Origin of the sequence: Alcaligenes parafaecalis (assembly GCF_026344135.1) — a bacterium.
GTDB lineage: Bacteria > Pseudomonadota > Gammaproteobacteria > Burkholderiales > Burkholderiaceae_B > Alcaligenes > Alcaligenes parafaecalis.
In genome coordinates, this window is the sequence record NZ_JAPKNA010000001.1 from 230,687 (window position 1) to 1,148,987 (window position 918,301).

The 918,301-nt window shown below is 55.2% G+C and carries 857 protein-coding genes, 9 tRNA genes, 6 pseudogenes and 7 riboswitches (2 of these 879 cut by a window edge); of the genes and pseudogenes, 424 read left to right on the top strand and 448 right to left on the bottom strand.

What is annotated here, in order from left to right:
- The 11 genes from OSH09_RS01015 to OSH09_RS01065 form a co-directional block, all read left to right on the top strand.
- A protein-coding gene (locus OSH09_RS01015; protein WP_207873886.1) for an ABC transporter substrate-binding protein crosses the window boundary here: on the top strand, positions 1-458 show its final stretch. The gene continues 724 nt to the left of window position 1, outside the view; 458 of the gene's 1,182 nt are visible here — the last part of the coding sequence; its start codon lies off the left edge, out of view; the stop codon is at positions 456-458.
- Positions 459-496: 38 nt separating this feature from the next.
- Positions 497-1,888, top strand: a complete 1,392-nt coding sequence (locus OSH09_RS01020; RefSeq protein ID WP_266119858.1) for an aromatic ring-hydroxylating dioxygenase subunit alpha — start codon at positions 497-499, stop codon at positions 1,886-1,888.
- 32 nt (positions 1,889-1,920) lie between these two features.
- Entirely contained in the window at positions 1,921-2,457 is a 537-nt protein-coding gene (locus tag OSH09_RS01025; protein ID WP_207873887.1) for an aromatic-ring-hydroxylating dioxygenase subunit beta, read from the top strand.
- Positions 2,457-3,065, top strand: coding sequence for a cysteine hydrolase family protein (locus tag OSH09_RS01030; RefSeq protein WP_266119859.1), 609 nt, complete (start codon positions 2,457-2,459; stop codon positions 3,063-3,065). Before OSH09_RS01025 ends, OSH09_RS01030 begins: the two co-directional genes overlap by 1 nt.
- A 9-nt stretch (positions 3,066-3,074) precedes the next feature.
- On the top strand, positions 3,075-3,902 hold the full coding sequence (locus tag OSH09_RS01035) for an SDR family oxidoreductase (RefSeq protein WP_266119860.1): 828 nt from the start codon (positions 3,075-3,077) through the stop codon (positions 3,900-3,902).
- Positions 3,903-4,006: 104 nt separating this feature from the next.
- A complete protein-coding gene (locus OSH09_RS01040; RefSeq protein ID WP_266119861.1) occupies positions 4,007-5,599 on the top strand; it encodes a phytoene desaturase family protein in 1,593 nt (530 codons plus the stop codon).
- Between the two features lie 319 nt (positions 5,600-5,918).
- Positions 5,919-8,360, top strand: a complete 2,442-nt coding sequence (locus tag OSH09_RS01045; protein WP_266119862.1) for a DUF3772 domain-containing protein — start codon at positions 5,919-5,921, stop codon at positions 8,358-8,360.
- Between the two features lie 43 nt (positions 8,361-8,403).
- Positions 8,404-10,800, top strand: coding sequence for a mechanosensitive ion channel domain-containing protein (locus OSH09_RS01050; protein ID WP_266119863.1), 2,397 nt, complete (start codon positions 8,404-8,406; stop codon positions 10,798-10,800).
- A gap of 98 nt (positions 10,801-10,898) precedes the next feature.
- Positions 10,899-12,197 carry an MFS transporter gene (locus OSH09_RS01055; protein WP_266119864.1) on the top strand — a complete coding sequence of 433 codons (1,299 nt, stop codon included), beginning with the start codon at positions 10,899-10,901 and terminating at the stop codon, positions 12,195-12,197.
- Between the two features lie 15 nt (positions 12,198-12,212).
- Complete coding sequence (locus OSH09_RS01060; protein WP_266119865.1) at positions 12,213-13,328, top strand: aminotransferase class V-fold PLP-dependent enzyme; 1,116 nt, start codon at positions 12,213-12,215, stop codon at positions 13,326-13,328.
- A 12-nt stretch (positions 13,329-13,340) separates the two neighbouring features.
- Positions 13,341-13,757: a hypothetical protein gene (locus OSH09_RS01065; RefSeq protein ID WP_266119866.1), complete on the top strand. Its 417-nt coding sequence runs from the start codon at positions 13,341-13,343 to the stop codon at positions 13,755-13,757.
- A gap of 13 nt (positions 13,758-13,770) precedes the next feature.
- Here the strand turns inward: OSH09_RS01065 and OSH09_RS01070 are convergent, their stop codons facing one another.
- From OSH09_RS01070 to mgtE, 4 genes are all read right to left on the bottom strand, one after another.
- Positions 13,771-14,343 carry a helix-turn-helix domain-containing protein gene (locus OSH09_RS01070; RefSeq protein ID WP_266119867.1) on the bottom strand — a complete coding sequence of 191 codons (573 nt, stop codon included), beginning with the start codon at positions 14,341-14,343 and terminating at the stop codon, positions 13,771-13,773.
- Positions 14,344-14,567: 224 nt separating this feature from the next.
- Positions 14,568-15,581, bottom strand: coding sequence for a response regulator (locus tag OSH09_RS01075; protein ID WP_222668469.1), 1,014 nt, complete (start codon positions 15,579-15,581; stop codon positions 14,568-14,570).
- Positions 15,574-18,540, bottom strand: coding sequence for an MHYT domain-containing protein (locus OSH09_RS01080; RefSeq protein WP_266119868.1), 2,967 nt, complete (start codon positions 18,538-18,540; stop codon positions 15,574-15,576). Before OSH09_RS01080 ends, OSH09_RS01075 begins: the two co-directional genes overlap by 8 nt.
- A 161-nt stretch (positions 18,541-18,701) precedes the next feature.
- Complete coding sequence (mgtE, locus tag OSH09_RS01085) at positions 18,702-20,042, bottom strand: magnesium transporter (RefSeq protein WP_266119869.1); 1,341 nt, start codon at positions 20,040-20,042, stop codon at positions 18,702-18,704.
- 153 nt (positions 20,043-20,195) lie between these two features.
- Here mgtE and OSH09_RS01090 point away from each other — a divergent pair, with 153 nt between their 5' ends.
- Positions 20,196-20,564 carry a YgiW/YdeI family stress tolerance OB fold protein gene (locus OSH09_RS01090; protein WP_266119870.1) on the top strand — a complete coding sequence of 123 codons (369 nt, stop codon included), beginning with the start codon at positions 20,196-20,198 and terminating at the stop codon, positions 20,562-20,564.
- A 151-nt stretch (positions 20,565-20,715) separates the two neighbouring features.
- Complete coding sequence (gene cnbZ / locus OSH09_RS01095; protein ID WP_207873898.1) at positions 20,716-21,477, top strand: 2-amino-5-chloromuconate deaminase CnbZ; 762 nt, start codon at positions 20,716-20,718, stop codon at positions 21,475-21,477.
- A gap of 72 nt (positions 21,478-21,549) precedes the next feature.
- Here the strand turns inward: cnbZ and nhaA are convergent, their stop codons facing one another.
- The 7 genes from nhaA to loiP form a co-directional block, all read right to left on the bottom strand.
- Positions 21,550-22,914, bottom strand: coding sequence for a Na+/H+ antiporter NhaA (gene nhaA / locus OSH09_RS01100; RefSeq protein ID WP_266119871.1), 1,365 nt, complete (start codon positions 22,912-22,914; stop codon positions 21,550-21,552).
- A 118-nt stretch (positions 22,915-23,032) separates the two neighbouring features.
- Positions 23,033-23,491 (bottom strand): D-aminoacyl-tRNA deacylase, encoded by a 459-nt coding sequence (gene dtd / locus OSH09_RS01105; protein ID WP_207873900.1) that lies wholly within the window; start codon positions 23,489-23,491, stop codon positions 23,033-23,035.
- Between the two features lie 15 nt (positions 23,492-23,506).
- Complete coding sequence (locus OSH09_RS01110; protein ID WP_266119872.1) at positions 23,507-23,851, bottom strand: SMR family transporter; 345 nt, start codon at positions 23,849-23,851, stop codon at positions 23,507-23,509.
- Between the two features lie 6 nt (positions 23,852-23,857).
- Positions 23,858-24,376 (bottom strand): DedA family protein, encoded by a 519-nt coding sequence (locus tag OSH09_RS01115; RefSeq protein ID WP_266119873.1) that lies wholly within the window; start codon positions 24,374-24,376, stop codon positions 23,858-23,860.
- 36 nt (positions 24,377-24,412) lie between these two features.
- Complete coding sequence (locus tag OSH09_RS01120) at positions 24,413-24,883, bottom strand: GNAT family N-acetyltransferase (RefSeq protein ID WP_266119874.1); 471 nt, start codon at positions 24,881-24,883, stop codon at positions 24,413-24,415.
- Positions 24,880-25,281: a YchJ family protein gene (locus OSH09_RS01125; protein ID WP_266119875.1), complete on the bottom strand. Its 402-nt coding sequence runs from the start codon at positions 25,279-25,281 to the stop codon at positions 24,880-24,882. The genes OSH09_RS01120 and OSH09_RS01125 overlap by 4 nt, the downstream gene beginning before the upstream one ends.
- A gap of 162 nt (positions 25,282-25,443) precedes the next feature.
- Complete coding sequence (gene loiP / locus OSH09_RS01130; protein ID WP_207873905.1) at positions 25,444-26,202, bottom strand: metalloprotease LoiP; 759 nt, start codon at positions 26,200-26,202, stop codon at positions 25,444-25,446.
- A 290-nt stretch (positions 26,203-26,492) separates the two neighbouring features.
- Here loiP and OSH09_RS01135 point away from each other — a divergent pair, with 290 nt between their 5' ends.
- The 3 genes from OSH09_RS01135 to OSH09_RS01145 all read left to right on the top strand — a co-directional run bounded on the left by OSH09_RS01135 (position 26,493) and on the right by OSH09_RS01145 (position 28,160).
- A complete protein-coding gene (locus OSH09_RS01135) occupies positions 26,493-26,978 on the top strand; it encodes a DUF4440 domain-containing protein (RefSeq protein WP_266119876.1) in 486 nt (161 codons plus the stop codon).
- A gap of 207 nt (positions 26,979-27,185) precedes the next feature.
- Positions 27,186-27,395, top strand: a complete 210-nt coding sequence (locus OSH09_RS01140; RefSeq protein ID WP_266119877.1) for a hypothetical protein — start codon at positions 27,186-27,188, stop codon at positions 27,393-27,395.
- A gap of 399 nt (positions 27,396-27,794) precedes the next feature.
- Positions 27,795-28,160: a hypothetical protein gene (locus tag OSH09_RS01145; RefSeq protein ID WP_266119878.1), complete on the top strand. Its 366-nt coding sequence runs from the start codon at positions 27,795-27,797 to the stop codon at positions 28,158-28,160.
- Positions 28,161-28,593: 433 nt separating this feature from the next.
- Here OSH09_RS01145 and OSH09_RS01150 read toward each other — a convergent pair.
- Positions 28,594-28,672 (bottom strand) — tRNA-Ile (locus OSH09_RS01150).
- 509 nt (positions 28,673-29,181) lie between these two features.
- Between OSH09_RS01150 and OSH09_RS01155 the strand changes: the two genes are divergently transcribed.
- Positions 29,182-29,448, top strand: a complete 267-nt coding sequence (locus OSH09_RS01155) for a hypothetical protein (protein ID WP_266119879.1) — start codon at positions 29,182-29,184, stop codon at positions 29,446-29,448.
- Positions 29,449-29,490: 42 nt separating this feature from the next.
- On the opposite strand, the gene OSH09_RS01160 is transcribed toward OSH09_RS01155, so the two are convergent.
- Positions 29,491-30,180, bottom strand: a complete 690-nt coding sequence (locus OSH09_RS01160) for a LexA family protein (RefSeq protein WP_266119880.1) — start codon at positions 30,178-30,180, stop codon at positions 29,491-29,493.
- Between the two features lie 81 nt (positions 30,181-30,261).
- Between OSH09_RS01160 and OSH09_RS01165 the strand changes: the two genes are divergently transcribed.
- The 20 genes from OSH09_RS01165 to OSH09_RS01260 all read left to right on the top strand — a co-directional run bounded on the left by OSH09_RS01165 (position 30,262) and on the right by OSH09_RS01260 (position 45,737).
- On the top strand, positions 30,262-30,453 hold the full coding sequence (locus OSH09_RS01165) for a helix-turn-helix domain-containing protein (protein ID WP_266119881.1): 192 nt from the start codon (positions 30,262-30,264) through the stop codon (positions 30,451-30,453).
- Between the two features lie 312 nt (positions 30,454-30,765).
- The gene (locus OSH09_RS01170; protein WP_266119882.1) at positions 30,766-31,545 is read left to right on the top strand and encodes a hypothetical protein; all 780 of its coding nucleotides are present in this window, start codon (positions 30,766-30,768) and stop codon (positions 31,543-31,545) included.
- Complete coding sequence (locus OSH09_RS01175) at positions 31,529-32,236, top strand: replication protein P (protein ID WP_266119883.1); 708 nt, start codon at positions 31,529-31,531, stop codon at positions 32,234-32,236. Before OSH09_RS01170 ends, OSH09_RS01175 begins: the two co-directional genes overlap by 17 nt.
- Positions 32,237-32,243: 7 nt before the next feature.
- Positions 32,244-32,564, top strand: coding sequence for a DUF1064 domain-containing protein (locus tag OSH09_RS01180; RefSeq protein ID WP_266119884.1), 321 nt, complete (start codon positions 32,244-32,246; stop codon positions 32,562-32,564).
- Positions 32,565-32,577: 13 nt separating this feature from the next.
- On the top strand, positions 32,578-32,958 hold the full coding sequence (locus OSH09_RS01185; RefSeq protein ID WP_266119885.1) for a hypothetical protein: 381 nt from the start codon (positions 32,578-32,580) through the stop codon (positions 32,956-32,958).
- Positions 32,955-33,203, top strand: coding sequence for a hypothetical protein (locus OSH09_RS01190; protein ID WP_137430852.1), 249 nt, complete (start codon positions 32,955-32,957; stop codon positions 33,201-33,203). Before OSH09_RS01185 ends, OSH09_RS01190 begins: the two co-directional genes overlap by 4 nt.
- 181 nt (positions 33,204-33,384) lie before the next feature.
- A complete protein-coding gene (locus tag OSH09_RS01195; protein ID WP_266119886.1) occupies positions 33,385-33,861 on the top strand; it encodes a phage neck terminator protein in 477 nt (158 codons plus the stop codon).
- Between the two features lie 93 nt (positions 33,862-33,954).
- On the top strand, positions 33,955-35,313 hold the full coding sequence (locus tag OSH09_RS01200; RefSeq protein WP_266119887.1) for a DUF3383 family protein: 1,359 nt from the start codon (positions 33,955-33,957) through the stop codon (positions 35,311-35,313).
- Between the two features lie 75 nt (positions 35,314-35,388).
- Positions 35,389-35,817 (top strand): phage structural protein, encoded by a 429-nt coding sequence (locus tag OSH09_RS01205; RefSeq protein ID WP_266119888.1) that lies wholly within the window; start codon positions 35,389-35,391, stop codon positions 35,815-35,817.
- On the top strand, positions 35,817-36,296 hold the full coding sequence (locus OSH09_RS01210) for a phage tail assembly chaperone (RefSeq protein WP_266119889.1): 480 nt from the start codon (positions 35,817-35,819) through the stop codon (positions 36,294-36,296). The genes OSH09_RS01205 and OSH09_RS01210 overlap by 1 nt, the downstream gene beginning before the upstream one ends.
- A gap of 142 nt (positions 36,297-36,438) precedes the next feature.
- Positions 36,439-38,337: a tape measure protein gene (locus OSH09_RS01215; protein WP_266119890.1), complete on the top strand. Its 1,899-nt coding sequence runs from the start codon at positions 36,439-36,441 to the stop codon at positions 38,335-38,337.
- A gap of 78 nt (positions 38,338-38,415) precedes the next feature.
- Complete coding sequence (locus OSH09_RS01220) at positions 38,416-38,982, top strand: phage baseplate protein (protein ID WP_266119891.1); 567 nt, start codon at positions 38,416-38,418, stop codon at positions 38,980-38,982.
- Complete coding sequence (locus tag OSH09_RS01225; protein WP_266119892.1) at positions 38,979-39,308, top strand: phage baseplate plug family protein; 330 nt, start codon at positions 38,979-38,981, stop codon at positions 39,306-39,308. Before OSH09_RS01220 ends, OSH09_RS01225 begins: the two co-directional genes overlap by 4 nt.
- Positions 39,292-40,197: a phage protein gene (locus tag OSH09_RS01230; protein ID WP_266119893.1), complete on the top strand. Its 906-nt coding sequence runs from the start codon at positions 39,292-39,294 to the stop codon at positions 40,195-40,197. Before OSH09_RS01225 ends, OSH09_RS01230 begins: the two co-directional genes overlap by 17 nt.
- Positions 40,194-40,865, top strand: coding sequence for a Gp138 family membrane-puncturing spike protein (locus OSH09_RS01235; RefSeq protein ID WP_266119894.1), 672 nt, complete (start codon positions 40,194-40,196; stop codon positions 40,863-40,865). Before OSH09_RS01230 ends, OSH09_RS01235 begins: the two co-directional genes overlap by 4 nt.
- The gene (locus OSH09_RS01240) at positions 40,865-41,227 is read left to right on the top strand and encodes a hypothetical protein (protein ID WP_266119895.1); all 363 of its coding nucleotides are present in this window, start codon (positions 40,865-40,867) and stop codon (positions 41,225-41,227) included. The genes OSH09_RS01235 and OSH09_RS01240 overlap by 1 nt, the downstream gene beginning before the upstream one ends.
- 71 nt (positions 41,228-41,298) lie before the next feature.
- On the top strand, positions 41,299-42,690 hold the full coding sequence (locus OSH09_RS01245; RefSeq protein ID WP_266119896.1) for a baseplate J/gp47 family protein: 1,392 nt from the start codon (positions 41,299-41,301) through the stop codon (positions 42,688-42,690).
- Entirely contained in the window at positions 42,690-43,346 is a 657-nt protein-coding gene (locus OSH09_RS01250; RefSeq protein WP_266119897.1) for a DUF2612 domain-containing protein, read from the top strand. Before OSH09_RS01245 ends, OSH09_RS01250 begins: the two co-directional genes overlap by 1 nt.
- A 72-nt stretch (positions 43,347-43,418) precedes the next feature.
- The gene (locus tag OSH09_RS01255; RefSeq protein ID WP_266119898.1) at positions 43,419-44,732 is read left to right on the top strand and encodes a hypothetical protein; all 1,314 of its coding nucleotides are present in this window, start codon (positions 43,419-43,421) and stop codon (positions 44,730-44,732) included.
- 309 nt (positions 44,733-45,041) lie between these two features.
- Positions 45,042-45,737, top strand: coding sequence for a hypothetical protein (locus OSH09_RS01260; protein ID WP_266119899.1), 696 nt, complete (start codon positions 45,042-45,044; stop codon positions 45,735-45,737).
- Here OSH09_RS01260 and OSH09_RS01265 read toward each other — a convergent pair.
- The gene (locus OSH09_RS01265; protein WP_266119900.1) at positions 45,720-46,706 is read right to left on the bottom strand and encodes a site-specific integrase; all 987 of its coding nucleotides are present in this window, start codon (positions 46,704-46,706) and stop codon (positions 45,720-45,722) included. The genes OSH09_RS01260 and OSH09_RS01265 overlap by 18 nt on opposite strands.
- A gap of 135 nt (positions 46,707-46,841) precedes the next feature.
- Between OSH09_RS01265 and OSH09_RS01270 the strand changes: the two genes are divergently transcribed.
- Genes OSH09_RS01270 through OSH09_RS01280 form a run of 3 tightly spaced genes read left to right on the top strand, consistent with a single transcriptional unit; the run spans position 46,842 to position 47,963 of the window.
- Entirely contained in the window at positions 46,842-47,066 is a 225-nt protein-coding gene (locus OSH09_RS01270; protein WP_266119901.1) for a hypothetical protein, read from the top strand.
- A complete protein-coding gene (locus tag OSH09_RS01275; protein ID WP_266119902.1) occupies positions 47,050-47,508 on the top strand; it encodes a lysozyme in 459 nt (152 codons plus the stop codon). Before OSH09_RS01270 ends, OSH09_RS01275 begins: the two co-directional genes overlap by 17 nt.
- Complete coding sequence (locus tag OSH09_RS01280) at positions 47,487-47,963, top strand: DUF2514 family protein (RefSeq protein ID WP_266119903.1); 477 nt, start codon at positions 47,487-47,489, stop codon at positions 47,961-47,963. Before OSH09_RS01275 ends, OSH09_RS01280 begins: the two co-directional genes overlap by 22 nt.
- A gap of 45 nt (positions 47,964-48,008) precedes the next feature.
- On the opposite strand, the gene OSH09_RS01285 is transcribed toward OSH09_RS01280, so the two are convergent.
- The gene (locus OSH09_RS01285) at positions 48,009-48,539 is read right to left on the bottom strand and encodes a P-loop NTPase family protein (RefSeq protein ID WP_266119904.1); all 531 of its coding nucleotides are present in this window, start codon (positions 48,537-48,539) and stop codon (positions 48,009-48,011) included.
- A gap of 277 nt (positions 48,540-48,816) precedes the next feature.
- Between OSH09_RS01285 and OSH09_RS01290 the strand changes: the two genes are divergently transcribed.
- Entirely contained in the window at positions 48,817-49,182 is a 366-nt protein-coding gene (locus OSH09_RS01290) for a YgiW/YdeI family stress tolerance OB fold protein (protein WP_266119905.1), read from the top strand.
- Positions 49,183-49,300: 118 nt separating this feature from the next.
- Complete coding sequence (locus OSH09_RS01295; RefSeq protein ID WP_021446759.1) at positions 49,301-49,645, top strand: DMT family protein; 345 nt, start codon at positions 49,301-49,303, stop codon at positions 49,643-49,645.
- Between the two features lie 450 nt (positions 49,646-50,095).
- Here OSH09_RS01295 and OSH09_RS01300 read toward each other — a convergent pair whose 3' ends face one another.
- Positions 50,096-50,911 carry an META and DUF4377 domain-containing protein gene (locus OSH09_RS01300; RefSeq protein WP_207873932.1) on the bottom strand — a complete coding sequence of 272 codons (816 nt, stop codon included), beginning with the start codon at positions 50,909-50,911 and terminating at the stop codon, positions 50,096-50,098.
- A gap of 108 nt (positions 50,912-51,019) precedes the next feature.
- Positions 51,020-51,727, bottom strand: a complete 708-nt coding sequence (locus OSH09_RS01305) for a tellurite resistance TerB family protein (RefSeq protein ID WP_207873933.1) — start codon at positions 51,725-51,727, stop codon at positions 51,020-51,022.
- Between the two features lie 210 nt (positions 51,728-51,937).
- Here OSH09_RS01305 and OSH09_RS01310 point away from each other — a divergent pair, with 210 nt between their 5' ends.
- Complete coding sequence (locus OSH09_RS01310) at positions 51,938-53,089, top strand: ABC transporter substrate-binding protein (RefSeq protein WP_266119906.1); 1,152 nt, start codon at positions 51,938-51,940, stop codon at positions 53,087-53,089.
- 90 nt (positions 53,090-53,179) lie between these two features.
- On the opposite strand, the gene OSH09_RS01315 is transcribed toward OSH09_RS01310, so the two are convergent.
- From OSH09_RS01315 to OSH09_RS01335, 5 genes are all read right to left on the bottom strand, one after another.
- The gene (locus tag OSH09_RS01315) at positions 53,180-53,443 is read right to left on the bottom strand and encodes a DUF3892 domain-containing protein (RefSeq protein WP_222668434.1); all 264 of its coding nucleotides are present in this window, start codon (positions 53,441-53,443) and stop codon (positions 53,180-53,182) included.
- A gap of 87 nt (positions 53,444-53,530) precedes the next feature.
- The gene (locus OSH09_RS01320; RefSeq protein WP_266119907.1) at positions 53,531-54,217 is read right to left on the bottom strand and encodes a 3'-5' exonuclease; all 687 of its coding nucleotides are present in this window, start codon (positions 54,215-54,217) and stop codon (positions 53,531-53,533) included.
- A 24-nt stretch (positions 54,218-54,241) separates the two neighbouring features.
- On the bottom strand, positions 54,242-54,466 hold the full coding sequence (locus tag OSH09_RS01325; RefSeq protein ID WP_207873936.1) for a hypothetical protein: 225 nt from the start codon (positions 54,464-54,466) through the stop codon (positions 54,242-54,244).
- Between the two features lie 64 nt (positions 54,467-54,530).
- Entirely contained in the window at positions 54,531-55,979 is a 1,449-nt protein-coding gene (locus OSH09_RS01330) for a GGDEF domain-containing protein (RefSeq protein ID WP_266119908.1), read from the bottom strand.
- 180 nt (positions 55,980-56,159) lie between these two features.
- The gene (locus tag OSH09_RS01335; RefSeq protein ID WP_009455580.1) at positions 56,160-56,426 is read right to left on the bottom strand and encodes a hypothetical protein; all 267 of its coding nucleotides are present in this window, start codon (positions 56,424-56,426) and stop codon (positions 56,160-56,162) included.
- Between the two features lie 549 nt (positions 56,427-56,975).
- Here OSH09_RS01335 and OSH09_RS01340 point away from each other — a divergent pair.
- Positions 56,976-57,845: an MOSC domain-containing protein gene (locus OSH09_RS01340; protein WP_207873939.1), complete on the top strand. Its 870-nt coding sequence runs from the start codon at positions 56,976-56,978 to the stop codon at positions 57,843-57,845.
- 41 nt (positions 57,846-57,886) lie between these two features.
- Here the strand turns inward: OSH09_RS01340 and OSH09_RS01345 are convergent, their stop codons facing one another.
- Positions 57,887-58,348, bottom strand: a complete 462-nt coding sequence (locus tag OSH09_RS01345) for an Lrp/AsnC family transcriptional regulator (RefSeq protein WP_207873940.1) — start codon at positions 58,346-58,348, stop codon at positions 57,887-57,889.
- Between the two features lie 146 nt (positions 58,349-58,494).
- Between OSH09_RS01345 and metC the strand changes: the two genes are divergently transcribed.
- Positions 58,495-59,718 (top strand): cystathionine beta-lyase, encoded by a 1,224-nt coding sequence (gene metC / locus OSH09_RS01350; protein WP_376912145.1) that lies wholly within the window; start codon positions 58,495-58,497, stop codon positions 59,716-59,718.
- Here metC and OSH09_RS01355 read toward each other — a convergent pair.
- From OSH09_RS01355 to OSH09_RS01370, 4 genes are all read right to left on the bottom strand, one after another.
- On the bottom strand, positions 59,698-60,171 hold the full coding sequence (locus OSH09_RS01355) for a hypothetical protein (RefSeq protein WP_207873941.1): 474 nt from the start codon (positions 60,169-60,171) through the stop codon (positions 59,698-59,700). The genes metC and OSH09_RS01355 overlap by 21 nt on opposite strands.
- 157 nt (positions 60,172-60,328) lie before the next feature.
- A complete protein-coding gene (locus OSH09_RS01360) occupies positions 60,329-60,742 on the bottom strand; it encodes an NUDIX hydrolase (protein ID WP_222668428.1) in 414 nt (137 codons plus the stop codon).
- Between the two features lie 47 nt (positions 60,743-60,789).
- Positions 60,790-61,179: a YbaN family protein gene (locus tag OSH09_RS01365; protein WP_207873943.1), complete on the bottom strand. Its 390-nt coding sequence runs from the start codon at positions 61,177-61,179 to the stop codon at positions 60,790-60,792.
- Positions 61,180-61,181: 2 nt separating this feature from the next.
- The gene (locus OSH09_RS01370; RefSeq protein WP_266119910.1) at positions 61,182-61,772 is read right to left on the bottom strand and encodes a peroxidase-related enzyme; all 591 of its coding nucleotides are present in this window, start codon (positions 61,770-61,772) and stop codon (positions 61,182-61,184) included.
- Between the two features lie 177 nt (positions 61,773-61,949).
- Between OSH09_RS01370 and argG the strand changes: the two genes are divergently transcribed.
- From argG to OSH09_RS01410, 8 genes are all read left to right on the top strand, one after another.
- Entirely contained in the window at positions 61,950-63,284 is a 1,335-nt protein-coding gene (gene argG / locus OSH09_RS01375) for an argininosuccinate synthase (protein ID WP_207873945.1), read from the top strand.
- Between the two features lie 249 nt (positions 63,285-63,533).
- Positions 63,534-64,286 carry a type 1 glutamine amidotransferase gene (locus tag OSH09_RS01380; RefSeq protein WP_266119911.1) on the top strand — a complete coding sequence of 251 codons (753 nt, stop codon included), beginning with the start codon at positions 63,534-63,536 and terminating at the stop codon, positions 64,284-64,286.
- A gap of 76 nt (positions 64,287-64,362) precedes the next feature.
- The gene (kdpF, locus tag OSH09_RS01385) at positions 64,363-64,458 is read left to right on the top strand and encodes a K(+)-transporting ATPase subunit F (RefSeq protein ID WP_207873947.1); all 96 of its coding nucleotides are present in this window, start codon (positions 64,363-64,365) and stop codon (positions 64,456-64,458) included.
- Between the two features lie 138 nt (positions 64,459-64,596).
- A complete protein-coding gene (gene kdpA / locus OSH09_RS01390; RefSeq protein WP_266119912.1) occupies positions 64,597-66,300 on the top strand; it encodes a potassium-transporting ATPase subunit KdpA in 1,704 nt (567 codons plus the stop codon).
- A gap of 12 nt (positions 66,301-66,312) precedes the next feature.
- Entirely contained in the window at positions 66,313-66,987 is a 675-nt protein-coding gene (gene kdpC / locus OSH09_RS01395) for a K(+)-transporting ATPase subunit C (RefSeq protein ID WP_266119913.1), read from the top strand.
- A gap of 14 nt (positions 66,988-67,001) precedes the next feature.
- Complete coding sequence (gene kdpB, locus OSH09_RS01400) at positions 67,002-69,086, top strand: potassium-transporting ATPase subunit KdpB (RefSeq protein WP_266119914.1); 2,085 nt, start codon at positions 67,002-67,004, stop codon at positions 69,084-69,086.
- Between the two features lie 45 nt (positions 69,087-69,131).
- Positions 69,132-71,792 (top strand): sensor histidine kinase, encoded by a 2,661-nt coding sequence (locus tag OSH09_RS01405; protein WP_266119915.1) that lies wholly within the window; start codon positions 69,132-69,134, stop codon positions 71,790-71,792.
- Between the two features lie 5 nt (positions 71,793-71,797).
- Positions 71,798-72,505: a response regulator gene (locus OSH09_RS01410; RefSeq protein ID WP_266119916.1), complete on the top strand. Its 708-nt coding sequence runs from the start codon at positions 71,798-71,800 to the stop codon at positions 72,503-72,505.
- 150 nt (positions 72,506-72,655) lie between these two features.
- Here the strand turns inward: OSH09_RS01410 and argF are convergent, their stop codons facing one another.
- Complete coding sequence (argF, locus tag OSH09_RS01415; RefSeq protein ID WP_266119917.1) at positions 72,656-73,597, bottom strand: ornithine carbamoyltransferase; 942 nt, start codon at positions 73,595-73,597, stop codon at positions 72,656-72,658.
- Positions 73,598-73,849: 252 nt separating this feature from the next.
- Between argF and OSH09_RS01420 the strand changes: the two genes are divergently transcribed.
- Positions 73,850-74,164, top strand: a complete 315-nt coding sequence (locus OSH09_RS01420; protein WP_207873954.1) for a DUF3579 domain-containing protein — start codon at positions 73,850-73,852, stop codon at positions 74,162-74,164.
- A 57-nt stretch (positions 74,165-74,221) separates the two neighbouring features.
- Here OSH09_RS01420 and OSH09_RS01425 read toward each other — a convergent pair whose 3' ends face one another.
- The 10 genes from OSH09_RS01425 to OSH09_RS01470 form a co-directional block, all read right to left on the bottom strand.
- Positions 74,222-75,163: a 2-hydroxyacid dehydrogenase gene (locus OSH09_RS01425; RefSeq protein ID WP_266119918.1), complete on the bottom strand. Its 942-nt coding sequence runs from the start codon at positions 75,161-75,163 to the stop codon at positions 74,222-74,224.
- A 157-nt stretch (positions 75,164-75,320) separates the two neighbouring features.
- A complete protein-coding gene (gene rpsT, locus OSH09_RS01430; protein ID WP_207873956.1) occupies positions 75,321-75,584 on the bottom strand; it encodes a 30S ribosomal protein S20 in 264 nt (87 codons plus the stop codon).
- 58 nt (positions 75,585-75,642) lie between these two features.
- Complete coding sequence (gene murJ / locus OSH09_RS01435; RefSeq protein WP_266119919.1) at positions 75,643-77,196, bottom strand: murein biosynthesis integral membrane protein MurJ; 1,554 nt, start codon at positions 77,194-77,196, stop codon at positions 75,643-75,645.
- 18 nt (positions 77,197-77,214) lie between these two features.
- Entirely contained in the window at positions 77,215-77,979 is a 765-nt protein-coding gene (locus OSH09_RS01440; RefSeq protein WP_207873958.1) for a 3-hydroxyacyl-CoA dehydrogenase, read from the bottom strand.
- A 64-nt stretch (positions 77,980-78,043) separates the two neighbouring features.
- Positions 78,044-78,700, bottom strand: coding sequence for an adenylate kinase (gene adk / locus OSH09_RS01445; protein ID WP_207873959.1), 657 nt, complete (start codon positions 78,698-78,700; stop codon positions 78,044-78,046).
- A gap of 102 nt (positions 78,701-78,802) precedes the next feature.
- On the bottom strand, positions 78,803-79,567 hold the full coding sequence (gene kdsB, locus OSH09_RS01450; protein WP_207873960.1) for a 3-deoxy-manno-octulosonate cytidylyltransferase: 765 nt from the start codon (positions 79,565-79,567) through the stop codon (positions 78,803-78,805).
- Between the two features lies 1 nt (position 79,568).
- Positions 79,569-79,754 carry a Trm112 family protein gene (locus OSH09_RS01455; RefSeq protein WP_207873961.1) on the bottom strand — a complete coding sequence of 62 codons (186 nt, stop codon included), beginning with the start codon at positions 79,752-79,754 and terminating at the stop codon, positions 79,569-79,571.
- Positions 79,754-80,833, bottom strand: a complete 1,080-nt coding sequence (gene lpxK, locus OSH09_RS01460) for a tetraacyldisaccharide 4'-kinase (RefSeq protein WP_266119920.1) — start codon at positions 80,831-80,833, stop codon at positions 79,754-79,756. The genes OSH09_RS01455 and lpxK overlap by 1 nt, the downstream gene beginning before the upstream one ends.
- Positions 80,830-81,234, bottom strand: a complete 405-nt coding sequence (locus OSH09_RS01465) for an ExbD/TolR family protein (protein WP_207873963.1) — start codon at positions 81,232-81,234, stop codon at positions 80,830-80,832. The genes lpxK and OSH09_RS01465 overlap by 4 nt, the downstream gene beginning before the upstream one ends.
- Entirely contained in the window at positions 81,234-81,839 is a 606-nt protein-coding gene (locus tag OSH09_RS01470; protein WP_266119921.1) for a MotA/TolQ/ExbB proton channel family protein, read from the bottom strand. Before OSH09_RS01470 ends, OSH09_RS01465 begins: the two co-directional genes overlap by 1 nt.
- A 425-nt stretch (positions 81,840-82,264) precedes the next feature.
- Here OSH09_RS01470 and xseA point away from each other — a divergent pair, with 425 nt between their 5' ends.
- Entirely contained in the window at positions 82,265-83,611 is a 1,347-nt protein-coding gene (gene xseA / locus OSH09_RS01475; RefSeq protein ID WP_266119922.1) for an exodeoxyribonuclease VII large subunit, read from the top strand.
- Between the two features lie 54 nt (positions 83,612-83,665).
- A complete protein-coding gene (gene sodB / locus OSH09_RS01480; protein ID WP_207873966.1) occupies positions 83,666-84,244 on the top strand; it encodes a superoxide dismutase in 579 nt (192 codons plus the stop codon).
- Positions 84,245-84,385: 141 nt separating this feature from the next.
- Here sodB and bfr read toward each other — a convergent pair whose 3' ends face one another.
- Entirely contained in the window at positions 84,386-84,850 is a 465-nt protein-coding gene (gene bfr / locus OSH09_RS01485) for a bacterioferritin (RefSeq protein WP_207873967.1), read from the bottom strand.
- 214 nt (positions 84,851-85,064) lie between these two features.
- Here bfr and OSH09_RS01490 point away from each other — a divergent pair, with 214 nt between their 5' ends.
- From OSH09_RS01490 to OSH09_RS01505, 4 genes are all read left to right on the top strand, one after another.
- Positions 85,065-86,099: a DUF1254 domain-containing protein gene (locus OSH09_RS01490; RefSeq protein ID WP_266119923.1), complete on the top strand. Its 1,035-nt coding sequence runs from the start codon at positions 85,065-85,067 to the stop codon at positions 86,097-86,099.
- Between the two features lie 14 nt (positions 86,100-86,113).
- Positions 86,114-86,941 (top strand): acid phosphatase, encoded by an 828-nt coding sequence (locus OSH09_RS01495; protein ID WP_266119924.1) that lies wholly within the window; start codon positions 86,114-86,116, stop codon positions 86,939-86,941.
- 107 nt (positions 86,942-87,048) lie between these two features.
- Positions 87,049-87,846 (top strand): hypothetical protein, encoded by a 798-nt coding sequence (locus tag OSH09_RS01500; RefSeq protein WP_266119925.1) that lies wholly within the window; start codon positions 87,049-87,051, stop codon positions 87,844-87,846.
- Between the two features lie 88 nt (positions 87,847-87,934).
- On the top strand, positions 87,935-88,699 hold the full coding sequence (locus tag OSH09_RS01505) for a transporter (protein ID WP_266119926.1): 765 nt from the start codon (positions 87,935-87,937) through the stop codon (positions 88,697-88,699).
- 52 nt (positions 88,700-88,751) lie between these two features.
- Here OSH09_RS01505 and OSH09_RS01510 read toward each other — a convergent pair whose 3' ends face one another.
- Entirely contained in the window at positions 88,752-89,741 is a 990-nt protein-coding gene (locus tag OSH09_RS01510; protein WP_266119927.1) for an AraC family transcriptional regulator, read from the bottom strand.
- Between the two features lie 469 nt (positions 89,742-90,210).
- Here OSH09_RS01510 and pcaF point away from each other — a divergent pair, with 469 nt between their 5' ends.
- Positions 90,211-91,416, top strand: a complete 1,206-nt coding sequence (pcaF, locus tag OSH09_RS01515; RefSeq protein ID WP_207873971.1) for a 3-oxoadipyl-CoA thiolase — start codon at positions 90,211-90,213, stop codon at positions 91,414-91,416.
- Here the strand turns inward: pcaF and OSH09_RS01520 are convergent, their stop codons facing one another.
- Both OSH09_RS01520 and OSH09_RS01525 read right to left on the bottom strand, forming a co-directional pair.
- Positions 91,417-91,887: a DUF192 domain-containing protein gene (locus OSH09_RS01520; protein ID WP_266119928.1), complete on the bottom strand. Its 471-nt coding sequence runs from the start codon at positions 91,885-91,887 to the stop codon at positions 91,417-91,419.
- A gap of 44 nt (positions 91,888-91,931) precedes the next feature.
- Positions 91,932-92,177 carry a cold-shock protein gene (locus OSH09_RS01525; protein WP_207873973.1) on the bottom strand — a complete coding sequence of 82 codons (246 nt, stop codon included), beginning with the start codon at positions 92,175-92,177 and terminating at the stop codon, positions 91,932-91,934.
- A gap of 165 nt (positions 92,178-92,342) precedes the next feature.
- Between OSH09_RS01525 and clpS the strand changes: the two genes are divergently transcribed.
- From clpS to OSH09_RS01580, 11 genes are all read left to right on the top strand, one after another.
- Positions 92,343-92,666 (top strand): ATP-dependent Clp protease adapter ClpS, encoded by a 324-nt coding sequence (gene clpS / locus OSH09_RS01530; protein ID WP_189393176.1) that lies wholly within the window; start codon positions 92,343-92,345, stop codon positions 92,664-92,666.
- 93 nt (positions 92,667-92,759) lie between these two features.
- A complete protein-coding gene (gene clpA, locus OSH09_RS01535) occupies positions 92,760-95,081 on the top strand; it encodes an ATP-dependent Clp protease ATP-binding subunit ClpA (protein ID WP_207873974.1) in 2,322 nt (773 codons plus the stop codon).
- Positions 95,082-95,084: 3 nt separating this feature from the next.
- On the top strand, positions 95,085-96,374 hold the full coding sequence (locus OSH09_RS01540; RefSeq protein ID WP_266119929.1) for a paraquat-inducible protein A: 1,290 nt from the start codon (positions 95,085-95,087) through the stop codon (positions 96,372-96,374).
- 10 nt (positions 96,375-96,384) lie between these two features.
- Positions 96,385-98,037 carry a PqiB family protein gene (locus OSH09_RS01545; RefSeq protein WP_266119930.1) on the top strand — a complete coding sequence of 551 codons (1,653 nt, stop codon included), beginning with the start codon at positions 96,385-96,387 and terminating at the stop codon, positions 98,035-98,037.
- Positions 98,034-98,648 (top strand): PqiC family protein, encoded by a 615-nt coding sequence (locus tag OSH09_RS01550; protein WP_266119931.1) that lies wholly within the window; start codon positions 98,034-98,036, stop codon positions 98,646-98,648. The genes OSH09_RS01545 and OSH09_RS01550 overlap by 4 nt, the downstream gene beginning before the upstream one ends.
- Before the next feature lie 111 nt (positions 98,649-98,759).
- On the top strand, positions 98,760-102,533 hold the full coding sequence (putA, locus tag OSH09_RS01555) for a trifunctional transcriptional regulator/proline dehydrogenase/L-glutamate gamma-semialdehyde dehydrogenase (protein WP_266119932.1): 3,774 nt from the start codon (positions 98,760-98,762) through the stop codon (positions 102,531-102,533).
- Between the two features lie 129 nt (positions 102,534-102,662).
- The gene (locus OSH09_RS01560; RefSeq protein WP_207873978.1) at positions 102,663-103,820 is read left to right on the top strand and encodes a branched-chain amino acid ABC transporter substrate-binding protein; all 1,158 of its coding nucleotides are present in this window, start codon (positions 102,663-102,665) and stop codon (positions 103,818-103,820) included.
- A gap of 128 nt (positions 103,821-103,948) precedes the next feature.
- Positions 103,949-104,881 (top strand): branched-chain amino acid ABC transporter permease, encoded by a 933-nt coding sequence (locus OSH09_RS01565; protein ID WP_207873979.1) that lies wholly within the window; start codon positions 103,949-103,951, stop codon positions 104,879-104,881.
- Positions 104,878-105,984 carry an ABC transporter permease subunit gene (locus OSH09_RS01570; RefSeq protein ID WP_222668406.1) on the top strand — a complete coding sequence of 369 codons (1,107 nt, stop codon included), beginning with the start codon at positions 104,878-104,880 and terminating at the stop codon, positions 105,982-105,984. The genes OSH09_RS01565 and OSH09_RS01570 overlap by 4 nt, the downstream gene beginning before the upstream one ends.
- An 8-nt stretch (positions 105,985-105,992) precedes the next feature.
- Positions 105,993-106,817, top strand: coding sequence for an ABC transporter ATP-binding protein (locus OSH09_RS01575; protein ID WP_222668405.1), 825 nt, complete (start codon positions 105,993-105,995; stop codon positions 106,815-106,817).
- On the top strand, positions 106,814-107,551 hold the full coding sequence (locus OSH09_RS01580; RefSeq protein WP_035268170.1) for an ABC transporter ATP-binding protein: 738 nt from the start codon (positions 106,814-106,816) through the stop codon (positions 107,549-107,551). Before OSH09_RS01575 ends, OSH09_RS01580 begins: the two co-directional genes overlap by 4 nt.
- Positions 107,552-107,831: 280 nt before the next feature.
- Here OSH09_RS01580 and OSH09_RS01585 read toward each other — a convergent pair whose 3' ends face one another.
- Both OSH09_RS01585 and OSH09_RS01590 read right to left on the bottom strand, forming a co-directional pair.
- Positions 107,832-108,569 carry a hypothetical protein gene (locus tag OSH09_RS01585; protein WP_266119933.1) on the bottom strand — a complete coding sequence of 246 codons (738 nt, stop codon included), beginning with the start codon at positions 108,567-108,569 and terminating at the stop codon, positions 107,832-107,834.
- A 121-nt stretch (positions 108,570-108,690) separates the two neighbouring features.
- Positions 108,691-109,803 (bottom strand): toll/interleukin-1 receptor domain-containing protein, encoded by a 1,113-nt coding sequence (locus OSH09_RS01590; protein ID WP_266119934.1) that lies wholly within the window; start codon positions 109,801-109,803, stop codon positions 108,691-108,693.
- Positions 109,804-110,338: 535 nt separating this feature from the next.
- Between OSH09_RS01590 and OSH09_RS01595 the strand changes: the two genes are divergently transcribed.
- Both OSH09_RS01595 and OSH09_RS01600 read left to right on the top strand, forming a co-directional pair.
- On the top strand, positions 110,339-111,082 hold the full coding sequence (locus tag OSH09_RS01595; RefSeq protein ID WP_266119935.1) for an SDR family oxidoreductase: 744 nt from the start codon (positions 110,339-110,341) through the stop codon (positions 111,080-111,082).
- 32 nt (positions 111,083-111,114) lie between these two features.
- Positions 111,115-111,759 (top strand): DJ-1/PfpI family protein, encoded by a 645-nt coding sequence (locus tag OSH09_RS01600; RefSeq protein ID WP_266119936.1) that lies wholly within the window; start codon positions 111,115-111,117, stop codon positions 111,757-111,759.
- Between the two features lie 119 nt (positions 111,760-111,878).
- Here the strand turns inward: OSH09_RS01600 and rlmF are convergent, their stop codons facing one another.
- From rlmF to OSH09_RS01630, 6 genes are all read right to left on the bottom strand, one after another.
- Complete coding sequence (gene rlmF / locus OSH09_RS01605; RefSeq protein WP_266119937.1) at positions 111,879-112,874, bottom strand: 23S rRNA (adenine(1618)-N(6))-methyltransferase RlmF; 996 nt, start codon at positions 112,872-112,874, stop codon at positions 111,879-111,881.
- Positions 112,875-113,010: 136 nt separating this feature from the next.
- The gene (gene dut / locus OSH09_RS01610; RefSeq protein ID WP_042487854.1) at positions 113,011-113,472 is read right to left on the bottom strand and encodes a dUTP diphosphatase; all 462 of its coding nucleotides are present in this window, start codon (positions 113,470-113,472) and stop codon (positions 113,011-113,013) included.
- Between the two features lie 73 nt (positions 113,473-113,545).
- A complete protein-coding gene (coaBC, locus tag OSH09_RS01615; RefSeq protein ID WP_266119938.1) occupies positions 113,546-114,730 on the bottom strand; it encodes a bifunctional phosphopantothenoylcysteine decarboxylase/phosphopantothenate--cysteine ligase CoaBC in 1,185 nt (394 codons plus the stop codon).
- Positions 114,731-114,750: 20 nt separating this feature from the next.
- Positions 114,751-115,287 (bottom strand): signal peptidase II, encoded by a 537-nt coding sequence (gene lspA, locus OSH09_RS01620; RefSeq protein ID WP_376912144.1) that lies wholly within the window; start codon positions 115,285-115,287, stop codon positions 114,751-114,753.
- Positions 115,280-118,120, bottom strand: coding sequence for an isoleucine--tRNA ligase (ileS, locus tag OSH09_RS01625; protein WP_266119939.1), 2,841 nt, complete (start codon positions 118,118-118,120; stop codon positions 115,280-115,282). The genes lspA and ileS overlap by 8 nt, the downstream gene beginning before the upstream one ends.
- Positions 118,110-119,075, bottom strand: coding sequence for a bifunctional riboflavin kinase/FAD synthetase (locus tag OSH09_RS01630; RefSeq protein WP_042487846.1), 966 nt, complete (start codon positions 119,073-119,075; stop codon positions 118,110-118,112). Before OSH09_RS01630 ends, ileS begins: the two co-directional genes overlap by 11 nt.
- A gap of 49 nt (positions 119,076-119,124) precedes the next feature.
- Here OSH09_RS01630 and purN point away from each other — a divergent pair, with 49 nt between their 5' ends.
- The 6 genes from purN to sorU all read left to right on the top strand — a co-directional run bounded on the left by purN (position 119,125) and on the right by sorU (position 126,880).
- Positions 119,125-119,781: a phosphoribosylglycinamide formyltransferase gene (gene purN, locus OSH09_RS01635; RefSeq protein WP_266119940.1), complete on the top strand. Its 657-nt coding sequence runs from the start codon at positions 119,125-119,127 to the stop codon at positions 119,779-119,781.
- 173 nt (positions 119,782-119,954) lie between these two features.
- Positions 119,955-121,220 carry an RsmB/NOP family class I SAM-dependent RNA methyltransferase gene (locus OSH09_RS01640; protein ID WP_243430325.1) on the top strand — a complete coding sequence of 422 codons (1,266 nt, stop codon included), beginning with the start codon at positions 119,955-119,957 and terminating at the stop codon, positions 121,218-121,220.
- A gap of 99 nt (positions 121,221-121,319) precedes the next feature.
- Entirely contained in the window at positions 121,320-122,546 is a 1,227-nt protein-coding gene (locus OSH09_RS01645) for a DesA family fatty acid desaturase (protein WP_207873990.1), read from the top strand.
- Positions 122,543-124,837 carry a UvrD-helicase domain-containing protein gene (locus OSH09_RS01650; RefSeq protein WP_266119941.1) on the top strand — a complete coding sequence of 765 codons (2,295 nt, stop codon included), beginning with the start codon at positions 122,543-122,545 and terminating at the stop codon, positions 124,835-124,837. Before OSH09_RS01645 ends, OSH09_RS01650 begins: the two co-directional genes overlap by 4 nt.
- Before the next feature lie 457 nt (positions 124,838-125,294).
- A complete protein-coding gene (gene sorT, locus OSH09_RS01655) occupies positions 125,295-126,515 on the top strand; it encodes a SorT family sulfite dehydrogenase catalytic subunit (RefSeq protein WP_266119942.1) in 1,221 nt (406 codons plus the stop codon).
- 53 nt (positions 126,516-126,568) lie between these two features.
- Complete coding sequence (sorU, locus tag OSH09_RS01660) at positions 126,569-126,880, top strand: SorU family sulfite dehydrogenase c-type cytochrome subunit (RefSeq protein WP_207873993.1); 312 nt, start codon at positions 126,569-126,571, stop codon at positions 126,878-126,880.
- 37 nt (positions 126,881-126,917) lie between these two features.
- Here sorU and OSH09_RS01665 read toward each other — a convergent pair whose 3' ends face one another.
- The 3 genes from OSH09_RS01665 to OSH09_RS01675 all read right to left on the bottom strand — a co-directional run bounded on the left by OSH09_RS01665 (position 126,918) and on the right by OSH09_RS01675 (position 130,190).
- Positions 126,918-128,810, bottom strand: coding sequence for an alkaline phosphatase D family protein (locus OSH09_RS01665; protein WP_266119943.1), 1,893 nt, complete (start codon positions 128,808-128,810; stop codon positions 126,918-126,920).
- A gap of 331 nt (positions 128,811-129,141) precedes the next feature.
- Positions 129,142-129,519, bottom strand: a complete 378-nt coding sequence (locus tag OSH09_RS01670) for a hypothetical protein (protein ID WP_222668392.1) — start codon at positions 129,517-129,519, stop codon at positions 129,142-129,144.
- Positions 129,520-129,542: 23 nt separating this feature from the next.
- Positions 129,543-130,190, bottom strand: coding sequence for a TetR/AcrR family transcriptional regulator C-terminal domain-containing protein (locus OSH09_RS01675; RefSeq protein ID WP_266119944.1), 648 nt, complete (start codon positions 130,188-130,190; stop codon positions 129,543-129,545).
- A 98-nt stretch (positions 130,191-130,288) separates the two neighbouring features.
- Between OSH09_RS01675 and OSH09_RS01680 the strand changes: the two genes are divergently transcribed.
- The 3 genes from OSH09_RS01680 to OSH09_RS01690 are packed head-to-tail and all read left to right on the top strand — an operon-like array spanning position 130,289 to position 133,385.
- Positions 130,289-131,431: an HlyD family secretion protein gene (locus tag OSH09_RS01680; protein WP_266119945.1), complete on the top strand. Its 1,143-nt coding sequence runs from the start codon at positions 130,289-130,291 to the stop codon at positions 131,429-131,431.
- Positions 131,432-131,433: 2 nt separating this feature from the next.
- Entirely contained in the window at positions 131,434-132,960 is a 1,527-nt protein-coding gene (locus OSH09_RS01685) for an MFS transporter (RefSeq protein ID WP_266119946.1), read from the top strand.
- A 41-nt stretch (positions 132,961-133,001) separates the two neighbouring features.
- A complete protein-coding gene (locus OSH09_RS01690) occupies positions 133,002-133,385 on the top strand; it encodes a DUF4148 domain-containing protein (RefSeq protein ID WP_266119947.1) in 384 nt (127 codons plus the stop codon).
- Between the two features lie 90 nt (positions 133,386-133,475).
- Here the strand turns inward: OSH09_RS01690 and OSH09_RS01695 are convergent, their stop codons facing one another.
- Positions 133,476-134,690, bottom strand: coding sequence for an arabinose transporter (locus tag OSH09_RS01695; protein WP_266119948.1), 1,215 nt, complete (start codon positions 134,688-134,690; stop codon positions 133,476-133,478).
- Positions 134,691-134,776: 86 nt separating this feature from the next.
- Here OSH09_RS01695 and OSH09_RS01700 point away from each other — a divergent pair, with 86 nt between their 5' ends.
- The gene (locus OSH09_RS01700) at positions 134,777-135,400 is read left to right on the top strand and encodes a TetR/AcrR family transcriptional regulator (protein ID WP_266119949.1); all 624 of its coding nucleotides are present in this window, start codon (positions 134,777-134,779) and stop codon (positions 135,398-135,400) included.
- A gap of 106 nt (positions 135,401-135,506) precedes the next feature.
- Here OSH09_RS01700 and OSH09_RS01705 read toward each other — a convergent pair whose 3' ends face one another.
- Genes OSH09_RS01705 through dapD form a run of 4 tightly spaced genes read right to left on the bottom strand, consistent with a single transcriptional unit; the run spans position 135,507 to position 140,303 of the window.
- The gene (locus tag OSH09_RS01705) at positions 135,507-137,432 is read right to left on the bottom strand and encodes an ABC-F family ATP-binding cassette domain-containing protein (protein ID WP_207873998.1); all 1,926 of its coding nucleotides are present in this window, start codon (positions 137,430-137,432) and stop codon (positions 135,507-135,509) included.
- Positions 137,429-138,352, bottom strand: a complete 924-nt coding sequence (gene prmB / locus OSH09_RS01710; protein WP_207873999.1) for a 50S ribosomal protein L3 N(5)-glutamine methyltransferase — start codon at positions 138,350-138,352, stop codon at positions 137,429-137,431. Before prmB ends, OSH09_RS01705 begins: the two co-directional genes overlap by 4 nt.
- Complete coding sequence (dapE, locus tag OSH09_RS01715; protein ID WP_266119950.1) at positions 138,346-139,482, bottom strand: succinyl-diaminopimelate desuccinylase; 1,137 nt, start codon at positions 139,480-139,482, stop codon at positions 138,346-138,348. Before dapE ends, prmB begins: the two co-directional genes overlap by 7 nt.
- Before the next feature lie 2 nt (positions 139,483-139,484).
- Positions 139,485-140,303 carry a 2,3,4,5-tetrahydropyridine-2,6-dicarboxylate N-succinyltransferase gene (dapD, locus tag OSH09_RS01720; protein WP_207874001.1) on the bottom strand — a complete coding sequence of 273 codons (819 nt, stop codon included), beginning with the start codon at positions 140,301-140,303 and terminating at the stop codon, positions 139,485-139,487.
- A gap of 874 nt (positions 140,304-141,177) precedes the next feature.
- On the opposite strand from dapD, the gene OSH09_RS01725 reads away from it, so the two are divergent.
- Entirely contained in the window at positions 141,178-142,083 is a 906-nt protein-coding gene (locus tag OSH09_RS01725; protein WP_207874002.1) for a hypothetical protein, read from the top strand.
- 121 nt (positions 142,084-142,204) lie between these two features.
- Here OSH09_RS01725 and OSH09_RS01730 read toward each other — a convergent pair whose 3' ends face one another.
- On the bottom strand, positions 142,205-142,972 hold the full coding sequence (locus OSH09_RS01730) for an AraC family transcriptional regulator (protein ID WP_266119951.1): 768 nt from the start codon (positions 142,970-142,972) through the stop codon (positions 142,205-142,207).
- Positions 142,973-143,078: 106 nt separating this feature from the next.
- On the opposite strand from OSH09_RS01730, the gene OSH09_RS01735 reads away from it, so the two are divergent.
- From OSH09_RS01735 to OSH09_RS01745, 3 genes are all read left to right on the top strand, one after another.
- The gene (locus OSH09_RS01735) at positions 143,079-143,885 is read left to right on the top strand and encodes a sulfite exporter TauE/SafE family protein (protein WP_266119952.1); all 807 of its coding nucleotides are present in this window, start codon (positions 143,079-143,081) and stop codon (positions 143,883-143,885) included.
- 172 nt (positions 143,886-144,057) lie between these two features.
- Entirely contained in the window at positions 144,058-145,824 is a 1,767-nt protein-coding gene (locus OSH09_RS01740) for an SLC13 family permease (RefSeq protein WP_266119953.1), read from the top strand.
- Positions 145,825-145,874: 50 nt separating this feature from the next.
- Entirely contained in the window at positions 145,875-146,342 is a 468-nt protein-coding gene (locus tag OSH09_RS01745) for a PaaI family thioesterase (RefSeq protein ID WP_243430255.1), read from the top strand.
- Here the strand turns inward: OSH09_RS01745 and OSH09_RS01750 are convergent, their stop codons facing one another.
- Positions 146,343-146,774, bottom strand: coding sequence for a DUF202 domain-containing protein (locus OSH09_RS01750; protein WP_266119954.1), 432 nt, complete (start codon positions 146,772-146,774; stop codon positions 146,343-146,345). It lies immediately after the preceding gene.
- A gap of 258 nt (positions 146,775-147,032) precedes the next feature.
- Between OSH09_RS01750 and OSH09_RS01755 the strand changes: the two genes are divergently transcribed.
- The 4 genes from OSH09_RS01755 (at position 147,033) to OSH09_RS01770 (ending at position 149,973) form a co-directional block, all read left to right on the top strand.
- Positions 147,033-147,431, top strand: a complete 399-nt coding sequence (locus tag OSH09_RS01755) for a DUF1090 domain-containing protein (protein WP_207874007.1) — start codon at positions 147,033-147,035, stop codon at positions 147,429-147,431.
- Positions 147,432-147,615: 184 nt separating this feature from the next.
- Positions 147,616-148,539, top strand: coding sequence for a DNA/RNA non-specific endonuclease (locus OSH09_RS01760; RefSeq protein ID WP_266119955.1), 924 nt, complete (start codon positions 147,616-147,618; stop codon positions 148,537-148,539).
- A gap of 182 nt (positions 148,540-148,721) precedes the next feature.
- A complete protein-coding gene (locus OSH09_RS01765) occupies positions 148,722-148,964 on the top strand; it encodes a hypothetical protein (protein WP_207874009.1) in 243 nt (80 codons plus the stop codon).
- Between the two features lie 100 nt (positions 148,965-149,064).
- Positions 149,065-149,973 carry an arsenic resistance protein gene (locus OSH09_RS01770; RefSeq protein ID WP_376912143.1) on the top strand — a complete coding sequence of 303 codons (909 nt, stop codon included), beginning with the start codon at positions 149,065-149,067 and terminating at the stop codon, positions 149,971-149,973.
- 21 nt (positions 149,974-149,994) lie between these two features.
- Here the strand turns inward: OSH09_RS01770 and OSH09_RS01775 are convergent, their stop codons facing one another.
- The gene (locus OSH09_RS01775; RefSeq protein WP_266119956.1) at positions 149,995-150,249 is read right to left on the bottom strand and encodes a hypothetical protein; all 255 of its coding nucleotides are present in this window, start codon (positions 150,247-150,249) and stop codon (positions 149,995-149,997) included.
- Between the two features lie 92 nt (positions 150,250-150,341).
- On the opposite strand from OSH09_RS01775, the gene OSH09_RS01780 reads away from it, so the two are divergent.
- Positions 150,342-150,878: an AmiS/UreI family transporter gene (locus tag OSH09_RS01780; protein ID WP_266119957.1), complete on the top strand. Its 537-nt coding sequence runs from the start codon at positions 150,342-150,344 to the stop codon at positions 150,876-150,878.
- 103 nt (positions 150,879-150,981) lie between these two features.
- Here the strand turns inward: OSH09_RS01780 and soxR are convergent, their stop codons facing one another.
- Positions 150,982-151,440 (bottom strand): redox-sensitive transcriptional activator SoxR, encoded by a 459-nt coding sequence (soxR, locus tag OSH09_RS01785; protein WP_266119958.1) that lies wholly within the window; start codon positions 151,438-151,440, stop codon positions 150,982-150,984.
- A 143-nt stretch (positions 151,441-151,583) separates the two neighbouring features.
- On the opposite strand from soxR, the gene OSH09_RS01790 reads away from it, so the two are divergent.
- Together OSH09_RS01790 and OSH09_RS01795 are read left to right on the top strand one after the other, a co-directional pair.
- Entirely contained in the window at positions 151,584-153,032 is a 1,449-nt protein-coding gene (locus OSH09_RS01790) for an MFS transporter (RefSeq protein WP_376912142.1), read from the top strand.
- Between the two features lie 1,124 nt (positions 153,033-154,156).
- Positions 154,157-154,366 carry a cold-shock protein gene (locus OSH09_RS01795; RefSeq protein WP_207874012.1) on the top strand — a complete coding sequence of 70 codons (210 nt, stop codon included), beginning with the start codon at positions 154,157-154,159 and terminating at the stop codon, positions 154,364-154,366.
- Between the two features lie 454 nt (positions 154,367-154,820).
- Here OSH09_RS01795 and OSH09_RS01800 read toward each other — a convergent pair.
- Together OSH09_RS01800 and OSH09_RS01805 are read right to left on the bottom strand one after the other, a co-directional pair.
- Positions 154,821-154,905 (bottom strand) — tRNA-Leu (locus OSH09_RS01800).
- A gap of 123 nt (positions 154,906-155,028) precedes the next feature.
- The gene (locus OSH09_RS01805; protein ID WP_266119959.1) at positions 155,029-156,240 is read right to left on the bottom strand and encodes a CaiB/BaiF CoA transferase family protein; all 1,212 of its coding nucleotides are present in this window, start codon (positions 156,238-156,240) and stop codon (positions 155,029-155,031) included.
- 173 nt (positions 156,241-156,413) lie between these two features.
- Here OSH09_RS01805 and tig point away from each other — a divergent pair, with 173 nt between their 5' ends.
- The 4 genes from tig to lon all read left to right on the top strand — a co-directional run bounded on the left by tig (position 156,414) and on the right by lon (position 162,520).
- Entirely contained in the window at positions 156,414-157,724 is a 1,311-nt protein-coding gene (tig, locus tag OSH09_RS01810) for a trigger factor (protein ID WP_207874014.1), read from the top strand.
- Positions 157,724-158,377 carry an ATP-dependent Clp endopeptidase proteolytic subunit ClpP gene (gene clpP / locus OSH09_RS01815; protein WP_279382246.1) on the top strand — a complete coding sequence of 218 codons (654 nt, stop codon included), beginning with the start codon at positions 157,724-157,726 and terminating at the stop codon, positions 158,375-158,377. The genes tig and clpP overlap by 1 nt, the downstream gene beginning before the upstream one ends.
- Before the next feature lie 100 nt (positions 158,378-158,477).
- Positions 158,478-159,779, top strand: coding sequence for an ATP-dependent Clp protease ATP-binding subunit ClpX (gene clpX, locus OSH09_RS01820; RefSeq protein ID WP_207874015.1), 1,302 nt, complete (start codon positions 158,478-158,480; stop codon positions 159,777-159,779).
- Positions 159,780-160,054: 275 nt separating this feature from the next.
- On the top strand, positions 160,055-162,520 hold the full coding sequence (lon, locus tag OSH09_RS01825) for an endopeptidase La (RefSeq protein WP_153229861.1): 2,466 nt from the start codon (positions 160,055-160,057) through the stop codon (positions 162,518-162,520).
- A gap of 467 nt (positions 162,521-162,987) precedes the next feature.
- Here the strand turns inward: lon and lexA are convergent, their stop codons facing one another.
- The 3 genes from lexA to OSH09_RS01840 form a co-directional block, all read right to left on the bottom strand.
- Positions 162,988-163,644, bottom strand: coding sequence for a transcriptional repressor LexA (gene lexA / locus OSH09_RS01830; RefSeq protein WP_266119960.1), 657 nt, complete (start codon positions 163,642-163,644; stop codon positions 162,988-162,990).
- A gap of 95 nt (positions 163,645-163,739) precedes the next feature.
- Entirely contained in the window at positions 163,740-164,312 is a 573-nt protein-coding gene (locus OSH09_RS01835) for a GNAT family N-acetyltransferase (protein WP_266119961.1), read from the bottom strand.
- Positions 164,313-164,385: 73 nt separating this feature from the next.
- Positions 164,386-165,588 carry an amino acid aminotransferase gene (locus tag OSH09_RS01840; RefSeq protein WP_207874019.1) on the bottom strand — a complete coding sequence of 401 codons (1,203 nt, stop codon included), beginning with the start codon at positions 165,586-165,588 and terminating at the stop codon, positions 164,386-164,388.
- Positions 165,589-165,672: 84 nt separating this feature from the next.
- On the opposite strand from OSH09_RS01840, the gene uvrB reads away from it, so the two are divergent.
- The 7 genes from uvrB to OSH09_RS01875 all read left to right on the top strand — a co-directional run bounded on the left by uvrB (position 165,673) and on the right by OSH09_RS01875 (position 171,986).
- Complete coding sequence (uvrB, locus tag OSH09_RS01845) at positions 165,673-167,694, top strand: excinuclease ABC subunit UvrB (protein WP_207874021.1); 2,022 nt, start codon at positions 165,673-165,675, stop codon at positions 167,692-167,694.
- A 311-nt stretch (positions 167,695-168,005) separates the two neighbouring features.
- Positions 168,006-168,497 (top strand): low molecular weight protein-tyrosine-phosphatase, encoded by a 492-nt coding sequence (locus OSH09_RS01850; RefSeq protein ID WP_162988252.1) that lies wholly within the window; start codon positions 168,006-168,008, stop codon positions 168,495-168,497.
- Between the two features lie 141 nt (positions 168,498-168,638).
- A complete protein-coding gene (gene iscR / locus OSH09_RS01855; RefSeq protein ID WP_021446710.1) occupies positions 168,639-169,115 on the top strand; it encodes a Fe-S cluster assembly transcriptional regulator IscR in 477 nt (158 codons plus the stop codon).
- A gap of 33 nt (positions 169,116-169,148) precedes the next feature.
- On the top strand, positions 169,149-170,342 hold the full coding sequence (locus OSH09_RS01860; protein WP_266119962.1) for an IscS subfamily cysteine desulfurase: 1,194 nt from the start codon (positions 169,149-169,151) through the stop codon (positions 170,340-170,342).
- Positions 170,339-170,722, top strand: a complete 384-nt coding sequence (locus tag OSH09_RS01865; protein WP_222668323.1) for an iron-sulfur cluster assembly scaffold protein — start codon at positions 170,339-170,341, stop codon at positions 170,720-170,722. Before OSH09_RS01860 ends, OSH09_RS01865 begins: the two co-directional genes overlap by 4 nt.
- 55 nt (positions 170,723-170,777) lie before the next feature.
- Positions 170,778-171,101 (top strand): HesB/IscA family protein, encoded by a 324-nt coding sequence (locus tag OSH09_RS01870; RefSeq protein ID WP_003801383.1) that lies wholly within the window; start codon positions 170,778-170,780, stop codon positions 171,099-171,101.
- Positions 171,102-171,107: 6 nt separating this feature from the next.
- Positions 171,108-171,986, top strand: coding sequence for a methylglyoxal synthase (locus OSH09_RS01875; protein ID WP_221079994.1), 879 nt, complete (start codon positions 171,108-171,110; stop codon positions 171,984-171,986).
- Between the two features lie 185 nt (positions 171,987-172,171).
- Here OSH09_RS01875 and lysS read toward each other — a convergent pair whose 3' ends face one another.
- From lysS to infA, 5 genes are all read right to left on the bottom strand, one after another.
- Positions 172,172-173,695 carry a lysine--tRNA ligase gene (gene lysS, locus OSH09_RS01880; protein WP_222668322.1) on the bottom strand — a complete coding sequence of 508 codons (1,524 nt, stop codon included), beginning with the start codon at positions 173,693-173,695 and terminating at the stop codon, positions 172,172-172,174.
- 11 nt (positions 173,696-173,706) lie between these two features.
- Positions 173,707-174,444, bottom strand: coding sequence for an SDR family NAD(P)-dependent oxidoreductase (locus tag OSH09_RS01885; RefSeq protein ID WP_207874031.1), 738 nt, complete (start codon positions 174,442-174,444; stop codon positions 173,707-173,709).
- A gap of 1 nt (position 174,445) precedes the next feature.
- Positions 174,446-175,550 (bottom strand): peptide chain release factor 2 gene (gene prfB, locus OSH09_RS01890; RefSeq protein WP_207874033.1). Its coding sequence is split into 2 segments (ribosomal slippage): positions 174,446-175,468 and positions 175,470-175,550, totalling 1,104 coding nucleotides; the frame shifts between segments, so codons are not numbered across the junction.
- A 111-nt stretch (positions 175,551-175,661) separates the two neighbouring features.
- Positions 175,662-177,371: a methyl-accepting chemotaxis protein gene (locus tag OSH09_RS01895; RefSeq protein WP_266119963.1), complete on the bottom strand. Its 1,710-nt coding sequence runs from the start codon at positions 177,369-177,371 to the stop codon at positions 175,662-175,664.
- Positions 177,372-177,482: 111 nt separating this feature from the next.
- On the bottom strand, positions 177,483-177,755 hold the full coding sequence (infA, locus tag OSH09_RS01900) for a translation initiation factor IF-1 (RefSeq protein WP_207874037.1): 273 nt from the start codon (positions 177,753-177,755) through the stop codon (positions 177,483-177,485).
- Between the two features lie 693 nt (positions 177,756-178,448).
- Between infA and OSH09_RS01905 the strand changes: the two genes are divergently transcribed.
- A complete protein-coding gene (locus tag OSH09_RS01905) occupies positions 178,449-179,360 on the top strand; it encodes a DMT family transporter (protein WP_266119964.1) in 912 nt (303 codons plus the stop codon).
- A gap of 123 nt (positions 179,361-179,483) precedes the next feature.
- On the top strand, positions 179,484-180,800 hold the full coding sequence (locus tag OSH09_RS01910; protein ID WP_266119965.1) for a methyl-accepting chemotaxis protein: 1,317 nt from the start codon (positions 179,484-179,486) through the stop codon (positions 180,798-180,800).
- 93 nt (positions 180,801-180,893) lie between these two features.
- Here OSH09_RS01910 and OSH09_RS01915 read toward each other — a convergent pair whose 3' ends face one another.
- Positions 180,894-181,829, bottom strand: coding sequence for a bile acid:sodium symporter family protein (locus OSH09_RS01915; RefSeq protein WP_266119966.1), 936 nt, complete (start codon positions 181,827-181,829; stop codon positions 180,894-180,896).
- 349 nt (positions 181,830-182,178) lie between these two features.
- Between OSH09_RS01915 and OSH09_RS01920 the strand changes: the two genes are divergently transcribed.
- Positions 182,179-183,093 carry a DMT family transporter gene (locus OSH09_RS01920; protein WP_266119967.1) on the top strand — a complete coding sequence of 305 codons (915 nt, stop codon included), beginning with the start codon at positions 182,179-182,181 and terminating at the stop codon, positions 183,091-183,093.
- Positions 183,094-183,212: 119 nt separating this feature from the next.
- On the opposite strand, the gene recJ is transcribed toward OSH09_RS01920, so the two are convergent.
- Together recJ and OSH09_RS01930 are read right to left on the bottom strand one after the other, a co-directional pair.
- On the bottom strand, positions 183,213-184,922 hold the full coding sequence (gene recJ, locus OSH09_RS01925; protein ID WP_266119968.1) for a single-stranded-DNA-specific exonuclease RecJ: 1,710 nt from the start codon (positions 184,920-184,922) through the stop codon (positions 183,213-183,215).
- Positions 184,904-185,851, bottom strand: a complete 948-nt coding sequence (locus tag OSH09_RS01930) for a hypothetical protein (protein ID WP_266119969.1) — start codon at positions 185,849-185,851, stop codon at positions 184,904-184,906. Before OSH09_RS01930 ends, recJ begins: the two co-directional genes overlap by 19 nt.
- A gap of 42 nt (positions 185,852-185,893) precedes the next feature.
- Here OSH09_RS01930 and OSH09_RS01935 point away from each other — a divergent pair, with 42 nt between their 5' ends.
- The 10 genes from OSH09_RS01935 to OSH09_RS01980 all read left to right on the top strand — a co-directional run bounded on the left by OSH09_RS01935 (position 185,894) and on the right by OSH09_RS01980 (position 200,355).
- Positions 185,894-187,168 (top strand): lipoprotein-releasing ABC transporter permease subunit, encoded by a 1,275-nt coding sequence (locus tag OSH09_RS01935; protein WP_207874052.1) that lies wholly within the window; start codon positions 185,894-185,896, stop codon positions 187,166-187,168.
- The gene (locus OSH09_RS01940; RefSeq protein ID WP_266119970.1) at positions 187,161-187,874 is read left to right on the top strand and encodes an ABC transporter ATP-binding protein; all 714 of its coding nucleotides are present in this window, start codon (positions 187,161-187,163) and stop codon (positions 187,872-187,874) included. Before OSH09_RS01935 ends, OSH09_RS01940 begins: the two co-directional genes overlap by 8 nt.
- Positions 187,875-187,952: 78 nt before the next feature.
- On the top strand, positions 187,953-188,786 hold the full coding sequence (locus OSH09_RS01945; RefSeq protein ID WP_266119971.1) for a TatD family hydrolase: 834 nt from the start codon (positions 187,953-187,955) through the stop codon (positions 188,784-188,786).
- A 181-nt stretch (positions 188,787-188,967) separates the two neighbouring features.
- Positions 188,968-191,433: a DNA internalization-related competence protein ComEC/Rec2 gene (locus tag OSH09_RS01950; RefSeq protein ID WP_266119972.1), complete on the top strand. Its 2,466-nt coding sequence runs from the start codon at positions 188,968-188,970 to the stop codon at positions 191,431-191,433.
- A gap of 121 nt (positions 191,434-191,554) precedes the next feature.
- A complete protein-coding gene (locus OSH09_RS01955) occupies positions 191,555-192,451 on the top strand; it encodes an alpha/beta fold hydrolase (RefSeq protein ID WP_266120529.1) in 897 nt (298 codons plus the stop codon).
- A 6-nt stretch (positions 192,452-192,457) separates the two neighbouring features.
- Entirely contained in the window at positions 192,458-193,306 is an 849-nt protein-coding gene (locus tag OSH09_RS01960) for a 3',5'-nucleoside bisphosphate phosphatase (RefSeq protein WP_266119973.1), read from the top strand.
- Between the two features lie 16 nt (positions 193,307-193,322).
- A complete protein-coding gene (gene greB, locus OSH09_RS01965; protein WP_207874061.1) occupies positions 193,323-193,916 on the top strand; it encodes a transcription elongation factor GreB in 594 nt (197 codons plus the stop codon).
- Positions 193,917-194,148: 232 nt separating this feature from the next.
- Positions 194,149-198,210, top strand: coding sequence for a phosphoribosylformylglycinamidine synthase (gene purL / locus OSH09_RS01970; protein WP_266119974.1), 4,062 nt, complete (start codon positions 194,149-194,151; stop codon positions 198,208-198,210).
- Positions 198,211-198,253: 43 nt separating this feature from the next.
- Positions 198,254-199,714: an IMP dehydrogenase gene (gene guaB, locus OSH09_RS01975; RefSeq protein ID WP_207874066.1), complete on the top strand. Its 1,461-nt coding sequence runs from the start codon at positions 198,254-198,256 to the stop codon at positions 199,712-199,714.
- Positions 199,715-200,067: 353 nt separating this feature from the next.
- The gene (locus OSH09_RS01980) at positions 200,068-200,355 is read left to right on the top strand and encodes a hypothetical protein (RefSeq protein WP_266119975.1); all 288 of its coding nucleotides are present in this window, start codon (positions 200,068-200,070) and stop codon (positions 200,353-200,355) included.
- A gap of 249 nt (positions 200,356-200,604) precedes the next feature.
- Here OSH09_RS01980 and OSH09_RS01985 read toward each other — a convergent pair whose 3' ends face one another.
- Entirely contained in the window at positions 200,605-201,510 is a 906-nt protein-coding gene (locus OSH09_RS01985; protein ID WP_207874067.1) for a DMT family transporter, read from the bottom strand.
- An 85-nt stretch (positions 201,511-201,595) separates the two neighbouring features.
- On the opposite strand from OSH09_RS01985, the gene OSH09_RS01990 reads away from it, so the two are divergent.
- Positions 201,596-202,402, top strand: coding sequence for an AraC family transcriptional regulator (locus OSH09_RS01990; RefSeq protein WP_266119976.1), 807 nt, complete (start codon positions 201,596-201,598; stop codon positions 202,400-202,402).
- Here the strand turns inward: OSH09_RS01990 and OSH09_RS01995 are convergent.
- Entirely contained in the window at positions 202,399-203,289 is an 891-nt protein-coding gene (locus OSH09_RS01995) for an alpha/beta fold hydrolase (RefSeq protein WP_266119977.1), read from the bottom strand. The genes OSH09_RS01990 and OSH09_RS01995 overlap by 4 nt on opposite strands.
- A gap of 161 nt (positions 203,290-203,450) precedes the next feature.
- Between OSH09_RS01995 and guaA the strand changes: the two genes are divergently transcribed.
- The 3 genes and pseudogenes from guaA to OSH09_RS02010 all read left to right on the top strand — a co-directional run bounded on the left by guaA (position 203,451) and on the right by OSH09_RS02010 (position 206,374).
- Positions 203,451-205,037 carry a glutamine-hydrolyzing GMP synthase gene (guaA, locus tag OSH09_RS02000; RefSeq protein WP_266119978.1) on the top strand — a complete coding sequence of 529 codons (1,587 nt, stop codon included), beginning with the start codon at positions 203,451-203,453 and terminating at the stop codon, positions 205,035-205,037.
- 131 nt (positions 205,038-205,168) lie between these two features.
- Positions 205,169-205,357: pseudogene (locus OSH09_RS02005) on the top strand (tyrosine-type recombinase/integrase); the annotation flags it as partial.
- 222 nt (positions 205,358-205,579) lie between these two features.
- Positions 205,580-206,374 (top strand): TenA family transcriptional regulator, encoded by a 795-nt coding sequence (locus OSH09_RS02010; protein ID WP_266119979.1) that lies wholly within the window; start codon positions 205,580-205,582, stop codon positions 206,372-206,374.
- A 304-nt stretch (positions 206,375-206,678) separates the two neighbouring features.
- Here the strand turns inward: OSH09_RS02010 and hpaI are convergent, their stop codons facing one another.
- From hpaI to OSH09_RS02030, 4 genes are read right to left on the bottom strand one after another with little or no spacing between them, the layout of a single operon-like run.
- Complete coding sequence (hpaI, locus tag OSH09_RS02015) at positions 206,679-207,443, bottom strand: 4-hydroxy-2-oxoheptanedioate aldolase (protein WP_266119980.1); 765 nt, start codon at positions 207,441-207,443, stop codon at positions 206,679-206,681.
- A 24-nt stretch (positions 207,444-207,467) separates the two neighbouring features.
- Positions 207,468-208,271 (bottom strand): 2-oxo-hept-4-ene-1,7-dioate hydratase, encoded by an 804-nt coding sequence (gene hpaH, locus OSH09_RS02020; protein WP_266119981.1) that lies wholly within the window; start codon positions 208,269-208,271, stop codon positions 207,468-207,470.
- Entirely contained in the window at positions 208,255-208,965 is a 711-nt protein-coding gene (locus OSH09_RS02025; protein ID WP_266119982.1) for a flavin reductase family protein, read from the bottom strand. The genes hpaH and OSH09_RS02025 overlap by 17 nt, the downstream gene beginning before the upstream one ends.
- 24 nt (positions 208,966-208,989) lie before the next feature.
- Positions 208,990-209,442 (bottom strand): VOC family protein, encoded by a 453-nt coding sequence (locus tag OSH09_RS02030; protein WP_266119983.1) that lies wholly within the window; start codon positions 209,440-209,442, stop codon positions 208,990-208,992.
- Between the two features lie 156 nt (positions 209,443-209,598).
- Here OSH09_RS02030 and OSH09_RS02035 point away from each other — a divergent pair, with 156 nt between their 5' ends.
- Positions 209,599-210,165 (top strand): MarR family winged helix-turn-helix transcriptional regulator, encoded by a 567-nt coding sequence (locus OSH09_RS02035; RefSeq protein WP_323178698.1) that lies wholly within the window; start codon positions 209,599-209,601, stop codon positions 210,163-210,165.
- Here OSH09_RS02035 and OSH09_RS02040 read toward each other — a convergent pair.
- Positions 210,162-211,070, bottom strand: a complete 909-nt coding sequence (locus OSH09_RS02040) for a LysR family transcriptional regulator (protein WP_222668277.1) — start codon at positions 211,068-211,070, stop codon at positions 210,162-210,164. The two genes, OSH09_RS02035 and OSH09_RS02040, sit on opposite strands and share 4 nt — an antisense overlap.
- 111 nt (positions 211,071-211,181) lie before the next feature.
- Between OSH09_RS02040 and metE (OSH09_RS02045) the strand changes: the two genes are divergently transcribed.
- The 3 genes from metE (OSH09_RS02045) to OSH09_RS02055 all read left to right on the top strand — a co-directional run bounded on the left by metE (OSH09_RS02045) (position 211,182) and on the right by OSH09_RS02055 (position 215,775).
- On the top strand, positions 211,182-213,476 hold the full coding sequence (metE, locus tag OSH09_RS02045) for a 5-methyltetrahydropteroyltriglutamate--homocysteine S-methyltransferase (protein ID WP_266119984.1): 2,295 nt from the start codon (positions 211,182-211,184) through the stop codon (positions 213,474-213,476).
- A gap of 264 nt (positions 213,477-213,740) precedes the next feature.
- Positions 213,741-214,718: a DUF1852 domain-containing protein gene (locus OSH09_RS02050; protein ID WP_222668275.1), complete on the top strand. Its 978-nt coding sequence runs from the start codon at positions 213,741-213,743 to the stop codon at positions 214,716-214,718.
- Between the two features lie 28 nt (positions 214,719-214,746).
- On the top strand, positions 214,747-215,775 hold the full coding sequence (locus OSH09_RS02055; protein WP_222668274.1) for a methionine synthase: 1,029 nt from the start codon (positions 214,747-214,749) through the stop codon (positions 215,773-215,775).
- A 95-nt stretch (positions 215,776-215,870) separates the two neighbouring features.
- Here OSH09_RS02055 and OSH09_RS02060 read toward each other — a convergent pair whose 3' ends face one another.
- The gene (locus OSH09_RS02060; RefSeq protein ID WP_207874093.1) at positions 215,871-216,473 is read right to left on the bottom strand and encodes a DJ-1/PfpI family protein; all 603 of its coding nucleotides are present in this window, start codon (positions 216,471-216,473) and stop codon (positions 215,871-215,873) included.
- A 107-nt stretch (positions 216,474-216,580) separates the two neighbouring features.
- Between OSH09_RS02060 and OSH09_RS02065 the strand changes: the two genes are divergently transcribed.
- The 3 genes from OSH09_RS02065 to OSH09_RS02075 all read left to right on the top strand — a co-directional run bounded on the left by OSH09_RS02065 (position 216,581) and on the right by OSH09_RS02075 (position 219,709).
- Positions 216,581-217,126, top strand: a complete 546-nt coding sequence (locus OSH09_RS02065; RefSeq protein WP_266119985.1) for a TetR/AcrR family transcriptional regulator — start codon at positions 216,581-216,583, stop codon at positions 217,124-217,126.
- 201 nt (positions 217,127-217,327) lie between these two features.
- Complete coding sequence (locus OSH09_RS02070; RefSeq protein ID WP_266119986.1) at positions 217,328-217,975, top strand: TetR/AcrR family transcriptional regulator; 648 nt, start codon at positions 217,328-217,330, stop codon at positions 217,973-217,975.
- Between the two features lie 21 nt (positions 217,976-217,996).
- Entirely contained in the window at positions 217,997-219,709 is a 1,713-nt protein-coding gene (locus tag OSH09_RS02075) for an acyl-CoA dehydrogenase family protein (RefSeq protein WP_266119987.1), read from the top strand.
- A 57-nt stretch (positions 219,710-219,766) separates the two neighbouring features.
- Here the strand turns inward: OSH09_RS02075 and OSH09_RS02080 are convergent, their stop codons facing one another.
- Positions 219,767-220,132, bottom strand: a complete 366-nt coding sequence (locus OSH09_RS02080; protein ID WP_266119988.1) for a VOC family protein — start codon at positions 220,130-220,132, stop codon at positions 219,767-219,769.
- Between the two features lie 70 nt (positions 220,133-220,202).
- Between OSH09_RS02080 and OSH09_RS02085 the strand changes: the two genes are divergently transcribed.
- From OSH09_RS02085 to hisI, 8 genes and pseudogenes are all read left to right on the top strand, one after another.
- The gene (locus OSH09_RS02085) at positions 220,203-220,904 is read left to right on the top strand and encodes a helix-turn-helix transcriptional regulator (RefSeq protein ID WP_266120530.1); all 702 of its coding nucleotides are present in this window, start codon (positions 220,203-220,205) and stop codon (positions 220,902-220,904) included.
- Between the two features lie 165 nt (positions 220,905-221,069).
- Positions 221,070-222,293, top strand: coding sequence for a zinc metallochaperone GTPase ZigA (gene zigA, locus OSH09_RS02090; RefSeq protein ID WP_266119989.1), 1,224 nt, complete (start codon positions 221,070-221,072; stop codon positions 222,291-222,293).
- A gap of 221 nt (positions 222,294-222,514) precedes the next feature.
- Positions 222,515-222,658: pseudogene (locus OSH09_RS18330) on the top strand (GTP cyclohydrolase FolE2); the annotation flags it as partial.
- Between the two features lie 130 nt (positions 222,659-222,788).
- A complete protein-coding gene (gene yidD, locus OSH09_RS02095; protein ID WP_266119990.1) occupies positions 222,789-223,064 on the top strand; it encodes a membrane protein insertion efficiency factor YidD in 276 nt (91 codons plus the stop codon).
- The gene (locus OSH09_RS02100) at positions 222,961-223,515 is read left to right on the top strand and encodes a SufE family protein (protein ID WP_266119991.1); all 555 of its coding nucleotides are present in this window, start codon (positions 222,961-222,963) and stop codon (positions 223,513-223,515) included. The genes yidD and OSH09_RS02100 overlap by 104 nt, the downstream gene beginning before the upstream one ends.
- Entirely contained in the window at positions 223,512-224,906 is a 1,395-nt protein-coding gene (locus OSH09_RS02105; protein ID WP_266119992.1) for a dihydroorotase, read from the top strand. Before OSH09_RS02100 ends, OSH09_RS02105 begins: the two co-directional genes overlap by 4 nt.
- A gap of 25 nt (positions 224,907-224,931) precedes the next feature.
- Positions 224,932-225,390: a ferric iron uptake transcriptional regulator gene (gene fur / locus OSH09_RS02110; RefSeq protein WP_266119993.1), complete on the top strand. Its 459-nt coding sequence runs from the start codon at positions 224,932-224,934 to the stop codon at positions 225,388-225,390.
- Positions 225,380-225,895, top strand: coding sequence for a phosphoribosyl-AMP cyclohydrolase (gene hisI / locus OSH09_RS02115; protein ID WP_266119994.1), 516 nt, complete (start codon positions 225,380-225,382; stop codon positions 225,893-225,895). The genes fur and hisI overlap by 11 nt, the downstream gene beginning before the upstream one ends.
- Positions 225,896-225,956: 61 nt before the next feature.
- Here the strand turns inward: hisI and OSH09_RS02120 are convergent, their stop codons facing one another.
- Positions 225,957-226,838, bottom strand: a complete 882-nt coding sequence (locus OSH09_RS02120; RefSeq protein WP_266119995.1) for a LysR substrate-binding domain-containing protein — start codon at positions 226,836-226,838, stop codon at positions 225,957-225,959.
- Between the two features lie 171 nt (positions 226,839-227,009).
- Here OSH09_RS02120 and OSH09_RS02125 point away from each other — a divergent pair, with 171 nt between their 5' ends.
- The 4 genes from OSH09_RS02125 (at position 227,010) to OSH09_RS02140 (ending at position 232,356) form a co-directional block, all read left to right on the top strand.
- Entirely contained in the window at positions 227,010-228,563 is a 1,554-nt protein-coding gene (locus OSH09_RS02125) for an MFS transporter (protein WP_266119996.1), read from the top strand.
- 180 nt (positions 228,564-228,743) lie between these two features.
- A complete protein-coding gene (locus tag OSH09_RS02130; RefSeq protein WP_207874111.1) occupies positions 228,744-229,724 on the top strand; it encodes a GlxA family transcriptional regulator in 981 nt (326 codons plus the stop codon).
- A gap of 116 nt (positions 229,725-229,840) precedes the next feature.
- Complete coding sequence (locus OSH09_RS02135; protein ID WP_266119997.1) at positions 229,841-231,925, top strand: amidohydrolase; 2,085 nt, start codon at positions 229,841-229,843, stop codon at positions 231,923-231,925.
- Between the two features lie 23 nt (positions 231,926-231,948).
- Positions 231,949-232,356, top strand: a complete 408-nt coding sequence (locus OSH09_RS02140; RefSeq protein ID WP_266119998.1) for a YybH family protein — start codon at positions 231,949-231,951, stop codon at positions 232,354-232,356.
- 123 nt (positions 232,357-232,479) lie between these two features.
- Here the strand turns inward: OSH09_RS02140 and OSH09_RS02145 are convergent, their stop codons facing one another.
- The 14 genes from OSH09_RS02145 to OSH09_RS02210 form a co-directional block, all read right to left on the bottom strand.
- Positions 232,480-233,718: an MFS transporter gene (locus OSH09_RS02145; protein WP_266119999.1), complete on the bottom strand. Its 1,239-nt coding sequence runs from the start codon at positions 233,716-233,718 to the stop codon at positions 232,480-232,482.
- Positions 233,719-234,023: 305 nt separating this feature from the next.
- On the bottom strand, positions 234,024-235,544 hold the full coding sequence (locus OSH09_RS02150) for a tripartite tricarboxylate transporter permease (RefSeq protein ID WP_207874119.1): 1,521 nt from the start codon (positions 235,542-235,544) through the stop codon (positions 234,024-234,026).
- 3 nt (positions 235,545-235,547) lie between these two features.
- A complete protein-coding gene (locus OSH09_RS02155) occupies positions 235,548-235,997 on the bottom strand; it encodes a tripartite tricarboxylate transporter TctB family protein (RefSeq protein ID WP_207874121.1) in 450 nt (149 codons plus the stop codon).
- Positions 235,998-236,143: 146 nt separating this feature from the next.
- Positions 236,144-237,502: a sensor histidine kinase gene (locus OSH09_RS02160; RefSeq protein ID WP_266120000.1), complete on the bottom strand. Its 1,359-nt coding sequence runs from the start codon at positions 237,500-237,502 to the stop codon at positions 236,144-236,146.
- Positions 237,495-238,214 (bottom strand): response regulator transcription factor, encoded by a 720-nt coding sequence (locus OSH09_RS02165; RefSeq protein WP_266120001.1) that lies wholly within the window; start codon positions 238,212-238,214, stop codon positions 237,495-237,497. Before OSH09_RS02165 ends, OSH09_RS02160 begins: the two co-directional genes overlap by 8 nt.
- A gap of 513 nt (positions 238,215-238,727) precedes the next feature.
- On the bottom strand, positions 238,728-239,909 hold the full coding sequence (locus OSH09_RS02170; RefSeq protein ID WP_266120002.1) for a YncE family protein: 1,182 nt from the start codon (positions 239,907-239,909) through the stop codon (positions 238,728-238,730).
- A 33-nt stretch (positions 239,910-239,942) separates the two neighbouring features.
- On the bottom strand, positions 239,943-240,251 hold the full coding sequence (locus OSH09_RS02175; protein ID WP_266120003.1) for a DUF3325 domain-containing protein: 309 nt from the start codon (positions 240,249-240,251) through the stop codon (positions 239,943-239,945).
- Complete coding sequence (locus tag OSH09_RS02180) at positions 240,248-241,918, bottom strand: PepSY-associated TM helix domain-containing protein (protein WP_266120004.1); 1,671 nt, start codon at positions 241,916-241,918, stop codon at positions 240,248-240,250. Before OSH09_RS02180 ends, OSH09_RS02175 begins: the two co-directional genes overlap by 4 nt.
- Complete coding sequence (locus OSH09_RS02185) at positions 241,915-242,232, bottom strand: DUF3649 domain-containing protein (protein ID WP_266120005.1); 318 nt, start codon at positions 242,230-242,232, stop codon at positions 241,915-241,917. Before OSH09_RS02185 ends, OSH09_RS02180 begins: the two co-directional genes overlap by 4 nt.
- A gap of 11 nt (positions 242,233-242,243) precedes the next feature.
- Positions 242,244-244,679, bottom strand: coding sequence for a TonB-dependent receptor (locus tag OSH09_RS02190; protein WP_266120006.1), 2,436 nt, complete (start codon positions 244,677-244,679; stop codon positions 242,244-242,246).
- A gap of 343 nt (positions 244,680-245,022) precedes the next feature.
- Entirely contained in the window at positions 245,023-246,036 is a 1,014-nt protein-coding gene (locus OSH09_RS02195) for a FecR family protein (protein WP_266120007.1), read from the bottom strand.
- Entirely contained in the window at positions 246,026-246,595 is a 570-nt protein-coding gene (locus OSH09_RS02200) for an RNA polymerase sigma factor (RefSeq protein WP_266120008.1), read from the bottom strand. Before OSH09_RS02200 ends, OSH09_RS02195 begins: the two co-directional genes overlap by 11 nt.
- Positions 246,596-246,825: 230 nt before the next feature.
- Positions 246,826-247,656 carry a bifunctional hydroxymethylpyrimidine kinase/phosphomethylpyrimidine kinase gene (thiD, locus tag OSH09_RS02205; protein WP_266120009.1) on the bottom strand — a complete coding sequence of 277 codons (831 nt, stop codon included), beginning with the start codon at positions 247,654-247,656 and terminating at the stop codon, positions 246,826-246,828.
- 121 nt (positions 247,657-247,777) lie between these two features.
- Positions 247,778-247,896: riboswitch (TPP riboswitch) on the bottom strand.
- A gap of 112 nt (positions 247,897-248,008) precedes the next feature.
- Positions 248,009-248,797 carry an AraC family transcriptional regulator gene (locus tag OSH09_RS02210; protein ID WP_266120010.1) on the bottom strand — a complete coding sequence of 263 codons (789 nt, stop codon included), beginning with the start codon at positions 248,795-248,797 and terminating at the stop codon, positions 248,009-248,011.
- A gap of 92 nt (positions 248,798-248,889) precedes the next feature.
- Between OSH09_RS02210 and OSH09_RS02215 the strand changes: the two genes are divergently transcribed.
- From OSH09_RS02215 to OSH09_RS02235, 5 genes are all read left to right on the top strand, one after another.
- Positions 248,890-249,144, top strand: a complete 255-nt coding sequence (locus OSH09_RS02215; RefSeq protein WP_207874146.1) for a hypothetical protein — start codon at positions 248,890-248,892, stop codon at positions 249,142-249,144.
- A complete protein-coding gene (locus OSH09_RS02220; protein WP_207874148.1) occupies positions 249,141-249,284 on the top strand; it encodes a hypothetical protein in 144 nt (47 codons plus the stop codon). Before OSH09_RS02215 ends, OSH09_RS02220 begins: the two co-directional genes overlap by 4 nt.
- A gap of 15 nt (positions 249,285-249,299) precedes the next feature.
- On the top strand, positions 249,300-249,686 hold the full coding sequence (locus OSH09_RS02225) for a hypothetical protein (RefSeq protein ID WP_207874150.1): 387 nt from the start codon (positions 249,300-249,302) through the stop codon (positions 249,684-249,686).
- Positions 249,687-249,879: 193 nt separating this feature from the next.
- Positions 249,880-250,428, top strand: a complete 549-nt coding sequence (locus tag OSH09_RS02230; protein ID WP_207874152.1) for a dihydrofolate reductase family protein — start codon at positions 249,880-249,882, stop codon at positions 250,426-250,428.
- Positions 250,425-250,967, top strand: coding sequence for a TetR/AcrR family transcriptional regulator (locus OSH09_RS02235; RefSeq protein ID WP_266120011.1), 543 nt, complete (start codon positions 250,425-250,427; stop codon positions 250,965-250,967). Before OSH09_RS02230 ends, OSH09_RS02235 begins: the two co-directional genes overlap by 4 nt.
- A 16-nt stretch (positions 250,968-250,983) precedes the next feature.
- Here the strand turns inward: OSH09_RS02235 and OSH09_RS02240 are convergent, their stop codons facing one another.
- The 9 genes from OSH09_RS02240 to OSH09_RS02280 form a co-directional block, all read right to left on the bottom strand.
- Positions 250,984-252,609 carry a copper resistance CopC/CopD family protein gene (locus OSH09_RS02240; RefSeq protein WP_266120012.1) on the bottom strand — a complete coding sequence of 542 codons (1,626 nt, stop codon included), beginning with the start codon at positions 252,607-252,609 and terminating at the stop codon, positions 250,984-250,986.
- A gap of 53 nt (positions 252,610-252,662) precedes the next feature.
- Positions 252,663-253,199, bottom strand: coding sequence for a YcnI family copper-binding membrane protein (locus OSH09_RS02245; protein WP_207874157.1), 537 nt, complete (start codon positions 253,197-253,199; stop codon positions 252,663-252,665).
- A gap of 52 nt (positions 253,200-253,251) precedes the next feature.
- Positions 253,252-253,677, bottom strand: coding sequence for a DUF2946 family protein (locus OSH09_RS02250; protein WP_323178700.1), 426 nt, complete (start codon positions 253,675-253,677; stop codon positions 253,252-253,254).
- Positions 253,678-253,881: 204 nt separating this feature from the next.
- Complete coding sequence (locus OSH09_RS02255) at positions 253,882-254,502, bottom strand: glutathione S-transferase family protein (protein WP_266120013.1); 621 nt, start codon at positions 254,500-254,502, stop codon at positions 253,882-253,884.
- 21 nt (positions 254,503-254,523) lie between these two features.
- Positions 254,524-255,126, bottom strand: a complete 603-nt coding sequence (locus OSH09_RS02260) for an ATP-dependent Clp protease proteolytic subunit (protein WP_042479978.1) — start codon at positions 255,124-255,126, stop codon at positions 254,524-254,526.
- A 345-nt stretch (positions 255,127-255,471) separates the two neighbouring features.
- Entirely contained in the window at positions 255,472-256,959 is a 1,488-nt protein-coding gene (locus OSH09_RS02265; RefSeq protein WP_266120014.1) for a surface lipoprotein assembly modifier, read from the bottom strand.
- A gap of 118 nt (positions 256,960-257,077) precedes the next feature.
- On the bottom strand, positions 257,078-257,959 hold the full coding sequence (locus tag OSH09_RS02270; protein WP_266120015.1) for a Slam-dependent surface lipoprotein: 882 nt from the start codon (positions 257,957-257,959) through the stop codon (positions 257,078-257,080).
- 64 nt (positions 257,960-258,023) lie between these two features.
- Positions 258,024-261,209, bottom strand: a complete 3,186-nt coding sequence (locus OSH09_RS02275; RefSeq protein WP_266120016.1) for a TonB-dependent receptor domain-containing protein — start codon at positions 261,207-261,209, stop codon at positions 258,024-258,026.
- A gap of 316 nt (positions 261,210-261,525) precedes the next feature.
- Positions 261,526-262,503: a helix-turn-helix domain-containing protein gene (locus OSH09_RS02280; protein ID WP_266120017.1), complete on the bottom strand. Its 978-nt coding sequence runs from the start codon at positions 262,501-262,503 to the stop codon at positions 261,526-261,528.
- 145 nt (positions 262,504-262,648) lie between these two features.
- Here OSH09_RS02280 and OSH09_RS02285 point away from each other — a divergent pair, with 145 nt between their 5' ends.
- The 11 genes from OSH09_RS02285 to OSH09_RS02335 all read left to right on the top strand — a co-directional run bounded on the left by OSH09_RS02285 (position 262,649) and on the right by OSH09_RS02335 (position 274,528).
- Positions 262,649-263,713, top strand: coding sequence for a class I SAM-dependent methyltransferase (locus tag OSH09_RS02285; RefSeq protein WP_266120018.1), 1,065 nt, complete (start codon positions 262,649-262,651; stop codon positions 263,711-263,713).
- A 5-nt stretch (positions 263,714-263,718) separates the two neighbouring features.
- Positions 263,719-264,954: an MFS transporter gene (locus OSH09_RS02290; protein ID WP_222668227.1), complete on the top strand. Its 1,236-nt coding sequence runs from the start codon at positions 263,719-263,721 to the stop codon at positions 264,952-264,954.
- Between the two features lie 160 nt (positions 264,955-265,114).
- Positions 265,115-266,287, top strand: coding sequence for a molybdopterin-synthase adenylyltransferase MoeB (gene moeB, locus OSH09_RS02295; RefSeq protein WP_266120019.1), 1,173 nt, complete (start codon positions 265,115-265,117; stop codon positions 266,285-266,287).
- A gap of 19 nt (positions 266,288-266,306) precedes the next feature.
- On the top strand, positions 266,307-266,714 hold the full coding sequence (locus OSH09_RS02300) for a M67 family metallopeptidase (protein ID WP_266120020.1): 408 nt from the start codon (positions 266,307-266,309) through the stop codon (positions 266,712-266,714).
- Between the two features lie 51 nt (positions 266,715-266,765).
- On the top strand, positions 266,766-267,038 hold the full coding sequence (locus OSH09_RS02305) for a MoaD/ThiS family protein (RefSeq protein WP_207874178.1): 273 nt from the start codon (positions 266,766-266,768) through the stop codon (positions 267,036-267,038).
- Positions 267,039-267,121: 83 nt separating this feature from the next.
- Entirely contained in the window at positions 267,122-268,939 is a 1,818-nt protein-coding gene (locus tag OSH09_RS02310) for a CoA transferase (RefSeq protein WP_266120021.1), read from the top strand.
- A complete protein-coding gene (locus OSH09_RS02315) occupies positions 268,936-270,597 on the top strand; it encodes an AMP-binding protein (protein WP_266120022.1) in 1,662 nt (553 codons plus the stop codon). The genes OSH09_RS02310 and OSH09_RS02315 overlap by 4 nt, the downstream gene beginning before the upstream one ends.
- A complete protein-coding gene (locus OSH09_RS02320) occupies positions 270,594-271,787 on the top strand; it encodes an acyl-CoA dehydrogenase family protein (RefSeq protein ID WP_207874182.1) in 1,194 nt (397 codons plus the stop codon). The genes OSH09_RS02315 and OSH09_RS02320 overlap by 4 nt, the downstream gene beginning before the upstream one ends.
- Positions 271,784-272,974 (top strand): MFS transporter, encoded by a 1,191-nt coding sequence (locus OSH09_RS02325; protein WP_266120023.1) that lies wholly within the window; start codon positions 271,784-271,786, stop codon positions 272,972-272,974. The genes OSH09_RS02320 and OSH09_RS02325 overlap by 4 nt, the downstream gene beginning before the upstream one ends.
- Before the next feature lie 4 nt (positions 272,975-272,978).
- Positions 272,979-274,025, top strand: coding sequence for a hypothetical protein (locus tag OSH09_RS02330; RefSeq protein ID WP_266120024.1), 1,047 nt, complete (start codon positions 272,979-272,981; stop codon positions 274,023-274,025).
- Between the two features lie 44 nt (positions 274,026-274,069).
- Positions 274,070-274,528, top strand: coding sequence for a GNAT family N-acetyltransferase (locus tag OSH09_RS02335; protein ID WP_266120025.1), 459 nt, complete (start codon positions 274,070-274,072; stop codon positions 274,526-274,528).
- A gap of 40 nt (positions 274,529-274,568) precedes the next feature.
- Here OSH09_RS02335 and OSH09_RS02340 read toward each other — a convergent pair whose 3' ends face one another.
- Positions 274,569-274,943 (bottom strand): DsrE family protein, encoded by a 375-nt coding sequence (locus OSH09_RS02340; protein WP_266120026.1) that lies wholly within the window; start codon positions 274,941-274,943, stop codon positions 274,569-274,571.
- Between the two features lie 145 nt (positions 274,944-275,088).
- Between OSH09_RS02340 and OSH09_RS02345 the strand changes: the two genes are divergently transcribed.
- From OSH09_RS02345 to OSH09_RS02360, 4 genes are all read left to right on the top strand, one after another.
- Positions 275,089-275,400 (top strand): ArsR/SmtB family transcription factor, encoded by a 312-nt coding sequence (locus OSH09_RS02345; protein WP_266120027.1) that lies wholly within the window; start codon positions 275,089-275,091, stop codon positions 275,398-275,400.
- 100 nt (positions 275,401-275,500) lie between these two features.
- On the top strand, positions 275,501-275,698 hold the full coding sequence (locus OSH09_RS02350; protein WP_222668219.1) for a YgaP family membrane protein: 198 nt from the start codon (positions 275,501-275,503) through the stop codon (positions 275,696-275,698).
- A 198-nt stretch (positions 275,699-275,896) separates the two neighbouring features.
- Positions 275,897-276,445 (top strand): zeta toxin family protein, encoded by a 549-nt coding sequence (locus tag OSH09_RS02355; RefSeq protein WP_266120028.1) that lies wholly within the window; start codon positions 275,897-275,899, stop codon positions 276,443-276,445.
- Positions 276,438-276,626 (top strand): hypothetical protein, encoded by a 189-nt coding sequence (locus tag OSH09_RS02360; RefSeq protein WP_207874200.1) that lies wholly within the window; start codon positions 276,438-276,440, stop codon positions 276,624-276,626. Before OSH09_RS02355 ends, OSH09_RS02360 begins: the two co-directional genes overlap by 8 nt.
- A gap of 101 nt (positions 276,627-276,727) precedes the next feature.
- Here OSH09_RS02360 and OSH09_RS02365 read toward each other — a convergent pair whose 3' ends face one another.
- On the bottom strand, positions 276,728-277,564 hold the full coding sequence (locus OSH09_RS02365) for an AraC family transcriptional regulator (protein WP_266120029.1): 837 nt from the start codon (positions 277,562-277,564) through the stop codon (positions 276,728-276,730).
- A gap of 285 nt (positions 277,565-277,849) precedes the next feature.
- Between OSH09_RS02365 and OSH09_RS02370 the strand changes: the two genes are divergently transcribed.
- Positions 277,850-279,520 carry a 2-isopropylmalate synthase gene (locus tag OSH09_RS02370; protein ID WP_266120531.1) on the top strand — a complete coding sequence of 557 codons (1,671 nt, stop codon included), beginning with the start codon at positions 277,850-277,852 and terminating at the stop codon, positions 279,518-279,520.
- Between the two features lie 77 nt (positions 279,521-279,597).
- Here OSH09_RS02370 and OSH09_RS02375 read toward each other — a convergent pair whose 3' ends face one another.
- The 3 genes from OSH09_RS02375 to OSH09_RS02385 form a co-directional block, all read right to left on the bottom strand.
- Complete coding sequence (locus OSH09_RS02375) at positions 279,598-280,068, bottom strand: MarR family winged helix-turn-helix transcriptional regulator (RefSeq protein WP_266120030.1); 471 nt, start codon at positions 280,066-280,068, stop codon at positions 279,598-279,600.
- 27 nt (positions 280,069-280,095) lie between these two features.
- On the bottom strand, positions 280,096-280,971 hold the full coding sequence (locus tag OSH09_RS02380) for an alpha/beta hydrolase family protein (RefSeq protein WP_266120031.1): 876 nt from the start codon (positions 280,969-280,971) through the stop codon (positions 280,096-280,098).
- 180 nt (positions 280,972-281,151) lie between these two features.
- Positions 281,152-282,024: a LysR family transcriptional regulator gene (locus tag OSH09_RS02385; protein ID WP_266120032.1), complete on the bottom strand. Its 873-nt coding sequence runs from the start codon at positions 282,022-282,024 to the stop codon at positions 281,152-281,154.
- Between the two features lie 143 nt (positions 282,025-282,167).
- Between OSH09_RS02385 and OSH09_RS02390 the strand changes: the two genes are divergently transcribed.
- From OSH09_RS02390 to OSH09_RS02445, 12 genes are all read left to right on the top strand, one after another.
- Positions 282,168-283,343, top strand: a complete 1,176-nt coding sequence (locus OSH09_RS02390) for a muconate/chloromuconate family cycloisomerase (protein ID WP_207875715.1) — start codon at positions 282,168-282,170, stop codon at positions 283,341-283,343.
- A gap of 66 nt (positions 283,344-283,409) precedes the next feature.
- A complete protein-coding gene (catA, locus tag OSH09_RS02395) occupies positions 283,410-284,345 on the top strand; it encodes a catechol 1,2-dioxygenase (protein ID WP_207874210.1) in 936 nt (311 codons plus the stop codon).
- 131 nt (positions 284,346-284,476) lie between these two features.
- On the top strand, positions 284,477-285,172 hold the full coding sequence (locus tag OSH09_RS02400; RefSeq protein WP_189393034.1) for a 3-oxoacid CoA-transferase subunit A: 696 nt from the start codon (positions 284,477-284,479) through the stop codon (positions 285,170-285,172).
- Positions 285,173-285,198: 26 nt separating this feature from the next.
- Positions 285,199-285,876 carry a 3-oxoacid CoA-transferase subunit B gene (locus tag OSH09_RS02405; RefSeq protein ID WP_266120033.1) on the top strand — a complete coding sequence of 226 codons (678 nt, stop codon included), beginning with the start codon at positions 285,199-285,201 and terminating at the stop codon, positions 285,874-285,876.
- Complete coding sequence (gene pcaD / locus OSH09_RS02410) at positions 285,876-286,679, top strand: 3-oxoadipate enol-lactonase (protein WP_266120034.1); 804 nt, start codon at positions 285,876-285,878, stop codon at positions 286,677-286,679. The genes OSH09_RS02405 and pcaD overlap by 1 nt, the downstream gene beginning before the upstream one ends.
- A gap of 38 nt (positions 286,680-286,717) precedes the next feature.
- Positions 286,718-286,993 (top strand): muconolactone Delta-isomerase, encoded by a 276-nt coding sequence (catC, locus tag OSH09_RS02415; RefSeq protein WP_207874218.1) that lies wholly within the window; start codon positions 286,718-286,720, stop codon positions 286,991-286,993.
- Positions 286,994-287,091: 98 nt separating this feature from the next.
- Entirely contained in the window at positions 287,092-288,255 is a 1,164-nt protein-coding gene (locus OSH09_RS02420; RefSeq protein WP_266120035.1) for a benzoate/H(+) symporter BenE family transporter, read from the top strand.
- A 15-nt stretch (positions 288,256-288,270) separates the two neighbouring features.
- Positions 288,271-289,533, top strand: a complete 1,263-nt coding sequence (locus OSH09_RS02425; RefSeq protein WP_266120036.1) for a GTPase — start codon at positions 288,271-288,273, stop codon at positions 289,531-289,533.
- Complete coding sequence (locus OSH09_RS02430; protein ID WP_266120037.1) at positions 289,533-291,074, top strand: GTPase; 1,542 nt, start codon at positions 289,533-289,535, stop codon at positions 291,072-291,074. Before OSH09_RS02425 ends, OSH09_RS02430 begins: the two co-directional genes overlap by 1 nt.
- 367 nt (positions 291,075-291,441) lie before the next feature.
- Positions 291,442-292,284 carry a ZIP family metal transporter gene (locus OSH09_RS02435; RefSeq protein WP_376912141.1) on the top strand — a complete coding sequence of 281 codons (843 nt, stop codon included), beginning with the start codon at positions 291,442-291,444 and terminating at the stop codon, positions 292,282-292,284.
- A 128-nt stretch (positions 292,285-292,412) separates the two neighbouring features.
- The gene (locus OSH09_RS02440) at positions 292,413-293,054 is read left to right on the top strand and encodes an ATP-binding cassette domain-containing protein (protein WP_207874230.1); all 642 of its coding nucleotides are present in this window, start codon (positions 292,413-292,415) and stop codon (positions 293,052-293,054) included.
- 88 nt (positions 293,055-293,142) lie between these two features.
- Positions 293,143-294,252 (top strand): class II histone deacetylase, encoded by a 1,110-nt coding sequence (locus OSH09_RS02445; protein WP_266120039.1) that lies wholly within the window; start codon positions 293,143-293,145, stop codon positions 294,250-294,252.
- A gap of 46 nt (positions 294,253-294,298) precedes the next feature.
- Here OSH09_RS02445 and OSH09_RS02450 read toward each other — a convergent pair whose 3' ends face one another.
- The 7 genes from OSH09_RS02450 to OSH09_RS02480 all read right to left on the bottom strand — a co-directional run bounded on the left by OSH09_RS02450 (position 294,299) and on the right by OSH09_RS02480 (position 302,412).
- Positions 294,299-295,234 carry a helix-turn-helix transcriptional regulator gene (locus OSH09_RS02450; protein WP_222668208.1) on the bottom strand — a complete coding sequence of 312 codons (936 nt, stop codon included), beginning with the start codon at positions 295,232-295,234 and terminating at the stop codon, positions 294,299-294,301.
- A 235-nt stretch (positions 295,235-295,469) separates the two neighbouring features.
- Positions 295,470-296,081 carry a superoxide dismutase gene (locus tag OSH09_RS02455; protein WP_207874236.1) on the bottom strand — a complete coding sequence of 204 codons (612 nt, stop codon included), beginning with the start codon at positions 296,079-296,081 and terminating at the stop codon, positions 295,470-295,472.
- Positions 296,082-296,135: 54 nt separating this feature from the next.
- Positions 296,136-296,615: a hypothetical protein gene (locus OSH09_RS02460; RefSeq protein WP_266120040.1), complete on the bottom strand. Its 480-nt coding sequence runs from the start codon at positions 296,613-296,615 to the stop codon at positions 296,136-296,138.
- A gap of 301 nt (positions 296,616-296,916) precedes the next feature.
- On the bottom strand, positions 296,917-298,350 hold the full coding sequence (locus OSH09_RS02465) for a hypothetical protein (RefSeq protein WP_266120041.1): 1,434 nt from the start codon (positions 298,348-298,350) through the stop codon (positions 296,917-296,919).
- 244 nt (positions 298,351-298,594) lie between these two features.
- Positions 298,595-300,520: a PIG-L family deacetylase gene (locus OSH09_RS02470; protein WP_266120042.1), complete on the bottom strand. Its 1,926-nt coding sequence runs from the start codon at positions 300,518-300,520 to the stop codon at positions 298,595-298,597.
- A 169-nt stretch (positions 300,521-300,689) separates the two neighbouring features.
- A complete protein-coding gene (locus tag OSH09_RS02475) occupies positions 300,690-301,853 on the bottom strand; it encodes an NnrS family protein (protein WP_207874244.1) in 1,164 nt (387 codons plus the stop codon).
- A 79-nt stretch (positions 301,854-301,932) separates the two neighbouring features.
- The gene (locus OSH09_RS02480; RefSeq protein WP_266120043.1) at positions 301,933-302,412 is read right to left on the bottom strand and encodes a MarR family winged helix-turn-helix transcriptional regulator; all 480 of its coding nucleotides are present in this window, start codon (positions 302,410-302,412) and stop codon (positions 301,933-301,935) included.
- 415 nt (positions 302,413-302,827) lie between these two features.
- Between OSH09_RS02480 and OSH09_RS02485 the strand changes: the two genes are divergently transcribed.
- The gene (locus tag OSH09_RS02485) at positions 302,828-303,967 is read left to right on the top strand and encodes an FAD-dependent monooxygenase (RefSeq protein WP_207874248.1); all 1,140 of its coding nucleotides are present in this window, start codon (positions 302,828-302,830) and stop codon (positions 303,965-303,967) included.
- A 268-nt stretch (positions 303,968-304,235) separates the two neighbouring features.
- Positions 304,236-305,552, top strand: coding sequence for an MFS transporter (locus tag OSH09_RS02490; protein WP_266120044.1), 1,317 nt, complete (start codon positions 304,236-304,238; stop codon positions 305,550-305,552).
- Positions 305,553-305,693: 141 nt separating this feature from the next.
- On the opposite strand, the gene OSH09_RS02495 is transcribed toward OSH09_RS02490, so the two are convergent.
- Complete coding sequence (locus OSH09_RS02495) at positions 305,694-305,963, bottom strand: hypothetical protein (RefSeq protein ID WP_207874252.1); 270 nt, start codon at positions 305,961-305,963, stop codon at positions 305,694-305,696.
- The gene (locus tag OSH09_RS02500) at positions 305,960-306,763 is read right to left on the bottom strand and encodes a YggS family pyridoxal phosphate-dependent enzyme (protein ID WP_153229967.1); all 804 of its coding nucleotides are present in this window, start codon (positions 306,761-306,763) and stop codon (positions 305,960-305,962) included. The genes OSH09_RS02495 and OSH09_RS02500 overlap by 4 nt, the downstream gene beginning before the upstream one ends.
- A gap of 77 nt (positions 306,764-306,840) precedes the next feature.
- On the opposite strand from OSH09_RS02500, the gene OSH09_RS02505 reads away from it, so the two are divergent.
- Positions 306,841-308,148, top strand: a complete 1,308-nt coding sequence (locus OSH09_RS02505) for an aminotransferase class I/II-fold pyridoxal phosphate-dependent enzyme (protein WP_207874254.1) — start codon at positions 306,841-306,843, stop codon at positions 308,146-308,148.
- A gap of 105 nt (positions 308,149-308,253) precedes the next feature.
- Here the strand turns inward: OSH09_RS02505 and OSH09_RS02510 are convergent, their stop codons facing one another.
- A complete protein-coding gene (locus OSH09_RS02510) occupies positions 308,254-309,123 on the bottom strand; it encodes a DMT family transporter (protein ID WP_266120045.1) in 870 nt (289 codons plus the stop codon).
- Positions 309,124-309,208: 85 nt separating this feature from the next.
- On the opposite strand from OSH09_RS02510, the gene OSH09_RS02515 reads away from it, so the two are divergent.
- The 3 genes and pseudogenes from OSH09_RS02515 to OSH09_RS02525 form a co-directional block, all read left to right on the top strand.
- On the top strand, positions 309,209-309,724 hold the full coding sequence (locus OSH09_RS02515; protein ID WP_207874258.1) for a MarR family winged helix-turn-helix transcriptional regulator: 516 nt from the start codon (positions 309,209-309,211) through the stop codon (positions 309,722-309,724).
- 39 nt (positions 309,725-309,763) lie between these two features.
- On the top strand, positions 309,764-311,431 hold the full coding sequence (locus tag OSH09_RS02520; RefSeq protein ID WP_266120046.1) for a VRR-NUC domain-containing protein: 1,668 nt from the start codon (positions 309,764-309,766) through the stop codon (positions 311,429-311,431).
- A 797-nt stretch (positions 311,432-312,228) separates the two neighbouring features.
- Positions 312,229-313,605: pseudogene (locus OSH09_RS02525) on the top strand (ATP-dependent DNA helicase); the annotation flags it as partial.
- Here OSH09_RS02525 and OSH09_RS02530 read toward each other — a convergent pair.
- From OSH09_RS02530 to OSH09_RS02580, 11 genes are all read right to left on the bottom strand, one after another.
- Complete coding sequence (locus OSH09_RS02530; RefSeq protein WP_266120047.1) at positions 313,550-314,911, bottom strand: D-amino acid dehydrogenase; 1,362 nt, start codon at positions 314,909-314,911, stop codon at positions 313,550-313,552. The pseudogene OSH09_RS02525 and the gene OSH09_RS02530 overlap by 56 nt on opposite strands.
- A 48-nt stretch (positions 314,912-314,959) precedes the next feature.
- Positions 314,960-315,040: riboswitch (glycine riboswitch) on the bottom strand.
- Between the two features lie 4 nt (positions 315,041-315,044).
- Positions 315,045-315,132, bottom strand: a riboswitch (glycine riboswitch).
- Positions 315,133-315,224: 92 nt separating this feature from the next.
- Complete coding sequence (locus OSH09_RS02535; protein ID WP_266120048.1) at positions 315,225-316,295, bottom strand: ABC transporter ATP-binding protein; 1,071 nt, start codon at positions 316,293-316,295, stop codon at positions 315,225-315,227.
- Positions 316,292-318,058: an ABC transporter permease gene (locus tag OSH09_RS02540; RefSeq protein ID WP_266120049.1), complete on the bottom strand. Its 1,767-nt coding sequence runs from the start codon at positions 318,056-318,058 to the stop codon at positions 316,292-316,294. The genes OSH09_RS02535 and OSH09_RS02540 overlap by 4 nt, the downstream gene beginning before the upstream one ends.
- A gap of 71 nt (positions 318,059-318,129) precedes the next feature.
- Complete coding sequence (locus tag OSH09_RS02545) at positions 318,130-319,215, bottom strand: ABC transporter substrate-binding protein (protein WP_376912125.1); 1,086 nt, start codon at positions 319,213-319,215, stop codon at positions 318,130-318,132.
- A 93-nt stretch (positions 319,216-319,308) separates the two neighbouring features.
- Entirely contained in the window at positions 319,309-321,846 is a 2,538-nt protein-coding gene (locus tag OSH09_RS02550) for a sensor histidine kinase (RefSeq protein ID WP_266120050.1), read from the bottom strand.
- Positions 321,846-322,520 carry a response regulator transcription factor gene (locus tag OSH09_RS02555; RefSeq protein WP_266120051.1) on the bottom strand — a complete coding sequence of 225 codons (675 nt, stop codon included), beginning with the start codon at positions 322,518-322,520 and terminating at the stop codon, positions 321,846-321,848. Before OSH09_RS02555 ends, OSH09_RS02550 begins: the two co-directional genes overlap by 1 nt.
- Positions 322,521-322,601: 81 nt before the next feature.
- Positions 322,602-324,473: an L-aspartate oxidase gene (gene nadB / locus OSH09_RS02560; RefSeq protein ID WP_266120052.1), complete on the bottom strand. Its 1,872-nt coding sequence runs from the start codon at positions 324,471-324,473 to the stop codon at positions 322,602-322,604.
- Positions 324,473-325,606, bottom strand: coding sequence for a quinolinate synthase NadA (nadA, locus tag OSH09_RS02565; RefSeq protein ID WP_266120053.1), 1,134 nt, complete (start codon positions 325,604-325,606; stop codon positions 324,473-324,475). The genes nadB and nadA overlap by 1 nt, the downstream gene beginning before the upstream one ends.
- Before the next feature lie 238 nt (positions 325,607-325,844).
- Positions 325,845-326,891: an NADP(H)-dependent aldo-keto reductase gene (locus OSH09_RS02570; RefSeq protein ID WP_266120054.1), complete on the bottom strand. Its 1,047-nt coding sequence runs from the start codon at positions 326,889-326,891 to the stop codon at positions 325,845-325,847.
- A gap of 81 nt (positions 326,892-326,972) precedes the next feature.
- Entirely contained in the window at positions 326,973-328,709 is a 1,737-nt protein-coding gene (locus OSH09_RS02575) for an amidohydrolase (RefSeq protein ID WP_266120055.1), read from the bottom strand.
- A 304-nt stretch (positions 328,710-329,013) separates the two neighbouring features.
- Positions 329,014-329,508, bottom strand: coding sequence for a YkgJ family cysteine cluster protein (locus OSH09_RS02580; protein WP_266120056.1), 495 nt, complete (start codon positions 329,506-329,508; stop codon positions 329,014-329,016).
- A 381-nt stretch (positions 329,509-329,889) separates the two neighbouring features.
- Here OSH09_RS02580 and OSH09_RS02585 point away from each other — a divergent pair.
- Positions 329,890-329,966: transfer RNA gene (locus tag OSH09_RS02585), tRNA-Val, on the top strand.
- 2,596 nt (positions 329,967-332,562) lie between these two features.
- Here OSH09_RS02585 and OSH09_RS02590 read toward each other — a convergent pair.
- Together OSH09_RS02590 and OSH09_RS02595 are read right to left on the bottom strand one after the other, a co-directional pair.
- The gene (locus OSH09_RS02590) at positions 332,563-332,715 is read right to left on the bottom strand and encodes a hypothetical protein (protein ID WP_266120057.1); all 153 of its coding nucleotides are present in this window, start codon (positions 332,713-332,715) and stop codon (positions 332,563-332,565) included.
- Between the two features lie 77 nt (positions 332,716-332,792).
- Complete coding sequence (locus OSH09_RS02595; protein ID WP_266120058.1) at positions 332,793-333,026, bottom strand: hypothetical protein; 234 nt, start codon at positions 333,024-333,026, stop codon at positions 332,793-332,795.
- A gap of 247 nt (positions 333,027-333,273) precedes the next feature.
- Here OSH09_RS02595 and OSH09_RS02600 point away from each other — a divergent pair, with 247 nt between their 5' ends.
- Positions 333,274-333,552: a hypothetical protein gene (locus OSH09_RS02600; protein ID WP_207874424.1), complete on the top strand. Its 279-nt coding sequence runs from the start codon at positions 333,274-333,276 to the stop codon at positions 333,550-333,552.
- A 520-nt stretch (positions 333,553-334,072) separates the two neighbouring features.
- On the opposite strand, the gene OSH09_RS02605 is transcribed toward OSH09_RS02600, so the two are convergent.
- Positions 334,073-334,576, bottom strand: coding sequence for a hypothetical protein (locus OSH09_RS02605; RefSeq protein WP_266120059.1), 504 nt, complete (start codon positions 334,574-334,576; stop codon positions 334,073-334,075).
- A gap of 380 nt (positions 334,577-334,956) precedes the next feature.
- On the opposite strand from OSH09_RS02605, the gene OSH09_RS02610 reads away from it, so the two are divergent.
- Positions 334,957-335,130 carry a YegP family protein gene (locus OSH09_RS02610; protein ID WP_207874429.1) on the top strand — a complete coding sequence of 58 codons (174 nt, stop codon included), beginning with the start codon at positions 334,957-334,959 and terminating at the stop codon, positions 335,128-335,130.
- A gap of 1,612 nt (positions 335,131-336,742) precedes the next feature.
- Here the strand turns inward: OSH09_RS02610 and OSH09_RS02615 are convergent.
- On the bottom strand, positions 336,743-337,147 hold the full coding sequence (locus OSH09_RS02615; protein ID WP_266120060.1) for a RidA family protein: 405 nt from the start codon (positions 337,145-337,147) through the stop codon (positions 336,743-336,745).
- A gap of 283 nt (positions 337,148-337,430) precedes the next feature.
- Between OSH09_RS02615 and OSH09_RS02620 the strand changes: the two genes are divergently transcribed.
- From OSH09_RS02620 to OSH09_RS02650, 7 genes are all read left to right on the top strand, one after another.
- Positions 337,431-337,916, top strand: a complete 486-nt coding sequence (locus OSH09_RS02620; RefSeq protein WP_207874431.1) for a hypothetical protein — start codon at positions 337,431-337,433, stop codon at positions 337,914-337,916.
- Positions 337,917-338,090: 174 nt separating this feature from the next.
- A complete protein-coding gene (locus OSH09_RS02625; protein ID WP_266120061.1) occupies positions 338,091-338,510 on the top strand; it encodes a GFA family protein in 420 nt (139 codons plus the stop codon).
- Between the two features lie 122 nt (positions 338,511-338,632).
- A complete protein-coding gene (locus tag OSH09_RS02630) occupies positions 338,633-339,172 on the top strand; it encodes a lipocalin family protein (RefSeq protein ID WP_207874437.1) in 540 nt (179 codons plus the stop codon).
- A gap of 170 nt (positions 339,173-339,342) precedes the next feature.
- A complete protein-coding gene (locus OSH09_RS02635; RefSeq protein WP_026482714.1) occupies positions 339,343-340,152 on the top strand; it encodes an ABC transporter substrate-binding protein in 810 nt (269 codons plus the stop codon).
- Between the two features lie 103 nt (positions 340,153-340,255).
- Positions 340,256-340,990 carry an amino acid ABC transporter permease gene (locus OSH09_RS02640; RefSeq protein ID WP_207874440.1) on the top strand — a complete coding sequence of 245 codons (735 nt, stop codon included), beginning with the start codon at positions 340,256-340,258 and terminating at the stop codon, positions 340,988-340,990.
- Complete coding sequence (locus OSH09_RS02645) at positions 340,990-341,688, top strand: amino acid ABC transporter permease (RefSeq protein ID WP_266120062.1); 699 nt, start codon at positions 340,990-340,992, stop codon at positions 341,686-341,688. Before OSH09_RS02640 ends, OSH09_RS02645 begins: the two co-directional genes overlap by 1 nt.
- Positions 341,685-342,419 carry an amino acid ABC transporter ATP-binding protein gene (locus tag OSH09_RS02650; RefSeq protein WP_207874446.1) on the top strand — a complete coding sequence of 245 codons (735 nt, stop codon included), beginning with the start codon at positions 341,685-341,687 and terminating at the stop codon, positions 342,417-342,419. Before OSH09_RS02645 ends, OSH09_RS02650 begins: the two co-directional genes overlap by 4 nt.
- Before the next feature lie 191 nt (positions 342,420-342,610).
- Here OSH09_RS02650 and OSH09_RS02655 read toward each other — a convergent pair whose 3' ends face one another.
- On the bottom strand, positions 342,611-342,883 hold the full coding sequence (locus OSH09_RS02655) for a hypothetical protein (RefSeq protein WP_207874449.1): 273 nt from the start codon (positions 342,881-342,883) through the stop codon (positions 342,611-342,613).
- A 392-nt stretch (positions 342,884-343,275) separates the two neighbouring features.
- On the bottom strand, positions 343,276-343,629 hold the full coding sequence (locus OSH09_RS02660; RefSeq protein ID WP_207874452.1) for a DUF6693 family protein: 354 nt from the start codon (positions 343,627-343,629) through the stop codon (positions 343,276-343,278).
- A gap of 398 nt (positions 343,630-344,027) precedes the next feature.
- Between OSH09_RS02660 and OSH09_RS02665 the strand changes: the two genes are divergently transcribed.
- A complete protein-coding gene (locus tag OSH09_RS02665; RefSeq protein ID WP_207874455.1) occupies positions 344,028-344,363 on the top strand; it encodes a hypothetical protein in 336 nt (111 codons plus the stop codon).
- A 34-nt stretch (positions 344,364-344,397) separates the two neighbouring features.
- Here OSH09_RS02665 and OSH09_RS02670 read toward each other — a convergent pair whose 3' ends face one another.
- Entirely contained in the window at positions 344,398-346,101 is a 1,704-nt protein-coding gene (locus OSH09_RS02670) for a sigma-54-dependent Fis family transcriptional regulator (RefSeq protein ID WP_207874458.1), read from the bottom strand.
- A gap of 352 nt (positions 346,102-346,453) precedes the next feature.
- Between OSH09_RS02670 and OSH09_RS02675 the strand changes: the two genes are divergently transcribed.
- The 11 genes from OSH09_RS02675 (at position 346,454) to OSH09_RS02725 (ending at position 354,958) form a co-directional block, all read left to right on the top strand.
- Complete coding sequence (locus OSH09_RS02675) at positions 346,454-346,726, top strand: phenol hydroxylase subunit (RefSeq protein WP_207874461.1); 273 nt, start codon at positions 346,454-346,456, stop codon at positions 346,724-346,726.
- A 23-nt stretch (positions 346,727-346,749) separates the two neighbouring features.
- Positions 346,750-347,757: an aromatic/alkene monooxygenase hydroxylase subunit beta gene (locus OSH09_RS02680; protein WP_266120063.1), complete on the top strand. Its 1,008-nt coding sequence runs from the start codon at positions 346,750-346,752 to the stop codon at positions 347,755-347,757.
- Positions 347,757-348,029 carry an MmoB/DmpM family protein gene (locus OSH09_RS02685; protein ID WP_153230052.1) on the top strand — a complete coding sequence of 91 codons (273 nt, stop codon included), beginning with the start codon at positions 347,757-347,759 and terminating at the stop codon, positions 348,027-348,029. Before OSH09_RS02680 ends, OSH09_RS02685 begins: the two co-directional genes overlap by 1 nt.
- A gap of 18 nt (positions 348,030-348,047) precedes the next feature.
- Entirely contained in the window at positions 348,048-349,553 is a 1,506-nt protein-coding gene (locus OSH09_RS02690; protein WP_243430262.1) for an aromatic/alkene/methane monooxygenase hydroxylase/oxygenase subunit alpha, read from the top strand.
- A 66-nt stretch (positions 349,554-349,619) separates the two neighbouring features.
- Complete coding sequence (locus OSH09_RS02695) at positions 349,620-349,982, top strand: phenol hydroxylase subunit P4 (RefSeq protein WP_266120064.1); 363 nt, start codon at positions 349,620-349,622, stop codon at positions 349,980-349,982.
- A 15-nt stretch (positions 349,983-349,997) separates the two neighbouring features.
- Positions 349,998-351,059: an NADH:ubiquinone reductase (Na(+)-transporting) subunit F gene (locus tag OSH09_RS02700; RefSeq protein WP_266120065.1), complete on the top strand. Its 1,062-nt coding sequence runs from the start codon at positions 349,998-350,000 to the stop codon at positions 351,057-351,059.
- 205 nt (positions 351,060-351,264) lie between these two features.
- Positions 351,265-351,543: a hypothetical protein gene (locus tag OSH09_RS02705; RefSeq protein WP_266120066.1), complete on the top strand. Its 279-nt coding sequence runs from the start codon at positions 351,265-351,267 to the stop codon at positions 351,541-351,543.
- Between the two features lie 196 nt (positions 351,544-351,739).
- Positions 351,740-352,360: a LysE family translocator gene (locus OSH09_RS02710; RefSeq protein ID WP_266120067.1), complete on the top strand. Its 621-nt coding sequence runs from the start codon at positions 351,740-351,742 to the stop codon at positions 352,358-352,360.
- Positions 352,361-352,961: 601 nt separating this feature from the next.
- Positions 352,962-353,420: a PEGA domain-containing protein gene (locus OSH09_RS02715; RefSeq protein ID WP_266120068.1), complete on the top strand. Its 459-nt coding sequence runs from the start codon at positions 352,962-352,964 to the stop codon at positions 353,418-353,420.
- Positions 353,421-353,522: 102 nt separating this feature from the next.
- Positions 353,523-353,831, top strand: a complete 309-nt coding sequence (locus OSH09_RS02720) for a hypothetical protein (RefSeq protein ID WP_266120069.1) — start codon at positions 353,523-353,525, stop codon at positions 353,829-353,831.
- Positions 353,832-353,920: 89 nt separating this feature from the next.
- Positions 353,921-354,958, top strand: coding sequence for a LacI family DNA-binding transcriptional regulator (locus OSH09_RS02725; RefSeq protein WP_207874495.1), 1,038 nt, complete (start codon positions 353,921-353,923; stop codon positions 354,956-354,958).
- On the opposite strand, the gene OSH09_RS02730 is transcribed toward OSH09_RS02725, so the two are convergent.
- From OSH09_RS02730 to OSH09_RS02745, 4 genes are all read right to left on the bottom strand, one after another.
- Complete coding sequence (locus OSH09_RS02730) at positions 354,955-355,659, bottom strand: sulfite exporter TauE/SafE family protein (RefSeq protein WP_266120070.1); 705 nt, start codon at positions 355,657-355,659, stop codon at positions 354,955-354,957. The genes OSH09_RS02725 and OSH09_RS02730 overlap by 4 nt on opposite strands.
- Positions 355,656-357,074, bottom strand: coding sequence for an amidohydrolase family protein (locus OSH09_RS02735; RefSeq protein WP_266120071.1), 1,419 nt, complete (start codon positions 357,072-357,074; stop codon positions 355,656-355,658). The genes OSH09_RS02730 and OSH09_RS02735 overlap by 4 nt, the downstream gene beginning before the upstream one ends.
- 11 nt (positions 357,075-357,085) lie before the next feature.
- Positions 357,086-358,423 carry a uracil-xanthine permease family protein gene (locus OSH09_RS02740; RefSeq protein WP_266120072.1) on the bottom strand — a complete coding sequence of 446 codons (1,338 nt, stop codon included), beginning with the start codon at positions 358,421-358,423 and terminating at the stop codon, positions 357,086-357,088.
- 392 nt (positions 358,424-358,815) lie between these two features.
- A complete protein-coding gene (locus OSH09_RS02745) occupies positions 358,816-359,145 on the bottom strand; it encodes a DHCW motif cupin fold protein (RefSeq protein WP_207874513.1) in 330 nt (109 codons plus the stop codon).
- A 195-nt stretch (positions 359,146-359,340) separates the two neighbouring features.
- Here OSH09_RS02745 and OSH09_RS02750 point away from each other — a divergent pair, with 195 nt between their 5' ends.
- The 7 genes from OSH09_RS02750 to OSH09_RS02780 all read left to right on the top strand — a co-directional run bounded on the left by OSH09_RS02750 (position 359,341) and on the right by OSH09_RS02780 (position 364,106).
- A complete protein-coding gene (locus tag OSH09_RS02750) occupies positions 359,341-360,135 on the top strand; it encodes a hypothetical protein (protein WP_266120073.1) in 795 nt (264 codons plus the stop codon).
- 145 nt (positions 360,136-360,280) lie between these two features.
- Positions 360,281-360,886, top strand: a complete 606-nt coding sequence (locus OSH09_RS02755; protein ID WP_266120074.1) for a hypothetical protein — start codon at positions 360,281-360,283, stop codon at positions 360,884-360,886.
- Positions 360,887-361,053: 167 nt separating this feature from the next.
- Complete coding sequence (locus OSH09_RS02760) at positions 361,054-361,980, top strand: SPFH domain-containing protein (protein ID WP_207874521.1); 927 nt, start codon at positions 361,054-361,056, stop codon at positions 361,978-361,980.
- Positions 361,981-361,994: 14 nt separating this feature from the next.
- Positions 361,995-362,447, top strand: a complete 453-nt coding sequence (locus tag OSH09_RS02765) for an NfeD family protein (RefSeq protein WP_266120075.1) — start codon at positions 361,995-361,997, stop codon at positions 362,445-362,447.
- A 23-nt stretch (positions 362,448-362,470) separates the two neighbouring features.
- Positions 362,471-363,229: a class I SAM-dependent methyltransferase gene (locus OSH09_RS02770; RefSeq protein WP_266120076.1), complete on the top strand. Its 759-nt coding sequence runs from the start codon at positions 362,471-362,473 to the stop codon at positions 363,227-363,229.
- Positions 363,171-363,821, top strand: a complete 651-nt coding sequence (locus OSH09_RS02775) for a WG repeat-containing protein (protein WP_266120077.1) — start codon at positions 363,171-363,173, stop codon at positions 363,819-363,821. The genes OSH09_RS02770 and OSH09_RS02775 overlap by 59 nt, the downstream gene beginning before the upstream one ends.
- A gap of 45 nt (positions 363,822-363,866) precedes the next feature.
- Entirely contained in the window at positions 363,867-364,106 is a 240-nt protein-coding gene (locus OSH09_RS02780) for a putative hemolysin (RefSeq protein ID WP_266120078.1), read from the top strand.
- A gap of 60 nt (positions 364,107-364,166) precedes the next feature.
- Here OSH09_RS02780 and OSH09_RS02785 read toward each other — a convergent pair whose 3' ends face one another.
- Positions 364,167-364,460 carry a hypothetical protein gene (locus tag OSH09_RS02785; RefSeq protein WP_003800394.1) on the bottom strand — a complete coding sequence of 98 codons (294 nt, stop codon included), beginning with the start codon at positions 364,458-364,460 and terminating at the stop codon, positions 364,167-364,169.
- 256 nt (positions 364,461-364,716) lie between these two features.
- Here OSH09_RS02785 and OSH09_RS02790 point away from each other — a divergent pair, with 256 nt between their 5' ends.
- From OSH09_RS02790 to OSH09_RS02855, 14 genes are all read left to right on the top strand, one after another.
- Entirely contained in the window at positions 364,717-365,655 is a 939-nt protein-coding gene (locus OSH09_RS02790; RefSeq protein ID WP_207874529.1) for a carbohydrate kinase family protein, read from the top strand.
- Positions 365,656-365,712: 57 nt separating this feature from the next.
- Entirely contained in the window at positions 365,713-365,886 is a 174-nt protein-coding gene (locus OSH09_RS02795; RefSeq protein ID WP_266120079.1) for a hypothetical protein, read from the top strand.
- A 599-nt stretch (positions 365,887-366,485) separates the two neighbouring features.
- Positions 366,486-366,728, top strand: a complete 243-nt coding sequence (locus tag OSH09_RS02800; RefSeq protein ID WP_207874533.1) for a putative hemolysin — start codon at positions 366,486-366,488, stop codon at positions 366,726-366,728.
- A 231-nt stretch (positions 366,729-366,959) separates the two neighbouring features.
- Positions 366,960-368,882 carry a threonine--tRNA ligase gene (gene thrS, locus OSH09_RS02805; protein WP_207874535.1) on the top strand — a complete coding sequence of 641 codons (1,923 nt, stop codon included), beginning with the start codon at positions 366,960-366,962 and terminating at the stop codon, positions 368,880-368,882.
- A 46-nt stretch (positions 368,883-368,928) separates the two neighbouring features.
- Positions 368,929-369,453: a translation initiation factor IF-3 gene (gene infC, locus OSH09_RS02810; RefSeq protein WP_207875722.1), complete on the top strand. Its 525-nt coding sequence runs from the start codon at positions 368,929-368,931 to the stop codon at positions 369,451-369,453.
- 128 nt (positions 369,454-369,581) lie between these two features.
- Complete coding sequence (gshB, locus tag OSH09_RS02815) at positions 369,582-370,544, top strand: glutathione synthase (protein ID WP_266120080.1); 963 nt, start codon at positions 369,582-369,584, stop codon at positions 370,542-370,544.
- A complete protein-coding gene (locus tag OSH09_RS02820; protein WP_266120081.1) occupies positions 370,541-370,948 on the top strand; it encodes a PTS sugar transporter subunit IIA in 408 nt (135 codons plus the stop codon). Before gshB ends, OSH09_RS02820 begins: the two co-directional genes overlap by 4 nt.
- Positions 370,949-370,983: 35 nt before the next feature.
- Positions 370,984-371,253, top strand: coding sequence for an HPr family phosphocarrier protein (locus OSH09_RS02825; protein ID WP_003800381.1), 270 nt, complete (start codon positions 370,984-370,986; stop codon positions 371,251-371,253).
- Between the two features lie 60 nt (positions 371,254-371,313).
- The gene (gene ptsP, locus OSH09_RS02830; RefSeq protein ID WP_207875723.1) at positions 371,314-373,026 is read left to right on the top strand and encodes a phosphoenolpyruvate--protein phosphotransferase; all 1,713 of its coding nucleotides are present in this window, start codon (positions 371,314-371,316) and stop codon (positions 373,024-373,026) included.
- A 319-nt stretch (positions 373,027-373,345) separates the two neighbouring features.
- Positions 373,346-373,831, top strand: coding sequence for a hypothetical protein (locus OSH09_RS02835; protein WP_266120082.1), 486 nt, complete (start codon positions 373,346-373,348; stop codon positions 373,829-373,831).
- 106 nt (positions 373,832-373,937) lie between these two features.
- A complete protein-coding gene (locus OSH09_RS02840; RefSeq protein WP_266120083.1) occupies positions 373,938-374,225 on the top strand; it encodes an accessory factor UbiK family protein in 288 nt (95 codons plus the stop codon).
- A gap of 87 nt (positions 374,226-374,312) precedes the next feature.
- Positions 374,313-375,467 carry an MFS transporter gene (locus OSH09_RS02845; RefSeq protein ID WP_266120533.1) on the top strand — a complete coding sequence of 385 codons (1,155 nt, stop codon included), beginning with the start codon at positions 374,313-374,315 and terminating at the stop codon, positions 375,465-375,467.
- A gap of 95 nt (positions 375,468-375,562) precedes the next feature.
- Complete coding sequence (locus tag OSH09_RS02850) at positions 375,563-376,240, top strand: pentapeptide repeat-containing protein (RefSeq protein WP_266120084.1); 678 nt, start codon at positions 375,563-375,565, stop codon at positions 376,238-376,240.
- Between the two features lie 107 nt (positions 376,241-376,347).
- Positions 376,348-377,868, top strand: a complete 1,521-nt coding sequence (locus OSH09_RS02855; RefSeq protein ID WP_266120085.1) for a YifB family Mg chelatase-like AAA ATPase — start codon at positions 376,348-376,350, stop codon at positions 377,866-377,868.
- A gap of 110 nt (positions 377,869-377,978) precedes the next feature.
- On the opposite strand, the gene OSH09_RS02860 is transcribed toward OSH09_RS02855, so the two are convergent.
- A complete protein-coding gene (locus OSH09_RS02860; protein WP_266120086.1) occupies positions 377,979-378,758 on the bottom strand; it encodes a hypothetical protein in 780 nt (259 codons plus the stop codon).
- A gap of 74 nt (positions 378,759-378,832) precedes the next feature.
- On the bottom strand, positions 378,833-379,600 hold the full coding sequence (locus OSH09_RS02865) for a hypothetical protein (protein WP_266120087.1): 768 nt from the start codon (positions 379,598-379,600) through the stop codon (positions 378,833-378,835).
- Positions 379,601-380,427: 827 nt separating this feature from the next.
- Here OSH09_RS02865 and rpmI point away from each other — a divergent pair.
- From rpmI to OSH09_RS02900, 7 genes are all read left to right on the top strand, one after another.
- Positions 380,428-380,625, top strand: a complete 198-nt coding sequence (gene rpmI, locus OSH09_RS02870; RefSeq protein WP_003800367.1) for a 50S ribosomal protein L35 — start codon at positions 380,428-380,430, stop codon at positions 380,623-380,625.
- A 15-nt stretch (positions 380,626-380,640) separates the two neighbouring features.
- The gene (rplT, locus tag OSH09_RS02875; protein ID WP_009454390.1) at positions 380,641-381,000 is read left to right on the top strand and encodes a 50S ribosomal protein L20; all 360 of its coding nucleotides are present in this window, start codon (positions 380,641-380,643) and stop codon (positions 380,998-381,000) included.
- A gap of 70 nt (positions 381,001-381,070) precedes the next feature.
- The gene (gene pheS, locus OSH09_RS02880) at positions 381,071-382,093 is read left to right on the top strand and encodes a phenylalanine--tRNA ligase subunit alpha (RefSeq protein ID WP_207874558.1); all 1,023 of its coding nucleotides are present in this window, start codon (positions 381,071-381,073) and stop codon (positions 382,091-382,093) included.
- Between the two features lie 77 nt (positions 382,094-382,170).
- Positions 382,171-384,576: a phenylalanine--tRNA ligase subunit beta gene (pheT, locus tag OSH09_RS02885; protein ID WP_207874561.1), complete on the top strand. Its 2,406-nt coding sequence runs from the start codon at positions 382,171-382,173 to the stop codon at positions 384,574-384,576.
- 9 nt (positions 384,577-384,585) lie between these two features.
- Positions 384,586-384,909 carry an integration host factor subunit alpha gene (locus OSH09_RS02890; RefSeq protein ID WP_207874564.1) on the top strand — a complete coding sequence of 108 codons (324 nt, stop codon included), beginning with the start codon at positions 384,586-384,588 and terminating at the stop codon, positions 384,907-384,909.
- Between the two features lie 77 nt (positions 384,910-384,986).
- Positions 384,987-385,391, top strand: a complete 405-nt coding sequence (locus OSH09_RS02895; protein WP_108727425.1) for a MerR family transcriptional regulator — start codon at positions 384,987-384,989, stop codon at positions 385,389-385,391.
- 67 nt (positions 385,392-385,458) lie between these two features.
- The gene (locus tag OSH09_RS02900) at positions 385,459-386,271 is read left to right on the top strand and encodes a ferritin-like domain-containing protein (protein WP_207874567.1); all 813 of its coding nucleotides are present in this window, start codon (positions 385,459-385,461) and stop codon (positions 386,269-386,271) included.
- On the opposite strand, the gene OSH09_RS02905 is transcribed toward OSH09_RS02900, so the two are convergent.
- Positions 386,246-387,943, bottom strand: coding sequence for an anti-sigma factor domain-containing protein (locus tag OSH09_RS02905; protein WP_266120088.1), 1,698 nt, complete (start codon positions 387,941-387,943; stop codon positions 386,246-386,248). The genes OSH09_RS02900 and OSH09_RS02905 overlap by 26 nt on opposite strands.
- A 518-nt stretch (positions 387,944-388,461) precedes the next feature.
- Between OSH09_RS02905 and OSH09_RS02910 the strand changes: the two genes are divergently transcribed.
- The 9 genes from OSH09_RS02910 to OSH09_RS02950 all read left to right on the top strand — a co-directional run bounded on the left by OSH09_RS02910 (position 388,462) and on the right by OSH09_RS02950 (position 397,915).
- Entirely contained in the window at positions 388,462-390,243 is a 1,782-nt protein-coding gene (locus tag OSH09_RS02910; protein ID WP_266120534.1) for an ABCB family ABC transporter ATP-binding protein/permease, read from the top strand.
- 60 nt (positions 390,244-390,303) lie between these two features.
- Positions 390,304-390,798, top strand: coding sequence for an SUF system Fe-S cluster assembly regulator (locus OSH09_RS02915; protein ID WP_207874574.1), 495 nt, complete (start codon positions 390,304-390,306; stop codon positions 390,796-390,798).
- Positions 390,795-392,243 carry a Fe-S cluster assembly protein SufB gene (sufB, locus tag OSH09_RS02920; RefSeq protein WP_003800345.1) on the top strand — a complete coding sequence of 483 codons (1,449 nt, stop codon included), beginning with the start codon at positions 390,795-390,797 and terminating at the stop codon, positions 392,241-392,243. Before OSH09_RS02915 ends, sufB begins: the two co-directional genes overlap by 4 nt.
- Before the next feature lie 13 nt (positions 392,244-392,256).
- Positions 392,257-393,036 (top strand): Fe-S cluster assembly ATPase SufC, encoded by a 780-nt coding sequence (sufC, locus tag OSH09_RS02925; RefSeq protein WP_094196592.1) that lies wholly within the window; start codon positions 392,257-392,259, stop codon positions 393,034-393,036.
- Positions 393,033-394,340, top strand: coding sequence for a Fe-S cluster assembly protein SufD (sufD, locus tag OSH09_RS02930; RefSeq protein WP_266120089.1), 1,308 nt, complete (start codon positions 393,033-393,035; stop codon positions 394,338-394,340). Before sufC ends, sufD begins: the two co-directional genes overlap by 4 nt.
- The gene (locus OSH09_RS02935; protein WP_266120090.1) at positions 394,337-395,584 is read left to right on the top strand and encodes a cysteine desulfurase; all 1,248 of its coding nucleotides are present in this window, start codon (positions 394,337-394,339) and stop codon (positions 395,582-395,584) included. The genes sufD and OSH09_RS02935 overlap by 4 nt, the downstream gene beginning before the upstream one ends.
- Positions 395,585-396,037: a Fe-S cluster assembly sulfur transfer protein SufU gene (gene sufU / locus OSH09_RS02940; protein ID WP_207874582.1), complete on the top strand. Its 453-nt coding sequence runs from the start codon at positions 395,585-395,587 to the stop codon at positions 396,035-396,037.
- A 15-nt stretch (positions 396,038-396,052) separates the two neighbouring features.
- Positions 396,053-396,613 carry a putative Fe-S cluster assembly protein SufT gene (sufT, locus tag OSH09_RS02945; protein WP_207874585.1) on the top strand — a complete coding sequence of 187 codons (561 nt, stop codon included), beginning with the start codon at positions 396,053-396,055 and terminating at the stop codon, positions 396,611-396,613.
- 546 nt (positions 396,614-397,159) lie between these two features.
- Entirely contained in the window at positions 397,160-397,915 is a 756-nt protein-coding gene (locus OSH09_RS02950; RefSeq protein WP_266120091.1) for a winged helix-turn-helix domain-containing protein, read from the top strand.
- Positions 397,916-398,023: 108 nt separating this feature from the next.
- On the opposite strand, the gene OSH09_RS02955 is transcribed toward OSH09_RS02950, so the two are convergent.
- Positions 398,024-398,455, bottom strand: a complete 432-nt coding sequence (locus OSH09_RS02955) for a helix-turn-helix domain-containing protein (RefSeq protein WP_207874591.1) — start codon at positions 398,453-398,455, stop codon at positions 398,024-398,026.
- Between the two features lie 823 nt (positions 398,456-399,278).
- On the opposite strand from OSH09_RS02955, the gene OSH09_RS02960 reads away from it, so the two are divergent.
- The 12 genes from OSH09_RS02960 to OSH09_RS03015 all read left to right on the top strand — a co-directional run bounded on the left by OSH09_RS02960 (position 399,279) and on the right by OSH09_RS03015 (position 412,703).
- Complete coding sequence (locus tag OSH09_RS02960) at positions 399,279-400,124, top strand: MurR/RpiR family transcriptional regulator (RefSeq protein ID WP_207874595.1); 846 nt, start codon at positions 399,279-399,281, stop codon at positions 400,122-400,124.
- 21 nt (positions 400,125-400,145) lie between these two features.
- Complete coding sequence (locus OSH09_RS02965; protein ID WP_266120092.1) at positions 400,146-401,393, top strand: diaminopropionate ammonia-lyase; 1,248 nt, start codon at positions 400,146-400,148, stop codon at positions 401,391-401,393.
- Entirely contained in the window at positions 401,390-402,634 is a 1,245-nt protein-coding gene (locus OSH09_RS02970) for a Zn-dependent hydrolase (protein WP_266120093.1), read from the top strand. Before OSH09_RS02965 ends, OSH09_RS02970 begins: the two co-directional genes overlap by 4 nt.
- 77 nt (positions 402,635-402,711) lie before the next feature.
- On the top strand, positions 402,712-404,310 hold the full coding sequence (locus tag OSH09_RS02975) for an ABC transporter substrate-binding protein (RefSeq protein WP_266120094.1): 1,599 nt from the start codon (positions 402,712-402,714) through the stop codon (positions 404,308-404,310).
- Entirely contained in the window at positions 404,307-405,248 is a 942-nt protein-coding gene (locus OSH09_RS02980; protein ID WP_026482654.1) for an ABC transporter permease, read from the top strand. The genes OSH09_RS02975 and OSH09_RS02980 overlap by 4 nt, the downstream gene beginning before the upstream one ends.
- A gap of 27 nt (positions 405,249-405,275) precedes the next feature.
- Positions 405,276-406,115, top strand: a complete 840-nt coding sequence (locus OSH09_RS02985) for an ABC transporter permease (protein ID WP_207874611.1) — start codon at positions 405,276-405,278, stop codon at positions 406,113-406,115.
- Positions 406,116-406,139: 24 nt separating this feature from the next.
- Positions 406,140-407,783: a dipeptide ABC transporter ATP-binding protein gene (locus tag OSH09_RS02990; RefSeq protein ID WP_266120095.1), complete on the top strand. Its 1,644-nt coding sequence runs from the start codon at positions 406,140-406,142 to the stop codon at positions 407,781-407,783.
- A gap of 119 nt (positions 407,784-407,902) precedes the next feature.
- The gene (locus OSH09_RS02995; protein ID WP_207874617.1) at positions 407,903-408,838 is read left to right on the top strand and encodes an N-carbamoyl-D-amino-acid hydrolase; all 936 of its coding nucleotides are present in this window, start codon (positions 407,903-407,905) and stop codon (positions 408,836-408,838) included.
- Positions 408,829-410,010 carry a YgeY family selenium metabolism-linked hydrolase gene (locus OSH09_RS03000; RefSeq protein WP_266120096.1) on the top strand — a complete coding sequence of 394 codons (1,182 nt, stop codon included), beginning with the start codon at positions 408,829-408,831 and terminating at the stop codon, positions 410,008-410,010. Before OSH09_RS02995 ends, OSH09_RS03000 begins: the two co-directional genes overlap by 10 nt.
- Before the next feature lie 19 nt (positions 410,011-410,029).
- Positions 410,030-411,556 carry a M81 family metallopeptidase gene (locus OSH09_RS03005; RefSeq protein WP_266120097.1) on the top strand — a complete coding sequence of 509 codons (1,527 nt, stop codon included), beginning with the start codon at positions 410,030-410,032 and terminating at the stop codon, positions 411,554-411,556.
- 219 nt (positions 411,557-411,775) lie between these two features.
- Positions 411,776-411,852 (top strand) — tRNA-Pro (locus OSH09_RS03010).
- A gap of 620 nt (positions 411,853-412,472) precedes the next feature.
- Positions 412,473-412,703 carry a transcriptional regulator gene (locus tag OSH09_RS03015; RefSeq protein ID WP_266120098.1) on the top strand — a complete coding sequence of 77 codons (231 nt, stop codon included), beginning with the start codon at positions 412,473-412,475 and terminating at the stop codon, positions 412,701-412,703.
- Between the two features lie 811 nt (positions 412,704-413,514).
- On the opposite strand, the gene OSH09_RS03020 is transcribed toward OSH09_RS03015, so the two are convergent.
- Positions 413,515-414,435, bottom strand: a complete 921-nt coding sequence (locus OSH09_RS03020; protein WP_266120099.1) for a retron St85 family RNA-directed DNA polymerase — start codon at positions 414,433-414,435, stop codon at positions 413,515-413,517.
- Entirely contained in the window at positions 414,435-415,367 is a 933-nt protein-coding gene (locus OSH09_RS03025) for a retron St85 family effector protein (RefSeq protein WP_266120100.1), read from the bottom strand. Before OSH09_RS03025 ends, OSH09_RS03020 begins: the two co-directional genes overlap by 1 nt.
- 540 nt (positions 415,368-415,907) lie before the next feature.
- Between OSH09_RS03025 and OSH09_RS03030 the strand changes: the two genes are divergently transcribed.
- Positions 415,908-416,546, top strand: coding sequence for a recombinase family protein (locus OSH09_RS03030; protein WP_266120101.1), 639 nt, complete (start codon positions 415,908-415,910; stop codon positions 416,544-416,546).
- Between the two features lie 283 nt (positions 416,547-416,829).
- On the opposite strand, the gene OSH09_RS03035 is transcribed toward OSH09_RS03030, so the two are convergent.
- Positions 416,830-419,259 (bottom strand): AAA family ATPase, encoded by a 2,430-nt coding sequence (locus OSH09_RS03035; RefSeq protein WP_266120102.1) that lies wholly within the window; start codon positions 419,257-419,259, stop codon positions 416,830-416,832.
- Positions 419,260-420,574: 1,315 nt separating this feature from the next.
- On the opposite strand from OSH09_RS03035, the gene OSH09_RS03040 reads away from it, so the two are divergent.
- The gene (locus OSH09_RS03040) at positions 420,575-422,551 is read left to right on the top strand and encodes a ParB/RepB/Spo0J family partition protein (RefSeq protein WP_266120103.1); all 1,977 of its coding nucleotides are present in this window, start codon (positions 420,575-420,577) and stop codon (positions 422,549-422,551) included.
- Between the two features lie 208 nt (positions 422,552-422,759).
- Here the strand turns inward: OSH09_RS03040 and OSH09_RS03045 are convergent, their stop codons facing one another.
- Positions 422,760-423,836 carry an RES family NAD+ phosphorylase gene (locus tag OSH09_RS03045; RefSeq protein ID WP_266120104.1) on the bottom strand — a complete coding sequence of 359 codons (1,077 nt, stop codon included), beginning with the start codon at positions 423,834-423,836 and terminating at the stop codon, positions 422,760-422,762.
- 365 nt (positions 423,837-424,201) lie between these two features.
- Here OSH09_RS03045 and OSH09_RS18360 point away from each other — a divergent pair.
- The 3 genes and pseudogenes from OSH09_RS18360 to OSH09_RS03060 all read left to right on the top strand — a co-directional run.
- Positions 424,202-424,302: pseudogene (locus tag OSH09_RS18360) on the top strand (helix-turn-helix domain-containing protein); the annotation flags it as partial.
- Between the two features lie 272 nt (positions 424,303-424,574).
- Complete coding sequence (locus OSH09_RS03055) at positions 424,575-426,062, top strand: AAA family ATPase (protein ID WP_266120105.1); 1,488 nt, start codon at positions 424,575-424,577, stop codon at positions 426,060-426,062.
- Positions 426,059-427,006 carry a hypothetical protein gene (locus OSH09_RS03060; RefSeq protein ID WP_266120106.1) on the top strand — a complete coding sequence of 316 codons (948 nt, stop codon included), beginning with the start codon at positions 426,059-426,061 and terminating at the stop codon, positions 427,004-427,006. Before OSH09_RS03055 ends, OSH09_RS03060 begins: the two co-directional genes overlap by 4 nt.
- A 201-nt stretch (positions 427,007-427,207) precedes the next feature.
- Here the strand turns inward: OSH09_RS03060 and OSH09_RS03065 are convergent, their stop codons facing one another.
- The 27 genes from OSH09_RS03065 to OSH09_RS03195 all read right to left on the bottom strand — a co-directional run bounded on the left by OSH09_RS03065 (position 427,208) and on the right by OSH09_RS03195 (position 451,681).
- Positions 427,208-427,804 carry a hypothetical protein gene (locus tag OSH09_RS03065; RefSeq protein WP_266120107.1) on the bottom strand — a complete coding sequence of 199 codons (597 nt, stop codon included), beginning with the start codon at positions 427,802-427,804 and terminating at the stop codon, positions 427,208-427,210.
- 551 nt (positions 427,805-428,355) lie between these two features.
- Positions 428,356-431,280 (bottom strand): MobF family relaxase, encoded by a 2,925-nt coding sequence (mobF, locus tag OSH09_RS03070; RefSeq protein ID WP_266120108.1) that lies wholly within the window; start codon positions 431,278-431,280, stop codon positions 428,356-428,358.
- A 62-nt stretch (positions 431,281-431,342) separates the two neighbouring features.
- Complete coding sequence (locus tag OSH09_RS03075) at positions 431,343-432,908, bottom strand: helicase HerA-like domain-containing protein (protein WP_266120109.1); 1,566 nt, start codon at positions 432,906-432,908, stop codon at positions 431,343-431,345.
- 62 nt (positions 432,909-432,970) lie between these two features.
- Positions 432,971-433,405, bottom strand: coding sequence for a hypothetical protein (locus tag OSH09_RS03080; RefSeq protein ID WP_266120110.1), 435 nt, complete (start codon positions 433,403-433,405; stop codon positions 432,971-432,973).
- Positions 433,398-434,141, bottom strand: a complete 744-nt coding sequence (gene stbB / locus OSH09_RS03085) for a StbB family protein (protein WP_266120111.1) — start codon at positions 434,139-434,141, stop codon at positions 433,398-433,400. The genes OSH09_RS03080 and stbB overlap by 8 nt, the downstream gene beginning before the upstream one ends.
- Positions 434,142-434,183: 42 nt before the next feature.
- Positions 434,184-434,648, bottom strand: coding sequence for a hypothetical protein (locus OSH09_RS03090; protein ID WP_266120112.1), 465 nt, complete (start codon positions 434,646-434,648; stop codon positions 434,184-434,186).
- A 666-nt stretch (positions 434,649-435,314) separates the two neighbouring features.
- Positions 435,315-436,244 (bottom strand): TrfA, encoded by a 930-nt coding sequence (locus OSH09_RS03095; RefSeq protein ID WP_266120113.1) that lies wholly within the window; start codon positions 436,242-436,244, stop codon positions 435,315-435,317.
- A gap of 134 nt (positions 436,245-436,378) precedes the next feature.
- Positions 436,379-436,645 carry a hypothetical protein gene (locus OSH09_RS03100; protein ID WP_266120114.1) on the bottom strand — a complete coding sequence of 89 codons (267 nt, stop codon included), beginning with the start codon at positions 436,643-436,645 and terminating at the stop codon, positions 436,379-436,381.
- Between the two features lie 15 nt (positions 436,646-436,660).
- Positions 436,661-437,683: a P-type DNA transfer ATPase VirB11 gene (gene virB11, locus OSH09_RS03105; RefSeq protein WP_266120115.1), complete on the bottom strand. Its 1,023-nt coding sequence runs from the start codon at positions 437,681-437,683 to the stop codon at positions 436,661-436,663.
- Positions 437,652-438,764 carry a type IV secretion system protein VirB10 gene (gene virB10 / locus OSH09_RS03110; RefSeq protein WP_266120116.1) on the bottom strand — a complete coding sequence of 371 codons (1,113 nt, stop codon included), beginning with the start codon at positions 438,762-438,764 and terminating at the stop codon, positions 437,652-437,654. The genes virB11 and virB10 overlap by 32 nt, the downstream gene beginning before the upstream one ends.
- Positions 438,761-439,873 (bottom strand): TrbG/VirB9 family P-type conjugative transfer protein, encoded by a 1,113-nt coding sequence (locus OSH09_RS03115; protein WP_266120117.1) that lies wholly within the window; start codon positions 439,871-439,873, stop codon positions 438,761-438,763. Before OSH09_RS03115 ends, virB10 begins: the two co-directional genes overlap by 4 nt.
- Before the next feature lie 20 nt (positions 439,874-439,893).
- Positions 439,894-440,580 carry a virB8 family protein gene (locus OSH09_RS03120; RefSeq protein WP_266120118.1) on the bottom strand — a complete coding sequence of 229 codons (687 nt, stop codon included), beginning with the start codon at positions 440,578-440,580 and terminating at the stop codon, positions 439,894-439,896.
- Complete coding sequence (locus tag OSH09_RS03125; protein ID WP_266120119.1) at positions 440,573-440,719, bottom strand: conjugal transfer protein; 147 nt, start codon at positions 440,717-440,719, stop codon at positions 440,573-440,575. Before OSH09_RS03125 ends, OSH09_RS03120 begins: the two co-directional genes overlap by 8 nt.
- Positions 440,720-440,813: 94 nt before the next feature.
- On the bottom strand, positions 440,814-441,752 hold the full coding sequence (locus OSH09_RS03130; protein WP_260466875.1) for a type IV secretion system protein: 939 nt from the start codon (positions 441,750-441,752) through the stop codon (positions 440,814-440,816).
- 12 nt (positions 441,753-441,764) lie between these two features.
- Positions 441,765-442,451, bottom strand: coding sequence for a type IV secretion system protein (locus tag OSH09_RS03135; RefSeq protein WP_266120120.1), 687 nt, complete (start codon positions 442,449-442,451; stop codon positions 441,765-441,767).
- Between the two features lie 107 nt (positions 442,452-442,558).
- Entirely contained in the window at positions 442,559-442,921 is a 363-nt protein-coding gene (locus OSH09_RS03140; protein WP_266120121.1) for a hypothetical protein, read from the bottom strand.
- A 77-nt stretch (positions 442,922-442,998) separates the two neighbouring features.
- Positions 442,999-445,452 carry a VirB4 family type IV secretion/conjugal transfer ATPase gene (locus OSH09_RS03145; RefSeq protein WP_266120122.1) on the bottom strand — a complete coding sequence of 818 codons (2,454 nt, stop codon included), beginning with the start codon at positions 445,450-445,452 and terminating at the stop codon, positions 442,999-443,001.
- Positions 445,453-445,463: 11 nt separating this feature from the next.
- Positions 445,464-445,820, bottom strand: coding sequence for a type IV secretion system protein VirB3 (locus OSH09_RS03150; protein ID WP_266120123.1), 357 nt, complete (start codon positions 445,818-445,820; stop codon positions 445,464-445,466).
- Between the two features lie 3 nt (positions 445,821-445,823).
- A complete protein-coding gene (locus tag OSH09_RS03155) occupies positions 445,824-446,147 on the bottom strand; it encodes a conjugal transfer protein (RefSeq protein WP_125303242.1) in 324 nt (107 codons plus the stop codon).
- Between the two features lie 236 nt (positions 446,148-446,383).
- Entirely contained in the window at positions 446,384-446,782 is a 399-nt protein-coding gene (locus tag OSH09_RS03160) for a hypothetical protein (protein WP_125303239.1), read from the bottom strand.
- A gap of 29 nt (positions 446,783-446,811) precedes the next feature.
- On the bottom strand, positions 446,812-447,474 hold the full coding sequence (locus OSH09_RS03165) for a lytic transglycosylase domain-containing protein (protein WP_266120124.1): 663 nt from the start codon (positions 447,472-447,474) through the stop codon (positions 446,812-446,814).
- A 9-nt stretch (positions 447,475-447,483) separates the two neighbouring features.
- On the bottom strand, positions 447,484-448,161 hold the full coding sequence (locus OSH09_RS03170; protein ID WP_266120125.1) for a TrbM/KikA/MpfK family conjugal transfer protein: 678 nt from the start codon (positions 448,159-448,161) through the stop codon (positions 447,484-447,486).
- 89 nt (positions 448,162-448,250) lie between these two features.
- Positions 448,251-448,586 carry an H-NS histone family protein gene (locus tag OSH09_RS03175; protein WP_266120126.1) on the bottom strand — a complete coding sequence of 112 codons (336 nt, stop codon included), beginning with the start codon at positions 448,584-448,586 and terminating at the stop codon, positions 448,251-448,253.
- 19 nt (positions 448,587-448,605) lie between these two features.
- Positions 448,606-448,833 carry a hypothetical protein gene (locus OSH09_RS03180; RefSeq protein WP_266120127.1) on the bottom strand — a complete coding sequence of 76 codons (228 nt, stop codon included), beginning with the start codon at positions 448,831-448,833 and terminating at the stop codon, positions 448,606-448,608.
- Positions 448,817-449,149, bottom strand: coding sequence for a plasmid mobilization protein (locus OSH09_RS03185; RefSeq protein WP_266120128.1), 333 nt, complete (start codon positions 449,147-449,149; stop codon positions 448,817-448,819). The genes OSH09_RS03180 and OSH09_RS03185 overlap by 17 nt, the downstream gene beginning before the upstream one ends.
- A 148-nt stretch (positions 449,150-449,297) precedes the next feature.
- Complete coding sequence (locus tag OSH09_RS03190) at positions 449,298-450,365, bottom strand: tyrosine-type recombinase/integrase (protein ID WP_266120129.1); 1,068 nt, start codon at positions 450,363-450,365, stop codon at positions 449,298-449,300.
- A 971-nt stretch (positions 450,366-451,336) separates the two neighbouring features.
- Complete coding sequence (locus OSH09_RS03195; protein WP_266120130.1) at positions 451,337-451,681, bottom strand: hypothetical protein; 345 nt, start codon at positions 451,679-451,681, stop codon at positions 451,337-451,339.
- 774 nt (positions 451,682-452,455) lie between these two features.
- Here OSH09_RS03195 and OSH09_RS03200 point away from each other — a divergent pair.
- Both OSH09_RS03200 and OSH09_RS03205 read left to right on the top strand, forming a co-directional pair.
- Entirely contained in the window at positions 452,456-452,626 is a 171-nt protein-coding gene (locus tag OSH09_RS03200; RefSeq protein WP_266120131.1) for a hypothetical protein, read from the top strand.
- Positions 452,627-454,109: 1,483 nt separating this feature from the next.
- Positions 454,110-454,394, top strand: a complete 285-nt coding sequence (locus OSH09_RS03205; RefSeq protein ID WP_266120132.1) for a hypothetical protein — start codon at positions 454,110-454,112, stop codon at positions 454,392-454,394.
- Positions 454,395-455,279: 885 nt separating this feature from the next.
- On the opposite strand, the gene OSH09_RS03210 is transcribed toward OSH09_RS03205, so the two are convergent.
- From OSH09_RS03210 to OSH09_RS03270, 13 genes are all read right to left on the bottom strand, one after another.
- Positions 455,280-456,161 carry an NmrA family NAD(P)-binding protein gene (locus tag OSH09_RS03210; RefSeq protein WP_266120133.1) on the bottom strand — a complete coding sequence of 294 codons (882 nt, stop codon included), beginning with the start codon at positions 456,159-456,161 and terminating at the stop codon, positions 455,280-455,282.
- Between the two features lie 1,602 nt (positions 456,162-457,763).
- Complete coding sequence (locus OSH09_RS03215; RefSeq protein WP_266120134.1) at positions 457,764-457,916, bottom strand: hypothetical protein; 153 nt, start codon at positions 457,914-457,916, stop codon at positions 457,764-457,766.
- A gap of 80 nt (positions 457,917-457,996) precedes the next feature.
- Positions 457,997-458,230 carry a hypothetical protein gene (locus OSH09_RS03220; RefSeq protein ID WP_266120135.1) on the bottom strand — a complete coding sequence of 78 codons (234 nt, stop codon included), beginning with the start codon at positions 458,228-458,230 and terminating at the stop codon, positions 457,997-457,999.
- Between the two features lie 554 nt (positions 458,231-458,784).
- Positions 458,785-459,510, bottom strand: coding sequence for a hypothetical protein (locus tag OSH09_RS03225; protein ID WP_266120136.1), 726 nt, complete (start codon positions 459,508-459,510; stop codon positions 458,785-458,787).
- A 36-nt stretch (positions 459,511-459,546) separates the two neighbouring features.
- Positions 459,547-459,876 carry a hypothetical protein gene (locus tag OSH09_RS03230; protein ID WP_266120137.1) on the bottom strand — a complete coding sequence of 110 codons (330 nt, stop codon included), beginning with the start codon at positions 459,874-459,876 and terminating at the stop codon, positions 459,547-459,549.
- Positions 459,877-460,040: 164 nt separating this feature from the next.
- Positions 460,041-460,598: a hypothetical protein gene (locus tag OSH09_RS03235; protein WP_266120138.1), complete on the bottom strand. Its 558-nt coding sequence runs from the start codon at positions 460,596-460,598 to the stop codon at positions 460,041-460,043.
- Between the two features lie 566 nt (positions 460,599-461,164).
- Positions 461,165-462,481, bottom strand: a complete 1,317-nt coding sequence (locus tag OSH09_RS03240) for a ParB/Srx family N-terminal domain-containing protein (protein WP_266120139.1) — start codon at positions 462,479-462,481, stop codon at positions 461,165-461,167.
- Between the two features lie 624 nt (positions 462,482-463,105).
- Positions 463,106-463,582 (bottom strand): copper uptake system-associated protein, encoded by a 477-nt coding sequence (locus tag OSH09_RS03245; protein WP_266120140.1) that lies wholly within the window; start codon positions 463,580-463,582, stop codon positions 463,106-463,108.
- Positions 463,583-463,755: 173 nt separating this feature from the next.
- Complete coding sequence (locus OSH09_RS03250) at positions 463,756-465,912, bottom strand: TonB-dependent receptor family protein (protein WP_266120141.1); 2,157 nt, start codon at positions 465,910-465,912, stop codon at positions 463,756-463,758.
- Between the two features lie 63 nt (positions 465,913-465,975).
- Positions 465,976-466,404 (bottom strand): DUF2946 family protein, encoded by a 429-nt coding sequence (locus OSH09_RS03255; RefSeq protein WP_323178703.1) that lies wholly within the window; start codon positions 466,402-466,404, stop codon positions 465,976-465,978.
- A gap of 261 nt (positions 466,405-466,665) precedes the next feature.
- Entirely contained in the window at positions 466,666-468,015 is a 1,350-nt protein-coding gene (locus OSH09_RS03260; RefSeq protein ID WP_266120143.1) for a D-serine ammonia-lyase, read from the bottom strand.
- A 211-nt stretch (positions 468,016-468,226) separates the two neighbouring features.
- A complete protein-coding gene (locus tag OSH09_RS03265) occupies positions 468,227-469,141 on the bottom strand; it encodes a c-type cytochrome (RefSeq protein ID WP_266120144.1) in 915 nt (304 codons plus the stop codon).
- Positions 469,134-470,498 carry a c-type cytochrome gene (locus OSH09_RS03270; RefSeq protein WP_376912123.1) on the bottom strand — a complete coding sequence of 455 codons (1,365 nt, stop codon included), beginning with the start codon at positions 470,496-470,498 and terminating at the stop codon, positions 469,134-469,136. Before OSH09_RS03270 ends, OSH09_RS03265 begins: the two co-directional genes overlap by 8 nt.
- 753 nt (positions 470,499-471,251) lie before the next feature.
- On the opposite strand from OSH09_RS03270, the gene OSH09_RS03275 reads away from it, so the two are divergent.
- From OSH09_RS03275 to OSH09_RS03295, 5 genes are all read left to right on the top strand, one after another.
- On the top strand, positions 471,252-473,330 hold the full coding sequence (locus OSH09_RS03275) for a serine hydrolase domain-containing protein (RefSeq protein ID WP_266120145.1): 2,079 nt from the start codon (positions 471,252-471,254) through the stop codon (positions 473,328-473,330).
- A gap of 384 nt (positions 473,331-473,714) precedes the next feature.
- Positions 473,715-474,845: an NAD(P)/FAD-dependent oxidoreductase gene (locus OSH09_RS03280; RefSeq protein WP_266120146.1), complete on the top strand. Its 1,131-nt coding sequence runs from the start codon at positions 473,715-473,717 to the stop codon at positions 474,843-474,845.
- 35 nt (positions 474,846-474,880) lie between these two features.
- A complete protein-coding gene (locus OSH09_RS03285) occupies positions 474,881-475,954 on the top strand; it encodes a YkvI family membrane protein (RefSeq protein ID WP_266120147.1) in 1,074 nt (357 codons plus the stop codon).
- Positions 475,944-476,558 (top strand): helix-turn-helix domain-containing protein, encoded by a 615-nt coding sequence (locus OSH09_RS03290; protein WP_207874667.1) that lies wholly within the window; start codon positions 475,944-475,946, stop codon positions 476,556-476,558. The genes OSH09_RS03285 and OSH09_RS03290 overlap by 11 nt, the downstream gene beginning before the upstream one ends.
- Before the next feature lie 70 nt (positions 476,559-476,628).
- A complete protein-coding gene (locus OSH09_RS03295) occupies positions 476,629-476,784 on the top strand; it encodes a hypothetical protein (RefSeq protein WP_207874670.1) in 156 nt (51 codons plus the stop codon).
- A 28-nt stretch (positions 476,785-476,812) separates the two neighbouring features.
- On the opposite strand, the gene OSH09_RS03300 is transcribed toward OSH09_RS03295, so the two are convergent.
- From OSH09_RS03300 to OSH09_RS03320, 5 genes are all read right to left on the bottom strand, one after another.
- A complete protein-coding gene (locus OSH09_RS03300) occupies positions 476,813-477,763 on the bottom strand; it encodes a formylglycine-generating enzyme family protein (protein ID WP_266120148.1) in 951 nt (316 codons plus the stop codon).
- 154 nt (positions 477,764-477,917) lie between these two features.
- Complete coding sequence (locus OSH09_RS03305; RefSeq protein WP_266120149.1) at positions 477,918-478,523, bottom strand: hypothetical protein; 606 nt, start codon at positions 478,521-478,523, stop codon at positions 477,918-477,920.
- A gap of 78 nt (positions 478,524-478,601) precedes the next feature.
- On the bottom strand, positions 478,602-478,802 hold the full coding sequence (locus OSH09_RS03310; RefSeq protein ID WP_222668118.1) for a hypothetical protein: 201 nt from the start codon (positions 478,800-478,802) through the stop codon (positions 478,602-478,604).
- A gap of 132 nt (positions 478,803-478,934) precedes the next feature.
- On the bottom strand, positions 478,935-480,302 hold the full coding sequence (locus OSH09_RS03315) for a TrkH family potassium uptake protein (protein WP_207874682.1): 1,368 nt from the start codon (positions 480,300-480,302) through the stop codon (positions 478,935-478,937).
- A gap of 3 nt (positions 480,303-480,305) precedes the next feature.
- Positions 480,306-480,959, bottom strand: a complete 654-nt coding sequence (locus tag OSH09_RS03320; RefSeq protein WP_207874685.1) for a potassium channel family protein — start codon at positions 480,957-480,959, stop codon at positions 480,306-480,308.
- A gap of 156 nt (positions 480,960-481,115) precedes the next feature.
- Between OSH09_RS03320 and OSH09_RS03325 the strand changes: the two genes are divergently transcribed.
- Positions 481,116-482,216 carry an alkene reductase gene (locus OSH09_RS03325; protein WP_266120150.1) on the top strand — a complete coding sequence of 367 codons (1,101 nt, stop codon included), beginning with the start codon at positions 481,116-481,118 and terminating at the stop codon, positions 482,214-482,216.
- Between the two features lie 10 nt (positions 482,217-482,226).
- On the opposite strand, the gene OSH09_RS03330 is transcribed toward OSH09_RS03325, so the two are convergent.
- The 5 genes from OSH09_RS03330 to imuA form a co-directional block, all read right to left on the bottom strand.
- Entirely contained in the window at positions 482,227-482,646 is a 420-nt protein-coding gene (locus OSH09_RS03330; RefSeq protein WP_222668115.1) for a PaaI family thioesterase, read from the bottom strand.
- Positions 482,643-483,104 carry a GatB/YqeY domain-containing protein gene (locus OSH09_RS03335; protein WP_207874694.1) on the bottom strand — a complete coding sequence of 154 codons (462 nt, stop codon included), beginning with the start codon at positions 483,102-483,104 and terminating at the stop codon, positions 482,643-482,645. The genes OSH09_RS03330 and OSH09_RS03335 overlap by 4 nt, the downstream gene beginning before the upstream one ends.
- 103 nt (positions 483,105-483,207) lie before the next feature.
- Positions 483,208-486,402: an error-prone DNA polymerase gene (locus OSH09_RS03340; protein ID WP_266120151.1), complete on the bottom strand. Its 3,195-nt coding sequence runs from the start codon at positions 486,400-486,402 to the stop codon at positions 483,208-483,210.
- Positions 486,399-487,682 carry a Y-family DNA polymerase gene (locus OSH09_RS03345; RefSeq protein WP_266120152.1) on the bottom strand — a complete coding sequence of 428 codons (1,284 nt, stop codon included), beginning with the start codon at positions 487,680-487,682 and terminating at the stop codon, positions 486,399-486,401. Before OSH09_RS03345 ends, OSH09_RS03340 begins: the two co-directional genes overlap by 4 nt.
- Complete coding sequence (gene imuA / locus OSH09_RS03350) at positions 487,639-488,373, bottom strand: translesion DNA synthesis-associated protein ImuA (protein WP_266120153.1); 735 nt, start codon at positions 488,371-488,373, stop codon at positions 487,639-487,641. Before imuA ends, OSH09_RS03345 begins: the two co-directional genes overlap by 44 nt.
- Positions 488,374-488,486: 113 nt before the next feature.
- On the opposite strand from imuA, the gene OSH09_RS03355 reads away from it, so the two are divergent.
- Positions 488,487-489,101 (top strand): tRNA-uridine aminocarboxypropyltransferase, encoded by a 615-nt coding sequence (locus OSH09_RS03355; protein ID WP_266120154.1) that lies wholly within the window; start codon positions 488,487-488,489, stop codon positions 489,099-489,101.
- On the opposite strand, the gene OSH09_RS03360 is transcribed toward OSH09_RS03355, so the two are convergent.
- From OSH09_RS03360 to pbpG, 6 genes are all read right to left on the bottom strand, one after another.
- On the bottom strand, positions 489,088-489,507 hold the full coding sequence (locus OSH09_RS03360) for a carboxypeptidase-like regulatory domain-containing protein (protein ID WP_207874709.1): 420 nt from the start codon (positions 489,505-489,507) through the stop codon (positions 489,088-489,090). The two genes, OSH09_RS03355 and OSH09_RS03360, sit on opposite strands and share 14 nt — an antisense overlap.
- Positions 489,504-490,397, bottom strand: a complete 894-nt coding sequence (locus tag OSH09_RS03365) for an NRDE family protein (RefSeq protein WP_266120155.1) — start codon at positions 490,395-490,397, stop codon at positions 489,504-489,506. The genes OSH09_RS03360 and OSH09_RS03365 overlap by 4 nt, the downstream gene beginning before the upstream one ends.
- Positions 490,398-490,586: 189 nt before the next feature.
- On the bottom strand, positions 490,587-491,534 hold the full coding sequence (locus OSH09_RS03370; protein ID WP_266120156.1) for a M14 family metallopeptidase: 948 nt from the start codon (positions 491,532-491,534) through the stop codon (positions 490,587-490,589).
- A 45-nt stretch (positions 491,535-491,579) separates the two neighbouring features.
- Positions 491,580-492,569 carry a Bug family tripartite tricarboxylate transporter substrate binding protein gene (locus OSH09_RS03375; RefSeq protein ID WP_266120157.1) on the bottom strand — a complete coding sequence of 330 codons (990 nt, stop codon included), beginning with the start codon at positions 492,567-492,569 and terminating at the stop codon, positions 491,580-491,582.
- A 157-nt stretch (positions 492,570-492,726) separates the two neighbouring features.
- Complete coding sequence (locus OSH09_RS03380) at positions 492,727-493,641, bottom strand: LysR family transcriptional regulator (RefSeq protein WP_266120158.1); 915 nt, start codon at positions 493,639-493,641, stop codon at positions 492,727-492,729.
- 146 nt (positions 493,642-493,787) lie between these two features.
- Positions 493,788-494,702, bottom strand: coding sequence for a D-alanyl-D-alanine endopeptidase (pbpG, locus tag OSH09_RS03385; RefSeq protein WP_323178704.1), 915 nt, complete (start codon positions 494,700-494,702; stop codon positions 493,788-493,790).
- A gap of 361 nt (positions 494,703-495,063) precedes the next feature.
- On the opposite strand from pbpG, the gene OSH09_RS03390 reads away from it, so the two are divergent.
- The 3 genes from OSH09_RS03390 (at position 495,064) to OSH09_RS03400 (ending at position 497,226) form a co-directional block, all read left to right on the top strand.
- A complete protein-coding gene (locus tag OSH09_RS03390; RefSeq protein ID WP_243430268.1) occupies positions 495,064-495,420 on the top strand; it encodes a flagellar protein FlhE in 357 nt (118 codons plus the stop codon).
- Between the two features lie 134 nt (positions 495,421-495,554).
- On the top strand, positions 495,555-496,370 hold the full coding sequence (locus OSH09_RS03395) for a motility protein A (RefSeq protein WP_083053549.1): 816 nt from the start codon (positions 495,555-495,557) through the stop codon (positions 496,368-496,370).
- 4 nt (positions 496,371-496,374) lie between these two features.
- Entirely contained in the window at positions 496,375-497,226 is an 852-nt protein-coding gene (locus OSH09_RS03400; protein WP_266120159.1) for an OmpA/MotB family protein, read from the top strand.
- A gap of 69 nt (positions 497,227-497,295) precedes the next feature.
- On the opposite strand, the gene OSH09_RS03405 is transcribed toward OSH09_RS03400, so the two are convergent.
- Positions 497,296-498,735 (bottom strand): sodium:solute symporter family protein, encoded by a 1,440-nt coding sequence (locus tag OSH09_RS03405; protein WP_266120160.1) that lies wholly within the window; start codon positions 498,733-498,735, stop codon positions 497,296-497,298.
- A 139-nt stretch (positions 498,736-498,874) separates the two neighbouring features.
- A riboswitch (TPP riboswitch) is annotated at positions 498,875-498,983 on the bottom strand.
- 66 nt (positions 498,984-499,049) lie between these two features.
- Positions 499,050-499,146: riboswitch (TPP riboswitch) on the top strand.
- 50 nt (positions 499,147-499,196) lie between these two features.
- On the opposite strand from OSH09_RS03405, the gene OSH09_RS03410 reads away from it, so the two are divergent.
- The 5 genes from OSH09_RS03410 to OSH09_RS03430 all read left to right on the top strand — a co-directional run bounded on the left by OSH09_RS03410 (position 499,197) and on the right by OSH09_RS03430 (position 503,158).
- Positions 499,197-499,979: a 3-oxoacyl-ACP reductase gene (locus OSH09_RS03410; protein ID WP_266120161.1), complete on the top strand. Its 783-nt coding sequence runs from the start codon at positions 499,197-499,199 to the stop codon at positions 499,977-499,979.
- A complete protein-coding gene (locus OSH09_RS03415; protein WP_266120162.1) occupies positions 499,976-501,268 on the top strand; it encodes an LLM class flavin-dependent oxidoreductase in 1,293 nt (430 codons plus the stop codon). Before OSH09_RS03410 ends, OSH09_RS03415 begins: the two co-directional genes overlap by 4 nt.
- 152 nt (positions 501,269-501,420) lie before the next feature.
- Complete coding sequence (locus tag OSH09_RS03420; protein WP_207874737.1) at positions 501,421-502,170, top strand: SDR family NAD(P)-dependent oxidoreductase; 750 nt, start codon at positions 501,421-501,423, stop codon at positions 502,168-502,170.
- A gap of 57 nt (positions 502,171-502,227) precedes the next feature.
- A riboswitch (FMN riboswitch) is annotated at positions 502,228-502,371 on the top strand.
- On the top strand, positions 502,356-502,523 hold the full coding sequence (locus OSH09_RS03425; RefSeq protein ID WP_266120163.1) for a hypothetical protein: 168 nt from the start codon (positions 502,356-502,358) through the stop codon (positions 502,521-502,523). Its footprint overlaps the riboswitch before it by 16 nt.
- Positions 502,523-503,158 carry a riboflavin synthase subunit alpha gene (locus OSH09_RS03430; RefSeq protein ID WP_266120164.1) on the top strand — a complete coding sequence of 212 codons (636 nt, stop codon included), beginning with the start codon at positions 502,523-502,525 and terminating at the stop codon, positions 503,156-503,158. Before OSH09_RS03425 ends, OSH09_RS03430 begins: the two co-directional genes overlap by 1 nt.
- A 201-nt stretch (positions 503,159-503,359) precedes the next feature.
- On the opposite strand, the gene OSH09_RS03435 is transcribed toward OSH09_RS03430, so the two are convergent.
- The 7 genes from OSH09_RS03435 to fmdA all read right to left on the bottom strand — a co-directional run bounded on the left by OSH09_RS03435 (position 503,360) and on the right by fmdA (position 513,680).
- A complete protein-coding gene (locus OSH09_RS03435) occupies positions 503,360-503,893 on the bottom strand; it encodes an AAA family ATPase (RefSeq protein WP_266120165.1) in 534 nt (177 codons plus the stop codon).
- A 590-nt stretch (positions 503,894-504,483) separates the two neighbouring features.
- Positions 504,484-507,609, bottom strand: a complete 3,126-nt coding sequence (locus tag OSH09_RS03440; protein WP_266120166.1) for a tetrathionate reductase subunit A — start codon at positions 507,607-507,609, stop codon at positions 504,484-504,486.
- Between the two features lie 37 nt (positions 507,610-507,646).
- Positions 507,647-508,678, bottom strand: a complete 1,032-nt coding sequence (gene nrfD, locus OSH09_RS03445) for an NrfD/PsrC family molybdoenzyme membrane anchor subunit (protein WP_266120167.1) — start codon at positions 508,676-508,678, stop codon at positions 507,647-507,649.
- A gap of 9 nt (positions 508,679-508,687) precedes the next feature.
- The gene (dsrO, locus tag OSH09_RS03450; RefSeq protein WP_207874749.1) at positions 508,688-509,446 is read right to left on the bottom strand and encodes a sulfate reduction electron transfer complex DsrMKJOP subunit DsrO; all 759 of its coding nucleotides are present in this window, start codon (positions 509,444-509,446) and stop codon (positions 508,688-508,690) included.
- A gap of 209 nt (positions 509,447-509,655) precedes the next feature.
- On the bottom strand, positions 509,656-511,950 hold the full coding sequence (locus tag OSH09_RS03455; RefSeq protein WP_266120168.1) for a TonB-dependent siderophore receptor: 2,295 nt from the start codon (positions 511,948-511,950) through the stop codon (positions 509,656-509,658).
- 184 nt (positions 511,951-512,134) lie between these two features.
- Complete coding sequence (locus OSH09_RS03460; RefSeq protein WP_266120169.1) at positions 512,135-512,422, bottom strand: FmdB family zinc ribbon protein; 288 nt, start codon at positions 512,420-512,422, stop codon at positions 512,135-512,137.
- A gap of 58 nt (positions 512,423-512,480) precedes the next feature.
- A complete protein-coding gene (gene fmdA, locus OSH09_RS03465) occupies positions 512,481-513,680 on the bottom strand; it encodes a formamidase (RefSeq protein WP_207874755.1) in 1,200 nt (399 codons plus the stop codon).
- Positions 513,681-514,134: 454 nt separating this feature from the next.
- Here fmdA and OSH09_RS03470 point away from each other — a divergent pair, with 454 nt between their 5' ends.
- From OSH09_RS03470 to OSH09_RS03480, 3 genes are all read left to right on the top strand, one after another.
- Positions 514,135-515,511 (top strand): 8-oxoguanine deaminase, encoded by a 1,377-nt coding sequence (locus OSH09_RS03470; RefSeq protein ID WP_266120170.1) that lies wholly within the window; start codon positions 514,135-514,137, stop codon positions 515,509-515,511.
- Positions 515,512-515,565: 54 nt separating this feature from the next.
- Positions 515,566-517,098 carry a nucleobase:cation symporter-2 family protein gene (locus OSH09_RS03475; RefSeq protein ID WP_266120171.1) on the top strand — a complete coding sequence of 511 codons (1,533 nt, stop codon included), beginning with the start codon at positions 515,566-515,568 and terminating at the stop codon, positions 517,096-517,098.
- Between the two features lie 226 nt (positions 517,099-517,324).
- Positions 517,325-517,774, top strand: coding sequence for an Hsp20/alpha crystallin family protein (locus tag OSH09_RS03480; protein ID WP_222668086.1), 450 nt, complete (start codon positions 517,325-517,327; stop codon positions 517,772-517,774).
- Positions 517,775-517,880: 106 nt separating this feature from the next.
- On the opposite strand, the gene OSH09_RS03485 is transcribed toward OSH09_RS03480, so the two are convergent.
- The 4 genes from OSH09_RS03485 to OSH09_RS03500 form a co-directional block, all read right to left on the bottom strand.
- Positions 517,881-518,921 carry a methyltransferase gene (locus tag OSH09_RS03485; protein ID WP_266120172.1) on the bottom strand — a complete coding sequence of 347 codons (1,041 nt, stop codon included), beginning with the start codon at positions 518,919-518,921 and terminating at the stop codon, positions 517,881-517,883.
- A gap of 129 nt (positions 518,922-519,050) precedes the next feature.
- Positions 519,051-520,370, bottom strand: coding sequence for a M20 metallopeptidase family protein (locus OSH09_RS03490; protein WP_266120173.1), 1,320 nt, complete (start codon positions 520,368-520,370; stop codon positions 519,051-519,053).
- Positions 520,371-520,637: 267 nt separating this feature from the next.
- Positions 520,638-521,954, bottom strand: coding sequence for a M20 metallopeptidase family protein (locus OSH09_RS03495; protein ID WP_207874767.1), 1,317 nt, complete (start codon positions 521,952-521,954; stop codon positions 520,638-520,640).
- Positions 521,955-522,271: 317 nt separating this feature from the next.
- The gene (locus tag OSH09_RS03500) at positions 522,272-523,045 is read right to left on the bottom strand and encodes an AraC family transcriptional regulator (RefSeq protein WP_207874769.1); all 774 of its coding nucleotides are present in this window, start codon (positions 523,043-523,045) and stop codon (positions 522,272-522,274) included.
- A 97-nt stretch (positions 523,046-523,142) separates the two neighbouring features.
- Here OSH09_RS03500 and OSH09_RS03505 point away from each other — a divergent pair, with 97 nt between their 5' ends.
- The 6 genes from OSH09_RS03505 to OSH09_RS03530 all read left to right on the top strand — a co-directional run bounded on the left by OSH09_RS03505 (position 523,143) and on the right by OSH09_RS03530 (position 529,228).
- The gene (locus tag OSH09_RS03505) at positions 523,143-524,267 is read left to right on the top strand and encodes an MFS transporter (RefSeq protein ID WP_266120174.1); all 1,125 of its coding nucleotides are present in this window, start codon (positions 523,143-523,145) and stop codon (positions 524,265-524,267) included.
- Between the two features lie 170 nt (positions 524,268-524,437).
- Positions 524,438-525,676, top strand: coding sequence for an MFS transporter (locus tag OSH09_RS03510; protein ID WP_266120175.1), 1,239 nt, complete (start codon positions 524,438-524,440; stop codon positions 525,674-525,676).
- A gap of 4 nt (positions 525,677-525,680) precedes the next feature.
- On the top strand, positions 525,681-526,544 hold the full coding sequence (locus OSH09_RS03515; RefSeq protein WP_266120176.1) for an alpha/beta hydrolase: 864 nt from the start codon (positions 525,681-525,683) through the stop codon (positions 526,542-526,544).
- Positions 526,541-527,533 (top strand): VOC family protein, encoded by a 993-nt coding sequence (locus tag OSH09_RS03520; protein ID WP_266120177.1) that lies wholly within the window; start codon positions 526,541-526,543, stop codon positions 527,531-527,533. The genes OSH09_RS03515 and OSH09_RS03520 overlap by 4 nt, the downstream gene beginning before the upstream one ends.
- Before the next feature lie 10 nt (positions 527,534-527,543).
- Entirely contained in the window at positions 527,544-528,686 is a 1,143-nt protein-coding gene (locus tag OSH09_RS03525) for an FAD-dependent oxidoreductase (protein ID WP_266120178.1), read from the top strand.
- 86 nt (positions 528,687-528,772) lie between these two features.
- Positions 528,773-529,228, top strand: a complete 456-nt coding sequence (locus OSH09_RS03530; protein WP_207874781.1) for a MarR family winged helix-turn-helix transcriptional regulator — start codon at positions 528,773-528,775, stop codon at positions 529,226-529,228.
- Between the two features lie 9 nt (positions 529,229-529,237).
- Here OSH09_RS03530 and nudC read toward each other — a convergent pair whose 3' ends face one another.
- Positions 529,238-529,999, bottom strand: a complete 762-nt coding sequence (gene nudC / locus OSH09_RS03535; RefSeq protein WP_207874783.1) for an NAD(+) diphosphatase — start codon at positions 529,997-529,999, stop codon at positions 529,238-529,240.
- A gap of 610 nt (positions 530,000-530,609) precedes the next feature.
- Positions 530,610-531,542, bottom strand: a complete 933-nt coding sequence (locus tag OSH09_RS03540) for a YicC/YloC family endoribonuclease (protein ID WP_222668076.1) — start codon at positions 531,540-531,542, stop codon at positions 530,610-530,612.
- 147 nt (positions 531,543-531,689) lie between these two features.
- Here OSH09_RS03540 and OSH09_RS03545 point away from each other — a divergent pair, with 147 nt between their 5' ends.
- From OSH09_RS03545 to OSH09_RS03575, 7 genes are all read left to right on the top strand, one after another.
- Positions 531,690-532,808 carry a metallophosphoesterase family protein gene (locus OSH09_RS03545; protein ID WP_266120179.1) on the top strand — a complete coding sequence of 373 codons (1,119 nt, stop codon included), beginning with the start codon at positions 531,690-531,692 and terminating at the stop codon, positions 532,806-532,808.
- Positions 532,798-535,419 carry an AAA family ATPase gene (locus OSH09_RS03550; RefSeq protein WP_266120181.1) on the top strand — a complete coding sequence of 874 codons (2,622 nt, stop codon included), beginning with the start codon at positions 532,798-532,800 and terminating at the stop codon, positions 535,417-535,419. Before OSH09_RS03545 ends, OSH09_RS03550 begins: the two co-directional genes overlap by 11 nt.
- A gap of 29 nt (positions 535,420-535,448) precedes the next feature.
- A complete protein-coding gene (gene rph / locus OSH09_RS03555; protein ID WP_266120182.1) occupies positions 535,449-536,186 on the top strand; it encodes a ribonuclease PH in 738 nt (245 codons plus the stop codon).
- A gap of 159 nt (positions 536,187-536,345) precedes the next feature.
- On the top strand, positions 536,346-536,957 hold the full coding sequence (gene rdgB, locus OSH09_RS03560) for an RdgB/HAM1 family non-canonical purine NTP pyrophosphatase (RefSeq protein ID WP_266120183.1): 612 nt from the start codon (positions 536,346-536,348) through the stop codon (positions 536,955-536,957).
- 4 nt (positions 536,958-536,961) lie between these two features.
- A complete protein-coding gene (gene hemW / locus OSH09_RS03565; RefSeq protein ID WP_266120184.1) occupies positions 536,962-538,176 on the top strand; it encodes a radical SAM family heme chaperone HemW in 1,215 nt (404 codons plus the stop codon).
- Between the two features lie 227 nt (positions 538,177-538,403).
- On the top strand, positions 538,404-539,816 hold the full coding sequence (gene glnA, locus OSH09_RS03570) for a type I glutamate--ammonia ligase (protein WP_207874793.1): 1,413 nt from the start codon (positions 538,404-538,406) through the stop codon (positions 539,814-539,816).
- 135 nt (positions 539,817-539,951) lie between these two features.
- Positions 539,952-540,410, top strand: coding sequence for a GNAT family N-acetyltransferase (locus tag OSH09_RS03575; protein ID WP_266120185.1), 459 nt, complete (start codon positions 539,952-539,954; stop codon positions 540,408-540,410).
- Between the two features lie 120 nt (positions 540,411-540,530).
- Here the strand turns inward: OSH09_RS03575 and OSH09_RS03580 are convergent, their stop codons facing one another.
- On the bottom strand, positions 540,531-541,460 hold the full coding sequence (locus tag OSH09_RS03580; protein ID WP_266120186.1) for a LysR family transcriptional regulator: 930 nt from the start codon (positions 541,458-541,460) through the stop codon (positions 540,531-540,533).
- Positions 541,461-541,562: 102 nt separating this feature from the next.
- On the opposite strand from OSH09_RS03580, the gene OSH09_RS03585 reads away from it, so the two are divergent.
- Together OSH09_RS03585 and OSH09_RS03590 are read left to right on the top strand one after the other, a co-directional pair.
- Entirely contained in the window at positions 541,563-542,717 is a 1,155-nt protein-coding gene (locus OSH09_RS03585) for an MFS transporter (protein WP_266120187.1), read from the top strand.
- Between the two features lie 229 nt (positions 542,718-542,946).
- On the top strand, positions 542,947-544,131 hold the full coding sequence (locus OSH09_RS03590) for an alpha/beta hydrolase family protein (protein WP_266120188.1): 1,185 nt from the start codon (positions 542,947-542,949) through the stop codon (positions 544,129-544,131).
- Between the two features lie 19 nt (positions 544,132-544,150).
- Here the strand turns inward: OSH09_RS03590 and OSH09_RS03595 are convergent, their stop codons facing one another.
- The 3 genes from OSH09_RS03595 to OSH09_RS03605 form a co-directional block, all read right to left on the bottom strand.
- Positions 544,151-544,939, bottom strand: a complete 789-nt coding sequence (locus OSH09_RS03595) for an ABC transporter ATP-binding protein (protein WP_266120189.1) — start codon at positions 544,937-544,939, stop codon at positions 544,151-544,153.
- On the bottom strand, positions 544,936-546,600 hold the full coding sequence (locus tag OSH09_RS03600; RefSeq protein WP_266120190.1) for an ABC transporter permease: 1,665 nt from the start codon (positions 546,598-546,600) through the stop codon (positions 544,936-544,938). The genes OSH09_RS03595 and OSH09_RS03600 overlap by 4 nt, the downstream gene beginning before the upstream one ends.
- A 96-nt stretch (positions 546,601-546,696) precedes the next feature.
- On the bottom strand, positions 546,697-547,740 hold the full coding sequence (locus tag OSH09_RS03605) for a Fe(3+) ABC transporter substrate-binding protein (protein WP_207874800.1): 1,044 nt from the start codon (positions 547,738-547,740) through the stop codon (positions 546,697-546,699).
- A 297-nt stretch (positions 547,741-548,037) separates the two neighbouring features.
- On the opposite strand from OSH09_RS03605, the gene OSH09_RS03610 reads away from it, so the two are divergent.
- From OSH09_RS03610 to OSH09_RS03635, 6 genes are all read left to right on the top strand, one after another.
- A complete protein-coding gene (locus OSH09_RS03610) occupies positions 548,038-548,814 on the top strand; it encodes a ferredoxin--NADP reductase (RefSeq protein ID WP_123049313.1) in 777 nt (258 codons plus the stop codon).
- 73 nt (positions 548,815-548,887) lie between these two features.
- Entirely contained in the window at positions 548,888-549,274 is a 387-nt protein-coding gene (locus tag OSH09_RS03615; protein WP_026482586.1) for a Rid family detoxifying hydrolase, read from the top strand.
- A gap of 12 nt (positions 549,275-549,286) precedes the next feature.
- Positions 549,287-551,368, top strand: a complete 2,082-nt coding sequence (gene recG, locus OSH09_RS03620) for an ATP-dependent DNA helicase RecG (RefSeq protein ID WP_266120191.1) — start codon at positions 549,287-549,289, stop codon at positions 551,366-551,368.
- A 37-nt stretch (positions 551,369-551,405) separates the two neighbouring features.
- Positions 551,406-552,371 (top strand): LysR substrate-binding domain-containing protein, encoded by a 966-nt coding sequence (locus tag OSH09_RS03625; RefSeq protein WP_207874803.1) that lies wholly within the window; start codon positions 551,406-551,408, stop codon positions 552,369-552,371.
- A 380-nt stretch (positions 552,372-552,751) separates the two neighbouring features.
- Entirely contained in the window at positions 552,752-553,219 is a 468-nt protein-coding gene (locus OSH09_RS03630) for a Dps family protein (RefSeq protein ID WP_266120535.1), read from the top strand.
- Positions 553,220-553,375: 156 nt separating this feature from the next.
- Positions 553,376-554,500 (top strand): branched-chain amino acid ABC transporter substrate-binding protein, encoded by a 1,125-nt coding sequence (locus OSH09_RS03635; RefSeq protein ID WP_207874804.1) that lies wholly within the window; start codon positions 553,376-553,378, stop codon positions 554,498-554,500.
- Positions 554,501-554,578: 78 nt separating this feature from the next.
- Here the strand turns inward: OSH09_RS03635 and OSH09_RS03640 are convergent, their stop codons facing one another.
- From OSH09_RS03640 to ugpB, 4 genes are all read right to left on the bottom strand, one after another.
- Positions 554,579-555,664 (bottom strand): sn-glycerol-3-phosphate import ATP-binding protein UgpC, encoded by a 1,086-nt coding sequence (locus OSH09_RS03640; RefSeq protein ID WP_207874805.1) that lies wholly within the window; start codon positions 555,662-555,664, stop codon positions 554,579-554,581.
- A 20-nt stretch (positions 555,665-555,684) separates the two neighbouring features.
- The gene (gene ugpE, locus OSH09_RS03645) at positions 555,685-556,527 is read right to left on the bottom strand and encodes a sn-glycerol-3-phosphate ABC transporter permease UgpE (RefSeq protein ID WP_207874806.1); all 843 of its coding nucleotides are present in this window, start codon (positions 556,525-556,527) and stop codon (positions 555,685-555,687) included.
- 21 nt (positions 556,528-556,548) lie between these two features.
- The gene (ugpA, locus tag OSH09_RS03650) at positions 556,549-557,433 is read right to left on the bottom strand and encodes a sn-glycerol-3-phosphate ABC transporter permease UgpA (RefSeq protein ID WP_207874807.1); all 885 of its coding nucleotides are present in this window, start codon (positions 557,431-557,433) and stop codon (positions 556,549-556,551) included.
- Positions 557,434-557,617: 184 nt separating this feature from the next.
- A complete protein-coding gene (gene ugpB, locus OSH09_RS03655) occupies positions 557,618-558,925 on the bottom strand; it encodes a sn-glycerol-3-phosphate ABC transporter substrate-binding protein UgpB (protein ID WP_207874808.1) in 1,308 nt (435 codons plus the stop codon).
- A gap of 178 nt (positions 558,926-559,103) precedes the next feature.
- Here ugpB and proC point away from each other — a divergent pair, with 178 nt between their 5' ends.
- The 6 genes from proC (at position 559,104) to OSH09_RS03685 (ending at position 565,112) form a co-directional block, all read left to right on the top strand.
- On the top strand, positions 559,104-559,943 hold the full coding sequence (gene proC / locus OSH09_RS03660; protein WP_266120192.1) for a pyrroline-5-carboxylate reductase: 840 nt from the start codon (positions 559,104-559,106) through the stop codon (positions 559,941-559,943).
- A 324-nt stretch (positions 559,944-560,267) separates the two neighbouring features.
- Positions 560,268-561,392, top strand: coding sequence for a high-affinity branched-chain amino acid ABC transporter substrate-binding protein (locus OSH09_RS03665; protein ID WP_207874810.1), 1,125 nt, complete (start codon positions 560,268-560,270; stop codon positions 561,390-561,392).
- A gap of 104 nt (positions 561,393-561,496) precedes the next feature.
- Positions 561,497-562,426: a high-affinity branched-chain amino acid ABC transporter permease LivH gene (gene livH / locus OSH09_RS03670; RefSeq protein ID WP_266120193.1), complete on the top strand. Its 930-nt coding sequence runs from the start codon at positions 561,497-561,499 to the stop codon at positions 562,424-562,426.
- A complete protein-coding gene (locus tag OSH09_RS03675) occupies positions 562,426-563,649 on the top strand; it encodes a high-affinity branched-chain amino acid ABC transporter permease LivM (protein ID WP_207874812.1) in 1,224 nt (407 codons plus the stop codon). Before livH ends, OSH09_RS03675 begins: the two co-directional genes overlap by 1 nt.
- Positions 563,646-564,410 carry a high-affinity branched-chain amino acid ABC transporter ATP-binding protein LivG gene (gene livG / locus OSH09_RS03680; protein WP_222668058.1) on the top strand — a complete coding sequence of 255 codons (765 nt, stop codon included), beginning with the start codon at positions 563,646-563,648 and terminating at the stop codon, positions 564,408-564,410. Before OSH09_RS03675 ends, livG begins: the two co-directional genes overlap by 4 nt.
- Positions 564,411-565,112 carry an ABC transporter ATP-binding protein gene (locus OSH09_RS03685; RefSeq protein ID WP_207874814.1) on the top strand — a complete coding sequence of 234 codons (702 nt, stop codon included), beginning with the start codon at positions 564,411-564,413 and terminating at the stop codon, positions 565,110-565,112.
- Positions 565,113-565,372: 260 nt separating this feature from the next.
- On the opposite strand, the gene OSH09_RS03690 is transcribed toward OSH09_RS03685, so the two are convergent.
- Positions 565,373-565,987 carry a glutathione S-transferase family protein gene (locus tag OSH09_RS03690; RefSeq protein ID WP_266120194.1) on the bottom strand — a complete coding sequence of 205 codons (615 nt, stop codon included), beginning with the start codon at positions 565,985-565,987 and terminating at the stop codon, positions 565,373-565,375.
- Between the two features lie 64 nt (positions 565,988-566,051).
- Entirely contained in the window at positions 566,052-567,959 is a 1,908-nt protein-coding gene (locus OSH09_RS03695; RefSeq protein WP_266120195.1) for an alpha/beta hydrolase family protein, read from the bottom strand.
- 154 nt (positions 567,960-568,113) lie between these two features.
- Here OSH09_RS03695 and OSH09_RS03700 point away from each other — a divergent pair, with 154 nt between their 5' ends.
- From OSH09_RS03700 to OSH09_RS03720, 5 genes are all read left to right on the top strand, one after another.
- A complete protein-coding gene (locus tag OSH09_RS03700) occupies positions 568,114-569,085 on the top strand; it encodes a D-2-hydroxyacid dehydrogenase (protein WP_266120196.1) in 972 nt (323 codons plus the stop codon).
- Positions 569,086-569,088: 3 nt separating this feature from the next.
- A complete protein-coding gene (locus OSH09_RS03705; RefSeq protein ID WP_266120197.1) occupies positions 569,089-569,877 on the top strand; it encodes an SDR family oxidoreductase in 789 nt (262 codons plus the stop codon).
- Between the two features lie 12 nt (positions 569,878-569,889).
- Positions 569,890-570,933: a type I glyceraldehyde-3-phosphate dehydrogenase gene (locus OSH09_RS03710; protein ID WP_207874821.1), complete on the top strand. Its 1,044-nt coding sequence runs from the start codon at positions 569,890-569,892 to the stop codon at positions 570,931-570,933.
- Between the two features lie 51 nt (positions 570,934-570,984).
- Complete coding sequence (fumC, locus tag OSH09_RS03715; RefSeq protein WP_207874822.1) at positions 570,985-572,382, top strand: class II fumarate hydratase; 1,398 nt, start codon at positions 570,985-570,987, stop codon at positions 572,380-572,382.
- A 129-nt stretch (positions 572,383-572,511) separates the two neighbouring features.
- On the top strand, positions 572,512-573,693 hold the full coding sequence (locus OSH09_RS03720) for a PQQ-dependent sugar dehydrogenase (protein WP_266120198.1): 1,182 nt from the start codon (positions 572,512-572,514) through the stop codon (positions 573,691-573,693).
- A gap of 3 nt (positions 573,694-573,696) precedes the next feature.
- Here the strand turns inward: OSH09_RS03720 and OSH09_RS03725 are convergent, their stop codons facing one another.
- Entirely contained in the window at positions 573,697-574,485 is a 789-nt protein-coding gene (locus OSH09_RS03725; protein ID WP_266120199.1) for a class I SAM-dependent methyltransferase, read from the bottom strand.
- A 190-nt stretch (positions 574,486-574,675) separates the two neighbouring features.
- Complete coding sequence (locus tag OSH09_RS03730; RefSeq protein ID WP_207874824.1) at positions 574,676-575,101, bottom strand: universal stress protein; 426 nt, start codon at positions 575,099-575,101, stop codon at positions 574,676-574,678.
- 252 nt (positions 575,102-575,353) lie between these two features.
- Between OSH09_RS03730 and OSH09_RS03735 the strand changes: the two genes are divergently transcribed.
- The gene (locus OSH09_RS03735) at positions 575,354-575,689 is read left to right on the top strand and encodes a c-type cytochrome (protein ID WP_207874825.1); all 336 of its coding nucleotides are present in this window, start codon (positions 575,354-575,356) and stop codon (positions 575,687-575,689) included.
- Between the two features lie 81 nt (positions 575,690-575,770).
- Here OSH09_RS03735 and OSH09_RS03740 read toward each other — a convergent pair whose 3' ends face one another.
- From OSH09_RS03740 to OSH09_RS03750, 3 genes are all read right to left on the bottom strand, one after another.
- Positions 575,771-576,988, bottom strand: coding sequence for a cyanate transporter (locus OSH09_RS03740; RefSeq protein ID WP_222668047.1), 1,218 nt, complete (start codon positions 576,986-576,988; stop codon positions 575,771-575,773).
- 65 nt (positions 576,989-577,053) lie between these two features.
- Entirely contained in the window at positions 577,054-577,728 is a 675-nt protein-coding gene (locus OSH09_RS03745) for an ankyrin repeat domain-containing protein (protein WP_207874827.1), read from the bottom strand.
- A 101-nt stretch (positions 577,729-577,829) separates the two neighbouring features.
- Complete coding sequence (locus tag OSH09_RS03750; RefSeq protein WP_207874828.1) at positions 577,830-578,783, bottom strand: LysR family transcriptional regulator; 954 nt, start codon at positions 578,781-578,783, stop codon at positions 577,830-577,832.
- A gap of 141 nt (positions 578,784-578,924) precedes the next feature.
- Between OSH09_RS03750 and OSH09_RS03755 the strand changes: the two genes are divergently transcribed.
- The 3 genes from OSH09_RS03755 (at position 578,925) to OSH09_RS03765 (ending at position 582,901) form a co-directional block, all read left to right on the top strand.
- Positions 578,925-579,242 (top strand): DUF4148 domain-containing protein, encoded by a 318-nt coding sequence (locus OSH09_RS03755; RefSeq protein WP_207874829.1) that lies wholly within the window; start codon positions 578,925-578,927, stop codon positions 579,240-579,242.
- A gap of 139 nt (positions 579,243-579,381) precedes the next feature.
- Positions 579,382-581,844: a heavy metal translocating P-type ATPase gene (locus OSH09_RS03760; RefSeq protein WP_266120200.1), complete on the top strand. Its 2,463-nt coding sequence runs from the start codon at positions 579,382-579,384 to the stop codon at positions 581,842-581,844.
- Positions 581,845-581,944: 100 nt separating this feature from the next.
- Entirely contained in the window at positions 581,945-582,901 is a 957-nt protein-coding gene (locus OSH09_RS03765; RefSeq protein WP_266120536.1) for a LysR family transcriptional regulator, read from the top strand.
- A gap of 28 nt (positions 582,902-582,929) precedes the next feature.
- On the opposite strand, the gene OSH09_RS03770 is transcribed toward OSH09_RS03765, so the two are convergent.
- From OSH09_RS03770 to OSH09_RS03805, 8 genes are all read right to left on the bottom strand, one after another.
- Entirely contained in the window at positions 582,930-584,339 is a 1,410-nt protein-coding gene (locus OSH09_RS03770) for an aspartate ammonia-lyase (protein WP_266120201.1), read from the bottom strand.
- 88 nt (positions 584,340-584,427) lie between these two features.
- A complete protein-coding gene (locus OSH09_RS03775) occupies positions 584,428-585,003 on the bottom strand; it encodes a prolyl-tRNA synthetase associated domain-containing protein (protein ID WP_266120202.1) in 576 nt (191 codons plus the stop codon).
- The gene (locus OSH09_RS03780; RefSeq protein WP_266120203.1) at positions 584,996-586,312 is read right to left on the bottom strand and encodes an MFS transporter; all 1,317 of its coding nucleotides are present in this window, start codon (positions 586,310-586,312) and stop codon (positions 584,996-584,998) included. The genes OSH09_RS03775 and OSH09_RS03780 overlap by 8 nt, the downstream gene beginning before the upstream one ends.
- Before the next feature lie 424 nt (positions 586,313-586,736).
- Positions 586,737-587,177, bottom strand: a complete 441-nt coding sequence (locus tag OSH09_RS03785) for a YtoQ family protein (RefSeq protein ID WP_266120204.1) — start codon at positions 587,175-587,177, stop codon at positions 586,737-586,739.
- A 172-nt stretch (positions 587,178-587,349) separates the two neighbouring features.
- A complete protein-coding gene (locus tag OSH09_RS03790; RefSeq protein WP_266120205.1) occupies positions 587,350-588,375 on the bottom strand; it encodes a cyclase family protein in 1,026 nt (341 codons plus the stop codon).
- A 52-nt stretch (positions 588,376-588,427) separates the two neighbouring features.
- Positions 588,428-589,144: a DsbA family oxidoreductase gene (locus OSH09_RS03795; RefSeq protein ID WP_266120206.1), complete on the bottom strand. Its 717-nt coding sequence runs from the start codon at positions 589,142-589,144 to the stop codon at positions 588,428-588,430.
- Positions 589,145-589,246: 102 nt separating this feature from the next.
- Positions 589,247-590,179, bottom strand: a complete 933-nt coding sequence (locus tag OSH09_RS03800) for a LysR family transcriptional regulator (RefSeq protein WP_266120207.1) — start codon at positions 590,177-590,179, stop codon at positions 589,247-589,249.
- A gap of 157 nt (positions 590,180-590,336) precedes the next feature.
- Positions 590,337-591,536, bottom strand: coding sequence for a tyrosine-type recombinase/integrase (locus OSH09_RS03805; RefSeq protein ID WP_266120208.1), 1,200 nt, complete (start codon positions 591,534-591,536; stop codon positions 590,337-590,339).
- A gap of 189 nt (positions 591,537-591,725) precedes the next feature.
- Here OSH09_RS03805 and OSH09_RS03810 point away from each other — a divergent pair, with 189 nt between their 5' ends.
- The 4 genes from OSH09_RS03810 (at position 591,726) to OSH09_RS03825 (ending at position 596,833) form a co-directional block, all read left to right on the top strand.
- Entirely contained in the window at positions 591,726-592,790 is a 1,065-nt protein-coding gene (locus OSH09_RS03810) for a DNA-binding protein (RefSeq protein ID WP_266120209.1), read from the top strand.
- A 609-nt stretch (positions 592,791-593,399) separates the two neighbouring features.
- On the top strand, positions 593,400-594,992 hold the full coding sequence (locus OSH09_RS03815) for a multicopper oxidase family protein (RefSeq protein ID WP_266120210.1): 1,593 nt from the start codon (positions 593,400-593,402) through the stop codon (positions 594,990-594,992).
- A gap of 161 nt (positions 594,993-595,153) precedes the next feature.
- On the top strand, positions 595,154-596,356 hold the full coding sequence (purT, locus tag OSH09_RS03820; protein WP_266120211.1) for a formate-dependent phosphoribosylglycinamide formyltransferase: 1,203 nt from the start codon (positions 595,154-595,156) through the stop codon (positions 596,354-596,356).
- An 18-nt stretch (positions 596,357-596,374) separates the two neighbouring features.
- Positions 596,375-596,833 (top strand): hypothetical protein, encoded by a 459-nt coding sequence (locus tag OSH09_RS03825; protein WP_266120212.1) that lies wholly within the window; start codon positions 596,375-596,377, stop codon positions 596,831-596,833.
- A 76-nt stretch (positions 596,834-596,909) separates the two neighbouring features.
- Here OSH09_RS03825 and OSH09_RS03830 read toward each other — a convergent pair whose 3' ends face one another.
- The 9 genes from OSH09_RS03830 to OSH09_RS03870 form a co-directional block, all read right to left on the bottom strand.
- Positions 596,910-597,593, bottom strand: a complete 684-nt coding sequence (locus tag OSH09_RS03830) for a helix-turn-helix transcriptional regulator (protein WP_266120213.1) — start codon at positions 597,591-597,593, stop codon at positions 596,910-596,912.
- A gap of 57 nt (positions 597,594-597,650) precedes the next feature.
- On the bottom strand, positions 597,651-598,823 hold the full coding sequence (locus OSH09_RS03835) for a MalY/PatB family protein (protein ID WP_266120214.1): 1,173 nt from the start codon (positions 598,821-598,823) through the stop codon (positions 597,651-597,653).
- 12 nt (positions 598,824-598,835) lie between these two features.
- Positions 598,836-600,266: a Na+/H+ antiporter NhaC gene (gene nhaC, locus OSH09_RS03840; protein WP_266120215.1), complete on the bottom strand. Its 1,431-nt coding sequence runs from the start codon at positions 600,264-600,266 to the stop codon at positions 598,836-598,838.
- Between the two features lie 84 nt (positions 600,267-600,350).
- Positions 600,351-600,734, bottom strand: coding sequence for a RidA family protein (locus OSH09_RS03845; protein ID WP_266120216.1), 384 nt, complete (start codon positions 600,732-600,734; stop codon positions 600,351-600,353).
- 480 nt (positions 600,735-601,214) lie between these two features.
- On the bottom strand, positions 601,215-602,744 hold the full coding sequence (pap, locus tag OSH09_RS03850; protein WP_266120217.1) for a polyphosphate:AMP phosphotransferase: 1,530 nt from the start codon (positions 602,742-602,744) through the stop codon (positions 601,215-601,217).
- A 226-nt stretch (positions 602,745-602,970) separates the two neighbouring features.
- Positions 602,971-603,570 (bottom strand): SDR family oxidoreductase, encoded by a 600-nt coding sequence (locus tag OSH09_RS03855; protein WP_266120218.1) that lies wholly within the window; start codon positions 603,568-603,570, stop codon positions 602,971-602,973.
- Between the two features lie 587 nt (positions 603,571-604,157).
- Entirely contained in the window at positions 604,158-604,820 is a 663-nt protein-coding gene (locus OSH09_RS03860) for a hypothetical protein (protein ID WP_266120219.1), read from the bottom strand.
- A 490-nt stretch (positions 604,821-605,310) separates the two neighbouring features.
- Positions 605,311-605,772 carry a GNAT family N-acetyltransferase gene (locus tag OSH09_RS03865; protein ID WP_266120220.1) on the bottom strand — a complete coding sequence of 154 codons (462 nt, stop codon included), beginning with the start codon at positions 605,770-605,772 and terminating at the stop codon, positions 605,311-605,313.
- Positions 605,773-605,852: 80 nt separating this feature from the next.
- The gene (locus OSH09_RS03870) at positions 605,853-606,977 is read right to left on the bottom strand and encodes a site-specific integrase (RefSeq protein ID WP_207874853.1); all 1,125 of its coding nucleotides are present in this window, start codon (positions 606,975-606,977) and stop codon (positions 605,853-605,855) included.
- 161 nt (positions 606,978-607,138) lie between these two features.
- On the opposite strand from OSH09_RS03870, the gene OSH09_RS03875 reads away from it, so the two are divergent.
- Positions 607,139-607,507 (top strand): SH3 domain-containing protein, encoded by a 369-nt coding sequence (locus tag OSH09_RS03875; protein ID WP_266120221.1) that lies wholly within the window; start codon positions 607,139-607,141, stop codon positions 607,505-607,507.
- 79 nt (positions 607,508-607,586) lie between these two features.
- Here OSH09_RS03875 and OSH09_RS03880 read toward each other — a convergent pair whose 3' ends face one another.
- Entirely contained in the window at positions 607,587-608,171 is a 585-nt protein-coding gene (locus OSH09_RS03880) for a hypothetical protein (RefSeq protein ID WP_266120222.1), read from the bottom strand.
- 218 nt (positions 608,172-608,389) lie between these two features.
- Between OSH09_RS03880 and OSH09_RS03885 the strand changes: the two genes are divergently transcribed.
- From OSH09_RS03885 to OSH09_RS03895, 3 genes are read left to right on the top strand one after another with little or no spacing between them, the layout of a single operon-like run.
- Complete coding sequence (locus OSH09_RS03885; protein ID WP_266120223.1) at positions 608,390-608,959, top strand: cytochrome b; 570 nt, start codon at positions 608,390-608,392, stop codon at positions 608,957-608,959.
- Positions 608,956-609,519, top strand: a complete 564-nt coding sequence (locus OSH09_RS03890; RefSeq protein WP_207874856.1) for a YceI family protein — start codon at positions 608,956-608,958, stop codon at positions 609,517-609,519. Before OSH09_RS03885 ends, OSH09_RS03890 begins: the two co-directional genes overlap by 4 nt.
- 56 nt (positions 609,520-609,575) lie before the next feature.
- Entirely contained in the window at positions 609,576-610,148 is a 573-nt protein-coding gene (locus tag OSH09_RS03895) for a YceI family protein (RefSeq protein WP_207874857.1), read from the top strand.
- Positions 610,149-610,179: 31 nt separating this feature from the next.
- Here the strand turns inward: OSH09_RS03895 and arsC are convergent, their stop codons facing one another.
- The gene (arsC, locus tag OSH09_RS03900) at positions 610,180-610,524 is read right to left on the bottom strand and encodes an arsenate reductase (glutaredoxin) (RefSeq protein ID WP_266120224.1); all 345 of its coding nucleotides are present in this window, start codon (positions 610,522-610,524) and stop codon (positions 610,180-610,182) included.
- Positions 610,525-610,646: 122 nt separating this feature from the next.
- On the opposite strand from arsC, the gene OSH09_RS03905 reads away from it, so the two are divergent.
- The 3 genes from OSH09_RS03905 to OSH09_RS03920 all read left to right on the top strand — a co-directional run bounded on the left by OSH09_RS03905 (position 610,647) and on the right by OSH09_RS03920 (position 613,161).
- On the top strand, positions 610,647-611,345 hold the full coding sequence (locus tag OSH09_RS03905) for a glutathione S-transferase N-terminal domain-containing protein (RefSeq protein ID WP_207874859.1): 699 nt from the start codon (positions 610,647-610,649) through the stop codon (positions 611,343-611,345).
- A gap of 12 nt (positions 611,346-611,357) precedes the next feature.
- Positions 611,358-612,152 (top strand): RsiV family protein, encoded by a 795-nt coding sequence (locus OSH09_RS03910; protein ID WP_266120225.1) that lies wholly within the window; start codon positions 611,358-611,360, stop codon positions 612,150-612,152.
- Positions 612,153-612,321: 169 nt separating this feature from the next.
- A complete protein-coding gene (locus OSH09_RS03920) occupies positions 612,322-613,161 on the top strand; it encodes a DUF2789 family protein (RefSeq protein ID WP_323178707.1) in 840 nt (279 codons plus the stop codon).
- A 42-nt stretch (positions 613,162-613,203) separates the two neighbouring features.
- Here OSH09_RS03920 and OSH09_RS03925 read toward each other — a convergent pair whose 3' ends face one another.
- From OSH09_RS03925 to holB, 4 genes are all read right to left on the bottom strand, one after another.
- Positions 613,204-614,232, bottom strand: a complete 1,029-nt coding sequence (locus OSH09_RS03925) for a Bug family tripartite tricarboxylate transporter substrate binding protein (protein WP_266120226.1) — start codon at positions 614,230-614,232, stop codon at positions 613,204-613,206.
- A 181-nt stretch (positions 614,233-614,413) separates the two neighbouring features.
- Positions 614,414-615,289 (bottom strand): ankyrin repeat domain-containing protein, encoded by an 876-nt coding sequence (locus tag OSH09_RS03930; protein WP_266120227.1) that lies wholly within the window; start codon positions 615,287-615,289, stop codon positions 614,414-614,416.
- 378 nt (positions 615,290-615,667) lie between these two features.
- Positions 615,668-616,438, bottom strand: a complete 771-nt coding sequence (locus tag OSH09_RS03935) for a TatD family hydrolase (RefSeq protein WP_266120228.1) — start codon at positions 616,436-616,438, stop codon at positions 615,668-615,670.
- 17 nt (positions 616,439-616,455) lie between these two features.
- Positions 616,456-617,505, bottom strand: a complete 1,050-nt coding sequence (gene holB / locus OSH09_RS03940; RefSeq protein WP_266120229.1) for a DNA polymerase III subunit delta' — start codon at positions 617,503-617,505, stop codon at positions 616,456-616,458.
- A 136-nt stretch (positions 617,506-617,641) separates the two neighbouring features.
- Here holB and OSH09_RS03945 point away from each other — a divergent pair, with 136 nt between their 5' ends.
- On the top strand, positions 617,642-618,451 hold the full coding sequence (locus tag OSH09_RS03945) for a deoxynucleotide monophosphate kinase family protein (protein WP_266120230.1): 810 nt from the start codon (positions 617,642-617,644) through the stop codon (positions 618,449-618,451).
- A gap of 88 nt (positions 618,452-618,539) precedes the next feature.
- On the opposite strand, the gene mltG is transcribed toward OSH09_RS03945, so the two are convergent.
- On the bottom strand, positions 618,540-619,547 hold the full coding sequence (mltG, locus tag OSH09_RS03950; protein WP_222667328.1) for an endolytic transglycosylase MltG: 1,008 nt from the start codon (positions 619,545-619,547) through the stop codon (positions 618,540-618,542).
- Positions 619,548-619,749: 202 nt separating this feature from the next.
- Between mltG and ygfZ the strand changes: the two genes are divergently transcribed.
- Positions 619,750-620,676, top strand: a complete 927-nt coding sequence (ygfZ, locus tag OSH09_RS03955; RefSeq protein WP_266120231.1) for a CAF17-like 4Fe-4S cluster assembly/insertion protein YgfZ — start codon at positions 619,750-619,752, stop codon at positions 620,674-620,676.
- On the opposite strand, the gene mmsB is transcribed toward ygfZ, so the two are convergent.
- The 5 genes from mmsB to OSH09_RS03980 form a co-directional block, all read right to left on the bottom strand.
- A complete protein-coding gene (gene mmsB / locus OSH09_RS03960; RefSeq protein ID WP_266120232.1) occupies positions 620,651-621,547 on the bottom strand; it encodes a 3-hydroxyisobutyrate dehydrogenase in 897 nt (298 codons plus the stop codon). The genes ygfZ and mmsB overlap by 26 nt on opposite strands.
- Before the next feature lie 58 nt (positions 621,548-621,605).
- Entirely contained in the window at positions 621,606-622,733 is a 1,128-nt protein-coding gene (locus OSH09_RS03965; RefSeq protein WP_266120233.1) for an enoyl-CoA hydratase/isomerase family protein, read from the bottom strand.
- The gene (locus tag OSH09_RS03970; RefSeq protein WP_207874870.1) at positions 622,730-623,878 is read right to left on the bottom strand and encodes an acyl-CoA dehydrogenase family protein; all 1,149 of its coding nucleotides are present in this window, start codon (positions 623,876-623,878) and stop codon (positions 622,730-622,732) included. The genes OSH09_RS03965 and OSH09_RS03970 overlap by 4 nt, the downstream gene beginning before the upstream one ends.
- Positions 623,879-624,027: 149 nt before the next feature.
- The gene (locus tag OSH09_RS03975) at positions 624,028-624,381 is read right to left on the bottom strand and encodes an RnfH family protein (RefSeq protein ID WP_207874871.1); all 354 of its coding nucleotides are present in this window, start codon (positions 624,379-624,381) and stop codon (positions 624,028-624,030) included.
- Positions 624,374-624,808, bottom strand: coding sequence for a type II toxin-antitoxin system RatA family toxin (locus OSH09_RS03980; protein ID WP_207874872.1), 435 nt, complete (start codon positions 624,806-624,808; stop codon positions 624,374-624,376). Before OSH09_RS03980 ends, OSH09_RS03975 begins: the two co-directional genes overlap by 8 nt.
- 59 nt (positions 624,809-624,867) lie before the next feature.
- Between OSH09_RS03980 and smpB the strand changes: the two genes are divergently transcribed.
- A complete protein-coding gene (gene smpB, locus OSH09_RS03985; RefSeq protein ID WP_042480746.1) occupies positions 624,868-625,332 on the top strand; it encodes an SsrA-binding protein SmpB in 465 nt (154 codons plus the stop codon).
- A 32-nt stretch (positions 625,333-625,364) separates the two neighbouring features.
- Here smpB and OSH09_RS03990 read toward each other — a convergent pair whose 3' ends face one another.
- Positions 625,365-626,675, bottom strand: coding sequence for an NAD(P)/FAD-dependent oxidoreductase (locus OSH09_RS03990; protein WP_266120234.1), 1,311 nt, complete (start codon positions 626,673-626,675; stop codon positions 625,365-625,367).
- Positions 626,676-627,015: 340 nt separating this feature from the next.
- On the opposite strand from OSH09_RS03990, the gene OSH09_RS03995 reads away from it, so the two are divergent.
- A complete protein-coding gene (locus tag OSH09_RS03995) occupies positions 627,016-627,657 on the top strand; it encodes a TetR/AcrR family transcriptional regulator (RefSeq protein ID WP_266120235.1) in 642 nt (213 codons plus the stop codon).
- A 168-nt stretch (positions 627,658-627,825) separates the two neighbouring features.
- Here the strand turns inward: OSH09_RS03995 and ppsA are convergent, their stop codons facing one another.
- A complete protein-coding gene (gene ppsA / locus OSH09_RS04000) occupies positions 627,826-630,192 on the bottom strand; it encodes a phosphoenolpyruvate synthase (protein ID WP_266120236.1) in 2,367 nt (788 codons plus the stop codon).
- A 170-nt stretch (positions 630,193-630,362) separates the two neighbouring features.
- Here ppsA and ppsR point away from each other — a divergent pair, with 170 nt between their 5' ends.
- Positions 630,363-631,196 carry a posphoenolpyruvate synthetase regulatory kinase/phosphorylase PpsR gene (gene ppsR / locus OSH09_RS04005; RefSeq protein WP_207874876.1) on the top strand — a complete coding sequence of 278 codons (834 nt, stop codon included), beginning with the start codon at positions 630,363-630,365 and terminating at the stop codon, positions 631,194-631,196.
- A 142-nt stretch (positions 631,197-631,338) separates the two neighbouring features.
- Here ppsR and OSH09_RS04010 read toward each other — a convergent pair whose 3' ends face one another.
- The 19 genes from OSH09_RS04010 to rpsB all read right to left on the bottom strand — a co-directional run bounded on the left by OSH09_RS04010 (position 631,339) and on the right by rpsB (position 649,681).
- A complete protein-coding gene (locus tag OSH09_RS04010) occupies positions 631,339-632,013 on the bottom strand; it encodes a class I SAM-dependent methyltransferase (RefSeq protein ID WP_266120237.1) in 675 nt (224 codons plus the stop codon).
- The gene (locus OSH09_RS04015) at positions 632,013-632,276 is read right to left on the bottom strand and encodes an Rrf2 family transcriptional regulator (protein ID WP_376912121.1); all 264 of its coding nucleotides are present in this window, start codon (positions 632,274-632,276) and stop codon (positions 632,013-632,015) included. The genes OSH09_RS04010 and OSH09_RS04015 overlap by 1 nt, the downstream gene beginning before the upstream one ends.
- A 253-nt stretch (positions 632,277-632,529) precedes the next feature.
- Positions 632,530-633,978 carry an amidase gene (locus OSH09_RS04020; protein ID WP_266120238.1) on the bottom strand — a complete coding sequence of 483 codons (1,449 nt, stop codon included), beginning with the start codon at positions 633,976-633,978 and terminating at the stop codon, positions 632,530-632,532.
- A 275-nt stretch (positions 633,979-634,253) separates the two neighbouring features.
- On the bottom strand, positions 634,254-635,036 hold the full coding sequence (locus OSH09_RS04025; RefSeq protein WP_266120239.1) for a TrmH family RNA methyltransferase: 783 nt from the start codon (positions 635,034-635,036) through the stop codon (positions 634,254-634,256).
- An 8-nt stretch (positions 635,037-635,044) separates the two neighbouring features.
- Complete coding sequence (rnhB, locus tag OSH09_RS04030; RefSeq protein ID WP_266120240.1) at positions 635,045-635,650, bottom strand: ribonuclease HII; 606 nt, start codon at positions 635,648-635,650, stop codon at positions 635,045-635,047.
- Positions 635,647-636,849, bottom strand: coding sequence for a lipid-A-disaccharide synthase (lpxB, locus tag OSH09_RS04035; RefSeq protein WP_266120538.1), 1,203 nt, complete (start codon positions 636,847-636,849; stop codon positions 635,647-635,649). The genes rnhB and lpxB overlap by 4 nt, the downstream gene beginning before the upstream one ends.
- Before the next feature lie 56 nt (positions 636,850-636,905).
- A complete protein-coding gene (lpxA, locus tag OSH09_RS04040; RefSeq protein WP_222667315.1) occupies positions 636,906-637,694 on the bottom strand; it encodes an acyl-ACP--UDP-N-acetylglucosamine O-acyltransferase in 789 nt (262 codons plus the stop codon).
- A 3-nt stretch (positions 637,695-637,697) separates the two neighbouring features.
- Positions 637,698-638,153 (bottom strand): 3-hydroxyacyl-ACP dehydratase FabZ, encoded by a 456-nt coding sequence (fabZ, locus tag OSH09_RS04045; protein WP_003799758.1) that lies wholly within the window; start codon positions 638,151-638,153, stop codon positions 637,698-637,700.
- Positions 638,154-638,165: 12 nt separating this feature from the next.
- Positions 638,166-639,299, bottom strand: coding sequence for a UDP-3-O-(3-hydroxymyristoyl)glucosamine N-acyltransferase (gene lpxD, locus OSH09_RS04050; RefSeq protein ID WP_266120241.1), 1,134 nt, complete (start codon positions 639,297-639,299; stop codon positions 638,166-638,168).
- Positions 639,300-639,305: 6 nt separating this feature from the next.
- A complete protein-coding gene (locus OSH09_RS04055; protein WP_189390600.1) occupies positions 639,306-639,860 on the bottom strand; it encodes an OmpH family outer membrane protein in 555 nt (184 codons plus the stop codon).
- A 61-nt stretch (positions 639,861-639,921) separates the two neighbouring features.
- Positions 639,922-642,264, bottom strand: coding sequence for an outer membrane protein assembly factor BamA (bamA, locus tag OSH09_RS04060; protein WP_266120242.1), 2,343 nt, complete (start codon positions 642,262-642,264; stop codon positions 639,922-639,924).
- A 52-nt stretch (positions 642,265-642,316) separates the two neighbouring features.
- A complete protein-coding gene (gene rseP / locus OSH09_RS04065) occupies positions 642,317-643,639 on the bottom strand; it encodes an RIP metalloprotease RseP (RefSeq protein ID WP_266120243.1) in 1,323 nt (440 codons plus the stop codon).
- 11 nt (positions 643,640-643,650) lie between these two features.
- On the bottom strand, positions 643,651-644,853 hold the full coding sequence (locus tag OSH09_RS04070) for a 1-deoxy-D-xylulose-5-phosphate reductoisomerase (protein ID WP_266120244.1): 1,203 nt from the start codon (positions 644,851-644,853) through the stop codon (positions 643,651-643,653).
- A gap of 40 nt (positions 644,854-644,893) precedes the next feature.
- Positions 644,894-645,748, bottom strand: coding sequence for a phosphatidate cytidylyltransferase (locus OSH09_RS04075; RefSeq protein ID WP_266120245.1), 855 nt, complete (start codon positions 645,746-645,748; stop codon positions 644,894-644,896).
- Positions 645,749-645,761: 13 nt separating this feature from the next.
- Positions 645,762-646,526 (bottom strand): polyprenyl diphosphate synthase, encoded by a 765-nt coding sequence (uppS, locus tag OSH09_RS04080; protein WP_207875733.1) that lies wholly within the window; start codon positions 646,524-646,526, stop codon positions 645,762-645,764.
- Positions 646,527-646,551: 25 nt separating this feature from the next.
- Positions 646,552-647,112 (bottom strand): ribosome recycling factor, encoded by a 561-nt coding sequence (frr, locus tag OSH09_RS04085; RefSeq protein WP_207874888.1) that lies wholly within the window; start codon positions 647,110-647,112, stop codon positions 646,552-646,554.
- Between the two features lie 19 nt (positions 647,113-647,131).
- Entirely contained in the window at positions 647,132-647,848 is a 717-nt protein-coding gene (pyrH, locus tag OSH09_RS04090) for a UMP kinase (RefSeq protein WP_207874889.1), read from the bottom strand.
- A 93-nt stretch (positions 647,849-647,941) separates the two neighbouring features.
- Positions 647,942-648,820: a translation elongation factor Ts gene (tsf, locus tag OSH09_RS04095; protein WP_266120246.1), complete on the bottom strand. Its 879-nt coding sequence runs from the start codon at positions 648,818-648,820 to the stop codon at positions 647,942-647,944.
- A gap of 111 nt (positions 648,821-648,931) precedes the next feature.
- A complete protein-coding gene (gene rpsB, locus OSH09_RS04100) occupies positions 648,932-649,681 on the bottom strand; it encodes a 30S ribosomal protein S2 (protein WP_207874891.1) in 750 nt (249 codons plus the stop codon).
- Between the two features lie 662 nt (positions 649,682-650,343).
- Between rpsB and map the strand changes: the two genes are divergently transcribed.
- The 4 genes from map to OSH09_RS04120 are packed head-to-tail and all read left to right on the top strand — an operon-like array spanning position 650,344 to position 654,945.
- Positions 650,344-651,144 (top strand): type I methionyl aminopeptidase, encoded by an 801-nt coding sequence (gene map, locus OSH09_RS04105; RefSeq protein WP_207874892.1) that lies wholly within the window; start codon positions 650,344-650,346, stop codon positions 651,142-651,144.
- Between the two features lie 3 nt (positions 651,145-651,147).
- Positions 651,148-653,727: a [protein-PII] uridylyltransferase gene (locus OSH09_RS04110; protein WP_207874893.1), complete on the top strand. Its 2,580-nt coding sequence runs from the start codon at positions 651,148-651,150 to the stop codon at positions 653,725-653,727.
- Positions 653,727-654,440: a MarC family protein gene (locus OSH09_RS04115; RefSeq protein ID WP_009457020.1), complete on the top strand. Its 714-nt coding sequence runs from the start codon at positions 653,727-653,729 to the stop codon at positions 654,438-654,440. Before OSH09_RS04110 ends, OSH09_RS04115 begins: the two co-directional genes overlap by 1 nt.
- 4 nt (positions 654,441-654,444) lie before the next feature.
- Positions 654,445-654,945, top strand: a complete 501-nt coding sequence (locus tag OSH09_RS04120; protein WP_266120247.1) for a disulfide bond formation protein B — start codon at positions 654,445-654,447, stop codon at positions 654,943-654,945.
- A 108-nt stretch (positions 654,946-655,053) separates the two neighbouring features.
- Here the strand turns inward: OSH09_RS04120 and OSH09_RS04125 are convergent, their stop codons facing one another.
- From OSH09_RS04125 to aceE, 8 genes are all read right to left on the bottom strand, one after another.
- Complete coding sequence (locus tag OSH09_RS04125; protein WP_266120248.1) at positions 655,054-656,211, bottom strand: serine hydrolase domain-containing protein; 1,158 nt, start codon at positions 656,209-656,211, stop codon at positions 655,054-655,056.
- Positions 656,212-656,546: 335 nt separating this feature from the next.
- A complete protein-coding gene (purF, locus tag OSH09_RS04130; RefSeq protein WP_207874896.1) occupies positions 656,547-658,031 on the bottom strand; it encodes an amidophosphoribosyltransferase in 1,485 nt (494 codons plus the stop codon).
- Positions 658,032-658,054: 23 nt separating this feature from the next.
- Positions 658,055-658,543: a CvpA family protein gene (locus OSH09_RS04135; RefSeq protein ID WP_094196828.1), complete on the bottom strand. Its 489-nt coding sequence runs from the start codon at positions 658,541-658,543 to the stop codon at positions 658,055-658,057.
- Positions 658,540-659,385 carry an SPOR domain-containing protein gene (locus OSH09_RS04140; RefSeq protein ID WP_266120249.1) on the bottom strand — a complete coding sequence of 282 codons (846 nt, stop codon included), beginning with the start codon at positions 659,383-659,385 and terminating at the stop codon, positions 658,540-658,542. Before OSH09_RS04140 ends, OSH09_RS04135 begins: the two co-directional genes overlap by 4 nt.
- A gap of 38 nt (positions 659,386-659,423) precedes the next feature.
- Positions 659,424-660,815 (bottom strand): bifunctional tetrahydrofolate synthase/dihydrofolate synthase, encoded by a 1,392-nt coding sequence (gene folC, locus OSH09_RS04145; protein ID WP_266120250.1) that lies wholly within the window; start codon positions 660,813-660,815, stop codon positions 659,424-659,426.
- Between the two features lie 92 nt (positions 660,816-660,907).
- Positions 660,908-662,680 carry a dihydrolipoyl dehydrogenase gene (gene lpdA, locus OSH09_RS04150; protein WP_266120251.1) on the bottom strand — a complete coding sequence of 591 codons (1,773 nt, stop codon included), beginning with the start codon at positions 662,678-662,680 and terminating at the stop codon, positions 660,908-660,910.
- Positions 662,681-662,689: 9 nt separating this feature from the next.
- Positions 662,690-664,384 carry a dihydrolipoyllysine-residue acetyltransferase gene (gene aceF, locus OSH09_RS04155; protein WP_266120252.1) on the bottom strand — a complete coding sequence of 565 codons (1,695 nt, stop codon included), beginning with the start codon at positions 664,382-664,384 and terminating at the stop codon, positions 662,690-662,692.
- An 11-nt stretch (positions 664,385-664,395) separates the two neighbouring features.
- Positions 664,396-667,104: a pyruvate dehydrogenase (acetyl-transferring), homodimeric type gene (aceE, locus tag OSH09_RS04160; RefSeq protein WP_266120253.1), complete on the bottom strand. Its 2,709-nt coding sequence runs from the start codon at positions 667,102-667,104 to the stop codon at positions 664,396-664,398.
- Between the two features lie 267 nt (positions 667,105-667,371).
- Here aceE and OSH09_RS04165 point away from each other — a divergent pair, with 267 nt between their 5' ends.
- Genes OSH09_RS04165 through OSH09_RS04185 form a run of 5 tightly spaced genes read left to right on the top strand, consistent with a single transcriptional unit; the run spans position 667,372 to position 673,331 of the window.
- The gene (locus OSH09_RS04165; protein ID WP_207874902.1) at positions 667,372-669,129 is read left to right on the top strand and encodes a PAS domain-containing sensor histidine kinase; all 1,758 of its coding nucleotides are present in this window, start codon (positions 667,372-667,374) and stop codon (positions 669,127-669,129) included.
- Positions 669,126-669,749 carry a response regulator transcription factor gene (locus OSH09_RS04170; RefSeq protein ID WP_207874903.1) on the top strand — a complete coding sequence of 208 codons (624 nt, stop codon included), beginning with the start codon at positions 669,126-669,128 and terminating at the stop codon, positions 669,747-669,749. The genes OSH09_RS04165 and OSH09_RS04170 overlap by 4 nt, the downstream gene beginning before the upstream one ends.
- Entirely contained in the window at positions 669,750-670,613 is an 864-nt protein-coding gene (folD, locus tag OSH09_RS04175; protein WP_207874904.1) for a bifunctional methylenetetrahydrofolate dehydrogenase/methenyltetrahydrofolate cyclohydrolase FolD, read from the top strand.
- Between the two features lie 15 nt (positions 670,614-670,628).
- Positions 670,629-672,701, top strand: coding sequence for a M3 family metallopeptidase (locus OSH09_RS04180; protein WP_266120254.1), 2,073 nt, complete (start codon positions 670,629-670,631; stop codon positions 672,699-672,701).
- A gap of 15 nt (positions 672,702-672,716) precedes the next feature.
- Complete coding sequence (locus OSH09_RS04185) at positions 672,717-673,331, top strand: SCO family protein (RefSeq protein WP_266120255.1); 615 nt, start codon at positions 672,717-672,719, stop codon at positions 673,329-673,331.
- Here OSH09_RS04185 and OSH09_RS04190 read toward each other — a convergent pair.
- The 3 genes from OSH09_RS04190 to OSH09_RS04200 form a co-directional block, all read right to left on the bottom strand.
- Entirely contained in the window at positions 673,328-673,789 is a 462-nt protein-coding gene (locus tag OSH09_RS04190; RefSeq protein ID WP_207874907.1) for a carboxymuconolactone decarboxylase family protein, read from the bottom strand. The two genes, OSH09_RS04185 and OSH09_RS04190, sit on opposite strands and share 4 nt — an antisense overlap.
- Before the next feature lie 73 nt (positions 673,790-673,862).
- Positions 673,863-674,498: an FMN-dependent NADH-azoreductase gene (locus OSH09_RS04195; RefSeq protein WP_266120256.1), complete on the bottom strand. Its 636-nt coding sequence runs from the start codon at positions 674,496-674,498 to the stop codon at positions 673,863-673,865.
- 5 nt (positions 674,499-674,503) lie between these two features.
- The gene (locus OSH09_RS04200; RefSeq protein WP_266120257.1) at positions 674,504-674,941 is read right to left on the bottom strand and encodes a GNAT family N-acetyltransferase; all 438 of its coding nucleotides are present in this window, start codon (positions 674,939-674,941) and stop codon (positions 674,504-674,506) included.
- 106 nt (positions 674,942-675,047) lie between these two features.
- On the opposite strand from OSH09_RS04200, the gene pdxR (OSH09_RS04205) reads away from it, so the two are divergent.
- On the top strand, positions 675,048-676,484 hold the full coding sequence (pdxR, locus tag OSH09_RS04205; RefSeq protein ID WP_266120258.1) for a MocR-like pyridoxine biosynthesis transcription factor PdxR: 1,437 nt from the start codon (positions 675,048-675,050) through the stop codon (positions 676,482-676,484).
- Between the two features lie 42 nt (positions 676,485-676,526).
- Here the strand turns inward: pdxR (OSH09_RS04205) and OSH09_RS04210 are convergent, their stop codons facing one another.
- Positions 676,527-677,912 (bottom strand): dihydrolipoyl dehydrogenase, encoded by a 1,386-nt coding sequence (locus OSH09_RS04210; protein WP_266120259.1) that lies wholly within the window; start codon positions 677,910-677,912, stop codon positions 676,527-676,529.
- A gap of 128 nt (positions 677,913-678,040) precedes the next feature.
- On the opposite strand from OSH09_RS04210, the gene OSH09_RS04215 reads away from it, so the two are divergent.
- The gene (locus OSH09_RS04215; protein ID WP_266120260.1) at positions 678,041-678,457 is read left to right on the top strand and encodes a MerR family transcriptional regulator; all 417 of its coding nucleotides are present in this window, start codon (positions 678,041-678,043) and stop codon (positions 678,455-678,457) included.
- A 138-nt stretch (positions 678,458-678,595) separates the two neighbouring features.
- On the opposite strand, the gene OSH09_RS04220 is transcribed toward OSH09_RS04215, so the two are convergent.
- The 23 genes and pseudogenes from OSH09_RS04220 to OSH09_RS04335 all read right to left on the bottom strand — a co-directional run bounded on the left by OSH09_RS04220 (position 678,596) and on the right by OSH09_RS04335 (position 703,122).
- Positions 678,596-679,882 (bottom strand): TRAP transporter large permease, encoded by a 1,287-nt coding sequence (locus tag OSH09_RS04220; protein WP_207874912.1) that lies wholly within the window; start codon positions 679,880-679,882, stop codon positions 678,596-678,598.
- Between the two features lie 18 nt (positions 679,883-679,900).
- Positions 679,901-680,431, bottom strand: a complete 531-nt coding sequence (locus OSH09_RS04225) for a TRAP transporter small permease (protein WP_207874913.1) — start codon at positions 680,429-680,431, stop codon at positions 679,901-679,903.
- Positions 680,432-680,485: 54 nt separating this feature from the next.
- On the bottom strand, positions 680,486-681,463 hold the full coding sequence (locus OSH09_RS04230) for a TRAP transporter substrate-binding protein (RefSeq protein ID WP_266120261.1): 978 nt from the start codon (positions 681,461-681,463) through the stop codon (positions 680,486-680,488).
- Between the two features lie 39 nt (positions 681,464-681,502).
- A complete protein-coding gene (locus tag OSH09_RS04235) occupies positions 681,503-682,036 on the bottom strand; it encodes a type II 3-dehydroquinate dehydratase (RefSeq protein WP_207874915.1) in 534 nt (177 codons plus the stop codon).
- A gap of 26 nt (positions 682,037-682,062) precedes the next feature.
- On the bottom strand, positions 682,063-682,818 hold the full coding sequence (locus tag OSH09_RS04240) for an SDR family NAD(P)-dependent oxidoreductase (RefSeq protein WP_266120262.1): 756 nt from the start codon (positions 682,816-682,818) through the stop codon (positions 682,063-682,065).
- A 33-nt stretch (positions 682,819-682,851) separates the two neighbouring features.
- Positions 682,852-683,598, bottom strand: coding sequence for an SDR family NAD(P)-dependent oxidoreductase (locus OSH09_RS04245; protein ID WP_266120263.1), 747 nt, complete (start codon positions 683,596-683,598; stop codon positions 682,852-682,854).
- A gap of 8 nt (positions 683,599-683,606) precedes the next feature.
- Positions 683,607-684,440, bottom strand: coding sequence for an alpha/beta fold hydrolase (locus OSH09_RS04250; RefSeq protein WP_266120264.1), 834 nt, complete (start codon positions 684,438-684,440; stop codon positions 683,607-683,609).
- A complete protein-coding gene (locus OSH09_RS04255; protein ID WP_207874918.1) occupies positions 684,437-685,663 on the bottom strand; it encodes a CaiB/BaiF CoA transferase family protein in 1,227 nt (408 codons plus the stop codon). Before OSH09_RS04255 ends, OSH09_RS04250 begins: the two co-directional genes overlap by 4 nt.
- Positions 685,660-686,466: an IclR family transcriptional regulator gene (locus OSH09_RS04260; RefSeq protein ID WP_207874919.1), complete on the bottom strand. Its 807-nt coding sequence runs from the start codon at positions 686,464-686,466 to the stop codon at positions 685,660-685,662. The genes OSH09_RS04255 and OSH09_RS04260 overlap by 4 nt, the downstream gene beginning before the upstream one ends.
- On the bottom strand, positions 686,463-687,608 hold the full coding sequence (locus OSH09_RS04265; protein WP_162090416.1) for a thiolase family protein: 1,146 nt from the start codon (positions 687,606-687,608) through the stop codon (positions 686,463-686,465). Before OSH09_RS04265 ends, OSH09_RS04260 begins: the two co-directional genes overlap by 4 nt.
- Before the next feature lies 1 nt (position 687,609).
- Entirely contained in the window at positions 687,610-688,047 is a 438-nt protein-coding gene (locus OSH09_RS04270; RefSeq protein ID WP_266120265.1) for a Zn-ribbon domain-containing OB-fold protein, read from the bottom strand.
- Positions 688,048-688,065: 18 nt separating this feature from the next.
- On the bottom strand, positions 688,066-688,893 hold the full coding sequence (locus OSH09_RS04275) for an alpha/beta fold hydrolase (RefSeq protein WP_266120266.1): 828 nt from the start codon (positions 688,891-688,893) through the stop codon (positions 688,066-688,068).
- Between the two features lie 221 nt (positions 688,894-689,114).
- A complete protein-coding gene (locus OSH09_RS04280) occupies positions 689,115-689,684 on the bottom strand; it encodes a nitroreductase family protein (protein ID WP_207874921.1) in 570 nt (189 codons plus the stop codon).
- A 51-nt stretch (positions 689,685-689,735) separates the two neighbouring features.
- The gene (pdxJ, locus tag OSH09_RS04285) at positions 689,736-690,473 is read right to left on the bottom strand and encodes a pyridoxine 5'-phosphate synthase (protein ID WP_207874922.1); all 738 of its coding nucleotides are present in this window, start codon (positions 690,471-690,473) and stop codon (positions 689,736-689,738) included.
- A gap of 55 nt (positions 690,474-690,528) precedes the next feature.
- Positions 690,529-691,992 (bottom strand): efflux transporter outer membrane subunit, encoded by a 1,464-nt coding sequence (locus OSH09_RS04290; RefSeq protein ID WP_266120267.1) that lies wholly within the window; start codon positions 691,990-691,992, stop codon positions 690,529-690,531.
- Positions 691,992-695,186 (bottom strand): efflux RND transporter permease subunit, encoded by a 3,195-nt coding sequence (locus tag OSH09_RS04295; RefSeq protein WP_266120268.1) that lies wholly within the window; start codon positions 695,184-695,186, stop codon positions 691,992-691,994. Before OSH09_RS04295 ends, OSH09_RS04290 begins: the two co-directional genes overlap by 1 nt.
- A 5-nt stretch (positions 695,187-695,191) precedes the next feature.
- The gene (locus OSH09_RS04300) at positions 695,192-696,424 is read right to left on the bottom strand and encodes an efflux RND transporter periplasmic adaptor subunit (protein WP_266120269.1); all 1,233 of its coding nucleotides are present in this window, start codon (positions 696,422-696,424) and stop codon (positions 695,192-695,194) included.
- Between the two features lie 307 nt (positions 696,425-696,731).
- Entirely contained in the window at positions 696,732-697,526 is a 795-nt protein-coding gene (locus OSH09_RS04305; protein WP_207874926.1) for an ABC transporter ATP-binding protein, read from the bottom strand.
- A complete protein-coding gene (locus OSH09_RS04310; protein WP_207874927.1) occupies positions 697,526-698,422 on the bottom strand; it encodes an ABC transporter permease in 897 nt (298 codons plus the stop codon). Before OSH09_RS04310 ends, OSH09_RS04305 begins: the two co-directional genes overlap by 1 nt.
- 79 nt (positions 698,423-698,501) lie before the next feature.
- Positions 698,502-699,470: an ABC transporter substrate-binding protein gene (locus tag OSH09_RS04315; protein WP_207874928.1), complete on the bottom strand. Its 969-nt coding sequence runs from the start codon at positions 699,468-699,470 to the stop codon at positions 698,502-698,504.
- A 96-nt stretch (positions 699,471-699,566) separates the two neighbouring features.
- Positions 699,567-700,328: a class I SAM-dependent methyltransferase gene (locus OSH09_RS04320; protein ID WP_207874929.1), complete on the bottom strand. Its 762-nt coding sequence runs from the start codon at positions 700,326-700,328 to the stop codon at positions 699,567-699,569.
- A gap of 252 nt (positions 700,329-700,580) precedes the next feature.
- Positions 700,581-701,688, bottom strand: a pseudogene (locus tag OSH09_RS18280) (acetyl-CoA C-acyltransferase); the annotation flags it as partial.
- Between the two features lie 252 nt (positions 701,689-701,940).
- The gene (locus tag OSH09_RS04335) at positions 701,941-703,122 is read right to left on the bottom strand and encodes an acetyl-CoA C-acyltransferase family protein (protein WP_222667281.1); all 1,182 of its coding nucleotides are present in this window, start codon (positions 703,120-703,122) and stop codon (positions 701,941-701,943) included.
- A 193-nt stretch (positions 703,123-703,315) separates the two neighbouring features.
- Here OSH09_RS04335 and OSH09_RS04340 point away from each other — a divergent pair, with 193 nt between their 5' ends.
- On the top strand, positions 703,316-703,777 hold the full coding sequence (locus tag OSH09_RS04340; protein ID WP_153230271.1) for a universal stress protein: 462 nt from the start codon (positions 703,316-703,318) through the stop codon (positions 703,775-703,777).
- 62 nt (positions 703,778-703,839) lie between these two features.
- Positions 703,840-704,625 (top strand): isocitrate lyase/PEP mutase family protein, encoded by a 786-nt coding sequence (locus OSH09_RS04345; protein ID WP_266120272.1) that lies wholly within the window; start codon positions 703,840-703,842, stop codon positions 704,623-704,625.
- Between the two features lie 77 nt (positions 704,626-704,702).
- On the opposite strand, the gene OSH09_RS04350 is transcribed toward OSH09_RS04345, so the two are convergent.
- Positions 704,703-704,843 carry a hypothetical protein gene (locus OSH09_RS04350; protein ID WP_207874933.1) on the bottom strand — a complete coding sequence of 47 codons (141 nt, stop codon included), beginning with the start codon at positions 704,841-704,843 and terminating at the stop codon, positions 704,703-704,705.
- A 286-nt stretch (positions 704,844-705,129) separates the two neighbouring features.
- On the opposite strand from OSH09_RS04350, the gene OSH09_RS04355 reads away from it, so the two are divergent.
- Positions 705,130-706,023: a LysR family transcriptional regulator gene (locus tag OSH09_RS04355; RefSeq protein WP_266120273.1), complete on the top strand. Its 894-nt coding sequence runs from the start codon at positions 705,130-705,132 to the stop codon at positions 706,021-706,023.
- Between the two features lie 53 nt (positions 706,024-706,076).
- On the opposite strand, the gene OSH09_RS04360 is transcribed toward OSH09_RS04355, so the two are convergent.
- The gene (locus OSH09_RS04360; RefSeq protein ID WP_207874935.1) at positions 706,077-708,344 is read right to left on the bottom strand and encodes an arginine/lysine/ornithine decarboxylase; all 2,268 of its coding nucleotides are present in this window, start codon (positions 708,342-708,344) and stop codon (positions 706,077-706,079) included.
- 164 nt (positions 708,345-708,508) lie between these two features.
- Between OSH09_RS04360 and OSH09_RS04365 the strand changes: the two genes are divergently transcribed.
- The 7 genes from OSH09_RS04365 to OSH09_RS04395 all read left to right on the top strand — a co-directional run bounded on the left by OSH09_RS04365 (position 708,509) and on the right by OSH09_RS04395 (position 714,246).
- Positions 708,509-708,582 (top strand) — tRNA-Cys (locus tag OSH09_RS04365).
- A 586-nt stretch (positions 708,583-709,168) separates the two neighbouring features.
- Positions 709,169-709,600 carry a PACE efflux transporter gene (locus tag OSH09_RS04370; protein ID WP_266120274.1) on the top strand — a complete coding sequence of 144 codons (432 nt, stop codon included), beginning with the start codon at positions 709,169-709,171 and terminating at the stop codon, positions 709,598-709,600.
- A 296-nt stretch (positions 709,601-709,896) separates the two neighbouring features.
- Entirely contained in the window at positions 709,897-710,679 is a 783-nt protein-coding gene (gene xth, locus OSH09_RS04375; protein ID WP_222667266.1) for an exodeoxyribonuclease III, read from the top strand.
- A 15-nt stretch (positions 710,680-710,694) separates the two neighbouring features.
- Positions 710,695-711,024 (top strand): DUF4442 domain-containing protein, encoded by a 330-nt coding sequence (locus tag OSH09_RS04380; RefSeq protein WP_222667265.1) that lies wholly within the window; start codon positions 710,695-710,697, stop codon positions 711,022-711,024.
- 37 nt (positions 711,025-711,061) lie between these two features.
- A complete protein-coding gene (gmk, locus tag OSH09_RS04385) occupies positions 711,062-711,706 on the top strand; it encodes a guanylate kinase (RefSeq protein WP_266120275.1) in 645 nt (214 codons plus the stop codon).
- A 35-nt stretch (positions 711,707-711,741) separates the two neighbouring features.
- The gene (rpoZ, locus tag OSH09_RS04390) at positions 711,742-711,945 is read left to right on the top strand and encodes a DNA-directed RNA polymerase subunit omega (RefSeq protein WP_003799665.1); all 204 of its coding nucleotides are present in this window, start codon (positions 711,742-711,744) and stop codon (positions 711,943-711,945) included.
- Positions 711,946-711,966: 21 nt separating this feature from the next.
- The gene (locus tag OSH09_RS04395) at positions 711,967-714,246 is read left to right on the top strand and encodes a RelA/SpoT family protein (protein WP_207874940.1); all 2,280 of its coding nucleotides are present in this window, start codon (positions 711,967-711,969) and stop codon (positions 714,244-714,246) included.
- An 87-nt stretch (positions 714,247-714,333) separates the two neighbouring features.
- Here OSH09_RS04395 and OSH09_RS04400 read toward each other — a convergent pair whose 3' ends face one another.
- Positions 714,334-715,287, bottom strand: coding sequence for a LysR substrate-binding domain-containing protein (locus tag OSH09_RS04400; RefSeq protein WP_266120276.1), 954 nt, complete (start codon positions 715,285-715,287; stop codon positions 714,334-714,336).
- Position 715,288: 1 nt separating this feature from the next.
- Entirely contained in the window at positions 715,289-716,296 is a 1,008-nt protein-coding gene (locus OSH09_RS04405; RefSeq protein WP_266120277.1) for a LysR family transcriptional regulator, read from the bottom strand.
- Between the two features lie 39 nt (positions 716,297-716,335).
- Here OSH09_RS04405 and OSH09_RS04410 point away from each other — a divergent pair, with 39 nt between their 5' ends.
- The 3 genes from OSH09_RS04410 to OSH09_RS04420 are packed head-to-tail and all read left to right on the top strand — an operon-like array spanning position 716,336 to position 718,624.
- Positions 716,336-717,232, top strand: coding sequence for a fumarylacetoacetate hydrolase family protein (locus OSH09_RS04410; RefSeq protein WP_266120278.1), 897 nt, complete (start codon positions 716,336-716,338; stop codon positions 717,230-717,232).
- Positions 717,233-717,263: 31 nt separating this feature from the next.
- Entirely contained in the window at positions 717,264-717,611 is a 348-nt protein-coding gene (locus OSH09_RS04415) for a RidA family protein (RefSeq protein WP_222667260.1), read from the top strand.
- A gap of 32 nt (positions 717,612-717,643) precedes the next feature.
- The gene (locus OSH09_RS04420) at positions 717,644-718,624 is read left to right on the top strand and encodes a tripartite tricarboxylate transporter substrate-binding protein (RefSeq protein WP_266120279.1); all 981 of its coding nucleotides are present in this window, start codon (positions 717,644-717,646) and stop codon (positions 718,622-718,624) included.
- Positions 718,625-718,774: 150 nt separating this feature from the next.
- Here OSH09_RS04420 and OSH09_RS04425 read toward each other — a convergent pair whose 3' ends face one another.
- The 4 genes from OSH09_RS04425 to OSH09_RS04440 form a co-directional block, all read right to left on the bottom strand.
- A complete protein-coding gene (locus tag OSH09_RS04425) occupies positions 718,775-719,119 on the bottom strand; it encodes an AzlD domain-containing protein (protein WP_207874946.1) in 345 nt (114 codons plus the stop codon).
- A gap of 9 nt (positions 719,120-719,128) precedes the next feature.
- Positions 719,129-719,812: an AzlC family ABC transporter permease gene (locus OSH09_RS04430; RefSeq protein ID WP_266120280.1), complete on the bottom strand. Its 684-nt coding sequence runs from the start codon at positions 719,810-719,812 to the stop codon at positions 719,129-719,131.
- Positions 719,813-719,831: 19 nt separating this feature from the next.
- Complete coding sequence (locus tag OSH09_RS04435; RefSeq protein ID WP_266120281.1) at positions 719,832-720,707, bottom strand: M23 family metallopeptidase; 876 nt, start codon at positions 720,705-720,707, stop codon at positions 719,832-719,834.
- A 71-nt stretch (positions 720,708-720,778) separates the two neighbouring features.
- Complete coding sequence (locus tag OSH09_RS04440; RefSeq protein WP_266120282.1) at positions 720,779-722,737, bottom strand: SurA N-terminal domain-containing protein; 1,959 nt, start codon at positions 722,735-722,737, stop codon at positions 720,779-720,781.
- Between the two features lie 284 nt (positions 722,738-723,021).
- On the opposite strand from OSH09_RS04440, the gene ugpQ reads away from it, so the two are divergent.
- Positions 723,022-723,768, top strand: coding sequence for a glycerophosphodiester phosphodiesterase (ugpQ, locus tag OSH09_RS04445; RefSeq protein WP_266120539.1), 747 nt, complete (start codon positions 723,022-723,024; stop codon positions 723,766-723,768).
- Between the two features lie 22 nt (positions 723,769-723,790).
- Positions 723,791-724,645: a 23S rRNA (adenine(2030)-N(6))-methyltransferase RlmJ gene (locus OSH09_RS04450; RefSeq protein ID WP_266120283.1), complete on the top strand. Its 855-nt coding sequence runs from the start codon at positions 723,791-723,793 to the stop codon at positions 724,643-724,645.
- A gap of 15 nt (positions 724,646-724,660) precedes the next feature.
- Here OSH09_RS04450 and OSH09_RS04455 read toward each other — a convergent pair whose 3' ends face one another.
- Complete coding sequence (locus tag OSH09_RS04455; RefSeq protein ID WP_207874951.1) at positions 724,661-725,395, bottom strand: pseudouridine synthase; 735 nt, start codon at positions 725,393-725,395, stop codon at positions 724,661-724,663.
- A gap of 36 nt (positions 725,396-725,431) precedes the next feature.
- On the opposite strand from OSH09_RS04455, the gene OSH09_RS04460 reads away from it, so the two are divergent.
- Positions 725,432-726,007, top strand: coding sequence for a chorismate--pyruvate lyase family protein (locus OSH09_RS04460; protein WP_266120284.1), 576 nt, complete (start codon positions 725,432-725,434; stop codon positions 726,005-726,007).
- A 50-nt stretch (positions 726,008-726,057) separates the two neighbouring features.
- On the top strand, positions 726,058-727,266 hold the full coding sequence (locus OSH09_RS04465) for an MFS transporter (protein WP_266120285.1): 1,209 nt from the start codon (positions 726,058-726,060) through the stop codon (positions 727,264-727,266).
- Positions 727,267-727,283: 17 nt separating this feature from the next.
- On the opposite strand, the gene OSH09_RS04470 is transcribed toward OSH09_RS04465, so the two are convergent.
- From OSH09_RS04470 to OSH09_RS04490, 5 genes are all read right to left on the bottom strand, one after another.
- Positions 727,284-728,165 carry a sugar phosphate isomerase/epimerase family protein gene (locus OSH09_RS04470; protein WP_266120286.1) on the bottom strand — a complete coding sequence of 294 codons (882 nt, stop codon included), beginning with the start codon at positions 728,163-728,165 and terminating at the stop codon, positions 727,284-727,286.
- The gene (locus OSH09_RS04475) at positions 728,162-729,811 is read right to left on the bottom strand and encodes a GMC family oxidoreductase (protein ID WP_266120287.1); all 1,650 of its coding nucleotides are present in this window, start codon (positions 729,809-729,811) and stop codon (positions 728,162-728,164) included. Before OSH09_RS04475 ends, OSH09_RS04470 begins: the two co-directional genes overlap by 4 nt.
- A 64-nt stretch (positions 729,812-729,875) precedes the next feature.
- On the bottom strand, positions 729,876-731,129 hold the full coding sequence (locus OSH09_RS04480; RefSeq protein ID WP_266120288.1) for an MFS transporter: 1,254 nt from the start codon (positions 731,127-731,129) through the stop codon (positions 729,876-729,878).
- Between the two features lie 712 nt (positions 731,130-731,841).
- Entirely contained in the window at positions 731,842-732,180 is a 339-nt protein-coding gene (locus OSH09_RS04485) for a P-II family nitrogen regulator (protein WP_189390672.1), read from the bottom strand.
- Between the two features lie 19 nt (positions 732,181-732,199).
- Positions 732,200-733,510, bottom strand: a complete 1,311-nt coding sequence (locus OSH09_RS04490; RefSeq protein WP_266120289.1) for a mechanosensitive ion channel family protein — start codon at positions 733,508-733,510, stop codon at positions 732,200-732,202.
- A 145-nt stretch (positions 733,511-733,655) separates the two neighbouring features.
- Between OSH09_RS04490 and argH the strand changes: the two genes are divergently transcribed.
- Positions 733,656-735,077 (top strand): argininosuccinate lyase, encoded by a 1,422-nt coding sequence (argH, locus tag OSH09_RS04495; RefSeq protein ID WP_266120290.1) that lies wholly within the window; start codon positions 733,656-733,658, stop codon positions 735,075-735,077.
- 162 nt (positions 735,078-735,239) lie between these two features.
- Here argH and OSH09_RS04500 read toward each other — a convergent pair whose 3' ends face one another.
- Positions 735,240-737,690, bottom strand: coding sequence for a penicillin G acylase (locus tag OSH09_RS04500; protein ID WP_266120291.1), 2,451 nt, complete (start codon positions 737,688-737,690; stop codon positions 735,240-735,242).
- A gap of 154 nt (positions 737,691-737,844) precedes the next feature.
- The gene (locus OSH09_RS04505; RefSeq protein ID WP_266120292.1) at positions 737,845-739,257 is read right to left on the bottom strand and encodes an NAD(P)/FAD-dependent oxidoreductase; all 1,413 of its coding nucleotides are present in this window, start codon (positions 739,255-739,257) and stop codon (positions 737,845-737,847) included.
- 228 nt (positions 739,258-739,485) lie between these two features.
- Here OSH09_RS04505 and OSH09_RS04510 point away from each other — a divergent pair, with 228 nt between their 5' ends.
- Complete coding sequence (locus OSH09_RS04510) at positions 739,486-740,154, top strand: TetR/AcrR family transcriptional regulator (RefSeq protein WP_266120293.1); 669 nt, start codon at positions 739,486-739,488, stop codon at positions 740,152-740,154.
- A 195-nt stretch (positions 740,155-740,349) separates the two neighbouring features.
- On the opposite strand, the gene rlmD is transcribed toward OSH09_RS04510, so the two are convergent.
- The 4 genes from rlmD to surE form a co-directional block, all read right to left on the bottom strand.
- Positions 740,350-741,660 (bottom strand): 23S rRNA (uracil(1939)-C(5))-methyltransferase RlmD, encoded by a 1,311-nt coding sequence (gene rlmD / locus OSH09_RS04515; RefSeq protein WP_243430277.1) that lies wholly within the window; start codon positions 741,658-741,660, stop codon positions 740,350-740,352.
- Between the two features lie 296 nt (positions 741,661-741,956).
- Positions 741,957-742,781 carry a peptidoglycan DD-metalloendopeptidase family protein gene (locus OSH09_RS04520; RefSeq protein ID WP_266120294.1) on the bottom strand — a complete coding sequence of 275 codons (825 nt, stop codon included), beginning with the start codon at positions 742,779-742,781 and terminating at the stop codon, positions 741,957-741,959.
- Between the two features lie 23 nt (positions 742,782-742,804).
- On the bottom strand, positions 742,805-743,629 hold the full coding sequence (locus OSH09_RS04525) for a protein-L-isoaspartate(D-aspartate) O-methyltransferase (RefSeq protein ID WP_207874962.1): 825 nt from the start codon (positions 743,627-743,629) through the stop codon (positions 742,805-742,807).
- Positions 743,626-744,366 carry a 5'/3'-nucleotidase SurE gene (gene surE / locus OSH09_RS04530; RefSeq protein WP_207874963.1) on the bottom strand — a complete coding sequence of 247 codons (741 nt, stop codon included), beginning with the start codon at positions 744,364-744,366 and terminating at the stop codon, positions 743,626-743,628. Before surE ends, OSH09_RS04525 begins: the two co-directional genes overlap by 4 nt.
- A gap of 115 nt (positions 744,367-744,481) precedes the next feature.
- On the opposite strand from surE, the gene plsY reads away from it, so the two are divergent.
- The gene (gene plsY / locus OSH09_RS04535) at positions 744,482-745,123 is read left to right on the top strand and encodes a glycerol-3-phosphate 1-O-acyltransferase PlsY (RefSeq protein ID WP_207874964.1); all 642 of its coding nucleotides are present in this window, start codon (positions 744,482-744,484) and stop codon (positions 745,121-745,123) included.
- A gap of 3 nt (positions 745,124-745,126) precedes the next feature.
- Here the strand turns inward: plsY and tsaD are convergent, their stop codons facing one another.
- Positions 745,127-746,185 carry a tRNA (adenosine(37)-N6)-threonylcarbamoyltransferase complex transferase subunit TsaD gene (gene tsaD / locus OSH09_RS04540; RefSeq protein ID WP_266120295.1) on the bottom strand — a complete coding sequence of 353 codons (1,059 nt, stop codon included), beginning with the start codon at positions 746,183-746,185 and terminating at the stop codon, positions 745,127-745,129.
- Between the two features lie 187 nt (positions 746,186-746,372).
- On the opposite strand from tsaD, the gene OSH09_RS04545 reads away from it, so the two are divergent.
- Positions 746,373-747,665, top strand: coding sequence for an NCS2 family permease (locus OSH09_RS04545; protein WP_207874966.1), 1,293 nt, complete (start codon positions 746,373-746,375; stop codon positions 747,663-747,665).
- Positions 747,666-747,785: 120 nt separating this feature from the next.
- Positions 747,786-748,166, top strand: a complete 381-nt coding sequence (trxA, locus tag OSH09_RS04550; RefSeq protein WP_207874967.1) for a thioredoxin — start codon at positions 747,786-747,788, stop codon at positions 748,164-748,166.
- Positions 748,167-748,230: 64 nt separating this feature from the next.
- On the opposite strand, the gene OSH09_RS04555 is transcribed toward trxA, so the two are convergent.
- The 6 genes from OSH09_RS04555 to tadA form a co-directional block, all read right to left on the bottom strand.
- Positions 748,231-748,494: a DUF2024 family protein gene (locus OSH09_RS04555; RefSeq protein WP_207874968.1), complete on the bottom strand. Its 264-nt coding sequence runs from the start codon at positions 748,492-748,494 to the stop codon at positions 748,231-748,233.
- A 24-nt stretch (positions 748,495-748,518) separates the two neighbouring features.
- The gene (locus tag OSH09_RS04560) at positions 748,519-749,061 is read right to left on the bottom strand and encodes a peroxiredoxin family protein (protein WP_266120296.1); all 543 of its coding nucleotides are present in this window, start codon (positions 749,059-749,061) and stop codon (positions 748,519-748,521) included.
- A 210-nt stretch (positions 749,062-749,271) separates the two neighbouring features.
- Positions 749,272-749,868 carry an IMPACT family protein gene (locus tag OSH09_RS04565; RefSeq protein ID WP_266120297.1) on the bottom strand — a complete coding sequence of 199 codons (597 nt, stop codon included), beginning with the start codon at positions 749,866-749,868 and terminating at the stop codon, positions 749,272-749,274.
- Between the two features lie 8 nt (positions 749,869-749,876).
- On the bottom strand, positions 749,877-751,475 hold the full coding sequence (locus OSH09_RS04570) for an ABC-F family ATPase (protein WP_266120298.1): 1,599 nt from the start codon (positions 751,473-751,475) through the stop codon (positions 749,877-749,879).
- 63 nt (positions 751,476-751,538) lie between these two features.
- The gene (locus OSH09_RS04575; protein WP_266120299.1) at positions 751,539-752,501 is read right to left on the bottom strand and encodes an LD-carboxypeptidase; all 963 of its coding nucleotides are present in this window, start codon (positions 752,499-752,501) and stop codon (positions 751,539-751,541) included.
- 39 nt (positions 752,502-752,540) lie between these two features.
- Positions 752,541-753,089 (bottom strand): tRNA adenosine(34) deaminase TadA, encoded by a 549-nt coding sequence (gene tadA / locus OSH09_RS04580; RefSeq protein ID WP_266120300.1) that lies wholly within the window; start codon positions 753,087-753,089, stop codon positions 752,541-752,543.
- 61 nt (positions 753,090-753,150) lie between these two features.
- Here tadA and OSH09_RS04585 point away from each other — a divergent pair, with 61 nt between their 5' ends.
- On the top strand, positions 753,151-754,095 hold the full coding sequence (locus OSH09_RS04585; protein WP_266120301.1) for an ABC transporter ATP-binding protein: 945 nt from the start codon (positions 753,151-753,153) through the stop codon (positions 754,093-754,095).
- On the top strand, positions 754,092-754,853 hold the full coding sequence (locus tag OSH09_RS04590) for an ABC transporter permease (RefSeq protein ID WP_222667235.1): 762 nt from the start codon (positions 754,092-754,094) through the stop codon (positions 754,851-754,853). Before OSH09_RS04585 ends, OSH09_RS04590 begins: the two co-directional genes overlap by 4 nt.
- Positions 754,854-754,940: 87 nt before the next feature.
- On the opposite strand, the gene OSH09_RS04595 is transcribed toward OSH09_RS04590, so the two are convergent.
- From OSH09_RS04595 to OSH09_RS04605, 3 genes are all read right to left on the bottom strand, one after another.
- Entirely contained in the window at positions 754,941-755,459 is a 519-nt protein-coding gene (locus OSH09_RS04595) for a GNAT family N-acetyltransferase (protein WP_376912118.1), read from the bottom strand.
- Between the two features lie 48 nt (positions 755,460-755,507).
- Positions 755,508-755,993 (bottom strand): YajQ family cyclic di-GMP-binding protein, encoded by a 486-nt coding sequence (locus OSH09_RS04600; protein ID WP_108727566.1) that lies wholly within the window; start codon positions 755,991-755,993, stop codon positions 755,508-755,510.
- A 74-nt stretch (positions 755,994-756,067) separates the two neighbouring features.
- Complete coding sequence (locus OSH09_RS04605; RefSeq protein ID WP_207874976.1) at positions 756,068-757,720, bottom strand: acyl-CoA synthetase; 1,653 nt, start codon at positions 757,718-757,720, stop codon at positions 756,068-756,070.
- Positions 757,721-757,919: 199 nt separating this feature from the next.
- On the opposite strand from OSH09_RS04605, the gene crcB reads away from it, so the two are divergent.
- Both crcB and OSH09_RS04615 read left to right on the top strand, forming a co-directional pair.
- Positions 757,920-758,306 carry a fluoride efflux transporter CrcB gene (crcB, locus tag OSH09_RS04610; RefSeq protein WP_207874977.1) on the top strand — a complete coding sequence of 129 codons (387 nt, stop codon included), beginning with the start codon at positions 757,920-757,922 and terminating at the stop codon, positions 758,304-758,306.
- Positions 758,303-759,055, top strand: coding sequence for a glutamine amidotransferase (locus OSH09_RS04615; protein ID WP_266120302.1), 753 nt, complete (start codon positions 758,303-758,305; stop codon positions 759,053-759,055). The genes crcB and OSH09_RS04615 overlap by 4 nt, the downstream gene beginning before the upstream one ends.
- On the opposite strand, the gene OSH09_RS04620 is transcribed toward OSH09_RS04615, so the two are convergent.
- Complete coding sequence (locus OSH09_RS04620; RefSeq protein ID WP_266120303.1) at positions 759,004-759,831, bottom strand: AraC family transcriptional regulator; 828 nt, start codon at positions 759,829-759,831, stop codon at positions 759,004-759,006. The genes OSH09_RS04615 and OSH09_RS04620 overlap by 52 nt on opposite strands.
- 85 nt (positions 759,832-759,916) lie before the next feature.
- Between OSH09_RS04620 and OSH09_RS04625 the strand changes: the two genes are divergently transcribed.
- On the top strand, positions 759,917-760,921 hold the full coding sequence (locus OSH09_RS04625) for a bile acid:sodium symporter family protein (protein ID WP_207875739.1): 1,005 nt from the start codon (positions 759,917-759,919) through the stop codon (positions 760,919-760,921).
- Between the two features lie 149 nt (positions 760,922-761,070).
- On the opposite strand, the gene OSH09_RS04630 is transcribed toward OSH09_RS04625, so the two are convergent.
- The 12 genes from OSH09_RS04630 to pdxR (OSH09_RS04685) form a co-directional block, all read right to left on the bottom strand.
- Positions 761,071-761,553 carry an urea amidohydrolase gene (locus tag OSH09_RS04630; protein ID WP_243430278.1) on the bottom strand — a complete coding sequence of 161 codons (483 nt, stop codon included), beginning with the start codon at positions 761,551-761,553 and terminating at the stop codon, positions 761,071-761,073.
- A 422-nt stretch (positions 761,554-761,975) separates the two neighbouring features.
- Complete coding sequence (locus OSH09_RS04635; RefSeq protein ID WP_266120304.1) at positions 761,976-762,791, bottom strand: TlpA disulfide reductase family protein; 816 nt, start codon at positions 762,789-762,791, stop codon at positions 761,976-761,978.
- A 92-nt stretch (positions 762,792-762,883) separates the two neighbouring features.
- Positions 762,884-763,552 (bottom strand): phosphoribosylanthranilate isomerase, encoded by a 669-nt coding sequence (locus OSH09_RS04640; RefSeq protein ID WP_266120305.1) that lies wholly within the window; start codon positions 763,550-763,552, stop codon positions 762,884-762,886.
- Between the two features lie 59 nt (positions 763,553-763,611).
- Positions 763,612-765,285, bottom strand: a complete 1,674-nt coding sequence (locus OSH09_RS04645) for a TRAP transporter large permease (protein ID WP_266120306.1) — start codon at positions 765,283-765,285, stop codon at positions 763,612-763,614.
- A 2-nt stretch (positions 765,286-765,287) separates the two neighbouring features.
- Complete coding sequence (locus tag OSH09_RS04650) at positions 765,288-765,905, bottom strand: TRAP transporter small permease subunit (protein ID WP_266120307.1); 618 nt, start codon at positions 765,903-765,905, stop codon at positions 765,288-765,290.
- Between the two features lie 185 nt (positions 765,906-766,090).
- Positions 766,091-766,906: a tRNA pseudouridine(38-40) synthase TruA gene (truA, locus tag OSH09_RS04655; RefSeq protein ID WP_266120308.1), complete on the bottom strand. Its 816-nt coding sequence runs from the start codon at positions 766,904-766,906 to the stop codon at positions 766,091-766,093.
- A gap of 12 nt (positions 766,907-766,918) precedes the next feature.
- On the bottom strand, positions 766,919-768,325 hold the full coding sequence (locus tag OSH09_RS04660) for a type IV pilus assembly protein FimV (protein ID WP_266120309.1): 1,407 nt from the start codon (positions 768,323-768,325) through the stop codon (positions 766,919-766,921).
- A gap of 2 nt (positions 768,326-768,327) precedes the next feature.
- A complete protein-coding gene (gene asd, locus OSH09_RS04665) occupies positions 768,328-769,452 on the bottom strand; it encodes an aspartate-semialdehyde dehydrogenase (RefSeq protein WP_207874986.1) in 1,125 nt (374 codons plus the stop codon).
- Positions 769,453-769,497: 45 nt separating this feature from the next.
- Complete coding sequence (leuB, locus tag OSH09_RS04670) at positions 769,498-770,574, bottom strand: 3-isopropylmalate dehydrogenase (RefSeq protein WP_266120310.1); 1,077 nt, start codon at positions 770,572-770,574, stop codon at positions 769,498-769,500.
- Between the two features lie 119 nt (positions 770,575-770,693).
- Positions 770,694-771,338, bottom strand: a complete 645-nt coding sequence (gene leuD, locus OSH09_RS04675; RefSeq protein WP_207874987.1) for a 3-isopropylmalate dehydratase small subunit — start codon at positions 771,336-771,338, stop codon at positions 770,694-770,696.
- Positions 771,339-771,351: 13 nt separating this feature from the next.
- Complete coding sequence (gene leuC, locus OSH09_RS04680; RefSeq protein ID WP_207874988.1) at positions 771,352-772,755, bottom strand: 3-isopropylmalate dehydratase large subunit; 1,404 nt, start codon at positions 772,753-772,755, stop codon at positions 771,352-771,354.
- A gap of 151 nt (positions 772,756-772,906) precedes the next feature.
- Positions 772,907-774,337, bottom strand: coding sequence for a MocR-like pyridoxine biosynthesis transcription factor PdxR (gene pdxR, locus OSH09_RS04685; RefSeq protein ID WP_266120311.1), 1,431 nt, complete (start codon positions 774,335-774,337; stop codon positions 772,907-772,909).
- A gap of 188 nt (positions 774,338-774,525) precedes the next feature.
- On the opposite strand from pdxR (OSH09_RS04685), the gene OSH09_RS04690 reads away from it, so the two are divergent.
- Complete coding sequence (locus OSH09_RS04690; protein WP_266120312.1) at positions 774,526-774,957, top strand: carboxymuconolactone decarboxylase family protein; 432 nt, start codon at positions 774,526-774,528, stop codon at positions 774,955-774,957.
- Between the two features lie 146 nt (positions 774,958-775,103).
- Here the strand turns inward: OSH09_RS04690 and OSH09_RS04695 are convergent, their stop codons facing one another.
- The 7 genes from OSH09_RS04695 to OSH09_RS04725 all read right to left on the bottom strand — a co-directional run bounded on the left by OSH09_RS04695 (position 775,104) and on the right by OSH09_RS04725 (position 781,958).
- Positions 775,104-775,604 (bottom strand): GlcG/HbpS family heme-binding protein, encoded by a 501-nt coding sequence (locus OSH09_RS04695; RefSeq protein ID WP_207874991.1) that lies wholly within the window; start codon positions 775,602-775,604, stop codon positions 775,104-775,106.
- A 94-nt stretch (positions 775,605-775,698) separates the two neighbouring features.
- The gene (locus OSH09_RS04700) at positions 775,699-776,337 is read right to left on the bottom strand and encodes a response regulator transcription factor (RefSeq protein ID WP_266120313.1); all 639 of its coding nucleotides are present in this window, start codon (positions 776,335-776,337) and stop codon (positions 775,699-775,701) included.
- Entirely contained in the window at positions 776,334-777,800 is a 1,467-nt protein-coding gene (locus OSH09_RS04705; protein WP_266120314.1) for a sensor histidine kinase, read from the bottom strand. Before OSH09_RS04705 ends, OSH09_RS04700 begins: the two co-directional genes overlap by 4 nt.
- A 216-nt stretch (positions 777,801-778,016) precedes the next feature.
- A complete protein-coding gene (locus OSH09_RS04710) occupies positions 778,017-778,844 on the bottom strand; it encodes a M48 family metallopeptidase (protein WP_266120315.1) in 828 nt (275 codons plus the stop codon).
- Between the two features lie 66 nt (positions 778,845-778,910).
- Positions 778,911-779,972, bottom strand: a complete 1,062-nt coding sequence (gene aroC, locus OSH09_RS04715) for a chorismate synthase (protein ID WP_207874995.1) — start codon at positions 779,970-779,972, stop codon at positions 778,911-778,913.
- 98 nt (positions 779,973-780,070) lie between these two features.
- A complete protein-coding gene (locus OSH09_RS04720; RefSeq protein ID WP_266120316.1) occupies positions 780,071-781,537 on the bottom strand; it encodes a protein adenylyltransferase SelO in 1,467 nt (488 codons plus the stop codon).
- A 10-nt stretch (positions 781,538-781,547) separates the two neighbouring features.
- On the bottom strand, positions 781,548-781,958 hold the full coding sequence (locus OSH09_RS04725; protein ID WP_035274661.1) for a DUF2069 domain-containing protein: 411 nt from the start codon (positions 781,956-781,958) through the stop codon (positions 781,548-781,550).
- 80 nt (positions 781,959-782,038) lie between these two features.
- Here OSH09_RS04725 and OSH09_RS04730 point away from each other — a divergent pair, with 80 nt between their 5' ends.
- Positions 782,039-783,400 carry a YihY family inner membrane protein gene (locus OSH09_RS04730; protein ID WP_266120317.1) on the top strand — a complete coding sequence of 454 codons (1,362 nt, stop codon included), beginning with the start codon at positions 782,039-782,041 and terminating at the stop codon, positions 783,398-783,400.
- Positions 783,384-783,845, top strand: coding sequence for a CBS domain-containing protein (locus OSH09_RS04735; RefSeq protein WP_207874998.1), 462 nt, complete (start codon positions 783,384-783,386; stop codon positions 783,843-783,845). Before OSH09_RS04730 ends, OSH09_RS04735 begins: the two co-directional genes overlap by 17 nt.
- Positions 783,846-783,865: 20 nt before the next feature.
- On the opposite strand, the gene dusA is transcribed toward OSH09_RS04735, so the two are convergent.
- A complete protein-coding gene (gene dusA / locus OSH09_RS04740; RefSeq protein WP_266120318.1) occupies positions 783,866-784,858 on the bottom strand; it encodes a tRNA dihydrouridine(20/20a) synthase DusA in 993 nt (330 codons plus the stop codon).
- A gap of 203 nt (positions 784,859-785,061) precedes the next feature.
- On the opposite strand from dusA, the gene OSH09_RS04745 reads away from it, so the two are divergent.
- Together OSH09_RS04745 and OSH09_RS04750 are read left to right on the top strand one after the other, a co-directional pair.
- Entirely contained in the window at positions 785,062-786,033 is a 972-nt protein-coding gene (locus tag OSH09_RS04745) for a homoserine kinase (RefSeq protein WP_266120319.1), read from the top strand.
- A gap of 14 nt (positions 786,034-786,047) precedes the next feature.
- A complete protein-coding gene (locus tag OSH09_RS04750; RefSeq protein WP_266120320.1) occupies positions 786,048-786,824 on the top strand; it encodes a BPSS1780 family membrane protein in 777 nt (258 codons plus the stop codon).
- A gap of 395 nt (positions 786,825-787,219) precedes the next feature.
- Here OSH09_RS04750 and OSH09_RS04755 read toward each other — a convergent pair whose 3' ends face one another.
- The 25 genes and pseudogenes from OSH09_RS04755 to metE (OSH09_RS04870) all read right to left on the bottom strand — a co-directional run bounded on the left by OSH09_RS04755 (position 787,220) and on the right by metE (OSH09_RS04870) (position 809,734).
- The gene (locus OSH09_RS04755) at positions 787,220-788,080 is read right to left on the bottom strand and encodes a type II secretion system F family protein (RefSeq protein ID WP_266120321.1); all 861 of its coding nucleotides are present in this window, start codon (positions 788,078-788,080) and stop codon (positions 787,220-787,222) included.
- Positions 788,081-788,082: 2 nt separating this feature from the next.
- Entirely contained in the window at positions 788,083-788,928 is an 846-nt protein-coding gene (locus OSH09_RS04760) for a type II secretion system F family protein (protein WP_266120322.1), read from the bottom strand.
- Positions 788,925-790,568 carry an ATPase, T2SS/T4P/T4SS family gene (locus tag OSH09_RS04765; protein ID WP_407653288.1) on the bottom strand — a complete coding sequence of 548 codons (1,644 nt, stop codon included), beginning with the start codon at positions 790,566-790,568 and terminating at the stop codon, positions 788,925-788,927. Before OSH09_RS04765 ends, OSH09_RS04760 begins: the two co-directional genes overlap by 4 nt.
- Positions 790,558-791,862 (bottom strand): type II and III secretion system protein family protein, encoded by a 1,305-nt coding sequence (locus OSH09_RS04770; RefSeq protein ID WP_207875743.1) that lies wholly within the window; start codon positions 791,860-791,862, stop codon positions 790,558-790,560. Before OSH09_RS04770 ends, OSH09_RS04765 begins: the two co-directional genes overlap by 11 nt.
- A 68-nt stretch (positions 791,863-791,930) precedes the next feature.
- Complete coding sequence (cpaB, locus tag OSH09_RS04775) at positions 791,931-792,812, bottom strand: Flp pilus assembly protein CpaB (protein ID WP_266120324.1); 882 nt, start codon at positions 792,810-792,812, stop codon at positions 791,931-791,933.
- Positions 792,809-793,429, bottom strand: a complete 621-nt coding sequence (locus tag OSH09_RS04780; protein ID WP_266120325.1) for a hypothetical protein — start codon at positions 793,427-793,429, stop codon at positions 792,809-792,811. Before OSH09_RS04780 ends, cpaB begins: the two co-directional genes overlap by 4 nt.
- Complete coding sequence (locus OSH09_RS04785) at positions 793,426-794,028, bottom strand: pilus assembly protein TadE (protein WP_266120326.1); 603 nt, start codon at positions 794,026-794,028, stop codon at positions 793,426-793,428. The genes OSH09_RS04780 and OSH09_RS04785 overlap by 4 nt, the downstream gene beginning before the upstream one ends.
- A complete protein-coding gene (locus OSH09_RS04790; RefSeq protein ID WP_266120327.1) occupies positions 794,025-795,284 on the bottom strand; it encodes a hypothetical protein in 1,260 nt (419 codons plus the stop codon). The genes OSH09_RS04785 and OSH09_RS04790 overlap by 4 nt, the downstream gene beginning before the upstream one ends.
- Positions 795,281-795,538 (bottom strand): hypothetical protein, encoded by a 258-nt coding sequence (locus OSH09_RS04795; RefSeq protein ID WP_009462197.1) that lies wholly within the window; start codon positions 795,536-795,538, stop codon positions 795,281-795,283. Before OSH09_RS04795 ends, OSH09_RS04790 begins: the two co-directional genes overlap by 4 nt.
- 133 nt (positions 795,539-795,671) lie before the next feature.
- Positions 795,672-796,214: a hypothetical protein gene (locus tag OSH09_RS04800; RefSeq protein WP_266120328.1), complete on the bottom strand. Its 543-nt coding sequence runs from the start codon at positions 796,212-796,214 to the stop codon at positions 795,672-795,674.
- A gap of 64 nt (positions 796,215-796,278) precedes the next feature.
- Positions 796,279-796,446: pseudogene (locus tag OSH09_RS18335) on the bottom strand (hypothetical protein); the annotation flags it as partial.
- The gene (locus OSH09_RS04805) at positions 796,400-796,900 is read right to left on the bottom strand and encodes a TonB-dependent receptor domain-containing protein (RefSeq protein WP_323178733.1); all 501 of its coding nucleotides are present in this window, start codon (positions 796,898-796,900) and stop codon (positions 796,400-796,402) included. The gene OSH09_RS04805 and the pseudogene OSH09_RS18335, both read right to left, overlap by 47 nt.
- The gene (locus OSH09_RS04810; protein ID WP_266120330.1) at positions 796,785-797,024 is read right to left on the bottom strand and encodes a hypothetical protein; all 240 of its coding nucleotides are present in this window, start codon (positions 797,022-797,024) and stop codon (positions 796,785-796,787) included. The genes OSH09_RS04805 and OSH09_RS04810 overlap by 116 nt, the downstream gene beginning before the upstream one ends.
- A gap of 372 nt (positions 797,025-797,396) precedes the next feature.
- Positions 797,397-798,092 carry a fumarylacetoacetate hydrolase family protein gene (locus OSH09_RS04815; RefSeq protein ID WP_266120331.1) on the bottom strand — a complete coding sequence of 232 codons (696 nt, stop codon included), beginning with the start codon at positions 798,090-798,092 and terminating at the stop codon, positions 797,397-797,399.
- Positions 798,089-798,625, bottom strand: coding sequence for an inorganic diphosphatase (ppa, locus tag OSH09_RS04820; protein ID WP_222667186.1), 537 nt, complete (start codon positions 798,623-798,625; stop codon positions 798,089-798,091). The genes OSH09_RS04815 and ppa overlap by 4 nt, the downstream gene beginning before the upstream one ends.
- A gap of 28 nt (positions 798,626-798,653) precedes the next feature.
- Positions 798,654-800,159, bottom strand: a complete 1,506-nt coding sequence (locus OSH09_RS04825; protein ID WP_266120332.1) for a heme biosynthesis HemY N-terminal domain-containing protein — start codon at positions 800,157-800,159, stop codon at positions 798,654-798,656.
- 3 nt (positions 800,160-800,162) lie between these two features.
- A complete protein-coding gene (locus OSH09_RS04830) occupies positions 800,163-801,518 on the bottom strand; it encodes a uroporphyrinogen-III C-methyltransferase (protein WP_266120333.1) in 1,356 nt (451 codons plus the stop codon).
- A 24-nt stretch (positions 801,519-801,542) separates the two neighbouring features.
- Entirely contained in the window at positions 801,543-802,343 is an 801-nt protein-coding gene (locus OSH09_RS04835; RefSeq protein ID WP_266120334.1) for a uroporphyrinogen-III synthase, read from the bottom strand.
- Between the two features lie 6 nt (positions 802,344-802,349).
- Positions 802,350-803,312 (bottom strand): hydroxymethylbilane synthase, encoded by a 963-nt coding sequence (gene hemC / locus OSH09_RS04840; RefSeq protein ID WP_266120335.1) that lies wholly within the window; start codon positions 803,310-803,312, stop codon positions 802,350-802,352.
- Positions 803,309-803,434 carry a hypothetical protein gene (locus OSH09_RS04845; RefSeq protein WP_266120336.1) on the bottom strand — a complete coding sequence of 42 codons (126 nt, stop codon included), beginning with the start codon at positions 803,432-803,434 and terminating at the stop codon, positions 803,309-803,311. The genes hemC and OSH09_RS04845 overlap by 4 nt, the downstream gene beginning before the upstream one ends.
- 4 nt (positions 803,435-803,438) lie before the next feature.
- A complete protein-coding gene (locus OSH09_RS04850) occupies positions 803,439-804,143 on the bottom strand; it encodes a TerC family protein (RefSeq protein ID WP_207875028.1) in 705 nt (234 codons plus the stop codon).
- 296 nt (positions 804,144-804,439) lie between these two features.
- The gene (gene sucD / locus OSH09_RS04855) at positions 804,440-805,321 is read right to left on the bottom strand and encodes a succinate--CoA ligase subunit alpha (RefSeq protein WP_207875029.1); all 882 of its coding nucleotides are present in this window, start codon (positions 805,319-805,321) and stop codon (positions 804,440-804,442) included.
- A 21-nt stretch (positions 805,322-805,342) separates the two neighbouring features.
- Positions 805,343-806,503: an ADP-forming succinate--CoA ligase subunit beta gene (sucC, locus tag OSH09_RS04860; RefSeq protein WP_207875030.1), complete on the bottom strand. Its 1,161-nt coding sequence runs from the start codon at positions 806,501-806,503 to the stop codon at positions 805,343-805,345.
- Positions 806,504-806,587: 84 nt separating this feature from the next.
- Positions 806,588-807,166, bottom strand: a complete 579-nt coding sequence (locus OSH09_RS04865) for a DUF2889 domain-containing protein (RefSeq protein WP_222667181.1) — start codon at positions 807,164-807,166, stop codon at positions 806,588-806,590.
- Between the two features lie 267 nt (positions 807,167-807,433).
- The gene (gene metE / locus OSH09_RS04870) at positions 807,434-809,734 is read right to left on the bottom strand and encodes a 5-methyltetrahydropteroyltriglutamate--homocysteine S-methyltransferase (protein ID WP_266120337.1); all 2,301 of its coding nucleotides are present in this window, start codon (positions 809,732-809,734) and stop codon (positions 807,434-807,436) included.
- Positions 809,735-809,852: 118 nt separating this feature from the next.
- Here metE (OSH09_RS04870) and OSH09_RS04875 point away from each other — a divergent pair, with 118 nt between their 5' ends.
- The gene (locus tag OSH09_RS04875) at positions 809,853-810,773 is read left to right on the top strand and encodes a LysR family transcriptional regulator (protein ID WP_207875033.1); all 921 of its coding nucleotides are present in this window, start codon (positions 809,853-809,855) and stop codon (positions 810,771-810,773) included.
- A 69-nt stretch (positions 810,774-810,842) separates the two neighbouring features.
- Here OSH09_RS04875 and recX read toward each other — a convergent pair whose 3' ends face one another.
- Entirely contained in the window at positions 810,843-811,388 is a 546-nt protein-coding gene (recX, locus tag OSH09_RS04880) for a recombination regulator RecX (RefSeq protein WP_323178735.1), read from the bottom strand.
- A gap of 83 nt (positions 811,389-811,471) precedes the next feature.
- Complete coding sequence (gene recA, locus OSH09_RS04885) at positions 811,472-812,560, bottom strand: recombinase RecA (protein ID WP_207875034.1); 1,089 nt, start codon at positions 812,558-812,560, stop codon at positions 811,472-811,474.
- A gap of 206 nt (positions 812,561-812,766) precedes the next feature.
- Here recA and OSH09_RS04890 point away from each other — a divergent pair, with 206 nt between their 5' ends.
- The 4 genes from OSH09_RS04890 to OSH09_RS04905 all read left to right on the top strand — a co-directional run bounded on the left by OSH09_RS04890 (position 812,767) and on the right by OSH09_RS04905 (position 817,673).
- Positions 812,767-813,456, top strand: a complete 690-nt coding sequence (locus OSH09_RS04890) for a response regulator transcription factor (RefSeq protein WP_207875035.1) — start codon at positions 812,767-812,769, stop codon at positions 813,454-813,456.
- 10 nt (positions 813,457-813,466) lie between these two features.
- The gene (locus OSH09_RS04895; RefSeq protein WP_266120338.1) at positions 813,467-814,930 is read left to right on the top strand and encodes a sensor histidine kinase; all 1,464 of its coding nucleotides are present in this window, start codon (positions 813,467-813,469) and stop codon (positions 814,928-814,930) included.
- A gap of 4 nt (positions 814,931-814,934) precedes the next feature.
- On the top strand, positions 814,935-816,608 hold the full coding sequence (locus OSH09_RS04900; RefSeq protein WP_266120339.1) for an MFS transporter: 1,674 nt from the start codon (positions 814,935-814,937) through the stop codon (positions 816,606-816,608).
- 168 nt (positions 816,609-816,776) lie between these two features.
- On the top strand, positions 816,777-817,673 hold the full coding sequence (locus OSH09_RS04905; protein WP_207875037.1) for a recombination-associated protein RdgC: 897 nt from the start codon (positions 816,777-816,779) through the stop codon (positions 817,671-817,673).
- A 42-nt stretch (positions 817,674-817,715) separates the two neighbouring features.
- Here OSH09_RS04905 and OSH09_RS04910 read toward each other — a convergent pair whose 3' ends face one another.
- A complete protein-coding gene (locus tag OSH09_RS04910) occupies positions 817,716-818,768 on the bottom strand; it encodes a helix-turn-helix domain-containing protein (RefSeq protein WP_266120340.1) in 1,053 nt (350 codons plus the stop codon).
- Between the two features lie 113 nt (positions 818,769-818,881).
- Between OSH09_RS04910 and OSH09_RS04915 the strand changes: the two genes are divergently transcribed.
- From OSH09_RS04915 to OSH09_RS04935, 5 genes are all read left to right on the top strand, one after another.
- On the top strand, positions 818,882-820,489 hold the full coding sequence (locus OSH09_RS04915) for a long-chain-fatty-acid--CoA ligase (RefSeq protein WP_266120341.1): 1,608 nt from the start codon (positions 818,882-818,884) through the stop codon (positions 820,487-820,489).
- Between the two features lie 44 nt (positions 820,490-820,533).
- Entirely contained in the window at positions 820,534-821,328 is a 795-nt protein-coding gene (locus OSH09_RS04920) for a crotonase/enoyl-CoA hydratase family protein (RefSeq protein WP_207875040.1), read from the top strand.
- Between the two features lie 51 nt (positions 821,329-821,379).
- A complete protein-coding gene (locus OSH09_RS04925) occupies positions 821,380-821,697 on the top strand; it encodes a DUF485 domain-containing protein (protein WP_207875041.1) in 318 nt (105 codons plus the stop codon).
- On the top strand, positions 821,694-823,262 hold the full coding sequence (locus OSH09_RS04930) for a sodium:solute symporter family transporter (protein WP_266120342.1): 1,569 nt from the start codon (positions 821,694-821,696) through the stop codon (positions 823,260-823,262). The genes OSH09_RS04925 and OSH09_RS04930 overlap by 4 nt, the downstream gene beginning before the upstream one ends.
- A gap of 79 nt (positions 823,263-823,341) precedes the next feature.
- Complete coding sequence (locus OSH09_RS04935; protein WP_266120343.1) at positions 823,342-824,862, top strand: CoA-acylating methylmalonate-semialdehyde dehydrogenase; 1,521 nt, start codon at positions 823,342-823,344, stop codon at positions 824,860-824,862.
- 186 nt (positions 824,863-825,048) lie between these two features.
- Here OSH09_RS04935 and OSH09_RS04940 read toward each other — a convergent pair whose 3' ends face one another.
- From OSH09_RS04940 to OSH09_RS04960, 5 genes are all read right to left on the bottom strand, one after another.
- Entirely contained in the window at positions 825,049-826,344 is a 1,296-nt protein-coding gene (locus OSH09_RS04940; protein ID WP_207875043.1) for an aspartate carbamoyltransferase, read from the bottom strand.
- A 152-nt stretch (positions 826,345-826,496) separates the two neighbouring features.
- Complete coding sequence (locus OSH09_RS04945; RefSeq protein WP_222667171.1) at positions 826,497-826,952, bottom strand: hypothetical protein; 456 nt, start codon at positions 826,950-826,952, stop codon at positions 826,497-826,499.
- Between the two features lie 112 nt (positions 826,953-827,064).
- A complete protein-coding gene (locus OSH09_RS04950; protein ID WP_266120344.1) occupies positions 827,065-827,649 on the bottom strand; it encodes a hypothetical protein in 585 nt (194 codons plus the stop codon).
- Between the two features lie 74 nt (positions 827,650-827,723).
- Complete coding sequence (pbpC, locus tag OSH09_RS04955) at positions 827,724-829,886, bottom strand: penicillin-binding protein 1C (protein WP_266120345.1); 2,163 nt, start codon at positions 829,884-829,886, stop codon at positions 827,724-827,726.
- Positions 829,870-835,779: an alpha-2-macroglobulin family protein gene (locus OSH09_RS04960; RefSeq protein ID WP_266120346.1), complete on the bottom strand. Its 5,910-nt coding sequence runs from the start codon at positions 835,777-835,779 to the stop codon at positions 829,870-829,872. Before OSH09_RS04960 ends, pbpC begins: the two co-directional genes overlap by 17 nt.
- A gap of 342 nt (positions 835,780-836,121) precedes the next feature.
- On the opposite strand from OSH09_RS04960, the gene OSH09_RS04965 reads away from it, so the two are divergent.
- Positions 836,122-836,658, top strand: a complete 537-nt coding sequence (locus OSH09_RS04965; protein WP_222667168.1) for a hypothetical protein — start codon at positions 836,122-836,124, stop codon at positions 836,656-836,658.
- A 15-nt stretch (positions 836,659-836,673) separates the two neighbouring features.
- Here OSH09_RS04965 and OSH09_RS04970 read toward each other — a convergent pair whose 3' ends face one another.
- Complete coding sequence (locus tag OSH09_RS04970) at positions 836,674-837,819, bottom strand: NAD(P)H-dependent flavin oxidoreductase (RefSeq protein ID WP_207875048.1); 1,146 nt, start codon at positions 837,817-837,819, stop codon at positions 836,674-836,676.
- A gap of 123 nt (positions 837,820-837,942) precedes the next feature.
- Entirely contained in the window at positions 837,943-839,364 is a 1,422-nt protein-coding gene (gene hemN, locus OSH09_RS04975; protein WP_266120347.1) for an oxygen-independent coproporphyrinogen III oxidase, read from the bottom strand.
- Positions 839,365-839,560: 196 nt separating this feature from the next.
- Here hemN and OSH09_RS04980 point away from each other — a divergent pair, with 196 nt between their 5' ends.
- From OSH09_RS04980 to OSH09_RS05010, 7 genes are all read left to right on the top strand, one after another.
- The gene (locus tag OSH09_RS04980) at positions 839,561-842,488 is read left to right on the top strand and encodes a monovalent cation/H+ antiporter subunit A (protein ID WP_207875050.1); all 2,928 of its coding nucleotides are present in this window, start codon (positions 839,561-839,563) and stop codon (positions 842,486-842,488) included.
- On the top strand, positions 842,488-842,829 hold the full coding sequence (locus OSH09_RS04985; protein WP_035272858.1) for a Na+/H+ antiporter subunit C: 342 nt from the start codon (positions 842,488-842,490) through the stop codon (positions 842,827-842,829). The genes OSH09_RS04980 and OSH09_RS04985 overlap by 1 nt, the downstream gene beginning before the upstream one ends.
- A 44-nt stretch (positions 842,830-842,873) precedes the next feature.
- The gene (locus tag OSH09_RS04990) at positions 842,874-844,460 is read left to right on the top strand and encodes a monovalent cation/H+ antiporter subunit D (RefSeq protein ID WP_266120541.1); all 1,587 of its coding nucleotides are present in this window, start codon (positions 842,874-842,876) and stop codon (positions 844,458-844,460) included.
- Positions 844,460-844,945, top strand: a complete 486-nt coding sequence (locus OSH09_RS04995; protein ID WP_207875052.1) for a Na+/H+ antiporter subunit E — start codon at positions 844,460-844,462, stop codon at positions 844,943-844,945. The genes OSH09_RS04990 and OSH09_RS04995 overlap by 1 nt, the downstream gene beginning before the upstream one ends.
- Positions 844,942-845,223 carry a K+/H+ antiporter subunit F gene (locus OSH09_RS05000; RefSeq protein WP_009461751.1) on the top strand — a complete coding sequence of 94 codons (282 nt, stop codon included), beginning with the start codon at positions 844,942-844,944 and terminating at the stop codon, positions 845,221-845,223. Before OSH09_RS04995 ends, OSH09_RS05000 begins: the two co-directional genes overlap by 4 nt.
- A complete protein-coding gene (gene mnhG / locus OSH09_RS05005) occupies positions 845,220-845,654 on the top strand; it encodes a monovalent cation/H(+) antiporter subunit G (protein ID WP_266120348.1) in 435 nt (144 codons plus the stop codon). Before OSH09_RS05000 ends, mnhG begins: the two co-directional genes overlap by 4 nt.
- A 193-nt stretch (positions 845,655-845,847) precedes the next feature.
- Positions 845,848-846,225, top strand: coding sequence for a hypothetical protein (locus OSH09_RS05010; RefSeq protein WP_266120349.1), 378 nt, complete (start codon positions 845,848-845,850; stop codon positions 846,223-846,225).
- Between the two features lie 93 nt (positions 846,226-846,318).
- Here OSH09_RS05010 and OSH09_RS05015 read toward each other — a convergent pair whose 3' ends face one another.
- The 14 genes from OSH09_RS05015 to OSH09_RS05080 form a co-directional block, all read right to left on the bottom strand.
- A complete protein-coding gene (locus tag OSH09_RS05015; protein ID WP_266120542.1) occupies positions 846,319-848,154 on the bottom strand; it encodes a potassium transporter Kup in 1,836 nt (611 codons plus the stop codon).
- Between the two features lie 54 nt (positions 848,155-848,208).
- On the bottom strand, positions 848,209-849,348 hold the full coding sequence (locus tag OSH09_RS05020) for a sensor histidine kinase (RefSeq protein WP_207875060.1): 1,140 nt from the start codon (positions 849,346-849,348) through the stop codon (positions 848,209-848,211).
- A gap of 39 nt (positions 849,349-849,387) precedes the next feature.
- Positions 849,388-850,068 carry a response regulator gene (locus tag OSH09_RS05025; protein WP_207875061.1) on the bottom strand — a complete coding sequence of 227 codons (681 nt, stop codon included), beginning with the start codon at positions 850,066-850,068 and terminating at the stop codon, positions 849,388-849,390.
- 87 nt (positions 850,069-850,155) lie between these two features.
- Positions 850,156-850,656, bottom strand: a complete 501-nt coding sequence (locus OSH09_RS05030) for an ExbD/TolR family protein (RefSeq protein WP_207875062.1) — start codon at positions 850,654-850,656, stop codon at positions 850,156-850,158.
- A gap of 2 nt (positions 850,657-850,658) precedes the next feature.
- A complete protein-coding gene (locus OSH09_RS05035; protein ID WP_207875063.1) occupies positions 850,659-851,516 on the bottom strand; it encodes a MotA/TolQ/ExbB proton channel family protein in 858 nt (285 codons plus the stop codon).
- A 9-nt stretch (positions 851,517-851,525) separates the two neighbouring features.
- Entirely contained in the window at positions 851,526-852,335 is an 810-nt protein-coding gene (locus tag OSH09_RS05040) for an energy transducer TonB (protein ID WP_376912116.1), read from the bottom strand.
- 214 nt (positions 852,336-852,549) lie between these two features.
- Positions 852,550-853,647 carry a sulfate/molybdate ABC transporter ATP-binding protein gene (locus OSH09_RS05045; RefSeq protein WP_266120350.1) on the bottom strand — a complete coding sequence of 366 codons (1,098 nt, stop codon included), beginning with the start codon at positions 853,645-853,647 and terminating at the stop codon, positions 852,550-852,552.
- 18 nt (positions 853,648-853,665) lie between these two features.
- A complete protein-coding gene (cysW, locus tag OSH09_RS05050; RefSeq protein ID WP_376912115.1) occupies positions 853,666-854,556 on the bottom strand; it encodes a sulfate ABC transporter permease subunit CysW in 891 nt (296 codons plus the stop codon).
- The gene (gene cysT, locus OSH09_RS05055; protein WP_266120351.1) at positions 854,553-855,467 is read right to left on the bottom strand and encodes a sulfate ABC transporter permease subunit CysT; all 915 of its coding nucleotides are present in this window, start codon (positions 855,465-855,467) and stop codon (positions 854,553-854,555) included. Before cysT ends, cysW begins: the two co-directional genes overlap by 4 nt.
- A 26-nt stretch (positions 855,468-855,493) precedes the next feature.
- The gene (locus OSH09_RS05060; protein WP_266120352.1) at positions 855,494-856,513 is read right to left on the bottom strand and encodes a sulfate ABC transporter substrate-binding protein; all 1,020 of its coding nucleotides are present in this window, start codon (positions 856,511-856,513) and stop codon (positions 855,494-855,496) included.
- Between the two features lie 148 nt (positions 856,514-856,661).
- Positions 856,662-857,237, bottom strand: a complete 576-nt coding sequence (locus OSH09_RS05065; protein ID WP_266120353.1) for a class I SAM-dependent methyltransferase — start codon at positions 857,235-857,237, stop codon at positions 856,662-856,664.
- A gap of 33 nt (positions 857,238-857,270) precedes the next feature.
- Positions 857,271-857,543, bottom strand: coding sequence for a hypothetical protein (locus OSH09_RS05070; RefSeq protein WP_266120354.1), 273 nt, complete (start codon positions 857,541-857,543; stop codon positions 857,271-857,273).
- Between the two features lie 244 nt (positions 857,544-857,787).
- Entirely contained in the window at positions 857,788-858,771 is a 984-nt protein-coding gene (locus OSH09_RS05075) for an MBL fold metallo-hydrolase (RefSeq protein WP_266120355.1), read from the bottom strand.
- Positions 858,772-858,930: 159 nt separating this feature from the next.
- On the bottom strand, positions 858,931-859,857 hold the full coding sequence (locus tag OSH09_RS05080) for a LysR family transcriptional regulator (protein WP_266120356.1): 927 nt from the start codon (positions 859,855-859,857) through the stop codon (positions 858,931-858,933).
- Between the two features lie 91 nt (positions 859,858-859,948).
- Here OSH09_RS05080 and OSH09_RS05085 point away from each other — a divergent pair, with 91 nt between their 5' ends.
- Positions 859,949-860,446 (top strand): SRPBCC domain-containing protein, encoded by a 498-nt coding sequence (locus OSH09_RS05085; RefSeq protein ID WP_266120357.1) that lies wholly within the window; start codon positions 859,949-859,951, stop codon positions 860,444-860,446.
- Between the two features lie 315 nt (positions 860,447-860,761).
- On the opposite strand, the gene OSH09_RS05090 is transcribed toward OSH09_RS05085, so the two are convergent.
- Positions 860,762-860,837, bottom strand: a tRNA-Val gene (locus OSH09_RS05090).
- 91 nt (positions 860,838-860,928) lie between these two features.
- Positions 860,929-861,201, bottom strand: a complete 273-nt coding sequence (locus OSH09_RS05095) for an HU family DNA-binding protein (RefSeq protein WP_003799450.1) — start codon at positions 861,199-861,201, stop codon at positions 860,929-860,931.
- A gap of 571 nt (positions 861,202-861,772) precedes the next feature.
- Here OSH09_RS05095 and cobA point away from each other — a divergent pair.
- The 7 genes from cobA to nirJ all read left to right on the top strand — a co-directional run bounded on the left by cobA (position 861,773) and on the right by nirJ (position 867,205).
- Positions 861,773-862,555 carry a uroporphyrinogen-III C-methyltransferase gene (gene cobA, locus OSH09_RS05100; protein WP_266120358.1) on the top strand — a complete coding sequence of 261 codons (783 nt, stop codon included), beginning with the start codon at positions 861,773-861,775 and terminating at the stop codon, positions 862,553-862,555.
- A 116-nt stretch (positions 862,556-862,671) separates the two neighbouring features.
- The gene (locus OSH09_RS05105; protein WP_266120545.1) at positions 862,672-862,953 is read left to right on the top strand and encodes a c-type cytochrome; all 282 of its coding nucleotides are present in this window, start codon (positions 862,672-862,674) and stop codon (positions 862,951-862,953) included.
- A complete protein-coding gene (locus OSH09_RS05110) occupies positions 862,950-864,110 on the top strand; it encodes a cytochrome D1 domain-containing protein (protein WP_266120359.1) in 1,161 nt (386 codons plus the stop codon). The genes OSH09_RS05105 and OSH09_RS05110 overlap by 4 nt, the downstream gene beginning before the upstream one ends.
- A complete protein-coding gene (gene ahbB / locus OSH09_RS05115; RefSeq protein ID WP_266120360.1) occupies positions 864,100-865,089 on the top strand; it encodes a siroheme decarboxylase subunit beta in 990 nt (329 codons plus the stop codon). Before OSH09_RS05110 ends, ahbB (OSH09_RS05115) begins: the two co-directional genes overlap by 11 nt.
- Positions 865,082-865,570 (top strand): Lrp/AsnC family transcriptional regulator, encoded by a 489-nt coding sequence (locus tag OSH09_RS05120; protein ID WP_266120361.1) that lies wholly within the window; start codon positions 865,082-865,084, stop codon positions 865,568-865,570. The genes ahbB (OSH09_RS05115) and OSH09_RS05120 overlap by 8 nt, the downstream gene beginning before the upstream one ends.
- A 1-nt stretch (position 865,571) precedes the next feature.
- Positions 865,572-866,069: a siroheme decarboxylase subunit beta gene (gene ahbB / locus OSH09_RS05125; protein ID WP_266120362.1), complete on the top strand. Its 498-nt coding sequence runs from the start codon at positions 865,572-865,574 to the stop codon at positions 866,067-866,069.
- Positions 866,070-866,071: 2 nt separating this feature from the next.
- Positions 866,072-867,205, top strand: coding sequence for a heme d1 biosynthesis radical SAM protein NirJ (gene nirJ, locus OSH09_RS05130; protein WP_266120363.1), 1,134 nt, complete (start codon positions 866,072-866,074; stop codon positions 867,203-867,205).
- A 207-nt stretch (positions 867,206-867,412) separates the two neighbouring features.
- Here the strand turns inward: nirJ and OSH09_RS05135 are convergent, their stop codons facing one another.
- Genes OSH09_RS05135 through OSH09_RS05145 form a run of 3 tightly spaced genes read right to left on the bottom strand, consistent with a single transcriptional unit; the run spans position 867,413 to position 870,347 of the window.
- The gene (locus OSH09_RS05135; protein WP_207875078.1) at positions 867,413-868,393 is read right to left on the bottom strand and encodes a precorrin-2 dehydrogenase/sirohydrochlorin ferrochelatase family protein; all 981 of its coding nucleotides are present in this window, start codon (positions 868,391-868,393) and stop codon (positions 867,413-867,415) included.
- Positions 868,394-868,441: 48 nt separating this feature from the next.
- Complete coding sequence (locus tag OSH09_RS05140) at positions 868,442-868,786, bottom strand: c-type cytochrome (protein WP_266120364.1); 345 nt, start codon at positions 868,784-868,786, stop codon at positions 868,442-868,444.
- 13 nt (positions 868,787-868,799) lie between these two features.
- Positions 868,800-870,347, bottom strand: a complete 1,548-nt coding sequence (locus OSH09_RS05145) for a nitrite reductase (protein ID WP_266120365.1) — start codon at positions 870,345-870,347, stop codon at positions 868,800-868,802.
- Between the two features lie 331 nt (positions 870,348-870,678).
- Here OSH09_RS05145 and pdxR (OSH09_RS05150) point away from each other — a divergent pair, with 331 nt between their 5' ends.
- Entirely contained in the window at positions 870,679-872,151 is a 1,473-nt protein-coding gene (gene pdxR / locus OSH09_RS05150) for a MocR-like pyridoxine biosynthesis transcription factor PdxR (protein WP_266120366.1), read from the top strand.
- A gap of 13 nt (positions 872,152-872,164) precedes the next feature.
- On the opposite strand, the gene OSH09_RS05155 is transcribed toward pdxR (OSH09_RS05150), so the two are convergent.
- The 3 genes from OSH09_RS05155 to rnr form a co-directional block, all read right to left on the bottom strand.
- The gene (locus OSH09_RS05155) at positions 872,165-873,400 is read right to left on the bottom strand and encodes a cystathionine gamma-synthase family protein (protein ID WP_266120546.1); all 1,236 of its coding nucleotides are present in this window, start codon (positions 873,398-873,400) and stop codon (positions 872,165-872,167) included.
- A gap of 158 nt (positions 873,401-873,558) precedes the next feature.
- The gene (gene rlmB / locus OSH09_RS05160) at positions 873,559-874,305 is read right to left on the bottom strand and encodes a 23S rRNA (guanosine(2251)-2'-O)-methyltransferase RlmB (RefSeq protein ID WP_266120367.1); all 747 of its coding nucleotides are present in this window, start codon (positions 874,303-874,305) and stop codon (positions 873,559-873,561) included.
- Positions 874,306-874,374: 69 nt separating this feature from the next.
- Positions 874,375-876,852 (bottom strand): ribonuclease R, encoded by a 2,478-nt coding sequence (gene rnr / locus OSH09_RS05165; RefSeq protein WP_207875083.1) that lies wholly within the window; start codon positions 876,850-876,852, stop codon positions 874,375-874,377.
- A 108-nt stretch (positions 876,853-876,960) separates the two neighbouring features.
- On the opposite strand from rnr, the gene OSH09_RS05170 reads away from it, so the two are divergent.
- Positions 876,961-877,045 (top strand) — tRNA-Leu (locus tag OSH09_RS05170).
- 356 nt (positions 877,046-877,401) lie between these two features.
- Here OSH09_RS05170 and OSH09_RS05175 read toward each other — a convergent pair.
- From OSH09_RS05175 to OSH09_RS05185, 3 genes are all read right to left on the bottom strand, one after another.
- Positions 877,402-877,656, bottom strand: coding sequence for a heavy-metal-associated domain-containing protein (locus OSH09_RS05175; protein ID WP_026483445.1), 255 nt, complete (start codon positions 877,654-877,656; stop codon positions 877,402-877,404).
- 132 nt (positions 877,657-877,788) lie between these two features.
- On the bottom strand, positions 877,789-879,063 hold the full coding sequence (locus OSH09_RS05180) for an MFS transporter (RefSeq protein WP_266120368.1): 1,275 nt from the start codon (positions 879,061-879,063) through the stop codon (positions 877,789-877,791).
- Between the two features lie 51 nt (positions 879,064-879,114).
- Positions 879,115-880,497, bottom strand: coding sequence for a M20 family metallopeptidase (locus tag OSH09_RS05185; RefSeq protein WP_266120369.1), 1,383 nt, complete (start codon positions 880,495-880,497; stop codon positions 879,115-879,117).
- A 153-nt stretch (positions 880,498-880,650) separates the two neighbouring features.
- Between OSH09_RS05185 and OSH09_RS05190 the strand changes: the two genes are divergently transcribed.
- A complete protein-coding gene (locus tag OSH09_RS05190) occupies positions 880,651-881,529 on the top strand; it encodes a LysR family transcriptional regulator (RefSeq protein ID WP_266120370.1) in 879 nt (292 codons plus the stop codon).
- Between the two features lie 138 nt (positions 881,530-881,667).
- Here the strand turns inward: OSH09_RS05190 and OSH09_RS05195 are convergent.
- A tRNA-Leu gene (locus tag OSH09_RS05195) sits at positions 881,668-881,752 on the bottom strand.
- A gap of 152 nt (positions 881,753-881,904) precedes the next feature.
- Positions 881,905-881,998: riboswitch (SAM-I-IV-variant riboswitch) on the top strand.
- Positions 881,999-882,115: 117 nt separating this feature from the next.
- Here OSH09_RS05195 and OSH09_RS05200 point away from each other — a divergent pair.
- Positions 882,116-882,460 (top strand): hypothetical protein, encoded by a 345-nt coding sequence (locus OSH09_RS05200; protein ID WP_266120371.1) that lies wholly within the window; start codon positions 882,116-882,118, stop codon positions 882,458-882,460.
- Here the strand turns inward: OSH09_RS05200 and OSH09_RS05205 are convergent.
- Together OSH09_RS05205 and OSH09_RS05210 are read right to left on the bottom strand one after the other, a co-directional pair.
- Complete coding sequence (locus OSH09_RS05205) at positions 882,457-883,257, bottom strand: siderophore-interacting protein (protein ID WP_266120372.1); 801 nt, start codon at positions 883,255-883,257, stop codon at positions 882,457-882,459. The genes OSH09_RS05200 and OSH09_RS05205 overlap by 4 nt on opposite strands.
- A gap of 2 nt (positions 883,258-883,259) precedes the next feature.
- Entirely contained in the window at positions 883,260-883,832 is a 573-nt protein-coding gene (locus OSH09_RS05210) for a PadR family transcriptional regulator (protein ID WP_207875089.1), read from the bottom strand.
- A 161-nt stretch (positions 883,833-883,993) separates the two neighbouring features.
- Here OSH09_RS05210 and OSH09_RS05215 point away from each other — a divergent pair.
- A tRNA-Leu gene (locus OSH09_RS05215) sits at positions 883,994-884,078 on the top strand.
- Positions 884,079-884,396: 318 nt separating this feature from the next.
- Here the strand turns inward: OSH09_RS05215 and OSH09_RS05220 are convergent.
- The 3 genes from OSH09_RS05220 to OSH09_RS05230 form a co-directional block, all read right to left on the bottom strand.
- Positions 884,397-885,470: an NAD(P)/FAD-dependent oxidoreductase gene (locus tag OSH09_RS05220; protein ID WP_266120373.1), complete on the bottom strand. Its 1,074-nt coding sequence runs from the start codon at positions 885,468-885,470 to the stop codon at positions 884,397-884,399.
- 10 nt (positions 885,471-885,480) lie between these two features.
- A complete protein-coding gene (goxA, locus tag OSH09_RS05225) occupies positions 885,481-887,460 on the bottom strand; it encodes a CTQ-dependent glycine oxidase GoxA (protein ID WP_266120374.1) in 1,980 nt (659 codons plus the stop codon).
- Between the two features lie 199 nt (positions 887,461-887,659).
- Positions 887,660-888,340: a prepilin peptidase gene (locus OSH09_RS05230; protein ID WP_323178718.1), complete on the bottom strand. Its 681-nt coding sequence runs from the start codon at positions 888,338-888,340 to the stop codon at positions 887,660-887,662.
- Positions 888,341-888,562: 222 nt separating this feature from the next.
- Between OSH09_RS05230 and OSH09_RS05235 the strand changes: the two genes are divergently transcribed.
- The gene (locus OSH09_RS05235) at positions 888,563-890,593 is read left to right on the top strand and encodes a DUF4139 domain-containing protein (RefSeq protein WP_266120375.1); all 2,031 of its coding nucleotides are present in this window, start codon (positions 888,563-888,565) and stop codon (positions 890,591-890,593) included.
- A 6-nt stretch (positions 890,594-890,599) separates the two neighbouring features.
- On the opposite strand, the gene OSH09_RS05240 is transcribed toward OSH09_RS05235, so the two are convergent.
- A complete protein-coding gene (locus OSH09_RS05240) occupies positions 890,600-891,475 on the bottom strand; it encodes a LysR substrate-binding domain-containing protein (RefSeq protein ID WP_207875093.1) in 876 nt (291 codons plus the stop codon).
- Between the two features lie 140 nt (positions 891,476-891,615).
- Between OSH09_RS05240 and OSH09_RS05245 the strand changes: the two genes are divergently transcribed.
- From OSH09_RS05245 to OSH09_RS05275, 7 genes are all read left to right on the top strand, one after another.
- On the top strand, positions 891,616-892,692 hold the full coding sequence (locus tag OSH09_RS05245) for a putative 2-aminoethylphosphonate ABC transporter ATP-binding protein (protein ID WP_266120376.1): 1,077 nt from the start codon (positions 891,616-891,618) through the stop codon (positions 892,690-892,692).
- Entirely contained in the window at positions 892,679-894,487 is a 1,809-nt protein-coding gene (locus OSH09_RS05250) for a putative 2-aminoethylphosphonate ABC transporter permease subunit (RefSeq protein ID WP_207875095.1), read from the top strand. Before OSH09_RS05245 ends, OSH09_RS05250 begins: the two co-directional genes overlap by 14 nt.
- A 34-nt stretch (positions 894,488-894,521) precedes the next feature.
- On the top strand, positions 894,522-895,364 hold the full coding sequence (gene phnX / locus OSH09_RS05255; protein ID WP_266120377.1) for a phosphonoacetaldehyde hydrolase: 843 nt from the start codon (positions 894,522-894,524) through the stop codon (positions 895,362-895,364).
- A 41-nt stretch (positions 895,365-895,405) separates the two neighbouring features.
- On the top strand, positions 895,406-896,425 hold the full coding sequence (locus OSH09_RS05260) for a putative 2-aminoethylphosphonate ABC transporter substrate-binding protein (protein WP_207875097.1): 1,020 nt from the start codon (positions 895,406-895,408) through the stop codon (positions 896,423-896,425).
- Positions 896,425-897,555, top strand: a complete 1,131-nt coding sequence (locus OSH09_RS05265; protein ID WP_266120378.1) for a TIGR03364 family FAD-dependent oxidoreductase — start codon at positions 896,425-896,427, stop codon at positions 897,553-897,555. The genes OSH09_RS05260 and OSH09_RS05265 overlap by 1 nt, the downstream gene beginning before the upstream one ends.
- Positions 897,556-897,823: 268 nt before the next feature.
- Positions 897,824-898,429 (top strand): helix-turn-helix domain-containing protein, encoded by a 606-nt coding sequence (locus tag OSH09_RS05270; protein ID WP_266120379.1) that lies wholly within the window; start codon positions 897,824-897,826, stop codon positions 898,427-898,429.
- A complete protein-coding gene (locus tag OSH09_RS05275; RefSeq protein ID WP_207875100.1) occupies positions 898,426-898,968 on the top strand; it encodes a GNAT family N-acetyltransferase in 543 nt (180 codons plus the stop codon). The genes OSH09_RS05270 and OSH09_RS05275 overlap by 4 nt, the downstream gene beginning before the upstream one ends.
- Positions 898,969-899,032: 64 nt before the next feature.
- Here OSH09_RS05275 and OSH09_RS05280 read toward each other — a convergent pair whose 3' ends face one another.
- The gene (locus OSH09_RS05280) at positions 899,033-899,275 is read right to left on the bottom strand and encodes a hypothetical protein (RefSeq protein ID WP_222667121.1); all 243 of its coding nucleotides are present in this window, start codon (positions 899,273-899,275) and stop codon (positions 899,033-899,035) included.
- Positions 899,276-899,421: 146 nt separating this feature from the next.
- Here OSH09_RS05280 and OSH09_RS05285 point away from each other — a divergent pair, with 146 nt between their 5' ends.
- The 4 genes from OSH09_RS05285 (at position 899,422) to OSH09_RS05300 (ending at position 901,929) form a co-directional block, all read left to right on the top strand.
- A complete protein-coding gene (locus OSH09_RS05285; RefSeq protein WP_266120380.1) occupies positions 899,422-900,084 on the top strand; it encodes a dienelactone hydrolase family protein in 663 nt (220 codons plus the stop codon).
- A 5-nt stretch (positions 900,085-900,089) separates the two neighbouring features.
- Positions 900,090-900,314, top strand: coding sequence for a DUF3820 family protein (locus OSH09_RS05290; RefSeq protein WP_207875103.1), 225 nt, complete (start codon positions 900,090-900,092; stop codon positions 900,312-900,314).
- A gap of 116 nt (positions 900,315-900,430) precedes the next feature.
- Positions 900,431-901,138 (top strand): glutathione binding-like protein, encoded by a 708-nt coding sequence (locus OSH09_RS05295; RefSeq protein ID WP_266120381.1) that lies wholly within the window; start codon positions 900,431-900,433, stop codon positions 901,136-901,138.
- Between the two features lie 317 nt (positions 901,139-901,455).
- Positions 901,456-901,929, top strand: a complete 474-nt coding sequence (locus tag OSH09_RS05300) for an OsmC family protein (RefSeq protein ID WP_266120382.1) — start codon at positions 901,456-901,458, stop codon at positions 901,927-901,929.
- 85 nt (positions 901,930-902,014) lie between these two features.
- Here the strand turns inward: OSH09_RS05300 and OSH09_RS05305 are convergent, their stop codons facing one another.
- Positions 902,015-902,881 (bottom strand): pirin family protein, encoded by an 867-nt coding sequence (locus OSH09_RS05305; protein WP_222667117.1) that lies wholly within the window; start codon positions 902,879-902,881, stop codon positions 902,015-902,017.
- A gap of 79 nt (positions 902,882-902,960) precedes the next feature.
- On the opposite strand from OSH09_RS05305, the gene OSH09_RS05310 reads away from it, so the two are divergent.
- Entirely contained in the window at positions 902,961-903,608 is a 648-nt protein-coding gene (locus OSH09_RS05310) for an alpha-ketoglutarate-dependent dioxygenase AlkB (RefSeq protein WP_266120383.1), read from the top strand.
- A 10-nt stretch (positions 903,609-903,618) separates the two neighbouring features.
- Here OSH09_RS05310 and OSH09_RS05315 read toward each other — a convergent pair whose 3' ends face one another.
- Positions 903,619-904,407, bottom strand: coding sequence for a deaminated glutathione amidase (locus OSH09_RS05315; protein ID WP_207875108.1), 789 nt, complete (start codon positions 904,405-904,407; stop codon positions 903,619-903,621).
- Between the two features lie 1,177 nt (positions 904,408-905,584).
- On the opposite strand from OSH09_RS05315, the gene OSH09_RS05320 reads away from it, so the two are divergent.
- Positions 905,585-906,757, top strand: coding sequence for an MFS transporter (locus tag OSH09_RS05320; protein ID WP_266120384.1), 1,173 nt, complete (start codon positions 905,585-905,587; stop codon positions 906,755-906,757).
- A gap of 229 nt (positions 906,758-906,986) precedes the next feature.
- Here the strand turns inward: OSH09_RS05320 and OSH09_RS05325 are convergent, their stop codons facing one another.
- Positions 906,987-908,183, bottom strand: a complete 1,197-nt coding sequence (locus OSH09_RS05325; RefSeq protein ID WP_207875109.1) for an MFS transporter — start codon at positions 908,181-908,183, stop codon at positions 906,987-906,989.
- Between the two features lie 96 nt (positions 908,184-908,279).
- Between OSH09_RS05325 and OSH09_RS05330 the strand changes: the two genes are divergently transcribed.
- The 3 genes from OSH09_RS05330 to OSH09_RS05340 all read left to right on the top strand — a co-directional run bounded on the left by OSH09_RS05330 (position 908,280) and on the right by OSH09_RS05340 (position 910,583).
- A complete protein-coding gene (locus tag OSH09_RS05330; RefSeq protein WP_207875110.1) occupies positions 908,280-909,044 on the top strand; it encodes an AraC family transcriptional regulator in 765 nt (254 codons plus the stop codon).
- A 28-nt stretch (positions 909,045-909,072) separates the two neighbouring features.
- Positions 909,073-910,275, top strand: coding sequence for a benzoate/H(+) symporter BenE family transporter (locus OSH09_RS05335; protein ID WP_266120385.1), 1,203 nt, complete (start codon positions 909,073-909,075; stop codon positions 910,273-910,275).
- Between the two features lie 119 nt (positions 910,276-910,394).
- Positions 910,395-910,583 carry a DUF3008 family protein gene (locus OSH09_RS05340; protein WP_207875111.1) on the top strand — a complete coding sequence of 63 codons (189 nt, stop codon included), beginning with the start codon at positions 910,395-910,397 and terminating at the stop codon, positions 910,581-910,583.
- Here OSH09_RS05340 and OSH09_RS05345 read toward each other — a convergent pair whose 3' ends face one another.
- On the bottom strand, positions 910,584-911,342 hold the full coding sequence (locus tag OSH09_RS05345) for a LamB/YcsF family protein (protein ID WP_266120386.1): 759 nt from the start codon (positions 911,340-911,342) through the stop codon (positions 910,584-910,586). It abuts the gene before it with no gap.
- Positions 911,339-912,280 (bottom strand): LysR family transcriptional regulator, encoded by a 942-nt coding sequence (locus tag OSH09_RS05350; RefSeq protein WP_042481505.1) that lies wholly within the window; start codon positions 912,278-912,280, stop codon positions 911,339-911,341. The genes OSH09_RS05345 and OSH09_RS05350 overlap by 4 nt, the downstream gene beginning before the upstream one ends.
- Positions 912,281-912,423: 143 nt before the next feature.
- Between OSH09_RS05350 and xdhA the strand changes: the two genes are divergently transcribed.
- The 4 genes in view from xdhA to guaD are tightly spaced (at most 24 nt apart) and all read left to right on the top strand, a layout consistent with a single transcriptional unit that may run on beyond the window.
- Positions 912,424-913,917, top strand: a complete 1,494-nt coding sequence (gene xdhA, locus OSH09_RS05355) for a xanthine dehydrogenase small subunit (protein ID WP_207875113.1) — start codon at positions 912,424-912,426, stop codon at positions 913,915-913,917.
- The gene (gene xdhB / locus OSH09_RS05360; RefSeq protein WP_266120387.1) at positions 913,917-916,244 is read left to right on the top strand and encodes a xanthine dehydrogenase molybdopterin binding subunit; all 2,328 of its coding nucleotides are present in this window, start codon (positions 913,917-913,919) and stop codon (positions 916,242-916,244) included. The genes xdhA and xdhB overlap by 1 nt, the downstream gene beginning before the upstream one ends.
- Positions 916,241-917,209 (top strand): xanthine dehydrogenase accessory protein XdhC, encoded by a 969-nt coding sequence (gene xdhC, locus OSH09_RS05365; RefSeq protein ID WP_266120388.1) that lies wholly within the window; start codon positions 916,241-916,243, stop codon positions 917,207-917,209. The genes xdhB and xdhC overlap by 4 nt, the downstream gene beginning before the upstream one ends.
- Positions 917,210-917,233: 24 nt before the next feature.
- On the top strand, positions 917,234-918,301 hold the 5' portion of the coding sequence (gene guaD, locus OSH09_RS05370; RefSeq protein WP_266120389.1) for a guanine deaminase. It continues 258 nt past the right edge of the window; only the first 1,068 of its 1,326 coding nucleotides appear in the window; it begins with the start codon at positions 917,234-917,236; its stop codon lies off the right edge, out of view.

The window sequence follows — 918,301 nt, forward strand, 5'->3', positions numbered from 1 at the left end:
TGGCGGTGTACACCCCCGGCTTCTCCGCTGACCAGGACACGATTGCCGCGATTGGCGAGTCCATGAAGGGTATGGCCAACGCTGCCCAGTGGTCGCCTGATCTGGATAACCCGGTCAACAAGCGCTTTGTGGCGGATTTTGAGAAAACCTACGGTCGCCTGCCTTCCATGTACGCATCCCAGGGTTATGACGTGGCCTTGTTGCTGGATGGCGCGCTGAAGGCGGACCCCAAGGCCGCTACCGACCGCGAAGCCTTGCGTAAAGCCTTGCGCAGTGCACCGTTCGAGTCCGTGCGCGGGGCCTTTGCCTTCAACAACAACCAGTACCCGGTGCAGACCTACTACATGCGCGAAGTGGCCCCGAATGACAAAGGCCAGATGAGCAACAAGATTGTGTCCACCGTATTCGAGCAATTCCAGGATCATTTTGCACCGCAGTGCAAGATGGAAAAGTCATAAAGAGGGTGCTTCAAGCATCCGGCAGCAAGGAGGTAATGATGAGCTATAGCAACGAACAACTGTCCGCATTGGTGCGGGGAGACAGCGTCCATAAATCGGTCTATACCGACCCTGAAATCTTCCGTCTGGAGATGGAACGCATTTATGGTCGTGCCTGGATCTACATCGGCCACGACAGCCAGGTGCCCAATCCGGGCGACTACCACACTACCTTGTTGGGCGGCCAGGACGTCATCATGGTGCGTGGCAGCGACAAGAAGGTGTACGTGCTCTACAACCGTTGCCCGCACAAGGGCGCGAAAGTAGTGGCTGATGGCTGTGGCAATGCAGGCAAGTTCTTCCGCTGCCCATACCACGCCTGGACGTTCAAGCTGGATGGCCAACACTTGGCCGCACCCATGAAGAACGGCCTGGAAAACACCTGCTTTGATCCCAAGCATCCGGATTTCTCCATGCGCCGTGTGGCTCGTGTTGAAAGCTACCGTGGCTTTGTGTTCGCCTGTCAAAGCGCTCACGGCCCGGACCTGAAAGAGTTTCTGGGTCCCATCATCACCTCCATCGACAACCTGTGCGATCGCTCGCCTGTGGGTGAAGTGGAAGTGGCAGGTGGCAGCTTCAAAGTCTGGCAGCCTTCCAACTGGAAGGTGTTCTACGAGAACTTGCACGACACCATGCACGCCAACGTGACACACGAGTCGTCCTACGTGGCTGCCCGTGAGCAGGCCGAAGACTACGGCTCCATGCCGCTGGAGCTACACATCATGGACGGCAACGGCGAGCCATACGGATTCTGGGAAAAGCTGGACCTGTACGCCTTTGATAACGGCCACGGCTACATGGAAGGCATTTTCAACCCCGGTGCTATCGAAACAGACCCGATCACCAAGGCCCACTACGAAACGCTGAAAGAAGCCTACGGCGAAGAAAAAGCCCTGAGTGTGCTGGGTGAAAACCGTCACAACAGCATTATTTACGGCAGCGGCTCGCCACACACCGTGTTCCAGCAATTCCGTGTGATTCGCCCTGTAGCCGTAGACCGCACCCATGTGGAAATCCAGTTGTTCCGGCTGAAAGGCGCACCGGACGATATCTACAAGCGCGGCCTGATGTACGCCAACCTGATCAACTCGCCGTCGTCCAACGTGATGCCGGACGATATCGAGGTCTATGGCCGTTGCCAGGAAGGCAACAAGACCAAGGGCGGCGAATGGATCAGCATGCACCGCTACGATGGCACCGATAGGCCTATCGAAGGCGGCATGGTGGCCACCAACGGCACCAGCGAACTGCCTATGCGCAACCAGTTCCGCGCCTGGAAGCACTTCATGACCACCAGTATTTATGACGCGCCTGCGCAGTCAGAAGAAAGTGGTAAAGCCACGGTGCGCTCGGCCTCCGGTGAGCCTATCGCCCCTGCAACACAGGCTTAAGCGGGCTGCTGTCCGAGCCAAGGAGAATTCTTATGTTGTTTGATATTGATTTTGACGTCAGCGTGGACCAGATCACGCCTGTGAACCTGAGCCTGGAGGCCATTCGCGAGGTGGAGCAGTTCATCTACCACGAGGCCCGTTTGCTGGATGAGCGCCGCTGGCAGGCATGGCTGGATCTGTGGACCGAGGAAGGCATGTACTGGATTCCGCATAGCTACGATCAGGAAAGCCCTTACGAGCACATTTCCCTGTGCTGGGAAAACAAGCTGCTGCGTGAATTGCGTATCCGCCGTCTGGAAAACCACCGCAACTGGTCCCAGCAGCCCATCACCCAGTCCTGCCGCGTGCTGGGCAATGTGATGATTGATGGCACAGATCCAGAAGGTTATCTGGTCGTGCGTTCCAGCTTCCACGCCATGGAATGGCGCGGTAAAGATCCGGTCTACCGTGTCGGCAGCCTGATTCACAAGCTGCAAGCTCAGGAAGGCGGTGGCTGGAAACTGCGCATGAAGCAGGTGAACCTGGTGGATCGTGACGCGGTTCACGGCGCTATTCAGGTGTACATCTAATGTCGGCAGCCCATCACACAGCGTTGCTGGCCCTGCATTATCAAAACGATGTCCTGCACGCCGATGGCCTGATCCGTGTGGGGGTAGAGGCCAATAGCCCCCAGCGTCAGGCCCTGATCGAGGCGGCAGGCCGTTTGCTGGCGCAGGCCCGCGCACAAGGTGTCCCTATTGTGCATGTGCGGGTGGGCTACCGGCCTGACTATGCCGATCTGCTGTGCAACGCCCCGATTCTGCACAATGTGAAACGAATCGGTGCCATGCAGACCGGCAGTTGGGGAGCCCAGTTCTTTGATGGGCTGGCTCCCTTGCCAGAAGAGTTTGAAGTCCATCACACCCGCATCAATGCGTTTTTTGGTTCGGCGCTGGAACCCGTGGTGCGCCGCCTGGGCGTAGAGCGTTTGGTGATTGCCGGTGTGGCCACCCATTCCGTGGTGGAAAGCACCGTGCGTCATGCGGTGGATATGGGCTATGAAGTGGCTGTGGTGGCCAGCGCCTGTGGCGCACCGCCTGCCACTCATGAAGCCTCCCTGGCCAGCATGGGCCTGATTGCTCATATCGACCGGGACGAAGACTGGGCGACCGTTTTTGGTGCCCCACACGCACAGTAGGAGAAGCACATGCAGCAGGACATGAAGGTGAATTTACAAGGTAAGGTCGCTATCGTGACCGGAGCCACGCAAGGGCTGGGGGCGGATATCGCCCTAGCGTTGTGTGCCGCCGGTGCGTGGGTGCTGATTGTGGGGCGTAGCCAGGAAGAAGGCCAGCGCACTGAAGCGCGTTTGCAAGCGGTGGGCAAGGCTCAGTTTCTGGCCGCCAATATTTGCGATGATGCGCAGTTGGATGCCTGTGTACAGGCGGCTCTGGCACAAACCGGGCGCATCGACATTGTGGTGAATAATGCTTGTTCCTATGGGGACGAAGGCCTGGCATCCAGCCGTGAGCTGTGGCATCAGACGCTGGATGTAAACCTGATTTCCAGCGCGATTCTGGCCCAGAAAGCCACGCCGCATATGGGGCAGGGCGGGGTCATCATCAATATGGGGAGTACCGGTGGCAAGTTTGGCGTGGCAGGACGCGCGCTGTACCCTGCTTCCAAAGCAGCCATCCTGCAGTTCACCAAGAGTCTGGCGGTGGAACTGGCTCCCTCCGGGATTCGCGTGCTGACGGTTTCGCCCGCCTGGACCTGGTCGCCTTCTGTTGAACGGATGAGTGGCGGCTCGCGCGAGCTGGCTAATCAGGTCGGTGCACAAGTCCATCCTTTGGGACGAGTTGGCTCGGGTGAAGAAGTGGCCCAGGTCGTGTTGTTTGCCGTATCGGGTGCGGCTTCCTGGATGACAGGAATTGACTTGCCTGTGGATGGTGGCTTTTCCGTCCTGGGGCCCGAACAGGGCAAGTCGCCCCGTCACTGGTTTGAACGCTGGCAGGCGCAGTCGTCTGGCTCATAAATAGAAAAGTGCGGTAAAAGATGTCCAGGGCTTGTGAACACCTGTTTCTTGTTGTGTGTTCACAAGCCCTGACCCCGTTCAGGGCAATTTAAAAAAGGTGTGGGATGACAGACTCAACAAATAAAAAATCGTATGCCGTCATTGTGGTGGGCAGTGGCATTAACTCCCTGGTATGTGCAGCCTTGCTGGCACAAAAGGGCAAGCAAGTCCTGGTGCTGGAGCGTAATGATCGTGCGGGTGGCTGCATTCGTACCGAGGAGCTATTTCCAGGCTTTACCCACGAGTTGCTGTCGTCCTGGTACCCCTTGTTTACCTCCGGTGCTGCCTATGCACGCCTGAAGGATGATCTGGCCGCACAAGGCGTCGAGTTTCTGGAAAACGGCTATACCACTGGCGTGGTGGGTAGTGATGGCAAGGGCATGGCCCTGCGCCACGATGTGGGCGATTCGATTCAACGTATCAATGGCTTGCAAGCAGGCGATGGCGATGCCTTCGGTGCCATGTGCAGTCAGTTGTTCGAGCGCGATGCAGGTCTGACCTTTGGCTTGTTGGGTACCGAGCCTTACAGCCGCGGCCTGTTGGGCCTGCTGTTCTCGCAATGGCGCAAGCGCCGTATGGACGGCATGGTGCAGTACGGTCGTGAGTCCCTAGAGTCTTTCCGTCGCTGGGCCGACCGTGAATTGAAGGATGACCGTGTACGCGGCATGATGGCCCCTTGGGTCTTGCACTCGGGCCTGGGCCCGGATGATGCTTGCTCCGCCCTGATTGGCAAGCTGACTTTTGCCGCTGTGGTGGCCGGTGGCATGCCTGTGGTGAAGGGCGGCGGCCAGAATCTGGTGCGTGCCTTGTGCGCCATTATTGAAAAGGCCGGTGGCCGTATTCAACTGAACACTGAAGTTGAAGAAATTGTGCTGGAAGGGCAAAAAGCCCGTGGTGTGCGCGCTGGTGGCCAAGTCTACGAAGCCAGCCATGTGGTGTGCAATGTCACGCCTCCGCAACTGTACGGACGCCTCTTGCCCGCTGCCCCTGAGCCTGTGCGTGAACAGGCCAATGCCTACCGCTTTGGCCGTGGCGACATGCAAATTCACCTGGCACTGGACAGCATGCCCAACTGGAGCGATCCGGAGTTGCTGAAAGTACCCTTGCTGCACCTGTCCGACAGTCTGGAAGACGTCAGCATGAGCGTGGCCCAGGCCAATAACGGTTTGATCCCTGCCAAGTTCACCGTTGCTATCGGCCAGCCATGCTCTCTGGACCCCAGCCGTGCGCCGGAAGGCAAATGGATTCTGTGGATGCAGATGCAGGATATGCCATCCAAATTGCGTGGTGATGCCGCAGGCAAGATCGATGTTCCCGCAGACGGCAAATGGACCGAAGAAGTCAGCAAGGCGGTGGCCGAGCGCATTATCGACCAACTGGAAGGCGTCATGCCCGGTTTGCGTCAACAGATCGTGGGCCAGAAAGTGCTGTCGCCCGCCGACCTGGAATCCATCAACTGCAATCTGGTGGGCGGCGACCCCTACTCAGGCATCTGCTCCCCCGATCAGTTCTTCTGGATGCGCCCCTTTGCGGCCAGTAACGGTGCTCGTTCCCATGCAACACCGTACAAGAACGTCTACCACATCGGTGCGTCTACTCACCCGGGTCCAGGCTTGGCAGGAGCGTCTGGATTTATGGTGGCGGAGCAGATTCGTTAATCGTGCTTGTCAATGAGCTTGGGGCGTGATGTTCTCAGGCTTGTAGAACCGGTAAGGAAGGGTGGTCAACACCGAACCTTGCCGGTTTTTTTATGGGCCAGACTTTTTGTTTGACTCTGGAGTGAGACGTACTAGCTTGAGGCAGTAAAGGTTCAGAAGTTGAAAAGTCATGAACTTAGAGGCGTTTATCTTTTAAAAAACAGCCTCCTCGTGAATACGTCATGCGCCAAGCAGACAATAGTTCGGTATTCTGTGCATGTTTTCTGCTGCCCAGCCGGTTTCATGCGCGGGGCTTTCTTGTTTAGCCGGAGTTTTCTTGATGCACGCTTTTCGCCGTTCGCGCCTGTGTGCCTTTCTGTCGTTCTGCTTGCTGGCGATTGTGCTGGCAGTCGCTACTGTTCCCGCTGCGGCCGAGACGGTGGCGTTGACGCCTGCACAGGCCAGTGAATCTTTGAATGAACTGCGTGACACCTTGCAAACGGTGCAGGAGCGTTTGCAGAAAAACGAGGGCTTAGGGGATTCGGATCTGGTTGCCTTGCGTAATCAGCTATTGCTGGCCCAGGAGCAGGCGCAGGAAATGAGCGTGCGTCTGGAGCCGGAGCTGCTGAGCGTGACGGCGCGTTTAAGCCAGTTGGGGGCGGCGGATGATCCGGCCGGGGAGTCCGAGGATATTGCTCGTCAGCGTGCTCAGTTGCAGCAAGCGGCGACCGAGCTGGATGGCATGATCAAGTTGGCTCGCTTGATCGGGGTGGAAACGACTCAAGGTCTGGATCAGGTTTCCAAGCAACGCCGTGTGATCTTTCAGGCGGAGCTGGGCAGACAGTCGCAGTCTGTGTTGACACCCCGTTTCTGGCGCAATGTCTCGCGTGATCTTCCTGGTGATCTGGCTCGGGTCGAACGCATGCGCAAGGATTTGGCGCAGCGTGTGCTGGATTTGCCTGCCTATGTCTTGTGGTCGACCGGGGCCTTGGCCTTGGTCTTGCTGGGGCTGTCGTTTTGGGCGGTGCGGGGGCTGGAGAGCTTTACGATCAACCACACCAAACCTTCCCGTTTGCGACGCTCTTTTTATGCAACGGCGTTGATCGTGCTCTATTGCCTGACGCCGGGGCTGTTGGCGTCCTTGGCGGCAGGGCTGTTTTACTGGAATGGCAATTTGGCGCCTGACTTGGCCAGCTTTGTGTCCAAGTCCGTCTTTGCCTTGTTTCTGGGCGGATTTGTGACCGGCATGGGCCGCGTGCTCTTGTCGGCACAACGTCCTAGCTGGCGCTTGCCTCCCATCCCCAGCAATGTCGCTTTGAAGCTGGCCTGGTTGCCGATTGCGCTGGGCATGATGGTGGCCCTGACCTGGATGTCGCAGCAATTGCTGGGTCTGATCAACGCCACGTTAAGCACCACCTTGCTGGTCAACAGCTTTAACACGCTGACCCTGAGCATCTTTATTGCCATTGCCGCCTGGAATTTAAGCCAGGGGCGCGATAAGACTCCGGTGCTTGAAAGTGGCGACGGGACGCAGAAAGCGGCGCCTGTCGAGCAGGGTGCGACGTGGCTACGCGCCATTCCCATGACTTTGGGGGTGGTGATTCTGATCGGCATGGTGGCTTTTTTATTCGGCTATATCGCTTTGAGCAGTCTGATTGTTCAAGAGATGTTGTGGCTGAGTCTGGTCATTTGCACTTGCTATGTGCTGGTGGCCCTGATTGCCGATATTGGCCAAAGCCTGCTGTTGCAGTTCAAGGAAAAACGGGCTGCCAATGTTTGGACCAGCACCCAGTTGCGCGGCAGCAGCCAGATCGTGATTGTGCTGTCCGGAGCGTTACGTTTGTGCTTGATTATTACGGCGATCACCTTGGTCTTGCTGCCTTTTGGGGAAGACCCCACGCAGTGGCTGCAACGCCGTCTGGGTTTCCTGGTCAAGGGCTTTTCTTTAGGGCAGGTTCAGTTAAAACCTAGCTCTGTCTTGTTGGCTGTGCTGATTCTGGTGCTGGGCATTTTGTTCGTCAAAGCCTTGCAGCGCTGGGTCGCCAACCAGCTTTTGCCCGCCACGCGTATCGACCCTGGTATGCGCGTGTCTACCGCCAATTTGTTCAGCTATGTGGGCTACTTCATTGTGGTGGCGACGGCGATTTCGTCTCTGGGCATCGGTCTGGAGCGCATGGCCTGGGTGATTTCGGCCTTGTCGGTGGGTATCGGTTTTGGCTTGCAAGCAGTAGTGCAGAACTTCGTATCGGGCCTGATTCTGCTGGCCGAACGTCCCATCAAAATTGGTGACTGGGTCAGCCTGAACGGGGTGGAAGGCAATGTGCGCAAGATCAATGCCCGTGCCACGGAAATCGAGATGTTTGATCGTTCGACGCTGATCGTACCGAACTCCGAATTCATCACTAAAACCGTGCGTAATGTGACCTTGAGTAATCCTTTGGGCGTGGTGAAGGTCAAGATCAATATGCCCATCGACACAGACGCTAAACGCGTGCGTTCTATCATGCTGGATGTGATGCAGAACTATAGTGATGTGCTGGCTGACCCCGCGCCGGATGTGACGCTGGATGGCTTTGATGCCAACGGCTTGCAGTTCACGGCTACCTGCTATGTCGCTTCGCCGCGTATTGGCAGCCGGGTCCGTAGCGTCCTGATGTTCGATATTCTGGACGAGTTGCGAAAAGAAGGCCTGGCGCTGCACCATACTCAAACCATGACGGTATTGCCTACCACACCGGTCGCTAGCCAGAATGAGGGCGGCAACCCCTTGCTGAATGATTGAAGCTCGATAAAAACAACAAGCAGGCCCCAGGGAGACAGAAGCTATGAAGCCGCTACGACTATGTGTGCAGGTCTTGCTCTTGTGTCTGGGCCTGATGGGGGCCTGGACGGGAGCGCAGGCACAAGCACTGTCCGAGGTAGAGCAAGAGCGTCACATGATGCGGGAGCTGCAGCAGGCTCAGGATGAAATTCGCCTGATGCAGTATCGTCTGGAAGGTAACCAGGTTGCGATACGGCGCGAGCGCAGCTACGAGCAAGAGCAAAAACTCCAGCAAACGCAGGAACTGGCGGGCCGGGTCGTGCAGTCTTTGGAGCGACGTAGCCGCTTGTTGCGTGCACGTCTGCAAGAGTTGGGTGAGGACGCGGGGGACGAGGCCGAGCAGCTCACTCTGCATAACGAGCGCATGCAACTGCGACGAGCCGATGCTGCCTTGCGGGCCGATTTGCGTGTGGCCCGTTTGGTTCAGGTGGAGGCACAGCAGACCCGCCAGCTTCTGAAGGAAGCCACCGCACGCTACGATCAAGCCAAACGCTGGCAACGGAATTCTTCTCTGGTCCTGTTGGAGAGCCTGCCCGAGTTGGGCGAGGCCTGGCCTGCAGATCGGCAAACGCTGTTGGACTTTGCTCAGCAGTGGCGTCAAACCTGGCAGAGCAGTAGCTGGCAGCAAAGCGGTGCTTCATTATGGATGGCGGCTGCGGTATTGATTGTGACGCTTGCCTTGTTTCGCGCCATGCCGGTGTGGGTCAGTCGTTATTTACCTGCCGGCCGCTTGCGTCGCTCCAGCCTGACGATTGCCAATTTCTTGCTGTGGTTTCTGCTTTGCTGGGTCTTGGCAGACCTGCTGGTCGAGTTGGTGTTTGATCGGCCCAAGCTGCAAGCCTTGCAGTTTGAACTGCTGATTCACTTCAAGGTGGCAGCTTGGGCTGCCGGCTTGGCGATAGCCTGCATTACAGGCATTGTGATGCAGCCCCGTGCGTCGTGGCGTTTGATTCCCATCTCTGACCAGACCCACAAGCGCTTGGGGTATTTTGCCTGTGCCTTCTTCTTGGTGGCGTATGCGGACGTCGCAGACAATTTTTTCAATGGCTCTATCGCTGTATCAGATGCTTTTCAGTACTTGATTGATAGCGTGAGCAGCGTGCTGTATTTGCTTGTGTATGGCTATGGCTTGTGGATTGTGCGTGATGAGCTGTTTGGCAGGACCGAGGCATCGGGGCAGGGGGCAAAAACAGGACGTAGTTGGGCGCGTCTGGCCTTTAAAGGGGCTGTCGTCATTTATGTTCTGGTGCTGGGCTTATTTATTGCGGGCTGGCAGCGTCTGTCTGATGATTTGATGTCCTACTTCATCACGATGCCCCTGGTGTTTGGCCTGATCGCTTATGTCTGTATGGTCTGGCTGCAGGATATCTCGGACTCTTTGCTGGCGTATTTGCACAATCGTAGCCGTGATCCCGAGGCCGCGCCCATTCGGGTGCAGAGCCAGTTCATTGTGGTGTTCTTTGCCATCGCCCGCATGGCGGTGCTGGGTCTGGCTATTTGGATGGTCAGCTCGGACTTGTTAAGCGAGCCCAAACAGTTGCTGGAGTCGGGGCTGGATGTATCGCGTGAAGCCTTGCGTCTGGGGGCGGTGCAGTGGCGGCTGGACCTGTGGTTGATCGCCTTGGGCGTGTTGCTGGTAGGTGCGGTGCTGATTCACTTTTTGCGTGTCTGGCTGCGTCAGCATTACATGCCCAACACCACGCTGGAACCCGGTTTGCAAAATGCGATTGTGGGCATGGTGGGCTATGTTGCCTACTTTGTGTTGCTGGTGATTTGCCTGTCCATGCTGGGTGTGCCGATTGAGTCGGTGACCTGGATTTTCACGGCTTTGACGGTAGGTTTGGGTTTTGGCTTGCGGGGCATTGTGCAGAATATCGCCTCTGGCCTGATGCTGATGGTGGAGCGTCCCGTCAAAGTGGGGGACTGGGTGGAAGTGGAGGGCAGCGAAGGCAATGTGCGCCAGATCCGCTTGCGGGCCACCTACGTGGAGCGTTTTGATCGCACCATGGTGATGGTCCCCAACTCCCAGATGATGGGGCGGCAGGTGCGCAACCTGACCTACACCCCAACGTCCCTGGGCGCGATTGAGTCCCGCTTGCTGTTCCCGCTGGATGTGGACGCGGATGCAGTCATGCAGATTTTGCGTGAAGCCGTGCTGTCCGAGCCGGAAATTCTGGACGAGCCAGCCCCTATCTTGTCTTGCGACGGAATTTTTGGGGATGGGGTGGCGTTCAGCACCCGTTGTTTCATCAACACCATGCGAGTCCAGCGCCGAGTGCGCAGCAACCTGATGCTGGAAATCTTGCGCCGTCTACGTCAGCAAGGCATTAGCCTGCATCCTGCCCAACGCTGGGTTCATGAGGCGATCGATAAGGACAGGGCTGAAGAGCCCGATCTCTAGGGATTTCCCTGTGATTGAAAGCTGAAATATTCATCCGTATAATTTGTTTAGCCACACTAAACAAAAAGGCGCGCTATGCGCATCAGGATGGATGAGACATGAGCAAGAAACAGTCCCTTCAGGGCGGGGTCCCCGTATCGCCGTGGCGTGCCGCCAGCGCTGCTGGCCTGGGCACCATGATTGAGTATTACGACTTCCAGCTATACGGCGTCTTGGCCGTTACGCTAAGCCTGTTGTTTTTCCAGACAGGCAATGAGAACGCGGCCTTGTTGTCTACGCTGGCCGTATTTGGCGGTGCTTTTCTGGCTCGGCCATTAGGCGGAATCTTCTTTGGCTGGTTCGGGGACAAGCATGGCCGTACTGCTGCCTTGATGTTCACCATCGTGGGTATCGGTGTTGCCAGCGCCTTGATGGGCATGTTGCCCACTTACGCGACCCTGGGCCTGGCTGCTCCTGCCTTATTGTTGCTGTGCCGTTTGTTGCAGGGCTTCTTTGCTGGTGGCGAAATTACCGGTGCGGCCACCTATGTGGCGGAGTGTTCGCCCCCCAACAAGCGCGGATTCTTTGGCGCCTTCAACCCGGCGGCGGCAACTTTGGGCTTGTCTTTGGCAACCGGTGTTGCCGGTTTGGTGACGACGCTGGTGGGCAAGGAAGCCATGGTGGATTGGGGTTGGCGCATTCCCTTTTTGCTCTCTATTCCTTTGATTATTCTGTGCGTCTGGGCTCGTTCGCGCATTGAGGATTCGCCGCGCTTTAAAGAAATGCTCAAGAGCCACCGCCCCGAGCATTCGCCCTTGTCCTTGATTGTGCGCGATTACCGTCGCCCTCTCTTGCAGGTGATTGCCATTGGTTTTGCCCAGAATGCGGCAGGCTATGTGGGCGTGGTCTATCTGAGCACCCATTTGATTCACACCCTGAAGTACGACGGTACAGCCGTGTTCTGGCTGATTTCCCTGGTGACCTTGTGCTCGGCCTTTGTGATGCCCTTTGCCGGTGGCCTGTCCGACCGTTTTGGCCGTAAGCCTTTGTTGACCATTGGTCTGTTGGGCTATCTGGTGCTGGTGCCGCTGACCATGTGGGTCGCCTCCTGGGGCAGTTTCCCGCTGGCAGTGATTGCCGTGGCTGTGTCGATTCTGCCCTTTATTGTGGTGCAGGCTGTGGGCTACCCCCTTTATGCCGAATTGTTCCCCACACGCGTGCGTTATAGCGGCGTGTCGCTGGGTTTTAACCTTGCCACCATTCTGGGTGGAGCCACAGCCCCCTTCGTCGCGTCCTGGTTGACGGGCCTGACCGGGTCCAGCATGGCGCCTGCTTTCTATGTGATGGCCGCCGCCTTGGTAGGGATTGTGGCCCTGAGCACGGTGCAGGAAACCTCTGGCCGTCAGTTGGCCGATTGATTTTCAAGGAAGTTAATGATGTCCGGATATTTTCTTTATCACTCCATTGGCATGTTCGAGGGCAAAGAGGCCGCGATGCGGGCCGAGCTGGATCAGTTCAGCCAAGTCTGGTCGGCACAGGATGATGGTCAATGGGGTTACGCACTAGGCCAGAAACAGGCGTTCATGGATGCCTGGGCCAGTTTGATTGGCGCTGACTCCAAAGACATTGCGCTAAGCGAAAACGTCACTGGCGGGCTGTACAGCATTCTGGGCTCCTTGCCATCGCATGTGCTGAAAGGGCGTACCTTGCTGGTGGCGGCGGATTGCTTCCCCAGCCTGCATTTTCTGCTGCAGAAGCTGGCCGTGCGCTTGGGTTTTACCTTGCGTACGGTTCCTTTGAGCGCGGGCCTGCCCTACGTGACGGACGATGATTTCATCAATGCCTGGGATGACAGCGTGGGCGTGGCCTTGGTGACCTGGGTCAGCTCGACCTCCTCGCATCGGGTTGATGTAGACCGCATGGCCCAATGTGCCCGCGAACATGGCAGCCTGATGGCGTTGGATTTGACGCAAGCCGCCGGTCTGGTGCCGTTTACTGTGCATGAAGGCGTGGCCTTTACCTTGTCGGCTTCCTTGAAGTGGGCCTGCGGGGTGTCGGGAGCCAGCTTGCTGCACGTACGCGCGGATTTGATCGAGCAGTGCGAGCCTGAGTTCCGCGGCTGGTTCAGCCAGGAAAACCCATTTAACTGGAATCTGGATCAGTTCAGCTATGCTGATGGCGCGCGCCGCTTTGATCATGGCACACCCGCTATTCTGGGCAGCATCGCCTCCTTGCCCGGCATGCGATTCGTGCTGGAAACCGGCGTGGAAAAACTGCTGGAACAAAACCGGGCCTTGACGGCCGTCTTGCTGGATCGGGCCGCCAAGGCAAACTGGCCGGTACTGACACCGCTGGCGGATAAGGAGCGCGGCGGCAGCATTATGTTGCGCGCCAGCAGTGCCCAGCGTGCCCAGGCCATCGTGGACCAGTTACGTGAGCAGGAACTGTACTGCGACCAGCGTGATGGTGTCTTGCGTCTGTCTCCTGGCAATGTGAGCAGCGAGCAAGATGTACTGCGCCTGTGTGACACCTTGCAAGCCGCCTGGTAAGGAGTAGCGAGTATGGATAGCCAAACCTGGGCCCATCAGGCCAGCCGTCGTATCGAACGACCTGCCAAGGTCGTGATGGAGTATATGGCGGACCTGGATGCCTTGGGACGCTGGTCCCTGGGCTGCTTTGATACGCAAACCGTGGAGCCCGGCCTGGTGGTGGGGACTTCTTTGTTTGATGGCGGCCAAACCCACGTCAGCGTAGAAATTCTGGCTGAGCAAGGGCTGATTCGCTATTGGGTCGGCAGTGCTACGCAGCGCACGCCGCGCATCAGTGCCATGGTGCAGCCGCTGGATCAGCATGCCTGCATCTTGATCATGCTGGCGACACGCGGTGTGGATATGGATGAAAACCGTTGGCTACGTTTGCAACGTTGCCATGAAACTGAGCTGGATTTGATTCAGGCCCAGTTGCACAGCGCGGCGTAAACAGCAGCAGTGCTTAATAGCTGGGTGGGGTGATCGCTACAATAAAGCGCACATCCTGGTCGTAAGGATTGCGATAAGCATGGGGTAGGCTGGAGTTGAAATAACAGCTATCGCCCGTGTGCAGACAGTGCTGATCATCCCCCACATCTACCAGTAGCTGGCCTTCTGTGACCAGCACGCATTCTTCGGCCGGGTGGCTCCAACGCTGCCCCACCGAACTTCCCCCCGGCGGCAAAAAGCCCGCTAGCATTTCAATACTCCCAAAGCCTGGCGAGACACGCTGATACTGCACGCCCGAGGCGGACTGGATACTCATGCGCTCGTTCTGGCGCACGACAGCTACTTGCTCCACATTGTCATCCAGCAATGAAAACAAAGGCGTATCCAGCGCACGTGCAATTTGGCGCAGGGTGTCCAGACTGGGCTGAGTCAGACCACGTTCAACCTGACTGATCAAACCCGGGGAGACTTCCGCCAGCTCGGCAAGCTTGCGCAGAGACAGTTTTTTATGAAGTCGGACTTGGCGAATACGCAAAGCGGCCATGTAGGAGCGGGGGTAAGTGGCAAAGCCAATATTGTAAGACAAGGCCGCAAGACTTAGGAACGAGGTGTTCCAGCCTGCTTTAGCCTCGTTGTGGCTTGTATGGGATTGATCTATGTTGCTGGGTTTGAAGGGCCTCAATCTTGTTGGATTGGCGGGTCCTTTCTTTTGTCTTTGTCTCTATTTTTGTAGCTGTCTCAGTCTCTGTTTTTTTTGATTGTTTCTGCTTTGCTTCTTCGCTTTTATTTTTTGCTGTGCTGTGCGTCGTTTTAAATCGTCATCAGCGTTGGGTCATCGGCCCATTTTTCTTTGATATGCAGCATCTCTGGCAAGCATTTATCCAGCAAAGCTACCAGTTGCGGATCAAAGTGCTGGCCGGACTGCTCGCGTAGATAGCTGATGCAACGCTCCACACTCCAGGCCTTTTTATAGGGCCGGTCACTGGCCAGGGCATCGAACACATCGGCAACGGCCACAATGCGGGCGGGCAGGGGAATCTCTTCGCCTTTCAAACCATAGGGGTAGCCGCTACCGTCCCACTTTTCGTGGTGATACAGCGCAATCGTGCGCGCCAGCTTCAGCAAACCATGTGAGTGCTGGCCAATAATGCGGGCCCCAATCAGGGTGTGCGTGCGCATGATCTCCCATTCCTCAGGCGTGAGCTTGCCGGGTTTTTGCAGGATGGAGTCGGGGATGCCGATCTTGCCTATATCGTGCATGGGGGCCGCGTGCAGCAGATCGTCCGCCGCTTCGCTGGAGTAGCCCAGCCAGTGGGCCAGAATGCGAGTGTAGTGGCTCATGCGGATAACGTGGCGGCCGACCTCGTTATCCTTGTATTCGGCCGCGGTGCCCAGGCAGCGGATAATTTGCAGGCGGCTGTCGCGCAGTTCCTGCATTTGCACCAGGGACAGGTGGTTGCGTATCCGGGCCTTTAGAATCGCCGGATTAAAGGGTTTGGAAATGTAGTCCACCGCCCCCATGTCCAGCCCCATCTGCTCATCGTGAGGCTGCGAGAGCGCCGTCACAAAAATAATCGGGATGTGGCGGGTCTTGGGGTCGGCCTTCAAGGCCCGACAGACTTCGTAGCCCGACATTTGCGGCATCATGATGTCCAGCAGGATCAGGTCAGGCAGATCCCGCTGTGCCAGCTCCAGTGCCTTGACGCCATCCTTGGCAAAGAGCAGCCGAAAATCCTGTTGCAGCGTATGGCGCAGAATCTGGAGATTGGCTGGCTCGTCATCGATGAGCAATAGGGTAGAGCGTGGTGACGTAAATTCATTCATGGCGTGGCGGATCCTTGGCCAAGCTGGTATTCAGGTCTTTGATCAGCTTTGACAAGATCAGGCTGGCTTGAACAAAGTCGAATACATCGATGGTTTTATTAAGATCATTCAGGGTGTCGATTTGCCCTGTGCTTTCCAGATACTGGCAGACCACCTGCAAGGCGGGCTCATCAAGCTCATTGAGCAGCACGCTGTTGTGCAGGATGTGGAGATAATTCAGGGCAACGTCGGGGGTATGCTCCACGACGTTCTGTGGGTCTGAATAGAGTGTGGGCGAGCCGTTATGGCTTAATTCGTGGGCGATGCGGTTGAACATCTCTTGCAACTGTTCAATGCGGTCGCGCATTTTGCGGGTTTGGCCGTGGCGAATTTTTTCTTCCAGTTCGCCGCTCAGCGCCGAGACTTGCGGCAAGCCCAGGTTGCCCGCTGTGCCGCGAATACCATGCAGGCTACCCAGCACAACTTCCCAGTTCGGATTGTCTTGCTTGACTTCGTCCAGCGGATAACGCGTGTGCAGGTCCGACAGGAAGCTCAAAATGGCCCGGCGCAAGCGAACTTGTGAACCCCAAAGACTCAAGCCCATATCCCAGTTGATCAGGCTGCTTTCCTGAGGGGGCACGCTCTCTTCGCCACGGTTTGTGGGGTCCAGCCCCATGACCAGCGCTATTTCCTGCAGCAGATAAGGCAGGTCCAGGGGCTTGGTGGCAAAACCATTCATTCCGGCCTCCTGGGCCGCACGGCGGTCGGACTCCATGACGCTGGCGGTCAGGGCAATCAGAGGCAGGGGCAGGCGTGCTTCGCGGCGCTCTTGTTCGCGCCAGCGCCGGGCGGTCTCCAGCCCATCCATGTCGGGCATGTGCACGTCCAGCAAGGCCACATCAAAATCTTCCGTACCGAGCAGTTCCAGTACCTTGTGACCATTGTCCACTGCTATGACGGAGTGCCCGTGCTGTTCCAGAGCCAGGGTCAGGAGCTCCTGGTTCAGGCTGACGTCATCTGCGACCAGAATCCGCAACGGGGGCAGTTGGGGCAAATGATGGTCGTCCGGGTTCAGGGTGGGCTCATTGCCGGGCTCCAGCGGGATGCGGACTTCAAAAATACTGCCGGTGCCCAAGGTACTTCGTACTTCCAGTGTGCCGCCCATCAAGTCCACCAATTGGCGGGCAATGGACACGCCCAAACCCGTTCCGCCAAAGCGGCGGCTAATGGACACATCGGCCTGGGTAAAAGGGGTAAAGACATGGCGCAATTGCTCGGGTGTCATGCCGATGCCGGTATCTGTGACGCGGATGGACACGGCATTGCGGCCGGGTTCGGGATTGACGTCCACGCGTACCGCGCCACTTTGGGTGAACTTGATGGCATTGCCGATCAGATTGTTCAGGACTTGCTGAATACGCAGCGGATCGCCCCGGTAAAAGCGATGCAGTTCAGGCGCACAGTTCAGGTGAAACTCCAGGTTTTTAGCATCTGCCGCCAGGCGCAGTGAGGCAACAACCTGCTTGCATAATTCGATCAGGGAAAAATCGACTTTTTCCAGCTCCACGGAACCACGCTCCAGCTTGGTCGTGTCCAGAATATCGTTCAGCAGGCTCAGCAAGGAGCGGGCGGATTGATTGATGATGGCCAGATGCTTGTTTTGCTGTGCATTGAGCTGATCATTCAGCATCAAGTCGCTAAAACCGATAATTGCATTCAGGGGCGTGCGGATCTCATGGCTCATATTGGCCAGGAAAGCGCTCTTGGCCTGGGCGGCCTGCTCGGCTTTCTCGGCGCTTTGACGCAGGGATTCGGTCAGGGCCATATAGCGGCTCATGTCGGTAACAAAACCGACAAACAGCGGATCGCCCGGTTGGCGGACCTTGCCGACGGCCAGGCGCATGGGCATCAGGCTGCCATCTTTGCGCAAACCCGTCACATCCCGGCCTACACCAATGATTTTGGGGTCGTTGCTGCGCAAGTAATTGGAAAGATAGCCATCGTGGCGTGAACGGTCCGGCTCGGGCATCAGCATGTTCACATTGCGGCCCAGCACTTCGCCTGCCTTCCAGCCAAACAGACGTTCGGCAGAGTGGTTGAAGTCCAGAATCGTGCCGTGGCTGTTGATGGTAATAATGCCGTCAATCGCGGTGTCCACAATGGCGCGGTTGTGCGATTCGCTTTCTTCCATCTTCAAAAAGAGCTGGCGATAGCGCAACAGGCCATTGGCGGCGGTCACCAGCACCGTCACTGTAATGGTGAAGGTGGACAGCACCATAGAGGCAAAGGTGCTGTTGAAGATGATCATGTCATCAGGCGGGGTGGTATGGCCCATGAAGCGGGCTGCGGCCATGCCGGTGTAGTGCATGCCGGAGATGGCCAGACCCAGCACAATGCCGCTGATGACCACGCGCTGCAGCAAAGTCAGACGAGTACGGTGCAGACGGAACCGGATCCACAGAGCCAAGGTGGCCAGCACAACGGCCAGCACAATCGACAAGAAGAAGGTAAAGGGTTCGTAGCGCAGCACCGGGGCCATGCGCATGGCGGCCATGCCGCTGTAGTGCATGGTGCCTATGCCCAGACCCACCAGGACACCGCCCATGATCAGGTGCGAGCGCTGGACTCGGGCTTGCGACAAAATTTGCAGTGCCACCCAGGAAGCCCCCACGCTGGGCAGGACAGACAGCATGGTAATGGCCGGGTCGTAATGGACGCTGGTACACAGATCAAAGGCCAGCATGCCAATAAAGTGCATGGTCCAGATACCACCGCCCAGCGCAATGGCACCGGTACAGATGGCAATCTGGCGATGGATGCGCAAATCAGCCATACGGGCGATATGGGCCGTATGCAGTGCCATCCCTGACGAGAATATGGCAACCAGTAGCGACAGGATGACCAGACCAGTGTTATAGCTGCCAACTAAAAAGGGAGCCATCTGGTCCGCACTGATGAAGAACTGGTCGAGTATCCGCATAGGTGCTTATGTCCGAAGCGACCCCGCAGGGCCAAGTTAGACGAAATGTGTCAGGCTCCCTCTGCTCTATAGGAGGGATGTAACGGTTAAATCCGGATAGGTTACCGAGTTTGTCTCCTACTGTGCAGGTTTTTGTATGGATTCAGTAAAAAAATTCATGGCTAAAGCAAAGTTCCTGTCAGCAACATGGCGGCAACCGAGAAATAAATGACTAAACCCAACACATCCACCAGGGTGGCAACCAGGGGAGCCGAGGCACTGGCCGGGTCAAAACCGACGCGTTGCAGGATAAAGGGCAGCATGGAGCCAATGCAGGAACCAAAGGTCACAATGCCTACCAAGGCCAGCCAGATGGTGAAGGCAATCAGCAAAGAGTGCTCGCCATAGTCGTACAGCCCCAAGTGTTGCCAGATCTCAATGCGGATAAAGCCAATCGCTCCCAGCATCGTGCCCAGCACCAAGCCCACCGGCAGTTCGCGTAAGAGGACACGCCACCAGTCGCCCACCCGGACTTCGCCCAGGGCCAGACCGCGAATCAGCAAAGAAGTAGCCTGCGAGCCGGAGTTACCGCCCGAGCTCATGATCAGCGGAATGAACATGGCCAGGACCACGGCCTTCTCCAACTGCATCTCGTAGTACTGCATGGCGCTGGCGGTGAGCATTTCACCCAGGAACAGAATCGCCAGCCAGCCACCGCGTTTGCGGATCATGGTGCTAAAGCCCGCTTGCAAATAGGGTTTGCCAATGTGTTCGGCACCCCCGAAGCGGTTCATGTCCTCGGCGGCCTCGTCCATCAAGGCGTCGATCACGTCGTCCACGGTCACAATGCCGATGATGACATTGGCCTCGTCCACCACCGGGATGGCCAGAAAGTCGTGACGGCGAATCAGTTGGGCCACTGCTTCCTTATCAGTCAGGGCCTGGACAGCAATAGGGCTGTCCCCACTCCACAATTGCGTCAGGGCCGCTTGCGGGTCGGCGCAGACCAGCTTGCGCAAGGGCACCACGAACTCCAGTTGCTGTTTGTCGTTGACCACATAAATGGCGTAGACCGTCTCGCGGGTGCTTTCTACTTCGCGGATATGTTGCAAGGTCTGAGCCACGTTCCAGCTCATGGGCACTTGCAGGAATTCGGTAGTCATGATGCCGCCAGCCGTATCGGCTGGGTAGTGCATCAGTCGCATGATGGAGGTGCGGGTAGGCTGGGACAGGCGGCCCAGGATTTGCTCCTGATCCTCGTGGTCCAGATCTTGCAGCAAGTCGGCCATGCGGTCTTCGGCCAGCGTTTCCAATACGGGCTGGCGCTCCGGGCGGGTCAACTCCAACAAGATGGCACTGGCCCAGCGCAGTTCGGGGGTTTCCAGCAAAGCTTGTAGCCGGTCGTTGTCCAGTTCCTGGGCAGCGGCCAAGGCCGGACGTCGCTCTAGCTGGTTCAAGGCCAGAACAAGGTCAGCAATAGGGGTTTGGGGGTCAAGTAAGTCAGTCGATGGGTGCTTGGACATGCAATACTCCAGTGGGCGTGCAAGTACGGGATGTTGAGCCAGGTTTTTGGGGTTACAAATGCTTGTAGAGGTCTTGTAAGGATCTGTTTGCACGGCTGATGGTGGGCCAGATTGGTGCTAGGATACCTTCAGTTCTTACCAGTGGAGCATGTTATGGATATGAAGGCCAGACTGGCAGCCCTGACAATGACGGCCCTGATGGGCGCTGCCGCAGTTCCAATGGCTCACGCTCAGTACGTGGGTCCCTCCAGCCAGAAAACGTTCACCAATGTTGAACAAGTCACCAAAAACGCCAAGGACGATGATCCAGTCAGTTTGCGCGGTAAGTTGGTGCGCAAGTTGTCCGATGAAACGTATCTGTTTGCAGACGAGACCGGCGAGATCCAGGTCGAGATTGACGACAAGATTTTCCCCAAAGAGCCGGTGGATGCTAACACGACCGTAGAGATTGTTGGCGAGATGGATAAGGCTCTGGTCGGAACCTCGGAAGTGGATGTCAAGGCGATTACGATCATTCGATAAAACCGCTGCAAGATTGTAAAAAGGCCCGCGAACTTGGTTTGCGGGCTTTGTTGTTGGGCAGTCGATGCTATAGTGCCCGCTTTCGCCCCACGTGCTGAACAGATTCTTTCTCGCCAGGGCGACTTCGTCCGCTACAAGACCAGGAACCACCATGAGCAATGCAATTAATTTTGATAAAGGCAATTACCGCTTCATTCCGACCGGCGTGAATCGCTTCTCGGGCGGGGTGGCTGCTCAGCCCGGTTACGAGATTTGCCGGGTGGTGTTTTCTGCACCGGTGCCACTGAAGGAAGGTTTTGATCTGATTCAGGCCGTGCTGGAAGCCGAGGAACGCCCTTTGACCGCCTTGTGCGCGTGCGAATTGCGCTCGCCCGAACCGGTAAGCGATAGCGACTTCAACCAGTTCAATGAGTTGTATCTGGAAACCCTGGAGGATTGGGGCCTGCTGAAAGGCAAACATAACCCCGTGGCACGCAGCAATGTCTCCCCACTGGTAGGCGCGCCTGCCGAGCCCAGCTTCTATGCCTTCAGCTACACGGTTGAAACTGATATTGAAGAAGCGACCTTCGTGATTGCGGGAAGCTGCGAAGTGCCCGAAACCCCCGGTGACTATATAGAGAGCATCGTGGCTTATCAGGACGTGTCGCCTGAAGGTCTGCTCCAGAAAGCCCAATGGGTGCTGGGTGAAATGGAGCGTCGTCTGGAAGTGCTGGGCCATGAGTGGGCCGATACCACGGCAACCCATGCCTACACGGTGCATAATCTGCATCCCTTTATGGCCAGTGAGCTGGCCAATCGTGGTGCGATTAGCCACGGTCTGGGCTGGCATCTGGCTCGCCCTCCAGTCAAGGATCTGGAGTACGAAATGGATTGCCGCCGTGTTTTGAATGAGCGCGTTCTGACGATTGATTAAGTCTTCAGTCCATAAAAAAGTCAGGCCCCAGCTAGCTGGGGCCTGTTTTTTGTCTGGCTGTTTATGCCTGGTTTATGCCTGGCTATAGGCTGCTTGGCTGGCAGACTGCTGATAACGACGACGCACCATCAGGCCCCATGCCAAGCCCAGCACCGCAGAGGCCAAAGAGCCGCACAGTACGCCCAGTTTGGCTGCATCCAGCAAAACAGGTTCTGCAAAGGCCAGGTTGGCCACAAAGATGGACATGGTAAAGCCGATACCGGCAAGCAAACCAATCAGGGTGACACCGGCCCAATCCATACCTGCAGGCAGTGTGCACAGACCCAGACGGACCGGCAACCAGGTGCCCAGCAAGACGCCAAGAGGCTTGCCCACAATCAACGCAATGGCAACGCCAAACAGGGCGCTTTGCGCACCGGCGGCATTCAGGTTTAAACCATTCAGGCTGACTCCAGCATTGGCCAGCGCAAAGACCGGCATGATGACAAAGGCAACCCAAGGATGCAGCAAGGCAGGAATACGTTGAACTGGTGGCAGGATTTCACGTTGGGCCAACTGCATCTTCTGCAGGGTATGCATGATTTCTTGAGTGTCTTGCTGGCTTTCCAGCTTGGTCGCCAATTCCAGGTTCAGGTGGCGTGCCTTGCGCGGCAAGGGCAGTGCGCGTACCGGGCTCATCATGCCCAGTACGACACCGGCCAGGGTGGGGTGGGCGCCCGTTTTCAACAGGCCGAACCACAAGATGGCCCCCGGCACGACATAGGCCCAAGCTGAGCCTATCCCCATTTTTTGCAGACCCAAAACGGCCACAATGCCCACACCGGCAATCAGAAAGGCGCTGTAATCCAGGCCGCCCGAGTAAAAGAAGGCAATGATCAGGATGGCGACCAGGTCATCAATAATGGCCAGCGCCAGCAAAAATACTCGCAAGCTAGGGGGCAGAGAGCGGCCGAGCAAAGCCAGGACCCCGACAGCAAAGGCGATATCGGTGGCGGTAGGAATAGCCCAACCCATCAGAACCTGTGGATCAGGGTTCATGGCCCCATAAATCAGGGCGGGCAGGGTGATGGCAGACAGGGCCGCACAGATGGGCAACATGGCCGAACGCCAGTCCGACAAAGCGCCATCATGGATCTCGCGGCGGATCTCCATTCCAACGACTAGAAAGAACAGGGTCATCAAAATATCGTTGACCCAAAAATGCAGATCTTGCGAGAAGCGCCAGGGGCCCAGTTCCAGGGTGACCTGGGTATGCCACAAAGCGGAATAGCTATCGGCAAAGGAGGAGTTGGCCCAGATCAGGGCCAGAGCGGCAGCCAGTAGCAAGACAACACCGCCCAGCGCTTCGATATGCAAAAGACGCTGCAATTGTGCTTGTAGCTGGCGGGTCAAAACGTGGGCGCGTGGCAAAGGCGCACCGGGGGAAGGGTGGGACATGGTCGGCAAATCTCCACAAGGCGGCCCGACCTTGCGTATGTAATTAACCTGCCTTGCTGCACAATGCCAGCAAAACACCCTGCGCAATTATAGGGACGGAGCTTCTTTAAGGCAATCGTCAGCTTGGGTCAGCATCCGGGGCAATATGCAAGGGAATCGTCACAGGGCCATCGTTGGTCAGGCTTAACTGCATATCAGCACCAAACACGCCGCATTGAGTATCAGGCAGGCGGGCGCGGGCCAGGGAAACAAGCTCATCAAACAAGGGTTGGCTGATGGCAGGGGGTGCGGCGCGGCTAAAACCCGGGCGATTGCCCTTGCGTGTGTCAGCCGCCAGGGTGAACTGGCTGACCAGTAAAAGCTGGCCGCCGGCTTGCAGCAGGTTCAGATTCATCTTGCCTTGCTCATCCGAAAAGATACGCAGGGCCAGGAGCTTATCCAGCAAACGAATGGCTTGTTCGGTGGTGTCACCGTGTTCAGCACAGACCAGTACCGCCATGCCCGCCCCGATTTTGGCGACTGTTTTGTTATCAATATCGACCTGGGCCTGGCGTACCCGTTGAATCAAGGCAATCATGTTTTTTTACTCAGACTAATGGCCAACGGCTTTGGAAAATAGATTCACAATCAGCACGCCCACCACAATAAAGGCGATGCCAATCATAGCGGCCAAATCCAGCTTTTGCTTGAAGACCACCCAGCCTATCAAGGAAATCAGCACAATACCCACGCCGCTCCAGATGGCGTAGGCAATGCCCACCGGCATGACACGCAGACTAAGCGACAGGAAATAAAATGCACCCGCATAAAACAGAATCGTGCATGCGCTAGGCATGAGCCGCGTGAATTGTTCAGAGCGCTGTAATAGGCTGGTGGCGATGATCTCGAAGATAATCGCGATAAATAAATGCAGGTAGGCGAGGCTTACAGGAGTCATTGAAAATCAGGGTTGGAAACTGAGCCATCCGGGTAGCAGTAGGACACTGGCCCACAAGGCGGCCGAGGCCCAGGAAGAAATATGAAAACTGACCGGAGACATGGCGCAGGTGCCGGCAATCAAGGGGACCGTCGAGCGCAAGGGACCCACAAAACGGCAGGCCACAATACTAAACCAGCCCCAGCGTGCAAAAAAAGCCTGTGCCTTGGCATACAGATGCAAGCGCTTGCGGGCCCACTCAAAATGGAACAGATTCCCGCCATAGCGCTGTCCCAGAAAAAAGGAAATGGCATTGCCCAGCCCGGCGCCCAGTGTGACTGACAGCCAGATAGGCAACAAGCTCATTTCACCGGCACCGACGAGCGCCCCGACCGACAAGAGAATGGCTGTGCCCGGAATGATCAGCGCCAAAAAGGGCAAGGACTCGATCATGCATAGGGCAAACACAGCCGGGGCGACCCATTGAGGATTAGCGCTAATCAGCGCCGTGGCTTGCTCTGCAAAATTGCTTAAAGTGCTTAGCATATCAATCAGAAGGAAGGGAGGGCAGCATGCCGTCCTTTAGTTCAGGGCAAGGCTCAGAATCAGGCGGTCCTTGTGCTGCAGACCGTCTTCAAACAAGGCCTCGTCGTAGTGGTGCAGAAAGTAGTCTGCTTCTACCGCCACGACCCGAAAGCCCGCGCGCTGATAGAAAAATAGCGGATAGCCGATCGTGCCGGTGGCGACATATAAGGTCTGCCCGCCTTGTTCGCGTACATAGTCAATAACGGTGGCCAACAGCGTCGCACCTAGCCCATGACCTTGGTACGGGGGCAGAACGGCGATGTTCATTAGTTCCCAGTCCTGAGCGTTTCTGGGCTGCAGAATAGCGGCTGCCACGGTTTGCTCTTGATCTGCAATGCGCCAGGCGTGAGGGGTGTTGCTATAGCGTTCAATCAGGCGGGTGCTGGGATCGGCCTCCAGGAGCAAGGCCATGGGCAGGCTAGAACCGTGTACCTGTTCTGCTTGCCCCAGTTGGTGGGGCTGACTCATGAAAAGTTCCCGTCCACATAAAACCACTGGCCCTGCTCACAGACAAACCGGCTAACTTCATGCAGACGATTCGCCCGGCCATTCAAGCGATTGCGGGCCACAAATTCCACGGTCGCTTCCGTGTCGGAAATACGTTCATGACGACGCACTTCCAGCCCCAGCCACTGCAAACCTTCAGGATTAGGCTCCAGCGAATGAGGACGGGTGGAGCTGTGCCAAGTGGCCAGCAGATAATCCAGATCGTCGCGTACAAATGCGCTGTAGCGCGAGCGCATCAAGGTAACCGCATCGGGCGCTTGCAAGTACTGCGGGCCTTGATGCCAGGGACCGCAACAAGCTTCATATTTTTTGGGATTGCCGCAAAGGCAGGAGGTTTTTGAAGAGGAAGACTTTTTCAAGAGCGTAACTGCCAAGACCAGAAGAATGGCACAAGCATACCTGAAAGCAGGAGTCGGTTTATGACGTCCCCCGCGACGAAAAGTAACGTGTCACCGCATAAAAAAACCCGCCCGCAAAACGCGGACGGGTCATGTGCATGCGTTTAGCTGCGTCGAACCGGCTTACTTGGCCGCGTCGATACGCTGTTGCATACGCTGGGCACGTTCTTTGGAGCCAGGGTGCGAGCTCATCGCGCTGCTCTCGCCACCGTCCAGGGCAGCCAGTTTCTCGAAGGCGCTAACCAGACCTTGGGTCTTGAGTTTGCGTTCGGTCAGCAGATCAAAGGAGTAATCGTCCGCATCGGACTCTTGTGATTGCGAGAACTGAGCATTCAGGAAAGCCTCGGACAGCTCGCCCAATTGGCTGGAGTTCAGTTGAGCAACCACACCGTTGCCGGTAGCGGCAGCAGCGTCACGAGCAGCGGACAAACCGTAGGCGGTTTGCATGGCTTTCTTGCTGTGGCCCAGTTCAACGTGGCCCATTTCGTGGCCGATCACGCCGCGCAACTCGTCGTCGGTCATCTTGTCCATCAGACCGGCGTAAACACGGATACAACCGTTAGCCATTGCCCAGGCGTTCACTTCCTGAGTCTGGTAAACCTTGAAGTTAGGAGTCTGGCCATTCAACTGCTTCGTCAAAGGCTTGACGATGCGTTGCAGACGCTTGTTGTACTTGCTGTTGGCGCTGGCTACTTTGTTTTCAGCGTCCATTTGCTTGCAAGACTGATCAGACAGGGCAACCACTTCCTGATCGGACAAACTGAACGCCTGGACAGCCTTGCTGCCCGCACCCACCATGCCACCCACATCCATTGTCTGGCAGCCTGCAGTCAGGCCAGCGACGGCCAGCATAGCGGCCAATGCACCCATACGAAAAGTCATGAACTTCCCCTTCTTCTTATATAAAAAAGAAGCGATTTTAATGACTAGGCGACGAAGGATTCCTATATAAAACAATCTTTAACAATTGTTGTTGATACATTTACAGATAGATAAAAAACGATCGGGCGCGGGATGGGCGGGCTTAGGCTTTTTTAGCCCCAAGATTGGATTTGTTCCTGAGGCGCTCCAGCTTTGTTGACAGGCGTAACAGTCTCGCCTGGAGTTAAACGCTAATGATTAGGCACCGATGCTACTCTCCACCTCACAAAAACGAGAGGGAGGATGGGAAAATGACCAAGAAAATCATGGTGCTATTAGGGACGCTGGCGCTGGCTGGCTGTGCGACACATGCTTCGGTGGAACGTAGCCTGGGTGCTCAAGCCTCACAAAGTTGCGCACCGATCGACGAGGCAAGCGTCGCCGCCTTGTTTGAACGTTGGAACAAGTCACTACAAACCGGCAAGCCTGAAGCGGTGGTCAAGAACTACGCAGAGCACTCGATTCTGTTGCCAACACTTTCAGGCGTGAATCGCATCACTGCGGCAGAAAAAGAAGACTACTTTGCACACTTTCTGCCAGCCCAACCGCAGGGTACGGTCACAGAAAGGCAGATCACCCTGGGCTGCAATATGGCGGTGGACTCGGGCAAATACACCTTCCATATGGGAGCAAGTGGCAAGCAAGCGGGCGCACGTTATACCTACACGTATCAATGGAATGGGCAGGACTGGCTGATTGTCAGCCATCATTCCTCGCTCTTGCCAGCGGACAAGTAGCAGCTTTCTATCGTGATTAGCTCAGGCCCGGCTTGCTGCTTTGATAAGTGGCAAGCCGGGCCTGTTGCCCGTGTACTCAGTCTATCGACACGTTTTTTATGAATGCACTCTGAACGCGCATTTCAGATCAGGTTAAGACAGTGATGCTCATGATGAAGCCAGGCTTGTACGAACAAGCCTGACTTTCCTACTACAAGGAGCTTTACCATGAAACGCTCGACATTGATTTGGACCGTACTGCTGGGCACGACGGGTGTATTGGCCGGAACAACGGTGATGGCCCAAAAACCTGCGCCCGTCTCGCATGCTGCTGTTCATCCTGCAGCGACAACGGCCCCCAAGGCAAAAGCTCCGGTCGCCCCCAAGGCAGCGGGCACTGCGATTCACGCACCTGCCAAGCAGACCAAGCGCTCTTGATGTACAAGACAAGCGACACGGTTCTAACAGGAATCGATGCCACGATTTACCAGTATCTGGGTCAGGTAAAGCCTGACCCTTTTTTTATTAGGCAGCGGCGCCAAGCAGGTACAAAAAAGCCCGCTCGAGGCGGGCTTTGTGGGGGGATTACCCAACACTCCCGCCGCCCATGACGTGGGCGGGTTTGATATCGAATTGGTTAAGGGGGTGGGAATGCTACGGCTGGAGGGTGTTGCTACGAGATGAGGTGATTCCTTGTGAGTGAGACGCGTTCTTGACCCGAATCTCAGCAGACAATTAAAATGCCGCGAAGCTCGTGTAAACGATTCTGCCTGTCACACAGCGAAGATGAGGCCCAATGGGCGTCACGTACCACAAACTCATGCGGTAATAATTAAAATGAAAAAACTAGTGCTACTTTTGACCTTGTCGTCGCTGCTCGCAGCATGTACTTCTGCCCAAATGAACATGCTTATGGGTGTACGGAAGCAAACCTATAACGATATCAATGCTGAATGGGTTGGCAGCACCGAAGAAGCACTGATTTCTAAGTGGGGGCCTCCCACAAAAAGCTACGCACTTGAGAGCGGAGCAAAAATCGTTTCTTACGAGCATATCTGGGGGCCTATCTCTTCATATAGCGTGTGCGTCGAGAAATTCATGATCGAGAAGGGGGTAGTGACTAAATGGGGCATTTCGAATTGCCCGTCAAAGGCTTCGGGTACTCTTCCGAAAGACACCCCGATTCCGCAACCCACCCTTTAAGACATACAGATTAAGGGGTCTGCGTAGGCTTCTTTTATCTGTTCCTTCGGTAGCGCATACTTCTTGTCTGCTCTTGGTTTTGTTCGTCATGCTTGCCCGGAAAGTCGCTGGGCCAGGGCATGGGTTCGGGCCTGTGCATGGGTGACTCCTGTTGCTTTGGCGATGGCCGAATGGGCTGCAATAAGTTGCAAACGAACGCTTAGCGAGTATATCTTTGAGCTGCTCGGCGCTCATGCCGGGTTTGTCTTGCCTGAGCCTAATTAATTTTGCTGTGCATAAGGACAGTGATTTAGCATTTGGTGGCCCAGTAGGAGTTTCAAATTGTGGACGCAAAAAAGCCCGCTCTATGGCGGGCGATTTGTCGGGGCGTCAAAATTTCCCCCACTGATATTTTGCGCGAGACTTCAGATTCTCTTGAAACCCGCATGTTTTTTGGTGCCCCCCCCGTGAGTCGAACACGGCACCAACGGATTATGAGTCCGCTGCTCTAACCAAGCATGAGCTAGAGGGGCAACAAGTCCGCAATTATTACATAAAGTCCGTGTTTGTGCCTAGCGAAGGGGTACGCCGAGCACGAGTTTGGGGCGTTTGGACAGCAGACAATATGTGCTCGCGATTGGTAGCACCTTGTTGTTTATCCTTGGAGCACAATGAGCGCGTCTAAAACCCCGAGAATAATGATGAAAACACTTATTTTAGCTTTGACGATGACGGCCATTCTTTCTGCCTGTGCGGTTCATACACCCAGAGGCTCGGTTATTGTGGATCCGGATGGATACGGTGGATATGGGCAGCGCCACTGTCCACCCGGTCAGGCGAAAAAGGGCAATTGCTAAGCCACCCTCCAGGGCTGTGCGCTTATTTGCGCTGATAGCGTTTGCTGCCTGTGCTTGTTTCGCAATACTGCTCGCCGCGTGGGCCGGTGCAGTAGGCTCCACTGGAGCAATCAGGCACAGGAACAACCAGTTCATTCGAGCCTTGTGGAGTTTGCTATAACAGGAATTTTATTTTGGATGATGCCATGCGAATCTTAATGCTTGTTTCCACTTTATTGCTGGCCGCTTGCCAAAACACGATACCAGCCCAGAAAGTCGGCAGTGAGGCGTGGCTGGAAATGGTAGATCGTCAGTTAGCGGTATCGGATGGGCAAGGACATGGCCCTGACTACGGCTCGCAAGAATGGTGCAATGTGGTCCATATCCGTTTGTACGGCCAAGATCCAGTACAGCCTGTCCCTTGCGATCAGGCCTGGATGGAAAAGGTCGACCAAGAGATGAAGAAGCGTTAAGTACCGACAGCGCCATACTCGGCAGACAGCCCCTCAAGCCTATCAAGAGCGCCGGTAGTACTTCCGGTGCTCCACCATCGTTCCAATAATTTCGATGGCATGCTGATCGCTGCGAATTGAAGGATAGTCCTCGTTCAGTGGCACCAGCTCAAAGACTTCCTGCCCGCCTTCATCAATGCACAACAGTCGATATTTTTTGAAGGTGGCTTCTTCTTCGCTATTTTTGGCGACCACATAGTCCCCGGGGCGGGGCGTCAGCTCGCAATCCACAATAATCCGGTCGCCTTCCTTGAAGTCCGGCAGCATGGAGTCGCCCTTGATCTGCAAGGCAAAAGAACGCTCTGATAGGCACAGGTCTGTGAGCAGATACTCCACTTCTTCAAACGTGAAGTTCTGGCCTGGATCGCGAAATACGCCGGCCTGCACATAGTTCAGCAGGGGAATACGCCGCTCGCCCATCATGGCTTCTTGCACATTGCCGTCAAAACCAGGCTTGCCACCAAAGCCATAGCCTTGCTGATCCAGGCTATGCGCGTCCAATCCCACTTCTTTTTCGATTGCTCTTGCGACTCGTTCGCCGATGCTGCGCCCACCGTTGTAGGTCGATGACAGGTACTGGGCAAGCTGGGCTCGTGTACGGCCAATAGAGCGCGCGAAGTCAGCCGCATTGCCGTGTGTGCGGTCTTCTATCAGGCGTTGCAGGTTTCTGCGGCGAATCGAGTAAATATCCATACCGCCATTAAAACAAGAAAAAACTAAACATTGGTTTAGATATTTCTTTTCTTTACGTTTAGAACTATCTATACTCAATGCATGAACGCTAAACACATCATCGAAGAAATGGGCGGACGCCGAGCCGTATTGCGTATCACTGGCTTGAGCAAAGGCCGCATCTCTCAATGGGAGAAGGCCGGTGTCATACCACGCGTGTGGCAGTTGGTCTTTCATCACATGAACCCGGTGGTGCCTGCCCCAGCACCGAAAGATAGACCCAGAAATATCTAAACCTTTGTCGCCGTTGGGCTAGTCAGATAGCGCTCGGCGGACATCTCGCGTCATGGGGTGACGCAGTTCTTGTGCCCTTGGGGCATTGCCCATTAATCGGATGCTATTGGCCTGTCCGGGCCAGGGGTCCTGCTGCGCGATCCATTTCCATAGAGAGGCACGGATCGCGCCGCATTGAAGGCAGGGTGACATGAAAAAACATAGTGAAAACACGGCGCAGGCTGTTGGCCTGTGCTCACAGACGGGGCGTCAGTCCAAGGAGTCGGAGTGGGGCTTACTGCATCAGACATTACGTAATGACGGAGCGTGCCTATGAGCAATATGCCGTGGTTTCGTGCCTACACCGAGATGGTGGATGACGAGAAGTTGCGTCTGCTGGCCTTTGAGGACAGATGGCATTACGTGGCCTTGCTGTGTCTGAAAGGCCAAGGCGTGCTCGATAGCGGGGACACGCTGATGCTGCGCAAGGTGGCCGTCAAGCTGGGTCTGGATTTACGTACCCTGGACGATGTGGTGCGTCGTTTAAGCGAAGTGGGCTTGATTGATCAGCACACCTTGCAGCCGCTGGGTTGGGACAAGCGCCAGATGAAATCCGATAGCAGTGCGGAACGGGTAGCCCGCTTCAGAGCGCGAAAAAAGCAGGAGCAAGACAGTAACGCGTCCGTAACGTTACCGAAACGGCCAGGTAACGCGCTAGATATAGAGACAGATAAAGAAGCAGAGAAAGAAACAGATACAGAGAAAACAACTGCACGTCGCAAGACGGCTGCCCTGGAGTTCTCTGCCTGGCCTGCTGAACCCAGCTCTGAAGTGATCGCGGACTATCTGCGTCATCGTCGGGAAATTAAGGCGCCACTGACCCAAACCGCCTTGAACCGCTTGGGTGCTGAAGCACATCGGGCCTTGGACATAGGCTACAGCGTCGATGACTTTCTTGCTGAGTGCATGTTGCGGGGTTGGCGGGGTGGTAAAGCCAGTTGGCTGGAAGGGCGCAGCGATTCTCGCCCTGGACCTGCGGGGGGCTTTGATCCCTTGGCTTATGTGAATCGTCATCGGCAACGAGAGGAGATCGACGATGTCATCGATATCTGATTTTTCTAATCCCTGGCTGCTGCGTCATACCAAGCTGGAAGGTATCAGCCTGATGGACCATTTGTACAACCGGCTCAACGGTATTTATCCCAACAAGTTCCGCTCCAACTTCCGTGACAAGCAAGCGATTGAAGACTGGAAACAGGCCTGGGCCGAGGCCTTTGATGAAGAGGGCGTCTCGCCTGGCGATGTGGCTCTAGGCATCAAGAACTGCCGTCGTATGTTTGACTGGCCCCCCAGCTTGCCGGAGTTTCTGCGGGCTTGCCGCCCTCAACTAGAGCCGGAAACCGCTTTCTTTCAGGCAGTGCGTGGGATGCAGGCTAGGGCGCGTGGGGAGATGGGGGAATGGTCCCACCCTGCAATCTATTACGCGGCGGTCAGTATCGGGCAGTTTGATTTGTTGAATCTGGCTTACACGCAACTGGAACAGCGCTGGCACAAAGTCCTGGGCGATCAACTGGCCAAAGGCCAATGGCCAGAGATCCCGCCGCCCCGATTAGCCCTAGCTTCGCCGCAAGACAGAGAGCAAGGACGCCGGGAAGGGCAGCAGCGCGTGCGAGATCTGGCCCTGGTGATTGCAGGCGACAACAACAAGGACCCGCGAGTCTGGGCGAACCGGATTCTGGCGCGTCCTGAGGAGCGTTCCCTGGCGGTTCTGAAGATGGCTAAAGCCGCCGTGGGCAAGGAGTGAATGAGCTATGAATCTGACAATACAGCGTCATCAAGAAGTGCCTAGGGCTATCACTGGAACACCTGCCCGCCGCTACAAAGAGCTGCTGGATTTGCAGCAGCGCGGCCAGATCAGGCAGTTGGTGCAGCAGCCATCCTGGGATCTGGCGCCACGGTTTTGCAGCCACCTGATACCTGCCAACAGGATTTGCTACATCGCGGACTTTGCCTATACGGATAACAGCAGCGGCCATCGCATTGTGGAGGGCCGCGATGCAGAAGGCCTGCTCCAAGGCATCAAGCGTGTCCTGCTGACCAGGATGCACGGCATCACCGTCCACCGGGCTTGAAGGAGGAGTACAGATGACGATCAAAACAGAAAAAAAACAGGGCTTGAGTGGCGACGATCTGCTCTGGAACTGGGCCCGTTGGTGCTGGTCCGGGCAGACCGTGGGCAATATGGAACGCTACGTTCCCTGGCAAGAAGACTTTCGACCTATCCACCAGGACCACGCCTTGGCAGTGGATGCCTTGTACCAGCGCCTGCCGCACTATCAGGCCATGGTCATCCAGGCCGAATACCCCCGCAAGAATGCCCAGTACGGCCATCTGACTGCCAGCGAACGCCAGGTCAGAGCCCGTTTGTGGATCAGGCAAATAACCGGTGCGGTGCTGAGAGACGAAGACTACCGCCGCCATTTGATGGATTTCAGAATCACAGTTGAGAAGGAGATTTTGCGGTGAAGTATGCAGCCGAAGTTATTGACCTGTTAGCGGCCTATCCGGGACGAGAGTTCCGCATGATCCAGATTGTGCGTCATGTCAGCAAAGGCATGGAGCTGTCCACCGCACAACGCAACGCCATGCGCGAAGGCGTCAAGCGCGTGCTGGCGCAACTGCAGGATTCAGGCCAGGTGGACAAGATCAAAGAGGGTGAAACCTCCGCCTTTTACGCCTGGCGTTGCAGTCTGCAACATGGTCCGCTATGAATCTGCAAGCGCAATTGCAATAATGGGCGTGCAAAGTTGCGTCCAATGCAAACGAAACAACCCCGAGCAAGAAATTGCTGCGGGGTTTTTTTATGGTCTGTACAGGGCGCAATTGGGCTTTTGGACAAGTTCACCTGATCACTGTGTTGGCCTCTGTTTCGGGGCCAGGAAAAGTACCGCCATGAGTAATGCCTTAGATGATTTTTATACGCTGATCGCCAAAGCAGCAGAACCGCATACGGTGATTCGTAGCCCGATAGACGAGGGGCAACTTCCTGCTTTGCCTTACCTCGTTTTTTCAGTGATTCAAGGCCGACCCGGGCCAAGTCATCATGGGCAAGTTGATGACACGGGTATTCGACGAGTCAGTGCTCATTACCAGGCAGTAGTGCAATTGCGGTGTTTTGCCTTGGATAGCTGGACCCTTCTGGAGCGCATCCATCTGGCTCTGGAGTCCGAGGCTTTGCAAGCCCTGAGCGAGGAGCTGAATATTTCGGTGCTTCGCGCTGTGCGTCTGGATGTGGAGCAGGACCAGGCCGAGCAGGGACGGGCACATACACGTCTGGATCTGGATGTGCTGTACACCGCCAGTATGGATGAAGAGGTGCACGTGATTGAGTTGGTGGAAGTGAAAGGGGGACCGCCCCCGCTTGAGTAACCAGGCAGGCCTGTTACGGGCCTGTTCTTTTGAACGCGTTTTTTATCGCTTTAGCCACCGATCCAGGTGGTTTTTTTCTTTTTGGAGCCACTGATGGCAAAACTATCTCGGATCGCCAACGTAGATATTGCGTTGCGTACGACCGCAATCAATGAACAATCTTTTTCCGACATGCTGATTCTGGGCAGTCACGTGCTTTCTACCGCCCGTGCCATGACCATTACCGGGGCCGATGAGTTGCTGGATCTGGGGCTGCTGGATTCGGACCCCTTGTATTGGGCTGCACGCGATGCCTTCGCGCAGATTCCTGCGGTACGCCAAGTCTTTATCGGTCGTCGCCAGGTGGATGAGGTCAAGGTCTCTGCTACTCGCGCTGTGCCAGATGCTGATTACCGCATTCAACTGCGTTGGCGTGATGAGCAAGGGCAGCAGTTGGATGCTCAGGTGTCCTACAAGGCCCTGGAGGCGGATACGCTGGCAGATATTGCCTCTGGTCTGGCGGCTGCCATTGCACAAACGGCGGCCCCAGTGACTGCCAGCGCCGCGGCAGAAGCGGTGATGTTGAAAAACAAGACGGCAGGTGCGGCGTTGGCAGTACAGCCCAAGGGTAATCTGGCGATGCAAGTGGTGCCGGGTGCCGAGACGGTGACTCAGGCTCTGTCCACAATCGCAAACAGCCCCTTTAACTGGTATGGCTTGGTTATTACCAGCCGTGCCAAAGAAGATGTGCTGTCTGCAGCCGCCTGGACGGAGTCCAACGAGAAGCTGTTTGGTACGGCATCGGCCGATGCAGGCATCATCGACTCTGACACAACGGATGATCTGGCCAGTCAGTTGAAGGCCAATCAGTATTTCCGCAGCTTTGGTGTGTACAGCGCAGCGGCGGCCACGCAATACCCCGAGGCTGCCTTGATGTCGTCCATGTTCACCTATTACCCCGGTCAGGAAACCTGGGCACTGAAAAAGCTCGCTGGCATTGCCTATGACGAGCTGACGGAAGGTCAGGCACTGGTGGCGCATGGCAAGAACTTCTCTACGTTTGAGCCTTTCCGCAATTTCGCGGTTACTCAGGGTGGATTGACGGCGGCGGGTGAGTGGATTGACGTCATTCGCTTGCGTGATTCGCTGGTTGAGCAGATCAAGGTGTCGGTCGTCTCGGCCATGATCAACGCTGATGGCAAGGTGGCCTTTACCGATGATGGTATTCAGATGATTGGCAATGCCATCCGCGCACCGCTGGACCTGAATGTACGTCGTGGCGGTATTGCCACTGAAGAGCTGGACGATAACGAGCGCATCATCCCCAGCTACACCTTGAGCCTGCCACGCAGCAGCCAGGTTCCATCCAATGACAAGGCCAATCGTGTCTTGCGTGATGTGTACTTCACGGCACGTCTGGCCGGTGCCATTCATGTGTCCGAGATCAAAGGCAGCTTGAGCTACGCCCTGTAACTCCGGGAGCGTGAGCTCTTTGTTGTATTCAATCCAGCCCGGCCCTGTGCCGGGCTTTTTCTTTGGGAGCCTGAAATGGCCTATGAATTGAAAAGCTACGATTCCAAGCAAGTCAAATGTGTTCTGGGTGCGCATACCCTCACGGGTCCAGCCGATGACACTTTCATCAGTATCGAGCCTCAGGGTGATGGTGTCAGCAGCTCGGTGGGGGTGTACGGTGATGTGGCGCGCTCGATCAGCCATGATCCGCGTCACACCATCAAGATTACGCTGCAGCAGACCAGCCGTTCCAATGACGTCTTGTCCTCCTTGTGCGATGTAGACCGCCTCTCCGGTGGTGCTGGCGCATTTCCCATCCTGATTACGGATCTGCGCGGCGGCACTCTGTTTACCGGTACCGCCTGGGTGCAGAAAAAGGCTAACGCAACCTTTGCCAAGGGCATCGGTAACCGTGAGTGGACGCTGGAAGCGGTGGGCGGCTTTACCAATGGGGGGAATGACTGATGGCACGCCCTGTGGAGGTGACGGTTAACGACACCATTTTTCTGATCACCCCTATGGATGCTTTTGAAGCACTGGAGGTTTTTGGTGATTTGCAAAAAGACCTTTTGCCTGCCGTGGGCGAACTGTTGTCCCTGGGTTTGGGTGCGCAGGCGGAGCAGGCCGAGGTGTTGATGACGGGTGCGATTGAAAAGCTGTCCGAAAAATTGAGTGGGCGTCAGCTCAAGCAGTGGACGGATCGCTTGATCAATGCCGACTCTGTCGCTGTGTCGATGAATGGTCGGGACATGCGTCTGGATGCGGCAGCGCGCGCGATGGCCTTCAAGGAGTTCACCGATATTCTGGAATTGCTTTTCCATGTTCTGAAGGTGAATTTTGCCTCCCCTTTAGGGCGTTGGCTCAGCCGTTCTGGTCTGGACCTGAGCCAACTGCCAGCCAAGCCGTTGGGAGCTATCAGCCAGAACTCGAAAGAGAGTTTTTAATCTGGCGGCCAGTCATGGCCAGCAAAGTGACCGTCGGCGAGATTCGCCGGCGGGACGTGCTTTTGCTGGATTTAATCAAACTGAACCACCTTATGGACGCTGAGGCCGCTGCGTTGGACGCAGCACGCACAGTGAATAAGTAATGACAAATGTCCGTGAAATTGTCGCAAAGATGAGCAGCCAGGTGGACCTGTCCGACTTGAAGGCCTATGCACAGTGGTATCAGCGCCTTCAAAAGGATGCAGTGGATTTTGCGAAGTTGGCAAAGCAGTCCATTGTTCAAAGTCGTGCCTTGCATGCGCTTGAGCGTGGCGCTAAAAGCACCCAGTTGGCTGTGGGTAATGTGGTGCGCGGCCTTCGTGGATCTAGGGTAGGCTCTCGCTCTTGGGATCCATCAAGGGCAGGAAAAGCCACTGCGCCAGGTGCTGGAGCAGTGGCACCCGCCGCTTGGGCTGGGGCGATCAGGCAAACAATCGTCAAGAATGTCGGTCTTGATACGGTGAAGGAGGTGCTGCTGGCAGGCAATCAGTTCAATCAAGTCCAGGCACAGTTGGCAATGAGCTCCCAGGGCGAACAAGAACACCAGTTTATTGATCAGCGTTTGACTGCTGACTCTCAGCAGGCGCGCCAGCCGTTTGCGCAGAGTGCTGATTTGTTTCTGCGTGTCCATCCGCTTATGCAAAGCCAGGGCAAAGGGGCGCACGACAGCCTGGATATGGTTGCAGCAGTGGGCTTGTCCTTGACGGCGAGCGGCTCGGACTCGCAGCAAACCAGTGCCTTTATGGCGCAGTTCATCAAAGACCTGAGCCAGGGAAAGCTGAGCGGAGAAGGCTTTCAGAACATGCTGACCAATAATCGACGCATGTTGACGTACTTGCTGGACGGCTTAAATAATACCAATCCTGCCTTGGGAGCTACTCGTCAGAATTTGTTTGACCTGGCCCAGCAAGGCCTGATTACGTCTGACATGATGGTGTCTGCTTTCGGCAATCAGTTGAACACCATGCGTGTGGATGTGGAAAAACTGCCCGCCTCCCTGGCCAGTTCGTTGACCGAGTTTTCGGACAAGTTGGCGCGGGTCAGCGGCGTGTTGCAGCAACAGACTGGTGTGATTGATCTGTTGAGTTTTGCTTTGAAAGTGCTCGGTGACCATCTTGAGCAGATTACGCACTTGTTGGGTCTGCTTGGAGCGGCACAGGGGCTGCGCAAGTTGGAAACTGCTATGGGTGCACTGCTTGGGCGTGGGCAGTCTGTGACTCAAATGCTGCGTGGCCTGGTCGGTGTGACTGGGGTACTCGCCAAAGAGCTGTGGGTAGCTGTCCGGCCCTTTTTGCGCTGGATGATTATCGTTGAGGCCATTAACCTGGTCATTCAGGATGTGATTGCCTGGTTTCAGGGAGGGGACTCGGTCCTGGGTTCGATTATTGGTCGATCTGAACAGTGGCAAGGGGAGATTGAGGCAGTTCGTGGTGCCCTGGTGTGGGTCAAGGATCTGTTGGGGGGCGGTGCCGATACCTTGGATTCCTGGATTGATAAATGGGGCGCCGTGATTACGGTAGTGACGGGTCTGGTGCTGCTGATCGGTGGTATCCCGGCCCTGATTGTCACGCTGGTGGTGTTGATCCTGAGCTATCGCGATGAGATTGTGAGCTTTGCCAAAGACTTTTGGGACACCTTTGTTCTTGCCGCTGAACAGACCTGGGTAGAGATCAAGGCTACCTTTACACGCATGTTCAATTGGTTCGAGGAACAGTTTGCCAAAGTAGGCGCCTTCTTTTCCTCCATGGTTCCTGAAATGCCGAGCTGGGCGACCTTCGATGGTGTCAAGAGTGCCTTAGGCCTTGAGGTTTCTGCCCCTGTGCCCAGTTCCACTGCAGGAGGGCAGTACACCGACAATCGCACCATGATGGTTACGGTGCAGACAAAGGACCAGGCCGAGAATATTGTCGATGCCGTAGGTCTGAAAGCTCAGGAGTATGGGTTTGGCAACTCGGCTCAGAACATGAATCTGCGTGCTCCTCATACCGAGGTTGCGCCTTAAGCCAGCTTCTTTTTTCGCCCTTGATGGGGTTAACGCAGACTTGCCGCCGCCTGGCGGCTTTTTTTATGGGTGCTCATCATGGCATTTGTAACCTTGTTGTTTGATCTGGCTGGCAAGCAAAGCATGCTGGGCAGTATTCCTTTGGATGCCTTGTTGACCGAGGAAACCGAGTTGACGGCCACAGTCAGCAAGTATCCGGTTGAAAACGGTTCGGTGATCTCGGACCACATTGCCCAGGAGCCCGAGAGCCTGAGCTTGTCGGGTGTGATTACGGCCGCCAGCATCTATACCTTTATGAGTGGCGGACGGTCCAAGTTAATCGCGGCCAAGGATGCACTGCGTCAGATTCATGAGCGACGTCAGCCTATCACCATCGTCACAGGGGCTGATGTTTATCAGAATTATGCGATGACTAAAGCCACTATTTCCCGCAAGAACGAAGGTGAAAAACTGGATGTGGCTTGTAGTTTTCAGAAGATTACTGTCGCTCAATTACGAGAGGTCGATATTCCTGAGGATGTGGTTGCGTCTTCCGTGGAGGGCAAGGCGGGTCAGACTGCTGCGGCAGGCGGGACAGTCAGTGATACGCGGTCTCAGAGTGTGCCCTCCAGCAATCTGACAGTACAGACAGGGAGGGGGACATGATTGCGATTCCCTTGGTAGACCAGAACAGCTTTGTGATTGAAGCAAGCCTGGAAGGCGCTAGCTATTTCTTGAGTTTTGACTGGAACAGTGAAGCGCGCGTCTGGGTGCTGGGTCTGCAAGATGCCCATACCAGCAGTCTGTTAAGTGGGGTGTTACTGGTTCCTAATACGCCTTTGCTGGAGCAGTTCCGGCATTTACGCCTTCCTCCCGGAGAGTTTGTAGTGGACATGCAGGACGAAAAACTGCAATTGGGGCGAGATTCTTTCTTGAGTGGTCAGGCCACTTTCTTCTACTTGAGCAGGCAGGAATATGGCGCGCTTCGATAGAGTCTACCGCTTGCTGGTGGGCCGACCTGGGCAAAAAGGTGTGGAAATCGCTCCGCCGCTACGCGTGAAGTTTGAGGTGAGCAAGGATACGGGAGAAGCCCCGAATCAGATCAGGATCAGTGTCTGGAATCTGAGCCCGCACACTCGTGAGGCTATTGTGGAACCGGACAATGTGGTTGCTCTTTACGCAGGTTACGCGCAAGAGGAGGGCGCGTTGTTACTGGCCTATGGAACGGTGGTGCACGGGGCGAGCAGTTTTCAGGGCGCGGAGATTGTGACGGAACTGGAGGTCCTGGATGGCTTCACTCAAATTCGAGACTCCGTTGTCAGCCTGGGTTGTGGAGCGGGTGCTCAGGCCCGTTTGATCATAGAGGACGTGGCCTATCAAATGGATTTGCCTTTGGTGATGGCGCAAGACATCCCGGATCGGGTCTGGCAAAACGGTTTCAGCTTTTATGGTGCTGCGCGAGTGGCCTTGCATAAGGTCGTGCAGGGAAGTGGCTTGGAGTACTCCATTCAGAATGGCGAGCTCCAAGTCATTGAGCGGTGTGGGACTACTCCTCGCAAGGGTTTTGTGCTGTCGTCAGAAAGTGGTCTTCTGGGGAATCCGGAGCGGATACGTCAGAGCGCGAAGGAGAAAGCGGTCAGCAAAGGCGGTGCACCGGCCAGATCCGAGCGTCAGCAGGCAGATGGCTGGCGTGTCACCTCTTTGCTGTTACCCAGCCTGAATCCCGGTGATCTGGTCAAGCTGGAGAGTCGTCAGGTGCAGGACTGGTTCCGGGTTGAGAGTCTGAAACATACGGGTGATTGGAACGGCTCCGGGCACTGGCAAACCACCATCGAGCTGCTTGATCGTCATGCGGCACCCAAAGAAAAGGACAGTTCATGAATCAGCTTATTACGTCTGTTTTGTCTGACATCAATATTTGTCTGCCCGGCATTGTTCAGGAATACGACGGCAAGACCGTAACGGCTAAACCCGCGCTGCCCAAACAGTTGGCCAATGGGCAGACCTTGGCTGCGCCGTTGATTGTTGCTGTACCTGTCTGTTGGCCAATTGCTGATGGTGGTCAGGCCATGATTACGGTGCCTTTGAAGCCTGGTGATCCTGTTGTTCTGCACTTTTCGCAGCGCAGTCTGGAGAACTGGTTGTCCGGGTCGGATCAGGCACCTGATGATCCACGCCAATTTGATTTGAGCGATGCCTTTGCCACGCCAGTGATGCGCCCTGGGCCAGTGGCAGATACCGAAAACCTGACGGTCCAGTATGGCCCGGGTTCCATGAAGTTGGCACCGGACGGCAGTTTGACCGTGCGTGTTCCTCGCCAGCATGTCATTGCTCAGGAAACGATTTTTGATAGCCCCGTTATCGTCAATGGATTGCTGACTTATACGGCTGGCATGGCGGGGTCGGGTGGCTCTGGCAACTCAATCAGCATTCGTGGTGGTGCCAGTTTTGATGGGGGCAAGATCATGCATAACGGCAAGAACATTGGTTCGGATCATCGCCATGGTGGTGTGCAAACAGGTGGTGGCAATACGGGAGGGCCGGTGTAATGGCATGGGATTTACAACTGAATGGTCGGCATGACCTGGCCCTTTCATCGGACCAGGATCTGGTCTTGATTACCGGTGCCGAGCGTATCCGTCAGCAAATTACCATCACGTTGCTGACTTTTCTGGGGGAGTGGTTCCTGGATCAGCGCTGGGGCGTGCCCTATCTGGAAAAAATCATGGTCAAGGCTCCGAACCGGGCCGAGATCGAGAACATTGTGCGCGCCAAAGTGCGTGCTGTACCAGGAGTGATCGCTGTGCCTATGGTGCAGATCGAGCTGAACGCTGTCGCTCGCCTGGCTCGGATCACATTGCCTGAAATTCAAACAGACGCGGGCCCGGTTACGGTCACCGTCACCCAATAGGATTCAAGAAAATGGCTGATTACGGTGTGACTCCGGAGGGGTTTGTGCGTCCGCGCCTACCTGAAATCCGGATGGAAATCATAGAGGAGCTGCGCCGAAATTTGCGCGCACGCGGTCTGCCTGATGATATGGAAACCAGGCCAGACTCGGTCACGGGGGTGTTGATCGACACGTTTGCCGAGCGTGAAACGGCGCTGTGGGAAATGGGGGAGGGGGTGTACTACGCCATGTACCCCGGGTCAGCTAGCGGGGTGTCCTTGGATCGGGCGGTGTCCTTTTCAGGTGTGAAACGTTTGAAAGCCGAGCGTAGCCGGGTCTATGTGCTTGCGTATGGTTTGCAGGGGACACAAATTCCGATGGGCGCTCAGATCCGTCATCGCAGTACGCAAACTATTTGGCGTACTACACAGGACATCACGATTGCGGCGGGCGCAGCGGCAGACGTGCGCCTTGTGCCTGTTGTCCAGTCTTCGGCAAGCTACATCGTGACGGTGGATGGGACGCCTTATACCTATATCAGCGAAGCAGGAGCCACGATTGCCTCTGTGCTGGCTGGTTTGGTTGTGGCTCTGGCCCCCAGTGGTTTGCACGTTGCCAGTGATGGCGCGACGATCCGCCTGGTGGCGGTAGCCACCTTGTCCGTCAGTATCCAGCTAAGCGGCAACTTGTCCTTTGCGGAGGTGGGTTCGCCTGTCCTGGCAGAAACCGTAGAGGCGATTGCAGAGGTCACTGAACCAGGAGATCTGGATTCGATCGTGACGTTGGTAGCCGGATGGGCTCGGGTAAGCAATTTGCAATTTGGTGCAGTGGGGCACCAACGCGAAACAGATGCCCAGTTACGTGCTCGCTATCGCTTGGGTGTATTCCGCTTTGGCGCGGCGACACTGCCCAGTATTGGGCCCAACATTTTTAATGAGGTCCCGGGTATCAGCGATATTCGGGTTTTCAATAATCAAACCGATCAAGTCGATGCTGCAGGGCGTAAACCGCACAGTGTGCATGTGATTGTGGATGGCGGTATTGATGACGATATCGCCCATGCCATTTATCGCTTCAAGAGCGGAGGCATTGATACCAACGGCGCCATTACTAAAGTGCTGGACACCCCGGAAGGTATTCAGTTGATTCAATTTGATCGGCCTGAGCCTGTGTATGTGTGGGTGCGAGCGGTGGTGACCTTGTTACCTGTTGAAGAGCAGGCATTCCCGCCAGATGGCTTTGGGCAGATTGAAAAAGCCATTCTTGCTACCGGCGAGGGGCACACCATTGGTCTGGATGTACGGCACCAGCGATTCTTTTGCCTGATTTATGGCACTAAAGGGATTGCTCAGGTGGATCTGCAGCTTGCCCATTCCACGAATCCCACGTTTGTGCCGGGGGCTGCCGACTACAAGGCCGCCAATATTGAAATTGGGGATGCCCAGAAGGCCATGTTTGATGCCAGCCGCATAAAGGTGACGTGATGAATCTGGAACAACATCATGCCGATATTGCCTGGAAGCATTTTCTGGATCAGTACGGCGGCTCCTCACGGCTGGAGTCTTTGGTACGGGCCTTGTATGTACCGCTCGAACATCATCAGCTCAAAGCGTTGCACGATGAGCGCTGGCTGGATGTAGCCGTTGGGCGGCAACTGGATGGGATTGGCCAGATTGTGGGGCAGTCTCGCGAGATTGAAAACTCGGTCTATGTGCAGTTCTTTGGCTTTGTTGCTCAGCCTGCCACCGTTGGTTTCGGCCTGGCTCGGATTCGTCGTGAGCATGAAAGCGAAACATCGGGCTCTAGCACGCTCCTGGATGCGGAGTACCGGCGAATCCTGTACTGGAAGATCGCGGTCAACAATGGACATGGGACGACACCAGAAATCGCAGCCGCGTTGAAGACCATCTTTGAGGTGTCCCAGGTTCGTATCAAAGATGTGGGCAATGCCAAGCTCAATATTTGGATCAGTGCTTTGCCCGGTCCACACAATCCCCTGATGGCTGACCCGTATCAATGGGTGCCAGCAGCGGCCGGAGTAGGAGTGCACATCCTGACCGGATCCAACGAAAAACCATTCGGCTTTACCAGCCAGAGCTTCTATGGCTTTGGCACCGGGATGCTGGCACGAATTATTTGAAAACCAATATTGCCACCACGCACGCGTGTTGGTAGCCACCGCCTTCGGACGGTCTTTTTATGAGGTGTGAAAATGGCAGTAGTGAATTTCTATTCCGGCTTTGAATACAAATGGGGTCAAACCGGCGGCATTATTGACCTGCAAGATGATCAATACAAATTAGGCTGGGCTTTCATCGGTTCGACCCCGCCATCAGTGGAGCAGTTCAACAAGCTGCAGCAGCTCAATGACGAGAAGTTTGCCTGGTTGTGGGGCCAGTTCAAGCAGGCGGCAGATGCTCGCAAGGTCACCATTGGGGGCGACGACTTGCTGGGACTGAACAAGTTGCTGACGGCTGTGACGCCGGATGCGACTACGGCCAGGAAAGGCTTGGCGGCTTTTGCCACAGATGCCGAGGCTATCGCACTGGCCAGTAAAACCAAGGCGTTGACTCCGTATGGCCTGAGCTTGAACATCACGCAAAGCAGCAATGATGTCACAAGCGGTCGTCTGTTGAAAGTAGGGGACTTTGGCATTGGCGGCGTGATGGTCACCCCGCCCAAAGGCCGAACCAACTTGAACCCAATGGGCTTGTATTACCAGGCAAGTGCAGTCCCGTTTGGCGGTGGTTCCTTCTTTGTTGAAATGCCCTATAGCAGCACGGTGGGTGGGTTTCGTCTGTCCAATGATCCGTATAAGGATCGTTATTACCTGAATAGCTGGAACAAAGACATCTCGGCGTACAGCAACGCGGTCGAGCTGTTTCATACAGGTAACTTCGACCCTGATAGCAAAGCTGACAAGGCCAGCTCGCTGCCTATCTTTGCAACCACACCCACGACGGACTCCGGGCCGGTTATCTATGTGATTGATCGCCAGCAGATTTTGCATTGGCAAACGATCGGATCCTTTAAGGGGTATGCGAGCCCTGATGTGGGGCGCTTTGTTTGGGGAACATCGATGAGCGCCCGTGCCGATGAGGTTGATGCGATCGGACAAGTAGTGGCACCGACCAATACCCGCTACAAGGCTCTGGTTGCCTGGGCGGAGGCAAACGGCCATATCGTGGCTCCGGCTGACTGGAAAAAGGGCGCATTCGTGTTTTCCAAGGTCTCGTCCAGCAGTTTCCGCCTGCCCGATTTGCGCGATCAATTCATCCGCGCAACCGGAACTGACGCTGACACTGCAAATGCAAGATTGCTAGGCAGTACACAAAATGCAGCTACCCGCATGCATCCAATACAAACCTGGATATCGACTGGTTTCGATCCAACCGGTGCAGAAATATCACTTGTAGGCGCAGATGCTGCGGGCTCTATGGGGGAACTTTCAGCCTCGATGTTTCCTAATCAAGAGATGGAAACAAGGCCTGTAAATACGGCCCTGCACCCACGTATTCAGATTTGAATGCGGGGGGGGCAATGCCATATTTTTGGGAGCGAGTTTCTGTGGATGTTCGACATACTCGGGATGCATCGAAGTCAAACCGATGCCAGTGCACTGGTGGCCCTGTCATCGCTGCATCTCTGGCTCCCGAGTTTACTAACTGATTAAAAGCACCGGTCACTGCTCCTGTAGAGGGCACGAAGTCACCCAGCCCACCGATGATATTTTGCAGCGCGTCAAGTTGGGTTGTACTTAGTGCCCTCACATTTGCAGTCCCATAGTCACTTTTTCTAATTTTTCTATGCCACAACAATGTGGCCAGGAGTTTTTATGCCTAATTTTCAAACTGATGCTCATGGCCTGCTTAATGGTCTGTCCCCTTATCAAGAAAAAGGGTTTGGTGATGTTGCTGTTGCTCCCCCCAGTACTATTCCTGCCGGTAAGGTATCGCGTTGGGTATCTCGGCTGGAGACGCTGGATCTGGAGTATGGGGAGCCGGGTACCGGGGAGTGGCAGTTGGTGGATGACAACCGCAAAGTCGTGCTTTATACCCCGAATGGCCCTTACACGCTGGGTGCTTCCTATTTTGACCAGACTTATGATGGCCTGGGTGTGTTGCCTTCCTGGTTGAGTACGGAACCTGAGCCTGAGGCGCAAGCAAGTCTGGAGTATTTGCGTGAACAACAGTTGGCGGTTGTTAATGCGGGCTTTGAACAAGCAGTGTTTGGGTTGACTGCTGCTTATCCTGCGACCGAACGTCTGACCTGGGCTGTGCAACAGGCAGAGGCACTGGCATGGTCCGATGATGCATCGGCATCCACTCCTTATCTGGATGGCATTGCGGCGGTGCGCGGTATTCCTCTGGAAGACATGCGTCAAAAAACCTTGGCGCAGGTGCGTTCGTTTCTACAAATTACCCAGCAGTTCATTGGCCTGCGCCAAGGGTTGCGTGATCAGATTGATGCTGCTGGTTCAGCCGCGGCTGTCAAAGCGATTGTCTGGCCTGTATCAGGCACCCAGGCGTAAGTGATCGGATTGGGCGCGGCCCAGTTTGCTGCGCATCTGCTTCTGGGCCAGGTCCCGCCCGCGAGGATGAAAATAGCGTTGCAGCATTCTGGTATCTCGATGCCCAGTGACTTTGGCAAGCTCATGGGCGGGAAAGACATCAGCCAAGCGAGAGGTGGCCTCATGGCGCAGATCGTGAAACCGCAGATCCAGGAAGTAGGCACGGACAGGACGCCGACTGTATTGACGGCATAAGGTTTCGTAGGCTTTCCGGGCACGTATGCGGGCACGGCCAAAGGCGCGGCTGATTGAGCCTGGCGTGACATCAAAAATGCGGCCTCGCAAGGGTTTGCCGACTAGCCATTTGCGTAGCGCGTCGCGTGCAAAAGGGGTCAAAGGTACGTAACGGGTATAGCCATTTTTGGTGTCTTGCAGGATGATAACGCCGTGCGTCAAGTCGATTTGCTCACGAGTCAAATTTACAATTTCAGAGCGGCGCATGCCTGTTTCCACAGCCAGGGCGACAACTGTGGGCAGACAACTGGAGCGGGTGTGTTTCAGGATCCATTCGACCTCGGAGCGTGGACACTCTTCGGGGCTTACGCCATACAGACGAATTTGATTGAACAGTCGACGATCTCGCGCATCGTTGACGGCGGGGCGTCGAATCAGTTGGACCGGGTTGGCCAGCCAGCTATAGCCCCAGTCTTTACGGGCGACTGTGTAGAGATGGGAAAGAAGTGCCATCCGTCGATTGACGGTCACGGGTGTGCGGGTTTGCATCCACTCATCGCGGATGCGCTGTAAATCCTGCGGTGTGATCCGGGCAATATTTCGGTTTGTCAGCAAGGTGCTGTTCCAGGCTCGGGTTAAAGAGCGCTCCTGGTAGGCCGATTTTTTCAGGGCAGACACCTCGTTCAGATATCGCTCCAAGGCCTCCGCCAATGAAGGGCAGGTTCGGGAAAGGCGGCGCTGACGGGTGGCATTCATAAGTAAATCTGTCTTGTAGGCCATAGGCTGGCCATTTCACCTGTGCTTTTTAACAGTCGTGCTCCTATGGGGCGGTATATCGGTGTCTGCTGGGGTTCCTCATTCAGTGATGACGTTTATGCAAGGGAAAAAATGATGTTTGATAACGACGCCGCTCACCTACCCATAAGCACCGGCTCGGCCCTGCTTATTTATGGCTGGACGATGCAGGATTTTGTGCTGACGCTGTGGGCGGCTTATGTGGTGATTTTGATTGTGACCAAGCTGCCCGAGTTTATTCGGGCAGCGGCCCGGATTGTGGGGGGCGTGCAGCGGGCCTGGCGCCAGCTCAAGGAGTGGAAGCATGGATCTAAAAACTAAGCTGGGCTCTGGGGTGGTCGCGGCAGCGATTGCGCTGGTGGCTGCCTGGGAAGGGCGCTCTTTGGTGGCTTATGTGGATCCGGTGGGGATTCCGACGATCTGTGAGGGCTATACGCAAGGGGTCAGGTTGGGTGATGTGGCGACCCCGGAGCGGTGTGATGCGCTGACTGAACAGGAGGTGCGCGGGGCTTTGGTGGTGGTGGATCGTTCCGTGACGTATCCCTTGCCGGATGAGGTACGGGTCGCTTTGAGCAGCTTTGTCTACAACGTGGGTGCCGGGGCTTATGCCAACTCGACCTTGTTGCGCAAGCTACGGGCTCAGGATATAGCCGGCGCATGCCGGGAGCTGGATCGTTGGGTCTATGCCGGTGGTCGCAAGCTGCGGGGGCTGGAGCGGCGGCGTCAGGCTGAGAGGCAGCTATGTCTGTCAAGTCTGCATTAGCAGGGGCTGCTGTTCTGGCAGCCCTTTTTTTATGGGGGGCGCTATATGGTCAGGAGCAGTATCGCAAGGGATATGAGCTGGCCCAGGCCGAGACCAGGGCGGCGCAGTTGCAGGCCGAGGTTCGCGCGCGCTTGATGGAGCAACGATTACAAAAGGAGGTGGAGGATGTTCGAGTCAATTATCAAGCGCAGTTGGATGTGGCGCAGCGTGCTGCTGTGGCTGCTCGCATCGATCTTGACGGCTTGCGCGGCAAGCTCGCCGCCGCCAATGATCGTGTCGCCTCTCAGGCTGCCCGAGCCGGATATGCGCTGGATGAAAACGCCCGAATTGCTGCCGAACTGCGCAACGTGGTCGGCCTGTGCGCAGAGCGATATACAGAGTTGGCAGCAGCGGCTGACGGATATCGGGGCGCTTTAGGTGGTTTGCAGGGGTATGTGCTCGAGCTTCGGAAGTAGGGCGCTGTACGTAGCGCTGCTTTACGGAGCGGGCACATTGTCTGCTTAGCGCTCCAGGCCCTCAGCTTGATAAAACTGCTGCAGTTCGCGGGGGCTGCCGAGTCTGACTTTAGGCAAGGTGCTTGCTGCGAAAATCTTCAGGTACTTCTGCCGGTTGGGTGGTGTGACGACGGTGATATGGCGGATCATTTGCCATTTCACGCTATCTTTACCGCCCTCCAGGGCTCCACGGCGATCGCGTTCAAACAGCGTGCGTCGAAAGTAGCGTAGCAGGCTGGTCGCTGTGGACACGTCCAGCAGGATAAAACCCGTAGCGCGCTCCAGGCGTGCGGGCAGGTGGCGGGTGTAGTTGCCTTCCATCACCCATTGCTCCTGCGCAATAGCCGCCTGATGCAGCGCGACAAAATCCGCTTCGGGGCGGGGAACCCAGTTGGTATGTGGTTGATGGTAGAGCTGATCCAGGTGTACGGCGGGGATGGTCAGCTTGTGTTCGATCGCGTCAGCCAGGGTGGATTTCCCGCTATTGGACGGGCCAAGAATGCAGATGCGGGGGCCTAGATTCTCAAGAACGGGCATGTTGTGGTGCTGGTGTGATGAAGGTTCAGGAGCCGCGAGGCTGTTGGGTCGTGGTGAGGTGAGTCTATCACCGCCTCACTGTTCTCAGTCAGGCTGGGATGAGCGGTGTTTAGCCGTGATAGTCGGATCTGCTCACTGTCGGCGCAGATGGCAAGCGAATCCTGCCCGCCGTGTCGCGCTTGGTAACAAGGCAAGCCCAAAACCTCTGTTCTGATAAGGACACTGATGATATCTGCTGTTATGGTTGAATTTCCAGCCATGAACAATGGGAGTCATTATGTCCAGTTACGTCAAATTGCGCTCGGCCTTGGTGCTGGCTATTTCTTCGGCTGTCTTGTCGTTTCCTGCCCATGCTCAGTACACGGGTCCTTCGGAGATCGGCCAGACGACGGTGGCGGAGATTTTGAAAAATCCTGTGGATGATCAGGACGTTCGGGTTCAAGGTCATCTGCTGCGTCAAACCGCCCATGACAAGTTTTTGTTTTCTGATGGTACCGGAGAGATCGTGGCGGAGATCAAGGCCAAGCATTTTGTGGGCCAGACCCTGGATGAGAAAAACAAGGTGGAGTTGATTGGCGAGGTTGACACCAGCTCCAAGCGACCACCCGAGATCGAGGTGGATTTCCTGAAGGTCGTGGACTGATGCGGCTTACTTGATGCTTTGTTTTTCGGCTGCCTGATTATCCCCATATCCGCTGATTGAATGTGACGCTACACTGGCCGGGTTGCGGCATGGGCCGCTTTTTATCTCTGCGTCCAGAATGGCTAAGATTCTCCCAATCCTGATGTTGGTCGTCTCCAATGTGTTCATGACCATTGCCTGGTATGGACATTTGAAGTATCCCAATAGTCCTTTGCTCAAGGTGGTGCTGATCAGTTGGGGTATCGCTTTGGTGGAGTACTGCCTGGCGGTGCCTGCCAACCGTCTTGGGCATACTGTCTACAGCGCGGCCCAGTTAAAGACCATGCAGGAAGTAATTACCTTGCTGGTGTTTGTGGTGTTCTCGGTGCTGTATCTGAAAGAGAGCTTTACGCTCAATCACCTGCTTGGCTTCACTTTGATTGGTGCAGGAGCATTTTTTATTTTTTATGGGCCGCTGAAGTAAGGGTAAATTCCGCTGCCGTCCCTTTAGCTCAGGCTCTGTGGTTTACGGCAGGAAGAACAAAGCTCGGTGTGACGCAAATGCGATCCACCGGGCTATTTTTTTGTTCTGAGAGTATGTGCAGACACAAAAGCAGGCACAAAAAAAAGCCTCGCATGTCGCAAGGCCTGAAGCCGGATAAATAGGGAGGTGAAAAATGTTATCCGGTATTTCCATACTACGGATGGGCAGGCCCGCTGACTAGGTTCAAAGCATAGCAGTGAGTAACTATTTGTGGCTCTGGGCCTGCTGTTTCTTAGCTTGCTGGGCCAATCCGAGGTGGTTTTCTAGCTGAATTTGGATAAAAAGCGGCCCTGAAAGAAACTACCCCCAAGGCCGGATGTCACTCCAGTCTTAGGGGTATTTGATCAAGCGGTCAGTGCAGATAAGGCTCCGACGGCGTTATGGTCAGGCTTACTTGCCGACCTGTTCAGACTCGACCACCATATCCAGCACGTCGGCCTTGGAAGACGCATCGGCAGGAACATTCTTCAGTTCGTAGCGGTCGATACGCAGCACGTTACGAACGCCCGGGGTGTGGGTGTAGCCTTCAATGTCGCCGTAGTAGTACATCCATTCGCCTGTGTGGGTTTTGATACCAGAATCGTTGTACTGGATCTCGCGTACTTTCAAGCACTGGTAGTTAGGCATCATGGGGTGCGAGCAGGCCTCGCGCTGAGCGGCCACTTCCAGGAAGACGCGGGTAGGCTCGCTACCATAGCGGGTCGTGGCGGTAGGCTCACCTTTCAGGCGCCATTTGCTGCCGTCTTTGAAGCTTAGGGTCAGGACAGGGGCTGGGTTGTCCGGGGCCGAGTCGGCCTTGGCCATGCTCCAGTTGCTTGCCGTAGGCAGCAGTTTGCCTACTTCTTGCTCGTTACGCATCAGCTCGGGGTCCGAGCACATCTTCATGGTGCTGACGGGCGAGGTGAAGGTTATTTTTGAACCGCTGATGGTGTAGCCACTGCCCAGGACATTACACAGATTGTCCACGGACATCATCTTGTCAGAGAAATTCAAGGTAACTTGTTCGCCACCAGCGCCAGGAATGGCCGGGGCTGGCTGGCCGTCTTTACCGGTCGTGGCAAACAAACGCCAGTGATAAGCCTGTAAAGAGGTTTCTTTGTCCATTTGGCGCTCGGAAGTAGCGGTGTTGCTGTTATTTGGAGCCGCGCAAGCGGCTAGACCCATTAAGGCCAGTGAACCAATCGTCAACTTGAGGGTGTTTTTCATGGGTGGTTTCCTTGATGAGTCGTAGGGCTGCGTCGGGGGGGGGGGCAGCCCTGGGTAAAACAAGATAATCCAGAGGGGACAATCGGGTCGATCGGCCCGGTACCGAATTTAGTTCGTCGTTAAAGCCTGAACTTGATTATCCAGACTTTTGCGCAAGGAGTCTGGCAAGGATAGTAAACGTGCCAGCTCATCCAGGTAGGCTCGTTCCATATAGCTTTGCTCATCGATGGCGATCACGCTGGTCAAATAGATCTCAGCCGCCATCTCCGGGGTTTGAGCCAATTGGGCCACGGCCTGAGGGTCGACGGGTTTGAGCAGCTCTTGAGACAACCAGTGGCGAGCCTGTTCGGGGGCCGACATTTTATTGACCTCCGCCTCGATCAATTCGCGCTCGGCATCACCGATGTGGCCGTCTGCTTTGGCGGCGGAGACCAGCGCGGCCAGAATGACCATGGCATGGGTATCGGCCTGGCTGGTGGCGGCTAAAGGAAGGGGGGCGGGGGGGACGGCTTGCACCGGCGTAGGAGCCGATTGCTGGCCCGCATTTTGTTCCTGCCAGTTTTGGTAGACCTTGATGGCCAGGGCACCCAGGGCAGCCGCTCCACCATAGGCGGCCATGGAGCCCCCCATCTTGCGGAACTTCTTGTTGCCCAGCAGGACGCCCAGAACGCCGCCTACGACGGCACCGCCGCCAAAGCCGCCAGCCTGTTCACTAATCTTTTTACCTAGGCCGGAGGAGTTCAATTGGCCCTGACCTTGTTTCAGTGCGCTTTGGCCGCTTTGCAGAATTTGTTGCAGCATTTGCTGAAGTGACATGGATTCGCTCTATCAGAGGTAAACAGTAGCTTCGTTATAAACTACTTTATTAGGCGCGCCCGCGTACAATTGTAAGCAGACCTGCCGGAGAAAATCGCCCAGCAAGGCGTGTAGGGCACGGGGAATTTGGTATCTTATGTCCAGATCAATCCATATAGGCGCGGCTGCGCTGATATCAAGGGGGGAAGGGCTTAATTAGCTCTGCATATTATGAAATTGACTCGAACTGCTTTCGCTTTGTCCATTGTTCTGGCCGCCTTGGCCACACCGGCCCAATCACAGGTGAAGATTGGCGTTATTGCCTCGGCCACCGGACCCACCGCGGTAGTGGGTTTGCCTCAGCGCAATACGGTGCCGCTTTTGCCGACCAAGGTTGGGGATTTGACGGTGGAGTACATCTCCCTGGATGACGCCAGCGATCCGAACCAGACCGTGACCTTGTTCAAGAAAATGATTTCCGAAGACAAGATCGACGCCTTGATCGGGCCTACCGGCTCGCCCAATGCAATGGGCTTGATTCAGTTTGCTGCTGACGCGGGTACGCCTGTGCTGGCCCCAGTGGGTGCGGCTTCGGTGGTTCTGCCCATGACGGAGCAAAAGAAGTGGGTCTTTAAAACCACGCAGAACGACGACATCATTGCTCAGGCGCTGGTCAAGCACATGGTGGCCAATGGGGTAAAAACCGCGGGCTTCCTGGGCTTTAATGATGCCTACGGCGAGAGCTGGTTAAGTGTGTTCAAAAACTTGGCTGACCAGAACAATATCAAGATTGTGGCCACAGAACGCTATGTGCGTTCGGACACCTCGGTAACGGGTCAAGCCTTGAAGATTTTTGCGGCTAAACCGGATGTGGTGTTGGTGGCGGGGACGGGTGCTGCGGCTGTGCTTCCCCAGGTGACTCTGGTTAAGCAAGGTTACAAAGGGCAAATTTATCAAACGCACGGTGCTGCGTTACCGGCCTTCCTGAGTCTGGGGGGCGAGCAGGTGGAAGGCACGATTCTGGCCGCCAGCCTGATGCTGGTTCTGCCGGAAATTGAAGATAGCAATCCATCCAAGCCGATTGCCCAGAACTACATTCAGCGTTACACCGAGCGTTATGGTTCGGCACCAGCAACCTTCGGCGCCAACGTGTATGACGCAGGTCTGTTGCTGGAAAAGGCGATTCCTGAAGCCGCCGCCAAGGCCAAGCCAGGCACCCCCGAGTTTCGTTCCGCCTTGCGCGATGCCTTGGAGCAGACGCGGGATCTGGTGGCGACTCAAGGGGTGTACACCATGTCGCCCGAGGACCATAGCGGCTTTGATGAGCGTGGCCGTGAGCTGATTACCGTGCGTAATGGTCAGTGGCACTTGCTCAAACCGTAAATCGGGTTGATGCAGGCATAAAAAAACGCGGCTCAGGCCGCGTTTTTCATATCCCTCTGATAGGAAGTAAAGGACAGACCATCTTGTTGGTCAGGCCTGGCTGGGTAGGCTGAGCAAAATGTGAGGCTCTTCAACTTCAAGCTCAGTTTTCAGGTACTTGGCACCAAAACGGCTGAGCGCCACGATCAACTTGGCAGGAATACCGTCCAGAAGAATGTAATAGTCTTCCTGACCTTGCTCTATGTGCTGGACCACATCGGGTTGTGAGCGCTGCCAGCCCGCGCCGCCCAAATGGGTGATTCGTTCGTAAGGGTCCCGACGCATATCTTTCGTGACGTATGCAACCTCGATCATTTGCCACCTCATGAAGTTCTTGTTGGGACCTTCATCATTGGGCATAAGACCGCTGGCAGCCATTAGGGATTTTACGAACCTTGAGGTTTAGACCTTCAAAGCCTTGATCAGATAAGGATCCAGGTCCGGTTGGCGCAGCAGCCAGTTCTTGTAATCCTGTGGCACATCCGCAATGGCCATGCCTTTGTGTTTGCCAAAATGCAAAATGGTGGGAATGCGGGCGTGCTCGGAGAGCTGCCACAGTTGCTCCCAACTGTGAATGTTCTGTGTCAGCCCCAGCAAGTGCTGCAGCAGTGACAGGCAGTTGTGCACATCAGCCAAGGCACTGTGCGCATTGCGCAGGCGCTCGCGGGCATGGGGGCGGTCAATGTGATAAATCAGGGCGGATTGGCTATAGCTGTCCAGCCCTGGCATTAGGTGACGGGCCAGCGCCAATGTGCAAATGCGTTTGATCGCCGGGTAGCCCGCTACGCCCCAGTCATAGTCCACATTGTGGCCAATGATGTATTTGGTATCAGCGGGTAGCTTGAATTCAGTGTGCGAAGGGCAGTCTTGCAGTTCTTCGTCGTAGATATGGTGAGTTGCCAAGGCACCCAAGGTATTGGGTTCGTCGGGGCGGTAGCGTTGCTCAAACTCTTCATTGATCATCAAGAAGGCAGGGTCGCTCAAACGCAGCCAAGCTGCCTCGATAATTTGAGGTTTGGCAGAGCCAGTGGTTTCAGTATCAAACAGCAGGGCAGACATACGAGAATCGCTAACAGACAAAGTCGTCATGGTAGTGCATGTGCCCCGCTTTGCCTATACAGGCTTCAGGCGGAAGCCCTCGGGGACGCCCCAGCGGTTGGTGCGCAGCAGCCAATGCGTCTCGCAGCTCAGGCAACGGTACTGGGTTTCGTGAGCTCCGTCGGGGGAGGGAGGGTGCTGACCGAGCAAACGCAAATCGGCATGCGCTTGGCTGGTACTTAATCCTTGTGGCAAGTTCAAACACGCTTGGCACAAGGGCGAGCCGTAAATTGACGCCATATTCCCGCTCCCTGATGTTTTGTTTCGTATTGAAACATCAGTATCGGTTTGCTTACGGATAGCGTCAAGTCCCCGTATGGGGCTCGGGGAAAGGGTAGGAATAACTTTGGTCACGACCAGCACGTTTTGCCTCGTACAAGGCGGTGTCGGCCTGGCGAAGCAGGGCATGCAGATCCAGGGTGGAGGGCTCCAGCGTGGCGACGCCCAGACTGGCCGTCATGGTCAGTTGCTGGTCGTTGTCCAGAGAGAAGGGAAGCAGCGCAATACTTTTACGGACGCGTTCGGCCACGGCATGGGCCTGGCTGGCACTGCAGTCTGGCAACAAGATGCCAAATTCTTCACCACCCAGCCGGCCGCATAGATCGGTATCGCGCAAGGCCAGGGAAATGCGCTGGGTGATGGCCGTCAAGGCCAAGTCACCCACATGGTGTCCGTGGGTGTCGTTAATAGGCTTGAAGTGGTCGATATCCAGAACAATCACGCTGACCGGGACTTGTTTCAGGCGGCATTGCGTCAGGATGGCCTGGCTTTGCTGATAAAACGCCTGTTTGTTCAGCAGTCCCGTCAAGGCGTCGTGGTGAGCCAGCCGCTGGAGTTTTTCAACGGCCAGGTTGCGGGCCGACATCAGGCTGGCACTGCTAATGGACGCCAGAGCAATAGAGGCAACGCCAATGCGCAAGGACAGCAGGTCCAGCGAGGTATGTAACTGACTGGGTAAAAAGTACACGGGCTGGCTCAGGGCAAAAAGAGTCCAGAGCACATAGAACAAGGTTAATAAGGTTGTGGAAAAGAGCGAGTAGCTCAGGGCGCACCACAATAAAGGCAGAACAGGAAACGCCAGGGAGCCGGGGCCGTCAATCAGCAAGCTCAACAAGCTGGTCAGCAGCAGCGACAAGGCCGGTGCCAGTTGGGCCAGACTCATTAAATGGGGTTCGTTCCAATATTCCTGAAAGCGGCGCCAGGGTCGGGCGGGGGCGGTCAGGATGACGGGCAAGATGGCGGTATAGGAAATCAGGCCAGTCAGTATCCAGGACAGGATGGCCAGGGACAAGTCCTGATCCGTGTGCAGGTACAGGGCAAGGCCCCCTAGCAGGGCGGACAGGACACAGGCCAGGCCATAGTAGGCCGCCAGGATCAACATGGCCTGAGGGCGTCGCAAGGACAGATCCAGCAAGGGGTTACGGGTGATCAGTTGGTACGCCAGGGCGATACCGCTGACGTTGGCCAGGGTCAGTAATAGCGCAATAGGCAGGGGATTCTTCGCGATCAGTTCGGCGCAGAGGTAGGCCAGAACAATAATCAGCCAATTAAGTAGCTGACTGGCCCAATCCGGGCGACGAATGAACAGACCCAGAACGACTGCTTCGGCTGGCCAAAAAATGGTTAAGGCGTCGTAATGGCGCAGCTTTGTGCCCAGCAGGGTCAGGATCAAGACCAGGCCGAACAGAAAAAAGCGGGAGAGATAGGAAGGACGCCGTGACGGGCGCAAGCAGAAAGTCTGCTTTGGTTTCATATCCGTTGCCATAGGAGCGCATGCTCGTCGTGGACGCTTTACAGCGTCGGATAAGTTTCAAGCCGCCACTATTTTAGGATGAAAGCAGGAATGTTTCTTACTAATTGTAATTATATGTTTTGAAATGAAATTAATACGGGGACTAGATTGGGTGCCCCGTATTAATTAGGGCGCAAAGCCTTAGTTCAAGGCGGGCAAAGGGTGGCGTGGTGCCACGTGGTGCACGTCTTGCAGGCGGAAGCGGAAACGCACGTTGGCGTCCTGGTTCTGGGCATCCGCGGTATAGGTGGTGCAGCCGTGTACAGGCGAGCTGAAAATCACGGTGCCCGCCATGCGAGGGCCGTTTTTAGGTTGCAAATAAACAGTGTCGCCAATGCGAATATCGGTTTTGTTCAAGGCAATATGCTCAGGGCGCGAGACCAAACCGGTTGGATAGATATTTTTCATAATTTTTTTCCTTATCGTGTGGCGTCATTACATCGTTTTTTTATTGAGATTTGATGACACCATGATGGACCGGTCTCCATACAGAGGCCAGGCCATTGCTATTTCAATGTAGAGCCGTGCTGGCGGACGCGTTATGCATCAGGCAGATGTGCTCGGTAGCAGCATGGACAGCGCCTTATTCGTTTGCCAAGCAAATGGACGGAGCGAGTCCGCTACGATGCAAAAAATAAGTCTGGATGTGGCTGTCGTCGCCGTTGTGAATGTAGACCCGCATGGTTGGGAACATGCCGACAGATCAAGAGGACCTGCTAAATAGCTACATTCAAAAAAAGGTTGATTGCACGTTCTTAATGTAATGGATATGTTGGTGCAAGCAATCAACTATTTACTCATAAGCTTTGATCTTTGTCAAGCACTAGGGCCAGAAAGTTTTGAGAGGGCGATGTTTCTGGCCCACGCCTTTTCAATATGTCGCTAAAGCCTAGGCAGGTGAATGCCCTGGCTGCTCTAGAATAAGTTTCTTGTCTTTGCCTTTTCTTGTTGCGACTCATGATTACCATTACCGGTCTGTTTACTCATCCCATCAAATCCTGTGCTGCCCAGGCTCATCCGCAGGGCGTGGAGGTCAGTGTTGCGGGCCTGGCCTATGACCGCGAGTGGGTCGTGGTGGATCAACAAGGCGTATTCATGACTCAGCGCCGCTGGCCGCGCATGGCCTTGATCCGGCCCGTGGTGCAAGACGGACAGATCACCGTGCAAGCGCCGGGTATGGAGCCCTTGTCCTGGTCTTTGGACGCTGCGGCAGGGGATAACGTGGCCGTGTCTGTGCGCATCTGGAGTGCAGATACGCTGGGGCGCGACGAGGGTGACCAGGTCGCAGCCTGGTTTAGCAATTTTTTGCAGACTCCTTGCCGGGTGCTGCGTAACCACAGTCGGGCGCGTCGTTATGTCTTGACCGAGCGGGTACGCCCTTGGGAAGAGAAATCTCAAGGTTGGCGTGAGATTGGTGATCAGCAAAGAGGTTTTGGTTTTGCCGATGCACTGCCTTTTCTCTTTACCAATGAGGCGTCCCTGGACGAGTTGAATCGTTTGGTTCAGCAGTCTGGTGAACAGGCTGTGCCTATGGACCGATTCCGTGCCAATGTCGTGTTTGAAGGTTTGCCTGCCTACGAAGAAGACTATGTTCTGGGCGTCAGCAGTGAAGGGTTGAGCTTTGCCTTTATTCGCGGGTGTACGCGCTGCCCTATGCCTAATGTGAATCAGCTAACGGCCGATGTAGGCACGCAGCCCGGCTTGGCCCTGGCGCAAAGCCGTCAATTTCCACAGGGCACCTTGTTTGGCATGCAGGCTATGCTGGTCGAATCCAAGCCCCAGATGCTCCGTGTTGGCCAGAGTCTGGATGTGGAATACAGCTTTTAAGCGTTAAGCTGTTCTTGTCAGGCGCTTGCTTGGCGTCTTGATCAGGCGTAGTCCAGGGGCAGGCGGGTCGTGAACTTGATCTGCTCCATGGCGAAGCTGGAGCTGACATCCGTCAGCTCAATTTCAGAGATCAGTTGCTGGTACACCCGATCAAAGCTTTTGATATCGGGCACGACCACGCGCAGCAAATAGTCGGTATCACCGCTCATGCGGTAGAACTCTACAATTTGCGGAATCGCCTCGACCACTGCAGAAAACTGGCTGTACCACTGCTTGTTGTGCTGATTGGTCTTGATGGCCACAAACACAGTCACCCCGACATTCAGCTTTTCTGAGCTAAGCAGAGCCACGCGCTTTTCTATATAGCCTTCTTGTTCCAGGCGTTGTATGCGTCGCCAGCAGGGTGTGCTGGACAAACCCACCCGGTCGGCAATTTCCTGGATGGCCAAGGTGGCATCGTTTTGGAGGATTTCCAGAATATGTTTGTCGAATTTATCCAGCATGGAAATAATTTCCTAATAATTTATATAATTATAGGTTTGTGTTCTATGGATTCTCGATCTTATAGGGCAAAAACGCAATAATTCACTGCGACCCCTTGCGTAGACTGTTTCCATTCATCCGTAGCGATCACGATCAGGAAAACAGCATGCAGGACTGCGACTACCAAAATACCCGTTTGACTCATTTAGGCCGCGACACCAGCGTGTCGGCTGGCTTTGTGAATGTGCCCGTTTGCCGTGGTTCGACCATTCTGGCGGACAATCTGGAGCAATGGGCGCAGCGCAAAGAACCTGACAATCCCTATGCCTCGTATGGCCGTTTCACCAATCCCACCTTGCAGACTTTGACGCAGGCCGTGGCGGATCTGGAAGGGGGGCATCAGGCCAGTTTGTTTCCTTCCGGGCTGGCGGCTTGCACCCATGCTTTATTGGGCATGCTGGAAGTGGGTGACCATTTGCTTTTGCCAGATTCGGTTTATGGGCCGGTGCGTGCCTTCGCTCAACAGGTTTTGGCCTGCCGCATGGGAATTCAGGTGCAGTTTTATGAGCCGTCCCTGGGCGAAGGGATTGCGAGTCTGCTCAAGGCCAATACCAAAGTGGTTTATGTAGAGTCCCCCGGTTCGGCTACGTTCGAGGTTCAGGATATCCCCGCCATTGCACGCTGCGTGCATGCCGTGGGGGCGTATGTGCTGATGGATAACACTTGGGCGACCCCTCTGTTTTTTCAGCCTTTTGAACATGGTGTGGATGTCTCCATCCAGGCGGCTACCAAGTATGTGACCGGCCACTCCGATGCCTTGCTGGGCATTGCCACTGCGAATGAACGAGCCTGGCTTTTATTGCGTCGTGCTGCGCATGATTTTGGTCAGACGGCGGGGCCGGATGATGCATTTCTGGCCTTGCGGGGCTTGCGTACTTTAGGTGTGCGCTTGCGCCAGCACCAGGCCAGTGCCTTGCAGATTGCGCAGTTTTTGGAGAAACACCCCCACGTGCAGCAGGTGTTGCATCCGGCTTTGGAGTCTCATCCGGGTCATGCAATCTGGAAGCGGGATTTTACAGGCTCGACTGGCTTGTTCGGAATTGTGCTGAAACCCTTGAGTCAGGAACAATTATCCCGTTTTTTCAAGGCTTTGCGCCTGTTTGGAATCGGTCTTTCCTGGGGTGGGTTCGAGAGTCTGGCTCTGCCTATCGACATGCCTCAACGTAATGGACGGGCCTTGTTTGGGAAGGGGCAGTTGTTGCGCTTGCACGTGGGGCTGGAAGAGCCCCAGCACTTGCAGCAAGATCTGGCACAGGCCTTGGAGGTGGCTTATTCGGCTCCCTCATCCTGCCAGAACAGTGGCCTGCGCTTAGTTGCCCAGCAAGCTTAACTGCTGGTTTTCCTGACGGGCGATCAGACGACGCGTTTGCTCTTCATTGATATCCAGGCTGGGATCGTCCAAAGAAGGTTGAGCGGGGCTGGAGATGCGCTCGCTAATCCGGTTCCAGCGCAAACCCAGTTTGCTGGGTTTGGCAGGGCGGCGACGGCTGCGTGGGGCCGTTTCATTCTGGTCGGGTGTGTACTGAGTCAGGTCAAACTGGCCCGTCACAATACCGACTTGCTTGAGCAGAACCATTGCCTGCAAGGGGCTTTTGAAACTACGCGGGTCTTTGCTGCGGGCTGTGACCAGCACGGCCTGGCCTGCCCGTGTCGCCACTTGTACAAAAAAATGATTGCCTTGTCCTTTGATGGACACACCCAAAATACCCCCGGCTTGCGTGGCGGCACGCAGTTGCTGCAGGGTAAAGGTGACGATTGCGCCTTGACAGGGCAAAGAGGACATAAATTAGCGCTCAATAAAGAAAGCCCGCCGTTGCGGGCTGGTCGGGCAAATAGCTGCGTCCCCAGATAGGGGACTTAAGGGCGACATTATGCCAAAAAATAGCCTGCTCGTGGCTTGGGTCGCTGAAGACTGAAGGAAGTCGCGTGTGGGCTGACTGTCAGGCAGCGGCCTGGGAGCACAGGCGCGGGAGGATGTGATCGGCCAATAAAGGGGCCAGTGTCAAGGAGCGGATTTCCTGAGGGCTGACCCAACGTGCCTCTTCCAGTTCCGCCGCCGCCTGGATATCGCGGTCTACCGTCAAGGTGAACACGTGGGCATGCACCACATGGTCGGGCTCATTGGCGGCTGGGCTTTCAAAATACGCCTCGTAGTGCGCATGGGCGGTTTCTTCCGCTCTCAGGCCCAGCTCTTCGTCCAGTTCGCGTTGCAGGGCTTGCAGGGGTGTTTCGCCTGCTTCCAGCTTGCCACCTGCCTGCATGTAATAGGCGCTGCCACGTTTGCGGACCAGGAGAATTTGGCCTTCAGAATTGGTGATGTAGGCGGCAGCCAGCAGGATGACAGGATTGGACATGGGTTTTTCAAGCTAAAAGGGGTCAAGCCAGGATCGGTTCAAGCAGGCTATTTTTGCACAGGGTCGGAAGGGGTGTCATCCAGGGTTTTGGCTCGCAGCAGATAACGGGTGGCAAAAATACCTGGAATCAGCAGGCCCAATCGATACCAGCCCAAGTGACTGGTCAGCCAGGCCGAAGCGGCCAGAGACAGCCACAACATAATAAGCGCCCGGCGTTTGGCCTGGCGGGTCAGCCCCTGGCCGTTTTCCCAGTTGCGCAAGTAAGGCCCCAGATGGCGCTGGTCCAGCAGCCATTGGTGAAAGCGGGGCGAACTACGCGAAAAACACCACGCGGCCAGCAGGACGAAGGGTGTCGTGGGAAGCAAGGGTAATAGGGCGCCAGCTACAGCCAACGCCACACAGATCCACCCGGCAAACAACAGGGCGTAACGCATCATGTTTAGCGGGGAACGCGTCCCAGCATGTAGAACTCGTCATTGCAGCGCATGGACATGAAGTTGGCCATGCGGTTGCTCAGACCAAAAAAGGCGCTGATACCAGCGATGTCCCAGGCGTCCTCGTCACTGAAACCGTGCTCGTGCAGGGCCTGGAAGTCGGCGTCTTCAATTTCCTGGGCGCTTTGCGAGACTTTCATGGCAAAGGTCAGCATGGCTTTTTGACGTGCTGGAATATCAGCCTTGCGCCAGTTCACGGCCACCTGGTCAGCCACCAGCGGGTTCTTGGCACGAATGCGCAAAATCGCACCGTGGGCAATCACGCAGTAATGACATTGGTTGGCGGCCGAGGTGGCCACCACAATCATTTCCCGGTCGGCATGGCTCAAACCACTGGGTTTTTCCATCAGCGCGTCGTGATAGGCAAAAAAAGCACGGAATTCGTCGGGACGGTGTGCCAGGGCCAGAAACACATTCGGAATAAAGCCCGATTTTTCCTGCACGGCTTCAATACGACGGCGAATATCTTCGGGCATTTCGGCCAGCGTGGGGACGGGATAGCGGCTGATAGCGGGTTGAGCATGTGTCTCGGGCATGACTTGTCTCCAGGTAAAAATGGATGTTCTAGTTCATCGGGTAATTAAATCCAGCTACGCAAGGGTGTCCAGGGTCGGTCAAGACGATATAATGACATATTGATCCTGCCACGGGCAGGGCTCTGCTAGAGGGCCTTGCGGGCGGAACCGAACTTGCACACCACTACTGACGCGATAATGACAACCATCCTTGAATCTCTTCCAGTCGGCCAGAAGGTCGGCATTGCCTTTTCCGGTGGCCTGGACACCAGCGCCGCACTTTTGTGGATGCGTAATAAAGGCGCGATCCCTTACGCTTACACCGCGAACCTGGGTCAGCCAGACGAACCCGATTACGATGCGATCCCCCGCAAGGCCAAGGAATACGGTGCCACACTGGCCCGTCTGGTGGACTGCCGTCAGCAACTGGTGGCTGAAGGGATTGCCGCTTTGCAGTGCAACGCCTTTCACATCACCACCGGTGGCGTAACGTACTTCAACACTACGCCTATTGGCCGTGCTGTCACCGGCACCATGCTGGTTGCCGCCATGAAAGAAGACGACGTCCATATCTGGGGCGACGGCAGCACCTACAAGGGCAACGACATCGAGCGTTTCTACCGCTACGGTTTGTTGACCAACCCTGAGCTGAAGATTTACAAGCCTTGGCTGGATCAGACGTTCATTGATGAGCTCGGCGGCCGTGCAGAAATGTCCGAGTACATGCAGGAAGCCGGTTTTGACTACAAAATGTCGGCCGAAAAAGCCTACTCCACCGACTCCAACATGCTGGGTGCCACGCACGAAGCCAAGGACCTGGAGTACCTGAATGCCGGTATCAATATCGTTAAACCCATCATGGGCGTTGCCTTCTGGCGTGACGACGTGGCCGTGCCTGCAGAAGAAGTGCGTGTGCGCTTTGAAGAAGGTCAGCCTGTTGCCCTGAACGGCGTGGAATTCTCCGACCCTGTAGAACTGATGCTGGAAGCCAACCGCATCGGTGGCCGTCATGGTCTGGGCATGAGCGATCAGATCGAAAACCGCATCATTGAAGCCAAGAGCCGTGGCATTTACGAAGCCCCCGGCATGGCTCTGCTGCACATCGCTTACGAGCGTCTGGTCACCGGTATCCACAACGAAGACACTATCGAACAGTACCGCATCAACGGTCTGCGTTTGGGCCGTCTGTTGTACCAGGGCCGCTGGTTCGACCCACAAGCCATCATGCTGCGTGAAACCGCCCAGCGTTGGGTGGCTCGTGCTGTAACCGGTGAAGTGACGCTGGAGCTGCGTCGCGGTAACGACTACTCCATTCTGGATACTGTCTCGCCTAACCTGACCTACAAGGCCGAGCGCCTGAGCATGGAAAAAGTGGACAGCATGTTCTCGCCACGCGACCGTATCGGTCAGTTGACCATGCGTAACCTGGACATCGTGGACACCCGCGACAAGCTGTTCACCTACACCCAGGTTGGCCTCTTGGCCCCTGCGGCTGGTTCGGCTGTTCCTCAGTTGAAAGACAGCAAGAAGTAATGTTTGTGCTGTGATCTGTGACGCCCCGATCCGGGGCGTGCAAGGGCAGATCCAAAGCAGCAGACATCAACACCCCAATGCCTGGTAGATCCGGCATTGGGGTGTTTTTTTGTGCGTCCTGTTTGTGGTATCGACAAAAATGAATGCCACTTATACGAGCCCGGTTTCAAACAGATCTTTGTCTTTATGTGACGAGTTCTACATTGAGTTTTCCTGAACAAGCGGCCTGTCCAGTCAGGCTTTTCTGTCATGAAACCAATTGCCATTTTGCAGCACGAGGCCACGCAAGGGCCGGGCGTGCTGCTGGATCATCTGCATAAAAATGCCTTTCCATATCAACTGATTGCGGCCCCTTTGGATGGAATGGTGCCGCTATCGGCGCGTGAATACAGCGGCATTGTGGTGCTGGGTAGCGACCATAGTGTCAATGAACCCTTGTCCTGGATTGTGCGCGAGCAGGTGTTCTTGCTGGATGCGATTCAGCGCCATATTCCCGTTCTGGGGCACTGTTTCGGGGCGCAGATGCTGGTCCGTGTGCTGGGTGCCCAGGTCCAACGAAACTCCTATCCCAATATAGGTTGGGGCCAGGTCTGGAGCAGCCCTCATGCCCAGCGTGTGATGGGCTTGCCCCGGCGCGCCGTGCTGTTTAACTGGCATTACGACACCTTTCAGATTCCTTCAGGCGCCAGCCGGACTTTGTACGGTCCCCATTGCTTGAACAAAGGCTTTGCGCTGGGCCCGCATTGGGCTTTTCAAGGGCACCTGGAAGTGACCGCTGAAAGCATTCGGCAATGGTGTGAGCATGGTCGCCACGAGCTGATGCAGAGGCATGGCCCGGCCGCTCAGGATGCGCAGCAAATTTTGGCTGGTCTGGATCAGCATCTGGGCACCTTGCACCTCATCGCCAAACATACCTATCAACGCTGGACCGACCAGTTGCTGGAGCGGGCCGGTCTTGCCCGTCCCCTAATCCATATGCCGTCTTTATACGCAGCTCAGTAAACACTGCTCTGAATTTATGCCGCCAATCCTAGACTTTAGATGTCTGCTGCACGTCAGCATTGCTTGGGAGTCTGGGATGAGTGCGTCCTTTTTTACGGTTCTGGCAGGAGGGGTTTCTCTGGGGCTGTTTATCTATTTGTTCTATGCCTTGCTGCGAGCCGAAAAATTCTAATTTCAGGCCAGGCAAGTGTTCATTGTTGGGAACAGGTGTGCATATGAGTGATTTTCTATTTTTAGCGGTGCTGTTCGCGTTCTTTGCGATGGCGACCGGATTCGTTTTTGGTCTTGAGAAACTGTAAGAGGGGCGGTCATGCTGGACGATCTATTGCAGTTCCTGATTATTCTGGCCGTCTCAACGGTCTTGTTAGTGGTGGTGGGCAAATGGATAGCCCATTTTTTCAGCAGCCCGAATCACAGCCTGATCGAGCGCGGCACTTATAAGCTGTTGGGGGTCAATCCCGAAGAGAAAATGTCCTGGAAGCGATATGGTCTGGCGCTCTTGTTAAGCAATGCCGCCATGTTGCTTCTGGGATATGTTCTTTTGCGTGTGCAGGGCTGGATTCCGGGAGACAGTTTGCAGCGTGCCGCGCAAACACCAGACCTGGCCTTTAATACGGCCGTGTCCTTTACGACCAATACCAATTGGCAGGCGTACTCGGGCGAGTCCAGTCTGTCAAATTTTTCCCAGATGGCAGCCATCACTTTTTTGATGATGATCAGTGCCACAACAGGTCTGGCGGCGGCAGGCGGCTTCATTCGTGGTTTGAGCCGTAAAAGCTCGGCGGATATCGGCAACTACTGGGTGGACTTCACCCGCTCCTTGTACCGCTTGCTCTTGCCTTGCAGTTTCCTGCTGGCCTTGTTGTATGTCTGGCAAGGCATGCCACAAACCCTGACGACTGATGTGCTGGTCAACACCCTGGAAGGCATCAAGCAGCACATTATTCTGGGGCCGGTGGCCAGCTTTGAAAGTATCAAGCACGTGGGAACCAACGGGGGCGGTTTCTTTGGCATGAACGCGGCTCATCCTTTTGAAAACCCCACACCGCTGACCAATACCGTACACATGCTGAGCATGCTGCTGGTGCCCTCGGCCTTGACCTATGCCTTTGGTTCCATGCTGGCTCGTCGTCGTCAGGGCTGGGCCTTTTTTGCCGCTTTTCTGGTGATGTTCATCGGTTTTCTGTCCCTGATCTACAGCGCCGAGCAAGCAGGCAATCCTTTGTTGACGCCTTTGGGGGTCGATCAGACTCAAAGCAGCACGATGGGCGGCGGCAATCTGGAAGGCAAGGAATTGCGTTTTGGTGTGGCGCAAAGCAGCTTGTTTGCCACGGTAACCACCGCGGCCACGACGGGCTCGGTCGATGCCATGCATTCCTCGCTGACCCCCTTGGGTGGCTTGGTGCCGATAGCGCAAATGATGCTGAACAACGTCTTTGGCGGGATCGGAGTGGGCTTCATCAGCCTGGTCAGCTACGCCATTCTGACAGTGTTTCTGGTGGGCATGATGATAGGGCGCAGCCCCGAGTTTCTGGGCAAGAAGATCGAGGCGCGGGAGATGAAGTACGTGATGCTGGCCATGCTGGCGCACGCCTTCAGCATTCTGGGCTTTACGGCCTTGGCCAGTGTGCTGCCGTCCACGATGGACAGTCTGTCCAATATGGGACCCCACGGCTTTAGTGAAGTCCTGTATGCCTACACCTCGGGCACCGCCAATAACGGTTCCGCCTTTGCAGGCTTTAACGCTAACACGCCGTTTTTCAATACGACGATTGGGCTGGCCATGCTGATTGGACGCTACCTGACTCTATTGCCTTTGCTGGCCCTGGCCGGGGTACTGGCGGCTAAAAAAGCCGTCCCCGCAGGCCCCGGCACCTTGTCGACGGCGACGCCCTTGTTTACCGGTTTACTGATCTTTGTGGTCCTGGTCGTTGGCGGGCTGACGTTCATGCCAGCGCTGGCATTGGGGCCGATTGTGGAGCATCTGCTGATGCTCGACGGAATTACTTTTTAAGGTGTGATTGCCATGTCTACCCATCAATTTATGGTGTCGGCACCCGCTGCACCCACGATGAAAAGCTTGTTGCGACCTGTGCTGCTGTCTGCCGTGTTTTTTATGCTTCTGACTGGTATTGCCTATCCCTTGGCGACGACCGTGATCGGAACGGCTCTGTTCCCGGAGCAGGCAAAGGGCAGCCTGATCCTGCGTGATGGCCACCTTGTGGGCTCACGCCAGATTGGTCAGTACTTTAGCCAGCCCGAGTACTTTCATGGTCGCCCGAGTGCCACGGTAGGAGCGGACCCGGCCGATCCCTCTACGAGCATTACCTTGCCGTATAACGCTGCCGCCAGTGGAGCCAGTAATCAAGGCGTATTAAGCCAGAACTTGCTGGATGCAGTGGCTGAGCGTAGCAAGGCTTATCGGCTGATGAATGGCTTGGCGGAAGATGCGCTCGTGCCGGTGGATGCCGTCACGGCCTCGGCGTCAGGTCTGGACCCTCATATCTCCGTGGCTAACGCTCGTTTGCAGGCTGCCCGTATTGCCAAGGTGCGCGGCATGTCCTTGGCCCAGGTTCAAGTCTTGATCGATCGCTTTACCAGCAACCGTCAATTGGGTTTCTTGGGCGAGCCGCGTGTACAGGTCTTGGAGCTTAATCTTGCGCTGGATATGGCTAAGGCAGTCCAGCCCGCTGTGCGTTAGGAACAGGTGTCATTATGTCTATTACTGATCTGAAAGCCCCACAAGAGGTCGAGCGCTCAACGGCGTTTCAGGCTTTGCCCTGGGGGACGGTGTGCAAGGAAGCCTTCAAGAAACTGTCGCCCCGGGTGCAGTTCAAGAACCCGGTGATGTGTGTGGTGTATCTGGGCAGCATTGTGACCAGCTTGCTGGGTGTACAGGCCTTGATGGGGCAGGGCGAGGCTCCGGCCGGGTTTATCTGGGCCATTGCCGCCTGGCTGTGGTTTACGGTCTTGTTTGCGAATGCGGCGGAGGCCGTGGCAGAAGGACGTGGCAAGGCACAGGCCGATGCCTTGCGTTCCACTCGCCAGCGAGTCATGGCCAAGGTTTTGAAAGATCCTGCCCGCGATAGTCGCTCCTGGCCCGTCCCCAGCGACGAGCTGGTGCCTGGTGCCTATGTGCTGGTCGAGGCTGGCCAGATTATTCCGGCGGATGGCGAGGTCTTGCAGGGTGCAGCCTCGGTAGATGAGTCCGCTATTACGGGTGAGTCGGCACCTGTTATCCGCGAGTCAGGCGGCGACTTTTGTTCGGTGACGGGCGGGACGCGCGTTCTGTCGGACTGGATTGTGATGCAGGTAACCGCCAAGCCGGGCGAAGCTTTTCTGGATCGCATGATTGCCATGGTGGAAGGCGCCAAGCGCGGCAAGACGCCTAATGAGATTGCCTTGAATATCCTGCTGGTCGCCCTGACGCTGATCTTCTTGCTGGTCTGCGTCACCTTGTTGCCTTTCTCCAGCTTTGCGACGACGCTGACCGGTGCCGGTTCGCCTGTCACGATTACGGCCTTGATTGCCTTGTTGGTGTGCCTGATTCCAACCACGATCGGAGCCTTGCTGTCGGCAGTGGGCGTAGCCGGTATGAGCCGCATGATGAAGGCCAATGTGCTGGCCAGCTCGGGCCGTGCGATTGAGGCGGCGGGGGACGTAGATGTCTTGCTGCTGGACAAGACCGGCACGATTACCTTGGGTAACCGGGAGGCGTCGGCATTCTTGCCTGCACCACAGGTCTCGGAACAGGCCTTGGCAGATGCCGCTCAATTGGCTTCGCTGGCGGACGAAACGCCCGAAGGGCGCTCTATTGTGGTGCTGGCCAAGCAGCTCTTCAATTTGCGGGGCCGCGAGTTGCACGGGGCGCAGACGATTGCCTTTAGTGCCCACACACGCATGAGCGGGATTGATATCGAGGGTCGCCAAATCCGTAAAGGGGCGGCGAACACGATGCGCTCGCATATTGAGTCTCAGGGCGGCGTGTTCCCTCGCGAATTGGATACCTTGGTCAATGAAGTGGCTCGACGAGGCAGTACGCCGTTGGTCGTCACGGAAGGCAATAAGGTGCTGGGCGTGGTGGAGCTCAAGGACATTGTCAAAGGCGGCATCAAGGAGCGCTTTGCCGAGCTGCGTGCCATGGGCATCAAGACTGTCATGATTACCGGGGACAACAAGCTGACGGCTGCCGCCATTGCGGCGGAAGCGGGCGTGGATGATTATCTGGCTGAAGCCACACCGGAGGACAAGCTGCAACTGATCCGACGTTATCAGGACGAAGGGCGTCTGGTCGCCATGACGGGCGACGGTACGAATGATGCTCCTGCTCTGGCGCAGGCGGATGTGGCCGTGGCCATGAACAGCGGCACGCAGGCGGCCAAAGAGGCGGGCAATATGGTGGATCTGGACAGCAATCCCACCAAGCTCTTGCGTGTGGTGGAAGTGGGCAAGCAGATGATCATGACGCGTGGCGCCCTGACCACCTTCAGTATTGCCAATGATCTGGCTAAATACTTTGCTATTATTCCGGCCGCATTTGTGGTGACTTATCCCGCTTTGGGCGCTTTGAATGTCATGCACTTGCATAGCCCGGCCTCGGCAATTTTGTCAGCGGTTATTTTTAATGCCCTGATCATTATCGCTTTGATTCCTCTGGCCTTGCGCGGTGTGAAGTATCGGGCTGAACCGGCCAGCCGTCTCTTGAAACGCAACTTGCTGATTTATGGTTTGGGTGGCCTGATCGCTCCCTTTATCGGTATTAAATTGATTGATTTGCTGCTGACGCCCTTCTTTGGATAAGAGCGTAAGATCAATAGCAATTTTCTGGATGGAGTGCACAGATTCATGTCACTTGAGGATAGGCCGGACCCTGACGAACTGTTGCAGGTCATTGGCGAGGACCCGCATCAGCCTCGCCGGGGCCAGCTCAAGATTTTCTTCGGCGCTTGCGCGGGCGTGGGGAAAACCTACGCCATGCTCAAAGAGGCGCATCAGCGTCAGTCCGAGGGTGTGTCTGTGGCCATCGGCATTGTGGAAACGCATGGCCGCCAGGAAACTCAGGCCTTGATGGACGGTTTGCCCGTGCTGGCACGCAAGGAGTATCAGCGGCAGGGGCGGGTGGTGACCGAGTTTGATCTGGATGCAGCCCTGGCCTCGGGCTACCAGTTATTGCTGGTGGACGAGCTGGCGCACTCCAATATGGAAGGCAGCCGTCATGCCAAGCGCTGGCAGGATGTAGAGGAGCTGCTGGATGCCGGTATTGATGTGTATACCGCGCTGAATGTGCAGCATCTGGATAGTCTGAATGAGGTGGTCGGTGGGATTGTTGGGGTCAGGGTTCGGGAGACCGTGCCGGACCGGATTTTTGATCGTGCGGCCGATGTCTTGCTGGTCGATTTGCCACCAGACGATTTGCTGTCTCGACTGAATGCCGGGAAGGTCTATCTGGCCGACTCGGTTGCCCATGCTCGTCAGAATTTCTTTCGCCGTGGCAATCTGATTGCGCTGCGTGAATTGGCCTTGCGCCGCGTGGCGGATCGGGTCAACGCCGATGTGCATGTGTACCGGATCTCCCATGCAATACGGACAGTCTGGCCGACCCGCGAGCTCCTGATGGTGTGCGTCAGTGCTGATAGTGCCCAGGAAGCCTTGATTCGGGAGGGCGCACGCTTGGCACAGCAACTGCAGACGCCCTGGATTGTGCTGCATGTGGATACGCCGCAGGAAAGCGGGCAGATCAAGGCACAGGAAGCGCTGGTGCGTTTGGCGGCCAGTGCCCAACATGCAGGTGCCGAGTTTGCCAATATCGCTGGCCAGGATGTCGCCCATACGATTCTGGCCTACGCCCGTCAGCGCAATGCCACCAAGCTGATTTTGGGTAATTCTGCGGCGCGATCCATTTTGCCGTGGCGTACCAGTCTGTCGGAGCGATTGGCTCGCAGCAATCCTGAAATTGGTTTGCTGTTGCTACGCATGGATACGGTTCAGCGGCCGATACGCCCTTTGGAGCTGGAGCAGCCCATGGCGCAGGGCAAGGCCTTGTCGATTGCCTCGGTCATCTGTGTGGTGACGGCGGTGCTGGCCGAGAAGCTTTTGCCCTTTTTTGATCTCTCCAACGTGATCATGTTGTTCCTGATCATCGTGGTGTTTATAGCCCTGCGTTTGGGGCGGTTGGCAGGTGTGTGGGCCTCTTTATTGTCGGTGGCCTTTTTCGACTTTTTCTTTGTCGAGCCGCGCTATTCCTTCTCGGTCACGGATACTCAATATGTCTTTACCTTCGGTGTCATGTTGGGGGTGGCGCTGATTATTGGTCAGTTAGCCGCCAAGCTGCAGGCCGAGGCCAGAGCGGCGCGTGATGGGGAACGCCGGGCGGCAGCCTTGACGCGTGTCAGTCGGGATTTAGCGGGAGCCTTGGCCCTGGAGCAAGTCTTGGCCGTCTGCCGAGATACGCTGGAGCCTTTGTTCGAGATGCAGGTGGTGCTGGTCGTGCCCGATCAACAGAATCAGTTGGTGGCGACCCGCCATACGAGCTTTGTCGAGCTGTCGGTGGCCCAGTGGGTGTTTGATCATATGGAAGCGGCGGGTAATGGCACCGAGACCTTGAGTGGGGCCAGTGCCTTGTATCTGCCTTTGAAAGGCCCCATGGCACCGCGGGGTGTCCTGGTCGTGCAGTCCGGGGGCGCCGCGTCCTTGGGGACTCCCGATGGACGGCGTTTGCTGGATGCGTGTTGCTTCACCCTGGCCCAGGCCTTGGAGCGTATTCATTACGTGGAGATTGCCCAGGATACGGTGTTGCGCATGGAGGGGGAGAAAATGCGCAATACCTTGTTGTCGGCGGTATCGCATGATCTGCGTACGCCCTTGACGGTCATCCGGGGTTTGGCTGAAACGCTGGAGCAAGCCCAAGGCTTGAGCGAAACAGAGCGTAGTGATATTGCCCGATCCATACGTATCGAGTCCGACGAATTGCGCCGCCAAGTATCCAACTTGCTGGACTTGGCGCGTATGCAAAGTGAAGGGGTCAAGCTGCATAAGGAATGGCACGCTTTGGGCGAAATCGTGGGTATTGCCGTTGGCCGTTGTGCCGCAGCCTTGCAGCCTCGAAAAGTCCTGACCGAGTTTGCGGCGGATCTGCCTTTGGTCGAAGTGGATGGTGTCTTGCTGGAGCGGGTGGTGACGAATCTGCTGGATAATGCCGCCAAATACACACCTGCAAACAGCACTATTTCCCTGCGGGGGCAGTGTTCGGGTCAGTCCATGTATCTGGTGATCAGCGATGACGGCCCAGGCTTGCCGCCCGGAGATCCCGAGCGTCTGTTTGATACCTTTACGCGGGGGCAGAAAGAGCCCTCTGTCGCGGGCGTGGGCTTGGGTCTGGGCCTATGCCGCACGATTATTGCCGCGCATGGTGGTACGATCAGCGCCAAGCCGCGTTTGCCTCATGGGGTGATCTTCGAGATCCGCCTACCCTGGAAAGCGGCTCCCCGTATGGATGGTGACGAGTGACGGACATGAATAAAGCCCAGATACTGATCGTGGAGGACGAATCCAATATTCGTCGTTTCGTGCGGATTGCCCTGGAGCAGGAAGGTATGTCCGTGATCGAGGCGAGTACGCTGGCGCAGGCACGCATGGACGCGGCAACCCGTCGCCCTGATTTGATGATTGTGGATCTGGGATTGCCTGATGGTGATGGCAAGGATTTGATTCGTGATCTGCGTAGCTGGGTCTACTCGCCTATTCTGGTCTTGTCGGCAAGGGACAGGGAGGAGGAGAAAGTGGCGGCATTGAATGCAGGGGCGGATGACTATCTGGTCAAACCCTTTGGAGTGCCGGAATTGTTGGCCAGAATTCGGGCCTTGCTGCGGCGCTCTCAATTAGTCCCTAATGTTCAGGCGGCTTCGTCTCGGGTGCGCTTTGGTCGTGTGAGTGTGGATCTGGCCTCTCATGAGGTCATGCGTGATGGGGAGGCTGTGCATCTGACGCCTATCGAGTTTCGCTTGCTGACTGCCTTGATTCGAGGTCATGGCAAGGTACTGACGCATCAACACTTGCTGCACGAAACCTGGGGGGCGGCGTATTCCGACCGACCCCATTACTTGCGGGTCTACATGATGCAGTTACGGCAAAAGCTGGAGCAGGATGCGGCGCAGCCCAAGTATTTGCTGACGGAGCTGCAGGTTGGCTATCGATTGGCGGGTTTGGAGGTCGAAGAGTAGGTGGGAAGTCTAGTCTTCCTGTATTCAGGTAGTTTTCAAGCACTTATTGGCTGACCGCTCAGAGGCTTGCCTATGCCGCTGCTGGATCAAAAAAGGGATGCCAAGCATCCCTTTTTCATTAATGGGCAGTCTGCCCCTGGGTAAAAGCGCTCAGGCTTCCAAACGACCCAGAATCAGGAATTCCATCAATGCTTTTTGTACGTGCAAGCGGTTTTCAGCTTCGTCCCAAACCACGCTTTGTGGGCCGTCAATGACTTTGCCAGTGACTTCTTCACCACGGTGAGCGGGCAGGCAGTGCATGAAGATCGCATTGGGATCAGCCACGTCCATCATTTCCTGATCGACACACCAGTCCGCAAAGGCCTTGCGGCGCTCTTCGTTTTCGTCTTCGTAACCCATGCTGGTCCACACGTCGGTGGTGACCAGGTGGGCGCCCTTGCAGGCTTCCAATGGGTCGTCGAATTCGCGCAGAATGCTGGAATCAGGGTTGCCGGTGCGGTCCGACTCCAGGTGGTAGCCGTTAGGAGCCGACACGTGCAGGGTGAAACCCAGGATTTCTGCCGCTTGCAGCCAGGTGTAGGCCATATTGTTGGCATCCCCAATCCAGGCCACGGTCTTGCCCTTGATATCGCCACGATGTTCGATAAAGGTGAAGATGTCGGCCAGAATCTGGCAGGGGTGGAATTCGTTGGTCAGGCCATTGATGACCGGCACACGCGAGTGGGAGGCAAAGCGCTCCAGACGGGTTTGCTCGAAGGTACGAATCATGACGATATCGACCATGCGCGACACCACGCGAGCGGTATCTTCAATGGGTTCGGAGCGACCCAGTTGGGAGTCGGTGGTGGTCAGGTGAATGACCGAGCCGCCCAACTGATACATGCCGGCTTCAAACGAAACCCGGGTACGCGTACTGGCTTTTTCAAAAACCATCGCCAGGGTGCGGTCGTGCAATGTGTGGTGCGGCTGATAGCGTTTGAACTTGTCTTTGATCAGGCGTGCGCGTTCCAGCACATATAAAATTTCGTCGTGAGAAAAGTCGCGAAATTGCAGAAAGTGCCGAAGCGGTCCTGCTTGCACGATGGCATCCATAAAAAAATCCTGCGGATAAAGAAAGCCATCTTAACCTGTCCGGCTATTTAGAGCAAAGCCAGCCCGTGGCACAGAAGGTAAAACCGTTTGGTTTTGGAATAAAAAGAGGGCGCAACGTAATGATCAGCAATAAATTGTCAAGCGGCTAATTTATTGAATCCCAGGCTTTGCAGGGCTGCGATCGGATACAATGCGGAGCGAGAAAGGAAAAGGTGCAGCAGACCTGAACTGCACGATTAGCGATTAATTGTTATGACAGAGCCAGTGAAGCAACTTGTAATCCATGGTGTGACCCGGCAGGATCAGCGGTTTCGTCCCAGTGACTGGGCAGAACGCTTGGCCGGAGTAATGTCCCAGTTTCGTCCGGCCGGGGCGATGGGTGGTCATCTGACCTATTCGCCCTATGTGGTGCCGCGTTTGATTGACGGCGTGCGATGTGTGGTGGTGGATGCGCGCCTGCGCGAGCTGGAACCCTTGGCCTGGAAATTCGTTTGTGGTTTTGCCGACGACAATAATCTGAAAATGAGCGGCATTGATCCAGCGAATATGGATCCGGTAGATTCCTGATCCCCAAGCGGGCATAAAGTATGTCGCCACCGAATAGACGGTAGGCGACATTATTTTTTAGACGGCAAGCGGTGTCAGCACCTTGCCGGTTTTCTGATACTGCAACACATTGTCCAGCGTCAGCGAGAGCATGGCTTCGCGCGTTTCGTGCGTGGCGCTGGCGGTGTGCGGTGCCAGTACGACTTGATTCAGATCCCGCAGCGCCTGGGGCACATTAGGTTCGTTTTCAAAGACATCCAGCCCGGCTGCGCCCAGTCGCCCTTCCTGCAGAGCAGCGATCAGTGCACGCTCGTCGACCACACTGCCACGGGCAATATTGACCAGAATCCCTTTGCGGCCCAAGGCGTTCAAGACATCGATATTGATCAGCCCGCGTGTTTCGTCGCCGCCGACGGCAGCAATCACCATAATGTCAGCCCAATCGGCCAGCTCGATCAAGGATGGCTCGTAGTGCCAGGGCACATCGTGGCGGGGGCGGCGATTGTGGTAGCGCAGTTCCATATCAAAGCCGCTGGCACGGTGGGCAATGGTCTGGCCAATGCGGCCCAGGCCCACAATACCCAGCTTTTTTCCGCTGACGCGGGTGCCTAGTCCAAAACCATTGGGGCGGTCCCATAAACCGGCACGCACATAGCGATCAGATTCGGTGACGCGGCGGGCAGCGTCCAGCATCAAGGCCCAGGCCATATCAGCCACGCAGTCGTTCAGAACATCGGGGGTTGTGCTGACTTGTATGCCGCGTTGCTTGGCGGCGTGGACGTCAATGGCGTCATGGCCTACACCGACACTGCAAATCGCTTTTAAAGCGGGCAGGCGGTCCATCAGGGCGGCGGGGGTGGCGTTGACGGCGCTGGTCAGCAGTACTTGAACGCGTGCAATCTGTTGGGCAGAGAGCTGGTTCGGATCTTGGAGGGTAATGCGCTCGAAATGACGGTCGATTTCGTCAAAAGCAGGGTGCTGGGCCAAAGATGCCAGTTGCAGCACGATGGGACGTGTCATGGGGACTCACTAATGAAAAAGCAAATCCATAACTTAGCATGATTGGCCTGCATGTCCAGGCAATGGTTTTGTGGCTAATAAAAAAGGGGTGCTAAGCACCCCCTTTCTAACTGGTTTTTAGGCCAGAGCCGATTAAACCATTAAAAATCTTCAGCAATCAGGCCAGGGCCTTGATAGCAGCAGACAGGCGGCTCTTGTGGCGGGCAGCCTTGTTCTTGTGAATGATGTTCTTGTCGGCAACGCGATCAATGATGCTGGTCGCTTTGCGGAAAACTTCGTTAGCAGCAGATTTGTCACCGGCGTCGATGGCCTGGCGAACGCGCTTGATAGCGGTACGCAGCATGGAACGGATGCTGGCGTTGTGTTTGTTGCGAGCCACTGCTTGGCGGGCGCGCTTGCGTGCTTGTGCGGTATTAGCCATGTTTTTAGTAAAGCCTAAGTTTTAAAGTTTAATCGGCAAAGACAATTATTCTAGGACACTAAGACCGCTTTGTAAAGTAAGAGGGTCGAATGCCTACGATAAACAACATGCCGAAATAGGAAATGCCGCTGGCAAGCAACACGCCGCACAGGTAAAGCACACGCAACAAAGGCGTGGCTCCCAGGCTGATCCAGTCGATATAGCGGTCAGCCAGCAAGAGGACGGCGCCCAGGGCCAGCAGAGCGGGGATGATCTTCAGAAAGAAAGGTAACCAGTCGTGATTGGGCTGGTAAATCCCGCGTTTGCGCAGCATGACCAGCAAGGTCAGGGCATTGACGGTAGCCCCCAGTCCAATCGACAAGGCCAGACCGGCATGGGCGAAGGTGGGCACCAGGACCAGATTGAAGAGCTGGGTAATGATCAGCACGGCAATGGCGATACGCACCGGGGTGCGGATGTCCTGCCGGGCGTAAAAGCCGGGGGCCAGAATCTTGATGGCCAACAGGCCAACCAGACCGACGGAATAAGCACCCACGGCCATTTTTGTCTGGGCGACGTCGGCAGCAGCAAAGGCTCCGTAGTGGAACAGGGTGGCCACCAGGCCATCCGACAGCAGGGCCATGCCTAGCGCTGCGGGCAGGCCCAGCAGCAAGACCAGTCGCAAGCCCCAGTCCAATAGGGCGCTGTAGTTCTTGTCGTCCTTGCCTGCATGGGCGGCAGACAGCTTGGGCAGCATGACGGTGCCCAGGGCTACGCCCAGCAAAGCGGTGGGGAACTCCATCAGGCGGTCAGCAAATGACAGCCAGGTCACACTGCCCGACTGTAGCCAGGTGGCGATATTGGTATTGATCAGCAGAGAAATTTGCGCGACAGAAACGCCCAGAATTGCGGGCAGCATCTGTTTCAGAATGCGCTGCACGATAGGGTCGCGGCGCGCCTCGCCCAGGCGTAATGAGAAGCGTGGCAATAGCCCCAGACGAGCCAGTGCGACCCACTGCACCAGCAATTGGGCCAATCCCCCTACCATGACGCCTACGGCCAAGGCATAAATCGGGGTTTCCATGTGTTGGGCCAGAAAAATACTGGCGCCAATCATGGACAGATTCAGCAGGATGGGGGTGAAAGCCGGAACGGCGAAACGGCTCCAGGTATTGAGTACCGCGGAGGCAAAGGCCACCAGCGACATGCAGATGATGTAGGGGAACATCAGCCGGGTCATGGTGATGGCGGCGCCAAATTCGGTTTGTCGCTCGGGGGAGGTCAGACCGCTGGCCATGGCGCTGACCACCCATGGGGCGGCCAGAATGCCAATGGCCGTGACTACCATGACGGCAAAGGTCAGCAGCAGGGCAACCCGGTCCAGCAATTGCTGGACCTTGTCTTGCTCGTGTTCCTTGCGCACTTGGCCCAGGATGGGTACAAAAGCCTGCGAAAACGCCCCTTCTGCAAACAGGCGTCGCAGCAGGTTGGGAATGCGAAAGGCAACCCAGAACGCATCAGTGAGCGGGCCCGCCCCAAAGGCGCGGGCAATCAGAATATCGCGTGCCAGTCCGGTAATGCGAGACAGCAGCGTCAGGCCACTAATCGTGGCCGCCGAGCGAAACAAACCCATTGGAGCCGATACAGAAAGTTATTTTGGTGCCATACGAATGGCGCCATCCAGGCGGATGGTTTCACCATTGAGCATTTCATTGCTGATGATGCTATGCACCAGTTGGGAGAAATCTTCGGGTCGACCCAGGCGAGACGGGAAGGGGATGCTGGCAGCCAGCGAGTCCTGAACTTCCTGTGGCATGGCAAACATCATGGGGGTGCCAAAGATGCCGGGGGCAATGGTCATGACACGGATGCCAGTTTGCGCCAGATCACGGGCCAGGGGCAAGGTCAAACCTACCACGCCTGCTTTGGAGGCACCGTAGGCCGCCTGCCCGATCTGGCCGTCGTAGGCCGCAACCGAAGCGGTATTGATCAGTACGCCACGCTCGCCCGAGGGTTCCGGGGTGTTGCTGCTCATGGCAGCGGCCGCCAGACGGCACATATTGAAGGTGCCGACCAGGTTGATCATGACGGTTTTCTGGAACAGGTCCAGGGTGTGGGGGCCATTGCGTCCCACGGTGCGCGAGGCAGGGGCCACGCCAGCACAGTTAATCAGTCCAAACAAGGGGCGGGTGCTGTCCTGGCAGGCCAGATCCACGACCGCCTGGGCATCTTGCTCAGAGGTGACATCGCAGCGCTGATAGTGTTGGCCCAATTCCTGGGCCAGAGCCTGACCGGCTTCGTCCTGAATGTCGGCGATCACCACGCGGGCACCGTTTTGTACCAGCATACGTACCGTGCCTGCGCCCAGACCCGATGCGCCGCCCGTGACAATAAATGTTTTCTTATTGATTTGCATGAGCTTGTCTCCCTTGAATAATAAACAACCGGCCCTTTTGGGGCCGGCTGAATTCTTGACTTACTTAGCTTGCCAGTGCGTCCACAATGCGCTGGCGGATCTCATCGACGCTGCCCACGCCGGAAATCTTGCGATAGGCCGGAGCTTGTGGGTCGCCGGTGGCTGACCATTGCGAGTAGTAATCGACCAGAGGGCGGGTCTGCTCGCGATAGACAGACAAGCGGTGGCGTACGGTTTCTTCGCGGTCGTCTTCGCGTTGGAGCAGGGGTTCGCCCGTGACGTCATCCACACCGGGGGTCTTGGGTGGATTGAAGGTGACGTGGTAGCTGCGACCGCTGGCAGCGTGGATACGGCGGCCGCTCATGCGTTCGATGATGCTTTCTTCGGGTACGTCGATTTCGATCACGAAGTCCAGTTTGACCTGGGCATCCTTCAAGGCGTCGGCTTGAGGAATCGTGCGAGGGAAACCGTCGAACAGGTAGCCGGGCTCACAGTCAGCCGCTTGCAGACGATCGCGAACCAGACCAATGATGAGGTCATCCGACACCAGGCCACCGGCATCCATAATCTTCTTGGCTTCTACACCCAGCGGGGTTTGGGCTTTGACAGCGGCACGCAACATATCGCCCGTGGAAATTTGTGGAATACCAAATTTCTCGGTAATGAAAGCAGCTTGAGTGCCTTTGCCGGCACCAGGGGGCCCGAGCAGTATTAGTCGCATGAATTCCTCCAGGAAATGCGTCGGTCCGATTCTCGCTTCAGTATGATGCAATGCAGCATATTTCGCGCATTTTTTATTCGGACGGAGCAGAAAAAAGATCTTTTATAACCGATTTGCGAAGTGAGCGCGTACTCTTTCCAGGTCTTGCTCGGTGTCCACCCCCGCCGCAGGAATCTCCTGAAGACGGTGAACCATAATCTGGAAGCCGTTTTCCATCGCTCGCAATTGCTCTAGAGACTCGAAGTGTTCCAGCGGCCCACGCGGTAGCTGGGCGTACTGTTGCAGGAAGCGATTCCGGTAGGCATAAAGGCCGATATGGTGCAATGCGGGAAGGTCAGCCGCCAGTACCCGTTCACCACTGGCCAGGGCGTCGCGGGCCCAGGGCATGGGGGCACGGGAGAAGTACAGGGCGCGGCCTTTCAGGTCGCACACCACCTTGACGGCATTGGGGTTGAACAGCGTTTCGGCGTTCTTGATGGGGGCGGCCAGGGTGGCGATATCGGCCTGTTCACTGCGCGCCAGCAACTCAGCGGCGGCATTAATGTGTTCGGGCTGAATCAGGGGCTCGTCCCCTTGCACATTGACCACGATTTCGTCTTCGGACAGCTCCAGCAGGCGGGCGGCCTGGGCCAGGCGATCCGTGCCAGTCGGGTGCTCGGCATCGGTCAGCAGGGCCTGAAAACCATGGGCTTGCACGGCCTCCAGCACGGCGGGCGAGTCTGTCGCCACCCAGACCTGACGCGCGCCACTGCGTGCCGCTTGCTGGGCACAGCGCACAATCATGGGTTGGCCTGCAATGTCGGCCAGCGGTTTGTTCGGCAGACGGGTGGAGCCCAGCCGCGCAGGGATGATGACGGAAAAAGTCATATCAGTTGCTGGCTTGTTCCTGGGTGTCCAGCTTGCGCGCTTCGGTCACCAGCATGGTGGGGATGCCATCCACAACGGGGAAGGCCAGTTTGTCGGCTTTGCAGACCAGTTCTTCTTGTTCGCGGTCGTGGCGCAAAGGGCCTTTGCACAAGGGGCAGACCAGCACTTCGAGTAGGCGAGTTTCCATTAGTGGACTCCGGGTAAAGAGGGGGAGGTTAAGCGCCGTTTGCGCAACAGGCTGTCCAGTTCAGTAATCCAGTCCGGGCGTGAAAACACGGGCTGGACATCCACAACCCACAGTCGTGAGTCGTTCAGGTGCTGGCATTTTACGGCGTCTTTACGAGTAATGAGTACCGGCCCGTCATGCAGGGCTTGAAAGTCTTGGGCTTGCAAGGCGGCATGGTCGGGCAGGGGAAAAGTCTGGCTCAAGCGCAGACCGCAGGCGCGCAGCATGGTGAAAAACCGGGCGGGCTGGCCTATGGCGGCCAGGGCTTGCAGATCTTGCTGGCCGTATTGCTGGTACCAATCCGACCAGTCCAGACAACGTCCAGAGGCCAGATGCTCCAGTTGATAGGGGCGCAAGCTCATCGTGACGCTGCGACCGGGTTCGGCAGGCTGGGGGGTGGAAGGGGGCGCTTGATCCGCCACAATCTGGCTGATCAGCCAATCTACCTGACGCAGGCGCTCGGGGCCTTCGCGCAAGGGGCCCGCTGGCAGCAAGTAGCCATTGCCCACACCACGGGCATCTTGCACCACCACTTCCATATCGCGCTGCAGGGCCAGATGTTGCAGGCCATCGTCAGAAATAATCAGGTCTACCGCGGGAAATTCCTTGAGCAAGGCCTGGGCGGCCAGGGCGCGGCGAGGATGGACGGCAATGGGAGCCTGGGTCTGGGCGGCAATCAGGGTGGGCTCATCCCCGAATTGTTTGGCGGCTAACTGTCCTTTGCCTACACGGGGACTAGGGCCGATGTCTACGCCATAACCTCGGCTGACGATGCCGGGCGTCCAGCCCAAGGCACGCAATTGCTCGGTCAAGGCCAGGACTACAGGGGTTTTACCTGCACCACCTACAATAATGTTTCCAACCACAATTACCGGTACGGGGCTGCGGTAGGAGATACTGGGGTCTTGCTCGTAGCGTTGCTGTTTACGCTGTACGAAGCGTGCAGCCAACGCTGAAAGAGGGCGCATCAAAAGGCTGAAGCAGCCTTTTTTTTGCCATTGGCGGTGAAGCCAGTCCGTCAGGCGCACACGCACGCTCATGGGGCTTGGGTCGCGAAATGAATGCGGTGGATACCCACCTGGCGGGCGGCTTCCATGGCTTGCACCACGGCAAAATGGGGCGCTTGAGCATCCGCCAGAATCAGCAGGCTGCTGTTTTCATCGGTTTTTTCAGTAGACAGGGCTTGGCTAAGTGGCGCTGTGCTACTGGCATCCAGCCACATGCCATTCAAGGCGTAGCGCCCGTCCTGGCTGATGGCCAAGAGCAGTTCCGCCGCCTGGGCCGCTTGGGCCTGAGCCTGAGGCAAGGACACATCCAGTTGGCGATGACGCACAAAGGTGCTGCTGGCGGCCAGGAAAATCAGCACGACCAGCAAGACATCAATCAAAGGCACCAGATTCAGTTCCAGTGTGTCTTGGTCTTGGGCTCGGCGAAAACGCATCAGGCAGCCCTCTGACCCAACAAGCGGTCCAGCGTACCCGCTTCACTTTCCAGACAATGCAGCAGATAGTCGGCACGGCTGCGGAAGTAACGGTGAAAGATCATGGCCGGAACGGCAATCAGAATCCCCAGGGCCGTGTTGTACAGGGCGACGGAAATGCCGCGGGCAATCAGGCTGGGGTCGCCACCGGCGGGATCATAAGCGGCAAAAATGTCGATCATGCCAATAACAGTACCAAACAGGCCCAGCAAAGGGGCGATCACGGCAATGGTGCCCAGTGCCGGAATGTATTTGTTCAGTTGGTAGCTGATGTCCTTGCCTTCTGCCTCGACCGCAGCCTCACGCAGTGCTGGAGTTTGATGGCGGTTTTTCAGTACGGTGGCTAATACTCGACCCAAGGGGGAGTTGTCGTACAGGCGTGGCAGGGAATCGTCCTGGATACGGTTCTGGGCCGTTAGCTCGTTGATCTGGCGCGCCAGCCCAGCCGGTAAAATTCGTTTGCTGCGCAGGGCCAGGAGGCGCTCCAGGATCAGTCCCAGAGCAAGAATAGAGCAGGCCAGCAGGAACCAGATGGGCCAGCCAGCGACATGGATCAAAGTAAGCACGGGTCGATTATCCGGTCACGAAATAAATCAGCGCTTATTGTAGAGCCCCTGTTCGGATTGCGGGAATGTTCCGGCGCGGGCGCGGTACACTTTACGGTCTTTTCCCCAAAAGCAGCGCCAAACCTATGATGTATTTGAAGTAATAGGTGTAGTGCTAAAACTATCCACAAAATCTGTGGATAATTCTGTGTATAAAACATCCCATAGTGGCTCGGGTGGTGGTTTAGAGGTTCTCTGGCTAATTTTCGACCATCTTTGTGTTTTTATAAATAGCCTTTAATTTCAATGGTTTATCTTGTTTCGATAAAGTGCTGCATCAGGTATGGAGCGGAAGCCATTGTCTTGGCGTCTATTTGACAAAAGCATGACAGTTGTGGATACGGGCCGGTGGAAAACTCCCTTGGGACGAGTCAAAAACAAAGAATATGATGCATTATCAAGAAGCTAGAGCCCCTGCGGTATGGACCGTAGCCCAATTGAACCGCCGCGTCAGTCAATTGCTGGACGAGCATATGCCAGTGGTGTGGGTGAGCGGTGAAGTGTCCAACTTTACCCAGGCTGCCTCGGGGCATTGGTATTTCTCCATCAAGGATGACAAGGCTGCTGTTCGCGCCGTAATGTTTCGTGGCCGTGCCCAGGCCGTGGGCTTTGTACCGCGTGCAGGCGAACGCTTCGAGTTTCGCTGCTCGGTGACCTTGTACGAGGCCCGTGGAGACTTCCAGGTACAGGTCGAAGGCATGCGCCGCGCCGGTCTGGGGGATTTGCATGAAGCCTTTTTGCGCCTGAAAAGCCAGCTTCAAAGTGAAGGCCTGTTCGAGCCGGAACGCAAACGTCCTATCGCCACCTTGCCGCGCAGCATAGGCATTATTACTTCCCTGGCGGCCGCTGCCTTGCGTGACGTGCTGACAGCGATGGAACGACGGGCTCCCCATGTGCGCATCATTATTTATCCTGCGCCTGTTCAGGGGGCCGAAGCCCCCCCCCGATTGCGGCAAGCCTTGGAAACCGCCATTGAGCGGGCGGAAGTCGATACCTTGTTACTGGTGCGCGGGGGCGGGAGCCTGGAAGATCTCTGGGCTTTTAATGATGAAGGTCTGGCGCGTCTGATCGCGTCCAGTCCTATCCCTATTATTAGTGGGGTTGGGCACGAGACGGATTTCACGATTGCCGATTTTGTGGCTGACCTGCGTGCGCCAACGCCGACCGCCGCGGCCGAGCTGGCCTGTCTGGGGCGGGAGCAACTGCTGGAGCAGGTATTTGCGCGCTTGAGCGCCTTGACTCATGGTGTGCAGCGGCATGTTGATCGTGCTTCCTTGCGTCTGGACAGGGCGGTGGCCAAGCTGGTGTCCCCGCATCAGCGTCTGGCTCAGCAGCAGCAAGGCCTGGATCATCTGACCCAACGGCTGGAACGTGCGGCCCGCAGTGTGCCTGATGCGGCCCGTTTGCGCCTGGCAACTGTCAAGGCGCGTTTGGAACGCAGCATTCCTCAGCTAACGTCAAGACAGCAAAATCTGAATATGCTTTTCCAGCGGCTGGAAAAAGGTCTGGATCACGCGCTGGTTTTGCGCCGTCAACGGCTGGCTGCGGCCCAGCAAACGCTGCAAGCACTGTCCCCCCGCCTTATCATCAATCGTGGATATGCCATAGTCAGGGATAGCGAGGGGAAAGTTGTAAAAAATGCGTTAGACTTAAAGATTGGTGAACGACTCGATGTCGAGTTGAGTCGCGGTCATGTGTCGGTGGATGTGGTGCGCACGCACGATCTACTCTAGGCTGCGTCGTCCTTGTTGGATACCAAACACGGTTTTTTTTTAGAAGGAATTGAAATGGCATTCACTCTTCCAGCGCTTCCCTACGACCTCAACGCTCTTGAGCCCCATATCTCCAAAGAAACCCTGGAGTTTCACTACGGCAAGCACCACCAAGCTTACGTCACCAACCTGAACAACCTGGTTGCTGGCACCGAGCTGGAAAACGCTTCCCTGGAAGATGTGGTCAAGAAATCCTCCGGTGGCGTGTTCAACAACGCTGCTCAGGTTTGGAACCACACTTTCTACTGGAACAGCCTGTCCCCTAACGGCGGCGGCGCTCCTACTGGCAAAGTGGCTGATGCCATCAACGCCAAATGGGGCAGCTTTGATGCATTCAAAGAAGCTTTCACCAAGTCTGCCGTTGGCAACTTCGGTTCGGGCTGGACCTGGCTGGTTAAAAAGGCCGACGGTTCCCTGGATATCGTCAACACCAGCAACGCTGGCACGACCCTGACTTCCGATGACGTCGCCCTGATCACCTGTGATGTGTGGGAACACGCCTACTACATCGACTACCGCAATGCCCGTCCCAAGTACCTGGAAATTTTCTGGAACCTGGTGAACTGGGACTTTGCCGCCAAGAACCTGGGTTAATCGCCTGAGTTAAGGGTAGCGCTCATTGGAGGGCTGCCCGGCAATAAAAAAACCGCCATGCAATGAATGCTGGCGGTTTTTTTGTGTTTGCAGCGCGGGAGCCTGTCCGGCTTGTGCTGCAATGTGTCTTGCCTGAAGACCTTACATTTGGGATTGCTGGTAGTTTTCCAGACCCACTTTTTCGATCAGGCCCAGTTGCTTTTCCAGCCAATAAGTGTGGTCTTCTTCCGTGTCGCGCAGTTGGGCCAAAATAATGTCGCGGGTGACAAAGTCGCTGGCGGATTCGGCCAGTTCAATGCCCTTTTGCAACGCAGCGCGAACCTCATATTCCAGCTCCAGGTCCTTGCGCAACATGCCGACCACGTCCTTGCCGGGCTCAAATGCATTGGGGCGCATATCGGGAATACCGTCGAGCATCAGGATGCGACGGATCAGGGCGTCAGCGTGCTGGGTCTCTTCTTCCATTTCGTGGTTCATGCGCTCGTAGAGCTGGGTGAAACCCAGATGTTCGTAGAAGCGGGAGTGGATGAAGTACTGGTCGCGCGCTGCAAGTTCGCCACGCAACAATTGGTTCAAATAGTCAATGACCTCTGGATTGCCTTGCATGATGAGTCGCCTGTATGAAGAAGATGTCAGCTGTAGAGTATAGGCCATCAGGACAGATTCTCTGTGGCACCAAATGGCAAGCCCGCGTGGAAACATTCTTATACAGTCTGTGTTGTGATTTCCCGGCTCCCGGTGCAACCCCTTTCCGATTGTCTTCATGATCAGGCTCGGGAGCAGGAAAAAAGAATAATTCCTCATCTGCTCAAGGGTTTTTATGTCCTATTCTTTCGCTGCTTGTGGCCTGGTCCTGGCCTTGTCGACTGTGGGTGCCGTTCAGGCTCAATCGGCTTCTGATGCTGCCGTACCGGTCAATGTCGACAACTTCATCCGTGCGGAATCTGACCTGTATATGGGAAAGATGGTGGCAGATGGAGCCTTGGGGCGCTTTGTCCACAGTCGTGAGCCGGTGTCGGTTGATGCTCAAAGCGTGATTCGCATGAATCGCGATACCTTGTATTCCTCCGCTGTGTTTGATCTGGATGCAGGCCCGGTCACGGTGACCTTGCCCGAGGCGGGCGGTCGCTATATGTCGATGCAGGTTGTCAGCGAAGACCACTTTATTCCTTCCTTTAATTACGCGGCAGGCGATTACATCCTGGACAAGGAAACTATCGGCACGCGTTATGTCTTTGTCTTGATTCGTACCTTGGCTGACCCGAACAGTCGCAAGGATCTGGATCAGGTCCATGTTTTGCAGGATGCCATCAAGGTGAAGCAGGCCAAGGTAGGCGAATTTGTAGTGCCTGAATGGGATGCAGTCAGCCAGAAAAAAATCCGTGATGCCTTGCTGGTCCTGGGTGATAGCAACCCTCATTACGAGCGAGCCTTCGGCCCCAAGGGCGACGTGGATCCTATCCAGCATTTGATCGGAACAGCTACGGGCTGGGGAGGGAATCCTGCCAAAGACGCTACCTATCTGGGTGGGGATGTACCGGTGAATGACGGCAAAACCTTCTACCGTCTGACGGTGGGTGAAGTTCCTGTCAAAGCGTTCTGGTCAGTCTCGGTCTACAACGCAGAAGGCTACTTTGAGAAAAATGCCTACGATGCCTATTCCTTGAATAGCCTGACTGCCAAGAAACAGGCGGATGGCAAGGTAGTGATTCAGTTTGGTGCGTGCGATGGCAAGGTTGCTAATTGTTTGCCCATTGTTCCAGGTTGGAATTTCACCATTCGACTGTATCAACCGGGCGAAGAGTTCCTGAGTGGTCGCTGGAGCTTCCCCAAACTTGAACCCCTGACCCCCTAAACGGAGAGCCATGCATGTTTAACGCAATGACGTGTCATCGGACTTGGTTGGGCGTAGCGGGCGGCCTGTGCTTGCTGGCCTCCGGGGCTGTGCATGCCCAGGCTCAGCCTGCGGCCAAAGTGACCGATCCCCATTTCAAGTTGGCGCCCGGTTATTTGAAACCGGCAGATCTGCCCGATAGCTTGATGCTTCTGGGCGCGCCACCGGCTAAAGACAGTGCGGCCTTTGCGCGTGACGAGGAATCGCGCCAGGCGGCCTTGGCGCTGAAAAAGTCTGCCCGCTGGGATCTCGCGCATCAGGATGCGGATTTGGTTTTTCCCCGACCCGCTCAAAACTACTCGTGTGCCTTGGGAGTTCGGATCGACGAGTCCACAACGCCTGTTATCTACCAAATGATGCAGCGCTTGCTGACGGATGCAGGTTTGTCCACTTATGGGGTGAAGAACAAGTATCAACGAGTCCGGCCTTTCGCTTTGCATCAGGAAGGCACCTGCACACCGGGGGACGAAGACTTGTTGCGCAATGACGGCTCTTACCCCTCCGGGCATACCGCGGCGGGTTGGGCCTGGGCTTTGGTGCTGGCGCAAATTAGCCCTGAACGCAGCAATGAGCTTCTGGCTCGTGGGCTGTCCTTTGGTCAAAGTCGGGTGATTTGCAACGCCCATTGGCAAAGTGATGTCGATGCAGGACGGGTCATGGGGGCGGCGACCGTTGCACGTCTTCAAAGTGATGCGGCTTTTCAGGCGGATATTCAAGCCGCTCGACAAGAGCTGGAAAAAGCGAAAGCAGCCCAAGGAAATGAGCCCCTTGATTGCGTGGCAGAGTTAGCCGCGCTGTCCTAAGGGTATCGATTCACCTCCGCTTTTGGTTATCCAGGCAGCCAAACAAGCGCTGTCTGGGTAAGCGTGCGCGCATAGCAAGTGGGGAGTGACTCACAGAGGGGGGAATAATGAGAGTTTTATATAGTCAAACGGTCTTGGCCGTCGCGCTGGGCTTGAGCTCGGGTACGGTGCTGGCGCAAACATCGGACCCTAGCACTGCAGTGCAGGTGGCGATGGCCTCACAGGCTGATGAGTCGCCCTGGCAGTTTAGTGTCAGTCCTTACTTTTGGATGGCAGGCATCCAGGGCACCTCGGGGCAGTTCAATTTGCCTCCGGCGGACATGAAGTCCGATTTCGGACAGATTTTTAATGAACTGGATTTTGCCTTTATGGGCATTGTGGAAGCCCGACGTGGGCCGTACAGCATGTTGGGTGATCTGTCCTATACCAAGACCTCATTAAAGAACGCAACACCGCAAGGGCTGCTGGCCGACAAGGTGGGCGTGACTTCCGAGGCTTTTTCAGCCTTGTTGGCGGGTGGCTACACGGTGTACCAGTCCGGACGTGACCATCTGGACGTGATCTTGGGAACGCGTGTCTGGAATGTCAAAACCACGATGCGTTTTCAAGGCGGTGCCTTGGATGGGCTAAAACGCAGCGACAGTGCCACTTGGGTCGATGCCGTGGCAGGCCTGCGTGGCAATTACTTCCTGACGGATAAGGCCTATATGTTGGCATGGGGAACCATAGGTGCCGGGCAAGCGGATCTGGACTGGGATGTGGCGGCCGGATTCGGATATGAAGTTCAGAAAAATCTGTCTTTGACTGCGGGCTATCGCATGCAAGGTGTGGATTACAGCAAGAACGGGTTTGTATTTGATGTCATCCAGAAAGGACCGATCCTTGGGCTGACGTATCGATTCTAAGGACGACCTGACAAAGAGCAGGGACGTTCTTGTAAAGCCATAACGACAACAGGGAGGTGGCATGAAATATAGACACATGGTGCTCGTAATGAGCGCACTGGGTTTGGCGGGTGTCAGTCAGGCGGAAGAGGCGGGGCTGGCCAAGCAATTGGCTAACCCGGTGGCGGCGATGATTAGCGTGCCTTTTCAATATAACTACGACTCGGGGTATGGCTCTGAAAAAGGTTATCGCTCCGTATTGAATATCCAGCCGGTTATTCCTATTTCGGTCAGCCAGGATTGGAATCTGATCTCACGAACCATTTTGCCGGTGATCGATCAGCACAATATGGTGGGTGCGTCGGGTAGCCAGTCCGGTTTAGGGGATATTACGCAAAGCTTTTTCCTGTCTCCCAAAGAGCCGGGTTCCAGCGGCTTGATCTGGGGGGCCGGGCCAGCCTTGTTGCTGCCTTCAGCCACAGACTCCATGTTGGGCGGAAAAAAATGGGGGGCAGGGCCCAGTGCCGTTCTGCTTAAACAGGAAGGGGGCTGGACCTATGGCTTGCTGACCAATCATATTTGGTCGTTTGCAGGCAATCGGGACCGCAAGGATGTCAGCTCTACCTTTGTGCAACCCTTCGTCTCCCACACGACGCCTACTGCCTGGACATTTGGTGTTGATACGGAGAGTTCCTATGACTGGAAAGACAAGGAGTGGGCGGTGCCGGTGAACTTTACCGTCTCGAAGCTGGTGAAGATCGGGGCGCAGCCTGTCAGCTTTTCATTGGGGGCACGCTATTGGGCGACCGCGCCGGATAACGGGCCTAATGGTTGGGGCGTACGGGCTGGGGTGACGTTCCTGTTCCCGAACTAGTCCAGTTTTCGGTTTGGCGCAGCGTTGGGTGTAGCGAAGTCCACCCTCACACCTAATGTCCGTGAGCTGTTTCTGACCCGAGGTAGCGGGAGGGCGTGCTTCCTGTCCAGCGCTTGAAGGCGCGGGTGAAGTGGGCCTGATCGCTATAGCCAACCATATAGGCAATCTCTGTGGCGGTGTATTGGCCGCTAGTGATCAGAAGCAGGGCCTGGTTGCGCCGGGTTTCGTCACGAAGCTCCTCAAAATCCAAACCGCAATATTTCAGCCTGCGTTGCAAGGTTCTGGCGGATAGTCCTACTGATTTTGAAATTGGCCCGAGCTTGGCGAGCTCCTGATCGGCGATATGCAGCAAGAGCTCATCGGCGGTTCGGGTGGTGGAGTGCAAGGCCTCCGTGGTTTTCCAGGCCTCGTCGCGCTTGTGGGTGAGGGGCTGCTCCATCAAGTCGCGATCAAATTCGATCATATTGTATTGAGCCCCCGTAATGATATCGGGGCCCAGGCACTCTTCCAGTGCGTCATCGCCTTTCTTTCTGTTCGCTTTGATATGGACGCGAATCGAGGAGGGGGCGCCCGCCATGAGCGGGACTTTGCGCAGCACCGTCAGGCTACCCAGAATAAACTGCTCCGGATCGGCCTCGTACTGGCCGGTGAACTGATGGATCATCTTGATGCGGCGGCCTTCTGTCACCACTTTGACTTCCCCGCCCTGGTGCAGCATAGCGGCATGGGTTGCCGCCAGGGTACAGGCCTGGGCGATATTGCCGGAGCGCATCACCATCTCCCCCCATGCCCCTAGCGAGCGAATTTCAGTCAGGTGGCCTACATAGGCGCCACTGAATGGGTCTTGGGCGATAGCAGCCATTTCATTGGCAATGCGAAAGCAGGCGGCGCGCGGGAGCCAAATATCAGGGCTTTGGAAAATATGGCTGGAAATGCCCATGCGCTGGAGAAACTCCAGCACGGATACGCCGCGCATGGCCAGATAGGGAGCCATTTGCAGCATGCTCCGCAGCTTGATGCAGGGTACGGTGGTAGTAGTCATGGGCATGCACACCTAGAGAGGGAGGTGATACGCTGAGCCGAGTTTGATGCCAGGAGCATAAGGTCTTGATATGACGTGTGCCGGATGCAGCTTATTGTTGGCGGTGTGTTCTGCAAAAGGGCGCGATGACCTGTTTATCTGCCGTAGAGTGTAGCGGAGCGTATCTAAAAGTCGCAAGCAAGTAAAAATAAGGATTGAATCCAGCACGAAAGTTCTGTTTAGTGTCTGGGTTCTCAGTCTCTGGTGCTTGATGTGCTTTGGTATTGCCAGCCTGGTTTTGGGTTGGGTGGGTGGGCGGCAGCGTGTTCTTTCCTGTCGTAAACAGAAAAGCAAATCGACCGCGTGGCGGACAGCGCTTGCTGCGGGTAAATCCCGCTCTGTACTCAAGCGCTACTATCAAATCAGTCTATTTTGAGCGTGTTTCATAGCGCTCTTGCGCGATTTTATTCAAGTTATCGGGGTGATTTTCATGAGTCAGGACGCCTTTATTTGTGACGCAATTCGTACGCCTTTCGGACGTTATGGCGGTTCGCTGTCCGCTGTGAGGGCGGATGACCTGGGTGCAGTACCTATCGCCGCGCTGATCAAGCGCAATCCGCAAGTCGATTGGTCCAAGCTGGATGACGTAATGTACGGTTGCGCCAACCAGGCCGGTGAGGACAACCGCAACGTGGCGCGTATGTCGGCGCTGCTGGCTGGTCTGCCCGTGGATGTACCCGGTGTCACCTTGAACCGTTTGTGCGGTTCGGGTCTGGACGCAATTGGTTCGGCTGCTCGTGCCATTCGTGCGGGTGACGCTTCGTTCATCCTGGCCGGTGGCGTGGAAAGCATGAGCCGCGCTCCCTTTGTAATGGGCAAGGCGGAAACCGCTTTCTCCCGCAGCGCCGGTGTGTACGACACCACGATTGGCTGGCGCTTCATCAATAAGGCGATGAAAGAGCAGTACGGTGTGGACTCCATGCCTGAAACGGCTGAAAACGTCGCTCAGCAGTTCAATGTGTCCCGTGAAGACCAGGACGTGTTTGCCTTGAACAGCCAGTTGCGTGCGGCTGCGGCTCAGGAAGCGGGCATTCTGGCGGAAGAAATTACTCCTGTGATCATTCCCCAGCGCAAGGGCGATCCCATTGTGGTGGACAAGGACGAGCATCCTCGTGCAACCACCCTGGAGTCGCTGACTCGTCTGAAGCCTGTCGTGCGTGCTGATGGCACCGTGACGGCTGGTAATGCCTCTGGTGTGAACGACGGTGCTTGCGCGCTGCTGGTCGCCAACAAGGCAACAGTGGAAGCTCAAGGGCTGACTCCACGGGCTCGTGTCGTGGCGATGGCCTTTGCCGGCGTAGAACCACGCATCATGGGGATTGGCCCGGCACCTGCCAGCCAGAAAGTCCTGGCCTTGGCCGGTCTGACTCTGGATCAAATGGATGTGATCGAGTTGAACGAAGCCTTCGCCGCGCAAGGTCTGGCGGTGACTCGCATATTGGGTCTGGCTGATAACGATCCGCGCGTGAACCCGAACGGGGGCGCGATTGCTCTGGGTCACCCATTGGGTGCCAGCGGTGCGCGTCTGGCGATTGCCGCCATTAACCAGTTACACCGTACAGGCGGACGCTACGCCCTGTGCACCATGTGTATTGGTGTCGGTCAGGGCGTCGCCTTGATTCTGGAACGCGTCTAACTAAGGTCGCGGGGAAGGCAGGCCGGTAATACGTTCACCGGCCTGTTTGCCTGCTTGCTTGAACCAGCCTTGCTCCATCTCCAAGGCGTAGCGTACAGGTCGCACCGGGCAGTGTGACTGAAGATCAAAGGGCTGCATGGCTTCAATATTGCTGATCGTACCGTCCTCGGTAAGGAAGGCAATATCCAGTGGCAAAGGTGTATTCTTCATCCAGAAGCAAGGCGTTCCGGTGTGCTCGAATACAAATAACATGCCGTGATCGGGAGCCAGGCTTTCTCGATGCATCAAGCCTTGAGCACGAGTCTCGTCGCGATCTGCCACTTCAGCCTGGATTTTTTTGGAACCCAGGGTCAGTGTCAGGGTGGGCAGAGTCTCATCCGCCTGGACTGGAGCGCTGATAAAAAGAGCCGCCAGGAGACAGGCAAAAAAAACAGGGCGCGCAGGCCCCGTAGTCGTAGTGCGATACTGCATGTGTTGCGAACCTGCTTTTGTTAGAATCGAGAGCGCAAGAGATACTAAGGCGCAGTAATATTGAGTGCCTGCTTGCCTTTGGGGCCTTGGGCGACTTCATATAGAACTTTCTGGCCTTCTTTCAAGGTCTTGAACCCGTTCATCTGGATGGATGAAAAATGAGCGAAGAGATCTTCGCCACCGTTATCGGGCGTAATGAATCCAAAGCCCTTGGCGTCATTGAACCACTTAACGGTCCCGGATAGTTTTTGATTGTCTCCAGTGCCTGCGGTGGTGGTAGTTTCCGACATGCTTGCTGCCTCTCAACTTAGTGTATGGTTGATACTTTTTTCGACCCCTCCCTGGGCCTGTGATCGCGGCACCTCACTTTTTTTTGTGAAGTTGACACGATCAGTCGGATGATGCTGAATTTTGTTCCCCCCAGTCAACCTATGGAAAGCACCTAGTTCTGTATTATGGCCATTGAGATCGATAAGCAAGGCGCCACAACGGTAGAGCGCCAATCCGCGCGGCTTGCCCCACCTCCCATGTATCAGGTCATCTTGCTGAACGATGACTACACGCCCATGGAGTTCGTGGTGAATATACTGGAGCGGGTTTTTTCCAAGACCCCCGAGCAGGCCGAACAGCTTATGCTTAAAGTACATTACGAGGGCAGGGCCGTCTGTGGGGTGTATCCCCGCGATATCGCGGCCACCAAGGTGGAAATTGTGCGACAACTGGCGCAGTCGCGACAGCACCCTTTGCAGTGTGTGATGGAGCCGGTGCCTGATGCTTGACCATTTAATGGTTTACCGGATTGTTCAGATCAGGCAAATTAGTCATAGAATAGTCCTAACCCCTAGTTTTACTCTTGCCGTGTAGGAGGAAGCATGATCTCCGAAGAACTTGAAGTCAGTCTACACATGGCCTTTGTCGAGGCTCGTGCCGCGCGCCATGAATTCATCACGGTAGAGCATCTGCTGTTGTCCCTGCTCGATAATGCCTCCACCCTGGAGGTGTTGAAAGCATGTGCTGCCGATATTGATGCACTGCGCCAGAATTTGCGTAAATTCATCAACGAAAACACGCCCACCTTCCCTGGCGAAGGCGAGGTCGATACCCAGCCCACGCTGGGTTTTCAGCGTGTTATCCAACGTGCCATCATGCACGTATCGTCCAGTAACTCCGGCAAAAATGTGGTCTCCGGAGCCAATGTTCTGGTGGCGATGTATGGGGAAAAAGACTCGCACGCTGTTTATTACTTGCAGCAACAAGGTGTCTCGCGCCTGGACGTAGTCAATTTCCTCTCGCACGGCATCACCAAAGCCAATCCCGAGCCTGCTGCGCCTGAACCTCCCAAAGCCTCGGCTGCCGCCGAAGCGGATACCCGTTCGGACGCCCAGAAATCCCCGCTGGATCTGTACGCCACAGACCTGAACACGGAAGCTAGCCTGGGTCGTATTGACCCCTTGATTGGCCGTGAGAAGGAAGTGGAGCGTGTGATTCAGGTCCTGTGCCGTCGCCGCAAGAATAATCCCTTGCTGGTGGGTGAGGCTGGCGTGGGTAAAACCGCGATTGCCGAAGGCCTGGCCCTGCGCATTCAGCGTGGTGATGTGCCGGATATCCTGAGCGAAGCCCGAGTCTACGCGCTGGATATGGGTGCCTTGCTGGCCGGTACCAAGTATCGAGGCGACTTTGAGCAACGCTTGAAAGCAGTACTCAAGCAGCTCAAGGAAACTGCACAATCAATTTTGTTTATCGACGAAATCCATACCCTGATCGGTGCCGGTTCGGCTTCGGGCGGGACCTTGGATGCGTCCAACCTGCTCAAGCCTGCGCTGTCCTCCGGTCAGCTCAAGTGCCTGGGTGCCACCACCTATTCGGAATACCGCGGAATTTTCGAGAAAGACCACGCCTTGTCGCGCCGCTTTCAGAAAATTGATGTGGCCGAGCCAACGGTGGAGCAGACCATCCAGATTCTGCGTGGCCTGAAAGCCAATTTCGAGGAGCACCACGGCGTACGTTACTCCGCTGCTGCTTTGACGGCGGCTGCCGAGCTGTCCGCACGTTACATCAACGACCGTTTCCTGCCCGATAAGGCTATCGACGTTATCGACGAGGCCGGTGCAGCGCAGCGTTTGCTGCCACGTTCCAAGCAGAAGAAGGTCATTGGCAAAACGGACATTCAGGCAACGGTATCGCGCATTGCCCGCATTCCGCCTCAGACGGTTTCCAGCGACGATCGCAATAAGCTGGCAACCCTGGCTCGCGATCTGAAATCGGTGGTGTTTGGTCAGGATGTCGCGATTGACGCCTTGGCCGCTGCCATCAAGATGGCGCGTTCCGGTCTGGGTCTGCCCGACAAGCCCATTGGTTCTTTCCTGTTCTCCGGCCCGACCGGCGTGGGTAAAACCGAAGTGGCTCGCCAACTGGCCTTTGTGTTGGGCGTAGAGCTGCTGCGTTTTGACATGTCCGAGTACATGGAGCGCCACACTGTGTCGCGCCTGATCGGTGCCCCTCCGGGCTATGTCGGTTTTGATCAGGGCGGTTTGCTGACCGAAGCCGTAACCAAACAGCCGCACTGCGTGCTGCTGCTGGACGAAATCGAGAAAGCGCACCCCGACGTCTACAACATCCTGCTGCAGGTGATGGATCACGGCACGTTGACGGATAACAACGGCCGCAAGGCAGATTTCCGCAACGTCATCCTGATCATGACCACCAATGCCGGTGCTGAGGCGTTGAACAAAACCAGCATTGGCTTTACCCAGCCTCAGCGCTCGGGTGATGAAATGCAGGATATCAAGCGTCACTTCTCGCCGGAGTTCCGCAACCGTCTGGATGCGATCATTGGCTTCAAGTCCCTGTCGCGTGACATCATCCTGCGCGTCGTCGACAAGTTCCTGATGCAACTTGAAAACCAGTTGCACGAGAAGCGCGTTGAAGTGTCCTTCTCGGATGCCTTGCGCGAGCATCTGGCGGCCAAGGGCTTTGATCCTGCCATGGGTGCCCGTCCTATGCACAGGCTTATTCAGGACACGATCCGCCGTGCCTTGGCAGACGAGCTGTTGTTTGGCCGTCTGGTCGATGGCGGTCAGGTCGAAGTGGATCTGGACGAGAACGGTGAGGTTGTACTGGAATATCCATCTTCTGGACCTGATGAGCCCGGTAGCAAAACCTCGTCGCGTCCCGAGCCGGAATTAGTCGACTAAGCCGTGAGGGCATCGCGCCCCTTAATCGTCTGTACGCACTGTGACACCGTACATGAGAGAGTCCCCGCTCAAGGAGCGGGGCTCGCTCGTTGTGCACGCTGCGATAATGAACTTTACCGTCACAGCCGCTTCTCGCCTCGCGAATGGCAAGCGCTGGTTCTGGCGGTGTTCATTCTTTTTCTGATTGCCAATCTGTTTCCCGTTGTCCATCTCAGTATGGCGGGTAAAACAGTGTCGCCCACCTTTCCCAAAGCCTTGTTGCTGATCTGGCAGCAGGGGCATTGGAGCCTGTCCGTGATGGCAGGGCTGGTGGGTTTCTGGCTGCCCCTCTTTCAATTGATTTTCCAGTTCTGGGCCTTGGGCCTGCTGGCGCGTGGACGTCCTTTGCCGGGTGATTTTGGCTTCGGCCTGCGTGTATTGGGACATCTGGGGCATTGGTCCATGACGGCTGTCCTGTTCCTGGGCCTGTTGGTTGCCATTGTGAAGTTTGCCGGGATGGGGCATTTAACAATGGCGCCGGGCATGTATGCCTTCTTTGCGCTGACCTTTCTGCTGACCGGCTTGAGCCGTATCACGGCACACCGCCTGTGGCATTGGGCAGAGGACCGTGACCTAGTTCCTGTCGCCACAAAGCAAGACCTGAAAGAAAACCCAGCCTGGACGGCCTGTTCGCACTGCGGTTTTCTGCAGTCCAGTCAAAACCAGCACTGTGATCGCTGCGGTGCTACGGTGCACAAGCGTAAACCCAATAGCCGCGCACGCGTAGCCGCTTTGGTAGCGACGGCTTGCGTCTTTTATATCCCAGCCAACGTCCTGCCAGTGATGGAGCTGCGCAGCATCGTGGGTAACAGTGCGCATACGATTTTGGGCGGGGTTATTGAACTTTGGCAGTTGGGCTCCTGGGACTTGGCTCTGATCGTTTTTATCGCCAGTATCGTCGTCCCGATTACCAAGCTTCTGGCCTTGATGGTCCTGCTTCTGGGGCGTCGTTGGCGCGGAAATGGCGTGCAGCGCCAGCGTAATCGAATTTACGATATGGTCGAGCTGATTGGACAGTGGTCTATGCTGGATGTGTTCGTCGTAGTTCTGATGGCGGCGCTGGCCAATTTCCCTGGTTTGTCACAGATTATTCCGGGTGCAGGAGCGCTGAGCTTTGGCATCGTGGTGGTCCTGACCATGTTGGCCGCGATCAGCTACGATCCGCGCCACGGCTGGGATCAGAATAACGATCAAGAAAACACAGTAGAACCGCAACATAAGCCGTCTCGGCCTGCCTCGCAGGCGACTTCCTGAAGGAAACAAGGTGCACGATTCAACCATTAATCCGCCTGATGCTCAGCCCGAGCCTGCACAGCCCAGGCTGATTCCCTCTCAGCGATCCCGTTTTTCCTGGATCTGGATCTTGCCCATTGCCGCCGCCCTGGTGGGGGCGTCCTTGGTGCTGCGTAACTGGATGTTGACCGGGCCGCGTATCACGATCAGTTTTGACTCGGCCGAGGGGCTGGCGGTGGATCAAACCAAGTTGCGCTATCGAGAAGTGGATGTGGGCACGATCTCCGACATTCAAGTCACTCCTGACCGTAAAGGTGTGTTGGTGACGGCACAGTTGGAGCGCGATGGTTCAGAGTTCATCACGCAGGAAGACACCCGATTTTGGGTTGTACGTCCGCGCCTGGGCTTGAGTGGTGTGTCTGGCCTGGGCACCTTGTTGTCCGGCGTTTATATCGGTGTGGATGCGCCGTTCGAGGTCGATAAAAAGTCCGAGCAATTGGAGTTTGTCGGTTTGGAAAGTCCGCCTGAGGTTATCAGTGGCCGTGCCGGTAAGCGTTATGTGCTGACAGCGCCCGCTTTGGGTTCTCTGGATCTGGGCTCGCCCCTGTACTACAAGGGAATTCAGGTGGGGCAGGTCAGTAGCTACGAGTTGAATGACGAAGGCGATGGCGTACGCGTGCAGGTATTTGTGGATGCCCCCAACGATAAGTTCGTGACTCAAGGGTCGCGCTTCTGGAACGTCAGCGGCGTCAATATGTCCTTGGATTCCACTGGCTTTAATGTGCGTACTCACTCTTTGGTCTCTGCCCTGGCAGGGGGCCTGGCCTTTGATCAGATGGAAGGTGAGCCTACGGAAGTGGCGGTTGCGGATGCGCAGTACGAGCTTTTCCCCACCGAGGAACGCGCGATGGCCGAGCCGGATGGCCCCGCTGTTGAGCTGCGATTCCACTTCCATCAATCGGTGCGGGGTCTGGTGCCGGGCTCCAAGGTGGAATTCCGGGGGCTTGAGCTGGGTCAGGTGTACGACGTCGATCTGGAGTTCGACTTCGAGCGCAAACGCTTCTTTGCTCTGGTCAAAGCCCGCATCTATCCGCAGCGCTTTGGTCGTTTGTACGAGCGGGTGGTACAGAGTCAGTCGGATGAAAAAGATCCTGTCATTGCCTTGTTCAAGCCTATGGTCGAACGTGGCCTGCGCGGTCAGTTGCGTCCTGCCAGCCTGATTACCGGCCAGCAATACATTGCCCTGGAGTTCTTCGACAAGGCTCCTGACGCTGACTTTGATGAAAACGCCAAACCTTTGATCGTGCCTGTGATTGCCGGTGATTTTGACCGTCTGCAAGAACAAGTCAGCGATATCGTCACCAAGATTTCTGCGATTCCGTTCGACCAGATCGGTAAGAATCTGCAAAGCGGTTTGAGCGAGCTGGGTCAGGTGCTCAAGCAACTGGACAAGACGACGGTGCCACACCTTAATGGTGCCCTGAAGTCCATGGACGCGGCAGTCCAGAAACTGGGTGCCATGCTGGATTCGGATTCTTCTTTCAACACCTCTGTGGATCAAACCTTGAGCGAGTTGAAACGCTCCCTGCGATCCTTGCGTGATTTAAGCGATACCTTGCAAAGCCAGCCCTCGGCGGTGTTGCGAGGTCGTTCCCCTGACGTGCTGCCGGAGCCTGCGCCATGATGTCCCGTTTCTTGATTCCCGTGGTACTGACCGCTGTGCTGACGGCCTGTGCTTCGACCACGCCAACGTACTACACCTTGCAAGCGTCCAGCGCAGCACCGGCGGTGGCGGCTCCGACCGCCCAAGCCTGGAAGGGCTTTCAATTGCGTCGTATGGATGTGCCTGCCCAGTTGGATCGTCGATCCTTTGTGCTGACACAGGCGGAGGGTGGGCAGGTCAAGCTGCTTAACGATAGTCAGTGGGCGTCGCCTTTGCCCGATGAGATGTCCCTGGCTTTGGTGTCAGGCTTGCAGGATCGCTTGGGTGTACCTCAACTGGCCAATGCCGCGGCCAAAACACCGCTTTGGCAAATTGATGTTCTGGTGCAGCGTTTTGAGTCCGTTTATGGTGAACGCGCCACCCTGGAACTGAGCTGGACCTTAAGCCCGGTGGGCTTTAGCGCTAAAACCCAGCAGTGCCGCTGGCTGGATTCGGAACCGGCTGCTAGTGTGCCCGAGCTGGTCCAGGCGCATCGCCAATTGCAGCAACGCTGGGCAGACGCCTTGGCCGCGCAAATGCAAGGCAGACCCGTTCCGGCAAACTTGAGCAAGGCCATGCTCTGCACGAGTTAACCTCTAAAGTTAACTTTTTCTTGTCCGGGTTAACCTGAATACAGATTTGGGTTAACCGTCAGTATTATTTCGGCTTATCGCAGTCAACAAAGCGTAACCGGGATAAGAAGCATGGCGAGCACAACCTTAGGGATTAAAGTCGATATAGAACTGCGCGAGCGTCTGCGGCGTGCGGCAGATCAGTTGCAGTGCACACCGCATTGGCTGCATAAGCAGGCCTTGCTCTCCTACATTGAAGGGATAGAGCGCGGTGTATTGCCCAGTGAATTGGCTTTGCTCAGCGGGGGCGATGCTGAGGTTCCTGAAGACGGTGTGCTGATGCCCGCCATCCCGTTTTATGGCTTTGCTCAGGACGTACAACCGCAAAGCGTGTTGCGTGCCGCGATCACCGCGGCCTACCGTCGTCCAGAAACCGACTGTTTGCCTTTGCTGCTGAGCGCAGCGCGTTCCTCGCAAAGTGCACGTGCACAGGAGTTGGCCGCTCGTCTGGTAAAAGCCCTGCGCGCCAAGCGCCGTGGCGGTGGCGTGGAAGGCCTGATTCAAGAGTTCTCTTTGTCCAGCCAGGAAGGCGTGGCCCTGATGTGTCTGGCCGAAGCCTTGTTGCGTATCCCCGACCGTGCCACACGCGATGCCCTGATCCGCGACAAAATCAGTCATGGCGACTGGCGTGCCCACATGGGCGAGTCGCCCTCGCTGTTTGTGAATGCCGCCACCTGGGGCTTGATGCTGACGGGTCGTCTGGTCAGTGTGAATAGCGAAAAGAATCTGTCCTCAGCCTTGACCCGCATGATCGGCAAGGGCGGTGAGCCTTTGATCCGCAAAGGCGTGGACGTTGCCATGCGCATGATGGGCGAGCAGTTCGTGACGGGGCAAACCATTGCTTCCGCACTGGCGAACAGTCGCAAATTTGAAGAACAGGGTTTCCGTTACTCCTACGACATGCTGGGCGAAGCGGCTACGACTGCCGAAGATGCGCAGCGTTATTACCAGTCTTATGAGCAGGCCATCCACGCGATTGGCCGTGCCAGCCAGGGACGCGGGATTTACGAAGGTCCGGGTATCTCCATCAAGCTCTCCGCGCTGCACCCACGCTATAGCCGCGCCCAGCGTGATCGCGTCATGCGTGAGCTGTTCCCACGCCTGCTGTCCTTGGCGCAATTGGCTCACCACTACGATGTGGGCCTGAATATTGATGCTGAAGAGGCCGACCGTCTGGAAGTGTCCCTGGACCTGCTGGACAAGCTGTGTTTCGACCCCTCGCTGGCAGGCTGGAACGGTATTGGTTTTGTGGTGCAGGCTTATCAAAAGCGTGCCCCTTTTGTGATCGATTACCTGATTGATCTGGCTCGTCGCAGTGGGCACCGCCTGATGCTGCGTCTGGTGAAAGGCGCGTACTGGGATTCGGAAATCAAACGTGCCCAGGTCGATGGTCTCGAAGACTATCCGGTCTACACCCGCAAAGTACATACCGATGTGTCTTACCTGGCCTGCGCCCGTAAACTCTTGCAGGCGCCCGAAGCGGTGTACCCGCAGTTTGCGACGCATAACGCACAAACCTTGGCCGCTATTTACGTGATGGCGGGTCAGAATTATTACACCGGTCAATACGAATTCCAGTGCCTGCATGGCATGGGTGAAGACTTGTACGACGAAGTTGTCGGCCCTATCAAAGATGGCAAGCTGAATCGTCCTTGCCGTATTTATGCACCTGTGGGTTCGCATGAAACCTTGCTGGCATATCTGGTGCGTCGCCTGCTGGAAAACGGTGCGAATACCTCCTTCGTGAATCAGATTGGTGATGCCGATGTGGATATGGATCAGTTGATTGCTGATCCTGTCGCTCAGGCCTTGAGTCTGCAGCCGTTGGGCCGTCCGCACGACAAGATCCCGCTGCCGCGTCAGTTGTACTGGGACGCCGAGCAACGTATGAACTCTGCCGGTCTGGATTTAAGCAACGAGCATCGCTTGGGTTCCCTGGCCGCGACCTTGATGCAAACTGCCGCCTTGCCGCGTCAGGCTCAGCCCATCCTGGGGCAGGGTAGTCCGGTCTGGGACGAGTCGCGGGCAATCATCGTGCGCAATCCGGCGAATCATCAGGATGTGGTGGGGCAGGTTATGTACGCCACCGCTCAGGATGTTGAGCAGGCTCTGGAAGCCGCGACGCATTACGCGCCGATCTGGCAAGCCACGCCAGTCGAAGAGCGCGCGGCAGCCTTGCAACAGGCCGCCCAACTGCTGGAAGACCATATGCAGGATTTGATGGGCTTGCTGGTGCGTGAAGCAGGCAAGTCCTACGCCAATGCCATTGCCGAGGTGCGCGAAGCTGTGGACTTCCTGCGTTACTACGCCGGGCAAGTTCAGCGTGATTTTGATAATGATGAATACCGTCCAGTGGGTGTGGTGCTGTGTATCAGCCCCTGGAACTTCCCGCTGGCTATTTTCCTGGGCCAAGTGTCGGCAGCCCTGGCGGCCGGTAATGTCGTCCTGGCCAAACCGGCTGAACAGACTTGCCTGATTGCTGCGGCTGCGGTGGAACTGTTGCACAAGGCCGGGATTGCCCCCGGTGCCTTGCAGCTCTTGCCCGGTGATGGTCCCTCCGTAGGGGCCCCGTTGGCTGCCAGCGAGCAGGTCAATGCCGTCATGTTTACCGGCTCTACCGCCGTGGCAATGGGATTGAACCGCCAATTGGCCACACGCTTGACCGCAGAAGGACAAGCCGTTCCCCTGATCGCTGAGACGGGGGGGCTGAATGCCATGGTGGTCGACAGCTCGGCCTTGCCCGAGCAGGTGGTGTTTGACGTGCTGAACTCGGCCTTTGACTCTGCAGGACAGCGCTGTTCGGCATTGCGTTTGCTGTGTATTCAGGAAGACGTTGCCGAGCGTGTGCTGACGATGCTCAACGGCGCCATGCAAGAGTTGAGCGTGGGCAACCCTGATCTGCTCAGTACTGACGTAGGCCCGGTGATTGATGAAGAAGCCCGTGCCGGAATTGAAGAGCACATCACGAGCATGCGCAGCGCGGGCTTCCGTGTGACGCAAAGCGAGCAAAGCCGCAGCCTGATCGGCACCTTTGTCCTACCCACGATTATCGAGATTGAACAGGTTAAAGACCTGGAACGCGAGATCTTCGGTCCTGTGCTGCATGTGATGCGCTTCAAGCGTAGCGAGCTGGATAGCCTGATCGATCAGATCAACGAGCGTGGCTATGGCCTGACCTTCGGCGTTCACACCCGTCTGGACGAAACCGTGCAGCGCGTGGTTTCCCGCATCCATGCCGGTAATGTGTACGTGAACCGCAATATGGTTGGTGCCGTTGTAGGTGTACAGCCTTTTGGTGGTGAGGGCTTGTCGGGTACTGGCCCCAAAGCGGGCGGCCCTTTGTACCTGCGCCGTCTGTTAAGCCGTTGCCCCCAGAACTTGCCACTGCAAGGCTGGCAAGAGCAGGGTGCTGTATTGCCCGGCCCAACGGGCGAGGCCAATATTTATCAGTTGCACCCACGAGGTCGCGTCCTGTGCATGCCTGTTAGTGTGCACGGTTGGCAGGCTCAGCGCGAAGCCTGCGCACGCAGTGGGAACCAGGCCATTCTGCTGGATCGTTTGGGTCTGGGTAACTGGCAAGATGCACCTGCCGAACAAATCACCATGTCCGATTTGGGTGAGGCAGATTATGATGCTGTTTTGTTTGAAGGCGACAGCGACGAACTCCGGCAAGTACTGGGTCAAGTGGCTGAACGCCGTGGCCCTATCGTTGGGGTCCAGGGGCTGTTAACGCAGGAATTGGAGGGGGGCGCGGCATACGTGGTCGAGCGTTTGCTGCGCGAAGTCTCGGTCAGTACCAATACGGCGGCAGCCGGGGGTAATGCCAGTTTGATGATGGTGGGTTGATATCAAATGGCACCCGTTTCTATGCACACGTTTGGTCGCACATTTCACCTGGAGCGGCGGCCCTGCGTTCATTCTCACGGCAAGGGCCGACTTGTAGCGCGGCTATATTAAAAAACGAAGGAGAACAATATGCAGTCCATCACGACCTTTAAATTGGCCTTGGTTTCGACAGCGGTTTTCGGTGCACTGGCGGCTAGCCCCGCCTTGGCCGCTGACAAGGTAATCAAGCTGGGCTTTTCGGCTCCCTTGACGGGCCCGCAAGCTCACTACGGTGAAGACATGCGCAATGGTCTGGTGCTGGCCCTGGAAGAGGCCAATGCCCAGAAAATTGAAATTGATGGCGCAACCGCCCGCTTTGAACTGGTGGCCAAGGATGATCAGGCTGACCCACGTACGGCGGTTCAGGTTGCTCAGCAAATTGTGGACGACGGCGTTGATGGCATTTTGGGCCACTTCAACTCGGGCACCACCATTCCTGCTTCGCGTGTGTACAACGACGCGGGTATCCCTCAGATCGCCATGGCGACCTCGCCTGAGTACACCCAGCAAGGTTACGACAACACCTTCCGCATGATGACCAGCGACACTCAGCAAGGTGCGGCTGTGGGCCAGTTCATCGTCAAGGATCTGGCGGCCAAGAAAGTGGCCCTGATCGATGACCGTACCGCATACGGCCAGGGTCTGACCGACCAGGTTGCCCGTGCGGTAGAAAAAGCAGGTGGCCAGATCGTGGCCCGTGAATACACCACGGACAAAGCCAACGACTTCACCTCCATTCTGACCAACATCAAATCCAAACAGCCTGATGCCATCTTCTTTGGTGGTCTGGATGCCCAGTCTGGCCCCATGAAGCGTCAGATGCAGACGCTGGACATCAAGGCACCGCTGGTTTCGGGTGAGATGACCCGTAGCGACACCTTCCTGCGTCTGGCCGGTGCCGCTGCTGATGGCACATACGCCTCCCTGGCTGGCGTTCCTTTGTCCACGATGGCGGCTGGCGAGAAGTTCGCCAAAGACTACCAGGCCCGCTTCAAGGCTGATCCCGGTGTCTACGCGCCTTACGCTTATGACGGTGCCTGGAACATGATCACCGCCATGAAAGAAGCCGGTTCTTCCAAAGCTGAGGACTACCTGCCCAAGCTGGCTGGTATCAAACGCAATGGCGCTACCAGCAGCAACATTGCCTACGACCAGAACGGCGACCTGAAAGAAATCGCCGTCACCATCTACGAAGTTAAAGATGGCAAATGGACGATGGTGAAAACCATGGTCAGCCAGGCGAACTAAGCGCGCTTGATCCTGCAGTTTGAGCCCTTCGGGGCTCATCTTTACCGTGGCCTGCTGCTGGCAGGCCCACGCTCCCTGTTCTATCGCCGTGCGCCAGGGCAAGGAGCAATGACCACGAGTCCCGATCTATGGAAATCCTGATACAACAACTCATAAATGGCCTGACCGTGGGCAGTGTCTACGCCTTGGTGGCGCTGGGCTACACCATGGTGTATGGAATTATTGGTCTGATTAACTTTGCGCATGGTGATGTCGTCATGGTGGGGGCCATGTTGGCAACGACCGTGGTCTTGTCGCTGGTTGGCGCAGACCCGGCTGGCTTGTCCGCCTGGTTGATGGTTGGTTTGGCCCTTTTGGCCGCTATTCCCCTGTGCATGGGCATAGGCTGGACTGCCGAGCGCTATGCGTACCGTCCTTTGCGCCGCGCACCTCGTCTGGCTGCACTGATCACCGCAATCGGTGTGTCTTTTATTGTGCAAAACCTGGCCATGATGATCTGGGGCCGCAATTACTTGAGCTTTCCCCACATTATTGAACCCGTCGTCTTCCAGTTGGGGGGCGCACGGATCAGTCTGCTGCAAATTCTGATCATTGCCGGAGCGGCCTTGATCATGTCCGGCCTGATGGTGCTGGTGCACCGCACCCGGCTGGGAACCGCCATGCGTGCCACCGCGCAGAACCGCGAAGTCGCCGGTCTGATGGGCGTGAATATCAATACCGTTATTTCGGCTGCCTTTGTGATCGGCTCGGCCCTGGCCGCCGTCGCTGGCGTCATGATCGTGACCTATTACGGCGTCGCGCAATACACCATGGGCTTCATGCTGGGCCTGAAGGCCTTTACCGCTGCAGTGCTGGGCGGGATCGGGAACCTGGGCGGTGCCATGTTGGGCGGTTTGCTGCTGGGCTTGATCGAAGCCCTGGGCGCAGGCTACATCGGTGACCTGACCAATGGGGTGTTTGGCAGTAACTATCAGGATGTGTTCTCCTTCATCGTGCTGATCTTGGTGCTGATTTTCCGTCCCTCGGGCCTGTTGGGTGAACGCGTGGGAGATCGAGCATGAGTTTGAATCAAACACTAAGTGGCGCTGGCTCCAAACAGCGTCCCGCAACCCCCGCTAAAGTCTGGGTGGGTGCGCTGCTAATTGGTGTGGTCCTGGCCATTTTGCCGTTTGTTCTGGGCATGGCTGGTCAAAGCTGGATTCGCACCCTGAACTTTGCCTTGCTGTATGTGATGTTGGCCCTGGGCCTGAACATCGTGGTGGGTTTTGCTGGTCTGCTGGATCTGGGCTATATCGCTTTCTATGCCGTAGGCGCCTATGTCTGGGCCATGCTGGCATCGCCGCATTTCGGTTTGCACTTGCCGTTCTGGATGGTGTTGCCTGCCGGTATTGCCTTGGCTGCCGTATTCGGTGTGCTGCTGGGCTTTCCGGTCCTGCGCTTACGAGGTGACTATCTGGCGATTGTGACCCTGGGCTTCGGTGAAATTATCCGCATCTTCATGAACAACCTGGATGCGCCCGTCAATATCACCAATGGCCCGCAAGGGATTAACCGGGTCGATACCTTCAAGATCGGCGATTTCATCTTCGGTAAAGCGGAAACCCTGTTTGGCATACGAATTACGGGGCCGGAGAAATACTACTACCTGCTCCTGCTGATTACGCTGCTGATCGTGTTCATTTGCGTACGCTTGCAGCATTCCCGTATTGGCCGAGCTTGGGAAGCCATTCGTGAAGACGAAATCGCTGCCAAGGCCATGGGTATCAATACCCGTAACGTCAAACTGCTGGCCTTTGCCATGGGCGCAACCTTTGGTGGCGTGGCAGGGGGCTTGTTCGCTTCCATGCAAGGTTTCGTCAGCCCAGAGAGTTTCAGCCTGACAGAATCCATCTCCGTGCTGTGTATGGTGGTGCTGGGTGGCATGGGCCATATCCCCGGTGTGATCGTGGGTGCCTTGTTGCTGTCTGTCTTCCCGGAGCTATTGCGTGCCGTGGTCGTACCCTTGCAGCAAAGCGTGTTCGGCGACGTCATCCTGGACCCGGACGGTATTCGTATGCTGCTGTTTGGCTTTGCCCTGGTGCTGGTCATGATCTATCGCCCTGAAGGCTTGTGGCCCTCGGCAGTGCGTCGTCGTGAGCGCAAAATGAAGCAGGTGCAAGCATGAGTCTTACCATGAGCAAACAAATCCCCGATGGCGAAGTCCTCTTGCAGGCAGAAAGCTTGTCCAAACGCTTTGGCGGCTTGCAGGCTTTGTCTGAAGTCAGCTTCAGTATCCGCAAAGGCGATATCTACGGCCTGATCGGCCCGAACGGTGCCGGTAAAACCACGCTGTTCAACGTGATGACAGGCTTGTACATCCCCGAGTCAGGCCGTTGCACCTTCGCAGGCCGCAACCTGACCGAGTGCAAACCGCATCAAATCGCAGAGTCCGGTTTTGCGCGTACCTTCCAGAACATCCGCCTGTTTGGCAGCCTGTCTGCTCTGGAAAACGTCATGATCGGCCGCCACGTTCGCACCCGTGCAGGCGTGCTGGGGGCGGTGCTGCGTAACCGAGCAACTCGCAAGGAAGAAGAGCAAATCGAGGCCCGAGCCTATGAGCTGCTGGATTATGTAGGCATAGCCCAGCACGCCAACGAGATTGCACGTTCCCTGTCCTACGGCGACCAACGTCGCCTGGAGATCGCCCGCGCACTGGCAACCGATCCTATGCTCTTGGCGCTGGACGAACCTGCCGCCGGTATGAACCCGTCCGAGACAGTAGTGCTGCGCCAACTGATAGAAAAAATCCGTGGTGACGGTATTACCGTCCTGCTGATCGAACACGATATGAAGCTGGTGATGGGCCTGTGTGACCGAGTCCTGGTGCTGGAATACGGCAAAGTGCTGGCCGAAGGCAAACCCGCCGAGGTCCAACACAACCCGCGCGTGATCGAAGCCTATCTGGGTGCAGGAGCAGCTAAAGAGCTGGGCATTATCGTTGAAGAGGAGCAGGCATGAGCACAGAACCGTTAATGCTGGATATTCGGGGTCTGGATGTAGCTTATGGCGGCATCCGGGCGGTACGTGGCTTGGACCTGCGGGTGGGCAAGGGCGAACTGGTTTGCCTGATTGGTGCCAACGGTGCCGGTAAAAGCACGACGCTGCGGGCAATCACAGGCCTGGTGCCTGCGGCTGCGGGACAGATCGAACACCAAGGCGAGAGCATCGTTGGCCTGCCATCGCACCAACTGGTGAGGCGCGGCGTGGTCATGGTGCCGGAAGGGCGAGGGATTTTTCCGCAACTGACAATCGAAGAAAACCTGGCCATGGGGGCGTATACCCGCAAGGACCACCACGAAGTACGCCAGGATATCGAGCGTATCTATACCTTGTTCCCGCGTTTAGCTGAGCGTAAGAAACAATCGGCAGGGACTTTGTCGGGCGGGGAACAGCAGATGGTGGCAATGGGACGGGCGATGATTTCTAGACCTTCATTGCTGTTGCTGGATGAGCCTTCTATGGGTTTGGCCCCCATCATGGTCGAACGGATTTTTGAGCTGATCCAGACGATTGCCAAGGAAGGCGTGACGATTTTGCTGATTGAGCAGAATGCGCGACTGGCTTTAGAGCTGGGGGATCGGGGGTATGTGATGGAGTCAGGGCGGATTATCCTGGAAGGCCCGGCCGCGCAGTTGCTGCATGATCCGAAGGTGAGGGCGGCGTATCTGGGGGAAGAGGATTTTGCGGTGTAAGTAGGGTTCGGATTTGGAGAAAAAGCCAATCAGCTTTAGGGTGATTGGCTTTTTGCCTCCTGGGTTAGGCCTTATAAGTAGCACAGATTAACGTATAAGTGTCTGCTTTCGACCCAAAGCAGACGCTCACCCGCTTCGCCTGAATATCTGTTTACAACCCGATGTTTTGATTCGGCTGGGCTATCTTGTTGTTTCGTTGCTAATAAACTGAGCCAGAGGTTTAGCGGATCATATAGCGCTATCGCTCATTCACATCGCAAAGCAGTTGTCAAAAATCAGGCTACGGCTGCAGATCCTCGTTTTTGAGAAGGTTCTTTGCTACAACAGCTTCATCAAAAGCTTTCACTAGATTTTTTGTGTGAGTCTTTAAATTTTCGACGAAGCTGTAGTTCAGCAAGAAATAGCCTCTTTGGATTCTTATATCTGGATACTTGTCTTTAAAGTCGCTTGGCGCCCTTCCATCAGCATGCACGAGGTAATGTCGGACTTCGAGATATGGGATCGCTGATTTAATCAGACCGTCATCAACACCAAGTGCCAATTTACTGGATATTTTTTCAAACAACTTGAGTGTGCTTTTTTCTGCTTCGAGTGCCTGGAAAACTGAATCCGTTATCAATCTAGCAATGGATTTCCAGTCGCCAGCAATTAGAATGGCCTTTGCATCAAATTTTACTGGGTGTTCGCCAATTATTCTGCCAGCGTCAAAGCCGTTGGCTGCGGATTTTTCAAGTATAGTTCTCAGGTAGTGTGTTACTTCTTCATAAAGATCCTTGATATATGAAGAATATACTGTTTGCCTGAGGTGATTAATGAGCAGCTTTCTGCTGCCATCCACATTCTTCCTTCGAATGAGATGACGGTGTTTTACTGGGTCGAGATTCTTTAGGACATGTGTTGAGTTTTTATCCGTTAATTCCCCATTGAGAATATTTGTACGGATTATATCAATCATGGTAATGTCGTCATCAAAGTAAATAATTTTTTGCTCAAATGCATGGTAGGCTTTGGTTTTCATTGTTCGATCTTAAATTAACATTATCATTTAAAGAGTCACTCCGATATTGCTTCGGCACATCTCACTTCACCCTTTGCAATAACCTAGAAAACTCGACTGCTAATTGAAGGTCGAGAAATCCTCAAGCCCGAATCCTCAGTTTTCGCAAGACTTTCTGAAGCGACTCTTCGTACTGTTCATCAGACGTAAAGTCTGCATAGAGTTTTTCTGAAAGAAAGGCAGGAATCTCACATTTTTCATAGAGAAGAGGAAGAACGACTACTCGCCCTTGTGATATCTCACGGTTGATCGCAATATTCAGTTCCTTTTTGACCCATGGTGCATTGATGGACTTAGAGGAAAGTACGACAGCGATATAGGGTGTTTGTTTTATCCCTTCGTCGATCTTAGCGATTAGGGAGTCGCCTACCTCGATTTCTGCTTCGTCAATCCAAACTTTGCTCACTCCATGTGTTTTCAGATCGTCCCGAAGTTGTCGAACAAACGGTTTGTCAGCACTGGTATGGCTCAAGAAGACACCATGGTACTTCTCATGTCTTAGGTTTTCCTTTTTCAAGGAAAGTGCATCGAGAATGAGGCGATTAGCGGACTCTTCAGAGGTTGGGGGCGTGATAAGCCATCCCTTAGCTGATGCTGCAGACACCTTCCCGCCGAGGCTATAACCTTCGGGGGTCAACGCAATTGACTCAAACCCTTTAACGTCCTCTACTGAAAGGCAAAGTGTCCATCCCGAAGTGGCAAGGATTTCAAAGTAGCGCTCAAAGGGACTTTCTTGGATGCTGGAGATACGACGACCTTTTTTAATCTGGAGATCTCCGTGCTTGACGATCGCTTTGACTTCAAGAGCTGCGTATCCTAAATATGTCTCACGGTAGCCAAAGAAATTCATACGCCTCGGCTCGGAAAGACACCAGACTACAGTCGTGCCGGCTTTGATTGCCGCATGCATCTCCTTTTCACGGTCGCTACTGTCATAGGCTGAATCGAGGTCATACTTTTCATCTTGCTTTTTCAGCTTACCAAGCTCGTTGTCATCGCCTGAAAACTCTCCTGCTGCTCCAAAGAGGAAGTGACTGTAGCTCTGAGGGTTGATGACGATTACGTCATACTCATATAGTGGGTAAGCTGACCGATCTTTATCGGACTTAACACTAATGAGCCCCAGTGTCTCAAATTCCACGCCATCGACAGGCTCTCCCGTATAGGTAAGACCGACAGTCAGAACACGTTTCATATGGCTTTCTACTCCAGCGTTTTTGGTGTTTTGTGCTTTGGCACGTTAGATTAATTCCTCGGCCAGCAATGCTTTCTATATTAAACTGTCGTCGTCAACTCGTATCTTAAAAAAACGAATGTCTGCCTCTAGCCGAAAGCAGACAGAATAGTAACTAAAAAAAAGAAATGTGTCTCTACATCGAATAAATAGAGAACTGAATTGTTAGCTGGTTTTTTATTTAAAATTCCTGCAATTGCAGAGAAATTTTAAAAGCCTTTAAAGAGAGTAATTTGATGCTTTGGTAGAATTAGATAATATTTTATTTTTTGCAGATATAGCTACTGGTTGGTAGATATATACGGTGCAAATAGCAGTTAGGGGTTTTGAGTGTACTCTGGGCGGCTGTTAGTCTATACCATAGCGACTACAGGATATAACCGGCAGGTTCCTATGTAGATAGAACTAGTCTGTGCCATCTAAAAAGACAGTGGGTCGAGACATGTATTTCTATGCGAACGACTCCGTTGTAAAGACCCACCAAGGAGAACAAAAAATGGATTTAGGAATTGCCGGACGACGTGCTTTGATCTGTGGGGCGTCGAGTGGCTTAGGCTTGGCGTGTGCTCAGGCACTAGCCGCTGAAGGCGTGCAAGTCACCCTGGTATCGCGCAACGAATACAAGCTGCAAGAAGCTGTCAAACTGATTCAAGTCTCTACCGGTGTTGCAGCTAAATGGATTGCCGCCGACCTTTCTCAGGCGGCAGGTAGACAAGCCGTAGCTGCCGCGTGCGTGGATATCGACATTCTGGTGACCAACGCGGGTGGGCCTCCGTCTATGCCTTTTGCTCAGTTGGAAACCTCTCATTGGCAAGCCGCGTTGGAGCAAAATTTCCTGGCAGCGGTGGAGTTAATTCAGGCTGTGTTGCCAGGCATGGTGAGCCGTCGCTTTGGCCGTATCGTCAATATCACCTCGGTGTCAGTCCGTTCACCTGTGACCAACTTGGAGCTGTCCACTGCCGCCCGTATGGCTTTGACTGGCTTCGTTGCCAGTGTGTCTCGCGAAGTGGCCCAGCATAACGTCGCGATCAATAACCTATTGCCCGGCACCATCATGACGGATCGCCTGCAGGAGTTGGGTCCTGTGGCTGAGAAAATGATTGCATCTGTACCCGCAGGGCGAGCTGGAACGCCGAGCGAATTTGGTGCTGCGTGTGCCTTCTTGTGCAGCGAGGCCGCAGGTTTTATCGTAGGTCAGAATTTGGCTATTGATGGTGGCTTGGTACGAGCTACGATCTGAGTTATTGAGTTTCAACCATGAAGGGGCACGCTATGAGCGGTAAGACAGCATCGGCTACATCCACCAGCACAGCAGGTAATACGATAAAAAAACACATCGGCATTGTGCTGTTTGACCAGTTTGAAACTCTCGATGTATTCGGGCCGGTGGAGATGTGGGGTGGGATGCCGGATTACGAGATGGTCATGGTGTCTCAGCAGGGTGGGTTGGTTCGTTCGTCTCAAGGGATAGAAACCCAGACTTCCTATAGTTTCGAGACGGCTTCACAATTCGACATTCTGATGGTTCCCGGCGGTATGGGAACGCGTAGCGAAATCAATAACCCTGCCATGCTGGCCTTCATTCAGAAGCAGGACAAGGCAACGCAGTGGACGGTGTCGGTGTGCACGGGGTCGGCTTTATTGGCCAAGGCGGGTGTTTTGAAGCAGCGCCGGGCTACGTCCAACAAGCTGGCGTTTGATTTTGCGGTGGCTCAGGATGGAGATGTGCTTTGGCAAAAGCAGGCTCGCTGGGTGTTTGATGGCAAGTACGTCACATCCTCGGGTGTGTCAGCGGGGACGGATATGGCCTTGGCTCTGGTCGAGAAGCTGTATAACCGTGAGCAAGCTGAAAGCATTGCGCATTGGACTGAGTATGTCTGGAACAGTGATCCGACGATTGATCCGTTTGTGCGCTAAGGCCGGTGTTTTCTGGGCGTAGTTGTTGGGCGAAAGATTTAGGAGTCGCGGGTCTTAGCGTGGGTAGCTGATTGCAGCTACTGCCATCCGCTTATTTAGTATCCCGACTTGATACGAACCTATTTCCAGCGCTCATTGCGCCAAACCTCTTGTGCCGCAGCCTCCAGAAAAGTCCAGGCTACGAAACGGCTTTGTTTTTGCCCCTGCGTCATTTCTACGGTTTTGACTTTAACCGCCTTGGCCTTTTTTAAGGCATTCAACACACCGGGGACATTTGATGCTTTGGACACCAAGGTGCTGAACCAAAACACTTGTCCGCCTACTGTCACGCTTTCTTCTATCATGCGGCGGATGAAAAGCGCCTCGCCGCCTTCGCACCATAGCTCCGTATTCTGCCCACCAAAGTTCAGCACAGGAGCATTGTGTTTGGGTGCAGCTTTGCCCAAGCCGCGCCATTTACGTTGACTGCCACTTTCTGCTTCTTCCTGCGATGAATGGAAGGGCGGGTTGCACAGCGTCAGGTCAAAGTAGTCATTGGCACCCAGCAGGCCTTTGAAAATATGTCTGGGTGATTTCTGCTGGCGTAACTTGATTGCAGCCGACAAGCCAGGATTCCCATGAATAATGCTTCGTGCAGAAGTCAGTGCATCGGCGTCTATGTCCGATCCTAGAAACTGCCACCCATATTCGGTATTACCAATCAATGGGTAGATAGCATTTGCGCCCACGCCAATATCCAGGACGCGTACTGCCTCATCACGGGGAATAGCTCCCTTATTGCTATTGGCCAGCAGATCGGCCAGATAGTGCACGTAATCTGCCCGACCCGGAATGGGAGGGCACAGGTAATTGGCAGGAATATCCCAATGCTCAATACCGTAAAACGTCTTTAACAGGGCACGATTCAGGGTTTTGACTGCCTTCGGGTCAGCGAAATTGATGCTTTGATCGCCGTATGGATTCAAGGAAACGAACGCGGCCAGTTCGGGCGTCTCTTTGATGAGAGCGTCAAAGTCGTAACGGCCCTGATGGCGGTTACGCGGGTGGAGCTGAGCCGTCGTTTTGTTTGAAGTGGGTAATTCAGAGTTGGAATTACCTGTTTTTGGAGAGGGCATTGATGTCCGAAATTGGCCTGCGTGAATCTGAATTGTGGTGCTAGTGCTTTTTAAAAGCAAAGTGTCAGGACTAAGGAAGGAGTGATGCTTGCTGTACTACGTCGTTCTGCATCGCATCCTTCCCTAGGTTTAATGCTTAGTTCTTGCCTGTGCTGCCGAACCCACCCGTACCACGCTCGGTCTCGGTAGAGAACTCGTTCACAAACTGCAGTGCCACTTGCACCACCGGTTGGAACATTAGTTGGGCGATACGCTCGCCGGGTTGGATCACGTAATCTTGATCGCTGTCGTTGGCCAGAATCACGCCGATTTCGCCGTGGTAGTCGGCATCAATAACACCAATGCCTTGTGCAACACGCACGCCGTGCTTTAGCGACAGGCCGGAGCGCGAGGCGACAATGGCCACCAGGCCCGGGTCCATCATATTGATGGCCAGGCCGGTTTTAACCAGCGTACGGCCGCCTGCGGGCAGGGTAACGGCTTCGCTCAGGCAGGCGCGCAGGTCCATAGCGGCCGAGCCGTCCGTGGCGTAGCTGGGGGCTTCAATGGTCGTGCCCAACAAGTCATTGACGATGCGGGCTTCAATACGACGGTGCATAGACGGTATCCTGAAAAAAAGAGAGGCAGCGCACCAACTTCAGCGCTGCCCATCATCATAAAAGAGAAAAGTGTTAAAGCCGTTGGGCGATGTTTTGTACCAATTGGCGGGCAGCCAGCAGCTTGTCCTGGGCAGGCCATTGCGTGTGACCTTGCTCGTCAAACAGCACCAGTTCGGTATCGTCCGCATTCATGGCGCGTTGGGCCAGATTGGCGACTAGCAGCGGCACGTTTTTACGTTGACGCTTGGCCTGGGCGTGTTCGATCAAGTTGTCTGTCTCGGCAGCAAAGCCTACGCAGTAGGGGGCGTCTTTCAGTGCGGCAACCTCGGCCAGAATGTCGGGGTTGGGGCTGAATTGCAGGTCTGGCGTGGCTTGTTCGGAGGTCTTCTTGATCTTGATGTCGCTGGCATTGCTGACGTACCAGTCGGCCACGGCGGCAACGCTGATGAAGATGTCAGCGTCGTGGACTTGTGACATGACCGTCGCGTGCATTTGACGGGCTGTTTCCACATTGATGCGGCTGACCTGATAGGGGGCATCCAGGGCAACAGGGCCGGAAACCAGCGTGACTTGCGCGCCAGCCTCTTGAGCTGCACGGGCAATGGCATAGCCCATCTTCCCGGAGGATCGGTTGCTGATGACGCGAATCGGGTCGATAGGCTCGCTAGTGGGGCCAGCAGTGATCAGGACTCGTTTACCAGCCAGCAGCTTGGGCTGGAAGAAGGCGGTCAGTTCGGCCAGCAGTTGGGCCGGTTCCAGCATGCGACCATCGCCGGTTTCACCACAAGCCTGGTCGCCGCTGCCGGGGCCCAGAATGTGTACGCCGTCGCGACGCAGTTGTTCGACATTGCGTTGGGTGGCCGGATGCAGCCACATTTCCCGATTCATGGCCGGGGCGATTAACAGGGGGCAATGGCCACGAGCAATACACAAGGTGCTGAGCAAATCGTCGGCCAGACCGTTGGCCAGTTTGGCCATGAAGTTGGTGCTGGCGGGGGCGATCAAAATGGCGTCGGCATCCCGGCTAAGCTGGATGTGGGCCATATTGTTGGGAACACGCGCATCCCACAAGTCGGTGTAGACGGTACGGCCCGACAAGGCCTGAAAGGTGACCGGGCTGATGAAACGGGTGGCCGATTCGGTCATGACCACATCAATCCGGGCACCCAGGTCCTGGCTACGACGCAAAAGCTCGGCAGTTTTATAGGCAGCGATGCCGCCGGTGATGCCAAACACCAGTTTTTTATTGCTAAGCATAGGACATGATCCTTACAGACTTAGGAGCGCTGTCGTTTCTTGTTGCGGCGCATGCGCAGGAATTCGTCCAGTATCAATAAGGCTGCCCCGCAGCTGATCGCCACGTCGGCAATATTGAAGGCCGGAAAGTAGGACTGATTCCAGTAAAACAGCAAGAAATCGACGACGTGCCCGTGCATCAGACGGTCCAGCACATTGCCCACGGCACCACCCAGAATCAGGCTGAGCGACAGGCAAAATAGGGGCTGTTTGGCTGAACGACGCAGCATGACCAGAATCATGATGGTGGCAACCAGGGCAATTGCCACGAAGAACCAGCGCTGCCAACCTTCGCCGCCCGCTAAAAAGCTGAAGGCAGCACCTGGGTTATAGAGCAGGGTGAAGTCAAAAAAGGGCAGTACGTTCCAGCGTTCTTGATAGAACAGGTTCGTGTCGAAATACTGTTTGGTCCATTGGTCCAGGCCGACGATAAACGCGGCCAGACCAATCCAGGCCCAAAACTGCCGCGTGGGCAGTTGGGCCTGGCCGGGGGAAGGGGCCATGTCCTTATCAGGCATGATGGCGCACTTCGCCTTCGCCATACAGATTGTCCTCGCAACGACCACACAGGGTGGGGTGCTCGGCGCTTTGGCCTACGTCAGGGCGGTGGTGCCAGCAGCGCTCGCACTTGGCCTGTTCGCTAGGGGTGACCTCGATACGCAAATCGCCTTCGCCAGCGTGTACATCGGCACGCGAGACGATCAGCATGAAACGCAGGTCCTGACCCAGAGACTGCAGGTATTCCAGATCTTGGCCGCTGGCGTAGACGTCAACTTCGGCAGCCAGGGACGAACCAATCGCCCCGGTGCTGCGTACGTCTTCAATACGGCGCATCACATCAGCGCGGATGGCGCGTAGACGTTGCCACTTGGTGTTCAGTGCGGTCTGTTCACCTTGTTCCGGCAGAACATGGAACAGTTCGGTGAAAATGGTGCCACTGGGCACTGAGCCACCGTTCAAATCGCGCCAGGCTTCTTCGGCCGTAAAGGACAAGATAGGAGCCATCAGCTTGAGCAGGGTTTGCGTTACGTGAAAGAGCGCAGTCTGTGCCGAGCGGCGAGGCAAGCCATCTTTAGCCGTGGTGTACAGACGATCTTTCAGGATATCCAGATAGAACGCGCCCAGGTCTTCGGAGCAGAAAGTCTGCAAGCGAGCCACGATAGGGTGGAACTCGTAGCGCTTGTAGTTTTCCAGCAATTCGGCCTGCATATCGGCGGTCATTTGCAGGGCGTAACGGTCGATCTCGGTCAACTGGTCCAGAGGAACTGCGTGTTGTGCGGGATCGAAGTCGGCCAGATTACCCAGCAGGAACTTCAAAGTGTTGCGGATACGGCGGTAGCCTTCCACCACGCGTTTCAGAATTTCGTCGGACAGGGAGAGCTCACCCGAGTAATCGGTTGAAGCTGCCCAGAGACGAATGATTTCTGCGCCCAAGGTGTCAGCAATCTTCTGCGGCAAGATGGTGTTGCCCAGCGACTTGCTCATCTTGCGGCCGTTGCCGTCAATGATAAAACCGTGTGTCAGCAAAGCTTTGTATGGAGCATGACCATACAGCATGCAGCTTGTCAGCAAGGATGAGTGGAACCAGCCGCGGTGTTGGTCCGAACCTTCCAGGTACAGGTCGGCAGGCCATTGCAGCTTTTCAGCGTGCGAGCCGTGGGTAGTGTGGTCTTTACCACCCAGCACAGTGGCGTGCGTCGTGCCCGAGTCAAACCACACGTCCAGTGTGTCACGGTTCTTCTCGTACAGATCAGCTTCGTCGCCCAAGAGGTCGCGTGGGTCCAGGTTTTGCCAGGCTTCAATACCGCTTTTCTCGATGCGCTCGGCCACTTGCTCCATCAGCTCAGGAGTACGTGGGTGCAGTTCGCCCGTTTCTTTGTGAACGAAGAAGGCCATCGGCACGCCCCATTGACGCTGACGCGACAAGGTCCAGTCGGGGCGGTTGGCGATCATGGCGTGCAGGCGGGCACGACCCCAGGAGGGGTAGAACTCAGTGTTATCAATGGCTTCCAGCGCCATTTCACGCAAGGTACGGCCGCTGCTGTTTTCCTTGTCCATACCGGCAAACCATTGGCTGGTAGCGCGGTAGATGATGGGCGTCTTGTGACGCCAGCAGTGCATGTAGCTGTGCGGGTGCTGTTCGGTTTTCAGCAAGGTGCCGGCGTTTTGCAAGGCTTCCACGATTTGCGGATTGGCCTTCCAGATCATCTGGCCGCCAAACAGGGGCAGATTCTCGGCGTAATGCCCATTGCCCATCACGGGCGTGAGCATGTCGTCGTCCTTCATGCCGTGGGATTTGCAGGAGATAAAGTCTTCAATACCGTAGGCAGGAGCCGAGTGCACCACGCCAGTACCGCTGTCCAGCGTGACGTAGTCGCCCAGGTAGACGGGGGAGCGGCGTTGGTAGCCTGCGTCCACGTGGGCCAGAGGGTGGTTGAATTCGATCAGGTTCAGGGTTTCGCCGGTCGCGGTGGCCACGACCTGGCCGCTCAGACCCCATTGCTCCAGGCAGGATTTTACCAGCTCTTCGGCCACGATCAGCATGGAGCCGGTAGCTCGTGGGCTGTCCAGCTTAACCAGGGCGTAACTGATTTCAGGGTGTACGTTCAGCGCTTGGTTGGCAGGGATGGTCCAGGGGGTGGTGGTCCAGATGACGATGGCGCCATCGTCCACGCTGTCTACGCCAAAGGCGGCAGCCAGCTTGTCTTTTTGCGCGAAGGGAAAGGCCACGTGTACGGACGGGTCGGTGCGATCCGCGTATTCGACTTCGGCTTCTGCCAGGGCGGAACCACAGTCAAAACACCAGTTCACGGGTTTCAGACCACGGAACACAAAGCCCTTTTGCATGATCTTGGACAGCACACGCAGCTCGTCGGCTTCGTTGCTGAAGTTCATGGTTAGGTAGGGGTTCTCCCAGTCGGCCAACACGCCCAGGCGCTTGAAATCCTTGCGCTGGCTGTCGATCTGTTTCAGAGCGTAGGCGCGTGCTTTGGCCTGAACTTCAGCCACAGGCAGGTTCTTGCCATATTTCTTTTCGATCTGAACTTCAATGGGCATGCCGTGGCAGTCCCAGCCGGGCACGTACTGCGCGTCAAAGCCGGCCATATTGCGGCTTTTGACGATGATGTCTTTCAGCGTTTTATTGACCGCATGCCCCATATGGATATCACCATTCGCATAGGGAGGGCCGTCGTGCAAAATAAATTTGGGACGACCGGCACTGGCTTGTCGAATTGCTGCATAGACTTTGTTTTCTTCCCACTGGCTAATCCAGCCCGGCTCACGTTTGGCGAGGTCACCACGCATGGGAAAGGGAGTGTCGGGCAAATTGAGAGAGTTTTTATAGTCCATTTGAAGCAAAGTAGTCGCGAGCGCGTTGTGCATCGTTGTCGATGGCGGCGATCATTGTGATGAGGTCCGGGAATTTTTCTTCGTCCCTGACAAATTCCAGAAATTCTATACGGGCAAGTTTACCGTAAGCATCCAGGCGTTGGTCCAGTAAATGCACCTCTAACAGCAGCCGTCCCTGGTCGATGACGGTTGGGCGTACCCCCAAGGAGGCAATGCCGGGCAGAGCCTGCCCGGTCAGTCCGTGAACTCGAACCACATACACGCCGGAACGGGCGGCACAGTGTTCGGGGACCCGCACGTTCAGGGTCGGGTAGCCAATGTCCCGGCCCAGCTTCTGGCCATGAATGACATGGCCACTAATATGAAAGGGTTTGCCCAGCAGCGCACGGGCGCGGTCCAACTGGCCAACGGCCAGGGCGGTGCGTACTTCCGAGCTGGAAATGCGACGGCCATCGGCATCGGCCACATCGTGCAGGGTCTCGACGCTGAAGCCGTGGCGCTTGCCCGCTTCGCGCAGCATTTCGATGTCGCCCGCGCGTTTATGGCCGTAGCGGAAATCTTCGCCCACCAGCAACCAGCCGGTGTTCAGACCCTGGACCAGAATTTCGTCAATAAAGGTGGCGGCGGACATATCGGCCATGGCCTGATTGAAGCGAGCCAGATAAATTTGTTCAATGCCACACTGGTGCAGGGCTTCGACCTTGTCGCGCAGGCCGCTGATCTGCGTGGGGATCAGTTCGGGCCGTTGGCCGCGCTGCGCAAAAAAGGCGCGTGGGTGTGGCGTGAAGGTCATCACACAGGAGCTAAGGTCTTGCTGGCGCGCAACTTCATTGACGCGATGCAAGATGGCCTGGTGGCCCAAATGCACCCCATCAAAATTGCCAATCGTGACAGCGCTGCGGGCCGTGCTGTTGCGCCGCGGCAGAGAGCGATAGAGTTTTAGATCAGATTTCACAAGCGAGAGTTTACAATTTTGGATTCGTTATTTCTCGGGAAACAGGATTTTGACCGATTCCACCGTACCTTGTCGCCTTGTTGTGCTTATTTCAGGCCGGGGCTCCAATCTGCAGGCCATTAGCGAACTGATCAAGACAGCGGGCTTAAATGGCCGTATCGAGGCGGCCATCTCTAACAAGGGCGATGCGCCCGGACTGGAATGGGCGCAGCAGGAAGGGCTGCCTACCGAGACAGTTTCGCATCGCGAATTTGCAACACGTGAAGCCTTTGACCAGGCTTTGGCACACGTGATCGACCGCTACCAGCCAGATTATGTTCTACTTGCGGGATTCATGCGCATCCTGAGCAGCGATTTTGTTCAGCACTATGCAGGCAAGCTCATCAATATACACCCATCCTTGCTTCCTAGCTTTCCCGGTTTGAATACCCATCAACAGGCACTTGACGCGGGCGTACAGTTTCACGGCTGTTCCGTGCACTTCGTGACCCCTGTGCTGGACGATGGCCCCATCATTGCCCAAAGCATCGTGCCTGTGTTGCACGACGATGATGCACAAACATTGGCAGGACGCGTTCTGGCAACCGAACATCATGTCTATACCGAGGCCGTACGCTGGCTGATCGAGGGACGGGTGCGTTTGCAGGCTGATGGCCGTGTCGAGGTTGCCGGACTTGCGCATCGCGGCTTTTATTTCCCCGCCTGATTGAGCGGGCTATTTGGAATTTTTGAATATTCATGTCTGATCACCAACAATCCCGCGGTCGCTCGGACCGCAAGCGCCCGTCCTCGTCTGCTCAACGTAACGAGTCCGGAGCGCGTGGTCGCCCCTATGCAGCACGCCGCGACAAGCCCTCGGGCCCACCCGAGCCGGGAGCGATGGCACAGCGCCGTCTGGAGCAGGTCTCCAGCGCCCTGGGTGAAGTTTTGCAGTGGAAGCACCCTGCCGACCTGGCGTTGACTCGCTGGGCGCGTACACGCCCCAAAATGGGCTCGCGTGACCGTGCCGAGATCCGTGAATCCGTGTTTGATGTACTGCGTCACCTGCGTCAGTACCGTAACTGGGCGGAAAGTGGCGTAGGCCCGTCCACCCGTCGTCTGGCCATTCTGGGCCTGTCTACCGCAATCGGTCAGGAATCTTTGTCTTTGGGGCTGACTGAAGAAGAGCGCCAGTGGCTGGGCCATATCCGCGCCTTGAATGTGGATGGTCTGCCTGTTGGCGTGCGCCTGAGCCTGCCCGAGTGGCTGGAAGAGCGTCTGAAAGAGATCCCCGATTCCTACAAGCTGATGGCCGCCATGAACGAGCAGGCCTTGCTGGATCTGCGCGTCAACCCCATGAAGGCCGAGCGTGATACGGTGTTGCGCCAGTTGCAAAATGGCCCTATGGCGCGTTTCAAACCGGTTGCCATGCCGTTTTCGCCTTGGGGTATTCGTATTGAAGGCCGCCCATCTGTCGCAGTATGGCCACAGTATGAAAAAGGCGAGCTGGAAATTCAGGAAGAGGGCAGCCAACTGCTGACCGCCTTGCTGGAGCCACGCCGTGGCGAGATGGTTATTGATTACTGCGCCGGTGCAGGTGGAAAAACTTTGCTGCTGGGTGCTCTGATGCGCTCTACAGGCCGTCTCTACGCCTTTGACGTGTCGGCTACCCGTTTGAGCAAGGCCAAGCCACGCTTTGCGCGTGCCGGTCTGTCCAATGTGGTGCCTGTCGTGATTCAGGGCGAGGGCGACCAGCGTGTTCGCCGCCTGCATGGCAAGGCCCAGCGTGTTCTGGTTGATGCACCTTGCAGCGGTTTGGGAACTTTACGTCGAAATCCTGATCTTAAGTGGCGTCAACACCCACAAGCCTTAGAGCAGTACACTCAGATGCAGGCCGAAATTCTTGAGCAGGCCGCAGCATGTGTCGCACCAGGCGGTCGTCTGGTTTATGCAACGTGCAGTTTCTTGCCTGAAGAAAACGAGCATCAAGTGCAGGCATTCTTGGACAAACACCCCGAGTTCCGACTGCTGGACGCCCGGGAAATCTTGAAGGACAAATGTCCGGCTCTCGCGCTAGAAGGGCCTTACCTGAATCTGCGCACAGACCGTCACCAGACCGACTGTTTTTTCGGTGCGGCACTGGAACGAATCACTGAAAGTGCTTGATTTAAAGCAAGTTCGTCCTTAAATAATGTTAATGTTAACCAGTTGGGTGGGATACACTTTTCCGGTTTCCCTTAACAAAGTTCAGGTCTAAAAGGGTCTATGCAATCGTTTCTCTCTTATCTCGCCGATGGATGGCTGCAACTGTCTTGGTGGCAGTTCGTCCTTGTCGTTTTAGCACTGACACATGTCACTATTGTGGCAGTGACCGTCTTTCTACACCGTAGTCAGGCGCACCGTGGGCTGGATCTTCATCCGGCCGTCATGCATTTTTTCCGCTTCTGGCTCTGGATGACCACCGGTATGGTCACCAAAGAGTGGGTGGCTATTCACCGTAAACACCACGCCAAGTGCGAACGTGAAGGTGATCCTCACTCTCCCGTGGTCTTTGGTCTTGGTCAGGTGTTTTTCCGTGGTGCAGAACTGTACCGTAAGGAAGCCACCAACCCTGAAACTTTGAAGCGTTTCGGTCACGGCACCCCCGATGACTGGCTTGAGCGCAACCTGTACAGCAAATACAGCATGCTGGGCATCATCATCATGCTGGGTATTGACCTGTTCCTGTTCGGCCTGTTGGGCCTGACGGTCTGGGCTATCCAGATGGCCTGGATTCCTTTCTGGGCTGCCGGTGTGGTGAACGGTTTGGGTCACGCCATTGGCTACCGTAACTTTGCCAGCCCTGATACCAGCACCAACGTGTTCCCTTGGGGGATCATCATTGGTGGTGAAGAGCTGCACAATAATCACCACGCTTACGGTACCTCGGCCAAATTCTCCAGCAAATGGTACGAATTTGACTTGGGCTGGTGCTACATCACCGTGCTGAAAGCGTTGGGTCTGGCCAAGGTCAAGAAGGTCGCTCCCAAGCTGCGTCTTGAACCCAGCGTGCCTTCCAATGCCCCTATTGATGGCATCAGCCTGGCGACGTTGCAAGGTGTGATTACCCACCGCTACGAAATCCTGGCTCGTTACGCCGACATCATCAAGACGACTGCGTCTGAAGAGATTGCCCGTCTGAAGCCACAGGTGAACAAAGACAATCCGAATTGCTCTTGGTCCCTGCTGGAAAGCTGCAACGACTGGATCGGTCGCGGCGACGATGTACTGGCACCCGAGCAGCGCGCTGAACTGGAAACTGTGGCGGCTGGCGACTCTCGCCTGTCCATCCTGGTTCGCATGCAGCGTGAACTGGCTGGTATCTGGGAAAGCTCCAGCGCTTCCAGCGAGCAGTTGCTGTCTGACCTGCGCACCTGGTGCCAGCGTGCTCAGCAAAGTGGTATTGAAAGTCTTGAGCAGTTCGCCTTGCGTCTGCGCCGCTACGCGGCATGATGGATCGCTTAAACCCGGAACAGCGAGCCGCCGTTACTCTACCCTCTGGCCATGCCCTGGTGCTGGCCGGAGCCGGTAGCGGAAAAACCAGCGTACTGACCTCCCGAATGGCCTGGTTAATCCAGACTGGGCAGGTCAGCCCTCACGGACTGGCCGCTGTTACCTTCACCAATAAAGCCGCGCGCGAAATGCTGACGCGGCTTACTTCTTTATTGCCTATCGATACCCGCGGAATGTGGGTCGGGACCTTTCACGGCCTGTGTAATCGCTTGCTGCGCATGCATTACCGGGATGCGGGCCTGGTGCAGACTTTCCAGATTCTGGACACGGCCGATCAGTTGGCTTCCATCAAGCGTTTGGTCAAGGCCAATAATATTGATGACGAGAAATTTCCTCCCAAGGAAATTCAGAAGTTCATCAATGCTTGCAAGGAAGACGGCCAGCGTCCCGGAGACCTGGAGGCGCACGACCCTCACCGCCGTCGCCTGATCGAGCTCTATCAGCTTTATCAAGAGCAATGCGAACGCGAAGGTGTGGTGGACTTTGGCGAACTGCTGCTGCGTGCCTACGAGCTGCTGTCCCGCAATGCACCGATTCGCGAGCATTATCAACGTCGCTTCAAACACATTCTGGTGGACGAGTTTCAGGACACCAACGTGCTGCAGTATCGCTGGTTGCGTCTTTTGGCGGGTGATCAGGCCAGCATGTTTGCCGTGGGCGATGACGACCAGTCCATCTATGCGTTCCGTGGTGCGAATGTGGGCAATATGGCCGACTTCGAGCGCGACTACGCCCGTGGCAATGTGATCCGTCTGGAACAGAATTACCGCTCCTGCGGCCATATTCTGGATTCGGCCAATGCACTGATCGAGAACAATAGTGGTCGTCTGGGCAAGAATCTGTGGACTGACAGTGGCGAAGGCGAACTGGTGCGCATTAGCGAGCTGGCTTCGGATGCCCTGGAAGCGCAGTGGATTGTGGATGAAGTCCGCGCCCTGATTGCTGAAGGCAAGCCTCGTCGCGAGATTGCCATTCTGTATCGCAGCAACGCCCAGTCCCGGGTGATCGAGCACAGACTGTTTTCCCAAGGCCTGCCCTACAAAGTGTATGGCGGCCACCGCTTCTTCGAGCGTCAGGAAATCAAGCACGTACTGGCTTATCTGCGTTTGATGGATAACGCGGACGACGATACGGCCTTTCTGCGCGTCGTGAACTTCCCGACACGCGGTATTGGTGCTCGTTCGGTGGAGCAGTTGGCTGATCTGGCGCGAGAACGAGGTACCAGCCTGTTACGGGCGATTCCTTACCTGCAAGGACGTGCGGCGGCCAGTTTGATGCGCTTTGCCAATCTGATTCAGGATATGGCCAGCCAGGCTCAGATTCTGTCGTTGCCGGAACTGATTGAGCATGTGGTCCACGACAGTACCTTGCTGGCCCATTACCAGGCCGACCGCGAAGGTGCCGAGCGGCTGGAAAACTTGCAGGAACTGGTTAACGCGGCCACGGTGTTTGCGGGCGAAGAAGGTTTTGCCGAATTACCTGCAGGCCGAGTACCTGAAGCCGTGGCGGGCGAGTCCGAACAGGCCATGCAGAACCCGGATCAACCGACGGCGTCTGTGTTGGCTCCCATGTCTCCTTTGGGTTCTTTCCTGACGCATGCTTCGCTGGAAGCCGGGGATAACCAGGCTCAGGCAGGGCAGGACGCCATTCAGTTGATGACGATTCACGCGGCCAAAGGGCTTGAGTTTGATGCAGTCTTCATTACGGGCTTGGAAGAGGGCTTGTTCCCGCACGAGAACAGCTTGTTCGATCCGGGCGGTATCGAGGAAGAGCGCCGTTTGATGTATGTGGCGATTACGCGGGCACGCCAGCGCTTGTACATTACCTTGGCGCAAAGCCGCATGTTGCATGGTCAGAGTCGTTACGCCATGCGCTCGCGCTTTCTGGATGAACTGCCTGAACAGCACATCAAATGGTTGTCGGCTCGTTACACCAGCGCACCCATGCAGTCAGAAGCCAGCTCGGGTGCATTTCGTCGCGGCCAAAGCTGGGAGTCCAAGGACAAAAGCTATTCGGCTCAACCGTATGGTGGCCGCAGTCACACCAGCGTGCTGGAAGTGAATGGCCAGACTTTCCGCGTGGGGCAGGGTGTGCATCACAACCGTTTCGGTGAAGGCACTATTGTTAACTTGACTGGCCAGGGTGACGATGCCCAGGCCTTGATTCAGTTCCGCGAGGTTGGAAGCAAGACCTTGGCGTTGGCAATTGCCAAGCTGGATCCTGTTAGCTAATCGCTCACTAGCCGCTGAATCAGCCCAAGATAGTTTGAAAGCCCCCGGAGATTTCCGGGGGCTTTTTTCATGGCTAAAGCAAAAGGGGGTTGAGTGTTCTCTCAACGGCGTCATCCTTCCAAACAGGGTTATTCAGCTTGGAAATCTCATGAGAAAAATTTCAAACAGACTGGGGTTTGGACAAGTCTCTCGTCCATAAAAATACACACTTATCGTCGTTAAGGCTCTTCTTCCTCCGTTGGGACAGGGAAAAAGCATGTTTTATTTCTTGTCTTGGAAAAAATGGAATATGTGCTTGAAGCCTTGTTTCATGCGGTTTTTCATCGTATGTAATCCATCTTTAAATCTCTATATAAGCGTTATATATAAGGGTTATATATTCTAGTTATAAAGCGGGTGCCCCCATAAAATCGAAGCCTAAATTAATTACAGATAACAAACACACATGGAGGCGATCATGGAACCTAGCAATCTCTCACGACGTCGTATGCTCTTGTCGACGGGCGGAGTCATGGCTCTGGCCGGTACCGCAAGCCTGACACCTTTGTCTGCCGCCCTGGCTCAGGAAAAGGCAAAAACGCAGGCTAAAGCCTTGCCTGCCTATGCATCCTGGAAACATGCCGACAGCTTGATCGTGCACAGTGCCAACACCATTGAAACCAAACGCAGTGCTTTTGGCTCCGGATTGATCACACCGCTGGATCGCTTGTTCGTACGCAATAACGTCGCTCCTCCTTCCGAGGATATCGTGGCGGATCCGGATGCCTGGACGTTGTCGATCAAGGGGGTCAAGAACCCCAAAGATATGACGGTGGCTGAGCTGAAACGCTTGGGCCTGGTAGCAGTGCCTATGGTGCTGCAGTGCTCGGGTAATGGTCGTGCCTACTTCCCTGAAAAACCCAGCGGTACCAAATGGACCGTGGGTGCAGCAGGCTGTATCGTGTTTTCGGGTGTGCCTGTCAAGGCTGTTCTGGAAGCAATGGGTGGCATGGAAGCCGGTGCCAAATACATGACGGGCACGGGTGGCGAGGCGGTTCCAGAGGGTCTGGACCCCAATACCATCATGGTGGAGCGCTCTTTGCCGCTGGAAGCCATTGATGATGCGATCCTGGCCTGGGAAATCAACGGTCAGCCGATTCCTTTGGCCCACGGTGGTCCTTTGCGTTTGATCGTTCCCGGTTACACCGGCGTGAACAACGTCAAATACATCAAGCAACTGGCTTTCACTAAAGAGCAGTCGGCTGCCAGCATTCAGCAAAACAGCTACCGCATGACGCCGATGGGCGAAAAGACCAATGTGAATCAGGAGTCGGTGTGGGAAATGCCGGTTAAGTCCTGGATCACCAGCCCGAACGGCGAACCTGGCGAGGATCTGAAAGCAGGTCGTGTGCAGATCCAGGGCCTGGCCTTTGGTGGCATGTCGGCTGCCAAAGAAGTCGAAGTGTCAGTGGACGGCGGCAAAAACTGGGTCAAGGCTAATTTTGTGGGCCCGGATCTGGGTAAATACGCCTGGCGTCAATTCGTAGTGGGTATGGATCTGAAGCCAGGCCAATACGAAATCGCCAGCCGTGCGACCAGCGAAGCGGGCACGGTTCAGCCTGAAGAGCGTGTCGCCAATAGCCACGGCTATTTGAACAATAGCTGGCGTGATCACATGTTGCCGGTCACGGTTGTTTAAGCATTGAATGCTGTAACCGCCCCACAGCGTCGGGGCGGGTTCGGAAGGAAATCATGAAGAAATACTTAGCTGTAGCTGCTGCCTGTTTGTTTGTTGTTGGGGGTCAGGCACAAGCTGATGAGCAGGGCAAAACCTTGTTTACCAGCAGTGCCAAACCGATTGCCTGTGCGGTCTGTCATACCCTGGCCGATGCCGGTTCTGCCGGTGCCATTGGCCCTGATCTGGATGAACTGCAACCGTCCAAAGAACAGATCCTGAAGGTCATGAAAGAAGGTATGGGTGCCATGCCTTCCTTTGCACAGACCTTAAGTGACGAAGAGCGTGATGCCGTCGCTACTTATGTCAGCTCTGTAGCGGGTCAGTAAGCCCCACGTTTACTGTCTTGGTCAGAGTAAAGCCGCCTTACCCATTTCCCTCCTGATCAGGAGCTGGAAATTCGGTAGGCGGCTTTTTGTTGGCGTTGTGGTGCAGGATGCGGGCAGGGCGGCCTTGCTCATCCAGCCAGATTTGCCCCAGCCCTGAACCATTCCAGACGCGTTCCCCCTGTTTGCGCTGATCGGGCAGGCGTGGGTTGATGCTCAAGTCCCGTCTTTGCGTAAACCAGTTCAAGGGCGAGCGTGGGGAGTAGAGCCAGCGGTTCAGACGATCCAGCCAATTCAACAGCCCTTCCGGAAATTCATTCTTGATACCGCTGCTGGTAACTTGCCAGATATGGGGGATATGCCCGCTATGGCGTACTTGCACATCGTAGACAAAGGAATAGTGCACATCACCGGACAGAATGACGTAGTTGCCAGGCGTACGTGAATGTCGAAAGATGTTCAGCATGGTGTTGGCAGCACCACGGTGCGCCATCCAGTTCTCTGCATCCACGGTCAGCGCAAAGCCTGCATAAGTGCAGATGCTTTGTATCACTTCGATCAGCTTGACCCCAAACATGGGGGTGGGCGACACAATGATGGCCGCACGCTCATCCAATAACTCATGCTGCAGTTCGGTCAAGGATTCCCAGTCCATCAGCCCGGAAGGGCGATTGGGCAAGCGGCGCTTGTGCCAGCGGCGTGTGCGTGTATCCAGCACGATCAGAGTAGGCTGGGTGCGCAGCACGTAGTCCCATTGGCGAAAGTCCAGCAGCTCCTTGATTAGCATGTCCTGCGCTTCATGCTCAAGACGGTGATGCTGATCTGGTTTGCCGGTCCAGGTGGTGACGGTATCCAGTACAGACTCAAAAACCTCGGGCCGGTTGCCCCAGCCCTGGCACAACATATAGGCGATCAAGGCATTGCCGACAATCTGCCGTGAGAAAGGATGGCCATAGGCAATGCTTTCCCATTTGGCGGACAGATTCCAGTCGTCGGTGATGTCGTGATCATCGAAAATCATCAGGGTCTGGACATGGGCCAGAAGGCGGGCGGCTTGGGGCAGATCCTGACGAAAGCCTGCCAGGGCACTGGCCTCGCGCAGCCAGCGTTGCTGGTGTTGGGGCTCCAGCTTGGGGGCTTCTGGCTCGGGGATAATCTGCCAGGCAATCGGCGACCAGACCAGCAGATACATGGCCAGCACTTCGGACAAGGTCACCAAGTGGTTATGGGCATTGGCCGTGGTGAAAATTGGTTTTTCCACACCACCAAAAAAGCGTTCGCGCAGGGCTTCGTTAGACTTGAAGGCGGGCAGCAGATCGGCGCGTCGGTAATAGCTGGCAGGATGGCGGTAAAGCGATTCGCTGTCCGATACCACCGCTCCTTCCAGATACTCCCCAAACAGCCCCAGGCGTTCAATCAAGGCATGAATAGCCGCTAGCATGGGACCGGCGACATCGTCGGCATAAACCTGGTCGCCGCAGAGCATGAGCAAAGCAGGCCGGGCATCGGCTTGAGTAATGTGCTCACTCAATACCGTGTCCGCCTGGGCCAGACCGTCGCGGGCCGGGTGATGAGGTTTGCGGCAAGAACCAAACATCAGATTATCGGCACGGCTGGCCAGGACCAGACTGGGCCGGGACTGACCCGTGTGCAATAAATGAGGGGCCCAATCTGCAATTCCTTGCTCGGCGCCAGAGTCTGTTCTGGTGATCAGATCGTAGTGAATGAGGGTGTCGCTGGGTAGGGCAGTGGGGAGTGACACATCAATAAGGTGGATGTGCGCGTGCGTGCCTATCGGTATGATGCGGCACTGTTCCGTATTCAGGGTGATCCGTTGGGGAGCCGCGCCTTCGGGCTCCAACAGCAGGTCCAGAGAGAGCGCCGAACTGCCGACCAGCCATAAAACCAGACGTTGGGCGTCGAGGCGACGCAAAATAGGGCCTGCTAATACAGGGGGCAAGCTGGGGGAGACGGGGGAGAGATTCAAACGGATGACAGTCAAAATCAGAAAAAATAATAGACAGCGTAGCAGGTATAAAGTTGCAGTCCTGATGCTGTAATCCTGTACTTTTGCCCTATATCTTGTCTTGTTCCTGACTCTGGGTCTACTTTTGTGCGTGTTCTTGTTCTGTATTCATGCGTCAGCACCGGGGTTTGCCACAGATATAGGGCTCCAGACTTGCTCAACAGAATCACAAAGGGCCATCTGATGAGAGATGGCCCTTCGCATTACTTGTCGCCGCCAAGAGGTGACGTCTGACGATTTAGCTGTTTTCAACTTCCGGGCTGGCTTCCAGAAAGGCAGTGACCTGCTCGTCCAGATCGTCCTCATGTACAACGCGTACTGGAAAACCAAACTTCTCGCTCAAGGGAGCGACAAAGGCATTCAGGGAAAAGGCCATCAAGGCATTGCTCACGACCACCAGGCTGGCGGCACAGGAGGTGCTCAGGCGGCTGCGATTGTCCTTGATCCACTGCGAGAACTCCTCCTTGTCCGAACCTTCCTCTGCACCGGGCAGCTCGCGGGTCAGCAAGACAAAGCGTTGACCTTGATCCAGCAAGGCTTCCAGTTCTTCTTTCCAGTTGGACGGAGAGCTGTTCGAGATCCAGATTCGGGGGAATTCTTGTGTGGCAATGTGCATGTGCAGGTCCTGAGAGTGTCTGTTTATGTTTTGTTTTGAATGCGCCGTTTTGTACCATCAATCATCAGGTTCAGGCCAGTGATAAAACGGCTCGAAAAGTCATCGGAGAAAATTGCCTCGCGAGCCTGCCAGTTGTTGGGGTATTTTTCTTGGGCTAATTCTAAAAAAGCCTGTTTGCGTAAAGACAGGTCCAATGTGCTGCCAGGTCCCAAGGCCTGTTCTTCCATGACAAAACCCAGAATGTAGTAGAGCAGGCTAAAGCTGCCGTCAACAGCAAATTGGCTGTCTGCACCTGCCTGTATGAAAGCGGACAAAAAGGCTTCGCTGGTGCGCAGCACATTGTCGGTGACCACGTAGGTACCCGCAAAGACTCGGGCTCCGTCGCGTCTTTGCAAGAGGGCCTGCCGAAACTCCAGGGCTAAGTGCCTGAGTTGATCTTCCCAGGCCTGATCGCCTGGGCAATCTCGCGCCACGTTTTCTACCAGGGCGTCGGCCATGCCATCAATCAAAGTCTGCTTGGCATTGAAATGCCAGTACAGCGATGGGGCCTGGATATTCAGGGCCTGGGCCAGTTTGCGCAGAGTCAGTCCCTCCAAGCCCTCTTGATCCAGCAAGTCCAGCGCTGTCTGGATGATGTGTTCGCGCTGAATACGGGGCGCTTTCGTTGCCATGTTTTCTCGGATATTTTCAACCTAACGATGTTAGTGTATCATTTGCCCATAGACTAACGGTGTTAGGTTTTGATTTTTGATTGGGCAGGAATACGGTAATGAGCACATCAACAACTTCGACGGAACGCAAAGCGCTGGGCTTGCGGCTCGCGCCTTGGCTGGGATGTCTGGCCATTATTGGGCTGCTGGTTTTGGCGACCACACAGTGGAACGAGTGGACCAGTAGTCGGCGGATACAGAGCACCCAAAATGCCTATGTGAAATCTGATTTTGCGGTGCTCAGTGCCAAGGTGTCGGGCTATGTGAAAGCCTTGCCCTTGGGGGACTATGAGCAAGTCCAGGCGGGGGATTTGATTGCGCAGATTGATCCGGTTGATTACGAATTGGCCGTGGCGGCAGCACAGGCTGATCAGTCCAAGGCGCAAGCTAGTCTGGAAAATCTGGAGGGTGAAATTGCACAGCAACAAGCGCGTATTAAAGAGGCGCAGGCCAAGCTGCGCTCCGTGCAGGTGCGTGTCCGGCAATATCGCAATAATCCTTCGCGTCAGGCAAAGCTGGTCAAGGAAGGTGCTTTGTCACGCCAGGGCTATGAAAATGCCCAGGCTGATTTGGACGAAGCAATCAGCCAAGGGGAAGCCGCAGCGGCGCAAGTGGAGCTGGCCAAAAACTCCTTGAAGGTGTTGCAAGGACAGCGCGCGGTACGTACTGCTGATTTGAAGTCGTCGGAAGCAGCCTTGGAGTCCGCTCGTCGCAATTTGGGCTACACGCGGATTGTGGCCCCCTTTGATGGGGTTTTGAGCAAACGTCATGTGCAGCTTGGCAGCTTGCTGAACCAGGGCACACAGATTGTCTCCATCGTTCCGTTGGAACAGGCCTATGTTGTTGCCAACTACAAGGAAACGCAGCTTGGCCGCGTGCAGCCTGGGCAGCCGGTGGAATTGTCCGTGGATGGCTTGCCTGGAGGTCATTGGCGGGGGCGTGTGGTAGAGATTGCGCCCATGAGTGGAGCCGAGTCCTCTTTATTGCCTGCCGATAATGCTTCCGGAAATTTCACCAAAGTGGTGCAGCGCATACCGGTACGTATCGAGCTTGAGCCTGGCCAGGCACAGTTGGAGCGCCTGCGTCCCGGCATGTCGGCGCAGGCCAGGATCGACACTGCGGGTTCTCCTGTTGCGGCCTATGACATGCCCGGTTTGAAACAGACTCGCCAGTTGGCTGGCGTTCGGGCTCAGGAGGGCTGATCATGCGGTTCTCCCGACTGGTGGCTAATACACAAACTGCTCGTCCTGCCTTGACCGTGATTGCGATCTTTCTGGGTGCGGTCTTGACCACCCTGCAAGGGCGGCTGTTTTCCGCTGCCTTACCCGATTTGCGTGGCCAGTTTGGACTGGATGTGCTGGAAGCTGCTTGGTTGGGAACTGCCTTGAATGCAGCGCAGTTGATCTCCATGCCGATTGCGCCGTGGCTGGCCACCGTTATCGGGCCGACCCGGGTTCTGTTGGCCCCAAGTCTGCTGTTGGGTCTGGTCGCATGGTTGATCCCTTTCTTTGCCCATCACTATCCCGTTCTGCTTGGTTTGCACGCCCTTGCCGGGCTTTGTTTGGGGATCTATCTACCTCTGACGATATCCCTGGCTTTGCGCAGCGTTCATCCTCGATTGTGGTTGGCTGTCATGGCGGCGTACAGCTTGCGTGTTTCAACTGGTATGGATGCGGGCTATGGCACATCCGGTTTTCTACTGGAGGAAGTCAGTTGGCAGTGGGTGTATTGGCCAACTGTTTTTGTGGGGCCATTGATCGCCTTGCTGGCCTGGAAGGCTATCCCGTTGACTCCGGTAGACCGGGTCCAACTGCAAAACGCTGACTGGGGTGGCATGGCCCTGTTTTGTACCGGCTTGGTACTGGCCTTTGTGGGGATAGAGTCGGCCGAACGCCTGGGCTGGAGCGATTCTGGCCTGGTTGTTTCTGCTTTGTTAGGGGGCGGGGTGCTTGTGGTGGCCGCAATAGGGCGTGGCATGCGTAGGCAGAACTCGTTTACCAGCTTGCTGGCTTTGAGCAATCGTAATATTCGTGTGTGCTTGATGATTGCCTGCCTGTTCGGCGTGTTGATGACACCGACGTCTTTGCTGATTCCCGGTTTTCTGAGTCAGATGGGGGATTTGAAACCACTGCAAGCAGGTGCCGCCACCTGGATTGCGTTTTGGGCTTACCTGGCCTCAACCCCGCTGGCGATCTATCTGGGTCGCCGCCTTGAGCCACGCCTGATGATAATTATCGGTTTAAGCATCATCGCTTTCACCGCCTGGTTGGGAACTCATATCAGCCACGATTGGCGAGTAGAGCAGTTTGTCTCGATGCTGATTTTGCAGTCTGTGGGCGAGAGCACCATGTTGATCGGCTTGATTGCTGCTTTCGTAACCAATCTGAATCCTCAATACGGGGTGGCTCTGGGTGTCTATATCCCCATCGCTCGTGTTTTTACGCCTGTCGCTGCTGCCACGTTGGTGTCTGCCTGGCTGCGCATGTCGGGCGATATCAGCCGCAGCAGCCTGAGTAGTTATCTTGTAGAGGGTGATCCTTTGGTGATGGAAAGGGCCTCCTCAGGTTTGGCCGGGTTGGCTCGCATTCTGGCTCGTGAGTCGCAGGTGGCTGCGCAGATCAGTGCCTACACCCTGGTGTTTTGGTGCAGTTTGCTGGCCTTGTGTCTGGCCGTACTTCTGCGTTCCTCACCTCCCAATCCCATCGCGCCTCCCTTTGCTCGCCCTGTTTAGGTCCAGGCTGGGAGCCGTTTTTTTAATCAAGGAGATTCATCATGAAATTAGGTTTATGGACATTGGCTTGCACGGCTTTTATTACCTCGACATCCCTTTGGGCTGCTGACGGATCTGCGCCCGTACAGGAGCAGACCTACAGCAAGAGTCGCGCCCAGGTGGTACAGGAATTGGAGCAGGCTCGGGAACAAGGGCTGATCAGCGTAGCGGCGGATGGCTATCCCAAAGTGCCACGAGGCCTTGCTAACACTCGTGCTCAGGTTGTTCAGGAGTTGCAAGAGGCCCAAGAAGCCGGTTTGCTGGATTTTGCCGACGACGAATATCCGGTCTTGCCTGTCGATGGTACTCATAAAACGCGTCAGCAAGTGGTGCAGGAGCTGGAGCAAGCCAGAAGGCAAGGTCGTCTTTTATATGTAACCCCTTAAGTCTGCCGTTTACTTCATCGTTGCAATAAACCGAGGCTGCGTAAAAGTAGCCTCGGTGTATTTCATAAAACGACTTTGGGTAGACAGGCTTCAGGCCTTGGCCATAGGACGACGCATTAAACGAAGCGCTACCAACACAGACAGGCTCACTACGACGGCACTGAGCAGATAAATCGCTTCAATCCCCCATGTTCCCGCCACGGCACCCAGCGCTGGGCCGGTGATTCCAAGAGAGATATCCAGAAAGGCAACATAGGCACCCATGGCGACACCTCGGCTCTCGGGTGGTGCGCGGCGTACAGCTTCCACACCAAAGCCAGGGAAGGCCAGAGAATAGCCCCATCCGGTCAAGGCTGCGCCCATGTAGGCGATGGCAGGGCTGTGGGCACCCCAGATCAACAACAGGCCCACTGCTTCAATCAGGACACACAACAAGGCAACGCGTGCTCCACCCAATTTGTCGGGAAGGTGACCGAAGAACATCCGGGCGGCAATGAAGGCGACCCCAAAGGCGGTGAAAGCCAGGGAGGCATTGCCCCAGTCCCGATCTGCAAACAGCAGGGCGACAAAGGCCGTCAAACTCCCAAAGCCGACACTGCACAGCAGCAGACCCATGCCAGCGCCCCAAACCAGGCTTAGCACTTTGTAGAAAGGGGTGCGACGCAAAGCGGTAGGGGCCGTGGCGCGTACTTTTAGCAGTAGGGGCAAAGACAATAAGGGCAAGAGCGTGACGGCAAGGGAAATCCCTTCAAAGCCATAGTCCTGATTGACGGTCACGCCCAAGGGGGCACCAACGGCATACGCACCATACATGGCCACGCCGACCCAGGCCATGACTTTGCCTGCGTTTTGAGGACCAACCAGACCAATGCCCCAGCTCAAGGCTCCGGTCACGATCAGGCTTTCACCGCAGCCCAGCAGAATACGACCGATAACCAGCACCCAGACGGACAGGGTGGGCGTGCTGACAAAGCTTAAAGAAGCCAGATAGGCCAAGCCGGACAGACACATGATCATCAAGCCCAGGATCATGGCGTGCTTGGAGCCTTGCGTGTCGGCCAGATTGCCCGCCCAGGCACGCGAGAGCAAAGCCGCTGCGAATTGAGCGCCAATGACCAGGCCGACGACCAGGGTGCTCATCTCCAGGACATTATGTACATGCAAAGGCAGCACGGGTAAGGGCAGACCGATGCTCAGAAAACTGATGAACACGGCCAGGGTAATAGGAAGCAGCGTTAAAAAAACATTGGCAGCAGGGGGAGACTGCGCCGTGGAGGTGGCTTGGGCCGATTGAGGTACTGACATTAAGAAACTCCAAACATGAGTAATTGCTCGATATTTAAGATAATATGAATAATTGCTCACATCGAAAACTCGCATTCGGAGTCTTTATGCCAACGCTGCCTCAAGCCAGACGTATCCCTCGTCAAAGCCGTTCCCGGGCTTTGGTGGAAGCGATTTTGGAGGCTACGGCTCGCGTTTTGTCCGAGCGTGGCTATGCAGGCACCAATACCAATGTGGTCGCGGAAGTGGCTGGGGTCAGTGTTGGCTCGGTGTATCAGTACTTTCCCAACAAGGACTCCCTGATTGCCGCTTTGCACGAGCGTCATGCCTTGCAAATGAACACGGCGATGGAAAGTAGTCTGGCCGATACGCAGTCCTTGGGTTTGCGGGGGCGTTTGAGTGATCTGGTCAAAGCCTGGTTGGCCGCGCATCGGGTGGACCCGGAATTGCATCGGGTGCTGGAAAAGGATTTTCCCTTCTTTGATGCGCCCGCCACGGAGAGTCAGGCAGATCAAAGTATTCGTGATCGTATTCGTCAGTTGCTGGAAGAGCATCGCAGTGAGGTCGCTCCGCAGGATCTGGATTTAGCCACCTGGGTGGTGATGCAAAGTCTGGAGTCCCTGATTCATGGCGCGATCATTCCACCCGGTGTGCCGTATCCACCGGAACAGGTAGAAGAGGCCATTGTGGATTTACTGTGTGGTTATTTGGGCTGTGCCAGCTCGGCTTGAGGTTTCAGACAGTCACTCCTGTGCAGTAAAAACAAAAGCGCCATCCCGATCAGGATGGCGCTTTTTTATGCTTCAGTTTGCTCGGAAACAGGATTGCGTGGTCTGTTTAGGCCTGCCGCCCAATTTCTTCCATCGCTTCCTGAATTTCCAGCCATTCTTCTTCCAGCGTTTGATGTGTCTTGGTGAGTTCACCATGCTCAGTCATCAAGGCGGGACGTTGGTCCTTGTAGCTATCCGAATAAAAGTCGGGGTCCTGCATCAGGGTATCCAGCTCCTGCAAACGCAGTTGCGCTTTCTCCATGGCCGACTCCACTTTCTTCAAGCGGCTTTCCAGCGGTTTACGTTGCAAGGCCAGGCGTTGACGTAGCTCCGCTTCCTGACGGCGTTGCGTTTTGCGGTCTGTGCCATCGCTGCCGGAATCCGCCCGTGCTTCCTGGCGAGCCTCTGAGCGTGATTGCGCACTGCGTGCCAGTAGCCAGTCGCGGTAGTCTTCCAGGTCGCCGTCAAATTCCTGAACCTGGCCATCAGCCACAATCCAGAAGGAATCAACAGTAGAGCGCAGCAAATGACGATCGTGCGACACCAGCAGTACGCTGCCGCCGTAATCGGCCAAGGCAGTGGCCAGGGCTTCACGGGTATCCACATCCAAGTGGTTGGTTGGTTCGTCCAGCAGGAGCAGGTTGGGTTTTTGCCAAACGATCAGGGACAGGGCCAGACGTGCCTTTTCACCACCGGAGAAGGGGGCGGTCAGGCTGGTGACCATATCACCGCTGAAACCGAAAGAACCCAAGTAGTTGCGCAACTCCTGTTCACGCACATCGGGAGCCAGACGCGCCAGATGTTGCAAAGGGGTGGCGTCCGGGTCAATCGAGTCCAGTTGGTGCTGGGCAAAGTAGCCAATTACCAGACCCTTGGATTCCAGGCGTTCGCCCTTGATGGGTTCCAGCTTGCCAGCCAGGGTTTTGACCAGCGTGGACTTACCCGCGCCGTTCATCCCCAAGATACCCACACGGGCACCGCCGCGCACCATCAGGCGGACTTGGCTCAAAATGGGGTTTTCCTGACCGGGGTAACCCAGATCAGCCTGATCCAATGTCAGCAAGGGATCGGGTGTGTACTCGGGCGAGGGGAGGCGAATGGAAACGCTTGAGTCGTCGCGCAAGAGCGTTACGGTCTGCATGCGGGCCAAAGCCTTGACGCGGCTTTGCGCCTGCTTGGCTTTGGTGGCCTGGGCCTTGAAGCGGTCAATAAAGCTTTGCAGACGCGCAGCTTCACGGGTTTGACGTTCGTAGGCGATCTGGCTTTGTTGTACGCGCTCGGCACGCTGCACCAGAAAGTCGTTATAGCCGCCTTTGTAGCGAACCAGCTTGCCTTGATCCACGTGCAGAATCGAACGGGCCACGGCATCCAGAAACTCGGTGTCGTGCGAAATAAGCAATACGGTGCCGGGGTAGGACGTCAGCCAGCGCTCCAGCCAGAGCATGGCGTCCAAGTCCAGGTGGTTGGTCGGTTCGTCCAGCAAGAGCAGGTCAGAAGGAGCCATCAGGGCGCGGGCCAGGGACAGGCGCATTTGCCAGCCGCCGGAGAACTCGCGCACGGGCAGCATCCACTGATCGGGACGGAAACCCAGACCGGCCAGCAATTGCTCGGCACGCGAAGGCGCGGACCAGGCATCGGCTTCAATCAGGGCATTTTCCAGTTCGGCAATGGTCTGGCCATCGCTATCGGGCGTGTTGGCGCGTTTTTCCTGCAAGGCACGCAAACGCTCGTCGCCGTCGATAACGAATTCGCGGGCAGGGCGGTTACGGTCAGGGATGGTCTGACGCACACTGGCTACTTCCCAGACCTCGGGGATGCTCAGGTCACCCCCATCCAGATCCAGTTCGCCTTGCAGCAAGGCAAACAGCGAGGATTTCCCTGCGCCGTTCTTACCCACAATCCCCAAGCGTTCGCCCGGGTTGACGATGAAATCGGTATTGTCCAGCAGGACTTTGACGCCGCGACGCAGCGTAATTCCAGTTGCGCGTATCACAGAGCCAGTTGCTCCCGGCTAAGCAAGAGAATCTGGTCTTCAGCGGTTTCGGTGCTTAGCCAGATAGGCTCCAGCTCCGGGAAGGCGGCGACGAAATTGTCGTACTCATTGCCGATTTCCAATACCAGCACACCTTCGGGTGACAGGAAGTTGGGGGCAGCTTCCAGAATGCGGCGTACCAGGTCCATGCCGTCGTCACCGCCAGCCAGAGCCAGTTGTGGCTCGTGTTTGTATTCCTGCGGCAAGCACTGCATGGACTCCTCGTTGACGTAAGGAGGGTTGCAGATAATCAGGTCGTAAGCGGTCTGTGGAAGCTGGTCCAGCAGATCGCTTTTGTACAGGCTCATGCGATCGTTCAGGTCGAACGCATCAATATTGGATTGGGCAACTTCCAGCGCCGCATCAGACAGGTCAACGGCATCAACCTGCGCTTGCGGGAAGGCCAGCGCGGTCAAAATAGCCAGGCAGCCTGAGCCGGTGCACAAATCCAGGGCATGGTAGACGGCGTCAGGGTCGGCAATCCAGGGTTGCAGTTGCTCGGCCAGCAGTTCGGCAATGGGAGAGCGCGGCACAATCGTGTCTTCCGTGACGCGGAAACGATGGCCTTGCAGCCAGGCTTCGCCAGTCAGGTAGGCGGCGGGCACGCGCTCGTTACAGCGGCGGGCGACCAGAGCCAGATAGGCAGCCCGTTCGCTTTCCAGCACGGTGGCGTCCAGATATGGGTCCAGCGTGTCCAGCGGCAGATGCAGGGTGTGCAACAGCAAATACGCGGCCTCGTCCCAGGCATTGTCGCTGCCATGGCCAAAGGCCAACTGGCAACGATTGAACTGGCTGACGGACCAGCGTAGTAAGTCGCGCACAGTGCGCAGTTCCTGCTGGGCTTCCAGCAGGGAGGAATTGTCGATGCAAGGGCTTAACAAAGCAGGGATTCCAATGTACGGCGATAAATGTTTTTAAGAGGCTCAAGATCCGCAACAGCAACGTGCTCGTTGATCTGATGGATGCTGGCATTGAGCGGGCCAAATTCGACCACTTGAGGGCAGATTTTAGCGATAAAGCGGCCGTCCGAGGTGCCGCCTGTCGTAGACAGATCGGTTTCCACGCCGGTTTCGGCTTCAATGGCCAGGCGCAGTGCCTGGCTCAAGGGGCCCGCTTCGGTCAGGAAGGGCTCGCCACCCAGGGTCCACTCCAACTGGAAGTCCACGCCGTGACGTTTCAGAATGGATTCGACTTCGGCTTGCAGACCGGCAGGCGTCTGCTCGGTGGAGAAGCGGAAATTGAAATGTACATCCAGTTGGCCAGGGATCACATTGCCCGCGCCAGTGCCCGCGTGGATGTTGGAGATCTGAAAGCTGGTGGGCGGGAAGTCGATATTGCCTGCGTCCCACATACGGTCTGTCAATTCATGCAGCGCGGGGGAAAACACGTGCAGCGGGTTGATCGCCAATTGCGGGTACGCCACGTGGCCCTGACGACCTTTCACGATCAGATGACCGGACAAGGAGCCGCGACGGCCATTTTTGATGGTGTCGCCCAATTGACGCGAGCAAGTGGGCTCGCCCACGATGCAGTAGTCCAACTGTTCGCCACGCTCTTTCAGAACGCGGCAGACATGCACGGTGCCATCGGTTGCGGGGCCTTCCTCATCCGAGGTCAGCAGCAGGGCAATCGATCCCTTATGTTCAGGATGCGCTTGGGTGAACTCTTCAACGGCATGAATAAAGGCGGCAATCGAGGCCTTCATATCCGCAGCGCCACGGCCATAAAGCTGGCCATCACGCACAGTGGGCTCAAAGGGAGGGGAGTCCCACGCGGCTTCCGGGCCAGTGGGAACGACATCCGTATGGCCTGCAAAAACAAACAAAGGCCCCTGGGTGCCACGGCGGGCCCACAGGTTGGAGACCGGGCCGCTGGGCAGATGCTCCAGGCTAAAGCCCGCGTGCTCCAGCCGTGCGCCCAGCCATTGCTGGCAATGGGCGTCCTCGGGGGTGACCGAGGGGCGGGCGATCAGGGCTTTCAGGGTGTCTAGTACAGAAAAGTCAGTGCTCATGTTCAGGCGCGAAGTAAATCATTAATACTGGTCTTGGCGCGGGTGCGAGCATCCACACGCTTGACGATGATGGCGCAGGCCAGGCTATACAGCCCATCGGCCGAAGGCAAGGAACCAGGAACCACCACCGAACCGGCAGGGACACGGCCTTGATAAATCTTGCCCGTTTCGCGCTCGTAAATTTTGGTGCTTTGCGACAGGAAAACGCCCATGGCCAGCACCGAGTTCTCTTCTACGATGACCCCTTCCACCACTTCAGAACGGGCACCGATAAAACAGTTGTCCTCAATGATAGTGGGGTTGGCCTGCAACGGCTCCAATACCCCACCAATGCCGACGCCACCCGACAGGTGTACATGTTTGCCAATCTGGGCGCAGGAGCCGACGGTGGCCCAGGTGTCCACCATGGTGCCTTCACCGACATAGGCGCCGATGTTGACGAAAGACGGCATCAGGACGACATCCGGGGCGATATAGGCCCCTTGGCGGACCACGGCACCGGGAACAGCGCGAAAGCCTGCCTGGGCAAACGCGGCCTGGTCATGCTGCTCGAACTTCAGCGGCACCTTGTCATAGAAGGGAGCGGGTTCGCTGGTCATGACGCGGTTCTCCTTGATCCTGAAGGACAGGAGAATCGCTTTTTTGACCCAGTCATTGACCTGCCACTGTCCGTCGATCTTTTCCGCCACACGCAGGGAACCGTAATCCAGCTTTTCGATCACGGTATGGATGGCCGTGCGCAGTTCAATGCTGTGTTCTTGGGGGGAGAGGGAAGCTCGTTGTTCCCACGCCGATTCGATCAGACTTTGGAGGTCGCTCATAGGCTAGGCTCTGTGAATGCAGGCCGTCATTGGCAGTATCGGGATACAGAAGGCGCATGATGCGCGGTTTACCACCGCAGCGGCCGAGCTTGAATGGAGGCAACAGGATAACCGAGTCTGCCCCTTCCATGCACGGTTTTATGGCTTTCTTTGTCGCTTTTGAGGGCAGATGCGTGTGGAATGCAGGCTGTCAGCAAGGGCAGGAGGACGGCCGTGCTGACCGGGTGAGTTCCATATGTAGACGTGACGGTTCAGGTCACGAATAGCGGTTTTGGGATTTGCATGTTTACTTTATTACTGAAGTTTTTTTTCTGTTTTCTTGTTGTTCGATAATTATTTTATTTTTGCTCTCGTTTTCCTTATCGCAGCTATTTCATTTTTTTATTGTTGCTGCTATTCAATTAAATCATTCGCGTAATCAAGTATTTCAAGATAATAAAAAATAAGCACAGATTGCCATGCAAGCCTTGTGCGAAATGCTTGGGAGAGGTCTGGCTTCGGGATGTGTGTCACCTGATGGTATAGCCTGCTTCTTTCTCGTCTGCCTCTGTAGGACTCATGGATAAAGAATTTTAACCCTTTTGTATATGGGGTTATTTCTCTGCCTGTGTTGAGGGTGATAGGACGTGCTGTCATGCACTTTTATTCGGTTGCGCTTTTTACATTTTATAAAATTTATTGATTTTTTATCTGCCTAGAATAATTACGAGGTTTTCAATTTTTGCCGTTTTTGTTCTTGTTTCTTCATTCAAACGGAGGGGTTATGAGATCGATTCTTTTATGGCTCTTGGGTGTCCCTATCCCTATCATCATTTTGCTGGCCCTGTTTTGGCACTAAGGTGCTTGCGATCACAATCTGAAATAAGGAATCATCATGGCTACAACGCAATTTGGTTCGGATGCAGGTTTGAGTACGCAGGCCGTAGCGGAGTCCTCGCATTCCGCCGTGTCTTGGGGCGCGATCATCGGGGGGGCCGTCATTGCTGCTGCGCTGACGGTGACCTTGCTGGTGGGCGGGACAGGTCTGGGCTTCATGGCGATCTCCCCCTGGAGTAATGACGGGGCCTCGGGTACGACTGTGGCTATTGGCACGATTATCTGGCTCTTTGTTACGCAGATCATCGCTTACGGTATTGCCGGTTATGTCACGGGGCGCTTGCGTACCAATTGGACTGGCGTGCATGGCGATGAAGTGCATTTCCGTGACACGGCGCATGGCTTTCTGGTCTGGGCTGTGACGGCGGTTGTCAGTGTCTTCATGTTGGGTTCAGGCGTCGCCTCGCTGGTGTCGGGTACGGCACAGGCAGGTGCCAATCTGGCGGGGGCAGGGGTTGGTGCGGCGTCGGCTGTAGTGGGTCAGGCAGGGAAGGATCAGGCTCAAGGTCCAGGCCTGGGCTACTTCACGGATACCTTGTTGCGACCAGCGGATCCTGCCAATGCACCTGCACAGGCGGGTAATCCTGAGCGTGAAGTCAGCCGAATTCTGGCTCGTAGCTTGAAGGAAGGTGAGGTGTCTCAGCAGGATCAGGATTACTTGCTGCGTTTGGTTGCCAACCGAACAGGTTTGACCCCCGAACAGGCCAAGGAGCGTTTGGATTCGGTGCAGAAGCAAGCCAAGGAAACAGCGGACAAGCTGGAGCAACAAGCACGCGAAGCGGCAGACACTGCTCGCAAGGCAGCCGCTGCGTTTGCATTGTGGGCGTTTGCATCCTTGCTGGTGGGAGCCTTTGTGGCAAGCCTGGCCGCAACCATCGGTGGACGGGCTCGTATTACGCGTTAAGCCCTATATGTGACGTCAGGCCGCTTATCAGTTGAGGCGGGCAGTGCAAGGCCCCCGGATTTCAGAGCTCCGGGGGCCTTTTTGTCTCTGCTTCAATCAGAGGGCGGCTTAGGAAAATGTGTCAGGGAGCACGAATGAAGTTGCTGGGAGCCTGTCCTAAACGGCGACGAAACATGGTGGAAAAAGCGCTGGAACTGTCATAACCCAAATCCAGTGCAATCTGCGTTACCGATTGCCCGGCAGACAGCTTGGCCAAGGCGGCCAGCAGGCAGGCTTGTTGTCGCCATTCACTAAAACTCATGCCGGTTTGTTGCCGGAACAAACGGGTGAAGGTACGCAGGCTTTTATTGAGTTGCTCGGCCCATTGCTCGGGCGTGCTTTGAATATTGGGCTGACTTAGGAAGGCTTTGCACAGCTTGGCCAGGGATGGGTCTTGAGGGATAGGAGCAAAGAGCGGCATGGTTTGCGCCAGTCCGACTTCGTGCAAGAGCAATTGTGCCAAGGCTCCGTCACGACCATCCTCATCGTACAAAGCGGGCAAGGCCAGGGACGCCAGGAGCAAATGATGCAGCAAAGGCGTAATGACCAGGACTTCACAGTGAGAGCCAGGGCGGGGGGCCGCCTGCGGCTCTATATATAAGCTGCGCGTGCTGGCGCTTTGCATGCGTACGCGATGACGTTTCCCAGCCGGAATCCAGACGCCACTATATGGCGGTATTACCCAGGCACCATCGTCGGTTTCCACCTCCATCAAGCCTGTCATGGCATAGAGCATTTGCGCCCGTCGGTGTACGTGAAAGTCCAGCAGTGTGCCTGGGGCATAGTCCGTGCCAATGGCCAGCAATGGGCGGGGGGTGGTATCCACGCTATCCAGTCGTACATTGTGCATAAAACAGTCTCTGGCCGAAATGAGAATATTGTTGACCGGTTTTAGCATGCCAGCCATATCGGGGCGACCTATTCTTAGGCTTTGCAATGTCTTTTGATTCGTGATCATGTATTTTCTATTGCTGTTTTTTGGTTTGCTTGCTGGGGTGACCACCGTGCTGTTTGGTTTCGGTGGCGGCTTTGTGGTGGTCCCTGTGCTGTATTCGGTGCTGATCGGCATGTATGGCGTGGACAGCCAGATGGGGCAGGCCGCCATGCACATCGCGGTCGCTACTTCTACCTGCGTGATGATTTTTGGTGCCGGGCTGTCCACCTGGCGACATCACAAGGCAGGAACGGTGCCTTGGGAACAAGTGCGTCCTTTGCTCTTGTTTATTGCTTTGGGGGCGATTCCCGGTGCAGCGGCCGCCATGGCCTTGAGTGGTTCATGGGTGCGTTGGGTCTTTGTGGTGTATCTGGGCCTGACGATTCTTGATGGTCTGTTTCGCTCGGGTTTTACGCAGGAATCGCGCAACGCCGTGCGTCCTTTAAGCAAGGCGGCCAGTACCGGAGCCGGTTTGCTGATTGGCGCAATTGCGGCCTTTTTGGGTGTGGGAGGCAGTGTGATTACGGTGCCCCTGATGCGCCGACGCGGTGCGAGCATGACGGCAGCGACGGCAGCGGCGAATCCCTTGTCCTTGCCGATGGCAGTCGTAGGGAGCCTGACTTATGCCATGCTGGCCTGGGATACGGACTCTTTGGGACCCTGGCATGTGGGGTATATCGATCTGCGTGCATGCCTGGTTCTGGTGGGAGGCTCCTGGCTGGGGATTCGTTTTACTTCGCGCTGGATTGGCAAAATCCCTGACAGTCTTCATGCCAAGGCTTACATCGCCTTGTTAGGTCTGGTGTTTTTGGTGATGTTGCTGGTCTAAGCCTTGTCAGACCACGCTGTCTGTTATCTGCTGCCTTTTCCTGAATGCTGACGGAGCCGGGTCTCAGGCCCTGAAACTTGTGTTTTTTTGTTTACTGCGGCCAGCCTTACGCCTTAAGAAGCCAAATTCTTCCCTATACTGGGCAGCACAGAACAAACGGGAGTAGGGCAGCATGACAGCAGAAATTGCGGTGGTCTTGGGGCTGGCTTTAATAGCGATTGTTTTGTTTGCCACTGAAAAACTCAGAATTGATGCTATCGCTTTGATGGTCTTGAGCGCTTTGGCCGTTCTGGGCCTGGTGACGCCAGAGCAGGCGGTCGGTGGCTTCAGTAACCCGGCCACGATTACGGTGGCGGCCATGTTTGTCTTGGCGGCCGGGCTGCAAAATAGCGGGGCACTGTCGGGGATTGGGGATTTGCTTGGCAAAGCCCGCTCTCCGTTTCAGTTTCTGCTGGTCCTGTTTCTGGTCCTGGCGGTGATTGCTCCCTTCGTCAATAACACGGCGGTGGTGGCGGTGTTCATTCCCCTTGTGATGGCGGCCAGTGCGCGGATAGGCATGTCTGCTTCCAAAGCGCTGATTCCCTTGTCCTACGTTTCCCAAATGGCCGGTGTCTGTACCTTGGTCGGGACCTCTACCAACCTGCTGGTCAATGCCATTGCCCGTGATCTGGGCCATCCCGGTTTCACCATGTTCGAGTTCACCTCGCTGGGGGTGATTTGCATGGTCGTCGGTTGTATTTACTTGCTGACGATAGGGCGCTGGTTGTTGCCTGATGCGCGTGGGGGTGAACTGGTCGAACAATACGATCTGGGTAAATACATTACCGAGCTGCGGGTGATGCCAGACTCCTCCCTGATCGGCCAATCGGTAGGGGATGCCAAATTAGGTGAGCAATACGGTGTTTTTGTATTGGAGCTGCTGCGTGGTGATACCAAAGTGTGGGGGCCACGCGAACAAAAGATCGAACCGGATGATGTGCTGCTGGCGCGTGGGGACTGGACCAAGCTGGATGAGTTGCGTAAAGAAGCGGGCCTGGAAGTGGATCCGCAGTTCAAGCTGGAACAACAGTCTTTTGAACAAGTCGATCAGGTCTTGACCGAGGTGATGATTGCACCGCGTTCGCGTATCAGTGGTCGTACCCTGGGTAGCCTGGGGGCGGGCTGGCACAAGAACGCTACGGTGTTGGGGATTCATCGTCGTGGTCAGGTCTTGCGCGAGCAATTGCGAGCGGTGCGTTTGCAGGTTGGCGATATCTTGTTGATGTTGACCCCGGCGGCAGAGGCGGCCGATTTGCGGGCTGACGGGAATATCATTGTGCTCTCGGAGCGCGAAGCTGAAAAAGAAATGGGCTGGCGTGCGCCCTTTGCCCTGGTCACGATGGCCCTGGTGATTGTGTTACCGGCCCTGGGCTGGGTGCCGATCAGCATCACTTCCTTGGTGGGGGCGGTGGCCATGACATTAGCAGGCTGCTTGAAGGCGGATGAGGTGTACGACGCCATTGACTGGCGCATCATCATCCTGATGGCAGGCCTGTTGCCCTTGGGCATGGCCATGAGTGAAACCGGTGCTGCCCAGTTTCTGGTGGAAAACACGGTGGGTTTGGTGAAATCGTTCGGGCCCTTGACCGTGTTGGCCGTGGTGTACCTGATGGCCTTGATGCTGACGGAGTTCATGAGCAATGCCGCCGCGGCCGTGTTGTTGACCCCGATTGGGATGTCCACCGCCAAAATGATGGATGTCGACCCCACTCCTTTTCTGATTGCTGTTACCTTTGCGGCGTCAACCAGCTTTGCCACGCCTGTGGGCTATCAGACCAACACTATGGTGTATGGTGCAGGTGGGTATCGATTTACGGATTTTCTGAAAGTAGGCCTGCCCCTGAACCTGATTTTCTGGGTCTTGGGCGTGGCGCTTATTCCCATTTTCTGGCCTTTTTAAGCTAACCCTTATTGCTTGCTGTCACCATAAAAATAAAGGAGATTGGAACGATGACGAGTCATGCCACTTCAGCCATGCCTACCCTGGACCCTCAGATTGCTCAAGCGGTGCAAGACAGTTTTGCCCGCCAGCAAGCCATGAGTCTGATTCGCGCCACTATGCCTATTGTGGACACGGGCCTGGTCGAAATTCACCTACCGCACTGGGAAGGTGTACAGCAACAGCATGGTTTTGTGCACGGTGGTGTGGTGGGGATGATTGCCGATTCGGCAGGTGGCTATGCCGCCATGAGCTGTACGCCCCTGGGGGCCAGTGTTTTGAGCGTGGAGTACAAGCTGAACTTTCTGGCACCAGCCCAGGGCCAGTCTTTAATTGCGCGTGGCTCGGTGGTGCGTCAGGGTCGTAGTCTGATTGTGACGCAGGCCGAAGTGTTTGCCGTGCAAGAGGGCAAACACACCTTATGTGCGCTGATGCAGCAAACGATTATGGTCTTGCCCCAAAGGGCAGAGCAAACCTGATTACAGACTCAGATCGCCCGAGGAGTCACGCTGTTTTTTGTGATTCTTGCAGCGGTAGCTAAGCAGCAGTACCCATAAGGTCGCCATGCACAGGCCATACAGCATGGCACCGTAGGAGACAGAAATATCGATACCGCAGACGCGTGAAAAACGGTCTGCCGTATCACAGATATTTTTAATCGCCACTACAAACAAGACCGTGTTGACGGCCATGGCCAGGCAAGCGGAAACTGCTTTTTCTGCCCAGACCAGACTGGCCACCGCCAGAATGGACAAAGGCATCAAAGAGTTGAGCACACTGGTGTGCCAGGCTGAATAAGCCTGGGAGGTATTGAGCAAACTTTCGGTGACGTGCGCAAAGGGAAAGAGCCACAGAACAAGCAAAGCAGCGCACAGGAAAAAGATCAGTTTCCTGGTGGTGATGTTGAACACGATTAAGGTAAAAGTTTGCTTTATGAGGATTTTGAGTGTAACTGAACTGTTTTATGCTTAAAGACAAGTTATGTAAATTTCTCGACACAATTTGCGATAATTTAGTTACTTGAATATGGCATAAACCGCAGAAAGTTCGAATTTAATCACGTTTTCGTGACAAATCGACCATTTTTGTTTGTAAGTGTCCGCGTGCTGCCCGCCAGAGGGCAGACTTGTATGATGGCTTTCATGATGAACAAGGCAGGAGTCAAGAAGATGAAAACTTCCGTATGGTGTTTGAGTGTCACCTTAAGCGTGTTGGCCTTGCCCGCCTGGGCGGCTAATCCGGCATGCCAATACCGGGCTGCCGAGATTCAGAACCAGATTGAATACGCCCGTCAGCATGGCAATACCCATCGAGAGCGTGGTTTGGAGCGCGCTTTGGTGAATGTGCAGATGCATTGCAAGGATGCGGATCTGCTGCGTGACAAGCAGGAAGAAATCCGCGAGCAAGAAGAGGATATTCAGGAGCGCCTTGAAGAGATCGCCGAGAAGCGTTCTGAGGGGCGGCAGGACAAAGTGCAGAAGCTGGAGAAAAAACTGGACCGTGACCGCGCCAATCTGGAGCAATTGCAGGATGAGCTTAAGGAGTTGCAGGAACTGGGGGCCCAATAAGGGGCTCCTTGATGTCCTGAACCTATTCTGCCCAGTTAGCTGTATGCGTCAAAAAAGACGGGCTTCAGAAGGAAATACGTGCTCCCTGTGGGGGCACGTCCTTTTGAAATAGAAAGGACTGCTTATAATCACAGGTGCAGCCGGCGCAATGATGTAGGCCGACCAAGCATAAAACAAGAGTGGTATGAGCAGAAAGAACACAGGTCGTAGCGTTAAAAAACCCAGTAGTAGAAAGAAGGCCGGGCAGGCAAGCCCGTCCCGATTTTTAAAGTCTGTCCTTGCCGCAGCCCTGACCAGCTTCGGGATTGCAACGGCCTGGCTTCACCCCCAAGGCCTGAACTGGCAAAGCCTTGAGCCGTTTTTGGTGTCTCTGGGTTGGCCCACGGCGATCCAGCAGAATAGTGCACCAGTACCGGCTTCGGTAGATGGCTATGTCCAAACCTCCTTTGCGCAATGTCCCCAGTTTTTTCCGGGTTCACGACCTGTGGTGCCGATGGCGTACACGCAAAGAGAGCTGTGCTTCAGCTCTTTTGCGATTTTGCATAGTGGGCAAACCAAAACCCCGGTGTTTGTCGCGCAGCGCTTGAATCGGCAACAGATTCAGTCTGCCAAAGGGTTGAAACGTACCGATCGCTTTTACGCGGAAGGCCGCTTGCCCCAGGCGGAGCGGGCCGAGTTGAATGATTATCGGGGCTCGGGTTTTTCACGCGGGCATATGGCGCCAGCCGGGGATATGGCTTCTGAGCAAAGCATGGCTCAAAGTTTTTCTCTGGCCAATATGGTGCCGCAGAACCAGATTCACAACGCCGGTCCTTGGAACAAGATCGAGGCGGATACGCGTAAATATGTCTCCCGTGCAGCGGGCAATGTGTATGTCTTCACTGGCCCTGTGTACGAGCGCAATGCGTCGACGATAGGCTCCAGTCAGGTTGCTGTTCCCAGTCATTTATTCAAGCTGGTTTACGATGCCACCACACGGCGTTCCTGGGTGCATTGGCAAGCGAATCAGGCCTCGACGCGTGTGGGGCCACCCATCAGTTACGAGGAGTTTGTACGCCGCACCGGTTTGCATTTGCTGCCCGATTCCAGCCTGAAAACCTCCGGCTAAAAATCGGGCTGCCACGTGGAGGTGCCAATCCACTTGAAGGCTGGAAGTTATAAATTGCAAATTAGGCACCCAAAGAATCGACTCGCTTCAGGGCCTCGGGGTACAGTGCGTCTAGTGTCCGCCATCTGCTTTGGTGCTGATGTGTGGTCAATGCAATAAAGATTTTTCGTGGGGAAAATAACATGATGGTTCGACGACTGTTTCAGAGTGCCGCGGTGCTGAGCTTGGCTGTTTTGATGGCGGCTTGCTCCACGACCAGACCCGGTGGCGGCCCCGTGTCAAAACTCTTTAACGAATGTACCTGGGATCGTGAGTCCTGCATGCACGAAGGCCGTTATGAACCCGGTGAAACCGAGTACGCCGAACGCGAAGCGCGGGACTTGAACCGCCAATCTGCTGCACGGTTGCGTCGCAGCGGTCTTTAAAACCTTTCACGGCAGTGCCGGACGTATGCAGTAAAGCGGGGTGCTGACCGTGATTCGTGAGCTTTTGGAACGCAGGCAAATCACCATTTATTTTGTGGCGATGTTGCTGGCCGCAGTGATGGCCAGTCTTTGGCTAATGCCACCTGGCCTGATCGACTGGATCAACCCGGCCTTGGCGTTCATGTTGTATGTCACCTTTCTGCAGGTGCCTGTCGCTCAGTTAGGCAAAGCGCTGACTCAATTGCGCTTTCTGGCCGTTTTGCTCCTGGCCAACTTTTGCCTGATCCCTCTTCTTGTCTTTGCGCTGATGCCCTTGCTGCCAGATCACACCATGCTGCGTTTGGGTGTGCTGCTGGTCTTGCTGGCTCCTTGCATTGATTACGTCGTCACTTTTGCACAGTTAGGTCGGGCTGATGCCCGTGTGCTTCTGGCGGCCACGCCGGTGTTGCTGATTGTGCAGATGCTGCTCCTGCCGGTGTTTTTGAAGCTGGCGCTGGGAGAGCAGTTTGGTGTGTATATCAAGGCGGGGCCGTTTCTGGATGCCTTTCTTTTTCTGATTCTGATTCCTTTGCTGCTAGCGGGGGCGACCCAATATCTAGCGGGTAAAAACCGTCGCTGGGCGCAGATCCAGACGGGTTTGGGATTGGCGCCCGTTCCGGCCACTGCTTTGGTGCTATTCATTGTGGTGGCTGCTGTTTTACGGCAATTGGAACCCGCGCTGGATGTCTTGTGGCGCGTGTTGCCAGTGTATGTGCTGTTCGCCTTTCTGGCTCCCATCATTGGCTGGATGCTGGCGCGGCAAGCGCGTCTGGCCGTCCCTTTGCGACGTGCCGTGGCTTTCAGCAGTGCGACTCGCAATTCTTTGGTGGTGCTGCCTTTGGCCTTGGCGATTCCGGGTGCTTTGCCTTTGCTGCCAGCCATCATTTTGACGCAGACTTTGGTAGAGCTGCTGGCGCAGTTGGTCTACGTGCGCGTGTTGGCTCGCTGGGGCCAAAACGAGCAGGTGTGAGCGGTTTCTTGAACAAGCTGTTTATGGGTTGATAGGCTTCATTTCTAGCGGTCTTGCGGCAAACTTGTTTGCCTTCTCAAGTTGTTGATTAAAAGAGATTTTGCTTGGCAGTGTATTGATTCTATTCCCACGATTGAGACGGACGATCTTGCCGCCAAATGCCCGTGCAAACCGCCTGTTTTTCAGCATGAATTTCCACTGGAAAACCGCCGCAAAATTGCGCGGTTTTTCCTTATAGAGCTTATAAAAAAAACCGCATGGCGATTTCGTAGCCAAGCTCTATGATCTGCTCCGCCTCCACGCTGAGTGCAACATCATGTTGCGGGCATGTTCTGTGTCCGCCTTCTATTCTTTAGGAAATCTTCAAAATGCTAGTTGCCGCTTTTCTGGCGTTTGCAGGCCTGTGCCTGTTCGTTAATGGTGTTCGTCTCTACTATTCTGAAGGTCATCACGCAGGCAGACTGGTGGACGCAAAAGATGCTGCGATCGTTAATCTGTTCACAGCCGTGTTGGGCTTTATCTGCATGTCCCATATTCTGAATCCGGCTAACAGCACGGTGTATTCCCCTTTGTCGGCCATTTACCTGGGCCTGTTTGCCCTGACCTATTTCTGGGTGGGCGTGAACGCCTTCACAGGCAGTGATGGCCGTGCGCTGGGCTGGTACTCCTTGGTGGTCGCCTGCATTGCCGTGCCAGCGGCCTTGACCAATCTGAGCCTTGCCGAGCGTATTTTTGATTACTGGCAGGTTGTAAGCTGGCTGTCGTGGGCGGTGTTGTGGTTCATGTTCTTCTTGTTATTGGTCCTGAATAAGCCTATTGCTCGTTTGACGGGGCTAGTCTCGGCGGTGCAAGGTGTTTTGACGGCCTTGTTGCCTGCATTGCTGTATTTCTGGGGTGTCATTTAGCACGGACTTGTGGCTTTTTCCCCCTTCCTGGGTGTGATTGGAATCAGAAACGGCTGCCAGATCTGGCAGCCGTTTTGTAATGCACACTCAAACAGCTTGGTGCTTATTTAGTGTGATAAGTATTCAACAACACTGCTCCTTCGCCTACTAAAGACAACTGATCTCCCGGATTTCTTAGCGGACAGTTCGTCATGGACAAGCACCCACAGCCAATACAGCTATCCAGCTCATCGCGTAGCTGGGTCAAGCTGTGAATCCGCTCATTTAGCATGTCACGCCAGCGGGTGGAGAGCCGCGCCCAGTCTTTGGCGTTCAACGGTTTGCCAGTGGGCAAATCGTCCAGTGCATCCTTGATGGTAGCTAGGGGAATGCCAGCGCGTTGGGCAATTTTGATCACCGAGATTTTGCGTAGTACCTCCCGGTGATATCGGCGCTGATTGCCCTCACTGCGCCATCCCTGAATCAATCCCTTGGCCTCGTAATGATGAACCGTTGCAATAGTGACTCCACTGCGACGTGCAACTTCGCCTACAGATAGTGGGATGGTAATGTCGATTTTCATCGTGTCTGAATCTCTTGACCTCATCTATGCATGAGGTTTTATAAAGGACGACTCCTGCTCATGCAAGCTCTTTGAGTGGCTGGGCTACCTTATCAAGAATGAGTCGAGATTTTATGAAGAATCAGCAAGCCCCTGTGGGCGAGATGCCCGTGGCAGACCTCCAGTTGCCTGACCATGAAGGGCAGGGCTCCCCTAGTCAGGCGGCTGCCTGGGGAGATTTACTGTCGGGTGCCAATGCCATGCGTGCCCTTGTTCTGGCAGGTGGCGTGGTTTTACATGCGGTGAATGTCTATATTGCGACCACCATTCTGCCGACGGTGGTGCAGGATATTGGTGGCCTCGATCTGTACGCCTGGAATACCACTCTTTTTGTTGTGGCCTCCATTCTGGGTTCCGCCTTGTCCCCCAAATTATTGGCGCTGACAGGTCCTAAAGGCAGCTACGGTGTGGCGGCGGTGATCTTTGCCGTGGGGGCTGTGATTTGTGCGGTGGCACCGACCATGTCTATCCTCCTGTTTGGACGTTTCGTTCAGGGCGTAGGGGGCGGTTTTCTCTTTGCCTTGGCCTACGCCATGATTCGTCTGGTGTTCGATGAACCACTCTGGCCGCGAGCGATGGCCCTGGTCTCAGGGATGTGGGGCGTCGCAACGCTGACAGGTCCAGCTATCGGTGGGATGTTTGCGCAGTGGGGAATGTGGCGTGCTGCGTTTGGGTCCGTGGCCGTGATTGCGGTTATTTTTGCAGTGTTGGCCTCGGGCGTGTTGCCCAGGCGAGAGCAGCAGGGTGGTGCTGCGGCCAAGGTATCTATCCCATTGATTCAATTGGCACTGTTGACGCTTGCTGTTCTGGCGATATCCACAGGTAGTACCTCGTCCGATGTGCTGCAAAATGTCCTGAGCCTGGGACTCGCCGGAATCCTGGGTGTGGCCTTGGTAGTGGTTGAGAAACGCTCGCCTAATAAGCTGCTGCCGTCGGGGACGTTTCAATTCCGTTCTGCGATTGCTACCTTGTACATCGTGATGTCTTTGTTGGTGCTGACAGTCACCAGCGGCGAGGTTTTTGCACCACTGTTTCTGCAAATCTTGCATCAGCAATCCCCATTGGTTGCAGGTTATTTGGCCGCCTTGATGGGGGCGGGATGGACGGTAGGGGCTGTCATCAGTTCCGGCTTAAGTGGGCAAGCCATTCAGCGTGCAATTTTGGCTGGTCCGGTTTTTGGGCTGCTGGGCATGGTGGGGCTGGCAGTCTTGGTGCCTGTCACGAGTGGGGGAATGTATTGGGATTTGGCTCCGATTTGTCTGGCATTGGCCTTGATTGGCGTGGGCGTGGGATTAGCCTGGCCGCATTTGTTAATGCGAGTCTTGAAGGCGGTTTCCCCCCAGGAGCAGGAATTGGCGGGAGCCTCGATTACAACTATTCAGCTTTTTGCGACAGCAACCGGGGCCGCTCTGGCAGGGATGATCGCAAATGCGGGTGGATTAATTGATCCCGGTGGAATAGAGGGTACGAGTCAGGCCGCCAGCTATTTATTTGGGGTGTTTGCGGTGGCGCCACTTGTCGGGATTGTGGTGGCCAGGAACTGTCGGGGATAAATTCGGTCTGATTGAGTAGGTGCTTGTTAATATCCTTTTATTTATAGCCAGTTTTTTTTTAATATTTATTGATTTGATTGGCTATCTTTGTATTTCACTAGGGTTAATACTAAAGAGCTCGTGAATTCCCGCTCATTGATATAGTATTTAGGGAAATGATCGTTAGGCTCTGCATTTTTAATTCTTTAGTGAAGGAGGTTAGGACGTGAGTGCTGTACCCAATCCCAATCCCAATCCGGCCCCCAAGCCTGGTCCGGAGCCTAAACCAATGCGTTGGCCTAGTGATTTTCCGGGTAAGCATGACAGGCAGGACTAATCATGCATTCGACTGAAAAAGCCGCTCTGATGAGAGCGGTTTTTTTGTCTGTGGATTGCCCGCGAGGAGGCGTCGTAGAGAGTGATCGGGGAACTGTTAAGTCTGCCACTAGGGCGCTGATCGCGAGTGTACTGGCCTTGGCGCCGGAGGAGGGCATAAGCTAAAAGAGCCAGAAGTCACTCGCGATTTATTGAGTAGATATTAATGGCGACACTAAAACATCCTGAGTGGATGCGGCGGTAATGGTGCTATTTGTTTTGCTAACAATATTACTAATAGTGACGCTGCTTAGTAATGAATTATGCCTTGGAATTATTAAGGGAGTGATCTTTGAGCCCTGAATTTATTTGAATTAAATATTGGTCTGTTTAATCAACGGTTTTTTTGATGATGTGAACAGAGATAAACGGCCTTTTTGTTAAAACGGTTGAGAGTCGTGCTGGGCATGTGGCTAGACAGAGCTCCAGACACTCTTGTTGTTGTTGTTGTTGTTGTTGTTGTTGTTGTTGTTGTTGTTGTTGTTTGGCTCAGCGAATGAAGCCGCTTTGTATCCTTAATCTGACCATCTATGGGCTTGGTTTCGGGTTCCACGACGCGCTGGGCAATGTGTTGTAGCTAGTGCCAGGGAGGATGTGGTTGCCGTAGTCGGGGTGGTAGAGCCTGGTCCCATTGCTCCCTGCAGGGAACTACTCCGATCAGGGTCGCGTGCCTGTTCGGCTATTTAGTTTGTAACGGTGCTATCTATATTTGCAGATAGCGACCATAGTGTCGTCAGGGACATTTTTCCCCTGAATATTTAGGACATACATTGAAAACAGAAATTGGTATTGTGAAGTGGTTCAACAACGAAAAAGGCTTCGGCTTCATCATGCCGGAGGGTGGTGGTAAAGACCTCTTCGCACACCACAGTGAAATTCAGGGTTCCGGGTTTAAATCTCTTGAAGAGAACCAACGAGTTTCCTTCGTTGCAGGCGTCGGCCAAAAAGGCCCTTGCGCTACCCAGATCCAGATTATTTGATCCCGTGCTTGCCTGACTAGGCAAGCGTCGCGTTGATCGTTCAAGGCCGGACCCTTTGAAACATTGGGTTCGGCCTTTTCGCGTCTGCTCGCCTATGGCGCCGTATAGCGATCCGCAAGATGTATGGAAGTCCCGGATCAATTCGCGCTTGAGCACAAAGCGCGTTCTCGCGTTGTACAGCCCAAGTTTGCACTTCCCGTTTGGTCGAAAATATTCGACTTTCCCGCTAAGGGGGCTGGTTTTGCTGTAGGGGGAGCTTTATCTGGGCTCGATACCCAGAGGCGTGTTTGGTGATGCTGTCATGTCCTGTTTTCGTGGGGCAATTCGTGGAGCCTTTATGGGGCTTACGATGTTGAATGCTTGAAAACAGGCTAGCAAAAGCCATTAGATAGAGAAAGCTAACCCGTTGATTTTGCTTAAAATTGATATTTTTGAATCAACGGTTTTCATGCTCTGGTGCGAACGGAGAGACTCGAACTCTCACACCTCTCGGCGCCAGAACCTAAATCTGGTGCGTCTACCAATTCCGCCACGTTCGCAGCACGAAAGAAGTAGATTCTAGCGTGGATTTCTACCCCAGGCAAGTAATCCAGATGCCTGAACAGCAAATAGATTAGGTGCCATCTGCTGCATCTTCAAGCCTGATTCTGTACCGCCTTGTTTTAACGGCGTTTTGAGCTTTTTGTGATCAAGCCGCGTGCTTGCCAGTCGGCTTGCTGTTCGGCGCTGATGCCCAGCTTATCCAGTATTTCCTGTGTATCTTGACCGAGGTGTGGGGCAGGGCGGTGAATGCCGCCGGGGGTCTTGCTTAGCTTGGGAACAATGCCGGGGACCTTGAGGGGTGTGCCGTCGGGCAGCGTGCTGTCCAGTAGCATCTCGCGGGCCTGGTAGTGAGGGTCAGCAGCAATATCAGCGATGTCGTAGACACGGCCTGCCGGAACACCAGCCTGGTCCAGAATGTCCAGTACCTTGTCCAGTTCCAGCGCACTGGCCCAGTGGCCGATAGCTGCATCAATGACACCGGCATTTTTGGCGCGACCGTCGTTGTGGGCGTAGTCGGGATTTTCTGCCATATCGGCTCGGCCAATCGCGGTCATCAATCGCTTGAAGATACTGTCGCCGTTTCCGGCGATCAGGGCATATTTGCCATCCTTGCAGACATAGGCGTTGCTGGGGGTGATGCCGGGCAAGCTGCTGCCTGCGGGTTCGCGTATGGCACCAAAAGCGGAATATTCCGGTAGCAGGCTTTCCATCATATTGAAGACGGATTCATACAAGGCCACGTCAATATATTGACCTTCGCCTTTGTTCTGTTCGCGTTGACGCAAGGCCATCATGATGCCGATTACGCCGTGCAGGGCCGCCAGAGAGTCTCCAATGGAGACACCAACGCGCACGGGCGGGCGTCCTGCTTCACCACTCAGGTGACGCAAACCGCCCATGGCTTCACCAATCACACCAAAACCGGGCTTGTCTTTGTAGGGGCCGGTTTGACCGTAGCCCGAGACGCGCAGCATGATCAGGCCAGGGTTGATGGCTTTCAGGTCTTCCCAGCCCAAACCCCATTCTTCCAGCGCGCCGGGCCGGAAGTTTTCGATCAAGATGTCACATTCTTTGACCAGCGCACGCACCACCTCCTGGCATTCGGCTTGTCGCAGATCCAGAGCGAGTGACTTTTTGTTACGTGATTGCACCTCCCACCAGACCGAGTTACCGTCATGCAACAAACGCCATTTACGCAAAGGGTCGCCGCCTTTCGGTGATTCGATCTTGATGACGTCCGCGCCAAATTCGCCCAGGATCTTGGCCGCAAAGGGCCCTGCGATCAGTTGGCCCAGCTCCAGGACCCGGATGCCGCCTAAAGGGGTGTTCATGTGCATATCAGTCTTGCGTAGGGAAGGTAAAGTAAGGGATCATAGTCCGGCACGGCTGTATTGTCTTGACAGGGAATTATGATTCAAAATACGTTTGTTTGGATTTACCGTGCCAGTTTCCGGTAAAATGCCGGATTACTCTTATCAATTACTCAATTTAATATAGGTCTTCAATGCAGCCCGAGGTTGAAATTCTGTCCGGCTTGGAGCGCCGAGTCGATGTGGTCGTTTCGGTGGCCGACGTAGAAAAACAAGTCCAGGCCCAGCTCAAGCGTGTGGCTCGTACGGCCAAGGTACAGGGCTTCCGTCCCGGTAAAGCGCCTTTGTCCGTCGTCGAACGCAGCCACGGCCCTGGAATTCGTTATGACGCCATCAACGAAGAAATCGGCAAATCCCTGGATAAAGTCATCCAGGACTCCAATTTGCGTGTAGCCGGTACCCCTAATCTGGAAGCCAAAGAAGGCGAGTCCGCTGAAGGCACCATGGCCTTTACCGCTACCTTCGAAGTCTACCCAGAAGTGGCCGTGCCTGATCTGTCCAAACTGGAAATCAAGCGTGCTACGACACCCGTTACCGACGAAGATATCCAGCGCACCGTAGACGTGCTGCGCAAGCAACGCGCCAACTACGAATCCAGCGCTGACCGTGAAGCCCAGGAAGATGACCGCATCACTCTGGACTTTGTGGGCACTATCGATGGCGTCGCTTTTGAAGGCGGTAGCGCTGAAGGCTTCCAGTACCTGCAAGGTCGTGGCCGCATGCTGCCCGAGTTCGAAACGGCCGTTGCTGGCATGAAAGCTGGCGAAACCAAAACATTCCCCCTGGAATTCCCTGCTGACTACAACGGCAAGGAAGTGGCTGGCAAGACAGCCGAATTCAAGATCACCGTGACAGACGTGGCCCAGCCCGTTCTGCCCGAAATGGATGCTGAATTCGCCAAGTCCCTGGGTCAGGCTGAAGGTGATGTAGCCGCTTTGCTGGCTGACATCCGTGCCAACATCGAGCGCGAAATCAAGGCTCGTGTGCACGCTCGCAACAAATCCGCCGTGATGGACGCTTTGCTGTCCGCCAGCGAATTTGAAGTGCCCAAGGCTTTGGTCGACAACGACGTGCAAGGTCGCATCGCTTCGGCTCGCGCTGAACTGAAAGACCGTGGCGTGCCTGATGCAGACAAGATGCCTATCCCTGCCGAAGCATTCCAGGAAGAATCCACCCGCCGCGTGCGTCTGGGTCTGCTGGTCTCCGAGCTGGTCAAGGCTGCTGAACTGCAAGCCAAGCCCGAGCAGGTTCGTGCCCGCATCGAAGAATTTGCCCAGAACTACGAACAGCCCGCCCAAGTGGTGGCCTACTACTTGTCCGATCGCCAGCGTCGCGCCGAGATTGAGGCAGTTGTACTCGAAGACAACGTTGTCGAGCACGTACTGTCCCAGGCCAAGGTGTCCGACGAGGAGGTGGCGTTCGACCAAATCATGGGAACCAACTAATGTCGTCAACCTTTGTCGACTTCTACGCCTCAATGCATGGGGGGCAATCCGTTGCCCCTACGGGTTTGGGCTACGTGCCTATCGTGATCGAGCAGTCCGGTCGTGGAGAGCGGTCTTACGACATCTACTCCCGCCTGCTGCGCGAGCGCATTATCTTTCTGGTGGGCCCGGTTCATGACAACTCGGCCAACCTGATCGTGGCCCAACTGCTGTTCCTGGAGTCGGAAAATCCTGAAAAGGATATTTCGCTCTACATCAACTCGCCCGGTGGTTCGGTCTATGCAGGCCTGGCCATCTACGACACGATGCAGTTCGTCAAGCCGGAAGTCTCGACATTGTGTACCGGCATGGCTGCCAGCATGGGTGCTTTCTTGTTGTCTTCGGGCGTCAAGGGCAAGCGCCTTGCCTTGCCTAACTCGCGCATCATGATTCATCAGCCTTCGGGCGGTGCGCGTGGACAGGCTTCCGATATCCAGATTCAGGCCAAGGAAATCCTTAGCCTGCGTGAGCGCCTGAACAAGATCCTGGCCGAAAATTGCGGCCAGTCTATCGAGCGTATCGAGCTGGATACCGAGCGTGACAACTTCATGGCAGCGGAAGATGCTGTGGCCTATGGCCTGATCGACAAGGTGATGAACACTCGTGACGAGTAATCATCTGTCCCCACAGGGATCGATCTGAAGCAGTAATATGGCTGTTCGGGGGCGGGACTTGTTCCCGTCCTTTTACCATCCTGAAGTGAAATTTAAATTTATGTCCGAAAAGAAATCGGCCGACGAGAAAGTTCTGCATTGCTCGTTTTGCAATAAAAGCCAGCATGAGGTCAAAAAACTGATCGCTGGACCTTCGTCCGTGTTTATCTGCGACGAATGTATTGATCTGTGTACCGATATCATTCGTGACGAAGCGGCGGGCGCCACTCCTGATGGTGAACGTAAAGATTTGCCCACCCCCCAGGAAATCAAAGAGTTTCTGGACGGGTATGTTATTGGCCAGGAGACGCCCAAGCGCACCTTGGCCGTAGCGGTGTACAACCACTACAAACGAATTCGTAGCGGCAAAGCAGGCCGTGACGATGTGGAACTGTCCAAAAGTAATATTTTGCTGATCGGGCCTACGGGTTCGGGCAAAACGCTGCTGGCTCAAACCTTGGCCCGCATGCTGGATGTACCTTTTGTGATGGCCGATGCCACCACCCTGACCGAAGCCGGTTATGTGGGTGAAGACGTCGAGAACATCGTTCAAAAACTGCTGCAAAACTGCGATTACGATGTGGAAAAAGCGCAGCGCGCCATTATCTACATCGACGAAATCGACAAGATTTCCCGCAAGTCCGACAACCCTTCCATCACCCGTGACGTGTCGGGCGAGGGCGTGCAACAGGCACTGCTTAAGCTGATCGAAGGTACTGTTGCCTCTGTGCCCCCACAAGGTGGCCGCAAGCATCCTAACCAGGATTTTGTGCAGGTGGATACCACCAACGTTCTGTTCATCGTGGGTGGTGCTTTTGACGGCCTGGAAAAGGTAATCCGCGACCGTACTGAAAAATCCGGTATTGGTTTTTCCGCTTCGGTTAAAGCCAAGTCCGAACGTGGTGTGGGCGAGTTGTTCGCTGAAGCTGAACCCGAGGATCTGATCAAATTTGGTCTGATCCCCGAGCTGGTCGGCCGATTGCCTGTGGTCGCCACCCTGGAAGAGCTGCGCGAAGATGCACTGGTCCGCATTTTGACCGAGCCGCGCAATGCCTTGGTCAAGCAGTTTCAGAAGCTGCTGAGCATGGAAGGCGTAGAGCTGGAAGTTCAGCCCGAAGCCCTGCGTGCCGTGGCTCAGCGCGCCATCAAGCGTCGTACTGGCGCTCGTGGTCTGCGTAGTATTGTCGAGCAAGCCTTGCTGGATACCATGTACGAGCTGCCCTCGCGCAAGGACGTCAGTAAAGTTGTGTTGACCGAGGACGCTATCGTTGGAAAGAGTAAACCCGAATTGATTTTGGGTCGCCCTTTGTCCGATAGTGAAGCCAGTGACACTGAGTCGCCCTTGAAGAACGCAGTAGCTTAGAGATATCTCCTTGTTTGTGCTCTGTCTGGCCCTGGCTGGAAGAGCGCAGGCAAGACAGGGCGACAGGCGAAGGCAAAGAGAAAGGAGTGGGTATCCATGATCACCACTAAGCATAGAAGCTTGTCTCTCTTTAACTCAGCAAAGTTCTGTTTTAATGTTCGTTCGGCCTACTTGAAATATCAAAATTCGCCACAATCTGAGCTACAACAGGTTAAACCGTGAAAGGGAAGCCCAGGCTTCCCTTTTGCGTCTAAGGACATTTATAGGAAATGACTATGTCTGCGAGCCAGATTCTTTCTACGGAACCTATTGAGCTGCCGCTGCTTCCTTTGCGCGATGTAGTGGTGTTCCCTCACATGGTGATTCCGCTTTTTGTTGGTCGGCCTCGCTCGATTAAAGCTCTTGAGTTGGCTATGGAGTCCGGCAACAACATTATGCTGGTGGCGCAAAAGTCCGCAGGCAAGGACGATCCTGCCCCTGAGGATCTCTACGAAATTGCGTGTGCGGCCAGTATTTTGCAGATGCTCAAACTGCCGGACGGCACCGTTAAAGTGCTGGTCGAAGGTTTGCAGCGTGCGCGGATTACGCAAGTTCAGGACGCCGAAACCCACTTTATGGCTTCGGTCGTTGAAGTGCCTGGCGATGCCGGTGATGCCGCTGAAACAGAAGCCCTGCGCCGTGCGGTGCTGGGTCAGTTCGAGCAGTACGTCAAACTGAATAAAAAAATCCCTCAGGAAATTCTGACTTCCCTGACCGGGATTGATGATGCTGGCCGTCTGGCCGACACCATTGCAGCCCACTTGCCCCTGAAGCTGGAGCAAAAGCAGGGCATGCTGGAAACGCCCAAGGCTCTGGAGCGTCTGGAAAGCCTGCTGTCGCAACTGGAAGGCGAAATTGACATCTTGCAGGTCGAGAAGCGCATTCGCGGCCGTGTGAAAAAGCAGATGGAAAAGAGCCAGCGCGACTACTACCTGAACGAGCAGGTCAAGGCGATTCAGAAAGAGTTGGGCGAAGGGGAAGACGGTGCGGATGTTGAAGAACTGGAAAAACGCATCGAACAGGCCCAGTTGAGCAAGGAAGCGCTCAAGAAAGCCGAGTCGGAGATGAAGAAGCTCAAGCTGATGTCGCCGATGTCAGCCGAAGCAACCGTGGTGCGCAACTACATCGAAACGCTGGTTGGCCTGCCTTGGCGCAAAAAGAGCCGTATCAATAACTCCTTGAGCAATGCCGAGGAAGTATTGGATGCGGATCACTTTGGTCTGGAAAAAGTCAAAGAGCGCATTGTGGAATACTTGGCTGTTCAGCAACGTGTCGACAAACTGAAGGCTCCAATCCTGTGCCTGGTTGGTCCTCCCGGCGTGGGTAAAACCTCGTTGGGTCAGTCCATCGCCAAGGCAACGAACCGCAAGTTCATTCGCATGGCTTTGGGTGGCGTGCGTGACGAGGCCGAGATTCGCGGTCACCGTCGTACCTACATCGGCTCCATGCCCGGCAAGGTTGTTCAGAACATGAGCAAGGTGGGTGTACGTAACCCGCTGTTCCTGCTGGACGAGATCGACAAGATGGGCGCGGATTTCCGTGGCGATCCTTCTTCGGCTCTGCTGGAGGTTCTGGACCCCGAACAAAACCACACTTTCCAGGATCACTACCTGGAAGTGGACTACGACTTGTCCGACGTGATGTTCGTGGCAACCAGTAACACCTTGAACATTCCACCGGCCCTGCTGGACCGTATGGAAGTGATTCGTCTGTCTGGCTACACCGAAGACGAGAAGGTCCGTATTGCGTTTGATTACCTCTTGCCCAAGCTGATGAAGAACAACGGCGTGCGCGACGGTGAACTGGAAGTGACGGAAGATGCCGTACGCGACATCGTGCGTTACTACACACGTGAAGCGGGTGTGCGTTCCCTGGAGCGTGAAATCAGCAAGATCTGCCGCAAGGTGGTTCGCAAGCTGCTGGTGGCCAATCCACAAGCCGGTACGCGTGCGGCTCGCAACAAGACACTGACTCAGGAAACCCTGGTCGTGAACGCTGCGAATCTGAATGATTACCTGGGCGTGCGTCGTTTCTCCTTCGGCCTGGCTGAAAAAGAGAACAAGGTTGGCCTGGTTACCGGTCTGGCCTGGACTGAGGTGGGCGGTGAACTGCTGACCATCGAAGTAGCCGACATGCCCGGTAAAGGCAATGTGCTGCGCACGGGCTCGATCGGCGACGTGATGAAAGAGTCGGTCGAGGCTGCTCGCACGGTAGTACGTTCGCGTGCTCAGAAGTGGGGCATTGCCAATAGCGTGTTTGAAAAGCGCGACCTGCACGTGCACTTTCCTGAAGGCGCTACGCCCAAGGATGGTCCATCGGCCGGTATCGCCATCACCACGGCTATAGTGTCCAGCCTGACCGGTATTCCGGTTCGTGCGGATGTGGCCATGACGGGTGAAATCACCTTGCGCGGCGAAGTTCTGCCTATCGGTGGCTTGAAAGAGAAGCTGTTGGCAGCGCAACGCGGTGGTATCAAAACGGTGATGATTCCAGAGGAAAACGTCAAAGACCTGGCCGATATTCCAGATAACGTGAAGAACACGCTGGAGATCATTCCGGTGCGTTGGATTGATCGCGTATTGGAAGTGGCTCTGCAAGACGCTGTAACGCCTTTGAGCGACGAAGAAGTAGCTCGCCTTGCCGCTGAGGCCTTGGCAGCCACTCGTGCCGCTGGTACGGGTTCTGAGTCCTTCAAGCACTAAGCATCTAGCAGTAGCAGTCAAGATGTGAAGCAGGCTACCTTGGGTTCAAGGTAGCCTGTTTGCATTTGGGGTGGACTGATAATTTGTTGGCAGGCAGTCATATCGACTGCAATGAGAGAGCCAGTTTTTTGCCGGGCTGAAGGTGCTCGTAGTGGTGGGTGGCGAGCTTAAGCCTGTTCAGCTTTTGCCATATCGGGACAGGCACGGGCCATAAACTACAACCACGCTCTAGCTGAGACCGACACCATAGACTTGGTGGCAATCATAATCATCGTGGCTGTGGCTGTGGCTGTGGCTGTGGCTGTTGTTGGTGCGATGGTGCTGCTGCCGTGAGGCAGTGTCAGTCTGTAGGGGAGCGTGTCCTTCGAGCAATAAAAAACCCCATGCACCAAACGGTATATGGGGTTTTTCTCCTATCAGGTGTACCACGCCTGTAAAACAGGCCAGGTAGTCTAGAGATGCAAGGCTTAATGCAGTGGGCTGGTACGAATCAGGCCAACTGCAATGCCTTCTAGCGACAAGGAATCCGGGTCGGTGACGACGATGGGTTCAAAGTCAGGATTCTCTGGCAAGAGGACCACTTGATTGCTGGAGCGCGACAGGCGTTTGACGGTGACATCGTCGCCAATGCGTACCACCACAATTTGGCCGTTACGAGCTTCAGTGGCTTTCTTGACGGCCAGCAGATCGCCATCAAAAATACCGGCGTCTTTCATGCTCAGGCCGCGTACGCGTAGCAAGTAGTCGGGTGTTTGGGAGAACAGGGTAGGGGCTACACCAATTTCGCGCTCGATATGCTCGGTAGCCAGAATAGGGCTACCGGCGGCGACGCGACCAATAATAGGCAACAAGAGGGCGTCAGCCAGATTAGCCAGCGCATTGCTGGGAGCCGCGCTTTCACGCGTATCTGTTCCCAGCAAGCGTATGCCACGTGAGGCACCGGCAGTCAGCTCGATAGCGCCTTTGCGGGCGAGCGCTTTCAAATGGTCTTCGGCTGCATTGGCAGATTTAAAGCCCAGTACCTGAGCAATTTCTGCTCGCGTGGGCGGAAATCCCGTCCGCTCGATCTCGGAGCGGATGATGTCCAGCACTTGTTGCTGGCGTGCAGTGAGCTTGACGGTCATAGTATTGTCTGCTGAATATATATACAGTAAAGATTGTGCGTTACAGTTTGCCTTTTGGCAAGCAGCACAGGCCGTAAAGGCTTAATTTTTGGCTATCAGGGCCTGACTTGGGCTGCGTGTGGCCAATCCTGGCGGTCTTGTGTGTACAGCACATGGGGGACCAGTTTGTGGCCCTCAGGTACACCAGGATGGTCAAAGGTGCCGGGCTGGAGTGTCATGCCCAAACGTTGCATGACAGTTTGCGAAGGCAGATTGAGCTGGGCGGTATAGGCCACAATCTGTTCCAGGCCCAAGGTCTCAAATCCAAAGTCCAGGCAGGCTCGGGCCGCTTCAGTGGCATAGCCTTTGCCCCAGTACTCGGGTAGCAGGCGCCAGAGGACTTCGACGCAGGGTTGAAAGTACAGCTCTGTGGTTGGGCGGTTCAAGCCCACCATGCCAATGAAGGCAGCGTTTTCTTTCAGCTCTACGGCCCAAGGACCCCAACCATGTTCTTCGATCAGGCTTTGGCTGCGATGAGCGATGGCGTCGCTTTGAGCCCGGTCCAGGGTGGCCGGGTAAAAGCGCAACGCTTCAGGGTCGCCATTCAAGCGGGAAAAGGGCTCCAGATCGGTGGCTTTCCAGGGGCGCAAAATCAGGCGCTCGGTGCTTAGGGAAACAGGGTGGCTCATAAGGGACTTTAAAGGGCTGGAACGACAACGCCCTTCCGAAGAAGGGCGTTAGAGGCTTGAATCAACGGTTCGTTTACTTCAAGACTTGGGCGATGGCCTTGACGACAAAGTCGATATTTTGGCTGTTCAGTGCAGCGACGCAGATGCGGCCACTGCTGACAGCGTAAATACCATGCTCTGCACGCAGGCGCTCTACTTGCTCGGCAGTCAGGCCGGAGTAGGAGAACATGCCACGCTGCTGCAGCACGAAGTCAAAGTTCTGGGCCACGCCTTGCTCTTTCAGCTTGGCAACCAGTTGGGCGCGCATTTCGCGGATGCGGTCACGCATGCTGGCCAACTCGGTAGCCCAGGTCTGGAACAGCTCGGGCGAGTTCAGGACGGTTGCCACTACCTTGCCACCGTGTGTGGGTGGGTTGGAGTAGTTGGTGCGAATGACGCGCTTGACCTGGCTCAGAACGCGCGAGGTTTCGTCTTTGCTGGATGTCACCAGGGTCAGAGCACCGACGCGCTCGCCGTACAGCGAGAAGGACTTGGAGAATGAGGAGCTGATGAACATGGACAGCCCCAGCTTGGCAAACAACCGCACCACACTGGCATCTTCTTCCAGACCGGCACCAAAGCCTTGGTAGGCGATGTCCAGGAAAGGAACCAGTTGGCGTTCTTTGATCAGTTCAGCGATCTGGGTCCATTGCTCGGTGCTGGGATCAACGCCGGTGGGGTTGTGGCAGCAAGCATGCAGAACCACGATGGACTGGGCGGGCATGGCGCGCAGCGAAGCGATCATGCCGTCAAAATTTAGGCCGTGAGTAGCGGCATCGTAGTAAGTGTAGGTGTTGACCTTGAAGCCTGCGCGCTCGAACAGGGCGCGGTGGTTTTCCCAGCTAGGGTCGCTGATGTAGACCTCGGACTGGGGCAGCAGTTGCTGCAGGAAGTCGGCACCGATTTTCAGTGCGCCAGTACCACCCAGGGATTGCACGGTCAGGGCACGGCCTTCGGCAATAATGGGGGAGTCGGCACCCAAGAGCAGGGTTTGAGCACCCAGGTTGTAGGTATTGATCCCTTCAATAGGCAGGTAGCTGCGCGCAGCCGCTTTGCCCATCATGGCTTCTTCCGCTTTTTGAACGGCCTGCAAAATCGGGATACGCCCTTGATCGTCGTAGTAAACACCGACTCCCAGATTTACTTTGCCGCTGCGTTCATCGGCATTGTATTGTTCGTTCAAACCCAAGATGGGGTCGCGTGGAGCCAGTTCGACGGTTTCGAAGAGCGATGTCATGGTGATATGGGGGCGTTAGTGCAGAAAGGTAGAAAAACGAAGCATTAATGTGATAATACGGGCTTACCCTAAAGTGTGTCTAGCATGAAATTTGAGCCTGCCTTTCAAGAATTTCCGGGGAGTTCCTTCAAACTTTTCCAACCGTATTTGCCAGCGGGCGACCAGCCAGCGGCAATTGACCAGTTGGTTGAGGGGATTGATGACGGCTTGATGTACCAAACCCTGCTGGGGGTGACGGGCTCGGGCAAGACCTACACGATGGCGAACATTATTGCTCGCACCGGGCGTCCGGCGATTGTCCTGGCGCCCAATAAAACCCTGGCGGCGCAGTTGTATGCGGAGATGCGCGAGTTCTTCCCGCGCAATGCCGTGGAGTACTTCGTTTCCTACTACGACTACTACCAGCCAGAGGCCTATGTGCCTTCGCGCGATCTGTTTATTGAAAAGGATTCCTCCATCAATGAACACATCGAGCAGATGCGTCTGTCGGCCACTAAAAGCCTGCTGGAGCGCCCGGACACCATTATTGTGGGCACCGTGTCCTGCATCTACGGTATCGGTAATCCGGGTGACTACCATGCGATGGTACTGACGCTGCGCAAGGGTGATCGTATCGCTCGGCAGGAGTTGCTGGCGCGTCTAGTGGCCATGCAGTACGAACGTAATGACCTGGATTTTCAGCGCGGGATATTCCGTGCTCGTGGTGAAGTGGTCGATATCTTCCCGGCGGAAAACGCGGAGCTGGCCTTGCGGGTCAGCCTGTTTGATGACGAGATTGAAGAGCTGGAGTTGTTCGATCCGCTGACGGGCAAGGTTGTGCAGAAGCTGAACCGCTTTACCGTGTTCCCCAGCTCGCACTATGTGACGCCACGCGAAACCGTGTTGCGGGCGATTGAAACGATCAAGCTGGAACTGCGTGAGCGCCTGGAGTTTCTGACTCGTGAAGGGCATTTGGTCGAGGCACAACGCCTGGAGCAGCGCACCCGTTTTGATCTGGAAATGCTGCAAGAGCTGGGTTTTTGCAAAGGCATTGAGAACTACTCCCGACATCTGTCTGGTGCGGCACCGGGCGATCCACCACCCACATTGATTGATTACTTGCCACGTAACTCGCTGATGTTTATTGACGAAAGCCACGTCACCATCGGGCAGTTAGGGGCCATGTATCGGGGTGACCGCTCACGAAAAGAAACCTTGGTGCAGTTTGGTTTCCGCTTGCCGTCGGCGATGGATAACCGGCCTTTGAAGCTGGAGGAGTTCGAGCGTCGTATGCCTCAAACCGTTTTCGTGTCGGCCACCCCCGCCGCATACGAACAAGAGCATGCGGACAATGTGGTCGAGCAGGTGGTGCGACCTACCGGTCTGGTTGACCCGGAAATCGAGGTTCGTCCCGCTACGACACAGGTGGACGATTTGCTGGGTGAAATCAAGCTGCGTACGGCTCAGCAAGACCGTGTGCTGGTCACCACCTTGACCAAGCGCATGTCTGAAGACCTGACGGATTATTTGTCAGAGAACGGCATTCGCGTGCGCTACCTGCACTCGGATATTGATACCGTAGAGCGAGCCGAAATTATTCGCGATCTACGCTTGGGCGTATTTGATGTGCTGGTTGGTATTAACTTGCTGCGCGAAGGGTTGGACTTGCCAGAAGTTTCACTGGTGGCGATTCTGGATGCTGATAAGGAAGGCTTTTTGCGCTCCGAGCGCAGTCTGATTCAAACCATAGGCCGGGCGGCCCGTAACCTGAACGGCAAAGCAATTCTGTATGCGGACAGGATGACGGATTCCATGCATCGCGCGATTGAGGAGACCGAGCGTCGTCGAGCCAAGCAGATGGCCTTCAACGAGGAGCATGGCATTACACCGCGTGGCGTGAACAAGGCGGTTCGTGAGTTGATTGATGGTGTTGTCGCCTCGGACCCAACTGCCAGCTTGCGCGAAGATGTGCCGGAGGAGTTGATCCGGGACGAGAAGGCGGCGGCACGCGAGATCAAGCGTCTGGAAAAAGAGATGATGGACCACGCTCGCAACCTGGAATTCGAGCAAGCCGCTGCCGCGCGCGACAAGCTGCAAAGGCTCAAGGCCAAACTGCTGATGGCTTGATGACTCTTAGTTCTTGATTGTTGCTTATATGCAACTATGTCTGGACGAAAGTATGGAAAAAACACGGTTCCGCTACCGGCTTTCATCACTCGGGTGTATTGCTTGATTTATCTCATCACGAGAATGCGGTCTATCCGCTAAGCAAAGGGTGCTGCGCCTTTGGTTTATTCCAGACTTCAAATAGCTGCGTACTGTTCTTATTTGCAGCCCCCAAACGATACGGATTTGCTGTTTTCAAGGCCGTTTTCGGGGCCTGTTTTGACCCCTGTTCTGTCTTGCCTTATTTGGGGTTTTCCCGCAGACTTTGTCGCATTATGAGTAAGGTTCTGTTTGTCTGTACAGGGAATATTTGCCGCTCCCCCAGCGCCGAAGGTGTCTTGCGCCAACTGGTCGACCAAGCCAGTTTGTCCGAGGCTATTTTGGTGGATTCAGCCGCCACACATGGCTTTCATGTGGGCGAGCATCCTGACACACGCGCACAGATAGCCGCTCGTAAACGCGGTTATGACATCTCTACCTATCAGGCCCGACAGGTCCAGCGCGAAGACTTTCGCAACTTCGACCTTATCTTGAGCATGGACTGGGAAAACCACGCTGCCTTGCAGCAAATGTGTCCTCCCATGTACCGCCACAAGCTCATGCTGCTGATGCGCTTTGCCACTGATTATGAAGCGGCTACCGTGCCCGATCCGTATTACGGTGGGCAGGATGGCTTTAACAAGGTGATGGACTATATCGAGGATGCCTGCCAGGGCGTGTTCGAGCTGGTTCGCAAGCGCGTGCCTAATTACCGCGCTGCCTGAGTGGCTAAATAACACTTCAGTATAAGTGTAAATTCACGCATTCAAGCACGGTAGTTTCCCCTGTATTTGCTATACTGGACCAAATTGGTCGGATTTGCTTTTGGCAATCCGGCCGCTTTCGCCTTTGGCAAGGAAACTATCATGCGTTTGACGACAAAAGGGCGTTTCGCCGTAACCGCGATGATCGATCTTGCGCTGCGCCAGCAAAGTGGACCGGTGACGCTCGCAGGCATCAGCCAGCGACAGGGTATCTCGCTCTCCTATCTTGAACAGTTATTTGGCAAGTTGCGTCGCCATGAACTGGTCGATAGCGTGCGTGGCCCAGGGGGGGGCTATACGCTTGCGCGTCTGGCCCGCCACATCACCGTTGCTGACATTGTGTTTGCGGTCGATGAGCCCGTTGATGCCACCCAGTGCGGTGGCAAGGGTAATTGCAAGCAGGGCACAAATGGGCAGAAGGGCGAGTGCATGACTCACGAGCTTTGGGCAACGCTTAGTCGTAAAATGGTCGATTATCTGGATTCTGTCTCCTTGCAGGACCTGGTTGACCAGCAGCGTCTGCGACAGCTCAAGTTGGCCGCTCAAGAAGCCGGTCAACCAGAAGAATGTACTTTGTAGTTGGCTCGCGCCACGACTGACCCGGAGTTTTGTATGAAGCGCGCTCAGCGTATCTATATGGATTATGCCGCCACCACGCCGGTTGACCCGCGTGTGGCCGACAGCATGATTCCCTGGTTGACGGAACGATTTGGTAATCCGGCCTCCAGCAGTCACCCCTATGGGTGGGATGCTGAAGAAGCGGTGGATCAGGCGCGTCGTCAGGTTGCCTCGCTGATTGGTGCAGAACCGCGCGAAATCGTCTGGACCTCGGGGGCAACGGAAGCTATTAATCTGGCTTTGAAAGGCGCTGCGCAGTTTTATCAGCCCAAGGGCCGCCATATTATTACCGTCCGTACGGAACACAAGGCGGTGCTGGATACCTGTCTGGCCTTGCAGGACGAAGGGTTTGAAGTCACCTTTCTGGATGTTCTGTCCAGTGGTCTGGTCGACCCCAAGGCCTTTGAGCAAGCTATTCGTCCCGACACCATCCTGGCCTCGGTCATGTTGGTCAATAACGAAATTGGCGTAGTTCAGGACGTGCAGGCCTTGGGTGCCATTTGCCGTGAGCACAAGGTGCTGTTCCATGTGGACGCTGCACAGGCGACTGGCAAGGTCGCGATCAACTTGCAGGAATGGCCGGTGGATTTGATGTCCATGTCGGCGCACAAGACGTATGGTCCCAAGGGGATCGGTGCCTTGTATATCCGTCGTAAACCGGCCGTCCGCCTGAAAGCGCAGATCCACGGTGGTGGTCACGAGCGTGGTTTTCGTTCCGGTACGCTGGCAACGCATCAGATCGTGGGCATGGGTTGTGCCTTCGAGTTGGCAGCTCAGGAAATGGACCAAGACAATCAGCGCATCACCGCGCTGCGTGATCGTCTCTGGGCGGGTTTGCAGTCCATTCCTGATCTGTTCCTGAATGGCACGCTGGATCAGCGCGTTCCTCATAACCTGAATATCAGCGTGGACCACATTGAAGGTGAAGCCTTGATGATGGCGCTGACGGATCTGGCGGTGTCCAGTGGTTCGGCCTGTACCTCGGCCAGCCTGGAGCCTTCCTATGTACTGACTGCACTGGGTCGTAGCGATCAGTTGGCTCACAGCTCCCTGCGTTTGAGTCTGGGCCGTTTCACGACGGAACAAGATATTGATGACACGGTTGCCGCCATCCGTCGTGTGGTTGAACAATTGCGGGCTATTTCTCCTTTGTGGAGCGAGTCCGCTTCGGAGCCGTTCGCGCAATGATATATAGTGACGCTGTCATGGAGCATTTCCTGCACCCGCGTCATGTGGGTGTCATGAACAGCAGTGATGCTGACGTAGGCACAGGCGAAGCCGGTAGCCATGAAACCGGTGCTTTGATTCGCATCCAGCTTAAAGTATCCGCACAAGGCCAGATTCAGGAAAGCTGTTTCAAGGCCTATGGTTGTGGCTGTACAATCGCCGCCGCCTCCTTTGCGACACAGTGGTTGCAAGATCGCAATCTGGAGCAAGCGGCCCAGTTCTCGTCTGTGGATGTGCAACAAGCGCTGGAATTGCCGCCGGTCAAAGTGCATTGTGCCTTGTTGGCCCAGGAAGCGGTCCAGGCCGCGCTTGCCTCGGCACAGAACAAAGGCGCATTTTAGTTGTCCAAACCTGAAGGCTGTGAGTCTTCTTCAGGTTTATAGAAAGGAAAGGATTATGTCTATTTCTCTTACTCAGCCCGCCGCAGAACATATCCAGCGTCATTTGAAAAAACGCGGGGGTGGTTTGGGGCTACGTTTGGGCGTACGCCTGACGGGGTGCTCGGGTCTGGCTTACAAGCTGGATTTTGTTGATGAGCCAGTGGAGGGCGATCAACTGTTTGAAGAGCACGGCGTTAAACTGTTTGTGGATCCAAAAAGCCTGCCCTTTATTGATGGCACGCGTCTGGATTATGGCCGCGATGGCCTCAATGAAGGTTTCAAGTTCATCAATCCAAACGAGAAAGCCTCCTGCGGGTGTGGCGAATCGTTTACCGTGTAGGAACTCATGTCATTACGTTTCGGTTTGGCGGCCAATCAATTGCACCATGATTCGGCAGATGCGGCTTTGTTTCAGTGGTTGCGGCGCTCGGCCAGCGGTATTCGCGAATTGGAAATTGAGCTCTATACGGTAGGTCGTACCTGTAACGCGATCGAGCGTTCCGGCCTGTTAGAAGGCTACGGTGGCTTGGTTCGCTATCCGTATGGCCGTGACGGCGGTTTGATGAAGCTGGTTGCGCGGGTTACGCAAAACCCGGACGGTACACCGCCATTTGACGGCGCTATTTACCTGATTGACCCGGTGGACCCTTCCTCCATTTTTCCTGAAGCACTGGCGCTCAAGCGTCAATGCATCACTCATGGACGTCCTTTCATTTCGACCCTGATGGGTGCGATCGAATGGATTGAGGTGGAGCGTGTCAGCCGCGGTTTGTGGCCTGACTCTAGCTGCAAACGTATTTTTGACTTCCCTAATCAAACCTTGGCCATGATTGCGCACGATGCACTCAAGGACAAGATGATTGAATTTGCCGACAAGCATTTTGACTTGTTGTCGCGTTTTGGTCAGCGCGTAGGGACGGGCACGACCAGCCGTTTGCTAAATGAGCTGGCCTGGTCCAAAGGCTGGCCTAAAGATACCCCCTGGATTCAGTCTTATCTAAGCGGTCCTTTGGGTGGTGATGCGCAAATTGCCGAGCTGGTGCTGGAAAACCGTTGTCAGCGTGTGATCTTCTTTGAGGACCCGCATGTGGCGCGTCAGCACGAGGCGGACATCCAATTGTTGGAACGTGCCGTGCGTGTGGTGGCAGACAAGGCTTCGTGCTTCTCCTCGCCTGAAGTGGCCCATAAATGGGCGCAGGCGGTGATGCGCTTGCCGGTGGATTGATTCACAGGATTGATCCAGCAGGAATACAGGCACTGGCGGGATCGAATCATGAAGACAGCGGTAGCAAGATCAAGCCAGTAGAGTCGAATCATCCGTACCGCTACTGCGAAGTGACATTGGCTCTCTGTAATGGCAATAAAAAAGGACGCTCAAGAGCGTCCTTTTTTTGTCCCTACCACGTGTGATTAGTCCTCGCGACGCAGGTGCGGGAACAGGATCACGTCACGGATAGCAGGGCTATCGGTCAGCAACATGACCAGACGGTCAATACCGATACCGCAGCCGCCTGTAGGAGGCATACCGTATTCCAGAGCACGGATGTAGTCCGCATCGTAGAACATGGCTTCTTCATCACCAGCATCCTTGGCCTGAACCTGTGCCTGGAAGCGAGCGGCCTGGTCTTCGGGGTCGTTCAACTCCGAGAAACCGTTGGCAATTTCGCGACCGGTAATGAATAGTTCAAAGCGCTCGGTAATGCCTTCTTGCGTGTCCGAAGCGCGTGCCAGAGGCGACACTTCTACGGGGTAGTCCACGATGAAGGTGGGGTGCCAGAGTTTGGATTCGGCAGTTTCTTCAAACAAGGCCAGTTGCAAGGCGCCACGGCCTGCATCACGCAATGGGGGCGAATTGACGTCTACCTTCAGGCGGGCCAGTTCGGTGCGCAGGAACTGGATATCGTCCAGTTGCTCCTGGGTGTAGGACGGGGCGTACTTCATGATGGCGCCGGTAATGGTCAGGCGATCAAAAGGCAAGCTCAGATCCAGCTCACGCTCCTGGTACTGAAGGGTAGCGGTGCCACGGGCACTGATTGCTGCTTCGCGAATCAGGTTTTCGGTGAAGTCCATCAGCCACTGGTAATCCGTGTAGGCCGCGTAGAACTCCATCATGGTGAATTCGGGGTTGTGACGAGGGCTGACGCCTTCGTTACGGAAGTTGCGGTTGATCTCGAACACGCGCTCGAAACCACCAACGACCAAGCGCTTCAGGTATAGCTCAGGCGCAATACGCAGGTACATTTCCATGTCCAGCGCATTGTGGTGAGTGACGAAGGGTTTGGCCGATGCGCCACCCGGAATCGGGTGCAGCATGGGGGTTTCCACTTCCAGGAAGTCGGCCTGGGCCATGTGCTGACGCAGGCTGCTCATGACCTTGCTGCGTGCCAGGAAAGTCTGGCGGGTGTCTTCACCCATGATCAGGTCGACATAGCGCTGGCGGTACTTCAATTCCTGGTCAGCCAGACCGTGGAACTTGTCAGGCAAGGGACGCAGGGACTTGGCCAGCAGACGCACGCTGGTGGCGTGTACGGACAGCTCGCCCTTATTGGTTTTGAAGACAGTGCCTTCCACGGCCAGGATATCGCCGATATCCCAGCCCTTGAATTCCGCATAGTTCTCTTCGCCCAGCGCGGCTTTGTCCAGGTAGATCTGGATGCGGCCCGAGGTGTCTTGCAGCGTGGCAAAACTGGCTTTGCCCATGACACGCTTGAGCATCATGCGGCCAGCCACTTTCACGACCTTGTTGGTCGCGGCCAGGGCTTCTTTGTCCTGCTCGCCGTATTGGCTGTGCAGCTCGGCGGCGTGGGCATCAGGACGGAAATCGTTAGGGTAGGCGATGCCGTTTTCGCGCAGGCGATCCAGTTTGGAACGACGCTCGGCGATCAGGCGGTTTTCGTCTACGACGGGTGCGGAAGTGTCTAGCGGTTCAGTCATTGTGTCAGTACTTATTCGTAGTGGCGGATGTCATCCAGGACGTGCTGGCCAAAAGCGGGGCTGTCGAGGTGGCGCAAAATTCGCTGGGCGGTGTCGTCCGGGCTGCTTAGCTGACCTTGCTGATGCAAGTCGATAAAGCGGTTCAGATTCGGGAACTGGTCGCGGGACTGGCTACGGATATGGCCTTGCATATCGGTATCCACCACGCCAGGGGCCAGAGAGCAAACGGCCAGCTCGGGGTTTTCCAGCTTCAGGGTTTGCGTATAGAAGTCCAGCGCTGCTTTGCTGGTGCCATACACAGACCAGCCCGAGACGGGCTTGCGGCCTGCACCTGAGGAGATATTGAGCACCTGGCGCCGGGCGTCCTGGGGGGCGCCTTGTAAAAAGGCGGCGGTCAGGCTCATGACACTGGCGACATTCAATTGCAGTGCCTGTGTAATGGCCTGGGCATCGAGCAGGTGGCTGGCCTGCCCAACGGGATCAACCGTGCCTGCATTATTAATGAGGACGTAGCGTTGAGCCTGTGTCTGGCTGATCAAGGCTTGCAGAGCCCTGGCAGCCTCTTGTGCGCCTTCCGCGCTGGCTAGATCCACTTGCAGATGATGATGAGCCCCTTGGGGCGCATCCAGTTGCAGTTCGCTGCGGGCCAGAGTGATCAACTGATGGCCAGCGGCCAGTGCCTGACGGGCCAGGGACAAGCCCAGGCCGCGCGAGGCACCGCTTAGAACAGTCAGCGTGGAAGTGTGCATATTAAATACCTTGTTTCAGGCTGGCCTGAATAAAGGGGTCCAGATCGCCATCCAGAATTTTCTGGGTATTGGAGCTTTCGTAGTTGGTACGCAAGTCCTTGATGCGGCTTTGGTCCAGCACGTAGGAACGGATCTGGTGACCCCAACCCACATCGCTCTTGGAATCTTCCAGCTTCTGCTGTTCGGCCATGCGGTTACGCATTTCCAGCTCGTACAGACGCGATTTCAGCATTTGCATGGCTTCGGCACGGTTGCGGTGCTGCGAACGGTCGTTCTGACACTGCACCACAATGCCGCTGGGTTCGTGCGTAATACGAACGGCCGAGTCGGTTTTGTTAATGTGCTGACCACCGGCACCACTGGCGCGGTAGGTGTCGATACGCAAGTCGGCCGGATTGATTTCCACTTCAAAGGAATCATCGATTTCCGGGTAGACGAACACGCTGGTGAACGAGGTGTGACGGCCGTTGGACGAGTCGAAAGGGCTTTTGCGAACCAGACGATGCACGCCGGTTTCAGTGCGCAAAAAGCCGTAGGCGTAATCGCCTTCAATCTTGATGGTGGCCGATTTGATACCGGCAACGTCGCCGTCGGACTGTTCCAGGATTTCAGCCTTGAAGCCTTTGTGTTCGGCATAGCGCACATACATGCGCAGCAGCATGGAGGCCCAGTCCTGGGCTTCGGTACCACCCGCACCAGCCTGAATATCCATAAAGCAATTCAGGGGATCTGCCGGGTTGGAGAACATGCGGCGGAATTCCAGCTCTTCGATGCGGCTGGCCATGGCGGCACAATCTTCTTCGATGGCGGCGATGGTGTCATCGTCTTCGTCCATCGCGGCAAGCTCGAACAGGTCCTGTGAATCTTTCAGGCCCGTGTGCAAGGCGTCCAGCACATGCACCACGTTTTCCAGACTTTTCTTCTCGCGACCCAGATCCTGAGCGTGCTGGGGGTTGTCCCAGACGTTAGGGTCTTCCAGCTCGGCATTGACTACGTGTAAACGATGCGCTTTGTCATCGTAGTCAAAGATACCTCCGTAAGGCATTTTCCCGCTCCGAATAATCGGCAAGGCGGGCTTCCAGTTGATTAAGTCGTTCCGATTCCATGATTCAGCGGCTTTCCTATGTTTGGGGTGCCATCTGCGTCAACCAGTAAGGCAGCGCGCGGCAAACTTCCGATTTTACCCTTATCGGAGGTCTATGGCACGCATTGGCCGCTCAGGAACCGGACATTGTGCAGGCTTGTGTGCGATAGGCGGGCGCAGAACGGTAGGCAGGCCGGTTTGAGGTGGCCGCAAGGGCGGCGACGGGTTCCTCGGAAAGATCGCTATCCAGGCTGAAATGGGCGACCACCTGAGCGAGCAGGGTGGTTTGTTCTAGCTGCTCCTGGGCGGTATGGGCGCTGTGTTCGACCAATTGACGGTTGGATTGACCTTGCTGGTCCAGTCGCGTCATGACCTGGTTCACGTATTCGATATGGCTTGCCTGGTCTTGGGAGGCCTGGGCAATGTCCGCCACAATGCCGCGCATTTCATTGACCTTGTGTTGTGTACTGGCCATGACTTGCGCCATGCTGCGGGCGGCAGCCGAGCTTTGTTCGGTTTGCTCGACCGAACTGGAAATAAGCGTGGCGATCTGGTGCAGGGCATCGGTAGAGCGCAGGGCCAGATTGCGTACCTCGGCAGCGACCACGGCAAACCCATGGCCATGCACCCCGGCGCGGGCGGCTTCCACGGCGGCATTCAGGGCCAGGATATTGGTCTGGAAGGAAATGCTGCGGATCAACTTGGTGATCTCGCTCATTTTGTGTGAGCTGTCGGCAATGGCATTGATGGTGTCCAGCAGGCTGTGCACGGCCTGATTGCCTTGGGCTACTTGGCTGGACGTGTCCTGCGCCAGATGATCAGCCGTTTGAGCCTGCTCCGCATTCTGACGCACGGTGTCGGCCAGTTGATTCATGGCCTTGACGGTCTGATTCAGTTCGGTGGACTGGTCCAGAATCTGTTCGCTCAGGTTCTGGCTGCCCAGCACAATCGCGTGGGAGCCATGCCGAATCAAGCCGGTTTGTTCCCGGATTTGATGCACCACCGTTTGCACGCCCTGGCCTATGCCGTTCAGGGCGGTTAACAAGGTGCCGAACTCGTCGTGACGGCGTACCGTCAGTTGCGCATTGAGCTTGCCTTGAGCCAGTTCCTTGGCCAGCTTGGCACCTTGGTCCAGTGGCTGCTTGATAGAGCGATACAGCAAACGCAGGGCCACGGTACTGGTCATGAAGAACAAGGCCAGGGCAGCCAGAGCCAGCCCAAAAGCACGATCGCTGCTGCGGCCAGCCTGCGCTAAAGAGCTGTCCAGACGCTGGCTGAACTGATGCTCGAACTGATCCAGGGTCGTGGAAATCTGGGTGGAGGCTTGAATGTATTGCTGGCTGAATACCAGCACTTTCGCCATCAAGGCATTGGGCAAGGCAATGCGAATAGCGCCGTTGCTATCTTCAAACTGGCCACTGGCGGTTTGAATGGCTTCGGTCTGGACCAGGCTCAGTGCCAGGGTTTGCTCGTAGGCCGAGCGCAACAAGTCCTGCTCAGCCGGTTCCAGTTCCAAATCCTTGAAGCGGTCCAGCATGGCTTGCGCAATGCCGTCTTGATCAGCCTGGGTGCCGGTGAAAACCGCCAGGAGATGGCGGAAATTATCCTGGAATTCGACTTGTTCGCTGGACACGAAGGCGATGGCCTGACGGCTGAGCAATTCGCTTATGCGCTTGAAGTCCTTGCTAAGCGCCGTGGTTTGATGGCGCTGCGCTTCCAGGTGTTTGCGTTGTTCGATGCTGCTGCTTAAGTGCTGCAAGGCAATCAGCATCAGGACTAAAAACAGGCTCAGGATCGCAAAATAGGCGATGAAGCCAGTTTTGAGCGTAAGTAGTTTTTTCAAGGCGACTCCCACAAAGTGCGGAGTGCGCCCGAGCGCTGATGGCTCTTGTCGCACCCCTGTCAGGCGCGCCTATCTTTGCATCTAATTGTGACAGGGGTGTGGCGATAGGTCTTAACGGCGCTGTGGGCTGCGACGAGGAGCAGGGTTTGGTGCGCCAACACGTTTGGGCAGGTGGCGGAAAATGATGCGGCCTTTGCTCAGATCGTAGGGCGACATTTCCAGGGTGACGCTGTCGCCAGCCAGAATGCGGATATGGTGCTTGCGCATTTTGCCGCCGGTGTAGGCGATAACGGCGTGACCGTTGTCCAGCGTGACACGAAAGCGTGAGTCAGGCAGGATTTCGGTAACGGAACCTTGCATTTCAAGCAGCTCTTCTTTGGCCATAGATCGGGACTCCTTTAAAAATAATAATTCCCGTCTGGCCCAGCAGGGCGGGACGGGGACAGGCTTGGCAACAGGGCAGATCGACAAACCGGACAAGCGGCGTCAGGAATCCAGCCTTGCATTAGGCCCATAAAAATCGAGATGAAACTGGGTCTGTCAGGCGCGGGTGCATCCAGACAGGGTCGGGTTGATCAAGTTGAAAACACGCCCGCCGTTCGTAAGGGGATCTAGCCGGGGCAGATAGGGACTGCCTACCTGAAAAACGGGCAAAAACACGAATACTTGTCGAGAACGTAGACCTGCATAACAACGCGTGGAGCAAGCCCATGCGGTTAAGAGTGCTGGTTGTGGTGCCAAGTAATGCACTTGGGGCGCTTGAGCGGGTCAAGCTTTATTCCCAAAAGTGGGGGTGTTTCAAGGTCGATTTACCCTGGATAGCTGCATCTGGTGTTGTCAAAGCCAGACGAGCGTGGATGGGATGGGCTAATAAATTCAATCAGCGCCATGACGTGACAATTGTATGATTATAAATAATATTTATGGATTGGTCAAAGATTGACCAGCCCAAGTGCTTGGAAGTGGTCTGGGAAAGCCATAGAGGGCAGGGCGTTCTTGCCTATATACTAGGCCAATCGTAACGGCGCAGTGTTGACCTGATGAAGGATCACATGCGCCGTTTCCGTTTTTTAGGACATGCTTGTGAGCACTCAGAAACTGACCCCCGGCACAACCGCTTTACTGGTGTTACCCACTATCCTGTGGGCAAGTAATGCGATTGTAGGGCGCCTGATTCATGATCAGGTTCCGCCTATTACCCTGAACTTTTTCCGTTGGCTGGTGGCCTTCACCATCTTGCTGTTTGTGGGGCGGCAGGTTCTACGGCGCGGCAGCAATCTGTGGACGCAGTGGAAGCGGTATTCGATTCTGGGTTTGCTGGGCATAGGGATCTATAACGCGCTGCAGTATCTGGCCTTGCAAAGTTCATCCCCTATTAACGTGACGCTGGTCAACGCCAGCCTGCCGTTCTGGATGCTGGTGATCGGGCGCTTGTTCTTCAAATCCACCGTTAACGGCCGTCAGTTGATAGGTGGCCTGATGTCTTTGCTGGGTGTGATTCTGGTGCTGACCCGTGCGGATTGGCACGAGCTGATCGCTTTCCGGTTTGTGGCGGGCGACGTCTATATGGTGATCGCCACTATTGCCTGGGCGGTGTATAGCTGGATGCTGAGCACGCGCCGTCACGAAGGCGCCATTGCCGAAACCTGGGCCACCGTGGTGATGGCACAGGTCTTTTTCGGCCTGATCTGGTCGGGTGCCTTTGCCGCGATGGAATGGAAATTCACCGATTGGCATATTGACTGGTCCTGGGCTTTGCTGCTGGCCATCTTGTATGTCGGTACAGGCCCGGCCCTGGTCGCCTTGCGTTGCTGGGGCGTGGCTGTCCAGCGAGTGGGCGCGGCAACAGCGGGTTTTTTTGTGAATCTGATGCCGGTATTCGCCGCCTTGATGTCTGTCTTTATTTTGGGCGATACCCCAAAACCCTATCACGCGGCCGCTTTCTTGCTGATTGTGGGCGGGATTTACGTGTCGTCGCGTAAAAGCTGAATGCCAAGAAGCTGTGGGTGTCTTGCGACACCCCGGATGCAAATTAGTCGATAGACCGCTGGGTTTGTTCAGTAGGGCGCTAAACTGCCGCTTATGGTCTGATTTGCATCTAAAAGAAACAAAATGAATTTATCCATTACGCGCTTTTTGTGGCCCCGACGTGGTCGTGGAACTGGTCGTTCGGCGGGCCCCCAGTCCGGGCCTTTTGCACAGTCCGTGTGGGGCACCATGTTAGCTGCCGAGTTCAGCGCACAAGGACAGATTCAGGCCTGCAGCCCGCTGTTAAGCCAGTTGTTGGGCAGGTCGGCGGACGAGGTAGTGGGCCAGGATTATGCCCAGGTCTTTCTGGGTGAAGAGGAATCCTCGCGTTTGTGGGGACAGTGGGCCAGTCAACAAGGCGGGAATGCGCGACTGTGCGTTCGCGCCCATGATGGTCGGGACCATTGGTTGCAAGCTACCTTTTCACCCCTGGTGAAACGTGCTGGGCAGGACCGGATTCTGATGTTGGCAACGGATGTCAGCTCTCAGGCTGCCGTGGAAAGCAAACGGGCCAGTGTATTGACGGCCATTGAGCGCTCCACGGCTGTCATCGAGTTTGATTTGAGCGGCAAAGTGTTGAATGCCAATTCGAATTTTCTGACCGTGATGGGTTATGAGTTGGACGATGTCATCGGCGAGCACCATAGCCAGTTCTGCTTCCCGGAGCAGACCCGCTCCCCGGAGTATCAGCAATTGTGGCGCACCCTGAATCTGGGGCATTTTGTGTCGGACCAGTTTCGGCGGCGTACCCGTGATGGACGTCAGGTCTGGCTGCGGGCCAGCTATAACCCCTTGTACGATGCTCAAGGCCATTTATACGGTGTGGTGAAGTTTGCTACCGATGTGACGGCGCAAGTTGAACGCAATCATGCCGAATCACGAGCTGCGCAGTTGGCGATGGATATCGCCCAGGACACCGATGCGGGGGCGCATGAGGGGGAAACCACCATGCAGCATACGGTGGGGGCGGTGCGGGGGATTGAACAGCACCTGGAGCAAGCCGGGCAGGAGATTGATGCCTTGAATGAGCAGTCTGCCAAGATTGGAGCCATGGTGCATTCAATTCAGGATATTGCGTTTCAAACCAATATTCTGGCACTGAATGCGGCGATTGAAGCGGCACGGGCGGGTTCGCAAGGTAAAGGCTTTGCTGTGGTCGCTTCCGAGGTCCGCAGTCTGGCCGGACGTACACACCAGTTCACCGTGGATATTGCCGCTCTGATGCAGCAGAACCAGGAATTGGCTCAGCGGGCGGCCACGCAAATGCAGGGTAGCCTGGGTTATGTCAGCAATAGCCTGGAGTTGAGTGAAACGGCAGGCGGTTTGATGACCCGTATCCGGGAAGATGCGCGCCGTGTGGTCAAGGCGATCAGCCAGTTTCGCGATAGTGCCTCTGCGTGAGGCCTGCTTGTATTCATAGAAAAGGGGCGCCCGGTAGAGCGCCCCTTTCTGTATTGTCAGGCTTGTGTTCAAGCCTTCAAGCGTGGCAATCGATTATTGCTTGCCACCGCCCATGCGACGGAAAATCGTCGCCACCAAAGGACCGGAAATATTGTGCCAGACGCTGAAAATAGCGCTGGGCACAGCAGCCAGAGGGGAGAAGTGCGCGCTAGCCAGCGCCACACCCAGCCCGGAGTTTTGCATGCCGACTTCAATCGCCAGGGTTTTGCGTTGGGCCAAAGGCATGCCGCTTAAGCGGGCCAGAATATAGCCCAAGGCGTAGCCCAGCGTGTTGTGGATGACGACAACGGAGAAAACCAACAAGCCGCTGGTCGCAATCTTGGCCTGATTACCGGCAACGACGGCAGCCACAATTGCCACAATCGCTACTACGGAAACCAAGGGCAGAGCGGCCACACCGGCTTTGATCTTTTCGCCCAGCAGGGACTGCACGATAATGCCCAGGGCGATAGGCAGAATTACCACCTGAACAATGGACCAGAACATGGCCGAGGCACTGACCTCCAGCCATTGACTGGCCAGAAAGTAAATCAGGGCGGGGGTGACGATGGGGGCCAGCAAGGTCGTTACCGAGGTAATGGCAACGGACAGGGCCAGGTCGCCACGGGCCAGAAAGGTCATCACATTAGAGGAAGTGCCACCGGGGCAGCAACCGACCAGAATCACGCCAATAGCCAATTCGGGAGGCAGCGAGAAGGCGTAGGTCAGGAACCAGGCCAGACCCGGCATGATGATGAATTGTCCCAGCACACCAATGGCGACACGGCCAGGGCGTACAAACACTTCAGCAAAGTCCTGGCGCGACAAAGTCAGCCCCATACCGAACATGATGATGCCCAGAAGTGGAACGATATAAGCGCCTAACCAGCGATAGTGGTCAGGGAAGTAAAAAGCCAGAACGGCAAACAGTAGAACCCAGATGGCAAAGGTATTGCCAACAAAACGGCTCAGGCGGGCGATAGCCTGCATGATGAAATATCCTTCAAGGAGCACGGCTGGCCGGTAGGCCGGCGCGGTGCGGATTAGTCTGTTACGGGGAGCAGCATGTGTCGGGCCGGTTTGTCACGGCCGTCTATCGCAGACCTGCTTAAGGGCTGGCGACACGACTTTCCGAAGGGGTGGGATAAAGCGCTGGCAACACGGGGCCGTACGGGAAGATCTGGGTAAGGTCTGGTGTACAGGCTGGGGTGAGCGAAACGGACAACAGGGCAGCGCCTGTTTTTTATCCTGGAAGGCCGAGCTCGGGCGTATTGTAGACCTTGGTCGTCGTGGTATTTTGATTAGCTGCCTTGCAAATGTGTGTATTAGGAGATCGTGGGTGAATACAGCGGGATCACGTCTGGGGGCTTATGCCTGTTTGGCCTTGTCCATGACTTTAGTAGGAAGCTATATCGCGCTGACGCGGCCCTTGGTAACGGCATTGCCGGTGTTTTTATTGGCATGGCTGCGCTTTGGTATTGGTGGGGTGGCCATGTTGCGCTGGCTGCGCAAACCCGCCAACGAGCCTGCGCTGGATCTGCGTACCCGTGGTCTGATCTTTCTGGAGTCCTTCCTGGGCAACTTCATGTTCACCCTGTGCATGGTGACGGGCATCAGCATGACCAGTGCCGTGTCAGCCGGGGTGATTCTGTCTGCCATTCCCGGCATGGTGGCCTTGTTCAGTTGGTATTTTCTGAAAGAAAGCATAGGGCCACGCACCTGGGTGTCCCTGGCACTGGGAGTGGGCGGGATTGCCTTGCTGGCTCTGGTGCAAGCCGACGATCACGGAGTGGAGCAATTGGATCCCGCCAAAATGTGGCTGGGTAATGCGCTGATTTTTTGTGCGGTCCTGTGCGAGTCTGCGTATGCAGTCATTGGCAAGCGTTTGACTGCCGTGTTGAGCCCCAAGCGCATCAGCGCGATTATCAATCTGTGCAGTCTGGCCCTGATTACGCCATTAGGTTTGTACGCGGCCTGGGATTTTGATTTCACGGCACCGGCTGGCTGGATCTGGCCTTTGCTGGTTTTTTATTCATTGGCAGCCAGTGTCTGGACGGTGTGGCTGTGGATGACCGGCGTGAGATTTGTGCCCGCCTCGCAGGCAGCCGTTTTTATGGTCTTGATGCCTTTAGGCACGGCGGCGGTGGGTGTGCTGGTATTAGGTGAAAGCTTTACCACCGTGCATGTGTATGCCTTCATCCTGGCTTTGGCAGGCTTGGTGCTGGCGACGTTGCCGACGCGGGTAAAGTCTTGAACGTCTTGCCCAAGGACACAAATGCAAGGCGGTTTGCATCAAGAATCAGTCGCGGTCGTAAAAAAACCGCTGCATAAGCAGCGGTTCCGGAGGTGGGATGCTGGGGGCGGCGATAGGGTTTAATCCTGTCCCTGCGCAAACTCAATAATGAATTGCACGCTGACGTTCCCGTTCCACTCGTTCTGATCCAGGCGGTAGGCCGCTTCGATATTTTCAGGCAGCAAGGTGTCGCGGTTGAACCAGATCGCGTCGAAGTATTCGCCGTTACGCTCCAGGCTTAATTTCAGGTGCTTGTTCTTGAGCAGTCGCTGCTGACGCACGAAGAAGTTGTCACGGAACACGGGGGCCGGGAAACCTGCTCCCCAGACCTGTTTTTGCAACAGTCCGGCCACATTGATGTTGATGTGCTCAGGCTCCAGCGACCCGTCAGTTTCGATGATGGGGTCAAAGTGATAGCGCCCCGTCAGCTCCTGAACGGCTTCTTCAAAAGCCTGTACAAAGACCTCGTAATTCTCCTCTTCGATGGTCAGGCCCGCTGCCATCGCGTGGCCACCAAATTTCAGAATCAGACCGGGATAGCGTTTGGATACCAAATCCAGCGCATCGCGCAGGTGTACATCGGGGATGGAGCGGCCCGAGCCTTTGATTTCACCTTCATCGCCTTGGGCAAATGCCAGGGTGGGGCGCCAGTATTTTTCTTTCAGGCGTGAGGCCACCAAACCGACCACGCCTTGGTGCCATTCCGGGTGATACACGCACACCGTGGCGCTGGTATCCGGTTCGGCCAGTTCGGCAGCACGCAGGGCTTCTTCGCGCATGGATTGCTCAATCGAGCGGCGATCCTGGTTCATGTCTTCCAGTTCGCGAGCCAAATTCGCGGCCTCGTCCTCGTCGTCCGTGATCAGGCAGCGTATGCCCAAAGCCATATCCGCCAGTCGACCCGCGGCGTTGATGCGTGGGCCCAAAGCAAAACCCAGATCAAAGGCACTGGCCTGACGGGGATCGCGGCCAGCAACCTGGAACAGAGCGCGCAGTCCGGCCTGCATCTGGCCTTTGCGCATGCGCTCCAGCCCTTGGGTGACGATCAGGCGATTATTGGCATCCAGGCTGACTACGTCGGCCACGGTACCCAGGGCCACCAGATCAGCCAACTCGTTCAAGCGTGGGCCTGCATTGGCTTCGTAAACACCACGTTGTCGCAGCTCGGCCCGCAAGGCCAGCATCAGGTAGAAAATAACGCCGACCCCGGCCAGGTTTTTGGAGGGGAATTCACAGCCGGGCTGGTTGGGATTCACAATGGCCAGGGCTTCAGGCAGCTCGTCGCCGGGCAAGTGGTGATCGGTCACCAGCACTTTCATGCCCGCCATATGGGCGGCTTCCACACCATCAATACTGGCAATACCGTTATCCACGGTAATCAACAGATCAGGCTTGCCGGATGGGTGCTGCTCGGCCAGTTCCACGACGGCCGGGGACAGGCCATAGCCGGTTTCAAAACGGTTCGGGACCAGAAAGTCCACCACCGCGCCCATGCTGCGCAAGGCTCGCAGACCTACGGCACAGGCGGTAGCGCCATCACAGTCGTAGTCCGCAATGATCAGCATGCGATCGCGGCGGGCAATGGCATCGGCCAGCAATACAGCCGCTTCCCGTGCCTGGGTCAAGAGATTGGGGGGGATCATATTGCGCCAGGCCGGATCGATCTGGGCAACATCAGTCACACCGCGCGAGGCCAGCAAGCGGGCCATTAAATCGTGAATTCCGGCCTGCTTCAGGGCGTGGCTGGCGGCTTCTTGTTCGGGACGGTTTTTCAGGATAGGGGTGACCACCACTGACTCCAGTTAGAGGTTTGTTTGAGCAGAGACAGGGGCCAGATACGGCGCGGAATGGGACCGACGTGAGCGTAGCGGTCCAGTCCGGTCAGTACCAAGTCTGGCATAGGCCCTGCGGCCAGGGGGGCGAGCACAGTACGATCCAGCTCGGCCAATTGTTGCAACCAAAGGCCCCAGTCTTGTCGTATCAGGCTGTCTTGCAAATCATCAATAATGCGTAGTTCGGCAGGCTCCGGGCCTAACTGATTACAGGCGGCTCCACCAAACAGCCATAAGCTGTTCACATTGGGCAGGCCAGCCTGTACACGTTCCTGGTTATCAGGCAGCGCAAAGCTCAGCATCTGAAATTCATTAATCAGACGACGCCAGGGGCGGGTTTGTACATCCTGGGTCCACCAATTATTCAAATTGCTTTGGCTGACCAGTTCTGTGGAGGCCGCTTGCACCGTAAAATCAGTCGGTGGGGTGACGCGCCACAATTCTGGGCTGACATAGTCAAACTGAAAGCCCGTGTCATCCAGATAAGGACGAATGGCGTCCAGCAAGGCCAGGCTGTAGGACTCGGACAAGGCGAGCTGCTCGGCAGGTATCAGCATGGCACCCTCACGCGAGGGGGCAATATGCACCAGCTCTGCCAGCCAGACGGCTTCGTCCGGTGTCACCGAGTGGATTTGTTTCAACTGGCGTAGCCGCAAAGGGGCCAGACCTGCGCTAAGATGCTGGGCTTGGTGCGCCGTAAAGCGATGGGCGTGCAAAAGCCAGGATTGTGCTGGCGTACACAGGTCCTCGGACGGGTCACGTACCGACAGAGTGCCTTTGCCCTGAGTCAGCAAGCTAATCAGGTTTGGGGCCGCCTGGGGCAAGTGTTTAATGAGTTCGCGCGCGATGGCCGGTTCCGGCAGCGCACCGTTGATTACGATCTGCATGACAGCGATTGTAGTGTTTTCTTTGAGGCGATAGCAGCTCGCATGGGATACGAATTTTGGATAGGGGCGCGGTATGCCGGTCTGGCCAAGGGCCGCAAACGGCGCGGGGGACGAAAAGACCGTTTCGTCTCCTTTATTGCGGGCAGCTCCATGGCGGGGATTGCCCTGGGGGTTGCCGCGCTGATTGTGGTGTTGTCCGTCATGAACGGTTTTCAGACCCAGGTGCGTGATCGCATGCTGTCGGTCTTGCCGCATATTGAGCTGATTGTGCGCAATGCAGACCATCAGCAAGTCTTGAATGAATGGAAAACGCTGGCTCAAAAAGCGCAGACCAATCCGGCGGTGGTGGGCTCGGCTCCCTATGTGGCCGGGCAGGGCATGCTGGTGCGCAGTAACCAGTTGATGGGGGTACAGGTACGCGGCATTGAGCCCGACCAGGAAACCAAAGTGTCCGAGCTGGCCCAGCAAATGGTGATGGGTCGACTGGAAAACCTGCGTCCTGGCACCTTCGGCATTGTGTTGGGTGAGCAGTTGGCAAATCAACTGCGCGTCAGCACCGGCGATACGATCATGCTGATGGCTCCGCAAGGCTCGATCTCGCCCGCAGGCTTTTCGCCGCGCATGCGCCAGTTCACGGTAACCGGCGTGTTTTCCTCTGGGTATTACGAATACGATGCCAGCCTGGCTTTTGTAAACGTGGAAGATGCCTCCAAGATTTTCCGTGACAGCGGTAATAGTGGTGTGCGTCTGCGTATCAAAGATATGCAGCAAGCTCCCTTGGTAGGCCAAGAGCTGGCGAACAAGATGCCGCGTAACGTACTGGTGTCGGACTGGACCGCCAATAACCGCACCTGGTTTGCTGCTGTGCAAACTGAAAAGCGCATGATGTTCCTGATCCTGGCGCTGATTGTGGCGGTAGCCGCGTTCAACCTGCTGTCTTCCCTGGTAATGGCCGTGAAAGACAAGCAATCGGACATTGCGATTTTGCGTACCATCGGTGCCACCCCTAGCGAGATTGCCCGTATTTTCCTGGTGCAAGGCTCTTTGATCGGCGTGGTGGGCACCTTGTTGGGCGTGGGTTTAGGCACTTTGATTGCCTACAATATCGACGTCATCGTGCCCTTTATTGAGAACCTGATGGGCCGTAAATTCCTGCCTCAGCAGATTTACTTCATCAGCGATCTGCCTTCCAACCCGCAGGTTTACGACATTGTGTTGATCGCTATCGTTTCCCTGGTGCTGTCCTTCCTGGCCACGCTGTATCCAAGCTGGCGTGCTTCCAAGCTTCAACCCGCACAGGTGCTGCGTCATGACTGATCTTATCGCTCCCACTGTGTTGCGTGCGCGCGATGTCAGCGTGCAGTACGAGGAAGGCGGCAACACCATTCAGGTGCTCTCCGGGGTGAATCTGGAAGTGTGCCGTGGCGAAATGGTGGCCATTATTGGTGCATCTGGTTCGGGTAAAAGTACCTTGCTGCATGCCTTGGGGCTGTTGGACAAACCCAATACGGGCAGCATCGAGGTCAATGGCACACAGACCGAGAGCCTTAATGAAGGCGAACGCAGTCAACTGCGCAATAAGGTTCTGGGCTTTGTGTACCAGTTTCACCATTTATTGCCTGAATTTGATGCGCTGGATAATGTGGCCATGCCCTTGATCGTGCGTCGCATGAAGCGTAACGAGGCGCGTGAACATGCCCAGCAGATTCTGGAGCAAGTGGGCTTGTCGCAGCGCGTGCATCACTATCCGGGGCAGTTGTCGGGCGGCGAGCGTCAACGTGTCGCACTGGCCCGTGCCTTGGTCACTCGGCCAGCTTGCGTGCTGGCGGATGAACCTACCGGTAACCTGGACCGTTACACAGCAGAAGGCATGTTTGAACTTCTGAGCCGGGTCAATGAAGAGTTCGGCACCGCTTTTGTGATCGTTACGCACGATCAGGCCTTGGCCGCCTTGGCGCATCGCCAATTGGTAATGGACAAGGGCTACCTGACTCAGGAAATCAAGGCGGATCGCCGGTCTTGATCGCTAGCAGGGACGTGGTCTTTCGCGCCGCGTCCCGTTCCTTGTCGGCTTGGCCTGGTTCCGGTGGAGAGTCTCGCTATGCTTATCGATACGCACTGTCATCTGGATGCTCCCGAATTTGCTCAAGACCGTGAGCACGTGATTGAGCGTGCCCGCTTGGCCGGTGTGTGCTCGATTGTGGTGCCGTCCGTGGGGGTATTCGACTTTCAGGCGGCGCGGGAGACAGCGCTGGCTGCGCCCGGCGGAGTCTATGCGCTGGGCATTCATCCTTTGTTTACCCCCAAAGCAGGTGCTGAAGACCTGAAGGCTCTGGAACAAGAAATCCAGCTACGTCTGGATGATCCACGTTTTGTCGCTGTGGGCGAGATTGGTCTGGATTATTTCGTCCCTGAACTGAAAACCGAAGAAGCCAGCCGCCATCAGGAATGGCTGTACGAGGCTCAATTGGCCTTGGCGCAGCGCTATGGCCTGCCCGTGCTTTTGCATGTGCGCCGTTCGCAAGATAGGGTGCTGAAATATTTGCGGCAGTTTCCGGGTGTGGGCGGAATCGCCCATGCTTTTAACGGTAGTGAACAGCAAGCGCAGATGTTCGTGCGCCAAGGCTGTGCGCTGGGTTTTGGTGGGGCCATGACGTTTGGCCGTGCCAAGCAGATTCGTCGTCTGGCACAGGATATGAGTCTGGCCGATATTGTGCTGGAAACCGATGCACCGGATTTGGCACCGTCCTGGCTGGTAGAGCCGGGAACACCGCTGGCCTCGGTTCGCAATGAACCGGCTGAAGTAAAAGGAATAGCAGCGAGCTTGGCGGAGTTGCGAGGGATGGAGGTGGCGCAGGTCATTGCCCAGACCGGTGCGACCGCTCGTCGGGTCTTGCCGCGTCTGGATGCGTTTCTGCTTGCTCAGGGGTCTTAGCTTCATTGTCAGGCTTTTTTGAGTCTGTTGAAGCTTGGCTCTTGTTGCCTCTACGAGTTCAGCATGCTTGCCCTTAGGTACAAGCCGAGGTGAGCAAAGCCAGCTTGGACTAGCTGCTTGAAATTGCCCGACCCCCTACGCTAGAGATTTGCGTGGAGGCTGCGATGGCAGGGCAGAGCCGATGATAGGGCGTGCATGTCTAGCCGCCTTTGTAGCTGCAGCAACATTGACCCATTTCCTGGCACCGTCTTATCTAAACCTGTCTATATGGTTTTGGCTGGGGGGCGTTTTGCTCTCCTTTCTGCTGGCGCTTCGTGTCCCTCTGAGCTATGTGCTGGTCTTTGCCTGCTTGGGGGCAAGTTATAGCGTCTGGCACATACAGGACAGGCTGAGCCAGGCGGTGCCCGCCGGTGATACCAATAAAGTCAGCCGCGTAGAGCTGGAGATTCAGTCCTTGGTGCAGATGGGTCCTGCCTACCGGCAGTTTCAGGCACGAGTCTTAAGCTCGCAGCCGCCCGGTTTGCCCGAGCAAATTCTGGTGCGCTGGAATGCCAACCAGCGCCACTCCTTGTATCGTGAGCCTGCTGTGCAACGCTTTCCGGAGCTGATGCCCGGGCAGCGTTGGCGCATGTCCTTATTAGTCCGGCCACCTCAAGGGGCCCGGAATCCCCATGGTTTTGATGCAGAGCGTCATGCCATCACACAGGGCTGGCGGGCCGTGGGGAGTGTGCGTGGTCAGCCCCAACAGTTGGATTTTGAACCGGCCCATTCCTGGGCCACCTGGACCGAGCGCCTGCGCCATTATTTGCGCAGTATCTTGATGCCTTACGTACAGGAACGGCGCTGGGGTGGGGTGATGCTGGCCCTCTCCTTGGGCGATCAAGCCAGTATCGCGGCACCGGATTGGGTTGTTTTTAATCGTAGCGGCCTGACGCATCTGGTGTCCATCAGTGGGACTCACGTGACGTTTCTGGCGGTCTTGCTGGCCGGTTTAGTGTCATGGTGCTGGCGGCGTATTCGTTGGCGACGCTGGGTCTTAGCCGAGCAGATTCCTGCCCAGATCGCCGCTACCTGGGTGGGGATTGTCGGGGCGGGCGCTTATTGCGTGATTGCCGGGTGGGGTGTTCCTGCCCAACGTACTTTTTTGATGTTGCTGGTGGTAGGGCTATGCCGCATCTGTGGTTTGCACTTGGGTGCCAGTCGGACTTTACTGATTGCAGCGCTGGTCGTGGTGTTGCATGACCCTTGGGCGGGGCTGACAACGGGTTTTTATCTGTCTTTTGCTGCCGTGTCCGTGTTGTTCGCCTTTACGCATTTGATGGGGCAGATACCGCAGGCAGGTTCCGTGTGGCAGCGCTGGGGGCGGCGGATTTGGTTTGCGACTCAGCTACAAGTGCTGATTACGCTGGCCTTGCTGCCCGCCTTGGCCCCGCTTTTCCACGAAATATCTCTGGCTTCATTGCCCGCCAATGCCTACGCCATCACCCTGATCGGCTCTGTGGTGACGCCATTAGTCCTGGTTCTGTTGATTTTGGCTGCACTCCAGGCTCCGTCAGAGTGGTGTGAACGTGTTGCCCAGTTCGCTCATGCGGTTCTGGATGCCACCATGCAGCCCACCGTCTGGCTGGCAGAGCGCAGTTTAGCCAGCGTGCCCGTGCCTGCTCAGCATTGGGCTTGGACCGTGCTGGCTTTGCTGGGCGTGCTGTTGATGCTTTTGCCCAAAGGTTTCGTGACTCGCTTAAGTGGCTTCTCACTGCTGATACCCGCACTGGCCCTGCGTCCCCCTTTGTTGCAGGAAGGGGACTGGGATTTGTATGCCCTGGATATCGGGCAGGGCAGTGCCGTGGTGTTGCGTACTCGCAGTCAGGTCTTGCTGTTTGATGTGGGTAATCGTTATGGCCCGGATTCGGATGAGGGCAAGCGCAGTATTGCTCCCTGGTTGAAAGCCAAGGGAATCGGGCATGTGGATACTTTGGTGCTGTCTCATGCCGATATGGACCATGTGGGCGGGACTCGCAGTGTCTTGCAGGCCGTCCCTGTGGGTCGCTCGTACAGCAGCTTTGATCTGGACGCGCATTTGAGCCGTGAAGAGCGTCTGTTAGGAGTCGCGTCTGGCTCCACTACGCGTCCGGATGAGGCGCTGCGTTGTGAGGAGGGGGTGAGCTGGGAGGTGGACGGCGTACGTTTTCGTTTTTGGTGGCCGCCAGCAGACGAGGCCCGATTCCAAGCCGCTTATGGCAGCGAGGAAGATAAAAACGCCATTAGCTGTGTGCTGGAGGTTCAGGGGGCGCGGCACAGCGCATTGCTTCTGGGGGATGCGGGTGTGGCGCAGGAGCAGGCCATTGTGGCCGCCGGTCTGGGGCCTGTTGATGTGGTCGTAGTGGGGCATCATGGTTCCCGCACCTCGTCCGGGGCTCATTTTGTGAAACACATTCAGGCTGGATTGGCGATTGCTCAAGTGGGTTGGTGGAACCGTTTTGGCCATCCGCATGCTGTGGTCCAGGCTCGGTGGGAGCGTGCTGGTGCTTTATTTCTACGCACAGACCAATGGGGTGCACTGACGCTTGAGTCGCGCCCCTCGGCTCTGTATTACTTTGGGGAGCGTGATCGTCATGCCCGCTATTGGCAGTCGCCAGCGCCACCCTGACAGCAGGACAGAAACGGCACAGTAAAGCCCCCCGGCTGGGCTACAATGCTCCTTTATTTGTCAAATTCTGGTCTGAGCGTTCATGACAACTGATCTTCAGGAACCGCGCCTTAATTGGGTTATGTGTGCCAGTGCTTCGGGCACGCACCGCATGGCGTACTGGGAGTGGGGCGATCCCAATAACGACCAGGTCTTGATGTGCGTGCATGGTTTGACGCGTACCGGTCGGGATTTTGATCCCTTGGCTCAGCGCCTGTCCAAACGTTACCGTGTTGTGGCCCCCGATATTGTCGGGCGCGGCCGCTCAGACTGGTTGATTGACCCTGCGGCTTACGCCATCCCCCAGTATGTTGCCGATATGCTGGGGCTGATTGCCCGCTTGAAACCTGCGCGCTTGGATTGGGTAGGAACGTCGATGGGCGGACTGATTGCTTTAGGGCTGCACGGCGCACAAGCAATGTCTGCCATGTTGCGTCCTACGCGTCCCGGCCCGGGTTTGGCCCCAGCTCCCATGCAGTTGCCTTTGGGCCGTGTCGTGCTGAACGATGTAGGTCCGGCTTTGGATATGACGGGTTTGCAGCGCATTAGCGAATACGTTGGTCAGTCCGTGCTGTTTGATACCTTCGAGCAGGCCGTAGAGTACGTGCGCTCTGTATCCGCCTCGTTTGGAGAGCACTCCGATCAAGAGTGGGCTGATATGTCCCGCCATGTGTTTGTCGAGCATGAAGGCAAATGGCGTCGTCATTACGATTTGCGCTTGTCGCAGGCTTTTGCTCAGCAGGCAGATGTAGATCTGGAGGCGGCTCAGGCTTTGCTGTGGGGAGCTTACGAAGGCTTGCCCGACAAGGTCCTGATTGTGCGCGGGCAGGAGTCTGACCTCTTGCGGGCGGATATCGTCCAGGAAATGTTGCAGCGCAATCCCAATTCGCAGTTGGTGACCATTCCTAAGGTGGGCCATGCGCCCATGCTGCGCAATGCCGAGCAAATCGACCACATCGACTATTTTCTAGCTGGATAGCCCCCTATGAGTGTTCAGGCCCGTTTGCCCGTTGATTTGCATTGCCATTCCATTTATTCAGATGGTGTGCTCAGCCCCGCGGAACTCGCCGCGCGTGCGCATGCTAACGGTGTACAACTGTGGGCCTTGACAGATCATGACGAAATTGGCGGCTTGAAACTGGCCCGAAAGCATGCCCAGGACTTGGGCATGCGGTTTGTGGACGGGGTGGAAGTCTCGGTAACCTGGGCCAATAAAACGATTCATATTGTGGGCCTGGGTGTGGACCCGGATCATGCGGCTTTGCAGCAGGCTTTGCATGATGTGCGGGCAGGTCGTGAGCAACGTGCCCGTTTGATGGGCGAGCGCCTGGCCGAGTTGGGTTTCCCGGATGCCTACGAAGGGGCCGTTCCCTTTGCTGCCAACCCTGAACTGATCAGCCGAACCCACTTTGCGCGTTTTCTGGTGCAGAAAGGGTATTGCGCGGATATGAATGAAGCCTTCCGTCGTTATCTGGCGGATGGCAAGCCTGCCGCCGTGGCTACTGTCTGGGCCAGCCTGGAAGAAGCGGTGGGCTGGATTCGGCAGGCTGGCGGTAAAGCGATCATTGCCCATCCTGGCCGTTACGAGCTGGATGACACTCGCAGCCATGCCCTCTACACCCAGTTTCTGGAATTGGGTGGTGTCGGTATCGAAGTGTTGACAGGCAGTCATTCCCCGCAGGAATACAGCGTGTATGCCCAAGTGGCGCGCAGCTATGGTTTTGAAGTGTCCTGTGGTTCGGATTTTCACGGTCCCAGCGAAGGGCGGGTTGATTTAGGCGGTTTACCCCCTTTGCCCTCGGGATTGAAACCCGTTTGGCAGGAGTGGCTCTAGCAGGAGCCTTGAAACTATGAATAAAGCCTTTGTGAAAGAGTCCGATCAGGACGATGATGACGAGCTGGAGTCCCCCGACAGCGCTTTGCCCAGCGGCACCAAGAATTACATGACGGTGCTGGGCTATCGCCGTTTGCGTGGCGAGCTTAGCCATTTAATGAACAAGGAACGGCCCGAGGTCGTACAAATCGTCTCGTGGGCCGCCTCCAATGGCGACCGCTCCGAGAATGGCGATTATCTGTACGGTAAAAAGCGCCTGCGGGAAATTGACCGTCGTATCCGTTTTCTGACCAAGCGCCTGGAAATTGCCGAAGTGGTCGACCCGGGCTTGCAGCCCAATCCCGATCAGGTCTTTTTTGGCGCAACCGTTGTCTATAGCGACAGCCAAGGCGAGGAATTCACCATCACCATCGTGGGTGTAGATGAGGCCGAGCCGTTGCAAGGCCGTATAAGCTGGATTTCCCCTGTGGCCCGAGCCCTGATCAAGGCGCGTGAAGGCGACACGGTGGTATTGCGTACGCCAGCGGGCAAGGAAGAACTGGATATTCTGGAAGTTTCTTACCCTGAGCCTGCACCCGCCCCAGATCTGGACGGAGACAGCCCGATTTGAACGCCATACCAGGTCCGTATTGGAGATTACGGGGCGCTAATCGCTCCGGCCCCTCAAGACGTCTTGCCGAACTTGCCGGTTTGAGTGCGTCTTCTGACCTGCTTGAGCTGTCTTTGTTCGAACTGAGTTTTCCCTTTTTGTGCACGCCATTTACCGATGTGACCTCTTGTGTCGCTTCCGGTTAAAATGGCGTGTTTTCTATTTCTCCCACCTTTTTTGCCCCTCCCGTATCGTGAGCCAAATCCTGTACTTCCCCGGTTCGTCCGTGCTCTCCGCATTTCGTCGTGAGCGTTTGCTAGAGCGTGTCGAGCAGCGTCAACTGCCTGTTGCCGACATTCTTGCCTTGCACGAATACTACGTCTGGACTGATGAGTCCGGCCTGGATGCCAGTGCGCGTCAGCACCTCAGCGATCTGCTGGACGATGGTCTGCCTGCGCTGGACCCTCAGCCGCCTAAAGGCGCCTTGGTTCTGCGTGTGGTGCCTCGTCTGGGTACCGTGTCCCCTTGGGCCAGTAAAGCAACTGATATCGCTCACAACTGTGGCTTGAATGCGGTCCGCCGTATCGAGCGCGGTGTGCGTTACATCATTACCCCCAAGCGTGGTCTGCTGGGTAACAAAGAGCTGGATCAGGCTCAGTTGGAGCAACTGGCTGCCTTGTTGCACGACCGCATGACAGAAACGGTAGTGGGCCTGGACTTTAATGGTCAGGACTTGTTTACGCAGTTGGACGGCAAGCCTATCCAGACCGTGGATATTCTGGGTGGTGGTGTCGCAACCTTGCAGCAGGCCAACGAAGAAATGGGTCTGGCGCTGTCCGAAGACGAAATTGAATACCTGATGGAGGCGTTCACCCGTCTGGGTCGTAACCCTCACGACGTAGAACTGATGATGTTCGCGCAAGCCAATAGCGAACATTGCCGTCACAAGATTTTTAATGCGCAGTGGGTGATCGACGGCGAAAACCAGGGCAAAACACTGTTTGGCATGATTCGTGAAACTCACGCGGCTCAGCCTGAAAACACCGTGGTGGCGTATGCGGATAACGCCGCCATCATGACGGGTGGCCCTGCCACCTTGTTCCACGCCGGTATCAACGATCAGGCTAACGAGCCTGTATATCAGCGCCACGAAGCGCTGGTTCACACCTTGATGAAAGTGGAAACCCACAATCACCCCACGGCAATTGCGCCGTTCCCCGGTGCATCTACCGGTGCTGGTGGCGAGATTCGTGACGAAGGTGCAACTGGCCGTGGCTCCAAGCCCAAAGCAGGCTTGACCGGCTTTACCGTTTCCAACCTGTGCTTCCCCGAGCAGATGGAACCTTGGGAAAAAGATTCCCACGGTATCCCCGACCGTATCGCCAGCCCGCTGGACATCATGATTGAAGGCCCGATTGGTGGTGCGGCCTTCAATAACGAATTTGGTCGTCCCAATCTGCTGGGTTACTTCCGTACCTTTGAACAAACGGCTGGCGATCAGCGCTGGGGCTACCACAAGCCCATCATGATTGCCGGTGGTCTGGGTTCGATTGATGATCGCCTGACCCATAAAGATCCGCTGCCCGTCGGCGCCTTGCTGATTCAGTTGGGTGGTCCAGGCATGCGTATTGGTATGGGCGGTGGAGCTGCTTCCAGCATGGGCGTTGGTGCCAACCGCGCTGAACTGGACTTTGACTCCGTGCAGCGTGGCAACCCGGAAATGGAACGCCGTGCCCAAGAGGTTATTGACCGTTGCTGGCAGCAGGGCGAGAACAACCCTGTTATTGCTATCCACGACGTGGGGGCGGGTGGTTTGTCCAACGCTTTCCCGGAATTGGTGAACGATGCCGAGCGTGGCGCTATTTTTGAACTGACGCGTGTTCCTCTGGAAGAGTCGGGTCTGTCGCCTGCTGAAATCTGGTCGAATGAATCCCAGGAGCGTTACGTCCTGGCTATTCTGCCCAAGGATTTGCCGCGTTTTGAGCGTATCGCTCAGCGCGAACGCTGCCCCTTTGCGGTTGTCGGAGTCGCCACTGAAGAGCGCCAATTGCGCGTGACCTTCGGTGAAGGTCTGCCAGGCGTAGATGAAGTACATATCCCCAAGAGCATCGAGGAGCGTCCTGTCGACGTTCCTATGGATGTGATTCTGGGTAAAGCCCCACGCATGGAACGTGACGTCAAGCGTTTGGAAGGCGTTGCCGAGCCACTGGATCTGACCCTTATCCCTCTGGCCGAAGCCATGTACCGGGTGCTGCGTCACCCCACTGTAGCCAATAAAACCTTCTTGATCAGCATTGGCGATCGTAGCGTGGGTGGTCTGTGCAGCCGCGATCAGATGGTTGGCCCTTGGCAAGTCCCCGTGGCCGACTGCGCGGTGACTCTGGCCGATTTTGAAGGCGTACGTGGCGAAGCCATGTCCATGGGCGAGCGTAGCCCTAGCGCCATGATCGATGCCGCCGCCTCGGGCCGTATGGCTGTGGCCGAAGCGCTGACCAACCTGGTTGCCAGCGATGTGCGCGATCTGAAAGACGTCAAACTGTCCGCCAACTGGATGGCCGCTTGCGGCGTAGACGGCCAGGACGCCGCCTTGTTCGACACCGTTCAGGCTGTTAGCCAGTGGTGCCAGAGCCTGGGTCTGTCCATTCCCGTGGGCAAGGATTCCTTGTCCATGCGTACAAGCTGGGAACAGGACGGTGAATCCCGTCAGGTGATTTCCCCCGTTTCTCTGGTTGTGACTGCTTTTGCTCAAGTGGCTGACGTACGTCGCACCTTGACTCCCCAACTGAAGACCACTCAGGGCGACACGGCCTTGGTCTTGATCGATCTGGGGCAGGGCAAACAACGCATGGGCGCTTCGGTGCTGGCTCATGCTTTCAATCAGGTCGGTCAGTCCGTTCCCGATATGCAAGATGCAGAAGCCATGCTGGCTTTTGTGAAAGTCATTCGTCAATTGGCCGACCAGGAGCTGATCCTGGCCTACCACGACCGTTCCGACGGTGGTTTGGCCGCGACTGTGGCTGAAATGGCCTTCGCCGGTCACACAGGCGTGTCTGTGAATCTGGATATGTTGACCATTGATCCGCATGCAGCGGATTGGGGAGACTTCAAGATTCGTGCCGAACAAGTGTCTGTACAACGTGACGAAATCACCTTGCGCGCCTTGTTTAACGAAGAAGCCGGTGCGGTTATTCAGGTGCCTCTGGCCAAGCGTGATCAGGTCATGCAAACCCTGCGTGAAGCAGGCCTGTCAGCTTACTCCCACGTTATTGGCAGCCTGAACAAGACCGATCAGGTCGAGTTCTACCGCGATGGTGCGTGCATCTACCAAGCTCCTCGTGTCGAACTGGCACAACAGTGGAGCGAAGTAAGTCGCCGTATCATGGAGCGCCGCGACAACCCCGCTTGCGCACAGGCAGAATTTGATCGTTGGGAAGACGTACAGGACCCTGGTATCTCCCCTCGTGTCATCTTCAATCCGCAAGAAGACATCGCTGCTCCGTTCATCGCCACTGGCAAACGCCCACGCGTCGCCATCTTGCGCGAACAGGGTTGCAACAGTCAGGTTGAAATGGCCTGGGCTTTTGATACCGCCGGTTTCGAGGCCGTGGACGTACACATGACCGACTTGCTGTCTGGCCGCGCATCGCTGGAAGGCATGCAGGGCATGGTGGCAGTGGGTGGTTTCAGCTACGGTGACGTGCTGGGCGCGGGTGAAGGTTGGGCCAAGACCATCCGTTTCAACAGCCAGTTGTCGGATCAGTTTGCAGCCTTCTTTGGTCGCAGCGACACCTTCGGTCTGGGTATTTGTAATGGTTGCCAGATGATGGCGGCCCTGGCTCCCATGATTCCCGGTGCCGAATTCTGGCCACGCTTTACCCGTAACCAGTCGGAAAAATACGAGGCTCGCTTCTCCAGCGTGGAAATCGCCGCTTCGCCATCCTTGTTCTTCAAGGGTATGGAAGGCACGCGCCTGCCAGTAGCCGTGGCTCACGGTGAAGGCTTTGCCAACTTCCAGCGTCAGGGCGATGCATCCAAGGTAGCCGCTGCGGTTCACTTTGTGGATCACCGCGGTCAGCGCACCGAGCAATACCCGCTGAACCCCAACGGCAGCCCTTACGGTTTGACTGGTGTAACCACGGCAGATGGCCGCTTCACCATCATGATGCCTCACCCGGAACGTGTGACGCGCAACGTCATGATGTCCTGGACGCCCGAGCAGTGGGGCGTGGCTGATCAGGGAGCTGATCAGATGGCAAATGGTGGATTTACTCCCTGGATGCGGATGTTTCGCAACGCTCGGGTCTGGATTGCGTAATTGCTTACGCGTATAATCGATTTTTGGACGGAGTAATAAAAGCATGCGTCTCATCAAGAAAGCACTGACCTTCGACGATGTGTTGTTGGTTCCCGCTTACTCCGAGGTTCTGCCTCGTGATACATCCTTGCTCACCCGCTTCACGCGGGACATCACCCTGAATATCCCGCTGGTTTCGGCTGCCATGGACACCGTGACCGAAGCGCGCCTGGCCATTGCCATGGCGCAGGAAGGCGGTATCGGGATCATTCACAAAAACATGACGGCGGATGCCCAGGCACGTGAAGTTGCACGTGTGAAGCGTCACGAGTTCGGTATTGTGATTGACCCAGTCACGGTTACGCCCACCATGAAGGTGCGCGATGCCATCAATCTGCAGCGTCAGCACGGTATTTCCGGCTTGCCTGTGGTTGAAGCCGGCAAACTGGTGGGTATTGTCACCAACCGCGACTTGCGCTTTGAAGACCGCCTGGATCTGCCTTTGCGTGATGTGATGACGCCTCAAGAGCGTCTGATCACCATGAATGAAGGCGCCACGCTGGACGAAGCTCAGGCTCTGATGCACCGCCACCGCCTGGAGCGTGTGCTGATCGTTAACGATCAGTTCCAGTTGCGTGGTCTGGCAACGGTGAAAGATATTGTCAAAAACACCGAGCACCCGCTGGCCAGCAAGGACAGCCAGGGTCAGTTGCGCGTCGGCGCGGCTGTGGGTGTGGGTGACGGTACTGAAGAACGTGTCGAGAAACTGGCTGCGGCTGGTGTGGACGTGGTGGTGGTGGACACTGCCCACGGTCACTCCCGTGGCGTTATCGAACGCGTTCGTTGGGTCAAGAAAAACTTCCCGCGCATTCAGGTTATCGGTGGCAATATTGCTACCGCTGATGCTGCTCGTGCTCTGGTCGAGGCCGGTGCAGATTGTGTCAAGGTCGGTATTGGCCCTGGCTCTATTTGTACGACTCGTATCGTGGCCGGTGTGGGTGTTCCTCAGATCACGGCGATTGCTGATGTTGCCAAGGCTCTTGAAGGTACTGGTGTACCTTTGATCGCTGACGGTGGTATCCGCTTCTCCGGCGACGTCTCCAAAGCCTTGGCTGCGGGTGCTTCTGCTTGCATGATGGGCGGTATGTTCGCCGGTACGGAAGAGTCTCCTGGTGAAGTTGTGCTGTTCCAAGGTCGTTCGTACAAGTCCTACCGCGGTATGGGTAGCTTGGGCGCGATGGTGGATGGTTCGGCTGACCGCTACTTCCAGGACCCTTCGAACAATGCTGACAAGCTGGTTCCTGAAGGTATCGAAGGTCGTGTGCCTTACAAGGGCAGTGTTATTGCCATTATTTACCAACTGGTGGGTGGCGTTCGTGCTTCCATGGGTTACTGCGGTTGCAAGTCTATTGAGGAATTGCACGCCAATGCAGAGTTCGTGGAAATTACGTCCGCTGGTGTACGTGAGTCTCATGTGCATGATGTGCAGATCACCAAGGAAGCGCCTAATTACCGCGCTGACTGATCTTAGCTAGTCTCTTGCATGCCAGAAACCGCCAGCCTTTGGGTTGGCGGTTTTTTTTGTGCTCTTTGTCTTTGTATTCGGGAAGGCTGTGTCTCAGAAGAGACGCCTCTTAGGGCCTGGGTTCGGGGCTCGGGGCGGACTACTTGCCGGTGCTGCGCACCGGTGCCCTGGTCGGTGTCTTGATCCGGGCGCGCTCTGAACTCACCCGGTGATTGGTCCCCCGGACCAATCACAAGCGTCGGGTTCAAACAGCAGAGCGCTTGCACCCCGGATCAAGACACCGCCTGCGGCAAGTAGTCTGACTCGCCCCGCGCCCCGAACCCAGGCCCTAAGAGGCTCATATCGAGAAGGACATGACAGTGCCCATTCCCTGTTCGACTTATGGAGGGGATGGCGTGAGAGGAGCATCAATTTCATCAAGGAAATGCTCGATGGCAATGATGGAGAAGGGGGGAGTGAAAGGAGTGGCGGGCGCGGGAGGGGTATTGTTGTTGTTGTTGTTGTTGTTGTTGTTGTTGTTGTTGTTGTTGTTGTTGTTGTTGTTGTTGTTGTTGTTGCGTGGTTATGCCTCATTGCAGGAGGGGTGGCTGTTAGCGGTAAATAGTCCGGGGAATGAGGTCGTAAGCGGTATCGAGCAATAAAAAGCGCCCTTTTTGGTAAAAGGGCGGCTTTACTTGCAGGAATGCGTGGTGCGCCTATCCTAGGATTGCAAGTCGGCAAGTCGGCAAGTCGGCAAGTCGGCAAGTCGGCAAGTCGGCAAGTCGGCAAGTCGGCAAGTCGGCCAATCAGCTAGCCATCTCGATAATTGCCTAGTTATTCAAACCGTTAGTTTGCTGCTGGTGACTTCCCAAGTAATTGACGTCTGGATGGGGAGTTAATACTCCTGATTTTTATTCTGCAACTGCAGGTTTGGTTTTGAACAACCATCGCTGTGGCGGCCATTGAGCCAGAATTACACCCGTCAGAGTCAGTAAGCCGCCGCTGACATGGTGTGCTCCCAGTGTTTCGCCCAGCAGAGGGATAGCTAGCATGGCCGTCATGAAGGGCAGGATGTTCAAAAACAGGCTGCATCGAGCAGGTCCCAGCCGTGTGATGCCTTGTATCCAGCAGTAGGGCAGCAGGACGGATGCCAGAATGCCTGCGTACAGAATTAAGGGAACAGTCTGTTCATTCAATTGGGTTTGTTCGGCGGGCAGCCAGAAAAATACAGGCAGTAAAGTGATTAATGCTCCCCAAGCCTGAAGGTAGGTCGATTGCCAGGCGGGTACGGTGATGTGCCATTTTTTCAAGAAGACGCTGTAGAAGGCGTAGCTCAAAGCAGCCGTCAGCATCAATAAATCACCCGAGCGTACGCCTTGGCTTAGCAGTTGCAGGGGATGGCCGCCGCTAATTAACCAGACGGTGCCAAATAAGGCGATCAGTGCACCGGGCAACATGCCGCGAGCCCCTGTTTCGGGTAGTAGAAGGCGAGTCGTCATCAAGGTTAGCAAGGGTGTCAGAGCCGTAATCACCGCCATGTTTGTTGCGCTGGTGCTGGCTGCCGCCCAGTAGGACAGGCATTGATAAAACGCCATGCTCAGAAATCCCAGAAAAAGCAGTTTGGGCAGTTGAGGCCGAATTGAGTGCCAGTGACGCCAGACAGGGCGGGCTGCAAACAAGCTCATGATGGCTAGTGCCAGTACGACTCGGTAAAAACTCATGGCGGGGGCGGCGATCAGGCCGTGCGCCATTTTGGAAACAATCACGTTGCCGGACCATAAAAGCATGGTCACCAGTGGATAGGCATAGTTGCGCATAGGAAGCATCCGTTCAAAAGGAAGACGTATGCTCGCTGTAGACCGCTCTGCCTGTCTTTCGCTAAACTGACTTGCTTTAGCGCAAATGGGACAGCTTGTGGTCGACCCTCTTATTCATATGCCTGTCGAGCTGGCCAAAATGCCTATTAGTGGTTTGGCGGCAGACTATCCAGATGCCCATCTTATTGAAGAGCACCAGCACGTGCGCGCTCAGTTTTTGTATGCCGTGCAAGGTGTGATGGTAATTGATGCGCAAGAAGGGCGCTGGGTGGTTCCTCCCAGCCGGGGTGTCTGGCTGCAGCCTGGGCGTTCTCATACGGTACGCATGCGCGGCCAGGTCAAAATGCGTACGATTTTTGTGGATGAGGATGCCGCTCCGGGTCTACCTACGCGTAATTGTGTACTAGATGTCAGCCCCTTGTTGCGGGAGTTGATTCTGGAAGCCAGCCGGATTCCTTTGGTGTATTCGCTGGACAGCCGCGATGGCCGTTTGATGCGTCTATTGCTGGACGAACTGCGTGAATTGCCTGTGTTGCCGTTTCATCTTCCCTGGCCAGAGGAGCCGCGTTTGCTCTTGGTATGCCGACAGTTAGAAGCCTGCCCAGATGATGATAGGGATGCGGATGCCTGGGCTAAGCAACTGGCGATGAGTGTTAAAACTTTTCATCGACTATTTCGTCGCCATACCGGCATCAGCTTCGGGCAATGGCGTCAGTTTGCGCGTTTACTGGGTTCTTTGGAGGGCTTGGCAGCGGGTGAACCTGTTGTGCAAGTCGCTCTCCAGCATGGTTATGCCAGCCAAAGCGCGTATGCCGCCGTATTCCGGCGGCATTTTGGGGTGACTCCCAGGGAGTTCTATCGCTCTAAAGACAGTGTGGCTCAAGCGGACTAGTCCGCCAGTTCCAGCAGCAATCGGGCCAGCATATCGGGGTGAGTCATCAAGGCGCCATGCCCGCTTTCCAGCTCGCGGAATTCCCAGTCTTTTTGCTGCCGTGCCCACTCACGCGACGTATCCACCCCTCTGAAGGTCGGCTGCGTGCAGGAGATATAGGAGCAGGGGCGGCCATTACCGATGACGGGGTTTTGCAGGCGCAAAGAAGAACGGTAGACGCTAAGCGGCTGGGGCGTTAAACGGTTGCCGACAAAGTGCAGGTCTTCCGTTGCATGCAAGCCCAACGCGCTAAGAGGGGGAGGGGGGACGGCTGGGATTGCACTTTTTCCGGCGGAGGCGACCATGCTATCGATTATCTTTTCAGGCAGGGTGTCAAATGTGCTGGTGCCGCTGGGCAGAATAAAGGCGTCCAGATAAATTAGTTGCCGAATGCAGCGCGGCAGTACATCGGCCACCCCGCTGATAACCAGCCCACCGAAGCTATGACCCACCAAAACCACGTTGGAAAGCTCCTCCCAACGTATCAAATTGGCGACATCATCCACAAAGGTATTCAGGGTGATGTCCGGGCTAAGCAAATGGCTGCGTTCGCCCAGGCCTGTCAGGGTGGGTGTATACACCTTATGACCTTTGGCTTGGAGTCGGGCCGCTAGCCGGGACCAGCACCAGCCACCGTGCCAGGCACCGTGAACCAGCACAAAAGTCAGGCTGTCAGATACCTCGTCGGTATCTTCCTGGCATTCATAGGAAAAACTGTGAGAGCGATCACCGGAAGGGCTGGAAGCAGGGATATAGCTGCTGCCGCCTTGCTGTTGACCGGCCTGTGCAGGTCGGGATTCATGGTGTTCATTGAGCTCGCTCTGACGAGGGGTACGACTCGAAGACATGCTGAAACTCCCAAAATGGCTGCATGTACTGTAGCTGCCTTGCCGCATGAATGCCAGTGATGCAGGACAATTTCAGCCTGGAGTATTTCAGCCACTCCCTAAGCAGCGCTACACAGCGTAAAATAGATCCTTTACCGCTTTATTATTGGCTCGATACTTTCATGCACCAGCGAATTCTGATTCTTGATTACGGCTCCCAGGTCACCCAGCTTATTGCGCGTCGCGTACGCGAAGCCGGTGCGTACTGTGAGATTCACCCCGGTGATGTTAGCGATGAATTCATCCGTTCCCAAGAAGGCCTGAAAGGGATCATTCTGTCGGGCAGCCACGCTTCGGTCTATGCTGACGACGCTTTGCAAGTTCCCGCCGCTGCTTTTGACGCAGGCGTACCCGTTCTGGGCATTTGCTACGGCATGCAAGCCATGGCCCGCCAACTGGGCGGTGTTACCGAAGGCTCCGACAAGCGCGAATTTGGCTACGCTGAAGTGCGCGCCCACGGCCACACCAAATTGCTGGAAGGCATCCAGGATTTCGCCACGGCAGAAGGCCACGGCATGCTTAAAGTCTGGATGAGCCACGGCGACAAAGTCACCGCGCTGCCTCCTGGCTTCAAGCTGATGGCGTCCACGCCAACCTGCCCCATCGCCGGTATGGCCGACGAAGAACGCCGTTTCTACGCTGTTCAGTTCCACCCTGAAGTTACGCATACCGTCCAAGGCGGTGCCTTGTTTGAACGCTTTGTGCGCGACATTTGCGGCTGCGTGGGCGACTGGAACATGCCTGACTACGTGGAAGAGGCCATTGCCAATATTCGCGAACAAGTCGGTGACGAAGAAGTCATTCTGGCTCTGTCCGGTGGTGTGGACTCTTCCGTTGCTGCCGCTCTGATCCATCAGGCCATCGGCGACAAGCTGACTTGCGTATTCGTGGACCACGGCCTGCTGCGCTTGAATGAAGCCGAGCAAGTCATGAGCACCTTCGCTGACAATATGGGCCTGAAGATCATCCATATCGACGCATCCGACCGCTTCCTGGGCAAACTGGCCGGTGTGACCGACCCAGAGGCCAAGCGCAAGATCATCGGCCGTGAGTTCGTGGAAATCTTCCAGGAAGAAGCCGCCAAACTCAGCAATGCCCGTTGGTTGGCTCAAGGCACAATCTACCCGGATGTAATCGAATCCGCCGCTGCCAAATCCGGTAAAGCCACTGGCATCAAATCCCACCACAACGTGGGCGGCCTGCCAGACACGCTGAACCTGAAGCTGCTGGAACCGCTGCGTGAACTGTTCAAAGACGAAGTGCGCAAACTGGGCGTAGCCCTGGGCCTGCCACCCGCAATGGTCTACCGCCACCCCTTCCCAGGCCCAGGCTTGGGTGTCCGTATCCTGGGTGAAATCAAGCGCGAATACGCAGACCTACTGCGCCAAGCTGATGCCATCTTTATCGAAGAACTGCGTAACACGGTCGACGAAGAAACCGGCAAGAACTGGTACGACCTGACTTCCCAGGCTTTCACCGTCTTCCTGCCTGTGAAAAGCGTAGGCGTGATGGGCGATGCTCGTACCTATGAGTACGTTGTTGCCATGCGCGCAGTGCAGACCACTGACTTCATGACGGCTGACTGGGCGGAACTGCCATACTCGCTGCTGAAACGGACTTCTGGCCGCATCATCAACGAAGTGCGCGGCATTAACCGTGTGACGTACGACGTAAGCAGCAAGCCGCCAGCAACTATTGAGTGGGAATGATCCCGCGTCCGGCATAGACCGGTAGCAAGTGGCATAAGCACCCCGAAAGCCCGCGTAATTGCGGGCTTTTTGAATTTTCGGCCTAACACTATCTGGCAAGTCTTCGCATCACCTAAGCGGAAGCCCGGTAACGGCTCGGTGAGGCAAAAAAGATGATCGCCGCTGGGAAGTCACCAGCCAAAGAGAAGGTCAAAGAAAAGGGCTGCGTCAGGGTTGCGGAGACGTTCGGGGTGTGTGCTGGAATTATGCATGCGGACTTGCGAGCGCTTACTGACAGCATCGTGGAGCGAGGTGCTCCGGAAATAGCAGTTCACTCGCGAGTTAATAGCCCCTGGTTCTGTAGTCACCTAACCGAGCAGACCTTGCTGGAGATTGAGATAGACTGCGCACAGGGCGACCTGATCGAACAACCGCAGTTGTTTACCCACGACAGCCTGTTGCGTCGACCTGTGCGGCCGCGATCTTTTTCATTTGAGGCGCCCGGTACATTCCGGTGAAACACCTTCTGGTCTGTACACAATCACATCAAAAGGAGCTAGATAGTGATCGATACATTCAGCAGAACCGGCCCGCTTATGGAAGTCACCAGTTACCCTGCCTGGACGCAGCAGCTCATTCAGGATTGTAGCGAGAGCAAGCGTCGCGTTGTAGAGCATGAGCTGTACCAGCGCATGCGCGACAATAAGCTCAGCGCGGCCACGATGCGTCATTACGTGATCGGTGGTTGGCCGGTGGTCGAGCAGTTTTCCTTGTACATGGCACAGAACCTGACCAAGACCAAGTTTGCCCGCCATCCTGGGGAGGACATGGCGCGCCGCTGGCTGATGCGCAATATTCGCGTGGAACTCAACCATGCCGATTATTGGGTGGATTGGGCCCGCGCCCACGGTGTCAGCCTGGAGGAGCTGCAGGCGCAGAATGTGCCGCCTGAGCTGCACGCGCTGAGCCACTGGTGCTGGCACACCAGTTCAGTCGATTCGCTGATCGTGGCAATTGCCGCCACTAACTACGCCATTGAAGGGGCCACGGGCGAGTGGTCTGCGGTGGTGTGTTCGACCGGCGTGTACGCTGCGGCGTTCCCGGAAGAAGAGCGCAAGCGCGCAATGAAATGGTTGAAGATGCACGCCCAATACGATGATGCACACCCGTGGGAAGCCCTGGAAATCATCTGTACGCTAGCCGGGAATAACCCGAGCAAGGCGTTGCAGGTGGAGTTGCGCCAGGCCGTGTGCAAAAGCTATGACTACATGTTCCTGTTCCTGGAGCGTTGCATGCAGTTGGAAAAAGCCTCGGCGAACTCTCGCAAGCAGCTGGAGCTGGCAGCCAGCGAGGCCTGAGCCTGTCTGGCAATGGCGGGCTCAACCTGCCATTGCCGAGCGCTTGCTTTTAAGTGTCATTCTCCACAAGCCGAAGCCGCAAGCTCAGAGTGCGGAGCTTGTCGTTTCGGCCTTGATAGCCATACCATCGCCTTTCTGGTCGCGAAAACGGCGCTGACAAAGTTTGGACAGTTTATTTTCAGTCAGAAGATCTTGCTGGGGAAAGGTCTTGTGCACCTCGCCCCGGTTCCTTGATCTGTCCAATCAACGATAGTACGATTCGCGTCGCTCACCTTCTTTGACCTAGGCGCCCGAAGGAGGATATTTACGCAACATCTCGAAACGCCTCCCGCAAAGCCCGCGCACCATTCGACAACACCCCGACATCAGACCCCACTGCGACAAATACGGCCCCCAGTTGCAAGTAAGTGCGAGCCATAGCCAAGTCACCGCTGAGAATACCCGCCGCTTTACCGGCTTTACGAATCTCGCCAATGGCTGTCGCTATAGCCTGCTGCACTTGAGGGTGTCCAGGATTGCCCAAATGACCCATCGACGCTGCCAGGTCAGCCGGGCCGATGAACACTCCATCTACGCCGCTGACCCGTGCAATCTCAGGCAGGGCTGCCAGACCCGCCATGCTTTCAACTTGCACCAGCGTACAAATCTGAGTGTCAGCATGGGCCAGGTAATCGGGTATTTGTTGCCAGCGTGAGGCTCGCGCCAAGGCTGCTCCAACCCCGCGTACCCCAACTGGTGGGTAGCGTGTTGCGGCGACGATGCGCGTGGCCTGTTCGGCGCTTTCTACCATTGGGATTAGCAGGGTCTGGGCCCCCAGATCAAGTAAGCGTTTGATCTCTACAGTGTCATCACTAGAGGCACGGACAACCGCGTGTGCCGGTGTGCCCGCTAGGGCCTGCAGTTGCGCCAGGGTTGAGGGTACGGTGTTGGGGGCATGTTCGTTGTCGATAACCAGCCAGTCGTATCCGGTACCGGCGAGTAATTCGGCGGTGTAAGCGTTGGCCAGGCCCATCCATAGGCCAATTACCGGATCGTTCTTGCCAAGCGCTTGTTTGAAGGTGTTATGCATAGCTAAATCTTGGTGAGTAAAGGATCAGACGAAGTGGCAGCCGACGCTGCCCAGTGGGCCGAAGTCAGCATGAAAGGTGTCGCCGCCGTTGGCATGCACTGGTCGAGTGAAAGAGCCTGAAAGCACGATGTGTCCCGGTTCGAGGCCACTGTCGAATGCAGCCAGGCGATGGCATAGCCATGCAACACCATTGGCAGGGTGGTTAAGGACACCCGCTGATAGGCCCGTCTCCTCGATGACGCCATTACGCATCAACAGTGCACCCACCCAACGTAAGTCCAGATCATCCACACGTATTGGACGCCCACCGAGGATCACTCCGGCATTTGCCGCATTGTCAGCAATGGTGTCGACCACTCGACGTGGTCGCTTAGTTTCACGGTCTAGCTGTTCGGAGCGTGCATCGATGATCTCCAGTGCGGGTACCACATAACGGGTGGCGTCCAGCACATCTAATAGTGTCACTTGCTCGCCCGCCAAGCGGCGGTTCAGGATGAAAGCCAGCTCCACTTCTACCCTGGGAAGGATTAGCTGCTCGCGTTTGATTTCACTGCCATCGCCCCAGAGCATGTCATCGAGCAGTACGCCGTAGTCTGGCTCATCAATCTGTGAAGCCATTTGCATCGCCCGTGAAGTCAGGCCGATTTTGTGGCCGATAATTCGCTGACCACGGGCAAGCTTCATCTGTACCCAAGCGTGCTGGATGGCATAAGCATCAGTGATGCTCATCTCGGGATGGCTCAGCGAAATCTGACGTATTTGCTCGCGAGAGCGCTCGGCCTTATCCAGGTATTCAGCGCTTTGGCGCACTTCATTTGCATTCAACATCTTGGCCTCCGGAATGTGTCGGGGCTGGGGCTTGCCAGTTCAACAACTGCTGCGCCTGTCCCTGATCCTTCAGGGCCTGCCATTGCTGGGGAGAGGGCGTGGAAAGCTGGAAATCGGCTGATACTTTGCAGTACCAGCCCGGACTATGAAGACGCCCGATCAAGGCCATTGGCAATGGGTCGATGAACATTTTGCTGACGTCGGTAACGGCCTCGTCGCATAGGTGTACGCCGACGATGTCTGCGAGTACAAAGGTGCGTATACCGTCAATATCAATCAACTGGCGGACCTTGCACTCCATCGAGCATGGACTCGATACGATTCTTGGCACGGCCACCTGCTGGCTCGGGAGCATTTCAAGTCCTGCCTCTTGGGCTTCATTCAAGCCGGCATCAAAGTCTATAGAGGTGATAGTCATGCGTCCGGCCATGTTTTCCGAGACCAGATTGACTACAAATTCGCCTCGGTCGACGATGTTGCGTGCTGTGTCTTTGGGTTCACCCGCGCGCGAACCGATGCAAAGACACAGCAACGGGGGATCCCCGGACATCACATTGAAAAACGAAAATGGTGCGACGTTGACCGCACCCGAAGTACTGCACGAACTCACCCATGCGATAGGCCGGGGAATTACCGTAGAGTGCACCAGCTTGCTACGTTGCGAGCTGCTTAACGCCTTCATATCGAAATACATGTCTCACTCCTGCTAGCTATACATTTAGCGATTGGCGCTTGGGCCAGGCTGCTGCTCATCGACTGCGACACCCGCGCTACGAGCCGTGGCCTGATGCAGCTCGATAAGGTTTCCTGCGGGATCGCGCAGGAACAACTGTTTCAGGTTGGGAGAGGCAACATTGTCGAGGGTGAAGTACTTGATACCTTGTTCCACCAGTTCTTGTTCGGCGGCAAGTATGTCCTCGACGGCAAGGGCGAAGTGATTCGAGACCGGGTCCTGATCTGGTCCTTTGGCGTACTGGGAAACGCCTTCGCAGCCAAGAATGTGCAGTTGGGTGCCATTGGGTAGGTTGAACCACGAACCGTAAATGCCGGGAATCTTCCAGCGAGACGGGTCTTGTGGCAAAGCCAGCACGTTGCGATAGAAATCAAGCATGGCATCGGCCTGCGCATGATTGACGCCGAAACCAACATGGTGCAATTCAATTACTTTCATGGTGTATAGGCTCCTTCGGGATTTTTAATTGAGGCTTGGCCTTTGATTGTTGTGAAGCAATAGGAATATAGTACGTGTATCGTATTATACGCAAGTAGTACTATTTCTTTGCGCTATGATTGCCAACCTTCCCTTTGGTATTGAGCTTGACCCATCATGCACCGGTCCAAAAAATCCGTTTCTACGCCATCTTTCACGGCTCTTAAGGCAGTACGTCCTCACTTGGAGCTGATGCGCGCTAGTGCCGCCGAAAACACCAACCCTAGCCGTGCAGGGCTAGGCTTGTTGATGCTGTGGCTGTGCGACGATATCGAGCAGTGCGCTAATAGCCGTCTCGCGCCGTTCGGCCTGTCAGAGAACAAATTTGATGTATTGATGTTTTTCAGTCTGGCAGAGCGGGGATTGGTGGAGAGCCAGGCGATCACTCCGTCCAACATCGCGGAGTATTTCGGCGTGACGCGCTCCACAGTGACATCCTTGCTGGACTGGCTGGAAAAACGCGATCTGCTGCGCCGCAAGTTAAGTACCGAGGATCGACGCAGTTTTGCCTTGGAGCTAACTGATGAAGGCCGTAAGTTGGTGGATGAAGCCCTGCCGGCGTTTTGGCAGATGTGCGAATCACTGACCAGCAGCCTTGATGAAGCGGAATGCCAAGTACTGCAAAAGATGCTCGCCAAACTCTGGGCCCAACTTAAGTCCGGCGCTAAGACGGGCCGTCGCTAGGTAAGGCTTGGTCCTGTACTCGGCCCAGACCCCCGAGCCAGATCCATAAACGCCTGCAGATAATCAATCACGGCCTCCGTCTCCCTCATCCCCAAGAAAATCTGCTTGGCGATGCCATGCTTGCCCAACCTCACCGGCACCACATCCAGCTTTTCTGCATACTCCTCCACTAACCATCGGGGTAGGGCTGCGACCCCGCGCCCGCTGGCCACCATCTGCATCATGATGTCTGTTGTCTCAATCGCCTTGTGGCGTCGGGGGGCGATGCCTGCGGGCAGCAAAAACTGGTTGTAGATATCCAGCCTGTCTATGTCGACCGGATAGGAGATCAGCACTTCCCGGTCCAGGTCCTTGGGTTTGGCATAGTCCACCTTAGCCAGTGCATGAGCTTTATTGACCACCAGCACCTGTTCATAGTCGAACACAGGCTCGAACTTCAAACCCGGTTTATAGAGCGGGTCTGGTGTCACAAGCAGATCGATTTCAAAGCCAAACAGCGCGCCGATGCCGCCAAACTGAAATTTCTGCTTCACATCCACATCCACATCCGGCCAGGCACTGAGATACGGCGAGACGATCTTCAGCAGCCACTGATAGCAGGGGTGGCATTCCATGCCGATACGCAGCGAGCCTCGCTCTCCTTGAGCAAACTGCCCCAAGCGTTCTTCAGCCAGATCCAGTTGCGGCAGGACGCGATTCGCGACGGCCAGCAGGTACTGCCCAGCCTGGGTTAGCTGCAGGCTACGGCCTTCGCGTCGCCAGATTTCGGTGCCCAGTTGCTGCTCCAGTTTCCTCATGGTGTGACTAAGGGCGGATTGGGTAACGTGCAGCACGCCTGCGGCGGCGGTCAGGGACCCTTGCTTGTCGACTTGCTGTACGACGGCCAGATGGATGCGCTCTAACATGGTTCGTGAAGGATATTCATGGATTGGTGAGATAAGACCATTTTACTTCATTGATATGGCTTCCTACAATGCAAGTCATTCTTTAATTCACTGGCCTATTGAGAGCAGCACATGACGACGATTCATAATCTTGGCTTTCCGCGCATCGGCGCCAAACGGGAACTGAAGTTCGCCTTGGAGTCTTACTGGAAGGGCGAATCTTCGCGTGACGAACTCAAGGCTCTGGGTGCTCAACTGCGCCAGCGTCATTGGGAGAACCAGGCGGGTCTGGATCTGGTGCCCGTGGGCGACTTCTCTTTTTACGATCAGGTGCTGGATGCCAGCTTCTTGCTGGGCAACTTGCCCGAGCGAGTCCAGGGTTTCCATGGCGATGAGCTGGATAACTACTTCCGCGTAGCGCGCGGTCGTTCGGCCAAGGGCTTGGAAGATCACAGCGCCTGCTGCGGTGGTGGTGTGGCTGCTGGTGAAATGACCAAGTGGTTCGACACGAACTATCACTACATCGTCCCCGAATTTACGGCTGACACCCAATTCACGCTGGACGCCTCGCGTCTGCTGGAGCAGTTGGCTGAAGCCAAGGCCCAGGGCGTGAAAGCCAAGCCTGTGATCATTGGCCCCGTGACCTATCTGGCGTTGGGCAAGGCCAAGGATGAATCCAACAAGCTGGCCTTGCTGGATCGTCTGCTGCCTGTGTATGCGCAATTGCTGGACACGCTGGCGAAGGCGGGTGTGGAGTGGGTGCAGATTGACGAGCCTATTCTGGTTACCGAGCTGGACGCCGAGTGGCAGCAAGCGTTTAAGACGGCCTATCAGCACCTGAAGTCCTCAGGCGTGAAACTGCTGGTGGCGACTTATTTTGGTGAGCTGCTGGAAAACGCCGCTTTGGCCGCCAGCCTGCCTGTGGCCGGTTTGCATGTCGATGCCATCAATGACCGTGATGGCGTGGAATCCCTGCTCAAACTGCTGGGAGAGGACAAAGTCTTGTCCTTGGGCGTGATCAATGGACGCAATATCTGGAAGACAGATTTGACTGCTGTTCTGGATTGGGTCGAGCCTATCGCGAAGCAACTGGGCGAGCGCTTGTGGATTGCACCTTCGTGCTCTTTGCTGCATGTACCGGTTGATCTGGACAGCGAACAAAAGCTGGATGCCGATGTGAAGTCCTGGTTGGCTTTTGCCTTGCAAAAGCTGGACGAATTGCGCGTGCTGGGCAAAGCCCTGCGTGAAGGTCGCGATGCTGTGAAGGCTGAGCTGGCCGAGAACCTGGCGTCCCTGACGGCTCGTCGCAACTCGCCTCGTGTGAATAATCCTGCTGTCAAAGCGGCGGTTGCCCGTATCAATGCTGAACTGGGCAAGCGCAAGAGCATTTACGCACAGCGTGCTTCCAAGCAAGCTGAATTCCTGAAACTGCCTGCATTCCCCACCACTACGATTGGTTCTTTCCCGCAGACGACTGAAATCCGTCGTGCGCGTAGTGAGTTCAAGGCTGGTCGCCTGGATGAAAGCAGCTATCAGAACGCCATGCGTGCCGAGATTGAGCGCAGTGTGCGTGAACAGGAAAAACTGGGTCTGGACGTTTTGGTGCACGGCGAAGCCGAGCGCAACGACATGGTCGAGTACTTCGGTGAGCAACTGGATGGTTACGCATTCAGCCAGTTCGGCTGGGTGCAGTCCTACGGTTCGCGCTGCGTGAAACCACCTATTCTGTTTGGTGACATCAGCCGCCCTCAGGCCATGACGGTGGAGTGGATTACCTACGCTCAGTCCCTGACCCCAAAACCCATGAAGGGCATGTTGACGGGCCCCGTCACGATTTTGAACTGGTCCTTTGTGCGTGATGACCAGCCACGCTCGGCTTCTTGCCTGCAATTGGCGCTGGCCATTCGCGAGGAAGTGCTGGATCTGGAAAAGGCCGGTGTACACGTTATTCAGATCGATGAAGCAGCCTTGCGTGAAGGCTTGCCACTGCGCAAGTCGCAATGGAAGAGCTATCTGGATTGGGCCGTGGAAAGCTTCCGCATCACCGCTAACGGCGTGGGTGACGAGACGCAGATTCATACCCACATGTGCTACTCGGAGTTCAACGACATTATTGCGTCCATCGCCGATATGGATGCCGATGTGATCACCATCGAAACCAGCCGTTCGGATATGGAATTGCTGGAAGCCTTTGAGAACTTCCAGTACCCCAATGAAATCGGCCCTGGCGTGTATGACATTCACTCGCCCAACATCCCGACCGAGCAGCACATTGTGGATTTGATGAAGAAAGCCGCCGAGCGCGTGCCAGCAGAACGTCTGTGGGTGAATCCCGACTGCGGTCTGAAAACACGCCAATGGGCAGAGGTGATTCCCGCGCTGACCAATATGGTGGCGGCAGCGAAAGCCTTGCGAGCAAGTGCCTGATCCAATCAGGAGCAGTTTTGGCGGTGAGTCCCGGCCAGCTGCCGGGACTTTTTTTGAGGGGCTGGGCGTAGTGCTTCATCACTGTGTTTCAGCTTCCCCAGAAAGTGCGGTGTGTGGGGCAGGGGTGAAACCGGCTCAGTCCTGAAACAGGCCAGGCAGCGAGCGCAGAGCAAGCATAAACAAGATGAATTTATTTTTCTAAATCAGTGATTTAGCTTGAAAGTAAATTCGAGATTGATAACAGAAATTAGGGCATACATAAAAATGAATAAAGAATTCGCGTTCAGCATCAAAAGCATCCGTTTTGATGAAAACTACCGTCCATCTGACAACACACGTATCACCACTAACTTTGCCAATCTGGCCCGTGGTGAAAGCCGCCAGGAAAACCTGCGCAATACCTTGAAGATGATTGATAACCGCTTCAATAGCCTGGCACACTGGGACAACCCGAATGGGGATCGTTACTCGGTCGAGCTGGATATTGTTTCGGTTGATATTGACGTTGAAGGCAATGGTTCTACGTTCCCTACCATTGAGATTCTGAAAACTAACATCATTGACCGTAAAGAAAACAAGCGCATTGAAGGTATTGTTGGAAACAACTTTTCTTCTTATGTGCGGGATTACGATTTCAGCGTTGTTTTGCTGGAGCACAACAAGAATAAAAACGGCTTCAGCGCGCCAGAAGGTTTTGGCGATTTGCACGGCAAGCTGTTTCAGTCTTTTGTGAACTCCACGCTGTACAAAGAGAACTTCAACAAATCTCCCGTCATCTGCCTGAGCGTGTCCAGCAGCAAGGTTTATCACCGGACTGGCAATCAGCATCCCGTATTGGGTGTTGAGTACCAGCAGAACGAGTTCTCTCCCACCGATGAATACTTCGCCAAAATGGGCTTGCAGGTTCGCTATTTCATGCCCCCAAATAGCGTTGCGCCTTTGGCCTTCTATTTCCGTGGTGATCTGCTTAGCGACTATACGAATCTGGAGTTGATCAGTACGATCAGCACGATGGAATCCTTCCAGAGAATTTACCGTCCCGAGATTTATAATGCCAACTCGGCGGCTGGAATGCGTTACCAACCCAGCCTGAAAAATGCAGATCACTCGGTCACGCAAATTGTCTATGATCGCGAAGAGCGTAGCCGACTGGCGGTTGAGCAGGGTCGGTTTACCGAAGAGAGTTTTATCAAGCCATACAAAGTTATTCTTGATCAATGGGCTGCTAGCTACGCACTTTGATTAATCAAAAACAACAAGGTTATTTATTATGAAAAAATTGCTACCCACCTCCACCGCTGGCAGTTTGCCTAAACCCTCCTGGCTTGCTGAACCCGAGAAATTGTGGTCGCCCTGGAGACTGGAAGGTGAGGACCTGGTCGAAGGCAAGAAAGACGCACTGCGTCTGTCCCTGCAAGAGCAACTGCACGCCGGTATCGACCTGATTAGCGATGGCGAGCAAACCCGCCAACACTTTGTCACCACGTTTATTGAACATCTGGACGGGGTTGATTTTGAAAAGCGTGAGACCGTTCGTATTCGTGACCGTTACGACGCCAGCGTACCAACCGTTGTGGGCGCAGTGACTCGTCCCAAGTCCGTGTTTGTGGATGATGCCAAGTTCCTGCGTCAGCAAACCACGCAGCCGATCAAATGGGCACTGCCTGGTCCCATGACCATGATCGATACGCTGTACGACAACCACTACAAGAGCCGTGAAAAACTGGCTTGGGAATTCGCCAAGATCCTGAACCAGGAAGCTAGAGAGCTGGAAGCGGCTGGCGTGGATATCATCCAGTTTGACGAGCCCGCTTTCAACGTGTTCTTTGATGAAGTGAACGACTGGGGTATCGCTACCTTGGAACGTGCCATTGAAGGCCTGAAGTGCGAAACCGCCGTGCACATTTGCTATGGCTACGGCATCAAGGCCAACACGGATTGGAAAAAAACCTTGGGTTCGGAATGGCGTCAGTACGAAGAGTCCTTCCCCAAGCTGCAGCAATCCAAGATCGATATCATCTCCTTGGAGTGCCAGAACTCCCTGGTGCCTATGGATCTGATTGAACTGATTCGTGGGAAGAAAGTGATGGTTGGCGCGATTGATGTGGCGACCAACACGGTTGAAACGGCGGACGAAGTAGCCAACACGCTGCGTAAAGCACTGAAGTTTGTGGATGCTGACAAGCTGTATCCGTCCACCAACTGCGGCATGGCGCCTTTGCCACGCGCAGTGGCACGCGGCAAGCTGCATGCTTTGAGCGCCGGTGCTGAGATTGTTCGTAAAGAACTGTTGGGCTAAGACGCCTTAGGGCATCGTTTAGTCTCGTAGCTCAAGCTGCCCCCAGCAAACAGGATTGATGGCCTTGCCATCGCTGTTGCTGGGGGCAGTTCTATTTAAATACGGGCTTCCTGGATACTCCGTTCAACGAGCTCCGCATAAATCGCTTCTTGCCCTGCTGGATACACTGGCAGCAAGGTTTCCCGCCGTTTCTGCGCATCGAAAAGTGATTCCACCAGCCAGCCCACAAGGTATAGAGAGGCCAGGCATCCGCCTGCGTTGGCAAGCTTGCCGTAACAGACCAAGGCCTGATCGACGGGTTCCAGATCCACATCCTGCAATAAAGCGCGCGCATCGGGGTGGGTGGTTGCCCTGCGTTGGGGTAGCAAGCCCAGGCGCTCCAGAAAAAACACACCTGCACAAATCGAGCCTATGAATTGACGCTCGGGGTTCAGGTGCAGATTGGGTAGAAAGTCAGGATTGCTCATGGCCGCTGGCACTCCCTTTTTACCGCTGCTGAACAAGACCGCATCGGCTTGGCTGGCTTCGGATAGAGGTCCCTGTGTCTGTATTTCCAAACCATGCGCAGATCGTAAAATAGGTGCCGCACCCAGTATCCTGACGCGCCAGTCTCGTGTGTTTCGACCTAGCAGGTCCCACATCAGAAACAGATCTATGTCCGTGAATTGGTCGAAGGCAATCAGTGCTATTTCTTTCATTACAAGCTCCATGAAAAAGCCGCAATCCCTGTTCTTGCGGCGGTCACCGTGAAGCTTCGTAGTCTATTTATTCACTAATCACCCTACACAGGCTGTATGTTCCCGTGATGCGCAAGTTGACGAGAGACGATTGGATTGAGGCAGGTTTGAAAACCCTGGATCTGGAAGGCTATATCGGCGTTTCAGGGGAGCGGGTTGCTCGCCGCTTGAATGTGACGCGCGGATCGTTCTATCACCATTTCCGCAATCGCGAGGACTTTGTGCGGGCACTGCTCTCGACCTGGGAGCATGACTACACCGCTTGCATGCTGGAGTATGCGGCGCAGGGGCAGGGGGCGGTGGAGGTTTTGAAGCGCTACATTCATATCGCTGCCGATAAGCAGCCTAATCGAGAAGTGGCCATTCGTGCATGGGCTTTGCACGATCCTTTGGTGGCGGAGTATCAGTCGCGTGTCGATGCCACGCGTCTGGCCTTTGCGATCAAGACCTCAAAAAGTGCTTTTCTACTACCCAAGCATTCAGAGATTGTGGGGGAGATGGCGCATCTGTTTTTTATAGGTGGGCAGCAATCTGGGGTGCGTCACAATGCGGCTCGCTTCGGGAGTCTGCTGGGTGGGGCTCTGGAAATGTTTCGCAAGCGCTCCAGGGTTTAGGGCGGATCAAGCGAGGAGGGCGGGGATAGGTAGAGTAAAGAAGAGCTCTCACGGTCTACACACGTCAAAAATTTGATGTTTTCAGCCTGCTAGCGATGGTAAAAGACGAGCTGCCTCAATACTTGTGATTAAAGAAATCTTGTTCACTGCAAAGAAATGAACTAGGATTCACTCATGTAATGAATCGGAGTTCACTTCTTTATGGCTTACCGTCAAACCCCCGCTGTTGAAGCCCGCCTGCAAGATAATCGCAGCCGTATCCTGGAAGCCGCTCGTGCTTTGGTAAGTGAAGGCGGTTGGCAGGAGGCGCAGGTTGCCAGTGTGGCGGCCGCTGCCGGTATCGCGACGGGAACGGTCTACCGTTACTTCCCGTCCAAGGCGGAACTGTTTGCAGAAGTCTTGTCGCTGGTGTCTCAGCGCGAGGTGGATGTGCTGACAGACATTGCCCAGGCTGATGGTTCCTCTTCCTTGCGCCTGCATGCGGCCGTCTCCACCTTCGTCAAACGCGCCATGCGCAATCCCCGCCTTGCCTATGCCTTGATTGCGGAGCCGTGTGACAAGGAGATTGACGCTGCGCGCCTGGTTTACCGCGCGGCGATCAGCCAAGTGATTCATTCCATTGTTTCCATGGGTCAGGACGCTGAAGAAATGCGTCGTGACGTGCAGCCTGATATTGCGGCCACTGTCATTGTGGGCGGCTTTATGGAAGGCCTGATTGGCCCACTTTCTCCCTTGAGCCGTCAGCAGCACGATGGCACGGACAGTTACCAGCGCCAAGTGGCGGCGCTGGCTGACCAGATTGCCCAGATGGCTTGTGCCAGCGTGGCAGTCCTTTCTGCCACGCCTTAGAAAAATAGATCGGAGACAGACATGAATCAGCCCCTTGTCAGCAGTATTTTGAATGCTCCAGCGGATCGTTACAGTACACATCAGGTTCTGAACCAGGCCTTGCCTGCCAGTGGCTTTAACGTTTTTACGGGCGATGCGGTATTGCAGGCGGCCATAGCACGGGAAGCGCCGTGGGCCGCCTCGCGTTGTCAGGCTTTGGGGGCGGTGGCCGGTGATGAAAACGTGCAGGAACTGGCTCGTTTGGCTAACCGTCATTTGCCTGAATTAAAAACGCACGACCGTTTTGGCAATCGAATTGATTGGCTGGAGTTTCACCCAAGCTGGCACGAGTTGATGAGCCTGGCCTGGCAGCATGAAGTCCCGAATCTAAGCTGGCGTACTCAAGAGAAAAACGGTCACTTTGCGCGGGCAGTGTTGTCGTATCTGTGGAATCAGGTGGAGCACGGCACAGGCTGTCCGACCGGCATGGCGTATGCGGCCTATGCAGGTTTCGAGGCCGAGCCCGCTTTGGCCGTGTGGGCGGATAAGCTCAAAGGCACTCGCTATGAATACAGCCGTCGGGAAGTGGGGGAGAAGCCCTCTGTGGTGATTGGCTATGCCATGACAGAAAAGCAGGGTGGTTCTGATTTGCGCGAGACGCAGACCACGGCGCGTTTTTCCCACAGCGCGGATTATCACGGGGCCACAGCACATTGGTATGAGCTGACCGGGCATAAATGGTTTTGCTCCGTGCCGCAGTCGGATGGCTTTTTTACGCTGGCCAAAGTCAATGGTGGCGTGACGTGTTTCTTCTTGCCGCGCACCTTGCCAGATGGCAGCTATAACCGCTTTTTCGTGCAGCGCCTGAAGGATAAGGCCGGGAATAAATCGAATGCTTCCAGCGAGGTTGAATATGCAGGGACACTGGCGATTCGGGTGGGGGAAGAAGGGCGCGGTATTCGGGAAATTCTGTCGCACTCGCATCTGACACGCTTGGATTTTGCGATTGGCTCAGCAGGCTTGATGAGGCAGGCACTGACCCTTGCCTTGCGCCACACCACATCACGCAAGGCATTTGGAACCTCCATTGCCGACCGCCCCATGATGAGCAATGTGCTGGCCGATATGGCTGTGGAAGTGGAGGCGGCGACCTTGATGGCGTTGCGGGTGGCCAAGGCAACGGATCAGATACCAAGCAGCGAGCACGAGAAATTCCTGGCCCGTGTAGCCACACCCGCCGCGAAATACTTCAATTGCTCGCGAGCGCCTTCCATTGCGAACGAGGCTTTGCAGTGCCATGGCGGGAACGGTTTCATCGAAGAAAATCCGATGGCACGTGTGTACCGCGAAGCACCCTTGAACAGTGTCTGGGAAGGGACGGCCAATATGATGTGCATGGATGTGCGCCGCGCCATGATCAAGGACTCGCGCACGGTGGAGGCGATGTTCAATGAACTCAAACCCTTGGCCGGGCAAGATCGGCGGTTTGATGCACTGGTACAGCATACCGAACGCATCGTGCATGCGGCGATCCAGGATGAGTTCCTGGCCCGTCCCATGACTGAAGCTGTCGCCCGTGTGTTGCAGGCGGCAGAGCTGATGCGATATAGCTCTCAAGAGGTTGTGGATGTATTTTTAAGTACGCGTAGTCCAGGGCAAGTAGGTGCCTGGGGGGCGCATTACGGCACCTTGGCGATGACAGTGTCGCCTGCGACAGCGCAGAAGATTGTGCTTCGGGCTAGCGTGTCGGATTGAGCCGCAATGGCTAAACAGGCCGAGGCGCTTCGTGAGGGCTTGGCCTGTTTCTGACTCTTAGCCTGCGGTACACACTCGCAGCCGATGCCCGTCCAGATCCAGTGCCACAAAGGTACGTCCGAACACAGCCGTTGCAGGCTCTTGCTCGATCTGTATGCCCGTAGCGACCCAGTCCTGATAAAGCTGATCCACGGCCGCGTCATCCTCGGCTAGAAACGCGAGTTCGGATCGATGCCCTGTCCCGGACGATACAAAGCTGGCAGCCTGGGTAGACCATAAGCCCAGCGTCAGTCCTGTGTTCAGTTCAAAAGCGACATAGGTGGGAAAAGACTCGGTGGGGGCTTTCTTGAGCAGTTTTTCATAAAAAATGCGGCTGGCTGCTGGATCTTCAACATAGAGAAGCAGCAGGTTTGGGTGTTTCATCGTCAGTCCTTTGTGTGATTGATCCGATGATTATGGGTGACCATGCTGCCAAAAAATGGCAGTATCCAGCATGGCCCGAGCAGAACGACTTCTTTCTCTTTTACAAGTACTACGCCGACACAAGCGTCCGGTCAGCGGTGCGCGGCTGGCGGAGGAGTTGGGTATCAGCATTCGTACCTTGTATCGGGATATCGCTTCTTTGCAGGCGCAGGGGGCAGATATAGAAGGCGAACCAGGGGTGGGCTATATCTTGCGTCCCAGCTTTATGTTGCCGCCTTTGATGTTTTCTCAGGCAGAGCTGGAAGCCTTGCTGCTGGGGTTTCGCTGGGTAGAAAAGTTCGCAGACGAGCCTGTCACCAAAGCTGCTGCGGATGCGATGGCCAAGATTTCGGCTGTGCTGCCTGATAGCCTGAAAGACAGCCTGGAGAGCACGGCCCTGCGGGTCGGGCCCAGATTGATTCAGGATGCAGAAGTCGTTGACCTAGGTATCGCACGTACAGCAATTCGCCTGCAACGCAAATTGCACATCAGGTATGTGGATGGGGCAGGCCAGAGCTCGGAGAGGGTAATCTGGCCCTTCGCCTTGGGCTACTTCCAACAAGTTCGGATTTTAGTAGGCTGGTGTGAGCGTAAAGAGGATTTCCGTCATTTTCAGACGGACCGGATACAGGTTTTGTTGAGCCTGGAAGAGCCATATCCCCGGCATCGAGCGGACTTGTTTGCACAGTGGCGAGCAACACAAAGCGATCTACGTGGCTTGCCTGACATCTGACGCTCAGGATTTGCTCTTCAAGTTCTATATTGTTCGTTTATTGCTTCAAGCCCTGCTGACAAGAGGGTTTTTTCTTGGTCAATTATTGTTATGTTATAACATCTCAAAATTGGCGAGAAATCCTCTGGAACGGATCGCCCACTGATGCATTAAGGACGAAGAGAAATGACGATAAGCCCCGACAACAGCACGGCTGATCACACAGCCCGAATTCCCGTAACGGTCTTGTCCGGTTTTCTGGGGGCGGGCAAGACGACTTTGCTGAATCACATCCTGAACAATCGCGAAGGCCGCCGCGTCGCCGTCATCGTGAACGATATGAGTGAGGTCAATATTGATGCCGCTCTGGTTCGCGACGGCGGCGCTGAACTATCGCGCACGGATGAAAAGCTGGTGGAAATGAGCAACGGCTGTATTTGCTGCACCTTGCGGGAGGACTTGCTGCTGGAGGTAGACCGTCTGGCCAAGGAAGGGCGGTTTGATCAGTTGGTGATTGAATCCACGGGCATTTCAGAGCCACTACCCGTAGCCGAAACCTTTACCTTTGAAGGCGAAGATGGCCGTTGCCTGGATGAAGTCGCTCGGCTGGACACCATGGTCACGGTAGTGGATGCCTTTAATTTTCTGCGTGACTACCGTTCGCAAGACAGCATTCAGTCCCGTGGAGAATCCTTGGGTGAAGAAGACGCGCGTACCGTTGTGGACTTGTTGATTGAGCAGATCGAGTTCTGTGATGTGCTGGTTCTGAACAAGATCGATTTGATCAGCGAACCAGAACGTGAGCGCCTGATGGCGATTCTGAATAGCCTGAATCCCCGCGCTCGTATTGAAACGGCCGAGTTTGGCAAGGTGCCCTTGGACCGCGTACTCAACACCGGCTTGTTCGATTTTGAAGAGGCTTCCAGAGCCCCTGGCTGGTTGCAGGAATTGCGCGGCACTCACACCCCGGAAACGGAAGAGTACAGCATAGGCAACTTTGTTTACCGCGCCCGCCGTCCGTTCCACCCGCAGCGTTTTCTGGAGTTGGTCGAAAGCGAATGGCCGGGCGTGGTGCGCTCCAAAGGCTTTTTCTGGTTGGCGAATTTCCCTACCTTGGCGGGCTCCTGGTCACAGGCTGGGGCCGTTGCCCGCTACCACGTGGCGGGTTACTGGTGGGCCTCCATGCCGCCCGAGCGTTGGCCGGAAGATCCCGAAGCGCTAGCCCTGATCAAGGAGAAATGGGATGAGCAAGTAGGGGACGCACGTCAGGAACTGGTGCTGATTGGCATGGATATGGACGAGGCTGCATTACGAGCCCGTTTCGATGCCTGCTTGTTAAGCGATGCAGAAATGGCCAGTGGTCCCAGTACCTGGACAACATGGGCGAATCCGTTTTCAGACTGGCCTTGATGGGATTGAGGTCTTGCCAAGCCCATATCGGCTTGGGTAGGGCCTTTTGATTGGATTTTCAGTATGACAGTTGTACTTCCTGACCCGGCTCTACATGACTCCACGGATGGCCTGACACCACTGTCCTGGGTAGGCATGGAGGGAATCGATATACCCATTACTGTGGTCGAATCTGGCTACAGGAGGCAATTGATTGAGCCGGTTTTTATGCAGGTTTTTGGGAAGCAGCCTTGGCCGACTATCAGAATCCCAGTATTCAGGTCCGCCATCTGGAGAGTCTGCATCCCCATGATGCCGTGGCCTTCAATGATCCTTCGTCGCAATGGAAGACTCCTTCACGACTGAACGGGGGCGTGGCGCCATGATTGTTTTAGCCCTTATTGATCCATGTCAGACACAGCCTCAACGTAAAAATTTCTTGCTGCGGGAGCCGGCGGGCACGATCACGCTCAACCTGGCTGGCCTTGTGTTTTGTTCTCTTGTCTCGGAGCTGCGATGAAAGCTTTTCTTGTCGCTTCGCTGGTCTTGCTAGTTCGCGGCTATCAACTTTTTATCAGCCCATTGCTGGGGCCACGCTGCCGCTTTTATCCGACTTGTTCGCAGTATGCGATTCAGGCTTTGCAGGTGCATGGCCCATTTAAAGGAACTTGGCTGGCTGCACGGCGCATTGTCCGTTGTCACCCGTGGCATCCGGGCGGGCACGACCCGGTTCCTGCTCTTGGTGATCGGAGCAGGCAATCGCCCAAGCAAGCAGGAGGTGACCGTGGATAAGGACTCAGCACCAGAGTCCATAGCTCAGACCCAACAATCCATTGTGGATGGTTTCCATTGCCTGGGTAACTGGATGGCGCGTTACGAATATCTGATTGATCTGGGACGCTCCTTGTCGGACTTCCCAGACAAATGGCGTACGGAGGCGAATCGTTTGCATGGCTGTCAGGCACAAGTCTGGATGGTGTCTGAATTGCGGGATCACAGGCTGTTCTTTCAGGCCCGTAGTGATTCCGCCATCGTCACCGGTTTGTTGGCTTTATTGATGAAAGTGTATTCGGGGCGTTTGCCTGAAGAAATCCTGTCCCATCCCCCCGAATTTTTACGGGTAATTGAACTGGATCAGCACTTGTCACCGAATCGCGCCAATGGCCTGTTTCACATGATGGAGCGGGTTCGTTTGGCGGCACAAGGCGCTATGGATGCAGAAGTAGCCAAGGCAAAACCATGACGCCAGAAATCCCGAAGGCCCCTATCTCCCTGACCACAGAAACGATCAAGCAGCATGATCTGCGCCATGCCGATTTGCTGCTCTGTGGCGGCACGGTAATCACACCTAACGGCGCCGAGCGTATCGACATCGCCTGTGTGCAAGGCCAGATTATGGCTCTTGGCGACTTGCGCCCCGGCTGGAGTGCAGACTGTGTGCTGGACTTGAGTGGGCTGCACGTATTGCCAGGGGTGATCGACAGCCAAGTGCATTTCCGCGAGCCGGGGCTGGAGCACAAAGAGAATCTGGAAGCGGGTACGCGGGGCGCAGTTCTGGGCGGGGTGACCGGGGTTTTCGAGATGCCCAATACTCATCCCTTGACCTTGGGAGCCGTAGATTTGCGAGCCAAGCTGGATGCCGCTCAGGGCCGTAGTTGGTGTGATCACGCCTTTTATATCGGTGGCTCAGCGTTGAATGCCGAGTCTTTGCAGGAATTGGAGCAGCTTCCAGGCTGCGCAGGTATCAAGGTCTTTATGGGCAGCTCGTTTGGAGACCTGTTGGCGGATGAGGACGAAGTCCTGCGGCGTATCTTGCGTCATGGTCGCAGACGTCTGGCGGTGCACGCGGAGGACGAGGCCAGGCTGCGTGAGCGCAAGCATATTGCTCTGGACAGCGGCGATGTGCGCCAACATCCGGTATGGCGTGATGTGAAAAGTGCCTTGAAGGCGACTCAACGTATCGTTCGCCTGGCAGCAGAGGTGAACCGCCGTTTGCATGTGCTGCATGTTTCTACAGCAGAAGAAATGCAGTTTCTGGCCGCACACAAACACCGTGTGACGGTAGAGGTGACCCCGCATCATTTAAGCCTGCAAGCTCCTGAATGTTATGAGCGTCTGGGCAGTCTGGCGCAAATGAATCCGCCGATACGAGAACAAGCTCATCAAGATGCTCTGTGGCGGGCGATTCGCTCGGGCGTGGTGGATGTCATCGGTAGCGATCACGCGCCTCATACCTTGCTGGAGAAATTCCAAGCCTATCCCGCTTCACCCAGCGGCATGACTGGCGTACAAACCTTGCTGCCCGTGATGTTGAACCATGTACGTGCAGGCCGCTTGAGCTTGCAACGATTGGTGGATTTGACGAGTGCCGGACCCGCCCGGATTTTTGGTCTGGAAGGCAAAGGGCGTATCGCAGTGGGTTTTGATGCGGACTTTAGCGTTGTGGATTTGAAGGCGCGCCGCCGCATCCGCAATGACTGGATTGCCAGCGTCAGCGGCTGGTCCCCTTACGATGGCATGTCAGTTGTGGGCTGGCCGATTCACACCATTGTTCGCGGCCATTGTGTTGTGCGTGATGAAGCCCTGGAAGGGCAAGCGCAAGGCAGGCCGCTGCGTTTTCTGGAAGTCACTTAGCCGCCAATTTTGCAAGGAGTGCGCCATGACGGATTCAAAAGAGCTTAAAGAGCGTGGCCTGAAGGCGACCACGGCTCGTATCCAGATTCTCGAGATCTTTCAGGCTCCCGGCATTCGTCATTTGACGGCGGACGATGTCTATCGCCAATTGATACGACAAGGCAGTGAGATTGGCCTGGCTACTGTCTACCGCGTGCTGACACAGTTGCAGCAGGCAGGTTTGTTAAAGCAGGTTTATTTTGAATCCGGCCGGGCGCTGTATGAGCTGGATGATGGCGAACATCATGATCACCTGATCTGCACGGACTGTGGCCGTGTGCAGGAATTTCATGATGAGGCTATCGAACAGCGACAAAAAACGATTGCTCAAGAGCGGGGCTTTCAGGTGCTTGAACATAGCCATGTGCTGTATGGGCGTTGCTTGAAACCCGATTGTGAATATCGCCCGGAATCCATGATGACAAGGAGAAAACGTGAAGACTGAAGGACAAGACACAGCCTCCGCAGAAAACACAACGGTGCACATGGGCCGCCGAATTTCGGTAGAGCAAGTGGAAGAGGGCCGCATACTGGCCCCCAAGTTTGACGAGCAGGGCCTGATTGCGTGCATCACCACAGACGCTAACAATGGCGAGGTCCTGATGCTGGGTTACATGAATCGTGAAGCACTGGAAAAGACCATCCAGACAAGCGAGGCTCACTACTGGAGCCGATCACGTCAAATGCTTTGGCATAAAGGTGCCAGCAGTGGACTGGTGCAGACGGTAGAGGAAATGCGCATTGATGACGACCAGGATGCTGTGTGGCTACGTGTGCGTGTAGCGGGTTCGGGAGCCAGTTGCCATGTGGGTTATTACTCCTGTTTCTACCGGCGGGTGCCGATGGGTGCCGAGCATCACAAGGGTCAGGAGCTGGTTTTTGTGGAGTCGGCCAAGACCTTTGATCCCAAGGAAGTGTATGGGGATTTGCCCAATCCTACTGTGCTTTAACTTTTGCTCACATAGACCGGGCTGGGTTTATGTTCTCCCCAGCCCTTTGACGTCTTGCCGCTCAGGCCTGCGTAGGCCCCGCCAGTCGCGTAGAACGATGCTCCCGATATGCCGCCGCCAATGTCCTCAAGGCTTCCCGCGACCGCTGATCCGTCAGTGTCGAATGCAGCACAATCCGGGAAGGGGGCAGGGCAGGCAGTCCCAGACGCTGGCCCACATCAATCGCATCTGGCGGTGCCAGGCGGCACGAAAATGCTGCCACCGCCAAACCCGCCGAGACTGCCGCCATCACGGCGGCATGGCCTCCACCTACAAATACTTCATTCCACTCAATCCCGGCAGTGCTTAAGGCGTATGTCGCAATATCCCGCACGCCACAGCAGGGGGCCAGGGCGGCCAGACGTAATGGCTTGCCTTCTTGCTGATGAAAGCAGGGTGCCGCAAACCAGGCAAAGTGTTCAGGCCCCAAGTCCTCTCCATCACGGCGATGATCTTCCTGGCGCACGATGACGGCATCCAGTTCGCCCTTGTCAAAATCCTCCAGCAAGCGATGCGAGCTTTCCAGGCGAACTTCAATCGTCAAGGCGGGGTCTCGCTCATTCAAACGGGACAGCAAGGTAGGAACTTCCGGCCCGGCAACGTGCTGGGCAATCCCCAAACGAAAGCGGCGGCAATCGCAAAGCAGGGCGGCTCTGGCGCGGTCGTGCGCGGCAATGAATTCACGCGCCGGATTAATGAACACCGTGCCCTGGGCAGAGAGCCGCACCAGCCTGGGAGTGCGTTCGATCAGCTTGTAGCCCAGGCGTTCTTCCAGACGTTTCAGCTTCACGCTGATAGCGCCTTGTGTGGTGCCTAAGGCTTCGGCGGCTTTGGTAAAGCTTTGGAATTCGGCAATGCTCACAAAAGCCTGTACGGACTCCACATCCAGAACGGGGCGGCTCATGATCTATCCATTTTTGTTGTTTCTGATATGCCCAATCATAGCATTGATGAATGGTTGTCCCGTCCCTACTATCTCTTCTGATTGAGTGGTGCCGGGCTGCTTGGCTTTGGCATCTGCGCCGTGGTTCGCCGGGACGGCGACGTGTATTGACGACTTTTTGGAAAGATAACGATGACTCCCTCTATCCTGTGTCAGGGCCGCTATGCCTTGGCCGCTGTGTGCTTGTCGGCCTTGATGCTGGGCCTGGAAATCTCCAGCGTGCCGCCGATTTTATCCACCATTGAACAAGTCATGGGGGCCAGCTTTCGGCAACTGCAATGGGTGATGGCCGCCTACACCATTGCCATGACGACCATTCTGATGGGCGTGGGTACCTTGGCGGATCGCTATGGCCGCAAGCGCATTTTTACGATCGGGATTGTGGCGTTCGGGATCACCTCCCTGGTATGTGGCCTGACGGAAAGTGCCGCTGTTCTGATTGGCGCTCGTTTCCTGCAAGGCTTGAGCGCCGCCATGATGCTGATCTGTCAGATTGCTATCTTGTCGAATCAGTTTCGAGACGGGCAGCAGCGTGGCAAAGCCTTTGCATGGTGGGGTGTGGTCTTTGGGGCAGGACTGGGTTTTGGTCCGATAGTGGGTGGTCTGATTCTGTCTTTGGCCAGTTGGGAATGGGTGTTTTTGATTCATGCTGTGTTGGCTATTGTGACCTTGTTGTTGGCGCGGGCCGGTGTCCAGGAATCACGTGACCCCCAGGCCAGCAGCCTGGATGTAGCGGGAATCACGACCCTGTCGCTGGCCGTATTTTGTCTGGTGCTCTTTGTGACTCAAGGCCCCGTGTTGGGTTTTGCCAGTGTGCAGGCTTTGAGCATTATTGCCCTGTCCGTTTTGAGCCTGATCGCCTTTGTTTTTGCAGAGCGCAGAAGTGCGCGCCCCATGCTGGAGTTTTCCGTATTTCGCATCCGTCGTTTTTCCGGCGCCTTGCTGGGCTCAATGGGAATGAACTTCAGCTTCTGGCCTTTTATCATCTATCTGCCTATCTACTTTCACGTGGGGCTGGGGTATGACAGCGTGCAGACCGGGCTGGCTTTGCTGGCCTATACCTTGCCGACACTGTTTGTCCCACCCTTTGCAGAACGGCTGGCGCAGCGTTGGCAAGCGGGTGGCGTCATCACGCTGGGCCTGACCTTGATCGGCCTGGGTTTTGTAGTGATGAAAATAGGCAGTGTTTCCGATCAGCCGGGCTGGCTGATTCTGCCAGGCTGCGTGCTGGCCGGGATTGGTCTGGGCATGGCCAATACGACGACCACCAATGTGATTACCGCCTCGGTGTCGGCTGAACGCGCCGGTATGGCCTCGGGGGCAGATGCCAGTGCCCGCATGATCTCCTTGGCCTTCAATATTGCGGTGATGGGCTTTGTATTGGTGCAAGGCATCATGAGTGATCTGCGTAGTCGATTCGGTCTGTCTGCCGATAGTGAGCTGCGTTATCTGGCCGAAAAAGTAGCCTCGGGCGATGTTAGCGCTGTGTCGCAAAGCAGTGTCTTGCTGGCTCAGGCCGCCGATCCTGTAGAGGCGGCCCATACTGCCCTGATTGCCGGGTTTGGCTGGGTCATGGTGTACGGCGCATTGGCCGCGTTTACCTTGGCGGCCTTGAGCTTTATGGTCTTTGGGCCTGCGAAGAAGGTCGCTCGGATGGACTGCAAGGCGAAGTGCGAAGCGGCTTAGCTCAGTGCAGGGTTGGGGCGTGTATCTGGCCAGCAAGACGCGATCTGTTCTGTCGCGGTTTACCCTTGACCAAGCCATCCATCACCTGTGCTACCATCGCCGGGCATTCTGGCTCGGGCATGGTGCCCGTCCGGGAATTTGCCTGTCCGCGTTTGCCGGACAGTGTTCATTGCATGGCTTATGAGCTCTCCTCTTTGCGTTGCAACATCGGATTCTTCGGCTTTGCGTCAGGTCGTCATCCTGGTTTTTGAAGGGGTGACCTTAACGGACGTCTCTGGCATCAGCGACGTCTTTTATATTGCCTCGACACATTTTCCAGCGGTGACCTTGCCAGGCTATCAGGTGCTTGTGGCGTCCTTGCACGGTGGGCCGGTAAGGACTTCCTGTGGGGTGGTGATTGCGACTGAGCCTATCGCCCAATGTGCAGCGCAGTGCATTGATACCTTGGTTGTTCCCGGTGGTGGGCCGCCGGAACAGCCGCCCATACCGCCGGATCTGGTGGCCTGGCTACGTCAGTATGGGCACCTGGCTCGTCGTGTTTGCGCCGTGTGCACGGGAGCGTTTTTAGTGGCTGAAGCGGGTCTGGCAGACCAACGTCGTTTGACGACGCATTGGCAGGCGGCGCAAGTGCTGGCGGCTCGTTATCCGGCGGTTCGGGTGGAGCCCGAGCCTGTGTTTGTCCGCGATGAAAGCCTATGGAGTACCGCCGGGTTCAGTGCCGGTGTGGATATGGCCTTGGCTTTGTTGGAAGAAGATCGAGGTTATGACGCCGCCATGGATCTGGCGCGTTTGTTGGTGGTGTTTTTAAAGCGCTCGTCGGCACAGTCTCAGCATTCCGATACCCTGTCCAGCCAATGTGGTGTGCTGGCCGACTTTGGGCGTTTGCATGCCTGGATGGCCGACAACCTGGGAGCAGATTTAAGCATCGAAGCTCTGGCCGAGCGTGTCACGATGAGTCCACGCACCTTTGCGCGGCGCTATGTAGAAAGCGTGGGCCGGACCCCCGCTAAAACCGTAGAACTCTTTCGGGTGCAGGCAGCGCAACGCTATCTGCAGGAAGCCCGTTTGTCCTTGAAGCAAGTGGCCGCTCTGTGTGGCTTTAGCAGTGCGCAGCATTTGCGCAGAGCCTTTGCTCGTCACGTGGGCTATACCCCCGATTAAGTGCATCAGCAGCACTCGCTAGCGCTGTTTGGCAGAATCTGACTGCTTTTTGTCCGTGATGAGGAGTGCGAGCCAAGTACAGTCCTCATCAGATAAAAAGAAATGGAGACAGTCAGATGAGTACTACGCTGAGGACACAGGGGGCAATGGCGTTTGATGTGACTGCTAGCTTGCATGGCAGGCAGGCATCGCGTGATTGTGAGCCATCCGGCTTGAGGCAGTCGCTGTGGGCGCTGGCGGATAGCAATTCAAACAGTGATGGGCGTTTGCGACCCTGGCCGCATGTCCGTTGTGCCTGTCATATGGGCGGGGCTGATTTTCTGGGCATGCTCGATGCCCATGCCAGCTTGCCGCAACGACAACAAGGCCAGCCCTGGACCCAGCCGGGCCGTTTGACCCAGCCCTTTCATTGGACCTGTGGGGCACTGTTCTGGCAGCGCCTTCTGGCTGGGCAGACTACGTTTTCCATGCAACAAGCGGCCTTGGCGGAGGCGGTACGAGCTGCCTTGTTGCAGGAGTCAGAGGCCCCAACAGGCCAGCAGTCTGTACAGGCTAGCGCTCCTGCTTCGTCCGGTGCTGAACACCGAGATCCCGTTACTGGCCAGGGCCCCAAGCAAAAGGGGCAGTCTGGTTTGGCCGATACCGTTCTGGTGCATGGACGCATTTTTACAGGTGACACCGATTTGCCGTGGTGCGAGGCGCTGGCCATCGCAGATGGCCGTGTGCTGCTGGCGGGTAGCGTGTCGCAGGTACAGCAGCGAGTCGGGCCGACTACCGAGGTGATCGACCTGCAGGGCAAGCTGGTCATTCCGGGCTTGAACGACGCACATATGCATCACACACCGGACCCAGTCGGGATTCGTTTGCCTATCGACCTGGCGGCCGATCCTTCGCTGGATGTGCTGGTTTCCTTGTTGCAGACCGCCGTGGCGCAGTCTCCGGCAGGGACATGGATTTATGCAACGCTGGGTGCGCAGTTGATTAACGAGCCCCAACTTGCCCGACTGCTCCTGGATGAATTGGCTCCCCTGCATCCGGTGCTGTTTCTGGGCATGACCAATCACACCAATGTAGTGAACAGCGCTGCCATGACTCGTCTGGGTCTGGACGATGACGCGCCAGATCCCGTGGGTGGGGTGTATGAGCGCGTGCCTGGCTCTCGTCGTTTGTCGGGCCGTATCCATGAGTACGCCTCCTGGTCCCCGCAACGCTGTTTTGCGTCCATGGCCACTGTGGAGGAGGGCGTCGCCAGTTTGCAGACCTTGGCAGAGGATTGTCTGCGCTGGGGGATCACCACGATCCAGAACATGACCTGGACTCCCCCCGAGCGCTATATCGCGATGCTGCAAGCGGCTGCCTTGCCGATTCGAGTCCGGGTGATTCGTTTTCCACCGTCCGGACATGCGGGTCGGTTAGTTAGCGATGGGCAAGGCTTGCCGCGACACCCCGGTGAGCGGATTGAATTTCATGGAAGCAAATGGATTCTGGATGGCACCCCGATTGAAGGGGGCGCGGCGGTAACGCAGGCTTATACAGGCTCGGTCGCGGCCAAGGCCACTGAGGCTTTGCATGGGGTCGAGAACTTCTCTCGCCAGGAAATTGCTCGCATGTTGCAAGAGAGTCTGCAAGCCGGGGAGCAGTTGCTCTTGCATGCGATTGGAGATCGAACGCTGGAGAGTGTCTTGTGTGTGCTGGAGGAGTTTGAGCCTCAGGTCGATTGGCGCGCACGTGCCTTGCGTATCGAACATGCAGATGGTCTGACCCCAGCGCAATTGACGCGTTTGTCGCAGACGGGGGCGATGGTGGTGCAGAACCCGACTCACTTCTGGTTCTATGCCGGTGATACAGGGTTCTCAGGTTTTAGCGGTGCGTTTCAGAGCCTGGGGCAGGCCGGAGTACCGGTAGCGATTGGGTCGGATGGGCCATTGAATCCCTTTTTGAGCTTGTTCGCGGCGGTTGACCATCCCGCTCGACCGGGCGAAGCCATGACGATGGAACAAGCCGTGCGTGCCTATACCTATGGCAGCGCGATAGCCGAGGGGCGTGGAGCGGATAAAGGCCGTTTGTTGCCCGGCTGCATCGCGGATCTGGCCGTACTGTCGCAAGACATTTTTAGCGTGTCCCCTGACACCTTGCCGCAAACCTGCAGCCTGCTGACGATGGTAGATGGGCAGACCGTCTACCGCAGCGCCGCATTCTAAATCTATTTTTCAAGGAGAAATTCATGACCGATCAAGCACAATTGCAGCGCGCCATTCAAGCGGCAGAAGATCAATTGGCCCAGGCTCTGGCCAGCCGTAATGTTGCGACCTTGCTGACCCGCTATACCGATGACATTCACCTGATGCCTCATGGCGCGCCTACCCTGGTGGGCAAGGCGGCGGTGGGAGCCTATTTTGAAGAAGTCTTTCGCCTGGGGATTTGCGGCGCGCAATTTGAGACCGTATCGGTGGAAGGAGCGGGAGATGAGGCGCGTGAGATTGGGCGCTACACCTTGTACGCTGGGCCTTCGCAAGATGAGCGAGTGGTGGCACAACAAGGTCGCTACCTGGTGATCTGGCGCAAGGTCGAAGGGGAGTGGTTGCTGCATTGGGATATGTTCAATGCGGAGCAAGTGGAAACCCAGGTTTGATGCGCAACAATCAGGCCGAAGCCGAAGCCGAAGCCGAAGCCGAAGCCGAAGCCAAGGGCAAGAACTAGAACAGTATACGAGTGGGGATGACTCCCCACTCGTATTGGGCTCAGAACGAAGCCACTATTCTGTGGCTTTGTTTTTTGTAGGGCTATTTGCCGCAAGCAAGGCAACCAGAATCAGCAGCACGCAAACCAGTACATAAGGGACACCGGGGGAAACTTCATACAGCAAGCTTCCAACTAAAGGACCCAACACAATGCCCAAGCCTTGTGCGGCCCCAATGGACCCGGCTGCGGCACCTTGCTCATGGGGTTCGACGGCATTGGCCGCCAGGGCCGAGAAGGCCGGGAATATCCAGCCCATGCCGCCTGCTGCAAAGAAGTAGCAAAGCATCAGTGTCCATTGGCTATTGACCAAAGCCACGGCACCAAAACCAGCGGCGCTGATCAGTCCTCCGACACGAATCAAGCGCTGTGGTGTCCAGGACAGTCTGCGCACAATAAGCTGCGAGGTAATCAGGCCCACACCCACCAAGGTCAAGGCGAAACCAGCGGCTTGGGCGGCGGCTTCCGGCTCCAGCCCCAGGCGGTCAATCGCAAAGAACCCGACCGCAATTTGACCGACCGCCACACTGAACATGGCGGCAAAGGCAACCAGCATGGCTTGTCGTAGTCGAGGATCACCCAAGCGCAGGTCTACCGGTTTGATATCGGTGCTGGCCTTGTTGTGGGGCAATCGTTTCCACAAGATGCCCAGCGCCAGCAAGGGCAATAAGGCAGTGAGGTACAGCGGCAGATCCAAACCGTATTGAGCCAGCATGGCCGCCATAGCGGGGCCTGCGACCAGGCCAATCCCATTGGCAGCGCCTAAGGAGGCCATGACATTGGCTCGCCGTTCGGGGGCAACGTGATCGGCTATCAGGGCTTGGCTGGTGGTGGGAATCGCTGCGAAGAATCCACCGACGGCTCCTCGGGTCAGTAATAGCCCAATAAAAACCAGCCAGGGGGAGGCTTGCCAGTGCAGGGACAAAATCAGGACGGCGCACATGGCCCAGTACGCCAGCATGAACCCGCCTACGCCGGTGAGTAAAACGGGTCGTCGTCCACGCTTGTCACTGAGTGCACCCCAGGGGCGGGACAGCAGCATCCACAAAACGCCACCGACGGTAACGACGGCCCCGGCCTGCCATGGGGGCAGATGCAGAGAGCGGGCAATGGGCCCGACCAGAGACACAAAAGCCATCATGGCCATGGTGCAGCTCATGTAGGCCAGCATCAGGGGCGTTAAAGGGAGGGGAGCAGAGGGTTCGGGCTGGGGGTGGGTATCCGCAGGGGCGGATAGGGGCTGATCCTGGGGCATGGGAGGTGTGGTGCTGCTTATGTTGAGGGCTAAAAACCGTATCAAATGATATTGAGATTCAATATCATTACCTAAGCCATGGAATTACACCAGCAGTTTATGAAAAAATTTGGGCCAGAGCGGGCACGCTGCGGGGAGCAACACTGGATATCAGTGCGTGATGAGGTCCAGGAACGAGAGGCCACAAACAAAACACCCCAAACCCGGGAGGGTTTGGGGTGAGGATCAACAAGTCCAGGTCAGCGTTCGGGATTGCAGCAGTTATGCCTAAACCCAGCAGCCTGGACTGGTAGCAGAAGCATCGATCATGCCTTCGCCAGGTCTCCCAGTTTCTTCTGACTATTAGAGCGCCAGAAGGAGTAGGTCAGCCCCAGCATCAGCAGTACGCAGGCAATGATAAAGACCATGCTGATGGGGCGTTCCAGGAAGATCATTGGATCACCACGGGACAGCAGCAGGGCACGGCGGAAGTTCTCTTCGACCATCGGCCCCAATACAAAGCCCAGTAGCAAGGGTGCCGCTTCAAAACGCAAGCGCATGAAGAAGTAACCCAGCACACCAAACAACAGCACGATGTTCACATCGAACAGGTTGTTGTTGGTGCTGTAAACGCCTACGCAGACAAAGAACAGGGCGGCAGGGTACAGGTACTTGAAGGGCACGGACAGCAGGCGGACCCACATGCCGATCAAGGGCAGGTTCAGCACCAGCAGCAGGATATTGCCTACCCAGAAGCTGGCGATCAGGCCCCAGAACATATCGGCATGCTCGACCACCATTTGCGGGCCGGGCTGGATACCGTGAATGATCAGCGCACCCAGCATCAAGGCCATGACCGGGTCGCCGGGAATGCCCAGGCTCAAGGTAGGAATGAAACTGGTTTGAGTGGATGCGCTGGTGGCGGCTTCCGGGGAAGCAATGCCTTCAATCGCACCACGCCCAAAACGCTCGGGGTTTTTAGCCACTTTCTTTTCAGTTGCGTAAGCAATGAAAGAGGCAATGGTGGGGCCGGTGCCAGGCAAGATTCCGAAGGCAGCGCCAATGGCTGTCCCGCGAACCAGAGCCCCTCTGGATTGCTTGATGTCGCCTTTTTCTGGACGCAAGGAGCGGCCTGAGACTTTACCGATGGTTTTGGTGTGGCCGCTATTGATGCGGTTAATGTTCTTCAGAAAGTCAGCAATCCCGAACAGGCCCATGGCCAGCGCCACAATCTGCAAGCCGTCCTGCAGTTCGGGGATGTTGAAGTCAAAGCGCGACACACCGCTGTTCACGTCCGTGCCCACCACGCCAAAGATCAGACCCATCACCACCATGGCGACGCCCTTGATGGCCGAACCTTTTGCCAACGTGGCACCGGCCAGCAGGCCCAGCATCATCATGGAAAAGTATTCTGCAGGGCCGAATTTGAAGGCCACATTGACCAGGACAGGCGAGAACAGAATCATGGCCAGAATGCCGATGGTGGCTCCAAAAAAGGAGGACAACATCAGCATGAACAGCGCCGATCCCGCTTTGCCATTGCGGGCCATGGGGTTGCCGTCCAGACACGCCACTGCATGCGATGCCGTGCCGGGCAGATTCAGCATGATGGAGGTAATGCCACCACCGTACTGGGAACCATAATAAATACCGGCCAGCATGATCAAGGCAGCGGTAGGCGTCATGGCGTAGGTCAGGGGCAGCAAAATCGAGATCGCGGCCAGCACACCCATGCCGGGCAACACCCCGATCAGGTTGCCCATGAAGACACCAAACACGGCCCACATCAGGTTGTCCAACTGGAAGGCAACGCTAAAGCCGTGCATCAGGTTAGATAAGATTTCCATGCCTTAACCCCAGGTGAACAGGGGGAACTGCAGCTCTAGCCCCCAAGAGAAAATAATCACACCCAGCAGCGTCACGAAGATGGACAGCAAGAAGGCGGTGATCCAGGAGTGTTCTTTGTCGCCCATGGCGGAGATGAACACCAGGGCAAGGGTGGCAGGCACCAGACCGCCGTAGCGACCCAGAATAATGAAGGCAATGATGCCGCCCACAATGGCCAGCCAGCCACGCCATTGCGGCGGGCCGTAGTCTTCTTCCTGCTCGTCGTCGTGTGCGGCGGTCTCTACAAACAAGTACAGAGCGCCCAGCACGATCATCACAATGCCCAGCAGAAACGGAAAGTAGCCCGGACCCATGCGGGCCATGCTGCCCAGAGAGTATTTCTGGCCCATCAGGACGGTGAAGACACCCACCCCCACCATGAGGCCTGCTGAATAATATTTTTGTCTGCTCATGAATCTCCTCATTCCCTTAAAGCAAGCATGATTTTTATAAAACCCAGAAAGAGCGTTTAAAAATCAGGCTAGCTTAGCGGAGGGGGCGAGGAGCTAGGGTGACAGTTTCATTACCTTTTGGTCATGTTTGAAATGAGCGGCAAGCATCAGGAAGAAAGCAAAACTGTCACCCGTAAACCGGGTCTGGCGTCAGAGAAAATCATTTCGCCACGATGCAATTCGATAATGGCAGCCACACTGGTCAATCCCAAACCAAAGCCTTCGCTTTCATGATTGAAGCGATAAAAATATTTGCCCACATTGTCATATTCGCTTTCAGGTAATCCGGGGCCATCATCTTCCACAGAAATGGCGATTTTATTATCAGCCAATTTTCTGATTTCTACGCTGGCATGGGAATGAGCATATTTCACTGCATTATCCACCAGGTTGGCTAAAGCGCTGGCCAATAAATTGCTATCACCATTAATAGTGACTTTATCGATTTTCTTTTTTTGAAGTGTGATGCCTTTTTCTTCAGCAAAAAAGCTGTACAGATCCAGGACGTCTTCTGCAATCACTTCCAGATCGCAGGCCTTGAAGTTTTGCCTTTGCACGCCTGCATTCAGCTCGGCAATCTGCAAGAGTTTGCCCAACAAAACGCTCAGATTCTCCACCTCTTCAATGGCTTCTTGCTGTGCATCCTGAACGTTTCGGGGCAGGCCGGGCAGTTTCTGTGTCTCGCGCAGCTTGCCCACGATACGGGTCAAGGGCGTGCGGATATTGTGGGCCACCGTGTCGGAGATATGCCGAGCGCCTTGCATCAGGCTCTCGATCTTGTCCAGCATACGGTTGATGTCGTGGTGGATCAGGCCAAAGACGTCCTCGCTCTCGGAGGTGATGCGCTTGGAAATATCACCGGCGCCCACTTGTTCGGTCAGCAAGCGGATGCGGCCCACGCGATATTTCAGTTCGCTGCTAAATACATAGGCTCCCAGAATCACCAGCATCAGAGCCAGAATCATGGACGTCACAATAATGCGGCTGAGCATGGCACGCAGCTCGTTCAAGGTGCCCAGCTCATGCCCGACGACCAGAGTTTCGCCACCGGACAACTTGGTAACGCGGACATTGCCCTCGGACAAGGCGTCGATATGCTTGATCTGGACCTCCACCACCTGCCGCTCGGGCAGATTGTCCAGCCCTGGAATCTCGCTGATATTGCCGACCAGTGTGTGGTTGTATTCATCCAGCAGCAGGTAAATTTCCTGGCCCGAATCAATGCGGTCGGACAGGGTCAGCTCGATCATGCGCAGGATCTCTTCGCGCCCGCCCACTTCGTAGGCAATGCTGAGCCGCTGGACGGCAACATTGATTTGCCGCAGATGCTCGTCACGCAAGGCCCCAAAGACCTGGACGTAGAAAAAACCGATTAGAAACAGCGTGGTAAAGATGGCCAGGATGCTGTAATTCAGGGTCAGCCGGAAGGAGGTGGACTCCCACAGCCGTTTTATGAAATCAATCATCGCAGCGTTTCAGTTTGAGGCCATCGATGCTTTCTTTATCACTCAACACATAGCCCCGGCCGCGTACGGTATGAATCAAGGGTGTGGCGCCTTCTTTATCCACCTTGCGCCGCAAACGGCTGACCAGCACGTCAATCACATTGGATTGGGGGTCGAAGTTATAGCCCCACACGACCTCCAGCAACATGGTGCGGGTGACAATCTTGTGGCTGTTCATCAGCAGATAGGAGAGCAGCTTGATTTCGCGCGGCTGCAGCTCCAGGACTTCCTCGCCACGGGAGATTTTCTGGTTGCGGATATTCATCACCAGATCATCAACCTGCAGGTTCTTGATTTCGGCGCTGTCGCTACTGCGACGTATCAAAGCGTGTAATCGAGCAGCCAATTCCTGGAAGGAAAAAGGTTTGATTAAATAATCATCGCCACCCGCTTTCAAACCATCGACTTTATCGTCTACGCCTGATAAGGCACTTAATACCAATACGGGAACTTTTTTGCCTAAAGATCGCAAAGTAAAAAGAATAGAAAGACCATCGACATTATTGGGTAACATGCGATCAAGAATAATCACATCCCAAACGTCTTTCATGGCATTTTCCAAACCAGAAACGCCATCGTGGCTGGTCACTACCGAATAACCAAGTTCGGATAAACCATTTACCAAATAGCGGGCATTTTCTCGGTCGTCTTCAATAAGTAAACAATTCCGCATGGGGCTTCCAGGTGAGGTATAAGCAGGCTGAGTAATCCATTAAATGAATGGATTGATAATAAATGGTGATGCGTAAAGACAAGAAAACATGACTAAACGGTAATGTTTGATGTCAGATAGCAGGAAATTATGTTCATCTGATTGGGCTTGGAAAACAAACCGGCCTGTATAGGTAATTAGTCAGCACATCATTCTAGTTAAAATTTTGGTGGTGTCGGGCTGGAAAGCTGAAATGATTGCCAGAAATGGATTGTAGGGTCTTGCAGAGTCCAGGAGGCATGGGGGGCAGTCTGGGCCTGGGGTGATGTGAGTGTGCCGTTGGAAATGGCCGGAAGGTGGAGCCTGGCTGAGGCTTGCTGTCCAGCATCAGGGGCTTTGTATGTTAGAGGTCCGGCTAGCGCCCACCTGTTTTTCCTGCCAAAAAAATACGTGCCCAGCCAAACTTGGCATGGGCACGTATTTCGATGCGAATCAATTTCTGATGTTTACCGCGATCAGGGCGGGGTTGAGGCTTTAAAAGCTCAAGCGCACCAGGCCTTCTTTTGTACCTTTAGCGGCATCCTCCCCATTTTTAATCGTGACGTAGACATCCCCGGTGCTGGGGTTCAGGGTCAGGCTATTCGGGTGGGCAGGCAATTCGATGCTGTGTAGTAGCTGGCGGGTTCTGTTGTCATAGACTTCAACCGTGCCTGCTTCTCGGGTGGTGACGTAGAGGCGTTGGCGTTGCTCATCCAGCAGCAGGTCCAGAGGGGCTTTGCCGGTGGGGATGCTGTGCTCTACCTGCCCGTTATCCGGGTTGATCACAAGCACGCGATTGCCTTCGCCGCGCACGCTGTATTCCAGCTTGCCTGCATTTTTACGCATGGTGTTGGTGCGTTCGTCCCCCACATCGGTGGCCAGCACGCGGTGGTTTTTCTGGTCGAACTCCAGGTTGATCAGTTGGTCTGCCGCGACTTCGGCCTTTTTGCTGACGGCCAGGCTGCCGGTGTCCACCGTAAAGAGCTGGCCCTGGAAGTTGGACACGTAAAGTGTGTTTTCGGCTTCATTCAACACTGCGCCACGGGCTACATAGCCAAAGCCGGGAATCTCTTTTTCGACCTTCATCGTGTCCAGGCTGATCACATACAGCACGCTGTCCTGGAACCACAAACCCGGGGCAAAGAGGCGATTGTGTTTCTTGTCCAGAACCAGCTCACGTGGGTAGTGGGTGTACAGCTCCATCTCTTTACCATTCGGGCCGATGCGTTTCACTTTTTTGGCCAACTGCACGGTGTTCAGTACAGTTTTCTTTGCGGTGTCGATAACGGTAATCGAACTGTCGACGGCATTGCCTACATACAGGCGGTCGGCAGCGTCATCCAGCGTCAGGGCGAAGGCTTTGCGCTCCAGCGGCAGATGGCCTTTTACGGCCAGGGTTTGTGGGTCCAGAAAGTAGATGGCGCTGGGGGGTGATCCTTCCTCGAAGTTGCCTGCCGAAGCGACATAAATCGTGTTGTGGCGAGCGCTGAATGCTACCTGGTATAGACCTTCAGCCAGATTGATCCGCTCTGCACGGGGAGCGGCTTGCTCTGTATGGCTGGCTGCTGCGGTATCGTTACGCGCATTGTGGGTTTGAGACGATTCAGGGGTGGCGCAGGCGACCAGGAGCACGGCGGCGCAAAAAATGGCGGTGAGTTTAAAAGGGGAATGTTTCATGGCTAACTCCTTATGAAATCTACAGTGAATAGTTCAGCGTTGGCGCTTGAGGCGATCAAACAGGACCAGGCTAATAAAGACCAAACCGGCGGCTATGCTGGTGTGGCCGCTATAGGCAACCAGTCCAAAACCCCAGCCCATGGTTTGGGCGGACACCAGCAGGGCGATGAGCAGGCATAGCCAGCCGACGCAGCGCAGAAGCACGATGCGTGGTTTGGAGAGTTCTTTGTCGAACAGATCCATCTGATGGCGGTACATGGCCAGGGCCAGGCACAGGAAGCCGAGCAGGCAGGGCAGGAAAATCAGGCTATGTGCCAGTAGGTCTATCTGGGAGGGGCTCATGGTGTTTGCTCCTGCATGTCTGCTGCTCCTGGCTGTGCAGACGGTGTCGAGGCTGCGGCTTTTTTGCTTGGAGGTGTCTTGGGGGCGGGTTTGCCTTTGGCTTTATGACGTGTGACGCGGCGTGCCATATAGGCATGCAGGGCCGCAAACACCCACAGGCTGATATCAAAGCTGGCGAATAGCCAATCTCCGGATTGCAGGCTGTTAAACAGGTGCCGATCGGTCTGAAAGAAGTTCAAGATAGGCAGGGCCACCAGCAAGGCCGTCGCCACCCACAGCAGTTCCAGCCAGGCACGTCGTGCCGGGCGCAGGCAAGACCAAAGCAGGGTGGCCGCCCAGACAATGAAAAAGCCGTGCACTTCCCATTGAGCACGTTGAGCCATGTCCAGTGGCAGCAATCGGTTCAGCCATAAAAAGCTGGTCGTGGCGACGGACAGGCCTGCAATGCTGGCAATGTTCAGGCGCTCCACCAAAGCAAAGCCAAAGTAAGGTTTGCTGGGGTCAGCCAGCTTGCTGCGCCGCTTCACCGTCCATAGCACCAGACCAGTGCCCACCATGGCGGTACCGGCCAGACTGACCAGAAAGTAAAACCAGCGTGTCGCAATGTCGGCAAATCGACCCAGATGCAAGCCATAAAGCACGCCTTGCGTCGTGGCCGCTGGCCCGGAAGATTCTTTGGCGCTGATCAGTTCGCCACTGACTCCATCAAACAAAAGATAGTGCGGGGTAATGGAAATACGCTGGGCCTGCTGACGAGCAATGGCGACACGGGCATTGCTGTCATTGGCCAGGTTCACCTGTACCGAACCCACGCTGTTCTTGCCCCAACGCGCTTCAGCCTGTTGCACCAGATCGCTGATCGGAACCAGAGTGGCAGGCGTGCCCGAAGGCTGTCCCCCAGGCAGAAAGAAGCGCATTTCACTGTTGACGGCGGCGCGGTCCTGCATATTGGGCAGTTGCTGCATGCCCCAGGGCATGTACAACAGCATCAAGGTGATCAGGCCGCTCCAGGTAATCATGAAGTGAAATGGCAGGCCAAATACCGACAAGGCATTGTGTGCATCCAGCCAGGAGCGCTGGCCTTTGCCCCAACGGAAGGTGAAGAAGTCGATAAAGATCTTCTTGTGCGTAATCACCCCGCTGACAATGGCGATCAGCATGAACATGGCAGACAAACCTGCAATCCAGCGTCCCCACAAGGGCGACATATAGTGCAGGTTGAAGTGAAAGGCGAAGAAGAAGTCCCCACCCTCGGTGTCTCGGATGCTCAGCTTTTGCCCATTGTCCGGATCAAAAATGGCACGATCAAAAGCGGGGCGATTCGCGTCCGATCCTGGTGGGGTACGCCAGAAAGCGCTGGCCAGGGGATTGCGGCTGGTAGGCAAGCTCATCAGTACCAGAGGTGTGCCCGGGTCTTGCTCAATAATCGTATCCAGCACGTTCTGCGCGACCTGCGCGGCGGGCTGTTCCGCAAGTTGGTGCAGCTCCGGGCGCATATAGGTGGAGAGCTCTTCGCGGAAGTACGACACTGTACCGGTCAGGAACATGGCGTACAGAATCCAGCCTACCAGCAGCCCCGTCCAGATATGGACGTTGGACATGATCTGGCGCACCCCTTGAGGTTTGCTGACTTTGGGGCGTTTGGCGTTTGGGGTGGTGGTCGTCATAGCGTGCCCTCCATCCCGCTTTGTGCCGCAATGGCTAGCAGGCAGAGCACACAGCCGACCAGCAGCCAGACCCAGGCTCGGGTGGCAGAACGCGCCAGAAATGCCCACAAAGCGCTAGCTGTCCAGATCAGAAAGCTGAACTGCGCACCCCACAGCACGGCCTCTGGCCGGGAAGTGGGCAGAGCCAAGGTCGCCACTGAAAACAAGGCTGACAGCACATAGCCGCCCAGGCTGGCGGCCAGAATACGCGAGAGCAGAGGCAACTGAGCCCGTACCTTGGGCAGGCTCAGTGTGTATAGAAAAAAGTCTTTCATGAAGGCCGATCTTAGAAATCGATTTGCATCGACAGGCGATAGCTACGAGGGGCACCAATAGAGGTTGATCCATTCCACACGCTGGACCAGTAACGCTTGTCGGTTGCGTTGATCACGTTGGCGCGGAAGGTGACTTTATTGCTGGCAATTTTGGTGGTGTAGCGCAGACCCAGATCCAGGCGTGTCCATCTCGGTATTTTCTGGGTGTTTTGGGTGTCTACCCATTGCGAGCCTGAATGCATGGCCGAGGCAGACAAGGTCAGATTGCGGTTCCAGACGGTGTCCCATTCCAGTCCCAGGGACGAGTTCCAGCGTGGTACGCCAATGGCTTGTTTGCCATTCAACAAACCACCATTGGTTTTGGTGGAGACGGCATCGGTATAGACCACGCCACCCAATAGACGTAGGCCTGGGCTCAGCTCGCCCGCAATCGTCCATTCAATCCCGCGGTTGCGTTGCTCGCCATCGGGCTTGTAGGTATTGGTGGCGTCATTCTTGGTCATGCTGGGCTTGGCAATTTGAAAAAGGCTCAGCGTGTTCAGGACGGTATCGTTGTCCCACTTCAAACCTACTTCGTATTGCTTGGTCTTGTAGGGCGAGAAGACTTCGCCAAAGTTGGCGGCAGAGGCATCCGTGACAGAACCCCCTTGGGACAGACCTTCGATGTAGTTCGCATACAGGGAAACGGGGGCATCCCAGGGTTTGACGACCAGGGCGATGGCCGGGGTCAAGGTGTGTTCGTCATAGCGGTCGGTTACAGCGCCACTGGCGTTAAAGCCTTTTTGCTGGACACGCTGAAAACGCATGCCAGCCGTCAGCAGCAAGCGATCATCAAAAGCGGACAAGGTGTCTGCTAGGGCCAGACTGCTCAAGGTGGTTTTGCCGGTTTTGTAGACAGCAGGTTCGTCTACATCCAAAGGTGGGGCCGGGTCATACAAATTCGAGGCCCAGGCTTTGGAGGCTGCGGCCGCACCGGATTCCTGGGTGATCATATTGGCGCTTAACACCACATGGTGGCCAATTGAGCCGGTGGAGAATTCGCCTCGTGTACCCATTTCCAGCGCATTCACATCAAAGTAGTTTTTGATATTCATGCCCAGGGCGGTGTAGTCCCCGTTTTCTTTGGCGCGTTGACCAAAGGCATTGTTCAGATAGCCTGAACCTTTTTGGCGCTTGGTGCCGCCCATGACAAAGGCGGTCCAGTTGTCCGTAATATCAAACTCGGCCGAGCCAATAATGGCTTTGCTGGCGGAGTTGCTATAGGCGTTGGGCAGGGTATTTGTTTTGGGGTTAGGCGGGGTAGGGAATTCGCCGGGTGCAAAACTGGTCAGAAAAGGGGCACCCCCGCGCTGCTTTTCATTGATGTCATACATATCCAGCGAGGCGCGCAAGCGGTCGCCCTGATAGTCCAGCGCAATAGCACCCAAGCTACGGTTTTCGCGTTGGCCGTGTACATCCAGATTGCCATCGGCCTTGACGCCGTTCACACGTATGCCGAATTGATTGTCCTCGCCAAAGCGACGCCCAAAGTCGATGTGTCCGCCCAGATTGTTGTGAGACTTCAGGGTCGTGGTGAAGCGAGTGATCGGCTCCGAGGTCGCTCGCTTAGGCACCAGGTTGACGACACCCCCGACCGAGCCGCTCAAGGACATGCCACTGAGCAGGGCGCCAGGCCCTTTCAGTACTTCGACACGTTCCAGCAGTTCGGTAGAGGTTCGGTTATGGGGCACCAGACCGAACAAACCGTTCCAGGCCAGCTCATGGCTTTGGGTCCAGAAGCCGCGCACATAGGTGTGTTCACCCAAGCCGCCTTGCGGGAACACGCTGCGTACCGACGGATCGTGGCGCAGTACTTCGGCCACCGAGGTCGCTTGCTGGTTTTCAATGTATTCAGAGGTAAAGCTGGTGGTGCTGAAGGGCGTATCCATCACGTCCTTATTGCCCAGCAAACCGACGCGGCTGCCCGAGGCGATCTGACCACCGGCATAGGCGGCGGGGGCATCGGAGCGGGAGCTAAGAACCGTAACGGCGCTTAAGGTCGTCAGATCCGCACTCGTGGTGGTGGCATCACGCAGCGTAAAAACCTTGTTACCCGAGGCCAGAATCTGGATGTTCGAGCCTGCCAGAATCTGTTCCAGTGCCGCATGGGGGGTATAGCTGCCGGATACGGTGCGGGAGGTTTTGCCTTCCACCAAGGTGTCGGAAAACAGCAGTTGGCTGCCAGACTGACGCGAAAAATGTTGCAGTGCCGCCGACAGCGATTGCGCCGGAATATTGAAGGACTGGACGGCTTCCTGAGCTCGGGCTGGGCTAGCGACCGCCAACACACTGAGGGAGGTTGCCAGCAAGGTAGTGAGCAGGCCGGGTTTCAGGGTAAAGCGGGTCTGGCTGACGGACGCAAGGCGGCAGGCGCTCAAGGCCAGACACCATTGGCGAAATGACTTCATGAAGGTCTCAACTATCAAAATCAACGATATAGCGGTCCACCGCAGGGCGGGCACGCATTCCTGTTTTGTAGAGCGCTAGTAGCGGCAGGGGAGGCACAGGCCGTCACTTCGCAAGAGGGCAATGCTCTAGCGCGTCGTACAGGATGAAAGAGTTGAGTTCAAAGCCATGGAAATCGTCAGCTCAATAGAGGATGAACAGCCCCTGACACAGGCCGCCGACGCATTGGACAGGCAGCGAGTGCAAAAGGGCTGATAGCCTGGAAAAAGCAGGCCATATCTATAAAGATGAAGCGCGGACGAAGTAGGCTACAAAAAGAGTGGTTTAGATTGTAAATATTTGTATCTACTTGGCGGAAATCCGATAGCCCTGGGCCCCCAGATTCTCTACCTGAACCGGCAGGAGTTGAGCCAAGGCATCCAGAAAGTCGGCCGGGTGCTGGGTGTTGGCAAAGCCGGAAACCGGGTAAGAGCGGATTTGTGTGCCTACCAGTTCAATAGGTTGCGTCATATAGCCTTGCAGTTCATCAATGACTTCATGCAAGGGGGTGCGCTTGAAAATCAATTGCCCGCTTTGCCAGGCGCCCGCGCGATCCGGTGTGCTGGGGCTGGGCTTTTGCAGTCCGGTGTCGGTGCTGATGCGCAAGGCATCCCCGGCTTTCAGGGTTGTGCTGTGGTTTTCTCTATCGCCCGTGCTGTTCACGCTGACCACTCCTTCACGCACGCTGACATAGACCCGCGACGGAGCCAGACGCACATTGAAGGCCGTACCAATCACGCGTACTTGCGTGTTTGCACTTTTGACCACAAAGCGGTGATCGCCTTGCGGGGCGACCTTGAAGAAAGCCTCGCCTTGCAGCAGCTCCAGACTGCGCTCATGGGGGCTGTATTCCACTTCCAGCGTGCTGTTCTGATTCAGGCTGACCACACTGCCATCGGGCAAGGTAATGTCGCGTTGTTCTGCCTGTGCCGTTTCCACATGCTGGGTGTATTGCGGGCTGTGCTGATACCAATACCAAGTGGCAATTCCCAGGGTGGCACAGAAGCTCAAGGCACCACCCACTACGGGTCGCCAATGCAGGCCCAAGCGATCACGCCACGTTGTTTTGGGACGGGGAGCGTGTACAGCGGTGGTCTTGCTAGAGGCCTTACTGACCGGAGGGGCAGGCCGCTTCACCTGATCGAACATCGTCCAGGTCTGGCTGATGGCTTCATAGGCCTGTTGATGGCGTGGGTCCTGCTGCAACCAATGCTCAAAAGCGATCTTGTCTTGCGCGGTCCAGTGCTCGCTGTCTTGCTGACGCGTCAACCAGTCCGAGGCCGCTTCGTAAAACAGGGCGACTGATGGATCATGACTCATCGTCTGTTTCCTTGGAAGAGAGCATGGACAGGGCGTGTTCGGCCGAGTAGTCCATCCGCAGACGGCAATAGGCCACGGTTCTGGAGATATATCGGCTGACCAGGGCGCGGGAAATCTTCAATTTCAGGGCAATTTGTTCGTAAGTCAGGTGGTCGAAACGGTGCAGCGAAAACGCCTCGCGTTGTAGCTCCGGCAGTTCTTGCAAGGCTTGCTCGATACGGCTCAAACATTGCAAGTGTTCGGTACGTTGTTCGGGATTGCTGGCGCTGTATTGGCTGGGGGCTTCATTGTCTTGCGTTTCATCGTCCAGCGATATCATGGCCGGGCTGCGGCTTTGCTTATTGCCCGTTTCGCGCACGATATTAATGGCAATCTGCGTCAGATACGCCTTGGTATTGTCCGGGGCCTGCGTGTTGCTGGACGCCGACCAGCGTGCAAAGGATTCCTGCGTGACATCCTCTGCATCAGCTTCATTGCCCAGCTTGCGTTTCAGGAAACGGAATAAGGGCAGGCGCAGCTTCAAATAGGCCTGCTCCAGCAGTTCATCACGTGTGCTCATGAGTGAGTCAGCACAGGTGTGTCGTCCACTGGCAAACAGACGTTTGCACAGCAGAAGACGGTCGAGAAAGACAAAGCGGCAAGAGCAAACATAAGGGGCAGACAGCGGCGCAGGACAGAGACAGGAATGAATAATAGCAATTATTCTCATTTACGACATTGCCAACTTGCTGAACCTTGACGCTGAACAGGCCCCCAGAATGGGTCTTTGTCGGTGTATCTGAACCGCCTTTATTTCACGGCCAAGCTTGCATTCTGCTCCCACAGTGCATGGAAATGATGAATGGGACCTTGGCCTAAACCGACCTGTAACTGGTCAGCCGCTGCGATGGCACCATTCAGGTATTTTTTGGCCAGACCTACCGCTTCGGGCACGTTTCTGCCCGGTAGCAGGGCGGCAATCGCAGAGGACAAGGAGCAGCCCGTGCCATGTGTATTACAAGTAGGAATGCGGGGTGTCTGAAAGACATGGCGCTGGCTCTGGCCCTGGCCCTGGAGTAAATCCACACTGTCCGGCCCATCCAGATGGCCGCCTTTGAGCAATACCCATTTGGGTCCCAGCAAGCACAGCTCGTGTAGATAGGCGTGCATGTCTGCCAAGGAAGCAGGTTCCGGTTTTTGCAGCAGATCACCTGCTTCGGGCAAGTTGGGGGTCAACACGGTACACAGGGGCAGCAGCTTGTCGCGCAGGACAGACACGGCTTGGGGGCTCAGCAATCGATCGCCACTTTTGGCGACCATCACCGGGTCCAGAACAATCGGGCAGTCCAGTCCTCGGCGTTGCAGGCGATCTGCAAGAGCTTCGGCAATGCCGACATTGGCAATCATGCCGATCTTGATGGCATCCACTCGCACATCATCAAAAACCGCGTCTAGCTGCTCGGCCACAAAGTTCGGTTCCAGCGCGACAAAACGCCGAACCCCCTGCGTGTTTTGCGCGACCACGGCGGTAATGACACTCATGCCGTAGGCACCCAAGGCATACATGGCTTTCAGATCAGCCTGAATACCGGCGCCGCTGGTGGGATCGGTGCCTGCAATACTCAAAACATTGGGAATCATGCGCGGCCTGCCTGTTCAGGGGAGGCCAGGGTGGCCGCAATAGCGTCGACAGGGAAGGGGGAGTGGTCAGACGACAAGATAGCAACTCCTAGTCAAGGATAGCCATACGGCAGCAAGCGGCGAGCAGGTCAGTACCCGTCCCTTCGCCGGCATGACCCGGATCAGGTTCAACGGGTCACTGCGGTGCAATCTGGCCAGGCAGTTTCTCAGCCTGCTCACCAGGCTCCCCTCGGATTGGAACATCGTTTCCTTAAAAACGATCTGGGCGAGTATACCTGTGTTCGGTCTACAACTCCTCCGTCAGGAATTGCGTTCGCCCAAGCCAATATCTTCCAGCACCCGTTCACCAGATTTAAAGCTGGTTGCGGTAAATGGCAGGGGTTTGCCCAAAGCTGCGGCGGAACAGGCTGATAAAGGCGCTGGGGCTGGAGTAACCCAGATCGTAGGCAATGGTGGCCACCGGAATACCGGCTGCCAGCATTTCCAGGGACCGCATCAGACGGGCGCGTTGTCGCCAGGCGGTGAAGGTAAAGCCGGTTTCTGTCACAAAGCGACGGCTCAGGGTACGCAGGCTGACAGCGGCCCAGTCCGCCCAATGTTCCATCCCCTGATTGTTGCTGGGGTCGGCAATCAGGGCACGGGCAATGCGCTGTAGCCGAGGATCTTGTGGCAGGGGCAGGCCAAATGGCTCAATCGGCAAATTGCGGATTTCATCCAGAATAACGGCGGCAATATGCGCTTGTACGTCAGGTAAAGGGGTGGCCGGGACCAAATCCCAGGAGCAGGCTCGCAAGACGGATTCGCGCAGCAGGCCTGAGGTACGCAGGGTGCAGGCTTGTTGGGGCAGGTCGGAACAGGCAGCTTCATCCACATAGACGCTCCAGCCGTGAAAGGGGCCGTGTGACTGGCCTGAGTGCAGCACATGCGGTGGCAGCCAGACCGCATGGATGGCGGGGACTACCCAGACAGCATCTTCCACGCCTACGGACAGCAGGCCACGCAGAGACCCGAACAGTTGTCCGCGTGCATGTTGATGCGGTCGGGAAGACAGCTCCGAGTCGTGATTCCCCATCACCGCAAACAGAATGGGATCCTGGGGGAAATTCAGAAAATCATGCAGACCAATCTTGCGTTCAGGCATGGCGTAATTTTGTTATTCATTGACCGACATAGTGTACAGCCGCCAAAACCTTTCTGCTTACACTGAAAGCCTTGATCCATAAGGAGCGACTGATGCAAGCACAAGACATTCTTCCCGACCATGCCAATGAAGTTCACATTGGCGGCACGACTATCCGCAAAGGAACGGTTGGCGCGTTTTTGCATAATGCCGCCGTGTTGCGCCAAGCAGAGCTTGGTGACGCACAACGTCAGCAGGCGTTGAACGATATTCTGACTGCTTTACCTGCCCTGAAAGCACTGGGCTTGTTTGATGCCTTGCAGATTCGAGATCCACAATTGCGTGATTTTGTGGAGTCCCGGCTGTGATGAAACATGAGGGCGCAACCGTCCGACCGTACTTGTTGCGCGATATTGCCTGGCTGTATGTGCCTAGCGGTTTGATGCATGCCTTTGGGGGCGCACCCCGTTCAGGCGCTCGTCGCTTTGACGTGGGCTGTCTTTATTGATCGCAAGGAGAAGTCATGCAAGTGGATGACAGCCAGTTTCCATTGGTGTTTTTAAGAGAGCACGACCAGACGCAAACGCCACAACAAACCCAGGCTCAGTTGGAGGCCTTGTTGAACCGGGGGCAGCGCTTTGTCTTGTTGACGGAACGTCTGGGTGGTGAGGATCAGGCCCAGGCAGAAAGCCATGAGGAACGCAAGCAACGGGCTTTGTTCTTCAAACAGAATAAGCAGCGTTTGAAGGACTTATGCGCTGGTATGGTTCTGATCAGCAAAGGGCGGGCGATTCCGGCAGCGGCTCGCTTGGCACAGCAAACCTTGGGGCGGGTGTTAGGGCTACGTTTTGCTTTTGTCGTGGACGAGGGCGAAGCCCGGCTTGAAGCTCAGCGATTGCTGATGCCTTGATTCAATCAGGATGGTGCAGGTCTGCGGTAGTGGCTTTGCACCCTGTATCTATCTCCCCAGGCCGCTGATGCGGCCTTTTTTACGTGTGGATGAAAGCGGACGGTTTGAGATAAAAAACCTGCCCGGTGCAGGTTTTAGTGTTCATTGACTTATTTTTCTATAAAATATACGGCGTATATATAAAGGAAAAATGATGAGCACAGTAAAGAGCACCGCACACGTTTTCATCGGCACCAGCCTGGACGGATTCATCGCCAAACCGGACGGGGATATTTCCTGGTTGCTGGAGCGCAGCGATCCTGCGGAAGACCACGGCTATATGGCTTTTATTGCGGATAAAGACGCGGTTGTGATGGGGCGTGGGACCTACGAAAAAGTCCTGACGTTTGACGCCTGGCCGTACGAGCTGCCCGTGGTGGTCATGTCCAAACAATTGGCGGACACGCCTGTTCCTGAACATTTGCAGGGCAAAGTCCGTTTCTCCCAGCAAACCCCCGAGCAAGTCATGGAACAGTTTGCGGCTGAAAAGCGGCAGCGTATTTATGTAGATGGTGGCCAAGTCATCCAGTCCTTTTTGCGTGCCGGTTTGGTGCAGGACATGATCTTGTCCACCATGCCTGTGCTGATCGGTGAAGGACGCCGACTGTTTGGTGGCGTGAAGCAAGACATGGATTGGAGCCTGGTTTCCAGCCAGAGCTTCCCCTCGGGGCTGGTGCAATCGCGCTATCAGCTCAAGTCATGAGCCGTGGACGAGGCCGTCCGGCTGGGGGAACCGGCCTGACGCTGGACCATATTCTGCAAGCGGGTCTGGAACTGCTGGACGAAGGCGGTGAGCAAGGCTTGAGCATGCGCGCCCTGGCATTCCGCCTCGGTGTGACCCCCATGAGCCTGTACAACCATGTGCCCGACCGGGCGGGTTTGCTGCGCCTGCTATCCGGTCGGGTGTATGCACAGGTTCTGGATGGGCTGGAAGAGGCCGAAACCAGCAAGGCAGAACTACGCGCCATTTTGTTGCGCTATCACCAGGCGGTTGGCCGTCATCCCCACCTGACCTTGGCTATTTTTAGCGATCAGCAGGCCTTTGCCGGGGTAACGGCCAAGATTACCCAGCGCTTGCAGACTCTCTTGGCTGACAGTGTGGGAGAGCCTGAGTTGTGGCTGGACATATTGGTAGACCATGCTCATGGCAGCGCGCTGGCTGTATCCATGACTCCTGATGAGTTGACACCACCTTTGTATGAGCAGGCCCTGGATCGCTTGTTAAGGGTGATCAAGGGCTAGTTCTGGTGCATTTCACTTATTGGGCTTGCAGATCCAGCGTGGTATCCAGGTGTATGCGTTCAAAGTCTGAAATCAGCACTTGAATGCGAATGTTCCAACTGGCCAGATGGGGCAGCTCAATCGTGGAGACCTCCCATTGATTCTGCAAAGTGGGCTGGGCAGGGAAGCTAATCGACTCCACTCCGGCTTGTGGATTGCTGAAAATTACCTCGACTTCCTGAGCCTTCAAAGGGCTGAAATCAGCTTCGTATAAAGCCACGGTCAGGCTGGCGGGGTGTTGTGCGCTGGCCGGGAGATAGATCAGGTCCGCCATCCCTGCATCGGTATGGACATGAGTAGAAATGCTGGGGGCGGCAAGCTGAGCCAGGGCGCGGGGGGGCGGGGTAAAACGCCACAAGGCAACGACAGCCAGAATCAGCACGACCAGCAAATACTCCAGGCGAATCACCCGCCGCATTGCTTGCCGTGCATGGCTATCCTGCTGCAAGACGGCTTGAGTCAAACGGTAGCGGTTATAGGCCCCCAATCCCAGCAGAAGGGCGACCAGTATCAGCTTGATTCCCAGTACCTGCCCATAGGCGCTTTCCCATAGAGATGAGAGCTGATCGAATTGCACATAGATCAGCGCAGCACCACTCAGGGTCAAGATCAGTAAAACAGCGGGAATCCAGCGGGAGAACATGGCCAGGAGCCGGGACTCTTGACCCTGCTTCAGCGTATAGGCCAAGGGCAAGAAAGAGCCTATCCAGAGCGTCACGGCCACAACGTGCAGCCAGACACTGGGCCGGGATAGCCAGGCGGGTTCTGCCGTGCTGGCATGACCACTGGCAGCCAGGGAGCCGCCCAACAGAATCAGGGCTAAAACAGCCAGCCATTTTTGCTTCTTGGGATGGGGGAGCGTCCAGGACAGGGCCGCACAGGCCAAGGCTGTCCATCCCAGCAGGACTGCCAAGCCCATCGAGGTTGAAGCGGCTGTTTTCCAGGCAGTACCGCTTAACAAGGCAGAAAGTGGCAAGTCCAAGGCATCAACACCGACCAAACCAAGGTTCAGCAGTAAGGCGATGGCACCCAAGGCCAGCATGATGGGGGAAAGGCGACCGGGTCGCACAGCGGAGTCCGTTGAAGTGCTTATCTGTGCCCGGTAGAGAGCCCACGCTATGCCGGTGAACAAACCCAGATAGCCCAAGAGACGGGACAGCCAAATCAAGCTATTTCTGACAGGGTCGTTGCCGTTGCTATCAAGTTGGTTTGCACTACTAGGCACACCGACAGAAAACGTGAGCGTCCCGCCTACGGGATGGCCGTCCGCAGAAATGACCCGCCAACTGAGTCCATAGGTGCCTTGATCTTCCAAGGGGGGTAATGCCAGCTCCAGCCCATTGTTTTGCATCCGGGGTTCTTCCAGGGATTCGGTAGAGCCGTCGGGACGAATCAGCTTCATCAATAAGGGTGAGACCGATTCATTAAAACTGAGTGAAACGGTTCTGGGGTGCTGGGACAAGATGGCGCCACTATCAGGGCTGCTGGCAACTAAAGAGGCGTGGGCATGAAGTATGGGAGCCCAGGTCAGTAAAAGCAGGACCGCAAGCAACATCGCTAGCGAGTGGTAAGCCGCTCGCCCACGCAGGATCTGCGTATGCATAGGATCTCCTTCAGGCTGATGCACAGAACTTATGCGCATCAGCCGCCGGTGTATTAGGGCTTGGGCAGCAGTTGCAGGGCAGGAGCGGGGGCGTCGGAGTGGTCGGCTGCTTCCTTGGTGCCAGGAGCTGCCTGATCAATCCAGCGTTCTACGCCTTGCTCACATTCCTGAACGACCGGGAAGTAGAGCGTGCTATTGGGCTTGAGTTCATCGGCCAGGTAGCTGATGAACACGAACTCGTCGTAGTGTTCGTCCTGCAAGGGGCCGCCAGCCCAGACGACTTCCTGAACGCCAGAGCTGACCTTGGCGCCCCAACGGGTGTAAGCCTGTTTGTAGTCACCTTTGACGGTTTCCAGTGTCCAGCCTGCTTTGGGTTGTGGTTTCACACCGACCACCCCTTCGGGAACACGGACGCGGATTTTGGTCGTGGCAGAGCCTTTGCAGCCATGCGGCACGGATAGAACAGCCTTGTAGCTGCTGCCTACTGACGCTTGCTTGGTTTGCAGGGAAACGTGAGCAACAGCGGAAGACGCGAACAGCACAGCAGCCATGCCCAGAATGGCACGGGAAGACGTAGAAGAAATCGACATGAAAAACCTCGGCTAGATAGAAAAAGAAAGACCGTCAAAGGACGGGGATATATCAAGCGAGGGATAAGGGTGGGGCGCGTGACCCTAAAGGTGGGCCTTGTGCGGGTAGCGGTGGCCGGGTTTGATTGCTTTCGACCAGTAAAACCGGTCGATACGTAATCAGGCTGATCAGAACAGGTGCATCCAGCGTTGGCAATAAAGCGGGAGAAGCCGCGATGCCAAAGGGGCAGTCCTGCTGCGTGTGATGGGTATTGGAATCCGCTTGACCATCCTGGCCGATCAGATCAATCCAGAGCGTATTGGCTGAATTGCCCGCAGTACAGAAGGTAATGGCAAAACCATTGTCTTGTGCAGAGCGGGTAGGCATATAGCCCGCCGGTACGATGGCGCGACAGACGTAGGCCAGCAGAGCCAGGCAAAATAGAAGTTGCCAAACTCGGATTTCGCGTAAAACGAAACGGGGACCCAGGGCGCGCATGCGGAAAAGTATATTACAAAACCGGTGGCTGACTGATGAGGGGCTTACCAGTTATCTGGCGCCAAACTTTAAGTGAATTTGGATTTGGATGGTTTGCCGGTGCCGTTTTTGTCAGTAGGGCGTTAAGCGTCCCAATGTTCAGTCACGCATAAAAAAAGCCGCGAACATGGCAGGCGGCTTTGGTCAGGCAAGGCAAAGCAGCGTCTAGGGAAAACCGGCGCATTGCTTTACAAAAGCAGGCCGTGAGGCCAGGCGCTGGTAGTAGTCTTCAGTCGCCTGGAGTACCGGGCGATCAAACGGCGTATTCAACCAGCGGTGGATGGACAGGCCCAGAATAATATCGGCCAGGCTGAACTCTGATCCGGCTGCATAAGCGGGGGTCTGCGCCAAGTGCTTGTCCAGAACGGACATTACCTGCGTCCAGGCTGCCAAGGAGGCCTGAACCTGTGCCGCATCCTGATGCTTGGGCGATTGACGAACCAAACTCCAAAACGCATAAGTCCAGGTCGGGTTCAGCTCGGACGCCTGCCAGTCCAGCCATTGATCCACTTTGGCTCGTTGCCAGGCATCTTGCGGATACAAGGCGGTGGGTGCTTGGCGATTAGCCAGATAACGCACAATGGTATGGGACTCCCACAGCACGCGATCCCCATCCAGCAGGACGGGGATTTTGGCGTTGGGGTTCAGCGCACGGAACTCGTCCGTGTTCACGTCCTTGAAACCCATGCCCCAATCCTGCCGCTCAAACTCCAGATTCAGCTCCGCGCAGGTCCACATGACTTTGCGCACATTGATGGAGGATTCTCTGCCAAGAATAGTCAGCATGATGGGGCTCTCCGGTGATATTTACTTGCTGGCGGGCAGCAGTTCGTCACGGCGTTCGATAATGCGCGAGATCAGGCCATATTCAATGGCTTCCTCGGCACCCATCCATTTGTCGCGCTCGATATCGTCACGCACACGCTCGATAGGCTGGCCGGTTTCACGGGCAATCACCTGGGCGATACGTTCGCGCGCTTTCATGATTTCCTGGGCTTGAATGGCCATATCGCTGGCCTGACCACCTGCGCCACCGCTGGGCTGGTGAATCAGAAAGCGGGTTTGTGGCAGGCACACGCGGCGTTCGCGGGCTGCACCCAGGAACAGGTGGGTGGCAGCACTGCCAACCCAACCGGTACCGACCATGGTGACGGGCGAGGAAATAAAACGCACCACATCATGGATGGCATCGCCCGATTCCAGGTGACCACCGGGGGAGGACACAATCATGGTGATGGGGGCGGTGGATTCGGCATCCAGCGCCAGCAGCTTGCGCACGGTTTCCGAGGCGAGCTTATCCGTGATGGTGCCAAAGACCAGCACAGTACGGGCGCGGAAGGCTTTTTCTTCCAGAAAGGCACTGTCTTGAGGGCTGGTATCAGAGCGAGTTTCTTTTTCTTGGCCAAGCATGGGGAAAGACTCCAAGGGATAAGTGTTCTGTCTGCTAAGGAAAATCGATTGCTCGACTATATCCCGGCTGATGGTCAACCGGGCTTTCACTTGGCAATTTTTGTGGTTTTTTTTGTCCGGCCTGGTGGCGAACAATAGCGTTCAGAGCAGGCCGACCAATCAACAGCAGGGTGGTTTTCCCTGCATGTTCGTCATAGTCTCATGCTTGTTCGGTGCTTGATCGGGAGAACAAGACCTTATAGTCCTGCCTCCCGGATCGGCTTCACAGGAAGGGGGCGATCCACAAGAAGTGGTTGGGCGTTGAGCCATCACACAGAACTGCGACGGTGTTATGGGAGCTCTGTCTTAAAAGCGTTTTTCCAGCTTCAGCGCGACTTCGGTTTGCTTGTATTTGAAGGCCCAGTCGATATTGCTATTGTTGAAGGTGTGCTTCACATACAGATTGGGCGTAATGCCTTGGAACGCGAAGCGTGGCATGCCCACGTTCAGGATATAAATCTGCTGTCGGTCCTTGCGCAGCCCGCCCAAGAACAAGTCTTCGGCATCGTGACGAGTCTGTCGGTACAGTGCCGTGGCGTTGATGTTGAAGCCCGCATCAAAGGCTCTGTACATTCCCAGGTTCGCCATATAACTGCGGCTTTGTGCTGTTTGTTGAGACTGAAGATTACGGGTGTAATTCAGTCCTCCGTAAACCACGGTTTTGGCGTCAATCAGATACGAGCCGTACAAGCCTATCTGGTTCTCTTTGACGCCTTCAAAGTACTGCCGTAAATCACCTTTGTAGGACAGGCTCTTGTGTTGCGCATTCACGCCCACTTGCAGCCTGTCGCTAAGATTGTGCTTCCAGTCCACGCGCCCGCCCCAGGACTGATAGCTGGTGCGACGGTTGGTGTAATTGTTCTCGAACAGGGGTGTAATCGACAGATCGTTTTTCGCGTCCTGATAGTTGTAGCCTGCATAAATAATGCTGGTGTTGTCGCTGTAATAAATATTATTGGGCTCGGCTTCCTTATGCTTGTCGTACAGGTTGCCGTAGCTCAGGCCGCGCAGCAGCAGATTGTGGTTGCTGCTTAGCTGGAAACGCCGGTTCAAGGTCAGGTCATAGACCATGGCTGTGGATTTGACCGGGTCCGGCATCTTGCGTACCGACGGAAAGCACCCAAAGAAGTAGCAGGTGAAGAAGGTGTCTTCCTGGCCGTTTTCTTTGTTGATATTGCTGTTGTAGCCCAGGCCAATCGAGGCAGAACCATGCCAGGCATTGCGGTCCTGCAAAGCACCCTGGAAGCCTTCAATTACGGGCCGCACTTCATCAGGAATACCGGCAGAGGAAATCTGGCTGAACAGCTCCTTGGCTTCGCTGGACTGATAGTCCTCGAACAGCACGCGGGCCAGTTCCAGCTTGGCGCGCATCATGTTCGGATCACTGGCTTGAGCCTGGCGCAGCTTGCTGATAGCCAGGCTGTGATTGTCCTTGCTACGAGCCACCATCCCTTGAACCATCAGCACCAAAGCAGGGTTGTGGCCGGGCAGCTCCTGATACTTTTCTACAAACTGATCCACCTTGGACCACTGCTGCAGATTGATGGCGACATAAATGGCCGGTTCCAGATCAGTCAGCGTGGCATCGACGCTATAGGTTGTGCCGTTGATGGTGATCAGGGCCGACGGGTCCACATCGGGCGGGGTTTCTTCCACTAAATGGGAGCGTTCGCGTTCGTTCAGATTGCGGTCGATTTGATTCAGAAGTCGGCGCGTATCGTCGTCGTTGGCTTGCACCGCGCTGGATGCCATGGCCAGCAGCAGGCACAAAAGGGGAAGGGCTCGCCCATGCATGAATGAAAACCTTGCAAGAAAAAGGGGAGATGGACGCAGGGTCCGGAGAGAAAGGGGATCGAGCGTGTCGATCCCCCTTTTCTTATGGCAACACTAGGGTGTTGTCAGATACCCGTTATTAGCGGGTGCCGCCGAAGGCCATGTCATTGGCACCGTTGGCTGGGTTGTAGTAAATACCTGCCAAGGCGTCAGCGGCTGCGCCGTAGAATTGGCCGCGGATTTTGGCTGCGTCTGGCAGAGAGCCGAAGTCTTTGGCAAACGTGCCGTTAGATGCAATGGTCGTACCAGTGAAGATAACACCGCCAAATGCACCTGCGAGCGTACCGCTACCACCACCATAGTTGGCGGTTAGCGTGCCGGTAGAAATGCCCGCTTGAGTTCCTGGGTTGTATTTGTTGACACCAACTACGTCGTACTTGACGTTCACCAGGTTAGGCATGGCCGTAGTTGGGTTTTCGCCGGTGTAGAACACAGTGCGGTCAGCATGGCTCAGGTTCAGATCCGTGCTGCTTGCTGGAGGTGTGCCGGCTATGCGGGGAGCCCATTCACCAAAATACACTTCCTGGCCGGAAACCTTGGCAACTACTTCGCCACCGAAGTGGGGGTAGCCCGGCAGAGGATTGTTCAGTTGGCGATAGGCGTAAATTTGAGTGCCTGTTCCTACACCGCTGGTGATGGTATGGCGCCATGTTTCAGCAATGTTTGTTCCCAAGGGCATTTGAATATATCCATTGCCATCAGCACCACCCAGCACTTGATTGGTTTGCCAAAGAGGACCGCTTTTGAAGCTCACCACACCCGATTGTTTGGTGGCGTCATATGGGTCAGTACCTGGCATGGAGATACCAGCTTCGCCTTGAGCCATCATTGTGGACTCTTTATTAGCCACTACAAATGCTTTCGAGGAACCACCAGCTACGGGGGCAGCGAAGCTGCTGGCGGAGGCCAGCAGGAAAGCCGAAACAATAGCCAGTTTTTGTACATTCAGACTTGCTTTCATTACGAACTCCATTAAGTGAAGAAAAAGGGCGTTTTTACGAAAACGACCAAAAAAACCGATTAACTTAAAAACGTGCTGTCATACCGACGCGCACCGTTCGTCCGGGGGCCGGCATAGAGGTGCGGGCCATAGGGTCCAGGTAGTACTGATTAGTTAGATTGCTGATTGCCACGTCCACATTCAGGTTTTTCTGTACCTGATAGCTGGCGTAGGCATCGAAGACCAAAATGGGGTTCCAGTAGTTCGTTCTGTTAAATGCCCAGCCAAGGCCACCAAAATGCCCTTCATCTTTGTTTTTCGCAGCGCTGTGATACACCGCACGTGCTCCGAGCAGTAGTTTCTTTTCCAGCAGGCGTGCACCGACATCCAGGTTCAGGGAGTACTGGGGTTGCAGACTGGTTCTGGCAAAGGTGCGGGGGAAGCCTCCATCAACGCAGGCAGGAATGTTGTCGCTTCCTGCGGCTCCAGGGATGGGCATAAACGTCTGGGCGTAATCGGCGTCGCAGAGCTGTTGCTTCAAGCGGTATGTGCCGCCAAAGTTCGCAAAGTATTTACCGCTATCCACGCGAGCTTGCAGTTCAATACCGGACATCTTTTTCTCATCAAACTGCACGGTATTGAAGTCCCAATCCCGGTCTATGTAGTCTTTGATCCGGTTGTTGAAGTAATTGATCTTGACGTCTGCATATTCCAGGCTTGGGAAGTAGCTGCTCAGATTGTGGACATAGCCGATTTCCCAGTTGTAGGCATGCTCAGGACGATTAGCGGCTCCGGTCGAGCGCTTGTTGCCGCCAGCCAAGGCCATGGAGGACTCGAATAGGCTTGGAAAACGTACAAATTCGTTGTAACGGGCATAGAGACGAATATCGTCTGTAATGAAGGCTGTCAGTCCAATGTGGGGAACCCATGCATGGTCTTTTTGTTTTTTGGGTTCTTCCCATTTATTGGGTATTTCGGATTCGTCTTGGTAGACAGGCGTTCGTTCGGCATTTGATGCAATATATTTATTTGCTGTACCTTTTTGACCCTGTGCATCTGTGACTTGCTCTCTCGCATCTATTTCGCCATTTGTAAAAGGGTTGTTAGCGATAAAGCCCTTATGACTGTCACCTGACGGAATAAAAATAGTCTCTTGGGTGTAGCGATATCCATTGATCTTTCCTGCTTCGAATGTATTTCCAACAAACTCTTCAAAAGACTTCATGGTTGTGTGGTCGAAATAATCCCCGATGAGTTCAGGATCCATTTCGTAAATCATTTGCCAGTCTTCCGTGTACTGCTTATAGAACGGCATGTTTAATTGAACGAAGTTGTCTTCGTAATTTGCAGTCTCTTGGTCCGTCATCAGACGCTGAACTTGATAGTTGTAGCCCTTCAGGGCAGGCTGAATAGCCCAGTTCTTATGTTGCTGACTACGCATGTCTGCCAGCTTGTCGTCGTACGACCAGTAGTCGCTATAGCGTGCACCAGCATTCACCTGAAGCCAGTCCACAGGCCGCCAGTCGAAGTTAAAACCAAAGTTCCATTGCTGGCGGGTGCCCGAACGAGGCCCCATGTGGTTTACACCCCAGGTCAATTCATTCAGGTTCTCGAGCTTCTCCGAAGCGTCATGTTGCTTGAGTTTTTCTCGTGTGAAGTCAGCCGATAAACTCAGATCCAGAGTCGGATGCAAAGTCATGGCGTTGCTAAGGTTCAGCCCGCTACGCCTATGGTCGGTAATTTGCAAAGCTCTGGGGATGATGTTGAAACGCCCATCTGTATTGGGCAGCTTTTCTGGGGCGGTGGGCGGTACCCAAGCGCACTCAGAGCCGTTTGTGCCCAGGACATGGCAATTTGTGTAGTTGTCCCAGTCGCCATCCCGTCCGTTGTTCAAGCCCTGACCTTGAATCCCATAAATGATGTCGCCATTCTGATGACGCTCACTATCGCTTTGGGTAATCCAGGCTCCTGCTTTCAAGTTGATGAAACGGTTGCCTTCGGGGTTCCAGGAGTAGTTCAGGTTCCAGGTGTCTTGTTTGACCTTGCTATACGGATTTTCGGTTTGGAGAATATTTTTTTCGCCATAGCCATCCAGGGCGTGGATGGCCCAGACCACGTTCCATGGCACGTTTTCGCCAAAGGTATGGTTGCTGCGCATGTAGCTCATATCAATGGCTTGATCATGAGGGAGGCGCAAAGTGCCTTTCAGCAGCGTGGTTTCCAGTTCGCTGGATGTGTTCAGAACTTCTTCACCAGGACGGTAGTACTTGGCGATGTAACTTACTCTGGGGAAGGAGTACGACGGGTTGTAGTCGCTATTTGCGTCCTCTCGCCAGGTGTCGTTCTCGTACTTGTCACTCCCTTTTTTACCGCTGTAATAGTTGCCGCGACTGCGGTAGCTGTAGGCGGCCAGCAGGTCAAAGTTTTCTTGTTGTGTGGCAATGGCCAGGCGATAGGAGTGGTCTTCAAAGTTGAAGTTCTTGCCGCTATTACCGACTTTCGGCATACGGTCTGCAGAAATGTACTCAGGTAGAACAACGCTGTTGAGGCCTCCTCTATCAAAGACCGCCCCCGGAATATCGCGATAGTCCTTTCCGAATACCCCAAAAGCCCGCTCATTCGGCTTGGTCGAATTCGTCGCCGTTTCCGCCTTCAGCTCAATCCCGAAGGTCTCGCCCGGTTTGACAATATCTTCAACCTGCAGCGTGCGGATCTGCACCGATCCGCCAATCCCGCTGGCTCCCGACGTTGCCGACACGCCTTTTTCCACCAGAATGCTGCTGATCATATTGGGATCAACATAGTTGCGGTTGGCCACCCCAGCCGGTCCCAGCCAGACTGATGTTGCCTGTTCCGTGCCGTCAATCGTCAGTGGAATACGGCCTTCACCCTGGATACCGCGAATGTTCGGGTCCAGCGCACCGCTATTGCGCGAGTCCCCCGCATACACACCGTTCAGGCCCTTGAACAAATCCCCCACGGAGCTGCCCTTGTACAGCTCGATCTCTTCCTTGCCGGAGTACACATTGGAGACGTCTTTCTCGAATACATCAGCTTTACCGGCCTCATCGCGGGTTTCACGCACGACGGTAATGGTGTCCAGGCGAGTGGCTCTGTCCGTGTCTTTCTGGCTCTCGTCCTGACGGGAGGAGGGTGGGGCGCTGCCCACGTTTTGGGCTTGTGTCTGCCCGGCCCAGGAGGCCAGAATCAAGGCATACACCAGCGGCTTGAGCGCGTGTTTTTTGTGTAGGGGGGAAAGGGCAGCGGACATAGAACGAACCAGGGCTCCGTGTGAAAAATAACAATCTGTCGTGGGGAAAGGCTCCCGTTTGCTGGCCAGGCTCACCCCTTGTCTCAAAAGGTAAGGACAGGCACGGGGATATTATTCCTATTAATGAGAATAGTTATCACTTAGATTGATATGCGGAACGGAGCAATTCCTATGCAGGACTAGAAATCCGCTGCGATTGCGGCAATTTGTCAAAGCAGAAGGGGAACTTTTCAGGGAGGGGGGCCGCAGGGGGCGGCCGGAAAGAAGGGTGGGCCTCTATGCGTACAGAGGCCGAAAACAGCGGAAATACAAGGGTTTAGGTACGCTTGTTGCCAAAAATGGATTTGGGTGAACGGCCAAAGTAGCGCGTAAAGGCGACGGAAAAATTATTGGGGTATTTGTAGCCTACTTGCCAGGCGGCCTGGGCCACTTGTTGGCCGGACTCCAGCAAGGTATAGGCTTTGCGCATACGTAGCTCCAGCAGCAGGCCGATAGGCGTGTTGTCGTACAGATAGCGAAAACCTTCTTTAAGTTTGTGCTCGTTAATGCCTACCGTCGTAGCCAGATACTCCACCGTGATTTGCTGGTCCAGTTGCGAGCTGAGCAAATCGCGTGCTCGCTCGACCCGTTGAATATCATCCACCGATAGCGGGGCGCTGTTGGGGGCGTCGGGCGGGGCCAGGCGGTTGAACTGCTCGGCCAGCAAGCTCAGTGCATGGATTTGCAGATTCAGCCTGTGGTGATGAATGGGCTGCTCCGGGCTGCACGGCTGCATATAGCGTGCCAGTGCCGCAGCATGGGCCATGGTGGCCTGGCTGCTGGCATGAAAGGACAGACGGTGCAGTCCCACGCAATCCATCAACTGGGTGGCGCGTTCGGGACCGACGTATTTGTTCAAGGCTGCCTCGCTGATGACCAGCCGTAATTGCGATACGGACTGGTCCTCTTGGTAGTGGCGTTCCCCACGCAGGGAACGGAACGCGGTCACCGTGGTGTGGCCCGCTTTAAATAGCAGATCTGAACTCTCCCGACCCTGATAGGCCGACTGTCCTTGCAGACCCACGGTCACCACAATGACACGGCCCGCATGGGGGCCGTTACTTTCTTCAACCAGCGTTCGGCTGGGGTGATAGTGCAAACGGCCCAATAAAAAGCCTTGTTCCAGTTCCACGCATTCGGAATAGCAGTGGCCCAGTTCCTCGGGTAATTGCAGCCGGACTCGGCCATCGCTCAAAGCGCGGCATGACCTGGGTTCATCCGTGGTTAAGCGATAGCCAAATTTGCGCGTACTCATCATTTCTCCTGCTAAAAGCGCCTCGCATATGAATTGCTCCGTTCAGCATAGATCTTAATGCAAATAATTCTCATTAAATATATATCATTTCTAGCTGTCATGGCAGAGGGAAGGGCCATTGTGGAATTGACGGAGGTAGAAAACAGTGCTGGATCGATCGCTTAGAGAGGTGGTTTTGTCAGAGCAATTGCTGGAGTCGCATGCTCTGCAAGCCTGTTGGGACGCGCAGTTGGCAGGCTTGAGTGCAGATGCCTTGAACCTGGCGTTGGAGCACGGCGTGTTTGCACATCTGGATCAGTTTATCGCTGCTGAAGAACTTGCGCATGTGCTCAAGTGGGATGCAGACAACACCAGCTACTTGCTGGAATTGCTCTGGAGCCTGGAGTTGCTGGAGTGTCAGTGGACCTGTCCGCGACGCTATCGCAGCCTGCCTAAATCGGCCCGTTATTTCAATCCCAACTCGGCGGAATATTGTGGCGATGCCTTGCTGTTTCGGCACGGCGTGCTGCGGCAGGTGGGCCTTCAGTTGGATGAGTTGGTACTCAATGGCAAGTCGCCTCCGGCAGACCCGAAACTGGTGCAGCAAGGCTGGGCGGCAGCAGCACGCGCGCAAATTGCCCAAGAGCAAAGCGCAGTAACAGCGGATGTGGCCTGTGAGATTTTTGGGGCGGTGCCAGAGTTCTGGCAGGGGCAGCGATTGCTGGATCTGGGGGGTGGCCCAGGTCTGGTCGCTATTGCCTTGGCACAGCAACAGCACGATTTACATGCTGTGGTCTTTGAGTACGAAGCGGCGGCAGCAGTGGCTCAGCAACGAATTCTGGATGCGGGCCTTGAAACACGGTTAAGCACCATGGAGGGGGATTTGCTGGTGGACGATTTCGGCTCGGGTTACGACCTGATCTGGTGCTCCTCGGTGCTGCATTTTGTGCCGGACATTCCTGCCTTGCTGGCTCGCCTGTATCGCGCCTTGCGGCCCGGTGGTGTGCTGGTGTGCTGTCACGCCGAAGTGCATACCGAGGTCAGCAAGGCCAAACGGATTTTGCATTACTACCTGCATATGCGCATGCAAGGCCGCCAGGTGCTGCCGGAAGGGCAGTTGGCTCAGTTACTGGAACAAGCTGGATTTGATGAGGTTCAGCAGTTTGATGAGGTGCGCTTTCCGGTTGCGCCCGTCACTGCATTGATTGCGCGTAAAGCGTGCAAAGGGTGATGAGAATGAAGACGTGGAAAGCGTGGGGGGCACAGTTGCTGTTTGGCTGGATGAATCTGGTGCTGGCCGTCCCCAGTATTTACCTGATGCTGGGCATGCCTTTGGTGATGCGTCAGCATGGCTGGTCCGGCACCGAGATCGGCTTGTTCCAGTTGGCGGCCTTGCCCGCCATTTTCAAATTGGTGCTGGCCATGCCGGTGCAGCGTGTCCGCCTGGGTGGCGGGCATTTTGTACATTGGTTGTGGTTGATGGCGGTGCTGTTGCTGGCTTTGTATGTGGGCATCGGTCGTGAAAACCTGATCGACCAGCGCGCCACGCTATTCGCACTAACCTTTGCGATCAGCATTGTCGCTACCTGGATGGACATTCCCCTGAATGCCTTGGCGGTTCAGTATTTGCCGCGTGAAGAGCAGTTGCGGGCAGGCAGTATTCGTTCTGCGGCCTTGTTCCTGGGGGCGATTGTGGGTGCTGGCGTGATGGTGCTGGTGCAAGCCCGATGGGGTTGGCAAGCACCGTTTGCCTTGATGGGCTTAGGCCTGGTGATAGGCTGCTTGCCTTTTGCCTTTCTGCGTTCCAAGGCCGGTTTGCAAGCGGCTGAAACGGAGCAGACACCGCCCGGCTTTGTGGCAGATTGGGTCAGCTTCTTTGGGCAGGAGGGCGCCAAGCAATGGACCAGCCTGCTGCTGACCAGCTTCCCGTTTATCGGCGCAGTCTGGTTTTACCTGAAACCCTTGATGCTGGATCAGGGCATGCCTTTGGAAGAGGTGGCCTGGACAGTAGGGATTGCCGGGGGTATTACGGGCGCGATATTCAGCCTGATTGGTGGGCGTCTGGCTTCCTTCCTGGGCGCGGCACGAGCCATTCCTATCTATCTGCTGGCGGCGCTGCTGTCCTTGATTTTGTTGATGGTGTCGGTCTGGGCAAAACTGGGGCCCGCCTGGCTTATCAGCAGTGCCATGTTGATTGCTGCCAGCATGGGGGCTGTCTCTGCCTTGTTGTTCGGCCTGACCATGTTTTTCACCCGTAGACAGCGCAATGCTTCCGACTACGGTTTGCAGTCGACCATTTTCACCTTGGCGCGCATGGCTGTCCCGATTGCAGCGGGCATTTTGCTGGATCGCTTTGGCCAGGTCGTCATGCTGGGTGTCTTGACCTTAGGCGTTCTGTTTGCCTTTGTACTGGCTTGGCGCGTGCGTCACAGCGTCGGTGCCAGCACCGAAGTTTTGTTGCGTAGCCAGTAAATCCTCTTCTGCAAACGCCATCGCATCAGGCTTGCGTTGGCGTTCATCGTTTTTGCTCCGTTTTGCATAGAAATTAGAGCTCAAAGGCCATTGTGTCATTTTCAGACATATTTGAGAATAAGTCTTGTTCGTATTTATATGTATTTAACCAGGAGTCATTATGACCTTGCCCCCTTTAGTTGAGCCCGGTGAGCCTTTAAGCCGTGAAGAGGTTAACCGTTATAGCCGTCACCTCTTGATTCCCAATGTGGGCATGGAAGGCCAGCGCCGCATCAAAAATGCCAAAGTGCTGGTTATCGGGGCAGGGGGCCTGGGCTCGCCCACCTTGCTGTATCTGGCTGCTGCCGGGGTGGGCACACTGGGCATCATCGACTTTGACCGAGTGGACGAATCCAATCTGCAGCGCCAGATCATTCACACGGTAGACAGCATTGGCGAGCTGAAAGTGGAAAGCGCCAAACGGGCAATTCACAAGCTCAACCCACACATCAAGGTAGAAACCTATACCGACCGCTTGGAACCGAACATGGCGGTGGAATTGTTCTCGCGCTATGACCTGATTCTGGATGGCACCGATAACTTCGCGACCCGTTATCTGGTCAATGATGCGTGCATGCTGGCCGACAAACCTTATGTCTGGGGTTCGATCTTCCGCTTTGAAGGCCAGGTTTCGGTGTTCTGGGAAAACGCGCCCGGTGGTGTGGGCCTGAATTACCGCGACTTGTATCCCGAACCACCTCCACCCGAGCTGGCTCCTTCTTGCGCGCAGGGCGGTGTGTTTGGTGTCTTGTGCGCCTCCATCGCCTCCATCATGTCAACCGAAGCCATCAAGCTGATTACCGGTATTGGTGATCCATTGATCGGCCGCCTGATTGCCTATGACGCGCTGGACATGCGCTACCGCGAATTGCCTATCCGTCGTCTGCCCAATCGCAAGGCGATTACTGAGCTGGGTGACTATCAAACCTTCTGCGGCCTGAATCCACCTGCTGATGCGATGGCGATCCCCGTACCGGTGATGGATGTGCTCCAGCTTAAAGAGCGGCTGGACCAGGATCAGGCTCCGATTCTGATTGACGTGCGTGACCCCAATGAATGGGAAATCGTCAACATTCCTGGTGCGATTCTGATGCCCAAATCCCCCACTGTTGCTGCCGAAATTCTGGCTGCTTTTGGTCCGAATGCGGATCTGGTTATTTCGTGCCGCTCCGGTGCTCGCTCCAAAACTGTTTGCGAAGAGCTGATCAAGTTGAACGCGGCCAAGGTACGCAATCTGGAAGGCGGCGTATTGGCCTGGGTGGAGCAGGTCGCTCCCGAATTGGCGTCTTACTAAGTTCGGGAAGGAGCACATCATGGCCTTGCAGATTCGTCGTTCTGCCCTGGAGCAAGTTCTGAATCATGCCAAGCAGGATCACCCCATCGAGGCATGCGGACTGATTGCCGCCCAGGAAGGCTCGCTGGTGGCCGAGCACGTGTTGCCCATGCAAAACCGGGCCGCTTCGGACGTGTTTTACCAGTTCGATTCACGTGAGCAGTTTCAGGTCTATCGCCGTCTGGATGAGGACGATCAGGAGTGCTGCGTGATCTATCACTCCCATACCGCCAGCCAGGCCTTTCCCAGCAAGGACGACATTGATTTTGCAGGCCATCCCGAACTGCATTACCTGATCGTGTCCACCTGGGACCAGGCCACGGTGCCGGTTCGATCCTTTCGGATTATCGACGGCGGCGTCACTGAAGAAACCATTGTCATCGTCTAGCAAGCCGCGTATCCCGGCTGCCACAAAAAATCATTTCCAAGGAGTTTAAGCATGTCCATTTCAGTCTCTATTCCGACCTTGCTGCGTCCCCTGACCAACGGCGAGAAAAAAGTACAGGCCCAAGGTGCGTCAGTGGGTGAAGTTATTGAACATCTGGAAGGTCAGTTTCCCGGCATCAAGGCACGCCTGATGAACGGCGAAGACCTGCATCGCTTCGTGAACATCTACGTGAACGAAGAAGACATCCGCTTTAGCGATGGCCTGAAAACCGCTACCCGTACGGGCGACAGCCTGACGGTACTGCCTGCTGTTGCAGGGGGCTAAGACCACGCGGTCTGGGTTTTCATGGTGCAAGTGCTGGTTTTCTGAATCAGCACTTGGCGTGCGCATCACTCTGGTTTGGAACTATGTCTGAATTACTACATGGCTGCGGATTGAGCTGGCAGATGGGGAAACAGCCCCCGTATTGGAAGGGCTTGCCTATCGCTTTGGGGCGCCAGGCCCGATTGTTGGGCCTGACCGAGCAAGGCTTGTCCGCCGCTCAGCAGGACGAGGCGGCTTTCAGCCTGCATTCGCCTGATTTTGGAACGATTAGCACGCGGCTGGAAACTGAATCGGGCGGCATGACACAAGCGGCCATCAGCGAGCTGAGCATGCAGGCTGCCAGCGGCATTTTGTCTGTACATGGACGCTCCAGCGGCCCCTCCGGCACGCTGGGTCTGGATTACTCGGCGGTGTTAAGTTCGGCCATGAGCTTGCAAGCCACATTGGCCGCTGCGTTGGGTCAGTTGCGTGGCGGGCGTTTTTCTACGGTGTCGGTCTCGCCCTTGGGCTGCGGCTTACTGAGCATTGGCCAGTATCTGGCGGGCGCGACAGTCAGCCAGGACCCGGAGCAGTTATTGGCAGGCAGTTATGACGCCGGTTTGCGGCCGCCCTTTATCTCGCAAGACGGTGTGGTCTTTGAACTGGAAACCTTGGACCCCCGACCCTGGCGTGCATTTTGGGAGGCAGTAGGGGTTCCTGCAGACTTGGCAGGTCAGGCGTGGAAAGCTTTTTTGCTGCGCTATGCCAAAGCCGTGTGTCCCATGCCCGCCGCATGTTTAAGCAGGTTGCAAGCGCTGAATTTTGCTCGCTTGCAGGAGCTGGCTTTACAGACAGGCATGGCGATTTTGCCGGTGCGCACCCCAGCCCAGCGTCAGATGGATGGTGATTACGCCGCCCTGGCTGGTTTATGGCAGCACCAGGGGCAGGCGGCTTCTGGTTCCTTGCGTGCCTTGCCCTCGAATGCGGATCTGCCCTTGCGCGGTTTGCGAGTGGTGGAGTCATGCCGCCGAATTCAGGGCCCAATTGCCGGTCACTTGCTTGCGCTCCTGGGGGCCGAGGTAATTCGTCTAGAGCCTCCGGGCGGCGATCCTTTGCGTGCCATGCCACCGTGTGTGGATGGTTGTTCTGTACGGTTTGATGCGCTGAATCAATTAAAGACCGTGCAGGAAGTGGACATCAAGTCAGCCGAAGGCAGGCAGGCTATCTACGAACTGGTGCGCGAATCGGATGTGTTTCTGCACAACTGGGCACCGGGCAAGGCGGCTGAACTGAAGCTGGATGCTCAGGATTTGCATGCCGTGCGCCCCGATCTGGTTTACGCCTATGCCGGAGGCTGGGGGCAGGAGCAGGTGGATGCCCCGGGTACGGACTTCACGGTGCAAGCCTGGTCGGGCATTGCCCACACCATCTCTCAAACCTCGGATGCGCGGGGTGGGTCCTTGTTTACGGTGCTTGATGTGCTGGGCGGGGTGATGGCCGCGCTGGGTATCAGTGCCGCCTTGCTGCGCCGGAGTCTGACCGGGTCGGGCCTGCGCGTAGACAGCTCCTTGTTGGCCACGGCCGACCATCTGGTCCAGGCCGTCTCTCCCATCAGTAAAACCGGCGTTTCTGCGGTGTTCCAGACAGGCGAGGGCTTCATCGTCATCGACTGCCAGGATCAAACGCATCTGAACGCGTTGGCCGGGTGGCTGAATGTGGCCCCCGATGCGGTCTGGACGGTCTTGCCGGATCGTCTTCTGTCCCAGTCTGCTCTAAGCCTGGAAACGCAACTGGACGTGCTGGGCATACCGGCTCGCACCGTCCATCGCAATCTGGCGCAACTGCGTGCTGATCCACGTCTGGCGTCTCATTTCCATGACAAGGGCTATTCGTCTGTTAATTCTCCCTGGAGGTTTTTATGAATCACGCTGGCATCATCGATCTGGTCCCTGCGTCATTGCGCCAACGCTGGATAGAGGACGGTACTTACCCGAACAAGCCGGTCTTTACGCTGTTCGCGGAAAAAGCCCAGGCTCATCCCGACAGGCTGGCCGTGCTCTCGCCCGAGGGTAACGTCAGCTACAGCGCCTTGATGGACGCGGCCTTGCGCCTGGCAGGCAGCTTGCGTCGTTCCGGCATTATGGCGGGCGATGTGGTGGCCTATCAGCTCAGCAATCATTGGGTGTGCTGCGCCATTGACCTGGCCGCAGCGGCCTTGGGCGCAATTGTTGCGCCATTTCCGCCCGGACGGGGCAAGCTGGATATTCAATCGCTGGTGCGTCGTTGCGATGCGCGGGCGGTGATTGTGCCGCATGAATATGCAGGCATTGATTTGTGCGAAGTCATCGAGTCCTTGCGGCCTACCTTGTTGTCCATGCGGGTATTGATTGTGCAAGGTCCATCCCGTCCCGGTTGGGTGACGCTGGATTCCTTGTTTGAGGGCGAGCCCTTGGCCTTGTCCGAGCTGCCCGAGGTGTCCCCCAATTCACCTGTGCGCTTGCTGGTGTCGTCGGGCACGGAATCCGAACCCAAGCTGGTGGCTTATTCGCACAATGCGCTGGTGGGTGGACGTGGCCGTTTCCTGCAACGTATCTCTCCCAACGATGTGGAGTTCCGGGGCATGTACTTGGTGCCGCTGGGCTCTTCGTTCGGGTCTACGGCCACGTTTGGTGTGCTGTGCTGGTTGGGTGGATCTTTGGTGGTTCTGCCTAAATTTGATGTGCCTAGCGCCATTGCTGCCATCAATGCTTTCAAGCCCAGCTTTATCCTGGGTGTGCCCACCATGTTCCAGCGTATCGCCGCAGCGCCCGAGCTGGAAAAGGCCGACAAATCCAGCTTGCGTGGTTTGATCGTGGGCGGTTCTGTCATTGACGAAGCGACGGTGCGCCGTTGCGTGGAAGCGTTTGAGTGCGGCTTTATCAGTTTGTATGGCTCGGCGGACGGAGTGAACTGCCATAACACGCTGGAGGACCCTATCGAGGTGGTCTTGAGCAGTGTCGGCACCCCCAATCCCCAGGTGTGCGAGATTCGTCTGATTGATGATGAAGGCGAAGAGGTGCCGCAGGGCGAGGTAGGCGAAATCACGGCACGCGGCCCTTTAAGCCCCATGCAATACGTGAACGCCCCGGAGCTGGATGCGCAGTATCGGGACGAGCAGGGTTGGGTGAAAACAGGGGACTTGGGCTACATCAATGCGCAAGGGCAACTGGTGCTGGCGGGCCGCAAAAAAGACATCATTATTCGCGGCGGCGCCAATATCAGCCCCGTGCAGATTGAAGGCTTGGTGATGGCGCATCCTGATGTGGTCACCGTGGCTTGCGTGCCGGTGCCGGATGCGGATTTGGGACAACGCATTTGCCTGTGCGTGACGGTACGTGAGGGGGCGACGCGTTTTTCCCTGAAAGAAATTACCGATTTCCTGCGTGAACAGGGTCTGGAAGTGAACAAACTGCCTGAGTATCTGCGCTTTTATCGCAGCCTGCCTTTGACACCGGCGGGCAAGATCGACAAGCGGGCATTGGCAGCGGATGCGCAGGCTGTCGGTTCCAGCGCCCAGGCCAAGACGGGGATCGCAGCATGAGCCACATCCCCCTTTCCAGCGCCGCCCTGGGCCGCAAGCTGCGGCAGTTTGTGGATACAGAAATTATTCCCAACGAGGCCATTTTGGCCCAAGGGGATAATCTGGCCCGCGAACTGACCTTGGATCTGACGCGTCGTGCGCAACAAGCTGGCTTGTTTGGCAGCTTTTACCCCATGCACCGGGGTGGCCGCTTGAGCAGCCTGGTCGACTATTTGCCCGTCGCCGAACAGGAAGGCCGCTCTGAATATGGCCCCGGTATTTTCGGTGCAGACGCCACGCTGGATGCGTATATGTTGAGTCAGCACGGCTCGGCCAGCGTCAAACAGCGTTTTCTGACGCCCCTGATTAAAGGCGATGCGGTATCCAGCTACGCCATGTCCGAGCCAGACAGCATCGGCTCCATTCCCGCCACCATGCAATGTCAGGCTCGCCTGAAAGAGGGGCAATGGCATATCAATGGGCGCAAGTGGTTTATCTGCCGTGCCCAGGTCGCCAGCTTTGCCACCGTCGTGGCACGCAGTTCGGACGGGCCAATTAACGAGTCCCTGTCCATGGTGATTGTGCCCACGGATGCCGTGGGCTTTAAGGTGGTACGGCCTTTGTCACTGCTGGGACGGTATCAGGGCCAGAACGAGCTGTCTTTCAATGATGTGGCTGTGCCGGAAGACTATGTGCTGGGGACGGCCGGGCAGGGCATTGCTCTGATGCAAAAGCGTCTGGCCTTGGGGCGTATCTTGCGCTCGGTGCAGTGGCTGGGGCTGGCTCAGCGCAGTTATGAGGTCATGTGCGAACGCATCCATTCCGAGCGTGGCGAGCTGGCACGTTTGGCGGACAAGCAGTTGGTTCGGGCGCGAGTCTACAAGGTGTACCGGGCAATCATGTCGGCCCGCTGCTTGCTGCGGGAAGCCGCGCTGAAGTTCGATGCCGGTTTACCCAATTCGGTGGAGGTCAATGTGGCCAAGCTGGCGGCGTCTGATGCGGTTAGCGAGGCTGCTGATTCCGCTATCCAGATCATGGGGGCGGAAGGTCTGGCGGATTGGAGCCCCTTGTCGGGCATCTACCGGGCGGCGCGTACCACACACATTCTGGATGGGGCCGACGATGCCCTGATCAGTACCGTCGGCAAGCACTTGTTGCAGGCCCAATACGCGATTCAGGAAACGGCAGACATGAACAAGGCGGTGGCATGACCGTATCCACCACGGCTTCCCGTTCGCCCTGGGTGCTGGCCAGCTTGATGACCCTGGCCATGGGCATGCCCATGATGGTGTTTTACGCCATCGGCGTCCTGGGCCCACAAATCATCCAGGACCTGGGTATCTCGCGTGAACAATTGGGCTGGCTGACGACCAGCACCTTTGGACTGGCTGCCTTGCTTTCGCCCTGGGCGGGGGCGTTGGTGCAGCGTATGGGTAATCGGCAAGGCTTGTTTTACTTGTTCTTGCTGGTGGCCTTGTCCTTTAGCCTGATCGCTGTGTTGCCCGGATTCTGGGGTGTGCTGACAGCCTTGTTGTTATGTGGGCTGGCGCAGTCCTTGGCGAATCCGGTAACCAATCAGGCGATTGCTCAACTGGTTCCGGCGCAACGCAAAGCGGGGATGGTGGGCATCAAGCAATCTGGTGTACAGGCGTCGGCCTTGTTGGCGGGTTTGGTTCTGCCTACGCTGGCTTACAAGCTGGGTTGGCGGGGGGCTTTTGTGGTGTGGGTGCCCGCCATGTTGTGCCTGTCTTATTTTGCCTTGCAGATCTTGCCGGTTCGGGCTCAAACAACTTCTGTCGCGATGGCCTGGCGTCTGCCCTGGCCCAGCAAACAGCTTTGGCTGCTGATGGCGATTCAGCTTTGCGCCGGTCTGGTCCTGTCCTCCTTCATCACCTTTTTGGGCGTCTTTGCACAGCAACTGGGTGTGTCACCGTACTGGATAGGCATGCTGGTCAGCGGCTTTGGCGTCATGGGCATTGTGTCTCGTGTATTGCTAACGCCTGTTGCCGCCCGGTTTGGGGACGAAACCCTCTTGCTGGGTATCTTGTTCGTCATCCCGATTGTGGCCTTGCTCTTGATGATGCTGGCCGCGCCTGAACGGCTCTGGCCCTTGGGGGCAGGGGTTCTGGCAATTGGGCTGACTCTGGTGGCCACCAATGCGATCGCCATGAGCATGTTGCTGCGTGATGCCCGCTTTGGTGCCCCCGCTCGCACGGCAGGTTTGCTGTCTGTCGGGTTTTTCGGTGGCTTTGCATTCGGCCCGCCTCTATTTGGGTTGCTGTTGAGATCGCCCGAAGGTTTTGCTGCCGCCTGGCCTTTCCTGATGGGTATTCTGGTGTGCGCCAGCTTGTTATGCCTGGTTCTGTACCAAGTGCGTCGTTCGACGAAAGAGGATTGATGGGATGTCTATAGAAGCATTGGGAGCAGCCAGTATTACGTCCTTGTTTAGCAATATGGACCGGGTTGCCGAGCAGTGTGGCGAGCAGTTTCCCCTGTTCCGGCAAGATAAGGCTGAGCAATGGACACTGTCACGCCGAGGTTCCTGGTTAGGTGGTTTTTGGGCGGGGCTGTGGTGGCGACGCGCCTTGATTAGCGGGGACGCCGAGCATAAAGAGCAGGCTTTGCAGTGGAGTCAGAAACTGCAAGTCTGGATGGACGAGCCCAGCATCAATCGCAGCTTTGTGTTCTGGTATGGCTCTGGTTTGGGCAGTACCTTGCATGGAGATCAGCAGGCACTGGATTCGCTGAATCAGGCGGCGCAGGCTGTACTGCAAAGCTTTGATGCTTCCAATGGTTTCTGGCCTTTGGGTTCAGGCATGGGTGGGGGTGAAGCGGGGCAACACATATTGAATGTCGATGCCCTGGCCCCCACGCTGTTGCTGCTGGATGCACAAGGTGGCCCCGTGGCGCGTCAGTTGGGGCAATGGCATGTGGATGCCTGCTTGCGTTATCTGCAAAAAAGAACCGGGGCCTGGCGCGACACCGTGTTGCTACGCGGGCAGGAAGTGCTGGCCGAGAAGGGGGCAGAAACCTGGCAAAGAGGGCAAGCCTGGGCCATGTTGGGCATGGCTACCGCCGCGCGTTTGTACGATAAGAAATCCTATGCTCAAGCGGCGTTGAAGGCTTGCCATTATTGGCATGAGCATTGGGGGAAATATGCGCAGGGCTTGTTAAAGCGAGCAGAGCCTTCGGCACCGATAGACCGATCCGCCTGGGCGATTGCCTCGCTGGCCATGCATGAGTTGTGGCGAGTGCTGCCAGACCAACAATGGCTGCAGGATCAATCACGTTTGCATCTGGATGCCTTGCTGACACCGGAGTTAAGCGAAACCGGGCGCTTTGTGGGGCACCTTTACAAGATTGCTCCGGGGCAGTCGGAGCTGGTGGAGTCGGCATGTGCCAGTTTCTTTTTATTGGAAGCCTTGCTGGCGCATGAGGTGCCTTCATAATAAGCAGATCCGGACTTGATTGCCGCTTGAAAGACCCACGACCCATGCATATCAGATTAGCTACACAGGCAGATTACGAAGGCTTGCTAGCCTTGGATAGCGTCGTCTCGCAAGAGCCTGAGCGTGCCGGGCAGATTCAGGTGTGGATTCAGCAATCTCATTGCCATGTCGTTGAGTGGGCAGGTGCATTGCTAGGCTATGGCGTTTTGAACTATCAGTTTTTCGGTCATGGCTTTGTCGAGATGTTGATGGTGGGAGAGTCTGGCCGAGGGCAGGGAGCAGGTTCGGCTTTGCTGCATTACTTCAGGCAGATTTGCCGTACAGACAAGCTGTTTTCTTCCACCAATCAATCCAACCACATCATGCAGGGTTTGTTTCTGAAGCAGGGCTTTCAGCGTAGCGGCATTATCGAAAACCTGGATGAAGGAGACCCGGAACTTGTCTATGTTTCCTTGTCCAAAGTGCGGCTGGCTAGAGAGTCTGCTTGCAGGTCAAAACCTTGAATCGATTTTGACCTGTCCCTGAGCAAGACAGCAAAACGCGTCAGGAGATCTGCAAGGATCCTGTTGCCCCCATCAGTAGATCAATGACATCTGGCGCGGTGATGATCTCAAAGCGTGGGTCCATCTGTTCGGCGCTGAGTCCGTTATGCACCATGCAAGACTTGCACACTGCCACACGTCCCCCTTGGTCCAGATATTTCTTCAAGAGCTCAGCCGCAGGCTCAAAAGGTGCGCCGATATTAATCGGGTCTGCTGCACCGGGAATGCCCAGGGCGACACCCTCGGCCATCAAGATCAGGCAGGCGCTATGTCCTTTTTGAACGGCATTGGTGGCCATGGTCAGTGCCACTGTCACCTTGTCGGGATTGCCCTGTGCATGGAAAAGCGTAGAAACAAAAGCAGCGGGTTTAGGCATACCAGTTCTCCTTGATTCATTCATGCGTCACTTCTGTCGGTTTTAACGGAAGCACGTTTTGCATTCAAATTTTTGACTGCATTAATTCAGTATATGCTAAATTAAGGTTTATCTAAATTAAGAAATAAAAATAGCTGGATAAATCATGAGCCAAAGCAAATCCGACATCGAGCTTTTGCAGGAGAGCGCTGAGCAAGCTGCAGCCTTGTTGCAGGCGGTGGGCAATCCCAAGCGCCTGGTCATTCTGTGTCTCTTGATTCAACAGGGGGAGATGAGCGTGGGGGCCTTGAACGAGATGGTGGCCTTGAGCCCCTCGGCCCTGTCACAGCATTTGGCGCGCATGCGTCAGGAGGGTTTGGTCAGCTATAGACGCGAGGCTCAAACCCTGTACTACCGCATTGAAGACCCAAATGTCGCGAAGTTGATTGGCACGCTAAAAGACATTTTCTGTCCCTAAGCCGGTGGGCTTGAGGGGGTGCAGGGCGTCTGGATGGAGCAGTCAGGCATGCCATCGCCCAAGCCGTTTTTCCCTTGCTTTTTTCTTGAAAGGAATAGCCATGAAAAGCAATGTAGGTACCTTGGATCGTATTGCTCGCATCGTTGTGGGCGTGGTGCTGATTGCCCTGGCGGCAACTCAGGTCATAGGATGGTGGGGTTGGCTGGGCGCGATTCCCCTGATCACGGGCTTGGTCGGTTTCTGCCCCTTGTATCCCATACTGGGTCTTAGTACGTGCCCCTTGAAGAAGCGTCAGTAAACCAAACGCTTTTGCTCAGGAATCGGGTGTTCTTGTCGGCGCTTTGAGTGATACCTGATTGCTCAAAGCGCCTGTTTTTATGGCTTGAAACAGTGTCTTTCGCACGGATGCTTGGCGGCCAAAACAGTGCCTGCGACTGGCCATTGCGCCAATCTATGATACAAATCTGTTCAATGTGGACATTGTTTAGGTGTATTTATGTCTGGCAACAAAGCTGAAGCGGGCAAGAGCAAAAAGATTCTGATCATTGCTGGCCCGAACGGGGCGGGCAAGACCACTTTTGCACGGTCTTTCCTCCCGGCAGAGGCAGAGGTATTACGGTTTATCAATGCGGATTTGATTGCAGCGGGCTTGTCGCCTTTTGCACCAGAAAGCGCCGCCATTAGAGCCGGTCGTTTGATGCTGGACGAGCTGAAAGAAGCGGTTCGTCTGGGCGAGAGCTTCGCGCTGGAAACGACTTTATCTGGCCAAAGCTATGTGCGTCATATCGAAAAATGGCGGGCAGCAGGCTATCGAGTCAGCCTGTATTTTTTAAGCCTGCCCGACGCGGATACCGCAATTGCGCGTGTGGCAGAGCGGGTGCGTCAAGGTGGACACAATATCCCCGAACCCGTCATTCGTCGCCGCTTTGCGGCTGGCATGAAAAACTTCCTGCATCCTTATCGGGATACCGTGGATGATTGGGTTTTGTACGATAACGCAGGCAGTGTGCCGGTTCTGTTGGAGTGGGGAGAGAGAGATGAATAAAGAAGATATTTCCAAAGCAAAAAACCCGGATCTGCGGGCTTCTCTGGCCGCACTGGAACGTGCAGCTCAGTCGGCACGTTTTGTGGCCATGCAAACCAATACCTCGGTAGTTCTGGTGGAGAACGGCAAGATGATCAAGCTCACGGCAGAGCAATTGCGGCAGGAAGTTAGCAAGAGCTAATTGGGCTTGGCTGCTATTGCAGTTTTTTAGCCCGTTAGCGACTGGGTTTTTAGATGACTTGGGCAGTAAGGGCTACTGGAAATAGGTCTGGAGTCGGTGTCTTAAGACGATTGGGGCACCATGTCCTGTTCGGGATATCGGCTCAAGGTCGCCAGGAACTCGGAAGGCGGATAGGCAAAAGTCTTTTTGAAGGCCACTGAATACGCACTCAAACTCTCATACCCGCTTTCCAGGGCTGCCTGCGTGATGGACCGACCTTGCAGCAGAAACTGGATCGAAGCCATCAGCCGCATCTGTTGCCGCCATTTCCCCAGATTCATCCCCGTACTTTTCAGAAAACGCCGATGCAAGGTTTTTGGCGTCAAGGCGTACTGCTGCGCGACCTCGTCCATTGTTCGCTGCTGGGCAGGGGAGCGCACCAGATCTTCGCAAATCCGCCTCATCAGGTCCTCGTCTGGCCAGGGCAAATGAAACGGCAGGGGGCGCAGCACGCGCAGTTCTTCGATCAATAATTGCCCGAGCAAGGTGTCCCTCAAGGGCGGGTTTGCTTGTGGAACGACCTGTACCAGTGCCGCAATCAATTCGCGTACCAATGGCGTGACATGAATGACGCAATCATGGTCCGGCAATTGTGCTGCCAGAATCTCATCAATAAATAAGCCATGTACATTCACCGCGGTCGTCGCGTTGAGCTGATGGGGTACGCCGGGCCGCAGCCATACTGCGGTGGTCGGGGGCACCAGCCATTGGCCAGTGTCGGCCTGTACCAGCAGCACTCCCTCTGTGGCATATAAAAGATGGCCACGGTGATGGCGATGGCGGGGCACTTCATGCCCGGCGGGGTAATGCTCAATGACCCCAGTCACCAATAAGGGCGAGGTATCGGAGTGAGACAAGTCCAGCGCTCGCCCACCGCGTTCAGGGGATGCGTAGCCCATGTTCAGGAATGTCCAAAAAAATAAAACAAATGACTATTTTTTGATAGAAGGTCAGGTTCATTGCAGTCTAAAGTGCTTTTATCGTCTTCATCAAGCACTTTGGGATTGAACCTGCTGTGACTCATTTGCACTTGCTATCGCTAGGCCTGCTAGCCCTGACATCCGGTCGGGGTCCGTACGCATGCGTGTGCGAATGGTCCAATCCTGGTTTCCCCAGACCCCGACTGTAGCCAGCTCCTTGGAGCAGGGAAGCCAGGTATGTCCTTCCCTAGTTTCGAGGTTTTTATGCTGGCTGATCCTTCTTACAAATACCGTCCCTTTCCTGTCGTCAATTTGCCTGATCGCCAATGGCCACAGCGCATATTGAGCAAGCCACCCGTGTGGCTGTCTACCGACTTACGTGACGGTAATCAGGCCCTGTTTGAACCCATGAACCGCGAACGCAAACTGCGTCTGTTCCAGGAGCTGGTGCGTATCGGTTTCAAAGAAATCGAGGTGGGCTTTCCTTCCGCCTCGCAAACGGATTTTGATATTGTTCGGCAACTGATCGATGAGCAGATGATTCCGAGCGATGTCACGCCCATGGTCATTACTCAACTGCGTGAAGACCTGATAGCAACCACGGTGCGCAGCGTGGCAGGGGCGCGTCGTGTGATTGTGCATTTCTACAATGCGATTGCACCTGCGTTTCGGGAGATCGTTTTTGGCATGGAGGTGCCGCAAATCATCGAGATGGTGCAGCACCATGTAGAGCTGTTCAAACGTCTGACGGCTCAGCATCCAGAAACGGAATGGGTGCTCCAGTACTCGCCCGAGACCTTCTGCATGGCGGAACTGGATGTATCGCTGGCCGTATGCAATGCAGCCATTCAGGCCTGGGATGCAGGCCCCAAGCGACCCATGATTATCAACCTGCCGACAACGGTTGAGGTGACAACGGCGAACGTCTTTGCTGATCAGATCGAATGGATGGATCGCCATCTGGATAGACGTGAACATATCGTCCTGTCGGTACACCCGCATAATGACCGAGGCACGGGTGTTGCGTGCGCCGAACAAGCCATGCTGGCGGGTGCACAGCGTGTAGAAGGCTGCCTGTTTGGCAATGGCGAGCGTAGCGGCAATCTGGATGTGGTGACCTTGGCGTTGAATCTGTATACCCAAGGCATCGCTCCGGGCCTGGATTTCTCCGACATCTCCGCCGTGGCTCGCATTGCCGAGGAGGCTACGTCCTTGCCTATCCACCCGCGTCATCCCTATGTGGGCGATCTGGTGTTCACGGCTTTCTCCGGCTCTCATCAGGATGCAATTGCCAAAGGCTTTGCGGTGCAGAAAGAGGATGCTCCGTGGCGTGTGCCTTACTTGCCGGTCGACCCCAAGGATTTGGGCCGTACTTACGACAGCATCGTGCGCGTCAACAGCCAGTCAGGCAAAGGTGGCATCGCCTTTCTGCTGCAACGGGATTACGGCATTGTGATGCCGCGTCGCATGCAGGTGGAGTTCAGCGCCATTGTTCAGCAGATTGCCGATTCCAGTGAAACGGAGTTGAACAGTCAGCAGATCTGGACACTGTTCGAGGCCACCTACCTGAAAGCCAATGAGCGCCAGGGTACAGCACGCTACCAGGTACATCGTCTGTTCGATGAGGCACAAGGACAGCAGGGCATAGAGCTGCAATGTGTGAATGCCAATGGCGAGACTGAAACCTATACCGGAACGGGTAATGGCCCGATTGCGGCGACGGTTGCGGCCTTGAACTTGTCTTTGCGTATTGATAGCTACGAGGAACGCAGTTTGGGTTCCGGGGCGGATGCTTGCGCAATGGCGATTGTGGAGGCGGTCTTGCCCGGTGTGCCGGGCTCGAAGTTTGGCGTAGGCAAACACGCCAATATCGTCACAGCCAGTGTGATGGCGGTGATGAACGCAGCGGCGCGTTTTGAGGAGGTGGAAGCGTAAGCCGTCAACGGTGTGCTGTGGTCCGCGCGACGTGATTAATTAAGCAATCAGTGCGGGCCACACTCAAGGCCAGGCGCTTACGCAGGCTGCTCATCCTTCTGAGCGATGTCTTTGTCAGTGGGATGATCCAGATTCACGACCTGGCCTAGCCAACGTGCGACCACCTTCAGTTCATCTTCAGTAAAGCCATCCGACAATTGCTGATTCAAGTCCTGCAAGGTCGACTTGGCCTTGATGCTGGCTTCTTCTCCGGCTGGGGTCAGCGTCAAACAAATCTTGCGCGTATCGATATCGTCCGTCAGACGCTGAATCAGCCCTGCGGCCTGCATGCGCTTGGACAGTCCCGTAATCGCGGCGGGAGCGACTTGCAAGGCGCTGGCGGCTTCGCCCACTGTCACGGAGCCTTTAGATCGAATCAAAAACAGCATGCCCACTTGTGCCGCGCTGATATCTGTCCATGCCGATGGTTGCTTCTGAATCCATCGTTGCAAGGCCTTATGGGCGTGATTCAACAAAAAAACAAAACGCGGCTGTGATTGCTTGCTCATGTCGGCGGCTGCTTGGCTGAGGGTGTTTTATGAATTCGATCTGGAGCTGGATTCACTTTGCGCGACCAGCCAGTCAACAACTATAGGCCAAAGTGCTTCGGCATTGCGTTTACGAAAGAAGCCCATGTGCCCAATGTGTGGCAAACCCAGCTTTTTGTGCTTCAGGTGCAGCCTTTCTATGGGGGCATTGCTCAACGGTTCCAATAGCCGGGAGATGGCCTGTGGATTAGCCCAGGGATCATCATCAAATCCCAGAACCAGCAAAGGAATATCGACTCGACTGGCGCGTTCCTTGGCGTTGAGTGGTGGGTCGTCATAAAAATAATGAGGTTTTTGCGTCCAGCGACTCCATTGCTGCATGACGCCACGCGGCAGGTTTTCACCAAAACCTAAACGGCGGCTGGGCATATAGCCACATAGGCGGCACAACACGGGAGTCAGCACCCGCATGATCAGCCCTACCTTAACGCGCTCCATGAGCGGCTGGATCAAGGCGGTAATCCCGGCATGGGAAGCAATCATCACGGCGGCATGCACAGAGCGGGTCGCCGGGGAAATCGCAATGGCATGGCCCCCCACGCTATGACCCAGTGCCAGGAGGGGCAAGCCCTGGAAACGCTCTGCGAGCCAATCCGTCACATAAACCGCATCCTCCAGCATCCAGTCGGACATGGAGACCTTGTATTGGCGTATGTCTTTTTGGCAAGAGCGCCCTATGCCCCGGTAATCGTAGGTCAAGACGACAAAGCCCAGGCTGTTCAGGTGTTCTGCAAACAGAAGGTAGAAGTCCTGTGGAACGGCAGTGGCAGGGTGGATGAGGATGACCGCTTTGGCGTTCGCGGCGGGCCACAAGGTCGCGCTGATCGGGTCTTTGCCTGCCTGCTGAATCGTCACCTGTTCCATGTTTGTCTCTGATTTTAGTTAATGTGTTAATGATATTAGAGTGACTGGAGGAGGGAGTCAATTCGGCTCAGCTAAAGTTTTTCAGTGTCGCGTTTTGGTGATGTTTAGAGTTTGGACAGCAGGGATATGTTGAGGACGTGTCGATCTGCTCTAGCGTCGGAGGAAGCCCGTTCTGTGGCTTTACATCTCCGCTACCAAGCCCTTGATCGCCTCGATATACCAGGCCTGATCATTAATCCTGTGCGTCAGAATAATCGGCGAAGTCGCCTGCGGCTCTTCTATTAATCGATAGTGCAGGTCATTACGCAGCCGGGCCGAGGTTGGGATTAAACAGAGTCCCGAATCGGCAGCCACCAGACCTAGCGCAGCCTGGAGCTCACCAGCCTCATAGACCTCCGCCGGGCGTATGCCCTGGTCGTGCAAGAGGTGCTGAATGTGGTCGGCAAAACTCGGTCTGGGTTCTTTGGGATACACAATCAGCTTTTGCCCCTGCACCTTTTTCAAGCTCACAGGCTCGTCCGAATCTGCCAAATCCGAGCTGGGCGGAAGGGCCAAAGCCAGTTGTTCTTCCCTTAAAACGGTTCTTTGCACTGACGCATCATTCAGCCGTATCCGCCCGAATCCCACATCAATACGCCCGGACTTCAAGGCTTCTAACTGCTGCATGGAGGTCAGCTCGACCGTCTGCATATCCACTTCCGGATACTGATGGCGCAGCTTGCGCATCAAGGCGGGCAGGCCACCATACAAGGTCGACGCCACAAACCCTATCGACAAGGTTTGCCGCTGGTGCAGCCCGATCTGTCGGGTTGTATGCACTAGCTGATCCACCCGGCTCAATATCTGCAAAGCCTGCTCATAAAACACGCGTCCCGCTTCGGTCAGCCTCAGGGGCCGGTTATTGCGCAGCAGCAGTGTGACGCCCAGCTCTTCTTCCAACAACTGGATCTGTCGGCTAAGCGGTGGCTGGGCCATATGCAGGCGCTCGGAGGCGCGCGTGAAGTTGCGGGTTTCGGCAACGGCCACAAAATATTTGAGCTGACGTAGATCCATAAGGGAAAACCATACCTTGGCTGAATTGATGGTGTTTAGTTTCTTGATTTTTAATATTTATATCAGAAACTATACTCTAAAGGTATAGAACTAGACCTATTTAGTCTTGGAAATAGTGGGCGTGCTTCGTGTTCAATCAAGCCATGGAACACACGCGATCTTCTCAACTATTAGCAGCTCCAGCCCTGATCGAACGGGTGGAGACTTTGCTGCTGGATCTGCCTACGATCCGTCCTCATCAATTGGCGATGACGACCATGCAAGGCCAGACTTTGATGCTGGTGCGCTTGTACTGTTCGGACGGCACGGTGGGTGTGGGCGAGGGCACGACCATTGGTGGTCTGGCTTATGGCGCCGAATCGCCCGAAGGCATGAAGCTGGCCATCGACACGTACTTCACCCCTTTGCTGCTGGGCGCTAATGCCAATGCGGTGCCTGCGATCATGGCCCGTTTGAATACGGCGATTCAGGATAACCGCTTTGCCAAGAGCGCAGTAGAAACAGCGCTGTTTGATGGCTTGGGCAAGCGTACTGGTCTGCCGGTGTCGCACTTGCTGGGTGGCCGCATGCGCGACAGCCTGCCGGTGGCCTGGACTCTGGCTTCGGGCAATACCGCCAAAGATATTGATGAAGCCGAGCGCATGCTGGCGCAGGCTCGTCACCGTATTTTCAAACTCAAGATTGGTCGTCGCCCGGTTAAGGATGATGTGGCACACGTGGCGGCCATTAAAAAAGCCCTGGGCGACCGCGCTGAAGTGCGTGTGGACGTGAACATGGCCTGGAGTCCTTTGCAGGCTCAGCATGGTTTGGCCGGTCTGGTCGATGCAGGCTGTTCCCTGGTGGAACAACCGGTAAGACGTGCCGATGCGCTGGCGGATCTGAAAGGCCGTTTCCCGATTGCCCTGATGGCCGATGAATCCCTGACTGGCCCGGCCTCCGCCTTTGCGCTGGCTCGTGACTGCGCGGCGGATGTGTTCGCCATCAAGATTGAACAGTCCGGTGGTTTGCGTGCCGGTTTGCAAGTGGCGGCAATTGCCGAAGCGGCTGGTATTGAATTGTATGGCGGCACCATGCTGGAAGGCGCAATCGGTACGATTGCCGCTGCCCATGTGTTCGCCACGGTGAATCAGTTGCAGTGGGGCACAGAACTGTTCGGGCCTTTGCTCTTGACCGAGGAAATCCTGGCAGAGCCACTGAACTACAGCAATTTTGAATTACAGATACCGCAAGGGCCCGGTTTGGGTATCGTACTGGACGAAGATCGTGTTCAGTATTTCCGCCGTGACAGGACGCAGGTCAGTGTGGGTTCGGCTGCCTAGTCAAAATAAGAGGTCGGTAGCACTGGCCTTGCTTGGAACACTTTTCAGGATATTAGGAGACACAGAATGAGCGTTAAAATTTTTGATACCCCCGATGTACAGGACTTCCTGCGTTTGGCCTCTGGCCTGGATCAGCCCGGTGGCAATCCACGCGTCAAGCAGATCATGTATCGCATTATCAGCGATCTGTTCAAGACCATTGAAGATCTGGAAATCACCAACGACGAGTACTGGGCAGCCGTGGCTTACCTGAACCGTTTGGGTACGGCCAGCGAAGCCGGTCTGGTTTCCCCCGGTCTGGGTTTTGACCGTTTCCTGGACATGCGCATGGACGCCATGGACAAGGAGCTGGGTCTGGACAACGGTACGCCACGTACCATTGAAGGTCCTTTGTACGTGTCGGGTGCTCCGGTGGCACAAGGTTTTGTTCGACTGGACGACGGTTCCGATACGGCTGGTGAAACCCTGATCATGCACGGTGTGGTGGTGGGTGCGGATGGCAAGGCGATTCCGGGTGCACAGGTTGAAGTCTGGCACGCCAATACCAAAGGTTTTTACTCGCACTTTGACCCTACGGGCGAGCAACAACCCTTCAATATGCGCCGCACCATCATTACCGATGAAAACGGTCGCTACAAGTTCCAGAGCATTGTGCCCAAGGGCTACGGCTGTCCTCCGGATGGTCCTACCCAAGGCCTGCTGAACGAGCTGGGTCGTCACGGTAACCGTCCTGCGCATATTCACTTCTTTGTGACGGCTCCTGGCCACCGCAAGCTGACCACGCAGATCAATATCGACGGTGATCCACTGGTGTACGACGACTTCGCTTACGCCACCCGTGATGGTCTGGTTCCACCACTGACCGAGCACACCGATCCTGCCCGTATCGCTGCCGAGAACCTGGATGGTCCTTTTGCAGAGATCGTGTTTGATATTTCCTTGACCCCGCTGGTGGAAGGCAAGGACAACCAGATCGTGAATCGTCCACGTCTGGCGGCTTAAGTTTTGCTTCAGTCCAGCGCCTGTGCTTGTTGTGCAAGCCGGGCACTGGACTGACTCGTTTTTGCTGTGCCTGACGTAAGGGCTGTTCAGACAGCTCATCCGTAGCGTCAGTGCTTTATACGGAGAACGGAGTGATCGATAAACAGGTAAGCAGTGTTGCACAGGCTTTGCAGGATGTGCAGGACGGCGCCACGATTCTGGTCGGTGGTTTTGGAACGGCTGGCATACCCACAGAGTTGATCGATGGGCTGATCGAGCAAGGCGCTCGTGACCTGACCATCGTGAACAACAACGCGGGTAATGGCGATGTGGGGCTGGCGGCTTTGCTCAAGACGGGCCGGGTACGCAAGATTATTTGCAGCTTCCCCCGTCAGGCTGATTCCTGGGTATTCGATGACTTGTATCGCAGCGGCAAGATCGAGCTGGAGTTGGTGCCTCAGGGCAATCTGGCCGAACGATTGCGCGCCGCCGGTGCGGGTATCGGTGGCTTTTTCTGCCCGACAGGCTATGGCACAGAACTGGCCAAGGGCAAAGAAACACGATTGATCAATGGCCGCTGGCATGTCTATGAAGAACCTATTCATGGAGATGTCGCCCTGATCAAAGCCGAGCGGGGGGACCGTTGGGGGAATTTGACCTACCGCATGGCGGCGCGCAACTTCGGACCGGTCATGGCGACCGCGGCTCGCACCACGATTGCCAGCGTGTTTGAACTGGCTGAACTGGGTCAACTGGACCCTGAAACCATTGTGACGCCGGGCATTCACGTGCGTCGCGTGGTGGTGGTGCCACGCAGTCGCACCGAAGCAGGCGGGTTCAAGGCATGAACGGACAGAGCATGAAGGGGGACAGCATGACGCTTACTTATCAGCGCCGCAGTAAAGATGAATTGGCACAACGCGTCGCGCAGGACATCCACGACGGTGCTTATGTGAATCTGGGCATTGGTATGCCTACCCTGGTAGCCAACCATTTGCCTGCGGGTGTGGAAGTGGTGCTGCATAGCGAAAACGGTATTCTGGGCATGGGCCCGGCACCGGCAGCAGGCCAGGAAGATTACGATTTGATCAATGCGGGCAAGCAGGCGGTGACGCTGCTGCCCGGTGGTGCGTTTTTCCATCATGCCGACAGCTTTGGCATGATGCGTGGCGGCCATCTGGATATTTGTGTGCTGGGCGCTTTTCAGGTGTCGGCGACAGGTGATCTGGCCAACTGGAGCACGGGTGAACCCGGCGCGATTCCGGCTGTGGGTGGCGCGATGGATTTAGCCATTGGCGCGAAACAGACCTGGGTCATGATGGATGTGTTGACCAAGCAAGGCGTCAGCAAGCTGGTTGAGCAATGCAGCTACCCCTTGACCGGACTGGCTTGCGTCAAACGTGTCTATACCGATCTGGCGACGCTGGCGTGCACGCCAGAGGGCTTGCAGTTGATTGATCTGGTGCCCGGTTTGACTCACGAAGCACTGGAAGAAATGATTGGCCTGCCCATTGCTATGCCTGTTGCAGCGGCTGCACAGGGAGAAGAGTAATGACAGTCAGCCCCAGCGCCCTGAATACCGAGCGAGGCATGTTCCGCGTCAGCGTGGAAGGTGATCCGCTGGCTCCCGCTCTGATCCTGAGCAACTCCCTGGGCACCACGCAAGAAATGTGGGACCCGCAGGTAGCAGGTTTTGCGAAGTCCTATCGTCTGATTCGCTATGACACCCGTGGTCATGGCGGCAGCCCGGTGACTCCCGGCCCCTATCGTTTCAAGGATTTGGGACGTGATGCGCTGGCGATTCTGGACGCGCTGGATATTGAACGTGCCGCTTTTTGTGGCCTGTCCATGGGCGGTCATACCGGCCTGTGGTTGGGCGTCAATGCCCCTAAGCGCTTGAATGCCCTGATCGTTTGCAATAGCGCCGCCAAGATTGGTACTGCCCAGGCTTGGCAAGAGCGGGCTGACGCTCTGCGCCAAGGTGGTGCCGCACAGATGCGTACGCTGGCTGATTCGGCTCCTTCGCGCTGGTTTGGGGAGGCGTTCATCAAGCAGTCGCCCGAGCTGGTTAAAGCGATGCAGGACAGTCTGGCCAAGCTGGACCCCCTGGGTTACGCCGCTTGCTGCGATGCCTTGGCCGATTCGGATCTGCGCGATCAGATCAAGGGTATTACCGCGCCGACCTTGTTGGTGGCAGGCGAGTGGGATCCGGTCACTACCGTTGCCGATGCCCAAGCCATGCAGGCCAGCATTCCTGGCTCGAAAGTGGCGGTGGTACCAGCGTCGCACCTGTCCAATCTGGAAGCACCCGAAGCCTTCGAGCGTGCTGTATTGAGTTTTTTAGCCCAGGCCTGAGTGCCTGAGCTTGATTGTCGTTTTTAGAAAGGAACACCATGCTTTATCTGGTTCACATGATTGTTGATATTCCTGCTTCCCTGCCTGCCGAAGAAGCGGCGCGCATCAAGGCTGAAGAAAAAGCCTACTCGCAGGACTTGCAGCGCTCGGGCAAATGGCCGCATCTGTGGCGTGTGGTGGGTCAGTACGCCAACTACAGCGTGTTCGATGTGGAAAGCAATGAAGAGCTGCACAACGTGATCAGTGCCTTGCCCTTGTTCCCGTACATGCAGATCACCGTTACACCGTTGGCCACGCATCCTTCGGCCATTTAAGTTTCACCCGCAGTAAAAAACTCAGGTTGCGGTCCCAGCGCAGCCTGAGCAACGAGTAAAGTTGAGAATTCAAAGAACAAGACTGGGGAGACAAGAAGATGGGATTGAAAAGTGGATCGGCGTCGGTCTGGGTAGCCGGATTTTTGTCGGTGTTGATTGCGTACGCCGGGCCGTTGCTGATCTTTATTCAGGCTGCACAAGTTGGACGGATTGCCGATGCGGAGCTGATCTCCTGGATCTGGGCGATCTCCATCGGTTCAGGCTTGAGCGGCTTGCTCCTTAGTGCCTATTTGAAGCTGCCCATTATTACGGCCTGGTCAGCACCGGGCACGGCTTTGTTGCTGACCTTGTTTCCCCAGATTTCCATGCCTGAAGTGGTGGGGGCGTATCTCAGCGCAGCCTTGATTATTGTCGTCATTGGTTTGACGGGCGGTTTTGAAAAGATTCTTTCCTTCATCCCCAAAGGCATTGCCGGGGGAATGATGGCCGGTATTTTGCTGCAGTTTGGTATGGCGACCTTCAAGTCCAGTACGGATATGCCTGCCATTGTGCTGGTGATGTTTGCAGTGTATTTGCTGGGCAAACGGTTTTTGCCGCGCTACGTGATTGTGTTGGTGGCGTTGTCGGGATTTGTGATGGCCATCGCCAGCGGGCAAGTCCATATGGAGGCCTTCAAGCTGGAATTGGCCAGCCCGGTGTGGGTAAGCCCGGAATTCAATATCGCCACTTTGCTTAGCCTGACCTTGCCGTTGGTCCTGGTCAGTTTGACGGGGCAGTATCTGCCGGGCATGGCGGTGTTGCAGTTGGCAGGCTATCCCACGCCATCGCGACCCGTATTGGCGGGGACCGGCCTGGCATCGATGCTGGTGGCCTGTTTTGGTGGCATCACTATTGTGCTGTCCTCCATTACGGCGGCCTTGTGTACAGGAAAAGACGCCCATCCTGATCCCGACAAACGCTATGTCGCCGGGATTGCCAATGGCGTGTTTTACCTGCTGGGCGGAACCTTTGCCGGTTCGATTGTGTATTTATTTACCGCCTTGCCCGCGTCGCTGATTGCAGCCTTGGCGGGTCTGGCCTTGATAGGGGCCATTGTGGCCAATATGCGGGTGATGGTCAGCGAAAGTGGCTATATAGAGCCATCGGTCATCACATTTTTAACGACCGCATCAGGTATGAGCTTGTTTGGACTGGGCGCCGCATTCTGGGGCGTCGTGTTTGGCCTGTTGGCCTACCGCTTGTTGGGTTCCAGACATAAGTGAAAAAAGGAAGAGACTATGAATCAGTTGGCTGAATCCCTTGACCATGTATTAGAGCCTGTCTTGGCCGTCTTGCCACAGCGCCGTTGGGATCTGGATCGTTTGCGCGTTCTCTTGCAGTTGAATGTGCCGCCAACGGTGACCGTAGTCGGTAAATACAATCACGGCAAAAGCCGCTTGTTGAACGAGCTGATGGGCAGCGATGTGTTTAACGTCGCGGATCGCCGTGAAACAGTGGCTTTGGCCGAGCATGTGCACGAAGGCGTGCGCTGGCTGGATGCCCCCGGTTTGTATGCGGACGTCGCCTTGCAAGATGATGCCCTGGCGCGTGAAGCCATGGGTTTGCAGGCAGATATTCGCTTGTTCGTGCACGCCGCCAAAGAGGGCGAACTGGATGCACTGGAAAGCAATTTGCTGCAAGAGTTGGCGGCAGATCATCAGCGCTCGCAGCGCCAGAACCTGATTGTGATCAGCCAGATCGATCAGTTGGCCGATGATGCTCAACAAGACAAAGTGCTGACAGCGATTCAGCAGCAGTGCGCCAGTGCGACTTTGCACCCTGTGTCCAGCACCCGCTATCGCCAGGGTCGTGAAGGCGCCAAGCAACGCATGCTGGAAAAAAGCGGTATTCCCGCCTTGCAGGCTTCCTTGGCAGCCGCTTTGCAGCGTGTGCCGCAAGCGCGCGAATTTGAGCGTGAAGCCTTGCTGACTGAACTGACACAAGAGCTCAATGCCTTGCAGCAAGCACAGGAACACAGCCTGAACAGTTTGCAGCAGACACAAAAGCAGCAGCGTATTGATTTTATTGAAGGCCTGAGCAAGATTCTGGAAGGGATAGAGATTGATTTGCAGCCGGTGATCAATGCTCCCGGTGTAGACCATTCCCTGGTGCCCGATACCTTTGAGTTCGGTTTCAAGATGACGGCGGGCAAGCAGGAGCGCGCTCGTTTGCAGATTGCCTATTCACGTGCGTGTATCGCCATTAACGGACACTTGGTGGAATACGGTGCCGTAGGCCTGCCTGCCGCTCAACGTACGTCGGTACGCAGCATGGATACCGTCATGATCGCGGTGATGGGCGTGTCAGTGAAGTACCGTGCCGATTTACGCCGCATCTTCTGCGAACAGGCCGGACGCGACAAGCTGGTGCAGGACTTCACGCATTATTTTGAAGTCTCGGACGGCCGCGTTGCCTTGGAAAAGCAGATTGAGCTCACCGAGAGCCAGCTTGAGCAAACACGTCAGGCTTTGGAAGGTTTGTCTACATTGGAGCATGCGTAATGTCGGTGGAACGCTCGTTTATCCAGGCCGTTGCGGCGCTGAATCCTGCCAGTCAGGATATGCAGCCCGCTATTGCCAAGATGGAGCAATGGCTGGTGGATCTGGGCCAAACGACCGTGGCCCAAGCCTTGACCAGTACTGCGCTGGTCGAGCAGGGCGCCTTGGCGCAGAGTGCCGGGCATTTGAATCAGCAATTGCAGCAGCAGCGCGAGAGTTGGGCAGATTCCTGGACTGCGCTGGCACCGGCTCAGGATCTGGCGGATCGCTTCCGGGATCGCATCATGCTGCTGGTGTTTGGCTCCTTTAACGCTGGTAAAAGTTCGTTATGCAATTTCCTGGCTGATCGGTTTCGGCGGCAAGGGCAGAGCGTGGATTTCTTCCGCTTGGCGGATGGGCAGATACAGCCTATGCCTGAAGGGTTTCAGGAAGGCGCGACGGAAACGACGGTGGCTTTGCAAGGGGTTTGCCTGGGCGAAAAACTGGTCTTGCTGGATACCCCCGGCCTGCACTCGGCCAATGCCCATAATGCTGCTTTGACGCAGCAGTTTCTGGAAAGCACCGATGCGCTTTTGTGGCTGAGCAGTTCCAGTGCGCCGGGGCAAGTTCAGGAGCTGGGCGATTTGCTGGTGGAGCTGCGTCGCAACAAGCCTTTATTGCCGGTTATCACCCGTAGCGATCGCATTGAAGAAGATGAGATCGATGACGAGATCGTTAAAGTTCTGTGCAATAAAACGGTAGAAAACCGCCAGTTGCAGGAAGAAGATGTAATGACTCGCGCTGCACAGGCCTTGAACCATTGGGGCCTTGGTAGTGATCTGCTCAAACCCGCGGTGTCCTTGTCCGTGCATATGGCGCGTAGCCAGCAGGACGACGTGCAGGGGCTGGAGCAGGCGGGTTTCGAGCGCCTGTATCTGGCAGTCCAAGATCTATTGGGACCGGCCTTGGCTTACAAGCAACGCAAACCGGCCGAATTGCAGTTGCACCATATTGAAGAGGCCATACTTGGCCCCTTGACGCAAACCCTGGAACAAGCGGCTGCCCAATTGCGTCAGCGTATTGATGAGCAAACGGCCTTGCTGCAAGGGGCCGTACAAATTCTGACAGAAAGCACCTGGCGTCGTGTTGTGCCGCAATTGCCTACGGTGCTGGAAGCCCATGCCGCCAAGCAGGATGTGGCGGCCGTGCGTGCCGAGCTTGGGCAGAGCGTAGCGCAAGAGTTGGCAGCGCAAAGCCAGGTTCTGCTGGGCAATTATCAACTGATACAGCCTGCTGCACCCACGCTGATGGTGCCTGCCCATATTGGCTATGAAGTCTTTCAGGAGCAGGAAGAAGGGCAAGCGCCCCTGATTGACTACAACCGTCTGTATATGAGCCTGAATGATGTGATTATGGACAGCGCCCAAGCCTTGGCTGAGCCGCTTGTCGAGCAGGCCGAGCACAGTCTGGAACAGCTAAAGCAAGAACTGCTGCAACTGGAAAATGCGGTGGCCGAACAGGCGCAATCCCTGGAGGCGATCAAGCATCAATTGCACACAGCTTGAAGTATCGATGTTTCGGTATTACAAGATCATGTAGAGTAGAGAAACGTAGTTTATCTAGCCGTCAAAAACCCGTGTTGATTTCGCAGATTGTGGCTTATTTGTTGAAATGCTAATGAGAATTGTTAGCATTTCGATATTTATGTTTTAAATCGAAGATGAAGTCGCTATGATGATTTGTACAGCATCCATGCCTTAGCAAAGAGCCGTTTTACGGCTCTTTGCGTCTGTACCGGGCATCCTGGGATAGCGTAATTTTCTGGGGCGCATGGCTATGAAACCGAAAACAAGCCACTATTTTTTACCCAATAAGGGAACCTCGCCTAACTGGCGCCAACATCTGCGCCTGTGGGTTGGATTAATCATCTCCATGGGGGGCGTCTGGGCCCTCTGTCATCAGTTTTGGCTTTATGCGCAAGATCACCCGGTGGTCTTGCAGGCTCTGGTCGGTGGTTCAATCGCTGCGCTGGCAACGGCACTGGGTACGGTGCCCGTGATGTTCTCCCAAACCATGTCGCAGCGCACGCAAGATACCTTGTATGGCTTTGGGGCAGGGGTGATGTTGGCGGCTTGTGCTTTCTCGCTGGTGCTGCCCGGCCTGGAAGCGGCAGAAAACCAGCAGGTATTTGGGGGCGGTGCCTGGGGTGCAGGCTCGGCGGTTGGCCTGGCTATCTTGTTAGGTGCGGCGGCTTTGATGTTGCTGGATCGTATCTTGCCTCACGAACACTTCATCAAAGGACGCGAAGGCCCCGGCAGCACCTCGTCTACCAAGCTGCGTCGCACCTGGTTGTTTGTGATCGCGATTACCTTGCACAACTTCCCTGAAGGTCTGGCTATTGGTGTGGGTTATGTCGGTAATGAAGGCGTGCGCGCCAATGCACTGGCCACCGGTATTGCCATTCAGGACGTACCCGAGGGCCTGGTTGTCGCGCTGGCTTTATTGGCCGCCGGTTATAGCCGTACTTTTTCCGTTCTCCTGGGTATGGCCAGCGGTTTGGTTGAGCCGATAGGCGCCGTGCTGGGTGCGGTTGCCGTCAGCAGCTCGCTGGTGCTGTTGCCCTTTGGTCTGGGCTTTGCCGCCGGTGCCATGCTGTTTGTGATCAGCCACGAAATCATCCCGGAATCGCACCGACAAGGACACGAAACCTTTGCGACGGGCGGTTTGATGATTGGCTTTGTACTGATGATGTTGCTGGATACCGCGTTGGGATAAGAGCTTTGTTTCGCGTAGGCTAAAATCAAGCCTTTCCTGCCGCTGGTAAAAAACCGGCGCAGGAGAGGCTTCAAACTATCTGAAGCCCCCCCGCGAATCAATCCTTCACCTTATCAATACGTTCCAGCATGCTACGCATCGACAATCTCAGTAAACACTATGGCGACTACCCCGTATTTCAGGGGCTGACTCATACTTTCCAGCCTGGATGTGTGGCGCTTTGTGAAGAAGACAGCACGGGCAAATCCACCTTGCTCAACATTATTGCGGGCCTGATCGAGCCGGATGCGGGCGAGGTTTGGATTGATGGGCATTCACTGGCGCAAGCGCCACGGCAAGCCAGGGCCCGTATGGCCTATGTTCCCGATAATTGCATGCTCTTCCCGTCACAGACTGGGCGTGGATTGCTGGAGCAAGTTGCGTCTGAAAAGAACACAAGGGTGGACGAAGCCGCGCTGGATCTGGCTGACAGGCTGGGGCTGGTGCCGCATCTGGACAAGCGCTTTGAACAGATGTCGACAGGGACGCGCCGCAAGGTTTTTCTGACGGCGGCTGCCCTGGGAAATCCGGCCGTCATCATTGCAGACGGCCCCAGCAATGGGCTGGACGCGCAGGCTCGCAGTGCTCTGGCTGAACAGTTCAATATCTGGTCTCAGGATCGCGTCGTGCTGTTTGCCAGCTACGATTTTGAACTGGTACAGGCTTGTGACGCGCAAACCATCAATGTTGCTGACCTGGGCGCCTCATCCCAGATTACCGGGCACGTCTAAGCCGCAAATTCGGCAATCCTACGGATTCTTTCACCTGTCCATCTCTCTACTATGGTTCTGCCAAGCAAACCAAAATAAAGGAGACGACATGGCAACAGGATATATTTGGAACACGCTTTACGGCTGGGTCGACACTGGGACAGGCAGTCTGGCTTCGGCCAATCTGGGGGCTCGTTTACAGCCGATTGGTCACCATCTGGCCCACCCGGACACCAAGCGCCGCTTTCACGAACTGGTCTGCGCATCCGGGCAGATTGATCACCTGACCACCATCCAGGCCAAACCTGCACGCGACAAGGATATTTTGCGTGTTCACACCGCAGAGCATTTGGCGAATATGAAACGGGTCAGCGCCTTGCCGACCGGGGGCGATACGGGTGACGGCATCACTACCATGGGCAATGGCGGTCTTGAAATTGCCATGCTGTCCGCGGGTGGTGCGATTGAGCTGGTCAAGCAAGTGGTCAGCCGGGAAGTCAGCAATGGCTATGCGCTGGTGAACCCGCCGGGCCACCACGCTCCCCGTGCCGGAGCAATGGGTTTCTGCATTTTCAACAATACGTCGGTGGCCGCCGCGTATGCGCGTGAGGAGCTGGGGCTGGACCGTGTCGCGATTGTGGATTGGGATGTGCATCACGGCAATGGCACCCAGGACATCTGGTGGAATGATCCTTCCGTATTGACGATTTCTTTGCATCAGCATCTGTGCTTTCCCGCTCAAAGTGGTTACACCAGCGAACGTGGTGAAGGCGAGGGCCTGGGCTACAACCTGAACATTCCACTGCCACCTGGCGGCGGGAATGCGGCCTACGGCTATGCCATGGAAAAAGTGGTGCTGCCTGCCTTGCGCGCTTACAAGCCGCAATTGATCATCGTGGGTTCCGGCTTTGATGCCAGCATGATGGACCCCTTGGCTCGCATGATGGTGACCGCTTCGGGCTTTCGCCAGATGGCGCGTCAGATTATCGATTGCGCCCAGGATGTGTGCGAAGGCCGCATTGCCTTTGTGCAGGAAGGGGGCTACAGCCCGCACTACCTGCCGTTTTGTGGTCAGGCCGTTATCGAGGAACTGACGGGTGTACGCAGCTTGGCGGACCCTTATGCAGAGTTTCTGGGTGGTATGGGGGGTGACACGTTGCTGGATGCCGAACGTGCTTGCGTGGACGAGGCTGCGGCTTTGCTAAGCGATTTGCGTTAATCGTTTCCTGGCGGTGTAGTTTGAGCGGTGCCTGGACTTTGCCTCATCAGTGGGAGAGTCCGGGCACGGCTGCCAGGATGGCACCATGCGCATCAGGCACATACCAATGATTAAGCGCGGCTTTGACCGCCGCCTCTGTTCGACGAGTAATCCCCAGCTTGCGATGCAAAGAGGTCACATGCGAATGCACCGTGCGTTCGCTTAGAAACAGACTGGCGGCGATCTCCCGGTCGGTATAGCCCGTCATCAGCCAGCCCAGTACCTGGATTTCCTTGGCGCTTAATGCAGCGGGCAAGGCCGTGGGCACAAGTCTGACCAGGACATCTCCCTTTGGAAAACGCTGCGCCTGCAATCGATAGCTGCGTTTTCCTTCCAGCCAGAATGCCTGCAATGTGGATGCCTCCTGTCGCATGAAGGACAGGGCTTTGGCCAGGGCGGGGCTGAAGGCTGGAGCGTGTGTTGCCATATCTTCGCGCAAGGCGAGCCCACCCGCTTGTGGCACCAGATGCAGCACGATGCCGTTGGGTGGTGCCATATTCTGCATGGCGTCTTCCAGCAATACTTTGGCGCCCAGTGCCAGTGTGCGCACATGGCGATTGAAGCGGCCGGCTTGCTGGGAAGAAAAGTGAATCATCCCCAGATAAGCATCGCCCCGCTGCAGCTCTACCGTCATCCCGTCCTGGAAACCACCGCGCAGCAGGGCATCCGTGTAAATGGCGGTGCTGCGAAAGGGGGGATTCATGGTGTCCGAGCATTCGGAGATGGACGGTGGCAGCAAATCCTGGGGGGAGGCTTGTGCCGTAAAGCCCGGCGCGTAAATCTGCGGAAAGCCGGTCCCCAAGGCCGAGGCACACTTCATGTTATAGCCCTCGCAATGCAGCTCCAGATGAGTACGGCTGTGCGGGGCGCAACCAAGAAGCTGCACCGCATCGAAGTGAAACAGCGTACGTAGGGATTGGATACGGTCGCAGAGACTCAACATGGTGGGGCCTGAGGAAGAATTTGCTAAGGGCGCTAACTACCAACATAGCGTGTGGTGCTTGAGCGCGCAATCGGGCCAAACCCAGGTCACAGGAGGAGGCCGGCTCTTTAGCCTTGGCCCCAAAAACAAGAACCCTCCGTGGCGGAGGGTTGTCTTGATCGGGTGACAGAGCAGGTGGCTTCACCGTGTTTCTTCAAATCTGGAGAACACGGACCACGGTCGCAGTCAGGCTGTCTTACTTGACTGCTTCCAGATAGCGTCTCAACACTTCAGGCCAATTAATCACATTGAAAAAGGCTGCAATGTATTCAGGCCGACGATTCTGATACTTCAGGTAGTAGGCATGTTCCCATACGTCCAGACCCAGAATCGGTGTATTGCCCTGCATCAGGGGGCTGTCCTGATTGCCGGTGCTCTCTACCACCAGCTTCTTTTCGGGGGTGACACTTAACCAGGCCCAGCCACTGCCAAATCGCGAGATAGCGGCTTTGGTAAATGCATCCTTGAAGGCTTCAAATCCACCCAGATCGCGATCAATTGCATGCGCCAGATCCTTGGGCACCGTTGTATCCGCATCAGGCGTCATGACTGTCCAGAACAGGCTGTGGTTGGCATGGCCACCGCCATTGTTGCGCACCACATTGCGCACGGACTCGGGCAGCGTATCCAGCCCGGCAACCAGCTCATCAATCGGTGGACAAGGCAAGCCAGCCGCTTCCAGCGCCGCATTCAGATTATTGATATAGGTCTGATGATGCTTGCTGTAGTGAATCTCCATGGTCTGGGTATCAATATGAGGCTCCAGAGCATGGTAGGCATAGGGTAGGGCAGGTAGGGTGTAAGACAAAACGCACTCCTCGATAAACCCCAGACAACAGCAGCCTGGGGGACAGAATGAAACTTAATGAGAAAAAGAGCGTTCCTGCGGGCTGACGGCTCCCAAGAACAGGGCCGAGCAGGTAGGGACATGATGGGGATAGCGGCGCGCGTAGCGGGCCAGCTCGGCATAAGTGCGGCGGCTGTGCTGCCAGGCGGCCATGCGCCAGTCATCCGTCAGGCGCGGATTGGCAGCAGCGCAGCATAGGGTTTCGTGTGCGGTACAAAGGTGCAGACCTTGCTCATCGCTTTGTCCCAATTGCTCGCAGGCATCGGCCAGGTTCAGGTGAGCAATCACCCAGGCGGCTATCGTGGCATCTGCACCCTCGCCAGAGCCAAAGAGCAGCGGTTTTACATAAGCGCGCGCTTGTAGATAGTGCGCGATGGCATCGGTGTAATTGTGGGATTGGAAAGCCTGGTTTCCCTGAGTGATCAAATTGCGCCAGGAGGCCAATTCGTCTCGCTGGGTCAGGGCGTGTTGCGGCTGTTGTGTGAGTGTCTGCATGCATTGCTCCTGATAAAGGTAGCGCATCAATAATGAAATTAATGATAATGATTTGCATTTATATTATCAAGGGAATCTAAAAAGCAAATCGTAAGCAGATCAAACGTGCCGGGGAAAGAGGGGGCGGGAAGTGCTGAAAGCCAGTGTTGCCGCGGCTTTGGGCTGTAAGGAAAGCGCTTTAGGTGTATACCCTGAAGTCGCCGGACTCTTGCTTCAGGTCAAGGGTTTGGAACGGGTTGGACAAGAAAAAGGCTGAAAGCCTGGAAGCTTTCAGCCTTGATCTCAAAGTGTCGGAATTGTCTTAGCGACGCTTCACCGACAGCTCGTATTCCATATCCTGGTCATAGCTGCCCAGGGACATGGCTTTGACTTCGTACTCGCCCACTTCCAACTGAACTTCCAGGCGGGCATTCAGATCGCCACCACTGTCATCATCTTCTGCCACGGTTTGGCCGTCTTTACGCAGGGTCAGGTAGGTGTCAAAGGTGGGAGAAGTCATGTCGATGACATAGCTGCCTGCCTGACGCACGTTCAGCGTGTAGCTGTCGCTGGTAATGCCTTGCAGCATCAGCGCTTGACGAGGCTCACCCACACGGATCACACCACCACCGGCGTTGGCAGGCACATCATCGCTAGAGGCTGCCAGCACAAACAGGCCAGCCTGGTTGGAGCCGGAAATCTTCACGGTGTGGTCACCTGCGGCCAGCACGCTACGTACGCGCTGTTGGCCTGCTTCGTCACCGTATTGGTTGGCGCTGTTGGAGTCCACTTCCATCGTGGCCTGGAAGCCTTGGGCGTCCATTTGCACCGTTACCAGCTTGGGTTCGGACAGGGTGAAGCTGTAGGTTTGGGTCTCGCCGGTGAACAGGCCGGTTTTACCGTCGCCATCCAGGCTCAGGGTGTCGCCGGTTTTCAGTTCGATTTCGCCGGTCATCTCTTCCGGTTTGATTTCCAGCGAGAAACCGCCCTGGAAGTTCTGTGCGCCCATTGCCGAGCTGGCTTGAACAATGTATTCACCAGCCTTCAGGTAAACCTGCAGGCGGGCATCGGTACCGCCACCGCTGTCATCATCAGAGGCCAGTTCCATACCGCGACGATCCATCAGTTTCAGATAGGCGTCCAGGCTGTTTTGCTCGGCCTTCATGGCCAGGCTGTACAAGCCATCTTTGTCGATATTCAGGCGGTAGCGCTTTTGGCCGCCCAGTGCCCAGTCATGAATAGTCTGGTCTTGGGTCAAAGGCTCGCCCGTGTAGGCTTTCAGTGTGTCTACATTGACTTGGAAAGGACCGTAGGCGCTGGTGTTGAAGCCGCTGACGACCACTTGGTACGTGTCGTTAAAGTCGGCCTTGAAGCCCAATGTGGTGGCCTGGCCTTTGGTTTCGCTGTCAGGACAATCTTCGCAACGCTGGGTACGTGTCACCAGCTCGCCATTGCGCAGCACGCTGATTTGCGGGCGCAGGGGGCCACTGACGCTGATCTTGATGATCTGGCCAGCTTCAGCCTTGACGTCAAACAAGCTGCTGCGTACGCCGTCGCTCAGGTTCAAAAAGCTCTTGCTGGTCAATTCGCCCGAGACGGATTGGCCCAAGGTCAAAGTCTGAGCGGCACCCAGTGTGCTGGGGGCGCTGACTGGGCTGCTGCCTGTTGGAGTGGGTACGTTTTTGGCGTAATAAATGGCGCCACCGGCACCGATGACAACGCCCAGCAGGGCAGCAAATAAGGTAGTTGGCTTCATGATCTCTGAAGACTCGCTAAAAGAGTAAGGCTCCGATAAGCCGGAGGCCGCTAGCGGGCGATTGTACTGGAGCTGAGAGGGCAGGCGCACACTATTGCAACAAGATACTACGACAGCGGCGTTTACTTCGGGTCCGGGGGCTGGGCTTGGATCAATAACTGGATTCGCTTATTGGCCCAGCGACGAGGCGGATGCCAGAGTGGCGCTTGTGTACTTTGTTACTTTTTAAAGCGGGGCGAGCGTCTTACGGTTGCACATAGGGTTGGGTAATGAAGGCGGGAGCCTCGCTAAAAGACTGTCCTCCTCCGGGTGGGGGCGTGGGCGTCAGGGCCACTTGTACCCATTTGCCATGACGACGTTCCAGCAAACGATACTGTTGCTGAGGTCCGATAGGACGACTGGCCAGATACAGCGTGTTGCCCAGCTTGTACAGCGCGGGTTGGGAGGCGGATTGTTTGTCGACTTCGTACACATGGCCTTTATCGACCAGCATGATGGCACCGCCCGGACTTTGCTGGACAGCCACGATGACTTGCTCCTGCTCATCCAGGCTGAGCGCGGGCACACCGACATAGCGCAAGCCCAGGTTCTGTGGCCGTGACCAGGTGCGGTCGCTGCTGTTCTGTGTCAGGCGCAGCAAGTGCTGGCTTTGGCGGTCGCGCATATACAGCTCAATACCGCCTTGTGCATTCAAGATAGAGGCCAGCCCACCGCTAATAGGCGCAGAGGGGATCGCTTGCCAGCTTTGCCATTTCAAGTCCTTTTGTTGCTGGGTCTGGAAGAGCTGGCCTTGCAGATTGCTGGCGTACACATGGGCGCGTCCTTGCTTGTCTACGCTAAGCGTGGCGGGATAAGCCGCCTGGTCCAGCAGGGGCAGCGCTTGCCACGCGCTCCAGCCGTAATCGGGCTGACGGGCCGCACTCCAATAGAAACGCCCGTCGGTTCCCATGGCAAGGGCTTGACTGGCATGGCGACTGACCATCGGAGTGTGCAAGACGCGGGGGCCGGGGACTTTTTGCCACGCCAGCCAGTCACCCTCATCAGGAGATCGGCTGACCCAGACCTGCCCGGTGGCATCGCGTGCAAAAAGGCCGGGGCTGCCATCCGGGTACTGGAAGGCGCTAAGGGCATCGGCCGTGCGTCCGCCCAAGGTCGTCCAGCGTTGTTCGCTCAAATCCCATTGGTTGATCGCGTCGTTTTGCTCGCCAGAGGCGAAGAAACTGAGCTGGCCGTTGCGATCACTGAGCAAGCTGGCGGGATAGTCGGCACGGCTGCTGTAGTAACTGCGTTGCACCCAGGCGGCAGCCGGGCCAGCCGGTTCCTGACACACCGCCGGGCCTTTGCAGGCATGCTGATCGTGCCAGGCATAGCGCCGAAAAATCTCGGTCTTGCTGTGAATTTCATTCAAGGTCAGATTACTGGCCTGTTCTTGAATGGGGTAATCCACATAACCAATCTGTGCGTAATTGCCGGGGGCGGCCAGCATGGCTTCCCGAACCAGACGGGCGCTGGCAATGTGGTCCGGGTGCCCATGGCCGGTACAGCGCCAGCATAGCTGGGTGTAAGGGACCGGGTTGGTGTCATCCAGATAACGAACGCTGGTGGGACGGTACAGCCGTATCAAGGCGGCCAGCGTTTGAACCAACTGCTCGCGGTTCAGCGTCTGTTGCGGGCTATCCAGTGTTTGTACGGTTTGGCCGGGTACGGATTCTGCGCGGCTCAAAGGAGTCAGGCTTCCCCAGCCGGGGCCCAGCCACGGGTCTTGCAGACGCAAATGGCTAAGCTGAATGCCGGGTCTGGCTCGCAAGGTAAATTGCGCTATCGAGGCACTGCCAACCATCAAGCGGGTTTGCTGCCACTCATTGACCAGCCCCGCCATATAAGCATAGGCGGCGCGCACCCCTTGCTCGCGGCTGTACATATACTCCAGCCCGCCTTTGCGTTCGCTGGCGGTCAGATACAGAACCTGCATGCAGGCACCTGCCTGAATATTGCTGGACAGGTCCGGGTTCATGAACAGCAGGTCGTCATCCATATGGCCCACAACGACCAGATCCCGGCTGCCATGGCAGGCATCGGCCGCATGGGCAGAAAGTGGCAAGAGCAAAGCACACAGTCCGCCGAGCAGAATGCGTTTCAAGGTGGTGAGGGCCAGGGAGGCAAGAGGCATGGAGGGGAGGAGAGCGCGGATAAACAAGGATCAGAACGATCCGTCCCGCGTTGCTTGCAGAGGGTGAAAGCAACGTGCCTGCTTAGTATAAGCAGGCACTGTCAGGCAGAAAATAAACATAAATGGCGCCAGGGACTTTGTATCGTAAAGTGTGGCGCCGATGCCGCGATCAGTTCATTCTGGGACGAATGAGCATGGGGGCAAACTGATGCAGGTAATTGAGCATGGCCAGAATCCAGCACAAGCCAGCCGCATGCAGCAGGGGCAGGCTCCAACTGCTGGGAATCAAGGCCAGCAAGCGCAACACACAGGCGGCAATCAGAAGGCCATAACCCAGGACAACTTTGGGCGTAGCACGCAAAGGGCGGCCCAAATGACCCAGAGCGGTGCGGGTCAGCATGCCAATAATCATGATGCTGAATCCGGCCAGACCCACTATATGCACCGGCCAGGCCGCACGCAGAATCCAGCCTGCTTCATAAGCCGCAGCGCTGAGCAAACCTATTGCCAGACCGGCATAGCCCAGATACAGAATCCATAAAAGTGGGGTGTTGCGGCTGGCCCAGGGTTGCCAGCGGCACCACTGGAAGCAAGCGATCAAACCCAAAGCGGCCAGGATAATGGCCAAGGGCAAACGCCAGGGTGTCAGCGACAGCACAATGGCGATGGCGCTCAAGCCCATTTGCCAATGGCCACTGCGGGTTTGAGCAGGCAGGCTCAAGCCAGGCAGAGCACGCATGGCAAAGAAGGGGATGATGCGGCGAGCGATCAGCAAGGTAATCAGCCCCATGGTCCAAAAGCCGCTATAGAAGTAGGGCATGGGGTCCTGGCCTTGAATCAGGCTGTACATGAACAGGGCGTGGCTTAGTCCCAGGGCCAACATGGCGACTGGAATACCGTAGTTGCGCTTGTTCCGGGCGATCAAGATGACGCGGGCCAGTTCAGCGGCAGCAATGACGAAGAACAGGGCATCCAGCAGCAGTGCCGCTATCGCCCCATTGGGAAGCAGAAAGCTGAAACGGGCCAGAATCCAGATCAGGCACAAGGCTCCTAAAGAGGGCCCGCGCAAGGTAGGCTGGCCGGTCCAGGTCGCGCTGGCCGTTAGCAAAAAGCCGACAGCAATGGTGCCAATAAAGGCCCAGAGCATTTCATGGGCATGCCAGTACAGGGAAGGGATAGCCGTATTGGCCAGCCAGCCGGGGGTATAGAGCCAGAGCGCAATGCTGGCTGCGCCCCAGAGTGTGGCTAACAGATAAAGGGGACGAAATCCCAGTTCCAGGAATGCGCGCCATTCTGGGCGGGTAGAGGCAGGGGAGGCAGTCAGAGGAGTCATGGCAGATCAGTTATAAGATGTATTTTAAATATATCTTAAAGGCCGAATAAAACATAGTCTCTTAAAACGATGCTTGGCCTTATTCTTTGTCGGATATTTCCAGCGTGCTGTCTATCATTTTGCGCAATAAATAGACGATAGCCACGCGTTCTGCGGGGTTCAGATTGCCCATGGTCAGTTCGCTGATGGTATGGGCACGAGGAATGACGCGGTCCAGCAGGTGCAAACCTTCCTGGGTCAGTTCCACAATGACTTTACGGCGGTCGTCCTTGTCCGGCGCCAGTTCAATCAGGTCGCGCGACTTCAGTCGTTGAATAATGCCCCGTATGGTGGCCTGGTCAACCGCCGTGGCTTCGACCAGCTCTGTTTGAGAGCTGGGGCCGTGGTCGCGCAAGGCGCACAGCGTCACAAATTGAATAGCGGTTAGCTGGTTGTCGCCCACGTAGTGCTGAAAGATGGCCGTGTGCCGCTGACCCGCCTTGCGCAGCAGGTGGCCGATTTGTTCGGTGACATCGTAGGACAAGGTTTGAGGAGCGGATGAGGGGGAGGTAGGCTGCATAGTCTTTCTGTCTTGTTGTGGAATGGGCAGGCCAGTTGCGTGTAACAACCGGGCAAGTATACCTGTGCAGGGAAGGAATCCAGCCTGATCCAGATCAGTTCTTTCGCATTTAAAGCATTTGGGTTCTTAGGGTGTGCACCGCAATAAATGAGTCTACACACTGTTAAATCTGAAAATCAGATAAATTTGATGTTTAGATATTCAAGGCCCGATTTTGTTTTGATTTTTATTTATATCTTATTGATATTATTTAAATAAATAGGAGTTTTTCATCATTTATAAAGGTGCTTAAATTTACTTGAGGTAGGTATAAACCCTAGCTCAATCACCTGTTTTCATGCTTAAACTTAGTGTGTACACTACTAAAAAACATGTGGTGAGCACTTTTAATGAGTGCCGTGATTTGGAGCTAACGATGGAAAAAACAGTCAAGATTGCGATTGTAGGGGCCGGTCTTGGCGGAGCCGCTGCGGCGACTCTGTTGCAGCAAGCAGGCTTTGAGGTAGAAGTATTTGAACAGGCGCCAGAATTCTCGCGTTTGGGTGCCGGTATCCACGTAGGCCCCAACGTGATGAAAATTTTCCGCCGCATGGGTCTGGAAAAAGCACTGGACGATATGGGCTCGCACCCCGACTTCTGGTTCAGTCGTGATGGTGAGACGGGCGACTACATGTCCCGTATCCCCTTGGGCGAATTTGCCAAGAAAGAATACGGCGCGTCCTACATCACCGTACACCGTGGTGATATGCATGCCTTGCAAATCGACAGCATCAAGCCTGGCACCGTGCACTTTGGCAAGCGTTTGCAAAACCTGGTGGAACGCGAAGAGGGCGTGCTGCTGGAGTTTGCTGATGGCACCAGCGTGACCGCTGACATTGTGATTGGTGCCGACGGCATCCACTCCAAGATTCGCGAAACCTTGCTGGGCGTGGAAGATCCTATTTACAGCGGCTGGGTTGCACACCGTGCCCTGATCCGTGGTGAAAATCTGGCCCGCTTTGCCGATGAGTTCGAGGACTGTGTGAAATGGTGGACAGACGACCGCCACATGATGGTGTACTACACCACGGGCAAGCGTGATGAGTACTACTTTGTGACGGGTGTGCCCCATCCGGCCTGGGATTTCCAGGGTGCTTATGTAGACAGCTCGCAAGAAGAGATGCTGGCCGCATTTGAAGGCTATCATTCCACGGTTCAGAATTTGATCAAATCGACCGAAAGCATTACCAAGTGGCCTTTGCGTAACCGTAATCCGCTGCCTTTGTGGAGCCGTGGCCGTCTGGTGATGTTGGGCGACGCATGTCACCCCATGAAGCCTCACATGGCTCAGGGTGCGTGCATGGCCATTGAAGACGCCGCCATGCTGACACGCTGCTTGCAAGAGACAGGCTTGTCGGACTTCCGTACGGCCTTTGATTTGTACGAACTCAACCGCAAAGAGCGCGCGACTCGTGTTCAGTCCGTCTCCAACGCCAATACCTTCCTGCGCACGCAAGAAGATCCGGCCTGGGTTTACGGCTACGACCTGTATGGTCAGGACTTGAAGTCCAGCTAAGCCGCGTCAGGCACAGAGCCCGGGAGCGATCCGGGATCTGTGCCGTAGCAATCTGATCGGGTCCCGGTTCTGGGCGCGGCCTCTCGCTAGAGAAGGCCCGCCTGATCGGGGGTCACCGTTGATACGTCATTCTTCATCTGTAAACGGTCTGCAACCCACTGGGGGGAATGCGGACGCGTTCAGGGCCCTGCTGTGTTCTGTCAGGCGCTGTTTTTAGGCAGTTTTCTGGTTCACCAGGCATACCAATAATTATCCGGAGATATACAAGGTGCATTCATCCATCCAAAGTCCCACGGCTGTGCCTGCAGGCCGGGACGGAAACGGAGATCTCTATAAGAAGATCGTCTGGCGTCTGATCCCATTCCTGTGCTTTTGTTATCTGGCCGCCTATCTGGACCGAATCAACGTCGGTTTCGCGAAGTTGCAGATGCTCGACCATTTGCAGTGGAGCGAGACGGCTTACGGCCTGGGTGCCGGTCTGTTTTTCCTGGGCTACATCCTGTTTGAAGTACCCAGCAACCTGATTCTGGAACGTGTGGGCGCCAAGTTGTGGATTGCCCGCATCATGATTACCTGGGGCCTGCTCTCTGGCCTGACCATGTTTGTCACCACGCCAACGCAGTTCTACATTTTGCGTTTTGTACTGGGTGCGGCAGAGGCCGGTTTCTTGCCAGGCGTGCTCTATTACCTGACCTTGTGGTTCCCGACCTACCGACGCGGCAAAATCATTGCCTTGTTCATGATTGGTTTGCCCCTGTCCAGCGTGATTGGTGGCCCCTTGTCCGGCTGGATTATTGGTCACTTTGACCATATGAATGGCTGGCGCGGTTGGCAGTGGTTGTTCCTCTTGGAAGCCATTCCTAGTGTGCTGCTCGGTATCCTGACTTTCTGGGCTTTGCCGAATAACTATCAGTCTGCGCATTGGCTTAACAACGAGCAAAAGTCCCGTTTGGCGGCGGATCTGGCTGCCGACGATGCCGAAGGCAAGGGCGTCAAACACAGCTTTAAAGATGGTTTCTTCAACTTGAAAGTGTGGATGCTGGGTGGGATCGACTTCTCCATCCTGCTGGGTACGTATTCCATCAGTTTCTGGATGCCGTCCTTTATTCGTGCGGCCGGTGTGCAAGATCCATTCCAGATTGGTTTGATGACCGCGATTCCTTCTCTGGCCGGTGTGGTGGGGATGCTGATGATTGGTGCCAGTTCGGACCGTCGTCGTGAACGTCGCTGGCACCTGATCGTGCCGCTGACTATCGGGGCGATTGCGCTGGTTGCCAGTACCTTTGTGGCCCACCATGCCTGGTTGACGGTTCTGGCCTTCACGGTGGCGTCGGCAGTCATTATGGGTGCCGTGCCTGTGTTCTTCAGCTTGCCTGCCACCTTCCTGAAAGGCACTGCTGCAGCAACCGGTTTTGCTCTGGCTTGCTCCTTGGCCAATATTGCTGGTCTGGTCAGCAACTCCCTGATTGGTTGGGTCACCGACCTGACAGGCTCGGGCAGCGCCGCTTTGTGGTTGTTTGCGGGTAGCCTGATGGTGAGCTGCTTGCTGGCTTACGCCTTGCCTGCCAAACAGGTAAACCGCTAAGTCGCTGTTTGCTCCTGTGGTCTGAAACACAAAAAACATACCCGGCTAACAGCCGGGTATGTTTTTTTATGGTTGCGGCGTCTTGGGTACGCCGCTTTGCCGAACCAGGGTGGCGGGCTTGTGGCCGATCACCGATCAGGTTCAGGCAGTAACTTTGCTGCCTTGTTGCAGCCAGGCTTGCAAATCCACGGTTTCATACAGAACTTGAGCGCTTAGAACACGCAAGCCATGTGGGCCGCTGTCTAGAATGCGGTGTTCACCTTGGGCTTGTTGCAGCTCCAGTTCGCTGTCGGGCAGCGTCATCAGATGTCGGGCCACGGCAATCAGTTGCTCGGGTGGGCAGCAGGGGCTGGATTCAAAATGGCCGACTTCTTTGCCGTTTTGGCGGAGGATCAGGCGTAATGGATTCATGATGTTGTTGCCGTATCAGAGACGGGCCAGTAAAAGTTGTTGGGCGTGGCGCGTGCACCAAAAATGGCTTGTCCAACGCGCACAATCGTGGAGCCTTCGGAGATAGCGACTTCATAGTCACCCGACATACCCATGGACAGCTCACGGATGTTTTCAGCGTGGGGAATGTCGTTGCGGAGCTGATCGCGTAAATTGCGCAGCAGGGCAAAGCAGGGGCGTACCCGTTCGGGGTCTGCGTCCATCAAGGCCAGGGTCATCAGACCTTTGACTTTCAAGGCAGAAAACTGTGGTAATTCGCGCACAAACGCGTGCACTTCTTCGGGCGGCAAACCGAATTTGCTGTCCTCGCTGGAGGTGTTTACCTGCACGAAGACGTCCAGGCTGCGGCCTTCAATTTGCAGGCGGCGATCCAGCGCTTCAGCGGTCTTGAGTTTGTCCAGCGCATGAAATTCGGATGCAAAGCGTGCAACGGACTTGGCTTTATTGCTTTGCAGGTGTCCAATAACAGCCCATTCCAAATCCGGCAGCTCTTCGCGCAGGGCCTCGTACTTGCCTTCGGCCTCTTGCACCTTGTTCTCGCCCAGCAGGCGGCAACCGGCTTGATAGGCCAGGCGGATACGGTCAATCCCGAAGGTTTTGCTGACCGTCAGCAAACGTACATCACCAGCGGCACGACCGTAACGTACGCAGGCAGCATCAATTCTTTGTTGTACCAGGGCAATGCGTTCCCGAAATGCCTCTACACTGGTGGAGGTGGGATAATGCTCGGTGTGAAGTAGATCAGGGGCGGATTCGGACATGGCGCACCAGTAAGGAAGAAAAAAAAGATAAACTCGACCCTGCGGGTCGCGCATAAACTATTATGTCATAGGTCAAAATGAATATCCAGGGAAGCAATGCGAAGGAACTTTTCGATGATATCCGACAGCAAGTGGCGCTGGGGCGTATTGCTCCGGGACAGGTCTTGCCGCCGGTACGCGAACTCGCCCAAACACTGGGATTGAACCGAAACACCGTCGCACTTGCTTATAAGCGTTTGGTGTCAGCGGGCGTGGCCGATGCGCAAGGCCGTCGTGGCACGCGTATTCGCGAAACCATTCGGGAGCTGGCGCGTGAAGGTCATGGAGCCAGCTCGGCTCTGCAGGATCTGGCCAGTGGTAATCCGGCGCTGGCGTATTTGCCCGCACCGACACAACTGACAGCAGGCGTGCGCGGCCAGACCCAGGCCTTGTACGGTGCGGACCCCTTGGTGCCTGAACTGCGTGCGGTGTGCCAGCAGGTGTTCCATAAAGACACTCCTCTGGAAACGGATTATCACGTCAGCTACGGGGCAGTCGATGCGATCGAGCGTTTGCTGCAAGCCTTTTTGCTGGCAGGCGATAAAGTCGGGATTGAAGACCCTGGCTATCTGAATAGCATCAACTCGGTGCATACGCTGGGCTACAAACCGGTAGGCATTGCGGTGGATAGCGAGGGCATTGTGCCTGCTTCCTTGGAAGAGGCCCTGGAGGATGGTTTGCGTGCGTTGATTTTGACACCGCGTGCGCATAATCCTACGGGGTGTTCCTTGAGTCGGGCGCGCGCCAAGCAGATCGAGCAAATTCTGAAGAACTATCCCGAATTGCTCTTGATGATTGATGACCATTTCTGGATGTTGGCCAGCAGCCCTTATCGCAATGTGATCCCCGCTGATCATTTGCGTTGGGCCTTGATCCGCTCGGTATCCAAAGGTTTGGGCCCGGATTTGCGCGTTGCTTTGGTAGCCTCTGATCTGCAGACCAGCGAGCGCTTGTCGCAGCGCTTGGCCTCGGGTGCGCAATGGGTCAGTCATCTACTGCAGCAAATGGTCGTGCATGGGCTGACGGATGCGGATATCAAGGCGCAGACCCGTGTGGCGCAAGCCGCTTATGTGCAAGCCCGCGCGGATTTGATGCAGGCCTTGAAAAAGCAAAGCATTCCTTTTTGGGACAGCGAAGAAGGCTTCAACTTGTGGATTCCTCTGGACCGCGAAGCCGAACCTGTATTGGCTGGTTTGGCCGCAAGGGGCTGGCTAGTAAGGTCCGGCCAAGTGTTTGGTGTCAGCAATCCCGCCCAAGGTTTGCGAGTCAGCTTTGCCAATCTGGATGCCAAAGGCGCGCAGCGCTTTGCGACGGATTTAGCCCAAGTACTGCAAGAGCGTTATTAGTCACTATCTTGCTGCTTCTGGCGAAGTAGCAAGATAGTGAACTCTATACCGTGCGCCCACCCATTCAGCTAGAAAAGGGGGCGCTATTTTTATGGGCCTTATTATTTATTTAGTAGGCCGATTACTGATCCATTGCACTGCCAGGACGCTGCCCATCACCAGAATAATGCCGACCAGACTGGAGCCCGTCATGGCCTGGCCCAGGATCAACCAGCCCAGAATAACGGCGGTCAAAGGACTGAGCAGACCCAGCGAAGACACCGCGACTGAAGGCAGTACGGCAATCCCTCGGAACCACAAAGTGTAGGCCAGCAGGGCACCGACCAGGCACAGATACAGATAACCGCCAATTTGCACCGTGCTCAAAGAGCTATCCAGCGGTGGGTCCAGCCACAAGGCGAGGGGGGCAAGCATCAGGCCACCGAGCATCAACTGCCAAGCGGTGAAAGCCAGAATCGGCATGCCACTACGCCAGCGATGCGACAAATAGGTTCCCAAGGCCATGCACAAAGCGCCCACAATTGCGGCCACCATGCCCCAGGTATCCCATTGGCTCTCTGGGGAAAGCAGCAAAATACCCATGCCGAAAATACCGATCACGCAGGCCAGCAGTGCCATCGTGACGGGACGTTTTCCTTCCAGAGCCCAGGCCAGCGCAATCACAACCAAAGGTTGAGCGGCCCCGACCACCGCCGCCAGACCACCGGGCAAGCGGTAAGCCGCCACAAACAGCAGTGCTTGAAAGGCACCAATATTCAAGGCCGCCAAAATCAGGGTCCGCCCCCAATCGCCACGCGCTGGCATACGACGACTCCAGAGCAAGAGCATCAGACCTGCGGGAAAGCAACGCAAAAACGCAGCAATGAACGGGCGGTCAGGCGGCAAAATTTCGGTAGTAACAATATAGGTTGAACCCCAGATGGCGGGGCCTAGTGCGGTCAGTGCCGTCACAATCCAAAGCGATAATCGGTTCATGGTGAAAGTATCTTGATGTCGAGATAAATGCCAGTGTAGGGATGATTTATCTTAATATCAAGATAAATATCAGAATCGAGAAATCATGAGTACGAGCGAAGAACACGACGCGGTAGACCTGATCATCAAGCAATGGCGTGAGCAGCGGCCGGATCTGCCCAATCTGGATGCCATGGCCTTGCTGGGCCGTATGACACGTTGCTTTCAACTGGTGCAAAAGCAGATGAGCGAAAATTTCAGGCGTCACGGCCTGCAATTGGGCGAATTTGATGTGCTGGCCAGCCTGCGTCGTTCCGGCCCGCCCTATACCTTGGCACCTACAGCCCTGTTTTCTACCTTGATGGTCAGCTCCGGCACCATGACGCATCGTTTGCAGGGCTTGGAAAAGCAAGGTTTGATTGAGCGCATTGCTGACCCGGAAGATGCCCGCCGCATTTTGGTGCGCCTGAGTCCGGCCGGTCTGGCCTGTGTGGACACTGTGGTCGTTGACCATTTGGCGAATGAAGAAAACTTGCTGGAAGGCCTGAATACCGAGCAACGTCAAAGCCTGGACAGCTTGCTGCGCGACTGGATGCGTGTGTTGGAGTCGCGCCAGAGTTGAAGGAATGCTAAAGTAGCTGGATATATACACAGCCTACTTATGACCCCGCCAGAGCTTCCTCCTTTTTACTACCTGCATAATTTTCATCAGGTTTTGCAGTGGGTACAGCACGCCAGTTCCGACTTGCTGGAGCCGGAACACGTCCATTGTGGTCGCCGCTTTGTAGCGGCTTCCCAATCTGCCCAAGCGCTGTTAGTCCGATTGCTGATGCGTAAAGGGCCTGTATTTCGCATCGACAAGCTGCGTTACGACGAGATTGCGGATCTGGATGCGGCAGTGCAAGAGCTCAGTGCCTGTGGCTTGATTGAGACGAATCCAGACCTCGATCTGGCAACCTTGTTTGCGGTCCATACCGTGCCGGAGCTGCGTCGCCTGTTTAGTGATCTGCCTGCGGCTGGGCGCAAGTCGGATTATCAGGCGTGGATCAGCCAAACCTATGGCGACCAGGCACGCCCCTTTCAGGAATGGTGCGCCGACGCCCGATTGCAGGCTCCCATGCTCCGTCTGTCCCCGGAGGTCATGCACTGGGCGCAGCGTTTGCAGCTTCTGTTCTTTGGCAATCATTATCAGGACTGGTCCGAGTTCGTGCTGAGTGATCTGGGCCTGTATCGCTACGAAACGGTGCTGCTGGATCAGGCCAGCCGGGCGTTCCGGCATGGGGAGGATGTACGCCTGTATGAAACCTTGTCTGAACTACGTGATACCCAGGACGAGGCGGATCCCGAGCAATGGGCGCAGCGCTTTGCGGCCGTGTTGACGATTGAAACGGATAGCGATTGGTTGCAGCGGCGCAAGGCAAAAACCCTGTTCCAACTGGGACAGCAAGCAGAGCGCCAGCATTGGTGGCCGCTAGCCGAGCAGGCCTACACCCAGACGAGCTGGCCGGGCGCACGCTACCGTCAACTGCGTGTATTGGAGCGCCAAGAGAACCATCAAGGTGCGTGGCCCCTGTTTTGTCAGGCCTGGGGACAGCCAGAGAACGAAAGTGAAACCCAGAAGTTGCTGCGTATGTTGCCGCGCATGCGTCGTAAATTGTCAGTCGACGTGCCGCCCAGTTCTCCGGCAAGTACACCGGCCAGTCGCACTCAACGTAGTGATCTGGTCCTGTTTGATGACGGTAATCGAGTTGAAGCCCAGGTCTTGGCGCATTGGGACAGTCCTTTGGCGCCTGTTTATTACGTAGAAAACGCCTTGTTTCCAGCCTTATTGGGATTGCTAAGCTGGGACGCTATTTTCGCTCCCTTGCCCGGCGCGTTTTTTCATCCCTATCAAGCCTGTCCTGCTGATTGGGGCAACCCGGATTTCGTATCGCGTCGTCAGAACCTGTTTGATCAAGCCTTAAGCGTCCTGGACAGCGCTGACTATAAAACCGTGATCTGGCAGCGCTGGCAGGAAAAACGCGGCATACAGTGCCCCTTGCTGATCTGGCCTGCCTTGGATGAAACCCTGATCGAGCAGGCTTTGCATTGCATCCCGGCGCAGCATTTGCAGTTGGTCTTCAAGCGCATTTTGCAAGACTGGCGCGACAATCGCTCCGGCTTGCCGGATTTGGTGCGTTTTACACCAGTCCAGCAAAGCTATGAATTGATTGAGGTAAAAGGGCCAGGGGACCGTCTCCAGGACAATCAACGGCGCTGGCTCAGTTATTTTGAGCAGCACGCCATTCCAGCCCGTGTTTGCTACGTCACTCGGCCTGAATTCGTATGAAAGCCTGGACCGTAGGCGTACGAGCTTTGTGCGAATTCACCGCCCGCAGCGGTGATCTGGACCTGCGCTTTACTCCTGCGGCCACTGCTCAGGAAGGCATTTTGGGTCATCAGCAGTTACGGCTGCGTCGCCCGGAGCATTACGAGGCGGAAGTTCCTCTGTCCTATGAAATGGAGGGGCTTCTGGTGCGGGGTCGGGCCGATGGTTTTGATCCTGTCAGCCACTGTCTGGAAGAGCTGAAAACCTATCGGGGGGCGTTTGATGCCATCCCCGAGCATCACCGTCGTTTGCATCAGGCCCAGGCCAAGGTCTATGCCGCCATGATTTGTCAGGAGCGGGACCTGCCGGGCGTGACGGTGAGTGTGGTGTATTACCACGTCGACAAGCATAAGGAGACCTGCGTATCCGAGTATCTGGAGCGCGCGGATTTGTGGGCCTTCTTCGAGGAACACTGTCGCGCCTATGTGGAGTGGGGGCGGCAGGAACAAAAACATCGTCTGGCGCGGGACCAGGCCTGTACCGATCTGCAATTTCCTTTTGAGCAGTTTCGCGCCGGTCAGCGTCAATTGGCGGTGGCTGCGTTTCGTGCGCAGCGTGACGCACAGTGCTTGTTGGCTCAAGCGCCGACGGGCTTAGGCAAGACACTGGCTGTCGTGTTTCCCGGCCTGAAGGCCATGCCCGAAGCGGGTTTGGACAAGCTTTTTTATCTGACGGCTAAAAATTCAGGCCGACAAATGGCTCTGGATGCCTTGAGCCGTTTGAGTCCCGAAGGCGAGGGGGCTTGGCGGGTGCTGGAAATGGTCGCCCGTGACAAGCAATGTCCGAACCCCGATAAAGCCTGTCATGGCCAGTCCTGTCCTTTGGCCGAAGGCTTTTACGACCGCCTTCCCGCCGCACGCCGACAAGCCCTGGAACAGCCCATTCTTGATCGCCAGCGCTTGCAGCACGTCGCGAATGAGCATCAAGTCTGCCCCTACTATCTGGGGCAAGAGATGTTGCGCTGGGCCGATGCCATTGTGGGTGACTACAACTACTTTTTCGATACCCATGCGGTGCTCTATAGCCAGACCCTGGCGCAACAATGGCGCAGTGCTGTGCTGGTGGATGAGGCTCATAACCTGGTCGAGCGTGCCCGCTCCATGTATTCAGCTTCCTTTTCGCAAGTGCAGATACGCATGGCCCGCAAGGCAGCTCCTTCGGCCTTGAAGCGTCATTTCGCTCCCTTGACTCGTTTGATGGAAGACCTGATTCCTGAGGAGGGGGGCGACCAATGGGGCTTGGAGAAAATCCCGCCCGATCTGCTGGAGCAGTGTGAGTATTTGGCGGCCCGTCTGGGGGCATACGTGGCTGAAACCCCCATGCCGCAAGACAGTCCCTTGCTGCAGTTTTATTTTGAGCTGCTTTATTTTGTGGATTTGGCCGGACAATTCGGCTCGCACTCTTTGTTCGATATCTTGGCGCACCGCGATGGCGTGCTATTGAACCTGCGCAATATTGTGCCTGCGCCTTTTCTGGCTGAGCGTTATGGCGATGCTCATGGTGTTGTGCTGTTCTCTGGCACGCTGAATCCTTCGCAGTTTTATCGCGACGTCCTGGGTCTGCCGCCCAGTACCACCGAACTGAATGTGGCCTCGCCGTATCGGGCCGAGCAGTTACGGGTACGCCAGTACGCGGGTCTGTCTACCCGTTATGCAGACCGAGCCCAAAGCTTGGCAGGGGTTTGCGACATTGTCGGGCAGGCCTATCAGGAGCAGCCGGGTAACTATCTCTTGTTCCTGAGCAGCTTTGATTATCTGGAGCAGGTCAGCCAAGCTTTGCAGGAACGCTGGCCGGATATGCCCCTGTGGCACCAACAACCGGGCATGAGCGATCATCAACGAACGCAGTTTCTGGATCGCTTTACGCTGGACGGGAAGGGAGTAGGTTTGGCGGTGTTGGGCGGGGCGTTTTCCGAAGGGGTGGATTTACCCGGTAAACGCTTGATCGGTGCCTTTATTGCCACCTTGGGATTGCCGCAATTCAACCCTGCCAATGAGTCGGTGAAGCAAGTCATGGCCCAGCTCTTTGGGGAGCGGCGGGCCTATGACTATACCTATCTTTATCCGGGACTACGCAAGATTACACAGGCCGCGGGTCGTGTGATTCGCGATGAGCAGGATCAGGGCTTTGTGTATCTGCTTGACGAGCGCTATGGGCAGCGGCGGGTGCAGCAGTTGTTGCCGGACTGGTGGCAAATTGAGCAGGTGCGGACTGACGCTCGTTCTGGGCAATGACTTCAGTAATGATTTGAGCGGTAGCGGCAGACAAAGTCCAACCCAGGTGACCGTGACCCGTGTTGTAGTACACGCCAGGACGACTGCCTGCTTTCACGCGTGGCAGCATGTCCGGCATCATGGGACGCAGACCGGCCCACGGCACGACGCGGTCGGTTGCGGCATCGTGGAAGTTGCGGCGTGTCCAGTTGGTCAGCGGGGCAATACGGTCGGCACGTATGTCTTTGTTGCTGCCGTTGTATTCCGCCGTACCCGCCACGCGCAGTCGTTCCTTGCCCAGGCGGCTGGTCACAATCTTGGCTTCTTCGTCCAGCAAGCTGACCCAAGGGGCGGCATGTTGGGCTTCTGGCGTATCCAGATAGACCGAGATTGAATAGCCTTTCACAGGGTAAATATTGACGTAGTCGCCCAGCATATGGGCCAGATGACGGCTGCCTACACCGGCGCAAACCACCAGGGAATCCACGGACAAGGTATGCGTGTGCGCTTCAGCGCCGTCACCCGTGCGCAACTGGATACGGTGCGGAGGGCCGCAATCAATACCCAGCACTTCCGTATCTTGCAGGAACTTCACGCCGCGCTTGGCGCACGCATCCGCTAGCCCGCGTGTGTATTTGTGAATATCGCCTGTGGCATCAGAAGGCGTGAAGAAACCGCCGTAGTAGGTGCCTTGCAAAGCAGGTTCGATCTGGTGAATTTCGTCATTGGTGACGGTGCGGCGCTCCAGACCTCCTTTGTGCAGCAGTTGGCTGACTTTCTTGCCCGACTCAAAGCCGCCTGCCGTGTGGTAGATGTGCAAGATGCCGCGTTGTTCCAGGTCGAAATCAATGTTTTCGTCCTTGGCCCATTGGTACAGATTCTCGCGGGCCGTAATAGCCAGCTTGACGGTTTCAATGGTGTTGCGCTCGTAGCCGGAGATGGCACCCATAAACTGTGCCATCCAGCTATATTTGTGCCAGCTTGGTTTAGGGTTGAACAGCAGTGGGGCGTCTTTGCGCATCATCCACTTCAAGCCCTTGAGAATAGTGCTGCGGCTGTTCCAGACCTCGGCATTGCAAGCGGAAAGCTGCCCGCCATTAGCGAAGGAGGTTTCCATCGCAGGGTAGCGCAGGCGGTCGATAACGGTGACTTGATAGCCTTTCAGGCTAAGGGCGTAGGCGGTGGTAATTCCGGAAATACCGGCGCCAATGACGGCAATATGCGACATAACAGGCTCCTGACAGGTGAATTGCCACCAAATAGTGGCAATACCCCATCTGTCCTGTGACCTGAGAGTTTATCCAACCAGTGTGTCTGGCTGGGCTCCTTCGGTGGGCGTCGTGCGCCGCTCTCCAGAGTGTCGGGCTGGTACGATCCTTTTGCCTGAGAGATTCCGGGGTGGTTGCTCCGTCGGCGCCTGACTGAACAGGTCTCTTTCATACCGCCTGTAATGACGCGACTACATTAGCTGTGCTTGCAAAACTGCGCAATCAGGGTAAACCGGGAGCCCAAGGAGCGGGCTCCCGGTTGTGGGCTGTGGATCAGGAAGGATAAATCCACAGTTTGGAGGGGGGCAATTGCAGGTGATGTATGCCACCGGGCAGGGGTTCCGGCCCAAAAGCACGCAAGGTGCCTGCAGACGGGTCAGCCATGCGGAACACGTGCTCCCACTTGTCGCCCAGGTACATGCTGGTGGACAACTGCAGTTGCAGCGTATCGGGGCCAGGCTGGGCGTTCAGGTGTACCTGTTCAACACGGATCACGGCAGTGGCTTGCTGACCGGATGTCAGGGGGGCGGCTGCATGGCCCCATAGCTCCCAGCCGGGGCCACTTAGGCGGGTTTGCTGATCGCGCTGTTCGGTGACTTTCCCTTGCAGGCGATTGTTGGAACCCATGAACTCGGCTGTATAGAGCGTCTTGGGATTGCTGTAGACCTCTTGGGGCGTGCCTTGTTGCTCGATCTCGCCCCCGTTCAGCAGCAAGATGCGATCGGAAATGGCCATGGCTTCGGCTTGATCGTGGGTCACCATCAAGGCTGACAAGCCCATCTCCACAATCAACTCGCGCAGGAACACACGGGCTTCTTCACGCAGTTTGGCATCCAGGTTGGACAGCGGCTCATCCAGCAGAATGACGGGCGGGTTGTAGACCAGCGCACGTGCAATGGCGACCCGTTGTTGCTGCCCACCCGACAACTGGCTGGGGTAGCGTTCGCCCAAACCTTTCAGGCCTAGCTGATCCAGAATGGCTTCTACCTTCTGGCGGCTCTCGGCCTTGGGGGTTTTGCGCAAGGTCAGCGGATACGCCACGTTTTCCTGTACCGTCATGTGCGGCCACAAGGCGTAGGACTGGAAGACCAGCCCCAGGTTGCGGGCCTCGGCAGGCAGATCGACACGGGCCTTGGAGTCGTACAGCACATCATTATTGATGGCGATGCGGCCTTGAGAAGGCTGCTCCAGCCCGGCCACAGCACGCAGCAAGGTCGTCTTGCCGCTGCCCGAAGCGCCCAGCAGGGAAACCACTTCGCCTTTGTTCAGGCTCATGGAGACGCCTTTCAGGACGGGATTGCGGTCGTAGGCCAGATGGATATTTTCTACAGTCAGCTCGGTCATCGTAGTTTCACTCCGAAGCGCAATGCGATGGTCAGGCCAATGACCACCAACACGATATTGATAAAGGACAGGGCAGCCACAATGTCGATGGCACCGGTGGCCCACAGGGAGACCAGCATGGAACCAATGGTTTCCGTACCGGGAGTCAGCAAGTACACACCGGTGGAGTATTCCCGCTCGAAGATCAGGAACATCAGCAACCAGGAGCCGATCAAACCAAACTTCGCCAAAGGCAGGGTGATCTGACGCGTCACCTGGCCGGGACGAGCCCCCGTGCTACGGGCAGCTTCTTCCAGCTCCGGGCCTACTTGCAGCAGGGTGGAGGAGATCAGACGCAGACCGTATGCCATCCAGACCACGCTATAGGCCAGCCACACACTGAAGATGGTGCTGCGCAAAGCACGCAGAGGGCTGACAACGACGCCTCTTAGCCATTCCGCCATAGGCAGCACGGACAGCCAGCCGTTTTCCAGGGACTGATCCAGCCACATAGGCACGAACAGGAACATCCACAGGAAGGCCAGACCCGCCAGCAGACCGGGAACCGCGCGCGGAACCAGAACGCTGTAGTCCAGAAAGCGAGTAATGCCGTCTGGCTTGCGGTGCATGGCAAGGCCGATAAAGGTGTAGCAGATCACGGCCAGCGCACCACCGAACACACCAATGGCAATCGAATTCAGAATGGCGCGCAGCAGGTTGGCTTGCCCGAAGACTTGTCTGAACGCATCCAGAGAAAGCACGTCCATCAGCGAGACGCCAATGCCCCAGTTGGACACAAACGCGCGCAGCACCACACCGACAACCGGCACGATCACGGTAAAGAACAACCATAGTGCAACCAGGGTGGCGGCAGCCCAGCGCCAGCGGCCCAGTGGCAGGGAACGAGCCTGGGAGGCTTTGCCCTTGACGGTCACAAAGCGGTTGGCGGTGCGCATCAGGCGGCGTTGCAGCATGACCAGGGGAATGGTCATGGCGATCAGAATCACGGCAACCGCGGCCATCAGGTGGTAGGACGGAATGCCCAGCTTGTTTGTCAGCTTGTACAGGTAGGTGGCCAGAACCAAGTGGCCCTCGGGGTCACCCAGCACCAGCACCAGACCAAACACTTCTAGACCCAGGAAAAACAGCAGCACGCAGGCGTACAGAATGGCCGGGCGAACCATGGGCAGGCTGACCGAGCGCATCACTTGCCAAGGGCTGGCTCCGGCGCTGCGGGCCGCTTCTTCCACGTCCGAACCCATGCTGCGCAGGGCGGAGGAAATGTACAGGTAAGCGTGTGGAACGTGCGTCAAACCGGCAATGATGACAATGCTGGTAAAGGAGTAAATGTTCCAGGGCACAAAACCGATCAGGTCCAGTGCCCAGGTGGAGAAAAACCCGACTGGCCCGGCAGCGACGATATAGCCGAAGCCCAGCACCATGGGGGATACAAAAATAGGGACCAGAATCAGCGGTTCAATCCAGGTACGACCCGGCAGATCGGTACGCACCATCAGGAAAGCAAGAATGCCACCCAAGGGAATCGAGATACCGGCCAGGCCAAAGGCCATGATGAAACCGCTACCCAGGGCTTTGTAAAAGTCCGGGTCGTCGAAAATAAAACGGAAGGCATCCAGCCCCAGAGACTTGTCAGCCGCGAAAAAAGGGGCGGATAGCAGGCTTTGGATGATGATCAGGCTAAGCGGCACATAAATGGCCAGTGCCGTTATCAGAACAACGACATGGCGCGGCCAGGCCTGCCACCGAAGGCGTAAGGCTTGCATGATAAGGATTCCAGGCGGAAAAGAGGCGGGGTGGCGGCAGGGGCCACCACCCGATTCAAAGACGAGGCGTCTTACTTATTGGCGGCAGCGCGCCATTGCTTGATGAAGTCCAGACGTTCCTTTTGTTTCAGGAAGTCCAGCAGGGACGAATCCACGGGGATGGGGGTCAGTTCCACACCGGCCAATCGCTTGGTCAGGCCGTCCACGTCGTTATCGCCTTCCACGTCAGAGCGGATCGAGGCCAGTTCGGACTTGTTGGCCAGAATGTCCTGACCGTCTTTGGACAGCATGTAGTCCAGGAAAACGCGGGCTGCATTGGGGTTTTGCGCCTTGTTGCTGATGAAGGCCACACGCGACAGGACCAGGGTGTAGTCCGAGGGGTACACAATCCCGATGGCTTTATCCTTGGCGGCGCGGGTTTCTGCATACGAACCCAGCAGGTTGTAGCCGATCAGGTTCTCGCCGGAACTGACACGCTCCATCATGGTGCCAGTGGACGATTGCAGAACCAGATTGGCCGAGCCTACGCCCTTGATGAAGTTCCAGTAGCTTTCGCCTTTCTTGCTGTCTTGAGCGGCCAGCATATAACCCACGGCGGACTTCTCGATATCGTAGGTGGTGACCTTGTTGCGGAAACGGTCCTTGTCGCTTTCCACCAGCTTGGCCAGTTCGGCGTGAGTCTTGGGCACTTCCTCAGGCTTGATCAGACGGTTGTTGTAGATGAACACCGTAGGCTCGTAGGTCGTACCAAAGGCCTTGTTTTCCCAGACGGCCCAGCCAGGCAGGGAAGGAATTTCGGGGGAAGCGTAGCTGGCGGCATAGTCGGTGGCCAGACGCATGGCCGAATCCATGGACGAGCTCCAGACCACGTCACCACTATTGCTGCCCGAAGCCTGCTCACTGATGTAGCGGTTGTACAGCTCGGTGCTGTTCATGTCGTGGTATTCGACTTTGATCTTGGGGTTTGCCGCTTCAAAGGCGGAAATCAGCGGAGCGGCTGCCTTGGTATCGGTCGTGGAGTAGACGATGACCTTGCCTTCTTTTTCGGCGGCTTGCGCCTGATCGCCTTGTGCCCAGGCCGCTTGACCGGTAAGCATGCTGGCACTGAGTGACAGGGCTAGCAGGCTCAAGCGGCTAGGGATGGTGAATGCTGACATTCGAGTCTCCTTGGTTCAGTGTCCCATCATGACGCGGGACTTTTCGGGGAACAGTGTCATTCCATTGTGTGGACTCTAGCTGTCAGCATCCTGTCACTGTTGATAGGAATGGTCTCCTGGGTTGGGAGGCGTATCGGTTACCAGACGCCGCCAGTTTTGCAGAAAGCGCTGGCGTCGGGTTGGGTCCAGTCCAACCAACAAGGAAGGATTCAAGATAAGTGGCTGAATAATCCCAATCGATTGATTTGCAACAGGTTTTGTAAACCAACTGCCTGTTTCGATGGCATTCAAATGGCCCAGGCCAGCCGGACCCGCAATGGTTTGTTGGCCTCGGGGTGAGAGCAAATAATCAATAAATGCTGCCGCCAAATCCGGCCGATGGGCCTGTTTATGAATCAATGCGCTGCGGGTAAACACCGAGACATAATCGCTGGGAACGACGATGGCAATGTCGGAACCGGCCTTTTGGCGGGCCAGCGCGTAGGAACCCAGGACGTTGTAGGCCACATCCAGGGTGCCGTTGTCCAGATCATCCAGAATGGCAGCGGTATTGGCGTATAGACGAGTGCCGACGCGGCCCAAGGCATTGGCCATCCCCCAGAAGGTGGAGGAGGTGCGCTCGTCATAAAGCGCGAACAGATAACCGACGCCACTGATCTGGATGTCATAGGTTCCGACACGGCCCATGAGTGTGCCGCTATTGCGCTCCAGCAGCCTTAGCAGCGCCTCTCGGGAGGCGGGCAGATCTGGTGGCAGGCGGGACGGTGCGTAGGCAATGACTGCGGGTTCCAGCGTGAAACCGAAGACCTCATTGCGCCAGCGTGCCCAACCGGGCATGGCATTGGTCAGGCTGGAGCTGTGGGAACGGGCATAGCCGTCGTTGGCCAGTTTGACCTGCAGATCCGAGGCCGAGCTGATGAGCAAGTCCGTATCAGGCAGGCTGCCTTGAGTGGTATGTCGATACAGGGCCGTGGAATCCATCTCGTGATAAAGAATGCGCACCTGAGGCTGGATTTGCTGGAAGTCGTGCACCAGTACTTCAAACAGCTCCGTATCGGTAGGGCCAGCGATGACGAGTAAGGGCTGATCATCCGGCTTTTGCCTGGGAGAAAGTGCCGGGTATTCATGGCTGCGTATACCCATATCGGGGCGGGCGATCTTGTCCTGCGCATGAACGGTGTCGGGGGAGGCAAGCAGGCCCGTCAATACCAGGGCGAGGACAGCCAAGGTCTGTGGCAGGGAGCTTGCAGGCTTGGGGCCTTGGATCAGCGCCGGGATTTCGATGCGGACGGTCAGCCCTTGCGGAGAGTGATCACGCAAGAGCAGGGTTCCCTGATGCGCTTGTACGACCGTGCGCACAATCGACAGGCCCAGGCCCGATCCCGGTCTGCCTTGACTGCTGGGGCCACGCTGAAAGCGCTCCAGTAAACGGGTCTTGTCCTCGTCGCTGATGCCGGGTCCCAGGTCGGAAACATCAAACACCACCAGGCCGCTGGGCCGGGTATAAACGCGTACAGAAATATGCTCGTCGCTGTAGAGCATGGCGTTGTCGATCACATTGCGCAGCATTTCCCTCAAGGAGACGTGGTCGCCCAACACTTGCGCCCGTCGGGCCGAGGGAGTGATGTGAACCTGCAGCCTATGTGCTCGGTCCGGGTCCACACGCCCTTGGATTTCCTGAATCAGCGGGGTCACGTCCAGCGGGCGCATGGTACTGCGATCCAGACGATGGCTGACCGTGGCATCCATCAGCAACTGGTTCAGCAAATGGGTGGCATGGGTGGTGTTGTTCAAAATTCGTTGAAGGCGCGGGCGTACGGTTTCGGAGCCGGGTTCGTCCATGGCAAGCTGAGTTTGCAAATGAACCGCCGCCAAAGGGGTGCGAATTTGATGGGCGGCATCGGCCACCAGGTTGTTCAAGGTCCCAACGGCAGTTTGCAGGCGCTGCATAAAGGCATTCAAGGTGTCGACGAGGCGGCGGATCTCCTTGGGAACCGGGGTGTCGATAGGCTGCAAATTGTCGTGCGAGCGTTCCCGTAGGGCGGTTTCCAATTCTGCCAAGGGAGCAAAGGCGCGCCGGATTCCCAGGCTGGTGATCATCAGGGCCAGCAGGATCAGGCCTGTTAAGGACAAGGTGCTGCGGCCCAGCAGCTCATCAGCCAGTGCTTGCCGGGTTCCCAGGGTTTCAGCCACACGTATGGTGATCCAGCCACGGCCTAGCGAATGTTCGCCTGTCAGCAAGCGCCCGATGGTGGCCACGCGTACCGGCGTGTCGTGATAGGAAATCGTGTCATAGCGCGGTTCGGAACTGGCAGCGGGGGGGAGCGTGTTGCCCAGATCCGGGTAGCCAGAAATCAGCCCACTGGTAGAACGCACACTGTAAAAAATATGCTCTTGCTCGGGCAGCATGGCCATGGCGGAGTAGGGTAGCTCCAGTGAAAGCTCGCCCTCGTCAATCTGAATGGCATTCGCAATGGTCAGCGCAGCGGCTTTCAAGAGCCGATCATAGGCAGAGTCGGCGGCGCGCTGAGCGTATTGGCGAGAGGCCAGACCGAGCGCCAGCAGAGCCGCCGCCAACAAGCAGACAGCCAGCGCCAACACGCGCTGTTGAATAGATAGAGAGCGGCGCATTAGCTGGCATCGCCCAAACTGGCCATATAGCCGGTGCCCCGCACGGTGTCGATACGGATGGCAATATCACTAAGCTTGCGTCGCAAACGGGAAACGTGCAGTTCCACCGCATTCGGGCTGGAGTCTTCATCAAAATTGAAGAGCTGCATCATCAGACGTTCTTTGGTGACTACTTGTCCGGCGCGGCTTAACAGCAGTTCCAGCAAGCAGAACTCGCGCTGGCCGAACTCCACGGTCTGATCACGGCTATTGATGCGCCGGGCTGCGATATCAATGCTGACGTGCCCCAACTGCCAGATTTCCGCTTGCGTGGTGGCGGGGCGGCGCATCAGAGCACGCAGTCGTGCTTCCAGTTCGCGCAGATCAAACGGTTTGACCAGATAGTCGTCCGCCCCCAGGTCCAGCATGGACACGCGGTCCTCGATTTCCGAACGAGCCGTCATGACCAGCACCGGCAGGCTGGGCGCTTGGCGACGCAGATGGCGCAAAATGCTGAAGCCGTCCTGATCGGGAAGCATGATGTCCAGGAGCAGAACATCCCAGTTATCCATGTCCAGATAACGCAGGGCCTGTTCGCCATTCATGACCCACTCCACGCTATGGCCGCCTGCACTGAGCCGACTGGCGATGGCTTCTCCTAAATCCTCATTGTCCTCGACCATGAGTAATCGCATATTGCCTCCATCGAATGGGCTCCTGCATGTCGAGGTGCCTCTTTATTTGGTTTTTTATTCTATCCCATGAAAACCGAGGTCTTAGTCCTGCCGGAAATGCGCGCCTAGGCTATGCGGGCGGTCCAGAGCGGCCAGCACCAGTAGCCATGCGGTGTCCAGATGAAGGCTGATGGTGTGATGGTCCACGGAATGGATGGAGTGGGGGATTATGTTGCCATTGCCATTGCCATTGCCATTGCCATTGCCATTGCTGCTGCTGCTGCGACTTGTACTCTCAGTGCCACTGTTACAAGCATTGCTACGGTCGCTGTCGTAGCTATTCGTAGAGCAGGCATCGGCGGCGCTGCAGTGATTGATTTGTTCTCGCCAGGCTTCGAGCGTGTGCAAGGCTTGCGTCAGACCCGCTCCGGTGCGCAGCAAGCCAACATGCTCTTGCATCAAACGGCGCAAGGCCGAAAGGGTGGGGCCGTTATTTACGGATGGGCTGTAGTCTTGATTGCTTTTGCCATCGATACCGCTCAGATTAGCGTTGTTGTTGTTGTTGTTGTTGTTGTTGTTGTTGTTGTTGTTGTTGTTGTTGTTGTTGTTGTTGGTGCTTATATTTATCGCTGTTGCTGCGGAAAAGGCTAGATTTGGAATCAGGCTCAAATCCAAACTTGACCTTGGGTTTGAATCTGCACTCGAGCGTGGGTATGAACCTGTACCGGTGTCTGCATTAGAAGCCTTTGCCCCAGGCACCAAAGCTGAGCGTTGGACCCTTTTGCTCGCAGCAATGGTTTCTGCTGCAGCCCGCCCCATGACGACACATTCCAGCAAGGAATTGCTGGCCAGGCGATTGGCTCCATGTAAGCCCGTGCAGGCCACTTCACCCACGGCATACAAGCCCGCAACAGTCGTACGACCCGACAAATCAGTTTGCACTCCCCCACAACTGTAGTGAGCGGCAGGCGCAACCGGTATCCAGTCCTGACGTAAATCCAATCCGCGGCGCAAGCCTTCTTCCAGCGCCTTCGGGAAATGCTGCTGCAAGGTGTCCGCGCCTAGATGACGTACATCCAGCCAGACATGATGGCTGCCTTCCTGACGCATATGTGCGGCGATGGCGCGGGACACAATGTCGCGTGGAGCCAGTTCTGCCCGAGGATCGTACTCGTGCATGAAGCGATGCCCCTGCGCATCCAAGAGATAGCCACCTTCACCGCGCAAGGCCTCTGTCAGCAGAAAAGTGGGTCCATCAGCATGCAGACAAGTCGGGTGAAACTGCACGAATTCCAGATCACGTATTGCAGCTCCAGCACGCCAGGCTAATGCAACTCCTTCCCCCAAGGCGCTGTCCGGGTTGGTGCTGTGGGCATAAAGACTGCCCAGCCCCCCGGTCGCCAGCACCACATGATCGGCCAAAATGGTTTCGTATCGCTGATTGTGTTTGTCAAAAATATCAACACCAGCCACTTCACCCCGTTCATTACGACGCAAGGCCAGTGCCTGACAATGAGGGCGTTGAAGGATATGCGGTGCCCGGTCCAGTTGAGGACTCAATGCCTGCATGATGGCGTACCCGCTGGCATCGGCCGCATGCACAATGCGACGCTGGCTGTGTCCGCCTTCGCGCGTCAGGTGTAATTGACCATCTTCCGTTCTGTCGAGCGGCACTTGCCTTTGCAATAGCCAATGCACCGCTTCTGCTGCGGCTTGCAAAATGCCACGTACCGCTTCGCTGTCCGCGTGCCGAGCACCGGCTTCCAGCGTGTCCTCAATGTGTTGCTCCAGACTGTCCTCGGCACTGAGCACGGCAGCCAATCCGCCCAGAGCCATTGGGCTGGCCCCGCAAGGAGCGGGGGCGCTGCTGAGCAAGGTCACGTTCATCGAGGAAGGCAAGGACAGGGCCAGGCTGGTGCCAGCCAGCCCTGCGCCGATGATTAACACATCTGTCTGTGTTGAGCCTGATTGCATCAAGCGGCTCCTACATGCTGGAACTGCTGGCTATGCTCGGCCAGGTCCGCACTCACACGCAGATTGCTTTGCTGTGCAGCGGCAAAATCCATCATGCGCTGCAAGGAGCGTCGTGCGCCTTCACGTAGGGCTGGGTCCACTTCAATACCGGGGCCTGGCTCATTCAGGCGCTGATGCAGGGCCTCCAGACTGTTCAAGGCCATCCATGGGCAATAGGCGCAGCTTTTGCAGGTGGCGCTTTCGCCTGCAGTGGGGGCGGCCAGAAAGGTTTTGCCCGGTGCCTGCTGGCGCATGGCGTGCAAAATCCCTTGATCGGTCGCCACGATAAAGGTGTCGGCGGGATGCTTGATCGCTGCCCGCAATAGTTGGGTCGTCGAGCCGACGACATGAGCCATGGCAACCACAGAGGCGGGCGATTCAGGGTGGACCAGAACCTGAGCATCGGGGTATTCATGAAGCAAAGCTTTCAAGCCATCCGCTTTGAATTCGTCATGAACCAGACAGGAGCCTTGCCAGAGCAGCATGTCTGCTCCAGTTTGCTGCTGGATATACGAGCCGAGATGACGGTCTGGTGCCCACAGGATTTTTTTCCCTTGAGCGTGCAGGTGACGCACGATGTCCAGGGCGATAGACGAGGTCACCACCCAGTCGGCCTGGGCTTTCACCGCCGCGCTGGTGTTGGCGTAGACCACGACTTCCCGATCAGGATGGGCGGCACAAAACTGCTTGAAGTCGTCGGGGGCGCAGCCTAGATCCAGCGAACAAGTCGCTTCGTCATGGACGGCCAACACCCGTTTTTCAGGGCTAAGAATTTTGGCTGATTCCGCCATAAAACCTACACCGGCCACCAGTACGGTGCTGGCTGCATGCTCTTGCCCAAAGCGTGCCATTTCCAGGGAATCGCCCACGCAGCCCCCTGTCTCCAGAGCCAGATCCTGAATGTCGGGGTCGGTGTAGTAGTGCGCGACCAGCACAGCATCTTGCTCAGCTAACTGCTGGGCTAAAGCACGCTTCAAAGTGGTCTTGTCCGCTTGCGTGCTGATTTTTGAAGGGACGGCGTGCCAAGTGATCTGGCGATTCAAAGTGTCTTGGACATCGGGCTGGCAGACATCAATGGGATAGTGCTGAATCATGCTTGTCCTTGATGCTCATTCTGAGCATAAATAGCTTAAAAAAATGGAAAAGATGGTTTTTTGAACAGAAGGGAGAGTGTCTTATTTATTATGCTTTTTTTGAGCATAAATAAAAAAACTGCATTCTGCAAGCACAAGCACAGTCACAAGGTCTGGGTCGGGAGGGGGGCGGGGAGCGGGGAGTAGAAAGAGGAGGCCCCGCCTGAGCGCTCAGGCTCAAAGCGGGGTGGTAAGCGGATTAAGGTGCAGGATTTGGGGAGTGATGATGAATGGCGTTGATCTTGGCGATCAACTCATCACTCAATTGAACCTCCACACTGGCAATGTTTTCGCGCAATTGTTCCAGCGTTGTCGCACCAATCAAATTGCTGCTGGTAAAGGCTTGATGATTCACCCAGGCCAGAGCCAATTGAGTCGGCGTCAAACCGTACTCGCGCGCTAGCTCGTTATATGCCAACGCCGTCTCGCGTGCGCGAGGGGCATCGTAGCGAGTGAAACGGTTGTACAGCGTCAACCGTCCTTTCTCTGGGCGAGCGCCGTGGTCATACTTGCCCGTCAATACACCCATAGCCAAAGGCGAGTAAGCCAGCAAGCCCAGTCCGTCATAGCGGCAGAACTCGGACAGGCCTTCTTCAAACACGCGGTTGAGCAGGTTGTACGGGTTCTGAATGGTGGCGATCAGGGGCAGGGAACGCGAACGGGACAACTCCAGAAAGCGCGACACACCCCAAGGCGTCTCATTGGACACGCCTACATGGCGTACCTTGCCCTGACGCACAAAGTCGTCCAGCACAGACAAGGTTTCTCCGATAGGGATAGTGTCCTCTTCCTTCCATGGATAGCTACGCTGCCCAAAAGTTACCGTGCTGCGATCTGGCCAGTGCAATTGATACAGATCCAGATAGTCAGTTTGCAGCCGACGCAGGCTGTCGTGCAGGGCCTGTTCCAGATTCTTGCGATCCAGACTGGTGCCACCATTGCGGATATGGCCAGGACGCTTGGGGTCACGTACCGGACCGGCAATTTTGCTGGCCAGAACAATGTCCTTGCGACGCCCCGTTTTAGCCAGCCAGGTGCCGATATATTGCTCGGTCAAACCTTGAGTGGCGGCCAGAGGGGGAACGGGATACATCTCGGCGGTATCCACCAAGGTCACACCCAGTTCCAGGGCAAGGTCTAGCTGAGCATGCGCATCGGCCTCGCTGTTCTGTTCCCCGTAAGTCATGGTGCCCAAACCAATCAGGCTGACATCCAGGTCTGTATTGCCCAGCTTGCGGTATTTCATTTGCTTCGACTCCGAAAACGCAGGGCCGGGCGGCCCTACAAAACGTGCATGGTAGCGTATTTAGACAGTCTTCCGGTTGGCCTATTTGCTGCTTGGGTGCACCAAACGTCCTTGGAAAATAGTCATGATCACCTTGGTGTCGCTGATTTCATTGGGCTCAATCTTGAACAGATCCCTATCCAGCACAATCAGATCGGCGGATTTGCCGATTTCTAAAGATCCTGTTTCGGTTTCACGGCCCAAGGCTTTCGCCCCATCCTTCGTAAAAATCTGTAGTGCTTCGTTCAGGTTCAAGGCTTGCTCAGCCCCTAGTTGTTCTCCTGTGCGCTGACCGAAGGGGTTCGCACGCGTAATCAAGGCCTCGATAGCAGGCCAGGGGTTATTGTTTTTTACGCCGGAGGGCCAGTCCGAACCGGCAACAATGGTGACGTTCTGATCAAGCAAAGAGCGGGCCTGGAACATGTTTTTACTGCGCTCGCCCACTACCGAGCTGATTGCGTCAATCAAGCCCGAGGGATACCAGATGTAGGGGGAGAAATCCGCGGCGACATTCAGGGCCCTGAAGCGTGGCTGATCTTGGCTGTCAACGAACTCCGAGTGGGCCAGTTCGTGCATCATGCCGGAAGCTCCATTGGCTTTCCGCGCCTTTTCAATGGCATTTAACGCTATTCGAATAGCCCGATCGCCTGCTGTGTGCAGCTTCAGACCATAACCAGCGCCGTCAAGATGAGTGACAACACGGTCCAACTCGTTTTCAGGGACAACTAAAGCGCCTAAGGCCAGCGGGTCATCATGATGGGTGTCAACATAAGGTTCCAGCATGGCGGCTGTGTGCGCTGCAGTAGGAACACCATCGGTATATATTTTGACGTAATTGGTTTTTAAGTTAGGGCGGGCATACTGCTTGCTGATGCGGTCAATTTCCGCAAAATCAAAAACATGTTTGCTTTCCTTGCCCGAAATCCGAATCGCCGTTGCTACGTGTGCATTCAAGCCGGTGTGTTTGTCCAGATTGTAGTAAGCCCGAACAACAGCTTCACTGGCATCTGCATCTTTCAAACCCGTAATACCAAATTGGTTGGATTCCTGGACGGCATACTGCGCGGCTTTTAGGTATTGCTCATCTGTCCAGTCAGGAACAAAGGATCGGATATAGCTATTGGCTTCTACCAGAACCCCGTTGGGCTCGCGGCTGCTCACTTCGTGCTTCACGGTCATGCCGCTGGGCGGCGTAAAGTTGGTATCGATTTGCAGGAGGCCCAAGGCTTTGGAGTTCACCCAAGCGTTGTGCCCCGTATCATCCGTCAACACAATGGCCTTGTCCCCAGAGACTGCATCAAGCCATTGACGAGGTGAGTCGATCTTGTGCGTTTTGAAAAAATCGCTATCCCACTGGCCCCCTTGAATCCAGAGTGTTTCACTACGCGCCACGCAGGCTTTCAAAGTGTCTGCCAGTACGTCAGGAGTCACCGTGAAGGGGAAATTGCATTGGAAAAGATGTTTCAACCCACCCCATACCGGATGGGAGTGTGCTTCATTAATGCCGGGCATGGCCATCTTGCCGCCCAGGTCTATCAGCTTGGTTTGCTCTCCTCGCCTGGCTTGCAGTTGCTCTGTGCTGCCTAAGGCTTCAATTTTGCCGTCACGTATTGCAAGAGCTTCAACCCAAGCATGAGCCGGGCTTTGCGTGTATATCCGTCCATTCACTATCAGCAGATCAGCAGCAGGTGGGGCTGCAAATGCAATGGGACTAACAGCACAGAGTCCAGCCAGACACATCAGGGGCGTCATCGCTGCACGTAGACGGGGGAAATACATATCTCTTTGCTCCAGTATTGTTATAACTATATTTGTGGCTTGCGTAGGGCTTGCTTCGCTTTATAAAGAGCTAAAGCAAGTACTACTCGATACCTCAAGACTACAGGTCTGGAGTAGGGGTTTCTATAGGTAGAAACACAATGTGGGATTCACGAATAGGTCAGTGGGTACTTAAACAGTAAGCTTTTCTCGCGTGCATCTGGAAAGCTTTATATGTCAATTTTTTCTCTGGATTTGGTCAAAAAAAAGCCCTTGCAAAGTACTTTGCAAGGGCTTTTTGGCAAAAGGATACCGTTGTAGCGTATCAAGCCGCCTCATCGTGTTCCGGTAAAGCTGGCGGGGCAGGCAGCGGACGATTGGGTAGCAGGGACAAGCCATGCTTGCTACGTAAACGCTGGCAATCCACATTGGGGCTGCCATCCAGCTCCCAGATCTGATAGTCACGACAGGGGGTAGGGCGATCAGGATAAATAGCGCAATGAATACCCGGCTGGCCCAACGTGCCGCGCAAGGCAATGCAGCGGCCTTCGCCCTGCTCTGTCCCCTTCATACAGGCACGAAGAGGACCAACCTGAGTCGTCAGCTCGACAGGTACTGTGCCGCCCGTCTCGCCACTTAACTCACCACTATAGAAAGACACCCGAAAATGAGAACAGCACACCCCGCAACTTAAACAGGGGTTCTCATCAAAAATCTCGTCATTGGGGGGCGTATAAAGGACTGCTTCCAGCGTAGTTTCCTGAACGCCAGGTAGATCAAGCAGTGGAGTCGGGGTAGGCGGGAGAGAAGAGCAAGTCATGTGCGTAGGTGTCCCGTAGCAGCCGCAGACCCGTTTCAGACGAGATCGATGATCTGCAGGCGTAAAGCAGTTATTTTATTTTTGCTCGAAGAACTTGAATAGAAAAATCGTGTGGCAGGAGGGGGCTTGATGCGGGCGGGAGACATATTGTGTGTATCTATATGTTTCTTTGGTCTGAATGGAGGGTTGTGGGTCAAATGATCTGGTTTTTCTTGTGTTTTTGATTATTCATTGTAAAACAATGGTTTGGCTTGTTTTTTTGAGGTTTTTGAGATCCTCTTCAGAATAGGTACCGAAAAAAAGATCGTTTTTTCTATAGAAAAACACAAAATAGTGTTGACAGCCCCATAGGGAAGATCTATTATTTCATTTCTTCACCGCAGGCGGTTAGCTCAGTTGGTTAGAGCGCTACGTTGACATCGTAGAGGTCGCTGGTTCGAATCCAGTACTGCCTACCAGAATACATGCACACAGCTCCAAGCTGTGCCAAGAAAAGCCCCAAAGATCAATGTTTTGGGGCTTTTTTGTTGCCTGGTTTTCCAAATCGCGCCGAGATGTTTTGGGGGCATGGTTGTAAGTGCGGCCACTTTGTCATGATCATGGTGTGCCAACGCGTGCTCAAGGCTCTCTGAGCGGAAACCGCTTTGCACAGTAGCGTTTATGAGCTCAAGTGCAATTTCTTCGTTCTTGCTGAGATGTGGGTGTGGTTGCTGTTACGAGCTGCCATCTGGCCTCTCCAAGTATTGAAACGAAGAGGATAAGCCAGCGAAATAGGGTAAACCTGTGGTCAAACGAAATGGGTTGTAAGTGCTTCTCTCTATGGGGAAGCATTTATTTGACTCGTCGATGAATTAGCCCGTTTGAGTTGATTGCGTGCCGCCTTCGAGCGGTTTTTTTTACGCCTGTTGCTTTTGCAGCATTTCACGGGAGACAACCATGCCGACCGTCTTACACAAGGGGAAGGACGTGGAACCTACAAGCGCGGGAACATCGGCGGCTGTTTAATGCCGGTCACCAGGCCGGTGCTGCTGAGCAGAAACAAACCAAAGGCAGACATAGCCGCCGTGGAGGTATCAACAGATGCCTCTGAAACGATTGAGCACCTGGACGATGGTGCTGTGCGTGATCATGCTCGTTAGCGGATGCGCGGCGAACAGGGGCGTTAGTTATTGCGCAGCCGCCCAGCGACCGTTCAAGTGGCGCTTTGATGCTGAGATTGACGTTATGCCGATCAGGGTGCTGCGCTACATGGAGACGGAGGCTGAGACGTGGAGAATTTTATGCAATGATTGAATAGCGAGTGAAGTTGCGTACACTACGCGAATACGTAGAAATTGAGATGGATTATGAGTACAAATTGTTAATTTTTGAGTATGACAAGACCTAGGTGAATGGGGCATGAACACAGTATTCAGGCTAGGTTCAGAGTCTAGGGAGCATAGTGAATGAGCTGATATATATCAGCTTAATCAGCTTCTAAAGGAGCTTTACGATGAAACGCTCGACATTAGTTTGCGCTGTAACTATGGGTGCGATTGGCTTAGTTGGCGGCGCAACCGCCATGGCACAAAACCCCGTTCCTACCCCCCATGACTCTGCTTATTCTGTCCAAAAGGCGGCATCTACTCACCTTGCCTCTGCTCGTCCCGAGACGCCACAGTCTCCAAAGCCGAAGCCAAAAACGCACTAACTAAGTAAGTTGATCTGATAAAAGGGCCAGGCTCTGCTTGGCCCCTACTTCTTCAACGGCGCGCGGCTTCTTGCGCCATTCCTTGATGGCCTTGTGTAGAAGAACGGTGATCGCAAGGTCTTCATACTTTTTGGCCTTGTGTTCGTTGCGTCATGCTGGGGTATCTTTAATCAGCACAAGGAACTCATTAGTCTCGCGCATGACCGCTTGACTGGTGTTGCAGGCCTTGGGGCGGGAGGTGGGCCGATTGGCTGAGGCTTGGAGGTGGAAAGCTTAAAAGCAAGCTGGGAGGGTTAACAAGTTTGCATACGCAAAAAAGCCCGCACTATGGCGGGCCTATTTTTTGTGTGGGGAATTTGTGGAAAATTAGCAGCAGCTAGTAGACGCTTATGAGCACTTAACTGTAGTCGGCTGTGGTCTGATTCCCTTTAAATCAATGGTTTAGTGTCCACCATGCTTGCATAGGGTGCAAGGGGGTGAAGGTTCAAACTCTTCCGTTGCGACCATATGTAAAAAGACCTACAGCATTTTTTCTTTAGGCCTTTGTTCTTTCCTAAAGGGCTCGACCCCAGTTTTTTTGGGCGCTTTTTGCGTAATGCTTACCAGATGAAGATAAACAAGTTATTTATCGGTTTATGGCCTATCCTGTACTTACGTCCTGATATTTGTTGGGGCGACCATTGACCAATGGAGGTCATAATGGACAAGAGAGGCAAACCGCCTAAGAAGCCAAGTACACGCAAGTCTGAGCTCACGCCGTCGCAAGAAGGTTGGCCAGCTCAGGCTCCTAATGCGGGGATCAAGCGCGCCAGTGCTGCTCATGATCATAAACCCACGGGAAGAGGGGCTGCACGGGGAAGATAAACCTCGAGACTTGCATTCCCATCCTATTCCGCTATAGAAAGGGCCTGCGATGATACATCATCGCAGGCCCTTTTGATTGCAACCCTACACAGGGTACTAGCGTTGAAAATCCTGCAACATGCCCGGCCATAGCTTGAACCCTAAGCAAGAGCCCCAACGGTCACGCTCATACAACCACAATGTTTTGCAGTTGGAGCATTGGTATAAAGATTTTTTAGCTTCATCAGGGCCTTGCGAGCAAGGGCCAGCAGCAGCCATAAATTCGTGCTTGAGGCTGAGCGACGAGGATAGGGGCAAAAGCAGGCACAGAGTGCACAGATTATGTGAGCTTTGGTAGGGCACCTTGTTCTCCTGAAGGGGGCTCCAAGCGTTAGCCAGAGTGGTGAAAAGTTTTTATTGTTGTTGGAGGCGTCAGGGGTAGGGCTGTTGAGGGAGACGGGTCGTCCTGGAATGTTGACGGCCGTTTTGCAGACTCGTTGGTGCGAGTCTGCAAAAGCTACTTACTTGCCTTTCGGCGGGGCCTGCGGAGACTTGTCATCTTTTTTGCCATCTTTCTTGTCGTCAGGATGCATGGCCGCTTTTCGATCAGGAGAAGGCGATGGGTTTTGGGGAGGGGCTTGGGGTTTGTTAGGTGAGCTTGTTGTTTGTGTCATGAGAGACTCCAATAGGTGAACATTGCAGCAAACCAGGCATGTTGAGTGCACTGCTTTGCGCTGTGAGGCACCGATAGTTAGTTAAAAATGGATTGATCGTTTTGCGCTGGAGGAGGGGTGCGAGGCTTCTTGTCGCCGATAGGCTCATCGTTTGCAGGTAGCGTCTGATCGTCTTCGTGGATCCGTTCAATTTCGACGGGGCGTTTGTCGCGTGGGTCTGGGATAACGGGTTCGGCGGGGTCGGTGGCCGAGAGAAGGGGGAAGCGAAGCAAGTTAACTTTTCTTCCAATGGACCGGAGATTGTGTGTCATAGGCACTCCTGCCATGACTGGCGGGATATCTCTCAGAGAGTCTGAGCAACAGCGCCAGTAGCGCCTTCAGGGTGTCAGCGAGAAGGTCTAAGTTCATACTAGGCTGATCCTGGAATTGCCCACCATGCTAATTTGTAAATCATTGTATTATAAGGAAAAGTTGAGTCTGTACGCTTTGATTTAATCCAGCCTGAAACGCTGGTGAAGATTACACTGAACCTTCATTCGACTGTCGACGGGAGGGGTTATGAGTACAGAAATATCATCGAGCGGGGGCCAATGGGACGATGATGGCGGGTCTCAATTGAAAGCCTTGGCAGTGGCACGAGCCGTGGATCAGCTAGATGACGATGATCAGTTGATACTAGGTTTTTTGGGGGCGTCGCTCTTGAGCTTATGGGATGATTTACCTGCCAGTGAGCAGCAGAGGTTGTTGAATAGTCAGGCTATTGAAAGTGCATTTGATAAAGCAGAAATCAAAACTCGAATTCAGCGGCTGGAAGAACATTTCAAGCGGTTAAAGTAGTCGCTCGCTTGGGCGGTGCCTCGGCCTTTCGGGCCTTGGCGAATGTTATGCGTGAATATAAAAAAACCGATCCATAATGGACTTTGGGTTTTCTAATAGATGAGGGCGTAAGCTGGTAGCCATTACCTTCCTGCAAAAGCATTTTCACCTATGGGTCATGGCTTTGGGGGTATGAGGCTGACCTTTGAAAGAGGAGTACTAAGCATAACAACAGCCTAGCCAAATCCCCTCATTCCAGTACGGCCTACCAGAATACATGCGCACAGCTCCAAGCTGCGCCAAGCCTCGATGAGTCGAACAAAGAATACGCCGCCAGTTGCTGGTGGCATGCCACGCTCGCCATTGCAGCCGTAGAGCGGCAGGCAGCCGACACTGTCATCTGAATGTTTGTCGAGTTGTTTGGAGGGCTTGGTGAAACCGTGGAACTCTATGCAGCAGAAACTGATCAGCGCTGAGTAGCTGGCTTGGCATGTGAGTTCGCTTAAGCAAATGGGTAGAGACGGGAGCTACTGTGATGGAGTTAAGTAGCCAAGGGAATTGGTCGTCGGGGGCGGCGCACCCCTTTGGGCAGCACTGCCTGATCGTCGCTGAACATGACGCCGTCGCCTTTTTTGTAGCGAGCGCTGGTTTCCTCTAGTTCTAAAACGACTCCTCTGTAATACCCGTTGGTTTTCTCAGGTAGTGCCGTCACCCGGATGCGCACCAGTACGCCTACTCGGGCGCACAAAAGCCGAACTTCATCCCCAATATTTATAACAATCATGCCTGGTGCTCGATGCGTATCGTTATGACCAACGACAACTTCCCAGCACGCTGGGCCGTGGCAAATAAATGCTGCCCGTACCCGCTGTTCAGCTTCGATAATCCGTGAAATTGCAGATTCCAGACTTGATGCGGATACGTGGTATTCATGCGCTGCTTCATCGACAGTCATACGATTAATCAGAACGTCTTCGGCTGCCTGGCTTGTTTGTTGCTCTATACCTAGCAGGTAGGCCACTGCTTGAAGCTGTTCAATTGTCATGGCTCAGTCTGCAATAGGTTGGAAAGTGTTCGTGGCTTGATATTTCATATTACTAATTTGCTTGGCTTGTGCTGCTAAGTCACATTGGAGCGGTTTTTATTGACAAAAAATTGGCCTTGCTTATGTAGGGCATGAGGTTTCCTCCTAGCCTATTTCGAGCTTTTATTTTTTGCCGCGAGGTTGATGGCCTTCTCTAAATCACCTCTTGAGCACTACAACTGATGCGCTTTCTTAAATTGGGCTAGGCTAGTCAGCTTGATGAGTGATCATCATGGTAACTGATCACTAATTTTCGTCACGTAAACCCCAATACCCGCCAACCATAGCCAGTCCTAGGATGAGAGCAGCGCGACGTGCGCTCTTACCAAACGAGGATCATCATGAAATTTGTGCTTTACAAGGACAAAGGTGGTGAATGGCGGTGGCGATTCAAGGCCGCGAATGGCAATATCATTTGCGTCAGCTCGGAAGGGTACTCAAGCAAGCAGAGCGCACAACACAGTATTGAGTCTGTAAAAAAGGGGATGGCCGACGCTCCAGTCGTTGAGGAGTAAGTAGATGAGGCTTTAACTGGCTCTCGTCATCACATAGGTGGGCTGGGCTTAGTTCTTGTTTGCCAGGTTCATGCAGGTTCTGCTGCCGCATGGTCAAGTGTGAAGGCAGGCCAATTGCGTGGATTTTGTGACCCTGCTTATGCTCATTCACGTCTACCTATGTGATGCATCTTCCAGCTATAAGGCGCTTATTTCATTTATATCCGCACCATATCACCATTAAAAACCGATAAAGAGGGCTTTATCTTGCTATGTGGCCTATGCTGTGGCGTTGGGCGTCGCAGGTTCGCGTAGCTCATGGTTGAAGATGAGGTGGATATGGATAAGAAAGATAAGGAACAGGGCACAGTTAATCCTGAGCCGGTAAAGCCTGCTTTGAAGCAGGTGCAGTCGCGCTGGCCCGGACAGAACGCGAATGCAGGTTTCAAGAATTCAAAATCTTTGCAAGGTCGCCGGCCGGTTGGACGAGGATCGGCCCGGGGTCGATAGCAGGGTGTAGAGCGCCAAGTCTGTTTCGAGCGTTTGATCAAGCAACAAAAAAGCCGCTTTAGCGGCTTTTTTGCAAGGAGGGCTTCAACGTATTAGAACGGAAGGCCTGGAAAACGATCTTTTAACTGCCGTATCAGATTTTGGCGGGTTTCCACTAATCGCTTGGCAAGGCCTTGCGAGCTTTCTGTGTCCGAATATTGTGATTCGACTAACGGCGATGTATGTAATGGGCTATGGCGAGCCTGATTCAGTTTTTTGTAAATAATTAAAACCTTCAGTGCTTTTTGTCATTAATCAACCTAGGGGCTAGCATGCATAAGCAGCCAAACACCCCGGATAGAAAAAATTAAAGCGTATTAAATTTATAAGTTAGCGAAATTGCTAATTTTGAGATTATGTACTCAGTAGATCAGTGTGGGATCTAAAATTGAAAAAGTACAGATCTGTATTGTAACATTTAAAACTGTCAAGTCAAAATAAAGGTATCTTGAAATTGATTTTGATAGCACGCACCAGCTTTGAAAACGACTTTCATCTATTTGTGGCTCGACCTGGGAAACGGTTCACTGCATGCCAGACAGCCAGACAGCCAGACAGCCAGACAGCCAGACAGCCAGACAGTCAGACAGGCAACTAGCTCGCGTCCTCTCGCACACAATTGAGTGCGCGCCGGAGGTCCTTGGGTTCTGGGCTCAGGCCCACTGCACGTAGATGGCGGTTACAGATGAACCAGATCTCATCTTTGTCATTGGCCAAGATAAAGAAGGCATCGGAAGTCTCTGAGGGATTGAACATCCCGAGTGCACGATAGGCTGTCTGCATATTGAAGCCGCTTTGCAGCGGGAGGGGCTTGGGCCCATCGGTCAGCTCTTGAACACGAAGATAAAGTCCCGTCTCTAATGTGATCATTTAGGCCTCACCCTTGTTGGTTTTCTTTATTCTATGGATAGGATGAAGCGAGCGCTACTCGTTGAGACGGATAAATGTAAACAAGTAATTGAAGGTTTAACCAGGCTTATTGTTAACAACAAAAAAACTCCCGATAAGGGAGCCAATAAAACTATTCAGTTGCATTGTTTATAGAGTGTGGATGCCAAGAAAATGGCCATCCACATATCCGCTATTAGTCCAGCATAGCCTCCGCTTCAATTTCAATTAACCATTCTGGTTTGGCCAGACCGCTAACAAGAATCCATGAAGATGGGGGCGGGTTGGTGGGGAAGCGTTTCAGCAAGGCGGCTGCAATATCCTCTTGTTCCTCTTGAGAGCTCGCGTCGTCCCTGATGAAAATACGCAGCATGATCACCTGATCAATGGTGCCCCCAACGTCAGCTAGAACCAGTTCGATATTGTTCAACGCCGCTTCAGTTTGCTCGCGCATTCCGCCCTGGACGGTTTGCTCTTGGGTGTCGACCCCCACTTGGCCTGACAGCATGACGCGGCGGTTGCCGGTAACGACCAGGCCTTGGCTAAAGCCGTATTGCAAGGAGTTGAATACGGTAGATGGGTTAATAGCGCTTTTTGTCATCTTGATAAATACATAAAAAGTTGAGGCGGTGCGTTCACGCGCCATCACCTTAACTTGGGGCTTTTTGATGAAAGACAAGGCTGTGTCTTTAAACCTGGTTTTCCTGGGTAGGGAGGGGCAATGAACAAGGCCTCTATATGCAGGGAGCAAGGAAAATTCGTCAATATTCGTTAAGTTTTATTTAAAGTGTCCATCATCTGGCTTTATGGGTTTTTGTTCTAAATAAGCCATTTCCCTCTGCTATACTCGCCGCTTATTTTTTCGGTAATAAAGGGAGCGGGAAATGAAGAAGATCGTATTTATAGCAGTCATGTCATTGGGCTTGGCTGGGTGTGAAACGATGAACTCCATGACTAAAGGCATTGATGATGCTTTTGCCAGTGTTAACGAAGCAATGGGTGCCGGTCCGATTGCAGATACGCCGGCACAAATTTGTTCAGAGATGCATGCTAACCATGCACGTGCTGTGAACAAATACAGTGGGAAAACCGTAGAAGTTACCGGCAAGCTGGAAGCCATGGAGCAAAACACACTGGCCGAGGCAATGAGCGGCATGAACTCGAAAGTGTGGGGCAGCGCCAAGCAGTTTGACGTTCGAGTGAGCAGCGGGCCTATCGTTTTTTCCTCCTTGATCAACCGTCGCACTGACCAATTGAATGTGTTCAATATTGGGGACACGGTGACGATCAAAGGCCGTATCAGTACGATAGGGAAAGGGAAGTCTTGCAGAATTTCCCTTGAGGAAAACATGAGCATCAAGCAGAAGTAAAGCTAGGAAGTCCGTTATGACGGACTAGATGAAAAGCCCGCTTTATAGCGGGCCATGTTGTTTCTGGGACCTGGGTTTTGTGCGGCGCTTGCTTGGGTGGGCGGCTTACATTGAGTTTCTAGCATCAGGCGATTCAGCCGTAGAATGACTCACAATCTACCTATAGAGGTGCGTATGGAAAACGACAAATCCATGATTCACGGGAAATGCCTGTGTGGTGCCGTTTCAATCAGTTTTCAGCAGGACGAGCCTTCAATCAGTGCCTGCCATTGCGGGATCTGCCGCAACTGGGCAGGAGGTCCGTTTTTGTCGCTGGAGTCTCACAAGGCGCCTGTGATCCAGGGTGAAGAGCATGTACGCTCCTATGCATCGTCCGAATGGGCAGAGCGCAGTTTTTGTGATGTGTGCGGCACGCATTTGTTTTATAGACTCAAGGCGGGCGGCTTTCATGCCATTTCTGCGGGGCTGTTCAAGGACAGCGGAAGCTGGCCGTTTGAGCTGCAAGTCTTTATTGATGACAAGCCAGATAACTACCAGTTCGCCAACAAAACACGCGAGATGACAGGTGAAGAGGTGGTTAAGCTATTTTCCTGATTCCTTGATCGGCCGGTACCGGTGGCAGAGTTAGTGTTCCATTGGCTGCGACTTGTATGGATATGGCCGTCAAAGCACGATTGCAGGCGCAAGACTGTTACCCATATTCCAGGAGAGCTCTGATGAAAAAAATCCTTTTCTTATCTTTGTCGGTACTGCTGGCCGCTTGTGCCTCTTCCCAGGCTGATCTGGCGACTCAAAAAGACGTAGACCTGAATAAGTACATGGGCACTTGGTACGAGCAGGCGCGTTTGCCCAATAGCTTTCAGCGCGAGTGTGTTGGGGATGTGCAAGCCAATTACGTGATGGAAGCGGACAAGAGCATCACCGTGACCAATCGCTGTCAGGCTGCGGATGGTGAAGTGAAAGAAGCCGTCGGGCAAGGGCGGCTATCGAGCAGTGTGGACCCTACCGATCCTGCAATACTGGAAGTGCGTTTTGCCCCGAAGTGGCTGTCCTGGTTCCCTATGGTTTGGGGGGATTACTGGATCATGAAGTTAGAAGGGGATTACCAGTACTCCCTGGTTGGGACGCCGGATCGGAAGTACCTCTGGGTTTTGTCCAGAGAAAAGCAGGCGGATTCAGCGACGGTCAATGACTTGCTGGATTACGCTGCATCCCAAGGTTTTTCGGTGCAGAAAGTGATCCCGACCAATAAGTAGAACGCAGCCGCTCATTGATAAGCACATCCCCCCCTAAACCAGAAGTTCTCCTTAGCGCTTCTAGTTATAAGCATGGGGAAATTTGATTGTTTTGAATAGATAGTGGCTGTGGTCGAATGGCACAACGGTATGTATCGGACGTGCCATTTTTTTATCGGGATGTTTTTATCATGAAGTCGTTTTTAAGCATTGCCGCAACCCTTACCCTGGCGTTGGTGGCTGGAGTGGCCCAGGCTGATCGTCTGGATGACATCAAGAAAACGGGTGTGTTGAAAGTTGCGTCTTTTGACAGTAATCCACCGTTTGGCTTTGTGGATCAGAAATCCCGACAGATCACTGGTTTGGATGTGGATTTTGCTCAGGCACTGGCGGACAAGCTGGGTGTGAAGCTGGAAGTGTTGCCGACCAATCCGGCTAACCGTGTACCTTTGCTCACTTCCAATAAAGTGGATCTGGTCCTGGCAAACTTCACCATTACAGAAGAGCGTGCCAAACAGGTCGACTTCAGCATTCCGTACTTCGCATCGGGTCAGCAGTTCCTGGCTAAAAAGGGCGTTTTGTCCTCCCCCGAGCAGTTGAACTCGCTGCGTATTGGCGTGGACAAGGGTACGGTTAACGAGATCGTGCTGCGTGAAAAGTACCCCCAGGCCAAGCTGGTCGCTTATGACGACACCCCTTTTGCTTTTACCGCTTTGCGTAATGGCAACGTGCAGGCCATCACCCAGGATGGCCCCAAGCTGATCGGTTTGCTGGCCAATGTGCCGGACAAAGAAAACTATGAAATTCCGGCTTTCAGCATTTCCGAGGATTTGATCGGCATTGGTATTCCGAAGGGCGAGACGGCCTTGAAATCCTTCGTGGATGAAACCTTGTTGGAACTGGAATCCCAGGGCAAGGCTCAAGCGATCTATGACGTTTGGTTTGGCCCTCAGTCTAAGACCCCGCTGGAGCGCTTGTACCGCATCGGTCAGCAGCAGTAAGTTGTCCCGCTGCGCGCAGGCCAGCCTTGTGTGAACAGGCTGGCCTTTTCCTGTTTGTATTGCTAACAGCGGGGTCAGCCGATCCTGCTTTTTGGTGTTTGCTATGCCGTCTTCTGATTTCTGGCTGGCACCCCACTATGTGGGTTGGTTGCTGCAAGGGTTCTGGGTCACGATCCAGCTCTCGTTCGTCGTTTCTGTGGTGGCGACCGTAGCAGGTTTTCTGGTGTGTATTGCCCGGCTGTCACCCTTTGTGTGGCTTTCCTGGCCGGTACGCGCTTATTTGAGCCTGTTTCGGAATACCCCTTTGCTGGTGCAACTGTTTTTCTGGTATTTCGGTGCCTCGGCCCTGATGCCTGCGCAGTGGGTGCAATGGTTGAACACGCAACATGTCTTGCGCTTGGTGCTGTTTGATGTGCAGTGGCCCAGCTTCGAGATGCTGGCCGCGTTTACGGGTTTAACGATCTACACCAGCGCATTCATTGCTGAAGAGTTCCGCTCTGGCGTACGGGCTGTGCGTAAAGAGCAATGGGCGGCCGCTGCTTCTTTAGGGATGCGTCCCATGCAGGTGTGGCGTTATGTGGTGATGCCGCAGGCTTTGCGCAATACCTTTCCCTCGCTGGTGGGGCAGTACATGAATGTCATCAAAAACACCTCTCTGACTATGGCGATTGGTTTGGCGGAGCTGTCCTATGCTTCACGTCAGGTGGAGACCGAGACCTTCAAAACCTTCCAGTCTTTTGGTATTGCCACCTTGTTGTATGTGTTGCTGGTGATGCTGGTTGAGGTCGGTGGGCAATGGTTGCAGCGTCATCGGCTACAGGTTCGAGGTGGCTTGTAATGAACTTCGATGTTATTCAGGATAATTTGCTGTACTTCCTTATAGGCGCCTATCCTCATGGGCCTTTGGGGGGCGCTGCATTGACACTCTTGTTAAGCGTGCTCTCGGCCAGCCTGTCGGCTATTTTGGGCCTGGTGTTTGGGGTGGCCCTGGTTCTGACGCGCGGTGTGACGCATACGGCTTTGCTGGTGTTTCTGGGCTTCTTCCGAGCTATCCCGGTCATCATGTTGATCTTCTGGGTGTATTTTTTGCTACCCATTTTGTTCAAGGTTGATGTGCCAGGGTTGTTCACCGTTGTCTGCGCCTTGTCTCTCATCGGTGGCGCCTATCTGGCGCATTCGGTGGCTGCAGGTATCGGCAGTTTGCCGGCAGGACAGTGGCAGGCGGGTAAGGCTTTGGGTTTGAAAACGGCACAGATCATGAAGGCCATCATTCTGCCGCAGGCGCTGCCCGTGATGCTGCCTTCTTTTATCAATCAGTGGGTGGCCTTGATCAAGGATACTTCGCTGGCCTATGTGATTGGTGTGGCTGAACTGTCTTTTGTTGCCACCCAGGTCAGTAACCGGGTCATGGTGCACCCCACTGAAATCTTCTTGTTTGTCGGGCTACTTTATTACGTGATTTGCGCCACGCTGGAATTGATGGCGAATCGAGTGGCTCGACGTTATGACAAACATATGCGACTGGATGGCAAATGATCCGTATCGAGAGTGTTTCCAAGTGGTATGGCACCTTTCAGGTGCTGAAGGACTGCACGGCCCAGGTAGACAAGCAGGAAGTGCTTGTGGTGTGCGGGCCTTCGGGGTCAGGTAAATCGACCTTGCTGAAAACCGTTAATGGCCTGGAGCCTTTTCAGCAGGGAACGATTTGGGTGGATGGTATTTCCGTAGGAGATCCGGCAACGAGCTTGCCGGATTTGCGCAGTCGGGTGGGGATGGTGTTTCAGAATTTCGAGCTGTTTCCGCACTTGAGTGTCCTGGCCAATTTGACCCTGGCACAGCGCAAAGTGCTGGGCCGGGATCGTGACGAGGCGGATGAGCGGGCCTTGCTGTACCTGGATCGGGTGGGTTTGAAAGCCTTGGCAGACCGTTATCCAGCGAGTTTGTCAGGTGGGCAGCAACAGCGTGTGGCGATTGCGCGGGCCTTGTGCATGGACCCGGTCTGCATGTTGTTTGATGAACCGACCTCGGCGCTGGATCCGGAAATGGTCAATGAGGTGCTGGATGTCATGGTTAGTTTGGCTGAGGAAGGCATGACCATGATGTGCGTAACCCATGAAATGGGCTTTGCCCGCAAGGTGGCAGACCGGATGATTTTTATGGATCAGGGCAGGATCTTGGAAGACGTGGCCACTGAAGTGTTTTTTGGTGATCTGGCAGGTCGACCTGAACGGGTCCAAACATTTTTGTCCAAGGAACTGCGCCTGTAATCGTCTGTACGCTTGTCGGATAGAGGGGCTTGATGAGCAGCTTGTCAGCCCGTTCATTTAGCCATGCGCAAAAAAAAGCCCGCCTGTTGAAAAATCGGCGGGCTTTTTATGGGCGACTACGCAAGGTTTGGTCAGACAGGGCAGGCAAGAGAAACAGAGGCCCGGCCTGGCGTGTGTCGCAATACTCACTCTTACTGAGTGCTCGTTTCGAACGATTGCAGCAAGGATTCTGCTGCCAGTACAGCACAGCGGGCTTGCTCGTGCTGATCATGCAGGGCCAGGTAACGTGCTTCGGCCTCATCGCCTCGTGTTACTTCCCCTTTGTATGACTGCTGGACGTAGTTCGCGTACCAAACAGACTCGGCAGCGGTCATGCCTACAAACACTTCATTGTTGTCCTGGTCTTGCGACAGGGCATGGATACCAGATAAATACGCCCGTTCACGGGGCTGAAATTCCAACATAAGACTCCTTAGATAAGCCCCCATTGTAGTTGCTGGAGGAAATCAGGCCAGAGCCGGGGTGATAGGGCAGGTCCAAAACGAGGAAAACTTGGCTAAATCGTGTGAGAAGAGGGTGCCAGAAGATGTCCAGACGGGCCATTGATAGCTTCCATGTCATTGTCTTGTTGTGAAGTTTTTTGACATGACAGGAAATGCAGCCAGTAAGACAGCCGATTATTGTGAAATAAAGAATTATTGTCTTGGTTTTTTGTTGTCGTTAATAAGGAATCTGACTAAAGGCTGAAATAAAAAATGCCTGATAAAAAATTACCAGGCATGGAAGAGATTTCCTAACTACTTGACTGAAAAAAGACTGACGCTTAGGCGACCTGTTTCTCAGGAAATAGTGTGCTTTATAGGCTATTTATCCCAACTATCTTGGTGTGGCTCATGCAGTGGGCACTGATTTTATAGGTGAAAACCAGGTAACCAATACCCAGGGTGACGATACTGATCAGTACCCACAAGAGGATATTGCCAATGATGCTAGCCAGATCAATGGTGCAAACCAGGCGGCCAACACGCTGCCCCTGCTCGTCGTAGGCGTAAGTCTTGCTGATAATAAAGCGCTGCATGTAGTAAGGGAAGACAAACAGCGCCAGACCCAGTGTGACGATGGCTAGTAAAACCCAAATAATGACGTGGCCAATAACTTCCATGAAACCAAGTTCGGACTTCAACTGATAGTTGTGAAATGTAGTGCTCATTTTTATGCTTAAGTAGAGGTGAAAAAATGCATTTTATACAAGCTTTGTTGAAATAGAAGTGGATTTATTTTTTTGGCAATTTTTATTGATTTTTGTTTTTTTGGAAAATTTCTTTTTTTTTGAGTTTTTATTGAATATTTAGCGTGAAATTTTCTGCAATGGAGCTAAATGTTTCTTGTTTTTGACAAAAATGTTCGCGCTTTTAAGGAAATAGGAACGGCTGTTTTTCAACACGCTTGGGTGTTGACCATTGACAGCTAGCCTAGGGCGAGCGAAGTCAGGGTCCCGATTTGCAGGACGTTATTCAGGAGTGCCAGGCTAAGGTTGCCAGGGGTTTGGTGCCGAGTTAATACCTTGCATTCAGGATATGATTACAAAAAAAATACCATGGAGGGAGTATGAAAACGAACTGGATGATCGCGCTGCCCACTGCGGCATTGTTGCTGTTTTCCTCGCCAGCAGTATTGGGGCAAGTTACATCGGCTCGTGAGCAGGCATTGGCTCAGTGTCAGCAGGACTATCCCTATGCGCAAGAGGTCATGCGGGTTTGGCAATTAGGCGCCTCGAAAGAGGATTTGCTTAAATGGGCAAACAATGACGAGGAGCGTGTCTTTATGGTCGAGTCTGCATTTCAGCAGCCACGGTTTACTTCCGGGCAGTATCAATTGCAGGCGATCAGCGATTTCGGTGACTGGTACCTTAGTCAATGCAAGGTGTTGGCAAACAGCAAGTAAGCCCTTGAGGGGTTTACTTGCTCGCTATTGAGTATTAAGCAGGCATCGCTACCTTCTTCAGCCTGTATGCCAAAGCAGGCCGAGTCAGTCCTAGCCTGCGTGCCGCTTCTGAAATATTCCCGTTCGTTTTCTTCAGCGTCAATTGAATGATTTGCTCTTCCAAATCATCCAGATTGAAGGGTGTCTCCAGCAAATGCTCCACGCATTGGGTCTGGTTTGCCGTAAAACAGGTTTCCTTGGCCATATAGCCCTGGGTGTTCAGGCTGCTCAGATATTGCAAAGCGCTTTTTTGCTGCGGGAACAGGTGATGGGTTTCGATCTCGTGATTGTGCTCGGTCAGGATGACACCACGTTCGATCATGTTCTCGAACTCACGGATATTGCCCGGCCAGTCGTACTGCATCAGCAATTCGCGGCTGCGGTCGCTGACGCCCATCACATGTTTTTTGTACATGCTGGAGTACTTGTTCAGGAAGTACTCGGTCAGTAGCGGAATGTCTTCCTTGCGTTCACGCAGAGGCGGGATGTGGATAGGGAACACATTCAGGCGGTAGTACAGGTCAGCACGGAAACTTCCTTTTTGTACGGCTTCGGCAAGGTCTTCGTTGGTAGCTGCTACGACTCGCACATCAATGTGACGAATGTTCTCATCACCTACGCGTTCCAGCTCCTGTTCCTGCAAGACCCGGAGCAGGGCGGCCTGGGATCGGGGCGACAGCTCCACGATTTCATCCAGAAAGATGGTGCCGCACTGGGCGCGCTCAAAGCGGCCAGGGCGGGATTTGTGTGCGCCGGTATAAGCGCCTTTTTCCACGCCAAACAGTTCTGATTCAATCAGCTCCGGGGGAATGGACGCACAGTTCACCGCAATAAAAGGGTGATCAGCCCGGTCGCTGGCGGCATGCAGGCCGCGTGCGAAGGCTTCTTTCCCTACACCGGTTTCCCCGAGCAGCAGCACCGACACTTTGCTTTGTGCGGCTTTTTCCAGCAGATGACAGGCGGCCTGGTAGGCGGCTGACTGACCAATGGAGTTGGGTAAGGTGAAGTTGGCGCTGGAGTGTTTGAACTCCTGTTCGCGCAACTTCACCAGCTCACATCGCAAGGCAAACAGTTCGTCCTGGACCGGGTCAGGCAGCATGAAACGGTCGATCTCGGGGTCATCATCCTCCCATTCCTCGGCAGGCTTGCCCACGATCTTGCAGTGGCTGTGGCCCATGGCGCCGCATTGGGTTTCTTTGTAGATGATGCTCTTGCCCATATAGAAGCTGGTGTAGCCACTGGCATACCCCAGCAAGCTCCAACAGACCGGCTCGCTGGATTGGCCATGCTCTTTCTGGTGATTGCTGACTTCATAGGAATCGAACCAGTCAAATTCACCGTAGTACTGGCCGGCATCGCGATCAAAGGTCAGGGCGGTGGGCACCACTTTGACCATCCCGCGGATCGTGTGCATTTGCGGGCCTGCCAGAAAGGTCTCTTTCAGTGACAGGTCCGGGCGCACTTTTTGCGACACCTCGGCGTCCTTCATGCCCGCATGGTAGCCAAAGCGCATCAGAAAGTATTTGGCGCGTTCGCTACCCAAAGAGGCAATCAGTTCCTTGCGTAGCTGGCCAAAGCCGCTGGCGTGCAGCAAGAGCATGCGCTGCTCGCCAAACCATATTTTTCCTTCACGCGCATCAAAGCGAATAGCGTCGATCAGATCCTGACTTAATGGCAGTGTGAGTTCAGTAGCCCCCATGGCCGTCTCCATCCTGTTGTTTTTTATTGTGGTTTTGGGTGTTTTAAAAACCAGTATGCCGCCTGTCTTTCGGGTGACTCCAGGAAAGCACAATAGTGTCCAGAGGACGGATAAAACGTTTTTTTCTAAGGCTTTACCCTAACTCAGCATTTGATGAAAACAGCGCTAAGCACTTGATCAAATGATCAATTTTCTATTCTTCTGGTTGGTCAACAGCGCATTCTGTCTACACCTTCATCCCTCTATCTCTTTAATCCTAAAGGGTTAAATCCTTCAAATCTAAAGTTGGCACGCGGTTTGCTATGAACAGGCTGTGGACACTCATGCAACAGCTTGATCAGGAGGAGAACCGATGTCAGACACGAGCTTGCCCACTTTGACAAAGTACGTACGTGTACGCAGTCCCGCCAACGCCCGTTTTGTGGAATTTGACTTTGCCATTGGCCAGCCGGATTTGTTTGTAGAGCTGGTGATGCCGCCAGCGGCCTTTGAGCACTTTTGCCTGCAAAACAATGTCCAGCTCATGAGTGATGAGCAAATGCGGATCAATGACGAGAACGAAGAGAAATGGCGTTTTGGTTATGACACTTTGGTCGGTAACAGCCGTCAGGCTGGAGCCCAATAGGCTTTATTCAGGAGAACAAGAGGATGACATTAGAAATTAAAACGGCCAGTTTGCAGCCTGTGCGGCAAACCTTCGCCAACGTGGCCCGCCGCTTTGGTGAAAAACCGGCCACGCGCTACCAGGAAGCGACGTACGACGCCCAGGCAACCGCCAACTTCCACTACCGCCCCTTGTGGATGCCGGACAAGACCCTGAACGACCCCACACATACCGCCATCCAGATGAAGGACTGGTATGTGTTCCGTGATCCCCGCCAGTTCTACTACGGCGCTTACGTGCAAAACCGCGCCCGCATGCAGGAATCGGCAGAAACCAATTACGGCTTTTTTGAAAAGCGTGAACTGGCTCAGTACCTGAGCGAGGACGTCAAAGCCAAGGTCACCCGACTGCTGCTGCCTTTGCGTCATATCGAGCAAACCGCCAACCTGAACTTCATGTCCGGCTCGGCCTACGGTTATGGCACCACCATTACCCAAGCCTGTCTCTATGCCGGGATGGACTCGCTAGGGATGGCGCAATACGTCTCCCGTATTGGTCTGCTGATTGATGGCAATAGTGCCGACTCTCTGAGCCAGGCTAAAGAAGCCTGGATGCAGGATGCGGCATGGCAAGGTCTGCGTGCCTTGTGCGAAAAAACCTTGATTCAGAAAGACTGGTTTGAGCTGCTGATGGTGCAGTCCTTGCTGATCAACACCGTGGTGCACCAAGTGGTGTATCAGGGCCTGGTGGCGGATCTGGCCAAAGCAGGCGGCCGCGATCTGGATATGTTGCTGGAGTTCATGCTGGATTGCCATAAAGACCTGTCCAACTGGAGCGATAGCGTCTTCAAGATTGCCGTTGCCGAAAGCGAGGAAAACAAGCAGCAACTGCAAACCTGGCTGGATCAGTGGATGCCCCAAGTGCAAGCCGCCTTCATGCCTTACATCCAGGCTGCCTTTGCCGACCAGGCCGGTCAGGTTTGGCAGCAAGTTCAGGACACTATTTCTAAACGCGTCACGAAAGCAGGCTTGAGCCTGGGTGGAGAAGCCTGATGACATCCAAGGTTTATATCGGTCTGCAAGATAACGACATGTCGCGCTACATCGTCGAGGCTATTGAAGAAGACAACCCGGACGCTACGGTCATTTACCAACCCGCCATGGTGCGTATCGAGTGCGCCGGTCAGTTGGTGGTCAAGCGCGAGACCGTAGAAGAAAAGTATGGGCAACAGTGGGACATGCAGGAGCTGCATCTGAATCTGATCACCTTGGGTGGCAACGTGGATGAGGATGAAGACCGCTTGTTGTTGCACTGGAACAGCTAAATCAGAAAAGGGGGCACTATGGCCACGAAAAAACTAAATATCAAAGACAAATATCGCTATCTGACTCGTGATCTGGACTGGGAATTCAGCTACCAGGATCGCAAAGAAGCCTTCCCCTACGAGGAGTTCGAGGGCATCAAGATTACCGATTGGTCCAAGTGGGAAGATCCGTTCCGTCTGACAATGGACGCGTACTGGAAATACCAGGCTGAGAAAGAAAAGAAGCTGTACGCCATTTTTGATGCCTTCGCGCAGAACAATGGCCAGATGAATATTTCTGATCCGCGTTACCTGAACGCGATCAAGGTGTTCCTGACCGCGGTGACCCCGCTGGAATACCAGGCTTACCAGGGCTACTCCCATGTGGGACGTCAATTCAGCGGCATCGGCGCACGTATTGCGTGCCAGATGCAGTCGATTGACGAGCTGCGTCACGTGCAGACGCAGGTTCACGCCATGAGCCACTACAACAAGTTTTTCAATGGCTTCCAGGACTGGAGCCATATGCACGACCGCGTCTGGTATCTGTCCGTGCCCAAGTCCTTCTTTGAAGATGCCCGTGCCGCTGGTCCCTTCGAGTTCCTGCTGGCGATCAGCTTCTCCTTCGAGTACGTGCTGACCAACTTGCTGTTCGTGCCCTTCATGTCGGGCGCGGCTTACAACGGCGACATGGCCACCGTGACCTTCGGTTTCAGCTCGCAGTCTGACGAAGCGCGCCACATGACGCTGGGTCTGGAAGTGATCAAGTTCCTGCTGGAGCAGCACGAAGACAACGTGCCTATTGTTCAGCAGTGGATCGACAAATGGTTCTGGCGCGGTACCCGCCTGCTGTCCGTGGTCGGCATGATGATGGACTACATGTTGCCCAACAAGGTCATGTCCTGGAAAGAGGCCTGGGAGGTGTATTTCGAGCAGGCCGGTGGCGCTCTGTTCAAGGACCTGGCCCGTTATGGCATTCGCATGCCCAAGTACAGCGAAGTGATCGAGAAAGAGAAAGAGCACATCTCGCACCAGGCCTGGTGGATCTTCTACAACTTCGGTCACGCTGCCGGTTTCCACACCTGGATCCCCAGCGACGAGGAACTGGATTGGCTCAGCGCCAAGTACCCCGACACCTTCGACAAGTACTACCGTCCGCGTTGGGAAATGGCCAAGAAGATGGAAGCCGAAGGCAAGCGCTTCTACTCCAGCGGTCTGCCCCAGTTGTGCCAGGTATGTCAGGTGCCCATGACCTTTACCGACATGGAAAAACCCGACGAAATTACCTACCGCCAAAGCCAGTACAAGGGCGAGCGTTACCACACTTGCTCGGACGGTTGCCGCGACATTTTCGAGCACGAGCCTGAAAAGTACATCCAGGCCTGGCTGCCGGTGAACCAGATCCTGCAAGGTGGCTGCGGTGGCCCCGATCTGGAGAAGATCCTGAGCGACTACTACCAACTGAACGTGGGTGTCGACAATATGGACTTCAAGGGCTCCGTGGACGAAGCGCGCTGGAACGAATGGAAAGGAGTGACGGCCTAGTCACACGAGAAAAAGGGCAGCGCTCCCGGTGGGCGCTGCCACTACCTATAAAAATTGGAGATCAATATGGCAGTTACTGCAATTACCCCGGACTATCAAGGCTACGCGCGCGATCAGAAGTCGCATTACGGCGAAAGCATGCTGTTGTACATCGGTTGGGATGAGCACTTGTTGTTCTGCTCGGCCAAAGCCTTTCTGGTTCAACCCGACATGACCGTCTCGCAACTGATCCAGGAACTGATGCCCGCCGGTTTTGCCCAGCACCCTGACTTTGAACAGATCGAGTGGAGCAAGGTGCAATGGAATCTGAATGGCGAGGCCGTTGAACTGAACCCGGACGCCACCTTGGGTGCCAAGGGTTTTGATCACAAATCCTTGTTGCGTTTCAAGACCCCTGGCCTGAATGGCTACAAGGGTACGGGCGTATAAGAGGCGGAGGCAGCAATGACGTATCAGGTAACCGTAGAACCCACAGGTGATGTGGTAGAGGTGGAAGACGGACAAACCTTGTTGGACGCCGCGTTGCGACAAGGGGTTTGGTTGCCTTTTGCCTGTGGACATGGCACGTGTGGCACCTGCAAGGTGCAGGTGCTTGAAGGCTATGCAGACGCAGGCGATGCGTCCAGCTTTGCCCTGATGGATTCGGAGCGGGACGAAGGCAAGCTGCTGGCTTGCTGTTGCCGCCCCGAATCCGATATGGTCATCGAGGCCGACGTGGACGTGGACCCGGATTTCCAGGGCCTGCCCGTCGAGGATTATCAGGGCAAGGTCGTCCTGATTGAAGACTTGTCGCCCACGATCAAGCACATCCGTCTGGAGCTGGATCGTCCGATGGCGTTCCAGGCCGGGCAGTACATCAACCTGCATGTGCCGTCCATTGACAGTACCCGTGCTTTCTCCATTGCGAATCCGCCGTCCATGACCGGCATTATCGATTTGCACGTACGAAAGGTAGAAGGGGGCGCAGGCACGACCTGGCTGCACGAGGAGCTGGAAGTGGGGCAGTCTCTGGATGTGTCCGGCCCTTATGGTCAGTTCTTTGTGCGCAAGTCCGACCCGCAAGGCGCAATTTTTATCGCCGGTGGTTCGGGCCTGTCCAGCCCCGAATCCATGATTATGGATTTGCTGGAGCAGGGCGATACCCGTCCTATTTATCTGTTCCAGGGCGCACGCAATAAAGCTGAGCTGTATCACGCTGATCACTTCTACCAACTGGCTGAACAGTATGACAACTTCCACTACATCCCGGCCTTGAATGCGCCTTTGCAGGATGATGCCTGGGAAGGCTTTGTAGGCTTTGTGCACGAAGCTGTGGGGCAGTTCTTTGAGCAGCGTTGTTCAGGTAATAAGGCTTACCTGTGTGGTCCACCACCCATGATCGAGGCGGCGATTTCCACCTTGATGCAAAGTCGCCTGTTTGAGCGCGATATTCACATGGAGCAGTTCCTGACAGCCGCAGATGGTGCTACCGGCAAGGTGCGCTCGGCTTTGTTCAAGCGTATCTAAGCGTTTGAGCTGATTCATCAGCGGAATTTTTTTGCTTTGAAAGGTTTCGCTGAGAGTCCGCTCCTCTCCATTTTGGATATCGCTAAAACAGTGGGGGCGGTATTTAGGTGGAAAGTGGCTAGCCGTGGTGATGCTATCTGTCTTTATGGTTGGATGCGCTGCGCGTGTTGATTACAACCGGAAGTCGATAGATTTAGCCATTGGGATGAATAAATCGGAAGTGCGAGCCGTAATGGGCGAGCCACGTCGCACAGATGTGAATGAGGAGCGGGAGCGTTGGATTTTCTGGAACCCGGCGATCATCGGCTTTACGCCCATTGATAACGAAACCCTTGCGCAAGACCGCTTGGTGGTGACTTTCGTAGAGGGCAAAGTGACTCGTTGGGGTAATCAGACCTATATGGATGATGCCGCTGAGATTAGTCGGAGGACGATGGAAAGCTCCATGACTCTGATTAAAGAGACACAAAAAACAGCGCAATAAACTGTTTGTTGGATTCTTTATAAACCCGCCTTGGCGGGTTTTTTGCTTTATGGATAGTTGTGTTTTGGGGACACCCATATAGCCGAAGAGTCAGTGCTTGTTAAAACAGTGTTTTTGTTGACAGGTATACTTGTTGGTTTCGTAAAAGTAGGGCCGACATTCTGTCGAGAAGCCCCTAGAGGTATTTAGGTTTGCCATGAGTTCTAATGTTTTCTGGTTGTTCTTGCCCGCCTGTTTTGCCCTGAATATGGCCTTCGGACCCAATAATCTGCTGTCCATGACGGTAGGGGCCAAGCAAGGGGTGTCGACTGCCCTGGTGGCGGCCATGGGGCGTCTGGTCGCTTTTGCCATCATGATTGTGGTGGCGGCCTTGGGGATGGGCACCTTGCTGATGGTCTCGGAAACGGCCTTTACCGTGGTCAAGCTTGCGGGGGCGGCGTATCTGATTTGGCTGGGCATCAAGGTGTTGCGTGCCAGTGGCAAAACATCAGCAGAGCAGACTGAGGTGAGCAAAAAAGATATCTGGGGCCTGGTGCGTCAGGAGTTCTTCGTGGCTATTGGCAATCCTAAGGCCATTCTGATCTTCACCGCCTTCTTCCCGCAGTTTGTGGATATGAATAACTATTGGGCCAGCTTCATGACACAAGGAGTGATTTTTCTGCTGCTGGAAGTGATCGCGATTGCGGCATATGCCTATGTGGGGACCAGGCTGACAGGTGTGATGCAAAATGCGCGTGGTCTGCGCTGGGTGAACCGTATCAGCGGCAGCATGATGATAGGCTTTGGTGTGATCCTGGCCATGGCGCGACGTTCCTGATGTGAAACCTGATCTGGCCGCTCAAGCCAGACAGCAAAAAGCTCTCTTTGCGAGAGCTTTTTTTATGCCTATCACAGGCCTGAGAAGGCCAAGCCTCATGTTTTTACTGGCGTTTTTAGGTTCAATACACAGAACTTGAAAAATCCCATGTGGTTGTGTGAAGCACCTGTTTTGTTTGTGTTTCTATTTGTACAGGGTAAACACTGAATATGCTGTTTAACGCTTGAAGTTTGTAATTTTTTTGTTAGGATAAAAATTCGTTCTAGGCTTTCTTGATTAAATAAACAGCAGGAGGTTTGGATATGAATGACATGCCCATGAACTGGCCCAGTGATTTTCCGAGCAAGCACGATTCAATATAAATTTCCAAGAAAGACGGAGACCATTAACCAGCTTGGCCGCCCTATGGGCGGCTTTTTCATTGGTGCCTGATTGTTCTGTTTTTTATATCGGTATGCCTTGAGGCTGAGCTGGTCGTTTATTGATAAGATTCAAATTCTGAACAGCCCAAGGATGGAAAGTTTCACAGGGCTACCTTAAATTAGGTTTTATTGCGTTTTAATGCATTGGGTGGCTCGGGAAAATACGGAGCAGAAAAAGAATGAATGGTATCAAGGTCTTGTTTGTTTTGTGTTTTCCCCTGCTTCTTGGCGCTTGCTCCAGTATTGCCGTTACTTATCATAGCGACCCCGAAGGAGCCACTGTCGTTTGCAATGGCAGTGTCTACGGCGAGACTCCGCTGACCATTAACTATAAGCTTAGGGATGTCGATAAACGCCTGGGCATTCTTTATACAGATCCTTGTTATGCGCAGTGGCTCAGTGAATACCGAGTCTCGTATACCAATCGGGTGCCTCTGCCCCCGATCCCGGTTTTCGGCTATCAAATGGCCAAACGGCCTCTGGGTGACGGCTATGCACAGGATGCAGATTACGGCTTGCGCGTGCAGACTTTGCGTCAGATGCGAGAACAGCAAGAAGAAAACCGCAGATTGATGCAAGCCCAACTCCGAGAGCAGCGTAAAACCAATTGCCTGCTGGAGGGGAAGTCAAAATGTTAGTGCCCCCTTGGGCAGGTATTAACTTGTACTATGGCGCCTGATCAAGATTGACCAAGCATCTTGGCCAAGATTTCTTATTTTTAAAGGTAGGCAGGTTCCTTAATGAGTAATTCAAAGCGGGTAGATCTGGGCGGCCTTGTAGGTGTCGCTTTTTGGATGTTGCTTCTGGGCGCTTTATTTGTAGGCTTTGTCTACCTCTTGTCCTTTCCATGGGCCTGGGTTGTGAAGGTGGCAATTGGCCTGGAAGTTGTGTTGCTGCTCATGGCTTTGATGATGGAAGTTTCCGCGAAGGACGTGGATGGAGCCGGGGGCTGGGCGACGTTCGGGTTTGTGTTGGGACATGCCTGGATATTCGCTGCCGCACTGGTTTTGCGCGGCATCGTGCTGGTGGGGCAGTGGATTTTTGGCTGATGTTGGCGGGTTCACCGCCTTGTTCCGCGTAAACAAGCCCTCAGGGCTATGCTATTTTCTTCTCTTTCCCTTTTCTGATTGATCCAGCCTTGCCACGTTCCTCTACTACCCCCTCTCGCCGTATCACCATCCGCGATGTCGCCAAGGCGGCAGGGGTGTCTTTGACGACGGTTTCACACGCTTTGAATGATAGGGGAGTCGTGGACCCCTTGACGCGGGCCAAGGTGAAGCAGATTGCTGCGGATATGGGCTATCGGCCCAATGTTCGGGCGCAGCGTTTGCGCTCTGGCTCGGCCAATAGTATTGCGCTGGTTTCTTCCATGCCTTTTGCCGTGTCGGGTGGGGTTTCGCGTCTGGGCTTCATGATGGAAGTGGCGGGGATTGCAGCAGAAGCCGCCATGCGGCGTGGTCTGGCCCTGGTCTTTGTTCCTCCTCTGGAGAATGCACAGGCCTTTCTGGAAGGCCTGGATATTGATGGAGCGATTCTGCTTGAACCCATGACGGATGACCCGAATGTGCGCTTGTTGCAAGAGCGGGGCGTGGCCCTGGTGTCGATTGGGCGTCAAGGGGGCGGTGCAGAAAGCATTCCTTTTATTGATCTGCAATCCACAGCAACGGCGCATTTGCTGTTGAACCATCTGTGGGAACAAGGGCGGCGACGTATTGCGCTGGTGCAAAGCAGCGCGGCGCGGGATTCCTATGCCAGTCACAAGAAAGCCTATGAGAACTTTGCGACGGCGCATGCCATGCCTTTGCGCTATATGCAGGTAGAGGAAAGCCTGGGAGAAGTCGGGGGCCACAAAGCATGTGCGAAGTTGCTGGCTCAGTATCCGGATACGGATGCCTTATGTGTGCCTGTGGATGCCTTTGCGGTTGGTGCTCTGGAGGCTGTACAGCAAGCCGGTTTGCGAGTTCCGCAAGATGTGATGATCGCAACCCGTTACGACGGTTTGCGTGCTCGAACTGCAGAACCCGCCTTGACTGCAGTGGATCTGCATCTGGAGCAAGTGGCTACCTTGGCGGTCGAGCTCTTGTTTGAACATTTGTCGGGCGACAAGAGCCGCATGTCGGCATTGGGCCCGAAGCCGGAGCTTCGGGCCCGCGCGTCTACCCAGTTGGATGATTAAGTCAGCATGACGGCCAGACCGGAGACGGTCGCAAAGACCAGAACTCCGATACGCAGGCGGCGTTGATCCAGCCTGTGATGAACCAGGCTACTCAAGCCCATACCAAGCAATAGTGCAGGCAGGCACAAGACGGCGTAGCTCAGGTGTGACCAGGCCAAGGCGCCTGATAAACCCAGCACGATTAGCGAGATCACTTCCCCCACCAGAAAGCACAAGGCGACTGTCGAGCGCAAGGTGGCGACGGGGGCATGCTGATACACCAGAGCCAAGGGTGGGCCGCCAATACCGGTCGCTGTTTCCGTAATTCCGGTGACCAGGCCCGTGGCAATAAAGGCTTTTTTGCCAGGCGTAAAACTGGGGGCCAGGACCGAGGCCAGTACAGCCAACAAGGTGCTGATACCCACGAATTGGTTTAACCAATAAGTGGATAGGACCAACAAAATGCCCAGCCCGGCAAAGGTGCCTGCAAAACGTCCAACGGTAATCCAGCCTGCTCCACTGCGGTCAATTGCCCCGCGTTCCCGCCAGGCGACATAGGCGTTCAAGGGCAACATCAGGAACAGGAGTGCTCCAGGAATGGCTTCGGGGTGAACCAATGCCAGGACCGGGACCACGATCAGGGCAAAACCCATGCCGCTGGCCCCTTGGATAAAGGCGCCAGCCAGGACAGCCGCGAAAGCAATTAACAAACCTGCTGTCATGCCAGGGCCTTTTCCTGCTCTGCGTGACGGGCCAGATGCTCGGTGGATGGGGCATGGAGTTTGCGAATATCCGATTGGGCGACCGCGTGGCGAGCCAGTTCACGGACTTCTTCCAGCAAGGGCAAGGGGTCCCAATCCACAGGCTGCCCTTCCCACAGACGCAGCTTGCCTTGGACGACGACGGCGCTGATCTGGTCGCGGGCGGCAATCCGTACCAGCTCCCAGGGCAGATCCCAGGAAGGCGTCATTTCAGGCACCTGCAGGTCCACCACTAGAAAGTCGGCTTGAGCACCCACACGAATCTGTCCGGTTTGAGTCCCCAGGCCAATGACATCGGCACCGCCTCGGGTGGCCATATCCAGCCAGGTCCAGCCAGCGCCGCAGGAAGAATCGCCCACCATCATGCCAAAGGCAAAGCGTTGTGCGGCCTCGCCATAATCCATCATGCGAAAGGCGTCGCTGCGTGTGCCGTCTGTTCCCATGCCCAGCCGTATCCCCTGAACTCGCATGGCTTCTGCTGGGGCAACCGCATTGCCTTTCCAGGCGCTGGCAACGGGGTTGTAGGAAACAGCAGCATTCAGGTCTGCCAGCAGACGGATCTCGCTGGGGGTTACCAAGGTGGCATGGGCCAGCAAAGAGGCTGAGCCCAGCGCCCCGATGTGAGCCAGATGCTCGATGGGACGGCGGCCGTGGGCATTCAAGGAACGCTCAACCGCGACCAGATGCTCGTTGGCATGCGTCTGGAAAACACGACCGGCTTCTTCACTCATGGCATAGACGCGATGCAACATGGCGTCACTGGCGGCCTCGGGAATGGAAATGGCCAGTGAGGGGCTGATCAAATCGTGGTGCTCCCATTGCTGTAAGTGGGCTTGGGCGCGAGCCAGAATCGGCTCGGCGTCAAATAGTACCGCGCCGTGCTTGTCGTTGCAGATCAGGCCCAATACGCAGCGTATTCCCACGTCCGTAGTGGCTTGCACAATGGCATCCAGGTCTTCCGAGGAGCGCGTACCGGCATCGCAGACAGTGGTGAAACCGCCGCGCAAGGCTTCCAGTGCCGACAGCTTGCTGGAGGCATACAGATGGCGCGCGTTCAAGGTACTTTCCAGGGGCACCCATACGCGGCGGAAAATCTCCGAGGGCTCGCCGTAAACCAGCGATTTTCCATAAGACTGGGTGACGTGGTGGTGTGCATCGATAAAGCCGGGCATCAATAAATGGCCGGGCAGGCTGAGCCGAGGCAGTTCAGGGTGACGGGTCGCGATGTCCTGAACCGTGCCAATATCACTAAAGCGACCTTCTTCAATGACGACAGCGTGTCCGCCTACAGGTCCTTGTGGCAGTAAAAGATGTTCAGGCTCCAGAATGCGGGCGTGGGCCAGGTCTTGGGATTGGAATAAAGCAGCGTGATTCATGACACAGCTCATTAAGAATGTTGAAGGGGGACGGCTTTGGCCGAGCGCTGACCCACGTGAATGAACAGGTAGTTCAGCACAGCAGCCGTCAGGGCACCCATAGCGACGCCGTTGGACAGCAGCAAACGCAGTTGGGCGGGGAGTTGGTCGTAAATGCCGGGGACAACAATGGGCAGCAAACCGATGGCCAGGGCCGTGGCGACGACGTACATGGCGGAGTGACCGCGCAGATCAACTTTGCGCAACATGTCTATGCCCATCGTGCCCACAATGGCAAAGACCACCAGGCCGGTTGCGCCAATGACGGAGGCCGGGATCACGCTAATCAGGGCGGACAGGGGCGAGAACACGCCAAAGAGAATCAGAAAGAGCCCGCCGACGGCGGTGACATAGCGCGAACGTACTTGAGTGGCGCGGATGATGCCGATGTTCTCGCCGCTGGTAATGATGAGCGAGGTCCCGAAAATGCCGCCCAGCAAAGAGGCCAGCCCATCACCGCGAATCGTGTTGGGTACTTGGGCTTGTTGCTCGGCCTCGTCTTCCTTGCCCAGGACTTCATTCAAGGCAATGGTCTGGCCGGTGGCCTCCACCATGGAAATTAAGGTGAACAGCAGCAGCGGCAAAGCAGCAATCAGATCAAAGTTGGGTGGGCCGAAAGGGAAGGGGGAGGGCAGAGCCAACAGAGGTCCGCTGCCTACGCCACTCAGACTGATAGCGCCCATCAAGGCGGCGGACAGGGCACCCACAATCAAACCCAGCAAGATGGCCAGTTGGCGGCACATTCCTTTCAGCAGACGCGCAAAGAGTACGGTGGAGGCAATGGTGATCAAGGCCAGCAGCAGATTGTCGGTATTGCCAAAATTGGCGCTACCGGGTGTACCAGCGATCAGCTTGCCGGAGATCTGTGCCAGGTTGATCGCTACCAGCAAGAGCATGATGCCAATGACCAGCGCGGGGAAGTAACGCAGAAAGCGTTTGAAGATAGGGACGATCAGAAAGTAGAGCAAGGCAGACAGAATGACGGCGCCGGAGGCCGTAGGCAGATCGGTTTGTTGCGCGATCAGAATGAACAAGATAATGGGTGCGCCGCCAGGCAACATCACAAAAGGCAGTTTTGCACCTATGCCAGCCGGGCCGAAGGATTGGATCAAGGTGCCTATGCCACAGACCAGAAAGGTGGCGCTAAGCAATTGGGTGGTCAGAGCGGCATCAAAACCCAGGGCCTTGCTCATCAAAAAAACAGCGGCGATGGGCGAGGCGGCCATGACCAGTACGTGTTGCAGCCCGAAGGCAATCATGCGCTGGGGGGAATACAGCTCATCCACTTGCGCCGTGGAGGTGTTTTTCATCAGTGTCTCCTGTGCTGCGTTGTCAGGGTCTCAAGGAGCCTGCCGCAGTCCTTTAGGTTTTTATCGAATTTATGAGTAAAACGATTTGGTTGGCAATTTTAAGTCTAACCAAATCGTTTTGGTAGTGTATTAATGCTTTTCTAAAAAGTCGATGTGGAAAACAAATAAGGATTATTGCTTTAGGCTGAAATAGCCTGTTGAAGACAGGGACAGGGACAGGGACAGGGACAGGGACAGGGACAGGGACAGGGACAGGAGCAGGAGCAGGAGCAGGAGCAGGAGCAGGAGCAGGAGCAGGAGGTAGGAGGCTGGGGGCAGGAGACAGCGTGGCCAGTTCCGCCATTCAGGCAGTCAGCCTTGACTGCCTGAAGCGCTTTTTTAAGTAACAGGCTTTAATCCACGATGTACAGCGTGGCGCCTGTTTGGGTAGAGGAACGGTGCGGCTCGGCATTATCGGCCACGTGGTAAGACTGTCCGGGCTCCAGAGTGAAGCGGCGTCCGTCTTCCAGTTCTGTGTCCAGCTTGCCTTCCAGGCACAGCAGCATATGGCCTTTTACGCACCAATGATCGGCCAGATAACCGGGGCTGTATTCCACCATGCGTACGCGGATAGGGCCAAACTGCTGGGTGCGCCACAGGGCCATGCCTGTCTCGCCTTTGTGTTCGGTGGGGGTGATGTCGGACCAGTTGACGGTGCAAAAGGGTAAGTTCTTGATATCCATGCTTGCGGCTCGTGAGAAGGGATTGTGAGCATAGTAGGCCTGTTCTCGGGTTTTGGCCTGCTGGTCTGGCTATTTTCCCTGATACAGGCAATTTCAATTTTGAGGTTTGCTGACGACTCAAAGGCCGTGGAATCAGGAATACTCGCGCTCAACAGGGGCTGGTCAGGGCACTTGTACTAATAAAAGGGGAAGCGCATGAATCTGTCTCAATCATTTTTATCGGCACGACGTCTGGGGCGGTGGAGCTTGTTAAGCGCCGCTTTAGTTCTGGCAGCATGCAGCAACGTGCCGCCGCAGTCTGCGCAGCACGCTGTCTCGGCATCGGCTGTACCCCAAGCGAAGGCGAGCTTGGGAACCCAATGGGGGGAAGGGCGCGAGTCACGGGTTTATTCTGTCCAGGCCCAGCGTGTCGAGCCGCAGCGCGATGAGCTGCAATTCAGCTATTCCGATGAGCAAAGTATTCGTCGGGCCTTGGGAAGCAATCTGGATGCACAACGCAGCATTTTGCTGGATAAAGGCAATGTAGAGCTGTCCGTACATGATGCAAGCGACAAGCCTTTGACTATCTATAGCAGCGTGGGCCAAAACAATTATCAATTGGCCGGCAAGGAGGGCGAGCGATATGTGCTGGTCTATACCAATCGCAGCGGAACGCCTTATGAAATCATTACAACCGTAGATGGCTTGGATGTATTGTCCGGCAAGCCGGGTAGTCGTCGTCATAACGGCTATATGTTGCAAGCCGGGGCTGTGCTGCGTATTGAAGGGTTTCGCAAGAGCGCAGAAGAAGTGGCGGCCTTCCGTTTCTCCAGTAAAGATAGGGCGTATGCCGCTAACAGCCTGGCGGGCGATACACGTAATATTGGCGTGATCGGTACTGTGCTTTACGAGGTACGTCCCGTGCAGCCGCGTCAACCTGCTGCTCAGACGCCTAATCCCTTTCCAGGGGATGACAGCAAGGGCCAGTACGCAGCACCGCCGCGTTACTAAGTCTTGATCGTCTTCTTCGCCAGAATCGGTAAGCGGTTCTGGCGAAGTCGAGAGTGGCGGATATCGGGATACAAACGTCCTGGCGGGAAACTACGCGCTTGGAGCCCCGGAATGTCTCTGTTAAGGTGTGCCAGGATTAGCCACTATGCAAGGACAACACGTGCCGCCAGAGTTGATCCATCCAGAGCATTTTGTCCACGTACGCATCATTATCGGTATGGTGCTGGGTATCAGCATTTCTCGTCTGATCGTGGGCGTTTCCGAGTTCATCCAACACCCCAAAGCCAAGCGTATCTATCCCATTCATCTGGGATGGGTTCTGTACTTGTTCCTGACGATTATCCATTTCTGGTGGTATGAGTTCAGCCTGGTCAAGGTACAGGTCTGGTCTTTTCAGTTGTACTTTTTCCTGATCCTGTATACCTGTGTATTTGCCATCATGGCGTCCTTGCTGTTTCCCAGCAATATGCAGGAGTATCGGGGGTTTGAGGATTATTTTCAGACCCGGCGACGTTCACTGTACGGCTTCTTCGTACTAATCCAGATCATGGATTTGATCGACACCGCCATTAAAGGCAAAGCATATTTTCTAAGCTTGGGTATAGAGTACCCCTTGCAACAGGCCATGTTTATTGGCCTGGGTTTGATTGCAATGGTGGTGTCCAGCAAACGGTATCAGGCTGCCTTGATCGTGTTGACGCTGATCTATAAAGGGCAGTGGATTTTTCGTCTGTATGACATTCTGAATTAAGGCGGCACCTCGTGCTGCATATTGCTAGTGCTCCCTTGCGGGGGTTCTGCATTACCGGCAGATAGATAAACCGACGATAGGGTGGTCAAAGATCCTCTTTAGCGGATCTGTCATCGAGCCTGGGCTAGAATCCCTTTTTCAGTTGTGTTCTTGGAGATGGTAACGACATGAGTGGCTCCTTTACTTTTGTAGTGATGGTGGCGTTTTTGGCGGTGGTCGTCGTGATGGCCGGAGTCAAAGTGGTCCCTCAGGGCCAACAATGGACAGTCGAGCGCTTTGGTCGCTACACCCGCACCCTGACGCCCGGTTTGTCTTTGCTGGTGCCTTTTATGGACCGCGTAGGCCGAAAACTCAAAATGATGGAATCCGTTCTGGATGTTCCATCGCAAAATGTCATTTCTCGCGATAACGTGGCCGTGACCGCCGACGGTGTGGTGTTCTATCGCATCGACAATGCAGCTCAAGCAGCGTACGAGATTGACCATCTGGAACTGGCTATCGTCAATCTGACCACGACCAATCTGCGTTCGGTTCTGGGTTCGATGGAACTGGACCATATGTTGTCCAACCGTGAAATGATTAACGACCGCCTTCTGGCTGCCGTAGATGCGGCCACGACCCCGTGGGGTGTGAAGGTGACGCGGGTAGAAATTCGCGATTTGAATATGGCCCCGGAATTGCAGGAAGCCATGAATCTGCAAATGACGGCTGAACGTCATCGTCGTGCGGTGGTGACCAAAGCCAGCGGCCAGAAAGAAGCGGAAGTGCTGCAAGCAGAAGGGGAAAAACAGGCGGCTGTGTTGCGTGCTGAAGGTGAAAAACAATCCGCTATTTTGCGTGCCGAAGCGCGTGAGCGTGAGGCTGAGGCCGAAGCCCGTGCCACTCGTGAAGTGTCCGAAGCGATTAAAAGCGGTGATGTTCAGGCCTTGCAATACTTCGTGGGTTTGAAATACGTGGAAGCCTTGCGCGACGTGGGTAATGGCCCCAATAGCAAACTGGTCCTGATGCCTTTGGAGGCCAGCGGTATTACTGGCGCGGTTGCGGGTGTGACTGAGCTGCTGAAGTCCACAGGCGGCAAGTTGGGACAAGGTTAAGCGGACCACGGGAGGTGCTGATCTTGGCATTCATTTTCGATTCCTTTTGGTATTGGCTGGTGGCCGGCGTGGTGCTGGTTGCCGCCGAGGTCGTTCTCTCCGGCGTTTATTTGCTGTGGCTGGGTCTGGGCGCGTTGACGGTGGGTCTGTTTACTGCAGCTTGGCCTGATGCCCCTACCTGGTTGCAGTGGCTGATTCTGGCTATTGCCATGTTGGGCTGGGTAGTGGTGGGTGTGCGTTGGCAACGACGCAGCCGGGCCAGTCAGCCCGATATCCTCAATACAGGTTTGAGTGCCTATGTGGGCGCGCGTGCCCAGGTCAGTGAACGCTTTGTGAATGGCCGTGGACGTATTCGGCTTAACGATAGTTATTACAGTGCCACAGCGGCCCAAGACCTGGAGCAGGGTGCGGCGGTGGTGATCTTGGCTGTAGAAGGCGCCGAAATGCGTGTTCAGGCTGTTGAGTAATAGACATAGAACGGTGTAGAACAATGATGAACAATCGCTACGGCAAGCTGGCTTCTTTGGTGTATCACCTGGATAAGCCCATAGGGCGATCTTTCGGGGATGTTGAGTATTACCTGGAGCGTTTGCACGGTGTAAGCGGGGCTGTTTTAGAACCTGCGGTCGGCACGGGGCGTATTTTGATCCCCTTGCTGCAAGCGGGGCTGGACGTTAGTGGGTTCGACATCTCTCAGGAGATGTTGGATTACTGCCAGCGCGAACTGGGGCTGCGCTCCTTGAAAACTCGGCTTCAGTTGGCAGGCTTTACAGACTTCGAGGCGGACCGTCCTGTAGAGGCGATTGTGGTGCCTGCCGGCTCTTTCCAACTGCTGGATTCTTTCGAGCAAGGAATGGCGGCCTTAAGCCGTTTTCACGCCAGCTTGAAAACAGGCGGACGACTGCTGCTGGATCTGGATCCGGTCGCTGCCATTGTGAATGTGCATCCTGGTATGCGAACGTGGTCAGCTCCGCCGCATGGCTTGATCACCTTGAATGCGACTGCCCTGGAAAAGGATTACTGCGCCCAAGTGACTCGTGAAATGCATCGCTACGAGTTGTGGGAGCATGGAGTCTTGCTGGAAACCCAGTTGGAGCAATTTTCTTTGCGCTGGTGGGGAGTACAGGAAATGCGTATGGCTCTGGAGCAGTTGGGCTTTGGCGAGATCGTGATATCGGGCGGCTATCGATATGGCAAGCCGCCTCAAGATACGGATGGGATTATTTCGTTTGAAGCGCGCAAGCTTTAAGACTGTTGCCTTCAAGAAAGGGCTGAGCTCAGTCTTGATGCCTGTGTTTGCACGTAGAGCGTGGCAGGTTTTTAATAAACCTGCCTCTGCCTCTGCCTCTGCCTCTGCCTCTTTTGCAGGCTCGACTTCCACCTTGGCCCTTTTCTCCCTCTTTATCCCCTTTACAGCCCCTGTTCCATCCAAGTCGAGGCTCTGGTCTTTTGGGCTCCTGGCCTTTTTGTTTGTTTTAATCAGCGTGTTCAGTCCCATCGTAGAAGGGAGCAGTCTGCAACAAGATGATCAAGGCTGGGTCTACGTGAATGATCAGGGTGAACCCATCTTGCGCCCCTTTATCTATGACAACGGCCCTGATTATTTTGAGGAAGGCCTGGCTCGTTTCGTATCCAAGGGGAAAATGGGATTTCATGACCAGGCGTTGAAAATTCAAATTCCTGCCCGCTACGATTTTGCTTTCCCTTTTGTAGATGGCTACGCCAAGGTTGGCATGAACTGCAAGTTCATCCCCGACGGCGAGCATCGTTCGGTGCTCTGCAAGCAGTGGGAGAGTATTCCCAATCCCTTGTCAGGCTCCAAAGATCGGCCCGCAAACTAGCCACTGCAAAGTACACTGCCATACAGACTTTATCCGGAGAGCACGATGAAGAAATGGGGAATCCTGGGGCTGGTGGGCGTGTTGTCTGCCTGCGCGAATCAAGCCACGACACAGCCACCGCTTGGTATTGCCAATCCTGCGTCGGCATATTGCGTGGAAAAAGGTGGGCGGCTAGATATTGTGAATGCCCCGACCGGGCAGGTCGGGATGTGCACTTTGCCTGATGGCAGTGTGATTGAGGAGTGGGAGTTGATGCGTCGCGATCATCCATCGCAACGATCTTGAGACCACATGAAAAAAGCCAGCAATATGCTGGCTTTGTTGTCTTGAGAGGGGCCTGTGCAATCAGCGCTCGATACGGACTTCAAAGTAAGCTTCAGACTCGCCCAGATCGCGAAAACCATCGCTCATGGCGCGGGTGGCGGCTGCTATCCATTTTTTGGCCAAGGCAATGTCTTCCCCGGACAATTCTGTCTCTGCCGTTTCCTCGGCCAGTTGCCAGGCCCGATACGCCTGGACCACCGCCTCGGGGCCTTGCATAACTTTTTCTAAGCTACGGCGAAAGCGCTCTTCAGCCTCGCGGCGACCGCGTTCGGTGATATCGGAAGGAGCGTCGTGCAAAGTAATGGTATAGGACATGATGCTTCTTTTGCTGTATGGATGAACAGTAATTTAGCACGACTTTTTGTCTTGGGCCAGATTTTTATGATGGTTACTACCTGAGCTATTAGCCGACGTCTTTTTAGGGTTCAGACGGCATGGAAAATAGCTCGTCGCGCTTAGCTCTGCGAACTGTTGTACCAGACCTGATTTTCCACCATAGACTATCTTGTTCAGCCCGTGGGTATACTGCTTTCAACAGATCCACGCTCTTTTTTTATGGACGAGGTGCAGGGTGCAGCTTGTAGCAATTGGCAGTATTACCGTTGATATTGTGGTCTCTGGCATGCCCGCTGAGCTAGCGCGTGGAGACAAGCAAGAGGTGGGCTCGATAGACTTGTATCCGGGCGGCGGAGCACTCAATGCGACAGCCAGTTTTATGGCGCAAGGCGAGTCCGTACGACTGTTGGGGGCCTTGGGGCAAGATGGGCTGGGCGCTCGCTTATGCTCGCATATTGAACAGTTGGGTATTGATGTCAGCAGTGTGCAGCTTTGCCCAGATCAACCGACAGGTAAAGCCATTGTTTTGGTAGAACCTTCTGGAAGTGCGTCGGTGTTGGCCCGCCGTGGTGCTAATGCGTGCTTGCGTGTGCAGGCTCAGGATCTGCAGGCGGATTTGATTTATGTGGCGCCATTGGCACTGCAACCCATGGAGAGCCTGGCTCAAGCTTTGGCTGAAAGAGCAGACCAGTCAGCCTGCCTGGTAGTTAATCCCAGCGTGGCGTGTTTGCGCCAACAAGGGCAGGGATTCAAGCAGGTCTATGCTCGGGCAGATGTGCTGGGCCTGAACGCAGTAGAGGCTCAAATGTTGGCAGGCGTTCAGGATGCTGACATTCAGTTGGAACTGTCGATTCAAGAAGCCTGCGACTTGGCGACCCGTTTGCAGCATCACCCTCAACAAGCCTTGCTGATTACCTTGGGTGTACAGGGGGCGGTTTTGGCGTTCAATGGGCAGCATTATGCCGAGCCAGCGTGCAAAGTGACTGTATGTTCAACCGTTGGAGCGGGGGACGCATTTCTGTCCAGCTTTGCTTTGGCGTGGAAACGAGGCCTGGAGCCTTCAGCAGCCTTGAAGCTGGCCAGTCAGTCAGCGGCGGCACGCTTGGGACAGTGGGCGGCTAACAACTTCCCGCCCTTGTTCGGGCAGGATGCAGATGAGGTCCTGGTTTTATAAATAGCAGCAACAAAAAGACAGCGTAAAACGCAGCAAAACATAAGAACGGGGGAAACAATGGCAGCCACCACCACCATTATTATTGTGGGTTTGTATCTGCTAGTGACGGTCTTGCTGGGTGTGACACTCTGTTATACCCGGCCCAAGAGCTGGAAGCGTGACACTGCTTTATTAATGATTACGCCCTTGGCAGTGCCCGTGGTTTATGGTTTGTTTACCTTGCTGAGTTAATCGGCTCTGTTTGAACTGATACGTTTCCAAGGCTGTTTGTTGCGTGTTATGAGCTTTTGCGGTAATTTTTGCCACAAAAGTAAGCCCATGTAGCCTGATCTTGGTCTTTGTGTCGTCTCTGTGTCGGATCTTGACAATCGTTGACTTCATGTTCTGAGGGTGGCCCGTTACCATAGTCTTAAGCTTGTTTTAGTTGGGATTTTGGGATGTACGCCATGATTAATGCCTCGAATTTGATCGATTATGTACCTATGGTATTAATGTTGGCTGGCTGCGGTATTTTGGGCTTTATTTTGCTGTCATTCTGGCTGCACCGCTCTTGATTCACGCCCAGCGGCACTGTGCTTTGCAATAAAGCACGGATATTTACGCTTGATTTCAGCCCCATCTTTTACCTGACGTGTTGCTTTTGCTGCACGCTTGTCATCACACACTTTCCGTATCAAACAAGTGTAGTAAGCTATTTCCACGATCTGTTTCGCGACCAGCGCCTTGAGCTTTGCTCCTAACGTGCGCTAACAGCAGACGCTGCCTGTACCGCCATCACATTACGTGCTGGCTCAGGCATCAGCAAACATCAGGTCAAGGAGAAGGAAATCATGTTTTTCCGCTTAGTTTCTGCCTGCGCAGGTTCTTTGATGTTGTCAGCGTGCGCCAGCTCCACACAAAGCACCAAACCTGTGGCCCAAGCCAATTTGGCTTCTAATTTCTGTCAACGTATGGGTGGGCAAACCGTTGTCCATGAAAGTGGGCAAGGGGCTTACGGAACCTGTTTGATGAAAGACGGCTCGGAGTCGGAAGAATGGGCCTTTTACCGTAGCTGGTATCCCCGGATGGACTGAATTCTTCGCCAATTGTGGTTTTTGTGGCGATACTACGCCGCGATTGCAGGTGAAGGTGATAAACTTATCCAATCAAATGTGTTATTTGGGAAGCAGAATCTTATGAACTCAACGCGAACTACCCGTCGGCAAATCTAGCCGTGGCCGCGTAGCGTTTCGTTTGCTTTCCAAGAACGTTCAATTCAAAAGCGCGGCCTTTTCAAGGCCGCGTTTTTTATTTCAGGAAGTGTTATGGTCCGAATCACACTGCCCGATGGCTCCCAGCGAGAGTTTCAGGGCCCGGTTTCCGTCAGCGAAGTGGCGAACTCGATTGGTACTGGCCTGGGCCGTGCCGCCCTGGCTGGCCGCGTCGGCACGCCAGGCACTGAGTCGCGTCTGGTGGATACCTCGTATGTGATCGACCAGGATAGCAATTTGGCCATTATCACCGCCAAAGATGCGGATGGTTTGGACCTGATCCGCCACTCGACCGCTCACTTGCTGGCTTATGCCGTGAAAAGCCTGTTTCCCGATGCTCAGGTCACGATTGGCCCGGTGATCGATAACGGCTTTTATTATGACTTCTCCTACAAGCGTGCTTTCACGCCTGAAGATCTGGAAGCCATCGAAAAGAAAATGGCTGAACTGGCCAAGAAAGACGAAATCGTGACTCGCGAAGAGTGGATGCGTGACGATGCCGTGGCCTTCTTCAAGAGCATTGGCGAGGACTACAAGGCAGAAATCATTGCCTCTATTCCGTCCAACGAGCCGATCAGCCTTTACCGTGAAGGTGACTTCATCGACTTGTGTCGTGGCCCTCACGTGCCATCCACTGGCAAGTTGAAGGTGTTCAAGCTGATGAAAGTGGCTGGTGCTTACTGGCGTGGCGATAGCAATAACGAAATGCTGCAACGCATTTACGGCACTGCCTGGGCGACCAAGGAAGATCAGCAAGCCTACCTGACCATGCTGGAAGAGGCCGAGCGTCGCGACCACCGCAAACTGGGTCGTGAACTGGATCTGTTCCACTTCCAGGAAGAAGCTCCCGGTCTGATTTTCTGGCACCCCAAAGGCTGGGTGATCTGGCAGCAGGTCGAGCAATACATTCGCCGTGTCTATCAGGACAATGGCTATCAGGAAGTGAAAGCGCCACAAATTCTGGATTTGTCGCTGTGGAAGAAAACCGGCCACTGGGATAACTACGCTGAAAACATGTTCACGACTGAGTCGGAGAACCGTGTTTACGGCTTGAAGCCCATGAACTGTCCCGGCCACGTGCAAATCTTTAATTCCGGTCTGCATTCCTACCGTGAATTGCCGATTCGTTACGGTGAGTTTGGTCAGTGCCACCGCAACGAGCCTTCGGGTGCGCTGCACGGCATGATGCGAGTGCGCGGCTTTACACAAGACGACGGCCACATTTTCTGTACCGAAGACCAGTTGCAAGACGAATGCGCTGCTTTCACTGCGCAGTTGCAAGCGGTGTATGCAGATTTCGGGTTTACCGAGATTCTGTATAAGGTTGCCACTCGTCCTGAAAAACGGATTGGTGACGACGCCGTTTGGGACAAGGCTGAACAAGCCCTGATCGAAAGCTTGCGCCGTACCGGTTGCGAGTTCGAGATCTCTGAAGGCGAGGGCGCGTTCTACGGTCCGAAGATTGAATACACGCTGAAAGACGCGATTGGCCGTCATTGGCAATGTGGCACTATTCAGGTGGACTTTTCCATGCCCGCCCGTTTGGGTGCCGAGTATGTGGATGCCCAGGATCAGCGTCGCGTGCCAGTGATGTTGCACCGTGCTATTTTGGGTTCCTTCGAGCGTTTCATTGGCATGCTGATTGAAAACCACGCCGGTGCCTTGCCCGCCTGGTTGGCTCCAGAGCATGTGGTGGTATGCTGCATTTCCGAAAGTTCGGCCGATTATGCCCAATCCGTGGCGCAAAATCTGAAGAAAATGGGATTCCGTGCCTCCTCTGATTTGCGTGGTGAAAAAATCACTCGTAAAATCCGTGAGCACAGTATGCAAAAAGTGCCCTATATTCTGGTCGTGGGTGAAAAAGAGCGTGAAAACGGCGCAGTTGCCGTGCGTGCACGTGGTGGCGTGGACTTGGGCGTCATGCCGTTAGCCGATTTTTCTGCACGATTGAAGCAAGAGATCGATAGCCGTCAGTAAAACAGGAACGCTATCGTTTTTATCGACATTTTTAGGAGTTTTCGACATCGCAACCGAGAAAAAACATCGCATCAATGGTGAAATTCGTATTCCAGAGGTGCGACTCATTGGAGTCGAGGGTGAGCAGCTAGGTATCGTCAAGGTGCCTGACGCCTTGGCAATGGCAGAACAACATGATGTGGATCTGGTGGAAATCGCCCCTGCGGCCGTGCCACCGGTGTGCCGCTTGATGGACTACGGCAAATTCCGCTATCAGGAACAGAAGCGCCAACAAGAAGCCAAGGCCAAGCAGAAAATCATTCAGATCAAGGAAGTCAAATTCCGTCCCGGTACGGACGAAGGCGACTACCAGGTCAAGCTGCGTAACGTGAAGCGTTTTATCGATGATGGTGACAAGGTCAAAGTGACTTTGCGTTTCCGTGGTCGTGAAATGGCTCACCAGGAATTGGGGATGCGTGTACTGGAACGGGTTCGCGACGAAGTCAGCGAAATCTGTCAGGTTGAAGCCATGCCCAAGCTGGAAGGCCGTCAAATGGTCATGGTCTTGGCGCCTCGCAAGAAAGCGTCCTGATACTCTTGCACGATACTGCCTGGATCCGCCCAGGAGCATTATGCGTCGCTCGATTCGCTCCCAAGTAGCGAGTCGGGCACAATCGCCTTTGCAGCCCGTCTGCAAAGGCGTTTTTCTCTAGGTGTGATATGCACGTTTTATTCATCATTGATCCCTTGCCCAGCCTGTCGGCTTACAAGGATTCCTCCGTTGCCATGATGCGTGCATTTTTGGCGCGTGGTCATCGCGTCAGCGTGACCCTGCAATCTGACTTGTACATTTCCCAAAGCCGGGTTCGTACGCGCAGTCAGGCGGTCAGTATTGCTGCTGATGCCGATTTGCGTGCGCCTTCGTGGTGGACACATCCCGAGCCTGCTGTCGAGCAGGAATTGAATGTCTTTGACGCAGTCATCATGCGCAAAGATCCGCCTTTCGATATGGAATATTCCTATTCCACGCACTTGCTCAGCTTCGCGCAGGAGCAGGGGGCTAAGGTATTCAATTCGGGTGCAGCCATTCGCAATCACCCCGAAAAACTCGCTATTACCGAATTTCCGGAATTTACGCCTCCCACCTTGGTGACGCGTGATATGGCCCGCTTGCGCGCCTTTCACCAGGAATACAAGGATGTCATCGTCAAGCCGCTGGACGGCATGGGCGGCATGGGTATTTTCCGGTTGCAAGATCCCGAGCCCAATCTGGGCGCCATCCTGGAAACGCTGACCGACAACGGCACGCAAACCATCATGGCACAGCGCTACATCCCGGAAATCGTCAAGGGTGATAAACGCATCCTGATTATTGACGGCGAGCCTGTGCCGTATGCCTTGGCCCGTATCCCCCTGGCGGGCGAGACGCGTGGCAATCTGGCCGCGGGTGGTCGTGGTGTTGCGCAACCTTTGTCTGAGCACGACTGGCACATCGCCCGTACCCTGGGCCCGGTTCTGGCCGAGCGCGGCTTGTTGCTGATCGGTCTGGATGTGATTGGTGAGTACGTCACGGAAATCAACGTGACCAGCCCTACCTGTTTCGTCGAAATTGCCGAACAGACAGGCTTTGATGTTGCGCAGCGTTTTGCCGAGGCCGTCGAAAAAGCGACGGGACGCGCGTGATTCGCCTTGCCTTGATCATGCACGAGCCCCTGGCCAGTGCGTTTGCCAGTTGTGCCGAGCACGTCCTGGGTGAAAAACCCGATCTGTTTGTCTTCGACATTCAGGCCGACGAGTGCACGGACACGGCGGTAGACCGCTTGCTGGGGCACTTGCAAACGCAAGAGCCGGACTCACCCGCCACACTGATATTGTGCGACCTGTACGGTGCCACCCCATTCAATGTGGCCCGTCGAGTTCAGCAAGCCTTGCAAGATCAAGGGCAGGGTGCGTATTTATTGACCGGCACCAATATGTGCATGGTGTTGAAAGCCTTGACCGAGCGACGTGACAACCCCGAGCAGTTTGCTCAGGATGTCATGGCAGGCGCGTTGCGTGGCATTGTCCATGCCGACTGCCATTGCTAATTTGAATTTTCACTTTCATTTTTCCAGTTGCCCTTATGCCTAGCGTATCCATCACGATCAGTAATAAATTAGGTCTTCATGCACGGGCAGCAGCCAAGCTTACCCAGTTGGCCGGCCGTTATAGCAGTGAGATTTTTATCGCGCGCGGCTCGCAGCGTGTGAATGCAAAAAGTATTATGGGTGTCATGATGCTGGCCGCCGGAATGGGGGTCACCGTGGTTGTTGACGCCCAGGGCGACGATGCCGATCAGGCCCTGAATGATATCCAGGCGTTGTTTGACGCCAAGTTTGGCGAAAACGAATAAGGAAGAAATCTGGTCATGAATAGTGCTGCAGCTCGAACTCCGGCGTCTGATTTGTCCGCGATGTTTACCGCTCAAGGTCAAGCCGTCGGGAAGGGGTATGCCATTGCCAAAGCCGTGGTGATGAGCGCAGCAGCACTGGAAGTTCCTCATTACCGGATTGCGGCGGAAGACGTGGACTCTGAAAGCCAGCGCTTGTTAAGTGCCATGGCCAGTACACGCGACGAACTTCGCGCCATGGTGGATCAGTTGCCCGTTGATGCACCGCGCGAACTCGCGCCTATTTTGACGGTGCATAGCCTGCTTCTGGACGACCCCATGTTGACGCAGCAAACCTGCGCCATTATTGCGGAACGCCATTACAACGCGGAATGGGCATTGACCTCACAAGGTCAGATGCTGGTCGAGCAGTTTTCCCAAATGGAAGACGAATACCTGCGCGAACGTGGTGCCGATGTGCGCCAGGTCATCGAGCGCGTATTGCGTGTTCTGGCAGGCAAACCCGCGTTGTTGCCCGGTTTTTCGGCTGCTCAGGAAGAGCCGCTGATTGTGGTGGCACGCGATATTTCCCCGGCAGATATGCTGCGCTTGCGCGGTGGTCATTTCGCCGGTTTTTTGACAGACCTGGGTGGGCCTACTTCCCACACGGCTATTGTGGCTCGCAGCTTGAGTGTTCCTGCCGTCGTCGGCTTGGGCAGTTTCCGCAGCCTGATCCGCGATGGCGATTATCTGATCGTTGATGGCTTCTCGGGTGCGGTTATCGTCAATCCGTCGGAACGGGTGCTGGCTGAATACAGAGAACGCCAGGAGGCCTACCGCCGCGAACGTGCCGAATTGGAAGAGCTGCTGGATGCACCTGCTGTGACTCTGGACGGCATCAATGTACGTCTGGAAGCGAATATCGAGCTTCCCGAAGAAGCCGAGCTGGCCTTGAAGGCAGGTGCTGATGGCATCGGTCTGTTCCGCAGCGAATTTCTGTTTATGGGCCGTAGTGATCTGCCTTCCGAGCAGGAGCAGTACGAAGCCTATTCTCGTGTGGTCAAGGCCATGCAAGGCAAGGTAGTCACCATCCGTACATTGGACATCGGTGCTGACAAGACGCTGGATGGGGACGCCACAGTAGCCACCAATCCCGCCTTGGGTTTGCGTGCGATTCGCTACTGTCTGGATAAGCCGGAAATGTTTGCCACACAGTTGCGCGCCTTGCTGCGTGCCAGCCAGCACGGACAAATTCGCATCCTGATTCCCATGATTTCCTCCATGAACGAGGTGCATGCCAGCCGTCAGGCGATTGAGTCCGCTGCTCGGGAGCTGGAGAAGTCTGGTACTCCGTTTGCACGGAACTACTTATTGGGCGCCATGGTGGAAGTGCCCGCCATTGCTATCGCTATTGAGCCTTTTGTGCAGGAGCTGGACTTCCTGTCCATAGGCACGAATGACTTGATTCAATATGTCCTGGCCGTAGACCGGGGCGATGCGGAAGTGGCTAGTCTGTACGACCCCATGCATCCTGCCGTGTTGCGCTTGATCGCCCATACGATCAATGCCGCCGACCGTGCAGGTAAACCCGTTGCGATCTGTGGCGAGATGGCGGGGGACGCGTCAGTGACCCGTATGCTGCTCGGATTGGGCCTGAAAGAGTTTTCCATGCATCCGCAGCAATTGCTGGATGTGAAAAAGGAAGTGCGCCTGTCGCATTCCAATGCCTTGCGCGTGAAGGTTGCCAGTGCCTTGAACCGTGCCGAGCGCATCGATCTGGCAACTTTAGCCGCCTAAGTTGTTGAAACTAGGCCAATTTAATTTGGCAAATATGTAACAAACCCCGGCTGTAGCCCTATGAGGGATTCTGTTTGTAACAGAGCCCCGAAAGCGGGCTACCCGCTAGGTGCTTGTTGTTAAAGGGTTTGTCACAAACCTTGGGCTATATCGTCAGAATAATTGAAATCAGGATTTACACTAATAGATTGGTCTGTGTGCCCAGCATCGATAGAATGGCTTCTAGGGGAGTTGTAACAGACCCAAGGCCGAGCTGGAAGTCGCACCAGGCATCGGCCCATTCTATCTAGCGACCTTGGAATAGTAGGAAGGAAATCTTATGAAACTGACTCGTGCTCATTTTGCTGTCATGGCCGCTGCTGCTTCGATGACTCTTTTGGCTGCGTGTTCCAAAGAGGACGATAAAGCCGCTACGAGCGCGCCACCTGCTCCTGTCGCTACACCACAATCGACAGCACCTGCCACTCCACCTGCACCAGAAGCTAACAAGTCCCTGGAGCAAAAAACGGAAGAACTGAAGCAGGACGCCGCTAAAGTTGCTGACGACGTCAAAAAAGAAGCAGAGGAACAGAAAGAAAACGCCAAGGAAAATACCAACACCTTGAAGGAAGATGCCAAGGCTGCTGGCGATAAAGTCGCTGAAAAAGCAGGTGAAGCGAAAGATGCAGTGGCTAACGCCGCTAGCCGTACGGGCGACGCTATTAAAGAAGGTGCTGCCAAGGCTGACAGCGCAATCCAAAACAAGCTGGGTAATGGTGTAGATTCTTCGCCTTCTTCGGTTCCTTCGGAACAAGCCAAACCTTAAGGTTTGAATAATTCGGCTGATTGTCTGGCCAGATGAAAAAAGCGGGTGCCTTTGGCACCCGCTTTTTCTATACTGCTGGTAGTGTCAATATTTTCAGGAGAGGACCATGATTAATCGTAGCGAGTGGCTGGAAGATCTGCAAAAAAACGTCTCGGAGCTGATCGCCAAAAGTCCGGCTGCCGATATTGAGCGCAATGTAAAAGCCTTTATGGGTCAGGCCTTCAATCGTATGGACCTGGTAACCCGTGAAGAGTTCGATACCTACAAGCTGATGCTGGAACGCGCACTGGCTCGTGTAGCCGCTCTGGAAACACGCCTGCAAGCCTTGGAGGGGCGTCAAACGCCAGTGCCTCAAGACAGCGATACTGCTGGCAAAGAGGGCGGCCAAGGCTGATCACATCATTTGAATACGGTCACCAGGCCTGGGGGCAAACAATCGGCCAGCCCCTTTTTCATTGCTGTTTTTCTTGTCCTGACCGGGGTGTGCGCCGCACTGCATGTGTGGAAAGTACCCCCGGCTTTGCCTTTTATGCAGCGGGAACTGGGCATGGACCTGGTGCAGTCCGGCTTTTTGCTGGCCAGCGTACAGATGGCAGGAATGCTGCTGGGGCTATGCATAGGCTTGATCTCCGAGAAAATCGGCCTGCGTCGCTGCATCCTGATCGGGCTGGGTATTTTGAGCCTGTCCTCGGTGATTGGCTCCCAGTTTGAGCACAGTAGCCTGGTCTTGTTGGGCCGGATGATAGAAGGCTGTGGCTTTCTGATGGTGGTGTTGCCTATTCCAGCCCTGATCAAGCGCATTACGGATGCGGCGCGTTTGAGCCGTGTAATGGGTTTATGGGGCTGTTATATGCCCGCTGGCGCTGTGTTGATGTTGTGGGCGGGAGCTGCCTGGCTAGCGATAGGCTCATGGCGCACCTTGTGGGTCGTGTTGGGCATACTGACGGCCATCGTCATAGTCTTGACCTTTATTTTGGTGCCGCCGGACTCTCAGACTCAAACCAAAAGCGCGGCACAGAATACCTCCTCCCATCGTTGGTCCAGCTTGCTGCGCACGACCTTGAGTTCCGGCCGGGTCTGGCTGCTGGCCCTGGCGTTTGGTGTGTATGCCGCGCAATGGGCGGCGGTCGTAGGCTTTATGCCTACTATCTACAATCAGGCGGAGATTGCGGTCGGTACAGCCGGTTTGCTGACTGCCTTGATTGCTGCAGGTAATGTGGTGGGTAATCTAGGGGCAGGGCGCTTTTTACATGCGGGTATCCCGCCACATCGCCTGCTGCAAGCGGGTTACCTGGGCATGATTGCGTGCGCAGTCGTGGCTTTTGGCCTGACACAAAGTCTGGTCGTTCAGTTTGTCGCGATCTTGCTGTTCTCGATTGTGGGCGGCTTGATCCCCGCAACCTTGTTCTTTTTGGCTGTAACGGCAGCGCCTTCACCCGAAACCACTTCAACCTCGGTGGGTTGGGTGCAGCAATGTTCTTCATTGGGCCAGTTTGTAGGCCCACCCGTTGTGGCTTCGGTAGTACATGCTTTGGGCGGATGGCAATGGGCCTGGATCGCCACCGTTAGTTTTGCCATATTGGGTTTGATTATTGCGTGGCGCCTGTCACGGCTGGGTTTACCCAACGGCCGTTAAGCATTGGTCAAAGCACTTCCAAATAGCACGACGTAGCCAATGAAAGGGCCAGCTCAATAATGCTGGCTCTATTTTCTTGAAGGAAAAGCAGCAGCATGCTTGTCAGTAATGTCTTGGTCAGTGGAGAGGAGTTGGTCGATCTTCTGGCCGCTTCCCATGAGTCTTTACGCTTTGAAAACTGTAGCTTCGACGGCGAGGATCTGTCGGGTCTGGAGTTGGAAGGCTTGCAGTTTGCAGGTTGCAGTTTTCTGGATACCCGCTTTACACGGGCACATCTGCAAGACACAGTCTGGGAGCGTTGCAAGCTGGGCCAAGCAGATTTTAGTCTGGCCGATCTCAGTTCGGCCCGTTTCAGAGTGTGTGACTTGCACTTGAGTAAGTGGGTGCGCACGCAGATTGCCTCTGTGCAGATTGAGGACTCCAAGTTAAGCGGCGCAGTTTTTAATGAAACGCGTGGTTTGGATCTGAGTTTGCGCGAATGCAAGCTGGTAGGGACGACCTTGCGCGCTATTAATTTCCGTAAGCAGAGCTTGGTGCAACTGGACTTCTCCGATGCGGATTTAGGCGGTTGTAATTTCCAGGATGCTGTCTTTGAAGGCGGCAGCTTGCGCGGTGCCAGCCTGCGAGGGGTGAACTTCAAAGGTGCGGACTTGCGTAGTGTGGAACTGGGCAGCATCACCTTGTACGACTTGAATAATTCTTTCCAAGGTGCGTGCCTGTCTGTGGAGCAGGCAGTCCAATTGGTCAGCTCTATGGGAGTGCAGGTTCAGTAAGCCCTGTGGGCCGTACAAGTACGCAGTGATGTTTTAAGGCAGGCATCTGGAGCTTCTTTTTCCTGACAGGCAGACTGAATGTTTGCCTTGGAAAGGGAGAAGGGCATATGTCCTTGGCCGTGTTGAACAGTTGTGCCTTATCGGGCCTGGATTTTATCGACGTGCGTGTCGAGGCACATGTCGCTCCGGGACTACCTGCCTTTCATATTGTTGGTTTGCCCGATGCAGGCATACGCGAAAGCCGAGAGCGTGTACGTTCAGCCTTGCAAGCTAGCGGCTTTGACTTTCCTGCAGCCCGACTGACAATCAATCTGGCTCCAGCCGATTTACCCAAAGATTCGGGGCGTTTCGATTTACCCGTGGCTTTAGCAATTTTGCTGGCCAGCGGCCAACTTAGTCGCCCGGACGACAAACAACGTGAACAAGCCATTACAGGTCTGGATCGCTATGTAATGGCTGGGGAGCTATCTTTGACAGGGGCTGTGGTTCCAGTTCAAAGTGCCTTGACGATAGCTTTGGGCATGGCGCGTCGACATCCGGATCTCTGTTTGCTTCTGCCAGCGCAGAGTGCTGAAATCGCTGCCCATGTACCGGGTGTGCAGGTACGTGGTGTAGCCAGCTTGGCTGAAGCAGCCGCTTATCTGCGTGGTGATATCGAGCTGGCGCAGGCCGTAGCCAAGCCCTGGCCCGAACAGAATGTAGAGCAACCCCTTTGTTTATCCGACGTATTGGGGCAGTCTCTGGCTTGCCGAGCCTTGGAGGTGGCCGCCGCGGGTGGCCATAGCCTTTTGTTGAATGGTTCGCCAGGTGTGGGAAAAACCATGCTGGCCCAGCGCTTGCCCGGCTTGTTGCCGGATCTGGATCGTTCTGCCCAACTGGAAGTGGCTGCTTTGTACTCTTTTGTGCAAGAGCAGGATTTTTTCAGTAGTCGGCCACCGTTTCGGGCACCCCATCACAGTGTTTCCACTCCAGCCTTGATTGGTGGTGGCAGCCGGCCCAGGCCCGGAGAAGTGTCCCTGGCTCATCACGGTGTTCTGTTTCTGGATGAGCTACCTGAATTTAGTCGGCGCTCTCTGGAGGCCTTGCGTGAGCCTTTGGAACAAGGCTGTGTACGTATTTCTCGTGCGCAGAAGCAAGCGGTCTTTCCTGCGCAATTTCAGTTTGTAGCGGCCATGAATCCGTGCCCTTGTGGGTGGGCAGCGAGTCGACATCGGGCTTGTCGTTGTTCTTTGGCTCAGCGAGAGCTTTATAGACAGCGTTTGTCAGGGCCTATGCTGGACAGAATTGACCTGCTGGTGACCATGAGCGAGTCTGATCCGGAACGTGATCAGGCTGCGCTGTCATCTAGTCAAGTGCGGGAGCGGGTACAGGAGGCCATGAATAGGCAGTCTGCTCGCCAGGCAATAAGCAATGCACATTTGTCTGTTGCCAGCTTGAGAGAGCATTGTGTCTTGTCTGAAGATGCTGTGCAGCTATTGCTTAGCGCGCGCAAACGCTGGCATTGGTCAGAGCGGGTGCAGGGCAGAGTACTGCGTGTGGCGAGAACGATTGCGGATCTGGCCGGAGTCGATCAGATTGCCAGGGCTCATATTGCGGAAGCATTGCAATTTCGGCCTGAATTGCCGTGAGTCTAGGCAGGAAAAAGGTAAATGTCAGTGGACTTGGCAGGGCCGGGTAGGCTGCGATCTGAAGGCAGACAGGCGCCATGACTTTCATGGCTAGCCTGTGTATCGCTTGCTTAGATTTTCAGGCTGCGTATGAAACTGCGCGCTTCTGCATGAGAGGGAGGGGCGGGGGTTTCGGTGTCATCGGCTACTAGCAGGATGCTGGTGTCGATGTTTTCACCCAGCTTTTCGATAACCTGCTGTCTGATCTTTGCGTAGTTGGACTCGGAGATCTGAGCCTTTAAATAATACACATTGATGTTGCCAATCAGGTCTTTGACGGTGAATTTCTGTGTGAACAGATCATTGCTAACCGCTTGACTGGTTTGGAAGAAAACATTGCACAGTGCGATTTCCGATCCGGTATGGGCAATGCTGATTTGCAAGTTGACGCTATAAGTCGCTTTTTGAGGCGGCTTTATTGCCTTGGAGGCCGCAGAGAGCTGAGCATGTGATTTCAGGTTATAGAGGATAAAGGCGGGGTCATCTTCGAGAAGTTGATTAAACAGATCGATACTTGCTGTGGCGCTATCGATTTGTTCCTGGCTTAGTTGTTTGAAGAAACTCTGCGCCAGTATTTGCGGCACGGTGATGATTGAGGTACCGGCTGAAATTTTCAGGGTACTGGTTCCTTGCTCGCTCAGGCTCCAGAACAGATTGCCTACCGTATTTTTGTAAAAACTCAGCCAGCCAGTGGGGTCAACAAAGCGGGAACCCAATTTTTTATCGGCGCCCATCTGAGCCAAAAGATTGGAATGAATAAGGTCTTCATAGCTTACCGCACTGGTGTCTGTTGCGATGGCAGAGATCAAATTGCCCGACACCACATAGGTCTGCTCAGTAGAAAAAGCCATCTTGATTCTCCTTTGTCGAATCGAGTGTCAGCAAGAGCAACGCCCGGCTTTACAGGCCGGGCCTCGTTCAGTGCTTAAATATCCAAATCCAGTACAAAGTTCACGGCGTTCTCGCCCAGCTTGTCGACGACTGCCTGACGCACCTTTGAGTAAACCGATTCATTGAGCACAATCAAGTTGGCGGCGCGGTAGAGCCAAGCGGTGGATTTGCTCCATTTCCAGAACAGGAAGCTGCCGGATTGAATGTCGGTCCGTGCATTGATGGCGGTCAGCACCATGCTGACGGTGCCGTGCTGATCCTGGCCAGCGGGCAAAATCTGGAATTTGCCGCGGTCTTCTTTGGTGCTGCTGTGGTCAAACAGCTTCATGGGTTTTTGATTGGCGGGCTTGTTCAAGGCGCCAAAGGTTTCCTGGGCAATTTTGTACAGCGGATTATTGACGTTGTTGACGACTGTCAATATCACCTCCAGTACAACCTGGTCCATGGTGACATCCGTGTTTTTGGGTTGGAAGCGCTCAAAGAAGCTGCTGCTACTCCCCCAGCCCAAGTTGGTCAGCCCATCGGAGTAAAACTTGAACCATTTTTCCCGATCATTTTCGTTGGGGTATTTTTTGTCAGCGGCCAGTTGCATCAACAAGGTGCTGTTTTGCACATCGGCGCGGGATTGTTCGGTCAATCCGCTGACAAAGCAAGGGATGCTCGCTTTGGCAACGACGGCGCCATCTTCGTCGGCATCGCTGGTGGCTCGTGCGGCTACACGGTTGCCGCCGGCAGGAGCGTCTGGAATGTCCAGGGCGTTAATCCATGCCAATACTTGTTTGTGATCAGTAATCGTGCTCATGGTAATACTCCAAAAATAAGAGTGGAAGGGTTTTTACTGCACCAAAAAGTCTTTCGTTATTTTGTTTTTTATAAAATCGATTTTTTAAAAGACTCTATCTTTCAATTCAATTTTATTTTTTTGAATTTTTATTAGTTAAGTTGATTGCAAAAATTCTGTCAAAGATGTTTACGAAATATATGAATAGACTGCAAGTTGCGCCAGTTATGAGTTGGCTTGCAGTATGTGCGCTTACTTGAATTGCTTTGCTTGCCTATGGTGTGTCGGCTATTTTTATTTTCTGCCTAATTATTTATTATTTAGTTGTTATTTTTGTTTTTTATTGTTATTTGGCGGTATTTTGTTTTTAGTTTATTAATTTTCTGTATGCTATTTATATTTAAAGTTGGCTTTTTAGGTGGGATAGATGTCGCGAAAATAGTTGTCATTCTAGTAATGCATGAAATAAGCAAGGGCATAGGCGTTGTTATGCCTGGAGTGATCCAGGGGCTGGATTCGCTAGTCGTAGGGAGGGGGTTGTGAAGTTGAGCAGAGGAAAACAGAGTCTCTCGCGAAGATCGACTGGATCGTATGTCCTGGGGCGCATTCGATAGTGGGCACCGTTTCTGGTTTTCCTTGATGGCTTGCCAACAACGCTTTATCTATAAAAAATCCCCGTGATATCTGGACAATCCTCCAAGAATCACCCTATAATCAAGAGCTTTTCCCCTGTTTGGACTTGTTCTGGCAGCGGGCAAAGAAAAAAATAAGTGCCTGTTTTGGGTCATACAAGTGTCAGCCAGCTTCCTGGGCGACCACCCGCAGACACAAATTAGTCGAGTAATTTCATGCCTAAAATGAAAACCAAAAAAAGCGCCTCCAAGCGCTTTGTGGTTCGTGGTAGCGGTTCCATCAAGCGGGGCCAAGCGTTCAAGCGTCACATTCTGACCAAGAAGACGACCAAGAACAAACGTCAGTTGCGCGGTGCCGTCGAGGTTCATAAAGCCGACGTCGCTTCCGTAAAAGCAATGATGCCTTTCGCTTAATCAGGGGAATCACACATGTCACGAGTAAAACGCGGTGTTAACGCACGCGCACGCCACAAGAAAGTAATTGCCCAGGCCAAAGGTTTTCGCGGTCGTCGCGGTAATGTATTCCGTATAGCCAAACAGGCTGTCATGAAGGCAGGTCAGTACGCCTACCGTGACCGCCGTAACAAGAAACGCGTATTCCGCTCGCTGTGGATTACCCGTATCAACGCAGCTTGCCGCGAACTGGACATGAGCTACAGCCAGTTTATCGCCGGCCTGAACAAAGCCTCCATCGCTTTGGACCGTAAGGTTCTGGCTGACTTGGCTGTTAAAGACAAAGCAGGTTTTGCTGCTGTTGTTGCACAGGCTAAGAACGCTCTGGCTGCTTAAGCGGTATCTGACTGTATAGTTCACAAACGGGGCCTTTGGGGCTCCGTTTGTTTTTGGAAAGTAACACGCCATGACTTCCTCCCACGACGATCTGATTGCCCAGGCTCGGGCCTTATTTGAGCAGTCTCAGGACGCCGCCTCGCTGGAAAACGCTAAAGCTCGATTTTTGGGCAAACAAGGTGCCATCACTGCCTTGATGAAAGGCCTTGCCCAGATGGAGCCGGAGCAGAAAAAAGCAGCAGGTGCCAGCATCAACGTGCTCAAGCGCGAAATTGAAGATTTGCTGAACGATCGTCGTGCTGCCCTGGCGGCAGAACAATTGAACCAGCGACTGGCTCAAGAACAAATTGATGTGACCTTGCCCGGCCGTGGTCGTGGTATTGGCGGTATTCACCCCGTCATCCAGACTTGGCAGCGCGTCGAGGCCATTTTCCGCTCTATCGGTTTTGAAGTGGCTGACGGCCCCGAAATCGAAAACGACTGGACCAACTTCACGGCGTTGAACAGCCCTGAAAACCATCCCGCCCGCTCCATGCACGACACGTTCTACGTGGACATGCAGGACGAGACTGGCGAACCCTATTTGCTGCGCACGCACACCAGCCCCATGCAGGTGCGTTACGCCCGCATGAATCAGGCGCCCATCAAAGTGATTGCCCCCGGCCGCACCTATCGTGTTGATAGTGATGCCACCCACTCGCCCATGTTCCACCAGGTGGAAGGGCTGTGGATTGCCGAGAACATCTCCTTTGCTGATCTTAAAGGCGTCTACACCAATTTCCTGCGTGCCTTCTTTGAAAGCGACGATCTGGTCGTACGCTTTCGACCTTCTTTCTTCCCCTTTACCGAGCCATCCGCCGAAATTGACATGATGTTCTCCTCCGGTCCCAACAAGGGCCGTTGGCTGGAAATCTCCGGTTCCGGGCAGGTTCACCCGCAAGTGGTGCGCAATTTCGGTTTGGACCCAGAGCGTTACATCGGTTTCGCCTTTGGTTCCGGACTGGAGCGCCTGACTATGTTGCGCTATGGTGTTAACGATTTGCGCCAGTTCTTTGAAGGCGATCTGCGCTTTCTGAAGCAGTTCAATCGTTGATTCCTACTTCGCGCCGCTGGGCCTCTTAGGCCCGGTCGGTTCCGGTATACGCCGTTTTACGTCTCCATCTTTGCATCATGTTATTTTCCGAATCGTGGCTGCGCCGCTTTGTGAATCCCAAACTGGGAACTGAAGAACTGGGTCATCAACTGACGATGGCTGGCCTGGAGGTTGAAGAAATTCAAGCCGCCGCGCCAGCGTTCGAGAATGTTGTCGTTGGCTTTATTGCCGAGATTGCCCCTCATCCCGACGCTGACCGCCTGCGCGTATGCCAGGTCGATGACGGCTCGGGCAAGCTGCTGCAGATTGTGTGCGGTGCGCCCAATGCGGCTCAAGGCATCAAGATCCCGGTTGCACGTGTTGGTGCAGAACTGCCCGGTGGCATGAAAATTGGCCCGGTCAAAATGCGCGGCGTGGAATCCGCCGGCATGCTGTGCTCGGGCCGTGAATTGGGCCTGTCCCAGGATCACGACGGTTTGCTGGTACTGGATGCAGATGCACCAGTGGGCCAGAGCCTGCGTGAACTGCTGGATCTGGATGACCAGATTATCGAATTGAAGTTGACGCCTAACCGTGCGGACTGCTTGTCCGTGCTGGGCGTGGCGCGTGAAGTGGCCGCCTTGACTGGCGAACCACTGACACTGCCAGACTTCACTCCTGCTCCTGTCACGATTGAAGATCGCGTTTCCGTCTCCGTGAAAGACGCTGATCTGTGCGGCCGTTTTGCCGGTCGTGTAATTCGTGGCGTCAATGCGCGTGCGAAAACTCCGGACTGGATGAAAACCCGTCTGGAACGTAGCGGTCAGCGTTCGATCTCCGCTTTGGTGGACATCTCCAATTACGTCATGCTGGAACTGGGCCGTCCTACGCACGTGTTCGATTTGCAGCACGTACAAGCCGGTCTGGAAGTGCGTTGGGCACGTAAAGGCGAGCAACTGGAGCTGCTGAGCGGTTTGAACGTCGAGCTGGATACCGATGTTGGCGTGATCGCGGTTAACGATGTACCGCAAAGCATGGCCGGTATCATGGGCGGCGAACAAAGTGCTGTCACGCTGGACACGACGGATGTGTATCTGGAGGGCGCTTTCTGGTGGCCAGAAGCCATCATGGGCCGTGCTCGTCGCTACAAGTTTTCTTCCGACGCCAGCCACCGCTTTGAGCGTGGCGTGGACTTCGACTCCATTACCCCGCATCTGGAACGCACTACAGCGCTGATCCTGGAAATCTGCGGTGGTCAGGCTGGTCCTATGGACGATCAGGTTGTTGCCTTGCCCGAGCGCAAGCCAGTGGCCATGCGTCTGGATCGCTGCCGCCGTGTTCTGGGTATTCCGCTGGATCAAAAGCAGGTTGAGAGCATTTTCACCTTGCTGGGCTTGAGCTTCTCAGTCGCTGACGGTGTCTTTACGGTCAATCCTCCCAGCTTCCGTTTCGATTTGACGATCGAAGAAGACCTGATCGAGGAAGTCGCCCGTATTTACGGTTTTGAAAATATTCCTGATCTGCCTCCGGTCGCTGCCGCGCAAATGCGTGTGCCCGTTGAGTCCTTACGTGGCCCGCACGCCTTGCGCGCTGTGCTGGCTGCCCAGGACTACCAGGAAGTGATCAACTTCTCCTTTGTGCAGGAGTCCTGGGAAAAAGACATTAACGGACAGGCTGATCCTATCCGTTTGCTGAATCCCATTGCCAGCCAATTGGCGGTGATGCGTACCAGTCTGATTCCTGGTCTGCTGGCCAATATTGAACGCAACGCCAACCGCCGTCAGTCGCGCGTACGTGTGTTCGAGTTCGGTCGCGTTTTCATGCGCGATGCTTCTCAAGAAAATGGTCCTTTGACTGTGGCCGGTATCCACCAGCCCAACCGCATTGCGGCTGCTGCCTGGGGCCCGGTCGTAACCGAGCAGTGGGGTCAGCCAGATCGTCCAGTTGACTTCTTTGACGTTAAACGTGATCTGGAAACCTTGCTAGGCCAGCGGGCTGCTCAAGTTCGTTTCGAGCCTGAAGCTCACCCCGCCTTGCACCCAGGCCGTAGCGCCAGCGTGAAGCTGGATGGTAAAACCATAGGCTGGATTGGTGAAATCCATCCCCAGTGGCTGGCCGAATTCGGCTTGAATCAAGCGCCTGTGGTCTTTGAAGTGGATGTAGATGCCATTTCGCATGACGAGGTCGTGCATGCTCAAGAAGTATCCAAGCAGCCTGTGGTGCAACGAGATCTAGCAGTTTGGCTGGATAAAGACGTATCCTATCAAGCTGTGCTCGATACCTTGAACAAGGTGCGTAGCAGCGCAGAACAGGCAGCCATCGTTAAAGACATTCAATTGTTTGACGTTTGGCGCGACAAGAACGATGCATCGGAAAAGAGTCTGGCGATTCGCTTCTGGTTGCAAGACAGCGCCACCACGCTGGACGATGAGCGTGTCGAACAATGCCTGGAGGTATTGTTGGCAGCACTGGTGTCCGCGCATGGTGCACGGGCAAGGGCATAAGGAGACACAATGAACGTAGAGCGTACTTTGACCAAGGCGGATTTGGCCGAACTCTTGTTTGAACGTGTTGGCTTGAATAAACGCGAAGCCAAAGATATTGTGGATACCTTCTTTGCGGAGATCCGCGATTCCCTGGCTGAGGGTGTCGAGGTCAAGTTGTCCGGTTTCGGGAATTTCCAGGTTCGGGATAAACCTCCGCGCCCGGGTCGTAACCCCAAAACGGGTGAAGTCATTCCTATTTCGGCTCGACGGGTTGTGACCTTTCATGCCAGTCAAAAGCTGAAAAGCGTAGTCGAAGGGGCGCCAGTGTCACCTGAGGATGAACAGGACTAAGTCCTGGTACGTTTGCGTACAGTTTTGCCTGACTGAACGTGTAAAATCACTCCTATTGTCGATGAGCATTAGTGGCCATGAGCACAAACGAAAAGACGGCGACCTTGCCTCCTATCCCAGCCAAACGTTATTTCACTATTGGTGAAGTCAGCGAGCTTTGTCTGGTCAAGCCCCATGTCCTGCGTTATTGGGAGCAGGAATTTACGCAGTTAAAGCCCGTCAAGCGACGTGGAAATCGACGTTATTACCAGCACCACGAAGTGCTGCTGATTCGTCGAATTCGCGGTTTGTTGTACGACGAAGGTTTTACCATCAGTGGTGCGCGTAACCGCTTGGGTGATGGCCCGGATATGCCTTTTGATCAGGAAGCCGCTGTGCGCCTGACCGGGCAGGAAATGCAGGCCTTGCGCACGAATCTGGGACAGATTCAGACCATGTTGGACCAGGCTTTGGCAATGACGGACCCGGGCTCTGCCCAGTAATCCTTGATTGTCCTGCGGGAATGAAGGTCGGCCTTGGAGCCGACCTTTTTTATGGAAGGGATGGGCGGTGAGTTTACGCAGTCAGGCTTTAGATGCTTTGCTGGTGCAGGAACCGGCTGCCAAGTTGGCAGCGGTTCGGGCCATTGGGCACGGTTTGCCCGTCGGGGCGGACGAACATTTGGAGGAACCGCCTGGCGTGCCTGGACGGCCCCTTGGTTTGCAGTTTGTGAACCCGCAGCATGTGCCTAAGCGTTCTGTGCGTACGATACCGGGGCGGGCTGCGCTTTTACATTCCTTGGCCCACATCGAATTTAATGCCATTAATTTGGCTTTGGATGTGTTGTGGCGCTATCCCGGTTTGCCGGATGCTTTTTATGCAGGCTGGTTGCAAGTGGCGGTTGAGGAAGCCTTGCATTTTGAGCTGCTCAACAATCATCTTCAAACCTTGGGCATCAGCTACGGCGATCTACCTGTCCACGATGGGCTCTGGGATATGGCGGAGCGTACCCGGTTTGATTTCTTGGCGCGTATGGCCCTGGTGCCTCGTACCCTGGAAGCGCGTGGTCTGGATGCTTGTCCTCTTGTGCATCGCAAGTTGTTGGAGGCCGGGGATGAGAAAGCCGCAGCCATTATTGCCATCATCTTGCGGGATGAGGTGGGCCATGTAGCTTTGGGGAATTACTGGTATCGCAAAGTGTGCCAGGAGCAGGGCTTGTCGGACTTCGATACCTATGGTGAATTGGCGCAGCGTTATCGTGCGCCGCGCTTGCGTGGGCCTTTTAATCGCAAAGCCCGCCTGGAGGCGGGCTTCACGGTAGAGGAAATTGACGAGCTGGAACGTCTGGATGCGGCGTTCAGGAACGAGTTGCGGACGCGTTAGCTTCGTTATTGGTGTTGGGCAGGGTGTCCAACTGCCCAAAGCTGACGATGCGGCCAATATACAGGACGGGGCCTTCGGGTGCGCCGCTATTGGAACCGCCTTCTGTCTCTAGCGTCATTTCAAAAATCTGCTCATCTTCCACTGTGCCAATCAAGCCAGCGGGCACGGTAATAGGGCGGTTGGGGTCAATCAGGCCCAAAGAACGAATTTGAGTTCCGCGCGGGGTGTGTGTCCACAACTGTACGGATTGGGTCGCTTTGACTTCGGTGCTGACCTTGGGCACCAGCAGTACATTGCCTTGTGGGTCAACCGTGGCAATCCAGGCGGGCGTGGAGGATTGGCCCGGTGCCTGCAAAATGGCGGCTTGACGGGGTTTCATCTCAATCACGTTGACCGGTGGCTCCGAGTTCAGATTCATGAGCAAGGCAATGACCAGGCCCAGAATAAGTACAGCGGCCAAACCACCCAGCAGCAGCGGTTTAGGAAGCGCAAAGCCACGAGACTCGCGTTCGCCGTCTACAACAGATTCAGGTTTGCGTTTCTCGGCTGCCAGGGCCTCAGGTTCGGCCTTAACCAGCTTTTTCTTGTCCGCAACTTTGGGTGCTGCGGGCGGTGCTACTTCAGGTTCCGTTGCCGTGCTTTTGTTGGCAGGGTCGGAGTCCGCACGTAACAAGGTAGGGAAGGGCGGAGTGTGCTCGTCAGCCTTGTCGTTGACGCTGGGGCTGCTGGCAGACCAACGGGGTTCGGTACGAGTGGCGGCAGCGGTGGGTGCGCTGTCTGCAGGAGCGCTGACCTTGATGCTGGGCTCTTGCCGTTCTGCTTTTGGTGCTGGGCTATGGGGGCTGGCCTTGCTGCTGACGCTGCTTTCTTTGCTGGCAGGTGCTTCGCCGCTGGCAGGACTTGTTGTGCTGCCAGCTTGGCGACGCGCTGCGGGAGGAGGCAAGCCCAGGGTGTGATGAATATGCGCCAGGCTGGTCGGGGCGGGCACAGTTGGGGTCAAGCAATCCACCAGCTCCAGCCAGGCTTGTTCCCAAGCCAGGGCCAAACGGGCGGCCTGATCATTTTGTTGCATCAAGGTATGGGCTTGGGCCAGTTCATGCTGGCTTAGGAGCCCCAGCGTGTATTCGCCAATCATGACCGCATGACGGGGATCGTTGGCATTCCCTTCATTGATCAAGGTACTAAGCTGCTGCAGGCCATGCTGAACCACCGCACGCAATTGAGCAGGCGAGCGGTTCAATTGAGGGCCTAACTGCTCATAGCTATTGCCGTGCAAATAGGCATGGATCATGGCTCGTTGGCTGGTGCCATCGAGCTTGCCCAAGGCTGGAATGAAGCGCTGTCCGCCTTGTGGCTTGATGGCGGGTAGTGCGTAGTTGTTGTCTCCACTTTGACTGCGTTGACGCAGGCGGGCCAGCAGCCTGAAACGCAGAATGCTGTAAATCCAGGCACGGCCTTCGCCTAAATCAGGGTCATAGCCGGCGGCATTCTTCCAGAGCAGGACGAAGCTGTCGCGCAATACCTCTTCGGCATCAATGCGGCGACCTAAAACGGCCTGGCCCAAAGCCAGCATTAACGGCGCTTCCTGGTCGTACAGCAAATCCAGCGCCTGGCTGTCTTGTGCGGCTAACTGATCCAGGGAAGAAGAATACGAAAAAGAAGAAGACGGCATGAATGAGTTTTGCACGGTAAAGGGAGTCAAGAAGCAGATGTCAGGTGCCAGGCGCAACGGGCAAGGTGTCTGCGCCTGTTTTAGACAAGCAGGTATTGTATGCTTTTCGCCTAAGGCTTGAAGGTAACAAAGTGCTGGATTGCCAGCATTTTCTTTGCAGTGGCAAGCCGTATATTTCCTGATTTGCAGCGCTTTTTCTGTGGTGGCCTGGATTGTCGCTCTCCGCACTGTGGTTTGTAGGCCATTAATCGGGCAAACAAACACGCAGACAGCAGGGTCTTGCCGAGGAAGCCAGACGCAAAAGGCTATACTTTCTTGTTGCTCGCGACCTGGCCTTTTCTTGTTGGCTTCTTGGTTAGCGGGCCTTATTTCTACATTCGCATCAAGGGCATAGCAGGGCCTTATCTGCTGGTGACATAGGCGGCCTGCCTATCTGCCCTTGATTTCAGCGTTGTGCTGCAACTTATTTTTTAAGCTGTCTGTGGTTCTGCGGCCTGGTGCTGTTCGACACGGACCTATTGCGCGTGCCTCCTCGTCCTGAAGTGCTTGATGGTGTCTCCGGTGGTTTGAGCACCCTGAAATCCTTATTCCCCTACGTTTGGCGATTCAAGACTCGTGTGGTCTTGGCCTTGTCCTGTTTGCTGCTGGCGAAAGTCGCAACCGTGATGATGCCGATCTACCTGAAGCAGGTCATCGATGCCTTGAGTTTGCCAGCCACAGCCTTGATGCTGCCGGTCGCCGCTTTACTGGGCTATGGCGCGGTACGTTTGGCCTCCAGCGCCTTGGGGGAAATACGGGACGCCTTGTTTGCCCGAGTCACGCAGGGTTCGGTGCGTCTGATTGCGAATAATGTTTTTCGCCACTTGCTGGATCTGTCCTTGCGCTTTCATACCGAGCGGCAAACGGGCGGCTTAAGCCGGGATATAGAGCGCGGCACCAAGGGTGTCAGCTTTTTGCTGAATTTTCTGGTCTTTAATATTCTGCCTACCTTGCTGGAAATCGCGCTGGTCTGTGGCATCTTGCTGTGGCGTTACGAGTGGGCGTTTGCAGCCGTCACCTTGGGGACGATTGCCGCCTACATTGTGTTTACCTTGTTAGTGACAGAGCGCCGCATGCGGTATCGACGTGCCATGAATGACCTGGATAGCCGGGCGAATTCTCGCGCCATTGATGCCTTGCTCAATTACGAGACGGTCAAGTACTTCGGCAACGAGGATTACGAAATTGATCGCTATGACCAGAATATGGGGCAATGGGTCCAGGCGGCTGTACGTAATCAGGTCTCGCTGAATCTGCTCAATATTGGGCAGGCCTCGATTATCAGTATCGGGGTGACGGCGCTGCTGTTCATGTCGGCGCAAGGGGTGCTGGCCGGAACCATGACAGTGGGTGACGTTGTCCTGGTCTCTGCGTTCCTGACCCAGCTTTATGCGCCGTTGAACTTTCTGGGCTTTGTGTATCGCGAAATCAAGAATTCTCTGGCTGATATGGAGCGTCTGTTCTCTTTGCTGCGCCGCAAGCAAGAGGTGACCGATTCGCCGAACGCTCAGGTCTTGTCCTGTGAGCAGGCGGGTGTGCGCTTCGAGAACGTCAGCTTTGCCTACGATAGCCGCCGCAAAGTCATTCAAAACCTGAGCTTCGAGATTCCGGCTGGTAAAACGGTGGCGGTGGTGGGTTCTTCCGGAGCTGGCAAATCGACTTTGTCGCGCCTGCTGTTTCGTTTTTACGACGTCAGCGAAGGTCGTATCCTGTTGAATGACCGCGAGCTGCGTGATTGGACACAAGAGAGCCTGCGCCGTCATATTGGTATCGTGCCGCAGGACACTGTCCTGTTTAATGACACGATTTTGCACAATATCGCTTACGGTCGCCCCGATGCCAGCAAAGAACAAATTGTGGCGGCGGCGCGTGCGGCCAGCATTCACGACTTTATCCTGAGTCTGCCGGATGGCTACGAGACGGTAGTGGGGGAGCGAGGTTTGAAGCTGTCTGGCGGTGAAAAGCAGCGCGTGGCTATTGCCCGCACACTTTTGAAGAACCCGCCTGTGTTGATTCTGGACGAGGCCACCAGTGCCTTGGACACCCGTACCGAACGCGCAATCCAGTCCGAGCTGAACGAGATCGCTCGAGACCGCACCACCTTGATCATTGCCCACCGTTTATCCACGATTACAGACGCGGATTTGATTCTGGTTCTGGAGCGTGGGCAGATTGTGGAGCAGGGCACGCATGCCGAGCTTTTGGCACGGGATGGCGCCTATGCCCGTATGTGGAATATCCAGCAAAGTCTGCAGGGATAATTTGACCATATAGTACCAAAGCGGTACTATATGGCTCTACGACCTGTTCAGAGAGAAGGAATGCTGCGAATCAGTAAAATCATTGATTACGGCACTTTGGTGCTGACACACATGGCTGGCGATCCAGACCGTGTGTTCAGTGCGTCTGACTTGGCCGCCATCCTGGGCTTGGGCCAACCAACTGTCAGCAAGGTGCTTAAACTGCTGGGCCAGCACGAGCTGGTGATCAGCAGCCGAGGCGCGCGCGGAGGGTATGTGTTGGGCCGCCCCGCCAAACAGATAAGTGTAGCGCAGATTATTGATGCACTGGAAGAGCAGCCTTTTGGCTTGACCGAGTGTGTTGCCACTCCCGGGGCCTGTTCCGTGGAGTCGGATTGCCATATACGTAGTAACTGGCAGCGAATCAACGATATTGTCCGGCGCACTTTGGAAGAAGTCAGTGTTGCAGACATGATACGCGTGCCCGTTACCGAATTTCCCCTGACACACAAGCCGGGTCCCGAATTGAAAAACAGAAACAAGGCGAGCACCTCCAACGTGGAGTTAACCGAATGAGTACCGTCAACGAACATCTGGACACCTTCCTCGATCGTGATTACGAGGCAGGCTTTGTCACCGACATCGAGTCTGAAACCATTCCGAAAGGTCTGAACGAAGACGTCATCCGTTTCCTGTCCGCGAAAAAACGCGAACCGGAGTTCATGCTGGAATGGCGCCTGGCGGCTTACCGCCAGTGGCTGACCATGAAGTATCCCAAGTGGTCGATTGTGGAATATCCACCCATCGACTTCCAGGACATCAGCTATTACTCCGCACCCAAGAGCAAGGCCGACGGCCCCAAGAGCCTGGACGAGGTAGATCCCGAATTGCTGCGCACCTACGAAAAATTGGGTGTGCCTTTGCACGAACGCGCTCGTCTGGCCGGTGTGGCCGTTGACGCCGTGTTTGACTCGGTCTCGGTTGCCACCACCTTCCGCAAAGAACTGGAAGAAGTGGGCGTGATCTTCTGTTCCTTTTCCGAAGCCGTGCGTGAATACCCGGAACTGGTCAAAAAGTACCTGGGTACGGTTGTCCCTCCTAGCGACAACTTCTACGCCGCACTGAACTCGGCCGTGTTCTCCGATGGTTCTTTTGTGTACATCCCCAAAGGCGTACGCTGCCCGATGGAGTTGTCCACCTACTTCCGTATCAATGCCCGCGACACCGGCCAGTTCGAGCGCACCTTGATCATTGCGGAAGAGGGCGCTTCGGTCAGTTACCTGGAAGGCTGTACGGCGCCGATGCGCGATGAAAACCAATTGCACGCAGCGGTCGTGGAACTGGTCGCGTTGGATGACGCCAAGATCAAGTACTCTACCGTGCAAAACTGGTATCCCGGTGATAAGGACGGCGTAGGCGGCATCTACAACTTCGTCACCAAGCGTGGCGAATGCCGTGGCGCACGTTCGCACATCTCCTGGACGCAGGTTGAAACCGGCTCGGCCATCACCTGGAAATACCCCAGCGTGGTGCTGCGCGGCGATGATTCTCAAGGCGAGTTCTACTCGGTCGCCCTGAGCAATCACCGTCAGCAAGCCGATACCGGCACCAAAATGATTCATATGGGTCGCAATACCCGCAGCACGATTATCTCCAAGGGGATTTCGGCGGGCCAAGGTATCAATACCTATCGCGGCCTGGTTCGTATTACCCCCAAGGCAGAGAACGCCCGCAATTACACCCAGTGTGATTCGCTGCTGATTGGCAAGCGCTGTGCTGCACACACCTTCCCAACCATGGAAGTGCAGAATCCCAGCGCCAGTGTGGAACACGAAGCAACGGCTTCGCGCATTGGTGAGGACCAGCTCTTTTATGCCATGCAGCGCGGCCTGACTGCCGAAGATGCCGTCTCCATGATCGTGAACGGCTTTTGTAAAGAAGTAATTAAAGAATTGCCCATGGAGTTTGCGGTCGAAGCACAGAATTTGCTCGGCGTCAGCTTGGAAGGCAGTGTAGGTTAAGGAGAATAATGAAATGCTGACGATTAAAGATTTGCGCGCTTCGGTTGAAGATAAACCTATCCTTAAAGGTCTGAATCTTCAGATCAATCCCGGCGAAGTTCACGCCATCATGGGCCCGAACGGCTCGGGCAAGAGCACCTTGTCCCAGGTGCTGGCTGGCCGTGAAGACTACACCGTTGAAGGTGGTTCGGTGGATTGGCTGGGTCAAGACCTGCTGGAAATGAAGATCGAAGACCGTGCCCGTTCCGGCCTGTTCCTGGCATTCCAGTACCCCATTGAAATTCCCGGTGTCTCCAACGCCTATTTCCTGCGTGCTTCCGTGAACGCCGTGCGCCGTCATCAGGGTTTGCCTGAGCTGGACGCCATGGACTTCCTCAAGCGCGTTAAAGAGGAAATGAAGATTGTTGGTATGCGTGAAGAGTTCTTGTATCGCTCCGTGAACGAAGGTTTCTCCGGCGGCGAAAAGAAACGCAACGAAGTTCTGCAAATGAGCTTGCTGGAACCCAAACTGGCCATTCTGGATGAAACCGACTCCGGTCTGGATATTGACGCTTTGCGCGTGGTTGCGGACGGCGTGAACCGTCTGCGTTCCCCCGAGCGTTCCTTGCTGGTGATTACGCACTACCAACGTCTGCTGGACTACATCGTGCCTGACTTCGTGCACGTGCTGGCGGGTGGTCAGATTATCCGTTCCGGTGGCCGTGAATTGGCTCTGGAACTGGAAGAACGTGGCTACGGCTGGGTGCTGGAACAAGCAGCCGCCGAACAAAAAGCCAAGGGAGCTGCGGTATGAGTCTGCCAGATTGGGTCAACAGCTTTGCCGCTCAGGCTGCACAAGCACCTGGGGCCGGTCTGCCATGGCTAAGCGCTATGCGTCAGCGCGCCCTGGATCGTTTTGCACAAGAAGGCTGGCCAACCACGCGTATTGAAGCCTGGCATCACACCTCTTTGGCTTTGCTGGAACAACAAAGCTTTGCACCTCAGAAATCGGCCTCGGCTGCCGAGACGGTGGCTGCAGTGCGTCAGGAAGAAGACGGGTATTTCCTGGTCTTTGTGGATGGGCATTACGACGCGTCCTTGTCGCATCTGCGTGAGTTGCCTGCTGGCGTGCGCTTGTCGTCGCTCAGCGCCTGTCTGGAACAAGATGCGGACTGGTTGCAACAAGCGTACGGGGATGAGTCCCGGGGGGCGTCCACCGCTGCCTTGAACCTGGCCTTGGCCCAGGACGGTGCTGCGCTGCATATCGCTGCCGGTAAACACCTGGAGCAGCCTGTTCACTTGGTGTTTGTACGCACGCAAGGGGGCAGTGCCAGCTTTACCCGTAACCTGATTTCTCTGGAATCCGGTGCCAGTGCAACCGTAGTGGAACACTATCTGGGTCAGGACGGCACCGACGCTTCCTTGAGCAGCGTGGTTACGCGCCTGAATGTGTCTCCTGATGCCAACCTGACGCACATGAAGTTGCAGCAGGAAGCTCTGCAAGACTTCCACCTGGCTGCAATCGATGTGCAGCAAGGCCGTGGCTCGGTATTCAATTCGCACTCCCTGTCCTTCGGTGCTCGTATCGCCCGTAACGATATTGCTACCGTATTCAACGGCGAACGCTGCGAAACCTTGTTCAATGGTTTGTACTTTGTAGATGGCCGCCGTCACGTAGACCACAACACCATCATTGATCATGCCCAGCCTAACTGCCAAAGCCGTGAGTTCTACCGCGGTATTCTGGCCGACACCGCTCGCGGCGTATTTAGTGGTCGTGTTCTGGTTGGCAAGGGCGCTGACGGTACAGATTCGGTGCAGCGGTCGGACAGCTTGCTCTTGTCCAAGATGGCACGAGCGGATTCCCGCCCCGAGCTGGAAATCTATGCGGACGACGTCAAGTGCGCACACGGTGCCACGGTGGGTCAACTGGATGCGGACAGCCTGTTTTATCTGCGCTCGCGCGGTATGACGATGGAAGACGCTCGCAATATGCTGATCTACGCGTTTGCGGCCCAGTCCCTGGAGCGTATTGCTTCCGAGAGTCTACGTAGCCGTGCCACAGTTGGTATCAATGCTTTGTTGCCCGGCGGTCTTGCCCTTGGAGAGCTTGCATGAATGCGCCTATGCCCGTAACTGCTGCTGGTTTGCTGAATCACCGCGAGGATTTCCCTATCCTGGCGCGCCCCATCCGGGGTCAACGCCTGTCCTATCTGGACAACGGGGCGACGACGCAAAAGCCGCGCTCGGTTATTGAAGCCGAAGCGCGTTTCTATGAGCAGTCCAATGCGAACATCCATCGCGGTGTGCATTGGCTGTCTCAGCACGCTACTGAGCTGTACGATCAGGCCAGAAGTACAGTGCGGGCATTTCTGAATGCCGCACGCGATGAAGAAATTGTCTTTACACGCGGCACAACAGAATCCATCAATCTGGTGGCCTATAGCTGGGGCATGGATAACCTGAAAGCAGGTGATGAAATCCTGCTGACAGGCCTGGAGCATCACTCCAACATCGTGCCTTGGCAGCTTGTTGCTCAACGTACCGGAGCCATCATTCGCGTGGTGCCAGTGCTGGACAACGGTGAACTGGATCAGGAAGCATTCAAGCAACTGCTGAACGAAAAAACCCGTTTGCTGGCTATTGGACACGTTTCCAACGCCCTGGGTACGATCAACCCCATTGCCGAAATGACCCGTCAGGCCCATGCAGTCGGTGCCAAGGTGCTGGTGGATGGTGCTCAATCCGTTCCCCACGGTGTGGTGGACGTTCAGGCTCTGGATGCTGACTTCTATACCTTTTCGGCGCACAAGCTGTACGGCCCGACCGGTATGGGCGCCTTGTACGTGCGCTACGAGATTCTGGACAGCATGTCGCCCTGGATGGGCGGCGGTGACATGATCACCACCGTCAGTTTCGAGCAAAGCAATTACGCGCCTGTGCCACAGCGTTTTGAAGCGGGTACGCCAAATATCGCAGGTGCCATTACCATGGCTGCCGCCATCGACTATTTGATGGCGATTGGCATGCAACGCATTGCTGATCACGAGGCCTTGCTGCTGGATTACGCGACCGAAGCCTTGCTGGCGATGCCGGGTATTCGCATCATTGGGACGGCTGCACACAAGGCGGGCATTGTGTCCTTCCTGGTGGACGGCATTCACCCGCACGATCTGGGCACCATTCTGGATATGGATGGTGTTGCTGTACGTGCCGGTCACCACTGCGCCATGCCCTTGATGACCCGCTTTGGCATTCCTGGTACTGCTCGTGCCTCTTTTGCCTTGTACAACGATTACGCTGATATTGATGCTTTGCTGGGCAGCCTGCGCAAAGCTCAAAAACTATTTGGAGTTGGCTAAATGAGCCAGGATTTCAACGGGCTGCGCGAGCTCTACCAAGAGGTTATTTTCGACCACAACCGTAGCCCGCGTAACTTTGAAGTAATAGAAAATGCCAGCCATTTTGCCAATGGCCACAATCCTCTGTGTGGGGATCAACTGGCTGTTTACGCGGTCGTCGAAGACGGCATTGTGAAGAAAGTCAGTTTTGTGGGGCATGGCTGCGCTATTTCCAAAGCTTCAGCATCTTTGATGACTGAAGCGGTGAAGGGCCTGAGTCTGGCCGAGTTTGAGTCTCTCTTTAAAGACATGCACGCCATGTTGACAGAGGCCCATCCCGATCGAGACCTGGGCAAGCTGGAAGTGTTATCAGGTGTGCGTGAATTCCCTGCAAGGGTTAAATGTGCCACCTTGGCCTGGCATACCCTGCATAACGCTATCAATCAGGCCAAAGAAACCGCGCAAACTGAATAAAGGCGCAAGCAAGCCATGAGTTACTTTGAACGACATGATGTGCTGGTCAGCCGGGATTGCCCGGCCGTCAGTATCCCTTACGGTGCGCCCGTCACGATCGAGTCGGGCTGTACGGCAACCATTACCCAGAAGCTGGGTGGCAGCTATACCGTGATGGTAGAGGGCAACCTGTACCGGATTGAAGGTGTCGATGCCGATGCGCTGGGTTTTGAGTCCCAGGATAAGCCCGAGGTGTTTGTTCCCGAGCTGCCCCTGAGCGAAAAAACCATTGAAGACGCCGCATGGATTGTGCTCTCCAGCGTGTATGACCCGGAAATTCCCGTTGATATCGTCAACCTGGGCTTGGTCTACGCCTGCCACGTCACGCAAACTGGCCCAGAGACCTTTTCCATGACCATGGAAATGACGCTGACGGCGCCTGGCTGCGGCATGGGCACCATGATTGCTGATGAGGCCCGCTACAAGCTGGAGACTATTCAGGGCGTTGAAAAGGCCGTTGTGGATCTGGTTTGGGACCCACCGTGGAGCCGGGAACGCATGAGCGAATCAGCCCGCTTGCAATTAGGGATGCTGTAAAAGAAAAAGCCTGCAGAATATGCAGGCTTTTTTTTGTCTGGAGCTTTTTCCTAGGTGCATCACGCTGGATGCAAGAGCGGCTTCTAGTGGTAGTGACAGTACGATTCGTAACGATATTAGCGTTTGAAAACACTTCTTTCTTTAGCAAATTCATGTACTTATTTTTGCTGGTTATTTAGGCAAGATATTGCTTGATGGCGACAAGTACTTGCCTTATTATTCGGATCTAAAGTAAATTGATTTAATTCGTGTTTGCGTAGCACGAAAAGTGTCAATTATTATCTTTCTTGGTGTTTTGTCAAGAATATGAGCTTTTTGCATAATTCAGTATGCGTGATTTTTAGCCGTGGTGTTCGCCAAGATCATCAGGGGTTTGTTCTTTGGCGAATACCAGGTTCCACGCGCTTTAGCGCCAGGCCTTCCCTCAGGCACCAAGGTTTCAGTCAGTAAATAACAATCCGGATATCAGTGTTATGTCGCTGCCGCTTAGTATGGTCGGCAGATTGCCTGCGTGCGGGCATATTTTTAGCAAAAGGGAGATTGCGATTGTTCAGGATTGAAAAAATCATATTGTTATTTGACGACAATGATCTAATCCAGCGGCTGGCTACTGATTTTTCTTTATGGGGAATCCCATTGCGTGTGCTTCAGGAAAGAAGTGCTGCGGAGTTATGTTTGGATTCCGCCGAGCCAGGTGAGTTAATGATGATGTGTTCGCACAAGCAAGAATTGCTGCGGGATGTCGGATGTTTGCGGGCACAGTCGCCGACTATAGGTATTGTTGTTTTGCGAGTCGATGAGATGCTTTCGTCTGTACACAGTGGGTTTTTGATGCTGGCAGGTGCTGATATCTGTTTGGATCAACGTGCCCAAAGCATGGAGGTCCTGGCCAGTATCCAAGCCTTGCGTCGACGTGAATTGGCGTTGAAGGCCAAGTATTTAGAGAGCAGGGACAAGGCTTTGCTGCCTGCTCCCGTAGAATTCAACGCGAATGATTTCCGCCTTACACACGGCCCAATCTGCGGCTGGAGCTTGTTGGAGGATGGATGGCGCTTGATGACACCCGGAAGCCATGCGGTAGCACTGACGGGGGCTGAGCGACGGGTAATGCGGGTATTGTTGGAAGTAAGTCCCGAGCCTGTAACGCGGGAAAAACTGTTTAGCGATAAAGAAGAGGGGCAACCCACGAGTCGCTATATCGATGTGGTGGTTAGTCGGTTGAAACGCAAGGTGGCCTTGCATGGTGAACGACTCCCTATTCGTTCTGTGTGGGGCGTTGGGTATGTTTTTGCGGCCGACTAGATATAGAAATGTTGCTTTCGAACGCCCGTAGATAGTCCGTCTTTAGCTATTACGCTGACTGCGTAGAGATACAGGTCTGTCAGCAAATGAAATTAGGTATCACTATCGTTATCTGAATGATGCCAATTCAATCAAGTTATTCAGACTAGTTTCATCCATCTTTTTCCCCTGACGCAAGTACATCTCATAAACCAGACGAATAATGCGTGCCTCTGCTTCTGGCCGCAGGCCTACGCTTTTTGCCTGAAATAATAACTGCGCCTTGGTGATGATTTCCTCCAGGATATCCAGTTCCAGCACTGTGGATGATGGCTCACAGGGAGTAGGGCTGCCTTCGCCTGATGCCAGCCAACTGACCGACAGATTGCTTGCCTGGGCCATTTTTACCAGGCTTGAACGAGAGGGGTCGGAGTTCCCTGAACGCCAACTTCGTAACACTGATGTGGACATTCCCATTTTATCCGCCAAGCTCTTTGCGCCACCGGCTCGCGCGATTGCCAAGTTGATCCGGTCCGGGAAATCTTTGAATTCATTGTCCATATGAGTGTTATCTAATCTGCTACGAAGTTGGGGGGAGGGCGCCTCAACTAATTTAATTGCAATTTAACGTCTCGTTCTTTGTCTCTGATCAATTCTTGTCGTTTCAGCAAGGTAACACCTTGTCGCGATAAGGTCGTGCTGCACTGCGCATGCATAGAGATATGGGAGTGCATGTTCTTGATGGGAAAGCGTTAATTTCCAGCGTTATCCTGCTCTGTTCAACAAACAATCCATTCTATCGATTAACGTTTGTTGCAGTGTGACGCTTTCTTCATGCTTGGGTGTGTTGTGCGTAGTGTCTCATCAGAGTCACTAGCGACTCTCGCGGCGCGCTTGCTATGCCGCTGGCTGCTTGAGACCTTAGCTGCGGTGATTCTACCTCTTGAATGTTCATTTGTGTTGAATGTGTGATTATCGTCTTGATATAAGCGATACAAAAAGTCATATATAGGCATTTTTTCAGTCTGAACTCTTGATGGATGAGTGCATGGTGGCAGGCGCAGCAGAAGACATCCTTGGCACTTCTACGCTTTTACTTGCTGTGGTGACATGAGTCCGCCATCCTCTTCAATATGAAATTTATATTTCATTTGTTGCGATGTGATTTCACTCGAGAGTCTCAGTTTTCAGACTATCTGGAATAAACCCTGTTTTGGAATTTAATCATTAATTAACAGTGGTTTACGTTCTTTCTTGCTACGCCAGATTCACCTTTTTGATCTAACCCAAGGGTAAATACGGAGCCAAATCATCGCAGCCATAATTGAAATTTAAATTTTATTAAGTATTATATGAAAAACAAATTTCAATTTTAGGTTGTGTCATGGTCATCAAAGATTCGATCCTGGATATTCTCGATGTCCTGCCCAGTGCGGAGCGGCGTTTGGCCGATGTGGTCTTGTCTCATATGGGGCAGTTAGCCACGTATTCCGCCCAGGAACTGGCCGAGAAGGCAGGCGTGTCAGCAGCTACCGCGGTGCGCTTTTTCCGGCGTTTGGGTTTTAACGGTTTTAACGAGTTCCGGGTCACAGCCCGCGAGCAAATGGGGGATGGTGCTCCTTTCAAGCGCCTGCACTCCATGTCCAGCAGCGGTATTCAGGCTGATATGACGCCGTTTATCAATGCAGACGTACAGAACATTTCCACCACCTTCCAGAACATCACTGAACAGCATCTGGACAACTTCACTCAAGCCGCTTTGAAAGCACGACGTATCTGGGTGTTTGGTTTCCGCAATGGCCAGATCCTGGCTTGCTATGCCCACTCCTTATTGCAGCAACTGCGCTCCGATGTGCATCTGGCGGTGGGGACGGTTGCCCATCTGACCGAGCAGTTGGCCGATGTGGAAGCAGGGGACCTGGCCTTGGTGATGGACTTTCGTCGTCGCTCGGTGCTATTGCCTTCCTTGGTGGAGCATCTGCGGGGCGAGTCGGTACAGATGGCCTTTTTGACGGATGGCCTGGAAAGTTCCTTGCTGCGTTCGCAAGACATTGCATTCACGGTGGCTACACGTGGCGAGTACTTGTTTGACTCGCATACCGGCACGCTCAGCTTGATCAATTATCTGGTCAGCCGGGTGGCCTTGCAGGCCGAGACGCAGGTGGCGCGCAAGTTGCAGAAGATTGAATCCATTCATCGCAGTTTTCAGGACTTGAAGTCCAATAATTAAACCCATAAAAGTGGAGCAGACATGAACAAACATGCCGTTCGGGAGCAAGGCGCGGTGCAACTGTATCTGAACCCTCGTTGCGTTCAGGACAGCCAGGAATACGACGCCTCCTTGCAATCGATTTTGTCGGTGGCCGCCTACGAGCAGGCTAAGGCCAGCATTGTGCAGTGGCCCGGTTATGCGCCTACCCCTTTACGTCATTTGCCCGGTCTGGCCGCGCAGATGAAGGTGGGCGGGGTGTACTACAAGGATGAGGCCGGTCGTTTTGGTTTGGGCAGCTTCAAGGCCTTGGGCGGAGCGTATGCGGTCAATCGCTTGTTGCTGCGTCAGTTGCAGGCCCATACCGGCAATGCCAGCCTGAGCTTGGATGATCTGAAAAACCCTGCCTACAAAGACTTTATTGCAGGCCTGACGGTCACGTGCGCCACTGACGGTAATCATGGTCGTTCGGTTGCCTGGGGGGCGAAGAATGCGGGTTGCCAGTGCGTGATCTATATCCATGAGCACGTCAGTTCCGGTCGTGAGCAGGCGATTGCGTTCTACGGGGCCAAGGTGGTCCGGGTGCCCGGCAATTACGATGATTCGGTCCGTCAGGCGGCTGAAGATGCCAAAGAGCATGGCTATTTTGTGGTGTCCGATACGTCTTACCCCGGCTATATGGATGTGCCCAAGGATGTGATGCAGGGCTACACCGTCATGGTGCAGGAAGCCCTGGACCAGATCGGTTCGGGCAAACCTGTTAGCCATGTCTTTATTCAAGGCGGTGTGGGTGGCTTGGCGGCAGCCGTGTGCGCTCATATGTGGGAGCGTCTGGGTGCACAGCGTCCTCGCTTGATTGTGGTTGAACCCAACAAGGCCGATTGCCTGTTCCAAAGTGCCGTGCAAGGTAAACCGGTCACCGTTACCGGTGATTTGAATACGGTGATGGCCGGTCTGGCCTGCGGCGAAATCTCTTTGCTGGCCTGGGAAATTCTGGATCCTGGCACCTATGCCTATATGACGCTGGAAGACGATGCTGCCTTGCAAACCATGCGCCGTCTGGCCCGTGCGGATAAAGGTGATGCGCCGATTGTGGCGGGTGAGTCTGCTGTGGCCGGTGTAGCCGCTTGCATGGCCGCTTGCGAGCAGCCGGATTGGCGTCAGGCCTTGGGCATTGATGAAAACAGCCAAATCCTATTTTTTGCCAGCGAAGGCGATACCGATGCGGAGCTGTATCAGCGCATTGTCGGTATGAGTGCCAAAGACGTGCTGGCTCAGGAGCCGGTATGAACAGCCCAGCCAGCACTTGTTTAGCCATTAATGGCGAACGCCTGCTGCAGCGTATTGCGCAGTTGGCGCAGATTGGTGCCATCGACGGGGGCGGCGTCTGCCGTCTGGCCTTGACGGACGAAGACAAGGCCGGTCGGGATCAGGTCGTTCACTGGATGCGCGAACTGGGCATGAGTGTGCAGATCGATCAGATCGGCAACATTATCGGGACACGCGCCGGTCGTCTGGATGTGGCGCCAGTCATGACGGGTTCGCACATTGATACGGTGCGCACTGGTGGGCGTTATGACGGCAATCTGGGTGTGCTGGCTGGTTTGGAAGTGGTGGCCAGTTTGAACGATGCTGAGGTGCAACTGGATCGTCCCTTGCAAGTGGTGGCCTTTACTAATGAAGAGGGCGCACGCTTTGCACCGGACATGATGGGCAGCCTGGTCTTTCAAGGTGGTTTGTCCTTGCAAGAGGCGCTGGACACCGTGGGCATTGATGGCAGCACCGTGCGCGAGAACCTGGAGCGTATTGGCTACGCCGGTTCCGTGCCTTGCGGCCAACCCAATGTGCATGCCTATATGGAACTGCATATTGAGCAAGGCCCGGTGCTGGAGCACGAAAGCATCGATATTGGTGCCGTGACTGGAGTGCAAGGGATTTGCTGGCTGGAATTTGAAGTGCAGGGCGTATCCAATCACGCAGGCACCACTCCCATGCATTTGCGTCATGACGCCGGTGTTGTGGCACAGCAGATCGGCAGTTTTGTGCGTCAGTTAACGGAGCGCTACGGCCCACCGCAACTGGGGACAGTAGGGCGTTGTGAGCTGTTCCCGAATCTGGTCAATGTGATCCCCAGCAAAGCCGTGTTCACCGTGGATTTGCGCAATGTGGACAAGGTCAGCCTGGACCAGGCCGAGCAGGAAGTGCTGGATTTCGCCCGGCAGGCTGCGGAGCGTGAGGGTGTGCAGATCAAGCATCGCCATTTGGCCCGCTTTGATCCTGTGCAGTTTGATGAACGCTTGATCAGCAAGGTCGAGCAACACGCCAAGGATCTGGGCTGCTCGGTCAAGCGCATGCCCAGTGGTGCCGGGCACGATGCGCAGATGCTGGCTCGTTCCTGCCCCACAGGCATGATTTTTGTACCGAGTGTGCGTGGCCTGAGCCACAACCCGGCAGAGTTTACCCACGACAAATACCTGATAGCGGGATGTTCGATTCTGCTATCGGCCTTGGTGGAGCTGGCCCGTGAATAAGCAGTAAACCCCCGATGACGGGACCGCCGCCACAAGAGCAAAGGCGGACCGCTTTTAACTACCTGGAGAGACAAAAAATGAGCAACCTGCTTAAGGACCGCTTGCGTCCTGCCAAATCGTTAGCCGCCGTCTGGGCTGCCCTTGCTATTACCGCGATTGCCCCTGTGGCCGTCAGTGCTCAAACCACGCTGACTGCCGTGATGGAAGCGCCCTTGCGCTCCCTGGATCCGGTCATTACCACCTCCTACATTGTGCGCAACTACGGCTATATGGTGTACGACACCTTGCTGGCTGAAGATGCGCAAGGCCAGGTCAAACCGCAGATGCTGGAGGGCTGGAAAGTGTCCGAGGACGGCCAGACCTACACCATGACCTTGCGTGAAAACTTGCGCTGGCATGACGGCTCGCCAGTGACGGCAGAGGATGCGGTGGAGTCCATCAAACGCTGGATTCAATTGGACAAGATGGGCCAGATCATGACGGAGTTCCTGACCAAGATGGAGGTCGTGGATGATCGCTCTTTTGTGATGCAGTTCTCTTTCCCCACGGATATTGCCTTGCGAGCGATGGGCAAGCCCAGTTCTCTGCCTTTGTTTGTGATGCCTAAAGAGGTGGCACGCACACCGGTCAGTCAGGCTATTACCTCTACCGTGGGTTCGGGGCCATTCCGTTTTGTGGACAAGGAGTATCGCCCAGGTGTGCAGGCCGTGTTCGAGAAGAACCCGGACTACGTACCTCGCAATGAACCCGCCAGTGGTTTGGCCGGTGGCAAGCAGGTCAAGGTAGACCGCGTACGTTGGGTGGCCATGCCCGATGCCATGACAGGGGTGAACGCGCTGCGCAGTGGCGAGATTGATGTCATCGACCAAGTGCAGTTGGACCTCTTGCCTCTGCTGCAAAACGAATCCGACATCGTTCTGAACGCCTCGACGGCTCGCGGTGCGCAGACCGAGATGCGTTTTAACTTCTTGCAACCGCCATTCAATAACAAACAAGTGCGTCAGGCCGCCATGATGGCCTTGAATCAGAAGCCCTTGATGCAAGCGCAAGTGGGCAACCCGGAATACTTTGAAACCTGCGGTGCGGTGTTTGGCTGCCACAGCGTGTTCCCATCACAAGCGGGCTCTGAAGCCTATTTCAAAGGTGATGCTGCCGGTGCGAAAAAGCTCCTGGAGCAGTCCGGATACAAGGGTGAGCCCGTGGTTCTGCTGCATCCCACGGACTTCCTGACCTCGCCCGTGGTGCCTGTGATTGCGCAGCAATTACGCAATGCCGGTTTCACCGTCAACGTGGAAGCCATGGACTGGCAAACCGTGCAGACACGTCGCACATCCAAGCGTCCCGTGCAAGAGGGCGGCTGGAGCATCATCACCACCTATTCGGGCCTGGTGGATGTGAGCAACCCCTTGAGCTTTATGGCGGTGGCCTCCAATGGCGACAAGGCCTGGTTCGGCTGGCCGGATGTTCCTGCCATTGAAAATACACGCATGGAATTTGCCCGCGCTAGCGGCGAGTCCGAACTGGGTCGTTTGGCGACTGATCTGCAAAAACACATCATGGATGAAGGTGTGATCGTCCCCCTGGGTGAGTTCAAGATGGTTAGCGCCATGCGCAAGAACCTGAACGGCTTTCTGCAAACCCCGGTTCCGGTCTTCTGGAATGTGGAGAAGCGATGATTGGGCTTATTTTCAAGCGCGTACTGGCCACTATCCCGGTATTGCTGATTGTGGCGCTGGTGATCTTTGTGGTCCTGCGCATGACACACGGTGATGCCGCGGTACTGGTGGCGGGGGACAACGCGACGGATGCACAGATCGCCGAAATCCGTCACCAGATGGGGCTGGACCAGCCCGTACCGGTGCAGTTCGTTCAGTGGCTGGGCAGCATGGTGCAAGGGGACTTTGGTACGTCCCTGATCTCCAGTCGCCCGGTCAAGGATCTAGTGCTGGATCGTTTGGGACCGACGGTGTCACTGACCTTGTTGACCCTGGCTTACACCCTGGCTATTTCGATTCCGCTGGGGGTGTGCTCGGCCTGGTACAGAGGCAAGTCTCTGGATCGCTTTGTGATGGCGGGGTCGGTGGCTGGCTTTTCCGTGCCGGTATTCATCGTGGCTTACTTGTTGATCCTGCTGTTCTCGCTGGAGCTGCGCTGGTTGCCGGTACAGGGCTACAAACCCTTGAGCGATGGCCTATGGGAGCACTTGCGGCATTTGATTCTGCCTGCAGTGTCCCTGGGCACGGTGTACATCGCCCTGATTACCCGCATTGTGCGCACCAGCGTGATCGATACCTTGAACGAAGACTACATCCGTACGGCCCGTGCAAAAGGTCTGAATGAGCGTCGTGTCCTGACACGTCACGCCCTGGGCAATGCAGCGGTTCCCATCCTGACGATTATCGGCATCAGCATCACCATGCTGATCGGCGGGGTGGTGGTAACGGAATCGGTCTTCAACATTCCGGGGCTGGGGCGTTTGGTGCTGGATGCGGTGCTGTCACGCGACTTTACGGTGATTCAGAGTCTGATCGTGCTGTTTTCGCTGGTGTATGTAGGGGTGAATCTGCTGATTGATATCTCCTACATGCTGGTCGATCCCCGTATCGATTATTGAGCCCTCGCTTTTTACAGGTAGAACAATATGCAAAAGCTCAACAAATTGAAGAAAGTGGTCGCCAGCAATTCGGCCCGTGCCGCCTTGCTGTTCCTGATCCTGATGGCGTTCATGGCCATTTTTGCTCCCTTTCTGGGCACACAAGATCCCACTCAGCTAGACCCCAGTGTGCGCTTGCAGCCGCCTTCTGCGCAGTTCTGGCTGGGGACGGATGCACTGGGCCGGGACTTGTATTCCCGCGTGGTGTACGGGGCGCAGGTGTCCTTTATGGTGGGGTTTGGTGTCCTGGCCATCAGTGTGTTCTTTGGGGTGATTCTGGGTTCGCTGGCGGGTTATTTCCGTCGTCTGGACGCGGTCATCATGCGGGTGATGGATGGGGTGATGGCGATTCCCGGCATTCTGCTGGCCATCGCCCTGGTGTCAGTATCCGGTGCCAGCCTGACCACGGTACTGATCGCTATCGCCATTCCTGAAATTCCTCGCATGACCCGTTTGGTGCGTGGCGTGATTCTTAGCGTCCGCTCCGAGCCTTATGTGGAAGCGGCCATGACGGTGGGGACATCGGCCTATGTGATTCTGTCGCGTCATATGTTCCCCAACACCTTTGCGCCTTTGATTGTGCAGGGCACCTATGTGTTTGCCTCGGCCGTTTTGCTGGAAGCTGTCTTGAGCTTTCTGGGGGCGGGCATCCCGCCGGAAATGGCCTCCTGGGGCAACATCATTGCCGAAGGCCGTCTGTACTTCCAGTTGATTCCCGGCATCGTGCTGTACCCCGGCATTGTGCTGTCCATCACCATTCTCAGTATCAATGTTCTGGGCGACGCCTTGCGCGATGCTCTGGACCCGAAGCTGGTCACACGGCTGTAAGTGACAAGGGCAGGAGACATGACAATGAATACCTCTAATAGCCAGGCTCAATGCGTTTTGTCGGTGAAGGACCTGTGCATTGAAACCAAAGCCGCCCAGCCGCGTCAGTTGGTGAACAAGCTCAGCTTTGATGTTTATGCAGGCGAGACGCTGTGCATTGTGGGCGAGTCCGGCTCAGGCAAATCCTTAAGCTCTTTTGCCATCATGGGCTTGCTGCCGCCCGATACCTTGCGTGTCAGCCAGGGCAGTATCGAGCTGATGGGCCAAAACTTGCTGACGATGGACAAGGAGCACTTGTTGTCCTTGCGGGCCTCGGCCATGTCCATGGTGTTTCAGGAACCCATGACAGCCTTGAACCCGGTACAACGGGTGGGCGAGCAGATTGACGAAGTCATCCGTATTCACGAGAAGAACAGCTCCAGGCAGGAGCGCCGCCAACGTGTGATCAATATGCTGGAGCGCGTGCGTTTGCCGGAGCCGGAAAAGCTCTTCATGGCCTACCCGCATGAGCTGTCAGGTGGTCAGCGCCAGCGCATCATGATTGCCATGGCCTTGATCTTGCAGCCACGTTTGTTGATCGCGGATGAACCCACCACGGCACTGGATGTGACCACGCAAAAGCAGATCCTAAGTCTGATCAAGGAACTGCAAAGCGAATGCGGTACCTCCGTGATTTTCGTGACGCATGACTTCGGTGTGGTGGCTGATATTGCCGACCGGATTCTGGTGATGAAGCGTGGTGACAGCGTAGAAATGGGCACCTGCCAGCAGATTCTGTCCAACCCCAAAGAAGCCTATACCCGCTCTCTGATTGCTTCCGTTCCCAATGTGCATCCTCCAGCAAAAGAGGAGGTGCAAAACGAGATCGTGCTCAGCGCCCGTGGTTTGGGCAAGGTTTACGGCTCGGATTGCTGGTTTTCCAAGGGCCGCAAGATGCATGCCTTAAGCGACATCAATCTGGATATACGCCGGGATGAAGTGCTGGGCGTGGTGGGGGAATCTGGCTCGGGTAAATCCACCTTGGCGCGCTGCATTATTGGCTTGGTTGAAGCCAGCTCGGGGCAAATCACTCTGAACGGCGACACTTTGCCCGCCGCTTGCAAGGACCGCAACCTGGCGCAACGGCGCAAAGTGCAGATCGTTTTTCAGGATCCGTATCGCTCGCTGAACCCCCGCGTGACGATTGGCCAGTCTTTGACAGAAGGCATGCACAACATCGGCGTTGATCCCAAAGTCGCCATCGAACGCGTGACCGAGGTCTTGTCCATCGTAGGACTGGATGCGGACGTGCTGGAACGCTACCCCCATCAATTCTCGGGCGGCCAACGGCAGCGACTTTGTCTGGCCCGCGCCATTGTGATGGAGCCGGATGTATTGATTGCAGACGAGTCCGTGTCCGCGCTGGATGTGTTGGTGCAAGAGCAGGTGCTCAAGCTGCTGCTGGATATCAAGCGCAAAACCGGCGTGGCCATCCTCTTCATTACCCATGACTTGCGTGTTGCAGCGCAGATTTCTGATCGCATTGTGGTGATGCAAAAGGGCAGGATTGTGGAGGCCGGGGAACCGGGGCGTGTCATTAGCCAGCCTAGCCAGGCTTACACCCGTGAACTGGTAGAGTCCGCACCCGGTGTGCATTGGGATTTTCAGAATTTTTGCGCTTATGCCTGATTAACACGGTTGTTGAGGCTGTGTTGATCGTGCAGGGCTAAATCCTGCTTCTGGAAAGAGGCAGGGCGTACCGAATCCCGCCTTGGGCGGATCTTAATTGTTGATGGAGTTCAAATCTCATGTCCAGGTTTGTCAATGTAGCAGCGGCTCAGTTGGGCCCTATCGCACGCAGCGAAACTAAAAAACAGGTAGTGGACCGCCTGCTGGCCCACTTGCATCAGGCCAAGAAAATGGATGTTGATGTGGTGGTGTTTCCTGAGCTGGCGCTGACCACGTTTTTTCCGCGCTGGTTTAGCGAAGATATTTCGGACTTTGATTGTTTTTATGAAACCCAGATGCCGGGTCCAGATACCCAGCCCTTGTTTGATGCCGCTGCCAAGCTGCAGATTGGTTTCTATCTGGGCTATGCCGAGCTAGTCATTGAAAACGGCGTGAAACGTCGCTTCAATGTGTCCATCCTGGTCGATAAAACCGGCACGATTGTGGGCAAGTATCGCAAAGTGCATTTGCCGGGCCACGGTCAGGATGAGCCTTGGCGTGCTTTCCAGCATCTGGAGAAATACTACTTCGAGCCGGGTCAGGAGTTTGGTGTGTGGTCGGCCTTCGGGGGCGTGATGGGTATGGCCTTGTGCAACGACCGCCGCTGGTCGGAAACCTATCGTGTCATGGGTTTGAAGGGGGTGGAAATGGTCATGCTGGGCTACAACACGCCGGTTCACAACCCGCCAGCGCCAGAGCATGATGACTTGTCCATGTTCCATAATCACCTGGTGATGCAGGCCGGGGCCTATCAGAACGGCACCTGGGTCGTAGGGGTGGCCAAAGCGGGCAGCGAGGAGGGGATCGAGATGATCGGAGGCAGTGTGATCATTGCACCGTCCGGCGAGATTGTGGCGTCTTGCTCAACCAAGGGTGACGAGTTGGCCATTGCCCGTTGCGATCTGGATTTGTGCAATTCCTACAAGAACACCACCTTCAACTTCGAGAGGCATCGTCGACCAGAAGCGTATGGTTTGATCAGCTCGCAACGTGGAGCGGTCGTGCCATGGGCGTGAACGAACATAAAGCCAGGGAACTGGCCTGGGATGCCGTCAGCCTGACACAGGCTTTTGTCCGCATCCCCAGTCTGTCCGGGCAAGAGCAAGGCATGGCGGATTTTGTGCAGCAAGTCATGCGGGAACTGGGCTTTGATCAGATCAGTGTGGACGAGAAAGGCTCGGTGCTGGGTTTACTAGGCCCGGCACAGGCACCGTTAGCCTTGCTGTTTGATGCCCACATGGATGTGGTGCCGATTGCGGGGACCTGGACGGTAGAACCTTTTGGGGCCGAGATCCGGGACGGACGCATGTATGGACGTGGTACCAGTGATATGAAGGCCGGTCTGGCCGCCGCTTTATGTGGCGCGGCAGCCGCGGCTCGTTCGGGCAAATTAAAGCAACGCATCGCCGTATCAGCCAGCGTGATGGAAGAGGTGATCGAAGGCTTTGCCTTGTCTCAGGCGCTGGAGCACTGCGAACCCGCGGCTGTCGTGATTTGTGAGCCATCGCGTTTGCGCATCATGGTGGGACAGAAAGGGCGTCAGGAGATTTTGTTGCGTCTGCAAGGTCGCCCGGCGCATGCCGCCTTGCCGCATCTGGGGGTGAATCCTATTCAGGCGGCAGCCAGGGCGATTTCCGCACTGCAAACCCTGGATTTGCCGCAGGATGCACAGGTGGGGCAGGCCCTGCTGGTGCCTACTGACATTATTTCCGATCCGCATCCGTCCATCTCCCTGATTCCTTCCTCCGTGACAGTGCGTTTTGATCGCCGCACGCTGGTGGGAGAAAGCCGCGTATCGGTGCTGCAGCAGATGGAGCAATGCTTGCAGGCGGCAGGGGTGGAGGGCTTTTCGTTGGAACTGGTAGACAGTCAGGTACAAACGTATACAGGTCAGCAGGCCAGCCCTCAGAGAGACTTGCCCGCGTGGCGTCTGGACGAGTCCGCGCCATTGGCGCAAGCCATGGTGCAAGCGGTTCAGCAAGCAGGGCGGCCGGTTGACATGGATACGTGGTGGTTCTGCACGAACGGGTCGGAGTCTGCAGGGCGACGGGGGATTCCAACCATCGGTTTAGGGCCTGGCGAGGAGGCTCAGGCGCACACCGCCGATGAGTCCGTGGCGATCGATGATGTTCTGGGGGCTAAAGACATCTACGAGCAGCTCTGCATCCAACTGGCGGGACAGGCGTAATAGCAATCGGAGACAAGTGATGCGTATTGCAGTAGCGGGTTTTCAGCACGAGACCAATACTTTTGGACCGGCCATGGCCACGATGGCGGATTTTGAGCATGGGGGCGGCTGGCCAGGGATGTGCCGGGCAGCCGCCATCGAGCCAGCCTTGCGTGGGGCCAATATTCCGGCGGCTGGCTTTATGGCGGCTGCTGCGCAGGCTGGGGTCGAGTGTGTCCCGCTACTGTGGGCCGCCGCCAGTCCTTCTGCACCAGTCGAGGCCATGACTTACGAGGCGATTGTCGCGGAGATTCTGTACCGTCTGGAGCAAGTTCTGCCCGTGGATGCGGTGTATCTGGATTTGCATGGCGCCATGGTGGCCGAGCATCGCGATGATGGTGAAGGGCATTTGCTGGTTCTGGTGCGGGAGATGGTGGGCCCCGATGTGCCTGTGGTTGCCAGCCTGGATTTGCACGCCAATGTCAGCGATACCATGCTGGCGCAGGCGGACATTCTGGTCGCTTACAAAACCTATCCGCACGTGGATATGGGCCAGACCGGAGAGCGCACATTTCAAGCCTTGATGCGATGTGTAAAAGGGGGAGAGCGCCCCAGGCTGGCCTGGCATCGACTCCCTTTCCTGATTCCAGCGATATGGCAAAGTACGGAGATGGAACCCGCTGCCAGCTTGTATCGCAGCTTGTCAGCGCTGGAAGAGATAGAGGGTGAAGGCAGCGTGTCATTTGCGATGGGTTTTCCCGCTGCTGATGTGCCGGAATGTGGTGCTGTACTTTGGGCCTATGCACAAAGCCAGGAGCAGGCCGATGCTCGTCTGGCGGAGTTTCTGGATGAAGTCTTGAGTAAGGCGGGAGGCTTTCAAGGTAAGCTCTACGAGCCGGATGAGGCAGTGCAATGGGCCCTGAATCATCCCGGTAAAGGCCCGGTCATTATTGCGGACGCCCACGATAACCCCGGCGGTGGTGCTAGCTCGGATACCTGTGGACTGCTGCGGGCCTTGTTGAAAGCCAAGGTCTCGGACGCGGCTTTGGGGCTGATCGTGGACCCGGAAAGCGCAGCGCTGGTTCATCAGGCCGGTGCGGGTAAAACAATTGAATTGTCCTTGGGCGGTAAATCCGGTGTGCCCGGTGACATGCCTTTGCATGCACGCTTCTATATCGAGTCGGTATCTGATGGGCAATTCCGCGCCACCGGCCCGTACTACGCAGGCTGTGCCATGAACCTAGGCCCCAGCGCCTGTTTGCGCATAGAGGGTGTGCGTATCGTGCTGGCGTCCTACAAGTCGCAAATGGCGGATCAAAGCATGTTCCGTTTTGTGGGGGTAGAACCGGAACAGATGAAGATACTGGTGCTGAAAAGCGCCGTGCACTTCAGGGCAGATTTTGGCAGCATCAGCAACCAAATCATTGTGGGTGCGGCGCCAGGAGGTGTTTCCATGCGCACAACGGATTTGCCGTGGCAGCGTTTGCCGGTGGAACGCCTGCTGTATCCCGGTGGTCCCAGCTTGTTGCAATGGCGGATGATGCAGTCAGAAGGGCGGGCAGGATGACAAGAGCTTTGCATTTTTAAACCAAGTAGGTATACTCCTGCCTTCACGGTTTTGATACGGATTTGCTTGGTAAGCGAGCATTGAAAATCAGACCGCCTGTTCAAGCAAGTACAGAATTTTGATTGATGCCGAGATTAACTATCGAAAATCTCGAATCGAAAGAAAATACCTAAAAAACACTTGCCAGAAAGGAAGAACAGGGTTATAGTTTAATTCTTTCGGGGCGTAGCGCAGCCTGGTAGCGCACTTGCATGGGGTGCAAGGGGTCGAAGGTTCAAATCCTTCCGTTCCGACCAAATATTTTCTAGGTAGTAGTCTGGTTCTTTAACGATTCAGTAACTGCCTTGTAAGGCAAAAAGCTGTGGTAGCGATACCATGGCTTTTTTCCGTTTCGGTCATGGAAAATACAAGGCTTTGCTTAACCTCCTTTGACGTACAGGTGGCTAAGCAAAGCCTGATGTAAAAGCATCAGGCTTTGAGATACAGCGTCCTGGTTAAGTTGCTGTATCGACCTTGGCTCAGTATGAGACCCCTTGTTCGAGCAAGAGACCTCGCATACGACTGATCAAGTTATTGCTGTTTGTCGGGAATTACCCGCCATCCCCGCGATGGTTGTCTCACGACAATGGGCGCCCTCTAGGTGTCACATAGAAATGAGACAACCCTTCGTAGGGTAGCCAGTCACACCTTCTCTTTGCGCACACTCAACGTGCCTGAAGGCTAACTGGTTTTTCATAGGTTTTACTTCTGCCCCTATGTAATCGGGCAGCCGGCCTTCACTGCACAATAATAATTCTATGCATGAGCCGGTATTCATCGACCAGGTTGTTAATGAGCATCCACTGGTAGTCAGTGGTCAATGGTATTATTAACCAAAAGATAAAAACCTGCAACTCGTACACATTAGCCACAAGAGATGAGCGATTTTCTACCTATACGACAAGCCTGTGAAATTGCTGGTAGCCTAACGGCCCTGGCTAAACACTTAGGCGTAGCCCCCCCTATAGTCCACAGATGGGCCACTGGAGCTCAAGAGGTTCCTATTATTCGATGTGTTGAAATTGAGAAAATGACTAAAGGTGTTGTTACTCGTCAAATGCTACGACCCAATGATTGGGATCAGATTTGGCCTGAACTCTCTAGTTAAAGCCTCACTGAGATAATACATTTCAAAGCCTACTCCGAGGTCAGTAGTGATATTAGTCGGGGTAGCCTTGCTTGGATTAACAGTCGTTAAAAATAGAGGCTAAACGGCCGAGGTCATTTTTTGAATAGGTGTCACATCGCCCAAAGCTATATTTAGCCGTTCGTGACTGTAAATTCATGGCGAGTGTGTGGGGAATCTGGGAATCAGAATCAGAAACTGAATCGAATAGTTGGTGTGTGAGCCGTTATAACGAACGTCTGGTGTTACTGCAAGTTATGTATTTTTTTGCGGATTGCTAGGCTGAATAAATTGCAATTTGATCTGGTGTTTCTTAGCCTAGTTTATCAGCGCCGAGCTGGCATATTTTGCGCATACAGAACGGGCAAGGGTTCATGCTGGCCGCGGGTGTCAAGTGTTTACCTTGTTGAAAGCGCAGCTATAGATAGATGCGGTATATACACTTGTGGTGTCATTCTAGATCTTTGATATTACGCAGGTGCAAATAATATAGCCGAAGCCCCAGTTTTGCGGGCATAAGTTATCAATGAAACCAATCGGCTGGTTGGTGCTGCTTAGCCTTGTCTGATATCGATAGCGCTTCTCGCTGATTGCAGAAAACGCTTATGATCTGCGCGTGGTTTTGAGGCTTAATTGTCCTATCTTAGGGTAGGCTTAATTTAAATATATTTCAAGATTAAACCATTTATGGTTTTAAAAAAATATTATTTATTACAAAATTAATTGCGATCCCGACGCTAAAGTCTCTGTTCTGTAAAAGAATTATAGAAATTTTATATATCTTTAAAAGATATTATTTCATTAATTTTTCATAAATATTTTTACCAAGCATTCTTTCAATGCTTTCCACATAGCCTGGTTCGACGGATAGTGCAAAAGCTAACCAGCCTCTTAGTCTTAGTACATCATTGGGGTCCAATTTATTTACCCCATAATTATGAGCCATAGCTCTAATCAGCCTTTTTTTATCTCTTCCCAAAGATATTTTTCCATCATTTGTTAAGATTAATCCAGTTAGCTGCCTTTGAAATTTTTTTGAAGTAAATACACTTTTTTCTTCATTTAATTCTAATCTGGGGTATTTTAATGACTGGCATAGCTCCCTAATATAATTTTGCAGTCCATCAAGAATATGTGGTTGATTTGTAGAGAAAGCTAAGTCATCAGCATATCTTGTGTATTTTATCTTTCTCTTCATGCAGTAATCTGAAACCATTTCATCAAATGGATACATGATTGTATTCGACACGGATGGAGAGCTTGGCGCCCCTATAGAAAGAGAAAACCCCCTTTTACTCTTATCATATCGAAAAAGTAATTTTAGAATCACTGATATGTCTTCTTTTTGAAGGTCAGTGTAGTTAGCCAAGTGCAGTCTTAAATCTCGGGGTTTAATTGAAGGGAAAAAATCTTTAAAATCTAATTTAAGAAGATATTTTTGTTGAGCATGAGAGCTAGCATGGTTTTTTATCCCTTTACCCAACCGATACGCCATAGCCGCATCGTGTACTGGTAGTTTGTTAATAAATTTCTGAGTTATCCATCGCTGTATAATTTTCAATTCAGCTGTCGGTTGGGCTATCACCCTCAGACCGCGGCCATTACGTTTTTCAATAAAATGAATTTTATATCTACGCGGTGCCGATCGAATAAAAAACTCAACCTCTTCTTTTGATAAAGGATAAGCTTTTTGGAGATTTTCTATAATATTCATCACGCATATTCCCCATGCACTTGGATATATGCTTTATTTCTTCTACTGTCTTTTTTTAATAGATCAGAAACAAGAATTTTAAATCTAGATCGATCAAAATTCCTTGCGCCTTCACTTGCGGTATAGTCAAGATAGAATTGCCGGTTTTCCTTAGGAGCAATCAAGTATTTTTGATTATATTGCTGGCAATCTTCTATTAATTTAAATCTTTTCAATTGACCGATAAACTTACGGAATGTTTTTCTATCAATCTCAACATTCATAAACTTCAAGATATCAATTACTTCACTCTCGGTAAGAGCACCAAATAAATCAACAACATCAGCAATTAATAATAGTTGATCACGGATTCTTGTCGATAAAAAACCTTCTTTTTTAGGGTGATCATTCACCTTTTCCTGTAATATTTCAGCTACAACTGCGGCCTCATCATAAAACTGCTCTACGGTTTTAGCGTCTATGACACAAACTGATGATGCGCCGTAGGTATCAATAAGCTTTCGTAGCGGTCCAAACACTACAAATGATTCCTGCTGATAATGTTCCCTCCTGATCACCACTTGTAATCTTTCGGATAAAACATCATCCATACAAAAAACACCTAATTCAGCTAGAGAGCCGTAGCTTTCAGAAAAAAGAAGGATTGCGCTAGACAAGGCTCCCGCATCTCGCTCAAACTCAACGAGATTCGGGTAGTTTTCAAAATGATTCCATTCATGAAAATATTCAGGTAGCTGAAAGCAATCAACAAGCGGATTGCGATTTTCATGTGTCCAATTAAGAAAGGCATTTCGAAAAGAGGAGTACCGATAATCAGCCTCAATGCCAATTGGACCACCTCCAAAAATCAGAACGATTTTTGGGCGTCTAATAATTCGCGTTTTTTCTGGCGAAATAATAATTTGAAATTTTTCTAATTCGTCAGCAAACAAGTCAATTACCTAAATTAGGCACGAAAAAGGCATAGGCCTAATCGGGACCTACTGGACACGGATTAGGCCTATGCCTTTTTCGTGCCGAAGATGTAATCCACTACAGCTCAGTCTGGCGAAACGCCCGACAATTGATAACAAAGCAACTTGTTACCGCGCGTAATTGTGCTTTGATTTTAACCATAAACTCTATTTTTTGCAAAACTTGAATATCTCCCAGGCGGCTAAAACAGCGGCACAGTTCCAGTGACGTAGCGTAGCTACTCGTGTTAAGTCAGATGTAAAGCAGAAAGAGCAGGTAATGATGTGTCAGTGAAGAACCTTATGAGTACCCTAAACAAAGACGTATAAATAGGGCAGATTAGCCTGTTCTAGTTTAAGGGCCTGGAAGGGCGCTTCTTAGCCACTTTAGGTAGTCAAAAGCAGAGTGGCTAAATAGGGTCGATCTATAGTCATATTGACCATCTTTATTTGATGGGCTAAATTGGGTATACCCAATTTATCTAAAAAATGAAACATAGATGTGGATGGCCATATAGTATGAAAGTAGCTCGTATCTACATGCGCGTCAGTACGGATGAGCAAGACCTTGAGCGGCAAGAAGGCATTATTGATTCTACGAAGGCGATGGGTTTCTATATCGCAGGTGTTTATCGAGAAAAAGCCTCTGGCGCCCGAGCTGATCGTACTGAGTTACAACGCATGATTGCTGACCTGCAATCGGGTGAAGTTGTCGTTGCTGAAAAAATTGACCGAATCAGCCGCTTACCGTTGATTGAGGCAGAACATTTGGTTGCTTCGATCCGCGGCAAAGGGGCAAAGTTGTCTATACCTGGTGTCGTCGATTTGTCTGAGTTAGCGGCGGAATCCAAAGGTGTAGCTAAGATCGTCCTAGAGTCTGTTCAAGACATGCTGTTAAAACTGGCCTTGCAGATCGCGAACGACGATTATGAGGATCGTCGTGAGCGTCAACGTCAAGGAATTGAGTTGGCCAGAGAAGCGGGTCGTTATACAGGCAGAAAAGCCGATACTCAAGTACATGACCGCATTGTCGCGTTACGCGATGCGGGTCGAAGCATTGCTGATACAGCTAGGCTAGCAGGATGCAGTACGAGCCAAGTTAAAAGAATCTGGTCATTGCACCAGAAGACGGAAATACGTAAAAATGTGGAAGCATAATCCTTGTTAACTCAGACCTGATCTGACAGACAGTGACTGATCAAGTATCAGAGCTCTCGGAGCGTCTTTTTTTGGGCCAACTGCAACCTCCGGCCGACTGCTCCCGCAGGACTACATCAGGCCGGTTGCGGTCGGTCATGACAAAAAGACCAATGATTGTTGATGCGCAGGACAGTCGTTGAACTGAGGCTAGCAGCTATCTAGAAATAGCTCACCTATTCACCGTGAAATAAACAAAGCACCCTGACGGGTGCTTTGTTTTAAAGTTGCCGCATTAAAAAGGTCAACCGACTCGCTCAGGCTCGCCAATGCTCTTCAAGAGAGAGTTGTATTGGACCTTGTCTGACGCATAGATCTTTTCCAAGACATAGTTGGCAACCTTGGCAATCTCTGGAATTTCAACAGGCTTGAAGCCTCTGTCTGGAACAGCCTCTAGGTGTGAGAACTCGTTGTTGAGGCGATTGATGAGTGCAACGGCTGTGTCTTCCTCTTCACCAAAGAATTTCTTGATTCGTTCAAAGGAGTCGTTCTTGTCGTCGTGGTATGGAAACTTGAAGAACAAGAATGCCTCCAGGAATTTGCGCAGATTGTTGCCGAAACCAAAGAATGGCTCGTGGTTTTCTGCTGCGGCAGCTTGGTCCTTGCACTTATAGATTTGGTGGAAGAGGTAGTGAAATTCGGTGATGTAGTCTTTGAGGTAAGACGGCATAAGCATGATGTTACTTGAGGCGCCGTTTCGCTCAATCATGAAGTGCTCATGATCGCTGACACTCTTTGCCTTTACCCCCTCTGCTGCTGGCAGTTTCTTCATCGGAAAGGAAAGGCGCTTGAGGTACTTCAAAAAGTCCAAATTGTGCGTGGAGATGAACAGCTGCTTGTAGCGGTATGAATTTGAGCCATCTGGCTTCTTCACTGGCTTGGTGATCAAACTTTCAATCAAACTAAACATGAAGAAGATGTGATTGCCATCCAAGCTTGAAATTGGATCGTCAATGTAAATGATTAATTCTTTGCCTTTGCTCTCTGGGGCTTCAAGCTTGGCCATGAAGTAGCAAAATGCGATGAGGCTACACTCGCCTTCGGAAAGGTTGTAAGCAGCGTTGCCATCTCGCGTGATCTCAAACTTGACGGTGGTTTTGTCTGCACCGTCACGAGCTTCTAGCTTGATGCCGTCATGGCCGAAGAAATTGTTGAGCAATTCATTGACTCGTATTGCCCCTTTTCGCTCATCCTTTTGTTTGGCCCTCAATGTCTGAACTTCAATTTCGGCTTCACGAATATTTTTTTCTGCATCGGTGAAGGTTGTGCTTGCGGTATCAGCGGTGGTCTTGAGGGTGGCGATCCTTCCTAGTTCCTTGTCATATGTTATGGCCTCAGCAAAGGCGAACACATCAGCCAGGCGAAGTGCCTCTCTGGCACTGATTTTATCTTCGTCCAACGTCGCAGTCTTGCCGTTGCTCGTGTCGATCAGAGCATTGATGTCGGCAACGTGCTTTGCGATTTCCTTGGCATCATGGGAGGGAGTCTTTAGGGGAGTGGGCTGGAACAGGTTCTTCTTCCGAGTCTCAAGCGACTTCTTCAGCGTCTCCAGATCCTTCTGGTAGACAGCCAGCGCTTGAGACAGGGCTTTGTTGCTGGCTTCAAACGCGGTGCGTTCGTCGGCGTAGAATTGCGCACTTGTGAAGGTGTTGAGTCCTGCAATCGTGCCAATCTCGTTCGTGACTGACGCGATAGCCGCATCCAAGGATGTTTCCAGGTCGCCAGATTCCTTGCTGAAATGCTCATCGAGCACCTTCCAAATGTCGTGCGGCAGATCCTGTCGGCAGAAGGCACATGTATCGCGCTTATCGCGGTGATGCCCCATACCTTGCTTGACCCAGAGTTGCAAGGCGCTGTCTTTGAGCAATTCCTCAATTGCCTTGGTTGGTGTGATTGTTTTGGACAGTAATGGTTCGGCAGTGGCCGTCAAAGACTTCAGCTTGAGGGTAACGACTAAGCTGTCAGTGATGTCAGGCAGGGCCTCTTGCTTGAGCAGACTCAGCTTGACGGCCTGCTGCTCAGTCGTGAGGGTGATAAAGCCAGCCTTCTTCGTGGATGCAATGTCGCTTTTGATATGTGCAATGTTGTAGACAGCACTGCCGTACTGACGGTTCTTCTTAATTTTGTCATTGGCATGGACACGCAGTTTTTCTTCTAGGTCTCTAGACGCAGCGGTGTGGGCAGACTTGGTGCGATCGCGCTCTTTCTTTTTGGCTTCTAGATCAAACCGAAGCCCTGCCTTGCCTTCCAGGCTGCCAAGCCTAGCTTCAATCGCAGCGATGGCGTCGTCAATTTCTTTGTTCTGCTCACCCACGATGGCAAAAGTCTTGATTATGCCACCGGCTTCTTGATTGACCAGAAAGCTGAGGTTGTCGGTGACGAAGTCGCGGTTGTAGACCCGCACGTCGTAGTTGTGGGCTAGCAAGTCAGTATGGGTGATATCACCTTTGTCACCTGTCAGGGTGAAGGCTGAGCCAACATAGTTTTGAGGGAGTTTGCGAGTCTCCAACGAACGGAAGACCCGCGAAAGGGTTGTCTTGCCAGAGTAGTTACGCCCGTAAAGAACGTTGAGGCGCTTGAAATACTGAACATTTCTGCCACTGTCTTTGACCGTTTTTCTCCAGTCTAAACCTTGGAAGCTGCCAAAGCTGGCTATGTCTATCTGATTGATCACCGACTCCGTCCCCCTATAGTGGCCCGCAGGCTGTTTGCAACAAAATGCTGCATCAGTCTACTAGACGCGGCCGCTGATGGTCTAGGGTCTATTCACGTAAATAGTTGCCAGCCGTCAAAGCTGAATCGGCCTGAGTTTTTTAGGGAGACTGCTGCTTGAATGAACTACTTTTTTATTTATGGTAAATGAGTGTTGTTTTGGAAAAAACAGTCATTTATTTTGTGAGCTCGATAGGAGGCAATCGCTGTGTAGTTGCCGTTCGCAGACGACCGCAACGGCCCGAAAGCTGTCTGCCTTGACTAGTCGTCATGGGTTGTTCCCTGTCTTACGGTTTTTGCCAGTTCAAGTCTGGATTTACACATATTAACCGACCTTGGACCGGTTTTTGTTGGCCAAAAGTTGAGGCATGTCACTGTGCGCTGAGTGTGCTTGTTTGGCGGGCCAGGCTCTATTGCGCCGCAAGCGGCCCAACTGAATGAACCCTACTAGTTTTAACCCCATAGGGTAACGATCCTTTACACCTCTGGCCCTATTGGGCCTGCGCGCTTTGCTTGCTAGGGCTGCGGTGCAGCCGAGTTGGTGTGCTGCGCACAGAAGGCGCTCGCCGCGCGGCTGTGGTGCGTCCTCTCATCACTGGGCTACCGCGATTCCGGTCTCGTCAGTCCGTCGCCCCAACAACGCCGACCGTACCACTCCAGGCCCGCACTCCAAGGGCTTTCGCGGCATAAACCACTCGCTTCGCTCCCTATTAATTCCACGGTCCCTTTCCGTTTGTCCTTGCATGGTTCGGCACGGCAAGGGCGACGAACTAACGAGACCGGCGGCACACACCGCAAGCCGAAATGTAGAACGCAACACATATCTACGAATCGGGCTCGGAATCTTCGATCCCGGTCAGCGGTAAGTCCTTGGAATTTTTAAAGGGGTGATTCATGCAAGCACAGAAAACTCGGCATAAGGGGTACATCGTAACCGTGAAGGACGATGATGAAACAACTGAAACTCACTATGTGGTCAAGCCAAATGGGGCTGTTCTTTTCAGTTCTGGCCATGACCCACTAAACCCTCGTTTTGGCCCACGAAATAGCGATGATTGGGGCCAGTCATCAACCTTGCCTGAATGCGCGGTGTTCGTTGGGTTTTTCTATATACACACCGCATAAAGAAGCCCCTGTTCGGCGGCAACCGAAACAGGGGCAGGCATCACACAACCTTGAAGGAGTTCACGTAATGCAAGTTGATCTTATCAAATTAGCCCAGGAATGGCGAGAAGCCCATGCGACCGCAACACCCTTTCGTTTACCAGCGTTGACCGTTGCCCAGTTGGGACGATTGTCCGCGCTCCTTTCCGAGTCATTGCCTGTGGTTGGCAATTCGACTGTTCATTGATTCAGAGGGAGTACGCATCATGAAACATAAGGCTATTGAACTCGACCCGCGCAAACTGGTTGTCTCGGAGCAGTACCAAGCTCGCAAGACCGCAAGTCAGACACCGCTGCCACAACTGGCTGACTCGATTGCGACTGTCGGCTTGCTTCATGCCCTGGCGGTAGTCAAAAGCAAAAAACGTGGTTTCCATGAGGTTATAGCAGGGGGACGGCGTTTGCAGGCAATCCATCATTTGTTGGAGGATGGGCGTTGGCCGGAAGGGCAGTTAGTCGCAGGCAATCTCTACGATGAAGAAGATGCCTTGCTTGTGTCGATCACTGAGAACGTGCAGCGTGAGCAGATGCACCCGGCAGACGAGTTTGAAGCATTCGCTGAGCTGATCGGACAAGGCAAAACCATTGAAGATGTGGCTGCCGCGTTTGGTGTCACCGCAACCGTTGTGCGCCGTCGCTTGCAGTTGGGGCGAGTGGCACCCGCATTGATGCAAGCATATCGTGACAATGAATTGCCACTGGATGCGCTGATGGCGTATGCAATGACGGACGATCAAGAGCGTCAAGTGCAGGTCTATTCCAATTTGAATATGTGGGACCGAAAGAGCCCTCGTGTTATTCGCGGCATGATTGAAGAAGCCATGACAGCGAATCACCGGTTGGTGCTTTTTATCGGCCTGGACGCTTATCAGGCGGCTGGCGGCGGGGTGACGCGAGATTTGTTTGCTGATGAAGATGACCTAAACGGTATCTATCTAATTGATAGAGCTTTGGTTGATCGACTGGCGCGAAGCAAGTTGCAAGAAGCTGCTGCCGATTTAACGGCGCAGGGCTGGGCTTGGGCAGAAGTCACGCTTGAGTCTGAATCAGTCAGCAGTCGCTATGGACGTGTTTATCCAGAGCCGGTTGATCTGACGCCGGAGCAGCAGGCGACGGTTGGCCAGTTGCAAATCCAAGAAAAATCGCTGATGCATGACATAGCGATTCTTGAAGACGAGGAAGAAAAGGCTGATGAAGATGAATGGCAAGCATTGAATCAGCAGCTTGACGAACTGCAAGAGCAAATCCATGCGATTGAGAACGCGTGCGAAGCCTATACCGATAGTCAGAAAAACGTAGCAGGTTGCATTGTCCGTCTGGATTACCAAGGTGTACTGGACATAGTTGAAGGCTTGATTCGCCCAGAAGATCGTGCGCAAGCTCAGGAGCAGCAACAAGACGCTGAGGGAGTAGGGCGTGTTTCCCTGCCAGCAGTGAAGACCCGACCAACGCATTCTGAACGCTTAGTTCGCCAATTGACCGCCAATAAAACGGCCATTGTGCAAGCCGCCCTGGCCAACAATCCTAATGTGGCCTTGGCTGTGCTGGTCGCTCAACTGGCGCGTCGTCATTATGGTGCTGGCTATTACAGTCACGGTGGCTTTGGATTGGGTATTTCAACCAGTTGCGAGCCCTTGGCAGCAGACGCGCCAGATTTTCCGGAAAGCCGCGCAGGCCAAGAGTTAGCACGTATCGAGCAGCATTGGGGTGATGTGATTACTCCAGGTAGCGATGGTGGCGAGTTGGCCTGGGCGCTGAGCCAAGATACCGAGACCTTGCTTGAATTATTGGCCTACTTGGTGGCGACTACTGTGCAGGGTATCCAGCACCAAGAGTCCAGCAAACCAAATGCACTTGATCAACTGGCCGGGTTGCTGAGCATCCAGATGCCTGAATGGTGGAGTGCCACAAGTGCAACCTACCTAAGCCATGTCTCGAAAGACCGATTGGTGGAAGTCGTTTCCGAAGGGGCTTCGCCCGAGCAAGCCGCACCTTTGGTACGGATGAAGAAAAAAGAGGCGATTGATGCGGCAGAACAAGCCCTTGCAGGCACTGGTTGGCTGCCATCAATTCTGGTTGTTAAGGACTGATTTCAGGAAGGGGGATTCCGCTACGGGCTAGCTCTGAAACAACAAAACTGTATATTTAATGGGGGCTATGACGACTGAATCGACCTTCGATGATTTTGGCATATTAAACGCTTGGGCCCGCTAAGCGGGCCAGGCTCTATCTCACCGTATAGGGCTCCACTACACCCTTTGAGTAATGAGTCTTCACGCTTCCAACTTTGCAGGGTCTTTAAAGGTGGATGGGACCGAAGTGCCCACGGTACTGAACTTTTGTGAGTATCAAACGATTTATACATTCAACGGTTACCAAACCGTTATCAATGGGCCATCCAAATAGAGCGAGGTTGAGAATGGTAGTTGCCTCAACATATTGTTCCTTATTGGGATGGTGATGACGAAGTGGCAATCCATAGATGGTCTCGAAAGGATGGGTGCCGGTTCGAATTAGGCTGAAAAAGGACGGATAGATAATTCCATCAAACCCAGCCTCTCTCGCAGCAAGAGCAATGTCACGGGCGATGTCATATGAGTGAGACCGGGCAAGAAACAGCATATGGATTGCCATGTCCAGACTTTCAAATGCGGTCTCTGTTTCCTCTAAAGGATGAGCGAGATCCAATAAACGTAGATTCTTCTGAGTCTTTAAGGTTGCGACATAAAGATCATCCTCCGTTGCGGCCCGGCATTCGTGGATACAAACATCAATGTCTTGTGATCCGTACATCACTGGGAAGCCAGGTGAATCCAAACGTCCTTTACCTACGAACCTTATTGGCGGACTGTCATACTCGGATGGCTCATTCGGACGTTCTGGCTTGACCCGTAAACGGTAGAATTTGCTTCCTTTGCTAAGTGTTTTTTCGCGGAATTCCCTCAAGACGCGTTCGATGGTCTGAGGTCGTGTAGCCGGATCCTGAAGCGCCTTTAATGGCTCTATATCGCCTACCATCCATAATGGTGGGCCGTAATGGAAAAAACTAATACTAGCGGCCTTTTCTACAAGTTTGATATCTTTCTCAAGCTGCGCTGACGAAGTGATGTCGCTCTGGCCGGAATAATTTTCGTTCAACTGAATCGAAGGCGCTGCACCATATTCGCATCGGACAGTGGTTCCGCTTACAAAGAATCGCCATGACAAACTGGTAATGTGGTCTCGAGTTAGTTTTCGGCCATCCGTGCTTTGGCAATTCGGACATTTATCTTGTTGTTCAAGGCCGTGCTTTTCTGCATCGAGTCGCAGCCCTTCATCTACAAAACAATTTGAGCAGAGCAAGACCTGACTGGTTGGTTCGGGTATGTCGGACATATTAGTATTTTACTTTTTTTATCGGTATCAAAGATTAAGTAAGCCAGAATATCTTAGACGAAAAGTAATTCCTTTATTAGCTTGCTAAGGCCACGCTGTGGCCTATTTAGTGTGCTAAGCACGAGAGGCGCTCGCCAGATGGCTGTGTTGCATACTCTCATCGCTGGGCCCACCGCGAATCCGCTCTCGTTAGTTCGTCACCCTTACTGTGCCGAACATACCAATCCAGGCTCGCACTTCAAGGGCTTTTGCGGCATAAACTACTTACTTCGCTCTCTACTTATCCCACGATCCCATCCCGTTTGTCCTGACATTACTCGGCACAGCAAGGGTGACGGACTAACGAGAGCGGTGGTATACACCATAAGTTTTTCGGGATCACACGACCACGAATTTCAGATTTGATGTGTGGCAAGATCAACTTGTTTGGCTCGACTCATTAGTGAATGTGGTTTCAACCACAGGTTTCCATTCAGTTTTTTATTATTTATGGCTGACTACGGTTTTTAACGGCGCATGCCTAGAACGATGCCTCTTGCTACTATTACGGTCTTTATTCGCTGACTCTAACTGACCTAATGGCCGCGTTGGGTTGAAGAGCATTTTTTTGCGTCGGACTTGCAGCCTGCGTAGTTGTTTGACGGGCTAGTCACGCCAATTACAGGCTGTCGGCTGAGCACTCGGCTCGTACAAAGGCTGGGAACTGCTCACTAGGCACAGTCCGTACCAACTGGATTGATGAAAAATATGCTGGATTATGTAGTTATTGATGGGCAGCGTGCGTCGATCGGGGAGAATGCACGCTTGTTTCCCGGGTATTTTGAGATTGACTCTATGTCACTCATGTTGGGGAAGAACGGAGCCGGCAAGACTCGGCTTCTCCAAATGTTGGCAGAGGTCCTAACAGTTGGGGCTCCGCTCGGAGATCAAGGTCATTGGCAAGTGCATGAGCGTTGCAACTTGAAAGTAGAGGGTGTATCCATCCATGGCGATACAAAGACGCCGCCGCCCGGCCTAGGCGTAGTTTACTTCACGCCATTGCCCTACCAGAGAGCGATGGCATCTCACAAAAGGTTCGTGAACGCCTCTAGACTACAGCCTAGTCAGATCAAAGGGAGCATGCTGAGGAATTTCGCGAATGTCGCGCAGTCACTCGGCGTCTCCACTGAGTTAACTGCATCTCTCTCCTATAATCCGAGCATCTTTGAACGGTTAATACTTCCCACTTTGCTCGAGGTGCCAGGACATATTCTCGACCCCGATCTTAATAAGGAGATGAAACGTTACGCAGTGGCTCGCGCGAACGGCCCGTCTTCCGAGATGGTCCAGATGGCCCAGCCTTTTGCTCTAAAACTGCGAGGGTGGATGGAGTCGGAATTGGATTATCGTCAAGGTGAGCTTTACAGAATTGCCGCATTCGCAACGCTTGAGAACTTTACAACGGAGTTGAAAGACAGGCTTCGTGCCACCACCTCCATCCTTAGCACCTTGGGGTTGGTCCGCTTCGAGGACAGCGAGCTTGAGGCTCATTTCGATCAGCATACTGCGAAGCGATTTAAGAACTCACTTTTTTCGGCCCTGTCGATTGCGTCGAATAGCGACCTCCAGCCGATCCAGCACTCAAATATTAGAGTGGGGATGCAGTTCATCGTCGACAGAGTCGAACGCCTGCAGGATGTGGAGGACAGTCGTTCTGCTTTTCAACTTTCATGGGCTAACCTCAGTTCCGGGCTGCTTTCTTTGGTCGATCAATTTGCTCGACTTGAGGTTGCTCTTGCTCGACTCTCAAAACGATCAGTAAATTCAGTCCTTGTTCTGATTGACGAGGGAGATGCGTACTTACACCTTGATTGGCAGCGGCAATACGTGGAGAAACTAGACCAATTTTTGGCCGCAGTAAAAATACGCTATGGATTCAAAGCGATCCAGGCGATTATCGCAACGCACTCTCCGATCATCTCTGGTGACTTTCCATCTCCGCTGATTCAGAGGCTTGGAGATGAGATGACTCAAGGGGTTAAAACATTCGGTAGTTCACTCGATGCCTTAGTGCTTGACACCTTTGGAACTCCGTCGATCGGCTCCAAAGCGGCTCATCAAGTTCAGCGACTTCGTAAAACTGTATTGACCAATTCGCTGACCGTTACAGACCGTATCCTCATTGACGAGATCGGCGATGAACGATTAAAGAAAGCCGTGCTTGCCAGACCGAGGGACGGTAAATGATTATCGAAATACATGACGTTTGGGTCGATGCTGCGGCGCGACATGAAGCATTTCTCCGTGACAAGGTCGCAGTTGCCTTGCAAAGCGAGCGAGACGTTATAGGCCCCGAATCACTGGTCGTAGTAGAGGTGGGTAAATTTATCGATCGAAACTTGGATGTAATTGTTGATGCCGCCACGCGTGACTTCACGGGGGTTGTTGACGACTTCACAGCGACATTCTCTGGGGATCAATCATTTTTGGACGGAGCTAAGACGAAGTTTAAGGCGATCTTCAACTACGAAGCATTCATCAGTAGGCGCAATGGCTGGGGGGCATATGCACTGTGCAGTGCAGCACGTTATAAAGTGTGCCCATACTGCCATATCAGAACAACCTCCACGGTGGCGCGCGATGAAGACCATGCTGGCTATCGCCCACAGCTTGATCATTATTACGACAAAGCGCGCTATCCGTTTCTTGCGCTGTCGCTCGGTAACTTAGTTCCGTGTTGCGGAAGATGCAATGGTCCTGGCATGAAGCACAACAAGGATTTTGTTAGCATTCCTCATCTGAATCCGCTGCGTGATGTGGGTGTGCTGACCTTTGACTTGGCTCCGAAGAATGGCAGGGAAGAGGATCCAGCATTGAAAGCGCTTCGGTTTCCAGCTGAGCATTTCGAAGTGCGCATCAATGCTCCGGCTGACAATCAAAGCGCTCAGAACTCCCTACGCACCTTCCAACTTCGGTCCCAGTATCAGGAGAAACTTCATGATGCTTACCGTGTGGCGAAGATCGGCCGTTCACCTGCTTTTGAGCGTTCCATAGAGATTGCGACGGGATTGGATGTCCATGACATGACGATTGCCGATCACTTGGGGTTCGATCCCAATGGTGACCATTATAAAGGCCTGTCTGCAGGAAAGATGCTTCGCGACGTCTATCTAGATTCTCAAAACTGGTGACCGCCAACGGCATGGTGCTTCGTGATCGTCCACCCAACGATTGCAGCCATAGATTGAGACAATGAGGAAACTTAGGCAAGCAGGCCAGCGAGAAAATCGTAACTTATACACCTGGTTCGTAATACATTTCAGTATGATTTTCTGCCTATCACAAAGGCCACCCAATGGGTGGCCTTTGTTGCTTCTAGAGCCCGACTGGACTTAGCGGTCTAGTTCTGGCCCGTCTGACTTGATCTCCAAATTTTGCTGTTTCATGTTTAATAGACGTTGCTGGTGAGTTGGCTTCCAGAGCTGTTCAGCACGTTCAATATCGGCATTTGGCACTTGAAACCCATCAATATCTCTTGCAATGTGTAGATCACTTATATGATCTTCAAGTCCTTTGACGTACCCTTCGAGTACATCGGGATCTTTCAGATCCACAGCGGTCATTTCTTGAGCATTTAAAACGGCTGCTAAGCCACGTTCATAGGCTTTAAATTCCGCTGTTTCTTCGAGATGGTTAGAAACGGAGGGCTCAAAGTCTCGCTGCTCCTCTCTTTCGTGGTCGATAGACGTGAGTCGTTCTAGTGACATACTGGCCTCAAGCATCTTGGTATTGATGTGCTCACGCTCAGCAGGTTTTCGCTGGAGTCCCAGCTTGGTCATCACGTCACGAAATAATCGGGGACCATTCAAGACACGTGTTCGCTTTTGCTGTTCAGCAGCACGTGACTTTTCAGCTTGTCCCCGCCGCTCAAAATAATCTATTGATTCGTGCTTGGTACCGTCATCCTTGTTGTTAAGTTTCTGTTCCATCGTTGTGAATCTCCTATTACGCGCAGTTTTTGAACTGCATGGTGAAGCCTTCACCAGAGTGATGAAGGCGTGACAATCTGGCCGTGCTGTCTAATAGCAGCGGCTAAATCGGAGTGGGTGGGATAGCGTGAATTTCCCCGGCGTAGCCGGGGCCCCATTAGGGTGACGCCGCCTGGTCTGGGGACCAGGCAAGAGACCAAAAGTCCCTCAATGAGCTGGCGCTCTTTGTGGCCCTTAAGGCCTCACACAGGACGCACCCCTGCCGGGGTGCTGAAAGCACGCATACATGCGGCTTTCAGAAAGTTGGTAACTTTAGGTTGCGTGGAACAAATAGAGCAACAAAATCATTTGTAAGTCAGTAAATACGTCATTTTTATGGGGTACGTATGTGGCGTTTTGTACCGTGGACATGGACTAATAACGAGCCAGTGGTCAGTTAATAGACAATTAATTGATCATTAGTGCCCAAGCGCTGGACAAACAATAGACAAGATGTAGACCGCTAATAGACAGATAACTGACGAATCTTTGACTATAAATTGCCATATACCTCAAATTTCCAGTTCGGCATGCTGTTCCTCGGGTTTGGCGTGTGCCATTTCGTACGGTTTGGCCTTGCTGTGGGTGGCTAGCAAGTCGTGAGCCAGCCCCTTGTAGGCCTTTCTATTGACCGCCTTGGGTAGCAGCGTAGCGTTATCCGTGAAGACGGTGACCTCATGTCGTTCACGCGAAATACTCACGTAATAGGTGTCCTGGGCCGTGGTCCGTGAAAAACTTTCCGCGTTGTAGAGCACGCGATCGCAGGTCAAGCCCTGGGCACTGTGGGCTGTCGTCGCGTAGGCATGATCCAGGTGCAGAGGTTGATCAGTGGACATGGTAACGGCTCGGCCATTGGCGGCAATCGTCACCGAGTCCTGCGCGATACCGAGTACTTCGTAGCGCTCCCCATTGGCCAGATCGAGCTCAGCATTGTTACGAGTAACCCGAACCATATCCCCCACGGACACTTCTGCGGTGTGCTGGTGATAGACCGATAGCGTGCTCATTGTTTTCGGGATCACTTCAATGGGTTGAGCTTCCTGGCCAGGGTCGGGGCGCAGGGGTAAAACGATCAGCCTGTCGGTGGTGCGGTTGCATTCGACCACCTCATAGAGTTGGCCACGTTTCATCCCGTTCTTGTAATCGCGCTCGGGTTGGACGATATCACCGACCGTGTAGTACTTGGCGCAGCGACGCTCAGCTCGGGTAGTGTCGTGTCGGGTGAGTAGGCGGTATTGCCGTCCTTTGCCGCTCAGACCTCGAAGCTCATGGACGCGTTGATTCAAGGTCTGACGAGAGTGGTTGGTACCAGTGACAATGAGCGTATTGGCTTGATCAGTATCGGACAGGTTGACGTACTCGTGTGCGATCGCTTCATAGCGAGGACTGCTATCTCGTATTTGGGTGCCGTCATCCCATTTTGTGATGCGATCATCAATCTGGACGACATGATCTTCCAGAACCTTGAGTGAGGCACTTGCTTTGCCGACGGCGGCCAGTTCGACTGCTTGTTTAAGCGTGTCGCTTTTCTGGCGCTGAATATCGCCCATGAGGGCAGTTTTCATACCTTGTTCTTGCAGCAGTGCAAACGCCCGACCAGCTTCGACTGCTTTGGTCTGGCCAGTGTCTCCTAGCAATACGATGCGAGCGCCGCTGGGCTGTAAGTGGTGCAGCAATTTTTGCATCTCGCGCACCGGTATGACACCTGCTTCGTCAATGACGACGACCGTTTTTTCGCCCAGCTTGTTGTCCAGGCGCTTGGTCTCGGTAGCCGTTGTCATTGAGGCCACCGTGTTCGCTTCAATGCCGTCCTGGCGCAGATTGGCAACCTGTGAACCGTAGGGGGCAAGGGCGATCATGCGATATCCTCGTGCCTCTAACAATGCTTTGGTTTCTTGTAGTGCGAATGATTTGCCCGTACCTGCCAATCCTTGTACGCCTACCACCTGGTCTTGGCCTGATAGCATCAGCTCGATGGCACTGCGCTGACCAGGTGTGAGGGTGGTGGCGGTTAACTCCGCCTGCAATTGATCACGTGCTAGCACCGGCGTAACTTTGTCGCGTCCTGCGTGCATCATGGATACGACATCACGTTCACTGCGCAATGCCGTTTGGGTCGCAAAGAGTGGTTCGGTGGGTGTCAGCCGACCTACACCAATGGCTTGATCGACTTGTTCTAGAGCTTTTTCTATCGGGATGCTTCGTAATTGGACCAACTCATGCGCCCAGGCCTGACGGGTACGTGGTTTGGTTTTGTGGTCAGAACTGCTACGGTAATGGAAGGCTCTGGCCACCAGCTCGTTTCGTGCAACCAGGCGACTTAAAGACAGTCGTAGTTGCTCGGCGCTGATGGCTCCCTCTCCATGGCGCAGTGCATGGCTGAGCAGTTCGGACTGGCTCATGACGGTTTCGCGTTCAGCTAGATGCTTGATGGCCCAGATCATGGCGGTATCAGCAATACGCTGACGTGCCTCGGGCTCAGGTGAGTGGTTTGCAAGGCTGGCCAGATCCTTGGCGCGTTCTTTGGAGGCGTGCAGATTATTTCGGAAGTTGATCCCAATCTCCTTTGACTGCGCCGTCCAGTCAGCTTGTAGCTGATCGCGGGTGAACTCCTGAGTTTTAGGCTTACGTGTAGCCAGCACAGCCATTTGGCGTTGCGCATGAGAGGCGGTGGGACCGTCCATGCCCGCATCGGCCAGACGCTGGTTCATTTGCGCACTGCGTTTACTAAAGTGTTCGATCTGGTCACGTGTGATATGCGCCAGCTCAACGTTGTTCTTTTCAAATCGCAGATCATAGCCGATGGCGGTTAACTCTTTGGCCAATTCAGCCATGTAGATAGAGTCCAGGAGTGGGCGGGACTGGACCAGTAAATCATTGTTCAGCGCTGCCCAACTGCCGTCCTGGCGCCGGGTCAGATTCATAATGACGGCATGGGTGTGAAGCTGTGGGTCCGGTGGGGAGTTATCCGTGGCTCTGGCCGTTTCATGACGGAATTTGCTGATGATCAGATTGCCGGTGTTTTCGACCTGTGATTTACCACGGATGGTTTGGCGTGATTGTGCAAAATGCTGCTCTGCGTAGGCCAATGCACGGTCAACCGCGCGGTCATGGGCGAGAATGATGCGCTCATCGCCACCGATCAAGGCTTGCAGTGAGACGCTTTTAGGTGCTGAGATCGTCAGATCCAAGCCAGAGCGGGCCTGTGAATCGTGACGGATACTGTTGCCAGCATTCACGCCATGGCCGAACTCGCCGCGCAACATGGCATGAAATCGCTGGGTATCGACCGTGCCAGATGCGCCAAGCATCTCAGCTCCCTTTCCTTGCCAAATGGCGGCCTGGCCATCACGGCTGTAGTAGTCATCGGCCTGGTCACCATAGTAGTGTGAATGCTTGGCGGCTCCAGAGCGGTGTAAAACCTCTTTAGTAATCATGTGGTATTTCCTACTGGCAAGACGAGGGCAGGCTGTCGCTAAGCTTCAGCCGTGCATTGTGTTCAGCGGGGAATGCGTTTGAGTTGGCTCGATTCAATGAACGGCTCAATCACTTGAGTAAACGGCTCAAACCGCAGCTTGAAACGTGAGATTGGATACTTACCGGCAAAGGCGACATAGCCTGTTAAATCATCGAAGGCTTGAATTTGTGCGGCGGTCACGACACGCTCGGTGACTGGCGTATTTTGATCATTGGTATTGCGATCACCGACAGAGCGAGAGACGCTGTATTTATGACGCTCTACTTCATGCTCGCCCAGGCTCTTGCTCAGATCCTCAGCGGTTTCATGGTCAGTGCGAGAGCCACCCAGCACCAGCAAGTTACGAAAACTGGCGCGAATCGTTTGAGCCTTCTTCTCACCGTAGATGTAGTCCAATTGGGACGTGCTTTGCAGGCCCGCTACGATACGTAGGCCTTTTTTACGGCCCTTGGTCAGCCCATCTTCTAGCGAGGGCAGGGCGTCCAGACTGGCCAACTCGTCGATGAACAACCACCAGCGCCGTTTTGCATCTTCGGGCAAGGACAGGACAGCCGTAATGAACACATCCGCCCAAGAGGAGACCAATGGCTTCATCGCGGTCACCATGTCTTCACGCCAGTTAATGAACAAGTTCCCACCGTTGGGATCATCAATCCAGTCACGAATCGAGAATGCGCCGGATTTCATGCTGGTGTGCTCGGACAGCTTATTCGACAGGACAAAGCGAGCACTTGAAAGCGCTTTACTGGCCTCAGATGATCCGACAAACAGCGATTCAGCCAAGGTGCCTTCCAGGTAGCTCTTGAGTTTGGCAGGGTCCTCAATCGTACATAGCCGAAACAACTCGTCGATGTGTGCCTTGTCAGGTGTGACGGTATAGAGCTTTTTGGCTGTCTCGCGCAGTAGCAAACGTCCGTAATCGTTCCACTCCTCCGCACTCTTGTCCTGGCTCATCGGCACCATTGAATGGGACAGCCGCTTCCAGTCGTACTCAGCCCGAATCTCATTGAAAAAAGCCCATCCTGGTGTACGAGCATCATATGGGTTGAGGATGAGGTCGCCCGGCTTCCAAAACTTGCTGAGCAAATCGCCGTCGGGGTCGATCACAAACATTCGGTCCCGACGTTTTTGCACGGACTTGGCCATTCTGCGAAGTACGACGGATTTACCACTGCCGGTGGCTCCTCCGATAAGGGTATGAAGGTTTTCAACTTTGACCGGCATCGGTACAGAGGCCACATCCACCTGTCGGTTTACTCGGTCCGTACATTGCGAACGTAGCTTGGCAATAGGGACGACTTTCGTGCCCCGGATATGTCGTGTGAAACGGTCACCTTCAAAACCGGCCGTGCGTTTAAACATTTTGCTCAACGCAATGACGGCAAGCAACGATAAGGCGAATCCAATGGCAGGAGGGATATAGAGGGCAGGGTACTGGGCTGTTGCCATCAGTAGATGCCAGGTGGTTCGTGTATCCCAACGATTGACTGTCACCCCGCTGGCTAGGCTCGCGGCTGTTATCCATGCCAGAAGCGGGAATGCGACAATCATCAAGACCGACAAGCGTCTTCTCGTAATCGGTGACATAAAAAATCCTTGAAAAGCTATGCCCTGGGTCAGAGCCCCGAGGCATAGGCATACAGACGTGTTTATGAAGCAAGAAAGCGCAACAAAAGTGCGGTGGCACCTGCCCCGGCACTGGCCCCAACCAGCAAGGCCAAGATGGCCATCTTGCGTGCCGAGGCATGGGCAAATCTGGCATATCGAGCGGTGTCCGCACTGATTAGCTTCAACTCAGCGCGGATGGGTGAGAGACTGCTTTGCACGTTGTGCACCACTTGATCGGTTAGATCGATACTGGCGCGATTGAGCACGGCTCCCAGGGTGTTGGCCAGATCTTCGGGCAAGCCTTGCAACTGCTTATTGGCAGCGGAAAAAGCCTCGATACCGGCTACCAGCGCAGTAGCGATTTCTCGCTGTTTGTCGTTGATGCGTTCGGTGCGCTCAATCAACCCGGCCACATCACCCAGCGTTTCCTGGAACAACAGATCCAGCTTGGTCCGCGCTGATCTTTCCTCACTCATGCGAAGCTCCGTTGGTGGCAGGCAGCACATCCCCAAATAGGGCCTGGAAAGCACGTTCAAGCTGACGATCTACAGGGCGGGCCAGTGCTTTTAACGTGTGCATGTCCGACAGGTGTGAGATGCGCTTGCGGTCTTTTGGGTCTGCTTCACGCAATTGCTGGCGGTAGTCGGCCTGATCAGCCAATATCGACGCGATGGTGATGCGTTTATCAGCCAGCAGCTCGAACACCTCATTCTCGAAAATGACGGCTTGTGGATTGGCGATAAATTCGCCCGTCTTCTTGGCGTAGGTCAGCAGTGCCAGAAACTCTTCATCCACATCACTTTCTACGCGATTGAACAGCACGCGAATACGATTGGCTGGCACACCCAGGCCGCTCAAGGCGGTAACAGTCTTGATGGTTTCCCGCTGTGCTTTGCCCGTCGGGACGACCGGCAACACGAATTGGTCAATTTCTTCATGGGACAAGTCGTAGCGCGACATATGCGCCAAAAACTCCTCGATGTTCGATGCTCCGACGTCCACGATCGCATCGTCCAGCGTGAGCAAGCCACGGAACAGTTTGCCAAACTGCATCCCGCGAAGCTGGTCCACATCCAGCCCCAGATCTTCCGCTGTTTCATTGGTCGACTCGATAGCGAAAATCTGAGCATGATTCAAGCGTGGGGCCAGCAGGTGCGATGCCACGACGGTTTTACCGACCGAGCCGGTGTAGTTCAAAACGGCGATTTTCATGGGAATTTTCCTTCAGGTTGTGATGATGAATCAAAGGCAGGGTTAAGACGATTTAGGCCCGGCACGCATAGCGCGGCCTTCTTCACGTAGAGCATCCAAGTCAATGTCCATGTCATGGATCATCCGCAGATCGGCGGGTGTTTCGATGGAACTGGGGCGACCTTGCACCGCTTCGGTGGTGAGGGCTGGGGCTTGGACCGAAGTAGTGGACGTGATAGGAGGTGCTGCCACGCTATTGGAGGGTTGGGGCAAGGTTGGAGCCTTGGTTGTGGGTGTCAGAGGTTTCTTAGGGTGACGAAGGCGCCATAAGGCTTTAGAAAAAAAGGAATGTGAAATCGTGATTCCTGCCGCGTTCAAATCATCGACGACCGCTGCATATGACGAACCTTTGGACAGCCGCTGTTCGATGATTGGCAGCAGTAAACGTACGCGTGCTGTGACCGTGGTTCGCGGGTCAGCATCGGCCAATGCTCGACGAAATTGGTCGACGAATTGGTCAACTTGCATGGGTTGAGTTCCTGGTTGTTCTGGAAAGCAAATGCCACTTTCCACGTTGCAGACATAAGCGCGGGATTGCCGCGCAGGGGGAGCCGCGCCCGGTGACGGGCGTGGGGGGCAAGGCCCACGGGGAAGGGTCGAGGCCGCAGTCCGACCTTGGGCGGACTGGACAGGGAACCCGGCAGGGGTTCCGCGGCCAAGGGGTACATTCATCCCCGCCCGTCAGGGTGGGGACCAATGTTTTTTTGGGGGTCTACCTTTCCCCCACGCGATTAGCGTGGGGGACTGACGTGATACAAACTTCGATCAAAAGAGCAACTCGTGAGATGAATGAAAATTTGCAGCATATAAATGTTTCTTGTTTGTAACTTTCGTCGGGAGCAACTATCGAGTTATTCACAGCCCTATAGGTAGAAGATAGGTAGAAAGAAGGTAGAGGTGTAACAGAGGCTCTGAAACCTGCGTGGATAAAGGCATGCAGAAATGTAACCGCGACGCTATGCCGAAAAAGCGCGATGCTATGCCGATAAAGCGCGACGCTATGCCGATGAGGCGCGATGCTATGCCGACGTTCTGTATAGGTTATCCACAGCCCCAATCGAGCTATGGAATGTTCGTCAAGCGCGATGCTATGCCGAGATAAGGCGCCTAGTTAACCGTCATTTTTCTAATGGGTTAATGTTCATCACTGATTCGATTCCAAACCGCTTGTTCAACCCCACGTCGACTTGTTTCGATACGTGGCGAGAGGATCAGACCGAGCGCTGCAAGTTCATTGATTGCTTGTTCCAGAGCCGGTTTGAAATCACGCATGCGACCCATGTACTGGGCGCGTTCTTTGAGAAGCAGCAAGCTGTAGCGCTGCTCCGTGTCCTTTGACGTTCCTATCAGCCGTTGAAGGCTTTTCGAGAGCTCGTGACGCATGCACAAACGTGTTTTCCAATCAATTAATGTGAACTCGCGGTTGCCAAAAATAGTCGCCCAACGGGGATCTACATACAGTCTGTACTCATTTAGAGCGTCGTCATAATCGAAGCCCCCCAGCATCGCCAAGACACGACTGGCAGGGTGGTGGCCAAAGCTGTATTTGAGAGTGCCGTTGCTTCGGCTAGCTTCGATGGATAGGGTAAAGCGTGCCAGGTCCTTCATTCCGCTATGAAGCCAGTCGTATTGGCTTCCACCAATTGGTCGACCAAGGGCACGCAAAAAATCAGCCCGGTTTATTACAGGTTGCTGGCCTGAAGGGCAGGTCATTTGAAGATAGATGGCGTGCATCCAGATATCGGCGTGATCCTCTCCAAGCTGTTTGCCAGAGCCTTTGATTAGTATCCGGTCGTTTTGTAGAAGTGTGGAGTCGTCGTGTAGGGTACGGTTGCCACGGGCGATGGGTGCAAAGATGCTGCTGCGTGCGATGCAGTTGGGCATGGCGCGTGTATGTTCTCCAATACCCGGTAGATACATACGTTTGAATACGGGTTTTCCTAGGAGTAGGGCTTCTTGTTCTTCCACTTCCTTCTGTGTCGCTGTTCGGTGGCTGGCGGTTTTGGCCAAACGGCTAAGTGCCTCGTTTAAGCGGTGTGTGGAGTGATGAGTGTTCGAAGACATGGCAATCCAAATAGCATGGGCACAGGGGTGCTGCAGCTTGGATATGCGTCCCTGTGCCGTTCAATAAAAAAACCGCTTCATGCACGTAGAGCGTGCGTAGCGGTTAATCGTTGCGGAGGGACTGGTACAGACGTTCAGCGATAAATCGAAAGTTCGTTGCCCAGTTTGAGACTACGACGCGGTTGAAGACCTGGCAGCCCATGTTCCTCAAAGAACTCTCGTCGGGCGCGTAGCCATTCTTTGTAGCGCCAACCGTACCGCTCATCCCACGGGTAGCTGGCATCAATGTCGGATGCGATTTGCTCCAGGTTCTTTCGTTCCGCTCGGCCGTCGTTGTAGACATCGGCCATCAAGTTGTAGGAATAGACGGCGAAGCCAATGCCTTCATAGGGTTCATTCATATCGATTTCCTCCAATCAGGTGCTCAGGTCTCGACGGCGTGGTTGATAGAAAATCTCACGTAGTTTGAAACGATCAAAAAACAGGACGATATCGACTGTATTTCGCAAGAAGGCCTGTATGGTCGCCAGATCTAGCTGGCCGCCAGTTGGTGATTGCTTGATCAATGAGGCTAGGCGGTCGTAGGTGTCCAGTGAGCTATTTGCGTGTGTTGTTGAAATAGATCCTGGGTGACCCGTATTGAGAGCAACTAAATACTCCCAGGCCTCACCGCCACGTAATTCCGCCAGAAATATCCTGTCAGGCGATAGGCGCATACATGCGGCAACACAGTCGGTCGCTGTCACACGGCCGTGGCTACCGCCATAGAGCATGTGTACCAAGTTTCTGTGGTTGGGGAGGATTAGTTCATGGACATCCTCAATCGTGATGAGGCGCTCCTCTAGTGGTACACGTTCTATCAAGGAGCGGGCAAAGGTTGTTTTCCCAGAGCCTGTCTTGCCAGCAACGATGATATTGCGGCGAGCCTGAACTGCCTCATGCAGAAAACGTGCAATCTGACCTTCGTTTTTTAGTTGAAGTAGGAGGTGATCAGTCGGTGTAAGACCGCTTTCGTCGAGTAGGTCCAGGCTGTCACAAACCTCGTTGAAAGCGCCTTCTGCTTCCAGCTCATCCAGTGTTTTGACTAGCTGGGTGTGCTTGCGGATATTGATTGCAATGGTGCTATCCAGGCAGCCAGGCGCTTGTACGATTTGTCCCCGTTCACCGTCTGGCAGTATGACCGACATGATGGGAGCTGGTGCCAAGCCGTTAAAGACAGACAGTGAGAGCGATAGACCCTCTAAGCTAGATAAGGTCAAAGGTATGCACTCGTGCTCATGCCAGGCTCCGTGCTGACGCACAAATACGGAGTAGGGGCGCACGATTGCAAGTTCTGAAATAGTGGGGTCTTTAAGATACGGTTCGAGTGGCCGTAAGGCTGCCCGAACCGCAATCCCTCGGTCCACACTATTGACGGTAATGGGTGGGTTTGAGGTCATAAACTTTACTGAAGTCCAAGTCGCGGGCGACCATGATTCCGACTCGTTCGCCCTGGTTCTTATACAAGGTGGGGGGAATATCCAGTGAGTGCTCCAAAATCTTGGCAACGACTTCTTGGCCACCCTCACGGGTGTTATCAAACCTGATATTGCCGTCTCCCTTGTTCCCTTGATTCGATGCCCAATTGCCTAAGTCGCCGAGGAGACTGAGTAAAATGGCATTGCCCAAGCGATCCCAAAAGTGGTGATCAATGGCACCGTCAACGCCCGCTTCACCCAACGGACCCGTCCCGGGCGAGCCGAGGTTAAGAATGACGCCACTGGGTGTTTCAAGGCGATGCCATGTCACAAATGCACGTGGTTGCCCCTGCTCGATACCGCCGCTTTGGTAACCAACAAATTTGGTTCCAGCGTCAATCAGGACAACCTTCCCGTTCGCACTCATGACGTTTTGGGTGGCGTTGCAGGTCAGCATCCCTGCCTGCGCTGTGACTAATCGAGTTTGCATGACGCAATCGATCATCGTGCCTTGAGTAATCAAGAAATTGCGATTCCCTAGTTGCCCCGCCACAGAGGGAGCAAGCTCTAGCGGGCGCAATTGACTCGCTAGTGGGCCGGCATCAGCCTGAGCAGTTGCCGAGGTTCCAACGTGTTGTTGTGTGTGCTGTTGCCCCTGCTCATTGCTCTGAGCGCGTAACGGACTGCGTAGCCGTCGAGCATCAACACCATTGATCAGGCTTGGAATCATGGGCAAAGTGATAGTGCCAGTTTGCTCTTTGGATGATGTGTCAATTGCAGAGGTATCTGGCTTAGATGCAGGTGTAGGGCTTGGCTGCGTCTTTAGCTCAGGTAATCGAAGCAGGTTGCTGATACCACTGGTGGTGGGATCTGCATTCTCAACAGGGGCTTCAGCACGAGTGCCTGTCATTTTCCAGATGACGATTGCAATGATGCAGATACCGATCACGAGGCAGAGCCACAGAAAGCCACGGGCACCCGGGGGCAAGGGGCGACGCGTGCTTCCGGTGTCGCTTGGCCCCCGATCATCAACATCATTTGAGTTTTTTTGGCTGATGCTCATTTCAAATACTCCTCCGTTTTGAAAATGTGAGTCAAACCACGGCTCTGTGCTTGCCAGGCATCCGCATTGCTATCGATGAGCAATATGTTCCCAGGCCGAATGGTGGTGGTTGCGGCGTATGCTTGCCCCTGTTCATTGACTGGTTGGACGATTGGCAAGCGGCTTGAGCTGAAGGTCATGAGCGTTTTGCCATCCTTTTGTTCTATGTGTTCGGGGCCCAGTTCAAAAGCCTGCGGATCGTAAACCGGTTGAGCCGGATAGGCGGTGGCGGCAGGGCCAGCAGAGGAGGGCAGGGAAAGCGGTTTAACACCATGGACGACACGCTCAACAGAGGGAGAGGCTGTTCCTGTATGTGGCTTTGTGGGTGTCTGTCTAAATGCGGCGTTATGGATTGCGACTACATTGCCTCCGAGCCGAATATGCCAACGTGCGCTAGTGCGATGTAGCACCATCGTTCTGTGATCGGCCATGTGGTAATTCGTGAGCACTTCCTGGCCATCTTCAGTGACTCGATAAATGGCGGGGATTTCGGCGGTTGGTGCAAACTGCATCCAGGTTTGATGGCCGTCATCCCAAGCGTGTATCGGGGCCAAATCAAGGTCGCCACTCTTAGAATATGCTTGCCAGTTCACTGGAAGACCTACCTGAGAAAATGCGGCTTGAACGGTTTGTTCATGCTGCTGTTGGCGTGCTTCTATCGCTTCACTGTCGGGATAGCGCATGATCAATTTATAGAGGGCCTGTTTTGTCTCCCGCTCGTTGTGGTACTCGATTCGGAAGGTATAGTTCCGCCGGTCAGTGACTACGATCAAGTTGGTATCAGCTTGATCAACCACTGGCTTGAGAAACAGATGATTGGTGTATTCGGTAAATTCATAGGCTTCACTGTCACCGAATACATGAAACAGATAGTTTTCGCCTTCTTCTAACTCAATCATTGTTCCCACACCGATCACGGAATCGAGCTGGGTGACATTGTGAGGGTCGTAGTTGGCGTAGCGTATCCGGTGGTCGGTGCCTGCTTGTTTGGGCAGATCTAGGGCGAGTGCAGGCGTAGCGACCAGGCACGCCAGCGCCACCGCAAATGCCGTTTTGGCAAATCGGTTCATGGGTACTCCTTCAAGGGGATTTAACGTGAAAGGTCTGCGGCTAAGTCGTAACGGATAACTTGAAAGCCAAGAGGGTTGCGTCGAGCAACCGATTCGCTTAAGGGCACCTGGAGGTATTCGTATGCAACGGTGGCAATCTGGTGACGCTCTTTTTCATTGCGGCCGGAGCTGACGTCCCGTTGAGCGGTACTAAATCGAACAGTAGCGGTTTGATTGGCGCCCATCGTGATCGAGTGAACTTCAACATCCAGATTCGAAAGCTGGCCAAGTCGCTCAGTAGGAGCGTTAGGACCCTCAAAGCGCTTGCCGTATTGGGCCTGTATTGGCGGTGAAGAAAGTAGAGCGCAGGTGTCAAACTGCGCTTGGATGGTGTACCAGTTATAGCCTTCGCAATTAAGGACGTAGGTATTCAGAAAATACTTGTCGATGCGTTCACCATAACTTTCAGGGGTGTCGCCCAGGCTTGTGATGTGTTCAATGGCACCGGTTGTGTCATTGACACGGATGATGTGCGGTTTTGCTGGCTCTTTCAAAGGGGTTAAGCCTGCTACGGCAACGACGCCTGCAAATGCCAAAACGCCAAGAAAAATATTGAGTCGATGAGCTCGACGACGACTCGAAATCAGTTCGGTTTTCAAATCACGTTCCAGGCCCCGGCTCTTTTCCAGTTCTTCAGCGACATCGATGGTTCGGAGCTTTTTACTCATGGCTACCTCCGCTGGACAGAGGGGCCGTGAGATTGACCGGTACTCGTGGCGAGTCGGCTGGTTGTGGTGGGGCTGGCGGCGCAAAGGCGCAACCAGCCATCACGGCGGCTAAAGCCACCGCGGCAAGTTGTATTTTCATCGGGAATGACTCCTGGCCCAGCTATGCAGACTGTTGGGCTTTATGGAAAAGTGGAGGAGGAGATGGGTGGTGCTGTAGCGCGGTTAAGGACTTATTAGCGAATCAACTTCCGAATCAAGCTACCTGCGCGCATGGCGTTCATGGCACCGCGGCCCGCACTGCCAAGGCCAAATTGGGCACCAAAGCCGCTGGACAGGCTTTGGGCAAGGCCAGGCAACATAACGATGATGACAATCGTGGCAATCCCCACGAGAAAGTACCCAGCGATCAATGAAAGAAGTGATGTGTCTCCTTCGGTCAGTAGCCGTATGAGCATGGCTATGTACGAGAGGGTTAGCTCTAGCAAAATAGACATGATCAGTGCGCCTAGTAATGCCAGGATCACAAAGTTCAGAGCCTGTGACACCCAACTGTCAAATAGCCGTTCCGTGCGCTCAAATGCTAATGCGGCTATGAAAAATGGCCCGGCTGCTACCACTAAGGCCATACCAACTTTGATGACAATCATCAGCACCGCTACAGAGGCACTAATTATCGCGGTGACTACAGTTAAGAAGCCTGCATAGATATTGACCAGGATGTTCTTGCTACTTGGATACCAGTTTGTTTCTGAGTCCTCCATGGTGGCCGCTGCTGATTCGGTCCTTGCCCGAAGGGTGTCGATACTGTCGGAGAAGGTATTGCCGCCCGCGACGATACCGGCAACATCGTCAGGCAAGGAGATCATGACATCGACAATATTGGTCTGATAGAAACCACCGGCTGTCGCGACCCCCGCAATAAGTGCCACTCGTATTGCTTTCCACATCAGCTCAATGACGGTCATGTTTCCATAGCCACGCATAATGGCCATGTTGTAGAACAAAAATTGCAGGGTTAGCCCAACGACAATGATCGGAGCCAAGGCCCGGGCCAGTTGCTCAATGGGTGTCGCTATAGCGGTATTCAAAACGACATCCACTTGCCTCATCAACCACTCGCCAATCCGGTCAATGTTGGCTGGCTCGGATATTCTGTTTGCATCAAAAGCCATAATGATCTCCAGTTATGGAGTTGCTTGTCTGTTTCTGCCGCCAAACCAGCCCCCGTAGACGACATTGCCGCGCTCCTCCAGCAGTGCCGATTCGGCAGCAAACTGTTGCTCCGCCAGTTGAATACGGGTTTGGTCTGCCTGAATGTTCGCTTGCTCAATCGCAATGCGAGCTTGCAACTCTGCGATTTCCTTCGGGTTACTTGTCTGATTGATTTGGGCCTGAAGGCCATCAATCGTCTCAAGTCGTTTAGTCATCGCGTTGTACGCCTGTTCAGACATGGCCTTTTTTGTCGCCGCAATGCGTACAGATCGTTCACGAAGCGCTTTAGAGTCCTGCTGGAAGTTCACTGGTGCATTGACGTCTTCGGATATGGCACTGACAGAGCTTGAAAGCGTCGAGTTTTGGCCATCGAGGCGATTAAGAAGCGCAGAGGCATCGCTAGGTAGTGACTCCCGCATCATTCGCCGAACATCGGCATTTTCAAGAACGTAGCCAAAGCCCGAGGAGTGGGTTAGTGCTTGAACTTGTGCTTGCGCCTGTTGGAGCTGAGCACGCGCCGTCTCCAGTTGATCCAGCAAGGCGTTGAGCTGGGGGATTGAGTTCACATCCAATGTAGGGATGCCACCGGCTGAGTGGCTGGGTGATACAAGTGAAAAGGCAAGGCAAAGCCCTGCTGCAAGCGCAGAAATGCTTTTCATAATTGCTCCGAGGGATACAGGGACGCGCCAGGACGGCGCAAAGAGATGGCCAGTAAAGACTGGCCATCAAAGGGGCGATCTGGAAGGTTGGACTACTACAACTAAGTCTAGTGACTGCTGGCCGCTTTGTATTGATCCGCTGTCACTCTTTTGAATGTGATGGTTTTATCATCGATATCACTTAATGAATCATTGTCGCCACTGTATTTGACTTGCTTTTTCTCTCCTATAGTCAAAATACCGTTTCCTTTGTATACCCCTTTTTCAATATCCCTTGAAAATCGACCGAAATTAAGTTGATTGATATTTACAAGGAAATCGCTGCCGTCAGGTTTGATATGCATGGAAACAGGGCGTTTTTCGCTGTCTTGGAGCCAGTATCCCGCGAATTTTTCTTCTTTTGTTTGGCAGCCAGTAATTAGGCTAATTGCAATTAGGCTGGAAGCAAATATTAATCTTCGTTTATTCACGCTGGACTCCGCTTAATAAATATTGGATTTAATTAACCTCGCAATAATAGCTAAGAATTAATAATTATGTGATTAAGTTAATGACTAATCAGTTCGACTGGCTCCTCACCTTTACGAGCTCGTTCGGCCCGATCAAAGTAAAGAGGCAACCATGTGGCTGGGTCATCGCCAACCTCGGCAATCACCTGTTTAGCAATCGTGGCCATGTCGGGGCTGCCGGAAAAAACCAAAAGAGCTTCAGGGCATGTAGATAGATCCAACTCGGCGACCGTGACGCTGGAACCCTGTTTGATGACGAATTGACGGCTTTTTTCTCCAAGTTGTTTCACTAGCTCAAACTCTCTAGCGCTTAGCCCAAAGTCCTTCATGTAGGTTTCGCGCTTTGCTCGTGGGTTTGGAAGGAAAATGAGCGTTCCGGCCTGTTGGATAATCGAAGGTCCGACGGGGTTTTCTGCAATGGCCTCCGGCTCCTGGGTGGAGAACGCCAGCACGCCGTTCTTTTTACGGATGGTTCTAACCGCGTCCTGCATGTCGTCCTGGTAGTGCTTGTCTTTCAAAGGATGTTGGCACTCATCGACCAAATTGATTATCCGTCGTCCGTCATGCAGAGCCTGACTGCGATGTCGTATGTACATCGTCGCTGCGCCGCGAACATGCTCGTCATCAAGGATTTCAGTAAGGTCAAAACCAAAAATGGGATTGTGTCCTTCAGGCACTTCCAGATTTAGCCTGTCCGTTGGGTTATCAAAAACCCAGCCATATTCACCGTCACGCCTCCATGGCAAGAGGCGCTTATGCAGGGTGAGCTGCTGACCTTCTTCCTGGTAATAGTCAGGCAGATATTGGAGAAGGGTATGGATACCTCGATCTTCTTTGTCAATTTCCAGGATTAGCATTTCCACTGCTTTCGCAATGTCTTTTGCTTCCTTGGTGGAGACCGTTTCACCACGAAGTCCGGCTAGGTGCGCCACCAATTGGCGCATGAAGGCCATGTTTTTGGGTGTTGGGTCCAGTTGGAAAGGCTGCCAGCCAGTTGGTAAACCCAAGCGGAGGGTGAAGTATTGCCCACGCAAGGCCAATACAAGTACATGGAGTCCTTCATCTTTGTCCAAGATAAGCGCCGTTGCACCAAACTTCTGTGCTTGAGTGAGCAATACCCCTTGCAGAACTGTTTTGCCGGTCCCGGTGTATCCAATGATTAAGGTGTTACCTGGTCGGCGTTGGCCAGTCTCGTCGACCTCTTCAAGTGATACGTGGTAATTGAAGAAGAAGGGGGCACCTACAACTGACTTAAACATCGTTACGGCAGGCCCCCACGGGTTGCCTGTCGCTTTGCCTGATAGCTGATTGTGGAAGCTGTTCAAGCAAAGCAAATTCTCGCTCGTGATGGCGACGGGACGAGTTCGCCAACTCCAATTCGCTGGTAATTGGGACCAGAAGCCAGCCTCCAGGGCTTTTTCAAGTGGCTTAACAACTAAACCGCGATCGGCGAACCTTGCTCTCATATCGGACATGGAGCGGCGCAGTGAATCAGCGTCGTCTCCCCAGATCAACATGGTTGCGTGATGATCGCCAAGCCCAAGGTCGCCAGTCTCGATCTTTTCGATCACTTTCTTCAACTGTTTGACTTGACCCGGTGCATCATCATTGGAGTCTTGAAGTAGTTTTTTGTGTTTTTTGACGAGCTTTTTGGCGGCCGAGTTGGTGAAGCTACCCCATGATTGAGTGATGACATACTCATAAGGGCTGGACAAGATAGAGTCCAAGTGGCCAGGCCGTACTTGTCCCGGCTTGCGAAACAATTCCAGCATTCCAAATTTTCGTGTCCTGGTAAGGGTTCGGATTTCACCTAGTTCGCCATAGCGCGAGAATACGGGTCGCGCAGACGGCAAGCTGTCCCACAGGTAGCCATCCGTCACTGGCACTGCATGCCATTCACCAGAGAGCAGGAATCCCAAAAATTCACCTGGCTCACTAAACGCATACCCATTTCGATCCACAATTCTCAGGACTTCAGCGTCATAGCGATGCAGCCCAGCAAGAATGGCGCGAACAGCCCCTTTCAGATCCTCAATGGATTCGGTTTGCCATGCCTTTAGACGTTCAGGAGATGCTTTTTCAAGCGATGCCATCACGCCCAGTAATTCATCTGCTACGGGATGAATAGAGACGGTCAGGTAGAGTTCGTTGATCTTCAAGGCATTTCTGTCATTGAAGGTTGCGCGATAGGAGTCATCGAACTGCCGGGCGAAGACTTGTGAGAATTGGCTGTTTGGGTATTCAGTCACGTAGCGACCGATGATATGCGTATATAAGCCCAGCTTGCCGAGTGGCAAACCACGAAGGACGTTATGCAACGCTTCAAGCCAGTCATTTTGATCTTCCAGGCTGGCGGCCATGGCGGAGCGGCCGCTGACCTTGATGACCGCCAGGTACTCATTGCCTTTGTCCGCAATAATTTCGTCAGTAACGTGGTGTGAGTACGGTACGTAATGTGATACCGGACGCTCCTTCAAAGTCAGCGCGTTCATTACTTACTCCTTTATTTGTGGCGCCAGGGGCGGCGCGCTGAGAATGAGGTTGGGGCGTAGCTGGAACCATTCCAAAAACTTTTGTGGCGGTTTTTGAATCGTGTCTTCAGCTCCAACCCCCAGATCTCGAAGGCTTTGTCATCAGATTTTGTAATCCAGGCCAGCCATGGGATCACAAAGATCAAGGTGGCCCACATGTACAGACCGATGAACATGGCCAAGATGGCGACAGAGGACAACGTGCCGAGGAAGACCATGGTGGGTACTCCCATGAATGTTGGCTTTCTACCTAAACCGTTGAACACGAGATAGTGAAATGGCTTTAGTTCAGTTTCGTCATCATCGTAGTTGTCTGGGTTGTTTGCCATGTCTTAACCTCTCCAGAGCAGCGCCACGATTTCGATAACTGAGCCTGCGCCAATAACGCCAATAGCCCAGCGTGTGGCATCTTCTTTACGCATGATCTCAGCGGAGTACAGGACCCAAATCACCAGACCAGCAATCACGCAGGCGATGGGCAAAATAATGATAAGAGCGTCACGGAGCGCTTCCAGTGTCGTTTTTGCTTTATTCAAGCCCCCAATCGCTTGGGCGTAGGCCATATTGGTGGTCAGCATTGCCAAAATGGCCGACTGGTAAACATGGCGCATGGCTCGGTTTCGCGCTAAACGGGTCAGGTATTGCTTAACAAACATGCATAGCTCCTTGGCCTGGTGTCAGAAAACACCGGGCATTTTGGTTAAGAAAAGGGATGTGTTTGCCCGAATGGGCGCTGATAAAAACTGGTGGCCGGTATTTGCGGCCGTAAGCAAAGAGGCGCTGCCTCTCTGAACTCTCCGCCCTCGCCGACGGGAACCTCGGGATCAGTGAACTACGAGACGTTGTCTCTTCGCCCCTGTCCTCGGAAATAGCGTATGTTGCTACGGTCGCGTCAAGGGGCCGTGTCCTCGCCCGATAGGCTGTGGGCCGCACCAACCCCTTGACCCGTCATCCGCTTGGCCAAACGACGTTGCCGAAGTTGCTCAAAGTACTCACGATGCTTTACTAAAAGCGAGAATAGGCCGTAGGCAAAGCCGTACAAGATCCCCAAGCTCACCCAATCCATCTGAATAAGTTGGTCTAGCAAGTAATTAATATTCACTTCAGTAAGCAAGTCGTTGATTTCATGACTTCTCCCTCGGCTTAGCATAAAACCAAGGATGGGCAAGCCCAGAAAAACGCACAGGCCGATAAGGGAGCTCCAGATCAAAGACATGACCGCAAGAAGACTGCGAGTGAAGCGGTTCTGTTTATTGACAGATAGGGGAGCCCTAAGAGGTGTCAGTTTCATAAAAATATCCTTTGGAGTTTTGGAATTGGCTAGGCTGAGGGCTGTACTAGGAACGCTGGTGTGACTTCGTTTTGTATAGGTGCTTCCAACGATTTGTTTTCTGTATTGACGAAACCATCAGTGACTCTCTTTCCGGTAAAGCCATCTGGTTTTCCCGTTTTCCTGGGCTTTTGCTGCCTAGATTCTTCCGCGACGAGTACAGCCTCATTCTTAATAGCCTTGATAGCTGGTACTTTCACTCCAGCTTGCGCTAGAACTTTGCCAACATAGCCATTGCTAAAGCCACGTTCAAAATTGCCGGTGTTATAGCAAGACAAGGCAGAACGTAGAGCCTGCTGCTCATCGGCTGACTGTCGTAAGGCTCGCCGATAACAGTCCGTCAGAACTGTTTGAGCAGCTTTCAGATTTGTACAAGGATCAAAGACCGTTTCTGTTGTCAATCCAAGCCAAGCCCAGTTACGAACATTGATCTGGCCAAGACCTGCATCAAAATCAATGCCACGGTCAATGAGATCGTTAGCAATTTGTGCCGCTTGTTCGTAGTCAGTTGGCTGTTTCTCCAGCCGTTTACCTTTATTGATACCGATCGCATACACCTGGGCCGTTGATTCATGTCGTATCAGGGCTGATAACGTTGTTTCATGAATATCGGGCGCACATATGGCGGCCAAAAGCGCGAATTCTGCTAGCACGGCTCTCTCTCAATGGTTGTTCCCAGTGCCTGCGGTGTCGTCGATATTGCGACGCGGATCTTCAAACGAGTAATGCCAATTGTTGGCCCAGCTACCAGTATGTTCAGCATTCCATTTTGATTGGGCTGATACATAGCCTCTGGCTGGAACCCAATAGCCCCCACGGTTTGGATCACCGACGTACTTAATGCTCAAGTCGTATGTCCATTCATGGTCGTTGTAGACAACGCAGTAGCTGGGCAACTTAGTTAGGGTGACTGTCTTGATAAGGGACAAGTCCCGAATGGCGGGTATGCCCAGATAATTCGAGCCCACAACTCGGTAGCGGTAGATGTCTTTCCCGTATGTCGCATTGAGATAGTCAGGATCGCATTTACCTGCTCCGCGAGAGATGGCATCCATACGTGCCGACATGCCGGGTTCAGTTGCAACTGGGCACATACCCAGGAAAAAACGTCTAGCGTCTACAGTGGCTTCCCAGTCGAGCATGCCTTTGGCGTATTTGCGAATGTCAAAGTAATGATTGAGAGAGGCGGTGCATTCGCCTGGTTGCAGGCTGCTGGATAGGCATAGGACGGCCTCGCAAGCCAATCCGGGAAGTCCAGTCAAAACTTCGGACGTTTGGGCATAAGAGGTGGACGCGCAGGCCAACGCCAGCGCACCCAATGAAATGGGGAGCTGTTTCATGATTACTCCAAATGGATAGAAGACGATGGCGCTGGGCCACAGAACGACTGGAAGGGAGAGGGCGGAAGGGGAGATGCCCTTCTTTTGTATTACTGCGGGTTGGTGGACGGGGTGGGAAGCAGGTAGAGTTCACGCGACTCACCTGCGGCTTCAGCTGCTTTCATCCAGCCTGGGGTACGGCCTCTGCCTGACCAGGTTGCACCGCTTGGGTGTTTGTATTTGACTGTGGGCGAGGCACTTGGCTTAACACCTGGATGGCGAAAGGCCTGTGCAATCTCGTCAATGGTTAGGTCGTTGTCCCGCATGGTTCGTACGATGTCAGCAAGTACATTCTGGCGGGTCTTGCGTTTGATAACTTCTGCTTTACGCTGAAGGCGGGAAATTTCTGCGTTGATTGCTGAAATGGTCTTGAGGTCATTGATCATGATGATCCTTGTTGTTGTGTTAACGAGTGAGCCATCTCCAGATTGACGAGCAAAACTTGGTGACGACGGCAATCATAAAAACCCACATGAATAAGTGTGCAAGAAAGGCGATCGCTTGCAAGATCCAACTTCCGCCAGACTCAGGGATAGAGTTCCAGGCAGAAAGAACAATAAGTGTTGCTACTACTCCGAGGATGAAGGCACGGCCACTTGATTGTTGCTTGCCTTCTTTATGTGCGGGTTCCATGTGACATCTCCGTGTGAGCTGGCATGTATCCCATGGTCAACATGCTTTTGTGCGTTTGATTGACTTGTTCGGGTTGAACCAAGACCCGTAGCAGCATCAGGGTTTCCATTTGAGTGGCTGGTGAGTGTTGGTCTAGCAGATTCTCTAGAGCATGGCGCAGTGACGCCAGCTCTGATTGCATGGATTGAGAAGTGGTCAGCAGTTGGCGAGCATATTCTGATGAAGATAATCCGGCTAAGGCCGCTGCTTCGCTTAGGTGCTGGCGTTGCGATGGCGTTATGCGTAAGCGCAACAGTTCCGACAGAGGTTCTGCCATAAAGTCTTTCCTTGGATAAAAAATGAGTTGTTGAGCGCTTGATAGACTGGGCTTAAACCCGGTAATTACCAGGGGAACGAGTTCCCCTTTTGTCCCTATGCAGGTTCAATTCCTGCTGGTTGTTGGGTAAGAGCATTAAGGAAAAAACTTAAATGTTCCATTGCAACCAATGTGGTCTATGCAATGGATGCTTGATACCGAGAAACTCATTGTGAGCTTTGGGGCTGGGCATTGATAAAATTTCCTCTATCTTTTGGCCTAATATCTGCCAAGCCTCAGCTTTTTCTTGAGCATAATCGTGGTGCATGTAGTGGCGACGAATTTTAGAGCCAGAAAGCACATGGTTCTGGCAGCGGTCAATGACCTCTAATGGTATGCCGAGCGACTGCATCATCGTTGCACCAGTCCTTCTCAAGTCATGCGGTGTCCAATCGCCACGGGAGCCATTCGCTAACACTAAAGCATTGCTGTTAGCCCGGCCTTTTAAAGAGTCCGTTCGATTTTTAAAGCGAATCTGTCTATCTGCTATTTGTTTTGTGATGCTCTTCAGGTCAACATGATTTTTATTATTTCTGGATGGAAAGCACCACTGGCTATGACCTGTAATTCTAAAAAGTTCTACAAATTTTGTATGTATAAACTCTGACATGAATATCACATGATCTTGCGTGCTGCCTTTTGTTGTCTCTCTCGGTAAGTACCAAATTCCAGATTTAAGATTGACATTCTCCCATCTGGATTGTAATAACTCACCGATTCTGCATAGAGACCCTAAGCAAAGCCATATGGCAAGTTTTGATTTTTTATCCAGTACGGTGTGACTGCTCTCCGATAGGATTTGGTGTAGTTCCCAAACTTCAGCACTTGACAGCACACGCTCTCTAGCAACTTCATAGTCCTTCGGGATGAACTGTTTGAGCGCTATTTGCGAAGCTGGGTTGGTCAGTCCTATGGCTTCGCACCATGGCTCCGTCTGCATTCCCCACTTAAATAGCTGGCGGAGATTGTGTAATGTTACAATCGACAGCCTTGTGACACCGCGTTCTCTTTGGCTGAGTAGCACTCCTAGAAGATGCTTTGAACAAATCTCATCCAATGGAAGCTGTCCGATGACCGGTAAAACATCTTTACTGAATAGTCTTTCAAGTTCGCTGTTGTTGTCAGCACGAAATACGCCGTTATTAATCCAGTCATTAAAAAAATAAGAAAATTTCATTTCTTAAACTCTCTTATTTTTATTTCAAGAGATTTTCTAATTTCGCATTTTTTAATTTCTTCTCTTTGCCTCTCTGTGATTTTAATATCATGTGGTTTCATAATGCTCGCACCAAATTTAAAATCTATATGATATGACGGGTGAGGATTTATAAATTTCCATATTTATTAGTAGGTGGTTAATAGTTTAGGTGTGAAGGCTGCGATCCCTTTCATGGGGTGCAAGGGGTCGAAGGTTCAAATCCTTCCGTTCCGACCAAATTTATCAAGGGCTTACAGCATTATTGTTGTAAGCCCTTGTTCATTGTTGTTTGGGATTCAGTTTTCACTGCTCACCCCGTCTTCTCAGTAGCGTGACCACGGGTGCCTCTTCGGTATTGCGGGCAAGCTTCTCAACTTCGGTCAACTGCTTGAATAAACCTGCGGCTGATCAATGGGTTGTGATTGAGCAATTTGTATGGCCCCACAGAACCAGCCCATCCTTCAAATGCGTTTCCGCAGCGCGTAACCTTCTCCCGAACCTGTGTTTCAGGTCATGCACTCGCACAGTGCTGAAACCGGCGTTAGCGGGGCGGTTTATATAAATTCTCCCATTTTTCTGCTGCCCGCCGCCTAGCTGCGCGCCAGCCCGTGGCATTCATGCGCGCCATCGGACCACCCTGGAATGGAAAGACCCATATGGGATCTTGTCTCTGCTAGCCCGAAACAAGGGAACGGGCGACGGTATTTAGAACTACTAGCCTGTCCTCGTTGTTCTTGACCCCTGACGTTTCAAACCGGCAGCCAAAATTCTGGATAGCCTTGAAGAAAGTGGGCAGGTCAGCTCAAACAGGCTTGGAGCAATGAATGGCGGTTCCGCCTTGTATCAATGGAAACCAGGACAATATCAGCAAGCACCACTGTACTTATAGGTTTTGAACAAACCCGCCAATCGAGAGATCGGCGGGTTTTATGTTGCAACGAAAACACTCGTTACTGTCGCGTTTTGGCGAACTCTATATCCTCAGCGGATTCTATGTGAGCCATACGAGATTCAAACTTGATAACAACCTCAGCGATAAGCTCTTCTTTTTGACTTGTTCTTTCATTTGCGTTACCTGTTGGGCCATCCTTTACCCCTTGCTCCGAACGTATGGCTAGTCGTTGGTGGCGGTAAAGGTCACGGTATTTATCACGTAGCTTGCGGCTTCGCTCAAGCATGCTTCGTAATTGTGGTTTGGTGAGCTTTTCTATTTCTGTAGGAGAGTGCGCCACATCAAATAACTCTAGCTCTGTCGAGGTGAGAAGTTTTTTTACAGCCGCTCTATTGAATGTCATCTCTAGTTCTCCGTCAGAATAGTATTGTGTTGCAGTATGAAGGAAGCTTAAGGCTCACGAACCATATTATGTTAAGAAAAAGTAGATTTTAAAAATGTAATGGATAGTGACTTAGCTATTAATCTTGGTTTAGCTACTGGCTACAGTTCTTATTACGTAATTGGTGACATAAGGACGCACAAAACACTAGACGGCTGCCAGGCCTGGGGGCGTAGGTGTTTAATATGAAATAACGTAAACTTTATTTCAGGGCGCCTGGCTTAATAAGTTTCCTTCAGGTACGCAGCTCACTTTTTCTATTGATTACGGGAATTAACGTCTCATTCTCTTTTAAGGGAAACCCCTAGTTTTGGTCTCCCCGGCCAGTTCAAGCTGGTCATTTTTTGTTTGGGAAAAGAAATTGCCGCTGACAGCAAAACAGCGTTGCTTCGTGGCTGAGTATCTCTTAGACCTTAACGCCATTCCGAATAGTGATGCGCTACGTGGAAACGGAGACCACCTGGGACCGGGAGAGCCGGAAATAGTGGCCTCGTCTGATATTTATGAGTTATTCCCTGGGAGGCTGTGACTGACCCATTCAAGCCGTTCGAGTCGGCTTAAACAATGCCTGCTATGCTAGCTCAAGTGACAGGTTATCCGTGATGATTGACCTTTCAGCAGTACTTACGCACATTAAGGCATTGCCGGGCATATCCCCAGCCTGTTTCCTGCTGCCAAGAATAAAACGAGGGAACGTAAAGCAAGAGCAAGTTTAACCAAACTGGAGAGATTTTCATGGGCAACAAAATTGTTACTGAAGCCTATCGTAAGCGTACTCCTCCTCCCGCCGCTCCCAAGGGCGTGACCTTGAGCACAAAAGGCCTGGGCCAACAAGGTGTTAGCCAGGAGCGTGGCGCGCATACCCGCAGCAAGAAAAGTCCCGGCAAGCGCGCGCATTCGAGTTAATTTCCGGAGGAGTTAGCCACCAGCGTTCTTCTGCCTGCCTAGTGATGACGCTGACCCTAGGTCTTCACGCTTGTTTGTGTGTGCGTGTGCGACATCCGATAGGGGAAGAGCCTCTACCCGCGCAGTTTAGATTACCGAGCTGACACGACGGTCGGTAGCTGCTTGGGTCGTTGTGGCGTGCTTACTTTTATACGACTTTACCTTGCGTATTGAATAGTAATTTTGAGGCACTTTAATTTTATATTGGACAAGCCTAGGCCTGAGACGCCTCAGTGCAGCGGCTCATCTTCTGTGGGCCCCTTCATGACTACACCCCACATCCTAGGAGGTAGTTGATTGTTATCGTGAGGTCGGTCGAAAATATAATCGGCCAAGCTTCCCGGCCAAAGTTTGAAGCCTATATTTGTTTGCCACTTGTCTTTTTGGTATAGCCAAAGCGTATCGCAAGCCGTGCATCGAAAGAGCATTTCATAGCCATGTCTGCCTACGTCGTCCAGTTGAGTAAGGGGCTGCAGAAGTTCGTGCGGTACGGTAGGCTGAAGAGAAACGATTAAGTTTTGACACTGGGCACAGAGAGTATTTTTATAGAGTGCTCCCATGGCTTTCTCCAATGAATGAAGTTGGAATAGCACGTATGGCACGTATGTAATTTTTAAAATATTAATACCCGCTTTGGGATGCTTCGTGCCTTAAATGAAACTCCAAAAAAAGCCCGCCTAAGCTGGGCTGATTGAGGGTTAACGAGTGATGCACTTTACTTTTACGCAGGTTTATCCTTGGCGCGATGAGACTGTTTCGCATCGTGCTCGCCTTTGCTGGTGCCTGTCGCAGATTTATCGCCCTTCGGTGAGGTAGGCTTTGATGATTGAGGATGCTGACCGGGCTTTTTTGTCGGTTGCTGCGTCTTGGTACTTCTCTGAATTTAGGAGAGTGAATGTGTTTGAGCTGTAGGTCCCTGAAAGCAAGGTCTGTTAGACGCAAACACATAGGAAGTCACTCGATCTATTTGGGGTGAGGCAGGTCACTTTTTTTCGACGACAGCGGCGTGTCTGAGGAAGATGGGCGCCTAGGGCCATCATGCTGTTTATTTTCAAATGTTGTCGCTTCATTCTGGGTAATATCTCGAGGTTTTATGTCGGGCGCCGTCCCCGCTTTGTTTCTGGAAGCGAGCCTGAGTTTCGACGGGAGTCGAAACCATTCTGCTAGCATTTCCAAGGATGAGAATTTATAGGGCATACGTCACTCCTTGCTTGACCGGCAAAGAAGTTGCTCAGGGGGCCGAGGCGCAATGCCAGTAATCACTTAGGGGCAAACCACGAAGGACTGTATTCATCCTAGTCCCGTTCAGTCGGATGCACATAAACTCATTTGTAATTCATTGTATTTTAAGGATATTTCTAGCTTATGCACTCTGAATTATTGCGTTATAGAAAGCGCAGTGGGACTATACTGAAGCCTATACAGGCTTACCTCGGAGTGTGCGATGAAGACTGAATCACCAGCAGGGCGAACACAGTGGGATGATGACGGCGGATCCCAGTTGAAGTCCTTGGCTATATCCCGCGCCGTGGATCATTTGGATGATGAAGATAGGCTGGTATTAGAGTTCTTGGGCGCGTCGCTGTTGAGTTTGTGGGATGATTTGCCAGCCAGTGAGCGACAGAAGTTGCTCAACACGCAGGCAATAAAAAACGCGTTTGACAAGGCTGAGATTAAATCGCGTATCCAGCGCTTAGAACTGCACTTGAAGGAGGGCAAATACAAATGACGGATCTAACGTTGAGCTGAAATTCTTAGCCTTCAGAAGCAGGGAAACAGGTTTTAAAAGGAGGGGCTTGAACGTGAGTCACGGGTCTACCATGATCGTATTTGGCCCTTGATGATTGCGACAGGAGCCGATTGGGACCGCGCCCGCCCTTCGCGTCTTAGCAGTGCATGTGCCAGTTGCGAGATAGGCTATCCCATTGATATTCCCTCCCCGACATAAGCACTACCCATTAGTAAGCAGCGATTATCTATAATTCTTAGAAATAAATAGGCTGCCTTAGGGCGGATGAGTTCTCGCAAGTGCTACGGATCTAGGCGAAAAAAAGCCCGCGCTATGGCGGGCCTTATTTTAGCTGTGGTGGGGGGAGACTAGCAGGAACTAGTGAGCGCTTATGAGCGCTTGGGCTGATTGCAGATATTGTTTAATTTTTTTAAATCAATAATTTGGCATCCGTTTACTTGTATAGGGTGTAACGGGGAGAAGGTTCCAATCCTTGCGTTCCGAGCAGATTTATCAAGGGCTTACAGCATGATTGTTGTAAGCCCTTGTTCGTTGTTTTCGAGGATTCGTTTTACGGTTCAGCTCGCCTTTTCAAGAGCGTGACCATTGTGCTTCTTCGGCACTGTTGGCCAGCTTCTGAACTTAGGCCAGCAGCTTGGATAACTCAGAGGATTTGTCGGACGCTTATACAATTCCCCCCATTTCTCTGTTGCCCGGCGCCTGCCTGAATATGAGGTAGCGTCAGGCGCCTTAAATCATCTGCTTGAGAATTTCTTCAAGTTTATCGATTAGGTAACAGCCTGACCTGTCCACCGATCGAGTTCAATGCAGTCGAAAGCTCAACTTTTGTGCTGCTTGTGTCAGTTTTAGCTTGAGCCTAAAACTTCATAGATTGGATTTACCGGCGTTTTTTACAGCTTTAGTAATGAACTCGGCAAGTGGTGTCTGACCGCGCACAGGCACATCGCCTGGTTCACAGAGCCCATCTACCAACTTCCTCGTCATGTTTGCAAATGATTCGGCGCTTACCTCAGAAAAACCCAATTGCAGGTATGCAGAGGTCCAGCCATCAGGTGGGATAACGGCAACTTCAACTGGAGTTTTCAGGACTTCAGCATAAGCGTTTGCAACGTCTTGAGCAGAATAGGATTGTGGTCCTTCGACATACTGTAACTTGGTGTTGTCTAGCGGTTCCATCATACGTTGTGCCGCTACTATCCCTAGGTCTCTTGGGGCGACCATTGGAATGGGTAAATCTGCTGGCAAAAAGCTTGGCAGCTTACCTGTGCGACAAACGGCCTCTATCATTCCAGCGCCAGTCCAGTTACTCATGTAGTATCCACCGCGGTTAATGACGCAGGGAATGGGTTGAGCTTTGAGGATTTGCTCGAACTCATGCAGTACGGTTAAATCGCCGCAATGCTGCCCGCTGTGCGCGCCGTAAGTCGATGTTGCTACGACTTTTTCTAAACCAGAGCCTTCTAGTGCTTGAGCAATAGCAGCAATACTAGCGCGTTCTTCGGCTTCCATATCGCCTGCTGGAGAGGCTGAAGGATTTAGTAGAAATGCACGTTTCCCAGTTTGAAATGCAGCGCGCAATGCAGCTACGTCACGAATGTCGATGGCCAGTACACTAGCACCTGCTGCCTGTAGTTGGGCTCCTTTGCTGATTTCTCGTGTGATTACGGCGACTTCTTGCCCCTGTACAAGCAGGGTCTTCGCCACAGCAGACCCTACCTGGCCAGTTCCACCAACAATGATGTGCATATATTTTCCTTGCAAATAGTCATCGGATAATAAATCTTAGGCCTTCCGTGATCAATGGAACTCCCATATCGATAGAGGTGTTTTTATTTGTTTTGTGATGCCCTGGAAGGGCTTATTCAGGGGCCACAAGCCGGGCATGACGGCCCTGAGCACATGACGCAAGCTAATGGTCGCTGTTTGGAGGTGGGTTTACACCTTGATAGCCGAATGCCAGCGCTCCTATGATTGAGTCTTCCGTCAGTGCATAGTTGGTGCGCATATGACGTTGAACGGCTGTAAGGCGGAGCGGAAGCTGACAGGAGCCGTTCTAGATGAATGCGACGTGAACAGACTGTTCAGGCTAGGTTCAGAGCCCAGTGCTCATAATGAAGACCGGCTGATATGTATCAGCCGAATCAGCCTCTAAAAGGAGCTTCACGATGAAACGCTCGACATTAGTTTGCGCTGTAACTATGGGTATGATTGGCTTATTGGGCGGCACAACCGCTATGGCACAAAAGCCAGTTCCTACCTCCCACACTTCTGCTTATTCTGCCCAAAAAGCGGCCCATACTGTCCATTCTTCTGCTCGTCCAGAGAAGCCACAAGCCCCAAAGCCAAAGCCAAAAACTCCCTAACTCAGTGAGTTGACCTGCTAAAGGGGGTGGATGTTACTTGGCCGTTTTCAGGCTACGTGGTCGGGATGAGTGCGACAAGATCTACACCTTTCGTTCCGACTGAATCTTCAAAGGCCTACAGCATTTTTGCTGTAGGCCTTTGTTCATTTCTGCAGGGCTTAAGGAGCTTGCTGCCTAGTTTTGTGGGTGCTTTTTGGGTATTGGTCGCCAGACGTAAGTAAACAAGCTATTTATTGGCTTATGACCTATTCTGTATTACTGGCCTGACATTTGTTGGGGCAGCCATTGACCAATGGAGGTCACAATGGACAAGAAAGGTAAACCGCCTAAAAAGGCAAGTACACGCAAGTCTGAGCTTGCCCCACTGCAAACAGGTTGGCCAGCTCAGGCTCCTAACGAGGGGATCAAGCGCGCCAGTGCTGCTCATGATCATAAACCCACCGGAAGAGGGGCGGCGCGGGGCAGATAAGCCCTTGAGACTCAAATGACTCTCTTTCAGCCTGTCACAGAAAGGGCCTGCAATATCATCATTGCAGGCCCTGTTGTTTGGCGTGAGCAACTATACACAGCGCGTTAGTCTTGAAAATCCTGCAACATGCCCGGCCATAGTTTGAAGCCCAGGCAAGAGCCCCATCGGTCACACTCATACAACCAAAGTGTTTTGCAGTTGGAGCATTGGTATAAAGATTTTTTTGCTTCACCTAGGCCTTTGGGTGATGGGCAAGCAACAGCCATAAAATCGTGCTTGAGGCTAAGTGACGAGGATAGGGGTAAAAGCTGGCACAGAGTACACAGACTCGGCTGGCCTTGATAGGGCATTTTTTCTCCTGAAGGGAATCGCTCCAGGCGAGGGCCAGGGGGGGGCGAAGTGTCTTTTATTGTTGTTTGCGCCGCCTGGGACGGATTTTCTTAGTAGGGCGAGCCGCTGCTTTATTGTTTGACGGTCGCATTGCAGACCCGTTGGGGCGAGTCTGCAAAAAGCTACTTATTTGCTTTTTGGTTGGTTCTGCGGTGCCTTGTTATCTTTCTGACCATCTTTCTTCTCGTCGGGATGCATGGCCGCTTTGCGATCGGGAGAGGGTGACGGGCTGTGGGGAGGAGCCTGAGGCTTGTTGGGTGAGCTTGTTGTTTGTGTCATGAGAAACTCCAATTGTGAATCAGTGCAGCAAACGAGGTGCGTTGAACGCACTACCTTATGCAGTGATGCACTGATAGTTATCAGTTAAAAATGGTTTGATCGTTTTGCGCTGGAGGAGGGGTGCGAGGTTTCTCGTCGCCCATGGACTCATCTTTTGCAGGTAGGGGTTGATCGTCTTCGCGGATCCGTTCGATTTCGGCGGGACGTTTGTCGCGTGGATCTGGGGTAATGGATTCGGCTGGGTCGGTGGCCGAGAGAAGGGGGAAGCGAAGCGAGTTAACTTTTCTTCCAATGGACCGGAGATTATGTGTCATAGGCACTCCTGCCATGACTGACGGGATGCATCTCAGGGAGTCTGAGCAACAGCGCCAGTAGCGCCTTCAAGGTGTCATCGAGAAGGTCTGAGTTCATACTAGGCTGATCCCGAAAATACCCACCATGCTAATTTGTAAATCATTGTATTTTAAGGAAAATATGAGTCTGTGCGCTTTGATTTAAACCAACTTGAAATGCTGGGGAGACCTATACTGAACGTTTATTCGACTGTCGGCCAGATGGGGGACCTATGAGTACAGAAACGTCATCAAGTGGGAGCTTATGGGATGATTTGTCCGCCAGCGAGCAGCCAAGGCTGTTGAGCAGTCAGGCTATCAAAAGTGTATTTGATAAAGCAGAAATCAGAACTTGAATTCAGCCGCTGGAAGCTCATTTCAAGCTGTTAACGTAATCACCCGTATGTCCAGGGGGGAGTCTCCCGAGCCTTGGCTGGTGTGGCGCGTGGGCGCAAAAAAGCCCGTTCTAGGACGGGCCTATTGTCAGCTGCAGGGGATTTCCGGGGCTTTACCCGCCACTGGCGAGTTAAGCCAGATCATGCTTTAAGAGGGATAACGCTCCACGAGGCGTACTGTCCAAAATTTGCCCTGCAATGTGGACAAGTCTCACTGAGCAAGGGGATGATTTGGTCGCAATTGGAGCATGTACCTTTAGGGCCAAGGTCAGTGAGCCGTTGGTGTTCCTGATGTGCCTTTTCGGCCTCCAGAATAGGGGCTGACCAGTTTGGCGGAGATGTTAGCCTCGTTTTGAAGGTTTCTGCTTCTGCGTCGGAAATAGTGCCACTGGCGAGTTGATCCTCGATCACTCTGACTCGTTCATGATGCCATTGAGTGTTTAAAAAGCGCAGTCGTACAAAGATACTACCTAAAAAGATGCGTAGGGCCGTGGGTTCCATCAGGCCGTAATGTAGATGAAGTTCCCCAAAGTTAGTAGTCAGAACAATAAATGTTTGCGTCATTTTTTTGCTGGTTAAGGCATTCAACACGCCTGCTATTGCCATCCCGGTGAGTGCTCCATCTACATCGAGTCCCCCTCCAATAAAACCTCCACCAGTGACCACTGTGCCTGGACCATTGACAGAGAGATCGGCAACTTCAATCAGAGAGAAGGGAATGGTTCTGGTAGCAGAGTTGCAGCTTACTGTGCCACCTTCAAAAACAAGATTGACACTATCACCCAGTAAAAAGGGAAATCCAGGAGCACCCAGTACGGTGCATTCATGAAGAATGGTCGGGGGGGGGGGGTGAGGACGAGTGTTCATCTGTCTGTGGCCGGTTAATTGCTTGAAAGGGTGGCCTTAAAACTGGAACTTTTGGGGAGCACCGGCTTCATTTATTTCCATCTCAATGCAACTTTCCAAAAGGGAATAACTGCCGCCGGTTGTGCGAGCAACGCGGTCACAATAAGCGCTGGTTTTGCTTGGGATAGATTCCCAAATCTTTTTCAGTTTGTTGTATGCAGTCTGCTCCATTTTGATGCATTCGTTTGTGATCATCGCCGATCCTCCTGAAACGGCGGAGACGCTTTCACAGTAGGTGTTTGGATCGTATCGTGGTAGGTCTGCTGCATGAGCGGCTGATGACATGCAAAAAGCCGCGATTCCGATCAAGGCGGTTCTCATCTTCATAATTTCTCCAATGATGATTTGCTTGTGAAGGTAAGGAGCCGAGTGGCCCCTTGTTTTACTTGCATTGTCTTTGCTATAGAAAGCTTTCCAGGGCGTATTTTATGCAGTGACTGAAGATAGCCCTGTCAGACAGGTGGTTGCGAGGCTAGGTGCCGATGTTTGGGTTATTTAGACTCTTCTATCAGAAGCGTCTTGAAATCCGCGTGGGTAACAAGTGCGCGGATTGCATCCTGAATGGCACCCAAGCCCGCCTGTGCTGTTTGATTGCATGCTGTTTCCCCATAAAAACTTGAGGTGTATTTGTGGGTGTTGCTGACGGCAATTGACTTTCCATTTGAGGAGCTAAGCTCCATGCCAACCGTCCATGTTCCGCCCATGGAGTCAAAGTCGAGGTTGGTCAGCCTGCCTGTTAGCTCAAGTGTGGATTCTTTTTCATAAATGTTCGCGATGATCAATTCGCTAATGAGCGCTTTGCGAACATAGTCGGCATAGCTTTCTCCGTCGGGTGTTTTGATGGGTCCGACTGCACGACACATGATTTCCCCTGGCTGACTGTCTTTGTTTGTCGGGCTGTCGTTACGGAAGTCTCCAACATTCGCCTTTACGTCACCTACAGCACGTAGAGCGACCACCGTATCGGTAGAGATGCTGTATCTTGGTACGGCATAAGTAGAGCAACCAGCCAATACGGCTGAAAGGGCTAAAATTGCGATTGTTTTCATGGTGCTATCTGACCTTTCTCTATCAAATTAAATTCTTGTTACTTGATTTCTAAAAAATAAGGAGCCGAATGGCTCCCTGTCTTCCCTTGCTTAATTTTTTCCACATCCGGATCTCCAGGCTTGAAGCATGTTTGCCGCCATTACTTTTTTCGTCAGATTTATATGCTCAAGATTGATGGGTTATGAAACTTCAGGATGTTTTTCTTGATTGAATTGTTGCGCATTTATCAATTTATTGATGTTGTTTCACAGAGCAGCCTGGTGTTTCCTTGCTCTGAGGCTAGTCGATCATAGCTATTTTTTTCTTAAATAGCGATGAAGGGATTTTGTTGAGTTTGATGAGTGCTTGGGTAAAGGGATTGCAGGCGGTATCAGACTTGTCGTGTCAAAGCTAAATATATTTGAAATCGGCAAAAATAACTTAGGCAATAACGTTGAAAAAGACGTTTTAAGGATAGTGCTCGCTTGTGTCGGGTGGGAGGAAGGCCAAGTTGTTGGAGTGCGTATAGTTAAATAAAAAGCCCGCATTGCGGGCTTTTTATTTAACTAGATCCTGAGTGGTTTAATTACCAACCCCAGCAAGTCCCTGCCGCAGGCTTGCCGCAGTTACGGTAGTTCACTGCAAACCAGAGTTTTCCCGCACCACGTGGGCTACCGTCGGATTTAACGTCATCGCGGGGCAGTTCTTCCAGGGTGTCGCGCGCTGTTTTAGTGACCGATTCACTAGCAGCGTCGGCTTCCAGGGCGATGCGGCCTAGCGCTGCCGCATCACGGTCCTCAAAGACCAGATCGGTATCGTTCAAGGCTGTCATTTTCAGGGCTGCATCCCGCACGGCAGCCGTGTAGCTGTCGTCTGAACCACCGGGTTTCAATGCCTTGTTCAGGGTGCTGGCGGCCAGGATTTGTGCCGGTGTGGCAGGTGGAGCCATCAGGTATTCGTCCAGCTTGGCCAATTGGCCCCCTGAAGCCTGGCGGCGTAGCCAATCGCCCCACAGAAACTCCGCGTATTCAGGCAAATTGCCATTGTTATAAGCAATGTCGCGGGTGAAGTACACCAGGGAGCGATAGCGGTCTTCCTGCATGCCTCCGGCTTCTTTTTCGCTGGCAAGGCCGACACGGGTGGGAAGTTGCTCGACAGTAATGGCTTGGTTTTGCCCGTCGCGCAGCCAGACCAGTTTCTCTTTGCTCATGCGCTCCCAAAAGGCGGACGCTTCACGAATATCACTGTAATTGGCGCTGACTTTGACCCAGACGGGGAGTTTGGGGCCGCCGTCAGAGATCTCGCGCAGGGAGGAGAAGGTATGGTGGCCATCGGTCAGGTACAGATTGCCGTCCCAGCCTACGACCACGGTTTTAAGGTTCTCTGTTTGCGAACCCAGAGGGTCTTTGCACAAGTAGGTCGTGGGTTGATCCAGGCGGGCTGCCTGTACTTCGGCAATAGTCAGAAATTTCTGTGCTCGCTCGGTGCCGCCCATGTCTTCGCAGTAGTCGTCAAACTTTTTGCCGATCGTGCGATTCAGATAGTCCAGTTGCTGCTTGGGATTGTTGGCCCATGTTGAGCGATCCAGATCACCTTGCCAGCGCCCGAGCTTGTAGTAGACCTGATCGTAGCCAATGGCCGCTTGGGTGGGGTGCAGTTCGTCGATGTGCACTTTAATCACATCGCCTGCTTTGCTGTTCAGATAGGCGGTGTTGCGGGGTGGTTCTGGTGTTGGCTCTTCGGTGACTGGGGGCGTGACGACGGGAGCTTCGGGAGAGTTGTTGCCGCCGGTGCTGGAGCCGCTGTCGCAGGCCGCCAGGGCCAGAGGGAGCAAGGCAATGCCCAGGGCGCGCAGGAGCTGCTGTCTGGCGTGAACGAGAGTGTGCAGGGAAGCGAGAGTCATGGTCCGTTGGGGGGATTTTGTTGGAAGATCCTAGATCATGAGGGATGGGTATTGCCGGAACATTGCATTCAGAAACATTCAGGGCTTGTGCTGGTTGTGATCGGATACGTGGCGGGATGTCTTTGATGCGCTGGAAATTGTGACGAGCTTGCTCAGTCCCCTCTGCGTTTGGCTGAATCCCGTAAACTATCCACGCTTAAATTAAATTGATAAATCACTTCCAGGCAGTGGGAGCTGGTTTTAAAAGGTTATTAATGTCGCTCTACAAAAAAGCCTGGCTGTTTACCTTGTTCAATGTCGTGTTGTTGGTCGCTTTGTATTTTGGGCTGCCGGTGTTGGACCGTGTGTTTGGGACTCTCGGGTTTTTGGTGTTTGGCTTCTACATTCTGGGTCAGGGGCTGGTGGCGATGACGGCTTTTAGTTGCCCACAGTGTGGCTTGTCACCGTTTATGGGCAGCCAGAGCTTGTTCACTAGTTATTCGCCATTTCCACGCAAAAAGTGTGGTCAATGTGGGCATGACCACACTCAGACTGAGTAGAGTAATGGCGATCCGGCGATCCGGCGATCCGGTGCGGGGATGCCTTACTGACTCAGTCCTTGCGCAGTGGGTTCTCTTTCGGGGCTTAGCTTGGGTGATGGTTGTGATCCACCACCATGTTCTCGCCAAAAGTAGAGAATTTAGCGGTGACCTCAGCAGGCAATTTGGCCTCTGCTTCGCTGGTGTTCTTGACCAGGCGTTCCGCCGCATCTGCATTCATCCCCGCCATGGTCAGGGTTTCCACATCGTTCAAGCCGTCGCCTCCGCACATATGCACATTCCATTCACCATGGCGATTTTTTAGCAACGCACGGCCGCCACGCGCTAATTGTGTCCATCCGGCCAAGGCGTAGTCGCCTTCGATCACGATAGGCTCTACGGAGAGGGGCGCTTCAGGGCTATCCCAAATCGCCTTCATGGCGTGTGTAATGCGATCTGCTTCTGTAGGTGCAGCGCGAGTCACGCCCGACAGGGAAGCGAACAATATGAACAGCGCCATGGCGAAGAAAAAACCATGCAGCGTCACCTTGATAGTTTGGCGAGCTTGTAAACCTGTTTTCATAAAAACTCCTTGTTTCTTAAGCTGATAAAGGACAGGGAGGGGCTTTCGCCCCGAGCAGAAGGCTCATCTGATTTCCATTCACACATGAATGGGTTCCCAGGCCTTCAACAATCAGTCGCTTCAATTGGAAAGTCATGCCGTAGCCCTTGGAGAGGTGTTGAAGAAAGGTGTGATCAGTACTGGATCTGGACGCCCGCAAAGACGGCTCGTCCAGTACCCGGCTCGAACAAGGGCGAGGAGGCCGTTGCATAGTCCGTGATGCTGGCACTGGCGATGTAGCGGCGGTCTGTCAGATTGCGGCCATCTATATAGAAAGAGTAGGGGCCGTGTTCCCAACCGGCTCGCAAGCCCAGCAACGCATAGGAGCTGGTCTTGGTCGTGTTCGCGTTATCGACGTAATAGGCCTGTGGCACCCATTCCACGTTGGGGCCAATGTGAAAGCCCGACGGGTGTTTGTAGATGATCTCTGCCCGCAGATAGTGCTTGGGTACTCCGGGCATTTGATTGCTGTTCCAGTCCTGATCATTGTCGAACTTGAAGTTGCTGTAGGTGTAGGCGCCTTTGATGTCCAGACTGTCCGTTTGCAGACCTTGTACAAACAGGCCACGGCCTGCTGTCCATTGCAGACCCAGCTCCAGGCCTTGATGTGTTGTGCGGTCTGCGTTGACCGTCTTATCGCAGATGTTCCAGGGGGCGCTGATGCATTGCAGCTCATTTTTGATGCGCGCATGGTACAGCGAGACGTCCCAGACCAGGTCTCCGCTTTCTCCTCGGGTGCCTATCTCGAAAGTGGTGGCGCGTTGTGCTTGCAGGCGATCCAGATCATTGCTGGTCGAGAAGCTCATGTCATCAAATGTTGGCGGCTCGGCGCTGCGTGAGATATTGCCGTAGATTTGCCATTGTGGGCCCGCGTCCCACAGCAGGCCCAGCTTGGGACTGAAGAAGTTGTAGCTCTTGTCCCCGGAGCGTGTGGTGGGCAGGCCACCGTTATAAAGGTCCTGACGCTTGCGTTCGGCGTGCAGGTATTGCAAGCCGGTAATCAGGGATAGATCAGGGCTAAGGCTCCAGGCGTTTTCAGCGTAGGCCGTCAGGTTGTTGGCTTTGTCTTTGCTGGCGGACAGCTTCTCCAGTCGGTTCCCGCCAGCGTTTACGGAGTTTTGTGCATCGATCTTGCCTGCCGACCAGGTCAAGCCCAGTGTGAATCGATTGTCTCTGCCTGCAAGTGGGCTGGAATTGACCAGTCTGCCGTAGGCGCCGTAGCTGGTGGTGTCTCTGTCAATAAATTGATAAATAGGATGCCGCAGCGAGCTTTGCTCAAACCAGCCACCCAGTTCATATTGGGTCTCCCCGATGACCATAACGGTACGATTGGCAATACGTCCTCCATCCAGATTGAGCTGCCAGTCGTGTTTTTTATTCTCTGTGGCGGCTTGTCGTGGCTTATTCAGCGCTTGATCGCGGCTGACCGAACCGGGAATCTCTTGATGGATTTGATAGCCACTCAGGTAGAAGCGGGTTTCTGCCTGATCTGATAGCCGCCAGCCCAAGTTTGCGCTGGCTCGCAAGGAATGGCCTGCGCTTTGTTCACGATACCCATCTTGAGTTTGCCAGGAACCAGACACCATTCCATCCAGTTTCTCGCCAGCGAAACCACTGCTGAGTTGCACGCGTCGCCAGCCAAAACTACCTGCATCCAATCGTCCTTGAAACGCATCAGCATCCCGGCCTGTAGGGGTGACGAAGTTGATGGCTCCGCCCAAGGTAGCGGCTCCGTACTGCAGGGCATTGGCACCTTTGTAGACCTCGGTATAACGGTATGCTGTTGGGTCGATACGGTGAAAATTGCTGCTGCCGTCCGGGTCATTCAGCGGGATGCCATCTTGATACAGGCTGATGCCACGAAGATGGTAATAGCGTGACAAACCTGAACCACGTATGGACAAGCGTGCATCATCTCCCCATTTGGGCTGCGCAAAGACCCCTGGCGTGTAATCCAGCATGTCTTTGACCGTGGCGGCTTTGCTATCACGCCAGGCGCTGTCAGGCACCAGGGCGACTCCTCCGGCGGTTTGTTCAAGGGTCTTTTGAGCTGTCTGCAGATCAGGAACCGTCAGACTTTTACCGCGCTCTGGCGTGACGATCACAGGTGCCAACGTCGGCGTCTGCGCGTGGGCAAGTGTTATCCAGGAACTGAAGCACATCAACGCCAGCGCGAGAACGCAGATTCGTACTTGTGAGGAGGGACCCGGGCTGTGGGTCAAACCGACAGCGGGCAGCAAAGGGGAGGCCTGCACAGCGCGGGCCTGTGCAGAAACACAAAAAATGGACATAAAAAAACCTTGTAATGATTTCGCTGACAATCGACCGCCCAGGAGGCAGTCGGCTACGAGAGATCAAACAAGGTTGGCAGGGGGAGCGCGTGACCCTAGAGGTGGCCCCAGCGCAGGCAGAGGTGGCAGGGTTTGATTGCGGTGCACCAGCAGCAAAGGCTGGTGGGCTACCGGAGCATCCAGGTTTGCCAGAGCGGTGCTGGGCAAGGCCACTTGGGACAGAACCAGGGCGTAAGGACACTTCTGGATATCCGCATGGTCATTGGATGGTGGTGGGTCGGCCTGTCCTGTCAGGCTCATCCAGACCGTGCTGGGTGTTCCACCGGGTGCACAAAGCGTGACGGAAAAGAAGCCGTCCTGCTTGCCAGAGCTGTCCGGCATGTAGCCCGCTGGAACTAGCGAACGGCACAGAAATGACAGGATTGCCAGGCAAAACAGAATTTGCCAGGCTACGCCATTCTTTGCAGGAGAGCAGTGCCGTTGGACAGACATGGCGCGATTGTATTCCAACTGATTCTCAATTGGATTTGATTTACGTAATGGTCTGACTCAGAAATTAATGATGGATCACGGTTTTGCCGAAGTGATGGCTTTGTTGCACGTAATGGCAGGCATCATGGGGGATTCATGCAGGGTTTAGGGTCATTACTCCGTGGTCTTGCTCAATGAGGCCGTCAGCTTAGTAACGGCCTGCTTGTCTTTTGTTGATGGCAGCGCATTGTGCTGTCAAGCGGCGCTTGCAGTGAGTCCTGTTTACCGCTTGCTTTGAAGGCCACGCCCTTTATCCAGATAGGCCTGAAATTCCGCCTCGGGCACCATGCTGCCCCCCGTCCCCCAAACCAGATGAGTGGCGTTTTGTAATTGAGCCTGTGTAAAGCCCATACGCCGCACATACTCGGGTGAGTTCAATACTCGCGCCATGCCCGGCACACCCGCCAGGGCGGAGGGTTCCAGCTTGACCTTGTCCTGTTCGTAGGCAATCACCATCAAGCGGTAGAGTTCTTCGTCCGTGACGGTGTAGTAGCCATCAATCAGACGCTGCATGGCTTTGCCGACAAAACCCGAAGGACGGCCCACGGCCAGGCCATCGGCAGCGGTGATGTTATCAATCCCTATATCCTGTACGCTGATTTCATCATGCAGACCGGTATACACGCCCAGGAGCATGCAGGGTGAATGGGTGGGCTCGGCAAAGAAGCAGTGCACCGCATCCCCAAAGATCAGCTTCAGGCCAAAAGCCACACCGCCGGGACCGCCGCCTACGCCGCAGGGTAGATACACAAACAAAGGGTGCTCGCTGTTGACGTGAATGTTTGCGTCCTGGAACTGTGCAGCCAGACGTTCCGCCGCGACGGCGTAGCCCAGAAACAGATCAGGCGAGTTTTCATCATCCACAAAATAGCAGCGAGGGTCGTGGGAAGCCTGTTCACGCCCTTGTTCTACGGCCACGCTGTAGTCGGATTGGTGCTCGACCACATTGACGCCGTTGGCGCGCAGCTTGTCTTTTTTCCACTGTCGGGCATCAGCAGACATATGGACGCTGACCTTGAATCCCAGCTTGGCGCTCATGATGCCAATGGAGAGTCCCAGATTGCCGGTAGAGCCGACTGCGATGGAGTATTGGCTGAAGAACTGGCGTGCCTTGTCGCTGGCCAGGGTGCTGTAGTCGTCTGTCAAACGGATCAGACCAGCCTCCAGCGCTAAGTCTTCGGCGTGTTTCAGAACCTCATGGATACCGCCACGGGCTTTGATGGAGCCGGAGATGGGCAGTTCGCTATCGGCTTTCAACCACAAAGCGCCGACGTGCTCCAAGGCGTTTTCCTGAATCAGGGTCTGGCGCAATTGAGGTAAAGGCGTGATGGGGGATTCGATAATGCCTTGGGTGGCTGCCGTGTCGGGGAACACGGTTTTCAGATAGGGGGCGAAGCGTTGCAGGCGAGCGCTGGCGGCTTGTACATCTTGGGCTGTCAGCCCGACATCCGCCAAGGCTTGGGCGGTGGGGGCGATAGCTGGATTGAACCAGGTGCTTTCTTTCAAGGCGATCAGATCGCGGATAAGAGGATGGCTGTCTTTCCAGGCGGCCAGAGTTTGTCCATGAATCATGTGTGCACCTGATGAGTGACTGGGTTTCAAGGTAAAGAGAGAAAAGATGCTACACGATTGTGCTTAATGAGAGGGGCGGCAAGGCGGTCTGATAGAAACTGCCCTCATCAAGAGGGCAGTTTCAATGTCGTTGAGAAGGTCTGTCTTCAGGCCCGAAACCTTTAGACAGGCTTTGGCAGATGAACCTTAATCAAACCAGGAATTGCAGGTGTTAATACCGGGCATCCTTGGGCTTTTTACCGTTCGGCCAATCGTTCACCTTGCCTGCGAAATCAGGTCGTGGCATATGCGTAAAGTATTCGGCAATGTCCACGGCATCCTGATCTTCCAGCACACCGCCTTGGCCCCAGGCTCCGTGCGAAGCGACGCTCATCGGCATGTTGTATTTGATGAAAACTGCCGCTTTGAAGGTACGCGCCATCCCTGCGCCAATATTGAAGGACTCATCGCCCCAGAGCGGAGGGAACACAATATTGCCGCGTTCATCTTTCAGGCCTTCGCCGCCCATGCCATGACAGGTGGCGCATTGGACGGCATAGAGCGCCTTGCCACGTTCCGGGTTGGGAATCAGTTCATGATCCAGCGGGCCATCAATGGGCACTTGTACCTTTTGACCCGGCTGCACGCCTTGAGCCAGCCATTTCATATAGGCCAGCATGCCTTGCATTTCGGGTGAATCCACAGGGACGGCCTTGCCGTTCATGGAACGCATGAAGCAGCCATTGATACGGCCTGCTAAATCCACCATCTTGCCCGAGCGAGGCATGACTTTGGGGTAGCTGACAAAGCTGTTGATGTAGTGTGCGCCACGCGGTGCCTTGCCTTGATCAATGTGGCAGCTATTGCAGTTCATGGCCGCCCCCACATTATTGGGAAGCAGGCGGCGCGTTTCGTTCAGCAGGCGTTTGCCGTACAGAATGGCCGCGGCGTCAGGTTTTTTTTCGATCAGCAGATCGGAGGGAATGGTGTACTGGCCCACGACCTCTTTGCTGTCCAAATTAATAATGGGATAGGTGGTTTGGGCAGGCACTGTCAGGGCGGGGCTGGCTGCAAAGGCATACCAGCTTGCCGCCGCCACACCGGCAATGGCCACAGCCAGAACGGACAGGGTTTTGGCTTTACTCATGGCTGGCTCCTTCGGGCAGGATATTGGGCGATTTATTGGCTACAAACTGGCGGATATGGGCAACGTCGGCCGCCTGGACGGTGGGCGCTTCGTTGGTCCAACTGGTGCGGATGTAGTTAACAAGATCGGCAATGTCCTGATCGCCCAGGTGACGGAAGGCAGGCATGGTGAAGGTCATTTTGTCGACCTTGTTTTCAGGCATGCGACCACCTTCCAAGGTGACTTGAATGACGGATTGCGGGTTGTTGGCAAAAACGGCCGAGTTGCCCGCCAGTGCCGGGAAAATGCGCGGTACGCCTTTGCCGTCGGCCCGGTGACAGGTCACACAGTGGGCGGCATACAGCCAGGCACCGGGCGAGGTGTATTCACCATCCAACTGTTTTTGTGTGGTGGTATCTGTCTGATGTGGGATCTCGGGCTTACGACCTTTAACCGGGGGCAGGGATTTCAGGTACTGCACCATGGCGGTTTGATCCTGCGGTGTCATGTACTGCGTGCTGTGCTCGACGACGTCTGTCATGGCACCAAAGGCGGCCACCTTGTCGGTACGGCCTGTGGCAAAGAAGTCCAGCAGTTCGGCTTCCGACCAGCTCGCCAAACCACGCCCTTCGCCGCGCAAGCTTTTGGCACGCCAGCCATCAATGACGGCACCGGACAGGTAGTCATCACCGTCTTTCAGGCTAAGGGCCAGCTCCTGGTATGCCAGCCCGCGCGGTGTGTGACAGGCGCCGCAGTGGCCCGGTCCTTGAACCAGATAGGCCCCGCGGTTTTTCAGATCATCCAGACCTTCATCGGCGACAAAACCTTGATCTTTAGGCGCAAACATCCACTGCCAGAAAGCGATCGTCCAGCGCATCTGGAAAAGCTTGGGCAAGGTGGGGGCGGCATTTTCCTGTTTGACGGCCGGGACACCTCGCATGAAGTAGGCATACAAGGCATCCATATCCTCGTCGCTCATGATGGCGTAGGAGGGGTAAGGCATGGCCGGGTACAAAGCGGCCCCGTCTTGACGCACACCGTGCTGAACGGCGGTCTTGAACTGGTCCAGGGTATAGCTGCCTATGCCGGTTTCTTTATCGGGTGTGATATTGGTGGAGTAGATGGCTCCCAGTGGCGTTTGCATGGCCAGGCCGCCCGCATACTTTTGACCACCGGGAACGGTATGACAGGCTACACAGTCGCCTGTCCTGGAGACGTAGGCTCCCTGTTGGATCAGGGTTTCATCATCCAGATTTAGTGTGTTTGCCGATGAGGACACGATACTGCGCTGCGACAAGATTAGCTGCGACCCGCCATAGGCGGCCCCCAGCCCCACGAGCGCAACGATCAGGGTCTTGGACAAGGCTTTCATAGACATTACCCATAATTATTAAATAAATGTGTCAAATAACTTCATGTCACACTCAGTACGCATGGTATAGACAGCCCAAAGGGCAAGAAACCCTTGTCCAGACCAAAATTGATCTAACTCAATGGTTATATACATAAGCTTATAACGAAATTGAAATTGTAAACTTAAAGTGACAGTTATATGGCGGCTGAATAGAGTGTTCAGGGCTCAAGTGGTGGAAGAGGATCAAACGAGGCTTAGTGCTTAACGTTCGCATCTACGCTGGCTTTAGGGGGGGCTCAAGCGTATTTTTTTGCTGAAGATGTATTTTGAGTGTCAAGCTGATCTGCTTTTTTGTCGCTGCTGTTTGAATCAAATGTAAGCCGGAAATGGGTAAGGCTGCGGCTATGAACGCGCATCTTGTTGAGTCTCAAGGCCTTGTTTTATTTGATTCATAGTTCAAAGGCTAGGAGAATCAAGCAAGTTTTATGCCAGTTATGGGATGTTGGCCTGGCTAGCAAGGCTGTGTGAGTTGGGGTTCTACTTTTCAGAATCAAGATCAAGAAACCGCTGATAAGTATCATTTAGATACATCAAGAATTATTTAATTAAAAATACTCCATCAAGTCATCACGATGCAGGGGCATGATTCGGGCTGTCCTATGCGCCTTTGAGTCAGTGTTTGTACTCTCAGGGCCGGTAGAGAGGGTGGCGTAGATCGTGCTAAAGCAATGTCATCGGCCCCTTCGCCCTTGTTTGCTTTATTGCTACGGAATTCCCATGCTGAAGATACGGCTGAAAAAAGTGAGCCTGGCCTTGGCCTTGGCTGCGCTTTCTGCCACCGCTATGCCTGTTATGGCTGTCACACAGCCTGCCACCACTGAATCAGTGCAAAGCAGCCGCGCGCTGGCGGAGCTAAGCCGCTATGCCCAGGAAATGGCTCGCAAAGTAGCCTTGCGCCCGAACTTTAGTAGCCTGCAATATGCCTTGATCGAGAACAACACCATTGTGTTGTCCGGCTATGCGGGCGAGAACGATACGCCCCTGGACCATGAAACGGTTTACGCCATTGGCTCTGTCAGCAAGATGTTTGGGGCAGCCAGTGTCATGAAGCTGGTGCAGGACGGCAAGCTGGATCTGGATGCGCCTATTTATCAGTACTTGTCCGACTTTCGCATGGCGGACCCACGTTATCAGCAGATTACGGCCCGGATGTTGCTGAATCACTCCGCTGGTTTGCGGGGGGATGATGTCATCAATGATTCGCTGTTCATGGGTGATAACAATACCAAGGGTTATGAGTATTTTCTGGACACCCTAGCGCTGCAAACCTTGAATGCTGATCCCGGTGCGTTTTCTGTCTACTGCAATAGCTGCTTCACTTTGGCAGAGAAGCTGGTTGAGCAGGTGAGCGGGCAAAGTTTTACGGATTACATTCAGTCCTCGTTTAACGAGCCTTTAGGCATGAGGCACACCAGCACTCCCGTACAGGGTCCGGGCGACAATTATGCGCGCTTGAAGTGGCCAGGCCGTGACGGTGGTTTGCCCTGGATTCATTACAATGTGATTGCTTCAGGTGGCGTTAATTCCACGGCTGAAGATATGGCCAGGTTTGCTCGTCTGTTCATGCAAGGCGGCCCGGATCTTTTATCCCCTCAATCGCGGCAGGCGATGCAAGCCCCGGAGTACTTGCGTGGTTTCTGGCCAGAGGACAAGGACGACAGCGGTAATTACGGTTTGGGTTGGGATAGCGTCAAGCTTTATCCCTTTAATGACCTGGGTATTCAGGCTTTGGCTAAAGGCGGAGACATCAGCGCGCATCATGCGATTCTGGTGGTCTTGCCCAAACTGAACATGGCTGCCGTCGTACTGAGCGCTGGCGGGAATAGCGGCACCAATCAGTTGATGGCGACAAGAATCCTGCTTAAGGCCCTGGAGCTGAAAGGGTTTGACTTGTCCGCTCTCAGCACAAAATCCTTCCCGGTAGAGGCGGGCGCATCAATGCCCCCACACTTGCTGAGCTATGCCGGTGTCTATGGCGATAGCGGCTCTTTGATGCAAGTTGATATCCAGGCGAATGGGGCCTTGCGTATCGAAACTGGAACGCAGGAAACGGAGCACTACCAGTACGCCGGTCAGATGGGTTTTGTGGATGCCAAACGCACTATTCGTATTGAGTTCGTGGAGGCCGCCAATGGTCATACCTATTTGTGGGATCGACGCTATGAAATGGACAAGGGCCTGGGCCAGAACGCGGAATCCGCGTACCGGGCCCAGAAACTGCCGCCCAATGTTCTGGATGAGGCTACCCAGGCGGTGTGGGCGCAACGCGATGGCTTGCGCTACTTTCCGTTGAAGTATCTCTACAACTCGGAGTACTACTTTGTGGACGGGCTGCCAGGTGTCAAGCTGGCCTTGACCAAAGAGCTGGTCGGTTATGTGGGCGCTTTGCGCATTCGTGATGCTTATACCGCAGCTAGTGAAGTGCAGATTCCGGGACAGGCGGGTCGCGAAACCCAGCATGCCAGTTTTGAGCAGCATGATGGCCAGGAGTATCTCTTGCTCAATAACGACTTGATGCTCAGTGAGCAAGCTATTCCGACCTTGTCGACTAAGACGTCTCGCGTGCAGATCGGAACCAATGGTTTTGCGCAATGGTTCTTGCTGGATGATCAAACCGCCGAGCAGACCTTGAACGTGACATTAGCGGCAAAAAGTGCTTACGCCGTTTATGACGAAGAGGGGGCGTGTGTTCATTACAGCTTGCTGGATGGAGCCGGTCCGGTGCGTTTACCCAAAAAAGGCAGCATTGTCTTTGCAGGTTCTCCCGCGGCGGCGTTTGAACTGAGCATTCCTTAAGTCTGTTTTCCCAAGAGCGTCCTGTTGAGCACGGACAGGCGCTTTTTAACCTTCTGACTCGTTTGGGTCAGAAGGTTTTTTTTATCTTTTTTTAGCGCAGTCCTGTTGCTCGGCTCCGCCGGATTTCAAAGAAATTCCATGATGTTTGAATAATTTTCTGGCTAGATCCGGCTTTTTGGACCTTGACGTGTCCATGTCTCTGTCCCCGTGTCGCGAGCTCTGAAAACCGGAGGAAAGCCGTCGTCTGGAGGCGAAAATGACTTGGAAGCGGCTTGAAATAAGGCTCCGATTTCACATGGAAGTGTCCGCCTAGTAAAAACCCTCTTGGATGTTTTTCTGGGAAAGACCTACTATTAGCCCTCAATTATCGGATATGAGAATTTTATGGTGTATGACTACGTAATTGTTGGAGCCGGGATGGCGGGCGTGTCGTTGGCCTACCGTTTGCCTGAAAGTGCCCAAGTGCTGGTTCTGGAAAGAGAGTCCCATGCTGCGTATCACTCCACGGGACGCTCGGCCGCGATGTTTGTTGAAACCTACGGGACTGAGACGATCCGAGCCTTGACGGTAGCAGGCAACGATTTTTTCAGCCATCCGCCTGCCGGGTTTACCGATCAGCCTATTTTGTTGCCACGGGGGGTGTTGTATGTGGGAACGGCCGAGCAACAGGATTTGCTCGATAGCCAGTTCAAGGATTGGCACGAGCAAGGCCTGGATGTAAGCCGTTTGACGGCCGAGCAAGCCTTGGCCATGGTGCCGTGCCTGGACCCGGCGCAATTGGCCGGTGGTTTGTATGACGCACAAGGTCAGGACATGGATGTGCATGCCTTGCATCAGGGTTTCCTGAAAGGCGCACAAGCCAAGGGCGTGGCCCTGCGTCTGGATACCGAAGTTGTGTCGGCTCAATGGGATGGCGAATGCTGGGAGGTTCAGCTCAGTTCCGAGCCGACTCCTTTGCGCACCCGCATGCTGGTCAATGCGGCCGGTGCCTGGGCGGATACCTTGGCCCAGCGTTGTGGTGTCCAGCCTTTGGGTATTCAACCCAAGCGCCGTTCTGCTTTCCTGTTCTCGCCACCAGAAGGGGTAGACCATCGTGACTGGCCTGCCGTGATTGATGTTGGCGAAGAGTTCTACTTCAAACCCGATGCAGGCATGTTGCTCGGTTCTCCTGCTAATGCAGATGATGTCGATGCGCACGATGTCGTGGCCGAGGAGCTGGATGTGGCGACCGGTATTTACCGTATCGAAGAGCGTACTCAGCTTCGTATCCGTCGCCCCAGCCATACCTGGGCCGGACTGCGCAGCTTTGCGCCCGATGGCGAACTGGTGATTGGTCAGGATGCCCAATGTTCAGGATTTTTCTGGTTGGCGGGCCAAGGGGGGTATGGCATTCAGACCGCGGCCGGAGCTTCCTTGCTGGCAGCCAGTTTGCTGCAAAACCAGGACCTGCCTGACTGCTTGATGGCCTTGGAAGTGGATCCGGCTGTGGTGTCTCCCGCTCGTTTCAGAACATAAAAACAGCAGCACTTTGATCTCCCGGAGGAGAAAGCATGTCGAATATAAAAAATATCCTGGGCATTGCGATGGCCTTTGTCGGTGTGGTGGTGGGGGCCGGCTTTGCATCAGGACAAGAGATATTGCAGTTTTTCAGCAGCTTTGGGTACTGGGGCTTGCTGGGAGGGGTGGTCAGTGGTCTGTGTTTTACGGTGCTGGGCATGGCGGTGGGGGAGCTAAGCCAGGTGTCGGTGTCGCATTCGTTTAAAGAAGGTTTGTATCTGATTTGTGGTCCACGCCTGGGCGTGGTGGTCGACATCATGATTACGTTCTTCATGTATGCCATTGCCGTAGTGATGTTTGCAGGGGGCGGCTCGCTGATGGAGCAACAGTGGGGTGTTCCGGCAGAATACGGCAGCATTGCGGTGATGTTGATTACTGTGTTGATCGTGTTCTTGCGCGTTGACCGGGTGATGGCCTTTATTGGAAGCGTCACACCCATTCTGGTTCTGATGGTGATTTTTCTGTGTATTTATAGTTGGAATACGCGGGATTTGCCCTTGCAGGAGCTGGATGTGATTGCCCATACCAAACCACAGGGGGCGGGCCATTGGTTGGTTGGCGCTTTGCTCTATGTGTCCTACAACATGGTGGTGGGTGCTCCGTTTCTGATGATTGCAGGCGCACAAGCCACATCCCGCCGCAATGCTTTGCTGGGTGGTCTGGTGGGGGGCTTGTTGCTGGGCTTTTTGATTGTGCTGATCAGCGCCGGTGTGTTTGGCCGTATTGACACCATTGGCTCGGCTGCCTTGCCCATGTTGATGTTGGCGACCGAGCAATCCAAGCTCTTGGGGACCATTATGTCAGTGGTGATTTTTGCCATGATTCTGACGACATCAGTGGGGGTTTTGTATTCCTTCTCGGCTCGTATCCTGCCGCCCAATACGCGCAAATTCAATATTGGAACGGCCATTGCCGGGGGCCTGGGATTGGTGGGAGCCAAGATCGGTTTCATCAATCTGGTCGGCACGGTATACCCGTTTTTCGGCTACCTGGGCTTCGTGTTGATGGCCTGGATTCTGATTGCCTGGTTCCGTTTGCGCCGCTTACAATCCAGGAATGCTACGTAATGAACTGCTCAGCAAGGAACAGGTAGGAACCCGCCTGCGCCAAGCCCGACATAATCAAAAACAGACTCTCAAGCAGTTGTCTGAAAAAACCGGCTTGGCGCTTTCTACTATTTCCAAAGCAGAGCTGGGGCAGGTCACCTTAAGCTATGAAAAGTTTGTGGTGCTGGCCCGCGCCTTGAATATAGAAGTGGGCTCCCTGTTCGCTGTCCCGGATGGGGAAACCGCCCAGCCTTTGCCCACTACGGAAGTGGGCATTTCCAGCCACAAATCAACCGCTACTCCAGGCTATGCCACCCGTAACTACGAGTACGGTTTGCTGTTTGGCGAGTTGAGCGGCAAGCACATGAACCCGATTCTGGCCGTGATTGACTCACGCGATGCCAGCGAGTTTGACGACTATATCCGTCATGCCGGACAAGAGTTTGTGATTGTGCTGTCCGGCTCTATCGCCATTCAATTTGAGACGGGCGAAACCCTGTTTCTGGATGCCCATGAGTCTGCGTATTTTGACAGCGGCATTGGACATATCTACCTGTCTACCAGCGTGGATGATGCCAAGGTGGTCGCTGTCTGTACCAGCGGCTTGCCGCCGGGGATTGTGTAGTCTTTATTGAATGCGGCTTGCTTAAACATCATCAGGTTGTGGATGCTTGTCGTACCGAGACACTGGAAAGATGTTTGTATCCGCTCGCAATCGTGAGCAAGGCCGCGGCACCGCCACCGACAGCAATCCAGAAACCGTTGGACGGGCCATAGACGGCGCTTGCCAGTCAATATTGCCAGTGTGTTTGGGACAGCATGGCGACAATGCCGATGGTTGTTATGGGTAATGCCAGCGCAATGGGCGAAGCAGAATGCCTAGCCTTGTGAGGTAGCACCCTGAACTTGGGGTTTGTCCACCACATCATCAAAAACCGGTGGCAGGATGGTGTTTGGCGCGGTGGGCAGTGGTGGCGTACCGTTCGATTTCAAGGGCGCAACACAACGCGCCGTAGCATTCTGGACGTAGACGGTGCCAGCAGGACGACCAAGCAGGCGGGCCAGTTCGGGCTTGGCTTCTATGCTTGCCTCGGACAAAGGGAACACAATCCCACGTGTGGGGATGGTGTTGCGTGAGGAGTTGGCCTCATCGCTGCCGCCTTTGAAAATACGGATATGGGCTGGATCGCGTGCCGGGTCGGAAATAACCCATTCATGCAGTCCGCTGGCCATATCTTGTATGCCCAAGGGGTTGGGCGGGAAGGCACCGGTATTGTTTTTGTCGGCCTCACTGCTTTGGGTGGGCAAGTTTCGGCCTGCTTGCCATTGACCGTTATCAGTGGCCCAAGGCAGAGGCTGACCACGGCTGCGTGCGGCGTATTCCCATTCAGCTTCGGTTGGCAGGCGCATATCCAGGCTGCTGTGTTCGCCCAGCCAGACGCAAAAAGCTTCGGCTTCGTCGTAAGGCATATTGGCGGGCTGTTCTCCATCCCCTTTGACGGGTTGCCAGCGGGCAGGGCGTTTGCTTTGTTTTAGAAAACGGTCATACAGCGCGTTGCTGGCTTCTTTTTTCATGATGGAAAAAGCGTTGACCTCGACCGGATAGGGGGCCAGAGCCGCCTGGTCGGGCTGCGCGACCCATTGCACCGACTGCTCGCCATCCGGGGCGCGCATGGGAACCTGAAAATTTCCGGCCATAAAGGAGCCGCCTTCTACCTGGATCAATTCGGGACCGGGGTCGGGGCTGGTAGACAGTGATCTCAAGACCAGCAAGAGCAATACGCTGGCAACGATGAGGGTCGCACTGATCCGGACAGGGGTATGACGCAATCTTGTTTCCTTGCTCCGGACTTCGGGGAAGAGGGAGCTTTATTAATAAATTTCGCTTATACGCGTCCGTATTATTTCATGCCTGCTTATAAGACGGGCTTGTCTGTGTACAGAGTTTCTTCATTTATTGGCACAGTTTGGACGCTAAATCAGTTTATTCCGTGTTTTTTGGGGACTTTTCAGGAATAAAGCGCAAAGGAATACGAATGGCTTGCCCTTCCTGAATGACAACACTCCAGCGCTCGGGATCAAACAAGGCAGGGCTGATCTCAAACACGGCGACATCTGACACGCTGACCGATGGATTGATCTTGTCCGAGCCTACCGTGTCCAGATCATGGGCGTAGCGATAATCCTGCGTGGCTCGTTGATTGGGGGCCACTTTCTGACCTGATGAGTCCGCCAGAAACAGGCGTGGTTTGTGGATTTGCGGGTTCAGCGGGCGTGTTGTCGTATTGGTATAGCGGTAGTGCAGGACGATAAACAGATTGTCCTGACGAGCCGGTGTGGCCCCCGTATCCAGTGTGGTCTGGCTATGCCATTGATCCAGGTAGGTATGCAGGCGCACGCCCTGATAGTCGGGCGTGAACAAGACGGTCCCGTAGTTCAGCACGGGAGCCGCAGGAGGAATAGGGGGAATGCTGCGAGGTGCAGCAGGTTGTTTTTGCGTGGACAGAACCCGATCGTTTTGACTGTAGGCAGAGGCAGAGCATAAGGCCAAGGCGGCGCACAGCCAAAAACGGGGCAGGGTAGCAATCATGGGTGTGAACAGAGCAGGTTCGATAAAGGTGAGCGGGGGTTAAGCTTATGCCCAAGTGGCAGGCAAAAAAGAAACGGCTCATTGGCCGTTTTTTTTAACTACTTTTTTCAGATCATCCAGCTCTTTGCGCAGGGCGACGACTTCGTCGCTGAGCAAACCAATAACAGCCATTTGACTTTGGTACATCTCTACCAGGGGGTGATAACTGATACCACGGCTGGTCAGTTCCCGACACAGCGCGCTAAGACCCGTTCCAGCGCGCTTGGTTAAGGTAGCCATCTTCCGGTGATCCATAAGCCTGCGTCCTGATCTGTAGTTGTTCGATGTTTACATCCGTTAACCATACCAAAATTCAATGACAATAGTCGGTTTTCTTAAAACTTCTTGTATATCTGTGGTTTAGCCACAGGTTTACCCGACTTGAAAGTTGCCTTCCGGGTAGCGTATGCGGCTGCGCTTGCGGGTGGCCAGGGAGTAAATCAGGGTCAGGGGGCCCAGTCGGCCTGCAAACATCAAGACCATGATCAGGATCTGGCTGGGTGTAGAGAGCTTGTGGGTAATACCGTGGCTCATACCGGTGGTGCTCAAGGCTGAGGCGGCTTCAAACAGCAGGCTGGTAATGGGCATGTCTTCAAACAAGGTCAGCAGCAAGACGCTGATGAAATACAGAGCGCCGGTAATCAGGAACAGAGCCAGGGCTTTCTGGACGGTTTCGGGGGCGACGCTGCGCTCCATCAAGACCACTTCTTCGCGTTGACGGATATAGGAACGTACCGCCGCCAGCAACACAATCAAGGTGCCGATTTTGATACCGCTGGCCGTACTGAGCGAGCCGCCGCCAATCAGCATCAGCACAATCAGGGTGAGTTGGGTACTATCGCGCAGGCTGGCAATGTCCATGGTGGTGAACCCGGCCGTGCGAGTGGCCGCATTTTGCATCCAGGCGGCCAGGGCCTGATCGCCTACGCCCAGCATGCCCAGGGTTTTCGGGTTGCTGAACTCCAGGGCCCACAGGCTGCTAAAGCCGATCAGGTTCAGAATCAGGGTGCCGATCAGAATCAGCTTGGTGTAGGGCAAAAGGGTTTGCCAGCGTTTTTTCTGACCCACATCGGCCAGGACGGTAAAGCCGATCCCACCCAGAATAATCAGGCCCGACAAGGTCATGACCGAGACAAAATCCCCGGAAATGGGGATGAGTGAGTCATGGAAGAGCGAAAAGCCTGCATTATTGAAGGCGGTCACTGCATGGAACAGGGCGCGGTAGAGCGCGGTGGTCCAGGGCAAATCAATGGTCCAGCGTAGAAACAGGATGGCGGCGGCGATCAGTTCGATCAGGGCTGCAATCTTGAAGACCTGGAACGCTGTGCTGCGGATACGCGAAACGCTGGTTTGATTAAAGGCTTCCAGCGCCAGCGCCTGTTGGCTGACGCTGATACGTTTGTGCATGGTGATGGCGGCAATGACGGCAAAGGTCACAAAGCCCATGCCGCCAATCTGCACCAGCAGTGCCAGCACAATCTGCCCAAAATGCGTCAAATCCGTGGCGGGGTCAATGACGGCCAGACCCGTCACGGTAACGGCCGAAGTCGCCATGAACAAGGCCTGGAAAATTCCCAGCCGCTGTTCAGCCGCTTGTGGCAGGCTTAGCAAAATAGCACCCAGCACAATCAGGGCCATAAAGCCCAAGGCCAGAACCAGTGGAGGGCTGGCACTTAAGGTGCGGGTATGGGGGTTGACCTCAAGACGGCGGGTCAGACTATTTGGCAGCCAATTGCGCATACATCAGACCAGTTTGGGGGCGGCAGTGCGTAGTGCTTGCAATTGTCCCAGCAGGATCAGCAAGTCTTTGGCGTGCAGGGCAAAATCCGGGTCCGGCTGTATGGTGGTTTGCCCACGACGTTTGACCAGCAAGACCTGCACATCGTCCATTTGTTCGCGCAGCACGTCTTTGATGGTCTGGCCATTCATATTGTCGCTGGCTGTCACTTCCACCACATAATCGCCATTACCCAGACTGATATAGTCGTTGACCATGGGGTAGCTCAGCATTTGCGCCACCCGTATGCCCATTTCTTCTTCAGGGTGAATAATTCGGTTCACGCCGATTTTGGCCAGAATCAAATGCTGGGTGTGGGAAATGGCTTTGGCCCAGATGGTGGGGACACCAAAACTTTTCAGGTGTACGACACAGACCAGGCAGGATTCAATATCTGCCCCAATCGCAACCAGAACTACGTCATAATTGTCCAGCCCCAGCTCTTCCAGAGCCTGGCGGTCAGTGACATCAGCAATAACGGCGCGGTTTAATTGGTCCGCATATTTGTTGACCAATTTGGGATTGGTATCCACGCCCAGCACGGAGTGGCCCATTTTCATGAGTTCCAGGGCGCAGGCCGAACCGAAGCGGCCTAATCCTATAACGGCGAACTGTGCCATGGCTTATTTGATCCGTTTGATGCTTGAAACAATTTCAAGCCAAATTAAGCGTTGATGGTATAAAGACATATCTGGTAAAAACCCTTATCGGGTATTCCCTTGGGCGCGTGTCGTTCTGGCCCTGGCGGAAACATCAATAGTGGACAGTGTAAAACAATGGTTAGTTTGTTTGATCCAATCAAACTGGGCGATATTGAGCTCATGAACCGCATCATCATGGCGCCCATGACACGCGCGCGCGCCTCGGAGGGCCGTATGCCCAATGATTTGATGCGTATGTACTATTGTCAGCGGGCCAGTGCGGGGCTGATTGTAGCCGAAGCCACCTCGGTTTCGCCGCAAGGTGTGGGCTATGCACACACGCCGGGCATTTGGAGCAGTGCGCAGGTTGATGCCTGGCGCACGATTACCGAGGCCGTACACGCCAAGGGCGGCCGTATTGTCTTGCAGTTATGGCATGTTGGGCGTGTCTCTGACCCGGAATTTCTGAATGGACAAATACCGGTAGCCCCCAGTGCGATTGCCTGTGAGGGCACGGTCAGCCATTTAAGCCCGGAGCGTGCCTTTGTGGTGCCGCGTGCCTTGCGCAGCGAAGAAATTGCCGACATCGTCGACGATTTCGCCGTTGCCGCTCAGAACGCCTTAAGTGCAGGCTTTGATGGGGTGGAGATACACGGTGCCAATGGGTATCTGATCGACCAGTTTTTGCATGATGGCTCCAACACGCGCACGGATGTGTATGGCGGCTCGATTGAAAACCGGGCGCGTTTCCTCTTGGAAATTGTGGATGCCTGTGTCGCCATTTGGGGTGCTGGTCGAGTTGGTGTGCATTTGTCCCCACGCGGTGGCTTGCATGGCATGAAGGATTCCGATCCGGCCCGTTTGTTCTCCTACGTGGCTTGTGAACTGGACCGACGCGATATCGCCTTCTTGTTCTTGCGTGAAAGCCCGGCCTCAGACAGCTTGTTGCCCATGATCAAGTGCCAGTTTGGTGGTGCGATTATTGCCAACGAACATTTTGATTTGCCCACGGCACAGACCACTTTATCCAAAGGCATGGCAGACGCCGTGTCGTTCGGTAAGGCTTTTTTGTCTAACCCGGATTTGCCCTTGCGTTTGCAGCTACGCGCCCCCTTGAATGGCTGGGATTGCGGCTCCTTCTATACCCAAGGACCTAAAGGCTATACGGACTATCCGTTCTTGAAGTCCAACCCGGAATGGGATCAGCCTGTGGGTGAGGATTTGCAGGCGCATTAAGGCCTTAAAGTTAACTGCCGCGTACAACCCGAAAGGTTGCGGCAGCTTTCACCAGCAAGCGATCTTTCTCGTCGTAGCCACCACCTTCGCAATAGGCCGTATCACCCTCCAGATACAGGCATTTGGCCTTGAACCAGACATCGCTACGCGCAGGCAATAGAAACTGCGAGTTCATGTCTATGGTGGCCATGCCCGAGCCAGGGCGTTGAGCCCGTGCGGCGGCGCTCAGGGTAAAGTCCAGAATGGCCATCAAGGTTCCCCCGTGCACATCGGCACGGGAGTTGGCATTACAGGCTTGCCAGGGCAGAAAGGTGATCACTTCCTGCTCGGTGCTGCTGACGGTTTGCAGGCCCAGGTGCTGCATCAGAGGGATATGAGTGCCGAAAAAATCCTGTTTGGGCTGCGCCAGTTCGGCCTGCAAATGCTTCATGGGTTCAGTTTTTGCTTTACTTGCGCAGAAACCATGGACATATCGGCACGGCCTGCCAGCTTGGTTTTCACCAAACCCATGACTTTACCCATCAAGGCAGGGCCTTGCGCGCCATCGGCTTGAGCCTGGGCAATGGCATCAGCAATGGCGGCATCCACTTCTGCGCTATCGGCTTGCTGAGGCAAGTACTCCTGCAGAATCTGCAATTCAGATTTTTCTTTGTCGGCGCTTTCTGTGCGGCCTGCCGATTCAAAAGCCTGAATGGATTCGCGGCGTTGTTTTACCTGCTTTTCGATGATGCTAGTTACTTCGGCATCGCCCATCTCGATACGTTCGTCCACTTCGCGTTGTTTGATCGCAGCTTGCAGAAAACGCAAGGTCTCCAGGCGTCCGCTGTCGCGAGCGCGCATCGCCGTTTTAATATCTTCAGCTAAACGGGTTTTGAGTGTTTGACTCATGGTGGTTCCTGGTTGAACGGGCAAAGCGCTAGTTTAACGCAGCGCGGGGGTCGGGAAAAATCCGAGATGAGAATTTTGTGACGGGCAGTAGAAGGGGAGCCTGCTATTGAAAATCCCGGCTGCGGGCGACCAAGTCCCCAATCAGATGATTCATCGTCACCAGACGGCGGGCAATCAGATGGCAGACGGCCCCGTCGCGTTGCCAGATGCCATACACGCCCAGCAAACGGGATTGCAGCAAGGCCTGGGATTGTTCCTGTGCCAGCTCTTCTCGCACAATGACATTCACACTGCCAGTTTCATCTTCCAAGGTCACAAAGACGGTTCCTTTAGCTGTGCCGGGGCGTTGGCGGGTGGTGACCAAGCCACAAGCCCGCGCCAGACGCCGATCAGGACAATGCTGGTTCAAGTGTTCGGCTGTTAAAAAGCGCATCGGCTCCAGTTGCGTACGTAGTAATGCCAAGGGGTGGTGGTTCAGGCTAAGTCCTACCGCCTGATAATCGCTAAGTACTTCTACGCCCAGGCTGGCACGCGCCAAGGTCGGTGTAGTGTCTGGCGTTTCAGCATGACTGAGCAAACCCGGCTGACTGGGACGTCTTGCATCCCAGACGCTCTGGCGGCGTTGGCGATAGGCGCTACGCAAGGCATGGGCTTGTGCCAATGCTTGCTGGTCGTGGGCTGACAGGGCTAGTTCCTGGCGCAAGCAGGCCAGATCCAATGTTTGCTCCGGGTGGGTTTGCCGGTAGCTAACGATGGCTTGTGCGCCATGCTCGCTTAAACCCTTGACCATATGCAGGCCCAGGCGCACCTGACGAGGGCTGCCGGGTTCTGAACACACATGGCTGTCGAACCTGCTGTATTGCACATCCACCGGCAGCACGTGTACGCCGTGACGGCGTGCATCCTGGACCAACTGACTGGGGCCGTAAAAGCCCATAGGCTGGGAGTTGAGCAGGGCAGCCAGAAAATGATCGGGATAACGTGCTTTCAGGTAGGCACTGAACCAGGCCAGTTTGGCAAAGCTGGCCGAATGACTTTCGGGGAAGCCGTATTCTCCAAAGCCGCTGATCTGATCAAACAAACGCTGGGCGAACTCCGGTGCATAGCCTTTGGCGGCCATGCCATCCAGCAGCTCTTGCTCGAAAGGCCCTAAACCACCCCGACGACGCCAGGCAGCCATGGCCCGACGCAAGGCATCGGCTTTGTCCGCCGAGAAACCGGCGGCCTCCATGGCCAATTCCATGGCTTGTTCCTGAAAGATAGGCACGCCCAAAGTACGTTCCAGCACATGACGGATTTCGGGGGCGGGGTAGTCGACTTTGCTGTGATCGCGGCGACGTTCCAGATAGGGATGCACCATGCCACCTTGAATGGGTCCGGGGCGCACAATTGCCACTTGTACGACCAAGTCATAAAAGCACTCGGGACGCAGACGCGGCAGCATGCTCATCTGGGCGCGAGACTCGATCTGGAACACGCCTATGGTGTCGGCCCGCCGTATCATCCGAAAGGTTTTAGAGCTCTGTAAGGGAATGTCCTGCAAGTGGAACGGTTCGCCCTTTTGCTGGCTGATGCTGTCCAGACAACGGCGCAAGGCACTGAGCATGCCCAAAGCCAGAATATCGACTTTCAACAGACCCAACACATCCAGATCGTCCTTGTCCCATTGCACGACACTGCGCCCGGGCATGGCGGCATGTTGAATAGGCACCAATCGGTTCAGGGGCGTTTGTGAAATCACAAAACCGCCCGGGTGTTGGGACAGGTGGCGCGGGAAGCCCATCAATTGACGAGTCAGAGATAGCCATTGATGGGCCTGCTCCGGCGGGCATTCTGGAAAGCGTGACAGGACTTCATCCTGGATATGGCTGTCTTTAAGCCAGGCCCGATCGCATTGAATCAAGGCCTCGATCAGGGCCTGAGGAATACCTAGCGCTTTACCCGTATCGCGCAAGGCACTGCGTCGCCGATAGGTGGTGATGACGGCCGTCAAGGCTGCCCGTTGACGACCATATTTGCGATAAATGTATTGGATGACTTCTTCGCGGCGCTGGTGCTCGAAGTCCACATCAATATCCGGTGGCTCGGCTCGTGCACGACTGATAAAACGGGCAAACAGCGTATGGCTGCTGGCCGGGTCGACCTCGGTAATGCCCAGGCAATAACACACCGCAGAGTTGGCTGCCGAGCCCCGGCCCTGACACAGAATTCCCTGGCTGCGTGCATAGCTGACGATATCGTGCAAGGTCAGGAAATAAGACTCATAGCCCAAATCTTCAATCAGGCTTAACTCCTCTTGTAGCCGCTTGTGCAAACTGGCGCTGACGCCTTTGGGGTAACGAACTTGCGCCCCGCGCGCGGTTTCCTGACGCAGGTAATCGATGCCACTCATCCCCGGCGGAACAATCTCGATCGGGTATTCGTATTTGATTTCACTTAAGGAAAACTGGCACAGGTTCTGAATGAGGTCGGTCGTCTCACGCAGATCGGCCGGGTATAAATTGGCTAGCTGAAAACGGCTGCGTAGATGATGCTCGGCATTGCTGGCCAGAGACCAGCCGCATTCCTGTACTGGTGTTTTTAACCGTATCGCCGCCAGCGTGTCGTGCAAAGGCTGGCGGGAGCGTATATGCATATGGACACCCCCCAAGGCCGCACAACGTAAACCACAGGCTTGCGAAGCCAGACGAACGGCACGTAAATGGTGCATGTCCTGATCGCGCCGGTGCAGGCTGACACCTAAAAACAGACGATCGGGAAATAGTTCCAACAGGCGCTGGGCCTGATGTTGAATGTGTGTGCTGCTCAAGCCATAAGCGGGTTTGTAAATGACCAGACAGTCTGGCAAAACCTGATTGAGTTCGCTTGGACTGGCCTGCTGCAAAAAAGACCAGTCAATGCAGGCCTCCTGTTTCAAATCCAGCGACTGATGCAAATGAGAGATGAATTGGCACAGATTGCCGTAGCCCTCTTTATTGCGGGGCAGTATCAGGAGTTCGTGGGCCAGTGTGTCGTCGCAGGTATCTGTATCGATGTTCTTGGTGTGTGTTGCCGTGGTTTCCCAAGTCCCCGTAAACCGAAAGCGACTGCCCACCAGAAACCGAATCTCCGGGTGCAGCTTGGCCTGGGCATAGGCGCGGACAACCCCGGCCATGGAGGCGTAATCACATAAAGCCAATGCCTTATAGCCCAGCTCTACCGCACGGCTGATCAGCTCTTCAGGGTGGGAAGCACCATTCAAAAAACTGTAGTTGGACAGGCAGTCCAGCTCGGAATACAGCAGATCGATGGGGTTCATCCAAAGACTCCGTGCAGATACCACGCGTGTTCCTGGCTTAAATCCCGATATACCCAATACAGCCGTCCTTGCGGACATTGGGCAATAAAGTAGTCCCGTTGTTGATGCCCGGAGCCACTCCACCACGCCGTCTGTACTCGTTCCGGGCCTTGCATCAAGCGCAGGCGCTGATTGTCCAGGCAAGGAGATTGATGGTCGTGTTGCAAAGGCTGAGCCGGGTCCAGCATCCAGCAGGGACGTTGCAAGGTGGGGGCAAGTGCGCAGTCAGGCGGGTCGGCTTGCAAGGCTAACCATCGGTTTGCTTGCTCGGGCAGATAGCTGGCTTGAGCGGCAGGGGTCAGAATCTGCTCGGCTCCCAGCCTGGCCTGCAAGCGTTCCAGAAGTTGCTGGTCTTGCTCTTGCCAGTGGCGGGCGTCTGGAAACAGGCTGCTGGCATGGGTTTGGCGCGGGTGCAGTTGTTGTGCTGTCAACACCAGGCTTTGCACTGCTGCCTGCAAGTGCAGTTGCTGAAATTGTTCCTGCCACACAGGTAGAAAATCCTGGCTGCGCCAGCAAGATCGAGCCATTTGTAGTTCTAACGACGTGGCGGTGGGGGAGTCTTTATATCGTTCGGTGTGCAGTACCAGTTCTAGCCGTCCGCAGGCGAGCTGGTATTGATTTAGCCAGCCCTCCAGCTTGTTCAGCATCCGGTTCACACTGCGTAATACGGCCGTTTTGTTATTGGATGGGGTATCCAGTTCAAGGCGATGTGTAAAGTGTGGAGCCGCGTGTACCCAATTCAGGGTCCAGCTTTGTGTGCCGTAGGCTTGATCCAGTTGCAATAACAGCGGGCGCAGACCGCGTTGAGACAGACCGTCACGAGGCAATTGATGCAATTGGCCCAAGGTATGACAGCCCAGATTGTCTAGCCACTGCAATTGGTCGGCAGGTGGAGCCAGCAAATGGATAGGTAAAGGATTCAGGCAGGTGTGCAAGCGCCGCCAGCAACGCCGTTGCGGACGCGTGGATAAGGCCAGCAGACAGGCGGCTCGGGCGGTGGGAGCCAGGGCCAGACGCGGCGTCAGGATAAAGGCTTGCAGATCAGCCTGGATGCTTCTGTACAGGCTGCGTACCCCCCCAAACAGCCGGATGCTGGCATTGATGTTCAATACCCATAAATCGGCTTGAATCCGTGCCAGTTGAGGGCTGTAGCGCAGTAACACCGCCTGAATCCCATCCTGCTGTTCGGAGCTACCCTCAGGCGTAAGCAGGTTCTGGGGTAGGCGCAGGCACAGGTACATGGGACGGGATAGCCGCAGGCGGCATCAAAGTGTGGTGAAGCGCCAAAGCAATGCTATCCATGCACGGCGGCCCACGCCGTTTGCGGATATGAACATCCAGCCAGGGCTGCCCTTGGCTGTCTTGTCGTGTTTGTAATTCCAGACGTAAAGAGGCCGGACTATTGGATTGGCTGTGGTTAGGGCGCAAGCAAAAAAACAGGCTGTCACTGTGACTGGCCAAAAGCTGTAATTGGCGCAAGGAAGCCAAAGGGACATGGGCAGGTAACCAGGTCAGTACGGCTGCACAGTGCCCATGACGCAAGGCCTGGGCACTGGCCCACAAGGTGTCGTTCAGGTGTTGGCTACGTATCCAAAGCAGGCGGGCGGGCGCGTTGCCTTCCTGGGATGGAGGGTGCTGGCTTGCTGGAGTACCGCGCCAAAGCTGCTGCACAGGCTGATAAGGCGGTGCCACCAGAATGCGCAAACGCTCCGCCTGCAAGGTGTTCAAGACGGGCAGCAACAAAGACAAGGCGCTGCTATTTAAGGGGGCCTGAAGCTCGATAAGACTGCCTACAGGCCACCCCCCACCGGGTAACTGGGCATCCAGCGCATCAAAGCCGCTGGGCAAGCAGGAGCCTGCGGTATGGGCATAATGTTTGCCTGTCCAAAGCGAAGGATGGAGGTCTAAAAGGGAACGAAGTGGGTTGGCCATGTGCTTGCTCCTGTTGCTGTATAAATATACAGTAAATTTGTTTGGGAGCAAACTGGGCATCTGTTTCAAAGAGGATCTTTTATATACTGTGGCCTTCTGTTTGGCGCCTCTGCATGAATTCTTCTACTCCTTCCCGCCCTGGTCGTTGCGAACAGTGTCAGCGCCCGCTAGCGCGTTGTCTGTGTCCTTTGATTCCTTCAATTGAAGCAGCTTGTCCCGTATTGATTCTGCAGCATCATTCCGAAGCCCGGCATGCGCTGAATACGGCGCGTCTGGCGTATCTGGGCTTGCAGGGAACGGAACTCTGGGTGGGGGAGTGTTTTGAGGATCTGGACGCGCGTCTGGCCCAAGCCCGTCAGCCGGTGCTCTTGTTTCCGGGGCCAGAGGCCCAGGTGGCGGGGGCGAAGCCCCAGGGAGAAAAGCCGGATTTGATTGTGGTGCCCGATGGTACCTGGCGCAAGGCTCGCCTTATTTTGCATAGCAATCCGGTCTTGCAGACTGTGCCGCGCTGGGTGCTGCCTAAAGGGGAGGCCTCGCGTTATCGGCTGCGTAAAGCACCGGACCCGCAGGCGGTGTCGACCTTGGAGGCCATTGTCCGTGTCATGCAGATCATGGAGCCAGGGCGAGATTTCAGCCCCTTGTTACGGCCTTTCGAGCATTTGATTGAAGAGCAGATCCAGGCCATGGGCCTGGATACCTATCAACGTAACTATCCTACTTCCAGGTAAAGTTCAGCTCGCGCGACTGGCCTTCGACGATAGAGGCCTGGCGCTCCTGGGTTTGGCCCTGGTAGGTGGCAAACACCTTGTAATTGCCGGGGGACAAGCGGACCAGGCAGTATGGGCCGTCGATCAGGCTGTTCAGGACGGTTTGGTCGGTGCTGCTGCGGATCACTAGCTGCACATCCGAGATATAGCCCACACGTTCGCCTTGATTGGCGGAGAAGTTCACCGATAGGGGAAAGGTGTTGCGCACCATGCGAAACAGTTGGGCTTCATCGCTGCCTATGCCGCCGCTGATGTACTCGGTCGAGCCGTAGTATTGGCTGGGTGGCAGTTCCTGGGCATGCACAATGGGGCTGCTCAATAAGGCCAGCGACATGGCAATGCCGATCAATGAAAGACGAGGACTCATGAGATTTCCTTGCTGGAGGTAGGGTGGCTAAGCGGGCCATCAATGGCCCTGTTGCTGTTATGGACGTTTTTGGGGACCGCGCAGGGATGAAAATTTGGCCAGGACACCGGCCAATCATGCTGACGGCTTACCTGGGCATCGGCATTGAAACTGCGCTCGCGCAGCAGACCTTGCCCCTGCTGATTAATCGCAATCACGGTGGTGCAGCGGGTGCCGTAATCGGGGCTGACAATAAACGGGCTGCTTAACAGGCGTTCGTGCTCCAGGCTTAAACCAGTCTTGGGCAGATCTGTATCGGGGGCGACTTCCTGATTGCGCAAACCCTGAAACAAACTTTCAAAAGCGGGTTCTGAGCCATCAAAATGCTGTGCCTGCAGGGTTTCTTTCAGGAACAGGCTTTTGGGCCAGGGTGTGTTGAGCCAGGCATTGCTCAAGACATGCACGCCCGGCTCAAGAATGTGTGGGCTGCCGTCGGGATGACGGTTGCTGTAATAGCCCAGACGCAAGGGCTGGTCGCCCGTGGGCCACTGCAGCACAAACAGATTAAAGCCTGCGTAGTCGGCCCCTTGCAGGGCTAGCTGTTCAAGATAATCTTTGGGAGAGCGCTCATCGCGCAAAAACTGCGGGATCAACTCTCCGCGAGAGCGCTGCTGACCGGTTTTGCTGCCGGGGATTTCCCGATAATTGGTGAGCAGGGCCAAACGTCCGCGGTTTTGCGTCAAGCCTAGCCAAGTTCCTCCGGCCAGCAGATCTCGACCCGCCAGAATGTCAGGCTCGTCTTGCCAGGGCTTGGCAGCCTGGCTGGGGCGAGCATGATATTCGTCGCGATTGGCGGCAATAATCAGCGGCCAATCTGCATTAACTCCGACGGCGATATAAGCGATGCACATGTGCCGATTGTAGGATGGCTATGTAGGCTTTGGTAGCCAAAGAGCCGCCAAGTTCCGTTTTTTTTCTCGCTATTGAGAATACTAATAGTGACTTGGTATAGTCGCATCACGGTGAAAGCACGCCTGATCCATGACTGTATCGAAGACCTTGAGGCCAGGATAGAACCTACCTGAATGGCGAGTAAGCGCTTAAGTGGATGAATAGTCCTGAGCCAGACGCACCACGGTGACACCAGGGCGAAGTTGACGCAGAGAGGGCATCACCAAGGTGCAGTTATCGTAGGGGGTTAGCAATGGCTGGCCATCGGCATGGCCTATTGTGCTGCCAGCTTTGGGCAAGGTCTCCAGCCCCTGCCAGCTCTCGGTGAAGCTGACCTGCATGGAGGGGGCGACCAGGGCATGGGTGACTTGCAGAATACGTTGCTGATCGGGGTCGGCCCGACGCCAGGCTGGGGGCAAGTCTGTGGCATCGACAATCTCTGAGGCCAGCAGGAAACGGGCTATCAAATCCAGGGCGATGTCGGGTGTATCGGGGTCGCCATGAAAGCCGCACTCCAGAAGCAGGGAACAAGCCTCATGGGCCTTCGGGTCCGCAAAGCGGCCGTAATCGCGCATGCGTACGCCATCTTTATGGCCGGTATCCACAATCACATGCTCGGGGGCTCCCAGAGTTCGGGCCAGTTCGATATTGCGTGGCAAAGGACCGGTCAGCAACAAGGGGGCGCTGGGTTCATGCATGGAGTGCAGGTCCAGGAGCCAGTCGGCCTGCTCCAGCCACGGCAAAATAGCCTGGGCGCGGACTTGTTCCCGTGTTTGCTGTAGGGACAGTTTCTGATCACTCCAGACACGGTTCATGTCCTCGTCCACATAGCGGCTGGCATCGTGCTGCGCAGGATCAAAACGGTCAAAAGCGTCCAGATTGCAAAAGGCCAGAATCAACTTGCCTCGACGTGGCTGTAATTGACTGGCTAGCAGGGTTTTCAAGGCCCAGGCGCCGCACAGCTCATTGCCGTGTATCAAGGCGCTGATCATGACATTGCGGCCAGGTTTGCCAGAGTCCAGACACCAAACGCCAGGAACGCCGGTATTGCCCTGACGCTCTTGGGAAATGTCAGGGAAAGAAAGGGAGAATTGCATGGTGATGACTCCATCGCCCCAGCCACAGGCCGGGGCGCATGTACTTTATTCGGCTTGCAGTTTGGCCAGTTCGACCAGACGGGCGTATTTCTCGACCTCTTTAGCCTGAAACTCCGCTGCGTTCATGCCGGGGGCGTACAGCGTTGCGCCATTGGATTGCATTTTCTCTTGCAAGGTGGGGGACTCCAGACTGCTGTCCAATGCTTGACGCAAGGTCGTGGCGACGGATTCTGGCAGCCCTTTGGGAGCATACAAACCAAACCAGACGTTGATATCGACTTTTTCAAAGCCGGGAGTGTCTGCTAGCGGTGGAATTTCCGGGGCAGCGGGGGAGGCATGGGTTTCGGTAATGCCCAAAGGCACAATCGCACCGGCTCGGGCTTGTGACAGGCCCGAGGACAGGACCAGGTAGGCGGTGTCCAACTGTCCGCTCATCAAGTCCGATACCAGTGGTGGTACACCCCGGTAGGGCACGTGCATGGCGGTAGTGCCGGTAGAGGCATTCACCATTTCACCGGCCAAGTGCAGGGTGGTGCCTACGCCGGAGGAACCAAAACTAAAGGCCTCAGGTTTGGCGGCCCGCAGTTTCTCGGCATAGTCTGCGGCGGAGCGAATACCGGATTCTTTGGAGGCTGCCAGCAGCAAGGGCTGGGAGGCAATCATGCCAATGGGTGTGAAGTCCTTTTGCCCGTCGTACCGCACGGCCTTATTGATCATGCCCGCGATGATCATCTCGTTGGTGGAACCCAGCAATAAGGTGTAGCCGTCTGCTGCCGCACGCTGTACGCGTTGGGCGCCGATGGTGCCGCCAGCACCGCCTGCATTTTCAACCACAACGCTTTGCCCTAAACGGCTGCTGAGTTGTTCAGCCAGCAGACGGGCGGTTAAATCAACGCTGCCGCCAGCGGGGTAACCCACGACCAGGGTCAGGTTGCGTGAAGGATAGGTGTCTGCATGGCTGATCGTGGCCTGCAGCAGGCTACAGGTGCCTAGAACCGCCAGAACCAGTCCGCGCTTGGGTATGGAAAAAGACATGATGTGCTCCCCGTTCGATGGATAGGTCTTCAGCAAGCGGCCAGTGCGGGCGCTTCGGACCTGTTTATCCTTAGTTATGAAAGGGTATTGTGTCTGCTGTGGTGAATCGTGATGTGCCGTTACAGCACATCTTCGTGCTGTTTGTGGTTTTGATTGTTTAGCGACTGTGCTGAGTGAAGGCCCAGACGGATTCAGCCAGATCGGAGAGCTGGGCGCGGGAGCGATACAGGCGCACCTCAAAGGCAATCTCATCGCCTTTACCGCCCAATTGCACTAACGTGCCGCGACGGCATTCATTGGCAATCATGGATAGTGGCAACCAGGCCACGCCCATCCCTTTCAGCACCGAACCCATTGCGGTATCCAGAGAATCACAGCGCACCGTACTGACCAAGGGATAAGGGAAGTGATGCAGCTTGTCGCCCAGGATGCGAGCCATGGCCAGGCCACCTGAATAAGAAATCAAGGGAACGCTGCGACCGCCATCGGCATTCAATTCATACAAGGGAGTGCCGTTCTTGCGCCGCTGACAGGTGGGCACCAGCTTGTCGGTGGCGATCGTCATATAGGTCACTTGCTCGGCCAATAATTCGATGGACAAAGCCGGGTGTTCATAGCAGCACAGAAAGTCTGTTTTACCTTGAGCCAGCAGCTTGGCCATATCAGCCATCATGCCAGTGCTGATATCGATGGGGACATGCGCAGACAAAGGTGCCTGGCTGCCTTTTTGAAGACGGCTGACCCAGTCTGTGACCAAGGTGCGAGCCAGGCTGCGGCCTGTAGCGATACGCAAAGAGCCTTGCCCGGCCTGATCCGAGGCTTGTAGTTGCCGCCGCACGCGATTCAGTTGCTCCAGCACCTGGTTTGCTGTGTTGTAGAACACCTGACCTTCCGGTGTCAGGCTGATGGGCAAGCTGCTGCGCTCCACCAATGGCGTTCCGACCCAGGCTTCCAGAGCGCGTATGCGACGTCCAAAGGCCGGGTGCGTGACATGACGCTGTTCTGCCGCCCGTACAAAGCTGCCAGCGCGTGCCAGCGTAACGAAGTCTTCAAGCAGTTTGAGCTGGGACATGGGCGGGCCTTTTTATCGTGCTGGACTCAGGATCAAGGCCAGCCAGTAATTGTTATAAGACGGCTGTAAAAACGCCCCAAAACCGGGCCAGATGACCGGGTGTTGGGGCGCTTAAGACCAGGACTGCTCAGGCGCAAGCAAAGTGCTTAGAGCATGGCCAGACCGTTGGATTTTTCAACCAGATCGCGAATACGAACGGCATCGCCAATACGCGAATAACGACCGGAGGAATTCAGCAGCACAATCGCCACTTCCCGGTCTTCGATCTTGGTCAGCATCACCAGACATTCACCGGCTTCATTGATGAAACCGGTTTTGGATACCTGAATATCCCAGTTCGCGTTCTTCACCAAACGGTTGGTGTTGTTAAAGACCAATTGGCGACCGCGCACCGGTTGTACGGAGTATTGATCGTTGGTGGTGTATTGCTGAATGCGGGCGTGTTGGCTGGTGGCTGTCAGCAGTTTGACCAGATCGCGCGGGCTGGCCACGTTATCGCTGGACAAACCGGTGGGCTCCACGAAACGGGTATTGCGCATACCCAAAGCACGCGCCTTGTCGTTCATGGCACGTACAAAAGCGGGCAGGCCACCGGGATAGTTGCGACCCAGTGCATGGGCGGCACGGTTTTCCGAGGACATCAGGGCCAGATGCATCATGTCGGCTCGGCTCAGTTTGGAGCCGACGCTAAGACGCGAGCTGGAATGTTTGACGCGGTCCACATCTTCGTCGATGATCTCCAGCACTTCGTCCATAGGCAAGCCGGACTCAGCCACGACCAGGGCCGTCATCAGCTTGGAAATAGAGGCAATGGGGCGTACGGCGTCACTGTTCTTCTGGTACAGCACGGTGGACGATTCCAGATCTTGCACAAAGGCAATTTCCGAACGTAGCGCGGCGTGCTGGATCAGGGCGTCGTGTTTCAGGGCGTTCAGGGCGCGACGGCTATCGTTCTCGCTGTAGCTGATGGGCTGCAGGTTTTTCTCGAAAACCAGATGCGGAACGTTATAGCTGATGGCGGCTGTTGCTTCGTCCAGCGTGGACGGTTCAGCTAAAGCCAAGGTTTGCGCCAGGGACGAAATCGAAAAAGGCGCTAAAAATAAAACACATAGCGCACGGTGCATGAATTTATTTGTTCTGGTCTGAGGCATTTTTCAGTTCCCGGAGGGCGAGAAACAGAAGGGCGAATAGAATTTATGCGCTTATGCTACCAGAAAAAATCCTCTTTATATTAGTATCTTACGGCTCAAAGTTAAAAAAAATTTAAGATATCTGCGCGGTATCATTAAGAAACTTATTTTTATCTGTATAAAAACACAGTTTATGTATTTATTGAAATTCCGAAATAATAAAAAACCTGTTTTTATAAACAGTTTTTTAAATTCCTTATTCATTTTTATGTCTGTGGGAAGTGTGCCTGCAATGGGACACAGTGCGTCCTTGGCATGGGATGGGGAGCAGCTTAGCGATGCCATCACCACTGGTTCTCCACGCACTCAGCAAAGCTTTATGCCACCAGAGGCGATACGGGCGCAGGCCAGCACTATTGGCAAGGTCGAAATCAGCTACGACCATAACGGGCGGGCCGTTCTGAAAAGCCGCCTTTGCTTGCAGGGTGGCTCCTGCGTAGACATGAATGGTTCAGTGCTCAGTACCCGCGCTTTTGTAGGACAGGATGCGCGTCATGGCTTTGTGCTGGAGCATGAAGTTTGGAGCTGGGCCGGGAGCACCGAGGCAGTGCGTGTGCGAGCCTCCATACGGGTGAATTACCAGCGCTAGTCGAATACGATTTTCCAATAAGCGATTTAATTTCGCTTGTCGTTGATCCACCTCAAGTTCTAGGCCTAAAGAAACCCGTCTAACTGCCGATATGTAGTCCTGATGCCCTTCGGGCCCATAACCAGGACTTGTGCATGAATCCCTCTACTCTGATCGGCATCGTAGCCAGTGTGCTGCTGTTTGCCGTGATCTTGTTTTTTACGGCAGAAAATCCTGCCTTGTTTGTGGACCTGCCCAGTCTGGCGGTGGTGCTGGTGGGCACCTTGGCGGCAACCTTTATCAGCTACCCCTTAAGCGAAGTGGTTCGTATCTTTGGCTTGATCGGTACTGTCTTGCGCAACGAGCGTCTGTACACCCAGCAGGATATGGATGAGCTGATCAACATCTCCCGACTGTGGATGATGGGCGATATCCGGGCGGTTGAAGATGCGCTGGAAAAAGTGGCTAATCCTTTTCTGAAAACTGGCGTTCAACTGGTCATTGACCGGGCTCCGCAAGAAGATATTGAAGATCTCTTGCAATGGCGTATCAGCCGCTTACGGGCCCGTGAACATGCCGAAGCTCAGCTATTTCGTTTGATGGCCAGTTTTGCACCGGCCTTTGGCATGGTCGGCACCCTGATCGGCTTGGTCAACTTGATGTTCTTGTTGGGCGATGGCGATATTACGTCTATTGGTCAACAAATGGCCCTGGCCCTGATGACGACTTTCTACGGTGTGCTGTTGTCCAATCTGGTGTTCAAGCCGGTGGCGGTCAAGCTGGAGCGTCGTACGGAACAGCGCGTGGTCTTGATGAATATGATCATGCAAGGGGTGTCCATGATGAGCCAGCGCCGAGGCCCGGCCTTGATGCGCGAGACGCTCAATTCTTTCATGGCTCAGTACCAGGACGAGATCAACGACCGGGGTGGCCGTGATGACGATGCGGACCCGGCTCCGGAACGAGGTTGATCCCATGGGCAATATGGAACAGGACCTGACCTTGGGGGAACTGGCTGATCGCCAGAAATCCCTGCAAAAGGAACTGGAGCAGGCTCGGGGCGCCAAGATCGAGCAGCAACTGGCCAGCAACCTGGGAAACCGACGCCGCAGCCGACCCTGGAATGATCCAGGCCTGGCTGTGCCAGAGGAGGAAGAGGCTTGGCTGACCACCTATCTGGACATGATGACCTTGTTGCTGGTCCTGATGATTGTGATGTTGTCCTTTGCAGGCAAGCGAGCCCAAACAGCAGCACAAGGGCAGGGACAGGGCGCGGCCGCTGTGGTGGCGCAAGCCGGTAAAGAGGGGGGCGGATTGTTGCCCGCAGGCGCGGGTTTGTTTCCGGACTCAGGCTTGGGTGAGGGCCAAGGGAAAGGCAGTCATGGTCTGGATCTGGACGGTTTGGGCGACAGCATCGATGTGGTCATGAACGATCAATCCGTGAGCTTTCGCATTAACAGCGAACTTCTGTTTACGTCTGGCGGCGCGGATCTGGGCCTGGAAGGTTTGACGGTATTGCGTCAATTGGCGGCTGTGCTGCAAAAGTCCCAACATCCGGTGGTGATTGAAGGGCATACGGACTCGGTGCCGATTCGCAGCTATCGCTATCCCTCGAACTGGGAGCTGTCAGGCGCACGAGCAGGCAGCGTGGTGCGTTATATGGAAGCCAATGGTGTAGGCAGCTCGCGGTTGAGTGCTGTAGGTTATGCCGATACCCGGCCTTTGGGAGACAATGAAACCTCGCAAGGGCGGGCAAGTAATCGACGGGTGGAGATTATTGTGCAGATCCCGCAAACACAGGCGGAACCTTCAGTAGAGACACCTTAAAAACAAAACCCCGGTTTGCGACATGCAAACCGGGGTTTTTGTTTTGGCCTTGATTCAGCGGCGTGGGGTTTAATCCAGCACGCGGGTCGAGGAGGCCAGGGTGCCCAAATCAAACTTGGGCAGATGACGGCGCAAAGGCATGATCAAAACGCTGATGATTACTGGCACAATGGCCGCCAGCAAGAACGACTCCAGCAAGTAATCCATCGGCCCATTTGGGCGAGGAAATACTGCCAGACCGGCAACCAGACCACCGATTGTGCTGATCGTGGCGGTAAAGCCATCGTAGCGGCGGCTGTATAGACCAAAGAAAACCGGGAAGGCGGCTGCCGAGCATAGCAAGTCGGCCAGCAGGAACAAGTACAGCACGCTGAAACCCTGCGCCGAGGCATAGAGTACGGGGATGGAGCAAATCCAGATCAGGGAGCGGGACAGGCTCATCATTTGGGCTGTATTGCGATGCGGCATGATGCGGCCCAGGTCCACGGCTATCAGGCTGGAGACGGCGCTGATGGCGGTGTCTGCACTGCTCATGACCAGCGACAGGCCCAGTGGAATCAGCAGCACCAGGAACCAGACGGGCACATGCGGCAAGATCACATTGAACAAGGCCACGGAGCTGTCACCGGGTGAGCCCAAACCGACAAAGGCCAGACCAAATAAACCCATCAGGAAGATGAAGGGGGCAACAAACAAGCCTCCCAGCAAAAAGCCTCGACGCATGGATTTGGTGTCTTTGGCGGCATAAATACGCTGCCAGTTGCCTTGGTGGAACAGGCCGGTCAGCAGGATGGCTACAAAGAAGGTGAGCCCAGCTTTGATACCGACGGGATCGCTCAGCTCAATCAGGCGCGGAGCTTCCAGTTTCACGCTGTCAAACAACTGTACCGGGCCACCAACGGCTTGCCAGCCAAACATCACGATCAGGAACAACATGGGCAGGATCACGAACATCTGTACCTTGTCGGTAAAGATGGAGGCCCGCAGCCCGCCGTAGGAGGTATAGATCAGGGTAGCCAACAGCACAATGCTGGCGGTGACCCAGAGAGGAATAGGGGCAATCAAGGTGATCATCTTGGACATGGCAGTGATTTCAGCCGTCATGGAGATGAACATGTAAAACAGCATGATGACCAGGGTCAGCGCATACATGGGACGGCCGTAGCGGGCGATCACAAATTCGCTCAAGCTGTGGCCGCGTGGCAGCAATTCACGCATGCGCTTGCCCAGCGGAATCATGGCCAGACGAGGCGACATGGAACCAATGGCATAGCCAATGACAGCGCTTAAACCGCCCCAGGTGGCCGCCTGGGCTGGCGAGAACAGAATCCATGCGCCCAACGAGGAAGCCAATAAAGTCAGAATGGTGGCGACGGAGCTTTGACTATTGCGGGCCACTACAAAGTCTTCAAGTGAGTTTTTATAGTGGCGGGCGTACAGCACGCCGGCCAAGGAAAAAGCGGCAGAAAAAACGATCAGCCACAGAAGGGTGGCGGTTTGGTCCAGCATGAGATCTCCCCAAAAGCCTGCTGAACAGGCACAAACCGGCCCAGTTGGCAGGGAGCCAAGACAGGGCGCAGAAAAATGGAGGGATTGAAATGGGGCTGTGAGCTTGTGAATGCGCCACACAGAGACGTGCGGGCAGGCTGCCAGGCCGCGTTTCCTTTCCCTTCGCCGGCATGATCCGGATCAGGTTCTAAGGGTTACCGCAGCAATTGCGGAGTCTCAGCCCGTTAAGGACTCCCCCAGGAACAGGCTAGAAGAGTAGGAGAGCTTCCTTCAAATGTCAATAATACGGTTTGCTGCAATTTATGCTATGGTCTGGCTGCGGCACGGGGTGTCCTTCATGCAAGGGCTGAGATAAAACCCGTCGAACCTGATCCAGCTCATACTGGCGAAGGGATGTCCGAAACCATAGCCCTGCGTCCGAACTGGGCCGACATCCTCGCCGAATTTTTGCAAGGAATGTCATGTCTGTGGAACACGTCTCGGAACTCTCCCAACAATTGGTCCTGGTCACCGGCGGCGCACGCGGCCTGGGGGCTTGCCTGGTGCGCGCCTTTGCACGTCAAGGCGCCAAAGTTGTCATCAATTACCTGAAAAGTGAAGCAGCCGCCCAGGCGCTGGCGGACGAGTTCCCGCAGCAATGTCTGGCCGTACAAGCGGATGTGACGGATGCGGCTTCGGTGCAGGCTTTGTTTGCCAAGGCCCAGACGCATTTCGGCCAGCCTGTCACCACAGTCGTCAATAACGCTTTGCCTGAATTTTCTTTCAACGGCGATGCCCGTCCCCATGCTGATACTCTGACATGGGCACAGTTGAATCAGCAGTTGGAAGGCATTGTGGGTGGCGCCTTGAACACCACGCAAGCCGCCTTGCCCGGCATGAAGCAGGCCGGTTTTGGCCGCATCATCAATATCGGCACCAATCTGTTCCAGAACCCCGTTGTGCCGTATCACGACTACACCGCGGCCAAAGCCGCCTTGTTGTCCATGACACGCACCCTGTCGCACGATCTGGGGCCAGATCAGATCACCGTGAATATGATTTCCGGCGGTTTGTTGCGCACTACTGATGCCTCCTCGGCCACACCGGAAGCGGTCTTTGATTTGATCGCCGCCAGCACACCGCTGCGTCGTGTGACCACGCCAGAAGAATTTGCGGATGCGGCTCTGTTTTTCGCAGGCCCGTGGGCACGTGCAGTGACAGGTCAGAACTTGGTAGTTGACGGTGGATTGGTGAAAAACGGATGAGGCAGTTGCACTTCAATTTGTTCATTATGGGCTGCGGGCATCACAAAGCAGCATGGCGTCATCCCGATTCGCAGGTAGAGCGTTTAGGCGATGTACGGTTTTACGAAGAACTGGCCCAGATAGCGGAACGTGGCAAGCTGGATGCCATTTTCTTTGCGGATGGCCAGGCCAGCGATAATGTTTCGGACGGCCCGCGCTGGTTTCTGGAACCCTTGACCATGATGGCCGCGCTGGCGCGAGCCACCGAGCGTATCGGCCTGATCAGCACTGTCTCCAGTACCTTCTATACCCCCTTTGTGGCAGCGCGCATGTTGTGTTCGCTGGATCATGTGTCCAAGGGACGGATGGGCTGGAATGTGGTGACCTCCATGTTTGATGCCGAGGCGCGTAATCACGGTTACGAAGCCATGCCCGATCACGCCTGGCGTTATGCGCGGGCGGAAGAGTTTGTTGATACCGCACTGCAACTGTTCGACTCCTGGAGCGATAGCGCTTTGGTGATGGACAGACAGGGCGACTACGCCAAGGTTGATCAGGTTCGCCAGATCCTGCACAAAGGTGATCACTTCCTGGTGGATGGCCCCTTGACCTTGCCGCGTTCGCCTCAAGGTCAGCCCGTGCTGTTCCAGGCTGGTGCGTCTGAACAAGGCCGGGATCTGGCCGCCCGTAAAGCCGAGGCAATTTACGCCGTGGCTTACGACTTGCCCTCTGCCCAGTCCTATTACCGCGATATCAAACGACGTGTACGTGAAACTGGCCGCGGCGTGGATGTGCCTGTGATGCCCGGTTTGGTGACCTATGTCGGCTCTACCATGGAAGAAGCACGTCGCAAACAGCGCGAGCTGGACGAGCTCTTGCCCGCCGACACGTCCTTGCGTCAACTGGGCATGTTTGTCGGTCAGGACTGCATGAACTGGGAGCTGGATGCGCCTGTGCCGCCACTGCCACCGTTGGAAAGCTTCAAAGGCCCCAAAGGACGTTACGCCACCATGCTGCGTATCGTCGAAATGGAAAAGCCGACGGTGCGTCAACTTCTGGGTCGCATTGCGGCTGGTGGTGGACATTGCACGATGGTCGGGACGCCAGAATCCATTGCCGACCAGATCGAGCAATGGTGGCGCAATGAAGGGGCGGATGGCTTTAATTTGATGCCGCCTTCCTTGCCCAACGGCATCAGTGATTTTGTCGAGCAAGTGATTCCTGTTCTACAAAAACGCGGCCTGTTCCGCCATGAGTACGAGCACGCAACCCTGCGTGGCCATCTGGGCCTGGACCGTCCTGTAGCCTGATACACAGGTGGGGGAAAAGCGAGCTTTTCTATAGACAGATTTGCCCGCTTTTTCCCTAGGGTGAAGGGACTACTAAGTTCCGGAAGTTTGCTATCCTTAATGCTTTAATTGTCGCCTGCTTAACGAGCAGCGAGCTGTATAGGGATCGCACTATGAAAACCGCTGTTGTCACCGGGGCTTCCTCAGGGTTTGGGGCTGCACTTGCCCGTAAATTGGTATCTGAAGGTCATACCGTGCTGGGTCTGGCCCGTCGTCAGGACAAGCTGGATGCATTGGCTGCAGAGCTGGGTGAACGCTTTGTACCGGTCAGCGTGGATCTGACGGATCGTGCGCGTGCCGAAGCGGTGTTGGCTGATCTGACGGCTCGTTTCCCCAATATCGATGTGCTGATCAATAACGCCGGTCTGGCTCTGGGTGTGGACAAGGCGCAAGACGCCAAGATGGATCAGTGGGACACCATGGTGGCCACTAATATCAGCGCGCTGCTGCATATTACGCATGCTTTGCTGCCTGGCATGGTCAAGCAAAACAAGGGTCACATTATCAATCTGGGTTCGACCGCAGGCGAGTATGCCTACGCAGGTGGCAATGTGTACGGCGCAACCAAGGCATTTGTGCATCAACTGGGCCTGAATCTGCGTGCCGACCTGTCGGGCACGGCAGTTCGTGTGTCTACCGTGGCTCCTGGCCTCTGTTCCGGTACGGACTTCTCTACCGTTCGTCTGGGCGATAAAGATAAAGCCGCTGCGCTTTACCAGAACGTGGATGCCCTGACTCCTGACGATATTGCCGACACCATCGCCTGGATCATGAATGCGCCTGCCCATATGAACGTCAACTACATCGAGTTGATGCCTGTGGCGCAAAGCTTTGCTGGTTTGAGCGTGCATCGCAAGGCCTAAGACCTGCGGCTGACCCGGGCCGTGCTTGATTAGAGTCGGGCTCCGGTCTTACACTGCAAACGTCTTCAGGGCGGGGTGAAATTCCCCACCGGCGGTAAAGGGAATACCCCAAGCCCGCGAGCGCTTTCCTTTAGGGAAAGGTCAGCAGATCAGGTGAGAAGCCTGGGCCGACGGTAAGAGTCCGGATGAAAGAAGATGAAGCATCGCTGCCTTGTGATCAGGGCAGCGACGTGTTTTATTGCTGCCCAGAGGACGCATTGTTTACTCAAGGATGCGTTCAAATGAAAAATCTGAAAATCTCCCCTGCATTAGCCGTTGGTCTTTTGCATGAATTCTGCGAAGGAGTGTGCTGATGTATACCGGGATTGTTAAAGCGGTTCGTCCTCTGACGGCCGTCAAGGCTGAGCTAGGCCGTACCGAATTCGAGATCGATTTCACCGACGAGCTGCTGGTAGACCTGCAATTGGGTGCCAGTGTCAGCGTTGAAGGCACATGCCTGAGCGTGACCAGTATTTCCGGTCCTAAAGTGACGTTCGATGCGATTCCCGTCACGTTAGAGCGCACGAATCTGGGTACTCTGAAAACAGGTGATCTGGTCAATATCGAGCGATCGGCCAAGTTGAATGAAGAGATTGGCGGCCACGTCATGGCTGGTCATGTCGCGACTACGGCTGAAGTGCTGGAGTTAAGCATTACTGAAGCAGGTAACCGCCTGCGTTTCCGTGTACCGGAAGATTGGGCCAAATACGTGTTCCCACGCGGTTTTCTGGGCGTTAATGGCTGCAGTTTGACGGTGGCGGATGTGGAAGAGGGCGTTGTGACCATCAACCTGATTCCGGAAACGCTGCGCCAGACGACTTTCTCCCGCTACAAGGCGGGTGATCTACTGAATATTGAAGTGGATCAGCAAACAGTTGTTCTGGTCGATGTGCTGGAGCGTACGGTGGCAGGGACTCTGTCTCGCGTGATACCCGCTTTGAAAGGCTGATTTCCGCCTGAATGAAGTGAAAAGAGCGGTCAGTTTTAAGACTGGCGGCTCTTTTTCATGGAGCTTTTGCTGTGCCTTGCTGTGTCGAATGCTTTGGTTTGCGTACAAGGCTTGGAGTGAACCGCAGCCCACAAGTGGATTATGGGCCTGTGTGAGCCCGCCCCTTTTACTGACCTGATATCTTGCATAACAAGGCTTTACTCACATTTGAGCTAGCACCTTCAAGACAAAATCAGCACGTTTCTCCACCGTTGTTTTGGGCAACAGGCTCACTTGGTAGCCCAGCAAGGGATAAATACGCTCCAGACGTTCATACTCACGTAAAGCGGCGTCCATATCGTGACGACGTTCTGGATCAGCCTCGTATATTTCAGGCCAGGGCGGCGTTAAAAACACCTGTGAGTGGTAAGGGCAGGACTTGTTGAGATCATCCAGCAGTGGCACACCCTTCAATTCCTGCAAAGCGGCTGCCGCATCAAGCAAGCCTCGATCAAAAAACACCCAGCGACCGTCTTTTGGGGCATTTAAATAGTCATCCTGCGCTGTCTTTATGGCTTCTATCAGGAAGGCTTCCATATCCAGCCAGGGAAGAGCAGAGCCACCTTTGGCCAGTTGCTCCTGAACAATACGTCGTCCAGGTTCCTGAATAACCGTATAGCCGCGCTTTTGTAGCTCGGATAATAAAGTGGATTTGCCGCCGCCAGAGCAGCCGGAGATAAGGACGAAAGGATTCATAAGCGTAAGGTCAGTAAAAGGGGAAAGACTGGTACAGACGTGCTCAAGCCCCGAAACTGAAGTCGGATGTAGGGATGTAGGGATGTAGGGATGTAGGGATGTAGGGATGTAGGGATGTAGGGATGTAGGGATGTAGGGATGTAGGGATGTAGGGATGTAGGGGCGAGCTAAGGCCGGATAGTGGGGAAATCTTGATCAGATACCCGCGAGGATTGTGCGAGTTTAACGTATTTCCGCATCGCCTATATCTATATCCCATCCCTAGCCAGTAATACACACTAATCTGAGAATAATAAAATGCAATTAACGGAAAAGAGTTTTCTTCATTAAAAAGATAGTCTCCAGCAAAGGGAGGGGCGGATCTACTTACCATTCATTTGCTTGTTGACGCAGTATCAGAAGGAAGTGCAGCGATGGAGAGCATTTCTTGCTCTCATACATTCATATCAAGACCTTTCCTCAAGACCAGACTGATACTTTGAGCAAACAGGCCTCATACACGTATAAAAAAGCTCAAAGAAAAACGCCGATTATCCAAAGGACAATCGGCGTTTTTATCTTTCAAGAAACTCTTGAAAGAGGGGGCGTTGTTAAGCCGACAACTTCTCCACCTTGGCTGGCAAGCCTTGACGCACGGCAGCGCCAGACACCCAATCAATCCAGACGTTGTCCTGGCCATTACCACGGGTCGGGTCAGCAAAGCCCAGTTCGTTCAGGTTTACACCTGCAGCCAGATCCGTCAGGTGAGGCATCGCTTCACCGTCAATCTGGTGCGAACGCGCACCCAACTCGGTATGTCCAAAACCGTGCTCGATAGCGATAGCCCCGCGCATGATACCGCCGCGCACCAAAGCCACACCTTCAACAGCACCGCCCGGTGTGCTGACGCGAATGCGGTCGCCGTTGCGAATACCCATGTTCTTCGCATCATCCAAATTCAAGGAAATCGGATTATGCGGGTGTACCTGGCGCAGACGAGACATGCCGATAGACATGGAGCTCATCAAATTGGATTTGTAGGAGCTCATCAGCAGCGGCCATTCCTGTTCAGAGAAATGTTCGCGCATTGGGCTTCCATCGGCCAGACGGGTAGGGTACCAAGTGGGGCAACCACTCAAGCGCTCGCCTGTCATGGTGTGACGCATCTTGGCCAGGTCTTCGTTCCAGACCTGCAAAGCGTTGTCGTAGCGGTTTTTAAGCTGATTTCCTTTCCAGGCGTTTTCGATTCGGTCGAATCGGCCACCACGAGTCAACAGCATCGCTACTTTACGTTGCTCTTCCGGATGCAGGCGCGATTGCAGATCCGGCAAGAGGCGATCAACGCCTGTCACACGCATATCGTCGTCGGATGCATCGCCAACCGGACGGCCTGCACCAAAAGCGATATTGGCCATGCCACGCAGATAGAAGTCCTCTGCACGCAGCAAATCGTGTGGATTCCCTGCTTTGTCTTTCAACACGCCTTTACCAAAACCTGGCAGTCCAAGACGCAAGGCCACCGCGAACAAGAAACTTTCCAGATTGATAGGCTGATCGTCAGCAGTTCGGTCTACGCGTGGCTGCATGACAGGCCAGCGTAATGTGGAGGACTTGGCAATCACGTCCGCCCACGGTGCAGAAACGCCCCAGCTTTCATAGGTCACCGTGTCGGGCACGATGTAATCGGCGTAGGCATTGGTTTCGTTGATGAACGGGTTGACCGAAATCGACAACGGTAGAACAGCCGGGTCTTTCAGCTTGTGCAGCAAGGCATTTTTGAAGCCAGCAATCGCGTAGACCGGATTGCTCATGTGGTTGATCCACACTTTGCTGGTGTAGGGGTAGCCGTTCAAGCCCGAAGCGATCATTTCACTGCTTAAGGCGCCCACGGCGGGGTACCAGGGAGCGGGAGCCGGGTATAAAGCCTCACCATTCGCCTGACGACGCTTGAATTCGCTGGATTTTTCGTAAGCGAAGCGATGGCGCGACAAGGACACGCCTTTCGCCGTCACTTTGCCGGGGAATTGGGCGAAGTTATAACGTGGGCCGGGGCCGAATGGACCAAATGGACCTGCATCCAGCACCAAACCACCTTTCAGGTTCAAGTTGCCCACCAAGGTGTTCAACATGGCGATGGCATAAGCCGTGTAAAAACCCGAGCCGTTCATGGTGCCACCGTGGGCGTCGGCAACGGCTTGGCGGCCATAGCTGGTGAATTCACGGGCCAGCTCGATCAGGGCTTCTTCGTCCATGCCGCAGCCTTTGGCGTAGTCGGCAATGGATTTTTCCTGACTGCGCTCGCGCAGCATGTGCAAAGCGGTACAGACGCGTACGTCCTTGTCTTCCAGTGCTACCGTGCGGTCGACAAACAGCGTGGCGCGATCCAGATCGGTATGGGCGCGCAGCTCGCCTTGTTCGTCCTGAACGATAAAGGGCGACTCGGCACCTTCAGCCACTTCCCAACCCAGGTCTGTGCCACGCAAATAGCGGCCAAAACCAGGATGCTTGGGATCGGCGATCAACAAATGGCTGGCGTTGGTCCAGGACGCGGTGTTTTCGTCTTGCTCTGTTGGAGCATGGGGCAAGGACAAGTGCTCTACATCAAAGCGTTCTTGTTCCAGAATCCAGCGCAACATGCCCATGACCAGAGACAGATCCGTGCCCGGCAGAACAGGTTGCCAGCGGTTGCCACTGCCCGAGGCCAGGCTGGACGAGGTAGGCAGGATCGGGGAAACAACAACGTATTTGAACGTGTTTTCAGGACGCGAGCGGGCTTCAGCCAATTCACGGCCCTGACGCTGGAACGGGTTACCGGATTGAGCTGGTGCTGCACCAATAAACAGCCCAAACCGGGCATTTTTCCAGTCAGGCTTGCCGTGTGGCATGCCTTTAATGTCGCCCATCGCCGCACCGGTACCAACACGGAAGCTTTGGCCGCAGTAAGAACCGTGATTACTGACGTTAATCGTCCCGAAAGCCTGCTCAGCAAAGCGCTTGACCAAGGGTGTACGGCCTTCGTTAGCCGCATCCGTGAACAGCAACTGGTTGGCCAGCGGACCAAACTCGGGGTTTTGCGGGTCAATCAGGGTTTCGTGATCCCAGATCGCACGCAAACCGTCGACTTGACCTTCTTTGAACAGATCGCCGCCTTCGCAAACCTCCTCAATCAATTGTTCAAAGCTGATGCGCTCCCATTGACCGGAGCCACGAGGGCCAACACGTTTCAAAGGCGAGAGAACGCGGTAAGGGCTGCTGTGCTGTTCCAGCATGGATGCACCACGGGCACAGGCGCTTGCGCGGCCTTCCAGACCGTTTTCCCCACCCAGCATGGCGTAGACCTCGCGCACAGGCTGGTCCATGGGGGCCGACTGTGTGGTGGCCAGGGGGTGGTAGGGGTTACCTGCGATACGCAGAATCTTGTTGTTCTCCGTATCGATGCGAACACGCACACCGCACTGTGTCCAGCAGCCCAGGCAACTGGAGGGGCTCACAATTTGACCGGGCTGGGTATCGAGCAGGCCCGTGATCGGATCGATACGGAATTCAGCCTGCAAGGAGTTACCACGGGTTGCGTGGGCGGTGGGAACACCGGCTGTGCCTTGACCCAGACCTTGCACCGCTTTAACCACGGTATCGCTATAGCCCGCCGCGAAGGCAGCCAGACCACCCACGGCAACGCCGCCGCGGGTCAAGACCTGTCGGCGCGACAGGTTAGGGGTTTCTTTTTTCTTGCTCATGACGATAAGTACCTGAAAGCTAGTTAATCTGCGGGGCTCAAGCCGTCAAGGAAGGACGACGAGCCGGGAACAGAGAAAGCAGGGTGGTGCTGGCGGCAAGCAAGGCAATACACAAGCCCAGCACACCCAGCATTCCCAGCAGACCATCGCTGCCTAAGGGCATGGTGTAGAGGTACAAACCAGCGCCGTATTTAGGGACACCTTGTACCGCCATGAAAATAATCCAGCGAAATACCCAGGCAGAGCCGAGCAGAAAAGCTGCGCACAACAAGCTGTAGAAATTGCCTTGCAAGGTGCTGACAGGGCGGCTGAGCATGTACAGAATCAGCAGACCAAAAGCCGAAGAACCCAGGAAGCCCAAGCGCCAGACGGGGTAAGTCTGGAACAACTCCCAAGCTGCGCCGAAGGAATGGCTATAACCCATCAGACCGGAGCCAACCCAGAAGAGGGCCACCACGATCAAGGTCGCGACTACACCTAAAGACCAGCGACGTACGTATTCCAGCGGCAAACCAGCCACACCACCGGGCAGGAAACGAGCCACCAGCAAAATAGCGCCCAGGCTAGCCAAAGCCGCTGTCAAAGCAAAGTTGATCGGCAGGAAAGCGGTATTCCACAAAGGACGCGAACGCAACACCATCACTTCAAAGCCGCTGTACACCAGAATGGACAAGGCCGACACCAGCAAGGCCAGGCTCAACCAGCGCCACAGGGCACGTTTATTCAACCACCAGGCCAAGACGTTGGCCACGGACAAGCCGACAAACAAAGGCAACAGAACAGCGCCTAGCGACATCCAGGACCAGGGGGTGAAATGGGCATAGAAATGCCAGAATCGACCGGGTTGGTGCAAGTCCGCCAACAAGGACACAGGGGCGGCAATGCTGCTGCACAGCAGCACGATCATCAGCGCGGGTTCCAGACGGCGCAAGGCACTGTCGCTGGACCAGGCACAACGCCATACCCAGACGGTGCTGGTGGCGGCCATACCGACCAGGAAAAAGTATTGAACCGCCCAAGGTAGCCAGGCAACTTCGTAGGCGGGGGTCAGAATTTCGATAATAGACATAGCGGCCCCTTAGAACTGATTGGTCAGGCGCACACTGGCCTGGCCATCCACACCATCAACGAACTCGTCCGGCAAACCGATGTAGAACACATGCGGGTTGGTATTCATGCCGGGTTTGAGTACGCGGATTTCCTCTTTGTGCTCTTTAAGCAGTTGGGAAATGGTGCTGGTTTCGTCGTTCATATCGCCAATAACGCGCGCGCCACCCACGCAGCTTTCCACACAGGCGGGCAGCAGGCCCACTTCCAGGCGGTGCTCGCAGAAGGTGCATTTATCGGCGGTTTGCGTTTCATGGTTAATGAAACGGGCGTCGTAAGGACAGGCTTGAACACAGTAGGCACAGCCGACACATCGTTCGTTGTCGACCAGCACCACACCGTCTTCGCGCTGGAAAGTCGCCTGTACCGGACAGACCGGCACACAGGGCGGGTTGTCACAGTGATTACAGAGGCGTGGCAGGCTCAGCATGGCCGCCTGCTGTTGCTCATCGAGCACCTCGTACTGCAGAACCGTGGTGCGGAACTGCCCGATAGGCGGTGCGTTTTCGATAGAGCAACTGACCGTACAGGCCTGGCAACCGATACATTTTCTTAGATCAACCACCATGCCGTAGCGGGCCCCATCTTTCCCACCGCTACGTCGTGGAGGTTGACTGTTCATGGCAGCTTGAACAGGTTGAATAGGAATAATCGTTGCACCGGCACTAAGGCCCAGCAATTCCTTAAGAAAACGTCGCTTGCCCTTTTTGGGCTCGGCGGTTGGAATCATGTGTTTTCCTTTTTATGCTTGGGTTGAACCCATTTACATTATTTGTAGTTATAAGCATATGAAGAATACAAAGGTCTAGTCTTGATGAAGGTCAAAAAGAACATTTAAAGGTTGAAATGTTGACGCTCGGCTGTATTTTTCAGGCATAAAAAAACGCCCCTCCATTTTTTGGAGGGGCGCTATATACCTGAGTTGTAGACGAGAACTGCTTAGAACGTCCCGCTCAAACCCAGGAAGAAAGTGCGACCTGGTTGGTTGAAAGTATGAGCCCCGGCACCGTAAATGTAGTTGGGTGTACCCAGGTTCACACCGATGGCATTACCACGGCGGAACAGGCGTTTGTCAAAGAGGTTATCGACACCGGCATTGATACGGAAATGCTTGTTGATCTTGTACTGCGTGCTCAGACCAAACAAGGCGTAAGGGGAGACCTTGTCGGTTGCAGAACCCGTCAAAGGCTGGCCGTAGTAGTCATACTTCGGTGGCTTTTGCTCGCCGTAGAAGGTTGCCTTGGCGCGCAGGGACCAGTCGGCATTCACATTCCAGTCCAGAGTCGTGTTGATGGTGTACTTGGGAATTGTCGACAGCGCTTCACCTGTAGTCTTGTTCTTGGACTCAATCATGTAGGTGAAGTTAGTTGACCACAGCCAGTTTTCGGCCAAAGGCAGCGTCAAGTTACCTTCCAGACCTGAGACCACGGCTTTGGGAATGTTTTCCCATTGCAGAATCAATTGCTGATTATTATTGGCCGTAAAGCTGCTGGTGGCAAAACGGCCGGCTTCCACTTTGTTGCGGTAATCGTTATGGAAGTAGGTCAGGCTGGCACCCAGGCCATTGTCACCCACGTACTCCACACCCAGCTCTTTATTGATGCTGGTTTCAGCCTTCAAGTCCGAATTACCTTGCAGGAAGCAACCTGTGCTGCTGCCCGTGGTATTGCCCCAGCAGCCGTTACCCAGGCTGTACAAGGTGTAGCCGTCATTGCTTTGATACAGGTTGGGAGCCTTGTAAGCGCGGGCAATACCGGCTTTCAGCAACCAGTTATCCGTCACGGCATGCGTCAGGTTCAGCGAAGGACTCCAGTTGCTGCCATGCTTGTCGTGATAGTCAAAACGCAGACCGGGCGTAACGGTGGTCTTGTCAGTCGCGTAGATATTGTTTTCAGCGAAAACCGAGTAAATATTCGCCCGCGACTTGGGTTTGTATTTGTTGGGGACGCCAGGGATACGGGTCGGATTACGTTGTGCCAAGTCCGAAGACTTGTCGTTCAGCTCCTGACCCACCCACTCCATACCGAAAGTGGCGTATTGCTCAACACTGCCAGTCTTGAATTGATGACTGGCCTCGGCGTGAGCCGTCATGGTCGTCAGATCTACCGTGCCGAAACCACCATCATTCACACGTGTTGGATCATTAAAGGCCCCTTCAGTACCACCTGCCAGACCCTCAAGCAGACGATAGTTGCGCGTTTTTTCGTACTGGAAGTAGGCGAGGGAATTCGTCTTGTCATTCCAGTCGCCACGATGCGTCAGCGAGTAGCTCTGGCGGTACATCTTGTTCGTCTCATCGCCCAGCTGACGTTTCACCTCGTCGTTGGTATTCGTATTCTGGGTGTCACCCGTGTAGATATTGCCTTGGCGGCTATAGGAAGCCTCCAGATCCACGGTTTGGCGGCTATCCGGACGCCAGGACAGCAAACCATTGATGTCTTTATTACGCACACCCTCACGACCGGCAGGCAGGCTGTTCGCATTGGCACCGCCACGCTCGGTCTGATGCCCTTTATTGATCTCCGGATCATCCGAATCAGTCTTGTTCAGGTTCCCGTACAAACGGAAAGACAGGGACTCGCTGACCGGGCCGCTCAAGCCAAAGCTCATGCGTCGCGTTGCACCTTCATCACTATGTTCAGGCAGGTTGCCGTACAAGGAGTAGGTGCCCTGGAAGGTGTCAGTCGTAGGTTTGGTGATGATATTGACTACACCACCCGCCGCACCGTTACCGTAACGGGCCGCTGCCGGGCCACGCAGCACTTCCACACGCTCGATCTGTTCAGCAGGCACCCAGTTGGTGTCACCACGTGAATCACGCTCGCCACGCCAGCCAAAACGCACGGCAGAGCGGGAGCTGACGGGTTTGCCGTCAATCAGAATCATGGTGTTTTCCGGGCCCATGCCACGAATATCGATCTGGCGATTATTACCGCGCTGGCCGCTGGCCGAGTTACCGGTCAGGTTCACGCCCGGCATAGTGCGCAGGACTTCAGAAATATCGTTGGCGGGAGGGGATTTCTGGATGTCTTCGGCGGTGATGATGGAGGAACCCAGAGTTTGCTTGAGTTCATCCTCGGCCTTGACCACGATGCGGTCTAACTCGTCCACTGGTTGCGCATGTGTCTGATAGGGGAAGGCCAAACATAAAGCCACTGCCAGACTGCTTAAAGGCATAAAAGATACGCCGCTAGGCACGTGGCGCTTAGCGGCGGGAGACGAGGACACCGACATAATGAACACCCAGTAGTAATGAGATTGATTCTTGATTATAAACAGGGCGAATCATGTTACAGGGCGTGAATCTCGTAAAACCAACACATTGGGCCGGACAAATTCAGCTTGGGCCACGCCACGCCAGCCATAAGGGCAGGACTGTCAGAGCTAACAGCTTGCTTATGCGGCGTACTGACGGTATTTAGGCGCAAACGCTGCAGCCGGGGCCCATACAGGTGTGAATCACGGAATTTCGGGTACTGGATCGGGTGCCTGGACCCGTCACATTATTTCCAGCCAAAGCCTGCTGTGGCGTCAAACCGCGCGTGGGGCTGTCTTTGCTGAACAGTCGTCGTGGTGCGCTTACTTGCAGCAAGAGGCTGCCTTTTTCACAGGCAGGGCAGGTTTGGGGATCATTGCGGGTGGCAATACTGCGCAGATGGCTGCTGCGTTGCAGGCAATGATTACAGAGGTAGTCGTACAAAGGCATGGCAAATCCGAGTAAAGCAAGCCCCGGCTCTGAATCCAGAACCAGGGCCAGAGACCGATCAGGTCAAGTTACAGCGAGTGCCTGGACGGCCAAAGCGGGCCGCATCATTCAGAGCACCTTTAGGCAGGATATCGGTATCAAAAATACCGGTAGGCAATGCCAGAGAAGCGGAGCTGTTAGGCAGATCCACCACGCCACCGTAACGGCCTTCAACCGGAGCCGCTGTCAGCAGCATGTAGGCCTGTGCACGCGACAGGTCTGTCGTGCGGCTGATGTAGTCGATAGCGGCCAGACAGGCCTGGCGGTACGCAACCGTGGAATCCAGGTAGTAGTTGACGCCTTCCTCGACACTGATGCCGGTGAAGTGCATCCACTGATCGTACTTGGGATCGTGACGGCCTGGAACGTAGATAGGCGCGGTCAGATTGTACTTGGCCATACCGCCTTTGATCAGATCAAAGCCGAGATGGGCCGCACCGTCCATTTCAATGGCGCCACAGAAGGAGATTTCGCCATCGCCCTGGGAGAAGTGCAAGTCACCCATGGACAGGCCCGCACCCTTCACATAGACGGGGAAGTAAATCCGCGAGCCAATGGTCAGGTTCTTGATGTCCAGGTTGCCGCCGTGCTCACGTGGAGGCACGGTACGGGCGGCTTCTGCCGCCATACGGTCGAATTCAGCGCCTTTTACGCCGCGCAAAACGGCTGTCTTGGCATCAGGTGGGTTGGCATGGCCTTTAGGCACCAACAGGGCTTCACGGCGATTCCACTCGCGCAGCAATTCGTGCGAGGGCAGGGTGCCGATCAAGCCAGGGTGCATCATGGCAGCGATACGTACGCCAGGGATGTGACGGGAAGTGGCATATACGCCGTGCAAGTCCCAGATGGCCTTGTCGGCTTCAGGGAAATGCTCAGCCAGGAAACCACCGCCATTTTCTTTGGCAAAAATGCCAGAAAAACCCACAGGGGTAATGCAGCGAATATCCAGCAGGTCCACCACCAGAATATCGCCAGGTTCGGCGCCTTCTACGTGGATAGGGCCAGTCAGTGGGTGGGCGCGGGTCAGATCAACGTCGCGCACATCATTTGCGCTATCCGTGTTTTGAATCTGGGCGTCCAGAAAGTCCATACATTCCAGAATCATCTCTTCGCCAGGTTTCACGCTGGTCAGGTCTGGAATATCCGGATGCCATCGGTTGTGACCGATCTCGGCTTGCTCGGCCAGGGGTGCGCCGGGTTTGATTTTTATATGCTGCATGTGTTCTCCGAATAATGTGTGCGAGGTCCGCACAACGGCGCTTTTAATGCGCTTGGCGACACCATTAACATGACTGAAGCAGCATGGTCAAAATGTGTGGACAGGCGGTTTTATATGCTTTTTTATGCCATTAAATAAATTCTTAAGCGGGCCAATGATTTAGGCTTTAAGCGATTAAAGGACAATACTCCGACGTTTTTGTCCAGAGGATAAATCCTGATTTTGAGCAACTTTTTTATGTCGCCGCATGCCGTAAAAAAAATAGGGCATCGATATACAGGAATCCGTATAGAAGACATATGGGTTCCTGAATGACATAGGAATAATCAAGCTTTGGAGCGGAACTGGCTCACAGGATCCTTGGGCTTCAGATAACCCTTATCACAGCAGGTATATAAGTCGGCAAGTCGAACTGACAACAATAAAAAGCAAATAAAACGCAGGAGACACACTCATGACTAGCCGTTCCCCGATCCTGTGGATTCGCAATCCACTGGCCTGTTCAGATGCGCAAGCTGCCGGTGGCGTACTGGTACAAGACAGCCGCATTATTGAAAAGGTCGCTGCCGGACAACAGCCCCACCAAGCCTACGATCAAAGCTGGGATGCATCCCGCCATGTCTTGCTGCCCGGCTTGGTCAATACCCATCATCACTTTTATCAAACCCTGACACGGGCCTATACCCCTGCGCTGAACAAGCCCTTGTTCCCCTGGCTGACCACGCTATATGACGTCTGGGCCGGTCTGGATGATGAGCAAATGCAGGTGGCCAGTGAACTGGCTATGGTGGAACTGCTGCAATCGGGCTGTACCACCGTCGCCGATCACCACTATGTGTTTTCGGGGGCCTTGCAGCATGCGATTGATTGTCAGGCAGAAACGGCTCAGCGTCTGGGTGTTCGGGCAGCCCTGACACGCGGCTCCATGAGCGTAGGCCGCGATCAAGGCGGCTTGCCCCCGCAAAACGTCGTACAAGATGAGCAAACCATTCTGGACGACAGCCTGCGCCTGATTCGCCAGTATCACCAACGTGAAGATGGGGCCATGATTACCTTGGCTTTGGCTCCGTGTTCGCCGTTTTCCGTCAGCCGCGAGCTGATGAGTGAAAGCGCCAAGCTGGCCGAGCGCGAAGATGTGCGCCTGCACACCCATTTGGCTGAAACCGACGACGAAACCGCTTACTGCGAACGCCTCTTTGGCATGCGTCCGCTGGATTACCTGGATCAGCAAGGCTGGTTAAGCAATCGCACCTGGCTGGCCCACGGCATTCACTTCAACGATGAAGAAATCCAACGTCTTGGCCGCGCCGGTACGGGCATCGCCCATTGCCCCTCGTCCAATATGGTGCTGGGCAGCGGCCTGTGCCGCACCATCGAGCTGGAAGCGGCTGGCGCACCGGTAGGCTTGGCCGTCGATGGCTCGGCCTCCAACGATCACTCCAATCTGGCTCAAGAGATGCGACAGGCACTCTTGTTGGGCCGCCTGCGCTACGAGCCGGGCCAAGTCACCCATCAAGCGGTTATCCGTTGGGCAACCCAAGGTTCGGCCCGTTGTTTGGGGCGCGAAGACATTGGTGGCTTGAATGTGGGGCAACAGGCCGACCTGGCTTTGTTCACCCTGGATGAATTGCGCTTTTCCGGCGCAGAAAACCCCCTGGCTGCCTTGCTGCTCTGCGGTGCAGATCGTGCTGACCGTGTCATGGTCGCCGGTCAGTGGCGCGTTATTGACGGCCAACCCTGCGGCATTGATTTGGAAGACTTAATGCAGCGTCATCAAGCCGCCGCCCGTCGCTTGCGCGACAAGGTACTGGATACCGCGACGACGGCTTAAGTTCAGTAGTGACAGGGCCTATAGAGCCCTGCCTATTTATTTTCGGAGACATCCATGACAACACCTACAACGGCTACGGGTGCAGCGACTGCGCAGCGCCCCGAAGACGAGAATCTGGGCCTGGGCGCCAATCTGGCCTATGGCTTTCAACACGTATTAACCATGTACGGCGGCATTATCGCCGTGCCTCTGATTATTGGCGAGGCAGCAGGTTTGCCTGCCAATGAAACCGGCTTGCTCATTACCGCCTGCCTGTTCATGGGCGGCCTGGCCACCTTGCTGCAAACTCTGGGCGTCCCATTCTTTGGCTGCCGTCTGCCTTTGGTGCAGGGCGTCTCGTTTTCCGGTGTCGCCACCATGATTGCCATTCTGGGCACGGGTGGCGGTTTGCCAGCGGTCTTTGGTGCCGTCATTGTGGCCTCAATAATAGGGCTGCTGATTACACCGATCTTTTCACGGGTCATCCGCTTTTTTCCGCCCTTGGTAACAGGCTGCGTCATCACGACGATTGGGCTGACCTTGATGCCCGTCGCGGCATTCTGGGCCATGGGCGGCAACCCCTCATCGCCTGATTTTGGCAGCGTTGGCAATATTTCCCTGGCCGCCATGACCTTGGTGATTGTGCTGCTGCTCAGCAAACTGGGCAGCGCCACCATCTCGCGCTTGTCTATCTTGCTGGCCATCATTATCGGCACGGTGATTGCAGTGGCGATGGGCCATGCCGACTTCTCCGCAGTCAGTGAAGGCGAGGTCTTTGCCTTGCCCAGCCTGTTTCACTTTGGCATGCCTACCTTCCAGACAGCCGCCATTATTTCCATGGTGATTGTGATTCTGGTCACCCTGGTCGAAACCTCGGCCGACATTCTGGCCGTGGGCGACATTATTGAAACCAAGGTGGACTCCCGCCGTCTGGGTGATGGCTTGCGTGCCGATATGCTGTCCAGCCTGGTCGCTCCAATCTTTGGCTCCTTCACACAAAGTGCATTTGCCCAGAACGTCGGCTTGGTCGCCGTCACTGGCGTGAAAAGCCGCTATGTCGTCGCGTTTGGTGGCCTGATTCTGATCGCGCTGGGCCTGTTGCCGATCATGGGTCGTTTGGTGGCGGCCGTTCCACCCGCCGTCCTGGGTGGCGCAGGCATGGTCTTGTTTGGCACCGTGGCTGCCAGCGGCATTCGTACCTTGGCCAAGGTGAACTACGAAAACAATATGAACCTGATCATCGTGGCAACGGCTATCGGTGCAGGCATGATCCCGATTGTGGCTCCCAAGTTCTACGAGCATTTCCCTGTCTGGTTTGCAACGATTTTCCATTCCGGCATCAGCTCGGCCGCCTTGGTCGCCATTGTGCTGAATCTCTTGTTCAACCACTTTACCCTGGGCAATCCCGATCAACCTTCTGTGTTTGCCGCTGGAGGAGGCCGCTATTTGCGGGTCTCGGATGTGGCCAAGCTCAATGAAGGTGACCGTGTCATCAATGGCAAGGTCATGGACAAAGACGGCAAGGAAGTCCCGGTGATTGGGGATGAGCACCCCGAGCCGGAGCAGCATGCCATCCTTCATGCCAAGCCGGGTTTAAGCAGCACTTGATTGAGACAAAGGCCCGCACCCAGACCGATATAAAGGCCATCTCGACACACAGGTAAAAAACATAAGATCGTACCTTTACCCGCCTTGTCTCTCTAGGGAGTCAGGCGGGTTTTTTTATCTAGACTCTTGAAATATCAGGCACTAACGCCATGTGTAGTGACGTAGGCGAACGAGCCCACGCCTTCCATTGCAGCAGGGCTCAGCAAAGGAAAAATGGAGATCGAGCATGGCAAATCATTTGACACGTTTTAATCCGTTTGGCGATCTGGCAGGCCTGGATACATGGCGGGATATTGAAGACATCTTCCGACGCGTCCCTGTTGTCGGCTCTTTAGCCGGTAATACACCGCCCAGCATCCGTCTGGACGTCAACGAGACCGAAGAAGCCTATCAAGTCAGTGCTGAAGTGCCTGGCATCAACAAAGAAGACGTGCATGTCAGTGTTGAAGGCAATGTCGTTTCTATTCGCGTAGAAAGTCGTCGCACTCAGGAAGAAAAAGAGGGCGATACGGTCTTGCGCAGTGAGCGCTATTACGGGGTTCAAACCCGTCGCTTTAGCCTGGCTCAGGATATTGACGAGTCCCAAGCTACAGCCAAATGCGAAAACGGTGTGCTGGAGCTGATCCTGCCCAAGAAAAAGAGTGGGGCAGGCGCCAAGAAGCTGGAAATTCGTTAAACGGCTAAATCGGCAGATCCGTTAACAGGAATGGCCCCCTAGGCCTGGACTCGTGTCCAGCTTTTGGGGGCCATTCACTTTGTTGCGGTTCTGTCGCTTGTTGCCTTTATTTATGCCCAAGTTCCAGCACAGAAGCCAGACCACCGGCATCGATACGTCGTAACAAACGAAGCCCGGCACGATCAAACATGGCTTCAAATTCGCCTAAAGTGCGCTCCCGGCTATCTTCCAGCACACACATGGTGATCAGATCCAGCAACTTGCCGCCATTAGGCTTATTGTCGGGTTCGATCACACTTTCCAGCACCAGAATCCGGCCATTTTCAGACATGGATTGTGCACAGTTACGCAAAATAGTGATGCCTTGCTCATCGCTCCAGTCGTGCAAGATCATCTGCAATAAGTACACATCACCAGCCGGGCAACTCTGAAAGAAATCCCCATCCACCAGTTTCCATCGTTCGGGCTGATTCAAGCCAGGTAATACAGAGTTGGCTAAAACCTGGGCTTGGTCAAACAAAATTCCATATGCGTCCGGGAATTTTTTCAGAATCAATAAAAGCAAACCTCCTATCCCACCACCGACATCCACCACGGTCGCATTGGCAGGAATGGAGATTTCATTAATTAAAAACACATTTGAAGCACGAGACAATCCTGAAACGCCTTGATGAAAAATATCGTGAATGTCTTTATCGTCCCAATGCTCAAAAAAAGCATGCCCAAATCTTTCTTTAAATATGGGAATGCCAGCCGCCGCTTGTGATAAATCGCCTGCGCAATGAAGAAAGGTTTGATCGGTCAACATCAAGGCTGCTTCTTTCAAACGACTGGGCGAGTCCGAGCACAGGTTCCAGCCCAATTCATCCAGTTGATACGTATTGACCGGTTGCTCTTTAAAGACTCGTTGGGCGCACAAGACGCGCAAGATGCGCTGCAAGTGGGACGCCTGAGTACGACTGGCCTGAGCCAAGGCTTCTACGGTTTTGGGGCCGTCTTTCATCAGGTCTGCCAGATCCAGTTGGGCGGCTGCCCGGACTGCTGTGGAAATGGAATACGCCATGATCAGATTAAGCAACTCTGTACCGCTATGGCGGGTAACGCCATAATCCTGCTTTAGTTGATTCACTCCATTATGCGTCTTCATGTCTACTCCCTTTTTATAAAAAAAAGCCGGTCACTGAGACAGTGAACCGGCCATTTAAAAAACGAAAGCCAATCAGTCAGAATGAGCGACTAATATGCATGGTTTTTTAATATTAATAATCAAGAAAAACTAAGGATTATTGCTTTGGATCATGTAGGTTAAAGAACTGGCCAACAAAGCACGGGTGCCAATTCGGAGTGCATCTTCATTAATGACAAACTCTGGGGAATGATTCGGCGCACCATCCTTGTCAGCATAGGGAGAGGCGAACAAACGCCAAAAAACCAAGGGGATGTTTTTGCCAAACGCACTGAAGTCTTCTGATGCCATGGATGGTTCCGTCTCATGGGCTCCAATCCCGTCCGTAGCCAACTCCAGAGCGGGGATCAGCATGGCTGTCGTTGCGGGATCACTGATAACGGCATCGTAACCACCGCGAATAACAATATTGGCCGTTACGTCATGGTTTTTAGCGATGTTTTCGGCATAGCGTCGAACCAGGTCCTGAGCAATTGCCTGGTTGTTAGGCGAGTAAGAACGTATGGTTCCTGCCAGACTGGCTGTATCGGGAAGTACATTTCCTCGAATCCCGCTTTGCAGCTTGCCCAGGGTCACGACGGTCGTGCCGTCCGTAGGATTGGTACGTTGCGCCACAATATTATTCAAGGAGAGGGCAATCTCTGCGGCAGCAAGCAAAGGCGATGTTGCCGTCCAAGGCGAAGAACCGTGGCCGCCTTCACCTTGCAGGCCTATCGTAAAACCATAACCACCGGCCGAGATGGCGCCCTGACGATAGCCAATGCCTCCAGCCGGCTGCGCCGCGCGGATATGCTGCGCCATAATGACATCCACTTTAGGGCTGTCCAGCACACCTTCAGCCATCATGGCATTCGCGCCGCTTAGCCCACCAGGAGTAGGATTCCCTTCTTCTGCCGGTTGAAACAAAAGCACAATGGTGCCCGGCAAATCGGCGCGCAGATCAGAAAAGACTTGAGCGGCACCCAAGAGCATTGCTACATGGGTGTCATGACCGCACACATGGGAAATAGGCACGTCCTGCCCTTGCCACGTTCCACGGGCAGTGGATTTGAAAGGCAAGTCATTCACCTCCTCAATAGCCAAAGCATCCATATCGGCTCGCAGCGCAACAACAGGCCCTGGCTGACCACCTGTCAATACCGCTTTAATCCCCGTTTCGGCAACGCCGGTTTGAATCACATAACCGGGCATGCTTTCCAGGGCTGCCTTGATATAAGCCGCCGTATTGTTCTCCTGATAGGAAAGCTCGGGGTTTTGATGGATATGACGTCGCCACGTAATGATTTGCGGCTCTAATAAATCCGCCTTCTGCATGGCAAGATCAATAATCGTAGGGGGTGTTTGTGCCATAACAGTACTGGCAGCCATATACGTTGCAGCGAGAAAACCAAAACAAATAGAACGCTTCATGATGCTTCTCCCTTCCGTGGTGAATGGTGGGCTGATAATAGCATCGACGCAAATAAAAAATAAAATATCAGAAAATTAAATTAATATTCTTTAAAATCAATAAGATATGTAAATTGGATTAATGAAACCAAATGGTATGAATGAATTATTGCAAAATAAAAATCCAGAAAAAAGCCAACCCATAATAATGAGTTGGCTTAGCGGAAGAACTACGGGTTTATTGAATGTTTAGAGCAAAACCCATTCAATAAGCACAGGAAAATATGATCAAGGCTTCTTGTTCTCCAGCATATACGTCAAGGAACTGGACAACAAAGCACGTGTACCAATACGCAATGCTTTCTCATCAATCATGAACTCTGGCGAATGATTCGGCGCACCCATTTTGTCGGCATAGGGAGAGGCATTGAGACGCCAAAAGACAACGGGCACATTCTTGCCAAACGCACCAAAGTCCTCCGAACCCATGCCGGGAGCGACTTCTTTGGCGCCAATCCCGTCAGTCGCCAGATCCAGGGCAGGAATTACGGTTTGCGTCGCTTTAGGGTCGCTGACCAGGACTTCATAGCCTGTGTCGATACGGACAGTGGCTTTCAAGTCGTGGTTCGCGGCAATGTTTTGCGCATAACGCTGAATCAGCTCATGCGCGGTTGCCTGGTTCTGCTTGGATAGGGAACGCACGGTGCCGCTGATATCAGCGCTTTCCGGCAATACATTGGGGCGGTTACCGCTTTGCAGCGAGCCTACCGTCACGACAGTCGTACCGTCCTGTGGATTGGTACGCTGGGCAATGATATTGTTCAAGGCCACCACCGTTTCAGCCGCAGCAACCACGGGCGAGGCAGCATTCCAAGGAGAGGACCCATGCCCGCCTTTACCTGCCAGGGAAATGGAAAACACATCGCCACTGGCCATCAGACTACCGGGGCGATAGCCAATGCTACCTGCGGGGTAGGAGGGGCCAATATGCTGGCCCATCACCACATCCACCTTGGGCTGATCCAGCACACCTTCAGCCATCATGGCGTTGGCACCGCTCAGTGGTTTGCCGGGACCTTGTTCTTCAGCAGGCTGGAACAGCAGCACGATGGTGCCGGGCAGTTCATCACGCATATCCGAGAACACTTTGGCCGCACCCAAGAGCATGGCAACGTGGGTGTCATGGCCGCAAGCGTGCGATACCGACACCTCTTTACCTTGCCAGATTCCTTTTGCCGTGGACTTGAAGGGCAGATCATTGCGTTCCTGCACGGGCAGGGCATCCATATCGGCCCGCAAGGCCACGACCGGACCCGGTTTACCGCCTTTCAGCACCGCTTTAACGCCAGTCTGGGCAATGCCGGTTTGAATCTGGTAACCCGGCATGGTTTCCAAGGCCGCTTTGATATAGGCCGCCGTGTTGTGCTCTTGATAAGACAACTCAGGATTCTGGTGAATATGACGACGCCATTCAATAACCTGCTGCTCCAGGGCATCGGCTTTGCTCATGGCTGTGTCAATCATGGGGTTGCTGGCTTGCGCCAAGGCTGTACCAGCCATCAAACATGTCACTGCCAACAGGCTCAGGCGGAATGAATGTTTCATACAGTCTCCTCTCTTTTTTAGTAGTAATAAGCGATTGATCATAGCATCGCTCTATACAGCCGACGGAGGAATTAATTGACATCTATAGCTTTGGTATGGACCTAAAGCGGCAGAAGAAAAATCACCGTAGACCATCTGCGATACACACAAAAAAACCGGCTCACCAGGAGGGTGAGCTGGTTTGATTACCCTGCATAAACCGTCAAATCAAATGATTAAAAAAACGTGCGTCAGCAAGCGCTCAATCGCCTCTAGTCAGAATCAAGGGCTGGAGTTTTCAATCATGTACATCAAGGCAGTGGCCAGCTTATCAACGCCTAATCAACATTCTGTTTCTGACGGCTGTAATGACCAGGGGTCACACCTGTCTGTTCTTTGAAAAAAGCAATAAAAGCACTGTCGCTGGCAAACCCCAAGTCCGAGGCCAATTGGGTGACACGAGCACCGGTAGAGAGCTGCTCAATAGCCTTGAGCAAGCGCCATTGTTGTCGCCACTGCTGGTAGTTCAAGCCGGTATCCCGCTTGAACAGACGGCTGATGGTTTTTTCGCTGGCCCCCAGATAGCTGGCCAGCACGTTCAGCGATGGGGGGAGGGTATCCAGATCGATATGTCTCAGTCGACTATCTTGGGGCAAGGGCAGAAAGAGAGCCTGGTCGGGAGCGTGTTGCAGCTCATCCAGCAAGACCAGCATGACATGCCGTCCCGGTGCCTGATCCCAATCCATATCCAGATCAGCTTGTGTAATCCGGTCCAGTGCGGCTGTCAGCAAGTCGTTCGCCGCCAGGAGCTGAACTTTGGCAGGGAGGTCCGGGTAGTGAACGGGGTCCAGATATACGGAGCGGTAGTCCACTTGTTCGCTCATTTGCGCTTGGTGGGGCAGAAGGGCAGGAATCCAGATCAAGCGTCCCGGTGGCAACAAACACAACTGCTGATCCAGGGTGACGGTAATGCAGCCGCTATGCGTGTACAGAATCTGCCCCCAGGGATGCTGGTGCAGGCCGGAATCATGTTGCGCCAAGCGGGCAGCAATACCCAAGACGTGGCGGCCTGTCAGATCGGGAAAAGGGTCACTTGCGTCTAGCCAGGGCATGATTGTCTGATTTCATGGATTTTTAAGCAGAATACTTGTAATGGAGAAATTCGACCAGCATTACGCTGATTCTTTTCAAATTGATATGTGAATTGGCATGACTCGTTTTCTTCTCTTGATGATCGCTTTGATCATGTTCCCGCAGGTGGTGGAGACCGCCTATAGTCCCGCTTTACCCTTGATTGCCCAAACCTACGCTGTCTCGGCCAGTGAGGCGGGGCAAACCTTGTCCGTCTACTTTATTGCTTTTGCCGTCGGTGTGCTGTTCTGGGGGTGGCTGTGCGACCGGCTAGGGCGCAGACCAGCGGTTCTGGCGGGTTTGACGGTATATGGCCTGGGCTGTCTGCTTGCCTTGTTCAGCCCGAACTTCACGGTGCTCTTGCTGGCCCGCATGATTAGCGCATTTGGTGCGGCGGTGGGCTCCATTGGCGTACAAACCATGCTGCGGGACCAGTATCAGGCCGAAGAGTTGGCCAAGATTTTCGGCACTATCGGGGCCGCTCTGGCGCTTAGTCCTTTGATGGGTTTGGCCATGGGTGTGGCCTTGTCCTCGGGTGCTCAAGTGATGCCGGTTTTTATCGGTCTGCTGGTTCTGGCCTTGGTTCTGTTGAGCGTCTGCCTATTGCAGCTCCCTGAAACCCGTCCCGTCCAACGCCAAAGCAGCAGCTTGTGGCAGGTTCTGATTCGACTGCTGAAAGATCCTGCAATCTGGCAATCAGCCTTGTTGGTGGCTCTGTTCAACACCACGATTTTTGCGTTTTATCAGTGGGCTCCCTTTTTGCTGCAAGGTTTGGGTTCGGACAACCGGCCCATGATGATTGCCGGTGTCTTGCTGGCTGCGGGCACGTTTATCGGCGCATTTTTGAACCGCCGCTGGCTGGCAGCGGGGCAGTCATCCCATAGTCTGATTTGGCGGGGAATCCTATTGTTAGCGGTATCGGCTATTGGGCTGGAGCTCGCGGGCAAACACCTGATTTTTCTACTACCTGCCATGTTGCTGGCACTGGCCTATGCGGTGGCCATTCCTAACCTTTTATCCGCCGCCTTGCAGAACTATCGTTCCGTTGCCGGAATGGCAGGTGCTGTCTTCGGTCTGATGTACAGCCTGCTACTGGGCTTGGGTTTGGCCTTGTCGGCCTGGTGGGGAAATCTGGCAGATGTCACGGTAGTTTGCGCCGTGCTAGCAGCAATCTGCCTGGCTTTACCGTTGAAAAAAGCCTAAGGACAAGCCCTGATGCTTCGTTCGTAAGGCGGCTCACCATAGGGAATATACTAATACATATGTATTGACATGCATTAAGCGGAATCACCATAATCCTTCATGTTTAAAGCAATCGAAGAGTGTGCCTCACAAACACTCAGCTTGAACATTTTTCCAAAGGAGAGGATGACATGGTGGAACAGGGGGTTATGGGCACTCCGCTCGACAAGGCCAAGCCACGCGGCGCAATTGCCTTGTTAATGTTGCTGATGGCTGTGATGGGCGAAATGTGCCTGGCAGCCGACTTTTACGGCTTTGCTGCCGTTATCAAGATTGTGTCGGCAGACCTGTCGCTAAGTCCCGCACAAGCCGGGCTGGTGCAGGGGGCTTTTGGGGTTTCGTTCGCCTTGGGCATGTTGTTCTGGGCACCACGCGGTCGCTCCATGAACTCGGCCCGTCTGTATCTGATTGGATTGGGCGGCAGCGGTTTGCTGATGCTTTTGCAAACCCAGGCACAGGATTTCACCCAGTTATTTTTGCTGCGTCTGGTCGTGGGCTTTTTTGACTCTGCGGTGTGGGTCGGGTCCATGAAAATCGTCATGCAATGGTTTGCACCACGTCGTCAGGGCCTGGTCCTGGGCATCATTCTGGCCGCGTATTCACTGGCGATTACCCTGGACTTTGCCTTGGGGCTGCCTTACGCCATGGACCATGGCTGGCGCGCTTTCTTCCTGGTGCTCGGTGGCCTGACCTTAAGTGCCTGTTTGATCACGCAATTGGTCGTCCGTCCCGGCCCTTATCAAGATCCTCACGACAAGATCAAAACCGATGCAGGTGTGTTGCGCTCCATTGCTGCACGCCCCTGGATCTGGGTTGGCATTCTGGCGATTTTTGGTGCCTTGTTCTCGGTAGCGGCAACCGCAACCTGGCTGATTCCTGCCTTGATTGATGTGCAGAAAATGGCCCCTGAACAGGCTCCCTTGTTCGGCACCATCATGGGCTTGTCCCAAGTCTTTTTCCTGATTCTGGGCGGTTACGTCAGCGATCGCTTCACCCGTGTTGGTGTGATGCGTGTGGGAATGTGGTTAACCATTCTGGCGGCTAGCGCCTGTGTTCTGGTTGCTTGGCAGGCCTTGCCCTATAGCGGCTTGCTGATTGTGGCCATTCTGTGCGGCGTAGGGGTGTTTCATGGCGGGGCCATTTTCAGCTATGTGGGTGAACGCTATGGCGTGAACCTCGGTCCTTGCGCCGCTGGCTACGCCGAGATGGGCGGTGTGTTCGCTACCTTTGTCGCGCCGTCCTTGCTGGGCCTGTTACTGAGCCTGACCGGCTCCTACGTCTGGGCCTTTGGCAGCTTCCTGGCGGTGGAAGTGCTGGTTTTCATCGGTTTCCTCATGTTGAACCGCTTGTCTTTGGCGCAGGCGGAGTAAAGCAATGAACAAACTTGTTTTCGATCCAGCCGACCTGGAGCAATACCGGCTCCAGGCCTCGGTCTCGGACTTTGATGCTGAAATGGCCACCTACAAGCATGCCAGTGAACGCGCCCGTACTGCCTTGGGCTCCTGTTTTAGCACTCATGCCTATGGCGATGATCCGACAGAAAAGCTGGACGTTTATGAAGCCAGCCAAGCCGGTGCCCCGGTTTATCTGTTCATCCACGGCGGCTACTGGCGCATGTTGTCCAAGGACGACTCGGCCATGATGGCGCAAAGCCTGCATGCCGCCGGTGCCACGGTAATTTGCCTGGACTATGGTCTGGCCCCGGAATACCGCCTGCCGCAGATTATTGAGCAATGTGAACGCGCCTTGCAGTGGGTCCACGCCAACGTCGCGCAGTTCAATGGCGATTCGCAGCGTATTCATATTAGTGGCAGCTCGGCAGGAGGCCATTTAAGCGGCATGTTGTTGGCCGCCGATGCCCAACGTGAACAGCGTCTGATTCACAGCGCCAGCATTATCAGCGGCGTGATGGATTTGCATCCGATTTTGCAAACCGCCGTCAATGGCTGGCTGCAACTGGACGAAGAACAAGCCCAACGCTACAGCCCGGCTCTGTATCCCCCCGCCGCCCGCACGCCCGTGCTGGTCGCCTGGGGTGAACTGGAACCCGCCGTCATGCAGGAACAAAGCCGCCACTACGCCCGGCAATGCGAGCGGGCGGGCTGCTACGTACACAGTCTGGCTGTGCCAAACCGTAATCATTTCAATGTCTTGATGGATCTGGAACAAAGCGACAGCGCATTGACGCTAGCCGTGTTGCAGACCATGAACCGTCATACCAAGGAGGAGAGACTATGACACAAGCAACTTCCCACTCCATCCAAACCGCGTGCTTTGAGCCCCGCCGTCTGGGCCACGTCAATCTGTGGGTTGATGAACTGCAACGCGGCGAAGATTTTTACAGCCAGGTGTGCGGCCTGAAAGTGGAGTTTACCGAGCCTGATCTGGTGGCGACTTTTCTAGGCACCGGCCACACCCCCCACGATCTGGGCATGATGGAAACCACCAAAGGCGTTAACCGCTATGGTCGCGACGGCCTGTTGCAGCTACCCGGCACGATCGGCCTGACACCCGGCTTGAATCACTTGGCCTGGGAACTGGAAAACGAGGCTGAACTGGTCGCTGGTTGGAAGCGTGCCAAAGAACAAGGCCGCGATATTGATATGACGGTGGACCACCAGGTGGCCCATAGCGTCTACATGTTTGACCCTGATGGCAATTACAACGAGTTCTACTGCGACACCATTAAAGACTGGCGCAGCGTGTTGGGCGGCCCGATGGAATTGCTGACCAGTCGCTGGGACCCGGAAGCTCAGGAACCCTTTAGCGAAGGCCGCTACGATTCCGATCCCATTCTGGAAACCGTGGCTGATGCTCCCGTACAACCACGTCGCGTTACCCATGCGGTCTTGCGTACGGCTCAACTGGATGCGATGCGTGTTTTCTACACCGAAGTCGGTGGACTGGAAATGGTCTATCAGGACGAGCAGGTGGTGTATTTGCGTGCAGGTCTGGCTAATTATGACTACAGCCTGATTCTGGTGCAGGACGAGCAGGCCTCCTTTTCTCATGGCAGTTTTGAACTGGCCAGTGTGCAGGATCTGGAGCACACTTTGGAGCGCTTGAAAAAACAGAACATCACGCCTGTGCATGATGTAAATCTGCCTTGGAAACGGTCCTTCTTTCTGCGTGACCCCGATGGCTTGCTCAGCGAGTGGTATGTGACTCTGGCTGGCGAGCGTGTGCTGGACACCAATCACTCTTTGCCTTTGTGGGCGCAAGTTTAAGGAAAGCATCATGTCCGAGAAAAAACTAAGTGCCTTGATTGCGGGTGGTGGTCTGGGTGGTTTGGCTACGGCCGCCGCTCTGGCCCAACGCGGCTGGGATGTCACCGTGCTGGAGCGCCAATCGGAATTACGCGCCAATGGCTCGGGTATTTATATCTGGGAAAACGGCCTGCGCGTCCTGAAAGCCTTGGGCGCTTACGAGCAAGCCATCGAAGGCGCTTTTTACGGTAGCCACTTTGAGCAACGCGATCTGAACAACGAAGTCATCGATTGCGGCCCCACACCGGCGAATCGTCGTCTGATTACCGTGATGCGCTCGCAACTGCTGAAGTCTCTGGAGCAAGCGGGCAAGCGCGCAGGCGTGAAAGTTCGCACAAATGTCGAAGCCATTAGTGCCAGTGCGCGTGGTGAAGTCCAGCTGGCTTCGGGAGAGCGTCTGCGGGCTGACCTGGTGGTCGGCGCTGATGGCATCTGGTCACGCATCCGTCAATCTTTGGGCCTGGAGCTGATTCACGAGCAAACGCGTGAAGGTGCCTTGCGCACCATGATAGATCGCAAGCCCGGCGACACCGCTGAGCAAGACGCCCAGAAATACATTGAGAACTGGAACGGCCTGCATCGTTTATTGATTACGCCAGTCAGCGAAACCCAGACCTATCTGGCTCTGACATGCCCGCACGATGATATACGCGCCAGCAATACACAGATCGACAAGGAATATTGGTCTGCCTTGTTCCCCCATTGGGCACATTTAATCGAACGTATTGATAGCCCCGTAAGCTGGGGTCGCTACAGCGTGACGCGTTGCAAAGCCTGGTCCAGCGGCCGCACGGCTATTTTGGGTGATGCCGCACACGCACAACCACCCAATCTGGGGCAGGGTGGGGGCATGGCCATGCAAAATGGTCTGGCTTTGGCAAGTTTCCTGGAGCAGGTGCACGACGCCCGTGACATTCCTGCGGCCCTGGAAGCGTGGGAATGTAGCGAGCGCGATATTGTGGAGCACTGCCAGAAGTGGTCCTGTCTGTACGGCGAAATCAGCGCCTTGCCCGATGCGGTACGGACCCAAGTGGTACGTTCGGCCATGGCCAACCCCTGGAGCTACGAGCAGATTTTCCGCGCTGCCAGCCACACGCCAACGGGAACCGTCTAAGCAGAGCTCTGCTAGTATACTGACGGTCCGCTTGTCGCCCTGTTTTCATAGGGCGACAAGCGCAGGACTGACTCTCCCAAGGCATTATGAGCAAAACACCCGTCTCCATCCCCGACAGCAGCGTAGAAACCAATCTGGCCTTCCAGATGGCCAACATTATCTACAAGCTGGACCAAACCCTGCGATCGACCACCCTGCGCGAGCACAATATGACCTATGTGCATTTCCGGGTCTTGCAATACCTGTGGGATAAAGACGGGCGCAGCATTGGAGAAATTGCCAAAGCGATTGTGGTGCATCAGCCGGTCTTGAGCCGGGTCATTGATCAGATGCAGGAGCGCGAATTGGTACAGCGCCGTGCGGACGAAACCGATAGCCGCTTCATGCGCGTATACCTTAGCGAAACAGGCCGCGAGCGCTATGCGCAGGTCTGGCCCGCCGCCAAGGAAATGATTGATGATGCCCTGTCCGTGCTCAACCCGAATGAGCGTGAGGACCTGGGCCGCATGCTGCGCAATGTCGCCACCCATCTGGCGACCTGAAGCCTGAATTTATTCTGCGGGGCGCCCTGGCAAATTGGCTCGTATCAAGCGCCCAGCAATGGAATCGGTATGGGGCAGATCGGGCAAGGTATCGCCAGGACCAAACCAACGGGCATCATTGATCTCGTCAGCCTGAACACGTATATCTCCACCTGCGTACTCGGCGGTATAGGCCACCATCAAAGAATGCGGAAAAGGCCAGGACTGGCTGCCGAAATACCGGATATTGTCCACACGCAGGCCCACTTCCTCCAGAACTTCGCGATGAATCGCTTCTTCCAGGTTTTCACCGGCCTCCACAAAACCAGCCAACGCGGTGTAGCGGGCCGTTGCATAGGTCGAATGGCTGGCCAGCAAGATACGATCCTTATCGCGAATCAGCACCATCATGGCGGGAGAAATCCGTGGGTAGGCTGAAAAGCCACAGGACGTGCAACGAAAGCACAGCTCATGCTTCACGCGCTCCATGGTCGAGCCACAAACGCCACAGAAGCGGTGGCTGCGCGCCCATTCCGACACCTGAAAGGCCCGATTCGCAATACTGGCCTGTTCACCCAACTGAGCCAGCACGCCACGCAAAGGGCGGAAGGTAAAGCCTTCGGGGGCCTGGGTCTGTGCCGTCACATGAGAAGCAAAATCCTGGCAATCATCCCCGGAAAAAAGCGCATGCCATTGCGATGGCGCTAAATCCAGAGCGGGTTGGGCGGGAATCAAGGCCTGCCCCTCTTGGCTGCTGACCAATATTTCATTTCCACGAAAAATGAAATTCATGTGTCTCTTGTCCTTTAATAAGCCGCCTAAGTGCAGCCCAGCGCTGGCTATTGTAAGGGAATGGCCGAGCAAAAAAAAAAGCAGAAAAACGGTGGGGCAGGGAAGCAGTACGTCAAGAGCGTACTCAGAAAAACCCGCGTTTTAAAACCAGAAATATAAATGTCAAAAAGATGACGTTTGTCATCAGTCTGCCGAGAAAAGCCCAGGACAAAACTAACAAGCCGCCTAATTAGCAGGCAAATAATCAAGTATGAATTTATTTAAACCGACAGTTTTACTCTTTGCTTTTAAGAACCGGATTAATTATTTATAAAAATCATTTTTTATTAGCTGTTTTATTTTTTTATTTAAAAAAGGCTATTTATTTTTAGATATTAAGGCAGCTTATAAAGTGTATGTATTTATTTCCCTCCCTCACTAGACCACTTTTCAAAAAAACAGGTGGCTCCTGTTCTGGCCCTATCAGAAAAAAGGCACAAAAAAACCGCCTGGCCTAGCAAGACGGTCTTCTTGAAAAACAAGGTAAAACCTGGAGGTTTTGTGCGTTTTAGCCCAGACAGGCTGACGAAAAAAAACGCACAAATAGCAAGCAATAAGGCCTTGGCCGGTTTTACTCGATGTTTTGTGTCTGTTCGCGCAACTGCTCAATACACAGTTTCAGGTCGATAGAGGCCCGCGTCATGTCCATGCTGCCTGCCTTGGAACCCAGCGTATTGGCTTCGCGGTTCATCTCTTGGAACAGGAAGTCCAGACGCTTGCCGGTACTGCCTTGGCGCGTGCTTTTCTTGTTGGGTGTGGCTTGGGTATCGCCATTCAGAATCAGCTCCAGCTCCGTCAAATGCGAGCGCAGGCGGGCGATTTCCTCAGCCACATCGATACGCAGGGAGAAGGCGGCGGCTTCCTGGGCGACGCGTGCGGACAGCTCCTCGCCTGAAATCAGGGCAAAACCGTCCGGGCTGGCTTGCAGCAAGGCATCGTGCAGACGAGTGGCGATCTTGTTCTTTTGCTCGCTCAGGATAGAGGGCAGGTGTTGCTCGACCTCATCGACGATGGCGCTCATGTCCTGGCGAATATCCAGCATGGCTTGGGCCAAGCGCTGACCTTCACGCTGACGGGTGGCCTGAAAATCCTGCAAAGCAGCCTCAAACGCCTGGCTAATCATGGGCAACCAGACTTCCGGGTCCATACCGGAATTATTGCCACTTTGATTACTCAACAAGGTGCTCAATTCCGGGGCTGGCAGGTCAGGAATAGCCACACGCGCGGCTTTCAACATCTGTGCCGTGCGCTCCACGGCCTCCATGTCCAGACTGCGCTGCTGATCCGTGCCGCTACGAGCAAAGTTGACCCGCAACTCCAGCTTGCCGCGCTGCACACCTTGAGCAGCCAGCTCACGCAAGAGATTTTCCGCGAAACGCAGTTCCTCGGGCAAACGCAGATTCAGGTCCAAAAAGCGGTTATTGACGCTGCGCATCTCGATATTGATGGAGCCTGCTTCGGACTCGGCTTTGGCGCTGCCAAACGCGGTCATGCTACGGATCATGGGTGGGTCACTTTAAGAATGGAGTAAAGCCGCCAATTGTACTCTGCTGTCCTGGTTTAGGCGGCTCCTCTAGCCCGTGCAAAGCTCTATACTTTAGGCATTCAAGGCCTATGTGGGCCGATTTTTTTTCATTGAAGGCAGGCAGTCATGCTAAGAATCTTGCATACAGCCGATTGGCAAATAGGTCGCCAGTACTCGCGTTTCGAGCTGGAGGACGCGGCCGCCTTGGCTGAGGCGCGTTTCAAGGCCATCGAGAAACTGGCCGCACTGGCCACCGAGCACCGTGCCGACCTGATTATGGTGGCAGGTGATGTGTTCGATTCGCAAACCTTGAGCGACCGTAATCTACGCCGCAGTTTCAATGCCATGGCGGGTTTTACCGGCCCCTGGCTGCTCCTGCCCGGCAACCACGACGCCGCCCTGAGTGAAAGCGTCTGGACCCGTGCCCGGCGTCTGAACTGCATTCCCGATTACGCACACGTGCTTGATACGCCGGAACTTTTCCTGCTGGATGCCTTGAAAGTAGCCATCTTGCCAGCGCCCTTGACGCAACGACAGACCTATCAAGACCTGAGCGACTGGTTCGATCAGGCTGATAGCCCCGCAGGCTATTGGCGTCTGGGCCTGGCCCATGGCAGCGTCAGCGGCGTGCTGGAGCATCTGGACAGCCATAACCTGATTGACCAAAACCGCGTACAACGCGCCCGTCTGGACTATCTGGCGCTAGGCGACTGGCACGGTACGGTCAAAATCAACGATCGCTGCTATTACAGTGGCACCCCTGAACCGGACCGTTTCCGGGACAACGATTCCGGCCAGGCTTTGCTGGTGGAAATCAGTGCACCCGGCGCGATACCTGTGGTTCAAGCCTTGCCGGTCGCGCAGCACCCTTGGCGCAGCATCCAGCATCATTTGAATGACGACACCGATCTGGACCTGCTGGAGCGCGAGCTAAGCGCCATGGCCGAGCAAAGCGTGGTCGAACTGGAACTCTCCGGGCAACTGAGCCTGAGCGGTTTTGAGCGCCTGGATAGCCTGTTGGGGCAGGCTCAGGCCCGTTGCCGCGCCTGGGATTGCCAGCGCGACGCCTTGCGTCTGGCGCCTTCAGAACAGGATCTGGATGCCTTGCAAGCCGACGGCTACTTGCAGGCCGCATTGAAACAGTTGCAGGAGCTGCGTCACGGTAGCCAGCAGCAGGCGGCAGAAGACGCCTTGTTGATTCTGGCTGGTTTGCTGCGCGATAAGGAAAGTGGTCATGCACATTAAGTCCCTGCGCGTTGAGCAGTTCAAGCGTTTCCGTCAGCCTGTAGCGCTGGACAAGCTGGATCCCGGTCTGAACATCATTAGTGCTCCCAACGAGGCCGGTAAAAGCACCCTGGCCGAAGCCTTGCGTACAGTGTTTTTTGAGCGATATGGCACAGGGACCCTGACTAAAATTCTCCCCTGGGGCGATTCCTCGGCCGCACCGGAAATCGAGCTGAATTTCAGCCTGAATGGCCAGGATATGCGCCTGAGCAAACGCTTCTTCAAACGCAAGCGCTGCGACCTGTATATCGGCAATCAGCACCTGGACAATGACGAGGCCGAGCAATACCTGGCCCAGCAGATGGGCTTTGAATACGCCGCCAAAGGCAGCAGTCAGGCCCGTAACTGGGGCGTGCCGGGCCTGTTGTGGATCGAGCAAGGGCAGGGTCAGGACCTGCGCAGCTCGGTTGAACACGCCAGCGGGACCTTGCAGCAGGCCTTGGGCAGTGAAATCGCTGATCTGACAAGTGCAGACGGCGATTATCTGATTGAACAGGCTCAGCAACAGCTAGACCAATATGTGACCCAGGCTCAAGGACAGCCGCGCGGCGTCTGGCTGGCCGCTCAAAAAGAAGCTAAAGAACTGGAAGAACAGTTGCAAAGCCAACAATCGGCTTTGCAGCAGTATCAGCAGTGGGTAGACGAACTGGCGCAAGCACGGCAGCAAATCGCCCAGGCAGAAAGCAGTCGCCCTTGGGAACAACTGCGTGAGCAGGCCAAGCAAGTGCAGATTCAACTGGCCCAAGCCCGCCAACTGCAGGAGCGCGCCAAAGAGCTGCAACAAGCCCTGACCATGCTGGAAGAGCGTGAAAAGCTCTACCAACAAGCCGGTGAGCGCGACCAGGAATGGGCCAGCCAACGTAGCCAGCGGGCGGGGCAGGTCACAAGCTTAGGCTCCAAACTGGAGCAAGAGCAGGGCATTCTAAGCAGCCTTAGCCAGCGTCTGGAACAGGCCCGCAGCCATAAGGAGGCCAGCCAACAAGAGCAGGAACGTGCTCGTGCCTGGCAACAATGGTTTCAGGAGCAAGCGGCTTTTGAAGGGACGCAGCAGCAATTGCAGCAGGTACAAGGGCAATTGGAAGAACTGAGCAAGCTGGAAGCCCAGTTGGCTCAGTGCGGCGCGGCCTTGGTCCAATTGAAAATCAGCGACGAGGCTCTGGAGCAGTTACGCCAGCAAAACCAGCTTATTCAGCGCCTGCAGCATCAGCTTGAAACCATTTCCACCGAACTGCAGATTGACCTGCAAGAAGGCGCCAGCCTGCTTCTGGACGGCGAGCCTGTTCAGGGTCAACACCGCGCCCACCTTAGCGCCAGCACTCGGATTGAATTGCCGGGCCTGGGTCAGCTACGCATTATCCCTGGTGGCCGTGATCTGGGCAAAGTGCAGCAACAACTGGCGCAAACCCAGCAGGATTACGCACAAGCACTGGCTCAGCTAGGCGGAAAAAACCTGGACGAACTGGAGCGTCGCCGCGAACAGTACCGGGAGCAAGAACAACAGGATCGCCTGCTGCGTACCTCCATGAAGGCGCTGGCTCCCCAAGGTAAAGCTCATTTACAAGGCCTGGTCCAGGCCGCCCAGCAGCGCGTGGCCCCACAGCGCCCCGGTGGAAAGGCCATTGAAGCCACGGAACTGGGCCGTATCGCGCAAACCGCCGCCTTGGCGGAACAGCAATATCGCGCGCTGGAGAGCGACTGGCATGACGCCCGCGAGACCGTCGCCCGCACTCAGGCTCGTCTGGAGCAGGCCCAGGCTGAAGCGCAAAGCCTGGAACAGCAATGGGCTGACCCGCAACGCCAGCAAGCCCAGCAAGAGCGTGAACAGCAGTGGGGCCAGCTACGTCTGCAACGCGAGCAGCGTCTGGCTGATCAGAAAGCGCTGGAAGCCGAACTGGCCGCCTTGTCCGTCTCGGTTCTGGAGCAGGATCTGCAGCGTTTTGAACGCAGCGCCCAACAGCAAGAGCAAAGCTATAACGACGCCCGTCTGGCCGCTCAACTGGTGCAGACCCGCCTGGAAACACACGGTGCCCAAGGCCTGGAAGAACAAATCGATCAGACCTCTTTGCGCTTGAATGATTGCCAGCGTCGCTGTGCAAGCTACGAGCGCCGTGTGGACGCCTTGCGCCTGCTGCTGTCCGTACTGCGCGAGCAGCGCAATACCTTGACCCAAAGGCTGCACGAGCCTCTGCAAAAGCACATCAACCACTATCTGCGCCTGCTCTTGGGCAAGGCACGGGTAGAGCTGGACGAGTATCTGGCTCCGCGCTGGCTGCAACGCGACAGCGGACAAGGGCTGGCGGACGATATCGACGGTTTGAGCTTTGGTGCGCGCGAGCAAATTGGCCTGATCGCACGCCTGGCCTATGCGGATTTATTGCAGCAGGCCGGACGTCCCACGTTGCTGATTCTGGATGACGTTCTGGTCCACAGCGACAACGAACGTCTGGGCGCCATGAAGCGCATTATTCATGACGCTGCCCAACGCCATCAAATCCTGCTTTTCACCTGTCAGGCCGATAAGTGGATGGACATGGGTGTTGCGCTCCGGCCCGTGCCGCAAGGCGTACAATAGGCGTTTTGATTTTTGTCCGGAGCCTTGCCTTGTCTGAAACCGCTACGATTGCACGCCCCTCGGGTCGATCCGCTGCACAATGCCGTCCTATCGAACTGGTGACCGGTTTTACCCGTCACGCCGAAGGCTCGGTGTTGATCCGTCTGGGTGAAACCCATGTACTGTGCAATGCCAGCGTGCTCGACAAAGTCCCTCCCTTTCTGAAAGGCAAGGAACAGGGCTGGGTCACGGCGGAGTACGGCATGCTGCCTCGCTCTACGCACACCCGCTCGGATCGCGAAGCGGCCCGTGGCAAGCAAAATGGCCGTACCCAGGAAATCCAGCGTCTGATCGGCCGCAGCCTGCGTGCTGTCTTCGATCTGAAGGCCCTGGGTGAGCGCACCATTCACATTGACTGCGACGTCCTGCAAGCCGACGGCGGCACCCGCTGCGCCAGCATCACGGGCGCCTGGGTAGCAGCCAGCCTGGCCGTGCGCAGCCTGCAAGAGCAGGGCAAGCTGCAAGCCTCGCCCATTCTGGATCAGCTAGCCGCCGTCTCGGTCGGCGTATACGAATCCAACCCCGTGCTGGATCTGGATTATCTGGAAGACTCTGCCTGCGGCGTGGACATGAATATCGTCATGACAGGCAGTGGCAATCTGGTCGAAGTGCAGGGCACCGCAGAAGGGCAAACCTTTGCCCGTCCTACCCTGAACCGCTTGCTGGATCTGGCCGAGCAGGGCATTGCCGAATTGATACAAGCTCAAAAACAAGCTTTGCAGGGCTGATTGTTATGAATTGGGTCTGTCCTGCCACCTACGCCACACGGCCAGGTAGCAGGACAGACCCGCTATTGGGACGCCGTGCCGTCCCGCGCAGCATCCACTGCCTGGCACGGCGCCTTGCCATCTTTACTGAACAGGGCGCTTTAGCGTCTGCAGCGACTTATGAACACTGAATCCAAGCGTGTGGTCCTGGCTTCCAACAATGCCGGCAAGCTCAAAGAGTTTTCGGCCATCTTGGCTCAGGCCGGTATCAGCATGGTTCCGCAAGGCCAGTTGGACATTCCCGAGGCCGAGGAACCCTTTGCCACTTTCATCGAAAACGCCTTGGCCAAAGCGCGCCACGCCAGCCAGTTAAGCGGCTTGCCCGCCCTGGCCGACGACTCCGGCCTCTGTGTACGTGCGCTCGATGAAGCACCCGGCGTCTATTCCGCCCGCTTTGCAGCGCGTGAACGGGGTGGCGAGAAGTCCGATTCAGCCAATAACGCCTTGCTGGTAGAACGCCTGCAAGGACAAAGCGACCGCCGCGCCTGTTATGTGGCCGTTCTGGTGTATGTGCGCCATGCCCAGGACCCACGGCCCATCGTGATTGAAGGCGTGTGGGAAGGGGAGATTCAGGATCAGCCCGAAGGCGATAACGGCTTTGGCTACGACCCGCATTTCTACTTGCCTGAGCTCAAACAAACCGCTGCGCAGCTCTCGCCTGAAGTGAAGAACAAGTACAGCCATCGTGCGCAAGCCATGCGAGCGATCCTGGCACGCCTGGCCGACGAGTAAAAACATGACTGTTTTCTCTCCCGAGGTACGCATCCGACCGGGTTCCGGACCTGCAACCCTATTGCCCAGCCTGCCGCCCCTTTCCGTCTACGTGCACGTGCCCTGGTGTGTGCGCAAGTGCCCGTACTGTGACTTCAACTCACACGAAGCACCGGCAGAACTGCCCGAAAACGAGTATCTGGACGCCTTGCAAGCTGATCTGGAACAGACCTTGCCGCTGGTCTGGGGCAGACAGGTTATTTCCGTCTTTATTGGCGGTGGCACCCCCAGCCTGCTGTCAGCCCAGGCCTTGGACCGCATGCTGGCCTTGCTGCGCTCCCATCTGAACTTGCTGCCCGATGCAGAAATCACCCTGGAAGCCAATCCCGGCGCCTCGGAAGCCTCGCGCTTCATGGATTTTGCACAAAGTGGCGTAAACCGGATTTCTCTGGGGATTCAAAGCTTTAATGATGAGGCCCTGAAAGCCCTGGGCCGGATTCACGACAGCCAGCAAGCGCGTCAGGCCATTGAAGCCGCCATGAAGGCTGTGGACCGCGTCAATCTGGACGTCATGTACGCCTTGCCAGGTCAGACTCCTGCGCAATCGGAGCAGGACATTTTGCAGGCCATGTCCTATGAGACCGAGCATTTGTCGCTCTACCATTTGACGCTGGAACCCAATACTGTCTTCGCGAAATACCCGCCAGCCTTGCCCGATGACGACGATAGCGCCGCCATGCAGGACCGCCTGATCGAGCTGACCGCCAGCCGTGGCTGGAACCAGTACGAGATTTCGGCCTACAGCAAGCGCGGCGGTCATAGCCGCCACAATCTGAACTACTGGGAGTTTGGCGATTATATCGGCATAGGCCCGGGCGCTCACGGCAAGCTGTCCTTTCACGACCGCATTATCCGTACCGCGACCACCCGCAGCCCGGCGCAATGGATGCAGAACGCCATCAAGCGCGATGGCAGCCATTACGCCCACAATGCCCGTGTCATAGCCAAAGACTTGCCTTTTGAGTTCATGCTGAACGTACTGCGCCTGAAAGAGGGTGTCCCGTCCCAGTACTTCCCGGAACGTACCGGCGTACCCCTGACGCAGATCCTGCCCGTCATCAAGCGCAATATCGAAAAAGGTTTGCTGGCGTCCGATCCAATCCGTATTCGGACCACGGATTTAGGCTGGCGCTTTCTAAATGATTTACAGGAAGCATTCCTTCCTGATGAAGGTTCCTGACATTTAATTGTTTATTTAAGACATTTTTTATTGTGCATCTGCACAATTGCTCTACAATTAATTTCTGGTAAGTCCTATGCCATAACGACTTTATCGATGCCGGCCTGTTTGCATCTAATTCAGCCCCGATTCTGATAAGCGCGGTTAAGACCTGCCTTAGTGGGTTACACAATGATCCGCGCCACTCCTCCCCTCTTTTTGTTAACGTCATTGACGCTGGAGTAACCATGTCCTCCCCCGAAGATGTTCTGAAGATCATCGCCGAACGCGAAATCACGTTTGTCGATTTCCGCTTTACCGATACCCTGGGCCGCGAGCACCACTTGACCACCCCTGCACACGCGGTGGACGAGGATCGCTTTGAGTCTGGTGTCGCCTTTGACGGCTCTTCCTTGCCTGGCTGGAAAGGAATTGAAGCCTCGGACATGTTGCTCATCCCGGACGCGAAAACCGCCCGTATGGACCCGTTCCGTGAAGAGCCCACCCTGATTCTGACCTGCGATGTGGTCGAGCCTTCCGATTTGAAAGGTTACGACCGCGACCCACGTTCGCTGGCCAAGCGTGCTGAAGCCTACCTGCGCTCCAGCGGTTTGGGCGATACCGCCTACTTTGGTCCCGAGCCAGAATTCTTCGTGTTCGACGGTATTACCTGGAACGACGACATGTCGGGCAGCTTCGTGAAGATTCGCTCTGACGAAGCCCCCTGGTCGCGTGGTCTGGAACTCAATGGCAATAACCTGGGTCACCGTCCTGGCATCAAAGGCGGCTACGTTCCTGTTTCGCCTACGGATTCGTTTGCAGACCTGCGCTCCGAAATGTGTTTGCTGCTGGAACAGCAGGGCGTTCCTGTTGAAATCCATCACCACGAAGTGGCGGCTCCTGGTCAATTGGAAATCGGTACTCGCTTCTCGACCCTGGTCGAACGCGCAGACTGGAACCAGATCATGAAGTACACCATCCATAACGTGGCTCACGTTTATGGCAAAACGGCAACTTTCATGCCCAAGCCTGTGGTCGGTGACAACGGTTCCGGCATGCACGTGCACCAGTCCATCTGGAAAGACGGCCAGAACTTGTTTGCCGGTAACGAATACGCCGGTCTGTCCGAGTTCGCGCTGTTCTACATTGGCGGCATCATCAAGCACGCCCGTGCCCTGAACGCCATCACCAACCCCACGACCAACTCCTACAAGCGTCTGGTTCCGCACTTTGAAGCTCCGGTCAAACTGGCGTACTCCGCCCGTAACCGCTCGGCCTCGATCCGCATTCCCTACGTCAGCAACCCCAAGGCACGTCGTGTGGAAGCCCGCTTCCCCGATCCAATGGCCAACCCATACCTGGCTTTCTCCGCCTTGATGATGGCCGGTCTGGACGGTGTGCAGAACAAGATTCACCCCGGCGATGCAGCCGACAAGAACTTGTACGATCTGCCACCCGAAGAAGATGCAAAAATCCCAACCGTTTGTGTGTCGCTGGAACAAGCTATCGAGTCGCTGGACAAAGATCGCGAATTCCTGACCCGTGGCGGTGTTTTCAGCAATGAAATGCTGGATGCCTTCATCGAGCTCAAGCAAGCTGAAATCACCCGTCTGCGTATGGTTCCGCATCCGGTTGAATTCGACATGTACTACAGCCTGTAAGATCGAAGGTGCTGGCAATTCTTGCCAGCAGGATAAAAAAAGAGCAGCCTTCGGGCTGCTCTTTTTGTCCTTGCAAGTCGTGCTGAGACGATTACCATACGCAGTCAATAAATCACTATCGTCATGGAAGTAGAGATGGATCTGGTTTTTCAATGGAAGCAGTTGGATGATCTGTCCACGCGGGAACTGTACACAATCATTCAGGCGCGTGAGGCAGTGTTTGTGGTGGAGCAGGCCTGCGCCTATCAGGAAGCTGATGGTCTGGATGTACATTCCTGGCATCTTTCCGTACTGAAGGACGGCGAACTGGCAGCGTACGCCCGTGTCGTTGAGCCAGGCCTGAAATACGAGCAGCCAGCTATAGGCAGAGTCCTGACCCTGGCAAAATTCAGAAGCCTGAAAATTGGCTACGCCCTGGTGGCAGAGGCAATTCGCTTTACGGAAGATCGCTATCCCGGTGCCGGAATACGCATTGGTGCCCAGGCACACTTGCAGAAGTTCTACGGGTCCTTAGGCTTCGAGCCGGTAGGCGATGTGTACGACGAGGACGGCATTCCTCATATTGATATGGTCAAACCCGCTGTCATTGCCTGATGTGATCACTGTATGTGAGTGACGACTGCCACTGCGCAAAATGACTTAAGTCAGACCGCAGACCAGACCACCTGCTCAAGAGTCTTTCTGAAAATCACTAGCAGGTGGCAGATATTGATCTTAGTCCGCGCTTAGTCCTGGCAAGCCATAGCTATCCCGCTGCTTCTTCAAATACTCAATCAAGGCACGCGCCGAGTTCGACAAGTGTCGTCTATGTGTATAAGCCAACACCAGGCGTAAAGGCGCGGGAGGTAAGGGCAGGGGAACCGGGATCAGCCGCCCCTGTTCAATCTCTTTTTGACAGCTTTGCCGCCCTAAAATCGCAAAACCCAATCCTTTCACCGCTCCGGCACCGGCCAATAAACCGCTATTGACCCGAAATCGGCTGGCAACACTCAAGATCTGAAACTTCCCATCCGGCAATACAAACTGCCAGGCCTGACCATCCAGCGCCGTATCCGTGCTAATGCAGGGTAGTTGCTCCAGCTCCTCCAGAGTGGCAGGCATTCCGTACTGCTCAATCAAGGAGGGCGCAGCCACAACCTGACAATCAAAGGAGCAAAGCTCCTGCACCACCAGGCTGCTATCGGCCAAAGCCCCACGACACATCAATAAAGCCAGATCAAAATCTTGCGTCAGCACTTTGGGGCCTTCCAGATTGGTCTGACAATGCAATTCCAGGTCCGGATGCTGCGCCGCAAAATCCGCCAACACCGTCGCCAATAAAACCGGGCCGACTTCCGAGGGAATACAAATCCGCAAACGCCCCGACAAACGCGTACGTTGATCCAGCAAATCCTGCTCCGCCTGCTTCAAGGCGCCCCACCAGGGCTGTACCGTGTCGAACAGACCTTGGCCCACGCTGGTCAAACGCAGTTGTCGGGAACTGCGTTCCAACAAGCGCTGACCCACTTGCCGCTCCAATTGGGCTACATAACGGCTGACGTTAGACGTAGGCAAGTCCAGCACTTGAGCGGCCGCCGTAAAACTGCCACTTTCAGCGACTTGTACAAACACCCGCAAGGCATTCAGATTTAGCTGGGAGCTCATCAGACAATCCCGATTTTGATAACTCAATATTCAAATTATAGAGACTACATATCAAAACCATGAAGAACTAGCCTAGAACCTTGTTTCTTTACGGCAATCACCATGTCTGAATCTGAAGTTTCCCATCCCAAGCAACGGGCTCGGGCCGTCTCCTTTATCCAGTTTGTGCACGCCCTGGAGTTCGTGGCGCTAACTCCGCTCTTTGTCTGGATGGCAGTCGATTTTGACGTTCCACCCGCCTATGCTGGCTATGCCGCCTCTCTCTATATGGGGGCCGCGGCCTTATCAGGTGTGCTGGCTGCGCGCTGGATGCCCAAGCTGTCCTTGAAACCCTTGCTGCTCCTGGCCCTGTGTTTTCTTGCCGTGTTGACTGCCTTGGGAGCCCTTAGCTCGCACTTTGCCTTATTTCTGGTACTGCGCCTGGGAGCAGGCTTATTAGGCGGGTTTTTAATGAGTGCGGCTATGACCTTGCTTTTGAATGGCATGAATGCCGAGCAGCGCACAGACGCCATTGCCATTGTGGTCAGCGCCTTTGCCTTGGTCAGTGTTGTCGGTATGCCCGCTACTTTGTTCATCGCCGTGAACGCTGGTTGGCGTATCGCCATGCTGGTTCTGGCCGTTCTTTGCTTGCTGGCCTGCGTATTGGCCTATTTTTATCTGCCCTCTGGCCCACACACGACAGCACAAGCAAAGCCCAATCCTTTGGGAAAAGGAGCAGGGCGCTGGCTGAGTTTGCCTGCTATTGCCCAAGCTGGTTCTCTTCTGTTGATCCCGGTGCTGATTCCAGCTCTCGCTCTACGTTACGACACCCAACTGACACAGATGCCAGTCATTTTCATTCTGGGCGGCGTTGCGGCTTTGTTCGCCTCGCGTCTATCCGCGATAGGCATCAAGAAATGGGGAGAGGCCCGGGTGGCCGATCTGGGTACGCTGATTTTGCTTATCTCGCTAATTCTGCTGGCAATAGGCTGGGGTACCGCCCATGGATTCATGATCCTGTTCATGGCTGGAACCTACATTCGTTTAGTATCCGCCAGTGCCTATAGCGCCAGCTATCCGAATCAGGCTCAACGTGGCCGTTTCATGGCATTGCAAACCACCGGTAATCACATAGGCAGTTTTATCGCTCTGGCTACTCCTTCCCTGATTCTGGGGCCTCAGGAACTAGCCTTCACTAACTTGAGTACTTTGCTAATTCTGAATGCTGCGGTAGCGATTATCCTGCCCCTCTTGATGCATATCCCCACCAAGCGGTAGCACTCCCAAGCATATGAGCACCAGCCTGCCTTACCCAAGGCCTCACAGTGTGTCCGATCCTCTCCTCGGTTTTTTGTGACCAAACGCTACGTGTTCTTGGCCCGGCCCAAAGGCTAGCGAGATTTTCGACCTAGCATGGTCATGCACGTCATACTCAAACTTTGTTGCAACTTCTCAAGCCCAAAAAAAACAAAAAAATATAGCATTCGCCAACATTTGGAGAGATGCAATGATCGGCAATATAAATAGCAATAAAAGCTTAATGAAGAAGCTCGGCCTACAAATGACTTCCCTGGTATTTTTATGTTCTTTAAGCATTGTCGCAGGCTCTTTTTACGGTTCCAAAGCGGCTGTTAGCACCGAAAATGCCCCAGGGAAGCTCATCACCATTCGTGAGAGTACACGCAATACACTCCCCGCCGCTGGCAAGAATTACTTCATTTCCTACCTTGTTCCATCCCCAAAAGGTGGAAATACAGTCGTTTATGGACAAGTCTCGCTGCCTTCATCCCCTCCGCCAAAGGGAGGCTACCCTGTCATCAGTTGGGGGGATGGAACAACGGGAAACGCACCTCAATGCGCTCCATCGATGGTATCAAACTATGCTGTTGACTATTTGAATGAATGGGTTAAACAGGGCTACGCCGTCGTTCGAACAGATTATGCAGGGTGGGGGTCCGACGGTCCGCGCCTGGAATTAAACGCTGTGAGTAATGCCGATAGCATGGCTTATATCGTGTCAGCAGCTCACCAAATAACAAATGATCTGAGCGAGAACTGGCTTGCTATTGGCCATAGCCTAGGTGGAGGTGCTGCACTTTGGACCGCGTCTCAAAACCATCAGTATCCCCTGAAAGGGGCCATCGCCCTTGCCCCCGTAGGCCCAGGCGTACTGACTCTTCTTGAAGATGTGAAAAACGGCAAGCCAATTGGGCAATTTACACAGCAGTTCCTGGCAGCGATTCTGCTTGGGGCACAAGCGACCGATACCTCCATTAATCTGGATTTATTAGTATCTGATGAAATGAAACCAGAACTTGAAGCCATGCGTAGTGTGGCCTGCCTTGGTGATCCCATGTTGATGAGCTTTCCGCACTTGCAGCCAGGGGGCTATTTAAAGTCAGGCGCAGAGTACGCAAAAGTCGCCGACTTTCTAGCAGCACAAGACCCCTCAAGCAGGAAACTAAAAGTACCTGTCATGATCGCTCAAGGCGCACAGGACGAAACATCAGTCACGCCAAAAACCACAGGAAAAATGGTAGCAAGTTTGTGTTCTGCCAAGGCTCAGGTGGATTATCAGATTTACGAACAGGCGAATCACGATGGTGTCATGTCTGCGTCGTCAGACACGGCATTTCGTTTCGCAGAGACTGTGCTCTCGGGTAAAACTCCAAAAAACTCATGCCAGGACTAATGAACAATGGGTGCTGTATTTACTGCCCGACAGGCTCACCACGCAAGAAGGCCTGAGCCCGCTGCGCCATAATGGCTTCACGACGGACAAAGTCCGCTACAAAATCATTCACAGGGCGGTGGTGCAGGCTATAGGGCGTATCCCATTGGATAATCTTGCCAGCCTGCATCACGCCGATACGGTCTGCAATGGCAAAAGCCTCGGCCTGGTTATGTGTCACCAAAATCGCAGTCATACCGGCGCTTTTCAGAATATCGCGCACTTCAAAGGCGAGACGTTCACGGGTATCCACGTCCAGATTGGAAAAGGGCTCGTCCAGCAGCAACAAAGAGGGTTTGGGCGCCAAAGCCCGTGCCAAGGCCACGCGTTGCTGCTGACCGCCGGAGAGCTCGTGCGGATAACGCTGCGCTAAACGAGCCAGATCCACCAGCTCCAGCATTTCCAGGACGCGTGCTTGCCGCTCGCCTTTATCCCACTTGCGCAGGCCAAAACCTACGTTTTTCTCTACGGTTAAATGGGGAAAGAGGGCATAGTCCTGAAACATCATGCCTACTTGGCGATGCTCAGGCGGCACTTGCTGCGATACGGCAGACAACACGCAGCCATTCAACAGAATCTGCCCTTCACGCAAAGGCTCAAAACCCGCAATCGCCCGCAAGACCGTCGTTTTGCCACAGCCCGATGCGCCCAGCAAACAACCAATTTCCCCTTGGGGCAACTGCAAGTTGAGCTGATCGACTACAGGCCGAAAACCTTCGGACGTTTCGTAGGACAGGGTAATTGCCTGCAAATCCAGAAAATTGTTCATGATGCGCGTGGGCCAGAGGCCATCAATTGAGTACGTGCCAATAAAATAACGGGAATCAAACCGGCCAGAACGATGGCCAAGGCGGCAACAGCGCCTTCCTCATACGTTCCGCGAGCGGCCTCTGCATACAACCAGGTTGCCAGCGTCTCGAAGTTCATCGGGCGCAGCAGCAAGGTAGCAGGCAGCTCCTTCATGGCATCCACAAAAATCAATAAAGCAGCCGCACCCATGGCAGGCCGCAGCAAGGGCAAGTGCACTCGCTTCAAGGTACCGGCAGGTGTTTCACCTAAAAGGCGGGACGCCTGCTCCAGCGAGGAGGGGATGCGCGCCAGACCCGCTTCGATACCGCCGATTGAAATCGCCAAAAAGCGCAGGGTATAGGCCAGCACCAAAGCCAGAGTCGAACCCATCAAGAACAGACCGGTGGAGGTAATACCGAACCAGGACAGGAACTGATTGTAGAAGGAGTCAAACATGACCAAAGGGGTGAGCAGACCAATGGCCAATACCGTACCCGGAATGGCATAGCCCAAGCTGCTGACACCGGCCAGGAAACGAGCCAAACGGGGCTTGCGTCCCGAACGCACAGCGCGTGCGGCCCAGGCCACTACCAGACCACAGGACAGGGTGGCAAGCGTTGCCAAAGCGGCGATATACAAGGTGTTCCAGGCGCTGCTCAATAATTGCGCGGACACGCCACCCGTCTGCGTTAAATGCTTGATAGTTTCATTCAACAAGTACAGCGATGGAGCCACAAAACCCACCAGAACGGGAGCGACACCCAAGGCAATGGCAATACAGGCGGCTGAGCCTTTCAATTTGGTCGGACGTATCGGTTCTGAGCGTTGATTGCTGGAATAAGACTGACGACGGCGACCATAGCGCTCAATGCTAATTAGTGCAGCCACCAGACAGAGCATGGATACCGCAATCTGCGCTGCTCCGGCCAGGTCAGATCGCGTCACCCAGGTAGTGTAAATAGACACCGTTAAGGTCTGCACACCCAAGAATTCGGAAGCGCCAATGTCGTTCAACGTTTCCAGCAAGGCCAGGCTGACGCCCACCGCAATGGCGGGGCGGGCCATAGGCAAAACAACCCGAAAAAATACGCTGCGCCCCGACTCACCCATAATGCGTGCCGCTTCAAGCAAACTGGCCGATTGCGTGGCAAACATGGCGCGTGTGCTGAGGTAAACGTAGGGATAGAGCACCGAGCCCAACAAAAAGATGGCGCCACCTAAGGAACGCAGATCAGGCAAGCGAAATTCGCGCGGGCTGTTATAGCCTAAGACATAGCGGATTGCGGATTGAATTGGGCCAATCGGATGCAGCAAATCCAGATATGCAAAGGCCACGATATACGTGGGCACGGCCAAGGGCAGGAGCAAGGCCCATTGCAAGATACGCCGACCCGGAAACTCATAGGCCGTAATCAGCCAGGCCGAACCCACCCCTAAACAACTGACCACCACACCAACGCCCAGGAGCAGCCACAAGGTATTGCTCATGGCTTGGGGCAGCACAAACTGAAACAGATGCGACCAGTGCTCGGTTGAGCCGCCTAAAGCGTGGGTCAGCAGGGTAATCACAGGCGCTGCCACCACAAGGGCAATCACAGCAGCAGCCAGGAACCAAAGGGGCAGACGGCGAAAAAAGGGCATTATGAAAGGCTAGGTATTACAGGCGCTTAAATGCGCGACGACCGCCGCTCTGATTTCTCAAAGCTGACGGTCGTAGAAAAAGAGAGTAGGGCGATTTTAGTTGTCGAAGCCAACTTTATCTACCAACTCGCTGGCTTGCTTGCGATGTTTGGCGATTTCAGTCAGTGGCAAAGGATCAATTGTCATGGGGCCGAAGCTGGCAACAACCGGATCCAGCTCAACGCCTGCGCGTACCGGGTATTCGTAATTGGCCTTGGCGTACAGGCTCTGGGCTTTCTCGGAAACCAGGTACTCCAGCAGTTTGACGGCATTGTCTTTATTAGGAGCATGCTTGGCCACAGCAGCACCGGAGATGTTCACGTGTGTGCCACCGCCTTTGGTATCGGCAAAAGTCGGGCGCACCACATTGATCGCTTCACCCCATTTGTAGGAGTCGCTACCGGGTTCGGCATTTTTCATGCGACCCACGTAGTAGGCGTTGGCGATACCGACATCACAAATGCCACCCAGAATGTCGCGGGCGACGTCACGGTCACCTCCAGCAGCCTTGCGACCCAGATTGTCTTTCACACCACGCAGCCACTGCTCGGTTGCCTCGGCACCGTTATGCGCAATCATGGCGGCGACCAGAGCCGTGTTGTAAGGGTGCTGGCCAGAGCGAATGCACACCTTGCCTTTCCATTTAGGATCGGCGAAATCTTCGTAGTGAATGCTTTTCACATCCACATCCTTGGCCACATACGCCACGCGATCACGCAGGGACAGGGAGTACCACTGTTTGTCTTCACCGCGCAGATTGGCGGGGATGGCGCTGTCCAGCTCGGCGGAATTAACCGGCTGCGTAATACCGGCTTCCACCAGATCCAGCAGATTGCCAATATCCACCGTCATCAGGATGTCGGCAGGGGACTTGTCGCCTTCGGTTTTCACACGCTCGATCAAACCGTCTTTGACAAAAACGGTATTGACCTTCACGCCCGTGTCCTTGCTGAAGGTTTCCAGCAGGGGAGTGATCAAACCGGGTTCGCGTGTGGTGTAGAGGTTGACTTCGCCTGCGGCGAAAGCGGCCATCGACATCGTGCCCATCGCGGACAGAAGCAAGGCTTGGGTCAGGGCACGGCTACGAAGAGTAAAACGCATTATCAACACTCCAAAAACGGGCAAAATAGCGAATAATCCGGAAAACGTGAATGATTATCAAACGTATGCAGAAACTAGGCAAGAGCTATTTCGGCGCCCAGCCATGCATTCATCCGAAAACAGGCCATCAACCTTGCCAGACCAGGAAAATCAAGGCTTCCAAAACTTAATGGTAAGTCCTGATTGCGATCAAATCGTATTGCTGAATGAGCATAGATTTACCTGGGGAACTCGGTACAATGGTCAAATATTTGCTTACTGATTCGGGCACTTTTGCCCCACGAGACGACAATTACCATGGCAGCTTTCAATACCGAACAAGTGCTTAGCGTCCACCACTGGAACGACACACTGTTCTCCTTTACCACCACACGCGACGCCGCCCTCCGTTTTCATAATGGGCACTTTGTAATGATCGGTCTGGAAGTCGATGGCAAGCCGCTGATGCGTGCTTACAGTATCGCCAGCGCCAACTACGAAGAGAATCTGGAATTTCTCAGCATCAAGGTGCAGGACGGTCCCTTGACCTCACGCCTGCAGCACCTGAAAGAGGGCGACACCATTCTGGTCAGCCGCAAGCCAGTGGGCACCCTGGTCATTGACGACCTGCGCGCTGGTCGCAACCTGTTCCTGTTTGGCACTGGCACCGGTCTGGCCCCTTTCATGAGCATCATCAAAGACCCCGATACCTACGAGCGCTTTGAAAAAGTGGTGCTGGTTCACGGTGTGCGTTTTGTCAGCGAGCTGGCGTACTCGGACTTCATCCAGAACGAACTGCCGCAGAACGAGTACTTTGGGGAAATCGTGCGCGAGAAGCTGCTGTATTACCCTACCGTTACCCGCGAAGAATTCCGCAACACCGGCCGCATTACGGACCTGATCGATTCGGGCAAACTCTGCGCGGATTTGGGCATTCCCCAACTGGACCCGGCTCAGGATCGCGCCATGCTGTGCGGTAGCCCCGCCATGCTGACTGATATCAGCGCCATGCTGGACAAGCGCGGTTTCGAGGTTTCCCCCGGTGTGGGCCAACCCGGTGACTACGTGATTGAACGCGCCTTCGTGGAAAAATAATCACGCCAAGATCTGTTAATTTTAGCTATAGGCGCTTAAACTCTGATAGTACAACACTCATCAGAGGTTTCTTATGACTAAGCAAGTTGTCTTCACCGATGCCGCTCCGGCTGCCGTAGGCCCATACTCTCAGGCCATCATCGCTTCGGGCGGCAAGACAGTATTTCTGTCTGGCCAAATCGGTCTGGAGCCTGCCACTGGCGAACTGGTATCTGAAAACTTTGAAGGTCAGGTACGTCAGGCATTTGCCAACCTGGAAGCTGTGGTCAAAGAAGCTGGCGCCAATCTCAGCGACATCGTCAAACTGACCTTGTTTTTGACAGATCTGTCCCGCTTTGCCAGCGCCAATGCCATCATGGCCGAACTGATTCCTCAGCCTTTCCCAGCACGCTCCACCATTGGTGTGGCCAGCTTGCCCAAAGGCGCTCAGTTCGAGGTCGAGGCCATCCTCAATTTCTAAAGACGTATAGCCATGACCGCAGGTCGGCCTGCGCCTCAGGCCAAACGGGCTGCGCCACGCAAGGCCGTCAGTCTGGATCAGAAATTTGAAAAGCTCGGTTTACGAGAGCCTGCTGATTTCGTGGTCCATCTTCCTTTGCGCTACGAGGACGAGACGCAGGTCGAGCCCATTGCCCATCTTTACCCAGGCAAGATGGCGCAAATTGAAGGCCGAATCCTTAGTACGGATGTCCAGGCTCGTCCCCGCGCGCAGCTACACGCACGTATTGCCGATGAAAGCGGCGAGCTGGCCTTGCGCTGGCTGCATTTCTACCCCAGCCAACTGAAACAACTGCAAGGCGATCTGCCCTTGCGTGTGCGGGGAGAAGTGCGCCAGGGCTTTCATGGCCTGGAAATGGTGCATCCCAAAATCACCAAAGCTGGCCAGCCTCTGGCCCGTGCGCTGACCCCGGTCTATCCCACTACCGATGGCTTGAGCCAGGTACAGCTACGCAAGGCCATTGCCGATGCGCTCAATAATGCGGATCTGCGCGACACCTTGCCTGAAGCCGTACGTACCGACTACGGCCTGATGCCGTTTTCCGAAGCCATTCGGCTGCTGCATTACCCACCACCCGAATTAAGCTACGACGACCTGTTCGAGCACGGTCATCCAGCCTGGAGCCGTATCAAGTTTGACGAGCTGCTGGCTCAGCAGCTGTCTCTGGCACAAGCGCGTGCCGCCCGTCAGGCACAACGCTCCAAGCCCATGAAAGTGGGCAATAGCGACTTGGCCAAAGCTTTGCTGGCCTCTTTGCCTTTCAAGCTGACAGCGGCTCAAAAACGCTGTGTTAAGGAAATCAGCGCGGATATGAAGCGCTCCTATCCCATGCACCGACTGTTGCAGGGTGATGTGGGTAGCGGCAAAACCATTGTGTCCGCCATTGCGGCTGTGCAAGCCATTGCCAGCGGTTTTCAGGTCGCCCTGATGGCTCCCACTGAAATTCTGGCCGAGCAGCACTATCTGAAAATGCGTGCCTGGCTGGAGCCCTTGGGCGTAGAGTTAGCCTGGTTAAGTGGCAGTCTGGGCGTGAAAGCCAAGCGCCTGGCTTACGAAGCCATCAGCTCCGGGCAGGCAAGACTGGCAATCGGCACGCAGGCCCTGATTCAGGACAATGTGCAGTTCCAGCAACTGGGGCTGGTCATTCTGGACGAGCAACATCGCTTTGGCGTGGGGCAGCGTCTGGAACTGAACCGCAAAGGCGATGCGCAAGACAAGAAAGGCCAAGCCTACTTGCCGCATCAACTCAATATGAGTGCGACGCCTATCCCTCGTACCTTGGCCATGGCTTTCTTTGCGGATCTGGATGTCTCCGCTATTGACGAACTGCCGCCGGGCCGCAGTCCCATCATTACCAAACTGGCTGCTGATAATCGCCGGGATGAAATCATGGCGCGCGTTCGAGCCGAAGTCGCTCAAGGTCGCCAGGCCTACTGGGTCTGCCCCTTGGTCGAAGAAAGCGAGGCCTTGCAATTGCAGACCGCCGTCGATACCCACGCTGCGCTGGAGCTGGCTTTGGCACCGCTACGCGTTGGGCTGATCCACGGCCGTCTGGCCTCCGCAGAAAAAGCGGAAGTCATGGAAGCGTTCCGATCCGGCAATCTGGATGTCCTGGTCGCCACGACTGTGATTGAGGTCGGCGTGGACGTCCCCAATGCCTCTCTAATGATTATTGAACATGCCGAGCGCTTTGGTCTGGCCCAGCTTCACCAGTTGCGTGGCCGGGTAGGGCGAGGACAGATTCAGTCTGTCTGTGTGCTGCTTTATCAGGCACCGCTGTCAGCCATCGCCCGGCTACGTTTGCGCGCCATGTATGAAACCACCGATGGTTTTGAAATTGCCCGCCGCGATCTGGAACAACGTGGTCCGGGTGAATTCATGGGCATGCGCCAATCCGGGCAGGCAGGTTTGCGTTTTGCCAGCCTGGAGTCCGATGAAGATCTGATCGAGCAGGCCCAGACATTGGCCAGCACCTTTCGCCGTGATTATCCAGACCACGTTCACCACCATTTACAGCGCTGGATGAAGGGCCGGGAAGAATTACTCCGTAGTTGACCCAAGGTCTTAATGCTGTTTTGCACAAGGAATTGTCATGACATTGACCGAGCTGAAGTACATCGTTGCCGTGGCACGCGAACGTCATTTTGGACGTGCCGCGGAAGCCTGCTTTGTTAGCCAACCGACACTGTCAGTGGCTATCAAGAAACTGGAAGACGAATTAGGCGTGGTCATCTTCGAGCGTGGCGGGCCCGAAGTGGCTATTACTCCGATTGGACTGCGAATTGTCACCCAGGCGCAAAAAGTGCTGGAAGAGGGTGCCAACTTGCGCGAAATCGCCCGCCAGGGTCACGATCCTTTGGCTGGACCCTTGCGCGTCGGCATTATTTACACGGTTGCACCGTACCTGCTACCCAAACTGGTTCCCAAGCAGATCGAGCTGACCCCGCAAATGCCACTTTTATTGCAAGAAAACTTTACCGTGCGCCTGCTCGAATTGCTGCGCCAAGGTGAGATTGATTGCGCCATTGTGGCCCTGCCTTTACCCGAAACTGGCCTAGTCATCCGCGAGCTTTACGACGAACCTTTTGTGGTGGCCATGCCCCATGAACATGCCTGGGCCAAGCGCAAGGAAATTGATCCTGAACAGCTCAAGGACCAGACCATGTTGCTGCTGGGAGCAGGCCATTGCTTCCGTGATCAGGTGCTGGATGTCTGCCCGGAACTGTCGCGCTTTTCGGCCTCCAGCGAAGGCATACAGCGCACCTTTGAAGGCTCTTCACTGGAAACCATCCGACATATGGTGGCGACCGGCATCGGCCTGACCGTACTGCCCGCCAGCTCGCTGACTGCCCCTGGCCAGGCCAATGATCTGCTGGCCTATGTCCCCTTCAAAAAACCCATTCCAGATCGTCGCATTGCCTTGGTCTGGCGCAAAAGTTTTCCACGTACCTCGGCCATTGATGCCTTGACTCGTGGGATCATGGAAAGTGGGTTGGCTGGGGTCAATTACTTAAAAGTCGAATACAACAGCAATTTCCCGTATCCTGAACTAGCGTAAGTCGCATACCTACTGCGTGTTATTCTGCTTCAGTACCTATTTAGCCCTCTGTTTAACAGGAGTCCACTATGGCAAAAGCCGTGAAAGCAGTGAGTAAAACCGCCAAGGTCAGCAAGGCCGAAGAAGCCCCGAACACTGATACCAAGGTCGCAGTTGCAGCCGATGTAAAGGCTGAACCAAAACCGGCAGCCGCCAAGGCCCCCGCCAAAAAAGTGACCGCTAAAAAGGCCGTTGCCAAAAAGCCTGCAACCGCAGCTAAAGCAGCCGCTAAACCCGCTGCGAAGCCTGCTGCCAAACCAGCCGCTGCCCGCAAGCCTGCCGCGACCAAGCCCGTTGCCGCTGCCAAACCCGCTGCTCCTGCCAGCGCCGCCAGCAGCGCACTGAAGATCGATATCGGTATTTCAACGGCAGACCGTGCCGCTGTGGTGAAAGAGCTGTCCAAGGTACTGGCCGACTCCTACACCGTGTACCTGATGACGCACAACTTCCACTGGAACGTCACGGGCCCCATGTTCAAGACACTGCATGAGCTGTTCATGACGCAGTACACCGAACTGTGGCAAGCCCTGGATGACATCGCCGAGCGTATCCGTGCTTTGGGTCACTACGCACCCGGCACTTACGCCGAATTCCAGAAGCTGTCGTCCATCTCGCAGCCTGCGTCCGTTCCAAACGCCACCACCATGATCGAACTGCTGGTCAAAGGCAATGAAGCCCTGGCCCGTACCGCACGCGCTGCGTTTGATCGTGCTGACTCGGCAGACGACCAGCCTACGGCTGACCTGCTGACCCAGCGTCTGGACGTGCACGAGAAAAATGCATGGATGCTGCGTAGCCTGCTGCAGTAATTCCGTTCTTATCGCCCTCAAATAGCGATAAAAAAAGGCCACCAAACGGTGGCCTTTCCTATTCCTCCTATAGAAAACCCTGAATTGGGGCGCAAGGCAGGCATAAAGCCCTGTTATCGGTGTATGCTTTCCTGCATATTCACGGAGGTGTTTTCTATGAAAATTCGTTTCACTCCTGTTGCAGCGGCCATGAGCCTGGCAACGGGTCTGCTCTTGTCCGGTGCTGCTCACGCTGACAACATCCGTATCGCACTGGCCGGTCCTTTCACAGGCTCGGTTACCCAGTACGGTGACATGGTCAAACAAGGCGTCGATACAGCAATCGAACAGATCAATGCTGCCGGTGGCGTTCTGGGCAAACAGCTCGAACTGGTCACTGTGGACGATGCCTGCGAACCCAAGCAAGGCCCCGTCGCTGCCAACCGTATCGTGAATGACAAGATTCATTATGTTGTCGGTCACGTTTGTTCGGGCGCAACCATCGCTGCCACTGATATCTACAACAACGAAGGCGTGTTGATGGTCACCCCCTCGGCAACAGCACCTGCTGTTACCGACGGCAAAGGCTACGAAATGATCCTGCGCACCATCGGTCGCGACGATCAGCAGGGCCCAGCGGCTGCCAAGTTCATTCTGGAGCAGATCAAGCCCAAGAAAGTAGCCGTGTTGCACGACAAACAATCCTACGGTCAAGGCATTGCCGCTTCGGTTCGCTCCGAACTGCAAAAAGCCGGTACCGAAGTGGCCCTGTTTGAAGGCATTAACGCAGGCGATAGCGATTACTCCGCCGTCATCACCAAGCTGAAATCCACCGGTGTGGACTTCGTATACTTTGGTGGTTACCACCCAGAAATGGGCCTGTTGCTGCGTCAAGCCGCAGAGCAGGGCGTGAAAGTCCACTTCATGGGCCCAGAAGGCGTGGGTAACCCCGACATTAACGCGATTGCTGGCAAAGCCGTTGAAGGCATGTTGCTGACCTTGCCTGCGGACTTCTCGCAAGACCCAGACAACCAGGCCATCGTCAAAGCCTTCCAGGACAAGAAGCGTGACCCAAGCGGCGCGTTCCAACTGTCTGCCTACGCCGCTACCATTGCAATTGCTGAAGGCATCAAGGGCGCTGGCGCTGATGATCCCGTTAAAGTCGCCGACTACCTGCACGCTAACAGCGTGAAAACGCCAATCGGCCAAATTAGCTGGAACAAGCAGGGCGACCTGAACGACTTCAAATTTGACGTCTTTAGCTGGCACGCTGACGGTACTAAAACCGTCTACGGCAAGTAATCTCTGATTCTTGCTCGTAAAAAAACCGACCTTCGCGGGTCGGTTTTTTATTGTGCGGCTGTTTGAGCAGCCACGGACCTAGGCGTCGATACGCAAGCCCGTATCGCGATCAAACCAATGCAAAGGATGGGGAGGCATGTAACCAATCTGAATAGCCTCACCCAATTGAATCGGGTATTGGCGTGTTTGCTCAATAGGGCAGCGCACAATAATGCGGTAATCCCCACAGCCCAAATGCAAAAGCTGCTCGGAGCCCAGAATTTCCACCATTTCCACCTGGGTTGTGACCCCGGGTACATGTAGCTGGATATGCTCGGGCCGTATGCCCAAAAACACCTTACGACCACGCACGGCAGCAGGCACCATTTCCGGGCCAAACTGCACGGGTTGACCGTTGTCCTGCATGATCTGACCTTGCTCGTCCACCTGTACTGGCAGCAGGTTCATGGGCGGTGAACCGATGAACGTGGCTACAAAGACGGAAGCAGGCTTCTCGAACACCTCGGCAGGGGTACCAATCTGTTCAGGCATGCCCTGATTCATCACAATCATGCGCTCGGCCAGGGTCATGGCTTCGATCTGATCGTGGGTTACGTACAAGCTGGTCGTCTTCAAGCGGCGATGCAGCTTTTGAATCTCCAGGCGCATCTGCACCCGTAGCTTGGCATCCAGATTGGACAAGGGTTCATCAAACAGGAACACCTTGGGCTCACGCACAATGGCACGGCCCATTGCAACCCGTTGGCGCTGCCCGCCCGATAGCTGACCAGGGCGACGTTCCAGCAAAGCGCCCAACTCCAGAATGGCTGCGGCCGCATTCACTCTCTGCTTGATCTCGTCCTTGGAGAACTTACGGATCTTCAAGCCATACGCCATATTGTCAAAGACCGACATATGGGGGTAGAGCGCATAGTTCTGGAACACCATGGCAATATCGCGCTCGGCCGGTTCCAGATCATTGACGACCTTGCCATCAATCAGCACCTGGCCTTCCGTGACGGATTCCAGGCCCGCCACCATACGCATCAAGGTGGATTTCCCGCAGCCAGACGGGCCCACAATGACCACGAACTCGCCATCGTTCACGTCCACATCAATGCCGTGAATAACGACCGTCCCATTCGGGTAGGTTTTCTTGACGCCTTCAAATCGTAAGCTAGCCATTCAATAAAGCCTGTAGAGAATTACTTTTCGGAGTCGATGAGACCTTTGACGAACCACTTTTGCATCAGCATCACCACCAGGGCAGGCGGGATCATGGCCAGCAAGGCTGTCGCCATCACCACGTTCCACTCGGTCACACTGTCGCCACCAGAGATCATGCGCCGGATACCCACCACAATCGGGTACATATCCTCTTGGGTAGTAATGATTAAAGGCCACAAATACTGATTCCAGCCGTAGATGAACTGAATCACAAACAAGGCCGCAATGCTGGTTTTGGACAAAGGCAGCAGCACATCTTTAAAAAATCGCATCGGGCCAGCGCCGTCAATACGGGCGGCCTCGATCAGCTCATCGGGCACCGTCAGAAAGAACTGACGGAACAGGAAGGTAGCGGTTGCAGAGGCGATCAAGGGCAGGATCAGGCCGCCATAGCTGTCAAGCAACTGCAGGTCCGCCACGACCTTGTACGTGGGCATAATGCGCACTTCCACCGGCAGCATCAGGGTGATGAAAATCATCCAGAAAAACAGCATGCGAAACGGGAAGCGGAAATACACCACGGCAAAGGCCGAGAGCATGGAAATAATGATCTTGCCCACCGCAATACCCAGCGCCATCACCATGCTGACCAGCAACATGCGTCCTACCGGCGGGGAGTTCGTCGCGGTGCCCTGCAAGGCAGTAATGTAGTTCTCCACCATATGCGAGCCCGGCAGTAGCGACATGGGGGCACGGGCCACCTCCGCGCTGGTTTGGGTGGAGGCCACAAAGGTGATGTACAGGGGCAGGGCAATCACGATCACACCCAGAATCAGGGTCAGATGCGTGAAAAAATCAAGAATAGGGCGTCGTTCAACCATGACTGTGTTCCTTGCTGCGCATCAGCTATACGTCACTTTGCGATCAATGTAGCGGAACTGAATCACCGTCAGTGCCACAACCACCGCCATCAGTACCACAGACTGAGCGGCTGAAGAGCCAATATCCAGGCCACGGAAACCCGTGTTGTAGACACGGTAAACCAGAATCGAGGTGGCTTCGCCGGGCCCGCCCTGACTGACCACGTCAATAATGGCGAAGGTGTCAAAGAAGGCATAAATAATGTTCACGACCAGCAGGAAGAAAGTCGTCGGGGCCAGCAAAGGAAACACAATGCCCCAGAAACGGCGCATGGGACCGGCACCATCCATGGCCGCCGCTTCAATCAGGGAGCGGGGGATGGCTTGCAGGCCTGCCAGGAAAAACAGGAAATTGTAGGAAATCTGCTTCCATACCGAAGCAATCACCACCAGCAGCATGGCGTCATTGCCATTCAAGCGCGGGTTCCACTGAATACCGTGCTCCAGCAGAAACACGGCCACAATCCCCACCGAGGGAGAAAACAGGAACAACCACAGCACCCCGGCTACCGCAGTGGCCACGGCATAAGGCCAGATCAGCAAGCTGCGATACAACAGCGCGCCTCGTATCACTCGATTTGCCATCACGGCCAGGACCAGAGCAACAACCAAGCCCAACACCGACACGGCCGCCGAAAACACCGCCGTCGTCTTGAACGAGGCCATGTATTCCGCACTACTGAATAGCTCGGCAAAATTATCCAGGCCAACAAACTGCGAAGACAGGCCAAAAGGATCTTCCAAATGAAAAGCCTGCCATAGTGCTTGTCCGGCAGGCAGAAAAAAGAAGATCAGGGTAATGGCTAGCTGCGGAGCAAGTAGCAGATAGGGCAGTGTCTTATGACGAAAGACGACACGTTTTTCCATAGGTTTGCGCGCGTTGGGAAAGGAGCGCCACCATCAGGGTGGGCAGACTTCAAGTGAAACGAAAAGCGTATGAGCGGCTTGGGCTACATGGTGACAGTTTGCTGGCTTTACGCCAAGACAGTACGCCATCATAAGCTGCGCTCATACGCTCGATTGTAAACCACCCGCCCCAGGCGGGACGGGCTTACTTCACGCTCTTTTCAAAGCGCTCCAGCAGTTCATTACCACGACTTTGCATGGCTTTCAAACCTTCTTCCGGCGTTACTTTGCCCGCAAAGATCTGTTCCATCACACCGTCTTCAATATCACGAATCTGAGGCAGGGAGCCCAGACGAATACCACGCGAGTTCTCGGTCGTGCTGGCATCCAACTGTTTCACCGCAACGTCAGCCCCGACGTTCTTGGCGTAGAAGTCCGACTCTTTGGTTTTCTCGAAGCCCGCTTTGGTTACAGGCACATAGCCGGTGTCCTGGTGCCAGGCGGCAGCTTGCTCGGGGCTGGAGATGAAGTGGAAGAACTCGGTCACGCCTTTATAGACATCATCCGATTTCTTGGCAAAGACCCACAGGGAAGCGCCACCAATAATGGAGTTCTGAGGCGCGCCTTGTACATCGCTGTAGTAGGGCAGGCTGCTGGTGCCGAATTCGAATTCACCGGTTTTGATGATGTTGGCGCGGTTACCGCTGGAACCGGTAAACATACCGCACTTGCCGCTGGTAAACAGGGCATTGGGGGTGTCACCACGACCACCGTAGGAGAAGGAGCCGTCCTTGGACATGTCAGCCAGGAAGGTCATGTGCTTCAGGAACAGGGGGTTATCCAGTTGCAGGCGGGCGCTGGGGCCGCCAAAACCGTTGTTTTCGCTGGCAAAGGGAATGTTGTGCCAGGCGGCGAAGTTCTCCAGCAGAATCCACGATGGCCAGGAAGAGGTATAGCCACACTCCTGACCGGACTCACGCAGTTTTTTGGCCGCTTCGTGCAGTTCCTGCCAGGTCTTGGGTGGTTTCTCCGCATCCAGACCGGCTTTTTTGAAAGCGTCCTTGTTGTAGTACAGCACCGGTGTGGAGCTGTTGAACGGCATGGAAATCAGCTTGCCCTCGTTGGAGGAGTAGTAGCCTGCCACTGCACCCAGGAAATCATTGGGGTTAAGCGGTTTACCGGCTTTTTCCGACATTTCCTGCACGGGCTGAATCGCGCCCTTGGCAGCCATCATGGTAGCCGTGCCAACCTCAAACACCTGCAAAATATCCGGGGCGTTACCGGCGCGGAATGCGGCCACACCCGCATTCATGGATTCACCGTAGTTGCCTTTATACGAAGCTTTAACCTGGTAGTCCGACTGAGATGCGTTAAAGTCTTTGACTAGTGCATTAACTCGCTCACCCAAGGCTCCTTCCATCGAGTGCCAGAACTGAATTTCCGTTGCTGCTTGTGCAGTGCCTATGGAAGCAATCAGACCGGCCAGAGACAGGGCAAATAGTTTTGTTCGCATCGGGGCTTTCTCCTGATAAAAGATGCCGCTAAGGTGTAGCAGGTTTTAAAACTCAAGCTTATGACTTGTTTATGACACTCTTGTGAATGTATCCAAGGCACAGTCATATAAGCAATGATTAATTACCCTCAAACGCTAACGAAACGTGTCAGAGGACAGATTTTTAATGGGAGCGATGATGAATCCACACGATACCTCTTTTAAGCTGGCGTTTATTGGCGCGGGCAATATGGCCAGTGCATTGGCCGCCGGTTTAATTGGTAAACGCTGCGGCGGTTCGGACGTTTTGGCTATTGATATCTACCCGCCCGCTCTGGAATCGTGGGCCCAGCAAGGCGTGCATACAGCTAGTGAACCCGGCCCGGCCCTGTCCAAACAGCGCATCTGGGTCTTTGCCGTCAAACCCCAGGTCATGAAAGAAACCGTCCTGGCCTGCAAACCTTACCTGCAGGAAGACACCCTGGTGATCAGCGTGGCAGCCGGTATTCCCGCTACGGCTCTGGCCGAATGGCTGGGCGAGCCCGGTAAACCCTACCAGCGCGTGATCCGCTGCATGCCCAATACCCCGGCCTTTATTGGCTGTGGCATTACCGGCCTGATGGCCCTGGAGCAAGTGGATGAAAGCGATAAAGCCATTGCGCAGCAATTGTTGAAGTCCGTGGGTGAAGTCGTGTGGGTCGAGAACGATGCCGCCATTGATGCCGTCACCGCCGTATCTGGCAGCGGTCCAGCTTACGTCTTTTTGTTCATCGAAGCCTTGATCAAAGCCGGTATCGAGCAAGGTTTGTCGCCCGAACAAGCCCGTCAGCTTTCTCTGGCCACGCTGCACGGTGCCACCCAACTGGCCACGCTTTCGCCTGAAGAGCCTTCCGTTCTGCGTGAACGTGTCACCTCCAAAGGCGGCACCACCGCGGCCGCTCTGAACACCTTTAATGAAGGTGGATTTACACCGCTGGTTCAAAAAGCGGTGAATGCGGCCAAAGTGCGGGCCGGTGAACTGGCTAAAGAGTTTTCCTGATACCCGAATGACTCCCGGTCACCTTGTCAGAATTGATCTAGCGCAATAAAGAAGCAGGGTAGAGGGGCACTCAAGTGGTGCCCCTCTTTTCTTTTACCCATCAGGCTTTTAGTATTCGGGCGGGTTTTGGAAACATGCTGTTAACAAAGCGTCATTATTTTAAAAATGAATTTCCAGGGCGCTAGGGCTTATACGAAGTGACAAGTTTTAGGCGGCTCCCCCAAAATGGGTTCCCCTGGTGCAGAAGCATGCACAGCCAGGCTCCAGAATAAGCACTTTCTAAAAAGCAATGCCGGTAGACACCGGCCTCGGGAGACAGCCGCTATGACCTTTACTCGACGCTTTACCCCCGCTCTTACCGCTTTGGCCACTGTACTGGCCATGGGCACGACTGCCTATGCGGCAGACACCATCAAAATTGGTATTCCTCAACCCATGACTGGCCCGTCCACCCAATACGGTGACCAGATTCAGGCCGGTGCCCTGACCGCAATTGACGCGATCAACGCCGCAGGGGGTGTCAAAGGCAAAAAGCTGGAAGCCGTGTTGATTGACGATGCATGCGAGCCCAAGCAGGCCGTTCCTGCTGCCAACCGCGTGGTCAACTCCGGTGCCAAGTTCGCTGTGGCTCACGCGTGCTCGGGCACAACCGTCCCCGCCGTGAACATTTACGAGCAAGAAGGCATTGTGGCGATTACTCCCGGTGCTACTTCGCCCCTGGTTACCGACACCATCAAGCCCCATTACTTTTTCCGCACCATTGGTCGTGACGACCAGCAAGGCCCCTTTGCTGCCGATTACATTGCGGACGTCCTGAAGCCCAAGACAATTGCCGTCCTGCACGACAAGCAGACATACGGCTCGGGCGTGGCCACCCAGGTACGTGATGCCCTGAAGAAAAAGGACATGAATATTGTCATGTACGAGGGCATTAACGTCGGTGACAGCGATTACTCTGCCGTCATCACCAAGCTCAAAGGCGTCAACCCCGACCTGATCTACTTTGGTGGTTACCACGCTGAGCTGGGTCTGCTGCTGCGCCAGGCGCGTGAACAAGGCATGAAAAACACCTTCATGGGTCCGGAAGGGGTCGCCAACCGGGATCTGGTCGCGATTGCCGGTCCGGCAGTGGAAGGTTTGCTGGTGACGTTGCCAACCGACTTTACCAAGATGCCAGCCAACAAAGAGGTGATGGAAAACTTCACCAAATACAAGCGCAATCCTAACGGGGCCTTCACGTTCCCTGCCTACGCAGCCGTGCAGATTATTGCCGATACGATCAACGCGGTAGGCGAAGATTCGACCAAGGGAGCCGACTACATGCACGCTAATGCGTTCAATACCGCCATTGGCAAGGTAGAATACGACGCCAAGGGTGATTTGAAGCATTTCGAATTTGCCGTTTTCAAGTGGGATAAAGAAGGTAACTTTGATCTTATTGAGAAATAAGACAGGTTTACATGCCCCCGCTCTTTACGAAGAACGGGGGCATTGCTTTTGGATGCCCACAAAGCCTCAAAACAAAACGACGGACTCAACGGAAAAAAACAAGCATGTCTGATTTACTCCCTCAGATCGTGCAGCAGCTGTTCAATGGATTATCCTTGGGCGCTATTTATGCACTGATCGCCATCGGCTACACAATGGTCTATGGCATTATCGGAATGATTAACTTTGCCCACGGCGAGATCTACATGATCGGCGCCTATGTCGGGCTGGTTACCCTGACTGCGATTGGCGTAGGCTCGGGTCTGCCCATCTGGCTGATCATTCTTATCATGTTGCTGGTTGCCATCCTGGTAACCGCCGTCTACGGCTATGCGATTGAAAAAGTCGCCTATGCGCCGCTGCGAGGCAGCCCACGGCTGGTCCCGCTGATCTCGGCCATTGGTATGTCCATTTTCTTGCAAAACTGGGTGGCCCTGGGCCAAGGTGCACGCGATATGGCCGTGCCCACGCTGCTGTCGGGTTCCTTCCAGTTCACCCTGGGTTCGGATGGTTTCACCATCACAGCGCCTTACTCACGCGTCATGATCATTGTCGTGACCGTGGCGCTGATGATCATGCTCAGCCTCTATATCAAATACTCCCGCCTGGGCCGAGCCTCGCGTGCTTGTTCACAAGACTTGCGCATGGCTAACCTGCTGGGTATCGACACCAATAAAATCATCTCCTTCACCTTTGTCATCGGCGCCATGCTGGCGGCGGTGGGTGGTGTGCTGATTGCCACCGCCATTGGCAAACTGAATCCTTTCATCGGCTTTATCGCCGGTATCAAGGCCTTTACTGCAGCGGTACTTGGCGGTATTGGCAGCATCCCCGGCGCCATGCTGGGCGGCGTGCTGCTGGGTCTGGCAGAAACCTTTGCTGCTGCCTTTATTTCGTCGCAGTACAAGGACATCGTGGCCTTTTTACTGTTGGTCTTTATCTTGCTGTTCCGCCCAACGGGCCTGCTAGGTAAACCCGAGGTGGAGAAAGTCTGATGATGAACCGCTTTAGCAATGCATTTATCGCCGCTGTCTTGGCAGGCATTATTGTGGCCCCCGTCTTTGGCCTGCAGATCGTGCGCGCCGGGATGAACACCCATCTGGAAAGCGATTGGCAAATCATTCTGATCGGTATGGCACTGGTCTTTGTGGTGCAGCTCATTCGTCCTAACGTCAATCGCACCAAGGTACGAGAAAGCCGTTGGACACTGCCTAAACTGAGCATGCAACACAAGAAGATCCTGCTGTATATCGTGATCGCTTGTGCCGTGGTCTGGCCCTTTTTCGGTGGTCGTGCCCAGGTGGACATTGCCACCCTGGTGCTGATCTACATCATGCTGGGCCTGGGGCTGAACATCGTGGTGGGCTTTGCAGGCCTGCTGGACCTAGGTTTTGTGGGCTTTTATGCCGTGGGTGCCTACACCTACGCCTTGCTCTATCACTACGCAGGTTGGGGCTTCTGGGAAGCTTTGCCGCTGGCCGGTGGTATGGCAGCCTTGTTTGGCTTCCTGCTGGGTTTCCCTGTGCTGCGCTTGCGCGGCGACTATCTGGCCATCGTCACCTTGGGTTTTGGTGAAATCATTCGCCTCTTGCTCATCAATATGTATGACCTGACTGGCGGCCCAGACGGTATTTCCGGTATCCCCAAGCCCACCGTATTCGGTTTCCCCATGGCACGCCGTGCACCAGAAGGGCAGACTACCTTCCACGATCTGATGGGCTGGACCTTCAGCAACCAGGACGTGGTGGTGTATCTGTACTTGATGGCACTGGCTTTGGCCCTGATTACCTTGCTGGTCTCTAGCCGCGTCGTACGCATGCCCATTGGCCGCGCCTGGGAAGCCCTGCGCGAGGACGAGATTGCTTGCCGTTCGCTGGGTCTGAACCCCACTTCCATCAAACTGTCCGCCTTTACCATGGGCGCCATGTTTGCCGGTTTTGGTGGCGCGTTCTTCGCCGCCCGTCAGGGTCTGGTTAACCCGGAGTCCTTCACCTTTATTGAATCCGCCTTGATCCTGGCCATCGTGGTGCTGGGTGGTATGGGTTCGCAAATCGGCGTCATTCTGGCTGCCATTGTGCTGACAGTGGTTCCTGAATTGGCCCGAGAGTTCGCGGAGTATCGGATGTTGATTTTTGGTCTGGTCATGGTGGCCATGATGGTTTGGCGTCCACAGGGCTTGCTGCCTGTGCAACGTCCTCATGTGGAGTTGCGTACATGAGCCCATTACTGCGAGTATCAGACCTGTCGATGCGTTTTGGTGGCTTGCTGGCGGTGGATTCCGTCAGCTTCGAAGTGGCTAAAGACGAGGTTTTTGCCATCATCGGCCCCAACGGCGCCGGTAAAACGACCGTATTTAACTGCGTAGGCGGCTTTTACAAGCCCACCTCCGGTTCCGTCACCCTGGAAGACCAGCCCATCCACGGCCTGTCCAGCCACAAAGTGGCTCAAAAAGGCCTGGTGCGTACCTTCCAGAACGTGCGTCTGTTCAAGAAACTGACCGTGCTGGAAAACCTGCTGGTCGCCCAGCACAGCCAGCTTAAGGCAGGCTTCCTGTCCGGTCTGCTAAACCTGTCGCGCTACAAGCAGTCCGAAAGGGAAGCCAAAGAACGCGCCGTGACGTGGCTGGACTTCATGGGTCTGACCGACCTTGCCAACCGTGAGGCGGGTAACCTGGCCTACGGCCACCAGCGCCGCCTGGAAATTGCACGTTGCATGATCACCCAGCCTCGCTTGCTGATGCTGGACGAGCCTGCAGCGGGCCTGAATCCCCAAGAGAAACGCGATCTGCAAGCCCTGATCGACCAACTGCGCCGTGAATTTGGCGTCGCCGTCTTGCTGATCGAGCACGATATGAGCCTGGTTATGGGCGTATCAGACCGGATTCTGGTGATGGAATATGGCAAACCCATCGCCACCGGCCTACCTGAAGAAGTGCGCAATGATCCGCGCGTCATCAAAGCCTATCTGGGGGAAGAATAAGTGCTGAAGCTGGACTCCGTCTCTACCCATTACGGCGCTATTCAGGCGCTCGATCAGGTCAGCGTGGACGTCAACCAGGGCGAGATCGTCACCCTGATTGGCGCGAACGGCGCTGGAAAAACCACCTTGCTCATGACCGTGTGCGGCTCGCCCCGAGCCAGTTCAGGCAGCATCAGCTTTATGGGCGAGGACATTACCAAAGCCGACACGCATCGCATCATGCGTAAAGGCATTGCCATCTCTCCCGAAGGCCGCCGCGTCTTTCCAGACCTGACCGTCTCGGAAAACCTGAAGATGGGCGGCTTCTTTCTGAACCGCAGCGAAATCGAAGAAGGGGAGGAGCACGTCTACAAACTGTTCCCTCGCCTGAAAGAACGTGCTTCGCAGCGTGCCGGAACCATGTCGGGTGGCGAGCAGCAAATGCTGGCTATTGGCCGTGCGCTGATGAGCAAGCCTTCCTTGTTGCTGCTGGACGAACCCACACTGGGCCTGGCCCCGCTGATCATCGCGCAGATTTTCGACATCATCCGCATGATTCGGGAAGAAGGCGTGACGGTGTTCCTGGTTGAACAGAACGCCAACAAGGCCCTGCAAGTCGCAGACCGTGGCTATGTGCTGGAAACCGGGAAAGTGGTGATGCAGGATACCGGGGCCAATCTGCTGGCGAATCCGGATATTCGGAAGGCGTATTTGGGGGCTTAACAAGCCAGTTCATACAGCCCCAAGCCGTCAAGACATCACTGATTTAAAGCCCAGCTTTAATTTAAATGCTTCAAAAAAAAACCTGAATTCAGCGCAAGCTGAAATTCAGGTTTTTTTATTCGGCTGTCATAAGGGCAAGAACAGCAGTACATACTAAAGCTTAAAAACCATATTCGTTTGTAATATGCTTGCCCCAGTTTTCAGTGGAACGAATCCTGGCAGTATCCTCTGAAAGCGTCTATCGCTAGCCGCGATCCCACTTAATCTTTCAACAAACCTTCACCACGCAGAGCCGCTTTCACGCCTTCGTTCTGCTCCATACGAGCAAAGAAAGCGTTCAGGTTCTTCATGCCAGACAGGTCCAGCTTCATCAGGCCAGCCCAGCGCAGCACCACGTACAGGTAAGCATCAGCCACAGACAAGGAGCCCGACAGGGTTTCTTTGCCTTCCAGGTGCTTGTCGATCACGCCCAGTTGCTTGGTCAGCAAAGCAGCGGTCTTGGCTTTGACTTCGGCTTGTGTCGCTTCCTGGTCAGCATAGCGATGCGTACCGAACACCACACCCACGTTGCGGTGGATTTCAGCATTCAGAAATGCGAGCCAGCGGCGGGCTTCAAAGCGTTGTTCGATAGTGCTGCCCAACAGATTTGCCTGGGGATTCTTCTCGTTCAGGTACTCCAGAATGGCGATGCTTTGGGTCAGAACCAGATCACCATCTACCAGAACCGGCACGGCGCCGTTGGGGTTCAGTTTCAGGAATTCTTCTTGTTGCAGCTCGTCGCGGCTGACGCGCTGGGATTCAAAAGGCTTGCCTATCCACTCCAATGCAATGCGGGTCACCAGAGGGCAAGCACCAGTCATGTAATACAGTTTCATAAGTTCTCTTTCCAAAAGTGCGATAAACAAAATGGCGCGAGTTCGTCGCGCCACTCTACAACCATTATGGGTGCAAATGTCGCGCTAAAAAGCGTTCCATACGCTCATAAAACTCGAACTTGTTCTCGTCGTTATGAAAACCGTGGCCTTCGTTGTCCTTGACCATGTATTCCACATCCACGCCACGCGCTTTCAACGCCGCGACCATTTGATCACTTTCCGCCTTGTTGACTCGTGGGTCGTGTGCGCCCTGGGCGATAAACAGAGGTGTACGGATCTTGTCGGCGTGCAGAACAGGAGAGTTAGCCTCCAGCAGTTCTTTGTCCTTTTCCGGATCACCAACCATGGCGTGCATTTTCACCAGCAAAGGTTTCCAGTACGGGGGAATGGTATTCATGAAAGTCAGCAGGTTGGACACACCCACATAATCCACGGCCGCTGCATACAAGTCCGGGGTTTTGACGATACCGGCCAAGGTGGCGTAACCACCGTAGCTGGCACCGTAAATGGCGATACGCTTGGGATCAGCAATCTTTTGATCGATCAGCCACTGGACGCCATCGGTGATGTCGTCCTGCATGCTCAGGCCCCATTGCTTGAAGCCCGCTTCCCAGAACTTGCGACCATAACCGGTGGAGCTGCGGAAGTTGATCTGCAAGACGGCGTAGCCACGGTTGGCCAGGAATTGCACCTCGGGGTTGAAGCCCCAGTAATCGCGCGCCCAAGGGCCACCGTGCGGGTTGATCACCACGGGCAGATTACGGCTGGGCACGCCCAATGGCAGGCTCAGGTAACCGTGAATTTTCATGCCATCACGCGCTGTAAATTCGATGGGATGCATGACTGCCATATCGCTTTCTGGCAGGGCGCTATTGATAACGGCCAGCTTATGCAGGCTGTTGCTGTCCACGTCGTAAAGGTAGCGTGAACCTGGATTGCGGTCGCTGTAGCTGGCCACAATCATTTTCTTTTCATCACGGGTGATGGACTGAACGCTGATCTCGTAGCCGGGCAGTTGGCGGGCGATAGCGGCGTGAATCTGCTCGCTACGCTCGTCAAAGAAATGCTGACCGGGTTTGTCGGTGTAGTAATCCACCGAAGTCAGTACCTGACGCAGGCGAGAATAACCCGCCCCCATCAGATCATGACTGGGCAATTCGTAGATTTTCTCTTCGTCGTCCGGCTTGGCGGGGTCAATCAGGACCAAGGCCAAGGTGTCACGACCACGATTGCTCAAGGCATAGAAGCGCTGGTTATCGGCGTGGAAGAAGAGGGGGCTGACTTCGGTACGGAAATCCGTTTGCAAAATACTGCGGAACGGCTCGGATTCGCTCTCACGGTAGCGCAGTTCGGAATCTACGCCAGAGATGGAAATGGCCATGCGCACTCGACCTTGATGGTCAGTGCTCCAGCCCAACACGTCACCGGGGTTTTCAGCGGCCAGTGTGCTTTCACCGGTCAGGACGTTAACCTTGTAGACATCGAACACTTCAGGGTTACGGCCATTGTGCGATACCAGGATGTGTTCCGGATCGTCCGGCAAATCATCCTGCACACCAGCTCGGACACCTTCCAGCGGCGTCAGGTCAGTTACCTTACCGCTCAGCGCGTTCACAGCCAGAACGTGATAGTTCTCGTCGCCATTCACGTCTTTAGCGTAAATAACAGTCTCATCGCCTTTCCAGAAGTACTCGGCAATATCACGTTGATGTTCAGCAGTGATGCGGCGAGCCTCACCAACGGGCTCACTGCCTTTTAACTCTTGCACAAAGATGTTCTGGCGGGCGGGTTGGCCGTCGATCTTGACGGGTTCCATGAAGCCAATCATGCGCCCCTGATCAGAGATTCGGAAACCGCTACGCTTGGGATTCTGAAAGAAATCCCGAATGTCATACAGTGGGGGAGTGGCGCTAGCGACGTTATCCGGAATCAGGGCGTGGGCACCCAAAGAGAGCAAGAGGGACAAGAGCATAAGCAATAACCTATAAAACAGGGTTATGAGAGTGAGACCTAGGACAAGCCTGTATCAATCCCATTACTATATCGGATGATGATCCCAAGCAAGGGCAAGAACCTTCTGAAAATAGGGCCAGAATGTCAGGTGGCCGCTCAGGACAAGGACAGGCATGACTTCTAAAACTCGTATCGTTTTTCTGGATAGGGAAACACTGTCAGACAGCGTCACGCTGCAACAGGTTCCCTTTGAACACGAACTTCAGGTTTACGGGCGTACCACGCCTGAACAAGTGGCTGAACGTATTGCGGATGCCGACATCGTCATCAGCAATAAAGTGGCGCTGCGACGCGAACATCTGGAGGCAGCAAGCCAGTTGAAAATGATCGCGCTGGCCGCGACCGGCAGCGACAATATTGACCTGGATGCCGCCCGTGAACGCCAGATTGTGGTCAGCAATATTCGGGACTATGCCGTCCGTAGTGTTCCCGAACACGTTTTTGCCCTGGTCTTCGCCTTACGCCGCAATATTTGCGCCTATCGCCAGTCCGTGAAAGAAGGCCGCTGGCAAGAGGCGCAGCAGTTCTGTTATTTCGACTATCCGATCCGCGATCTGGCGGGCTCCACCTTGGGGCTGATCGGTTCGGGCTCTTTGGGCCAGGCAGTCGCCACCCTGGGCCGAGCCTTGGGCATGAAAGTTATCTTCGCCCAGCGCCGTGGCCAAACGATTGTCAGCAATACGGACGATCGCTTGCCCTTTGAGCAGGTGCTGGATCAGGCCGACATTATCTCCTTGCATTGCCCCCTGACACCCGAAACTCAGAACATGCTGGGCATGCAGGAATTCGAGCGCATGGCGGCTCGCCGCCCCTTGCTGATCAATACCGCCCGTGGCGGGCTGATTGATAATCAAGCGCTGGATCATGCCCTGCGACACGGCTGGCTGGGAGGGGCGGGCATTGATGTCTGCACACCCGAACCACCACCCGCAGACCATATCCTGATGCACTTGTTAGACTTACCCAATTACATTTTGACGCCGCACATAGGCTGGGCCAGTCAGGAAGCCATGCAGGCCCTGGCAAACCAGCTCATCGAAAACATTGTGGCTTTTCACCGTGGCGAACCACGCCATACGCTGTAAATAATGACTGACTTAAGCTCCTATCAAGCCAATTTCTCCCTGGCAGGCCGCTGTGCTCTGGTTACTGGCTCGTCCGCCGGTCTGGGCCTGGAGATTGCCCGCGCCTACGCGGCTCACGATGCCCATGTTGTGCTGCATGGCCGTAACGCCAGCAAGCTCGCCAGCCTGGCGGATGAATTAAAAGCAGCCGGTGCCCAGGCCGATATCTGGGAACACGATCTGGCCGATCTGGACTCCTTGCCCGACTCTTATCAGGCCCTATGTCAGCGTGTCGGCACCCCGGATATTCTGGTGAACAATGTAGGCGTACGACTGCGCAGCAGCTTGCAGGACGCCGCCTGGGACGATATTGAGCATTTGCTGCAAGTAGACCTGCTGGCGACGCTGAAATTATCCAAATATGCCGCTCAGGCTATGCTGAAGGCCCAGACTCGACAGGGCCGGATTGTGACCCTGACCTCCATTGCTGGCCCACTAGCCCGCCCAGGCGATGCAATTTACCCCGTCGCCAAGCAGGGACTGGCCGGTATGGTGCGCGCACTGGCAGTAGAATTTGGCGGGCAGGGCATTACCAGCAACGGCATCGCCCCCGGCACGTTCGCCACGGAAAGCAATGCGGCCTTGGCCCAGGACCCGGTCAAAGGCCCGCTGGTCGTCGGTCGTAATCCCTTGGGGCGCTGGGCCAATCCGGATGAAATCCGCGCTGCTGCTGTATTTTTGGCCTCTCCGGCTGCCTCCTATGTCAATGGCCATATTGTGGTTGTAGACGGCGGATTCTCCATTACTTTCTGATTTTTATTGATCATGCCGCTACCTCGTCCCATCCGCATCGCGATCAATGGCTATGGCCGCATAGGGCGCTGCCTGCTGCGTGCCATTTACGAATCCCCACAAAGCCAGGAATTTGAGGTTGTGGTGATCAACGAGCCCGCCACGATTGCCACCATGGCCTACCTGACGCGCTTTGATTCGACCCACGGGGTATTTCCAGCTTCGGTAGAACACAATGAGCACGAGCTGATTGTGGGCGGCAAGGCCATACGGGTATTGCACGAGACAGATCCCAAAGCCATAGATTGGGCAGCGCTGGACCTGGACATGCTGATCGAATGCAGTGGTGCCTTTGGCAGCCGTGCCGAGCTACAACAGTTTCTGGAGGCCGGTTGTCCGCGCGTCCTGCTCTCCAACCCCGGCAATAGCGCACACGACGTGGATTTCACCGCCGTTCTGGGCATTAATCACGAGCAACTTCAGGGCGACGAACGGATTGTCTCCAATGCCTCTTGCACTACCAATGCCATCATCCCGGTGCTGGCCGAGCTGGATAAGACCTTTGGCATACGCCATGCCTTTTTAAGCACGCTGCACTCGGTCATGAACGATCAACCCATGATTGACGGCTATCACAGCAGCGATCTGGCCCGCACCCGTTCCGCCTTGCAATCCATGATTCCGGTCTCTACCGGACTGGCGACCGGCGTAGAGCGCCTTTTGCCGCAGCTAAAAGGCAAAGTTCAGGCCAAGTCTATCCGCGTGCCTATCTTGAACGTGTCGGCCATTGATCTGATGGTCAATCTGGAGCGCGACACCAGCCGGGACGAAATCAACCAGCTCTTCCAGCAAGCGGTACAACAATGGCCTGGTATTCTGGACTATTCCGATCAGGCTCATGCCTCGATCGACTTCAATCACAATCCACACTCTGCTGTGGTGGACGGCTCGCAAACCCGCACGAATGGGGACGGGCTGGTCAATATGCTGGTCTGGTTTGACAACGAATGGGGATTTTCCAACCGCATGCTTGATATTGCCTGTGTGTGGGCTGCGCGCTTTTTGCGCCAGCCGTGAACACCCCATTTTTCAAACCAATCCGCCATCCTCTTTCTTACAGGAGCCATGATGAGTACGACACGTATTGAACAGGATTCCATGGGAACCATTGAAGTTCCCGCCGACCACTACTGGGGCGCGCAGACACAGCGCTCGATCCAGAACTTCCCCATTGGCCGCGACCGCTTCCAGTGGGGCCGCAGCATGATCGAGTCGCTGGGCATCCTGAAAAAATCCACGGCCCTGGCTAACCAGGAACTGGGTGAATTACCCGAAGACCTGGCCCGCCTGATCGTCGAAGCGGCTGATGAAGTCATTGCAGGCAAGTGGGACACAGAGTTCCCGCTGGTGGTGTTCCAGACCGGCTCTGGCACCCAAAGCAATATGAACGTGAACGAGGTGATCTCCAACCGCGCCATTGAACTGGCCGGTGGCGAGAAAGGCAGCAAAAAGCCCGTCCACCCGAACGATCACGTAAACCGTGGCCAGTCCTCCAACGACACTTTTCCTACCGCCATGTACATCGCGGTAGGTCTGGAATGTCAGCGCCGCCTGCGTAAAGATGTGGGCCAACTGCGCGACACCCTGGCCGCCAAAGCCAAACAGTTCAACGACATTGTCAAAACTGGCCGTACCCACTTGCAAGACGCGACGCCCATCACACTGGGGCAGGAAATCGGTGCCTGGGTGGCACAGATTGATTTCGGCCTGCAAACCGTGGACAAGGCGCTGGATGGTATTTACCAATTGGCGATTGGTGGCACGGCTGTTGGTACAGGTCTGAATGCCCACCCTCAGTTTGGTGAACGCACGGCCGCCCACATCGCAAAAATCACCGGCTTGCCGTTTGAAGCAGCAGAAAACAAGTTCTTTGCACTGTCGGCTCACGACGCACTGGTGAACTTGTCCGCTTCTCTGCGTACCCTGGCGGGTGCCTTGATGAAGATGGCCAATGATGTGCGTTGGCTGGCCAGCGGCCCTCGTTGCGGGATTGGCGAACTGCAAATTCCTGAAAACGAACCGGGTTCCTCGATCATGCCCGGCAAGGTCAACCCCACCCAGTGTGAGGCGCTGACCATGGTCGCCGTGCAAGTGTACGGTAACGATGCAGCAGTCGGTTTTGCCGGTAGCCAAGGCAACTTCCAGTTGAACGTGTACAAACCGGTGATGGTGCACAACGTGCTGGAAAGCATTGCCCTGATCAGTGACGCGTGCCTGGCCTTTGACGAGCATTGCGCCCAAGGTCTGGAGCCCGTCATGGAGAAAATCCAGCACAATCTGGACCAGAACCTGATGCTGGTAACCGCCTTGAACCGCCACATCGGTTACGACAAAGCGGCCGCGATTGCGAAAACAGCCCATAAAGAAGGGCTGACCCTGCGTGAGTCCGCCCTGAAATCGGGCTACCTCACCAACGAGCAATATGATCAGTGGATTGTGCCGCTGGACATGACCCGCCCAGGCTAAACACCTGTGTAGGCTATGCTTGAATGTATTCGCCCCTTTACTGGGGCGAATACATAAACAGCGTCGTCATTTGTCCCTATGAAAGAGTAGGGGAGTGCGGTATCCCACCTATCTGTCTTTCACTGCCTTATGCGTATAAAAAAAACCTTCAGCTTGTCCTTTGCCTTGGCGGCTACCGCCTTGGGGCTAGCCACACTTGCCGCTCCCCTGAGAGCTTGGGCGCAATCTGAACCTGTTCCCGCTATCAGCGGCCCAGCCGTATCGGTCGAGACCTTGGCCAGCGGGCTGGAACACCCTTGGGCCCTGGCTTTTCTGCCCAATAATGCCGGGATTCTGATTACCGAACGCCCAGGCCGTCTACGCGTCTGGACAAAAGAAAACGGTCTGTCAGAACCGATTAGCGGTGTCCCCAAAGTACATGTCCAATCTCAAGGAGGCTTGCTGGATGTAGCCTTGGCCCCGGATTTTTTCCGTAGCCGCCGCATTTATCTGGCCTACGCCGAACGTCGCGACAAGCAGAACTCGGCCACCACAGTGGGCTACGGCGTATTGTCCTCGGACCTGAAACGCATTGACGCCTTCCGTCCGATTTTCCGCCAGGAACCCGCCTTGTCCACCGGACAGCATTATGGCGTGCGGATGGCCTTTGATACGGGTGGTCGAGACCTGTACATCGCCTTGGGCGAAAACAATCAGCCGCCCACCGCCCAGCAACTGGATCATTTGCAAGGCAAAGTGGTACGCATCCGTCCCGATGGAATGGTCCCGCGCGACAACCCATTCCGCAGCCAGCGGACCGCTCGTGCAGAGATCTGGAGCTACGGGCACCGCAACCCCCAAGGAATGGCCTGGAATCCCTGGACAAATGAGCTATGGGTTGCGGAGCATGGCCCGCAAGGCGGCGATGAACTCAACCGTATCAAGCCCGGCGCGAACTATGGCTGGCCCCTGCGTACCGAGGGCCAAGGCTACGATGGCAAACCCATCCCTGATGCCAGCTCCACCCCTCTTGAAGGACTGATTGAGCCATTCCATTACTGGTCAGTCTCACCCGCCATTAGCGGCATGGCTTTCTATAACGACGAACGTATCCCCGACTGGCAGCACAGCCTGTTTGTCGGAGCCTTGAAGGAACAAGCCTTGATTCGTCTGCAATTTGACGAAGAGGACGGCCATATCGTCGGAGAAGAGCGCCTGCTGCAGGATTTAAAGCAACGTATCCGTGATGTACGTGTCGGGCCAGATGGCTATCTCTATGTGCTGACCGACGAGAACGACGGCCAGCTATTGCGTGTCCAGCCCAAACCGTAGAGCTTAAGCGGGCTTGAGACTGCGCGTAGCAATAAAGCTAGGCAGATACTTCTCGATTTCAAAGCGTGGGGCGGGGTGCATTTCTTCGATGTAATCGACCAGATGCAAACCCGCTTCCAACTGCCCGCCAATTTGCTGTGCAAAGGAATGACCAAACATCAAGGGTTCCATTCGATCCTGCTTGGCTTGCAAGGCCTCTGCATCCAGACTGCTCAAATCCGAATAGGGCACCGTGAATTTAGGACGAATCAAACCTTGCTGTGCATAGCTGGGATCACGGTCTGCAATAAACACCGCCGGATTAAAGAAGCTGGACAGCAAATGCCCGCCCGGACGTAACACGCGAGCACACTCCTGCCAGACCAGGCTGATATTGGGTACATACTGGTTAGAGACCGGATGCAGAATCAGATCAAAACTCTCGGACGCGAAGCGCGACAAATCGCACATATCGCCTTGTTCAATCTGCAATGACAAACCATCGCGCTCAGCCACCATGCGGTCTTTGTCCAGCTGCCCGGCGGACAGATCAAACACCGTTACCTGCGCCCCAGCCGCCGCCAAAATAGGGGCTTGCTGCCCACCCGCGCTGGCCAGACACAGAATCGACTTGCCCTGCACATCCCCCAGCCAATCCGCAGGTACAGGAGAAGGCAGCAAATGCACCTGCCACTGCCCCTGACGAGCTTTTTCTACCTGTTCACTGCTGACAGGCAAAGACCAGGGGCTTTCTGTTTGCGCCTGCTTGTCCCAGGCACGGGCATTGTGATCAAGTAAGGACGTATCTGACATAGGATCTTCTTATGAAATCAAAAGCAAAATCTATTGAAACACAGACGTATCTGGCTTGGCATTAAGGCAGGATTTTTTTATCTGCGCTGTCCGAGAAAGTTCCATCACACGACTAGCACCTCCACTTCCCAGGCAGGCATCAAAAAGGCCGTCTCAAAGACGGCCTTTCCAGACGTACAGTCAGCTCCGCTTACTTGATCAAGGTAACGGGCACTTTAACCAGACTCAACACCTTGGTCGTCACCGAACCCAACACCAGACCGGGCAGGGCGCTCAGGCCACGTGTACCCATCACAATGTGGTCGACATTATTCTTTTCCACATAGTCTTTAATTGTCTGGGCAGCGTTGCCCGCAATAATGCTTTCCTTGATCTTCAGGGGCGAATCAGCCAGCACGGCACGGGCAGGCAACAAGGCGTTGCTACCTTCGTCCTGGTAGTACGCCTGAAGCACATCTTCAGAGAAGAAACGCTTGACGTTACCGGACACGATAGGGGTAGGCACCGCCAGCACATGCAAAGTGGCTTCCGGCTTGCCCTCTAGTATGTCAACTGCCGCTTGCAGAGCACGAGTGGAAGCATCAGAGCCATCAACAGGGACGAGAACATTAAGCATGAAGACCTCTTTTGTAGTGTGTGAACTGTTTAAGTATGAAGCAACAACTTTTACTAGGACATTACCGAATAAGCGCGCCGACCAACTTGATTAGCATCAAGGCCCACCGCTATTTTTCAAAGGCTGTTCTATCATAACCGTATGATCACGAAGTGAATGCCACATAGCCCCATTTATGTGCGGAAAAACAGAAGCGCAGCATTCATTCCACGCCATCTTTCCTGCGCCGGTTTTACTTAGGAGATTCCCCTCATGACCTTGAAGCAACTGCTGGTCTGTACTGCCTTGTTAAGTACCGGTTTCAGTGCGCAGGCAGCCGAACCCAGTTTTGATTCGGTCAACGATATTCTGACGAAAAACGCCTGTCTGGCCTGTCATACCGTAGACAGGAAAGTGGTGGGTCCTGCCTACAAGGATATCGCCGCCAAACGCAAAGATGATCCTGCCAACGCAGAGATCCTGGCCCAGCATGTGCGGCAAGGCAGCAAAGGCGTATACGGCCCTTTGCCCATGCCTGCCAACCCCGTTATCTCCGACGATGACATCAAGGCAGTGGTGGATTGGATTATGGCGGGTGCGCCTAAATAAGGCATTTCTGACACAAGAAAAACGGCCCGGGTCATATCCATGCCCAGGCCGTTTTTTATGTGCTGCAAGCTTGAAGAAAAATCAGGCGTCCGGATTCATCTTGCGTGCGTAATTGGCCGGTTGGAAGCTCCAGGCCATCACCGCCACAATAATTGCCAAAGCGGCATGCACCATCCAGCCTGCTTGAAAGCCACCACTGACTTCGCGCAACTGCACGCTAATCATGGGGAACAAGGCGGCAATCGGGAAACCACCGCCTTGCATCAGGGCGCTTAAGGTACCCGCACGAGCAGCATCAGGGAAATGGTCCAGAGCCACCAGCAGCAGCAAGGAGAAGCAGCCCCCCAAGCCGATACCGATAATAATCGCCCACAAGTAAGGGGCCATATCGGGTATCCAGGCAAAGGCCAGAAAACCTATACATTGGAAAGCCAGAGCCAGCCATACCCACAGGCGTCTATCCTTGTTCTTGGCCGCCAAGGTCGGCAAGCCAAAGGCCGCAATCGCCTGGGCCACCGACAAAACAGCCACCAGGCCACCGCTGGCCTCCGCAGTCCAGCCTCTATCCTGGTAAAAAGTCGCCAGCCAGGTCACCAAAGATGCATAGCCGCCGTTGATCAGACCAAAGCAGACAATCAGGGTCCAGGTGCGGGGACGGCGCAACAAGTCCAAAGAGGGAGGCGACAAGTTCGCACCCGGTTTCTCACGCGGCACAACCTTCCAGGCAATCCACAAAGCCACACTGATCGGCAAGGCCCAGAAGGCCAGCGCAATACGCCAACTATCGGTCAAGGAACTGACCCAAGGGGTCACTTGAGCGCCCAGGGCTCCACCACCCATCAAGGTTGCGGAGTACACGCCGGTGACTTGGGCAATATGTCGGGGAAATTGCTCTTTGATCAAGCCAGGCATTCCAGCCTGCAACAAGGACACGCCCAAACCACAGATCAGCGCCGTGGCAATCAGGCTGGCCCCATTGGGTACAAACCAGCGCAGCACACAGCCCAGACACAGAAGCAGCAGGGAAGTGATCAGCACATGGCGCAAGGCCATCACGCGCCGCAAGGAGGGCATACAGAAAGCCCCCAGACCCATCACCATCATGGGTAATAAAGTCAGCCAGGCCAGACTGCTCAAAGGCATGTTCAGGCCCTCGGCCACCTGTCGAGCCAATGTGCCGCTGGAGGTTAGAAAAGGGCGTAGATTCAGCCCAACCAGAATGACGAAAGCCAGCCATAAACCTGGGCTGGCCTGTGCCCCCGTCGATGTGGCGGTCGGGGCAGTCTGAAAAGAAGACATAGAATCGTTATTGTTGTGATTAGAAGAAAAACAGCGAGGAACAAGCCACAGCACTGGCGCAAGGCCTAAGGATTCGCTCCGGCTTGTTCCAGAATACGGGCCATCTCGGTCTGACTGCGCTGTTGCGCCAGGCTCAAGGGCAACACGCCCTGACGATCCGGCAAATTCACATCGGCTCCCGCCTTGATCAGCAGTCGCAACACTTCTTGATGCTCGGGGCCGCCATCGGACAGCACAATGGCTTCATGCAAAGCCGTCCAGCCCAAATAATTCACATGATTGGGGTCAACGCCCGCCTGCAACAACAGACGAACTATATCCACATACCCATGTTCAGCAGCCGGAATCAGTGCAGTGCCGCCGTAGCGGTTTACACTGCGCAAATCCGCGCCATTCTCCAGCGTCATGCGCAGGATTTCCAAGCGGCCCTGTGCACCGGCAACCAGATAAGGACTGTCGTGAATGGCATCGGCCTGATTCACATCCGCACCCGCGCGAATCAACTGCCGAGCAATATCAATATGGTTCAACCAGGTTGCGCGCAACAAGGGGCTTTGCCCTTGATCGTCGCTGACCCCCACCGTAGAGCGGGCCCGTTTTTCGGACAGGATTTCGCGCACTTTGGCACCATCCCCTTGCTCTACCGCTTCCAGCAATACTGTTTGCGACCACGCATTGCCACTGGCTAATGCCAAGCTGATGGCAAATCCTGCCAGCCAGCCCTGCCGTGTTCTTCTCATGCGCTTCCCCCATCTTGACATCGGTCCCGCAGGACCAAACGCCTATAAATAGCATAGTTAGGCCCGAACCAACACAGCCTGAGTACGATACTGCTTATTTTTTATGGGTAAGGCTGGGCCGCCGCGGCTACATCCAGCTCAGGTTGGGACATCAATCTGTCCAGTTCGCTACGCAGGTAGTTCAAGAACACACGGGTTTTTTGAGGCATCAGGCGTGATGGCAACAAAGCAAGAATAGGGAAGGGTGCGAACTCCCAGTCGGGCAAGACACGCTCCAAATGCGCACAATCCGGGTCCAGTTTACGTTCCAGCAAGGAAGAGGCGGTGATACCCAAATCATGCACAGCCAGTTTGCGCATCATGATGGCGTTATTGACGGTGATCGAACCTTCCACCATCGCGTCGTAACGCTCCTGATTCGGGCCGCGCAAGGACCAGACCCGATCCGTGCTGGCAGGCCGGGCACAAATACAGGTGTGTCCCGCCAATTCGGAAGGATGCTTGGGGCGCCCCTTGCGGTCCAGATAGTTGCGCGTGGCATACAGCCCCAGCCGAATCTGGCCCAACATCGTGGCAACGGCGCTTGAGTCAGGCTGAGCACCCACACGGATGACGCAATCGTAGTTATCGGCCTGCAAATCAATAGGCCGTATGGTCAGGTCAAACTCCAGCTCAATGTCCGGATACTGCTGATTGAACCCTCGAATAATGGCGGGCATCAGCACAATACTGAAACTGGCTGGCATGGACACCCGCAAGCGTCCTTTCGGTGTCTGAGCCACATCCAGCAATTGTTCATGAGCCAGACGGGCCTGCTCGACCACGGCCAGACAACGCTCGAAATAGACTTGCCCGGCGTCGGTCACATCCACATTGCGCGTACTGCGTTTCAGCAGGGCGACACCCACTTCTTTTTCCAGTTCACGAATGCGACGTGACACGGTAGAAACCGGCATACCCAGGGCCTGAGCGGCACGGCTGAAGTGGCGGGCGCGGGCCACTTCCACGAAGATTGCAATGTCGTTGAGCAGGGGCCCGGCGATAATGGTACTCATTTGAATTGTTCCATGAATGGAAATACGTTTGCAATATTAAGGGTTTTTACTAGGTCTGGAAAGGCTCATACTCCATCTAACGATTCGCTAAACACAAGAGCGAACCACCGAAAAACACACCGTAGATATTTGGAGTAAATAATGAAAAACATCGCACGCGCAACTATCGCCAGCCTGATTCTGGGTGCTTCTGCTTTGAGCGGTACCGCTATGGCCGCCACCAACAACGTCGCTACCGGCGAAAACCTGAACTACCCAACGGTCCAATCGAGCGACGCTCCTTTGAGCCGCCAGCAAGTGGTTCAAGAACTGGCTGCTGCTCAAGAGCAAGGCTACATTAGCACAGGCTCCATGGGCGACTACCCACGCATCGACACCCGCTCCGAGCTGAGCCGCGACCAAGTTGCTGCTCAAGCCAAAGACTGGAACAACAACAACGGTTCGTTCGTCGCTTACTAAGCTGATTGAGCCCTAGTTAGTCCTGACTTTCCCCCTTGAAACGCCTCTTCGGAGGCGTTTTTTTATATCTCGTGTTGACCTTCCCATCGGGTCAAGCCCTAAAGTGGCTTCATTGACGATCCATTGAAGGGTGATTTCGATGACAACAAGCGCTTCAAACCAAGGCTCACGCCTGACTTTAGATGTGGAAGGCATGACCTGCGCCTCCTGCGTCAGTCGGGTTGAAAAGATTATTGGCAAGGTTCCCGGGGTGCAATTGGCCCAGGTTAATCTGGCCACCAACAAGGCAACCGTGGATTTCGAGGGGGCTTCCCCCATCGAGGCCATTATGCAGGCTGTGGAAAAGGGTGGTTACAAAATCACCCAGCAAGACATTGTGCTGGATGTGCAGGACATGACTTGCGCCTCTTGCGTAGGCCGGGTTGAAAAAGCCTTGCTGAAAGTACCGGGTGTACAAAAAGCTGCGGTCAATTTGGCCACTGCCAAAGCACATGTTCAAGTGGCACAAGGTGTCAAGGTGCCCGACCTGATTCAAGCGGTGAGCAAAGCCGGGTATCCCGCCAGCCTGGCCGAAGCCGCCGTCAACAACGACCAGTTCGAGCGCGCCGAACAAACCTACGAAACCCTGCGCAAGCGTTTCTGGCTAGCCACGATTTTGGCCTTGCCCGTCTTTATTCTGGAAATGGGCGGCCATATGGTGCCTGCTTTCCATCACTGGGTTGCCAGCACCATTGGGACCCAGAACAGTTGGTTGATCCAGTTTGTCCTGACCACGCTGGTTCTGGTCTTCCCAGGTCGCGAGTTCTACACCAAAGGCATTCCCGTGCTGTTACGTGGCGGCCCGGACATGAATTCGCTGGTCGCCGTGGGCACCTTGGCGGCCTATGCCTTTTCACTGGTGGCTACCTTTGCGCCCCAATGGTTACCGGCTGAATCTGTCTATGTGTACTTTGAGGCTGCCGCCGTCATCGTGGCCTTGATTCTGCTTGGCCGTGTGATGGAAGCCCGCGCCAAGGGCCGTACCTCCGAAGCGATTCAACGCTTGCTCAGTCTGCAACCACCTACCGCTCGCGTACGTCGCGACGGCCAAGAAATGGAGCTGCCTTTAGCGGATCTGCATACCGGCGATATCGTCCTGGTTCGCCCCGGCGAGCGTATTCCGGTTGATGGTGATGTCGTTGCCGGTCAAAGCTATGTGGACGAATCCATGGTGACGGGCGAATCCATTGCTGTCTCCAAATCCCAAGGCGATAAGGTCATTGGCGGCACGGTGAACCAGAAAGGCTCGCTGGAATTTGAAGCCACTGCCGTGGGGCAGGACACCGTACTGGCCAATATTGTCTCCATGGTTGAACAGGCCCAAGGCTCCAAGCTGCCGATTCAAGCGGTGGTCGACAAAATCACCCTGTGGTTTGTGCCAGCCGTCATGACCTTGGCCGTGCTGACTGCGATTGTCTGGCTGATTTTTGGTCCATCACCCGCACTGAGCTTTTCATTGGTCAACGCTGTCGCTGTGCTGATTATTGCTTGCCCTTGCGCCATGGGTCTGGCGACCCCTACCTCCATCATGGTGGGAACCGGCCGCGCCGCTCAGGCTGGGGTGCTCTTTCGTAAAGGGGATTCCCTGCAAGCGCTGCGCGATGTGAAAGTCGTAGCCGTGGATAAAACCGGCACCTTAACCAAAGGCGCTCCCGAACTGACGGACTTTGTCATCGCTCCCGGTGAAAACCAGGATCAGGCTTTGGCCGCCATTGCCGCCCTGGAAAACTACTCCGAACATCCCATTGCCCAGGCAATTGTCAGCGCTGCCAAGGACAAGCAAATCACACTGCCCAAAGCCGAGCAGTTTGAGTCCCTGACCGGTTTAGGTGTTACCGCCCAGATTGGTGCTGACCAATGGCATGTGGGTGCAGACCGCTTGATGACACAGTTAGGCGCAGACCTGTCTGCTTTTGCAGAGCAAGCCCAGACCCTGGCACAAGAAGGCAAAACACCGATGTACGCCGCCCGCAACAAGCAGGTGATTGCCTTGCTGGCCGTGGCCGACCCCATCAAGGAAACCACCCCGCAGGCCATTGAGCAACTACACGCCCGTGGCATCAAGGTCGTCATGATTACCGGCGACAACCGCCACACGGCCAATGCCATCGCCCGTCGTCTGAACATTGATGAGGTCGTGGCAGAAGTGATGCCCGAAGGCAAAGTGCAGGCCGTCCAGGCCTTGCGTGAAACCCATCAGCATCTGGCCTACGTGGGTGACGGTATTAACGATGCACCGGCGCTGGCAGTGGCCGACGTAGGGATTGCGATTGGTACTGGTACGGACATTGCCATCGAAGCCGCGGACGTGGTCTTGATGTCGGGTGATATGCAGGGCGTGGTTACTGCCATTTCCCTGTCTCACGCCACCATGCGCAACATTCATCAAAACCTGTTTTGGGCCTTTGCGTACAACGTGGCATTGATTCCGGTGGCGGCGGGTGTGCTGTATCCCTTTAATGGCACCTTGCTCTCGCCCATGTTTGCCGCCGGGGCCATGGCCTTGTCCAGCGTCTTTGTCGTCAGTAATGCCTTGCGTTTGCGTCGTGTGAAGCTGAGCTAAAATCAGGGCCGTGCTTATTGTAAGCACGGCCCAATTTTCCCCAGTCCTCTCCTTCATGCGCCAAGCTCGCTGAACTATGCAAGAAACTCGCCCCATCGACATGCAAGCGTTGCGGATCTTTCTGACCACGGCTCAGGACTGTAATATGTCCAAAGCCGCCGAACGACTGGGTATTACCCAATCCGCCGTCTCTCAGTCCATACGCTTACTGGAGGAGAACTTTGGGACGCCCTTGCTGAACCGTTCGGCTCGGCCTTTGACCTTGACCGCCGCCGGTCTGACCTTGGTGAATAGAGGGACAACACTCTTGAACCAGGCCATGAACCTGCGCGGCTCCGTGATTGAAGCCAGCCAGGGGATCAAGCCTAATTTACGAGTCGGACTGGTGGACTCCTTTGCCGCCAGTTGCGGCACGCCCTTAGTTCAGGAGCTACTACGTGGCACCGCACAGTTGTCAGTACGCACGGGTTTGACACCCAATCTGGCCGAAGCGCTGGTACGGCGGGAACTGGATCTGGTGATCTCAACCCGCACACTGGATATAGAGGGAATAGGGAATCACTTTCTGATGTCGGAGCGATTTCTGGTCATTGCCCCCAAGGGGCTGGCTTTCCCATGTACCAGCATGGCGGACCTGATCACGCTGTCCAAGCAACTGCCATTGATCCGTTTTAACGCCCAATCTCACTTGGGTACGCAAGTCGAGCGCTCCCTGCGTCAAGCAAGTATCAGCTCGGCCCGCCGTTTGGAAGTGGAAACAGCAGACACACTGACGTCCATGGTAGCGGGGGGAATTGGCTGGGCGATCACCACACCCTTGTGTCTGCTTCAAGGTGCTCGATCCGCAGGGGCTTTGCATTTGGGATTTGTGCCCGAGCTTAATGCTGAACGTCGGCTGTATCTCCACGTCCGCACAGGCGAATATGGTCAACTGGGCAAGGACACCTTTGAGTTGGCAGCCACTGTTTTGGGGACGCATGCTCGCAACGAGCTGCAAGCCATCAATCCCATTTTGCCGCAGTTGATCCAGCTTTATCCCTGGGTAGATGCTCCCTAAGCACACTTAGGGAGCCACAAGAACATAATCAAAACACGGGTATAGAAGCCTTCTGAATTGCCTGCACAGCCTGTTCTCTAGACAGGACCCCGGACTCTTCAAGAATTTCTAGCAAGGGTCGCTGCTCTACGACCGATTGACGCGCCAGCTTGCTGACTTTGGCATAGCCCAATGTGGGTACCAAAGCCGTGGCAACTGCCATGGAGCGCAACACATGGTTTTCATTGCGAGTGCGGTCCGCGCAGATGCCAGCGACACACAGGCAATTAAAGCGCTGAATGCCTTGAGTCAACATATGGATGCTGTCAAAAATCCGCGAAGCCACGACCGGCTCGAAATGGTTGATTTCCAGCTCGCCATACTGCACCGCCTGCGCCACAGCCACATCATTACCCACGACCGCAAAGCTGAGCTGAATCATGGCCATAGGCAGAACCGGATTGACCTTGCCGGGCATGATGGATGAACCGGCCTGGGCTTCTGGTAAACGCAACTCACCCAAGCCACCTGTTGGCCCGGAAGACAGCAAAGTCAGATCTGCGGCGACCTTAGCCAAGGCCGTTGCGCAAGTACGCAACTCGGCCGAGACTCGGGAGAAGGTATCCATGTTCTGCATGGCATCAAACGAATTGTCCGGTGCCTGGTAGCGAACACCTGTCAGCTTCGCCAAGTGGGCATACACCGCTGCACGATAACCCTCAGGAGCCCCAAAGCCCGTGCCAATCGCGGTGCCGCCTAGTGGCAAAATGCATAGCTTTTCACGTACTGCTACCAGCTCCGCTTGCAAGCGTTGCGCCAGAGCGGCATAGCCTTCAAACACATGACCCAGTCGCATGGGTTGAGCGTCCTGCAAACAGGTGCGGCCCAGGTGCAGAATATCTGCAAACTCCGCAGCTTTCTGGCTGAAGGTCTGGCCCAGCTCGCCCACCGCATCAATCAAACCCGCTAGCATGTCATACGTCGCCATTTTCTGAGCAGACGGGTACGCATCATTGGTGGATTGAGAGCGATTGACGTGGTCATTCGGGTGCACCACCTCGTAAGAACCGACAGGTTTGCCCAGAATCTCCTGGGCTCGATTGGCGATCACCTCATTGAAGTTCATATTGGTGGACGTCCCACCCGAGCCTTCCATCAGATCCACAATCAGGGAATCAGCCAGTTTCCCATCCAGCAACTCCTGGCAAGCCTGCGCAATCGCATTGGCAATCTCGGGGCTGATTACACCGCAGTCCCGGTTGGCCAAGGCGGCTGCCCACTTCACCTGCGCAAAAGCCTGGATAAAAGCAGGGTAGTGGCCCACAGTTTGGGTCGAGACGGACAAATTGTCCTTACCCCGTACGCTATTGACGCCGTAATACTTGCTGCAAGGAATGGATACCTGGCCCACGTAATCATTTTCAGTACGTACTGACTCAACGTTAGAAGACACTTCCATATTTACTCCTACAATGCTGACAAGTGCTCCACCCACGACGGGCAGAGCACTCTGAACATCAATGTCCTGTTTTTTGAAAAAATCCCGGCTATGTACTGGCAGGGTGGGAGCGAGAGGGGATAGCGACCGTTTCCATCCGGTGGCCCGTCAGAACCAGGAATCGGCTGAAATCCTCTTGGCTGATAGAAACCGTGGCGGTATTGCGCAGCGGGTGAAATAGAAACTGGACTTCACCCGACAAGCTCGCATCCCACAACAAACGGACTTTCTGCGCCTGGGCATCTCCAACGAGTGCAAACGGACTCAAAGCCCCCGATGCCACCTGCAAAAGCTCGTGCATCTGTTCGGCAGGACACAGGGACAATCTGCCTGCCCCCATTAATTGCCCCAAGGCGGCCAGATCAATACTGGTCTCGGGCGCCAGCACCACCAGAAAGAAGACCCGGTTCTTCTTGTCTCGCACCAGCAAATTCTTGCAGCGGCGTCCGGACAAGGCGATGTTCAGTTCGGCGGAGTCCGCCATCGTAAACACGGCCGGGTGGTTGACCCGTTCAAACCCGATGCCTGCTTGCTCCAGATAGGCCAGCAAGGTCTCCTGCGTCCACTCTTCAAAGCCTTGAGCGCTTTGCCATTCATGGGGGACGAGAGGGTGGGTGTTAGACATCAGCCAATCTCATGCGCGATGTTTCAGGGGCCCACAAATACGAGACCAAAGCACCGAAGAGCAGGACGACGACACACGCTCCCAGAGCAATGGAAACCCCATGGTTTTGAACAATGCTGGGCAGCAGGAAGGTACTGATGGCTGCACCAAAACGGCTGGTCGCGGTAGCAAAACCCACACCCGTGCCACGCAGATGCGTCGGGAACAGCTCAGGTGGGTAAATAAATTCCAGATTAGCCGAGGCCGACAGAATCAAGGCAAACAGGGCAAACGCGATAATCACTCCCGTCGAGTCCAGCACACCGGCCGCCATCACGGACAAGACCGCGGCACCAGCAATGAACGTACCGATCAGAAAGGAGCGGCGCGCAATTCGGTCTACCACCATGGTCCCGATGACCGCACCCAGAAGCAGGAAGGCGTTATAGGTCAGACCACCGACATACTTGTCTGTCACATTGAGCGACTCAAGGATCTTGGGCAAGAAGGTGCCCAGAGCGAAGTAGGGAATCACCTGGCAAGCATAGAAGATGCCACCCACTGCCGTGTTCTTGCGCCATTTCTTGGAAAACAGCTCTTTCCATTCCCCACCTGTTTTTTGCGGTACAGGACCAGCCTCCGGCAACACGATGCCATCGCCCAGTTTTTTGCGAACAATCTCCTGCGCTTCTTGTATTCGACCCTTGCGGATCAGCCACAGCGGCGACTCCGGCACGCCCAGTCGGAATACAAAGATCAGCAAGGCCGGTACAGCACTAACCACCAACATATAACGCCACGCATCAGGCCCCAGATCACGCAGCAAAAAACCGGCTGCATAGGAGCAGGCATAGCCAGCCACCCAGGCAATCGCCATGATGCTCAACAGGCGACCTCGAAAACGCACGGGCGAGAGCTCGGTCAACAGCGCTTTACTGACCACATAATCAAAGCCCAGCACCACACCCAGAGCAAAACGCAACAAGAGCATTTGCCAGGCTTCGGTGACAAAAAACTGGGCAATCGAGAGCACGGCGGCAAACAGCATGTCCCATGCAAAAATCTTGCGTCGACCCACACGGTCCACAATCACGCCCGATACCAGGCTACCCAGGAACAGCCCCGCCAAGGCCGCCGCTCCCAACAAACCCATCCAGACGGCATTCAGGTTCAGCGGTACTGCCGCCAGGGCAATGGCCAAACCAATAATTCCCAGCTCAAAACCATCTGCAAACTGCCCTCCGCAGGCTGTCGACCCCACACGAAGGTGAAAGCGCCGAAACGGCACATTCTCAAATTGGGTAATCTGACCCGACATGGACCCACTCATATTTTGTCTCCTCTATTTGCGACTAAGCAGTAGTAGGAGCGCATTGTAGGCAGCATAAGAAGCAGAAAGAATGATGAATTGGATAGTATTAATTTATTTTATAGTTAATCCGAAGCGGCACTTATCAAGGATAGCCATAGCGATTCCAATTCTAAAAATTAGACTGTTCCGGAGCGCCTAGGTACATGTACTCGCCGCCCAACCGCAGGATCGCCACCCTACACGCCATTTAAAACCTGTCGTTTTAAAGACAGGCCTATTTATTCTTATTTCCAACTGGGGTGAAGTACGTCTGGTAAAGACCTGCAGTCACGCAGCTAAACTACAAGCGTAAAAAATGCCGTCCACCAGGGCGGCATTTTCTTTGAACAGAAAGGCCCGCATCCGCTCTGGATCAGGCCTGTCCCGTTCTGGGCCTCATCACTCAGGCTTTCAAGGTATAGCGCAGGATTTCCACGATTTGCTCGGGTGATGTCGCCCAGGCTTGTGCGCTGGCATCGACTTCCTTCAAAGGATGGATGATGTCTTCGGCATGCAAAGTCACATACGGTTTGCCCAAGGCCGCACAGAAACCGGCGTCAAAAGCGGCATTCCACTGCTTGTACTTGCCCCCGAAGCGAACCACCACCAAATCAGCTTGCTCAATCAAGGTCCGGGTACGGATAGCATTGATTTTGGAGGATTTGTGATCACGCCAGAAGCCCTCACTGGCCGGACCCAGGTGATCGCCTGCCGCATCGCTGGCATCGTGGTCGGTTACTGGGCTGGTAAAACAGATATCCAGTCCTGCTGCCTTTGCACCCTGAGCAATCTGCTCGCGCCAATCCGTGTGAATTTCGCCGGACAGATAAACGGTGTAAGTCATTACGCACTCCATAAAGAAAAAGCCGGGCGCCTTTCCAACAGGCGCCCGGCGCATTCAAACCTGGCTAACAGTAGCATATTGAGCGGTGTCTGATAGCAGCCAAACGCGATAGCCTTTATCAAAACCTGTCGCAACGCAGGCCTTTTAGCGTGCCTTTGAGTTCATTACTCTCTTAGCGAAGCGGAATGGCGACGGGGCGCAAGGGAGCGGCATCACCACCTCGGATTTTCAGCGGACCACCAATAAAGGCAAACTCGTAGACCTTGTCCTTGGACAATTCGTCCAGCGCGATCAACTCAATAATCGGGGCTCCCTGTTGGGCCAGCAGATAGGTGTGCAAAGGCACGTAGTCGTCCTGAACTTCAGACGGGAAGGTCTCAAAGCTCAAGTTGTCTGCACCTACGATCATGGCGCCGCCTTCCTCAACCAGATAACGGGCCGCATCCAGACCCATGCCGGGAGGGGCATTCATATAGGCTTTGGGGTCATTGAACAGCTTCATGCGCCCTGTGCGAATCAGCACAATATCGCCTTCTTTCAGTACCGTTTTTTGACGGGCCAGGGCATCTTTCAAATCCTGGCGGGTAATGCGGTATTGGTCGGGCAACATCTCTACGCCTTTGGCAGCCGCCACGTCGATCAGAACACCTCGGGCGATCAAGGGCGGAAATTTCTCTATGCCAGTACGGTTCCAGCCACGATCACCCAGATGCTCATCCGCCTTGAATCCGTTCCAGATTTCCCCATGAATGCCGAAGTGGTTCAGCGCATCGATATGCGTGCCGGTATGGCTATACATGGAAAAAGCCGTACCGGTATAGCTACGAACGGTGTTCATGTCTTTACCCACACCCATCGGATCATCGATCTCAGTACCGCGTGGGGTATGGGTCATCCAGAACTGATAATGCGGGTCGCCCGCATCTTGCCAGCTTGGCATGCCCAAATAATAGTCAGTGGCCAAGTCATACACTTTCGAGCCATCCAGACGAGACAGAATGGCAGCGCGAGAGGCGGGGGTAATCAGGTTGAGGCGGCCAATTTCATCGTCCGGCCCCCAGGGGCTGATACCCACTTCCTGCCCACTCAAGGACGGGGCAGCACTGGTCTGGGGAACAGAATGAGCTAAAGAGACGCTGAGGCTGCTTGCACCAACCAGCAACAAACCGAGCAGACGGTGAGAGAAACGAATAGACATGGGATGTCCTTGTAAGAGAGGGGGTATAAGAAGGAAAAGAGGGAAAAACCGTTTACAGCAGTGCTTGCAAACGGTTTTTAAGAAGATCGACAGATTGGGTCTGCAGACGCGCCAACACCTCACCCGTCTCGGGAGAGGAAACCAGCAAGGTGGGAATAGAGCGGATACCAAGCCGTGCCGCTTCGCTGCGGTCCGCCTGCACCCGTTGATGAGCCAGTTCGCTGTCCATGGCACTCAAAAAAGCAGCACCGTCAAAACCTTGCGCGACGGCAAGAGCCAGCAAGGTATCCAGATCACCAATATTGCGACTGTCTTTCAAATGGGCGCGTTGCACCGCATCGAAGTAGTCCCAATGGCCTTTATCTCCCGCCAGTAAATGGGCCGCCTGGCAGGCAAGTGCAGACAGCATGCCATTGGGGTACTCGAAGCTCTGCGCCCGCATGCCGTCGATATTGATGGACTGGGAATCATCCTGTTGAGCGCAGGCGGCCCAGTGCCCAAGGATTTCGTGTTTGGCGCGCTCCATGGAGCCAAAAGCCTGCACCATCTGCTCGCGGCTATCTTGCAGCACAAAAGTATGGTGGCGAACGTGAATCCCCAGTTCGGCAGCAACCTGGCGTAGCCGAGGGGACATGACATAACACCATCCGCAGACGGCATCATGGAAGAAATCAATAATCAGAGGGGCAACAAGAGGGGCAGGCGTGGCGGTGTCGGGGGAGGCGACGTCCGGGGAAGCGATCTTGTCATTCTGGGTTTGAAGCAGCATTGTGATGTCCTTGTAATATGGTCATCACAATAGCAATCCCAAGGGCTGGGAATAAGCACGTGGCGGTGCAAACAGTTTTTACTGTAGGTTTAGAAAGCCCGCTTAGGAGGCAGCGGACATGGCTTCAGGCAGCCGTTCCGCCAGATAATCCACAAAGGCTTTGACCTTGGGCTGCAAGTGACGATTGGTTGGATAGACGGCATAGATATGGCGGGGTTCATTGACGAAGTCGGGCAAGATACGCTGCAACTGCCCATTGACGATAGCGGGGTCCGCCAGAAAAGACGGTAAAGCGCCGATACCCAAGCCTGCAATCAGAAAATCCCGCAGCATCAGGCTGTTATTGACCTGGCTATGTTCACCTGCAAACAGCAGCGCGGTATGGCTTTGAAGAGGGCTGGGTGTGCTGTTTTCAAAATCGCTATCAAACACTATGCCTTGGGTATGGGCCAGGCTGTAGCTGATCATTTGGTGCGCGCGCAGATCCTGAAGTGTCTGTGGTTCGCCATGCTGCTTCAAATACACAGGCGCCGCACACAGCTTTTGTTCAAGCGTGGCCAAGCGGCGGGCGATCAAAGTGGAGTCGTCCAGACTGCTGCGCAAGCGCACGGACACATCAAAGCCATGCGCCACGGCATCCACGATGCGGTCTTCCATCACCAGCTCCAGCTTCAAATCCGGGTACTGGCGCAGAAAATCCGTAATAAGCGGAGAGAGAACACTAAGCGCAAAAGACAAGGGGGCATTCACGCGCAGGGTGCCTGCCACCCGCTGCGATTGCTGTTTCACCGAACGCTCCAAAGCGTCCAGCTCATCCAGTATCCGACAGCATTCTGCGTAATAACTGCGGCCTGTTTCCGTCAGGCTCATGCTGCGCGTGGTGCGCTGAATAAGCACCGTATCCAGATGGGCTTCCAGTGTCCGCAATTGCTTGCTAAGGCCTGCTGCCGATATCCCTAAATCCTCGGCCGCTTTGGCCAGCCCGCCCAATTCGACAATCCGTCGAAACGTGCGCATGACATTAAAAGTATCCATAAGGGATGTGTACTCCAAGGGTCGGCGATAGCAGGATCTTCCTGTGACTACCACGGCTGGGAACAGAAGTACCGCGCCGGGAGTCGTATCCTACCGCATTGTGGCCCGGCTCCGGCGCCTGCTTTTTTAATGAAGAGGCGGGCGTAGGGACGGCGCCTTATTGCCAACCCAGGCTATGTGACTGCTCCAGGGCTTGATGGCGTTGGTCATCATCCGCATGAAGATAGATATTGGTGGTTGCAATGGACTCGTGGCCCAGCGTGTCACGGATGATACGCAGATCCACCCCTTGATCAGCCAGGTGTGAACCGGCCGAATGGCGAAGCCAGTGTGCGGACGCCTGTTCCAGAACCCGTGCCTGAGACTCCTGATCAGGATGCAGAGCCCGTAAACGCTCAGCACTGCCCTGGAAAACCTGTTTCACCAGCACATGTGCCATTGCCCGGGTCAAATGCTTGTCCGTCGCACCGGCTGACATGAGTAAAGGGTAGGACTCCAAAGCCTGAGGTGGTCCTTTCAGGCCATGCGCTTCCCGATAACGCATCAATTCACCGTACAGCTCCTGCGTTAACGGCACCCGTCGCCATTTGTCGCCTTTGCCATGAATATGCAACCACCATTGGGCTGAAGCTCCCGCGTCTGCACGTTCCTGCACATCGGCCATACGAGCTTGCACCAGTTCCGAAATACGTAATGCACCGCCGTACAGAATAGAAAAAAGCCAGCGTACACGGGCCTTGTAGCGCAACTCGCTCTGCGTATCTTCAGCTAAAGACTGGATGTAGTCCTGCACCCAACGCCATTGCTGTCGACTCAAATACCGCTGTTGAGGGGCGGCCTTTTGCTTTTGACGACGCCCCTGATGGGACAAAGCCAAAGGATTGCCTGCCAAGTAGCCAGCTTGAACCAGCCAACTAAACAAGGAGTTCAAGATCAACAAAGCCTGATGACGGCTGCTTTCCGACAAAGGGCCCGCAAAAGGTCGCCATGCCGCATGGTGCCGGGCAGGGCGCGACCGCCCTTGCACGACCCAGCGATGTGCGGGTTGCGGGTCCGCTAAAAACAGACGATAGGCCAGGATATCTTCCAAGCTTAAGGACGAAAGATCCTTGCGACGCTCCAGCACCGCCCAGAGCAGCAGACGCTCTGCTTCCTTGCGATAGTTTGCATACGTACGCGGGCTATCTATATAGCGAGCCAACCAGGCACGCAAAGCCTCTATATCGGTTTGGGCCTCGATCTGAGCACGTCCACCTAAAGAACGATTCGCGCCTTGCCGCCCATCAAAGCGAGCCAGCAACTGAGCAATATCGTCTGATCCCAGATCGATCGGGGGTGAAGTTTTGGCTATTTCCATAGAGTCGCAAGAAAACGAGAGCGTGGGGAGAGCAGGGCAGGAGCGATGAACCTGTATGGCTGCATGTGGCCTTATCCAAGGCTGAATATTTGACATTATAGAGATAATGTCAAATTACAGAATCTGATTTGTTGATAATTTTATATATTACGTTGTATTATTAATTAAATTATCATCAGAGGTGGAAAAATGGAGCAAAACCAGCCCAATGAGGGCCAAATCCTGGCCGATGTCGCTGAATTACGTGATCGTTTCAGCCATACGCAGACTTTGTATAAAGAAGTGGCCGCACTCCTGTTTTTTCGCTATGGCGTCACACCAACGGCTAACAAGCTGTACCAACTGGTGCGCAAAGGCAGCATGAGCGCGCCCGCACAAGCACTACAGACGTTCTGGGAAGATTTGCGGGATAAAAGCCGTGTTCGGCTGGATGTAGCCGATATGCCGGAAGCGCTGCAAACCCTGACGGGAGATCTGTTGGGCCGTATCTGGCAAGAAGCCATAAGCCAATCCAAACAGCAGATGCTGCATTACCAAACGCAGGCAGACGAACGAATCGCCCAGGCATTGGCACAAACTCAGGAGGCCCGGCAGGCACTGGAAGCAGAGCAGGGCGCCTTAAAGAGTGCACAAGCCAACATAGAGCAACTGAAAGAAGAGCTGCAGATGGCTGGCCAGGAACAGGCCGCCCTGAAGCAAGACCTGCTGCACGCCAAACAACGGCAAAACGAACTTGAAACTGAAAGGCAGCTCGTTCAGCAAGAACTGCGTCGCCAAGGAGAGCAATTCACCCAAGACCTGGAACGGCTCCAAAAGGCGATTGAGCTGACTGAAGAACGCGCTCAAGCCAATGAACGCCGTGCTCTGCTGGAGATCGACAAAGAACGCTCGGTTCAAACTCGTTTGCGTCAGCAAATAGAAGAGGCCGAACAGGCAAACAAGGCCCAAAGACAAACTCACGAACAGGAGCTGAACAAGCAACAAGAACAGTTGCAGAAACTGCGCCAGGAGTTAGGGCAAGAGCAGGGCGAGCGCAGAGCTATGCAGGCCGCCTTGGACATCAGCCACAGCCTGTCCAAAGAAATGCAGGGACAATTGCAGTTGCTCCGTACTCGTAGCGCCTTGCTGGAACGAGAAAATGAGGAAGTGCGCAAGAAAGCCCAACAGCTCAAGCAAGAGCTGGAACAAGCCCAGACTCAGCAAGTTCGTCCTGTACGATTGAAGCGGCGTTTGATTAAAAACGAGCCCGAGTAGTAGGCTGCGTAGATGAGAGCGTCGCAACGCCCAGCTTAGCCTCAGGACTCCAAGCAAACTGCTACGTCACAGACTCTTATCTAGTAGAGTCTGCCCTGCGTAACGATCTGTTTTAACGCAAACGGATAGCCGTGGCCTCGTGCTAAGCTCCTATTCATGCTGTTCGCACCGCACACACCCCACAAAACATTAGGCTGGCTGCTTTTGAGCAGCCTGATTGTTTTGCTGCTCTGTTTTGGTTTGAGCAACACGGTGGCTGCCCAAACTACGCATCAGCACACTGAACGAACAAGCATCCATACGGCACATGTGTCCCCAACACAGTCTGGCCACAATGTCCCGAATCACTGCGGCACCCCGCAGAAAAGCGGCTGCTGCGCCTGTCTGGCGGTCGAAGCGCCAGAACCGAAAGCAGCCGCCTTACAGCCTGCCTTCCCTCCAGTCCCCCTGCATCAAAACTACATCTCCCGTCTGGTTGGGCCTGCCCAACCCCCTCCACGCTGGTCCTGATCATCTCGTTTTCATTGCCGCTCCCTGGCCTCTAGAAGCCAGCCCCTTATTCGTGGGCGAGGGCGGCGCACTGCTATTGATGATTTGTAGGAATACACCATGCAACGACGCGATTTTTTCAAACTGACTTTGGGTGCCAGCCTCTTGAGCAGCCTTCCTATGCGAGGCTGGGCTCAAGGCATGATGGGGCACCATGGTTCTATGTCTGGCCCCATGTCCGCCAGCAACATGACGGCAGCTCAAGGCCTGATGCCCGTAGAAAAAATGCCAGCAGGCCAGGCTCTAAAACCTTTGACTGTACTTAAAAACAGTAGTCAGAAAAAGGGTCTGTTTCAAGCCAAAATTACGGCTTCTCCCCAACAAGCGGTGCTGGCCGATGGCAAAACCACGGAGCTCTGGCTGTATAACGGTCAGGCTCCTGGCCCCTTGATCGAACTCTACGAGGGCGACCAGGTAGAAATCGAGTTTGAAAACCAGCTTGATCAAGCTACCACCATTCATTGGCATGGCCTGCCTGTGCCTTCAGATCAGGATGGCAACCCGCAAGACCCGGTTTTGCCAGGGCAAAGCCGCTACTACCGCTTTACCTTGCCCGACGCGTGTGCAGGCACCTACTGGTATCACCCGCACCCTCATGGCAAAAGTGGCGAGCAAGTCGCCCATGGTTTGGGCGGCACCATTATTGTTCGTTCCTCCGATGATCCGCTAAAGCAGTACACCGAACAGCACTGGGTCATCAGTGATATGCGTCTGGATATCAATGCTCATATCCCGGCCAACACGGGGCCAGACTGGATGGACGGCAGGGAAGGGCAGTTTGTGCTGCTGAATGGCCAACGTCAGCCACGGATACAGACCCATACTGGCGAGCGCATTCGTGTCTGGAACTCTTGCTCCGCTCGTTATTTGAATCTGCATGTGCCTGGCGCGCGTCTGGTCCAAGTGGGAACGGATGGTGGACTGCTGGAGCAGCCCCGACCTGCAGTCGATTCCATCTTGCTGGCACCGGCCGAACGGATGGAGGTCTTCATCCAGACCGATCAAGACCTGGATACCACCCTGCAAGCCTTGTACTACGACCGACAAAAAATGATGACAAAGGACAGTCGAGAGAATTTGACCTTGGCGACACTACAAATCCGTCATCAAGAAACAGAGCTTCCCCAGCAACTGCGTACCATTACGGCCATTCCTGCTGCCTCCAGCACGGCTAAAGTCGTCTTTAGCGAAGTCATGCCCCACAACATGCCCATGCAATCTGGCCATGAAAGCAGTTCCTCAGCCTCGTCCAGCATGGGTCAACACGATATGGGTGGAATGGGCGGCGGGCAGATGATGCCGGATATGGCAGCCATGCGCTCCATCTTCCGCATCAATAACAAGGTCTACGACATGGACCGGATTGACCTGCGTTGCCCGACCGGACAATGGCAATACTGGGATGTGATCAATGACTCCCATATGGATCACCCATTCCATCTGCACGGAACCCAGTTTCAGGTGATGGCGCGTCAAACAGGCATGCAGTCCGTACCCGAAGCTTTCCGTGCCTGGCGCGATACGGTCAATTTGCGCCCTAATGAAACTATCCGCCTGGCGTTTCGCCAGGAACTACCCGGACTACGCATGTTCCATTGCCACATTCTGGAGCACGAGGATCTGGGCATGATGGCGCAGTTGATGGTGGAGTAAGAAACACCCGGCCCCAAAGCCGACTAAAACCTTGAAAAGCGCCGCTCTGCTAGCCACTGTGCCAGCAGAGCGGACAAAGCCGTCCTGCTTAAAAAGAAACCGGGCACTGCCTGCATTACAATACCGCTTTTGAATTTCTTACTTTCAGCGGAGCACGCGCCATGAGCCTGTTGGGCACCCCTTTATCGTCGTCGTCGGACAAAATCATGCTCTTGGGCTCGGGAGAGCTGGGCAAAGAAGTGTTGATTGCGCTGCAACGCCTGGGGGTTGAAACCATTGCGGTGGACCGCTATGAAAACGCACCCGGCCAGCAAGTGGCCCATCACTCGCGCACCATCACCATGAGTGACGCCGAGCAGCTGCGCGCCCTGATCGAAAAAGAACAACCCACTCTTGTCGTTCCCGAAATTGAAGCCATCGCCACCGGCGTGCTGGAAGAGTTGGAAGCGCAGGGCAAAGTTCGTGTCATTCCCACAGCCCGTGCCGCTCGTCTGACGATGGACCGTGAAGGCATTCGCCGTCTGGCCGCTGAAACCTTGGGCGTACCCACCAGCCCCTACCAATTCTGCGAGTCGCTGCAAGAGCTGCAAGCCGCCATCGACGACAAGATTGGCTACCCCTGCGTCGTCAAACCCTTGATGAGCAGCTCGGGCAAAGGCCAAAGCAAAATCAGTGGCCCCGACGATGTTGCCAAAGCCTGGGACTACGCTATGGCAGGTGGCCGCGTCAGCCAATGCCGCGTGATTGTGGAAGGCTTTATTGATTTCGACTACGAAATCACCTTGCTGACGGTACGTGCCGTCGGCGCAGACGGCCAGATCGAAACCCAGTTCTGCGACCCCATCGGCCATAAACAAGTGGATGGTGACTATGTAGAAAGCTGGCAACCTCAACCCATGAGCCCCAAAGCCCTGCAAAGCGCACGCGATATCGCTCAGGCGGTCACCCAGAACCTGGGCGGCCAAGGCTTGTTTGGCGTAGAGCTGTTTGTAAAGGGCGATCAGGTCTGGTTCAGCGAAGTCAGCCCCCGTCCACACGATACCGGCATGGTGACTATGGCCACCCAATGGCAGTCTGAATTTGAATTGCATGCACGCGCCATTCTGGGCCTGCCCGTCAATACCGCCTTGCGCATGCCCGGTGCCAGCGCCGTGATTTATGGCGGTGTTGATGCCCAAGACGTGGACTTCCTGAATGTGGCGGAAGCCCTGCGCATCCCACAAACAGATATCCGTCTGTTCGGTAAGCCCGAAAGCTTTGAAAAACGCCGCATGGGTGTTGCTCTGGCGGCCGACACCGACCTGGAAACCGCGCGTGAAAACGCCCGCCGGGCCGCAGCGACCGTCAAAGTTCAAGCCCGCTAAGCGCAGGAGCCTTCCACCATGCCAGTTATCGTCGTACTGCTTTTTATCGCGATTATTGCGGCGCTTGTGTATGGTGGAATGCAGCTTTTTAGCTTGGTCAGCGCCAGCGCCGGTGTCATCGCCGCGATCTTGAGCCTTGTGATCGCAGCGGCCATTCTGCTGGCTCCGTTTATTATGTGGCGACGCCGTTATGTAGCCATTCACGGCAAAAAACAGCAGGGTCAGCGCATTCTGGAGCTGGTTTTACCTGATGGCTTGATCCGCCTGGATGCCTTGCAAAAACGTGGTCAGATTCAAACCGGGCAGGGCACCCGCACCTTTATCTTTGCGGATATAGCGGCGGTAGAACAAGAGGGCAGGGGATTGCGGCTGTCATTGCGTAACCCCGCACAAGACTGGAGCATTCAGCCTGCTCATCCGGCAGACGCCAAACGCTGGCACAAAATAATCAGTCTGGCCGCAAGGCAGGATTTATAAGGATCTCTATCAGGGGCCAAACTTCAGACCTGAAGATCGCGTCGTATCCAGGCGGTGCGACTCATCGTGCAAAACCTTATTTTTCCTGCAAGGCCCGTAAATGCAGATAGACCGTATTACGTGAAATGCCCAGAATCTGTGCCACTCGCGGCACCGATCCTTTCAGTTTGAAAATACCTTGCTCAAACAAAATCGTAATGATGCGTTTATTACGAAGTAGGGTGGTCACATCGCCTTCACGCTCGGCGCTCAGCTTGGCCGCCGCCACCGCTTCCGACACGGACTCGCCCACATTCATGGCAAAGTTTTCCTGCACGGGTGCCGAGGAGCCCGAGACGGCCTGGAACATATTCATGAACACCTGACGCAGCGGGGTGTTGAGATGAAAGTTCATGCATAACAAGCCAATAATCCGGCCTTTCTCGCCCTTGATCGCAATCGTGCTGGAATGCAAGGGTTCCCCGCGCTTGGTCTGACTGCCATAGGTAATGTGGGTAGGGCCGCTCTGTGACTCAATCTGAGCCAGCATGTTCAACGCCAGATCGGTCACCGGCGCACCCACTTCACGTCCCGTATGAAAACCATTCACTATCTTGATCACCGAGCGATCCAGATTCTCCAGACTGTGCAAGACGAACTCATAGCCATCCCCAAAATAGCTGGCAAAACCATCCAGCAAAGAAACATAGGAGTCCAGAATGGCCCGCTCTGCCGCGCTCAGCTTGATGGATTGGATAGTGGCTCTGGGTGATGTCGTCATAGGGCTCAAGCAAACGCCCCTGATAAGGGGGCGTTCGGGATTAGTAGATCCGCTACATTATGCCAGCATGGTCTGCTCGATGCGCATTACGGCTTGTTCCAATTGCACTCTGGGACAACCCAGGTTGATGCGGATATGGCGATCTCCCCCCGTACCCAACGTATGACCTGAAGTAATGGTGACCCCTAGCCGCTGCTCGATACATTGAAGCAGGGCGGTGGACGACTCCGCATAAGCACTCATATCCACCCACAAAAAGTACGTGCTTTCTGGCTGATAAACCGTTGCCTTGGGAAACAAGCGGGCCAGAGCCTGACTGGCATAGGCTACATTCCCTTCAATATACTCAACAAGCTGCTCATTCCAGTCGTCACAATCGCGCAAGGCAAACTCCGTGGCCACATGACCAAACAAGGAGCCCCCGTAATACATATTGCTGCGTTGCTGACCCTGAAAATAAGCTTGGCGCAGTTCCGGATTTTCAATAATCACCAAAGCGTGCTTCAAACCCGTGGTGTTGTAGGTTTTGCTGGCCGAGGTCAGAGTAATCGTATTGTTGGAGGCAGCCGAAGAGATGGAAGCTGCCGGCGTGAACGTGTGCTCACGGTGCACCAGACCTGCATAAATCTCATCGGTCACCATCACGATCCCGTGACGCAGACATAGCGCCTGCAAGGCTGACAGCTCTTCAAACGTCCAGACCCGCCCGGTTGGGTTATGAGGGTTACACAGCAGCATCAGTTTGCTGCGTGCAGTAATCACTTTTTCCAACCCCTCCAGATCCAGCTCGTATTTCCCATCCCGCACAATCAGGGGATTTTCTACAGGAACACGTCCCATGGCCAGAATAGATTCATTGAAGATATGGTGCGCCGGGGTTTGGAAGATAATCTCATCCCCAGGCTCCGACAGCCGCTCTACCACGGCATTCCAGGCAGCATAGACCCCGGTTGCCCCGCTAATCCACTCTTGCTGGATCTGCCATCCAAAGCGCCGTGCGCAGAAGCCAATAATGGCCTCGTAATAGCTTTGTGGTTTAAAGGGGTATCCGAAATGGCCCCGTCGAGCCGTGGCGGTCAAGGCCTCAACAATCGGTTCTGCCGAGCGAAAGTCCATATCTGCCGTACCAAAAGCCAGCAGATCAGGCCGATTCAATCGAGCAATTTCTTGCTCCCACTTGGAGGTGGAAAGCTCGGTACGGCTCAGAACCTGGTCAAAATCGTATTTCACATTTTCCCCTTATTAGTTAGTAGCAGGTGCGCGTAAGGTCAATGGACGAATGCGCTGATTGGCTCGGAAGATACCGATCCCCAGATAGCCGCACAGGACGGACAACAGAGGAGTCATCCATGCAATCAGGGTGTAAGGGGCATAGTCCAGCATGCTGACGCCCAAGACAGACGCATAGAAAAAGGCAGACACATCCCATGGAATAATCGCACCCACCATGGTGCCGCTATCTTCCATCGTGCGGGACAAGACGCTGGAATGGACATCTCTATCCTCAAACGCTTTACGGAAAGCCACGCCGGGCAAGGTCAAGGTGCAGTACTGTCCTGCACCACCAAACATCAGGGCCAGACATGCCACCGTTGTCGACAGAATCAGGCCACCCACACTACGCGCATGGCGCAGCAAACCATCCAGCAAGGTGGTGACGATTCCTTGATGATCCAAAATACCGCTGAAAATACCAGCGCATACACATAAATACACCGTAGTGGCCATGCTGACCGCGCCGCCACGAGACAGGAGCGAATCGATTGCCTCAATACCGCTTTGCAGCTTGAACCCATTCATGCCGCTATCGAGCACAGTGATCAGCTCGGCACCCTGAAACACAATCGCGCAAATCACACCCAACACGATGCCACCAATAAACACGGGGATGGCCGGTTTGCGCATGGCGCTCAACACCAGAACAAACAACGGCGGGGCCAGAAGAATTGGACTGATCGAAAAGGCACCCTGCAATCCCGCCATCAGCTCCGTGACGGTATGCAAATCATTCGAGCCTGCAACATGGACATGGCCCATATACGTAAAAAAGATCAGGCTAATAACAGCCGCGGGGATCGTGGTGTTCATCATCGACAAGATATGGTCGATGAGATTGGTATTTGTGCTGGCGGCAGTCAAAATGGTTGTCGCCGCGATAGGCGACATTTTTTCTCCAACCAAGGCCCCGGAAATAATGGCGCCAGCCGCAATAGGCAGCGGAATCCCCAGCCCACCGGCTACTCCCATCAATGCCAGACCCACTGTGCCCGCCGTTCCCCACGAGGTCCCGGTCGTCAGGCAGGTCAGAATGCAGACCAGAAAGGCCAGCGGCAAAAAATAGCCTGGATTAATGATGCTGATGCCGTAGTACAGCAAAGTCGGCACACTGCCCGCCGCAATCCAGACGGCGATCATGATGCCCACCAGAATCATCATGAACGTAGCAGGCAACACACGGCTCAAACCCGTAATGGCGGCATCCTGAATATCTCTCCAGCGATAGCCCAGATACAGGCTGAACACACTGGAAACGCACAAGGCAGCCAACAAAGCCATCACGATGGGCGCTTTGTTGATGACCAACGCAATCACGCAGCCCAAGGGCAGGAAAAAACCCAGGGCTGCCATGCCAAAGGCTGGTTTTTTGATTTTATTTTCAGAAACGGAACTCATGTCTTCTCCGGGGTCAGGAGGCACTCAATCAAGAAATGGCAAAAACCTGTTTCTTTGATCGCCGCACTCCCAAGCAAGTGAGGCCTAGCGTTGCTCAGGCAGGGCGCAAATCAGCTCGATCTCTACCAACACACCTTTAGGCAGTTGCTTGGCAGCGATGCAGGAACGGGCAGGTTTGGACGTGAAGCGCTCGGCGTACAGCTCGTTGAACACTGCAAAATCCGCCATATCAGCCAGAAAACAACTGGTCTTGATGACATGTTCAAACGAGGTACCCGCAGCACCAAGAACCGCTTCAATATTGCGCAGCACTTGCAGGGTCTGCTCCTTGATGGACAGACCAACAATCTCGCCCGTGACAGGGTCTAGCGGAATTTGCCCGGAGGTGTAGAGAATGCCTTGGTAGATCTTGGCTTGCGAATAAGGGCCGATGGCAGCAGGGGCGTCAGGCGTGTCGATAGTCAGCATTAAGAACCTTTGTGAGTAGGTCGGATCAGGAACTGAGATGTTCTGCATCCGGGATCGAGGCATAGATTATGACAGCACTAATGTTTAGTCAATGAACATTTGCTCATTTTACGAAAGCGCGTTTACTTCTGCTAGAAAGCAGGAGGGAAGGCTGGCGAAAACATTCAAACCCTCGTCCTGCAAGGGTTTACAAGCCTCTTTAACGCTGAGCGCGACGAGCCAAGCAGGCTACCCACCTCATCACTGTTATGTTTTTTATTCAGTGCCTGGCCAGTATTACAGCGGGGGGAATACAACAGATCAGCCCAGATTGTGAGCAAACCTGATAACAGGGGAAGGGAGGGGGGAGGCAAAAGGCAGAGGGCAGATTCTCAATCTGTTCCTTTCCAATAAAGCAATACATACAAAAAAACCGCCTTGAATTTGAATGGCTAGCACTCAAACTCAAGGCGGCTTACGCATCATCACAGCCTGTTCTTGTTATACCTGCTCACTGACCTGATCAGACAAGGCGGGCTCATTCAAGCTGATCATGTGCTCATCCAAAGACTCGAGCGTTTCCACTACCGTACGCAACACCTGAATCCGTGCCGCTTTTTTGTCCTTGCTGGGCACAATATGCCAAGGCGCCATGTGGGTGTCTGTCTGGGCGAACATCTCCTCTGCAGCTCGTTGATAGGCCGTCCATTTTCCCCGATTACGCCAATCGTCTTCCGTAATCTTGTAATTCTTGAAGGGCGTTTCCTCGCGGGCCTTGAAGCGTTTAAGCTGCTCGTCCTTATCAATATCCAGCCAAAATTTGATCACGGCAGTGCCGTTAGCCAGCAACTGCGCCTCAAATTCGTTGAGTTCCTCGTACGAACGATGCCAGGCGGCACGGGAAATCAATTTTTCCACTCGCTCGACCAACACACGGCCATACCAGGATCGATCAAAAATCGAGATTTCACCCAAACGCGGTAGTTTGCGCCAGAAACGCCATAGATATGGGCGCGCCAGCTCCACAGCGTTAGGGGCAGAAATAGGGTGGATATCGTAGGTGCGCACATCCAGAGCTTCGGTCAAACGACGAATCGTGCCGCCTTTACCCGCCGCATCCCGTCCTTCAAAAACCAGCACTAAAGAGTGCTTGCGGAAGGCTTTGCTGCGTACCGCGCAGGACAAGCGGCCCTGCCAATGCAAAAGCTCAGCATCGTAATCCTGCACAGGCTCTACAGGAGGAGGGGACTGAAGTGAAGCGGTCGGCACATTCAAGCGGAATGGGAAAGCATGGGGTTCTTTCACCTGACGCGGAACGATGGGCTTGTCCATCGCTTGTAAAACCACTTTTGCCAATGACACATCACGCAGGTTTTGATCAGCGCTGGGGATCACGACCCAAGGGGCGTAATTACGATGGGTGAGGTTAATGGTTTGCGTAGCGGCATTGCGCAAACGATTGAATTGCTTATGAACTTTCAGGTCAGCCTTGCTGACACGCCATGCCGTATTAGGGTCGGCCATCAAGGTGGCGCATCGATCTAGTTGAGCCTGGGCCGATAGGTGGAACCATAACTTCAGAACCTGCACACCTTGATACGCCAGTTGAGCTTCAAAACGGTTGATCAGATGGGTATACAGTGCAATCTTGGCCGGGTCGGGCTCTTTACGGCCCAACTCCTTCATTAAAGGCGCATACCAGGAACCAAACACCAAGCCCGTCTGACCACGAGCGGGCAAGCTATTCCAATAACGCCACATCAAAGGGCGCATGGCTTCTTCTTCGCTGAGCTTGCCGAATGCCAAGGTATGCACATGGCGAGGGTCCAACCACGTATTCAAGGTATTGATAGCGGAGCCTTTACCCACACCGTCCATACCGGCCACCACGATCAACAAAGTTTGATCCGCTTTATCCAGTCGCTCGTACTGTTTGGTAAGCAAGGCTTCACGCAGAACTTCAATCTGCTCCTTGGCCAGGTCATCACTCAAACTGGGATCGCGTTCGGCAAACTGTAATACATGGCCCATGGTGCATTGCTCCGGTTTACGTAGCTGCTCACTATAACCATGCAAAGGAAAACATAACTACCTTCAGAGCGAAAATAATCTGGGTAAGAGAGACTCCAGGAGGGAGGTGGACGAGAATCGATGTGAATCCTTATCCATTACTGACTTTACATAATATACATTATGCGATATTTATAATTATCCAGCCTGCATATTTCTCCCAGGTCGCTGGACTTGATCCCCATGCTTACTTGCCACCTGTTGCGTCCAGGAATGTTCCAGTAATAAAGGAAGCTTCAGCGCTGGCTAGCCATAAAATTGCACGCGCCACTTCCTCTGGCTGACCGCCACGGCCCATCGGAATGCTGTCCTTTAAACGTTCCACACGGCCCGGCTCACCGCCACTGGCGTGCATGTCCGTATAAATATGTCCAGGCCGAACACAATTGACACGAATCCCTTCTCGAGCAACCTCTTTAGCAAAGCCAATAGTGAAAGTCTCCAAGGCTCCTTTTGAAGCAGCGTAATCCACGTATTCGTTCGGACTGCCAAGCTTGGCCGCTATTGACGAGACATTAACCACGGAGCCGCCTTGCCCGCCATGGCGATAAGCCATACGTTTGGCTGCCTGTTGCGCACACAGCATGGGACCAATCGCGTTGACAGCAAAAGCTTGGCGACCTGCCACCTCTACATCAGCGGCAACAGCCACGGCATCAGATTCGCTTGTGACATAGCTAAAAACAATGTTGTAGCCCTGTCTTGCCGCCAGACGCGCTGTCGCTGCACCTATCCCACGACTCCCGCCGGTAATCAACATGATTGGATAATCTGACGCTAAGCCCATCTACTTATCTCCAGCATACAGTTTGAAGGCATCATAAGGCGAAAATCCAAGCCCTGCCCTGCTTGAGACTAAAACTGAACTCCTGCATGCTGTCGATACAAGCCCTTGCTATATATTGCCCTGTCTTTTGACCTACAGGCTACAGAGCTGAACGCCCAAGAAATCCAGCGCGTTCAAGACATTCTTGGGACCCCTGCCCTGTCTGCCATCACACCCAGGTTTGTGAACATCAGGCCCATTCAACTGCCTACCGCACAGGATGTGTTAACGCTGACACCCAAGCTGGATGAGCTGCATAGATTCAGCAAAGAGCACGGTACAGCAGGCATCGTCGTATTCGGTGCTCAAGAAAGTGGCAAGGCCTGTCTCAATGCAGCTTGTAGACGGCGTTGAAAATCAAATCTCAATAGAAAGCACGTAAAAAGCGTTTTTCCCCTCTGAGTTCGGCGTACCCGACAAACGCTACAACACCTGGTTCCACCTAAGCTCGACGCTGTCTATGCAGAACTGTTGCGTGCCGGGACGCGGATATAGGTGGCTTGCCTTCCATAACCCTTGAAGCTCAGATCAATCTCGACCTGTCTACTCTAAAGTGCCAGAGACAAAGCCGGTTTCGTCTGCATCGGTGTATCCGGGCTCGTGATTCCGAGCGCCGGGTTCAGCACGGGACTACCCACCTGCAAGTGGCCTTTGAATTTAAAGGACTGCAAGTTGGCCAAAGAGATAGCCAACTTGGCGTTGATAAAGTTGAAGGGAATGATAACTTCCAGTTCCGTCGCTGTGTGAGGACCTCTGTAGATATACCCTTGCAGCCCAAGAGTCTCAATCAGCGGCTTACTCTCGGGAATTTGAATTCCTATGTCACTTAAGGCTTTTTTGACCAGCCTGGCTTTTTCTTTCTGAGGGACACCGGGATCCGCTATTTCACTACCCGTAATATCTACAAACTGGGTTTTCTTGCCCTTGCCGTCAAAATTATTGACGGTGGATGCCTCGATGTAGATCAGGTTTATGTAGGCATCGCCGGTTCCGTTCTTTGGCAAGGAATCCGGCAAATATCCCTCTGCCGTCGTACGGTCTTCAGCCACATAGAACCCAGCCCAATCATCTTTATTCCCTTCAGGATACGACTTTATAAGCTCTCGATGGCTCTTGTCCTTGGCAGTAATGCCAGAGGACTTGTAGCCAAGAAAGACGCATGAGAGCCCTGGCTGTATGGCAACACTCGTTACTTTCGCTTTAACGGTCATCTCAATATCTCCCTATTCAGAATATTCACCACAAAGCCAATAGAACCTCGGCATTTATTTTTCTAATTTTAATTATTAATAAAGCCAAAGTAAAAAATATCACAGGCAAAGATATATTGATCAAGCAATTACCGTCAATCAATCCAGGCGACTAATTAAAACTACTTACTCCATATAATCAGCAAGTTAAGAAAACATACTTAATATATCAGTAGGCATATTAAATTAACCCGCAAGAATTTCAGAAAACCGTGAAGCCTATTTACGTATCACCCGATATGCGAGCAGACACTTTCGTTCAGATAAAAATAGAGATGGAATTAAATAAATAAAATTTTGCTGTGCTCTCCACAATAAAGCCGCAGCCAATGACCGAAACGCGGCGCCTGAACAGCATTGCACAACACTGAGCACTGCATTCAGCCTATGCGGTTTTTAGAGTTATTGTTCGCACCGCGATTGATGGCTGACTTTCCAGATGAAAATCGTCTTACAGGGTAAGTTTGAAACCCTTATGGCTAGCCGTAAAACCCAGTTGCTCGTAAAACCGATGTGCATCGGCTCGCGCCATATCCGAGGTCAACTGCACAAGTCGACATTGACGCTGACGGCATTGCTCTACCGCCCACTGGATCATCAAACGCCCCAAACCCGAACCACGAGCGGAACTGGCGATGCGCACGGACTCGATTTCCCCACGCCAGGCACCTTGGTGCGACAGGCCAGGCATATAAGTGATCTGCAAAGTTCCGACAACGGCGCCATTCAGCTCTACAACGGCCAGATACTGGTTCGGATCCGCCTCTATCGCTGCAAATGCGTCCAGATAGGACTGGGCCAAAGGCAGGCTGGTGTTTTCACGCTTCTGACCCAAAATATCGTCCGCCAACATGGCCACGATCGCTTCCAGATCTGCTGCTACAGCACGACGAAAAAAAGGTGTAGACGTCACTTCACACTCCTCATCAATGAATAGACGAAATGAGCCTGAAATTATGCCTCCTGTAGCTGACTAATCTGTGACTAGCCCCTTCATTCCGACTGCATATTCTCTGTAATTGCAGGATTGTCAGGTGTTTTCTGCACATACAGCCACGCCAACCAGGACGCTTGCAGACGCCAGGCACTGGCAGCACCTGGAGCGTAGCCCATAATTTCCTCGATTTCTGGCAGAGAAAAGCCGCGTTCGATCAAGCCTGCACCAAAGGTATTGCGCAGCCTTTGGGGTGTCATTAAAAGATCCATCTGCTTGATGCCCCATTTGCTGACGATACGGGCCAGCGTAGCGGGATTCATTTGCGCTTGGGGTCGAGCAGCGCTGATCTGACGGCTGCCGGGAAAGACACGGCTATCTTTTCCCCAGGCTGAAGCGTCTTCAGCTCCGCTAAAAATTAACCAGCTACGCAAAATGCCTTCGCACCAGACGGGCACAACAACCTCACGTTTTGCCGCGCCAGCGAGTTTGAGCAGAATAGTGCCATCACGCCAGTGGGTTGACTCTTCGTCATCTGCTTCATCTGTTTCTGTAGGTTCCGCTGTGCGTTTGGCTACGCCTATCGCAGAAGGGTGCAACTGGCCCAACTCCACCGGCCGCAAACCTGTACCCAGCATCACGGCCACAATCGTCATATCTCGATATTCGCGCCAGCGGGCAGCGATGGTCATATCACTGGCCATATCCAGGACCCGAAGTCGGGTGCGCAGGGCCTTAATTGTGGCAAGGCATTGATCTACAGATAGAAATTGGGTGGCCTGGTTGTCAGGGGCCTGGCGCCAGGTCTCCTTGAAGGGGTCATTGATGGCGGGGGCCAGTGCGGGGTTTTCCGAGCGGCCATCCTGACGGCAGAGCTCTTCGTAAGCACGGGCGATGACTTGTTGATAGCGCTCACGCTGAGGTCTGCGCACTTCATTCAGATTGGCCAGAAAGTCCCGAATATCCACGGGTTTGATCTGTGTGTACTGTTTTTTGTGATCTTGCAGCGCCTGCAAAAAACGCCGCCATAAGGTGCGATAAACCCGCTGCGTACTGGGCGCCATAGGCGGACGCTGATGCTGCAACCAGGTGTCAAACAAGGCCTCTGCCGAGATATCCGCGGCCTGTGAGCCCAAAATTGGCAGGTCAAACTGCCCTTCTTCTCTTGCAGACCGTTTTTTCATCTTGCCCTCGACTTTTCCGTTAATTGCATTTTATATATGTAATGGTGCGGCTGACAAGCTAAGCAATCACGCCGAGATGAGGAAAATAAGAGAAAAACAGAAGATCAGGAGCTGAGCGGCTGATTACAATGTCCCGGCCTTACCACCTTCACACAGACATCATGATGAATTATCTGGTCACCGCCTCACATCGCTCTGAATACCCCAACCCCTTGGTACTGCAGAACGGGGACAGGGTAACTATTGGCGAGCTTTATCAAGGTCCGGAAAACTGGGATCACTGGATTTATTGCTCTACAAACGAACATTCAGGTGGATGGGTGCCTGAACAAATTATTGAGCGTCTACCCGAAACTACTACCGGCCGTGTCATTCAGGACTACAGCGCTCTGGAAATGGATGTTGATGAAGGGGACCTCGTGCACGTGAACAGACAGCTCAATGGCTGGTGCTGGTGTGTACGCCCCAAGGATGGAGCACAAGGCTGGGTGCCTGTCAGCCACTTGTCGCCACAACCCACCAGCCCCTAGCATCCACAGCGGTATTCCTCCCCTCCTCTCTGCCAGACTTTTTATCACCTGCCTTGAGGAGAGGGTCCCGCCCCCGCGGCTATCTGTACAAATTCTGATGAACCCAGCCTTTACTGGTCAAAATCATCCTGGCCTGCCCCTCTACTTCCTGCGCCGTCAAAGCACGTAGGTCCTCGTAGCTATCCAGCACAGCGCTATCCTTGATCCAGGCTGCCGCATCAGCCAGGTGATAGACATAATTCACTTGGCTGACCGTAAAGCCACCCGCACTAGCCGGTTCTGTGAAGTAACTGATGCGATCCAGAACCAGGCGGCCCGTGCAAAATGCATCATGCTCGCCCTTGGACTGCTCGGAACTGGAACGGCGTAAATACGTATCTGCATTGGCATCCAGCTCGTAACGGGGCGCGTCTTCTTTGCCAACCTGGCGCAGCAAACCCACCTTGGCCAACGCAGCCAGACGAGCTCGATCTTCCACGATCAAAGGCGAATCATGTTCGGCCTGGTAGGGATATACACGCCCTGGCACACCCACACATAAACCGTCTCGGGTATCCAGATAGCTCTGGATGGCACTGTTGAAGTTGTCCTCATTGGCCTGTTTGGAGTCCTGGCACCCGGCCAGTAAGCCTGCCACCACCACGACCAACGCTGTTTTCCACATAGATACTTCCTTGCTTGCTGACGAGCTGAAAGACCGAGTTTAGCCCGCCCCCGCCCCGCACTAAAAGCCTTGTCACAAGCAGACAAGAAAATGCCGTGCTCGCGCAGTCAAGACGCAATACCCACCAATATTGCATTACTGCATTGCAAAATCTGCTCTTTTACGATCCTTACAAACAGGTTAAAGTTTCCTGGCTTCGTAAATGAAAGGCATTATCAATGAGCATCACCCCCGTTCCAGTCGCCCGCCAACGCTACACCGTCGTAGCGCGCACCTTGCACTGGCTAATGGCCCTAGCCCTGACCGCGTTGGTGACGGTGGGCTACACCATGAAAACCTTGCCCCTGTCTCCACTGAAACTGCAGATCTATTCCTGGCACAAGTGGGCCGGTATTTCTTTATTAGTATTAGTGATCTTGCGCCTGCTCTGGCGTTTGTTTAACCGCCCCCCTGCTCTGCCCGAAGGCATGTCGCCCCTGACCCGGGCTCTGGCCCATGGCGGCCATGCCGTCCTGTACTTCTTGATGATTGGCATCCCTTTGACAGGCTGGCTGATGAGCTCAGCCAAAGGCTTCCAGACCGTCTGGTTTGGCGTACTGCCCCTGCCTGACCTGGTCTCCAAAGATAAACCTTTGGGCGAGTTACTGGTCCAAGTCCACATCTTTTTCAATTACGCCCTGATTACCATGGTCAGCCTGCATATTCTGGCGGCCTTGAAGCATCAGTTCATAGACCGTGACGGCTTGCTACGCCGTATCACCTTTACTTTAGGCAAAGCCAAATCATGAGCAAATCTGTCTTCCTGTCCCTGCTGGTCGGCTCCCTGAGCCTGAGCGCCAGCCTGTCGGCCAATGCCAAGAACTACCAGGCCCTGGATACCCAAAATAGCGAAATCGGCTTTCAGTATTCCCAGATGGGCGTGAAGCTGGATGGCCAGTTCCGCAAATTTGAAGGCGAGCTGAACTTCGACCCTGAAGCCCTGGATCAGTCCAAGGTGGTCTTGAAAGTTGCTTTGGATAGCGTTGATACCGGCTCGGACGAAGCCGATGACGAACTGCAGGATGTGCGCTGGTTCGATATTGACGCACACCCCCAGGCCGTTTTCAGTTCCAAGAGTTTCCGTGCTGTCAGCGCCCAGCAATATGAAGTGCAAGGCACGCTGCAAATCAAAGGCCGTGAACAGCCTGTCACCGTGATGGCGACCATGGCTCCTGAAGGAGACAAGGCGACGTTTAGCGGTGCATTTGAAATCAAGCGTGGCGATTTTTCTATCGGTGAAGGCTCCTGGTCCACCTACGACATCGTGGCCAACGAGATCACCGTCAACTTCAAAATTGATGCGAAGTAAGCAGACGCATCAGCGCCCCCTCTCCTCCCTACCCGCTCAACAAGGATTACCTCCCCATGATCAAGCCAGTGATTGCCCTGTCCGCCAGCTTCTTGTTTGTGTTTGCCGCCCAGGCTGCTCCCGTCACCTATCAGGTCGAGCCTAGCCACACTTTCGTGCATTTCAGCTACAAGCACTTGGGACTAAGCACGCAAAGCCAGCGTTTTGACAAGGCACAAGGTACGGTCACCCTGGACCAGGAAGCCAAGAAAGGCAGTATCGACATGAAAGTGGATACTCGCTCGGTCAGCACCGGCTTTCCTCTGTTCAATGAACACATTCAGGGCAAGGACCACTTTGACACCGCGCAGTTCCCTGAAGCGACCTTTGTGTCCAAAGACATTCAGTTCGACGGTGACAAGCCTGTTTCGGCCAAGGGCGATCTGACCATCAAGGGCATTACCAAGCCCGTGACCATGACCATCGAGTCCTTCCTGACCATGCCCAAGCACCCCATGATGAACAAAGCAGCTTTGGGCGCTGACGGCAAGATCGAGATCAAACGCAGCGAGTTTGGCATGGCTGCCAACGTGCCTTACGTGGGTGACGAAGTCACTATCCGCATCGCACTGGAAGCCATTGCCCAGTAATAGCGAGCCACTCGCTACTCAGGAAGTCTGATTACAGGATTTCCTGAACCACTTCCAGGGGACGCGCCAGACGCGTCCCTTTTTCTGTCACCACGATGGGACGATTCAACAAAATGGGATTAGCCTCAATAGCAGCCAGCAAGTCCTCGTCGCTCAGATCGGGATTGCCCAGATTCAGCTCGCTGTAAATGGCTTCTTTGCTGCGCATGGCTTCACGTACGGTCAAACCCGTCGCCGCTATCAGCGCTTTGAGTTCGCTACGCGACAAAGGCGTTTTCAGGTACTCGATGATCTCGGGCTCCAGGCCTTTTTCCTGCATCATGGCCAGGGCATTACGCGAAGTGCTGCAGCGCGGATTATGATAGATTTTGCTCATGACAGTCTTTGACTTCCTATAAACCGTATTCAGGCGAACAATAGTAGCCCAGCGCCACTGGATACGTCATCTGGGTAGCTTGCTGCAGACCGGCCAGCGTCTTCACTTAGCCAGGAGAACACATGATCGACCTGTATTACTGGACCACTCCCAACGGACACAAAGTCACGATGTTTCTGGAGGAGTCCGGCCTGCCCTACACCCTCCACCCCATCAATATTGGCCAGGGCGATCAATTCAAACCTGAATTTCTGCGCATCGCCCCTAATAACCGTATTCCCGCCATTGTTGACCAGGCCCCGCAAGACGGCGGCGAGCCTATCTCCCTGTTCGAGTCCGGCGCTATCTTGCAGTATCTGGCGGAGAAAACCGGCCAGTTCCTGTCCTCCGACTTGCGGGTCCGTACCGAGACCTTGCAGTGGCTGTACTGGCAAATGGGGGGCTTGGGTCCGATGGCCGGTCAAAACCATCACTTCAACGTCTATGCGCCCGTCAAAATTGACTACGCCATTGACCGCTATGTACGTGAAACGGGCCGCCTTTACGGTGTGCTGAACAAGCACCTGGAACAGCGTGACTTTATCGCGGGCGACTATTCCATTGCCGATATGGCCAGCTATCCCTGGATTGTCTCCCACCAGCGCCAAAGCCAGAACCTGGACGACTTCCCGCATCTGAAACGCTGGTTTCAGCGTATTGGCGAGCGCCCGGCGACCCAGCGCGCCTATGCTCTGGTCGAGCAGATCAATCCCGGCTCCCCCGTCCATGACGAGAAAGCCCGCCAGATCCTTTTTGGCCAAGATTCCAAAACTATTCGATAGGACTATCAACCCATGACCTTGCAGCGCCCCTATCAGCTACTGCTTATTGGCCTGACCGCCATGGCTCTGTCTGCGTGTTCCAGCACGCCCAGCTCCAATATTTCCCTGATCCCCACACAAACCCAGGATCAGACGGAAAAAGACGGTGTTTTCACCCAGTCGCTGAACTACAAGCACGTCAAACCTGGCTGTACCGGTGAATGCCCACGCCTGGAAGTGAAATCCCTGATTTTCCCTGGCAATACCGAACTGACCAAGCTGGTCGACGAAAGTCTGGCCCATATGACCGTTATCTCGGAACGCCACCCCGGCTATCGAGGCCTGAAAGAGTTTGAAGACTACTACTGGGCAACCGCCAATAACCGCGACGAAGTCCATCTGGCTGCCCGTACCCGCTACCGTAACCGTGACCTGACCGTTGTAGAGCTGAGTTCCGGCATTTACATGACCGGTGCCGCTCACGGCATTACCGCCACACAATTCATCAACTGGGACAATCGCCTGAAAATCGCGTTGCCAGTGGACCGCATTATTGCCCCTGGCAAGCTCAAACCTTTCCAGGAACTGGTACGCCAGGCGCACAACAACTGGGTTTCCAGCCTGAGCGAAGCGCGTGAAGACCGCACCGGTTGGGACAGAATGTGGCCCTTCCAGCCTGCTCAGAACATTGCACTGACCGATCAGGGCCTGCTGGTCAAATACAACCCGTATGAAGTTGCCCCCTACTCGCTGGGCCAACCTGAGCTGCTGCTGCCCTACTCTCAATTGCGTGGCATCTTGCGTCCAGACTATCTGCCTGCTGACTAAATCACTGAATCACTCTGCTCAATACGCTGGCAGCCTGCTCCAGGCTGCCATTTAAGCAAGCACACCCTGTTTTGTACGCTGCCCACGGCCCGGGCAGAGCCAAACCGACAAACCCGGCCCCTAGCCTGCAGGCAGCGTTCCCCCCCTTCTTTAAAGCTCCCATACCGCCATGTCTGATAACTTGTTCCGCTTTCACGACCTGTTTGCTCAACTCGGTCTACCCAACTCCCCCGAGGCGATTGCCAGCTTTCTGGAAAAACACCGCCCCCTGTCCAATGACATCCTCCTGGCCGACGCTCCCTTCTGGGACGAATCCCAGGCCGAGTTCATCCGCGAGAAACGTCTGCAAGACTCGCCCGAATGGATTCAAGTCATTGATCAGTTAAGTGAAGCCTTGCGTCAGACCACCGGCATGGTGAACCTGTCTGGCCCTTGCCGCATTCTGGCCTTGTCTGGCAGCCTGCGCCAAACCTCCTTCAATACTGCCCTGGCCCATGCAGCTCAAGCCTTGGCTCCAAAAGGGATGGCGATTGACGTCGCAACTTTGCACGGTATCCCTCTGTATGACGGCGATATCGAAAGCAAGGACGGTATTCCAGAGGCCGTCCTGAGATTGAAAGAAAAGATCCTGAACGCCGACGCCCTGCTCTTGGTCACGCCGGAATACAACAATGGCGTGCCCGGCGTGTTTAAAAACGGGATTGACTGGCTGTCCCGTACCGACATGAAAGCCGTTTTCTCGGGCCGTATTACCGGCTTGATTGGCGCTTCCATGGGTGGGTTTGGCACTATCTCGTCCCAGGCCGCCTGGCTACCTACGCTGAAAATGCTGGGCGTGTCGCTGTATAGCGGCGGCTCCTTGCTCGTGTCTCGCGCACAGAACTCCTTTGATGCGCAAGGCAAGCTGCAAGATGAAAATATCCAGAAAATGCTGACGGCTTACCTCCAGGGCTTCCAGACCTTTGTCCATGCCTCCCATATGGCCAAGGCACAGGAAAAAGCCAACTAAAGCAAAGTAGATAAGCGTGGGGGCTGCCGCGACAGTAAAACGTCACTCAAGCGTAATACCGGCAGTCACAGCCACTTCGCGGAACACCGCGATGTCACGCGCCACGGTCTGGTCCAGTAACTCGGCCGTGCTCGGCGCGATCACAAAACCCAGTTCCTCCAAGGGTGCAGCAAACTCACGCGAGCGAAGTACAGTCGTAATGTCACGATTCAGACGCGCCACTACCTGATCCGGCGTAGCACGCGGAACGAAGATACCCTGCCAGCTTTCGATCAGGAAGTCAGGTACGCCCAGTTCCTGGAAGGTGGGTACATCTGGCAGAACCTTGGAGCGCTCCGACGAAGTAACAGCTAAAGGCACGAGCTGGCCAGTCTGGACGTTCTGAGTCGCCGACGAGATATCGATAAACACGCCATCCACATGGCCACCGAGTACGGCCAAAATAGCCGGTGCCCCGCCCGGATAGGGAATATTATTAGTCTGCGTCCCCAGACGCTGATTAAGTAACTCAACCGCAAGATGATAGATGCTGCCATAACCAATCGGCAGCGCTGCAGTCACCTCACCCGCTTGCCGCGTCAACAGCTCACGATATTCATCAAAGTGGCTAACACCCAAACCCGGACGCACCACCAGAACCTGTGAATTGACGATAGTGCGGGTCACACCACGAACATCAGTCTCACGGTAAGGGAGTTTGCGACCGAGGGCAGCATTAAGCGCAAGCTGATCACCGCTGGACAACAAAGTGTGGCCGGTGGGTGCCGCGTGGACCACCTGATTAACGCCAAGACTGGTGTGGGCACCGGGCACATTGTCCACGATTACCGTTTGCTGCCACAGTTCGGCGAGACTTTGTGCGAGCATTCGCGCGATGCGGTCAGCATTGCCGCCCGGATTGACCGGGACGACGATACGCACAGGCCCCGAAGGAAAGGTTTCGGCCTCCTGCGCGAACGCGGGAGCAGCCAAGGGAGCCGCAACAAGCGCACCACCCAGTGATGAAGCAGCTCCACCAAGCCGGGTCACAACAGCCGCGCCGGTGGCTTTCAGAATCATGCGACGATTCATACCAGGCTCCAATAACTAAGCGATAGACCGATCGGTCCGGGGATATGGCCTGTAGCTTAGTGAGCCTTCATCCTCCAATCAAGTCAAACCCATTCAGGCTTATCCAGCGGATTACCCAATGGACGTCGTGCAGAAACAGAAAAGGAGCCTTAAAGGCTCCTTTTTCTATTCTGCCTATGTCTTAAGGCTGAACAGGCTTGTCAAAACGATCCAGGTCAAAATAACGGCTGGAGCTATTGGACGATGCAGGCTTGGACGTGGAACTCTCGGCCGCTGCCTCAGGCTGAGGCTCTACGGTCACGGTTTGCACGCGATTCAAATCAGGCTGCTCCACACGCTCTGGAACTCCATAGGTTTGTACCGCCCCCCCGGAGTAGTTTCCTGCCGCAGGTACGGAAGCGGACTTGCGTGCCGCAGCCTGATCCAGAAAACTCGCCAATTGTTCATGATTGGCAGACCGGGCCCAGTCTGCCGGACTCAAGCCTTGAGCATTTTGCATCGTAGGATCGGCACCCGCTGCCAACAGGACCTCGACCACCGCACGCTTGCCTGACAAGGCCGCCATCATCAAGGGGCTGGTTCCATCCGGTGCAGGAGCATTCACAATCGCTTTTTGGGATAGCAAATAACGAACGGTTTCTTCGTGCCCTTTGGAGGCTGCATAGTGCAAAGGCGACCAACCCACTCGATTGATCTGTCCACCCCGTGCCTGCAAAACCCGCAAGCGAGCCGTTTCACCCATCAAGGCCAGATACATCATGGGGGTTTCACGGGACTCGTTCTCAATATTCACGTTGGTGCGTCGGTTCGCCAGCAAGGCGTCCACCACCTTCCAGGACTGATTACGCATCGCCAGCATCAGAGACGGATTGCCTTTGGAGTCCACCGCATTGGGATTAGCCCCCCGAATGAACTCTTGTTCGATGATGTTGGGCCGGTCGTTTTCCAGAGCCAGATACCAATTTCGGCTTTCAAACTCCGGCTCCTGAGCCAGAACGGGGGCTGACAAGAGGACAGCAAAAGGAAACACCAGGGAAAGGATAGCTTTATTTGCCATTTTTCTTTTAAAAATCATATTATTAAGTCCTTTTCATAAAGTGTTTTATTAGCTCAAGAACGCGTCACGAGGTAGCTATAAGGAGGAATTCAGGACCTGTTTGTCCAATTCAAGACTGGAAGCATTTAACTATAAACTGGTTCAATAAAATCAAATAAACCATTGATTATTAATAAAAATTAACTTTTTAACGATGATTTCAGGCTACCAAAACAGGCTGAAACCTCATCGAAAATTCTATAATTTATATTTAAAATCAGCAGCTTATTAGATTTTCTTGATAAACATAATTAACTTTAGCTTCTGATCAGACAACTTCCTGACAATCAGTGCAGGCAAGTATCGCAGCGACTAATCAGACCTCTAAACAAGATTAATTTATGCTCGTATCTTACTGAATAATTTAAAGAAATTTTCCGTACTTGCCTCTTCCACTTCCTTGACCGAAATGCCACGCAACTCTGCAATCTTCTCGGCCACATGAATCACCAGGGAAGGATTGTTCATTTTGCCGCGATAAGGCACCGGTGCCAGAAAAGGCGAGTCTGTCTCGATCAACAAGCGATCCAGCGGCACCCGCTGGGCGACCTCCTGCAACTGGGTCGCGCTCTTGAACGTCACGATACCGGAGAAGGAAATATAGAAGTTCAACTCCATCGCTGCCTGCGCGACTTCCCAGGTTTCGGTGAAGCAATGCATCACGCCCCCGGCGATCTGCGCTTGCTCTTCACGCATGATGGCAATGGTGTCCGCACTGGCCGAGCGGGTATGGATAATCAGGGGCAGGCCCGATTCGCGACTGGCCCGAATATGGGTACGGAAACGCTCACGCTGCCAATCCAGGGGTTCTTGCAAACGGTAGTAGTCCAGGCCTGTTTCACCAATGGCCACGACCTTAGGGTCTTGAGCGTGCTGCAACAGCTCCTGCACGGTAGGCTCCGTTACTTTCTCGTAATCCGGATGCACGCCAACCGAGGCAAACAAGTGCGAGTGAGGACGAACCAGGTCCATCAGACCGGGCCAATCGTCCATATCCACGCTGACCACCAGCGCACAGCCCACCTGGTTCTGGCGCATCTTGTCCAGAATATTGTCCAGATTTTCAGCAAGTTCGGGGAAATTAAGATGGCAATGCGAATCAACAAACATGATTAGACGGTACTTTTTTAAACACGACGACATGCCTGATGCAATCGATCCAGAGCATGATGAATAAACAATTTAGCATTGAGCGGGTGGTTGCCCAGCGCCTTTTGCTGAACCAGCCACTTCAAGGCTTCGGTAACAGCAGCGGTATTGGATTGAGCCGCCAGGGCATCAATACGTTTTTGCAGGGACGGATAATACCGCGCCGCTTGCGCAAAACCAGCCAACTGGATGTCGACAAACAGGCGCTGCCAGTGATCAATCCATTCCTGAGCAGGCAATTTTTCCAAGGTATCGGCCAGAGACAAATCCGCTTCACGCCCCGCTTTCAACACCCCATCCATCCAGGCACTTAACCAGTCCGGGCACGAGGCATTCATCTGCTGGCTGGCACTTAGCGCCTTTAAAGGTGCCCCGCCCCAGGCAGCCAACCAGTCCGAGGCCTGATCCACTCCTTGCTGCTCCAGCCACTGCACGGACTGCGCCACGTCAGGGGCAGGCAAAGGCAAACGGCGGCAACGGGAAACCAGCGTAGGCAACAGTCGGTCTGGTGCATCCGCAACCAGCAGGAATACGGTGCGGTCGGCGGGTTCTTCCAATACTTTCAACAACGCATTGGCTGATACCAGATTCAGAGCCTGGGCAGGATACAAAACGGCTACCCGCCACCCACCTCTATGAGTAGCGGTATTGAACCAATGTTGCAACTGGCGCAATTGCTCTACCCGTATCTCACGCGATGGATTTTTACGTGCAGCCGCATCTTTAGCCAACTCCCCTTCCTGGGTATCTGGCCCTTGCTCTTCCAGGGCGACCGCATCAGGACGCAGCAGGCGCAAATCCGGGTGATTCCCACCCCGTACCCACTGACAGGCCTGGCATTGGCCACAAGCCAGCCCTTGCACGGTTTGATCGCACAATAAACTGGCTGCTGCTGCACGGGCGAACTGCGCCTTGCCGATACCCGGCAGACCGTGGATCAGCCAGGCATGGGCAAAACGCTCCCGATTACCCAACCAGCTTTGGGCGGTCTCGATTTGCCAGGGTAGAAAAGTCAAACTATCAGACACCGTATTGCCTCAAGGTTGCACATCAAAAGGCCTGATTCGCGCAGGAAAGACAGGGTCATCGCCCCTGCTTGAACAGCTCAGCGCACATTGTAATATGAACCGGTAAAATGCCTGCTCCACTACCAAGGATGATGAAGTGAGCTTATTGATCGGGCTGGCCGCCAAAGCGCGTTCTGGCAAAGATACGGTGGCCAATTTGCTACTGGCACAAAACCCCTTACTGGCGGCCTATGCCTTGGCCGACCCCGTCAAAATGGGCTGTGAAGTGCTGTTTGGCCTAAGTCCGGCCCAGGCCTGGACGGACGATAGCCTGAAAGAAGTGCCTCTTGCCCTGTGGCAGCGCTCCCCCAGACAGTGTTTTCAGCTACTGGGAACAGACTGGATGCGCCAACGTGACCCCGACCACTGGTTGCGCCGTGCCCAGCATGTGCTGGAATTTGGGCCGGGTGTGCCCCTTGCCAAACGCATTGAGGATTACTCGGTCTGGGCGCTGGCCCTGGCCGCCATTTACGGTATGTCGCCCGAGCACCTGGATGACGAGCGGGCCGATCACATTGATACTTTTTGGGGTTTGAGCCCGCGTCAGGCTGTAGAGCACCTGCGTAGTCAGGTTCTGGCCGAGTACCCGGATTACGAGCAGCGCCGCCACACCTTGCCCCTGCTCCAGCCCAGCCACCAGCTTCCTGACATGAGTCAGGCCCGTTGTCTGCTGATTAAAGACATTCGTTACGAAAACGAAGCCAGTTTCATTCGTGAGCATGGCGGAGAGATTTGGCATATCGAACGTGCCGGGAATCCGGTTATCAGCCAACACTCTTCCGAGTGGGGTGTAGAACGCGCCCCCCAGGACTATCTGATTCGCAATGACGAGGGTCTGGAAGAACTCGCCAGCAAGGTCCATGATTTGTGGACGGGGTTCACGCAACGGCACGGCTTAAAGCTTTGACGCCTTGATGCCTGAATAGCGCCTAGCCGTACAGCACCATCAAATAGTCTCCCAAAAGCATTCAGGCCCCTAATGGGGCCTGATCGATTTATCGCTTCAGAATATATTTGGCGACTGCCCGATTATGCGCGGCCAGATTTGCCGAGAATTCGCTGGTTCCATCCCCACGCGACACAAAATAATAGAAATTATGTTTTTCGGGATGCAAGGTCGCCATCAAGGACGCTTTGCCGGGGCTGGCGATGGGAGTTGGTGGTAGCCCCGTACGGGTGTAGGTATTCCAGGGTGTGTCCGTCGTCAGATCGCGCTTGCGGATGCGGCCGTCATAGGCTGAACCCATGCCATAAATGACGGTTGGATCTGTCTGCAAAGGCATACCCACACGCAGACGGTTCATGAACACTCCGGCCACACGTGCACGGTCCTGGCTGTGCCCTGTCTCACGTTCCACGATAGAGGCCATGATCAGTGCTTCGTAGGGGCTTTTCAGGGGCAAATCGGCATCACGGTCGGCCCACAACTGCTCCAGCAACTCCTGCTGAGCCTGAAAGCCGCGACGCATAATGTCCACATCAGCCGTACCCGGTACAAATACATAGGTATCGGGATAGAACAGACCTTCGGGGTGGACAGCCTCCACACCAAAGCGCTGCAGCAAGTCCGCGTCGCTAACATCACCCAAGGTTTGTCGAACCTGGGGATTGGCCGCCAAGGTGTCGCGAATACGCTGATAGGTCCACCCCTCGGGAATGGTCAGGCGAGTTTGCAGCATATTGCCGCTGGACATACGCTCCATCACCATCCACGGAGTATCACCGCGCACCGCTTCATACGCCCCCGCCTGCAAAGACGTGTCCAGGCCGGAGAAGCGTGCCATCCAGACAAACGCATCTTCCTGAATATCGATCCCGGCCTGCTGCATGCTGCGTGCAATCGCGCGCGGGCCAGAACCTGCTGGCACCACATAGTCGATGCGTTCAGCACTCATGGTGACAGGCTGCTTTTTAGCCCAATACCAGGCGCCACCCGCTATCACAGAGGCGGCAACCACCAACAGGCCCAACAGGGCGGAGAATATCTTGACAGTTTTTTTCATGCGAGCGCTATTGTAAACAGAATGAGGCGGCTTATTCCTGAATATGTGTCACAGCTAAACACAGAAACCGGGACCCGCCAGCACTGCAGGCTCCATCTATCCAGCCCATGCCCTGATCCCAGCGGGGATATGCCCCTTGAAGCGGCCTCACACACGGTATCATTGATGTTTAAATTTATTCTTTCGCTCAGCCATGACCGGAATGTCCGCCCCCCTCTCCTTCACCTTGCCTGATTTGTGCGTCCTCCAGTTTCAGGGAGCCGATGCCGTTTCCTTTCTCCACGCCCAAGTCAGCAATGATCTGGAGCACTTGGCCGCCGATCAGGCCTGCATCGCCGCCTATTGCACCGCCAAGGGCCGCAGCCTGGCGACCATGGTGCTCTGGCGTGAGCAGGACGAAACGGTCTTTGCCCTGGTACGCCGTGATTTGAGCGAAGCCCTGATCAAGCGCCTGCGCATGTTTGTGCTGCGTAGCAAAGTAACAATCAGCCTGTCCGAGCTGCAGGTGTACGGCGTGGCGGACTCATCTCCTGCCCAAGCCGTCTGGAGCCTACGCTGCGATGGCACAGACACTTTGATTCAGGCACCGGGCGAGCTGAATGGTTCAAGCCGCTTCTGGCGGGTTTCGCCACTGCAAGACGCAGCGGCACAAGCGTCTGAAGGCCGCTGGGAAAGCGCAGATATTCTGGCAGGTTTGCCCTGGATTGGCGCCGCTACCCAGGACTTGTTTATCCCCCAGACCCTGAATCTGGATCTGATTGGCGGGATCAACTTCAAGAAAGGCTGCTATCCCGGTCAGGAAGTAGTGGCGCGCAGCCACTACCGAGGCACTATCAAGCGACGCATGATGGCGGCCCGTACCGCCGTGTTGGACACAGCCCCACAGGTACAGGAAGGTTCAGATGTGTTTTTGCGCTCGAACACAGATACAAGCGCAGAACTCGTCGCCGCCGCCCGCATTATCAACCAAACCTGGTTGGCCGAGCAGCAACGCAGCTATATCTTGATGGAAGTGGTGCTGGCAGATCTGGAACAAGGCCAGTTTCAACTGGAGCAAGGACAGGCGCTGGAACTGCAGCCCCTGCCCTATGCGCTGCCAGAGCTTAGCTCTTCTGACGGTACAAATTAAGAATGCTGGAGAAATCCAGTCCCGCATTCTGACCTTGTGCGGCGTGCAAGGCGAACAGGTTACGAGCCAGTTCGCCTAAAGGCGTCGCACTGTTCTGGCTGACAGCCGCATCGGCCGCCAAACCCAAGTCTTTCAGCATCAGGCCCGTCGCAAAACCGCCCTGATAATCACGCGAAGCCGGTACATCCGGCATTACCCCAGGCCAGGGGTTGTACAGCTCGGTTGCCCAGTTACGACCGGAACTGCGCGCCATAATGGTCGACAGCACGGCAGGGTCCAGACCGTGGGCTACACCCAAAGCCAGGGCTTCGGACGTTCCCGCCATCAAAATCCCCAAGAGCATATTGTTGCAGATCTTGGCAACCTGACCGGCTCCGGCTTTACCGGCATGGAAAATGTTCTTGCCCATGGCGTCCAGATAAGGGCGAGCCTTTTCCAGAGCCTGGTCTTCGCCCCCGACCATAAAGGTCAAGGTGCCTGCAATCGCACCGCCCGTCCCACCAGAAACAGGCGCATCCAGCATGATCAGACCCAGCGTCGCGGCTTTGGCCGCCAAATCCTGACTGGTTTGCGCATCAATCGTGCTGCAATCGACCAGTACCGTACCGGGGGCAACGGCCTGCAACAAGCCGTTTTCGCCCTCGTAGACCTGGCGCACATGGCGGCCTGCAGGCAGCATGGTAAAGACCATCTGCGCATCTTTGGCGATTTGCACCGCCGACTCCCCCACTTGCGCGCCCGCGGCCTGCAGCTCTTTCATGGCCTCCGCATTCAGGTCAAACACCTTCAGGCTATGACCGGCCTTGAGCAGATTCAGCGCCATGGGTTTGCCCATATGGCCCAGCCCTATAAATGCAATCGTGTTACTCATTTTGTCTCCTCGTAATTATGAAAACGGCGCCGTCAGGCGCCGCAGCGGTCTGCCTGGATCACAGGTCAGCCAAGGGATGAGTCGTTTCTGCAGGCCAGGCGGGAACAAAAAAGCGTTCCACCCAGCGGGCATCAGCCTGTTCCAGCGACGCCGGATTCCAGCGTGGCTGTTTGTCTTTATCAATCAGCAATGCACGTATACCTTCCTGGAAGTCGCCCTGAACACCACATTGCAGCGACACAATGTATTCCAGACGGAACACATCAGCCAAAGACAGGTGATGAACACGTTCCAGCAGCTCAAAAGACAAGCGAGCCGAACCTGGCGCACCTTTGGCAAAGGTTTGCGCGGCACGGGACAGCCAGGGGTCAGGACTGTCCTGCCACTGCTGTAGAGCTTGCGTAATGCGCTCAAATTCACGGCTGGCGCAGACATCACGCAGCATGCCGTAGTTTTGCTCCAGCGGGCCGCTATCGGGGCGAGCGCCCTCCGCCAAGCGACGCAACACCTGATGCACGCTGCTATCACACGCAGCACGCTCTGCTGGCCAGTCAGTGCCTTGCAGGGCCTGGAGCAAGGCATCGTAATGTGCTCGGGGCAGATAGGCATCAGCCAGACCCAGAAACAGGCAATCCGACGCATTGATTTGCGCACCACTCAAGGCCAGGAAATGGCCAATACCCGCAGGCAAGTGCGACAGCATCCAGGTGCCGCCCACATCGGGGAACAGGCCAATAGAGATTTCCGGCATGGCAAAACGCGTGGTGTCGGTCACAACGCGATGGCTGGCACCATTAAACAGGCCCACGCCGCCGCCCATCACAATCCCGTCGCCCCAGCACAAAATGGGTTTGGGAAAGGTGTGGATCAAGTAATCCAGGCGGTATTCCACATCAAAGAATTCACGGGCGTACTCGTTGTTCCAGGCCGAACCGCCCTGGTTCTTTTGCATGGAGGCATACAGGGAATGCAAATCGCCCCCAGCACACAACGCCTTGTCGCCCGCGCCACGCAGCACCACCAAGGCAATGCTGTCGTCCTTAGCCCATTCCTGAAACTGCTTGAACAGCAACTGGCACATTTCCAGATTCAGGCCATTGAGTGCCTGTGGGCGATTCAGTGTCGCAACCCCAATCGCCTTCCCATGTTGGCCGGGCAGGCGATCAAACAAAACAGAATCCGTCATCGAATATCAGCTCCAAGATCAATGATTTGTCGTGCAATGATGACACGCATGATCTCGTTTGTGCCTTCCAGAATCTGGTGCACCCGAGTATCGCGCACCAGTCGCTCAACAGGATAATCCTTCAGATAACCATAACCGCCAAAGAGCTGTTGGGCATCTACGCAAGCCTGAAAGCCCAGATCGGTCGCCAAACGCTTGGCCATGGCGCAGTAGGTACTGGCCTGGCTGCTGCCTGCATCCAGATGGGACGCGGCCAGGCGCACCATCTGGCGGGCAGCGACCACGCTGGTCAGGATATCGGACAATTTGAATTGCAGGGCCTGGAACTGGTCCAGATGCTTGCCGAACTGGCGGCGCTCCTGCATGTATTGACGGGCGGCATCGTAAGCGCCTTGGGCGGCTCCCACCGAACAGCAAGCAATATTGATGCGCCCGCCATCCAGGCCTTTCATGGCCAGCTTGAAGCCCTCGCCTTCTTGACCCAGCATGGCCGAGGCAGGCACACGCACACGCTCGAAAGTGATGCCACGGGTGGACTGGCTGTTCCAGCCCATTTTCAGTTCTTTACGGCCGTAGGTAATGCCTGCCGCATCAGCAGGAACAGCAAAGGCGGAAATGCCCTTGGGGCCATCGCCCCCGGTGCGCGCCATCACCACCAGCAAATCCGTATCTCCCGCACCGGAGATGAATGCCTTGCTGCCACTGATCAGGAAGTCGTCCCCATCACGCTCAGCACGGGTGCGCAGCGAAGCTGCGTCTGAACCGGCACCGGGCTCTGTCAGGCAATAGGAGCCCAGCTTCTGGCCACTGCTCAGCAATTCACCCCATTGGGATTTGACCTCATCCGAGCCCCAGGTGCCCACCATCCAGGTGACCATATTGTGGATAGTCAGAAAAGCGGTGGTCGATGGGTCTACCGCCGCCATTTCCTCGAACACAAGACTGGATTCCAGGCGTCCCAGACCCAAGCCACCAATGGATTCCGGGGCATAAAGCCCGCAAAAACCCAATTCACCCGCTTTACGGAAGGCCTCAATCGGGAAAATCTGTTCTTCGTCCCAGCGCGCCGCATGCGGTGCCAGTTCCCCTTCGGCAAACTCACGCGCCGCTTGCGCGAAGGCGTTCTGATCGTCTGTCAGTATCATGCTTGTCTCCTTGTTTTTACCCACCATAATGCGAGCCGCCCCCTTTAGTTGTCGTGCTGATGACAATCAGCCCTTTCATAGGGGGCAGAGCAAGGTAGGAGGCGACAGTCTAGCTGAAAGTGGCGGCCTGATGATCAGGCGCAGAAGAACTAGGCGCGAGCAGGTTTGCGGCGGGGTCTGGCGGCAGCGCGGGCAGCCAGCTTGTGCGCGTAACGACGACGGCGCGAATCCATAGGGTCAAACACCAGTTCGCGATAGACCTCGACCCGATCCTGGTCTTGCAAGAGCTGATCAAGCTGGCAACGCTGGCCGTAGACGCCTACGTGCAAGGCATCCAGGCCTTGCTGATCATCCAGAGGAGGCAAACCACATTCGCGCAGCCCCTCGGCTATCCCTGCTTTGAGCAAGGCGTCGCGCACACAACTGCCTGCAGGCAAACGCACAGCGGCTTTCCAGACCTGAGCCTGAGTTGCCACCAGAACGCTGACGGATAACTCAGTCACCGTAAACCTCTTGAGCGCGGCGGGTGAAGGAGTCGATAAAGCTGTTGGCAACGCGGTTGAAGATGGGACCGACCACCATTTCCAGCGCCCGGCTGGAGAACTCGTACTCCATCGTGAACACGATTTTGCAGCCGTCTTCACCCAGGGGAGTAAACTGCCAGTCTCCCGTCAAGGCCGAGAATGGCCCTTTGACCAGGCGCAATATAATACGATTGGGATAATCGTGTTCGTTACGCGTGGTGAAGGTTTGACGAATACCCGCAATGCTGATGGTAACCGAGGCTTCCATCCCCTTTTCGTCGCGCTGGTTGACGGTCGCGCCACCACACCAGGGCATGAATTCAGGGTATTTTTCCACCTCTGCGACCAGGTCAAACATCTGTTCACAGCTATAAGGAAGGAGGACGGAGCGTTTTACTGTATGCATCAGGTCTGGTTAATAGATAGAATGTTCTGATTTTACAATCTATGGTTGGCAATTAATTCATGAGTATTGTTGATAATCGCAAGGCTACCCACGAATATTTTATCGAAGAGCGCTTTGAGGCCGGTCTGGTCCTGGAGGGCTGGGAGGTCAAGGCGATCCGAGCTGGTCATGTTCAGCTCAAAGAAAGCTTTGTCATCGTACGCGAAGGCGAGCTGTTTATTATCGGGATGCACGTCAGCGCTTTGCCGACGGCCTCGACCCATATCCGGCCCGATGCTACCCGTACCCGCAAGCTGCTGCTCAAAGCCGAGGAAATCAGCAAGCTGATCGGCAAGGTTGAACAACGTGGTTACGCCCTGGTTCCCCTGAATCTCCATTACAAGAAAGGTCGTATCAAGCTGGACTTCGGTCTAGGACGCGGTAAAAAACTGCACGATAAACGTGATGTTTCCCGCGACAAAGACTGGAAGCGCGAACAAGAACGCTTGATGAAACACGACACCCGCCGCAAGACGAATGAATAAAACGGGCTAAAAAGCCCGTTTTGTTCCAAATCTCAATGTAATTTAACACGAGGGGCGGCCCGTTTGCTGAGCAAGCGGCCCAAAGCCAGGGTTGCCGTACGCGCAGCACCCAAAATGGCCATGTGGTGCATCAAATGCAGGCTCATGTACATGATGCGAGCCAGCAAGCCTTCGACAAACCAGCTTTTGCCCGACAAGACCCCCATCAGGCTCCCTACTCCGCGGCTATGGCCCACGGAGACCAGTGAGCCGTAATCCTTGTAAACGAAGGGTGACTCATCAACCGGTTTGCCCTGAATACGGGCGGCCAGGCGTTTACGCAAATAGCTGGCTTGCTGGTGCGCAACCTGGGCGCGCGCTGGCAGAAACTGGCCCTCTTTGTCCCAAGGTACTTGTGCGCAATCGCCCAGGGCCCAGATATACGGGTCTGGCGTGGCCAGACAGGCATCCAGCACCAATTGATTGATACGGTTAACAGGCAGGCCCAGTTGAGCCAAAAAGGCAGGCGCTTCAATCCCCGCGGCCCACACACACAGATCATTGGGATACTGCCCGCCGTTCACATCCTCGATATGATCAGCAGCCAAGCGGCTGACACGTACAGACGTCCGTACGGCCACGCCACGCTGCTCCAGCAGGCTTTGGGCAGTCGCAGACAGCTTGGGCGGCAAGGCGGACAGAATGCGATCTGCGCCTTCCAGGAGCGTGATACGCACCTCTCGGTCAGAACTGCTGCCGGGGATACTGTAGATACTTAGATCGGCACGGGCTTCCAGCAGCTCTGCCGCCAACTCCACCCCCGTCGCTCCGCCCCCGACAATATTGATATACAAAGGTGCACCCGGCTCACGCTGGGCACGACGGGTCACGCTGATCAGTTCATTGAGCAATTTCAAGCGGAAACGCTCGGCCTGATGGGTCGAGTCCAAGGCCAGCGCGTGTTCATGGGTGCCAGGCGTATTGAAGAAGTTGGATTTACTGCCCACAGCCATCACCAGCGTACCGTATGTCAGGCTGCGCTCCGGGAAGACCTCTTCGTGATCGGGGCCCAGGACCGGTGCCAGCGTAATTTCGCGCTGCTCACGGTTTATACCGGTCATTTCACCCTGAATAAAGGTGAAGCCGCAGTCCCGCGCCAGCATGAAGTACGACAAACCTTCACGGTGAATGTCCAAGGTGCCCGCAGCCACCTCGTGCAAAGACGGCTTCCAGATATGGTCGCTGTCTTTATCAACCAGAAAGATATGCTGACGCCCGAACTGGCGCCCTAATTTGGCAGCCAGCTCCAGGCCACCTGCCCCGCCCCCAACGATCACCACTTGATACGACTGCGTAGTAGACATCCACAACTCCTCGGGCTTTGTCTTAAGCAAAGAGAGTATCAGAACCGCCGCCTTATACTTTAAATCAAAACAGATAAGGACTATAGCGATCATCAAACGCCCCTGCACGAGCCCAGGACGTCTGCCCTGTGCTACCACCCGAATATGTGGTGATTTTGAGCCGTAACAGGCCCCAGATCAAAGACTGGAGCAAACAAATCGTTGCAGGTCCGGTGCATGGCGTAAAATCAGGGAGTCAGTCTAGCCTTCCCTTAACGATCGAAATAGAGCAGCAGCACAGCAGCCATTGATACGGTATGATGCTGACTTTGTCCTATTCACCTACTTTTTGCCTGCCATTATGCACGACGATGTTCCCCGAAAATCTCAACGCGCGACTCGAAAAGGACGCGAACGCCGCGATAAAATCCTGGAAGTGGCTTCCGAGGTTTTCCGCGAGAATGGTTTTGAGGCGACATCCATGTCCCAGATCGCTGCCTTGGCAGGCGGCTCCAAGGGCACTCTTTACAATTACTTCCCCTCCAAAGAAGACTTGCTGCTGGCCGTGCTACTGACCGGCGCCCAGGAATTTACCGAGCAGGTCCTGACCAAGCTGGACACGGAGGGCGACATACGCGAAGAACTGCAGCGTTTCTTGCTGCCCATGCTGCGCAATCTCTACTCCAAGCAAACAGCCCAGCTATTGCGTATCGTTGTTTCTGTAGGCGGCCATAGCGATATCGGCAAACGCTTTATGGAGATGCTGGATGATCAGATCTGGGACGGCGTGCAGTGTTTTTTTGCCCGCCATGTCGAGCGTGGCACTCTGCGCAAACTGGACCCGGCCTTGATGGTGGAACATTTCCGCTGCCTGAGCGAAGGCGAAATTGTCTTGCTCCTGATGGGGGCGATGGAACCCTGGAGCGAAGAACGCATTCAGAGCGAAACCGAACATATTCTGGATATGTTCCTGCACGTTTACCAAAGCGACGTAGCCAACTAAGGTTTCATCACGCTGCTACATCGCTGGCTATCAGCACCCTACCCGCAGCAACAAAAAGCAAACACCTCATATAAAAACACCCCGGCATGGAAGCTCCATGCCGGGGTGTTTTATTTTAGCTGGCTTGACCAGCGTACTGCCAAAGAAACTCTGGCAGCCGCTTAAGTCTTAGGCCTTGGCCAGACGCTGCCAGGTGTCCACAACCGTGTCCGGGTTCAGCGACAAGGAAATAATGCCTTCGTCGCTCAGCCACTTGGCCAGATCAGGGTGGTCGCTGGGGCCTTGACCACAAATACCGACGTATTTGTTTTGTGCCAGACATGCCTTGATGGCACGGCTCAGCATGAACTTCACGGCTTCGTCACGCTCGTCAAAGTCAGCAGCCAACAGTTCCATACCGGAGTCGCGATCCAGACCCAGAGTCAACTGAGTCATGTCGTTGGAGCCGATGGAGAAACCGTCAAAGTACTGCAAGAACTGATCGGCCAAAATAGCGTTGGAAGGCACTTCGCACATCATGATCAGGCGCAGGCCGTTTTCGCCGCGAGCCAGACCGTGATTAGCCAAGAGACCCACCACACGTTCTGCCTGACCCAGGGTACGCACGAATGGCACCATGATTTCGACGTTGGTCAGACCCATTTCGTCGCGTACTTTCTTCAGGGCTTCGCATTCCATCTTGAAGCATTCTGCGAAGTCTTCGGACAGGTAGCGAGCCACGCCGCGGAAGCCCAGCATTGGGTTCTCTTCCTCGGGCTCGTAGCGCGAACCACCCACCAGCTTGCGGTATTCGTTGGACTTGAAGTCCGACAAACGCACGATGACGGGCTTGGGGTAGAAGGATGCGGCCAGAGTCGCAATACCTTCAGCCAGTTTTTCTACGAAGAAAGCACGTGGGCTGGCGTAGCCACGGGCAGCCGATTCCACCGCTTTTTTCAGTTCGCTATCCACATTGGGGTAGTCCAGAACCGCTTTGGGGTGAATGGCGATATTGTTGTTGATGATGAATTCCAGACGAGCCAGACCCACACCATCGTTCGGGATTTGCGAGAAGTCGAAAGCCAGTTGTGGGTTACCCACGTTCATCATGACTTTCAGGCCAATCTCGGGCATTTGGCCCCAGCTCACTTCTTCGATCTCGGTTTCCAGCAGACCGTCGTAAATACGACCTTCGTCGCCTTCAGCACACGAAACGGTCACTTCCTGGCCTTCCTTCAGCACGTCAGTGGCGTTGTTGCAACCGACCACGGCAGGAATACCCAGTTCGCGAGCAATAATCGCGGCGTGGCAAGTACGGCCACCACGGTTGGTGACGATAGCCGAAGCCAGCTTCATGATGGGCTCCCAGTTAGGGTCCGTCATGTCGGTAACCAGCACGTCGCCGGGTTTGACCAGATCCATCTCGGAAGCATCAGCCACGATACGGACTTTGCCCGAACCGATCTTCTGGCCAATAGCACGGCCAGTCACCAGCACTTCGCCGGTGGCTTTCAGGCGGTAACGCTCTTGCACATCGTTGCTGCCTTGCTGGGACTTGACGGTCTCAGGACGGGCTTGCAGGATGTAGATCTTGCCGTCGATACCATCACGACCCCACTCAATGTCCATAGGACGCTGGTAGTGTTTTTCGATGATGGTGGCGTAGCGGGCCAGTTCGATAACTTCTTCGTCGCTCAGGGAGTAACGGTTGCGCTCGGACACGGGCACATCAACCGTGCGCACAGCGTGGTCCGTGGTACGGCCTTCGTCAAATTCCATCTTGATCAGCTTGGAGCCAATGCGGCGGCTGATGATGGGGTAGTGACCGGAAGCCAGGGTTGGCTTGTAAACGTAGAACTCGTCCGGATTGACCGAACCTTGAACCACGGTTTCGCCCAGGCCATAGGAGGAAGTCAAAAAGACCACATCCTTGAAGCCCGACTCGGTGTCCAAGGTGAACATCACGCCAGCACTGCCCTTGTCGGAGCGCACCATGCGCTGAATACCAGCGGACAGAGCCACTTCAGCGTGAGCGTAGCCCTTGTGCACGCGGTAAGAAATAGCACGGTCGTTGTACAGGGAAGCAAACACGTGGTGAATCTTGCCCAGCACTTCGTCAATACCGACGACGTTCAGGTAGGTTTCTTGCTGACCAGCAAAAGAGGCATCAGGCAAGTCTTCTGCAGTCGCGGAAGAACGCACGGCAAAGGAGCCCTTGCCATCGGCGTCCAGTTCGGCAAAGGCCTCACGTACGGCTTTCTCGAACTCGGCAGGGAAAGGAGTGTCGATGATCCACTGACGAATTTCGGCACCGGCGGCGGCCAGTTCACGCACATCGTCGGCGTCCAGCGTATCCAGACGCTGCTGAATGCGCTTGTCCAGATCGTTGTTTTTCAGGAAAACGCGGAATGCTTCGGCCGTCGTGGCAAAGCCACCCGGCACGCGCACACCAGCATCAGCCAACTGGCTAATCATTTCACCCAGCGAAGCGTTTTTACCGCCCACTGTGTCGACGTCCGTCATGCGGAGCTTGTCGAAACCAATTACGTAAGACATAAGTCACCTTGAATAGAAAAAAAAGCGTGTTTGCTTAAGGCAGTGATCCGCACAGCGCTGTCTGTGTGATCTGTCCTAAGCAAACCTGCCTTTCTCATACCCTGATCCGAGCGGTAAATGGTAATCTTGCAAATTGTACCGTTTCCCGAGCATTGTGCACGACTTATTCCATGACATCTTCTCCTATTGAGCGTACCGTCTTTGTCGTTTCTGACAGCACGGGCATTACCGCCGAAACTTTCAGCAACTCCGTCCTGTCGCAATTCGCTCAATTCGAATTTCAGGCCATCCGGATTCCCTTTATCGATACTATCGAGAAAGCCCAGTCTGTCGCTGATCGCATCAACCAATGCGCTCAAGAACAAGGCCAGCAGCCTCTGGTATTCAGCACTCTGGTTGACCCCAAGATGGCGCACATTATTGGCGCGGCCAACTGCACCTTCCTGGATCTGTTTGGTGCCTTTGTACGACACATTGAACGCGCCCTGGGAGTGAAATCCAGCCGTTCCGTGGGCCGTTCGCACTCCGGTGGCATGTCCAAGCGCTACAACAATCGCATTGAGGCCATCAACTTCAGTCTGGCGCACGACGATGGTCAGTACGTGAATGGTCTGGAACAAGCCGACGTGATTCTGGTGGGTGTGTCCCGTTGCGGAAAAACGCCTACCAGCTTGTACTTGGCGATGCAGTACGCCGTCAAGGCCGCCAACTACCCCATCATTCCCGAAGATTTCCAGCGCGGCACCCTGCCCGCCACGCTGGCTCCCTACCGGAAAAAGATTTTTGGCCTGTCCATTCATCCAGACCGCCTGTCTGAAGTGCGTAATGAGCGCCGTCCCGGGAGCAAATACGCCACCATCGAGCAATGCCGTATGGAAGTGGCTGAAGCGGAACGACTGATGCGTATGGAAGGCATTCCCTGGCTGTCTACCACCACCAAGTCCATCGAAGAAATCTCCACCAAGATTCTGGATGATGTAGGTCTGGATCGCCGCTCCTACTAAAACGTGACGCCATCCCGGATGCTGTACGGATTTCCACCTCAGGGAATTCGGACAGCATCATCAAAACCACTGCGCAAGATACTGGTTAGCAACAAAACGGGGGGCACGATCGTGCCCCCAATAGCCAAGTAGACTTCAGCTCTTACGGCTTGTAGGCGACCCAGCCCTTGAACGTGAATGCGCAATAGAAAAGTTCAATATCAATAAATCCGGCCTCACGAAGCAGGTCAACATCCTGCTGCGGTGAAAGCACGGGCAGCCGCTCCTTGATCGCCGCCATATTGCCCTCGGCCTGCTCCACAGACACGCCAGAAGCCATAGTGAATGCCGCAGTACGCGCAAGCCATTTATCTCTAGCAGGATCGTCGTCTGTGAAGCTGTGATGTGCGACGACAAGGGGCGCCCCAGGCTTGAGTCTGAGGAACATCTGTCTCAAGGTCTGCAGGCGTTCGGCTGATGGCAGAAAATGCAGCGTCAGCAGGCAAACAGCGCCATCAAACGGCCCCTCTGGGGCACTGTCGATATAGCCCTCGTGCAGACGCACACGCCCCCCGTCCTGACCGATTGTTGTGCGGGCGAGCCCAAGCATCTGAGCTGACGGATCAACACCGTCGAAAAGCCAAGTCGGCCGCATATGGGTGAAGGCCTTCAGCTCCAGTCCGCCGCCTGCACCGAGCACCAGGATACGTGCGTCAGCAGGCGCACGTTCACCCAACAGCACGCCTGCCATCCTATGCAAATCAAAAAGGCCGGGCACAATCCTGGCCGCCCGATCGGCATAGCTCGATACGGACACCGGGTCAGAGAACGGGTTCATCACACGTGACCTTTCGTGAGTGGGGCGTCATGCCGTTGGCGCAAGGCGACCGTTCCCAGGTCAATACGGATACGCCATCCCTCTAAGTAGCCTCGATCGGACTTCACAATGCCCGCTGTCCGCAGGTATCCCATGCTGCGTCGGACGACGACGGGATGAATGCCCAGACACTGAGCCAGAGATTCTGAAGTAGTGGGTCCATCCTGTTCAGCCATGCGCAAAAGCGCATGAAGGAAGGACGATAGGCGGCTATCTCTTTTCATGTAACTTATAATGTTCTCTTTGAAATGTGATGTCAAGCAGGTGTAACCCAATGGCATCATCCAGCAAATGTCATTGCTGAAATCACGGCGAAATACAAAGGGCCTGAGTCCAGTGCAATACCGAACTCAGGCCTTCCGCTATTAATTTTTAACTGTCCAACCTCTTGGGCTCAGTTCACAACACCCACTTCAGGCCGTTTATAAGAAACCATCTGTCTGGAATGCAGTCGCCCCACCCCGTGAATAGTACGTCTCAATCCAAACGGCCAACCCAGACTTGGGGATGTTGATCTGCCCAGGGCAAAGCCTGCTCCAACTGCCCTGCCAGACCAAACAACATGCACTCCTGACCATAGGCGGCGGTAAACATCATGCCAATCGGCAAAGAGGTCGCCACATCGTATCCCGCTGGTACGGACATGGATGGCGAACCACTGATATTGGCCAAAGCCGCAAAAGGCGCTTGCCGAAATACATGGGCTATCCAGCCCAGGCCGTCCACCTGATCTTGTACCTTGTTGTACTCCCCCACTTTCATGGGCAACGTGGGGACAGTGGGGGTCATCAAAACATCATATTTTTGAAAATACGCCCCCAGATTGCGTGAAACCGTATTGCGGACCGCAATCGCCCCCAAAATATCAATACCTGTGATTTTCTTGCCATAGGCATAGGCTGCCAGCGTCGCCTTTTCCAGATACTCCTCGTTAACAGGACGCCCCGTGGCCGCTGCAATACTGTCCACCCAGGCTGCCGTATTCACGTTCCAGAACTGGGCATTGGCATGCACAAACGCCTCCCAGCTCACCCCCGAGTCAAACTGCAAGGGCTCGACCTGATGTCCCAGAGACTCCAGCACTGAAGCCATATCAATGGCCTTGGCTGCAATCATCGATTGGGTTTTGTCACCGCTGGGAGGGTCCATCATCAAGCCAATGCGCAAAGGCCCTGGATGCTTTTTCACGGCTGATAGGAAACTGCGTGGCGGTGGAGCCGTGTAATACGGCTCCCCAATGCCAGGGCGGCTGATCGCATCCAGCAAGGCGGCACTGTCACGGACGCTACGGCTGACGCCCAGGTGAGCCAATAAGCCGCTCCACACTTCATCTTGCAAGGGGCCGCTGGATACCCGCCCCCGAGTCGGTTTCAAGCCGAACAAACCATTGACTGCCGCCGGAACGCGGATAGAGCCCCCTCCATCCGTCGCATGGGCAAGTGGCACCATCCCTGCCGCAACAGCGGCGGCAGACCCCCCGGTTGAACCGCCTGCATTAAAAGCGGGATTCCAAGGGTTCAGTGTGGGCCCTACGCAGCGCGCCTCGGTCGTAGTACTGATGGCAAATTCCGAGGTCGTTGTACGCCCCAAGGTCATCAGCCCTGCTTCCTTGTAATAACGCATCAGAGTGCTATCGGAATCCATCACCATATCGTGCGCCAGCTTGCTGCCCAGCTCGTAGCGCTTGCCCTTCATGGTGATGGCCAGATCCTTGATCAGAAAAGGCACTCCGTAGAGCACAGAGTCCCGATCCGCGTGGGGGTCCACCTCTGCATCCCAGCTTTCAACGACCGCATTGATTTTGGGATTAAGCTTGTCGATGGCTTTTTTGCCCACCTGACTCAACTCTTGAACACTGATTTGTTTCTTGGCGACCAGCTCGGCCAAAGCCAGGGCATCGTAAGTCGCGTATTCGCTAAGTTTCATTGTTGACCTCATCTGAAAAAACAAGGATTAAGAATCCAGCCGGATACCAACGATGGAGCGATACAAGGTGAAGAGGCAGCACGTGCAGGGCTGCAGATAGACGGGCAAACAAGACAGGCCTGCCCCGTCAGGCGCTCAATGCTAGCCTACCGACAACTAGGTGCCTTACTAGATGATTTACTTGATTTTACAAGAAGAAACAAGTGCTATATCAAGACAGAATTGTCGTGTACACGTTCATTCTGCTTAAGGCTTTGCAATGAAAGCAGCCAGGGCTAACGGCTGTGTTGACGTCGTTGCTCGTACAAGCAAAGGGCGGTGGCGATAGCCACATTCAAGGACTCGACTCCCGGAGCCTGGGGAATGAACAGGCGCTGATTCGCCTTGGTCAGCAAGGCTGGGCTGACGCCTTGCCCTTCATTGCCAAACACCCAAATCGCTTGGTCAGGCAAGCTAGCTTCATACAGGTCCTGAGTATCGGGCCCCAGAGAGGTCACTAGCACCGGCAAGGCGGCCTTTTCCAGCAGCTCCGCCCCATCCACTTGCTCGTGCACCTGAATAGAGAAATGAGCGCCCTGCGCGCTGCGCAGCACTTTTTGTGACCAGACGCTGGCACAGCCTGGCGTCAGATAAACGGCTTCCAGGCCCACTGCCACCGCAGTTCGCAATACAGTTCCCACATTACCGGGATCCTGAACCTGATCCAGCAAGATGGCGCGTTTACGGGGAGCCGTCCAGGCTTGCCCACGAGGCACGCGGACAATAAAGCCCACGCCCTGCCCCTGGCCCACCTGGGAGACAGCGTTCATCAAGGTAGCATTGAAAATGACACTGCTATGGCCGGGTAAGAAGCGCGCCAATTCCAGCAGTTCTTCCGAGTGACGATCCATCTCGAAAACAGCCAGCTCCGGCTGGCCACGGCGTTCCAGCCACATCTGACAGAGATGGATGCCTTCCAACCAAATTAGCTGATCGCCCCCGTCCAGCTCGCGCTTATCATGAGCCAGGCGCTGCACTCGTTTGAACAGTGCATTATCTTTGGATTCAATCAGCCTCATTCTTCAACTTACCTAACTAAAGATGCGCGTACCGGCGCGAAACTTCGACGATGCTCTGGACAAGGGCCATGCTGTGACAAACGCTGCAAATGCAAGGCCGTCCCATACCCCTTGTGTTGATCAAAACCGTACTCGGGATAGTCACGGTGCAGCTCCAGACAAACTGCATCCCGTGCCGTTTTAGCCAGAATGGAAGCGGCTGCAATGGCCGCATGGCTGGCGTCGCCTTTGATAATGGCCTCGGCGGGACAGCACAAATTCATTGGAATACGATTGCCATCGACCAGAGCCTGCTCTGGCTTGAGCTTCAGACCATTACAGGCTCGCTGCATGGCCAGCATGGCCGCATGCAAAATATTGATGTCATCAATTTCGGCAACGCTTGCGCTGGCAATTTCCCAGGCCAAGGCCCGTTCCTTGATCAGTACAGCCAGCGCTTCACGCCGTTTGGCCGTCAGCTTTTTGGAATCGTTCAAACCCTCAATGGGATTATCGGGATCCAGAATCACGGCAGCCGCAAAGACCGGGCCTGCCAAGGGACCACGTCCCGCTTCATCCAGCCCCGCAACCAAACCGGCCGACACATCACTGACCAATAAATCTAGCTGCTTCATCCACGTGCCATCTTCAAAATAACCTCGGCTGCCAAAGCAGGCGTGTCGCGGCGCAAGCTCAGATGCATGTCGGTAAAGACCTGCTCTATATGGGCCACATAGTCTTGATCGCTCAAGGCTTTCCAGCACGCTTGTGCCAGCTTCTGAGGCTGGGCGTCTTCTTGCAGCAACTCCGGCACCACAAAATCGCGGGCCAAGACATTGGGCAAACCGACCCAGGGCACATACGGCCTGTCCTGCCCGGACTTCCAACGTATGATGCGCTCCATCATCGGGCTAAGCACATAAGAAATAACCATGGGACGCTTGTACAGCGCCGTTTCCAGACTGGCCGTCCCACTGGCAACCAGAACCGCATCACTGGCTTCCATCACCGTCCAGGCAGGTGGACGAATTACGCCTTCCGAGTCTGGCTCACGAATCCCGGCAGTGTGGGCATCAATAATGTGTACATTGCGTACCGGATACTGTGCCAGCGCCTGTTCAAACTCCTGGCGACGCTTGGGATTGACCATAGGCACCAGAATCGTCAGATCAGGATCTTGATCCTGCAGAATTTGTACGGCCTGCAAAAAGCGGGGCGACAACATCTTGACCTCGGACGAACGACTGCCCGGCAACACACCCAAAATACGACCTGACTCCGGCAAGCCCAGACGACGTCGCGCATCGGCTTTATCGGGCTGCAAAGGAATATTGGCCGCCAACGGATGCCCCACATAGGTCACAGGAATACCTTCCTTTTCGTAGATCTCGGTCTCGAAAGGAAACAGCACCAGCATATGGGAAACCGCTTCACGGATTTTGTGGATGCGCTCATAACGCCAGGCCCAAATCGACGGGCCCACAAAATGTACCGTCGGTACGCCTGCCTGACGCAAACGATGCTCCAGGCGCAAATTGAAGTCCGGCGCATCAATGCCCACAAACACATCGGGACGTTGACGCAAATAGTGATTGCGCATGCCCAGATAAGTGGAAACCAGGCCCGGAATACGCTTGAGGGCCTCGACGTAGCCAAACACCGTCAAGGCATCCATGGGATAGTGCTGGTGAAACTGCTGGGCAGCCATCTCGGGGCCACCAATACCTTCTACCTGCACACCAGGGCTACCCTGGCGCAATCCCTGGATGATACGAGCCGCCAGCAAATCGCCGGACGGCTCGCCTGCTACCATTCCTACTCGCAGATCCCGCATGGCCCCAGTTTGCCCCGACCCGTCTGAACGTGCCGCTAATGGGCTGGAGGCGCTGCTCATGGTCGGCAAATACCCCGGCTGGAGTCATTCAGGAAGTCGACCATGACCTGCACGGCGGCACGGCAATCGGGCTGTGCTTCTTGCAAGGCCTGCATTTGCTCTACTGCCTGCTCCACTGTCAGCTTGCGACGGTACAGCAGTTTGTAGCTTTCCTTGACGGCTGAAATTGCTTCAGCCGAAAAGTTGCGACGGCCCAGACCTTCGCTATTCACACCAACCGGGCGAAAAGGATCACCCGCACCGATGACGTAAGGAGGAATGTCCTGACGCACCGAGCTGGTACCGCCAATCATGCTGTGAGCGCCGATACGACCAAACTGGTGCACGGCAGTCAAACCGCCCAGAATGGCCCAGTCGCCAATGTGCACGTGACCGCCTAACTGAACGCTATTGGCAATAATCGTGTGATTACCGATCTGGCAATCGTGAGCAATATGGGTGTAGGCCATGATCCAGTTGTCATCGCCTACACGCGTCACGCCCACATCCTGCACCGTACCGGTGTTGATGGTGACGTACTCGCGAACCATATTGCCATCGCCAATTTCCAGACGAGTGGGTTCACCAGCGTACTTCTTGTCCTGCGGCATGCCCCCGATGGAGCAGAAACGGTAGAAATGGTTGTTGCGACCAATCGTGGTCACGCCATCTATCACACAGTGAGGGCCCACTTTGGTGCCCGCGCCAATCGTGACATTGGGCCCAATGATGCTGTAAGGCCCGACCTCAACATCATCTGCAAGCTGAGCGCCCGCTTCGATGATGGCCGTTTCATGAATACGCATAAACTATTCTTCCAATTGACGGATAGCACACATAATTTTGGCTTCGGCAACCACCTGGCCATCGACCAGTGCACGGCCTGTGTACTTGCACAAAGCGCGGCTGATGCGGTCAGCCGTCACTTCCAGACGCAACTGATCGCCTGGCATCACGGGCTTGCGAAAACGCGCGCCATCCACACCAACCAGGTAGTAGGCCAGCTTGTTGTCCACTTTGGCATACGGATCCTCGGGATCGGTAAAAGAGAACAGCGCAGCAGCCTGAGCCATGGCTTCAATGATCAAAACACCTGGCATCACCGGCATATGGGGAAAGTGGCCGGTAAAAAAGGGTTCATTCATCGACACGTTTTTAATGGCGACGATGCTCTTGCCGGGCACCAGTTCCAAGACGCGATCAACCAGCAACATCGGGTAACGATGAGGGAGGCGATCCATAATTTGTCGAATGTCGAGTTCCATGTCCTGTCCTGCTTATTTTTGTTTATTGATATGTTCAGATGATTCGTTTGCCCCATCGGCCTGTTGACGCTCCAAAGAACGCAGGCGACGACGCAAACCGCTCAGTTGCCCCAATACGGCAGCATTTTTCTGCCAGTCCTGGTGTCCTGCAAAGGGATAAACCCCTGTATAACGCCCGGGCTGGCTGATATTGGATGTGACGGCGGTACCGCCGGAGACGTGCACATCATCGCCCAGGACCAAGTGTCCCGAGAGCATGGCTGCCCCCGCAATCGTACAACGCGCCCCGATCTGGGTAGAGCCGGCCACCCCCACACACGCCGCCATGGCGGTATGTTCGCCGACCTGCACGTTGTGCCCGATCATGATCTGGTTATCCAGCTTGACGCCATTGGCCAGGACGGTGTCATCCAGTGCACCACGGTCTACCGTGGTATTGGCACCGATTTCCACATCGTCACCAATGCGTACATGGCCAATCTGCGCAATCTTGGCCCAGGCCCCCTTCCCTTTCACAGGGTCCGGCGCGAAACCAAAACCGTCAGCTCCCAGCACCACGCCCGAATGCAGAATGGCGCGCGCGCCAATATGCACCTGGTGGTACAGGGTAACGCGGGCATGCAGCAAACAATCCTGCCCCAGGGTCGAGCCTGCGCCGATGACACAATGCGCGCCCAAACGAGTGCCGCGTCCAATCTTGACCCCGGCCTCGACCACACAGAATGGCCCGACCGACACGCCTTCGCCCAACTGAGCGCTGGGATCAATCACCGCACTGGTATGAATACCTGTAGGCAAATCCGCCATGCGAACCTGATCGAAGCGTTGCGCCAGCAGCGCATACATCAGATAAGGTTGCGAGCACAGCACCGGGATAAAAGACGGTGCAGCAGTCAGGCTTTCATAGACTTGCGGCGTCAGAATCACCACCGCAGCAGCAGTCTGCTCCAGCAGCTCCTGCATCTTGGGATTGGACAGAAAGCTGATTTCCTCCGGGCCCGCAGAAAGCAAAGAGCCTAGGCCCCGAATCCGGGGCATAGGCTCTGTAATGCCTTCTGGCAGCTTGCAATCCAGTCCGGTCTTGTTGATGGCGTCTATAAGTTCAGACAGCTGTACAGCCTGATCAGCGTTCAGCAATACCGGCATAGTGCATCAACCGCCCAGTGCTTTCAGGACTTCCTCGGTGATGTCCACACGTGGGCTGACGGTCACGGCGTCCTGAATGATCAGGTCGTAGCCTTGGGAGTCAGCAATACGCTTGATGGCGGCATCAGCCTGCTCAACAATGGCCGAGAACTCTTCGTTGCGGCGACGGTTGAAATCTTCCTGGAACTCGCGACGCTTGCGTTGCAGATCGGAGTCCAGATCAGCCAACTGACGCTGACGCTTCACACGGTCGGACTCGGACAGCACAGGAGCGTCCTTGTCGAACTTCTGAGCTTGCGAACGCAGGTTGTTAGCCAGGCGCTCCAGCTCTTCATCACGGCGCTTGAATTCTGCTTCGATTTTGGTCTGAGCAGCTTTGGCCGGTTTGGAATCACGCAAGATACGCTCTGTGCTAACAAAACCGATTTTGGTCTGTGCCTGAACAACAGGTGCAGCGGTCATGGCGCCGACACCCAGCGCGGCAGCCAGAACGAGCGCTTTATTGCCACGCGACAAGCTGCGGGCGATGTTTGTAAGTTTTAATGCGATGTTTGACTTCATGAAAAATCTACCTTGCTAATTAGGCTGCAGAATAGTGCAATTGTGCCACTAAACACGAACATCAGAAAGCGGTACCAATCTGGAACTGGAAGGCCTGCTTATCGTCGCCTTCCTTGGCGCGCAGGGCGCGACCGTAAGACAACTGCAGAGGACCCAGCGGCGATTCCCACGACAAGCCCAGACCGGCGGCGTACTTCCAGCCGCATGGGTCTTCCGACAGACGATCAGGTTGGCCCATAGCGCAACCACCGCTTGTGTTGTCAACCTTACCGGCATCGGCAAAGACGAACCAGCGCAAGGTACGGTCACGCGAAGCACCAGGGAATGGCAGGTACAACTGAGCGTTGGCGATCATACGGCGCGAACCACCCAGATAGTTCCCGGTCAGAGTATCGCGCGGCCCCAAGGAGGCCCCCTCGAAACCACGGACCGAACCAATACCACCCGCGTACACGTTCTTGATAACCGGGAAGGTCTTATTACCAACGCTGCGACCCCAATCGATCGCACCATTCAAGGCCAAGGTGTAAGAGCGGCCCAATGGAATGTAGTGCTGGTGGCTGGCCCGCAGCATGTAGTAGCTCAAGTCCATCGTGCCCAAATCGGCCGACAGATTCGTCAAGCTACCTTTTTTAGGTGCAATCGCGCTGTCACGGGTATCTTTAGACCAGCCCAAATTGAAAATAAACGTATTGGTACGCTCACCGTACTCTTCCACGTAATCCTGATAGGCACGTGGCGTGTACTGGGGGCTCAGGCGTGAGAGCTTGTTCTGCTCAAAGTTCACACCCATGAAAATACGATCGTACTCCGAGATAGGAACACCAAAGTTCAAGCCAGCACCGATAGCCGTATTTTGGTAATCACCCCAGCCGGCATTGGAGCGGTAAGGAGTGGTACGACGATAGTAAATCGAAGTGGTCTTGCTGATACCGTCGCCGGTCCAGAAAGGATTGGTGTGGCTGATCACTGCCGCACGGTTAATTTTACTGGTGTTGACCTGCAAGGACAGGCTGTTACCACTACCAAAAATATTGTCCTGGCTAATACCGGCCGACAACATCAGTTTGTCAGTGGAACCATAGCCAATACCCAGGTTCACCAGACCCGTGGGTTTTTCTTTTACTTCCACGTTCACGTCGACCTGGTCAGGTGAGCCGGGAACCGGTTTGGTATTCACATCCACTTCATTGAAGTAACCCAGACGGTCGACACGATCACGCGAGAATTTGATGGCGTCCGAATCGTACCAGGCTGCTTCTTGCTGGCGCATTTCACGGCGCACGACTTCGTCACGAGTACGAACGTTGCCACCGATTTCGATACGACGCACGTAAACGCGACGACCGGGGTCAACATAGAAAGTCAGATCAGCCGTGTGATTTTCACGATCCAATACCGGGTTCGGGTTGGCGTTGGCAAACGCATAGCCCAAACCGCCCAGGTACTCAGTAATCGCCTTCACGGTTGCGCTGGTTTTATCAGAAGAGAAAATCTCGCCTTCTTTTTGTTGAACCAAGGGTTGAATCTTGTCGTCCAGACCCAGCAGATCACCGGCCAATTTCACGCTGTTCAGCGTGTAGGGCTGGCCTTCGTGCACGGTCAAGGTGATGTAAATGTCTTTACGGTCGGGAGAAATAGAGACTTGTGGAGGCTCTGCCGAGTACTCCAGGAAACCACGATTCAGGTAGTAAGAGCGGATACGCTCCATATCACCTTCCAGCTTTTCACGGGAATACTTATCGGTACCGGTGTACCAAGTCATCATGCCCGAGGTTGTCAGCTCCATCTGATCCATCAAGTCGCTTTGCGAAAAGGCTTCGCTACCGACGATGCGAATTTCTTTGATCTTGGCCAGGCCACCCTCAAAGATATCGAAGCTCACACCCACACGGTTACGTGGCAAAGGCGTGATGATAGGCGTGATTTCCACACCATACTTGCCCTTGGACAAGTACTGTTGCTTCAGCTCGAATTCAGCGCGTTCCAGCATGGAACGGTCAAAAACCCGGCCTTCTCCAAAGCCGACCTGGGCCAGGGAGTTCGTAATATTCTTGGCGTCAAACTCGCGCATGCCGTTAAAGGACACGGAGGCGATGGTTGGGCGCTCTTTGACGTTGACGATCAGCACATTAGTGCCGGTGTCAATTTGCACGTCGCTGAAAAAGCCTGTGGCGTACAAACGCTGAATCGCGTCAGCCGCCTGCTCTTCCGAGAAGGACTCACCGACTTTGACCGGCAAAGACGAGAACACGGCGCCGGGATCGACCCGCTGGATGCCGTTGACTTGAATATCGCGCACGACAAACGGTGCAAATGCATTCGCCAAGGCGGGAGCAAGCAGACTTGCCACCAATACGGGCAGAACACGCAACGCAAAAGTAGGTTTCCGGCTAAACGACATCCTGGACAATCCTTGGTCGGTCAAATGGTTGGAAATTGTATGCCACCCGCTCTCAACTGAAAAGGCGGGTGATGTCATTAAAAAAAGCAATACTCATCAGTGCGGCCAATAAGGCCAGGCCCAGGCGCTGCCCGATGAGCATCATACGCTCTGAAGCGGGCTTGCCGCGCACAGCTTCGATGGCATAGTACAGTAGATGCCCCCCGTCCAGCATAGGCACGGGCAATAAATTCAGTAAACCAATGCTAATACTGATCAAGGCCAGGAAATTCAGGTAGGCAATAAAGCCGATACGCGCTGTCTGGCCCGCATAATCCGCAATAGTAACCGGCCCGCTGACATTACGTACAGAGACTTCCCCGCTAATCATGCGCCCGATCATCTTTAAAGAGAACCAGAAGGTCTGCCCAGTACGGGTAAATCCGCGTTCCACGCTCTCGACTGGGCCATAACGCACCAGCGTCATCGGCATATCCATAGCGACTTGTGCCCCAATACGCCCTTGATCACTGGCATCGCCTTGGGGAGTCACCTGCAAGCGTTGAATTTCACCTTCGCGCAGTACGTCCAGCTCCAGCGTTTTGCCTGCCGATTGTTGCACCTTTTGAACAAAGGGCGTAATACCGGGCTCGATCAAATCATCCAGCCTGAGAATGACGTCATTTTTTTGCATGCCTGCTTGCTCGGCCGCACTGTCTTTAAACACTTCCTGGACGATAGAGCGTGCCGGACGCAAAACCAGCCCGGCCTGTGCCATCAAATCCTGCCCACTTGGCAAAATCTCGCCCGCCGGTAATGTCAGGTAACGATTCTGTTCATGACCGAGCAGATCCTGCACCCCGACTTCCAGCTCGCCACCCGAAGACAAGGCGTCCATAAAGGCCCAGCGCGCCTGAAACCAGGAATCAACAGGCTTGCCATCCACGGAGGTCAAACGGTCTCCTGCCTGAAAGCCCGCCAAGGCTGCTGGCGTTTCCGCCGGAACAGGACCAATTTGCGCAACCGGTTCTTCTGTACCCAGCAAACCAACAAAAGCGTAAATCACCACCGCCAGAATCAAGTTCGCCATCGGCCCGGCCAGCACAATCGCAGCACGTTGTCGCAATGGTTTCTGATTGAAAGATTCGTCGATCTGCGACTGCGTAGCATGAGCAGGCGGATCATTTTGCATGGCGACATAGCCGCCCAAGGGCAAGGCTGAGACGGCCCACTCGGTGCCGTTCTTGTCAAAACGTCGATACAGCACCTTGCCAAAACCGATGGAAAAGCGCTCTACCCGTACACCGCAGCGGCGTGCAACCCAGTAGTGGCCCAGCTCGTGAAAAGTCACCAGCACACCCAAGGCCACCAAGAAAGCCAGAACGGTGAACAACATGTTAATTCCTGTTAAATACGCGCAGAACTACGGCAGTAATCCAGCGCGAGCGAACGTGTTTCGCTATCCAGTGCCAGGACTCCATCCAAGGCGTCCAAAGCCTGACTGGCTCGGCCATTGAGCTTGTCCAGACAGTGCTCGATCACAGCCGGGATCTGAGTATAGCCAATCTGCCGTTCCAGAAAACGGTCGACGGCGATCTCATTGGCAGCATTCAATGTGACACAAGCCGCCTGACTATCACGCAACGCGTCATAAGCCAGCTTCAAACAGGGAAACCGCAGAAAGTCGGGCTGTTCAAAATCAAGACGGCCCATAGTCGCCAGATCCAGCAAACCCACTCCGCTGTACAGGCGCTCCGGGAAGCCCAGACCATAGGCAATCGCCGTACGCATATCAGGCTGACCCAACTGCGCCAGCACCGAGCCGTCTATGTACTCAACCATGGAATGAATGACGCTTTGCGGATGCACCACTACATCAATCTGATCCACGGGTACGGAAAACAACCAGTGCGCCTCAATGACTTCCAGGCCTTTATTCAGCATGGTGGCCGAATCCACGGAGATCTTGCGGCCCATGCTCCAGTTGGGATGGGCGCAGGCTTGCTCGGGCGTCACTGCATCCAGCTCGGACAAGCTGCGCGCGCGGAAAGGACCGCCGGAAGCCGTCACCAAAAGGCGACGTAAAGCTGCAACAGGCTGACCAGGCTCGGGAGGCACCTCACCGGCCAAACATTGATAGATCGCACTGTGCTCGGAGTCGATAGGCATAAGCTGTGCCCCGCCCTCTTGCACCGCCTGCATGAAGATGCGGCCCGCCGCGACCAGCGCTTCTTTATTGGCCAGCAAAACACGCTTGCCCGCACGCGCTGCTGCCAAGGCCGAAGGCAGACCGGCAGCCCCGATAATGGCCGCCATCACCGTGGTCACTTGTGGGTCCGCTGCTGTGTCAGCCAAGGCCTGTGCACCCAAACGAATCTCGGGCAAGGTGCCACCCTGCCAGGCCGCCAGAAAACGGCTGCGGGCGGCTTCATCCGGCACCAGAACAATGCGGGCGGCACTGTCGCGAGCTTGTTGAGCCAGCAGCTCCATACGACTGTGGCCACTCAAGGCATAAACCGCCATCCGATCAGGATGGCGAGCAATCACATCCAGTGTGCTGACACCAATAGAGCCAGTGGCCCCTAACACACAAACATGCTGGAAACTCATGAGTTCTTCCTTGACGCAAACGCTTTAAACCCACGCAGGATTAAAAGAGCCACGCCCCGCTTAATAGCAAGGCTACGGGAGCGACCGGCAACAAGGCGTCGATACGGTCGTACACCCCACCATGTCCGGGCAATAATTGGCTGGAATCTTTAACAGCAGCGCGGCGCTTGAGCAGGGACTCGAACAAGTCACCCACAATGGACAAGGCTGCCAGAGCCACACCCAAGGCAGCCGTTGCCACCCATCCCCAACGCTGCACAATATCGGCCGCAAAGCTGCCGGACCAGTTGGCGCTAGCCAACATCCATATGGCAGCCGCCACCATACCACCCACCGCTCCGGCCCAGGTTTTACCAGGACTGACACGAGGAGCGAGCTTGGCTTTACCAAAGGCTCGACCGGCAAAATAAGCGGCGATATCCGCTACCCAAATCAGGACCAGCAGGGACAGTACATAAACAATGCCCTGCTCGTGCAAAAACAGATACAGACTGGCCCATGCGACCAGGGGAGCCAAGACCCCCATCACGCTTAGCAAGACGCCTTGCGCACGCTGTGTTGCCTGTCCCTGGAGAACCAGGCCAGTCGCCCCAACGATCCACAAGGCTGCCATCAGCGGCACCAGGGCGCGATAGACCAGATCAGCCGCTTGCCCTTGCGGACCCGTTTCATACCAGTACACGCTCAGCCACAGCATCAGCGCGCCATTCAGCAAGGCCAAGGGCCAGGCCCACCGCTGCTGCTCCTGAGACAGACTCAGGCGTTCCCACTCCCAGCAAGCCAGGGTACTCATCAGGACAAAAATAGCCAACAAAGGCCAGCGCACCGGGGCAAGCATGGCCGCGCCCAGGATGATCAGCATGATCACGGCGGTGATGACTCGTTGTTTCAACATAGATAAGGCTCCGTCAAGGCGCGGGGGTACCCTGCACCTGGGCACTGGTGCGCCCAAAGCGCCGCTCGCGCCCACGATACCACTCGAAGGCCTGCTCAAGCTGCGCCCGGTCAAAATCCGGCCAGTACGCGTCTGTAAAGTACAGTTCGGTGTAGGCCATCTGCCAGATCAGAAAATTGGAAATGCGGCGCTCGCCGCCCGTACGGATGAATAAATCCGGCTCAGGAGCGTACGACATCGCTAGATAGGGACTGAACATGGCCTCATCCAACTGCTCGGGATGATCAACCAAATGGGGATGGGCTGCCAGCGCCTTATGAGTCGCCTGCAAAATATCCCAACGACCGCCGTAATTGGCCGCAATCGTCAAATGCAAGGTGTCGTTATCGCGGGTTTGTTCTTCTGCATCGGCAATCAGCCCACGCAATTCTTCGCTAAAGGCAGACAGCTCGCCAATAATATGAAGTCGGACGCCGCTTTTTTTAAGCGTTGCCACTTCTTTTTGCAGCATCTTGACGAACAGTCCCATCAAGAGGGACACCTCTTCGGGAGGACGTCGCCAGTTCTCGGAGCTAAATGCAAAGAGAGTCAGATAACGCACGCCGAGCTCGCCACAGGCCTCGACAATGCGTCGCACAGTTTGCACACCACGCAAGTGCCCTGCCGTGCGTGGCAAAAGACGACGGGTTGCCCATCGTCCATTGCCGTCCATGACAATCGCCAGGTGGCCAGGAACCTGACCGTGTTCCGGAATAGTTTGGGTAGAACTGAAAGAAATCACCTAGCCACCTGTGCAAAAGCCGTTAGACCGTCATGATCTCGGCTTCTTTCAGGGCGATCAGCTTATCGACCTCAGCCACGTACTTGTCGGTCAGCTTCTGGACTTCTTCCTGGGCACGACGCTCGTCGTCCTCAGAGATTTCCTTGTCCTTGACTTGCTTTTTGAGCGTGTCATTGGCATCACGACGCAGGTTGCGAATGGCCACTTTGGCATCTTCGCCTTCACCGCGTACGACTTTAGCCAGATCGCGGCGGCGCTCTTCAGTCAGCGCGGGCATAGGCACACGAATGCTCTCGCCCATGGAGATGGGGTTCAGACCCAGCTCGTTGTCGCGAATGGCTTTTTCAATGGGGCCAGCCATATGCTTTTCCCACACCTGAACGTTCAGGGTACGAGCATCCACCACCGTGATGTTACCCACCTGGCTAACAGGCACCATGGAGCCGTAATACTCAACCTGGATGTGATCCAGCAAGCCTGCAGTAGCACGGCCAGTGCGAATTTTGGCCAGGCCTGCCTTGAGAGACTCGAGGGACTTACCCATCCGGCTGTCGGTCGATGCTTTAATCTCGGAAAGACTCATGGACTAAATTCCTATAACTTTAAACGTGAACCAGGGTGCCCTCGTCCTCACCAGAGACCGCGCGCGTCAAGGCGCCGGGCTTGTTGATGGAGAACACTTTGATAGGCAATTTCTGATCGCGACACAAGGCAAATGCCGTGGCATCCATCACTTCCAGACGACGCACGATGGCCTCGTCAAAGCTGATGCGGGCATAGCGGGTCGCGCCTGGATCTTTATTGGGATCGGCACTGTAAATGCCATCGACTTTGGTCGCTTTCAGTACGATTTCCGCCCCAATCTCGGCACCGCGCAGGGCTGCTGCCGTATCGGTGGTGAAAAACGGGTTACCCGTACCAGCCGCAAAAATAACAACTTTGTTTTCTTCCAGGTAACGCAAAGCCTTGGGTCGAATGTAAGGCTCTACCACCTGTTCAATATTCAGAGCAGATTGCACGCGGGCATCCAGGCCACGGTGCTTCAAGGCATCTTGCAAGGCCAGAGCATTCATGACGGTAGCCATCATGCCCATGTAGTCGGCCGTAGCACGATCCATGCCCTGGGCACCGGGTGCGATGCCGCGAAAGATATTGCCCCCGCCAATCACGATAGCCAACTGTACCCCCAACTGGGCAACTTGGGCGATCTCCTCCGTCATACGAATGATTGTGCTGCGATTAATACCGAACGAGTCCTCGCCCATCAGCGCTTCGCCGGAGAGCTTCAACAGAACACGTTTGTAATGAGGGGTAGTCATGGTTGGGATTCCAAGTGACGAAGACAGAAGAGAGTGTAAAGCAGCAGGGCAGGCACCGCCACTACGGTGCCTGCCCTGAAAAAACAAGCTAGATTAGGCTTGGCCGGCAGCAGCAGCTACCTCAGCGGCGAAATCTTCAACACGCTTTTCAATGCCTTCACCCACAACGTACAGGGTAAAGCCAGCGATCGATGCTTTTTTCTCGGTCAGCATTTGCTGCACGCTTTGCTTGTCGTTCTTGACGAAAGGCTGGCTCAGCAGAGTCACTTCTTTCAGGAACTTGGCAACAGCGCCATCAACCATTTTGGTGACGATATCAGCAGGCTTGCCCGATTCAGCGGCCTTCTGAGCAGCCACGGAGCGCTCGGCTTCGATTTCAGCAACGTCAACGCCCGAACCGTCCAGTGCCTTAGGACGAGTTGCAGCGATGTGCATGGCCAGATCTTTACCCACTTCTTCGTCACCACCGGCGAAGTCAACCAATACGCCGATCTTGCCACCGTGAACGTAGCTGGCCAGTTGGCCGGCTGTTTCGTAACGCTGGAAGCGACGGATCGAGATGTTTTCACCAATCTTGCCAACCAGAGCAGCACGCACGGTCTCGACATTGCTGTCGGCCAGTGGCAGTTCAGCCAAAGCGGCCAGGTCTGCTGGGTTGTTCTTGGCGACCAGTTGAGCGACGTCGTTGATAAAGCCGATGAAATCATCGTTCTTGGCAACAAAGTCGGTTTCGCAGTTAACTTCAACTACGGAGCCGGTCTTGGCGTCGTCAGCGATGTAAACAGAAACCAGGCCTTCAGCGGTAACGCGGGTAGCTGCCTTGCTAGCCTTGCTGCCCAGCTTCACGCGCAAGATTTCTTCAGCACGTGCCATATCGCCGTCGGCTTCGGTCAGTGCTTTTTTGCATTCCATCATGGGCGCGTCGGTTTTCTCGCGCAATTCTTTAACCATCGATGCGGTGATTTGAGCCACGGTTTTCTCCAATTCTGTAGAACATGCCCCGGCAAGCCGGGGCGATACGAAAGGTCACTGTAGCTGTCTGCCATGACAACTTATGGTGTCGGGCAGACAGCGGTGAACCTGTTACTCCTGGGCGTCAGCCTGAACTTCGACGAATTCTTCGTCAGCAGCGATCTCTTCAACCAGACCGTTCAGGTTCTGTTCGCGGCCAGCCAACACGGCGTCAGCCATGCCACGTGCGTACAGAGCGATAGCCTTGGCCGAGTCATCGTTACCAGGAATCACGAAATCCAGACCTTCTGGCGAGTGGTTGGTATCAACCACGGCCACAACTGGGATACCCAGTGTGCGAGCTTCAGCCACAGCAATCTTGTGGTAGCCGACGTCGATCACGAACAATGCGTCAGGCAGGTTGTTCATGTCTTTGATGCCGCCGATGGCCTTGTTCAGCTTTTCCAGTTCGCGCTCGAACATCAAGGCTTCTTTCTTGCTCATGGTTTCCAGACGGCCTTCAGCCATCTGACCTTCCATTTCTTTCAGGCGCTTGATGGAGGTCTTGACCGTTTTGAAGTTGGTCATCATGCCACCCAACCAGCGGCTGTCAACGTAAGGCATACCGCAACGCTCGGCCTCAGCAGCGACCAGTTCGCGAGCAGCACGCTTGGTGCCTACGAACAGCACGTTGCCGCCACGAGCAGCCAGTTGACGCACGAATTTGGTTGCTTCTTCGTACTGAACAACCGTTTTTTCCAGGTTGATGATGTGGATGTTGTTACGCTGACCGAAGATGAACGGAGCCATCTTGGGATTCCAGTAACGGGTTTGGTGGCCAAAGTGCACACCAGCTTCCAGCATTTCACGCATTAAAGACATAAAGTTCTCCAAGGGTTTGGTCTTGTAACTGCCCGGTATCCGGTAAGGGCCGCAGCCTGTGCTGCATTCCAGACACCCCGAGACGGACAGTCACGCGATTTACAACTTAACTACATTAAAAACGTCGCCCAACATGAGTGACGCCTGCACTACAACGGACTCGCGCCACCTGGCAGATGAAAAATCTGCCCGTCGGGCCCAAGCCTGTAACTTTTCTGGCCACCCCCTGCATACAGCGCACTGTTCGCAGGTGTATCCTAGAGGATTGGATTGGCCAGCACGTGTTGAACAGGAACCGATCCGCAGCGATGAATGTGCAAGTCAGCCTGGCTGTCTTGTCTGACCCTCTTGCTGCTGTCGTCGCTTTAGCCAAGGCTAATTACTGTTCCTGCGATCCCGCTGGCCATCATGTGTTGTGAATTTAGCGGCTTGTTGCTGCCTGTCCGCCACGTACCCTGAGATTCGTTCGCTGATGCCAGCTTGTTATACAGCTTGTTGTACATACGATCCAAGTTATTCAGATCATCTGAAAACAGGCCTGCCAAGCCAAGGAAACCCAGATACTGCGCGGCACTCAACAGACTAAAGTGGTCTGTGCGGCACTGCAAAATTCACAAAAGCCTATAATTCTACTATTTTTCAATAGACCTGTTCAAGTTGCTATGAGTATTCTCGTCACAGACCCCACTGATCTCGATAAAATGCGCGCCGCTTGCCAGACGGCAGCCTCCATCCTTGACTACCTGACTCCCTTCGTCAAAGCGGGCGTCACCACAGGCGAATTAGACCGCCTGTGCCTGGAGCGCATCAATGAATTAGGGGTCAAATCGGCCACCGTGGGTTACGCGCCCCCTGGCTATCCGCCCTTTCCAGGTTCTATTTGCACCTCCGTCAACCACGTTATCTGTCACGGCATTCCCGGCGATAAAGTGTTGAAAAATGGCGACATTCTGAATATGGACGTCACCATTATTCAGGACGGCTGGTTTGGTGATACCAGCCGCATGTACTACGTAGGTGAACCCAGCATCCTGGGCCGCCGCCTGACTGAAACCACTTACGAATGCATGTGGTTGGGTATTGACCAAGTCAAACCCGGCGCCACGCTGGGTGATGTGGGCCACGCCATTCAGCAACACGCTGAAAAACAAGGCTTTTCCGTGGTACGCGAATATTGCGGACACGGTGTGGGCCAGAAATTCCACCAGGACCCGCAAGTGCTGCACTACGGCAAGCCCGGCACTGGTGTGAAACTGGAACCCGGCATGATCTTCACCATTGAGCCCATGATCAACGCGGGCCGTCGTGAACTGCGCACCCTGGCCGACCAATGGACTGTTGTCACCCGCGACCACAGCTTGTCGGCCCAATGGGAGCACGCCGTGCTGGTGACCGATACCGGCTACGAAGTGCTGACCGTCTCGCCCGGCATGCCTGCCCCTCCGGCCATCATCAAGGCGTAAACCATGTCTTTCCTGGCCCAGCTTCGCGACAGAATTGCTTGCCGCCGGGCTCGGGCCTACGAGCGCTTCCGGCAGGACCTGCATTGTGACCGCCTGCTGAAAAGCCTGTGCCAGATTTGCGATCAAGGCCTGCGTGAGCTGCTGGATCGCTACCCTTTGCCTCGCCAGGCCAGCCTGGCGGCGCTGGGTGGCTACGGTCGTGGCGAGCTCTACCCGCACTCGGATGTAGACCTGCTGATCCTCTTGCAGCGTGAACCCAACGCGCAGGACATTGACCGCATTCAGGCCCTGGTCGCCGCACTCTGGGACATAGGCCTGGCCCCCAGCCACAATGTGGCCACGCCCGCACAGTGCCTGGAACAAGCCAACCAGGACATCACTACCGAAACCGCCTTGCTGGAAAGCCGCTGGCTAGCGGGCTCGCGCCTGTTACTGCGCCATGCACAACAGCAACTGCAAAGCCAGATGGACCCGCAGGCTTTCTTTTTGGCCAAGCAGGCCGAACAGCAACAGCGCCATGCGCACTTGCAAGACACGCCCTATTCCCTGGAGCCCAATTGCAAAGAGTCGCCCGGCGCCTTGCGGGACCTGCAAGTCCTGCTCTGGATGGCGCGAGCTGCGGGCCTGGGGCGTAGCTGGGTGGATGTTGCCCAATCTGAACTGTTGACCCAATCTGAACTGAAAGCCCTGCAACGGGTAGAAGAAGCCTTCAAGCGCCTGCGTATCGAGCTTCATCTGCTGACCGGGCGCGCCGAAGACCGGCTACTGTTTGATCTGCAACCTCGTCTGGCAGAAATCTACGGCTTTCAACCCACTGCTACCCGCCGCGCCAGCGAACTGCTGATGCAGCGTTACTACTGGGCGGCCAAAATCGTCAGTCAGTTGAATCTGATCCTGATGCGCAGCATTGAAGAGCACCTGTTTCCGCAAACCGATCAGGCGCCCCAGATTCTGGACCCTCACTTTCAGATTCATCACGGCCAACTGGAGTTGCGTCAGCCCGATGGCTTTGAGCAGGACCCTTCCTTGATATTTGTGGCGATGCTGCATTTACAGCAACAGCCTAATCTACGCGGCCTGAAGGCTGATACCTTGCGCGCCCTTTGGCATGCCCGCCGCCTGATTGACGCCAAGTTCCGGGCCGAGCCCCGCAATCGACGTTTGTTTCTGGACATTCTTCAGCAGAACAAAGGCATTGTGCACACGCTGCGCCTGATGAACCTGCTGAATCTGCTTCCCCGCTACCTGCCCGTTTTCCGGCGTGTGGTCGGCCAGATGCAACACGACCTGTTCCATGCCTACACCGTGGACGAGCACACGCTGAAAGTCATACGCAACCTGCGTCGCTTCACCATGGCCGAGCACAGCGAAGAGCTGTCCATGGCCAATCAGTTAATGAGTGGTTTTGATCGTCACTGGCTGCTGTACATCGCCGCCCTCTTTCATGACATTGCCAAAGGACGCGGCGGCAATCACTCCGAACTGGGCGCCCAGGACGCACTGGCGTTTTGCCAGGACCACGGACTGATGCCTGTCGATGCCGAACTGGTGGTCTTTCTGGTTCGCGAGCACCTGAGCATGTCGCAAGTAGCCCAAAAGCGCGACCTGAGCGACCCGCATGTCATCTTTCAGTTCCTGCAAACGGTAGGCACGGAACGCCGCCTGACGGCTTTGTACCTGCTGACTGTGGCCGACATTCGCGCCACCAGCCCAACTGTCTGGAACTCCTGGAAAGGCAAGCTGCTGGAAGACCTGTACAACCTGACACTTGCCGCACTGGGCCGCCAGGCCAAGGACGGCGTGTCTGTACTGGATCAGCGCAAGCACGACGCCGCAGGCGAAATACGCCTGGCCGGACTGCTGGACGACGCCCGCGAAGATTTCTGGCAGTGGCTGGATAAACCCTACTTTCTGCGTCACGATGCCAGCGAAATTGCCTGGCACACAATTCAGCTCTATCACCAGTCCCACAGCCTGACACCGATTGTGCGCATCCGTCCTGCCGGGCAGACCGACGCCTTGCAGGTGCTGGTCTATACCAAAGACGCTAGCGGCCTGTTTTTACGTATCTGTCGCTATTTTGACAGCCAGGCTGTCAGCATTCAGGATGCCCGCATCTACACCACCCGTCATGGCTGGGCACTGGACAGCTTTATCGTCATGCTGCCCGCTTACGATCACGCACTGCGGCGTGACCCCTTGCTGATCGAAACCGAGCTGTGTCAGGCACTGCAACAGGATGTGCTCCCTAGCGAGCACATCAACTATCACTATCGCGATATTCGTTCGCGTCGCGCCCGTGTCTTTCCTATCCAGCCCACCGTGGACTTACGCCCGGACGACAAGGGCCAGGACTGGATTTTGACGCTTAGTGCCACAGACCGACGCGGTTTGCTGTACAGTCTCGCCCAGGTATTCGAGCACCACGATGTGCGACTGCGCTCGGCCAAAGTCATGACCTTGGGCGATCGCGTGGAAGACGTGTTCATCCTCAATGGTGCCGCGCTGGAACAAAACCGGAATCAATTGCGCCTGGAGCGCGATGTACGCCTAGCCCTCTCTCAACAAGCCTCCCCGTCTTAATGGAAATCTCCTCCGTATTCGCTGATGTCAGCCGCAGCTTTCTGTTTGCTTTGGCGACCTTACTGCCCATGCTTAATCCACCTGCGGCAGCCCCCATCTTTCTGACCCTCACGGAAGGCGCCAGCGTGCCTGACCGTGCCCGCCTGGCCAAGAAAGTAGCCATCAATATTTTCATCATGCTGGCCATTGCGATGGTGGCGGGAAATATCGTGCTGAATTTCTTTGGCATCTCCCTGCCCATCATTCGTATCGGCGGGGGTCTACTTGTGATCGGCACCGCCTGGCGCCTGATCAACGCCTCGGACTTTGATGCCGCCCATGCCCAGAACATGGCCGAGTCCTATTCCTGGGAACAGATTCGCTCCAAAGCCTTCTACCCCCTGACCTTCCCCATGCTTTGTGGCCCCGGCTCCCTGTCCGCCGCGCTGACGGTAGGTGCAACTTTGCACGACAACTCGGTCACCGGCACCATGAGCAAACTGGCTGGAGCCCTGCCTGCTATTGCCGCCGCCAGTTTTATTGTGTTTCTGGCCTTACGTTTTGCATCGCAATTCCTGTACAAACTGGGTAAAAATGGCACGGCTGTCGTGATGCGCTTGTCCGCCTTCATTCTTTTGTGTTTGGGCGTGCAGATTACCTGGGCCGGTTTCCATGAACTTTTCCTGGGTTTGCTACACGAAGCCTCTACCTTTCATTCTTTGAGTTCTTCTTGATACCATGGCCGCAACACTTCGCCAGTCCGCTGCACCCTATTACCTGATCGCCCTGCTCGCCTTTTCGGGCGTAGGCATTGCCCTGCTTTCCCAGCACGTCTTCAGCATCCCGCCTTGCGCCTGGTGCGTCTTGCAACGCTTTATTTTCATCGTTCTGGGCCTGTTCAGCCTGATCGCTGGCGTACTGCGCCAACTGGGCCATCAACGCAGCTCCACCCTGGCCAGCCTGCTGGGCCTGGCGACAGCCGTGGGCGGCATTTTAGCCGCCTGGTATCAGGTCTCCGTCGCACAGCACTTGTTTAGCTGCGACCAAACCTTTGCAGATCGCTTCATCACCCAATCTGGCCTGGAAAGCGGCCTGCCTTGGCTATTCGGCATTTACGCTTCCTGCATGGATGCACGCCAGCCGCTGCTGGGGATTGAGTACGCGTACTGGAGCCTGGCTCTGTTTGTGATTCTGGGCTTGGGTATGCTGGTGACGCTGTTCAAGCATCGTAGCGCTTGAGCATTTCAGTCGCCCGCTAACAGCTCTACCTGATTGAACGACACCCCAACAAGTGGACAGCGCTTCAATTTGTTGGGGTATTTTTTATATCCAAATTCGATGAGCGCCTCACGCTGGCATCAAACCCAGATCAGTGTAGACAGCATCTCTGACTTGATCCGGGAACGCACCAAACAGGCCCTCAGGCGCGGTATTGGTCATGCTGACAATAATCACATCCTGATAGGGATCAAACATCCACTTCTGTCCGAACGCCCCGACCCATTGCAAGCTGCCTGCTGACATGGGCATGTCCTCGTCAGGCTCTTGCCGGGAAATAGCCGCGCCATAGGTATAGCCCCAGTTTCGCCACATGCATTTGGGTGAGTGCGGCACATGGTCCGTTAACAACGCCTGATAGCCGGACTTGGAAAGCAGACGGCCACCTCGCAGGGCCAGCAATATGCGCATCAGATCCGGGCCCGAGCCCAGCATGGAGGCTCCCGCATAAACCGGAGCTGAAGCCTGCGACATACTCTGCTCGTCAAACTGCAACACCCCTATACCCAGATCAAGCGCCTGGTTCACCCGAGTCAAACCCTCCACATAATTATGGTAGTGGGTCGCTATCTGAAAAGAATCGCGCACGTAGAAGGAGCAATGCTCCAAGCCCAAGGGACCAGTAATCGTCTCTTCCAGAAGCTCTGACAAGCTCTTTCCCGAGGCAAGCTGCAACGCTTGCCCCACCACATCAATCCCCAAGGAATAGCGCCAGCCTGTCCCCGGCGAAAAACGGAGCGGTACGGAGCAAATGCGGCGGAAATTCTCTTGCCAGCTCAAGTCCGGCCGACCAAGCCCATCACTAATCTGCGCCTGCGCATACAAGCTCTCTTCGCCATCAATAAAACGATAGCTAAGACCGGAGGTGTGGGTCAGCAATTGATGAATCGAAATAGGCGGACATTCAGCTCCAAAACGTGGACCAAAATGAGGTAGATAACGCGTAATTCTGTCTTTTAAAGAAATCAGCCCCTGCTCTATCAAACACAAAGCCAACCAGGAACTGACCGATTTGCTCAATGACCCTAATCGGAATACCGTATCTTCCCGCATGGGCTGAGCCTGCTCCTTATCAGCCCAGCCACCTGCAAAATTCACGAGCAATTGTCCACGATGCGCCACCAGCACTACCGCACCCATAACCTGCTGTTGGCTTAAAGCCTGTTCAAGAAAATGATACAAGACAGGAAAGTCCGTCTGGCCAGGGCTAGTAAGCTGCTTTGTCATGGCCGAGCCAGAGATAGCCAATGAAGAGCCTAAGTTATTATCGCCGCTTAAGTTTTTCATCTTTGAATCCAGATAGTATGAGCCGTGACACTCATGAGTTATCGAAAGAAACAAAGAAAAAATATAAGTTAATTTATTAAAAACACATAACAATCAGGAAGAATATATAATTATCAATAAGATACAGAAAATAGATTAATTTTATAAAGCAGGCTTATTATTAAAATATCAATAAATAGAAAAATAAATAAAATCACCAAGACCAATGAAGAAAAAAGAGCAATAAAAAACCCGCTATAAAAGCGGGTTTTTTGTCAAACCTGACCAGCAGCTTGTTAATCCGTCACATCAGGCACTTCACGGCCATCCTTGCGACCTTCTGCCAACAGATTCAGATAAGCCTCATCCACATCACCCGTCACGTATTCGCCGCTAAAGCAGGAAGACTCGAAACCGGCAAAACGTGGGTTCAGATCGCGCAAGGACTGTTCCAGATCGTGCAATTCCTGATAAACCAGGCCATCTACACCAATTTCCTTGGCAACCTGATCCACATCGCGTCCCGTGGCGATCAGCTCGGACACGGTAGGCATATCAATGCCGTACACGTTCGGGAAACGCACAGGTGGCGCTGCCGAAGCAAAGAAGACCTTGTTCGCACCAGCGGCACGAGCCATGTCCACGATCTGGCGGCTGGTCGTGCCACGTACGATGGAGTCATCCACCAGCAACACATTCTTGCCACGGAATTCCATGGGAATGGCGCTCAGCTTCTGGCGCACGGATTTCTTGCGGACTTCCTGACCCGGCATGATGAAAGTGCGACCCACATAGCGGTTCTTGATGAAGCCTTCGCGATAGTCCAGGTTCAGATGCGCAGCCAACTGCATGGCCGAAGGACGGGCCGAGTCCGGAATGGGCATAACCACATCAATATCAGCCAGACGCAGATTCTTGGCGACATTTTCAGCCAGGTAGACCCCCATCAGCAAACGGGCATCGTAGACCGACACACCGTCAACTGTAGAGTCTGGGCGAGCAAAATACACGTATTCAAAGACACAGGGGTTCAGGCGCGGGTTTTCAGCGCACTGACGGCTGGTCAAGTTGCCGTCCAGATCCACAATAATGGCCTCACCGGGCTCCACATCACGGACCAGTTCAAAACCACAACCGGTCAAGGCGACGGACTCGGACGCGACCATCCATTCTTCACCCTTGGGCGTTACATTGCGGCCCAGACACAGCGGACGAATCCCGTTCGGATCCCGGAAAGCCACCAGACCAAAGTTCGCAATTTGCGAAACCACGGCATAGGCGCCACGAGCGCGACGGTGTACGGCGGCCACGGCTTCAAACACTTCGTCCTGAGACAGCTCGGGGCCGGTGGCCGCACGCTGCAACTCGTGTGCGTACACGTTCAGCAGAACCTCGGAGTCCGAGTTGGTGTTGATGTGACGACGATCGATGGTGAACAGTTCTTCACGCAACTCGCGCCAATTGGTCAGATTGCCGTTGTGCACAAAGCTGATGCCAAAGGGGGCGTTAACGTAAAACGGCTGCGCCTCCTCCACGCTTTGGCTGGAACCCGCGGTGGGGTAACGCACGTGGCCAATTCCGCTATTGCCCGGCAAGGAGCGCATGTTGCGGGTACGGAAGACGTCCCGCACCAAGCCAAATGCCTTGTGCATGCTGAAGAACTGGTCGTGCCAGGTCGCCAGGCCCGCTGCGTCCTGCCCGCGGTGCTGCAGCAAGAGCAAACTGTCATAGATCAACTGATTTACAGGGCTGCGCGCAACAACCCCTACAACTCCACACATGATTGGTTCCCGTTAGTGTGTTCTCAATAAGGCAGCCATTCTGCCAGAGACGGCGGCAGCATGGCCTTAATCGACTGCACCGCGCGGATCGCAGGCTCGGCCAGCTTGGCCTGCTCCCACCACGGTTCTTTAGGTAAATCGGTATGCCCGGCCAGGATAACCAGTATCAACACCAGCAGCACACCCCGAGCCAGACCAAACAAGCCGCCCAAACCGTGATCGGCAGGCGTCAAACCCGTTTGCTCTATCAGACTCGCCAGCAGCATATTCAATAAGCCCACCAGTAACAAGACCATAAAAAAAACGGCTCCGTAGGCCAAAGCCGTACGTAATAAGCCGTTTTCTATCCAGACTTGTATCCAGCCTGATGTGCGTGGCCCCCACCAGATTGCGGCCATGAAAGCCAGCAAATAGGCGCTGAGCGAAAGAACTTCCTTGATCAATCCGCGTATCAGACCCAGGAGGCCTGATACGCCCACAATTCCAAGGACGATATAGTCGAAGCTGCTCACTTAGCCGAGATAAAACTGTTCTCGTAACCGAGTGAGCGCAAGCGGGCCTGAGCTGCCTGGGCCGCTTCACGAGTCGGGAATGGCCCCACTCGCAAGCGATAGGTTGGCTTGCCACCACTTTGTGCCGTCTCTACATAGGCATTGGTCACACCAGCCGATACCAATTGATCGCGACGCGACTGGGCGTCGTTCTGGTTGGAATAGGCGACAATCTGCAAAATGAAGTTGCCTTGTTGCGCAGCCGGTTTGGCGGCCACCGCAGGGGCAGGTTTGTTCGGTACACGACCTTCCAGCAAGGCCAGGGCATAGGAGCCATCGTCGGTACGATTTGCCGGTGCAGGAGGTGTCGTAGGCTTGGGCTTTTCGACAGGCTTGGGTTTTTCTACAGGCTTAGGCGTCTCTGGACGTGTGGTCACAGGCGGCGGCGCTACGGGCGTTGTCGGCGTGCTTACATGCACAGGGTCTGTTTCCAGACCGGGGTTCACCACAGCCAAACTACCGTCAGTCGCAGTAGAAGGATCGGCCACCAAAGGTTCGTCTGGCTGCTCGATCACCGGTGTTGGGGTGTTTTCCTGCACCACCAGCTCGCCAGGACGGGTTTGTACCGTACCCTGCCCCGTGGTCTGGCCTATAGGCCCCAGCGCCAGGGATTGCTCCGGCTCGGGTGGCGTTTTGTCGGCCGTCAGCATGGGGACCAGCACCACCACCGCAAGAACCAGGGCCAGCGCGCCGATCAGACGGCGTCGAGCCCGTCCACGCAGTTCCGATAGTTGGGAATCGCTGGAAGCACCCGAACGGCGACCCGACGATGAAGAAGTATCGTTACGTGAAAATAAACCCATGAGCCCCAGACCTATGAAATGAGCAGTCTTACCGATATTCAGGAAGATGAACGGACGTTTGCGGCTTCAAGAATCGGCCCTACCGTCGCAAACGAGCCAAACACGACAATTCTATCATTGTCACTGGCCTCTTTTAGTGCCGCCTCGTAAGCGAGCTGAGGACTGTTGTAACTGGATACGACCGCTGACGCTTTACTGACCGAAGCGCGTGCAACGGGGCGAACACCCGGTCGATGTGCGCTGGACTCTGCTTCCGGTGCCAGTACATCATCAGGCGCCTCGCCACTGGCCAGCACCGTGCGTACATGATGGGCCAGATCCTCGCCCGACAAGCTTCGTGGCCCTTCCAGACTGGCACACATCCAATGGTCGATACGGGTCGCCATGCGAGCAATCACGCCGTCCACATCCTTGTCCTTGTACATGCCGACCACAGCAATCGTCTTGGGGTAAGGAGGCATATTGTCCAGGTTCTGCGCCAAGGCCGCCGCTGCATGCGGATTATGTGCCACATCAAAAATGACACAAGGCAGGCCGGGCTGAATCTGAAAACGCCCTGGCATCTGCGCACGCAGCAAACCAGCGCGTACCGCTTGCGCAGGGACAGCCAAACGGGGATGCAAGGACTCTAGCGCTGCCAGTGCGGCAGACGCATTAAGCAATTGGTTTGCGCCACGCAAGGCCGGATAAGCCAGGGCTGCACGTCGCTGAGTACGGCCACCATAAGCCCACTGCTGACGATCCCCGGAGTAATTGAAATCTTTACCAAACAGCCACAACTTCGCACCGACTTGCTCGGCGTAATCCAGCATGGTCTGTGGCGGCACGGGATCAGCGCAAATGGCGGGACGGTCCGCGCGGAAAATATGAGCTTTTTCCCAGGCAACCTGCTCTCGGGTATTACCCAGGTATTCGGCGTGGTCAATATCAATGCTGGTGATGACAGAACAATCCGCATCAATAATATTGACGGCGTCCAAACGACCACCCAGGCCGACTTCCAGCACAGCGACGTCAACACGCTGCTCCTGGAACAGCAACAAGGCGGCCAGCGTGGAGAACTCAAAATAAGTCAGCGTCAGATCGCCACGCGCTTCGTTGATACGCGCAAATTGCGCCGTGATCTGCGCATCCTCGGCCATCTCGCCATTCAAGCGAATGCGCTCGTTGTAGCGCACCAGATGCGGCGAGGCATACACGCCTACCTTGTAGGCTGCTGCCAGCAAAATGGCTTCCAGCATGGCGCAGGTCGAGCCTTTACCATTGGTGCCACCCACCGTAATGACGACGGAATCCAGTTTGATGTTCAGACGTTGGGCAACCTCGCGAATCCGGCCCAGGCCCAGATCAATGGCCGAGGGATGCAAAGTTTCCAGATAGGACAGCCAGTCACTCAGCGAGGAGTCGGCTTTCAGAACAGGATTAGTCATGGACAACACCAATTACAAAATAAAAATGGCAGGCGCTGATGATAGCACCTGCCGTGGTCCAATACGCCTTAACTATCAGGCTGGTACTGGTATTACTTGCGACGTGTTGGCGGCAAATCCGTGCACGTACCTTCAGCGACGGCAGCCGCTTTGCTGACCGACTCGCACAAGGTCGGGTGCGGGTGGATGGATTTGGCCAAATCGACGGGGTCTACGCCCATCTCAATCGCCAGAACCAGCTCACCAATCAGCTCACCTGCGTTGGTGCCGACGATACCGCCACCCACGATACGGTGGGTTTCAGCATCGAACAGAACCTTGGTGAAGCCTTCATCGCGGTTGTTGGCAATCGCACGACCGGATGCAGCCCAGGGGAACACGCCCTTCTCGACCTTGATACCGTCTTTCTTGGCCTGATCTTCTGTCAGACCTACCCAGGCGATTTCCGGATCGGTGTAGGCCACCGAAGGAATCACGCGAGCGTCAAAGAAGGATTTTTCACCGGCGATGACTTCGGCTGCCACGTGCGCTTCGTGCTCGGCCTTATGTGCCAGCATGGGCTGACCCACGATGTCGCCAATCGCGTAGATGTGCGGCACGTTGGTACGCTGCTGCTTGTCCACCGGGATGAAACCACGATCGGTCACCTGCACACCGGCTTTCTCGGCACCGATCTTCTTGCCATTGGGCGAACGGCCCACGGCTTGCAGAACCAGGTCGTAGCACTGAGGCTCGGCCGGAGCGTTCTTGCCCTCAAAGGTCACCCAGATACCGTCTTCGCGGGCTTCAGCCGCCACGGTGCTGGTTTCCAGCATCATGTGGTCGAAGCGGTGCTTGTTCATCTTCTCCCACACCTTGACCACGTCGCGGTCTGCGCCCGGCATCAGGCCAGTTTGCATTTCCACCACGTCCAGGCGTGCGCCCAGAGCCGAGTACACCGTACCCATTTCCAGACCGATGATGCCGCCACCCACGATCAGCATGCGCTTGGGCACAGACTTCAATTCCAGCGCGCCAGTCGAATCCACAACACGAGGATCATTGGGCAGGAATGGCAGTTTTACCGACTGGCTACCGGCCGCAATAATGGCCGAGCCGAACTTGATCACTTTCTTGGTGCCGTCATTGGCGGTCACTTCGATGTGGTTCGGGTCCAGGAATTCGCCGTTACCGACGACAACCTGCACCTTGCGGCCTTTGGCCATACCGGCCAGACCACCAGTCAACTTGCCGATCACCTTATTCTTGTAATCACGCAGCGCATCAATATCGATTTGCGCTTCGCCGAACTTGATGCCATGCGTTGCCAGGGACTTGGCTTCCTCGTAGACCGCCACGGTGTGCAGCAAGGCCTTGGAAGGAATACAACCCACGTTCAGACACACGCCACCCAAGGTGCTGTAGCGCTCGACCAGAGCCACTTTCAGGCCCAGGTCAGCCGCACGGAAGGCCGCGTTGTAACCGCCAGGGCCAGCGCCCAGCACGACCACATCCACGGAATCATCCGAGCCGCCTTGATGGCTGGCGGCCTGCGGAGCAGGTGCCGCGGCTGGAGCAGCAGCGGCCGGAGCGGCTGCTTTAGGCGCTTCTTGTTTGGCAGGTGCCGCAGCGGGAGCCGCTTGGCCCTCCACCACTTCGATCTTGGCAATGGCCGAACCCTGGGAGACTTTGTCACCCACTTTGACCAGCAATTCCGTGATCACCCCTGCCTGAGCGGCGGGGATTTCCATGGAGGCCTTGTCGGACTCCACGGTGATCAGGCTTTGCTCGACTTCGACCGTATCGCCGACCTGCACCAGCACTTCGATGACATCGACTTCGCCGGAGTCACCGATATCCGGGACCGTCAGATCAATCAGACTCATGACAACTCCTTACAGTGCAATGCGGCGGAAGTCAGCCAGCATCGTTGCCAGGAAGGCATTGAAGCGAGCAGCCGAGGCACCGTCGATAACACGGTGGTCGTAGGACAGGGACAGAGGCAGCATCAGGCGTGGCTCGAATTCCTTGCCATTCCAGACAGGCTGCATGGAGGAACGCGACAGACCCAGAATGGCCACTTCTGGCGCATTGATAATGGGTGTGAAGTCCGTACCGCCAATACCGCCCAGCGAGGAAATGGTGAAGCAACCGCCTTGCATTTGCGCAGCGCTCAGCTTGCCATCACGGGCCGCAGCCGCCAGTTCGCCGGTTTCACGGGCGATATCCAGAATGCCTTTCTTGTCAGCATCACGGATCACTGGAACGACCAGACCGTTAGGCGTATCAGCCGCAAAACCGATGTGGTAGTACTGCTTGAGCACCAGATTGTCGCCGTCCAGCGAAGCGTTGAACTCGGGGAATTTCTTCAGGGCAGCAACCGCCGCCTTGATGACAAAAGCCAGCATGGTGACGCGAGCGCCGGACTTCTTGTATTCCTCGTTCAGCTCTTTACGCAGGGCTTCCAAAGAGGTGATGTCAGCCACATCGTTATTGGTGACATGAGGAATCATGACCCAGTTGCGATGCAGGTTGGCACCCGAAATTTTCTTGATGCGCGACAGAGCCTGAGTCTCGACCGGACCAAATTTGGTGAAGTCGACTTTAGGCCAGGCCAATACATCCAGACCGCCCACTTGAGCAGCCGTGCCCGCAGCCGTGACTGGGGCAGCGCCACCAGCAACAACCTGCTTCACAAAGCCACGCACGTCATCAGCGGTAATGCGGCCTTTGCTGCCCGTACCGTGAACCTTGGCCAGATCCACACCCAGTTCGCGAGCAAATTTGCGCACGCTAGGCGATGCATGAGGCAGATTGCGCACGGAGCCTTCCGCTTCGGCAAAGGCTGCCGTAGGCGAAACGCGCTCTGGTGCGGGTGCACCGGCGCTGACCACCACCGAGGAACTGGCGGCAGGCGCAGCAGCCGGAGCGGCGGCGGGAGCAGGAGCTGCTTCCGCTTGCTTGGCCGGCGCAGGTGCCGCAGCGGCACCTTGTACCGTCACTTCCAGAATGTCGCTGCCCTGGCTGACCTTGTCGCCAAGCTTCACTTTGATGGCCGTAACCACACCGGCGTGAGAGGACGGCACTTCCATGGAAGCCTTGTCCGATTCCACGGTGATCAGGCTTTGGTCCACTTCAATGGTGTCACCCACTTGCACCATGATTTCGATAACGTCCACATCGCGGGCGTCGCCGATATCAGGGACTTGAACCATCACTTGCTGCTCGGCACCGGCAGGAGCAGCCGCTGCGGCGGCGGGAGCCGCGGCAGGTGCCGCTTCTTCAGCCTTGGGAGCAGGAGCAGCTTCGGCCTTGGCAGGCTCAGCGGCAGGCGCGGCCTGCGCGCCTTCGGCGGCTTCCAGTTCCAGAACCAGGCTGCCTTCCTTGACCTTGTCACCCAGCTTGACCTTGATGGACTTGACCACGCCAGCGTCGGACGATGGGATTTCCATGGAGGCCTTGTCGGACTCCACCGTAATCAGGCTTTGCTCGACCTCAATGGTCTCGCCTTCCTTGACCAGGATTTCGATCACTTCGACAGCGTCGTCAGCACCGATATCCGGGATTTTGACTTGAATGATATTGCTCATGGTTCAGTCCCTTATGCGTGCTGCGGGTTGGCCTTGGAAGGATTGATGCCGTACTTGGCAATCGCTTCGGACGCTTTGCTAAATGGAATCTTGCCTTCTTCAGCCAGCGCGCGCAGAGCAGCCAACACCACAAAGTGACGATCAACCTCAAAGTGCTCACGCAGCTTGAAGCGGTAGTCGGAACGACCAAAGCCATCGGTACCCAGCACTTTCAGTGTGCGGCTCTTGGGCACGAAAGGACGAATCTGGTCACCAAAGGCCTTGATGTAGTCGGTGGAGACCACGATAGGACCGTCGGTGTTTTGCAGTTGGGTCGTCACGTACGGTACTGGCAGATCCTTGCCTTCCGGATTCAACAGCGCAGCACGCTCGCAATCCAGACCGTCACGACGCAGTTCGGTAAAGCTGGTGACGCTCCAAACGTCGGAGCCAATGCCCCAGTCTTTTTCCAGCAGATCTTGTGCAGCGATCACTTCGCGCAGGATCGTGCCCGAACCCATCAATTGAACACGCAGCTTGCTGTCTTTGGCCACGGACTTGAACTTGTACATACCACGCAGGATGCCGTCTTCGTCGCCTTCGACCAGACCGGGCTGAGCGTAGTTCTCGTTCATCAGGGTGACGTAGTAGTACACGTCTTCCTGATCCTGAACCATGCGCTTCAGACCGTGCTGCATGATGACAGCCACTTCGTGCGAGAAGGTGGGGTCGTAGGACACGCAGTTAGGAATCAGCGAGGACTGAATATGGCTGTGGCCATCTTCGTGCTGCAAACCTTCACCGTTCAGGGTGGTACGACCAGCAGTGCCGCCCAGCACGAAACCACGTGCCTTCATGTCACCCGCTGCCCAGGCCAGGTCGCCAAAGCGCTGGAAGCCGAACATGGAGTAGTAAATGAAGAACGGGATCATGATGCGGTTGCTATTGGAGTACGACGTGGCAGCCGCAATCCAGGAGCTGAATGCACCCTGTTCGTTAATACCTTCCTGCAACAACTGACCGTTGGCCGTTTCGCGGTAGTACATGACCTGGTCTTTATCGACCGGGGTGTACTTCTGGCCTTCTGGTGCGTAAATACCGATCTGACGGAACAGACCTTCCATACCAAAGGTACGGGATTCGTCAGCCAGGATAGGTACAGCACGAGGACCGACTTGCTTGTCGCGCAGCAAGGTGTTGAAGAAGCGCACAAAAGCTTGAGTCGTGGAAATTTCACGGCCTTCGGCAGTGGCTTCCAGCATGGGTTTGAACGCGTCCAGCGTGGGCACGGTCAACTGTTCGTCGGCCTTGTTGCGACGCTTGGGCAGGTAACCGCCCAGGGCTTGGCGACGGGCATGCAGGTACTGCATTTCTGGCGAGTCATCGGCAGGCTTGAAGTACGGCAGCTCTTCCAGTTTGTCGTCAGGAACCGGGATATTGAAACGGTCGCGGAATTCGCGCACGGCGTCCAGATCCAGGCTCTTTTGTTGGTGCGATGGGTTCTTGGCTTGGCCCACGTGGCCCATGCCGTAGCCCTTGATGGTCTTGGCCAGAATAACGGTAGGCTGACCTTCGTGTTTGGTTGCGGCGTCAAACGCCGCAAAGACCTTGTGCGGATCATGACCACCACGGTTCAGGCGCCAGATGTCTTCGTCGCTCATGCGGCTGACCATTTCCAGCAGCTTGGGGTGTTTGCCAAAGAAGTGTTCACGTACGTAAGCACCGTCGTTGGCCTTGTAGGCCTGGTACTCGCCGTCCACGGTTTCTTCCATGACCTTGCGCAGGATGCCTTCCTTGTCGCGAGCCAACAATGGATCCCAGTAACCGCCCCAGATCAGCTTCAGCACGTTCCAGCCAGCACCACGGAAGGTGCCTTCCAGTTCCTGGATGATCTTGCCGTTACCACGCACCGGACCGTCCAAACGCTGCAAGTTACAGTTCACGATGAAAATCAGGTTATCCAGCTTTTCACGTGCGGCCAGACCGATGGCGCCCAGGGATTCGGGTTCGTCCATCTCGCCGTCGCCCAGGAACACCCAGACTTTACGGCCGCTGGTATCAGCAATGCCACGAGCATGCAGGTACTTCAGGAAACGGGCTTGGTAGATCGCCATCAATGGGCCCAGGCCCATGGAGACGGTGGGGAACTGCCAGAATTCGGGCATCAACTTGGGATGCGGGTAGGAAGGCAAACCTTTGCCATCCACTTCCTGACGGAAGTTGTTCAACTGGTCTTCAGAAATACGGCCTTCCATGAAGGCACGGGCGTAAATACCGGGCGAGGAGTGGCCCTGGAAAAACACCATATCGCCGCCGCGATCTTCGGTCTCGGCATGCCAGAAGTGGTTTTGACCGCAGCCAATCATGGTGGCCAGCGAGGCAAACGAAGCAATGTGACCGCCCAGACCGCCGCCATCAGGAGGGGTTTCGCGGTTGGCGCGCACGACCATGGCCATGGCGTTCCAGCGAATATAGGAACGGATACGCTCTTCCAGTACCAGATTGCCGGGGTGGGCAGGTTCCAGACCGGGGGGAATCGTGTTCTCGTAAGCCGTATTGGGCGAGAACGGGATGTGAGCACCGGAACGACGGGCCAGATCGATCAGTTTTTCGATCAGATCATGTGCGCGGGCCGGGCCTTCACGGTCCACCACCGCTTCCAGGGCGTCAAGCCACTCTTTTGTTTCTAGGGCTTGGTCTTGACTGACCTGAGCCGAACTATTGTCTTGGGTTGAGGACATATAGTGTCTCCATATATGTGGTAGTAGTCCGGTCTTGCTCGACGCTGAGCCGCCCATCTAATAAGTAGTAAAGCGATCCTGACCGAAGCGGGTATTGCGGACTGTGAGCGTTCTAGGCGGGGTACGCCTGCACCAAACCATTCTAGGAAAGAACGCTCAAACGCTCAAGCAAAATTTCATTTTATGGTATGTGTTTTCATAATACGAAATATCACTAAAAAAAATAGCCCTACATTACAATCCAGCCATACTTCTTTTCTTGCTGTTATGGCCACTCATCCCAAAAAGTCTCTCATCCCTTCAACCTTCTATGATCAGGCCAAGCAGAATCGCCGCGGATTCTATTGGTTGACACCGGTTGTTGTGCTGTTTCTCTACCTCTGTGTCATGGGCGTTTTCCTGTGGCTGCAGCGCCTGCAAAACGATAGCGTCATGTTTGTGACCATCGACCAGGAAACACGCCAGCAACGCTTGATGATGGTGATTCTGGCCCTGTCCCTGGTGATTGTGGTCAGCCTGCTGGCGCTCTGGCGCTATACCCGTTTCCGTACACATGCCGAAGCGGCCCAGACCGCCGAAACCGGTTTCCGGCGTGCCATGGAAAACTCCATGTCCACGGGGATGCGCGTGTTTGACATGCAAGGCCGCATTGCCTACGTGAACCCGGCGTTTTGCAGAATGATTGGCTGGAACGAGGCCGATCTGGTCGGTCGTACCGCCCCCTTCCCTTATTGGTTACCCGGTCGTCATCAGCAGCATCAGGAAACCCTGGATCTCCTGCTGTCCGGCCGCACGCCCAGCAGCGGTCTGGAAGTGGAAGCACAGCGCCGTGATGGCTCGCGCTTTACTGCCCGTATGTATGTCTCGCCTCTGCGTGCTCCTAATGGAGAGCAGATCGGCTGGATGACCTCCATGACGGACATTACCGAACCCAAACGTATTCGCGAAGCCCTCACCGCCGCGCACGAACGCTTCATGACGGTGCTGGAAGGCCTGGACGATGCCATTTCTGTCGTGGCCGACACCTCCGACGGCCTGGAGCTGCTGTTTGCCAACCGCACCTATCGTCGCTTCTTTGGCGCCCAGTCCAATGGGCACGCGGAATTGCTGGGGGGCCGCCTGGGCCGCTTCACCGACGAAACCGTAGAGATTTATTCCGAATCCGCCGCCCGCTGGTTTGAGGTCCACCACCGCATGCTGGCCTGGACAGATGGCCGTCGTGTACGCCTGCAGGTGGCACGCGACATTACCGACCGCCGCAAACATGAAGAGGCCTCGCGGATTCAACAAGAGAAAGTGCAGTTGACCAGCCGCCTGACCACGATGGGTGAAATGGCTTCTTCCCTGGCGCACGAACTGAATCAGCCGCTGACAGCCATTAATAACTACAGCATGGGTGCAGTCGCCATGCTGAAGTCTGGCCGCTACCAGCCCGAGACCTTGCTGGCCGCGCTGGAAAAAGCGGCTCAGCAGGCCGAACGCGCAGGCAAGATCATTAGCCGCATTCGTGAGTTCGTGAAACGTAGCGAACCGCGCCGCACTCGCGTCAAGGTCATGCGTATTGTGGAAAATGCCGTCGGCTTTGCCGAAATCGACGCCCGCAAGCGCCAGATCGAGATTGAATTGAGCATTCCGGATCCCGTTCCTGACGTCATTGCCGACCCCATTCTCATAGAACAGGTATTATTGAATCTGCTCAAAAATGGGATCGAAGCCATGGAACACAGCGAGCATCATGTGCTTCAATTGGTGATTACCCAACAAGAATCGCTTTTGGAGATGGCCGTCATCGATCGCGGTCATGGCTTGAAAGACCCCGAGCGCCTCTTTGAACCGTTTTACAGTACCAAGTCCGAAGGCCTTGGGATGGGCCTGAATATCTGTCGCACAATTATTGAATCGCACCACGGCCGCCTGTGGGCAGTCGGCAATCCAGAGGGTGGAACGATTTTCCGTTTCAGTCTACCTTGTGCGGCACCCGATGTAGCGGACACCCTTGATAACAAACTGGAGATACCCGAATGACCAGCCCGCAAATGCCATGCACCATTTACGTAGTCGATGACGACGAAGCCGTACGGGACTCCTTGCGCTGGCTACTGGAAGCCAACGGCTACCGGGTCCGCTGCTTTGCATCGGGCGAAGAGTTTCTGGGCGCTTACGACCCGGCACAAGTGGCCGTCCTGATTGTGGACGTCCGTATGCCCGGCATGAGTGGTCTGGAGCTTCAGGAAGCCTTGATTGCCCGCAAATCGAATATCCCGATTGTGTTCATTACCGGCCACGGCGATGTTCCCATGGCCGTGAGCACCATGAAGAAAGGCGCCATCGACTTTCTGGAAAAGCCCTTTAACGAAGCCGATCTGCGCACCATTGTCAGCCGCATGATCGACCAGGCTACGGCTCGTGCCTCGCAAGCGCAGGCGCAAAAAGATCAACAAGAAGTCCTGGGCCGCCTGACCGCGCGTGAGCAGCAAGTGCTGGAGCGTATTGTGGCCGGCCGCCTGAACAAGCAAATTGCTGGGGACTTGAATATCAGCATTAAAACTGTCGAAGCGCATCGCGCCAATATCATGGAAAAACTGGAAGTCACTACGGTTGCCGACCTCATGAAAATCGCCCTCACCAAGTCCGAGGACGCGTAAATGAGTGCTCGCATCATTGATGGAAAAAAGCTGTCCACCGCCATCAAGGCGGAAGTTGCAGAACGCGTTGCCAAACTGAAGCAAACTCACGGCATTCAGGCCGGTTTGACCGTGGTGCTGGTCGGAGAAGATCCGGCCTCCCAGGTTTATGTACGCAACAAGGGCCTGGCATGTGAAGCCGCTGGCCTGAAGTCCGAAATCATCCGCCTGCCTGCCGACACCACGGAAACCAAGCTGCTGGCCCTGATTACTCGTTTGAATCAGGACAGCTCGGTACACGGCATTCTGGTTCAACTGCCCTTGCCCGCCCACCTGGACGAGCACAAGGTGATTGAAACCATTGCGCCGCATAAGGACGTGGACGGTTTTCACGTCAGCAATGCGGGCATGCTCATGACGGGCAAGCCGCTGTTTGCCCCCTGCACGCCCTACGGCGTCATGAAAATGCTGGAGTCCGAAAACGTGGCACTGCGTGGCGCAGAAGCCGTGGTGGTCGGTGCCAGCAATATCGTGGGTAAACCTATGGCCATGCTTTTGCTGGCTGCAGGCGCTACCGTCACCCTCTGTAATTCCAAAACGCGTGATCTGGCCGCTCAGACCCGCCGCGCCGATGTGCTGGTCGCTGCCGTAGGCCGCCCTGGCATCATTACCGGTGATATGGTCAAGCCCGGTGCCGTCGTGATCGACGTCGGTATCAACCGTGGTGCAGACGGCAAGCTGTGTGGTGACGTGGACTTTGCCAGCGCCAGCGAAGTGGCCTCGGCCATTACGCCCGTGCCCGGTGGCGTCGGCCCCATGACCATTGCCATGCTGCTGGTCAACACCTTGGAAGCGGCCGAACGTTCGGCCAATATCAGTCTTTAATTTAATCAACGGTTTATGACGACAAATCCCTTACTGGTTCCTATCGACAGCCTTATTGACTATCCCGCCATCCAGCCCGAGCACATCGAGCAGGCGGTGGACCAACTGCTGGCCTTGGCCCGCCAAGCCGTAGACACAGTCTCCAACGACGATAGCGAACCCAGTTGGGACAACATCGTCGAGCCCATCACCGACGCCACCGAAACCTTGTATCGCGCCTGGTCGGTGGCCGGTCACCTGAACTCGGTCATCAATACGCCCGAGCTGCGCACGGTCTACAACCAGTGCCTGCCGCGCATGAGCGAGTTCTCGACCTGGGTGGGCTTGAACCGTCCTTTGTTCCTGCGTTATCAGGCTCTGGCCAACAGTCCGGCCTTTGCCGCCCTGACGCCCCAGCGCCAACGTATCATTACCCTGGCCCTGCGTGATTTCCGCCTGAGCGGCGTACAACTGGAAGGTCAGGCGCGTGATGACTACGCCCGTATTTCCGAAGAATTGGCTCAGACCTCGCAGCAGTTCTCCGAGCATGTGCTCGATGCCATTGACCAGTGGCATTACCTGGTCACGGACAAGGCTGAGCTGGACGGTATCCCGGACGACGTTCTGGCTGCTGCCCAACGTGCTGCACAGGAAAACGATGAGGAAGGCTGGCGTCTGACGCTGAAAATGCCTTGCTACCTGCCTGTCATGCAATACGCTCGCAATCAAACCTTGCGTGAGCTGATGTACCGGGCCTACACCACCATTGCCTCCGAACAAGGCGATGCCCAATTCGACAACTCCCAGGCGATTGAAACCCTGCTGGACCTGCGTGCCCAGGAAGCCAGCCTGTTGGGATTTGCCAGCTACGCCCATATGCGTCTGGAAACCCGCATGGCCGACACCCCTGAGCAGGTGATGAGCTTCTTGCGCGATCTGGCCGCCAAAGCCCGTCCCTACGCCCGCCAGGATCTGGACGAACTGCAAGCCTTCGCTCAAAAAGAACTGGGCCTGGAAACCTTGCAAGCCTGGGATGTCCCTTTCAGTGCCGAGCGCTTGCGCGAACAGCGCTACGCCTACTCGGAAGACGAGGTCAAACAGTACTTCACAGAGCCCGCTGTCTTAAGCGGCCTGTTCAAAGTCATTCAGCGTTTGTTCGATGTCACGCTGCGTGCCGCCGACGTCCCCGCCTGGCATCCTGCCGTGCGTCCTTTTGAAGTGATTGCCTCGGATGGCAAGGTGCTGGGCTATCTGTACATGGACCTGCACGCCCGCCAAGGCAAGCAAGGCGGTGCCTGGGTGGATAGTGAACGCAGCCGTCGCCGTCTGGGTGAAGAGCTGTGTCTGCCTATCGCTTACCTGGTGTGCAACTTTGCCGAGCCCCAGCCCGGTCGCCCCGCCCTGCTGACGCATGACGATGTCATCACCCTGTTCCACGAATCCGGCCACGCCCTGCACACGCTGCTCTCGCGTGTAGACGATCCGGCTGCCTCGGCCTTCTCCGCCGTGGAATGGGACGCCATCGAACTGCCTTCGCAGTTCATGGAAAACTTCTGCTGGGAATGGCCCGTCGTTCAGATGCTGACCGCCCACGTGGAAACCGGCGAACATCTGCCACGCTCGCTCTACAACAAGCTGAATCTGGCTCGCAATTTCCAAAGCGGCATGCAAATGGTGCGCCAACTGGAATTTTCGCTGTTCGACATGCTGATCCATTCGCGTGACAGCGGCATGAGCATTGACGATGTGATGGACATTCTGTCCCAGGTTCGTCAGGAAGTCGCCGTCTTGTTCCCACCCGAATGGCACCGCTTCCCGCATCAGTTCTCGCACTTGTTTGCGGGTGGCTATGGTGCGGGTTACTACAGCTACAAGTGGGCAGAGGTCCTGTCGGCCGATGCCTACTCGGCCTTTGAGGAAAAAGCCTATACCCACTCGGATGGGGCGCGTGATACCCTCGACAGCAATACGGGGCATCGCTTCTGGCGCGAGATTCTGTCCGTAGGGGGCGAACGCCCGGCGGCTGACTCCTTCCGTGCTTTCCGTGGCCGCGACCCTTCCATTACCGCCCTGCTCCGTCACAGCGGCCTGACTCCAGAGCCAGCCTGAACCCAGAGGACGTCCATGACACCCAGCCGCCCCGTTCAGTCCATTCTTGTCTTGTTAAAACAATGTGGTCTGAGCCTGGCGCTGGGGCTATTCCTGCTTGGCAGTGCTGCCGCTGCCAATCTGCATCACGTACGTGGCTTCCTGCCCGACCTGCGTTTTTCCCTGCAAGCCGCTGGCCCCAAAACCGTCACCCAGGATGACTTCAAGGATAAAGTCATCATGATGTTCTTTGGCTATGCCAGTTGCCCGGATATTTGCCCCACCACCTTGGCTCAACTGGGCCTGGTCATGGAAGAACTGGGGAACGATGCCGAGCAGGTACGCATCATCTTTGTCAGCGTTGACCCCCACCGCGATACGCCCGACTCCCTGGCCCGTTATGTGGCCGCCTTTGATGGCAAGCACACGACAGGCCTGACAGGCTCTGAAAAGCAGATTGCCGATCTGGCCCGTCGTTACCGGGTAGCCTTCCAGATTGAAAAACCCGACCCCAGAGCGCCCGAGAACTACGAGGTATCGCACAGCCGGGGCGTGTACATTTTCGACCAGCAAGGTAGAGCGCGCTATCTGGCTCCGGATACCGAGTCGGTGCAGGTTCTGGCGGATGGGGTACGCAGCTTGCTGCCCTAAGCCTGCTGCTCTTTCACCGCTTGAGGCGGATTTCTGAAGCTGATTGCCAAACGGTTATAGGTATTCATCAGCCCGATAGCAATGGTGAGATCCACCAGTTCTTTCTCGCTAAATACCTCCCGTGCCGCCTGATAATCCTGATCAGGCACACCCGTGCAGGCCACATTCGTGACGCTCTCGGCCCAGGCAAGCCCGGCACGTTCACGCTCACTAAAAAGAGAACCCGCTTCGGCCCAGGCTTGCAGCAAAGCCAGCTTCTCAACTTTCACCCCATGCTTGAGAAGATCACGGGTGTGCATGTCCAGACAATAAGCACAATTATTGATCTGCGATATACGCAGAAAAATCAATTCGACAAACTGGGTATCCAAGCCACACTGCAGCACGTAGGCATAGACCGAACCCAGGCTTTTAGTCCCAGCGGGCGCAACCTGCGCATAATCAATTCGTTGGGTCATCTCTTGCTCCCTGATTAAATAAGATGGGCTATCTTGCTAACTGACCACGAGGACATGGAACAGCCCGTACGACTCAAGAAACCACTCCGTCCTTGACCGACCAGTTCATAAAATACTCAGCAATCTCGGCCTGCGCTCCCAGCCTGGCTTCCTCCACCAGCGCTTCGTCTTTGGCACTACCTTGCACCGAAAAAAAGGTGATGCATTTAAAGCCAATCGTAGCCAGCACGGCTTTCAAATAAGGCGTCAGGAAATCCGGCTGATGGGCCTGGGAGCCCGAAAACACGGCACCCGACGATACGGCTACAAAAACAGGCCGGTCCGCTAGCTTCCCGATTTTTCCTGCTGGCGTGGCACTAAAGGTATGGCGAATCCGCACAACATGATCTATCCAGGATTTCAAGCCGGATGGAACGGTGTAATTATGCATGGGCGTGGCAATGACCACATAATCCGCTTCCGACAAGCTCTGAATCAAGTCATCTGACCGCCCTAAAGAACCGCCTTCAGCGTCCTCAGGATCGCATGGTCCACCCAAGGCGCGAGCATAGGGTGCGTCCACATGCGAGAGCCGATTCGCGTCAATCTCAAGAATCTCTGTGCCAAGGGCGGCGTCGGATTTTGACAAAGCCTCCACAATGAACTGCGACAGGCGAAAGCTTTCCGAATGCACGCCATTTGGGCTACAAGCCAATCGAAGAATAGTCACGATATCTATTTACCTAACACTTTGCTAAATCCCAAGGAAGCGCTCAGCATCCCTTGCCGAAAATAAAACCGCTGTGCGAGTGCGAAATTCAGGCCGGTATCCAATACCAAGCGCGAGCAGCCTGCCTCCTGGGCCAGACTCTCCAGCCTATGCAACAGACTAGCACCATGACCAGCGCTACGCTTCTCTGTGCTCACGACCAGATCGTCCACATAAAGAAAGTGACCGAAGATCAGATTTTGCTGATAGCGATAGCCAGCCAAAGCAATAGGCTCCCCCTCCTCCCACACCGCCAGCAAGGCGTAGCGTTCTGATCGCATATCCTCCACTTGGCGAACAAACTCATCTGCATCCAGCAGATGAGGCCGTAATTGCTGCATAAGTGCGAAGCACGCTCTGAGCTCCTGAGCGGTTTCGACATGGCGCATTTCCAAAATAGCCACGAGACCCTTCTCCTCAATATCTCTGCCCAACTGGCAGTCGCTGAGGCTATTTTGCGTGAATTCATGACACAATCAAAGATCCATAAATTGGATTTTCAACTAGTCCATGTTGCCTATATTTAATGAACACCTTGCGCTCAGCAGCTCCCGTAATGAGCCCATGTACAAGCAGATTTATGAGCGTTTCCGGACCGCTATCATTCAAGGCACACTGAGTCCGGGCGACCGGATTCCCTCTGCACGCGGCTTGGCAACGGAGTTAGGAGTGGCGCGCGGCACCGTCGAGATGGCCTACTCCTTGCTGCATGCTGAAGGTTATGTGCAGCCACGGGGGCAAGCGGGCACGGTAGTCACTCCGGGATTGCAGGCCCGGCCCTCAGAAACGAGCTCGCGTCTTGCCACTACGCTGTCCACAAGGGCTCTGGATCAGGAGCAGGAGCCCATGCCGTTCCAGATGGGCTTGCCCGCCCTGGACGCTTTCCCCCGCAAGATCTGGGCGCGTCTAGGCGCCAGACACTTGCGCAGCATGCAGGCTGCGGACCTGTCCTATCCACCGCAAAATGGCTTGCCCGAACTACGTGCCACGATTGCCGCCCATTTGCAGGTAGCGCGCGGTATCCAATGCACGCCTGCACAGGTATTCATTACTTCGGGATACCGAGAGAGCTTGCATCTGTTCATCCACGCACTCTTGCAAAACCATGAACAAGTCTGGGTGGAAGACCCCTGCTATCCATTAACGCGTGAAATACTGCAGCACTCGGGTTTGAGCATGGTGGCCGTGGGCGTTGATGAGCAAGGCTTAAGAGTGTCCGAGGGCATACAAAAAGCACCGCAGGCCAGCGCAGCAATCGTGACGCCCGCCCACCAAAGCCCACTTAGCGTGACGCTGTCCCTGACCCGACGCCAAGCCTTACTGGAGTGGGCAGAGCGCAATCAACGCTGGATCGTGGAGGATGATTATGACGGAGAATATCGCTATGTCAGCCGTCCTCTGCCCGCTTTGAAAAGCCTGGATCATCATGGTCGTGTGATTTACGCAGGCACCTTCAGCAAGCTGCTGTTTCCCGGCATTCGCCTGGCCTATCTGGTGGTTCCTGAAGCGCAGATTCAGCGATTTGACGCCGTCAAACAGGTTTTGGGCAACGGTATCCCAGGACTGACGCAAGCCTTGCTCAGCTCCTTCATGGTCGAAGGGCATTTTGCACGCCACATTCAGCGCATGCGAAGGCTGTATGCAGAGCGCCGAGAGGCCACGGCAGCGGGATTATCCAAAGCGTTTGGCGCCAGCATGTCCATTGATCCGCAACCGGGTGGCATGCATCTATTGGTCAGAATGCAAGGCCATCACACTGATCGTGCACTGGCCGATCGCCTGCGCCAGAACGGTATCTATGCGCAGGCCTTATCACGTTGGACAAGTGAAGCCGCTTGCGGCTCGGGCCTCTTGTTGGGCTTTACCAATATAGAGTCGCAAGAGCGGGCCGAGCAGCTCGGCCGCCGTATCATGGACCTGAAGCAGCACCCTGACGACCAAGTCTGATCGGGTGCTTTTTGACAGGCTTTGCGGCCTGTCAGAAATCCATCAGGAAGATTTCAAAGCAGATTGAGCCTGACGCAAGGCCGTACGCAAACCTTCTTCCAGTACCGGATGGTAGAACGGCATCGCCAACATCTGATCCAGGGTCAGCCCCATCTGCAAGGACCAGGCCAACAGGTGGGCGATATGCTCGGCTTGAGGCCCGACCATCTCGGCTCCCAGGAACTTGCCCTCCTTGTCCGCATAAACATGCAGCAAACCACGGTTAACCAGCATCACGCGAGCACGGCCCTGATTGCCGAAGTTCACGCTCCCTGTCACCACGCCTTCTGGCAGTGATTTGAAGGGCGTACCAACGACAGCCACCTGCGGATCACTAAATACCACCGCCATGCGCGCACGACGCGCCATAGGCTCGTCCTGGCCATTGCTGATGGCCTGCAAAGCGGCCAGACGACCATCATCCGCTGCCTCGTGCAAGATAGGCGCACGCTGGTTCACATCACCCGCGAGATAAATGGAGGTGCCTTTCAGTTGCAGGCTGTCCATGTCAAAGACCACACGCCCTTTGCTATCCCACTGCGCTGGCGTATTTTCCAAGCCCAGATTGTCCAGTTGCGGACTGCGCCCGGCGGCACCCAACACGTAGTCGTAATCCTCGGCCAGTTCCTTGCCGTCTACCTTCAGACGTACACGTGCCTTACCATCCACGACCTCGCTACCCAGGACGGTCACATCCGCACGAATATTCAGTTCCTGACTGAAAATTGCACGCCCTGCTTCTCGTACTTCAGGATCAGACAAGCCAGCCAAACTCTGGCTGCGGTTGATAATGGAGACTTTCACCCCTACACGCGCCAGCGCCTGCCCCAGCTCCAGACCAATCACGCCCGTACCGACAACCAGCACGCTTTCCGGTAAATCCGTCCAGTCAAAAACATCCTCGTTATTGATCAGCAAGGCTCCCAGCGGCTCCAGCTCCTTGGGGCGCACGGGCGTGGAGCCTGTGGCAATAATCACGTGCTTTGCGGTGATACGAGTATGGTCATCCACCTCCAGCACATGCTCGGAGACAAAGCGGGCATGGCCACGCACTTTATCCTCGGCATCAAAGCCTTCCACATCATCCACGACAAACTGCACAAAGCGATCACGCTCACGACGCACCCGGTCCATGACCTGTTTGCCATCAATGCGAATATCGCCGTCCACATGCACACCAAAGGGAGCGGTATGACGCGCGTGATGCGCCGCATCGGCAGCCGCAATCAGCAGCTTGGAGGGCATGCAGCCAACCCGCGCGCACATCGTGCCGTAAGGGCCCGACTCGATCATCAGCGTTCTCTTGCCGGCCCGTTTGGCCGTGCGATACGCTGTCATACCCGCTGTCCCCGCTCCAATCACGGCAACATCACACTGAATTTCTTTCATAACCGCTCCTTGAATTCATACTAAGGCAATCAGGGGCCTGATGACCTACCCGAGCACCCGTTCTACAATGTGCAGAATCGACCTTTTCAATCATAACGCAGTCCCTACGTACTGCCCGAGGAAAGCCCATGCTGATTAGTGAAGCGGCCCGCATCACCGGCCTGACACCCAAGATGATCCGGCACTATGAAGATCTGGGACTGTTAAATAGTGACCGTGCCCCCAATGGTTACCGTGTCTACCAGGACCAGGACCTGGATACCCTGCACTTTATTGTGCGTGCCAAGGAGCTGGGGTTCAATCTGGCAGACATCCAGCAACTGACCAGCCTGTGGCGCGACCAGCAACGCCCCAGCAGCGAAGTCAAGCAACTGGCGCAGGCCCATATCAAAGCCTTGGAAAGCCGCGTTGCCCTCTTGCTGGACATGGCGGCCAAACTGCGGGTGCTGGCCGAACAATGTCAGGGCGACCACCAGCCCGATTGCCCCATTCTGGACGGTTTGGAAGGCGGCCATTGTTCCGGGTCGGCACAAAAAACTGCCTGAGCGCAGGCTCATCCAGACACAGGCCGCACTCGTCGGCATCCCCCCAGATCTCTTGAAGCAGAACGGCTCTAAAAAAAATGCCTCTCAAACCTTCAACAAGGCTTGAGAGGCAGCGGCACGATGCCAATCGATAGATAGCTAGGAACCAGCCACCAAGTTAGGCAGCCACACCGACACTTGTGGGAACAGGGTCAAGATGACGAGTACCAGCAAGGCCGTGAACAGGAAGGGAGCAATCCCCACCACACCACGCTCCAACGAGATACGAGCCAGCAAGGACGAAATATTCAGGCACAAACCGGCTGGCGGTGTAATCAGACCAATACACAGGTTCACGACGGCCACCACGGTAAAGTGAGTCGGATCGATCCCCAGCTTCATCGCAATGGGATAGAGCACAGGAATCAACATCACCAGGGCGGCATTGGTTTCCAGGAACATACCCACGATCAGCAACAGCACATTGACGAACAGCAGGAAAACAAGCGGGTTGCTGATGTTTTCCAAAACGAAAGCGGAAATGGCTTCGGGAATACTGACGTACGCCAGCAGCCAGCTAAAGACACGCGCTGCTGCAACGATGATCATGATCACAGCGGTGGTATGGGCTGCGCCAACCAGGCTATCTACAAAGATTTTCCAGGTGATCTGACGGTAAATCAGCGTCCCGACGACCAAGGCATAAATCACAGCCATGATGGCCGCTTCGGTAATGTTGAAAATACCGCTGCGAATGCCACCCAGAATAAAGACTGGCAGCAACAAGGCGAAGGCCGAGTTTTTAAAGGTAATCCAGATTTCCCGGCCCGAGGCTTTGCCTTGTGTTGGGAAATTATTGCGCTTGCTGATCCACCAGCTCATCACCAGCATGGACAGCATATAAAGAACGCCTGGTACCACACCAGCCAAGAACAAGGTCGTGATGGACTGGCCTGTCAGTACGGCCACCACAATAAACGGGATGGAAGGCGGAATGATGGGAGCCACCACGTTCGCGGCTGCAATGACGCCGCCTGCAAAACCGGGGGGATAGCCAGAGCGGATCATGGCGGGAATCATGATGCGGCCCAAAGCGCTGGTGTCCGCGACGGCCGAGCCGGAGATACCGGCAAACATGCCCGAGGCCAGCACACCGCTCATGGCCAGGCCACCTTTGAAACGGCCCAACAAGGCATTGGCAAAATCCAGCAAGCGGCTGGTCAGGCCACCGGAGGTCATCAGGCTACCGGCCAATACAAAGAACGGAATGGCCAGCAAGGAAAAACTGTCCAGCCCGCTGAACAATTGCTGGGGAACCGCCATCAAGCTGATATCACCCAGTGCTACCAAAGCAGCCAGAACGCCCGCCGTGATGGCAAAGCCGATCGGCATGCCAATCAGCATGAGAATGAGCGTCAGAAGGGTAATTAAGGTTACGGTGATCATAAAAAGTGTTTTCCGTACTTAGGGATGCTCGTCGGTACTGCCGGATGTCCAATCAGGCTGACTACCCAAGCGGATTAACAGCAAAATCACTACGCACAAGCCCATTCCCAGCCACAGGGACGCATAGACCCAGGACATGGGGATATCCATCGCTGCCGAGAGCTGAACCGCATTGATTTGCGCAAATTCCCAACCGTAGTATGTGATGCAGAGCAAGGTCGCCAGCATCAGCAGGTCGCGAATAATCAAGACGCGTCGTTTCAGCTTGCTTGAAATGTGATCCAGCAAAATCGTGACCGTGACATGACCACTACGGCGCAAGACAGCCGCACTGCCCAGCAAGGAAATCCACACCATCAAGAAGCGAGCGACTTCCTCACTCCAGGAGGACATATCTTTCAGGACGTAGCGAGAGAAGATCTGCCATGCAATAACCGCACACATCACAAACATCATGCTGCCGATAATCCAGTCCAGCGCCTTTTCAATAACAGACGCGCTTTTATCGGCCCAATTTTCTGTTTTGGTCGGTACGTTGTTAGTTGTCATAACTTTTACCTGTGGGGTCGGGACATGCGGGTGACACATGTCCCGATTTTTTCATTATTGAACGGCGCGGATTTTATCCAGCCAAACCTGCAGCTCGGGGAACTCTGCATCCATGGCTTTAATCTTGGTCGCAAAGGCTTCGCGATCAACGGCGTTAAATGCCATGCCTTTTCCGATCAGGAACTGCTTCATGTTTTCTTCTTCCACGATCATGCGATCCGTGGCTTCCTTCATGACACGCTCGCCCTCTTCCTGCAGAATCTGGCGTGTTTCTTCAGGGAGTTTCTTGAAGTAGGCGTCCGAGTAGATCAAGGTCATGGCACCGATGGTGTGCTGAGTTTCAGCCACGTTCTTTTGCACCTCGAACAGATTGACGTTCTTGATCACTTCCAGGGGGTTTTCCTGGCCATCAATCATGCCGTGCTGCAAGGAAGTGAACAGCTCGGCCATGCCCATAGGTACCGGGCTGGCACCCAGCGTGGTCCAGGTGCTGCGATACATGCGCAGTGGAGGGACACGCATTTTCAAACCGTGCAAATCATCCGGGTTTTGAATCACACGGTTCGATGTCAGGTAACGAGCGCCGCGGTAGGCCGCCCCCACCAGCTTGAACCCGCTTTCCTTGGCAATCTGGTCATACAGCTCCTGGCCGACTGGGCCGGTATAAACCGCACGGTAGTGATCCATATCGCGAATCAGGTAGGGGTAGGCTTCGACACCGGCCGATTTTGCGTAGCGATCCAAGGCCCCCACACTTTGCAGCACGATGTGATTAGTGCCCATGCGCAGGCCTTCAATGGACTGAGGCCAGTCACCAGTCAAACCATTGGCGTCGATATTGATCTTGATTTTCCCGCCCGAACGCTCTTCAACAGCGGCTTTAAAGCGCTCTGCTGTTTGCCCCCAATGATCCTGGACGGCATAAATATGCGCAAACTTCAGCGTAACGGGTTTGATTTCTGCCTGAGCGGCAACACTGCTGAACAAGCCAACAGCGGCAAAAACGGTAGCGAGTAGAGAAAACTTTTTCATGTCTTCCTCCGTATTAATCGTTATATGAAAAGAGGTGGACTACTGACCGGAAGGGCGACCCAGGAAGCTCTGATCATCCAGAGCCAGGGTCATGGCGGTCAAGGCAGCCAGATAGCTGTAATGGCGCATGCCCATGCAAATGCCAGTAGCGGTATGGGTGAAACTGGACTGAATGCTGCCACCACCCAAACCACGGGCAGCGCCTGCACTGGCAGCAATGTTCGAGAAGTGAACTTCCATCACGGGCAGCTCAGTGTCTTCCAGGGCATGACGCACGCCTTCCCCAATCGTGGTCAGGCCAGCGGGATTGATCAGGTAGCCATCCACCCGATGAGCGGACTCGTGGATGTATTCCAAAATATCGCCCATGTGATTGGACGAAAAATTCTCTACCTCTACACCCAACTGCTCACCAAAGTTGCGCACGCACTCCTTGAGCTCGTCCAGGGACTGGATGTTTCCATAGACTTTTTTGCTGCGCTTACCTAGGCTCGACATGTTCGGGCCATCAATCACAGCGATAAGGTGTTTGCGGTTGGAAGAACGGGTGATGGTGAAGTTATGTGCACTCATGCTTGGAAGCCTCTTGCTAAGTGGGATTAGTTAAAACGCAGACCAGCATCCACGTTCAGTGTCTGACCAGTGATGTATTTGCTTTCATCAGAAGCCAGGAACATGGTGGCGCCGATCATGTCGCTGACATCCCCTTTGCGTTTCAGGGTTTGGGCAGCGATGATGGCGTCCCATTGCTCTGGACGAATGGTGTCGCGTGGGACTTCAGTCACGATGCCGTGCGGGCTGATGGCATTGACGTTGATGCAGTACTCACCCAGCTCGGTGGCCAGGGCGCGGGTCAAGGCAACAACCGCCCCTTTGGAGGCCACGTAGTGCGCGTAATTCGCACGGCCCGTCACCACAACGCTGGAAGAAATATTGATGATCTTGCCGCTTTGCTGTTGCTTCATGAAGGGCGATACCGCCTTGATGCAGTTAAAGACACCACGGGCATTCACGCCCATCACAAAGTCCCACTCGTCTGCGTCGATTTCTTCAAATGGCTTCATTTTCAGGGTCGAGAAAACGGCCGCATTGTTAATCAGCACGTCCACCGTGCCAAAGGCTTTGACTGCCTGCGCAACCATCTCGGCCGTGCTATTGTCGTCCGACACATCAACTTTGACGGCCAGTGCCTGACCATTTTCTGCCTGAATTTCTGCGGCAACAGCCTGTGCTTTTTCGATGTTCAAATCAGCCACCACCACCGCAGCACCTGCCTTGGCAAATTCTTGCGCGTAGGCACGACCAATCCCTTGGCCTGCTCCGGTGATAATCACTGTTTTATTTTCAAATCTCACGATAGTTCCTTATTGATATGGGTATGAATGTGTTCAGGCAGGCATACGCAAGGTAGCCATACCACCATCAATATTGATGATGGTGCCGGTGTAAGACAGCGCACCCGGATGGGCGACGTGGGCAACCAGGCGAGCAACCTCTTCGGGCTGAACCATTTGCCCGGTGGGTTGGCGACGGTGAAACTCATTGCGCTTGGCCACCGGATCGCTAGTGCGATTGGCCAGCTCGGTCATGAAGGGGGTGTCTACGGTGGCGGGGGCAATGCCCACTACACGAATCTGCTCGGCAATCAAATCGGCGGACATGGCCAGCGTCATGGACTGGATCGCCCCTTTGCTGGCTGAATACAGCGCACGCTCGGGCAAGCCATTGATCGCGGTGCAGGAAGACATATTGACGATCACGGCATTTTTCGACTGACGCAAATACGGCAAACACGCACGCGTACTACGCATATAGCCCAGCACGTTGATGTTAAGAATGCGCAGCCAGTCTTCGTCACTGCCATCTTCTATCGTGCCCACAAAGCTCACACCGGCGTTGTTGACCAAGACATCAATACGACCTTGTTCCTGGGCGAACCCGGCCAGTGCCCGATTCAAGGATTCCTGATCGGTCACATCGGCAATCAAAGCCGTAGCCCCTTCCGGGATGCCCTCAGGCTGACGGTCAATACCGCCAACGATAGCGCCCAGCTCCAGCAGGTGCTGGCATACAGCCTGGCCTATGCCTGCGGCGGCACCTGTGACAACAACGATTCGGCCTGTAAAGTCTGACATAAGCGTTCCTAGCGAAAATGAGTGGTGCCGGATGCCTTGAAATGCGCCAATAGCAAGTCAATCAAGGTATCGGGCGGGGTCAGTGGCAACATGTGCCCTCCCCCATCAATAATGTGTAGCGCGGTCTGTGTCTTGCCCGCCTTGTGCAAAGCATCCAGGATGATCTGCATGGCACTGGCGGGGGTAGACAGATCCTGGCTGCCCGTCAGCAGCAAAGTGGCCGGCAAGTGCGCCGCCAGGTCGCCGTACCCGGAAAACTGGGCAAGAGTTTGCCAACTGCTCAGCAATGTCTCCACCGGAACCAGGCTGAGCTGTTGCTCTGCGTACTGCATGGCTTGGGCTAGCTCAGGGCTGGTCTCCAGCCCACCAAACCAGCGCTGCATGGTGGTCTCTACAATGGTTTGACGACTTTCATGCTGCATGGCCTGGGCACGCTCACCAAATACCGCCAAGCCCATCGGCGGGCTGGCGATAATGCTCAGGCTTTGCACCGTTTTAGTGGGACGATCAGCCAGCCTGGCCGCTGCCAGCGCTGCAATCACCCCGCCAATCGAATGTCCCAGCAAATGAACCTTGTCAAAACGGCAGGACTCCACCACCTTGACGGCATCGTCCACCAAGGTATCCAGGTCGAAATGCGATAGCGCGGCGGCCGAGCCATGACCTCGCAGGTCGTAGCTCAGACACGGGTAATCGGCAGCCAAGTAGCTGAACAGTGCGTCAAAGGAGCACGCATCGACTCCGATGGAGTGCAAGGCAATGACACACTCATCACGGCTCGCGCCCGTCTCTGCAACGAGCAAAGAGCTTGGGTAATGAAGCCTGGCCAATGGGGTCGTCATGCTTGGCTGCACGTGCTGTTCAACAACACGCCTTTACTTTGTAAAGACGACACGGCTTCAGCAGACAGGCTTAACCACTCACCCAACACGCGCGCATCATCCTCGCCCTTCTTGGGCGGGAACCGGGATGGAGCAGCATCAGCGCCCACGAATTTGATGGGGTTTCCAACCACCTCAATGCTGTGGTCTTCATTTTGAAGGGCCAGAATCATGCTGCGCTCTGAATCGCGTGCATGTGCCAATGCCTCTGGAACGGACTGGATCAGGGCAACCGGCACGCTATGCTCTTCCAATAATGGAATCCAATGCGCAGCCGCCTGGGTCGCGAAAGCGCTTTCAAGCAGCTCCCACAAGGCCTGTTTGTTTTTCAGACGGCTGGCGCCATTCTGAAAGCGCTCATCGTCAATCAGCGACTCCAGGCCCAGCACACGGCACAAGCCTTGCCACATTCTCTCGGTATTGGCCGTCACTACAAACTCGCGGCCATCCCCACCTCGGAAAGAGCGATAGGTAGGAATAGAATCATGCTTGGCCCCTTGGGGAGCAGGCGTCACGTCCGCAATCAAGGCGTAAGCACTTTGATAAGACAGCATGGCTAACTGGCAATCCAGCATCGCCACATCCACAATCCGACCCTTACCAGTACGTTCCCTGTCGGCCAGGGCGGCATTGATGGCGATAGTCGCGTACAAGCCAGCCACCGTATCACCGGCTGGAATGCCCAAACGTACGGCAGGTCTGCCCTCTTCACCCGTCAGGCTCATGACGCCTGACAAGGCTTGCACAATCATGTCGTAAGCAGGTTTGTCGCGATCCGGGCCGGTTTGTCCAAAACCACTAATGGACGCCCAGACCAGACCGGGATGCTCTTCACACAGGGCCTGCGGATCCAGGCCCAGACGGGCTGCCACGCCGGGGCGGTAGTTTTCCACAACCACATCCGCTTTCAGGATCAGTTGTCGAACCAGATCCAGCCCTTCGGCGGTTTTCAGATTTACCGCCAAACTGCTTTTATTGCGGTTGATACTCAGATAGTAAGCACTATCCTCACCCACAAAATGGGGAGGAATACTGCGACTGGAGTCACCTTCCGGTGCCTCGATCTTGACCACTTCAGCCCCCAGATCCCCCAGCACTTGCGTACAAAAGGGACCGGACAAAAAGGTAGTGAGGTCGATGACCTTATAGCCTGCCAGGGGCTGCGCGGTAGCGGTATGACTCATAATTTGGTTTTTCTATGTCGGTATCCGAACATCTCGGACAGTTTTTCGGCATGATGAATAACGGCAGCGGTAATGGCGCTCAAACCTGCACTGGGCACACGGGTGGTGGGCATGGTCAAACAAATACAGCCCACAATGCCGTGGTTATCAAAGACAGGTGCAGCAACCCCGCGTGCATCGGGCAACTTCTCGCTCATGCTGTGGGCATAACCGTTCTGGCGCACTTCGCTCAGCTCTGCCAGGAGCGACTCCAAAGCAGGCAAAGGTGCATCTTGTGCTGGAGAGGTTTCAGCCTTGGCATACACACGCTCTATCGTGTCCTGATCCAGATACGCCAAAATAGCCTTGCCAGATGCGCCCCATACCAGGGACATGGGCTTGTGCAAATCAATCTGATATTGCAGCTTGTGCTCGCCCCGTGCGATGGCGGCAAAACTCATGGCCGACTCGCTGACGGCATACGTGCCAAACAGAACGGTCTCGTTGAACTCGGAAGCAATCTCGTCCAGAGAGTTTTGTGCCAATGCAGGCTTGGATTCAGCGCTCATGACTTGCGCCGCTACTCGATAAAATTCAGGCCCAATGCTGTACAAACCACTGCCACCACTGACCACCGCAACAAAATCATCTTTGCGCAGCAGATTCAGCAAGCGGTGAGCCGTTGAAGGGGCCAGGCCCATTTGCTCGGACACTTGCTTGACGGTTACCGGGCCGTTGGACTCGGCCAAGACAGCCAATAGCTGAAGCGCGCGGCTTACGGTTCCGGTTGAACTAGTAGAGGTGGACGTGTTTTGTGTGGTCATATCTGGGCTTCAAAAATATGGATTGCACAAGCACCATGATCAAGGCCCGCAATACCGCCACCCGTGACGTGAGTCATGGCGTAGCGAGCATCAGGAACCTGACGTTCTCCGGCCTGGTGTGTCAGTTGCCAGTACATTTCCACGGCTTGGGCCACACCGCTTGCTCCCACTGGGTGACCCTTGGCCAGCAAACCGCCACTGGGGTTCACCACCACGTCACCGCCGTAGGTACTGCGGCCATCCAGCAGAAACTGAGCGGACTGCCCGACCTCACACAAACCTAGTGCTTCGTAATAAATAAGTTCGGCGATTGTAAACGCGTCATGCAGCTCAACCGCATCCAGATCCTGGGCGGTGATCCCCGCCATCTTGTAGGCGTCGCGGGCAGATTCCGCTGAAATCTCGGGACGGGTCATATCGCGAAAGCCGCTGGTCGCCTGACCGGAATGCAGCACGGACGCAGCGACACGCATGGCAGGTTTCTGCAAGCGTTTCAAGGCACGCTCGGACACCATGATCAAGGCTGCCGCGCCATCACCCGTAGGGCAACATTGCAGCAAGGTCAGCGGATCACAAATAGGACGGGATGCCAGCACCTGCTCCACCGTCAGCGGATCGCGATACTGTGCATAGGGATTATGTTTGCTGTGTGTGCGAGCCTTGATGGAGACCTGTGCCAGAACTTCTGGCCCCAGATTGCGTTCATGCAGGTAACGACGAGCACGCATGCCATATACCGCAGGCATCACCAAACCTTGCTGGACTTCGGGATCTTCCTGCACCAAAGGCAAGGTGCCTCCGCCAAACTGCGTGAGCTTGTCCACACCGATCACCAGCACGACGTCGTGTCGGCCAGCCTGGATATCTTTCCACGCCAAGTGAATGGCCGTGGCCCCACCCGAGCAGGCGTTATCGCAATTGACGACGGGCACCGTGCCAATACCGATTTCCTTGACCAGGCGCTGTCCCGTCAACATGCCGCCAAAGGCGTGGCCGCAAACAACAGCATCAATATCCTGAGCCTGTACACCAGCACTGGCCATCGCGTTCAGGATGGCAGGCAAGGCCAAACCGGTATAGCTGGATTCTTTATGACGAGCCATGGGAATCATGGCCGCGCCGACTACATACGCTTCACTCACCTTACTTCTCCGCCGACATAGGAGTTACAAACCAGTCATTGCCATCCGTGGCGGTGCTGACAGGCATATCGCAATACAAGGCACTCACGTCTTCACAACGTACGTGTGCCAAAACACGCACCCCGTTAGGAAAATCCACATATCCCAAGGTGTAAGGCGTGGGGCGCGACGCAGAAACGTAAATGGTGGAAAAACTGTAGAGCTTTCCAAACGGGCCAAAAAACATGTCCTGCATGTCACGGGCACCTGTTTCCATGCAGACTGCACGGACAGGAAAAGCCTGACTGCCGCTGGAACGGCTCTGGCTGCCACGCAATAAGACGGCGCCATCTTCAACAACAAACTGGCTCGCCTGGTCTGAGGCAATATCGCGTATCGGCTGTGCATGTGCACCGAACGCCATGGCCGTCGGCAGCTCAGTAGATTCAGTAACTGGCATGAATTAATCCTTGCAGCATTAATTAACTTGATTCCAAAAATTCTCAATTTGCAGTGCGAAGGCCTCGGGCACTTCAACCGGCGCCGTATGGCCGGACTGCTCAAATACCGTATGTGTGCTGTCTGGAAGCAAGCTGTGCATATGCTCCATATCAGCAGGCTTTTTGGCTCTGTCCAAAGCGCCGCTGATCAACAAATGAGGGGTGGTGTTGCCTGCCAAAAAAGGCTGATAGTCAGGACGGGCAAACACACCATTGACTGAGTCGGCAATACTGGGGGGCAAGTGTGCGAAGTAGTCGCGCCACTGCTCCTGCTGAGCCTGAGTGGCAAGGTCTGTGCTGGCCAGAAAGGCGTCCCCAAACATGGTTTGCATCAAGGCCGACACATAGGGCGCACCGCCATCACGACGCAGTTGCGCTTCCAGTTGATCGAAACGCTCTTTCTGCTGTTCAGCCATTGAGGTGCAGCAAGACAGGACGGCAGAACGAACCTGCTGAGGAGCACACTGCATCAGCTCCTGAGCCACATAACCTCCCATCGAGCTGCCCACTACATGCAGAGAAGAAAGCTGCAGCACCTGAGCGAGGAACGCGTAGTCCTGTGCCAACTGATGCATGGTGGCGGGTTTCTGGCCTGCGGTGCTCAAACCCTGATTACGATGATCCGGGCAAATAATGTGCCATTCGTTTTGCAGCGCCTGGATCACGGGCAGGAACATGCCGCCATTGAAAAACAGGGAGTGCAGCATGAGCACGGATGGACGAGATGCGCTGGGCTGCCCAATTTCTACGTAATGTAGTTCGGCCCCATCGGGAAGCATCAGGTGCTGTGTGCTGACTCGTTTCATCATTTTCCTGTAGATATTCCGTTAATCGGAATGTCATTCTAATGTATGGAATAATGATAAAAGCGGGGCTAGGTTCATGCCTATCAGTACAAACCCTAGGACACAAAAAAAGCCTGAATCCAGAAAGGATTCAGGCTTTTTAAAACATTCCACAGCAATCACCCTCCAGGGTGTGCCAGGTAACCAGCACTATCTCAGAGCCAGTTCATCATCAGCTTGGCTCAGGCAGCTTGCCACTCAGTCAGGAACTGTTGAGGCTCAGGGCGCTGCGCAGGGCCTAATTTATGAATCGGTGTGCCCACCGACACAAAGCCCAGAAACTGGTAATCCAGAGAATCAAAACCTAAGGCTTCAGGGACTTCTTCGCCGTAGGTACCCAGGCCGGTGCTCCAGAAAGCGCCAAAACCCAGTTGATGGGCTGCATGCAGCATATTGCTGACGGCCGCACCCGTTGCCAGAACACGTTCCAGTTCTGGAATTTTTTCTTCGCCATGATCGATGTGGCTGGCCACAGCAATCAGCATGGGCACTTTGGACAACCAGGCGCGAACGCTGGCGGCTTTCTGCTCGGTCAAAGGATTACCAGCACGTTCGTTAGCGGCAATGGCCAGCTCGCCCAATGCCTGCACGTTCTCACCGCGAATCAGGCAAAAGCGCCATGGCTGCAAACGGCCATGATCAGGAGCGCACATGGCGGCGCGCAAAATCAGATCCAGCTCTTGCTCGCTCGGGCCGGGGCCTTGCACCAGCTTGATGGAGCGACGGGACAATAAAGAATCAATGGTACTCATCGTATTTCCAGAATCGGTTAAGAGTGCCCTGCCCTGAAAGGCAGGGCTCAGTCAGGCTTGAGCAGGAGCGCCCGCTTGCACCAGCAGGGCTTTCATATCGCGCACGGCTTTTTCCCAACCGTCAAAAACGGCCTGGGCAACAATAGCGTGGCCAATATTCAGCTCTGCCAAACCCGGCAAGGCGGCAATTGCCTGTACGTTGCCGTAATGCAGGCCATGACCGGCATTCACACGCAAACCTTGCGACACACCCTGGGCGATACCCGCACGGATGCGTTCCAGTTCGCTAGCGGCTTGCTCGGGCGTTTGAGCGTCCGCATAGGTGCCGGTATGCAGTTCAATCACGGTTGCGCCAACTTGGCTGGCCGCCTGAATTTGAGCGGGGTCGGCATCAATGAAAAGCGACACACGAATGCCTGCGTCCTGCAGTTGCTGCACTGCCGCTTTGACCTGATCCAGACGACCGACCACATCCAACCCACCTTCGGTGGTCAGTTCGGCACGGTGTTCGGGAACCAGGCAGACATCGTCCGGTTTGATCCGGCAAGCGATGTTCAGCATTTCGGTGGTGATGGCGCATTCCAGATTCATCCGGGTACGCAGCACGGGGCGCATGGCCTCGACGTCGGCATCCTGAATATGACGCCGGTCTTCACGCAGATGTAAGGTGATCAGGTCCGCTCCGGCTTCTTCTGCTCGCAAAGCGGCCTGAATTGGATCAGGGTATGTGGTCAGACGCTGCTGGCGCAGCGTCGCCACATGATCGATATTGACGCCCAGTTCTAACATTCCCCAAGGACCTCCGTAGTTTCAGGGATGAATGACTAGACGTATTATCGCCTGTTTATTCCGGCGCTGTCCCGGGAGCCTGAGTCTTTGTTTCAGGCTTGACGGTTTCGGCTGTCCAGCCGCCACCCAAAGCCTTGTACAACTCGACGCGGTTCATCAGGGAAGCCAGGCCGGTCTGGATATAGGCTTGACGGGTGCTGTACAGGCTGACTTCAGCCGTTTGCACCTGCAAGAAACTGTCTATACCCACTTCGTAACGTAGCTTGGCCAAACGCAAACCTTCGCTGGCTGCCTGATCGACTTCCTGCAAAGCGTCGATCTGCTGACCATAGGTGGCTTCGCCCGCCAGAGCATCTGCCACTTCACGGAAGGCCACCTGAATGGTCTTTTCGTACTGACTGATCGCAATATCACGACGAGCCTCGGCCAGATCCAGATTGGCCCAGGTGCTGCCGGACAGCAGCGGCATGGTGATTTGCGGCTGGAACTGCCAGTAACGGTTACCCGAACTGAACAGGCCACCCAGCTCAGGGCTCATGAAGCCCAGCAAGCCAGTCAGACTCAAACGTGGGAAGAAAGCCGCCCGCGCCGAACCGATGCTGTAGTTGGAACCGCGCAAAACGTGTTCCGCAGCCAGAATGTCAGGACGACGCTCCAGCAGTTCTGCCGACAAGCCCACAGGCAAGCTAGGCATCAACTGAGCACGGGTAAAAGGCAGACCAGCGGGCAAGTCAGTCGGTATTTCACTGCCCAACAAGACCTGCAAGGCATTCAAGGCACGCTGACGATCACGCTCCACAGCCTGCATATCGGAGCGCACCGTGTTGTATTGCACCTTGGCCTGATTCAGGTCCAGCGCAGATACCGTACCGGCATCAAACGAGGACTGCACCAGACGCAGCGTCTCTTGACGGCTGCGCAAGGTATTGCTCATCAAGGCATGCAGCTCTTCAGCGCTACGTACTTTGAAATACGCTTCGGCTGTGCCCGCCACCAGGGCGATATGCGCGGTGCGCTGGGCCTGTTCAGTCGCAAAGTATTGTTCGCGAGCGGCACGGGCCAGGTCACGGACTCGACCAAAGAAGTCCAGTTCAAAGGCGGTGATACCGACACCGGCCTGGTAAGAGCGGGAGACAGGCGCCGAGCTTGGGCCACCAGGACGCAGGTCAGCCGGTGTGTGGGTGGCCTGCTGGGCCGCCTGCACACCAATGCTGGGCAACTGGTCACTGCGTGCCACACCGTACTGCGCACGAGCTTCCTCGATACGCTGGGTGGCAATACGCAAGTCACGGTTGTTTTCCAAAGCCTGCCCGATCAGGGCATGCAAGCGCGGATCGGTAAAGAATTCGCGCCAGCCCAGATCAGCTGCCTGGGCGGCATCCGCCTGGCCCTGCTGGGCCAGAGGGAATTGCGCAGGCACCGGAGCGTCGGGACGCTCGTACTTCGGTGCCAGTGAGCAAGCCGACAAGGCAAACGCCACAGCCAGCACTACAGGACTACGTAAAAACAGGCTAGACATTAGTGCTGTCCTCCTTGCGAACCGGCGGCTGGTGTACCTTGCTTGGCCAGTTCTTCCTCGTGCATTTTGGCGGCTTCGCCAAACAGACGAGGTTTGGTTTTAAAGAGCTTGAGAATCACGACAAAGAAGGTCGGCACCATCAAGACCGCCAAAGGCGTTGCGGCCAACATACCGCCCAGCACGCCCAGACCCACCGCGTTCTGGCTGGCAGCACCCGCACCAGTAGAGGTAGCCAGAGGCACCACACCCAGCACAAAGGCAAAGGAGGTCATCAAAATAGGACGGAAACGCAGACGGGCAGCTTCCAGAGTGGCGTCGATCAAGGTTGCGCCACGAGCGTAGGCATCCTTGGCAAACTCCACAATCAGAATCGCGTTCTTGGCCGACAGACCGATCACCGTCACGATACCCACCTGGAAGTACACGTCATTAGGCATACCCAGACCGGACACCAGCAAGACCGAACCCAGCATGCCCAGTGGCACGGCCAGCATCACGGACAGCGGGATAGCCCAGCTTTCGTACAAGGCAGCCAGCAACATGAACACCACCAGAATGGCCAGACCCATCAAGATACCCGACTGACCCGCAGCCTGACGTTCCTGGTAGGACAGACCTGTCCAGTCCACGCCAAAGCCGCTAGGCAATTGCTTCATCAGGTTTTCCATCTCGATCATGGCTTCACCCGAGGTGTAGCCAGGAGCCGGACCACCACTGATACGTACGGACTCGTAGCTGTTGTAACGCACGATCTGCACCGGACCTTGTTCCGTGGTCTGGGTCACAAAGGCGGACAGCGGAACCATTTTGCCATCGCTATTGCGAGCGTTCAGTTTGAGTACATCGTCGATGGTCATGCGATATGGCGCATCAGCTTGTACCCAGACACTTTGCACTCGTCCCTGGTTGGTAAATTTACCCACAAAAGACGAACCCAGAGCACCACCAATCAAGGCAGAGGCTTCGTTAAAGTTCACGCCCAGAGCAGCGGCTTTTTCACGGTCAATTTCCAGACGAATCTGTTTACCTGGTCCCAAGCCGGTAATACGCACGCTCTGTGGATCGAACACAGGGCTTGCCTTGGCCAGACCCAACAACTTGTCAGCCGCCGCCATCAACTCATCGTGACCCATACCGCCCCGGTCTTCCAGACGCATATCAATACCCGAGGAGTTACCCAGAGCAGAAATGGCCGGAGGCACAATGGCAATTACCATCGAATCAGGCAAGCCAAACAGCAGTTGACCCATGGCTTTGCCGGAAATGGCCTGAGCCGAGTTTTCCTTGCCTTTGCGCTCGTTGAAATCCTTCAAAGGCACAAACGCAATCCCCGAGTTCAAACCACTACCGTTAAAGCTAAAGCCCTGAATGGCAATGACATTTTCGACCTGAGGCTGCTCTTTAAAGTAGTCCTCGACCTTGGAGATGGTTTCAATCGTACGGTTGGCTGTCGAACCGGCAGGCAGCTCGATGTTGGCAATCACGTAGCCCTGATCTTCTTCGGGCAAGAACGCGGTTGGCATGCGCATGTACAAGAAGCCCAGCACCAGCACCATGATCAGGTAGATGAACATCATCCGGCCACCACGACGCAGCGTCTTGCCAATAAAGCTTTCGTAGCCCTTGGTCGTACGCGTGAAGACGCGGTTAAACCAGCCAAAGAAACCACGCTTGGTTTCGTGATGGCCTTTGGGAATCGGCTTGAGCAACGTCGCGCACAGTGCAGGGGTAAAGGTCAGTGCCAAAAAGCCGGAGAAGGCAATCGACACGGCCATCGCCACCGAGAACTGGCGATAAATCACGCCCACGGAACCGGCCATAAAGGCCAGTGGCAGGAACACGGCCGACAGCACCAGGGTAATACCGACAATCGCGCCACTAATCTGCGGCATGGCTTTCTTGGTGGCTTCTTTAGGTGAAATACCCTCTTCCACCATGATCCGCTCGACGTTCTCCACCACCACGATCGCGTCGTCCACCAAAATACCGATGGCCAGCACCATCGCAAACATAGTGAGCACGTTCACGGACATGCCCAGCACCTGCATCACCGCGAAAGCACCCAAAATAGCCACAGGCACAACCAGAGCGGGAATCAGGGTATAGCGCACATTCTGCAAGAACACGTACATCACGATGAACACCAGCACCATCGCTTCCAGCAAGGTGTAAACCACCTGGGTGATGGACTTGTCCACGTAGGGAGACGTGTCGTAAGGAATGTCGTAGCGGATGTTTTCCGGGAAGAACTCGGCCAACTTCTCCATTTCAGCTTTAATGGCAGCGGCAGTCTCCAGAGCATTCGCTTCAGGCAGCAAGGAAATAGCAAATGCGGCCGTTGGTTTACTGTTCAAACGGGCACCAAACTGGTAGTTGTCCGCCCCCACTTCAACACGCGCCACATCCTTGATACGCACCGTCGAACCATCTGCCTGCGAACGCAGGATGATGTTCTCAAACTCTTTAACGGTTTGCAGTTGACCATTCACCGTAATCGGCGCGGCAACACGCTGGCTATCCTGGTTAGGTGGGCCACCCAAAATACCCGCCGACACCAGCATGTTCTGCTGACGAATCGCGTTGGTCACATCCGCTGGGCTCATCTGGTAACCCACCAGCTTGGCAGGATCCAGCCAGACGCGCATGGCGCGACCCGAGGCAAACAACTGGAAGCGAGCCACACCAGGAACACGAGAAATCGTGTTCTTGATATTGCGCTCGATGTAGTCGGCCAAGGCCGTCTGGTCCAGGCTGCCGTCGGTGGACGACAAAGTCACCACTTGCAGAAAGCCAGTACTGGATTGCTCTACGTGCAGGCCCTGCTCCATCACTGCCGTCGGCAAGGACGCAGTAATGTTGCTGACCCGGTTCTGGACGTCCACCTGAGCCATATCAGGATTGGTGCCAGGACGGAAGGTGGCCGTAATTTCGGTCGAGCCGTAAGAGTCACTGACGGACTCGTAATACAGCAGGCCCTTGGCACCGTTCAACTGATCTTCGATCACACTGGCGACCGTACTGGCAACGTCTTCCGCCGTTGCACCCGGGTAAGTCGCCCGAATGGAGACCGAAGGAGGTGCCACATCGGGATACTGCGCTACCGGCATATTGGGCAAAGCCAATAAGCCAAATAGCGTGATCGCCAAGGCAACGACCCATGCAAAAATGGGTCTTTCAATAAAAAACTGAGGCATGTCGCTTACTCGCTAGACTTGGCTTCGGTTGGCTCAGCAGCGGCGGGTTCCTGTGCGGGGGCCGCAGCAGCATCAGCACCGGCTGGCTTGTTGCCCTTCCAAGGAATCGTCTGAACAGGAGCGCCGGGACGAATCTTCTGGAAGCCTTCTACAATAATCTGGTCACCGGCTTGCACGCCTTTATTGACCACATATTGACCATGGCTTTCAGGGCCCAGCACAACGGGAACGGATTGCGCTTTGTCCTCACGCACCACATACAGATTGGACGCACCGTCCGAGGTGTATTGAACGGCTTGTGCAGGCACCAGCAAGGCATCCGGGATCACCCCTTGCTCCAGACGCAGGCGAACATACATGCCGGGCAAGAGAATTTCGTCGGGGTTCGGGAACACGGCGCGCAAGGTCACTTGCGAGGTAGACGGATCCACGCTGACACCGCTAAACAGCAAGACACCATCCTGATCGTAGGTAGAACCGTCTTCCAGCACGGCGGCCGCTTTGGCCTGGCCTTCACCGGCGGAGGTCAAGCTGCCGTCGGCCATGGCACGACGCAATTGAGTCAGTTCAGCGGTAGAACGCGTCACGTCCACATAAACCCGATCCAGTTGCTGCACGGTCGCCATGTGCGTGGCATTCGTGGCCGACACCAAGGCACCTTCAGTCACCAGTGACTTGCCGATACGGCCAGCAACGGGCGAGACAATCTTGGTGTAACCCAAATCAATATTGGCACTTTCCAGAGCGGCTTGTGCAGCCGCAATCGACGCATCGGCTTGCATGGCGCGCGCTTTGGCGTTGTCATAATCCTGACGTGAAACCGCGTTTTCCTTGATCAGACGCTCGTAACGTTGAGCCAGCTGTTTAGCGCTTTGCGCATCCGCCTGGGCGTTTTTCAACTTAGCAGCGGCCTGATTGCGAACCGCACGGTAAGGAGCCGGGTCAATCGTAAACAAGAGCTGGTCCTGTTTAATTTCAGCACCCTGCTCAAAGTTGATTTCTTCCACTATCCCGGAAACACGGGCGCGGATTTGCGCATCTTTGATGGCTTCGACTCGTCCAGGCAGCTCGGAGAACAACTCGGTAGAGGTCGGTTGGACGGTAATCACACTGACCGGGACCTTCATCCCGCCGGCCGGAGCTTGAGGCTCTTTATTGCCGCAAGCGGCGAGCAGAACCAAGGAAGAGAAGGCAGCGATACGAAACGGCTGCCGACCCAGCAAGCTTTTAAATGACATGAAGAACTCCTGAGCTAAGCGTTGCATGGGAGTTTAACGCTTAAACTGACTGGATTGTATGGTTTGGACAAGCAGCAAGTATATGTCGAAAAAGCTCAAATAAAACAGCAAAATTTGCGATGAGACTCATTTCGGTCTTGCTATCATTTGGCGACTACGATTAGCCAGCTACCCCCCTGCACCTGCCCCGTCGTCTGCCTGCCTCAAAAGAACACGTATTATCATATACCTAGGGTTTTTTGAATATAAAAAAACCGCGTTTAAACCCTAGAGTTCACGCGGTTTTCCAGATCCGGAATAGTGCTTTCTAACCGAGCAACAAACTATCGTCGGCCAGCGTTTCACCCCGCACCCGCTCGAACATCTCCAGCAAATCACGTACATCCAGGCCTTGGCGCTGCTCACCACTGACGTCCAGCACCACCTTGCCCTGGTGCAGCATGACCGTACGATCACCCACATCCAGCGCCTGGCGCATGCTGTGCGTCACCATCATGGTGGTCAGGCCACCTTCACGCACAATACGGTTAGTTAGTTGCAAGACAAAGTCAGCGGTACGCGGATCCAACGCCGCCGTATGTTCGTCCAGCAGCAAAATCTTGGAAGGACGCAAGGCAGCCATCAACAAGCTGACGGCTTGACGCTGACCACCCGATAACAAACCGATACGGTCTGTCAGACGGTTTTCCAGGCCCAGACCCAAGGTTTCCAGACGCTCGGCAAATTCCGCACGCATGGAATGACGCACGGCACGGCTCAGACCCCGACGACTGCCCCGGCACGTTGCCAAAGCCATGTTCTCTTCAATAGTCAGGTCTTCACAGGTGCCGGCCATCGGGTCCTGAAACACACGGGCAACCCAATTGGCACGCTCCCACACCGGGCGACGGGTAACGTCCACATTGTCGATCATGATGTGGCCGTCATCGACGGACTGGTCACCGGAGATCGCATTCAGAAAGGTGGACTTGCCCGCGCCGTTGGAACCGATCACGGTCACGAACTGCCCTTCTGGAATCGTCAGGGACAAACCACGCAAGGCGCGGGTTTCAATAGGCGTACCTGGATTAAAAGTCAGGGACAGGTTTTTTGCTTCTAACATTACTGGGCCCCCTTCTGTTTACGAGCACGCTTTTTCTTGAGCAGAGGAATCACCAGCGCTACTGTCACCAGCAAAGCGGTTACCAGATTCAAGTCCTGAGCTTTCAGGCCGATCACATCGGCATTCAGAGCCAAGGCAATAAAGAAGCGGTACAGAATCGCACCCAGCACCACAGCCAAGGTGGCGTAGAACAGTTTGCGTGCGGGCAAAATGCTTTCACCCACAATCACAGCGGCCAGACCAATCACGATCGTACCGATACCCATAGAGATATCTGCACCACCTTGCGATTGAGCGAACAAGGCACCGGCCAAGGCGACCAGGGCATTGGAAATAGCCATACCCAGCAAGAGCATATTGCCGGTAGCCACACCTTGAGCACGCGCCATGCGTGCATTGGCGCCAGTGGCACGCATCGCCAAGCCCGTTTGGGTGCCAAAGAACCAGTCCAGCGCCAGCTTGGCGGCCAGAACCAGAGCAATCAGCAACAAGGGACGCGCAATATAGTCAGCAATGGACTCAGGCTGCAGAATCGTGAATACCGTGGGTTCCATGATCAAGGGCACATTGGGGCGACCCATAATGCGCAAGTTGATGGAATACAAGGCGATCATCATCAGGATACTGGCCAGCAGATCCATGATCTTCAGACGTACATTCAGCCAGCCCGTAATCGTGCCAGCAATCGCACCGGCAAAGGTGGCAACGACGGTAGCCAGAAAGGGATCGTTACCTTGGCTGATCAGGATGGCGGCAACGGCCCCACCCAAAGGAAAACTGCCATCGACCGTCAGGTCAGGAAATCGCAGGATGCGAAAAGAAATCAGAACACCCAGAGCAACCAGTCCGAAAATCAGACCAATCTCCAGGGCCCCCCACATTGAATAAATAGACATATTGTTGGACGTCTAGGATACAAAAGAAACAGGCGGGCAGCTTGTGGCAACCCACCTGCAAGAAGCAGTCAGATCAGGCTTATTCGACGATTTTTGTAGCGGACTTCACGAAGTCCTCGTTAAGCGAAACGCCTTGGCGCTTGGCAGCGCCCGGATTGACATACAGTTCCAGATTGCTGCTGGTCTCAGAAGCCATATCACCAGGTTTTTCACCCTTCAGAATACGGATGACCTGTTGACCGGTTTGCAGACCCAGGTTGTAGTAGTTCACACCCAAAGCAGCGATGGCACCACGGGCCACACTATCGGTGTCCGAAGCGATCAAAGGCACTTTGGCATCGTTACCGACCTTGACCAGGGATTCGTAAGCCGACACCACGTTGTTATCCGTATTGGTGTAGATCACGTCCACCTTGCCCACCAGACTACGAGCGGCAGCGCCCACGTCCACGGTACGTGGCGCAGTGGCCTCGACCAAGGTCATGCCGTGCTTGGGCAGCAATTCCTTCATTTCCTTGACGACCACGGCGGAGTTGGCCTCGCCAGGGTTGTAGACCATGCCCACGCGCTTGGCGTCAGGCACGACCTTCTTGATCAGATCCACTTGGGCTTCCAATGCCAGGGCGTCAGAAACACCGGTCACGTTGGTACCCGATGCGGCCATGCTGGGCACCAGATGCGCCACAACAGGATCGGTCACGGCCGAATACACCACGGGAATCGTCTTGGTTGCCGACACAACCGCCTGAGCAGACGGTGTGGAAATGGCCACAATCACGTCAGCCTTGTCGCCCACGAATTTGCGAGCAATCTGTGCAGCAATGGCAGGGTTGCCTTGCGCGGTCTGAAACTGCCATTTGAAGCCCGAGGCTTCGTTGTAACCGGCATCAGTCAGTGCTTTGTGTACCCCATCCTTAATGGCGTCCAAGGCCGGATGTTCCACAATCGACGATACCGATACAGATTGCGCCTGAACCGCAGCGCTCGACATCAATCCCACACACGCCAAAGCGGCCGCCACCTGATGCACCGATCTGATCAGTTTCATCCAATACTCCTTAGATGCAAAAACAATAATTTTAGGCGTTAAGTCTAACGCGAACAGCAAGACTTTGCCCCTTGAGGTAATCCCTGCCCCGACTCGCTATTGGTCCTGCATCTGCCGACGGAAAGACAGCAATTCCCGAGCCCAACGTGTCGCTGGCAAACCGTAATCGGCCTGCACCTGTTCGGCACGGTTCAGCAGCTCTCCTGCCGTCATCTCCAGCGTACTGCCCTTAAAGGCCAGCACAACCTGGTTGCCCTCATCCATCTCGGGCAACAGCAGAACCTTGCCATTGAAGGCTTCACGAATATTGTCGATATTGTGTTTGAAGCTGGGATGCGCACCAAAAAGATTGACGGTCATAATGCCCTCGTCGTCCAGAATGGCACGGCAATCCTGATAAAACTCCAGACTGTCGCGCACCGGACCTTCGGCATGAGCGTCATATAAATCCACCATCAAGGCGCGATATTGGCCGTGCTGATCGCTGTCTTGCACCCAGACCCCGGCGTCAGCCTGGTCAATCAGGGAGCGCGGGCTACGTGGCAAACGGAAAAAAGCATGGCACATTCCGATGACCGACGGGTTCCATTCCACCGTCTGAACCTGGCTGTCGGTCTGCTTCAGACAGAAGCGCAACAAGGAGCCCGCCCCCAGGCCCAGAATAGCCAGCTTGTGTTCGGGTTTGGGGTCTTCCATAAATAGCAGCCAGGCCATCATCTGTTGTGTGTAGGCCAAGACCAATTCAGCGGGCTTGCGAATACGCATGGCACCTTGAATCCACTCCGTTCCAAAATGCAGATAACGGATCCCTTCGCTTTCCGACAATGTGGGACTATCGTCCCCCTGCTCACCAGCCATGAAACTCTTCCTTGCAAATCAGTCAGGCGACCCGGCTCAAACAGGTGCCACGCGGCCCCCGACACAATCCTGCACCTGGATCTAAGCTGACGACAGAGAAAACAACGCCAGAAGGCGGCATTGCGCCACTTCCGGCGTTTTTTAGCAAGGCGCCATCATAACAGTGATCACTAGATGGGGAACGGCTCACTGACGTTCGATAATCATGGCCACTCCCTCGCTACCGCCATGACACATGGTTACCAGGGCTTACCGCCCCTGGATGCGCTGCAACTCATGCAAAGCCTTGACCACCAGTGCCGCTCCTGTCGCCCCCAAAGGGTGCCCCATACTGATACTGCCGCCATTCGGATTGACACGCTCCGGATCAAAATCCAGTTCTTTGGCAACGGCGCAAACCTGTGCCGCAAACGCCTCATTGGATTCAATCACGTCGATATCGCTGACCGTCAATCCCGCTCGCTTGAGCGCCAAGCGAGTCGCTGGCACCGGCCCCATTCCCGCAAATTGTGGATCCACGCCCGCATGCGCCCATGAGCGCAACTTGCCCATGGGCTTCAAGCCTTTACGGCGCGCCTGCCCCTCTTCCATCATCAGCACCACCGCCGCCGCATCGGCCAAGCCCAAAATATTACCGGCAGTCACCGTTCCCCCGTCGCTCTGGAAAATAGGCTTCAAGGCGGCAAGCTGCTCCAGACTGCCATCATGCCGAACATGCTCATCCTGCTTGAAGGCGATCCCGTCGTGGGTCACCATCGGGACGATCTGCTCTGTGAAGTATCCATTTTCAATGGCATGAAATGCTCTACGGTGCGACTCCAGGGCCAACTGATCCTGCTCACAACGAGACACACCATACTTTCTGGCGACATTCTCTCCCGTCACCCCCACAGGTTCCCGAGTTAAAGGGCTGATGAAAATTTCCGACAAGACATCGACCAAGGCCACATTGCCCATGCGGCTCCCCCCAGCGCTGGCTTGTCGCCATGTACGGAATTCGACTGGTGCTTTCCACACCGCCCGCCAAGGCTACCCCGGCCTCACCCAATACAATCGCTTGCGCTGCCGAAATAATGGCCTGCAAACCTGATGCACATAAACGGTTCACGCTCATGGCAACTGCCTCTTGAGCGACTCCCGCTTTCATGGAGGCTGCCCGCGGCAAATAGATATCCTGGGGCTCGGTCAGCACCACCTGCCCCATCACCACCTGTTCCACCTCCGAGGCGGATACTCCGCTTCTGCCCAACACTTCCTGCATGACCGCAGCCCCCATCTCAACGGGAGGAACACTCCGTAAGGCGCCGCCGAAATTACCGAAAGCGGTTCGACACGCCTGAACCAGGACGACTTCTTGCATACGAATCTCCTTTTATTCTGACGAGAGAAAACAAGGGCTTCATGCTCAGCCACAAAAGCCCCGCATTACTTTTAAAACAATTCGATGCAACTGGCCGAGTGCTTAGGGGCCGCTACAAAAACAAATCATCAAGTCGGCGTTTTTATAAGACTTACTTGTATATGCCGCAAAAAAAGCCGGAAAGTGGTTTGAAACCACTTTCCGGCTTGCTTGCTCTCTAAACCAGGCTTGGAGAGGGACTATCCGCAAAGCTTAGGGGCGCTCGAAAATCGCCGCAATGCCCTGCCCGCCACCAATACACATGGTGACCAGCGCGTAACGACCTTGAACGCGTTGCAGCTCGTGCAAGGCCTTCACGGTAATCGCCGCCCCGGTGGCTCCGATCGGGTGACCCAGGCTGATACCGCTACCGTTGGGATTCACACGGGCAGGATCCAGACCCAATTCACGCACTACCGCACACGCTTGAGCGGCGAAAGCTTCGTTGGACTCAATCACATCCAGATCCGACACACTCAAACCGGCACGCTCCAACGCAAAACGCGTTGCGGGCACAGGGCCAATTCCCATGATGCTGGGGTCCACACCTGCATGGCCCCAGGACACCAGCTTGGCCAAGGGTTTCAAACCACGCTGGCGAGCCTCTTCGGCACACATCAGCAGCACGGCGGCAGCACCATCATTCAGGCCAGACGCATTACCGGCAGTCACGCTGCCACCCTCGGGCAAGAACACAGGCTTGAGGCCCGTGAAGTTGTCCATGGTCGCATCCATACGGACGTGCTCATCCTGATCAAACACAATCTCGCCCTTACGGCTTTTCTGGATGATAGGAACGATCTGTTCTTTAAAGTAGCCTTGCTCGATCGCACGACGCGCACGTTGGTGCGATTCCAGTGCCAGCTCGTCCTGGTCGGCACGGGTGACGCCATACTGGCGGGCCACGTTTTCAGCCGTAATACCCATATGAACGCGATCAAACGGGTCTGTCAGTGCGCCGGTCATCATGTCCATCATGACCGAATCCCCCATGCGGGCGCCCCAGCGATGGGCGCTGGACATATACGGAGCCCGGCTCATGCTTTCTGCGCCACCGGCCAAAGCAACTTTGGCATCACCCAGCAGGATTCCCTGTGCCGCCGACACAATGGCTTGCAGACCGGAACCACACAAACGGTTGACGTTCATGGCCGGAGTGCCGTGTCCCACGCCTGCCTGTACCGAGGCCACACGCGACAAGTACATATCACGCGGTTCGGTCTGGATGACCTGCCCCATCACCACATGCTGAACGTCTGCTGCCGACACGCCACTTCTGTCCAGTACTGCGCGCAATACCGTGGCTCCCATCTCGATTGGCGACACATTCTTCAGACCACCACCAAAATCACCAATCGCGGTACGGCATGCCTGGACTACAACCACTTCTTTCATATGAATCTCCCTCAATCCCAGTGGGATATGATGACCTGCATAAAAAAGCCAAGCTGACAAAAACGTCCACTCGAATATACACGGCTGCCATGGAAAACCATAAAGCAGACACAAAGACCGTAATTCGCAGTATGGTTTGATACCTTACCCACAAGACACGTTCTTGATAACCCTTTTTATAGGATTCCCCCTCATGTACGAGCGTATCCTGGTATGCACCGACGGCTCAGAACTGTCCGCCCACGCTGTCACCCATGCCCTGAATCTGGCCAAGACCAGCGGCGCCAAATTGCTGGCCCTGCGCGTCATTCCGCGCTATCGCCAAAGCTACCTGGAGGGCGGCCCCATTATTGATCAGAAGCTCGATAGCCGTATCGAAGCCTCCTGGGTAGAGCACGCGCAATCCGAACTGGCTGCCGTCAAGCAAGCCGGGAAAGATATTGGCGTCTCGGTGAAAGGTCTGGTGGTGAAATCCGAACTGGTGGCCGATGCCATTATTTCCACCGCTGAAAAACAAAACGCCGACTTGATCGTGATGTCCTCGCACGGCCGCAAAGGCTACAAGCGCCTGCTATTGGGCAGCGAAACACAACATGTGCTGACCTATTCGGAAATTCCGGTATTGGTTATTCGCAAGAAAGCCAAGAAAAAATAAAAATATCGCCAGGCATCAAAACGCAAACTTCGGTTTGCGTTTTTCGTTCTCAGGAGCCCGCCATGAGCATTAGCACACAGGAAAAACGCCGCCGCTTTCGCGCCTTGCATGAAAGTGGCCTACTGATTTTGCCCAATCCCTGGGACATAGGCGGAGCCAAACGCCTGGAACGTCTGGGTGCACGGGCCATTGCCAGCAGCAGTGCGGCCTTTGCCTGGTCAAACGGTCTGGAAGATTTTGAAGTGGGCCGAGATGCTCTGCTCGCCCATTTGCAGGAGATAGCGGCCAGCACAGACTTGCCGCTTAATGCCGACTTTGAAAATGGTTTTGCCGATGAGCCGGATCAAGTCGCCGCGAATGTGACCCTGGCGATTCAAACCGGTATTGCCGGTTTATCCATTGAAGATCGCTACGGTGACGAGCTTTATGATCTGGACTTGTCCGTAGCCCGCCTGCAGGCAGCCAAGCAAGCCATTGACGCCAGCGGTGAGGATGTCCTGCTGATAGGACGTTGTGAAGGTCTGTTGATCGGCCTGCTGGATCTGGCTCAAACCATTACCAGATTGCAAGCCTATGCCCAGGCGGGAGCAGATGTGGTCTACGCGCCCGGTTTGCGCGAACTGGACGATATTGCCCAAGTGGTACAGGCGCTGGCCCCTACCCCGGTCAACGTGCTGCTGATTCACCCCGGGCTCAAGGTCCCCGATCTGGCCGCTATTGGCGTGCGTCGTGTCAGCACCGGTTCACAACTGGCCCTGGCGACCTGGAACCGTTTTGAACAAGCCAGTTTGCAACTTCTGGAACAAGGGCATTTACCCCCTACCCAGCCGCATCGCCGCTGGTCCTGACTCACAGACACAAAACAAGCAGGCATAAAAAAAGCGCAAGCCTCACAGCTTGCGCTTTTTAACCCTTCAGTCAGAACTTAGCTGTCCTGAGCCTGGTCGCTGGACGCGTCCACCTTGGCTTCCTGATCGGTTTCTACGGCAGCTTTCTTAGGAGCAACCCAATTCAGGGGCTCAACCTCAAAGGCTTGTTTACGACGTACTGGTTTCGATTTGCTCACGAATAACTCCTGCTCAATATCGACAGGGGGCGCTGCCCTTAGCGCCCCGATTTCTTTATTATATCAATGATTAGACCACAAATCAATTTTGCTTATGATATGAGCTCATTATGAAAGCAAATTAGGCGACGTTAGAACAAAATAAAGACAAATTGAAACAGCGTTTTCTCATAGACAATTCAGACCCAAACAAGGGCCCTGACTACGTCGCGATTCATACCGCTACAAGGCAAGCGTAAAAACTCAGTTTTCACACATTTGCGTACAACAATAAAGAGACAATGGCATGCACGATTTCCGCCCCACCGACAACCTGGATCGCTCCTTGCGCTGCTTTTTACGCATCGCTCAATTGGGCTCGGTCAGCAGAGCCGCCGATGATTTGGGACAAAGCCAATCCAGCCTGAGCAAACAATTAAGTTCGCTGGAGCAAAGCCTGGGCCAGACTCTGTTTACCCGCACTGGGCGCGGAGTCAGCCTGAATGATGCGGGTGAGCTGCTGCGCCAAGCCATCGAGCCCGCCTATAGCCGCATTGACAGTGCCATTCATGCTGTACGCCAGGATCACGGCGTCAATTCAGGCACAGTGCGGCTGGCCACCGTACATACCTTGAGCTACTACTTCATGTCCGATGTGGCTGCCGCTTTCATGAGTTCCCACCCAGGCGTGAATTTATCCTTGTTGGGACGCAGTTCGCCCGAGGTCGTGGCTTTGGTGGAAAGCGGCAAGGCCGATGTGGGTTTTGTGTACGACTCGGCGGTGGACTGTGGAGGCTTGATCTCACACACTTTGTTTGACGATCAAATGTGCCGCATCTCCGCCCGGCAGGAGCCTTTTCCCAATGCAGACTTAAGCCACCAGGCCTTGCGCCTGATCGGCTTTCCGCCCCATTACGCCCTGCGCCGCATGATTCACAGCAGCGGCCTGCATCCCGAATTTGTGGCAGAAGTTGAAACCATAGATGCCATGTTGCGGCTGGTGTCCTCAGGATTGGGAGACTGTATCTTGCCCAGCCGCATTCCCGACAGCCTGTTGCACGAGCACAATCTGCATAAATACCCCATTGAGCAGCCCATTCTGCAACGCCGCGTCGTCGCAATCTTGCGGGCAGACCGTGATCCGCAAGCCCTGACCTCCAGGCTACTGGAATGTGCTTTACGCACGGCTCAAAACCTGTAGGCTGCCCTGCTCAAGCGCCGAAGCCCTGCCCCGGCGCTTGATGGCAGCTTGCTTTACTGTGCCACGCAGTCCACGTAGTAACGCTTCTGACCGGAGGCATCCACCTCTTCCACAAAACCGTGAATATCCGTACCAAAGCCAGGACACTGGCGATGCAGTTCACGCGAGAACTTCAGGAAATCCACAATCGTCTTGTTGAAGGCTTCGCCAGGAATCAAGAGCGGAATGCCGGGTGGGTAAGGCGTGATCAAGTTGGTGGTCACACGACCTTCTAACTGATCAATCTCGACCCGTTCAGTACGGCGCTGGGCGATGCAGGCAAAAGCATCAGCCGGACGCATGACAGGCACCACATCCGACAGGTACATATCCGTCATCAAGCGAGCAATATCGTGCTTGGCGTACAACTGGTGCACGTGCTGGCACAAATCGCGCAGGCCCATTTCTTCGTAGCACGGATACTGACGCGCAAACTGTGGCAGGACACGCCAGACAGGCAGGTTACGGTCGTAATCGTCCTTGAACTGCTGCAGCGCTGTCACCAGAGAATTCCAGCGGCCTTTGGTAATGCCGATGGTGAACATGATGAAGAAGCTGTACAGGCCAATCTTCTCCACGATCACGCCACGCTGTGCCAGGAACTTGGTCACGATGGAAGCCGGAATACCGGTTTCCCCAAAGGTGCCCGTCAGATCCAGGCCAGGGGTGACAATGGTCGCCTTGATGGGGTCCAGCATATTGAAGCCATCAGCCAGCGGGCCAAAGCCGTGCCATTCGCTGTGCTCGACATCATCCGTGATGATCCAGTCCTCGGGCTGACCGACACCATCCTCTGCCAGCGTGGGTGGGCCCCAGACCTTGAACCACCAGTCGTCCTCGTCAAACTGCGACTCCACCTTACGCATGGCACGGCGGAAATCCAGCGCTTCAATAATGCTTTCTTCGACCAGCACACGGCCACCGGGAGGCTCCATCATGGCGGCCGCCACATCGCAAGACGCAATAATCGCGTACTGCGGGCTGGTGCTGGTGTGCATCAGATAGGCTTCATTGAACAGGTGACGGTCCAGGCTGCGCGTGGCCGAATCCTGAGCCAGCACGTGGCTGGCCTGGCTCAAACCGGCCAGCAGCTTGTGCGTGGATTGAGTAGAGAACACCAGCGTCTCTTGTGGACGGGGGCGGTTCTTGCCCATGGCGTGGAATTGACCATAGAAAGGATGGAACGCCGCGTGCGGAATCCAGGCTTCGTCAAAGTGCAGCACTTCCACATACCCGTCTACGGCATTCTTGATCACCTGAGTGTCGTAAATAATGCCGTCGTAGGTGGACTGAGTCAGCGTCAAGACGCGGGGTTTGACCGTGTCCGCATCCAGGTGCGAGAGCAAGGGATGCTTGCGGATTTTCTCGCGAATGGTCTCGATATCGAATTCGCTGCGTGCAATGGGGCCAATAATCCCGAAGTGGTTGCGTGTAGGACGCAGGAACACGGGGATGGCACCTGTCATCACAATGCTGTGCAGGATGGACTTGTGGCAATTGCGGTCCACCACCACCACATCGCCCGGGGCCACCGCGTGATGCCAGACAATCTTGTTGCTGGTGCTGGTGCCGTTGGTGACGAAAAAGCAGTGGTCGGCATTGAAAATACGTGCCGCATTGCGTTCACTGGCGCCAATGGCGCCGTTGTGATCCAGCAACTGGCCAAGTTCCTCGACGGCATTACACACGTCGGCGCGCAGCATGTTCTCACCAAAGAACTGGTGAAAAATCTGCCCGACCGGGCTTTTCAGAAAAGCCACGCCACCGGAATGACCAGGGCAATGCCAGGAATAAGAACCGTCCTCGGCATAATCCAGCAAGGCTTTCAGAAACGGCGGCTTGACGCCTTCCACATAGCTGCGCGCCTCACGCACGATGTGACGCGCCACAAACTCGGGCGTGTCCTCGAACATGTGAATGACGCCTTGCAGCTCGCGCAAGATATCGTTTGGCATATGACGAGCCGTTTTAGTCTCGCCATAAACATAAATGGGTACATCGGTATTGCGACGACGCACTGCCCGAATAAAGGCACGCAGATTGACTAGCGCGGGGGCGCTGTCTCCATCTTGCGTGAACTCCTCATCATCGATGGACAAAATAAACGCGCTGGCACGACTTTGCTGCTGGGCAAATTGACTCAGATCGCCATAACTGGTGGTTCCCAACACCTCGAAGCCTTCGGCCTCGATCGCATCTGCTAATACACGAATGCTCAGACCAGACGCATTTTCAGAACGAAAATCCTCATCGATGATCACAATGGGGAATTGATATTGCATGCCATGTCCTTAATACAAGGGAGTGCCGCGCAGGCGGCAAAAAAAGGAGGGACGTCAGTCGCTTTTGTGCAGCAGATCGTACCGGGTTTAACGTCCCATCATGTGACACTTGCTTTTCCCTACGTCCTTGGGCATAATTCTACATGTCCCAGGACAAAACAAAAGGCGTGGTGACAGATTGGCTATGTGACGGACTGCAAATCCGTTCAGGTTGGTTCGATTCCAGCACACGCCTCCATCTTGCTTGCATTCAAGACAGACAAAACAGGCCTTGTTTCCGGTTTTGATCACACAGAAAAAGTCGCCATTACGGCGATTTTTTTATTCCTTTTTCCTGTACAGCAAATCCTTGTACTACGCGCTGCGGCCAAGCACTTCCATCGGTTTTGGCCCACCGTTCCAACTTGGCCTGCAATTTAACACAAGCAAGCGCGTGATCTGCGCAAAAAACCCTCTTTTTAGTGCCCTAAAAACATCAATCTGTCTCCAATGGCCCTCAGGTCTTGAACCCTGACTTTGTAGCTGTTACATGCAGATGATTTGAGGGCAAATTTATTGTCTGAAAACGTCTGTTTTTCACTACGACCTAGAACAAAGCCGAACCCGGCAAGCGGCAAGACCACCCTATCCTTTTGCGACAACGTAACGCTGCTGTGGTCCCGGTAAAACACAAGCTGATCTCAAGCCCTGTTTTTATTGACAACCCGCCCCACTCAAGCAAAATATCCGGGCAGGCGGAAACCGTGGCGCTGCATAATCACTTCTGACTTCCGGGACGGGCCGGCTCTTTCACGACTAAGAGCTGCATGCTCATGGAGTTGGTAGTGTTTACATTAAGCTCGATAAAAAGACGTATCGTTTATGTGTGTACGTTTGAATTCTTCGCCATCATTTTCTCCACTCTCTTCTTGTCCATCCTGAGTGGATCGAACGCCGATGAGTCGTTCCCACTTGCGGTGATGGTGACCACCGCCGCTGTGATCTGGAACTTTCTTTACAACTGGGTCTTTGAAGCCTGGGAGAGAAAGCGCAACATGGCGTCCCGCAGTCTTTTGCTTCGCTGCGCACACGCCATCGGCTTTGAGGGTGGTCTTATCCTGACGTGCTTACCTATTTATATGTTGTGGTACAGCATCGGCCCGTGGAAGGCTTTCACCATGGCATTGGCTCTTCTGGTGTTTTTCCTTGTGTACACCTTCATCTTCACGCTGCTGTTCGACAAGGTGTTCAGACTTCCACAACATCAGGCCGCCTAAGGGCCCACACACAACAAGAAAAACAGCCCTGCTTTCGACACGTCAAAGCGGGGCTGTTTTTATCTTCAGATAGGGAAATGGAGCTGTGTGAAACGCACATCGCAGACTCATAAACCTGGCTTACGCCCAGGTATCAAGTGCTGCTAAAAAGCTGAGCGCTGATATGATAGTGGCATCCGCGCAACATGAGCAGCTCTGGCACCGCAAGGACTGAGTCAGCCCTGAACGGGCAGGCCAATAAAACAATGTCAGCAGCCCCATGCAACACCCTGAATTAAAACGAATATCTCTACACCATGAAATTAACCACCTGGAACGTCAACTCCCTGAACGTCCGTCTTCCCCAAGTCCTGGATTGGCTGGCGGCTAACCCCGTAGACGTCTTGTGTCTGCAAGAGCTGAAACTGCCCGACGAGCGTTTCCCCTTGGAGGCCTTTCAGGAAATCGGCTATCACGCCCACTGGGCAGGCCAAAAAACCTATAACGGTGTGGCTCTGATTTCCCGTGAACCCGGCACCGACGTACAGCGCAACCTGCCCAATTACGAAGACCCGCAGCAGCGCCTGCTGGCCGCCACCTACGCATCGCCAGACGGCCCGGTACGGGTGATCTGCGCCTACTGCCCCAACGGGCAATCGCTGGAAAGCGAGAAGTACACCTACAAGCTGGAATGGTTTGCCGCCTTGCACGACTGGCTGGAAAAAGAATTGCAGCAGTATCCGCGTCTGGCCATTCTGGGCGACTATAATATTGCCCCAGCCGACCAGGACGTCTACGACCCCGCCAAGTGGGTTGATGACGTTTTAGTCTCTCCACCAGAACGTGCTGCCTTCGAGCGCTTGCTGGCACTGGGCCTGCACGATGCCTACCGCTTGTTCGAGCAAAGCGGCAGCCCCTTTACCTGGTGGGACTATCGCCGTTTTGCGTTCCGTCGCGATGCGGGGCTGCGTATTGATCATGCCCTGCTGTCCGACGCCCTGAAGTCACGTTGTACGGCCTGCGATATTGATCGCGAACCACGCGCCAATGAGCAGCCTTCGGACCACGCACCGGTCACAGCCACCTTGTCTTTTAGCTGACACACTCATTTCATTATGCAAATTCAAAGCCAAATCATTGAGCAGACTGACTCGGCCTATGTGCTTGAGATCACCTTGGAAGAAGAACACAAGGTCTGGGCCTATCTGGCCATTAGCGAGCCTGATCTGGATGCCGTCGCCCAAATCGTCCCGCCCGAGCAGTTTGAAGCCGGTGGCGATGTGCATGTGATGGCCATTGCCCAAGCTGAAGATGCCCCACGGGAAGTGGAAGAGGTTCTGTTTTCCATGAATCCCAATGACACGGTCGTCTTTCTGTGTGCGGATGAAGCCAGTGTGACAGCTGTGTTGAATGAGTTCGGGCAAACCGACTCCAGCAGCAATTAATTCTTTTATAAAAATCTACTTCTAGAGTCTGCTCTCCATGTCCACGAGCTATCCTGGCACTGTTTTTATGGTTGTCGCCCCCAGTGGGGCGGGCAAATCCAGTCTGGTCAACGCCCTCCTGGCTAACGATTCCAACATCATGCTGTCCATCTCGGCCACGACACGTGCGCCCCGCCCCGGCGAAGCCGACGGCGAGCACTACTTCTTTGTGGACAAAGCGCGCTTTGAAAACATGGTCGCCGAAAACGCCATGCTGGAATGGGCTCAGGTGCATGACAACTACTACGGCACCCCTCGCGATCCCATTCAGAAGGCCCTGGGTGAAGGCCGGGATGTGTTGCTGGAAATCGACTGGCAAGGTGCCCGTCTGGCTCGCGAGCATTTCCCCGAAGCAGTGGGCATTTTCATCCTGCCGCCCTCCTTGCCCACACTGAAGGCGCGTTTGCGCAAACGCGGGCAAGACAGCGAAGAGACGATTGCCCGTCGCGTCGAGGCCGCCGAGCACGAAATCGCCCATGTTCGTGACTGTCAATATGCTATTATCAATGAGGATTTTGATACGGCATTACAGCAGCTATTGAGTATTGTGCAGGCCAGTCGTTTGCGCACTGCCACTCAGTCAGTACGGCATCGCCAACTCTTTCAACAATTAGGCGCAGATGCCCTGCTGAACCAGGGCTGATCTCCTTCTTATTTCTTTTTGATAACAGGTCTACTATGGCTCGCATCACTATCGAGGACTGCCTGGAGCAAGTCCCCAATCGCTTTAAGCTCACCTTGGCAGCCGCCTACCGTGCGCGTGAACTGGCTCAGGGCCACGAACCACGCCTGGAAAGCAAGAACAAGCCTACGGTTACTGCCTTGCGAGAAATCGCTTCGGGCGCGACCGGTCTGGAAATGCTGCGCAAAGTTCCTACCTGATAGGCACGGGCGGAGCACGGTATGGCATTTTCTGGTTTACGGGGCGCATCGTCTGGGCTGTTGGCCGTCCTTAAAAAAGGCTCACGGCTAGGTCGTCGCAAGCCTAAAGACAAGAACACCCCGGCGCTGGCACAGAATTCTCAGGAAAGTACCAGCCCTCCCATTGCCTCACTGGCTCCGCTGAACAAGATTATTTCGCAGTACCTGGACCCGAAAGATGTTGAACGGGTACGGGAAGCCTATCGTTTTTCCGATCAGGCCCACTTGGGGCAGTTTCGCGCCAGCGGCGAGCCCTATATCTCGCACCCCATTGCCGTCACGGAAATCTGTGCGGGCTGGAAGCTGGATACCGATGCCCTGATGTCGGCCCTGCTGCATGACGTGATCGAAGATCAGGACGTCACCAAGCAGGAACTGGCCGAGAAATTCGGCACCGATGTGGCCGAGATCGTGGATGGCTTGTCCAAGCTGGAACGCCTGGAATTTGCCACTAAAACACAGCAGCAGGCTGACAGCTTTCGCAAGATGCTGCTGGCCATGTCGCGCGATGTACGCGTCATCCTGATCAAGCTGGCCGACCGCTTGCACAATATGCGCACGCTGGATGCGGTCAAGCCTGAAAAACGCCGTCGGGTGGCCCAGGAAACCCTGGATATTTACGCCCCGATTGCGCATCGCCTGGGCTTGAACGCCCTGTTCCGCGAGCTGCAGGACCGCTGCTTCAAAGCCATCTATCCCAATCGCTACAAAGTCCTGCACAAGGCCTTGCTGGCTGCGCGCGGCAACCGCCGCGAAGTGCTGGGCAAGATCACGGATGCCGTCAAGATTGCCTTGCCTGCCGCCGGGATTGATGCCGAGATCTCCGGTCGCGAAAAGTCGCTCTACAGCATTTTCTGCAAGATGGTTGAGCAGAAAAAGTCCTTCTCGGACGTGCTGGATATTTACGGCTTTCGCATTATTGTGCACACCCTGCCCGAGTGCTATTTGTCGCTGGGTACGCTGCACCAGTTGTATCGCCCCGTGCCAGGCAAATTCAAGGACTACATTGCCATCCCTAAAGTGAATGGCTACCAGTCCCTGCACACAACCCTGATTGGCCCCTACGGCACCCCCGTCGAGTTCCAGTTCCGCACCCGCGAAATGGACCACGTGGCTGAAGAAGGCGTGGCCTCTCATTGGCTGTACAAAGAAGACGACGTCACCCTGAATGATCTGCAAAAGCGTACACACCGCTGGTTGCAATCCTTGCTGGATATTCAGAGCCAGACGGGTGACTCCACAGAATTCCTGGAACACGTCAAAGTTGATCTGTTCCCTGATGCAGTTTATGTTCACACGCCCAAAGGCAAGATTATTTCCTTGCCACGCGGTGCGACACCCGTGGACTTTGCCTATAGCATCCACACTGATATTGGTAACCACGCTGTGGCGTCCAAGATCAATGGTGAATTTGCGCCACTACGCACCGAACTGAAGAGCGGTGACTCGGTAGAGATCATTACCTCCCCTGCCGCCCGTCCTAGTGCCCAGTGGCTGAACTATGTTCGTTCGGGCCGCGCCCGTTCGGAAATTCGTCACTACCTGCGTACGGTCAAATACGAAGAATCGGTTGCCTTTGGTCGCCGTCTGCTGGATCAGGCCTTTGATCAGCTAGGCTTGCCGCACGCCACCGACGACGATCCAAATTGGGACAAGCTGGCCAAGGGTTCGGGCGCTGCTTCCCGCGAAGAGATTCTGGCCGATATCGGCCTGGGTAAACGTCTTGCAGCAGTTGTGGCCCGCCGCTTTGCCCCTGAAAACCCTCTGCTGGAAACCACGGCAGCGGCGTTTGACGAGATCAATGCCAACACCTCTGCACCGATTCTGATTCACGGTAATGAAGGTCAGGCAGTACAACTGGCTCCGTGCTGTGGTCCTTTGCCCGGCGACGCAATTATTGGTGGCATTCGTCTGGGTCACGGCCTGGTCGTTCACATGGCTGAATGTGCCGTGGCACAACGCGCCCAGGCCAAAGAGCCCGAGCGTTGGGTGCCTGTGATGTGGGACAGCAATACGGCCCGTCACCTGTCGACTCGTCTGGATGTCACCGCTATTAACGAGCGGGGCGTGCTGGGTCGTCTGGCCGCTGAAATTACCGATGCCGACTCCAACATCCTGCATATTTCCATGCCGGACGAATCAGCCGCTACATCGGTGCTGCACCTGACCGTTCAGGTTGATAGCCGTACTCACCTGGCCCGCGTGATCCGCTCTATTCGTCACGTACCGCAAGTCCAGAAGATTGTGCGAGTGAAGGGTTAATTCCCCGCAACAAGCACGCTCTAGCCCCTAAACAAAACGCCTGCTGCCTAGCAGGCGTTTTGTTTTCCCGGTGCCTCGCCCCAACCGCTAGGCCAAGGTCTCACGTACATGCTGCTCCAAGGCCTGGATGAATACCTCCACCGGCTCATGGGCATAATCATCCTGGGGCAGGAACAGCGAGACGGATGGCAAAGCAATCCCGTCAAAGGGCAAAGGGACAACTCGGACAACGCCCTGCTCACTAAACTGTCGGGCCGAGATCGAGCCTAATAAGACCAGCGCCTGGTTCTCGCGCAGGACGGCCAGATTGGCTAAGGTCAAAGTCGATTCCAGCAAGCAGCGCGGCTCCTGAAAACCCTGCCGAGCCAGCCAGAATGCCAAGGTACGGCGCAGGGGAGCACCCTGCGGAGGCAAAACCCATTCGTAGCTCAAGGCATCACCCCAATCCAAAGTCGGTTTGGAAAAAATGGGGTGATGCGGGTCCGCCACCATCACAATGGATTCGTTATACAAATGCAGCGTGTCGAAATCCTCCAGATCCTGGCTGTCCAACACCCGGCCCAATACACAATCCAGACGCCCATCGCGCAAGCGCTCCAAGAGGCTGGCACTACTGCCCTCCTCGATCCGCAAGACAACATCCTGACCGGCTGCACGCATGGCGGCCAGAGCTCCAGGTATCACCGCACCACAAGCAGGCGACACACCCACTCGAACCCTTCCTGTTGCACCTTGCTGGGCTACTTGCACTTCCTCACCCAAGCCATCCACCATGCCCAGGAAGCGCTGGGCTCGCAATGCCAATGCAGCACCCGCAGCAGTGGGCAGTACGCCGCGATTTGTACGTTCATACAAAGCCGCTCCCACCAAGGACTCAGCCTCCAGCAAGAGCTTGCTGGCAGCGGGCTGACTCATACCCATCATCTCGGCAGCGTGCTTCAGACTGCCATGCTCGCCCAAGGCCGCCAGCAACTCCAGATGCCGTAAACGAATACGCCGTGACAAGGGGGGAAGCTGAGAAGAAATTGTCGTCTCCGTCATATCACTGCTCTCCAAAACCAGCGTCACGATAGTCCAAAAAATAGGCAAACTGCTCCAGGGCTTGATGCAGCACAGGATCACTCTGAACGTGGTCCCCAAACAGCAAAGACGCCGGAGCATCGATACCGCCAGCATCCTGAAGACAAAGCGGTTCCACCACCCCTGCTTGCTGCAAATAATCCGCCTGCGTGGCAGGTAGCCAGGCCAAGGCATCCGATTGGGCCACCATGGTGCTCAGACCCTGTCCGGCTGGTATTTTCCAGGCCTTGATACCCACTCCTATCCCGGCTTGTACCATCCAATGTTCCAAATTTCGATGAAACGCAGGCACGGCCGTAGGTAAAACCCAATCCAGAGCCTGCAAGTCCTGGGCATTCAGCGGTCTGCCCTCCCGCAAGCAAGGATGCTGTGTTCTTAAAACGGGAACCATACGACTGTTAACGATGCGCTGCTCGGGCCATTCTGTTGCGGGCTCATCCAGCAGGACCGCATCCAGCTCCGCCTGACGCAAAAGCTGTAGCGCCAACTGAGGCTCCAGTTCAAGCAAGCGCAGCGTCAGCACCTGTGACTGCCGCCATTGAACAAAGGCCTGCCCCAAGGCCATGCCATGCAAATCCGAGACATAGCCAATGTTAAGCACCGGGCTTTCTTTAGGGTGATGCCCCGGGCCATGATCGAGCACATGCAGCAAATGCTGCACTCGTCGCAAAACCAATCGCCCCAACGCATTCGCCTCAATCCCCTGGCGGCTACGCGTAAACAAAACAGCGCCCATCTGCGCCTCGATCTCGGCCAGAGCTTTGCTCACCGCTGACTGAGTCAAGGACAGATCTCGGGCAGCGCTATGGATACTGTCATTCCGCCCCAAAGCGGCTAGAACCAGGACTTGACGCGGTTCCAGGCGCTTCATGGAGAACTGAAAACCGTCGCTAAAACACGAATACTGGTATTCATCATGGTTATAGCAATACGTGAATTTTTCATTAACTGGGAATAGATGGCCGAGCATACCATGAACTTCATGTTCAACAGCTACTCGGATTTTTCTATGTTTTCCCTTAAAACTTTGCTGATCCATCAGGCTCCCGTGGCCTGCTTGTCGGTCGAAGGAAAGGACTATTCCATTGCCGCTTTATGTCAGCGCTTGAACGCTGCCACCCTGCCCGACAGCGTGTTCGAGCTTCTGGAGCATTGGGATGACAATCTGCCCAAACTCCAGGCCCTGGCTGAACAGGCAACTGCCCAGACAGACCTGGTCCTGATCGACACCGACGCCACCCTGCCGCCCGTGCTGTACCCCGGCAAGATTCTGTGCGCTGGTGCCAATTACTACGACCACTTGCAGGAAATGAATGTCCCTGCCGAGAAAAAAGACCAGCGTCTGTTCTTCTTTTTCAAGCCCGCCCGCCAAGCCACGATCGGTGACGGCCAGCACGCAGCCATCCCAAAGAACTGTCAAAAATACGATTGGGAAATTGAGTTGGCCATGGTGATTGGCAAGAAAGCCAAAGACCTGACGCCGGAAAATGCGATGGAGCACGTGGCGGGCTACACCATCGCCATTGATCTGTCGGCCCGCGACTTCGCCCGCGCTCCCGAGCAGTTCTACAAATTTGACTGGGTCGCCGCCAAAGCCAATGACGCAAGCTGCCCCATCGGCCCGGCCCTGATCCCTGCCTGCTTTGTCAGCGATCCTCAAAACCTGGATATGAGGCTGGAGCTGAACGGCCAGATCAAACAGGACGCCAACACCTCCGGCATGATTTTTGACCTGCGCGAACAACTGGTTCGTCTGACTGAAATCATGACGCTGGAGCCCGGCGATGTTGTCCTGACTGGCACCCCTGCTGGGGTCGGCGCAGCCCGAGGTGAGTTTCTGGCCCCGGGCGACCAGTTGCGCGCCCATATCAGCGGTCTGGGCACCCTGCACACCACGATTGCCTAACACCCATTTCCTCTCTTACCAGGAGCACACCATGAGTATCGAACGCTTTCACCAGAATAAAAACATGAGCAAATACGTCATTCACGACAAAATTGTCTATATGTCGGGACAAGTTGCCATGGACCCTTCAGGCACATTTGAAGAGCAATTGCATCAGATCCTGAATCAGATTGACGAGCAATTTCAGGAAATCGGGATCGACCGCAGCCACATTCTGCGTGCCATGATCTGGATTGACGACTACAAAAAATGGCCATCGCTTAACGAGATCTGGAATGCCTGGGTCCCGGCGGATAAAAAACCAGCTCGCTCCTGCGTAGAGTCCAAGCTGGCCTTTCCACAATACCAAGTCGAAGTTGAAATAACTGCCGCTCTCTGATTTTAAAACAGAGCGCGACACCGGGAGACATCATGAAAAAAAGCAAAATAAGCTTGGGCGCAGCAATCATCGCTTCCTTTCTCAGCGTGGGATGGCTGGGCACCGCCCAGGCCGACTCTGCACAAACCGCACGCATTCTGGTTGGCTTTCCAGCCGGGGGCAATGTGGATCTGGTCGCACGGCTGATTGCCCCTGACTTGTCCAAAGCGCTGGGACGGCCTGTCATCGTGGATAACCGACCGGGAGCCTCCGGACGGCTGGCCTTGAACCTGGCCACCACCTCGGCTGCCGATGGCTCGACTTTTATTTTGACTCCTGGTGTCGCACTGAGCCTGTATCCCCACACCTTTACAGAACTGCGCTACGAGCCCTTCAAAGATCTGGCCCCCATCAGCAATGCGGTGAACTGGAACTTGGGCCTGGCCGTGCCCAGCGGCTCGGGTATCCAGAGCTTTGCGGACTATGTACAAAGCATTAAAACTGACCCGAATCAAACCTTTTTTGCCAGTTCATCCACCGGTAGCGGTCAGCATCTGGCCGGTCTATACCTGGGGCAAACTTTGGGGGTTCCACTGGAGCACGTAGGCTACAAAGGGGCGAGTGAAGCCATCGTGGCTTTAGTGGGCGCACAGGTCCCGGCCGCGGTGTTGAATATTGGCGAGCTGATTCAGCAATCCGAAGCGGGCAAAGTGAATGTGCTGGCCCTCTTTGATAGCCAACGCGACCCTTTGCTGCCAGATACGCCATCGATTGCCGAGCTGGGCTACCCCCAGTTGAAAGTAAACGGATGGCTGGCCTTCTATGCCCCAGCAGGTACCCAGCCGGAGCTTATTCAGGCGGCACAAGCCTCGATTGCGACGACGCTAAATAATGAGGCTGTCAAAGAAAAGCTACGCCTGGCGGGCATGCAAAGCGCCAGCAGCACCCCGGAAGAGCTGGATGCCAAAGGCAAGAAAGAGTTTGAGCATTGGCAGACAGTGACCAGCAGCCTGCCTAACTTCAGCAAATTTTAAGCCGGACGCGTTTCAGGCCGAATCGGCATGCAGCCAAACGGCTTGTACACCACGCAGGTTTTAACGAATTTGGGCGTCAAACCGGCAGCACATATCCTGCTGCCGGTTTGACGCCCAAATTGCAAGGTGAATGCCCGTCAAAAAGCCGACTTATACACCCACATAAGCGACACACAAACCATAAGCCAGCACTCCGGTCAGTGTCGAACCCGCAATCCCTCCCGGCCACCGGCGTCCCAACAACACACCTGCCAAACCCGCCAGCAAAGGCGGTAAATCCAGCGACATATGCTCGGGACGCAGCAAGGAAATCAAGGACACCACCAGCAAGGCCACCACCCCGGCCGGTCCAATCGCGCCAAACAAACGTGGCCAGATCGAAACACGGCTTGGGTCCGCCTTGCCTTGTCGCCCACCTAAACGTAAGGGCAGATACCGAATCAGAAAGGTGCCCAGGCCCGCCAGCACAATCATGAGTAGAAAACCCCAATCCATCTCCACTCCTTAAGCGCGGCGCAAGGCCATCAAACCACCGGCCAGCATGCCCACGATAATGGCCAGATACGAGGGCACTACCGTCATGGCCAGTACGGCCCCCAAAGCGGCCGCCACCAGCACAGGCAAGGGGGCAGAGCGGCGAATTTCCAGTAATAAGGCAAAAAACAGGGCCGGCAATACAAAGCCCAAGGTCTTTTCCAGCACGGGCGATTGCCCCAACAAATCGCTGGCAAAAAACGCCCCGATCGCCGTTCCCAGAACCCAGGACAGGTACGAACCCAGTTGCAAGCCGCAATACCAGGATTCCTGCTCGTGAGCGGGTTGACGCGCCACGCCTGCCGCGGAAGCGGCAAAGACCTCATCGGTCAGACCAGGAGCCATAAATAGGCTGGAGACGCTTCTGGGGCCAGTAAAAAACCCCATCAAGGTAGGTCCATAAAAGACATGGCGCAGGTTCATGACCAGCACAATCCCCAAGATACTGGGATAAGCCGCACCGGCCACAAACAGGCTGATCAAAATGAACTGACTGGCCCCGGCATACACAATCAGGGACACCAATACTGCCAGCCAAGGCGACAAACCGGCATGCACGGCAGCCAGACCGAAGGAAATAGCCACCGGCACATAGCCCAAGGCGATAGAGGCGCTGTCTCGCAAGCCCCGTCGATATGCCGAAGCAATCATCATAAGAACCCTAAACGCCCGCTCAGGCCTGGAAAGCGCCAATAAAAATAGCGGGATCAACCCGTGCATTATTCAAACTGACGTTCCAGTGCAAATGAGGCCCTGTCGCACGTCCTGTTGCCCCGGAGCGCGCAATCACATCGCCCTTGCGCACGCTATCGCCCACTTTCACATCAAAGGCCGACAAGTGGCAGAACATGGTGATCAGGCCCTGGCCATGGTCAACAAATACGGTTTTGCCGTTAAAAAAGTAATCCGCCACGATAGTGACAACACCGTCCGCAGGGACTTTGACGGAAGTGCCGGTTGCGGCGGCAAAATCCAGACCAGAATGCGGATTACGTTCTTCGCCATTAAAGAAACGGCGCAGGCCAAAAGGACTGGTCAGACGACCGGGCACGGGCTTTTCAAACACCACATTGCTGGGGCCTTCTGTGCGGAAGCTGGCATAAGCCTGCATCTGCTCTTCGTATTCGCGCTCAAACCGCGCTTGCTGCTGCGGGTCTGGATTCACATGGGATTTGTTCTTCAAGGTAATGCGCTGCTCGCGGTAACGCTTGCTACCCACTTGAAACGCCACACTCGACTGCCCTTGCACGGATACGCTGTGCTGACCCGGCTTTGTTTTCAAATCCAGCCCGACAATCGCTTTCCAGCGCTGATCGGCGTCCTGAATCACCAGGACACGATGCCCATTAAAGTTCACGACAGGCGCCTGGTTCCCTACTCCCAAATCCAGTACGGCTACCCCGCCCGGTACGGGTCGGTTCAAGGTACGTTCAATAAAGGTGCCCTGGGGGGCCGCCTGGGCCTGGGCCAGCCACGGTGCTGTCAGGCCCCAAACAGTTGCGGCGCCTAAAAGGCGCCGCCGTACCAGGGAAATTTCAGAATGATTCATCAGAATGCTCTTTGAAAAACACCCTGAAGCAGACATGCTCCAGGGTGATTGGTTCTGACTCACAACCCGCGTTACTCGCTATCGCCGCTGGAGGTCAATTCTTTCTCTGCTTCAGGCAGGAACTGGACTTTCTCTTCCACACGCATCGCTTGCAGAACCGCCTGGGTCTCGGTACGAGCCATGGCTTGCGTCAGTTGGGCCGTCAACATATCCAGACCGGGATTACCAGCCTTGCCGGGTTCGTGGCTCAGAATCTGTACCACGGTGTAGCCCTGTGGCTGACGGTCACCCACATAAGCAGGCAATTTGTCCACGGGATTGGCCAGAACCTTGTTCAACAAGGCTTCGTCCATCTCGGGAAATTCAGCACGGCTAACGGCAAATTGAGCCGAGAAGCTTTCAGGCTCTGCGCCTTCATTCAATTGCTTCAGGTAGTCCTCGCCCGCTTGCACGGCCATAGCGGCTGCTTTCTCGCGGCGCAGATTTTCCTGGGCGATGCTACGCACTTTATCCAGTTCTGGCACATGCGCGGCTTGCACGTCGATAACGCGCACAGCAATCAAGGTGTCAGGCGAGACTTCAATAACGCCAGCGTTTTTGCGCGAAGCCAGGGTCTCAGGGTTGAACAAGGCCTGGCGAACACGGCTGTCGTCCAGCACGGCGGCATCGGGGCTCTTGGCAGCAGCCAGATCGCCGTTGACTTGCGAAGCAGGAATCAAACCTTGACGGCTAATGCCCTCAGCCTGTTTCAAGCTCAGACCCAAGGCGTTGGCGGCCGCTTCCAGGCTATCTTCGTTGTCGTAAACCAGATTGGTCAGCTTGCTGGCCATATCGGCAAAACGCTCGGAAGCCAGTTGCTTGCGCACTTCGTCCTGCACCTTGCTACGGGCCTGCTCGAAGGACTCGCCTTGTTCAGGCTGAACTTCGTTGCTCTTGAAAATGTGGAAGCCGTTAGGGCCTTCGATCACACCGGATACATCACCTTTCTTCAAAGCGAACACAGCGCCTTCCAGCACGGAGGGCCAGGAGCCTTTGCTGATCCAGCCCAGCTCGCCGCCTTCGCGGGCGCTACCGTCGTCCTGGGAGTTGGCACGTGCCAAATCGGCGAAACCGTCTTTATTGGCCTTGGCTTTTTCAGCCAGATCACGGGCCTTGGCCTGGGCCGCTTCACGTTCGCTGTCCGATGCACCGGCAGGCAGTGTCACCAGGATATGGCTGATGTTCACGCGGCCAGCTTGTACGTAGCGGGCCTTGTTTTGTTCGTAATACTGCTTGAGCTGATCTTCGGTAGGCGTTGCCAAGTCTTTGGAGGCAGCTGCTTCGTTCAGCAGCAGATATTCCACTTTGACTTGCTGGGGCAGTTCCAGCGATTGTTTGTTGGCGTCGTACCAGGCTTGCAAGTCTGCATCGCTGATCTGAACCTTGGATTCAAAATCACGTGTCAGGAAGCTGCGAGTGCGCACACCACGTTCTTCAGTCAGGGCGATTTCCAGCTTGTTCATCACGCTGGGCAGCATGACGGTACTGGAGGCCACTGGACCGAGCACGCGTTGCAGGGCCAACTGGCCACGCTGGCTTTGCTCGAAATCACGGGTATTGATACCGGCTGAGGCCAGAACCTGGCTGTAGAGCGCAGGTGAGAAGGTACCGTTTTCCTGAAATTCCGGCATGGTGGCGATATTGTCGCGCAGGGCAATGTCGGACACATTAAAGCGGGCCGAGGTAGCCACTTCAATTTGTACACGCTGATCAACCAGGGATTCCAGCAAGGCACGACGGCTCTCCAGGCTATCCGCCTGAGCCAGATCAAAACCGGCAGGATTGTTACGCTGCATATCGTCCAACTGCATGCGGCGCGCACGATCAAATTCCTGGGATGTAATGGCGCTATCGCCAACCTTCACAATATCGCTATCGCCAGAAACATAGCTGGAGTAGCCGCTGACGCCAATCAGTACAAAAGACGGCAGAATCAGCACTAACAGGACCAACTGCATGACGCGTTGGTTCTTACGGATAATCTCGAACATTAATCATCACCTACTTTCGCTTGCAGCAGGGGCGCTGCGGGCGGCGCATCAGGCCGGAGAGCCCAGCTCGGCCTGAAAATATACCGTGTTTGGATCAAGTGTGTTTGACGTAAACTGTGGCCTCATAAAGCGAGCCCACGCCGCGCAGCAAATGGCGCCATGGGTGCTTGATTCGGCCTAGGATCGGATTGTAAATCCAAAACCGTAACCGTACAGTGTACAGCCCCGGTTAAAATAGTACATTGGCTTTTTATCACGCCTCTTGCGAGTCCGCCATGCCTTCAATGAATCATCACTGGCCCTACCCTGCTTTGATTGCCCACCGAGGGGCAGGCAAGGTAGCGCCGGAGAACACCCTGGCTGCCATTCGAGTCGGCGCCCAGAATGGTTTTCACATGATGGAGTACGACGTCAAACTGAGCCGTGACGGGGTTCCCGTGCTGCTGCATGATGACGAACTGGATCGCACCTCCAACAGCCAGGGCATCGCCTCTGCGCTGACGCTGGCAGAACTGTCAGCACTGGATTTTGGGGCCTGGCATTCTTCGGCCTACGCAGGCGAGCCCATCCCTACCTTGAGTTCGATTGCCGCCTTTACCCTGGCCAATCAGATTCACAGCAATATCGAAATCAAGCCGACCACGGGCGATGAAGCCGAGACTGGCCGCGTGGTGGCACTGGCCGCTAAGGCCCTGTGGGCGCAGGCCAGCCTGCCCCCCCTGCTGTCCTCCTTTTCCGAAGTCGCCCTGCAAGCGGCCCAGCAAGCCGTCCCCACCTTGCCCCGCGCCTTGCTCATCGAAGAGAAGGTGCCAGCCGACTGGCCCGAGCGCCTGGAGCGCCTGGGCTGCATGGGCCTGAATCTGAATGATCGTTTTGTTGACCAGGCTCTGGTCCAAGCCATCCGTCAGGCGGGCTATACCGTGGCCGTCTGGACCGTCAACGACGCCGAACGGGTGCGCGAGCTGCTGGATTGGGGATGCAACGGCATCTTCACTGATAAAGTCACCACGATTCGCCCCGACACTCTTTAAACCGCCACACCCAGGATTTCTCTTGTTCAGTTACCGTCACGCCTTTCATGCTGGCAATCACGCGGATGTGCTCAAGCACGCCACCTTGCTGCATATCTTTAATTACTACGCCCAAAAAGACAGCGCTTTCAGCATTATCGATACTCACTGCGGTGCCGGTATCTATGATCTGGAGCACGACTGGGCGCAAACCAAGGGCGAGTTCTACGACGGCCTGGACCGGGTCTTGCAGCAAGATGAGTACCCGGAACTAGTGGAACACTATATTGATGCCATTGCCGACCTGAACCCGGACGGGACCGCCCGTTACTACCCCGGTTCACCCTGGTTGGCCTTGGAGCGTTTGCGTAACCAGGACAGTTTTCACGGTTTTGAATTACACCCGTCTGAATTCGAGGTCCTGAGCGAAAACGTGGCGCAGTTGTTTCCCAAAGGCAATCGTCGGGTTCGCCTGTATCCGGAAAATGGGTTTGAACAGTTGGGACGCTTGCTACCACCCCCATCACGACGCGCTGTTGTCGTCATGGACCCCTCCTACGAGGCCAAGGCGGACTATCAGCAGGTCTTGAACAGCGTCAAAAATGCCCTCAAGCGCTTTGCTCAAGCCTGTATCGTGGTGTGGTATCCCATTGTGCAGCGGCCTGAAGTACAGGCCTTGCAACGCAAGCTGGAGCAACTGGATACGCCTTGGCTGCATGTCAGCCTGTCGGTTCGTGCTCCGGCCAAAAATGGTTTGGGTTTGCATGGCAGTGGCTTGTTCATCAGCAATCCTCCCTGGACGCTGCTCAAGGCTCTGGAACAAAGCATGCCGTGGTTAACAAAAACGCTGGCCCAGGATGACAAGGCCAGCTTTCAACTTCGTCATTCGGGGCTGTAAGCCGCCCCTTTGCCTTTAGGCCAAGCGCTCGGATTCTTTCATGTAGCGCCACTGGCCCATAGGCAGGTCGCCCAGTACCAGTTCGCCAATACGCACGCGCTTCAAACCCACGACCTTCAGGCCGACCAGCTCGCACATGCGGCGAATCTGGCGCTTTTTGCCTTCGCGCAGAATGAAACGCAGTTGGTCATCGTTCTGCCAGGACACTTGAGCAGGCAGCAAGGGCTTGCCATCCAGGCTCAAACCGAAATTGAGCAGCTCCATACCGCGTTCGCTCAATTTGCCGGTCACACGCACCAGATATTCCTTGTCGATGACCGAGTCCTCGCCAATAATCTGCCGCGCAATGCGACCATCCTGAGTCAGGATAAGCAAGCCAGTGGAGTCAATATCCAGACGACCAGCCGGTGCCAGACCGCGCAGATGCGCCGGGTCAAAGCGTGGGCCACCACGGCCACCCTTGTACTGCGTGGCAGCGCCGATCAGGGACACCGCATTGCGATAACCGGCTTCGGCCTGGCCCGACACATAGCCCACGGGCTTGTGCAGCAAGATCGTGGCACGTTGGGTCTGGCGCTGACGCGCTTGTTTTTCCAGTGTGATTTTCTGATTGGGATAGGCTTTGCTCCCCAATTCAGAGACGGTTTCACCGTCCACACGCACCCAGCCGCGCTCGATGAAAGCATCCGCCTCACGGCGTGAACACATGCCGCGCTGGGCCATTAATTTTGAGATACGTTCTTTTTCCATGAGCGCTATTTTATGGCTTTGGCGATAATACAGGACATGAAATTTCCCTCCAGCACAAAAAAACCCTGGCATGACCGGGTTCACCCCTCCGCCACACAGGCCCAAAAGTACTGGCTTCACCGTCCCGGCGCCCTGACTGCCGGTCTGCGCCGTCTGGGCCAGGTCCATCTGGAAGTCGTCAGCGAGTACGCCTGCCGCCTGAACCCGCAAGAGGCTGCTTTGATTCAAAAGCCGCCAGGCACGCTGGCCTGGATACGGGAAGTGTCCATGGCAGTAGACGGAATCCGCTGCGTTATTGCGCGCAGTTTCACGCCCCTGCCCGCCTCCCACAGTGTCTGGCAAGGCATACGGCGGCTGCGCAGTCGCCCGCTGGCGGACATGCTTTATAACGATGCCCAGATACAACGCTCGGCCTTTTTAAGCTGCCGTTTAAACCGTGGCATGAGCTTTTTCCGCACGATTGAGCGCGCCGTGACGCCCAGCGGCGAGCCTGTTCCGGATGCTCAACAGGTTTTGTCGCGTTGTTCGGTCTTTTGGCGACACGGCCAACCCTTGCTGGTCGCCGAGTCCTTTATGCCTGCCTTCTGGGCTCGCGGTGCTACACTGGTTTAGCTAAAATTCAGCATTAACTAATAAAACAAAGTTATATACCGAGACCAACCATGTCCACGCCAGTCGATTCGAGTCGCCGTAACGCCTTTATTCTTTCTGGAATGCAAGCACTGGGCGGGGCGAATCCGGCATTGGTCGTAGCTTTGAGCAGTCTGGTCGGTCAGAAAATGGCCAGCAGCACGGATCTGGCCACCTTGCCAGTGGGTATTTTCAACCTGGGCCTGGCCATCGGCATCCTGCCTGCCGCCTATCTGATGCGCAGGCTAGGACGCCAGGGCGGCTACATTATCGGTGCCTTGCTGGGCGTGGGAGCAGGCCTGCTGGCCGCTGCCGGTATTTACAGCCTGTCTTTTGCCCTGTTCTGTGTGGGCACGCTCTTGGCCGGGCTGTATGCCTCTTACGTACAAAGCTACCGTTTTGCGGCCGCCGATGATGCCAGTGATACGTTCCGGCCCAAAGCCATTTCCTGGGTCATGGCCGGGGGGCTGCTGGGAGCCATTATTGCCACCCAAACCATCATCCATACGCAGGACATATGGCCCGAACACCCCTTTGCTGCTGCCTTCCTGGCACAATCTGCCTTGGCCGCCCTGGTTTTACCCTTTGCCTTTGGCTTGCGTTTGGCGCCGGGCACGCGCAATCAGCAAGAAAAAGCACCCTATACCGGACGCCCCTTGCGTGAAATCGCCTCCAATAGCTATTTCATTGTTGCGGTAGTGGCGGGTGTGGCGTCGTATGTGCTGATGAATTTTCTGATGACAGCCTCGCCACTGGCGATGGTGATGCACGGCCATAGTCTGAAAGAATCAACCCTGGGCATTCAATGGCACATTCTGGCCATGTTTGGTCCCAGCTTCTTTACCGGCAACCTGATCAAACGCTTTGGCAAAATCCCCGTCACCTTTGCAGGCGTGTTCCTGTTGGGTCTGGCCAGTATCATCGCCTTGCTGGGCATGACGGTGCCACACTTTTGGGTCAGCCTTATTTTTCTGGGTCTGGGCTGGAATTTTGGTTTTATTGGTGCGACCAATATGGTGGTGGATTGCTACCGCCCTGAAGAACGCGGTCGTGTGCAGGCCTTGAATGATTTCATCATCTTCACCTGTGTGGCCTTGTCCTCCTTTACCTCGGGCCGCGTTCTGGCCGTGTACGGCTGGTACGGGGTCAACACCTGGACCCTGCCGATTTCTGCGGTGGTGATGCTCTCCTTGGCCTGGTTGTACTTTAAGGACAAGCGTCAAGGTCCCCTCGCTGGCTAGCGCATATACGCACGCGATCAAGCGATCAAGGTTTGCATCAGTTGTCTTAGTGAGGCCGCAATCTGATAAGAGTTTTCCTGATGCTGCTTACGGCAAAACAACTCGCAGCTCCACCACCCCTCATAGCCTGTTGCCCGGACTGCATCCGTCCATACCTGCAAGTCCAGCACCCCCTGACCGGTTGGCACGTCGCGCAACGTCTTTTCATCCGGAATACCGCCGGGAAAGTTCAGCGAATCGCACACATGCACGCCATAGATCAGATCTTTATCGAGCCTTGCGACTTGATCGGGCGTCACCCCCGAGGTGTAACAATGCCAGTAGTCGATAAGCACCTTCACATTCTCCCGTGCAGTGGCTTCAATCACTTTAAGCGCCTGATCAAGGTGACTGACCGGGGACCAGGCCAATGTTTCCAGATAAAGCAGCAAACCCTTTTCAGCCGCCATGTCCGCTAAGACACGCAAATTGCTAGCCGTCAGCGAAATTTGCTCATCTGGACTCACTCCTAGCAGCCCTATATATTTCTCGCTACGGCCTAGTGCCATCCATTCCTCTACCGCGCACACGTCCAACGGGCCTGTCAGTACCTGAACGCCCTTGGCTCCACAGGCCACCGCCAAATCGAACAACTCATGCGCGCTTTGCCATAACGGCAGCGCAAGCTCACCTTGCCGTTCCAGGTCGATCAGAAATCCAATACCTGGTGCATGGACATCCTGCATCAATGCCCCTAACTCCGCCTGCGTGTGGCCTGAGGCAAGAAAGGCCCCCACTTTATTGGCACCCAGTTCAATCCCGTCAAACCCGGTCGTGCGCATGATGTCCAAATCCAGGGCTAGATTGGAGAACGGGGTAATCGTTGTATGGAAAATAAGAGAATTCTTCATCTGGCTCATACCGTCTCTCCCGAAAGGCTGGGGAGGCTTGCCCGCAGAGCCGGACGGCCCCGAATAAGATCGGCGGCCTTCTCACCAATCATTATGCAAACCCCATTAGGATTACCGGAAATAATCATCGGCATGATAGAGGCGTCCGCAACGCGCAGCCCTTTAACACCATGGACCCGTAATTGTGGATCAACCACCGAATCAGCATCAACGCCCATCCGACAAGTTCCTACCGGATGCAAGGCGGCATGAGCTTGCTGCTGCACAAACTGGCGCAACATCGGTCTGTCCATCTTTTCCGACGAGGGGACAACACGATTAGCGATATATTGACGCATCGCGGGTTGATCCATGATCTCAATGGCCTTGACACAGCCCTGGACCAACGCATCCAGATCGTAAGGATCGCTGAAATAGTTGGGATAGACCCGAGGCGGCAGATTGGGATCTCGATCATCCAGCGTGACAAAACCGCGTGAACGTGGACGAATCTGGCCCACGTTGACAGTACACCCATTCCCTCCAGGTACCCCATCTACACCTTCTTCAATACCCGCACCAACCACCAGGAAATACTGTATATCTGGCGTCGCTTCTTCGGGCTGGCCCCACCAGAATGCTCCTCCCTCGATCAGATTGGACGCTGCTGGCCCACTCTTAAAAAGCAGATACTCCAGCCCGGCCATCGCCTTCCAACGCAACTTTTTGTACTTGTCATAGCTATACGGACCATTGAGCTGATAGACCAAAGAAATTTCAATATGATCCTGTAAATTCTGCCCAACGCCAGCCAGATCAAGTTGTACCGGAATGCCCAGGCGGCACAACTCGCTGGCGGGACCAATGCCAGACAGCATCAGCAGCTTAGGCGAGTTCAACGCACCGGCGCACAAGATGACTTCCCGCCTGGCAAACAGCGTCCCAACCCGTCCACCCTGCACATACTCCACGCCAACAGCACGTGTCCCTTCCATCAAGATCCGTGTGACTCGCCGACCGGTCAGTACCGACAAATTGCTCCGTTCCCTGGCCGGATTGATGTAGGCTACCGCCGCACTGCTGCGACGTTTATCGCGAGCGGTAATCTGATACAAACCACAACCCGCCGGATCACCCCGGTTGAAATCCTCGTTATACGGCAGCCCCGATTGCTGGCAGGCACGCAGCCATGCTTTAGTCAAGGGGTGAATGGGCGCGATGTCAGAAACTCCAAGCGGTCCGCCGACACCATGCACGTCATTACAGAACCGCTCGTTATCTTCAGATTTCATAAAGTAAGGCAGCACATCCGCATAGCTCCAACCCTCTGCTCCACTTGCTTGCCATCGCTCATAATCCTGCGGCACTCCGCGAATGTAGATCATGGCGTTAACCGAACTGCCACCACCCAACACACTGGCCTGAACCATGGTAGGCAGTTCCCGACGCGCCTGCCCATCAGTCGGCACCCATGGTATACGTTTCAACAAAGGACCTTGAGCTGTCTTGTAATAGGCGCCAGGGATGTGGATGTACGGGCTGCGATCAGACGGCCCTTCTTCCATCAACGCTACCGTCGTATCATGGTCTTCGCTCAGTCGTGCGGCAATCACGCATCCCGTGCTACCACCACCGACCACAATGTAGTCAACCGACTCTTTACCTGACTGGTTCATACTTTCATCTCTCTAGGGGTTGCGAGCAATGTCGTATTGGCTCGTTCTATCCGTATCGTTAACATCAGGAATGAATCGGCGCGACAGGCGCGAGGCGATGCTCGCACTCCTCTCGCATGATCCACGGCGCCAGCAAGACAAGCAGCCCTGTCAACGCCAAGGGAAAATAAAGTAAAGCGCCAATGCCGAACGCATTCACAACCAGCGACAAAACAGCGGGCGCAAAAAGCATGCCGCTGTAACCGACACCATTAACAATACCCAGGTTACGTCCCACATTCGCCAGGTCCCTGCGGCCTGCACTTGACAACATCAAGGGCGCAATACAGGACACCCCTAAACCGAATAGGCCAAAGCCCAGCATAGCTCTCAGGGCACTGCCACCCAACAGTACAAACAATAGTCCTGCGATCGAACATAGCCCGCTTCCCACCACCATCCGGACCGAGCCGAAACGCTCAGCAACCCGGTCTCCAACAAGACGTCCTACAAACTGCATACCCGTAAAGGTGCTGATTGCTAAACCAGCCGTGCCCGGCTCAATCAACAATTCGCGCCGTAGGTATTCCTGCCCCCAGTCGGCGACGGTGCTCTCACCGACCATGCTGCCCAATAGCAGCAAGCCAAAGCCAATCATCAACATGACAACGCGCATATCGCGCGCCTTAATCGGAGCAGCATCAGCGACGAAACCAGCCTGTCTGAGAGGCAAATCCTGCCTATCCAACATGAAACAGCGGCTGACTAGAGCCACCACCAACAGCACCGCGCTGCAACTGAGAAAGGGCACCAACACACTGTCGGTATAGACATACGCAAAGTGGCTACCGATCAGGCCAAACATGAACCCGCCCAAGGGGTAAAAAGCATGAAACGCCGCCATGATAGGTCGACCGTAGAAGCGTTCAACCTGAACACCATGTGCATTCAATGCGGTATCTGACGCGCCACGCAGCAGTCCCAGGACAATGCCAAAACTCAGCGCGAACGAAGTGTCAGATACAAAGCTCAGCGGAACGATGGACAAGGGATACAACACCAGTGATGCGCCGACCACCTGTTTTGGACCGAATTTATCAATTAGACGCCCAATGACCAGAGCACCCGCAGCGGTACCAACGCCTATTCCTGACGCAATCAGGCCAAAACTCAGATCCCCCAGACCTCCGACCAAACCCAGTTGGTAGCGAAAGGCCGTCACGCTGGTAGACCAAACATAAATCATGGCGCCGATGACAAAGAAACCAGCAAAGGTGGCCATCCTGGCATTACGTATGCGGGCCGGTATGGCAGTAGCGCTGAGTGCATGTCGAGGCATGGCGAAGGTTCCCTCTATCGGTTATTACCCCAAAATAAGTTATACGAATAACATTTAAATTTACAAAAATTGATTGATTAATAACAATTAATAATATTAAATCTAGCAAATAAGTTATTCGTATAACCTAATTATTAATAATTTTTTCTAGTGCTGTCACTTTAGGGAAAACACTAAGCAAGTGGAGTCAGGGGATCAGCGCGTTTTATCTTTTGCCTAACATCGCGAGGCAGGCGCCATGAAGACGGGAGGCCAAGGAATCTGCCCTGTGATTTCGATGAAAGCGGGATTACCAACAGCAGAAATCAGCCAACGGCACGACACGATCAAATAAATTGATCCGGACGATCCAAACGGCCCAATCACCTCAAGCCAGGGCGACTTTTTTTACTAGATTATGAGCAAATACGTCGGCTTGAGGCCACGCGAAAACTGCGCATCCAAAGCCTGAATGTGGTCGGAACTCACGATCAACTCCCCCTCTGCCGCAGTCTGCTATGCATGTGCTACCCGCGACGCCTTGGGAACAACAACGACATTCGGGTCGAGCAGCAGAAAGGCCAAGGAGACTTGGGGCGCCGTGGCCTAATACTGGGAAGCAATCTGCGCCAGCAGCTCACCAGAGGCGTGGCGCAGAACCCAAGGTTTCATATCGCATCAGTTTGCCCTGTTCTTATAACGGCCATAGCCAAGGCCCCGACGCGGGAGATACTTACAGCGCGTCGCGGCCACTTTCCGAGGTACGAATACGGATAGCCTGCTCAACAGGGGTTACAAAAATCTTGCCATCACCGATCTTGCCGGTATGGGCCGCTTTGATGATGGCTTCGATAATCGCCTCACAGCGATCAGCAGCCACCACGATATCCACACGAATCTTGGGCAGAAAGTCCACCACATATTCGGCACCGCGATACAGCTCGGTATGACCTTTTTGACGGCCAAAGCCTTTGACTTCGGTCACGGTCAAGCCGTTCACATCCAGTTCTGCCAGGGCTTCGCGAACTTCATCCAGTTTGAAGGGTTTGATGATGGCCGTAATTTGTTTCATGGTTACTCGCACGTCAAATTTAAAGAGGGTCTTTGGCACTGCCCGGCAAGGACGGGCGGTGACTTTCGGCTGCCAGGCTCAAGCCCAGGCTCAGGTCGCGACCGGTAGGCGACTGGAACAGACGCAAGCCGATTTCAGGCAGCACAGCCAGAATATGGTCAAAAATATCGCCCTGGATGCGCTCGTGGTCCACCCAGGCGGTTTTGTTGGTAAAGCAATAGACCTCGATAGGAATACCGTCTGCGGTGGGCTCCATCATGCGCACCATCTGAATCATGTCCTGGTGGATTTCAGGGTGACGCTTGATATAGGCCATGCAGTAGGCACGGAAGGTGCCCAGATTGGTCAGGCGGCGGTAATTGACCGCGTCCATGCCCGCACGACTCAATTCCTGATTGGAACGCTCCAGATCTTCTTTTTTCTCGTTCAGATAATCTCGCAGCAAGGCAAAGCGCGACAGGCTATCAACTTCAGCCGGAGTCAGAAAACGAACGCTGGAGGCATCAATGCTCAAGGTGCGTTTGATACGTCGCCCACCGGATTCGAACATCTGCCGCCAGTTGCGGTAACTCTCGGAAAACAGCTTGTACGTGGGGATGGTCGTAACCGTCTTGTCCCAGTTCTGGACTTTGACGGTATGCAGTGCCATATCGATCACAAAACCATCGGCCCCGGCCTGCTTCATCTCGATCCAGTCGCCGATTCGCAACATATCGTTGGTGCTCATCTGCGTGCTGGCCACCAGCGACAGCAAGGTGTCTTTAAAGACCAGCAACAAGACCGCGGATAAAGCACCCAGACCGGAGAGCAGCAGCACCGGCGACTGGTCCAGCACGATTGAGATCATGACAATAATGCCAATCGCCCACACCGCGATCTTGGCCACCTCAACATAGCCCTTGATGGACTTGGTACGCCCCTTGCTGGAATTGGCATAGACCTCTTGCCACGCCCCCAACAGGCTGACTACCGCCATGATGAGGAACACCAGAAAGCCCAGCAGTGCCACCCGCTCGATCACTTCCAACAAATTCTTGGCCAAAGGCAGCAAGGTCAGATTAGAGCTGACCACCAGCAAAGGCACGGCATAGCCCACGTTGCGCACAAAGCGCTTTTTGACCAGGGCACGGGCCCAATCGTCCTTGCCCGCCACTTTCAGCAGCCTGCGCACCAGGCGCGAGAGCACAGAACTGGTCAACCAGCTCACAATCCAGACCAGCACAGTCAGCATGGCCAAACCGGCCAGTATCTGTACCCAGCGATCCTGCGGTAAATACGCTTCGATCCATTGCCAGCCCAACAAATCGGCAAAGGTGCGTTCTTGCTCCATGTATTCTTCCTTGTCCAGCCAGCCCCAAAAAGGGCCCGCATGGTTTCCTAGAGTCTCAAAACTATCTAATATACTGCACAGCGTCTGTTTTCTGCGGGACTGGATGACCTGCGTCAGCCCGTCCGATCCACTATAATTGCCCTCTATGTCAACAAACACCCCCCCCTCTTCCCAAGACCAGTTTGCCAATAAAGCCATGGCCTGGTCGGCTCGCTTTTCCGAGCCCGTCTCTGACCTCGTCAAACGCTACACAGCGTCGGTGGACTTTGACAAGCGTATGGCACGCTTTGATATTCAGGGCTCCCTGGCCCACGCCAGCATGCTGGCCGCCGTCGGTGTGATCACCGAGCAGGACAAAGCGGACATCGAGCGCGGCATGAGCCAGATTCTGGACGAAATTGCCCAAGGCCAGTTCCAGTGGTTGCTGGATCTGGAAGACGTGCACCTGAACATCGAAAAACGTCTGGTCGAACTGATTGGTGATGCAGGCAAGCGCTTGCACACCGGCCGTTCACGCAATGACCAGGTCGCCACCGATATCCGCCTGTGGCTGCGCAATGAAATCGACATTGCTCTGGACCTGCTGGCTCAGATGCAGCGCAAACTGGCTGAATTGGCCCTGGCCCAGGCAGACACTATTTTGCCCGGTTTCACCCACCTGCAAGTGGCACAACCCGTGACGTTTGGCCACCATTTGCTGGCCTACGCCGAAATGTTCCAACGCGATGCCGAGCGTCTGCAAGACTGCCGCAAACGTGTGAACCGCCTGCCGTTGGGCGCTGCCGCCCTGGCCGGTACCAGCTACCCCATCGACCGCGAAATGGTGGCCAAGCTGCTGGACTTTGATGATGTCTGCCGCAACTCGCTGGATGCCGTATCGGACCGCGACTTTGCCATTGAGTTCTGCGCCGCTGCCGCGCTGATCATGACGCACATCTCCCGCTTCTCCGAGGAGCTGGTGCTGTGGATGAGCCCTCGCGTTGGTTTTATTGATCTAGCCGACCGTTTTTGCACCGGCAGTTCCATCATGCCGCAAAAGAAAAACCCCGACGTTCCTGAACTGGCCCGTGGCAAGACCGGTCGCGTCAATGGCAACCTGATCGCCCTGCTGACCCTGATGAAAGGCCAACCACTGGCCTACAACAAGGACAATCAGGAAGACAAGGAAGGCCTGTTCGATTCGGCTGACACCATTCGCGACACCCTGACCATTTTTGTCGATCTAATCTCCGGTATCAAAGTCAAACCTGATGCCATGCGTGCCGCGGCCCTGCAAGGCTTTGCGACCGCTACCGATCTGGCTGATTACCTGGTCAAGAAAGGCCTGCCTTTCCGTGACGCCCACGAAACCGTGGCCTTGGCCGTGCGTGAATGTGAACAATTGGGTTGCGACCTGGCCGATCTGAACCTGGAACAACTACAAAAATTCGATAGCCGTATTGAGTCGGATATTTTTGGCGTGTTGACCTTGGAAGGCTCGGTTGCTTCGCGCAAACACATCGGCGGCACCGCCCCCGAGCGTGTTCGTATCGAAGCACAGCGTATCCTGGATCGCATTCCAGGCTGAGAAGAGCTTCGGCTGGAAGCAGAAAAAGCCGCTCCTTAATCAGGGGCGGCTTTTTTGTGTACGGCTGTATGGCTATATGACTAACTGTCGCCACCCAAGCTCCGCATTGCTACCAGCGACACGACACCTACCTCAAAGACCAGGCATCGTGCCTCCTCATGACTACTGCTGCGGCTGAATCAACAGCATCGTGCTGCTTTGCGCATTGCGGCGAATATCCGAGTGCGTCACATCCATGGTCTTGCACTCGAAGTTCTCATACAGCTTTAACTGATCCTCGTAATGCGGGCTACGCACACCATTACGGTCGGTGAAGCCGCTTTGGCCGGGCGGCATGGCATCGCAGAACTCCACGCCTTCAGTATCAAACACCACACGGTTGTTTTCCGTGCCACGATTCTGATAGCCGGTAAAGGCAAAGGTATTGCCCGAAGTCGTCTGCGGGGTTCCCGTGAAGTTCTTGTCGCTGAAGCGATGCACCGAGGTCGGCATGGTCCAGCGCGCCATCTGAGCACCCTGCTCCTGGCTCAAACGAGCCTGCGCATTTTGCAAAGCCGTGTGCATGATTTCTTGAGAGGAACGCTCACCAAAAACATTCACACGCTTGGGATCAGGATTTTCTTCCAGGGCCAAGGCACGCAACAGAACCTTGGTGCCCATACTCAAATTGATGGAACCGGGATTGGGGCCTTGCTGCGTGGCAAAACCCGTCTGGCTGTACATGGCACGATGCGATTCAGGCACAACTGGCATCAATACCTGCTTGTACATTTCCTCCAGCCAGGTTTTAAACAGGACACGCGCCGCTCCGGCATTGTGCCCATCCTGATCGCGCTCCATGCCATCCCAGGCCAGCAAGGTCGTCAACGCTGCGTTACTGCCATCATTGGCAGGCAAACTTTGCGCCAGCTTTTCCAGATGCGGGCGGAAATAGCGCCAGTTCACATCGCTATACGACGCTATCTTGTTGAACTCCCAGATCTCCTGCACGCTAAACACATCCTTCTGCTGGTATTGGGTAGCCAGCTCGTTCATGCGGTCGCCATAGGTCCAGTAATAGGTATCCGTATTGGTCTTGTCCGGTGCAGGTTTATTGTTCCAGTTGACCAGATAGCCTTGGGGCGGATTATAGGCTTTGGGAATCGCGTCGAAGCTCTTGATGCCTTGCCATTCCATGCTGCCATCACCTTTGGCAGGCACGCGAATATCCTGGTCAGCGGGACGCTGGGGCAAGAAGGCAGGCGAGACATAGCCGATATTGCCGTGCTTGTCGGCGTAGTACCAATTAATGGAAATCGCCATCTTGCTGGCTTGATCCAGAAACTCCGTCCAGTTGCGAGCCTTGGCGACATTCAACCAGGCCAGCAGCGACTGTACTTCGTAGCCGTCCCAGCTACGTTTTTTGCTGTAGGCCGCGCCCTGCTCCTTATCAAACTGCATGACCGGGCCGTGTACCGTACGCCAGATCGTCATTTCCCGATCAGCCTGACCACGCACCTGGATGCGCTCCTTGCGCTGCTCCATCGTGCGCCAGGCATTGTTGAACCAATACTGATCGGCACGCGCCGGATTCAACTTTTCCTGATACATGTCCACCACGTCCTGTGGACCGGCGGTTGCCCCCCAGGCAATGTCGCTATTCGTGCCGAACAGAACAATCGGATAGGCAAACGGTGTATTGCCCACCACATCAAAGCCTGCACCATGCAGGCCGATACCGTAGGTGTACGCCGGGTTATACCAGCCAAACTGCGGACCATTAATCAGCACCGTGGAACCGCCCTGAACACGCTCGGGTCGGGTACTCCAGAGGTTACTGGCCTTGGGGGCAAAATCCGGGCCTCGACCGCCCCAGGATTTGTCCTGACGCTCCAGTTCTGCAGCCAATAATTTCGTGGAAACCTGAGCCAGATTCTGCACACCGGCTTGCGCCTGTGGTTTGTGCTCTGTGTTCAAGGCAGGAACCGTAGTTGGTGCCGTCGGGTCATTCACCCACAACAACTCATCAAACAAGGCTCGCCCGCGTTCAGGCCCATGCTGTTTTTCCAGCGACTGACGCATGGCCAAGGCGGTCACTTCCAGATTCGTGTCCGAGAAGCGATTGGCCATGGAGCCCACCCAAATCATGACCACATCAAAGTCTGTCAGGGGTTCGGGCTGAAAATCAAAATCTACATATTCTTTGGGCAGCAGTTCAGGACGTCGTCGCACTTGCTCCAGATAGGCGTTATAGCCATCGGCATAGCCACGGAAAATGTCGCGCTCGTCCTTGGACAAGGCCGCGATCTGCCGCTGTATGGAAGCCGGGGTGAAGTTCTGCCGCACCTGCATGTCGTACTTGACGTAGACATCCTGCTCGCCAGGGCCCAGAACGGCTGCGGTCGTACCTACAAAGGAGCGGCGCGCCATATCCATCTGGAACAGACGGTCTTGGGCGACCGCATAACCATAGCCGTAATACAAGCCATAGTGGCTGTCGGCAAAGACGTGCGGCACGCCATAGCTGTCGCGCATCACCTCTACCGACTGCACCTGCGCGTGGGCCGGTGCCCACGCCAAACCCAAGATCAAACCAGCGGCCGCAACCCCGGTACGAACAAGCCCTTTCTGCATATCTGTCCCTTGTTTTTATGATACCGAAAATTCTTATGAACCTAAAATATTGAAGCCAATACAAATAGGAAATCACAATGTAAAGCAATCAGGATCGAAAACAAGTAAGGGCTTGCCCTAGTCAGCGCTGCTCAATAGGGGTTTGAAAACGGACTTAGAAAGACACCAGACGACCGGGGTTCATCGCGCTCATCATGCCGATGGCCGCCTTGACCACAGGGATCGCCAGACCCGATAACTGGTGGCCCAAAGGAATGCTGCGGTGGGTGATGTCCGTCAACATGGCGAAATCCTCGTTGCGACCCATCACATCATCACTAATGGCTTTACCGATACGCACGGTTTGCGCCACACCGTGACCACTCCAGCCATGCACCATGTACACAGGAACCGCATCCTCGGTCTTGCGCGAGTCCGTGGCACCGTTCAGGGTGAAGTCACTGATACCGCTCCAGGAAAACTCCAACTGCACCTGCTCCAACTGTGGAAACACGGTCTGGATACGTTCCAGCAAGTAATCGTTGATGCGCTCGGGGGACCAGCTTGTACCCGTACCTTGTCCACCAAACAACAGGCGGTTCTGGCGCACAGCACGGTAATAGTCGATCTGGAACTGCGTGTCATACACCGCGCGATCCGTTGGCAAAAGCTCGCTGACAGGGCATTCCAATGGCTCAGTCACACCGACATAGGTGTAGAACGGCACGGTGGTATTGGACTGGGTCGGCAAAAACTGCGATGTGGTGTCATGCACCGCCAGGACCAAGGCCTGGTGCGCCAAAATCGTCCCGCCGGGGGTGATAGCCAGGGCGCCCTGCTCAGTCTGCTCAATTTCCTCGACGGGGCTGCCTTCAAAGACGCGCCCGCCATGTTGAACCAGGCCGTACACCAGACCACGCAACAAGGCCAAGGGGTGAAGTTGACCACCCAAGGTATCCACGACCGCACCGTGATACAGCGGCGAACGGATTTCCTGCTCCAGCTCGTAACTACCTACGATTTCCACACTGGTATCGCCCAGATAGCGACGGGCATCCGCCCCCTCTACCAGAGCACCCATATGGCCTGCATGAACGGCCGCCGTCAAATGACCACGACGACGATCAAAATCCAGTTCGTAATCCTGGGCAATCTGATCGAGCAGATCCATCGCTTCGTGAGACGCAAAACGCCACAAGCGACGGGCCTCATCCAAAGGGAGATGGGCGATCATGTCAGCGGCCTCCCAACGGGCCAGGCCGGGTGTTAACTGGCCACCATTACGGCCTGATGCCGCAGAGCCAATACTGTCTTTTTCCACCAGCACCACATCCAGACCGGAACGGGCCAGGTGCAAGGCGGTAGACGCGCCCAGCAAACCACCACCCACGACCAGCACATCACATTGCGTGTCGGCTTGCAGAGGATCAAAGCGGTTCCAGGGGGCAAGCGATGCTTCGTAATACGTCGCGGGCGCGACGGCCTCGTTCAGATGACCTTGTCGCCAGTTCCATAATCGGGGATTACTGACCAGCAAGCTCTCTGCGCTGGAAACATCGTTTAAAAGAGTCGGTTTAGAAATAAGCATAAATGTCCTGTGTCTGTCACGGCCTTTTGGCCGCCTGGATCACAGAGCGGAATGCTCCGGTGACGCCCCGTCAACGCGGCGTTCCGTTCTGTCTCGTTATCAACACCGCGTCGTAAAAACGGGGTGGAACGATCTTCTTCTACGCTGTAGAATTAATTTATTCTACTCTGTAGAGTTAAACTTGGCAAATCTGCCCTTTTCAATATCTGGCTCGACAAAGGAACTCTATTGGCCCAAGCACCCTCCACGCGTACACGTAAATTGAACAAGGACGAGCTGGTCATCGCCGCCGTCACCTTGATGGAGGAAGCCGGAGACAGCGGCTTTTCTTTACGCAAACTGGGGGAGCGAGTCGGCTGCGATCCGATGGCCGTGCTCTATCACTTCAAATCCAAAGAAGGCTTGTTGCGTGCAATGGCGGATTATTTGACGGGGCGCATCCAGGCGGTAGACACCGGCTTATCGTGGACAGAACGACTTTATGAGCTGGCCCGGCAGTACCGCGAACTGGCCTTGAGCCACCCGCAGACCTTCAGGCAGATGCAGCGGTTTCTGAATACGGGCAAGGCGGACTACAGGGTGCTTGAACAGGTGTACCGGGCCTTGCGCGATGGGGGTTTGAGCGACGCCGAAATTCCAGCCGCCTGTGTAGGCTGGTACGCCGCCCTCTACGGCTTGATTCAAGGGGAGCTGGGCGGGCTGATCCGTCCCGTGACCGAGGAAGAGCTGAATGAACTGGAACAATGGCCTGCCGAGGACGTACCCATGCTGCGTCAAATTCTGCCGCGCTTCGTTCACCTGAGGTCAGAGCAGGTGTTCAAAATGATGATGGAGCTGATACACGATGGCTTGATTGCCCATGCTGGGAAAGCGGCCGCACCTGCCACAAATCCATAAACCAGAAGCAGCAGAGCGAAGCACAAGCGCTTACTGATCCTTCAACCGGTCTTTGGCAGGCTTTACAAACAAGGTCGTCGGGATTGACGGCAGCAACACTCTGAGCAAAGTCACCTTGGGAAAACAAAAACGCCCCACAAACTGGAACTCTGTCCAATTTGCGGGGCGTTTTATACTCAGCCAGCCTGGGAGTTCTTAACGCGTAAAGACCGCAATCGACTCTACGTGCGCGGTGTGCGGGAACATGTTCACCACGCCAGCCGATTCCAGCGTATAGCCACCTTGGTGAACCAATACACCCGCATCACGAGCCAGAGTGCCTGGGCTACAGGACACATAGACCAGACGCTCGGGGCGTTCGTGCTTTTCCAACTGTGCCAATGCAGTTGCCACAGCGAAAGCACCATCACGTGGGGGATCAATCAACATGCGATCAAAATGCCCCAGATCGCGCAGCCACTGCACATCCACTTCAAACAGATTCAGCGTGGTGAATTTTGCCTTGTCCTGCAAGTCGTGCGCCAAGGCTGCTTCACCAGCACGTTCGGTCAGGGTAGTGCTACCCTCAATCCCGACCACCTCTGCTGCACGACGTGCCAAAGGCAAACTGAAGTTACCCAGGCCGCAAAACAAGTCGGCCACACGGTGCTCAGGCTTCACATCCAGCAAGGTCAATGCGCGCGAGATCAAGCTGCGATTGATATCGTGGTTGACCTGCGTGAAGTCCGTTGGGCGATACGGCATGCGCAAATCAAACTCGGGCAAGGCGTAGGCCAGTTTGTCCGCATCTTCACGCAACAAAGGGTGCGCCGTTTCAGGGCCCTTGGGCTGCAACCACCAGCTAATATCGTGCTCTTGGCCGAAGTCTTGCAGGCGTTGAATATCCTCACCCGTCAAGGGCTCCATATGGCGCAAGGTCAAGGTGGTGATCTTGTCACCCATGGCCAGCTCAATCTGCGGCAAACGATCCGGGCGGGACAGGCCTGCCAGACAGGAGCGCAATGGCTCCAGCAAAGCAGATACCTTGGCAGGCAAGACACGACATTCCGTCATGTCCACCACGTAGCGGCCATTCTTTTCACGGAAACCGACCAGCACCCCACCCTTTTTAGGCACGTAGCGCATGGAGAAACGAGCGCGATAACGGTAGCCCCAGTAAGGGCCATGCAAAGGGGCCAACACCCGGCCTGGCTTGACCTTGCCGATATGGCCTAAAGAATCTTCCAGCACACGTTGCTTGACGGCAACCTGCGCAGAAGGCTCCAGATGCTGCATGGCACAGCCACCACAGACACCAAAGTTGGGACAGGGAGGCTCGGCACGCTGCGACGAGGCTTTCAACAAAGCCGTCATGCGGGCTTTATCGTAAGAATCCTTGGAGCGCACGGTCTCGGCCAGCACTTCCTCGCCGGGCAAGGCGCCTTCCACAAACACCACTTTGCCGTCTTTATGAGCGACGCCGCGCCCTTCCAGATCCAGCGATTCAATTAACAATACGTCAGACATTCGATAAAAACCTAAATAAGCGTCCTGCCAAGCAGAATGGCGCAGTTGCATTGCTGCAACCGATGGCGAATCGCTGATTTTACAATGAGCATTCAGCACAACGGGTAAAAACAAGCAGAACGCGGCAATAGCAGTTCGGCAACAGGATGAAATCCCTGCTACCCGGGCTGAACAAGAGGCGTGGCCTTCCAGGCTGGGAGCCCATCGCCTTCAAACGGGTCCTTTCACACCAAGCGGCCAGATACGACACAAAAAAAAGCGGCCAGAAGCCGCTTTTTTCAGTCCAGATACCGTGCTTAACGCGTAGGCAGATACGAGATCGGGTTCACCGGCGTACCGGAGCGACGAATCTCGAAGTGCAGTCGTGGCGAGGTAGTGTCAGACTGACCCAGATCCGCAATACGCTGACCCTTGGTCACTTGCTGGCCGGTTTTGACGTGCAAGGTGCTGTTGTGAGCATAGGCCGTAATAAAGCCATTGCTGTGACCGACCAGAACCATGGAGCCTAAACCACGGACACCGTTACCGGCATACATGATCTTGCCATCGGCAGCAGCAACGACGGGATCGCCCACCTTGCCTTCAATATCAATACCCTTGGTCGAGGCATTGAAACCCTGGATGATCTTGCCACTGGCAGGCCAACCCCAGGCAATCAGGGCCGCATCGCTGGCGCGAGGTGCAGACACGGGCGTTTCAGTCTTGACCGGAGTGGCCGGGCTGACTGGCGAGGTCTGTGTGCCACCGTTACCGACTGGGCGAGTTGTCACTGCCGCCATCGAGGTGTTGCCATCCAGACGCAAGGTTTGACCCACGCGCAGCATGGAAGGATCCGTAATCTGGTTCAACTGGATCAGCGAGTTCACGTCCATGCCGTGCGCCTGCGCGATCTTGTAGAGCGTATCGCCAGGGCGTACCACGTAGGTGCCCGAGGCACTGCTGACGCTGCCCGCCGCCGAAGAAGAACTCAGGTCAGTGACTGGGGCACGCTCGGTACGGCTTGCACAACCAGCCAGCAGGGTACTGGTGACCACAGCCGCCACCAGGCACTGACGGGGCGTCAAGAACCACTGTGTACCGGTGGAAGCAGCGGTTAACGGTAACCTGACTGCATGCTGCATATAAATCTCCTGAGAATATCTGACTAAATCTGGGTTCCGGCTCGCATCGGCACGAAGCGAACCGCATCAAGTTCTTCACGACGCCAAGTAGCCTGTCCGGTGCGTTCCACCAAAACCAGGCGCTGTTGAGTCGTACCTTCGGGGGCAATCAGTCGCCCCCCCAATGTTAATTGTTCCAATAAGCTTCTAGGAATGACTGGACCGGCTGCCGCCACAACAATAGCATCATACGGGGCTGCCGCAGGGTAACCTTGCATTCCGTCACCAAACATTATGCGGGCACGTTGCGACAGGCCTAATTGACGCATGTGATCGCGGGCCATATCGCATAATCCCTTGATACGTTCTACGGCATACACTTCTTTGACTAATTGTGCCAAAACAGCGGCCTGATAACCACATCCCGCACCGACTTCCAGCACCTTGTTCGGTATTTTCTGGTCACACACCAGACTGATCATATGGGCCACAACCCAAGGCTGGGAGATGGTCTGCGCAAAGCCAATGGGCAAGGCATCATCTTCATAGGCCCGACTGGCCAAACCCTGATCAACAAACTGATGGCGCGGCACTGCCTGCATGGCAGCCAGCACTCTTTCGTCGCTAATCCCCTGTCGGCGCAAGCGCTCGATCATCATGCCACGCGAGCGTTCCGAGTTCAAACCCAGGTTGACACTTGTTGACACTTGCGGTGACAAACCGGCCGACGGTGTCGGTTGTAACTGCCCCCGTTGCACAATACGTGTATTGCTGTTGCTGGCCGACAGACCACTGCCCAGGCTGGACTTGCCAAACCGGTTCCGTGTGCCGTCCGCAAAGGGGTAGCGCTTGCCTGGTTTACTTGTCATTGCACCCAGTCCCGCAAACCCGCCAGTTGCTCGTGATGGGTCAAGTCCGCGCGCAAGGGCGTAATCGACACAGCGCCCTGCTCGACAGCACCGAAATCTGTGCCGTGATCGCTATCCGACACCCCGCCCACACGGCCAATCCAATACACCGGCTCGCCATACGGCGTCTGGCTTTTCACGACAGGCTCCGAAGGATGACGCTTGCCCAGGCGGGTTACTTGCGTGCCCTTCAAGGCCTCGTAAGGCAGGCAGGGAATATTGACGTTCAGCAAAGTATTCGCAGCCAAGGGCTGCTTCTGGCAACGCTCGACCAAATCGCGGGCGACGCGAGCCGCACTATCCAGGTTTTTCCAGCCACGCTCGATCAGGGAAAAGGCAATCGCGGGAATACCAAACAAATGACCTTCCATCGCCGCCGCCACAGTACCTGAATACAAGGTGTCATCACCCATATTGGCGCCATTATTAATGCCGGACACAATCAGGTCCGGGCGAAAGTCCAGCAAGCCGGTCAAGGCCACGTGGACGCAATCGGACGGTGTACCATTAACAAAATAAAAACCATTGCTGGCCTGGCGTAGCGACAAAGGACGATTCAAGGTCAGGGAATTGCTGGCACCACTGCAATTGGTCTCGGGTGCAATGACAGTCAGCTCGCCCAGTCCTTGCAAGGCTTCATACAAAGCCTCGATACCGGCTGCTGTATAGCCATCATCGTTGGAGACCAGAATACGCATGCTTTTCTTTTCCGTTAAAAATCTAACAGGGGTAGCAAATTGTACCCGCTGCCTTTGGTATTTTGCTGCAAGGCCGGTAGAATCCGCGCAACAATAATTGTGGAGCTCAATCCTCATGAACGCCGTTTCTTTCGCTGTGGCCGCCCCGCTTGTCGCCCTCTTGTCCTATTTGCTGGGATCACTGCCGTTTGCCGTAATCGTCAGCAAGATCATGGGCTTGCAAGACCCTCGCACCTTTGGTTCGAAAAATCCGGGAGCCACTAATGTACTACGTAGCGGCAATAAAAAAGCAGCCATTCTGACCTTGTTGGGCGATGCCTTCAAAGGCTGGCTGGCTGTCTTTCTAACCCAACAAGCGATCAGCCTTTGGGGATGGCCCGTCAGCTTGCTGGGTATCAGCGCTTTCTTTGCCTTTCTGGGCCATCTCTACCCTGTCTTTCTAGGCTTCAAGGGTGGCAAGGGCGTGGCGACGGCCATAGGCGTCATCCTGGCCCTGCTGCCCTGGCTGGCTTTAGCAACGGTAGCCACCTGGCTGATTATTGCCTATGTCAGCCGCTATTCGTCCCTGGCGGCTATCATCAGTGCCATTTTCGTCCCCTTGTTTTACCTGCTGGGTGCCAAGGTCGCCTGGCCCATGAATGCGTCAATTGCCACGGCCTTTGTTCTGATCAGCGCCTTCTTGCTATGGCGTCACCAGGAAAACATCCGTCGCCTGATGACCGGCACAGAAAGCAAGATTGGCTCCAAAAAGAAGTAGGCCCTAGGACTCTTGCTGGGATACAGGCTGATTCACACAGGCCAAATCCCAGCGGGGCCGGATGGCAAAGCCATGGCTGCTGTCATCCAGGCTTGCTAATCCATGCTTGACCCGCATCGCCGCCGCAAATGCAATCATGGCACCGTTATCGGTACAGAATTCCAGCGGCGGAAAAAACACCTCGCCCTTCAACCGTGCCACGGCTTTTTGCAAATAAACACGCAAGTGGCGGTTGGCCCCCACACCACCGGCCACCACCAGACGCTTCAAGCCCGTTTGCTTCAAGGCCTTGATAGCTTTAGCGGCCAGCACATCCACAATAGCGGCTTCGGTGGCAGCGGCCAGATCAGCACGCTGCTGTTCAGAAATCCCGCCCTCTTCCGCTTCCAGCTTGCGCAAGCGTGTCAGCACGGCGGTTTTCAAGCCACTAAAGCTGAAGTCCAGATCCTTGCTATGCAACATGGGGCGCGGCAGATCGTAGACGGTGGCGTCGCCCTGCTCGGCCAGGCGCGACAAGGCCGGGCCACCGGGATAGCCCAGCCCCATCAGTTTGGCGCTTTTATCGAAGGCCTCACCGGCGGCATCGTCCAGCGTCTCACCCAACAGTTCGTACTGGCCCACTCCATCCACCCGCATCAACTGCGTATGGCCACCCGAGACCAGCAGGGCCACAAATGGAAACTCCGGGCGCGGCTCGGCCAATAAAGGCGAGAGCAAATGACCTTCCAGGTGATGAATGGCAATGGTCGGTTTCTTCAGCGACCAGGCAATCGACTGCGCCACACTGGCTCCCACCAGCAAGGCCCCGGCCAAACCCGGGCCTGCGGTGTAGGCGATAGCATCGACCTGATCCAACTGCATATTGCAAGAAGCCAACACCTGCCGCGTCAACGGCAGCACCCGGCGGATATGGTCGCGGGAGGCCAGTTCAGGCACCACTCCACCGTATTCACGGTGCATGGCAATCTGGCTGTGCAAGGCATGGGCCAAGAGCCCGTGTTCCGTACTGACCAGCGCAACGCCGGTTTCATCGCAGGAACTTTCAAATCCAAGAATATTCATGGCGCTATTTTAGCCTGCTGTATTGGGGAAAATAGGAATTTATCCCCTTGCGTGAATAAGCTGATAGTGTCTGGGTTGTGCCGATACATCGCGACAAAGGGGGGCGACGCAATGGCACAGTCGTGGTTAAAATCCCGCATCGATAATTTCACGCTCCGATCGCCTAATAATCACAAGGAGGCTGCCCATGTTTGAACGTCTCTTCAAACTCTCTGAGCATGGCACCAACGTTCGTACCGAGGTTCTGGCGGGTATCACTACCTTCCTGACCATGTCCTACATTATTTTTGTGAATCCAGATATCCTGTCGTCCACAGGGATGGATCGCAATGCCATTTTTGTAGCCACCTGCTTGGCCGCTGCTCTGGGCACCTTCATCATGGCCTTTGTGGCCAACTGGCCTATCGGCATGGCGCCGGGCATGGGCCTGAACGCCTTCTTTGCCTTCACCGTTGTCGCCACCCTGGGCTATACCTGGCAGCAGGCCCTGGGCGCGGTCTTTATTTCCGGCGTGATCTTCCTGATTCTGACGGTGACCGGCATCCGGTCCTGGCTGATTCGGGGCATCCCCAAATCCCTGCAAAGTGCGATTGCGGCCGGTATCGGCATGTTCCTGGGCCTGATCGCCCTGATGAACTCGGGCATTGTGGTCGCCCACCCTGCCACCAAGATTGGTCTGGGTGATCTGACGCAACCCGCTGCGCTGTACGCGATTCTGGGCTTCTTTATTATTGCCGCCCTGGATGCGCTGAAAGTACGTGGTGCCATTCTGATCGGTATTCTGGCGGTGACTATTCTGTCCATGCTGACCGGGCATAGTGCCTTTGGCGGCGTGGTCTCCACCCCTCCTTCGCTGATGCCCACCTTCATGCAACTGGACATCATGGGTGCCCTGCACACCGGTTTTGTCCACGTGATTCTGGTTCTGGTTCTGGTCGAAGTGTTTGACGCCACCGGCACCATGATCGGGGTAGCCAAACGTGCCCGCCTGATCGAAGAGGGCAAACCCAACCGTCTGGGCCGAGCCCTTCTGGCTGACAGTACCGCCATTGTGGCCGGTTCCATGCTGGGTACCAGCAGCACCACCGCCTATGTGGAAAGCGCCTCCGGCGTGCAAGCGGGTGGGCGCACCGGTCTGACCGCACTGACGATTGGCGTGCTGTTCTTGCTGGCGCTGTTCTTCTCGCCGCTGGCCGCCACAGTTCCCGGTTACGCCACGGCTCCTGCCTTGCTGTACGTGGCTTGCCTGATGATGCGTGAAATCACCGAAGTGAAATGGGACGACATGACCGAGGCTGTACCTGCTGCCCTGGCTGCCTTCACCATGCCCTTCACCTACTCGATTGCGAACGGTCTGGCCTTCGGCTTTATCAGCTACGTGATCCTGAAACTGGCAACCGGCCGCTGGCGCAGTATCCACCTGGCCACACTGATTGTCGCCATCTTGTTTGTGATCAAGTACGCAATCGCTACGGAATGAAAAACCCTACAGCAAACTGGTTTGGCGCTTTAGGGCTGTCTGGAAAGCGAGTACACTAATTACATGTTTAACAAAGCGGCTGAGCATCATCAGCCGCTTTTTTATTGCGGAGGCTCCCCCATGAGCATCGTCGAACTGAACGAAGAAACATTCCAGGCTGCGGTAGAAGACGGCAAGCCCCTGATCATCGATTTCTGGGCTCCCTGGTGCGGTCCATGCCGCCAATTTGCTCCCGTCTTTGACGCAGCCGCCGCCAAACACCCAGGCGTCACCTTTGGCAAGGTCAACACGGAAGAAGAGCAAGAACTGAGCGCTGGCCTGCGCATTCGCTCCATTCCTACGCTGATGGTTTTCCGTGAGAACGTCTTGCTGTTCTCGCAAGCCGGTGCCTTGTCGGCCGCCCAACTGGACGATCTGATCGAACAAGTCCAGGCCGTGGACATGGAAAAGGTTCACGCTGAAATTGCAGCCCAGCAAAATCAGCAGCCTGACCAGGCTTGATTAGTCCGGTTTCAGAAAAAACGCCAGACAGACTGTCTGGCGTTTTTTTATGCCTGAAGCTGATTTACTCGCAGTTTTCCAGCTCGATAATGGCAAAACCACTGCGCTTGATTTCGTTCTCTACCGGCGCGGAAGCCATTTCGGTATGGCAAAAGCGGCATTCGCGGGACGTGAAACTTTCCACATTCACCCCTTTGGCCGCCAGATAGCGTTGACCATAGCTCAAGACCTTGTCCATATCCTTGGCCTCATCGCTGACCAAAATATCAAAGTGCATGCGACGCCCATCGGGACGCACGACATAGGTATCAAACACAGCAATCTTCATGACACACCCTTTTCAGCAAAAAACTTAATAGGTACACCGTGGTCCACCAGCCTGGGTTCCATCCATCCCGACAGCGGCTTGCACGGTTTCCTGACTCTTGTCCTGAGCGCTTGATTGACGGGCAATGAGCTGGCCCACAAACGCGCCTAGACGCAAATCATCCAGATGACCTAGCTCCTTCAAGGCCAACTTGCCGTCCCGATCAAAAATGATGGTGGAAGGCGTGCCGCCCAAGCCCCACTCCTTCATGGTGCGCGGCAAGGGGCCGCTCTCGGAGGCCTGATCAATGGCAATGGGGAAATTCAGCCGATACTCGTGGGCGAACACCTGCAAGGCGGCGGGGCCCATGACATCGTGATGTTCGAACACGCTGTGCAGACCGATGATGCGCAAATCATCCCGCGAAAACAGCGTGTCCAATTGCTTGGCTTGCGGCAGGCTATTGATAACGCAGCCGGGACAGAGCATCTGAAACGCGGTGACCACCACCACGCGGCCACGCAAGGACGCCAAACTTAATGGCGCGGCAGTATTAAGCCACTGACTGGCATAGATCTCGTAAGACATGGCAGACACCCACAAGATGGACTAAACCCGATCATAAGCCCAAGTTTGATGTGGGCTTGGAAGGAATCAAAGATGGGTAGTATGGCTATGTACTGGACGGCGCAGAGGGACAATCGTCTGGGAAAGATACCTTTTCGTCCAGGTACGCTTATCTGAATGAGGACATACGAACAGGTCCATTGCAGACCTGCTTCTTGAACAGTGGACGATTCAGGCTTGTTCCAGGGGTTCGCACTCGCCCTGGCCACGCGTCATATTGATAAAAGCCTGCTGAAACTCGGCTTTATGCTCGACTGGCAAATTCAAAATCCAGGCCACGCCTTCACCGTCGAACTGTTCGTCCTGAACCTGAACGCCAAAACCATCGAAACGGGATTGAACCAGCGCCAGATCCGCAAAGGAGCAACGGCATCGCAACGCGGCCATGGGAATCAGCCCCAGCTTGTCAGCCAGACGCAGGCATTGAGCGGCCACGCCCCCATAGGCACGTACCAGACCACCCGTTCCCAATTTGACGCCGCCAAACCAGCGAATCACCAGCACTGCGACCCGGTCACAATCCTGCCCTTCTATGGCTTGCAAAATAGGACGCCCGGCCGTCCCGCCGGGCTCACCATCATCATTAAAGCGATATTCAGACCCGATTTTGTAGGCCCAACAGTTATGCGTGGCATCGGGTACACCCTGGGCTTGAAAAAAAGCCAAGGCTTGGCTGGCACTGTCTACCGGAGCAGCCAGTGCCAGAAAACGGCTTTTTTTGATGTCCTGCTCGAAGCGGGTGGGCTCACGCAGGGTAAAGACAGCCACCCTTAGCCTCAGTCCTGCTCGCGGCTGGCCAGGTAGTCTTCGTAGCCACCGCGGTAATCGATCAGGCGGCCTTCCGGCATCACTTCGATAATGCGGGTAGCCACACCAGACACGAATTCCCGGTCATGCGACACAAAGATCAAGGTGCCTTCAAACTTTTCCATGGCCATCTGCAAGGATTCAATCGATTCCATATCCAGGTGGTTGGTCGGTTCGTCCAGCAACATGACGTTGTGACGGCCCAGCATCAGACGCGAGAAGGTCATGCGGTTTTTCTCGCCACCAGACAGCACTTTCACGGGTTTGATGATGTCGTCAGCAGAGAACAGCATGCGGCCCAAGACCGAGCGCAAGGACTGATCGTCGTCGCCAGCCTGACGAAAACGGCTGACCCAGTCGAACACATTGTCTTCCGTGTCGAATTCGTTCGACACGTCCTGAGCCATGTAGCCGATATCAGCGTTTTCGGACCAGACGACCGAACCGCTATCCGGAGCCAGATTACCGGCCAGCAAACGCAGCAAGGTGGTTTTACCCACGCCGTTCGCACCCACAATCGCGATTTTTTCGCCCGCTTCAATCATGGTCGAGAAATTCTTGATGATGGGATGATCGTAGGACTTGCTCAAGCCCTCGATGGTGACAGCCAAACGGTGCAGGACTTTTTTCTGCTCAAAGCGGATAAACGGGTTCTGACGCGAAGAGGGTTTTACCTCGATGGTGTCTGCTTTCAAGCGACCAATCTGTTTCAGACGCGAGGTTGCCTGACGGGACTTGGACTTGTTGGCAGCAAAACGACGCACAAAGTCCTGCAGTTCGCCAATACGCTCTTTAGCCTTGGAGTTGGCCGCCATGACGCGTTCGCGCGACTGCACCGAAGCCAGCATGTAGTCGTCGTAGTTGCCAGGATAGACACGCAGCTCGCCATAATCCAGGTCAGCCATGTGCGTACACACCTGGTTCAGGAAGTGACGATCGTGACTGATGATGATCATGGTGCTCTGGTAGCTATTGAGCACATCTTCCAGCCAACGAATGGTGTTGATGTCCAGGTTGTTGGTGGGCTCGTCCAGCAGCAGAACGTCGGGATTGGAGAACAGGGCCTGCGCCAGCAGCACACGCAGCTTCCAGCCCGGAGCCACTTCGCTCATGGGCAGTTGGTGCTGTTCGACCGGAATTTCCAGACCCATCAGCAATTCACCGGCGCGACTTTCGGCGGTATAGCCGTCGTACTCGGCAAAACGGGCCTCCAGCTCGGCGGCCTTCATATAGTCTTCTTCGGTGGCTTCCGGGTTGTCGTAGATGGCATCACGCTCTTGCATGGTGCTCCACATTTCGGTGTGGCCCATCAATACCACGTCCAGCACACGCAGTTCTTCGTAGGCAAACTGGTCCTGACGCAGCTTGCCCAGACGCACGCCTGGATCCAGCGATACATTACCCCCGCTTGGCTCCAGGTCGCCGCCAATGATTTTCATGAAGGTAGACTTGCCCGACCCGTTGGCACCAATCAGGCCATAACGGTTGCCTCCGCCCAGTTTGACACTGACGTTTTCAAATAAAGGCTTGGCACCAAACTGGATCGTTAAATTAGCGGTGGAGATCACGTAAACGTACTTTGAAAAAGGTTGAGTTCAACCCAGTAGTGTATCAAGCAGGCGGGAAATCCGTTAGTGCTCGTGCTCATCCAGGACCAGATAAGCCATGCCATCCTCGGTGGCCAGGCCTACTTCCTTACCCACCGGCAGGCTGACTTTCACGTCCACATGCCCATAAGGCAGGCCCGTCACCACAGGAACCTTAACGGTTTCACGCAACCAGCGTATGACTGAATCCATATCAAAACCGTTGTCGCTGGCACCTGTTTTATAGGCGGTGAAACGCCCCAAAACGACTGCCATTTGGCGATTGAGCACACCTGCATGCCAAAGTTGTGTCAACATGCGCTCGACCCGGTACGGAGCTTCGCCCACGTCTTCCAGGAACAAGATACCGCCGTCAATATTGGGGAAGTACGGTGTGCCCAGCAAGGAGCAGACCAGGGCCAGATTGCCACCCCACAGAACCCCGTGACCATCTACCGCGTCCGAGTCCTCAGACTCGAAACTGAACAGCTCCAGCTCGCCGCGCATCAATTCGCCAAACAGCTCAGTCGTCAGCTCATCCGTTTCATCGCCGCCGAAATCGGCAATTGCAGTAGGGCCGGTGTAGCTGATCGCCCCCGTCTGAGCCAGCAAGGCCAGATTGAAGGCCGTGAAATCCGACATGCCGACAAAACGTTTGCCGCTATCGGCTACTGCACGCCAGTCGATCTGGCCCAGAATGCGGCTCAAACCATAGCCACCCCGCGTTGCCATCACGATGGGCTGGGGCTGCTGCACAGCGCGCTGCACAGCGGCCAGACGCTGGGCGTCCGTTCCGGCAAAGCGCTCGTGCACCGCCAGAGCGTCCAGGTCTATGTCCACCGCAAAGCCCAACTGGTTCAAGCGCTGGCTTGCCAGCTCCAGGCGTTTGGGCTCAAGGATCTGGCCGGAGGGCGAAAACAAGTAAATGCCCGAACTGTCCTGCTGCCCACAATGGCATTCGCCATGCTCGTGGTGATGATGGTGATGGTCGTGCTCGGGGCTGCTCATGATTAACCTTGAAAAGAAAGTGCTGCTATTTTAACGAGACTACGAGGCCTCATCCAGCGGGGATTGGACAGATTGAGCTTGCTTTTGCAACTTCTTCTGTTCACGCCGCTCGCGAAAGAAATCGCGCAAGGCCTGGGCGGCATCCTCGGCCATCAATCCACCCGACACGCGGGTGTGATGATTCAGCGTGGTATGCAAATGCAGAGACTCCACGCTGCCACAAACCCCGGTTTTAGGGTCGGCGGCGGCCCAAACCACACGCGCCAAGCGGGCATGAAGCAAGGCACCCAGACACATCATGCAAGGCTCCAGGGTCACGAACAAACTGGCGCCGGGCAAGCGGTAATTACCGACTTTGCGCGTGGCCGCCCGCAAGGCCACGATCTCGGCATGCTGGGTGGGATCGTGATCACAGACCGTGCGGTTCGAGCCCACGGACAGCAGCCTGCCATCCGCATCCAATAGTACGGCCCCTACCGGCACTTCCCCTATGCTTGCCGCCAGTTGAGCCTGCTCCATGGCTAAAACCATAGCCTGAGCATCACTCAAAACGTCACTCTCTGTTTGCGGTGGTAAGCTAGTTGGCATCGTCAAATCCATTGCGTTATTCAAACCCTGTCGGCACAGCAAAAGGGTCATTTTACTGTCTATGCAGAACACTCCTGATTCCCACGCTATTTTGCGTGTTCGAGACCTGAGCAAGCAATACGCAAATGGTCATCATGCCCTGCACTCTTTGGACCTGGATATTCGGCGAGGCGAGATTTTTGCCTTGCTCGGCTCCAATGGTGCAGGCAAAACCACACTGATCAGCATTATCTGCGGGCTGGTCAATCGCAGCAGCGGCACGGTGCTGGTGGACGGCGCCGACAACGTCGCCGACTACAAGCGCGCCCGCCAGAAAATTGGCCTGGTTCCGCAGGAGCTCAGCGCAGATTCGTTTGAAACGGTCTGGAATACCGTCAACTTCAGCCGCGGCCTGTTTGGCAAAGCCCCAAACCCGGCGCTGATCGAGCAAATCCTGAAAGACCTGTCACTTTGGGATAAAAAAGACAGCCCCTTGATTACGCTCTCGGGCGGCATGAAACGCCGCGTGCTGATTGCCAAGGCGCTCTCGCACGAGCCGGAAATCCTGTTTCTGGACGAGCCTACCGCTGGCGTAGACGTCGCCTTGCGGCAAGGCATGTGGGCCTTGGTCAAAAGGCTGCGCAGCCAGGGCGTCACAATTATTTTGACCACGCACTATATAGAAGAAGCGCAGGAAATGGCCGACCGCATTGGCTTTATCAATAAAGGTTCGCTGCAATTGGTGGAAACCAAAGACAATCTGATGCGTCGCCTGGGCGGCAAGACCTTGAATCTGAGTCTGGCTGAACCCTTGGGCACCCTGCCCGCCTCGCTGAACGAGCTGGGGCTGCAAACCACAGCTGACGGGATGAGCCTGCTCTATCCCCTGACCCAGCGTGAACAGGAACATGATTTAAGCGCTTTGCTGGCCGCAATCGGTCAGGCAGGTTTGACGATTACCGACATCCATACCCGCGAGCGCAGTCTGGAAGATATTTATGTTGAATTTGTAGGGGCACAGTCATGAACTGGTACGCCATCCTGGCCATTTACCGCTACGAAATGTCGCGCACGCGTCGCACCCTGCTGCAAAGCATTGTCGCCCCCGTGATTTCCACGGCCTTGTACTTTGTGGTGTTCGGGGCGGCCATAGGCCATCGCATCAATGAAATCGGGGGGGTGCCCTACGGTGCCTTCATCGTACCTGGGCTGACCATGTTGTCGGTGCTGACCCATAGCGTCTCCAATGCGGCCTTCGGGATTTACTTTCCGCGCTTTACCCGCAATATCTACGAGATTCTATCTGCCCCTATTTCGCACTTTGAGGTGACTTTGGCCTTTGTCGGGGCCGCGGCTACGAAATCCCTGTTTTTAGCAGCCATCATTCTGGTGACAGCACGGCTGTTTGTGCCCTACGAAATTGCGCACCCCATCTGGATGCTGTGTTTTCTGGCACTGACTGCGCTGACCTTCAGCCTCTTGGGCTTCATTATCGGTATCTGGGCCGATAACTTTGAAAAGCTGCAATTCGTGCCCATGCTGATTCTGACGCCACTGACCTTTTTGGGTGGCACTTTCTATTCCATCGATATGCTGCCCGAGTTCTGGCAAAAACTGACCTTGCTGAACCCGGTGCTGTATCTGATCAGCGGGTTTCGCTGGAGCTTTTTTGATCTTGGCGATGTGAATGTGTGGCTAAGCCTGGGCATGACTCTGCTATTTTTAAGCGTGTTTCTTGCCGTGGCGGGTTGGATCTTCAAAACGGGTTATAGATTGCGCCCGTAAGTAAAAAAGCCGGGATATTCCCGGCTTTTTTTGGTGACTCGAACTGCAGACGAAAGAGCTGAAGCTTGGCTGTCCGGTAAGGGCAACTCAATCAGGACGCACCGCGCAATCCATGAAACTGGCTTGCTCACCATACTGACGCAGCTTGGCTTCCAGCACGGGTGCAGGTACGCCTTCAATCGGCTTGTAACCCAAGCGCTGCCAATAACCCACTGCCGGGCCTAAAGACACCAGACTGCAACGGCGCAAACCGCGCTGCCAGGCATAGCGGCGACCAGCTTGCAACAAGGCTCCGGCCACACCACGCCCTTGCGCACGGCGCATGACCGCGCAGTCATGAATAAACCATTGGTCCGCAGGCGAAGGCAGGCTGTTCAGGGCATCGCCCAAAGACGGCGGCAAGAGCCCCGCCCAAGGATAGGACACCAAATAACCTTGCAATTGATTGTCGGCATCACGTGCCACCCAGCAGCTATCAGGCGCCAGATCCAGGCGGTTCTGATAAAAGCTGCGGTCCTCCAGAATATCTGCGTCGTACACATCGGCCTGGACTTCCAGTACCTGGCCCAGATCGTGCAAACGCATTAATTCAATTCGTAAATTCATAGCAGATACACGGCAGCGTCACGCCGCCACCGTGCCGTTTCACTCGGTTTAGTCGCGGAAGTTGTCGTACTGCAAAGGCAGTTCCACTTCGGTCTGTTTCAACAGAGCGATGGCAGCCTGCAAGTCATCCCGTTTCTTGCCAGTTACGCGCAGTTTTTCGCCTTGAATCTGCGTATCCACTTTCAGCTTGGCGTTCTTGATGGCGGCAATCAGTTTCTTGGACGTAGGCTGGTCCAGACCCTGACGCACTTTCACCTTTTGACGCGCACCGGCCACATTTTCCAACACCTTCTCGGTGTCCAGGCAGCGCACATCAATACCGCGAGCCGCAATACGGCCACGCAGAATCTGCATCATCTGCTCCAACTGGAACACGCTGGGAGCCGATTGCAAAATGGTGTTTTCATCCTCAAGTTCAAATTTGGCATCCGTACCTTTGAAGTCAAAACGGGTAGCCAGCTCGCGGCTGGCTTGTTCGACTGCATTACGCAGTTCGTGAGTGTTGACCTCGGATACAACGTCAAAAGATGGCATTCCTAACCGTCCTGTACCTTAAGTGCAGACAGGCCGCCTAAAGCGACCTGTGTGCTTTTTAGAAAACGCTACGTTCAGTCCGAAGCGGCTTGCTTGGCCTGCTGACGCAGTGCGAATTTCTGTATTTTACCTGTTGCCGTTTTCGGCAACTCCATAAAACTGAAATGTCGCGGTATTTTAAAGCCAGCCAGGTACTGTCGGCAATGTGCCCGCAGTTCCTCGACCGTGACTTCCGCACCGGGACGCAGTTCCACATAAACATGGGGAGCCTCGCCCCAACGCTCGTCAGGCTGAGCCACCACAGCGGCAGCTTGCACGGCCGGATGGCGATACATGACGTCCTCAATCTCGATAGAGGAGATGTTCTCGCCCCCGGAAATAATGATGTCCTTGCTGCGATCCTTGATGCGCACATAACCGTCTGGCTCGCACACGGCCAGATCACCTGTGTGGAACCAGCCGCCACCCAGAGATTCTTCTGTAGCCTTGGCGTTCTTCAGGTAGCCCTTCATGGTGATGTTGCCACGGAACATGATCTCGCCCATGGTCTCACCGTCTGCTGGAACAGGTTCCATCGTGTGCGGGTCCAGAACCTGTACGCCCCCTTGCAGGTGGTAGCGCACCCCTTGGCGCGCATTGCGCTTGGCACGCTCCTGAATATCCAGCTCGCCCCACGGGGCATGCTGCGCACAGACCGAAGCGGGGCCATAGGTTTCTGTCAGGCCGTAAACGTGGGTCAGTGCAAAGCCCATGCGCTCCATGCCTTCGATCATCGTAGCCGGTGGTGCAGCGCCTGCCACCATGGCCGATACGCCCTTGGGCAGACGGGACTTCAAGGCTTCGTCAGAATTGACCAGCAGGGAATGCACGATAGGCGCGCCACAGTAGTGGGTGACGCCGTAATCGACCATATTGTCCACCATGGCCTGCGCTTCCACCTTGCGCAAACAGACGTTTACGCCCGCACGAGCGGCGACCACCCACGGGAACGTCCAGCCATTGCAATGAAACATGGGCAGGGTCCACAGATAGACCGCATGCTTGGGCATGTCCCATTCCAGGACGTTGGACAAGGCACCCAGATACGCGCCACGGTGGTGATAGACCACACCTTTGGGTTTGCCGGTTGTGCCGCTGGTGTAGTTCAGGGCAATGGCATCCCATTCATTGGCAGGCAATTGCCAGTCGTAATCGGGGTCACCACCATCTACAAATTCTTCATACGTCTGCGAACCAACGCGCTCCGAGCCCGTGTCGAAGTAGGTATCGACCACGTCGATCACCAGAATAGGTTCTTTACTTTCGCGCAGGCTCAGCGCCTCTTTCATGACGGCGGCAAACTCGCTATCCACCAGCACGGCACGGGCTTCGCCGTGATCGAGCATATAGGCAATGGTGCTGGCATCCAGACGGGTATTCAAGGTGTTCAGCACGGCACCGCACATGGGCACGCCAAAGTGCGCCTGCACCATGGGAGGGGTATTGGGCAGCATCACGGCCACGGTATCGCCTTTGCCCACGCCTGCCTTGGACAGCGCACTGCCCAATTGGCGGGTACGGGCATAAAGCTGCGACCAGCTCATCTTGATGCCGTCTTGGGCGGGCCCGTAAACCAGAGCCGGGTAGTCAGGGTAGACAAAAGCACTGCGCTCGATGAAATCCAGCGGGGACAAAACACGATAATTGGCGTCTGTCTGGGGCAAATCCTGATCGTAAATACTCACCACAAAGTCTCCAAAAAAGGGCGGGCTAACCGAAATTCACGGCGGTCCGTCTGATAATTGCGCTCTTACATTAGCTGGCTACCGAGCTTTGGGCAAGGTCGCCTTTTCAGCTACAGAGGCGCATAATGACACGCTATCTAAGGTATATATCGCGACCGGCTGACTGCTCGCTGACAGTTTGCCCCCTACCTGAAGGCCCTCCATGCCCGTAGCCATGCTGTATATCGCCGCCGGTGGCGCCCTGGGCGCACTGGCGCGTTGGTTTTTAAGTCAGGCCTTGAATGCCCTGTTCCCTACCCTGCCCCCTGGTACTTTGCTGGCTAACTTGATTGGCGGCTATTTAATGGGTATCGCCATGGCCTATTTCAGCGGTCTGGGCCTGGGTCACGAAGGCTGGCGCATGTTTGTGATGACGGGCTTTCTGGGCGGCCTGACCACCTTTTCTACCTTCTCCGCCGAAATCATGACCTTGATGATGCAGCAGCGTTATCTCTGGGCCATGGGCGGTATTGCTATCCACGTTGTCGGCTCTCTGCTGATGCTGGGTCTGGGTATGGCGACGTGGAGTCTTTTGCGGGGACAAGCATGATGGACGTGCATTTTCTTCAAGCCGGTTCTCCTCCCCCGGATGTCGAACAGCGTTTTGGAAATCAGAACGCCTGGTTCAAGCGGGCCTTGCAGCCCTTGGATGTGAATGTCCATACTTGGCGCGTACATCAGGACAAGGCCTTGCCACCACCTGACTGCCCCGACCCGATTGTGATTAGCGGTTCCTGGAGCATGGTCACCGACCGGCTGGACTGGAGCGAGAATCTGGCCGCCTGGATTCGGGAACGCTATCAGACCCAAATGCCTTTATTGGGTATTTGCTATGGGCATCAACTCATGGCCTATGCCCTGGGCGGGCATGTGGACTACCACCCCAAAGGGGCTGAAGTCGGGTATTTGCCCATTCACTTGGCCGAGCAAGCCCATGAGCATGATCTGCTGGCCAATCTGCCCATGCAGTTCCCTGCCCTGCTCACGCACCAGCAAAGCGTGCTGAGCTTGCCAGATCATGTTGAAATCCTGGGTAGTTCAACGCACGACCCGCATCAGATCCTGCGCTATGGCCCCTCGCAATGGTCAATCCAGTTTCACCCCGAATTCTTTGCGGGCCTGCTGCGTTATTGCGTGCTGCGTAAAGCGGAACACTGGAGGGCCCAGGGCATTGATCCTCAAACGCTGGCTGATCCTATTCAAGACACGCCCGACGCCCACCGTCTGCTCTGCAATTTTGTGCAGACTTATTCATCCAGCGGGCCCAATGGACGGCGAAAAAACTCGCCAGGCGTTTGACCCATCAAATCCCGAAAAGCGGCTACAAAGGCCGACATGCTTTCATAGCCACAGGCCAGCGCCACATCCGTCACACGCTCTTGCCGCTCCAGCAAGGGCAAGGCGCTCATGACTCGCAGGCGCTGACGCCACACACGGAACGTCAGCCCGGTTTGCTGGCGAAACAGACGGCTCAAGGTCTTTTCTGACAAGCCCTGCTGCTCTGCCAAATCCTGCAAACTCCAATCCCCGGCGGGGTACGCCTGCAATTGCTCGCACACGTGCAATAGGCGTGGGTCCGAAGGCCAGGGCAGAATCAGGCCGCTTTCAGGTGCCGCCAAGAGCCGATCCAGCAAGACCTGCACCAGACGGCCTTGTGCACCCTCACTCTCGTACAGCACGGGCAACAGGCTGAATTCACGAATCAGCTCGCGCAACAAGCGGTCCACCACAACCACCCGACACACTTCGGGCGCGGCAGGCAAAGCGCTGACATCAATATAAAGACTACGAATCTGGGCATCCGGTGAGCTACGTACCCCATGTTCGACGCCCGCAGGCACCCACACCGCCTGCTGAGGCGGCGCCATGAAGCGCCCACTGGCGGTGCGAACTTCAATCACTCCCGTCAGCGCATAAGAGAACTGCACCCAAGGATGTCGATGCGGGCGTGCAATCGCCTGATTGGGCAAGGTGCGTTCCTGACCATATAAAGGTCGTGGCAGATAACGCAGTTGCCGCAAACTCTCTGGAATGTGCTCCGCAGGCATCAGAATGTCCGTTTGTCGATAATCCATATCCGTTTAGCGATAAACCCCCAAAAAGGTCTACGGTAAAGTGAGGCCTTTCTTAACGCAAGCCTTTCAAGCCTTTAACAAACCCATGCTCTCTCAACTGCGACTGCTTTTTGACAACTTCACCCTGATCCTGATCAGCGTTGTGGCTCTAGCAAGTTTCTTTCCCGCCTACGGCCAAGGCGCGGTGATCTTTGATGTGATCACCGGCCTGGCCATTGCCCTGCTGTTCTTCATGCACGGCGCCAAGCTGTCCCGTGAAGCCATCATCGCCGGGGCCACCCACTGGCGTTTGCACCTGCTGGTCTTTGGCTGCACCTTTGTGATGTTCCCGCTGCTGGGTCTGCTGTCCAAGCCCCTCTTGTTGCCTTTGCTGGGCATGCCTTTGTTTATTGGCATTCTGTACATGTGTGCCCTGCCCGGCACGGTGCAGTCGGCCATTGCCTTTACCTCGATTGCTCGTGGTAATGTCCCCGCCGCCATTTGCAGCGCCTCGGCCTCCAGCCTGATCGGTATTGTGCTCACCCCCGTCTTGCTCAAGCTGCTGCTGGATGCGGACGGTGGCTCGGCCACCTCCACCCTGGAAGCAATCAAAAAGATCAGCCTGCAGTTGTTGCTGCCTTTTGTGGTCGGCCACTTGATGCGCCCGCTGATTGGCAAATGGATGGATCGCAACCGCAAATGGCTGCGTAGCGTGGACCAGTCCTCTATTTTGCTGGTGGTCTACACCGCCTTCAGTGCCTCGGTCATCGGCGGTCTGTGGCAAGCCGTTCCACCCAAATCTCTGGCTATTTTGACGGTCGTCTGCATCGTCTTGCTGGCCATCATCCTGTTCCTGACAACCTGGCTGGCTCGCAAACTGGGCTTCAACAAAGAAGACGAAATTACGATTGTCTTCGGTGGTTCCAAAAAGAGTCTGGCAACGGGTGTACCGATGGCGCAGGTACTGTTTACCGGTGCCGCCATTGGCCCGGCCCTGCTGCCCATCATGATTTTCCACCAGATTCAATTGATGGCCTGCGCCTTTATCGCCAATCGCTATGCGCAGCGCCCGGAAACCCCGGAAGAAAAAATCAGCCTGCAAAAGGCCTGATCGCAAGGCAAATGAAAAAGGCCCGGTTTACAGGAAACCGGGCCTTTTTTCTGATGGAGTACCAAAGCAAAACCAGCAGTTTGATTCGCTCCTGAAGGCAGCTTGTTAGTCAGTCTTCAAGAGCCTTTCAATGGCTGGTTTCAGCTTATTTACAAATCCGAGATGTATACAAAAATATTGGTGCCGTCGTACTTGAACGAGCCATCCGGATTCTTTTGATTCAGCACCTTGCGCAAATCCACGGGATGCAGCCACCCTGCCCCCAAGAGACCGCCATTGATCGCCCGGATCTCGGTGCCGCCAACGGCAATGGCTGCATGGAAAAACTGCATGCCAGTGACTCGACAAAAACCAATGGCTTTACCACCGGGCAAGGAGCTTTGCCCATCCCACTTCCTGCCTTTGGCGAAATTAAATAAAGGCAGCCAGTTCTGAGCGGATATGGACGTTAATTGTTCGTAAGTAATTTTGGCGTTATATAAATAACGCATATAAGCCGCAGCATCATAACAAACACCCTTCATATATGCCGTAATATCATCCGGCCCATGAATAAGGTGATTATCTGCGTAAATAATTCTATCGGGTGCTGAAAGTTTGGCGGTCTTCGTGCCTTTATCTGTCAAATTCATGGCTAAATCCTTATAAACAGATGAAAAACCTCGGCACATAGTAGCAATGAATATCGTTTTAAAACCTTTGAAAACCGCTATTTTGCGATTAAATTAAATAATCAAAACACAGGAGAGCACCTAATTAATAAAAAAATAAAAATAATTAAATTAATTATTAAAAAACCATTAACAGACTTATTAATCACAAATTAACAAGCCATACATTCTTAACAAGCGTCCGCATAAAATCCCAAGCTCGACAACAGCCCAAACGAAAAGAGCGCTGAAGCAGCTCCTGCTCCAACGCCCTACTCCATACGCTACAAATAAGGCCATACCGTCACACGGGGCGGCGGACCCGAGTATCAAGCCCTGGCTACACCAGCCCTATGCTCCTGGCTTGCATCGTCACAGTCTCGCTGACGCCAAACCCAATTTCCTTACTGCAACTTGTTGATCTTGTCATTCAAGGTCGCTGCCGATAGCTCCCCGGCCCGCACGTCCACCAAGCGACCTTGCTCGTCCAGAAACAGAGTCGTAGGCAAACCTCGGCTGCGCACAGCCTGGCCCAACTTCATTTGCGGGTCGCGCCACATATTGCCCAGCTCCAGATTTTCCTCGTTCAGGTATTGCTGAATCACCTTCAGTTCCTCACCCTGATTGGCGAACACAATATTCACATCGGAGCGGCTGGACTGGACTTGCTTGAAAGCGGGCATTTCACGGCGGCACGGTGGGCACCAACTCGCCCACAGGTTCACAACCGTAACCTTACCCTTGTAGAGATCCAGATTGTCAGGTGCGCTGAACTGCGCCTCCATGGGGATCAAATCAATTTCTGGCAAAGGCATGGCCGTTTCCACGCCCCCTCTGCCCGTCGCCACCATGATGAGCGAAAACGCGGCCACCCCCACCGCCAAACCACCCGCCGCGGCAGGCAACACCGCCTTGTCACGCAGCACACGCCACAAGACATAGAACCAGCCTGCTGTGACGGCCGCCGGAATCATCAGACCGCCGTCGCGCAGGTCCAGCCAGCTTAAAGGTTCACTCTGGTAAAACTCCCACTGCTGGATCAGGAAACCCAGACGGCCCACTACCACACCCAAAACAATGGCGCGCCATAGCACCGATTCAGCACGGGTTTGCTTGCGTCGATCCAGCCAGGCGGCCAGAAACAGCCCCAGTAATGCCGCGACCATAAACGCAAACAAAGGCGTGGCAAAGGTAAAGGGACCAAGCTGTATGCTTTGCATAAACATAAATCCTGACAAGACCAAATAAAAAGAAACCCGCCAAAAGCGGGTCGGGCCAATACCAACAGACAGCTTGAATGCTGAAAGATTCCCTAGCTCAGGGAAACACTGCTCAATACCTGCATGAATTGGCCCATTTTCGTATGGCATTTGATGCCAGGTTCCAGCTCTACACCACTGCTGACATCAATCGCATAAGGTCGGTGCAAAGCGACCCGCTCCGCCACATTGTCGATACGCATGCCCCCAGCTAGGACCAATGGAGGCAAACCATCCTGACCTTCCAGGCGAGCTTGCAGGCCCTGGATCAATTCCGGATCAAAAGCGGTACCCGTACCGCCATAGGCATCGTGATAACCATCCATCAGCCAGGCCCGTGCATCGCGGTACTTCAAACAATGCTCCAGCAAGCCTTCTACCGTATCCAGACCGGGTGCACCCACACGAAAGGCCTTAATGTAAGGATGCGCATACTGACGGCATTCTTCAGGGCTTTCCTCCCCGTGGAACTGCAATAAATCCGGCTGCACCTGTTCCAGAATTTCCTGCACAAATTCGGGCGACGCATTCACAAACAGACTAACTGCCTGCACAAACGCGGGAACGCGAGCCCGCAGAGCCGCGGCCTGTTCGGTGCTAAGCATGCGGGCGCTTTTGGGATAGAACACAAAGCCCACCGCGTCCGCACCTAATTGCACGGCAGCATCAATATCCTGCGCTCGGGTAAAGCCACAAATCTTGACTCGGGTACGGCTGAACATCACATATCCTTGAATAAAAAACGGGGGCTTGATGCCCCCGTGTGAATCATAAACCGACTTTATTGGAAACTGCTGGCGGCGTCATCCGTTCCAAATCCATAGCTGTCAGAACCATAGGTCGATTCTGTGCCGAACTGGATTTGAGAATCCTCCAAGAGGACTTCGCCATGCTTGTAGTGCGTGACCAATCCGGGGAAGACCAGCACCGCCGCCACCATCAACAACTGAATGATAATGAATGGCACCGAGCCCCAGTAAATATCCGTTGTAGCCACCCGCTTGATGCGCTCGCCCGTCACCTTGTCGGTGTAGTCCTCTTTCGGGGCTACAGAGCGCAGGAAGAACAGGGCAAAGCCAAACGGCGGGTGCATGAAGGAGGTCTGCATATTGACCGCCAGCAAGACACCGAACCAGATCAGGTCAATCCCCATCTTGTCGGCAATCGGTCCCAGCAGCGGCACAATAATAAAGGCCAGCTCAAAGAAGTCCAGGAAGAAAGCCAGCAGGAAGGTCAGAATGCTGACGATGATCAGGAAGCCCCATTCACCGCCCGGCATGTCGATCAGCAGGTGCTCCACCCACAGGTCGCCATTGATGCCACGGAAGCTCAAGCTGAAGACCGTCGAACCCACCAGAATGAAGACCACAAAGCAGGACAAGCGCGTGGTCGACTCCATGGCCTGACGCAGCAGCTTCCAGGACAGACGGCCACGCGACACGGCCATGATGATGGCACCAACAGCCCCCATCGCCCCACCTTCAGTTGGCGTAGCTACACCAATAAAGATCGTGCCCAGCACCAGGAAGATCAGGAACAGCGGCGGCACCATGACAAACACCACGCGCTCGGCAATCTTGGACAACATCTTCAGCTTGAGCAGCTTGTTGATCAGTGCGATCACCCAGGCCGTCACCCCCCACAGCAAGAGCACCACCACCACGTGCTCATCCATAGGGATATTGGGGTGCGTGGCAAAGTAATGCTGCGAACCGAAGTACGCTACTGCGGTTGCCACCAGCGTCAAAACAACCAGCGAGGTCAAACCGCGACTGCCGTTTTCTTCAACGTAGACACGTGCCTCTGGCGGCAAGGCCGGTGCCGATTTAGGCTTGATGTAGGACATCACCACGATGTAAAGGATATACACCGCAGTCAACAGCAAGCCCGGCAACATCGCGCCACGGTACATATCACCGATGGAGCGACCCAGTTGGTCAGCCAGAATGATCAGCACGATAGACGGCGGAATAATCTGTGACAAGGTTCCGGAGGCCGCAATCACCCCTGTCGCCAGCCTTCGATCGTAGCCATAGCGCAGCATGATGGGCAGAGAAATCAGACCCATGGAAATAACGGAAGCCGACACCACCCCTGTCGTTGCAGCCAGCATGGCACCGACCAGCACCACCGCAATCGCCAGACCGCCACGCAAAGGGCCGAACAACTGACCAATGGTATCGAGCAAGTCCTCCGCCATCCCTGATCGCTCAAGAATAAGCCCCATCAGGGTAAAGAAGGGAACCGCCAACAAGGTGTCGTTCTCGACAATGCCAAACACGCGCTGCGGTAAAGCCTGGAACAAGGCAGGCTGCATCATGCCCAGCTCAATGGCGACCAGTCCATACAGGACGCCGATGGCGGACAGGGTAAACGTAACCGGGAAACCCAACAGCAAAAACACGATCAGGTTAATAAACATGATCGGGGCCAGATTATCAATCAGAAATTCCATTGTTACTGGCCCTTGGAAACAGAGGTTGCTACTTCATTTGCCTGGGCGATCTCGCGGATTTCCTGGGCAAGCTGTTCTTCGGCACTGAGACCACCCGAGGCCCGCAAAGGATTCGGGCAAGCGCCACGCAAAAAGCCTATGCATTTGATCAGGTGAGACACCCCCGCCAGGGCCAATAAGAAAAACCCGACAGGAATCAGTAACTTGACCGGCCAACGTATCATCCCCCCGGTATTGGAGGAGAGTTCGTTCAGCACATAGGATTGCTCAAAGAAAGGAATGGAGAGCCAGAATATAAGCAGCGTGGCTGGTAGAAGGAAAAAGATCACGCCGATAATATCGATCCAGACCTGTACCCGGGGCGGGAATCGTTCCGCCAGGGCATCCACCCGTACGTGCTCATTGACAAAGAAGGTGTAACCCGCTGCCAACAAGAAAATTGCACCGAACAAATACCACTGCAATTCAAGCCAGTAGTTCGAGCTGACGCCAAATACTTTGCGCACGATGGCGTTAATTGCACTGACCAACACCACGATCAGGGTTAGCCAGGTCACGGACTTACCAACGACCGTATTCAGACGGTCGATCAAACTAGACAATCGTAAGAAGAATTTCATGGCCTTGCTCAGGATATGGTCGCCCTCTGGATTCGCTTGTGGCTAATGCCCGAAGGTGGTCGGCCTTATACAGATAAGAATGTAATAAAGAAAATGGCCTCACATTTTATACGATTGAAGCATGTGAAGCCGGTTCGGATACCGGGGATAAACCCTTTAGAAACGGGCTAAATCATCATTTTTTTTCAGGCCGTTTCACCAAAGCGCAATCCGCTCAATTCATAGAGCAAATCGTAGGGATTACTGGTGGGGATACCAAACTGCTCGGGATAATCTACCCCGGCCAGATACAGGCCGCTGGCATCGAAGGTGGGAGCCGATAAACGGCGGTCCCGCTGCGCCAATAAATGCAGCACCCAGGATGGGGGCTGGCGTCCTTGCCCGATATAAATCAGCATGCCCATCAGATTACGAATCATGTGATGCAAAAAGGCATTAGCGCTGAAACGAAACAGGAAAAAATCGCCCTGCTGTTCAATGTGAATCTGCGACATGGTGCGCACCGGACTGGCCGCCTGGCATTGCGAGGAACGAAAAGCACTGAAGTCATGCTCGCCCACCAGATGCTGGGCAGCCTCTTGCATCAGGGCCAGATCCAGGGATCGATACACCCAGGCCACGCGTCCCTGCAACAAGGGGGAGCGCACCCGGTGCTGGCGCAACAGGTACACGTAGTGACGGCCCTGGGCCGAGAAGCGTGCGTGGAAGTCATCCGGCACCTCTTGCGCCCATTGCACCGCAATGGAATCTGGCAACAAGGCATTGAGGCCACGCACCCAGGACTCCAGGCTGCGTTCAGCAGCCGTGTCCAGGTGAACCACTTGATTTAAGGCATGAACGCCGGTGTCAGTGCGACCGGCGCAGATCGTAGAAACAGGCTGGGCCGTAAAACGGCCCAGTGCCTGCTCCAGAACATCTTGAACGGTGTTTCCACCGGCCTGACTTTGCCAACCCAGCCAGGATGTCCCTTCATAGCAGACACCCAGTGCGATACGTCTCATGGTGGGCTTGCCTTACTGACGTACAGGAGGCTCGTCCGAAGGCGGCTCATCCAGATCCAGATTGATTTTTTCCAGTTTTTCCCGGACCATCGCTTCGCTGACAGGCGCAGGAGAATCATCGCCATTGCGGTTTTCACTATTGGCACGACGCAAGACCCAGGTCACCAGGACCACGATCAACGCCAGTACCACGGCCATCACGGCCAACATATGTTCTTGAATCCAGGACACGGTCTTTTTTGCCTTGTTAACTGCACCGGCCATCTTGCCCTGTTCGGACTCGGAAGGCACGGTAATCGCTCCTGCCACGGCGGCAGAAGATGCGGCGCCCGAAGCGCCAGAATGGGTGTTGCTAGTCGCAGCGTCACTGCCCGAATCGCTCAGACCCAGCTCATTAGCCGAGTCCAGAACCAAATCCTTGGCGGCCTCGCCTTGGGACTGCAAGGCACGACCCAAAGTAGACACATTGTCTTCCAGTTGCGAGACGCGATCACCGGTCTCGCGCAACTCGTGTTGCAACTGCTGTTTGGCATCACGGGCCTCGGCCCCTGCCGACAGCAGCAAACGATCTTGACCCTGGCCTTGAGCACCCGACTCAACAGAGCCTGTTTGTGCCACCCCTTGGGACGCATCAGCCTGGTCCTGCCCTACCTGTGCGGCGGAGCGCAAGGCCTGAGCCTGATCCACATAGAAGCGACGAGCCTGAGCATCTTCAATCGACAACATAGTCGCCGCATCAGGCACTTGCAGTGTCTTGCCTGCTTTCAGGCGGTGCATATTCTGATCGATAAACGCATCAGGATTCTGCTTTTGTACCGCCATCATCCACTGATAGGAGCTGACACCGTCCACGGCATGGCGGCGAGCCAGCGCATGCAAGGTATCGCCCGATTTCACGCGTACTGCGCTTTGGGCCTGCACATTGGATGAAGAAGTCGAAGCCGAAACCTGTACCGATACAGGGGCCTGATGGCCTGCAGGTGCCTGGGTCGCTGCCTTCACGGCCACCGGGGCCGGAGCCAGAACGCTGACCTGATGCAGGAACTGCCCGCTATCACTTTGAATCTGCAAGAGCACATCGGCGACCGAGCCGGAGAACATCTGCTCGGAAGACAATCGAATGCGCCGTACTTGCCCCTGCCCGTCCCGATCCATCACGGCTTTCAACGAAGCCAGATCCACCGGAGGGGTCAAGCCAGCCTGTTGCCAGGCCGACAAGGGAGCCGGTGCCACTTTCAAGGACAGGCTTTCTTCAGGGCTGATCTGTCGAATACCCACATCCAGCTTGAAAACCTGATTCGGAGCGGACACCAAACGACTATGGCCGATTTCCAAAGCGGAAACCGGCGCGGCCGCCAGCATCCCGGCCACTAGCAGGGCCGAACCCAGCGTACGTACAGGATGCAGACGGCCAGCCATGATTAGAGCTCGCCCAAAGCGATGCGCAGCATGCGGCGCAGCGGTTCAGCCGCACCCCACAGCAACTGGTCGCCCACTGTGAAGGCGCTCAGGTACTCGGGGCCCATGTTCAGCTTGCGCAGACGGCCAACGGGGATATCCAACGTGCCGGTCACGGCAACAGGAGTCAGAGCCTGAACCGTTGCTTGACGCTCGTTAGGAATCACTTTGGCCCACTTGGAACCTTCAGCCAGGATGTCGGTGATCTCGTCCAGCGGAACATCACGCGTCATCTTGATGGTCAAAGCCTGGCTGTGGCAGCGCATGGCACCAATACGTACGCACAAACCGTCGATAGGAATGTGCTTGTCCTGTGCACCACGGCCCAGGATCTTGTTGGTTTCCACACCAGCTTTCCACTCTTCGCGCGTCATGCCATTGCCCAGATCGGAGTCGATCCAGGGAATCAGGCTGCCGCCCAGCGGTACGCCGAAGTTTTTCTGAGGCAAGTTAGGATCACGCTGTGTCTGCAAGACACCGCGGTCGATATCCAGAATGGCCGATGCCGGGTCGTCCAGCAGGCTGGAGACGGACTGGTTGATCAGACCGAACTGAGTCAGCAGTTCGCGCATGTGTTGTGCGCCACCGCCCGAAGCCGCCTGGTAGGTCATGCTGGTCATCCACTCAACCAGATTCTGGTTGAACAGACCGCCCAGACCCATCAGCATGCAGCTAACGGTACAGTTGCCACCGATGAACTGCTTGCCACCTTTGGCCAGTGCAGCATCAATAACAGGACGGTTGACCGGGTCCAGCACGATCACGGAGTTTTCGTCCATGCGCAGCGTGCTGGCCGCGTCAATCCACAAACCGTTCCAGCCAGCAGCACGCAGCTTGGGGTAGATCTGGCTTGTGTAATCCCCACCCTGGGCGGTCACAATAATTGGCAACTTTTTCAAAGCGTCAATATCGTGAGCATCCTGCAATGCGCCAGCACCATCAGCCCACGAAGGAGCTGCGCCGCCAGCATTGCTAGTCGAGAAAAACACCGGCTGAAAAAGGGAAAAATCGCCTTCGTCGCGCATGCGCTGCATGAGCACGGAGCCCACCATCCCACGCCAGCCGACCAAACCTACCGCTTGAGTCATGGTAATACCACCTGGATATATAAAAAAATAAAACGATAAAAGATACTATCGCAAAGCCTTGAGCACTGCATCCCCCATAGCACTGGTGCTCAGCAATTGGCAACCCTCTTCGTAGATATCGCCGGTACGCAGACCTTGTTCGAGCACGCTGGCAACCGCCGCTTCGATACGCTTGGCCTGGTCTTCTGCATTGAGCGAATAGCGCAGCAACATGGCAGCGGACAAAATAGTGGCCAAAGGATTGGCCTTGTCCTGACCGGCGATATCGGGTGCCGAGCCGTGGCTGGGTTCGTACAAACCTTGCTGGGATGCGTTCAGGGACGCCGAGGGCAACATACCAATGGAGCCCGTCAACATGGCTGCTTCATCCGATAGAATATCTCCAAACAGGTTGCCTGTGACAATCACGTCGAATTCTTTTGGTGCACGCACCAATTGCATGGCGGCATTGTCCACGTACATATGGCTCAATTCCACGTCCGGATATTCACGGGACACATCAATCATGATGTCGCGCCAGAACTGCGATGTTTCCAGCACATTGGACTTGTCCACGCTGCACAAGCGCTTTTGACGCTTTTGGGCAGCCTGGAAACCCACGTGGGCAATACGGCGCACTTCGCTTTCGGCGTAGTGCATGGTGTCAAAACCCTGACGCTCGCCCGCGAAATTACCCTCTTCCACGGTACGCACGCCACGCGGCTGACCGAAGTAGATATCGCCTGTCAGTTCACGCACGATCAGGATATCCAGACCGGACACGACTTCTGGTTTCAGGGTGGATGCGTTAGCCAATTGTGGGTACAGGATAGCGGGACGCAGGTTGGCGAACAGGCCCATGGCACGACGCAGGCCCAGAATGGCTTGCTCGGGGCGCAAGTGACGTTCCAGCGAGTCGTATTTCCAGTCGCCCACGGCGCCGAACAGCACAGCGTCGGAGCTTTGAGCCAGGCTCAGTGTTTCGGGTGGCAGGGGGTGACCGTGCAAATCATAAGCGGCACCGCCCACAGGAACCACGGTCATTTCCAGATCCATGCCCAGAGCGCCCAGCACGCGCTGAGCCTGTTCGGTAATCTCGGGACCGATGCCGTCACCGGGCAATACTGCAATTTTATGAGTCATGATGAATAGGACGTAAAAATTAGGGAGTAAGAGTGAAGAACTCCGGCCTGAAGGCCGGAGCATCTTGGCCGCCTAGAAAGGCAGCAACAGCGAGACTTCTACAAAACCTGCACCTGGGCTCAAGGTTGCCCAACCAGCCAGGGGTGGCGGGCCAGACGCTCGGCTTCGTACTGACGGATCATGTCCGCTTTCTGCAAGGTCAGACCAATTTCATCCAGACCATTCAAAAGGCTGTGTTTGCGCGAGGCATCAATCGTAAAGGACAACTCACGACCCTCAGGCGTGATTACGCGCTGCTCGGCCAGATCAATACGCAGCTTGTAGCCAGGGAAGGCTTTGACTTCGTCGAACAGACGGGCGATATCCAGCTCGTTCAGGACGATAGGCAACAAGCCGTTCTTGAAGCTGTTGTTGAAGAAAATATCGGCAAAGGACGGCGCGATAATGGCGCGAAAGCCAAATTGCATCAAAGCCCAGGGAGCGTGCTCACGGCTGGAGCCACAGCCAAAGTTCTTGCGGGCCAGCAGCACGGAAGCGCCCTGGTAGCGGTCCTGGTTCAACACGAAGTCCGGGTTCAGCGGGCGGCGGGAATTATCCATGCCGGGCTCACCGTGATCCAGATAGCGCAGTTCATCAAACAGATTAGGGCCAAAGCCGGTGCGCTTGATGGATTTGAGGAACTGCTTGGGGATGATCAAGTCCGTATCCACGTTCTCCCGATCCAAGGGAGCGACCAGACCTTCATGAGTAGTAAATGCTTGCATGGTGTGGATTTCCTCAGTTGAACGAACGCACGTCGACAAAATGGCCGGCAATGGCAGCCGCCGCCGCCATGGCTGGGCTGACCAGATGGGTACGACCACCCTGCCCCTGACGTCCTTCAAAGTTACGGTTGGAGGTCGAAGCGCAACGCTCGCCGGGTTCCAGACGGTCGGCGTTCATGGCCAGACACATGGAGCAACCAGGTTCACGCCACTCAAAACCGGCGTTCAGGAAAATCTTGTCCAAGCCTTCTTGTTCAGCCTGACGTTTGACCAGACCGGAACCTGGAACAATCATGGCTTGCTTGACGTTGGACGCCACTTTGCGACCTTTGGCCACGCTGGCGGCCGCACGCAAGTCTTCAATACGGGCATTGGTACAGGAGCCGATGAATACGCGATCAATGCGGATGTCGGTCAACGGCATATTGGGCGTCAGGCCCATGTACTCCAGGGCACGTTCCATACCGTTGCGGGCGACTTCGTCTTTTTCTTTTTCTGGATCGGGTACACGGCTGTCGATAGGCAGCACCATTTCGGGCGAGGTGCCCCAGGTCAGTTGAGGCGTGATCTGGCTGGCATCAATGCGGACAACGTGATCAAACTGCGCGCCTTCGTCTGTGTGCAAGGTGCTCCAGTAAGCCACGGCCTGATCCCACAACACGCCTTTAGGCGAGTAAGGACGGCCACGCAGGTACTGAATGGTTTGCTCGTCCACGGCCACCATACCCGAACGTGCACCGGCTTCAATCGCCATATTGCACACGGTCATGCGGCCTTCCATGGTCAGGGCGCGAATGGCCGAACCACCGAATTCAATGGCATAACCCGTACCACCGGCAGTCCCGATCTGACCGATCACGTACAGGATCAAGTCCTTGGCGGTACAGCCGAAAGGCAGTTTGCCATCCACCTGGATCAGCATGCTTTTGCTTTTCTTCATCAGCAAGGTCTGGGTGGCCAGCGTGTGCTCAACCTCGGACGTGCCGATACCGAAGGCCAAAGCGCCCACCGCACCGTGCGTACTGGTGTGGGAGTCGCCACACACCACGGTCATGCCGGGCAAGGTTGCGCCTTGCTCGGGGCCGACAATGTGCACAATGCCCTGACGCACGTCGTTCATGCGGAACTCGGTAATACCGAATTCTTCACAGTTGGCATCCAGGGTATCGACTTGCAGGCGCGAGATCGGATCTTCAATACCGTTCTGGCGGGAGGTGGTGGGGACGTTGTGGTCGGCCACGGCCAGGTTGGCACTGATGCGCCAAGGCTTGCGGTCGGCCAGTGTCAGGCCTTCAAAGGCCTGGGGGCTGGTCACTTCATGCAGCAAGTGGCGATCAATGTAGATCAAACAGGTGCCATCCGTGTCCTGATGCACGACGTGTTCGTCGAACAACTTATCGTATAAGGTTTTTGCCATTGCGCTCTCGCGATTCAGTTGAGATTACAGCCCGCACAGAGCCGGCTGCACATAAATTTTTTCTTATTATGACAGGCGCAGTAACTGGGACAAGACCAGTTACTATCCTAGTATTGGAACTACTAGGATAGATTCGAGCTAGAAAAGCGCATTAAGCAAAATATCCAGCCATAGCCGCGCTCAAACGTTGCACCCAATCATCCGCCATGCTCTGGTCGCTGATATTGGCAAAACCCATTAACAAGCCCTTATGCACGGCAGGCGACATTTGCCAGTCACTCAATGCCTGCACCGCCAGGCCTTTTGCCTGTGCCGCCTGTGCCAGAGACCGATCATCCGCTGGATGTTTCAGATTCGCGAGCACATGAATCCCGCCTGCCTGGGCCTGCACCTGCAAGCGCTCTCCGACATGTTGCTCCAGTGCATGCACCAGGCAGGAACGTCGTTGCGCGTACAACGTCCGCATTTTGCGCAGGTGGCGCGCAAAATAGCCCTGCTCCAAAAAACCAGCCACCGTGGCTTGCGTCAGGATAGAGCCCGGCCCACCTGAATAATGAGCCACCTGCCGGAAGCGCTCGATCTGAGACATGGGCACGACCAAGTACGCCAGACGCAAACCGGGATTCAGGACTTTGCTGAAGGTGCCGGTATAGATCACCCGCTCGTCCCTATCCAGACTTTTCAGAGCGGGTAAAGGACGACCGTGATAGCGGAATTCGCTGTCGTAATCATCCTCCACAACCCAGGCTTGTTCTTGCCGAGCCCAATCCAGCAACTGCAGTCGTCTGGACAGGGACATGGCCATCCCCATCGGGCTTTGATGCGTCGGCGTCACAATGGCAAAGCGCGCCTGCGCGTACCGCTCCTGTGCGAGGGGAACATTCAGGCCTTCAGCATCCAAAGGCACTGGCTGCACCTTCATCCCGGCCTGCATCAGAAACTGGCGGGCAAATATATAGCCAGGGTCTTCATACCAGCCCATATCACCGGGATTCAGGACACTGCGACACACCAATTCCAGCGTTCCCCAGTACCCAGCCGTAATAAATACTTGCTCAGGCACGCAAGCGATGCCACGCGACACGCCCAGATAGGCCGCAATGGCCCGACGCAGCGGTGCATAACCTACCGGGTCGGGATAGCGCATGGCCTGCGCACCCAATGCACGCTGATTATGATTGGCCAGACGAGCCCAGGTCTTACGTGGAAAGGCATCCAGCGCTGGCAAGCCCAGTTGAAACGGCAAAGGCGGAGCATCTTCCGAAGGCACATAAGGTGAAGACCGGGGTGGAGAGGACGGCACGCTGGCGTAGCGGCTTGCATCCAGACGGGCTAACTGCGGCGACACCACGGTACCGGCAGGCCCTCGCGCCAGAAAGTAGCCCTCGCCCAGCAGGATTTGATAGGCCTGCTCGACCGTCCCCTTTGCCACATTCAACTCACTGGCCAGGCTGCGCACCGACGGCACCCTATCGCCAGGGCGCAACTGACCCGCCGCAATAGCGTCCCGGAAACGCAGGTACAACTGTTGGTAAATGGGTGTGCCCGGCTCCCGGCTAGGTTTCCACTGGCTCAGGGCCATCTCTATGTCCTAGTGATTTTTTGATTTCTTGTCACTTATAACTAGGACATTACTCATGGAGAATCAACAAGTAAAGCAGGCAGCTCGGTTTAATGATTAAACAGACCGGCCATAGCGGTTTAGCCACTTGAATCACCCAGCACAAAAGCTGCCTTCGGCCCCCTCCTCTTTTTTCGACTGGATACCTGATGATCACTCTTCGCCTTCCCTACGACACCCTGTCTCCCAAAGCCTATCAAGGCCTGCTGCAAACGAAACTGGCCCTGGACAAAAGCAGCCTGGGCAAAGAGTTGATTGAGCTGGTGAATTTGCGGATTTCGCAAATCAACGGCTGCTCCTACTGCCTGGAAATGCACGCTGCCTCCCTGCGCAGCTCAGGCGTTGCGAATGCCAAGATAGACAGCCTGGCAGGCTGGCGTGTCAGTGCGCACTTTGACGAACGCGAACGCGCAGCCCTGGAATGGACGGAGTCCGTGGTGGATGTCGCTCACACCCATGCACCCGACGAGCACTTCGAGCCCTTGAAAGCCTATTTCAATGATGCCGAAATCTCGGACCTGACTTTTGCGATTGCCTTGATGAGCGCCTTCAATCGCCTCGCCATCAGCATGCGCAAGTAAACGCGAGGGATGATTCTGCAATCGCTGCACTATTTCGAGCTTGAACCGCTCATCGTACTTAGCCATGTAATAACCCCAAAGGTTGGAATAATGTCCAACTTTCGGGGGTCAGCTCAGGGGCGGTTCCCCAATCTGCAGGGATGCAATTATTTCAGATCGGCCTTAAGGGTTTCCAAGGCTGCTACGGCACACGCTTCATCCAGGTGCCCGCCAGGCGCGCCGCCCACGCCGATGGCGCCTATCGTGTCATTGTCAACCTTGACCGGCACACCACCGCCCAGCAGCAGAAAACCCTGGATATCGCCCAGATTGGCGGCGCCAGCATTTTTCTGCGAACCTTCCAGCATGGCGCTGGTGAGACCGCGCGCCGAAGCGGACGTATAGGCCTTGTCGATGCTGGCATTGACGGTATGCGGACCGGCCTGGTCGGCGCGTTGGAGCGCACGCAGCACACCAGCGCGATCGACCACAGCCACCGACACGTTGTAGCCTTTGGCCGAACATTGCTTGACGGTTTCGGCAGCCAGACGATTGGCCAGATCCAGGGAGATGTTTTTTTCGGTCAGCACACCCTGGGCCTGAGCGGCGCCAGCGGCGAACAACAAAGCCATCAGAAGGGAAGAGCGCAACATAGCGGTAATCTCCATTTATCAGTTCCGACACCATTGTCGGCATGGAAAAACTATACTTGCGCCGCCCGAACGGGACTATTCGGGCGCTTACCCTCGCATCTACGTAGTTTTACGGAGAGACACTCACCAAGCTGGCGTAATGCCGAATCAGGTGGGCCAGGTTATCGACCTGCAGTTTGGCAAACAGGTTGGCGCGATGGGTTTCAACCGTACGGGGCGACAGCGACAGCGCCCGACCTATCTCCTTATTGGTCAAGCCCTCGACAATCAGCGCCAGTACCTCGCGCTCGCGCTCGGACAAACTTGTGTAACGCTCACGCGCCCATTGATCAGCCGCAAGACGCTCGCGGCGACGCACGTGCTGGCGCACGGCCTGCTGAACCGTGTCCAGCAGCACATCGTCACTGACCGGCTTTTCCAGGAACTCGACAGCACCCGCCTTGAAGGCGCGCCGGCACATGTCCACCGTGCCGTGCCCGGTCAACAGAATGATGGGCTGATCCACGCCTTGCTCGACCAGAGTATCGAGCAGGGTCAATCCACTGATGCCGGGCATGCGCACATCCAGAATCAAGGCCCCGATAGACTGCCGATCGAAAGACTCCAGAAACTGTTGCGGATCCGCCCAAGTCTGCACCCGTAACCCTACCGTGCTGATCAGCAAGGACAAGCTTTGACGCACGGCGGCATCATCGTCCAGCAGATGGATCAAGGGCGACAGGCTAGAGCCATTTTCGGTCGGATTCATGATGATTCTTCATCCACTCGCTGCAGTTCCAGCGCAAACACGGCCCCGCCCTTGGGATCATTGAACGCTGTCAAGCCGCCGCCCATGGCCTGAGCCAGCGACTCGCTCAGACTCAGGCCCAAGCCCAGACCGTCGGAACGTGTTGTAAAGAAGGGCTCGAACACGCGAGCCAAATGCTGCGGGTCTATTCCCGGGCCATTGTCACGCACGATCAAGTCCACGCACCCTTGTCGTCGCTGCACCTCAAGCCAGATGCAGGGATTGCTGGTCTGGGCGGCGCCCAAAGCGGATACAGCATTATTGAGCAGGTTATGGATGATTTGTCCGAGCGCCACGGGCTCGCCGACAACATCGACATCGTGTGGAGGAAGGCATTTTTCCAGGGTAATGCCATGCCGCTCCAACTCCGGCATCAGCAAGTGCACAGACTCGTCCAGCACCTGCGTCAAGGACACCGGACGGCACTGCTCAGCCAGTCCGCTTTCACGCAAACTGTGTCGCAGGCCCGTCAGCACGCTGGCCGCACGCTTAATCTGTTCCACCGAATGCGTCATGGCCTCGCGTGCCGGTTCCAGATCGGGAGGATCTTCCTGCAAAAGCCTCAGGCTGGCTTGTGTATTGGCCAGCACGGAGGTCAAAGGCTGGTTCAATTCATGTGCCAGGCCCGCGGCCATTTCGCCAAGCGCATTCAAGCGGGCTACCTGACCGATACGTAGCAGCTCCTGAGCACGTAAGGTCTGTTCACGTTGTTTGCGCACATAGATGACCAACGCCACCAGCAAGGCGCTGGCCAGGGCGAACAGTGCCGCCTGCCCCCAAGGCAGGTCGGCATAACTCAGGACGCGGCGCGTGTGCAATTGAAAGGGTTGGCTGGTGGAAGCCAGCGTCTTGCCCGACTGGAATACCGCAGGTCCGGCATGGTCCAATCCTGGGCTGATCACCCATTGTTGATCCTGCCACTCCAGCACCACGCGCATAGGACTGCCATTACGCTGAAAAGGCCATTCGTCCCAGGCGATGGCGGCATTCAAATCCAGTTGTACGGCAAAGCTGGCCGGGTGCGCCGCCACCAGCAGAACATAACGCCCTTGCGCCAGCCGCACATCCGTCAACACGGCACGCTCGGCCTTTAGAGACTGCAACTGCGCCTGCTGCCATTGGGGATTGGTCCACGCGGCGCCACTCTCTTGACGATAAATCGCCATGACCTGGGGAAAGATGGCTTCCAGCGCTCCCAGACGTTCTATCCGCTGCACGGGCGGCTGCAACAGGGCGAGCATCTGCAAAATGGCGTCCTGCTGAGCCAGACGCTGGCCCAGCAGCCGGTAGGCTATATTGCTTTGCACCGTGAATGCCTCCTGCTGCCTCGCCAGTTCAGCGCGCGTCAGCATGGTGGCGCCAGTCAAAGACAGGCCGAGCCAAATCAAAAAACCATACAGAAAGGTACGATGGCGCGATTTCATGGGTGCATGTTGAAGATGGGAGCCAATCAGATAAATAGGCCAACTGGCCCGGAAAACCAGGCTTTCCTATATTAAACAATGCCCCTGTCCCGCGCCGTTGCGGCCGGTAAGGTCTGAATCCTCAAGGCCGACGGCACCTTCTGCAAGCGCATGTTTCAAGGAACGTCGACCAAGGGCATTCTTCATTTCAAATTCGATATCAGAAAAACCAACCTTTCACGGCTTGGCCGCCTGCTGATACAAAGGCATGACCCGTTCCGAGATCGCCTGCAAATCCGCAATGCGGGTAGAGGAAGCCGGGTGGGTGGACAGGAATTCCGGCTGACTTCTGCCCTGCTCCAAGGCGCCCATCTTCTGCCACAAGGTCACCGCCGCACGCGGGTCGTAGCCAGCACGAGCGGCCAGTTCAACCCCAATCAAATCCGCTTCAGATTCATGGGTGCGGCTATTGGGCAGTTCAAACATGACTTCGCTCAAAGTCCCGCCCAAATCATTCACGGCTTGCACGCCGGTCAGAGCGGAGAGCACCGTCAAACCAAAAGAAGTCGCCATTTTCTGGGAAACCTGTTCACGCGAGTGCTCGCGCAAAGCATGGGCGATTTCATGACCAATGACGGCTGCCAGTTCCGCGTCGCTAGGCTGAATCCGTTTGATCAGGCCACTGAAAACCGCCATCTTGCCACCCGGCATGCACCAGGCATTGACCTCGTCCTCGTTAATGACGTGAACTTCCCAGTTCCAGGAACGGGCGTCGGCCCGGAAAACACCGACTTGATCAATCAAGCGTTGAGCCATAGTTTTAACGCGTCGGGTCTGGGCCGCATCCGTATCCAGCGCCTTTTGCTGCCGTGCCTGAGACAAGACCTGTGCGTAGTTCTGGGCGGCCGCCTGATTCAGCTCGGCCTCGGAGACCAGATTGGAGATGAATTGTTTGCGCTCGACACCGACCGTCCCGCTTTCTGTGGTCTGCACCGTGGCACAGCCCGTCATGGCCAGGAGTAAACCCGCCGCCAAAAAGCGTTTTCCTTTCGCAATACCTTTCATGCTCAGCTCCAAGAAACAAACCTGACAAGAAAATGAAGTGCTAGGTCCCTGCGCAAACGCTCAGATTCAGACACCACACTGCGAGCGATGACGCAGGCAATGATCCATCAGCACAATCGCCAGCAAGGCTTCGGCAATCGGCGTGGCACGAATACCCACGCAAGGATCATGACGACCCAGTGTCTGGACCTCGACCGCTTCGCCAGCACGATTCACGGAAGGACGCATGGTGCGAATGCTGGCGGTCGGCTTGATCGCCAAGGAGACCGTGACGGCCTGCCCCGAGGAAATCCCCCCCAGCACCCCACCGGCCTGATTGGTCTTGAAACCATCCGGATACAGCGCATCCCCGTGCTCCGAGCCTTTTTGCGTGATGCAGTCAAAGCCAGCACCAATCGACACGCCTTTGACAGCGTTCAAACCCATCATGGCGTGGGCAATATCGGCATCCAGGCGGTCGTAAATAGGTTCGCCCCAACCGGCAGGCACGCCTTCAGCCACGACTTCAATTCGGGCACCAATGGATTCGCCTTCTTTACGCAGCTCATCCATATAGGCTTCCAGTTGCGGCACGACATCCAGATCCGGGGCGTAGAACGGATTCTGCTCCACAACGTCCCAGCTTTTGAACGGAATTTCAATCGGCCCCAACTGGCTCATGTAACCGCGAATCTTCACTCCGAAGTGTTCAGCCAGCCATTTCTTGGCAATCGCACCGGCGGCTACCGTAGGCGCGGTCAAGCGCGCCGAAGAGCGGCCACCACCGCGCGGGTCGCGGTTCTCGAATTTCTTCCAGTAGGTGTAGTCGGCATGACCGGGGCGGAAGGTATCCAGCAAATTGCCGTAATCCTTGCTGCGCGCATCGGAATTGCGAATCAGCAGGCTAATCGGCGTGCCTGTGGTGCGACCTTCATAAATGCCGGACAGAATTTCTACCTGATCAGGCTCGCGGCGCTGTGTCACGTGGCGCGAGGTGCCTGGACGGCGACGATCCAGTTCAAATTGAATATCTTGTTCAGACAGCTCCAGGCCCGGAGGGCAGCCGTCGATCACTGCGCCAATCGCTGGACCATGAGATTCGCCGTAATTCGTGACGCGGAAGCTTTTACCAAGAGTATTGCCGGACATAGGAAGAGTGAACGCAGAGAAATAGGGAAAAATAAAAGACAGGCACGATTATGGCATTGTTCCCGGATCAGGACATGCCCGGCACCGCGCCCTGCCCTTTAGGAAGAGCAACTGACCGCCAGTTCCGCACTGCCTTCGGGCGGCGGCATGGCGTAGGCCTCAAAACCGGAACGCTCGGTATAGGGATCGCGCAGCAACATCAACAAGGTATCGATTTCGCTGGCGTCGTCCTTGGCGGCGGCCTGAATGGCCTGCTCGGCCAAATGGTTACGCAAGACATACAAGGGATTGACGCGATTCATGGCCTCGCGCTGTTCGGGCGCATCCGAGCCGTCCAGAGTCAGACGCTGGCTATAGGCTTGCCACCAGGCCTGGGCCTGGTCTTCGGAGCCTTCAAACAGGCTCAGGAAGGCCTCGGGAGCCTTGCCTGCCTGTGCCAGGGCACGGAATGACAAAGTGAAATCCGCCCCGCTGTTATGCAGCAAACGCCACCAATCGTCGACCAGTTGAGCATCCTCTTCCCGCCAGCTACGCAGGCCCAGCTTGGCCTGTAAATTGCCGTGATAGCGCTTCAGGAAACTGGCTTCAAAACTTTGCAGATGCTCTTTCAGCGGTTCGGGATCCAGATCCAGCACCATCAGCGCGCTGGCCAGACGGTACAGATTCCAATGCACGATGGCAGGCTGGGCGTTCCAGGCATAACGGCCTTGGTTATCGCTGTGATTGCACACGTGATTCACGCGGAATCGGTCCATGAAACCGTAAGGGCCGTAATCAATTGTCAGGCCCAGGATGGACATATTGTCCGTATTCATGACGCCGTGACAGAAACCCACGGTTTGCCAGTCGGCTACCATTTCCGCACTGCGATGCGTCACTGCCTGCAGAAAACGACCTACACGCTCTTGATCGGAATCGCCCTCTACGATTAATTCAGGGTAGAACTCGCGCAGCACATAATCCAGCAGTTCTCGCACACGCGCAGGATCATTGGCCCAATGTTCAAACGAACCGAAGCGCACGAAGCTGGGCGCCACACGGGTCACAATCGCCCCGGTTTCCACCGTTTCGCGGTACACCGGCGTATCCGAGCTGACCAAGGCCAGAGCGCGGCTGGTGGCAATGCCCAAGCCCGCCATCGCTTCGCTGGCCAGATACTCACGCACACTGGAGCGCAGCACAGCACGGCCATCACCCATGCGGGAATACGGGGTTTTACCCGCGCCTTTCAACTGCAATTCCTGCTGGCCAGTCGGGGTGTCAATTTGCCCCAGCAAATGCGCCCGGCCATCACCCAACTGCCCGGCCCACACCCCAAACTGATGACCGCTATACACAGCCGACACCGTCAGGCCGCCCGGCAAGGGGGCCTGACCACTGACTACATCTAAAAATTCTTGCTCGCCCAGGCGCGTCACATCCAGGCCCAACTGCGCCGCCAATTCTTTATTGACATGCAGCAGGCGTGCATTGGCCAGAGGCTGAGGCGGCACAACAGTGTGAAAGGCCGAGGGCAAATCGGCAAAACGATGAGCGATGGTCAAGCCATCAAACAAGCTGGACATACAGACCCCCTCAGGCCGACTTGGCGGCTTTTGCAGCCTCGGCTTTCTCGGCCTTGCTGCGCTGCTTGGCCGCTTTCTTGGCAGGCCAGAGATAAAAAATGGCGCAGAAATAGTAAATCAGGGACAAGACGATTTCAGCAATCGCCCAGGGCAGGACTTCCGCTACCGGGTCCGACCAGGCACGCATGACCCCTTCTGCGAAATACAGCAGAATCATCATGGAGGTCCACTGCAGGGTATAGAGATTGCCTTTCAGCACGCTGCGCAGCGGCAGCACTAAAGGAATCACTTTCAGCACCAGCCAGGAGCCGCCGGGTTTCAGGGGCGCAAAATGCAGCTCCCAGGCCAGGCACAAAGCGATCAAGGCGACCAACGCCAGGGCCGCCACTCGATGAAGTATGGGGTTTAAAGGTTCATGCATGCTGTTATTATCACCTGAACCCTGTCGAAAAGCAGCGTCCGCCGCATCAAACCGCTATGAAAAACGACGAGAACTTCCCTATGCCCTCTGAGCAAGCTGAACAAACAGACTTGAACCCAGATAACACCGATCCTGTATCCCAGCAGGAGTCCCCGCCCTCGCCCGCCCCCACCGCCAAGCATCACTTTTTAAGTGTGGCGCGCTTCGCCATCAAGCGGGTGGCTGAAAAAGACCTGATGAAGGTGGCCTCCAGCCTGACCTACACCACGATTCTGGCCATTGTGCCCATGCTGACGGTGGTGCTGGCGCTGTTCACCGCTTTCCCGCTGTTTCAGGAATTTGAACATGCTCTGGAAGGCTTCCTGACCCGTAATCTGATGCCCGAAGTGGTGTCGGAAAACATCATGCTGTACCTGAACCAGTTTGCCTCCAAGGCCTCGGGCCTGACCGCGGTCGGCAGCTTGTTCCTGATCGTCACGTCCATCATGCTGATCATGACCATTGACGAGACCTTCAACAATATTTTCCAGGTGCATGTGCAGCGCCCCCTGGGCCAACGCCTGCTGGTGTACTGGGCCATTATTTCGCTGGGTCCCATTCTGACCGGTGCCAGCCTGTGGGCTACCACCATTCTGGCGCGGGAATCCATGGGCTATATCGGCGACTTGTCCGGCATTGTGTCCTTCGCCCTGGCCTATGTGCCCTTCGTATTTACCGCCTTGGGGCTGACAGCGCTGTTCATGTATGTGCCTAACCGCCGCGTGTGGTGGCGCGATGCCCTGATTGGCGGGGTGGTCACCGCCGCCTTGCTGGAGTTGATGAAAGCCGGTTTCGCCTTCTACCTGACCCGCTTTCCCACCTACACGATTATTTACGGCGCCTTTGCCATCCTGCCGATCTTCCTGCTGTGGATCTATATCTCCTGGCTGATCGTCTTGCTGGGTGCCTCCATGGTGGCAATCTTGCCCGATTGGCGTGGCCGCAACTGGGTCAAGACCAATGTTCCCGGCATTGCCTTTACCGATGCCGTGAACCTGCTCTATCAACTGTGGCTGAACCGTCAGAAGCAGCAAGGACTCAGCGTCCGTGAACTCAGCCACAAGCTGGAACGCGACCCGGACGAGCTGTACGGAATTTTATGCAAGCTCAAGTCCATGGGGCTGATTGCCGATACCCAGCAGGACAATGACGAGCAGTGGGTACTCAGTTGTGATCTGCGTCAGGTCAGCCTGAAACAACTTACCAAGGCATTTTTACTGGACCGTGCCCATACGCACGAGGGTCCGCTAGAATATGTATTCAATTATCTTTCTCAGTTTTTCGATCAGCGACTATCCAATCTGGAAGAGCTGTTTGAATCGCCGCAAGGCATTCTGACAGAGCCAGCCACCATACTAAACGCCGATCACGGTCAGGAGACCCAGTATGCTAAAAGTCAGTGAAATCCTGCGTGTCAAGGGAGACACGCTTTATACAGGCACCCCCGAAATGACCGTTGAAAAAGCGGTACAGAGCATGAGCGAGCTGGATATCGGTTCGCTGGTGATCATGGAGCACGGTCAGTTGGTGGGTATGTTGACCTTTCGGGAGATCATTCGCCACTGGCACGCCCAGGGCAATAAAGCCCAGGGCTTTACCGTGCGCAGCATCATGGATGACGCCCCCGTCAGCGTCACCCCCAACACCAGCGCCGACGAAGTGCAGCGCCTGATGCTGAACAACCACGCCCGCTACATGCCAGTGATGGACGGCCCGGTTCTGATGGGGGTTATTTCCTTCTTTGATATGGCCCGCGCCATTGTTCACGCCCAGCAATTCGAGAACAATATGCTTAAAGCCTATATCCGCGACTGGCCTACTGATTCCGAGCAAGCCAACGCGTCCTAAGACGCTGCTTCAGCCAGCCTTTACTGGCGGCTTTGCAACTCTTCCCAGGCCTGCGCAAGCAGGCCTGGATCGTTTTTGGCCAACCAGTTGTGATCCGACAAGGTGCGACGCCACTGACGGGCACCCTTCTTGCCATGCGGCCAGCCCAACATGCTTTTAATCACAATGCGCAGCGGCACACCGGCCTGCACATGAGGACGCGCGTAGGCAATCATCTGTTCGACGACCGAGTCTTCATCCAGCAGCACATCCTCGGGCCACAGGCGACGATGAATATCGCTCAAGACCGCCGGAGTATGCCAGGCTGCGCGACCGAGCATTACGCCATCAAACTGCTCTTCCAGCTCGACCGCCTGATCGGTCTCGTGAATACCGCCATTCAAAATGAACAGCGCCTCGGGGAAGTCCTTTTTCAACTGCATGGCCATGTCATAGCGCAGCGGCGGAATTTCCCGATTGTCCTTGGGCGACAAACCCTTCAAGACCGCATTGCGGGCATGCACCGTAAAGACACGGCAACCCGCCTCGAACAAGAGGCCCACAAAATCCCGCACAAAATCATAGGACTCGTTGTAATCCAGACCCAGCCTGTGCTTGACAGTAACGGGTACAGAAACCGCATCCTGCATGGCTTTGACGCAGTCGGCCACCAATTGTGGCTCGTTCATCAGACAGGCACCGAAGGCACCTTTTTGCACGCGCTCCGAGGGGCAACCACAATTCAGATTAATTTCGTCGTAACCCCATTTTTCACCGGCCAGAGCACTGGTTACCAAAGCGTCCCGATCACTGCCGCCCAACTGCAGGGCCACTGGATGCTCCGCCTGATCAAAATCCAGATGGCGCGCCTGATCGCCGTGCGTCAATGCACCCGTGGTAATCATTTCAGTGAACAGCAAGGCGCGCGGGGCCAGCAGACGATGAAAAAAACGGCTGTGGCGGTCAGTCACGTCAATCATGGGCGCCACACTCAAACGCCACATCTGGCTGTCCGGCATCACAAAAGTAGTCATAAACAGGGAGCAAATCGCCTGATGGCAGGCGTGATCAAAAAGGGAAAACACCCATTTTAATGGTTTCAGCCGACCACAGGATGAAGATAAAGCGCGGTAAATCGCAGCAGGTCTCCAAAAAGCGGGCGCACTGGTCTAAAATCGGCCGTTTGACATACTTGCGCGCCTAATTAGTGCGCCCCAACCGGACCCTCACTGAAAGCATGGCTGTTTTTACTTCTGTCAGCGAACTTGACGCCCGCGAACTGCTGGAACACTACACAATTGGCGAGTTTGTTTCCTTACGTGGCATTACCGCCGGCATTGAAAACACCAATTACTTTCTGAGTACGACTCAGGGTGAGTACGTTCTGACCCTGTTTGAAGTCCTGACGCTGGAACAGCTCCCTTTCTACATTGAGCTGATGCACCACCTGGCGGCCAAGGGCGTTCCGGTGCCAGAACCGATGACACGCCGGGATGGAAAACGCATCTGTGTCATGCACGCCAAACCTTGCTCGATTGTGACCCGCCTGCGTGGTGGTTACGAGCCCGAGCCTACGGTTGAACACTGCCGCCAGATTGCCCGCACCCAGGCTCAGGCCCACCTGGCTGCTCAGGACTTCCCCCTGGAGCAGCCCAATCTGCGCGGCTTGAGCTGGTGGAAAAGCACCGTCCCCCAAGTCCTGCCCTTTCTGGATGCCAGCCAGTCCGAACTGATTCAGGCCGTCCTGCAAGAACAAAGCAACTTTGCTGATAGCGATACCTATCGCTCCTTGCCACAAGGTCCGGCCCACTGCGACCTGTTCCGCGACAATGTGCTGTTTGCCGGGACCTCGGAAGCGCCGCAAATGGGCGGCATCATCGACTTTTACTTTGCCGGTTGCGATACCTGGTTGTTTGACGTGGCCGTGGCCGTGAACGACTGGTGCATTGACCGCCTGAGCGGTGCCCTGAACCTGGAAAAAGCCCAGGCCTGGCTGGAATCCTACGCCCAGGTGCGCCCCTTTACCGAATCCGAGCACACTGCCTGGCCTATACTGATCCAGGCCGCCGCGCTGCGCTTCTGGATCTCGCGCCTGTACGACTTTTATCTGCCCCGCCCCGCTCAAACCCTCAAACCGCATGACCCGCGGCATTTTGAGCGCGTGTTGCGCCAGCGTCGCGACCATGCTGTACCGGCGCTTCCTCGATAAATACGGATACTGATATGCAAGCTGCCAAGCTCCCCTTTCTTTACGGGTGGTACTGGATTCAGGAAGGGTTGCGTTTGTTCAAGCTGCAACCTGCTGCTCTGTTTTTCTGGAGTTTGATCACCTCGATCCTGATCAACCTGAGCAATATCTTCCCCATCATCGGCCAGATGGTGCTGATCGTTCTGGTGCCCACCATGACCTTCATCATCCAGAATGCCTGTCGCCGTATTTATAACGGTGAGGTCATACGCCTGGGCATGTGGACGGAACCCTTGAAACCCGCTCCCGTACGCAACCGCCTGATCAAGCTCGGTTTGATCTATCTGCTGGCGTGTTTGGTCGTGGGCTTTCTGGCGACCTTCCCGTTTGTGAATGAACTGTCGCAATTGATGGACAACAGTAATGCCACCCCGCAAGCCATCATGGCGGCATTTCGCAAACCCATTATTTTGTTCTTCGTGCTGTACCTGGGCCTGTCCGCCCTGTTCTGGCACGCACCCGCCCTGGTAGGCTGGCACGCCATCCCCGTCAAGCAAGCCCTGTTCTTTTCCATGATTGCCTGCTGGCGCAACAAGGCCGCTTTCCTGCTCTACGGCCTGTGCTGGGCGGCTGCCTTTTTCGCCATCCAGACCCTGGGTGAACTGCTGCTGGGTGCGGGTTTAAGCCCAGGCACGGCCACCATGGTGCTGACGCCTATCAACCTGGCAATGGCTGCCATCCTGTACGCCAGCTTCTACCCTGCGTACCGCAGCGTGTTTGGTGATCCGTCGGGCGATACACAACAGAACTAAGCCTTGCTGGCTGCCCTGTTTGACGTATTTTCTGCAAGGCCGCGGCCCAGAGCATGAACTGCTCAGGCCCGGCCAGACAACCGACCGGCGCTTCCAATACCGATCTGGCTTTGCTATGCCAACGTGCCTTTCCTGGCGATACTGCGGGACAAAACCTCAAGGGCTGATCACGTTCATCCAGAAAGCAGATATCCAGAGCCTGCCGCATTCCCCATAAATGAACCGCTCGGCATGGCCGCAGCCACACCGCTGTTGCGAAATCCCTGCTCTGCGGCAATGCCTTCCAGCCACGCCAACGCGTCCAGAAAGTACTGGCATCGAATAAATACAGGGGCTGCGCCTGCTGTAGCGTCTTTTGCAGCGGCTGTTTGGTCGAGGTTGATATCGGCACCACCCTAGCCTCCGCCTGCCAACCAGGGGCCTAACAGACTCATGGCAATCACCAGAAACGTGCAGGGAAATATGCACACGACCAAGGGTGCCAACAAATACACAGGCAGCTTGAGTGCTCTTTGCTCCGCCTCCAAATGCAGATGAGCACGCAGTTTTTCCGCTTGAGATCGCAACAGCAAGGCCAGGGACAAACCGGTGTCCTGAGCCAGCTCCAAAGACAAAGCCAACTCCTCCAGTTCCGCCTGCCTGAAGGTCAATGCGACATTACGCATGGCTTGTGGCAAGCGTCGTCCTGCCCGAACCTCTCCCTGCACCTTGCTCAGGCTGAGCAGCAAACTTCCTTGTGGCAAAGCCTCCATCGCACGAGCCCAGGCCTGTTGCAGCCCCAAGCCGGACTCGACGGCCAGCACCAATAAATCCAGAAAAAACGGTAAATCCCGACGACAACGGGCGTAATGCTGACGCTGCAGTTTTCTACCTCGCGAGATGGCCTGCAACAGACTCAACAAAAAACCGGTCGCGATCAGGCCAGCGATATCGACCAGTGCTGCTCCCTGACTGAGCAGAAAGACCCCTGCCAGGCTTGTGAACAAGGCGGTCAAGGCCACACGTTTACTAAGAAAAACCCGTATCTCGTTCGCATACGAGCCCCATAAGCGTTCCGGCCAGTCATGCACAAAAGGTAAAGACAGGCAGACATTCAAGACGCTGGAAAATGGCGCTTCCCACGCCTGCCAGGCAGCCTGTTTCAGGCTGCTGCCACCTTGCAGCAACAGCAGATACCTTCCCCGCCAAGCCCATAAACAGGCGATCAGAAACAGGGCGGCGCTCAAGGCAGAAAGTGACCAAATTAAGGCCAACATAGTCACGCCTCTCCTCGCAAAATTACCTGCATCCACCACAGCCCCATCATCAGCATGGCGACAATGCCTCCTGCCACCCACACGCCTACTGTGTTGAACCAGGCTTGTTCAAATGCAGTGGCATCCAGCAGATACAACGCTCCCGCCACAAAACCCGGCAAACAGAACATGATTCGGGCCTGCAAGCGAGCTTGAGCCGTCAAGGCAACAATCTTTTCCTCGATGGTCAGACGGGCGCGTATCGTTTGTGCCAGTATTTTCAAACGCTCACCCAGCCCCGCCCCCGTGCTCTGCCCCATCTGCATGGCACTGACGAACATGGCCAACTCCGACACCGGCACACGCTCCAACAAGTCCTGGTAGGAGTCTTTGGCATTCAAACCCAAGCGCTGCTGGCGCAACAACAAACGCAACTCTTGCCCTAAAGGCGCAGGCAAGGATTGGGCTAGCTGCTGCAAGGCCGCTTGCAAAGCCAGCCCCGCCTGCAGACTCAAGGCCAGGGACAAGACAAAATCTGGCAATTGTCGTCGCAAGGCTTCCAGGCGTCGCCGCCCCATCCAGCGCAAAATTACCAAAGGCGTCACGGCAGCAATCAATGCGATAAGTACAGCTAGCCACAAAGAATGAATCAGCCACCACGCCACCAGAAAGACCAGAGGCAGCACGGCCCAGGCACCAAAGGCAAGATACTGACTGCGCACAAACACAAAATGCGATTGCAGGCTCTGCTCGGACTGCTGAAGCAATTGCTGCCTGTAGCGTGTGGCAAGACGCTGCCCCAAGCGCAATAAAAGATACGCTAGCGCCGTGGTACCAAAGACGGTCAGCAAAATACTAAGAAACTTCATGACTGCCCCTCTGATGGAGAGACATACTCAGACCTCAAACCGCTGGCCGTAAAACCAAACTCCGGGCGGTAACTGTACAGAGTCTGCAATTGAATACGCTGTGCTTCTATACCCGTTACTTCCACAACCTCGTGAACCAAACGCTTGCCATCGGGCAAACGGCTCAGTTGCACAATAATGTGCAAAGCCCGTGCGATATGCTCCCGCACGACCAGCAAAGGTAAATCCAGACCCGCCATCAAGACCATGCCCTCCAGGCGCGACAAGGCATCACGTGGGGTGTTCGCATGCAAGGTCCCCATCGATCCTTCGTGGCCTGTATTCATGGCGGACAACATATCGAAGGCCTCCGCCCCCCGACATTCTCCGACCACAATCCGGTCGGGCCGCATGCGTAAGGCTTGTCGCAACAGGCTCCGTATATCCACCTGTCCCTGACCCTCTGCATTGGCAGGCCGAGACTCCAAGGCCACCCAATTGCTGTGCTGCAACTGCAATTCGGCGGCATCCTCCAGGGTCACAATGCGCTCTCCCGAATCAATGCAGGTACTGAGCACATTCAGCAAGGTGGTTTTACCTGTGCCCGTCCCGCCCGAGACCAGGATATTGCAGCGCCCCTGTACTGCCTGTTGCAGAAAGCGAGCCATCTCGGGAGACAAGCTACCCGTCTGCAGCAAGTCCTCCAAGCCCAAGCGTCGTTTGGGGAATTTGCGTATGGTCACGCAGGTTCCCTTGACCGCGATAGGTGACAAGACCGCATGGAAACGTGAACCATCCGCCAAACGCCCATCTACGGCAGGCGAGCTGATATCCAGCCTTCTGCCCAAGGGCGCCAAGATACGATCAATAATGGCCCGCAAAGCGGTTTCACTACTGAAGACCAAGGGATGGGCCTGCAATCGCCCCGCCTGCTCCACAAAAACCCGGTCGTAGTGATTGACCATGATTTCCGACACCGAAGCGTCTGCTAATAATGGCTCCAAAGGGCCCAGACCTACGGCTTCCGCACAGACACTAGCCTGCAATCTGGCCCGTTCATGCTCGGGTACAGCACACTGCGCCTGAATCAAGCGACCCAGGCAATCAAAAGCCTCCTGCTCCAATTGCTTGTCCGTCACCCTGGACAAGTCCCGGCGCTCCAGCTCCAAGGCACTGAGCAAGGCATGGTGCAGACGCTGTTGTTCTTGCCTGAACAAGTCACTATTGGAAGACAGCATAGGCGTCTGATCAGAAATCGATGCGTGACCATCACACGCTACCGTCCGCCCAGGTTCTTCCAAGACCAAAGCTCCATTGCCCTCAACACCTGCCATCGGCTTCTGAGCATCGGCTTCCGTCTGAAATGAGGAGGTCTGCCCAAAACCAGCAATACGCAACTTGAAACCGCCCAAAGCCAGCACATCCCCCTGACGCAAGGGGCCATCGTCATAGACCCGTTTGCCATTAAGTTGCACGCCGGTCAGCGAGCCATGATCCTGTATATACACGGCCCCGGCGCGCTCCAGCAGGCTCGCGTGCTGACGCGCAATTCGCCAGGACGGCAAGACGACATCGCAAGCCGGATCGCGTCCTATCAGGGCGGGCAAATGGACTGACCAAGGACGCGTCGTCCCCAACTCTGATTCAAGCTCAAGGTTCAACACGAAATACCTCGCTGTCTGGCTCTACCCATTGAGAACGATTGCCATGCCATACCCCAGCCCCCTTAGGCGCAGGACGCACCGGTGTATTCAGGCGCGGGGCATCGGGGAAGGTCTGATCCAGCCACTGTGCTGCATTTGCCTGCCGGGCCAGCAAGTCGGGATGCTCGGCAGCTACCAAGGTAGGCGTCACAAATACCGCCAGTTCTGTTTCCTGTCTGGCAAAGCGTTCTGAACGAAACAAGGCCCCCAGTACCGGCAAGCTGGCCAGACCAGGCAAGCGGTCTACATGGCGGGACTCCTCTCTTGAAATGAACCCGGCCAGCACCAGAGTCTGCCCCGAACGCACATTGAATTCGGTAGACGCGCGGCGTGTTTTCAAGGATGGCCCGGCTGGTTGAGACAGGCTGGCATCCACGGAACTGACCTCTACCTCGATCTGTGAACGCACCAGTCCGCCCCGCTCCACTCTGGGCACGATGCGCAGTGATACGCCATAGGGCTTGAAACTGGTCTTGCTGTTTCCTTTGTCATCCGTGGTGGTGTAGGGCAGCTCGCCCCCAGCCAGGAACTCCGCCTGCGACCCGCTGCGTGCCAATAACTGCGGCTGCGCGAGTACGACGGCATGACCTTCCTGCGCCATGGCCTGAACACGGGCGGACATCAAGGCTCCAACACCAAAGAAAGCCGCCCCCTGACGGGCCGGAAATGCCAAGGGCAAGACCGCTTCACCGGGACGCTCCAGAAACTGATGCGTTGCGGCATCCCAGCCACCGCCCATACTCAAGCCTCCCTGAGAGCTGCCATCCCAACGCACACCCAGCTCCCGCAAGCTGTTACGTGGCACTTCCACAACCTGCACATCCAGCAAGACCATAGGCTCCCAACCGTCCTGCTGGGTAAAGTCCAATAACTGGGGATGCTCCTGGCTCAGAGCCTGAATTCTTTGCTTGTCCTGATCGCTTAAACCCTCACCTTCCAACACCAGTTTTCCGCCTAGTTCACTGATACGCAGTTCAGGAATACGCTCCAGCAAACTTCTTAACTCAGCCAGTGTCTGCCGGTGATGTTCGGGTGATACCTCTATCTGATAAGACTGGCTTTGCCCAGAACTGGACCAGACCTGCACCACCGTGCTGCCTGTCTTGCGCGCAAAGAGAATCAGCTCCCCTGATTCGGTGGTGACCGCATGAACAATCTCGCCATCGCCAACCGCTACGCGTTCAACCTGAGTTTCGGGCAACACCATCAATTCACCGACCTGCAAACTTAAGCCCTGAGCATGACTGGGCATGCCAAGACCGAACAAGGTGCTGGACAGCACGCTGAAGGCGGCCCTGTGTTGCCAATGAATCGTTCTGCTCATGGCTGTTGCCCCACTGACAAACTGTCAGGCATCGCCAGCCACCCCAGACGTTCCTGCTCCGCCGGGCTGATCTGCCCACCTGGCCGGTTACCGTACAGGACCTGCACGGGCTGTCTGGGCGCCCCACCCTGTCCCAAACCCAGGATATCGGCCAGCTCACCACGCACCGCCGCCTGATGAGGGGTGTGATCATCAGGATTGCGCAGCAAGGCGCTGATACGACCATGCTGTCTGGCGGCCAGCAGTTTCAAGGCATCATCGGGGCCTACGTCCAGCGTGAGCGTGTTGTAGGCTTCTTTATCAAGACGATTCGATACCGTGCCTTCACCCGATTTCTGACCTGTCGCCAGCACCAGAACAGACTGCAATAAAGGGGCTGTCACCCGTCTTTGCCTGTCATCAAAGCTGACATAAATATCAATCAGATCCCCAGGCCGGATCAGACCCGATACCGAGCTGATGGCATCCACCGGTACGGTTAAAGCCCGTCGACCAGAAAGCAATTGCTGCGAAAAGTGACTGCTGGCTTCCTGCACGTGGGCCTTGCTGATCAAATCTCCCGCACGCAACGGCTGGCTCACTATCTGCCCGACCAAGCTTTCAAACTGGGCCGCATCCCAGCTATCGCTAGGGACCAGGTCTGCGGGATAAGCACGGGCCGCCAAATGTTCAGCTTGAAGCACGGTTCCTGCCGCCAAACTGGACGCAGCCACGACCCTGTCCAATTGCACGCGGTGCGCAGCCTGTCGCAAAGCCTCTTCCTGGCGGTCCAGATAGCGACTGCTCGTCCCTGCCGCCATCCCTCCCGCCAACAAGGCCAAAACCCCAAATCCCACCGTCGGATGGCGACATAGCCATAAGAATTTTGCACGAATCATGAGGCCTCCTTTTCACAAGCACGGCAAATCAGCAGCAAGTAGCGCTCCTGCCCATACTCCAGTTCCATCACATCCAGTTCGGCTGGACCCCTACGCCAAAAGCGCTCGCCCGCTTCAGATCCCCAAGCCTCGCGACGCAAGGCCTCTTGCCAGCCCGATTCCGCGATGAGCAACCAGCTTTGTGCCTGCCCCGGCTGTTCGTGTTGCCATAACACGGGACCTGAAACAGGTGCTTCAGCCAGGTTTAAAGACGGACTCATCCGCTGACTTTGCTCGGCCATACTCAACAATCCTGAACGAGGCTGGGCCTGCACACTGTCCAGCCATAAAACGCAGTTCTTGCTATCCTTTGCGCTCAAAAACACCCATTGCCCCTCTAACCTCATCGCGCCAAAGCTGGCACCACAAAAAGGCTCCAAACGCGAGGACAAGGCTTGCGGGCCCAGCTCTGTACTCAAAGCCCAGGAATGGACCGGCCCCACATCCGTCTGTGTAATCTGGCCTTGATCCCAACTGATCTGAGGATCTTTTATCGGTTCGGACAAACTCTGCGTCTTGGCAGGGACGGGGCTAAGCATCAGCAAGGTCATCAACAACAAAGCGAGCAACGGCTTCATAAGGCCCCCTTGTTAAGCTGATCAGGCACGAAGTCCTGCCATCGCCCCAACCAGTCCAGATCAGGCTGGGTTCTCCCCCACGCGCTATCCAAAGGCCTGGCTTGCCGTACCGTCTCGCGGGCGGCTGAGTGGCTGGATGATGCCGCCTTTTCCCACGCGGTAGCACTGCTTTCCAGACGCTGCCGGGTTTGCTGGGTGCTCGCCGCTTGCCCTGCACCGGCCCACAATTGTGATTGCCGATGAAGCTGCGTGCGCTTGGACAAGGCGCTTAACCAGCGAGGCCAGGGTACAGAAACGCGCGACTGTGCCGTCCAGGACCCACTCTGCAGGCTCAACAGCTCCCACTGCAAAGACTGGGCGGCAGAGGTGTCGGACTCCACAAAACGAACTGGCTCCAAACCGGGCGCAGGACTGAACACAGATGCCTGAGGTTTGCCTTGAGCGTCATGCATGAACAACGTCAAATGCGTGCTTTGCTGCATTTGCTGCAAGCGATACTGCTGCTGCATCAGCCAGCGGCCCGCCATAACCATCAGACCCAGTACCACGCCCAGCAAACAGGCCTCCACCAGAGCCATCCCCACTTGTCGCTGTGTCATGATCGGCGGCTCCCTGCATCCATCAGGCGTGCCTGCCAGAAAGGCAGAAACAAGCTGGGCCGGGTCTCATCGGACTGGGGACTATCAGGCGGTAAAGAGAAAAAAGATTGAGCCGCCGCACGGGTATGGACGGTCTGCCCTAAATGACCGTTTGCTTGCAAACTCAGGACCAAATCCGGGTCAGCACGCTGCACCGGATCAGCCAGGACATAGCCATCCACCCAGGCTCTTTGGCTCCAGGGTCGGGCATCACGGCGAGCCCAGGAATGCGCCACGGTATTGCCCTGGGCCGACAACAAAGAGCCATTCCCCTGCTCCATAGCCCATTTCCAGAAGCTCTGCCCTGAAAAGTCGTCTGGGGCTTCAATGCCTGAAGTCTGTGCGGGGGTCTGCAAGGCCCAGGCCATCGCGTATTCACGGAAGTAGCAACCTATCCAACGGTTGGATCGCACCATATGCATGGACTGCGTATCGGTGGAATGCCAGCGACCCGTGGTATCAAACTCGGTACGACCAGAGCGGCGTAAGCGATGACGCCACAAGGGACAGCGCCTGTCGACTCCCGGATAAGAGCGAGCCTCGTAATCTCGCGGGGCCAGAAAACCATACAAAGACACCAGATGTTCCAGTCCAGGTTGCCACTGCTGTTTCCCGGACTGCAAAAGCAGAAACTGCGGCCAACTATCCTGTTCAATCTGCCAGTTCAGGGCTTGAACCGGCCAGTCCGGCAAACTGCCCTCCAGAGTCGCTTGAATAATGGCGTGTCGACGTTGCGGCAAGCCCTGCACCAATTGCTGTTGTGCTTGGGCCAGCACCCCATGAATCACCTGCTGATGCCCCTGAAAAGCCTGCTCCAATGCCTCCTGATTGTCTCCTGCAGAACGCGCCTGGGTATACGCCAGGCCATGCGCCGAACCAAACATCATGGCGACCAGATGAGAGGGAGGGTTGGCTCGACGAGCCTGGCCTGACTGGGTCTGAGCAGCTCTGTCCCACGTTGCCATAGTCAGCAGATGACCCAGCGCCAATTGATGCCCGAGCTGCGCCCGATTGATATACGCCAGCAGATTCAGGGTACGAGCTTGCTCGGTTGCCGCCCCATAGGCCGCCGCATCCAGCACCAAGGACAAGCGCCCTTGTTGCTCTGCAATCTGGTTCACATGAAAGTAGCCGCCCCAGGCGACAGACAGAAGCGCCAGCGCAATCAGGCCCCAAGCCAGCGCGGCCCCGTCTTGATGATAATCGGGCTGCCTCATTGCGCATTGCCCGTAAAGGATTTGAGGCTCTTGGCACTGCCTTGAGCGGCGGCAGCAGAAGCCGCGGATTGGGCTTGTTGAGTCTGCTCGGAGCCGTCCTCGCCCGCCAGTTCCTTGGCCATGGCGGCGGTCTGGTTACGAATAACCTGACCAAAAGACTGATAAACGGCGATGGCTGCCACAGCGACCAAAGCCACAATAATCAAATACTCAACCATACCCTGGCCGCGCTGCCGCCTGATGAACTGTCTCATTGGAATCTCCCAAAAGTCAGTTCATAGTCTGCCCCTTGGCAGCGCACCAGAATATTCGCAGAAACCGAGCCGGATGGGCTTGTCCGGCTACGGTCTATGCGGCTATTTCATACAGCACTTGGCACCGTCAGCGTTACAAGGCCTGCAGGTCAAACACCAAGGTGCCTTCATTATTATTAAGCTGATTGGCAAACAAGCGTTCACTCTTGCCATCCAGTGCGGTATTGACCAGAAAACGTCGTCTGATATCGCTAAGCGACAGCTTCTCCGGGATGCGGTTTTCGCCAACCAGTTCCCAACTTTGCGTGTCGAACACTGCATAGGCTGCAGTGCCGCTGGCCAGTAATCTATGATTCGCCGCATCCAGGGTCAAACCCGCCGTAGGCGCTTCAATGTCGCGCAGGATACGGTTCGTTGAGAAGGTCTTGCCATCAATAACCCAGATAAAACCAAGATCTGTCACACCACTGACGATGATCTGATTGGCAGCTTCATCCACCACGATCTGGCGGGTGTGCACCGGCTCGCCCTTGCTGGTGACTTCCTCCGTACTCGTAACAAATACAGCCTTGGAAATCGGGCTGTACACCAGCTCGTAAATTCCCGGCGCAACTTCCCGCTGCAAGACGGCCTCTGACACCGGGGTAGATACGGCAGAAGTCGCCGCTACTTGCACGGGTGCGGTTTACCTGCTCAAACTGAAACAGTGCGATCGATGCATTCAGGCGTTTGTCCAGAAACTCACCCTTCAGACCCAGCTCCTTATTCGTACCTTTTACCGGGTCGAGCAAGGAGCCGTTGATGTCGCAATAACTTTGCGGCTTGAAAATACCAGTGTGGCTTGCATCGACCGAGTACGTGTCATTCAAGTCGTACACCAGGCCCCACGTAGGACACAAACTCGGCATCCGCCGAATAGTCCGTTTTGTAGTATTGCGACTTGGATTTGAACCAGCTCACACGTCCACCCAGTATGAGTTTCAGTGGGTCCGCGATATCAAAGCGTGCCGAGGCATAGAGTCCAAGTTCTTCCTTGTTCTCATCTACGTAGTAGGGATTCAGACCAAACCTTGGCTTGACCTGCGATGTGGGATTCCAGTTCTCCGGATCAAGCGGAATGTTGGCGGCTGAACTGCCATCCACCCGCTCACTTTCCTTGTTGGCATTGACTCCGATGGCAAAGTCATGATCGCGCCCGAACAAGGTCAAAAGACCATTTGCATTGACGTTGAACGCGTAATGCTTGTCACGCATATCCACGCTCTGGGTAAATTTGCGCAGTGCGCCGCCGGTATACCACGGGTAACTCGCAACGTAATCGGACTCGGCCCAGATACTCCCAGTCGCTGCCCAGAAAACCATGAGGCGACAAGTCGTAAAACGAGCCATCTGCACGGGTCGGAAATCCTCCCCAGCTAGAGCCCTCGTTATGTTGCCGCTGCCGCGACAAGCCCAGGCTCAGGGTGGTGGCTGGCGTAAGATCCACGTCCACCACGCCATATCAGCCGCATCATTGCTATTACCAAGTTTGCGGGGCAGCTAGCCCTGCAACCAGCCATGATGATGGCAATAGAGCGTTTCAACCGTCATCACGGATAGCTTGTCGGACATGGGAGTATTCATTGAAAACCTGGAGTCAGGCATGGAGACAAATAAGAATAAGTCTCAATTATCAATAAATTACTTCCGGCAGGCTAGATATACCTGTATCTGCACAGGCCTGGCTTTAGGCGACATCCTGGCGGACTATGGCTCGCACCCCACCTTGCTCTCAAACGACCCGATCTATCCCCAAATGAATGAACCCGCCTGGAGAGTCGTCTCCAGACGGGTTCATGACTAACGATTCAAACTGGGATCAGACCAGACGCACGTCTATGCTGCCCAGGCCGTCGATAGCCCCATGCATCACATCGCCACGTTCCACCGAACCTACACCGGCCGGGGTTCCTGTGAAGATGATGTCGCCAGGGACCAGCTCGAACAGGCCAGACAGATAAGCGATGGACTCAGCCACATTCCAGATCAACTGATTCAAATCGCCGGTCTGGCGGCGTTCGCCGTTGACGTCCAGAGTGATCGCACCTTGGGACAACTCGCCAATACGGCTGCGTGGCACCAGAGGGCCGGTCGGTGCGGAGTGGTCAAAGGCTTTGCCCACTTCCCAGGGACGACCGGCTTTTTTGGCTTGCGTCTGCAAATCCCGGCGGGTCATATCCAGACCCACCGCGTATCCCCACACACATTCAGCAGCCTGCTCCACGGTCAGATCACACCCGCCTTTGGACAAAGCTACGACGAGTTCGATCTCGTGATGCAGATCCTGGGTGCGGGACGGATATGGCATGTCGCAGACCTGGCCGGGCAGCACATTCAAAATGGAATCCGCCGGTTTGCAGAAGAAGAAAGGATCTTCGCGACCGGTAAAGCCCATTTCCTTAGCATGCTCGACGTAATTGCGGCCGACGCAATAAATGCGACGTACAGGAAAAACCTGCTCACTGTCCTGTACGTTCAGTGCCGCAATGGCTGGTGCGGGGATAACGGTATTCATTTTGCCTGGCCGTCAGCAAAGCGTTTGGCACCGTCTACCAGTTCTTTCTTGGCAGCTTCGATACCGTCCCAGCCCTTGACCTTGACCCATTTGCCTTTTTCGATATCTTTGTAGTGCTCGAAAAAGTGCTTGATGCGCTCCAGCTCTTCAGGCTGCAGATCGTCAGGCGACTGAACATTGCGGTACAAAGGGTACAGCTTGTCGGTAGGCACAGCCAGCAGCTTGGCATCACCACCGCCTTCGTCGTCCATGTGCAGCACGCCGATAGGACGGCAAGGGATCACAGCACCGATCTGGATTGGGAAAGGAGCAATCACCAGCACGTCAACGGGGTCGCCATCGTCCGAAATGGTTTGTGGAACGTAGCCGTAGTTGCAGGGGTAGTGCATGGCGGTCAGCATGAAGCGATCCACAAAAACCACACCGTTTTCGTCAACTTCGTATTTGACGGGGTCCGAGTTCATGGGGATTTCGATGACTACGTTGATCTCGTCGGGCAGTTTTTTGCCAGCAGGTACTTGGGCGAGGCTCATTCGTGCAAACCTTTAAAAATAAAAGAAATTAATCGTTGGAGCGTCGAGGACGGTCCGAAGTTTGAGAGAGATCGACCCCAGGGATGGGAGCCGTATCAAAGTAATCATCCAGATCCGAGGAGGAGCTCACGCTATCTTGCTCCGGTGTCGCAGCAGGAGGTACGGGCTCGGCGACCACAGGCAAGGGACGGCCATGATCGGGCAAGTCCTCGGCCACGACGCTGGCGGCATAGGTGTAATGCGGCAAATCGTCATCGTCCTGCGAAGGCAGACTGTCTGCGTCCGTGTGGCTAGGATCATGACGGGTATCCGCCGCAGGCAAAGCACGGCTGACTGCCAGGATAGGCAAGGTACCGGCCATGGACGCCGCCTTACGCCAGTAAGACACCGCTTCGTCATGGCGACCCAGGCTGTCGTACAAATTACCCAGCAATGCGTGATTACGCAGATCACCCTGAATTTTCAGGCTGCGCAGCAAATAATGTTCGCCCTGGCCCCACAACTGACTGGTCAGACACAAGTGACCCAAGGTGGACAGCAAGACCGGATTATTAGGCTGACTACGCAGCCATTCCTCGGCTTTGGCCAAACGGCGGCCCACAAACTCGGGGGGGCATTGCGCATAGGCTTCCAGCAAGCGAGCATCGAAGCTGGCGGCAATCGCAGGCTCCAGAATGCGACCGGCTTCTTCGTAATTGCCTTCTTGTTCCTGAATCAGGGCAGCTTCCAGGGCCACGCCGGGCAAGACTTTTTCTTCAGATTTCAGATCCGACCACAAGGCCTTGAACTGTTCTACACCGCCTGCACGCAAGCGTGCGGCAGCCGCAAACTCGATATGGCTGAGTGCCTCCTGGCGGTCAATGCCGCTGCGACGCACCAGCAAACGGGTCAACTCATAGACGCGCTCGGCATTGCCTTGCTGACGATAGGCACGCAACAGCAAACGGGTGGCATGCAGGTGACGCGAACTGGCATCTTGCAAGCCTTGCAGCAGCTCGATGGCCTCCTCTGTCCGGTTCTGATCCAGATACAGTTCGGCTGAGGCCACTGCGCTGGCTTCTTTCAAGCGTACATCGTCACCAGCGGCCGCACGAGCGGCAGCCAAAGCTTCGTCACGTTGTGCAATCTGACCTTGATAATGTGCGGCACGTGCAGCGGCCAAGCCAGCCACGACTTTGCTGGACTGCGAGCGGGTTTTGCTCATCAGCTTCATCATGTCTTTTTCGGCTTGTTCGTAACGCCCTTCCAGAATGCTGATCCAGCCTGTTTCCAGCAAGGTTTGATCGCGCCGTTGAGCGCGACGACCACGCCAAAGACGGAAACGCTCAGGACCGTCGCTGAACCACGCCAGAAGACGCAGCAAAACGTACAGAACAATGAACAGGCCCAGCGTGCACAGGACCACATAGGTCAACGAGGCACGAGCCAGATAATGCGGGGTCACCAGGTAGACGTTACCGGCGTGTTCACGCAGGACCAGTGCCAGGGCAACCGCGGCAATAAAAAGGATGAGGGTCCAGAACCAAGTACGCATACCTTACCCCTGCGCCTGAGCGGGCTGTTCCGTCTCGGTTTGAGCGGGAGCACCAGACTCAGTCTGTTCGCTAGCCGGAGCCGCTGGTTCCTGGCTGGCAGGCTCAGTGGATTGAGGAGGGTCGGACAAGATGTGATCGGTGTCCCCCGGCTCGCTCGTGCTGTCGTCCGCATTGTCCTGACTACGACCAGCCTGGGCCTGACGCAGGCTTTCAATCGCCGCCAAGGTGTTATTCACGGTAGGCAAACGAGCGCCGATGCGGGTGTCTTGCAATTGGCGGGTCAGGCGTAGTGCTTGCTGAACTTGGCCGGATTGCGTGTCAAAGCGCTTCTCCAGCGCCGTAGCCACGGCAGTCAACTCCGTCTGCCAGACGGCGGACTGATTCATCATCATGGCCAATTGCGCAGCCATAATGCGCAGACGCAGATTCTCACGCAGACGGGCAGCCTGATCGGGCGACATCAACAAGGCGGCAGCATCGTCAACACGGCGGATGGAGACAAACTGCCCCAGATCGTGGCTGACAGAACGCCAGGCGCTGCTGCCCCACTGCTCCACCGTGTTCCAGCTACGTTCCCACCATGGGGCATCGGCCGCCAACTCAGCAGGTTCCTGAACCTCGGACTGCAGGTCCAGCGCTTCGGTATTAGCGCCACCCGCAACGTCATCAGGCACCAGCAAAGGTGCTTCCGAGACGTAACGCGACAAGGTATCCAGTTGACGGGACAAAGAGGCCACATCAACCGTAGCCGCTGCACGCAAGCGCTCCAGATCGCCATTCAGGGTCTGTTGCAAAGAGGCCAGTCCCACGCGATTGGCGCGCGCCAACTGCGCCTGGGCCGCTTCCAGAGAAACGATGGCATTGGCCACATTGCCACCCAGCATCAATTGTTGCTGGGCAATCGTGGCCAGGTGATCAATATCATTCAACAAAACCAATTCCGACCCGCTGTCCGTCATGGTCTGGAACGCCTGGCTCAGATCATGGAACTGTTCGGTGGAATCGTTAAAGGATTTTTCCAACTGCGCCAGCTTGTCGGACTGACGCTGTGCCAGGGCCAGGGCTTGCTGCGCGGTCTGGCGCGCCTGCTCCGTGGTACTGACGTTGGTCGCCAACTGCGCTTGCAGTTCAGCTTTATGCTTTTCCAGAATCGAGTTCTGATACCAAAGACCGGCAGCGGCCAGAACCACCACAACAGCCGTCAGGGCATAGGCCGGACCCGCGCCACTTTTACGCTTTTGAGGCGCGGTGGTGCTGTTTTCAGGTTCGGAATACGGACGAGGTGCCGTTGTATTGGCTGGGCTGGAAATGGGAGTCTCCGGTTCGCTTGCGGATGCGTTCTCTGTTTTATCGTTCATGGCAAGATTGTAATCCGTGTGAGGCTAATCGCGCGAGAGCACCGCCATCAAGGCAGCGACAATGTCATCATCGTCTGGTGTACACCTTTTTACCATTGGTGGCGCTGCGATTCCAGCTTGCAGCAATAAGGACTGTAAATGTTCCTCAATACGCGGATGAATGACCACATAGGCGCATTGCGCCCAACTATCCATCAAACCCAGCCGCTTTGCATTGGCAAAAACCGCATCAGCACTTTGGGAGCTGCTTAGCAGAACGGCCAGGCGGCCCGCCTGCAAACTGTCACGAATTTGGCGGCCCTGCTCCGGGCTCCACTGCGCGGCGTTGCGCTGATACATGGCCAGGCGCTGGACCTGAACTCCGTGGTCTTCCAGACGCTGCCCCAACCATTCGCGACCGCTATGGCCTCGCACAATCAGAACCCGCGCCAGATGCCCGAGCCTGGGCTCCAGGACCGCCCACAAAGCCTCTGAGTCCTGTAAGGAATCAAGCGCTTCGGGGTACAGCACGTCCTCGGATGCAACGCCCTCCTGGGCGCGCAAACAGGCTGCCGTCGCCAGGCCGACGGCAGCTAGCAGGACACCGTTGGGCCAGCTCTGGCCACGTGCCCGCAGAGCGTCAAAATAGAAATTGACAGCGCTGCTGCTGACAAAAAGCACCAGGTCACAATCCTTGGGATCTTGCCATTGCTCCTGGGTAAGCGCTTGCGCTTCCAAGGTCAGGGCGGGGAAAACCAAAGAAGAAAAACCCTGCGCGGCCAGGGCAGCCGACAGGGTTTCATTCCGTCCCGCCGGGCGGGTCAGTAATACACAAGGCAGGTTCATGCCGATTTATTGGCCTTCTGACGACTGTTCCGTCAGCAAGCGATCCAGGATAGCCTGGGCACCTTGCTGCTTCAGATCCTCTGCCAGGGACAGGCCCAAATCTTCAGCCTGTTTAGCTGAACCGCGAATTTGCGCCCGGTATACCGTCGATCCGTCAGGCTCGGCAACCAGACCGCTCAGGCTCAGTTGCTCGCCGTCCAGGGTGGCGTAGGCAGCCAAGGGCACTTGACAGGAACCACCCAGAGCACGCGACACGGCACGCTCGGCCAAGGCACACACATGGCTGGTGTCATGGCTCAAGGGAGCCAGCCATTGCGCCACATCGGTGCGAGTCTTGAGGATTTCAATTCCCAAGGCCCCTTGCCCGGCAGCAGGCAAGCTGTCGTCAACAGAGATGTAATCGCGAATACGTTCGGCCAACTCCAGACGGCGCAAACCGGCCGAAGCCAGAATAATGGCGTCGTAATCGCCTCGATCCAGCTTGGACAAGCGCGTTTGCACATTGCCACGCAGCGGACGGATATCCAGATGCGGGTAACGCTCACGAATCTGGGATTCACGGCGCAAGCTGGATGTGCCTACGATGGCACCAGCAGGTAAAGCCGCAAGATTGGTATAAGTATTGGAAACAAAAGCATCGCGTGGGTCGTCCCGTTCCATGATGATGGGCAAGTCAAAAGACTCGGGCAGGACCACCGGCACGTCTTTCAAGGAGTGCACGGCCAGATGGGCGCGGCCATCCAGCAAGGCAGTTTCCAATTCTTTGACAAACAGACCCTTGCCGCCGACCTTGGACAAGGTGCGGTCCAGAATCTGGTCACCACGGGTAGTCATTTCCAGCAAAGACACCTTGCACTGCGGGTACAACTGCTGCAGACGGTCGCGAACATGCTTGGCTTGCCACAAGGCCAGTTGACTGGCGCGTGTGGCAATAACCAATTCCTGAGGGGTACAAGCCACAGCGGTCATGCAGCAAAGTAGCGCACGATGGCTGCTGCAACAATACCGATAATGGCCAGGAGCCCTAAGCCTTGCAGCAGGGACAAACCACCTTCCTGGCCTTTGGCGTCGGAGGATTTAAAAAATGCCATAGAACTATGCTTCCTTGATAGAGCCTTTACGGTGCGCCAGCCATTTGCCCAGCGCAATCACTAATAAGGCACAAACAATCTCGATCCCGAGTTTAACAGGCTGGGGCTGGACGCCAAATTGATTTTCCACAATCTTGTCCGTGACAAGCATGCCGCCTGCAATCCAGCCCAGCAAGGCGCCCCCCAAGGTAACCACGATGGGGAAACGATCAATCAACTTCAGAACCAGCGTGCTGCCCCAGACAATAATGGGGACACTTAGCAATAAACCAAAGATCACATAGCCTAGTTGATGGTCCAGATGCGCGTTTTGTGCTGCACCGGCAATGGCAATGACGTTATCCAGGCTCATCACAAAATCGGCAATGATGATGGTTTTCACCGCCGCCCAGATCGTGCCGCCACCTTGAATATTGCCGTGCTCATCGTCTTCAGGCATCAACAACTTGACGCCGATCCACAAGAGCAGCAGGCCGCCCACCACTTTCAGGAATGGCAGATCCAGCAGGGTCAAGGCAAAGAAAATCAGGATGACGCGCAGAAAAATCGCGCCGACCGTCCCCCACATGATGCCTTGCATACGCTGCTGCTTGGGCAGGTTGCGACAGGCCAGTGCAATCACGACGGCATTGTCACCGCCGAGCAAAATATCAATCAGTACAATTTGAAACAGTGAACCCCAATGCAGGGTTTGGAGGAATTCAATCATTTCGTTCCCGTGTGGCTAATCGTTAGCTCTCTTCCCAGCCGCTGGACAAACATTCTTTTTTTGTCGCCGGGCCGTCCCAAGACAACAATGCCCCTTAAAGCAGCAAACTAATCCTAGCCTGTGCAACATGGGGGGCTTCTTTTTTTACGTCATTCGTTTCAGCATCATCAGGCTGGCCAGATTCGGGAAGGAATGCGCCGGAACAGGTGTTTTCTTGACGAAACCGGCTGGCCAATCTGCTCTGGCTGCCAGGCAGCCAGACAAAGAACCCGCCGAAGCGGGTTCCGTACTACATCTTACAGCGCCAATTTGAGCAATTTGCCCATTTCGGATGGGTTGCGAGTGGTACGAATACCGCAAGCTTCCATGACTTCCAGTTTGGCATCGGCCGTGTCGGCACCACCGGAGATCAGGGCACCAGCGTGACCCATGCGTTTTCCGGGAGGGGCTGTAACGCCAGCGATAAAGCCAACAACAGGCTTGGTCATATTGTCTTTAGCCCACAAAGCCGCGTTGACTTCGTCTGGACCGCCGATCTCGCCAATCATGATAACGGCATCGGTATCAGGATCGTCGTTGAACATCTTCAGCACGTCGATGTGCTTCAGACCGTTGATTGGGTCGCCACCGATACCGACAGCCGAGGATTGCCCCAGGCCCAGTTCAGTGACTTGAGCAACCGCTTCGTAAGTCAGCGTGCCGGAGCGGCTGACCACACCGATGCGGCCCTTGCGGTGAATGTGGCCGGGCATGATACCAATCTTGATCTCGTCAGGCGTGATCAGACCGGGGCAGTTCGGGCCCAACAGCAAGGTTTTGCGGTTTTCAGCGCGCATGCGGTTGCGAACTTCCAGCATGTCGCGAACAGGGATGCCTTCGGTAATGCAGATAACCAGGTCCAGGTCAGCTTCAACAGCTTCCCAGATGGCAGCAGCAGCACCTGCGGGTGGAACGTAGATAACCGACACAGTCGCGCCAGTTTCAGCCTTGGCGTCGGACACGGAAGCGTAGATAGGCACGCCTTCGAAATCCTCACCAGCACGCTTGGGGTTCACGCCAGCCACAAAGGCTTCCATGCCGTTACCGTACTCGCGGCACATGCGGGTGTGGAACTGGCCGGTCTTGCCGGTGATCCCTTGCGTGATGACTTTAGTGTCTTTATTGATCAGAATCGACATTTGCTAATCCTCAACCTTTTCTTACTTGGCGGCAGCGACAACAGCAGTCGCCGCTTCGGCCATGGTGTCAGCACTGATGATGGGCAGACCGGAATCGGCCAGCATTTTCTTGCCCAGCTCTTCGTTGGTACCCTTCATGCGTACAACCAAAGGCACGTTCAGGTTGACGGCCTTGCACGCAGCGATCACGCCTTCAGCGATCACGTCGCAGCGCATGATGCCGCCGAAAATGTTAACCAGAATGGCTTTGACGCCCTTGTTGGCCAGCATGATCTTGAAGGCTTCGGTTACTTTCTCGGCCGTAGCGCCACCGCCCACGTCCAGGAAGTTGGCAGGCTCGCCGCCAAACAGCTTGATGGTGTCCATGGTTGCCATGGCCAGACCAGCACCGTTCACCAGGCAGCCGATATTGCCGTCCAGTTGGATGTAGGCCAGATCGTATTTGCTGGCTTCAACTTCAGCAGGATCTTCTTCAGCCAGGTCGCGGAAAGCCACGATATCTGGATGACGGAACAAGGCGTTGCTATCGAAGTTGAACTTGGCGTCCAGAGCGATGATATCGCCCGAGCCGGTCAGGATCAGAGGGTTGATCTCGGCCAGTTCAGCATCCGTTTCGGTGTAGCACTTGTACAGCTTCTGGAATTCAGCAACGGCTTTCTCGATGGAAGCGTCAGGAACGCCAATGCCACGAGCCAGCTTGGTGGCTTGCTCGTTGGTCAGGCCAACAGCAGGATCCACGAATTCTTTCAGAATGGCGTCGGGGTTACGCTCGGCCACTTCTTCAATTTCCATACCGCCTTCGCGGGAAGCCATGACGGCAACGCGTTGGGTAGCACGGTCGGTAACGATACCAACGTAGTATTCCTTCTGGATGTCAGCACCCTCTTCCACCAGCAGACGGCCTACTTTCTGGCCTTCTGGACCGGTTTGGTGAGTGATCAACTGCATGCCCAGGATTTCCGAGGCCAGTTGACGCACTTCGTCCATCGAGCGAGCCAGCTTGACGCCACCACCCTTACCACGGCCACCGGCGTGAATCTGGGCTTTGACAACCCACACAGAGCCACCCAGCTCCTGCGCAGCTGCAACCGCTTCATCGACGGAGAAGGCAGGAATTCCGCGTGGCACGGCAACGCCAAACTGCTTAAGCAGTGCTTTGCCCTGATATTCGTGAATTTTCATGTGATACCTGTCAGTCTAAAAACACAATAAAAAAGAAGGCAGGAACCCAAAGCCTAAGCCCGAGACCTGACTGAAACAAAAAAACTAATCCACCCCGTCTGTCACTTTAGGTCGATACCAGACGGGATAAAATTCCTCAACCACGGGACCGCTCAACCGCAAGGCGTGACAGCCGTCCAGATGGAACGGCTGCTTATCGGTGCGATAAATCTCTGATTCCCCACTGCTGCGACGCCGGCCAGCCATGGTCTGCACGGCGGCCGTTGGCAAAACCTGCGCCAACTCGCTCATGTGCGTACAGCCTGCCGAACGTCCAAAGCGTTCTTTGACACCCTGACGAAACTGTTTCAGCAAATTCAGGCCCACCAATTTCTGGTAGGCGTCCGAGATGGACGAACAGTTGTCCTGGTAAGGGGCCGCATCGTAAACCGCCACGGCATCCACAATGGCAAAGCTGCTGTCGATGGTGACACGCAGGTGCATCAAGTGGACGGGGTCACCTGCCTTATGGGTCTGGCCATTGCGAATGGGAAAGTCGTAAGACTTCACATCCAGCAACGAGGCCTCCAGATCCCAGAGGCCATCTTCCCGTGCAAACGACTGTACCGTGATGGTACGTGTATGCAGTGGTTCACGGGCAACGGACGGCGGAGGCAAAGGCATTGATATGAACGAGGCGGCAAGATTGAAACCGATCAAGTATAACGCACCTCGTATGTTCCGTATCAGCCCCTTACATAATCCGTCAGCGCTCTCAACGCAGGCCAAACACAGGATTAATGCGGTACTGAGCCTGCGATCAGCCAGAGGCGCATGAAAAAAACGACCACCTGATGGGCGGTCGTTTTTATCCGGGTGAGCAAATCGAGCAGCAAGATTCAAAACACCCCACCCAAGCACTTGACCCGGGCTGGGTGTTTTAAGCCTGCACTACTCTTGGGCAGCAGCGCGCAAGGTCCTGGCCGCATCAACCATGGCAAGCAAGGACGCATCGGTTTCCGCCCAGCCACGGGTCTTCAAACCGCAGTCCGGATTGACCCACAAACGGTCAGCAGGCAAGCGTTTGGCCGCCTCACCCATCAAACGCACCATCCAGTCCTTGTCCGGCACATTGGGCGAATGGATGTCATACACGCCGGGACCGATATCGTTGGGGTACTCGAAGTGTTCAAACGCGTCCAGCAACAACATATTGGAGCGCGAGGTTTCAATCGTGATCACATCCGCATCCATATCGGCAATCGACTGCATGATGTCGTTGAATTCGGAATAGCACATATGGGTATGAATCTGCGTCTCCTCAGACACGGCGCTGGTGGACAGGCGGAAACAATCCACCGCCCAATCCAGGTAGGCTTGCCAATCACCCTGACGAAGGGGCAGGCCCTCGCGGAAAGCAGGTTCGTCCAACTGAATCACTCGAATACCGGCCTGCTCCAGATCGGAGACCTCGTCACGCAATGCCAGCGCCAACTGACGGCAAGTATCTGCACGCGGCTGATCGTCGCGCACAAAAGACCACTGCAACATGGTCACCGGCCCCGTCAACATGCCCTTGACCGGACGCTCGGTCAGGGATTGGGCGTAGGACGACCAGGCCACGCTCATGGGTGCCACGCGCAGCACATCCCCAAAAATAATGGGGGGCTTCACGCAACGTGAACCGTAGCTTTGCACCCACCCGTTCTGTGTGAAGGCAAAGCCGCCCAGCAGTTCACCGAAATACTCCACCATATCGTTGCGTTCGGCTTCCCCATGCACAAGAACGTCCAGACCAATGCGCTCCTGGAAACGAATGACCTGTTCAATTTCGGCCTGCATGGCTTTCTCATAAGCCGAATCGCTTAAAGAGCCTCCACGCCAATCTCGACGAGCACTGCGGATTTCGGTGGTCTGAGGAAAAGAACCAATCGTGGTGGTGGGGTAAGCAGGCAATTTCAATTTGTTGCGCTGGGCTTGGGCACGCTGGGCAAAAGGAGCCCGCTGGCGTTGAACCTGATCGATCCTGGCCATTTGGGCCTGCACTGAGGGGTTATGCGTGCGTCGGGACTCACGGCGAGTTTTCAATGCCAGCGCCTGGGCCTGGACCGCCTGCTTGCCCGCCTCGTCCAAGGTGCCATCAAGCAGCCCTTGCAGCAGCGCCAACTCATCCAGCTTCTGCACCGCAAAGGACAACCAGCTCTTTAATTCTGCATCCAGACCTGTTTCACTTTGCACATCAACAGGGATATGCAAGAGTGAACACGACGGCGCAATCCACAGACGCTCTCCCAAGGCGGCCTTCAAGGGCTGCAGGGTTTGAGCTACTTTTTCCAAATCCGTACGCCAGATATTGCGACCCGAGATCACCCCGGCAGACAGCACTTGGTCTGGCCCCAACACGGCCTTCACTGCGAGCAAGGCATCTGGAGCGCGGACAGCATCGATATGCACGCCTGCAAGCGGCAAATCTTTAAGCACCGCGACATTTTCACGCAGATCATCAAAGTACGTTGCTAACAACACGTTCAAACCGGCCTGGTTCAAACTTTGATATACACGGTGGAAGGCATCTTGCCACTCCTGGGGCAAATCCAGCACCAGGATAGGCTCATCAATTTGCACCCACTCCACACCTTGATCTTTAAAACGAGCCAGCACTTGCTCGTAAACCGGCAGCAAAGCATCCAGCAAAGCCAGCTTGCCCGGGTCGGCCAAGCCTGTGTAGGCATCGCCTTTGCCCAACCACAACCAGCTCAACGGGCCAGGGATGACAGGCTTGACCTTATGTCCCAGCGCCTTGGCCTCTTCAATCTGCTCAAACAGAAACTCACGTGCAATACGGAAGGTTTGGCCAGGAGTGAACTCAGGCACGATGTAGTGGTAATTAGTATCGAACCACTTGGTCATTTCACACGCGGCGGCAGGCGTACCACTGGGTGCACGACCGCGAGCCATGCGAAACAAGGTGTCCAGCGACACAGGGGCATGATCGGCCTGCGCAAAACGAGCGGGAACCACGCCCAGCAAGGTGCTCCACTCCAGAATCTGGTCATACCAGGCAAAATCGCCCACCGGAACCATATTCAGGCCTGCCTTGCTCTGCAGGGCCCAATGATGGGCGCGCAAGGCCTTGCCAGTTTCCAATAATTCTTCCTGGCTGACCTGACCGGCCCAGTAAGCCTCCAGGGAGCGCTTCAATTCGCGCTGCGCACCCATACGGGGAAAACCCAGATTATGAATAATAGTCATAGTAAACCCCACAAATTAGCCATATGAGCGCCGTACCAGGCGGATGAAAGCTATTGTGCCTGTATACTTACTTGAAAAAAAATCAAATACACCATGCTAATCATGAGTTTTATTCAACATGCTTGAAATCCGACATCTCGAGACCCTGAGCGCTATCCGCGACAGCGGCAGCTTGCAAGAAGCCGCCGAGCGATTGCATGTGACGCAATCCGCCTTGTCGCATCAATTACGCGATCTGGAAGTGCGGCTGCAAGTGCAATTACTGAACCGCCGCACCCGCCCTGCTCGCCTGACCACCGCCGCTTTGCGCATTCTGATGCTGGCCGATGACATCTTGCCGCGCGTGCGAGCAACCGAGCGCGACTTGCAGCGTCTGGCAGCGGGACGCACCGGACGTCTTCATGTCGCAATTGATTGCCACTCCTGCTTTCAATGGCTGATGCCTGCGCTGGATGCCTTCAGGCAGCAATGGCCAGATGTCACGCTGGACTTGAGCGCCGCGTTTTCGTTTGCGCCCTTGCCAGCCTTGTTGCGCGGTGATCTGGACGTGGTGATTACCTCCGACCCGCAAGACAATCCGGCCGTACACTACGAGCCCCTGTTTCGCTACGAGCTGGTGCTCGCTGTTTCCAGCCAGCACCCCTTGTCGCAATATCGCTATATAGAGCCGTTCCAACTGACAGATCAGGTCTTGATTAGCTATCCGGTCGAACGCAATCGTCTGGATATCTTCACGCAGTTTTTGACCCCAGCCGATGTGGAGCCCGCTGCTATTCGGCAGGCCGAGCTGACGCCCATGATCGTGCAACTGGTTGCCAGCCAACGTGGTGTGACAGCATTGCCAAACTGGGCCTTGACGGAGTTCTTAAACCCGGCCTCGATCCGCACTTGCCGTTTGGGAGAGCATGGCATCTGGCGCACGCTTTATGCCACGGTGCGCAGCGAGGATTTACAGGCGGATTATGTGCAAGCCTTTTTGGCACAGGCACGTGAGACCTGCTTCAAAAGTCTGCAAGGGATTGTGGCGGCTCAGCCTTGAACCATTCAGCAATAGCATAGCTAACTGATAAACAGCGATTGAAGTAGAGGAGATAGGCAGGCTGCTGATTCAAGCCGGATCGTCTTCCCAGTCGCCCAATATCTGCTGCAAGATACGGCCCGAAAAACCACGACTGGCCATGAAGCGATATTGCTTGGCGTAGTTGCGGGCATCTTCAGGCGGCGCGCTGAATTTTTTGCCCCACACTTGCTTGGCGCGCTCCAGCTCGGTCGCCATTAATTCTTCTTTGATTACTTCAGTCTGGTGTACATCCACACCATGCTGGCGCAGCTCTTGCAAAATGACTCGGGTGCCCACCCGTGAAGCACGGCGGTTAACTACGCTATGAGCAAACCGTTCGTTGGAGAGCCATTTTTGTTCGACTAAGGTGTCGAGCAAGGCTTCGACTTCTTCCGCGCTTTCCGCGTGGGCTGCCAAGCGGCGGCCCAACTCCAGGCGGGAATACTCGCGTCGAGACAGGAAATTCAAGGCCCTGGCTTTTAAAGACAGCCCGGGCCGTTTGGATGCTGCTTTCTTTTCAGAACCAGGGGACTCGCTTGAGTCGCCCTCTACGCGGCTGCCCGCCCGGGTGGGCTGGGCAGACAGCGCAGCGATACGCCCCCTTTGAGCCTGTTTGCGTTCCCGGATTTCCTCCGGGTCCGTCTCAAAGGGTTCATCATCGAACTCTGGGGGGAAAATCAGGCCTCTCCCTCGGGTGCCGCAGCGGCAGCAGGAGCAGCACTAGCGGGACGGCTGACAGCGGCGCTCATCAAGGCAACACCCAGCTTTTCGCGAACCTTGTTTTCGATTTCACGTGCCAACTCGGGACGCTCTTTCAGGTATTCGCGCACATTGTCTTTACCCTGACCAATGCGGTTGCCGTCGTAGCTGTACCAGGCACCGGCCTTATCGACCACAGCCGTCTGCACGCCCAGGTCGATAATTTCGCCTTCACGGGAAATACCGCTGCCGTACATGATGTCGAACTCGGTTTGCTTGAAGGGAGGCGCAACCTTGTTCTTGACCACTTTAACGCGGGTTTCGTTACCGACCATTTCGTCGCCACGCTTGATGGAACCGATACGGCGAATATCCAGACGCACGGAGGAGTAAAACTTCAGTGCGTTACCACCAGTAGTGGTTTCAGGGTTGCCGAACATGACGCCAATCTTCATACGAATCTGGTTAATGAAGATAACCATGCAATTGGCGCGCTTGATGGTTGCCGTCAATTTACGCAAGGCCTGGCTCATCAGGCGGGCTTGCAGACCGGGCAAGGAATCGCCCATATCGCCTTCGATTTCAGCCTTGGGAGTCAGGGCAGCCACCGAGTCGATCACGATCAGGTCAACCGAACCGGAGCGCACCAGGGCTTCGGTAATTTCCAGAGCCTGTTCGCCAGTATCGGGCTGAGAGATCAGCAGATCGCCCAGGTTCACACCCAGTTTTTGGGCGTACTGCACATCCAGCGCGTGTTCGGCATCAATAAAGGCGCAGGTGCCTTTGAGCTTTTGCATCTCTGCAATCACTTGCAGGGTCAGCGTGGTTTTACCCGAGGACTCCGGGCCATAAATTTCAATAACGCGACCGCGCGGCAAGCCACCGACGCCCAAGGCAATGTCCAGACCCAAGGAACCCGTAGAGACCACCTGGATGTCATGCTCGACGTTGTCGTCGCCATAACGCATGATCGAGCCTTTGCCGAACTGCTTTTCGATTTGCGTCAGAGCGGCGGCCAGCGCTTTGGAACGTTCCGAGGCCACTGCTTTGCTATTTTTATCGTCCATGAAAAATCCTTGACTGTGGAATGGCGCCCCAACGGACGGGCACGGCAATTAAAAATCAAACCTAATTATTGCATCAAATTATACTGTATATATACACAGATATTCAAATAAATTAACTAGGCGCCATCGTTATCCCCTACTGACCAGGCTTACAGCCTTATGCAACAATGCCAAACAGCCGTTAAATCACTTGTTTGTGTAGGGTCATGCGCATACTCATAGCCGAAGACGACAGTATTCTCGCGGATGGACTTTCTCGCTCCTTACGCTACGAAGGCTATGCGGTCGATGTGGTGCACGACGGCGATAGCGCCGACTCGGCCTTGCAACTGCAAAGCTTCGACCTTCTGATCCTGGATCTGGACCTGCCCAAAAAGCCCGGCCTGTCGGTGCTGCAGTCCATACGCCAACGCCAGGACAGCCTGCCCGTTCTGATTCTGACTGCCAGCGACACGGTAGAACAACGCGTACGTGGCCTGGATCTGGGCGCGGACGACTACATGTCCAAACCCTTTGCCCTGACTGAACTGGAAGCCCGCGTGCGCGCCCTGACGCGTCGCAGTACCGGCACCAGCAGCGCCTTGCTGCATCACAAACGGCTTAGCTTTGATCTGAAAGGCCGCATGGCCTATATAGATAATCAGCCTCTGGAACTGTCGGCCCGCGAAACCAGCTTGCTGGAGATTTTCCTGTCACGCAGTGGCCGCATGATCAGCAAGAACCAGTTTGTGGACCTGCTCTGTGAGTGGGGTGAAGAAGTTACCCCTAACGCCATCGAAGTCTATATCCACCGCCTGCGCAAAAAACTGGAACCCAGCGGAGTCCGTATTCTGACCGTACGTGGCCTGGGCTACTGTCTGGAACCCGAGAAACTGCGAGAAGACGCTCCAGCCTAAGGGATCGTCCATGCAGCACGCTACACCACCCGCCGAATCCAGCAACACCCGCCCGCCCCCCAAGAGCAAGCGCGTGGTACCGCGCCCGTTAATCCACAAGATCATGATCTGGATTTTCGGGCCCTTGTTCTTGCTCTGGACGATCGGGATTGTCATTACCTATTTCATCGCCCAGCACATCGCCAACTCGCCCTATGACCGCACCTTGCGCGATCACCTGGACTTGCTGCGCGTGGAAATCAGCCAGCAGGACGTCAGAGAACCTATTCATTTATCGCACGGGGCTCAAACCATTTTGCGGCAAGAAAGCCCGACGCCTACCCTGTGGCAAATCCGGGATGCCAATGGCGAGCCTATCGCGGGCAATGCCAATTTGCCAGTGCCCGACAGTTGGAGCTATGACACCGACCTGGTGCGCTACCGGGACGTCGCCCTGGACGAACAAAGCCTGCGACTGGCCTATATCTGGGGCGGCAAGGACAAAAACGACACGCCCTTCCTGGCAGTTGCAGCCGAAACCAATGAACATAGAGCGGTTCTACACAGAGAAATTCTGATCGGGATGCTGACACCGCAATTCATTCTGGTGCCGCTGGCGGCCATGCTGGCGGGCCTGGGGCTGACACATGGTCTGGAGCCGCTGAACCTGCTGCAGGCACGCTTGCGTGCCCGTGCGCCAGGTGATCTTTCACCTGTGGACCAGGAGCAGGCTCCGGCAGAAATTGTGCCGCTTATTGACGCCATGAATGGCTTGTTGGCTCGACAAGCGCAGTTCTCAGCCACGCAACGCCAGTTTGTGGCGAATGCGGCGCATCAATTGAAAACACCGCTGGCGGGGATACGCACCCAGGCTGAACTGGCACTACGCGAGCGCGACCCCAAACAAACCGAGGCCAGTCTGCAACAACTGGTGCGCGGCACTGACCGTGCCACGCGTCTGGTCACACAAATGCTGGCACTGGCCCGCGCCGAAAGCAGTGATGCGCTCTACGCCCCCACCAAGCAAACGCTGGATCTGAACACCCTGACCGAGCTGCACGTTGGCCAGCGCGTTCCCGATGCCTTGAAACTGGGGCTGGACCTGGGTCTGGAGAACAGCTCCAAAGCCATCCTTTTGCAAGCCGACCCGGTTTTGCTGGATGAGCTGATCAACAACTTGCTGGACAACGCCCTGATCTACACACCGGCTGGCGGCTGGATCACCATGCGCACGGGCCAGACACAAGGCAAGGGCTGGCTAGAAATTGAAGACAATGGCCCCGGTATTCCAGCCGAGCATCAGGCACGAATTTTTGACCGCTTTTACCGCATCATGGGCAATCAGGCAGACGGTAGCGGTTTGGGGCTGGCCATTGTGCGAGAGATTGCCGATATTCACGGCGCCTCTATCGACTTTATGCCACTAAGTTCAGGCCAGGAGAGCGGCCTGCGTTTGCGCGTCAGTTTTCCACTGTCTTTGCCTTGGAGGGCCTGAACCGATGTCCCAGACCATCACCGGCCCCGCCCTCCCCAAGACCAAGAACAAGCTGGATGCCCAAGGCCGCAAGGTTATTTTTGCCTCGGCCCTGGGCACCATGTTTGAGTGGTACGATTTTTACCTGTACGGCTCCATGGCCGCCATTCTGGCCCAGCACTTTTTTTCTGCAGTAAATCCTACGGCTGGCTTTATCTTTGCCTTGCTGGCCTTTGCCGCCGGTTTTGCCGTCCGCCCGTTTGGCGCCTTGCTTTTTGGCCGCATTGGCGACCGCGTCGGTCGCAAATACACCTTTCTGATCACCATCTTGCTGATGGGTCTGTCCACCTTTCTGGTGGGCGTACTGCCCAGCTATGAAGCCATTGGTATTGCCGCCCCCATCATGCTGATTGTCTTGCGCTTGCTGCAAGGTCTGGCGATGGGCGGGGAGTATGGCGGGGCCGCGACCTATGTGGCTGAATATGCGCCGCAGCACCGCCGCGGCTTTTACACAAGCTGGATTCAAACCACCGCCTCGGTCGGTTTGCTCTTGTCCCTGCTCGTCATTATGGGCATACGCAGCCTGGTGGGTGAGGAGGCCTTTATCGTCTGGGGCTGGCGTATTCCCTTTCTGATTTCCGTCTTTCTACTGGCTATTTCCGTATGGATACGGATGAACCTGAAAGAATCCCCGGCCTTTCAGCACATCAAGGAAGAAGGCACGCTATCGACCTCGCCCATTACCGAGTCCTTTGGTCGCTGGGCCAATCTGCGCATGGCCTTGCTGGCCCTGTTCGGGCTGACGGCAGGCCAAGGGGTAGTGTGGTACACGGGGCAGTTCTACGCCTTGTTTTTCATCACACAAATGCTGGGTTTGCACGCCACGCTGGCCCAAACCCTGATGGTGATTTCACTGCTCCTGGCCACCCCGCTCTTTATCTTTTTTGGCTGGCTGTCAGATCAGATCGGGCGCAAACCCATCATTCTGACAGGTTGTTTGCTGGCCGCCCTGACCTATTACCCAGTCTTCCAGGGCCTGGCCTATTTTGCCAACCCCGCCCTGGTCCAGGCTCAACGCAACGCCCCGGTCACCGTCATTACTGACCCGGCCAGTTGTTCCTTCCAGTTCAATCCGGTAGGCAGCCATACCTTCACCAGTTCCTGCGATATCGTGAAGTCCTATATGGCCAGCCATGCCGTCAGCTACAACAACGTCAAAGGTTCACCCGGCCAGGTGGCCCAGGTGCGCATTGGCGAGCATGTGATTGATGGTTTTGAAGGCGGACACCTTAGCCGCGCCGAATTTGCCCAGCACTCGCAAGAACTTAGAAATGAGCTGACCGAGACCATGCGCCTTTATGGCTACCCGAACGGTGCCGACCCCGCCCAAATCAATAAAGTGATGCTGGTTGTCTTGCTGACCTATCTGGTGGGGCTGGTCACGGCGGTCTATGGCCCCATTGCCGCCATGCTGGTGGAGATGTTCCCGATTCGCATCCGCTACACCTCCATGAGCTTGCCCTATCACATTGGCAACGGCTGGTTTGGGGGCTTTTTGCCCACCCTGTCCTTTGCCATGATTGCCGTTACTGGCAATATTTATGATGGTTTGTGGTACCCCATCCTGATCTGTCTGGTGACTGTCGCGATTGGCGCGCCGTTCGTGCGCGAGACCCGCCATAACGATATCAATCGTTAGCGACATCATGCACGCCAGCCCGTCGCGCCTGTCATTTTTTGCCCCCTGTCAAGCAAATGCAAGGGTCCGTAAATGGCCGGGCGACACAGGAAGATCTGCGCGTACAATCGAACATCGACTCGGGCTTGATGCCCGCCCCCTTTCTTCTGTTTATTTATCTTCGTATCCATGTGGTTTAAGAATCTACGCATCTATCGCCTCTCCCCCGACTGGGTATGTTCCGCCGAAGAGCTGGAAGAAGCTCTTTCCAAACACAGCTTTACTCCTGGCTCCAGCCAGGAACCGCTCAGCCTGGGCTGGGTCAGCCCGCGCGAGAACAATGCCCTGGTGCATGAAGTCAACGGTCAGTACCTGATCGCTCTGCGCGCCGAAAAGAAGCTGCTGCCCACCACCGTGATCAATCAGGTCGCTCGTGAAAAGGCTCGTGATATCGAAGAGCAGCAAGGCTACAAACCCGGCCGCAAGCAAATGAAGGAAATCAAGGAACAAGTCATCGTGGACCTGATGCCTCGTGCCTTCGCCGTTTCGCGCGATACCCGTGTGTGGCTGGATACTCGCAACCACTGGCTGGCTATCGATGCCGCTGCCACGGCCAAGAGCGACGAAGTTCTGGGCCTGCTGGCCAAGAGCGTAGAGCCCTTCCCGGTTCTGCCTCTGTACACCGAGGAATCTCCAGGTGCCGCCATGACCTCCTGGCTGGTTGATCAGGAAGCCTTGGCTAATTTCACCGTAGACCAGGATACTGAGCTGCGCTCCACCGGCGACAGCGGTGCGGCCGTACGCTACGTGAAGCAAAGCGCGGATATTGACGAAGTGCGCAAGCACGTCGAAGCGGGCAAGCAATGCACCCGTTTGGCCATGACCTGGGCGGATCGCATCAGCTTCGTGCTGACCGATGCGCTTGACGTCAAACGCGTCGCTCCGCTGGACATCCTGACTGAAAAACAAGACGTGACGGCCGTCAACGATGACGAAATCTTTGATGCCGACATGACCTTGATGACCGCCGAACTGGCCAAGATGATCAGCGATCTGGTCGAAGTGCTGGGCGGCGAGCGCAAGTAAAGCCTGGGCCAGACCGGGTTCAAACCCGGCCAGGGCCGCCCTTCAGGCCAGTTCCTGTTGGGCAGCGCGATAGACACCGGGCGTCATTCCCGTCCAATGACGGAAGGCCCGGTGAAATGTCGCTGGTGAACTGAATTTCAATGCATACGCAATTTCAGCCAGCGACATATCCTTGCGCAGCAATTTAAAAATCGCCAGATCTCGGCGTAACTCATCCTTGATTCCCTGAAACGACAGGCCTTCTTCCTGTAGCCTGCGTATCAGCGTGCGCGCCGACATATGCAATTTGCCGGACACGTCCTGCAAGGTATAACCCAGGTCGGTATGCAGAATTTCCCGCACTTTCAAGCGCAAGGCGTGCTCGTGGTAGGACGTAAAAATCCAGTCACGCGGCGCACGCTCCAGAAAGGCTCTGGCCTCTACCTGAGTACGCTGCGGCCGCACCTGCCCCAACTCCACTCCAAACAAAATATGAGAGCACGGCGCGTCAAAACTGACTGAAGCCGGAAATAGCACCGAATAGTCCGATGCAAAGGCAGGACGGGGAAACGCAAAAGCCACTTGCTGCACTGGCACCTCACGTCCCATCAACCAGGACACGATGCCGTGTGTCAATTTCAGCATCAGCGCATGGCCAAAACGATGCACATAGGCCGCTGGATAGCGCGGCACCAATTCAATGCCCAACTCCTTGTCTGTGCGTATCAGATTCAGACTGAAATCATCCAGCAGCAGATTCCAGAACTGGGTGAAACGGTACAAGGCCACATTAATGGACGGCGCATCTCGCACGGTACGCACGATGTATTTCAAGGCTCCGGCACGTATGGGCCGAGTCCAGAAGCCCATCATCTCATCACCCGTTTTTCTGGCGCTTTCCTGATACAGGCGCACCAATTGATCACGCGTCAAACGCGCACCGGGGCGATCAATGAAATCCTTCACGATACCGGACTGCTTCAGGCAGTGATCCAGAACTTCTTCGGAATAGCTGGTGCGCAGGCTGTAAAACCAATCCTGCACCAGATCCAGGGCCACCGTGGCGGTATGGGCCGCATCCACAGGCACCGGCAGCGTGCCGGGCAATGCATTCATTCTCTGCGCCCTTCAAAGATTGTCACTTTTTGCATATTCGACGTCAGTATTGGCTATTGGGTAAGGTGCTAAAGCATCCTATGCTGACACACATAATACAAGGAGACATCACCATGTTAGGCACTGGAAATATGATGCATATGCCCTTGCTCATCAGTTCCATTCTCACCCACGCCGTAGAGAATAACCCTGAGCAGGAGATTGTTACCGCTTTGGATAATGGCGACATTCATCGCTACAGCTATCTTGAATTCGCCCACCGGGCTCAGGATCTGGCTATGGGACTGCGCCGTGAAGGCCTTCAGCCCGGCGAGCGCGTGGCAACTTTGGCATGGAACACCTATCGCCATCTGGAAATTTACTATGCCACCTCAGGTATCGGTTTGGTCTGCCACACCGTCAACCCCCGCCTGACTCGCGAACAAATTGCCTTCATCATTAATGATGCCCAAGACACGGTGATGTTCTACGACGAGCATTTCGATGACATGGTCAGCGATCTGCGCACCCAATGCCCCACGGTCAAGCACTGGGTCCGCATGGGTAGCCAGAACCACGCCCCCCTGGCCGACGAGTATGAAAGCTGGCTGGGCAATGACACTGCGGGCTTTGAATGGCCCGTGTTTGACGAGAACACGGCCAGCGGCCTGTGCTACACCTCCGGCACCACGGGCGATCCCAAGGGCGCGCTGTACACCCACCGCTCCACCCTTTTACATGCCTATGCCTCTTCTCACCCCAATGCCTTGAGCATTGCCTGCGGCGATGCCGTCATGCCCCTGGTCCCCATGTTCCACGTCAATGCCTGGGGCCTACCCTATTCCGGTTTGATGTCCGGTGCCAAGCTGGTACTGCCCGGAGCAAACCTGCAAGGCGAACGCATTTACTCCCTGTGTGAACGGGCTGGCGTCACCCTGTCTGCCGGTGTTCCTACGATCTGGAAAACCGTGCTGGACTACGCCAAAGCGAACGGCAAACAGTTCAGCACCCTGGGCCGCATTCTGATTGGTGGCTCGGCTTGCCCACCCAATATGATTGCCGCCTGGGCAGGCTACGGCATTACCGTGCGCCACGCCTGGGGCATGACAGAAACCTCGCCGCTGGGCACCGTATGCCAGTTGCTGCCCAAACACCGTGATCTGCCCGAAGCCCAGAAGCAGCACGTGCTGGCTTCGCAAGGTCGCGCCCTGTTTGGTGCCCGCTTAAAGACTATTGACGACGAAGGCAACACCTTGCCACGCGACGGCAAAAGCAGCGGCCACCTGCTGATCCAGGGCAACTGGATCATGGACCGCTATTACGGCAAACCCGATCTGGCCAGTGAAAACGGCTGGTTCCGCACGGGCGACGTAGGCTCCATCGACGCCGATGGCTACGTCTACATTACCGACCGCAGCAAGGATGTGATCAAGTCTGGTGGCGAATGGATTTCCTCAATCGAGATCGAAAACATCGCCATGGAAGAGCCTTTGGTCGAACTGGCTGCCTGCATCGCCCAGGCCGACGACAAATGGGGCGAGCGCCCTGTGCTGTTCGTGGTGCCACGCGAAGGTGCTGATCTGGACGAGGCTCACATGCTGGAACGCTATCAGGATCGCGTCACCCGCTGGTCGGTCCCCGACAAAGTAATTTTCATCGACCAGATGCCCATGACCGCAACTGGAAAAATTCAAAAAATGGCACTGCGCAAGATGCTGGCGGATCACACCGATCCCAACTGATTTGCACTGCTGCCCACGCATTTACGTAACACAAGGAGTTTTTTATGGCCGCCCCTTTCCTGCTCACCACCGAGTTGGACAACATCGGAATTGTCACGCTGAACAAGGCGCACAAGCGCAACGCCCTGGATGAAGATGCCATTGCTGAAATTGATGCGTACTTCTCCAATATTCCCGAGCACATCCGGGTCATTCTGATGAAGGCAGAAGGCGACCACTTCTGCGCGGGTCTGGACCTGAAAGAACACCATGACAAAGAACGCGGCGCGGTGGATTTTCTGCGCGTCTGCCAAAGCTGGCACCGTGCTTTCGACAAGATCGAACACGGCGGCATCCCGGTGATTGCCTGCCTGCAAGGCGCTGTCGTCGGTGGCGGCCTGGAACTGGCCAGCGCCGCACACATTCGCGTGGCCGACAGCAGCACTTTCTTTGCCCTGCCTGAAGGCACACGCGGCATCTTTACCGGCGGCGGCGCTACCGTGCGCACGGCCAAGATCATTTCCCCCAACCGCATGATTGAACTGATGCTGACCGGCCGTGTGCTGGACGCTGTGGAAGGGGAACGACTGGGGCTGGCGCACTACGTGTGCAACAACGACGCCAACCCCAAAACAGCCTATGAGCTGAGCCTGGAACTGGCCCAGCGCATTGCAGGCAATGCCCTCTTGTCGAACTACGCCATTGTCAGCTCGATCAGCCGCATTGCCGATATGTCTGCCACCGACGGCCTCTTTGCCGAGGGCTTGATGGCAGCAGTCGTACAAACCGGGCGGGATGTGCAGGACCGCTTGGGGGAGTTTGTTAATAAAAAAGCTCATAAAGTGAAGCCGACCAAATAACATCGGCCAGGCGGACATGGGCAGTAATCACAACAATACGGAGACAAAACCATGCTGTCGCATCAAGAGTTAAGCCGGGCACTGTCCGGACTACAGGAATATGAGCAACTCAAGTCGCAGCGTCGGCGTCTGGCATTTGCCTGCGCCGGCATCTGCCTGGGGCTGACCGGCCTGTTCATCGTGACGGCCATTTTCTGGCCCGGCGTTTTAACCCATGACCTGGGCAGTGGAGGAGCTGTCAACAGTGGCATGGTGTACGGGATAGGACTGATTTTTGTGTCCTGGTTATTAACTGGCGTCTACATTCACGTCGCCAACACCCGCTTTGACCCGCTGTGCGAGCGAGTACTGGCAAAGGTGCGCCCATGAATACACAAGCCATTCTGATCTTTGCGGCTTTTGTCCTGGTTACCCTGGGCATCACCTACTGGGCCTCGTCACGCACCCGTTCCAGCTCGGACTTTTACACCGCCGGGGGCGGCATTACCGGCACGCAAAATGGCCTGGCCATTGTGGGTGACTACATGTCCGCCGCCACCTTGCTGGGCATTTCATCCCTGGCCTTTACCAACGGCTTTGACTCGCTGCTGTATGCGGTCTGCGCCTTCATGGGCTGGCCCGTCATCATGTTTCTGATTGCGGAACGCTTGCGCAACCTGGGCCGCTACACCTTGAGCGACATCGTCTCGTATCGCCTGGACGAACGCAGCACCCGTATCTTTACCGCCATCAGTTCGCTGACCGTCGTGTTGTTCTACCTGATCGTGCAAATGGTCGGCGCAGGGCAACTGGTGCAACTGCTGTTTGGCATTGATTACACCTATGCCGTGGTAGCCGTGGGCTTGCTCATGATGGTGTACGTGGTGGTGGGCGGTATGGTGGCAACTACCTGGGTACAGATCATCAAAGCCATTTTGATGATGGGTAATGGCTTTTTGATGGCTGCCCTGGCCATGTGGTATTTCAACTTCGACTTTTCTGCCCTGGTCAGCGCTGCTGCCGAGCATCATCAGGCAGGCGAAGCCATGAAGGGCCCCTGGAAGCTGATGGCCGATCCGTTCTCGGGTCTGTCTTTGGCCGTGTCGCTGGTGTTTGGTATTGCAGGCTTGCCGCACATCATGATGCGCTTTTTCACCGTACCCGATGCACGCGCTGCCCGTAAATCGGTCTTCGTGGCAACAGGTCTGATGGGCGTGTTCTTTGTGGTGATCTGCTTTCTGGGTCTGAGTGCCATGGCGATTCTGCCCAAGTTCCCGCAGTTCTACATAGACGGCAAGGTAGGTGGCATGGTTCTGGGTGGTTCCAATATGCCCATCATGCACTTGGCAACCGCCTTGGGTGGCAACCTCTTGTTTGGTTTGCTGGCCGCCGTCTCCTTTGCCACGATTCTGGCCGTGGTCAGTGGCTTGACGCTGGCTGGTGCCTCCGCGGTGGCCCACGACCTGTACGCCAAAGTCATCCGTCGCGACGACGTCACGCCTTCCCAGGCTATGCGTGTCAACCGTCTGGCCTCGATTGGTATTGGTTTTGTGGCTATTTTCCTGGGCTTGCTGTTCCGCGACCAGAACGTCGCCTTCCTGGTGGCCCTGGCCTTCAGTATTGCGGCATCGGCCAACTTCCCAGTGCTGCTGATGTCCATGTACTGCCGTGACGTCACCACACGCGGTGTTATTGTGGGTGGTCTGGCAGGCTTGCTGATGGCCCTGGGTCTGGTCATTCTTTCCCCTGCCGTATGGGTACGTATTCTGGGTTTCTCCGAAGCCGTCTTCCCGTACGACTTCCCCACCCTGATTTCCATGCCCTTGGCATTCATCACGATTTATCTTGTCTCGAAACTGGACCGCAGCCGCCGGGCCAGCGAGGACCGCGCCGGGTTTGACGCCCAGCAAGTCCGCGCTGAAACAGCAGTGGGTATTGCGGCCGTCTCTCACTGAGTACTTGGTACTCTGGCGGTAGTCCAGCCTGATCGGGCTACCGCCCCTTGTTTTAATTCATCCCAGCAGGAGCATCACCATGACAGAGTTAAACACCCCCGAAATTGCTCACTACATCGGAGGTGGCCAGCAGGCTGGCGCCGGTACGCGTACTCAACCGGTGTACAACCCGGCCACCGGCCAGGTCAGCGCCAAGGTCAAACTGGGTAGCCAGCAAGATATTGACGCCGCTGTGGCCAGCGCGCAGGCTGCTTTCCCCGCCTGGGCCGACACCCCACCGCTACGCCGCGCCCGCGTGCTGTTCAACTTTTTGGCCTTGCTCAACGAGAACAAGGAAAAACTGGCCGCCATGATCACCGCCGAGCATGGCAAGGTTCTGTCCGATGCAATGGGCGAAGTCACCCGTGGTATTGAAATTGTGGAGTTTGCTTGCGGCATTCCCCAACTGCTCAAAGGCGATTTCACCGAGCAGGTCAGCACCAATATCGACAACTGGACCATGCGCCAGCCCCTGGGTGTGGTAGCCGGTATCACCCCGTTCAACTTCCCGGTCATGGTGCCCATGTGGATGTTCCCCGTCGCCATCGCCGCGGGTAACACCTTTGTGCTGAAACCCAGCCCTATCGACCCCAGCCCCAGCCTGTTCATTGCCGAACTGCTGAAAAAAGCCGGTCTGCCCGATGGCGTGTTCAACGTGGTGCAAGGCGATAAAGACGCAGTTGAGGCCCTGGTCAATCACGAGGACGTGCAAGCCGTATCCTTTGTGGGTTCCACCCCGATTGCCAACCGCATTTATGAAATGGGCGCCATTGGTGGCAAGCGTGTCCAGGCCCTGGGCGGCGCCAAGAACCACCTGGTCGTCATGCCTGACGCCGACATCGACCTGACCGTGGACGCCCTGATCGGTGCCGCCTACGGCTCGGCAGGCGAGCGTTGCATGGCCATCTCGGTGGCCGTGCTGGTGGGTGACTCTGCCGAGCGCATCCTGCCCAAGTTGGAAGAACGTACCCGCAGTCTGAAGATTCTGAACGGCACCAACGCTGCCGCCGAAATGGGCCCTATCGTGACCCCTCAAGCGCGCGAACGCATCAGCGGCTGCATCGACAAGGGTGTACAAGAAGGCGCCAAACTACTGGTGGACGGCCGTAACTTTGACGGCGCCAAAGCCGGTGAAGGTTGCGAGGACGGCTTCTGGATGGGCGGCACCCTGTTCGACTACGTCACCCCCGACATGAGCGTGTATCAGGACGAGATCTTTGGCCCTGTTCTGTGCTGCGTACGCGTACCGGATCTGGCCAGCGCCATTGAACTGATCAACAAGCACCAGTTCGGCAACGGTGTAGCTTGCTTTACCAGCGACGGTAACGTGGCCCGTGAATTTGGTCGCCGTATCCATGTGGGCATGGTTGGTATCAACGTACCTATTCCTGTCCCTATGGCCTGGCACGGTTTTGGCGGCTGGAAGAAGAGCCTGTTTGGCGATATGCACGCCTACGGTGAAGAAGGCGTACGTTTCTACACACGCCAGAAATCCATCATGCAGCGCTGGCCTGAAAGCATCTCCAAGGGTGCGGAATTTGCCATGCCTACCTCCAAGTAAAAACAGACCTGTCGCGCTGGATTGTTGTGCTTCACAGAGCAACTTTTCAGCGCGGTGTGCAGCTTAGCGTTTGCACGTAAAACAGGTTTGAAAACACTAGGATGAAAGACAAAAGCCGGGGCTCTAAATCAGAGCCCCGGCTTTTTTTTAATGCTATCAGGTACTTAATGCCCAGTCATACCTGGACTAGTACATGCCATGAAAGACGGCATCCTCAGGGCCAATGTGCGATGGAGGATTCCAGGTCACATCACGCATGGAATGCTGCACCAGCGTTTCCACACCCAGCAAGACCGCAAAGATTGCCATACGCACAGGAATCCCGTTATCTGCTTGGCGAAAAATCGCCAGACGAGGATCATGGTTCAGGTCCACGCTCAGATCATGAGCGCCTTCGCGGCTATCGCGTGGCAACGGGTGCATCACGATCACATCGGGGCCGCAGCAACGGTCGATAATCGCTTTATTGACCTGGAAGTCCGCCGTGAAGCTGCCGTCCTGCCCTTCCTCGAAACGCTCTTTCTGAACGCGTGTGGCGTAAATCACGTCCACGCCAGGCAGGCCTTTTTCCAAAGAGGTGGTCTGCTCGATCACGTGCTTACCTTGCTTGGCGACCTGCTCCACAATGTGCTCAGGCATCTCCAGTCCGGGAGGTGCGATCAGCGTGAACTTCAGGCCACGATACATACCCAGCAGCTTGATCAGAGAGTGCACGGTACGACCATATTTCAGATCACCCACCAGGGCGATATGCGCACCATCCAGCAACTTGCCAAGACGGGAGAATTCAGTGCTGATGGTGTACAGATCCAGCAATGCCTGGCTGGGATGTTCACCCGCGCCGTCACCGCCGTTCACCACAGGAATATTAGTGGCACGGGCGAATTCGGCCACAGAGCCTTGCTCAGGATGACGAACCACCATGGCATCCACATAGCCACTCATCACACGGCTGGTGTCGTAAATGGACTCGCCTTTGGCCATGGAAGAAAAGGTAAAGCCGGTAGTGTCACACACCGAACCGCCCAAGCGGCAGAAAGCCGAGCCGAAGCTGACGCGGGTACGGGTGGAGGCTTCAAAAAACAGATTGCCCAGCACCGCACCTTCCAGCACACGCGATACTTTTTGACGACGAGCGATGGGCTGCATGATGTCGGCCAGGCTGCACAGCTCTTCCACAGTTTCGCGGGTGAACTGGTCGACGGACAGGAGCTGATGTTTGCCGCCCGTCGCAATACGATCACGCAAGGGACCGGACTGTGCGCTTTGCGCATACTTGCTCAGCAGTGCTTCGTTTTCCACGATTTCCGTGACGAAACGCTGCACAACTTCTGGCATGGCCCGCGACTCCAGGGAGCCTTCAGGCAGCAGCCATGTATCCAGTGCACGACGCTTCACCCCAATACGTGCCGCAAAAACGTCGCGAGTCAGGTTCAGGCGACGCATTGCATCACGCAAAAAAACTTGTTGGGAGACGGCCATATCAGCTCTCGCTTATGAAATATACGCAATGCGCACATTTTAAGACTATGGCCGATAAAAAAGCGAGGGAGAATTAAGTCTATTGCAAAAAATACAACGACAGTCTACGCAGCGGGCTGGAGTCGCTGCTATCCAAGTGTAGTGATCACACCCTAAGGATGCTGCCGATACGGCGTGGTGTAAGGCACGGCCTGGTCATTATTAGGAACGACAAGACCGTCGTAACCTTGCTGGCCGGAGGTGAGCCATTCGCTATGCTGATAGGCAAAATCGGCCAGACCCAGAGTGCCCCATACACCGATTACAAAAAGAGCCAGACTCAAGGCCAGAAAGAAGGCCGAACAGAAGCCGGGTATCCAGGCCCAGCGACGCCCTGCTTTGGAGTTATGCCACGCCAGGGTCCAATGGCTCCAGCACAAGGCCAGAAACGCCGAGACCAGCCCCATCAGAAAGACGAACAAGGGCAGGCGTAAAAAAGCGGGGACGAAAACGGATCCGATCGCTCCGGTGCCCATCAACATGATGAACAGCAGCGCAGCCCCATGCAGGCCGATCAGAACCCGAAAAGAAAGGATGTAAAAAGCAAGACTGCCTGGCGGGGTCACCATACCGACTTTCCTGTTATTAACAAGAGCGGCGGGTTTGCACCCACCGCATTTTTCAAAAAGCCGGACATGAGTAAACCCAGGACCAGGACAGCGTTAAGGCAGCAAGCAGAGCTTACTTCTTGCCGTTGGTTTGTGTCGCTTCTGGACCGGCAATGGCACGAGCAGCGGCCAAGGCGTTGGCTTCAGTGCCAACCATGAAAATCAGGCGACCATCTTTAACGGGCGAGCCGTAAGCAGGTGCTGCCAACATGGTGTCACCCACCACCAAAGCCAGACGCTTTTTAGGGAACTGGGTGGTCACTTGCAGCAGGCGCTGAGCCGCTTCAGGTGTCAGATCCAAAGCCAGCAAACCTTCTTTGCTGTCGTTGGTCCCGGCTTGCACGCCAACCAGATCCTGACGCACCACCACGGCACGCGGATTCACAAACAAAACACCATTGGGTTGCACGTCGACACGTGCCCAACCCGCTTGTTCCTGAGTATCAGCCAGGAAGATTTGCACGGGTGCAGCTTGCTGCTCGGCGCCAGGCTGAACCTGAGCTTGCTGAGCGCCTATTGCAGGCGTGGAGGGAGTTTGCGTTGCGGCGCTGGAGGTACCAGTTTGATCGCTCGGCTTTTCTTGAACGGTTTGACAAGCGGCCAATGCGACCAGACCAACAGGAGCCAAAATTCGAGCCAGTGTGCGTAAAGTCATCATAGTGAAGTTCCCCCCTCTCTTTACGAAGATTCAATAAGGATAGCAGTGTATCAGTCATGTAAAAGCGCAAGCGGTTAATCTTTGTTAAAGCTTGTCATTTGCGCACCCCTAATTTGTACGCTGACCTGATCCATTAAGCGACCTTGTTCTGTTTTCAATTCAATGCGCAGCGTCCCCGGTACTAACGGAATTCGCAACTGCGCCCCCTTCCCTGCTTCTACTCCCTGCACCCACCACACCAGAGGCTCGGTAATCTGACCTTGAGCCAGCAATCGCAGTTGCTGATTCTGCGGTGGAATATCCGGGTCCAAGGCGAAAATGGTGCCATTCACCGGCTCGCGGATACGTGCCGGGCCTGCGTAAGACGAATTCACATCGCTTAATTCCACGCGATCAGTCTGGGTTCCATCCACAAAAAACTCTTCGCGGCTGGGTTCCAGAACGGGCACAAATTCAATTTGGCGAACCTGTACCTGTGCGGGTCTGGCTGTCTGACGGCCGGGGCGCCCTTTATTCAGCACGCTAATAACTTCATGCCAAATCGGTGCCGCGCCGCTCACGCCGGATACATCCTGCATACTTTGACCGGCACTATTACCGACCCAAACGCCGACGGTGTAGTGCTCGGTCCAGCCCAAGGCCCAGTTATCACGCATATCTTTACTGGTGCCGGTCTTGACCGCACTCCAGAACGGTGTGCTCAGGGCGCTGTCCAGACCAAAGGTCAACACACGAGCCTGGCGGTCCGACATCATGTCGCCCACAATCCAACTGGCTCCTGCATCCATCACAGCTTGAAACGGTGCTGCCTGCTGATCCATACGTGTTTGCACAGCCTGCGTCTGCCCCAGATTGGCCAGTGCACGGTAAGCATTCGTCAACTCCAGCAAGGTGACATCCGCACTACCCAAAGCCAGGCTATAGCCATAGAAATCCCCGTCCTGACGCAGATTCAGGCCCAGTGCTCGCAGACGTTCCACCAGATTGGCCGGGCCCAGCATGGTCAAGACACGCACAGCAGGAATATTCAGGGATGAGGCCAAGGCATTGCGAGCACTGACCCAGCCGACAAACTGCTTGTCGTAGTTTTGCGGGATATACAGACCATTGCCCGTGGCCAGGTTCAGCGGCGAATCCTGCAACAGAGAGGCCGCCGTCAACAGGCGTTTTTCAATGGCCATTTCATAAAGAAAAGGCTTGAGGGTGGAACCCGCTTGCCGCAAAGAACGAGCATGGTCGACCTCGGCAGCCTCGGACAGATCGCCACTGGAGCCCACATAGGCCAGCACCTGTCCGCCATGATTATCCAGCACCACCACCGCCGCATCCTGGACACGCGCCGTGCGCAGGTCCAGCAAGTGTCGTCGCATACTGGCCTGCACCCGCATTTGCAGACGTGCATCCAGGGTGCTGCGCACACGCTCACCGGCTTTGATTTGAGGGTTTTGCTCCAGCAGCCAACGGGCAAAATGCGGGGCCAACTGCGCCTGCCCCAAGGGAGGCTGGGCGGCCCGGCGCAAAGCCACCGGCACCAGATTACTTAATTCTCGACATTGTTGAGCGCGTCCCATTTCCTGCAAGGTCAGACACGCTCGGCGCTCGACGGTCAACGCCGAGGCATTGGGGCCGCGTAACAAGACCGCGGCAATCGCAGACTCGCGCGCATCCAACGCGGTCGCCTGCTTTTGAAACAGGGTGCGCGCCATAGCGTCCACCCCGACCAGTTCCCCCCGGAACGCCACCTGATTCAGGTAGGCTTCCAGAATTTGCGGCTTGGTCCAAGTGTCTTCCAGTGATTGGGCGGCAACCACCTGGTCCAGCTTCTGCCAGACCGAGCGCCCACCCCGACCGCCGACCAAATCTTGATCTATCAGACCGGCCAACTGCATGGTAATGGTGGAAGCGCCCCGACTACGTCCGGTGAACAGACCGTCCCAGGCGGCAGAGCCGACTGACAACCAGTCCACCCCACCATGGGACTCAAAACGGCGGTCTTCAGACATCAAGACCGCCAGTTGCAAGGCCGGGGAAATTTGTTCCAGCGCGACCCAATCGCCGCGCCGTTGCGCGAAGTCCAGACGCACACGCTGAACAAGTTCCCCCTGGCGATCCAGCACCTGCACATCGGAAGATCGATACGCCTGACGAACTTCCTCATAGCTGGGCATGGCTTGCCCGGGACTGGCCCACAGGGCCAGCCCCAACACCAGCAGTCCTGCTTTAATTGGCTGGTGCATCCACAACTTCCAGAACTTGCTCATTAGGCCAGACGGCAAACACATCAGGCTCGTACAGGGCTTCAGCACGGCTGGCTGGCAGCACAAACTGACCCACTGTATTCAGACGCACCGTGTAGCTGACTTCGGTGGTGCCTTCTTCAAAGCGCTCGTAGTAAGCACGGTAGCCATCAAAGCGGCGTTCGATAAAGCTGGGCCACTGACCGGACTGTTCTTCACCGGCGGTTGCCATGGCGGAGTCACGACCCAGGCCGCTGCCCAGGATAGTGGCACCAGCAGGAACCGGATCCGACACGACCACCCAGTTTGCCTGACCCTGAGCCTTGACCTTGATCTTCACACGCATGATGTCACCACGACTCCATACGCCTGGCTTGGCCTGCTCAACCGCTTCAATCTGACGCTCCATGCTCAAGCCCGCGGAGATCGGCTTGCTCACAGGCACCGCTGCCAGGGAACGGACTTCGATCCAGGCCTTGCCGTCACCCATTTGCTCAACATTCAGGTTTTCAGGCTGATCGCCGCGCCAAGGCACGTCAATCTTGGAGGAACGTACGCCCTGACCGTCCGGGTTCAGCATGTCCCAATCCACAACCTGAGCCGTTTCAGAACCCAGAATCACCATGGACTGACCGCTAGGGGACTGTTCGTGATCACGGCTGAACAGCTCAATGGCCAAGCTGCCAAAGAGGTTTTCCGTGGTCATGCGCCAGGCACCACGCTGCTGCTCGGCCAAGAGACCTTGCGCCAGACGAGGCATATCTTCTTGCCACTCTGGCATTTCATTGACCAGAAGCATCAAGCGGGCCTGATTGGTCACACGGCTGGTCATGTCCCATGGATTGCCATTCAGCGCATCATCACCAAAGACCAGACGAGTGCCACGGCTGATCAGGCGCGCCTGAATCAGGCCCAGCGCTTCTTTACGTGTCTGCTCGGCTTTCTTGATACCTGGCAAACGCTGAGTCAGATCCACCCAGGCCAGCAGGATTTCCGTTGGCCAGCTTTGCAGATTCAATTCCACCGAATCCAGCATATTGACGCGGGCACGGTCGTACTTGGCCAGGACGGTCGTCGCACGAATCACCTCGATATCCCGCTCTTGACGAGAAACCGTGTGCATATTCGGGATACGACCATTCACCACGTTTTCCAAACCCTGCAGCATCTCGTTGCGGAAACCGGCCGGGATGGGGTAGTTCAGGCCAATGGATTCAGCAATGTAGCTGATATCCAGGACGTAGCTGGTCAAGACACGGCTGCCCCAACCGTAGTTGCTGGGGAAGTAACGCAGCAAACCATTCGGGTCCATATAAGAAGGCATGCGCTGCATCAGGCCAGCCCAGGCTTCCTCGGAACGCAGGCCCATATAACGCGAGGCTTGCTGTTCAAAGCAGGTGTAGGGGTAGCGTTCAAACCAGGCACGCACCCCTTCCATACCGCCGCCCAAGGAAGAGCGGAACAGCATTTGCAGACCACCTTGAACTACACCTTGCTCGTTCTTCAAGGCACCGGCCGGAGCTTGCACCGACATATTCAAAGGCTGATCGATACCGACCGCAACCAATGTGCCCTGCTGAACGCTAATGGGGGTCGCCGTAAAGACTTCCTGCTTGACCGCCAGGCTGTCTTTCACTGCTTTACCCGTTGCACCGGCCTGCTGAACTTCCTGTGCATCCACCGTCCATTCCATCTGATGCGAAGTCGCCGAACCGCTGGAGACAGGAACCTTCATGGGCCAGGAAACGACTTTGGCCGAACCCGATGCCAACTCAACGGTTTGCTCTGGCAAGGCCGAGGAAGGCAGACCTTTACCGTGGTACTTTGCCGTTACCTTCACGGTCATAGCACGCGGGCTGCTGTTACGCAGCGTCACTTGAGCCTGGTAATCATCGCCCTCACGAGCAATGGCAGGCAAACCGGAAATGATCTGCAAGTCTTGAGTCGTGACGATCTGAGCGGAGCCGCTACCAAAACGGTCACCAGCCAAATCGGCCACCGCCATGATGCGGTATTGGGTCAAGGAGTCATTCAGCGGCACGGTCACCGTAGCGCGACCCTGAGCATCCAGCTCCACATTGCCCTTCCACAACAACAAGGTGTCCAGCAATTCACGAGTGGGGCTCTTACCGCCGCCACCACCGGCTGCGACAGCCTTGCGACCATAGTGACGACGACCCACGATTTCAGATTGCGCCGTGGCGGTCTGCACGTTGTAGCCGCGCAAGGCACGCATGGCCGTCAACAAGTTCCAGCTATTGTTGGGGCTCAATTCCAGCAAGGCCTGATCCACCGCTGCCAGAGCAACAGAGGCACCGGCTGCCGGTGTGCCATCCGACTTCAGAACCTGAATCTCGACTTTGGCCTGTTCGCGAATCGCGTACTGGCTGCGGTCGGTTGTCACCTTCACATCCAGAGCATCTTGCTGACTGCTGACTTCAATACCAGTCAGACCGAAACGGTAGCTAGGCTTGGACAAGTCTACGGTGGTGGTCGGCGCCACAAACTCGCCACCGCCTTCCGAATACGCCTTGTACCAATTCAAAGGCTGACTCCAGCCCCAGCTAAAGAAGGAGTACCAAGGCACTTCACGCAGACGGCCACGCAAGACCAGCACGGACACGTACACGTTCGGGCCCCACTCGGGCTTGATCTCTACGCTGACGTTAGGGCTGTCACCTTCCAGTTGAACGACTTGAGCCTGCAAGACACCTTCACGCTCCACGGCCACCAAGGCTGTGGCTTCACGGAATGGCATGCGTACCTGGAACTCGGCTTTCTCGCCGGGAGCCCAGGTCTTTTTGGCAGGGATCACGTCGATACGGTCATCATTCTGACCACCGAACCACATATAGCCCGAACCGCTGACCCAGACGCTGCTGGCAGCAACCGACTCACGGCCTTCGCCATCACGCGCAACGGCACGCAGTTCGACCTGACCGCCCTTCTCCAGCTTCACGTCACACTGCACCAGACCTTGCTCATCGCTGCGACCTTCGCAGATTGTGCCCAGGTCTTCACGCTGCTCCTGGTTGTCATAGCTATAGAAGCCACCCACCATGCGCTTGCGAATCGAGAAACGCTGTACGTTAGCGGCTTCAATGCGCACTGGCACGTTTTTCAATGGCTTGCCATCCGGGCTCAAGGCAAGGGCCGAGAGCTTGGTGGACGAACCGGCGGCCAACCAGCTACCGGCACGCAAACCAGCCACCACATCCGCAGGCCATACCGCCACGGTTTGGGTCAGGGTTTGGATCTCGCCATTGGGATCTGCAAATGTGGCTTCCACCAGGAACTCGGAAGGCCGATCCACAGCGGGCAGGCTATCCAGCTTGGCACGCAAACCACCTTGGGCATCCAGTTGGAAGCGCTGCTTGTTCAAGAACACACGCGATTCCGAGGCGTCAGACTGCTCGCTCTTTTCAGGAGGAGCAAAGCTGAAATCGTCGTAGGCACTGAACGAAGGCGATTGGCTACGCACCACAGCCGACAACTGCACGGGCAGAAAGTCAGCCGGACCACCCGACAGATACTGCAACTGCACATCCGCCTGCATCTCTTTGGGTTTCACCAGATAAGGACGATCCTGGCCATCACCCAGCTTGATGCTGCCGCCCAAAACGGGCAGCTTGAATTCTTCAACACGGAACTCGCCGAAGTTGAAGTACTGGTTCTCACCTTCTGTACGCAGACGGTAAACGCCCAGCTCGGCATCCTTGGGGATCTTCCAATCGGTCAGCGCAAACACGCTGCCCGCTGCTGTCTTCTGCCATTTCAGGGGCAGTTCAATCCGCTTGCCGCTGCCATCATGCTCGACGATCATCGTGTCAGGATAACGAGCAGGAGCCTTGAAACCTTCGCGTACGCGCTCACGCACGTAATGCTTCATGTGTGCCACTTCACCTGCACGGAACAGGCTGCGGTCCATGACGGTGTGAGCGATAGGCTCATCACTGCCACCCCAGCTATAAGGCACGTTAAAACGCCATGGCTCAATACCCGAATTCCACTCACTCAAGGCAAAGCTGAATTCATCTTTACCACGCGCCATAGGATTGTTTTTGTCGATCCGGGCCGTCACAAACAAACCGGACAGGCCGGTGTCGTTGCAATAGTCGGACGTTCCGACTGCATGTGGATGATGGAACACCCCATCCTTATCCGTTTCGCCAACCACCAGTTCATCACCACGGCAGTTCATGACACGAATTTTGGCGCCCGGAACCACTTTGGCATCATCCAGGGTCGTGACCCAGACCAGCAGATCGTCGCCGCCTTTTTTGATGTGCACACCCAGGTTCGTCACCAGGACCGAACTGCGCACATACATGGTGCCTGCCGACTCCAGCAAGGAGGCACCCAGACGTGGGGACGCCACTTCCAGCACATGGAAGCCAGGGTCTTTCAGAGGCACACCGATCAGCTCAAAAGGACGTTCGTCTTTTTGATCCATGCCCGGCAGATCCAGCTTTTTAACTTCCTTGCCGATCAACAGCGGCTGACCACGCAAGTCCAGTTGGCCGGACTCATCAACAGGCGCGGTGATGTGGAAGTCTTGATCCATGAGGTTGCGCAGATGCTCTGCACTGACCATCCAGGAATAGTCCAACTGACGCAAACGGGAATACCAGGCCAGGACTTCTTTATCGTCCGTCACGGCCATCGCTCCGACCTGACCGGCCGAGACCAACATTTGCTCTGTCGTCAGATTCGCTTCTACATTACGCAGGCTCAAACCGATGGCGGGCGGATCGGAGTCGTCCGAACCGTCACGGTCGGCATGGCCGAAACGCTCGACAATCCCGAAAGGCTCAACCGCAAACTTCACCAGCGGCGGGTAGGTCGTGGTGCTCATGCCATTGGCCAGGACCTGCGGATTCTTCAGGCTGCGGCCTGCATCATCGGTCAGGTTGTCCGGGATCTTGACCGTCAGCTTGGCATTTTCAGGGAAAGGTCCCTCGAAACGCACGTATTGGCTGGGGCCACGATCTTGCCAGGCCTCATCGCTATCAGACTTGGGTTCCCAAACATCTTTACCGGCTTGCAAACGGATCTGACGCACATACTCGTACGGGACCGGTGCGGAGAACTGAACACCAAAGCTGCCTACGGGTGTGCAAGGTGCTTCGGCACGTTCGCGCATGCAAGAAAGCGAAGCGGTGAACTCGGGGCGCACGCTGAAATCGTAGGTATAACGGTCCGTATTGGGAACGCCCTTACGATTTTCAATTTTCGTCATGATGCCCGGTTCCAGCACCACGGACACGCTGGCGTCCGCAGGCAAGGGACGTGCACACTGAACGGCTTGGTAACGCTCGTCTACCTCGTCCACATAGAACTCGGCGCGAACCATGGCGTCGCGCTCGGCACCTTCAATGGCTTTCAGTCCAATACGCTCGCCAATACCCTCTACCCGGCAATAGCCGTTCTTGACTAAAGAGGCGGTATTAACAGGCGCATTGAAGTTGAATAGAAAGACCTGGTCTTCATCAATAATGTTGTAATACGGGCGGTTGCTTTCCAGAATGGCGCCGCCGGAATTAAAACGATATTGGGCCGGTCCGCTAATCGCTTCATTATTAATGCTGCGAAAGCTTGTGGACACGACGGCGGTACAACTCAAGCCTGGGCCTGGTCGCTCGTCGAATTCGTAAATCCAACGGCGGGAATCCAGCCAACGGCCTTGACCGACTGCCGCAGGATCATCACACTGCACCTGCACGGGAGCAGGCAGTTGCGAATCCCCAAAATGAACAGCGGGCGTGGCAAAGGTGACTTTGACATCCCGCAAATCAGACGTCGCCCCTTGAGGCGAAAAACTGCTTATCGTAATGGCTTGGGCGCTACTGACGCCCAGCAAGAACATCAAACCCAGCAAAGACTGGCGATGCATCGTTCTTCCCCTATGGAATGTGCTATTTTCGGCGCCAGTTTAATAGAAATCAGGGGCTCTGAGCGTGTCTAAAAGGCCCTATAGCTGCATAAAGAATGCCACCAAGTGCAACAGAAAAAGACACTCGGGTTTAAATATGCTTGTCACTGTGAAAAAAGGCGTTTTGGGTATTTGAAAGTAAAAATTTCAAATGCGACCAATACCCCGCTTTTTTCCCCAAACCAAGGCGATCAACTACGATAAGAAACTTCCCACCCCAAGCAGTCTCTGGAAAACCGGCGCATCCACCCCATATGCGCAAGGCTTGCACGGATAACTCCGCCTCGATTTCAGGACAGACAAATGAGCTCAATGACACTGAAGGAACTGGACAAGACCCGCGAAGAATGTCGCAAATTAATCAGTCGGCGCGCCCTGCTGTCGGCCGCCGCTGCCGTTGTGCCTATCCCCGGTGTTGATGTGGGCGCTGACGTGGCGATTCTGATGAAGGTCATCCCCATCATCAATGCCCGTTTTGGGCTGACAGCCAACGATGTGGATGCGCTGAGCCCCGAGCTTAAAAAACTGGTGGTGGTGGGTGGAACCAGTATGGGTCTGGGCATGGTGGGACGCGTGCTGACCACAGACCGGGTGATCAATATTCTGGTGCGTCTGGGGGCGAAAAAACTGGCTGGGAAATATGGCGCCAAATATGTGCCTTTAATAGGCAGCGCCATTTCCGCATCCATCAGCTTTGTGGTGCTACGTAAAGTCGGCAACCAGCATATTGAAGAGTGTTATGAGATCGCCCGCCGCCTGGCACTGGAAACACAAAGGCAGGAAGCGGTGCACACGATTGACGCCGCCGAGGACGGCTTGATACGCGAGATCAAGGGCTAAAGCCCTTGATTCCTCTTAGCCCGCTGGAACCACACCGGGCTTGCTGCGACCATTCAACATGTAATCCATCAACTCGCGCACGGACTTCATGGCTTTACCAAAAGGCAAGGCTTCCGAGCTGCGGAAGAACAGACCGCGTTGTACGTCACCCTTCAAAGCGTAGGCCAATTGGCGGTCAATGCAGAATTGACCATGACGCTGCACCCCATCACGCAAACCGCAATGTGCCAGACAATCAAAGCCTTCGGTGCAAGCACGCTCACGCGCCACCGATTGCAGCTTTTGCTCTTTGTGCAGGTAAGCATCCAGCCACGGTGTACGCACAGCGCGGGCAGGCAGGCCAGCCACACTCATAAAGGTCACGATGTCCTTGGGCTCTGCATCCAGCAACACGCGTTTGAAGTTCTCATGCGCATCGCCTTCTTCGGTGACGGCAAAAGCCGTACCCATTTGCACACCATCCGCACCCCAATCAATTAATTGGCGCAATTGTTCAGGACGATGAATCCCGCCTGCGGCGATCAGGGGAATGCGCTCGGCCTCCAGGCCCAGCTCGCGGAACAAGGCACGGCACCCTTCCAAAACGCGCTGGAAAGCATATTCAGGTTTGTTCAAGGACTGGTCGTCGGCTGCCCCCAGATGGCCCGCGGCAAAACGGGGGTTTTCCAGAACGACAGCATCGGGCAAACGCTTGCGGCGCAGCCATTTTTTCACCAGCAAGGTGACGCCACGGACATCCGACAAGATAGGAATCAGGGCAACTTTGGGATGGTCCTGAACCAGTTCAGGCAAATCCAGCGGCAGGCCAGCACCTACCACCACGGCATCTGCCCCACTTTCGCAAGACTGACGCACGTACTCGGGATACTGCGACACCGCCTTCATGATGTTGACGGCAATACCGCCATTACCGCCCGAGCGCTCGCGGGCACGATTGATTTCACGATCCAGTGCCTGCAAATTGGCCGCATCGACCACGCCTTTTTCGACATCACCCTGGGTGCTGTCCATGAGGTCTTCGTGATGACGCCGTAAATCCACGCTGGAGATCGTCCCCAGCCCGCCCAATGCAGCCACAGTACCAGCCAGCCGGGACGCCGAAATACCGACTCCCATGCCACCCTGAACAATAGGCAAAAGCAGTTTTCCCTTCAGGGACATGAGACGTAAATCCGTCTTTAGCACGATGTTATACCTTAGGTTGATGCAAGAACCTGTCGGCCACGTCGGGACCAGAAACAGGGCAATAGAATCGTGGCCGTCTTGTTCAAGACGGCCACTGTGTTAAATCAGGCGGGAGTAGCGTGCGCCGCTTTCCTGGCTCAAGTACTTGTCGAACACCATGCTGTAGGCACGTACAAACAAACGGCCTTTGGGCAAAACCTGGATGGATTGGTGATCGACAGTTAGCAAGCCTGCGTCCGCGTAGCTACTGAGCTCTTGCAGCTCGGCAGAGAAGTAGCTGGCAAAATCAATGCCGTAACGCGCTTCCAGACGCACAATTGGCACAGGCATGCTGCACATCAGATGCATGATGACTTCCGCACGCAGGCGGTCGTCTTGCTGCATCACAATACCCCGCTCGATGGGCAAACGCCCCCGGTCTATATCGGCGTAGTAATTGCGCAGGCTGCGGGCATTTTGCACATGCATGGTGCCCACCTGACCAATAGACGACACGCCGAACGAAACCAGATCACAGGCCGCACGCGTGGTGTAACCCTGGAAGTTACGGTGCAGGCTGCCGTCCAGACGAGCCAGATTGAGCTCGTCCGTTGGCAAGGCAAAATGGTCCAGACCAATATAGACATAGCCTGCATCCAGCAAACGCTGGGAGGACATCAGGAACAACTGCAAACGCTGGTCGGCGTCGGGAAGCTCTTCTTCATTGATCAAGCGCTGGGCCTTGAAGCGAGTAGGCAAGTGCGCGTAGTTATAAAGAGCGATACGATCTGGCCGCAGTTGCACCAGCGAATCGATGGTGACGGCAAAGCTTTCCAGGGTCTGCAGGGGCAGACCATAGATCAGATCGGTATTGATGGATTGGAAACCGGCTGCCCGGCTCTCTTCAATGGCCCGTTTGACCATTTCAAAAGGCTGGATGCGGTTGATCGCTTTTTGCACCTTGGGGTCAAAGTCCTGCACCCCGAAGCTGGTACGGTTAAAGCCCAGATCCGCCAAGTTCTGAAGCGTACCGTCTGCCAAAGTGCGAGGGTCGATCTCGATGCCCAGTTCGGCATCGGCCGTGAACATGAACTGCTCTTTGAGCTTGCCCATCAAACGAGAGAGCTGATCATTGTCCAGGAAGGTGGGCGAGCCGCCGCCCAGATGAAGTTGTTCGGTGCGCCGATCATCACCCATGTATTGGGTGACCATATCAATTTCGCGCAGCAGGTAATCCAGATACTGCTCGCTCTTGCTGCGGTCCTGCGTGATGATCTTGTTGCAGGCACAGAAGTAGCAAAGCGACTGGCAAAACGGAATATGCAGGTAGACCGATAGAGGGGGGTTGCTGCTGCTCAGGGCGCGACGCGATAATTCGTGAATGTAGGGCTGGGCAGGAAAATCCTGAAAAAAACGGTCTGCGGTGGGGTAGGAGGTATAGCGAGGCCCAGAACGATCAAAGCGCCGGATAAGGGCTTCCGAGATTTCAATATCTGGCGCGGTAGGCGCGCTGGCATCCGATGCTTCCACGATTTGCGGCATAAAGGGTCCTCCTGCAAAAGACCTGTTTCTTCTAGTCAAGCATTCATTGTGAGAGAAAACCTCACGCATGCGCTTGACCTGCATCAAGACCGGAATAACTAAAAAAACGCTTTTTTTATCGCTGTAGGGCTGAAATTAGCTTCATATATCGTATTATTAAGCGCTAGCCGCCTAAATTACCGCCTGTTGGAGTCAGATGTATTTGCTCGTGATCCTAGCTCTACCGTTCATCGGTAGCTTGCTATCTTCCCTGATGCCCGCGAACTCTCGCAAACTCCAGGCATCCCTTGCAGGCGCTGTCGCCGTTACCTGCGCCTTGCTCACTCTCTACGCCTATCCGGACATCGCTCGCGGAGAGGTTTTAGAGTCATCCCGCTCCTGGATACCCGCCCACGGCCTGACCTTCAAGTTGCGCATGGACGGCTATGCCTGGCTCTTTAGCGTCATCATCACTGCGATGGGGGCCTTGATTGCCCTGTATGCGCACTATTACCTGTCTGCCCAGGATCCGGTCCGCCGCTTTTTCTCCTTTCTGCAAGCCTTTATGGGCTCGATGCTGGGGGTGGTGCTGTCGGGCAACCTGATTCAGTTGGTAGTGTTCTGGGAGCTGACCAGCATCTCCTCCTTCATGCTGATTGCCTATTGGTATCACCGCATGGACGCGCGCCGGGGTGCACGCATGTCGCTGATTGTCACGGGTACGGGCGGTTTCTGTTTGCTGGCGGGCGTGCTCATGCTTGGGCAAGCCGCAGGCAGCTACGATCTCAGCGTGGTTCTGGAATCGGGCGAACAGATTCGCAACCATCCTTGGTATACCGGGATGCTGATCCTGATCGCCCTGGGTGCGCTTACCAAAAGCGCCCAGTTCCCCTTCCATATCTGGCTTCCGCACGCCATGGCCGCGCCGACACCTGTTTCGGCTTATTTGCACTCCGCCACCATGGTCAAGGCTGGGGTGTTTCTGCTGGCCCGCCTGTGGCCCGCCCTGTCAGGCACCACGGAATGGGCGGTCATTATTGGCGGGGCCGGTCTGTGTTCGCTGACGCTGGGGGCCTATGTCGCCATGTTCCAGCGCGACATGAAAGGCGTGCTGGCCTACTCCACCATCAGCCATCTGGGTTTGATTACCTTGCTGTTGGGCCTGAACAGCCCGCTGGCTCTGGTTGCCGCGCTGTTTCACATGATGAACCACGCGACCTTCAAGGCCTCCTTGTTCATGGCCGCCGGTATCGTGGATCACGAAACAGGTACTCGTAACCTGAACCGGCTGTCCGGCTTGCGGCACGCCATGCCCTTGACGGCTACGCTGGCAACCGTTGCTGCCGCTGCCATGGCCGGGGTGCCGCTACTGAATGGCTTCATCTCCAAAGAAATGTTCTTTGCCGAGACCATTCTGGCCAGCAATGGCAACACCTGGGAATACGCCTTGCCCGTGGTCGCGGTCATTGCGGGTTCCTTCAGCGTGGCTTATTCCTTGCGCTTTATTGCCCAGGTTTTCTTTGGCCCCGTCGCCAAGGATTTGCCACGCGAACCGCATGAGCCACCGCGTCGCATGTTGATCCCCAGCGCCATTCTGGTGCTGACCTGCCTGCTGGTCGGTGTCATTCCCAGCCTGACCTTTGGTCCCTTCCTGCACACGGCTGCCAGCGCCATTCTGGGCAGTGAAATGCCTCAGTACGACCTGGCCGTCTGGCACGGTTTCAACCTGCCTTTGATCATGAGCCTGGTCGCAACCGGCATGGGCGTGATCCTCGTCCTGATCATCAACCGTTTCTACAAGAACCGTCAGGGTCGTACGCCGTTGCTGACCCGTGCCGATGGCCGCCGCTTCTTTGAGCTGGCCATGGAGTATCTGGAAGTAGCGTCCAATTGGGCCGTAGGCAAGCTGTACTCACCACGTCTGCAACGCCAGATGCTGCTGATTATTGTGGCGACCATCTGCGTAGCCGCCCTGCCCCTGGTCCGCGGAAATTGGTTCAAATCCACCATTTCCACGCCGATTGACCCCTTCTTTGCCCTGATGTGGGCGGTGGGGATTGCCTGCGCGATTGGTGCAGCTCGTCAGGCCAAATTCCACCGCCCAGCCTCCTTGCTTCTCTCCGGTGGTGCGGGTCTGGTCACCAGCCTGACCTTTGCCTGGCTGTCTGCTCCTGACCTGGCACTGACCCAGTTAGCCGTGGAAGTGGTCACGGTTGTACTGATCTTGCTGGGCCTGCGCTGGCTGCCTCAGCGCGTCAGCGATATGCCGGGTGCTCAGGACAATAGCGGCCAGGCCCTGTTCCGCCGTAGTCGTGACTTGATTATTGCCATCCTGGCCGGGGGCGGTATTGCTGCCCTGGCCTATGCCATGATGACTCGTCCCCACCCCAGCGGCATCTCGCCCTTCTTTATTGAGAAGGCCCTGCCTTTGGGCGGTGGCGCGAACGTGGTGAACGTAATTCTAGTGGACTTCCGGGGCTTTGATACCTTTGGCGAAATCGTGGTGCTGGGCATTGTGGCCCTGACCGTCTTCGCACTGCTGCGCCGGTTCCGTCCACCTATTGAAGCCATTGCCCAGCCCCTGGCCCGTCGTCAGAACGTCAAGGACAGCCGCGAAGCCGTCTTTGTGGAACCGGATCCGAAAACACCGCTGCCCGAAGGCATCATGCAGATTCCAGCCGTCTTGCTGCGTCTGTTGCTGCCTATCTCTACGCTGATTGCCTTGTACTTCCTGCTGCGTGGACACAACCTGCCCGGCGGTGGTTTTGTAGGTGGCCTGATTATGGCTACCGGCATTATCTTGCAATACATGGTTAGCGGCGTCGTGTGGATGGAGTCCCGCCCACTGATTCAACCCCAAACCTGGATTGGCTTGGGTCTGCTGACAGCCGGTGTGGCCGCCATGCTGGTCTGGGCCTTCAACAAGCCCTTCCTGTCCGCCCAGAGCTGGGATCTGCACCTGCCCCTGGTTGGCGACGTGCATACCTCCAGCGCGCTGATCTTCGACATCGGGGTCTTCATGCTGGTGATTGGTTCCACCATCCTGATTCTGGTCGCGCTGGCCCACCAGTCCCTACGTTTTTATCGCAAACTGCCGTCGCTGCAATCCGCCTCGAACGCTGCATCCGGGATGGAGAATAAATAATGGAAATCGTGCTTTCAATTGCGATTGGTGTGCTGGCAGGCTCGGGCGTCTGGCTCCTGCTGCGCCCGCGTACCTTCCAGGTCATCATGGGGCTGGCTCTGGTCTCCTATGCTGTAAACCTGTTTATTTTCAGTATGGGCAGGCTCAAAATCAGTGCGGCCCCTGTCATTAACAGCAGCGAACTGGGCGCCAGCTACGCTGACCCCTTGCCGCAAGCCCTGGTGCTGACCGCGATTGTGATTGGCTTTGCCACCACCGCCTTGTTTCTGGTTGTCATTCTTGCCAATCGCGGCCTGAGCGGCACTGACCACGTTGATGGCCGTGAGGAAGACGATCTGTGAGTCTACTCAACCAACACTTGCCCGTATTGCCTGTCGCCATCCCCATGGTGGCGGCAGCCCTGATGGTGATCCTGCGCGACAAGCGCCGTCACTACAAGCTGCTTATTGCCTTCAGTTCCTTGCTGGCCCAGTTGTTCTGTGCAGTCTATCTGCTCTTGCTGGCCGACGGCACGCTGACCCCTATCTGGCCTCAATCCGTTGGCGTCTACCTCTTGGGTGACTGGCCCGCTCCCTTCGGGATTGTGCTGGTCGTCGACCGCCTGGCCGCTTTCTTGCTGGTGCTGACCAATGTGCTGGCCTTTTGCTGCTGGTTCTACTCATTAGCCCGCTGGGATCGCGTGGGGGTTCACTTCCACTCTTTATTCCAACTGCTATTGATGGGCCTGAACGGCGCTTTCCTGACCGGCGACCTGTTCAACCTGTTTGTATTCTTCGAGGTTCTGCTAGCCGCCTCTTATGGTCTGATGCTGCACGGTTCGGGCGCGGCCCGCGTCAGTGCAGGTCTGCACTATATTGCGGTCAACCTGATCTCCTCGTTCTTGCTGCTGATCGCTATTGCCCTGGTTTACGGCGTCACTGGCACCCTGAACATGGCTGACCTGGCCCTACGCGCAGGCTCCCTGCCGGATTCGGACCGTCTGGTGTTTGAATCGGCCATGGCCATCCTGGGCATCGCCTTCCTGATCAAGGCAGCCGCCTGGCCCTTGAACCTGTGGCTGCCCAACGCCTATGGCAATGCCAGCGCTCCTGTCGCTGCCATGTTTGCCATCATGACCAAGGTCGGCATTTACGCGCTGCTGCGTATCGGCTCCTTGCTGCTGCCTACGGGGGCACCTGCTGCCTTTGGCGTGGCCTGGATGTTCCCGGCGGGGATTGCCACCCTGGCCTTTGGCGCGATTGGCGTGATGGCCGCACAGCAACCCGAACGACTGGCCAGCTATTGCATCATCGTGTCCTCGGGCACCTTGCTGGCCGCTCTGGGCATGCCCGGCGTCATTCTGACCGGCCCTGCCCTGTACTACATGCTGAGCAGTGTGCTGGCCCTGGGTGCATTCTTCCTGCTGCTGGAGTTGGTCAGCCGCACCAAACCTTTTGGTGCAGACTTGCTGGCCGTCAGTCAGGAGGTTTTTGACCTGGATGACCCGGAGTCCGAAGACCATAGCGATGACGTCGTGGGGGTCGCCATTCCCGGTGTGATGGTGTTCCTGGGCATGTCCTTTATTGCCTGCGCCTTGCTGATTGTTGGACTGCCACCGCTATCGGGCTTTGTGGCCAAGCTGTCTTTGCTGACCGCTGCCCTGAAAGCCTCGGGCCAATCACCTGAACCCCTGAACGCCTGGATCCTGACCGCCGCCGTGTTGATCTCCGGGGTAGCCGGTTTGATCGCCATGGTTCGCGTAGGCATTCGTCTGTTCTGGAGCAATAGTTCCCTGGCGATTCCCCGCCTGAAGCTGATCGAGGCCGCTCCGATTGCAACCATTATCCTGGCTTGTGGCATCCTGAGCTGGTACGCAGGCCCCATCACGACCTACCTGGAGCAAACAGCCCAACAGCTCGATGAGCCTCGTATCTACATCGGCTCGGTCTTGCGACAAAACCCTGTGCGTTCTGTTCAAGCGGAGGGATTCTGATGCGACGCTACACCAAACATCTCTTTCTGCCTTTGCTGCTCCTGGGTCTGTGGCTGCTGCTGAACGACTCGCTCTCGGCCGGTTACGTGGTGCTGGGCCTGTTCCTGGCCATCGCCTTGAGTTTGGCCGCCATTCCCTTTCGTCCGGTTAAAGCCAGCATTCGACATCCCTTTCTGGCGTTGAAACTGATCTGCCAAGTAGCTTGGGACATTGTGATGTCCAATATTGCCGTAGGCCATCTGGTTCTGAAGGGCAGCAAAGCTCCTCGTCCGGGCTTTCTGGCCATCCCTTTGCAACTGACTGACCCACATGGTCTGGCAGCCTTGGCCTGCATCATTACCTACACGCCAGGTACCGTCTGGTCCGGTTTCGATTACGAGACCCGCGTCCTGACCTTGCACATTCTGGATCTGCAAGACGAACAGGTCTGGTTAGACACCATTCAGAAGCGCTACCAAGGACCGCTACTGGAGATTTTCCAATGATAGACATCGTTTACTGGGCCTGTCAGTTTGCTCTGGGCTGCTTTGTCCTGGGCATGGGCTGCGCCGTCATCCGCCTGCTTAAAGGCCCCTCGGCCGCTGACCGCGTGCTGGCGCTGGACACCATGTACATCAACGGCATGCTGGCCTTGCTGGCCCTGGGTATCCGTTTTGACTCTACCTTGTATTTTGATATCGCCTTGCTGATTGCCCTGTTTGGTTTTGTGGGTTCGGCCGCCATGGCGAAATTCCTCTTGCGCGCCGAGGTGATCGAGCCATGAACACGCCTTTACTGCCCTGGTGGCTGGCTATCCCGGTCGCACTTTTGCTAGTGCTTAGCGGCATTGTGTCCCTGGTGGGCTCAGCCGGTTTACTGCGCTTCAAGCACTTTTATTCACGCATCCACGCCCCCACCATGGGGAACACGCTGGGTACGTTTTTCATGGTGTTAGCCGTTGCCATCAGTGCCAGCCACTTGATGAGCCGTCCGATCCTGCACCCACTGATTATCAGTGTGCTCTTGATCATTACCTCGCCGGTGACTGCCATCTTCCTGATGCGCGCCGCCATCAAACGCGAGCATCGCCAACGTCTGGCCGAATATGGCCCGGACGAACCCGGCTACCTGGACATGCCACATAAAGCACCTCTGCCCCAAGAGCTGATTCAAACCCAAACCCAAACCCAAACTCAAGCCAAAACCGAAGACTAATAAGCCACAGAGGGTTTGGAAAAGTTTTATTGCCCTCACTTACAAGTCCTCCACTTATACTGGTAAGTGTTCGCTGCGTATCGGGAATTGCCCCATACGCAGTCGCTTTTGGGGCTTAGCGGCCTGTTCTTCACGACTTATGACAGTGCTCGCCAAGCCGGTGATTCCCTTAGCAAGTAAAGGAGTGAGATCGATGAGTTTTCATACACGTCCATCCCGAATTCTGAGCGCTGGCTTACTCAGCCTGGGTTTACTGTCCTCTGCTGCCTGGGCGCAAACCCCGACCAAAGACTACAGGCACGATGTCCAGCGCTGCGAACAATTTACGGGAGAGCAGCGCACGACATGTCGCCGTGAAGCCGGGGCCGCAGTGCAAGCGGAACGTCATCACAAGCTGGACAAGCGCGATCACAATCTGGATGCCAACCGCCAGGCGCGCTGCCATCGCTTGCCCGCTGATCGTCAGCAAGACTGCCTGAAATCCATGACCGGCCAGGACACAACCGTACGCGGTAGTGTGGAAGGCGGCGGTATTCTGCGCGAAACCACGACTGTGGTGCCCGCTCAGTAAACAGGCGATGCAGACGGCCATCTGACCAAGTGGCCAGACCAAAAAGAATGGGCCTCGCAAGGCCCATTCTTCATTTCTGCTGATCGTGCCTGCTTATAGCTCGACCTGTATCCCCATCTCCACCACCCGATTAGGCGGAATCTTGAAAAAGCGCGTACTGCGGCTGGCATTACGGGCCATGAACGCAAACAAGCGACGACGCCAGCCCAGATACCAGGGCTGACGCGACTGAATCATCACGGTCTGGCGCGACAGGAAGTAAGAGGTCTGCATCGGCTCCAGATTCAGCTCGGGATGCTCCAGAGTAATCTGCTCCAGCAACTGCGGCACATTCGGCTCTTGCTTGAAGCCCCAGGAAGCCACGGCTTGCCAACTACCCCGGCTCAAACGCTGCAGGCTATAGCGCTCACCAAAGGGAACGTAAGGCACACCCGCACTGGTCACCGTCAAAAACAGTACCTGCTCGTGCAAGACTTTATTGTGCTTCAGGTTATGCAATAAGGCTGGCGGGACAGAGTCCGGAATAGTGCTCATGAACACCGCCGTCCCCGGCACGCGGGTAGGGGCGTACTCCTCCAGACTCAGCAAAAATTCTTTCAAAGGCTGCTTGTTTTCCAACAAGCGCTCGTGCAAAGCAGCACGCCCCTGACGCCAGGTCAGCATCAAACCCAGCAAGACGGCACCGACCAGCAAAGGCAGCCAGCCGCCATCCAGAACTTTAAGTGCATTGGCCGAGAAAAGAAGCACATCCAGAATCAGGAAGATGCCCAGCAGGCCCAACCATGCCCAACGCTTGATCCCGCTAGCACGACGCGGCAAGAGCACAATCGCCAGCAGACTGGTCATCAACATGGTGCCCGTCACCGCAAAACCGTAAGCATGGGCCAAGCGCTCCGAAGAACCAAAACTCAGGACTAGAATCATCACCGCCACACACAGCAGCAGATTCACACGGGGCAAATAGATCTGCCCTTCTTCCTTGGCGGAGGTGTGCTGAATGACCATGCGGGGCCAAAAACCGAGCTGTACAGCCTGACGCGTCACGGAGAAAGCCCCGGAGATCACAGACTGAGAAGCAATCACCGTCGCTACCGTTGCCAGCATCACCATCGGCACCAAGGCCCAGTTGGGAGCCAGGAAAAAGAAAGGATTACGGATGGCGGATGGGTCGGAAATCAGCAAAGCACCTTGACCGAAATAACATAGAACCAGGCAAGGCATGACAATCATGAACCAGGCCTTGCGAATCAAGGGACGACCAAAATGGCCCATATCCGCGTACAAGGCTTCAGCACCGGTCAGCGCCAGCACCAAGGCTCCTAGCAGTAAAAAAGTCTGCCACGGAGCTTCAGCAATAAAGGCCACAGCCCAACGCGGGTCCAAGGCCATCAGGACTTGCGGGTGCTCGATCACACGCCACAACCCCAAACCGCCCAACACCAGAAACCACATCAGCATAATGGGGCCGAACAATTTGCCCATTGTGCCCGTACCGTGCGATTGAATCAGAAACAAGGCCAGCAGCACGCCCAGTGCCAAAGGAACCACCCAAGGGTCCAGCACATGGGACACCATACCGATGCCTTCCAGCGCTGACATCACGGAGATTGCCGGGGTGATAATGCTATCGCCGTAAAACAAGGCAGCGCCTATCAAACCCAGCACCACAATCACCTGACGGCGAGGGCCGTGTATGCCACGCGCTGCCAGCTCCATCAAGGCCAAGGTCCCCCCTTCGCCTTTATTGTCCAGGCGCAGAACCACGGTGACGTACTTGATGGACACCACGATAGTCAGCAGCCAGAACAACAAGGACAGCACACCATAGACCTGCTCGGCCCCGGGCTGTCCGTACGCGCTCAAGGCCACTTTCATGGTGTAGAGCGGGCTGGTCCCAATATCGCCGTACACCACGCCTAAAGCGCCCATTAACAAGGCGGCCTGAGCCGCTTTTTTGGGGTTTTCTGTTGCTGTGTTCAAGGCTTAATTTCCAATCAAAGAATCGTGCCGGGTCAGACGCGCACCAATACGCGGACCGGGAAAAACGATGGTGACGCGGGTACCCGGAAAATCAGGACGGCTCATCAAACTCCACCAGGCACCATGCGCACGGGCAATTTCCTGCACAATGGCCAGACCTAAACCTGAACCCCCAGCCTGTGTGCCGGGCGAACGGTAAAAGGCTTCAAATACCCGCTGCTGCTCACTAGCCTCAATACCCGGCCCATGATCTTCCACGGACAAAGACGGCGGATTGCTGGACACTCTCAGCACAATCCGATCTGTCCCCTGCCCATAGCGCAGCGCGTTATCCATCAGGTTCGACAACAATTCCCGCAAGAGCACGGGTGCGGCATCAATCCAGACAGGCTTTTCAGGTGCCAGCAAATGAATTTCTGCGCCATGCTGGCGAGCCTGCAAGAACCAGTCCCCGCCCTCTTCGCGCGTCCATTCGCACAAGTCCAGGCGCACAAAACTGTCTTTGATATTGGTGTCCGCATCGGTACGGGCCAGAACCAGCAACTGCTGGCCCAGACGAATCATGCGGTCCGACACGCTTTTGATACGCTCGGCGCGCTGCCGAATGTCATCAGGCAAAGGCCGTGCCAGCATGAGCTCGGACTCCAACTGCAAACCCGTCAAAGGCGTACGTAATTGATGTGCGGCATGACCAATAAAACGCTTTTGCGCCTGCAGGGTATCACGCTGACGTTCCAGCAATTCGTTGAAGTGCTCCACCAAGGGCACAATCTCGGCGGGCAAGGCGCTGGCATCCAGACGCTCGAAATCATCATCGGCCCGATTACGGATCTGTTGCGACAAATCGTCAATCGACGCCAACTGAGAACGAATCCCCGACAGCAGCACCCAGGCAATCAGGCTGACCAGCAGCACCTGGCTGAGCGCCATCGTCCAGAAAATATCGCGCAGCAGCCAGTCTTCCAGACTCATGCGACGCGTCAATATCCAGGTCACGCTCAGGTCGAGCACCACCAGAATGGAGATAGGGGGAAACAAGCGGCCCATCAGTTTGCGGGCCAAAGAACCGGGAGCAAGAAAGCGCTCCAGCCAGCCTCGCCATACGGAGGTTTTTACGGCTGGAGAAAGATGCTGATCGGGCATGGTTGACCTAAGGGTTCAGGCAGCAGGCATGGGCTGCCGTTATGCTCCGGCCACGCTCTCCACATCGAGCAAATAGCCAAAGCCGCGCACAGTCTGTATGACAGCCCCGGTGCCTTCCAGGCGCTTGCGCAAACGATACACGTAGACTTCGACCGCATTGTCGCTGAAATCTGCGTCCCAGGCTGACAAGGAGTTAATAATTTGCTGCTTGGTGACCACACGGCCAGCCCGCATCATCAACATTTCCAGCACGGACAGCTCGCGCACCGACAAGGTCACACGCTGACCGGCACAGCGCAGCTCGCGGCCAATCGTATCAAAGCTCAAGGGGCCCACATCAATAATGGGCTGGACCTGCCCACTGCGGCGGCGGCCAAACACACGCACACGAGCCGCCAGTTCGGACAGATCAAAGGGTTTGATCAGATAATCATCCGCACCGGCATCCAGACCACCGACACGATCGTCCACGCCATCACGGGCGGTCAGGATCAGCACGGGAATGGCATTGCCCTGCTGACGCAACTGACGCAGCACATCCAGGCCACTGATACCGGGCAGGTTCAAGTCCAGGAGCAGAAGATCGTAGACCTGGGCGGTCAGCTCCCTCAAGGCACTTTCGCCTTCCTGGAGCCAGTCAACAGCGTAGCCCTGATCGTTAAGAAATTCCTGCAGTGCGGCGCCCAAGATGGCGTCGTCTTCGATAACTAGTACACGCATGCGGAGGATTTTATTACGAAACTGGCCCCTCGCGTTGCGGATGCAACGCGAGGGGCCAGAAAAAACAACACGAGCGATCTGCCGGGATTACTGGGCAGGGGCAGGTACGGCTGGCTTCTCGACAGCCGGGGCACCTTCCTTGGCTTCACCCTCTTCACCTGCCGTCTTGGTCGTTGGACCTGGGCGAGTGATAAAGCCCAAGCGGGTCAGACCCGAGGCCTTGGAGCGGCTCATGACCTGGGCCAGTGTTTCGTAGCGTGTATCGATATCGGCACGGATACGCAGCTCAGGCTGTGGCTCATCCTTGGAGTAGGGAGCCAGCGTGGCGGTCAAATCTTCCAGCGCAACAGGCGACTCGTTCACGAAGATCTGCCCTTCCGCATCAATCGCCAGATCAATCGTCTTGGGATCTTGCTGCACCAGCTCAGAGCTGGCCTGTGGCAACTGAATCTTGATGGAATGCGACAGCAGTGGAGCGGTGATCAGAAAGATCACCAGCAGCACCAGCATGACGTCGATCAGCGGCACCATATTGATTTCGGACAAGGCTGAGCCCGAGTTGCGATTATCAAAGCTGCCAAAAGCCATGATTAGTGCTCCCGCTTGGCAGCCGCTGCCGAGCTCGATGCTGCACCGCCACCCGATGTAGGAACGCGACGCAGAACAGGTTGATTGTCCTGCACAGGCTGGCCGGTAGTCAGGAAGGTAAACAGATCATGGGCAAATGCGTCCAACTGGGACAGGTAAACGCGGTTGGTACGCACGAAAGCGTTATAAGCCAACACAGCAGGAATAGCCACGGCCAGACCGAGACCGGTCATCACCAGTGCTTCACCCACAGGACCGGCAATCTTGTTCAGGGTCACACCATCGGACAGACCGATGTTGATCAGGGCGTGGTACACACCCCAAACCGTACCGAACAGACCCACAAAAGGAGCCGTCGAACCCACCGAGGCCAACAGCGTCAGGCCGTTTTCCAGCTTGGCAGTTTCTTCGTCCATGACTTTACGCATGATGCGCGAGACAAAGGCGTCCGTAGAGCCTTTTTCTTCCAGACGCATGGCACCGTATTTGACGTGGTGTTTTTGAGCGTGGATAGCGTGGCTGGCCAGGTGGCTGAACGGATCACGCGCACCGTGGGTAGCGATTTCGTTTTCAACTTGCTCCAGGGAGCTGGCGGACCAGAATTCGCGCATGAAACCTTGCGAGCGACGCTTCAGACGGAAGGACAGCACGCCCTTGACGATAATCAGGTACCAACTGGCAACCGACATCAAGGCCAGGATTACGAACAGCGTTTTACCCACCACATCACTTTGCTGGATAAAGTGCATTACGCCCGTTGATTCCTCAGCGGCAACAATACTGGCGGCAGCCTGATCGGCGACAGGCCCTGCAACTTGTGCCAGGCTTACCCATACGCTTTGAAATAGTTCCTGCATCATTGATATATCCTAGTAAACAAAGTCGAAAGGAATATCGGCCATGGCACGATAGGCCACACCATTTTCCGTATACGGTTTGAAACGTGCTGTGCGTACAGCTCGCAGCGCGGACTCATCCAGGCGTTCATAGCCCGACGAATTTTGCACCTTGGCTTCCAGCACGGTTCCTTGGGTTGAAATCACTACACGAACCACCACGCGGCCCTGCTCACGACGACGCTCCGAGGCCCGTGGGTACACAGGTACAGGACGGCGTCCCAAATAGTCCACACGACCAATCAGCTTGGGCCTGTCGCCATCCGTAGAACGGGCAGCGGTTTGAGTCGTATTGTCCGTTGCCGGGCCGGCCTGTGCAGCAGGAGCGGCAGGCTGAGCGGGCTGCGGCGTTTCTGCCGGTGGCACCTCTGGCTTGGGCTGTGGCTTGGGCTTAGGTTTTGGCTTGGGTTTCGGTTTGGGCTTGGGAGGCTCCGGGATCGGTGGTTTTTCCACGATCGGCTCTGGCTCGGGCTCCGGTTCAAGGACCGGCTCCGGGTCAGGCTCGGGTTCTGGTTTCACCTCGGGCTCGGGATCAGGTTCTGGCTCGGCCACCACCTCTTCGGGAGGGGCACTGACCTGTTTTTGCTGAACCGGGGACTCCGACACTTCCACCAAAGTCACCCCAACAACATCCATAGGGGCTGGTTCGCCCACAATCTTGGGGGTTTCCGTCCACAAGATGGTAGCCACGACACCAACGTGCAATCCCAGTGCTAATGCCAAGCCAGTTGCCTTCAAGGCCAGCATCGAGCGATTATTCTTTTGAGAAGCAATTCCGGTCATAATCCGTTCTACACATTCTGCAACCCGCATGGACCATGACGGGACCGGACAGGATGCCCAGTGAAGTATCGAATCTTAACAGAAACAGGAATGATTCTCAATACTAAATTCCTGTAATATTTCCTGCTTCAATCCGCCCTGCAAAAACCTTCCAGATACTAACGCAGACAGGCTGACCTAGGGTCAGCCTGTTGCGAACAATTTGCAAAAAAAACTAAGAAAGTCGCACGTCAGCCTGGGACTCCAAAGGGAAGGCGCTGAACTTGCGTGGCAAGGCCAAGGCACGTTCACCCGGCTGCAAACCAAGCTGCGACCAACGCTGGTGATCGAACTCCGCTTCCCAGGCGCGCTCGCCCTCGTTCAGGGCCAGCTCTACCCGCACCGTCGCCCCTAAAGGAATGATGCGCTGTACGGCTACGATGATGCCTTGCCCATCCAACTGACGCTGCAAGTCCAGATCGTGCGGACGCACATAGCCCACCGCTTCACCCTGTCCGGCTCCCTGACCATTCAAGGCCTGGTTAGACTCAAACAGACCCAACTGCGGATCGGCGACAAAGCGCCCATGCTGGAACTGACCGGGCAAACGATTGGCCGCTCCCAGGAACTCGTAAACAAAGGGGCTGGCCGGATGGTTGTACACGTCCTGCGGGGCACCCTCTTGCTCGACCCGGCCCTTGTTCAGCACCACGATACGGTCAGCCACTTCAATGGCCTCTTCCTGATCGTGGGTCACGAACAAAGTGCTGATATGCAAATCGTCATGCAGACGACGCAACCAGGAACGCAGCTCCTTGCGTACCTTGGCATCCAGTGCACCAAAGGGCTCGTCCAGGAGCAAAACACCCGGCTCCACCGCCAAAGCGCGTGCCAGAGCGATACGTTGACGCTGACCACCGGACAAGGCTGCCGGATAGCGATCAGCCAACCAATCCAGTTGCACCAGCTCCAGAAGCTCATGCACCCGCTGACGAATCTGGGCTTCAGGCAAACGCTGTTTGCGGGGCTTGATACGCAGGCCAAAGGCCACGTTCTCAAACACAGTCATATGGCGGAACAAGGCATAGTGCTGGAACACAAAACCCACTTGTCGATCCCGCGTCCCCACGGCGGCGACATCCTTGCCATTGATCAGCACCTGCCCCGCATCCGCATGTTCCAGGCCAGCCACAATGCGCAACAAGGTCGTCTTGCCGCAGCCTGAAGGCCCCAGCAAAGCCACCAGCTCGCCCGCTGGAAAATCCAATGTCACATCACCCAGTGCCGTAAACGCACCAAACTGTTTAGATAGATGACGAACTTCGATACTCATAATGAACTCCGAATGCGGTCACCCACGATGACCGTCTTGAACCATTTTGCGCTCGGCCCACAATTTAAGCGCCAACGTCAGTAAAGCCAACACTGCCAACACCGAAGCCGCTGCAAATGCGCCCACCGTGTGATAGTCGTTGTACTCAATCTCTACATGCAAAGGCAGTGTGTTGGTCTGGCCCCGTATATGGCCCGACAGCACCGACACCGCCCCAAATTCACCCATGGCACGGGCATTGCACAGGATCACGCCATACAGCAGGCCCCATTTGATCTTGGGCAAGGTGACCCGCCAGAACATCTGCCTGCCATTAGCTCCCAGCACTCGCGCCGCTTGCTCTTCCTCGCTGCCTTGCATTTGCATAAGCGGAATCAGCTCACGCGCTACAAAGGGAAAGGTCACAAATAAGGTCGCCAATACCAGGCCCGGCAAGGCAAAGACGATACGGATATTATTTGCGTCCAGCCAGTCCCAAAATGGGCCCTGCCGGCCAAAGATCAGCAGGAACATCAAACCGGCAATCACGGGCGATACCGAAAACGGCAGATCAATCAGCGTGGTCAGAATACTCTTGCCGCGAAACTCGAAACGGGCAATGGCCCAGGAAGCGGCTAAACCAAAGGCAATATTCAAGGGAACCGCAATCACGGCTACCAGCACCGTCAGGCTGGCGGCATGCAAGGTATCTCTTTCGCTCAAGGCGGACAAATACGGCATGACGCCACGACTGAAGGCCGTCATGAAGACCAGGATCAAGGGCAGCAGCAAAAACAGTACAAAGAACAGCAAGGCGATGCTAGTCAATATCACCTTGACGGCCGGGCCCTCGTCCTGAGCAGCCCGCAAGCGTGCGGTCTGCACCGGCACCACCTGCACAGTGGAATCCATCGTCAAGCTGCTGCTCATCGGACTGTCTCCAAGGATAAGGGCGCGGCTACCTTGGCCGCTTTACCCTGCGCCTGCCCGGAGTGGCGCGACTGCAAATACCACTGCAAACGATTGATCGCCAACAGAATGATGAAGGACAGCACCATCATCAGGACAGCCAAGGCCGATGCTCCCGCATAGTCAAACTGCTCCAGCTTGATCACGATCAGCAAGGGGGTAATTTCCGAGACCATAGGGACGTTACCAGCAATGAAAATCACCGAACCATATTCACCAACGGCACGCGCAAAGGCCAGGGCTACGCCCGTCAAGCAGGCAGGCAAAATGGCGGGCAAAATGACCTTGGTAACGGTCTGGAGGCGATCCGCCCCCAAACACGCACTAACCTCTTCCTGTTCCTGCTCCAGCTCTTCCAGCACGGGCTGCACGGTACGCACGACAAAAGGCAAACCAATAAAAACTAAAGCGATCAGCACGCCCCAGGGAGTAAACGCAATCTGTCCCACATAAGGTTCAGCCCAGGAACCTATCCAGCCGGTAGGCGCATAAATAGCGGCCAGTGAAATACCGGCTACCGACGTGGGCAGAGCAAAGGGAAGATCAATCAACGCATCCACAATGCGGCGGCCAGGAAAACGGTATCGCACCAAGACCCAGGCCAGAATCAGACCGAACACGCCGTTGATCAAGGCAGCCAAAGCGGCCATGCCAAACGTCAATTTCAAGGAAGCCAGAACACGGGCGGTACTAATCGTTTCCCAAAATGCCGACCAGCCCATAGAGGTGGTCTTGAGCAAAACTGCAGACAAGGGAATCAGCACAATCAGGCTTAAATAACTGATGGACAAACCCATCGTCAGACCAAAGCCTGGCAAAGCCCGCTGCTTACGGGCAGCGGGCAGAAATCCCCATAGACGAGCCTGTGACATCGGACGGTCCTTGCTGTTGGTGGGGGTCATTTGCTCAAGTAAATACTGTCAAACACGCCGCCGTCTGCAAAGTGCTTGGCTTGGACCTGTGTCCAGCCACCCAGCTCATCATCCACCTTGTAAAGTTTCAAGGCCGGAAACTGGTCACGGTATTTGGCGGCCACTGACTCCAGGCGAGGACGGTAAAAGTGGCGTGCGGCAATTTCCTGACCTTCAGGGCTGTAGAGATACTCCAGATAAGCCTGGGCCACTTTTTCTGTGCCATGTTTGGCCGCATTGGCATCCACCAGCGCCACAGGTGGCTCGGCCAGAATGCTACTGGACGGCACCACGATGTCAAAGCGATCGGGTCCCAGATCCTTGACAGACAAGAGAGCCTCGTTCTCCCAAGCAATCAGCACATCCCCAATGCCGCGCTCTACAAAGGTTGTGGTCGACCCACGCGCGCCGGAATCCAGCACACTGACGTTGCGGTACAGCTTGGCAACAAAATCACGCGCCTTATCCTCGTCCCCATTGCCTTGCTTCAACGCGTACAACCAGGCCGCCAGATAATTCCAACGCGCCCCGGCCGAGGTTTTGGGATTCGGGGTAACGACCTTGATGTCCGAACGAATCAAATCATTCCAGTCATGAATCCCCTTGGGATTGCCCTTGCGCACCAACAAAACAATGGTGGAGGTATAAGGCGTGCTGTTATCCGGCAAGCGAGTTTGCCAGTCCTTATCCAGCAAACCGGACTGAGCAATCTGATCAATATCGGAAGAAATACCCAAGGTCACGACATCAGCAGGCACGCCATCAATAACGGTACGCGCTTGCTTGCTGGAACCACCGTGGGAACTACGGATGACCACACTGTCACCCGTTTGTTCTTTGTAATGGGTCTGGAAAGCCTTGTTGAATTCAGCGTAAAGCTCACGCGTTGGGTCGTAAGACACATTCAGAATACTGACCTCGGCCGCAACAGCCGTAGCCGCCGCCAGCACCAAGGCCAGCAAAGCTCCGGCCTTGACGCCCTTCCACTTCTGTTGAATCCGCTTCATTTCCCATCCCCTAGAAACCATTTCCAAGCAATGAGAACGAGTCTAGCAAGGCTGTTTCACCAGACTAAATACCAATTCTTTGATTAGATATAGCGGGGAGATGGAGAGGGGTGAAATGGATCTGCGAGCATTGTCCTCAAGACAGTAATCAGCGTTTTTCCAGGGCCAGCTCCCACATCGCTTTAGGCTTTATATATTTGTGCGATGTCATGTGCTGCACTGCGATCCGATGCCATTGGTCTCCAAACAGCTTGTCTACACTGGCCTGATCAAAGAAGCGCTTGTAATTGCCTTGATCCTGGTAGAAGTTTTCTTCAACCAACTCGCCCTGCCCGGCTCCGAAATTCACATCCTCAGTCGAATTCAGACGACACAGAAACAAAGCGCCTGGTCGCAAACAGTTCCAGAGCCTATGCACAATAGTCTGGGTTTCAGCCCATGGGAAGTAATGCAGAGACAGGCTGGCAACGATCAGTTCAAGATTGATCGCTGCATCCGGTAAAGGGTCACGCGTATCTCTGCACTCAATATGCGCCTTGGGCGCGCGCTGCTGCGCAGTAGCCACACACTCAGGAGAAAGGTCAAAAGCCAGCACGTTCAGGCCTGCCTGAATCAAGGTCACCGTGTCGTCGCCAAAGCCGCAACCTATCTCCAGCACAGGCGAACTAATGCCACGTTGGGAGATGAGGGGTAGCCAGCGATCAAGCCAAGGATCTGCATACATAAACGCTTCTCTCGTACGACAAAAAAGAGGATATCAGGACGTAGTGGTGGAAGCGCTACTGAATAACAAAATCAATACAAGCGCCGCAAACAGACATTCGCCCACATTGAACCAGAGGTGCCAAGGCCTGGACTTTTCACTATTGTTTAGCGCGTAGCGAATCCCACGATAGTTAATCCAGCTCAAGCCAATGACCAGCACCGGCCACAATATCCAGAGCGGCGGGAAGAACAGCAGAAACAGAAAGGACAGCCAGGCCAGGACTAACGTAGCCAGCGGTGAAAGACAGGAGAGAAGTTTGCTCATGAAAACCTGAGGACCGCGAATCAACAAGGCCTAGTGTTACCTGAATAGGCCCTGTGCTCAATAGCGGAAAACAGCACGCAAAAGGCTGAAAGCAGAAAACCGATAGCTGAACACTGGAGGTAGGTAGTCGACACCAGGCTCAATCCTCAAGAACTAGGTGACCAGGGGAGCGTATCGACTTGCAATGATCGCCCAATCACGCCCCCCACCCTTGGCGTCTATAAGAAACGCCTCGCTACAACAATCATTGGCGAGGCGTTTGCATCATCTCCTTGCCCGCCTGATCGTAGGCAATCACCGCCTTGTCCTGAATCTTGAACTCCATCAAGTCCCGCCCGGCGACAACAGGGCCTTGGTAAGTGCTGCGCGTACGCTCCAACAAGGTCTGCTCGGGAATATTCGCCCCACCCTCAGGCGAATAAAACACGATATGCGTGTAGGCCCCCAACAAAGGCTTGCTCTCGGCAAAGACCTGGCCAACCTGCTCCGGCGTAGAAAAATGCTTGAGCGTTTCATTCAGGATAGGCCTAGCCTTCAAAAAGGCCGGATCAATCAAAGCGACGGAATGGACAAACACATCCGCATTCGCCGCCGCTTCAATCAGGCGTTTGTCATACATGGCATCCCCCGAGATCGCCACTTTCTTGCCGTCATACTCCACGATAAAGCCAAAGGCCGGGATCAACTCCCCACCATGGTCAACCTCTACGGCAGTGACAGTGACCCCATTCTTCTCGTAGAGCACTCCACCTTTTTCAAACTCCTGAGTGACAAACTTCACCCCTTCCACCGGCAAACCCTGGTCTTCCACCCGAATACGAATATCCTCGTCATACGCCTTGGGCAAATAATCCGTCATCGTCTTGGTTCCCTTGGGGCCATAAACCTGCAAAGGTAGCGTCCGCCCTGGCCAAGGTCGGCCAAACCAACCCGTCAGCCATAAATCCGGTAGACCGACGGTGTGATCAGAGTGCAGGTGTGTAAAAAAATGCGCAGTAATGGCGTTAGGCGCAACCCCTTTCTGAAACAAACGCGTCGCCACCCCGCGCCCTGTATCAAACAACAAGGTCTCCTCCCCTGCCTGCACCAAGGTCGCCGGACCTGCACGATCTGCATAAGGTGCAGGCGTCCCCGTTCCCAGCAAAGTTACTGTCATGGAACCGGCGTAGCTCACGGCCGCTACGCCAAACAAAAGCCCGGCACACAGTGCCTTTAACGCTATTCTCATTTTCCCCCTCCTTATTATTGAAGCCTAAACCAATTAGACATTCATATGTTATTACATGCAATTTCAGATGCAGCTAGGAATTTCCCTAGGCGATGTAAAACCGGAGTTTGGAGATGCGGGAGATGCGCTGGACCCGCGACCAGTGAAGAGATAAAAAACTCAAGAACCCACGTAAACACTCAGCTCTGCCGCCAAATGCTCAAAAAGTGTATATATACGCGGCGTCTTGCGCTGATCCTCGTGCATGACCAGCCAGACCTCGTAGCTCCATCCCACTGAATCAGCCAAAACAGGCAGGCATTGTGGCTCCAGACAAGCCAGCGGCAAATGGCAAGCACCAATACCAAATCCTGCCTTCATCGCCATGAACTGCGCCACATCACTATCGCAACGAAAAGAGAAACTTTCTCTTGCAAGCCCATGCTCACTCAGCCCGGGATGCGCCAAGGCACGCAGCTCCTTGTCGACTCCAATCAGTGGATGATCTGCCAAGGCTTCCACACAAGCAGGTTGCCCATGCTTGCGCACATAGTCCACATGCGCAAACAGGCCCACACGCACATTTCCAATATGACGCGCCACTAACGCAGCCTGGCTGGGTCGCTGCATACGAATCGCAATATCCGCATCACGCTGCAGCAAATCTTCATTACGGTTGGAAAGCGACAACTCAATCGCCACCTGTGGGTACACCTCCCGAAAGGCTGACAACATAGGCGGCAGGACCAAAGTCCCCATCATCTCGCTTGCCGCAACACGCACCGTACCAGAGACCTCCCCTTGCGAAGCCGATGCTGTGCGCAGTAATTGCTCCGCAGCACTGGCCATCACCTCCGCTTGCGGAATTAATGATTGCGCCAAGTCAGTCGGATTGAGCCCATGACGAGAACGAGTAAACAAGGCAGTCCCCAAACCTGCCTCCAACTGCTGGATATGACGACCCACACTGGGTTGAGTCAATCCCAAGGCTCTTGCTGCCCCTGACAAGCTGCCCGTGTGAACAACCGCCAAAAAACTGCGCCACAACTCCCAGCCCAAGGCCGCAGAAGTTGAAGGAGAAAGAGCAGACGAGTGAGGTGTCTTCATCGTTTTTCGTATAGCTAATCAAAGACTTTGAGCAATGTTGATTCTACGAGATCTTTTTTAGAATGAATCAACCACAACAAAGACCCAAACCATGACCCATACCTTACTGATCAGCACCTGTTTATCTGCTCTTGGAATCCTGTGCGCATTGCGCTGGCCACCTCAGGCCACCTTGAACACCCACATTGATATTGACGCCACACCCGAGCAAATCTGGGAACGATTGGGGCAGCCTGAAAGTTACGCAAACTGGAACCCATTCATCATCTCCATGCAAGGGCGCTTGGCTGTCGGTGAACAACTGGTCAATGTGATGCAATCATCTGGGAAAAAGCCAATTACCTTCAAACCCAAAGTCCTGACAGTCAAGACTCCCTACGAACTGCGATGGCACGGTCGGCTGTTGATACCTGGATTGTTTGATGGGGAGCACTACTTTGAGCTACGCCGTCATGGGAACGGTACGCGGCTTCATCACGGGGAGAACTTCAGTGGGGTGCTGCTGTGGGTGATGGATGTGGAAACCTTCAGAGCCGACTTTGAGCGGATGAATGAGGCATTGAAGGTGGTTAGTGAGGCGGGGGGATGAGTGTTCTGAAGCAGTCGACTAATCAACAAGATCTTCCACAACCAGTCCGAACCAGGTCACTTGGGCAGCAAGTCATTCGGGGCATCACCATCACTATGGCAATGCGATTCAAACCCGGGGTGAACAATCCGTATGCTTGCCGTTCACCTTGACCTGCTTACCAGCACTTACATTTCCTCAGCAGCCTAATCTGGAAAAACTATCACCGTACAGCTTGTAGCAGAGCGGATTTGAGTTGATCCAAAACACAAACCAAACAGGCACAAAAAAAGCACTTAGTTTTACCTAAGTGCTTGATTCGACTAGCAAAAGAAATGGTGGGTGCTGAGGGGTTCGAACCCCCGACCTACGCCTTGTAAGGGCGCCGCTCTACCAGCTGAGCTAAGCACCCATTTCAGTGATGCTGTTCTTCTTGTGAAGAAAAAGAATTATAGGACCAAAGAATTCTTTTGGCAAGTCTTTTGCCTAAATTAATTTAAAAATTAATTCACGGCGTCTTTCAGAGCCTTACCGGGACGGAACTTAGGCACGTTTGCGCCTTCGATCTCGATAGTTTCACCGGTACGTGGGTTACGACCCGAACGGGCAGCGCGTTCCGACACAGCGAAGGTGCCAAAACCAACCAGAGTAACCGTATCTTTTTCTTTCAGCGTGGTGGTCACGGCATCGATAAACGCATCCAGTGCACGACCAGCGTCAGCTTTGGACAGATCGGCTTTGGTGGAAATGAATTCGATAAGCTCGGTTTTATTCATTGAGAAAATACCCCTGAAAATTATTTTACGGGCCCCCAGCGGGAACCAGTTTGTGGCGGTCAGACTTAATAGTGACAAGCGACAGTACATCCAAGCACTACCGTCTGTCATTGCAACCAGGCGCACAAGTGCCCCGGTTGGCTACCGCGTATTAAGCCTTCGTTTAATACCCGTGTCAAGCAAAAAAACCCCTGTAACCCGCATCATTGCTCACTGTTGATACAAGTTGCAGGACTTTCCCTAATTTGCATCGAGAAACTTAACAGCCCGTCGCAAATATGTTATTTGGGCCCGGACAAGCACAAAATTAGCTGGCTGATACTGCGTTTTTGAATGGTTTTTCAAGTACTTGGACAAACACGGCGCTTGCTCATCCTGAGCACATCAACAGAAATTCCCTTACCGGCTCCCGACTTAGCGTCGCCAGCGCGCTGCTGAGGGCGAAGGAACGGTCTTTCTGCACCCCTCTCTTGCTCAGCAACCGTGCCCATGCGTGAGCCCCTTCCGCTCCTACAATTTTCTGCATTGTTTGACTGTATTTCGGTAGTCATTACCGTCAAGGAGCACAGCGATGCACGGCAAGGTTTATTTGGTCGGAGCGGGTCCTGGCGACCCCGAACTTCTCACACTACGCGCGTTATATCTACTGCAACATGCGGACGCTGTGGTCTATGACCGTCTGGTCAGCCCCGCCATCATGGGCTGCATCAACCCCGATGCCACCCTGCACGATGTCGGCAAGGTCTCCGCCTGCAAACCCAGCATGCAGGACGATATCAACGATCTGCTCTTGTCTCTTAGCAGAACGCATCAGCATGTGGTCCGCTTAAAAGGGGGTGACCCATTCATCTTTGGACGCGGGGGCGAAGAACAGGAGTATCTGCATCAACATGGCGCTCAAGTAGAGGTGGTTCCCGGCATTACCGCTGCCACGGGTTGCGCGGCTGCTTTAGGGATTCCTTTGACGCATCGTGGACTGGCCAGCAGTGTGCGCTTTATTACCGGGCATCTACGGGACAATCAAGGCCTGGAACTGAATTGGGCTTCCTTGTCTGACCCTTCCTGTACGCTGGTGTTCTATATGGCGATGGCCAATTGCGGCCATATTGCCCAGTCCCTGATCCAGCACGGACGCAGCCCTCATACACCTATCGCATTAGCACAGGACGCTACGCTGGGCAGCCAGCGCTGGGGCTTGGGCACCCTGGAAACCCTGCCACAACTCGCGCAGACCTTCAGCCCACCCGCCTTGTTGATCATCGGGCAGGTTGTACAACTGCATCCCGACTATCCCAAACCCATCACCAAGGAGCTGGATGCGCTTACCTCCGAGCCCTCCTGCGTACTGATGTGAATGGGGTGCTCCTTCCTATCCAACACGGCAACAGGCGCTCAGTAGGCAGACGCTTGCTGGTCTTGTTTACAACCCTCCTGATTGCCGTATTCATAGCCTTGTCCGTATCGCATGAAGTGGGGGCAAGTGAGGCAACTCCAACTCTGAAGCGGCAAGCATCTTTACTGACATTGCTCCATCAAGAATGTGGGTCATGCCATGGACTAAGCCTCAAAGGAGGTCTGGGCCCGGCCTTGACGTCCGACGCACTACAAGGCCAAACCGCAGAGCAAATCGCCTTGACGATTATGCAGGGTCGCCCAGGGACGGCCATGCCTGCCTGGAGCCGTTTTCTGCAAGCCCAGGAAAGCCAATGGCTGGCTGATTTTCTTCTTCATAATCGGGATGCTGCACCATGAAAGCACTCATCACTCTTGGTTTGGTCGCCGCCTTAAGCGCTTGCGCCAACCCACTGCGCGGCACACAGGATTTAGGCTTGATTGTGGAGCGCGCCAGCGGCAGTGTGGCCTTGGTGGAAACCAGTCATCGTAGCCAGTTAGCGCGTATTGATGGCCTGGGCGATCTCTCCCATGCTCATATCACCTACTCACGTGACGGACGCTACGGCTATGTCTTCGGGCGCGATGGCGGCCTTAGCAAGGTAGACCTGCTCAAACAGGTTTTAGTACGTCGCATTATTCAATCCGGGAATGCTATCGGCGGGGCTATCTCGCAAGATGGCAAGCTGATTGTGGTGCAGAACTATGAGCCCGGCGGCATCAAGGTTTTTAATGCGGACACTCTGGATTTAATCAGCGAAGTTCCGTCGTACTACGCTCCAGAAAAACGTGCCAAGGTAGTCGGTTTGGCGGATCTGCCGAACCAGCAATTTGCCTACTCCTTGTTCGAGGCAGGCGAAATCTGGTTAACGGATTTATCTGACCCGCTACAGCCCAAAACCCGGCGCTTTGCAGCAGGCCGCCAACCCTACGATGCCATGGTCACACCCGATGGGCGCTACTACATTGCCGGGCTGTTTGGCGAAGATGCCTTGGCCATGCTGGATTTGTGGAACCCCGAAAATGGGGTCAAGAAAACCCTGCAAGGCTATGGACGTGGTGAAACCGCCCTACCCGTCTACAAAATGCCGCATCTGCGCGGTTGGTCCCAGGCAGGCCAAGATCTGTTTCTGCCCGCTATTGGACGCCATGAAGTCCTGGTTGCCAGTACCTTGGACTGGCAAGAAAAAGCCCGTATCCCGGTTCAAGGCCAACCCGTTTTTGTGATGGCTCAGCCGGATAGCCGTCAGGTCTGGGTGAACTTCGCCTTTCCAGACAACGACAAGGTGCAAATCATTGACGTTGCCACCTTGCAGGTCATCCAGACCCTGGCCGTTGGCAAGGCGGTTCTACATATGGAATTCACCCCACGAGGTGAGGCTGTCTGGATTTCGGCGCGAGACGACAACCGTGTCAGCGTGTATGACACCCGTACTTTCAAGCGTCTGGAAAGCATAGAAATTCAGCAGCCCAGTGGTGTGTTCTTTACTCATCGGAGCGGTCGCATTGGTTTCTGATCTCTCCCCTTCCGCCTTTCAATTGCTCAATGCCTGGCAACACGGCTTCCCCTTGGAGCCCCGCCCTTTTCGCAAACTGGGTTTACTGCTGGGGCTAAGCGAACAGACCGTGCTGGACTACCTCCAAGGCTGGCAAGCTGAAGGCATCATCAGCCGTATCGGTCCAGTACTGAATCCCGCCTGTATGAGCAGCACCTTGGTTGGCATGCACGTTCCGACGTCAGATCTTGCCGCGGTTGCAGACTGGATCAGCGCCCTGCCCGCCGTGAACCACAACTACGAGCGCGAACATGCCATCAATCTGTGGTTTGTGCTGACCTGTGCGACTGCTCAAGAACGGCAAGCAACGCTAGAACACATTGCGCGGCATACCGGACTGCTCCCCCTGTCTTTACCTATGCTCAGGGCCTATCACATCGACCTGGGATTCAGCTTGGTGAAGCATGCCAAGCTAGTCACCAGCCCCCTGGCAAGCAGCGACACACTACCTGTTAGCGGCAGTCCAGAGCGCAAGCTACTAGAGTGCGCCCTGCAAGGCTTGGAGATTCATGCTGAACCATTCAAGCGCCTGGCAGAGCAAACCCACCTGGACGAGAAACAAGTTCTGCAATACATCCAGAAATTTCTGGAGCAAGGCCTATTCCGACGCTTTGGGGTAGTTCTGCGTCATCGTGCGCTGGGCTACCAGGCCAACGCCATGTGCGTCTGGACGATACCCCAGAAGCGCATCGATACCCTGGGCGAACAGATAGCCCAGCAAGCGGGCATCACGCTGTGCTATCAACGCCAGCCCCTCCCACCCCACTGGCACCACAATCTGTTCTGCATGATTCACGGCAAAGATCGTCAGAACGTCTTGGCTGACCATGCCGCCCTGAACACCCTTCTGGGAATGGATCAGTTTCCACATGAGGTGCTGTTTTCCACTCGCTGCTTCAAGCAACGCGGCGCACTGCTTGGTCCTGTTCACCATGACTGATACCCAACAAACTCCCTCGCGGCCCACCCTCATCGAACTGGATAGCATCGACCGCCATATCCTCAATCACTTGCAAGAGGGCTTCCCCATCTGCTCACGCCCGTTTGCGCAACTGGCTCCTATTTTTAATCTAAGTGAGCACGAGCTGATCACCCGCGTTCATCACTTACGCCAATCCGGGGCGCTAAGCCGCTTTGGCCCCCTCTTCCAGGCCGAGTCCTTGGGAGGTGCGTACTGTCTGGCGGCCATTGCCGTACCAGAAACGCGTTGGGACAGCACCGTCAAGGCAGTGAACCGGCATCCCGAGGTGGCCCATAACTACCAACGTGCTCATACCTTGAATATGTGGTTCGTACTTGCGACGGCCACTCCACAAGAAATTGAGCCTTGCATCGCGGCAATCGAAGCTGAAACAGGTTTACCTGTCTTCGCTTTTCCTAAAGAGCGGGAGTACGCCCTAAGCCTGAAACTGGAGCTTTGAAATGGATCACCTGAACCCCGCCTATACCGTCCTGATTCATGCATCGCAACAGGGCTTGGCAATAGAAGCACAGCCCTATCTAAAGTTAGCTCAGGAACTGGGCGTATCCGAAGCCTATGTGCTTAAACAGTTTCAAACCATGTTGGACCAAGGATGCATACGACGCATTGCTGCCGTACCCAATCACTATGCACTGGGCTATGTCGCCAATGGCATGTGTGTCTGGAATATCGCCGACTCCATGCTGGATACCGTCGGTGAGTGGCTGGGCACCCAGGCCGGAGTCAGCCACTGCTATCGTCGTCCGCGTCGTCTACCTGAGTGGCCGTACAACCTGTTTGCCATGTTGCATGGCAAAGACCATGACACCGTACGTGCCCAGGCACGGGCTATCAGCACAGGTATCACGCAGCAATTTCCTGATGTGCTGCACGATCACGACATCTTGTTCTCTACGGCCATTCTCAAGAAAACCGGCCTACGTCTACGGAGACCCTAAGCATGTTTCGTCTATCCCGTTTCGTCGCCGCCCTGCACTCCCCCGTCACGCCTACCCGTGTCAGCCGCGCACCTGTGGTGATCTGGAATCTGATTCGTCGCTGCAATCTGCATTGCAGCCACTGCTACTCCGCCTCTACCGATAAGGACTTTCCGGGTGAGCTTAGTTATGAGCAGGTCTGTACCGTTATGGATGACCTGCATCAGTTCGGTGTACGCGCATTAATTCTGTCGGGCGGTGAACCCTTGCTGCGCCCCGACATTTACGATTTGGCCCGCTATGCCAAAGCGCTGGACATGTATGTCGGACTATCGTCCAACGGCACCTTGATCACTGAACACAATATTGATCAGATAGCCGACTGCGGCTTTGACTATGTGGGTATTTCTCTGGATGGTCTACAGGCTCGACACGACCGGATTCGCGGCCAGGAAGGAGCCTACGACGCATCCCTGCGCGGCTTGAGACTATGCCGTGAAAAGCAATTAAAAGTGGGTCTGCGCTTTACCCTGACACAAGAAAATGCGATTGATTTAAGTGGCCTGCTGGCCGTGATGGACAGGGAGCAAATAGACCGTTTTTATCTATCTCATTTGAACTACGCCGGTCGAGGTTTAAGCAACCGTGCCTTGGCCAGCCACCATGCCGTCACCCGACAGGCTATGGAGCAGCTTTTCACGACCTGTATGGCATATCAAAAAGCAGGCACGCCCAAAGAATTCACATCGGGCAATAACGATGCCGATGGTGTTTTCTTTCTGCATTGGGTGCGACGCCACTATCCCGAACAAGCCTCAAAGATCCTGACCCTATTACGCCAATGGGGAGGCAACTCATCCGGCCAAGGGATTGCCAATATCGACAACCGAGGCAATGTGCACCCCGACACCATGTGGTGGCACTATCGATTGGGAAATGTGCTGCAACGCCCTTTCTCGAAGATTTGGTCTAACAATCAAGAGCCTTTGCTGGCAGGACTACGTCAACGACCAAGACCGGTGCAGGGACGCTGCGCGAGCTGCGCTTATCTGGATATCTGCAATGGCAATACACGCACCCGTGCGGAGAAAAGCACAGGCAATGTATGGGCGGAAGATCCTGGCTGCTATCTGAATAATCAGGAAATTACTGCCTGAAACCCCAACCCTCAGCCTTCAAGCTCCAACCAAACAGTTAAGTATTCAGAACCGTTACAAGCAGGTGCAGGTGCAGGTGCAGGTGCAGGTGCAAGCATAAGAGCGAAGAAGCAAAAAAGTGAGGCAAGAAAACCTTGCCTCACTCAATCACTTCAACTATCAGCGGATGCTTTAGCCTGCTTTATCTAGCCATTCATCACACGACACTTACGCCAGGTCACAGATCAAACCTTGCTGACTCAATAGCGCCCTTAAAGGCTGCACATCCCACGAAGACTTCCAGGCAATCACGATGCGCTCTCCTGGCACCCAGGCGCGGCACAGAGGAGCCCAAAAATCCGGGTTCAACAAGGTCTCTTGCAAAACCACACCGGCCTGATCCAGAGCCATCAAACGAGCATCACGGCGAGCCTTTTCCAGAATTCCGGGCAAGATCAATGGCAGGTACAAGACCCAGTCGGCTTGATTCAGTTTACGCAGGGCACGCAGCGTCAGCAGGTCCACTGCTTCCAGATCTGCAATCGGCAAGATAGTGACCTGAATATGCTGTTGAGGTGTTTCGGTCTTTAAGGCTGCTTCAAAGAGCTCTGATGCTTCGACGGATTTTCCCTGCGCCAACAGATCAGGAATAGCGCTATCGAGCACGTAGTCAAAGAAATGACGACGAGTATGGACCTCAGGGAACGCCTGTTTGATCTCTGAGCGGCGGCGTGCCAGCAAACCGGCCAACTCCCCTACCGACTCTGGAAGCTCACTTTCTATCCACTCGCGAACGCGTCGTGCCAGAACGGGGGCTGAGCCAGCGGAGGAAACCGCAATCATCAAGGGGGAACGGTCGACCATGGCAGGCACCTGAACGGTAGACAACTGCCCGTCATCAACCACATTACAGGGCAGGCGCAAGGCATCGGCGGCCTGTGCCACGATGCGGTTGATCTCCCGCCGTCCAGTGGCCGCCACAACCAGCCAGGCCTCGCGTATATGCTCGGCTACAAACGTGGTGAACAGACTGCTCAGTGCCCCCGCCTGAGCACTGGCCCGCAGCCAGGAAGTCTGCTCCGGAGCGACAACCGTGACTCGTGCGCCTGCCCGTAGCAAGAGCCGAACTTTACGTTCTGCGACTGTACCGCCACCCACGACAACAACCACCTTGCCGGTCAGATTGAAGAACAAAGGAAACACATTCATTGCGCAACATCCTTAAGGCGCCAGTGAAGACTGGCGCCCGGTTCATACTTACTTCAGACTGGAAAAATAGCCAGCCAGTTCATTCACCATTTCCGGGCTCAGGGGTTCGGCCATCGGGCTCATGATGGGGTCATTGCGCTCCCGCGATTTGAACTGCTGCAGTTGCTTGACCAGATACTCCACTTTCTGCCCAGCCAGGTTGGGATACATGCCCTCTGTACTGACACCCTCAAGACCATGACAAGAGGCACACAAAGGCAACATGGAAGAAGCCTGAGCAGACAACTGTGACTGCCCGTGCGAGCCTTGCAAGCCGACTGGCTTATCTGCCGCCCACACCACACTGGAACCCAAGAGGCTTATCAGTGCCACACCCATAAAAAGCTGTTTCATGACGTTCCTTTGCTTAGAATTTTTGGGTTTCAGGCTGACCAATGGTGAGCCAGCGAGTACGAGCGCGAGAGAAAATGCCGGATGGGCTTTCCATCTTGTGCTCGGCTACCAATTCCAGGCTGCGACTGTCGTAAATCTTCAGGCGATCTCCCCAGTAGCCCGAACTGACATACAGGTAGTCGCCCGTGCGGTTGTAGTTGGGGAAGAATGCATGGCCACCCACATCCAGGGTCTTGACGACAGACAAGGTGTTTTTGTCGATCAGTTGAATCCAGGAAGCGCGCTTGTCCTTATCGATAATGTCTACTGCTACATAAGGCGCGTTGGGGTGGGCGGCGGGAGACTCGGTGGCCCCGGCAACCGGGATCTGCTTCACGACAGAGAAGTCTTTGGTATCCCAGGCAGTGACCACAGAACCCAGCTTGCAGGTGCCCATATTGGTGCCGAAGGCCAGCATGCGGCCGTTCACTTCCGTGACAGCACCCGAACCAGCGTGGGGCTGACAGCCAGCCGGTATGTCACGCACCACCTTGTCGTCCTTCAAGTCGATGGCCACATATTTGTTGTCATCGTAAGAAGCGACCATGGAGTAGCGACCATCCGGTGTCAGGAAGGTGTCGTGCAACATGCGTCCAACCTTGGTCAGCTTGGTGACGGGCATATCCGGTTTGTCCGGGTCAATAATCCAGATCTGCCCAGCTTGGCGCAGGGTCAGCGCAAACTTGTTATTGACGCGGCTACCGATAATGGGACCACCAGCAGATTTGATGAAATTGCCATCCGGGTCCTCGCCCTCCAGAGCCAGATATTTCACCGGCTCCAGCGTGTCGGCTTTCAGGATGACCATGCTATTGGGCACAAAGGAACTCAGTGCCAGCCACTTGCCATCCTTGGAGAGTGCGATACCCGTCCCCGTCAGCCCCACCTTGGCCTGACGCACAATCTGCAAGGTGTACAGGTCGATTTTGTAGACATGACCATCGTCGCTTTTCAGATAACCCCAGCGCTCCTGACTAGGACTGAATTCCATGATGTGCGGCGCGCCAATAGTGGCAATTTCACCCACCTTCTGGTTGTTCTTGCCATTGATGAATACGGCACGGGCCTGATTGGAACCATCGCCACGGCCGTAGCGTCCACGGGCCATGATAACCATCAGATCGTAGACAGAATCGATCTCGTAATTGGGCTTGCTGGGCAAGGTGGATTCGTCTACCAGGACTTTCACACTGGCACGAATTTCATCCATATCCCAGCTACGCTCCGGCACGGGCTCGTTTTTGATCATCTTGGCCAGCGCGCGGATGTCCTCGTCGGGCAGGCGGCCGACAAAAGGCGGCATCAAGGTATCCGGGATTCCGGTCATGATGGTGCCGCGCAAGGCAATCTCACTTTGAACCAGGCGATCACTGTGCAAACCCGGTGCGATATACCCTCCCCGGTCGGCTGCGTGACACACGGCACAGTTTTGCTGAAACAAATTATCTACCCGCACTTGCTCTTCCGTCGGGGCTGCCAGGGCAGCACTGACGGTGGTAGACAGGAAGGCGAGGGTCATCATTTTTCTATACATTCCATTACCTCCAACAATTGCCTTGCTAAAGGGCAAGACCACACAAACTATAACGATTGTTATTTTTTGTTGAGAAGGTATGGATACTGACTACTGAATGGGGATGGTTTATTTATATCGTAATGACAGGAAATTAAATACTCTTTCATAGATAAAAACATCCATGACAGGCACTCAGTGGGCAGATCAAGAAGTGAGATAAATTTATCACGAACGAATAATCACTTTGACCCAACTCAAGTTAAAACCAAGGTGTGCTGCCTATAGTGGCCCGGCTTGGCTCGCCCTTGATGGTTCTGATTATTTTTCTGGTCCCGCCATGTTTTCTTTACCGATTACGCTTTCCCATACTCACAGCCCACCGTACAAACGACAAATTGCGCGTCAAATCGAAACCCTGATCTGTTCGGGGCGTTTGCAAGAAGGCAACCGTCTGCCCTCAATTAATCGAATGGCGTCTTTGCTTCAGGTTTCCAAGAACACCATCATGGGTGCCTATGATTTGCTGATCGACTCCAATCTGATTCATAGCGAACCCAGCCGTGGTTTCTTTGTGGCTAAGCCAACCCGCCATGGACGCAGCCGTCTGGCACCGGACTTTGTTCTGGAGACCGCCCATTGCTCGCGTAACCTGCGCACCAGCACGGCCCAGGCCAGCGGCGTGCATGTGCCCGCTGCCAGCGTGCCCGTTCGGTTTGATTTCAAGATTGGCCGCCCTTCGGTCCATGCTTTTCCACTGCGCCAGTTTATTTATCTGTCCAATCAACTGCTGCGCTATGCGGGTTCGGCTATGGCGGACTACCCGCCGCCTGAAGGCTTATGGGGCCTGCGTCTGCAAATTGCAGACTATCTGGCAGCCAGCAAGGGAATACTGGCCGACCCGGACCACATCCTCATCACCGCCGGGACTCAGGAATCCCTAAGCCTGATCGCCGCCCACTTTCTGGATGAAAGTAGCTGTGCCGTGCATGAATCCCCCGGCTATAACGGCTTCAGTCATTTACTGGCTCGTCATCGTGCGCAAGGCCTTCCCGTGCCAGTGGATCAACACGGTTTGCGTACTGATTTACTGCCCAGGCAGGCGGTGCAACTGGCTTTTGTGACGCCCTCGCATCAGTACCCCTTGGGGCACACCTTGTCGGTGGCGCGCAGGCAGGAACTGCTGGCCTGGGCCAGCAACAGTGGCGCCTTGATTATCGAGGACGATTATGACGGGGACTTCTGTTATGGCCCGGCCTTGCCCGCGCCACTCAAGGCCATGAGCCCGGGACAGGTGATTTATTTAGGCTCGTTTTCCAAGACCCTGGGGCCGGGTTTGCGGCTGGGCTATATGGTCTGTCCACCTAGCCTGAGCCAGGACTTCATTGCCCGCAAAGCCCTGCTCAATAACGGTTCGCCCTGGCTGACCCAAGCGGTTTTAGCCCGTTTTTTTGATGAATATGACTATTCCCGGCACCTGCAATACTTGCGCCGTCGCTATCTGGAACAGCGCAATACGGTGCTGCAAGGCTTGAAAAAAGTGTGGGGGAATACAGGAACGGTCAGCGGGCAAAATGCCGGCATGCATCTGGCTTTTTGCCTGCCTCCGCATAGTCCAAATGCCGATCAGGTGGCCGAGCGCGCATTGCGATACGGCATCCGGCTCTATCCCTTGTCGCAAGCGGCCAGCCAGGAAGCTGACGACACTAACCCACGTCATCTGCTGTTTGGCTATGCCAATCTGGAATCCAGGGAGCTGCAACTGGCCATGCAGCATCTAGCCTTGATTCAGCCCAGGCTGAACCATGACTAGATACATGAGGGACTTAGGACTGGGCCAGGGCCTGATCGAAGTCTCTGGTCAGATCAATGATCTCTTCGATACCCACGGAGATACGAAGCTGATTGTCGGCAATACCCATCAGCGCGCGCTGCTCGGCACCCATCTCGTGATAGATGGTATGCGCAACGGGCAGCACCAGACTGCGGTTATCACCCAGGTGCGTAGCCAGTACAAAGACTTTCAGACGGTTCAGGAAATCGAAGATTTCAATCCCCTCTTCCAGCACCACGCTCATCAGGCCACCGAAACGATTGCCGAACAGCTCAGCCGTACGCTCATGCTGAGGGTGCTCTTCCAGGCCGGGATACTGCACGTGTTTCACCTGGGGGTGAGCCTTCAAATGGCGTGCCAGAGCCAAGGCGTTGGAACAGATACGCTCCATGCGCAACGGCAAGGTTTCCGAGCCTACGGCCAGACGGTGAGCCACATCAGACGACAAAGTGCCACCCATATCACGCAAGCCCTTCTTGCGGATCTGCACCAGGCCCCAGTTTTGCGTATTGCCGGTGCGATACACCTCGGCAATATTGGGGTAGTGGCTCCAGTCAAACAGACCCGTGTCCGTCACCATGCCACCCAAGGCATTACCGTGACCACCGATGTGTTTGGACAGCGAATTCACCACCAGAGAGGCCTTGAATTCACGGCCAGGCGACAAGTACGGCGAGGACAAGGTGCCATCGACCACATACAGCAGACCTTCGTCCTGACACCACTGCCCCACCCCTTTCAGGTCCGCCACTTGCGTGCCCGGATTGGCAATGGTTTCAACAAAGACCATACGGGTATTGGGCTGGCGGGCTGCCTGAACCTGGGCCAGGTCGGTGGCATCGACCAGGGTAGTTTGCACACCCAGATCACGCAAAGTACCCAGCAAACTATTGGTATTGCCAAACAGGTATTTGCTGGCAATCAAGTGATCGCCTTGGCGCAGCAAGGTAAACAGGGTGGCGCTCAAGGCTGCCATGCCGGTTGCGAAGCTGACACTGCCCACACCTTTTTCCATGCGCGTAATCTTGGCTTCCAGCGCTGCCGTCGTCGGCGTGCCCTGGCGAGAATAGGTAAAGCCGGACTTGCCCTGGAAGACTGCTGCCAGCTCACGCGCATCCTGAAAACCGAACTCGGTCGAGGGGTGCAGTGGCTGATGAATAGCGCCATGCTGCGTGCCCAAGCGACGGTCAGAGTGCAAGGTAGAGGTAATAAAGCCGTTTTCTTCCATGATCGTTTCAAAGCCCATATTGCGTGTACACACCGTCAGCACTAACTGGGTTTTGCCCGGCTGACGGCCAATTACCTATTATCTGGTGAAGCGGCGGATAAAACCCGCCGTTTTTTATACAAATCAGTAATTAAGTCAGTAACAAAACTTAAAAGAAATTAAGGCTGGCTACGCTGACGCAGGGTTTCGTACAAACAAACTGCGCTGGCAACACTGACGTTCAGGCTTTCTACTGCACCCATCATGGGGATGGAAACCAGCTCATCGCAGGTTTCACGGGTCAGGCGACGCATGCCCTCTCCCTCGGCACCCATTACCCAGGCCATGGGGCGGCGCGCATCAACCTGATGGAAGGTGTGCGTTGCCTGATCGCTGGTGCCCACCAGCCAGACATCACGCTCGCGCAACATGCGCATAGTGCGGGCCAGATTCGTCACCGTAATATAAGGCGTGGATTCAGCACCGCCACATGCGACACGGGATACCGTGGCATTCAAGCCCACGGCACGGTCGCGTGGAGCAATCACTGCATGAGCACCAGCCGCATTGGCGCTACGCAAACATGCACCCAGGTTATGAGGGTCAGTCACGCCGTCCAGAATCAGCAGGAAAGGAACCTGACCGGCCTCTTCCAAATCATCCAGCAACTCGTTGACATCGACTGCCAGCTCTTGCTCCAGCGCCAAGGCCACCACACCCTGGTGACGCGTTCCTTTGGCCAGACCATCCAGGCGCTCGACCGGCACGGCCATGACTTTCAGACCAGCCTGCTCTACCTGTTCGATAAAGGCCAGCATACGTTTATCGCGCCGGGTCTGATCCACATAAACTTCGCGCACCGTAGCAGCGCTATAACGAACTCGGGCAATAACGGCATGAAAACCGGCCAAAACCTGCTGAGCCATAACAATCCTTGGGGGAAATAAGAGCAAATAAAGAAAGCCGGGCAAAAAGCCCGGCTTGGCATTGTACGCCTATCGGCGCCGCCCTCTAGGGCTGCGCGCGGACTTGGCAGACTTGGCCGCCTTTTCCGTACTACGTTTCTCGTCCCGCTCGGCCTGCTTTTGCGAGGCGCGGCGTTGGGAGGCTGTTGTTCCTTTCAAGGCCAGCGGCTTGGTAGACGCAGCTTTCTTGACAGGACGCTCGGACGGATCAGGCCCTTCTGCCGCTGCCTTCACCGCTTTATAGCCCACGCCCTTGACCAGACGGAACTCGATACGACGGGCTTCCAGATCAACGCGTGCAACCTGAACCTGGACTGCATCGGTCAAGCGATAACGCAGACCGGTGCGTTCGCCACGCAGCTCGTTCGAGGTTTCGTTGTACTGGAAGTAATCCGCACCCAGTTCCGATACGTGAACCAGGCCTTCTACGTACAAGGTATCCAGAGTCACGAACAGACCAAAGCTGGTTACGCCGCTGACCTTGCCGGAGTATTCCTCGCCCACGTGCTCTTTGACGAACCAGCACTTGAGCCAGGCTTCCACATCCTTGGAGGCCTCATCTGCACGGCGTTCACGCGCCGAGAGCAAGGCCCCCAGTTTTTCCCAACGTGCAAAATCACGCTTGCTGGCTGGCAAGGCGGCATCGCCCGGCTCTTCCGCAATCGCAGGAATATAGCGCTCGCCCTTCAGGATGCCTTTGATGACGCGGTGTACCAACAAGTCCGGGTAACGGCGAATCGGCGAAGTGAAGTGGGCGTATTGCGAATAAGCCAAACCAAAGTGGCCGGTTTTCTCAGGGCTGTAAATCGCCTGCTGCATGGAGCGCAGACACATGGTCTGGATCACGGCGAAGTCAGAGCGACCACGTGCGGCGGCGACAACTTTGGCGTAATCAGCCGACGTAGGCTCGTCGCCCCCTTCCAGCGTCAGACCCAGGCCGCGCAAGTATTCACGCAACGCTTCCAGCTTCGGCGGGGTTGGACCTTCGTGCACACGGTACAAACCATTGCGACGGCTGCGAGCAATAAAGTCCGCTGCGCAGGTGTTGGCCGCCAACATGCATTCTTCAATCAGCTTGTGAGCGTCATTACGAATCAGAGGCTCGATGCGCTCAATACGACCCAGGGGATTGCAGACGATTTTGGTTTCGACGGTATCGAAATCAATGGCACCACGCGCCGTACGGCGTTCTGCCAGCAAGCGGTACAAGGAATACAGATTCTGAACCGGTTCCAGCACATGCTGAATCTGCGTTGCAGCCGGGCCATTAGGCTGCTGCAAGGCGCTCCAGATGTCGGAGTAGGTGGTGCGGGCGTGGGAATGAATGACGGCTTCGTAAAACTGATAGGCCGACACCGTTCCGGACTTGGCACCATCAGCCAGCACGACCATGTCGCACACCATGACCAGACGGTCTACCGACGGATTCAAGGAACAAATCCCGTTGGACAGACTCTCGGGCAGCATGGGGATCACGCGGCGCGGGAAATACACGCTGGTGCCACGCTCCAGAGCGTCTTCGTCCAGAGCATCGCCCGAACGCACGTAATGGCTGACGTCGGCAATCGCCACCAGCAGGCGCCATGCCCAACGGGGGCGTTTGCCTGCGCCTATATCTACGCGTTCGCAATAGACGGCATCGTCAAAGTCTCGTGCGTCTTCACCGTCAATGGTGATGAACGGCACGTCACGCAAATCGACGCGGCCTTTGTATTCAGACGGTTTTACCTTGGCAGGAATACGAGCGGCCTGCTTCAGTGCCTTCTCGGAGAAATCAACCGGCACCTCAAACTTGCGCACGGCAATTTCGATTTCCATACCGGGGTCGTCAATCTCGCCCAGCACTTCAACCACACGGCCCAAAGGCTGACGATGGCGCTCGGGTTGCTGGGTAATCTCGACGGTAACAACCTGGCCGGGTTCGGCCTCGCCCTGGTCCCCGCCGGGGATCAGAATGTCGTGCTTGATACGCTGATCTTCGGGCACCACGATAAACGTGCCACGTTCGCGCAAGAAACGGCCCACCAATTTGCTGGTGTGTCGCGCCGTGACTTCCACAATCGACGCATCAGGTTTGCCTCGGTACTCACCGACGATGCGCACCATAACGTGGTCGCCGTGCAACACTTTGGCCATCTCGCGCGGAGACAGGAACAAATCGGGCTGCCCGTCGTCGCGCTGCAAGAAACCAAAGCCGTCGCGATGGCCCAACACTTTGCCCGCAATAAAACCAGTTTGGCTATTTTTGCGAATTTTGCCTTCGGGGGAAATCAGCAACTGACCATCGCGCTCCATTGCGCGCACACGCCGCTCAAAACCCACCGTAATTTCTTTGCCCAGGCCCAGCTTTTTCGCCAGCGCCTGCATGGTCAGGCCGTCTGCATCTTCGCGCAGCCCCGCCAGGATCACTTCCCGCGTCGGGGTATCCGGGTCGAAGTCAGGCGGCAACTCATAACGGCCCGTTGATTGAATACGGTCCTCAGTACTGTCTTGATGTTTTTTATTCAAAAGGACACTTCCATTATTAATAAAGTATGCCTATAATCCTTTTTCTTTGCTGCTCACGCAGTAAAGATGTTGGAAGCTTTTGGCACAGCCATAAGCATACAACGATATGCCCAGGTGGCGGAATTGGTAGACGCGCATGGTTCAGGTCCATGTGCCTTCGGGTGTGGAGGTTCGAGTCCTCTTCTGGGCACCAAAATTCCGAAAGGCCGATCATTGAAAAATGATCGGCCTTTTTTATTTGATGGCCCCACATATTTTTATGCTCTCGCGTCAAAGAGATTAACGCTGGCTGTGACAGACAATTCGTCGCAATACGATTCCATTCTTTTTTGAACACAGCCACTTCCGCATAAAGAATCACCATCGAATGATCGGCTGCTTTCTTTACAGGCCTGTGAAAAAAGAATCGGGACGGCAGGAGCCACATCCAGCTCTTCACCACAGCCTGACATTCAGTCAGACAGGCACGCCCCCCTACTCCATGCAACAGCCATAAAAAAAACCGACTGTGTTTCAACAATCGGTTTTCAGCTCCAAAGCGTATTGCGCTTAGCCGCCGCAGCCCCCGCAGCATGCACCGTCTTCACCGTGTGCAGGTTTGGCGATTTGATAGCCTGCCCGCTCAACCGCAGCATGCAGATCTTCCAGAGAGACCTGGGTTTCATCAAAACGCACCGAGGCTTTGGCATTTTCAAACGAGGCATCGGCTGCCTGCACACCCTCAATCGCCGCCAAGGCGATGGCCACTTTATCAGCACATTCGGGGTGTTGAAGACCGGCCAGTTTCAGCATTCCAACTTGCATTTTTCGTCCCTTTAACATGAGGTGAGGCAGTTGATGAGATCGCCACCGCCCATAAAGATATATATTAAATACATCTTATTGATACGGCAAGCGATAGGAAGAGGCAAGCACACATCCGATGAGTAGCGGCCTTTACTTCATACCCAGTTTTCGGCTTACAGCCAGCAAAGCCACAATACTGAGCACCGCAGACAGAATCAGGTAATAGCTAGGAGCTACAGGCGACCCTGTCCACGAAATCAGTCCGGTAGCAATGACCGGAGCAAACCCTCCAAACACCGTCACGCCAATGTTGTAGCTCAAGGACATACCCGTTACCCGCGTGCGTACCGGGAACACATCGGCCATCAATCCCGCCAAGGGTGCAAAGTAAATCGACTTGAGCAATGCCATCAGGCCCACCACTAGAATCAATGCCGTTTGGGTAGCCACCGTATTCAGCCACATGAAGGAGGGGAAAATCACAATGGCATACACCGTCGCAGCAAACAGCATGATCTTGGTCCGGCTGTATCGGCCTGCCACGTAGCCCACCACGGGGGTTGCGAAGGTCAGGATCAAGCCGCCGGTCAGCGTCGCCAGAAAACCGGCTGACTGCGGGATATGCAAAGTCGTCGCGGCGTAGGACGGCATGTACTTGATAATGAAGTTCGAGGCCGTGGATACGATCAGCGTGCCCATGGCGATCAGCAGCAAGGTTTTTTGTGATGTCAGCACTTCGCGCAAAGGCTGGCTACCGGGCTCGCTTTCTTTGAAGTCGGGGGATTCGTCTACGGTTTTACGAATGTAGTATCCGACGGGCCCCAGCAACAGCCCAAAAATGAAGGGTGTACGCCAGCCCCAGTCCAGCATTTGCTGCTCGCTAAGATTGGAGGTCAGCACATAGCCAAACAAGGACGCCAGCACCACACCAAATCCTTGACTGGCGAACTGAAGACTGGCCACAAAGGTACGGGTGCTTTTTGGAGCATGCTCCATCATGAAAGCAGTGGAACTACCGAACTCGCCCCCGGCTGAAAAACCCTGGATCAGACGAGCAATCAGAATCCCGATAGGCGCGATGACACCCACGGTGGCGTAACTGGGCATGAAGGCAATCATCAGGGTGCCAATCAGCATCAGGATGATGGACAGCGACAAGGCTTTTTTACGGCCGTGGGTATCAGCATAAGAGCCAATCACCGCCGCCCCGATAGGCCGAATTAAAAACGAGATACCAAAGGTGGCAAACGCCAGCACCAAAGAAACAGTGGGGTCGGTGGTGGGAAAGAACACATGGCTGATCGTCAACGCGAAATAGGCGTAAACGGAAAGATCGAACCATTCCAGGGTGTTGCCCACCAGAGATGCAGCAATCGGCTTCCAGAATGAGCGTGGCATGGCAGCGGCTGTTTGTGTATTTTCCATAATGTATCCTCCTTTTTTCCTGTTGTTGTGTGGGCAGCAAGCTGCCCTTTTTTACGTGTTGTGAGCCCGCTCACCCAACTCCCAGAAAATGCTGGTCATGATGTCCAGACCTTCCTGAATGACGGGTGTGAGCATGTGTTCGTCAGGGGCGTGTTGAGAGCAGCCGGGATAGGAGTGCGGCACCCAGAGAGTGGGCAGGCCCAGCACGTCGGCAAAAATATCGTTGGGCACCGTGCCCGCCAGATTCGGAATCAGGGCAATTTTTTGCGACGTCACCTTGCTGATGGCGTCTTTCACCACCGCAATCCAGGGGTTGCTTAAATCCAGTCGCGTGGCTGGGGTAATACGATCCATGCAGATGCGTACCTGCTCAAAGCCGTGTGCGTCCAGATGCTGACGCAGCGCAGTCTCCAGGCGCTCCCATTCGGTCCCCAATACAAAGCGCAGATTGCAAAAGGCTTTGGCGCGGGGCGGAATGGCATTCACCGGCTTTTGCGGATTGCCCGCCTCCAGCGCCAGCACCTCCAGCGTGTTCCAGCCAAACAGGCGCTCGCCATAACTCAGACCTGGCTCCCCCCAATGCTCATTCAAGGCTTGGCCCAAGGTGTGCTGCCCAATCTCCAGGTCGGCAATGGCTGCTTTGACATCGTCCGGAATCCCGCCTGGTGTCAGATCCGGGCACAATAGTTTTCCTTTGCCATCGATCAGACAGGCCAAGGCGTTGGCCAAGACGATGGACGGATTCTCCATCACCCCGCCCCAATTGCCCGAATGCAGGCCGCTATCACGGGATACGACCTCCAAAGAGAACAAGGCCGTACCGCGTGAGCCCAGAAACACAGTGGGCTGACTGGCATTCAAGCGAGGGCCATCCGAGGCCAAAAACACATCTGCCGACAAGAGTTCAGCCTGCTCTTCACAGAACTCACGCAAACCCACCGAGCCACGTTCTTCACCCGTCTCAAAAATCGCTTTCAGGTTGAAACCCAGGCGTCCTTTCCGGGCCTGAATCACCTGCTCCAAGGCGACTAAATTGATACTGTGCTGGCCTTTGTTATCTGCCGTGCCACGGCCGTACCAGCGCTCGCCCTCAATCGTCAGCGCCCAGGGGGTCAGACCTTCCCGCCATTGCTGATCATGCCCTGGCACCACATCACCATGCCCGTAAGTCAGGACGGTTGGCAGATCGTCGGACTCGTGGCGATGCGCGACCAGAATGGGCCCTGCCCCTTTGGGGTTGTCCATAATGCGAACCGCAAAACCCAGTTTGCTCAGGCTGGGGCTCAGCTCCTGATCCAGATACTGAACAAGCTGATCGGCCTTCTCGGCAGTTTGGCTATCACTTTCAATGGCGACGCGTCGGCGCAGCTCGGCTTCAAAGCGCCCATCGGCCAGATAGGCACGCACATTGGCTAATGCTTCACTTTTTCCCATTCGTTTGTCGTTCTGTCATTGATATAGAAAGTGGGACTATAAAATCTGGCTTTCCTTCTGTATATTTCTATCTTTAGAATCTAATCAGCTAATTTTTAGAATCCTTAAAACGACACGAACCCATTCGTCCAACGCCAGGACGGGCATTTTTTTATGGACTACAAATATTTTCTGGCCGTTATGGAAACGGGCTCGCTGGCCGCGGCTAGTGCACGGCTGCACATTGCACCCAGCGCTATCAGCCGACAAATTGCCTTGCTGGAAGAGGCCGTGGGGGTCAGCCTGTTTGAACGCAGACGACGCGGCATGGTACTGACCGCTGCCGGGCAAGCCCTGGCCGATCACGCTTTACGAGTACGTTTGGAAGAAGAAGCCATCCTGCAGAGCCTGCGCACCCAGGACTATGCACAAGCCCATCTGATCCGGGTAGCTGCTACCGAGGGCTTGTCGCGCTACTTTTTACCCGGTGTAATGGCTGATTTTTCGGCCCGCATGCCACAGGCGCAATTTGCCTTGAGGGTTGGCTCGCCCAATGATTGCCTGGAGCAAGTCAAAAACGGCGATGTCGATCTTGCGGTGGTCTTTAGCACGGCGCCCGTGCCCGATGTCGAGGTGAACCATAGCTGTCGATCCCCTCTTTTTGCCATTATGCGGCCTGATCACCCATTGGCTCGTTCACGCAGCCTGACGCTAGCCGAACTGCAAGCCTATCCCATCGTGGTGCCGGGTGAGGAGTCGACACAAAAGCAGCTTTTCAACCATGTCTGCCAGATGGAAAAACTGCGCTTCAACGAAGTCTTTAGCTGCAATTATTCGGGGGCGCTGCACGAATACGTGCGACAGACAGAAGCGATTGCTTTGGGGGCCTTGATCAGCCACCGCAGCAGTCAGGACAATGGTCTGAAAACCATCCCCGTGCATGACTCGCGTCTGGAGAGGGATATACAGGTGCTGAGTATGGCAAAGCGGGTGCTACCCACCAGTGTGCAGGAGTTTATGCAGATGCTGATTTTTGAGCTGGAGCAGGACTAAGCGCACCAGACGCGACCCCGGTCGGGCTTGCATGCCCGACCTTTCTCGTCCCCACGTCAGGTGCTCAAGCACCTGACTTTCTGGGCTGGAATGCAAAAAGCCAACCATCTTACGATGATCGGCTTTTTGAGGAATATTTGGTGCCCAGAAGAGGACTCGAACCTCCACACCCGAAGGCACATGGACCTGAACCATGCGCGTCTACCAATTCCGCCACCTGGGCTCTGACTGCTGGACTTGTTTTTCAACTCGTCTCTGCAAGACAGAAGAGGACTATAGCATGATTTTCAAATTTCGCAAACTATTTCTACCGTTTTCATGCCCGATAGAAATAAAGGCAGCTCTTGCACTTCATGAGAATCGCTTTTATGCTTATTGCTATATCAAGAGTTGGGACATCCCATGCCAACCTGTGTACCCGCACAAGGTGGATTCAAGATATGGCCATCTGGCAACCAAAGGGATCGTAGTCATACACCCCGCTGCCAGCGGGTTTTTTTATGCTTGGCTTGCCAGGCAGCCAACGGGTCCTTTAATCCAAATTGCTCACCCGGAATCACTTCCAAGAGCTAAACAGGAGTGTTTTATGTCCGCAGCGTTTTTCTATCACCTGACCCTGGAACAACACAGCTATCGCATTGTTCTGCGTCCCGGTTGTTCCCGGCTGGCCGTAGTGTGTGAACGGCATGCCGATACGGTCGGTGATTACGAGCCGCGTTGGCTTGGTTCCAGTTGCCGTGGCGGCTACTGGGCCCGCTTTCAACATGATATTGACAGCACCTTGCTGCTGAACATGGATGCCATTGCCCGGCTGATTGACGAACATCGTCTGGCACATCCCAGCACGGTTCTGGATACGGATTTACAGCCTGTCCTGAAAGTAGGCGGACGCTTGCGCGCCCAGCCCTACCCTCAGCAGCAAGCGGCCTAGTCCAGGCGGGGAGCGTCTTCGCCCTGATCACCTTGTCGCCAGTAGCTGCTGGCCCGGATGACTCCTTTATCCAGACCTCGTTCTTGCACCCAATACTCGCGCAAGCTTTGAGCAATCGAATATTCAGCCGCGACCCAGACGTAGCCTGTACCGCTTAATTCCGGTGCGGCACGCAGGGCATCAAGAACGCCATCCAGCCCCGCCAGAGAAGGAATCCAATTCACGGTTACGTGATCGGGCGCCTCCATCGTGCCCAGTGTCAGCAGATTGCGGGCCAGCACGTAAACCTGCACCTTCACATTGGCGGGCAGTTCATGCACGCGTCGTGCCATGGCAGGCACGGCGGTTTCGTCACCAATCAGGATTTGCCAATCCAGATCCTTGCTGACCAGGAAGGAGCCGCGTGGACCGGCTACGCCCAGCTTGTCGCCCTCTTTGGCGTGCATGGCCCATTGGCATGCAGGGCCTTCGCCGTGGACCACAAAATCAATATCCATCTCATTGTCCTGCGCTCGGAATTCGCGCGGGGTGTAGTCGCGGATGGGGGGCTTTTCCTGACCAGCGGCAAAGACCATGCCACGCTCGCCCATTTGGGGCAGACGCAATTCCTTGGTGGCGGGATCGGGGAAAATCAATTTAACGTGGTCATCAAAACCGGGGGTGTGAAACCCTTCCAGATCCGAGCCTTCCAAGGTGATGCGCACCATAACAGGACCCAGTTCGCGTCGCTGCTTGACGGTCAGCAAGCGCAGCTTCAGGGTATGGGCCACTTTCTGCGTTAATTGTTCAGACTGCATGCTTAGGCCTCCTTAGGCAAGTTGCGTATTTCGGCTATGGCTTTTTCCAGAATAGCCACCACCTCCGCCTGCCGTTCCAGGCTAGCGGTTGATTGTTCAAACATGGCCTGCTTCAGGCTATGACGTACCTGGACAAACTCCGGCAACCAGCCTGTTTGCTCTTGTGCGGCCTTCAAATCTTCATCGCTATTGTGTTCGGCCAACATCTGCCGGATCCACACCAGCTTGCGCCCGCGATAGGTCAGGGATTGCAGCAGGTAATCACATTTCTCGTGCTGCTCGTCCAGATAGGCCTGACCTTCTTTGGTCAGGCTGTACATCTTGCGTCGACCTTCTTCCTCAATCAGTACCCAGCCTTGAGTGGCGCAATAAGCCAGGGCCGGATACACCGCGCCCGCACTGGGTACATAGCTGTTCTGGCTGATCTGCGCAAAGCGGCGGATCAGTTGATAACCGTGAGTGCTGCCTTCTTTGAGCAGCGCCATCAGCATGAGTTGCATGGCGCGGGCAGAGTACTTTCGACCCTGGCCCATATCCAGCAACATGCGCTCGACATCCATTGTGTTGAATTTCATGATCACACTCTTATGCTATATCACACGACACATTCTAATGATAATGAGAACGCCAATCAACTAGAAATTAAAATAAATTCTACGCCAGGATAATTGCTTGCATTTTTAGTTGAATTAACCCTATAATTACAGGCTTGAGGCGAGCAACAGCTTGAATCAAAGCCCAGGTGGCGGAATTGGTAGACGCGCATGGTTCAGGTCCATGTGCCTTCGGGTGTGGAGGTTCGAGTCCTCTTCTGGGCACCAAATATTCCTCAAAAAGCCGATCATCGTAAGATGGTTGGCTTTTTGCATTCCAGCCCAGAAAGTCAGGTGCTTGAGCACCTGACGTGGGGACGAGAAAGGTCGGGCATGCAAGCCCGACCGGGGTCGCGCCTGTGTGACCGAGTCCTCTTCTGGGCACCAAAATTCCGGAAGGCCGATCATTGAAAAATGATCGGCCTTTTTTGTTTTGTCTCTTGAAAACAAAGAAAAAAACCGAAACAGTATTCAATCTGCTTCGGTTTTTTTAGTGGCTCAAGTAATTGGGCTACTGCCCTATCCGCCGCAACGCTCTTTAGCGTCTCAATCCAATGCGCGGTGACGGCGTTGCCAGAACGGCTGCGCCTGATAGCGTTGCTCCATGCTGTACAAGGCATGTTGTGCATTCAAATGGCGCACCAAACCCAGCAAGTAATCTTTCTCATAGCTGCGGGCAGGTTCTGGATTACCTTGTGTCAACGCGATCGCGGCTTGTGCGGCTTGCGATCCACTCCACAATGCCGTTGCCAGGCCATTCGCCGCCAAGGGGTCCATTGCCGCGCCTGCATCACCAGCGCGCAGGATACGGCCTTCCAAAAAGTAAGACACGGTGCAGCTAGCGGCCGCGCTGACTCTCGGCGTGTGATCTGCCATCTGACTATCCAGGCCCAGGCTTTCCATGCGCACTCGTGCGGCATCGGCACAAGCCAGCAAACCAGCCCATACCGAGCCATCGCGGCTCAAGCCATCAGGCAAAAGATCCGAATCCGAGAACAAGGCCACCATCAGGCGGTGACCGGGCATGGGCGACAGATACCACCAGCCCAATTCCACCGCCTCGACCAGGGAGGCCGCCAGGGGCTCGGCCCCTTCAGGTAAGTCGAACACTTGCCAGGCAGCAACCAACCTATCCAGACGGCGACGCTCGGCAGCGGCTCCGGCCGACAAGGCGGCACGGCCGGTACAGTCGATCAATGCGCTGGCTTCCAGACTCGTGCCATCTGTCAATACGGCTTTCACCCCCTCAGGCAGATGCTCCAGACTCTGCACTCGGGTCTGACGAATACTGACTTTCTTTTCTTTTTGTACGCGCTCCAACAAGACTTGTTCCAGCCTCGCCTTGTCCAGCAAATAACCTTGCCCATCTTCATCCTGTATGGTGCGCAATCCTGCGCCACCCCATACAGAAAAACGCCCTTGCGAGCGCAAGGCCACCGTCTCGTCCAGACAGCTTGCCCAACCCAGGCTAGTCAACACCTGTGCCCCGCGCTCGGACAAGGTTTCGCCAAAAGCTGGCTGGGGCTCTTGCGGAGCCACCAGCGTTACATCCTGACCTTGCATACTCAGGCGACGCGCCGCCGCTAAACCCGCCACACCGGCGCCAACAACAATCATCATGCCTTCATCCTCAGGTTCCCGTCTGTTTTGTCAGCGGGACAATGTCCATAGAACCACGTTGCACTTCCACATACAGCTCGGGCGGAACTCCTGCCAGCCCGACTGGCCCCGGACGTTTTACCACGACTCCCATATGAGTCCAAAGCTCGATCATGCGACGCAGGCCATCGGTATAACCCGCTTCCACGTGCAAGCCAATCCCGGAAGCACCCCGCGCCCAAGGCACACGGCTGTGATAGAAGCGCAGACGTTCTTCCACGCTCAAATCCTTGTCCATCAATTGCTTGTAAAACGCTTCTGGCAGAACATCGACCGGCAAAAGAGCTGGCCACCAGATAGGCGTAGGGAAACTGTCGGCTGTTTGTACGGCCTGGCAGCTAAAGGCATCCCCTTGCCACGGCACACCCATCCAGCGCGTCAGGTCACCCGGTGCTTGTGGACCGATAGGAGCGCCCTTCTCATCCTTGTCAGTGATCTTGGGATTGCCTGCAAACACATTGACCGGATTAAGTTGATAGCCCATGTCCTGCACCAGATTCTTGCGTGGCGACAAGGCCAGACGGAACGGCAAGCGGGTTTGACCCTTGCCCTGGAACAGTTCAGGGTGGCGAATCGGCCAGGTAATTTCCACACCAGGGTGGAAGGCTCCGCCCGAGCATGCGTCCAAGGCAGCACGAGTCAAGGCTTCAGGTTGCAGCTCCAGCGGGATTTTATCCAGGGAAGTATAGGCATCCATCTTCGCGTCAAGGAAATCGTTCTCGAACTTGCCTTGTGCCCACAAACTCAGAATGTTGTATTGCGTCTTGGTCAGTGTCAGCCAGGAGTGGGGGCTATCGGGATAGTTCACACCATCACCCAGCATCAAAGGCAAGGCATTGGCGCGGATGTCTTCACCACCGGGACGCCGGAAGGCCTCAAACACACGCTGCCGTTGCGCGCGAGCCTGCTCGCCCGGCTCGGCCAAGGCCGCCAAAGTGTCCGGGTCCGACAAGTCACCGACTTTCTGCCAGGCCGTGCCCAGGAAGGTGGCGCTGGCTACCCATTGCATCTGACCACTGCGGCGCAAGATAGGCAGCACATCGCGCCGGAAGGAGACCTTTTCGCCGGGTTCGGACAGTTGGCCCAAGGAAATCATGGCTTCACGCGCCGCATCGTAGAGCGTCACAATGGGCTCCATTTGCGGGGCAAACTTGGGGCCGCAAGACACCACCCAGGCCGGTTCGCACTCCACGATTTCGCCATCAATCTGCACGGTGGCTTTAACCCAGCCATCACACCAGTCGTCATGCCAGCCATCATTATTGGTGAAGTCCCGCACCGGATTTTGCTCAATTGCCGTGCGCGATACGCCGTCCGCCGGGAACACCAGCAGGCGCCCTGCTTCATCCGTGCGCAAGTGCCCCAGCGGTACATCCAGGCTTTGCCAGAAACGGCCTTGCATGCGGTAGGCCGTATTGGTCCCGTCGGTATTTGTCGATTTGCCTTCAATAGTGACCGGACCGGGATCAATCACCAGCATGTCGCGGCGTTTGTCACCGGCAATAAACGGATTGCGTTGGGCACCCGGCACACCGGGAGCCGCATCCCCCCGATCCATGGCATTCACAAAGCCGTACCAGGCAGCTTTGGTATTGGCGACGTGCACCGTCCACTTGGGATTGAAGCTGGCATCCAGCTCACGCACGACCCGACCTTGATCGTCGTAGGCATATAAACGAAAGCGCTGCGCCTGCTTCTTGATGCGACCTTGAGCATCCTTGAAGCCCTGTTCAGGCTCGTCCATCAGACCAGGAACCTCAGGGGCAGGAAACCATTCACTGGAATTGCCAACCCGAGCAAAGCCAATGGCCGGGAAAATGGCCACCCGCGCAATTTTGGCTCCTTTGGGCGCTAACTCCTGCGCCTGCAAAGGCGAGATGGCAGATTTAAACCAGATGGGTGAGCTCAGGCTGGCCGCAGCGGCGCTGAACAGAAAATCGCGACGTTTCATAATGGTCCCCTTCGATCATCGCTATAGAGTCGACGTATCGATGCGCGTAAACGTAGTGGCTAAAAATAGAATCAAGAAGAGCCAGAGGCGTCTGCACAGACCGTCCCTGAACCGGCCTCTCTGCTTTTCGCCACTATGACAGCAGAGGAAAAGTCGCAGTCATTTTTTTTAATAATTGTTGAAAATATGATACATATGTTTACAGAATGCGAGGGAGCGAAAACAGCAGCACCCAGCTTCCCAAGACCAGATAGGGGCCAAAATGAATCGCCTGCCCCGCTTCCAGTCGTCCACTGAGCCTCAATAGCAAGGCCGCCAACAAACCCAGGACAGACGCCGACAACACCATTCCCGGCAGAGCCGTCGCCCCCAGCCAGGCTCCCAGAGCGGCCAATAATTTGAAGTCGCCATGCCCCATGCCTGCACGTCCGGTCAGCAACAGAAACACATAATTCAAAAGCCACAAACTGCCATACCCCAATGCCGCCCCCATCACCGCCAAGGGCAAGCTGGTAAAGGTGTGATCCAGATTGACCAGCAAGCCCAACCATAACAAAGGCAAGGTCAGGCGATCCGGCAAATAGCCTGTTTCCGCATCAATCCAGGCCAGCAAGGCCGTTCCTGCAATAAATACACAGGCGGCTACCGTCGCCGGGGTCAAATGCCAGCGCCACCCTGCCCAGAGCATCAAGACCAGGGCCAAGCCCTGGCAGATCCCGCCCCATTGGTGATGGACACGCTGCGGCCGGGCCTCCAGTTCAGGCTCCAATTCAATGGGCAAACTCCAGGACCAGTGCCGGGCAGGCCAGAAAAAACAGACCGCCAGGAGCAGAGCAAGCCCCATTCCCGCCCAGGCATTGCCCCACGACATCCACATCATATTGATCCTTCACCGGGTTAATGAAAGCACGCTTCTCAGCCACGCTGCCCAAATCCTAGCAGAGCCCCAGGTGGTTTTGATGACGTAAGCATTTTTTGCTCCAGGGGTATCGAAGTGGACAGTGGCATTTTTTTGTTACCCGAATCACAGACACAGCCCCACAAGGCTAGGCATAATGCGCTTCACCCCTTTGTTTCGCTTACGGATGAATAAGGAAGCGCTATGAACCATCTTGTGCCACACCCTGCGCGTACTCCCCGCCTACGTCATTTGACGGGCGCTTTGCTCTTGCTCTGGACGGGCTCGGCAGCCAGTACAGCCTGGGCCCAACAGATCGAGTCCATTACCTTATCCAGCGCCGGGATGGCCGAGATCGAGCGACAAATCCCCATCAGTGATACGGGCACCGCACAACTGCGCGTGCCTCTCATTCAGGTAGATGACATTCTGAAAACCCTGATGGCTGTCGATGGCAAAAACCGCATCGAATCGCTGACCTTGTCGGGTCTGGCCCCACTGAAAGAAAGCTTTGACAGCCTGCCCTTCTCGGCCAAAGACCTGCGCTCGCCCGCTACCCTGGCTCAGGCTCTGCGTGGTCAACAAGTCAGCGCCAGCTCGCAAGGCCGTCTGGTGCGTGGTGCCGTCCTGGGTGTGCAAGCCAATGCGGCCACCAACGAACGTCCCGCCCAAGCCATCTTGAGCGTGCTGACTGAACAAGGCCAGATCCAAACGCTGGAACTGGGACCCGACACCAGCCTGGAAATTCTGGACAAGACCTTGCAGCAGCAATTGCAGCAGGCCACTGAAGTGCTGGCCGGTCAAAGCAATCAGCAATCGCGTGATATTCAATTGGTCTTGAACAAGACCGATACCAAGACTGCCCGACTGTCCTACCTGATTCCTGCACCAGTCTGGAAAAGCTCCTATCGACTGATGATGCAGGACGGCAAGGCCCGCCTGCAGGCCTGGGCCATTTTTGAAAATACCAGCGGTGAAGACTGGAAAGACGTGAAGGTCACGCTAAGTTCCGGCTCACCAGTCATGCTGCGTCAACGTCTGCTGGAACGCTACTGGAATGAGCGCCCTGAGCTACCCGTTGCTGTCGGCAGTTCCCTCGCCCCACAAGCCGACACCCAGGCGACCTTAAACGCCAATCAAGCGCGCCGAGCAGCGGGTGAAGCCATGCGCGCCCGCATGGCCCCGGTGGCCGCCCCCGCCCCCATGATGGAAGCGGCCTATATGGCAGACAGCGCCATGTCCAAACAATGGGCCTCCGGTGGCGCCGGTGCCAGCACCCAAGCTCAGGAAGGTTTGACCCAGGTTCGCTTTAACCTGCCTCAAACCTTGAGTGTGCCTACCGGCCAGACCGTCTCGGTCCCCTTTATCGATACCTCCTTGCAAGCCGAAGCCCTGTCGGTCTACCGCAGTGGTCAGGCAGGCGATCACCCCACGGCGGCCATCTGGGTCAACAATGAACAGGCCAACAGCCTGCCACCCGGCATCATTACCGTGTTCAACCAGCAAGATGGTCATGTAGGCGATGCGGAACTGGCTGGCCTGCCCGCCGGTGAACAGCGCCTGATCTACTTTGCCCAGGACAGCAAAGTGCAGATCCGTGAGGAGCAAACGGATGAATATCGTCTGAGCAAAACCCGCGTGACCGATGGCGTGGCCCGCTCCGAATGGACGCGTCTGCAAAACTACCGCTTCGAGATCAAAGCCCCGACCGATGAAGATCGCACCGTCCTGATCCAACTGCCTCGCCAGGATGGCTGGACCTTCAAGTCCGATGCCCATGACAGCGATACGGCCCAGGAACACCGTCTGAAGATCAAAGTTGCCAAGGGCAAGACCGTCACCGTCACAGCCCAGTTGAGCCTGCAAGACCAGATGGAATTGCGCCTGGAGGAAATCGACGAAAACACCCTTCTGCAATGGCGTGGTAACGGCCAGGACAGCGCGCAACAAGCCAAGATGGACAAGCTGATTGAACTGCGTCGCCAACTGAGCCAAGCCCAGCAGGCGCAGAACCAGGCCGTCGAAAACCTGAACGAGACAGTGTCCGAGCAGGAACGCATCCGAGCCAACCTGGCTGCTGTCAGCGCCCAAAGTACCTTGGGTCAACGATTCAGCGAACAACTGGCTCAGCAGGAAGACCAGATTGCCAGCCAGCGCAAAGCCGTTCAGGAACAGCGCGATGCCGTACAAAAAGCCCGTCAGGCTTTTGAGAAAGGCTTGGCTGAACTGGGCTAAGTCGCTTCAAGCCGGTGCAGGCAACTCGGCCTGCACCTGCTCCAGAAACGCGCGTATGGCATGGCCTTGCGCGCGTTCTTTCAAACAGTACACAAACTCGCTCAAATGGGCCGAGACATCGCTTAAAGGCAGGCTGATGATGTCTGGATGCGCGGGCACTTCGCGCAAGGGCAACAGGCTGGCCCCCATCCCGCACACGACTCCCCAACCGATGGCCTCCCGACTCCCTATTTCCAGTAGCTGCGTCGGCTCCTGCCCTGCCTGACGGAACACCTGATGGCACAGCTCTCGCGTCATGGAACCTGATTCACGCATCAAGATGGGATAGCGGCACAACTCCACAATGCGCACACGCTGGCGATTCGCCAGAGGATGATCCACCCGCAACACGGCCACCAAGGGGTCCGACGCCAACAACAAACGCACCAGTCGCGGATCGTCGACCAGGGCCGAGGACGCAATCACATCCAATTGATAGTCGTGCAGGGCACTTAACACCCTTTGGGAGTTATCAATGCTCAAGCGCATCTTCACACCGGGGTAAGCCTGATGGAAATTGCGTAACACAGCCATGATGTAATACGGCCCGGTTGCCCCCACGCGCAGCATGCCACTTTTGAGATCACGCAGATCGCGCAAGCTGAAATCAATCTGCGCGGCCTGCTGCATTAATTGCTCAACTTGCGGCAAGAGGCGCTCCCCTTGCTGGCTCAGATATACGCCCTTGCCTTGCCGATAAAACAGCTCCACCCCGTAACGGGTTTCCAGTTGTCGCAGGTGTGAAGTGACGGTGGGCTGGCTGATGCCCAATTGTTGGGCCGCCTTGGTAATAGAGCCACAATGCGCCGTGGCATGAAAGGACTTGAGTTCCAGAGCCAGCATGCTGCTGCTTTCCTTGGGAAGAGGGAAAGCCCAAATTATCCGATGCTCGTATTACAGAAATTAGTTGTACTGTCATAGGGCCGCCATATACGCCTCCCATACTGACGTTCATGACATTCATGACAAGTCGGAACCCCGGGATGAGCGCCAAGCCAGCTTTTTTAACCATACAAGGACTGCACAAGCAGTTCGGCTCCTTTACCGCATTGGACCAGGTCAGCCTGGACATACAAGCCGGTGAACTGGTGTGTTTGCTGGGCCCCTCGGGCTGCGGCAAAACCACTTTGCTGCGCTGCATTGCCGGGCTGCAACAAGCCGATCAAGGCATCATCGTGATGGCAGGCCGAGACATTACACACCTGCCTCCACAACAGCGGGACTACGGCATTCTGTTCCAGTCCTACGCCCTGTTTCCCAACCTGACCGTGGCCCAGAATATTGCGTACGGCCTGTCGCCCCGCAAGAACCTGGCCACTCAAGTGCGTCAGCGCGTATCGGAAATGCTGGATCTGGTGGGTCTGTCCGGCTCGGAAAACAAATACCCAGCACAACTGTCGGGCGGCCAGCAGCAACGCGTGGCCCTGGCCCGCGCGCTGGCGCCTTCGCCTTCGCTGCTTTTGCTGGACGAGCCCATGTCAGCTCTGGATGCTCAAGTGCGCGAGCGCCTGCGTATTGAGCTGCGCGCCCTGCAGAAACAACTGTCCATCACCACCTTGATGGTGACGCACGATCAGGAAGAGGCCATGGTGATGGCTGACCGGATAGCGGTCATGGAAAAAGGCCGTCTGGTGCAGTTTGATCGCCCCCAGGCCTTGTACCGCGCCCCGGCTGATCCCTTTGTGGCAGGCTTTATCGGCGAGGCCAACTGGCTGCCCTTTACTCCGCTGCATGACTGCTCGGTACGGGTGGAGCGTGTTCGCCTGGACCTGAGTCAGGAAGCCCCCAATACGGCTGGCCGCCTGTTCATTCGCCCTGAAAACATCCGGGTTCTGGATAACAACAGCCCCGCCAGCGCCACCAATACCTTTTTGGCGGACATTGTGGATGGCGTCTTTTTAGGTCGTCACTACAAGCTGATTTTGCGCCCCGAAGGCATGGACGGACTGACGGTCCAGGCCATCGTCAACCCCGAACAAGGCGACCGTTTGCTGGACCCTCTGGCCGCTCGCCGCTGCCGCATCCAGCTTCCTAGCGAGGCGCTACATGCCCACCACTGATTCCGTGCCGCAGCCTGGCGCTGCCTCCCTGAACGCTGGCCGCCTGCACGCTGTGCCTGTTGCTGAAATGCCTGTGAAGAACCATCCCCTGACTCGTCCCGTCTTGCCTGTCTGGCTAGGTTCGGGAGCACGACGCGCTTTACTGATTGCCCTGTTCGCCCTGCTGGTCCTGTTCCTGGCCCTGCCCATGCTCTTCATTTTGCTGCGTGCCATTCAGGACAGCGAAGGCCAGTTAGTTGGCCTGGGCCAGTTCTGGTCCATCATCAGCGCCCCTGGTTTCATGTCTTTGGTAGGCCGTAGTGTGCTGGTGGGTTTCAGCACCTTGATCATTGTGATCCCCACGGCCTACGCCTTCGCCTTTGCACTGCAACGCTGCTGCATACGTGGCGCAGGCATGTTCCGGGCCCTGGGTCTCCTACCTTTGCTGGCTCCTTCCCTGATGCCCGGCCTGTCCCTGATTTATCTGTTTGGAAATCAAGGCCTGCTGCGCAGTTGGCTAGGTGGCGAAACAATTTATGGTTTCTGGGGCATTGTGCTGGGCGAAGCCTTCTACACCTTCCCCCACGCCCTGATGATTTTGAGCACTGGCCTGGCCCTGGCGGATGCCCGTCTGTATGACGCGGCCCGCGCCATGGGTGCCAACTCCTGGCGTCGTTTTCTGACGGTGACCTTGCCCGCCAGCCGATACGCCGTTTTTTCTGCGGCCTGCCTGGTCTTTACGCTGACCGTGACCGACTTTGGTGTCCCTAAGGTCGTGGGTGGCTCCTACAACGTGCTGGCTATGGAAGCCTATAAAGCGGTAGTCGGGCAACTGCAGTTCTCCAAAGGCGCAGCCATTGGTGTGCTGCTGCTGATCCCTGCTGTACTGACTTTCTTTCTGGACCGCCACCTGCGTGCCCGTGCCAGCGGTCAGGCTCAAGGCTCTCTCAGCGCGTACTCGCCCCTGCCTCATCGTCACCGCGACCGCTACTTTACCGCCGTGCTGATTCTGGTTTCCCTGGCAATTCTGACTATTGTGGGCATGGCGGTCTGGGCCTCGCTGATCAAGTTCTGGCCTTACAACCTGAGCCTGTCCCTGAAATCGTACGACTTCAACAATATGGATGGTGGTGGCTGGCTGGCCTGGCGCAACAGCTTGACCATGGCCTTGTTTACCGCTCTGCTGGGTTCCGCCCTGATTTTCCTGGGTGCCTGGGTACTGGAAAAGCTGCCTGCCCGTGGCCAGTCCGAAAAAGGCTTGTACGGCGTGCTGCAGATGCTGGCGCTAGCCCCTATGGCCATTCCCGGCCTGGTGCTGGGCCTGGGCTACATCTTCTTTTTCAATCACCCCAGCAACCCCTTGGCAGGCCTGTACGGCTCCATGACCTTGCTGGTGCTGTGTACCGTGATTCACCTGTATACCAGCGCCCACCTGAACTTTGTGACAGCCCTGAAAGCCATCCCTGCCGAGCTGGAAGCGGCCGCCGCCTCTCTGAAAGCGCCGCGTCTGTCCACCTTGATGGGTGTGACCGTACCGCTGTGCCTGCCCGCTCTGCTGTCGGTATCGCGCTACCTGTTTGTCTCGGCCATGACGACTGTCTCTGCCGTAGTGTTTCTGTACAGCCCGCAAACCGTGCTGGCCTCGGTGGCGGTCATGAATATGGACGACGCGGGCTTTATTGGCCCGGCGGCTGCCATGTGTACCGTCATCATGCTCAGCTCCGGTTCTGTCTGCCTGCTGGTTCATGTTCTGAGCCGGGCCGCCCTGCGTCGCAGCCAAGCCTGGCGCTCCCCCTCTTCTCTTTCTCCAACCTGATAGGACCGCAATGCCATCCCCAACTTGCGCGAGTATGTCGCTTGATACGCCCTCCTCCCAGGCCCCTCGCCTTGAAGCCCTGATTTTTGACTGGGCCGGTACGCTGGTGGACTTTGGTTCCTTTGCTCCCACCCAAATTCTGGTTGAAGCCTTCAAATGCTTTGATCTGAACCTGAATCTGGACCAGGCCCGCAGTGCCATGGGCATTGGTAAATGGGATCACATCAAGGCCATGCTGGAACTGCCTGAAGTGCAGGCCCAGTTTGTCGCCCTGCACGACCGTGAGCCCGACGACAGCGATGTAGACCGCATCTACAACACCTTTTTGCCCATGCAAAACGAACGCGTGGGCGAGTTTTCCGCCGCTATCCCTGGTGCGCGTGAAACCTTGTCCTGGGCACGTCGCCAGGGCCTGAAGATCGGTTCTTGCTCCGGCTACCCACGTCTGGTTCTGGACAACCTCTTGCAGCACGCCCACCGTCAGCAAGTGTTTGTGGACTACCACGTCGCCTTTGACGAAGTCCCCCAGGCTCGCCCCTGGCCTGCCATGGCCCTGGAAAACGTGATTCGTCTGGAAATCAAGAATGTCGGTGCCTGCGTCAAGATTGACGACACACCCGTCGGCATTGAAGAAGGCCGCAATGCCGGTATGTGGACAGTTGGCTTGCTGCTTTCGGGCAATGCCGCCGGTCTGACTGAACTGGAATTTCTGGCCCTGGACGAGGAAAGCCGCCAAGACCTGCGTGATCGCGCAGCGGCCACCTTTGACCATGCCCTGCCCCATTACCTGATCGATACCGTTGCCCAACTGCCTACTGTGATCGAACAGATCACCGAGCGGATGGTCCAGGGCGAATGCCCCAGCGACTCCCTCTAACCCGCCACACCCCCTTTTGCTGTCACAAGGACATTTCTTCCATGAAAACCATTGTTCTGAGCTCCCTGGCTGCCGCTTTGATGGGCGCCACTTCCCTGGCTCAAGCCGCCACCACCCTGACCGTGTACACCGCGCTGGAAGCCGATCAGCTCAAAGCGTACCAAGCGGCTTTCGAGGCCAAGAATCCCGATATCAAGATCCAGTGGGTGCGTGACTCCACCGGCATCATTACCGCCAAGCTGCTGGCTGAAAAGAACAACCCCAAGGCCGATGCGGTCTGGGGTCTGGCCGGTTCCTCGCTGGGCCTGATGGCCAGCCAGAACATGCTGCAACCCTACGCCCCTCAGGGCCTGGACAAGATCGACGCCAAAATGCGCGATCAAAGCAACCCGCCTAGCTGGGTTGGCATGGACGGTTTCGCGGCCGCCCTGTGCGTGAACACCGTTGAGCTGGAAAAGAACAAGCTGCCTATGCCCACTTCCTGGGAAGATCTGACCAAGCCTGCCTACGCGGGCAAGATCGTCATGCCTAACCCCGCTTCCTCGGGTACCGGCTTTCTGGATGTAAGCGCCTGGCTGCAACTGTTTGGTGAAGACAAGGGCTGGGCCTTCATGGATGGTCTGCACAAGAACATCGGCGCCTACACTCACTCCGGCTCCAAGCCTTGCAATATGGCAGCTGCTGGCGAATACGCCATTGGTGTGTCCTTTGACTACCGTGGCGCTCGTCTGAAAGAAGAAGGCGCTCCACTGGAACTGGTGTTCCCCAAAGAAGGTCTGGGCTGGGAAATTGAAGCCGCTGCCATCATGAAAGGCACCAAGAACCTGGAAGCCGCACAGAAACTGGCTGACTTCTCCGCCAGCGAAGAAGCCAACCACCTGTACAAGACCAACTTTGCCGTGTTGGCCATTCCTTCCATCGCCACCGCCAACCCGCACCTGCCGGCAGACCTGAACCAGCGTCTGATCGACAACAACTTCGTCTGGGCCGCTGAAAACCGCGAGCGCATCATCGAAGAGTGGACCAAGCGTTACGACGGCAAATCGGAAGCCAAGAAGTAATGAGCACACAACACTACGATGTCATCGTGGTGGGGGGCGGCATCCTGGGCATGGCACATGCCTGGGCGGCTGCCCGCCGCAAGCTCAGCGTGGCTGTGCTGGAGCGCAGCCACCAGGCCCAAGGCGCCACCATACGTAATTTTGGTCAGGTACTGGTGACCGGTCAGGCACCGGGCATCATGATGGATCTGGCTCGCCAAAGCCGCGGCCTGTGGCTGGATCTGGCGACACAAGCCGGTTTCCATGTACGCAGCAATGGTTCGCTGGTACTGGCACGCAATCATTTGGAACTGGAACTGCTGGAAGACTTTGCCCAGGGCCGTGCCAAAGATGAAGGCGTGGCCTGCCAGATGCTGAACGGCAAGGAACTGGCGGCTTTATTTGATGGCCGTTTGGGGCATCACCACGGAGCGCTGCAAGGTCTGGATGATTTGCAGATTTACTCGCGCGATGCCCTGCCCGCCATTACCAGCAGCCTGCAAGCCATGGGCGTGGATGTGTACACCCAGGCGCATGTGCACTATGCGCAAGAAGGTCAGGTACACAGCAGCGTGGGCAACTTCACGGCTAACAGCATTTTTGTGTGCCCCGGTCACGACTACAGCAGCCTTCACCGCGAACTGCTGGATACCGTCAAACCGTCGGTAACACGTTTGCAAATGCTGAAAGTGCGCGCGCAAGATGCGGGCTGGGCCTTGGATAGACCGTTGCTGACGGGCTTGTCCTGCCTGCACTACGGTGCCTTCAGTGATCTGCCTCTGGCCGACACGCTGCGCGAGCAAGTACAGCAACGTCATGGTGTTTTGCTGGATCAAGGGATTCACTTGCTGATCAGCCCCACCCCAGAGGGTGATCTGATTATTGGTGATTCGCACGACTACGGCCAACAAGCCAGCCCCTTCAATCAGGAAGACACCGACCAGTACTTGCTGGCTCTGGCAGAAACCGTGCTGGGTTGCCCGGTGCACGTGCTGCAACGCTGGCAAGGTGTGTACGGTGCCAAGGGACCGGCTCCGTTTTCTGTCTTGCAAGCGGATGGCAGCACACAAGTGACAGTCATGCATACCGGCCTGGGAATGACGACGGGTCTGGCTATTGGTGAACGCAATATCTCGGCTCGCTACGATTGATGAGTTCATTGGCTCCTTGGCCGCTTGAACAAGGTGGCTTAGGTAGTCTGAGTGATCTGCTAGTTTGTACAGCAAGATAGATCCTGGCCCTGCCCCAAACACCTGGGCCAAACAAAAAACGCGCAGCTTGAGCTGCGCGTTTTTCTTGCTATCAAGCGATATCCCAACCTAGCCCTCCTGTCCCCAGGTATTTCATTGGAAATTTTTGCAAAAAAATCCAATATAGTGGAATAAAATAACTGCCACGACAAACCAACACGGCGGGTAAATGAGCACCGACGATATCAATACCCGTATTGCCAAACGCGTACGCGAGCTACGTCAATTACGCCCGGAAACCATTGATTCCCTGGCCAGCAAAAGTGGTGTCAGCCGCTCCATGATTTCCTTGATTGAACGTGCCGAGGCCAACCCCACGGCCGTCATTCTGGAGAAGCTGGCAGCCGGTTTGGGTGTGTCCATGGCCGCCCTGTTCGAGTCCGAAGAAACGGCTGACAAGCAAAACCCGCTGGTACGCCGTGCCGATCAGGCTCTATGGAGAGACCCGGAATCCGGCTATATCCGGCGCACCCTGTCCCCTCCCAATTGGCCCAGCAGCCTGCATCTGGCCGAAATCCATTTTCCAGCGGGCAGCAGCGTCACCTATGAAGCCAGTGGCCGCAAACATCCGCTGGAACAACAGATCTGGGTCCTGCAAGGGCAAATAGAAGTAACCCATGGCTCGCAACAGTACTCGCTGAAAAGCGGAGATTGCCTGGCCCTGCGTTTTTATCTGCCCATGAGCTTTAGCAATCCACACAGCCAGGCCGCCAAGTACCTCGTCGCGATTGGCGATGAAACCCTGGCCTACCCCATGACAGGAAGGCATCAATGAAAGACAGTGACAGCGGGTTGCGTTTTATAGACTGCAATGAAGAACAGCATGCAGCCGCTATTTTGGCGATCCTGAACGACGCCATCGTGAACTCCACCGCGCTTTACGACTATGTGCCGCGCCCGCCCGAAGCGATGGTGAGCTGGTTTGCCACCAAACGCGCCAACGGTTTTCCGGTGGTCGGCGTCATTGACGATTCAGGCACACTGATGGGCTTTGCCAGTTGGGGCAGCTTCCGCGCCTTTCCCGCCTACAAATACACCATGGAACACAGCGTCTATGTGCACCCGGAGCATCGCGGCAAAGGGCTGGGCAAGATTCTGATGCAGGAGCTGATTATCCGTGCCCGCCTGGCGAATGTGCATACGCTGGTGGGCTGTATTGATGCCAGCAATGCGGGCAGTATCCACCTGCATAAAAGCCTGGGTTTTACGCATTCGGGCACCTTCAAGGAAGTGGGTTTCAAGTTTGGCCGCTGGCTGGATGCCGCTTTTTACCTGCTCACGCTGGATACGCCCGCCGAGCCGGTGGACGGCTAAAGTGTAAAAAAACCATCGCAGCCTGGGCCTGCGATGGTTTTCAATTAAACCGTTTACCGCGGTATCAGGCGCTGGCTTTCGGTTTTTCGTAACAGACGGCGAAGGCGATCAGGCCCAGCACAATACTGAAAACACCCACACCCACCGCCACCGAGGCAAGCAAGCCCAAACCTATGGCCATAAACACGCCCGGAAAGGCGTAGCTGCGCAACCAGGAGGGTTGCTTGGGAACAAGAAACAGCCCCAGAAACAAAAACCAGGGCATCACAATCGTCCAGAACAGACTGTCCATTAGTACGTCACGCATCATTATTCCATTCAAGTAGGAGGGGCTTGGGCAAGCGATCAAGATGCTCGCCTTTCTGAGTGGATTGTAAACGTCCTGCGGCTGGCCTCCCAGCATGGGCGACTGTTATAAGAGAGAATTATTGTTTCATGGCTAAAGGACCCACTATGAGCATGCTTAGCTTGACCAGCGCAGACCAGCACCATTTTCAAGCCTATGCCGTAGGCGATGAGCAGGCCGAGCACGGCCTGATTGTGTTGCAGGAAATTTTTGGGGTGAATCAGCATATACGCAACACCTGTGACCGCTTTGCCGAGCAAGGCTACCGAGTGCTGTCCCCCGCCCTGTTCGACCGACAAGAGAAAAATGTACAACTGGGCTATACCGCCGAGGACGTACAAGCGGGTCTGGCGCTGCGCAATGGCATTGCTCTGGATAAAACCTTGCTGGATATTCAGGCCTGTGTGGATGCCCTGGGTTCGCGCAAGATTGGCATTGTGGGTTACTGCTGGGGCGGTTCACTAAGCTGGCTGGCCGCCTGCCGCTTGCAGGGTCTGAAAGCCGCCAGTTGCTGGTATGGCTCACAGATTGCCCAGAACGCTCACGAGCAGCCGCAGATTCCGGTACAGATGCATTTCGGGGCGCAGGATCACTCCATTCCTGCCAGTGCGATTCAGATCATTAAAGAAGCGCAGAAAGACGTGACCATTTACGTATATGAACCGGCCGGACATGGTTTTGGCTGTGATCACCGCCCCGATTTCCACGAAGCGTCCTACAAGCAGGCGCAAGAACGTACACTGGCTTTCTTTGCCGAACATCTGCGTTAATCCCCATGCTTGAATCCAGCGACGACCTGCTTGCCCTGTTGAACACCCCCATGCCCTATGGCAAATACAAAGGTCGGCTGCTGGCCGACCTGCCGGGGCACTATCTGAACTGGTTTGCCCGCGAGGGCTTTCCCTCCGGGCGGCTGGGACAGTTGTTGGCCCTGATGCACGAGCTGGATCACAACGGCCTGAAATCCCTGCTGGACCCCTTGCGCCCCCGCCGCAACTAAAAAGCCGGGACAAGCAGCCGCAAGAAATACCTTACTGCTGAGCAGGCTGCAACGGTATGTCGCCGTACAGCTTGCTACTATCAAGGCTTCCTCTACACCCCATTGTGAAGGACGTCATGACAACCGCTCTCTCTGATTTCCCCATTACCAGAAAATGGCCTGCTCAGCACCCTGAGCACCTGCAGTTGTACTCCTTGCCCACGCCCAACGGCGTCAAGGTTTCCATCATGCTGGAAGAAATTGGCCTGCCCTACGAACCGCATCTGGTCAGCTTTGACCGCAATGACCAGCTCAGCCCCGAGTTCATCTCACTAAGCAGCAACAACAAGATTCCAGCCATCCTGGACCCGAATGGTCCCGGCAATCAGCCACTGGCCTTGTTCGAGTCCGGTGCCATCCTGATCTATCTGGCTGAAAAATCCGGTCAACTGCTCTCTGCCGACCCTGCCCAGCGCTATGAAACCCTGCAATGGCTGATGTTCCAGATGGGCGGTGTAGGCCCCATGTTTGGTCAGCTAGGTTTCTTCCACAAATTTGCCGGTAAAGACTTTGAGGACAAGCGCCCCCGCGACCGCTACGTCAACGAATCCAAACGTCTGCTGGGTGTGATCGACAAGCACCTGGAGGGCAAGGACTGGATGGTGGGCAATAGCTATTCCATCGCTGATATTGCCCTGTTCCCCTGGATTGCCAACCTGATCGGTTTTTACGGGGCAGGCGAGCTGGTGGAGTACGCGCAATTCAAGAATGTAGCCCGTGTTCTGGCGCAATTTCAGGCCCGCCCGGCGGTGCAACGCGGTCTGAATATTCCAGCCCGTGATTAATGGATAAGCCGCGCCAATCAGTGCTTATAAGCCAATTTGCAATAGCCCTGCTATCAAACTGGTCTTGTTTGTATCGCTAGTCGCCAGTCCGTACAATTGGTCCCCTAAACATCCTGCGCAAGCGGTACTATTCCGTTTGCCTGGCTTGTTCATCAATCAAAAAACCAGTCTGCTCATAGAGCGGATACAGGCAAATCCACCAGCCTGATGAGCAAGCCTTCAAAGCCCTGGATTCTTTCCAGGGCTTTTTTTTGTGTACGATTTGGTGCCCCCATTGCTATGCTTTTTGCTCCTTGCACACTTGCCAGAGCAGAGCCATGAAAGCACATCACTATGAATTGTTGGTCAACTGGACCGGCAACACCGGAAGCGGCACCCGCACACTCCGTTCCTATTCACGCAACCATGACGTGGCGGCGGCCGGTCTGGGTGCCATTGCAGCTTCTTCAGACCCTGCTTTCCGAGGTGATCCAAGCCGTTGGAACCCCGAGCAGCTTTTCCTGGCATCGATCGCTCAGTGCCATATGCTGTGGTACTTGGGGATGGCGGCAGAAGCTGGCATTGTGGTTACGGCCTACGAAGACCGCCCTGCCGGGTGCATGATCGAAGAAACCAACGGGGCCGGGCAATTCGAGAGTGTTACCTTGCGTCCACTTGTCACGATCACGCCGGACAGTGACGTCGCCCTGGCCAAAGGGCTTCATGATCGTGTGGGCGAATACTGCTTTATTGCTCGCTCCATCAAAACTCCGATTCACCATGAAGTCACCATTCAGGTGGAGCAGTTGTAGATCGCGAACCCGACATCGCTACCGTCCAGCAAGATACGCAGACTACATTGCCGGATTCCAGAAACTCCGGCAGCAGACATAGCAATTACACCGCAGGCAAAGGGATGAACTGATCGTCATCCAGCGGTGGCAAGCTGATACGACCGTTGACCCAATCGTCCTTGGCCTGCTCGATGCGGTCCTTGCGCGAGGACACGAAGTTCCACCAGATATGGCGTGGGCCCAAGGGTTCGCCGCCCAGCAGCATCAAATGGCTGTGTTGCTCGGCAACAATACGAGGGCTGTCGCCTTTGGCGAACACCAGCATCTGGCCTGCCGGATAGCGTTGCCCACCCACTTCCAGCCCGCCCTTACAGACATAAATAGCCCGTTCGTCGTGACCGGTCGGCAATGGCACGGACTGGCCCGCTTGCACGCGCAGCTCCATATAGAACAGGGGCGAGTCCACGCTGACGGGGCTGCACAGACCCAAGGCTGAACCGGCAATCAGGCGTCCCTCTAATCCGGTGTCTTGAATCAGCGGCAGTTGATCCGCTTCATAATGCACAAAATCCGGGGCTTGCTCTTCCTTATGCTCAGGCAGCGCCACCCAGGCCTGGATACCATCCATGCGGCCACCGTGGGCACGCATGGGCTCAAAACGCTCGGAATGGCTGATGCCTGAACCCGCTGTCATCCAGTTAAGCGCACCGGGCGTAATTTCCTGCTCCACGCCCAGACTGTCGCGGTGCGTCATGGCCCCTTCAAACAGATAGGTCACGGTAGACAAGCCGATATGCGGGTGTGGCAGCACATCGTTCTCTGGCCCCACCGGTGCCGTCAGTTCTTGCGGCCCCATGCGATCAAAGAAAATGAAAGGCCCCACCATACGCCGTTGGCGAAAGGGCAAAACGCGCCCCACTTCAAACGCACCAATGCTGTGCTGACGTTGCGGAATAAGCAGCTCGACCATAGACACCTCTACTGGGAAGTCGCAAAAATACAATCCCGATTACTATACTCTGCTCCCTGACTTGTTCACCCTGCCCCACATGTCCACGCTCTCCCTCTTTGACCCGGACCCCGGCAACATCCTGACCCTGGCACCCGGCCTGATCGCCTTGCCCGGCTTGGCCCTGCCCTATGCGTCTGCCTTGGCAGAGGCGGTTAAAGAGGTCGTGCACCTTGCCCCCTGGCGTCACATGCAAGTCCCTTCTGGCCACCGCATGTCAGCCGCCCAAAGCAGTTGCGGAGCCCTGGGGTGGATATCGGATGAACTGGGCTACCGCTACAGCTCCATCGACCCGCAAAGCGGTGTGGCCTGGCCTGCGCTACCCAAGGCGTTCCAAGACTTGCTGGCACTCATTGCCCATGAATCCGGCCAGGGCCCGTTTATGCCCGACACCTGCCTGATCAATTACTACGACGAGCAGGCGCATATGTCCCTGCATCAGGACAGGAACGAACGCGATTTGCAGCACCCGATTGTCTCGGTGTCCCTGGGCCGTGAAGCCTTGTTTTTATGGGGGGGTGCAAAGCGTACTGATCCGGTACGGACACTGCGTTTGCGTGATGGTGATGTGCTGGTCTGGTGGGGGCCATCCAGACTGAATTTTCATGGGATACGCAGACTGGAAGGCCCGGCCCATCCGCTCTGGGGCACGGGACGGGTCAATCTGACATTCAGAAGAGCAGGCTAAGCCTGGGCGATTAGCCTAGCTCGGGTGGTGCGAAGCGGCGGTTTTCCAGCACCGGCAAAATACGTCGTGCATACGCCAGACGCTCGCGATCCAAATCCACCAGGAGCATGGTTGGGGTTTCGGCTGCCTGGGCCACGATCACTCCCAAGGGGTCGACTACCAGACTTTGCCCAATATTGCGCTCCCCACACTCCCCGACTGCGACCATATACGCCGTGTTTTCCAAGGCACGAGCCGTCGTCAATACACGCCAGTGGTGTTCCTTCAAAGGCCCTTTCAGCCAGGCCGACGGCGCCAGCAGGACTTGGGCCCCATCCACACACAAGCGTCGGGCCAGTTCCGGAAAACGCAGGTCGTAGCAAGTCATCAGACCCACTTTGAAACCGGCAACTTCGATCAAGGCCGGGACCTCGGTGCCAGGCTGAACATAGCGCGACTCCTGCACCGAGAAAGCATCGTACAAATGCAGCTTGTTGTAATGCGCCAGGACCTGGCCGTCACGCAGTACCACCAAGGTATTCCAGACCTTGCCTTCGTCTGCAGGAGTATGGATGCAGAAGACCACGGTCAAATCAGTATCGCGGGTGGCCGCACTCAAACGGCTAACAAACTCTCCATCCAGGGCCTGGGCGGATTTCAAGACCAGCTCAGGATCGGCCACATTGCGGGCCAAGACGCCCTCGGGCAGGACCAAAAGCTGGGCTGATGAGCGGATGGCTTGCTCAATCAAGCCCAGGCAGGTGCTCAGGTTTTCCTGCGAATCTTTGGACACGGCCATTTGGCCCAATGCAACTTTCATGACCTACTCCTTGGGTGTGCTGCCTAAGCAATTCTAACGCAGCCACCGGGCTTGGCCAGCCAGAAGCCGGAGTCGCAAAAACTGATCGCCAGACGGCCATATGTAAAAAAACCACGGACCCAGCCCTGCGTATTCACCTCTCTTTTCATCATGTAAAAATTGAGACATAAACTGAAATTAAAAAATGAGCTTTATTTCTGTCAATATCCTGAAAGTGTTTAACCACACTAAACACTCGATGATAATTAAAAGAAATTTCAGAGATACGGGCTTGGTCATTAAGCGACAGGGACCTGAAACAAAGCATACGTTGACACACAGACGGCAATAAGTATCAGGGCAATCAATTCACGCTCCATTTTCACCAGTGCCATTCAATTTTTTTTATTTCAATTGGATCAAATCACAAACTGATTCTTTCCTTTGTTCCATCCACAATCAAAAACATATAACAATGAGATATAAAAAACTTTTATGTTTTCAATGCAATATAGGTTATATAACTCAAGAAAAATGAACCGCTATTAAACCGGACAAAAGAGGAAGATCTTGCTGACAGGACTTGATCGGAGAGCTCCAGATCCTCCCAATCATTCTTTATTTATAGCGATAAACCTCAAAAACAAATATGACCGGACATAATTAATATTTACGAACAGCCACTAAATAAGAAACCCATCAGAACAAAATAAAAAACCCAAAAAACAATGGGCCTGGTACGTAAAAGTACAGGCCCACTCATAAATCAGCATGGCTGTTGCAGCCCGCGTCCCAAACCCTCGCAACAAGCCGGAAAGCCGCTTTGACATTGGACTGTCAATGCACTGATGATTGAAATTCAAAATAACAAGAATAAAAAAAACCCCCGATTTCTTGCAAAATCAGGGGAAAGCTACCACAGGAAAATGATTGGATACTAAACACCCAATACCGTGATTCTATATAAAAAATATAAAAAAATCTGCATACGTTGTTTAGGGCTGACGCTATAGATAGATAAATTAATTTGTGCTAGGACGTAATAAAAATCAAAAAGTTAAAGAAGTGCGTCAATTCCTTACAGTTACATGGCCTTATTACTTGCCCTGAAAATCTTGAGCCTTGCCCTATGACTGCGCGACAATACGGTCTCTTACGGGTTGGACACACCAACCCTCTTGTTTCTCAGGCTCCTATCTTGTCTTCCTCACACTCTTCTTTATCCTCCCGCCAAATTTTGTTGGCCATTCTGGCCCTGGCGGTGGGTGGCTTTTCCATTGGCACCGGCGAATTCGTCATCATGGGCTTGCTGCCCGATGTGGCGCAGGATCTGGGTATCGATATTCCTACCGCAGGCCACTTGATCAGTGCCTACGCGCTGGGCGTGGTGATCGGCGCACCCGTTCTGGCTGTGCTGGGCGCTCGCTGGCCCTGGCGTCGTTTATTAATTGCCTTGATGGGCGCCTATGCCGTGGGCAATTTCCTGACTGTTATCGCCCCCACCTATGAAACTGTCTTGATCACCCGCTTGCTGGCAGGTTTGCCACATGGGACTTACTTTGGTGTCGCCGCTTTGGTTGCAGCCCGTCTGGTGCCTCCCCATCGCCGGGCACAGGCCGTGGCATACGTGATGCTGGGCCTAACGGTCGCCACCCTGGTGGGTGTTCCTATCGCCACCACCTTGGGGCAGTGGCTTAGCTGGCAAGCCGCCTTTACCTTTGTCAGTCTGATTGCCTTGCTCTCCATGGGCTTGGTACTGCGCTTTGTGCCCTTCGTGCCCGCCAATACCCTGGCCAGCCCTTTACGCGAATTGGGCGCGCTGAAACGCAAGCAGGTCTGGCTGACACTGGGCATAGGCGCCATCGGCTTTGGTGGCATGTTCTCGGTATTCAGCTACGTCAAATCCACCTTGATGGAACTGGCCGGTCTGTCGGCCAGCGCGATTCCTGTCGTACTGGCCTTGTTCGGCGTCGGGATGGTCATCGGCAATTTGCTGGGTGCCCGCTATGCCGACCGCTATCTGGATCGCAGCATCCGTCTGGTGCTGATCTGGGCGACTGCTGTGCTCTTGTTGTTCATGGTGACAGCGCACCACCCTATTCTTGGCCCCCTAAATATCATGCTGATCGGCACCCTGGTGGCTTTGGGCCCGGCTTTGCAGATTCGCTTGATGGATGTGGCCGGTGATGCCCAAACCCTGGCCGCGGCGCTGAACCACTCGGCCTTCAATATGGCCAATGCGCTGGGTGCCTGGTTGGGTGGTCTGACTATTGCTGCAGGCTGGGGCTGGACATCGACAGCCTGGGTGGGCGCTTTGCTCGCTCTGGGCGGCTTGGCCTTGCACACGATTTCGCTACGCATCAAAGAATAAAGCAAGGCTATTCCAGAGCAGCCTGACTCATCAGAAAATAGGCTGCTGTCAGGCTTTGCTGGCCCACTCCCTACCCAGGGACCCGCAGCCGGGAACTAGCAAACTACTAGCAAACGGCTTGTCACACAGACAAAAAACGGCCTGTGATTGAGTTCACCCTAAAAGGGCTCAATCACAGGCCGTTTTTTTAACGCCAGGCTATCGGGCTACTTGGCACCCAGCCAGAGGATCAAGACTGACTCGCCACCGCAGGACGACCTGCCAGCCAACCGGCGTATCCCATCCCGAAAGTCACCAATATGCATAGGCCCAAAGCCCAGCCCCAGCTATTAAACAGATCATGCAGACCACCCATCGCTGGAGGCCCGAAAGCAGCCAACAAATAGCCCATACACTGAGCCATACCCGACAGGGAGGCGGCTTGCGAGGTGGAGGTGGAACGCACACCAATCAGGGACAAGGCAATCAGGAATACGCTGCCACTACCAAAACCAAACAGCACCGCCCACAACAATGACCAGGACGGCAAGACCAGGAAACCCACAAAGGTCAAGGTCTGCAACAAGGCCCCTGCCAAGGCAACAAGACGCTGATCGTGCAAACGACTCAACAAAGGCATCAACAACAAGGCCGGTACCGCGGTGGCCAACTGCATCAAACCGTGAATCTGCCCGGCATGGTCCGGCTCGAAACCATAGTTCACCAGCATGACGGGCAACCAGCTTGCCAGCATGTAATAAGCCACCGAGTTCAAACCCATATACAGGGTGATATGCCAGGCCAGCGGCAAACGCCACACAGGAGCACTGGCCGACACCGCGGCAGGCGCACTTTGTGCCGCACGTCGATCCGCCCCCAGTTGGGTCGCCCATATCGCAACGCTGGCCAGCGCCATGATGCCCACCACGATCAGGGAGGACCAGCGCCAGCTTTGACCTGTCCACTCGGCCATAGGCACCGCCAGCGCGGAGTTGAACGCCGCGACCAGACCCATGAACAAGACATACAAAGAGGTCACAAAGCTGATACGCATGGGGAAATGGCGTTTGACCAGAGAAGGCAAGAGCACATTCCCCAAGGCAATCCCGATGGCCAGCAAGCCAATACCGGCAAACAGTTCCGTGGTCCCGCCCAATATGCGCACCACCACGCCAATCGCAATCAGCACGGAGGCAATAAACAGGGAACGAGACAAGCCCACCCACCGGGCCATGGAGGCCGCCAGCAAGGAGACCACCGCAAAAATAAACAAAGGCATGGCCGTCAACATGCCCGCCTGGGTCGACGAGAGTGACAGGTCCGCCTGGATCAGCTCCAGCAAGGGTGCAATACCCGTGATCGGCGCACGCAAATTACCCGCGATCAGTAAAACACCCAGCACAACCGTCACGGGGTGAGAGAGCCAGGAAAAACGAGAAAGCGACATGGAAAGTGGCCAGTAGGTGAAAACCCTACTCTATCGTGTTTCGGCCTCGGCGCAAACAGGATATTATGACAACTTATACCCCAAAACGGACAAAGCATGAGTTTTAGCTCGAATCCGCAAGGCGGGCCTATTTTCAGCATCAAGATGGCCATGGGCAGTACGACGGAAAATCCACTGCACACGCATCCCAATGGGCAGCTCATCATGACGCAGTACGGCTCCGTCACCTTGCAAACCGACCAGGGCTACTGGATGGTGCCGCCCCTGTGCGCCGTCTGGGTGCCAGTGGGTATTCGCCACCGTGCCCGTGCCGACGATCAGGCCCTGATTCATTTTCTGTATATTGAGCCCGGCCTGGATCAATTACCCGACCATTGCAGCACCCTGGACCTAAGCCCCATGGTGCGCGAGATGATCATTCATTTAAGCGATCTGGATGCCCATTACGAGCCCAACAGCCAGACCCACCGCCTGGCACTGGTCCTGCTCGAGACCCTGAATCAGATGCCTACCCGCCAACTGCATGTGCCCGTGCCGGAAGACAAGGTTTTGCAGACCATCGCGCAGCATATGCTCAAGCAACCCGACTCGCGTCCTACTATGGCCGACTGGGCAAAAGAACTGGCCATGAGTGAGCGCACCCTGGCCCGACATATGCTAAAACACACAGGGATGAGCTTCGGGCGCTGGCGGCAACAATTCATGATTATGCTGGCCCTGCAAAAACTGGGTTCGGGAATGTCCGTAAAGAGCACGGCCAGGGAATTGGGTTACACCTCCATCAGCGCCTTTATTACCGTTTTCAAATCCATTTTGGGCGATACCCCCAGCCGTTACTTAAGCCAAACCTACTCTTCTTAAGTTTCCATTACCCTCACCACACGCATCCATGTCTTCCACACACCTGTCCCGCCCCGGATATCTGCAGCGCTTATTAAGTTGGTTCCAGATTTCTCATATGTCGGCGGGGCTTATTGCCGTGCTGGTGGGCTATACCAGTTCCGCTGCGATTGTGTTTCAAGCAGCCCAAGCAGCAGGAGCCAACACCGCCGAGCTGGGCTCCTGGATGTGGTCTTTGGGTATTGGCCTAGGCTTGCTGTCCGCAGGCCTGTCACTGCGCTACAAGATTCCGATTCTGACCGCCTGGTCCACACCCGGCGCGGCGCTGCTGGCCACGGGTCTGGTGGGTCTGCCCATGCCGCAGGCGGTGGGGATTTTCCTGTTTTCGTCCCTGCTGACCACTATTTGCGGTCTTAGCGGCAGTTTTCAGAAGCTGATGCAGTACATGCCACGCAGCATTGCCGGTGCCATGCTGGGCGGTATTTTGCTGCGCTTTGGCCTGGACCTGTTTGGTGCCATGCAAACCCAATGGCTGCTATGCCTGAGCATGTTTATCGTGTTCTTGCTGGTGCGTCAGTGGTCGCCCCGCTATGCCGTGCCTCTGGCGCTAGTGGCCGGTGTCACGATTGCCGCCATGCAAGGCCTGCTGAAAATGGAAATTCTGAGTTGGACGCCCGCCACGCCGGTGCTGGTCTGGCCCGAGTTCTCCTGGACGGCTCTGATCGGTGTGGGGATTCCCTTTTTCATCGTCACCATGAGCTCGCAGAACATTCCGGGCGTGGCCGTCCTGAAAGCTCACAATTACGATGCACCTAACTCCACCGTCATTAGCTGGACCGGGATTGTCGGCCTGATCTTTGGCCCTTTTGGGGGCTATGCCTACAATCTGGCCGCGATTAGCGCTGCCCTGTGCATGACGCCGGAAGTGGATGCAGACCCGCGTCAACGCTACCGCGCCAGTGTCTGGGCCGGGATTTTCTACTTTGCAGCCGGGATTTTCGGTGCCACGGTGGTCAGCCTGTTTGCGGCCTTCCCCACCGAGTTGATCGCCGCCATTGCCGGTCTGGCACTGCTGGGCACCATAGGCAACAGCATTCACATGGCACTGGAAGCGCCGGATACCCGTGACGCGGCTCTGGTCACCTTTTTGACCACGGCCTCGGGCATGAGTCTGCTCAATATCGGCAGCGCTTTCTGGGGTCTGGTTTTTGGTATGGCTATGTATTTGATTCAGAAACGAAAAGTTTCCTGACCCCGCCATTTCCCCCCAGTCTGTTCAAGACGGCAACAAGCTTCACATTTGCTTGCTTTGCCGTCTTTTTTCATTAGGCACACTAAAGGCGTAACCACTTTTCTATACGGAGGTGCTTTATGCCTGCTTTATCTCAAGCTCAACAAAAAGCTGCCGGTGCTGCCTTGTCGGCCAAACGCGGTGAAACGCCCCTGTCCAGCCTGAAAGGGGCGTCGATAGAAATGTATAAAACCCTGAGTGAAGGCGAGCTGGAAGAACTGGCCAGTACCGATACGCCACGCCGCAATCTGCCTGAACGCAAGACCTGATCAGACCGCCTGCACGCGTACACCGCTTTGTTCAAAAGCCTGGTGCAAACGCTGGGCAAATTCAGCCGCTCCCGCCTGATCCCCATGCAGACACAAGGTATCGGCAGACAAAGGCACTGTTTTACCGGACAGGCTGGTAACGGTGCCTTGTTCTATCATCTGCATCACTTGCTGCACGGACTGATCAGCGTCGGTAATCATGGCACCAGCTTGCTGACGGGGAGTCAGACTGCCATCGTCCTGATAGCTGCGGTCGGCAAAAACCTCCTGGGCGACTTTCAAGCCTGCATCACGCCCAGCCTGCACCTGAACACTGCCTGCCAAGGCATACAGAATCAGACTGCGATCAATATCCGCCACCGCCTGGGCAATCGCTTTTGCCAATGCCCCGTCGCGGGCGGCCATATTGTAAAGAGCCCCATGGGCCTTGACGTGGTGTAGCGCCGCACCCTGGGTACGTGCAACGGCAGCCAAGGCCCCCACCTGCACCACCACCATGTCATAGACCTGCTCGGGCGTGACGGTCATGACCCGACGGCCGAAACCGGCCAAATCTGGCAAACCCGGATGTGCGCCCAGCTTCACGCCGTGCTTCAGTGCCAAAGCCACCGTCTGACGCATGGTGCCCGGATCTCCGGCATGAAAGCCACAGGCGATATTCACCGACGTCACCCACGGAATCACCTGCTCGTCATGACCCATGACCCAAGGGCCAAAACTCTCGCCCATATCGCAGTTCAAATCAATACCTAAGCTCATGGAGTTCCCTCTGATAATCCATCCAATCTGCCTGCGGCCTGGGCAATACAACGCCGGAACCACAGCAGCTCTGCCGCATTATGCGTGCGGGGATGCCAGAGTTGATAAAAACGCATCAGCGGAAAGTGAACCGGACAGGGCAAGACCGTAATAGGCAGAATGCGGGCATAGTACTCGGCAAACTGGCGGTTGGTGGTAAACACCATGTCCGTGCGACTCAAAATCCCCGGTACCAGGCCGAAATACGGCACCACCATCTGTACCTGACGGCTGATGCCCTGCTCGGCCAGACAACCATCAATAAAGCCGCGCTTGTCTGTCACATGGGCTGAAGGGGCCAGATGCGGCATTTCCAGATAATGCTGCAAAGACAGCCCGCGCTGCGCCAGCGGGTGATGGCGGCCCAGCATACAGACCACTTCATCATCAAACAGGCGCGCCAGATGCAGCTTTTCCGGCGGTTCCAGCCAGTTGCCGATCACCACGTCCAGCTCGCCCTCTTCCAGGGCCTGCACGTAGTCCAGATCCGGGTTGATGGTATGGACCACCAGCCGGGCCTGCGGTGCCTGGCGGCGTACCCGCTCGGCAATATCCGGGATAAAAGCGCCATCCAGATAATCCGGTGCGCCCAGATTGAAAACCCGGGTAGACTGACTGGGATCCATAGGCTCTGCGGTAGCAGAAATTCGCTCGATAGCTTGCAGGGCTTCCGTGGCATGTGCCAGCAAAAAGGGACCGCGCTCGGTAGGCACCATCCCCTTTTTACCGCGCAACAAAATTGGATCGCCCGTGATTTCGCGCAAGCGCCGCAAGGCATTGCTGACGGCTGGCTGGGACATGCCCAAGCGGATAGCCGTACGCGAGACGCTATGCTCTTTGAGCAGCGACTGCAACACCCGCAGCAAATGTAGGTCTAGTTGTTCTCGTAATTTTGGCATGGTCTAAATAATACAAGCGCTGGCCCCTGCCGTTGATCCGTGTAGACACTCATACGCTTATATAGTGAACATCATGACAAGCGAATGTTCGCGTCCTAAGCAAATGCTATCTTCGATCCGTAAAAAACCAGTCGAGTGAGATCATGGAGACAAGACCAATTCGTTTTATTTTTCGCGGCCAGGTACAAGAGGTAGCCCAAGCCCCCACCACGCGAACCGTTTTACAGTATATACGTGAGGACCTGCACTGCACCGGCACCAAAGAAGGCTGTGCCGAGGGTGACTGCGGGGCCTGCACCGTCATGATTGGCGAACTGGACCAGAACAATCAATTGCAATTGCGGGCCGTGAACGCCTGTATCCAGTTGCTGCCCACACTCGATGGCAAGGTGCTCTACACCATTGAGGATCTGCGCCAGGACGACGGCACTCTGCATCCGGTACAACAGGCCATGGTGGACTGGCACGGCGCCCAATGCGGCTTTTGTACGCCGGGCTTCATCATGTCCCTGTGGGGCCTGTACATGAAGCATTCGCCCGAGGACGGCCCGGTTTCCCGTGAGCAGATCGACGATGTGCTGTCGGGCAATCTGTGCCGCTGCACAGGCTACCGCCCCATTATTGATGCCGCCAAGGCCATGCACAGCTACCCGGCCGTCGGTATGGACCGCCCATCCATTGAAGCGCAGCTACGCGCTATTCGTCAGGACGGCATGCTGGCCTATGAATATCAGGGCCAGACCTTCCACGCCCCCCGCACACTGGACCAGTTGGCCCAATTGCGCGAGCAATATCCGCAAGCCCGCATTCTGGCTGGCAGCACGGATATCGGCCTGTGGGTCACCAAGCAATTCCGCGATCTGCCGCATCTGATCTACATCGGCCAGGTCGCCGAACTGCGCGAGTTGAAAACTACCGAGGACGATCTCTACATTGGCGCAGGCGTGCTGCTGAACGACGCTTTTGATGCGCTGATCAAAGACCATCCCGAATTGACAGAACTGCGTCAGCGCTTTGCCTCCTTCCCTATCCGCAACGCCGGTACCTTGGGTGGCAACGTGGCCAACGGCTCGCCCATTGGCGACTCCATGCCTGCCCTGATTGCCATGCGTACCCGTGTGGTTCTGCGCAAAGGCGCGGTAGAACGCGTCATGCCTTTGGAAGACCTGTATCTGGCCTACCAGAAAACCGCGATGGAACCGGGTGAATTCGTGCAGGGCCTGTATGTGCCGCGTGACAAGGGCCAATGGCAATTCCGCACGTACAAGCTGTCCAAGCGTTTCGACCAGGACATTTCTGCCGTGTGTGCCGCCTTTGCGGTGGAACTGGATGGCAAAATCGTCAAACAGGCTCGTATCGCCTTTGGTGGTATGGCAGCCACCCCTAAACGTGCCAGCCACGCCGAGCAAGTGCTGCAAGGCCAGGAATGGAATGAAGAGAACGTGCAAGCCGCCATGCAAGCGCTGCAGCAGGACTACCAGGCCCTGAGCGATATGCGTGCCAGCAGCGAATACCGCAATCAAAGTGCGGCCAATTTGTTGTATCGCTTCTTCCTGGAAACCCACCCTGAACACGCTTTGAGTCCCGCCCAGTTGAATGTCTTTCACCGAGCTCAAGCCAGCCTGGAGACTTTGTGATGAAAATTGACAGCATCGACCACCTGAACACCGCCACCGCGCAACGAGTCGGCGTGTCCTTTCTGCACGAATCCGCAGACCTGCACGTGAGCGGCACCGCCACCTACACGGACGATTTGCCCGAATTGCAGGGCACAGCCCATATTGCGCTAGGCATGTCTGAAAAAGCCCATGCCCGCTTGCTGAGCGTGGATCTGGACGCTGTACGTCAGGCACCCGGCGTCATTGCCGTGCTCACCGTTGCGGACATTCCCGCTGCCAATAACTGCGGCCCAATTCTGCACGACGACCCGATTTTGGCCGATGGCATTGTGCATTACTTTGGTCAGCCCATCTTTGCAGTGATTGCCAAATCACACGATCAGGCACGCCGTGCTGCTCGTCTGGGCAAGATCACCTATGAAGAGCTGCCTGCCATCCTGACTCCTCAAGAGGCCAAGGCTGCTCAGGTCGGTGTGCTGCCACCCATGCACCTGACCCAAGGGGATGCCCAAAAAGCGCTGGAGGCCGCCCCGCATCGCCTGAAAAGCACCTTCCAGTGCAATGGGCAGGAACAGTTCTACCTGGAAGGCCAGATTTCCTACGCCGTCCCCAAAGAATATGGCGCAGTCCATATCTGGTGCTCCACCCAGCACCCCTCCGAAATGCAACAGCTAGTGGCGCACTGCCTGGGCGTCGGTGCCCACAAGGTGCATGTGGAATGTCGTCGCATGGGTGGCGGTTTTGGGGGCAAAGAATCCCAGTCCGCCCTGTACGCTTGTGTAGCCAGTGTGGCTGCCGTCAAGCTGCAACGCCCGATCAAGCTGCGTCTGGATCGTGACGACGACTTCATGATTACCGGCAAGCGTCACGGCTTCTACTACGAATACGATATTGGCTACGACGACGAAGGCCGCATTCTGGGCGCCCGTCTGGACATGACGGCCAACTCGGGTTTCTCGGCCGACTTGTCCGGCCCGGTTGCCACCCGCGCCATTTGCCACTTCGACAATGCCTATTATCTGTCCGATGTGGAGATGAGCGCGCTGTGTGGCCGCACCAACACACAGTCAAACACGGCTTTCCGTGGTTTTGGCGGCCCGCAAGGCGCTTTGGTGATGGAAGTGGCGCTGGATACGATTGCCCGCCGCCTGGGCAAGGACCCTCTGGATATACGCCAACTGAATTTCTACGGCAAAGAAGATCGCAACATCACCCCGTACGATCAAACCGTTGTCGATAACGTCATCCACGAACTGGTTGGCGAGCTGGAAGCCACCAGCGAATACCGCCAGCGTCGTGAACACATCCGCGAATTCAATGCCAGCAGCCCGATTCTGAAAAAAGGTCTGGCTCTGACTCCGGTAAAGTTCGGTATTTCCTTTAACGTGCCTGCCTTTAACCAGGCGGGTGCTCTGGTCCACGTCTACCGTGACGGTACCGTGCTGGTGAACCACGGCGGCACCGAAATGGGCCAGGGTCTGAACACCAAGGTGGCCCAGGTCGTCGCCCATGAACTGGGCCTGAACCTGGAGCATATCCGGGTAACCGCAACCGATACCACCAAGGTCGCCAACACCTCGGCCACGGCGGCCTCCACCGGCACTGACTTGAACGGGAAAGCAGCTCAAGACGCGGCCTACCAGATCCGCCAGCGCTTGACGACCGTTGCCGCCCAACTGTTTTCCGTTGAAGAATCCAGTGTGAAGTTTGAACGTGGCCAGGTCGAAATCGGCGATCAGACCATGCCCTTCTTCCAACTGGTTGAGCATGCGTACCAAGCCCGTGTACAGCTCTGGTCTGACGGTTTTTACGCCACGCCAGGCCTGCACTGGGACTCCAAAGTCATGAAGGGCAATCCCTTCTACTACTTCTCCTATGGCGCTGCCGTAGCCGAAGTGTTGATCGATACGCTGACCGGTGAATCCCGCCTCTTGCGCGCGGATGTGCTGCACGATGTGGGCAAATCCATCAACCCGGCCCTGGATATTGGACAGGTTGAAGGCGCCTTTATTCAAGGCATGGGCTGGCTGACAACAGAAGAATTGGTGTGGAACGCCCAAGGCAAACTCACCACTCATGCACCGTCGACTTACAAAATCCCGGCCATCAGCGACTGCCCCGTGGACTTCCGCGTGAACCTGTTTGACGGGCGCAACGCCATGGACTCCATTCACCGCTCCAAAGCCGTGGGTGAGCCGCCCTTGCTGCTGCCCTTCTGCGTCTTCAACGCAATCCGCGATGCGGTCGCCAGCGTAGGAAACTACCAGATCGAGCCAGAGCTGAACGCTCCCGCAACTGCCGAAGCCGTCATGCGAGCAGTCGCGGCTATTCGTCAAGCGAAATGAGTAGCTGGCCCTCTCTTGCCCTCGCCCGCCTGAAAGCGGGTGAGCGGCTGGTTTTGTGCTCGGTGGCCTTGGCAAAGGGCTCTACCCCGCGCACTGCTGGCACCGCCATGCTGTTCAGTCAAACAGAGCAATGGCTGACCATTGGTGGCGGGCACCTGGAATGGGTGGCGGCGGAGCAGGCACGCGTCATGCTCAGCCAGTCCTCTGGCCCCAACTGGAGCCTGAGCCGTCTGCCGCTAGGCCCCAGTCTGGGACAGTGTTGCGGCGGAGTGGTCACCTTGCTGTATGAAACTCTGGGCCCCGAAGACTTGGAGTGGCTGGAAGAGCTGGATAAAACAGTGCGCGCCGGACAAGCCAGCAGCCGCCGTTCTCAACTGCTGTCTGACGGCAACAAGCAAGTGGATATCCAAAGCCCTTCCATCGTGGACGAGTCCCGGCTTGACTACGATGGTTCACAAGGCGTCTGGATGGAAGACCTGCCGCCCCCTCCTCTGACTATCCTGTTGTTTGGCGCTGGTCACGTGGGCGAGGCGCTGGTACAGATTCTAGGCACACTGCCATGCCGGGTGCTGTGGATAGACGAACGAGCCGAACTGTTTCCGGCTCAGGTGCCTGATAACGTCAGCCTGGAAATCACCGACATCCCCGATGCCCTGATTGAACAAGCCCCGACCAATAGCTATTTTCTGGTGATGACGCATAATCACGGCCTGGATTTGGCCCTGTGCCAACAAATTCTGCGCCGCCCCGATACGGCCTATGTGGGTCTGATCGGCTCCATGACCAAACGCCGCCAATTTGAGCGCCGCCTGCAACAGCGCGGCATGCCCGAATCCCGTATCCAGGAACTGGTCTGCCCGATTGGCGTACCCGGTATCAAGGGCAAAGCCCCTGCCATTATTGCCGTGGCTGTCGCCGCCGAACTGCTGGCCCATGCCTATCAAATGGGCCAGCTCAGTCGCTGATGCGACCCCGACTTCAAGGACACTATGACTACCTCTTTACACTCTGCCTGTGCTTACCGTGCCCAACTGCTGTACTTTGTAGCGGACCCAGCCACGCTGGAAGATCCTTCCGAAGCCGTGCGCTATCACAGTGATGGTCTGCTGCTGGTTAACGAACAGGGCCAGATCCAAGCCTGTGGCGACTGGTCCGAACTGTCGCGCAGCCTGCCTGCCGGTACAAAGACCGTGGATCTGAGCGGCAAAATCATCATGCCCGGCATGATCGATACCCACCTGCACTTTCCGCAAACCGATATTATTGCCTCCCCTTCCAGCGGCTTGCTGCCCTGGTTGGAAACCTACACCTTCCCGACTGAAGGCCGTTTTGGTGATAGCGAACATGCTCGCGAAGTCGCTGGCGTCTTTCTGGACGAGTTGCTACGCAATGGCACCACTACCGCCCTGGTTTACGGCAGTGTGCATCGCCAATCCGTTGACGCTTTTTTTGAAGAAAGCCACGAACGCAATCTGCGCATGATTGCAGGCAAGGTCATGATGGACCGTAACTGCCCCGACTATCTGCAAGACACGGCAGAGTCCGGCGCACGCGACTCGGAAGACCTGATCAAGCGCTGGCACGGCAAGGGCCGCCAGCTCTACGCACTCACCCCCCGTTTTGCCCCTACATCCACCCCGGAACAATTGGCCGCTTGCGGTGAACTGGCCCGCGCCTACCCCGATGTCTTCCTGCAAACCCACGTGGCAGAAAACAAGGACGAAATCAAATGGGTAAGCGAGCTGTTCCCCAAGAATCGCAGCTATCTGGACGTGTACGACAGCTTTGGCCTGCTTCGCCCCCGTGCCATTTACGGCCACAGCATCTGGCTAGATGAGCAGGACCGCGCCCGCATGCACGATACCGGCAGTATCGCGGCCCACTGCCCCACCTCCAATCTGTTCCTGGCTTCCGGCTTGTTCGACTTCCAGTCGATTCGCCAAAGCAAGGTTCTGCACACCCTGGCCACCGATGTGGGGGGCGGTACGTCTTTCTCCATGCTGCGCACCATGAACGAGGCCCATAAAGTGGCCCGCCTGAACAACTACCACCTGACC

Bases quoted from the DNA above. Each gene is read 5' to 3' on its own strand.
- OSH09_RS01020 (WP_266119858.1), top strand. From the start codon at position 497: ATGAGCTATAGCAACGAACAACTGTCCGCATTGGTGCGGGGAGACAGC.
- OSH09_RS01025 (WP_207873887.1), top strand. From the start codon at position 1,921: ATGTTGTTTGATATTGATTTTGACGTCAGCGTGGACCAGATCACGCCT.
- OSH09_RS01030 (WP_266119859.1), top strand. From the start codon at position 2,457: ATGTCGGCAGCCCATCACACAGCGTTGCTGGCCCTGCATTATCAAAAC.
- OSH09_RS01035 (WP_266119860.1), top strand. From the start codon at position 3,075: ATGCAGCAGGACATGAAGGTGAATTTACAAGGTAAGGTCGCTATCGTG.
- OSH09_RS01040 (WP_266119861.1), top strand. From the start codon at position 4,007: ATGACAGACTCAACAAATAAAAAATCGTATGCCGTCATTGTGGTGGGC.
- OSH09_RS01045 (WP_266119862.1), top strand. From the start codon at position 5,919: ATGCACGCTTTTCGCCGTTCGCGCCTGTGTGCCTTTCTGTCGTTCTGC.
- OSH09_RS01050 (WP_266119863.1), top strand. From the start codon at position 8,404: ATGAAGCCGCTACGACTATGTGTGCAGGTCTTGCTCTTGTGTCTGGGC.
- OSH09_RS01055 (WP_266119864.1), top strand. From the start codon at position 10,899: ATGAGCAAGAAACAGTCCCTTCAGGGCGGGGTCCCCGTATCGCCGTGG.
- OSH09_RS01060 (WP_266119865.1), top strand. From the start codon at position 12,213: ATGATGTCCGGATATTTTCTTTATCACTCCATTGGCATGTTCGAGGGC.
- OSH09_RS01065 (WP_266119866.1), top strand. From the start codon at position 13,341: ATGGATAGCCAAACCTGGGCCCATCAGGCCAGCCGTCGTATCGAACGA.
- OSH09_RS01075 (WP_222668469.1), bottom strand. From the start codon at position 15,581: ATGAATGAATTTACGTCACCACGCTCTACCCTATTGCTCATCGATGAC.
- OSH09_RS01080 (WP_266119868.1), bottom strand. From the start codon at position 18,540: ATGCGGATACTCGACCAGTTCTTCATCAGTGCGGACCAGATGGCTCCC.
- mgtE (WP_266119869.1), bottom strand. From the start codon at position 20,042: ATGTCCAAGCACCCATCGACTGACTTACTTGACCCCCAAACCCCTATT.
- OSH09_RS01090 (WP_266119870.1), top strand. From the start codon at position 20,196: ATGGATATGAAGGCCAGACTGGCAGCCCTGACAATGACGGCCCTGATG.
- cnbZ (WP_207873898.1), top strand. From the start codon at position 20,716: ATGAGCAATGCAATTAATTTTGATAAAGGCAATTACCGCTTCATTCCG.
- nhaA (WP_266119871.1), bottom strand. From the start codon at position 22,914: ATGTCCCACCCTTCCCCCGGTGCGCCTTTGCCACGCGCCCACGTTTTG.
- dtd (WP_207873900.1), bottom strand. From the start codon at position 23,491: ATGATTGCCTTGATTCAACGGGTACGCCAGGCCCAGGTCGATATTGAT.
- OSH09_RS01110 (WP_266119872.1), bottom strand. From the start codon at position 23,851: ATGACTCCTGTAAGCCTCGCCTACCTGCATTTATTTATCGCGATTATC.
- OSH09_RS01115 (WP_266119873.1), bottom strand. From the start codon at position 24,376: ATGCTAAGCACTTTAAGCAATTTTGCAGAGCAAGCCACGGCGCTGATT.
- OSH09_RS01120 (WP_266119874.1), bottom strand. From the start codon at position 24,883: ATGAGTCAGCCCCACCAACTGGGGCAAGCAGAACAGGTACACGGTTCT.
- loiP (WP_207873905.1), bottom strand. From the start codon at position 26,202: ATGACTTTTCGTATGGGTGCATTGGCCGCTATGCTGGCCGTCGCTGGC.
- OSH09_RS01135 (WP_266119876.1), top strand. From the start codon at position 26,493: ATGACCAAGAAAATCATGGTGCTATTAGGGACGCTGGCGCTGGCTGGC.
- OSH09_RS01140 (WP_266119877.1), top strand. From the start codon at position 27,186: ATGAAACGCTCGACATTGATTTGGACCGTACTGCTGGGCACGACGGGT.
- OSH09_RS01145 (WP_266119878.1), top strand. From the start codon at position 27,795: ATGAAAAAACTAGTGCTACTTTTGACCTTGTCGTCGCTGCTCGCAGCA.
- OSH09_RS01155 (WP_266119879.1), top strand. From the start codon at position 29,182: ATGCGAATCTTAATGCTTGTTTCCACTTTATTGCTGGCCGCTTGCCAA.
- OSH09_RS01160 (WP_266119880.1), bottom strand. From the start codon at position 30,180: ATGGATATTTACTCGATTCGCCGCAGAAACCTGCAACGCCTGATAGAA.
- OSH09_RS01165 (WP_266119881.1), top strand. From the start codon at position 30,262: ATGAACGCTAAACACATCATCGAAGAAATGGGCGGACGCCGAGCCGTA.
- OSH09_RS01170 (WP_266119882.1), top strand. From the start codon at position 30,766: ATGAGCAATATGCCGTGGTTTCGTGCCTACACCGAGATGGTGGATGAC.
- OSH09_RS01175 (WP_266119883.1), top strand. From the start codon at position 31,529: ATGTCATCGATATCTGATTTTTCTAATCCCTGGCTGCTGCGTCATACC.
- OSH09_RS01180 (WP_266119884.1), top strand. From the start codon at position 32,244: ATGAATCTGACAATACAGCGTCATCAAGAAGTGCCTAGGGCTATCACT.
- OSH09_RS01185 (WP_266119885.1), top strand. From the start codon at position 32,578: ATGACGATCAAAACAGAAAAAAAACAGGGCTTGAGTGGCGACGATCTG.
- OSH09_RS01195 (WP_266119886.1), top strand. From the start codon at position 33,385: ATGAGTAATGCCTTAGATGATTTTTATACGCTGATCGCCAAAGCAGCA.
- OSH09_RS01200 (WP_266119887.1), top strand. From the start codon at position 33,955: ATGGCAAAACTATCTCGGATCGCCAACGTAGATATTGCGTTGCGTACG.
- OSH09_RS01205 (WP_266119888.1), top strand. From the start codon at position 35,389: ATGGCCTATGAATTGAAAAGCTACGATTCCAAGCAAGTCAAATGTGTT.
- OSH09_RS01210 (WP_266119889.1), top strand. From the start codon at position 35,817: ATGGCACGCCCTGTGGAGGTGACGGTTAACGACACCATTTTTCTGATC.
- OSH09_RS01215 (WP_266119890.1), top strand. From the start codon at position 36,439: ATGACAAATGTCCGTGAAATTGTCGCAAAGATGAGCAGCCAGGTGGAC.
- OSH09_RS01220 (WP_266119891.1), top strand. From the start codon at position 38,416: ATGGCATTTGTAACCTTGTTGTTTGATCTGGCTGGCAAGCAAAGCATG.
- OSH09_RS01225 (WP_266119892.1), top strand. From the start codon at position 38,979: ATGATTGCGATTCCCTTGGTAGACCAGAACAGCTTTGTGATTGAAGCA.
- OSH09_RS01230 (WP_266119893.1), top strand. From the start codon at position 39,292: ATGGCGCGCTTCGATAGAGTCTACCGCTTGCTGGTGGGCCGACCTGGG.
- OSH09_RS01235 (WP_266119894.1), top strand. From the start codon at position 40,194: ATGAATCAGCTTATTACGTCTGTTTTGTCTGACATCAATATTTGTCTG.
- OSH09_RS01240 (WP_266119895.1), top strand. From the start codon at position 40,865: ATGGCATGGGATTTACAACTGAATGGTCGGCATGACCTGGCCCTTTCA.
- OSH09_RS01245 (WP_266119896.1), top strand. From the start codon at position 41,299: ATGGAAATCATAGAGGAGCTGCGCCGAAATTTGCGCGCACGCGGTCTG.
- OSH09_RS01250 (WP_266119897.1), top strand. From the start codon at position 42,690: ATGAATCTGGAACAACATCATGCCGATATTGCCTGGAAGCATTTTCTG.
- OSH09_RS01255 (WP_266119898.1), top strand. From the start codon at position 43,419: ATGGCAGTAGTGAATTTCTATTCCGGCTTTGAATACAAATGGGGTCAA.
- OSH09_RS01260 (WP_266119899.1), top strand. From the start codon at position 45,042: ATGCCTAATTTTCAAACTGATGCTCATGGCCTGCTTAATGGTCTGTCC.
- OSH09_RS01265 (WP_266119900.1), bottom strand. From the start codon at position 46,706: ATGAATGCCACCCGTCAGCGCCGCCTTTCCCGAACCTGCCCTTCATTG.
- OSH09_RS01270 (WP_266119901.1), top strand. From the start codon at position 46,842: ATGTTTGATAACGACGCCGCTCACCTACCCATAAGCACCGGCTCGGCC.
- OSH09_RS01275 (WP_266119902.1), top strand. From the start codon at position 47,050: ATGGATCTAAAAACTAAGCTGGGCTCTGGGGTGGTCGCGGCAGCGATT.
- OSH09_RS01280 (WP_266119903.1), top strand. From the start codon at position 47,487: ATGTCTGTCAAGTCTGCATTAGCAGGGGCTGCTGTTCTGGCAGCCCTT.
- OSH09_RS01285 (WP_266119904.1), bottom strand. From the start codon at position 48,539: ATGCCCGTTCTTGAGAATCTAGGCCCCCGCATCTGCATTCTTGGCCCG.
- OSH09_RS01290 (WP_266119905.1), top strand. From the start codon at position 48,817: ATGTCCAGTTACGTCAAATTGCGCTCGGCCTTGGTGCTGGCTATTTCT.
- OSH09_RS01295 (WP_021446759.1), top strand. From the start codon at position 49,301: ATGGCTAAGATTCTCCCAATCCTGATGTTGGTCGTCTCCAATGTGTTC.
- OSH09_RS01300 (WP_207873932.1), bottom strand. From the start codon at position 50,911: ATGAAAAACACCCTCAAGTTGACGATTGGTTCACTGGCCTTAATGGGT.
- OSH09_RS01305 (WP_207873933.1), bottom strand. From the start codon at position 51,727: ATGTCACTTCAGCAAATGCTGCAACAAATTCTGCAAAGCGGCCAAAGC.
- OSH09_RS01310 (WP_266119906.1), top strand. From the start codon at position 51,938: ATGAAATTGACTCGAACTGCTTTCGCTTTGTCCATTGTTCTGGCCGCC.
- OSH09_RS01315 (WP_222668434.1), bottom strand. From the start codon at position 53,443: ATGATCGAGGTTGCATACGTCACGAAAGATATGCGTCGGGACCCTTAC.
- OSH09_RS01320 (WP_266119907.1), bottom strand. From the start codon at position 54,217: ATGACGACTTTGTCTGTTAGCGATTCTCGTATGTCTGCCCTGCTGTTT.
- OSH09_RS01325 (WP_207873936.1), bottom strand. From the start codon at position 54,466: ATGGCGTCAATTTACGGCTCGCCCTTGTGCCAAGCGTGTTTGAACTTG.
- OSH09_RS01330 (WP_266119908.1), bottom strand. From the start codon at position 55,979: ATGAAACCAAAGCAGACTTTCTGCTTGCGCCCGTCACGGCGTCCTTCC.
- OSH09_RS01335 (WP_009455580.1), bottom strand. From the start codon at position 56,426: ATGAAAAATATCTATCCAACCGGTTTGGTCTCGCGCCCTGAGCATATT.
- OSH09_RS01340 (WP_207873939.1), top strand. From the start codon at position 56,976: ATGATTACCATTACCGGTCTGTTTACTCATCCCATCAAATCCTGTGCT.
- OSH09_RS01345 (WP_207873940.1), bottom strand. From the start codon at position 58,348: ATGCTGGATAAATTCGACAAACATATTCTGGAAATCCTCCAAAACGAT.
- metC (WP_376912145.1), top strand. From the start codon at position 58,495: ATGCAGGACTGCGACTACCAAAATACCCGTTTGACTCATTTAGGCCGC.
- OSH09_RS01355 (WP_207873941.1), bottom strand. From the start codon at position 60,171: ATGTCCTCTTTGCCCTGTCAAGGCGCAATCGTCACCTTTACCCTGCAG.
- OSH09_RS01360 (WP_222668428.1), bottom strand. From the start codon at position 60,742: ATGTCCAATCCTGTCATCCTGCTGGCTGCCGCCTACATCACCAATTCT.
- OSH09_RS01365 (WP_207873943.1), bottom strand. From the start codon at position 61,179: ATGATGCGTTACGCCCTGTTGTTTGCCGGGTGGATCTGTGTGGCGTTG.
- OSH09_RS01370 (WP_266119910.1), bottom strand. From the start codon at position 61,772: ATGCCCGAGACACATGCTCAACCCGCTATCAGCCGCTATCCCGTCCCC.
- argG (WP_207873945.1), top strand. From the start codon at position 61,950: ATGACAACCATCCTTGAATCTCTTCCAGTCGGCCAGAAGGTCGGCATT.
- OSH09_RS01380 (WP_266119911.1), top strand. From the start codon at position 63,534: ATGAAACCAATTGCCATTTTGCAGCACGAGGCCACGCAAGGGCCGGGC.
- kdpF (WP_207873947.1), top strand. From the start codon at position 64,363: ATGAGTGCGTCCTTTTTTACGGTTCTGGCAGGAGGGGTTTCTCTGGGG.
- kdpA (WP_266119912.1), top strand. From the start codon at position 64,597: ATGCTGGACGATCTATTGCAGTTCCTGATTATTCTGGCCGTCTCAACG.
- kdpC (WP_266119913.1), top strand. From the start codon at position 66,313: ATGTCTACCCATCAATTTATGGTGTCGGCACCCGCTGCACCCACGATG.
- kdpB (WP_266119914.1), top strand. From the start codon at position 67,002: ATGTCTATTACTGATCTGAAAGCCCCACAAGAGGTCGAGCGCTCAACG.
- OSH09_RS01405 (WP_266119915.1), top strand. From the start codon at position 69,132: ATGTCACTTGAGGATAGGCCGGACCCTGACGAACTGTTGCAGGTCATT.
- OSH09_RS01410 (WP_266119916.1), top strand. From the start codon at position 71,798: ATGAATAAAGCCCAGATACTGATCGTGGAGGACGAATCCAATATTCGT.
- argF (WP_266119917.1), bottom strand. From the start codon at position 73,597: ATGGATGCCATCGTGCAAGCAGGACCGCTTCGGCACTTTCTGCAATTT.
- OSH09_RS01420 (WP_207873954.1), top strand. From the start codon at position 73,850: ATGACAGAGCCAGTGAAGCAACTTGTAATCCATGGTGTGACCCGGCAG.
- OSH09_RS01425 (WP_266119918.1), bottom strand. From the start codon at position 75,163: ATGACACGTCCCATCGTGCTGCAACTGGCATCTTTGGCCCAGCACCCT.
- rpsT (WP_207873956.1), bottom strand. From the start codon at position 75,584: ATGGCTAATACCGCACAAGCACGCAAGCGCGCCCGCCAAGCAGTGGCT.
- murJ (WP_266119919.1), bottom strand. From the start codon at position 77,196: ATGGGTTTGTTTCGCTCGGCGGCCACGATTAGTGGCCTGACGCTGCTG.
- OSH09_RS01440 (WP_207873958.1), bottom strand. From the start codon at position 77,979: ATGCAAATCAATAAGAAAACATTTATTGTCACGGGCGGCGCATCGGGT.
- adk (WP_207873959.1), bottom strand. From the start codon at position 78,700: ATGCGACTAATACTGCTCGGGCCCCCTGGTGCCGGCAAAGGCACTCAA.
- kdsB (WP_207873960.1), bottom strand. From the start codon at position 79,567: ATGACTTTTTCCGTCATCATCCCTGCGCGGCTGGGCTCCACCCGTCTG.
- OSH09_RS01455 (WP_207873961.1), bottom strand. From the start codon at position 79,754: ATGGAAACTCGCCTACTCGAAGTGCTGGTCTGCCCCTTGTGCAAAGGC.
- lpxK (WP_266119920.1), bottom strand. From the start codon at position 80,833: ATGAGCGTGCGTGTGCGCCTGACGGACTGGCTTCACCGCCAATGGCAA.
- OSH09_RS01465 (WP_207873963.1), bottom strand. From the start codon at position 81,234: ATGCGTTTTCGCCGAGCCCAAGACCAAGACACACTGGAACTGAATCTG.
- xseA (WP_266119922.1), top strand. From the start codon at position 82,265: ATGATGCATTATCAAGAAGCTAGAGCCCCTGCGGTATGGACCGTAGCC.
- sodB (WP_207873966.1), top strand. From the start codon at position 83,666: ATGGCATTCACTCTTCCAGCGCTTCCCTACGACCTCAACGCTCTTGAG.
- bfr (WP_207873967.1), bottom strand. From the start codon at position 84,850: ATGCAAGGCAATCCAGAGGTCATTGACTATTTGAACCAATTGTTGCGT.
- OSH09_RS01490 (WP_266119923.1), top strand. From the start codon at position 85,065: ATGTCCTATTCTTTCGCTGCTTGTGGCCTGGTCCTGGCCTTGTCGACT.
- OSH09_RS01495 (WP_266119924.1), top strand. From the start codon at position 86,114: ATGTTTAACGCAATGACGTGTCATCGGACTTGGTTGGGCGTAGCGGGC.
- OSH09_RS01500 (WP_266119925.1), top strand. From the start codon at position 87,049: ATGAGAGTTTTATATAGTCAAACGGTCTTGGCCGTCGCGCTGGGCTTG.
- OSH09_RS01505 (WP_266119926.1), top strand. From the start codon at position 87,935: ATGAGCGCACTGGGTTTGGCGGGTGTCAGTCAGGCGGAAGAGGCGGGG.
- OSH09_RS01510 (WP_266119927.1), bottom strand. From the start codon at position 89,741: ATGACTACTACCACCGTACCCTGCATCAAGCTGCGGAGCATGCTGCAA.
- pcaF (WP_207873971.1), top strand. From the start codon at position 90,211: ATGAGTCAGGACGCCTTTATTTGTGACGCAATTCGTACGCCTTTCGGA.
- OSH09_RS01520 (WP_266119928.1), bottom strand. From the start codon at position 91,887: ATGCAGTATCGCACTACGACTACGGGGCCTGCGCGCCCTGTTTTTTTT.
- OSH09_RS01525 (WP_207873973.1), bottom strand. From the start codon at position 92,177: ATGTCGGAAACTACCACCACCGCAGGCACTGGAGACAATCAAAAACTA.
- clpS (WP_189393176.1), top strand. From the start codon at position 92,343: ATGGCCATTGAGATCGATAAGCAAGGCGCCACAACGGTAGAGCGCCAA.
- clpA (WP_207873974.1), top strand. From the start codon at position 92,760: ATGATCTCCGAAGAACTTGAAGTCAGTCTACACATGGCCTTTGTCGAG.
- OSH09_RS01550 (WP_266119931.1), top strand. From the start codon at position 98,034: ATGATGTCCCGTTTCTTGATTCCCGTGGTACTGACCGCTGTGCTGACG.
- putA (WP_266119932.1), top strand. From the start codon at position 98,760: ATGGCGAGCACAACCTTAGGGATTAAAGTCGATATAGAACTGCGCGAG.
- OSH09_RS01560 (WP_207873978.1), top strand. From the start codon at position 102,663: ATGCAGTCCATCACGACCTTTAAATTGGCCTTGGTTTCGACAGCGGTT.
- OSH09_RS01565 (WP_207873979.1), top strand. From the start codon at position 103,949: ATGGAAATCCTGATACAACAACTCATAAATGGCCTGACCGTGGGCAGT.
- OSH09_RS01570 (WP_222668406.1), top strand. From the start codon at position 104,878: ATGAGTTTGAATCAAACACTAAGTGGCGCTGGCTCCAAACAGCGTCCC.
- OSH09_RS01575 (WP_222668405.1), top strand. From the start codon at position 105,993: ATGAGCAAACAAATCCCCGATGGCGAAGTCCTCTTGCAGGCAGAAAGC.
- OSH09_RS01580 (WP_035268170.1), top strand. From the start codon at position 106,814: ATGAGCACAGAACCGTTAATGCTGGATATTCGGGGTCTGGATGTAGCT.
- OSH09_RS01585 (WP_266119933.1), bottom strand. From the start codon at position 108,569: ATGAAAACCAAAGCCTACCATGCATTTGAGCAAAAAATTATTTACTTT.
- OSH09_RS01590 (WP_266119934.1), bottom strand. From the start codon at position 109,803: ATGAAACGTGTTCTGACTGTCGGTCTTACCTATACGGGAGAGCCTGTC.
- OSH09_RS01595 (WP_266119935.1), top strand. From the start codon at position 110,339: ATGGATTTAGGAATTGCCGGACGACGTGCTTTGATCTGTGGGGCGTCG.
- OSH09_RS01600 (WP_266119936.1), top strand. From the start codon at position 111,115: ATGAGCGGTAAGACAGCATCGGCTACATCCACCAGCACAGCAGGTAAT.
- rlmF (WP_266119937.1), bottom strand. From the start codon at position 112,874: ATGCCCTCTCCAAAAACAGGTAATTCCAACTCTGAATTACCCACTTCA.
- dut (WP_042487854.1), bottom strand. From the start codon at position 113,472: ATGCACCGTCGTATTGAAGCCCGCATCGTCAATGACTTGTTGGGCACG.
- coaBC (WP_266119938.1), bottom strand. From the start codon at position 114,730: ATGCTTAGCAATAAAAAACTGGTGTTTGGCATCACCGGCGGCATCGCT.
- lspA (WP_376912144.1), bottom strand. From the start codon at position 115,287: ATGCCTGATAAGGACATGGCCCCTTCCCCCGGCCAGGCCCAACTGCCC.
- ileS (WP_266119939.1), bottom strand. From the start codon at position 118,120: ATGGACTATAAAAACTCTCTCAATTTGCCCGACACTCCCTTTCCCATG.
- OSH09_RS01640 (WP_243430325.1), top strand. From the start codon at position 119,955: ATGGCACAGCGCCGTCTGGAGCAGGTCTCCAGCGCCCTGGGTGAAGTT.
- OSH09_RS01645 (WP_207873990.1), top strand. From the start codon at position 121,320: ATGCAATCGTTTCTCTCTTATCTCGCCGATGGATGGCTGCAACTGTCT.
- OSH09_RS01650 (WP_266119941.1), top strand. From the start codon at position 122,543: ATGATGGATCGCTTAAACCCGGAACAGCGAGCCGCCGTTACTCTACCC.
- sorT (WP_266119942.1), top strand. From the start codon at position 125,295: ATGGAACCTAGCAATCTCTCACGACGTCGTATGCTCTTGTCGACGGGC.
- sorU (WP_207873993.1), top strand. From the start codon at position 126,569: ATGAAGAAATACTTAGCTGTAGCTGCTGCCTGTTTGTTTGTTGTTGGG.
- OSH09_RS01670 (WP_222668392.1), bottom strand. From the start codon at position 129,519: ATGCACATTGCCACACAAGAATTCCCCCGAATCTGGATCTCGAACAGC.
- OSH09_RS01675 (WP_266119944.1), bottom strand. From the start codon at position 130,190: ATGGCAACGAAAGCGCCCCGTATTCAGCGCGAACACATCATCCAGACA.
- OSH09_RS01680 (WP_266119945.1), top strand. From the start codon at position 130,289: ATGAGCACATCAACAACTTCGACGGAACGCAAAGCGCTGGGCTTGCGG.
- OSH09_RS01685 (WP_266119946.1), top strand. From the start codon at position 131,434: ATGCGGTTCTCCCGACTGGTGGCTAATACACAAACTGCTCGTCCTGCC.
- OSH09_RS01690 (WP_266119947.1), top strand. From the start codon at position 133,002: ATGAAATTAGGTTTATGGACATTGGCTTGCACGGCTTTTATTACCTCG.
- OSH09_RS01695 (WP_266119948.1), bottom strand. From the start codon at position 134,690: ATGTCAGTACCTCAATCGGCCCAAGCCACCTCCACGGCGCAGTCTCCC.
- OSH09_RS01700 (WP_266119949.1), top strand. From the start codon at position 134,777: ATGCCAACGCTGCCTCAAGCCAGACGTATCCCTCGTCAAAGCCGTTCC.
- dapE (WP_266119950.1), bottom strand. From the start codon at position 139,482: ATGAGCACTGACTTTTCTGTACTAGACACCCTGAAAGCCCTGATCGCC.
- dapD (WP_207874001.1), bottom strand. From the start codon at position 140,303: ATGAGCGACCTCCAAAGTCTGATCGAATCGGCGTGGGAACAACGAGCT.
- OSH09_RS01725 (WP_207874002.1), top strand. From the start codon at position 141,178: ATGGCTACAACGCAATTTGGTTCGGATGCAGGTTTGAGTACGCAGGCC.
- OSH09_RS01730 (WP_266119951.1), bottom strand. From the start codon at position 142,972: ATGCACAATGTACGACTGGATAGCGTGGATACCACCCCCCGCCCATTG.
- OSH09_RS01735 (WP_266119952.1), top strand. From the start codon at position 143,079: ATGTATTTTCTATTGCTGTTTTTTGGTTTGCTTGCTGGGGTGACCACC.
- OSH09_RS01740 (WP_266119953.1), top strand. From the start codon at position 144,058: ATGACAGCAGAAATTGCGGTGGTCTTGGGGCTGGCTTTAATAGCGATT.
- OSH09_RS01745 (WP_243430255.1), top strand. From the start codon at position 145,875: ATGACGAGTCATGCCACTTCAGCCATGCCTACCCTGGACCCTCAGATT.
- OSH09_RS01755 (WP_207874007.1), top strand. From the start codon at position 147,033: ATGAAAACTTCCGTATGGTGTTTGAGTGTCACCTTAAGCGTGTTGGCC.
- OSH09_RS01760 (WP_266119955.1), top strand. From the start codon at position 147,616: ATGAGCAGAAAGAACACAGGTCGTAGCGTTAAAAAACCCAGTAGTAGA.
- OSH09_RS01765 (WP_207874009.1), top strand. From the start codon at position 148,722: ATGATGGTTCGACGACTGTTTCAGAGTGCCGCGGTGCTGAGCTTGGCT.
- OSH09_RS01770 (WP_376912143.1), top strand. From the start codon at position 149,065: ATGTTGCTGGCCGCAGTGATGGCCAGTCTTTGGCTAATGCCACCTGGC.
- OSH09_RS01780 (WP_266119957.1), top strand. From the start codon at position 150,342: ATGCTAGTTGCCGCTTTTCTGGCGTTTGCAGGCCTGTGCCTGTTCGTT.
- soxR (WP_266119958.1), bottom strand. From the start codon at position 151,440: ATGAAAATCGACATTACCATCCCACTATCTGTAGGCGAAGTTGCACGT.
- OSH09_RS01790 (WP_376912142.1), top strand. From the start codon at position 151,584: ATGCCCGTGGCAGACCTCCAGTTGCCTGACCATGAAGGGCAGGGCTCC.
- OSH09_RS01805 (WP_266119959.1), bottom strand. From the start codon at position 156,240: ATGAACACCCCTTTAGGCGGCATCCGGGTCCTGGAGCTGGGCCAACTG.
- tig (WP_207874014.1), top strand. From the start codon at position 156,414: ATGCAGCCCGAGGTTGAAATTCTGTCCGGCTTGGAGCGCCGAGTCGAT.
- clpP (WP_279382246.1), top strand. From the start codon at position 157,724: ATGTCGTCAACCTTTGTCGACTTCTACGCCTCAATGCATGGGGGGCAA.
- clpX (WP_207874015.1), top strand. From the start codon at position 158,478: ATGTCCGAAAAGAAATCGGCCGACGAGAAAGTTCTGCATTGCTCGTTT.
- lon (WP_153229861.1), top strand. From the start codon at position 160,055: ATGTCTGCGAGCCAGATTCTTTCTACGGAACCTATTGAGCTGCCGCTG.
- lexA (WP_266119960.1), bottom strand. From the start codon at position 163,644: ATGACCGTCAAGCTCACTGCACGCCAGCAACAAGTGCTGGACATCATC.
- OSH09_RS01835 (WP_266119961.1), bottom strand. From the start codon at position 164,312: ATGAGCCACCCTGTTTCCCTAAGCACCGAGCGCCTGATTTTGCGCCCC.
- OSH09_RS01840 (WP_207874019.1), bottom strand. From the start codon at position 165,588: ATGACATCGCTCTTCGAAACCGTCGAACTGGCTCCACGCGACCCCATC.
- uvrB (WP_207874021.1), top strand. From the start codon at position 165,673: ATGAAATTTGAGCCTGCCTTTCAAGAATTTCCGGGGAGTTCCTTCAAA.
- iscR (WP_021446710.1), top strand. From the start codon at position 168,639: ATGCGTTTGACGACAAAAGGGCGTTTCGCCGTAACCGCGATGATCGAT.
- OSH09_RS01860 (WP_266119962.1), top strand. From the start codon at position 169,149: ATGAAGCGCGCTCAGCGTATCTATATGGATTATGCCGCCACCACGCCG.
- OSH09_RS01865 (WP_222668323.1), top strand. From the start codon at position 170,339: ATGATATATAGTGACGCTGTCATGGAGCATTTCCTGCACCCGCGTCAT.
- OSH09_RS01870 (WP_003801383.1), top strand. From the start codon at position 170,778: ATGTCTATTTCTCTTACTCAGCCCGCCGCAGAACATATCCAGCGTCAT.
- OSH09_RS01875 (WP_221079994.1), top strand. From the start codon at position 171,108: ATGTCATTACGTTTCGGTTTGGCGGCCAATCAATTGCACCATGATTCG.
- lysS (WP_222668322.1), bottom strand. From the start codon at position 173,695: ATGACTGAACCGCTAGACACTTCCGCACCCGTCGTAGACGAAAACCGC.
- OSH09_RS01885 (WP_207874031.1), bottom strand. From the start codon at position 174,444: ATGCACACTTCCACGCTGACTGTTCTAAGCGGTGCCTCGCGCGGCCTG.
- infA (WP_207874037.1), bottom strand. From the start codon at position 177,755: ATGGCCAAAGAAGAGCTGCTTGAAATGCAAGGTTCCGTTACCGAAATC.
- OSH09_RS01905 (WP_266119964.1), top strand. From the start codon at position 178,449: ATGCTTGTGAGCACTCAGAAACTGACCCCCGGCACAACCGCTTTACTG.
- OSH09_RS01910 (WP_266119965.1), top strand. From the start codon at position 179,484: ATGAATTTATCCATTACGCGCTTTTTGTGGCCCCGACGTGGTCGTGGA.
- OSH09_RS01915 (WP_266119966.1), bottom strand. From the start codon at position 181,829: ATGCAGGCTATCGCCCGCCTGAGCCGTTTTGTTGGCAATACCTTTGCC.
- OSH09_RS01930 (WP_266119969.1), bottom strand. From the start codon at position 185,851: ATGCAGATCGTAATCAACGGTGCGCTGCCGGAACCGGCCATCGCGCGC.
- OSH09_RS01935 (WP_207874052.1), top strand. From the start codon at position 185,894: ATGGGATACGAATTTTGGATAGGGGCGCGGTATGCCGGTCTGGCCAAG.
- OSH09_RS01940 (WP_266119970.1), top strand. From the start codon at position 187,161: ATGACTGATCTTATCGCTCCCACTGTGTTGCGTGCGCGCGATGTCAGC.
- OSH09_RS01945 (WP_266119971.1), top strand. From the start codon at position 187,953: ATGCTTATCGATACGCACTGTCATCTGGATGCTCCCGAATTTGCTCAA.
- OSH09_RS01950 (WP_266119972.1), top strand. From the start codon at position 188,968: ATGATAGGGCGTGCATGTCTAGCCGCCTTTGTAGCTGCAGCAACATTG.
- OSH09_RS01955 (WP_266120529.1), top strand. From the start codon at position 191,555: ATGTGTGCCAGTGCTTCGGGCACGCACCGCATGGCGTACTGGGAGTGG.
- OSH09_RS01960 (WP_266119973.1), top strand. From the start codon at position 192,458: ATGAGTGTTCAGGCCCGTTTGCCCGTTGATTTGCATTGCCATTCCATT.
- greB (WP_207874061.1), top strand. From the start codon at position 193,323: ATGAATAAAGCCTTTGTGAAAGAGTCCGATCAGGACGATGATGACGAG.
- guaB (WP_207874066.1), top strand. From the start codon at position 198,254: ATGCGTCTCATCAAGAAAGCACTGACCTTCGACGATGTGTTGTTGGTT.
- OSH09_RS01980 (WP_266119975.1), top strand. From the start codon at position 200,068: ATGACAGTGCCCATTCCCTGTTCGACTTATGGAGGGGATGGCGTGAGA.
- OSH09_RS01985 (WP_207874067.1), bottom strand. From the start codon at position 201,510: ATGCGCAACTATGCCTATCCACTGGTGACCATGCTTTTATGGTCCGGC.
- OSH09_RS01990 (WP_266119976.1), top strand. From the start codon at position 201,596: ATGGGACAGCTTGTGGTCGACCCTCTTATTCATATGCCTGTCGAGCTG.
- OSH09_RS01995 (WP_266119977.1), bottom strand. From the start codon at position 203,289: ATGTCTTCGAGTCGTACCCCTCGTCAGAGCGAGCTCAATGAACACCAT.
- guaA (WP_266119978.1), top strand. From the start codon at position 203,451: ATGCACCAGCGAATTCTGATTCTTGATTACGGCTCCCAGGTCACCCAG.
- hpaI (WP_266119980.1), bottom strand. From the start codon at position 207,443: ATGCATAACACCTTCAAACAAGCGCTTGGCAAGAACGATCCGGTAATT.
- hpaH (WP_266119981.1), bottom strand. From the start codon at position 208,271: ATGTTGAATGCAAATGAAGTGCGCCAAAGCGCTGAATACCTGGATAAG.
- OSH09_RS02025 (WP_266119982.1), bottom strand. From the start codon at position 208,965: ATGTATTTCGATATGAAGGCGTTAAGCAGCTCGCAACGTAGCAAGCTG.
- OSH09_RS02030 (WP_266119983.1), bottom strand. From the start codon at position 209,442: ATGAAAGTAATTGAATTGCACCATGTTGGTTTCGGCGTCAATCATGCG.
- OSH09_RS02035 (WP_323178698.1), top strand. From the start codon at position 209,599: ATGCACCGGTCCAAAAAATCCGTTTCTACGCCATCTTTCACGGCTCTT.
- OSH09_RS02040 (WP_222668277.1), bottom strand. From the start codon at position 211,070: ATGTTAGAGCGCATCCATCTGGCCGTCGTACAGCAAGTCGACAAGCAA.
- metE (WP_266119984.1), top strand. From the start codon at position 211,182: ATGACGACGATTCATAATCTTGGCTTTCCGCGCATCGGCGCCAAACGG.
- OSH09_RS02050 (WP_222668275.1), top strand. From the start codon at position 213,741: ATGAATAAAGAATTCGCGTTCAGCATCAAAAGCATCCGTTTTGATGAA.
- OSH09_RS02055 (WP_222668274.1), top strand. From the start codon at position 214,747: ATGAAAAAATTGCTACCCACCTCCACCGCTGGCAGTTTGCCTAAACCC.
- OSH09_RS02060 (WP_207874093.1), bottom strand. From the start codon at position 216,473: ATGAAAGAAATAGCACTGATTGCCTTCGACCAATTCACGGACATAGAT.
- OSH09_RS02065 (WP_266119985.1), top strand. From the start codon at position 216,581: ATGCGCAAGTTGACGAGAGACGATTGGATTGAGGCAGGTTTGAAAACC.
- OSH09_RS02070 (WP_266119986.1), top strand. From the start codon at position 217,328: ATGGCTTACCGTCAAACCCCCGCTGTTGAAGCCCGCCTGCAAGATAAT.
- OSH09_RS02075 (WP_266119987.1), top strand. From the start codon at position 217,997: ATGAATCAGCCCCTTGTCAGCAGTATTTTGAATGCTCCAGCGGATCGT.
- OSH09_RS02080 (WP_266119988.1), bottom strand. From the start codon at position 220,132: ATGAAACACCCAAACCTGCTGCTTCTCTATGTTGAAGATCCAGCAGCC.
- OSH09_RS02085 (WP_266120530.1), top strand. From the start codon at position 220,203: ATGGCCCGAGCAGAACGACTTCTTTCTCTTTTACAAGTACTACGCCGA.
- zigA (WP_266119989.1), top strand. From the start codon at position 221,070: ATGACGATAAGCCCCGACAACAGCACGGCTGATCACACAGCCCGAATT.
- yidD (WP_266119990.1), top strand. From the start codon at position 222,789: ATGAAAGCTTTTCTTGTCGCTTCGCTGGTCTTGCTAGTTCGCGGCTAT.
- OSH09_RS02105 (WP_266119992.1), top strand. From the start codon at position 223,512: ATGACGCCAGAAATCCCGAAGGCCCCTATCTCCCTGACCACAGAAACG.
- fur (WP_266119993.1), top strand. From the start codon at position 224,932: ATGACGGATTCAAAAGAGCTTAAAGAGCGTGGCCTGAAGGCGACCACG.
- OSH09_RS02120 (WP_266119995.1), bottom strand. From the start codon at position 226,838: ATGAGCCGCCCCGTTCTGGATGTGGAGTCCGTACAGGCTTTTGTGAGC.
- OSH09_RS02125 (WP_266119996.1), top strand. From the start codon at position 227,010: ATGACTCCCTCTATCCTGTGTCAGGGCCGCTATGCCTTGGCCGCTGTG.
- OSH09_RS02130 (WP_207874111.1), top strand. From the start codon at position 228,744: ATGAGCTCTCCTCTTTGCGTTGCAACATCGGATTCTTCGGCTTTGCGT.
- OSH09_RS02135 (WP_266119997.1), top strand. From the start codon at position 229,841: ATGAGTACTACGCTGAGGACACAGGGGGCAATGGCGTTTGATGTGACT.
- OSH09_RS02140 (WP_266119998.1), top strand. From the start codon at position 231,949: ATGACCGATCAAGCACAATTGCAGCGCGCCATTCAAGCGGCAGAAGAT.
- OSH09_RS02145 (WP_266119999.1), bottom strand. From the start codon at position 233,718: ATGCCCCAGGATCAGCCCCTATCCGCCCCTGCGGATACCCACCCCCAG.
- OSH09_RS02150 (WP_207874119.1), bottom strand. From the start codon at position 235,544: ATGGAAATCTTATCTAACCTGATGCACGGCTTTAGCGTTGCCTTCCAG.
- OSH09_RS02155 (WP_207874121.1), bottom strand. From the start codon at position 235,997: ATGAGCAGACAAAAATATTATTCAGCAGGCCTCATGGTGGGGGTGGGT.
- OSH09_RS02160 (WP_266120000.1), bottom strand. From the start codon at position 237,502: ATGATTGATTTCATAAAACGGCTGTGGGAGTCCACCTCCTTCCGGCTG.
- OSH09_RS02165 (WP_266120001.1), bottom strand. From the start codon at position 238,214: ATGCGGAATTGTTTACTTATTGAAGACGACCGAGAAAATGCCCGCTAT.
- OSH09_RS02170 (WP_266120002.1), bottom strand. From the start codon at position 239,909: ATGAAACATTCCCCTTTTAAACTCACCGCCATTTTTTGCGCCGCCGTG.
- OSH09_RS02175 (WP_266120003.1), bottom strand. From the start codon at position 240,251: ATGAGCCCCTCCCAGATAGACCTACTGGCACATAGCCTGATTTTCCTG.
- OSH09_RS02180 (WP_266120004.1), bottom strand. From the start codon at position 241,918: ATGACGACCACCACCCCAAACGCCAAACGCCCCAAAGTCAGCAAACCT.
- OSH09_RS02185 (WP_266120005.1), bottom strand. From the start codon at position 242,232: ATGAAAGACTTTTTTCTATACACACTGAGCCTGCCCAAGGTACGGGCT.
- OSH09_RS02190 (WP_266120006.1), bottom strand. From the start codon at position 244,679: ATGAAGTCATTTCGCCAATGGTGTCTGGCCTTGAGCGCCTGCCGCCTT.
- OSH09_RS02195 (WP_266120007.1), bottom strand. From the start codon at position 246,036: ATGAGTCATGATCCATCAGTCGCCCTGTTTTACGAAGCGGCCTCGGAC.
- OSH09_RS02200 (WP_266120008.1), bottom strand. From the start codon at position 246,595: ATGAGCACACGTGATGAACTGCTGGAGCAGGCCTATTTGAAGCTGCGC.
- thiD (WP_266120009.1), bottom strand. From the start codon at position 247,656: ATGATTCCCAATGTTTTGAGTATTGCAGGCACCGATCCCACCAGCGGC.
- OSH09_RS02210 (WP_266120010.1), bottom strand. From the start codon at position 248,797: ATGCCTGAACGCAAGATTGGTCTGCATGATTTTCTGAATTTCCCCCAG.
- OSH09_RS02215 (WP_207874146.1), top strand. From the start codon at position 248,890: ATGCAAGCACAAGACATTCTTCCCGACCATGCCAATGAAGTTCACATT.
- OSH09_RS02225 (WP_207874150.1), top strand. From the start codon at position 249,300: ATGCAAGTGGATGACAGCCAGTTTCCATTGGTGTTTTTAAGAGAGCAC.
- OSH09_RS02230 (WP_207874152.1), top strand. From the start codon at position 249,880: ATGAGCACAGTAAAGAGCACCGCACACGTTTTCATCGGCACCAGCCTG.
- OSH09_RS02235 (WP_266120011.1), top strand. From the start codon at position 250,425: ATGAGCCGTGGACGAGGCCGTCCGGCTGGGGGAACCGGCCTGACGCTG.
- OSH09_RS02240 (WP_266120012.1), bottom strand. From the start codon at position 252,609: ATGCATACGCAGATCCTGCGTGGGCGAGCGGCTTACCACTCGCTAGCG.
- OSH09_RS02245 (WP_207874157.1), bottom strand. From the start codon at position 253,199: ATGTCGATTTCTTCTACGTCTTCCCGTGCCATTCTGGGCATGGCTGCT.
- OSH09_RS02250 (WP_323178700.1), bottom strand. From the start codon at position 253,677: ATGCGCGCCCTGGGTCCCCGTTTCGTTTTACGCGAAATCCGAGTTTGG.
- OSH09_RS02255 (WP_266120013.1), bottom strand. From the start codon at position 254,502: ATGCTGACTATTCTTGGCAGAGAATCCTCCATCAATGTGCGCAAAGTC.
- OSH09_RS02260 (WP_042479978.1), bottom strand. From the start codon at position 255,126: ATGCTTGGCCAAGAAAAAGAAACTCGCTCTGATACCAGCCCTCAAGAC.
- OSH09_RS02265 (WP_266120014.1), bottom strand. From the start codon at position 256,959: ATGCATGGGCGAGCCCTTCCCCTTTTGTGCCTGCTGCTGGCCATGGCA.
- OSH09_RS02270 (WP_266120015.1), bottom strand. From the start codon at position 257,959: ATGAAAGCAAGTCTGAATGTACAAAAACTGGCTATTGTTTCGGCTTTC.
- OSH09_RS02275 (WP_266120016.1), bottom strand. From the start codon at position 261,209: ATGTCCGCTGCCCTTTCCCCCCTACACAAAAAACACGCGCTCAAGCCG.
- OSH09_RS02280 (WP_266120017.1), bottom strand. From the start codon at position 262,503: ATGAGTACGCGCAAATTTGGCTATCGCTTAACCACGGATGAACCCAGG.
- OSH09_RS02290 (WP_222668227.1), top strand. From the start codon at position 263,719: ATGAAGACGTGGAAAGCGTGGGGGGCACAGTTGCTGTTTGGCTGGATG.
- moeB (WP_266120019.1), top strand. From the start codon at position 265,115: ATGACCTTGCCCCCTTTAGTTGAGCCCGGTGAGCCTTTAAGCCGTGAA.
- OSH09_RS02300 (WP_266120020.1), top strand. From the start codon at position 266,307: ATGGCCTTGCAGATTCGTCGTTCTGCCCTGGAGCAAGTTCTGAATCAT.
- OSH09_RS02305 (WP_207874178.1), top strand. From the start codon at position 266,766: ATGTCCATTTCAGTCTCTATTCCGACCTTGCTGCGTCCCCTGACCAAC.
- OSH09_RS02310 (WP_266120021.1), top strand. From the start codon at position 267,122: ATGTCTGAATTACTACATGGCTGCGGATTGAGCTGGCAGATGGGGAAA.
- OSH09_RS02315 (WP_266120022.1), top strand. From the start codon at position 268,936: ATGAATCACGCTGGCATCATCGATCTGGTCCCTGCGTCATTGCGCCAA.
- OSH09_RS02320 (WP_207874182.1), top strand. From the start codon at position 270,594: ATGAGCCACATCCCCCTTTCCAGCGCCGCCCTGGGCCGCAAGCTGCGG.
- OSH09_RS02325 (WP_266120023.1), top strand. From the start codon at position 271,784: ATGACCGTATCCACCACGGCTTCCCGTTCGCCCTGGGTGCTGGCCAGC.
- OSH09_RS02330 (WP_266120024.1), top strand. From the start codon at position 272,979: ATGTCTATAGAAGCATTGGGAGCAGCCAGTATTACGTCCTTGTTTAGC.
- OSH09_RS02335 (WP_266120025.1), top strand. From the start codon at position 274,070: ATGCATATCAGATTAGCTACACAGGCAGATTACGAAGGCTTGCTAGCC.
- OSH09_RS02340 (WP_266120026.1), bottom strand. From the start codon at position 274,943: ATGCCTAAACCCGCTGCTTTTGTTTCTACGCTTTTCCATGCACAGGGC.
- OSH09_RS02345 (WP_266120027.1), top strand. From the start codon at position 275,089: ATGAGCCAAAGCAAATCCGACATCGAGCTTTTGCAGGAGAGCGCTGAG.
- OSH09_RS02350 (WP_222668219.1), top strand. From the start codon at position 275,501: ATGAAAAGCAATGTAGGTACCTTGGATCGTATTGCTCGCATCGTTGTG.
- OSH09_RS02355 (WP_266120028.1), top strand. From the start codon at position 275,897: ATGTCTGGCAACAAAGCTGAAGCGGGCAAGAGCAAAAAGATTCTGATC.
- OSH09_RS02360 (WP_207874200.1), top strand. From the start codon at position 276,438: ATGAATAAAGAAGATATTTCCAAAGCAAAAAACCCGGATCTGCGGGCT.
- OSH09_RS02365 (WP_266120029.1), bottom strand. From the start codon at position 277,564: ATGGGCTACGCATCCCCTGAACGCGGTGGGCGAGCGCTGGACTTGTCT.
- OSH09_RS02370 (WP_266120531.1), top strand. From the start codon at position 277,850: ATGCTGGCTGATCCTTCTTACAAATACCGTCCCTTTCCTGTCGTCAAT.
- OSH09_RS02375 (WP_266120030.1), bottom strand. From the start codon at position 280,068: ATGAGCAAGCAATCACAGCCGCGTTTTGTTTTTTTGTTGAATCACGCC.
- OSH09_RS02380 (WP_266120031.1), bottom strand. From the start codon at position 280,971: ATGGAACAGGTGACGATTCAGCAGGCAGGCAAAGACCCGATCAGCGCG.
- OSH09_RS02385 (WP_266120032.1), bottom strand. From the start codon at position 282,024: ATGGATCTACGTCAGCTCAAATATTTTGTGGCCGTTGCCGAAACCCGC.
- OSH09_RS02390 (WP_207875715.1), top strand. From the start codon at position 282,168: ATGGAACACACGCGATCTTCTCAACTATTAGCAGCTCCAGCCCTGATC.
- catA (WP_207874210.1), top strand. From the start codon at position 283,410: ATGAGCGTTAAAATTTTTGATACCCCCGATGTACAGGACTTCCTGCGT.
- OSH09_RS02405 (WP_266120033.1), top strand. From the start codon at position 285,199: ATGACGCTTACTTATCAGCGCCGCAGTAAAGATGAATTGGCACAACGC.
- pcaD (WP_266120034.1), top strand. From the start codon at position 285,876: ATGACAGTCAGCCCCAGCGCCCTGAATACCGAGCGAGGCATGTTCCGC.
- catC (WP_207874218.1), top strand. From the start codon at position 286,718: ATGCTTTATCTGGTTCACATGATTGTTGATATTCCTGCTTCCCTGCCT.
- OSH09_RS02420 (WP_266120035.1), top strand. From the start codon at position 287,092: ATGGGATTGAAAAGTGGATCGGCGTCGGTCTGGGTAGCCGGATTTTTG.
- OSH09_RS02425 (WP_266120036.1), top strand. From the start codon at position 288,271: ATGAATCAGTTGGCTGAATCCCTTGACCATGTATTAGAGCCTGTCTTG.
- OSH09_RS02430 (WP_266120037.1), top strand. From the start codon at position 289,533: ATGTCGGTGGAACGCTCGTTTATCCAGGCCGTTGCGGCGCTGAATCCT.
- OSH09_RS02435 (WP_376912141.1), top strand. From the start codon at position 291,442: ATGGGGGGCGTCTGGGCCCTCTGTCATCAGTTTTGGCTTTATGCGCAA.
- OSH09_RS02440 (WP_207874230.1), top strand. From the start codon at position 292,413: ATGCTACGCATCGACAATCTCAGTAAACACTATGGCGACTACCCCGTA.
- OSH09_RS02445 (WP_266120039.1), top strand. From the start codon at position 293,143: ATGGCAACAGGATATATTTGGAACACGCTTTACGGCTGGGTCGACACT.
- OSH09_RS02450 (WP_222668208.1), bottom strand. From the start codon at position 295,234: ATGTTGAGTCTCTGCGACCGTATCCAATCCCTACGTACGCTGTTTCAC.
- OSH09_RS02460 (WP_266120040.1), bottom strand. From the start codon at position 296,615: ATGCAGACACTCACACAACAGCCGCAACACGCCCTGACCCAGCGAGAC.
- OSH09_RS02465 (WP_266120041.1), bottom strand. From the start codon at position 298,350: ATGAAGCCAACTACCTTATTTGCTGCCCTGCTGGGCGTTGTCATCGGT.
- OSH09_RS02470 (WP_266120042.1), bottom strand. From the start codon at position 300,520: ATGCCTCTTGCCTCCCTGGCCCTCACCACCTTGAAACGCATTCTGCTC.
- OSH09_RS02475 (WP_207874244.1), bottom strand. From the start codon at position 301,853: ATGACTCCTCTGACTGCCTCCCCTGCCTCTACCCGCCCAGAATGGCGC.
- OSH09_RS02480 (WP_266120043.1), bottom strand. From the start codon at position 302,412: ATGCAGCCTACCTCCCCCTCATCCGCTCCTCAAACCTTGTCCTACGAT.
- OSH09_RS02485 (WP_207874248.1), top strand. From the start codon at position 302,828: ATGGAAAAAACAGTCAAGATTGCGATTGTAGGGGCCGGTCTTGGCGGA.
- OSH09_RS02495 (WP_207874252.1), bottom strand. From the start codon at position 305,963: ATGAATCCATTACGCCTGATCCTCCGCCAAAACGGCAAAGAAGTCGGC.
- OSH09_RS02500 (WP_153229967.1), bottom strand. From the start codon at position 306,763: ATGTCCGAATCCGCCCCTGATCTACTTCACACCGAGCATTATCCCACC.
- OSH09_RS02505 (WP_207874254.1), top strand. From the start codon at position 306,841: ATGAATATCCAGGGAAGCAATGCGAAGGAACTTTTCGATGATATCCGA.
- OSH09_RS02510 (WP_266120045.1), bottom strand. From the start codon at position 309,123: ATGAACCGATTATCGCTTTGGATTGTGACGGCACTGACCGCACTAGGC.
- OSH09_RS02515 (WP_207874258.1), top strand. From the start codon at position 309,209: ATGAGTACGAGCGAAGAACACGACGCGGTAGACCTGATCATCAAGCAA.
- OSH09_RS02520 (WP_266120046.1), top strand. From the start codon at position 309,764: ATGACCCCGCCAGAGCTTCCTCCTTTTTACTACCTGCATAATTTTCAT.
- OSH09_RS02530 (WP_266120047.1), bottom strand. From the start codon at position 314,911: ATGTCGCATATTGCCGTCATTGGCGCCGGTATTTCCGGAATTACCACC.
- OSH09_RS02535 (WP_266120048.1), bottom strand. From the start codon at position 316,295: ATGACCGAGCTGACTGTAGAAAATATCCATCTGGCCTACGACCGCAAT.
- OSH09_RS02540 (WP_266120049.1), bottom strand. From the start codon at position 318,058: ATGCAAGCCTTACGCCTTCGGTGGCAGGCCTGGCCGCGCCATGTCGTT.
- OSH09_RS02545 (WP_376912125.1), bottom strand. From the start codon at position 319,215: ATGTCAGCATTCACCATCCCTAGCCGCTTGAGCCTGCTAGCCCTGTCA.
- OSH09_RS02550 (WP_266120050.1), bottom strand. From the start codon at position 321,846: ATGCGCCGCTCTCTATCTATTCAACAGCGCGTGTTGGCGCTGGCTGTC.
- OSH09_RS02555 (WP_266120051.1), bottom strand. From the start codon at position 322,520: ATGCGATTACTCATGGTCGAGGACAATGAGGATTTAGGAGAAGCCATC.
- nadB (WP_266120052.1), bottom strand. From the start codon at position 324,473: ATGCAATCAGGCTCAACACAGACAGATGTGTTAATCATCGGCGCAGGG.
- nadA (WP_266120053.1), bottom strand. From the start codon at position 325,606: ATGATTCAGCACTATCCCATTGATGTCTGCCAGCCCGATGTCCAAGAC.
- OSH09_RS02570 (WP_266120054.1), bottom strand. From the start codon at position 326,891: ATGAAATACCGCAAGCTGGGCAATACAGACCTGGATGTCAGCCTGATT.
- OSH09_RS02575 (WP_266120055.1), bottom strand. From the start codon at position 328,709: ATGTATTTCCCCCGTCTACGTGCAGCGATGACGCCCCTGATGTGTCTG.
- OSH09_RS02580 (WP_266120056.1), bottom strand. From the start codon at position 329,508: ATGACTTGCTCTTCTCTCCCGCCTACCCCGACTCCACTGCTTGATCTA.
- OSH09_RS02590 (WP_266120057.1), bottom strand. From the start codon at position 332,715: ATGACACAAACAACAAGCTCACCTAACAAACCCCAAGCCCCTCCCCAA.
- OSH09_RS02595 (WP_266120058.1), bottom strand. From the start codon at position 333,026: ATGACACACAATCTCCGGTCCATTGGAAGAAAAGTTAACTTGCTTCGC.
- OSH09_RS02600 (WP_207874424.1), top strand. From the start codon at position 333,274: ATGAGTACAGAAATATCATCGAGCGGGGGCCAATGGGACGATGATGGC.
- OSH09_RS02605 (WP_266120059.1), bottom strand. From the start codon at position 334,576: ATGACAATTGAACAGCTTCAAGCAGTGGCCTACCTGCTAGGTATAGAG.
- OSH09_RS02610 (WP_207874429.1), top strand. From the start codon at position 334,957: ATGAAATTTGTGCTTTACAAGGACAAAGGTGGTGAATGGCGGTGGCGA.
- OSH09_RS02615 (WP_266120060.1), bottom strand. From the start codon at position 337,147: ATGACAAAAAGCGCTATTAACCCATCTACCGTATTCAACTCCTTGCAA.
- OSH09_RS02620 (WP_207874431.1), top strand. From the start codon at position 337,431: ATGAAGAAGATCGTATTTATAGCAGTCATGTCATTGGGCTTGGCTGGG.
- OSH09_RS02625 (WP_266120061.1), top strand. From the start codon at position 338,091: ATGGAAAACGACAAATCCATGATTCACGGGAAATGCCTGTGTGGTGCC.
- OSH09_RS02630 (WP_207874437.1), top strand. From the start codon at position 338,633: ATGAAAAAAATCCTTTTCTTATCTTTGTCGGTACTGCTGGCCGCTTGT.
- OSH09_RS02635 (WP_026482714.1), top strand. From the start codon at position 339,343: ATGAAGTCGTTTTTAAGCATTGCCGCAACCCTTACCCTGGCGTTGGTG.
- OSH09_RS02640 (WP_207874440.1), top strand. From the start codon at position 340,256: ATGCCGTCTTCTGATTTCTGGCTGGCACCCCACTATGTGGGTTGGTTG.
- OSH09_RS02645 (WP_266120062.1), top strand. From the start codon at position 340,990: ATGAACTTCGATGTTATTCAGGATAATTTGCTGTACTTCCTTATAGGC.
- OSH09_RS02650 (WP_207874446.1), top strand. From the start codon at position 341,685: ATGATCCGTATCGAGAGTGTTTCCAAGTGGTATGGCACCTTTCAGGTG.
- OSH09_RS02655 (WP_207874449.1), bottom strand. From the start codon at position 342,883: ATGTTGGAATTTCAGCCCCGTGAACGGGCGTATTTATCTGGTATCCAT.
- OSH09_RS02660 (WP_207874452.1), bottom strand. From the start codon at position 343,629: ATGAGCACTACATTTCACAACTATCAGTTGAAGTCCGAACTTGGTTTC.
- OSH09_RS02665 (WP_207874455.1), top strand. From the start codon at position 344,028: ATGAAAACGAACTGGATGATCGCGCTGCCCACTGCGGCATTGTTGCTG.
- OSH09_RS02670 (WP_207874458.1), bottom strand. From the start codon at position 346,101: ATGGGGGCTACTGAACTCACACTGCCATTAAGTCAGGATCTGATCGAC.
- OSH09_RS02675 (WP_207874461.1), top strand. From the start codon at position 346,454: ATGTCAGACACGAGCTTGCCCACTTTGACAAAGTACGTACGTGTACGC.
- OSH09_RS02680 (WP_266120063.1), top strand. From the start codon at position 346,750: ATGACATTAGAAATTAAAACGGCCAGTTTGCAGCCTGTGCGGCAAACC.
- OSH09_RS02685 (WP_153230052.1), top strand. From the start codon at position 347,757: ATGACATCCAAGGTTTATATCGGTCTGCAAGATAACGACATGTCGCGC.
- OSH09_RS02690 (WP_243430262.1), top strand. From the start codon at position 348,048: ATGGCCACGAAAAAACTAAATATCAAAGACAAATATCGCTATCTGACT.
- OSH09_RS02695 (WP_266120064.1), top strand. From the start codon at position 349,620: ATGGCAGTTACTGCAATTACCCCGGACTATCAAGGCTACGCGCGCGAT.
- OSH09_RS02700 (WP_266120065.1), top strand. From the start codon at position 349,998: ATGACGTATCAGGTAACCGTAGAACCCACAGGTGATGTGGTAGAGGTG.
- OSH09_RS02705 (WP_266120066.1), top strand. From the start codon at position 351,265: ATGAATAAATCGGAAGTGCGAGCCGTAATGGGCGAGCCACGTCGCACA.
- OSH09_RS02710 (WP_266120067.1), top strand. From the start codon at position 351,740: ATGAGTTCTAATGTTTTCTGGTTGTTCTTGCCCGCCTGTTTTGCCCTG.
- OSH09_RS02715 (WP_266120068.1), top strand. From the start codon at position 352,962: ATGAATGGTATCAAGGTCTTGTTTGTTTTGTGTTTTCCCCTGCTTCTT.
- OSH09_RS02720 (WP_266120069.1), top strand. From the start codon at position 353,523: ATGAGTAATTCAAAGCGGGTAGATCTGGGCGGCCTTGTAGGTGTCGCT.
- OSH09_RS02730 (WP_266120070.1), bottom strand. From the start codon at position 355,659: ATGACAGCAGGTTTGTTAATTGCTTTCGCGGCTGTCCTGGCTGGCGCC.
- OSH09_RS02735 (WP_266120071.1), bottom strand. From the start codon at position 357,074: ATGAATCACGCTGCTTTATTCCAATCCCAAGACCTGGCCCACGCCCGC.
- OSH09_RS02740 (WP_266120072.1), bottom strand. From the start codon at position 358,423: ATGAAAAACACCTCCACGGCGCAAGTGGATGAGCTGTATTCCCCCCAG.
- OSH09_RS02745 (WP_207874513.1), bottom strand. From the start codon at position 359,145: ATGGATATCAAGAACTTACCCTTTTGCACCGTCAACTGGTCCGACATC.
- OSH09_RS02750 (WP_266120073.1), top strand. From the start codon at position 359,341: ATGAATCTGTCTCAATCATTTTTATCGGCACGACGTCTGGGGCGGTGG.
- OSH09_RS02755 (WP_266120074.1), top strand. From the start codon at position 360,281: ATGCAAGGACAACACGTGCCGCCAGAGTTGATCCATCCAGAGCATTTT.
- OSH09_RS02760 (WP_207874521.1), top strand. From the start codon at position 361,054: ATGAGTGGCTCCTTTACTTTTGTAGTGATGGTGGCGTTTTTGGCGGTG.
- OSH09_RS02770 (WP_266120076.1), top strand. From the start codon at position 362,471: ATGATGAACAATCGCTACGGCAAGCTGGCTTCTTTGGTGTATCACCTG.
- OSH09_RS02775 (WP_266120077.1), top strand. From the start codon at position 363,171: ATGGCAAGCCGCCTCAAGATACGGATGGGATTATTTCGTTTGAAGCGC.
- OSH09_RS02780 (WP_266120078.1), top strand. From the start codon at position 363,867: ATGAAGAAATGGGGAATCCTGGGGCTGGTGGGCGTGTTGTCTGCCTGC.
- OSH09_RS02785 (WP_003800394.1), bottom strand. From the start codon at position 364,460: ATGTCCTATACCATTACTTTGCACGACGCTCCTTCCGATATCACCGAA.
- OSH09_RS02795 (WP_266120079.1), top strand. From the start codon at position 365,713: ATGGCAGCCACCACCACCATTATTATTGTGGGTTTGTATCTGCTAGTG.
- OSH09_RS02800 (WP_207874533.1), top strand. From the start codon at position 366,486: ATGTTTTTCCGCTTAGTTTCTGCCTGCGCAGGTTCTTTGATGTTGTCA.
- thrS (WP_207874535.1), top strand. From the start codon at position 366,960: ATGGTCCGAATCACACTGCCCGATGGCTCCCAGCGAGAGTTTCAGGGC.
- gshB (WP_266120080.1), top strand. From the start codon at position 369,582: ATGCACGTTTTATTCATCATTGATCCCTTGCCCAGCCTGTCGGCTTAC.
- OSH09_RS02825 (WP_003800381.1), top strand. From the start codon at position 370,984: ATGCCTAGCGTATCCATCACGATCAGTAATAAATTAGGTCTTCATGCA.
- ptsP (WP_207875723.1), top strand. From the start codon at position 371,314: ATGTTTACCGCTCAAGGTCAAGCCGTCGGGAAGGGGTATGCCATTGCC.
- OSH09_RS02835 (WP_266120082.1), top strand. From the start codon at position 373,346: ATGAAACTGACTCGTGCTCATTTTGCTGTCATGGCCGCTGCTGCTTCG.
- OSH09_RS02840 (WP_266120083.1), top strand. From the start codon at position 373,938: ATGATTAATCGTAGCGAGTGGCTGGAAGATCTGCAAAAAAACGTCTCG.
- OSH09_RS02850 (WP_266120084.1), top strand. From the start codon at position 375,563: ATGCTTGTCAGTAATGTCTTGGTCAGTGGAGAGGAGTTGGTCGATCTT.
- OSH09_RS02855 (WP_266120085.1), top strand. From the start codon at position 376,348: ATGTCCTTGGCCGTGTTGAACAGTTGTGCCTTATCGGGCCTGGATTTT.
- OSH09_RS02860 (WP_266120086.1), bottom strand. From the start codon at position 378,758: ATGGCTTTTTCTACTGAGCAGACCTATGTGGTGTCGGGCAATTTGATC.
- OSH09_RS02865 (WP_266120087.1), bottom strand. From the start codon at position 379,600: ATGAGCACGATTACTGATCACAAACAAGTATTGGCATGGATTAACGCC.
- rpmI (WP_003800367.1), top strand. From the start codon at position 380,428: ATGCCTAAAATGAAAACCAAAAAAAGCGCCTCCAAGCGCTTTGTGGTT.
- rplT (WP_009454390.1), top strand. From the start codon at position 380,641: ATGTCACGAGTAAAACGCGGTGTTAACGCACGCGCACGCCACAAGAAA.
- pheS (WP_207874558.1), top strand. From the start codon at position 381,071: ATGACTTCCTCCCACGACGATCTGATTGCCCAGGCTCGGGCCTTATTT.
- pheT (WP_207874561.1), top strand. From the start codon at position 382,171: ATGTTATTTTCCGAATCGTGGCTGCGCCGCTTTGTGAATCCCAAACTG.
- OSH09_RS02890 (WP_207874564.1), top strand. From the start codon at position 384,586: ATGAACGTAGAGCGTACTTTGACCAAGGCGGATTTGGCCGAACTCTTG.
- OSH09_RS02895 (WP_108727425.1), top strand. From the start codon at position 384,987: ATGAGCACAAACGAAAAGACGGCGACCTTGCCTCCTATCCCAGCCAAA.
- OSH09_RS02905 (WP_266120088.1), bottom strand. From the start codon at position 387,943: ATGCCGTCTTCTTCTTTTTCGTATTCTTCTTCCCTGGATCAGTTAGCC.
- OSH09_RS02915 (WP_207874574.1), top strand. From the start codon at position 390,304: ATGCTGCGAATCAGTAAAATCATTGATTACGGCACTTTGGTGCTGACA.
- sufB (WP_003800345.1), top strand. From the start codon at position 390,795: ATGAGTACCGTCAACGAACATCTGGACACCTTCCTCGATCGTGATTAC.
- sufC (WP_094196592.1), top strand. From the start codon at position 392,257: ATGCTGACGATTAAAGATTTGCGCGCTTCGGTTGAAGATAAACCTATC.
- sufD (WP_266120089.1), top strand. From the start codon at position 393,033: ATGAGTCTGCCAGATTGGGTCAACAGCTTTGCCGCTCAGGCTGCACAA.
- OSH09_RS02935 (WP_266120090.1), top strand. From the start codon at position 394,337: ATGAATGCGCCTATGCCCGTAACTGCTGCTGGTTTGCTGAATCACCGC.
- sufU (WP_207874582.1), top strand. From the start codon at position 395,585: ATGAGCCAGGATTTCAACGGGCTGCGCGAGCTCTACCAAGAGGTTATT.
- sufT (WP_207874585.1), top strand. From the start codon at position 396,053: ATGAGTTACTTTGAACGACATGATGTGCTGGTCAGCCGGGATTGCCCG.
- OSH09_RS02955 (WP_207874591.1), bottom strand. From the start codon at position 398,455: ATGGACAATGAATTCAAAGATTTCCCGGACCGGATCAACTTGGCAATC.
- OSH09_RS02960 (WP_207874595.1), top strand. From the start codon at position 399,279: ATGGTCATCAAAGATTCGATCCTGGATATTCTCGATGTCCTGCCCAGT.
- OSH09_RS02965 (WP_266120092.1), top strand. From the start codon at position 400,146: ATGAACAAACATGCCGTTCGGGAGCAAGGCGCGGTGCAACTGTATCTG.
- OSH09_RS02970 (WP_266120093.1), top strand. From the start codon at position 401,390: ATGAACAGCCCAGCCAGCACTTGTTTAGCCATTAATGGCGAACGCCTG.
- OSH09_RS02975 (WP_266120094.1), top strand. From the start codon at position 402,712: ATGAGCAACCTGCTTAAGGACCGCTTGCGTCCTGCCAAATCGTTAGCC.
- OSH09_RS02980 (WP_026482654.1), top strand. From the start codon at position 404,307: ATGATTGGGCTTATTTTCAAGCGCGTACTGGCCACTATCCCGGTATTG.
- OSH09_RS02985 (WP_207874611.1), top strand. From the start codon at position 405,276: ATGCAAAAGCTCAACAAATTGAAGAAAGTGGTCGCCAGCAATTCGGCC.
- OSH09_RS02990 (WP_266120095.1), top strand. From the start codon at position 406,140: ATGAATACCTCTAATAGCCAGGCTCAATGCGTTTTGTCGGTGAAGGAC.
- OSH09_RS02995 (WP_207874617.1), top strand. From the start codon at position 407,903: ATGTCCAGGTTTGTCAATGTAGCAGCGGCTCAGTTGGGCCCTATCGCA.
- OSH09_RS03000 (WP_266120096.1), top strand. From the start codon at position 408,829: ATGGGCGTGAACGAACATAAAGCCAGGGAACTGGCCTGGGATGCCGTC.
- OSH09_RS03005 (WP_266120097.1), top strand. From the start codon at position 410,030: ATGCGTATTGCAGTAGCGGGTTTTCAGCACGAGACCAATACTTTTGGA.
- OSH09_RS03015 (WP_266120098.1), top strand. From the start codon at position 412,473: ATGAGCGATTTTCTACCTATACGACAAGCCTGTGAAATTGCTGGTAGC.
- OSH09_RS03020 (WP_266120099.1), bottom strand. From the start codon at position 414,435: ATGAATATTATAGAAAATCTCCAAAAAGCTTATCCTTTATCAAAAGAA.
- OSH09_RS03030 (WP_266120101.1), top strand. From the start codon at position 415,908: ATGAAAGTAGCTCGTATCTACATGCGCGTCAGTACGGATGAGCAAGAC.
- OSH09_RS03045 (WP_266120104.1), bottom strand. From the start codon at position 423,836: ATGTCCGACATACCCGAACCAACCAGTCAGGTCTTGCTCTGCTCAAAT.
- OSH09_RS03055 (WP_266120105.1), top strand. From the start codon at position 424,575: ATGAAAAATATGCTGGATTATGTAGTTATTGATGGGCAGCGTGCGTCG.
- OSH09_RS03060 (WP_266120106.1), top strand. From the start codon at position 426,059: ATGATTATCGAAATACATGACGTTTGGGTCGATGCTGCGGCGCGACAT.
- OSH09_RS03065 (WP_266120107.1), bottom strand. From the start codon at position 427,804: ATGGAACAGAAACTTAACAACAAGGATGACGGTACCAAGCACGAATCA.
- mobF (WP_266120108.1), bottom strand. From the start codon at position 431,280: ATGATTACTAAAGAGGTTTTACACCGCTCTGGAGCCGCCAAGCATTCA.
- OSH09_RS03075 (WP_266120109.1), bottom strand. From the start codon at position 432,908: ATGTCACCGATTACGAGAAGACGCTTGTCGGTCTTGATGATTGTCGCA.
- OSH09_RS03080 (WP_266120110.1), bottom strand. From the start codon at position 433,405: ATGAGTGAGGAAAGATCAGCGCGGACCAAGCTGGATCTGTTGTTCCAG.
- stbB (WP_266120111.1), bottom strand. From the start codon at position 434,141: ATGAAAATCGCCGTTTTGAACTACACCGGCTCGGTCGGTAAAACCGTC.
- OSH09_RS03090 (WP_266120112.1), bottom strand. From the start codon at position 434,648: ATGCAAGTTGACCAATTCGTCGACCAATTTCGTCGAGCATTGGCCGAT.
- OSH09_RS03095 (WP_266120113.1), bottom strand. From the start codon at position 436,244: ATGTCTTCGAACACTCATCACTCCACACACCGCTTAAACGAGGCACTT.
- OSH09_RS03100 (WP_266120114.1), bottom strand. From the start codon at position 436,645: ATGAATGAACCCTATGAAGGCATTGGCTTCGCCGTCTATTCCTACAAC.
- virB11 (WP_266120115.1), bottom strand. From the start codon at position 437,683: ATGACCTCAAACCCACCCATTACCGTCAATAGTGTGGACCGAGGGATT.
- virB10 (WP_266120116.1), bottom strand. From the start codon at position 438,764: ATGAGCATCAGCCAAAAAAACTCAAATGATGTTGATGATCGGGGGCCA.
- OSH09_RS03115 (WP_266120117.1), bottom strand. From the start codon at position 439,873: ATGAACCGATTTGCCAAAACGGCATTTGCGGTGGCGCTGGCGTGCCTG.
- OSH09_RS03120 (WP_266120118.1), bottom strand. From the start codon at position 440,580: ATGAGTAAAAAGCTCCGAACCATCGATGTCGCTGAAGAACTGGAAAAG.
- OSH09_RS03125 (WP_266120119.1), bottom strand. From the start codon at position 440,719: ATGAAAATACAACTTGCCGCGGTGGCTTTAGCCGCCGTGATGGCTGGT.
- OSH09_RS03130 (WP_260466875.1), bottom strand. From the start codon at position 441,752: ATGGCTTTTGATGCAAACAGAATATCCGAGCCAGCCAACATTGACCGG.
- OSH09_RS03135 (WP_266120120.1), bottom strand. From the start codon at position 442,451: ATGAAAAGCATTTCTGCGCTTGCAGCAGGGCTTTGCCTTGCCTTTTCA.
- OSH09_RS03145 (WP_266120122.1), bottom strand. From the start codon at position 445,452: ATGAACGCGCTGACTTTGAAGGAGCGTCCGGTATCACATTACGTACCG.
- OSH09_RS03150 (WP_266120123.1), bottom strand. From the start codon at position 445,820: ATGGCAAACAACCCAGACAACTACGATGATGACGAAACTGAACTAAAG.
- OSH09_RS03155 (WP_125303242.1), bottom strand. From the start codon at position 446,147: ATGTTTGTTAAGCAATACCTGACCCGTTTAGCGCGAAACCGAGCCATG.
- OSH09_RS03160 (WP_125303239.1), bottom strand. From the start codon at position 446,782: ATGAAACTGACACCTCTTAGGGCTCCCCTATCTGTCAATAAACAGAAC.
- OSH09_RS03170 (WP_266120125.1), bottom strand. From the start codon at position 448,161: ATGAAACAGCTCCCCATTTCATTGGGTGCGCTGGCGTTGGCCTGCGCG.
- OSH09_RS03175 (WP_266120126.1), bottom strand. From the start codon at position 448,586: ATGATCAATGACCTCAAGACCATTTCAGCAATCAACGCAGAAATTTCC.
- OSH09_RS03180 (WP_266120127.1), bottom strand. From the start codon at position 448,833: ATGGAACCCGCACATAAAGAAGGCAAGCAACAATCAAGTGGCCGTGCC.
- OSH09_RS03185 (WP_266120128.1), bottom strand. From the start codon at position 449,149: ATGGCAGAACCTCTGTCGGAACTGTTGCGCTTACGCATAACGCCATCG.
- OSH09_RS03190 (WP_266120129.1), bottom strand. From the start codon at position 450,365: ATGAAATTTTCTTATTTTTTTAATGACTGGATTAATAACGGCGTATTT.
- OSH09_RS03195 (WP_266120130.1), bottom strand. From the start codon at position 451,681: ATGACATTCAATAGAGCGGCTGTAAAAAAACTTCTCACCTCGACAGAG.
- OSH09_RS03200 (WP_266120131.1), top strand. From the start codon at position 452,456: ATGGGCAACAAAATTGTTACTGAAGCCTATCGTAAGCGTACTCCTCCT.
- OSH09_RS03205 (WP_266120132.1), top strand. From the start codon at position 454,110: ATGAAGACTGAATCACCAGCAGGGCGAACACAGTGGGATGATGACGGC.
- OSH09_RS03210 (WP_266120133.1), bottom strand. From the start codon at position 456,161: ATGCACATCATTGTTGGTGGAACTGGCCAGGTAGGGTCTGCTGTGGCG.
- OSH09_RS03215 (WP_266120134.1), bottom strand. From the start codon at position 457,916: ATGACACAAACAACAAGCTCACCCAACAAGCCTCAGGCTCCTCCCCAC.
- OSH09_RS03220 (WP_266120135.1), bottom strand. From the start codon at position 458,230: ATGACACATAATCTCCGGTCCATTGGAAGAAAAGTTAACTCGCTTCGC.
- OSH09_RS03225 (WP_266120136.1), bottom strand. From the start codon at position 459,510: ATGAACACTCGTCCTCACCCCCCCCCCCCGACCATTCTTCATGAATGC.
- OSH09_RS03230 (WP_266120137.1), bottom strand. From the start codon at position 459,876: ATGAAGATGAGAACCGCCTTGATCGGAATCGCGGCTTTTTGCATGTCA.
- OSH09_RS03235 (WP_266120138.1), bottom strand. From the start codon at position 460,598: ATGAAAACAATCGCAATTTTAGCCCTTTCAGCCGTATTGGCTGGTTGC.
- OSH09_RS03240 (WP_266120139.1), bottom strand. From the start codon at position 462,481: ATGACTCTCGCTTCCCTGCACACTCTCGTTCACGCCAGACAGCAGCTC.
- OSH09_RS03245 (WP_266120140.1), bottom strand. From the start codon at position 463,582: ATGAAAACAGGTTTACAAGCTCGCCAAACTATCAAGGTGACGCTGCAT.
- OSH09_RS03250 (WP_266120141.1), bottom strand. From the start codon at position 465,912: ATGTCCATTTTTTGTGTTTCTGCACAGGCCCGCGCTGTGCAGGCCTCC.
- OSH09_RS03255 (WP_323178703.1), bottom strand. From the start codon at position 466,404: ATGTCTGTCCAACGGCACTGCTCTCCTGCAAAGAATGGCGTAGCCTGG.
- OSH09_RS03260 (WP_266120143.1), bottom strand. From the start codon at position 468,015: ATGATTCATGGACAAACTCTGGCCGCCTGGAAAGACAGCCATCCTCTT.
- OSH09_RS03265 (WP_266120144.1), bottom strand. From the start codon at position 469,141: ATGAGTAAAGCCAAAACCCTGTCCGTTCTGGCTGTGGCCATTGCCGGT.
- OSH09_RS03270 (WP_376912123.1), bottom strand. From the start codon at position 470,498: ATGTCTATGAAAGCCTTGTCCAAGACCCTGATCGTTGCGCTCGTGGGG.
- OSH09_RS03275 (WP_266120145.1), top strand. From the start codon at position 471,252: ATGCTGAAGATACGGCTGAAAAAAGTGAGCCTGGCCTTGGCCTTGGCT.
- OSH09_RS03280 (WP_266120146.1), top strand. From the start codon at position 473,715: ATGGTGTATGACTACGTAATTGTTGGAGCCGGGATGGCGGGCGTGTCG.
- OSH09_RS03285 (WP_266120147.1), top strand. From the start codon at position 474,881: ATGTCGAATATAAAAAATATCCTGGGCATTGCGATGGCCTTTGTCGGT.
- OSH09_RS03290 (WP_207874667.1), top strand. From the start codon at position 475,944: ATGCTACGTAATGAACTGCTCAGCAAGGAACAGGTAGGAACCCGCCTG.
- OSH09_RS03295 (WP_207874670.1), top strand. From the start codon at position 476,629: ATGTTTGTATCCGCTCGCAATCGTGAGCAAGGCCGCGGCACCGCCACC.
- OSH09_RS03305 (WP_266120149.1), bottom strand. From the start codon at position 478,523: ATGATTGCTACCCTGCCCCGTTTTTGGCTGTGCGCCGCCTTGGCCTTA.
- OSH09_RS03310 (WP_222668118.1), bottom strand. From the start codon at position 478,802: ATGGCTACCTTAACCAAGCGCGCTGGAACGGGTCTTAGCGCGCTGTGT.
- OSH09_RS03315 (WP_207874682.1), bottom strand. From the start codon at position 480,302: ATGCGCAATTGGCTGCCAAATAGTCTGACCCGCCGTCTTGAGGTCAAC.
- OSH09_RS03320 (WP_207874685.1), bottom strand. From the start codon at position 480,959: ATGGCACAGTTCGCCGTTATAGGATTAGGCCGCTTCGGTTCGGCCTGC.
- OSH09_RS03325 (WP_266120150.1), top strand. From the start codon at position 481,116: ATGGTTAGTTTGTTTGATCCAATCAAACTGGGCGATATTGAGCTCATG.
- OSH09_RS03330 (WP_222668115.1), bottom strand. From the start codon at position 482,646: ATGAAGCATTTGCAGGCCGAACTGGCGCAGCCCAAACAGGATTTTTTC.
- OSH09_RS03335 (WP_207874694.1), bottom strand. From the start codon at position 483,104: ATGAGTCAAACACTCAAAACCCGTTTAGCTGAAGATATTAAAACGGCG.
- OSH09_RS03340 (WP_266120151.1), bottom strand. From the start codon at position 486,402: ATGAACCCCATCGATCTGCTGTATTCCGAGCTGGACTGCCTGTCCAAC.
- OSH09_RS03345 (WP_266120152.1), bottom strand. From the start codon at position 487,682: ATGTACCTGTGCCTGCGCCTACCCCAGAACCTGCTTACGCCTGAGGGT.
- imuA (WP_266120153.1), bottom strand. From the start codon at position 488,373: ATGGCCAACCCACTTCGTTCCCTTTTAGACCTCCATCCTTCGCTTTGG.
- OSH09_RS03355 (WP_266120154.1), top strand. From the start codon at position 488,487: ATGAATTCTTCTACTCCTTCCCGCCCTGGTCGTTGCGAACAGTGTCAG.
- OSH09_RS03360 (WP_207874709.1), bottom strand. From the start codon at position 489,507: ATGAGTCCTCGTCTTTCATTGATCGGCATTGCCATGTCGCTGGCCTTA.
- OSH09_RS03365 (WP_266120155.1), bottom strand. From the start codon at position 490,397: ATGTGCATCGCTTATATCGCCGTCGGAGTTAATGCAGATTGGCCGCTG.
- OSH09_RS03370 (WP_266120156.1), bottom strand. From the start codon at position 491,534: ATGCAATTCTCCCTTTCTTTCCCTGACATTTCCCAAGAGCGTCAGGGC.
- OSH09_RS03375 (WP_266120157.1), bottom strand. From the start codon at position 492,569: ATGTCTTTTTCCATACCCAAGCGCGGACTGGTTCTGGCGGTTCTAGGC.
- OSH09_RS03380 (WP_266120158.1), bottom strand. From the start codon at position 493,641: ATGTCCCAGCTCAAACTGCTTGAAGACTTCGTTACGCTGGCACGCGCT.
- OSH09_RS03390 (WP_243430268.1), top strand. From the start codon at position 495,064: ATGGGACACAGTGCGTCCTTGGCATGGGATGGGGAGCAGCTTAGCGAT.
- OSH09_RS03395 (WP_083053549.1), top strand. From the start codon at position 495,555: ATGAATCCCTCTACTCTGATCGGCATCGTAGCCAGTGTGCTGCTGTTT.
- OSH09_RS03400 (WP_266120159.1), top strand. From the start codon at position 496,375: ATGGGCAATATGGAACAGGACCTGACCTTGGGGGAACTGGCTGATCGC.
- OSH09_RS03405 (WP_266120160.1), bottom strand. From the start codon at position 498,735: ATGCTGGACCAAACCGCCACCCTTCTGTGGCTGATCGTTTTTTCTGCC.
- OSH09_RS03410 (WP_266120161.1), top strand. From the start codon at position 499,197: ATGTCTGTGGAACACGTCTCGGAACTCTCCCAACAATTGGTCCTGGTC.
- OSH09_RS03415 (WP_266120162.1), top strand. From the start codon at position 499,976: ATGAGGCAGTTGCACTTCAATTTGTTCATTATGGGCTGCGGGCATCAC.
- OSH09_RS03420 (WP_207874737.1), top strand. From the start codon at position 501,421: ATGAAAACCGCTGTTGTCACCGGGGCTTCCTCAGGGTTTGGGGCTGCA.
- OSH09_RS03425 (WP_266120163.1), top strand. From the start codon at position 502,356: ATGAAAGAAGATGAAGCATCGCTGCCTTGTGATCAGGGCAGCGACGTG.
- OSH09_RS03430 (WP_266120164.1), top strand. From the start codon at position 502,523: ATGTATACCGGGATTGTTAAAGCGGTTCGTCCTCTGACGGCCGTCAAG.
- OSH09_RS03435 (WP_266120165.1), bottom strand. From the start codon at position 503,893: ATGAATCCTTTCGTCCTTATCTCCGGCTGCTCTGGCGGCGGCAAATCC.
- OSH09_RS03440 (WP_266120166.1), bottom strand. From the start codon at position 507,609: ATGAGCAAGAAAAAAGAAACCCCTAACCTGTCGCGCCGACAGGTCTTG.
- nrfD (WP_266120167.1), bottom strand. From the start codon at position 508,678: ATGTCTATTATCGAAATTCTGACCCCCGCCTACGAAGTTGCCTGGCTA.
- dsrO (WP_207874749.1), bottom strand. From the start codon at position 509,446: ATGATTCCAACCGCCGAGCCCAAAAAGGGCAAGCGACGTTTTCTTAAG.
- OSH09_RS03455 (WP_266120168.1), bottom strand. From the start codon at position 511,950: ATGTCGGTGTCCTCGTCTCCCGCCGCTAAGCGCCACGTGCCTAGCGGC.
- OSH09_RS03460 (WP_266120169.1), bottom strand. From the start codon at position 512,422: ATGCCTTTGTACGACTACCTCTGTAATCATTGCCTGCAACGCAGCAGC.
- fmdA (WP_207874755.1), bottom strand. From the start codon at position 513,680: ATGCAGCATATAAAAATCAAACCCGGCGCACCCCTGGCCGAGCAAGCC.
- OSH09_RS03470 (WP_266120170.1), top strand. From the start codon at position 514,135: ATGACTAGCCGTTCCCCGATCCTGTGGATTCGCAATCCACTGGCCTGT.
- OSH09_RS03475 (WP_266120171.1), top strand. From the start codon at position 515,566: ATGACAACACCTACAACGGCTACGGGTGCAGCGACTGCGCAGCGCCCC.
- OSH09_RS03480 (WP_222668086.1), top strand. From the start codon at position 517,325: ATGGCAAATCATTTGACACGTTTTAATCCGTTTGGCGATCTGGCAGGC.
- OSH09_RS03485 (WP_266120172.1), bottom strand. From the start codon at position 518,921: ATGAAGACGCATAATGGAGTGAATCAACTAAAGCAGGATTATGGCGTT.
- OSH09_RS03490 (WP_266120173.1), bottom strand. From the start codon at position 520,370: ATGAAGCGTTCTATTTGTTTTGGTTTTCTCGCTGCAACGTATATGGCT.
- OSH09_RS03495 (WP_207874767.1), bottom strand. From the start codon at position 521,954: ATGAAACATTCATTCCGCCTGAGCCTGTTGGCAGTGACATGTTTGATG.
- OSH09_RS03500 (WP_207874769.1), bottom strand. From the start codon at position 523,045: ATGCCCTGGCTAGACGCAAGTGACCCTTTTCCCGATCTGACAGGCCGC.
- OSH09_RS03505 (WP_266120174.1), top strand. From the start codon at position 523,143: ATGACTCGTTTTCTTCTCTTGATGATCGCTTTGATCATGTTCCCGCAG.
- OSH09_RS03510 (WP_266120175.1), top strand. From the start codon at position 524,438: ATGGTGGAACAGGGGGTTATGGGCACTCCGCTCGACAAGGCCAAGCCA.
- OSH09_RS03515 (WP_266120176.1), top strand. From the start codon at position 525,681: ATGAACAAACTTGTTTTCGATCCAGCCGACCTGGAGCAATACCGGCTC.
- OSH09_RS03520 (WP_266120177.1), top strand. From the start codon at position 526,541: ATGACACAAGCAACTTCCCACTCCATCCAAACCGCGTGCTTTGAGCCC.
- OSH09_RS03525 (WP_266120178.1), top strand. From the start codon at position 527,544: ATGTCCGAGAAAAAACTAAGTGCCTTGATTGCGGGTGGTGGTCTGGGT.
- OSH09_RS03530 (WP_207874781.1), top strand. From the start codon at position 528,773: ATGAGCAAAACACCCGTCTCCATCCCCGACAGCAGCGTAGAAACCAAT.
- nudC (WP_207874783.1), bottom strand. From the start codon at position 529,999: ATGAATTTCATTTTTCGTGGAAATGAAATATTGGTCAGCAGCCAAGAG.
- OSH09_RS03540 (WP_222668076.1), bottom strand. From the start codon at position 531,542: ATGATCCGTAGCATGACCGCGTTTGGCAGCGCCAAAGCCGAGTCCGAA.
- OSH09_RS03545 (WP_266120179.1), top strand. From the start codon at position 531,690: ATGCTAAGAATCTTGCATACAGCCGATTGGCAAATAGGTCGCCAGTAC.
- OSH09_RS03550 (WP_266120181.1), top strand. From the start codon at position 532,798: ATGCACATTAAGTCCCTGCGCGTTGAGCAGTTCAAGCGTTTCCGTCAG.
- rdgB (WP_266120183.1), top strand. From the start codon at position 536,346: ATGAACACTGAATCCAAGCGTGTGGTCCTGGCTTCCAACAATGCCGGC.
- hemW (WP_266120184.1), top strand. From the start codon at position 536,962: ATGACTGTTTTCTCTCCCGAGGTACGCATCCGACCGGGTTCCGGACCT.
- glnA (WP_207874793.1), top strand. From the start codon at position 538,404: ATGTCCTCCCCCGAAGATGTTCTGAAGATCATCGCCGAACGCGAAATC.
- OSH09_RS03575 (WP_266120185.1), top strand. From the start codon at position 539,952: ATGGATCTGGTTTTTCAATGGAAGCAGTTGGATGATCTGTCCACGCGG.
- OSH09_RS03580 (WP_266120186.1), bottom strand. From the start codon at position 541,460: ATGAGCTCCCAGCTAAATCTGAATGCCTTGCGGGTGTTTGTACAAGTC.
- OSH09_RS03585 (WP_266120187.1), top strand. From the start codon at position 541,563: ATGTCTGAATCTGAAGTTTCCCATCCCAAGCAACGGGCTCGGGCCGTC.
- OSH09_RS03590 (WP_266120188.1), top strand. From the start codon at position 542,947: ATGATCGGCAATATAAATAGCAATAAAAGCTTAATGAAGAAGCTCGGC.
- OSH09_RS03595 (WP_266120189.1), bottom strand. From the start codon at position 544,939: ATGAACAATTTTCTGGATTTGCAGGCAATTACCCTGTCCTACGAAACG.
- OSH09_RS03600 (WP_266120190.1), bottom strand. From the start codon at position 546,600: ATGCCCTTTTTTCGCCGTCTGCCCCTTTGGTTCCTGGCTGCTGCTGTG.
- OSH09_RS03605 (WP_207874800.1), bottom strand. From the start codon at position 547,740: ATGCGTTTTACTCTTCGTAGCCGTGCCCTGACCCAAGCCTTGCTTCTG.
- OSH09_RS03610 (WP_123049313.1), top strand. From the start codon at position 548,038: ATGGCAGCTTTCAATACCGAACAAGTGCTTAGCGTCCACCACTGGAAC.
- OSH09_RS03615 (WP_026482586.1), top strand. From the start codon at position 548,888: ATGACTAAGCAAGTTGTCTTCACCGATGCCGCTCCGGCTGCCGTAGGC.
- recG (WP_266120191.1), top strand. From the start codon at position 549,287: ATGACCGCAGGTCGGCCTGCGCCTCAGGCCAAACGGGCTGCGCCACGC.
- OSH09_RS03625 (WP_207874803.1), top strand. From the start codon at position 551,406: ATGACATTGACCGAGCTGAAGTACATCGTTGCCGTGGCACGCGAACGT.
- OSH09_RS03635 (WP_207874804.1), top strand. From the start codon at position 553,376: ATGAAAATTCGTTTCACTCCTGTTGCAGCGGCCATGAGCCTGGCAACG.
- OSH09_RS03640 (WP_207874805.1), bottom strand. From the start codon at position 555,664: ATGGCTAGCTTACGATTTGAAGGCGTCAAGAAAACCTACCCGAATGGG.
- ugpE (WP_207874806.1), bottom strand. From the start codon at position 556,527: ATGGTTGAACGACGCCCTATTCTTGATTTTTTCACGCATCTGACCCTG.
- ugpA (WP_207874807.1), bottom strand. From the start codon at position 557,433: ATGGAAAAACGTGTCGTCTTTCGTCATAAGACACTGCCCTATCTGCTA.
- ugpB (WP_207874808.1), bottom strand. From the start codon at position 558,925: ATGCGAACAAAACTATTTGCCCTGTCTCTGGCCGGTCTGATTGCTTCC.
- proC (WP_266120192.1), top strand. From the start codon at position 559,104: ATGAATCCACACGATACCTCTTTTAAGCTGGCGTTTATTGGCGCGGGC.
- OSH09_RS03665 (WP_207874810.1), top strand. From the start codon at position 560,268: ATGACCTTTACTCGACGCTTTACCCCCGCTCTTACCGCTTTGGCCACT.
- livH (WP_266120193.1), top strand. From the start codon at position 561,497: ATGTCTGATTTACTCCCTCAGATCGTGCAGCAGCTGTTCAATGGATTA.
- OSH09_RS03675 (WP_207874812.1), top strand. From the start codon at position 562,426: ATGATGAACCGCTTTAGCAATGCATTTATCGCCGCTGTCTTGGCAGGC.
- livG (WP_222668058.1), top strand. From the start codon at position 563,646: ATGAGCCCATTACTGCGAGTATCAGACCTGTCGATGCGTTTTGGTGGC.
- OSH09_RS03690 (WP_266120194.1), bottom strand. From the start codon at position 565,987: ATGAAACTGTATTACATGACTGGTGCTTGCCCTCTGGTGACCCGCATT.
- OSH09_RS03695 (WP_266120195.1), bottom strand. From the start codon at position 567,959: ATGCTCTTGTCCCTCTTGCTCTCTTTGGGTGCCCACGCCCTGATTCCG.
- OSH09_RS03700 (WP_266120196.1), top strand. From the start codon at position 568,114: ATGACTTCTAAAACTCGTATCGTTTTTCTGGATAGGGAAACACTGTCA.
- OSH09_RS03705 (WP_266120197.1), top strand. From the start codon at position 569,089: ATGACTGACTTAAGCTCCTATCAAGCCAATTTCTCCCTGGCAGGCCGC.
- OSH09_RS03710 (WP_207874821.1), top strand. From the start codon at position 569,890: ATGCCGCTACCTCGTCCCATCCGCATCGCGATCAATGGCTATGGCCGC.
- fumC (WP_207874822.1), top strand. From the start codon at position 570,985: ATGAGTACGACACGTATTGAACAGGATTCCATGGGAACCATTGAAGTT.
- OSH09_RS03720 (WP_266120198.1), top strand. From the start codon at position 572,512: ATGCGTATAAAAAAAACCTTCAGCTTGTCCTTTGCCTTGGCGGCTACC.
- OSH09_RS03725 (WP_266120199.1), bottom strand. From the start codon at position 574,485: ATGTCAGATACGTCCTTACTTGATCACAATGCCCGTGCCTGGGACAAG.
- OSH09_RS03730 (WP_207874824.1), bottom strand. From the start codon at position 575,101: ATGCTTAATGTTCTCGTCCCTGTTGATGGCTCTGATGCTTCCACTCGT.
- OSH09_RS03735 (WP_207874825.1), top strand. From the start codon at position 575,354: ATGACCTTGAAGCAACTGCTGGTCTGTACTGCCTTGTTAAGTACCGGT.
- OSH09_RS03740 (WP_222668047.1), bottom strand. From the start codon at position 576,988: ATGTCTTCTTTTCAGACTGCCCCGACCGCCACATCGACGGGGGCACAG.
- OSH09_RS03745 (WP_207874827.1), bottom strand. From the start codon at position 577,728: ATGAGAAGAACACGGCAGGGCTGGCTGGCAGGATTTGCCATCAGCTTG.
- OSH09_RS03750 (WP_207874828.1), bottom strand. From the start codon at position 578,783: ATGAGTACCATTATCGCCGGGCCCCTGCTCAACGACATTGCAATCTTC.
- OSH09_RS03755 (WP_207874829.1), top strand. From the start codon at position 578,925: ATGAAAAACATCGCACGCGCAACTATCGCCAGCCTGATTCTGGGTGCT.
- OSH09_RS03760 (WP_266120200.1), top strand. From the start codon at position 579,382: ATGACAACAAGCGCTTCAAACCAAGGCTCACGCCTGACTTTAGATGTG.
- OSH09_RS03765 (WP_266120536.1), top strand. From the start codon at position 581,945: ATGCAAGCGTTGCGGATCTTTCTGACCACGGCTCAGGACTGTAATATG.
- OSH09_RS03770 (WP_266120201.1), bottom strand. From the start codon at position 584,339: ATGGAAGTGTCTTCTAACGTTGAGTCAGTACGTACTGAAAATGATTAC.
- OSH09_RS03775 (WP_266120202.1), bottom strand. From the start codon at position 585,003: ATGTCTAACACCCACCCTCTCGTCCCCCATGAATGGCAAAGCGCTCAA.
- OSH09_RS03780 (WP_266120203.1), bottom strand. From the start codon at position 586,312: ATGAGTGGGTCCATGTCGGGTCAGATTACCCAATTTGAGAATGTGCCG.
- OSH09_RS03785 (WP_266120204.1), bottom strand. From the start codon at position 587,177: ATGACTTACACCGTTTATCTGTCCGGCGAAATTCACACGGATTGGCGC.
- OSH09_RS03790 (WP_266120205.1), bottom strand. From the start codon at position 588,375: ATGTCTATTCGTTTCTCTCACCGTCTGCTCGGTTTGTTGCTGGTTGGT.
- OSH09_RS03795 (WP_266120206.1), bottom strand. From the start codon at position 589,144: ATGCTGCTTCAAACCCAGAATGACAAGATCGCTTCCCCGGACGTCGCC.
- OSH09_RS03800 (WP_266120207.1), bottom strand. From the start codon at position 590,179: ATGGATACTTTTAATGTCATGCGCACGTTTCGACGGATTGTCGAATTG.
- OSH09_RS03805 (WP_266120208.1), bottom strand. From the start codon at position 591,536: ATGGAAATAGCCAAAACTTCACCCCCGATCGATCTGGGATCAGACGAT.
- OSH09_RS03810 (WP_266120209.1), top strand. From the start codon at position 591,726: ATGGAGCAAAACCAGCCCAATGAGGGCCAAATCCTGGCCGATGTCGCT.
- OSH09_RS03815 (WP_266120210.1), top strand. From the start codon at position 593,400: ATGCAACGACGCGATTTTTTCAAACTGACTTTGGGTGCCAGCCTCTTG.
- purT (WP_266120211.1), top strand. From the start codon at position 595,154: ATGAGCCTGTTGGGCACCCCTTTATCGTCGTCGTCGGACAAAATCATG.
- OSH09_RS03825 (WP_266120212.1), top strand. From the start codon at position 596,375: ATGCCAGTTATCGTCGTACTGCTTTTTATCGCGATTATTGCGGCGCTT.
- OSH09_RS03830 (WP_266120213.1), bottom strand. From the start codon at position 597,593: ATGACGACATCACCCAGAGCCACTATCCAATCCATCAAGCTGAGCGCG.
- nhaC (WP_266120215.1), bottom strand. From the start codon at position 600,266: ATGAGTTCCGTTTCTGAAAATAAAATCAAAAAACCAGCCTTTGGCATG.
- OSH09_RS03845 (WP_266120216.1), bottom strand. From the start codon at position 600,734: ATGCTGACTATCGACACGCCTGACGCCCCTGCTGCCATCGGCCCTTAT.
- pap (WP_266120217.1), bottom strand. From the start codon at position 602,744: ATGGGCCATGTATTACAGTTTGCCGAACGCGATCCCAGTTTGAGTGAT.
- OSH09_RS03855 (WP_266120218.1), bottom strand. From the start codon at position 603,570: ATGGGCTTAGCGTCAGATTATCCAATCATGTTGATTACCGGCGGGAGT.
- OSH09_RS03860 (WP_266120219.1), bottom strand. From the start codon at position 604,820: ATGACCGTTAAAGCGAAAGTAACGAGTGTTGCCATACAGCCAGGGCTC.
- OSH09_RS03870 (WP_207874853.1), bottom strand. From the start codon at position 606,977: ATGAAAAAACGGTCTGCAAGAGAAGAAGGGCAGTTTGACCTGCCAATT.
- OSH09_RS03875 (WP_266120221.1), top strand. From the start codon at position 607,139: ATGATGAATTATCTGGTCACCGCCTCACATCGCTCTGAATACCCCAAC.
- OSH09_RS03880 (WP_266120222.1), bottom strand. From the start codon at position 608,171: ATGTGGAAAACAGCGTTGGTCGTGGTGGTGGCAGGCTTACTGGCCGGG.
- OSH09_RS03885 (WP_266120223.1), top strand. From the start codon at position 608,390: ATGAGCATCACCCCCGTTCCAGTCGCCCGCCAACGCTACACCGTCGTA.
- OSH09_RS03890 (WP_207874856.1), top strand. From the start codon at position 608,956: ATGAGCAAATCTGTCTTCCTGTCCCTGCTGGTCGGCTCCCTGAGCCTG.
- OSH09_RS03895 (WP_207874857.1), top strand. From the start codon at position 609,576: ATGATCAAGCCAGTGATTGCCCTGTCCGCCAGCTTCTTGTTTGTGTTT.
- arsC (WP_266120224.1), bottom strand. From the start codon at position 610,524: ATGAGCAAAATCTATCATAATCCGCGCTGCAGCACTTCGCGTAATGCC.
- OSH09_RS03905 (WP_207874859.1), top strand. From the start codon at position 610,647: ATGATCGACCTGTATTACTGGACCACTCCCAACGGACACAAAGTCACG.
- OSH09_RS03910 (WP_266120225.1), top strand. From the start codon at position 611,358: ATGACCTTGCAGCGCCCCTATCAGCTACTGCTTATTGGCCTGACCGCC.
- OSH09_RS03920 (WP_323178707.1), top strand. From the start codon at position 612,322: ATGTCTGATAACTTGTTCCGCTTTCACGACCTGTTTGCTCAACTCGGT.
- OSH09_RS03925 (WP_266120226.1), bottom strand. From the start codon at position 614,232: ATGAATCGTCGCATGATTCTGAAAGCCACCGGCGCGGCTGTTGTGACC.
- OSH09_RS03930 (WP_266120227.1), bottom strand. From the start codon at position 615,289: ATGGCAAATAAAGCTATCCTTTCCCTGGTGTTTCCTTTTGCTGTCCTC.
- OSH09_RS03935 (WP_266120228.1), bottom strand. From the start codon at position 616,438: ATGTTTGTTGATTCGCATTGCCATCTTAATTTCCCCGAACTTGCTGAA.
- mltG (WP_222667328.1), bottom strand. From the start codon at position 619,547: ATGAAAAAAACTGTCAAGATATTCTCCGCCCTGTTGGGCCTGTTGGTG.
- ygfZ (WP_266120231.1), top strand. From the start codon at position 619,750: ATGTCCGCCCCCCTCTCCTTCACCTTGCCTGATTTGTGCGTCCTCCAG.
- mmsB (WP_266120232.1), bottom strand. From the start codon at position 621,547: ATGAGTAACACGATTGCATTTATAGGGCTGGGCCATATGGGCAAACCC.
- OSH09_RS03965 (WP_266120233.1), bottom strand. From the start codon at position 622,733: ATGACGGATTCTGTTTTGTTTGATCGCCTGCCCGGCCAACATGGGAAG.
- OSH09_RS03970 (WP_207874870.1), bottom strand. From the start codon at position 623,878: ATGATACTGACAGACGATCAGAACGCCTTCGCGCAAGCGGCGCGTGAG.
- OSH09_RS03980 (WP_207874872.1), bottom strand. From the start codon at position 624,808: ATGCATACAGTAAAACGCTCCGTCCTCCTTCCTTATAGCTGTGAACAG.
- smpB (WP_042480746.1), top strand. From the start codon at position 624,868: ATGAGTATTGTTGATAATCGCAAGGCTACCCACGAATATTTTATCGAA.
- OSH09_RS03990 (WP_266120234.1), bottom strand. From the start codon at position 626,675: ATGTCTACTACGCAGTCGTATCAAGTGGTGATCGTTGGGGGCGGGGCA.
- OSH09_RS03995 (WP_266120235.1), top strand. From the start codon at position 627,016: ATGCACGACGATGTTCCCCGAAAATCTCAACGCGCGACTCGAAAAGGA.
- ppsA (WP_266120236.1), bottom strand. From the start codon at position 630,192: ATGTCTTACGTAATTGGTTTCGACAAGCTCCGCATGACGGACGTCGAC.
- ppsR (WP_207874876.1), top strand. From the start codon at position 630,363: ATGACATCTTCTCCTATTGAGCGTACCGTCTTTGTCGTTTCTGACAGC.
- OSH09_RS04010 (WP_266120237.1), bottom strand. From the start codon at position 632,013: ATGAACCCGTTCTCTGACCCGGTGTCCGTATCGAGCTATGCCGATCGG.
- OSH09_RS04015 (WP_376912121.1), bottom strand. From the start codon at position 632,276: ATGAAAAGAGATAGCCGCCTATCGTCCTTCCTTCATGCGCTTTTGCGC.
- OSH09_RS04020 (WP_266120238.1), bottom strand. From the start codon at position 633,978: ATGAAACTTAGCGAATACGCGACTTACGATGCCCTGGCTTTGGCCGAG.
- OSH09_RS04025 (WP_266120239.1), bottom strand. From the start codon at position 635,036: ATGAGGCTGATTGAATCCAAAGATAATGCACTGTTCAAACGAGTGCAG.
- rnhB (WP_266120240.1), bottom strand. From the start codon at position 635,650: ATGAAGCAGCTAGATTTATTGGTCAGTGATGTGTCGGCCGGTTTGGTT.
- lpxB (WP_266120538.1), bottom strand. From the start codon at position 636,849: ATGCGGGATCTGCGAGTAGGAATGGTAGCAGGCGAGCCGTCCGGCGAT.
- lpxA (WP_222667315.1), bottom strand. From the start codon at position 637,694: ATGCGTATTCATGAAACGGCCATCATCGAAGCGGGCGCTCAGCTTGCA.
- fabZ (WP_003799758.1), bottom strand. From the start codon at position 638,153: ATGGAACTCGACATTCGACAAATTATGGATCGCCTCCCTCATCGTTAC.
- lpxD (WP_266120241.1), bottom strand. From the start codon at position 639,299: ATGCCGGTATTGCTGAACGCTGATCAGGCTGTACAGCTGTCTGAACTT.
- OSH09_RS04055 (WP_189390600.1), bottom strand. From the start codon at position 639,860: ATGAAGTCAAACATCGCATTAAAACTTACAAACATCGCCCGCAGCTTG.
- bamA (WP_266120242.1), bottom strand. From the start codon at position 642,264: ATGTCGTTTAGCCGGAAACCTACTTTTGCGTTGCGTGTTCTGCCCGTA.
- rseP (WP_266120243.1), bottom strand. From the start codon at position 643,639: ATGTTGTTCACCGTTCTGGCTTTCTTGGTGGCCTTGGGTGTGCTGGTG.
- OSH09_RS04070 (WP_266120244.1), bottom strand. From the start codon at position 644,853: ATGAGTTTCCAGCATGTTTGTGTGTTAGGGGCCACTGGCTCTATTGGT.
- OSH09_RS04075 (WP_266120245.1), bottom strand. From the start codon at position 645,748: ATGTTGAAACAACGAGTCATCACCGCCGTGATCATGCTGATCATCCTG.
- frr (WP_207874888.1), bottom strand. From the start codon at position 647,112: ATGAGTCTTTCCGAGATTAAAGCATCGACCGACAGCCGGATGGGTAAG.
- pyrH (WP_207874889.1), bottom strand. From the start codon at position 647,848: ATGACTACCCCTCATTACAAACGTGTTCTGTTGAAGCTCTCCGGCGAA.
- rpsB (WP_207874891.1), bottom strand. From the start codon at position 649,681: ATGTCTTTAATGCGTGAAATGCTGGAAGCTGGTGTGCACTTTGGCCAC.
- map (WP_207874892.1), top strand. From the start codon at position 650,344: ATGAGTATTCTCGTCACAGACCCCACTGATCTCGATAAAATGCGCGCC.
- OSH09_RS04110 (WP_207874893.1), top strand. From the start codon at position 651,148: ATGTCTTTCCTGGCCCAGCTTCGCGACAGAATTGCTTGCCGCCGGGCT.
- OSH09_RS04115 (WP_009457020.1), top strand. From the start codon at position 653,727: ATGGAAATCTCCTCCGTATTCGCTGATGTCAGCCGCAGCTTTCTGTTT.
- OSH09_RS04120 (WP_266120247.1), top strand. From the start codon at position 654,445: ATGGCCGCAACACTTCGCCAGTCCGCTGCACCCTATTACCTGATCGCC.
- OSH09_RS04125 (WP_266120248.1), bottom strand. From the start codon at position 656,211: ATGACAAAGCAGCTTACTAGCCCTGGCCAGACGGACTTTCCTGTCTTG.
- purF (WP_207874896.1), bottom strand. From the start codon at position 658,031: ATGTGTGGAGTTGTAGGGGTTGTTGCGCGCAGCCCTGTAAATCAGTTG.
- OSH09_RS04140 (WP_266120249.1), bottom strand. From the start codon at position 659,385: ATGGGTTTATTTTCACGTAACGATACTTCTTCATCGTCGGGTCGCCGT.
- folC (WP_266120250.1), bottom strand. From the start codon at position 660,815: ATGACTAATCCTGTTCTGAAAGCCGACTCCTCGCTGAGTGACTGGCTG.
- lpdA (WP_266120251.1), bottom strand. From the start codon at position 662,680: ATGAGTCTGATTGATCTGACGGTCCCGGATATCGGTGACTCCGGCGAA.
- aceF (WP_266120252.1), bottom strand. From the start codon at position 664,384: ATGAGCAATATCATTCAAGTCAAAATCCCGGATATCGGTGCTGACGAC.
- aceE (WP_266120253.1), bottom strand. From the start codon at position 667,104: ATGTCCTCAACCCAAGACAATAGTTCGGCTCAGGTCAGTCAAGACCAA.
- OSH09_RS04165 (WP_207874902.1), top strand. From the start codon at position 667,372: ATGGCCACTCATCCCAAAAAGTCTCTCATCCCTTCAACCTTCTATGAT.
- OSH09_RS04170 (WP_207874903.1), top strand. From the start codon at position 669,126: ATGACCAGCCCGCAAATGCCATGCACCATTTACGTAGTCGATGACGAC.
- folD (WP_207874904.1), top strand. From the start codon at position 669,750: ATGAGTGCTCGCATCATTGATGGAAAAAAGCTGTCCACCGCCATCAAG.
- OSH09_RS04180 (WP_266120254.1), top strand. From the start codon at position 670,629: ATGACGACAAATCCCTTACTGGTTCCTATCGACAGCCTTATTGACTAT.
- OSH09_RS04185 (WP_266120255.1), top strand. From the start codon at position 672,717: ATGACACCCAGCCGCCCCGTTCAGTCCATTCTTGTCTTGTTAAAACAA.
- OSH09_RS04190 (WP_207874907.1), bottom strand. From the start codon at position 673,789: ATGACCCAACGAATTGATTATGCGCAGGTTGCGCCCGCTGGGACTAAA.
- pdxR (WP_266120258.1), top strand. From the start codon at position 675,048: ATGTTGCCTATATTTAATGAACACCTTGCGCTCAGCAGCTCCCGTAAT.
- OSH09_RS04210 (WP_266120259.1), bottom strand. From the start codon at position 677,912: ATGAAAGAAATTCAGTGTGATGTTGCCGTGATTGGAGCGGGGACAGCG.
- OSH09_RS04215 (WP_266120260.1), top strand. From the start codon at position 678,041: ATGCTGATTAGTGAAGCGGCCCGCATCACCGGCCTGACACCCAAGATG.
- OSH09_RS04220 (WP_207874912.1), bottom strand. From the start codon at position 679,882: ATGATCACCGTAACCTTAATTACCCTTCTGACGCTCATTCTCATGCTG.
- OSH09_RS04225 (WP_207874913.1), bottom strand. From the start codon at position 680,431: ATGACAACTAACAACGTACCGACCAAAACAGAAAATTGGGCCGATAAA.
- OSH09_RS04230 (WP_266120261.1), bottom strand. From the start codon at position 681,463: ATGAAAAAGTTTTCTCTACTCGCTACCGTTTTTGCCGCTGTTGGCTTG.
- OSH09_RS04235 (WP_207874915.1), bottom strand. From the start codon at position 682,036: ATGAGTGCACATAACTTCACCATCACCCGTTCTTCCAACCGCAAACAC.
- OSH09_RS04245 (WP_266120263.1), bottom strand. From the start codon at position 683,598: ATGTCAGACTTTACAGGCCGAATCGTTGTTGTCACAGGTGCCGCCGCA.
- OSH09_RS04250 (WP_266120264.1), bottom strand. From the start codon at position 684,440: ATGACGACCCCATTGGCCAGGCTTCATTACCCAAGCTCTTTGCTCGTT.
- OSH09_RS04255 (WP_207874918.1), bottom strand. From the start codon at position 685,663: ATGAGTCATACCGCTACCGCGCAGCCCCTGGCAGGCTATAAGGTCATC.
- OSH09_RS04260 (WP_207874919.1), bottom strand. From the start codon at position 686,466: ATGACCACACAAAACACGTCCACCTCTACTAGTTCAACCGGAACCGTA.
- OSH09_RS04270 (WP_266120265.1), bottom strand. From the start codon at position 688,047: ATGCCAGTTACTGAATCTACTGAGCTGCCGACGGCCATGGCGTTCGGT.
- OSH09_RS04275 (WP_266120266.1), bottom strand. From the start codon at position 688,893: ATGAAACGAGTCAGCACACAGCACCTGATGCTTCCCGATGGGGCCGAA.
- OSH09_RS04280 (WP_207874921.1), bottom strand. From the start codon at position 689,684: ATGAGTACCATTGATTCTTTATTGTCCCGTCGCTCCATCAAGCTGGTG.
- pdxJ (WP_207874922.1), bottom strand. From the start codon at position 690,473: ATGTTAGAACTGGGCGTCAATATCGATCATGTGGCGACGCTGCGCCAG.
- OSH09_RS04290 (WP_266120267.1), bottom strand. From the start codon at position 691,992: ATGTCTAGCCTGTTTTTACGTAGTCCTGTAGTGCTGGCTGTGGCGTTT.
- OSH09_RS04295 (WP_266120268.1), bottom strand. From the start codon at position 695,186: ATGCCTCAGTTTTTTATTGAAAGACCCATTTTTGCATGGGTCGTTGCC.
- OSH09_RS04300 (WP_266120269.1), bottom strand. From the start codon at position 696,424: ATGTCATTTAAAAGCTTGCTGGGTCGGCAGCCGTTTCGTATCGCTGCC.
- OSH09_RS04305 (WP_207874926.1), bottom strand. From the start codon at position 697,526: ATGTTAGAAGCAAAAAACCTGTCCCTGACTTTTAATCCAGGTACGCCT.
- OSH09_RS04310 (WP_207874927.1), bottom strand. From the start codon at position 698,422: ATGTCTATTTATTCAATGTGGGGGGCCCTGGAGATTGGTCTGATTTTC.
- OSH09_RS04315 (WP_207874928.1), bottom strand. From the start codon at position 699,470: ATGAAACTGATCAGATCGGTGCATCAGGTGGCGGCCGCTTTGGCGTGT.
- OSH09_RS04320 (WP_207874929.1), bottom strand. From the start codon at position 700,328: ATGGCTGGTGAGCAGGGGGACGATAGTCCCACATTGTCGGAAAGCGAA.
- OSH09_RS04335 (WP_222667281.1), bottom strand. From the start codon at position 703,122: ATGAAAGAAGTGGTTGTAGTCCAGGCATGCCGTACCGCGATTGGTGAT.
- OSH09_RS04340 (WP_153230271.1), top strand. From the start codon at position 703,316: ATGTACGAGCGTATCCTGGTATGCACCGACGGCTCAGAACTGTCCGCC.
- OSH09_RS04345 (WP_266120272.1), top strand. From the start codon at position 703,840: ATGAGCATTAGCACACAGGAAAAACGCCGCCGCTTTCGCGCCTTGCAT.
- OSH09_RS04355 (WP_266120273.1), top strand. From the start codon at position 705,130: ATGCACGATTTCCGCCCCACCGACAACCTGGATCGCTCCTTGCGCTGC.
- OSH09_RS04360 (WP_207874935.1), bottom strand. From the start codon at position 708,344: ATGCAATATCAATTCCCCATTGTGATCATCGATGAGGATTTTCGTTCT.
- xth (WP_222667266.1), top strand. From the start codon at position 709,897: ATGAAATTAACCACCTGGAACGTCAACTCCCTGAACGTCCGTCTTCCC.
- OSH09_RS04380 (WP_222667265.1), top strand. From the start codon at position 710,695: ATGCAAATTCAAAGCCAAATCATTGAGCAGACTGACTCGGCCTATGTG.
- gmk (WP_266120275.1), top strand. From the start codon at position 711,062: ATGTCCACGAGCTATCCTGGCACTGTTTTTATGGTTGTCGCCCCCAGT.
- rpoZ (WP_003799665.1), top strand. From the start codon at position 711,742: ATGGCTCGCATCACTATCGAGGACTGCCTGGAGCAAGTCCCCAATCGC.
- OSH09_RS04395 (WP_207874940.1), top strand. From the start codon at position 711,967: ATGGCATTTTCTGGTTTACGGGGCGCATCGTCTGGGCTGTTGGCCGTC.
- OSH09_RS04400 (WP_266120276.1), bottom strand. From the start codon at position 715,287: ATGACGGAGACGACAATTTCTTCTCAGCTTCCCCCCTTGTCACGGCGT.
- OSH09_RS04405 (WP_266120277.1), bottom strand. From the start codon at position 716,296: ATGCTCGGCCATCTATTCCCAGTTAATGAAAAATTCACGTATTGCTAT.
- OSH09_RS04410 (WP_266120278.1), top strand. From the start codon at position 716,336: ATGTTTTCCCTTAAAACTTTGCTGATCCATCAGGCTCCCGTGGCCTGC.
- OSH09_RS04415 (WP_222667260.1), top strand. From the start codon at position 717,264: ATGAGTATCGAACGCTTTCACCAGAATAAAAACATGAGCAAATACGTC.
- OSH09_RS04420 (WP_266120279.1), top strand. From the start codon at position 717,644: ATGAAAAAAAGCAAAATAAGCTTGGGCGCAGCAATCATCGCTTCCTTT.
- OSH09_RS04425 (WP_207874946.1), bottom strand. From the start codon at position 719,119: ATGGATTGGGGTTTTCTACTCATGATTGTGCTGGCGGGCCTGGGCACC.
- OSH09_RS04430 (WP_266120280.1), bottom strand. From the start codon at position 719,812: ATGATGATTGCTTCGGCATATCGACGGGGCTTGCGAGACAGCGCCTCT.
- OSH09_RS04435 (WP_266120281.1), bottom strand. From the start codon at position 720,707: ATGAATCATTCTGAAATTTCCCTGGTACGGCGGCGCCTTTTAGGCGCC.
- OSH09_RS04440 (WP_266120282.1), bottom strand. From the start codon at position 722,737: ATGTTCGAGATTATCCGTAAGAACCAACGCGTCATGCAGTTGGTCCTG.
- ugpQ (WP_266120539.1), top strand. From the start codon at position 723,022: ATGAATCATCACTGGCCCTACCCTGCTTTGATTGCCCACCGAGGGGCA.
- OSH09_RS04455 (WP_207874951.1), bottom strand. From the start codon at position 725,395: ATGGAAAAAGAACGTATCTCAAAATTAATGGCCCAGCGCGGCATGTGT.
- OSH09_RS04460 (WP_266120284.1), top strand. From the start codon at position 725,432: ATGAAATTTCCCTCCAGCACAAAAAAACCCTGGCATGACCGGGTTCAC.
- OSH09_RS04465 (WP_266120285.1), top strand. From the start codon at position 726,058: ATGTCCACGCCAGTCGATTCGAGTCGCCGTAACGCCTTTATTCTTTCT.
- OSH09_RS04470 (WP_266120286.1), bottom strand. From the start codon at position 728,165: ATGAGCCAGATGAAGAATTCTCTTATTTTCCATACAACGATTACCCCG.
- OSH09_RS04475 (WP_266120287.1), bottom strand. From the start codon at position 729,811: ATGAACCAGTCAGGTAAAGAGTCGGTTGACTACATTGTGGTCGGTGGT.
- OSH09_RS04480 (WP_266120288.1), bottom strand. From the start codon at position 731,129: ATGCCTCGACATGCACTCAGCGCTACTGCCATACCGGCCCGCATACGT.
- OSH09_RS04485 (WP_189390672.1), bottom strand. From the start codon at position 732,180: ATGAAACAAATTACGGCCATCATCAAACCCTTCAAACTGGATGAAGTT.
- OSH09_RS04490 (WP_266120289.1), bottom strand. From the start codon at position 733,510: ATGGAGCAAGAACGCACCTTTGCCGATTTGTTGGGCTGGCAATGGATC.
- argH (WP_266120290.1), top strand. From the start codon at position 733,656: ATGTCAACAAACACCCCCCCCTCTTCCCAAGACCAGTTTGCCAATAAA.
- OSH09_RS04500 (WP_266120291.1), bottom strand. From the start codon at position 737,690: ATGCAGAAAGGGCTTGTTCGTACCGGGGTTGCGGCCGCTGGTTTGATC.
- OSH09_RS04505 (WP_266120292.1), bottom strand. From the start codon at position 739,257: ATGCTTATTTCTAAACCGACTCTTTTAAACGATGTTTCCAGCGCAGAG.
- rlmD (WP_243430277.1), bottom strand. From the start codon at position 741,660: ATGTCTGACGTATTGTTAATTGAATCGCTGGATCTGGAAGGGCGCGGC.
- OSH09_RS04520 (WP_266120294.1), bottom strand. From the start codon at position 742,781: ATGCAGCATGCAGTCAGGTTACCGTTAACCGCTGCTTCCACCGGTACA.
- OSH09_RS04525 (WP_207874962.1), bottom strand. From the start codon at position 743,629: ATGACAAGTAAACCAGGCAAGCGCTACCCCTTTGCGGACGGCACACGG.
- surE (WP_207874963.1), bottom strand. From the start codon at position 744,366: ATGCGTATTCTGGTCTCCAACGATGATGGCTATACAGCAGCCGGTATC.
- plsY (WP_207874964.1), top strand. From the start codon at position 744,482: ATGAACGCCGTTTCTTTCGCTGTGGCCGCCCCGCTTGTCGCCCTCTTG.
- tsaD (WP_266120295.1), bottom strand. From the start codon at position 746,185: ATGAATATTCTTGGATTTGAAAGTTCCTGCGATGAAACCGGCGTTGCG.
- OSH09_RS04545 (WP_207874966.1), top strand. From the start codon at position 746,373: ATGTTTGAACGTCTCTTCAAACTCTCTGAGCATGGCACCAACGTTCGT.
- trxA (WP_207874967.1), top strand. From the start codon at position 747,786: ATGAGCATCGTCGAACTGAACGAAGAAACATTCCAGGCTGCGGTAGAA.
- OSH09_RS04555 (WP_207874968.1), bottom strand. From the start codon at position 748,494: ATGAAGATTGCTGTGTTTGATACCTATGTCGTGCGTCCCGATGGGCGT.
- OSH09_RS04560 (WP_266120296.1), bottom strand. From the start codon at position 749,061: ATGTCTTACGAGATCTATGCCAGTCAGTGGCTTAATACTGCCGCGCCA.
- OSH09_RS04575 (WP_266120299.1), bottom strand. From the start codon at position 752,501: ATGAGCAGCCCCGAGCACGACCATCACCATCATCACCACGAGCATGGC.
- tadA (WP_266120300.1), bottom strand. From the start codon at position 753,089: ATGCCAACTAGCTTACCACCGCAAACAGAGAGTGACGTTTTGAGTGAT.
- OSH09_RS04585 (WP_266120301.1), top strand. From the start codon at position 753,151: ATGCAGAACACTCCTGATTCCCACGCTATTTTGCGTGTTCGAGACCTG.
- OSH09_RS04590 (WP_222667235.1), top strand. From the start codon at position 754,092: ATGAACTGGTACGCCATCCTGGCCATTTACCGCTACGAAATGTCGCGC.
- OSH09_RS04595 (WP_376912118.1), bottom strand. From the start codon at position 755,459: ATGAATTTACGAATTGAATTAATGCGTTTGCACGATCTGGGCCAGGTA.
- OSH09_RS04600 (WP_108727566.1), bottom strand. From the start codon at position 755,993: ATGCCATCTTTTGACGTTGTATCCGAGGTCAACACTCACGAACTGCGT.
- crcB (WP_207874977.1), top strand. From the start codon at position 757,920: ATGCCCGTAGCCATGCTGTATATCGCCGCCGGTGGCGCCCTGGGCGCA.
- OSH09_RS04615 (WP_266120302.1), top strand. From the start codon at position 758,303: ATGATGGACGTGCATTTTCTTCAAGCCGGTTCTCCTCCCCCGGATGTC.
- OSH09_RS04620 (WP_266120303.1), bottom strand. From the start codon at position 759,831: ATGGATTATCGACAAACGGACATTCTGATGCCTGCGGAGCACATTCCA.
- OSH09_RS04625 (WP_207875739.1), top strand. From the start codon at position 759,917: ATGCTCTCTCAACTGCGACTGCTTTTTGACAACTTCACCCTGATCCTG.
- OSH09_RS04630 (WP_243430278.1), bottom strand. From the start codon at position 761,553: ATGAATTTGACAGATAAAGGCACGAAGACCGCCAAACTTTCAGCACCC.
- OSH09_RS04635 (WP_266120304.1), bottom strand. From the start codon at position 762,791: ATGCAAAGCATACAGCTTGGTCCCTTTACCTTTGCCACGCCTTTGTTT.
- OSH09_RS04640 (WP_266120305.1), bottom strand. From the start codon at position 763,552: ATGTTCAGCCGTACCCGAGTCAAGATTTGTGGCTTTACCCGAGCGCAG.
- OSH09_RS04645 (WP_266120306.1), bottom strand. From the start codon at position 765,285: ATGGAATTTCTGATTGATAATCTGGCCCCGATCATGTTTATTAACCTG.
- OSH09_RS04650 (WP_266120307.1), bottom strand. From the start codon at position 765,905: ATGAAATTCTTCTTACGATTGTCTAGTTTGATCGACCGTCTGAATACG.
- truA (WP_266120308.1), bottom strand. From the start codon at position 766,906: ATGAGACGTATCGCACTGGGTGTCTGCTATGAAGGGACATCCTGGCTG.
- OSH09_RS04660 (WP_266120309.1), bottom strand. From the start codon at position 768,325: ATGGCTGGCCGTCTGCATCCTGTACGTACGCTGGGTTCGGCCCTGCTA.
- asd (WP_207874986.1), bottom strand. From the start codon at position 769,452: ATGACTCAAGCGGTAGGTTTGGTCGGCTGGCGTGGGATGGTGGGCTCC.
- leuB (WP_266120310.1), bottom strand. From the start codon at position 770,574: ATGACTCATAAAATTGCAGTATTGCCCGGTGACGGCATCGGTCCCGAG.
- leuD (WP_207874987.1), bottom strand. From the start codon at position 771,338: ATGCAAGCATTTACTACTCATGAAGGTCTGGTCGCTCCCTTGGATCGG.
- leuC (WP_207874988.1), bottom strand. From the start codon at position 772,755: ATGGCAAAAACCTTATACGATAAGTTGTTCGACGAACACGTCGTGCAT.
- pdxR (WP_266120311.1), bottom strand. From the start codon at position 774,337: ATGGCCCTGAGCCAGTGGAAACCTAGCCGGGAGCCGGGCACACCCATT.
- OSH09_RS04690 (WP_266120312.1), top strand. From the start codon at position 774,526: ATGATCACTCTTCGCCTTCCCTACGACACCCTGTCTCCCAAAGCCTAT.
- OSH09_RS04695 (WP_207874991.1), bottom strand. From the start codon at position 775,604: ATGGAGATTACCGCTATGTTGCGCTCTTCCCTTCTGATGGCTTTGTTG.
- OSH09_RS04700 (WP_266120313.1), bottom strand. From the start codon at position 776,337: ATGAATCCGACCGAAAATGGCTCTAGCCTGTCGCCCTTGATCCATCTG.
- OSH09_RS04705 (WP_266120314.1), bottom strand. From the start codon at position 777,800: ATGAAATCGCGCCATCGTACCTTTCTGTATGGTTTTTTGATTTGGCTC.
- OSH09_RS04710 (WP_266120315.1), bottom strand. From the start codon at position 778,844: ATGAAAGGTATTGCGAAAGGAAAACGCTTTTTGGCGGCGGGTTTACTC.
- aroC (WP_207874995.1), bottom strand. From the start codon at position 779,972: ATGTCCGGCAATACTCTTGGTAAAAGCTTCCGCGTCACGAATTACGGC.
- OSH09_RS04720 (WP_266120316.1), bottom strand. From the start codon at position 781,537: ATGTCCAGCTTGTTTGATGGCTTGACCATCGCTCATCGTTTTGCCGAT.
- OSH09_RS04725 (WP_035274661.1), bottom strand. From the start codon at position 781,958: ATGCATGAACCTTTAAACCCCATACTTCATCGAGTGGCGGCCCTGGCG.
- OSH09_RS04730 (WP_266120317.1), top strand. From the start codon at position 782,039: ATGCCCTCTGAGCAAGCTGAACAAACAGACTTGAACCCAGATAACACC.
- OSH09_RS04735 (WP_207874998.1), top strand. From the start codon at position 783,384: ATGCTAAAAGTCAGTGAAATCCTGCGTGTCAAGGGAGACACGCTTTAT.
- dusA (WP_266120318.1), bottom strand. From the start codon at position 784,858: ATGACTACTTTTGTGATGCCGGACAGCCAGATGTGGCGTTTGAGTGTG.
- OSH09_RS04745 (WP_266120319.1), top strand. From the start codon at position 785,062: ATGGCTGTTTTTACTTCTGTCAGCGAACTTGACGCCCGCGAACTGCTG.
- OSH09_RS04750 (WP_266120320.1), top strand. From the start codon at position 786,048: ATGCAAGCTGCCAAGCTCCCCTTTCTTTACGGGTGGTACTGGATTCAG.
- OSH09_RS04755 (WP_266120321.1), bottom strand. From the start codon at position 788,080: ATGTTGGCCTTAATTTGGTCACTTTCTGCCTTGAGCGCCGCCCTGTTT.
- OSH09_RS04760 (WP_266120322.1), bottom strand. From the start codon at position 788,928: ATGAAGTTTCTTAGTATTTTGCTGACCGTCTTTGGTACCACGGCGCTA.
- OSH09_RS04770 (WP_207875743.1), bottom strand. From the start codon at position 791,862: ATGCCCAGTCATGCTCAGGGCTTAAGTTTGCAGGTCGGTGAATTGATG.
- cpaB (WP_266120324.1), bottom strand. From the start codon at position 792,812: ATGATTCGTGCAAAATTCTTATGGCTATGTCGCCATCCGACGGTGGGA.
- OSH09_RS04780 (WP_266120325.1), bottom strand. From the start codon at position 793,429: ATGAAGCCGTTGCTCGCTTTGTTGTTGATGACCTTGCTGATGCTTAGC.
- OSH09_RS04785 (WP_266120326.1), bottom strand. From the start codon at position 794,028: ATGACACAGCGACAAGTGGGGATGGCTCTGGTGGAGGCCTGTTTGCTG.
- OSH09_RS04790 (WP_266120327.1), bottom strand. From the start codon at position 795,284: ATGAGGCAGCCCGATTATCATCAAGACGGGGCCGCGCTGGCTTGGGGC.
- OSH09_RS04795 (WP_009462197.1), bottom strand. From the start codon at position 795,538: ATGAGACAGTTCATCAGGCGGCAGCGCGGCCAGGGTATGGTTGAGTAT.
- OSH09_RS04805 (WP_323178733.1), bottom strand. From the start codon at position 796,900: ATGGTTTTCTGGGCAGCGACTGGGAGTATCTGGGCCGAGTCCGATTAC.
- OSH09_RS04815 (WP_266120331.1), bottom strand. From the start codon at position 798,092: ATGAATACCGTTATCCCCGCACCAGCCATTGCGGCACTGAACGTACAG.
- ppa (WP_222667186.1), bottom strand. From the start codon at position 798,625: ATGAGCCTCGCCCAAGTACCTGCTGGCAAAAAACTGCCCGACGAGATC.
- OSH09_RS04825 (WP_266120332.1), bottom strand. From the start codon at position 800,159: ATGCGTACTTGGTTCTGGACCCTCATCCTTTTTATTGCCGCGGTTGCC.
- OSH09_RS04830 (WP_266120333.1), bottom strand. From the start codon at position 801,518: ATGAACGATAAAACAGAGAACGCATCCGCAAGCGAACCGGAGACTCCC.
- OSH09_RS04835 (WP_266120334.1), bottom strand. From the start codon at position 802,343: ATGAACCTGCCTTGTGTATTACTGACCCGCCCGGCGGGACGGAATGAA.
- hemC (WP_266120335.1), bottom strand. From the start codon at position 803,312: ATGACCGCTGTGGCTTGTACCCCTCAGGAATTGGTTATTGCCACACGC.
- OSH09_RS04845 (WP_266120336.1), bottom strand. From the start codon at position 803,434: ATGGCATTTTTTAAATCCTCCGACGCCAAAGGCCAGGAAGGTGGTTTG.
- OSH09_RS04850 (WP_207875028.1), bottom strand. From the start codon at position 804,143: ATGATTGAATTCCTCCAAACCCTGCATTGGGGTTCACTGTTTCAAATT.
- sucD (WP_207875029.1), bottom strand. From the start codon at position 805,321: ATGTCGATTCTGATCAATAAAGACACTAAAGTCATCACGCAAGGGATC.
- sucC (WP_207875030.1), bottom strand. From the start codon at position 806,503: ATGAAAATTCACGAATATCAGGGCAAAGCACTGCTTAAGCAGTTTGGC.
- OSH09_RS04865 (WP_222667181.1), bottom strand. From the start codon at position 807,166: ATGCCTTTGCCTCCGCCGTCCGTTGCCCGTGAACCACTGCATACACGT.
- metE (WP_266120337.1), bottom strand. From the start codon at position 809,734: ATGACTATTATTCATAATCTGGGTTTTCCCCGTATGGGTGCGCAGCGC.
- OSH09_RS04875 (WP_207875033.1), top strand. From the start codon at position 809,853: ATGCTTGAAATCCGACATCTCGAGACCCTGAGCGCTATCCGCGACAGC.
- recA (WP_207875034.1), bottom strand. From the start codon at position 812,560: ATGGACGATAAAAATAGCAAAGCAGTGGCCTCGGAACGTTCCAAAGCG.
- OSH09_RS04890 (WP_207875035.1), top strand. From the start codon at position 812,767: ATGCGCATACTCATAGCCGAAGACGACAGTATTCTCGCGGATGGACTT.
- OSH09_RS04895 (WP_266120338.1), top strand. From the start codon at position 813,467: ATGCAGCACGCTACACCACCCGCCGAATCCAGCAACACCCGCCCGCCC.
- OSH09_RS04900 (WP_266120339.1), top strand. From the start codon at position 814,935: ATGTCCCAGACCATCACCGGCCCCGCCCTCCCCAAGACCAAGAACAAG.
- OSH09_RS04905 (WP_207875037.1), top strand. From the start codon at position 816,777: ATGTGGTTTAAGAATCTACGCATCTATCGCCTCTCCCCCGACTGGGTA.
- OSH09_RS04910 (WP_266120340.1), bottom strand. From the start codon at position 818,768: ATGAATGCATTGCCCGGCACGCTGCCGGTGCCTGTGGATGCGGCCCAT.
- OSH09_RS04915 (WP_266120341.1), top strand. From the start codon at position 818,882: ATGTTAGGCACTGGAAATATGATGCATATGCCCTTGCTCATCAGTTCC.
- OSH09_RS04920 (WP_207875040.1), top strand. From the start codon at position 820,534: ATGGCCGCCCCTTTCCTGCTCACCACCGAGTTGGACAACATCGGAATT.
- OSH09_RS04925 (WP_207875041.1), top strand. From the start codon at position 821,380: ATGCTGTCGCATCAAGAGTTAAGCCGGGCACTGTCCGGACTACAGGAA.
- OSH09_RS04930 (WP_266120342.1), top strand. From the start codon at position 821,694: ATGAATACACAAGCCATTCTGATCTTTGCGGCTTTTGTCCTGGTTACC.
- OSH09_RS04935 (WP_266120343.1), top strand. From the start codon at position 823,342: ATGACAGAGTTAAACACCCCCGAAATTGCTCACTACATCGGAGGTGGC.
- OSH09_RS04940 (WP_207875043.1), bottom strand. From the start codon at position 826,344: ATGGCCGTCTCCCAACAAGTTTTTTTGCGTGATGCAATGCGTCGCCTG.
- OSH09_RS04945 (WP_222667171.1), bottom strand. From the start codon at position 826,952: ATGGTGACCCCGCCAGGCAGTCTTGCTTTTTACATCCTTTCTTTTCGG.
- OSH09_RS04950 (WP_266120344.1), bottom strand. From the start codon at position 827,649: ATGATGACTTTACGCACACTGGCTCGAATTTTGGCTCCTGTTGGTCTG.
- pbpC (WP_266120345.1), bottom strand. From the start codon at position 829,886: ATGCACCAGCCAATTAAAGCAGGACTGCTGGTGTTGGGGCTGGCCCTG.
- OSH09_RS04960 (WP_266120346.1), bottom strand. From the start codon at position 835,779: ATGCATCGCCAGTCTTTGCTGGGTTTGATGTTCTTGCTGGGCGTCAGT.
- OSH09_RS04965 (WP_222667168.1), top strand. From the start codon at position 836,122: ATGAGCTCAATGACACTGAAGGAACTGGACAAGACCCGCGAAGAATGT.
- OSH09_RS04970 (WP_207875048.1), bottom strand. From the start codon at position 837,819: ATGTCCCTGAAGGGAAAACTGCTTTTGCCTATTGTTCAGGGTGGCATG.
- hemN (WP_266120347.1), bottom strand. From the start codon at position 839,364: ATGCCGCAAATCGTGGAAGCATCGGATGCCAGCGCGCCTACCGCGCCA.
- OSH09_RS04980 (WP_207875050.1), top strand. From the start codon at position 839,561: ATGTATTTGCTCGTGATCCTAGCTCTACCGTTCATCGGTAGCTTGCTA.
- OSH09_RS04985 (WP_035272858.1), top strand. From the start codon at position 842,488: ATGGAAATCGTGCTTTCAATTGCGATTGGTGTGCTGGCAGGCTCGGGC.
- OSH09_RS04990 (WP_266120541.1), top strand. From the start codon at position 842,874: ATGGTGGCGGCAGCCCTGATGGTGATCCTGCGCGACAAGCGCCGTCAC.
- OSH09_RS04995 (WP_207875052.1), top strand. From the start codon at position 844,460: ATGCGACGCTACACCAAACATCTCTTTCTGCCTTTGCTGCTCCTGGGT.
- OSH09_RS05000 (WP_009461751.1), top strand. From the start codon at position 844,942: ATGATAGACATCGTTTACTGGGCCTGTCAGTTTGCTCTGGGCTGCTTT.
- mnhG (WP_266120348.1), top strand. From the start codon at position 845,220: ATGAACACGCCTTTACTGCCCTGGTGGCTGGCTATCCCGGTCGCACTT.
- OSH09_RS05010 (WP_266120349.1), top strand. From the start codon at position 845,848: ATGAGTTTTCATACACGTCCATCCCGAATTCTGAGCGCTGGCTTACTC.
- OSH09_RS05015 (WP_266120542.1), bottom strand. From the start codon at position 848,154: ATGGGCGCTTTAGGCGTGGTGTACGGCGATATTGGGACCAGCCCGCTC.
- OSH09_RS05020 (WP_207875060.1), bottom strand. From the start codon at position 849,348: ATGCCCGATCAGCATCTTTCTCCAGCCGTAAAAACCTCCGTATGGCGA.
- OSH09_RS05025 (WP_207875061.1), bottom strand. From the start codon at position 850,068: ATGCGTGTACTAGTTATCGAAGACGACGCCATCTTGGGCGCCGCACTG.
- OSH09_RS05030 (WP_207875062.1), bottom strand. From the start codon at position 850,656: ATGGCTTTTGGCAGCTTTGATAATCGCAACTCGGGCTCAGCCTTGTCC.
- OSH09_RS05035 (WP_207875063.1), bottom strand. From the start codon at position 851,516: ATGATGCAGGAACTATTTCAAAGCGTATGGGTAAGCCTGGCACAAGTT.
- OSH09_RS05040 (WP_376912116.1), bottom strand. From the start codon at position 852,335: ATGACCGGAATTGCTTCTCAAAAGAATAATCGCTCGATGCTGGCCTTG.
- OSH09_RS05045 (WP_266120350.1), bottom strand. From the start codon at position 853,647: ATGAGTATCGAAGTTCGTCATCTATCTAAACAGTTTGGTGCGTTTACG.
- cysW (WP_376912115.1), bottom strand. From the start codon at position 854,556: ATGAGCAGCAGCTTGACGATGGATTCCACTGTGCAGGTGGTGCCGGTG.
- cysT (WP_266120351.1), bottom strand. From the start codon at position 855,467: ATGTCACAGGCTCGTCTATGGGGATTTCTGCCCGCTGCCCGTAAGCAG.
- OSH09_RS05060 (WP_266120352.1), bottom strand. From the start codon at position 856,513: ATGAAGCGGATTCAACAGAAGTGGAAGGGCGTCAAGGCCGGAGCTTTG.
- OSH09_RS05065 (WP_266120353.1), bottom strand. From the start codon at position 857,237: ATGTATGCAGATCCTTGGCTTGATCGCTGGCTACCCCTCATCTCCCAA.
- OSH09_RS05070 (WP_266120354.1), bottom strand. From the start codon at position 857,543: ATGAGCAAACTTCTCTCCTGTCTTTCACCGCTGGCTACGTTAGTCCTG.
- OSH09_RS05075 (WP_266120355.1), bottom strand. From the start codon at position 858,771: ATGAGAATAGCGTTAAAGGCACTGTGTGCCGGGCTTTTGTTTGGCGTA.
- OSH09_RS05080 (WP_266120356.1), bottom strand. From the start codon at position 859,857: ATGAAGACACCTCACTCGTCTGCTCTTTCTCCTTCAACTTCTGCGGCC.
- OSH09_RS05085 (WP_266120357.1), top strand. From the start codon at position 859,949: ATGACCCATACCTTACTGATCAGCACCTGTTTATCTGCTCTTGGAATC.
- OSH09_RS05095 (WP_003799450.1), bottom strand. From the start codon at position 861,201: ATGAATAAAACCGAGCTTATCGAATTCATTTCCACCAAAGCCGATCTG.
- cobA (WP_266120358.1), top strand. From the start codon at position 861,773: ATGCACGGCAAGGTTTATTTGGTCGGAGCGGGTCCTGGCGACCCCGAA.
- OSH09_RS05110 (WP_266120359.1), top strand. From the start codon at position 862,950: ATGAAAGCACTCATCACTCTTGGTTTGGTCGCCGCCTTAAGCGCTTGC.
- OSH09_RS05120 (WP_266120361.1), top strand. From the start codon at position 865,082: ATGACTGATACCCAACAAACTCCCTCGCGGCCCACCCTCATCGAACTG.
- ahbB (WP_266120362.1), top strand. From the start codon at position 865,572: ATGGATCACCTGAACCCCGCCTATACCGTCCTGATTCATGCATCGCAA.
- nirJ (WP_266120363.1), top strand. From the start codon at position 866,072: ATGTTTCGTCTATCCCGTTTCGTCGCCGCCCTGCACTCCCCCGTCACG.
- OSH09_RS05135 (WP_207875078.1), bottom strand. From the start codon at position 868,393: ATGAATGTGTTTCCTTTGTTCTTCAATCTGACCGGCAAGGTGGTTGTT.
- OSH09_RS05140 (WP_266120364.1), bottom strand. From the start codon at position 868,786: ATGAAACAGCTTTTTATGGGTGTGGCACTGATAAGCCTCTTGGGTTCC.
- OSH09_RS05145 (WP_266120365.1), bottom strand. From the start codon at position 870,347: ATGATGACCCTCGCCTTCCTGTCTACCACCGTCAGTGCTGCCCTGGCA.
- pdxR (WP_266120366.1), top strand. From the start codon at position 870,679: ATGTTTTCTTTACCGATTACGCTTTCCCATACTCACAGCCCACCGTAC.
- OSH09_RS05155 (WP_266120546.1), bottom strand. From the start codon at position 873,400: ATGGAAGAAAACGGCTTTATTACCTCTACCTTGCACTCTGACCGTCGC.
- rlmB (WP_266120367.1), bottom strand. From the start codon at position 874,305: ATGGCTCAGCAGGTTTTGGCCGGTTTTCATGCCGTTATTGCCCGAGTT.
- OSH09_RS05175 (WP_026483445.1), bottom strand. From the start codon at position 877,656: ATGCAAGTTGGAATGCTGAAACTGGCCGGTCTTCAACACCCCGAATGT.
- OSH09_RS05180 (WP_266120368.1), bottom strand. From the start codon at position 879,063: ATGGAAAATACACAAACAGCCGCTGCCATGCCACGCTCATTCTGGAAG.
- OSH09_RS05185 (WP_266120369.1), bottom strand. From the start codon at position 880,497: ATGGGAAAAAGTGAAGCATTAGCCAATGTGCGTGCCTATCTGGCCGAT.
- OSH09_RS05190 (WP_266120370.1), top strand. From the start codon at position 880,651: ATGGACTACAAATATTTTCTGGCCGTTATGGAAACGGGCTCGCTGGCC.
- OSH09_RS05200 (WP_266120371.1), top strand. From the start codon at position 882,116: ATGTCCGCAGCGTTTTTCTATCACCTGACCCTGGAACAACACAGCTAT.
- OSH09_RS05205 (WP_266120372.1), bottom strand. From the start codon at position 883,257: ATGCAGTCTGAACAATTAACGCAGAAAGTGGCCCATACCCTGAAGCTG.
- OSH09_RS05210 (WP_207875089.1), bottom strand. From the start codon at position 883,832: ATGAAATTCAACACAATGGATGTCGAGCGCATGTTGCTGGATATGGGC.
- OSH09_RS05220 (WP_266120373.1), bottom strand. From the start codon at position 885,470: ATGATGATTGTTGTTGGCGCCGGTGTGGCGGGTTTAGCGGCGGCGCGT.
- goxA (WP_266120374.1), bottom strand. From the start codon at position 887,460: ATGAAACGTCGCGATTTTCTGTTCAGCGCCGCTGCGGCCAGCCTGAGC.
- OSH09_RS05230 (WP_323178718.1), bottom strand. From the start codon at position 888,340: ATGATGTGGATGTCGTGGGGCAATGCCTGGGCGGGAATGGGGCTTGCT.
- OSH09_RS05235 (WP_266120375.1), top strand. From the start codon at position 888,563: ATGAACCATCTTGTGCCACACCCTGCGCGTACTCCCCGCCTACGTCAT.
- OSH09_RS05240 (WP_207875093.1), bottom strand. From the start codon at position 891,475: ATGCTGGCTCTGGAACTCAAGTCCTTTCATGCCACGGCGCATTGTGGC.
- OSH09_RS05245 (WP_266120376.1), top strand. From the start codon at position 891,616: ATGAGCGCCAAGCCAGCTTTTTTAACCATACAAGGACTGCACAAGCAG.
- OSH09_RS05250 (WP_207875095.1), top strand. From the start codon at position 892,679: ATGCCCACCACTGATTCCGTGCCGCAGCCTGGCGCTGCCTCCCTGAAC.
- phnX (WP_266120377.1), top strand. From the start codon at position 894,522: ATGTCGCTTGATACGCCCTCCTCCCAGGCCCCTCGCCTTGAAGCCCTG.
- OSH09_RS05260 (WP_207875097.1), top strand. From the start codon at position 895,406: ATGAAAACCATTGTTCTGAGCTCCCTGGCTGCCGCTTTGATGGGCGCC.
- OSH09_RS05265 (WP_266120378.1), top strand. From the start codon at position 896,425: ATGAGCACACAACACTACGATGTCATCGTGGTGGGGGGCGGCATCCTG.
- OSH09_RS05270 (WP_266120379.1), top strand. From the start codon at position 897,824: ATGAGCACCGACGATATCAATACCCGTATTGCCAAACGCGTACGCGAG.
- OSH09_RS05275 (WP_207875100.1), top strand. From the start codon at position 898,426: ATGAAAGACAGTGACAGCGGGTTGCGTTTTATAGACTGCAATGAAGAA.
- OSH09_RS05280 (WP_222667121.1), bottom strand. From the start codon at position 899,275: ATGCGTGACGTACTAATGGACAGTCTGTTCTGGACGATTGTGATGCCC.
- OSH09_RS05285 (WP_266120380.1), top strand. From the start codon at position 899,422: ATGAGCATGCTTAGCTTGACCAGCGCAGACCAGCACCATTTTCAAGCC.
- OSH09_RS05290 (WP_207875103.1), top strand. From the start codon at position 900,090: ATGCTTGAATCCAGCGACGACCTGCTTGCCCTGTTGAACACCCCCATG.
- OSH09_RS05295 (WP_266120381.1), top strand. From the start codon at position 900,431: ATGACAACCGCTCTCTCTGATTTCCCCATTACCAGAAAATGGCCTGCT.
- OSH09_RS05300 (WP_266120382.1), top strand. From the start codon at position 901,456: ATGAAAGCACATCACTATGAATTGTTGGTCAACTGGACCGGCAACACC.
- OSH09_RS05305 (WP_222667117.1), bottom strand. From the start codon at position 902,881: ATGGTCGAGCTGCTTATTCCGCAACGTCAGCACAGCATTGGTGCGTTT.
- OSH09_RS05310 (WP_266120383.1), top strand. From the start codon at position 902,961: ATGTCCACGCTCTCCCTCTTTGACCCGGACCCCGGCAACATCCTGACC.
- OSH09_RS05315 (WP_207875108.1), bottom strand. From the start codon at position 904,407: ATGAAAGTTGCATTGGGCCAAATGGCCGTGTCCAAAGATTCGCAGGAA.
- OSH09_RS05325 (WP_207875109.1), bottom strand. From the start codon at position 908,183: ATGTCGCTTTCTCGTTTTTCCTGGCTCTCTCACCCCGTGACGGTTGTG.
- OSH09_RS05330 (WP_207875110.1), top strand. From the start codon at position 908,280: ATGAGTTTTAGCTCGAATCCGCAAGGCGGGCCTATTTTCAGCATCAAG.
- OSH09_RS05335 (WP_266120385.1), top strand. From the start codon at position 909,073: ATGTCTTCCACACACCTGTCCCGCCCCGGATATCTGCAGCGCTTATTA.
- OSH09_RS05340 (WP_207875111.1), top strand. From the start codon at position 910,395: ATGCCTGCTTTATCTCAAGCTCAACAAAAAGCTGCCGGTGCTGCCTTG.
- OSH09_RS05345 (WP_266120386.1), bottom strand. From the start codon at position 911,342: ATGAGCTTAGGTATTGATTTGAACTGCGATATGGGCGAGAGTTTTGGC.
- OSH09_RS05350 (WP_042481505.1), bottom strand. From the start codon at position 912,280: ATGCCAAAATTACGAGAACAACTAGACCTACATTTGCTGCGGGTGTTG.
- xdhA (WP_207875113.1), top strand. From the start codon at position 912,424: ATGGAGACAAGACCAATTCGTTTTATTTTTCGCGGCCAGGTACAAGAG.
- xdhB (WP_266120387.1), top strand. From the start codon at position 913,917: ATGAAAATTGACAGCATCGACCACCTGAACACCGCCACCGCGCAACGA.
- xdhC (WP_266120388.1), top strand. From the start codon at position 916,241: ATGAGTAGCTGGCCCTCTCTTGCCCTCGCCCGCCTGAAAGCGGGTGAG.